At 69.3% G+C, this 922,746-nt stretch carries 823 protein-coding genes, 2 tRNA genes, 3 rRNA genes, 21 pseudogenes and 3 riboswitches (2 of these 852 running past the window's edge); of the genes and pseudogenes, 372 read left to right on the plus strand and 477 right to left on the minus strand.

Annotation, left to right across the window (positions count from 1 at the left end; genetic code table 11):
• Together NWFMUON74_RS19870 and NWFMUON74_RS19875 are read right to left on the minus strand one after the other, a co-directional pair.
• Positions 1–1,146, minus strand: the beginning of a protein-coding gene (locus NWFMUON74_RS19870; RefSeq protein WP_187683360.1) for a helix-turn-helix transcriptional regulator. 1,587 nt of this gene lie to the left of the window's left edge; 1,146 of the gene's 2,733 nt are visible here — the first part of the coding sequence; the start codon lies at positions 1,144–1,146; its stop codon lies beyond the left edge, outside the window.
• A 1,141-nt stretch (positions 1,147–2,287) separates the two neighbouring features.
• Entirely contained in the window at positions 2,288–5,419 is a 3,132-nt protein-coding gene (locus NWFMUON74_RS19875; protein WP_342452766.1) for an ATP-binding protein, read from the minus strand.
• Positions 5,420–5,760: 341 nt separating this feature from the next.
• Between NWFMUON74_RS19875 and NWFMUON74_RS19880 the strand changes: the two genes are divergently transcribed.
• Positions 5,761–6,060: a hypothetical protein gene (locus NWFMUON74_RS19880; protein WP_187683362.1), complete on the plus strand. Its 300-nt coding sequence runs from the start codon at positions 5,761–5,763 to the stop codon at positions 6,058–6,060.
• 21 nt (positions 6,061–6,081) lie between these two features.
• On the opposite strand, the pseudogene NWFMUON74_RS19885 reads toward NWFMUON74_RS19880, so the two are convergent.
• Positions 6,082–7,221, minus strand: a pseudogene (locus NWFMUON74_RS19885) (IS3 family transposase).
• Here NWFMUON74_RS19885 and NWFMUON74_RS19890 point away from each other — a divergent pair.
• The gene (locus tag NWFMUON74_RS19890; protein WP_187689618.1) at positions 7,114–7,464 is read left to right on the plus strand and encodes a hypothetical protein; all 351 of its coding nucleotides are present in this window, start codon (positions 7,114–7,116) and stop codon (positions 7,462–7,464) included. The pseudogene NWFMUON74_RS19885 and the gene NWFMUON74_RS19890 sit on opposite strands and share 108 nt — an antisense overlap.
• Before the next feature lie 707 nt (positions 7,465–8,171).
• Positions 8,172–8,348 (plus strand): hypothetical protein, encoded by a 177-nt coding sequence (locus NWFMUON74_RS19895; protein WP_187683363.1) that lies wholly within the window; start codon positions 8,172–8,174, stop codon positions 8,346–8,348.
• Positions 8,349–8,832: 484 nt separating this feature from the next.
• On the opposite strand, the gene NWFMUON74_RS19900 is transcribed toward NWFMUON74_RS19895, so the two are convergent.
• Positions 8,833–11,565: an AAA family ATPase gene (locus NWFMUON74_RS19900; RefSeq protein ID WP_187683364.1), complete on the minus strand. Its 2,733-nt coding sequence runs from the start codon at positions 11,563–11,565 to the stop codon at positions 8,833–8,835.
• A 1,659-nt stretch (positions 11,566–13,224) separates the two neighbouring features.
• On the opposite strand from NWFMUON74_RS19900, the gene NWFMUON74_RS19905 reads away from it, so the two are divergent.
• Positions 13,225–14,727, plus strand: coding sequence for an FAD-dependent monooxygenase (locus NWFMUON74_RS19905; protein WP_187683365.1), 1,503 nt, complete (start codon positions 13,225–13,227; stop codon positions 14,725–14,727).
• A gap of 973 nt (positions 14,728–15,700) precedes the next feature.
• Positions 15,701–16,789, plus strand: coding sequence for an IS630 family transposase (locus tag NWFMUON74_RS19910; RefSeq protein ID WP_232110446.1), 1,089 nt, complete (start codon positions 15,701–15,703; stop codon positions 16,787–16,789).
• Positions 16,790–16,904: 115 nt separating this feature from the next.
• Here NWFMUON74_RS19910 and NWFMUON74_RS19915 read toward each other — a convergent pair whose 3' ends face one another.
• Together NWFMUON74_RS19915 and NWFMUON74_RS19920 are read right to left on the minus strand one after the other, a co-directional pair.
• The gene (locus NWFMUON74_RS19915; protein ID WP_187683366.1) at positions 16,905–17,618 is read right to left on the minus strand and encodes a hypothetical protein; all 714 of its coding nucleotides are present in this window, start codon (positions 17,616–17,618) and stop codon (positions 16,905–16,907) included.
• Positions 17,619–18,593: 975 nt separating this feature from the next.
• Positions 18,594–18,917, minus strand: a complete 324-nt coding sequence (locus tag NWFMUON74_RS19920; protein ID WP_187683367.1) for a GNAT family N-acetyltransferase — start codon at positions 18,915–18,917, stop codon at positions 18,594–18,596.
• Between the two features lie 381 nt (positions 18,918–19,298).
• Here NWFMUON74_RS19920 and NWFMUON74_RS19925 point away from each other — a divergent pair, with 381 nt between their 5' ends.
• The gene (locus NWFMUON74_RS19925; RefSeq protein WP_187683368.1) at positions 19,299–22,022 is read left to right on the plus strand and encodes an HAD-IC family P-type ATPase; all 2,724 of its coding nucleotides are present in this window, start codon (positions 19,299–19,301) and stop codon (positions 22,020–22,022) included.
• Positions 22,023–22,117: 95 nt separating this feature from the next.
• Here NWFMUON74_RS19925 and NWFMUON74_RS19930 read toward each other — a convergent pair whose 3' ends face one another.
• Entirely contained in the window at positions 22,118–22,684 is a 567-nt protein-coding gene (locus tag NWFMUON74_RS19930; RefSeq protein WP_232110466.1) for an Rv1733c family protein, read from the minus strand.
• An 836-nt stretch (positions 22,685–23,520) separates the two neighbouring features.
• Here NWFMUON74_RS19930 and NWFMUON74_RS19935 point away from each other — a divergent pair.
• From NWFMUON74_RS19935 to NWFMUON74_RS19950, 4 genes are all read left to right on the plus strand, one after another.
• On the plus strand, positions 23,521–24,102 hold the full coding sequence (locus NWFMUON74_RS19935) for a dihydrofolate reductase family protein (RefSeq protein WP_232110467.1): 582 nt from the start codon (positions 23,521–23,523) through the stop codon (positions 24,100–24,102).
• A 680-nt stretch (positions 24,103–24,782) separates the two neighbouring features.
• Entirely contained in the window at positions 24,783–26,015 is a 1,233-nt protein-coding gene (locus NWFMUON74_RS19940) for a cytochrome P450 (RefSeq protein WP_187683371.1), read from the plus strand.
• On the plus strand, positions 26,012–27,157 hold the full coding sequence (locus NWFMUON74_RS19945) for a hypothetical protein (protein ID WP_187683372.1): 1,146 nt from the start codon (positions 26,012–26,014) through the stop codon (positions 27,155–27,157). Before NWFMUON74_RS19940 ends, NWFMUON74_RS19945 begins: the two co-directional genes overlap by 4 nt.
• A complete protein-coding gene (locus NWFMUON74_RS19950) occupies positions 27,154–28,725 on the plus strand; it encodes a prenyltransferase/squalene oxidase repeat-containing protein (RefSeq protein WP_187683373.1) in 1,572 nt (523 codons plus the stop codon). Before NWFMUON74_RS19945 ends, NWFMUON74_RS19950 begins: the two co-directional genes overlap by 4 nt.
• 140 nt (positions 28,726–28,865) lie before the next feature.
• On the opposite strand, the gene NWFMUON74_RS19955 is transcribed toward NWFMUON74_RS19950, so the two are convergent.
• On the minus strand, positions 28,866–29,363 hold the full coding sequence (locus tag NWFMUON74_RS19955) for an MFS transporter (RefSeq protein ID WP_187683374.1): 498 nt from the start codon (positions 29,361–29,363) through the stop codon (positions 28,866–28,868).
• A gap of 564 nt (positions 29,364–29,927) precedes the next feature.
• Between NWFMUON74_RS19955 and NWFMUON74_RS19960 the strand changes: the two genes are divergently transcribed.
• Complete coding sequence (locus NWFMUON74_RS19960) at positions 29,928–31,253, plus strand: cytochrome P450 (protein ID WP_187683375.1); 1,326 nt, start codon at positions 29,928–29,930, stop codon at positions 31,251–31,253.
• Positions 31,254–31,261: 8 nt separating this feature from the next.
• Positions 31,262–32,383, plus strand: coding sequence for a terpene synthase family protein (locus NWFMUON74_RS36225; protein WP_187683376.1), 1,122 nt, complete (start codon positions 31,262–31,264; stop codon positions 32,381–32,383).
• Positions 32,384–32,464: 81 nt separating this feature from the next.
• Here the strand turns inward: NWFMUON74_RS36225 and NWFMUON74_RS36230 are convergent.
• A pseudogene (locus tag NWFMUON74_RS36230) lies at positions 32,465–32,716 on the minus strand (magnesium transporter); the annotation flags it as partial.
• Between the two features lie 1,051 nt (positions 32,717–33,767).
• Here NWFMUON74_RS36230 and NWFMUON74_RS36235 point away from each other — a divergent pair.
• From NWFMUON74_RS36235 to istB, 3 genes are read left to right on the plus strand one after another with little or no spacing between them, the layout of a single operon-like run.
• Entirely contained in the window at positions 33,768–34,199 is a 432-nt protein-coding gene (locus tag NWFMUON74_RS36235) for a hypothetical protein (protein WP_232110468.1), read from the plus strand.
• Entirely contained in the window at positions 34,186–35,025 is an 840-nt protein-coding gene (locus NWFMUON74_RS36240; protein WP_232110469.1) for a Mu transposase domain-containing protein, read from the plus strand. The genes NWFMUON74_RS36235 and NWFMUON74_RS36240 overlap by 14 nt, the downstream gene beginning before the upstream one ends.
• The gene (gene istB, locus NWFMUON74_RS19980; RefSeq protein WP_187683377.1) at positions 35,022–35,795 is read left to right on the plus strand and encodes an IS21-like element helper ATPase IstB; all 774 of its coding nucleotides are present in this window, start codon (positions 35,022–35,024) and stop codon (positions 35,793–35,795) included. Before NWFMUON74_RS36240 ends, istB begins: the two co-directional genes overlap by 4 nt.
• A gap of 20 nt (positions 35,796–35,815) precedes the next feature.
• Here the strand turns inward: istB and NWFMUON74_RS19985 are convergent, their stop codons facing one another.
• The 4 genes from NWFMUON74_RS19985 to NWFMUON74_RS20000 all read right to left on the minus strand — a co-directional run bounded on the left by NWFMUON74_RS19985 (position 35,816) and on the right by NWFMUON74_RS20000 (position 39,041).
• A complete protein-coding gene (locus NWFMUON74_RS19985; protein ID WP_232110470.1) occupies positions 35,816–36,292 on the minus strand; it encodes a DUF6283 family protein in 477 nt (158 codons plus the stop codon).
• 290 nt (positions 36,293–36,582) lie between these two features.
• The gene (locus NWFMUON74_RS19990) at positions 36,583–37,731 is read right to left on the minus strand and encodes a multidrug effflux MFS transporter (RefSeq protein ID WP_232110471.1); all 1,149 of its coding nucleotides are present in this window, start codon (positions 37,729–37,731) and stop codon (positions 36,583–36,585) included.
• Between the two features lie 59 nt (positions 37,732–37,790).
• Positions 37,791–38,300 carry a MarR family winged helix-turn-helix transcriptional regulator gene (locus tag NWFMUON74_RS19995; protein ID WP_197986877.1) on the minus strand — a complete coding sequence of 170 codons (510 nt, stop codon included), beginning with the start codon at positions 38,298–38,300 and terminating at the stop codon, positions 37,791–37,793.
• A gap of 54 nt (positions 38,301–38,354) precedes the next feature.
• Positions 38,355–39,041, minus strand: coding sequence for a TetR/AcrR family transcriptional regulator (locus tag NWFMUON74_RS20000; protein WP_187683379.1), 687 nt, complete (start codon positions 39,039–39,041; stop codon positions 38,355–38,357).
• Positions 39,042–39,119: 78 nt separating this feature from the next.
• On the opposite strand from NWFMUON74_RS20000, the gene NWFMUON74_RS20005 reads away from it, so the two are divergent.
• Entirely contained in the window at positions 39,120–40,529 is a 1,410-nt protein-coding gene (locus NWFMUON74_RS20005; protein ID WP_187683380.1) for an MFS transporter, read from the plus strand.
• 33 nt (positions 40,530–40,562) lie between these two features.
• Here the strand turns inward: NWFMUON74_RS20005 and NWFMUON74_RS20010 are convergent, their stop codons facing one another.
• Together NWFMUON74_RS20010 and NWFMUON74_RS20015 are read right to left on the minus strand one after the other, a co-directional pair.
• Positions 40,563–40,961 (minus strand): MerR family transcriptional regulator, encoded by a 399-nt coding sequence (locus NWFMUON74_RS20010; RefSeq protein ID WP_187683381.1) that lies wholly within the window; start codon positions 40,959–40,961, stop codon positions 40,563–40,565.
• Positions 40,961–42,481 (minus strand): SulP family inorganic anion transporter, encoded by a 1,521-nt coding sequence (locus NWFMUON74_RS20015; protein WP_187683382.1) that lies wholly within the window; start codon positions 42,479–42,481, stop codon positions 40,961–40,963. Before NWFMUON74_RS20015 ends, NWFMUON74_RS20010 begins: the two co-directional genes overlap by 1 nt.
• Before the next feature lie 351 nt (positions 42,482–42,832).
• Here NWFMUON74_RS20015 and NWFMUON74_RS36930 point away from each other — a divergent pair.
• A pseudogene (locus NWFMUON74_RS36930) lies at positions 42,833–43,129 on the plus strand (hypothetical protein); the annotation flags it as partial.
• Between the two features lie 190 nt (positions 43,130–43,319).
• Positions 43,320–44,015, plus strand: a complete 696-nt coding sequence (locus NWFMUON74_RS20025; RefSeq protein ID WP_187683383.1) for an antibiotic biosynthesis monooxygenase — start codon at positions 43,320–43,322, stop codon at positions 44,013–44,015.
• A gap of 6 nt (positions 44,016–44,021) precedes the next feature.
• Here NWFMUON74_RS20025 and NWFMUON74_RS20030 read toward each other — a convergent pair whose 3' ends face one another.
• Positions 44,022–44,771, minus strand: a complete 750-nt coding sequence (locus tag NWFMUON74_RS20030; RefSeq protein ID WP_187683384.1) for an SDR family NAD(P)-dependent oxidoreductase — start codon at positions 44,769–44,771, stop codon at positions 44,022–44,024.
• Positions 44,772–44,826: 55 nt separating this feature from the next.
• On the opposite strand from NWFMUON74_RS20030, the gene NWFMUON74_RS20035 reads away from it, so the two are divergent.
• A complete protein-coding gene (locus NWFMUON74_RS20035; protein WP_197986879.1) occupies positions 44,827–45,186 on the plus strand; it encodes an ArsR/SmtB family transcription factor in 360 nt (119 codons plus the stop codon).
• A gap of 175 nt (positions 45,187–45,361) precedes the next feature.
• Here NWFMUON74_RS20035 and NWFMUON74_RS20040 read toward each other — a convergent pair whose 3' ends face one another.
• Positions 45,362–45,877, minus strand: coding sequence for a MarR family winged helix-turn-helix transcriptional regulator (locus NWFMUON74_RS20040; protein WP_232110472.1), 516 nt, complete (start codon positions 45,875–45,877; stop codon positions 45,362–45,364).
• Between the two features lie 66 nt (positions 45,878–45,943).
• Between NWFMUON74_RS20040 and NWFMUON74_RS20045 the strand changes: the two genes are divergently transcribed.
• Both NWFMUON74_RS20045 and NWFMUON74_RS36935 read left to right on the plus strand, forming a co-directional pair.
• Positions 45,944–46,603, plus strand: a complete 660-nt coding sequence (locus NWFMUON74_RS20045; protein ID WP_187683386.1) for a class I SAM-dependent methyltransferase — start codon at positions 45,944–45,946, stop codon at positions 46,601–46,603.
• Between the two features lie 83 nt (positions 46,604–46,686).
• Positions 46,687–46,869: pseudogene (locus NWFMUON74_RS36935) on the plus strand (hypothetical protein); the annotation flags it as partial.
• An 11-nt stretch (positions 46,870–46,880) separates the two neighbouring features.
• On the opposite strand, the gene NWFMUON74_RS20055 reads toward NWFMUON74_RS36935, so the two are convergent.
• Together NWFMUON74_RS20055 and NWFMUON74_RS20060 are read right to left on the minus strand one after the other, a co-directional pair.
• Complete coding sequence (locus NWFMUON74_RS20055; protein WP_197986880.1) at positions 46,881–48,206, minus strand: cysteine desulfurase family protein; 1,326 nt, start codon at positions 48,204–48,206, stop codon at positions 46,881–46,883.
• Positions 48,203–48,874: an ArsR/SmtB family transcription factor gene (locus NWFMUON74_RS20060; RefSeq protein WP_187683388.1), complete on the minus strand. Its 672-nt coding sequence runs from the start codon at positions 48,872–48,874 to the stop codon at positions 48,203–48,205. The genes NWFMUON74_RS20055 and NWFMUON74_RS20060 overlap by 4 nt, the downstream gene beginning before the upstream one ends.
• A 141-nt stretch (positions 48,875–49,015) precedes the next feature.
• On the opposite strand from NWFMUON74_RS20060, the gene NWFMUON74_RS20065 reads away from it, so the two are divergent.
• The 3 genes from NWFMUON74_RS20065 to NWFMUON74_RS20075 all read left to right on the plus strand — a co-directional run bounded on the left by NWFMUON74_RS20065 (position 49,016) and on the right by NWFMUON74_RS20075 (position 54,447).
• Positions 49,016–50,383, plus strand: coding sequence for an MBL fold metallo-hydrolase (locus tag NWFMUON74_RS20065; RefSeq protein ID WP_187683389.1), 1,368 nt, complete (start codon positions 49,016–49,018; stop codon positions 50,381–50,383).
• The gene (locus NWFMUON74_RS20070) at positions 50,380–51,639 is read left to right on the plus strand and encodes an MFS transporter (protein ID WP_425343070.1); all 1,260 of its coding nucleotides are present in this window, start codon (positions 50,380–50,382) and stop codon (positions 51,637–51,639) included. The genes NWFMUON74_RS20065 and NWFMUON74_RS20070 overlap by 4 nt, the downstream gene beginning before the upstream one ends.
• 1,515 nt (positions 51,640–53,154) lie before the next feature.
• Positions 53,155–54,447 carry an ArsB/NhaD family transporter gene (locus NWFMUON74_RS20075; RefSeq protein WP_187683390.1) on the plus strand — a complete coding sequence of 431 codons (1,293 nt, stop codon included), beginning with the start codon at positions 53,155–53,157 and terminating at the stop codon, positions 54,445–54,447.
• A gap of 41 nt (positions 54,448–54,488) precedes the next feature.
• Here NWFMUON74_RS20075 and NWFMUON74_RS20080 read toward each other — a convergent pair whose 3' ends face one another.
• Positions 54,489–55,055, minus strand: coding sequence for an Rv1733c family protein (locus NWFMUON74_RS20080; RefSeq protein ID WP_232110466.1), 567 nt, complete (start codon positions 55,053–55,055; stop codon positions 54,489–54,491).
• A 272-nt stretch (positions 55,056–55,327) separates the two neighbouring features.
• On the opposite strand from NWFMUON74_RS20080, the gene NWFMUON74_RS36760 reads away from it, so the two are divergent.
• Both NWFMUON74_RS36760 and NWFMUON74_RS36765 read left to right on the plus strand, forming a co-directional pair.
• Positions 55,328–56,320 carry an acyltransferase family protein gene (locus NWFMUON74_RS36760; protein ID WP_342452767.1) on the plus strand — a complete coding sequence of 331 codons (993 nt, stop codon included), beginning with the start codon at positions 55,328–55,330 and terminating at the stop codon, positions 56,318–56,320.
• Between the two features lie 24 nt (positions 56,321–56,344).
• Entirely contained in the window at positions 56,345–57,538 is a 1,194-nt protein-coding gene (locus tag NWFMUON74_RS36765) for an acyltransferase family protein (protein WP_342452768.1), read from the plus strand.
• Between the two features lie 260 nt (positions 57,539–57,798).
• Here the strand turns inward: NWFMUON74_RS36765 and NWFMUON74_RS20090 are convergent, their stop codons facing one another.
• The gene (locus NWFMUON74_RS20090) at positions 57,799–59,235 is read right to left on the minus strand and encodes a sodium/glutamate symporter (RefSeq protein ID WP_187683391.1); all 1,437 of its coding nucleotides are present in this window, start codon (positions 59,233–59,235) and stop codon (positions 57,799–57,801) included.
• A gap of 371 nt (positions 59,236–59,606) precedes the next feature.
• On the opposite strand from NWFMUON74_RS20090, the gene NWFMUON74_RS20095 reads away from it, so the two are divergent.
• Positions 59,607–60,053, plus strand: a complete 447-nt coding sequence (locus NWFMUON74_RS20095) for a CBS domain-containing protein (RefSeq protein WP_187683392.1) — start codon at positions 59,607–59,609, stop codon at positions 60,051–60,053.
• A 57-nt stretch (positions 60,054–60,110) separates the two neighbouring features.
• Here the strand turns inward: NWFMUON74_RS20095 and NWFMUON74_RS36600 are convergent, their stop codons facing one another.
• Positions 60,111–60,242: a hypothetical protein gene (locus NWFMUON74_RS36600; RefSeq protein WP_269475284.1), complete on the minus strand. Its 132-nt coding sequence runs from the start codon at positions 60,240–60,242 to the stop codon at positions 60,111–60,113.
• Between the two features lie 188 nt (positions 60,243–60,430).
• Here NWFMUON74_RS36600 and NWFMUON74_RS20100 point away from each other — a divergent pair, with 188 nt between their 5' ends.
• Positions 60,431–62,011: a sodium bicarbonate transporter family protein gene (locus NWFMUON74_RS20100; RefSeq protein ID WP_187683393.1), complete on the plus strand. Its 1,581-nt coding sequence runs from the start codon at positions 60,431–60,433 to the stop codon at positions 62,009–62,011.
• Between the two features lie 197 nt (positions 62,012–62,208).
• Here NWFMUON74_RS20100 and NWFMUON74_RS20105 read toward each other — a convergent pair whose 3' ends face one another.
• A complete protein-coding gene (locus NWFMUON74_RS20105; protein WP_187683394.1) occupies positions 62,209–63,441 on the minus strand; it encodes a cation:proton antiporter in 1,233 nt (410 codons plus the stop codon).
• Between the two features lie 292 nt (positions 63,442–63,733).
• On the opposite strand from NWFMUON74_RS20105, the gene NWFMUON74_RS20110 reads away from it, so the two are divergent.
• The 3 genes from NWFMUON74_RS20110 (at position 63,734) to NWFMUON74_RS20120 (ending at position 66,543) form a co-directional block, all read left to right on the plus strand.
• A complete protein-coding gene (locus tag NWFMUON74_RS20110; protein ID WP_187683395.1) occupies positions 63,734–64,588 on the plus strand; it encodes a hypothetical protein in 855 nt (284 codons plus the stop codon).
• A 246-nt stretch (positions 64,589–64,834) separates the two neighbouring features.
• Positions 64,835–65,530 (plus strand): class I SAM-dependent methyltransferase, encoded by a 696-nt coding sequence (locus tag NWFMUON74_RS20115; protein WP_187683396.1) that lies wholly within the window; start codon positions 64,835–64,837, stop codon positions 65,528–65,530.
• Positions 65,531–65,844: 314 nt separating this feature from the next.
• Positions 65,845–66,543: a hypothetical protein gene (locus NWFMUON74_RS20120; protein WP_187683397.1), complete on the plus strand. Its 699-nt coding sequence runs from the start codon at positions 65,845–65,847 to the stop codon at positions 66,541–66,543.
• Positions 66,544–66,606: 63 nt separating this feature from the next.
• Here NWFMUON74_RS20120 and NWFMUON74_RS20125 read toward each other — a convergent pair whose 3' ends face one another.
• Entirely contained in the window at positions 66,607–67,221 is a 615-nt protein-coding gene (locus NWFMUON74_RS20125; RefSeq protein ID WP_187683398.1) for a class I SAM-dependent methyltransferase, read from the minus strand.
• A 198-nt stretch (positions 67,222–67,419) separates the two neighbouring features.
• On the opposite strand from NWFMUON74_RS20125, the gene NWFMUON74_RS20130 reads away from it, so the two are divergent.
• Entirely contained in the window at positions 67,420–68,049 is a 630-nt protein-coding gene (locus tag NWFMUON74_RS20130) for a TetR/AcrR family transcriptional regulator (RefSeq protein ID WP_187683399.1), read from the plus strand.
• Between the two features lie 130 nt (positions 68,050–68,179).
• Positions 68,180–68,602, plus strand: coding sequence for a nitroreductase family deazaflavin-dependent oxidoreductase (locus tag NWFMUON74_RS20135; RefSeq protein WP_187689290.1), 423 nt, complete (start codon positions 68,180–68,182; stop codon positions 68,600–68,602).
• Positions 68,603–69,187: 585 nt separating this feature from the next.
• Here NWFMUON74_RS20135 and NWFMUON74_RS20140 read toward each other — a convergent pair.
• Positions 69,188–69,769, minus strand: coding sequence for an Rv1733c family protein (locus NWFMUON74_RS20140; RefSeq protein WP_187683400.1), 582 nt, complete (start codon positions 69,767–69,769; stop codon positions 69,188–69,190).
• 212 nt (positions 69,770–69,981) lie between these two features.
• Entirely contained in the window at positions 69,982–71,172 is a 1,191-nt protein-coding gene (locus NWFMUON74_RS20145; protein ID WP_187683401.1) for an NAD(P)/FAD-dependent oxidoreductase, read from the minus strand.
• Between the two features lie 292 nt (positions 71,173–71,464).
• Between NWFMUON74_RS20145 and NWFMUON74_RS20150 the strand changes: the two genes are divergently transcribed.
• Together NWFMUON74_RS20150 and NWFMUON74_RS20155 are read left to right on the plus strand one after the other, a co-directional pair.
• On the plus strand, positions 71,465–71,857 hold the full coding sequence (locus tag NWFMUON74_RS20150; RefSeq protein WP_232110473.1) for a DoxX family protein: 393 nt from the start codon (positions 71,465–71,467) through the stop codon (positions 71,855–71,857).
• Positions 71,858–72,178: 321 nt separating this feature from the next.
• Positions 72,179–72,499 (plus strand): LppU/SCO3897 family protein, encoded by a 321-nt coding sequence (locus NWFMUON74_RS20155; protein WP_187683402.1) that lies wholly within the window; start codon positions 72,179–72,181, stop codon positions 72,497–72,499.
• 422 nt (positions 72,500–72,921) lie between these two features.
• Here the strand turns inward: NWFMUON74_RS20155 and NWFMUON74_RS20160 are convergent, their stop codons facing one another.
• Together NWFMUON74_RS20160 and NWFMUON74_RS20165 are read right to left on the minus strand one after the other, a co-directional pair.
• Positions 72,922–73,851: a zinc-binding dehydrogenase gene (locus NWFMUON74_RS20160; RefSeq protein WP_187683403.1), complete on the minus strand. Its 930-nt coding sequence runs from the start codon at positions 73,849–73,851 to the stop codon at positions 72,922–72,924.
• Between the two features lie 114 nt (positions 73,852–73,965).
• Positions 73,966–75,156, minus strand: coding sequence for an NAD(P)/FAD-dependent oxidoreductase (locus tag NWFMUON74_RS20165; protein WP_187683404.1), 1,191 nt, complete (start codon positions 75,154–75,156; stop codon positions 73,966–73,968).
• Between the two features lie 256 nt (positions 75,157–75,412).
• Between NWFMUON74_RS20165 and NWFMUON74_RS20170 the strand changes: the two genes are divergently transcribed.
• The 8 genes and pseudogenes from NWFMUON74_RS20170 to NWFMUON74_RS20200 all read left to right on the plus strand — a co-directional run bounded on the left by NWFMUON74_RS20170 (position 75,413) and on the right by NWFMUON74_RS20200 (position 82,229).
• Complete coding sequence (locus NWFMUON74_RS20170; protein WP_232110474.1) at positions 75,413–76,372, plus strand: RNA polymerase sigma-70 factor; 960 nt, start codon at positions 75,413–75,415, stop codon at positions 76,370–76,372.
• A gap of 34 nt (positions 76,373–76,406) precedes the next feature.
• On the plus strand, positions 76,407–77,450 hold the full coding sequence (locus NWFMUON74_RS20175) for a hypothetical protein (protein WP_187683405.1): 1,044 nt from the start codon (positions 76,407–76,409) through the stop codon (positions 77,448–77,450).
• A gap of 147 nt (positions 77,451–77,597) precedes the next feature.
• Positions 77,598–79,214: a cytochrome bc1 complex cytochrome b subunit gene (qcrB, locus tag NWFMUON74_RS20180; protein ID WP_187683406.1), complete on the plus strand. Its 1,617-nt coding sequence runs from the start codon at positions 77,598–77,600 to the stop codon at positions 79,212–79,214.
• Entirely contained in the window at positions 79,211–79,447 is a 237-nt protein-coding gene (locus NWFMUON74_RS20185) for a hypothetical protein (RefSeq protein WP_187683407.1), read from the plus strand. The genes qcrB (NWFMUON74_RS20180) and NWFMUON74_RS20185 overlap by 4 nt, the downstream gene beginning before the upstream one ends.
• A gap of 173 nt (positions 79,448–79,620) precedes the next feature.
• Positions 79,621–80,013, plus strand: coding sequence for a DoxX family protein (locus tag NWFMUON74_RS20190; RefSeq protein WP_187683408.1), 393 nt, complete (start codon positions 79,621–79,623; stop codon positions 80,011–80,013).
• A gap of 266 nt (positions 80,014–80,279) precedes the next feature.
• Positions 80,280–80,748, plus strand: a pseudogene (locus NWFMUON74_RS36605) (potassium transporter TrkG); the annotation flags it as partial.
• Between the two features lie 10 nt (positions 80,749–80,758).
• Positions 80,759–81,550, plus strand: coding sequence for a potassium transporter TrkG (locus tag NWFMUON74_RS36610; RefSeq protein ID WP_269475285.1), 792 nt, complete (start codon positions 80,759–80,761; stop codon positions 81,548–81,550).
• Entirely contained in the window at positions 81,543–82,229 is a 687-nt protein-coding gene (locus tag NWFMUON74_RS20200; RefSeq protein ID WP_197986881.1) for a potassium channel family protein, read from the plus strand. Before NWFMUON74_RS36610 ends, NWFMUON74_RS20200 begins: the two co-directional genes overlap by 8 nt.
• Positions 82,230–82,257: 28 nt before the next feature.
• On the opposite strand, the gene NWFMUON74_RS20205 is transcribed toward NWFMUON74_RS20200, so the two are convergent.
• Positions 82,258–82,776: a GbsR/MarR family transcriptional regulator gene (locus NWFMUON74_RS20205; protein ID WP_232110475.1), complete on the minus strand. Its 519-nt coding sequence runs from the start codon at positions 82,774–82,776 to the stop codon at positions 82,258–82,260.
• A 16-nt stretch (positions 82,777–82,792) separates the two neighbouring features.
• Positions 82,793–83,302, minus strand: coding sequence for a GbsR/MarR family transcriptional regulator (locus NWFMUON74_RS20210; RefSeq protein WP_232110476.1), 510 nt, complete (start codon positions 83,300–83,302; stop codon positions 82,793–82,795).
• Positions 83,303–83,395: 93 nt separating this feature from the next.
• On the opposite strand from NWFMUON74_RS20210, the gene NWFMUON74_RS20215 reads away from it, so the two are divergent.
• Together NWFMUON74_RS20215 and NWFMUON74_RS20220 are read left to right on the plus strand one after the other, a co-directional pair.
• Entirely contained in the window at positions 83,396–84,313 is a 918-nt protein-coding gene (locus NWFMUON74_RS20215; protein ID WP_187683410.1) for an ABC transporter ATP-binding protein, read from the plus strand.
• Positions 84,310–85,959, plus strand: a complete 1,650-nt coding sequence (locus NWFMUON74_RS20220) for an ABC transporter permease (RefSeq protein ID WP_187683411.1) — start codon at positions 84,310–84,312, stop codon at positions 85,957–85,959. The genes NWFMUON74_RS20215 and NWFMUON74_RS20220 overlap by 4 nt, the downstream gene beginning before the upstream one ends.
• 83 nt (positions 85,960–86,042) lie before the next feature.
• Here NWFMUON74_RS20220 and NWFMUON74_RS20225 read toward each other — a convergent pair whose 3' ends face one another.
• The 5 genes from NWFMUON74_RS20225 to NWFMUON74_RS20245 all read right to left on the minus strand — a co-directional run bounded on the left by NWFMUON74_RS20225 (position 86,043) and on the right by NWFMUON74_RS20245 (position 89,805).
• On the minus strand, positions 86,043–86,195 hold the full coding sequence (locus tag NWFMUON74_RS20225; RefSeq protein ID WP_187683412.1) for a hypothetical protein: 153 nt from the start codon (positions 86,193–86,195) through the stop codon (positions 86,043–86,045).
• A gap of 23 nt (positions 86,196–86,218) precedes the next feature.
• Positions 86,219–86,668: a hypothetical protein gene (locus NWFMUON74_RS20230; RefSeq protein ID WP_187683413.1), complete on the minus strand. Its 450-nt coding sequence runs from the start codon at positions 86,666–86,668 to the stop codon at positions 86,219–86,221.
• A 187-nt stretch (positions 86,669–86,855) separates the two neighbouring features.
• On the minus strand, positions 86,856–87,794 hold the full coding sequence (locus NWFMUON74_RS20235) for a sodium:calcium antiporter (RefSeq protein WP_197986882.1): 939 nt from the start codon (positions 87,792–87,794) through the stop codon (positions 86,856–86,858).
• Between the two features lie 208 nt (positions 87,795–88,002).
• Entirely contained in the window at positions 88,003–88,842 is an 840-nt protein-coding gene (locus NWFMUON74_RS20240) for an ABC transporter permease subunit (RefSeq protein WP_187683414.1), read from the minus strand.
• A 45-nt stretch (positions 88,843–88,887) separates the two neighbouring features.
• Positions 88,888–89,805 (minus strand): ABC transporter ATP-binding protein, encoded by a 918-nt coding sequence (locus NWFMUON74_RS20245; protein WP_187683415.1) that lies wholly within the window; start codon positions 89,803–89,805, stop codon positions 88,888–88,890.
• A 73-nt stretch (positions 89,806–89,878) separates the two neighbouring features.
• Here NWFMUON74_RS20245 and NWFMUON74_RS20250 point away from each other — a divergent pair, with 73 nt between their 5' ends.
• Both NWFMUON74_RS20250 and NWFMUON74_RS20255 read left to right on the plus strand, forming a co-directional pair.
• Positions 89,879–90,355 (plus strand): GbsR/MarR family transcriptional regulator, encoded by a 477-nt coding sequence (locus NWFMUON74_RS20250; protein WP_187683416.1) that lies wholly within the window; start codon positions 89,879–89,881, stop codon positions 90,353–90,355.
• Between the two features lie 145 nt (positions 90,356–90,500).
• Positions 90,501–90,692, plus strand: a complete 192-nt coding sequence (locus tag NWFMUON74_RS20255; protein WP_187683417.1) for a hypothetical protein — start codon at positions 90,501–90,503, stop codon at positions 90,690–90,692.
• A gap of 231 nt (positions 90,693–90,923) precedes the next feature.
• Here the strand turns inward: NWFMUON74_RS20255 and NWFMUON74_RS20260 are convergent, their stop codons facing one another.
• Positions 90,924–91,361 (minus strand): hypothetical protein, encoded by a 438-nt coding sequence (locus tag NWFMUON74_RS20260; RefSeq protein WP_197986883.1) that lies wholly within the window; start codon positions 91,359–91,361, stop codon positions 90,924–90,926.
• 606 nt (positions 91,362–91,967) lie between these two features.
• Here NWFMUON74_RS20260 and NWFMUON74_RS20265 point away from each other — a divergent pair.
• Together NWFMUON74_RS20265 and NWFMUON74_RS20270 are read left to right on the plus strand one after the other, a co-directional pair.
• A complete protein-coding gene (locus NWFMUON74_RS20265; RefSeq protein WP_187683418.1) occupies positions 91,968–92,345 on the plus strand; it encodes a hypothetical protein in 378 nt (125 codons plus the stop codon).
• Between the two features lie 62 nt (positions 92,346–92,407).
• Positions 92,408–92,764: a hypothetical protein gene (locus NWFMUON74_RS20270; RefSeq protein WP_187683419.1), complete on the plus strand. Its 357-nt coding sequence runs from the start codon at positions 92,408–92,410 to the stop codon at positions 92,762–92,764.
• 596 nt (positions 92,765–93,360) lie between these two features.
• On the opposite strand, the gene NWFMUON74_RS20275 is transcribed toward NWFMUON74_RS20270, so the two are convergent.
• Positions 93,361–93,699, minus strand: coding sequence for a histone-like nucleoid-structuring protein Lsr2 (locus NWFMUON74_RS20275; RefSeq protein ID WP_187683420.1), 339 nt, complete (start codon positions 93,697–93,699; stop codon positions 93,361–93,363).
• A gap of 642 nt (positions 93,700–94,341) precedes the next feature.
• Between NWFMUON74_RS20275 and ku the strand changes: the two genes are divergently transcribed.
• From ku to NWFMUON74_RS20290, 3 genes are read left to right on the plus strand one after another with little or no spacing between them, the layout of a single operon-like run.
• Positions 94,342–95,265 carry a non-homologous end joining protein Ku gene (ku, locus tag NWFMUON74_RS20280; RefSeq protein WP_187683421.1) on the plus strand — a complete coding sequence of 308 codons (924 nt, stop codon included), beginning with the start codon at positions 94,342–94,344 and terminating at the stop codon, positions 95,263–95,265.
• Between the two features lie 4 nt (positions 95,266–95,269).
• The gene (locus NWFMUON74_RS20285) at positions 95,270–95,803 is read left to right on the plus strand and encodes a GNAT family N-acetyltransferase (protein WP_232110477.1); all 534 of its coding nucleotides are present in this window, start codon (positions 95,270–95,272) and stop codon (positions 95,801–95,803) included.
• Positions 95,804–95,836: 33 nt separating this feature from the next.
• The gene (locus NWFMUON74_RS20290; RefSeq protein WP_187683422.1) at positions 95,837–96,319 is read left to right on the plus strand and encodes a hypothetical protein; all 483 of its coding nucleotides are present in this window, start codon (positions 95,837–95,839) and stop codon (positions 96,317–96,319) included.
• 36 nt (positions 96,320–96,355) lie between these two features.
• Here NWFMUON74_RS20290 and warA read toward each other — a convergent pair whose 3' ends face one another.
• The gene (gene warA / locus NWFMUON74_RS20295; protein ID WP_425300745.1) at positions 96,356–96,949 is read right to left on the minus strand and encodes a 16S rRNA (adenine(1408)-N(1))-methyltransferase WarA; all 594 of its coding nucleotides are present in this window, start codon (positions 96,947–96,949) and stop codon (positions 96,356–96,358) included.
• A gap of 163 nt (positions 96,950–97,112) precedes the next feature.
• A complete protein-coding gene (locus tag NWFMUON74_RS20300) occupies positions 97,113–97,532 on the minus strand; it encodes a DUF4189 domain-containing protein (protein WP_187683424.1) in 420 nt (139 codons plus the stop codon).
• A gap of 192 nt (positions 97,533–97,724) precedes the next feature.
• On the opposite strand from NWFMUON74_RS20300, the pseudogene NWFMUON74_RS36245 reads away from it, so the two are divergent.
• The 3 genes and pseudogenes from NWFMUON74_RS36245 to NWFMUON74_RS20310 form a co-directional block, all read left to right on the plus strand.
• Positions 97,725–97,935 (plus strand): annotated as a pseudogene (locus NWFMUON74_RS36245) (isopenicillin N synthase family oxygenase); the annotation flags it as partial.
• A 110-nt stretch (positions 97,936–98,045) separates the two neighbouring features.
• Positions 98,046–99,050, plus strand: a complete 1,005-nt coding sequence (locus tag NWFMUON74_RS20305; protein ID WP_187683425.1) for a CE1 family esterase — start codon at positions 98,046–98,048, stop codon at positions 99,048–99,050.
• Positions 99,051–99,529: 479 nt separating this feature from the next.
• Entirely contained in the window at positions 99,530–100,756 is a 1,227-nt protein-coding gene (locus NWFMUON74_RS20310) for a cytochrome P450 (protein WP_232110478.1), read from the plus strand.
• 99 nt (positions 100,757–100,855) lie between these two features.
• On the opposite strand, the gene NWFMUON74_RS20315 is transcribed toward NWFMUON74_RS20310, so the two are convergent.
• Positions 100,856–100,999 (minus strand): hypothetical protein, encoded by a 144-nt coding sequence (locus NWFMUON74_RS20315; protein WP_187683426.1) that lies wholly within the window; start codon positions 100,997–100,999, stop codon positions 100,856–100,858.
• Between the two features lie 181 nt (positions 101,000–101,180).
• Here NWFMUON74_RS20315 and NWFMUON74_RS20320 point away from each other — a divergent pair, with 181 nt between their 5' ends.
• Together NWFMUON74_RS20320 and NWFMUON74_RS20325 are read left to right on the plus strand one after the other, a co-directional pair.
• Positions 101,181–102,080 carry an RNA polymerase sigma-70 factor gene (locus tag NWFMUON74_RS20320; RefSeq protein ID WP_232110479.1) on the plus strand — a complete coding sequence of 300 codons (900 nt, stop codon included), beginning with the start codon at positions 101,181–101,183 and terminating at the stop codon, positions 102,078–102,080.
• 253 nt (positions 102,081–102,333) lie between these two features.
• The gene (locus NWFMUON74_RS20325; RefSeq protein WP_187683428.1) at positions 102,334–102,990 is read left to right on the plus strand and encodes a maleylpyruvate isomerase N-terminal domain-containing protein; all 657 of its coding nucleotides are present in this window, start codon (positions 102,334–102,336) and stop codon (positions 102,988–102,990) included.
• A gap of 53 nt (positions 102,991–103,043) precedes the next feature.
• On the opposite strand, the gene NWFMUON74_RS20330 is transcribed toward NWFMUON74_RS20325, so the two are convergent.
• The 8 genes from NWFMUON74_RS20330 to NWFMUON74_RS20365 are packed head-to-tail and all read right to left on the minus strand — an operon-like array spanning position 103,044 to position 109,820.
• On the minus strand, positions 103,044–103,406 hold the full coding sequence (locus NWFMUON74_RS20330) for a hypothetical protein (protein ID WP_187683429.1): 363 nt from the start codon (positions 103,404–103,406) through the stop codon (positions 103,044–103,046).
• Positions 103,407–103,432: 26 nt separating this feature from the next.
• Positions 103,433–103,807, minus strand: a complete 375-nt coding sequence (locus tag NWFMUON74_RS20335) for a metal-sulfur cluster assembly factor (RefSeq protein ID WP_187683430.1) — start codon at positions 103,805–103,807, stop codon at positions 103,433–103,435.
• Complete coding sequence (gene sufU, locus NWFMUON74_RS20340) at positions 103,800–104,288, minus strand: Fe-S cluster assembly sulfur transfer protein SufU (protein ID WP_187683431.1); 489 nt, start codon at positions 104,286–104,288, stop codon at positions 103,800–103,802. The genes NWFMUON74_RS20335 and sufU overlap by 8 nt, the downstream gene beginning before the upstream one ends.
• Before the next feature lie 3 nt (positions 104,289–104,291).
• The gene (locus NWFMUON74_RS20345) at positions 104,292–105,569 is read right to left on the minus strand and encodes a cysteine desulfurase (protein ID WP_187683432.1); all 1,278 of its coding nucleotides are present in this window, start codon (positions 105,567–105,569) and stop codon (positions 104,292–104,294) included.
• A 1-nt stretch (position 105,570) separates the two neighbouring features.
• A complete protein-coding gene (gene sufC, locus NWFMUON74_RS20350) occupies positions 105,571–106,353 on the minus strand; it encodes a Fe-S cluster assembly ATPase SufC (protein WP_187683433.1) in 783 nt (260 codons plus the stop codon).
• A 28-nt stretch (positions 106,354–106,381) separates the two neighbouring features.
• Complete coding sequence (gene sufD, locus NWFMUON74_RS20355) at positions 106,382–107,569, minus strand: Fe-S cluster assembly protein SufD (RefSeq protein ID WP_187683434.1); 1,188 nt, start codon at positions 107,567–107,569, stop codon at positions 106,382–106,384.
• Positions 107,569–109,005, minus strand: coding sequence for a Fe-S cluster assembly protein SufB (gene sufB, locus NWFMUON74_RS20360; RefSeq protein ID WP_187683435.1), 1,437 nt, complete (start codon positions 109,003–109,005; stop codon positions 107,569–107,571). Before sufB ends, sufD begins: the two co-directional genes overlap by 1 nt.
• On the minus strand, positions 109,002–109,820 hold the full coding sequence (locus NWFMUON74_RS20365) for a helix-turn-helix transcriptional regulator (RefSeq protein ID WP_269475286.1): 819 nt from the start codon (positions 109,818–109,820) through the stop codon (positions 109,002–109,004). The genes sufB and NWFMUON74_RS20365 overlap by 4 nt, the downstream gene beginning before the upstream one ends.
• A gap of 347 nt (positions 109,821–110,167) precedes the next feature.
• Between NWFMUON74_RS20365 and mptB the strand changes: the two genes are divergently transcribed.
• The 5 genes from mptB (at position 110,168) to NWFMUON74_RS20390 (ending at position 115,420) form a co-directional block, all read left to right on the plus strand.
• Positions 110,168–111,904: a polyprenol phosphomannose-dependent alpha 1,6 mannosyltransferase MptB gene (mptB, locus tag NWFMUON74_RS20370; RefSeq protein ID WP_187683436.1), complete on the plus strand. Its 1,737-nt coding sequence runs from the start codon at positions 110,168–110,170 to the stop codon at positions 111,902–111,904.
• Complete coding sequence (locus NWFMUON74_RS20375; RefSeq protein ID WP_187683437.1) at positions 111,901–112,833, plus strand: ABC transporter ATP-binding protein; 933 nt, start codon at positions 111,901–111,903, stop codon at positions 112,831–112,833. Before mptB ends, NWFMUON74_RS20375 begins: the two co-directional genes overlap by 4 nt.
• Positions 112,833–113,621: an ABC transporter permease gene (locus tag NWFMUON74_RS20380; RefSeq protein ID WP_187683438.1), complete on the plus strand. Its 789-nt coding sequence runs from the start codon at positions 112,833–112,835 to the stop codon at positions 113,619–113,621. The genes NWFMUON74_RS20375 and NWFMUON74_RS20380 overlap by 1 nt, the downstream gene beginning before the upstream one ends.
• Before the next feature lie 96 nt (positions 113,622–113,717).
• Entirely contained in the window at positions 113,718–114,662 is a 945-nt protein-coding gene (locus NWFMUON74_RS20385; protein ID WP_187683439.1) for an ATP-binding cassette domain-containing protein, read from the plus strand.
• A complete protein-coding gene (locus tag NWFMUON74_RS20390; protein ID WP_187683440.1) occupies positions 114,659–115,420 on the plus strand; it encodes an ABC transporter permease in 762 nt (253 codons plus the stop codon). Before NWFMUON74_RS20385 ends, NWFMUON74_RS20390 begins: the two co-directional genes overlap by 4 nt.
• On the opposite strand, the gene NWFMUON74_RS20395 is transcribed toward NWFMUON74_RS20390, so the two are convergent.
• A complete protein-coding gene (locus NWFMUON74_RS20395) occupies positions 115,404–118,541 on the minus strand; it encodes an ATP-binding protein (RefSeq protein WP_187683441.1) in 3,138 nt (1,045 codons plus the stop codon). The two genes, NWFMUON74_RS20390 and NWFMUON74_RS20395, sit on opposite strands and share 17 nt — an antisense overlap.
• A gap of 162 nt (positions 118,542–118,703) precedes the next feature.
• Here NWFMUON74_RS20395 and NWFMUON74_RS20400 point away from each other — a divergent pair, with 162 nt between their 5' ends.
• From NWFMUON74_RS20400 to NWFMUON74_RS20410, 3 genes are read left to right on the plus strand one after another with little or no spacing between them, the layout of a single operon-like run.
• A complete protein-coding gene (locus tag NWFMUON74_RS20400) occupies positions 118,704–119,360 on the plus strand; it encodes a DUF4097 family beta strand repeat-containing protein (RefSeq protein ID WP_187683442.1) in 657 nt (218 codons plus the stop codon).
• Positions 119,361–119,389: 29 nt separating this feature from the next.
• Entirely contained in the window at positions 119,390–119,572 is a 183-nt protein-coding gene (locus NWFMUON74_RS20405; RefSeq protein ID WP_187683443.1) for a ferredoxin, read from the plus strand.
• Between the two features lie 46 nt (positions 119,573–119,618).
• The gene (locus NWFMUON74_RS20410) at positions 119,619–120,839 is read left to right on the plus strand and encodes a cytochrome P450 (protein ID WP_187683444.1); all 1,221 of its coding nucleotides are present in this window, start codon (positions 119,619–119,621) and stop codon (positions 120,837–120,839) included.
• A 45-nt stretch (positions 120,840–120,884) separates the two neighbouring features.
• On the opposite strand, the gene NWFMUON74_RS20415 is transcribed toward NWFMUON74_RS20410, so the two are convergent.
• Positions 120,885–122,165: an MFS transporter gene (locus NWFMUON74_RS20415; protein WP_187683445.1), complete on the minus strand. Its 1,281-nt coding sequence runs from the start codon at positions 122,163–122,165 to the stop codon at positions 120,885–120,887.
• Between the two features lie 136 nt (positions 122,166–122,301).
• The gene (gene mug, locus NWFMUON74_RS20420; protein ID WP_187683446.1) at positions 122,302–122,886 is read right to left on the minus strand and encodes a G/U mismatch-specific DNA glycosylase; all 585 of its coding nucleotides are present in this window, start codon (positions 122,884–122,886) and stop codon (positions 122,302–122,304) included.
• Between the two features lie 65 nt (positions 122,887–122,951).
• On the opposite strand from mug, the gene NWFMUON74_RS20425 reads away from it, so the two are divergent.
• Together NWFMUON74_RS20425 and NWFMUON74_RS20430 are read left to right on the plus strand one after the other, a co-directional pair.
• Positions 122,952–123,920, plus strand: a complete 969-nt coding sequence (locus tag NWFMUON74_RS20425) for a COX15/CtaA family protein (protein ID WP_187683447.1) — start codon at positions 122,952–122,954, stop codon at positions 123,918–123,920.
• Positions 123,921–124,210: 290 nt separating this feature from the next.
• Positions 124,211–124,423, plus strand: coding sequence for an FmdB family zinc ribbon protein (locus NWFMUON74_RS20430; protein WP_187683448.1), 213 nt, complete (start codon positions 124,211–124,213; stop codon positions 124,421–124,423).
• 19 nt (positions 124,424–124,442) lie between these two features.
• On the opposite strand, the gene NWFMUON74_RS20435 is transcribed toward NWFMUON74_RS20430, so the two are convergent.
• Positions 124,443–125,216, minus strand: coding sequence for a transporter substrate-binding domain-containing protein (locus tag NWFMUON74_RS20435; RefSeq protein WP_187683449.1), 774 nt, complete (start codon positions 125,214–125,216; stop codon positions 124,443–124,445).
• Between the two features lie 3 nt (positions 125,217–125,219).
• A complete protein-coding gene (locus NWFMUON74_RS20440; RefSeq protein ID WP_187683450.1) occupies positions 125,220–125,564 on the minus strand; it encodes a hypothetical protein in 345 nt (114 codons plus the stop codon).
• A 35-nt stretch (positions 125,565–125,599) separates the two neighbouring features.
• On the opposite strand from NWFMUON74_RS20440, the gene NWFMUON74_RS20445 reads away from it, so the two are divergent.
• A complete protein-coding gene (locus NWFMUON74_RS20445) occupies positions 125,600–126,565 on the plus strand; it encodes a quinone oxidoreductase family protein (protein ID WP_187683451.1) in 966 nt (321 codons plus the stop codon).
• A 13-nt stretch (positions 126,566–126,578) separates the two neighbouring features.
• Here the strand turns inward: NWFMUON74_RS20445 and NWFMUON74_RS20450 are convergent, their stop codons facing one another.
• Together NWFMUON74_RS20450 and NWFMUON74_RS20455 are read right to left on the minus strand one after the other, a co-directional pair.
• Positions 126,579–127,460 (minus strand): phosphotransferase enzyme family protein, encoded by an 882-nt coding sequence (locus NWFMUON74_RS20450; RefSeq protein ID WP_187683452.1) that lies wholly within the window; start codon positions 127,458–127,460, stop codon positions 126,579–126,581.
• Positions 127,460–128,680: an NsdA family TPR-like regulatory protein gene (locus NWFMUON74_RS20455; RefSeq protein ID WP_187683453.1), complete on the minus strand. Its 1,221-nt coding sequence runs from the start codon at positions 128,678–128,680 to the stop codon at positions 127,460–127,462. The genes NWFMUON74_RS20450 and NWFMUON74_RS20455 overlap by 1 nt, the downstream gene beginning before the upstream one ends.
• Positions 128,681–128,869: 189 nt before the next feature.
• Here NWFMUON74_RS20455 and NWFMUON74_RS20460 point away from each other — a divergent pair, with 189 nt between their 5' ends.
• On the plus strand, positions 128,870–129,160 hold the full coding sequence (locus NWFMUON74_RS20460; RefSeq protein WP_187683454.1) for a hypothetical protein: 291 nt from the start codon (positions 128,870–128,872) through the stop codon (positions 129,158–129,160).
• A gap of 30 nt (positions 129,161–129,190) precedes the next feature.
• Here the strand turns inward: NWFMUON74_RS20460 and NWFMUON74_RS20465 are convergent, their stop codons facing one another.
• Complete coding sequence (locus tag NWFMUON74_RS20465) at positions 129,191–129,811, minus strand: TetR/AcrR family transcriptional regulator (protein ID WP_187683455.1); 621 nt, start codon at positions 129,809–129,811, stop codon at positions 129,191–129,193.
• Between the two features lie 83 nt (positions 129,812–129,894).
• Between NWFMUON74_RS20465 and NWFMUON74_RS20470 the strand changes: the two genes are divergently transcribed.
• Complete coding sequence (locus tag NWFMUON74_RS20470) at positions 129,895–131,343, plus strand: FAD-dependent monooxygenase (RefSeq protein WP_187683456.1); 1,449 nt, start codon at positions 129,895–129,897, stop codon at positions 131,341–131,343.
• 259 nt (positions 131,344–131,602) lie between these two features.
• Complete coding sequence (locus NWFMUON74_RS20475; protein ID WP_187683457.1) at positions 131,603–133,456, plus strand: hypothetical protein; 1,854 nt, start codon at positions 131,603–131,605, stop codon at positions 133,454–133,456.
• Between the two features lie 461 nt (positions 133,457–133,917).
• Here NWFMUON74_RS20475 and NWFMUON74_RS20480 read toward each other — a convergent pair whose 3' ends face one another.
• The gene (locus tag NWFMUON74_RS20480) at positions 133,918–134,904 is read right to left on the minus strand and encodes a heme o synthase (RefSeq protein ID WP_187683458.1); all 987 of its coding nucleotides are present in this window, start codon (positions 134,902–134,904) and stop codon (positions 133,918–133,920) included.
• Between the two features lie 272 nt (positions 134,905–135,176).
• On the opposite strand from NWFMUON74_RS20480, the gene tkt reads away from it, so the two are divergent.
• From tkt to NWFMUON74_RS35755, 6 genes are all read left to right on the plus strand, one after another.
• The gene (tkt, locus tag NWFMUON74_RS20485) at positions 135,177–137,321 is read left to right on the plus strand and encodes a transketolase (protein ID WP_187683459.1); all 2,145 of its coding nucleotides are present in this window, start codon (positions 135,177–135,179) and stop codon (positions 137,319–137,321) included.
• A gap of 5 nt (positions 137,322–137,326) precedes the next feature.
• On the plus strand, positions 137,327–138,457 hold the full coding sequence (gene tal, locus NWFMUON74_RS20490) for a transaldolase (RefSeq protein WP_187683460.1): 1,131 nt from the start codon (positions 137,327–137,329) through the stop codon (positions 138,455–138,457).
• A 5-nt stretch (positions 138,458–138,462) separates the two neighbouring features.
• The gene (gene zwf, locus NWFMUON74_RS20495; protein WP_187683461.1) at positions 138,463–140,025 is read left to right on the plus strand and encodes a glucose-6-phosphate dehydrogenase; all 1,563 of its coding nucleotides are present in this window, start codon (positions 138,463–138,465) and stop codon (positions 140,023–140,025) included.
• On the plus strand, positions 140,022–140,930 hold the full coding sequence (opcA, locus tag NWFMUON74_RS20500) for a glucose-6-phosphate dehydrogenase assembly protein OpcA (RefSeq protein WP_342212954.1): 909 nt from the start codon (positions 140,022–140,024) through the stop codon (positions 140,928–140,930). Before zwf ends, opcA begins: the two co-directional genes overlap by 4 nt.
• 7 nt (positions 140,931–140,937) lie before the next feature.
• A complete protein-coding gene (pgl, locus tag NWFMUON74_RS20505; protein ID WP_187683463.1) occupies positions 140,938–141,672 on the plus strand; it encodes a 6-phosphogluconolactonase in 735 nt (244 codons plus the stop codon).
• 162 nt (positions 141,673–141,834) lie between these two features.
• Entirely contained in the window at positions 141,835–142,725 is an 891-nt protein-coding gene (locus NWFMUON74_RS35755; RefSeq protein ID WP_197986884.1) for a nitroreductase family protein, read from the plus strand.
• A 13-nt stretch (positions 142,726–142,738) separates the two neighbouring features.
• On the opposite strand, the gene NWFMUON74_RS20520 is transcribed toward NWFMUON74_RS35755, so the two are convergent.
• Positions 142,739–143,716, minus strand: coding sequence for an alpha/beta fold hydrolase (locus NWFMUON74_RS20520; RefSeq protein WP_187683464.1), 978 nt, complete (start codon positions 143,714–143,716; stop codon positions 142,739–142,741).
• Between the two features lie 54 nt (positions 143,717–143,770).
• Here NWFMUON74_RS20520 and NWFMUON74_RS20525 point away from each other — a divergent pair, with 54 nt between their 5' ends.
• Positions 143,771–144,610, plus strand: coding sequence for an SDR family NAD(P)-dependent oxidoreductase (locus tag NWFMUON74_RS20525; RefSeq protein WP_187683465.1), 840 nt, complete (start codon positions 143,771–143,773; stop codon positions 144,608–144,610).
• A gap of 151 nt (positions 144,611–144,761) precedes the next feature.
• Complete coding sequence (locus tag NWFMUON74_RS20530) at positions 144,762–145,676, plus strand: alpha/beta fold hydrolase (RefSeq protein WP_187683466.1); 915 nt, start codon at positions 144,762–144,764, stop codon at positions 145,674–145,676.
• Between the two features lie 10 nt (positions 145,677–145,686).
• On the opposite strand, the gene secG is transcribed toward NWFMUON74_RS20530, so the two are convergent.
• A complete protein-coding gene (secG, locus tag NWFMUON74_RS20535; protein WP_187683467.1) occupies positions 145,687–145,920 on the minus strand; it encodes a preprotein translocase subunit SecG in 234 nt (77 codons plus the stop codon).
• A 78-nt stretch (positions 145,921–145,998) separates the two neighbouring features.
• Between secG and NWFMUON74_RS20540 the strand changes: the two genes are divergently transcribed.
• Both NWFMUON74_RS20540 and NWFMUON74_RS20545 read left to right on the plus strand, forming a co-directional pair.
• Positions 145,999–146,775 carry an META domain-containing protein gene (locus NWFMUON74_RS20540; protein ID WP_187683468.1) on the plus strand — a complete coding sequence of 259 codons (777 nt, stop codon included), beginning with the start codon at positions 145,999–146,001 and terminating at the stop codon, positions 146,773–146,775.
• Positions 146,772–149,135 carry a transketolase C-terminal domain-containing protein gene (locus NWFMUON74_RS20545; protein ID WP_280319442.1) on the plus strand — a complete coding sequence of 788 codons (2,364 nt, stop codon included), beginning with the start codon at positions 146,772–146,774 and terminating at the stop codon, positions 149,133–149,135. The genes NWFMUON74_RS20540 and NWFMUON74_RS20545 overlap by 4 nt, the downstream gene beginning before the upstream one ends.
• Positions 149,136–149,138: 3 nt before the next feature.
• Here the strand turns inward: NWFMUON74_RS20545 and NWFMUON74_RS20550 are convergent, their stop codons facing one another.
• Complete coding sequence (locus NWFMUON74_RS20550; protein ID WP_187683469.1) at positions 149,139–150,317, minus strand: cytochrome P450; 1,179 nt, start codon at positions 150,315–150,317, stop codon at positions 149,139–149,141.
• Positions 150,318–150,407: 90 nt separating this feature from the next.
• On the opposite strand from NWFMUON74_RS20550, the gene NWFMUON74_RS20555 reads away from it, so the two are divergent.
• On the plus strand, positions 150,408–151,220 hold the full coding sequence (locus tag NWFMUON74_RS20555; protein ID WP_197986885.1) for an SAM-dependent methyltransferase: 813 nt from the start codon (positions 150,408–150,410) through the stop codon (positions 151,218–151,220).
• A 478-nt stretch (positions 151,221–151,698) separates the two neighbouring features.
• Here NWFMUON74_RS20555 and tpiA read toward each other — a convergent pair whose 3' ends face one another.
• The 10 genes from tpiA to NWFMUON74_RS20605 all read right to left on the minus strand — a co-directional run bounded on the left by tpiA (position 151,699) and on the right by NWFMUON74_RS20605 (position 163,153).
• Complete coding sequence (gene tpiA / locus NWFMUON74_RS20560) at positions 151,699–152,484, minus strand: triose-phosphate isomerase (protein WP_187683471.1); 786 nt, start codon at positions 152,482–152,484, stop codon at positions 151,699–151,701.
• Positions 152,484–153,713 carry a phosphoglycerate kinase gene (locus NWFMUON74_RS20565; protein WP_187683472.1) on the minus strand — a complete coding sequence of 410 codons (1,230 nt, stop codon included), beginning with the start codon at positions 153,711–153,713 and terminating at the stop codon, positions 152,484–152,486. The genes tpiA and NWFMUON74_RS20565 overlap by 1 nt, the downstream gene beginning before the upstream one ends.
• Before the next feature lie 3 nt (positions 153,714–153,716).
• A complete protein-coding gene (gene gap, locus NWFMUON74_RS20570; RefSeq protein WP_187683473.1) occupies positions 153,717–154,736 on the minus strand; it encodes a type I glyceraldehyde-3-phosphate dehydrogenase in 1,020 nt (339 codons plus the stop codon).
• Positions 154,737–155,000: 264 nt separating this feature from the next.
• Entirely contained in the window at positions 155,001–155,333 is a 333-nt protein-coding gene (locus NWFMUON74_RS20575; RefSeq protein WP_187683474.1) for a DUF427 domain-containing protein, read from the minus strand.
• A gap of 119 nt (positions 155,334–155,452) precedes the next feature.
• Positions 155,453–156,436, minus strand: a complete 984-nt coding sequence (whiA, locus tag NWFMUON74_RS20580) for a DNA-binding protein WhiA (protein ID WP_187683475.1) — start codon at positions 156,434–156,436, stop codon at positions 155,453–155,455.
• Positions 156,427–157,521: a gluconeogenesis factor YvcK family protein gene (locus NWFMUON74_RS20585; protein WP_187683476.1), complete on the minus strand. Its 1,095-nt coding sequence runs from the start codon at positions 157,519–157,521 to the stop codon at positions 156,427–156,429. Before NWFMUON74_RS20585 ends, whiA begins: the two co-directional genes overlap by 10 nt.
• The gene (rapZ, locus tag NWFMUON74_RS20590) at positions 157,518–158,489 is read right to left on the minus strand and encodes an RNase adapter RapZ (protein ID WP_187683477.1); all 972 of its coding nucleotides are present in this window, start codon (positions 158,487–158,489) and stop codon (positions 157,518–157,520) included. The genes NWFMUON74_RS20585 and rapZ overlap by 4 nt, the downstream gene beginning before the upstream one ends.
• A gap of 126 nt (positions 158,490–158,615) precedes the next feature.
• Positions 158,616–160,673: an excinuclease ABC subunit UvrC gene (gene uvrC / locus NWFMUON74_RS20595; RefSeq protein WP_187683478.1), complete on the minus strand. Its 2,058-nt coding sequence runs from the start codon at positions 160,671–160,673 to the stop codon at positions 158,616–158,618.
• A gap of 48 nt (positions 160,674–160,721) precedes the next feature.
• Positions 160,722–161,555: an SDR family NAD(P)-dependent oxidoreductase gene (locus tag NWFMUON74_RS20600; RefSeq protein WP_187683479.1), complete on the minus strand. Its 834-nt coding sequence runs from the start codon at positions 161,553–161,555 to the stop codon at positions 160,722–160,724.
• A 26-nt stretch (positions 161,556–161,581) separates the two neighbouring features.
• On the minus strand, positions 161,582–163,153 hold the full coding sequence (locus tag NWFMUON74_RS20605) for a succinic semialdehyde dehydrogenase (RefSeq protein WP_187683480.1): 1,572 nt from the start codon (positions 163,151–163,153) through the stop codon (positions 161,582–161,584).
• A gap of 128 nt (positions 163,154–163,281) precedes the next feature.
• On the opposite strand from NWFMUON74_RS20605, the gene NWFMUON74_RS20610 reads away from it, so the two are divergent.
• Positions 163,282–163,980, plus strand: a complete 699-nt coding sequence (locus NWFMUON74_RS20610) for a TetR/AcrR family transcriptional regulator (protein ID WP_187683481.1) — start codon at positions 163,282–163,284, stop codon at positions 163,978–163,980.
• Positions 163,981–163,983: 3 nt separating this feature from the next.
• Here the strand turns inward: NWFMUON74_RS20610 and NWFMUON74_RS20615 are convergent, their stop codons facing one another.
• From NWFMUON74_RS20615 to recC, 5 genes are all read right to left on the minus strand, one after another.
• A complete protein-coding gene (locus NWFMUON74_RS20615) occupies positions 163,984–165,216 on the minus strand; it encodes a cytochrome P450 family protein (protein WP_187683482.1) in 1,233 nt (410 codons plus the stop codon).
• 11 nt (positions 165,217–165,227) lie between these two features.
• Positions 165,228–166,457 carry a cytochrome P450 gene (locus NWFMUON74_RS20620; protein WP_187689302.1) on the minus strand — a complete coding sequence of 410 codons (1,230 nt, stop codon included), beginning with the start codon at positions 166,455–166,457 and terminating at the stop codon, positions 165,228–165,230.
• Between the two features lie 411 nt (positions 166,458–166,868).
• A complete protein-coding gene (gene recD, locus NWFMUON74_RS20625; RefSeq protein ID WP_187683483.1) occupies positions 166,869–168,746 on the minus strand; it encodes an exodeoxyribonuclease V subunit alpha in 1,878 nt (625 codons plus the stop codon).
• 172 nt (positions 168,747–168,918) lie between these two features.
• The gene (locus tag NWFMUON74_RS20630) at positions 168,919–172,530 is read right to left on the minus strand and encodes a UvrD-helicase domain-containing protein (RefSeq protein ID WP_187683484.1); all 3,612 of its coding nucleotides are present in this window, start codon (positions 172,528–172,530) and stop codon (positions 168,919–168,921) included.
• Entirely contained in the window at positions 172,527–175,928 is a 3,402-nt protein-coding gene (gene recC / locus NWFMUON74_RS20635; protein WP_187683485.1) for an exodeoxyribonuclease V subunit gamma, read from the minus strand. Before recC ends, NWFMUON74_RS20630 begins: the two co-directional genes overlap by 4 nt.
• A gap of 363 nt (positions 175,929–176,291) precedes the next feature.
• Here recC and NWFMUON74_RS20640 point away from each other — a divergent pair, with 363 nt between their 5' ends.
• Positions 176,292–176,498, plus strand: coding sequence for a hypothetical protein (locus tag NWFMUON74_RS20640; RefSeq protein ID WP_187683486.1), 207 nt, complete (start codon positions 176,292–176,294; stop codon positions 176,496–176,498).
• Between the two features lie 95 nt (positions 176,499–176,593).
• On the plus strand, positions 176,594–177,466 hold the full coding sequence (locus NWFMUON74_RS20645; RefSeq protein ID WP_187683487.1) for a serine hydrolase: 873 nt from the start codon (positions 176,594–176,596) through the stop codon (positions 177,464–177,466).
• A gap of 7 nt (positions 177,467–177,473) precedes the next feature.
• On the opposite strand, the gene NWFMUON74_RS20650 is transcribed toward NWFMUON74_RS20645, so the two are convergent.
• Positions 177,474–178,937 carry a cytochrome P450 gene (locus tag NWFMUON74_RS20650; protein WP_187683488.1) on the minus strand — a complete coding sequence of 488 codons (1,464 nt, stop codon included), beginning with the start codon at positions 178,935–178,937 and terminating at the stop codon, positions 177,474–177,476.
• A 52-nt stretch (positions 178,938–178,989) separates the two neighbouring features.
• Between NWFMUON74_RS20650 and NWFMUON74_RS20655 the strand changes: the two genes are divergently transcribed.
• The 4 genes from NWFMUON74_RS20655 to NWFMUON74_RS20670 all read left to right on the plus strand — a co-directional run bounded on the left by NWFMUON74_RS20655 (position 178,990) and on the right by NWFMUON74_RS20670 (position 182,643).
• Positions 178,990–179,679 (plus strand): TetR/AcrR family transcriptional regulator, encoded by a 690-nt coding sequence (locus NWFMUON74_RS20655; RefSeq protein ID WP_187683489.1) that lies wholly within the window; start codon positions 178,990–178,992, stop codon positions 179,677–179,679.
• A 63-nt stretch (positions 179,680–179,742) separates the two neighbouring features.
• Complete coding sequence (locus NWFMUON74_RS20660) at positions 179,743–181,161, plus strand: NAD(P)/FAD-dependent oxidoreductase (RefSeq protein ID WP_187683490.1); 1,419 nt, start codon at positions 179,743–179,745, stop codon at positions 181,159–181,161.
• A gap of 197 nt (positions 181,162–181,358) precedes the next feature.
• The gene (locus NWFMUON74_RS20665; RefSeq protein WP_232110481.1) at positions 181,359–182,054 is read left to right on the plus strand and encodes a hypothetical protein; all 696 of its coding nucleotides are present in this window, start codon (positions 181,359–181,361) and stop codon (positions 182,052–182,054) included.
• Positions 182,055–182,325: 271 nt separating this feature from the next.
• Entirely contained in the window at positions 182,326–182,643 is a 318-nt protein-coding gene (locus tag NWFMUON74_RS20670; protein WP_187683492.1) for a hypothetical protein, read from the plus strand.
• A gap of 76 nt (positions 182,644–182,719) precedes the next feature.
• Here NWFMUON74_RS20670 and NWFMUON74_RS20675 read toward each other — a convergent pair whose 3' ends face one another.
• The 5 genes from NWFMUON74_RS20675 to NWFMUON74_RS20695 form a co-directional block, all read right to left on the minus strand.
• Complete coding sequence (locus NWFMUON74_RS20675; RefSeq protein WP_187683493.1) at positions 182,720–183,247, minus strand: LppU/SCO3897 family protein; 528 nt, start codon at positions 183,245–183,247, stop codon at positions 182,720–182,722.
• Between the two features lie 158 nt (positions 183,248–183,405).
• Positions 183,406–183,894 (minus strand): hypothetical protein, encoded by a 489-nt coding sequence (locus tag NWFMUON74_RS20680; RefSeq protein ID WP_187683494.1) that lies wholly within the window; start codon positions 183,892–183,894, stop codon positions 183,406–183,408.
• Between the two features lie 412 nt (positions 183,895–184,306).
• Complete coding sequence (locus tag NWFMUON74_RS20685) at positions 184,307–184,984, minus strand: urease accessory protein UreD (RefSeq protein ID WP_187683495.1); 678 nt, start codon at positions 184,982–184,984, stop codon at positions 184,307–184,309.
• Positions 184,974–185,693: an urease accessory protein UreG gene (ureG, locus tag NWFMUON74_RS20690; RefSeq protein ID WP_187683496.1), complete on the minus strand. Its 720-nt coding sequence runs from the start codon at positions 185,691–185,693 to the stop codon at positions 184,974–184,976. Before ureG ends, NWFMUON74_RS20685 begins: the two co-directional genes overlap by 11 nt.
• Before the next feature lie 78 nt (positions 185,694–185,771).
• Positions 185,772–186,404 (minus strand): urease accessory protein UreF, encoded by a 633-nt coding sequence (locus NWFMUON74_RS20695; RefSeq protein WP_187683497.1) that lies wholly within the window; start codon positions 186,402–186,404, stop codon positions 185,772–185,774.
• Between the two features lie 345 nt (positions 186,405–186,749).
• Between NWFMUON74_RS20695 and NWFMUON74_RS20700 the strand changes: the two genes are divergently transcribed.
• Complete coding sequence (locus NWFMUON74_RS20700) at positions 186,750–187,130, plus strand: RNHCP domain-containing protein (RefSeq protein ID WP_187683498.1); 381 nt, start codon at positions 186,750–186,752, stop codon at positions 187,128–187,130.
• 10 nt (positions 187,131–187,140) lie between these two features.
• On the plus strand, positions 187,141–187,554 hold the full coding sequence (locus NWFMUON74_RS20705; protein WP_187683499.1) for an RNHCP domain-containing protein: 414 nt from the start codon (positions 187,141–187,143) through the stop codon (positions 187,552–187,554).
• A gap of 80 nt (positions 187,555–187,634) precedes the next feature.
• Here NWFMUON74_RS20705 and NWFMUON74_RS20710 read toward each other — a convergent pair whose 3' ends face one another.
• Complete coding sequence (locus NWFMUON74_RS20710) at positions 187,635–188,318, minus strand: TetR/AcrR family transcriptional regulator (protein WP_232110482.1); 684 nt, start codon at positions 188,316–188,318, stop codon at positions 187,635–187,637.
• Between the two features lie 3 nt (positions 188,319–188,321).
• Between NWFMUON74_RS20710 and NWFMUON74_RS20715 the strand changes: the two genes are divergently transcribed.
• Positions 188,322–189,275 carry an alpha/beta fold hydrolase gene (locus tag NWFMUON74_RS20715; protein WP_187683500.1) on the plus strand — a complete coding sequence of 318 codons (954 nt, stop codon included), beginning with the start codon at positions 188,322–188,324 and terminating at the stop codon, positions 189,273–189,275.
• 33 nt (positions 189,276–189,308) lie between these two features.
• Positions 189,309–190,286, plus strand: a complete 978-nt coding sequence (locus NWFMUON74_RS20720) for a zinc-binding dehydrogenase (RefSeq protein WP_187683501.1) — start codon at positions 189,309–189,311, stop codon at positions 190,284–190,286.
• A 7-nt stretch (positions 190,287–190,293) separates the two neighbouring features.
• On the opposite strand, the gene NWFMUON74_RS20725 is transcribed toward NWFMUON74_RS20720, so the two are convergent.
• Both NWFMUON74_RS20725 and NWFMUON74_RS20730 read right to left on the minus strand, forming a co-directional pair.
• Complete coding sequence (locus tag NWFMUON74_RS20725; RefSeq protein WP_232110483.1) at positions 190,294–191,157, minus strand: SDR family NAD(P)-dependent oxidoreductase; 864 nt, start codon at positions 191,155–191,157, stop codon at positions 190,294–190,296.
• Positions 191,154–192,668 (minus strand): MFS transporter, encoded by a 1,515-nt coding sequence (locus tag NWFMUON74_RS20730; protein ID WP_187683502.1) that lies wholly within the window; start codon positions 192,666–192,668, stop codon positions 191,154–191,156. The genes NWFMUON74_RS20725 and NWFMUON74_RS20730 overlap by 4 nt, the downstream gene beginning before the upstream one ends.
• A gap of 88 nt (positions 192,669–192,756) precedes the next feature.
• Between NWFMUON74_RS20730 and NWFMUON74_RS20735 the strand changes: the two genes are divergently transcribed.
• Positions 192,757–193,416 carry a TetR/AcrR family transcriptional regulator gene (locus NWFMUON74_RS20735; protein ID WP_187683503.1) on the plus strand — a complete coding sequence of 220 codons (660 nt, stop codon included), beginning with the start codon at positions 192,757–192,759 and terminating at the stop codon, positions 193,414–193,416.
• A 122-nt stretch (positions 193,417–193,538) separates the two neighbouring features.
• Entirely contained in the window at positions 193,539–194,309 is a 771-nt protein-coding gene (locus NWFMUON74_RS20740; protein WP_187683504.1) for a VOC family protein, read from the plus strand.
• Between the two features lie 25 nt (positions 194,310–194,334).
• On the opposite strand, the gene NWFMUON74_RS20745 is transcribed toward NWFMUON74_RS20740, so the two are convergent.
• The 6 genes from NWFMUON74_RS20745 to NWFMUON74_RS20770 form a co-directional block, all read right to left on the minus strand.
• Positions 194,335–194,997 (minus strand): O-methyltransferase, encoded by a 663-nt coding sequence (locus NWFMUON74_RS20745; protein WP_187683505.1) that lies wholly within the window; start codon positions 194,995–194,997, stop codon positions 194,335–194,337.
• Positions 194,998–195,030: 33 nt separating this feature from the next.
• Positions 195,031–196,752, minus strand: a complete 1,722-nt coding sequence (locus tag NWFMUON74_RS20750; protein WP_187683506.1) for an urease subunit alpha — start codon at positions 196,750–196,752, stop codon at positions 195,031–195,033.
• On the minus strand, positions 196,749–197,117 hold the full coding sequence (locus NWFMUON74_RS20755; protein ID WP_187689305.1) for an urease subunit beta: 369 nt from the start codon (positions 197,115–197,117) through the stop codon (positions 196,749–196,751). Before NWFMUON74_RS20755 ends, NWFMUON74_RS20750 begins: the two co-directional genes overlap by 4 nt.
• 40 nt (positions 197,118–197,157) lie before the next feature.
• Positions 197,158–197,460: an urease subunit gamma gene (locus NWFMUON74_RS20760; protein WP_187683507.1), complete on the minus strand. Its 303-nt coding sequence runs from the start codon at positions 197,458–197,460 to the stop codon at positions 197,158–197,160.
• 127 nt (positions 197,461–197,587) lie between these two features.
• Positions 197,588–197,992, minus strand: coding sequence for a PaaI family thioesterase (locus tag NWFMUON74_RS20765; RefSeq protein ID WP_187689306.1), 405 nt, complete (start codon positions 197,990–197,992; stop codon positions 197,588–197,590).
• A 225-nt stretch (positions 197,993–198,217) separates the two neighbouring features.
• Positions 198,218–198,925 (minus strand): hypothetical protein, encoded by a 708-nt coding sequence (locus NWFMUON74_RS20770; protein ID WP_187683508.1) that lies wholly within the window; start codon positions 198,923–198,925, stop codon positions 198,218–198,220.
• Between the two features lie 96 nt (positions 198,926–199,021).
• On the opposite strand from NWFMUON74_RS20770, the gene NWFMUON74_RS20775 reads away from it, so the two are divergent.
• The 13 genes from NWFMUON74_RS20775 to NWFMUON74_RS20835 all read left to right on the plus strand — a co-directional run bounded on the left by NWFMUON74_RS20775 (position 199,022) and on the right by NWFMUON74_RS20835 (position 212,474).
• Positions 199,022–200,059 (plus strand): FecCD family ABC transporter permease, encoded by a 1,038-nt coding sequence (locus NWFMUON74_RS20775; protein WP_187683509.1) that lies wholly within the window; start codon positions 199,022–199,024, stop codon positions 200,057–200,059.
• Between the two features lie 94 nt (positions 200,060–200,153).
• The gene (locus NWFMUON74_RS20780; protein ID WP_187683510.1) at positions 200,154–201,239 is read left to right on the plus strand and encodes a FecCD family ABC transporter permease; all 1,086 of its coding nucleotides are present in this window, start codon (positions 200,154–200,156) and stop codon (positions 201,237–201,239) included.
• Complete coding sequence (locus NWFMUON74_RS20785; protein ID WP_187683511.1) at positions 201,236–202,078, plus strand: ABC transporter ATP-binding protein; 843 nt, start codon at positions 201,236–201,238, stop codon at positions 202,076–202,078. Before NWFMUON74_RS20780 ends, NWFMUON74_RS20785 begins: the two co-directional genes overlap by 4 nt.
• A 77-nt stretch (positions 202,079–202,155) precedes the next feature.
• The gene (locus NWFMUON74_RS20790) at positions 202,156–202,572 is read left to right on the plus strand and encodes a BlaI/MecI/CopY family transcriptional regulator (RefSeq protein ID WP_187683512.1); all 417 of its coding nucleotides are present in this window, start codon (positions 202,156–202,158) and stop codon (positions 202,570–202,572) included.
• Positions 202,573–202,632: 60 nt separating this feature from the next.
• A complete protein-coding gene (locus NWFMUON74_RS20795; RefSeq protein ID WP_187683513.1) occupies positions 202,633–203,586 on the plus strand; it encodes a M56 family metallopeptidase in 954 nt (317 codons plus the stop codon).
• Between the two features lie 2 nt (positions 203,587–203,588).
• Positions 203,589–204,068 carry a DnaJ family domain-containing protein gene (locus NWFMUON74_RS20800; RefSeq protein WP_187683514.1) on the plus strand — a complete coding sequence of 160 codons (480 nt, stop codon included), beginning with the start codon at positions 203,589–203,591 and terminating at the stop codon, positions 204,066–204,068.
• 241 nt (positions 204,069–204,309) lie between these two features.
• Positions 204,310–205,749, plus strand: a complete 1,440-nt coding sequence (locus tag NWFMUON74_RS20805; RefSeq protein WP_187683515.1) for a GuaB1 family IMP dehydrogenase-related protein — start codon at positions 204,310–204,312, stop codon at positions 205,747–205,749.
• A 226-nt stretch (positions 205,750–205,975) separates the two neighbouring features.
• Positions 205,976–207,349 (plus strand): hemolysin family protein, encoded by a 1,374-nt coding sequence (locus NWFMUON74_RS20810; RefSeq protein WP_187683516.1) that lies wholly within the window; start codon positions 205,976–205,978, stop codon positions 207,347–207,349.
• On the plus strand, positions 207,342–208,406 hold the full coding sequence (locus NWFMUON74_RS20815) for a hemolysin family protein (protein WP_187683517.1): 1,065 nt from the start codon (positions 207,342–207,344) through the stop codon (positions 208,404–208,406). The genes NWFMUON74_RS20810 and NWFMUON74_RS20815 overlap by 8 nt, the downstream gene beginning before the upstream one ends.
• Positions 208,407–208,434: 28 nt before the next feature.
• On the plus strand, positions 208,435–209,313 hold the full coding sequence (locus NWFMUON74_RS20820) for a 3-methyladenine DNA glycosylase (RefSeq protein ID WP_187689307.1): 879 nt from the start codon (positions 208,435–208,437) through the stop codon (positions 209,311–209,313).
• 93 nt (positions 209,314–209,406) lie between these two features.
• Positions 209,407–210,096 (plus strand): methyltransferase domain-containing protein, encoded by a 690-nt coding sequence (locus tag NWFMUON74_RS20825; RefSeq protein WP_187683518.1) that lies wholly within the window; start codon positions 209,407–209,409, stop codon positions 210,094–210,096.
• Between the two features lie 153 nt (positions 210,097–210,249).
• The gene (locus tag NWFMUON74_RS20830) at positions 210,250–211,827 is read left to right on the plus strand and encodes an LVIVD repeat-containing protein (protein ID WP_187683519.1); all 1,578 of its coding nucleotides are present in this window, start codon (positions 210,250–210,252) and stop codon (positions 211,825–211,827) included.
• Positions 211,827–212,474: a DUF305 domain-containing protein gene (locus tag NWFMUON74_RS20835; RefSeq protein WP_187689308.1), complete on the plus strand. Its 648-nt coding sequence runs from the start codon at positions 211,827–211,829 to the stop codon at positions 212,472–212,474. The genes NWFMUON74_RS20830 and NWFMUON74_RS20835 overlap by 1 nt, the downstream gene beginning before the upstream one ends.
• Positions 212,475–212,862: 388 nt before the next feature.
• Here the strand turns inward: NWFMUON74_RS20835 and NWFMUON74_RS20840 are convergent, their stop codons facing one another.
• Together NWFMUON74_RS20840 and NWFMUON74_RS20845 are read right to left on the minus strand one after the other, a co-directional pair.
• Positions 212,863–214,155 (minus strand): acyl-CoA dehydrogenase family protein, encoded by a 1,293-nt coding sequence (locus NWFMUON74_RS20840; RefSeq protein WP_187683520.1) that lies wholly within the window; start codon positions 214,153–214,155, stop codon positions 212,863–212,865.
• A 2-nt stretch (positions 214,156–214,157) separates the two neighbouring features.
• Entirely contained in the window at positions 214,158–214,805 is a 648-nt protein-coding gene (locus NWFMUON74_RS20845; RefSeq protein ID WP_187683521.1) for a TetR/AcrR family transcriptional regulator, read from the minus strand.
• 157 nt (positions 214,806–214,962) lie between these two features.
• Between NWFMUON74_RS20845 and NWFMUON74_RS20850 the strand changes: the two genes are divergently transcribed.
• The gene (locus NWFMUON74_RS20850; protein WP_187683522.1) at positions 214,963–217,146 is read left to right on the plus strand and encodes a malate synthase G; all 2,184 of its coding nucleotides are present in this window, start codon (positions 214,963–214,965) and stop codon (positions 217,144–217,146) included.
• 70 nt (positions 217,147–217,216) lie between these two features.
• Here NWFMUON74_RS20850 and NWFMUON74_RS20855 read toward each other — a convergent pair whose 3' ends face one another.
• Positions 217,217–218,635 carry a lipase family protein gene (locus tag NWFMUON74_RS20855; protein ID WP_187683523.1) on the minus strand — a complete coding sequence of 473 codons (1,419 nt, stop codon included), beginning with the start codon at positions 218,633–218,635 and terminating at the stop codon, positions 217,217–217,219.
• A 190-nt stretch (positions 218,636–218,825) separates the two neighbouring features.
• Here NWFMUON74_RS20855 and NWFMUON74_RS20860 point away from each other — a divergent pair, with 190 nt between their 5' ends.
• Positions 218,826–219,596 (plus strand): NAD(P)H-dependent oxidoreductase, encoded by a 771-nt coding sequence (locus NWFMUON74_RS20860; protein WP_342213534.1) that lies wholly within the window; start codon positions 218,826–218,828, stop codon positions 219,594–219,596.
• Between the two features lie 24 nt (positions 219,597–219,620).
• On the opposite strand, the gene NWFMUON74_RS20865 is transcribed toward NWFMUON74_RS20860, so the two are convergent.
• Positions 219,621–220,253, minus strand: a complete 633-nt coding sequence (locus NWFMUON74_RS20865; RefSeq protein ID WP_187683524.1) for an NAD(P)-dependent oxidoreductase — start codon at positions 220,251–220,253, stop codon at positions 219,621–219,623.
• A gap of 39 nt (positions 220,254–220,292) precedes the next feature.
• Here NWFMUON74_RS20865 and NWFMUON74_RS20870 point away from each other — a divergent pair, with 39 nt between their 5' ends.
• The 7 genes from NWFMUON74_RS20870 to NWFMUON74_RS20900 all read left to right on the plus strand — a co-directional run bounded on the left by NWFMUON74_RS20870 (position 220,293) and on the right by NWFMUON74_RS20900 (position 225,896).
• A complete protein-coding gene (locus NWFMUON74_RS20870; RefSeq protein ID WP_197986887.1) occupies positions 220,293–220,904 on the plus strand; it encodes a TetR/AcrR family transcriptional regulator in 612 nt (203 codons plus the stop codon).
• A gap of 50 nt (positions 220,905–220,954) precedes the next feature.
• Complete coding sequence (bla, locus tag NWFMUON74_RS20875; protein ID WP_187683525.1) at positions 220,955–221,869, plus strand: class A beta-lactamase; 915 nt, start codon at positions 220,955–220,957, stop codon at positions 221,867–221,869.
• A gap of 454 nt (positions 221,870–222,323) precedes the next feature.
• A complete protein-coding gene (locus NWFMUON74_RS20880; protein ID WP_187683526.1) occupies positions 222,324–222,536 on the plus strand; it encodes a hypothetical protein in 213 nt (70 codons plus the stop codon).
• A 266-nt stretch (positions 222,537–222,802) separates the two neighbouring features.
• A complete protein-coding gene (locus tag NWFMUON74_RS20885; protein WP_187683527.1) occupies positions 222,803–223,378 on the plus strand; it encodes an HNH endonuclease in 576 nt (191 codons plus the stop codon).
• The gene (locus NWFMUON74_RS20890) at positions 223,375–223,635 is read left to right on the plus strand and encodes a WhiB family transcriptional regulator (RefSeq protein WP_187683528.1); all 261 of its coding nucleotides are present in this window, start codon (positions 223,375–223,377) and stop codon (positions 223,633–223,635) included. The genes NWFMUON74_RS20885 and NWFMUON74_RS20890 overlap by 4 nt, the downstream gene beginning before the upstream one ends.
• Before the next feature lie 281 nt (positions 223,636–223,916).
• Complete coding sequence (locus tag NWFMUON74_RS20895) at positions 223,917–225,557, plus strand: substrate-binding domain-containing protein (protein WP_232110484.1); 1,641 nt, start codon at positions 223,917–223,919, stop codon at positions 225,555–225,557.
• Positions 225,558–225,623: 66 nt separating this feature from the next.
• Positions 225,624–225,896 carry a GIY-YIG nuclease family protein gene (locus tag NWFMUON74_RS20900; protein ID WP_425343091.1) on the plus strand — a complete coding sequence of 91 codons (273 nt, stop codon included), beginning with the start codon at positions 225,624–225,626 and terminating at the stop codon, positions 225,894–225,896.
• Between the two features lie 11 nt (positions 225,897–225,907).
• On the opposite strand, the gene gcvP is transcribed toward NWFMUON74_RS20900, so the two are convergent.
• From gcvP to NWFMUON74_RS20935, 7 genes are all read right to left on the minus strand, one after another.
• A complete protein-coding gene (gene gcvP, locus NWFMUON74_RS20905; protein WP_232110485.1) occupies positions 225,908–228,724 on the minus strand; it encodes an aminomethyl-transferring glycine dehydrogenase in 2,817 nt (938 codons plus the stop codon).
• Positions 228,725–228,907: 183 nt separating this feature from the next.
• A riboswitch (glycine riboswitch) is annotated at positions 228,908–229,002 on the minus strand.
• A gap of 69 nt (positions 229,003–229,071) precedes the next feature.
• Positions 229,072–229,662, minus strand: a complete 591-nt coding sequence (locus NWFMUON74_RS20910; RefSeq protein WP_269475287.1) for a MerR family transcriptional regulator — start codon at positions 229,660–229,662, stop codon at positions 229,072–229,074.
• Between the two features lie 175 nt (positions 229,663–229,837).
• Positions 229,838–230,311: a bifunctional nuclease family protein gene (locus NWFMUON74_RS20915; RefSeq protein ID WP_187683532.1), complete on the minus strand. Its 474-nt coding sequence runs from the start codon at positions 230,309–230,311 to the stop codon at positions 229,838–229,840.
• Positions 230,312–230,389: 78 nt separating this feature from the next.
• Positions 230,390–231,196, minus strand: coding sequence for a transcriptional regulator FtsR (gene ftsR, locus NWFMUON74_RS20920; protein ID WP_425300690.1), 807 nt, complete (start codon positions 231,194–231,196; stop codon positions 230,390–230,392).
• Positions 231,197–231,212: 16 nt separating this feature from the next.
• Positions 231,213–231,689, minus strand: coding sequence for an oxoglutarate dehydrogenase inhibitor Odhl (odhI, locus tag NWFMUON74_RS20925; protein WP_187683534.1), 477 nt, complete (start codon positions 231,687–231,689; stop codon positions 231,213–231,215).
• A 179-nt stretch (positions 231,690–231,868) separates the two neighbouring features.
• A complete protein-coding gene (gene gcvH / locus NWFMUON74_RS20930) occupies positions 231,869–232,267 on the minus strand; it encodes a glycine cleavage system protein GcvH (RefSeq protein WP_187683535.1) in 399 nt (132 codons plus the stop codon).
• 42 nt (positions 232,268–232,309) lie between these two features.
• The gene (locus tag NWFMUON74_RS20935; RefSeq protein ID WP_187683536.1) at positions 232,310–232,939 is read right to left on the minus strand and encodes a CDP-alcohol phosphatidyltransferase family protein; all 630 of its coding nucleotides are present in this window, start codon (positions 232,937–232,939) and stop codon (positions 232,310–232,312) included.
• Between the two features lie 150 nt (positions 232,940–233,089).
• Here NWFMUON74_RS20935 and NWFMUON74_RS20940 point away from each other — a divergent pair, with 150 nt between their 5' ends.
• Together NWFMUON74_RS20940 and NWFMUON74_RS20945 are read left to right on the plus strand one after the other, a co-directional pair.
• The gene (locus NWFMUON74_RS20940; RefSeq protein ID WP_187683537.1) at positions 233,090–234,784 is read left to right on the plus strand and encodes a GMC oxidoreductase; all 1,695 of its coding nucleotides are present in this window, start codon (positions 233,090–233,092) and stop codon (positions 234,782–234,784) included.
• A gap of 92 nt (positions 234,785–234,876) precedes the next feature.
• A complete protein-coding gene (locus NWFMUON74_RS20945; RefSeq protein WP_232110486.1) occupies positions 234,877–235,758 on the plus strand; it encodes a nuclease-related domain-containing protein in 882 nt (293 codons plus the stop codon).
• Here the strand turns inward: NWFMUON74_RS20945 and NWFMUON74_RS20950 are convergent.
• Positions 235,739–236,311 (minus strand): phosphatase PAP2 family protein, encoded by a 573-nt coding sequence (locus tag NWFMUON74_RS20950; protein WP_187683539.1) that lies wholly within the window; start codon positions 236,309–236,311, stop codon positions 235,739–235,741. The two genes, NWFMUON74_RS20945 and NWFMUON74_RS20950, sit on opposite strands and share 20 nt — an antisense overlap.
• A 473-nt stretch (positions 236,312–236,784) precedes the next feature.
• Entirely contained in the window at positions 236,785–238,713 is a 1,929-nt protein-coding gene (locus NWFMUON74_RS20955) for an acyl-CoA dehydrogenase family protein (RefSeq protein ID WP_187683540.1), read from the minus strand.
• A 453-nt stretch (positions 238,714–239,166) separates the two neighbouring features.
• Here NWFMUON74_RS20955 and NWFMUON74_RS20960 point away from each other — a divergent pair, with 453 nt between their 5' ends.
• A complete protein-coding gene (locus NWFMUON74_RS20960) occupies positions 239,167–240,573 on the plus strand; it encodes a threonine/serine exporter family protein (RefSeq protein WP_425300521.1) in 1,407 nt (468 codons plus the stop codon).
• A 150-nt stretch (positions 240,574–240,723) separates the two neighbouring features.
• Here the strand turns inward: NWFMUON74_RS20960 and NWFMUON74_RS20965 are convergent, their stop codons facing one another.
• The 3 genes from NWFMUON74_RS20965 to NWFMUON74_RS20975 all read right to left on the minus strand — a co-directional run bounded on the left by NWFMUON74_RS20965 (position 240,724) and on the right by NWFMUON74_RS20975 (position 243,438).
• Positions 240,724–241,449 carry a TetR/AcrR family transcriptional regulator gene (locus NWFMUON74_RS20965; protein ID WP_187683542.1) on the minus strand — a complete coding sequence of 242 codons (726 nt, stop codon included), beginning with the start codon at positions 241,447–241,449 and terminating at the stop codon, positions 240,724–240,726.
• A gap of 62 nt (positions 241,450–241,511) precedes the next feature.
• Complete coding sequence (locus NWFMUON74_RS20970) at positions 241,512–242,738, minus strand: cytochrome P450 (protein ID WP_187683543.1); 1,227 nt, start codon at positions 242,736–242,738, stop codon at positions 241,512–241,514.
• A gap of 130 nt (positions 242,739–242,868) precedes the next feature.
• Complete coding sequence (locus tag NWFMUON74_RS20975; protein WP_187683544.1) at positions 242,869–243,438, minus strand: peptide deformylase; 570 nt, start codon at positions 243,436–243,438, stop codon at positions 242,869–242,871.
• 46 nt (positions 243,439–243,484) lie between these two features.
• Between NWFMUON74_RS20975 and NWFMUON74_RS20980 the strand changes: the two genes are divergently transcribed.
• Positions 243,485–244,030: a PadR family transcriptional regulator gene (locus NWFMUON74_RS20980; protein ID WP_187683545.1), complete on the plus strand. Its 546-nt coding sequence runs from the start codon at positions 243,485–243,487 to the stop codon at positions 244,028–244,030.
• Positions 244,031–244,136: 106 nt separating this feature from the next.
• Positions 244,137–244,805, plus strand: a complete 669-nt coding sequence (locus NWFMUON74_RS20985) for a DUF4190 domain-containing protein (RefSeq protein WP_187683546.1) — start codon at positions 244,137–244,139, stop codon at positions 244,803–244,805.
• 42 nt (positions 244,806–244,847) lie between these two features.
• Here NWFMUON74_RS20985 and NWFMUON74_RS20990 read toward each other — a convergent pair whose 3' ends face one another.
• Positions 244,848–246,329 (minus strand): aminotransferase class V-fold PLP-dependent enzyme, encoded by a 1,482-nt coding sequence (locus tag NWFMUON74_RS20990; RefSeq protein ID WP_197986888.1) that lies wholly within the window; start codon positions 246,327–246,329, stop codon positions 244,848–244,850.
• A gap of 439 nt (positions 246,330–246,768) precedes the next feature.
• A complete protein-coding gene (locus tag NWFMUON74_RS20995; protein WP_187683547.1) occupies positions 246,769–247,089 on the minus strand; it encodes a hypothetical protein in 321 nt (106 codons plus the stop codon).
• A gap of 330 nt (positions 247,090–247,419) precedes the next feature.
• On the opposite strand from NWFMUON74_RS20995, the gene NWFMUON74_RS21000 reads away from it, so the two are divergent.
• On the plus strand, positions 247,420–248,595 hold the full coding sequence (locus NWFMUON74_RS21000; protein WP_187683548.1) for a helix-turn-helix domain-containing protein: 1,176 nt from the start codon (positions 247,420–247,422) through the stop codon (positions 248,593–248,595).
• Positions 248,596–248,672: 77 nt separating this feature from the next.
• Here the strand turns inward: NWFMUON74_RS21000 and NWFMUON74_RS21005 are convergent, their stop codons facing one another.
• Positions 248,673–249,143 (minus strand): carboxymuconolactone decarboxylase family protein, encoded by a 471-nt coding sequence (locus NWFMUON74_RS21005; RefSeq protein WP_187683549.1) that lies wholly within the window; start codon positions 249,141–249,143, stop codon positions 248,673–248,675.
• A 170-nt stretch (positions 249,144–249,313) separates the two neighbouring features.
• On the opposite strand from NWFMUON74_RS21005, the gene NWFMUON74_RS21010 reads away from it, so the two are divergent.
• The 5 genes from NWFMUON74_RS21010 (at position 249,314) to NWFMUON74_RS21030 (ending at position 255,851) form a co-directional block, all read left to right on the plus strand.
• Positions 249,314–250,204, plus strand: a complete 891-nt coding sequence (locus NWFMUON74_RS21010) for an RNA polymerase sigma-70 factor (protein ID WP_187683550.1) — start codon at positions 249,314–249,316, stop codon at positions 250,202–250,204.
• Between the two features lie 116 nt (positions 250,205–250,320).
• Entirely contained in the window at positions 250,321–251,001 is a 681-nt protein-coding gene (locus NWFMUON74_RS21015; protein WP_187683551.1) for a biliverdin-producing heme oxygenase, read from the plus strand.
• A 336-nt stretch (positions 251,002–251,337) separates the two neighbouring features.
• Entirely contained in the window at positions 251,338–253,329 is a 1,992-nt protein-coding gene (locus tag NWFMUON74_RS21020; RefSeq protein WP_187683552.1) for an SDR family oxidoreductase, read from the plus strand.
• Positions 253,330–253,383: 54 nt separating this feature from the next.
• Positions 253,384–254,082: a polysaccharide deacetylase family protein gene (locus NWFMUON74_RS21025; RefSeq protein WP_187683553.1), complete on the plus strand. Its 699-nt coding sequence runs from the start codon at positions 253,384–253,386 to the stop codon at positions 254,080–254,082.
• A 74-nt stretch (positions 254,083–254,156) separates the two neighbouring features.
• Positions 254,157–255,851, plus strand: coding sequence for a bifunctional metallophosphatase/5'-nucleotidase (locus tag NWFMUON74_RS21030; protein ID WP_232110487.1), 1,695 nt, complete (start codon positions 254,157–254,159; stop codon positions 255,849–255,851).
• 109 nt (positions 255,852–255,960) lie between these two features.
• On the opposite strand, the gene NWFMUON74_RS21035 is transcribed toward NWFMUON74_RS21030, so the two are convergent.
• Positions 255,961–256,851 carry an expansin EXLX1 family cellulose-binding protein gene (locus NWFMUON74_RS21035; protein ID WP_187683554.1) on the minus strand — a complete coding sequence of 297 codons (891 nt, stop codon included), beginning with the start codon at positions 256,849–256,851 and terminating at the stop codon, positions 255,961–255,963.
• 114 nt (positions 256,852–256,965) lie between these two features.
• On the minus strand, positions 256,966–257,967 hold the full coding sequence (locus NWFMUON74_RS21040; protein WP_187689314.1) for a zinc-binding alcohol dehydrogenase family protein: 1,002 nt from the start codon (positions 257,965–257,967) through the stop codon (positions 256,966–256,968).
• A gap of 250 nt (positions 257,968–258,217) precedes the next feature.
• Here NWFMUON74_RS21040 and NWFMUON74_RS21045 point away from each other — a divergent pair, with 250 nt between their 5' ends.
• From NWFMUON74_RS21045 to NWFMUON74_RS21060, 4 genes are all read left to right on the plus strand, one after another.
• Entirely contained in the window at positions 258,218–261,487 is a 3,270-nt protein-coding gene (locus tag NWFMUON74_RS21045; protein WP_187683555.1) for an AMP-binding protein, read from the plus strand.
• Between the two features lie 66 nt (positions 261,488–261,553).
• Positions 261,554–263,089, plus strand: a complete 1,536-nt coding sequence (locus tag NWFMUON74_RS21050) for an aldehyde dehydrogenase family protein (RefSeq protein ID WP_187683556.1) — start codon at positions 261,554–261,556, stop codon at positions 263,087–263,089.
• A 64-nt stretch (positions 263,090–263,153) separates the two neighbouring features.
• Positions 263,154–263,663 carry an SRPBCC family protein gene (locus NWFMUON74_RS21055; RefSeq protein ID WP_187689315.1) on the plus strand — a complete coding sequence of 170 codons (510 nt, stop codon included), beginning with the start codon at positions 263,154–263,156 and terminating at the stop codon, positions 263,661–263,663.
• A gap of 149 nt (positions 263,664–263,812) precedes the next feature.
• Positions 263,813–264,718, plus strand: a complete 906-nt coding sequence (locus NWFMUON74_RS21060; RefSeq protein WP_187683557.1) for an NAD(P)-dependent oxidoreductase — start codon at positions 263,813–263,815, stop codon at positions 264,716–264,718.
• Positions 264,719–264,906: 188 nt separating this feature from the next.
• Here NWFMUON74_RS21060 and NWFMUON74_RS21065 read toward each other — a convergent pair.
• Positions 264,907–265,695 (minus strand): annotated as a pseudogene (locus NWFMUON74_RS21065) (LLM class F420-dependent oxidoreductase); the annotation flags it as partial.
• A gap of 105 nt (positions 265,696–265,800) precedes the next feature.
• On the opposite strand from NWFMUON74_RS21065, the gene NWFMUON74_RS21070 reads away from it, so the two are divergent.
• Positions 265,801–266,790 (plus strand): IS481 family transposase, encoded by a 990-nt coding sequence (locus NWFMUON74_RS21070; protein WP_187683559.1) that lies wholly within the window; start codon positions 265,801–265,803, stop codon positions 266,788–266,790.
• Between the two features lie 25 nt (positions 266,791–266,815).
• Positions 266,816–267,283 carry a MerR family transcriptional regulator gene (locus NWFMUON74_RS21075; RefSeq protein ID WP_232110488.1) on the plus strand — a complete coding sequence of 156 codons (468 nt, stop codon included), beginning with the start codon at positions 266,816–266,818 and terminating at the stop codon, positions 267,281–267,283.
• Here NWFMUON74_RS21075 and NWFMUON74_RS21080 read toward each other — a convergent pair.
• Entirely contained in the window at positions 267,258–267,743 is a 486-nt protein-coding gene (locus tag NWFMUON74_RS21080) for a hypothetical protein (protein ID WP_187683560.1), read from the minus strand. The genes NWFMUON74_RS21075 and NWFMUON74_RS21080 overlap by 26 nt on opposite strands.
• A gap of 150 nt (positions 267,744–267,893) precedes the next feature.
• On the opposite strand from NWFMUON74_RS21080, the gene NWFMUON74_RS21085 reads away from it, so the two are divergent.
• The 4 genes from NWFMUON74_RS21085 (at position 267,894) to NWFMUON74_RS21100 (ending at position 271,954) form a co-directional block, all read left to right on the plus strand.
• On the plus strand, positions 267,894–268,700 hold the full coding sequence (locus NWFMUON74_RS21085; protein WP_187683561.1) for an LLM class flavin-dependent oxidoreductase: 807 nt from the start codon (positions 267,894–267,896) through the stop codon (positions 268,698–268,700).
• 71 nt (positions 268,701–268,771) lie between these two features.
• Positions 268,772–269,650: an RpnC/YadD family protein gene (locus NWFMUON74_RS21090; protein WP_187683562.1), complete on the plus strand. Its 879-nt coding sequence runs from the start codon at positions 268,772–268,774 to the stop codon at positions 269,648–269,650.
• Between the two features lie 29 nt (positions 269,651–269,679).
• On the plus strand, positions 269,680–270,681 hold the full coding sequence (locus tag NWFMUON74_RS21095; protein WP_187683563.1) for an AraC family transcriptional regulator: 1,002 nt from the start codon (positions 269,680–269,682) through the stop codon (positions 270,679–270,681).
• Positions 270,682–270,808: 127 nt separating this feature from the next.
• Positions 270,809–271,954 carry an acyl-CoA dehydrogenase family protein gene (locus NWFMUON74_RS21100; protein WP_232110489.1) on the plus strand — a complete coding sequence of 382 codons (1,146 nt, stop codon included), beginning with the start codon at positions 270,809–270,811 and terminating at the stop codon, positions 271,952–271,954.
• Between the two features lie 96 nt (positions 271,955–272,050).
• Here NWFMUON74_RS21100 and NWFMUON74_RS21105 read toward each other — a convergent pair whose 3' ends face one another.
• Positions 272,051–272,251 carry a MerR family transcriptional regulator gene (locus NWFMUON74_RS21105; RefSeq protein WP_232110490.1) on the minus strand — a complete coding sequence of 67 codons (201 nt, stop codon included), beginning with the start codon at positions 272,249–272,251 and terminating at the stop codon, positions 272,051–272,053.
• 89 nt (positions 272,252–272,340) lie between these two features.
• Positions 272,341–272,769: a hypothetical protein gene (locus NWFMUON74_RS36255; protein ID WP_232110491.1), complete on the minus strand. Its 429-nt coding sequence runs from the start codon at positions 272,767–272,769 to the stop codon at positions 272,341–272,343.
• Positions 272,770–273,274: 505 nt separating this feature from the next.
• Here NWFMUON74_RS36255 and NWFMUON74_RS21115 point away from each other — a divergent pair.
• Complete coding sequence (locus NWFMUON74_RS21115; RefSeq protein WP_187683564.1) at positions 273,275–273,955, plus strand: hypothetical protein; 681 nt, start codon at positions 273,275–273,277, stop codon at positions 273,953–273,955.
• A gap of 13 nt (positions 273,956–273,968) precedes the next feature.
• Here NWFMUON74_RS21115 and NWFMUON74_RS21120 read toward each other — a convergent pair whose 3' ends face one another.
• The 3 genes from NWFMUON74_RS21120 to NWFMUON74_RS21130 all read right to left on the minus strand — a co-directional run bounded on the left by NWFMUON74_RS21120 (position 273,969) and on the right by NWFMUON74_RS21130 (position 278,041).
• Positions 273,969–275,345 (minus strand): ABC1 kinase family protein, encoded by a 1,377-nt coding sequence (locus NWFMUON74_RS21120; protein WP_187683565.1) that lies wholly within the window; start codon positions 275,343–275,345, stop codon positions 273,969–273,971.
• 236 nt (positions 275,346–275,581) lie between these two features.
• Positions 275,582–276,592 carry an alpha/beta hydrolase gene (locus NWFMUON74_RS21125; protein WP_187683566.1) on the minus strand — a complete coding sequence of 337 codons (1,011 nt, stop codon included), beginning with the start codon at positions 276,590–276,592 and terminating at the stop codon, positions 275,582–275,584.
• Between the two features lie 237 nt (positions 276,593–276,829).
• Positions 276,830–278,041, minus strand: a complete 1,212-nt coding sequence (locus NWFMUON74_RS21130; protein WP_187683567.1) for an esterase/lipase family protein — start codon at positions 278,039–278,041, stop codon at positions 276,830–276,832.
• A 358-nt stretch (positions 278,042–278,399) separates the two neighbouring features.
• Between NWFMUON74_RS21130 and NWFMUON74_RS21135 the strand changes: the two genes are divergently transcribed.
• Complete coding sequence (locus NWFMUON74_RS21135; RefSeq protein WP_187683568.1) at positions 278,400–279,020, plus strand: YdcF family protein; 621 nt, start codon at positions 278,400–278,402, stop codon at positions 279,018–279,020.
• Positions 279,021–279,307: 287 nt separating this feature from the next.
• Here the strand turns inward: NWFMUON74_RS21135 and NWFMUON74_RS21140 are convergent, their stop codons facing one another.
• Together NWFMUON74_RS21140 and NWFMUON74_RS21145 are read right to left on the minus strand one after the other, a co-directional pair.
• Positions 279,308–280,540 carry a PucR family transcriptional regulator gene (locus tag NWFMUON74_RS21140; protein ID WP_187683569.1) on the minus strand — a complete coding sequence of 411 codons (1,233 nt, stop codon included), beginning with the start codon at positions 280,538–280,540 and terminating at the stop codon, positions 279,308–279,310.
• Positions 280,541–280,953: 413 nt separating this feature from the next.
• Complete coding sequence (locus NWFMUON74_RS21145) at positions 280,954–282,384, minus strand: lipase family protein (RefSeq protein WP_187683570.1); 1,431 nt, start codon at positions 282,382–282,384, stop codon at positions 280,954–280,956.
• A gap of 282 nt (positions 282,385–282,666) precedes the next feature.
• On the opposite strand from NWFMUON74_RS21145, the gene NWFMUON74_RS21150 reads away from it, so the two are divergent.
• Complete coding sequence (locus tag NWFMUON74_RS21150; protein ID WP_187683571.1) at positions 282,667–283,320, plus strand: SDR family oxidoreductase; 654 nt, start codon at positions 282,667–282,669, stop codon at positions 283,318–283,320.
• Positions 283,321–283,326: 6 nt separating this feature from the next.
• Here the strand turns inward: NWFMUON74_RS21150 and NWFMUON74_RS21155 are convergent, their stop codons facing one another.
• Positions 283,327–284,541: a lipase family protein gene (locus tag NWFMUON74_RS21155; RefSeq protein WP_187683572.1), complete on the minus strand. Its 1,215-nt coding sequence runs from the start codon at positions 284,539–284,541 to the stop codon at positions 283,327–283,329.
• 213 nt (positions 284,542–284,754) lie between these two features.
• On the opposite strand from NWFMUON74_RS21155, the gene NWFMUON74_RS21160 reads away from it, so the two are divergent.
• Positions 284,755–284,976: a hypothetical protein gene (locus NWFMUON74_RS21160; RefSeq protein ID WP_232110492.1), complete on the plus strand. Its 222-nt coding sequence runs from the start codon at positions 284,755–284,757 to the stop codon at positions 284,974–284,976.
• Between the two features lie 473 nt (positions 284,977–285,449).
• On the opposite strand, the gene NWFMUON74_RS21165 is transcribed toward NWFMUON74_RS21160, so the two are convergent.
• On the minus strand, positions 285,450–285,752 hold the full coding sequence (locus NWFMUON74_RS21165) for a hypothetical protein (protein ID WP_187683574.1): 303 nt from the start codon (positions 285,750–285,752) through the stop codon (positions 285,450–285,452).
• 12 nt (positions 285,753–285,764) lie between these two features.
• A complete protein-coding gene (locus tag NWFMUON74_RS21170; RefSeq protein WP_187683575.1) occupies positions 285,765–286,100 on the minus strand; it encodes a DUF3140 domain-containing protein in 336 nt (111 codons plus the stop codon).
• Positions 286,101–286,444: 344 nt separating this feature from the next.
• Between NWFMUON74_RS21170 and NWFMUON74_RS21175 the strand changes: the two genes are divergently transcribed.
• Complete coding sequence (locus tag NWFMUON74_RS21175; RefSeq protein WP_187683576.1) at positions 286,445–287,428, plus strand: hypothetical protein; 984 nt, start codon at positions 286,445–286,447, stop codon at positions 287,426–287,428.
• A 17-nt stretch (positions 287,429–287,445) separates the two neighbouring features.
• Here the strand turns inward: NWFMUON74_RS21175 and NWFMUON74_RS21180 are convergent, their stop codons facing one another.
• From NWFMUON74_RS21180 to NWFMUON74_RS21195, 4 genes are all read right to left on the minus strand, one after another.
• Complete coding sequence (locus tag NWFMUON74_RS21180) at positions 287,446–288,240, minus strand: RNA polymerase sigma factor SigF (protein ID WP_187683577.1); 795 nt, start codon at positions 288,238–288,240, stop codon at positions 287,446–287,448.
• Entirely contained in the window at positions 288,230–288,661 is a 432-nt protein-coding gene (locus NWFMUON74_RS21185) for an anti-sigma factor (protein WP_187683578.1), read from the minus strand. The genes NWFMUON74_RS21180 and NWFMUON74_RS21185 overlap by 11 nt, the downstream gene beginning before the upstream one ends.
• A gap of 77 nt (positions 288,662–288,738) precedes the next feature.
• Positions 288,739–288,984, minus strand: coding sequence for a hypothetical protein (locus NWFMUON74_RS21190; RefSeq protein ID WP_187683579.1), 246 nt, complete (start codon positions 288,982–288,984; stop codon positions 288,739–288,741).
• Between the two features lie 169 nt (positions 288,985–289,153).
• Positions 289,154–289,549 carry an STAS domain-containing protein gene (locus NWFMUON74_RS21195; protein ID WP_187683580.1) on the minus strand — a complete coding sequence of 132 codons (396 nt, stop codon included), beginning with the start codon at positions 289,547–289,549 and terminating at the stop codon, positions 289,154–289,156.
• A 563-nt stretch (positions 289,550–290,112) separates the two neighbouring features.
• Here NWFMUON74_RS21195 and NWFMUON74_RS21200 point away from each other — a divergent pair.
• Complete coding sequence (locus NWFMUON74_RS21200) at positions 290,113–290,940, plus strand: aminoglycoside phosphotransferase (RefSeq protein WP_187683581.1); 828 nt, start codon at positions 290,113–290,115, stop codon at positions 290,938–290,940.
• 17 nt (positions 290,941–290,957) lie between these two features.
• Here NWFMUON74_RS21200 and NWFMUON74_RS21205 read toward each other — a convergent pair whose 3' ends face one another.
• The 3 genes from NWFMUON74_RS21205 to NWFMUON74_RS21215 all read right to left on the minus strand — a co-directional run bounded on the left by NWFMUON74_RS21205 (position 290,958) and on the right by NWFMUON74_RS21215 (position 294,812).
• Positions 290,958–291,803 carry an acyl-CoA thioesterase domain-containing protein gene (locus NWFMUON74_RS21205; RefSeq protein ID WP_187683582.1) on the minus strand — a complete coding sequence of 282 codons (846 nt, stop codon included), beginning with the start codon at positions 291,801–291,803 and terminating at the stop codon, positions 290,958–290,960.
• A gap of 80 nt (positions 291,804–291,883) precedes the next feature.
• Positions 291,884–294,220 carry a phosphoketolase family protein gene (locus NWFMUON74_RS21210; RefSeq protein ID WP_232110493.1) on the minus strand — a complete coding sequence of 779 codons (2,337 nt, stop codon included), beginning with the start codon at positions 294,218–294,220 and terminating at the stop codon, positions 291,884–291,886.
• A gap of 28 nt (positions 294,221–294,248) precedes the next feature.
• Positions 294,249–294,812, minus strand: coding sequence for a hemerythrin domain-containing protein (locus NWFMUON74_RS21215; RefSeq protein ID WP_187683584.1), 564 nt, complete (start codon positions 294,810–294,812; stop codon positions 294,249–294,251).
• Positions 294,813–295,076: 264 nt separating this feature from the next.
• On the opposite strand from NWFMUON74_RS21215, the gene NWFMUON74_RS21220 reads away from it, so the two are divergent.
• Positions 295,077–296,024 (plus strand): PfkB family carbohydrate kinase, encoded by a 948-nt coding sequence (locus NWFMUON74_RS21220; RefSeq protein WP_187683585.1) that lies wholly within the window; start codon positions 295,077–295,079, stop codon positions 296,022–296,024.
• A gap of 145 nt (positions 296,025–296,169) precedes the next feature.
• On the opposite strand, the gene mbp1 is transcribed toward NWFMUON74_RS21220, so the two are convergent.
• The 3 genes and pseudogenes from mbp1 to NWFMUON74_RS21235 form a co-directional block, all read right to left on the minus strand.
• Positions 296,170–296,421 carry a microaggregate-binding protein 1 gene (gene mbp1 / locus NWFMUON74_RS21225; RefSeq protein WP_187683586.1) on the minus strand — a complete coding sequence of 84 codons (252 nt, stop codon included), beginning with the start codon at positions 296,419–296,421 and terminating at the stop codon, positions 296,170–296,172.
• Between the two features lie 104 nt (positions 296,422–296,525).
• Positions 296,526–297,055: pseudogene (locus tag NWFMUON74_RS21230) on the minus strand (DUF6328 family protein).
• The gene (locus NWFMUON74_RS21235) at positions 297,052–297,489 is read right to left on the minus strand and encodes a ChaB family protein (RefSeq protein WP_187683588.1); all 438 of its coding nucleotides are present in this window, start codon (positions 297,487–297,489) and stop codon (positions 297,052–297,054) included. The pseudogene NWFMUON74_RS21230 and the gene NWFMUON74_RS21235 overlap by 4 nt, the downstream one beginning before the upstream one ends.
• A gap of 131 nt (positions 297,490–297,620) precedes the next feature.
• On the opposite strand from NWFMUON74_RS21235, the gene NWFMUON74_RS21240 reads away from it, so the two are divergent.
• Genes NWFMUON74_RS21240 through NWFMUON74_RS21250 form a run of 3 tightly spaced genes read left to right on the plus strand, consistent with a single transcriptional unit; the run spans position 297,621 to position 300,765 of the window.
• Entirely contained in the window at positions 297,621–299,117 is a 1,497-nt protein-coding gene (locus NWFMUON74_RS21240; RefSeq protein ID WP_187683589.1) for an FAD-dependent oxidoreductase, read from the plus strand.
• Between the two features lie 34 nt (positions 299,118–299,151).
• Positions 299,152–299,970 carry a BON domain-containing protein gene (locus tag NWFMUON74_RS21245; protein ID WP_187689319.1) on the plus strand — a complete coding sequence of 273 codons (819 nt, stop codon included), beginning with the start codon at positions 299,152–299,154 and terminating at the stop codon, positions 299,968–299,970.
• Positions 299,971–299,997: 27 nt separating this feature from the next.
• Complete coding sequence (locus NWFMUON74_RS21250) at positions 299,998–300,765, plus strand: metallophosphoesterase family protein (protein WP_187683590.1); 768 nt, start codon at positions 299,998–300,000, stop codon at positions 300,763–300,765.
• Positions 300,766–300,772: 7 nt separating this feature from the next.
• On the opposite strand, the gene NWFMUON74_RS21255 is transcribed toward NWFMUON74_RS21250, so the two are convergent.
• Positions 300,773–301,189, minus strand: a complete 417-nt coding sequence (locus NWFMUON74_RS21255; RefSeq protein ID WP_187683591.1) for a CBS domain-containing protein — start codon at positions 301,187–301,189, stop codon at positions 300,773–300,775.
• A 111-nt stretch (positions 301,190–301,300) separates the two neighbouring features.
• On the opposite strand from NWFMUON74_RS21255, the gene NWFMUON74_RS21260 reads away from it, so the two are divergent.
• Positions 301,301–302,329, plus strand: a complete 1,029-nt coding sequence (locus tag NWFMUON74_RS21260; protein ID WP_187683592.1) for a glycosyltransferase — start codon at positions 301,301–301,303, stop codon at positions 302,327–302,329.
• The gene (locus NWFMUON74_RS36260; protein ID WP_232110494.1) at positions 302,329–302,673 is read left to right on the plus strand and encodes a hypothetical protein; all 345 of its coding nucleotides are present in this window, start codon (positions 302,329–302,331) and stop codon (positions 302,671–302,673) included. Before NWFMUON74_RS21260 ends, NWFMUON74_RS36260 begins: the two co-directional genes overlap by 1 nt.
• Before the next feature lie 84 nt (positions 302,674–302,757).
• On the opposite strand, the gene NWFMUON74_RS21270 is transcribed toward NWFMUON74_RS36260, so the two are convergent.
• A complete protein-coding gene (locus tag NWFMUON74_RS21270) occupies positions 302,758–303,279 on the minus strand; it encodes a DUF4142 domain-containing protein (protein WP_187683593.1) in 522 nt (173 codons plus the stop codon).
• A 473-nt stretch (positions 303,280–303,752) separates the two neighbouring features.
• On the opposite strand from NWFMUON74_RS21270, the gene NWFMUON74_RS21275 reads away from it, so the two are divergent.
• Entirely contained in the window at positions 303,753–304,004 is a 252-nt protein-coding gene (locus NWFMUON74_RS21275; protein ID WP_187683594.1) for a hypothetical protein, read from the plus strand.
• Between the two features lie 19 nt (positions 304,005–304,023).
• Here NWFMUON74_RS21275 and NWFMUON74_RS21280 read toward each other — a convergent pair whose 3' ends face one another.
• Positions 304,024–304,911 (minus strand): helix-turn-helix domain-containing protein, encoded by an 888-nt coding sequence (locus tag NWFMUON74_RS21280; protein WP_187683595.1) that lies wholly within the window; start codon positions 304,909–304,911, stop codon positions 304,024–304,026.
• A gap of 90 nt (positions 304,912–305,001) precedes the next feature.
• Positions 305,002–305,235: a DUF397 domain-containing protein gene (locus tag NWFMUON74_RS21285; protein ID WP_232110495.1), complete on the minus strand. Its 234-nt coding sequence runs from the start codon at positions 305,233–305,235 to the stop codon at positions 305,002–305,004.
• 477 nt (positions 305,236–305,712) lie between these two features.
• Between NWFMUON74_RS21285 and NWFMUON74_RS21290 the strand changes: the two genes are divergently transcribed.
• Both NWFMUON74_RS21290 and NWFMUON74_RS21295 read left to right on the plus strand, forming a co-directional pair.
• Positions 305,713–305,910, plus strand: coding sequence for a hypothetical protein (locus NWFMUON74_RS21290; RefSeq protein ID WP_187683596.1), 198 nt, complete (start codon positions 305,713–305,715; stop codon positions 305,908–305,910).
• Between the two features lie 117 nt (positions 305,911–306,027).
• Entirely contained in the window at positions 306,028–306,309 is a 282-nt protein-coding gene (locus tag NWFMUON74_RS21295) for a hypothetical protein (RefSeq protein ID WP_187683597.1), read from the plus strand.
• A 12-nt stretch (positions 306,310–306,321) separates the two neighbouring features.
• Here the strand turns inward: NWFMUON74_RS21295 and NWFMUON74_RS21300 are convergent, their stop codons facing one another.
• The gene (locus tag NWFMUON74_RS21300; protein WP_187683598.1) at positions 306,322–307,218 is read right to left on the minus strand and encodes a class I SAM-dependent methyltransferase; all 897 of its coding nucleotides are present in this window, start codon (positions 307,216–307,218) and stop codon (positions 306,322–306,324) included.
• Between the two features lie 119 nt (positions 307,219–307,337).
• Positions 307,338–308,534 carry a DUF418 domain-containing protein gene (locus NWFMUON74_RS21305; protein WP_187683599.1) on the minus strand — a complete coding sequence of 399 codons (1,197 nt, stop codon included), beginning with the start codon at positions 308,532–308,534 and terminating at the stop codon, positions 307,338–307,340.
• A 117-nt stretch (positions 308,535–308,651) separates the two neighbouring features.
• Here NWFMUON74_RS21305 and NWFMUON74_RS21310 point away from each other — a divergent pair, with 117 nt between their 5' ends.
• Entirely contained in the window at positions 308,652–309,467 is an 816-nt protein-coding gene (locus NWFMUON74_RS21310; RefSeq protein ID WP_187683600.1) for a TetR/AcrR family transcriptional regulator, read from the plus strand.
• On the opposite strand, the gene NWFMUON74_RS21315 is transcribed toward NWFMUON74_RS21310, so the two are convergent.
• Positions 309,404–309,694, minus strand: a complete 291-nt coding sequence (locus NWFMUON74_RS21315; protein WP_187683601.1) for a hypothetical protein — start codon at positions 309,692–309,694, stop codon at positions 309,404–309,406. The two genes, NWFMUON74_RS21310 and NWFMUON74_RS21315, sit on opposite strands and share 64 nt — an antisense overlap.
• A gap of 61 nt (positions 309,695–309,755) precedes the next feature.
• Positions 309,756–310,166: a MarR family winged helix-turn-helix transcriptional regulator gene (locus tag NWFMUON74_RS21320; RefSeq protein WP_197986889.1), complete on the minus strand. Its 411-nt coding sequence runs from the start codon at positions 310,164–310,166 to the stop codon at positions 309,756–309,758.
• Positions 310,167–310,256: 90 nt separating this feature from the next.
• Here NWFMUON74_RS21320 and NWFMUON74_RS21325 point away from each other — a divergent pair, with 90 nt between their 5' ends.
• Both NWFMUON74_RS21325 and NWFMUON74_RS21330 read left to right on the plus strand, forming a co-directional pair.
• Positions 310,257–310,982 (plus strand): SDR family oxidoreductase, encoded by a 726-nt coding sequence (locus NWFMUON74_RS21325; RefSeq protein ID WP_187683603.1) that lies wholly within the window; start codon positions 310,257–310,259, stop codon positions 310,980–310,982.
• 94 nt (positions 310,983–311,076) lie between these two features.
• Complete coding sequence (locus NWFMUON74_RS21330; RefSeq protein WP_187683604.1) at positions 311,077–311,433, plus strand: hypothetical protein; 357 nt, start codon at positions 311,077–311,079, stop codon at positions 311,431–311,433.
• A gap of 46 nt (positions 311,434–311,479) precedes the next feature.
• Here the strand turns inward: NWFMUON74_RS21330 and NWFMUON74_RS21335 are convergent, their stop codons facing one another.
• Both NWFMUON74_RS21335 and NWFMUON74_RS21340 read right to left on the minus strand, forming a co-directional pair.
• Positions 311,480–312,892 carry an amino acid permease gene (locus tag NWFMUON74_RS21335; RefSeq protein WP_187689322.1) on the minus strand — a complete coding sequence of 471 codons (1,413 nt, stop codon included), beginning with the start codon at positions 312,890–312,892 and terminating at the stop codon, positions 311,480–311,482.
• A 59-nt stretch (positions 312,893–312,951) separates the two neighbouring features.
• Complete coding sequence (locus NWFMUON74_RS21340; protein WP_187683605.1) at positions 312,952–313,425, minus strand: Dps family protein; 474 nt, start codon at positions 313,423–313,425, stop codon at positions 312,952–312,954.
• Positions 313,426–313,556: 131 nt separating this feature from the next.
• Here NWFMUON74_RS21340 and NWFMUON74_RS21345 point away from each other — a divergent pair, with 131 nt between their 5' ends.
• Both NWFMUON74_RS21345 and NWFMUON74_RS21350 read left to right on the plus strand, forming a co-directional pair.
• Positions 313,557–314,933, plus strand: coding sequence for an MFS transporter (locus NWFMUON74_RS21345; RefSeq protein ID WP_187683606.1), 1,377 nt, complete (start codon positions 313,557–313,559; stop codon positions 314,931–314,933).
• Positions 314,923–315,369, plus strand: a complete 447-nt coding sequence (locus tag NWFMUON74_RS21350) for a MarR family winged helix-turn-helix transcriptional regulator (protein WP_232110496.1) — start codon at positions 314,923–314,925, stop codon at positions 315,367–315,369. Before NWFMUON74_RS21345 ends, NWFMUON74_RS21350 begins: the two co-directional genes overlap by 11 nt.
• Positions 315,370–315,385: 16 nt before the next feature.
• On the opposite strand, the gene NWFMUON74_RS21355 is transcribed toward NWFMUON74_RS21350, so the two are convergent.
• A complete protein-coding gene (locus tag NWFMUON74_RS21355; protein ID WP_187683607.1) occupies positions 315,386–315,940 on the minus strand; it encodes a gluconokinase in 555 nt (184 codons plus the stop codon).
• 54 nt (positions 315,941–315,994) lie between these two features.
• Between NWFMUON74_RS21355 and NWFMUON74_RS21360 the strand changes: the two genes are divergently transcribed.
• Entirely contained in the window at positions 315,995–316,480 is a 486-nt protein-coding gene (locus tag NWFMUON74_RS21360; protein ID WP_187683608.1) for a universal stress protein, read from the plus strand.
• A 127-nt stretch (positions 316,481–316,607) separates the two neighbouring features.
• Entirely contained in the window at positions 316,608–317,999 is a 1,392-nt protein-coding gene (locus tag NWFMUON74_RS21365) for a DoxX family membrane protein (RefSeq protein ID WP_187683609.1), read from the plus strand.
• Positions 318,000–318,061: 62 nt separating this feature from the next.
• Here the strand turns inward: NWFMUON74_RS21365 and NWFMUON74_RS21370 are convergent, their stop codons facing one another.
• From NWFMUON74_RS21370 to NWFMUON74_RS21385, 4 genes are all read right to left on the minus strand, one after another.
• A complete protein-coding gene (locus NWFMUON74_RS21370; protein WP_187683610.1) occupies positions 318,062–318,349 on the minus strand; it encodes a hypothetical protein in 288 nt (95 codons plus the stop codon).
• A 39-nt stretch (positions 318,350–318,388) separates the two neighbouring features.
• A complete protein-coding gene (locus NWFMUON74_RS21375; protein ID WP_187683611.1) occupies positions 318,389–319,276 on the minus strand; it encodes a helix-turn-helix domain-containing protein in 888 nt (295 codons plus the stop codon).
• 143 nt (positions 319,277–319,419) lie between these two features.
• A complete protein-coding gene (locus NWFMUON74_RS21380; RefSeq protein WP_232110497.1) occupies positions 319,420–319,899 on the minus strand; it encodes a nitroreductase family deazaflavin-dependent oxidoreductase in 480 nt (159 codons plus the stop codon).
• A gap of 45 nt (positions 319,900–319,944) precedes the next feature.
• Entirely contained in the window at positions 319,945–320,136 is a 192-nt protein-coding gene (locus NWFMUON74_RS21385; protein ID WP_187683612.1) for a hypothetical protein, read from the minus strand.
• 151 nt (positions 320,137–320,287) lie between these two features.
• On the opposite strand from NWFMUON74_RS21385, the gene NWFMUON74_RS21390 reads away from it, so the two are divergent.
• Both NWFMUON74_RS21390 and NWFMUON74_RS21395 read left to right on the plus strand, forming a co-directional pair.
• A complete protein-coding gene (locus NWFMUON74_RS21390; protein ID WP_187683613.1) occupies positions 320,288–320,674 on the plus strand; it encodes a TRAP transporter large permease subunit in 387 nt (128 codons plus the stop codon).
• 24 nt (positions 320,675–320,698) lie between these two features.
• Complete coding sequence (locus NWFMUON74_RS21395; RefSeq protein WP_187683614.1) at positions 320,699–320,854, plus strand: DUF6131 family protein; 156 nt, start codon at positions 320,699–320,701, stop codon at positions 320,852–320,854.
• On the opposite strand, the gene NWFMUON74_RS21400 is transcribed toward NWFMUON74_RS21395, so the two are convergent.
• A complete protein-coding gene (locus tag NWFMUON74_RS21400; protein WP_187683615.1) occupies positions 320,848–321,684 on the minus strand; it encodes an alpha/beta fold hydrolase in 837 nt (278 codons plus the stop codon). The two genes, NWFMUON74_RS21395 and NWFMUON74_RS21400, sit on opposite strands and share 7 nt — an antisense overlap.
• A 70-nt stretch (positions 321,685–321,754) precedes the next feature.
• Between NWFMUON74_RS21400 and NWFMUON74_RS21405 the strand changes: the two genes are divergently transcribed.
• Positions 321,755–322,342 carry a TetR/AcrR family transcriptional regulator gene (locus NWFMUON74_RS21405; RefSeq protein ID WP_232110498.1) on the plus strand — a complete coding sequence of 196 codons (588 nt, stop codon included), beginning with the start codon at positions 321,755–321,757 and terminating at the stop codon, positions 322,340–322,342.
• Here the strand turns inward: NWFMUON74_RS21405 and NWFMUON74_RS21410 are convergent.
• The 3 genes from NWFMUON74_RS21410 to NWFMUON74_RS21420 all read right to left on the minus strand — a co-directional run bounded on the left by NWFMUON74_RS21410 (position 322,335) and on the right by NWFMUON74_RS21420 (position 327,980).
• The gene (locus NWFMUON74_RS21410) at positions 322,335–324,401 is read right to left on the minus strand and encodes a neutral/alkaline ceramidase (protein WP_187683617.1); all 2,067 of its coding nucleotides are present in this window, start codon (positions 324,399–324,401) and stop codon (positions 322,335–322,337) included. The genes NWFMUON74_RS21405 and NWFMUON74_RS21410 overlap by 8 nt on opposite strands.
• A 107-nt stretch (positions 324,402–324,508) precedes the next feature.
• A complete protein-coding gene (locus NWFMUON74_RS21415; protein ID WP_187683618.1) occupies positions 324,509–326,902 on the minus strand; it encodes a beta-glucosidase in 2,394 nt (797 codons plus the stop codon).
• 493 nt (positions 326,903–327,395) lie between these two features.
• Complete coding sequence (locus NWFMUON74_RS21420; protein ID WP_232110499.1) at positions 327,396–327,980, minus strand: DUF8176 domain-containing protein; 585 nt, start codon at positions 327,978–327,980, stop codon at positions 327,396–327,398.
• Between the two features lie 256 nt (positions 327,981–328,236).
• Here NWFMUON74_RS21420 and NWFMUON74_RS21425 point away from each other — a divergent pair, with 256 nt between their 5' ends.
• Positions 328,237–329,016: an aminoglycoside adenylyltransferase domain-containing protein gene (locus NWFMUON74_RS21425; RefSeq protein ID WP_187683619.1), complete on the plus strand. Its 780-nt coding sequence runs from the start codon at positions 328,237–328,239 to the stop codon at positions 329,014–329,016.
• Between the two features lie 153 nt (positions 329,017–329,169).
• Positions 329,170–330,423 (plus strand): cytochrome P450, encoded by a 1,254-nt coding sequence (locus NWFMUON74_RS21430; protein ID WP_232110500.1) that lies wholly within the window; start codon positions 329,170–329,172, stop codon positions 330,421–330,423.
• Between the two features lies 1 nt (position 330,424).
• Here NWFMUON74_RS21430 and NWFMUON74_RS21435 read toward each other — a convergent pair whose 3' ends face one another.
• Both NWFMUON74_RS21435 and NWFMUON74_RS21440 read right to left on the minus strand, forming a co-directional pair.
• Complete coding sequence (locus tag NWFMUON74_RS21435) at positions 330,425–331,621, minus strand: styrene monooxygenase/indole monooxygenase family protein (protein WP_187683620.1); 1,197 nt, start codon at positions 331,619–331,621, stop codon at positions 330,425–330,427.
• Positions 331,622–331,991: 370 nt separating this feature from the next.
• Positions 331,992–332,210 carry a hypothetical protein gene (locus tag NWFMUON74_RS21440; protein WP_187683621.1) on the minus strand — a complete coding sequence of 73 codons (219 nt, stop codon included), beginning with the start codon at positions 332,208–332,210 and terminating at the stop codon, positions 331,992–331,994.
• A gap of 189 nt (positions 332,211–332,399) precedes the next feature.
• Between NWFMUON74_RS21440 and NWFMUON74_RS21445 the strand changes: the two genes are divergently transcribed.
• The 6 genes from NWFMUON74_RS21445 to NWFMUON74_RS21470 all read left to right on the plus strand — a co-directional run bounded on the left by NWFMUON74_RS21445 (position 332,400) and on the right by NWFMUON74_RS21470 (position 340,769).
• Positions 332,400–334,967 carry a helix-turn-helix transcriptional regulator gene (locus NWFMUON74_RS21445; RefSeq protein ID WP_187683622.1) on the plus strand — a complete coding sequence of 856 codons (2,568 nt, stop codon included), beginning with the start codon at positions 332,400–332,402 and terminating at the stop codon, positions 334,965–334,967.
• A complete protein-coding gene (locus NWFMUON74_RS21450; RefSeq protein WP_187683623.1) occupies positions 334,964–337,480 on the plus strand; it encodes a helix-turn-helix transcriptional regulator in 2,517 nt (838 codons plus the stop codon). The genes NWFMUON74_RS21445 and NWFMUON74_RS21450 overlap by 4 nt, the downstream gene beginning before the upstream one ends.
• Positions 337,481–337,684: 204 nt before the next feature.
• Positions 337,685–338,548 carry a hypothetical protein gene (locus NWFMUON74_RS21455; protein ID WP_187683624.1) on the plus strand — a complete coding sequence of 288 codons (864 nt, stop codon included), beginning with the start codon at positions 337,685–337,687 and terminating at the stop codon, positions 338,546–338,548.
• 48 nt (positions 338,549–338,596) lie between these two features.
• On the plus strand, positions 338,597–338,752 hold the full coding sequence (locus NWFMUON74_RS21460) for a hypothetical protein (protein ID WP_187683625.1): 156 nt from the start codon (positions 338,597–338,599) through the stop codon (positions 338,750–338,752).
• Positions 338,753–338,807: 55 nt separating this feature from the next.
• Positions 338,808–339,545 carry an SDR family oxidoreductase gene (locus tag NWFMUON74_RS21465; protein WP_187683626.1) on the plus strand — a complete coding sequence of 246 codons (738 nt, stop codon included), beginning with the start codon at positions 338,808–338,810 and terminating at the stop codon, positions 339,543–339,545.
• A gap of 93 nt (positions 339,546–339,638) precedes the next feature.
• Entirely contained in the window at positions 339,639–340,769 is a 1,131-nt protein-coding gene (locus NWFMUON74_RS21470) for an MFS transporter (RefSeq protein WP_187683627.1), read from the plus strand.
• Here NWFMUON74_RS21470 and NWFMUON74_RS21475 read toward each other — a convergent pair.
• Positions 340,758–342,197, minus strand: coding sequence for an amino acid permease (locus NWFMUON74_RS21475; protein ID WP_187683628.1), 1,440 nt, complete (start codon positions 342,195–342,197; stop codon positions 340,758–340,760). The genes NWFMUON74_RS21470 and NWFMUON74_RS21475 overlap by 12 nt on opposite strands.
• Before the next feature lie 84 nt (positions 342,198–342,281).
• Here NWFMUON74_RS21475 and NWFMUON74_RS21480 point away from each other — a divergent pair, with 84 nt between their 5' ends.
• The gene (locus tag NWFMUON74_RS21480; protein ID WP_187683629.1) at positions 342,282–343,232 is read left to right on the plus strand and encodes an FAD-dependent oxidoreductase; all 951 of its coding nucleotides are present in this window, start codon (positions 342,282–342,284) and stop codon (positions 343,230–343,232) included.
• A gap of 55 nt (positions 343,233–343,287) precedes the next feature.
• Positions 343,288–343,812, plus strand: coding sequence for a lipase family protein (locus NWFMUON74_RS21485; protein WP_187683630.1), 525 nt, complete (start codon positions 343,288–343,290; stop codon positions 343,810–343,812).
• Here the strand turns inward: NWFMUON74_RS21485 and NWFMUON74_RS21490 are convergent, their stop codons facing one another.
• The 3 genes from NWFMUON74_RS21490 to NWFMUON74_RS21500 are packed head-to-tail and all read right to left on the minus strand — an operon-like array spanning position 343,813 to position 345,548.
• Entirely contained in the window at positions 343,813–344,535 is a 723-nt protein-coding gene (locus NWFMUON74_RS21490; protein ID WP_187683631.1) for an SRPBCC family protein, read from the minus strand.
• Between the two features lie 5 nt (positions 344,536–344,540).
• Positions 344,541–344,951 (minus strand): VOC family protein, encoded by a 411-nt coding sequence (locus NWFMUON74_RS21495; RefSeq protein ID WP_187683632.1) that lies wholly within the window; start codon positions 344,949–344,951, stop codon positions 344,541–344,543.
• 3 nt (positions 344,952–344,954) lie between these two features.
• Positions 344,955–345,548 (minus strand): ArsR/SmtB family transcription factor, encoded by a 594-nt coding sequence (locus tag NWFMUON74_RS21500; protein ID WP_187683633.1) that lies wholly within the window; start codon positions 345,546–345,548, stop codon positions 344,955–344,957.
• A 681-nt stretch (positions 345,549–346,229) separates the two neighbouring features.
• Here NWFMUON74_RS21500 and NWFMUON74_RS21505 point away from each other — a divergent pair.
• The 3 genes and pseudogenes from NWFMUON74_RS21505 to NWFMUON74_RS21510 all read left to right on the plus strand — a co-directional run bounded on the left by NWFMUON74_RS21505 (position 346,230) and on the right by NWFMUON74_RS21510 (position 349,248).
• A protein-coding gene (locus tag NWFMUON74_RS21505) for an IS3 family transposase (RefSeq protein WP_425301314.1) occupies positions 346,230–347,494 on the plus strand; the annotation gives its coding sequence in 2 pieces (ribosomal slippage) (positions 346,230–346,512 and positions 346,512–347,494; 1,266 coding nt in all).
• 545 nt (positions 347,495–348,039) lie between these two features.
• A pseudogene (locus NWFMUON74_RS36940) lies at positions 348,040–348,225 on the plus strand (helix-turn-helix domain-containing protein); the annotation flags it as partial.
• A 66-nt stretch (positions 348,226–348,291) separates the two neighbouring features.
• A complete protein-coding gene (locus NWFMUON74_RS21510) occupies positions 348,292–349,248 on the plus strand; it encodes a hypothetical protein (RefSeq protein ID WP_232110501.1) in 957 nt (318 codons plus the stop codon).
• A gap of 1 nt (position 349,249) precedes the next feature.
• Here NWFMUON74_RS21510 and NWFMUON74_RS21515 read toward each other — a convergent pair whose 3' ends face one another.
• Complete coding sequence (locus tag NWFMUON74_RS21515) at positions 349,250–349,564, minus strand: putative quinol monooxygenase (protein WP_187683635.1); 315 nt, start codon at positions 349,562–349,564, stop codon at positions 349,250–349,252.
• A 1,176-nt stretch (positions 349,565–350,740) separates the two neighbouring features.
• On the opposite strand from NWFMUON74_RS21515, the gene NWFMUON74_RS21520 reads away from it, so the two are divergent.
• The 18 genes from NWFMUON74_RS21520 to NWFMUON74_RS21605 all read left to right on the plus strand — a co-directional run bounded on the left by NWFMUON74_RS21520 (position 350,741) and on the right by NWFMUON74_RS21605 (position 370,309).
• Positions 350,741–352,090, plus strand: coding sequence for a helix-turn-helix domain-containing protein (locus tag NWFMUON74_RS21520; RefSeq protein WP_187683636.1), 1,350 nt, complete (start codon positions 350,741–350,743; stop codon positions 352,088–352,090).
• Entirely contained in the window at positions 352,087–352,665 is a 579-nt protein-coding gene (locus tag NWFMUON74_RS21525) for a GNAT family N-acetyltransferase (protein WP_187683637.1), read from the plus strand. The genes NWFMUON74_RS21520 and NWFMUON74_RS21525 overlap by 4 nt, the downstream gene beginning before the upstream one ends.
• A gap of 16 nt (positions 352,666–352,681) precedes the next feature.
• Positions 352,682–353,044, plus strand: a complete 363-nt coding sequence (locus tag NWFMUON74_RS21530) for an NAD(P)H-hydrate dehydratase (RefSeq protein ID WP_269475358.1) — start codon at positions 352,682–352,684, stop codon at positions 353,042–353,044.
• Positions 353,045–353,506: 462 nt separating this feature from the next.
• On the plus strand, positions 353,507–355,576 hold the full coding sequence (locus NWFMUON74_RS21535) for a catalase (protein WP_187683639.1): 2,070 nt from the start codon (positions 353,507–353,509) through the stop codon (positions 355,574–355,576).
• Between the two features lie 253 nt (positions 355,577–355,829).
• Complete coding sequence (locus NWFMUON74_RS21540) at positions 355,830–356,822, plus strand: glycosyltransferase (protein ID WP_197987083.1); 993 nt, start codon at positions 355,830–355,832, stop codon at positions 356,820–356,822.
• Complete coding sequence (locus NWFMUON74_RS21545; RefSeq protein WP_187683640.1) at positions 356,819–358,054, plus strand: glycosyltransferase; 1,236 nt, start codon at positions 356,819–356,821, stop codon at positions 358,052–358,054. The genes NWFMUON74_RS21540 and NWFMUON74_RS21545 overlap by 4 nt, the downstream gene beginning before the upstream one ends.
• An 11-nt stretch (positions 358,055–358,065) precedes the next feature.
• Positions 358,066–359,049 (plus strand): NAD-dependent epimerase/dehydratase family protein, encoded by a 984-nt coding sequence (locus NWFMUON74_RS21550; protein ID WP_187683641.1) that lies wholly within the window; start codon positions 358,066–358,068, stop codon positions 359,047–359,049.
• A 46-nt stretch (positions 359,050–359,095) separates the two neighbouring features.
• Entirely contained in the window at positions 359,096–360,718 is a 1,623-nt protein-coding gene (locus NWFMUON74_RS21555; protein WP_187683642.1) for a carbamoyltransferase family protein, read from the plus strand.
• Between the two features lie 3 nt (positions 360,719–360,721).
• Positions 360,722–362,254, plus strand: coding sequence for an HAD-IIIA family hydrolase (locus NWFMUON74_RS21560; RefSeq protein WP_187683643.1), 1,533 nt, complete (start codon positions 360,722–360,724; stop codon positions 362,252–362,254).
• Positions 362,251–363,285, plus strand: coding sequence for a glycosyltransferase family 9 protein (locus NWFMUON74_RS21565; protein ID WP_187683644.1), 1,035 nt, complete (start codon positions 362,251–362,253; stop codon positions 363,283–363,285). Before NWFMUON74_RS21560 ends, NWFMUON74_RS21565 begins: the two co-directional genes overlap by 4 nt.
• Positions 363,282–363,899, plus strand: coding sequence for a D-sedoheptulose-7-phosphate isomerase (locus NWFMUON74_RS21570; protein ID WP_187683645.1), 618 nt, complete (start codon positions 363,282–363,284; stop codon positions 363,897–363,899). Before NWFMUON74_RS21565 ends, NWFMUON74_RS21570 begins: the two co-directional genes overlap by 4 nt.
• Complete coding sequence (locus tag NWFMUON74_RS21575) at positions 363,896–365,269, plus strand: PfkB family carbohydrate kinase (protein WP_187683646.1); 1,374 nt, start codon at positions 363,896–363,898, stop codon at positions 365,267–365,269. Before NWFMUON74_RS21570 ends, NWFMUON74_RS21575 begins: the two co-directional genes overlap by 4 nt.
• 44 nt (positions 365,270–365,313) lie before the next feature.
• The gene (locus NWFMUON74_RS21580; protein ID WP_187683647.1) at positions 365,314–366,012 is read left to right on the plus strand and encodes an SDR family oxidoreductase; all 699 of its coding nucleotides are present in this window, start codon (positions 365,314–365,316) and stop codon (positions 366,010–366,012) included.
• Positions 366,003–366,947 (plus strand): glycosyltransferase family 9 protein, encoded by a 945-nt coding sequence (locus NWFMUON74_RS21585; protein ID WP_187683648.1) that lies wholly within the window; start codon positions 366,003–366,005, stop codon positions 366,945–366,947. Before NWFMUON74_RS21580 ends, NWFMUON74_RS21585 begins: the two co-directional genes overlap by 10 nt.
• The gene (locus NWFMUON74_RS21590; RefSeq protein ID WP_187683649.1) at positions 366,937–368,238 is read left to right on the plus strand and encodes a UDP-glucose dehydrogenase family protein; all 1,302 of its coding nucleotides are present in this window, start codon (positions 366,937–366,939) and stop codon (positions 368,236–368,238) included. The genes NWFMUON74_RS21585 and NWFMUON74_RS21590 overlap by 11 nt, the downstream gene beginning before the upstream one ends.
• A gap of 78 nt (positions 368,239–368,316) precedes the next feature.
• Positions 368,317–368,502, plus strand: a complete 186-nt coding sequence (locus NWFMUON74_RS21595; protein ID WP_187683650.1) for a DUF2795 domain-containing protein — start codon at positions 368,317–368,319, stop codon at positions 368,500–368,502.
• Between the two features lie 47 nt (positions 368,503–368,549).
• On the plus strand, positions 368,550–369,416 hold the full coding sequence (locus NWFMUON74_RS21600) for a glycosyltransferase family 2 protein (protein WP_232110502.1): 867 nt from the start codon (positions 368,550–368,552) through the stop codon (positions 369,414–369,416).
• A complete protein-coding gene (locus NWFMUON74_RS21605; RefSeq protein ID WP_187683651.1) occupies positions 369,413–370,309 on the plus strand; it encodes a glycosyltransferase family 2 protein in 897 nt (298 codons plus the stop codon). Before NWFMUON74_RS21600 ends, NWFMUON74_RS21605 begins: the two co-directional genes overlap by 4 nt.
• 7 nt (positions 370,310–370,316) lie before the next feature.
• On the opposite strand, the gene NWFMUON74_RS21610 is transcribed toward NWFMUON74_RS21605, so the two are convergent.
• Positions 370,317–370,454 (minus strand): hypothetical protein, encoded by a 138-nt coding sequence (locus NWFMUON74_RS21610; RefSeq protein WP_187683652.1) that lies wholly within the window; start codon positions 370,452–370,454, stop codon positions 370,317–370,319.
• A 153-nt stretch (positions 370,455–370,607) separates the two neighbouring features.
• On the opposite strand from NWFMUON74_RS21610, the gene NWFMUON74_RS21615 reads away from it, so the two are divergent.
• The 5 genes from NWFMUON74_RS21615 to NWFMUON74_RS21635 all read left to right on the plus strand — a co-directional run bounded on the left by NWFMUON74_RS21615 (position 370,608) and on the right by NWFMUON74_RS21635 (position 375,086).
• Positions 370,608–370,832 carry a DUF6480 family protein gene (locus tag NWFMUON74_RS21615; protein WP_187683653.1) on the plus strand — a complete coding sequence of 75 codons (225 nt, stop codon included), beginning with the start codon at positions 370,608–370,610 and terminating at the stop codon, positions 370,830–370,832.
• Between the two features lie 118 nt (positions 370,833–370,950).
• A complete protein-coding gene (locus NWFMUON74_RS21620) occupies positions 370,951–372,021 on the plus strand; it encodes an asparagine synthase-related protein (RefSeq protein WP_187683654.1) in 1,071 nt (356 codons plus the stop codon).
• A gap of 116 nt (positions 372,022–372,137) precedes the next feature.
• Positions 372,138–372,965: a hypothetical protein gene (locus tag NWFMUON74_RS21625; protein ID WP_187683655.1), complete on the plus strand. Its 828-nt coding sequence runs from the start codon at positions 372,138–372,140 to the stop codon at positions 372,963–372,965.
• Positions 372,962–373,603, plus strand: a complete 642-nt coding sequence (locus NWFMUON74_RS21630) for a hypothetical protein (RefSeq protein ID WP_187683656.1) — start codon at positions 372,962–372,964, stop codon at positions 373,601–373,603. Before NWFMUON74_RS21625 ends, NWFMUON74_RS21630 begins: the two co-directional genes overlap by 4 nt.
• 238 nt (positions 373,604–373,841) lie before the next feature.
• Positions 373,842–375,086, plus strand: a complete 1,245-nt coding sequence (locus NWFMUON74_RS21635) for an MFS transporter (RefSeq protein ID WP_187683657.1) — start codon at positions 373,842–373,844, stop codon at positions 375,084–375,086.
• Positions 375,087–375,090: 4 nt separating this feature from the next.
• Here NWFMUON74_RS21635 and NWFMUON74_RS21640 read toward each other — a convergent pair whose 3' ends face one another.
• The 5 genes from NWFMUON74_RS21640 to NWFMUON74_RS21660 all read right to left on the minus strand — a co-directional run bounded on the left by NWFMUON74_RS21640 (position 375,091) and on the right by NWFMUON74_RS21660 (position 380,682).
• A complete protein-coding gene (locus NWFMUON74_RS21640) occupies positions 375,091–376,359 on the minus strand; it encodes an ATP-grasp domain-containing protein (protein ID WP_187683658.1) in 1,269 nt (422 codons plus the stop codon).
• The gene (locus NWFMUON74_RS21645; protein ID WP_187683659.1) at positions 376,349–377,563 is read right to left on the minus strand and encodes an MFS transporter; all 1,215 of its coding nucleotides are present in this window, start codon (positions 377,561–377,563) and stop codon (positions 376,349–376,351) included. Before NWFMUON74_RS21645 ends, NWFMUON74_RS21640 begins: the two co-directional genes overlap by 11 nt.
• A 144-nt stretch (positions 377,564–377,707) precedes the next feature.
• Positions 377,708–378,658, minus strand: a complete 951-nt coding sequence (locus tag NWFMUON74_RS21650) for an AraC family transcriptional regulator (protein WP_232111194.1) — start codon at positions 378,656–378,658, stop codon at positions 377,708–377,710.
• A 145-nt stretch (positions 378,659–378,803) separates the two neighbouring features.
• On the minus strand, positions 378,804–380,045 hold the full coding sequence (locus NWFMUON74_RS21655) for a cytochrome P450 (protein WP_187683661.1): 1,242 nt from the start codon (positions 380,043–380,045) through the stop codon (positions 378,804–378,806).
• Between the two features lie 40 nt (positions 380,046–380,085).
• Positions 380,086–380,682 carry a TetR/AcrR family transcriptional regulator gene (locus NWFMUON74_RS21660; protein WP_187683662.1) on the minus strand — a complete coding sequence of 199 codons (597 nt, stop codon included), beginning with the start codon at positions 380,680–380,682 and terminating at the stop codon, positions 380,086–380,088.
• Between the two features lie 159 nt (positions 380,683–380,841).
• Here NWFMUON74_RS21660 and NWFMUON74_RS21665 point away from each other — a divergent pair, with 159 nt between their 5' ends.
• A complete protein-coding gene (locus tag NWFMUON74_RS21665; RefSeq protein WP_187683663.1) occupies positions 380,842–382,143 on the plus strand; it encodes an acyl-CoA dehydrogenase family protein in 1,302 nt (433 codons plus the stop codon).
• Entirely contained in the window at positions 382,140–383,189 is a 1,050-nt protein-coding gene (locus NWFMUON74_RS21670) for a phosphotransferase family protein (RefSeq protein WP_187683664.1), read from the plus strand. Before NWFMUON74_RS21665 ends, NWFMUON74_RS21670 begins: the two co-directional genes overlap by 4 nt.
• A 48-nt stretch (positions 383,190–383,237) precedes the next feature.
• On the opposite strand, the gene NWFMUON74_RS21675 is transcribed toward NWFMUON74_RS21670, so the two are convergent.
• From NWFMUON74_RS21675 to NWFMUON74_RS21685, 3 genes are read right to left on the minus strand one after another with little or no spacing between them, the layout of a single operon-like run.
• On the minus strand, positions 383,238–383,675 hold the full coding sequence (locus tag NWFMUON74_RS21675; protein WP_187683665.1) for a VOC family protein: 438 nt from the start codon (positions 383,673–383,675) through the stop codon (positions 383,238–383,240).
• Positions 383,676–383,685: 10 nt separating this feature from the next.
• The gene (locus tag NWFMUON74_RS21680; RefSeq protein ID WP_187683666.1) at positions 383,686–384,810 is read right to left on the minus strand and encodes an NAD-dependent epimerase/dehydratase family protein; all 1,125 of its coding nucleotides are present in this window, start codon (positions 384,808–384,810) and stop codon (positions 383,686–383,688) included.
• The gene (locus NWFMUON74_RS21685; protein WP_187683667.1) at positions 384,807–385,343 is read right to left on the minus strand and encodes a nuclear transport factor 2 family protein; all 537 of its coding nucleotides are present in this window, start codon (positions 385,341–385,343) and stop codon (positions 384,807–384,809) included. Before NWFMUON74_RS21685 ends, NWFMUON74_RS21680 begins: the two co-directional genes overlap by 4 nt.
• A 161-nt stretch (positions 385,344–385,504) precedes the next feature.
• Between NWFMUON74_RS21685 and NWFMUON74_RS21690 the strand changes: the two genes are divergently transcribed.
• Entirely contained in the window at positions 385,505–386,692 is a 1,188-nt protein-coding gene (locus NWFMUON74_RS21690) for an NAD(P)/FAD-dependent oxidoreductase (RefSeq protein WP_187683668.1), read from the plus strand.
• 90 nt (positions 386,693–386,782) lie between these two features.
• Here NWFMUON74_RS21690 and NWFMUON74_RS21695 read toward each other — a convergent pair whose 3' ends face one another.
• The 8 genes and pseudogenes from NWFMUON74_RS21695 to NWFMUON74_RS21725 form a co-directional block, all read right to left on the minus strand.
• Positions 386,783–387,712 carry an aminoglycoside phosphotransferase family protein gene (locus NWFMUON74_RS21695; RefSeq protein ID WP_187683669.1) on the minus strand — a complete coding sequence of 310 codons (930 nt, stop codon included), beginning with the start codon at positions 387,710–387,712 and terminating at the stop codon, positions 386,783–386,785.
• Positions 387,713–387,740: 28 nt separating this feature from the next.
• A complete protein-coding gene (locus NWFMUON74_RS21700; RefSeq protein ID WP_187683670.1) occupies positions 387,741–388,502 on the minus strand; it encodes a hypothetical protein in 762 nt (253 codons plus the stop codon).
• A 95-nt stretch (positions 388,503–388,597) separates the two neighbouring features.
• Positions 388,598–389,644 carry an MFS transporter gene (locus tag NWFMUON74_RS21705; RefSeq protein ID WP_197986890.1) on the minus strand — a complete coding sequence of 349 codons (1,047 nt, stop codon included), beginning with the start codon at positions 389,642–389,644 and terminating at the stop codon, positions 388,598–388,600.
• Between the two features lie 13 nt (positions 389,645–389,657).
• Positions 389,658–390,011: pseudogene (locus tag NWFMUON74_RS36945) on the minus strand (MFS transporter); the annotation flags it as partial.
• A gap of 29 nt (positions 390,012–390,040) precedes the next feature.
• Positions 390,041–390,526, minus strand: a complete 486-nt coding sequence (locus tag NWFMUON74_RS21710) for an SRPBCC family protein (RefSeq protein WP_187683671.1) — start codon at positions 390,524–390,526, stop codon at positions 390,041–390,043.
• Positions 390,527–390,639: 113 nt separating this feature from the next.
• Entirely contained in the window at positions 390,640–391,857 is a 1,218-nt protein-coding gene (locus tag NWFMUON74_RS21715) for an RNA polymerase sigma factor (protein ID WP_187683672.1), read from the minus strand.
• On the minus strand, positions 391,854–392,189 hold the full coding sequence (locus NWFMUON74_RS21720; RefSeq protein WP_187683673.1) for a YciI family protein: 336 nt from the start codon (positions 392,187–392,189) through the stop codon (positions 391,854–391,856). Before NWFMUON74_RS21720 ends, NWFMUON74_RS21715 begins: the two co-directional genes overlap by 4 nt.
• 7 nt (positions 392,190–392,196) lie before the next feature.
• Positions 392,197–392,637 carry a tautomerase family protein gene (locus NWFMUON74_RS21725; RefSeq protein WP_187683674.1) on the minus strand — a complete coding sequence of 147 codons (441 nt, stop codon included), beginning with the start codon at positions 392,635–392,637 and terminating at the stop codon, positions 392,197–392,199.
• Between the two features lie 82 nt (positions 392,638–392,719).
• On the opposite strand from NWFMUON74_RS21725, the gene NWFMUON74_RS21730 reads away from it, so the two are divergent.
• Positions 392,720–393,232 (plus strand): winged helix-turn-helix transcriptional regulator, encoded by a 513-nt coding sequence (locus NWFMUON74_RS21730; RefSeq protein WP_187683675.1) that lies wholly within the window; start codon positions 392,720–392,722, stop codon positions 393,230–393,232.
• A gap of 133 nt (positions 393,233–393,365) precedes the next feature.
• On the opposite strand, the pseudogene NWFMUON74_RS21735 reads toward NWFMUON74_RS21730, so the two are convergent.
• Positions 393,366–393,821, minus strand: a pseudogene (locus NWFMUON74_RS21735) (NUDIX hydrolase); the annotation flags it as partial.
• Positions 393,822–393,999: 178 nt separating this feature from the next.
• On the opposite strand from NWFMUON74_RS21735, the gene NWFMUON74_RS21740 reads away from it, so the two are divergent.
• Positions 394,000–394,203, plus strand: a complete 204-nt coding sequence (locus tag NWFMUON74_RS21740) for a cold-shock protein (protein ID WP_067590617.1) — start codon at positions 394,000–394,002, stop codon at positions 394,201–394,203.
• Between the two features lie 68 nt (positions 394,204–394,271).
• On the opposite strand, the gene NWFMUON74_RS21745 is transcribed toward NWFMUON74_RS21740, so the two are convergent.
• A complete protein-coding gene (locus tag NWFMUON74_RS21745; RefSeq protein ID WP_187683677.1) occupies positions 394,272–394,520 on the minus strand; it encodes a hypothetical protein in 249 nt (82 codons plus the stop codon).
• 71 nt (positions 394,521–394,591) lie between these two features.
• Between NWFMUON74_RS21745 and NWFMUON74_RS21750 the strand changes: the two are divergent.
• Positions 394,592–394,705, plus strand: a pseudogene (locus NWFMUON74_RS21750) (zinc-binding dehydrogenase); the annotation flags it as partial.
• Here NWFMUON74_RS21750 and NWFMUON74_RS21755 read toward each other — a convergent pair.
• From NWFMUON74_RS21755 to NWFMUON74_RS21775, 5 genes are all read right to left on the minus strand, one after another.
• Positions 394,695–394,853, minus strand: coding sequence for a hypothetical protein (locus NWFMUON74_RS21755; protein WP_187683679.1), 159 nt, complete (start codon positions 394,851–394,853; stop codon positions 394,695–394,697). The pseudogene NWFMUON74_RS21750 and the gene NWFMUON74_RS21755 overlap by 11 nt on opposite strands.
• Positions 394,854–395,156: 303 nt before the next feature.
• Positions 395,157–395,429: a helix-turn-helix domain-containing protein gene (locus NWFMUON74_RS21760; RefSeq protein WP_187683680.1), complete on the minus strand. Its 273-nt coding sequence runs from the start codon at positions 395,427–395,429 to the stop codon at positions 395,157–395,159.
• Between the two features lie 376 nt (positions 395,430–395,805).
• Positions 395,806–413,235, minus strand: coding sequence for a non-ribosomal peptide synthetase (locus NWFMUON74_RS21765; protein WP_187683681.1), 17,430 nt, complete (start codon positions 413,233–413,235; stop codon positions 395,806–395,808).
• A gap of 37 nt (positions 413,236–413,272) precedes the next feature.
• Positions 413,273–414,307: a beta-ketoacyl-[acyl-carrier-protein] synthase family protein gene (locus NWFMUON74_RS21770; protein WP_187683682.1), complete on the minus strand. Its 1,035-nt coding sequence runs from the start codon at positions 414,305–414,307 to the stop codon at positions 413,273–413,275.
• Positions 414,308–414,403: 96 nt separating this feature from the next.
• Positions 414,404–415,039, minus strand: a complete 636-nt coding sequence (locus NWFMUON74_RS21775) for a hypothetical protein (protein ID WP_187683683.1) — start codon at positions 415,037–415,039, stop codon at positions 414,404–414,406.
• A gap of 332 nt (positions 415,040–415,371) precedes the next feature.
• Between NWFMUON74_RS21775 and NWFMUON74_RS21780 the strand changes: the two genes are divergently transcribed.
• From NWFMUON74_RS21780 to NWFMUON74_RS21790, 4 genes are all read left to right on the plus strand, one after another.
• Positions 415,372–415,599 carry a TetR/AcrR family transcriptional regulator gene (locus NWFMUON74_RS21780; RefSeq protein ID WP_197986891.1) on the plus strand — a complete coding sequence of 76 codons (228 nt, stop codon included), beginning with the start codon at positions 415,372–415,374 and terminating at the stop codon, positions 415,597–415,599.
• Entirely contained in the window at positions 415,563–415,691 is a 129-nt protein-coding gene (locus tag NWFMUON74_RS36615; protein WP_269475373.1) for a hypothetical protein, read from the plus strand. The genes NWFMUON74_RS21780 and NWFMUON74_RS36615 overlap by 37 nt, the downstream gene beginning before the upstream one ends.
• Positions 415,692–415,720: 29 nt before the next feature.
• On the plus strand, positions 415,721–416,881 hold the full coding sequence (locus NWFMUON74_RS21785) for an NAD(P)-binding protein (protein WP_187683684.1): 1,161 nt from the start codon (positions 415,721–415,723) through the stop codon (positions 416,879–416,881).
• A gap of 253 nt (positions 416,882–417,134) precedes the next feature.
• Complete coding sequence (locus NWFMUON74_RS21790) at positions 417,135–417,581, plus strand: hypothetical protein (RefSeq protein ID WP_232110503.1); 447 nt, start codon at positions 417,135–417,137, stop codon at positions 417,579–417,581.
• Positions 417,582–417,796: 215 nt separating this feature from the next.
• Here NWFMUON74_RS21790 and eccB read toward each other — a convergent pair whose 3' ends face one another.
• The 3 genes from eccB to NWFMUON74_RS21805 all read right to left on the minus strand — a co-directional run bounded on the left by eccB (position 417,797) and on the right by NWFMUON74_RS21805 (position 421,145).
• Positions 417,797–419,281, minus strand: a complete 1,485-nt coding sequence (gene eccB / locus NWFMUON74_RS21795) for a type VII secretion protein EccB (protein ID WP_187683685.1) — start codon at positions 419,279–419,281, stop codon at positions 417,797–417,799.
• Positions 419,282–419,390: 109 nt separating this feature from the next.
• The gene (locus NWFMUON74_RS21800) at positions 419,391–419,891 is read right to left on the minus strand and encodes a DUF3830 family protein (protein WP_187683686.1); all 501 of its coding nucleotides are present in this window, start codon (positions 419,889–419,891) and stop codon (positions 419,391–419,393) included.
• 12 nt (positions 419,892–419,903) lie between these two features.
• The gene (locus NWFMUON74_RS21805; protein ID WP_187683687.1) at positions 419,904–421,145 is read right to left on the minus strand and encodes an aspartate aminotransferase family protein; all 1,242 of its coding nucleotides are present in this window, start codon (positions 421,143–421,145) and stop codon (positions 419,904–419,906) included.
• A 137-nt stretch (positions 421,146–421,282) separates the two neighbouring features.
• Between NWFMUON74_RS21805 and NWFMUON74_RS21810 the strand changes: the two genes are divergently transcribed.
• The 9 genes from NWFMUON74_RS21810 to NWFMUON74_RS21850 all read left to right on the plus strand — a co-directional run bounded on the left by NWFMUON74_RS21810 (position 421,283) and on the right by NWFMUON74_RS21850 (position 431,170).
• Entirely contained in the window at positions 421,283–422,779 is a 1,497-nt protein-coding gene (locus tag NWFMUON74_RS21810; RefSeq protein ID WP_425343071.1) for an NAD-dependent succinate-semialdehyde dehydrogenase, read from the plus strand.
• Positions 422,776–423,837 (plus strand): tartrate dehydrogenase, encoded by a 1,062-nt coding sequence (locus NWFMUON74_RS21815; RefSeq protein ID WP_187683689.1) that lies wholly within the window; start codon positions 422,776–422,778, stop codon positions 423,835–423,837. The genes NWFMUON74_RS21810 and NWFMUON74_RS21815 overlap by 4 nt, the downstream gene beginning before the upstream one ends.
• 95 nt (positions 423,838–423,932) lie before the next feature.
• Entirely contained in the window at positions 423,933–424,511 is a 579-nt protein-coding gene (locus NWFMUON74_RS21820; protein WP_232110505.1) for an RNA polymerase sigma factor, read from the plus strand.
• 40 nt (positions 424,512–424,551) lie between these two features.
• Entirely contained in the window at positions 424,552–425,034 is a 483-nt protein-coding gene (locus NWFMUON74_RS21825; RefSeq protein WP_187683691.1) for a peroxiredoxin family protein, read from the plus strand.
• 143 nt (positions 425,035–425,177) lie between these two features.
• A complete protein-coding gene (locus tag NWFMUON74_RS21830; RefSeq protein ID WP_187683692.1) occupies positions 425,178–425,918 on the plus strand; it encodes a YoaK family protein in 741 nt (246 codons plus the stop codon).
• A 455-nt stretch (positions 425,919–426,373) separates the two neighbouring features.
• On the plus strand, positions 426,374–426,952 hold the full coding sequence (locus NWFMUON74_RS21835; protein WP_187683693.1) for a hypothetical protein: 579 nt from the start codon (positions 426,374–426,376) through the stop codon (positions 426,950–426,952).
• A 159-nt stretch (positions 426,953–427,111) separates the two neighbouring features.
• Entirely contained in the window at positions 427,112–429,820 is a 2,709-nt protein-coding gene (locus tag NWFMUON74_RS21840; RefSeq protein ID WP_187683694.1) for a helix-turn-helix transcriptional regulator, read from the plus strand.
• Between the two features lie 209 nt (positions 429,821–430,029).
• Entirely contained in the window at positions 430,030–430,719 is a 690-nt protein-coding gene (locus tag NWFMUON74_RS21845) for a helix-turn-helix domain-containing protein (RefSeq protein WP_187683695.1), read from the plus strand.
• A 244-nt stretch (positions 430,720–430,963) separates the two neighbouring features.
• Positions 430,964–431,170 carry a hypothetical protein gene (locus NWFMUON74_RS21850; RefSeq protein ID WP_187683696.1) on the plus strand — a complete coding sequence of 69 codons (207 nt, stop codon included), beginning with the start codon at positions 430,964–430,966 and terminating at the stop codon, positions 431,168–431,170.
• Between the two features lie 63 nt (positions 431,171–431,233).
• On the opposite strand, the gene NWFMUON74_RS21855 is transcribed toward NWFMUON74_RS21850, so the two are convergent.
• Together NWFMUON74_RS21855 and NWFMUON74_RS21860 are read right to left on the minus strand one after the other, a co-directional pair.
• On the minus strand, positions 431,234–431,776 hold the full coding sequence (locus tag NWFMUON74_RS21855; protein ID WP_187683697.1) for a dihydrofolate reductase family protein: 543 nt from the start codon (positions 431,774–431,776) through the stop codon (positions 431,234–431,236).
• Between the two features lie 426 nt (positions 431,777–432,202).
• Entirely contained in the window at positions 432,203–433,267 is a 1,065-nt protein-coding gene (locus tag NWFMUON74_RS21860) for a hypothetical protein (RefSeq protein ID WP_187683698.1), read from the minus strand.
• A 194-nt stretch (positions 433,268–433,461) separates the two neighbouring features.
• Here NWFMUON74_RS21860 and NWFMUON74_RS21865 point away from each other — a divergent pair, with 194 nt between their 5' ends.
• Positions 433,462–433,929, plus strand: a complete 468-nt coding sequence (locus NWFMUON74_RS21865; protein WP_232110506.1) for a PaaI family thioesterase — start codon at positions 433,462–433,464, stop codon at positions 433,927–433,929.
• 24 nt (positions 433,930–433,953) lie between these two features.
• On the opposite strand, the gene NWFMUON74_RS21870 is transcribed toward NWFMUON74_RS21865, so the two are convergent.
• Positions 433,954–434,766, minus strand: coding sequence for an AraC family transcriptional regulator (locus NWFMUON74_RS21870; protein WP_187683699.1), 813 nt, complete (start codon positions 434,764–434,766; stop codon positions 433,954–433,956).
• A gap of 280 nt (positions 434,767–435,046) precedes the next feature.
• On the opposite strand from NWFMUON74_RS21870, the pseudogene NWFMUON74_RS36950 reads away from it, so the two are divergent.
• Positions 435,047–435,231: pseudogene (locus tag NWFMUON74_RS36950) on the plus strand (hypothetical protein); the annotation flags it as partial.
• Between the two features lie 396 nt (positions 435,232–435,627).
• Positions 435,628–435,894, plus strand: coding sequence for an acyl-CoA carboxylase epsilon subunit (locus NWFMUON74_RS21880; protein ID WP_187683701.1), 267 nt, complete (start codon positions 435,628–435,630; stop codon positions 435,892–435,894).
• 22 nt (positions 435,895–435,916) lie between these two features.
• Here NWFMUON74_RS21880 and NWFMUON74_RS21885 read toward each other — a convergent pair whose 3' ends face one another.
• The gene (locus NWFMUON74_RS21885; RefSeq protein WP_187683702.1) at positions 435,917–436,555 is read right to left on the minus strand and encodes a carbonic anhydrase; all 639 of its coding nucleotides are present in this window, start codon (positions 436,553–436,555) and stop codon (positions 435,917–435,919) included.
• A gap of 448 nt (positions 436,556–437,003) precedes the next feature.
• The gene (locus NWFMUON74_RS21890; protein ID WP_187683703.1) at positions 437,004–437,741 is read right to left on the minus strand and encodes a YoaK family protein; all 738 of its coding nucleotides are present in this window, start codon (positions 437,739–437,741) and stop codon (positions 437,004–437,006) included.
• Between the two features lie 699 nt (positions 437,742–438,440).
• Here NWFMUON74_RS21890 and NWFMUON74_RS36955 point away from each other — a divergent pair.
• The gene (locus NWFMUON74_RS36955; RefSeq protein ID WP_187683704.1) at positions 438,441–439,238 is read left to right on the plus strand and encodes a GtrA family protein; all 798 of its coding nucleotides are present in this window, start codon (positions 438,441–438,443) and stop codon (positions 439,236–439,238) included.
• A gap of 355 nt (positions 439,239–439,593) precedes the next feature.
• Here NWFMUON74_RS36955 and NWFMUON74_RS21900 read toward each other — a convergent pair whose 3' ends face one another.
• The 3 genes from NWFMUON74_RS21900 to NWFMUON74_RS21910 form a co-directional block, all read right to left on the minus strand.
• Complete coding sequence (locus tag NWFMUON74_RS21900) at positions 439,594–440,061, minus strand: hypothetical protein (RefSeq protein WP_187683705.1); 468 nt, start codon at positions 440,059–440,061, stop codon at positions 439,594–439,596.
• A gap of 677 nt (positions 440,062–440,738) precedes the next feature.
• On the minus strand, positions 440,739–441,476 hold the full coding sequence (locus NWFMUON74_RS21905) for a GntR family transcriptional regulator (RefSeq protein WP_187683706.1): 738 nt from the start codon (positions 441,474–441,476) through the stop codon (positions 440,739–440,741).
• Positions 441,477–441,682: 206 nt separating this feature from the next.
• Positions 441,683–442,036, minus strand: a complete 354-nt coding sequence (locus NWFMUON74_RS21910) for a hypothetical protein (protein WP_187683707.1) — start codon at positions 442,034–442,036, stop codon at positions 441,683–441,685.
• Between the two features lie 131 nt (positions 442,037–442,167).
• On the opposite strand from NWFMUON74_RS21910, the gene NWFMUON74_RS21915 reads away from it, so the two are divergent.
• The 5 genes from NWFMUON74_RS21915 (at position 442,168) to NWFMUON74_RS21935 (ending at position 446,322) form a co-directional block, all read left to right on the plus strand.
• Positions 442,168–442,857: a hypothetical protein gene (locus NWFMUON74_RS21915; protein ID WP_187683708.1), complete on the plus strand. Its 690-nt coding sequence runs from the start codon at positions 442,168–442,170 to the stop codon at positions 442,855–442,857.
• The gene (locus tag NWFMUON74_RS21920; RefSeq protein ID WP_187683709.1) at positions 442,854–443,891 is read left to right on the plus strand and encodes a helix-turn-helix domain-containing protein; all 1,038 of its coding nucleotides are present in this window, start codon (positions 442,854–442,856) and stop codon (positions 443,889–443,891) included. The genes NWFMUON74_RS21915 and NWFMUON74_RS21920 overlap by 4 nt, the downstream gene beginning before the upstream one ends.
• Positions 443,888–444,583: a hypothetical protein gene (locus tag NWFMUON74_RS21925; protein ID WP_187683710.1), complete on the plus strand. Its 696-nt coding sequence runs from the start codon at positions 443,888–443,890 to the stop codon at positions 444,581–444,583. The genes NWFMUON74_RS21920 and NWFMUON74_RS21925 overlap by 4 nt, the downstream gene beginning before the upstream one ends.
• A 210-nt stretch (positions 444,584–444,793) precedes the next feature.
• Positions 444,794–445,015 carry a helix-turn-helix transcriptional regulator gene (locus tag NWFMUON74_RS21930; RefSeq protein WP_187683711.1) on the plus strand — a complete coding sequence of 74 codons (222 nt, stop codon included), beginning with the start codon at positions 444,794–444,796 and terminating at the stop codon, positions 445,013–445,015.
• A 323-nt stretch (positions 445,016–445,338) separates the two neighbouring features.
• The gene (locus NWFMUON74_RS21935) at positions 445,339–446,322 is read left to right on the plus strand and encodes a tyrosine-type recombinase/integrase (protein WP_232110507.1); all 984 of its coding nucleotides are present in this window, start codon (positions 445,339–445,341) and stop codon (positions 446,320–446,322) included.
• Positions 446,323–446,362: 40 nt separating this feature from the next.
• On the opposite strand, the gene NWFMUON74_RS21940 is transcribed toward NWFMUON74_RS21935, so the two are convergent.
• The 3 genes from NWFMUON74_RS21940 to NWFMUON74_RS36620 all read right to left on the minus strand — a co-directional run bounded on the left by NWFMUON74_RS21940 (position 446,363) and on the right by NWFMUON74_RS36620 (position 447,637).
• Positions 446,363–446,436 (minus strand) — tRNA-Pro (locus NWFMUON74_RS21940).
• 77 nt (positions 446,437–446,513) lie between these two features.
• Positions 446,514–447,515, minus strand: coding sequence for a zinc-binding dehydrogenase (locus NWFMUON74_RS21945; RefSeq protein ID WP_197986893.1), 1,002 nt, complete (start codon positions 447,513–447,515; stop codon positions 446,514–446,516).
• Entirely contained in the window at positions 447,512–447,637 is a 126-nt protein-coding gene (locus tag NWFMUON74_RS36620; protein ID WP_269475288.1) for a hypothetical protein, read from the minus strand. Before NWFMUON74_RS36620 ends, NWFMUON74_RS21945 begins: the two co-directional genes overlap by 4 nt.
• Before the next feature lie 155 nt (positions 447,638–447,792).
• Here NWFMUON74_RS36620 and NWFMUON74_RS21950 point away from each other — a divergent pair, with 155 nt between their 5' ends.
• The 3 genes and pseudogenes from NWFMUON74_RS21950 to NWFMUON74_RS21960 all read left to right on the plus strand — a co-directional run bounded on the left by NWFMUON74_RS21950 (position 447,793) and on the right by NWFMUON74_RS21960 (position 450,187).
• Positions 447,793–448,626, plus strand: a complete 834-nt coding sequence (locus NWFMUON74_RS21950; RefSeq protein ID WP_187683713.1) for a metalloregulator ArsR/SmtB family transcription factor — start codon at positions 447,793–447,795, stop codon at positions 448,624–448,626.
• Positions 448,623–449,222, plus strand: a complete 600-nt coding sequence (locus NWFMUON74_RS21955; protein ID WP_187683714.1) for a dihydrofolate reductase family protein — start codon at positions 448,623–448,625, stop codon at positions 449,220–449,222. Before NWFMUON74_RS21950 ends, NWFMUON74_RS21955 begins: the two co-directional genes overlap by 4 nt.
• Positions 449,223–449,296: 74 nt before the next feature.
• Positions 449,297–450,187: pseudogene (locus NWFMUON74_RS21960) on the plus strand (alpha/beta fold hydrolase).
• 16 nt (positions 450,188–450,203) lie between these two features.
• Here the strand turns inward: NWFMUON74_RS21960 and NWFMUON74_RS21965 are convergent.
• Positions 450,204–451,169: an alpha/beta hydrolase gene (locus tag NWFMUON74_RS21965; RefSeq protein WP_187683715.1), complete on the minus strand. Its 966-nt coding sequence runs from the start codon at positions 451,167–451,169 to the stop codon at positions 450,204–450,206.
• 90 nt (positions 451,170–451,259) lie between these two features.
• The gene (locus NWFMUON74_RS21970; protein ID WP_187683716.1) at positions 451,260–452,267 is read right to left on the minus strand and encodes a GlxA family transcriptional regulator; all 1,008 of its coding nucleotides are present in this window, start codon (positions 452,265–452,267) and stop codon (positions 451,260–451,262) included.
• Between the two features lie 78 nt (positions 452,268–452,345).
• On the opposite strand from NWFMUON74_RS21970, the gene NWFMUON74_RS21975 reads away from it, so the two are divergent.
• The gene (locus NWFMUON74_RS21975; protein WP_187683717.1) at positions 452,346–452,951 is read left to right on the plus strand and encodes a TetR/AcrR family transcriptional regulator; all 606 of its coding nucleotides are present in this window, start codon (positions 452,346–452,348) and stop codon (positions 452,949–452,951) included.
• A 4-nt stretch (positions 452,952–452,955) separates the two neighbouring features.
• Here the strand turns inward: NWFMUON74_RS21975 and NWFMUON74_RS21980 are convergent, their stop codons facing one another.
• Entirely contained in the window at positions 452,956–453,591 is a 636-nt protein-coding gene (locus NWFMUON74_RS21980; RefSeq protein ID WP_187683718.1) for an HD domain-containing protein, read from the minus strand.
• Positions 453,592–453,662: 71 nt separating this feature from the next.
• Between NWFMUON74_RS21980 and NWFMUON74_RS21985 the strand changes: the two genes are divergently transcribed.
• Positions 453,663–454,628, plus strand: a complete 966-nt coding sequence (locus NWFMUON74_RS21985) for a GlxA family transcriptional regulator (RefSeq protein WP_187683719.1) — start codon at positions 453,663–453,665, stop codon at positions 454,626–454,628.
• Here NWFMUON74_RS21985 and NWFMUON74_RS21990 read toward each other — a convergent pair.
• Positions 454,625–455,134 (minus strand): SRPBCC family protein, encoded by a 510-nt coding sequence (locus NWFMUON74_RS21990; protein WP_187683720.1) that lies wholly within the window; start codon positions 455,132–455,134, stop codon positions 454,625–454,627. The two genes, NWFMUON74_RS21985 and NWFMUON74_RS21990, sit on opposite strands and share 4 nt — an antisense overlap.
• Entirely contained in the window at positions 455,131–455,496 is a 366-nt protein-coding gene (locus NWFMUON74_RS21995; RefSeq protein WP_187683721.1) for a metalloregulator ArsR/SmtB family transcription factor, read from the minus strand. Before NWFMUON74_RS21995 ends, NWFMUON74_RS21990 begins: the two co-directional genes overlap by 4 nt.
• Before the next feature lie 96 nt (positions 455,497–455,592).
• Between NWFMUON74_RS21995 and NWFMUON74_RS22000 the strand changes: the two genes are divergently transcribed.
• Entirely contained in the window at positions 455,593–456,717 is a 1,125-nt protein-coding gene (locus tag NWFMUON74_RS22000) for an epoxide hydrolase family protein (protein WP_187689332.1), read from the plus strand.
• Between the two features lie 117 nt (positions 456,718–456,834).
• On the plus strand, positions 456,835–457,437 hold the full coding sequence (locus NWFMUON74_RS22005; RefSeq protein WP_187683722.1) for a hypothetical protein: 603 nt from the start codon (positions 456,835–456,837) through the stop codon (positions 457,435–457,437).
• 12 nt (positions 457,438–457,449) lie between these two features.
• Here the strand turns inward: NWFMUON74_RS22005 and NWFMUON74_RS22010 are convergent, their stop codons facing one another.
• Positions 457,450–457,869: a helix-turn-helix domain-containing protein gene (locus NWFMUON74_RS22010; protein WP_187683723.1), complete on the minus strand. Its 420-nt coding sequence runs from the start codon at positions 457,867–457,869 to the stop codon at positions 457,450–457,452.
• 441 nt (positions 457,870–458,310) lie between these two features.
• Here NWFMUON74_RS22010 and NWFMUON74_RS22015 point away from each other — a divergent pair, with 441 nt between their 5' ends.
• A complete protein-coding gene (locus NWFMUON74_RS22015) occupies positions 458,311–458,646 on the plus strand; it encodes a histone-like nucleoid-structuring protein Lsr2 (RefSeq protein WP_187683724.1) in 336 nt (111 codons plus the stop codon).
• A 75-nt stretch (positions 458,647–458,721) separates the two neighbouring features.
• On the opposite strand, the gene NWFMUON74_RS22020 is transcribed toward NWFMUON74_RS22015, so the two are convergent.
• The 3 genes and pseudogenes from NWFMUON74_RS22020 to NWFMUON74_RS22030 form a co-directional block, all read right to left on the minus strand.
• Positions 458,722–459,168 (minus strand): 6,7-dimethyl-8-ribityllumazine synthase, encoded by a 447-nt coding sequence (locus tag NWFMUON74_RS22020; protein ID WP_187683725.1) that lies wholly within the window; start codon positions 459,166–459,168, stop codon positions 458,722–458,724.
• A 76-nt stretch (positions 459,169–459,244) separates the two neighbouring features.
• Positions 459,245–459,404: riboswitch (FMN riboswitch) on the minus strand.
• A gap of 54 nt (positions 459,405–459,458) precedes the next feature.
• Entirely contained in the window at positions 459,459–459,974 is a 516-nt protein-coding gene (locus tag NWFMUON74_RS22025) for an OsmC family protein (RefSeq protein WP_187683726.1), read from the minus strand.
• A 117-nt stretch (positions 459,975–460,091) separates the two neighbouring features.
• Positions 460,092–460,796: pseudogene (locus NWFMUON74_RS22030) on the minus strand (PP2C family protein-serine/threonine phosphatase); the annotation flags it as partial.
• A 176-nt stretch (positions 460,797–460,972) separates the two neighbouring features.
• Between NWFMUON74_RS22030 and NWFMUON74_RS22035 the strand changes: the two are divergent.
• Both NWFMUON74_RS22035 and NWFMUON74_RS22040 read left to right on the plus strand, forming a co-directional pair.
• Positions 460,973–461,767, plus strand: coding sequence for an E3 ubiquitin ligase family protein (locus tag NWFMUON74_RS22035; RefSeq protein ID WP_197986894.1), 795 nt, complete (start codon positions 460,973–460,975; stop codon positions 461,765–461,767).
• A gap of 115 nt (positions 461,768–461,882) precedes the next feature.
• Positions 461,883–462,860, plus strand: a complete 978-nt coding sequence (locus NWFMUON74_RS22040) for a phosphatase PAP2 family protein (RefSeq protein ID WP_187683728.1) — start codon at positions 461,883–461,885, stop codon at positions 462,858–462,860.
• A 12-nt stretch (positions 462,861–462,872) separates the two neighbouring features.
• Here NWFMUON74_RS22040 and NWFMUON74_RS22045 read toward each other — a convergent pair whose 3' ends face one another.
• Together NWFMUON74_RS22045 and NWFMUON74_RS22050 are read right to left on the minus strand one after the other, a co-directional pair.
• On the minus strand, positions 462,873–463,295 hold the full coding sequence (locus NWFMUON74_RS22045) for an organic hydroperoxide resistance protein (protein ID WP_187683729.1): 423 nt from the start codon (positions 463,293–463,295) through the stop codon (positions 462,873–462,875).
• Between the two features lies 1 nt (position 463,296).
• Positions 463,297–463,746, minus strand: coding sequence for a MarR family winged helix-turn-helix transcriptional regulator (locus tag NWFMUON74_RS22050; protein ID WP_187683730.1), 450 nt, complete (start codon positions 463,744–463,746; stop codon positions 463,297–463,299).
• 121 nt (positions 463,747–463,867) lie between these two features.
• On the opposite strand from NWFMUON74_RS22050, the gene NWFMUON74_RS22055 reads away from it, so the two are divergent.
• Positions 463,868–464,740: an LLM class F420-dependent oxidoreductase gene (locus NWFMUON74_RS22055; protein WP_187683731.1), complete on the plus strand. Its 873-nt coding sequence runs from the start codon at positions 463,868–463,870 to the stop codon at positions 464,738–464,740.
• Between the two features lie 27 nt (positions 464,741–464,767).
• Here the strand turns inward: NWFMUON74_RS22055 and NWFMUON74_RS22060 are convergent, their stop codons facing one another.
• Positions 464,768–465,211, minus strand: a complete 444-nt coding sequence (locus NWFMUON74_RS22060; RefSeq protein ID WP_187683732.1) for an NUDIX hydrolase — start codon at positions 465,209–465,211, stop codon at positions 464,768–464,770.
• A 274-nt stretch (positions 465,212–465,485) separates the two neighbouring features.
• Between NWFMUON74_RS22060 and NWFMUON74_RS22065 the strand changes: the two genes are divergently transcribed.
• Positions 465,486–466,163, plus strand: coding sequence for a hypothetical protein (locus tag NWFMUON74_RS22065; protein WP_187683733.1), 678 nt, complete (start codon positions 465,486–465,488; stop codon positions 466,161–466,163).
• Here NWFMUON74_RS22065 and NWFMUON74_RS22070 read toward each other — a convergent pair.
• Both NWFMUON74_RS22070 and NWFMUON74_RS22075 read right to left on the minus strand, forming a co-directional pair.
• On the minus strand, positions 466,134–467,543 hold the full coding sequence (locus NWFMUON74_RS22070) for a condensation domain-containing protein (RefSeq protein ID WP_187683734.1): 1,410 nt from the start codon (positions 467,541–467,543) through the stop codon (positions 466,134–466,136). The two genes, NWFMUON74_RS22065 and NWFMUON74_RS22070, sit on opposite strands and share 30 nt — an antisense overlap.
• Before the next feature lie 118 nt (positions 467,544–467,661).
• A complete protein-coding gene (locus tag NWFMUON74_RS22075; RefSeq protein ID WP_187683735.1) occupies positions 467,662–474,189 on the minus strand; it encodes a type I polyketide synthase in 6,528 nt (2,175 codons plus the stop codon).
• Between the two features lie 266 nt (positions 474,190–474,455).
• Here NWFMUON74_RS22075 and NWFMUON74_RS22080 point away from each other — a divergent pair, with 266 nt between their 5' ends.
• The gene (locus NWFMUON74_RS22080) at positions 474,456–476,669 is read left to right on the plus strand and encodes an MMPL family transporter (protein ID WP_187683736.1); all 2,214 of its coding nucleotides are present in this window, start codon (positions 474,456–474,458) and stop codon (positions 476,667–476,669) included.
• 76 nt (positions 476,670–476,745) lie between these two features.
• Positions 476,746–477,579: a hypothetical protein gene (locus NWFMUON74_RS22085; RefSeq protein WP_187683737.1), complete on the plus strand. Its 834-nt coding sequence runs from the start codon at positions 476,746–476,748 to the stop codon at positions 477,577–477,579.
• Between the two features lie 40 nt (positions 477,580–477,619).
• On the opposite strand, the gene NWFMUON74_RS22090 is transcribed toward NWFMUON74_RS22085, so the two are convergent.
• The 10 genes from NWFMUON74_RS22090 to NWFMUON74_RS22135 all read right to left on the minus strand — a co-directional run bounded on the left by NWFMUON74_RS22090 (position 477,620) and on the right by NWFMUON74_RS22135 (position 489,506).
• A complete protein-coding gene (locus tag NWFMUON74_RS22090) occupies positions 477,620–478,684 on the minus strand; it encodes a cobalamin-independent methionine synthase II family protein (protein ID WP_187683738.1) in 1,065 nt (354 codons plus the stop codon).
• 78 nt (positions 478,685–478,762) lie between these two features.
• A complete protein-coding gene (locus NWFMUON74_RS22095) occupies positions 478,763–479,923 on the minus strand; it encodes an AI-2E family transporter (RefSeq protein ID WP_425300454.1) in 1,161 nt (386 codons plus the stop codon).
• A 146-nt stretch (positions 479,924–480,069) separates the two neighbouring features.
• Positions 480,070–481,290 carry a cytochrome P450 family protein gene (locus NWFMUON74_RS22100; protein WP_232110508.1) on the minus strand — a complete coding sequence of 407 codons (1,221 nt, stop codon included), beginning with the start codon at positions 481,288–481,290 and terminating at the stop codon, positions 480,070–480,072.
• Positions 481,287–482,564: a cytochrome P450 gene (locus tag NWFMUON74_RS22105; protein WP_187683739.1), complete on the minus strand. Its 1,278-nt coding sequence runs from the start codon at positions 482,562–482,564 to the stop codon at positions 481,287–481,289. The genes NWFMUON74_RS22100 and NWFMUON74_RS22105 overlap by 4 nt, the downstream gene beginning before the upstream one ends.
• Positions 482,561–483,178 carry a GTP-binding protein gene (locus NWFMUON74_RS22110; protein WP_425300453.1) on the minus strand — a complete coding sequence of 206 codons (618 nt, stop codon included), beginning with the start codon at positions 483,176–483,178 and terminating at the stop codon, positions 482,561–482,563. The genes NWFMUON74_RS22105 and NWFMUON74_RS22110 overlap by 4 nt, the downstream gene beginning before the upstream one ends.
• Positions 483,159–483,527, minus strand: coding sequence for a DUF742 domain-containing protein (locus tag NWFMUON74_RS22115; protein WP_187683741.1), 369 nt, complete (start codon positions 483,525–483,527; stop codon positions 483,159–483,161). The genes NWFMUON74_RS22110 and NWFMUON74_RS22115 overlap by 20 nt, the downstream gene beginning before the upstream one ends.
• Positions 483,524–483,934, minus strand: a complete 411-nt coding sequence (locus NWFMUON74_RS22120; protein WP_187683742.1) for a roadblock/LC7 domain-containing protein — start codon at positions 483,932–483,934, stop codon at positions 483,524–483,526. Before NWFMUON74_RS22120 ends, NWFMUON74_RS22115 begins: the two co-directional genes overlap by 4 nt.
• Positions 483,931–485,433, minus strand: coding sequence for a sensor histidine kinase (locus NWFMUON74_RS22125; protein WP_232110509.1), 1,503 nt, complete (start codon positions 485,431–485,433; stop codon positions 483,931–483,933). The genes NWFMUON74_RS22120 and NWFMUON74_RS22125 overlap by 4 nt, the downstream gene beginning before the upstream one ends.
• A 509-nt stretch (positions 485,434–485,942) precedes the next feature.
• Positions 485,943–489,107: an acetyl-CoA carboxylase family protein gene (locus NWFMUON74_RS22130; RefSeq protein ID WP_187683744.1), complete on the minus strand. Its 3,165-nt coding sequence runs from the start codon at positions 489,105–489,107 to the stop codon at positions 485,943–485,945.
• A gap of 30 nt (positions 489,108–489,137) precedes the next feature.
• The gene (locus NWFMUON74_RS22135; protein ID WP_187683745.1) at positions 489,138–489,506 is read right to left on the minus strand and encodes an RsbRD N-terminal domain-containing protein; all 369 of its coding nucleotides are present in this window, start codon (positions 489,504–489,506) and stop codon (positions 489,138–489,140) included.
• A 327-nt stretch (positions 489,507–489,833) separates the two neighbouring features.
• Here NWFMUON74_RS22135 and NWFMUON74_RS36770 point away from each other — a divergent pair, with 327 nt between their 5' ends.
• Genes NWFMUON74_RS36770 through NWFMUON74_RS22150 form a run of 4 tightly spaced genes read left to right on the plus strand, consistent with a single transcriptional unit; the run spans position 489,834 to position 492,769 of the window.
• Complete coding sequence (locus NWFMUON74_RS36770; RefSeq protein WP_342452769.1) at positions 489,834–490,301, plus strand: RsbRD N-terminal domain-containing protein; 468 nt, start codon at positions 489,834–489,836, stop codon at positions 490,299–490,301.
• Positions 490,298–491,119 carry a PucR family transcriptional regulator gene (locus tag NWFMUON74_RS36775; protein ID WP_342452770.1) on the plus strand — a complete coding sequence of 274 codons (822 nt, stop codon included), beginning with the start codon at positions 490,298–490,300 and terminating at the stop codon, positions 491,117–491,119. The genes NWFMUON74_RS36770 and NWFMUON74_RS36775 overlap by 4 nt, the downstream gene beginning before the upstream one ends.
• Before the next feature lie 32 nt (positions 491,120–491,151).
• Positions 491,152–491,715: a TetR family transcriptional regulator gene (locus tag NWFMUON74_RS22145; RefSeq protein WP_187683746.1), complete on the plus strand. Its 564-nt coding sequence runs from the start codon at positions 491,152–491,154 to the stop codon at positions 491,713–491,715.
• Positions 491,716–491,728: 13 nt separating this feature from the next.
• Positions 491,729–492,769: a hypothetical protein gene (locus NWFMUON74_RS22150; RefSeq protein ID WP_187683747.1), complete on the plus strand. Its 1,041-nt coding sequence runs from the start codon at positions 491,729–491,731 to the stop codon at positions 492,767–492,769.
• 32 nt (positions 492,770–492,801) lie between these two features.
• Here the strand turns inward: NWFMUON74_RS22150 and NWFMUON74_RS22155 are convergent, their stop codons facing one another.
• The 4 genes from NWFMUON74_RS22155 to NWFMUON74_RS22170 all read right to left on the minus strand — a co-directional run bounded on the left by NWFMUON74_RS22155 (position 492,802) and on the right by NWFMUON74_RS22170 (position 498,187).
• Positions 492,802–493,494, minus strand: coding sequence for a GOLPH3/VPS74 family protein (locus NWFMUON74_RS22155; protein ID WP_187683748.1), 693 nt, complete (start codon positions 493,492–493,494; stop codon positions 492,802–492,804).
• 297 nt (positions 493,495–493,791) lie between these two features.
• Positions 493,792–495,270 (minus strand): FGGY-family carbohydrate kinase, encoded by a 1,479-nt coding sequence (locus tag NWFMUON74_RS22160; protein ID WP_187683749.1) that lies wholly within the window; start codon positions 495,268–495,270, stop codon positions 493,792–493,794.
• Between the two features lie 314 nt (positions 495,271–495,584).
• A complete protein-coding gene (locus NWFMUON74_RS22165; protein ID WP_187683750.1) occupies positions 495,585–496,943 on the minus strand; it encodes an LLM class flavin-dependent oxidoreductase in 1,359 nt (452 codons plus the stop codon).
• A complete protein-coding gene (locus NWFMUON74_RS22170; protein ID WP_187689336.1) occupies positions 496,940–498,187 on the minus strand; it encodes an MFS transporter in 1,248 nt (415 codons plus the stop codon). Before NWFMUON74_RS22170 ends, NWFMUON74_RS22165 begins: the two co-directional genes overlap by 4 nt.
• A 202-nt stretch (positions 498,188–498,389) precedes the next feature.
• Between NWFMUON74_RS22170 and NWFMUON74_RS22175 the strand changes: the two genes are divergently transcribed.
• Both NWFMUON74_RS22175 and NWFMUON74_RS22180 read left to right on the plus strand, forming a co-directional pair.
• A complete protein-coding gene (locus tag NWFMUON74_RS22175; RefSeq protein WP_187683751.1) occupies positions 498,390–498,866 on the plus strand; it encodes a MarR family winged helix-turn-helix transcriptional regulator in 477 nt (158 codons plus the stop codon).
• Positions 498,863–499,240 carry a DUF5313 family protein gene (locus NWFMUON74_RS22180; protein WP_187683752.1) on the plus strand — a complete coding sequence of 126 codons (378 nt, stop codon included), beginning with the start codon at positions 498,863–498,865 and terminating at the stop codon, positions 499,238–499,240. Before NWFMUON74_RS22175 ends, NWFMUON74_RS22180 begins: the two co-directional genes overlap by 4 nt.
• Before the next feature lie 21 nt (positions 499,241–499,261).
• On the opposite strand, the gene NWFMUON74_RS22185 is transcribed toward NWFMUON74_RS22180, so the two are convergent.
• The 8 genes from NWFMUON74_RS22185 to NWFMUON74_RS22220 all read right to left on the minus strand — a co-directional run bounded on the left by NWFMUON74_RS22185 (position 499,262) and on the right by NWFMUON74_RS22220 (position 508,358).
• Complete coding sequence (locus tag NWFMUON74_RS22185; protein WP_187683753.1) at positions 499,262–500,548, minus strand: acyl-CoA dehydrogenase family protein; 1,287 nt, start codon at positions 500,546–500,548, stop codon at positions 499,262–499,264.
• Complete coding sequence (gene sfnG / locus NWFMUON74_RS22190) at positions 500,545–501,663, minus strand: dimethylsulfone monooxygenase SfnG (protein ID WP_187683754.1); 1,119 nt, start codon at positions 501,661–501,663, stop codon at positions 500,545–500,547. Before sfnG ends, NWFMUON74_RS22185 begins: the two co-directional genes overlap by 4 nt.
• 102 nt (positions 501,664–501,765) lie before the next feature.
• Entirely contained in the window at positions 501,766–502,983 is a 1,218-nt protein-coding gene (locus NWFMUON74_RS22195; RefSeq protein ID WP_187683755.1) for a flavin-dependent oxidoreductase, read from the minus strand.
• A complete protein-coding gene (locus tag NWFMUON74_RS22200) occupies positions 502,983–503,456 on the minus strand; it encodes a chorismate--pyruvate lyase family protein (RefSeq protein ID WP_187683756.1) in 474 nt (157 codons plus the stop codon). Before NWFMUON74_RS22200 ends, NWFMUON74_RS22195 begins: the two co-directional genes overlap by 1 nt.
• 380 nt (positions 503,457–503,836) lie before the next feature.
• Positions 503,837–505,216, minus strand: coding sequence for a styrene monooxygenase/indole monooxygenase family protein (locus tag NWFMUON74_RS22205; protein WP_187683757.1), 1,380 nt, complete (start codon positions 505,214–505,216; stop codon positions 503,837–503,839).
• 44 nt (positions 505,217–505,260) lie between these two features.
• Complete coding sequence (locus tag NWFMUON74_RS22210) at positions 505,261–506,709, minus strand: LLM class flavin-dependent oxidoreductase (protein WP_187683758.1); 1,449 nt, start codon at positions 506,707–506,709, stop codon at positions 505,261–505,263.
• The gene (locus NWFMUON74_RS22215; RefSeq protein WP_187683759.1) at positions 506,706–507,926 is read right to left on the minus strand and encodes an acyl-CoA dehydrogenase family protein; all 1,221 of its coding nucleotides are present in this window, start codon (positions 507,924–507,926) and stop codon (positions 506,706–506,708) included. Before NWFMUON74_RS22215 ends, NWFMUON74_RS22210 begins: the two co-directional genes overlap by 4 nt.
• A gap of 75 nt (positions 507,927–508,001) precedes the next feature.
• Entirely contained in the window at positions 508,002–508,358 is a 357-nt protein-coding gene (locus NWFMUON74_RS22220; protein WP_187683760.1) for a hypothetical protein, read from the minus strand.
• Between the two features lie 248 nt (positions 508,359–508,606).
• Between NWFMUON74_RS22220 and NWFMUON74_RS22225 the strand changes: the two genes are divergently transcribed.
• Positions 508,607–509,830: an RsbRD N-terminal domain-containing protein gene (locus tag NWFMUON74_RS22225; protein WP_232110510.1), complete on the plus strand. Its 1,224-nt coding sequence runs from the start codon at positions 508,607–508,609 to the stop codon at positions 509,828–509,830.
• A gap of 6 nt (positions 509,831–509,836) precedes the next feature.
• Here the strand turns inward: NWFMUON74_RS22225 and NWFMUON74_RS22230 are convergent, their stop codons facing one another.
• Positions 509,837–510,298: an SRPBCC family protein gene (locus NWFMUON74_RS22230; RefSeq protein ID WP_187683761.1), complete on the minus strand. Its 462-nt coding sequence runs from the start codon at positions 510,296–510,298 to the stop codon at positions 509,837–509,839.
• A gap of 340 nt (positions 510,299–510,638) precedes the next feature.
• Between NWFMUON74_RS22230 and NWFMUON74_RS22235 the strand changes: the two genes are divergently transcribed.
• On the plus strand, positions 510,639–512,702 hold the full coding sequence (locus NWFMUON74_RS22235) for an acyltransferase family protein (RefSeq protein WP_187683762.1): 2,064 nt from the start codon (positions 510,639–510,641) through the stop codon (positions 512,700–512,702).
• A gap of 4 nt (positions 512,703–512,706) precedes the next feature.
• Here the strand turns inward: NWFMUON74_RS22235 and NWFMUON74_RS22240 are convergent, their stop codons facing one another.
• Positions 512,707–513,657, minus strand: coding sequence for an endonuclease/exonuclease/phosphatase family protein (locus tag NWFMUON74_RS22240; RefSeq protein ID WP_187683763.1), 951 nt, complete (start codon positions 513,655–513,657; stop codon positions 512,707–512,709).
• A 96-nt stretch (positions 513,658–513,753) separates the two neighbouring features.
• On the opposite strand from NWFMUON74_RS22240, the gene NWFMUON74_RS22245 reads away from it, so the two are divergent.
• Positions 513,754–514,641 (plus strand): hypothetical protein, encoded by an 888-nt coding sequence (locus tag NWFMUON74_RS22245; protein ID WP_187683764.1) that lies wholly within the window; start codon positions 513,754–513,756, stop codon positions 514,639–514,641.
• 36 nt (positions 514,642–514,677) lie between these two features.
• Here NWFMUON74_RS22245 and bfr read toward each other — a convergent pair whose 3' ends face one another.
• The 3 genes from bfr to NWFMUON74_RS22260 all read right to left on the minus strand — a co-directional run bounded on the left by bfr (position 514,678) and on the right by NWFMUON74_RS22260 (position 516,218).
• Complete coding sequence (gene bfr / locus NWFMUON74_RS22250; RefSeq protein ID WP_187683765.1) at positions 514,678–515,160, minus strand: bacterioferritin; 483 nt, start codon at positions 515,158–515,160, stop codon at positions 514,678–514,680.
• A 58-nt stretch (positions 515,161–515,218) separates the two neighbouring features.
• Positions 515,219–515,440, minus strand: coding sequence for a (2Fe-2S)-binding protein (locus NWFMUON74_RS22255; protein ID WP_232110511.1), 222 nt, complete (start codon positions 515,438–515,440; stop codon positions 515,219–515,221).
• Positions 515,441–515,585: 145 nt separating this feature from the next.
• Positions 515,586–516,218, minus strand: coding sequence for a hypothetical protein (locus NWFMUON74_RS22260; RefSeq protein ID WP_187683766.1), 633 nt, complete (start codon positions 516,216–516,218; stop codon positions 515,586–515,588).
• A gap of 36 nt (positions 516,219–516,254) precedes the next feature.
• Here NWFMUON74_RS22260 and NWFMUON74_RS22265 point away from each other — a divergent pair, with 36 nt between their 5' ends.
• From NWFMUON74_RS22265 to NWFMUON74_RS22275, 3 genes are read left to right on the plus strand one after another with little or no spacing between them, the layout of a single operon-like run.
• Complete coding sequence (locus NWFMUON74_RS22265; RefSeq protein ID WP_187683767.1) at positions 516,255–516,476, plus strand: hypothetical protein; 222 nt, start codon at positions 516,255–516,257, stop codon at positions 516,474–516,476.
• A complete protein-coding gene (locus NWFMUON74_RS22270) occupies positions 516,457–516,975 on the plus strand; it encodes a DUF6879 family protein (RefSeq protein WP_187683768.1) in 519 nt (172 codons plus the stop codon). Before NWFMUON74_RS22265 ends, NWFMUON74_RS22270 begins: the two co-directional genes overlap by 20 nt.
• Positions 516,956–517,810 (plus strand): DUF5753 domain-containing protein, encoded by an 855-nt coding sequence (locus tag NWFMUON74_RS22275; protein ID WP_187683769.1) that lies wholly within the window; start codon positions 516,956–516,958, stop codon positions 517,808–517,810. The genes NWFMUON74_RS22270 and NWFMUON74_RS22275 overlap by 20 nt, the downstream gene beginning before the upstream one ends.
• Positions 517,811–517,850: 40 nt before the next feature.
• On the opposite strand, the gene NWFMUON74_RS22280 is transcribed toward NWFMUON74_RS22275, so the two are convergent.
• From NWFMUON74_RS22280 to NWFMUON74_RS22310, 7 genes are all read right to left on the minus strand, one after another.
• Positions 517,851–519,593: an FAD-dependent oxidoreductase gene (locus NWFMUON74_RS22280; protein WP_187683770.1), complete on the minus strand. Its 1,743-nt coding sequence runs from the start codon at positions 519,591–519,593 to the stop codon at positions 517,851–517,853.
• A 95-nt stretch (positions 519,594–519,688) separates the two neighbouring features.
• Complete coding sequence (locus tag NWFMUON74_RS22285) at positions 519,689–520,936, minus strand: PucR family transcriptional regulator (RefSeq protein WP_187683771.1); 1,248 nt, start codon at positions 520,934–520,936, stop codon at positions 519,689–519,691.
• A gap of 252 nt (positions 520,937–521,188) precedes the next feature.
• Positions 521,189–522,448 (minus strand): PucR family transcriptional regulator, encoded by a 1,260-nt coding sequence (locus NWFMUON74_RS22290; protein WP_187683772.1) that lies wholly within the window; start codon positions 522,446–522,448, stop codon positions 521,189–521,191.
• A gap of 127 nt (positions 522,449–522,575) precedes the next feature.
• Positions 522,576–523,577 carry an alpha/beta hydrolase gene (locus NWFMUON74_RS22295; RefSeq protein WP_187689339.1) on the minus strand — a complete coding sequence of 334 codons (1,002 nt, stop codon included), beginning with the start codon at positions 523,575–523,577 and terminating at the stop codon, positions 522,576–522,578.
• A gap of 64 nt (positions 523,578–523,641) precedes the next feature.
• Complete coding sequence (locus tag NWFMUON74_RS22300; protein WP_187683773.1) at positions 523,642–524,580, minus strand: glucosyl-3-phosphoglycerate synthase; 939 nt, start codon at positions 524,578–524,580, stop codon at positions 523,642–523,644.
• Positions 524,581–524,598: 18 nt separating this feature from the next.
• Positions 524,599–526,137, minus strand: coding sequence for a glycosyltransferase family 39 protein (locus tag NWFMUON74_RS22305; RefSeq protein ID WP_187683774.1), 1,539 nt, complete (start codon positions 526,135–526,137; stop codon positions 524,599–524,601).
• Between the two features lie 169 nt (positions 526,138–526,306).
• Positions 526,307–527,725, minus strand: coding sequence for a condensation domain-containing protein (locus tag NWFMUON74_RS22310; RefSeq protein WP_187683775.1), 1,419 nt, complete (start codon positions 527,723–527,725; stop codon positions 526,307–526,309).
• Between the two features lie 238 nt (positions 527,726–527,963).
• Here NWFMUON74_RS22310 and NWFMUON74_RS22315 point away from each other — a divergent pair, with 238 nt between their 5' ends.
• Both NWFMUON74_RS22315 and NWFMUON74_RS22320 read left to right on the plus strand, forming a co-directional pair.
• On the plus strand, positions 527,964–529,046 hold the full coding sequence (locus NWFMUON74_RS22315) for an alpha/beta hydrolase (RefSeq protein ID WP_187683776.1): 1,083 nt from the start codon (positions 527,964–527,966) through the stop codon (positions 529,044–529,046).
• 54 nt (positions 529,047–529,100) lie between these two features.
• On the plus strand, positions 529,101–529,919 hold the full coding sequence (locus NWFMUON74_RS22320; protein WP_187683777.1) for a maleylpyruvate isomerase family mycothiol-dependent enzyme: 819 nt from the start codon (positions 529,101–529,103) through the stop codon (positions 529,917–529,919).
• A gap of 34 nt (positions 529,920–529,953) precedes the next feature.
• On the opposite strand, the gene NWFMUON74_RS22325 is transcribed toward NWFMUON74_RS22320, so the two are convergent.
• On the minus strand, positions 529,954–530,589 hold the full coding sequence (locus NWFMUON74_RS22325; RefSeq protein ID WP_187683778.1) for a TetR/AcrR family transcriptional regulator: 636 nt from the start codon (positions 530,587–530,589) through the stop codon (positions 529,954–529,956).
• 166 nt (positions 530,590–530,755) lie between these two features.
• Between NWFMUON74_RS22325 and NWFMUON74_RS22330 the strand changes: the two genes are divergently transcribed.
• The 3 genes from NWFMUON74_RS22330 (at position 530,756) to NWFMUON74_RS22340 (ending at position 534,846) form a co-directional block, all read left to right on the plus strand.
• A complete protein-coding gene (locus tag NWFMUON74_RS22330; protein ID WP_232110513.1) occupies positions 530,756–532,000 on the plus strand; it encodes a serine hydrolase domain-containing protein in 1,245 nt (414 codons plus the stop codon).
• Positions 532,001–532,197: 197 nt separating this feature from the next.
• The gene (locus tag NWFMUON74_RS22335; protein WP_187689341.1) at positions 532,198–533,253 is read left to right on the plus strand and encodes an alpha/beta hydrolase; all 1,056 of its coding nucleotides are present in this window, start codon (positions 532,198–532,200) and stop codon (positions 533,251–533,253) included.
• Between the two features lie 150 nt (positions 533,254–533,403).
• Entirely contained in the window at positions 533,404–534,846 is a 1,443-nt protein-coding gene (locus NWFMUON74_RS22340; protein ID WP_187683779.1) for an MFS transporter, read from the plus strand.
• Here the strand turns inward: NWFMUON74_RS22340 and NWFMUON74_RS22345 are convergent.
• The 3 genes from NWFMUON74_RS22345 to NWFMUON74_RS22355 are packed head-to-tail and all read right to left on the minus strand — an operon-like array spanning position 534,832 to position 537,367.
• On the minus strand, positions 534,832–535,581 hold the full coding sequence (locus NWFMUON74_RS22345) for an SDR family oxidoreductase (RefSeq protein WP_187683780.1): 750 nt from the start codon (positions 535,579–535,581) through the stop codon (positions 534,832–534,834). The genes NWFMUON74_RS22340 and NWFMUON74_RS22345 overlap by 15 nt on opposite strands.
• A complete protein-coding gene (locus NWFMUON74_RS22350; protein ID WP_187683781.1) occupies positions 535,578–536,795 on the minus strand; it encodes an NADH:flavin oxidoreductase in 1,218 nt (405 codons plus the stop codon). The genes NWFMUON74_RS22345 and NWFMUON74_RS22350 overlap by 4 nt, the downstream gene beginning before the upstream one ends.
• Entirely contained in the window at positions 536,792–537,367 is a 576-nt protein-coding gene (locus NWFMUON74_RS22355; RefSeq protein ID WP_187683782.1) for a TetR family transcriptional regulator, read from the minus strand. The genes NWFMUON74_RS22350 and NWFMUON74_RS22355 overlap by 4 nt, the downstream gene beginning before the upstream one ends.
• Positions 537,368–537,478: 111 nt before the next feature.
• On the opposite strand from NWFMUON74_RS22355, the gene NWFMUON74_RS22360 reads away from it, so the two are divergent.
• A complete protein-coding gene (locus NWFMUON74_RS22360) occupies positions 537,479–537,874 on the plus strand; it encodes a hypothetical protein (protein WP_187683783.1) in 396 nt (131 codons plus the stop codon).
• A gap of 140 nt (positions 537,875–538,014) precedes the next feature.
• Entirely contained in the window at positions 538,015–538,245 is a 231-nt protein-coding gene (locus NWFMUON74_RS22365) for a hypothetical protein (protein ID WP_187683784.1), read from the plus strand.
• Positions 538,246–538,307: 62 nt separating this feature from the next.
• Here NWFMUON74_RS22365 and glpK (NWFMUON74_RS22370) read toward each other — a convergent pair whose 3' ends face one another.
• Entirely contained in the window at positions 538,308–539,849 is a 1,542-nt protein-coding gene (gene glpK / locus NWFMUON74_RS22370) for a glycerol kinase GlpK (protein WP_187683785.1), read from the minus strand.
• A gap of 82 nt (positions 539,850–539,931) precedes the next feature.
• Complete coding sequence (locus NWFMUON74_RS22375) at positions 539,932–540,693, minus strand: IclR family transcriptional regulator (protein WP_187683786.1); 762 nt, start codon at positions 540,691–540,693, stop codon at positions 539,932–539,934.
• Positions 540,694–540,984: 291 nt separating this feature from the next.
• On the opposite strand from NWFMUON74_RS22375, the gene NWFMUON74_RS22380 reads away from it, so the two are divergent.
• Genes NWFMUON74_RS22380 through NWFMUON74_RS22390 form a run of 3 tightly spaced genes read left to right on the plus strand, consistent with a single transcriptional unit; the run spans position 540,985 to position 545,065 of the window.
• A complete protein-coding gene (locus NWFMUON74_RS22380; protein ID WP_187683787.1) occupies positions 540,985–541,791 on the plus strand; it encodes an MIP/aquaporin family protein in 807 nt (268 codons plus the stop codon).
• Between the two features lie 45 nt (positions 541,792–541,836).
• Positions 541,837–543,357, plus strand: a complete 1,521-nt coding sequence (gene glpK, locus NWFMUON74_RS22385; RefSeq protein WP_187683788.1) for a glycerol kinase GlpK — start codon at positions 541,837–541,839, stop codon at positions 543,355–543,357.
• A gap of 31 nt (positions 543,358–543,388) precedes the next feature.
• Positions 543,389–545,065, plus strand: coding sequence for a glycerol-3-phosphate dehydrogenase/oxidase (locus tag NWFMUON74_RS22390; RefSeq protein WP_187683789.1), 1,677 nt, complete (start codon positions 543,389–543,391; stop codon positions 545,063–545,065).
• Positions 545,066–545,102: 37 nt separating this feature from the next.
• Here the strand turns inward: NWFMUON74_RS22390 and NWFMUON74_RS22395 are convergent, their stop codons facing one another.
• Together NWFMUON74_RS22395 and NWFMUON74_RS22400 are read right to left on the minus strand one after the other, a co-directional pair.
• Positions 545,103–545,516: a protease inhibitor I42 family protein gene (locus NWFMUON74_RS22395; RefSeq protein WP_187683790.1), complete on the minus strand. Its 414-nt coding sequence runs from the start codon at positions 545,514–545,516 to the stop codon at positions 545,103–545,105.
• A 157-nt stretch (positions 545,517–545,673) separates the two neighbouring features.
• The gene (locus NWFMUON74_RS22400; RefSeq protein WP_187683791.1) at positions 545,674–546,480 is read right to left on the minus strand and encodes an SAM-dependent methyltransferase; all 807 of its coding nucleotides are present in this window, start codon (positions 546,478–546,480) and stop codon (positions 545,674–545,676) included.
• A gap of 108 nt (positions 546,481–546,588) precedes the next feature.
• Here NWFMUON74_RS22400 and NWFMUON74_RS22405 point away from each other — a divergent pair, with 108 nt between their 5' ends.
• Positions 546,589–548,760: a putative bifunctional diguanylate cyclase/phosphodiesterase gene (locus tag NWFMUON74_RS22405; RefSeq protein WP_187683792.1), complete on the plus strand. Its 2,172-nt coding sequence runs from the start codon at positions 546,589–546,591 to the stop codon at positions 548,758–548,760.
• 191 nt (positions 548,761–548,951) lie between these two features.
• Here NWFMUON74_RS22405 and NWFMUON74_RS22410 read toward each other — a convergent pair whose 3' ends face one another.
• Together NWFMUON74_RS22410 and NWFMUON74_RS22415 are read right to left on the minus strand one after the other, a co-directional pair.
• A complete protein-coding gene (locus tag NWFMUON74_RS22410; protein ID WP_197986895.1) occupies positions 548,952–550,934 on the minus strand; it encodes a helix-turn-helix transcriptional regulator in 1,983 nt (660 codons plus the stop codon).
• Between the two features lie 587 nt (positions 550,935–551,521).
• The gene (locus NWFMUON74_RS22415; protein ID WP_187683794.1) at positions 551,522–552,964 is read right to left on the minus strand and encodes a DHA2 family efflux MFS transporter permease subunit; all 1,443 of its coding nucleotides are present in this window, start codon (positions 552,962–552,964) and stop codon (positions 551,522–551,524) included.
• A gap of 242 nt (positions 552,965–553,206) precedes the next feature.
• Between NWFMUON74_RS22415 and NWFMUON74_RS22420 the strand changes: the two genes are divergently transcribed.
• Genes NWFMUON74_RS22420 through NWFMUON74_RS22445 form a run of 6 tightly spaced genes read left to right on the plus strand, consistent with a single transcriptional unit; the run spans position 553,207 to position 570,304 of the window.
• Positions 553,207–553,869: a TetR/AcrR family transcriptional regulator gene (locus NWFMUON74_RS22420; protein ID WP_187683795.1), complete on the plus strand. Its 663-nt coding sequence runs from the start codon at positions 553,207–553,209 to the stop codon at positions 553,867–553,869.
• Positions 553,870–553,918: 49 nt separating this feature from the next.
• Positions 553,919–554,794, plus strand: a complete 876-nt coding sequence (locus NWFMUON74_RS22425) for a menaquinone biosynthetic enzyme MqnA/MqnD family protein (RefSeq protein ID WP_187683796.1) — start codon at positions 553,919–553,921, stop codon at positions 554,792–554,794.
• Positions 554,795–554,828: 34 nt separating this feature from the next.
• Positions 554,829–556,946, plus strand: coding sequence for an AMP-binding protein (locus NWFMUON74_RS22430; RefSeq protein ID WP_187683797.1), 2,118 nt, complete (start codon positions 554,829–554,831; stop codon positions 556,944–556,946).
• A 58-nt stretch (positions 556,947–557,004) separates the two neighbouring features.
• A complete protein-coding gene (locus tag NWFMUON74_RS22435; RefSeq protein WP_187683798.1) occupies positions 557,005–562,290 on the plus strand; it encodes a type I polyketide synthase in 5,286 nt (1,761 codons plus the stop codon).
• Positions 562,287–569,003 (plus strand): type I polyketide synthase, encoded by a 6,717-nt coding sequence (locus tag NWFMUON74_RS22440; protein ID WP_187683799.1) that lies wholly within the window; start codon positions 562,287–562,289, stop codon positions 569,001–569,003. Before NWFMUON74_RS22435 ends, NWFMUON74_RS22440 begins: the two co-directional genes overlap by 4 nt.
• 38 nt (positions 569,004–569,041) lie before the next feature.
• Positions 569,042–570,304, plus strand: coding sequence for an FAD-dependent oxidoreductase (locus NWFMUON74_RS22445; protein WP_187683800.1), 1,263 nt, complete (start codon positions 569,042–569,044; stop codon positions 570,302–570,304).
• 140 nt (positions 570,305–570,444) lie between these two features.
• Here the strand turns inward: NWFMUON74_RS22445 and NWFMUON74_RS22450 are convergent, their stop codons facing one another.
• Genes NWFMUON74_RS22450 through NWFMUON74_RS22470 form a run of 5 tightly spaced genes read right to left on the minus strand, consistent with a single transcriptional unit; the run spans position 570,445 to position 582,335 of the window.
• Positions 570,445–571,785: a cation:proton antiporter gene (locus NWFMUON74_RS22450; protein ID WP_187683801.1), complete on the minus strand. Its 1,341-nt coding sequence runs from the start codon at positions 571,783–571,785 to the stop codon at positions 570,445–570,447.
• A gap of 60 nt (positions 571,786–571,845) precedes the next feature.
• Positions 571,846–573,144, minus strand: coding sequence for an NAD(P)/FAD-dependent oxidoreductase (locus NWFMUON74_RS22455; protein WP_187683802.1), 1,299 nt, complete (start codon positions 573,142–573,144; stop codon positions 571,846–571,848).
• Positions 573,145–573,162: 18 nt separating this feature from the next.
• Positions 573,163–574,917, minus strand: coding sequence for an FAD-dependent monooxygenase (locus NWFMUON74_RS22460; protein ID WP_232110515.1), 1,755 nt, complete (start codon positions 574,915–574,917; stop codon positions 573,163–573,165).
• The gene (locus NWFMUON74_RS22465) at positions 574,904–575,767 is read right to left on the minus strand and encodes a hypothetical protein (protein ID WP_187683803.1); all 864 of its coding nucleotides are present in this window, start codon (positions 575,765–575,767) and stop codon (positions 574,904–574,906) included. The genes NWFMUON74_RS22460 and NWFMUON74_RS22465 overlap by 14 nt, the downstream gene beginning before the upstream one ends.
• Before the next feature lie 13 nt (positions 575,768–575,780).
• Positions 575,781–582,335, minus strand: a complete 6,555-nt coding sequence (locus NWFMUON74_RS22470; protein ID WP_187683804.1) for a type I polyketide synthase — start codon at positions 582,333–582,335, stop codon at positions 575,781–575,783.
• Between the two features lie 220 nt (positions 582,336–582,555).
• Between NWFMUON74_RS22470 and NWFMUON74_RS22475 the strand changes: the two genes are divergently transcribed.
• A complete protein-coding gene (locus tag NWFMUON74_RS22475; RefSeq protein WP_187683805.1) occupies positions 582,556–583,896 on the plus strand; it encodes a GDSL-type esterase/lipase family protein in 1,341 nt (446 codons plus the stop codon).
• Between the two features lie 61 nt (positions 583,897–583,957).
• Here the strand turns inward: NWFMUON74_RS22475 and NWFMUON74_RS22480 are convergent, their stop codons facing one another.
• Positions 583,958–584,779, minus strand: coding sequence for an SDR family NAD(P)-dependent oxidoreductase (locus NWFMUON74_RS22480; RefSeq protein WP_187683806.1), 822 nt, complete (start codon positions 584,777–584,779; stop codon positions 583,958–583,960).
• 245 nt (positions 584,780–585,024) lie between these two features.
• Between NWFMUON74_RS22480 and NWFMUON74_RS22485 the strand changes: the two genes are divergently transcribed.
• The 5 genes from NWFMUON74_RS22485 to NWFMUON74_RS22505 all read left to right on the plus strand — a co-directional run bounded on the left by NWFMUON74_RS22485 (position 585,025) and on the right by NWFMUON74_RS22505 (position 589,300).
• Positions 585,025–585,747 carry an SGNH/GDSL hydrolase family protein gene (locus NWFMUON74_RS22485; RefSeq protein ID WP_187683807.1) on the plus strand — a complete coding sequence of 241 codons (723 nt, stop codon included), beginning with the start codon at positions 585,025–585,027 and terminating at the stop codon, positions 585,745–585,747.
• 140 nt (positions 585,748–585,887) lie between these two features.
• Positions 585,888–586,910, plus strand: a complete 1,023-nt coding sequence (locus NWFMUON74_RS22490) for a D-isomer specific 2-hydroxyacid dehydrogenase family protein (RefSeq protein ID WP_187683808.1) — start codon at positions 585,888–585,890, stop codon at positions 586,908–586,910.
• Positions 586,903–587,940 carry a D-alanine--(R)-lactate ligase gene (gene vanA, locus NWFMUON74_RS22495; RefSeq protein WP_187683809.1) on the plus strand — a complete coding sequence of 346 codons (1,038 nt, stop codon included), beginning with the start codon at positions 586,903–586,905 and terminating at the stop codon, positions 587,938–587,940. The genes NWFMUON74_RS22490 and vanA overlap by 8 nt, the downstream gene beginning before the upstream one ends.
• Entirely contained in the window at positions 587,940–588,617 is a 678-nt protein-coding gene (gene vanX, locus NWFMUON74_RS22500) for a D-Ala-D-Ala dipeptidase VanX (protein ID WP_187689343.1), read from the plus strand. Before vanA ends, vanX begins: the two co-directional genes overlap by 1 nt.
• Entirely contained in the window at positions 588,617–589,300 is a 684-nt protein-coding gene (locus tag NWFMUON74_RS22505) for a hypothetical protein (protein WP_187683810.1), read from the plus strand. Before vanX ends, NWFMUON74_RS22505 begins: the two co-directional genes overlap by 1 nt.
• Positions 589,301–589,522: 222 nt before the next feature.
• Here NWFMUON74_RS22505 and der read toward each other — a convergent pair whose 3' ends face one another.
• From der to steA, 13 genes and pseudogenes are all read right to left on the minus strand, one after another.
• On the minus strand, positions 589,523–590,944 hold the full coding sequence (der, locus tag NWFMUON74_RS22510; RefSeq protein WP_187683811.1) for a ribosome biogenesis GTPase Der: 1,422 nt from the start codon (positions 590,942–590,944) through the stop codon (positions 589,523–589,525).
• Positions 590,941–591,609 carry a (d)CMP kinase gene (cmk, locus tag NWFMUON74_RS22515; RefSeq protein WP_187689344.1) on the minus strand — a complete coding sequence of 223 codons (669 nt, stop codon included), beginning with the start codon at positions 591,607–591,609 and terminating at the stop codon, positions 590,941–590,943. The genes der and cmk overlap by 4 nt, the downstream gene beginning before the upstream one ends.
• Before the next feature lie 80 nt (positions 591,610–591,689).
• A pseudogene (locus tag NWFMUON74_RS22520) lies at positions 591,690–592,529 on the minus strand (pseudouridine synthase); the annotation flags it as partial.
• Between the two features lie 1,041 nt (positions 592,530–593,570).
• Complete coding sequence (scpB, locus tag NWFMUON74_RS22525; protein ID WP_232110516.1) at positions 593,571–594,227, minus strand: SMC-Scp complex subunit ScpB; 657 nt, start codon at positions 594,225–594,227, stop codon at positions 593,571–593,573.
• 410 nt (positions 594,228–594,637) lie between these two features.
• Positions 594,638–595,528, minus strand: coding sequence for a segregation and condensation protein A (locus NWFMUON74_RS22530; RefSeq protein WP_187683812.1), 891 nt, complete (start codon positions 595,526–595,528; stop codon positions 594,638–594,640).
• Positions 595,525–596,496, minus strand: coding sequence for a ParA family protein (locus NWFMUON74_RS22535; protein WP_187683813.1), 972 nt, complete (start codon positions 596,494–596,496; stop codon positions 595,525–595,527). The genes NWFMUON74_RS22530 and NWFMUON74_RS22535 overlap by 4 nt, the downstream gene beginning before the upstream one ends.
• Before the next feature lie 238 nt (positions 596,497–596,734).
• The gene (locus NWFMUON74_RS22540; RefSeq protein ID WP_187683814.1) at positions 596,735–598,126 is read right to left on the minus strand and encodes an acyltransferase domain-containing protein; all 1,392 of its coding nucleotides are present in this window, start codon (positions 598,124–598,126) and stop codon (positions 596,735–596,737) included.
• A 153-nt stretch (positions 598,127–598,279) separates the two neighbouring features.
• Positions 598,280–599,206: a site-specific tyrosine recombinase XerD gene (xerD, locus tag NWFMUON74_RS22545; RefSeq protein WP_187683815.1), complete on the minus strand. Its 927-nt coding sequence runs from the start codon at positions 599,204–599,206 to the stop codon at positions 598,280–598,282.
• Between the two features lie 230 nt (positions 599,207–599,436).
• Positions 599,437–599,745: a hypothetical protein gene (locus NWFMUON74_RS22550; protein WP_187683816.1), complete on the minus strand. Its 309-nt coding sequence runs from the start codon at positions 599,743–599,745 to the stop codon at positions 599,437–599,439.
• A gap of 189 nt (positions 599,746–599,934) precedes the next feature.
• Positions 599,935–600,591, minus strand: coding sequence for an NUDIX domain-containing protein (locus NWFMUON74_RS22555; RefSeq protein WP_187683817.1), 657 nt, complete (start codon positions 600,589–600,591; stop codon positions 599,935–599,937).
• Entirely contained in the window at positions 600,588–602,327 is a 1,740-nt protein-coding gene (locus tag NWFMUON74_RS22560) for a CTP synthase (protein ID WP_187683818.1), read from the minus strand. The genes NWFMUON74_RS22555 and NWFMUON74_RS22560 overlap by 4 nt, the downstream gene beginning before the upstream one ends.
• Before the next feature lie 196 nt (positions 602,328–602,523).
• A complete protein-coding gene (locus NWFMUON74_RS22565) occupies positions 602,524–603,444 on the minus strand; it encodes a copper transporter (protein ID WP_187683819.1) in 921 nt (306 codons plus the stop codon).
• Positions 603,445–603,453: 9 nt separating this feature from the next.
• Complete coding sequence (gene steA / locus NWFMUON74_RS22570; protein WP_187683820.1) at positions 603,454–604,668, minus strand: putative cytokinetic ring protein SteA; 1,215 nt, start codon at positions 604,666–604,668, stop codon at positions 603,454–603,456.
• A gap of 178 nt (positions 604,669–604,846) precedes the next feature.
• Here steA and NWFMUON74_RS22575 point away from each other — a divergent pair, with 178 nt between their 5' ends.
• On the plus strand, positions 604,847–605,272 hold the full coding sequence (locus NWFMUON74_RS22575) for an SRPBCC family protein (RefSeq protein WP_187683821.1): 426 nt from the start codon (positions 604,847–604,849) through the stop codon (positions 605,270–605,272).
• Positions 605,273–605,275: 3 nt separating this feature from the next.
• Here NWFMUON74_RS22575 and recN read toward each other — a convergent pair whose 3' ends face one another.
• Genes recN through NWFMUON74_RS22595 form a run of 4 tightly spaced genes read right to left on the minus strand, consistent with a single transcriptional unit; the run spans position 605,276 to position 609,125 of the window.
• The gene (gene recN, locus NWFMUON74_RS22580; protein ID WP_187683822.1) at positions 605,276–607,054 is read right to left on the minus strand and encodes a DNA repair protein RecN; all 1,779 of its coding nucleotides are present in this window, start codon (positions 607,052–607,054) and stop codon (positions 605,276–605,278) included.
• Positions 607,032–607,997 (minus strand): NAD kinase, encoded by a 966-nt coding sequence (locus NWFMUON74_RS22585; protein WP_187683823.1) that lies wholly within the window; start codon positions 607,995–607,997, stop codon positions 607,032–607,034. Before NWFMUON74_RS22585 ends, recN begins: the two co-directional genes overlap by 23 nt.
• Positions 607,994–608,815 carry a TlyA family RNA methyltransferase gene (locus NWFMUON74_RS22590; protein WP_187683824.1) on the minus strand — a complete coding sequence of 274 codons (822 nt, stop codon included), beginning with the start codon at positions 608,813–608,815 and terminating at the stop codon, positions 607,994–607,996. The genes NWFMUON74_RS22585 and NWFMUON74_RS22590 overlap by 4 nt, the downstream gene beginning before the upstream one ends.
• A gap of 1 nt (position 608,816) precedes the next feature.
• Positions 608,817–609,125 carry a hypothetical protein gene (locus NWFMUON74_RS22595; RefSeq protein WP_187683825.1) on the minus strand — a complete coding sequence of 103 codons (309 nt, stop codon included), beginning with the start codon at positions 609,123–609,125 and terminating at the stop codon, positions 608,817–608,819.
• A 204-nt stretch (positions 609,126–609,329) separates the two neighbouring features.
• Here NWFMUON74_RS22595 and NWFMUON74_RS22600 point away from each other — a divergent pair, with 204 nt between their 5' ends.
• Positions 609,330–610,058: a YdcF family protein gene (locus NWFMUON74_RS22600; protein WP_187683826.1), complete on the plus strand. Its 729-nt coding sequence runs from the start codon at positions 609,330–609,332 to the stop codon at positions 610,056–610,058.
• Here NWFMUON74_RS22600 and NWFMUON74_RS22605 read toward each other — a convergent pair.
• The 8 genes and pseudogenes from NWFMUON74_RS22605 to NWFMUON74_RS22640 form a co-directional block, all read right to left on the minus strand.
• Positions 609,940–610,446: a DinB family protein gene (locus NWFMUON74_RS22605; protein ID WP_187683827.1), complete on the minus strand. Its 507-nt coding sequence runs from the start codon at positions 610,444–610,446 to the stop codon at positions 609,940–609,942. The two genes, NWFMUON74_RS22600 and NWFMUON74_RS22605, sit on opposite strands and share 119 nt — an antisense overlap.
• Positions 610,447–610,572: 126 nt before the next feature.
• Positions 610,573–611,466, minus strand: a complete 894-nt coding sequence (locus NWFMUON74_RS22610; protein WP_232110517.1) for an HAD-IIA family hydrolase — start codon at positions 611,464–611,466, stop codon at positions 610,573–610,575.
• Between the two features lie 28 nt (positions 611,467–611,494).
• Positions 611,495–612,550, minus strand: a pseudogene (locus tag NWFMUON74_RS22615) (hypothetical protein); the annotation flags it as partial.
• 549 nt (positions 612,551–613,099) lie between these two features.
• Positions 613,100–613,216, minus strand: a 5S ribosomal RNA gene (gene rrf / locus NWFMUON74_RS22620).
• Positions 613,217–613,285: 69 nt separating this feature from the next.
• A 23S ribosomal RNA gene (locus NWFMUON74_RS22625) occupies positions 613,286–616,394 on the minus strand.
• A gap of 299 nt (positions 616,395–616,693) precedes the next feature.
• Positions 616,694–618,212, minus strand: a 16S ribosomal RNA gene (locus tag NWFMUON74_RS22630).
• The 16S, 23S and 5S rRNA genes sit together here, the layout of an rRNA operon.
• Before the next feature lie 506 nt (positions 618,213–618,718).
• A complete protein-coding gene (gene tyrS / locus NWFMUON74_RS22635; protein WP_187683829.1) occupies positions 618,719–620,002 on the minus strand; it encodes a tyrosine--tRNA ligase in 1,284 nt (427 codons plus the stop codon).
• A gap of 104 nt (positions 620,003–620,106) precedes the next feature.
• A complete protein-coding gene (locus tag NWFMUON74_RS22640; RefSeq protein WP_232110518.1) occupies positions 620,107–620,775 on the minus strand; it encodes a FadR/GntR family transcriptional regulator in 669 nt (222 codons plus the stop codon).
• Positions 620,776–620,979: 204 nt separating this feature from the next.
• Here NWFMUON74_RS22640 and NWFMUON74_RS22645 point away from each other — a divergent pair.
• Positions 620,980–622,299, plus strand: a pseudogene (locus tag NWFMUON74_RS22645) (2-isopropylmalate synthase); the annotation flags it as partial.
• Between the two features lie 34 nt (positions 622,300–622,333).
• Here NWFMUON74_RS22645 and NWFMUON74_RS22650 read toward each other — a convergent pair.
• The 4 genes from NWFMUON74_RS22650 to NWFMUON74_RS22665 form a co-directional block, all read right to left on the minus strand.
• On the minus strand, positions 622,334–622,957 hold the full coding sequence (locus NWFMUON74_RS22650) for a DNA-3-methyladenine glycosylase (protein WP_232110519.1): 624 nt from the start codon (positions 622,955–622,957) through the stop codon (positions 622,334–622,336).
• Positions 622,958–623,072: 115 nt separating this feature from the next.
• Positions 623,073–623,372 (minus strand): DUF3761 domain-containing protein, encoded by a 300-nt coding sequence (locus NWFMUON74_RS22655; protein WP_187683833.1) that lies wholly within the window; start codon positions 623,370–623,372, stop codon positions 623,073–623,075.
• A gap of 191 nt (positions 623,373–623,563) precedes the next feature.
• A complete protein-coding gene (locus NWFMUON74_RS22660) occupies positions 623,564–624,448 on the minus strand; it encodes an RNA polymerase sigma-70 factor (RefSeq protein ID WP_187683834.1) in 885 nt (294 codons plus the stop codon).
• Between the two features lie 37 nt (positions 624,449–624,485).
• The gene (locus NWFMUON74_RS22665; RefSeq protein WP_342213116.1) at positions 624,486–625,739 is read right to left on the minus strand and encodes an NAD(P)/FAD-dependent oxidoreductase; all 1,254 of its coding nucleotides are present in this window, start codon (positions 625,737–625,739) and stop codon (positions 624,486–624,488) included.
• Positions 625,740–625,952: 213 nt separating this feature from the next.
• On the opposite strand from NWFMUON74_RS22665, the gene uppS reads away from it, so the two are divergent.
• Entirely contained in the window at positions 625,953–626,729 is a 777-nt protein-coding gene (gene uppS, locus NWFMUON74_RS22670; RefSeq protein ID WP_187683835.1) for a polyprenyl diphosphate synthase, read from the plus strand.
• A 28-nt stretch (positions 626,730–626,757) separates the two neighbouring features.
• On the opposite strand, the gene NWFMUON74_RS22675 is transcribed toward uppS, so the two are convergent.
• Positions 626,758–627,612 (minus strand): alpha/beta fold hydrolase, encoded by an 855-nt coding sequence (locus NWFMUON74_RS22675; protein WP_187683836.1) that lies wholly within the window; start codon positions 627,610–627,612, stop codon positions 626,758–626,760.
• 232 nt (positions 627,613–627,844) lie between these two features.
• On the opposite strand from NWFMUON74_RS22675, the gene NWFMUON74_RS22680 reads away from it, so the two are divergent.
• From NWFMUON74_RS22680 to NWFMUON74_RS22690, 3 genes are read left to right on the plus strand one after another with little or no spacing between them, the layout of a single operon-like run.
• Positions 627,845–628,576: an ABC transporter ATP-binding protein gene (locus NWFMUON74_RS22680; protein WP_187683837.1), complete on the plus strand. Its 732-nt coding sequence runs from the start codon at positions 627,845–627,847 to the stop codon at positions 628,574–628,576.
• Positions 628,573–629,340 (plus strand): ABC transporter permease, encoded by a 768-nt coding sequence (locus NWFMUON74_RS22685; RefSeq protein ID WP_187683838.1) that lies wholly within the window; start codon positions 628,573–628,575, stop codon positions 629,338–629,340. The genes NWFMUON74_RS22680 and NWFMUON74_RS22685 overlap by 4 nt, the downstream gene beginning before the upstream one ends.
• Positions 629,337–629,975 (plus strand): TetR/AcrR family transcriptional regulator, encoded by a 639-nt coding sequence (locus NWFMUON74_RS22690; RefSeq protein ID WP_187683839.1) that lies wholly within the window; start codon positions 629,337–629,339, stop codon positions 629,973–629,975. The genes NWFMUON74_RS22685 and NWFMUON74_RS22690 overlap by 4 nt, the downstream gene beginning before the upstream one ends.
• Positions 629,976–629,991: 16 nt before the next feature.
• Here NWFMUON74_RS22690 and NWFMUON74_RS22695 read toward each other — a convergent pair whose 3' ends face one another.
• From NWFMUON74_RS22695 to NWFMUON74_RS22705, 3 genes are read right to left on the minus strand one after another with little or no spacing between them, the layout of a single operon-like run.
• Positions 629,992–630,213 (minus strand): Trm112 family protein, encoded by a 222-nt coding sequence (locus tag NWFMUON74_RS22695; RefSeq protein WP_187683840.1) that lies wholly within the window; start codon positions 630,211–630,213, stop codon positions 629,992–629,994.
• Between the two features lie 10 nt (positions 630,214–630,223).
• Complete coding sequence (locus tag NWFMUON74_RS22700; RefSeq protein ID WP_187689348.1) at positions 630,224–630,790, minus strand: GtrA family protein; 567 nt, start codon at positions 630,788–630,790, stop codon at positions 630,224–630,226.
• Between the two features lie 2 nt (positions 630,791–630,792).
• Positions 630,793–633,054: a hypothetical protein gene (locus tag NWFMUON74_RS22705; RefSeq protein WP_425343072.1), complete on the minus strand. Its 2,262-nt coding sequence runs from the start codon at positions 633,052–633,054 to the stop codon at positions 630,793–630,795.
• A 245-nt stretch (positions 633,055–633,299) separates the two neighbouring features.
• Between NWFMUON74_RS22705 and NWFMUON74_RS22710 the strand changes: the two genes are divergently transcribed.
• Complete coding sequence (locus NWFMUON74_RS22710; RefSeq protein ID WP_187683841.1) at positions 633,300–634,394, plus strand: glycosyltransferase; 1,095 nt, start codon at positions 633,300–633,302, stop codon at positions 634,392–634,394.
• Positions 634,384–635,520: a dTDP-4-amino-4,6-dideoxygalactose transaminase gene (gene rffA / locus NWFMUON74_RS22715; RefSeq protein ID WP_187683842.1), complete on the plus strand. Its 1,137-nt coding sequence runs from the start codon at positions 634,384–634,386 to the stop codon at positions 635,518–635,520. The genes NWFMUON74_RS22710 and rffA overlap by 11 nt, the downstream gene beginning before the upstream one ends.
• Before the next feature lie 27 nt (positions 635,521–635,547).
• Here rffA and NWFMUON74_RS22720 read toward each other — a convergent pair whose 3' ends face one another.
• Positions 635,548–638,505 (minus strand): AMP-binding protein, encoded by a 2,958-nt coding sequence (locus tag NWFMUON74_RS22720; protein WP_187683843.1) that lies wholly within the window; start codon positions 638,503–638,505, stop codon positions 635,548–635,550.
• A 496-nt stretch (positions 638,506–639,001) separates the two neighbouring features.
• Here NWFMUON74_RS22720 and NWFMUON74_RS22725 point away from each other — a divergent pair, with 496 nt between their 5' ends.
• From NWFMUON74_RS22725 to idi, 4 genes are all read left to right on the plus strand, one after another.
• Entirely contained in the window at positions 639,002–640,405 is a 1,404-nt protein-coding gene (locus NWFMUON74_RS22725) for a family 2B encapsulin nanocompartment shell protein (protein ID WP_187683844.1), read from the plus strand.
• Between the two features lie 15 nt (positions 640,406–640,420).
• A complete protein-coding gene (locus NWFMUON74_RS22730; protein ID WP_187683845.1) occupies positions 640,421–641,857 on the plus strand; it encodes a family 2 encapsulin nanocompartment cargo protein terpene cyclase in 1,437 nt (478 codons plus the stop codon).
• Positions 641,858–641,924: 67 nt separating this feature from the next.
• The gene (locus NWFMUON74_RS22735) at positions 641,925–642,797 is read left to right on the plus strand and encodes a geranyl diphosphate 2-C-methyltransferase (protein ID WP_187683846.1); all 873 of its coding nucleotides are present in this window, start codon (positions 641,925–641,927) and stop codon (positions 642,795–642,797) included.
• A complete protein-coding gene (idi, locus tag NWFMUON74_RS22740) occupies positions 642,794–643,345 on the plus strand; it encodes an isopentenyl-diphosphate Delta-isomerase (protein ID WP_232110521.1) in 552 nt (183 codons plus the stop codon). Before NWFMUON74_RS22735 ends, idi begins: the two co-directional genes overlap by 4 nt.
• Positions 643,346–643,364: 19 nt before the next feature.
• Here idi and NWFMUON74_RS22745 read toward each other — a convergent pair whose 3' ends face one another.
• Positions 643,365–644,093, minus strand: coding sequence for a GntR family transcriptional regulator (locus NWFMUON74_RS22745; protein ID WP_187683847.1), 729 nt, complete (start codon positions 644,091–644,093; stop codon positions 643,365–643,367).
• A gap of 81 nt (positions 644,094–644,174) precedes the next feature.
• Between NWFMUON74_RS22745 and ilvA (NWFMUON74_RS22750) the strand changes: the two genes are divergently transcribed.
• Complete coding sequence (gene ilvA, locus NWFMUON74_RS22750; protein ID WP_187683848.1) at positions 644,175–645,398, plus strand: threonine ammonia-lyase; 1,224 nt, start codon at positions 644,175–644,177, stop codon at positions 645,396–645,398.
• 4 nt (positions 645,399–645,402) lie between these two features.
• Here ilvA (NWFMUON74_RS22750) and NWFMUON74_RS22755 read toward each other — a convergent pair whose 3' ends face one another.
• The 9 genes from NWFMUON74_RS22755 to argC all read right to left on the minus strand — a co-directional run bounded on the left by NWFMUON74_RS22755 (position 645,403) and on the right by argC (position 654,512).
• On the minus strand, positions 645,403–645,726 hold the full coding sequence (locus NWFMUON74_RS22755) for a DMT family transporter (protein ID WP_187683849.1): 324 nt from the start codon (positions 645,724–645,726) through the stop codon (positions 645,403–645,405).
• A gap of 25 nt (positions 645,727–645,751) precedes the next feature.
• Entirely contained in the window at positions 645,752–647,173 is a 1,422-nt protein-coding gene (gene argH, locus NWFMUON74_RS22760; protein WP_187683850.1) for an argininosuccinate lyase, read from the minus strand.
• Between the two features lie 60 nt (positions 647,174–647,233).
• Positions 647,234–648,439: an argininosuccinate synthase gene (locus NWFMUON74_RS22765; RefSeq protein WP_187683851.1), complete on the minus strand. Its 1,206-nt coding sequence runs from the start codon at positions 648,437–648,439 to the stop codon at positions 647,234–647,236.
• A gap of 133 nt (positions 648,440–648,572) precedes the next feature.
• Positions 648,573–649,085 (minus strand): arginine repressor, encoded by a 513-nt coding sequence (locus tag NWFMUON74_RS22770; protein WP_187683852.1) that lies wholly within the window; start codon positions 649,083–649,085, stop codon positions 648,573–648,575.
• 121 nt (positions 649,086–649,206) lie between these two features.
• On the minus strand, positions 649,207–650,148 hold the full coding sequence (gene argF / locus NWFMUON74_RS22775; protein WP_187683853.1) for an ornithine carbamoyltransferase: 942 nt from the start codon (positions 650,146–650,148) through the stop codon (positions 649,207–649,209).
• The gene (locus tag NWFMUON74_RS22780; RefSeq protein ID WP_187683854.1) at positions 650,145–651,335 is read right to left on the minus strand and encodes an acetylornithine transaminase; all 1,191 of its coding nucleotides are present in this window, start codon (positions 651,333–651,335) and stop codon (positions 650,145–650,147) included. The genes argF and NWFMUON74_RS22780 overlap by 4 nt, the downstream gene beginning before the upstream one ends.
• Positions 651,332–652,243: an acetylglutamate kinase gene (gene argB, locus NWFMUON74_RS22785; protein WP_187683855.1), complete on the minus strand. Its 912-nt coding sequence runs from the start codon at positions 652,241–652,243 to the stop codon at positions 651,332–651,334. The genes NWFMUON74_RS22780 and argB overlap by 4 nt, the downstream gene beginning before the upstream one ends.
• Positions 652,240–653,457: a bifunctional glutamate N-acetyltransferase/amino-acid acetyltransferase ArgJ gene (argJ, locus tag NWFMUON74_RS22790; RefSeq protein WP_187683856.1), complete on the minus strand. Its 1,218-nt coding sequence runs from the start codon at positions 653,455–653,457 to the stop codon at positions 652,240–652,242. The genes argB and argJ overlap by 4 nt, the downstream gene beginning before the upstream one ends.
• The gene (argC, locus tag NWFMUON74_RS22795) at positions 653,454–654,512 is read right to left on the minus strand and encodes an N-acetyl-gamma-glutamyl-phosphate reductase (protein WP_187683857.1); all 1,059 of its coding nucleotides are present in this window, start codon (positions 654,510–654,512) and stop codon (positions 653,454–653,456) included. Before argC ends, argJ begins: the two co-directional genes overlap by 4 nt.
• Positions 654,513–654,734: 222 nt before the next feature.
• Here argC and NWFMUON74_RS22800 point away from each other — a divergent pair, with 222 nt between their 5' ends.
• On the plus strand, positions 654,735–655,100 hold the full coding sequence (locus tag NWFMUON74_RS22800) for a hypothetical protein (RefSeq protein ID WP_187683858.1): 366 nt from the start codon (positions 654,735–654,737) through the stop codon (positions 655,098–655,100).
• Between the two features lie 19 nt (positions 655,101–655,119).
• On the opposite strand, the gene NWFMUON74_RS22805 is transcribed toward NWFMUON74_RS22800, so the two are convergent.
• The 3 genes from NWFMUON74_RS22805 to NWFMUON74_RS22815 all read right to left on the minus strand — a co-directional run bounded on the left by NWFMUON74_RS22805 (position 655,120) and on the right by NWFMUON74_RS22815 (position 658,439).
• Positions 655,120–656,391, minus strand: coding sequence for an alanine racemase (locus tag NWFMUON74_RS22805; RefSeq protein WP_187683859.1), 1,272 nt, complete (start codon positions 656,389–656,391; stop codon positions 655,120–655,122).
• 510 nt (positions 656,392–656,901) lie between these two features.
• Complete coding sequence (locus tag NWFMUON74_RS22810) at positions 656,902–657,921, minus strand: hypothetical protein (protein ID WP_187683860.1); 1,020 nt, start codon at positions 657,919–657,921, stop codon at positions 656,902–656,904.
• A gap of 35 nt (positions 657,922–657,956) precedes the next feature.
• Positions 657,957–658,439, minus strand: a complete 483-nt coding sequence (locus tag NWFMUON74_RS22815; RefSeq protein ID WP_187683861.1) for a hypothetical protein — start codon at positions 658,437–658,439, stop codon at positions 657,957–657,959.
• Between the two features lie 14 nt (positions 658,440–658,453).
• Here NWFMUON74_RS22815 and NWFMUON74_RS22820 point away from each other — a divergent pair, with 14 nt between their 5' ends.
• The 3 genes from NWFMUON74_RS22820 to NWFMUON74_RS22830 all read left to right on the plus strand — a co-directional run bounded on the left by NWFMUON74_RS22820 (position 658,454) and on the right by NWFMUON74_RS22830 (position 659,780).
• On the plus strand, positions 658,454–658,834 hold the full coding sequence (locus tag NWFMUON74_RS22820; RefSeq protein ID WP_232110522.1) for a hypothetical protein: 381 nt from the start codon (positions 658,454–658,456) through the stop codon (positions 658,832–658,834).
• A gap of 43 nt (positions 658,835–658,877) precedes the next feature.
• Positions 658,878–659,057, plus strand: a complete 180-nt coding sequence (locus NWFMUON74_RS22825) for a hypothetical protein (protein WP_187683862.1) — start codon at positions 658,878–658,880, stop codon at positions 659,055–659,057.
• A 201-nt stretch (positions 659,058–659,258) separates the two neighbouring features.
• A complete protein-coding gene (locus NWFMUON74_RS22830; protein WP_187683863.1) occupies positions 659,259–659,780 on the plus strand; it encodes a GNAT family N-acetyltransferase in 522 nt (173 codons plus the stop codon).
• Here NWFMUON74_RS22830 and NWFMUON74_RS22835 read toward each other — a convergent pair.
• From NWFMUON74_RS22835 to NWFMUON74_RS22870, 8 genes are all read right to left on the minus strand, one after another.
• Complete coding sequence (locus NWFMUON74_RS22835) at positions 659,761–660,543, minus strand: alpha/beta hydrolase (protein WP_187683864.1); 783 nt, start codon at positions 660,541–660,543, stop codon at positions 659,761–659,763. The two genes, NWFMUON74_RS22830 and NWFMUON74_RS22835, sit on opposite strands and share 20 nt — an antisense overlap.
• A gap of 15 nt (positions 660,544–660,558) precedes the next feature.
• On the minus strand, positions 660,559–661,413 hold the full coding sequence (locus NWFMUON74_RS22840) for a carbohydrate ABC transporter permease (RefSeq protein ID WP_187683865.1): 855 nt from the start codon (positions 661,411–661,413) through the stop codon (positions 660,559–660,561).
• Entirely contained in the window at positions 661,413–662,333 is a 921-nt protein-coding gene (locus NWFMUON74_RS22845) for a carbohydrate ABC transporter permease (RefSeq protein WP_232110523.1), read from the minus strand. Before NWFMUON74_RS22845 ends, NWFMUON74_RS22840 begins: the two co-directional genes overlap by 1 nt.
• Complete coding sequence (locus NWFMUON74_RS22850) at positions 662,330–663,655, minus strand: ABC transporter substrate-binding protein (RefSeq protein ID WP_187683866.1); 1,326 nt, start codon at positions 663,653–663,655, stop codon at positions 662,330–662,332. Before NWFMUON74_RS22850 ends, NWFMUON74_RS22845 begins: the two co-directional genes overlap by 4 nt.
• A gap of 143 nt (positions 663,656–663,798) precedes the next feature.
• Entirely contained in the window at positions 663,799–666,300 is a 2,502-nt protein-coding gene (gene pheT / locus NWFMUON74_RS22855) for a phenylalanine--tRNA ligase subunit beta (protein ID WP_187683867.1), read from the minus strand.
• A 70-nt stretch (positions 666,301–666,370) separates the two neighbouring features.
• Complete coding sequence (gene pheS, locus NWFMUON74_RS22860; protein WP_187683868.1) at positions 666,371–667,432, minus strand: phenylalanine--tRNA ligase subunit alpha; 1,062 nt, start codon at positions 667,430–667,432, stop codon at positions 666,371–666,373.
• Positions 667,433–667,697: 265 nt separating this feature from the next.
• Entirely contained in the window at positions 667,698–668,216 is a 519-nt protein-coding gene (locus tag NWFMUON74_RS22865; protein ID WP_197986897.1) for a DoxX family protein, read from the minus strand.
• A 36-nt stretch (positions 668,217–668,252) separates the two neighbouring features.
• Positions 668,253–669,674, minus strand: a complete 1,422-nt coding sequence (locus tag NWFMUON74_RS22870; protein WP_187683869.1) for an MFS transporter — start codon at positions 669,672–669,674, stop codon at positions 668,253–668,255.
• Positions 669,675–669,805: 131 nt separating this feature from the next.
• Between NWFMUON74_RS22870 and NWFMUON74_RS22875 the strand changes: the two genes are divergently transcribed.
• The 3 genes from NWFMUON74_RS22875 (at position 669,806) to NWFMUON74_RS22885 (ending at position 673,816) form a co-directional block, all read left to right on the plus strand.
• Entirely contained in the window at positions 669,806–670,375 is a 570-nt protein-coding gene (locus NWFMUON74_RS22875) for a TetR/AcrR family transcriptional regulator (RefSeq protein ID WP_232110524.1), read from the plus strand.
• 181 nt (positions 670,376–670,556) lie between these two features.
• A complete protein-coding gene (locus tag NWFMUON74_RS22880) occupies positions 670,557–672,950 on the plus strand; it encodes an MFS transporter (protein ID WP_197986898.1) in 2,394 nt (797 codons plus the stop codon).
• Positions 672,951–673,207: 257 nt separating this feature from the next.
• On the plus strand, positions 673,208–673,816 hold the full coding sequence (locus tag NWFMUON74_RS22885) for a hypothetical protein (protein WP_187683871.1): 609 nt from the start codon (positions 673,208–673,210) through the stop codon (positions 673,814–673,816).
• A gap of 572 nt (positions 673,817–674,388) precedes the next feature.
• Here the strand turns inward: NWFMUON74_RS22885 and NWFMUON74_RS22890 are convergent.
• The 3 genes from NWFMUON74_RS22890 to NWFMUON74_RS22900 are packed head-to-tail and all read right to left on the minus strand — an operon-like array spanning position 674,389 to position 675,293.
• The gene (locus tag NWFMUON74_RS22890) at positions 674,389–674,562 is read right to left on the minus strand and encodes a hypothetical protein (protein ID WP_232110525.1); all 174 of its coding nucleotides are present in this window, start codon (positions 674,560–674,562) and stop codon (positions 674,389–674,391) included.
• 36 nt (positions 674,563–674,598) lie between these two features.
• The gene (locus NWFMUON74_RS22895) at positions 674,599–675,081 is read right to left on the minus strand and encodes a hypothetical protein (protein WP_187683872.1); all 483 of its coding nucleotides are present in this window, start codon (positions 675,079–675,081) and stop codon (positions 674,599–674,601) included.
• Positions 675,078–675,293: a hypothetical protein gene (locus NWFMUON74_RS22900; protein ID WP_187683873.1), complete on the minus strand. Its 216-nt coding sequence runs from the start codon at positions 675,291–675,293 to the stop codon at positions 675,078–675,080. The genes NWFMUON74_RS22895 and NWFMUON74_RS22900 overlap by 4 nt, the downstream gene beginning before the upstream one ends.
• Positions 675,294–675,701: 408 nt before the next feature.
• Here NWFMUON74_RS22900 and NWFMUON74_RS22905 point away from each other — a divergent pair, with 408 nt between their 5' ends.
• Together NWFMUON74_RS22905 and NWFMUON74_RS22910 are read left to right on the plus strand one after the other, a co-directional pair.
• Positions 675,702–677,087 carry a helix-turn-helix domain-containing protein gene (locus NWFMUON74_RS22905; RefSeq protein ID WP_232110526.1) on the plus strand — a complete coding sequence of 462 codons (1,386 nt, stop codon included), beginning with the start codon at positions 675,702–675,704 and terminating at the stop codon, positions 677,085–677,087.
• Positions 677,084–677,983 carry an aminoglycoside phosphotransferase family protein gene (locus NWFMUON74_RS22910; RefSeq protein ID WP_187683874.1) on the plus strand — a complete coding sequence of 300 codons (900 nt, stop codon included), beginning with the start codon at positions 677,084–677,086 and terminating at the stop codon, positions 677,981–677,983. The genes NWFMUON74_RS22905 and NWFMUON74_RS22910 overlap by 4 nt, the downstream gene beginning before the upstream one ends.
• Before the next feature lie 167 nt (positions 677,984–678,150).
• Here NWFMUON74_RS22910 and NWFMUON74_RS22915 read toward each other — a convergent pair whose 3' ends face one another.
• The 4 genes from NWFMUON74_RS22915 to infC all read right to left on the minus strand — a co-directional run bounded on the left by NWFMUON74_RS22915 (position 678,151) and on the right by infC (position 680,480).
• A complete protein-coding gene (locus NWFMUON74_RS22915; protein ID WP_187683875.1) occupies positions 678,151–679,065 on the minus strand; it encodes a TrmH family RNA methyltransferase in 915 nt (304 codons plus the stop codon).
• Positions 679,066–679,072: 7 nt separating this feature from the next.
• Positions 679,073–679,453 carry a 50S ribosomal protein L20 gene (gene rplT, locus NWFMUON74_RS22920; protein WP_187683876.1) on the minus strand — a complete coding sequence of 127 codons (381 nt, stop codon included), beginning with the start codon at positions 679,451–679,453 and terminating at the stop codon, positions 679,073–679,075.
• Between the two features lie 66 nt (positions 679,454–679,519).
• Positions 679,520–679,714, minus strand: coding sequence for a 50S ribosomal protein L35 (rpmI, locus tag NWFMUON74_RS22925; protein ID WP_187683877.1), 195 nt, complete (start codon positions 679,712–679,714; stop codon positions 679,520–679,522).
• 67 nt (positions 679,715–679,781) lie between these two features.
• Positions 679,782–680,480 carry a translation initiation factor IF-3 gene (gene infC / locus NWFMUON74_RS22930; RefSeq protein WP_232111201.1) on the minus strand — a complete coding sequence of 233 codons (699 nt, stop codon included), beginning with the start codon at positions 680,478–680,480 and terminating at the stop codon, positions 679,782–679,784.
• 338 nt (positions 680,481–680,818) lie between these two features.
• Between infC and NWFMUON74_RS22935 the strand changes: the two genes are divergently transcribed.
• From NWFMUON74_RS22935 to NWFMUON74_RS22945, 3 genes are all read left to right on the plus strand, one after another.
• On the plus strand, positions 680,819–681,163 hold the full coding sequence (locus NWFMUON74_RS22935) for a DUF1844 domain-containing protein (RefSeq protein ID WP_187683878.1): 345 nt from the start codon (positions 680,819–680,821) through the stop codon (positions 681,161–681,163).
• Positions 681,164–681,323: 160 nt separating this feature from the next.
• Positions 681,324–681,545 carry a hypothetical protein gene (locus tag NWFMUON74_RS22940; RefSeq protein ID WP_187683879.1) on the plus strand — a complete coding sequence of 74 codons (222 nt, stop codon included), beginning with the start codon at positions 681,324–681,326 and terminating at the stop codon, positions 681,543–681,545.
• Complete coding sequence (locus NWFMUON74_RS22945; protein WP_187683880.1) at positions 681,545–682,858, plus strand: hypothetical protein; 1,314 nt, start codon at positions 681,545–681,547, stop codon at positions 682,856–682,858. Before NWFMUON74_RS22940 ends, NWFMUON74_RS22945 begins: the two co-directional genes overlap by 1 nt.
• A gap of 85 nt (positions 682,859–682,943) precedes the next feature.
• Here the strand turns inward: NWFMUON74_RS22945 and uvrA are convergent, their stop codons facing one another.
• Both uvrA and NWFMUON74_RS22955 read right to left on the minus strand, forming a co-directional pair.
• Positions 682,944–685,928: an excinuclease ABC subunit UvrA gene (gene uvrA, locus NWFMUON74_RS22950; RefSeq protein ID WP_187683881.1), complete on the minus strand. Its 2,985-nt coding sequence runs from the start codon at positions 685,926–685,928 to the stop codon at positions 682,944–682,946.
• Between the two features lie 273 nt (positions 685,929–686,201).
• On the minus strand, positions 686,202–687,392 hold the full coding sequence (locus NWFMUON74_RS22955) for a beta-ketoacyl synthase N-terminal-like domain-containing protein (RefSeq protein WP_232110527.1): 1,191 nt from the start codon (positions 687,390–687,392) through the stop codon (positions 686,202–686,204).
• A gap of 211 nt (positions 687,393–687,603) precedes the next feature.
• Here NWFMUON74_RS22955 and NWFMUON74_RS22960 point away from each other — a divergent pair, with 211 nt between their 5' ends.
• Positions 687,604–688,944: a diguanylate cyclase domain-containing protein gene (locus NWFMUON74_RS22960; RefSeq protein WP_342212907.1), complete on the plus strand. Its 1,341-nt coding sequence runs from the start codon at positions 687,604–687,606 to the stop codon at positions 688,942–688,944.
• Positions 688,945–689,085: 141 nt separating this feature from the next.
• A complete protein-coding gene (locus NWFMUON74_RS22965) occupies positions 689,086–691,389 on the plus strand; it encodes a HelD family protein (protein WP_232110528.1) in 2,304 nt (767 codons plus the stop codon).
• A 72-nt stretch (positions 691,390–691,461) separates the two neighbouring features.
• On the opposite strand, the gene NWFMUON74_RS22970 is transcribed toward NWFMUON74_RS22965, so the two are convergent.
• From NWFMUON74_RS22970 to NWFMUON74_RS22980, 3 genes are all read right to left on the minus strand, one after another.
• On the minus strand, positions 691,462–691,914 hold the full coding sequence (locus NWFMUON74_RS22970) for a universal stress protein (protein ID WP_187683882.1): 453 nt from the start codon (positions 691,912–691,914) through the stop codon (positions 691,462–691,464).
• 426 nt (positions 691,915–692,340) lie between these two features.
• Positions 692,341–692,757: a DoxX family protein gene (locus tag NWFMUON74_RS22975; protein WP_187683883.1), complete on the minus strand. Its 417-nt coding sequence runs from the start codon at positions 692,755–692,757 to the stop codon at positions 692,341–692,343.
• Positions 692,758–692,790: 33 nt separating this feature from the next.
• Entirely contained in the window at positions 692,791–693,696 is a 906-nt protein-coding gene (locus NWFMUON74_RS22980; RefSeq protein ID WP_197986899.1) for an AraC family transcriptional regulator, read from the minus strand.
• Between the two features lie 65 nt (positions 693,697–693,761).
• Here NWFMUON74_RS22980 and NWFMUON74_RS22985 point away from each other — a divergent pair, with 65 nt between their 5' ends.
• Positions 693,762–694,232 (plus strand): VOC family protein, encoded by a 471-nt coding sequence (locus NWFMUON74_RS22985; RefSeq protein WP_187683884.1) that lies wholly within the window; start codon positions 693,762–693,764, stop codon positions 694,230–694,232.
• Positions 694,233–694,234: 2 nt separating this feature from the next.
• Here NWFMUON74_RS22985 and uvrB read toward each other — a convergent pair whose 3' ends face one another.
• The gene (gene uvrB, locus NWFMUON74_RS22990) at positions 694,235–696,406 is read right to left on the minus strand and encodes an excinuclease ABC subunit UvrB (protein WP_187683885.1); all 2,172 of its coding nucleotides are present in this window, start codon (positions 696,404–696,406) and stop codon (positions 694,235–694,237) included.
• Between the two features lie 790 nt (positions 696,407–697,196).
• Between uvrB and NWFMUON74_RS22995 the strand changes: the two genes are divergently transcribed.
• Complete coding sequence (locus NWFMUON74_RS22995; protein WP_232110529.1) at positions 697,197–697,763, plus strand: DUF402 domain-containing protein; 567 nt, start codon at positions 697,197–697,199, stop codon at positions 697,761–697,763.
• Between the two features lie 65 nt (positions 697,764–697,828).
• Positions 697,829–698,353, plus strand: coding sequence for a ribonuclease FAU-1 family protein (locus NWFMUON74_RS23000; RefSeq protein WP_187683886.1), 525 nt, complete (start codon positions 697,829–697,831; stop codon positions 698,351–698,353).
• Positions 698,354–698,356: 3 nt separating this feature from the next.
• Here NWFMUON74_RS23000 and coaE read toward each other — a convergent pair whose 3' ends face one another.
• Positions 698,357–699,541, minus strand: a complete 1,185-nt coding sequence (gene coaE, locus NWFMUON74_RS23005; RefSeq protein WP_187683887.1) for a dephospho-CoA kinase — start codon at positions 699,539–699,541, stop codon at positions 698,357–698,359.
• A gap of 287 nt (positions 699,542–699,828) precedes the next feature.
• Between coaE and NWFMUON74_RS23010 the strand changes: the two genes are divergently transcribed.
• Positions 699,829–700,041: a hypothetical protein gene (locus NWFMUON74_RS23010; RefSeq protein WP_187689619.1), complete on the plus strand. Its 213-nt coding sequence runs from the start codon at positions 699,829–699,831 to the stop codon at positions 700,039–700,041.
• A 9-nt stretch (positions 700,042–700,050) separates the two neighbouring features.
• On the opposite strand, the gene NWFMUON74_RS23015 is transcribed toward NWFMUON74_RS23010, so the two are convergent.
• Both NWFMUON74_RS23015 and rpsA read right to left on the minus strand, forming a co-directional pair.
• On the minus strand, positions 700,051–701,580 hold the full coding sequence (locus NWFMUON74_RS23015; RefSeq protein ID WP_187683888.1) for a phospholipase C: 1,530 nt from the start codon (positions 701,578–701,580) through the stop codon (positions 700,051–700,053).
• A gap of 196 nt (positions 701,581–701,776) precedes the next feature.
• Positions 701,777–703,255, minus strand: a complete 1,479-nt coding sequence (gene rpsA, locus NWFMUON74_RS23020; protein ID WP_187683889.1) for a 30S ribosomal protein S1 — start codon at positions 703,253–703,255, stop codon at positions 701,777–701,779.
• A gap of 265 nt (positions 703,256–703,520) precedes the next feature.
• Here rpsA and NWFMUON74_RS23025 point away from each other — a divergent pair, with 265 nt between their 5' ends.
• Positions 703,521–704,441: a class I SAM-dependent methyltransferase gene (locus NWFMUON74_RS23025; RefSeq protein WP_187683890.1), complete on the plus strand. Its 921-nt coding sequence runs from the start codon at positions 703,521–703,523 to the stop codon at positions 704,439–704,441.
• A gap of 32 nt (positions 704,442–704,473) precedes the next feature.
• On the opposite strand, the gene NWFMUON74_RS23030 is transcribed toward NWFMUON74_RS23025, so the two are convergent.
• From NWFMUON74_RS23030 to NWFMUON74_RS23045, 4 genes are all read right to left on the minus strand, one after another.
• The gene (locus NWFMUON74_RS23030) at positions 704,474–706,078 is read right to left on the minus strand and encodes a prolipoprotein diacylglyceryl transferase (RefSeq protein WP_187683891.1); all 1,605 of its coding nucleotides are present in this window, start codon (positions 706,076–706,078) and stop codon (positions 704,474–704,476) included.
• 108 nt (positions 706,079–706,186) lie between these two features.
• Entirely contained in the window at positions 706,187–706,354 is a 168-nt protein-coding gene (locus tag NWFMUON74_RS23035; RefSeq protein ID WP_187683892.1) for a type II toxin-antitoxin system antitoxin, read from the minus strand.
• Positions 706,354–707,238: an SPFH domain-containing protein gene (locus NWFMUON74_RS23040; RefSeq protein WP_187683893.1), complete on the minus strand. Its 885-nt coding sequence runs from the start codon at positions 707,236–707,238 to the stop codon at positions 706,354–706,356. Before NWFMUON74_RS23040 ends, NWFMUON74_RS23035 begins: the two co-directional genes overlap by 1 nt.
• Positions 707,239–707,290: 52 nt before the next feature.
• Positions 707,291–708,646 (minus strand): FAD-binding oxidoreductase, encoded by a 1,356-nt coding sequence (locus tag NWFMUON74_RS23045; RefSeq protein ID WP_187683894.1) that lies wholly within the window; start codon positions 708,644–708,646, stop codon positions 707,291–707,293.
• 71 nt (positions 708,647–708,717) lie between these two features.
• Between NWFMUON74_RS23045 and NWFMUON74_RS23050 the strand changes: the two genes are divergently transcribed.
• Complete coding sequence (locus NWFMUON74_RS23050; protein WP_187683895.1) at positions 708,718–709,638, plus strand: LysR family transcriptional regulator; 921 nt, start codon at positions 708,718–708,720, stop codon at positions 709,636–709,638.
• Positions 709,639–709,658: 20 nt separating this feature from the next.
• Here the strand turns inward: NWFMUON74_RS23050 and NWFMUON74_RS23055 are convergent, their stop codons facing one another.
• From NWFMUON74_RS23055 to NWFMUON74_RS23075, 5 genes are all read right to left on the minus strand, one after another.
• Positions 709,659–710,120, minus strand: coding sequence for a DUF4383 domain-containing protein (locus NWFMUON74_RS23055; RefSeq protein ID WP_232110530.1), 462 nt, complete (start codon positions 710,118–710,120; stop codon positions 709,659–709,661).
• Positions 710,121–710,188: 68 nt separating this feature from the next.
• Positions 710,189–710,941 carry an amino acid ABC transporter ATP-binding protein gene (locus NWFMUON74_RS23060; RefSeq protein ID WP_187689362.1) on the minus strand — a complete coding sequence of 251 codons (753 nt, stop codon included), beginning with the start codon at positions 710,939–710,941 and terminating at the stop codon, positions 710,189–710,191.
• A 26-nt stretch (positions 710,942–710,967) separates the two neighbouring features.
• Complete coding sequence (locus tag NWFMUON74_RS23065) at positions 710,968–711,909, minus strand: amino acid ABC transporter permease (protein WP_187683896.1); 942 nt, start codon at positions 711,907–711,909, stop codon at positions 710,968–710,970.
• Positions 711,909–712,844, minus strand: a complete 936-nt coding sequence (locus NWFMUON74_RS23070) for an ABC transporter substrate-binding protein (protein ID WP_187683897.1) — start codon at positions 712,842–712,844, stop codon at positions 711,909–711,911. Before NWFMUON74_RS23070 ends, NWFMUON74_RS23065 begins: the two co-directional genes overlap by 1 nt.
• A 118-nt stretch (positions 712,845–712,962) precedes the next feature.
• Complete coding sequence (locus NWFMUON74_RS23075; RefSeq protein ID WP_232110532.1) at positions 712,963–714,048, minus strand: isocitrate/isopropylmalate dehydrogenase family protein; 1,086 nt, start codon at positions 714,046–714,048, stop codon at positions 712,963–712,965.
• Positions 714,049–714,115: 67 nt separating this feature from the next.
• Here NWFMUON74_RS23075 and NWFMUON74_RS23080 point away from each other — a divergent pair, with 67 nt between their 5' ends.
• Together NWFMUON74_RS23080 and trxA are read left to right on the plus strand one after the other, a co-directional pair.
• A complete protein-coding gene (locus NWFMUON74_RS23080; RefSeq protein ID WP_187683899.1) occupies positions 714,116–714,631 on the plus strand; it encodes a 2'-5' RNA ligase family protein in 516 nt (171 codons plus the stop codon).
• Positions 714,632–714,680: 49 nt separating this feature from the next.
• A complete protein-coding gene (gene trxA, locus NWFMUON74_RS23085) occupies positions 714,681–715,058 on the plus strand; it encodes a thioredoxin (protein ID WP_187683900.1) in 378 nt (125 codons plus the stop codon).
• 63 nt (positions 715,059–715,121) lie between these two features.
• On the opposite strand, the gene NWFMUON74_RS23090 is transcribed toward trxA, so the two are convergent.
• Positions 715,122–715,556 (minus strand): 2-isopropylmalate synthase, encoded by a 435-nt coding sequence (locus NWFMUON74_RS23090; protein WP_187683901.1) that lies wholly within the window; start codon positions 715,554–715,556, stop codon positions 715,122–715,124.
• A gap of 530 nt (positions 715,557–716,086) precedes the next feature.
• On the opposite strand from NWFMUON74_RS23090, the pseudogene NWFMUON74_RS37025 reads away from it, so the two are divergent.
• Positions 716,087–716,350, plus strand: a pseudogene (locus tag NWFMUON74_RS37025) (four-helix bundle copper-binding protein); the annotation flags it as partial.
• Between the two features lie 44 nt (positions 716,351–716,394).
• Here the strand turns inward: NWFMUON74_RS37025 and polA are convergent.
• Together polA and NWFMUON74_RS23100 are read right to left on the minus strand one after the other, a co-directional pair.
• Entirely contained in the window at positions 716,395–719,139 is a 2,745-nt protein-coding gene (gene polA / locus NWFMUON74_RS23095; protein ID WP_187683902.1) for a DNA polymerase I, read from the minus strand.
• A 210-nt stretch (positions 719,140–719,349) separates the two neighbouring features.
• Positions 719,350–719,976, minus strand: a complete 627-nt coding sequence (locus NWFMUON74_RS23100) for an ANTAR domain-containing response regulator (RefSeq protein ID WP_187683903.1) — start codon at positions 719,974–719,976, stop codon at positions 719,350–719,352.
• A gap of 205 nt (positions 719,977–720,181) precedes the next feature.
• On the opposite strand from NWFMUON74_RS23100, the gene NWFMUON74_RS23105 reads away from it, so the two are divergent.
• A tRNA-Leu gene (locus NWFMUON74_RS23105) sits at positions 720,182–720,265 on the plus strand.
• Between the two features lie 63 nt (positions 720,266–720,328).
• Here the strand turns inward: NWFMUON74_RS23105 and NWFMUON74_RS23110 are convergent.
• Positions 720,329–721,150, minus strand: a complete 822-nt coding sequence (locus NWFMUON74_RS23110) for a class I SAM-dependent methyltransferase (RefSeq protein WP_232110533.1) — start codon at positions 721,148–721,150, stop codon at positions 720,329–720,331.
• 174 nt (positions 721,151–721,324) lie between these two features.
• Between NWFMUON74_RS23110 and NWFMUON74_RS23115 the strand changes: the two genes are divergently transcribed.
• The 3 genes from NWFMUON74_RS23115 to NWFMUON74_RS23125 all read left to right on the plus strand — a co-directional run bounded on the left by NWFMUON74_RS23115 (position 721,325) and on the right by NWFMUON74_RS23125 (position 723,130).
• Positions 721,325–721,837 carry a phenylacetaldoxime dehydratase family protein gene (locus tag NWFMUON74_RS23115; protein ID WP_187683905.1) on the plus strand — a complete coding sequence of 171 codons (513 nt, stop codon included), beginning with the start codon at positions 721,325–721,327 and terminating at the stop codon, positions 721,835–721,837.
• A gap of 147 nt (positions 721,838–721,984) precedes the next feature.
• Positions 721,985–722,611 (plus strand): arsenate reductase/protein-tyrosine-phosphatase family protein, encoded by a 627-nt coding sequence (locus NWFMUON74_RS23120; protein ID WP_187683906.1) that lies wholly within the window; start codon positions 721,985–721,987, stop codon positions 722,609–722,611.
• Between the two features lie 156 nt (positions 722,612–722,767).
• Complete coding sequence (locus tag NWFMUON74_RS23125) at positions 722,768–723,130, plus strand: hypothetical protein (protein WP_232110534.1); 363 nt, start codon at positions 722,768–722,770, stop codon at positions 723,128–723,130.
• A 9-nt stretch (positions 723,131–723,139) separates the two neighbouring features.
• Here the strand turns inward: NWFMUON74_RS23125 and NWFMUON74_RS23130 are convergent, their stop codons facing one another.
• The 11 genes from NWFMUON74_RS23130 to NWFMUON74_RS23175 form a co-directional block, all read right to left on the minus strand.
• The gene (locus tag NWFMUON74_RS23130; protein ID WP_232110535.1) at positions 723,140–724,036 is read right to left on the minus strand and encodes an acyl-CoA thioesterase; all 897 of its coding nucleotides are present in this window, start codon (positions 724,034–724,036) and stop codon (positions 723,140–723,142) included.
• A gap of 1 nt (position 724,037) precedes the next feature.
• Complete coding sequence (gene pyk, locus NWFMUON74_RS23135) at positions 724,038–725,459, minus strand: pyruvate kinase (RefSeq protein WP_187683908.1); 1,422 nt, start codon at positions 725,457–725,459, stop codon at positions 724,038–724,040.
• Between the two features lie 80 nt (positions 725,460–725,539).
• Positions 725,540–726,208 (minus strand): amino acid ABC transporter permease, encoded by a 669-nt coding sequence (locus tag NWFMUON74_RS36270; protein ID WP_232110536.1) that lies wholly within the window; start codon positions 726,206–726,208, stop codon positions 725,540–725,542.
• 3 nt (positions 726,209–726,211) lie between these two features.
• Positions 726,212–726,967 (minus strand): transporter substrate-binding domain-containing protein, encoded by a 756-nt coding sequence (locus tag NWFMUON74_RS36275; protein ID WP_232110537.1) that lies wholly within the window; start codon positions 726,965–726,967, stop codon positions 726,212–726,214.
• Between the two features lie 301 nt (positions 726,968–727,268).
• Positions 727,269–727,721, minus strand: a complete 453-nt coding sequence (locus NWFMUON74_RS23145) for a TM2 domain-containing protein (protein ID WP_232110538.1) — start codon at positions 727,719–727,721, stop codon at positions 727,269–727,271.
• Between the two features lie 79 nt (positions 727,722–727,800).
• Positions 727,801–729,348: a prolipoprotein diacylglyceryl transferase gene (gene lgt / locus NWFMUON74_RS23150; protein ID WP_187683909.1), complete on the minus strand. Its 1,548-nt coding sequence runs from the start codon at positions 729,346–729,348 to the stop codon at positions 727,801–727,803.
• Between the two features lie 310 nt (positions 729,349–729,658).
• Positions 729,659–730,480 carry a tryptophan synthase subunit alpha gene (trpA, locus tag NWFMUON74_RS23155; RefSeq protein WP_187683910.1) on the minus strand — a complete coding sequence of 274 codons (822 nt, stop codon included), beginning with the start codon at positions 730,478–730,480 and terminating at the stop codon, positions 729,659–729,661.
• Complete coding sequence (gene trpB / locus NWFMUON74_RS23160) at positions 730,447–731,715, minus strand: tryptophan synthase subunit beta (RefSeq protein ID WP_187683911.1); 1,269 nt, start codon at positions 731,713–731,715, stop codon at positions 730,447–730,449. Before trpB ends, trpA begins: the two co-directional genes overlap by 34 nt.
• The gene (gene trpC, locus NWFMUON74_RS23165) at positions 731,712–732,536 is read right to left on the minus strand and encodes an indole-3-glycerol phosphate synthase TrpC (RefSeq protein ID WP_187683912.1); all 825 of its coding nucleotides are present in this window, start codon (positions 732,534–732,536) and stop codon (positions 731,712–731,714) included. The genes trpB and trpC overlap by 4 nt, the downstream gene beginning before the upstream one ends.
• A gap of 150 nt (positions 732,537–732,686) precedes the next feature.
• The gene (locus NWFMUON74_RS23170; RefSeq protein WP_197986900.1) at positions 732,687–733,583 is read right to left on the minus strand and encodes a TIGR02234 family membrane protein; all 897 of its coding nucleotides are present in this window, start codon (positions 733,581–733,583) and stop codon (positions 732,687–732,689) included.
• Positions 733,580–735,148 (minus strand): anthranilate synthase component I, encoded by a 1,569-nt coding sequence (locus NWFMUON74_RS23175; RefSeq protein WP_187683913.1) that lies wholly within the window; start codon positions 735,146–735,148, stop codon positions 733,580–733,582. The genes NWFMUON74_RS23170 and NWFMUON74_RS23175 overlap by 4 nt, the downstream gene beginning before the upstream one ends.
• Positions 735,149–735,317: 169 nt before the next feature.
• Here NWFMUON74_RS23175 and NWFMUON74_RS23180 point away from each other — a divergent pair, with 169 nt between their 5' ends.
• The 4 genes from NWFMUON74_RS23180 to NWFMUON74_RS23195 all read left to right on the plus strand — a co-directional run bounded on the left by NWFMUON74_RS23180 (position 735,318) and on the right by NWFMUON74_RS23195 (position 737,490).
• A complete protein-coding gene (locus NWFMUON74_RS23180; RefSeq protein WP_187683914.1) occupies positions 735,318–735,641 on the plus strand; it encodes a hypothetical protein in 324 nt (107 codons plus the stop codon).
• 54 nt (positions 735,642–735,695) lie between these two features.
• Complete coding sequence (locus NWFMUON74_RS23185) at positions 735,696–736,157, plus strand: peroxiredoxin (RefSeq protein WP_187683915.1); 462 nt, start codon at positions 735,696–735,698, stop codon at positions 736,155–736,157.
• A 58-nt stretch (positions 736,158–736,215) separates the two neighbouring features.
• Positions 736,216–736,830: a permease gene (locus NWFMUON74_RS23190; protein ID WP_232110539.1), complete on the plus strand. Its 615-nt coding sequence runs from the start codon at positions 736,216–736,218 to the stop codon at positions 736,828–736,830.
• 156 nt (positions 736,831–736,986) lie between these two features.
• Positions 736,987–737,490: a MarR family winged helix-turn-helix transcriptional regulator gene (locus NWFMUON74_RS23195; protein WP_232110540.1), complete on the plus strand. Its 504-nt coding sequence runs from the start codon at positions 736,987–736,989 to the stop codon at positions 737,488–737,490.
• A gap of 6 nt (positions 737,491–737,496) precedes the next feature.
• Here NWFMUON74_RS23195 and hisI read toward each other — a convergent pair whose 3' ends face one another.
• Genes hisI through priA form a run of 4 tightly spaced genes read right to left on the minus strand, consistent with a single transcriptional unit; the run spans position 737,497 to position 740,222 of the window.
• Positions 737,497–737,844 carry a phosphoribosyl-AMP cyclohydrolase gene (gene hisI, locus NWFMUON74_RS23200; protein ID WP_187683916.1) on the minus strand — a complete coding sequence of 116 codons (348 nt, stop codon included), beginning with the start codon at positions 737,842–737,844 and terminating at the stop codon, positions 737,497–737,499.
• A gap of 35 nt (positions 737,845–737,879) precedes the next feature.
• On the minus strand, positions 737,880–738,653 hold the full coding sequence (hisF, locus tag NWFMUON74_RS23205) for an imidazole glycerol phosphate synthase subunit HisF (protein ID WP_187683917.1): 774 nt from the start codon (positions 738,651–738,653) through the stop codon (positions 737,880–737,882).
• Positions 738,650–739,486, minus strand: coding sequence for an inositol monophosphatase family protein (locus NWFMUON74_RS23210; protein WP_187683918.1), 837 nt, complete (start codon positions 739,484–739,486; stop codon positions 738,650–738,652). The genes hisF and NWFMUON74_RS23210 overlap by 4 nt, the downstream gene beginning before the upstream one ends.
• Before the next feature lie 4 nt (positions 739,487–739,490).
• Positions 739,491–740,222, minus strand: a complete 732-nt coding sequence (priA, locus tag NWFMUON74_RS23215) for a bifunctional 1-(5-phosphoribosyl)-5-((5-phosphoribosylamino)methylideneamino)imidazole-4-carboxamide isomerase/phosphoribosylanthranilate isomerase PriA (RefSeq protein WP_187683919.1) — start codon at positions 740,220–740,222, stop codon at positions 739,491–739,493.
• Positions 740,223–740,409: 187 nt separating this feature from the next.
• Between priA and NWFMUON74_RS23220 the strand changes: the two genes are divergently transcribed.
• Positions 740,410–740,889 (plus strand): hypothetical protein, encoded by a 480-nt coding sequence (locus NWFMUON74_RS23220; RefSeq protein ID WP_187683920.1) that lies wholly within the window; start codon positions 740,410–740,412, stop codon positions 740,887–740,889.
• A 442-nt stretch (positions 740,890–741,331) separates the two neighbouring features.
• Here NWFMUON74_RS23220 and hisH read toward each other — a convergent pair whose 3' ends face one another.
• The 4 genes from hisH to hisD all read right to left on the minus strand — a co-directional run bounded on the left by hisH (position 741,332) and on the right by hisD (position 745,252).
• Positions 741,332–741,964, minus strand: coding sequence for an imidazole glycerol phosphate synthase subunit HisH (hisH, locus tag NWFMUON74_RS23225; RefSeq protein WP_187683921.1), 633 nt, complete (start codon positions 741,962–741,964; stop codon positions 741,332–741,334).
• On the minus strand, positions 741,961–742,587 hold the full coding sequence (gene hisB / locus NWFMUON74_RS23230; protein WP_187683922.1) for an imidazoleglycerol-phosphate dehydratase HisB: 627 nt from the start codon (positions 742,585–742,587) through the stop codon (positions 741,961–741,963). The genes hisH and hisB overlap by 4 nt, the downstream gene beginning before the upstream one ends.
• Positions 742,584–743,723, minus strand: coding sequence for a histidinol-phosphate transaminase (locus tag NWFMUON74_RS23235; RefSeq protein WP_187683923.1), 1,140 nt, complete (start codon positions 743,721–743,723; stop codon positions 742,584–742,586). The genes hisB and NWFMUON74_RS23235 overlap by 4 nt, the downstream gene beginning before the upstream one ends.
• A gap of 191 nt (positions 743,724–743,914) precedes the next feature.
• Positions 743,915–745,252: a histidinol dehydrogenase gene (gene hisD / locus NWFMUON74_RS23240; RefSeq protein WP_187683924.1), complete on the minus strand. Its 1,338-nt coding sequence runs from the start codon at positions 745,250–745,252 to the stop codon at positions 743,915–743,917.
• 193 nt (positions 745,253–745,445) lie between these two features.
• Between hisD and NWFMUON74_RS23245 the strand changes: the two genes are divergently transcribed.
• Complete coding sequence (locus NWFMUON74_RS23245) at positions 745,446–745,853, plus strand: PPOX class F420-dependent oxidoreductase (RefSeq protein WP_187683925.1); 408 nt, start codon at positions 745,446–745,448, stop codon at positions 745,851–745,853.
• Between the two features lie 122 nt (positions 745,854–745,975).
• On the opposite strand, the gene NWFMUON74_RS23250 is transcribed toward NWFMUON74_RS23245, so the two are convergent.
• The 5 genes from NWFMUON74_RS23250 to NWFMUON74_RS23270 form a co-directional block, all read right to left on the minus strand.
• Positions 745,976–746,575, minus strand: coding sequence for a maleylpyruvate isomerase family mycothiol-dependent enzyme (locus NWFMUON74_RS23250; protein WP_232110541.1), 600 nt, complete (start codon positions 746,573–746,575; stop codon positions 745,976–745,978).
• Between the two features lie 70 nt (positions 746,576–746,645).
• The gene (locus tag NWFMUON74_RS23255; RefSeq protein WP_187683926.1) at positions 746,646–748,205 is read right to left on the minus strand and encodes a serine/threonine-protein kinase; all 1,560 of its coding nucleotides are present in this window, start codon (positions 748,203–748,205) and stop codon (positions 746,646–746,648) included.
• 243 nt (positions 748,206–748,448) lie between these two features.
• On the minus strand, positions 748,449–750,209 hold the full coding sequence (locus NWFMUON74_RS23260) for a penicillin-binding transpeptidase domain-containing protein (protein WP_187689368.1): 1,761 nt from the start codon (positions 750,207–750,209) through the stop codon (positions 748,449–748,451).
• Positions 750,210–750,317: 108 nt separating this feature from the next.
• Positions 750,318–751,184, minus strand: a complete 867-nt coding sequence (locus tag NWFMUON74_RS23265; protein WP_187683927.1) for an arylamine N-acetyltransferase family protein — start codon at positions 751,182–751,184, stop codon at positions 750,318–750,320.
• 532 nt (positions 751,185–751,716) lie between these two features.
• Positions 751,717–752,718, minus strand: a complete 1,002-nt coding sequence (locus NWFMUON74_RS23270) for an alpha/beta hydrolase family protein (protein WP_187683928.1) — start codon at positions 752,716–752,718, stop codon at positions 751,717–751,719.
• A 113-nt stretch (positions 752,719–752,831) separates the two neighbouring features.
• On the opposite strand from NWFMUON74_RS23270, the gene NWFMUON74_RS23275 reads away from it, so the two are divergent.
• Entirely contained in the window at positions 752,832–754,004 is a 1,173-nt protein-coding gene (locus NWFMUON74_RS23275) for a winged helix DNA-binding domain-containing protein (protein ID WP_187683929.1), read from the plus strand.
• Between the two features lie 138 nt (positions 754,005–754,142).
• Positions 754,143–754,562: a tellurite resistance TerB family protein gene (locus NWFMUON74_RS23280; protein WP_187683930.1), complete on the plus strand. Its 420-nt coding sequence runs from the start codon at positions 754,143–754,145 to the stop codon at positions 754,560–754,562.
• 7 nt (positions 754,563–754,569) lie between these two features.
• On the opposite strand, the gene nadC is transcribed toward NWFMUON74_RS23280, so the two are convergent.
• The 3 genes from nadC to nadA all read right to left on the minus strand — a co-directional run bounded on the left by nadC (position 754,570) and on the right by nadA (position 758,346).
• A complete protein-coding gene (nadC, locus tag NWFMUON74_RS23285; RefSeq protein ID WP_187683931.1) occupies positions 754,570–755,430 on the minus strand; it encodes a carboxylating nicotinate-nucleotide diphosphorylase in 861 nt (286 codons plus the stop codon).
• Between the two features lie 202 nt (positions 755,431–755,632).
• Entirely contained in the window at positions 755,633–757,324 is a 1,692-nt protein-coding gene (locus NWFMUON74_RS23290; RefSeq protein WP_187683932.1) for an L-aspartate oxidase, read from the minus strand.
• Entirely contained in the window at positions 757,321–758,346 is a 1,026-nt protein-coding gene (nadA, locus tag NWFMUON74_RS23295) for a quinolinate synthase NadA (protein ID WP_187683933.1), read from the minus strand. Before nadA ends, NWFMUON74_RS23290 begins: the two co-directional genes overlap by 4 nt.
• A gap of 76 nt (positions 758,347–758,422) precedes the next feature.
• Here nadA and NWFMUON74_RS23300 point away from each other — a divergent pair, with 76 nt between their 5' ends.
• Both NWFMUON74_RS23300 and NWFMUON74_RS23305 read left to right on the plus strand, forming a co-directional pair.
• Positions 758,423–759,181, plus strand: coding sequence for an NUDIX hydrolase (locus tag NWFMUON74_RS23300; RefSeq protein ID WP_232110542.1), 759 nt, complete (start codon positions 758,423–758,425; stop codon positions 759,179–759,181).
• A 114-nt stretch (positions 759,182–759,295) separates the two neighbouring features.
• A complete protein-coding gene (locus tag NWFMUON74_RS23305; RefSeq protein ID WP_232110543.1) occupies positions 759,296–760,054 on the plus strand; it encodes a DUF8020 domain-containing protein in 759 nt (252 codons plus the stop codon).
• A 130-nt stretch (positions 760,055–760,184) separates the two neighbouring features.
• Here the strand turns inward: NWFMUON74_RS23305 and NWFMUON74_RS23310 are convergent, their stop codons facing one another.
• The 5 genes from NWFMUON74_RS23310 to bioB form a co-directional block, all read right to left on the minus strand.
• Positions 760,185–760,355, minus strand: coding sequence for a hypothetical protein (locus NWFMUON74_RS23310; RefSeq protein WP_187683934.1), 171 nt, complete (start codon positions 760,353–760,355; stop codon positions 760,185–760,187).
• A gap of 86 nt (positions 760,356–760,441) precedes the next feature.
• The gene (locus NWFMUON74_RS23315; protein WP_187683935.1) at positions 760,442–760,978 is read right to left on the minus strand and encodes a DUF1353 domain-containing protein; all 537 of its coding nucleotides are present in this window, start codon (positions 760,976–760,978) and stop codon (positions 760,442–760,444) included.
• A gap of 100 nt (positions 760,979–761,078) precedes the next feature.
• Complete coding sequence (locus tag NWFMUON74_RS23320) at positions 761,079–761,738, minus strand: DUF2567 domain-containing protein (protein ID WP_187683936.1); 660 nt, start codon at positions 761,736–761,738, stop codon at positions 761,079–761,081.
• On the minus strand, positions 761,738–761,947 hold the full coding sequence (gene bsaP, locus NWFMUON74_RS23325) for a biotin synthase auxiliary protein BsaP (RefSeq protein WP_187689371.1): 210 nt from the start codon (positions 761,945–761,947) through the stop codon (positions 761,738–761,740). The genes NWFMUON74_RS23320 and bsaP overlap by 1 nt, the downstream gene beginning before the upstream one ends.
• A gap of 108 nt (positions 761,948–762,055) precedes the next feature.
• Positions 762,056–763,075 carry a biotin synthase BioB gene (gene bioB, locus NWFMUON74_RS23330; protein WP_187683937.1) on the minus strand — a complete coding sequence of 340 codons (1,020 nt, stop codon included), beginning with the start codon at positions 763,073–763,075 and terminating at the stop codon, positions 762,056–762,058.
• 106 nt (positions 763,076–763,181) lie between these two features.
• On the opposite strand from bioB, the gene NWFMUON74_RS23335 reads away from it, so the two are divergent.
• The 4 genes from NWFMUON74_RS23335 to NWFMUON74_RS23350 all read left to right on the plus strand — a co-directional run bounded on the left by NWFMUON74_RS23335 (position 763,182) and on the right by NWFMUON74_RS23350 (position 766,848).
• Positions 763,182–763,766, plus strand: a complete 585-nt coding sequence (locus NWFMUON74_RS23335; RefSeq protein WP_187683938.1) for a TetR/AcrR family transcriptional regulator C-terminal domain-containing protein — start codon at positions 763,182–763,184, stop codon at positions 763,764–763,766.
• 4 nt (positions 763,767–763,770) lie between these two features.
• A riboswitch (cobalamin riboswitch) is annotated at positions 763,771–763,925 on the plus strand.
• Positions 763,926–763,943: 18 nt separating this feature from the next.
• The gene (locus NWFMUON74_RS23340; RefSeq protein WP_187683939.1) at positions 763,944–764,975 is read left to right on the plus strand and encodes a FecCD family ABC transporter permease; all 1,032 of its coding nucleotides are present in this window, start codon (positions 763,944–763,946) and stop codon (positions 764,973–764,975) included.
• A complete protein-coding gene (locus NWFMUON74_RS23345) occupies positions 764,972–765,793 on the plus strand; it encodes an ABC transporter ATP-binding protein (protein WP_232110544.1) in 822 nt (273 codons plus the stop codon). Before NWFMUON74_RS23340 ends, NWFMUON74_RS23345 begins: the two co-directional genes overlap by 4 nt.
• Positions 765,794–765,819: 26 nt before the next feature.
• Entirely contained in the window at positions 765,820–766,848 is a 1,029-nt protein-coding gene (locus tag NWFMUON74_RS23350; protein ID WP_187683940.1) for an ABC transporter substrate-binding protein, read from the plus strand.
• 6 nt (positions 766,849–766,854) lie between these two features.
• On the opposite strand, the gene NWFMUON74_RS23355 is transcribed toward NWFMUON74_RS23350, so the two are convergent.
• The 5 genes from NWFMUON74_RS23355 to NWFMUON74_RS23375 all read right to left on the minus strand — a co-directional run bounded on the left by NWFMUON74_RS23355 (position 766,855) and on the right by NWFMUON74_RS23375 (position 772,472).
• Positions 766,855–767,997 carry an alpha/beta fold hydrolase gene (locus NWFMUON74_RS23355; RefSeq protein ID WP_187683941.1) on the minus strand — a complete coding sequence of 381 codons (1,143 nt, stop codon included), beginning with the start codon at positions 767,995–767,997 and terminating at the stop codon, positions 766,855–766,857.
• A gap of 123 nt (positions 767,998–768,120) precedes the next feature.
• On the minus strand, positions 768,121–768,801 hold the full coding sequence (gene bioD, locus NWFMUON74_RS23360; RefSeq protein ID WP_187683942.1) for a dethiobiotin synthase: 681 nt from the start codon (positions 768,799–768,801) through the stop codon (positions 768,121–768,123).
• Positions 768,802–768,825: 24 nt separating this feature from the next.
• Positions 768,826–769,974, minus strand: a complete 1,149-nt coding sequence (locus tag NWFMUON74_RS23365; RefSeq protein WP_187683943.1) for an 8-amino-7-oxononanoate synthase — start codon at positions 769,972–769,974, stop codon at positions 768,826–768,828.
• 49 nt (positions 769,975–770,023) lie between these two features.
• The gene (locus NWFMUON74_RS23370) at positions 770,024–771,163 is read right to left on the minus strand and encodes an FAD-dependent monooxygenase (RefSeq protein ID WP_187683944.1); all 1,140 of its coding nucleotides are present in this window, start codon (positions 771,161–771,163) and stop codon (positions 770,024–770,026) included.
• A 40-nt stretch (positions 771,164–771,203) separates the two neighbouring features.
• Positions 771,204–772,472 (minus strand): adenosylmethionine--8-amino-7-oxononanoate transaminase, encoded by a 1,269-nt coding sequence (locus NWFMUON74_RS23375; RefSeq protein WP_187683945.1) that lies wholly within the window; start codon positions 772,470–772,472, stop codon positions 771,204–771,206.
• A 160-nt stretch (positions 772,473–772,632) separates the two neighbouring features.
• Between NWFMUON74_RS23375 and NWFMUON74_RS23380 the strand changes: the two genes are divergently transcribed.
• Positions 772,633–773,568 (plus strand): bifunctional helix-turn-helix transcriptional regulator/GNAT family N-acetyltransferase, encoded by a 936-nt coding sequence (locus NWFMUON74_RS23380; protein WP_187683946.1) that lies wholly within the window; start codon positions 772,633–772,635, stop codon positions 773,566–773,568.
• Between the two features lie 14 nt (positions 773,569–773,582).
• Here the strand turns inward: NWFMUON74_RS23380 and NWFMUON74_RS23385 are convergent, their stop codons facing one another.
• A complete protein-coding gene (locus NWFMUON74_RS23385) occupies positions 773,583–774,194 on the minus strand; it encodes a dihydrofolate reductase family protein (RefSeq protein ID WP_187683947.1) in 612 nt (203 codons plus the stop codon).
• A gap of 76 nt (positions 774,195–774,270) precedes the next feature.
• On the minus strand, positions 774,271–775,113 hold the full coding sequence (locus NWFMUON74_RS23390; protein ID WP_187683948.1) for a helix-turn-helix domain-containing protein: 843 nt from the start codon (positions 775,111–775,113) through the stop codon (positions 774,271–774,273).
• A 243-nt stretch (positions 775,114–775,356) separates the two neighbouring features.
• On the opposite strand from NWFMUON74_RS23390, the gene glgX reads away from it, so the two are divergent.
• Positions 775,357–777,468, plus strand: coding sequence for a glycogen debranching protein GlgX (gene glgX, locus NWFMUON74_RS23395; RefSeq protein ID WP_187683949.1), 2,112 nt, complete (start codon positions 775,357–775,359; stop codon positions 777,466–777,468).
• Between the two features lie 11 nt (positions 777,469–777,479).
• Positions 777,480–779,909, plus strand: a complete 2,430-nt coding sequence (treY, locus tag NWFMUON74_RS23400; protein ID WP_232110545.1) for a malto-oligosyltrehalose synthase — start codon at positions 777,480–777,482, stop codon at positions 779,907–779,909.
• A gap of 23 nt (positions 779,910–779,932) precedes the next feature.
• On the opposite strand, the gene NWFMUON74_RS23405 is transcribed toward treY, so the two are convergent.
• Both NWFMUON74_RS23405 and NWFMUON74_RS23410 read right to left on the minus strand, forming a co-directional pair.
• Positions 779,933–781,096, minus strand: coding sequence for a DUF2235 domain-containing protein (locus tag NWFMUON74_RS23405; protein ID WP_187683951.1), 1,164 nt, complete (start codon positions 781,094–781,096; stop codon positions 779,933–779,935).
• 102 nt (positions 781,097–781,198) lie between these two features.
• Positions 781,199–782,293 (minus strand): TDT family transporter, encoded by a 1,095-nt coding sequence (locus tag NWFMUON74_RS23410; protein ID WP_187683952.1) that lies wholly within the window; start codon positions 782,291–782,293, stop codon positions 781,199–781,201.
• 199 nt (positions 782,294–782,492) lie between these two features.
• Between NWFMUON74_RS23410 and NWFMUON74_RS23415 the strand changes: the two genes are divergently transcribed.
• Positions 782,493–783,398: a LysR family transcriptional regulator gene (locus NWFMUON74_RS23415; RefSeq protein WP_187683953.1), complete on the plus strand. Its 906-nt coding sequence runs from the start codon at positions 782,493–782,495 to the stop codon at positions 783,396–783,398.
• 36 nt (positions 783,399–783,434) lie between these two features.
• Here NWFMUON74_RS23415 and NWFMUON74_RS23420 read toward each other — a convergent pair whose 3' ends face one another.
• On the minus strand, positions 783,435–783,878 hold the full coding sequence (locus NWFMUON74_RS23420; protein WP_232110546.1) for a hypothetical protein: 444 nt from the start codon (positions 783,876–783,878) through the stop codon (positions 783,435–783,437).
• 313 nt (positions 783,879–784,191) lie between these two features.
• On the opposite strand from NWFMUON74_RS23420, the gene dnaE reads away from it, so the two are divergent.
• Both dnaE and NWFMUON74_RS23430 read left to right on the plus strand, forming a co-directional pair.
• The gene (gene dnaE, locus NWFMUON74_RS23425; protein ID WP_269475289.1) at positions 784,192–787,737 is read left to right on the plus strand and encodes a DNA polymerase III subunit alpha; all 3,546 of its coding nucleotides are present in this window, start codon (positions 784,192–784,194) and stop codon (positions 787,735–787,737) included.
• A 94-nt stretch (positions 787,738–787,831) separates the two neighbouring features.
• The gene (locus NWFMUON74_RS23430) at positions 787,832–788,920 is read left to right on the plus strand and encodes an IS630 family transposase (RefSeq protein ID WP_232110547.1); all 1,089 of its coding nucleotides are present in this window, start codon (positions 787,832–787,834) and stop codon (positions 788,918–788,920) included.
• 27 nt (positions 788,921–788,947) lie between these two features.
• Here the strand turns inward: NWFMUON74_RS23430 and NWFMUON74_RS23435 are convergent, their stop codons facing one another.
• From NWFMUON74_RS23435 to NWFMUON74_RS23470, 8 genes are all read right to left on the minus strand, one after another.
• Positions 788,948–789,226 (minus strand): hypothetical protein, encoded by a 279-nt coding sequence (locus NWFMUON74_RS23435; protein ID WP_187683955.1) that lies wholly within the window; start codon positions 789,224–789,226, stop codon positions 788,948–788,950.
• A gap of 35 nt (positions 789,227–789,261) precedes the next feature.
• Positions 789,262–792,798 (minus strand): WXG100-like domain-containing protein, encoded by a 3,537-nt coding sequence (locus NWFMUON74_RS23440; protein WP_280374007.1) that lies wholly within the window; start codon positions 792,796–792,798, stop codon positions 789,262–789,264.
• Positions 792,799–793,445: 647 nt separating this feature from the next.
• On the minus strand, positions 793,446–793,727 hold the full coding sequence (locus NWFMUON74_RS23445; protein WP_187683957.1) for a hypothetical protein: 282 nt from the start codon (positions 793,725–793,727) through the stop codon (positions 793,446–793,448).
• Positions 793,728–793,750: 23 nt separating this feature from the next.
• Positions 793,751–799,519: a WXG100-like domain-containing protein gene (locus NWFMUON74_RS36625; RefSeq protein ID WP_483414315.1), complete on the minus strand. Its 5,769-nt coding sequence runs from the start codon at positions 799,517–799,519 to the stop codon at positions 793,751–793,753.
• Between the two features lie 119 nt (positions 799,520–799,638).
• The gene (locus NWFMUON74_RS23455; RefSeq protein WP_187683959.1) at positions 799,639–800,109 is read right to left on the minus strand and encodes a YbaB/EbfC family nucleoid-associated protein; all 471 of its coding nucleotides are present in this window, start codon (positions 800,107–800,109) and stop codon (positions 799,639–799,641) included.
• Between the two features lie 15 nt (positions 800,110–800,124).
• On the minus strand, positions 800,125–801,207 hold the full coding sequence (locus tag NWFMUON74_RS23460) for a hypothetical protein (RefSeq protein WP_187683960.1): 1,083 nt from the start codon (positions 801,205–801,207) through the stop codon (positions 800,125–800,127).
• 153 nt (positions 801,208–801,360) lie between these two features.
• Positions 801,361–802,422, minus strand: coding sequence for a LacI family DNA-binding transcriptional regulator (locus tag NWFMUON74_RS23465; protein WP_232110548.1), 1,062 nt, complete (start codon positions 802,420–802,422; stop codon positions 801,361–801,363).
• Between the two features lie 238 nt (positions 802,423–802,660).
• A complete protein-coding gene (locus NWFMUON74_RS23470) occupies positions 802,661–802,885 on the minus strand; it encodes a hypothetical protein (RefSeq protein ID WP_187683961.1) in 225 nt (74 codons plus the stop codon).
• Positions 802,886–802,973: 88 nt separating this feature from the next.
• Between NWFMUON74_RS23470 and NWFMUON74_RS23475 the strand changes: the two genes are divergently transcribed.
• Entirely contained in the window at positions 802,974–803,408 is a 435-nt protein-coding gene (locus NWFMUON74_RS23475) for a nitroreductase family deazaflavin-dependent oxidoreductase (RefSeq protein WP_187683962.1), read from the plus strand.
• Positions 803,409–803,462: 54 nt separating this feature from the next.
• On the plus strand, positions 803,463–804,827 hold the full coding sequence (gene ilvA / locus NWFMUON74_RS23480) for a threonine ammonia-lyase IlvA (protein WP_187683963.1): 1,365 nt from the start codon (positions 803,463–803,465) through the stop codon (positions 804,825–804,827).
• Positions 804,828–804,914: 87 nt separating this feature from the next.
• Here ilvA (NWFMUON74_RS23480) and NWFMUON74_RS23485 read toward each other — a convergent pair whose 3' ends face one another.
• Together NWFMUON74_RS23485 and NWFMUON74_RS23490 are read right to left on the minus strand one after the other, a co-directional pair.
• The gene (locus NWFMUON74_RS23485) at positions 804,915–805,133 is read right to left on the minus strand and encodes a hypothetical protein (RefSeq protein ID WP_187683964.1); all 219 of its coding nucleotides are present in this window, start codon (positions 805,131–805,133) and stop codon (positions 804,915–804,917) included.
• Between the two features lie 87 nt (positions 805,134–805,220).
• Positions 805,221–806,474, minus strand: a complete 1,254-nt coding sequence (locus NWFMUON74_RS23490; RefSeq protein WP_187683965.1) for a serine hydrolase domain-containing protein — start codon at positions 806,472–806,474, stop codon at positions 805,221–805,223.
• A gap of 184 nt (positions 806,475–806,658) precedes the next feature.
• Here NWFMUON74_RS23490 and NWFMUON74_RS23495 point away from each other — a divergent pair, with 184 nt between their 5' ends.
• Both NWFMUON74_RS23495 and NWFMUON74_RS23500 read left to right on the plus strand, forming a co-directional pair.
• Complete coding sequence (locus NWFMUON74_RS23495) at positions 806,659–808,038, plus strand: alpha/beta hydrolase family protein (RefSeq protein WP_232110549.1); 1,380 nt, start codon at positions 806,659–806,661, stop codon at positions 808,036–808,038.
• A 76-nt stretch (positions 808,039–808,114) separates the two neighbouring features.
• A complete protein-coding gene (locus NWFMUON74_RS23500) occupies positions 808,115–808,432 on the plus strand; it encodes a hypothetical protein (RefSeq protein WP_187683967.1) in 318 nt (105 codons plus the stop codon).
• Here NWFMUON74_RS23500 and NWFMUON74_RS23505 read toward each other — a convergent pair.
• Positions 808,419–808,856, minus strand: coding sequence for a DUF6463 family protein (locus tag NWFMUON74_RS23505; protein WP_187683968.1), 438 nt, complete (start codon positions 808,854–808,856; stop codon positions 808,419–808,421). The genes NWFMUON74_RS23500 and NWFMUON74_RS23505 overlap by 14 nt on opposite strands.
• A 90-nt stretch (positions 808,857–808,946) precedes the next feature.
• Here NWFMUON74_RS23505 and NWFMUON74_RS23510 point away from each other — a divergent pair, with 90 nt between their 5' ends.
• Both NWFMUON74_RS23510 and NWFMUON74_RS23515 read left to right on the plus strand, forming a co-directional pair.
• The gene (locus NWFMUON74_RS23510; protein ID WP_187683969.1) at positions 808,947–809,522 is read left to right on the plus strand and encodes a TetR/AcrR family transcriptional regulator; all 576 of its coding nucleotides are present in this window, start codon (positions 808,947–808,949) and stop codon (positions 809,520–809,522) included.
• A 98-nt stretch (positions 809,523–809,620) separates the two neighbouring features.
• A complete protein-coding gene (locus NWFMUON74_RS23515; protein WP_187683970.1) occupies positions 809,621–810,238 on the plus strand; it encodes a class I SAM-dependent methyltransferase in 618 nt (205 codons plus the stop codon).
• 89 nt (positions 810,239–810,327) lie between these two features.
• Here the strand turns inward: NWFMUON74_RS23515 and NWFMUON74_RS23520 are convergent, their stop codons facing one another.
• Positions 810,328–810,999 carry a response regulator gene (locus NWFMUON74_RS23520; RefSeq protein ID WP_187683971.1) on the minus strand — a complete coding sequence of 224 codons (672 nt, stop codon included), beginning with the start codon at positions 810,997–810,999 and terminating at the stop codon, positions 810,328–810,330.
• A complete protein-coding gene (locus tag NWFMUON74_RS23525; protein WP_187689376.1) occupies positions 810,981–812,687 on the minus strand; it encodes a sensor histidine kinase in 1,707 nt (568 codons plus the stop codon). Before NWFMUON74_RS23525 ends, NWFMUON74_RS23520 begins: the two co-directional genes overlap by 19 nt.
• Before the next feature lie 259 nt (positions 812,688–812,946).
• On the opposite strand from NWFMUON74_RS23525, the gene NWFMUON74_RS23530 reads away from it, so the two are divergent.
• The 3 genes from NWFMUON74_RS23530 to NWFMUON74_RS23540 are packed head-to-tail and all read left to right on the plus strand — an operon-like array spanning position 812,947 to position 815,710.
• On the plus strand, positions 812,947–813,780 hold the full coding sequence (locus tag NWFMUON74_RS23530; RefSeq protein ID WP_187683972.1) for an ABC transporter ATP-binding protein: 834 nt from the start codon (positions 812,947–812,949) through the stop codon (positions 813,778–813,780).
• Positions 813,770–814,657 (plus strand): ABC transporter permease, encoded by an 888-nt coding sequence (locus NWFMUON74_RS23535; protein ID WP_197986901.1) that lies wholly within the window; start codon positions 813,770–813,772, stop codon positions 814,655–814,657. The genes NWFMUON74_RS23530 and NWFMUON74_RS23535 overlap by 11 nt, the downstream gene beginning before the upstream one ends.
• 3 nt (positions 814,658–814,660) lie before the next feature.
• On the plus strand, positions 814,661–815,710 hold the full coding sequence (locus NWFMUON74_RS23540) for an ABC transporter substrate-binding protein (protein ID WP_187683974.1): 1,050 nt from the start codon (positions 814,661–814,663) through the stop codon (positions 815,708–815,710).
• A 74-nt stretch (positions 815,711–815,784) separates the two neighbouring features.
• Here NWFMUON74_RS23540 and NWFMUON74_RS23545 read toward each other — a convergent pair whose 3' ends face one another.
• The 5 genes from NWFMUON74_RS23545 to NWFMUON74_RS23565 all read right to left on the minus strand — a co-directional run bounded on the left by NWFMUON74_RS23545 (position 815,785) and on the right by NWFMUON74_RS23565 (position 821,376).
• A complete protein-coding gene (locus tag NWFMUON74_RS23545; protein WP_187683975.1) occupies positions 815,785–816,180 on the minus strand; it encodes a VOC family protein in 396 nt (131 codons plus the stop codon).
• A gap of 167 nt (positions 816,181–816,347) precedes the next feature.
• The gene (gene rarD / locus NWFMUON74_RS23550; RefSeq protein ID WP_425300376.1) at positions 816,348–817,274 is read right to left on the minus strand and encodes an EamA family transporter RarD; all 927 of its coding nucleotides are present in this window, start codon (positions 817,272–817,274) and stop codon (positions 816,348–816,350) included.
• Between the two features lie 97 nt (positions 817,275–817,371).
• On the minus strand, positions 817,372–818,190 hold the full coding sequence (locus tag NWFMUON74_RS23555) for a PhzF family phenazine biosynthesis protein (protein ID WP_187683977.1): 819 nt from the start codon (positions 818,188–818,190) through the stop codon (positions 817,372–817,374).
• Positions 818,191–818,291: 101 nt separating this feature from the next.
• Positions 818,292–820,742 (minus strand): HAD-IC family P-type ATPase, encoded by a 2,451-nt coding sequence (locus NWFMUON74_RS23560; protein WP_187683978.1) that lies wholly within the window; start codon positions 820,740–820,742, stop codon positions 818,292–818,294.
• 67 nt (positions 820,743–820,809) lie between these two features.
• Positions 820,810–821,376 carry a helix-turn-helix domain-containing protein gene (locus tag NWFMUON74_RS23565; RefSeq protein ID WP_187683979.1) on the minus strand — a complete coding sequence of 189 codons (567 nt, stop codon included), beginning with the start codon at positions 821,374–821,376 and terminating at the stop codon, positions 820,810–820,812.
• A gap of 13 nt (positions 821,377–821,389) precedes the next feature.
• Here NWFMUON74_RS23565 and NWFMUON74_RS23570 point away from each other — a divergent pair, with 13 nt between their 5' ends.
• Positions 821,390–822,064 (plus strand): GNAT family N-acetyltransferase, encoded by a 675-nt coding sequence (locus NWFMUON74_RS23570; RefSeq protein ID WP_342452771.1) that lies wholly within the window; start codon positions 821,390–821,392, stop codon positions 822,062–822,064.
• Between the two features lie 19 nt (positions 822,065–822,083).
• Here NWFMUON74_RS23570 and NWFMUON74_RS36780 read toward each other — a convergent pair whose 3' ends face one another.
• Genes NWFMUON74_RS36780 through lspA form a run of 3 tightly spaced genes read right to left on the minus strand, consistent with a single transcriptional unit; the run spans position 822,084 to position 824,624 of the window.
• Entirely contained in the window at positions 822,084–823,094 is a 1,011-nt protein-coding gene (locus NWFMUON74_RS36780; RefSeq protein WP_187683980.1) for a hypothetical protein, read from the minus strand.
• The gene (locus NWFMUON74_RS23580; RefSeq protein WP_187683981.1) at positions 823,087–824,013 is read right to left on the minus strand and encodes an RluA family pseudouridine synthase; all 927 of its coding nucleotides are present in this window, start codon (positions 824,011–824,013) and stop codon (positions 823,087–823,089) included. The genes NWFMUON74_RS36780 and NWFMUON74_RS23580 overlap by 8 nt, the downstream gene beginning before the upstream one ends.
• The gene (lspA, locus tag NWFMUON74_RS23585) at positions 824,010–824,624 is read right to left on the minus strand and encodes a signal peptidase II (protein ID WP_232110550.1); all 615 of its coding nucleotides are present in this window, start codon (positions 824,622–824,624) and stop codon (positions 824,010–824,012) included. Before lspA ends, NWFMUON74_RS23580 begins: the two co-directional genes overlap by 4 nt.
• Positions 824,625–824,728: 104 nt before the next feature.
• Between lspA and NWFMUON74_RS23590 the strand changes: the two genes are divergently transcribed.
• Both NWFMUON74_RS23590 and NWFMUON74_RS23595 read left to right on the plus strand, forming a co-directional pair.
• Positions 824,729–825,685, plus strand: coding sequence for a hypothetical protein (locus tag NWFMUON74_RS23590; protein ID WP_232110551.1), 957 nt, complete (start codon positions 824,729–824,731; stop codon positions 825,683–825,685).
• Positions 825,673–826,371, plus strand: a complete 699-nt coding sequence (locus NWFMUON74_RS23595; protein WP_187683983.1) for a sensor domain-containing protein — start codon at positions 825,673–825,675, stop codon at positions 826,369–826,371. Before NWFMUON74_RS23590 ends, NWFMUON74_RS23595 begins: the two co-directional genes overlap by 13 nt.
• Before the next feature lie 13 nt (positions 826,372–826,384).
• On the opposite strand, the gene NWFMUON74_RS23600 is transcribed toward NWFMUON74_RS23595, so the two are convergent.
• The 3 genes from NWFMUON74_RS23600 to NWFMUON74_RS23610 all read right to left on the minus strand — a co-directional run bounded on the left by NWFMUON74_RS23600 (position 826,385) and on the right by NWFMUON74_RS23610 (position 831,778).
• Positions 826,385–829,651 carry an arabinosyltransferase domain-containing protein gene (locus NWFMUON74_RS23600; protein WP_425343092.1) on the minus strand — a complete coding sequence of 1,089 codons (3,267 nt, stop codon included), beginning with the start codon at positions 829,649–829,651 and terminating at the stop codon, positions 826,385–826,387.
• A 158-nt stretch (positions 829,652–829,809) separates the two neighbouring features.
• The gene (locus NWFMUON74_RS23605; protein ID WP_232110552.1) at positions 829,810–830,310 is read right to left on the minus strand and encodes a WKL family lipoprotein; all 501 of its coding nucleotides are present in this window, start codon (positions 830,308–830,310) and stop codon (positions 829,810–829,812) included.
• A 112-nt stretch (positions 830,311–830,422) separates the two neighbouring features.
• Positions 830,423–831,778 carry a DNA polymerase IV gene (locus NWFMUON74_RS23610; protein ID WP_232111204.1) on the minus strand — a complete coding sequence of 452 codons (1,356 nt, stop codon included), beginning with the start codon at positions 831,776–831,778 and terminating at the stop codon, positions 830,423–830,425.
• Between the two features lie 269 nt (positions 831,779–832,047).
• Between NWFMUON74_RS23610 and NWFMUON74_RS23615 the strand changes: the two genes are divergently transcribed.
• Positions 832,048–832,926, plus strand: a complete 879-nt coding sequence (locus NWFMUON74_RS23615; protein ID WP_187683987.1) for a UTP--glucose-1-phosphate uridylyltransferase — start codon at positions 832,048–832,050, stop codon at positions 832,924–832,926.
• A gap of 7 nt (positions 832,927–832,933) precedes the next feature.
• Here NWFMUON74_RS23615 and NWFMUON74_RS23620 read toward each other — a convergent pair whose 3' ends face one another.
• Positions 832,934–833,479: a C40 family peptidase gene (locus NWFMUON74_RS23620; RefSeq protein ID WP_187683988.1), complete on the minus strand. Its 546-nt coding sequence runs from the start codon at positions 833,477–833,479 to the stop codon at positions 832,934–832,936.
• A gap of 273 nt (positions 833,480–833,752) precedes the next feature.
• Between NWFMUON74_RS23620 and NWFMUON74_RS23625 the strand changes: the two genes are divergently transcribed.
• Positions 833,753–834,064, plus strand: coding sequence for a recombinase family protein (locus NWFMUON74_RS23625; protein ID WP_187683989.1), 312 nt, complete (start codon positions 833,753–833,755; stop codon positions 834,062–834,064).
• An 85-nt stretch (positions 834,065–834,149) separates the two neighbouring features.
• Here NWFMUON74_RS23625 and NWFMUON74_RS23630 read toward each other — a convergent pair whose 3' ends face one another.
• The 11 genes and pseudogenes from NWFMUON74_RS23630 to pruA all read right to left on the minus strand — a co-directional run bounded on the left by NWFMUON74_RS23630 (position 834,150) and on the right by pruA (position 845,520).
• Complete coding sequence (locus NWFMUON74_RS23630; protein ID WP_187689379.1) at positions 834,150–834,734, minus strand: IS3 family transposase; 585 nt, start codon at positions 834,732–834,734, stop codon at positions 834,150–834,152.
• Positions 834,676–835,038 (minus strand): IS3 family transposase, encoded by a 363-nt coding sequence (locus NWFMUON74_RS23635; protein WP_187683990.1) that lies wholly within the window; start codon positions 835,036–835,038, stop codon positions 834,676–834,678. Before NWFMUON74_RS23635 ends, NWFMUON74_RS23630 begins: the two co-directional genes overlap by 59 nt.
• 2 nt (positions 835,039–835,040) lie before the next feature.
• A complete protein-coding gene (locus NWFMUON74_RS23640; RefSeq protein WP_187683280.1) occupies positions 835,041–835,346 on the minus strand; it encodes a transposase in 306 nt (101 codons plus the stop codon).
• A 101-nt stretch (positions 835,347–835,447) separates the two neighbouring features.
• A complete protein-coding gene (locus tag NWFMUON74_RS23645) occupies positions 835,448–836,968 on the minus strand; it encodes a pentapeptide repeat-containing protein (protein WP_187683991.1) in 1,521 nt (506 codons plus the stop codon).
• A 282-nt stretch (positions 836,969–837,250) separates the two neighbouring features.
• Positions 837,251–838,279 (minus strand): alpha/beta fold hydrolase, encoded by a 1,029-nt coding sequence (locus tag NWFMUON74_RS23650; RefSeq protein WP_187683992.1) that lies wholly within the window; start codon positions 838,277–838,279, stop codon positions 837,251–837,253.
• A gap of 388 nt (positions 838,280–838,667) precedes the next feature.
• Positions 838,668–838,889 carry a hypothetical protein gene (locus tag NWFMUON74_RS23655; protein ID WP_187683993.1) on the minus strand — a complete coding sequence of 74 codons (222 nt, stop codon included), beginning with the start codon at positions 838,887–838,889 and terminating at the stop codon, positions 838,668–838,670.
• 317 nt (positions 838,890–839,206) lie between these two features.
• Positions 839,207–839,680 (minus strand): hypothetical protein, encoded by a 474-nt coding sequence (locus NWFMUON74_RS36290; protein ID WP_232111285.1) that lies wholly within the window; start codon positions 839,678–839,680, stop codon positions 839,207–839,209.
• A 487-nt stretch (positions 839,681–840,167) separates the two neighbouring features.
• Positions 840,168–841,049, minus strand: a pseudogene (locus tag NWFMUON74_RS36295) (IS481 family transposase); the annotation flags it as partial.
• A 455-nt stretch (positions 841,050–841,504) separates the two neighbouring features.
• The gene (locus tag NWFMUON74_RS23665) at positions 841,505–842,815 is read right to left on the minus strand and encodes an MFS transporter (protein ID WP_232110553.1); all 1,311 of its coding nucleotides are present in this window, start codon (positions 842,813–842,815) and stop codon (positions 841,505–841,507) included.
• Between the two features lie 49 nt (positions 842,816–842,864).
• Positions 842,865–843,836: a proline dehydrogenase family protein gene (locus NWFMUON74_RS23670; RefSeq protein ID WP_187683995.1), complete on the minus strand. Its 972-nt coding sequence runs from the start codon at positions 843,834–843,836 to the stop codon at positions 842,865–842,867.
• Between the two features lie 31 nt (positions 843,837–843,867).
• On the minus strand, positions 843,868–845,520 hold the full coding sequence (gene pruA, locus NWFMUON74_RS23675) for an L-glutamate gamma-semialdehyde dehydrogenase (RefSeq protein WP_187683996.1): 1,653 nt from the start codon (positions 845,518–845,520) through the stop codon (positions 843,868–843,870).
• A 78-nt stretch (positions 845,521–845,598) separates the two neighbouring features.
• Between pruA and NWFMUON74_RS23680 the strand changes: the two genes are divergently transcribed.
• On the plus strand, positions 845,599–847,245 hold the full coding sequence (locus NWFMUON74_RS23680; RefSeq protein WP_187683997.1) for a PucR family transcriptional regulator: 1,647 nt from the start codon (positions 845,599–845,601) through the stop codon (positions 847,243–847,245).
• 29 nt (positions 847,246–847,274) lie between these two features.
• On the opposite strand, the gene ileS is transcribed toward NWFMUON74_RS23680, so the two are convergent.
• The 23 genes from ileS to NWFMUON74_RS23795 form a co-directional block, all read right to left on the minus strand.
• On the minus strand, positions 847,275–850,442 hold the full coding sequence (gene ileS, locus NWFMUON74_RS23685; RefSeq protein ID WP_187683998.1) for an isoleucine--tRNA ligase: 3,168 nt from the start codon (positions 850,440–850,442) through the stop codon (positions 847,275–847,277).
• A 328-nt stretch (positions 850,443–850,770) separates the two neighbouring features.
• Entirely contained in the window at positions 850,771–850,974 is a 204-nt protein-coding gene (locus NWFMUON74_RS23690) for a hypothetical protein (RefSeq protein ID WP_187683999.1), read from the minus strand.
• Between the two features lie 102 nt (positions 850,975–851,076).
• Positions 851,077–851,907 (minus strand): DivIVA-like cell division protein Wag31, encoded by an 831-nt coding sequence (wag31, locus tag NWFMUON74_RS23695; RefSeq protein WP_187684000.1) that lies wholly within the window; start codon positions 851,905–851,907, stop codon positions 851,077–851,079.
• A gap of 91 nt (positions 851,908–851,998) precedes the next feature.
• Entirely contained in the window at positions 851,999–852,283 is a 285-nt protein-coding gene (locus NWFMUON74_RS23700) for a YggT family protein (protein ID WP_187684001.1), read from the minus strand.
• 125 nt (positions 852,284–852,408) lie between these two features.
• On the minus strand, positions 852,409–853,200 hold the full coding sequence (locus tag NWFMUON74_RS23705) for a cell division protein SepF (protein ID WP_187684002.1): 792 nt from the start codon (positions 853,198–853,200) through the stop codon (positions 852,409–852,411).
• Positions 853,197–853,361 carry a hypothetical protein gene (locus tag NWFMUON74_RS23710; protein WP_187684003.1) on the minus strand — a complete coding sequence of 55 codons (165 nt, stop codon included), beginning with the start codon at positions 853,359–853,361 and terminating at the stop codon, positions 853,197–853,199. The genes NWFMUON74_RS23705 and NWFMUON74_RS23710 overlap by 4 nt, the downstream gene beginning before the upstream one ends.
• A gap of 109 nt (positions 853,362–853,470) precedes the next feature.
• Positions 853,471–854,220 (minus strand): YggS family pyridoxal phosphate-dependent enzyme, encoded by a 750-nt coding sequence (locus NWFMUON74_RS23715; RefSeq protein WP_187684004.1) that lies wholly within the window; start codon positions 854,218–854,220, stop codon positions 853,471–853,473.
• 84 nt (positions 854,221–854,304) lie between these two features.
• Positions 854,305–855,039, minus strand: a complete 735-nt coding sequence (gene pgeF, locus NWFMUON74_RS23720) for a peptidoglycan editing factor PgeF (RefSeq protein ID WP_187684005.1) — start codon at positions 855,037–855,039, stop codon at positions 854,305–854,307.
• Between the two features lie 99 nt (positions 855,040–855,138).
• Complete coding sequence (ftsZ, locus tag NWFMUON74_RS23725) at positions 855,139–856,362, minus strand: cell division protein FtsZ (protein ID WP_187684006.1); 1,224 nt, start codon at positions 856,360–856,362, stop codon at positions 855,139–855,141.
• Between the two features lie 357 nt (positions 856,363–856,719).
• On the minus strand, positions 856,720–857,424 hold the full coding sequence (locus NWFMUON74_RS23730) for a cell division protein FtsQ/DivIB (RefSeq protein WP_232110554.1): 705 nt from the start codon (positions 857,422–857,424) through the stop codon (positions 856,720–856,722).
• Positions 857,421–858,866, minus strand: coding sequence for a UDP-N-acetylmuramate--L-alanine ligase (gene murC, locus NWFMUON74_RS23735; RefSeq protein WP_187689381.1), 1,446 nt, complete (start codon positions 858,864–858,866; stop codon positions 857,421–857,423). The genes NWFMUON74_RS23730 and murC overlap by 4 nt, the downstream gene beginning before the upstream one ends.
• A 71-nt stretch (positions 858,867–858,937) precedes the next feature.
• Entirely contained in the window at positions 858,938–860,056 is a 1,119-nt protein-coding gene (gene murG / locus NWFMUON74_RS23740) for an undecaprenyldiphospho-muramoylpentapeptide beta-N-acetylglucosaminyltransferase (protein WP_269475290.1), read from the minus strand.
• Positions 860,057–860,112: 56 nt separating this feature from the next.
• Entirely contained in the window at positions 860,113–861,603 is a 1,491-nt protein-coding gene (gene ftsW, locus NWFMUON74_RS23745; RefSeq protein WP_232110555.1) for a putative lipid II flippase FtsW, read from the minus strand.
• Entirely contained in the window at positions 861,600–863,048 is a 1,449-nt protein-coding gene (murD, locus tag NWFMUON74_RS23750) for a UDP-N-acetylmuramoyl-L-alanine--D-glutamate ligase (RefSeq protein WP_187689382.1), read from the minus strand. The genes ftsW and murD overlap by 4 nt, the downstream gene beginning before the upstream one ends.
• 49 nt (positions 863,049–863,097) lie before the next feature.
• Complete coding sequence (mraY, locus tag NWFMUON74_RS23755) at positions 863,098–864,174, minus strand: phospho-N-acetylmuramoyl-pentapeptide-transferase (RefSeq protein WP_187684008.1); 1,077 nt, start codon at positions 864,172–864,174, stop codon at positions 863,098–863,100.
• Positions 864,171–865,658 carry a UDP-N-acetylmuramoyl-tripeptide--D-alanyl-D-alanine ligase gene (locus NWFMUON74_RS23760; protein ID WP_187684009.1) on the minus strand — a complete coding sequence of 496 codons (1,488 nt, stop codon included), beginning with the start codon at positions 865,656–865,658 and terminating at the stop codon, positions 864,171–864,173. Before NWFMUON74_RS23760 ends, mraY begins: the two co-directional genes overlap by 4 nt.
• Positions 865,655–867,253, minus strand: a complete 1,599-nt coding sequence (locus tag NWFMUON74_RS23765; protein WP_187684010.1) for a UDP-N-acetylmuramoyl-L-alanyl-D-glutamate--2,6-diaminopimelate ligase — start codon at positions 867,251–867,253, stop codon at positions 865,655–865,657. The genes NWFMUON74_RS23760 and NWFMUON74_RS23765 overlap by 4 nt, the downstream gene beginning before the upstream one ends.
• Positions 867,254–867,455: 202 nt before the next feature.
• On the minus strand, positions 867,456–869,345 hold the full coding sequence (locus NWFMUON74_RS23770) for a peptidoglycan D,D-transpeptidase FtsI family protein (RefSeq protein WP_187684011.1): 1,890 nt from the start codon (positions 869,343–869,345) through the stop codon (positions 867,456–867,458).
• Positions 869,342–870,538, minus strand: a complete 1,197-nt coding sequence (gene ftsL, locus NWFMUON74_RS23775) for a cell division protein FtsL (protein ID WP_187684012.1) — start codon at positions 870,536–870,538, stop codon at positions 869,342–869,344. Before ftsL ends, NWFMUON74_RS23770 begins: the two co-directional genes overlap by 4 nt.
• A 67-nt stretch (positions 870,539–870,605) precedes the next feature.
• Positions 870,606–871,577, minus strand: a complete 972-nt coding sequence (gene rsmH, locus NWFMUON74_RS23780; protein WP_187684013.1) for a 16S rRNA (cytosine(1402)-N(4))-methyltransferase RsmH — start codon at positions 871,575–871,577, stop codon at positions 870,606–870,608.
• 201 nt (positions 871,578–871,778) lie between these two features.
• Positions 871,779–872,210, minus strand: a complete 432-nt coding sequence (gene mraZ / locus NWFMUON74_RS23785) for a division/cell wall cluster transcriptional repressor MraZ (protein WP_187684014.1) — start codon at positions 872,208–872,210, stop codon at positions 871,779–871,781.
• 400 nt (positions 872,211–872,610) lie between these two features.
• Positions 872,611–873,036 (minus strand): DUF3040 domain-containing protein, encoded by a 426-nt coding sequence (locus NWFMUON74_RS23790; RefSeq protein WP_187684015.1) that lies wholly within the window; start codon positions 873,034–873,036, stop codon positions 872,611–872,613.
• Between the two features lie 124 nt (positions 873,037–873,160).
• On the minus strand, positions 873,161–873,601 hold the full coding sequence (locus NWFMUON74_RS23795; protein WP_187684016.1) for an SAV_6107 family HEPN domain-containing protein: 441 nt from the start codon (positions 873,599–873,601) through the stop codon (positions 873,161–873,163).
• Between the two features lie 154 nt (positions 873,602–873,755).
• Between NWFMUON74_RS23795 and NWFMUON74_RS23800 the strand changes: the two genes are divergently transcribed.
• The 5 genes from NWFMUON74_RS23800 to NWFMUON74_RS23820 all read left to right on the plus strand — a co-directional run bounded on the left by NWFMUON74_RS23800 (position 873,756) and on the right by NWFMUON74_RS23820 (position 878,918).
• Complete coding sequence (locus NWFMUON74_RS23800; RefSeq protein ID WP_187684017.1) at positions 873,756–874,376, plus strand: GNAT family N-acetyltransferase; 621 nt, start codon at positions 873,756–873,758, stop codon at positions 874,374–874,376.
• Positions 874,373–875,953, plus strand: a complete 1,581-nt coding sequence (locus NWFMUON74_RS23805; protein ID WP_187684018.1) for a phytoene desaturase family protein — start codon at positions 874,373–874,375, stop codon at positions 875,951–875,953. The genes NWFMUON74_RS23800 and NWFMUON74_RS23805 overlap by 4 nt, the downstream gene beginning before the upstream one ends.
• The gene (locus NWFMUON74_RS23810) at positions 875,950–876,720 is read left to right on the plus strand and encodes a carotenoid biosynthesis protein (protein WP_187684019.1); all 771 of its coding nucleotides are present in this window, start codon (positions 875,950–875,952) and stop codon (positions 876,718–876,720) included. Before NWFMUON74_RS23805 ends, NWFMUON74_RS23810 begins: the two co-directional genes overlap by 4 nt.
• Positions 876,721–876,921: 201 nt before the next feature.
• A complete protein-coding gene (locus NWFMUON74_RS23815) occupies positions 876,922–877,560 on the plus strand; it encodes an LppM family (lipo)protein (protein ID WP_187684020.1) in 639 nt (212 codons plus the stop codon).
• 125 nt (positions 877,561–877,685) lie between these two features.
• Positions 877,686–878,918, plus strand: a complete 1,233-nt coding sequence (locus tag NWFMUON74_RS23820) for a glycosyltransferase family 2 protein (protein WP_187684021.1) — start codon at positions 877,686–877,688, stop codon at positions 878,916–878,918.
• 3 nt (positions 878,919–878,921) lie between these two features.
• Here NWFMUON74_RS23820 and NWFMUON74_RS23825 read toward each other — a convergent pair whose 3' ends face one another.
• Complete coding sequence (locus NWFMUON74_RS23825; protein ID WP_187684022.1) at positions 878,922–879,632, minus strand: hypothetical protein; 711 nt, start codon at positions 879,630–879,632, stop codon at positions 878,922–878,924.
• Positions 879,633–879,716: 84 nt separating this feature from the next.
• Positions 879,717–880,715 (minus strand): methylenetetrahydrofolate reductase, encoded by a 999-nt coding sequence (locus NWFMUON74_RS23830; protein WP_187684023.1) that lies wholly within the window; start codon positions 880,713–880,715, stop codon positions 879,717–879,719.
• Between the two features lie 161 nt (positions 880,716–880,876).
• Here NWFMUON74_RS23830 and NWFMUON74_RS23835 point away from each other — a divergent pair, with 161 nt between their 5' ends.
• From NWFMUON74_RS23835 to NWFMUON74_RS23850, 4 genes are all read left to right on the plus strand, one after another.
• The gene (locus NWFMUON74_RS23835) at positions 880,877–881,989 is read left to right on the plus strand and encodes a polyprenyl synthetase family protein (protein ID WP_187684024.1); all 1,113 of its coding nucleotides are present in this window, start codon (positions 880,877–880,879) and stop codon (positions 881,987–881,989) included.
• Positions 881,990–882,224: 235 nt separating this feature from the next.
• Positions 882,225–883,790, plus strand: a complete 1,566-nt coding sequence (gene crtI, locus NWFMUON74_RS23840; protein WP_187684025.1) for a phytoene desaturase family protein — start codon at positions 882,225–882,227, stop codon at positions 883,788–883,790.
• A gap of 503 nt (positions 883,791–884,293) precedes the next feature.
• Positions 884,294–885,868: an alpha-(1->6)-mannopyranosyltransferase A gene (locus tag NWFMUON74_RS23845; RefSeq protein WP_232110556.1), complete on the plus strand. Its 1,575-nt coding sequence runs from the start codon at positions 884,294–884,296 to the stop codon at positions 885,866–885,868.
• On the plus strand, positions 885,865–886,809 hold the full coding sequence (locus NWFMUON74_RS23850) for a phytoene/squalene synthase family protein (RefSeq protein ID WP_187684027.1): 945 nt from the start codon (positions 885,865–885,867) through the stop codon (positions 886,807–886,809). The genes NWFMUON74_RS23845 and NWFMUON74_RS23850 overlap by 4 nt, the downstream gene beginning before the upstream one ends.
• A 573-nt stretch (positions 886,810–887,382) precedes the next feature.
• Here NWFMUON74_RS23850 and NWFMUON74_RS23855 read toward each other — a convergent pair.
• Complete coding sequence (locus tag NWFMUON74_RS23855; RefSeq protein ID WP_187684028.1) at positions 887,383–887,751, minus strand: Rv2175c family DNA-binding protein; 369 nt, start codon at positions 887,749–887,751, stop codon at positions 887,383–887,385.
• A 130-nt stretch (positions 887,752–887,881) separates the two neighbouring features.
• Between NWFMUON74_RS23855 and pknB the strand changes: the two genes are divergently transcribed.
• Positions 887,882–889,870 carry a Stk1 family PASTA domain-containing Ser/Thr kinase gene (gene pknB / locus NWFMUON74_RS23860; protein ID WP_232110557.1) on the plus strand — a complete coding sequence of 663 codons (1,989 nt, stop codon included), beginning with the start codon at positions 887,882–887,884 and terminating at the stop codon, positions 889,868–889,870.
• Here pknB and NWFMUON74_RS23865 read toward each other — a convergent pair.
• From NWFMUON74_RS23865 to NWFMUON74_RS23875, 3 genes are all read right to left on the minus strand, one after another.
• Positions 889,845–890,240 carry a hypothetical protein gene (locus NWFMUON74_RS23865; protein WP_187684029.1) on the minus strand — a complete coding sequence of 132 codons (396 nt, stop codon included), beginning with the start codon at positions 890,238–890,240 and terminating at the stop codon, positions 889,845–889,847. The genes pknB and NWFMUON74_RS23865 overlap by 26 nt on opposite strands.
• Positions 890,241–890,359: 119 nt before the next feature.
• Entirely contained in the window at positions 890,360–890,659 is a 300-nt protein-coding gene (locus tag NWFMUON74_RS23870; protein ID WP_187684030.1) for a hypothetical protein, read from the minus strand.
• A gap of 19 nt (positions 890,660–890,678) precedes the next feature.
• The gene (locus NWFMUON74_RS23875; protein ID WP_187684031.1) at positions 890,679–892,064 is read right to left on the minus strand and encodes a class II 3-deoxy-7-phosphoheptulonate synthase; all 1,386 of its coding nucleotides are present in this window, start codon (positions 892,062–892,064) and stop codon (positions 890,679–890,681) included.
• Positions 892,065–892,190: 126 nt separating this feature from the next.
• Between NWFMUON74_RS23875 and NWFMUON74_RS23880 the strand changes: the two genes are divergently transcribed.
• Positions 892,191–892,688, plus strand: a complete 498-nt coding sequence (locus NWFMUON74_RS23880) for a polyadenylate-specific 3'-exoribonuclease AS (protein ID WP_187689385.1) — start codon at positions 892,191–892,193, stop codon at positions 892,686–892,688.
• Positions 892,689–892,891: 203 nt separating this feature from the next.
• Here NWFMUON74_RS23880 and NWFMUON74_RS23885 read toward each other — a convergent pair whose 3' ends face one another.
• The 10 genes and pseudogenes from NWFMUON74_RS23885 to NWFMUON74_RS23930 all read right to left on the minus strand — a co-directional run bounded on the left by NWFMUON74_RS23885 (position 892,892) and on the right by NWFMUON74_RS23930 (position 902,894).
• Positions 892,892–893,617, minus strand: coding sequence for a lysophospholipid acyltransferase family protein (locus NWFMUON74_RS23885; protein WP_187684032.1), 726 nt, complete (start codon positions 893,615–893,617; stop codon positions 892,892–892,894).
• A 968-nt stretch (positions 893,618–894,585) separates the two neighbouring features.
• A pseudogene (locus tag NWFMUON74_RS23890) lies at positions 894,586–895,551 on the minus strand (ROK family glucokinase); the annotation flags it as partial.
• A complete protein-coding gene (locus NWFMUON74_RS23895; protein WP_187684033.1) occupies positions 895,548–895,904 on the minus strand; it encodes a hypothetical protein in 357 nt (118 codons plus the stop codon). The pseudogene NWFMUON74_RS23890 and the gene NWFMUON74_RS23895, both read right to left, overlap by 4 nt.
• 517 nt (positions 895,905–896,421) lie before the next feature.
• Entirely contained in the window at positions 896,422–897,735 is a 1,314-nt protein-coding gene (locus NWFMUON74_RS23900; protein ID WP_232110558.1) for an ArsA family ATPase, read from the minus strand.
• An 8-nt stretch (positions 897,736–897,743) separates the two neighbouring features.
• On the minus strand, positions 897,744–898,181 hold the full coding sequence (locus NWFMUON74_RS23905; RefSeq protein WP_187684034.1) for an SRPBCC family protein: 438 nt from the start codon (positions 898,179–898,181) through the stop codon (positions 897,744–897,746).
• A 76-nt stretch (positions 898,182–898,257) separates the two neighbouring features.
• Entirely contained in the window at positions 898,258–898,635 is a 378-nt protein-coding gene (locus NWFMUON74_RS23910) for a polyketide cyclase / dehydrase and lipid transport (protein WP_187684035.1), read from the minus strand.
• A gap of 22 nt (positions 898,636–898,657) precedes the next feature.
• Positions 898,658–899,809, minus strand: coding sequence for a glycosyltransferase family 4 protein (locus tag NWFMUON74_RS23915; protein WP_187684036.1), 1,152 nt, complete (start codon positions 899,807–899,809; stop codon positions 898,658–898,660).
• 143 nt (positions 899,810–899,952) lie between these two features.
• Positions 899,953–901,008 (minus strand): hypothetical protein, encoded by a 1,056-nt coding sequence (locus NWFMUON74_RS23920; RefSeq protein ID WP_232110559.1) that lies wholly within the window; start codon positions 901,006–901,008, stop codon positions 899,953–899,955.
• A gap of 84 nt (positions 901,009–901,092) precedes the next feature.
• Positions 901,093–902,133: an NlpC/P60 family protein gene (locus tag NWFMUON74_RS23925; protein WP_232110560.1), complete on the minus strand. Its 1,041-nt coding sequence runs from the start codon at positions 902,131–902,133 to the stop codon at positions 901,093–901,095.
• Between the two features lie 176 nt (positions 902,134–902,309).
• Positions 902,310–902,894, minus strand: coding sequence for a C40 family peptidase (locus NWFMUON74_RS23930; RefSeq protein ID WP_187684038.1), 585 nt, complete (start codon positions 902,892–902,894; stop codon positions 902,310–902,312).
• Positions 902,895–903,445: 551 nt separating this feature from the next.
• Between NWFMUON74_RS23930 and NWFMUON74_RS23935 the strand changes: the two genes are divergently transcribed.
• Positions 903,446–905,350 (plus strand): DEDD exonuclease domain-containing protein, encoded by a 1,905-nt coding sequence (locus NWFMUON74_RS23935; protein ID WP_232110561.1) that lies wholly within the window; start codon positions 903,446–903,448, stop codon positions 905,348–905,350.
• Between the two features lie 181 nt (positions 905,351–905,531).
• On the opposite strand, the gene NWFMUON74_RS23940 is transcribed toward NWFMUON74_RS23935, so the two are convergent.
• From NWFMUON74_RS23940 to NWFMUON74_RS23970, 7 genes are all read right to left on the minus strand, one after another.
• A complete protein-coding gene (locus tag NWFMUON74_RS23940) occupies positions 905,532–905,897 on the minus strand; it encodes a phosphotransferase family protein (protein ID WP_232110562.1) in 366 nt (121 codons plus the stop codon).
• A gap of 70 nt (positions 905,898–905,967) precedes the next feature.
• Positions 905,968–906,552 (minus strand): IS3 family transposase, encoded by a 585-nt coding sequence (locus NWFMUON74_RS23945; RefSeq protein ID WP_187689379.1) that lies wholly within the window; start codon positions 906,550–906,552, stop codon positions 905,968–905,970.
• On the minus strand, positions 906,494–906,856 hold the full coding sequence (locus tag NWFMUON74_RS23950) for an IS3 family transposase (protein WP_187683990.1): 363 nt from the start codon (positions 906,854–906,856) through the stop codon (positions 906,494–906,496). The genes NWFMUON74_RS23945 and NWFMUON74_RS23950 overlap by 59 nt, the downstream gene beginning before the upstream one ends.
• A gap of 2 nt (positions 906,857–906,858) precedes the next feature.
• Positions 906,859–907,164 carry a transposase gene (locus NWFMUON74_RS23955; protein WP_187684040.1) on the minus strand — a complete coding sequence of 102 codons (306 nt, stop codon included), beginning with the start codon at positions 907,162–907,164 and terminating at the stop codon, positions 906,859–906,861.
• A gap of 337 nt (positions 907,165–907,501) precedes the next feature.
• A complete protein-coding gene (locus tag NWFMUON74_RS23960; RefSeq protein ID WP_197986904.1) occupies positions 907,502–908,134 on the minus strand; it encodes a GDSL-type esterase/lipase family protein in 633 nt (210 codons plus the stop codon).
• A gap of 21 nt (positions 908,135–908,155) precedes the next feature.
• A complete protein-coding gene (locus tag NWFMUON74_RS23965) occupies positions 908,156–908,731 on the minus strand; it encodes a class IV adenylate cyclase (RefSeq protein WP_187684041.1) in 576 nt (191 codons plus the stop codon).
• 18 nt (positions 908,732–908,749) lie between these two features.
• Complete coding sequence (locus NWFMUON74_RS23970) at positions 908,750–909,538, minus strand: helix-turn-helix transcriptional regulator (protein WP_187684042.1); 789 nt, start codon at positions 909,536–909,538, stop codon at positions 908,750–908,752.
• 157 nt (positions 909,539–909,695) lie between these two features.
• Here NWFMUON74_RS23970 and NWFMUON74_RS23975 point away from each other — a divergent pair, with 157 nt between their 5' ends.
• Complete coding sequence (locus tag NWFMUON74_RS23975) at positions 909,696–910,031, plus strand: hypothetical protein (protein ID WP_232110563.1); 336 nt, start codon at positions 909,696–909,698, stop codon at positions 910,029–910,031.
• A 243-nt stretch (positions 910,032–910,274) separates the two neighbouring features.
• Positions 910,275–910,550: an Lrp/AsnC family transcriptional regulator gene (locus NWFMUON74_RS23980; RefSeq protein WP_187684043.1), complete on the plus strand. Its 276-nt coding sequence runs from the start codon at positions 910,275–910,277 to the stop codon at positions 910,548–910,550.
• 116 nt (positions 910,551–910,666) lie between these two features.
• Here NWFMUON74_RS23980 and qcrB (NWFMUON74_RS23985) read toward each other — a convergent pair whose 3' ends face one another.
• The 4 genes from qcrB (NWFMUON74_RS23985) to ctaE form a co-directional block, all read right to left on the minus strand.
• A complete protein-coding gene (qcrB, locus tag NWFMUON74_RS23985) occupies positions 910,667–912,295 on the minus strand; it encodes a cytochrome bc1 complex cytochrome b subunit (protein WP_187684044.1) in 1,629 nt (542 codons plus the stop codon).
• A gap of 73 nt (positions 912,296–912,368) precedes the next feature.
• On the minus strand, positions 912,369–913,514 hold the full coding sequence (qcrA, locus tag NWFMUON74_RS23990; RefSeq protein WP_187689390.1) for a cytochrome bc1 complex Rieske iron-sulfur subunit: 1,146 nt from the start codon (positions 913,512–913,514) through the stop codon (positions 912,369–912,371).
• 35 nt (positions 913,515–913,549) lie between these two features.
• Positions 913,550–914,431 (minus strand): cytochrome bc1 complex diheme cytochrome c subunit, encoded by an 882-nt coding sequence (qcrC, locus tag NWFMUON74_RS23995; RefSeq protein ID WP_187684045.1) that lies wholly within the window; start codon positions 914,429–914,431, stop codon positions 913,550–913,552.
• A gap of 68 nt (positions 914,432–914,499) precedes the next feature.
• Positions 914,500–915,111 carry an aa3-type cytochrome oxidase subunit III gene (ctaE, locus tag NWFMUON74_RS24000; protein WP_187684046.1) on the minus strand — a complete coding sequence of 204 codons (612 nt, stop codon included), beginning with the start codon at positions 915,109–915,111 and terminating at the stop codon, positions 914,500–914,502.
• 260 nt (positions 915,112–915,371) lie between these two features.
• On the opposite strand from ctaE, the gene trpD reads away from it, so the two are divergent.
• Positions 915,372–916,427, plus strand: a complete 1,056-nt coding sequence (gene trpD / locus NWFMUON74_RS24005; protein ID WP_187684047.1) for an anthranilate phosphoribosyltransferase — start codon at positions 915,372–915,374, stop codon at positions 916,425–916,427.
• Positions 916,428–916,445: 18 nt separating this feature from the next.
• On the opposite strand, the gene NWFMUON74_RS24010 is transcribed toward trpD, so the two are convergent.
• The gene (locus NWFMUON74_RS24010; RefSeq protein WP_187684048.1) at positions 916,446–916,898 is read right to left on the minus strand and encodes a MaoC family dehydratase; all 453 of its coding nucleotides are present in this window, start codon (positions 916,896–916,898) and stop codon (positions 916,446–916,448) included.
• A 28-nt stretch (positions 916,899–916,926) separates the two neighbouring features.
• On the opposite strand from NWFMUON74_RS24010, the gene NWFMUON74_RS24015 reads away from it, so the two are divergent.
• A complete protein-coding gene (locus NWFMUON74_RS24015; protein WP_187684049.1) occupies positions 916,927–917,067 on the plus strand; it encodes a hypothetical protein in 141 nt (46 codons plus the stop codon).
• Positions 917,068–917,118: 51 nt separating this feature from the next.
• On the plus strand, positions 917,119–917,688 hold the full coding sequence (locus NWFMUON74_RS24020; RefSeq protein ID WP_187684050.1) for a dihydrofolate reductase family protein: 570 nt from the start codon (positions 917,119–917,121) through the stop codon (positions 917,686–917,688).
• A gap of 41 nt (positions 917,689–917,729) precedes the next feature.
• Here the strand turns inward: NWFMUON74_RS24020 and NWFMUON74_RS24025 are convergent, their stop codons facing one another.
• Both NWFMUON74_RS24025 and NWFMUON74_RS24030 read right to left on the minus strand, forming a co-directional pair.
• A complete protein-coding gene (locus tag NWFMUON74_RS24025; RefSeq protein WP_187684051.1) occupies positions 917,730–918,632 on the minus strand; it encodes an IS5 family transposase in 903 nt (300 codons plus the stop codon).
• Positions 918,633–918,963: 331 nt separating this feature from the next.
• Entirely contained in the window at positions 918,964–919,803 is an 840-nt protein-coding gene (locus NWFMUON74_RS24030; protein ID WP_187684052.1) for a hypothetical protein, read from the minus strand.
• 133 nt (positions 919,804–919,936) lie between these two features.
• On the opposite strand from NWFMUON74_RS24030, the gene NWFMUON74_RS24035 reads away from it, so the two are divergent.
• Together NWFMUON74_RS24035 and NWFMUON74_RS24040 are read left to right on the plus strand one after the other, a co-directional pair.
• The gene (locus tag NWFMUON74_RS24035; protein ID WP_187684053.1) at positions 919,937–920,461 is read left to right on the plus strand and encodes a VOC family protein; all 525 of its coding nucleotides are present in this window, start codon (positions 919,937–919,939) and stop codon (positions 920,459–920,461) included.
• Positions 920,454–921,260 carry a MerR family transcriptional regulator gene (locus tag NWFMUON74_RS24040; RefSeq protein WP_187684054.1) on the plus strand — a complete coding sequence of 269 codons (807 nt, stop codon included), beginning with the start codon at positions 920,454–920,456 and terminating at the stop codon, positions 921,258–921,260. Before NWFMUON74_RS24035 ends, NWFMUON74_RS24040 begins: the two co-directional genes overlap by 8 nt.
• Positions 921,261–921,266: 6 nt before the next feature.
• Here NWFMUON74_RS24040 and NWFMUON74_RS24045 read toward each other — a convergent pair whose 3' ends face one another.
• Complete coding sequence (locus NWFMUON74_RS24045) at positions 921,267–922,202, minus strand: AraC family transcriptional regulator (protein WP_232110564.1); 936 nt, start codon at positions 922,200–922,202, stop codon at positions 921,267–921,269.
• A 100-nt stretch (positions 922,203–922,302) separates the two neighbouring features.
• Between NWFMUON74_RS24045 and NWFMUON74_RS24050 the strand changes: the two genes are divergently transcribed.
• Positions 922,303–922,746: the 5' portion of a zinc-dependent alcohol dehydrogenase family protein gene (locus tag NWFMUON74_RS24050; RefSeq protein ID WP_187684055.1), read on the plus strand. Its footprint extends 558 nt past the window's final position; only the first 444 of its 1,002 coding nucleotides appear in the window; it begins with the start codon at positions 922,303–922,305; its stop codon lies beyond the right edge, outside the window.

A 922,746-nucleotide genomic window follows, 5' to 3' on the forward strand; every position in this document is an offset into this window, starting at 1 on the left:
GGCCGTAGGCAGATTATGCCGCGCCGCACTGACAGCGGCTTTCTCGAGGTGACTTGCTATAATCTCGTCCGGACCGTCGGCTGCACACCCTAGGTGCCAGGCGCAGCGATCTGACACAGCATCGCCGAAAATTGCTGTCAACGAACCGGCTATTGCCGTGTGTGCCTTACGTCGGTCAGACGGTGCAGCGCCATTATATACTGCCGACCAGATCAGAGGGTGACGAAACCTGATCGTCTCGTCATCAACGATTAAAAGGTCGTCCAACTGCTCGAGATCATCGACTATTTTCGCGGCAGCCGCATCCAGCTCGGCGGTTGCACACTTCAGGACGTCGCGTCGGATGTGGCCGACAGTTGCAATGGTTAGTAGCGTCAATTGAACTGGCCGACTGTGACGCTGTACCTGCATATAAAAAGCCTGTAGCAATTCCTCAGTGAGCGGCAGAGGCGTGCTCTCGATACCTACCTGTGACACCCTCGGTTGGAGGGTACGGATCGCGAGCGGGTTCCCACCTGCCCCGCCCAGAATTGAATTTTCTTGTTCTGGGGAAAGCTGCATATCAGTTCTTTCGAGCAGCAACTGCCGCGCAGCGTTAAGATCGAGACCGACCAAATGCAGACCTCGTATACTGGTCAGTTTACGTCTCTCGCCAGTTCGTGCCGCAAATAAGAGAACTATCGGCTCTCTATCGATCCGCCGGGCAACGAACTCCAGAACGCCGATAGAAGAGCGGTCCGCCCAATGTACATCGTCCACGAGGCACAGCAACGGTTTAAGAGAGGCGAGCTCGGACAACAAGGTCAGCGTCGCAAGACCAACTGTTAATCTGTCAGGTATCGACCCGACCTTCTGGCCGAAAGCAGCTTGCAATGCCACAGCTTGAGCATCGGGCAACCGCCCGATCCGATCCATCACCGGCCAGAGTAATTGATGCAATGTCGCGTACCCGAAATTGCTTTCTGGCTGCACACCGGCGGCTTGTAACACTTGCATTCCGGCGGCTGCTCCTGCAATCTCGGACAGCAACGCGCTCTTACCCACTCCTGGCTCCCCACGCACGACTACGGCACTCCCATACCCAGCCGCAGCCTTGACTAGCAATTCCGCCAGTACTGCGCGTTCCTTGTCACGACCATACAGCACGGTACAATTTTAGTTGGGTTCGGCCCACTCACCTCCGATGGGAAATCGGAGCCGCATCGGCGGTTTCTGTCAACCCGATCCCGGCGGCCTAAGGATTCCTGTCCAGGCGCGCAGGGCGAGCAAACCACCGCCGCCTCTGGTAGGGCCCGGGGTGAAGCGTACGCAGCCAGAGAAAGGTCGAGTGGCCGGTGCCGGAGCCCGAAGCGATTACAGTGACGGCCATTGGCAGCCCTGAGGTCGGCGACCAGGAAGACTTGTGACATGCCACGAGGCGCTGCCGGCGATACCGCGCCAATTACCACTATGGCGACAAGCGTATCCAGGGCGGCGCAGAACTCCGCCATGCTGGGATCGACGAATTGATTCGTTCGATAGTGATACACCTTCCATACGGCGTATATCAACGCTCCGACTCCAGCCATATATGCACTGATCGGAGAATTGGCAATTACGGCAGTAGCTGCAGAGCGCCGAATGGTAGCATTACCTGCGCTGAAGGTGGAAAGGCTTGCCGACTACTAGTTGCGAGCCGGGCCAATGTCATCAACATTCCAACACCTCCATCGGTCTGTAATATCCAGCCTACGTCGAAATGGGAGTCGAAGAACCGGTCTGCCGCCCGCCCGGTGGCCATCACCATGCCTCATTCGATGGGTGTGCGGGTAGTCCGGCACAGGCGTGCATGAACTATGTGCCAGTCCACGAGGCCGACGCTCTGCAGGTCGGTGTCGGTACTTAGGCGCTGGTTACGCTGGTAGTTCGGCACCGCCAGTCCGAGGCACCCTGTTCGTGCGATGTGTACGCAACGGCATGTGACCGAGTTGCGCGTGGCCAGCCCACAGTGCTTGACTCACATCGCACGCTCCCAGTCCGCCCCATCCCGCTCGACGGGGCTGACACCACCCTTCTCAGCCTGCCGGGTTGCCCGCACCCTGTCGCGATGACGTCTCTCGACGGTGCTGGGCCGGTCCGGTCAGTAGGACTACATTGAAATTATAAAAATTGCGTTGTCGCGCACAAGACGCGAACATCTGGCCCGTAGCGCCGGAAATCTGCCGATCTTTGCCCAGCGCTAGCCGCATTATCTATTACGCGCTATGCAGGTCTGTAACCGCACTTCGGATCGAACCGGGGCGTTTGCCTATTCATTACTCCCGTCATCGAGTATGATGTGGATGAGTTCGGCACGGGAGCTGACTCCTATCTTTTTGTAGATTTTGCGCAGGTGGTAGTCGATGGTCCTCGGGCTGAGGAACATTTGTGCCGCGATGTCTCGATTGGTTAGGCCATCTGCGACGGCGTTGACGATTTCCCGTTCCTGTTCGGTCAGTCTCACCGGACGATGGCTGATGTGAAGCCGGGTGCCTTCTCCTGCGGCGCGCAGTTCATGGCGAGCGCGCTCCGCCCAGCCAGTAGCACCCAGCGCGCGGAAGGTCTGGTAGGCGGCGCGCAGTGGTGCCCGTGCTTCGGACTGACGTCGTTGTCGTCGCAGATGTTGGCCATAGAGCAGGTGAGTTCGTGCAGTCTCCAGTGGCTGATTACCGATTTGATGGAGTTCCAACGCATGAGAGAATTCGCGGTCGGCGACGGCGGGTGAGGCGACGAGCGCACGGCAACGTGCGGCGAGCGCACGCAGCTCAGGTCCGTTAGTGGCGTCAGCCCACCGCGTGTACAGGCGTAGAGGCTCGGCGGCTAGATCCGGCTGGCGCGTCTGCACCGCCGCCTCGATCAGTTCAGGAACATTCGCTATGGCCGGGCCGAGATAAGTACCGTCGTCTACGGTTCGAAACTGAGCGAGCGCCTCGTCGGGCCGCCCAGCGGCGAGGTCCAGCAATCCCAGCGCTCGGCGAGCGATGATAACGGCGCTCATCATTCCTCTGGGAAGGGCGTCGTCCAGGACTTCCCGGGCAAGCGTTTGAGCTCTTGTTTGGTCACCGCGTAGTGCTGCGACTGATGCTAATGCGGCGCGGAAACTGAGGCTTGCGTTGATCTGGCCGGTCCCATCTGCGATGTCTCGGCCCTCCTCGGCGAGTGTCGCGCTCGAGTCGAATCGGCCGCTGCTCAAGTCGTCGCTGACTACTCGTGCCAAAGCCCACGTCAAATAGACTGCGTCACCCAGACTACGTGACAGCTGTACGGACAGACGGCTGAGGTGTCGGCCCTTATCCCGCTCGCCGAGCCACCACATTACTTCACTGGCCCAGCATAGGAGCCCAGGATTGGTGAGCTGATCGGCCGCATCCAGATCCGTGGCCAGTACTTCGGCGTTCTTGCCTTTTCGGACTCGGTACGCTCCGCGAAGCAGTCTGCCGAGTACGGCTCCGATGCTGCCACCCGTGGTAAGTAGCCGGTTGGCGGCGTCTTCGATCGCACAGTATGCATCTACTTCATCGGCGCAGGTCGATGCCTCGCCGAGAAGGATCAACACGGGGATCGCTTGAGTGGTACCCGTATCCATCGCTTGACCGACGATCGGACGCAGCATTTCCAAGGCGTCGGCAGGCCGGCCGACCTGCAGTTCCAGTGACGCTCGTAGCACGGTGATTTGCACATGGAGCGTCTCGTCCTGAGCATTGTCGACATCGATTCCATCGAGCAGTGCCAGGGCCCGTCCGAAGTATCCGCTGCGCCACCACGCCAAGGCGGCTATGAACTGCCTGCGGGATCGCCGCAGTCCGGGCGTGCTCAATTCTACAGCTCGAGTGAGTAGTGTCGCCGCTGTAGCGGTGCTCGAGCGGCCAGCATCATGCGCGGCCTGTTCGAGTTCTTCGGCAATGCTGTCGTCGCATCCTTCGACGGCTTGCCCCAGGTGCCACGCGCGACGTGCGGATCCGCCGCCTTCGCGGGCAATAGCTGAGGCCAATGCCCGATGTGCGTCCCTCCGATCCGTGGGTGTGGCCCCGTGATAGATGGCAGCGCGAATCAGCGGGTGGCGGAACACAATGGTCGCGCCGTCGTCGTTGATGAGGTCGTCGAGAAGATCGAACCGTTCGAGACTGGATATCATAGCCGGTCCCAATGTGGCAGCCGCACTGCGCAATACGTCCCACCGAATTCGGTCGTCGGAGGCGACCAACAGCAGCAGCCGTTGCAACGGTTCATCGTTGCTTCGCACCCTGCGGAGGAAGGCACGTATAAGCCTCTCGGCGACTGGCAGCGGTTCCACCATAATCTCTGGTTTGATATCTTCCACAGAGAGTTCGCGGATCGCCAGTGGATTACCGGCTGTTGCATCGAGCACGCAATTTTGTTGCGCAGCGGTAAGCTTGTTGCCGAAACGGGCGACAAGAAGCTGCCGCGCGGAGGGCCGGTCGAGCCCCCTTAGGGGCATGGCGACTGCGCAGCTATTCGTCAACCAGTCCCGATCATCGCTGTGGGTGGCCAGCAGCAGAGCGATTGGGGTGGCTTCCAGTCTCCGTGCCACGAAAATGAGGACATCGGCAGAACCCTGGTCCATCCAATGCGCATCGTCGACGATAAGCAACAGTGGCGTATCGAGGGCTAACTCGGTGAGTATTGACAGCGTAGCCAAACTGACCAGAAATCGATCAGGGGGCGATCCGCTCGACGGATCGAAGGCCGCCCTAAGTGCTCCAGATTGGGGACCAGGCAACCGATCGATGAAATCCAGCACAGGTGTGAGCAGATGATACAGTGTGAAAAATTCCAGTTCGGACTCCGATTCGACACATTGCACACGCAGAATGCGCATCTCCGAGGCCACCTCAGCACATTTCTCCAAGAGTGCTGTCTTGCCGATCCCTGGGTCCCCGGATACTATGATCACTCTCCCGTGTCCAGCGCATACTTGTCGTATCAGGGTTGCAAGGGTGGCTTGTTCTGAATCGCGGCCGTACAGCAGCATGGTCGAGGACTGAGGCGATGGATTAACGCGCCGCATCATCGAGCTCCTCGTGTCGAATCGAAGCGATGTCCGGCTTGGATCTCTCCGGCACCTCGGCGCCCTGTTTTCCAGTTGTACTCTGCGGGCCGGCTGGGCACCGGACCTGCCCGCGGACCGGCGAGACGCCGAGTGCGGCAATAACCCAGTGGTACCGGAGATGCTCGGCGGGCGCTGTGCGGGCGGACGCGATGACCTCTGCCGCAGCGCGGACGATGTCGCGCCGTCCAACTGAGGACGCCCATCGGCTGAATTGAGTGTTGAGCCATAGCCCGAATTCGGAACATCGATGGCCTTGAGCCCGATGATATGCGTGGAGTTGCTGGTCAGCCTCGGTGTACTGCCGGGTGGGCACCTGCGTGACCAATGCATCACCCGCGTAATTCCGCAAGAGCGGACAAGGTATCGACGTGTCCGCGAAGTCGGTCGTCATATTTGTCCCATTGTGTTTCCACAGCGGTGTAGCCATCGGCGCAGAGAACCGCTCTGACGGCGATCGTGCGCAGTGGGTCGGACGCAACAGCGTGGCCAACGCGGCTTCTCCTTTCGCGACCATACCGGTGGTATGATGGTGGGTTTCTCGGGCTGTGGTTCCACCCGCGCGGAGCAGCGACAGCAGCCGACGATCTCACAGTGATTACCTAAGTAGCCCGATCGGCATCAGTCGCGGGGTTCCGTATCCTCGCCAGTCTTTCCGCGAACTGTCCACAGAGTTGGGCAGCTATCAGGTTCGGCGCCGCTGCGACGGCAAGTTGCTTGTAAGCGCGAAACCGCTGATCCCGCCCATCTCGCTACAGGCGAAGCCGCATGATGCACGCTTCGATCCGCAGCTCTTCCGCACGCCGCAGCTACGTCATACCTATGTCGGCGAAATACCTCGGCAAAACATGAGGTTGCGGAATCAGCGGACGATTTTGTCGGACGCGAGGGTGACCTGGCTTATCACGACACTGCTGCTGCACAACAACGGATGGTCGCTCGGGGCTGCTGCACGGATAGGTGACAGTGGTTAGCAGCCTGTCAAGCTGCTGGGGTCATGATGTGGTTTCGAATTCGATCGGGGTCAACCGGCCGAGGCGGGCTTGCCGTCGGCGGCGGTGGTAGGTGCGTTCGATCCAGGTGACGATCGCGGTCCGTAACTGTTCGCGAGTGTCCCACCGCTGCCGGTCCAAGACGTTGCGTTGCAGCAGACTGAAAAAGCTCTCCATCGCGGCGTTATCACCGGCTGCGCCGACCCGGCCCATCGATCCAGATATGCCGAATCGGTTGAGCGCGTGGACAAAACGGCGTGATCGAAATTGAGATCCGCGGTCGGTGTGAAGGATGCAACCTGCTACGTCACCCCGACGGGCAACCGCATTGTTCAACGCGGTGACCGCGAGTCTGGACTTCATGCGAGAGTCGATCGAGTAGCCCACGATCCGTCCTGAGAACACGTCCTTGATCGCGCACAGATAGAGCTTCCCTCATCGGTGCGATGCTCAGTGATGTCGCTGAGCCACAACCGGTTTCGTTGATCAGCGGTGAAGTTCCGGCGGACGAGGTCATCGTGGACCGGCGGACCCGGTTTCCCACTCTTGCCGCTGCGTCGTTTGCCGAACGCGCTCCACCACCGATTGCTCGAGCAGATCCGCCACGCGGTGCGCTGGGCCATCGTTTCACCGGCTTCGCGGGCCTCATCGGCGAGAAACCGGTATCCGAACTCGGGGTCGTCGCGGTGCGCGTCGAACAACGCGTTGGCTCGATACGCCTGCGCGATCTCGCTGGTGGTGACCGGTTCGGCCAGCCATCGGTAGTAGGGCTGGCGAGCGAGCTGCAGTACCCGGCACGTCACCACCACAGGAATCCCCTCGGCGGCAAGCTCTTTCACGAGCGGGTAGAGCCTTTTCCCGGTAGCTGTGCTTGCGATAGATATGCCGCGGCCCGCCGCAGGACTTCGTTTTCCTGCTCCAGCAACCGGATACGACGCCGTGCATCCGTAACTCGGCCGACTCCGTCCGTGCCGGGCCCGGCTTGTTCCCGTCATCGACGTCGGCCTGGCGCATCCATTTCGACAACGTCACCGGATGAACACCGAAATCAGCGGCGATCTGCTCCAGCGTCACCCCGTCCTCACGGTTACGGGCAACCCGGACCACATCGTCACGGAACTCCTGCGGGTACGGCTTGGGCACGTGAACATCCTTCCAGGCCCACCTTCCGGCAAGCCAGATCGATGTCACCTATCCGTGCAGCAGCCCCTTCCGCATATGAAAGTTCGGCTGCTTGCTCTGCGAGTGACTGCGACGATATTGCTGGCCGCAGCTGCTAGGTCGGTGGGTGCAAGAGAGCGGGTCGATGGTGGGGGTGGCCTGGAAGTGGAGCGCTCGCACGAATTCTCATTTGAAGACATCGGGGCCTTTGATCCGGCGCTCTGACCTGGGCGGGCACGGTCGTCACACTCGACCATCGACGGCTTGCAGGTGAAATTGCGTATTTCGGCGATAGCATGCGAGCCCGACGTCCGGGCCGATATCCGCAACTGGACGGATCGAAAATCGACCTCGAACACCGGCTCCAGATTCGCAAAAGTCCTTCTGGCGCAACCGGTTTGGGCACTGAATAACCGGCGCACCCGCATTCGATTCAACACCTAGTCACGGGCCCTGTGGCGGATGGCGGCGCCCATCGTAGCGATCGATTTCACGAAAAATTTTAATGTCCATCGATAGAGTAAACGCTGCATACTGTGCGGATGACCTTCCGTGCAGTGTGAAGCAGTGCCTTCCCGGCACCTGGCATGCCGATCGGGAACTTTGTTCGTTTGGATCGGATGTAGCGATAGGGTGCGAGTCACCGAGACCGGGCGGGTTCGGTCAAGCGGGCATCTTCGCCCCACCACTTGTTTCTGCTGCTGCTCTCCCTTCCCTAACATGAATGCTCCGGGCTCAGCCGGTGATGCGGATTATTGATGCGAGTACACCTGGTCGAGGGTGGCCGTTCTGAACCAACTGGCGATCCGCCGGATCCGGGCGAGCAGAAGCGGATCTAAGCTCAGGGATCAGAGCTGGAGAGTCTCGACTCGCTCCGCAGAACTGGAGCGGAATCATAAGTTCTGCCAACGCAATCAAGATTGAGGATCACGATGGCTGGAGAATCGCCAGTTGTGCGATGGTTGGCCAACGGCAGCATTGCAGTCTATTTTACGCTAGTTGACGCAAACGGGGATTTTGAAGCGGGACGGTGGACCTTTGAACCGGAAGACGATGATTTTGAATTCTGGGCGACGATGGCATCGCCGTACACTCAAGAAGGACTTTGACGGCAGTCCGCGAAGGTTCTAACTGGGCAGACTGTGTATGGAGATGCCGACGGTGCCGATATTGGAGTGCATCCAATATCCCGCGGCGGTGCTCGATTGCGCTGCTGCGTTTAGTGCAGGGCACAAATCGAAAGATGCATACACGCTCACTACTACCCGCGAGGCTCCATCACTTGCTCATTGGCGATGGACAGGCGCTCGTTGCAACATTTTGCGGTAATACGTTACTCCGACCTACTGTCCAGCTTTATATTCGCGGTACATGGGCGCATTTGACCGGCGCATTCTTCGAATCGATGCAGCTCGGGCCTCACCTATGAGGCATTTCATGCGTTGGTACTACTGGATGTGCCTAGACGTGCCTGCCGCGAGTTACGCGCCGCCGGAATCCTACCCGCCTCCTCGCGCCAAATTATCGAGCAGCATTGACCGCCCAAGAGGCTGGTTTCGTCGGCGCCGTCAACCAACTCTGGACTTGTTGATCTCATTCTAATCTTTCACGAATTCTTCCTGATCGGATGTATCGCATAAGCTCGACGCGGGATCTGACTCCCAGTTTGCCGAAGATCTTTTTCAAGTGGAATTCGACTGTCCGCGGACTGAGAAACAGCTGTGCCGCAACTTCCCGATTGGTGGCCCCTGTCGCAACAGCCTCTGCGATCCGCGCTTCCTGAGGTGTCAGTGTTGTCACATCGCTCGACGTGACCGGGCCAGTAGATTCACCTTCAGCACGCAATTCCGACCGTGCACGCTCGGCCCATCCTTTGGCACCGAGCGAGCAAAACGTCTCGAACGCGGCCCATAGCGAATTGCGTGCATCGTCTCGGCGTCGCCTCCGACGCAGATGTTCTCCCAACAGCAGCTGCGTCCGAGCCCGCTCCATCGGCTGATCACCACGCGCATGGAACTCCAGCGCGCGACGGAAGTGCTCGACTGCAGCCTCAGGCGCAGCAAGCAAGGCATCGCATCGAGCTGCCAGTGCCGCCAAGTCTGGTGAGCGCGAGAGCTCGGACAATCGCTTGAACTTCTCGAACGGCCGGACCGCATGCTGGGGCTGCCCTGCTTTGACTGCGGCCTCAACCAGGTCGGGTGTATTCCTCACCATAATGCGTGGGTCACCTCCGGACATCGCTTGCTGGAGATTGCCTACTGCCACTGCAGGCCGGCCAGCTACCAAGTCGACCAGCCCGAGCGCATGCCTCGCCATAGCAGCTGCGGCTCCCAGCCCACGAGGTACCGCCTCGGCGAGCACCTCTCGAGCCAAGCGGCGGGCGGTTTGTTCCTCTCCCTGATACGCTGCCACGACCGCCACGCAACTTCGGTACCAACAGTTCAGGTTTGAGTATCCGAGTTCTTCACTGAGGCGACATCCCTCTTCAGCAGAAGCGACGGCCATCATGAGGCGTCCGCTGAATACATGGTCATCGAATGTGGAGCCCAATGCCCAAACCAAGGTTCCAGCACCGCCGAGCCTGCGGGCATCTCGGACAGCCACCGCGTTCAACCACCGCGCCCGGTCCTGCTTGCCGAGGTCTCGCATCAATTCGCTGGCCCAGCAGAGTAGAGCTGGCACACCGATTGTGCCCACGGCGTCTTCGTCCCCTTCTTTCCATTCAGGTTCGAGGCCGATGTGTATCCGACAGACACTCCGGAATAATCGCAGCAAAGCATCCTCTGCTCGATGACCGGATATTGGCACATGTTCACTCAATTCGACCATGTCCGTCCATCCGGTGGCCGAATCGGCGTGCCAGCAGGCCGCACCGAACATCATCACCAGCGGTATCACGCGGTCTGGAGTGCTGTGGTCGATATCGACCAGTAGCGGACGAAGCATCGTTACAGCATCGATAGGGGCGCCGGTGAACAGCTCCAACATGGCTTGGATTCCGCCGATGCTATAGCGAAGGGAGGTGTCCAGCGGCACCTCCTGTTCCAGAAGTCTCACAATGGCCGCGGCTCGACCGGGTTCGCCAGCATGCCAACTTGCAATGGCAGACTCGCTTCGCCTTCGCGACCGCTGCCGTCCATCTGTACTCAGTCGCGCAGAATGAGCAAGCAATACCGCGGCTGTGGACAGGCTGACACCGGATGCGGCTGCTGCTGCCTGCTCGAGCCGGTCCGCAATCGCCTCGTCAGGACCATCCGCTGCCTGCCCCAAGTGCCAGGCGCAGCGATGGGCATCACCCGCGTCCGTGAATAGCTGGAATGCGGCAGCGAGGGCGGTGTGTGCATCGCGACGGTCCGCAGATTCGGCTGTATGATATACGGCCGACCTGATCAGCGGATGGTGAAATCCGATCACTCCATCGCTCATCGTGATCAGATCGTTTAAGTCAAAGAGCGCATCGACCGCTTTCGCCACAGTTGGGCCGAATTCGTAGGCCGCGCCAGCAAGCACTTCATATCGCAGGTGGCCAGCAGCAGCGACCAGCAACAACACCAGCTGAACCGGGCGACCGTACTTCTGTACGCGGGCATAGAAAGTTCGACGCAATTCCTCAACAAGTGAGAGGGGGATATAATCAGGGCCGACCTGAACCGCATCGGGTTCGAGAGTGCAGATTGCGAGTGGGTTTCCCTGAGCCGCATTCAAAATGGCATCTTGTTGTGCTGGAGACAATTTCAGCTCGGCCCGCTCTAGTAGCAGCTGCCGCGCGGTCTCCTTTTCCAGGCCAGGTAGCACCATGTCGATGGTAGCTGAATCCGAAAAGGAATCCTCGTCTGCGCGGCTCGCTAGCAACAAAACGACCGGCTCGCTCTCCAAGCGGCGCGTGAGGAATTTGAGAACACCGATGGAAGGACGGTCCGACCACTGTATATCGTCGACTACACATAGCAAAGGCCGCTCGGAAGCCAACTCGGACAGTAGTGTCAGCGTTGCCAGCCCGGTCAGCAGGCCTCCAGGGTCCGGGCCGTCGCAGCGACCGAATGCCACCCCTAACGCGGTCGCCTGCGGCTCCGGCAACCGGGCGATTTCATCCAGCACGGGCAAGAGCAGCTGATGCAAGGTTGCATAGCCGAAATCGGACTCGGGCTCCACGCTCCTCGCCCGCAGCACACGAGCCCTGTCCGTCTCAGACGCGATAATGTCCAGCAAAGCGCTCTTGCCGATTCCCGGCTCACCTCGCACAACGGCAACCACGCCCCGCCCGCTGGCGGCCTGACGTATCAGGTCCGTCAGGGCGGTCCGCTCTTTCCAACGACCATGGAACACGAGTCGAGGTTAACCAGCAGCGCCCAGTTCCAGCACCTATGTCGGCAGTACTCCGGATCAGCGACCGGGCACAAGCAAAGTCTCTTTGATGATGGCACGGCCAAGAAGAAGCCGAGCGGCACCAACCCGTCTGTAACGGTGCGGAGTTTTGGATGGGGGAGATCGCCAGTCTTTGTCCTCGTTATGTCTATGCCAGGTGCGCCCGCCGGGACCTCCTGCAGAAGGAGCAAACGTACCGACACAGCAGTATGTGCAGGCGGCGCTACCCAGCAGTGTCCAGAGCCTGATGAGCGCCGGTTGGGCAGCGAGCCAGATGACGGCGGAGGGAACGTGTAGCGATGTCAATTCGGCCCTCGCCGCAAGGATGCTCCGGCTACGCGACCGTCCTGTCGGCGAGCTTGGCGTCCCGGCTCGGCCTCGCTTGTTGTTCCCGGGTCGACTTGGCGGCGGTACGAGGCTGCCAATCGCGAACAAGCCAGACAAGCCCTCGACCGCGTGCTCGACCCCTACCGCCAGCAACCCACCGCGACCAACCAACACGACGTGTCGCTCAAGTTCAGTGGTCCGCGGGCAGATCTGGCCCGCATTCCTGCTCCCCGACACCATCATCGTCGACGACACCACCACACCCGACCCCGTACCGCCACAACACTCGATCCTCAGCGCTCGACGCCCCGCGCCAACAACTCCACGACACCCCCACCGCCGCGCGGCAGATCGAGACCGCCGCCACCGGCCACACACACCTTCCCCACCCCTGATCTCTCACCGCAACCACAGGGGATCGAGAAAAGACCCGACGGTCGTCCGGCGGCGACAGTGTTGCCGGCCGGACCAATAAAATAGTACAGCCAGTCCGCCGGAGCGCTCCACCGCGATCCATCTATTCACTTTCTCACCTACACCTGCAGCAGCCCAATTGCTCCACCATCCACCTGGACCATTGCCGAACATGCTGTGCAATTGGCTATGTCGGCAGACCGGCGGGCCGTGCTTGACTTGCCCCGTGACACGCGAGTGCGAGCAGCATTCGACTTGTCCTATCGAGAATTGTCACGGTTACGGCGAATAGCGTTTCGTCGTCTGGACCTGCATCCCGGTTTGCACCTCGAAGCACACGCCGTCGCAGCGCTGGCTGAGGTCAGTATTGAGACGGACCGCGAGGACTGGAAGCCCTTAACGATGACCGTCTTCTCAACTAAATGCGCGCGTGGCAGGTAACCGGATGCACGACCTGTGGCGCGATTGCGCACGTACTCTCGCCGCCACCGATCCCGCCGCGGACAACGCCCGCGCCGCCGCTCGGCCATTGGACCACTGTCGCGGCACCGCCGACCGGGTACTTGGCTATACGCTGCTTCGCGCACCACCGAAAGCCCACGCAGGAGCTGTGTGCTGGCGCGCCCGCTCATCTGCGGTGAGGTCGCCCAGCGTGCAGAGCACCGTCTGCGCGGAGTTGGACCGGTGCGCTGCGTCCGACAGCCGGATTCGGTTCCTGGTCCGGCGGACGGTGCAAGCGACATCGCTAACGCAGCGATCTCCAAATCACCCGCCGTAGGTTCGAACTGGCGACTTCACCGATCTCACGCCCTGCCCCACCATGTATCTTCGTTTTCAGGAGGGGGCGCAGCGACAGCGCCGTTGACGCGTGGAGGTTTCGTGACTGAACCGGTGGTGATTGTCGGGGCGGGACCGACGGGCCTTGCGCTGGCTTGTTGTCTCCTGCGCCAAGGTACGGAGGTCCGCATAATAGATCAGGCGCTGAACCCTACGACGACCTCACGAGCGATGAGTATGCAGCCGGGCGGAGCCGAAGTTTTACGGCGCTTGGGAGTGCTCGCGGAACTGTCAGAACGGTCGTTGCGTGTCGAGGAAATCGTTGTTCACTTCTACAGTGGGGAAACGGTCCGGATTGATACGAATCGGCGAGCGCCGGGCAATGCTCCTTCCGGGATGTTGATTTCGCAGGCGGAGGTAGAGACCGCGTTGCGCCGCCGTTTAGGCGATCTGGGCGGCGAGGTCGAGTGGGGTCGCGAGTTCATCGACGCCATACCGAGATCCGATGGGCTTACCGTATGCGTCGCCGGGAACGAAAATATTCAGGCCAGTTGGTTGATCGGCTGCGACGGTGCACACAGCCGAGTTCGTAAGTCGGCAGGCATCAAATTCGCTGGCGCGCCCCTCTCGGAGCAATTCCTTCTCGCTGACGTCGACGGAGATTTCCCCTTTTCGCGTGATGCAATACAGACCTACTTGTCGAGCGAAAACAGTATCAGCGTCATCCCTTTGCCGGGCGGCGTGTGGCGATTGATAGCCTCAACCGCGTCCGAGTCCGGTGACGAGCCGGACTCAGCTGTAGTGCAACAGCGGTTGATGACCATACTGGAGGAACTCACCGGGTGCAATTCGTCTATCGTGCGCAACGTCGGCTGGGCTTCCTCCTACCGAATACAGCGGCGTCTGGCCGATTCGTATCGACGTGATCGAATATTGCTTGCTGGTGACGCTGCGCATATTCACAGCCCGTTCGGCGGTCAGGGCATCAACACTGGTCTTGGCGATGCGGAGAATCTAGCGTGGAAGCTCGCCTTGGTCGCGGCCGGTCGAGCCGACCATCGCTTGCTCGACAGCTACGAGGCAGAGCGCCGTCCGGTCGCTTCGAAGGTGTTGCGATCGACCACCTCGTCGACTGCCCTCGTCCTCGGCACCAGCACTCCGGCGAAGCTTTTCCGCCGGTGCGTGCTCCTACCCCTCCTGAGAAGCGCTCGTGTCCAGCGCCACATCGTTGAACAGGCGGCCCAGCTCAATCTGAGTTATCGAGGTGGTCCGTTGGCCTCACCAGGTCGACGAAACCGTCACTTCGCTGGTGGCGGCCGAGTTCTGGACATGAATTGCCGTCGCACCGACGGAAGCGAAACACACCTCCACGTCGAACTCGATGGCCACTGGGTGCTGATCGAGCCCGTGGCTGCCGAATCCACTGCACGTGCCGCCGTGCTGCGAACGATCGGTGCCGACGCTGTGACGATACTCGAGCGCGCCGACGGCCGATCGCCCGAAAGTCTGTTGGTGCGACCAGACGGTCACCTTGCCGAACGTGGTACACCCGAACAGATCGAGAAATGGGTGGCCGAAATGTTGCTGCCCGAGCATACAGAGTAATCGCGAGCATCGACCTAACCGTTCACCGACCTGGTGGATGCGGGCGGGCGTGGTGCATGGGTCAACGCCCGTCCGCATCGCGAGACCGGCGTTGCGTCGATCGCGGGCTGAGTGTCGAGCGTGACCATCTGTATGGTCTCCCAGACGACCCGCCCTCCGGGCGGTTGGAGCCGCTCCCGGACGAGGTCCGCGAGGCCCTCAGAACGCAAAATACCTTCAGCCATCCGAGCTCCTGCCGAACGAAGAATGAGATCGCGAGGGATACCTCCCACAATTGCCGGAATAGCAGCTGTACGGAAGTCACTGTCGCGCATAGCTAAGATGCGGTCCACGCACGGAAGATCCCGCACCCCGGACCGAGCCACATATCCGACATTCGCTTCTCCACTGGGGGGCACCCACTCGCCGGCTCGGGATCGACGCCCAAGTCATCGGCTCGGTCACCGCCGCCTACTTCCTGCCCGCCGCATTCCTCCGCAAATTCGTCGCTGTCCTCGCAACGCTCTACCGGCGCAGCCACCTCGCTGTCGACGCAATCATCGTGATCGCGCTGCTGGCGGTCACGGTCGAGGGCGGTCGCGAGATCCTGGGGCTCTGGGCCGGGGACGGTGGTGAGGGCGTCTGCGACGGGCTGAAAGGTTTGCCGAAGCGATCGGGCAGACCTGGCCCCAACCCGAGTTACACCGTTATCTGGACAGACCCCGTTGCACGAGCCGGTGACGGCCCTCGATAGTCAACGGGGCATTACGGTGAGACACGGCGGTTCTTTCACTCGCGGACGGACGTGTGGTTGGCACTTCACATCCTGCCGCCGAAAGCACCGCGCCTTCAGCTCACCCCACCCCCGGCGTCACCAACGTCACGGCCTCATACAGCTAGTGCCGCGTCCGGGAAGGTTCGTGCAGTAACTGCCGGGGTGTCGAGTTGATCGTGCCCACCGGCAGCACGATGCTGCCGGTGGAGGTGGTGCCCGGTGGCGCGGAAGCCGGATGTGTTCGTCAGAGCGGTGACCCCTCAGGAGGGTCGCAAGCTCGCCCAGGTCGCCCGCCGCAGTAAGCAGCCGGTGCGGATGCGGCGGGCGATCGTGGTGATGGCCTCGGCGCAGCATCAGCCGGTGCCGATGATCGCGAAGCTGATGCAGGTGTCGGAATCGTATGTGCGGCAAGTGATCCACGACTTCAACGAGAAGGGTTTCGACGCGCTCGACCCAAAATGGAGCGCGGGCAGGCCGGCGAAGACCGATCAGGCGACACGTGATCGGATCTGTTCCATTGCCCGGTGCTGCCCGCGTGATCTGGGCTGGCCGTTCTCAGTGTGGAGTCTGTCGAAACTGGTAGAGGTGTTGCGGCACAACGATATCGCCGACATCAGCCGGGAAACGCTGCGCCAGATCCTCAAAGCCGGTGGGGTGTCGTGGCAGGCCACCAAGACCTGGAAGGCCAGCAATGACCCGGATTTCGTCGAGAAGATGAACCGGGTCCTGGACCTGTACGACAATCCTCCCGCCGACGGGCGCGTGGCCTGCATCGACGAGTTCGGGCCGCTGAATCTGCAACCCCGGCCCGGTCGCGGCTGGTTCGACCGGCGAACGCCGAGGCGGCTGCGGGCGACCTATCACCGCACCCAGGGTGTGCGGCACATGTTCGGCGCACTGGACCTGAGCACAGGACAGCTGTTCTACCGAATCCGCGACCGGAAACGCTGGACCGAGTTCCTGACCTTTCTCAAATCCCTGCGCCGCCGATGGCCGGGCCAGAGGTTGTATCTGATCGCGGACAACTATTCGGTGCACAAGCGTCGCGAGGTTCGGCAATGGTGCGCTGCCAACGATGTGGAACTGGTGTTCGTGCCGACCTATTCGTCCTGGTTGAACCGCATCGAGTGCGAGTTCTCCGCGCTGCGGTACTTCGCTCTCAACGGCACCGACCACCGCAGCCACGGCGAACAGGACGACGCGATCGGCACCTACATCCGCTGGCGCAACCAGCACGCCGAACCGATCCGCGACTTCGCCGTCGGATCGAAGATCCGGCACCCCGATTACCTACCGAAGGTTGCCTGACGGGGCACTAGCACTGAATCACGTGATGGTTTCGGAACGGCACCTTCTCTTCGCTGGACCGACCGGGCAGATACCCACGTAATCCTCGCCGTGCCGGAGTTGGAGCCGCAACCCGCTATATGCCTCGCGTTTGAAATTGTCTGCCTATGGTCCCTTGTTCTTTTTCGTCCTCGGATGGAGGCATATCTGACGGCCCGTTCGATCGAGTTCCGGCACGGGATTCCAAACCTAGTCCGGATCCGATCTCGCCGCCGACGTCGTCGGAGTAATCGTACGTGATGGGACCCGTCCGCTGGAGGCTGAGCACTGATTGCGCTGTATCGATCGATCGCTCCTGAGCGCTCTGTATGCAGGCTTGTACATCGCCGATCGCCGAAGAAATCCGCCCGAGAAGATAGGTTTCCTGCGCCGAGGTCAGGGTAGGTCGAGAACCGGAGGATGAAGCCACGCCAACTGGCCGCATCGAAGTCAACTCGTTGGATAGTTCGATAGCGGCCGAATTAATTTCAGAAATTGCACTCGAGTTCGAGCCGGCGATATCACCAACCGTCGCCGACACTGTTACGTCGTCCGACCCGATCTGCCGCGATCGCATAAAAAATTCAGCGGACGCAGAGTTATGCGAATCAACTGACAAGGATCTATTTGCGCGATCGATAACCTGAACTGCGGCTTCAGCGCCTTGACTACTCGGCGACGTCGCTGCAGCCGGCCTACCTAGGATATCCAGTGATCGGTTGATGGTTCGGGTGGCATTGTGGACGGCGTGCTGCAATCTGCTCGATGCGCCCTGCGGGCACGGCACACTGCCGTTGTACACCGTTTCCATCAACCCACTCTGCTTTCTGAAGCGAATTCAGAATCACGCTGTTCATCTGCGGTGTGAGCGGCTCCGAGGTGTAAAATCCTGATCATCGAATATTCCCAAGATTCGCCGGCTGAGCTGGGCAACGCGCAGGCGGATTGAATAGGACGCCCCACCAGCGACTCGGATAGTCTAGCTCCCCGGCGGGGATGCCGAATCCGTGAAATGACCGGTAATGGTCGGTATGTCCGACCGTGCGGGCCCACGTTGATTCGAAGACCTTCGCGCCGACGCGCGAATCGGTAACGGACCTCCGAGGATCTGCACGACGAGACCTCGAGATTGCGTCTTGCGTTGTTGTGATATAGCCCCGCCGCGTCGGCAAGGCGGCGGCAACACCCCGGCAGACTGCGCACCGCCGATTCAGAGGGGTGACCAAGGCTGGTGGAGGAAGACTTGACAGGGCCGGTCGACGGATGACCAGATCCCGAATCCTCGGCATGTCTTCGAGAGCGAGATGATCAACACCCGACTGGGTTTGACCTGGCAATTCGAGTGCGCTTCCTGAGGCATCACTCAATCTCAACGGGGGCGGTCAGGCGCTTTCGGCCCTATTGAAGGAAGCGCGGGCCGAGCCAGCGGCTAGCGTAATTCGGCCATCAGTGGCGCCAAGGAAGCGAGCGAGGCGGCTGTCGGATCTGGAGAAGGCGGAGCTGGCACGGGGATTACGTACGCGGGATGTCGGTGTACGAGTTGGCCGAAAGTACTCGATCCGGCGACAGACGGTGAGCGAGCATCTGCACCGGATGGGCGTGACGATGCGGCACCAAGGACTAAACGATGAGCAAGTCGACCGGGCGGTCGAGCTGTACGTGGAGGAGCGACTGACGCTCAAGCAGGTTGGAGCGAAGCTGAGGGCATATGCGGGCACGGTGCGGTTAGCGTTGCTGCGACGTGGAGTGAAGATGCGGGAGCCAGTGGCAAAGCCACGGCGATGAACTAAAACAGTTGCCCGGAGGCGCGCAGCCCCTGACCTGTAGTCAGATCCACGACATCTAGAGGCACCTCGTCGGCCACAAGACTCTGAAAGACCGCCTCGAGACCGGGCACCCGCGCCTCTGGTCCGGTACAGAAGAACCCGACGATACGATCTGTGTCGGCATCTGCGACGGCCATGTACCCGTCGTCCGCACTCGGCAGCTCCTCGGTAGCGGTCAGGTTGTAAATCTGCCACGGGCCACCGTACTTCCAGCTAACGACCTGATGGGCGTCGCTTTTGGATAACGGACGCAGGACAAGGCGATCGGGCCATCCATTCTTCACCCTGTGATGGTCTCCCATGCACCTGCCGTGGCTCAAAGCGATTTTCGTACCGAGCCTGTTCATTCACCTCCGTCATGGTCCCGGCCCCGAGACCGGCATGCAGAATCGCCGCTCGCCGACTGTCCCCGAGCACGACATCGGACGTACTCGCCTGGTGCCCTGCCGTGGAACCGATGGCCCTGCGGTGAGGGCCGTCCGGCTCTACCCGGCGGTAATCGAAGCATGGACTCTGGGAACAGCGCGGCGACCTGCGGAGCGACCGTGCTCAGCGTGAGTGGGTACCGCGGTCCCGGAATGGATTGGGCATTTGTGGCCGCGGATGGTGTGGCGGACGCGAAACCCGCAGAGATCTCTGGTCCTGATGCGCAGCGAGGTGATGTGATGACGACGTCGGTGTCCCGGACGGGCAACGCGCACCATGGATTGTCGGTCCATGAAGTGGTTTTGGTGCTGGAGACCGACCAGCACCGGGGTCTGACCGGCCAGGAGGCCGGTGCCCGGTTGGAACGGTTCGGGCCGAACGCGTTGCCCGCTGTCGAAGGTGCGAGCCGGCTGGTGCGGATGGTGGGTCAGTTCCGTCATCCGCTGATCTATGTGCTGCTGGTCGCCGGTGCGGTGACAGCGGGATTGGGTGAGTACGTCGATGCGGTGGTGATCTTCGCGGTGGTGGTGGTCAACGCGATCGTCGGTTTCGTCCAGGAGTCCAAGGCCGAGGCCGCGCTCGAGGGATTGCGGTCGATGGTGCGCACCGACGCCGTCGTCGTGCGCGACGGCCACGAACAGATCGTGCCGTCGAGTGACCTGGTCCCCGGTGACCTCGTTCTTCTCGACGCGGGCGCCAAGATTCCCGCCGACCTGCGGTTGATTCGGGCGACCGAGCTTCGCGTCGACGAGTCGGCGCTGACGGGCGAATCCGTGCCGGTCGTCAAGGACGAGGTCGTGCTGCCGGAGGCAATCCCAGTAGCCGATCGCCGCAACATGCTGTACTCGGGCACGCTGGTGACCACGGGAAGCGGTGCCGGGATCGCGGTCGCCACCGGCGCGGGAACCGAAATCGGCGCGATTCACCGGCTCGTGGGAGCCGCGGAGAGTTTGGCGACACCACTGACGCGAAAGCTGGCGGGGTTCAGCAAGTTGCTGACCGTCGCGATCCTCGCCCTGGCGGCCGTCACGTTCGGGATCGGGCTGCTCCGCGGCCAGAGCGCGGGGGAGACATTCACCGCGGCGATCGCGCTGGCGGTCGGCGCCATCCCGGAAGGGCTGCCGGCCGCGGTCACCATCACCCTGGCGATCGGGGTGTCGCGCATGGCGCGGCGGCGGGCGGTGATCAGGCAACTGCCCGCGGTGGAAACCTTGGGTAGCACCACGGTGATCTGCTCGGACAAGACCGGCACCCTCACCGAGAATCAGATGACCGTGCGCGTCATCTGGACACCGGAAGGCCAGGTGGAGGTCACCGGTTCCGGTTACACCCCGGACGGAACCCTGCGTGCCGCCGGTGGCGCACCGGCAGCACCGGAGTCCATTCCGGCATTACGGTGGTCGCTGCTGGCCGGCGCCGGCTGCAATGATGCCGCCCGCACACACGAGGCCGGACGGTGGAATATCGTCGGTGACCCGACCGAAGGCGCAATGCTGGTGGCAGCCGCCAAAGCGAGTCTCGACCGCGACCGCGTCGCAGCGCTCGTTCCCCGGCTGGCGACGATCCCGTTCGATTCCCATCGCGCCTATATGGCGACCCTGCATCGCGACAACACCTCCTCGCAGGCGGCGAGTCATGTCGCTCTGATCAAGGGAGCTGTCGAGCGGGTATTGGATCTGTGCATCGCGCAGATGGGTCCTGGCGGGATCACCGCGCCACTGGACCGCGAGGAAATCCTGCGTGTGGCCGACAGTCTGGCCGGTCGCGGATTACGGGTCCTGGCCACGGCCATGTGCCCCATGTCCGGGCCCGCGGAATTCGGCGAGGACACCCTCGCCCACGGATCGATTCTGACCGGCTTACAGGCGATGCTCGACCCACCCCGCCCGGCCGCATCAACGGCGGTGACGGCATGCCACACCGCGGGTATCGCGGTGAAGATGATCACCGGCGACCACGCCGCCACCGCCACCGCCATCGCCGCCCACATCGGTCTGCTCGATCGCCGCGACCAAGACGCCGCGACAGTGCTCACCGGCACAGACCTGGCGACGCTGCCGGCGGAGCAGCTTCCCGAAGCGGTCGATCGCGCCAGCGTGTTCGCACGGGTTTCCCCGGAGCAGAAGCTACGGCTGGTCGAGGCTTTACAGGCACGTGGTCATGTCGTCGCGATGACCGGCGACGGTGTCAACGACGCTCCCGCGCTGCGGCAGGCCGACATCGGTGTGGCGATGGGCGAAGGTGGCACCGAGGTCGCCAAGGACGCCGCTGACATGGTGCTCACCGACGACGACTTCGCCACCATCGAAGCCGCCGTCGAAGAGGGCCGCGGGGTGTTCGACAACCTGGTCAAGTTCATCACCTGGACCCTGCCGACGAACATCGGGGAGGGTTTGGTGATCCTCGCCGCGATTGCCGTCGGCGCCGCCCTGCCGATCCTGCCCACCCAGATCCTGTGGATCAACATGACCACCGCCGTCGCCCTCGGACTTATGCTCGCCTTCGAGCCGAAAGAACCCGGGATCATGACCCGCCCGCCCCGCAGCCCGGCCCAGCCGCTGCTGACGCGCGCGCTGCTGACGCGGACCCTGCTGGTGTCAGCGCTGCTGGTCGTCGGGGCTTGGTCGCTGTTCGAATGGGAACTCGCGCACGGCGCTGGTCTGGCCGAAGCACGCACCGCAGCACTGAACCTGTTCGTCGTGGTCGAGGCCTTTTACCTGTTCAGCTGCCGCTCACTAACCGGATCCGCGTGGCGGATCGGCCTGTTCTCCAACAAATGGATCACCGCCGGGGTCACTCTGCAGGCCATCGCCCAGCTCACCATCACCTACCTACCCGCGATGAACACAGTGTTCGACACCGCACCGATCAACGGTCAAGCCTGGCTGCGAATCCTTGCCATCGCCGGAGCAGTCAGCGTCATCGTCGCCATCGACAAACGCCTGCGACAACAGCCCCCATGACCGCGCCGAAGGGGCCGATATCCAGGGCGATGTCATGACCGTTGAACAGGTCCGCGACCACGAGTTGGTGCGGGGCATCGGCGCGCCGGGACCGGTTACCGGTGACCGTGGGCATACTGGTGCCATTCGGCGTCCAGAAGCCGGGTGTGTTGCCACCGCAACACCCGTGATAGCACTCCACAGACCAGCCCGCTAGTCACGACAGTGCCGATCAGGACGGCGATTCCGGTGCCGATGCCGGTGAGCGCGGCAGAGCGCGACGAGGCCGGTGGTGTCGTCGGTGAGTGGTCGGGCCCGATCCAGACCGTCACGAGGTCGCCGCGAGTCGCGGTGTCCGGCACCGGGGCAGTGCTGGACCCGGTGCGGCCGTCGTGGTCCCAGCGGAGGCGAGCACGCAGGCCGCCGCCTTCGGCGGGGGCCGGATCAGCGGTCACGGTAGCGGCGACAGGGGTCTTCGCCGCAGCATCGACACGGATACGCTCGGCGGAATCGGTGTAGGTGATCGTGCCGGCCGCGCCCGCGATCGGCACCGCCACCAGGCACGCCACCACCGCGAGCACGCGGACGACAGCCAAAACGCGATCCGAGGGCCGCATCAGCGGATTCGGGCTCCACGGCGCGGTCCGCCAGCAACGCACAACGATCGAGGGATACCCGGACACCTCGATCACCTCTCTCGAGCGCGAAGTCTCTCCGGCGTTCGTCGCCGCGGCTGCCGGCCACTCCGGTGAGGCACGGCGATGACAGTGTGCCTACTGTGCCGTTCACGATACCGCCGACGACCGCGATCTCACGTCGCATCGCCGTAGCGCGGCGTCGGTCACCGCCGCGGCCCGGCTCGTGGCAGTCTCGGTGTCGACCCGCACACGGTTTCGCCGCGCTGACGCAGGGGCTGGTTGACGACGGCAAGATGAAGACGACGCGATCCCGGTCGCGATCGAAACCTCCACGCGGGCTGATGTCGCCAGTCTGCGCGCGTCCTGTGCTAAGCACCGCCGTTGAAGGCAACCATGAGTCCCTGTGCTCCCCCAGCGCCGCGCCGACGGCTCATAGCCCTGGTCCGGCAGACGCGGGATCGCGATCGCCGCGGGGCGAGTCCACTCGGATTCACTGACGAGGCACCAGAGTTCGGAATGGCCGGAACCTACGTGCCGCGCCTGGACATGGTGCACGGCCTCGACCAAGCCGCCGAAGCGCTCCCCATCCAGAGTCGTCATCCGAACTCGAGCTGCGTGCCGGGTCGATACTGCGCGACGCGTGGCTGGCCGAGACCTGCCGGGTCGGAGTCTCTTTGGTGGCTCGCAGTTGCTCAGTGATGTCGACGAGCGTGTAATCGTGGAGGTCGATCCGGTGCGGTGGAAATTCTTACGAGCGGCTGCTCGCATTTAGCAACCCGACACAGAGTTCTGAGATAGCGTGCTTCACACAGCCACTAGGAACAATATCGAAGCCTCAACAAACGGAGCGGACAGAAATAATGTCTCAAATATTCTTGACCATGGCCATGTCGCTAGACGGGTTCATTACCGGGCCGGATGACAACGCCGATAACCCTGCGGGCACCAATGGGATGCGGCTTATGGACTGGCTCGACGGCGGCGCAACGCCCGGCGCAGAAGGGCCCGAGGCATTCAGGCCCAAGCACCCGCACAGCCAGCGCGTGTTCGACGAGGCCATGGCCACCGGCGCAGTGATTGCAGGGAGGCGGACAAGCGAATTCGCTGGATACTGGGGCGGGGATCACCACAAGGGTGTGCCGATCTTCGTGCCGACGCACCAGCCGCCGGAGCAGAACCCCTACGACCGGGTGCGATTTATCACCGATGGCATCGTTTCATGTGTGGAACAGGCCAAGCAGGCCGCCGGGGATCGGGACGTAATGATGCATGGCGCCTACACCGGCCAGCAGGCACTGAAAGCCGGTGTACTGGACTTGATCGACATCCAACTACGGCCTGTCCTGCTCGGCCAAGGTCGGCGGCTTTTCGATGGGCTTCCACCCGAGCACACCGAACTGGATCTCGTGCGCATCCTAGAAGATCCTGGCGTCCTGCATCTGCGCTACGTTGTCCGCAAATAGCCTCGCTCCTGGCGGCGCAAGAAGACAGCCAACGCAACGTCGCAGGATCCGCACGATCCAAACGCGTCTTGATCTACACAGCGCCCTAGACGTGCTTATCAAACGCCTGTTCGCCGGACACGATCACGGAGCGCGCTATCCGTAGTACCAGAATCCCTTACGACAGGCGTACGACTCCGGTGGTGCAGTGCACCCCTGGTCCGGCCAATTGATGGCCTGCGTCCTGTTTCCCTCGCGTGCCAGCGTGGTTTTGGATTGCTGGCACCACTGATAGCTGCGCCCGCCACACTCGAACCATTTCCAGTTTTCGGCGGAGGCGGTCGGGCACAGGATGACAAGTGCGGCGAGCGAGACTACGAGCGTCTCGCCACTCGCCAGCAGGGTTACGGCAGCTCGCTTCGGTATTTTCACAGCATTTCCCTTCCACCGGAAAGGGCTCAGCATAATTCTCGCCCAGGGTACGCAAACCGGTGGAATCGCCAGTCTGGCGGCGGCGCGGTGGTGGGCGCCGACCGCGACAATACCTTTCCGCATCGGTGCGGTGGCGGTGCCAACGCCCGCACGTATCACTGGCGATTTCGCCGATATGGGCCATGCGTGGACAGTGATAGTTTCCGAGTGCTCCTGCCCTGTACATGAGGCACGGAATATGCAGGTAGCGGAAATGAGATGTACGGGTAATGTCGTTGTGGGATACCGATCCGCTCCGCGCCATCGAGCAGGCCATCGCCCATGACGGTCACGTCTTCACCGTGCACCGTCCCGGAAAACCGCCGCGGGTGCACGTCAGCAGCCCGCTGTGCCTGCGGGAAGTGTTTCTCGAACATGACGGCGAGCTGCGGGCGTGTGGGTCGCGACTGCTCGCGCCCTTGGTGGGCGAACAGTCGCTCGGGTCGTTGAATGGCCTGCGGCACAAAAACGTGCGTAGAACCCTCGCCCCGAGCCTGCGCGGTGCCGCGCTGCGTCGGCACCGCGACGACATCAGCGCCATTGCGGGCGAAGAAATCCGGCGCGTCGCGCCGGGGACCGCGCTGGCCCTGTCGGCGATCGCATCGGCGATCACCACGCGAGTGCTGCTCCTCTATTGCTTCGGCGCGCTACCCGACGACCGGGCCGCGGAACTGTCGGCAGCGTTCGACGACGCCTTCGGCGCCCTGCACGTGAAGTCGACAGACCCGCATCGATTCGGTGTCGCCCGCCGCAGGCTGGACGCCGCGGTGGCCGCGGAGATCGGTCACGCAGCACATTCCGTCGACGGCGAGGACTGCGCACTCGGCCGGTTATTGAACGCGAAGGATATAGCGGGCAGCGAATCGTGCCATCGCGTCGTGCGTGACCAGCTGGTCACTCTGCTGGTCGCCGGTCGGGAATCCACACCCAACGTGATCGTGCATGCGGTACACCAGGCCTACAGGACCCCCGCAGTGCGACGGGCGCTGACCGACGAATTGACTGGCAGCGCGGCCGATATCGAATCCCTCCGCTACCTGGACGCGTTCCACAACGAGGTCTTACGTGTCGCGTCCGTGGTCCCGACCGGCATCACACGACGATGCGTCGGCAACTTCGTTTCACAGGGACACGAATTCCTCAGCGGTGTGGAGGTCGTGCCCGGTATCCACGGTGTGCACCGCAGAGCGGACCTCTACCCGAATCCTGAACGATTCGATCCCGACAGGTTTCTGCGGCGGAAATTCTCTGCCACCGAATTCCTGCCGTATGGGCTCGGCGCTCGCCGATGTCTCGGTGCCGCCCTGGCCACTCTGGAAATCAAGAGCGTCCTGGCAGCAATCCTCACCGACCCGACTGTCGAAGTACGTATCAACCGCCACGACCGAACGGCGCCACAGCAACCCGGGCCGGTCGTCGCAGCGCCCGGCGGCATCGAACTCGCCAGAACGAGTCAGCGATGATCGCCGTCGATTGGGCGCGCCTTATCGCCACCGAGTTTCCCAGTGCCGACGACTACGCTTCGCCGACCCAGCACGCCCGCTTCGACCTTTACACCCGGGTCCTCGCGGATACCGGTGCCTGGAGCGCCCGTTACGAGCTCGAAACGCTGTGGCCCGCTCCGACATTGTCGTTCCACGCGTATCTCGACGCGAGTTCTTACCATGCCGCGTGCCGCACGCTGGATCCGCGCCACCAGGTGCACGCCGCAGTGCTCTCCCGGTACATCATGTGGCTCTCGGCCGTCGATGTCTTCTTCGACGACATCCTGTTATCCCGGCTGTTGGCCTCGGGCTGGTCACAGGAACAGCAAGAGGCATACCTGCACGCGGTGTTGTGGGAAATCGCTGCGCCACTGCGGGAGCATTACGACGGCTCGACGGCACAGATCAGCAGGCTACTCGATGTGCGTCCGCCGACCGGCATCCGGGCCATCGCCGACGACCGGCGGCAGCTTCGACGGCTGGTCCTGTGCTTGGACGATCTCTTGCGCGGATTACCTTCCGAGACAACCGATTCCGGGCGACTACTACTGGTCACAGAGCTGGCGAACGCGTTGGGCGCGCAGCGCGGAGAACTCGAGTTCGCACTCGCGTTCGCCCGCACGGGCACTATGCCGGACCTGGACAGTTACCTGGCCTTGAGTTGGAACTACATTCGAACGCTGCTGGCACCGTCGTTCGCGGTGATCCCCGGCATCGACGAGGCCGGCTCATTCACGGCGTGGCTACCGGCCGCTACCGCGTGCGGCCGGGCAGCACGAATCGCCAACGACAATGGGACATTCATTCGCGAACAGGAGGAGGGCAAGCCCAGTTCCATGACCATCACGCTGGCCTCGCTGGGTTATCCCGTCAACGTGCGCTACACCCGCGACAGCCCGGCATTCCAGCATGCCCTGCAGGTGCAGCGCGAACTTCTCGACCGAGAAATCACCGCCTTTCTCCACACCCTGGACCACACGCGGCCACTCACATCCCCGCCGGTGCAGCAGAGCTATTTCATGCTCGTTGTGTCAGGTTTCTACCTCGCCGCGTACGAACATGGCGACTTCGACCTCGGCACCGATCGCGACGCGGACGCCCCGGAAGGTCTGGTCTCATGACTCTGGCCGACAATGGCAATGCCGACACCGCGCTGCGGATCCTGGGGGACAGTTTGGCCGATCCGAACGGATCGATCACACCCGCGATCTACGACACCGCACAAGCAGCACTCTTGGCCGCGGACATTCGCCCGCCAGGCGGTATCGAGTTCACGCTGGCCGCCCAACGTCCCGATGGTAGCTGGGGGACGTCCGCGGCTCCTGTCCCATACCGGGTAGTGCCGACTCTCGCGGCGACGACGGCATTGCTGACAATCGCCCGACGACGGCCCAGCCCCGCGGTGCGGCGGGCCGCGATCGACGGCGTCCAGTTCCTGATCGGCAGTCGCTGCCTGGAAGAACCATCGTCGCTGCCCGATACCGTAGCGATCGAGACCATCGTGCCAGCGCAATTGGCACTGCTCGCTGAGCTGTTTTCCACGCCCGGCGCCGACACGACGGCGGGCATATCTGCCGGGCTGGCACGCGCGGTCGCGGCGTGCGCGACATGGACCTCCGGGTTACACCGACTCCGCACCGCCGCGCGTGCGGGAGCTCCGCTGCCGCCGCACATCGGGCACACGATGGAAGTCCTCGGGCCGACGATAGCGGCGAGCATCAACAGACACAGCGACGACGGTCCAGTGGCTTGTTCTCCCGCCGCGACAGCGGCAGTGCTGGCCGGAACAACTCTGAAATTACCCGAGGCACAACGCTATCTGCACGATCTGGCGCTGCGGCACGGCGGTGGGCTGCCGAACCTGTCCCCGATCGTGAACTTCGAAAGAGTATGGATAGCCGCACAACTGACCGCAGCCGGAATCGCACTACCTCGCGCGCTACGAACCGCGGTCGCCGCGTTAGGCCACGGCTTGTCGCGCAACGGTGGTCTGGGAATGGCTCCGGGCTTCCCGCCCGATTGTGATATCACCGCCAGCACCGTGACCGTGTTGCGACGCTGCGGATTCGACACCGACCCCCAGATACTGAGCCGGTACGAATCCGACTCGGCTTGTTTCACCTACTATGCCGGCGAGCGACACCCCTCCCCCACCGTAAACGCGCACGTTCTCGACGCTCTCGGCCATCTGAGCGATTCCCCGGTGATGCGGCGCATCGCCGACAAGTCTGTCGCGTTCCTGATCGACAGCCACGACGCCTCAGGTTCCTGGACCGACAAATGGCACGCATCGCCATACTATTCGGCGTCGCGCTGCGCGCCCGCGTTGGCCCGCCACGCCGAAGACGCGGCCGGACACGTGATCGCCCGAACCGTGCGCTGGGTACTGGACACTCAACGTCCGGATGGCTCCTGGGGCGTGTGGGCGGGAACCATGGAGGAAACCGCCTACGCCATCCAGACCCTGATCTGGGCTGCAAAGGATCTCCCAGCCCGCGACCGGGCGATCCGCACCGGCACTCGGTATCTGCGCGACCGTCTGCACGACCTGCAGGGTTTCGGCGACTCACACCCGCCACTGTGGCACGGCAAAGAACTGTTCACCCCACACCGAATCGTCAACGCAACGATCCACGCCACCCTCCACTCGGCGGCACGCTGGAGCAATGATCCAGCGGCAACCCACTGACACCAGCACCACGAAATCTGGCCACCATCCTCTCGCTATCGCTTGTCGAACGAGGGATGACCGCTCAGCGACCCGGACCCGCTTCAAACCAGTACGGTTTGTCCGCGCCCTCGCCGATCCAGGAGAAGAGTATCGCACCATCAGGGCCGGCGTACGGCGCCGACTACCAGGTTGCCGAGCGAAGCGAACGCGAATCCGTACGCGCCGCCGAGGACAGCGCCGGCCAGGTAGATGTGCCAGAGCTGCTGGTGGAAGAGCCCGAGCCCGGCTAGCGCCGCACCGGCAAGGATGGTTCCGACGAGAAACGTCGTGCGGCTGGAGGTTCGCGCGGATATCCACGCTGTCAGGGGTGCAGATATCAGCATGCACGTCGCCACCGGCTCTATGAACAGTCCGGTCTCGCTGGCGGTGGCGCCGAACGCGTAACCGACCCGTTGTGGGGTCTGGACGAACTGCGGGATCAACGTCACAGCGGCGAACATGCCCACGCTGATCACAGCGGTGGCGCAATTAGTGGCGGCAAGCGCCCGGCTGCCGACCAGTCGCAGATCGATCAGCGGGGCTGCGGCTCGTAGTTCTGCCAAAACGAAACAGATGCTCAATACCGTTGCGGCACCGAGCAATCCGAGGGTGGGCACAGATGTCCATCCCCAACTTCAGCCTTGACTGATGGACAGCAGTGGTGCGAGGAGCGCTCCGGACAGCAAGGTCGCGCCGCACAGGTCGAGAGTCTCGGCCGCGGAACGGCTCGGGTAGTCACGAGGTTGTGCGAGGTGCCGACGAGCGAGAGCACCGCGATCGCCAGGATCAGCCAGAACAGCGACGAGGTACCGAGCGAAGCGCGTCCGTCAGCGGTCCCGCGAGCACCATGCGCAGTGCGACGCCGACACCGAACATCGCACTGAGCGCCGCCACCACGCGGCTGTGGGAATTGTACCCGTTGCTCGGCAGACAGAAAATTCCGACCAGTTGCCGTTTTTGTTATAAGCTGGGTCGCAAGTACAAGCTTCTCTTCTGTGAGATACTGTGAAACGATTCGTTTTGAACAAAGTCATCCGGGGCCGGTCTTTGATGCCGCCGCGTCCGGTATCAAAGACCGGCCACCTGCACATGTCCGAAACTGCATAGGTAGAAGTGATGCATGGTTGGGCCGCCCTGCCGGGCGGCCGTTACCGCGCGTGCGGGTTATGGGCGCAGGAACGATGATCGCGGATGCCCCCAAGGGACTACCGCTCCTGGGGCACGCGCTGCAGCTGTTTCGAGATCCGCTGGCGTTTCTCGAGTCCCTACCCCCGCAGGGTGCTCTGGTACGGATCGGGCTCGGACCGATGACAGCGGTCGTAATCTGCGACCCCGACCTGACCCGGCAGGTGTTGCAGGACGACCGCGTCTTCGACAAAGGGGGCGTGCTTTTCGACCGTGCTCGAGAGGTGTTCGGGATGAACCTCGTCACCTGCCCACACAGCCGTCACAGGCGGCAGCGTCGGCTGGTCCAGCCGGCCTTTCACTCCGCGCGCCTCCCCGGTTACGCAAAGACGATGGCAAACGAGACTGCCGCGGTCGTAGGTGGGTGGAGGGATGGCCAGATCCTTGATATACCGGCCGAAACGGGGCGACTCGCCATGCGGATCGCGATGGAGACGATGTTCTCTGGTTCGCTGGCGCCCCATGCTCTGCACCGTGCAATCGATGATCTCACCGTCGTGACGGGCGGGATCCTCCGGCGCGCGATGCTGCCGCCGTGGCTCAACCAGGTACCCACGCCGGCGAACTGGCGCTACAACCGCGCCGGAGCCCGCCTCGAGAGGATGGTCGACGATATCGTCGCGGAACGCCGGTGCGCCGATGTCGACCATGATGACCTGCTGTCAGCGCTGCTGACAGCCTGTGCCCCGGGGAGATCGGACATGATCGATTTCGAGATACGCGATCAGATCATCGCGTTTTTCGGTGCGGGGTCGGAGACCACTGCCAACACGTTGGCCTGGGCCTTACACATGATCGCCCGGCATCCCGGCGTGGAGCAGCGTCTGCATGCGGAGGTGGACAACGTCCTGGCTGGCGCACCCGCTGGTTGGGCGGACATACCCCGGCTCGAGCTGACGAGCAGAGTCATCACCGAGACACTGCGGCTGTGCTCTCCCGCCTGGATTTTCACCCGAATAGTCAGCGAGGACGTTAATCTCGACGGAAATCTCATTTCGGCCGGCACAACGCTGGTATGCAGTCCCTATCTCGTTCACCGCGATGACCGACTGTACGACCGCCCCCTTCGGTTCGACCCGGATCGATGGGGCCGTGCCGGGCAGTCACAACCACCGCGCCACGCCTTTCTTCCCTTTGGCTGGGGCGCCCGTAAATGCATCGGTGAACAGTTCGCCCACATGGAGGCCGTGGTAGCGCTGAGCACCATCACGGCCCGCTGGCGTCTGGAATCGGTCGACGACCGCCCGGTACGTCCTCCTCCCGCAGCCACACTGATCCCCCACGGGCTGCGGCTGCGCGCCCGCTCCCGCATCACCACCTAGGAAGTGCAGTGGCGACGAATGTTTCGGAAGTCGAGCTTCCTCGTTTCTACTGTCCGCTGGAATCGGTTATCCACCCTCACGCAGAGGAAGCCGAGCGGAGGGCCTTGACCTGGATAGACGCCTCCGGTATCTGTACAACGGCACAGGAGTTCGCCGCAGTGCGCGGCACTCGCGGTGCCGAGTTCTTCGCAAGATTCGCACCTGCGGCGGATCCGGACCGGCTCTGGCTCGCCGCCGCCTGGGTGTACTGGGGATTCGCCTTCGACGACGCCCGATGCGACGAAGAACCCTACAACGCCGACCCGGCCGCTTTCGCCGCCATGGCCGCCGGTATCCAGCGGGCTCTGGAAATACCCGGCCCGGCGCACTTCGACGACCCGTACGAGATGGCGATCCACGATCTCGGAAACCGTCTCCGTACCTGCGCCACACCCGTCCAGATGCGACGCTTCATCCAGAACCACCGCGCCTGGCTGACCGGCGTACAGTGGCAGATCGGCAATGCGGCCCGTAATCACATGCCCAATCTCAATGACTACATCAGCATGCGCCTGCACTCCGCAGGCGGCGAGCCCACCTTCGCCCTGCTGGAGATCGTCAACGGACGCGAGATACCCGCTGTTGAACTGGACTCTCCAGTGGTCAGCGCACTCACCGAAATGGCGATCCTTGTCGCGGCACTGGATAACGACCGACATTCCCTACGCAAAGAGGCAATGCGTGGCCAGACCGACCAGAACATCTTCAACGTGCTCGCCAACCAATACGGATATTCGCTTGCCGAGGCCAGCCGCGAAGCCATCGCCCTGCGCGACCGTGTCTTGGTGCGGTTCCTGCAACTCCGAGAGGAGATCATGTCATCCGCCGACCCGCCCCTTGCCTCCTACCTCGACGACCTCGGGCACGGAATCCGAGGCAACGCCGAGTGGGGACAACGGGTCATCCGGTACCGGACCGCCGAGCATGGTGACGAACTTGCCGGAGGTGCAGCAACACCCGTGGATGTTCGATGGGCCTGCCATCCCGCCAGCACCGATCCGGCACCCATTGCCCTCCCTACCATCAACTGGTGGTGGGACGAGTTCAGCCCCCCGGTACGCCCACGCCCCGCCGAGCAACCTCGCGACTGAACCAGCGACCGGGAACAACGTAACTTTGTCGGTGATCCCGTGCAGCACCGCGCCAAGCCCGAGCGGATCCGCCTCCAGCTCACGGCGCAGCCCCGCCAGTCCGGAATACTCACCATGGCGGACCGCGACCAGAAAGCGCAGCGCGGCGAACACGAGCATCTCTTCCGTTACCACGATATAGCTGACCGTGTGCAATTGGTGTTCGACGTACGTGACAGTCCGCATCTCCAGTACCAGGGTGTCGTCGTACCGGTCGAGTTTGGGACGCTGCCAGCCCGTGACCGCGTCCTCCGCCAGCGGATGCAGCGCGAAAGTCGCTGCGATGTCGGCCATCTTCTCGGGGTCAGGATCATGCAACCCACCCACACGAACCCTCACCGCGAGCCCTCACCTCGGGCCAGCGCGGACTCGTGGGTGTACCTGCCGGGCAACCGCCGACCTGAACGTAGACCGCGCAATCGACAATCGCCCGCGCCGTAGGGACATTGAATCGAGGCGACACGGAATCCGTGCGATAGATGCGATGGAGAATCGCTCGAGACGGCGGTGAAAGGACATCGCCCGGATGGTATGGCCACCGACGATCCTCCCGCCGGTCAACGGGCGCCCGTCCCTGCCAGCACACGACAGCAGCGCACCGGCCGGCTGCACTGAACCGTCACCAGAAGGCAGGCCGGGCCTCGTTATCGAGCGTGCCGCGGTCCGGCAGGGCTTCGTCGGTCGATTCGTCAGCGCGTGGGTCGCCGTGAACCCCACCACCACTGGGCACCGGTCACGATTACCGCCGCGAGCGAGGTGGCGGTCGGTCGGGAGGCACATTCTCGGTCCATGCCGGCCGGTGGCCGCTGAGGTGAGCGGGAGCGCTTGAGTGCCTGCGACACAACGGCTTTCGAACGGAAGCCGATCGGCAGGACCACGGTGGTGAGGACGGCGTTCATGCGGCAGGTGAGGTGACGTACGTGCTAGCGGACAGGCAATAATCCGGCTGGGCGGACAAGTGGCTCCGGTTCGGTGGACATGATTTCTCCGGGTGGACGGACATCTGGGTCTCCGGGACACGCCCGAGCAAATGCGAAACGGGATCCCTTCGAGCGAGTTGGCTCGCGTGTGTTGATCTGCGCGACCAACTGCGTCGAAGGGATCCCGGTGACCAAGTCTGACAGGGAGATCATGGAGATTCTGGAAGCGTTCGAGCTGACACGCTGCGCGCACTCGGCCGCGCAGCTGGCCGGTGTGGATGAGAAGACAGTGGCCCGCTGTGTGACGATCCGCGATCAGGGGCGCGACCCGCTGGTGAAACGACCGCGGCCGCGGTCGATCGACACGTTCGTGGACAAGATCGAAGAATGGGTGGACAAGTCCCAGGGCAAGGTCCGCGCCGACGGTGCATCAGCGGCTGCGGGCGGTGGGATTCACCGGCACCGACCGGTCGACGCGGCGCGCGGTCGCCGCCGCGAAGACAGCGTGGAAAGCTGGCCACCGCCGCGAATATCGTCCGTGGCTGCCCGAGCCTGGCATGTGGCTGCAGTTCGACTGGGGCGAAGGCCCGAAGGTCGCCGGGCGGCGGACGCAGCTGTTCTGCGCATGGCTGTCGTGGTCGCGGTATCGGCTGGTGATCCCGTCGTGGGACCAGACCCTGGGGTCGCTGGTGCTGGGCGTGGATGTGACGTTGCGCCGGATCGGTGGCGCGCCAACGTATTTGCTGACCGACAACCCGAGAACGGTGACGGTGGATCGGGTCGCAGGGTTGCCGGTGCGGCATCGACGGAATCGTCGCGGCGGGACGCCATTACGGCTGCAAGGTGGAAACGTGTGAGCCGTTCGACCCGGAATCCAAGGGCGGCGCGGAGCACACGGTGAAGATCGCGAAGGCCGATCTGGTGCCGACGACGGCGAATCTGCTGCCGGAGTACTCCTCGTTCGTCGAGCTGGCGGATGCGTGCTGGGGGTGGTGCGAGCGGGTCAACGCCCGCCCGTATCGCGAGACCGGTGTCGCGCCGATCGCCCGGTTGAGCGTCGAGCGGGAGCATCTGCATGTGCTCCCCGACGCTCCGCATGCGATCGCGCTGGGTGAGGAACGCCTGGTCGGTGACGACCAGACGATCCAGTGGGGGTCGGTGCGGTATTCGACCCCGGATGGGCAGCAGGGCCGCAAGGTGTGGTGCCGGGTCGCCGGGGAGGAGCTGGTGATCACGAGCCGAACCCCGTTGGGGCTGGCCGAGATCGCCCGCCATCAACTGTCGACGCCTGGAAATCCGCGCATCCTCGACGAGCACTATCCGCACCACCAAGGCGGAGATCTGCCGCGGGTGCGGAAGCTGCGGCCGCGCACTGCCACCGAGATCGCGTTCCTCGACTTCGGGGAAGGCGCTCGACGGTGGCTCACCGAAGCGCCCGCCTCTGGGGTGTCGCGGATCCGGGCGAAGATGACCCGCGCGCTGGAACTGGCGGCGATGACCGGACCGGACGCGGTCGAGGAAGCCCTCGGTGTCGCCGCGGTCGCCGGCCGGTTCGACGACGGTGACGTCGCCGCGATCCTCGACCATTTGGCGAATTTCCCGGCCGTCGACGATCTAGTGCGCGCCGACGAAGCGCACTCGGTGCAACCGGCAACCGCTGGTTGGGGGAGGTTCGGCGCATGAGTCACCCGAAAGCGCCGGCGCTGCCCGACGAGCTGGATGTCATCTGCCGCCGGATGCGGTTGCCGTATCTGCGCAAGGCCGCACCCGATGTCCTCGCGACCGCTCGAGCGCAGCGCTGGGATCCCACCGAGGTGGTGCGGGTGCTGCTGGCCGAGGAGGTCACCAGCCGCAATTCCGCGACCCGCCGGCAGCGCCGCAAACGCGCGAATTTCCCCACCGGCAAGACGTTTTCGTCGTGGCTGCCCGAGGAATCCACTATCCCCGAACCCACCCAGAACGCGCTCTCGACACTGGAATGGGTTGGGCGCCACGAGAATCTGGTGGTCGCCGGAGCCTCCGGCACGGGCAAGAGCCACTTCGTCGAAGCCCTCGCTCACTCGGCGATCGAGAAGGATCTGCGGGTCTCGTGGTTCACCCTGGAATCCCTCGCCGTCACGATCGGCAAGGCCAAAGTCGACGGATCGATCGCCCGCGCGGTCGCCCGCATCTGCTCCTGCGACCTGATCGTCTGCGACGACATCGGCATGCTGCCCATCGGCCAGGACGCCGCCGAAGCGTTCTACCGCGTGATAGACGCCGCATACGAACGGCGTTCCATCGCAGTGACCAGCAACATTCATCCGTCCGGATCCGACACCATCATGCCCAAAACTCTGGCCACTGCGGCCGTGGATCGCCTATTGCACCACGCTCATCTGGTCCAAACCAAAGGCGACTCTCACCGGCTCGCCGAGGCGCTCGCAGGCGAAGGGGTGACGCCCTTGACCTGACCGAAACACCGGCGAGATGGTCACGTGAGATCGGTCCGACGGCGGCTGATCTTCGCGATGGCCTGCACGGCATCACCTCCCGGACAGTGGATTTCGGCTTGCCCGTGATCTGCTGCCTCGGCGCCGGATCCGAACAACGGCACCGGCGACCGATACTCGACCGCAGCCTGGAAGGTGGCCTCGCTCAGGCGGCCCCGGATCAGGGCCACACGCAACCCCAGCAGCTCGGAGCCGTGGCAGCCGACCCACCCGGCACACAACCGCCGGACGTCGCTGTCGGCATCGGTCTGGTGGCATTGGAACAACCGAGGCGGCTGGAAAGCCATGTCGAGGTCGTAGGAGCGAAGCTTCTCGTACTCCTCAACATGCCAGACCCCACTGGGAACATCGCGCCGATACGGGCAAGAACTACACGGCCGCGGCGCCGGTGGACCGATCTCATCGACAGAACCCGCAGCATCAGCAGCAGCGACATCAACATCGGGAGTCTCGGACACAATCACCACAATGCACCCGGCCTGGCACCGAGCTCAACCCCAACCCACCGATGACCATCCACCCGGAGATCTCATGACCACCGATCCGGCGAAATCGTGTCCGCCACACCGGAGCCGAACCGACCGCCTACCCGGCATTCACGATGACCGTTGACAGTACGGAGCACTGCAGGACGAACGGTTCCGCAAATCCCCCCTCGGCACGCCTTGTCGGGCGTTCACCCTGCCGAAGTCTTGCCTACGGGACCATTGCTGGTAGGTAGACATATCACCAGTTGTCGAATTGTCGCCTACGGGCGGCGTGTGGTGGCGAGGGCGGCGAGAGTGGCCAGGGTGAGGACGAGGGTCATCACGGCGGCCATGGGTGTGGGGGTGTGGGTTCCGAACAGTCCGACGATCGGGGAGGCGGCGGCGCCGAGGAGGAATTGTCCGCCGCCGAGGAGGGCGGAGGTGGCGCCGGGAGCGGTGCGGCCGCGTTGCTGGGCGATGGTGACCACGGCGGGGAAGAAGACACCGAATGCGGTGAGTGACAACAGAAGACATCCCCAGGTGACGGCCAAAGGGCTGCCGACGGTGATGGAGACGAGGAACAGCAGAGCCGCTCCGGTCGCTGCGACTGCGGTGCTGGCGACGAGCAGTGTTTCCGGTGGCCGGTGTCGGGCCAGGCGCCCGTAGGCGAGGCTGCCGAGCATGTTGCCGATGGCGTTGACGCCGTAGACGAGGCTCGCCGCGGCGGGGGTGAGGCGGTAGATGTCCTGGAATATGAAGGTCGTACCGGCGATATAGGCGAAAACCGCTGCGCCGCCGAATGATAACGCCAGCACGGGGGCCACGACGGCACGGCGGGTGGCCAGGGTGGCGATCGCGCGCAGCCCGCCGGTGACGCCGCCGGAGAGCCGGGCCTGCGGTGGGTGCGATTCGGGAATCCACCGCCAGACGCCGAGGACGAGAAGCAGCCCGAAGGTGGCGAGTACCGCGAAGACACCGCGCCACGGCAGGACGAGCAGCAGGGTGCCGCCGGCCATGGGCGCGAGGACCGGTGCGGCGGCGGTGATGGCACCGAGGCGGGAGTACATCGCGGCGATGTCGTGGTCGTCGAACAGGTCGGCGACGACGGCGCGGGCGACGACGATCCCGGCCGCGCCGCTGACACCCTGCCCGAACCGTGCCACGTCGAGGACCGCGATGGTCGGTGCCAGCGCGCAGGCTGCGGACAGGGCGGTGAATCCGGCGGTTCCCGTCAGCAGGACGGGGCGTCGTCCGACCGCGTCGGAGAGTGGTCCGAGGATCAGTTGGCCGACGATGATTCCCGCCAGAAAGCCTGTCAGCGACAGCTGCGCACCGGAGGCGTCGGTGCCCAGCGAGGTGGCCAGGTCCGGCAGGCCGGGCACGTACATATCGGTGGCCAGCGGCGCCGCGCCGCTGAGCCCGGCAAGCACCAGTAGCAGTCGAATACATTGTCCCGCAGCTTGTTTCGACCTCGAGGTCTGTGCCCCGGTCATAGTGCCGGTGCTGCGCCGTCGTCCCGGGACGGGGACCGGGTGCCGGTGGGGATGTCGGTGTCGGCGAGGTCGCGCAGCAGTCCGGCGGCGATGGCGAGAACGCCGCGTTCGGCGTCGCTGAGGGTGTGCCGCAACGCGGCGGCCAGCCAGGCGTTGCCGTCACGCACGTGTTCGCGCAGGGCCTCGTGTCCCGCTTCGGTGATGGCGATGTCCTGCCGCCTGGCGTCGGAGTCGTTGCGGGAGCGGCGGATTCGGCCGAGGTCGTCGAGCTCGTTGAGGACGCGGGTCAGCGATTGCACCTGCAGTCCCTCGATCGCGGCCAGTTTCGACGCCGTGAGGGGGCCCCTGTGCGTAAGGTTCGCCAGTACCGACGCGGCCAGCCGGGTCAACGGTCTCCCGCTGCCGGGCTGCTCCGCCCGCAGCCGCGATGACAGTCGCGATACCGCCCACCGCACCGACTCGGCCAACCGCAGATCCTCGGCGGCCCGCTGGTCCTCGACATTCACATTTACAAGTTAAGTCTTACTATTTCCGTGAGTCAACCCCCTCGATTGGAAAACTTAGACACGCTTATGCTTAGCAATTTGAGCCGTGGTGGGTCGCGGCTTCCGGTCCGCAGCATGGTCTCGCGCAGGCCCGGTAGCCGGTTGCCGGAAGATGTGGTCGAGGTGGTCGTGGAGCACGGCGAGGGCGTAGTCGGTGGTGCGGTGGCCGGCCAGGACGCTGGTGCCGAGGCCGTTGACCATCATCACCAGCCGTGTCGCCTCGAAGTGCGGGTTGATACCGGGAGCGAGGGTGTCGTGGTCGCGGGCGCGAGTGAGCGCGTCGGCGAGTTGGTGTTCGAGGCGGTCGATGCCGGCGGCGAACGGCTGCGCGGCGAGTTCGGGGTCGGTGCGGGCGAGCATCGCGTAGGAGGTACCGACGAGGTGGAACACACGGCTGGGCTCGTCGGTAGGTAGGGCTTCGGCGAGGAACGTTTCCACGAATGCTCGCGGGGGCGGGGGATCGGGCAGCCCGCGCAGGCGATCGGCCCACCGCTGCCGGGACTGCTGTTCGAGGTGCTGCAGTGCGCCGATCAGCAGGCCGTTCTTGGTCTCGAAGTAGTACTGCACCAAACGAAGTGACACTCCGGCCGCGGTGGCGACCGATCGCATCGATACCGCGTGCAGACCGTCGCGGGCGGCGACGCGGATCAGCGCATCGGCGATCTGCGCGCGGCGCGCAGTGTGGTCGGCAGTCCTCGGCACCTCAACTCGCCTCTCCGCTCACGATTCTGGTACAAGTGTATACGATACATCTGTATCACTATTGGCGGGAGGTAGCCGATGGCGACCACGGATCCGGCGACCGCAGAGCGTGCGGGCACCGCCGGGCTGGGTGCGCTGCTTGCGGTGGTGTGTGCGGCGCAGTTCATGGTGGTGCTGGACGTGTCGGTGGTGAATGTGGCGCTGCCGTCGATCCGGGACGGCCTGGGGTTCACCGCGACCGGGCTGCAGTGGGTGGTCAACGCCTACGCGCTGACCTTCGCCGGATTGCTACTGCTCGGCGGCAGGTTGGCGGACCTGTTCGGGCGCCGCCGCGTGTTCCTGGCCGGGCTCGGGGTGTTCACCGCGGCGAGTCTGGCCGGGGGTCTCGCGACTTCCGCGGGGGTCCTGGTGGTGGCTCGCGTCGCGCAAGGGGTGGGGGCGGCGGTGCTGGCACCGGCGACGTTGACGATCCTGACCACCTCGGCCGGTGCGGGGCCGCGGCGGACCCGGGCGCTGGCGGCGTGGACCGCGGTCGGTCTGGCCGGGGGTACGGCAGGCAATCTGCTCGGCGGTGTGCTGACGGAGTTCCTGTCGTGGCGGTCGACACTGCTGATCAACGTTCCGGTCGGTGTGCTCGCCGCGGCGGCGGCATTGCGGGTCCTTCCCCGTGATCGGTTGCGCGACAACGGCGGCCGCGTCGATGTGACCGGTGCAGTGCTGGCCACCGCCGGGCTCGGCGTGCTCGCGTTCGGTGTGGCACAGGCCGCGGCCGCCGGCTGGTCGGCGCCGTGGACGCTGGGCGGGATCGGCGTCGGGCTGGCCCTGCTGGCCGGGTTCGCGGTGGTGGAGACGCGCGTGCCGGTGCCGCTGATTCCGTTGCGGCTGTTGCGCATTCGATCGGTCGGGGTGGGGAACGCGATGTTGCTGCTGGCGGGGGCGTGCCTGAACCCGATGTGGTACTTCCTCACCCTGGGCATGCAGAACGTCCTCGGCTACACCCCGCTGCAGACCGGGCTGGCGTTCCTGCCCCACACCCTGGTCACCATCCTGGTCGCCACCCAGGCCACACCGTGGCTGATGCGCCACCTCGACACCCGGCTGGTGATCGCGGCCGGAAGCCTGCTCGCCGCGGCCGGGTTCTGGTGGCAGAGCCGCCTCGACCCCGGTACCGGGTATGTCTCCGGAATCCTCTGCCCCGCTGTGGCTTTCAGTGTCGGTAGCGGAATGCTCAACACTCCCGTCACGACCGCGGTCACCTCCGGCGTCGACCCCGGCGAGGCGGGTGCGGCGGCCGGGCTGATGAACACGACCAAACAGATCGGCGGCGGCCTCGGCCTCGCCGCCCTGGTCACCCTCGCCGCCCCCACCGACTCCGGAATCGCGGCGACCGCCCACGCCTACGGACACGCGTTCGTGGCGATGGCCGCGGCCATGCTCGCGGTCACCGCGCTGGCATGGCTGCTACCCGCCCACCGCGACCGTGCCTAACCCCGTCCCGCGCAGATCTTTTCGGGTCGTTGTTCACCGTTGGGCGTGGACCGCGAGCAGATCGGTGAATTCCTCGGCGTAGGCGAGCTGGCGGGCCAGCGTCGCGCATCGGTCGCGGGCGTGGGCGTGCATATCGTCGACGAAGCCGCGGGCCTCGTTGCGACGACCGGCTGGGGCGTCCGGATCGGCGAGTGTGTCGAGGGAGTCGAGGAGCTGTTTCATTTCGGCGAGGGTGAATCCGAGGGGTTTCATGCGGCGGATCACCAGCAGCCGGTCGACGTCGGTGTCGGTGTAGAGGCGAAACCCGCCCGCCGACCGTGCCGACGGCTGCACGAGTCCGACCTCGTCGTAGTGGCGGATCGTCTTGAGCGACAATTCGGTTCGCTCGGCGGCCTGACCGATCTGCAGAAACCCGCCGTCTGGCGTGTCCATCAGTGGGTGCCGGCGAGGTGGCCCGACAGCCGGTCGTGTCGTTCCTCGGATGCCGGGTTGAGGCCGATGATCTCTACGGTCTTGCCCTTGGCGGCGTACTTGGTGGTGATGGCGTCGAACGCGGCGACGGTGGAGGCGTCCCAGATGTGGGTGTCGGACATGTCGATCACGATATGCGCCGGGTCGCCGGTGTAGTCGAACTGGTACACGAGGTCGTTGCTGGAGGCGAAGAACAACTCCCCGCGCACCTTGTACACCCGGGTCCCGGGCTCGTTCCGGCCTTCGGAGGCAACGGGTTCGGGGACCGTGGTGACTTCGGTGAAATGGGCGACCCGGTGGGCGAAGGCGATCATGGCGGTGAGCACGCCGACGACGACGCCGATGGCGAGGTTGTGGGTGGCGACGGTGACCACGACGGTGACGGCCATGACGGTGGTTTCGGCGATCGGCATGCGCCGCAACGTCTTCGGTGCTATCGAATGCCAGTCGAAGGTGCCCACCGAGACCATGATCATGACTGCGACCAGGGCGGCCATCGGGATCTTCGCGACCAGTCCGCCGAGCCCAACGACGAGGATCAGCAGGAACACTCCGGCCAGGAAGGTCGAGATCCGGGTGCGGGCGCCGGACACCTTCACATTGATCATGGTCTGGCCGATCATCGCGCAGCCACCCATACCGCCGGAGAACCCCGTGACGATGTTGGCGACACCTTGTCCCCAGCCCTCGCGGGTCTTGTCGGAGTGGGTATCGGTGATGTCATCGACCAGTTTCGCGGTCATCAGCGACTCCATCAATCCGACCAGAGCCATCGCCAGCGCGAACGGAGCAATGGTCTGCAAGGTGTCAAGGGTCCACGGAATGTGCGGCACCAGGAGCGAGGGCAGGCTCGACGGCAGCTCACCCTCGTCACCCACGTTCGGCACGTCGAGGCCGAACAGCAGAGCAGCCGCGGTGAGGGCGACGATGGCGACCAGTGGTGCCGGGACCACGGTCGTGATCTTGGGGAGGAACACGATGATCACCAGCGCGGCGGCGACCAGCGGGTACACCAGCCACGGCACGCCGAGCAGGTGCGGCAGCTGTGCGGTGAAGATCAGGATTGCCAGCGCGTTGACGAATCCGACCATCACACTGCGGGGCACGAACCGCATCAGCTTCGCGACGCCGACGACGCTCAGCACGATCTGGAACACCCCGGCCAGGATCACGGTGGCGATCAGGTAGTCGAGGCCGTGCTCACGCACCACCGGAGCAATGACGAGGGCGACCGCGCCGGTCGCGGCAGAGATCATGGCTCGGCGGCCACCGGTGACGGCGATGGTGACCGCCATGGTGAACGACGCGAACAATCCGACCCGCGGATCCACCCCGGCGATGATCGAGAACGAGATCGCCTCGGGAATCAACGCCAGCGCCACCACCAGCCCGGCCAACGCTTCCACCCGCAACCGCCTGGGGTCGCGCATTGCAGCGAGCACGGACCCGCTGTCGCGCTCCGGTCGAGTCGTCGACACCATCGGAACTCCACTTCGTTGATCACCGCGCACGCGGACGCGACCGGCCGAGGTAACAACACGCACCGGTGAAAGGGCAAGGGACACAAGCGAGCGGCTCGACGCGGCACGAGAGATGGGATTTCGTCCCGGCGGCATTGCCGGGAGTGTCGAGGTTGGCAATCGCTCAGCGACTGAAACTCTACCCTCACGGGAGGGTAGGGTTGCAATCTGGGAGACTCGATTGGTGGCGCACATCTCACCGCAGGAACGCAACGACATCGGTGCCATTCCGGCCTGCCACTCGGTCCGGGACGCGCTTGGCACGGAACCGCTGTGGACGGGTGTGGCGCTGAAATCGGTTCGGGCAAGGGTATGTGGTTCGAGGATAACGATCATGACCGATACTCAGCCAGCGGCGGGAGCGTCGTTCTATCACGTGTGTTTCGCGGTGCCCGATCTCGAGGCGGCCACGACGGATCTGTCCCGGGCGACCGGCTGCCGGTGGCGCATCCCTGGGACGGCCACCTCGGGGGAGCCTCGTTCACGACCACCTTCACTACCACCGGCCCGCCCCATATCGAACTCGTCTCCGCTACCGTCGGACCCTGGGCCACCTCCACCGGTGCCCGGTTCGATCACCTTGGCTACTGGACCAGTTCGATCGACGCCGCATCGGCCCGGCTGTCCAGCCACGGATTCGCCGAGGAGTTCTCGGCTGCCCGATCGGGCGGCCGTTCATCGGGCACCGCCTCGACAGCATCGGCGCCCGAATCGAAATGTTCGACATCGCCGCCCAGCCGTACTTCCTCGACGCTGTCAGCGGCACCCAGGCGATGCCCGCACTCGACGAGGAGACCTTGTGAACGCCACCGCCCACCAGCAGGTACCGGCACCGACCGACCCGATCGCGATGTTCGGACTGTGGCGGGTCGGCACCCCCGACCGGCAGACCGCGGCCATCGACGCCATCGCCACCGCATGGCAGGCACGCCCATGGCCCGGCGAAGGCTTGTCGTCGTATGCGGTACTCGCTGGTGACGACGGTGACACGCTGCTGCATTACTCCCAAACGCCGCGCCTGGACGCGCCCGTCCGCCAGGATCTGACCTGGAAGTCCGACGTCGACGCCGCGGTGCCGGGGATCAACAGGCTCGGTGTCACCGCGTGTCACCTGCGGCAAAGCACCCCGGCCCACGCCGGCCTCGACGATGTCGGCTGCCTCGTGCTGGTGACCCGCGTCTTCGACGGCCCCGACCTCGAACGAGCCGAACGGCTGGTGCACACCATGTTCGCCGCCGGTGCGAAAACCCCACCGGCGGAAGGGATGATCAGCGCGCACTTCTATGTCAGCCTCGACGGCACCGAAGTGTTCAACTACGCGCTGTGGACCTCCGCCGCCGCCCACCAGACCGCCATCGACAACGTGCCGAAACCGCTCGCCGACAGCGAGGAATGGCAGCACGCCCACGCCTGGCCGGGACTGCTCACCACCAGCTTCCAACGCTTCCGGCCCCGGCTGCTGATGGAATCACCGGCGTCGACCCCATCGAGGTGAGCTGCTCTACACCAGTTCCAGGCCGCCGTCGACGGTGATGATCTGACCGGTGATCCATGAGGCGGCCGGGTCGCTGAGGTGGAGCACCCATTCGGCGATCTCGGCGGGGATGCCGCGGCGCCGCAACGGGATTCGCTCGGTTTCCTCGCGTTTGATCTGCTCCACCAACTCGTCGGTGAGCCCGGCCGCGGACAGGGCCTCGCTCTCGGTCGGGCCGGGCGCCACGGCGTTGACCCGCACACCCTCGGTGGCGAGCTCGAGCGCCCAGCTGCGGGTCAGCTGCTCCAAGGCCGCCTTGCTGGCGGAATAGTGCGCCGCCCCGGGAATCGGCCGGTGCCCATAGGTGCTCGACACGTTGACGATGCTGCCCCCGGTCGCGCGCAGGTGCGGCAGCGCCGCGGCGGCGAGCAGGCTCGGGGCAACGACGTTGAGCGCGAACAGATCCACCACACGCTCACCGGTCACCTCGGCCAATGGCATCAGCGTGGTCGCGCCCGCGTTGTTGACCAGCACATCCACCCGGCCCCACCGCGCAACCGCGGCATCGATGACCGTGCCGGCAGAGTTCTCGCGGCGCAGGTCGTGCGCTGCGATGTCGATATTCGGGTGTTCGGCCGCGGCCTGTTCCAGCGGGGCCTGCCGTCGGCCGACACTGAGCACCCGGGCGCCGGATCGGGCGAACGCGAGGGCGGTGGCGCGGCCGATCCCCGTGCCCGCTCCCGTGACGATCACGATCCGGTCGTCGAAGCGACCCATCCGGCACCACCTAACGTTCGATGATCGTAGAACATCGAACGTTAGCATGTCGGGTATGCGCGAACCCCAGCATCCGTCGGTTTCCGACATCGAGTTGACGGCCGTTCTCGCCGCATTGAGCGACCCGATCCGGGTCGGGCTCGCTCGGCAGCTGGCCGACGGCGCCGAGCGCGGCTGGGGCGAGCTGCGGGCTCCGGTTGCGAAATCCACACTGAGCCACCATCTTCGCGTTCTGCGCGACGCCGGGGTCACCCGCACCCGGCAGGAGGGCACTCGCTGCTTCGTCATGCTCCGCCGCCGCGACCTCGACAGGCGATTTCCCGGCTTGCTCGACGCTGTCCTCGACGCGGCCGTGCGCGACGACATCGGGCATGACGTCGGACTCGCCGAACCGAGCCAGCGGGCGGGGTCGTGATCGGCTCGCTCGGCACCTCCGGCGCGCGATAACTCGAATCCTCGACCACAAGATCGTGCCCGCGGCTGTCCTGTTGGGCTTAGGTGGTTGGCCGGTCATGGGCGGCGAGTGCACACGGAATCCGCAAGTCCTGCTTCCGTATTCGATGTGTTCGCCGCGGTGAGGCTGTCGGCAGTCACCCGGGCTGCCCGGTGCCCGGGTTCGGGCGGGTGTCGGGGGCAGGGCAGTCGTCGGGAGGTGTGTCGCGGAGCCGGGTGATGGCGGTCTCGATGACGGTGAGGAAGGTCTGTAGGTCTGTGGCGGGTGTGTCGCCGAACAGTGCGGCGGCCATCTCATCTCGTTCGTTGCGCAGGGTGGTGGTGAAGGTGTGGCCGTGGTCGGTGAGTGTGACGAGCAGGGCGCGGCGGTCGGTGGGGTGTGGCCGGCGGGTGACGTAGCCGTCGTCGGTGAGGCTGTCGACGAGTCCGGTGATGTTGCGGGGGGTGACGGCGAGTAGGTCGGCGAGGGCGCGTTGCGTCATGGGCCCGTGGTGGTGGAGGGCCCACAGGAGCCGGGCGCGGGCTTGGGTGAGGTCGCGGTCGGCCATGCCGCGTTCCATCATCGCGCCGAGTAGTTCGGTGAGTTGGAACAGCCGGTCCGCCGCGGTGCTGGCTGGGCCGGCCTCGCCAGGTATATCGTGAAGTGACTTCACTATGCATCCACCTCCTTATTGTCAGCGTAGCGGGGTGGGTTTCGAGTTCGGAAGGCGGTGGCGGTCATGCCACAGCAGGTGAGACGTCGGCCGGTGTTCGCCCGGGTGTATGCCGGGTTGTTCGAGCCGGGGCCGGAACGGGCGGGGGTGGCCGAGCATCGGGGCCGGTTGCTGGCGGGATTGTCCGGGCGGGTGGTGGAGGTCGGTGCGGGGCACGGCCCGAACTTCGGCTTCTACCCGAGGGAGGTGACGCAGGTGGTGGCGGTGGAGCCCGAGCCAGTGTTGCGGGCACGCGCCGTGCGGGCGGCCGAGGCGGCGCCAGTGGAGGTGATCGACGGTGCGGCGGAACAGCTTGCGTTCGGCGACGGGGAATTCGACGCGGCGGTGGCGTGTATGACGTTGTGCTCGGTGACCGATCCGTCGGTGGCGCTGGCGGAGATGGCGCGGGTGGTGAAACCTGGTGGGCGGCTGCGGTTTTTCGAGCATGTCCGGCCGGAGTCGCCGCGGATGCGGCGGGTGCAGCGGGTGGTGGACGCGACGGTGTGGCCGCTGCTGATGAGTGGCTGTCACACCGGCCGCGATCTTCTGTCCGCGCTCGGCGCGGCCGGGTTCACTGTCACCGAGGTGGACCGTTTCCGGTTCCCCGACACCGCGTTTCCGTCACCGGCGGCCGAGCATGTCCTCGGCACCGCGGTGCTCACCTCGCGCGGCGAGGGTCTGCGATGACCGGCGGCGCGGGCGCCACCGCGGATTCAGTGTCCGAGGACGGTGCGGGTGCCGCGGAGGCGTCGGTGCGGTTGCTCGAGCGGATGGCTACCCGGCTCGGCGGAATAACCTCGGCGGCAACGGCATTCGGTACACCGATCATCTCCGAGGGGCTGACGGTGGTGCCGGTGGCGCGAGCAGGTTTCGGGTTCGGCGGCGGCGCGGGCCGGGAGGTGCGTACGGACGGGACCGGCGAGGGCGGCGGAGGTGGCGGCGGGGTGGATGTCCGGCCGCTGGGTTACCTCGAAATCCGTTCCGGCACCGTGCGGTATCGGCCGATCCGCGATCCGTGGCGCGACGTCGCGATCCCGCTCACGTCGCTGGTGCTGGCCACCGCGGCACCCAAGCTGCTCCGCGGCATCGCGCGGCTACGCCATGGTCGACGGCGGTGAGCGGCGGGCTCGGCCGTCGTGCGCCGTTGCAGCGTCGGTGAGCGTCGTGACGGCCGTGGTGAGGTCGTCGGGTGCGCTCCAGCGGCCAGGGACAGCCGTAGTGCCGCGAGGGCACGCTGATCGGTGAAGCCCATCGCGGTCAGCACTGGTGAGGGTGTGTGGGTGCCGCTGCGGCAGGCCGACCCGGTCGATGCCGCGAGCTGCGGTGCGGCAGTCAGGCTTTCGTGCCCGAGCGTGTCGTCGATGCTGATGTTCAGCGTGTTCGGCAGGCGCGCAGCGGCCGGGCCGTTGAGGTGCACACGGCCGGGCAGGGCCTCGGCCAGCCACCGGTGCAGGTCGTCGCGCAGGCGCCTGCTCCGATCGGCGGAACCGGAAGCGAGGTCGGCGGCGGCACCGAGGGCGACGGCCAGGGCGACGTTCTCGGTGCCGGCGCGCAGCCCGTGCTCTTGGCCGCCGCCGTAGACCACCGGCTCCAGCACGACACCGCCGCGCACATACAGCGCGCCGATCCCCTTGGGCGCGTACATCTTGTGTCCCACGACAGTGAGCAGGTCGACTCCCAGCGCCTGCACGTCGAGAGGCATCTTCCCGGCGGCCTGGGCCGCGTCGCAGTGAAACACCGCATCGTGCCGGTGAGCGATCGCGGCGAGTTCCGAGATGGGTTGCAGGGCACCGGTTTCGTTGTTGGCCGCCATCACCGACACCAGCACCGTCTCGTCATCGACGACGGCGGCGAGCGTGGCGGGGTCGACGAGGCCATCCGAGTCGACCGGCAGCAGTGTCACGCGGGCGCCGTGTGGTCGTTCGAGGGCCCGGCAGGTGTGCAGCACGGCGGGCTGCTCGCTGACCTGGGTGACGATGTGCGGGCGCGCCGACCGCGAGGCGAGGGCGGCGCCGCGCAGGGCGAGCAGGTTCGCCTCCGACCCGGACGCGGTGGACACCACCTCCTCGGCGGTGGCGCCGATGAGGGCCGCGACCTGAGCACGGGAGCGCGCCAGGGCGGTGCGCGGGGTGTCGGCGTAGCGGTGGCTGCTGGAGGGGTTGCCGAAGTCGTGGTGCAGATAGGGCAGCAGCGCGTCCACGACCCGGCGGTCGACCGGGGTGGTGGCGTTGTACTCCAGATACACCGGCCCGTCGGCCAGCGCGGCCGGGATCGGGGCCTGGCGGGTCATGCCGGGACCGCGGTATCGGTGGGAAGCTCGGCGAGGCGCCATTCGAGCATGCCGTCGTGCAGGCGGACCGCGCGGCGACCACGCTCGGTGAGCAGCCGCACCGCGTCGTAGGCGAGCACGCAGTATTCGCCGCGGCAGTACACCACGATCTCGGCGTCGCCGGGCAACTCGCCGATCCGCTCGGCCAGCTCGCCCACCGGAATGCTGACCGCGCCCGGGATGTGCCCGGCCCGGTACTCCTCGACCGGCCGCACATCCAGCACCAGCACCTCCCCGGCAGCGGCACGCCGCAGCAGCTCCTCGCGAGTCAGCTCCTCGCCACCACCAGGCCCGAGGTAGGCGTCGCGCGCCGGGGCCACGGCAGCCTGGTGCGTGTCGGCGACCTTGCGCAGCAGCGCGAACAGCTGCGCCACATCGTCGCCCGCGAGGCGGTAGTGAATGCGGACCCCGTCGCGGCGGGTGGCGACGAATCCCGCCTGCTTCAGCGTCTGCAGATGCGCCGACGCGGTCGTCAGGTTCAACCCGGCAGCGGTCGCCAGCGCCTCCACCGTCCGCTCGCCCTGCGCCAGCAGATCCAGCAATTCGAGACGCTTCCCGCTGGCCAGCGCCTTCCCGCTGGCCGCGAACGCCTCGTACAGCGCCGCCTTCGCCGACGGTGTCACACCCATCAGATCCTCCAATCATCCGTGGAATACCGTACACCGGTTGCTTCTCCAAGGTTCCATGGAATAGTCTCTAACTCCGTTATTCCATGGTTTATTGGAATAATGCGGTGGCCTGCTCGGGCCGACGACACACAGGAGCAACCGATGCCGACCGATTTCACGCTCGTCCCCGTCATCGACGAGGGGCTGGGCAACTCGACCTACCTGCTCGACCTCGGCGACGGCCGGGCCATGGTGCTCGATCCCGAACGCGACGTCCGCGCAGTCCGCGCCGAAGCCCAGCGGCGCAACCTGCGCATCGCCTACGCGATCGAGACCCACATGCATGCCGACTTCATCTCCGGCGTGCGGGAACTCGCCGACACCGACGGCGCGACGGTGCTGGCCCCCGAGGTCGGACCACGCGGCTTCGAGGTCACCGGCATGAGCGACGGCGACACGGTCGAGCTGGGCCGATTCCGGCTGCAAGCGTTGTTCACGCCGGGGCACTCGCCGGAGCATCTGTCGTACCTGCTGCACGACGGCGACCGGTTGCTGGGCGTGTTCACCGGCGGGTCGTTGATGGTCGGCACCGCCGGGCGCACCGACCTGGTCAGCCCCGACCAGACCGTGCCACTGGCCCGCGCCCAGTACCACTCGCTGCAGCGGCTGATGGAGCTGCCCGACGACACCCCCGTCTGGCCCACTCATGGCGCCGGATCGTTCTGCTCCGCCGCCCCCGACGGCGAGCGCGTCAGCACCATCGGCCGCGAGCGCGACACCAATCCACTACTGCAGGTCGCCGGGGAAGACGAGTTCGTCGCCGCGCTGCTCGGCTCGCTCGGCAGCTTCCCCGGCTACTTCCTGCGCCTGGGCGAGATCAACCACACCGGCCCCGCCGTCCTCGGCGCCACCCCGGCACTCGCACCTCTGACCACCGCCGACGTACAGGACCTGATCGCCGACGGCGCGCAGGTCGTCGACGTGCGCGCCGCCGCGGCCTTCGCCGGCGGGCACATCCCCGGCGCCCTGTCGATCACACTGCGGCCGGTGTTCGCGACCTGGCTGGGCTGGCTGGCCGACCCCGCCCGGCCCGTCGTCATCGTCCGCGACCCACACCAGAATCCCGACGACATCGCCTGGGAGGCAGCCAAAGTCGGCTTCGACACCCTCGCCGGAGAACTACACGGCGGCATGCCCGCCTGGACCGGGCCACACGACGCCGACACCACCACCCTGCTCAACGCCGACCGCCTCGCGACCCAGGCGGGCGCGGTGCTCGACGTCCGCCAGCACAGCGAATACACCGCCGGGCACGTGCCCGCCGCGCGCAACATCGAACTCGGCACCCTCACCGCTCACCTGGATCAGGTGCCCGAGGGACCGGTCGTGGTGATGTGCGGGCACGGCGAACGCGCCATGACCGCCGCCAGCATCCTCGCCCGCACCGGACGCACCGACATCGCGGTGCTCGACGGCGGCGCCGCGGACTACGCGCACGCCACCGGCGATGCCTTGCAGGTGGGGGCGTGAGCGTGGGCACCGGCGCCCGGCCGCCGGTGCTCGGCCTGCAGGAGAACGCCGCCCAATTCACGCTGCTCGTCGCGGTCAACGCGCTGGTCGGCGGCATGGTCGGCCAGCAGCAAACCGTACTGCCGCTGCTCGCGGACTCGGTGTTCGAGCTCACCGGCTACACCTTCATCTTCACCTACGTCGCCGCCTTCGGGATCACCAAAGCCGCCGCGAACTACCTCGCCGGAACCTTCTCCGACCGATACGGCCGCAAACCGGTACTCCTCGTCGGCTGGCTGTTCGCCGCCCCGGTGCCGGTGATGCTCATCGCCGCACCCAACTGGTGGTGGGTCGTGGCCGCCAACATCCTGCTCGGCATCAACCAGGGCCTGACCTGGTCCACCACCGTCGTCATGAAAATCGACCTCGTCGGCCCCGCCCGCCGCGGGCTGGCCATGGGCCTCAACGAAGCCGCCGGATACGGCGCCGTCGCCATCAGCTCCCTGCTCGCCGGATACCTCGCCGAACACCACGGACTCCGCCCGGCACCATTCCTGCTCGGCCTCGCCTACACCGCCCTCGCCCTCGCCCTGTCCGGGATCTTCATCAGCGAAACCCGCGACCACGCCCGGCTCGAAGCCGCACACCACACACCCCGCGCCGACGGCCGCCACGACCACCTGCACGCCGACCTCACCAACCGCCAAATCCTCTGGCACACCAGCCTCAAAGAACCCGCCCTGTCCTCGGCCAGCCACGCCGGCCTGGTCAACAACCTCAACTTCGGCCTGTCCTGGGGCCTGTTCCCCCTGCTGTTCGCCACCGCCGACCTCACCACCGGCCAAATCGGACTACTATTCGCGCTCTACCCCGGCGTGTGGGGCGCCGGGCAACTCGTCACCGGCGGCCTGTCCGACCACCTCGGACGCAAACACCTCATCGTCGGCGGCATGGCCCTCCAGGCCATGGCGCTCGCAGTCATCGCCTACTCCAGCGAATTCGCCGGATGGGCCACCGGCGCCGTCCTGCTCGGCGCCGGAACCGCAATGGTCTACCCCACCCTGCTCGCGGTCATCGGCGACGTCGCCCACCCCCACTGGCGCGGCCGCGCCGTCGGCATCTACCGGGTCTGGCGCGACCTCGGCTACGCCGCCGGCGCCATCCTCGGCGGCATCGTCGCCGACCTCCTCGGCCTGCACGCCGCCGTCTGGGCCGCCGCCACCGTCAGCGCCGCCTCCGCTCTCGCCGTCGCGATCCGCATGTACGAAACTCACTGACCGCGAAAGGCACACGCACACAAACCATTGCCTCACACCGCGCGACTAAAGGGTCACCAGAGTGGACTGAACCGCCGACAGGGATTCCGAGCAGGCCGACCACGTGAACTGTGTAAATGCTTGCGCCGCAACATAACCCGCGCCGTTGGCGTTATGGGTCACGGTGCCCGAGAGCCGCTGACCGAATCTCGGCCCGCGATTTCCGCAGCGTAGGCGGCACTCTCGATGGCAGCGAGTCGGCACCATCGGACCGCGGCCGAAACCGAGAGTCCGAGCAGATCGCTGAGAACCTTGGCGGGCACTTCTGCCGCGGTCTGCATGAGCGCGGTGTTGCGGCCGACACGGGTCGAGACACCCAGGCGGCGCAGTCGTTTCCCAACGCTGCTGGCTGAAACCTCTAGTCGATGCCGTCTGCAGGCCGTCACAAAATGGCCTGGCCGCTGAATTGGTCTGCGACCACGCCGCGACGGCAGTACCGGCCGCGCTGCTGACGGCTTGCCCCGCATCGGGCGGCCTCGAGAATCGCGATGTAGAGCCGCTGGGCAGGAGGCGACGGACGGCGAAGACGGTGGCGTCTTGCCCGCCAGTAGACGGAAACGCCGCCCCGGCTGCGCGGCGGAGGTCCGGCGACCACGTTGCCGCGCGTGACTTCTACAGAAACCCAGGTCGATGGCAGCCGCGCACCGAAGGCGTCGATGCCCAGCTGCGGCAAACCCCACTCGAACCCGTTGTCACCCGTGTCCGTTGCCGGACAGGCTGTGCCGGGTTTCGACTGGGCTTGGAGGCCGAGCCGGCAGGGACAGTGCCTGGCCGGTACTACAACCCAGCACGAACAGGGCGAGCGTTCCTCTCCATTCGCGCAAGCACACAGGGCCCACCGCGAGGATCGTCGTCATCGGTGCGGCACCGGTGAGGATGCCCAGCCGCCGCTGAGGCGCACCAGATACGCCCTTTCGCCCCGGGTGTCCGCGGTGTTCGAGACGGCGGAGATTTGCGGGACATGCGCCGAGCGAGCCGGTGTTCCCGGGGTGCCGTGCCCGGGTTCGCCGATTTGCCACGGTGCGGCTGTTTACGGCATCTTTACTGCTTGGTGTGCCGGGAAGTCTGGTCGGCGAGTCGTGCCCGTGACCTCGGGTGAGGCAGGTCGGACAGACGGAAGGCGCGCTGGGTGAACTACGGAACGATCTTGACGGAGCCGCTACGGGAGATCACGCCGGGCCCGAATCTATCCCGCTGGGCTTCGTGCTTGATCGAGGGCCGAGGCTCATCCGACGGTGGGGATGGACGTCGGCACGCAAGCCCCGGTTCGGCTTCCCGGCATCGTCATAACAGACCTGACTCGCCGCCGCGGTACGCGCGTACCCGCAGCGCAGCCGGAGCGGTCCGCGGCGGGCTACGTGCGGTACGGTTCGTCCCCGGTCGGGGCGGTGGTTGCCACCCGGCTGCCGACGGCGCTACGGGGCTACTGAAGCCGCACCGAAATCGCCGCTCCGGCGTGGTCGAGGGGTGCGGTCGGTGACGGCCTCCGCGGTCGCTGCGGTTGTCGTTTTCGCTGTGGCCTATGTGCTGATCGCCACCGAGCGAATCCACAAGACGACCGCCGCGCTCGGCGGCGCGGCGATCGTGCTGGCGTTCGGGGTCGTCGACTCGGCCGACAGTTTCTTCTCCCACGAGACCGGTATCGACTGGGACGTCATATTCCTGCTGCTCGGGATGATGATCATCGTCGGTATCCTGCGGCAGACCGGTGTTTTCGAGTTCACCGCCATCTGGGCGGCCAAGCGCGCCAAGGGTTCTCCGCTGCGGGTCATGATCCTGCTGACCCTCATCACGGCGGTGGCGTCGGCGTTCCTCGACAATGTGACCACCGTGCTGCTCATCGCGCCGGTGACGCTGCTGGTATGCGATCGACTCGAGATCAACCCCTCGCCGTTCCTGATCGCCGAGGTCCTCGCCTCCAATATCGGCGGCGCCGCCACTCTGATCGGCGACCCGCCCAACATCATCATCGGTAGTCGCGCGGGGTTGACGTTCAACGACTTCCTCGTCCACATGGCGCCATTGGTGGTCGTCGAGCTGGTGGCATTCACAGTGATCCTGCCCTTGCTGTTCCGCGGCAGCTTCTCCGTCGACCCCGCGCGGGCTGCCGATGTGATGTCGCTGAGCGAACGCGAGGCGATCCGTGATCCGCGGCTGCTGATCAAATGCGGTCTGGTGCTGGGCGGTGTGTTCGCTGGATTCATCGGGCATTCGCTGTTCCATGTCGACCCGTCGGTGGTGGCGCTGCTGGGCGCCGGTGTGCTGGTGCTGGTTTCCGGTGTGCCGCAGCGCGATTACCTGTCGGCGGTGGAGTGGGAGACGTTGCTGTTCTTCGCCGGGTTGTTCGTCATGATCGGCGCGCTGGTGAAAACGGGGGTCATCGAAGACCTGTCGCGGCTCGCGGTGGACGCGACCGGGGGGAATGCTTTGGTCGCCACGATGCTGATCCTGGTGGGGTCGGCGCTGCTGTCCGGGGTGATCGACAACATTCCCTATGTCGCGACGATGAGCCCGCTGGTCGCGGAACTGGTCGGGCAGGCCGGCCCCGGCGGTCACGTGCTGTGGTGGTCGCTGGCGGCCGGGGCCGACTTCGGTGGCAACCTCACCGCCGTCGGCGCGAGTGCCAACGTGGTGATGCTGGGTATCGCGAAACGCGCCGATACTCCGATCTCGTTCTGGGAGTTCACTCGCAAGGGTGCGATCGTCACGGCGATCACCATCGCTATCGCTGCGCCCTACCTGTGGCTGCGGTACTTCCTCTGGGGATGACGCACCCGGGTTGGTGCGGGGCATCGGCGCGCCGGGACCGGTTACCGGTGACCGTGGGCATACTGGTGCCATTCGGCGTCCAGAAGCCGGGTGTGTTGCCACCGCAACACCCGTGATAGCACTCCACAGACCAGCCCGCTAGTCACGACAGTGCCGATCAGGACGGCGATTCCGGTGCCGATGCCGGTGAGCGCGGCAGAGCGCGACGAGGCCGGTGGTGTCGTCGGTGAGTGGTCGGGCCCGATCCAGACCGTCACGAGGTCGCCGCGAGTCGCGGTGTCCGGCACCGGGGCAGTGCTGGACCCGGTGCGGCCGTCGTGGTCCCAGCGGAGGCGAGCACGCAGGCCGCCGCCTTCGGCGGGGGCCGGATCAGCGGTCACGGTAGCGGCGACAGGGGTCTTCGCCGCAGCATCGACACGGATACGCTCGGCGGAATCGGTGTAGGTGATCGTGCCGGCCGCGCCCGCGATCGGCACCGCCACCAGGCACGCCACCACCGCGAGCACGCGGACGACAGCCAAAACGCGATCCGAGGGCCGCATCAGCGGATTCGGGCTCCACGGCGCGGTCCGCCAGCAACGCACAACGATCGAGGGATACCCGGACACCTCGATCACCTCTCTCGAGCGCGAAGTCTCTCCGGCGTTCGTCGCCGCGGCTGCCGGCCACTCCGGTGAGGCACGGCGATGACAGTGTGCCTACTGTGCCGTTCACGATACCGCCGACGACCGCGATCTCACGTCGCATCGCCGTAGCGCGGCGTCGGTCACCGCCGCGGCCCGGCTCGTGGCAGATCTCCTGCGAGCAGAGGCGGGGAATACTGTGCGATCGCGCGAAGTGGAGCGCGGCAGAGCGGACGTGATAAGAGAATGGATGTGTCATGGCCACGTCCGGTTCGTCCCGCCCGGCGCCGGGTGCGCGCGGCTACCGCCCTAGCAGGGACCGGCGCAGCGCGATGACCGGCGACATCACCCACGCCGCCGCTACCGGCCGATCCGTTATCCGCCCAGCGACCACAGACCGTTCGTCGCTGCAGTACCGCGCGGATCTGGACGGGTTGCGTGGTGTCGCGATCGCGCTGGTGGTGGTGTTCCACGTCTGGTTCGGCCGGGTATCGGGCGGGGTCGATGTGTTCCTGGTACTGTCCGGGTTCTTCTTCACGGGCCTTCTGGTACGTCGCACCGACCGCACGGGTTCGGTCGGTGTGTGGTTCACCGTGCGCCGCACCGTGCGTCGGCTGCTCCCGGCATTGGTCGTCGTACTCGCCGCGGTGGTGGTCGCGGCGGTGGTGCTGCGCCCGTATACGCAATGGGCGGAGCTGGCCGCCCAGACCCTGGCATCGCTGTTCTACTACCAGAACTGGCATCTGGCGCTGACATGGTCGGACTACCTGGCCGCCGATCCGTCGGTGAGTCCGCTGCAGCATTTGTGGTCGATGGCGGTGCAAGGCCAGTACTACCTGGCAGCAACCGTGGTGGTAGCGACCCTCGCGTGGGTATGCCGCCGCGCAGGCGCCGCCCGCAGGGTGTGCCCGATGCTGGCGGTGCTGGTGGCGATAGCGGCTGCGGCGTCGTTCATCTACGCGATCTACGGCGCCGCCAACCACCAGGGCTGGAACTATTACGACAGCTACGCCCGAGCGTGGGAGTTACTCGCCGGTGCCGGACTGGCGCTGGCCGGCACGTATCTGACGCTACCGCGGCCGGCCCGCCACGTGCTGGCGTGGCTGGGCCTCGCGGGGGTCATCGGCTGTGGGTGGTTGATCCTCGACGGAGCCAATCGGTTCCCGGGGCCCAGCGCGCTGCTGCCGGTCAGCGCGTGCGCGGCGGTCATCCTGTCCGGCAACAATCTCACTCCCACCGTCCGGCCGTGACCCAACCGGCTGCTGGCCGGGAGGGTGACGCGGTGGCTCGGCGACATCGCCTACCCGCTGTATCTGTGGCACTGGCCGATCCTGATCTTCTACCTCGCCGATCGTTCCCGCCCGCACGCCGGATTCGGTGACGGCGCAGCCGTAATCGCCGCCTCCGTGCTGCTGGCGTGGGTCACCCACCGCTGGATCGAACAGCCCCTGCGACTGCGCTCCCAGCACAATACGGATCCGGGCCGAGACACCACACCGCGCCCGGCGCCGACCGGGATCGCTCGGCGAGTGGCCGGAGCCGGTGTGACGGTGCTGGCAGTGGGAGTGGTCGCGGTGACGACAGTGTGGCAAGTAGTGGTCGTCGGTCTCGGCCCACCCCAGCCGGTCGGCCCCCTGAACGCGGACCTCTATCCGGGAGCCGGGGCCCTCACCGCCGGGGCACAGGTCCCGAGGATGCCGATGCGGCCCACCGTGCTCGAGGCCGCCACGGACCTGCCGCCACCCACCATCGACGGCTGTATCGCAGACTGGGACACCCGCGATGTCGTCACCTGTACCTATGGCGACCAGACCGCCACCCGCACCCTCGCCCTGGCCGGCAACTCACATGTCGAACATTGGCTTCCAGCCCTGCAGATTCTCGCCGAGCAGTACTCGTTCCGGATCCAGGTCTACCTGAAGATGGGCTGCCCACTGACCCTCGCCGACGACGCAACCTACAAAGGCGAACCGATCCCGGACTGCCGCGACTGGTCCCGCGACGTCATCGACCGGCTCGGCACCGACAGGCCCGACTGGGTGCTGACCACCGGCACCCATCCCCGCCACGAGCACGGCGACGAAACGCCCGCCCACTACGTGGCCGTGTGGGCGGCCCTGGCTGAACGCGGTCTCAACGTCATCGCTGTTCGCGATACGCCCTGGCTGCGTCGCGACGGCGGCGTCGCCTACAAAGCCGCCGACTGCCTCGCCGCGCGGGGCAACCGCCGCAGCTGCGGCATGCCCCGCCACGACGCCCTCGACCCCATCGACCCAAGCCTCGAACCCGCCTCGCGATTCCCCAACGTGTACCCCATAGACCTCACCGACGCTGTCTGCGAACCCGACATCTGCCCCGTCGAGATCGGCAACATCCTCGTCTACCACGACGAACACCACCTCTCCGCCAGCTACTCCCGCTCCCTCGCCGCACCCCTGGCCCACCGCCTGCGACCACTGCTCGAATGATGGTAGCGCCGCCTGCGGCCCACCTCAGGACTCGACAGCGCGGGCACCCGAGCAACAGACCCCGACGTGACGCCGGTCCCGCAAACGGCGGGATCGCCTCACCCAGCGCACAACATGATCGGCGGCTACGAACTCGCAACGCACGCTGTAGTGCCGCGTCGCGCTCGCGGTAGGTGACCCTCCTGGTTCCCGACCGACCGCACGCTTGGCAGCGACAGTGAACCGTGTGACGTGCCGCAGACGGGTCCGGACAGCGTGGACTACACCGTGGTTTCCATCGAGGTCGCCGCCCGGGTCGTGCGGCGGCCGAAGTAGAGCAGTCCGACGGCGAGGGATCCGATCAGCAGTACGAGCATGCCACCGAACAGCCAGCCGACACCGAAGTTGGCGATGATCGGTATCGAGCCCGCCGTGACCAGCCCGCCGCCGAAGAACGGTTCGAGGATGATCTGCTTGTATCCGAACGCCTGATAGGCAGGGGTCTTCAGATCGGGGTCGGCTACCCGCAGCAGGATCAGTCCAGTGGAGGTGACTCCCATGGATTGGCCGATATCGGCGATGCCGCGTTCGAACCAGTAGTTCGGCAGCATCCGCCGGGCCAGGAACACGAACGATCCGATCGTCCATACCAGCCCGGCCACGGCCAGCATCAGAAACGGGCCGATGTTGCCGGCGATCGCGGTCAGCGACAATGTGCCGAGTGCGGCGATGACCAAGACATCGAGGCTGAACCCTTGCAGTCGCTCGATCATTTGCTGGTCGACGACTTCTTCGCGGTCGAACACCTGAATCGCCAGCTGCACGAGGATGCCGCCGATCATCGCGATGGGAAACAACGGGACGTGAGCGAACAGTTCCACGGTGCCGGCCCACAGCTTGGACTCGATCCACTGCAAGCCCGACAACAGCAGCCAGCCGATCAGTACCGCGACCGCGAGCAGGCCGAAATGCAGTGTCAGGGGCTCGATCGACGACGGCTGCACCGTCAGCGTGCCGGCCGAGCGACGCTGCTCCTTCTCGACCAGACCGGCCCGCTCGGCCACCGACGGTGCAGCGTCCGAACGCAATTCGGCCGTCTTGCCGGTCCGCACACCCCAGTTGATCAGAGCGATACCGCAAATGATCCCGGACAGGATCCCGACGGTCGCCAATCCCAGAGCCAAGTCTTCGCCCTCGGGAAACCCGAACTCGTGGAACGTGCCACTCATCCCCGCCGCGGTCCCGTGACCGCCTTCGAAACCGACCTCGATGAGCGTGCCCGCCATCGCGGGCAACCCGAACACCGGACCCAGCACCAGGATCGCCAGCAGCAACCCGACCACATACTGGCCGCTGGCCAGCGTGATACCGAAGGTGATCTGCGGTCCGGCCACCTGCAGCGCCTCCCGCGGCGACGGCAATTTATGACCGAGGAACAGCCCGGCGAACACCAGTGATATCAGCAAGCCCGGCAACGTCTTCCACACCTCGAGGATCTCGGGAGTGAACAACCCCGCCTCCGCGAACCGGTCGACACCGAGCGCGGACGCGATCCGGCCCCACACGTCCGGTCCGATCAGCAGTGCCAGCGCGCCACCGATGATCGAACTGGGGATGAACAAGCTCTGCGCCACCCGCCACTTCACCCTGATGATCTTCGAGATCAGCATCATGACCCCGATGAGCAGCAACGCGAAACCTATTGTGTTCGCCGACATTCCGAGCACACCTCAGCTCTTCGTTCACAGCCGACGGAAGTCTCGTCATCCGTGGCTCCCGCCACAACAGCACCTTGCCGTTGAACAACGGTACATAGAATGGCGGCACAGAGAGCGACTCGTTCCCCACGACAGGGAAGGCCATCGCCATCCACCTCGGCAGCGGAGCGACCCGATGGTGTCCCTTCACGGACGCTCCCTGTGGCTACAACGGTCAGCCCGGACGACCACCGCATGCCAAGCGGTCTTTGCCGCGTAACCGGCGGCGCTACCCCGAATCTTCTCGACACCCATCGCGACTCGCGGTCACGAGGTGATCTCGGCGGTTTTCGTTCGGGCGATCATCACCGGCGCTGTCGTATCCTGCGGGTGTGCACGCATCGCAGATGGCCGAGGAATACCCGGTGGTCACCATGGACACCGACGCGCTGGACGCCGCCCGGCTGCTGGCCGAGCACCGGCTGCCCGGCATCCTGGTCACCACGGCCGACGGGCGGCCGGAGGCGGTGCTACCGGCCTCGCAGGTCGTGCGGTTCCTCGTACCGCGGTATGTGCAGGACGATCCATCGCTGGCCGGGGTGATCGACGAATCGACCTGCGACCGGATGGTGACGAAGCTGCGGGGCAAGAAGGTCCGCGACGTCATTCCCGAACGGTTGATCAAGGTGCCCGCGGCCGCAGCCGACGACACCATCATCGAGGTCGCGGCCACCATGTCGCAGTACCGCAGCCCGCTGGTCGCGGTCATGAAGGACGCCGAACTGATCGGGGTCGTCACCGCCTCGCGCCTGCTGGCGGCGACGCTGCGTATCCAATGACCACACACCGCCTCGCCGCCGATCGCGGTAGGTGACCGCCTTGTAGGTGGTGTTGCGCTACTCCGCGCTCGTGTGATCGGAGCCGTCGCTGATACCGTCGGCGCCGGGATGAGTGTGGTTGTACCAGCGCAGTAACAGCGCTGCCGCGACGAAGACACCAATCACCGCCAGCGCGATCAGTTCGGCCATGCGGCCACCGTACAGCCGGTCACGGCGCGGCGAGGGCGGATTCACTCGCGCAGTGGCACCGCGAGTTCCGCCGCGGGACTCGCGACGGACGACTCCGAGTTTCGACCGCCGATTATCCATCGAATTCAGCTCGACGAGGTATCAGAATTCGCTCAGCGCACCCTTACTATGTCCGCTAGGCTCGGCGCATGGCAAGCGAACGAAACAGTGTGCCGGACGCCCCGCATGCGCAGGAGGTCGGGCCGCTGACCTATACGGGTCGGCTGGCCGGTGGTCTTCGAGCGGATCTGCGACGCAAACTTCCTTTCTATGCCAGCGACTTCAGGGACGGGCTGCACCCGAAAGTCGCGGCGTCTGTCAGTTTTCTGTTTTTCGCCTGCCTGGCGAATGCTATTGCTTTCGGCGGCCTCACCAGCGTCATGACCCACGGCGAAATCGGCATCGTGGAAATGATCGTGGCCACCGCCATCGGCGGAATCCTCTTCGCGCTTTTCTCCGCCCAGCCTCTGACCGTGCTGGGCGGCACCGGGCCGATCGTTATCTTCACCGGCCTGTTGTTCACGATGTGCCAGCGTTTCGACCTGCCATTTCTACCGGTCTACGCCTGGGTCGGAGTCTGGTCGGGCATTCTCATGCTCGTTCTCGCGGTAACCGACGCCAGCGCGCTCATGCGGTTCTTCACCCGTTTTGTCGACGAAATCTTCGCCGTCCTCATCGCCGTCATCTTCATCGTCGAAGCCGCACGCTCCGTGGTGTCACCGTTCACCGCGTCGCCACGCAACGATGCGACCGCCCTGATGACCGTGGTCCTGGCACTCGGGACGTTCCTGCTGGCCCGCACCTTCAAGACGTTCCTCCAGACCAGATACCTCCAGCGCGGCGTGCGTGAGTTCGTAGCGGATTTCGGACCCACCATCGCCATCGCGTTGATGACGATATTCGCCTTGATGCTGCCGGAAGTCGAGGTCGAGGCCGCAGCCATCCCCGACCATTTCGGAACCACCACCGGACGGTCCTGGCTCGTCGACATGTTCTCGGTACCCGTCTGGCTGATTATCGCGTGCCTCGGACCGGCTATCCTGGTCACCGTACTGCTGTTTCTCGACCAGAATATTACAACTCGACTGGTGAACAGTCCCACACACGCGCTCCGAAAAGGCGGAGGTTATCACCAGGACCTAGCCGTCGTCGGTGTCATCACCGCAGTGTTCTCCGTGTTCGGGCTGCCCTGGATCGTCGCAGCCACCGTCCATTCCCTCAACCACATCAAGAGCCTGGCGACAACCAAGCCACAAGACGACAATTCTGCCACCGAGCGCATCCTGGCTGTCCGAGAGAATCGAATCTCCCCCCTGGCCATCCACATCCTGATCGCGGCCTCGATTTTCATGTTGCCCGTGATAAAAAAGGTTCCGATGGAGGTACTGTTCGGCCTGTTCCTATTCATGGGATTCGTCACCCTCAACGGTACAGACTTCTTCGCGCGACTGAAACTGTGGTTGACCGATCGCAACCTCTACCCCGACACCCACTACGTTCGTCACGTCCCCTGGAAAGTCATCCACCTCTTCACCCTGTTCCAACTGCTCTGCCTGGTCGTGCTGTGGATCCTCAAGAGCAGCCCCGCCGGCATCCTGTTCCCCTTGTTCATCGCGATGCTCGTACCGCTGCGCCTGCTGCTCAACCGGTGGATCGAGCCACAGCACCTGGCCCTGCTCGACGCCGACGAGGAAACCGACGACACCAGCATGGGAGACTTCCGCCCCTGAGCAAGATCCGAGGCATCAACACAACCCTCGCCACCACGGAATACCCCGGTACGGGGCGGTCTCGGGAGCCAGCAGGGCACCCGGCCAGTCGGAGTCTGTCGTGGGGCTGAGATACCTCAGGTCACCTCGATTCGGTGCGCCCCCAGCAGCACGCCAACATCGTTCCCGGGATGACCGCTCCGCACACCGGTACCGGCCTACGTGTGTCCGGCTCCGTGCGCCACTGCCGGTATCGGTCTCATATCGGCCGGTGTTCCGGGTGGCAGGCTGTCCATGGGATCGACTCGCAACAGCCGCGCCACCGGGACATCGGTCGACGAGTGCGCGATGATCGACAACGCGATCGTTACCGCCACCAGATCGAACACCGCCTCGCTGTCGGCGATCCCCGATTGCAGCGCCAGCAACCCGTACACCACCGACGCGAACCCCTTCGGCCCGAACCACGCCGCGGCCGCACGCTCCGGGCCCGACAACGGTGTGCGCAGCAACGACACCAGCATCGCCGCCGGGCGGACGAGCACGATCGCCACCACGGCGAGCACCCAGCCGCCGATGCCCAAGTGGGACAGCCGGTCCGGGGTGATCAACGCTCCGAACACGAGCAACGCGGCGAACTTCGTCACCTCCGACAGCAGATCCCCGACCGGTTCGAAGACCTCGGCCGCGACCCTGTCCATGGTGGCCAGTGTCGATCCGGCCGCGAACGCCGCCAGATACGGATTAGCCCCAGTCACATGGCACACCCCGTACAGAGACACCGCAATGGCCAGGGGCCCCAACGCCTGCAACCGCGGCTCCGCGGTCAGCACCGGCAGCCGCCACGCCAGCGCCACCACCGCCGGGATCGCGATGCCGAGCACCACACCCAGCACCAGCTCCACCGCGATGTGGCCGAGCCCGGAGTGCTGGTGCGCTGCGGTCGCGAGGAAGATCAGCACGAACGGTAGCGCCAGGCCGTCGTTGAGCCCGGACTCCACGTTCAGCAGCCGCCGCAATCGCAGCGGCACATCCACCCGCCCGACGATGGCCGAGGCGAACACCGGATCGGTCGGCGACAAGATCGCGCCGAGCAGAAACGCTGTCGGCCAATCCAACCCGGCGAGCCAATGCGCCGGCACCGCGATCAACACCATCGTCAGCGGCATCGCCAACCCCAGCGCGCGCCCCGACAACCGCCACCCGTCCCGCAACGCGGGCAGATTCGCCCGCTGGCCGTCGGTGAACAACACCGTGAACAGCGCGACGTCCGCCAGCACCACCACCAGATCGTCACCGGGCTCGATCGCGACCAGCCCGACGCCGCCCTGCCCCAGCACCGCCCCCGCGAGGAGAAACAGCAACGCTGTCGACAACACCGTCCGCGCCGCGACCCCCGATAGCGACACGCTCACCAGCAGTACCACCCCGAACGCCAGTACCAGCGCCACAGATTCCCACCGTCCCTGATCGAACGCGACCCGCCACGTCGGACCACGCTGCCGACCAGACTTCCCGGCGCACCGCCGGTAAAGATGCCGTAAAGACCGCACAGGCGCAACCGAACCGCCGAACCCCGGCCACGCCACCTTCCCGCGCCCGACGACCGAGCCGGCGTTCACGGTCACAGTTCGACGTCATCGGCAACGATCCGGGACACGTCGGCTCCAACCGGTCATCTGTGCGATAGCGTCGAGCCGCTATTCCGGCAGCACGTACATCGGTGGAAGGGGTCGAGCGCGGATGCGGCCGTTCGCCCGCATAGCGGTGGTCGTCGCAGCGGCGGCGATCCTCGCCACGACAGCCTGCGGCAGCCAAACCCGCTCACCCGGCGGCATCACGGCCGAGCGTCCCCGTCCGACGGTCGGTGCGAGTGTGGACTACACCTTTCCCGTCGCTTGGGCCGGTGATTACACCTTCCGGTGGAGCGCCGCCGACGGCATCGGCCTGACCGACCCTCTGGCGGTGGTCGTCCGTGGTTTCGCCGAGAGCAGGAGGCTGTCGTTGTCCGTGGGCACTCGACTGGCCTACCCCGGCTACGCAGACACCATCGAAGCCATCGACTGGATGCACTACCCCGACGGCGGCTTCTACCCGGTAGGCGCCGACGAGGGCAACTGGCGCCTGCGCTGGAACGGCACCTTCCTGGCCCGCATCCTCGACATCCGCCGGACCGCCGCAGGATACGTCGCGGCCTATTGCGTCGACGCCACCGACGTCATCGACTCGGACGACGGTGCCGCCACCTTCAATTGGCGGCGACCTACCAACTCGACTGCTGGCTACATCAGGTGGTTGGCCATCGCGCAGGACCCCTCTCGGCCGCATCCACAGCCGCTGCCGACCCGGCACTCCATGACGGAACCACCGCTGCGCGCTCCCAACTACGACGTCTTCGACGGCTGGCTCATCACCGACGTCTGGGGACCGACACCACGACCCACAGACGACGGCACACTCCCCGACACCTGCCGCAGTTGGGCCCGCACGAACGCGCACATCAACCCCCTCGCTGAGGACAGCGCGATCCGGACGACGCCCGCCACGCCGTCGCCCCCGGCCCCTCCGTCACCCGGCTGGCCCCAAAAACCTCGTTGATCGTGCGCGAACCGGCCGCTCGGCCCGATCGGCGGACACTGTGCGTTCGCGTCCGCGTGGATTGCCGTCGAGCGACGGGTACCACCGTCCGACACGTGCGCGTACTCGGCCGCTCCGGGCGGGACCTGCGGTATGGTCGGCGACCGGAGTGCCGGGAAGCCTGGTCGGCGTATCGGATCGCCGTGCGAGCCAGGAGGATCTATGCCGACCCAGTCGAAGCCCCGCACCCGTCGCGACGCTCGCCCGATGGCCCTTTCCGATGTGCTGGCCCCCCACTTCGCCTGCCCGCGCGGCGCGCTGGGCGTGATCGCCGGAGCGGTCATGGCACATCACCCGCGCTACCGCCTGCGCAGCCGGTGGGTATTGTCCCGCCTTCCGATCACCCCCGACACACGAGTTCTCGAACTCGGCCACGGCCCCGGCGTCACCCTCGGACAGGTCTGTACCCGGGTGCCCCGAGGACACGTCACAGGTATCGACCTGTCGCCGGTGATGAGCCGGCAGGCGCACCGACGCAACCGCCGCCATATCGAATCCGGACGTCTACACCTGCACTGTGGGGATGTCACCAACCCGGACACGCTGCGCGGCAGCTACGACCTGATCTACGGCATCAACATCTGGCAGTACTGGACCGACAGCCAATCCGTCATCGCACACCTGACCCAGCATCTGCGCCCCGGCGGACAACTGACCCTGGCCTACGTGCGCCCGTCCTACTTCTCCCTGACCACCGGACAGGCAGCCACCCGATTACATGAGCAGTTCGAGCACAGCCCCCTCGAACGTCTCGAGGTCGACTGGCTACCGTACGGCTCCGTCGCGGTCATGGTCAGTGGCCGTCGAATCCGCCAGGCCCACCAGCAAATCGAAGACTCATCCGGCTGGCCGCGGCAACGCGACCCGGCCAAGGGTGAAGCAGCGCCGGGAGCGCCTGGGTAACTCCAACAGCATCACGCCGCGAAGTAGCCTTAGTTTCAGCGCAACCGGTGAAATCTGACCGGCCGCTCGACGCCTGGCACGCGGGTTGCGGGAACGACCGTCACCGGCTGCGGTGGTTCGAGGGACAATTCGCAACCGCCATGTGGCCATCCCCGGGTGATACCGTGGTGTGGAAGGCGCTATGCGTGAGTCTCGGTAATTCCGGTGGTCGTCCAATACCCCACCGATGCGAACCACGTATCCGGCCGACGATGGTAGGCGGCCCTCGTTCGCCGCACCGCTCAGCGAATGCAACAAGTCCTTGGTCTCAGAAGATGGTTCAGTCGAATCTGCGGCGTAGCAATGACACGGGCCTTCGCCGGCCCGTATACGGGCGACAGGTCAGCGATCCCGCGCTGTCGGGTCGTGATCTGCGCGCGTACTGGGGTTTCCTCTGCGCAGCGGCGCTGAGCCTCACCACGACGGTCCTCCTGTTCCAGCCCTGGCTGATCGCACAGGGACCCAGCGGGCGGGTGCTGGCCGACGCCTTCGGCCGAGCTCAGCACTCCACCGGCGCGAACATCGCGCATACGTGGGGTGAGGGTGTGTATCCGACGCACATCAGCGCCGCCTGGGGAGTCCTCACCGCAGCAGCAGCGATCATCACGATCCTCGCGGTCGGTCTGTATCTGCGCGACGGGCGAGCCACACTCGCCCTGCTCGTGCTGGGCTGCAGCGCCGCGCAGACACTGTCGGTGTTCTGCACCCTGCTCTACCTCAACGGTAAGGGGGCGGCGTTCAAGACCCTCGTCGAGGGACCGCGCACCGGTGGGTTGCGTGATCTGCTGTCCGGCAAGGGTTCGGTCAATATTCGCGAGGTCGCGAGTGTCAGCCCCGGCGCCGCCGCGATGCTCGCCAGCATCACCGCGCTGGGCTCCGTCGTGATCGTGGTGACCTCGATCATGCCGATTCGCGGCACCAGCGAGGCCGTCACCGCACTGCCATCCGCAACCAGCCGGGATGCATCGGCATAGCCCGGCCAGCCTGAACAATCGCGATATCATCCGCGCCGCCGGGACAGGAGCTGCGGTGGCCCGTCAGGATCGACTGGCACGAACCGCCCAGAAAGCTTGCCCGCCCACCGTATAGCGGTCCGCCCGCAGGTCGGCGAAATGCGCGGCGCGGCACTGCTCGGCGAACGACTGCGCCTGGCCCTCGGTCCAGCCATGACTCGCCAGCCCGGTCGCACCGACCGGAGACAGCCGCTCGATGACTACGAACCGACCACCGGAGGTCAAGACCCGACGGACCTCCGCCAGTGCGCCAGTGATGTCAGGCCAATGATGTACCGTCGAGATCGCCCACGCCACCGTGGCCACCTCGTCGGGTATCGGCAAATTCTCCGCCGCGCCCTCTGCCCATCGAATCTCATTCCCACGCACAAGATTCCGGGCCAGACGCAACATCATCGGCGACGGGTCCACGCCGGTCACCCGGGCGCCGCGCCGCGCGGCCGCTGCTACCGCAACGCCGGGACCGCACCCGATGTCCACCACGTGGTCGTCGCCCCCCACCGCGACGAGTTCGGCTACCGTCCGGGCACGGCGACGACCCGTAACGTACATGCCGAGCCCCACCACGAGCCCGATCGGTCCCGAAAAGCCGGGTCGGCCCGCGTGATGGTTGACAACGGGAGCCGGTTGCCTCTCCATTCGGACATCTCCTCCTCGACAGCGTTCGCGTGTGCGAAGTTTGCCAGTTCGGGTCGTCACGCAGGCAGTATTGCGTGCCTCCGGCATCGGCGGAATCGCCTATCCTCGCGGCCGGACTCGAGCCGGATCGCTCGCCCTCGAATCGCGGCCCCTTCCGCACCTCGACAATCAGGTGAACAATTGTTTACCATAGTGAACATGAGTTCACCCGATGATCGGACCGCGCGAGCGAGGATCCGCGACGAGGCACTGCGGCTGTTCACCGATCACGGGCCCGATGTGGTGACCGTTCGTGATGTCGCCGCGGCAGCGGGTGTGTCACCGGCGCTGGTCATGCGCCACTACAAGACCAAGGAAGGGCTGCGGGCCGCGGTCGACGCCCATGTGACCGCCGTCTACGAGTCCCTGCTCGGCGGGATCGCCGCGCCGGGTGACAGCGATCCCTTCGCGGCCGATGCGGTGCCGTCGATGACCGAATTACTGGTTCAGCAGTTGCCGCCGGATTCCCCGATCCCGGCCTACCTCGGCCGGATGCTGCTCCACGGTGGCCCTGCGGCCACGGCGTTGTTCGAGCGGCTGTACACGGCCAGCGTCGAAACGCTCGAGGCGATGGGCCGCGCCGGGCACGCCGATCCGGGCGAGGATCCGGCGGTGCGCGCGGCGTTCCTGCTCGTCAATGATCTGGCGGTCATCCTGCTGCGGGCGCGCCTGGGGGAAGTGCTGGGGGTGGATCCGCTGTCGCGCGACGGTATTCGCCGCTGGGCCGGTGAGGTGTTGACGGTATATCGCACCGGATTGCGGGGTGTGCCCGGCGACCAGACTTTGTGATCTCGCTGCGTAGTCCGCCTATGTTCTGCCCGAAAGAGGTTTTCCCGTGTCGCACAACTCGGTTCTGCCCTCGGCCGTCGCCGATACCCTTGTCCGGCTGGCGACCCGCGCGTTGCGCAACCGCCGACTGATGCGGGCCCCGATCTGGTTGTACCGCGCCCGGCTGGGATTCCTGTTCGGATCCCGGATGCTGTTGCTGGAACACACCGGACGCCGGTCCGGTGCCCGCCGATACGTGGTGCTCGAAGTGATCGACCCGCCCGAAAAAAACTGCTACGTGGTGGTTTCCGGTTTCGGTGACCGTTCCCAGTGGTTCCGCAACCTCCGCGCCGATCCCCGAGCGCGGGTATGGGTCCGCCACCACGGCCCGGCCGACGCGATGGCACGGACCCTCGACCCCGACGAAACCGCCGCCGCGCTGCACTCCTACATCACCGCTCATACACGCGCCTGGCAGACGATGAAACCCGCGATCGAGAACACACTGGGGGCGCCGATCGACGACCGCGGCACCGGCCTCCCGATGGTCATGCTCCGAATCACCGGACGCTGACGGGTCGCTCAGCAGCATGGTTGTCCGCGTACGGCATCCTCGAACGCGACCCGTTGGACGACGATGGTCCCGGGCACCCGGAAACAGGCGCGTCGCATCAGCTGCTCGCCGTGATCAGCTAACGGCAAACGGTACGCGACGTCCACGGCCCTTCACGGCGGGCCCTACAGTGACCTGAGAAACGTCCCCCGTGTTCACTCGGTGCGGTGCCTTGTCGCGCGACCGATTCAGGATCGACGAGCGCCCGGAACTCCCGGCCACGGCACCACCTGCTTGCCCGTGACCGGACACGGAAATCCTCCGACCGTGATCACCAAGAACTTCGCCGTTTTCGTTTACCGAACCGGAGACTCGCACAGCGCAGCCACCGGCACGACGGTCCCCGCGCCGAGCGCGAGACGAATGAGCACAGCGCGCATCCGCGCGCCGCCGATCGCCACGATCCGTGCCCCGCACTCAACCTCGAGCGGACCGAGAACACCCACCCGCATACCGTCCAAACTACCCATCCCGCCGCAGCTCGTGGCGAGTCTGTCGCGTCGCTCCACGATCGGACCGTGACAGGACGGCCACCGCACCCGCGGCTCACAGACCACCGTCACGGCGCCATGCGGCATCCCATTGCGCAGCGTGATGCCGCGTGATTCCCCACCGTGTCAGTTCGACGACCCCGGCCGCCGCGACCCCGGTAACCACCAGAACGACCAGCGCACCCCCGACACCCGCCCAGGCTGCGCCGGCCGGCGAACCCGGAGCGGGGGCGAGGGCGCCGTCGTCATCGACCCACAGCTCGAGCCGATCACCGCGCACCACGTCCACCGGCACCCGCGCCGTCGTCGTCCGGACCCGCCCGCCCCAACGCCACCGCACCGACGCCTCGGCCCGCCGCGCAGCCCGGACGTAGCGCGCGTCGGCCACCACCGTCGCCGTCACCAGCGACCGCGCGGCCTTCTCCGCCGCCATCCGGTGCACCGCGGTGCTGTAACGCCCATACCCGATGACACCGGCGACCGGCACAGCCACCGCACAACACACCACAGCGAGCAACGTGATCACCGCGAGCAGCCGATCCGACCGCCGGATCAGCGGATTACGGCTCCACGGCGAACTGCGCCACATACGTCCCGCCGCCGACACCGCCGACGGCCATCCCCGCCCGAACCACACGATCGCGAATCGTAGGCGAAACCGGACACGACGTCATCACCACCCGAGAAGCGCTGGCGCGCAGGCATTCAGCACACTCCGGCAGCACCGAACGGCCGAGTCCCCGGCGCCTGGACGACCAGGACCGCCAGCCGCATCTGCCTCGGCCCACTCCGCTCCGCACACCCTCCGACGGGACGCGGTGCGGGACAGTCACTGGCGAAGCCGGGCGTCTAGGTGTGCTGTGCCGACACGTTCTCGTTGCGGGCGCGTAGCAACGCGGGCCGGTGGTCACCATCTTTCGGCCAGTGGTGCGTCCCGGGCTTGTGCGCCTCGGTCACCAGGTGCTTGACGCTGGCGGCGCAGGAGAATTCCTTCAGCTTGCGGCCCATGAACCCGGTGAAGTACAAACGCTTCGCCGTGTCGTCTTTATGCAGGAGTTGGAAAATCCCGGCACCACGCCCGAAGCTGAAGCACATGGCCTGGAATGCCAGGTCGACCGGCGCGGCTCGATTGCCCGCGATTCGGGCCAGCACCGTATCGGCGGCGTGCGCACCCAGGCATCCAGCGATGTAGGCACTCATCCGGAACGGCAGGTCCGATGGGGCCGACGCATCGCCCGCCGCGACGATGCGATCGCTGTCGACGCTGGTCAGCGTCTCGTCGGTGAGCATTCGCCCGACGGCGTCGGTCCGCAACCCGCTGCGGACAGCCAGATCCGGAACACCGAAGCCCGCGGCCCAGACGGTGACCTCCCCGGCCAGGACGCGACCGTCGGCGAGTTCCACGGTTCCCGAACTCACCGAGGTGACCGAGGTATCCGGACCCTCGATCACCTCGACACCCAGTCGAGCGAGGTACTTGCGCGCCGTGCGCCGAGCGCTGGGGTGCAGGGACGGGCCGACCACCCCGCCACAGACGAGCCTGACATTGCGACCCTGTGCCGCGAGTTCGGCAGCAGTCTCGATACCCACCGGACCGCCCCCGACGACCGTCACCCTGGCTGTCGTAGGTGTGTCGAGAAGCGCCGATCGCAGCCGCTGTGCTGCTTCCAGAGTGGCCACCGGATAAGCGAATTCGGCCGCGCCCGGTACCTGCGGGCCACCGCTGTGGCTGCCTACTGCGTAGATCAGGTAGTCGTAGCCGATGCTGCCGCCCTCGGCGAGGGTCACGGTGCGTTCGGCCGCGTCGATGTGCGTCGCGTTGCCGACCAGCAACTCGGCGCCCTCAGCGAGTACCTCCTGATAGTCGACAACCGCGTCATGGGTACCGCCAACCAGTTGGTGCAGCCGCAGCCGCGGTACGAAGACCTGCCGCGGATTGATCACTGTCACCGACACGTCCTCCCGCTGACGTAGACGATTGGCCGCCATCACTCCGGCGTACCCGCCGCCGACCACGACTACCTCGATGCCCTTGCCCATGGTGTCTCCTTCACTTCGAGAGGGTCGAGAACAAGACACCGCGTCGGCGAGAATCCTGACGTGTTGTGAAACAGGTCATAATTCCGTTCGACATGCGGGTTTGCAGGCTATCGACACGCCACGGTTCCGCGGGGCCACCGTCGGCGGAAAGATGCCTCAGTGATCCAGGTCACTGGCCGACGCTGTCAGAAAATCGCGACTGGCGGTGTCTCATCTCCGACCAACGGCATTGCCGACCGACCGTCGGCGGCGATCGGTTCGGCCCACGATGCCAGGCCAGAACCGCCGGCTGATGAAAGCGAAGCTCATGAACCTCACCCTCTGGATCGTCGCCGGGTTGCTTGCCGCACTCGCCCTGTTCAGCGGCGCCACCAAAGTGTTCTTGCCCAAGGCCAAGCTGGACGAGGCATCGGATTGGACCGAAAACACCGGCACTGGTTTCGTCAGAACCCTCGGGGGCCTCGAGATACTGGCCGCGGCGGGTCTGACACTGCCTGCGGCGCTCGACATCGCGCCGGTGATGGTGCCGGTGACCGCCGTCTGCTGGGTTCTGTTGATGATCGGCGGGATCATCACCCACGCCCGGTACGGGCATTACAAGTACGTCGTGCTGTGTTTCGCTCTCCTCGCCGTGGCCGCCTTCGTGGCCTGGGGCCGCTTCGGTCCCGAATCTTTCACCGGCTGAGCGGCGACAATCGACGCAGATGTACGTCGGACCGAATCCGCAGTCAGCAGTGTGACCGGCGCAAACCGGAATCGCACTGAGCGGCCGCAGCTGAGCGACACCGGGACAGACGGGGTTACACCGGCCCCAGGCCACGTGCGTCGAGAGAATTCCGATCGAGCGAGTACAGTCGATTCGCTTGGCAATTGCCGTCGCGGTATACCCGGATTCCTTCCCTCACCCGGGTCGATCCCCGATGCGGTTCAATGGCTTTGGTGCCACAGATCGCTAGGCAATCGACACTTATCGAGGGGAGGCAAGGGGGTGCTGCGAAGCTTGATCGTGGCGACGACGATTGCCGGGGCTTTGCTCCTGGGCGGTTGCCGATTTCCCAGTCACCCGGTCAATGCCAAGGTCGGCAGTTGCCTGGGCTACAGCGAGCCGAGCAAGGCTCAAACCGAGAAGTACCGTGAGCGAGTCCATTTGGTCGAGGTCGTGGCGTGCGAGGACGCCGAGGCCGCGTACCGAGTGCTCGCGCGCCTCGACCATGGAGCGGCGCAGGGCCTCGGCGACTGCGGGCCCTTTCCTGAGGCGGTCAAGTACTACACGACTACCCGCCGGTCCGGATCGAAGGAGTTCACGCTGTGCCTGGCGGTAAAGTGACCTTGCGCTGACACTCGCGTGCTGTTTATCGAGTGATCCTTCGATGCCCGCAACCGGTGTGGTCATGCTGGGGTGCTCGTTCGCCGAGTGCCTGGTGTGGCCTGATCATTTGTCGATGCTGCGGAATCTGTGGACTTTCCCGCTCGACAACACTGTTGGTCCGGGCATGACCGCACCCGGGTGCGGTCATGCCGTAGCAGTGGGTCTTCCCGCCGAATGCCGTCTTGAACACCCTGCGCCGCAACATCGCCCACGATTTCCGGTCGGCGCGATGCCCACGCGCGCCTGACGGGATCCGTGATGAGCCGGAGGCAATCCCCTGGTTCGGCCGACCACCGATCTCATGTCGGTGAACGGACGAACCGAGAGGCCGGATCCCGTGGTTCGGCCGACCGGCACGGCAGAGGCGGTGGAGTCGTGCTTCAGCTTCTCGGCGCCGCTATGTCGAAGACAGCCTTACCGCGCAAGCTGTGTGCGCGGTGGGCGGCGACCGCAGCCTCCATTTCGGTCCAGCTGTCCCGCCACACGATGACGGGACGCAGCGCACCGGTTGCGACCAAGCCGACGAGTATTTCCAGTTGCCGCCGCCGGTCGTCGAGCCCCGACCCGTTGTACACAGAGGCGATCGATACGGGCCGGGGGTAACCCAGCGTGGAGCCGACCGGAAGCACGGCGGGCTGTCCGGAAGCCCAGCCGACACTCTGCAACGATCCGCCGGAGGTGAGCAAGCGATAGGCATCGGCCATGTGCTCTCCGCCGACCATATCGACGACGACATCGACGGGCTCCAGGTCCGCCAGGCCCGTCACCACGGCTTGCGCGCCCAACTCGAGCAGTCCGGCACGATCGGTATCCCGTCCCGCCACGGCTACCACGTGGGCGCCCGCGAGGGCCGCCAACTGTACGGCGAAACCGCCGACTCCACCGGCGGCCCCGGTGACCAGAACTCGCCGGCCCAGCAGCGGACCGGCTTGCTCGAGTGCGCGCAGGGCCGTGCCCGCCGCCACGGGCAGGGTTGCCGCGACCCCGAGGTCCACCTCCCCGGGCACCACTGCGAGGTCGCGGGTGTCGACGGCCCGTAGCTCCGCCCAGCCGCCCCGATCGCCGTAGGACACGACACGGCTGCCGACCTGTGGCCCCGAACCGTCCGCGGCCGCCTCGACGACGATGCCCGCCGCGTCGAAGCCGAGTACGGTCCCGGCCGCGCTGTGCTGGGCGAAATACAGTTCGGCCGGGTTCAGCGACGAATGGGTGACCCGCAGCAGCGCCTGACAAGACGCGGGAACGGGATCCGGTGCGGAACCCAGCGCGAGTCGGCTGGGAGTATTCGGATCGACGACGACAGCGCGCATGCGCGATACCTCCGGGTAAGTAGCCAGCCGAGCGCTGCTCGAGCCGGGTGTTGCGAAAAAAGTTGCGGCACAATCACTCCGGCACACACCGAAGTGGTGTTCGTGAAGGGCGGGCTACGCTGGAGCCTCGCTGGGCGAGTGCTTGCCGGCTTCGGTCAGGCGGTACTTGTGATCGGGCTTTCCGAATGTCGGGTGGCTGACGGCCCAGGCGGCGGTGTCGATGATCGCCGATTTGACGCGCGCGGCCGTCCGGCCGCGCAGCGCTCCGGGCTTGGCTCGCGCGGCACCGTCGACGAACTGGAACAGTCCATCCTTGCGGCCGAGGCTGATGTGGTTGCCGATGTAGGAGAACGTGGTCGGCGCGACCCTGCGCCCGGTCAGGTCACCGATGATCGCCGCTGTCGCCGCTTTGCTGGTGGGGCCCGCCGAGGCGCACGACATCGGATACGGCAGACCGTTGTCGCCGATGACGAAGGCGCTGTCACCGGCAGCGTAAACGTTCGAGTGCGAGACCGACCGCATCTGGCGGTCGACGGTGATCTGCCCGTTGGGTTCCACGCGCAGGCCACTCGCGGCGGCGATCGGGTGCGCGGCGAAGCCCGCGGCCCACACGATCGCGTCCGCGGTGAAGCCGGTGCCGTCGGCGGCGATCGCGGCAGCTTTCTCGACGCGTTCGATGGGGGCGTGCTCGTGGACGGTGATCTCGAATCGGTCGAACGCACGGCGCATGTGGCGCTGCGCCTTGGGGCCCAGCCAGCCGCCGAGTTCGCCGCGGGTGACAAGGCCGACCCGAAACCCCGGACGGGATTCGGCGAGTTCGGTGGCGGCCTCGATCGCGGTCAGATTGCCGCCGACGACCAGCACCTGCCCGCCCTCGCCGAGTTGGTCCAGGTGTGCGCGCAGGCGCAGCGCGGCCGGCCGCGCCGCGACATGGTAAGCGTGCTCGGCGACGCCCGGCACGCCGTGATCGGCGATGCTGCTGCCGAGCGCGTAGAGCAGGGTGTCGTAGCCGAGCCGACTGGTCTCGCCGCCCTCGGTGACGGTGACAGTTCGATGCTCGGGGTCGAGACCGATGACGCGGGCCAGCCGGAGCCGGATGCCGGTGCCCGCGAAGACCTTGTCCAGCGGCCGATGGCGTAGCTCCTGCCCGGCCGCGAGCTGATGCAGCCGCAACCGCTCGACGAAATCGGGTTCGGCGTTGACCACGGTGATCTCGAAATCGTCGGGGTGGAGCTGTCGCGCCAGGAATGTCGCGGAGAATGCTCCGGCGTATCCGGCCCCGAGAACGACGATGCGGTGCTTCATGGCTGAGACTCCTGTCGGATTCGTGTACTCGCCGAACAAGACACCGCTCGCCACGATTCTCTGACAGCCATCACCACTGTTGTGACCTGCCCCACACGATGTCAGGTTTTTCGGCGCGGCGGTGTCTTGTTGTCGCCCTGCGGCTCGGAAGGAGTCCCAAGTCGAAGTCGGCGAGACCGGACGGCCGAGGGTAATGGCACGGCTATCAGCCACAAGTCGGCCCTGACGGGCCGCCCGACAACATGCGGAGCGACCAATGAACATGTCCGCGGCAGGCGAATTCGGTGGGCGGCAGGCCCGCGACGAGAGTACCGGCCTCGCAGACGGCCACGCCGTCTTCGTGGCGACAAGAACCTTTGTCGCGCATCGTAATCTGCTGTTCACCGTCGCCTACGAGATACTCGGGTCCGCGGCGGATGCCGACGACGTCCTGCAGGAAACGTGGTTGCGCTGGGTCGGAGTCGATACCGTCCACGTCGAGCGCCAGCGGGCCTACCTGGTCCGGATCACCACGCGGCGAGCGCTCAACCGACTGCGCTCGGCGAAACGCCGACGTGAGGCGTATGTGGGTTCCTGGCTGCCCGAACCGCTGCTCACCGCCCCGGACGTGGCCGCCGATGTCGAACTCGCCGAGAGCGTGTCGATGGGTCTGATGGTGGTGCTCGAAACCCTGGCGCCGGCCGAGCGTGCGGTGTTCGTGCTGCGCGAGGCGTTCGGTCTCGGCTACGAGGAGATCGCCGCCGCGGTGGACAAGTCGGTGGCTGCGGTACATCAGATCGCCCACCGTGCCCGCCGCCACGTCGAGGCCCGCCGACCGCGCCGCACAGTCACCGCGGGCGAGGCGCGAGCGGTCGTCGAAGCGTTCCGTGCGGCCCTCGAGACCCGTGACCTGCAGGGCCTGCTCGACGTCCTCGCCGCCGACGTGGTGGTGATCAGTGACGGCGGCGGCATCAAACAGGCCAACCCGCGGCCCGTCATCGGCGCGGAGAAGGTCGCGCGGTTCATCGTCACGGGCTTGACCAAACACAACATCGCACTGACGGTCACCACGACCGCGATCAACGCCGGGCCCGCGCTGGCGCTGCACATCGACGGAGAACTCGACGGGGTTCTCGCCGTACGCGTCGAAGACACCCGCATCACCGGTCTCTACTTCGTCCGCAACCCGCACAAACTGACCCATATCGATACCGAAAACCCACTCACCCTGCACTGACACCAGCCACCATTCGACGGTTGAAGGATTAGGCATGATCGCGCGAGCACCGCTGAGCCCCAGCTCATTTCCGTCCCGATGGCCGACTGTGATCAGCGCGGTCATCGTGCTCACCGCGGTGACCAGCGCACTATTGGTTGCCTTCGCCTGGCCCTCGGTGCGGTCCTCGGTGCACGACGTCCCGATCGCTGTCGCCGGACCGGCGCCCGCAGCCGCCCAGATCCGGACCGCGCTGCAACAGCGAGCACCGGACGCGTTCGACATCACCGAAGTCGCCGACACCGCCCGCGCAGAAGAACTCATTCGCGACCGGCAGGTGTACGGAGCCGTGGACCTCACCTCCGGCTCCCCGCAGATCCTCATCGCTTCCGCCGCCGGCACCGCAGTGGCCCAAACCTTGCAGACCATGGCGAACGGGCTCGGACACGACAGCACTGCGGCTACGCCGATGCCGGTCCGAGACCTCGCCGCACTCCCCGCGGCCGACCCGCGCGGCGCCGGCCTCGCCGCGGGCGCACTCCCGCTGGTCATGGGCGGACTGCTCGCCGCGGTGGTGCTCACCCGGCTCGTCCGCGGCACCGACCGCCGCGTCGTCGGGGCGTCGCTCTTCGCCATCACCGGTGGCCTGGCGATCGCGGGGATACTGCAATTCTGGTTCGGCTCGCTGAGCGGCTGCTATCTCGCCAACGCCGGTGCCATCGCCGTGAGCATCGCGGCCACCTCCGTGACCATCCTCGGACTCGAATCGACATTCGGGTACGCCGGGATCGGAATCGGTGCCGTCATCATGATGCTCATCGGCAACCCGCTCTCGGGAACCGCCACCGCTCCGGAGATGCTGCCCGGCTGGTCCGGCGCACTCGGACAGTTACTGCCACCCGGGGCGGGCGGCCGGCTACTGCGCTCGACCGCGTTCTTCGACGGCCGCGGGGCGGCATCGGCCGTCGCTGTCCTGGTCGCCTGGATCCTACTGGGCATTGCACTGTGCGCTGTCGGCACCGTGCGCGCACACCGCCGACGTGGACTTCGGCACGAACCACCTGCATCAGCAGCGGCCGAAGACGCTGTCCTGCGGTGACAGAGCAAACCTGGGATCTCCCCGCTCGGGTATCTCCCAGTCTCCGCACATCCGACTGTCAGTGATTCGGGTCACGGTGTGTCATGGATCGGCGGCCTGCGGTGTCTTGTTGCCAGCCATCGTCGACGAGCAGGAGGCCAGGAAGCAATGAGTACTGTGCTGCGCGGTGCGGATGCGGCGGACCAGCGCTATCACGCGGCCGCATTCGTCAAACGCTCCATCAACAAGGTCTTTCCCACGCACTGGTCGTTTCTGCTCGGTGAGATCGCCCTGTACAGCTTCATCATCCTGCTGCTGTCGGGTGTGTACCTGACGTTGTTCTTCGACCCGTCGATGAGCGAGGTCGTCTACGACGGCGCGTATCAGCCTTTGCGGGGACTGACCATGTCGCGGGCCTACGAGTCGGCACTGAACATCAGTTTCGAGGTCCGCGGCGGATTGTTCGTGCGGCAGCTGCACCATTGGACAGCGCTGCTGTTCGTAGCGTCGATGATCGTGCACATGTGCCGGATATTCTTCACCGGCGCGTTCCGCCGCCCGCGTGAAATCACCTGGGTCCTCGGCTCGCTGCTGCTGATACTCGCCCTGTTCGAAGGCTTCTTCGGCTATTCGCTGCCCGACGACCTGCTGTCGGGTACCGGGCTGCGCGCGGCGTTCTCCGGCATCACGCTGTCGATCCCCGTGGTCGGCACCTGGCTGCACTGGATGCTGTTCGACGGCGACTTCCCCGGGACCCTCATCATTCCGCGCCTGTACATCACCCATGTCCTGCTGTTCCCCGCGATCATGTCGGCGCTGGTCATCGCCCACATCGGCATCGTCTGGTACCAGAAGCACACCCAGTTCCCCGGCCCGGCACGCACCGAGAACAACGTGGTGGGAACGCGGATCGTGCCGGTGTTCTCCCTCGACCAGAGCGCGTTCTTCATGTTCACCCTCGCGACGGTCGCGTTGATGGGCGGCCTGCTCCAGATCAACCCGATCTGGAATATGGGCCCCTACAACCCCTCCCAGGTGTCGGCGGGTTCGCAACCGGACTTCTACATGATGTGGACCGACGGCATGGTCCGCCTGATGCCGCCGTGGGAAATCTATCTGGGGCGCTACACGATTCCGGCCCCTTTCTGGGTCGCCCTGATGATGGCGCTCGTGCTCGCCGTCCTGATCGCGTATCCGTGGATCGAGAAGCGGCTGTCGAAGGACACCGCGCATCACAATCTGCTGCAACGGCCACGAGATGTCCCGGTGCGCACCGCGATCGGAGCCATGGCACTGACCTTCTATCTGGTGCTGACCCTGGCGTGCGTCAACGACATCATCGCGTTGCAGTTCCATGTCTCGCTCAACGCGACCACCTGGTTCTTCCGCATCGCAGTACTGCTCGGCCCGCCGATCTCCTACTACCTCGCCTACCGGATGTGCCTGGGCCTGCAACGCAGCGACCGCGCCGTACTCGAACACGGCATCGAAACGGGCCTGCTCAAACGGTTGCCACACGGCGAGTACATCGAGATGCACCAGCCGCTCGGGCCGGCCGACGAGCACGGCCACCCGGCCCGGCTGGAATACCAGGGCGCGCCGGTGCGGAAAAAGATGAACGCGCTCGGCGCGGCCGGCAAGCCCGGCCGAGGATCGTTCCTGCGCCCCGACCCCGAGTCCGAGGCCCAGCGCCTCGCGGCGTCCGAACATGCCGAGGAGAGTCGGCAACTGGCCGTGCTGCGCCAGATCCAGCGGCACCGAAACAATGTGGGGAGCGGCGAATGAGGCCGCGCGCTCGTGGCGCCGCAACTACCGCCTACGACTACGGCTTGCTGTTCCCGGTGGCGACAACCGCCACCGAGGACGCCGCTCACTACATCCGCGACATGCTCCGCGCCAGCGGAATCCGCGCCACGACAGCCCGATCCCAGATGCGGAGCGGGTGCCTGCGGGTACTTGTGTTCCCTGAGGACGCGGCCTGCGCCTACGACCTGATCTGCAAATACACCACCGAGTAATGCTCCGCTGACATACCAGCCGCGGCAGCAGTGGTGTGGCACACGCCACCACGGCCCGGCGTCACACGCCTCCTGCCGGCGGTGTCTGGTTTCGATCGAATACACCCTTCGGGCGAACGGCTCGGCCGCATCGAGGACCAATCGGCACGCCCGCAAGCCATGAGGAGAAGCTCATGAACCTCGCTCTCTGGATCGTCGCAGGGCTACTCGCGGCGCTCGCCTTGTCCGGTGGCGCGACCAAGACCTTCATGCCGAAGAACAAGCTGGACGAATTGGGCGCGAAGTCCGGCGGCGGCTGGACCCAGCACGCCAGCGCGGGGTTCGTCAGAACCCTCGGGGTCCTCGAGATACTGGCCGCGGCAGGCTTCACCCTGCCCGCTGTGCTCGACATCGCACCGATCATGGTGGCGGTGACCGCGGTCTGCTGGATCCTGTTGATGATCGGCGCGATGGCCACCCACGCCCGCTACGGACAGTACAGATATGTCGCGCTGAACCTGGTCTACCTCGCCCTGGCGGCCTTCGTCGCCTGGGGCCGGTTCGGCCCCGAGTCCTTCATCGGCTGACCCCGGCGACGCCGGATACACTGCGGGCGGCATGCGCCGAAACCGTCGATGCCCACCGCGCGACCGGCGACGAGCGCCCGAATGACCTGTGAGGAGCCATTGTTCAGAATCTGCACGGCAGCCGCGTCGCCGGCTGCGCTCGGCGACTGAACGTCATGCGCCGCACTGCTGTGCCGATCGTGGCCAGGCTGGGCCCGCTGGGCCACCCGGCCCGGCTGACCGTCACCGGGTTCCTGGTCATGAACATCGTCGGGGCGCTGGTGCTCATGCTTCCGGTGTCCTCCCGCACCGGCGATTGGACCGGCCTGATCACTGCCCTGTTCACCGCCACGTCGGCGGTCTGCGTCACTGGGCTGGTCGTGGTCGATACCGCGACCTATTGGTCGCCGCTCGGGCAAGCCGTGGTGCTCGGGCTGATCCAGATCGGTGGTTTGGGCATCATGACCGCTGCCTCACTGTTGGGGCTGCTGCCCGCTCGCCGGATGGGGTTACGTATGCAGCTGATCGCCCAAGCCGAAACGAAGACACTGCGGCTGGGCGAAACCCGGCGCGTGGTGCGCGGAGTGCTGGCGATGAGCTTGGTGATCGAGGTGGTCGTCGCCGCGGTCCTTGCTGCCCGCCGTCTGGCCACGACGAGCGAGTCGTTCGGTTCCGCGGTGTATTTACGGTGTGTTTCACGCCATTTCGGCGTACAACAACGCCGGTTTCGCACTGCACGAGGACAGCCTCGTCCGGCACGCGACCGATGCGTGGACGATCGTGCCGATCACCGTCGCGTTCATGCTGGGCGGTATTCGGATTCCCGGTGGTGTTCGAGACGACGCGCTGGATCGCCGCCCGCCGCCGCGGTACACGGCTGCCGGGTTGGTCGCTGCACACCAAGATCACTGTGCTCACCTACTTCGGACTGCTGGTGGCCGGGATCATGCTGGTGACCGCGCTGGAGTGGGGCAACCCCGGCACTCTCGGACCGCTGTCACTTCCGGGAAAGCTGCTCACCGGTGCCTTCCACGGCGCCACCCCGCGCACGGCCGGCTTCAATTCCGTCGACATGGGCGCGATGCATCCCACCACGTTGCTGGTCAATGACGCGCTGATGTTCGTCGGAGGCGGCAGCGCCGGCACCGCGGGCGGAATCAAGGTGACCACGTTCGCGTTGCTGGCGTTCGTGGTGGCCGCAGAGATTCGCGGCCAGCCGACCGTCCACGTCATGGGCCGGCGGCTGGCCGCGACCGTCCAGCGGCAGGCGATCACTGTCGCCCTGCTCGGTGTGGCGGTCGTCCTGGTCGCGACCATGACGCTGTTGTGGATGTCGGACCGACCGCTCGATGCGGTGTTGTTCGAAGTGGTGTCCGCGTTCGGCACCGTCGGCCTGTCGACCGGCATCACCGCGAGCCTTCCTGCCACCGGCCAGCTGCTGCTGATCGTCGTGATGTTCATCGGCCGCGTCGGGCCGATCACCCTGGCGTCCGCGCTCGCACTGCGCGAGCACGAACGGCGCTACGAACTACCGGAGGAGCGACCCATCGTTGGCTAGGACATCGTTCACCAAACCCCCGAAGCATCCCACCACCCGGGTCGTGGTCATCGGGCTCGGCCGCTTCGGCGCCTCACTGGCCCACGAGCTCGTCGAGCACGGCTCCGAAGTCCTGGCCATCGACGCCGATCCTCGTCTGGTGCAACAGTATTCCGACGAACTCACCCACGTCGCCGTCGCCGACACCACCGACCCCGACGCGCTCGAACAGCTCGGCGTGGCCGACTTCCCGCATGCCGTGGTGGGTATCGGCAGTGACCTGGAGGCCAGCATCCTCACCACCTCTCTGCTGGTCGATTTCCGCATCCCGCGCATCTGGGCCAAGGCCAACAGCCGCCAGCACGGCCGCATCCTCGAGCGTATCGGCGCCCACCACGTGGTCCTGCCGGAGTTCGACATGGGTGAACGCATCGCGCACCTGGTCACCGGGCGCATGCTCGATTACATCGAATTCGACGACGACTACGCGATGGTGCGCACCACTGCCCCGCACGCGGTGATCGGCACGACGCTCACCGAGAGCGGACTTCGCGAACACTTCGATGTCACGGTCGTGGCAATCAAACGCCGCGGCGGCGAATTCACCTACGCCACACCCGAAACCGTCGTCGCCCACGGCGACCAGCTGATCGTCTCCGGCAGCATCGCCTGCGTGGAATCCTTCGCCGACCTCGTCTGACGACCCCGCGTCGAAGGCGCGCTGTCGGCTACGAAGCGCAGTCGGCTGATCCGGGGCTCGCGGCGTTCCCGGCGAGTCGTCGAGCGTGCCACCGGTCGAACAGCGCGGGCAGCTCGGCGGCGAAGAAGTCGAAGAAGTCGCGCATCTCGGTGAGCCGACGACCGATCGGAGAATTCGCGCCGACGAGATCGATGCCCTCACTGGCGGTTTCGGACCACAACTTCATCATCCGGTCTCGTTTGAGGAAGCTGGCATACCAGAAATCGTCGTGCAGCCGGTAGGTGTCGCGGCGTTCGCCGGGCACGCGTTCGCGGGTCACCAACCCGACCTGTTCGAGGTAGCGCACCGCGCCCGAGACCGCGGCAGCGCTGACCGACAGCGTCGATCGCAGCGCACCGGCACTCAATCGGCCCTGCTCGGACATCATGAGCGCGGCGAACACCCGCGCGGGCGTGCGCGGCCAGCCCATCTCGGCCAGACCGAGCGCGAGTTTCTCCACGAAGCGCACGGTGGCGTCTCCTGGATGCGCCGCGTCCGGATCCGCCACTGTGCCCTCTTCTCCGTCAGTCCGATGGGTATGCCTCCGGGAACAGCTCCCGGCGGCGCCGCTGCCATCGTCGCATCGTTTCCGGCAATTCAGCGCGCATGAACCGGTAGTACTCGAGTGTTTCGCGGACCCGCCGCCCACCCGGGCGGGCACGATCGAGCAACTCGACGCCTTCGGTGAGGAATCGCACCGACCGGTCCAGCGCCTCCTGCCGCTGCATGGTGATCGCGAACCAGACGTCGTCGTCGTAGACACGGTAGGTGTCCTGCCGCGCGCCGGGCTCACGCTCGCGACCGAGCAGGCCGATCAGCGTCAGGTGCCGCACGGCACCGGAGATCGCTGCGGCACTGACCTGCAATCCGCGCGACAAGTCCTGAGCGGTGTACCGCTCGGCATCGTCGGCGAGCACATAAGCGAACACCCGCGCCGACATCCGCGGCATCCCCGATTCGGTGAGCAGCAGCGCGAACTGTTCGACGAATCGCAGGACGGCTTCCTCCTGGCGATCCTCCGGCGCTGCCGACACTCGCTCACCTCCACTCGGAAACATCCAACGACCAGCTACATCATAGCTTTTAAGTAGATTCACAAATTTGTGAAACATGTGTACGATCTCGGCATGGACAACGCGATCGCCATCGCCGGACTGCACAAATCCTTCGGCCCCACCAAGGCACTCGACGGCTTGGACCTCGACGTCGCCCGCGGCGAGGTGCACGGATTCCTGGGCCCCAACGGAGCGGGCAAGACGACCACCATCCGCGTACTGCTCGGCCTGCTCAAGGCCGATCACGGCACGGTGTCGCTGCTCGGCGGAGACCCCTGGACCGACGCGGTCGAGCTACACCGCCGTCTGGCGTATGTGCCCGGCGACGTGGAGCTGTGGCCCAATCTGACCGGCGGCGAGGCGATCGATTTGTTCGGCCGGCTGCGCGGCGGGCTCGACGAGGCCCGCCGCGACGAGCTCGTGGAGCGTTTCGATCTCGACCCCACCAAGAAGGGCCGTACCTACTCCAAGGGCAACCGCCAGAAAGTCGCCCTCATCGCCGCCCTCGCCTCCGATGTGGAACTGTTGCTGCTCGACGAACCGACCGCGGGGCTGGACCCGCTGATGGAGGTCGTGTTCCAGGACGTCGTCCACGAAGCGAAAGCCGCCGGCACGACGGTGCTGTTGTCCAGCCACATCCTCGCTCAGGTGGAGAAACTGGCCGACCGGGTCAGCATCGTCCGGCTCGGCCGGATCGTGCAATCGGGAACATTGGCCGAGATGCGCTATCTGACCCGTACCACCGTCGAGGCGGTGACCGCCCGGCCGGTGCACGGACTTCACGACCTCGACGGGGTCCACCATGTGGTCACCGATGACGGCCGGATCCGGTTCGACGTCGACGGACCCGCGCTCGATGCGGCCATCGGCACACTCAGTGCCGCCGGTCTGCGCGCGCTCACCAGCCATCCACCCACTCTCGAAGAGCTGATGCTGCGCCATTACGGTGACGAACTCGCCGCCAACGGCAACGCGGGAGCGGAACGATGACCGTATCGACCGGAGAAGCCATCGGCAGGAGGGTTTCGGTCGGCCGGGGCCGGTTCACCGGCACCGGCACACTGATCCGATTCATGCTGCGCCGTGACCGCGTCAAACTACCGGCGTGGATCCTCGGCATCACCATCATGGGCCTGTACTACGCCAGCGTGCTGCCGCAGACCTATCAGACCGAGGAGGATCTGAAAGCCATCAGCAGCTTCGCCGAAGGCACAATGGGCGCCCTCATCTCCGGTCCCGGCTACGGTCTGGACCACCCGACCGTCGAGTCGGTGATCGTCGCGGTCTACGGGCTGTACTTCCTGCTGCTGGCCGCGCTGATGAACATCCTGCTCGTCTCCCGGCACACCCGTGTCGAGGAGCAAACCGGCCGCGCCGAACTCATCCGGGCTAACGTGGTCGGCCGCCACGCCCAACTGACCGCCGCGCTCGCTGTGGCCCTCGCCGCGAACGCGATCCTGTCGGTCTTCGTGGCGGGCAGTTTCGCTGTCGCCGGGCTCGACACCGGCGGCGCGCCCTTGTTCGGCGCCGGTGTCGGGGCGGCCGGGCTCGTCTTCGCCGCGATCACCGCGATCACCGTCCAGATCACCGAATACTCCCGCGCCGCTGCGGGTCTGGCAGGGCTGGGCCTCGGCGTCGCCTACGTCCTGCGCGCGGCCGGCGACTCGATCCGGGAGGGCGGCAGCGCGCTGTCGTGGCTGTCCCCGCTGGCCTGGTCGCAGCAAACCCGTGCTTACGTCGACCCGCGGTGGTGGCCGCTGGCCCTGTCGGGGCTGTTCGCCGCGGCCGCAGCCGCACTCGGCTATGTCCTGTCCTCGCGCCGCGACCTCGATGCCGGCCTCGTCGCGCCTCGGCGTGGGCACCCCCGCGCGGCCGCATGGCTCAATTCTCCTGTCGCACTGGCCTTCCGGCTGCAACGAGCCAGTCTCATCGGCTGGGGCGCCGCGCTGGCAGCGGCCGGGCTGCTCTACGGCGCACTCACCAAGACCCTCGTCGACTCGTTCGAAGACCTCCCCGACCAGATGATCGACATCATGGGCGGCAACCCCGACCGCATGCTCGACGGCTACGTCAGCACGATGGCGATCTTCGACGCCTTGCTGGTCGTCGTCTTCGCCATTCTCGGCGTGCAGTCGCTCCGCGGCGAGGAGACCAAAGGCCGCGCCGAACCCGTTCTCGCCACCGGCACCGGACGCTGGGCACTGTTCGGCAGTTGGATCGGCGTCCTCGCCGTCGGCGCCGCCATCCTGTTGCTGCTCACCGGCGTCGCGCTCGGGTCGTCGGCGGCGATCTCGATCGGCGACGCCGGCTACCTGTGGAAGGTGACCGGCGCACACCTCGCCTATCTTCCGGCCGTTCTGGTCGTCCTCGCGGTGGCGGCCCTGCTGTTCGGTGTCCTGCCCTCGGCCATCGGCGCGGCCTGGGCACTGTTCGGCTTCTCGATGATTCTCGGATTCTTCGGGCCCATCATGAATCTGCCGCAGCCGGTGATGAATCTGTCACCCTTCGAGCACGTCGCCGGTCTGCCACTCGAACCTGTGTCGTGGCCACCGCTGATCACCCTGACCAGCCTCGCCGCCGCATTCGCCGCGGTCGGTGGGTACCTGTTCCGGCGCCGCGACCTCGACACGAAATAGCCTGGTATGCCTGCGACCCGGACGAACACCATCCGTTCGGGATTGCAGGCAGGCAGCGCTTGCACGTCGGGACTCGGCGGACGCTAATCGTGTGGCTTCCGGTCGCGTCCACGGCGTCGGCTTCTCCCCCAGCCCACGCCCAGGCCGACCACGACCACCACAGCGCCCGACAGCCACAGCAGGGCCGCCACGACCATCATCGATTCCCACAGACCGGATTCACCGCCGCTCGACATACGTTCCTCGCCTCACGAAATCGCTACAGTGCCAGCATGACCGCCAGCACGGTCGCGTACAACAGGCCCGCACCGGCGCCTGCGAGCGCGCCGAAGACCGCACAGCGAACGACCGTGATCCATGTCAGCGGATAAGCGCGGTTGCTCCGGTAGCTGACACGGACAACGATCTCGGAGCCGACCGGGTACCGGCCCGGGACGTGGTGGCGCCGCGTCAGCCAATCCGCGCCCCGATACTCCACCACCGACCGCAACCGTCGCGGCGGACACCCGCAGGCAACCGGCTCGTGGTCATCCCGGCAGGTGTGCGCGACCACCCGCGCCGCACGGCGACCGGTATACACCGGACCACCGTAGGACCGGAACGCCTCGTTGAACGGCACGATCACATGGTGGTACGCCGCCCCCACCACAGCCCCGAACACCGCACTGGACGCCACACCAGCGAGCAACGGCCCAAGCAGATCCAGCACTGCCGGATCATAAGGCCCGCCTACCGATCCGATACACGTCATGCCGGGCCGTCTGGCAGCAGCTACACCGGTTTCAGGCCACCATCGGTGGTGATGATGTCGCCGCTCGCGCTTCGTGATATTCGCCGGCTCGCTTCCTACGTCGATGACGGTGCCCGGTCCGTTGCTCCGAATTCGCCTGTGCAGCTCAGGATGTGAATATCAGCGGGAGGGTTGCGATGTAGCCGAGGAGCAGGAGACCGGCTTCGGCGGTGGTCAGCCGCAGGTCGCGGCGGAGCAGCAGCCAGGCGAGACCGGTAGTGGCGACCATGGCGAGGACGAGGACGGTCCGGATGGGGACGGAGTCGCCAGGCCCGGTGAGGATTCCCACGAGGCCGCCGCCGATGAGGCTGTTGAACATGTTGCTGCCGAAGACGTTTCCGATGAGCAATTCGGTCTCACCGCGGCGCTGGGCTTGCACCGCGGCGACGAGTTCGGGAATCGAGGTACCGAGCGCGACGAGGGTGGCGCCGATGACGACCTGCGGGACTCCGAACCGGGTGGCGATCGCCGCGGCGTTGCTGACCAGCAGTTGCGCGGCGAGCAGGACCCCGGCCAATCCTGCTGCGGTGCGCGCCATCTCGCGGCCCGCGCGCGGCGGCGTGTCCGAGCCGGTCGTGGTGAACTCGACGGCTTGCTCGGTGACCGCGAGGTTGTTCTGGTCGGTGCGGGCCCAGCGCACCAGCGCGGTGATCGCGATGACGGCACCGGCACACAGCAGCAGTCCGGTCCACAGGTTCAGGCCGATGAGCATGGCCGCGGCGAACAGTGCGACGGCGGCCGTGGAAACGAACACCTCGCGGTTGATGACTGCCGAGGTCGCGCTGACCGTGCCGGCGAGAGCGGCCACACCGAGCACGAGCGTGATGTTGAGGATGTTGGAGCCCACCAGGTTCCCGGCGGCGATGCCGCCGTTTCCTGTCCCGGCAGCGGTGCCGGAGACGACGAATTCCGGTGCGGACGTGCCCAATCCGATGATGATGACACCGACGATCGCGGGTGCCACGCGCAGCTGCCGGGCCACGCGCGCAGCCCCCAGCACCAGCTGGTCGGCGGCGAGCGGAAGAACGGCGAGCCCGGCGAGCACACCGAGAACCTGAACGAGCAGACGACCCTCCCACCCTCGGCAGGCGCCGTCCCGTCCGCCCGCTCCTCGATCTTCATCGTAACGGTCTCGCGATGAGCGGCCCTCCCACGAGTGCGGGCCCACGCGAATCGGTGTGCCGCGTGGCCTGAGGAACAGCGTGATCGGCTCACCGCCTCGGTGTTGCGAGCCGGCGAGCCGATCACTGAGGTCAGGCGAGGTCGCGGTGGTTGAACCGGTACGTCCCTGCGGTAACCAGAACGGCCGACACGGCGGCCAGGACGAGCAGGCCGGTCCAGCCGAAGCCGTTCCGCAGTGGTTCGCTGTCGATGTAGTAGTGGAACGGCGACAGGTAAGCGGCCCATCCCAGGCCGATCTGGTCGGCAAAGGCGTGTGCCGCGTAGGCCGCGACACCGACGACCGCGGTGACCGCGAACACCACGGCGCGACGTCCGGAAGCGGCGCCGATACCGGTGGCCAAGGCACCGAAGGTGACGGTCAGCAGGATCAGATGCACGCATTGGGCGGCGAACTGCCCGGCGCCGATCGCGGTCAGGTCGGCCCCGCCGCGGATGGCGAGCATCGCCAGCCACAGCACGACACCGATGCCCGTGGCCGCCAGCACCAGTGCGGCGAAACGCTGCAGTATCAACGACGTTCGCGTGATCGGGTGCGCCAGCAGCAGATCCAGGGTGCCGGACTCCTCGTCGGCGGCGGTAACGCGTGCGCCGACCGCGGCACCGAAGAACATCGCCAGCAACGGCACGATCAACCCGAACACTGTGGAACCGAGATACCCTGCCGCCGAGCCGATGTCCTCCATATGCAGCGCGCTGCGCAGGCTCTCGGGCATGTTCTCCGCTTGGGCGGCACCGCTTTCCGCCATCTGCGGATAGAAAGACGCGTACATCACCGCGGCGAGCGTGATCCCGGCGGTCCAGCCCAGCAGACCGCGGCGGTTGACGCGCAGGGTCTTGGTGAGCACAACTGTGCGAGCGGTGGCCATCGCGGGCTCGATCATCGGCACGACAGCGGCGGATACGGTGGTCATGGCACGAATTCCTTATCGGAGTACGAGTTGGGTTGTGTCTAGAAGTCAGGCCGCGGGCTGTGGTGCGGCATCGGCGCTCGCATAGTGGCTGTGGAAGATCTCGTCCAGATGCGGCTCGGTGGTGAGCAACGCGGTCACGGTGTGCCGGGCCGCGGCCTTGACGACCGCATCGGGGGTACCGGTCAGCCGGGCACGCAGCACCGTGCCCGAATCATCGAGAACCGGGTCCACCAGACCGGGCAGAGCACAGAACTCGTCGACCGCAACCGGTGCGGCGAACCGGATTTCGATCCGCCTGGTGGCGCCCGCGCGGAGATCGGCGACGGTGTCGAGTGCGACCACCGCACCGTCGCGCAGGATGGCGATACGGTCGGCCACGGCTTCGACCTCGTCCATGATGTGACTGGACATGAACACCGTCTGGCCGTTCGCGGCGGCTTCGGTGACCATTTCCAGGAACGTCTGTTGCACCAGCGGATCCAGTCCCGACGTGGGCTCGTCCAGGATCAGCAGCTCAGGGGTGTGCATGAACGCCTGGACCAGCCCGACCTTCTGCCGGTTGCCCTTGGACAGACTCTTGATCGTCGCGGTCTGGTCGAGACCGAGCCGGGCGGCGAGGTCATCGATGCGGTGCTGCGCGACACCGCCCCGCAGGTCACCCAGGAACCGCAGGCAGTCCCGCACTCTCTGGCGGCCGTCGACAACGAAATCACCTGCCAGGTAACCGATCCGGCGCCGCATCGCGACACCGTCGGCACGGGGATCCAGGCCCAGCACGGTGGCCGAGCCGGAGGTGGGCCGGATCAGGTCCAGAAGGAGCCGGATGGTGGTCGACTTCCCGGCACCGTTGGGGCCCAGGTAACCGAACACCTCCCCTTCGCGGACGTCGAGGGTCAGTCCGGCCAAGCCGCGACGCGTCCCGTAGGTCTTGGTGAGGTCGCGGATCTCGATGGCGTTGCTCATGACCCACACACTAACGAACTTTCAGAGATTTGTGAAGATACTGATATTTCGGAGGTCTCTGTATGGTGGTGGCATGGACTCCACACAGCGACTTCGCGATGCGGCCGAACGGCTCGCACTGACCCTGGCGCAGGGCGGAATGCAGAAGACGACGGCGCGGGTGATGACCGCACTGCTGTATACCGAGCAGGAGACGATGACAGCAGCGGACCTGTGCGAGCAGCTGTCGATCAGCACCGGCGCGGTATCGTCCGCAGTGAAGCAGCTGACCCAGTCGGGAATGATCGAGCGCGTACCCGCGCCGGGCAGCCGGCGCGAGCACTACCGCTTCCCGGCAGGCGCGTGGGCGCGGCTGTACACCTATCAGAACGCCTTGCTGAAAACGATGCAGGACTCCGCCCAGGAAGGGCTCGACGCCACCACCGACGACAGCCCGGCCGTCGACCGGCTCCGCGAGATGCAGGACTTCTACTCCTACATGGCCCAACAGATGCCCGCACTCATCGAACGCTGGCAGGAAAACTACGGCAGGCACCGCGCTACCACCTGACACGGAAGCCGGACACAGGAGAGGAAATCTCGCAGACTCTCATCGAGATCGGTGACGAGCCGATAAATGGCCGCACCGCCAGTAGCCACCGACATCATCGCCACCTGATCGCGCACCCCGGTATCCGGGTCTCCCGGTCAGTACGGTGAACCGCTATTCCCTCAAAGCGATGGAACGGCTCATGCCCTGGGCAAAACCCGACGACGAGGGAATCACTTTGCAGCGCAACGGCACACGCACGGTAAACATCAATGACAAACGCGCACCTGCAACCGCGTGGTACCAGGCACCGGCAACTTACACACTCGTCACCGACATCTGCCGGGTCCGCGACTAACGCTGCTGCCTTGCCCGCCACCGGAATTGTTGGTCACCGCACCCACATCGACCAGCACGGTGCCGCCATACCCACCACCAGGGCACAGCCCGTACCCTCCAACGGGCGTTCAATCTGGCTTCGAATAACTGAATCGCGTTTCGATCGTCAACGTCCCCCAAGAAAAACGCTGTTCACGACCGGTCCCATCCTTATAGTGCCCCGCCGAGGGCACGGACCTGCGACAGTCGACTACACCCGGGGTCGCCCCTGGCTGTCCCTCGTAACGATCCCGTGTTCGCGGAGCTTATTCAGAACGGTCATACCGTCAACGCCCAGATGCTGGCCGGCTCGTGCGAGGGACCAGCCCATGCCATAGAGCCGGATTGCGTCATCCATCTGCTCGGACGTCAGGCCACGGCGACGCATCGGCACGTGATGGCGACGCAGGATCTCGCTGACCGTCCGCCGCTCGATCCCGAACCGCTCCCCCAGCTCGTACACCGTCGCCCCACTCTGATACCCGGCGATCAGCTCCCGAACCTGACCATCATCGAGACGACAAACCCGCCTACCCGAACCGATCGGCTTGATCCGAAGTTCGGGACCGTCGGCCACCGGACGGTTCGGATTGATTAGCGTTAGGCCCGGCAACGTGGAATCGAACCCAAGGATATCCAGCGCGGCCAAATGCCTCACCTACCCGGCTCGATGACAGCGCACACCGCCTTCGACGCGGCCGTCCGGCTCGTCGCAGACGAGCGTGGCCACCCGCCGCTCACGTTCGCCTATACCAGCCGAACTGATTCCCGTTCCGTACCACCGACGTCGCCAAAACCTTCGGGGAGACCACCGTCCACAGGCTCTGGCGGCGCGGGCAAGAGCGCGCCGCCGGCAATCATCAGGCGGATCAAGATCAGGAATGTAGTCGTCGAAAAGCTTTGTGCGCCAGTTTTTCCGGCCGAGACCAACCAGGCGGCCAGCTCACCGATCCCGGCCGGCCCGCAATCGTGCCCGCGGTGAGGGAGGACCCGGCAGCCCAGCGTCAGGCTGGGCGCGAACTCCTCCTATGTCCCACAACGGCTGTGCGCCACCGAACTCGGGTGACCAGCGTGGTCCAGGCGTCGCCGGTCACACTAGCGCCCCGGACTGCGCTATGTGCATGCTGCGCGTCTGGGCCATTAGTGTCGTTGCCCGCGCGGGAACCGACAGGGATCGAGCGGCGAACCCGCGACGATTGACAACCCGACGTACTGTTGGAAACGCCGAGATATCAACGCCTCCAGGGGGTCTGCCATGCCCAGTTGGGAAGAGCTGTACAACGAGCTCATCGCAAAGGCCAAGCGACTCGGCCACAACCCCGCCCCCGCCCGCCTGCGCGTGCTACGTGAAGAACTCGACCACATCGACCACCGGATCCGTCACGAAGTACCCGCCGGCGAGCGACGCTACGAACTGGCTCTGCTGAGCCAGGAAGCCGATACCTTCCTCACCGCCGCCGAATCCCGCGTTCAGATCGCCCGCAACGTCGCCCGCGCCCAGCGCGAACGCGAAGCCCACGACGCGGCGCACCCGAACATCCTGAGCCCACGCAGTGCGCTCGCAGACTGGACCCCCGACCCGATCGCCCGGGCTGAACGCAACCACCGCGAGGGCAGCGAGCGCGACCACTGACCGCCGAAATCCCATGCGCGATCGGCCATTCGTGTCGGCGCCCGCGGGGATAATGCTCGGGCATGGGGTTCGAGACACCACGCACATACGGGGGCCGCTCGCACAAGATCGGCGGCCGGTCGGTAGGACCGACGACCCGCTTCACCGACCGCCGACGCGCGGGGCGTCCGGGGCGCTACCGGTCCATGCACGTCCACGGCATCCGCAGCGCCTCGCCCATGCCGATCCTGTGGGTCGGCGCGGCGGTCCTCGGCGGTGTCGCTGTCCTGCTGGCCGTGCTGACCGTCATCCTCGCACTCACCTCCGGACCGCCGGCGGCCGACACCCGGCCGACCGCGTCCTCAACCGCCGCGCCCGCGCCCGTCCGGCAAGCCCCGCCGATCGCGCCGGCACCGTGCTACCCGTTCCAACCGTGCTGACCACGTAGACCGGGCTATATGAGCACGTGTTCGGCGCCCTCGATCTCGACGACCCCGAACACCGACACGCCCCGCTCGCCGATTCGCACTCGCTGCCCAATTTGCAGCACATGTCAAGAATAGCGGCGCGAGCACCAACTCGCACATGCGTACGAATGCGAGAGCGTGCCGCGCGCCGAGGGCGCCGAGCCGCCGCTGCTCGACCCCGACGGCGGCGGGCACCGATCGACGGCTGCCGACACCACGCCTGATCAGCGCTTATCCAGCGAAAATGACACCAAAGTGACACTTTGAGGCCCAGGTCAACCGACCAGAATCCACTTACCAGCGGAAAGACCTAGTCCTTCGTCATCACCTCGTAGAGGCAAGGGAATCACACAATCGCCCGGCTTGCTCCTACCACGAAACTACGCCGCCCGAAAGAGCCTGCCGAAAGCGCTGCGGCACAAACCAATTTGGTGCATACCGATCCGACCCAGCAACGTACCCGGGCCCGGCGGCGTGACCCGCGACGTCCCGGAACATCTCTCCCAAACGGTTCACCGAGCGGCGGCCGGTACCCTCACCCACCCAGACACCGGCCACACCAACCGATCTCAGCTCGCCTTGTTGTACGCCGCCACCACATCAGCCTGAATACGACCACGACTCGACACGTTATAGCCATTGCGCCGCGCCCAATCCCGAATCGCCGCGGTCTGCTCACGATCCGTGGTCGAACGGCCTACCACCCGGCCACTCCTACCCTTCGAGACACGACCGACCTTCCGCGCCGGCCCCGTCCACTGCTCGAACACCTCACGCAACTTGCCCGCATTCCTCACCGACAAGTCGATCTCATACTCCACACCATCCACACCGAACCGAACCGTCTCCTCCGCCTTCGACTTACCGTCGAAGTCGTCCACCAACTCGACGATCACCTTCTTCGCCATACAACCCGCCTCCTTCGCCAGAAATACAAGAACAAACAACCTTAAACCGCTCACGAAACAACAACCAATCCAACAAGCAACGACAGCACGGACACCCACTCCCCCAGCCCGTCTCTCCGACCGCGCCTCACTCGCCTCCGCACGCTACGCGTCACCGTGCCGGACGCCTCCGACACCGGCCAACCCGAAGATCCGCCGCCATCCGAGCCCACCGACCCACCTCATTACACCGGGAAAAACACAGACAAAAACACCACAGAGACGACAACCCGCCACCACCGACACAATCCCCCTTCAATAGATGCCAGCATCCACATTCCTGCTCACGCCCGCCACCGCACGACGACAGCGACCCCGACCAACCACTGCCACACCACCACCCCGAACCAATACCGGCCGCCCGCACAACGCACCCACCTCAACATGCGACACGCCCGGCGACACGCCGAATATCGATCACAGCGATACGCCCGCCACAACCGACCCCAGCGCAAAATCCCAGGCCCGACCCCCGATTCCCAGGCCGTCTACAGGCCGTCACAGGCCCGCCAGCCACACCCACCAACACCCATCAACACCTTGAAACCGCAGGTCACGGCAGAACGGCTGCGAAGGAGAGGGGGTCAAAAGTACAGTATCCATATGCGCTCCATTTGGAAGGGGTCGATTGCGTTCGGCCTGGTGAATGTCCCGGTGAAGGTGTATACCGCCACCGAGGACCATGACATCAGGTTCCATCAGGTGCATGCCAAGGATGGGGGGCGGATCAAATACGATCGGGTGTGCACGGTGTGCGGGCAGTCGGTGCAGTACGCCGATATCGATAAGGCGTACGAGTCCCCGGAGGGGGACAAGGTCGTGCTCACCGACGAGGATTTCGCGAAACTTCCCGTCGCGGAGAAGCACGAGATTCCGGTGTTGCAGTTCGTGCCGTCGGAACAGATCGATCCGCTGCTGTTCGACAAGAGTTATTACCTGGAGCCGGATTCGAACACGCCCAAGGCCTATGTGCTGCTCGCCAAGACGCTGGACCAGGTGGACCGGGTGGCGCTGGTGCATTTCACGCTGCGCCAGAAGACCCGGCTGGCCGCGCTGCGGGTGCGTGACGGCGTGCTGGTGCTGCAGACGCTGCTGTGGCCGGACGAGGTGCGTTCGGTCGACTTCGAATCGCTCGACGGGGCGGGCGAGCCCCGCAAGCAAGAGATCTCGATGGCCGAAACGCTGGTCGACAGCATGTCCGACGATTTCGACCCGGATCTGTACACCGACGAATATCAGATCGAGCTGAAACGGATGCTCGACGAGGCCATCGCGTCGGGGTCGAACAAGGTGATCCGGCCCGAGGAGCCCGCCCCGCAGGAAATGGATGCCGAGGTCGTGGACCTGGTGGCGGCATTGCAGCGCAGCCTCGAGGCGACCGGCCGCCGTTCCGGCACGAAGTCGGAATCCGGCGACAAGGCCGCGGAGAAGAAACCGGCGAAGAAGGCCGCCAAGAAAGCCGCACCCAAGGCGGCCGCCAAGACGGCGAAGAAAACCACTCGGCAGTCCACCCGAAAAGGCGCCTGAACCGGTGCCCGAGGCGGCGATCGTCCCCATGGGGCTCGGGCACCTGCGTGAGGTCCTCGATCTCGGGGCCGAGGTATTCGACACCGAGGCCAAGCCCTACACGTCCTGGTCGCTGACGTCGGTGGCGGAACACCTCGACAGCCCGGACGGCTCGTGCTGGGTGGCGCTGGATTCCGATCGGGTTGTGGGCTTCGTGCTCGGCTCCATGGAATTCGAGCTGCGCGACGACTGGGCGTATCTGGAGTGGATCGCCGTCGCGCCGGACATGCAGGGCCGCGGCATCGCCGGGCGGCTGGTGGAGATCTGCTGCGCGACGCTGTTCGAACGGGGCGCGCGGCGCATCGTCACCGACGTCGAATCCGGCAATACGGCGTCGGCGACCATGATGACGCGGCACGGCTTCACCGATACGACCACGGTCACGCTGTTCGTGCGCCCGAGTCCGGACGAGTCGGAGCCCGCCCGCGCCGACGCCGCCCCGGGCCTGTCCCCCGCCACCAAGCGCACGTTCGCCCGCACGGGACGGCTGCGCCGCTGATTTCTGTCGGTGGCTGCCCGTACGGTGATCGCCATGACACAGACGGATGCGACGATGGCCGCCATCACCGAAGCGGTAGGCGTTGGGCGGCAAGGGGATTCGGCCACGGCCCGGCAGCGGCTGACGGCCTTGTGGGAGTCGATCGGCGCCGACGGCGACCCGTTGCACCGCTGCACCCTCGCACATTATCTGGCCGATCTCTGCGATCACGCCGCCGAATCCCTGACCTGGGATGTCCGTGCCCTCGACGCCGCCGACTCACTCACCGACGAGCGCGCCCAGCAGCACCACGCGTCGCTGAGCGTGCGGGGGTTCTACCCGTCGCTGCACCTCAACCTGGCCGACAATTACCGCCGGCTGGGCGCTTTCGAGGCCGCCCACCGCCATCTCGCGGCGGCCGAGGCCCGCACCGACGCGCTGGCCGACGACGGATACGGCGCCGGAGTGCGCGGCGGAATCGACAACGTGCGCCGGGCGCTCGCCGAGGGTTCCACCGAACGCCTTCCGACGCACTGATTTTCCCCGGCGACGGCGCCCGGCTGTCGAGCCCGGTCACCCGGTCGGCTCCTGGACTCCCGTGTGCCGGGCCGTGATCCGCCAGACCGGGCGGCGGGTGCCCGCACCGAGGCGCTTGCCCCAGCTGGAGCCGACGGCGGCGACCTCGTCCGGCGTAACCGGGCGAATGGCCGTGACCGACAGTCCGTGCGCCGCGTACGAATCCGCCAGTGCCGACAGGGTTTCCGGGCCGGAGATGGCGGGCAGCCCCGGCAGCCCGTCGCGCTCCACGACTGACAGCAGGATATCCAGTGCCGCACCGGATTTCATCAGGCGAGCCACGCCGTCGAGGACCGCCGGGTCGGCCGTCAGCAGGCCGCGCAGCAGGGAGCCCCAGGGGAACAGCACGGTCAGCTCGTCGGCGACGCCGTCCAGCTCGGGCGGCGGCTTTTCCGCGGCCGCCGCGACGAATACCGCGTTCGGCAGACCCTGCCGGGCGCGTGCCGCCTTGCGGGATGATTCGGCCATTCCGGCCGCGTGCGCGTCGATGCCGATGACCAGCAGGTCGGGGTCGGCCGCCGCGGCGGCCAGTACGGCCCGTCCGTCGCCGGTGCCCAGGTCGATTCGCACCGCCCGGCACCGGGCGATCAGCTGATCGGCTTAGCCGATGTCCACGTCCTGGATGCGTTTGCCACATACGATTCGCATGCCGACACGCTAGCCACACCGGGCCGGGCCGCGCATCCGATTTTCCGCCCGGAAACGGCGACGGCCGGCCCGGAACACATCCGGACCGGCCGAGGCAGCGAGTGAATCAGGCGGCGTTCGCCGTGCAGGCGTGCAGCACGATGGTCGCCGGGCGCGGGTTGGCGCTGCCCAGGTCCGGGAACGGCGGGGCACTGAGGCCCAGCACGTCGCGGGCCTGCTTCTCCGCCTCCGCTTGGGTCGGGCCCCAGCCGACGGCCACCTTCCGGTCGACGCCCTGCGCCACCGCGCCGCACCCGTCGGTGAAGTGCAGCACGACGCGGCAGTCACGAACACCGCAGTGCGCGTTGGCGGCGGCGTCCGCGGCGCCGGGGTCGTCGTAGTTGACTGCCGACGCCACCGTTCCGGTGCTGTCGGACAATGCGATCGCACCGTGCTGGGTGCCGGCGGCCGAGGCGGGCCCGGCGATCCCGAAACCCGCGATCGCCGCGCCGGCCAGCACGACGGCTGCCTTGGATACCAAGGACATAGAAAGTTCCACTCCAATCGAGACGGCAATCTGACGACTGGATCCTTCTCCACCGCGCGCGGTTCTGTCCACCACCCGCCGGTGGGCGCTACCGTTTCGAAATGTTCCGGCCGCCGCGGTTTTACCCACCGGTGACACGAGCGAACGCTCCCGGCATACGAATACCGGATTCGGGCAGGCGCCGCCGGTGAACTCGGCGATCCGATGGCCCGCTGGACCGACGAGTGCCGACTGTCGATGAGCGTACGCATCGGGTCCGGCTGCCGATCGTGCACGGCACCGCCGAAAGACGCGGGAGCGCTGCGTATTTCCACGGTAACGATGTCGATGCGGTGATCGAGTCGACGCGGTGATCGCGACGCTGCCGTCGTGCGCCGGCGCGGGCAGCCGGTACCGGCCTATTCCGCGCGAATGTGCTCGGCGACGGCCACCGACAACCCGCAACGTTTGTGAGGCGAGACAAATCCGAGAATTCCGGGTGGTGGATCCCCGTTGGTCTGCAAGCATGTTCTCATGTTCGGAAGTCAGATTTCCCACCGCGCTGCCGCGTTCGCCGCGGCACTGATCTGCTGCGCCGGGTTCGTGGTGGGCGGCGCGTATGCCGACGAGCCCGCACCTGTGGCCTCCGGCGGTTGCGCGGTCGCGGTGTCGCCAGGAGAATCAGTCCAGCAGTTCGCGGCGGCGGGGAAAGCGGGCAGTTTCATTCGGGATGTGCCGAACCACACCGGTCCGCTGCCCGTGGTGGTCGATCTGCACGGCTATCTCGAGCCCGCCGTCATCGCGCACGACGTCTCGGGCCTGAGCCGCCTCGGCGCTGAGCGGGGGTTCGTGACCATCACGCCGCAACTCGACGAACCCGGTGTGCCGCGCTGGGACTACGGCCCCGGCAGCACCGATATCGCCTATCTGTCCGAACTGCTCACGCACGTGGAATCGACGCTGTGCGTGGACCGCGCCCGCGTGTACGTCGCGGGAATGTCGATGGGCGCCTTCACCGCCTCCTCGGTCGCGTGCCAGCTCTCCGGTCGCGTCGCGGCCATCGCCGCCGTGGCCGGGCTGCAGGACTTCCCGTGGTGCCGGACCGGCCGGGCCGTGCCCGTGGTCGCCTTCCACGGCACGGCCGACCCGATCGTCGCCTACACCGGCGGTCTGGGTCCCAACGCCCGCTTCCTGCCGAACCCGGACGGCACCGGTTCGGTGGAACCCGGCGACAACAGCGCACCGCCCGGCGGCCCCGGCCCGCAGAGCGTTCCGGACAACGCGGCCGCGTGGGCCGAGCGCAACGGCTGCGGCGCGCACCCCGCGACACAGCGCACCGCCCCGGATGTGACCCTGACCGCCTACCCGTGTCCCGCGGGTGGAGCCGTCGAGTTGTATTCGGTCGACGGTGGCGGGCACACCTGGCCGGGCTCGTCCTCCGCGCTGTACCCCACTCCCCTCGTCGGCGCTCCCATGCACTCGATCGACGCCTCCGCGGTCATGTGGGACTTCTTCCGGGCGCATCCGCTACGGCCCTGACATCCGGCCGTAACCTGCTGTTCGTACACAGCTGAAATCTTCAGTGCGACAAGGTAATGCGGCCGCGAAAACCTGGCGGATCCCGGGCACATACCCTAGCCTGCAGGGGCAGCATTTCAGCCGTGACCGCGCGATGCGGACGCAGGCCCGCTCGGGAGGGGGACACCTGAATGGATCCGAAGACCGTGGTGGCCAAGGTGTCTGCGCCGGGACGTGTCGGCGACGCGAGCGAGCTACCGCCGGACACACCGCTTCGGATTTCCCTATTACGCCGCAGCGCGAATGCTGCTGCGTGTGCGGTCCGTCGGGCCCGGGCGTAAGCATAGGGCGCCGAGACCGGCTGTCCGACAGAAGAATTCGAGCCTGAATCGGCGCGCTCGGGGTGAATCACGGCCCGCGCGGGCCTCACGATGTCCACATCACGGCCCGCCTCCGGCGGTTGCCGCGCGAACGATCTTCCATGTCAGGAGACGCCCACAGTGAGAATCGACGTGCCGTACGGATCACCCACCGAGATCCACAGCGCCGGAGTGGCATTGAGCGCACCCGAGTTCGCCGCCGATCCGCACGGCGCGTACCGCGATCTGCGCAAGCGATACGGCTCACTGGCACCGGTGGAACTCGCGCCGGGTGTCCCGGCGACGCTCGTGCTCGGCTACCGGGCCGCGCTCGAGATCCTCAACGACGAGTTCCGCTTTCCGGCCGACCCTCGGATGTGGCAGCGCAACGTGCCCGACGACAACCCGGTCAAGCAGATGCTCGAGTACCGGCAGAACGCGCTGCGCACCGCGTTCGACGAGCACGACCGCTATCGGCGCGCGCTGTCCTGCCTGGCCGCGGTCGACCTGAACCGGATGGAACGAGCGGTCGATCGCGTAGCGGAGGAGCTGATCAACGGCTTCTGCGAATCCGGCACCGCCGACATCCGGATGGATTACGCGCTCCCCCTGACCTTCCGGGTGCTCAGCGAGGTGATGGGCTTCCCGCACGAGGCCGCGCAGCGGGCGTACCGGGGCATGGTCGCCGTCCTGGCGGGCATCGGCGCGGAGGAGGGCAATGCCGCCTTCGCCGCCACCCTGTGCGAGGTGATCGTGCAGAAGCGCGCCGCGCCGGGCGACGACCTCATCTCACGGCTACTGGCCTCGGCCGAGCAACTCGACGACATGGAGATGGTGCAGCAGGTGGCCCTGCTGTACGCGGCGGGCACCGAACCGACCGCCAACCTCATCCTCAACACGCTGCGCTTGGCGCTGACCGACGACCGGTTCGCCCTCGGCCTGACCAGCGGCACCCTGCACACCCGCGACGCGGTCGACGAGACGCTGTTCCACGATCCTCCGCTGGCGAACTTCTGCGTCAGCTATCCGCGGCGGCCGATGCTGATCGACGATGTGTGGCTGCCCGCCCATCAACCCGTGGTGATCAGCCTGGCGGCGTGCAACAACGATCCGGCCGTCAATCGCGGCGACCGCACCGGCAACCGGTCGCACCTGGCGTGGGGCGCCGGGCAGCACGCCTGCCCGGCGCAGGCAGTGGCGCTGGTCATCGCCCAGCGCGCGCTCGATCAGCTACTCGACGCGCTGCCGGACCTGCGGCCGGCCGTCCCCGTGGCCGAATTGGCCTGGCGGCCGGGGCCCTTTCATCGCGCCCTGGCCGCGCTGCCGGTGGTGTTCCCACCGTCCGCACCGATGATCCTCACCCGATAAGCCGAGGCCACGCGCATCCCGTGGTCCGGCGTGATCGAGGGGAGGCTGTGGCACGAACCGTTTCGCGCGCATACCACTCGGCGCCTCCGCGTCGGGGCGCTACTTCTCCTCCCCCGATTCGCCGCCGCTGCGCAGGGCCTTGTCGAGTTCCTTGCGCAGCCGGTCGGCGGTCTCCTGATCACCGGCGTCCGACGCGGTGGTGATGTCCTGGCGGAGCTGGGCGATGATGTCCTGGAATGCCACGGTCGCGTTCTCCTTCCGTGCGGGGGCTTACGTCCTTCGGATGTCCGGTGAGCCAAGATCGAAACGGCTGGGCCGCGACGTGAACCGGATCACCCGCTGTCACACTCGGGCACCGGGCGGTGTCCTATCGTCGATCGCACCGAGCCGCTCGATCGACGGCCAGACAGAACAGGACCCCGCTGTGGATACCGACCCCGCCACCGACCCGGCCACCGAGGCGTTCGTCGCCCACCGCAACCTGCTGTTCACCGTCGCCTACGAAATGCTCGGCTCGGCCGCCGACGCCGAGGACGTGCTGCAGGAGACGTGGCTGCGGTGGAGCAAGGTCGACCCCGGCCAGATCGAGGACCCGCGCGCCTACCTGGTCCGGATCACCACCCGGCAGTCCCTGAACCGGCTGCGAACCCTGAAGCGCCGCAAGGAGTCCTACGTCGGCCCCTGGCTGCCCGAGCCGCTGCTCACCACCCCCGATGTCGCCGAGAACGTGGAGCTCGCCGAGAGCATGTCGATGGCGCTGATGCTCGTGCTCGAGACGCTCTCGCCCACCGAGCGCGCCGTCTTCGTGCTCCGGGAGGTCTTCGACATGGGGTACGACGACATCGCGGCCGCGGTCGACAAGACGCCCGCGGCCGTGCGCCAGATCGCCCACCGCGCCCGCGGGCACGTCGATGCCCGCCGACCGCGCGCCACCGTCACTCCCGGCCAGGCCAGGGCCGCACTCGAATCGTTCCAGCGGGCGATCGAGACGGGCGACCCGCAGGGCCTGCTCGACGTCCTCGCGCCGGAGGTCGTGCTGCTCGGTGACGGCGGCGGCGTCAAACGCGCCGCGCTGCGCCCGGTCGTCGGCGCGGAGAAGGTGGCTCGCTACATGTCCTCGGGCATCCGCAAGCTCGGCGCCACGCTCACCACCGAGCCGACCACCATCAACGGCAACCCCGCCCTCCTGTTCCGCGTCGACGGCGAGATCGAGGGGATCATGGCGTTCCGGATGGAGGACGGCCGGTTCACCGGCCTCTATTTCGTCCGCAACCCGGAGAAGCTGACCCGCATAGAATCCGCGACCACCCTCAGTCTCGGCTGAATCCCCGCCCCGGCGTTACCTTTTCGCGGCGGCTCGCGTGATATCGGCGACGGCCGATCCATTCGTGGCCGTCGACCGAGAAGGGGAGCGGCATGCTGACGAACATCATGTTCGTGACGGTCTGTGCCCGGCTCGCGGCGATGCGGCTGCCGGGCCCGGCGGGAGCGGAACGGCCGTGCTCCGCGTACCGAAGGGCCGGGTGACCGCGTGGATACCGGTCACATTTGTCGGGTGCGGCTGATAATTTGCGGGCGTGGATCTGTTCTCACGTGCTTGGGCGGCGTTGCGGGTGGCGGTGGCCGGACTCTCGGAGGAGGACTTCACGCAGCCGTCGGGATGCACGGGGTGGCTGGTGCGAGATCTGGTGTGCCACTTGGTGATCGACGCCCAGGACGTGCTGATCACACTCGTCACACCCGCCGACACCGAGCCGACGCGTGACGCGGTGACCTACTGGGAGATCGCCGACAAACCGCCGACGGGTGACGAGCCGCTCGATGCCCTCACCGTCCGGCTGGCCGCCGCCTACGAGGACCCGCGCCTACTGCAGTTCCACCTGGACGACGTCGGGTCCGCCGCCGGGCGTGCGGCCGAACTCGCCGACCCGAATCTGTGGCTGCGCACCCGCGACGAGGTCATCACCGCGGGCGACTATCTCGCCGCCTACGTCCTGGAATGGACACTGCACCACCTCGATCTCGTCGCCCACCTGCCGCATGTGGCCGCGCCGCCGGAGGAGACACTGGCCCGGTCCCGGCGAATCCTGGAAAACATCGCCGGGACAACATTTCCCGCGACCTGGTCGGACAGCGACGCGCTGCTGATCGGCACGGGACGGCGTACGCCGACCGAGGCGGAAGAAGCCGAACTGGGCGAACTGGCGAGCAAGGTTCCCCTGATCCTCGGCTGAGGGCTCTCGAACCAGCTGCCCGCAGCGCGCGGACAGCCTGCCGGAGGGCCGAATCACCAAGAGCCGATGGCGTATTCGAGGGTCGCCAGCACGACCGCGGCGACGACCGCCACCGCGAACGCTCCCAGCATGGTCAATGTGGCGGAACGCCATGACCCGCGCGCCGTCCGCCGCTGCGCCAGCCATCCGACCACCGCACCCGCACCGGCCAGCACGACAGCGCCACCGAGAATCAGATAGAACACGCTCGCCAGCGCGGCGTCACCGGCGGCCGACGGACCGCGGGCGTACTCGCCGAACGGAACCGGGAAGCGGTAGACGCCCGCCACCGCCGCCGCGGCCGCCGGTGCGGTCAGCACGGCGGCCATCGCTCCCCACAGCGGCAGTACCCAGCGGCGAGGCGACGGCGTCGTCAATCGTGCGTCCGCATCACGCGGCCGGATCAGACGGTGAAGCCCAAGGCGCGCAATTGTTCCCGGCCGTCCTCGGTGATCTTGTCCGGGCCCCATGGCGGCATCCAGACCCAGTTGATCTTCAGGTCTTCCACCAGGCCGCTGCGCACCAGCGCGTTGCGGGACTGGTCCTCGATGACGTCGGTGAGGGGGCAGGCCGCCGAGGTCAGCGTCATGTCCAGCACCGCGACCTCGTTCTCCAGGCGCAGGCCGTAGACCAGGCCGAGGTCGACGACGTTGATGCCCAGTTCCGGGTCGACGACGTCGCGCATCGCCTCTTCGATGTTCTCGAGCTGCTCGAGCTCCTCGGCGGACAGCTGCCGCTCGTCCGCGGGCGCGTCGGTCTGTGCGGGTGTGTCAGTCATGGCGTTCCCCGTTCGTGGAAAAGCTGTTGCGCTCGTTCTGGTCTGCGGAGGTTATCCGCACCACGGCATCCTTGAACGCCATCCAGCCCAGCAGTGCGCATTTGACGCGCGCCGGGTACTTCGAGACGCCGGAGAGGGCGATGCCGTCGCCGAGGACCTCCTCGTCGCCCTCGATGGTGCCGCGGCTGGAGATCATCTCGCTGTACGAGTCGACCGTCTTCAGCGCCTGCTGCACCGGCAGGCCGATGACCTGGTCGGTCAGGATGGACGTGGCGGCCTGGCTGATCGAGCAGCCCTGGCCGTCGTAGGAGACGTCGGCGACATCGCCGTTGCCGTCGATGTGGACGCGCAAGGTCACCTCGTCGCCGCAGGTCGGGTTGACGTGGTGCACCTCGGCACCGAACGGCTCCCGCAGCCCGCGGTGATGCGGATGCTTGTAGTGGTCCAGGATCACTTCCTGGTACATCTGCTCCATGCGCATGATCTATGCAACTCCGAAGAAGCTCTGGGCCTTCCGCACCGCGGCGACCAGCGCGTCCACCTCGTCGACGGTGTTGTAGACGGCGAAGGAGGCACGCACGGCGGCGGGCACGCCCGTGCGCCGCAGCAGCGGCCACGCGCAGAAATGCCCCACCCGCACCGCGACGCCCTCGTCGTCGAGGATCTGGCCGACGTCGTGCGCGTGGATGCCGTCGACCACGAACGACACCGCGCCGCCGCGATCGACGTTGTCCACCGGGCCCACGATGCGCACACCGTCGATGGCGCTCAAACCCTCGAGCGCCGCGCCGGTGAGCGTGTGCTCGTGCGCCGCAACGGCTTCCATGCCGAGCTCGTCCAGGTACCGCACCGCCGCGCCCAGGCCGACCACCTGCGAGGTCATCGGCACACCGGCCTCGAACCGCTGCGGCGGCGGGGCGTAGGTGCTGTGGTCCATGTAGACGGTCTCGATCATGGAGCCGCCGGTGATGAACGGCGGGGTCTGCTCCAGCAGCTCGTAGCGGCCGTACAGCACACCGACGCCGGACGGCCCGAGCATCTTGTGCCCGGAGAACGCGGCGAAGTCGACACCCAGCGCGCGGAAGTCCACCGGCATGTGCGGCACCGACTGGCAGGCGTCCAGCACCGTCAGCGCGCCGACGGCCTTGGCCCGCCGGACCAGCTCCTCGACCTGGCCGAAGGCGCCGGTCACGTTCGAGGCGTGGGTGAAGGCCACCACCTTGGTCCGCGGGGACAGTTCCAGCGAATCCAGATCGATGCGGCCGTCGTCGGTGACGCCGTACCACTTCAGCGTGGCGCCCGTGCGGCGCGCCAGCTCCTGCCACGGCACCAGGTTGGCGTGGTGCTCGAGCTCGGTGGTGACGATCTCGTCGCCGGGCCCGACATGGAAGGGAAACCTGTTGTCCGCGAAGGAGAATGCCACCAGGTTCAGCGATTCGGTCGCGTTCTTGGTGAACACGATCTCGTTCGCGCCGACGCCGACGAAGCGGGCGATGTCGGCGCGGGCGCCCTCGTAGGCGTCGGTCGCCTCCTCGGCGAGCTGGTGGGCGCCGCGGTGCACGGCGGCGTTGTGCTCGGTGAGGAAGCGCCGCTCGGCGTCGAGGACGGCCACCGGCCGCTGCGAGGTCGCTCCGGAATCCAAGTAGACCAAGGGTTTTCCGTCGCGCACGGTGCGGCTGAGGATCGGGAAGTCGGCCCGGACCTTCGCGACGTCGAGGGCACGCGTCCCGGGGGCCCGGCTATCGGAAACCGTAGCGGTCATATCAGGCTCCGGCGGTAGCGGCCGCGGCGGAGGTGAAGCGCACGTAGCCGTTGGCGTCCAGTTCCTCGGCGAGCTCCGGCCCGCCCTCGGCGACGATCCGGCCGCCCACGAACACGTGCACGAACTGCGGCTGGATGTAGCGCAGGATGCGGGTGTAGTGGGTGATGAGCAGGATGCCGCCGTTCTCGCGCTCCTTGTAGCGGTTGACGCCCTCGGAGACGATGCGCAGCGCGTCCACGTCCAGACCGGAGTCGGTCTCGTCGAGGATGGCGATCTTCGGCTTGAGCAGGCCCAGCTGCAGGATCTCGTGGCGCTTCTTCTCACCGCCGGAGAAGCCCTCGTTCACCGAGCGCTCGGCGAAGGCCTGATCGATCTCCAGCTCGGACATCGACTCCTTCACCTCCTTGACCCAGTGCCGCAGCTTGGGGGCCTCGCCGCGCACCGAGGTGGCCGCGGTGCGCAGGAAGTTCGACATCGAGACACCGGGCACCTCGACCGGGTACTGCATGGCCAGGAACAGGCCCGCGCGCGCCCGCTCGTCGACCGACATCTCCAGCACGTTCTCACCGTCCAGGGTGATCGAGCCCTGGGTGACGGTGTACTTGGGGTGCCCGGCGATGGCGTAGGACAGCGTCGACTTGCCGGAGCCGTTGGGGCCCATGATGGCGTGCGTCTCACCGGATTTCACGGTGAGGTCCACGCCCTTGAGGATCTTGATCGGCTCCCCGGACTCGTCGGGGTTGACGACCTCGGCGTGCAGGTCCTTGATTTCGAGGGTGGTCATTGCGTTCCTTCTGGGCTGGGAGTGAGTGTCAGGCGCCGATCGCGGCGAGTTCGGCCTCCACGGCCGCCTCGAGCCGCTCCCGGACCTGGGGGACCGCGATCTTCTGGATGATCTCGTGGAAGAACCCGCGCACCACCAGGCGGCGGGCGGCCTCCTCCGGGATACCGCGAGCGCGCAGGTAGAACAGCTGCTCGTCGTCGAAGCGGCCGGTGGCCGAGGCGTGGCCGGCTCCGACGATCTCGCCGGTCTCGATCTCCAGATTCGGCACCGAGTCGGCGCGGGCGCCGTCGGTGAGGACCAGGTTGCGGTTCACCTCGAAGGTGTCGGTGCCCTCGGCCGCCGCGCGGATCAGCACGTCGCCCACCCACACGGTGCGGGCGTCGCCCTTCGGTGAGTGCGGATCGCCTTGCAGCGCGCCCTTGTACAGCACGTTGGACTTGCAGTTCGGCACCGCGTGGTCGACCAGCAGGCGCTGCTCGAAATGCTGACCGGCGTCGGCGAAGTACAGGCCCAGCAGCTCGGCGTCGCCACCGGGGCCGGCGTAGCGGACGGTGCCGGTGAGCCGCACCAGGTCGCCGCCCAGGGTGACCGCGGTGTGGCGCAGCGTGGCGTCGCGGCCGAGGCGCGCGTGATGCGCGGTGGCGTGCACGGCGTCGTCGGCCCAGTCCTGCACCGCGACGACGGTCAGCCGGGCGCTGTCGCCGAGCACGAATTCCACGTTCTCGGCGTAGGTGCCGCTGCCGCGCTGGTCGATCACGACGGTGGCGGCGGCGAAGGCGTCCAGCCGGATCTGCAGGTGGCCGTACGCGGTTCTGCCCTCGCCCGGGCCGGTGACGGTGATCGCAACGGGCTCGGCGACTTCGGTCTCCTTGCCGATCGACACGATGGTGGCCTGCTCGAAGCCCGAGTATGCCTGCGCCGCAACGCGATCGGTGGGAGTACCGCCCTCGCCGAGACGGGCGTCGCCACGCTCGACCGTCTCCACCGAGACACCGGCGACCGGGCTCACCTCGACCGTCGCCCGGCCGTCGGCCTCGGCGGTGCCGTCGTGCAGGCCGCGCAGCCGGCGCAGCGGGGTGAATCGCCACGCCTCGTCCTTGGCGGAGGGCACCTCGAAGGCGTTCACGTCGAACGACGCGAACACCTCCCCCTTGTTGATCGCGGGGGTGCGGGCCGCCGCGCCCTCCAGGGCCTCGGCCACGTTCTCGACCGGCATCAGCCGACCGCTCCTTCCATCTGCAGTTCGATCAGGCGGTTGAGTTCCAGCGCGTACTCCATCGGGAGTTCCTTGGCGATCGGCTCGACGAAGCCGCGCACCACCATCGCCATCGCCTCGTCCTCGGTGAGGCCGCGGCTCATCAGGTAGAACAGCTGGTCCTCGGACACCTTGGAGACCGTCGCCTCGTGGCCCATCGTGACGTCGTCCTCGCGGATGTCGACGTAGGGGTAGGTGTCGGAGCGGCTGATCGTGTCGACCAGCAGCGCGTCGCACTTCACCGACGAACTCGAGCCGTGCGCGCCCTTGTTGACCTGGACCAGGCCGCGGTAGGAGGCCCGCCCGCCGCCGCGCGCCACCGACTTCGACACGATGTTCGAGGAGGTGTGCGGCGCCAGGTGCAGCATCTTCGCGCCGGTGTCCTGGTGCTGGCCCTCGCCCGCGAACGCGACCGAGAGGACCTCGCCCTTGGCGTACTCGCCGGTCATCCAGACCGCCGGGTACTTCATGGTGACCTTGGAGCCGATGTTGCCGTCGATCCACTCCATGGTCGCGCCCGCCTCGGCCTTGGCCCGCTTGGTGACCAGGTTGTAGACGTTGTTGGACCAGTTCTGGATGGTGGTGTAGCGGCAGCGGCCGCCCTTCTTGACGATGATCTCGACGACCGCGGAGTGCAGCGAGTCCGACTTGTAGATCGGCGCGGTGCAGCCCTCGACGTAGTGCACGTAGGCGCCCTCGTCGACGATGATCAGGGTGCGCTCGAACTGGCCCATGTTCTCGGTGTTGATCCGGAAGTAGGCCTGCAGCGGAATGTCGACGTGCACGCCCGGGGGCACGTAGATGAACGAGCCGCCCGACCACACGGACGTGTTCAGCGCGGAGAACTTGTTGTCACCGGCGGGGATGACCGAGCCGAAGTACTCCCGGAACAGCTCCGGGTGCTCCTTGAGGCCGGTGTCGGTGTCGAGGAAGATGACGCCCTGCGACTCCAGGTCCTCGCGGATCTGGTGGTAGACCACCTCGGACTCGTACTGCGCGGCGACACCGGCGATCAGCCGCTGCTTCTCCGCCTCGGGGATGCCCAGCTTGTCGTAGGTGTTCTTGATGTCCTCGGGCAGCTCCTCCCAGGAGGCCGCCTGCTTCTCCGTGGAGCGCACGAAGTACTTGATGTTGTCGAAGTCGATGCCCTCGAGGTTGGAGCCCCAGCTCGGCATCGGCTTGCGGTCGAAGATGCGCAGCGCCTTCAGGCGGATGTCGAGCATCCAGTCGGGCTCGCTCTTCTTGGCCGAGATGTCGCGCACGACCTCTTCGGACAGGCCACGCTTGGCACTGGCACCGGCGGTATCCGAGTCTGCCCAGCCGTAGCCGTACTTGCCCAGCGAGGCAATGGTCTCCTCCTGGGTCAACGGCTGCGCCTGGTCGGCAGTGGTCGTCATTCGGCACTCCTTCCGGAGTCGTTCGTGTTCGCCGCTGCGGGCTGTGCAGCGGTCGGGGCGGGGTCGGGGGTGGTGGCTTCGGGCGTAGTGGCGGGCAGCACGAACAGCGGTACGTGCGTGGTGCAGGCGCAGTCGCCGTTGGCGATGGTGGCCAGCCGCTGCACGTGGGTGCCCAGCAACTCGCGGAACGCCTCCAGCTCGGCGGCGCACAGTTCCGGGAACTCCTCGGCCACGTGCGAGACCGGGCAGTGGTGCTGGCAGATCTGCACGCCGGCACCCACCTTGCGGGTGGACGCCGCGAAACCGGCCGCCGAGAACGCCTCGGCGATCTCCTCGGCCTTCGCGGCGGTGGATTCGGGGGTGTGGCGGGCCAGTTTGTCGATTCCCGTGACGATGGTCGCCACCCGCTTGCGGGCGAATTCGGCGATGGCGGAATCTCCGCCCAGCTCGCGCAGCTGGCGCATGGCGGCGCCGGCGAGGTCGTCGTAGGCGTGGCCGAGCCGGCCCCGGCCCGTCGCGGTGAGCTGGTACTGCTTGGCGGGACGGCCGCGGCCCTGCTGCTGCCAGGGCGCCGAGCGGGTGGCGCGGGCCTCGCCGGATTCGATCAGCGCGTCGAGGTGGCGGCGGACCCCGGCCGGGCTCAGGCCCAGCCGCTTGCCGATGGCCGTCGCCGTGATCGGGCCCTGTTCCAGCAGCAGCTGGATCACGGCCTCCCGGGTGTGCCCCTCACCCGCGGGCGCCGCGGGCGCGACAGTGTTCCGGGCGCCTTCGCGACGCCCGGTGCCTGTCTCCGTCCGCAAACCCACGGTTTTCACAACATCAGTGTGACGGAATTCCTTCCCGCATTCTAGTAAGGGTGACCTGACCAGGCGGTCCGGACGACCGCCGCCCGCGCGGTTGCCGACGAGCGCGACGTGGGCCTCCGGAGGCCCGGCCACGACCGGACATCCGGCGAAAGCCTCAGTGCCGCACGGTCTTACAGCACGGACGCATCCGAAAGAGTGGTCTCCGGATGTTCGCGGCACGAGCGGGGCCGCGGCGCCGGATCGGGGATTGCGACGAAGCCCACAGCGGGGGGCCCCGTGGCGGCGGCGAATAACGATACAGTCGCGAGCCGGGACGTGTCGTGACCGGGACCGTGCGCGAACTAGGCTCTTGGTCCGTGGCGGTACTCGAGGGCGCGCGGCGCAGAACTATCGATGTGGGGCGCCGGGCACTGGGTCTGGACGTGCCCGCCGATCACACCATCGCCGTTCTGCACACGACCGAGACCGAGGTGCCGGGGCTGGATCCCCGGGAGACGGTGCAGTTCAAGCGGATTCGGCTGCTGGGCGCCACGGGCTCGGTGTTGATGGCGATCAGCGCGCTCGGTGTGGCCGCCCAGCCGGTGGTGCAGAATCCGGTGTCGGGCGTGCGGGTGGTCGGGGTGTTCGCGCGCTGGCAGACCTCGTCGCTGGCGCTGTGCATGATCGGCACGGTGCTGGTGGTGATGGCGTGGCTGCTGCTGGGCCGGTTCGCCGTCGGCGGTGTCGGCGGCGCGCCCGTGCACCGGCTGAGCCGTTCGCAGCTGGACCGCACGCTGCTGCTGTGGATCATCCCGATGTCGGTGGCGCCGCCGCTGTTCTCCAACGACGTGTACTCCTACCTGGCCCAGAGCGAGATCGCCGCGCGCGGGCTGGACCCCTACGAGGTCGGCCCGGCCACCGGGCTCGGCCTGCACAACGTGCTGACCTACAACGTCCCCAACATCTGGCGCGACACCCCCGCGCCCTACGGGCCGCTGTTCCTGTGGATGGGCCGCGGCATCGCGGAACTGACCGGGGACAACATCATCCTCGGGGTGTGGGCGCACCGGCTGCTGGCGCTGGCCGGCGTGGCGCTGATCGTGTGGGCGCTGCCGCGGCTGTCGCGGCGGTGCGGGGTGGCGCCGGTGAGCGCGCTGTGGCTGGGGGCGGCCAATCCGCTGGTGCTGTTCCATCTGGTCGGCGGCGTGCACAACGACGCGCTGATGCTGGGGCTGATGCTGGCGGGCATGGAGTTCTGCCTGCGGGCGATCTCCGGGGAACGCTGGGTGGGCTCGCCCACCGACCCGCCGCCCACCAACGGCGCGGACCTGATCGGCACGCCCTTCGATCGGCGGGCCTGGTCGCTGCTGATCTTCGGGGCGGTGGTGATCACGCTGTCGTCGTCGGTCAAGTTCACCTCGATCATCGCGCTGGGGTTCGTCGGCATGGCGCTCGCGCGGCGCTGGGGACGCGGAATACGGCCGCTGCTCACCTCCGCCCTGGTGCTCGCGGTGGTCGTGGTGGTCACGACGCTGTTCGTGAGCTGGGCCAGCGGGCTCGGGTTCGGGTGGACGCACACCCTCAACACCGCCAGCGCCGTGCGCAGCTGGATGTCGCTGCCGACCGCGGTCGGCATCATCACCGGATTCGGCGGCGTCCTGCTCGGGCTGGGCGATCACACCACCGCGCTGCTGAGCATCACCCGCCCGATCGCGGGCGCGGTCGCGGCGTTCCTCACGCTGCGCATGCTCATCGCGACCTGGACCGGGCGGCTGCAGCCGGTGGGCGCGATGGGGGTCTCGCTCGCCGCCATCGTGCTGCTGTTCCCCGTGGTCCAGCCCTGGTATCTGCTGTGGGCGATCGTGCCGCTGGCGGCGTGGGCCACCACCCCGGCGTTCCGGGTGCCCGCGGTGGTGTTCTCGGCGGTCGTGAGCGTGATGCTGATGCCGCGCGGCGCGGACTTCGGGGTGTTCCAGATCATCGAGGCCGCGGTCGCCGTCGTGATCGTGGGCGTCGGGTTCATCGTGTTCACCCGGAACCTGCTGCCGTGGCGGAACCGGCCGGGGGTGTCTGCTCGGTCACAGCGGCCCGCGGCATACGGTGTGTCTTCGTGAGTGCTGCCTCGCCACCGGCCGTCCGCATCGACGGCGTCGTGAAACGCTTCGGCGATGTCACCGCCGTCGACGGGATCGGTTTCGAGGTGCGCCGGGGCGAGGTGCTGGCGCTGCTGGGCCCCAACGGCGCGGGCAAGACCACCACCGTGGAGATGTGCGAGGGGTTCATCGGGCCCGATGCCGGATCGGTGCGGGTGCTGGGGCTGGACCCGATCGCGGACTCCGATCGGCTGCGCCCGCGGATCGGGGTGATGCTGCAGGGCGGCGGCGCGTATCCGGGGTCGCGGGCCGGGGAGATGCTCGATCTGGTCGCCGCCTACTCGGCCGATCCCCTGGATCCGGAGTGGCTGTTGCGCACGCTGGGCCTGCAGGACGCGCGGCGCACGCCCTATCGGCGGTTGTCCGGCGGGCAGCAGCAGCGGCTGGCGCTGGCCTGCGCGCTGGTGGGCCGCCCGGAGATGGTCTTTCTGGACGAGCCGACGGCCGGGATGGACGCGCAGGCCCGGCATCTGGTGTGGGATCTGATCGAGGCGCTGCGCCGCGACGGGGTCGGCATCCTGCTCACCACGCACATGATGGACGAGGCCGAGCAGCTCGCCGACCGGCTGGTCATCATCGACCACGGGCGCATCGTGGCCCAGGGCACCCCGGCCGAGGTCACCTCCACCGGGGCGGAGGGCCAGCTGCGCTTCACCGCTCCCCCGAAACTCGACCTGCGGCTGCTGAAATGCGCGCTGCCGGAAGGTTTCGCACCGTGCGAGACCACACCCGGTGCGTATCTGCTGCGCGGCGACATCACGCCGCAGGTGCTGGCCACCGTGACGGCCTGGTGCGCGCGCATCGACGTGCTGCCCACCGATATCCGCATCGATCAACGGCGGCTCGAGGACGTGTTCCTCGATCTGACCGGACGGGAGCTACGCGGCTGATGTCCTCCCCCGACGCCACCGACCGCTTCGCCCCCGGCACCTTCACCCCCGCGCCCCGGGCCGCCGCCCGCGCGGCGATGCTGATCGCTCAGACCCGCATGGAGCTGATCCTGTTGCTGCGCAACGGCGAACAGCTGTTGCTGACCATGTTCATCCCGATCGCGCTGCTGATCGGGTTGACGCTGCTGCCGCTGGGCAGTCTCGGCGACGACCGGATCGAGCGGGTGGTACCGGCGGTGATGATGGTGGCGATCATGTCCACCGGGTTCACCGGCCAGGCCATCGCCGTCGGGTTCGACCGGCGCTACGGGGCGCTGAAACGGTTGGGCGCCACCGCGTTACCGCGCTGGGGCATCGTCGGCGGCAAATGCGCCGCGGTGCTGATCGTGGTGGTGCTGCAGTCGGTTCTGCTGGGACTCATCGGGATCGCGCTGGGCTGGCGTCCGGGGCCGGGCGGGCTGGCGTTCGGCGCGCTGCTGATCGCGCTCGGCACCGCCACCTTCGCGGCCATGGGCCTGCTGCTGGGCGGCACGCTGAAGGCCGAGGTGGTGCTGGCGCTGGCGAACATTCTGTGGTTCGTCATGCTCGGCACCTCGAGCCTGGTGTTCGCCGCCGACGACGTGCCGGGCTGGCTCAGCAGGGTGGCCCGGCTGATTCCCTCGGGCGCTCTCGCCGAGGCCCTCGAACAGGCGATGCGCCTGAGCGTCGACTGGTACGGGCTGGCGGTGCTGGCGGTATGGGGCCTGGTCTGCGGCTGTCTCGCGGTGCGCTGGTTCCGGTTCGAATAGCTCGCGAAGGTCCTGTGAGCAGGGCTGATCGCGTGTCAGCGGGCGTGTCAGCCCGGTGTCAGGCCGGTATCAGCCGTGGCCGCGACAGTTACCGGCATGAACAACGCAGCGATCGCGGCCTCCGGGCTGCGGAAAGCCTACGGGGACAAGACGGTTCTCGACGGCATTGATTTGACCATCGACACCGGCACGATCTTCTCGCTGCTCGGCCCGAACGGGGCGGGCAAGACGACGACGGTGAACGTGCTGACCACATTGCTGAAGGCCGACGGCGGCACGGCGCGAGTCGCCGGGCACGACATCACCACCGAGACCAAGGCGGTGCGCGCGTCGATCGGCGTCACCGGCCAGTTCGCTGCGGTGGACGACCTGCTGACCGGCGAGGAGAACCTGCAGCTGATGGCCGACCTGCATCGGCTGCGGGGCGCCGAGAGCAAGCGGGTGGTCACCGAGTTGCTGGAACGGTTCGATCTGGCCGACGCGGCGCGCAATCGGGCGGCGACCTACTCCGGCGGCATGCGCCGCAAGCTGGACCTGGCGATGACGCTGGTCACCCGGCCGCGGATCGTCTTCCTGGACGAGCCGACGACCGGGCTGGACCCGCGCAGCCGCCGCACCATGTGGGAGATCGTGCGCGACCTGACCGCCGGCGGCGTGACGATCTTCCTCACCACCCAGTACCTCGAGGAAGCCGATCAGCTCGCCGACCGGATCGCGGTGCTCGACCAGGGCCGCATCGTCGCCGAGGGCACCGCCGACGAACTCAAGCGCCGGGTCCCGGGTAGCCACATCCGGCTCCGTTTCGCCCACACCGCGGATCTCGACGCGGCGGCGCGGATCCTGCCCGGCGCCACTCGCGACGAGGACGCACCGGCGCTGCGGGTGCCGGGCGAAGGCGGCTCGAAGTCGTTGCGCCAGTTGCTGAACCGGCTCGACGAGCACTCGCTCGAGGCCGAGGAGGTCTCGGTCCACACCCCCGACCTCGACGACGTATTCCTTTCCCTGACCGGACATGCCACCACGAAGGACACCGCACAATGAGCACCATCTACGCACCGCTGGCCGATTCGTCGATCATGTTGCGGCGCAACTTCAAACACACCGTCCGGACCCCGGTCACGATGTTCAACGCGGCGCTGATGCCGGTCGTGATGATGCTGATCTTCGTGTACGTGTTCGGCAGCGCGTTCGACGTCGGCGGCGACTACATCGACTACGCCACACCGGGATTGATCCTGCTGGCCGTCAGCTACGGGTTGTCGGGCACCGCGGTCGCGGTGAGCTCGGATATGGCCAAGGGCGTCATCAACCGCTTCAAGGTCATGGACGTCTCCCGGGGAGCGGTCCTGACCGGGCATGTCGTCGCCACCATGGTGACCAATGTGGTCGCCATCGCGGCGGTCGTCGGGGTGGCGTTCGCGCTCGGGTTCCGGTCGCCGGCGACGGCCACCGAATGGCTGGGGGCGATCGGTGTCATGCTGGCGACGTCGTTCGCGGCGTCCTGGCTGACGGTCGCGCTGGGTATGGCCGCCAAGACGCCGGAGTCCGCGGGCATGAGCGTGGTGCCGCTGATCATGCTGCCGTTCGTGAGCAGCGCGATCGTCCCGGCCGACAAGATGGGTCAGGGGGTGCGGCAGTTCGCGCAGTATCAGCCCTTCACACCGATCATCGAGGCGCTGCGCGGATTTCTCACCGGCAACCCGTCCGGCGGCTACACCGCGGCCGCGCTCGCCTGGTGCGCCGGGTTCGCCGTGGTCGGTTACCTGTGGTCGCGCGCCACGTTCAACAAGCGAGCGTAGCCGCTGCCAGCTCGCGCCAGTCCGCCTTCGCACCCTCCCCCGCCGCCTCGGTGAAGCGTTCTTCACCGAGGCGGCGGCGTGCTTCCCGCTCGATGCGGGCGGCGTCCGGCTGGGATCGGTCCGGCAGTCCGCGCACCGCGTCGCTCGCCGCGAGGAGCCGCGCGGCCTGCTCGTCCTGGTCGCCGCGCAGCGCCAGCTCGGCGACGCCGAGGAGAATCTGCGCGACCACGGGCGCGTGGCCCGCGGCGGCGGCCGCCCGGAAGGCCGCGGCCCGCGCCGCGCGGGACGCCTCGAGATCCGTTGCGAGATAACCGCGTAGGTCGTGTAGCACCGCGCCGACGTTCGGCTGTTCCGCGTCGTCACCGAACAGGGTCATCGCGATGTCGAGCTGCCGGTGGGCCTCGTCGTCGTCCGCGCGCCAGCGCGCCAGTTCGGCGCGGGCCAGCGCGAGTTCGGCCAGTGCGCTGGGCCAGGCGGACCGGTCCGCGGACCGCTGCGCCTCGGTCATGGCGGCCGCGCTCGCCTCCGCCGCGCCCGACAGCCAGTACAGCTGGGCCTGCCGCGACCGCATCCCGGCCACGTCCTCGATCGCGCCGACCTCGGTGACCACCGCGATCGCCTGCTCCAAAAGCTCGCAGGCGCTGGCGAATTCGCCGCGCACGGCCATGCGGTTCGCCAGTTCGGTGAGCGCGAACGACGTCCCCCAGCGCTCGCCCAGGGCCCGGAACTCGGCCAGCGCCGTCTCGAGATAGGTGTCGGCGGCCCGCCCGTCCTGCCCGAGCATGATCCGCATCTTGCCCATCTGCAGCCGGGCGAGCGCGCGCACCCACGGGTCGTCGTCGGTGAGCAGCGGTTCGAACGCGGTCGGCAGGGCATCGGGACCGGCGAGCATGCGCTCCAGCGCGTCGACGAACCCGAGCATCGGGTGGCGAGCCCGGCTGTCGCGGCCCAGCCGATAGGCCTGATGAATCCAATTCTCCAGCTGCTGAGCGTCATTGCGCCCGGCACTGGCGAAGTGCACGAGCAGCCCGTACACCATGGCCCGGGTCTCGTCCTCGACCTCACCGGGCAGCTCGGCGGTGGCGGTGATCAGCTCCAGTCCCTCGGCCTTGTGGCCGCCGAGCCACCAGTACCAGCCCGCGGCCGCCGCGAGCCGCATCGCCCCGGCGGTGTCCGCGGCGGCGAGCGCCTCGCGCATCGCGACGGTGATGTTGTCGTGGTCGGCCGCGAGCGTGGCGAGCCACTCCAGCTGGTCGCCGCGACGCAGGTGCGGGTCCGCGGCGTCGGCGAGCCGGGTGAAATAGGCCAGGTGTGCTCGCCGTGCCGAGTCCGCCTCCCCCGACTCGGCGAGCCGGTCGCGGGCGTACTGCCGGATCGTGTCGAGCATCCGGTAGCGCGGGCCGTCGGCCTCCTCGGCGCGCAGCAGCGATTTCTCGGTCAGCGCCGTCAACAGTTCGAGTACTTCCCACTGCTCGACGGTCTCGTTCGCGCAAACCTGTTCGGCCGCTTCCAGACTCGCGCGGCCGGCGAAGACCGCGAGCCTCCGCAGCACCGCGCGTTCGGCGTCAATGAGCAGCTCCCAGCTCCAGTCGACCACCGCGCGCAGCGTGCGGTGCTGCGGCGGGGCGGTGCGACTGCCGCCGGTGAGCAGTCGGAACCGGTCGTCGAGGCGATGGGCGAGCTGGTCGAGGGACATGGTGCGCAGGCGGGCCGCGGCCAGTTCGATCGCCAGCGGGATGCCGTCGAGCGCGCGGCACACCCGCGCCATCGTCGCCAGCGTGCCGGGATCGTCGGCGAGATCGGTACGGACGGCACGGGCCCGATCGCGCAGCAACCGCACGGCCGGGGCGGACTCGATCTGCCCGGGGTCCGCGTCGGCGGCGGGCAGTGCCAGCGGCTCCACCCGCCAGATCGCCTCGCCGGTGATGCCGAGCGGCTCGCGGCTGGTGGCCAGGATCCGCAGCCGCGGGCATTCCCCGAGCACCCGGTGGGCGAAGGCCGCCGCGGCGTCGATCACGTGTTCGCAGTTGTCCAGGATCAGCAGCGTCTCGCGGTCGCGGACGGCCGCGACGAGCCGGTGCATCGGTTCGGCGTTGGGTGCGCCGCCGAGCAGCGCGTCGCGCAGGCCGATGGCGGCCAGCGCGGACTGCGCGACGTCGCCGGTCGTGCCGACGGACGCCAACTCCACCAGCCAGGCCCCGTCGGGCAGGTCGTCGAGCAGGGTGCGGGCGGTCTCCATCGCGAGCCGCGTCTTCCCGCAGCCGCCGGGACCGGTCAGCGTGGTGAGCCGGTGGCCGGCGAGCAGATCGCGGACGGCGGCGATATCGGTGTGCTTGCCGATGAATTCGGTCAGTTCGCCGCGCAGGTTGGTCCGGCGTTCGCGCTCCTGCGCGCCCACCTCGCCGCGCAGCACCGCGACGTGCAGGTCGGACAGTTCGGGTGAGGGGTCCACGCCCAAGGTGTCGGACAGTGCCTCGCGGGTGCGCTGATACACCGTCAGCGCTTCCGGGCCGCGGCCCGCGGCGGCGAGCGCCCGCATGAGCGCGGCGGCGAGCCGTTCCCGCACGGGGTGCCGGGCGGCCGCCTCGGTCAGCTCGCCGATCAGCTCCGGGCCCCGGCCCAGACGGATCTCCGCTTCGTACCGATCCTCCATCGCGGCCAGGCGCAGCGCCTCGAGCCGGGTGAGCACCGCCTCGAACGCCTCGCTGTCCTGGAGGCCGACGTCCTGCATCGGCGTCCCGCGCCACAGTTCGAGGGCCTCGCGCAGCAGATCGGCCTGCCGCAGGTCGTCACGGCCGCGGGCCTGTTCCACGAGCTGTTCGAAGCGCATCGCGTCGACGGCGCCGGGCTCCACCGCCAGCCGGTAGCCGCCCGGCTGCGCGTCCAGCGAGCCGTCCGGCAGCACCCGGCGCAGCCGGGACACCAACGCCTGCAAGGCATTCGCGGCGTCCGCGGGCGGCTGCTCGCCCCAGATCCAATCGACCAGCGCCGATTTCGACACGGCACGGCCGGGTTCGAGCGCGAGGGCGATCAGCAACGCCCGCAACCGGGTTCCCGGTATCTCGATCAATCCGCCGTCGTTCACTCGGATCTCGAGTGGTCCAAGGATCCCGATCTGCACCCCGTCATTCTGCCGTGGGGGCGCCCCGGGCCCGCGGGCCACCCGCCGGTCCAGGGCCGACACCGCGCCGGAGGCCGTGTCAGGGCGGCGTCAGGTCGATGTCAGGCGGGCTCGCGACAGTAGGGACACGACAACGAACCCACTCGATGAAGGAGTACCGCGATGCCCGCTTTTCCGACCCCCGAACCGATCGCCGTCACCGTCGACATCCTCTCCGGATACGTCGAGGTCGTCGCGTCGGACCGCGCCGACACCGTCGTCGAGGTCCGGCCCGCCGACCCGGCCAAGAAGAGTGACGTACGCGCCGCCGAGCAGACCCGGGTCAGCTTCGGCGACGGGACCCTGACCGTGACATCGGCGAAGGAGTGGCGCACCTACACGCCGTTCGGCGGCAACCCCTCGATCGAGGTGACGATCGCGGTCCCGGCCGGATCCCGGCTGCGGGCCACCGCCGGTGTGGGCCGGTTGGTGGGCGCGGGCGAACTGGGCCCGTGCGAGCTGGAGATCGCGGCCGGTGACATCGAGGTCGAGCGGCCGAGTGCCGCGGTGACGGCGAAGGCCGCCAAGGGCGACATCCGCATCGGCGAGGCGTCGCGCGGCGTGCTGCGGCTGGAGACGTCCGTGGGCGAACTGGAGGTCGGCATCCATCCGGGCAGCGCGGTGCGGCTCGAGACCGACGCCCGGTACGGCACCGTGCGGAATCTGATGCAGCCGGTCGCCGGTCCGGCCGGGAGCGGCGAGGACATCGTGGAGGTGTACGCGCGCAACTCCTACGGCAACGTCGTCGTCCGCCACGCGACTCTCGTCCGGCACCGATGACCGTCCCTGTGAGCGCGAAGGAGCGACCGATGGAAATCCGGGTGGACCGGCAGCGCTGTATCGGCGCCGGCATGTGCGCCCTGACCGCGTCCGGAGTATTCGACCAGGACGACGACGGGCTGGTGGTGCTGCTGGCCGCAGCGCCCGAGCGCTGGGCCGATGTGCGCGAGGCCATCCAGTTGTGCCCGTCCGGCGCGATCACCGTCGACTAGAACGATTTCCGGCCGCGGCCGGACTACCTACCTCAGGAGACTTCCGATGAGCAAGACCGACACCGTCCCGCACGGCCTCCCCATGGACCGCGACGCCGGACCCTTCGACCCGCCCAGCGCGATCACCGAGTTGCGGGCGGCACGGCCCGTCAGCCCCTTGATCTTCCCCGACGGCCACGAGGGCTGGCTCGTCACCGGTTACGAGGCGGTCCGAAAACTCATGGCGGACACCAGATTCAGCTCCCGCCAGGACATCGGCATCGTGCACGTGCCGTACGAGACGCCCGGCATGCCCGCCGCCACCGAACCGTCGCCGGTGATCCCGGGCCTGTTCGTCGCGATGGATCCGCCGGACCACACCCGGTTGCGGCGCAAGCTCACCGGCGCGTTCACCGTGCGGCGCATGAAGCAGCTCGAGGAGCACATCGCCGAGATCGCCGAGCGGCAGCTGGACGCCATGGCGGCACTGGCCCCGCCGGTGGACCTGGTCCGGGAATTCGCGCTGCCGCTGCCCTCGCTGGTGATCTGCGAACTGCTCGGCGTCCCCTACGCCGACCGCGAGACCTTCCAGGTCAACTCCGCCAAATTCCTGGTCAAGGAGCAGCCGCTGGAAGAGAAGATGGCCGCGTACGGCGCGATGACCACCTATCTGGCCGGGCTGGCGATGGGCAAGCGCGCCGAGCCGGGCGACGACCTGCTGTCGGATCTGGCCCGCGACGAGGACCTCAGCATCGAGGAGTTGACCGGGATCTCGTTCCTGCTGCTGCTCGCGGGGCACGAGACCACCGCGAACATGCTGGCGCTGGGCACTTTCGCGCTGCTGGAACATCCGGAGCAGCTGGCGCAGTTGCGGGCCGATCCGGAGTTGGTGCCCGGCGCGGTGGAGGAACTGCTGCGGTATCTGTCGGTCGCCGACATCTTCTACCGCTATGCCACCGAGGACATCGAACTGTGCGGGGAGACGATCGCCGCGGGGTCGACCGTCGTGGTCTCGCTGCTGGCGGCCAATCGCGACCCGCAACGTTTCGACGACGCCGACGCCCTCGACATCCACCGCACGGCCCGTGGGCACGTGTCCTTCGGACACGGCGTGCACCAGTGTCTCGGGCAGCAGCTGGCCCGCATCGAGATGCGTGCCGGATTCGCCGGGCTGATCCGCCGCTTTCCGACGCTGCGGCTCGCCGTGCCCGCCGCCGCGGTGCCGCTGCGCACGGATATGAACATCTACGGTGTCCACGAGCTGCCGGTTACCTGGGATGAGTCGTAAACCGTTGGCGGACAACGGAATACGTCGGGTGAGCCGCCCGCTCCGTCATCCGGCGGGAATCGCGTCCGCGGCGCGGTTCCCGCCGCCGAGCAGCGGCCGGGCGGCCAGCGCTGTCGCCACCGTGACCAGCAGCAGCGCGATGATATAGACGGAGAACGCCGCGGGGTGTGCGGCGAACTTCTGTTTCAGCGCCGGTGTGGTGCCGCCGAAGAGCGCGCTGGTGATGCTGTAGGGCAGGGCCATGACCGTCACGCGGTGGCGGGCGGGGGCGATCATGGCGGTCGCGCCGGTCACCGTGGCGGCCAGGGAGACGACGCCGATCGACCCGACGATCATCAGCGCCCAATACGTCACGGGCGTTGCGGAATTCAGCAGCACCTGCATCGGCAGCGTCGCCACGGCCAGCGCCAGCGCCGCGCCGCCCACCCAGCGCAACGGGCCGACCCGGTCGGCGAGCGCGCCGAAGATCGGCGCCGCCGCCATGTACGCCAGCTGGGCCACCACGCCCGCCCAGAGCACTTGCGCGTCGGGCAGTTTCAGGACGGTGATGCCGTAGCTCGTCGGGGTGCTGATCCACAGGTAGTAGGACGCCAGGCAGCCCGCGGTGAGCCCGGCGACCGCCAGTCCGGGACCGATCAGCGCTGACCACTCGCGGGACCAGCGCACGGGTACGTCGTGCGGGTCGCCGTCGCGGGTCTCGGGGATGGTGCGCCGGGCCAGCATGAACACCAGTGACAGCACGGCCGCGACGAGGAACGGGATCCGCCAGCAACCGTCGCGGAGCGCGCCGGCGCCCGCCCAGGTCGCCAGCGCGGCCACGAGCAGGGTGGCGCTGATCGTGCCGAGTCCGTAGAAGATCGAGTACACGCTGGTGCCGAGCATGCGCCGACGCGGCGGGGCCGACTCGTACAGGTATGCCTGCGCCACGGCCTGCTCGCCGCCGAAGGAGAAGCCCAGCACCAGCCGCCACACCAGCAGCAGGATCGGGGCGGCCGCGCCGATGGTTTCGCGGCCCGGTGTCAGCGCCATCCCGAGCGTCGCCAGCCCCGCCAGCCCGATCGAGAGCACCAGCGCCGGTCGCCGCCCGCGCCGGTCCGCCAGCTGTCCGAGCACGAACGCGCCGATCGGGCGGATCAGGAATCCGATCGCGAAGATCCCGAACCCGTACAGCACCGACTGCTGCAGGTCGCCGCCGAAGAAGCGCGGCGAGAAGTAGGTCACCAGCAGCGCGTAGAGCGACCACTCGTAGCTTTCCAGGGCCGCGCCCGCCGAGGAGGCGACGACCTGCCGGGTCCGGCTACCCCGCGTTTCGATCACTGTGTTCATGAGCGCCGCCTACTTTAACACCGTTCAAGTATGGCTCCTGCCTCGGTTTTCCAGCGGACGGTCACGATGGGCGACGGTCAGCCGGACGCACTGCCCCGGACTTCCGCCGGACCAACCGGGCGAGGGTGAGTTGCGCTTACTGCTCTGCGGGACCGCCGCAGAGCCGTTCCACTTCCGCACGGAGCTTGCGGAATTCGGCCGACAATGCGTCGAGGGTGTAGTGGGCGTTGAGGCCACTGGGGTTCGGGAGCACCCAGACCTCGGTGTCGCCGAGGGAATCGGGCTGGCGGCCGACGGCGGTGCGGGGGCGGCCGAAGGCGGTGCGGTAGGCGCCCAGCCCCAGCACGGCGAGGACACGCGGGCGGTAGTGCGCCACCCGCTCGACCAGGGCGCGGCCGCCGTCGCGCAGTTCCTGTGCCGTCAACTGGTCCGCCTTGGCCGTGGTGCGCGGCGCGACATTCGTGATCCCCAGCCCGAGCGTGAGCAGTTCACCTTCCTCGTCCGGCCGCAACTGCCGCGGCGTGAACCCCGACCGGAACAGCGCCGGCCAGAACCGATTCCCGGGCCGCGCGAAATGATGCCCCGTCGCCCCCGACCACAACCCCGGATTGATCCCACAGAACAACACCCGCAGATCCGGCCCGATCACATCCGAAATCGTCTTCCCCTCCGCCGCAGCCAAATCGGCAGCCGTCGGCCGAAACCTCGCCCCTGATCCCATCCTCTCAGTCTGCCTCATCATGGACCCACTACAGGGTGTAGTTGACGGTCGTCTAGCATTACGGGGTGCTGTCTCGCGCGTTTCTGCGACTGGTCGATCTGTTGCCGCTGCCCTCGTTGCGGGTACAGCGGATTATCGCGTTCGCGGTGATTCTTTCTCAGGCGGGGATCTCGGTGACGGGGGCGATCGTGCGGGTCACGTCGTCGGGGCTGGGGTGCCCGACCTGGCCGCAATGCTTTCCGGGCAGTTTCACGCCGGTGGTGCATGCCGAGGTGCCGGTGCTGCATCAGGTGGTCGAATTCTCCAATCGGCTGCTGACCTTCGTGGTGTCGCTGTGCGCGGCGCTGGTGGTGCTGGCGGTGCTGCGGGCGCGGCGGCGGCGCGAGGTCGCCGTGTACGCGTGGCTGATGCCCGGCGGCACGGTGCTGCAGGCGGTGATCGGGGGCATCACGGTGCGCACCGGACTGCTGTGGTGGACGGTGTCGGTGCATCTGCTGGCCTCCATGCTGATGGTGTGGCTGGCCGTGCTGCTGTTCGCGAAGATCGGCGAGCCGGACGAGGGCGTGGAGGTGGCGCAGGCGCCGCGGCCGCTGCGCCTGCTGACCGCGCTCAGCGCGATCGCGTTGTGCGCCACTCTGATTGCCGGGACGCTGGTGACGGGCGCGGGCCCGCATGCCGGTGACAAGAGCGTCGAGCGGTCCGTCGAACGGCTGCAGGTGGAGATCGTGACGCTGGTGCACCTGCACGCCGAACTGCTGATCGCCTATCTCGCGTTGCTGGTCGGACTGGCGTGCGGGCTGGCCGCGGTGGGCATGAACCGGGCGATCCGCGTCCGGCTCGTGGCGGTGATCGCACTGGTCTGCGCGCAGGGCCTGGTCGGCGTCGTCCAGTATTTCACCGACGTGCCCGCCGCGCTGGTGACCGTGCACGTCGGCGGGGCGGCGGCCTGCACCGCCGCCACGGCGGCCCTGTGGGCGGCCATGCGCAACCGCGAGCGGGTCAGCGTCGGCGCAGCGGTCGCACACGCCGCCTGACCACCTCCGATCCCGCGGCGCCGCAACGATATCGGCGCGTTCGTCCGGAAGTTGGCGCGTTGTGTCCCTTCCCCCGACCGCCCGGTAGCCGCACACTGGGGATCGGCTGCGCGACCGGGTGAGGTCGGGCTGCCAGGGGTTGCCTCGCACGATGAACCCAGCACGCCATCCCTGCGGTGCGTCCTGCGCGGCGCGGGCGGTGCGCGGTGGCCGACGACGACGTCGACCGCGCCCACCCTGCGGCCCGGGGCCGATTGTGGCCGGCCGCCCCGCCAGGCGATAATCCGGACATGCCGACGTATGCGTACCGCTGCCGCGAATGCACCGACACCTTCGAAGTGATGCGGCCGATGAGCGAATCGAATGCGCCCGCCTCCTGCCCGGACGGCCACGCCGACACCGTCAAGCTCCTCACCACGATCGCGTTGACCGGCTCGGGCGGCGCGGCTCCCGCGCCCGCACCGGCCGCGGGCGGCTGCTGCGGCGGCGGTTGCTGCGCCTGAGCCCGACCGCCGCTGTCGCTCAGGCGGTGGCGTCCGGCCCGATCCAGTCGGCGAACAGTCGGTCCACGCCCCCGGTGGCGTCCTGCGCGGCGAGCCACGCGTTGACCTCGGCGGCCAGCAGCGGGTCGTTCTTGCGCAGCAGGAACACCTTGCCGAAGGAGTCGAACGGCCGATCCGGATGCAGCACAGTCAGTTCCGGGTGGGTGCGCACCCGGTAGCGGCCCTCCACCGAGTCGGTCACGAACACGTCGGCGCGGCCCTGGGCGATCTCGTCGAAGATGGTGACATTGTCGGGCCACAGGGTCAGCCGCGCGTCCGGGAAGTTCTGCCGCGCGAACTGCTCGTTGGTGCCGCCGCGGTTCACGATGACGCGCACCTCGGGCCGGTTGATCTGCTCGACGGTGGCGTACGCGCCGGCGTCGGCGGCGCGGGTGATGGGCGCCTTGCCGTCGGTGCCGTAGGTGATCGAGAAGTCCGAGAACGCCCGTCGCGCAGGCGAATCGGAGATGCCGCCGACCGCGATGTCACAGTTCAGCGGTTGGAAGTCGGCCTGCAGCGACGCCCAGGTGGTCGGCACGAACTCGACCGGCCGCCGCAGCGTGTCCGCGAGGCCGCGCGCCAGCTTGATGTCGACGCCGCGGAACCCGCCGTGCCCGTCGCGCACCGAATAGGGCGGGTAGTCCCCCGTCGTGCAGACCCGCAGCGCGGGAGCCTGGGCACCCGCGGGGGCGGACACCGTGAGCAGGGTCGTGACGGCGGCCGCGCACGCCGCCGCGATCTGCCGGACTCGCATGACTCAGCGCTCGTTGCGCGCCTTCGGGTACCGGGACTGCCGGGCGACCCAACCGGCCATCCGCGCCCAATGTCCCCGCGCGGGCGTGACGACGGAGGTCAGCTCACGGTCCCAGTGCTCGGTCTCGCTCAGCCCGTCCACGGCTTCCACCAGGGACTTCGCGGCGGCCAGGGAGTCGACGACGCGGTCGCCGAGCACGCCGTCGGAACCCACCAGGGTGACCCGGACGCCGATGCGGCCGATGGGTTGCAGCACGGCGGTGGCGGAACCGCCGTGGGCGGCGACGAACTCCTTCACCGAGTCGACGACGGCGGACGGCGGCTTCGTGGCAGTGGCGGTCTCGCTCATGCGGCAGAGTTTACCGTCCGGTAGGTTCGGCTCATATGCGCGCCATTCAGGTTTCCGAGCACGGCGGCCCCGAGGTCCTGCGGCCCGCCGAGGTTCCCGCGCCCGCGGCCGGGCCCGGACAGTTGCTGGTGAACACCAACGCGATCGGCGTCAACTTCATCGATACCTACCTCCGTACCGGAACGTATCCGCAGGAGGTGCCCTACATTCCGGGCGCCGAGGGCACCGGCGTGGTGGCCGAGATCGGTCCGGAGGTCGCCGATTTCGCCGTCGGCGACCGAGTGGCCTGGGCGGCCGCACCCGGCAGCTACGCCGAGCAGGTGGTGGTTCCGGCCGATGTGGCCGTGCCGGTGCCCGCGCGTGTGAATGCCGCGGTCGCCGCATCGGCACTGCTGCAGGGTATGACCGCGCATTACCTGATCGAGAGCGTCTACCGGCCGGAACCGGGCGAGACGATCCTGGTCCACGCGGGTGCGGGCGGCGTGGGCCTGCTCTTGACCCAACTGGCCGCCGCGCGCGGCGTGCGGGTGATCACGACCGTGTCCACCGACGAGAAGGCGGAGCTGTCGCGCGCGGCGGGCGCCGCCGAGGTGCTGCGGTACGGCGACGACCTCGCCCGGCGGGTGCGGGAACTGACTGACGGGATCGGGGTGGCAGCGGTCTACGACGGTGTCGGCAAGGCGACCTTCGACGCCAGCCTCGACTCGCTGCGCGTGCGCGGCACGCTGGCGCTGTTCGGCGCGGCGAGCGGGCCGGTGCCGCCGGTGGACCCGCAGCGGCTCAACCGCGGCGGCTCGCTGTTCCTGACCCGGCCGATGCTCGCCCACTACACCCGTGACCGTGCCGAATTGCGTTGGCGCGCAGGCGATATCTTCGAGGCCATCGCCGCGGGCAGGCTGCGCGTGCGGGTCGGCGCGCGGTACCCGCTGGCCGAGGCGGAACAGGCGCATCGCGATCTGGAGGGTCGCAAGACCACCGGTTCGATCGTCCTGCTGCCCTGACCCGGACGCTCGCTCAAGCGACGGCGTGCCACCGGGTGCCGGTCTGGCCGGGGTCGCGCAGGCTGCGCAGGCGGTGGCGCAGTTCGGTGCCCGCCGCCGCGTCACCGCGTTCGGCCCGGCGGATGTAGGAGGTCAGCGTGTGCAGGTCGCGCATGGCCCGCAGGATCGGGAACCCGGCCCACGCGCGCACGTCCCAGCCGTAGGCGAGGGTGAACTCGCGCAACTCGTTCTCGGTGTGGCCGAAGCGGATTCCGCCCTGGTAGGTGTTCACCAGATCCAGTTCGCGCGGGGCGATGCTGGCCTCGTCCCAGTCCCCGAGCAGCACCGTGTCGCCGTGCCAGAGCGTATTGCCCGGATAGGCGTCGCCGTGCACCGGGCCGACGCCCAGCGTGGAGTCCAGCCGGTCGTACTCCGCCACCAGCCTCGCCACCTGGTCGATGAGCCAGCGCCGGTCGGCCGGGGCCAGCACGCGCGGCGCGGCCGCGAGGGTCTGGAGCAGGCCCGCCAGCGGCTCGTACCGCGGCAGATGGAAAGGGGGCGCGGCGGTTTCGTGCAAGCGCCGCAGGATGCGGCCGAGTTCGCGTGCCGGTGGCCGGGGGCGGTCGCACTGCGGGTAGTACCGCCAGAACGTGACGGTGGCGCCGTGGCAGCGCACCGGCCGATCGATCAGCGGTTCGGTCACGGGCAGCCCGTGCTGGGCCAGCCAGCGCGCGACCGCGACGGCCGTGTCGGCGCGGATGCCGTGCTCCGGCGAGCGCGAGATCCGGGCCACGGCCCGGTCGCCGATGACGAACACGGCGTTGGAGTGCGCGCGCAGCAGGCTGGCGCCGTCCGCGCGCAGGCCCACCTGGGCACACGCCGAGACGAGGATCTGTTCGGTCGATACGTCGATCATCACAATGCCGGTGGTTGGTGAGTGGGAAACGACGCGAGCGCCTCCCGCAGGCTCGCGACGACCGGAGACGGTGGGCAGGTGGCGGTGCCGAGGTGCTGGCCCACCTGCTTCATACCCTCGATCACCGGGTGTATGCGCTGGCCGGGTGGCAGATTCAAGACCGGTACCAAGATCTCGGCCGCGGCGTCCACCGCGTGCCGGGCGATCGAGGCGATGGCTATGTCGGCGCGCGCGAGGGCCTCGTCGCCGTAACTGCGCTCGTCGCTGGGGCCCGCGGCATAGGCGGCGATGGCGTCGGCGGCCCAGCGTTCGGCCTGCGGATAATCCCCTATGAGGCGAAAAGTGCTGCCCGCGTAGTAGGAAGCCTTCGCCGCCGGGAATCGCAGCACCCCGCCGAAGCCGGTGACGTCGTCGCGGTCCGCGGGCTGCTGCGCCGCGGCGACGGCGCGCGCGATCGCCGCGCGGGCCTCCTCGACACGTCCCAGCCGGGCCGCGCAGCGGGCCTCCAGCGCCGCCAGCCGCACCCGCTGCTCCCCGGCGGGCGCCACCGCGGTGCCGCGCTGCGCGAATTCCAGAGCGCGCGCGGGGTTTCCGTTCCATTCGGCGATCAGCGCCTTGGTGCCGGCCAGCCAGGCCAGCAGCCCGGTGTGCTCGGCGCGCTCGGCCAGCCGCTCGGCGGCCATCGCCTGCTGCATGGCGGCCATCGGCCGACCCAGATTCCCCGACAACTGCGCCAGCAGCGCGACGGCGACGCCGCCGAGGAACATCAGCTCTCGCGCCTGCGACGGCGCGGGGCCGCCGCGCAACAGCTGCCACACCTGGTCCCGCAGGGTCTGCAGGTCGGCGAGCAGCGGGCGCGGGGGCGCGTGCACGTAACTGGTGGCGATCCGGGCGATTTCGTAGTGCAGGCTCTCGATCGACAGGCTCGCCCGGTCCTCGGTGGCCCAGTCGGCGAAGGCCAGCGAATCCGTGGCGGCCGCGCTGATGTCGTCCACGGCAACGGTGTCGCCGCCGCTCGCCAGCCGGACCAGCGAACCGGCGGCTTCCAGTTCCGCGTCGAGCGCCCGCACGATCTGCGCCGGGGGCTTGCGGATGCCGTTCTCGATCCGCGACAGCGCGCCGACGTCGTAGCGAATACTCTTCGCCAAGCCGCGTAGGGTCAGGTTCCGCTGCAGGCGCAACCGCCGCAGCTCACCACCGAATGCCTGCCAGTCGTTCATCCAGCTATCTGTTCCATTCCAGCGCAACGACTTCGACCAGCGTTGCAGTACTTGGCAACGACCGGCAACACAGCAACGCTATCGCATCGCCCTGAAATGCAAGCACAATTGCACAAACATTTCGGCGTCCGGGCTCGGGGATGGGCCCGGAACCGAAGGGGAAACAACGGCATCGCGACGAGGCAGACCATGGCGAACATCCGGGACAGCAGTGGCCGCACGCCCACGATCGCCGGCGCGCCGCCCAGACAGTGCCGCGGACCGCAGGTCGACGACCGGGAGCCCGCGCGACCACCCGTGGATGAGGTGCACATCCGGCTGCGGTTTCCGTTCGGCGGCGTCGCGGTCGACTATCGGGCGCCGCGCCGGGTCGCGGGCCGGGTCGCGGTGGAGCTGCAGCGCTACGGCGTCGAGGTCACCGTCGACGACGACGCACAGGCCGCGCATCCGCCGCTGCCCAACATGCACGCCTGGGAATAGGCCGCGCGGCAGGGTCTTTCGCGCCGCCGGTCAGTAGTCGCGGCCGGTCAGGCCCCGATACACGAAGCGGGTGAGGCCCTCGATCGCCTGCTCGTCGGTGAGCCGCACCGTACCCTCCTCGACCGCCTCCAGCATCGCGTGCAGCGACAGGAACATCATCGCCAGGCTGGCGTCACGGCTGCTGGGCAACCGCAGTCCGGCCGCGGCGAATCCGTCCAGGTGATCGTCGATGTCCTTGCGCTGCTCCACGGCGAACCGGGCAGTGCGCCGCGCGAATTCCTCGTTGACCAGGGCGGCTTGATTCATCGCGCGCAGCACGGGCCAGTTACGACGCGCGAAGGTCCAGTAGTGCTCGACGTGGAAGCGCACGGCGGCGGGATCGGTGAAGTCCGGATTGTGCGACGTCCCCTCCGCGGCCGTATCCCCCTGTGCGGCAAAGTCGGCCAGTAGCGCCTGGAGCAACTCCTCCTTGCTCGCGAAATGGTTGTAGAAGGAGCCCGCCGCGCGCCCGGCCGCCGCGGTGATGTCGGTGATCTTGGTGTTCAGGTACCCGCGCTCGGCGAACAACCGGCGCGCCGCATCCTTGAGCGCCTGTTCGGTTTCCGCCGAGCGTTCCCTGCGCCGGCCCGTCTCCGCCCGACCCGTGGCCATGACCACCTCCTTGACAGCGGACCCTATCAACCAGAATACTGAATTCAGTTTCAGTGAATTTAGATTCAGTTTTGGAGGACGGCGTGTCACCTCGGGTACTCATCGCCGGAGCCGGTCCGACCGGGCTCACCCTGGCCATCGACCTCGCCCGGCGCGGCGTCGGGGTCCGCCTCATCGATCGGGCGGCGGAGTACTTCGCCGGGTCACGCGGCGACGGCATCCAGCCGCGCACCCTGGAGGTGTTCGACGACCTCGGTGTCCTCGACGCGATCCTGGCCGCGGGCGCCCCGCCCGCGCCGATGCGGGTCTATCTGGACGGGCAGTACGTGACCGAGCGGCGCATGGTCGAACCGCGCGACCCGACGCCGGCCGTGCCGTACCCCAATCCGTGGGTGCTCGGGCAGTCCGACACCGAGGCCATCCTGCGGGCGCGGCTCGCGGAGTTGGGCGTGCACGTCGAACTGTCCACGGCGCTCACCGGTTTCACCCAGGACGACAGCGGTGTCACCGCCGTCCTCGCCGGTCCCGGTGGCGCCGAGACGGTGCGCGCCGAGTACCTCGTCGGCGCGGACGGCGGGCGCAGCACGGTCCGCAAGACGCTGGGCATCGCGTTCGAGGGCAGTACCGACGAATCCCTGCGGATGCTGCTGGGCGACGTCCGTGCCGACGCGCTCGACCACGACTACGGCTACTGGTTCGCCACGGCCGACGCCCCGATGCGCGGAATCGCGTTGAGCCCCTTGCCCGGCGGGCGGTTGTTCCAGTTCGTGGCCCCGCTGGCGGAGGACACCGAGCCGACCCGCGCGGTGCTGCAGGGCTACGTCGACCGTCTCACCGGCCGCACCGACCTCGAGATCGACGAACCCGCGTGGTCGACGGTGTGGCGGCCGAACGTGCGCCTGGCGCAACGGTTCCGGGACGGCCGGGTGTTCCTCGCGGGCGACGCCGCGCACGTGCATCCGCCGACCGGCGGACAGGGCATGAACACCGGCATCCAGGATGCCTACAACCTCGGCTGGAAACTGGCGGCCGCACTCACCGGCGCGGCTCCGGCCGAGGATACCGACGCGCTGCTCACCGGTTACGAGACCGAGCGGCGGGCCGTCGCCGCCCGCGTGCTGGGCATCAGCTCCCGGCTGCTCGACAAGCACACCGCCGGAGACGATGACGCCATGCGGCGCGGTGCGGAGACCCAGCAGCTCGACATCAGCTATCGCGATCCCGGCGCGGCGGGTGCGCTGGTGGCGGGCGATCGGGCGCCCGACGCTCCCCTGCGCCGGGCCGACGGGACCGCGCTGCGGCTGTTCGACCTGTTCCGGGGGCCGCACGCGACGCTGCTCGCCTTCGGCACGGCCGCCGCCCCCGGCACCGAAGGCGTCCAGGGGTATTCGATCGCGCCGCCGGAGGCCACGCCCGCCGACGGCGAGCTGGTCGCCGTCGGCGGTCATGCCTTCGAGGGCTACGCCGCCCGGCCGGGCACCCGCGTACTCGTCCGGCCCGACGGGTATCTGGCCTGGCGCACCGATGCCTGAGCGCGCTATCGAGCCGGCCCTTCGACCAGTGCCGTAGCGAGCGGCGAGCGGTCGCGAAGCCTTTGCTACTGCGGCGTATTCGCTCCGAGCGGACGACGGCTGGTGTAAAGAGGGGTGACCCGCCCGCGACGCGGCCGCGCCGATGCTGGATGATCTGTGCTGCCGCGCAAGCCGATTCGCCCGGTTCGACGTGACCACGTACGAACCGGGCAGTCGCTCGGGCGGCAGGCAGATACGTATCGACCAGGGGTTGATCAGGATGTTGGTGAAGGTCCGCAACGACGACCCGTCGCGACTGTCCAGCACCGAACGGACGGTGGTGAACTGGTTGAAGTCGTGGACCGGATCGCACGCGCTGTCCGGTATCGCGGTGGTGAAGGCGCACGGCGCAGACCTGATCGTGTGGACCCCGCGAGCCTGCGTGGTCGTCGTGGTGAAGGGCTTCACCGAACGCCGCAACGGCCCGCTCACCGTCGCCGACACCGCGCCGTGGACGATCGACGGACATATCGCGCCGCTCGAGGGCGTGCAGACCGGCACCGAGCCGATGGACGAGATCCGCACCCGCACCGCCGAGATCGAGCGGGTGCTGCGGGCGGCACCGGGCCGCCAGCACGTCGCGGTCATGGGCGTGGTACTAGTGATTCCGCAGCTGGGCACCCGGGTCAGCCTGGAGAAGGGCGCGCTGGCGCCCGGGCTGGATGTGGTGGTGGGCGACGGGCCCTCCTCGCTGCGCGCCTACTTCACCCAGCTCACGGGAGCCGACCAGGCCGAGGGCGGTGTGGCGCGTCCCGACGCGTGGGATGCCGCGCAGGTGGGCCAGGCCCTCGGCGCACTCGGATTCGCCGCCGCGGCAACGTATTCCGACCTTATCGCGGAGGGTTTTCCGCCGCCGCGGGGCGATGGCGCCGGGAGTGCGTCCGCCGCCGCGGCACCCGGGTCGGGGCAAACCGGCACGCCCGCACCGATTTCCGGCTCGGGGGCACCGATGCCGACGGCGACCGGGGGCGCGCCGACGCCACTGTCGGCCGGAGGCGCACCCATTCCGCCGCCGCGCGGAGGAGCACCGACGCCGCCGACCGCAGGCGCACCGATGCCGCCGCCGCCCGGAGGCGCGCCGGTTCCGTTGCCCGGCCGGTCCACGCCGCCGCCCGGCGGGCAGGGTGTGCCGACGCGCGAATACACCGCGGCCACACCGGCTTACGGGTCCGCTAGGCCCGCATACGGGTCGCCCGGATCGGTTGCCGGTTCACCCGCGCCAGCTTACGGTTCAACCGCGCCGGGGTACGGTTCGACCGCAACCGACACGCCGCGCCGCCGCCGGAGCTCCCGGCGCGAATCCACCGCCGCAGCAGGAGGTTACGGCGCGTCCGGCGGCCCGGGCACATTCCGTTCCGGTGCTCCGCAGCGGGATTACTCCTCCGCCGCACCGAGTTTCGCGCCGGGTGGGTTCTCCGGTGGCCAGTCCTCGTACTCCTCCCCCGCCCAGCCGTATGCGGTGCCCTTCGAACCTCGCCCGCCCAAGCCACCGCGGCCTCGTGGGCGGAGCATCGTGCCCCTGGTGCTGCTGGCCCTGCTGGTACTCATCCTGGCCGTCGTCGCCATGTGCACCGGCGGCGACGACGAACCGTCCAAGCCCGCCCCCGCACCCGGCACCCGCACCAGCGAATCCATCGCCCCGCACACCACAGCTCCCGACATCACCATCCCCTCCGAAACCCCCGCCCCGGCCTGCTTCCCGCTGCAACCCGACTGCCCGCCGTCGGGCCCGGCGGCCGAACCCGAACCACCGGCCGGTCCGCCGGTCCCGGCGGAGCAGGTGCCGCCACCGGCCCCTGCGGAACAACTCCCACCCCCGGCCCCCGCCGAATCCGCCGCACCGGTCGGCCGGGCGGTCTCGCCGAAACCGGGCGTGCCAGTGGAACACCCGGCCGCTGCGGAACCGGCCGCCCCCGCCCCACCGGCTGAACCCGCCGCGCCCGCAGCACCGCCCGAACCCGCCGCCCCGGCGGAACCCGTGGCACCGCCTGCACCGGTAGAGCCCGATGTACCCGCAGATCCTCCCCCGCCGGCGCCGCCCGCCGCACCGGCCGAAATCACCCCATCCGAATAACCTGCCCGGCAGGACCACCCGCACTCGGAATCACCATGCCGAGGCGGATACGCCCGCCGTACTTGCGTGAGTATCCGCCTGCGCTGTCGGGGCTGCCGCACTATCAGGCGACGGTGTCATCTATCCGTGCAGCAACGCTGAATGCGGTAAAGGTCTTGCGTGGCAAGCGATCACCGTCGATTCGGTCAGAGGGTTGGACGGAAGCGACGGGGGAATCGGACCGAAATCTTTCCCACGTCGCCTTGGTAACCTCCGTTGTGGCGTCAGATGCACATACTCGCTTCCAACCCGCCGCGACCATTCGTTCGGCGGCGGATCTGCTTGCCCTGGCTCGGCACGCCCTCCTTCGCCGCCCAGCCGTTTTCGTCGATCCGGCCGTCACCGCGAGGTCCTGGGAACAAGGGGTACGGCAGGGGTCGATGCGCTCGTGCCGGGCGCGGAAGATGGATGCCGTGCGCCGATCAGCCGAACAGGGTGTGGCCGAGGGTGTGCCAGCCGAGGACGGAGTCGACGGCCAGGCCGCAGAAGACGACGGCGAGGTAGTTGTTGGACTGCAGGAACAGGCGCAGGGGTTTGACGGATTCGCCGCGGCGGACGCCGGAGTAGAGCTGGTGGGCCATCAGCAGGAACCACGCGCCCGCAGCGAGCGCCACAGCCGCGTACACCACGCCGGTGGCGGGGATGAGGGCCAGTGTGGCGGCGACGGTCAGCCACGTGTAGACGACGATCTGCTTGGTGACCGCCTGCTCGGTCGCCACCACCGGCAGCATCGGCACCCCGGCCGCGCGGTAGTCCTCCTTGTAGCGCATGGCCAGCGCCCAGGTGTGCGGCGGAGTCCAGAAGAAGATCACCAGGAACAGCACGAGCGCGGGCCAGCCGATGGTCCCGGTGGCCGCCGACCAGCCGACCAGCGCGGGCATGCACCCGGCCGCCCCGCCCCAGACCACGTTCTGCGAGGTCCGGCGCTTCAGTCCGAGCGTGTAGACGAAGACGTAGAACAGGATGGTCGCGACCACCAGCAGACCGGACAGCAGATTCGCCTGCCACCACAGCCACGCGAACGACCCCGCGCCCAGCACGACGCCGAACACGAACGCGTGGCGGGTCGGCACGGCGTCGCGGGCCAGCGGGCGCTTGGAGGTGCGCTTCATGACCTTATCGATATCGGCGTCGGCGACACAGTTCAGCGTGTTCGCGCTGGCCGCACCCATCCACCCGCCGAACAGCGTGGCGAGGATGAGCCGGATATCGATGTGCCCGCGGTCGGCCAGCAGCATGGTCGGAATCGTCGCCACCAGCAGCAGTTCGATGACCCGCGGCTTGGTCAGCGCGATGTAGGCCAGTATCCGGCGAGTCAGCGCCGACAGCGGTCCCGTGCCCGTGACACGGTCGGCGAGCGCCGTCGCGGAGGGGCCATGCGCACCACCCGGCTGTTGCCCAATCCGCACTGTCTCTCCTCGCAGGTGGTGCATCGATCCGGTCCAGGAACCAGCCGCGCGCCGCCCTGCGGCGCTGCAACTACTACACGCGATGGTAGACCCACGCGGGTTGTGGTCCGGCACCCACCCGGCGCGACGAACCCACGACACGGCCCCGTCGATGCCGGGTTCCCGCGTGCGGGGATTCCGGCGGGCTCTAGGGTGGGTGGTGCATCCAGCGCTCGCAAGCAGCACGCCGCCGTAACCGCATAGTTGACGAGAAGGTCAGGAGAACCTCGGTCGTGTCAGTCACAGACGACATCCGCGCCCTCACCCAGCCGAACCACCCGGACGACTGGACCGATCTGGACACCAGAGCCGTCGACACCGTCCGCGTACTCGCCGCGGACGCCGTGCAGCAGGCAGGCAACGGCCACCCCGGCACGGCGATGAGCCTGGCGCCGCTGGCATACACCCTCTACCAGCGGGTCATGGACTACGACCCCGCCGACCACGATTGGCCGGGCCGCGACCGCTTCGTGCTGTCGTGCGGCCACTCCAGCCTCACCCAGTACATCCAGCTGTACCTGGCGGGCATCGGCCTCGAGCTCGAGGATCTGAAGAATCTGCGCAAGTGGGGCTCGCTCACCCCGGGCCACCCGGAGTACCGGCACACGCCCGGCGTCGAGATCACCACCGGCCCGCTGGGTCAGGGCCTGGCCTCCGCGGTCGGTATGGCGATGGCGGCGCGGCGCGAGCGCGGGCTGTGGGATCCGGCCGCGCCCGAGGGCGAGAGCCCCTTCGACCACTACATCTTCGTGATCGCCTCCGACGGTGACATCGAGGAGGGCGTCACCTCCGAGGCGTCGTCGCTGGCCGGTACCCAGCAGCTGGGCAACCTGGTGGTGATCTACGACGACAACAAGATCTCCATCGAGGACGACACCTCCATCGCCCTGACCGAGGACACCGCCGAACGCTACCGCGCCTACGGCTGGCACGTGCAGGTGGTCGAGGGCGGCGAGGACGTCGTCGCCATCGAGAAGGCGCTGAACGAGGCCAAGGCGGTGACCGACAAGCCGTCGTTCATCCTGCTGCGCACCATCATCGGCTATCCGGCGCCGAACAAGATGAACACCGGCGCCGCGCACGGCGCCGCGCTGGGCGCCGACGAGGTGGCCGCGACCAAGAAGGCCCTCGGCTTCGACCCGGACAAGACCTTCGAGGTCGACGACGCGGTCATCGCCCATACCCGCCGGCACGCCGCCGACCGCGGCAAGGCCCTGCGCGCCGCCTGGCAGGAGCGGTTCGACGCCTGGGCCGCGGCCAACCCCGACAACAAGGCGCTCTACGACCGTCTGCAGGCGCGTGACCTGCCCGAGGGCTGGGCCGACGTGCTGCCGACGTTCGAAGCCGACGACAGCGGCGTCGCCACCCGCAAGGCCTCCGGCAAGGTGCTCGCGGCGCTGGCCCCCGTACTCCCCGAGCTGTGGGGCGGCTCGGCCGACCTGGCCGAATCCAACAACACCACCATGCCGGGCGTGCCGAGCTTCGGTCCGGAGTCCATCTCCACGGGCATGTGGAAGGCCAACCCCTACGGCCGCACACTGCACTTCGGTGTGCGCGAGCACGCGATGGGCGCGATCCTCAACGGCATCGCCCTGCACGGCCCGACCCGCCCCTACGGCGGCACCTTCCTGGTGTTCTCCGATTACATGCGCCCGGCCGTGCGCCTGGCCGCGCTCATGCGGGTCCCCGCGGTCTACGTCTGGACGCACGACTCGATCGGCCTCGGCGAGGACGGCCCGACCCATCAGCCGATCGAGCACCTGGCCGCGCTGCGCGCCATCCCGGGCCTGAACGTGGTCCGCCCGGGCGACGCCAACGAGACCGTGCACGCCTGGCGCGCGGTGCTGGAACTGGAGAGCGCCGAACACAATTCGCCGTACGAGGTGTCGGAGACCCCGCACATCGACGGCCCCTCGGCGCTGGCGCTGACCCGCCAGAACCTGCCGGTCCTGGCGGGCACCAGCTACGAGGGAGTGCGCCGCGGCGGCTACGTGCTGGCCGAATCATCCACCGGCACACCGCAGGTGATCCTGATCGCCACCGGTTCGGAGTTGCAGCTCGCGGTCGAGGCCAGGACTACCCTGGAGGCGCAGGGCATCGGCGCCCGCGTGGTCTCGATGCCGTGTGTGGAGTGGTTCGACGCGCAGGAGCAGTCCTACCGCGACGAGGTGCTGCCGCCGGCGGTCCGGGCCCGGGTCACCGTGGAGGCCGGGATCTCGATGCCGTGGTACCGCTTCGCCGGTGCGGACGGCGAGATCGTGTCGATCGAGCACTTCGGTGCCTCGGCCGACTACAAGACCCTGTTCCGCGAGTTCGGCATCACCGCCGAGGCCGTGGTCGAGGCCGCTCAGCGCTCACTCGACAAGGTGAAGGGATAACCGACATGGCACAGAACGAGAAACTCGCCGCACTGTCCGCGGAGGGCGTGTCGGTGTGGCTCGACGATCTGTCGCGCGACCGCATCCGGTCGGGCAACCTCGCCGAACTCATCGCCACCCGCAGCGTCGTCGGCGTCACCACCAACCCGACCATCTTCCAGGGTGCGCTCAGCAAGGGCCACGCCTACGACGAGCAGGTCAAAGAGCTGGCCGCCCGCGGCGCGGACGTCGAGTCGGCGATCCGCACCATCACCACCGACGACGTGCGCGCCGCCTGCGACGTATTCGCCGAGGTGTTCGAGGCGACCAACGGCGTCGACGGCCGGGTGTCGATCGAGGTCGACCCGCGCATGGCCTTCGACACCGACAAGACGGTCGCGCAGGCGATCGAGCTGTGGAAGATCGTCGACCGGCCCAACCTGTTCATCAAGATCCCCGCGACCGAGGAGGGCCTGCCCGCCATCACCAAGGTGATCGCGGAGGGCATCAGCGTGAACGTGACGCTGATCTTCTCGGTGGCCCGTTACCGCAGCGTCATGGGCGCGTACCTGGACGGGCTGCGCAATGCCCGGATCGCCGGGCACGATCTGGCCCGCATCCATTCCGTCGCGTCGTTCTTCGTCTCCCGCGTGGACACCGAGATCGACAAGCGGCTCGAGGCCATCGGCACGCCGCAGGCCCTGGCACTGCGCGGCCGGGCCGGTATCGCCAACGCGCGCCTGGCCTACGCCGAGTACCAGGACGTGTTCGACGGCGGCAAGCACACCTCGACCTTCGCGCACCTGTCCTCCGCGGGCGGCAACCGGCAGCGCCCGCTGTGGGCGTCGACGGGCGTGAAGAACCCCGAGTACTCCGACACCATGTACATCACCGAACTGGTCGCGCCCAACACGGTGAACACGCTGCCGGAGAAGACGCTCGAGGCCTACGCCGACCACGGCGAGCAGCGCGGTGACGCCGTCAGCGGTACCGCGGAACAGGCGCAGGCGGTGTTCGACGAACTCAGCGCGGTCGGCGTCGACCTCGACGACGTGTTCGCCGTGCTCGAGCGCGAGGGCGTGGAGAAGTTCGAGAAGTCGTGGGAGGAACTGCTGTCCGCGACGGCCACCGAACTGCAGACCACCGGAAACAACTGACCGCGATGGCCGGCGCAGAGACGACGGCCGCTCCGGGGAATCCGCTGCGCCAGGAGAGCGACAAGCGGCTGCCCCGGATCGCGGGCCCGTGCAGCATGGTGATCTTCGGTGTCACCGGTGATCTGTCCCGTAAGAAACTGATGCCGGCCATCTACGATCTCGCGAACCGCGGGCTGCTGCCGCCCGGGTTCGCGCTGGTCGGGTTCGCCCGGCGGGACTACGCGGACGAGGACTTCGCCAAGGTCGTGCTGGAGGCGGTGAAGCAGCATGCGCGCACCCCGTTCCGGCAGGAGGTCTGGGACCAGCTCTCGGAGGGAATCCGCTTCGTACAGGGCACCTTCGAGGACGACGCGGCCTTCTCCCAGCTGGCGGCGACGCTGAAGCAGCTCGACCACGATCGCGGCACCGGCGGCAATCACGCCTTCTACCTGTCGATCCCGCCGAACGCTTTTCCCCTTGTGCTGCAACAGCTTTCCCGCACCGGCCTGGCGCAGCCGCCGGATCCGGGCGAGGGACGGCAGAAGCCGTGGCGGCGGGTCGTCATCGAGAAGCCGTTCGGGCACGACCTGAAGAGCGCGCAGGAACTCAACGCCCTGGTCAACCGCGTGTTCCCCGAGGAGACGGTGTTCCGCATCGATCACTACCTCGGCAAGGAGACGGTGCAGAACCTGCTGGCGCTGCGCTTCGCCAACGAGATGTTCGAGCCCATCTGGAGTTCCAATTTCGTCGACCACGTGCAGATCACGATGGCCGAGGACATCGGATTGGGCGGGCGCGCGGGCTATTACGACGGCATCGGCGCGGCGCGCGACGTCATCCAGAACCATCTGCTGCAGCTGCTGGCGCTGACCACGATGGAGGATCCGGTCAGCTTCCAGCCGCGGCAGCTGCAGATCGAGAAGATCAAGGTGCTCTCGGCGACCAAGCTGGTGGAGCCGCTGGACGAGACCACCGCCCGCGGCCAGTACACCGAGGGCTGGCAGGGCAGCGAGAAGGTGGTGGGCCTGCTGCAGGAGGAGGGTTTCGATCCCAACTCCCGCACCGAGACCTACGCCGCGATCACGCTGAACGTCGACACGCGGCGCTGGGCGGGCGTGCCGTTCTATCTGCGGACCGGAAAGCGCCTGGGCCGCAGGGTGACCGAGATCGCGGTGATGTTCAAGCGGGCGCCGCACCTGCCGTTCGACCAGACCATGACCGAGGAGCTGGGGCAGAACGCCCTGGTGATCCGGGTGCAGCCGGACGAGGGCATCACGCTGCGGTTCGGGTCCAAGGTGCCCGGGTCCAGCATGGAGGTCCGCGACGTCAACATGGACTTCAGCTACGGCGAGTCGTTCACCGAATCCTCGCCGGAGGCCTACGAACGGCTGATCCTGGACATGCTGCTCGGCGAGCCGTCGCTGTTCCCCGTCAACGAGGAGGTCGAATTGTCCTGGCGCATCCTCGATCCCGTGCTCGAGCATTGGCACGCCGACGGCAAACCGGAACCGTACGAGGCGGGGACCTGGGGTCCGGCCTCCGCCGACGAGATGCTCGCCCGCACCGGGCGGGAATGGCGGCGGCCGTGATCGTCGACATGCCCGCGACCGACACCCGCTCGGTCGCCAAGCGGCTGGTGAAGCTGCGGGAGAGCAACGGCGTCATCACCACCGGCCGCGTGCTCACGCTGGTGGTGTGCACGCTGGACAGCTCCGAGGCCGAGGACGCCATCGACGCGGCCAACGACGCCAGTCGCGAACACCCTTGCCGCGTCATCGTGCTCGCGCGCGGCGACCGGTTCGCCGAGACCAAGCTGGACGCGCAGATCCGCGTCGGCGGCGACGCCGGGGCGGCCGAGGTGATAGTGCTGCGGCTGCAGGGCGATCTGGTCAATCACGAGAGCAGCGTGGTGATCCCGTTCCTGCTGCCCGATACGCCGGTGGTGGCGTGGTGGCCGCGGGGCGCGCCGGAGTTCCCGTCGAAGGATTCGGTGGGACGCTTGGCGATTCGGCGCATCACCGATGCCACCTTCGCCCCCGATCCGCAGGAGGCGATCCGCAAGCGGGTCACCTCCTACGCCCCGGGCAACACCGATCTGGCGTGGAGCCGCATCACCTACTGGCGAGCGTTGTTGGCCGCCGCTCTCGACGAACCGCCGTACGAGGCGGTCGAATCGGTGACGGTGTCGGGCCTGAAGGAGGAACCGGCGCTGGATGTGCTGGCCGGTTGGCTGGCCGCGCGGCTCAACTGCCCCGTGCGGCGGCGTACCGGCGAACTGCGCGTCGAACTGCACCGCCCGACGGTCTCCATCGCCATCGCCCGTCCCCAGACCGGCCGCACGGCAACGCTTTCCCGCACCGGCGAACCGGATCAGCGCTTCGCCCTGGCCCGCCGCGAGACGAAGGACTGTCTCGCGGAGGAGTTGCGCCGCCTGGACGACGACGAGATCTACGCGGAAGCCCTGTCGGGCATCGAGAAGGTGACCTACGAGTGAGGGACCGATGAGCGAGACCAACGTCGAAGTCTTCTCCGGCACGGAGGAATTGGTGGCCGCGGCGGCCGCGAAGTTCGTGGCCGTGGTGACTGCGGCGCAGGCCGCGCGGGGGTCGGCGTCGGTGGTGCTGACCGGGGGCGGTACCGGCATCGGTCTCCTGGAGCGCGTCCGGAAGGATCCCGGCGCTGTCGACTGGTCACGACTGGACGTGTTCTGGGGTGACGAGAGGTTCGTTCCCGCAGCCGATTCCGAGCGCAACGACCTGCAGGCCCGGCAGGCGCTGCTGGACCACGTGCCGGTGGATCCGGCGCGGGTGCATCCGGTAGCGGCCTCGGACGGGGAATATCCCGATCCGGTCGAGGCGGCCGCGGAGTACTCGGCGGCCGTACACGCGCACCTGGCCGAGCACGGGGCCTTCGATCTGCACCTGCTCGGCATGGGCGGCGAAGGCCACGTGAACTCGCTGTTCCCGCACACCGCCGCCGTCCGCGAGGAGCACGAACTCGTTGTCGCGGTGACGAATTCGCCCAAGCCGCCGCCGGTGCGCGTGACCCTCACCCTGCCCGCGGTCCGCCGCGCCCGCCACGTCGTGCTGGTGGTCGGCGGCGCGGCCAAGGCCGAGGCGGTAGCCGCGGCCACCGCCGGTGCCGACCCCGTCGACTTCCCCGCCGCAGGCGCACACGGCAGCGAAACCACCACCTGGCTGCTCGATTCCCCCGCCGCAGCACAGCTCTCCCGCTGACCAGGTGGTCGGCTGCCTCGCCGATTCAGCGGACGGCGCGGCTCCGATTCGCTGATCGATCGCGGTTCGACTCGCGCTTGCGCAGATCTGACGATCACGGAAGGTCCACAGAAGTCCGCAGCAGCTTCCCGGTCGTACGGCGGCAATCGATAGGCTCGGGACATGCCGCTGATCGAGGTGACGTATGGCCCGAGCGTTCCGGAACCGACGCTGCGCGAGCTGGCTGAGCGACTGCCACATCTCGTCTCCGTGGCTGTCGAATGCCCGGAGGAGCCCTATGACGATGATCTGCGGCCCGGTGATGTGGAGATCCGGTTCCGGGCGCTGGGGCCGTTCGATCGCAGCGGGCTGGATGCCGTCATCGAGGTGAAGTCCAAGTGGTTCGCCAGCCGCGCGGAGAACCGGCAGGAGCGGTGCGAACTGTTACACCGCTCTGTCGAGGCGGCGACCGGACTGCGGAAATTCGGAATCTACCTGTCGCTGCCGGTCGCGGCATGGGAGCAGAGCGACCGGCCGGTGGGCACGGTGGGTAGGGTCGGCGCGGTGGCGGAAACACGCAGGGCCCCGCGCTCGGTCAGGCACTTTCATCCCACCGCGGTCGCGCGTTCGGAGGTCGAGCGGATCATCGACGTGGCGCGGTGGACCGGATCCGCGCGCAACCGCCAGCCCTGGCGGTTCGTCGCGGTGACCGAGACCGGCGTACGTCGGGAGCTGGCCCGATGCGGCAGCTTCGCCCTGCATCTCGCCGACGCCCCGCTGGTGCTCGTGCTGCTCTCGCACGACAACGGTTTCGCCGACACCGAATTCGATATGGGCCGTGTCGCGCAGTCGATCTGTCTCGCCGCCGACGAACTCGGGCTGGGCACCTGCCTGACCACATTCCATCCCGACGACAATGTCCGCCGGGCGGCCCGCCTGGTCGGCGCCGAGCCCGGCTGGCTGCCGCGCCATGCCGTCGCGGCGGGGTATCCGGCGCCCGCCCCGAACTCGGCGCCCACCGCGATACCCCGCGGCCGCCGGCCGGTCGCCGAGTTGCTGACCTGGGTGTCCTGACCGGTGCGGCGGCTTACGACGCGGCGGCCCGCACGCCCAGCCGGTCGAGGTGGGTGGTGAGGAAGTCGTTCACGGCGCCCGTGCGTTCCAGCTGCACCAGATGCCCTGCGCCCGCGACCTTTTCGACTGCGCGCAGATCCGGGACGTGCGCCCGCAGGGTGGCGAGCGGGTCGCGGCCGCTGAAACCCTCCATGTCCGGGTCGTTCTCGCCGTAGAGGAAGTAGGTCGGGACGGAGACGGTCGTCGGCAGGTCGGCCGTCAGCTCCCAATTGCGGTCCAGGGCGCGGTACCAGGTGAGTCCACCGGTGAAGCCGGTCTGTTCGAATTCCTCTGCCAAGACCCCGAATTCGCCCTCCGTGAGCCAGGACCACGGCAGCGCGGGCGCTTCCGGCAGCACGTCGAGATAGCCCAGACCCGGCGGGTTCTTCCAGGTGTCGAGGTAGTGGTAGTCACCGCTGAGCGCGTAGAAGACCCGGGCGAGGAACTCCCGCGGCCGCGCGGCGAGTTCGGCGTCGGCGACGCCGGGCGTCTGGAAGTACGACAGATGCAGGAAGTGCCGTTCGGCCGCCTTGGTCCAGAAGGCCGACGGGGGCTTGGGCGGGCGCGGGGCGAACGGATTGTTCAGTACGAACACCGCGCCCACCCGCTCCGGCGCGCGCAGCGCCAGCTCCCACACCAGTTGCGCGCCGAAATCCAGGCCCACGAAGACCGCGCGCTCGGCGCCGATATCGTCCAGCAGGCCGAGCAGATCACCGATCACCGCGCGGTTGGTATGCGCCTCGACGCCCTCCGGCGATTCGGTCCGGCCGTATCCGCGCAGGTCGGGGGCGATAGCCCGATAGCCGGCCGCGGCCACCGCCGCCAGCTGCCGATGCCAGACGAACCATCCGTGCGGGAAACCGTGACAGAAGACGACCGGATATCCCTCCCCCTGCTCGGCGACGTGCAACCGGACGCCGTTGGTCTCCACGAACCGATGTGTCGGCTCCACTACGCCTCCCAAAGACTAGAACGTGTTCTTGTTTCACGGTAGTGTCCCGGAGTCGTGAACGGAATACTCGCCGGCCGGGTCGCGGTCGTGACCGGGGCCAGCCGCGGCATCGGCAAGGGCATCGCACTGGAGCTGGGCGCGGCGGGCGCGACGGTGTACGTCACCGGGCGGTCGGCGACGCCGGGACGGCTACCGGGCACGGTCACCGAGACCGCGCAGCGCATCGGCGAACTCGGCGGCACGGGGGTGCCGGTCGTCTGCGACCATCGCGACGACGACGCCGTGGCCGAGTTGTTCGCGCGGGTCCGCGCCGACCACGGCCGCCTCGACGTGCTGGTGAACAATGTCTACAACGCGCCCGCCTCGGCGCGCTGGCTGGGCAAGCCGTTCTGGGAGGTGCCGCCCGCGGCCTGGGACGAGAGTTTCGACATCGGCGTGCGATCGCATTACGTGGCAAGCCATTTCGCCGCGCCGCTGCTGATCGACAACGACGGGCTGATCGTCTCGATCTCCTCCCCCGGCGCCGAGCACTACACGCACAATGCCGTGTACGGCGTGGCCAAGACCGCCGTCGATCGCCTCACCGCCGATATGGCGCACGAACTCGCCGGCACCGGCGTCACCGCCGTGTCGCTGTGGCCCGGCATCGTCGATACCGAGCTGCTGCAGCTGGTTCCGCCCGACGCCGAGGGGCGGCGCCTGATCACCCTGCCGGGCGAGGGGACCTTCGACCTCCGTGACGCGGAGACGCCACGATTCCCGGGCCGGGCCGTGGTTGCCCTGGCGAGCGATCCCGACCGGCGCCGCCGTACCGGAAAACCATGGCGGGTAGCCGATCTCGCGAAGGCGTACGGCTTCACCGATATCGACGGCCGGGTGCCGCGCACCGGGTAGCGCGGCGGCATCGGCCCGTCCAGTCGCTCCGCCACCATCTGGTCGCCGAACGCGGCCGGGCCACGCAAATCCGTTGTGATGGAGCCCTTCTGGACGGCGGGAATACAGGGACTCGAGTAGCCGATCGGTTGCCTGCCGCTACGCTGCTCATATGGCGACCGACCATTTGTTCCTCGAACCCAATATCGGCAAGCCCAACCGCAAAGTCGGGTACTTCGCGAGTCAGGAGGCGTTCGACCGGTTCGCCGACGCCTATCTCGTCGGCATGGACACCCTGCCCGAGCCGCACGAAACCCGGGCGGTGTCAACTACTTTCGGCCCGGTGCGGGCGTACCGGTTCGGCGATCGCCCCGGCACGCCGGTGGTGCTGCTGGCCGGGCGGCAGGCCTCCACCCCGATGTGGCGGGCCAATCTGCCCGGACTGGTCGCCGAGCGCACGGTGTGGTCGCTGGACAGCATCGGCGAACCCGGAGCGAGCACCCAGGAGGTGCCGCTGACCGACGGCTCCGATCAGGCGATGTGGGTCGCGGAGGCGCTCGCCGGGCTCCGGATCGAGCGCGCCCACCTGATCGGCGTCAGCATCGGCGGCTGGCTGGCCACCCAGGTCGCGATCCACCGCCCGGAACGGGTGGCCTCGGTGACGCTGCTCGATCCCGCGAATACCTTCGCGCCACTGACCTGGAAGATGATCGTCGTCTCGCTGGGCAGCGTGATCCCGGGCATGCCGATGGCGATCCGGCATCGGCTGCTCGGCTGGATCTCGGGCGGGGTCCGCAGCGACGATTCGGTGCCGGAGGGCCGCCTGATCGCGTCCGGGATGCGTGATTTCCACTCGGAACAGCCGCTGCCCGCGCGCCCGACCGAGGAGGACCTGCTCGGCATTCCGGTACCGGTGCTCGCCATCATCGCCGGGCGCAGCATCGTGCACGACGCCGAACGGGCGGCGGCCACCGCCCGCCGGATCCCCGGCGCCCAGGTCGAACTCTGGCCCGCCGCTTCACACGCGCTGAACGGCGAGTTCCCGGACCGGATCGCCCGCCGTTTTCACGCCTTCGCCCGCTCCTGATCGCCGCCGGTCAGGCGAACTTGATCTCGAAGCCGATGCCGACGATGGAGATGATCCAGACGATCCCGATGAAGATGGTGATGCGGTCGAGGTTCTTCTCCACGACGGTCGAGCCGGACAGACTCGACTGCACGCCACCACCGAACAGGCTGGACAGCCCTCCGCCCTTCGCGCGATGCAGCAGCACCAGCAGCACCAGCAGGACGCTGGTGATGATCAGGAGGATATCCAGGAACATGCGCATGCCGGACAGTTTATGTCCTCGCCACGACGGCTCCCGCACAGGCCGTCGATGAGCAGTTCCGGAGGTAGGATCGCGGCCATGTCGGCGATGCTGCGTCTGGTTCCGCTGGTGGCCGCGCTCGGACTGGCCGCCGCCTGCTCGTCCGGCGGGGACGGTGGTGACACGGGGCCGACGCCGATGGGCCGGAGTTTCGTATCCACCAGGGTCGAGGGGACGCCCATTCCGGGCGGCGGGCCGTTGCGGCTCACCTTCGCCGACGGCCGGGTGTCGGCCACCTCGGGCTGCAATACCGGCAGCGGGCCGGTGGCCTTCGACGGCGATGTGCTGCGGGTCTCGGGCATGGCGACCACGCTGATGGCCTGCCCCGACGACCGGTCCGGCGCCGACAGCTGGCAGACCGCGCTGCTCCAGTCCGGACCACGGTGGCGGCTCAGCGGCGACACGCTGACGCTGACCGGTGACGACCTCACCGTCACGCTGCTGGACAAGAAGGTCGCCGAGCCCGACCGCCCGCTCACCGGCACAACATGGATCGTCACCGCACTGCTCCGCCCGGAGGGCCAGGTCCGCTCGCAGGCCCTCGACGATGCCCGGCCGACGCTCACCATCGCACCGGACGGGCAGGTCACCGGCACCGCCGGGTGCAACCGGATGACGGGCAGCGCCGACATCGCGGGCAGCGACGTCACATTCCGCATCGGCACCACACGGATGGCCTGCCCGACCGAGGTGATGGAGGTCGAACGGCAGGTGCTGGAGGTCCTCGACGGCAAGACCACCGCGACCGTCGACGCCGCGACCCTCACCCTGCGCAATCCGGGCAACAACACCGGGCTGATGCTGCGCGCCGAGTGAGCCCGGATCCCCGCACACCCCTGGGAGGCGCGATCAACGATCGGGAAGCAGAACTGGACCGCCGGTTCCGGACGGCCGTCACGGCAGTGCGCTCGGAAACCCGTTGTGCCCCGGACGAACCCGTGCGCAGGGGATATCCGTACACCGCGGCCGACTGCCTCGAACTGTTCGAGGCGCAGGCCACCAGCCGCCACCTCGATCTGGCCGCCCGCCACCTGACCGCTTCGGGGCGCGGCTATTACAGCATCGGCTCGGCCGGGCACGAGGGTAACGCGGCGGTGGCGGCGGCCCTGCGCGTCTCCGATCCCGCACTGCTGCACTATCGTTCGGGCGCGTTCTTCGTGCAGCGCGCCCGCCGGGTGCCGGGTGCGGAGCCGATCCGGGACGTGCTGCTGGGCGTGGTCGCGGCGGCGGCGGACCCGATTTCCGGTGGGCGGCACAAGGTTTTCGGCAGCAAGCCCGCCGCGGTGATCCCGATGACCTCCACCATCGCCTCGCACCTGCCGCGCGCGGTGGGCCTGGCGTTCGCGCTGGACCGGGCCGACCGGCTGGGCCGGTTCACCGAATGGCCGGCCGACGCGGTGGTGGTATGCAGCTTCGGCGACGCCTCGGCCAACCACTCCACCGCCGCGGGCGCGATCAATTCCGCGATTCACACCGCGCACCAGCGGATCCCGATGCCGATCCTGTTCGTGTGCGAGGACAACGGAGTCGGGTTGAGCGTCCCGACGCCGCCCGAATGGATCGAGTTCGCCTACGGATCCCGGCCGGGCATGCGGTATTTCAGCGCCGACGGCTGTCAGCTGCTACAGGCGCTGTCGGTCGCGGCGAAGGCGGTGGAGTGGGTACGCCGGCATCGCGAACCGGCCTTCCTCCGGTTGCGCACCGTGCGGCTGCTCGGCCATGCCGGGTCGGATGTCGAGTCGTCGTACCGCCGGGCCACCGACATCGCCGCCGATCTCGCCCGCGATCCGCTGACCGCCACCGGATGCCTGCTCGTCGGCGCCGGTGTCGCCGACGCCGACGAGGTGATCGCCCGGTACGACGCGCTCGGCGAGCAGGTCGCTGCGGTGGCGGAGGAGGTCGCGCGGGCGCCGAAGCTGGCGTCGGCCGCGGCCGTCACCGCACCGCTGGCACCCTTCGATCCGGACCTCGTGCGCGCGGACGCGCTGCGCACCGAGATCCTGCCGGAGGCACTGCCCGAGTCCGGAGCCGCAGGCACTCGCCACCCCGCTCCCGGTCACGCGGAATCCCCTGCGCCCCAGTATGATCAACGATCCGATCCCCTCGCCGGACCACCCACCACGGCGGGGGCCGAAGCGCACGAGACCGCCGGCCGCGCAGCCGCCGAGACACCTTTGGTCACCCTGGCGCAGGCGATCAACCGGACCCTCGCCGAACTCCTCGAGCGCGATGACGACGTGCTCGTGTTCGGCGAGGACGTCGGGCGCAAGGGCGGGGTGTACGGGGTCACCAAGGGGCTGCAGAAGACGTTCGGCGCGCGTCGGGTGTTCGACACCCTGCTCGATGAACAGAGCGTGCTCGGCACGGCGCTGGGTGCGGGGACGGCCGGATTCGTGCCGATTCCGGAGATCCAGTATCTCGCCTATGTGCACAATGCCCTCGATCAGATTCGGGGCGAGGCCGCGACCCTGCAGTTCTTCGCGACGGGGCAGTACCGCAATCCGCTCGTGGTGCGCATTGCCGCCTACGCCTATCAGAAGGGTTTCGGCGGCCACTTCCACAACGACGATTCCGTTGCCGCACTGCGGGATATCCCCGGCGTGGTGGTCGCCTCCCCCGCCCGCGCCGACGACGCGGCGGCCATGCTGCGCACCTGCGTGTCCGCGGCCCGCGTGGACGGCCGGGTGTGCGTATTCCTGGAACCGATCGCGCTGTATCACACCCGCGACCTGTACGACTCCGGCGACGGGGGCTGGCTCGCCGCGAGCCCGGGCGCACCCGCCGACATCGGCCGGGCCCGGGTCTACGGTGACGGCGCCGACCTCACCATCGTCACCTTCGCCAACGGCGTCCCCATGAGCCTGCGCGCCGCACATCGCTTGGCCGCGAAGGGAATTCGCGCCCGGGTGCTCGACCTGCGCTGGCTGACACCGCTGCCCGAGGAGGACCTGCTGCGGCACGCCCGCGCCACCGGCCGCGTGCTGATCGCCGACGAGACCCGCCGCAGTGGCGGTGTCTCCGAATCGGTCTGCGCCGCATTGCTCGACGCCGGATTCGAGGGCCGCATCGGCCGGGTCACCAGCGCCGACAGCTTCGTCCCGCTCGGCCCGGCCGCGCACACCGTGCTCCTCGACGAGGCCGCCATCGAGACGGCCGCCGCCGAACTCGCTACCTGACCGTCAGCGGGCGACGACCGTGGTCGGCAGGGCGGCGAAGCCGCGGTTGTTGGAGGAGTGGATGCGGCGTATGCCCGCGGTGTCGATGTCGTAGTCGGCGATCCGGTCCACGATCTCGCGCAGGGCGATGCGCAACTCCAGCAGGCCCAGGTTGGAGCCGAGGCAGTGGTGGCGGCCGCTGCCGAACACCAGCGAGGGGCCGGTGTCGCGGTCGAGGTCGAAGGCGTCCGGCTCGGCGAACACCTCCGGGTCCCGGTTGGCCGAGCCGGTGAGCAGCAGCATCCGCGCGCCCGCCGGGATGCGCACGCCGTGCAGTTCCACCTCCTCGGTGGTGGTGCGCAGGTTCGACTGGGTGGCCGGGTCGTACCGCATGCCCTCGGCGATCCAGTCGTCGATGCGGCCGCCGAACGCGGCCCGCCGCTGCGCGGGATGCTCCCAGCCGGCGTGCCACAGGTTGCCCAGGCTGAGCATGGTGGTCTCGATACCGGCGCCGACCAGCAGGATCAGGACGCCGACGATCTCCTCCGGGCTCAGCCGGTCGTCGCCGTCGGCGGCGTCCAGCAGCCCGGACAGCAGATCGTCGCCGCGGTCGCGGCTGCGCGCGACGGTCAGTTCGGTGTAGTAGCCGACGAGCGCGCCGATCGCCTGCATGGCCTCCGGGCGCAGGTCGGTGGACTCCTCCTCGGTGTACATGATCTCCATGCCGAGCTTGCGGAGCATCTCCCGATCCGCCTCGGGGACGCCGACCAGCTCCGAGATCACCTCGGTCGGGAACGGCCCGGCGAACTCGGTCATCAGGTCGAAGTTCCCGCGGGCCACCAGCGGGTCGAGCAGCTCGCGCGCGATCTCGCGCAGGCGGGGCTCGAGCGACTGCACCCGGCGCTGGGTGAACGCCCGGGTGACCAGGCCGCGCATCCGGGTGTGGTCGGGCGGGTCCATCGCGACGAAGGAGAAGAACTGCCTGGCCTGCGGCCCCCAGAACGCCGGCTCCATCCGCAACCCGTTCGCGCTGGAGAAGCGCTGCGAATCACGCAGCGCGGCAAGCACATCCGCATGCCGCGACAGCGCCCAGAAGTCGTCGGTCTCGTTTCGGAAGACCGGCGCCTCGGCGCGCAGCCGCGCGTAGTACGGGTACGGGTCGGCGTGGACGGCGAAATCATACGGGCTGAACTGCACTGACATGGCAAGCCTCCGCACGGCGCGCCCGGGGCGCTACCGGATCCGACACTGCGAACTGACATGATCACAGTAGTCGAGAGGAAGGAGGGCGGCGTGAACTCCGAGCAGGCGCCTCCCGGCATCGATGTCACCAAGCCGCACCCGGCCCGCCGCTACGACTACTGGCTGGGCGGCAAGGACAATTTCGAGGCCGACCGCGAATCGGCCGAAGCGGTCGCCGAGGCATTTCCCAGCGTGCAGTTCTCCGCTCTCGAGAACCGCGCCTTCCTGCGGCGGGTGGTCACCTATCTGACCGCCGAGGCCGGGATCCGGCAGTTCCTCGATCTGGGCGCCGGGCTGCCGACCGCGGGCAATGTGCACGAGATCGCGCAGGACATCGCGCCCGAATCGCGCATCGTCTACGTCGACAACGACCCGATCGTGCTGATCCACGCCCGCACGCTGCTGAACAGCCGTCCCGAAGGGCGCACCGCCTACCTCGAGGCCGACGTCCGCGAGCCCGAGCGCATCCTCACCCATCCCGACCTGCTCGACACGCTGGATCTGACCCGGCCCGTGGCGCTGATGCTGGTGGCCGTGATGCACTTCCTCACCGACGACGACCGGCCCTACGAGGTGGTCGAGCGATTACGCAGCGCCCTACCCTCGGGCAGCTACCTGGTGATGACCCATGCCACCAGCGACCATCTCACCGTCGAGGACCTCGCCCAGAGCGAGGAGGCCAACCGCCGCAGCGGCATCCCCTTCCGCCTGCGCTCCACCGCCGAGTTCAGCCGCTTCTTCACCGGTCTCGAGGTGGTACCACCCGACATCGGCTCGGTTATGTCCTGGCGACCGGAAGGCTGGCGCGCCCACCCCCGCCCCGAAGCGGTCTCCATGCTCGGCGCCGTGGCCCGCATCCCCTGAGACGCCCCCACCACCCACCACCACCCCGGCACCCCGGCACCACGCACCGCCATCCGCGTCGCATGCCCCGCCGTCATCCCGCCGCATGCCCGCTGCCATCCGTCGCATGCCCCGCCGTCATCGCGTCACATGCCCCGCCGTCATCGCGTCACATGCCCCGCCGTCATCCCGTCACATGCCCCGCCGTCGTCCCGTCACATGCCCCGCCGTCGTCCCGTCACATGCCCCACAGCCATCCGTCGCATGCGCCGTCGCCATCCCGGCACACGCTCCACCGCCACCCCCGTCGCGTGCCCCGCCGTCACCCCGGCACACGACCCATCGCCGCCACCCCCACAGTCATCCCGGCACTCGCCCTCCCTGCCATCCCGGCATGCTCGGCCGGGATGACGGACAGAACGGCATGCCCGGGAACAGCGTCGGCCCGGCGCTGCCGAAGCAGGGCCGGGCCGAATTATGCTGTGGCGCACGCAGAGGACTACGGCAGCGGGCCGCCCGCGGCGATGGCCGAGAGCGTGGCGAACTCGTCGCCCTTGAGTGACGCGCCGCCGACCAGGGCGCCGTCGACGTCGGTCTGCGCGATCAGCTCGCCGACGTTCTTGGCGTTGACCGAACCGCCGTACAGCACCCGCACGGTGGCGGCGATGTCCGGGTCGGCCAGCTGCGCCAGCTCGGCGCGCAGCGCACCGCACACCTCCTGGGCGTCGGCGGGGGTGGCGACCCGGCCGGTGCCGATGGCCCACACCGGCTCGTAGGCGATGACGATCTTCGAGATCTCCTCCGCCGACAGGCCTTTCAGCGAACCACGCAGCTGCTCCAGGTTGTACTGGACATGCGTCTGCGCCTCGCGGACGCCGAGGCCCTCGCCGATGCAGACGATCGGGGTCATCCCGTTGTCGAGCACCTTCTTGGCCTTGGCGGCGACGATGGCGTCGTCCTCGGTGTGGTACTGCCGCCGCTCGGAGTGGCCGACCACGACGTAGCTGCACCCCAGCTTGGCCAGCATGGGAGCGCTGATCTCGCCGGTGTAGGCGCCCGAGTCGTGCGTGGACACATCCTGCGCGCCGTAGGTGATCAGCAGCCGGTCACCCTCCACCAGCGTCTGCACGCTGCGGATGTCGGTGAACGGCGGAAGCACCGTGACGTCGACCTTGGCGAAGTACTTGTCCGGCAGGGCGAAGGCGATCTTCTGCACCAGGGCGATGGCCTCGAGGTGATTGAGGTTCATCTTCCAGTTGCCCGCGATCAGGGGCTTGCGTGCCATTATTCGGACTCCCGAGCTGTATCTTCCAGGACGCTGATGCCCGGAAGTTCCTTGCCCTCCAGGTATTCCAGCGACGCGCCGCCGCCGGTGGAGATGTGCGAGAAACCGTCCTCCGGCAGCCCCAGCGAGCGCACGGCCGCGGCCGAGTCGCCGCCGCCGACCACGGTGAACGCGCCCTTGCCGGTGGCCGTGACGATCGCCTCGGCGACACCGCGGGTACCGGCGGCGAAATTCTCGAACTCGAACACGCCCATCGGGCCGTTCCAGAACACCGTCTTCGCCTCGGTCAGCAGCGCGCCGAACCGCTTCGCCGACTCCGGACCCACGTCCAGACCCATCCAGCCGTCCGGAATCTCATGGGCGGGAACGGTTTTCGAGTCGGCGTCGGCGGCGAACCGGTCGGCCACCACGATGTCGACCGGGAGGTGGATGACATCGGCGAAGCGGTCCAGCAGATCCTTGCAGGTGTCCACCATCTCCTCCTGCAGCAGCGAGGTGCCCACCGAAAGGCCCTGTGCCGCAAGGAAGGTGAAGCACATGCCGCCGCCGATCACCAGGGTGTCGACCTTGGGCGCCAGCGCCTCGATGACGGCCAGCTTGTCCGAGACCTTCGACCCGCCGAGCACGACCGCGTACGGCCGCTCCGGCTCGGTCGTCAGCTTCCGCAGCACGTCGACCTCGGCGGCCACCAGGGTGCCCGCGTAGTGCGGCAGCAGCTTCGCCACGTCGTAGACCGACGCCTGCTTGCGGTGCACCACGCCGAAGCCGTCGGATACGAACGCGCCGTCGTCGCCGACCAGTTCGACCAGGGCGCGGGCCAGCTTGCCGCGTTCGGCGTCGTCCTTGCTGGTCTCGCGCGGGTCGAAGCGGATGTTCTCCAGCAGCAGCACATCGCCGTCGGTGAGGCCCTCCGAGCGCGCGAGCGCGTCCTGGCCCACCACATCACCGGCGAGCTGGACGTTGCGACCCAGTTCGTCGGCCAGCTTCGCGGCCACGGGGGCCAGCGACAGTTTCGGATCCGGCTCGCCCTTCGGACGGCCCAGGTGCGCGGTGATGACGACCTTCGCCCCGGCCTCGGCCAGCGCCTTGATGGTCGGCACCGACGCGACGATGCGGCCCGGATCGGTGATCGTGCCGCCGTCGAGGGGAACGTTCAGGTCGGAGCGCACCAGCACGCCCCGACCCTCGACACCCTCGTTCAGCAGATCCTGGAGTGTCTGGACTGCCATGGCTTACAGCGACTTGCCGACGAGGCCGATCAGGTCGGCCAGGCGGTTGGAGTAGCCCCACTCGTTGTCGTACCAGGAGTACACCTTGACCTGGTCGTCGATGATCTTGGTGAGCGGCGCGTCGAAGATCGACGAGTGCGGGTCGGTCACGATGTCGCTGGAGACGATCGGGTCGACGCTGTACTTGAGGATGCCCTTCAGCGGGCCCTCGGCGGCGGCCTTGAACGCGGCGTTGATCTCCTCGACCGACGCCTTCTTGGCGAGGTCGGCGGTCAGGTCGGTGATCGAGCCCGTGGGGATCGGGACACGCAGCGAGTAGCCGTCCAGCTTGCCGTTGAGCTCGGGCAGCACCAGGCCGATGGCCTTGGCCGCGCCGGTGCTGGTGGGCACGATGTTCAGGGCGGCGGCGCGGGCGCGGCGCAGGTCCTTGTGCGGGCCGTCCTGCAGGTTCTGGTCCTGGGTGTAGGCGTGGATGGTGGTCATCAGGCCCTTGACGATGCCGAACTCGTCGTTGAGGACCTTGGCCAGCGGGCCCAGGCAGTTGGTGGTGCAGGACGCGTTGGAGATGATGTTCTGGCTGCCGTCGTACTTGTCGTCGTTGACGCCCATGACCACGGTCAGGTCTTCGCCCTTGGCGGGCGCGGAGATGATGACCTTCTTGGCGCCGGCGGCCAGGTGGCCCTTCGCCTTGGTGGCGTCGGTGAAGATGCCGGTGGACTCGACCACCACATCGACGCCGAGGTCGCCCCACGGCAGGGCCGAGGGGCCCTCCTTGATGGCCAGCGCCTTGATCCGCTGGTCGCCGACCACGATGGTGTCGTCGCCGTCGAGCGACACCTCCTGCGGCAGGCGGCCCAGGATGGAGTCGTACTTCAGCAGGGTCGCCAGCGTGGCGTTGTCGGTGAGGTCGTTGACCGCGACGATCTCGATATCCGTGGTGCCGAGCGCCTTCTGCGCCTCGACCGCCCTGAAGAAGTTCCGACCGATGCGGCCGAAGCCGTTGATACCTACCCGGACAGTCACGTTATCGCTCCTCAGCTTTCAAGCGGATTCGTTCCGTTGCAGATCCACCCTAATGCCCGCGCATTATGCCGCCGCCACGCCCCTGGCGACCATTGATCCGGAGGTCGGGTGAGTGCGTGCGACGACCCGACGGGCACGGCGCGCGGCTATCGCACGGCACCGCGACGGCAACCCCGGCCGCGCGCGGCGAAACACCCGTCGTCGGCGGTCGGCCTCGAAGGCCGTGCGCTACAACGGGTCTCGGGCGGGAGGAACGGACGGGCCTCAGCCCGCCGCGACTTCCTCGGTGTCGTAGAAGCAGAAGTGGTCCTTGATCTCGGCCACGTCGTCGTTGGGCTGCGGGTAGGCCCACACCAGATCCTGCGCGTCGGGAACCGACCAGTACGCGGCCGTGCCCTTGAACGGACAGAACGAGGTGGTCTCGGAGGGGGTCAGCAGGTCGGTGCGCACGTCCTCCGGTGGGAGGTAGTAGCGCACGGGACAGCCGGTCTCGCGCAGCACCAGCGGACGGCTGCTCTCGGCGAGGATCGTGTCGCCGTGCCGCACTCGCACGTGCTGGGTGCCCTGCTCGACGGTGATGCGATGTCCAACGGTCACGATGGTGCCCCTTCTGTCGGAAGCGCGAACGCGCACTCCTCGAATACAGCGCCGCCCACGGGCCGATTTCTTCCCGGTGTGCCGGAATCGGGCCGGTCGTTTCGACCGGCCCGGTCGGCTCACGCGTCTTCGAGCAGTTCGGCCGTGACCGCGGACTCGGTATCGGGCACACCGAGTTCCTTGGCGCGCCGGTCCGCCATCGACAGCAGGCGCCGGATGCGGCCCGCCACAGCGTCTTTCGTCATCGGCGGATCGGCCAGCTGGCCCAGCTCCTCCAGCGACGCCTGGCGGTGCTGCACGCGCAGCCGCCCGGCCGCGGCGAGGTGGTCGGGCACATCGTCGCCGAGTATCTCCAGCGCGCGCTCCACCCGCGCCGCGGCGGCCACCGCGGCGCGCGCCGACCGGCGCAGGTTGGCGTCGTCGAAATTGGCCAGGCGGTTGGCCGTCGCCCGGACCTCCCGGCGCATCCGGCGCTCCTCCCAGGTGAGGCGGGTGTCCTGGGCGCCCATCCGGGTCAGCAGCGCGCCGATGGCCTCGCCGTCGCGCACCACCACCCGATCGGTGCCGCGCACCTCGCGCGCCTTGGCCGAGATGCCCATCCGCCGCGCCGCGCCGACCAGTGCCAGCGCGGCCTCCGGACCCGGGCAGCTCACTTCCAGCGCCGACGAGCGGCCGGGCTCGGTCAGCGAGCCGTGCGCGAGAAACGCGCCCCGCCAAGCGGCCTCGGCGTCACCGATGCTGCCGCCGACCACCTGGGCCGGTAGCCCGCGCACCGGACGGCCGCGCACATCCAGCAACCCGGTCTGCCGGGCGAGCGCCTCGCCCTCCTTCGACACCCGTACGACGTAGCGGGAGGTCTTGCGCAAACCTCCGGCGCCGAGCACGTGCACATCGGAGCCGTAGCCGTACAGCTCGAAGATCTCCCGGCGTAGCCGACGCGCGATGGATCCCATGTCCACCTCAGCCTCGACGATCACTCTGCCGCCGACGATGTGCAGGCCGCCGGCGAACCGGAGTAGCGCCGACAGTTCCGCCTTGCGTGAACTCACCTGCGAGACCGACAGACGGCTAAGCTCGTCCTTGACCTCGGCTGTCATCGCCACGAGACCCGCTCCTTTCCACCCGACGCGGACCGCACCTGCCGGCCCATGTGCCGTCCTTCGACTCGAAGCCTTGCTGATTCCGGCCGAGGTTGCCGGATCACCTGATCCAGTGCGGCGGCTAGCTTTCCAGGATGGTGCCGGTCCGTCCCCGCCTCGGCGACATCAGCGAAGGTTACCCGCGCACGCAGCTGTTCGGCAGCTCTTGCCACATGTTCGCGTTCTCTACCCTCCGGTACGGAGCCGGAATCCACCACCACATCCTCGACCGCGAAATCCGGTGCGTGCTGGGACAATACATGCAGGTGCCGTTCGGCGGAGAATCCGGCCGTCTCCCCGGGCTCGGCAGCGAGATTGAGTACCAGCACTTTTCGTGCCCTGGTATGTACCAGCGCGGCACGCAATTCGGGCACCAGCACATGCGGAATGACGCTGGTGAACCAGGATCCGGGACCCAGCACCACCACATCGGCGTGCTCGATGGCGGAGGTGGCCTCCGGGCTCGCGGGCGGGTCGGACGGAATCAACCGCACCCGGCGTACCTTGCCCGGCGTGGTCGCCACCGCGACCTGGCCCCGGATGCAGCGGCTCACGCGCGGATCGGCCTCCAGGCCCGACACGTCGGCCTCGATGGTCAGCGCGGTCGGCGACATCGGGAGCACCCGGCCGGTGGTGCGCAGGATTCGCCCCACCTCGTCGAGCGCGGCGACCGGGTCGCCCAGCACCTCGGTCAGGCCCGCCACGATCAGATTGCCGACCGAATGGCCCGCCAGCGCGCCGGTGCCGCCGAAGCGGTGCTGTACCGCGCGGGCCCACACGCCGTCGGGGTCCTCGGCCAGCGCGGCCAGCGCCATGCGCAGATCGCCCGGCGGGAGCATGCCGAGTTCGGCGCGCAGCCGACCGGAGGAGCCGCCGTCGTCGGCCACGGTGACCACGGCGGTGATGGTGCGGGTGAGGCGGCGGGCCGCGGTCAGGGTGGCGTACAGCCCGTGCCCGCCACCCAGGGCGACGAGGGCGGGTTCGGGCTCGCGACCGTCCGCCGCAGGCCCGGTATCGGATTCGGCCGCGGTGGTCTCGCTATCGGTCATTCGCGCCCCAGATCCCGATGGACCACCCGGACGACATCGTTGCGGTCGGGTTCTCTGCTCCGTAGTAGTTCGCCCAGCGCTTCGGCTATCGCCACGCTGCGGTGCTTGCCGCCGGTGCAGCCCACTGCCACGGTCATGTAACGCTTCCCCTCTTGGCGGTACCCGTCGGTCGTCAGATCGATCAGGTGGCGACAGGTCCGCAGGTAGTCCTCCGCGCCCGGGCGGGACAACACGTACTCGCTGACCACCGCGTCCTGTCCGGTGTGTTCGCGTAACTCGGGTACCCAATGCGGATTGGGCAGGAAACGCAAATCAAACACCATGTCGGCGTCCAGCGGTACTCCGTACTTGAAACCGAACGACTGGATTGTGATCTGCAGAGCGGCGGGCGCGCCGCCGCCGTAGGCCTCCTCGAGATGCCGGTGCAGCTGGTGCACCGACAGCGCGGTGGTGTCGATGACCAGGTCGGCGGCGGTCTTCACCTTCGACAGGCGGTCGCGCTCGGCCGCGATGCCCGCGGTGAGGGTGCCGTCGGCGCTCTCGCTCTGCAGCGGGTGGCGGCGGCGGGCGAAACCGAACCGGCGGATCAGCACGTCGTCGGAGGCCTCCAGGAACAGCACCCGGGTGCGCACCCCCGCGCCGCGCAGCTGTTCGGTGACGCCCGACAGGTCGCCGGTGAAGAAGCGGCTGCGCACGTCCATCACCAGGGCCAGCTTGCGGATCGGCGGGTCGGCGGAGGCGCCCAGCTCGACCATCCGCCCGATCAGTTCCGGCGGCAGATTGTCGGCGACGTACCAGCCCAGATCCTCGAGCACTCGCGCCGCCGTGCCGCGCCCGGCGCCGGACAGCCCGGTGACGATGACGACCTCGACACGCGCGCCCTGTCCGGGCCGCGCCGCGGCATCGCCGGGCTGCGGGCGCGCGGGCGACGGGCTCGTCGCGCTGCTGTTCGATTCGACGCTGGTCATGTCCTACCGGATCCGTGTCTGCCTGTCATGCGATCTTCCTGTCCTGCGCCCGGGCGCGTCGTCCGACACGCGGCAGGAAACCGAGCCGTGACCGTTTCCATCAACCGGTACCACCGCCGGGCGCCGTCATCCGCCGTTCGCCTCGCTCGCGTTCAGGGCCGCGAGCACGGCCTTCGCCGTCGCGACCCCGATACCCGGGACCTCCGTGATCTCCTCCACCGTAGCTTCCTTCAATCGGGCCACGGACCCGAAGTGCATGACCAGCGCGGTGCGCCTGGACGCGCCGAGGCCGCGCACCGAGTCCAGCGCCGACGCCGTCATCCGTCGCGAGCGCTTGCTGCGGTGGAAGGTGATGGCGAAGCGGTGTGCCTCGTCGCGGACCCGCTGCAGCAGATACAGCGACTCGCTCGTGCGGGGCATGATCACCGGGTCCGGTTCGCCCGGCACCCACACCTCCTCGAGGCGTTTGGCCAGGCCGATCACCGCGACGTCGGTGATGCCGAGTTCGTCGAGCACCTCGGCGGCCGCGTTCACCTGGGGCGCGCCGCCGTCGACGACGTACAGGTTCGGCGGGTAGGAGAATTTGCGCGGCTTGCCCGTCTTCGGATCAATGCCCGGCGGGATGTTCGGCTCCGTGTCGTCACCGGTGTCCACGAGCGGGGCCACCACCTCCGGGGCGGGCACCGGGCCCGACCGGAGATCGGCGGCCTCCATCGCCTCCAGGTCGCGGCGCAGCCGGTAGAACCGCCGCCGGGTCACCTCGGCGATGCTCCCGACGTCGTCGGAACGGCCCTCCCCCGCCGCCTCCTTGATGGTGTAGTGGCGATACTCGGATTTGCGCGGCAGCCCGTCCTCGAACACCACCAGCGAGGCCACCACATCGGTGCCCTGCACGTGGCTGATGTCGACGCATTCGATGCGCAGCGGAGCGCTGTCGAGGTCCAGGGCATCCTGAATACCTTGCAGCGCAGCCGATCTCGCGGTCAGATCACCGGCGCGCTTGAGTTTGTGCTGGGCCAGCGCCTCGGCGGCGTTGCGCTGCACGGTCTCCATCAGCGCCTTCTTGTCGCCGCGCTGGGGCACCCGCAGCTGCACTCCGGCGCCGCGCAGTTCCGTCAGCCAGCCCTGGATCTGTTCGGGGTCGCCGGGCAGGGTGGGCACCAGCACCTCGCGTGGCACCACGGTGGCGGGGGTCTCGGTGTCGGTGTGCTCGGCGAAGGCCGCCTGTTCACCGTAGAACTGGGTGAGGAATTGCTCGACCAGCGCGGGCAGCTCGCCGCCCGGTTCCACCTCGTCGATGGCGTCGCCGGATTTGTCGACCACCCAGCCGCGCTGGCCGCGCACCCGGCCGTCGCGGACGTGGAAGATCTGGACCGCGGCCTCGAGTTCGTCGGTGGCGAAGGCGACCACGTCGGCGTCGGTGCCGGTGCCGAGCACCACCGCCTGCTTCTCCAGGGCGCGCTCCAGCGCCTGCACGTCGTCGCGCAGGCGGGCGGCGGTCTCGAAGTCGAGGTCCTCGGCGGCGGCCTGCATCTGGCGTTTGAGATCGCGCACCATCCGGTCGGTCTTGCCGGAGAGGAAGTCGCAGAAGTCCTCGGCGATGCGGCGGTGCTCCTCGGCGCTGACCCGGGAGATGCACGGCGCGGAGCACTTGTCGATGTAGCCGAGCAGGCACGGGCGGCCGATCTGCCGATGCCGTTTGAACACCCCGGCGGAGCAGGTGCGCACCGGGAACACCCGCAGCAGCAGGTCGACCGTCTCGCGGATGGCCCACGCGTGGGCGTACGGGCCGAAGTACCGGACACCCTTCTTGCGCGCACCCCGGTAGACGAACACCCGCGGATATTCCTCGTTCATGCTCACCGCGAGCATCGGATAGGTCTTGTCGTCGCGGTAGCGGACGTTGAACCGCGGGTCGAACTCCTTGATCCAGTTGTATTCCAGCTGAAGGGCTTCCACCTCGGTGGTGACGACCGTCCACTCGACGCTGGCGGCGGTGGTCACCATCTGGCGGGTGCGCGGGTGCAGGGCGGCGACATCGGCGAAATAGGAGTTCAGCCGATTGCGCAGACTCTTGGCCTTGCCGACGTAGATGACCTGCCCGAACCCGTCCCGGAACTTGTAGACGCCGGGTTCGAGCGGAATGGTGCCCGGCGCCGGCCGGTAGGTCGCTGGATCTGCCACCCGACAAGCCTATCCACCAGCCCTGACAACCCCGGGCACGGCCGACGGCTAGCCCTTGCGGCCGGTGAACTCGTCCATGGAGTGGTAGACGCCGACGGTGTCGAGGTAGAAGTCGCGCACCTTCAGCGGCAGCAGGCCGGAGACGGCGCGGTTGAACCGCGAGGTCCACGGCATGACCACCAGCGGGTCGCCCTTCTTCATCCGGGTCCACGCGGTGTCGACCGCTTCCTCCTGCTCGATGATGGGCGTGAACCAGAAACCCTTGGCGCCCTCGAACATTCCGGTGTTGATGTAGGTCGGGCAGAAGGTGGTGACCTTGACGTGGTCGTTGCCGGACTGCTCCAATTCCAGCCGCACCGAATCCGACCAGCCCAGCGCCGCCCACTTGGACCCGGCGTAGACGCTCATGCGCGGATTGGCCACCAGGGCCGCCGACGAGGCGATGTTCAGCACCCGCGCGGGCGTGCGGCCGGACACCATCGCCGGGAGGAACTCCAGCGTGATGTACATCGGCGCAAGGGAATTGATGGCCACCGTCTTATGGATGTCGGCCCGGTCTCGGGTCTCCCAGAAGTAGCCGTTGCCCCGCACGATGCCCGCGTTGTTCACCAGGACGTCGACGTCACCGACATCCGCTCGCACCGAGGCCGCCGCCTCGGCGATGGCCGCCGCGTCCGACACGTCGACCACGTAGTGGTGCACTCGCGAGGTACCCGCCGCGGCCAGTTCGGCCGCGGTCTCCTTCAGCGCCTGCTCGTTGACGTCCCACAGCACGACGTCGGCGGCCAGCTCACGCACCGCACGCTCGGCGAAGGACTTGCCCAGCCCCATCGCGGCCCCGGTGATCAGCACCTTCCGCCCGGCAACCGTATCCATATCCATCACTTCCCCTGTCGATTTCCGCGGGATCACTTCTGCCGCAAGGCCTTCATCACACCGAAGTACAGGGTGAGCGTCCTGGCCCACACCGCCTCGGACATGCCGGGCAGCGGCGCGATCGGCAGCGCCCGCTGCACGGCGATGGTCTGGGTGTCGATGTACTTCAGCAGCCCCTCCGGCCCGTGCCGGCGCCCGCCGCCGGAGATGCCGAGACCACCCGACGGGGCGGCGACGCTGCCCCAGGCCGCGATGAAGCCCTCGTTGACGTTCACCGAACCGGCGTGGATGCGGGCGGCGATCTCGCGGGCCCGTGCCGTATCCCGGCTCCACACACTGGCATTCAGGCCGTAGGCGGTGTCGTTGGCCTGCTCGACGGCCTCGTCGTCGCTGTGCACCCGGTACACCGACACCACCGGTCCGAAGGTCTCCTCCCGGTACACCGTCATACCCGGCCGCACGCCCTCGAGGATGGTCGGCTCGTAGAAGTACGGCCCCAGGTCGGGCCGGGCGCGCCCACCGGCGAGTACGGTGGCGCCCTGGGCGACGGCGTCGTCGACATGCGCGGCGACGGTGTCGAGCTGGCGCCGGAAGGTCAGCGAGCCGATCTGGTAGGAGTAGTCGAGCGCCGAGCCGAGCCGCAAGTCGGCTGTGCGCGCGGCGAATTCGGTGACGAAGCGGTCGTACACGCTGTCGTGCACGTAGATTCGCTCGATCGACTCGCACAGCTGCCCGGCCGAGGCGAAGCAGGCCCGCACCGCGATCCTGGCCGCCGCCGAGACGTCCGCGTCGGCGAGCACCAGCAGCGGATTCTTGCCGCCCAGTTCCAGGGAGTAGCCGATCAGCCGCTCCCCGGCCTGCCGGGCGATGGTGCGGCCGGTCGCGCTGGAACCGGTGTAGTCGACGAAATCGGCCCGGGCGATCACCTCGCCGCCGATCACCGAACCGCGGCCGAGCACCGCCTGCCACAGGCCCTGCGGCAGGCCCGCGCGCTCGGCGGCGTCGATGGCCCACAGCGCGGTGAGAGCGGTCTGATTGTCCGGCCGCGCGACCACCGCGTTGCCCGCCAGCAGCGCGGGCAGCGCGTCGGAGGCGGCCAGCGCCAGCGGGTAGTTCCACGGCGAGATCACCGCGACGACGCCCTTGGGCCGGTTGCGCACCTCCACCCGGGTCAGCACCGGCAGCACGCCCCGCGGCGAGCGTGGGGCCAGCAGCTTCTCCGCCGCGGCGGCGTAGTAGCGGGCATTGACCGCGACGTCGCCCACCTCGTCGAAGGCGTGCACGCGGGACTTGCCGGACTCCAGTTGCACGATGTCGAGGATGGCGTCCTGCTCGGCGAGCACCAGATCGTGGAACCGGCGCAGTACCGCCGCGCGCTCCCGCACCGGCACCCGCGCCCACTGCCGCTGCGCCGCGCGCGCGACGGTGAAGGCCGCTTCGATGTCCGCGGTGGACGACTGCGGCAGATCCGCGATCTTGCGCCCGGTCGCCGGGGCGAATATCTCGACCGCGGGGGCGCCGCCCGCGGTCGCGTGCGTGAGCAGTCGCCGCACCAGCGGCTCCGGCAGCGCGTCGGCGGGTGCGAGGTGCGGGGCGGTCGTCATCGTCGGCCCTCTCGATCGGCGGAATCAGAATTAGTTGAACACCAGTGTTAGCGTAACACTGGTGTTAGATTAATCGAGTTCGGGCGCGCAGTGTCAAGCGCCGGGTACCGACCTGGGAGGAATCACAGATGCCGCGCGACGCTGTGACCACACCGCACAGCCGCGCCCGCCGCGGCCGCCCGCCCCAGACCCCCGAGCAGGCCGACGAGGTGCGCGCCCGGATCGTGCTGGCGGCCGCGGACGTGTTCACCGCGCACGGCTCACGCGGGCTCAGTGTCGCGCGCATCATCGATCGCGCGGGTCTCGCCCGGCCGACGTTCTACCGGTATTTCGCCAATGCCGAAGCGCCGCTGCACGTTCTGCTCACCGCCTCCAACGAGGGACTGGTCGGCGGCATCCGCGAGGCGCTGGAGAACTCCGACGAGCCGGTGCAGCTGGGCATCGGCATCATCGACGCCTATCTCGACTGGGCGCGCGGCCACGGGGCCATGCTGCGCCCGGTCTTCGCCGAGCTGCACGATCCGGCGTCACCCGTGTCGACCTACCGCGAGGAGGCGTTCGATGACATCCGGGCGCTGGTCCGCGCGAAGTTCGCCGACCTGGGCCGCCCGCTGCCCAGCCCGCTGGACCTCGATACGGCGCTGCAGGTCTGCGAATTCGTGGTGTACCGGGTGTCCGCGGCCGCCGCGCCGGGCGGGGAACCGCGGCCGGAGGAGGTGGCCGCGGCCCGGCTGACGATGATCCGCAGTGTGCTGGTCACGCTCGGCCGGCGCGAGGACGTCGAACTCGCGCTGACGATTCCCGGCATCTTCGAGCCGGCCGGCTGAGTGCTATTCGCCGTCGAGATATACCGGCAGCGTCGCGTGGCCGTTGGAGATGAAGCTGGCCACCGGCGCCAATTCCTTCGGGTCGGTGGCGAATCTCAGCTTCGGGAAACGCTGGAACAGCGCGGGCAACGCCATGGTCGCCTCCAGCCGGGCCAGCGGCGCGCCGAGGCAGTGGTGCGCGCCGTACCCGAACGCCACGTGCTGATCCTTGGTCTTGCGGCGGACGTCGAACTCGTCGGTGGTCTCGCCGTGGATCTTCGGGTCCCGGCTGGCCCCGGCGTAGGAGGCGAGGATCGCCTCGCCCTTGGGAATCCGGTAGCCGCCGTCGATCTCGATGTCCTCGACCGCGTAGCGCAGCGGCAGATGGGCCACCGGCGCCTGATAGCGCAGCGTCTCCTCCACCAGATCCGACCACGGCACCTCGCCGGAGACCACCGCGGCGCGCTGGCCCGGATGCGTCAGCAGCGCGGTGATCGCCTGATCGAGCAGATTGACCGTGGTCTCGTGGCCGGCGTTGATCACCAGCATCAGGGTGTCGACGAGTTCCTTCTCGGTCAGCTCCGAGCCGTCGTCCTCGGCGCGGGTACCGAGCAGCACGCTGGTGATGTCGTCGCCGGGCTGCTCGCGGCGATACGCGACCAGCTCGCTGACCAGCCGGAACATCTCGAGGTAGTTGGCCTGCGCCTGCTCGGGCGTGAACGAGGTGTCGAAGAAGCCGTCCACGCACTTGTGCATCGGCGGGCCGAGATGCTCCGGCACGCCCATCAATTCGGTGATGACGCGGATCGGCACCGGGTAGGCGTAGCGGCTGCGCAGATCCGCCACCGCACCGGGCGGGGTGGTCGCCAGATCGTCGAGGAGGTCGGTGATCAGTTCCTCGATGCGCGGCCGCAGCGCGGTGGTGCGCCGGTGCGTGAACGCCGGCGACACCAGCTTGCGCAGCCGCCGATGGTCCTTGCCGTAGGCGGTGAACATGCTGTCCACGGCCACCCACGGCAGCAGCGGCCAGGACTCGGTGATCTCGCCGTTGATGAAGGCGGCCCAGTGCTGGCGCGGATCCTTCGACACCCGCGAATCGGCCAGCAGGCTGCGCAGCACCGCCTGATCGGTGACCGACCAGGCCGGCACCCCACCGGGCAGCACCACCTCGGCGATCGGGCCGCGCTCGCGGATTCGCGCCGACTCGGCCTGGATATCGGTACCGGCGAGGTCCAGGACAATCGGATCGTGCGCCATCGGGGTTCTCCTTACGCCAGATTCAACGGTGGGGCCGGGGGAAAGCTGACCGGTAACGCCGCCATGGCGCGGTGGAACGGGCCCGGCCGCCAGCTGATGTCGGCGCGCGAGCCGGACAGTTCCAGCTCCGGCAGGGCGTCCAGCAGCTGGTCGATCGCGTCCTGCGCGATCAGGTAGGCCACCGAGCGCGCCGGGCAGGCGTGCGGGCCCGCGCTCCACGCCAGGTGGGAGCGGTTGCCGGTGCGGTCGCCGCCGGCGATCGACGGATCGTTGTTGCACCCGGCCAGGCTGATCACCACCGGCTGATTCGCGGGGAGCCACACGTTGTCGATCAGGATCGGCTGGCGCGGATAGGTGACGGAGAAATTCGCCATCGGCGGGTCGTTGAACAGCACCTCGTCCAGCGCATCGCGAGTGGACATACTGCCGCCGAGCACGCCGCCGCCGAATCGGTCGTCGGTCAGCATCAGCAGCAGCGTGTTGCTGATCAGGTTCTGCACGGGCTCGATGCCCGCGCCGTAGAAGCTGATCAGGTTGTAGAGCATCTCCTCGTCGGTGAGCTTGGCCGAGTGGTGGGCCAGGCGCGAGGTCACGTCGTCGCCGGGTTCGGCACGGCGCAGCTGGATCAGCTCCATCAGCGCCTCCGACAGGTGCTGCATGCCCCAGGCCGCGTTGACCGTGTCGAACAGCGCCGCCATCCCGGTGGCGACGCGCTGGCCGATATCGGCCGAACAGCCGACCATGCGGTTGAGCGCCTCGAACACCAGCGGAAACGCGTACTGCGACAACAGATCCGCCGAGCCCTTCTCGCAGAAGGTGTTGATCAGCGGGACCGCGATCGATTCCACCGTCGAATGCAGCGCGTGCAGGTCGATGCCGTCGATGGCGGCGACGTAGGCCTGCCGGTAGCGGGCGTGCGTAGACCCGGCGTTGCGCAGCGCGTTGGGATACCACTGCAGCATCGGCCGCACGGGGCAGTCCTCCGGCACGGAGTCCTGCCAGTGCCGCGGATCGGCCGGGAAATGCTCTGGATCGTTGAGGATCTCCAGTGCCGTGCGGTAGCCGATGACCAGCGTCGCGGGCACTCCCGGGGACAGCTCGATGGGCACCATCGAGCCGAAGCGGTCGCGCATGGTGCGGTAGAAACCGTGTGGATCCGCAGCGAACTCGGGGGTGTCGAGCAGCGTGCGCGGGCCGTCGGAATCGATGGGAGACCCCTGGACCGGACATGTTCCGGGCATGGTGGTCTGCGGGCCGGACGACACTGAAGCGTTCACCTCACAACCATTGCAGCACAACGAACTCCGCACGCAATGGACCGCGCGAAGCTAGACTGACCAATCGAGCGTTACCGGCCGGAAGAACCGGACGGCCGTTCCAGATTAGCAGCAGTGCGACGAATTCTCTCTCGATTGCGCAGCGGCCCTTGGGAACTCACGCATGCGCCGCCCCCACCATGAACTATGCCAATTCGCTATCACCCGGTGACGACTCGGACGGCATGGCAACCCGGGCCTGCGACAGCACGAAACACCCTGCGCCCTGGACGATCCTGCGAAAACGGAACGTGAGGACAACTCACCTGCGGCCGGATCCGATGCCGCGTGCGACGATATCGAAAGCGGCTGGCGCGATCGGCGCGCGGGCGCCGATCAAGCGCGTAAACCGCTGGCGCGCAGCACCCGGCGCGCGATGCCCGCCCGGATGGCCTCCTCGGTGCCGATGATCCGGACCCGATGGCGCGAGCGGGTGATGGCGGTGTAGAGCAATTCACGAGTGAGCAGGGTCGACTCCGGGCCCGGTAGCACCACCGAGACCGTGCCGTACTGGCTGCCCTGGCTGCGGTGGATGGTCATGGCGTAGACCGTGGTGACGCCCGGGAACTGGGTGGGGTGCACCAGATAGGGCTCGGTGCCGCGCTGCAGTGCCGCGCGCAGCGACCCGTCGGCACCGCGCACGATGACGCCGGTATCGCCGTTGTAGATGCGCGCCTCGTGATCGTTCGCGGTGACCAGTAGCGGCTGCCCCGGAAACCATTGCCCCGCACCGGGTTCAGTCCCGATGCCCGCGGCCGCGACCCAGCCCGCGGCCAGCCGGTCCCAGCGCTCCACGCCGAACTGTCCCTGCCGGTGCGCGCACAGCAGCCGATGCGATTCCATCGCCACCAGCGCGCCCGCGGCGTCACCGCGTTCGGCGGCCGCGGTCGATTCGCGCGCGGCGCGCACGACATCGGCGCGCACGTCCGCGGTGTCGTCGGGGGCCCGCAGCGACACCTCGTCGCCGCCGTCGGCCAGCAGCGCCAGCGCCGTCTCCGCGTCGCCCGCCCGCACCGCCACCGCCAGCGCCGCGATCCGACCGCCGAAGCGGCGGCCGCGGGTGAGCCGAACGATGCCGCCGCGCAAGCGATCCCGCTCGCGCACCGACAGCGCGTCGGGATGGTCGGCGGCCGGGCTGCCGAGGATCTCCTCGAGCACCGGGTTCGGCGCGCCGACGACCGGCCCCGCCACCAGATCGGCGAGAACCGCGCCGGCGTCCACCGAGGCGAGCTGGTCCGGGTCGCCGACCAGCACCAGCCGCGTGTCGGGGCGCACCGCGGGCAGCAGGCGGCTCATCATGGTCAGCGACACCATCGAGGTCTCGTCGACGACGATGATGTCGTAGGGCAGCCGGTTGAATTCGTGATGGCGGAAGCGGGTGGCGCCGCCGCGCTGCCAGCCCAGCAGGCGGTGCAGGGTGGCGGCGGTCAGGTCCGGCAGTTCCAGGTCGCCCGCCTGCTCCCGCACCGATTCCTGCAGGCGCGCGGCGGCCTTGCCGGTCGGCGCGGCCAGCGCGATCCGCAGCGCCGGGGCGCCCGGAACGGCCTGCTGGTGCGCCACCAGCAGGGCCAGGATGCGGGCGATGGTGTGGGTCTTGCCGGTACCGGGGCCACCGGCCACGACGGTGGTCCAGTGGGTGGCGGCCAGCGCCGCGGCCACGCGCTGGCGGTCCGGCGGATCACCGGGGCCCGCGGAGTCGGGGAACAGCCGATCCAGTTGCCGCCGAATCGTTTCCGGGTCGACCAGCGGATGCCCGGCCGCGCGCTCGGTCAGCGCGCGGCGGATGGTCTGCTCCTGCCGGTAGTAGCGGTCCAGATACAGCAGCGGGCCCGCGCCCTCGTGCTCGACCAGCCGCAGCGGGCGCAGCGGCCCGGCCGCGCTGCCCGCCACCAGCGGGCTGATTCGCAACGCGGCCAGCACCGCGTCCACCTCCGGCCACGGCAGCGTCGCGGGATCCACGACATCCGGATTACCGGTGTCGAAACCCTCAGCGTCCACGCCGATCTCGTGCATACGCCGCAGTTCCAGGCACACCGACCCGGACCGCACCGCGCGCACCGCGAGTGCCGCCGCCAGCAGCACCAGCTCCGAATCCTCGCGCCCCAACCGGCCCAGCCGCACGGCCACGTGGATGTCGGCGGCGGACAGCACCCCGGCCGTGTTGAAGGTGCGCAACAGCCCGGTCGCCCGCTGCGCCAACTGAATCGCCGTCACCGGGCGTCCTCTCGCACAGTCCTCCGAGGTATCCGACGGCCCTGCTCCCGCCCAGGCATCGCACCGTCTCCACGGCTCCCCGCCGTCGGCACCTCGCCGGGCGGTCGGCGGTCGCCGCACCCGGAGACGGCGCCGGACAGTTCGCGCGCCGGTCCAGCCGCGGCGTGGGCGCTCACGAGAGCGCTCCGGGGAGGTCACCGGCGAGCAGCGCCGAGAGGTCCTCGATCAGCGCGACCGGCGGGTCCCAGTCGAAAACGCCGCAGCCGGGCGGTGTTTCGGGGCCGATCATGCCGCGGACGAACAGGTACCGGATGCCGCCGAGGTGGCGGTCGGGGGCGTAATCCGGGAGCCGCCAGCGCAGATAGCGGTGCAGGGCAGCCGCATACAGGATGGCCTGGAGCGGGTAGTGCGAACGCATCATCTCGGCGGCCATGCGGTCGCGCGTGTAGTGGGCGACCGTGAGGTCCTCGGCGCCCAGCCGGTTGGTCTTGTAGTCGACCACCACGAAACGCGGGCCGGGCAGGCGCAGTACGGCGTCGATGCTGCCGGTCAGATAGCCGCGCAGCACGGTGTCCGCCAGCGTCTCGACCTGGTCGGCGTACTCGGCGAACGGATCGCCGGCGGGCAGGTGGCGGCGCAGCAGACCGGCGATGGCGCGCACCGTGACCCGGGCGGCCCGCGGTGTGTCGCCCCCGGCGAGCGGCAGTTCGAAGTCCAGTTCGTTGAGCCGGTCGCGGCTGGAGATGTCGGCGAGGCAACCGGTTCCGAAGGGCGTGCGCAGGACCGCCAGCAGCGCGGCGGCCAGCGCCTCGGGGTCGATGTCGGCCATCAGTTCCTCGATGGCGTGCCCGCAGCGCGCCCGCACCTCGGCCGCCAGATCCGGCGCGTCGGTGTCCACCAGCTCCAGCACGCCGTGCACCAGGGTGCCGAAATCCGCGCCGTAGGGCAGGTCGTTCATCAGCGACGGGGCGGCGTCGGCCAGATCGGTGGCGTCGTCGAGGACGGCCGGGGTCTCCGGTTCGTCGGAACCGCCGGGGGTCTCCTCCGCGACGGCGTGGGTGTCGTGCGCGCCCGCGGTGAGCGCCGAGTAGGAGGTGCGCCGCCAGTCGGCGTCCACCGTGCGATCGAAGACGGCCGCGGCCAGGTTCGCGGCCGCGGTCTCGTCGCGCTCCCAGCGCGGCCGGATCTTCGGCACCCGGGTCACCGGCTCCACCCCGATCAGGCCCGCTCCGGCCGACGCCGCCCAGGCCGAGAGTTGTTCCAGCACAGCGTCGTCCGTCGCGACCTCGCTCTTGCCCGGCACCTCGGCGCTGCCGGGCAGGCGGCCCAGCATCATGCGGTGCAGCGGCGCGAAGGCGGTGCCGTAGGCGGGCGCCCACCACGCCACCACCTGGCACTGCGCCCGCGTCAGCGCCACGTACAGCAGACGCAGTTCCTCACCGGCCTCCTCGGCGTCGCCGCGGCGCTTGCGTTCGCCGTAACCGGGCGCCTCCGGGCCGCCGACGTCGAGCACGCGGTCGCCGTCGTCGTGGAACAGCAGCGTCACCGGGTTCGGATTCTTGGCGCTGTCCCACGCGAACGGCAGATACACCACCGGGAACTCGAGGCCCTTGCTGGCGTGCACGGTCGCGATCTGCACGGCGGCCGCGTCGCGGTCCAGGCGGCGGCTGCGGTCGGACACCGCGCCCGACGCCGGGTCGCGCACCCGATCGGCCAGCCAGCGGGTCAGCGCGGTCAGGCCCAGCGACTCCCGCAGCGCCACCCGATCCAGCAGCTGCGCGATGTGCCGCAGGTCGGTGAGCTGCCGCTCACCCCCGGCCACCGCCAGCAGCCGCGGCGCCAATTCCGTTTCCGCCGAGAGCTTCTCGAACACGGCCGCGAAACCCGCGCGGCCGAACAGCCGGGCCGCCTCGCGCAGCTGGGTGCTCAGCCGTCCCACCAGATCCGCACCGCCCGTGTCGATCTGCGCTGCCGACAGGCCCAGCAGCGGAGTGCCCGCCGCCAGCCGCACCCGGTCCGCGCGGTGCGGCTGCTCCAGCGCCCGCAGCAGCCACAGCCAGTCGACGGCGCTCTGGGTGCCGAAGACGCTGGCGCCGCCCGCCAGCACCGACGCCACCCCGACCCGGTCCAGGGCGGCGCGCACGATATCGATCTGCGCCCGGGTGCGTACCAGCACCGCGACGTCGCCGGGGCCCAGCGGCGCCTCGCCGATGTGGGTGCCGGAGTCGAGCAGGCGCGCGATGTCGGCGGCCACGTCGTCGGCGACCCGGGCGCGCTGGCGGCCCACCGCCGGGAAGCCCGCGCCGTTGCGCGGGCCCGCGCCCTCTCGCCGAAAACACCGCACCCGCAACGGGATCGGCGCCTCGACGGTGCCGGTGAGCCGGGTGTGCGGGCGGACCGCCGCCACCTTGGGCACCGTGATCTCCTTGTGCCCCAGCGCGGCGCCCGCCATCAGGTGCTCGAGCGCACCGAGCAACCCGGCGTCGCTGCGGCGGTTGGTGGTGAGTTCGCGGCGGGTATCGGCATGGGCGACCGCGTCCAGGTAGCTGAGCACCTCGGCGCCGCGGAAGGCGTAGATGGCCTGCTTCGGGTCGCCGACCAGGACCAGGGTGGCGTGGCCGTGGAAGGCGCGGCGCAGGATGTCCCACTGCAGCGGATCGGTGTCCTGGAATTCGTCGACCAGCGCGACCCGGTAGCGCTCCCGGATGCGGCGGCACGCCCGGTCGCCGTGGACCGGATCGGCGAGCACCTCGTGCAGCAGCACCAGCAGGTCGTCGAAGTCGCGCAGGCCCGAAATACGTTTACGGCGTTCGGTTTCCGCGCGCACCGCGGCCGCGAAGGCGACCCGCTCGGCGGCGGGGTGGTCGCCGATCTCCTCGTCGGGCACCAGGCGCGCGTGCCGGTCCTGGACCGCGGCGGCGGCCAGCTGATGTGCCTCCCGCACCGAGAACGGCGGGCCGGTGCGGGCGTACCGCGCCAGATACAGATCGTCGGCGACGGTGGCGACCAGGTCGTCCACGTTCTCCACCAGCCGCACCCGCGGATCGTGCTCGCCGGCCAGCCCCAGTTCGTCCAGCATGCGCTGGCAGAAGCTGTGCGTGGTGGCGATGGTGCCGGAGTCGAAGTCCGACAGCGCCGCCAGCAGCCTGGTCCGCCGCCGCCCGACCTCCGCCGGATCCGCTTGTGCCAGATGCCGGATCAGCTCGTCGTCGCTGTCGCGCGCGGTACCGGGATCGGCCAGCGCGGCGGCCACCGCGACGAACTTGTCCCGCGTCCGCTCCCGCAACTCCTGCGTCGCCGCCCGGCTGAACGTCACCAGCAGCAACTGCGAGACATCCACCCCCGCCTCGGCCACGAACCGCACCGCCAGCCCGACGATCGCGTACGTCTTGCCGGTCCCCGCACTGGCCTCCAGCACGGTCGTCCCCGCGGGCAAGGCACCACACAGTTCGAACCCGTCACCGGTCGCATCCCCCGCCAGGCCGGGGCCGTCCGCGGGTGCGGCGACTCCGCGCGGCTCGGGCAGTTCGGCACCCGCGGGCTCGCCGACCCTCGCGTCCTCCGACGAGTCATCGGACACCGGCGCCACGGCTTCGGAGTCCGCGCTGCGGGCAGGGTGTCCCGCCGCCGGGGTGGGCCGGGGTCGGGGCTCGGAGGCCAGGTCGAACAGGTCGGCGGTGTCGGCCGGGGCGGCTTCGGGGTGGGAGGTGGCGGCCGGGCGGGCGCGGCGGCGCGGGTGAGGGGCGGGCTCCAGGTCGGTGACGGAGAACAGTTCGTCGGTCATGGCTGCCCCTGGGATTCGGTGGCCAGCAACGGATTCCACAGGCGGCGGGCCAGCGCGGCGAAGCGGGTGGGCTCGCCCGCCGGGTCCGGTTCCGGCAGCGGTGTTTCCAGGTGCTCCAGCCGGGGCGCGGGGCCCCACACGTAGCGCAGATATCGATCGGTGTGGTCACCGAAAGCCTTGGGGCCGTTGGGGCCGCCGAGGAACTCCTGGTCGGCGGCCAACCGGGCATCCTCGACACTCGCACCCTGGCAACGGCGTTCGGCGTACACCGCCGAGGCGGTGGGCGCGATCGGCAGGGGCTCGGCCAGGCCCTCGTCGCGCAGGTCCGCCAGATCACGCAGGATCGACCCGGCCGCAGCGGCATTGGGAGCGGTGAGGGTGGAGCGCCAGGCGGGCCGCCCGAACTTCCCGCGGCCGATGGTGACCGCGCGCCAGCTCTGGTTGCGTTCGGTCGCCGCCAGCGCCAGCACCCGCACCCACGCCGCGATCCGGTGCTTCGGCGCCAGCCGGGAGAACGTGGTCCGGACCAGGGCGTCGTCGTGCACGTCCGGGACCGTGCCGCTGAGCAGCCGCCCGTCGCCGAGATCGACCGCCACATCGATGGTGCGCGCGGGCACCTCGTGCATCGGCCGCGCCACCCGGACCAGCTTGTCGACGGTACCCTCCACCTCGGTCAGCACCGCCGCCCCCAGCCCGAACGCGGGCAGGGTGCCGCGCCGCCACTCGGCCGCCCGCAGCGCCGCCGGGTCCGCGCCGTTGAGCCGCGCACTCAGCATACGTTCGCCGATATTCCACTTGGTGAGCCCGTCGAGTTCGATCGGCAGGCGCTCGTCGATCTCCTCTTCCTCCTCGGGCACCCGGATGCCCAGCCGCTGCCACAGGAACGCGCGCACCGGATGCTCGGCGAACGAAACCAGCTCCGCCAGTTCGACATCCGTGCGCACCGCGGCGGGCAGCGGGCCCGGCAGGAACACGGTCCGTTCGCGCGCGGGACTCGCCGCCGCCCGCGCGCCCGCCAGCGCCACGGCGTCGAAGCTGAACGGCTCCGCCGGATCGAAGTTGCGACTGTCGAAGGGCTGCAAGGGATGCCGGGTCACCACACCGTCCAGCCCGCCCACGTGAGCGCGCAGCACGTCGAGCAGTTCGGCGACCGGGATGGCGGGCGGCCGGTACGCGCCGGTCACCGGATCGGCGCCGGTGTGCAGCAGCACCAGTTTCTCCCCGGCCGCCATGATCGCGTCCAGCAGCAGCTGCCGGTCCTCGCTGCGGGCGTCCCGTTCGCCCACGCGCGGCTCGCGGGCCAGCACATCGTCGCCGTCGACACCGCCGGGCCGGGGGAACACGTCGTCGTCGAGCCCGAGCAGCACCACCACGCGGTGCGGGACCGACCGCAGCGGCGCGGGCGTGCACACGGTCAGTTCGCCGGTGCGATAGTTGGCGCGGGTGCCGCGGCTCGCCAGACGCGAGTGCAGCAGCGCCGCGATATCGGTGAGCCGCAAGGGAATATCCGCCGCGTGCTCGAGCGCGGCGGTCAGTTCGCGGCGGGCCTGCACCGCCTGCCAGGTCTGCGCGTGGGTGACGTCGGTGAGCAGGTCCAGCGCGCGCACCAGCACCTGGGTCCATTCGTGCGCGGGGCGCTGCGATCCGGCCGGTTCGGCGGGAGTGGGCCCGCGCAGGTCGCGCACGCACACCGCCAGCCGGTCGGTGAACTCGGCGAACCGGCCCGCCAGGTCCACGTCGCCGGAGTCCACGTCCTCGAGCGGCAGCGCGAGATCGAGCCAGTCCTCGCAGGATTCACCGGCCGCGACGCCGAGCAGAATGCGGTCCACGGCGGCGTTGAGCGTGTTCTGCGCGAAGTCGCCGAGCCCGAACGCCTGCCGCTGCCGCTGCCCGATTCCCCACCGCGCGCCGGTCTCGGCCGCCCATTCGCGCAGCCGCTCGATATCGTCGTCGTCGAATCCGCAGCGCAGCCGAACCGGTTCGGCGGCAGCCAGATCCAGCACCTGCGTCACGGTGACCCGGCCGTCGGCCATGGCCAGCAGCCCGTCCAGGACGGTCAGCACCGGGTTGGCGGCGGTCTGCGAACGATCGGCCAGCCGCACCCGCAGCCCGTGCGCCGGGTGCGGCGGCCGGGCGCCGGGCTCGGCAGCCGCCTGGCCGAACGCCGCCCGCACCAGCGGCGCGTAGTTCTCCGCGTCCGGGCACATCACCACCACGTCGCGCGGCTCCAGCGTCGGATCGGCCGCGAACGCCGCGAGCAGCACGTCCCGCAACACCTCCACCTGCCGAGCCGGACCGTGACACGAGTGCACCTGCACCGTCCCGTCCCCCGCGCACACGCCCCGCGGCGGCCACACATCACCCCGAATTCCGCCCTGCAGCTCCGAAAGCAAAGTGCCGGAACCGTTCTCGTTCGCACCACGATGATAGGTATCCACCACCGACCCCAGTACCCCCAACCGCTGCTGCAACTCCCGCACATCCCGCCCCAGACCCGCGAGCAACGGATGCCCCACCACCAGCGCACTCACATCCGCCACCCGCCGCACCCCGGCCCGCCCGGCCTGCTCAGCCGATGCCACACCGGGCTTCTCGCCCGCGCCCTCCCCCAGCCGCGCGAGTTCGGCCCACATCGCCGGGCTCGGGTGCACCAGCCACAGGTGTACGTCGCGGCCTTCGCCCAGGGCGGACAGCACTGCGAGCTGGTCCGCGGGGAGGCGGGTCACGCCGAACAGCGAGATGCGTTGGGGGAGATCGACGACGGCGGGGTCGGTGCGGAGGCGGGCGCAGGCGGTTTCCAGTCGTTCGGCCGGGCTGGGGGTGCCGAGTTCGGCGCGCAATCGGCGCCACAGCTGGGGCTGCCACAGCAGGTCGTCCGGTAGCGTGCTGCCGCAGCCGTCGGTGTCCGCGCCCGCGGCCCAGTCGGCGATGAGGGCGGGACGCTGGGTTCCGTATCCGTCGAACAACGCCGCGATCCGGGCAGCGGTCGCGAAACGGCGGCCGGACCGGTGGGTGCGCCCGGCCGCCTCGGCGCCCAGGTGGCGGGCCAGCACGGCACACCACGGTTCGGCGAGTGCGGCGTCGATGACCCGCAGCAGCGCCCACACCGCCCGGTCCGGGGCCCACGGATCGTCCTCGGCGGGCACGCCGGTCGCCCCGGCGAGCACGGCCGCCACCAGGGCCGCGGGGGCCGGATAGGCGATGTTCGCCGAGACGCCGTCGCCGCTGATCGCGCCCAGCGCGCCCGACAGCCGCTGATTCAGCCAGCGCTCCACGCCTTTGGCGAGCACCGCCACCACCTCGGCGGCGAACGGGTCGGCCAGCGGCTGGGCCAGCAGCGATGCCAGCGCGCCGGCGAGCGTGTCCGCCCGCTCGGCCCGGTGGATGTGCAGCGCCATCGGCCGCCTCTCTCCGCTCGCCTTGCCGTCCCTGATCCGCCCGCCCGGATGCCTCGTGGTTGCCTGTCGCTGGCCGATCCTACAAACTCCCCGCCCCGATCCCCCGAAGCGACTCGGACTTCGGGGCACATACCATGCGGTCCACTACCGGCTACCCTCCCGCGAGCCCCTGACCACTGCCTCGACCGTTACGACCGAGATGCACCAAATTTCCAGCAACACAATCGAATCCGCCCACTATGCCGGGCGCCCCGCGATGGCCGCAATTCGCTCCGCGTGTCACCGGTACTGCCGCCATCCGATGTGCCACAGTGCTCGGCGGGGAGGTAACGGGAGAGCAGTAGCGAAAGGCTGGTTCGGTTCATGTCTGCGTCGGTGATTCCCCTGCTGCCCAGATCCGGGTTCACGGTGCGCCGGGTCGGCGAGCGCTGGGAACTGGTCAACTCACGCCACTACGGCCGCACCGCCGTCCTGCACTCCTGGCCCCGTGACCAGCACACCGAGGCCTTCGCGCACTGCTACCGGCTCAACGGCCGCAGCGTCGAGGAACTGCTGGCCGCGTTCCGCTGAAAACCGGTGCGCCGCAACGTCCGAGGCGCTAGCACAAAGAGCAGCTGACCTCAAGAGGTGCGAGACGCGCACCACGGTGGCTATTGTGGCTCACCGTGCGTTATCCCCGCGCCACCTCGAGCGCCACTCGTCCCACCCGCCTGGCCGCCGGCGCCTGCGCCGTCGCCGCCGTCCTGATCGCGGGTGCCCCCGTCCTGCAGCCCGGCCCCGCGTCGGCGCTGCCCGCCCACCAGAGCTGCGCCGGCGACTGCAATATCGCCGGCCGGATCGCCGCCGTGGATGCCTATCTCGCCGGCCGCCCCGGTACCACGGGTTATGTTGTGCGCGACCGGGTTACCGGCCACGTCTACAGCAACGGCAACGCGGACTCGCTGTTCTGGACTGCCTCCACGATCAAGCTCGCGATCGCCGAGGACGTGCTCAACCGCGCCCGCGTCGGCGCGCTGGTGTTCACCCCGGAGGACCGCAACCAGCTGGAGTCCATGCTCGCCACCTCCAACGACGGAGCCGCGGACTACCTGTGGAACAAGTACTCCGGCCCGGACCGGATGGCCTTCGTCAACGCCTTCCGCGCCAACGGCATGACGAGCCTGACCCCGCAGCCCACCGGCGGCCACCCCTTCCCCGACTGGGGTTTCCTGCAGTGCTCGCCCGCCGACCTGGACCGGGTGATGAACAACACGCTCGACCACATGCACCCCGACGATCGCGCCTACCTGGTCGACCGCATGCGCAAGGTGGACACCAACCAGCACTGGGGCGTCTGGGGCGCCGGCGCCGACATGCAGCCGGGCCTGAAGAACGGCTGGTCCGACGAGCAGGGCGGCTGGGTGGTCAACTCGGTCGGCTTCGCCGGTCCGGACGAGCGCTACACGCTGGCGATCATGAACGACGTCGCGGGCCAGGGCGGCTACACCGACGGCGAGCAGACCACCACGCACGTCGCCGAACTGCTCTTCGCCCGCTGACCCGAGGTCACCGTCGCCGCAGCAGCATCGGCGCGCCGTCGCGCGGGAACGGGATGGTGTTGAATCCCCACGGCATGAGGTAGTCATCGGGGATTCGCCACTCGTAGTCACGCACCATCGCGGCGAGGATCACCTTCACCTCGAGCAGGCCGAAATGCATGCCGATGCACTTGTGCGCGCCCGCGCCGAACGGCATCCAGGCCAGCCGGTGCGACTTGTCCTCCCGGCGGTCCGCGCCGAACCGTTCCGGATCGAAACGCGCGGGGTGCGACCACAATTCGGGCAGCAGATGGTTCACGCCGTAGGCGACGTCGACGTGGGTACCGGCGGGGATGTAGTGCCCGGCGACCTCGGTGTCGCGCACCGCCCGCCGCACCAGGCCCGGCACCGGCGGCACCAGCCGCAGGCTCTCCTTGATCACCAGGTCCAGCGCGGGCAGCAGATCCAGGTCGGCGATGGTCGGCGGCGCGCCCCCGGTCCGCTCCCGCAGCGCCAGCGCCTCGTCCCGCACCCGCTGCTGCCACTGCGGATGGCGGCCCAGGTAGTAGGCGACCGCGGTGGCGGTGGTGGTCGTGGTGTCGTGCGCGGCCATGATCAGGAAGATCATGTGGTCGACCACGTCCTCGGCGGAGAACGTCGCGCCGTCCTCGGTGCGCGCGTGGCACAGCGCGGAGAAGAAGTCCGCGCCCTCCGACGCGCGCTTGTCCGGCAGCATCCGGGTGAAGTACTCCTCCAGCACCTTCCGCCCGCGCAGCCCGGCCCGCCACGCGCTACCCGGCAGCGGCAACCGGACCATCGCCAGCGGCGCGTGCGTGCAGTCCAGGAACGCCTGCGCCAAGCGCGCCCGTTCCGGCCCGGTGCGCGCGCCCATGAACGTCTCGGCGGCGACCTCGAGGGTCATGTCCTTGATCGTCGGATACAGCCGGACCTGCCGCGACCCCGCTGGCGCCCACCGATCGATGGCCGCGTCCACCGCCGGGGCCAGCCCGGCCAGATGCGCCTCGAGCCGCTCCCGCGTGAACGCCTGCTGCATGATCCGCCGATGGAACATGTGCTCGGAGAACTCCAGCAGCAGCAGGCCGCGCCGGAAGAACGAGCCGATCAGATAGTCCCAGCCCTGCCCGAAGTCGTTGCGGCGCTTGCCCAGTACCTCGTCGACGGCCTGCGGCCCCGCCACGAACACCCGGTCCACACCGAGCGACCGGTAGTAGCCGACCGGGCCGTAGCGGTGGTAGCGGTCCAGCATTTCCGCCGGGCCCCAGCGCAGGTATTGCAGCGACCGCCCGAGGTACGGCAGCCCGGCATCGCCGCGCACCGCCCGGTTCGCGTTGCCGCGCGGCGGCGTGGCCAGGGTCTGCTCCCGCACCGGCAGCCGACGTAGCAGCCGGTCGAGGGGACTGCGGTCCGGAATCTCGAGGAAACCGATGTTCTCCCGATCGGCCCGGTATGTGCGAGGGTCGACGCTGACCATGGCATGCCTCCCGTTTAAGTACACCGCGTACTTTACCGGTAGAGTGTGGCCTGTGACAAGGGACACACTGCGGCCGCGCGGCCGCCCGCCCGGTCCGGCGCCCGATCCGATCCGGCGCCGCGCCGAGATCCTCGACGCGGCCGAGCGGGTGATCGCCCGCGCCGGAACGCATATGACGATCGCCCAGGTCGCCGCCGAGGCGGGCTACGCGCGCACCGCCGTCTACGCGGTCTTCCCGGACCTGCCCGCGCTGATCGACGCCCTCGCGCAGCGGCACATGGAAGGCATCATCACCGCCGCCGACGCGGTGCTCGCCCAGCCCCTGCCCGCCCGCGAGCTGCTGCGCGCGGTGGTGCGGCTGATGTGCGACTTCGTCGAGGACAACCCGAACCTGCACCACGTGATGATGCAGCGGCTCGACAGCGGCGAGACCGAGCACCGCCCCTTCTTCGCCCGCGTATCCGATTGGGCCACCGCGGTTTTCGACGTCATCCTGCGCCGCCTCGACGCCGACCCCGCGCTGGCCCGGATCTGGGCCACCGCGACCGTCGGCGCCATCCTGATGTCGGCCGAGGCGTGGGCACAGGACCCGGACCTCTCGCGCGAGCAGTTCATCGACCGGCTCGCGGCGTTCCTGTGGCCGACCGTCGCGAGCATCGGCGGAGAACGCCTGATCGGCCCGATTTCCGCCGACGAACTCGCCACGGCGCGAGGACTCGCCGACAACGGGAGTTCATCGTGACTGCCCGTGGGTAGCCGACTACCGTAAGGCTGTCGCAAAACCGTACGCCCGGCGAGGAGCGAGATGACTACCGAGACTGTCGCGAACCGGCGCCACCGCGTGGTGGTGATCGGATCGGGCTTCGGCGGCTTGTTCGCGTGCAAACATCTCAAGCACGCCGACGTCGACGTCGTGCTGATTTCCAAGACCTCCACTCACCTGTTCCAGCCGCTGCTGTACCAGGTCGCCACGGGCATCCTGTCCACCGGCGAGATCGCGCCCGCGACCCGGCTGGTGTTGCGCAAGTACAAGAACGTGCAGGTGATCCTGGGCGAGGTGCACGACATCGATCTGGTGAACCGCACCGTCACCTCGGAGCTGCTGAACGAGGACACCGTCACCTCGTTCGACAGCCTGATCGTGGCCACCGGCGCCCAGCAGTCGTATTTCGGTAACGACCAGTTCGCCACCTACGCCCCCGGCATGAAGACCATCGACGACGCGCTGGAACTGCGCGCCCGCATCCTCGGCTCGTTCGAGGAGGCGGAGCTGGCCAAGACGCCGGAGGCGCGCGACCGGTTCATGACCTTCGTGGTGGTCGGCGCGGGCCCCACCGGCGTCGAATTGGCCGGGCAGATAGCCGAACTCGCCGATCGCACGCTCGAGGGCACCTTCCGCAACATCGATCCGCGCGACGCCCGGGTCATCCTGCTCGAGGGCGCCGGGGCGGTGCTCGCGCCGATGGGCCCGAAGCTGGGCGGCAAGGCGCAGCGCCGGCTGGAGAAGATGGGCGTGGAGATCCAGCTCAACGCCATGGTCACCGGTGTAGACGCGCGCGGAGTCACGGTGAAGGACAAGGACGGCAGCGAGCGCCGCATCGAGGCCGCCTGCAAGGTGTGGTCGGCGGGTGTGGCGGCCAGCGAGCTGGGCAAGCTGCTGGCAGACCAGTCGAAGGGCACCGAGGTGGACCGCGCCGGACGCGTGATCGTCGAGCCGGATCTGACCATCAAGGGCTACCCGAACGTCTTCGTGGTGGGCGATCTGATGTCGGTGCCGAACGTGCCCGGCCAGGCGCAGGGCGCCATTCAGGGCGCCACCTACGCCGCCAAGCAGATCAAGGCCGAACTGGGCGGCAAGCAGACGCCCGAGCAGCGCAAGCCGTTCAAGTACTTCAACAAGGGCAGCATGGCCACCGTGTCGCGGTACAACGCGGTATGCCAGATCGGCAAGCTGGAGTTCGGCGGGTTCCTCGCCTGGCTCATCTGGCTGGTGCTGCACCTCTACTATCTGATCGGCTATCGCAGCCGGGCGATCACGGTGTTCCAGTGGTTCGTGGCGTTCATCGGGCGCAACCGCGGGCAGATGGCCGCCACCGAGCAGTGGGTGTTCGCGCGGCTGGCGCTCGAGGCGATGAACGGCAACGACGAGGACGGGCGCGAGGTGCGCGCGGGGCTGGGCGGTAAGGGGGCCACGGCGCTGCCGTCGGATCGTTCCGTGAGCTGAGGCCGGTTTTCGCGAGACTCGCCGGGGCCCTCCTCGGCGTGTCGGTTTTTCGACCAATCCACCCGGGCGGCGGGTCCGAATGTCGGACGTCGATGTCCCCGGAAAGAAAGGTCGCTATGGCCGCAGGCAAACATAGAGCGCCCAGTCCGCATCGCCACCGGGTAGGAAGCGCCGTCGCGGCGGGTGCGATCCCGCTAGTGCTGGCGGTCGTCGGTACGGGGACCGCCAACGCCGCGCCGACCGAACCGAACCAGGCGGCTCAGCAGGACCAAGCACCCCGGCAGTGGCCGGCCAGCGAGGCGCCCAACGTGCAGCCCTACGAGGGGCTGAACATCCCGCACAACACGCTCAGCTCGCTGCAGGACGCGCGGGCCATGCCGGACAAGAGCTACCTGGCCCCGGTGGGCGCGCTGCACGCGCCCGTACCGGTGGCGCCGGTGCCGCCGATCGCGCCGCCGCCGGACAAGTTCCGGTTCGGCGACGTCCAGGTCGACGCCCCGGCGTGGATCGACCGCGAGCAGGCCATCCAGATCAACGACACCGCCGCCCGGACCGAGGCGGACCTGGCGACCTTCCTGGACTCGGTCGGCATGGAGCGCAGCCGCTCCGACCGTATCGCGGGGCAGACCGTCGGCTCCGCCGCGGTGGGCGCGCTCGCGGGCGCGGCGACGGCCGCGCCGATCGCGCTCACGTCCGGTCTGGTCGGCGGTGTGGTCGGCTTGGTGGTGGGCCTGCCGTTCATGCCGGTCGGCATGGTGGCGGGTCCCGCGCTGGGCGCCGCGTTCGGCGCGAGCGTCATCACCGTCCCGGCCGCCGCGATCGGCGCGGCCGCGGGCGCGGTCGTCGGCGCGGTCAACGCCTACAACGCACCCCCGCGCGTCGTCGGCGACTGAGCGCCCCGACACGCCCACGGGGCGGGAATCGGCCGACGATGTCCGCCTCCCGCCCCGTTCCCGACTGCTCGACGTGCCACGTCCGCACGAAAGATGTTGCCCGCGAACGGCTTTCATCACCCGATCGATCGCCGCGATCCGCTCTGCCGAACCCGTTCGCCACGCCGCCGCACCCGCTCCTCCCGGATCAACTTCCAGCAGAAAGCCCCACCCGTCGGGCACAATTGCCCACGGTGCCGATGCGGTGCCCGCCTCCGGAAGGGGACTACGGATGCACGGATCGACTTGGGCCATCGCACTGGCCGCCCTCATCTTCCTGCTGGCCGCCCTGGCCCTGCTGACCCTCCGTATCGCCGGAACCGGTCGCCGGTCCGGCAGGGCCGAACCGAGCATCAGGCCGGACGCGGCGAGACCCGCTCCGCCGCACGCCCCACCCGCGCGCGAAATACCGTCCACCACACCGACTCCCCGGCAAGGCGCCGCGCCTTCAGGCGCTGCCCGAGCCGTCGGCCCCGACTCCGCCGCCGACGAGAACGGCCGCCCCAAACGCACCAACCGCATGGCTCCCCGAGACACCATCGAGCGCTGACTCGCGCACTCGTCGCGCCGATCTCGACGCGCCGTCATGCTCTTGCCGAGGCGGGGAACCCGAAGGCGCCGACCCCTCAGGGCGGTGTCAGGCAGAACACCGCATCGAAATTGCCCTGGCCGGGCGGATTGATACTCAGCCCGACCAATTTCAGCCGCCATCCGGAGATCTTGGTGGTGCCGGGAATACCGGCGCAGGTCTGCTGGGCAACGGGCGCGGTGTCGAAACGCGCGAGGACCCGCAGGGCACCGGGGGACGAGCAAGGCACACGCTCCCCCTTTATCCCCTCACCCACCCGGACGCAGTCGCCGGGACGCGCTGTGTTGATTCCGTTCGCGGGATCGCGGCCCGCGACACCGAGACAGACCTTGGTCACGCCGTTTCCGGTGTAGTCCTGATACGCGTTGTACACCCCGGGCACGGGCCGGCAGTCCGCGTCGGCTCCGGGCAGTCGTTCGAGCACGACGTGCGTAGCGGTCGCACTGCCACACGGCACCTCGACGAACGCGGTCGCCGTCTCCCGCATGCAATCGCCCTTCTCGGCGATGTTCGCGGGTGCGCTGCTGGTCGGCGCCGCCACAGTGGACGTCGTCGGAACAGCCACACCCGTCGTCGACGTGGAGCATCCGCCCGCGCAGATCACCAGGCCCAACGCGCCGAAAGCGATAGGCCCCCAACGGCAACCCCGGGCAGAGAGACGCAGCACAGGGTGACAGTAGTACAGGCACCGGCACACCGCATCGGTGAAGTCACCAGCGCTGGTCAGTTCGGAAACCGATGGGACAGTGCCTGAGTCGCGACCGACGTCGCGGCCTGGCACGCCTGCCCAGGTTCGGACTGGGCCGGGAGCAGGACTTGGGTATACAGCAGTTCGGCGAATTCACCCGCATTCGAACGATGTCGGCCGGGCCAGGGGTTCCAGCGCTTTGTTGTCGTGGTGATGACGCACCGGCCGGACCCGCTCGCCGGGCTGATATCCCAGACCCGCGCGGGAAATCCGTTGATGGTGGAGCGTGTGCCCAGGAAGATTTTCGGGTCGTCGAGCATGACCGACACCATCGCTCCGGGAGGCATGGCCGAACCGTCATTCGCGCGCCACTGACAATCCTGTTCGGCAGGCGTGGATTCGTCGGCGAGACCGGTCAAATTCACAGTGGCCTCGACCGCCGACAAGGATATCGAGCCGCACAGGTCATATCCGTGCAGCGAGTCGCCCGGATAGGCGATGTGCGTGTACGTCCCGCTGTACATGGCGATACGGACCCCCTTCCCTGCCCACGAGACGCAGGTTGAGGTCACACCTGGCGAAGTTGCCCGGTTCGATGGTGATCGCCGCGTCGACGGTCTTCAGATCGGCGAAGGCGTCCGGTGCGATGAATCCGCAGGGATCCAGCGTCGTCACGTCCCCGATCGCCGGCACCGGCGCGACGGAATCGGGCTCACATCCCGTGCCTGGACCGACAACGAGAAACAGCGCGGCGATGGACCCGACGATCCGTCGATACCGAAACACAACCCCTCCGAAAACCCAACCGAGACCGCGGGATCGAGCACCCCCGCGCTCATCCTACTGTGCCGTCACCTGCCGGACGCGGGCGTATTCGGGCAGCCACGGTGCGAAGCGTCGCGACGCGGGCACGTGCTCGGCTGCGGGCGTATGCGACTAGGCCCGGATCTCGGCCTCGTTCGGTTCGTCGGCGAGCAGGCGCCCGGTCCAGGTGTAGAGGGAGCCGCCCGGGGCCAGGGGGAGCAGGGCGGCGTCCAGACCCGCTGTGCGGGTGGGAGATTCGTCGGGGTAGGTGAGGATGCTGGCGAGGGCTCGGGGGGCGGAGAGCGAATCGTCGGTGGGTGCGGCGGTGCCCAGCTCCAGGCCGTGGCGTAGCAAGGGGAGCGTGGCGAGGTCGGCGGTGAGGGTGCCGTTCCAGTGGCCGGAATCCTCGCCCGCGCGGCCGATCTGCACGCGCTCACGCAGCCTGAGCCGGGCATCCGGGCCGAGCGCCACCGTCGTCACCGACTCGTGTTCGGCCCCGCCCGCCACCACCGTGGGCTCGGGGTCGAAATCGAGTTCGCCGCCCTCCCCTACCTCGAAGTGCCAGCGCGCCAACGATTTCCGGGTCTTCCGCCCGGGCAGCGCGATGGTGGCGGCCACCGAGCGCAGCGCCAGCCGCGCACCGGGCTCCACCACGACGGCGATGTCGAGTTCGTCTCCGCCGAGCGGTGTGGCGGCGGCGCCGATCAGATGCACCACGCCCGGCCCGGTGCGCCGCGCGGCCAGGCCGCCGGTGGCCCGGATCTGCGGCAGCGCACCCGGCCGGGCGCGGATCGTCAGCTCAGTGCGCAAACGCGGGGCCCGCCCCGGCCGCGGCGTCGTGTTCGGCCGCTGCGCGCAACTGCTCACGCACCCAGGCCAGCACCGGTGTGGCGGCCGGGTCCTCGGTCAGCGAGGTGAAGACGAACGGGCGGCCCTCGCGTACGGCCGACGAATCCCGTTCCATCACACCGAGATCCGCGCCGACCATCGGCGCGAGGTCGGTCTTGTTGATCACCAGCAGGTCCGAGTAGGTGACGCCCGGGCCGCCCTTGCGGGGTACCTTGTCACCACCGGCCACGTCGACCACGAAGATCTGCGCGTCGATCAGCCCGGAGGAGAAGGTGGCGGTCAGGTTGTCGCCGCCGGACTCGACCAGGATGAGATCCAGCGGCGGATTCGCCTCGATCAGGTCGTCGATGGCATCGAGGTTGGCGGTGATGTCGTCGCGGATGGCGGTGTGCGGGCAGCCGCCGGTCTGCACCGCCGTGATGCGCTCGTCGGGCAGCACCGCGTGGCGGCGCAGGAAGTCGGCGTCCTCGGTGGTGTAGATGTCGTTGGTCAGCACCGCCAGCGACAGTTCTTCGCGCAGCATTCGGCACAGCGCCGCGACCAGCGCGGTCTTACCGGACCCGACCGGCCCGCCGATCCCGATCCGCAGCGGTTCGCCCGGTGTGCGCTCGCGCCGCGGTCGATCGTGGCCGTGGTCGTGCGGCTCACCGTCGATCAAGTGTGGGGGCATGCTCAACTCCTTTCCCCCACATCCTGGCCGACCCGTGTAAACCCCGTGTTACCCGAGCGGTCGTGCCGTCGCGCCGGATCAGGAGGCGAAGAGGGGCATCGGGCGGCCCACGTGCCGCTCGGCCAGCACGTCCTGCAACGGATCGGACAGGGCGGCAAGCTCTTTCACCGCCTGGGCCGCGACGCGGTCGCACTCGGGGGTCAGGCGGATCGTGCAGGCGGCCACCGCGGCGGGGTCGAGCGCCAGCAGGCGTTGGGCGGCCGTCGCCGCACCGGTCATCGTGGTGTAGACGACGACGCCCGCGATCTCCTCCGGTGTCGCCCCCGCGGCCGCGCCCACGACACCGAACACCGTCGACAGATGCGGTCGCGCATCGAGCCCCGTCCAGTCGTGCCCCGGCCACACCTGCCGGGCCAGCCGCAGCAGCCCCCGGCCCTGCGCCCGGGAGGCCGTCCGGGCCGCCGGGGCCGGGGTCCGCGCGTCCGCCTCGGCCTCCGCCCGCGCCACCGCCAGCTCCCCCGCGCACACCGCCGCCGCCAGCGACGCCGCCACCAGCCCCGAGGTCCGGATCCGCCGCCGCAGATACTGCTCGACCGTCGCCACATCCCGCACCAGGCCCGACGCCACGGCCTCCTCCACACCACCGGAATGCACATGCCCGCCGATCGGCAGCCGTGAGTCGGCCAGCGTCAGCAACAGAGCCAGACCCATCACCACACTCCCGTCCGCACCCGTCGATCCTATGCACCCCACCGGACCGCAGCACGCCTCCGCCCGAGAGGGACTTCCTCGGCGCCACAGCGTTCGTCCGAACAATTCGATGGCAGCGAGCGGTCGACCGTTGCTACGGTGCCTCGGTGCGGACGACGCGCATCCGATTCGACGGGTGGAAGGACTGATTTATGCCCCAGCCTGCGCCGAGGGCGCCTCAGTGTGCGTACTCGGCCCGCCTCTCCGCCGGCCACACGCACTGAAACCCACTTCTCGCGTCATCGAGGCGCGCTCGGCCTACTCCTGCTGTGTGCACATCAGCTTTCCGCCAAGGAGTGATCCGGGTTGTCCCACCATATTTCCGCTCAGAATGAACCCAGTCCGGCCGCGAAGACAGGCACTTTCACCTGCATCCGCTGCGGGCTCACCGTTTCCGTGCTCGCGCCCGGCAACAGTCGGCGCAATCACTGCCCGAGTTGCCTGCACTCGTGTCACACCCTCGACCACGTCGAGGGCGGCGTATCCGAGTGCCGCGGACGCATGGCTCCGCTGTCGATCGCGGTGCGCCGCGGCGGCGAATGGGCCATCGTGCATCGATGCGCGCGCTGCTGTGAGTTGGCGCTGCATGCGATCAGCGAGGACGACAACCAGCTGATTCTCATGCGACTCGCGGTACGCCCGCTGGCGGAGCCCCCGTTCCCGCTCGAAGTCTTCGGCGACCTCTAGGCGTATCGCGATGCCTCGAAGGAACAGGGCCGTCTCCGTGCGCCCGCAACGCGGCAAGACCGTATTGCATGGCCCCGGTGGGGAATCCGGTGCGAGTTTCCGGTGTATCGGCTGTCGATCGGATGTACCGATCGCCGCACCGGGCACGTCGCACCGCAATCACTGCCCACAGTGTCTGACCAGCCGCCATGTCGACGGACGAATCCCTGGTGACCGTGCCAACCCGTGCCGCGGCCGCATGCTCGCGGTCAGTTCGACGGTGCGTCACGATGGCGAATGGGCATTGGTCCACCAGTGCCTGCGGTGCGGGACATTGAAACTGAATCGCATCGCGGGAGACGACAATGCGCTCGCGCTGCTGCGAATCGCACTGCGTCCCTTGGCCGATCCACGTATCGGCCGTCGGGCACTGGACGCGCTGTGACCGCCGGCCCCACCACCGCGTGTGGTGGGGCCGGAACCCGATCCATCCATCGGTCGGCAGGCTCCCGTTGGCAGTCCCCCTTACTGGCTGGGACGTTGCGATGTGCCGTCGAAGAGTCTGTCGAGGTAGTAATCGATAGCGGTCGACGCGGCGTCGGGATCGATGACGCCGAGGTCGAGAAGCGGAGTGAACCCGGTCAGCGCGAGCAGAAGATCGGTCTCGACGACCGGATCGCGGTCCGGCGGGATATGGCCCTCGGTGATCGCTTGCCTGATCAGGCGTTCGGTCAATGCTCTGCCGTTCCGGAGCCCGCGGCGGGCCCGTTCGTGCAACTCCGGGTCGTGCAGCGCTTCGAGAGTGTAGGCGGCACTCATACGGCTGGTAGCGCGGGCATCCGCGTGCAGGGGAAGCATCTCCAGGAGAGTCACACGCAATGCGTCTCGGGGGTGCGGGGGCGAGCCGAGTCGATCGAGGCCACGAGCGATGCGCTGCGAGGTCTGCTCGGAAGCGAACTCCATCGCGAATTCCAGCATCGCTGTCCGAGAGGCGAAATAGTGCTGAACCTGCCCGAGGGAGACACCCGCCGCGCCGGCGACCTCGCGCATCGTCGCCCGGGTCCAGCCTTGCTGTTCCACTACCCGCCACAGTGCGCGCGCGATGGTCTCGCGGCGTTCTCGATGGTCGACCTGTTTCGGCACGCGATTCCCTTCCATCTGTTTCCATACATCTGACATAATACAGATGACTTGGAAAGAGGTGAGCACGCGATGACCACATTCGCCGACCCCGAGCTCGAGGCAACATATTTCGCGGCCTACGACGCGGTGATGGCATATTGGCCGGTACCGACCGAGACGGTAGATCTGCCGGGCCGGTACGGAACCACACGAGTCACCTCCGCGGGCCCGACCACAGCACGGTCGCTGGTCCTGCTCCACGGATACGGTGGCACATCCGCAATGTGGTACCCGGTAGTCGGCTCGCTCGCCGAGGAGCATCACGTGCGGGCCGTGGACATCGTCGGCGAGCCGGGCCGCAGCCGACACACCGGCGCCGCGGTGAGCAGCATGGACGATCTCGTGGACTGGCTCGCGGAAACCTTCGATCTGCTCGGGCTACCCGCGGCCGACCTGTGCGGCCAGTCGCTGGGCGGTCACCTCGCGTTCCGGTTCACCCTCGCCCATCCCGAGCGAGTGCGGCGGCTGGTCCTGCTCGACCCGCCCCTGGTCTTCGCCGGGCTCAGCCCCGAGTTCGAGGAGATGGGCCGCAACCGCGACCCGCACCCGACTTTCGACGATGCCCGCGCGATGCTCGCACCGGACGCACCCGGCACCGGGCCGGCACATGTAGAGGCCTACCTCGACCTGCTCGCCCACGGAGCCGCCCACTTCCCGGCCTCCCCGATCGTTCACCCCCACCTACCGGACGAGCTGACACACCTGCCGGTCCCCACCCTCGTCGCACTGGCCGGAGCAAGCCAGATACACGATTCACAGGCCGCCGCACAGGTCGCGCAGCGCGCCGGGGCCCACACGATAATTCTCCCCGACGCCGGACACGGCCTCCTGGCCGACGTCGAACCCGTCCGCAGCCGCATCCTCGAACACCTCAGCGGGCGTACAACTCAACCACGATCCGAGACAGACCCGGAATCGTTCGACCCCCGGATACTCCCCCGCACGACCAGTGGGATCCGATTCGGTGGCGGGGATGGTTCTTGACCTCAACTTATGTGGAGGTTGCAGGGTGGGGGCATGCATGCGATTCAGCTTCACGCCTTCGGGGCCGCCGAGAACCTGCGTTACGAGACCGTCGATGATCCGATGCCCGGGCCGGGGCAGGTGCGGATCGCGGTGGCCGCCGCCGGGGTACATTTCGTCGACACCTCGATTCGCAGCGGTGAACCCGGCCCGTTCCCGCTGCCCGAGTTGCCCACCGTGCCCGGCCGCGAGGTGGCGGGGACCGTCGACCGGGTGGGCCCGGGTGTGGACGAGAAGTGGCTGGGCACCGCGGTTGTCGCCCATCTCGGTCCGGTGCCCGGCGGTTACGCCGAGCTGGCCGTCACGGGAACCGGGCAGCTGCACGCGATCCCGGACACGCTCGACCCCGCCGCGGCGGTGGCCATGATCGGCACGGGCCGAACCACTTTCGGCATCGTGCAGTTCGCCACGCTCCGGCCCGGCGACCTCGCGATCGTCACGGCGGCGGCGGGTGGCATCGGCACGCTCCTGGTACAGCATCTGAAGAACAGTGGTCTCACGGTGATCGGGCTGGCCGGTGGCGCCGCCAAGACCGACGTGGTCACCGCCAACGGCGCCGACCTGGCCCTGGACTACCGGCAGCCGGGCTGGGCCGACACCATCCGGCGGCGCTTCGGCGAACGACCCGCGGCCCTGCTGTTCGACGGCGTCGGTGGCGAAACCGCCCGCACCGCAATAGATCTGCTCGGCAAGGGCGGAACCCGGCTGGTCTACGGATGGAGCGGCGGCGGCCCGGTGCATCTGGACGAGAACTACCTCGCCGAGCGCGCCCTCATCGACGAGAACGTGCTCGGCCCGAAGATGACCGAACGCGCGGGCGGCATCCGAAACCTGGAGACCGCGGCACTCGAGGCAGCGGCGGCGGGACAGCTGCGCCCGGCGATCCAGCGCTTCCCGCTCGCCGAGGCCGCCGCGGCACACCGCGCACTGGAAAGCCGTGAAACCGTCGGCAAGGTGGTCCTGATCCCCTGATCAGCGGTCAGCGCCGGAAACCGCGCGCCATGAACCGCTGCGCGGGCCCCCGGGTCAGGTCGCTCCACGCCTGCACCGGCCCGGACCACCACGGCGAGATCTCCACCGGCCGGGCGACCACGGCGTGGCAGACCAGCCCGGCCGCCTCGTCCGCCGTGAGTCCGGGCATGTTCCCGAAGTTGGTCGGCGCGCTCATCCGGGTGTGCACGAGCGGCATGTACACCGAGGTGGTGGTGATGTCGTCGACGGCGATCTCGGTGGCGACGGTGCGCAGCCAGGTGTCGAAGGCCGCCTTCGACGCCGCGTACGCCGACCACCGCGGCGCGGGCGGCATACGCAGGCCCCACGTGGAGATGTTCACGATGTGCCCCTGCTTGCGCTCGCGCATGTCGGGCAGCAGCGTGAGCAGCAGCCGCACCGGGCCGAGATAGTTCACGTCGATGGTGCGGGTGTAGTCGTGGAAGCGGTCGTAGGACTGGTCGAGCGCGCGCCGGATCGACTTGCCCGCGTTGTTGATCACGATATCGACGTGGCCGTGCGCGGCGAGGATCTCGCGGCCCAGCCGATCGGTGGCCGCCATATCGGTCAGGTCCGCGCGATACACGTGGGCGATGCCGTCGGCCGCGGTGATGTCGGCGGCCACCTGCTCGAGGTCCTCCAGCGAACGCGCCACCAGCAGCACCACGGCCCCGGCCGCGGCGAGCTTGTGCACCGTCACCTTGCCGATTCCGTGCGAGGCGCCGGTCACCAGCACCACCTTGCCCGAAACCGCTTCCCGCAGTGCCTTTTCCCGGGGGCGCGAGGTCGGATACAACAGCCGCGTCGCCACCCGCTCGGCCAGCGGTCGGCCGTTGGACGTGCTCTCGATCACACCCCGACTGTATTCTCCCCCGTTGATCTTGGGGCAGCGACCCGGCCGCCGGACTTCCGGCTTCGCGCCGCCAGCGCCGCGACGACCGCCATGACCAGCAGCAGCGCCGCGCCGGTCGTCGTCGCGACGTGCATGCCGTCGACGAAGGACTCCCGCGCGGAACGCACCACCGCCCCGTCGTTCCCGGCGCGCACGATCGTCTCGCCCAGCGTCTCGGCGAACTCGCCGCCGGACCGGAAGATCAGGGCCGCAAGCGATCCCAGCAGCGCCAGCCCCAGCGCGTTGCCGAGTTCGAAACTCGTCTCGGAGATGCCGACCGCGGAGCCCGCGCGCTCGGGCGGCACCGAGGCCACCGACACCTCGGACACCAGGGTGAACACGATGCCGTACCCGAGGCCCGCCACCGTGGAACCGGCCACGTACCAACCGATTCCGCCGTCCACGCCGATGCCCAGCAGCATCAGGTTGCCGACCGCGGCGGCGGTCAACGCCAGCACGAACGAGGTGCGGGTGCCCAGCACCCGCGCGACCCGCGCTCCGCCCATCGCCATCACGAATACCACCACCGCCGCCGGAATCCCCAGCAGCGCGGCGCCCAGCGCGTCCCGCCCGGCCACCGACTGGAGATACACACTGGTCAGATAGCTCATCCCGGCCAGCGACAACATCCCGATCGTGCTGGAACCGATGGCGACGGAGAACAATCCGCGCCGGAACAGGCTCAGATCCAGCAGCGGCTCGGCCAGCTGCCGCTGCCGCCGCACGAACAGCACCAGCACCACCGCACCGAAGACACCGGCCGCCAGCACCTCGGCGTCGATACCGTCCGCGGCGGCCCGCTTCACGGCGTACACCGCGGGCAGGATGCCGCCGATCGACATCAGCACGCTCAGCAGATCCAGCGGCCCCCGCCCGGCGGAGCGGTGTTCGGGCAGCACGAACGGCCCGGCGACCAGTAGCACCAGCAATACCGGCGTGTTGATCAGGAAGACCGCACCCCACCAGAAGTTGTGCAGCAGCAGCCCGCCGATGACCGGGCCGACCGCCGACCCGCCGGCGAAGAACGCCGTCCACACGCCGATCGCGGTGCCACGCGCGCGCGGATCGGGGAACAGCGTGGAGATCAGCGCCAGACTCGACGGCAGCAGCGTCGCCCCGCCGATACCCATCAGCGCCCGCGCCGCGATCAGCACCCCAGCGCTGGGCGCGAAGGCCGCCAGCACCGAGGCGGCGCCGAAGACGGTCGCACCGGCGAGCAGGATGTTGCGGCGGCCGATGCGGTCGCCCAGATTGCCCATGGTGATGAGCAGTCCGGCGATCAGGAAGCCGTAGATGTCGAGAATCCAGAGCTGCTCGGTCGCGGTGGGATCCAGCTGCGCGGTGAGCGTGGGCATCGCCAGGAACAGCACCGACATGTCCATCGACACGAGCAGCACGGGCAGGGTCAACACCGCGAGTCCCAGCCAGGCGCGCCGCGGAGTCGTGGTCATACCGGTGTCGATGCCGACCATCACCTATCCTTCGATCGTGCGTACGACGTACGCGTGAAAGCTGGGTACAGCGTACGCACCCGGCCTGTAAAACGAAAGCGAGTTATCCGTGACGGAGCCGAAGCTCACCCGCGCCGCCATCGTGGACGCGGCCCTGGCGCTCGCCGACGAGGCCGGGCTGGACGCGCTGTCCATGCGGCGCATCGCCGAGCGCATGGGCGTGGGCGCGATGTCGCTGTACCGGCACGTGCCGAACAAGGACACGCTGCTGGCGGGTATGACCGACGAGGTGGCCCGGCGCAACCCCTATCCACCCCCGCGACCGGACTGGACGTGGCGCGACCGCGTGCGCATCGCCGCCGACATCGATTGGCAGCTGTACCAACAACATCCGTGGGTGTTGTTCACCTTCGCGGTGCCGCGCTACAACTTCGGCCCGCACAGCCTGGCGTGTCTGGCCTGGCTGGTGGAGGGTCTCGCCGAGCTGACCGACGACCGCCGCGAGGCGACCCGGATGGCGCTGTCGGTGTGGAGCTACATCGCCGGCATCGCCCTGCAGCAGGTCAGCGCCGCCATGCTGGCCAAGCGCGGCTCCGAGCAGGAGGAGGTATCGGGCCTGACGGCCTTGCTGCGCGGGACACCGCACTGGCCCTCGCCACCGGCGCTCGCGCCGCTCGAGGGCACCGGCAGCGGCGACCTCCTGGACCCCGAACGCCTGCTGCACTCGGGCCTGGACGCCCTGTGCGACGGATTCGCCACGCGCCGATAACGGAGCGCCGCGGGCGGCCTGTTTCCACCCGAGCGATGAATTCTTCTGCCGGGCATCGTCTCACGAGGAAACGGTGCTGTCGGCGCACGGATCGGCGGCACCCGGCTCACGAGGAGATGATCATGCCGTCCGGTTTCACTCAGGGTGCGCCCTGCTGGTTCGAAATCACCACTTCCGATGTCGCCGCCGCGGCCGACTTCTACACCGGGCTGTTCGGCTGGACCGCCGTGGACACCGGCCCGCAGACGCGGCACTACACCGTGCTGCACCAGGACGACGCGCGAGTGGCGGGCATCGCCGCGGCCGAGACGCCCGGCGACGAGGCGAGCTGGCTGCCGTACTTCGCCGTTCCGGACGTCCGGGCGACCGTGGCCGCCGCGAAGGCCGCGGGCGGGTCGGCGTTCTGCGAATTCGCCGAGATTCCAGGGCAATTGGAGTTCGCTGTCCTCGCCGATCCGGACGGCGCGGCCTACGGCGTCTCCCACCTCACCGGCCACCCCGGCACCCAGCGCTGGTCGCAGCCGAACAATCCGTGCTGGGTGCAGTACACGGCCACGGGCGCCCCGGCCGACGCGATGGCCCACTACGCGGCGACACTGGGCTGGACCTACCGCAACGCCGCCTGGGAGACCTCGACCGACAAGCCCTATCAGGCCCTGACCACGGCTTCGGGCGAGGGTGAGTTCGGTGGCGCCGCCGCCGCGCAGCCCGGCGAGCCCGCCCCGTTCTGGGCGCTGACCGTGCGCGTCCCGGACTGCGACGCCACCGTCGCCCGCACCACCGACCTCGGCGGCAAGGTCATCAGCGAACCGGCCGACATGCCCGGCCCGTCCCGCATCGCCGTCATCGCCGACCCGGCCGGAGCGGCCGTGGCGCTCATGTCGTTCGGCTGACGTCCGTCTCCACCGGAATGATCACTCACCCGGTGACGACGGCGTAGGCGAAGCCGTCCCAGCCCTTGCCGCCCACGGTCTGCAGCGCCGTCGCGTCCACCCGCGGCTCGGCGGCGAGCAGCTCGAGCACCTCGCGGCCGGCGTGCGCGGCGGCATCGGTGACCTCGGGGTCGGCGATGGCGCCGTGGCGGACCACGTTGTCGACGATGACGACCGAACCCGGCCGGGTCAGGCGCAGCGCCCACCGCACGTAGTTCGAATTGTTGACCTTGTCGGCATCGATGAAGACCAGGTCGAACGGCTCGGGCTGCTCGTCGGCGAGCACCGGCAGGCTCTCCAGCGCCGCACCCACCCGGATGTCGACCCGGTCGCCGACGCCCTTGCCGTCGAGATTGCGCCGCGCTACCTCGGCGTGCCGCGGCTCGAACTCCAGTGTCACCACCCGGCCCTCGGGACCGACCGCCCGGGCCAGCCACAGCGTGCTGTAACCGCCCAGCGTCCCGATCTCCAGCACCCGCCGCGCCCGGATCGAGACGGCGGTCAGATACAGGAACTTGCCCTGCGCCGGCGACACGTCGATGGCGGGCAGCCCGGCCGCCGAGTTCCGCTGCAGCACATCGGCGTCCTCACCGCCGATCAGCGTGTCCACGAGATAGCGGTCGACCTCACCCCATGCGGCATTCGTCATACCGGCCAGTCTGCCACCGCGCACGGGCGCGGCTCAGAACAGGAAGTACCGCTGTGCCATCGGGAGTTCGGTGGCCGGATCCTCCGCCCACACCTCGCCGTCGACGCGCACGGTGAAGGTGTCCGGGTCCACTTCGATGCGGGGCATGGCGTCGTTGTGCGGGAGGTCTGCCTTGCCGCGTTTGCGGACATCGGCGACGGGTGCCAGTCTCCGGTGCACGCGCAGCCGCTCGGCCAGGCCCGCCTCGATCGCCTGCGGCGACACGAAGTGCAGCGATGTCCCTGCCGCGACGGCGGGCGACGCGCCGAACATGGGCCGCGGCAGCACCGGCTGCGGGGTCGGGATCGAGGCGTTCGCGTCACCCATCGCCGCCCACGCGATCGCGCCGCCCTTCAGCACCGCGTGCGGCCGCACCCCGAAGAACGCCGGTTCCCACAGCACCAGATCCGCCAGCTTGCCCACCTCGACCGAGCCGATCTCATGGTCGAGTCCGTGCGTCACGGCCGGGCAGATGGTGTATTTCGCGACGTAGCGCCGCACGCGCAGATTGTCGGCCGCGCCGTCGCCGGGCAGCGCGCCGCGGCGGCGTTTCATCATGTGCGCGGTCTGCCAGGTCCGCATCACCACCTCGCCGATGCGGCCCATGGCCTGGGAGTCGCTGCCGATCATCGAGATGGCGCCCAGGTCGTGCAGGAGATCCTCGGCGGCGATGGTGGACGGCCGGATCCGGCTCTCGGCGAAGGCCAGGTCCTCGGGAATCGCGGGGTTCAGGTGGTGGCACACCATGAGCATGTCCAGATGCTCGTCGAGGGTGTTGACGGTGTGCGGCCGGGTCGGGTTGGTGGAGCTGGGCATCACGTTCGGATGCGCCGCGACGGTGATGATGTCGGGCGCGTGCCCGCCGCCCGCGCCCTCGGTGTGATACGAGTGGATGGCCCGGCCCGCGATCGCCGCCAGGGTGTCCTCGACGAAACCGGCCTCGTTCAGCGTGTCCGAGTGCAGTGCCACCTGCACGCCCGCCGCGTCGGCGACGGTCAGCGCGGCGTCGATGGCGGCCGGGGTGGTGCCCCAGTCCTCGTGCAGCTTGAATCCGCCCGCGCCGCCGCGCAATTGCTCCCACAGCGCTTCGTGCCGGACGGTATTGCCCTTGCCCAGCAGCAGGATGTTCACCGGCCAGCCGTCGGTGGCCTCCAGCATCCGGCCCAGATGCCAGGACCCCGGCGTGACGGTCGTGGCCTTGCTGCCCTCGGCGGGGCCGGTGCCGCCGCCGATCATGGTGGTGACGCCGCTGCCCAGCGCCTCGTCCAGCAGCTGCGGGCAGATGAAGTGCACGTGGCAGTCGATGGCGCCGGCGGTGACGATGCGCCCGTTGCCCGCGATGATCTCCGTCGACGGCCCCACCACCAGATCGGGGTGCACACCGTCCATGATGTCGGGGTTGCCCGCCTTGCCGATGGCGCAGATGCGGCCGTCCCGAATACCGATGTCCGCCTTGATGATTCCCCAGTGGTCCACGATCACCGCGCCGGTGATCACCGTGTCTGGGGTACCCTCGGCGCGGGTGGCGCGAGCCTGGCCCATGGATTCGCGCAGCACCTTGCCGCCACCGAAGACGGCCTCGTCGCCCGCGAAACCGGGCCCGCCGCTGCGGTCTTCGGTGATCTCGATCAGTAGATCGGTGTCGGCCAGGCGAATTCGGTCGCCGGTGGTCGGGCCGAACAGTTCTGCGTAGCGGGCACGAGTCAGGTCGTTCACAGCGCTCCGTCCACGATTCCGCGTTCGGTGGCGGGCGACCAGCCCGGGGGCGGCGGCACGTCGAGGGGGCCGGGCGCGTCGCGGGTGATGCCGTAGACCTCGCGCGTCCCGCCGAGCGGAACCAGCGAGACGCGCTGTCCGAGACCGGGTTCGAAGCGCACGGCGGTCCCGGCGGGAATGTCGAGGCGGCGGCCGTGCGCGGCCTCCCGGTCGAACTCCAGCGCGGCGTTGGCCTGCGGGAAGTGGACGTGGCTGCCGACCTGGACCGGCCGATCACCGGTGTTCACGACGTCGAGTTCGACGCGCTCGGCCCCCGCGTTGATCTCGATGACACCCTCGGCGTAGAAGATCTCGCCCGGCACCACGCCTGCCGCGTTCTCGGAATTCCGGTCCGCCATGAGCACCTCAGCCGATCGGGTGGTGCACGGTGACCAGCTTGGTCCCGTCCGGGAACGTCGCCTCCACCTGCACATCGTGGATCATCTCCGCCACGCCGTCCATGACGTCGTCGCGGCCGAGCACCGTGCGGCCGGAGGCCATCAGCTCGGCCACGGTGCGGCCGTCGCGGGCGCCCTCGAGCACGTGGTCGGTGATGATCGCGACCGCCTCGGGGTGGTTGAGCCGCAGCCCGCGCTCGCGGCGGCGGCGCGCGAGTTCGGCCGCGTAGCTGAGCATCAGCCGTTCCTGCTCGTGCGGCGACAATCGCATGCGTGCTCCCTCAGCGAGTCCGACCGGTTTCCGGCATACCGGGTGCGGGTCATTCTGGCACGAGCGCACCGGCCGCGCCGCGCGACCTGCTGGCCGGGGCCCCGGCACGGTCCGCGCGCGGCGCGATTCACTGCGCGGCGGCCAGGTTCTGCAGGCGCACCTGCCCGCGGGCGACCACCCGGTCGTCCTCGTCGGTGATCACGACCTGCCACAGCTGCTGCAACCGCCCGCGATGCACGGGGGTGGCCTCGCCACGCAGCGTGCCCTCGCGGACCGCCCGCAGGAAGTCGGTGTTGTTGTTGACGCCGACGACCGTGCCGCGCTCGCCGAACCAGGCCCCGCCGCCCACGCTGGCCAGGGTCTCGATCACCGTGCAGTACACGCCGCCGTTCACGATGCCGGCGGGCTGATGCTGCTGCGGCGACACCACCCACTCCGCCGCCACTCGGTCCGGGCCGAGCGCGGTGTACTTCAGGCCGATCAGGTCGGTGAAAGTGCCCTCGCTGTAACGGGTCATGAGCTCCGGGGTCATGTCCGCCAGGGAGCGGACGTCGGGCTGGTCGCGCTGGGTCATACCGAAAACACTTACACAGGGCGCGTACCGCCCGGTTCCCGGGTTCGGGGAAGCGCACCGCGAGATAAGAGAGCGGCGGGCCCCACGCAGTACGTGAAGCCCGCCGCGGCACAGGATCGGGAGTCGACCGCAGCCCTCGGGACTCTCGGCGATCCGGACGCCGAGTTCGAGTGTAGGGCAGGCTTACCTAACTAAGCAAGCGCGACGCACCGGCATGCCGCGTTCCTCCATCGCCGCCAGCAACGCCTGTCCGCGCTCGGCGCCCAGCGCGGAGGAGGTCCGCGCCAGGTCCGGCACGTAGGTGGCAGCACCCACGACGGTCTCACCGACCAGCGCCCAGAACCGCCGCGCGCTCAAGCCAGCGCACCGGAACATGCTGTGCTGCACCAGCATCAGGACCGCCTCGCAGCGATGCGCCAGCCACACCGACATCGCCCGCTCGCACGGCAGCGTCACCACGCCCGGACCGCCCGCCAGCCGATCACCGTCGATTACTCGAATCGTGGTGTCCGACAGGCCCGCCCAGTCGATGCCGCCGTCGTTGTCGGTATGCACCCACAGATTCTCGAGCCCCGGATCCCATGCCCGCCCCTCGGCCACGAACAGGGCGACCACCCGGCCGACGACCGCGTGAATCAGCGCGGTCGCAACGACTTCCGCGGCAATGTCGGCACTGATCATCTCCGCGGCGTGACGCCGGTACATCAATTCGACACGCCCTTCGCGCGCCCCGTCGGCCAGGCGCCACCAGCGCCGCCGACCCTGATCGGCCATCGCCGCGACGGCGTACACCCGCGGATGTTCCGGCTGTAAGGCGCGCAGCCGGGCACACGCGTATCCGAACGCCTCGTCGGATCGGCGGGCCGGGTGGGCACTCATCGGTTCGGACATCGAACCTCCTCGTCGGTTGGCCGAATCGAAAGATAGGTTAGGCTTACCAGACTTACCGAGCAATGAATCGAATCACGTCAGGAGTTATTCGTCGCCGTGCCCGCCCGAGTCACCCTTCAACGGCACCGCGTCGCGGGTTTGCTGGTCCTGGCGGTATTACTGCTGGTCGTCACCGCCGCGGGCATCGCCGTGGGCGCTCGCTCGCTGTCGCTGGACGCGGTCTACCACGCGCTCAGCTGCCCGGACGGCTGGCCGCTGACCTGCCCGGCGAGCACCCCCGCCGACCAGATCGTGCGCGAACTGCGGTTGCCCCGAACCGGTTTGGCGCTGCTCACCGGACTGGCCCTCGGGATCGCCGGTGCGCTCATCCAGGGTTACACACGCAATCCGCTCGCCGACGCCGGGCTGCTCGGACTCAACGCCGGGGCGGCGTTCCTGGCGGCGCTGTCGATTCATCTGTTCGCCCTCACCCGCCCGGACCAGTACATCTGGTTCGCCTTCGCGGGCGCGCTGATCGCGGGGCTGGTGGTGTTCGGAGTGTCCGCGGTGGGCGGGGGCGCCGCGAGCCCGCTGAGCCTGGTGCTCGCGGGCGCCGCCGCGACCGCCCTACTGCAGGCGTTGACGAATGCCGTTGTGCTACTGGACCCGACGGCGCTGGACACCTACCGATTCTGGGTGGTCGGGACCGTCGCCGGACACGACACCGACGTGTTGCGGCAGGTCCTGCCGTTCCTGCTGCTCGGGACGGTGCTGGCGCTGGTGGCCGCGCCCGGCCTCAACGCGCTGGGCCTGGGCGAGGACGTGGCCCGCGGCCTGGGTGTGAACGTCGGACGCAACCGGGCGCTGGGCCTCGCGGCGGTCGTGCTGCTCACCGGCGCGGCCACCGCCGCGGTCGGGCCCATCTCGTTTCTCGGACTGGTCGTCCCGCATCTGGCCCGGATGCTCACCGGGCCGGATCACCGCTGGCTCCTGCCCTATTCGGGCCTGCTGGGCGCGTTGCTTCTGCTACTGGCCGATATCGCGGGCCGCGTCGTCGCGCGTCCCGGCGAGATGCAGACCGGCATCGTCCTCGCGGCGATCGGCGCGCCCTGCTTCATCTGGTTCGTGCGACGGCGAAAGGCGGTGGGACTGTGACATTCCCTCGGGCGCACGCCTCGACCGGTCGGTCGCCGCACCGCACCCGCGTGCCGGTGCGGGCACGGGCGACGGCACGAAAGGTGGTGGCGGCGTGAGCCTTCCGACACTGTCGCGGGCCCGGCCCGCCGTGCGCATCGGCCCGTTCTCCGCCGTGCTGCGGCTGTCGGTGCTGCTCACCGTGGCCGGGCTCGTAGCGGCGACGCTCGTGCTGTTCGCGCTCGATATCTCGGTGGGCGAGTTCGGGATTCCGCTGGGGCGGGTGCTGGATGTGCTCGCCGGCGGGGGGACGCGGGCGCAGCGTTTCGTCATCTTCGAATCGCGGCTGCCGCGCGCGGTGACCGCCGTCGTCGCGGGCGCGGCGCTCGGGCTGGCCGGGGCGATCACCCAGTCGATCCTGCACAACCCGCTCGCCAGCCCGGACCTGCTCGGCATCACCGCGGGCGCGAGTTTCGCCGCCGTCGCCGCGGTCGCGGGCACCGGAACGGCGACGGGCGTCGCGGCTACCGTCGGCGTCCCCCTGGCGGCGCTGGCCGGCGGACTGCTCACTGCCGCGGCGATCTACGTGCTGGCGTGGGGACGCTCGCGCGACGGCGCGGCCGGTGCGACGGGAATGCGGTTGGTGCTCATCGGAATCGGCGTCAACGCCCTGCTGCTGTCCGGGGTGAGCTGGCTGATGACCCGGGCCACGCTCACCGACGCCACCCGCGCCCAGCTGTGGCTCACCGGTTCGCTCAACGGCGCGGACTGGTCGCGTGCCGTCCCCGCCGCGATCGCGCTCACCGTGGTGCTGGTGGTCACCGCCGCCTCCGCGCGCACGCTCGCCGCGCTGCGCTTCGGCACCGAAACCACTCGGGCGCTGGGTGTTCGGCTGCAGGCGCAACAGGGATTGCTGCTGGGCGCGGCGGTCGTCGCGGCGTCACTGGCCACCGCCGCCGTCGGGCCGGTCGCGTTCGTCGGCCTGGCCGCGCCGCAGATCGCGCGGCGGCTGCTGCGGCTGCCGGGCGAGCCGGTGCTCGGATCGGCCCTCGTCGGGGCACTCGTCGTGGTCGGCGCGGATGTCGTCGCGCGTACCGTGGTTCCCGTCGATCTACCGGTCGGCATCATCACCGCCGCGCTCGGCGGACCGTTCCTGCTGTTGTTGCTCGTGCGCACGAACCGGAAGGCGACCATCTCATGACGGCCACCCCGCATCGCCTCACCGCCGACGACATCACCCTCGGATACGGCGGCCGCGTCATCGTCGACGGTCTGTCCCTCGAGATCGAGACCGGCGTGATCACCACCGTGATCGGCCCGAACGGCTGCGGCAAGTCCACGCTGCTGCGGGCGCTGGGCCGGCTGCTGCGCCCGCGCGCGGGCCGAGTCCTGCTGGACGGCAAGGCGATCGCCACGCTGAAGACCAGGGACGTGGCGCGGATCGTGGGCATGCTCCCGCAGACACCGGTCGCCCCGGAGGGCCTCACCGTCGCCGATCTCGTTGCGCGCGGCCGTCATCCGCACCAGTCGTGGCTGCGGCAGTGGTCGGCCGACGACGAGACCGAAGTGGCGACCGCGCTGGCGCAGACCGGCATCGCCGACCTCGCCGACCGCACCCTCGACGAATTGTCCGGCGGCCAGCGCCAGCGCGCCTGGATCTCGATGGCGCTCGCGCAGGGCACCGACATCCTGCTGCTGGACGAGCCGACCACCTACCTGGACCTGGCCCATTCGCTCGAGGTGCTGGACCTGGTCGACCGCCTGCACGCCGACCTCGGCCGCACGGTGGTGATGGTGCTGCACGACCTGAACCTCGCCATCCGCTACAGCGATCGGCTGATCGTGATGCGGGACGGCCGCATCGTCGCGCAGGGCGCGCCCGCCGACATCGTCGACGCCGCCCTGCTGCGCGAGGTGTTCGGTCTCGAGGCCAGCGTGCTCGACGATCCGGTCTCCGGACGCCCGATGATCGTGCCGATCGGAACCCGGCACGTGCGCGGCGCCGTGGGTGGTCCCGACCGGTACCCCGCACCCCTATGAAAAATCCCACACAGTTACCGACCGGTTACGACGAACTGTAGTACGCATTTGTGTCGTTGCCTCCGTAAACTTGTGGGATGGCAGGTCTTGGTGAACTCGAGAAAGCGGTCATGGACCAGTTGTGGTCGGCCGATGAACCGCAGACGGTCCGGCAGGTCCACGAGGCCCTCGCGGCGCGCCGCGAACTCGCGTACACCACGGTGATGACCGTGCTGCAGCGACTGGCGAAGAAGAATCTGGTCGTCCAGCAGCGCGACGACCGCGCCCATCGCTACGCCCCGGTGCATACGCGCGACGAATTGGTCGCGAGCCTGATGGTCGACGCGCTGCAGCAGGCCGACGAGGTCGGCAGCCGCCGCGCCGCGCTGGTGCACTTCGTCGAGCAGGTCGGAAAGGATGAGGCTGCCGCTCTACGGGACGCACTCGCTAAGCTCGAAGCAACCGAGGCCGCGCGCAACGCGTCCGACGACAAGGGAGTCGCCCCGCCGCAGTAGGTTGGTCACGCGGGAGCGCCGCGATCTCGGGCCCTGGCCCCACAACGCAGTGAGCTGAGCATGAACGCAACCGCGCCGGTCTTCGCCGGTCTCGCCTTGCTTCTGGCGGGACCGGTGCCGAGCTTGCTCAGCCGAGCCCGATGGCCGTACCGGACGCCGCGCGCGGCGCTCGTGCTGTGGCAGGCCGTCGCGCTGGCCGCCGTGCTCAGTGCCTTCGGGTCCGGGCTGGCCATCGCGAGCCTGCTGCTGGTGCCCGGGCCGGACGGACGGCCCACCACCTCCCCCACCGACGAGATCGACGCGCTCGGGCTGCCGCTGTGGCTGGCGTATGTGGTCGTCTTCGCGCTGACCCTGCTGGTCGGCGCCCGCCTGATCTACGCGGCGATCCGCGTCGGGGTGCACACGCGCCGCCGCCGCGCCCGGCACCGCATGCTGGTCGACCTGCTCGACCAGGGGCGCGAATACCGGCACAGCGAGCGCGGCGCCGCCGACATCCGGGTGCTCGCGGCCACCGAGCCGATCGCCTACTGCCTGCCGGGACTGCGCCGCCGCGTGGTGCTCAGCCAGGGCACCTTCACCAACCTGTCCGACGCCGAGCTGAAGGCGATCGTCAGTCACGAGCGTTCGCACCTGCGCGCCAGGCACGATCTGGTGCTCGAGGCGTTCACCGCCGCGCACGAGGCGTTCCCGCGCGTCGTGCGCAGCAAGTCGGCACTGGATTCGGTGAAGTTGCTCATCGAACTGCTCGCCGACGATTCCGCGGTCAAGGTCACCGGGCCGACACCGCTGGCGCGGGCGCTGGTGGCCTGCTCGAATTCGACTGCGCCGCAAGGGGCGATGGCCGTCGGCGGCCCCACCACGCTGATCCGGATCCAGCGGCTGGCCGGGCCGCTCGGCGATATCCGGATCGCGGTGGCGGCCTACCTGGTGGCCGCGGCCATCCTGGTGGTACCGACGCTGGCCGTGGCGATTCCGTGGCTGGTCGAGCTGAGCCGATTGTTCAGTGGAGGGTGATCGTGACCGAGCGCAAACCCGCGGGAATGACCCACGAATCGTGGGTGGACAAGCAGATTCGCGAGGCCACCGAGCGCGGCGAGTTCGAGAATCTGCCCGGGGCGGGCAAGCCGATTCCGGGGGCCGGGCAGCCGGTGGGCGAGGATTCCTGGCTACGGGACTACCTGCGCCGCGAGGGAGTCACGGGCGAGGGCGTGCTACCGCCCTCCCTGCTGCTGCGGCGTGACCTCGAGCGGCTCCCGGAACGACTGCGCCACTTGCGATTCGAACGCGACGTCCGCGAACTGGCCGCCGAACTCAACGCCCGCATCGTCGACTGGCAGCGCCTGCCCACCGGCCCGCACGTGACCGTCGCACCCGTCGACATCGACGAGGTGGTCGAGCAGTGGCGCACCGACCGCACGCCGACGGCCGCCACCTCGCCCGAACCCGCCGAACCCACGCCTGCGCGACCCCGTCGCCGGTGGTTCCGCCGCCGCTGAGCGGACGCACGCCTCGCCCCGGGCCCGCGAGCGACACAGCGTCACCACCCGGTCGTCACTCTCCCGCACACTGCCACCGCATGCATCACGACCCGGGCGGCTCACGCCCGCATGCCCGGCCGCTACGTCCCGGCAACGCGCAAGCGTATCCGCCGCTCCTCCGATACTGGGCCGTGACCAGGCCCGGACCGCCGGGACCGGCTTTCCCGCACACTGCGGGCACTCCTCTACAATGGCAACAGTGCAATTTCTTCCGGGCCACACGCCGCCGTATGACCTGACCTACGACGACCTCTTCCTCGTCCCGAATCGGACGGATGTAGCGTCCCGCTTCGATGTCGATCTATCGACCGGCGACGGCACCGGCACCACGATCCCCATCGTGGTGGCCAATATGACCGCGGTCGCGGGCAAACGCATGGCCGAGACGGTCGCCCGCCGCGGCGGCATCACGGTCCTGCCGCAGGACCTGCCGATCAGCGCGGCCGCCAAGACCATCTCCTACGTCAAGAGCCGTTCGCTGACCGCCGAGACACCGGTCACGCTCGGCCCGGACCATTCGGTGTCCGAGGCACTCGCCTTGGTACACAAGCGCTCTCATCGCGCCGTGGTCGTGATCGACGAGGGCAGCAAGCCGGTCGGCGTGGTCGCCGAGGCGGCCTGCGCCGACGTGGACCGGTTCGCGCGCCTGCACACCGTCGCCGACACCGACTTCCTCACCGCCCCGGCCGACACCTCGCCGCGCGAGATCTTCGAACTGCTCGAGGCCGAGCACTCGGACCTGGTCGTGCTCGTCCACCCCGACGGCACCTTGGCGGGCGTGCTGACCCGCACCGGCGCGGTCCGCACCGGCATCTACAGCCCCGCCGTCGACGCGAACGGCAAGCTGCGCGTCGCGGCCGCCGTCGGGATCAACGGCGATGTCCCGGCCAAGGCCAAGGCGCTCGTCGACGCCGGGGCCGACCTGCTCGTCATCGATACCGCGCACGGCCACCAGGTGAAGATGCTCGAGGCGCTGCGCGCGGTGGCCGATCTGAAACTCGGCGTCCCGCTGGCGGCGGGCAACGTCGTCTCCGCCGAGGGCACCCGCGATCTGGCCGCCGCGGGCGCCGACATCATCAAGGTCGGGGTCGGCCCGGGCGCGATGTGCACGACCCGGATGATGACCGGCGTGGGGCGGCCGCAGTTCTCCGCGGTCGCCGAATGCGCGGCCGCCGCCCGCGAGCTCGGCGTGCACATCTGGGCCGACGGCGGCGTGCGGCACCCGCGCGACGTGGCGCTCGCGCTGGCCGCGGGCGCGTCCAACGTGATGATCGGCTCCTGGTTCGCCGGTACCTACGAATCCCCCGGCGACCTGCGCATGGACCCCGCCGGGAACGCGTACAAGGAGAGTTTCGGCATGGCGTCCAAGCGCGCCGTCGCCGCCCGCACCGCCTCCGACAGCGGCTTCGACCGCGCCCGCAAGGCGCTGTTCGAGGAGGGCATCTCCTCCTCGCGGATGCGCCTGGATCCCGAGCGCCCCGGCGTCGAGGACCTCATCGACCACATCTGCTCGGGTGTGCGCAGCGCCTGCACCTACGCCGGCGCCCGCACGCTGGGTGAGCTGCACGACAAGGCCGTCCTCGGTGTGCAGTCGGCGGCCGGATTCGCCGAGGGCCGCCCGCTGCCCAGCGGCTGGTGACCACTCTCCGGCGCCGCGCGCATTCCGGCTTTCCGGTGTGCCGCGGCCCCGGAGTGGCGGACCCGACCCGGTAGCATGACAGCAAGTACACAGCTCCGTTTGCCGAAAGGACCCAGTTGTCACCCGCGTCCGAGGGCGCCATACAGGAGGGCTCCTCTACCGAGCCGGGTGACCAACCCGGCGCCCCCGTAACCACCGTTCCTCCCCCGCCGGGGCGGTGCTGACCATGTCGGTCGTACTCACTGTGCTCAGCCTGGTGGGCTTCATCGCGCTCACCCTCGGCACCGCGCTGTTCGTCGCCGCCGAATTCTCCCTCACCGCGCTCGAGCGCAGCACCGTCGAGGCCCACGCCCGCGACGGCGACCGGCGGGCCCGCCAGGTCCGGCACGCCCATCGCACGCTGTCGTTCCAGCTGTCCGGCGCCCAGCTCGGCATCACTATCACCACCCTGGTCACCGGCTACATCGCCGAACCGGTGCTGGCCCGCCTGCTCGAGCCGCTGTTCACCGCCGCTGGACTGGGAACCGGTGCGGCACAGGGCATTTCGCTGGCTCTGGCGCTGGTGCTGGCCACCTCGTTGTCGATGACCTACGGCGAGCTGGTGCCCAAGAACATGGCCATCGCCAATCCGCTGGGCGCCGCCCGGCTCACCGCCGGTCCCATGATCGCCTTCTCCGCGGTGTTCCAGTGGCTGATCAAGCTCCTCAACGGCACCGCCAACTGGGTGCTGCGCCGGTTCGGCATCGAACCCGCCGAGGAGCTGCGCTCGGCGCGCTCCCCGCAGGAACTCGGCTCGCTGGTGCGCACCTCGGCGCAGCGCGGGGCATTGGATCTGCGCACGGCCCTGGTCGTGGACCGGTCCCTGGCATTCGGTGACCGCAGCGCCGAGGAGCTCATGACGCCACGGGTCAAGATCGAAACCCTCGACCAGGACGACACCATCGCCGACCTGATCACCGCCGCGAGCCGCACCGGATTCTCGCGGTTCCCCGTGATCGATGGCGATCTGGACAACACGCTCGGCGTCGTGCACATCAAACAGGCGTTCCTGCACCCGGTCCGGGAGCGGCGCACCATCCGGCTGCGCTCGATCGCCCACCCGGTGCCGATAGTCCCGGCCAGCCTGGACGGTGACGCCGTGCTGGAACGCGTCCGCGCCGACGGCATGCAGGTGGCGCTGGTGGTCGACGAGTACGGCGGTACCGCCGGCATGGTCACCACCGAGGACATCATCGAGGAAATCCTCGGCGACGTCCGCGACGAGCACGACGAGGAGGAACTCGACGTGCGCCGCACCGCCGCGGGCTGGAACTGCTCGGGCCTGCTGCGGGTCGACGAGCTGGCCCGCGCCACCGGCTACGAGGCGCCCGAGGGCGAGTACGAAACCCTCGGCGGCCTGGTTCTCACCGAACTCGGCCGCATACCCGACGCCGGTGACGAGGTGCTGCTGCCCAGTCCCGCCGCGCACCAGACCCAGCCGCACACCAACGGCGGCTGGCTGGCCCAGGTGGAACGCATGGACGGCCGCCGCATCGACCGGGTGCTGCTGCGCCCGATCGACGGCGACACCCTCGCACAGTGGGAGCTGCTCCATGGGTGACCTGTACGGGGTGCTGCTGACCGTGGTGCTGCTGGGCGGCAACGCGTTCTTCGTGGGCGCGGAGTTCGCGCTCATCACCGCGCGCCGCGATCGCCTGGAAACCCTGTCCGCACAAGGCAAACGCAGCGCCGACACGGTCATCCGGGCCGGTGAGCACCTGTCGATGATGCTGGCCTCGGCGCAGCTGGGCGTCACCATCTGCTCGCTGCTGCTGGGGCGGGCCGGGGAACCGGCCATCGCGCATCTGCTGGAGCGGCCGTTCCATCTGGTCGGCGTGCCCGACCAGCTGCTGCACCCGATCGCGTTCGCGCTGGCACTGGCCCTGGTGGTGGTGCTGCACATGCTGCTGGGCGAGATGATCCCGAAGAACATCGCCCTCGCCGGGCCGGAACGTGTTGCGCTGCTGCTGGTTCCGATGCTGCTGTGGTTCCTGCGACTGGCCCGCCCGCTGATCACGCTGTACAACGTCGCGGCCAATCTGACGCTGCGGGCGCTGCGCATCGAGCCGAAGGACGAACTGGACGCCACCGTGTCGTCGGTGGAACTGGCCGAGATGATCGGCGAGTCCCGCTCGGAGGGGCTGCTCGAGGAGGGCGAGCACCGCCGCCTCACCCAGGCTCTGGGCACCACCGACCGCATCGTCGCCGACGTCATGGTGCCGCTGGAGAAGACCCGCTGCGTGCCGTTGCGCGGGGACGGGACGACGCTGGGCGATATCGAGTCCGCGGTGGCCGAGACCGGCTTCTCGCGCTACCCGGTGCGCGCCTCGGAGGGCTCATTGGTCGGGTATCTGCACGTGAAGGACGTGCTGGACAAGGTGGCCGACGAGGCGGCCGGTCCGTCGACGCCGATCCCGCGCATCGACATCCGGCCGCTGCCCACGCTCAGCATGGGCACCGCGCTGCACGAGGCGCTGGCCCGCCTGCGCCGCACCAACAGCCATCTCGGCCGGGTGGTCGACAGCCGCGGCAACACCGTGGGCATCGTCGCGCTCGAGGACCTGGTCGAGGAGTTCGTGGGCACGGTGCGCGACGCCACCCACCGGATCGCGGAGTGAGCGCGCCGTGACGACGGCGGCGCGGGAGCTGCGGGTGCTGCCCGAGGGCGAGTGGCGGGCGCGCGCGGCCGCCCACCGCGCGCGGGTCGAGGAACTGATCGGGCCGTATCTACGGCAGCGCGCCGCCGGGTCGAAACATCCGGTGATCGACTTCCTGTTCACCTACTACGGCCACAAGCCCGCGCAGCTGCGGCGCTGGCATCCGGGGTTCGGCGTGGCGCTGGAGAACGCGCACGAGTACGCGAATTCCCGCGGGTACCGGCACGTTCGGCCGGACGCGGGCGGCGCACCGGCGTGGACCGCCGATCCCGCCTTCGTGGCGCGCCGTCGCGACACCATCGAGTTCGTCGCGAAGCTGTTGCGCGCCACCGGTTCCCGCGCCCCGCAACTGTCCTGCTTCGGACTGCACGAATGGGCCATGGTCTATCGCAGCGACGACGTCCGGCACAGCCAGGTTCCACTGCGCCTCGGCCGCACCGGCACCGACGCGGTGGTGGAGTCGATGCCGTTGCGCTGCACCCATTTCGACGCGTACCGGTTCTTCACCCCCGACGCGGCGCCGCGCAACGCCGACCGGCTCACCCGCGACGACCAGCCCCGGCGCGAACAGCCCGGCTGCCTGCACGCGAACATGGATCTCTACAAGTGGGGCTTCAAGCTGATTCCGCTCATAGATTCCGCGCTGCTGCTGGACTGCCTCGAACTCGCCTGTGCCGCACGTGAACTCGACATGCGTGCCAGCCCTTACGACCTGTCGGCGTACGACTACACCCCCGTCCCCATCGAAACGCCTGCCGGACGGGCCGAGTACGTCCGCGGCCAACTGCAGCTCACCGAGCAGGCCGCGCCGCTGCGTGAACGTCTCCTGTCCGCAGCGGAAGACCTGCTGCGACAAGCGCACCACTGAGACCTCCGCCCACCGGGCGGGCGCCGCGCGCCGGTGCGGCGCCCCGTGCGCGCGGTTGACTTCAGGTCGGGATGAAGTCGCAGACTGGCGGCCATGTCCACATTGCTCAACATGCTCGACGCTTTCGACAACCGGCCCGAGGCCCGCAACCTGCGGGAACGCAGCTATCAAGGCTTGGGCGACACCGTGGTCGACGTCGGATGCGGCGGCGGCCGCGCCGTCGGCGAACTGGCGGCCCGCGGCGCGCGCGCCATCGGCCTCGACCTCGACCCCGCCATGCTCGAGGCCGCCGCCGCGCGCTGGCCCGCGGGCGAATTCCGCGTCGCCGACGCCACCGCGCTGCCTCTCGACGACGGCTCGGTCACCGGCTACCGCGCCGACAAGGTCCTGCACACCCTCGCCGAGCCCGAGCGAGCCGTCGCCGAGGCCCGCCGGGTCCTGGCGAAGAACGGCCGCGCGGTGCTGCTCGGCCAGGACTGGGACACCTGCGTCATCGACTCCGACGACCCCGAGCTCACCCGAGCCCTGATCCACGCGCGCGCGGACCGGATGCCCAGCCCGCGGGTCGCTCGGCGCTACCGGAACCTGCTGCTGGACAACGGTTTCACCGACGTCACGGTCGAGGTGCACACGGTCGTCTGGACCGATGCGTCGTTCCTGCCGATGCTCGCCGACATCGGGGGCGAGGGCGCATGGCTCGACGCCCAAGCCGACCGGGCCCGCCGCGACCGGCTGTTCGTCGCCGTGCCGTTCTTCCTCGCCGCCGGGACGCGCGCGGACTGACCTGCGAAAACGTCGTTCTCCCCAGTGCTTTCGCCGAAAACCATCCGTACCAGACAGTAACGCGTTACCGTTTCGACGTTGGCGTAACCAGCGGTACGGAGTACCGCGCCCCGTCTCGGCGAGATGTGGGACGGCGTGGAAGGCGGGGACGCGATGCGGCGCTTGCTGGGAATTCGGCGATCCAGGCCGGTGGTGGTGCTCGCGGCCGCGTTGCTCGCCGCCACCGCCCTGCCGCTGGGCGGCGCCTCGGCGGATCTGCAATCCGAGATCACCGACCAGGTGCGGCAGTTCCTCGACATCGGACGCACGGCGGTCGGGCGCGCCGACTGCGGACCGGGTTCCCGGCCGGAAACCGGTCTGCAGGGCGACGTTCCGGCCGCCGACCGCAACAACGGACGCAGCACGCAGGGATACAGCTGCAACATGTCGCTGGTCGGCGGCTTCGCCGGGCGCGGCGGCGGCATCACCTCCACCACCTTCGACCACTGCTCGTACACCGGTTCGTTCTTCCCCGGCAACCTGCTCGGCCCCGCCCAGGGCGTGCAGGTGCTCGATGTGGCCGACCCGGCCCATCCCACTCTCACGGCGACCCTGACCGAACCGGCCATGCTGGCCGGAACCTGGGAGAGCCTGAAGGTCAACAAACAGCGAAAACTGTTGGTGGGCACGGGAGTTCCGGTCGGCGAGGGGGTGGGCTATCTGTCGGTGTACGACATCTCCGACTGCGCCCACCCGCGACTGCTCAATCCCGGCCCGGGCTCCAATCTCGCCATGCCGCTGCCGATCACGACGCACGAGGGCGGCTTCTCCCCCGACGGCCGCACCTACTGGTCCTCGGGCATCGCGCCCGGCTTCGTCAGCGCGGTCGACCTCACCGACCCCGCGAATCCGCATGTCGTGTGGCAGGGCCTGACCGGGATCGAGGCGCACGGATTCGGCGTCAGCGCCGACGGCAACCGCCTGTACCTGTCGGCGCTCGGCGGATTCACCGTGCTCGACATCAGCGCGGTGCAGCGGCGCGACCCGAATCCCCAAGTGGCGCACCTGGGCCGGGTGTTCTGGACCGACGGCTGGGCCACCCAGCACAGCATTCCCGTCACCTACGACGGCAAGCCGTACCTGTTCACCGCCGACGAGGGCGGATCCGGCGGTGTGAAGGTGATCGACATCTCCGACGACACCCGCCCGGAGGTGGTCAACAAGATCAAGCTGGAGATCAACCTGCCCGAACACCAGGACAGCCAGCTCGCCTCGGCCATGGGCGGTTCGGTCTTCGCCTACGACCCGCACTACTGCGCGGCCGACCGCCCGAACGACCCGACCGCGCTCGCCTGCGGCTGGGAATCCTCGGGCATCCGGGTGTTCGACGTGCGCGACCCGTTCCACGTGCGTGAGATCGCGTACTTCAACCCGCCCGCCCGCACCGGCCGGAATCTGGAGCTGTGGAACTCGCCGCACGCGCTGGCCTCGCTGATCGGGCCGCCCGCGATGGAGGGCCTCTCGGCGGCCCGCGCGATGCTGGAGGGCAAATTCGATCCCGTGCAGGCGCTGTCGGCGCGCACCGGCATGCTCGCCTTCGGCGACGTCTCCACCGACTGGTGTTTCGCCCCGCCGGAATGGCACGGCAACCAGCTGTGGACCACCTGCAACGACAACGGTTTCCTGGTCGTGCAGCTCGACGACGACGTATATTCGCCACCGGCGGACCAGCAGTCGATCGTGGGCTCGTGATGCGACGCTGGCCGCGCGCCGTCGCCTTCGCCTGCGGTGCGGTGTTCCTGCTGGTGCTCGGCGCCGCGCTGCGGCCGCTCCTCCTGCCCGAAAACCATGCTCCCGCACAGGTGTTGAACGATACGGAGATCGGCTTCGCCCAGGACATGACGGCCCATCACCAGCAGGCCGTACAGATCGTGCAGCGACTGGACGCGGGCGTCGATCCGGCGGTGGCGCGGCTGGCGCGGCAGATCGACCACACCCAGCAGGTGGAGATCGGCACCATGCTCGGCTGGCTGCGCCTGGCCAACGCCTCACCGATGCCCCGGCACCCGATGGCCTGGCTGCCGCACGACGCCGATACGACCGCGGCGCACCATCATTCACCCCCGTCCGCGCCCGCCGACGCGGCGATGCCCGGACTGGCGTCCCAGGCCGAACTCGACGCCCTCTCCGCCGCCCGCGGCCGCGACGCCGAAGTCCTGTTCCTCCAGTTGATGTACCGCCACCATCAGGGCGGCATCGCGATGGCGCAGGCGGCCGACCGCGTGATCGCGTCCGGCCCCGTCAAGGAGGCCACGCGCGGCATGATCGTCGCCCAGAGTCAGGAATGCGGCCTGATGGGCCTGCTGCTCACCCAGCGCAACGCCCAGCCACTGCCCTAGCCGACGGGATCGACAACGTCTCTCGAGGCCGGACAACAGTTTCGGCGTCCACGGATGTTGTCCGGCCACGACAGCCGTCGCGAGGCCCGGTCCCGTTCCGCACGGAACGGGACCGGCGAGTCCAGGAGGCGCTGTGCGCCTCGATGGCCTCGGTGGGTTTACAGGGGCGGAAAGCCGGCGGAGCCGGTGGCGACCCAGTTCCAGAAGGCGTACGCGTGTGCGATGAGCACATTGGCGACGTCGATAGCGGTACTGCCCATTATCGCGATTCCTCACATCAGGTGACTTGCACTTGCGCCGCCCAGGGTAGTGGAACCGCCCACCGGGCAGCGGGGGTGACGCGAATACGCCGGCCCCCGCGCCGCCCGGAGGAGAGAACCGGACGGTCTCAGAGGTTGCCGACGGTGTGTTCCAGCTTGCGGGCCACCAGGTCACGGGCCTGCTCGCGCAGCGCGGGGCGGTAGCCACTGGGGTACACGGGATCGGCGGGGGCGTACTGGCCGAGGACCTGCTTGGCGAGGGTGATCTTGTGTACCTCGGTCGGGCCGTCGGCGATCGCCATGACCTCGGCGTAGTTCATCATGTCGACGAAGGGCAGATCCTCGCTGACGCCGAGGGCGCCGTGCAGGTGCAGGGCGCGGCGCGCGACGTCGTGCATCACCTTGGGCATGGCCACCTTGATGGCGGCGATGTCCTTGCGGACCGCGCGGTAGTCCTGCTCCTTGTCGATGCGCCACGCCGTGCGCAGCACCAGCAGGCGGAACTGCTCCATCTCGATCCAGCTGTCGGCGATGCGCTCCTGGGTCATCTGCTTGCCTCCGAGCACGCCCTTGCCCATCGGCCGCGACACCGCGCGCTCGCACATCATGTCGAATGCCTTGCGCACCATGGCGACCGTGCGCATGGCGTGGTGCACCCGCCCGCCGCCGAGCCGGGTCTGGGCCACCACGAACCCGAGGCCCTCGGCGCCGAGCAGATGATCGGCGGGCACCCGCACGTCGGTGAACCGCAGATGCCCCTCGTGCTTGCTGAAGCCGTGCACCTCGAAGTTCTTCACGATCTCCAGGCCCGGGGTGCCACCGGGCACGATGAACATCGACAGCCGCTGATGCGGCGGCGCCTCCGGATCGGTCACCACCATGACGATGTGGAACGCGGCGTGCTCGGCGGCGGTGTTGAACCACTTCTCGCCGTTGATGACCCAGTGGTCGCCGTCGCGCACCGCGCGGGCCCGGAACGAGGTCGGGTCGGAGCCACCTGTGGGCTCGGTCATCACGTAGCAGGAACCGATCTCACCGTCGAGCAGCGGCTGCAGGTAGCGTTCCTTCTGCTCGGGGGTGCCGAAGTGGGCGAGGATCTCGGCGTTGCCCGAATCCGGCGCCTGGCAACCGAATACGAGCGGTGCCCACATCGATGTGCCCAGCACCTCGTTCAGCAGCGCCAGTTTGAGCTGTCCGTAGCCGGGGCCGCCGAGTTCGGGGCCGAGGTGGCAGGCCCACAGCCCGCGTTCCTTCACCTGCTCCTGCAGCGGCCGCAGCAGCGCCCGGACCTGCGGGTCGGCGCGGTCGTACGGGTTGAGGTCGGGCAGCAGGTCCAGCGGTTCCACCTCGGTGCGGACGAACTCCGCGACCCAGTCGAGCTGCTCCTGATATTCCGGATCGGTCTCGAAATCCCAAGCCATGATCAGCCTTTCGTGCGTGTGATTCCCTCGAGGACGGTGGCGGCGAGGATGTCGGCGATCTGCTCCGGCGAATGCCCGCCGTGCGGGCGGTACCAGAACGTCACCATGTTCAACATCCCCAGCACGCTGTTGGTGACGACATGATCGGCGGTGCGCAGCACCCCCGCCGCGTGCCCGGCGTCGATCACCCGCTGCCAGCACTGCTGCACCCGATCGCGCAGCAGCTGCAGATCGTCGGCGCGCTCACCGCTCAGCGCGGACACGTCGCGCAGCTGGATGGCGACCTCGCGGCGGTGGGCGACGATGAGCCGGACGTGACTGTGGATCAGCAGGCGCAGCTTGGTGACCGGCTCGTCGGGCCCGTCGGCGATGGCGCGGGCCTCGATGAGCATCAGCTCGATGTAATCGCGCAGGATCTGGAACAGCAGCTCCTCCTTGGAGCCGATGTGATAGTAGAGCGCGCCGCGCTGCACATCGGCGCGGTCGCCGATCTCCGCGACGCCCGTGCCGTGAAAGCCCTTCTCCGCGAACAACTCGACGGCCGCGGCCACGATGCGGGCGCGCGTCTGGGCCGCCGCCGTCGCGGGTGGGCGGCCGCGCCTGCGCACCACGGCGACCTTGCCCGCCGACGACCGGTCCACCGCAGACATCGTCCGCCCTTCGCCCAGAAATGTTCCGCTCAGTACATTAAATGTACCGGCGGATACGATCAAGGCTCGAGCATGGTGGGCTGCGGCCGCGTGATTACCGCCGAGTAACATGACAGTCGTACTTTTTCCATCCGGCTATCTCGAAATGAGGCAGTAGATGACAGAGCGGATTCAGGTCGGCGGGCTTCAGGTTGCGAGTGTTCTCCACGACTTCGTCGAGAATCAGGCGCTCCCCGGCACCGGCGTAGATTCCGCCGCGTTCTGGGCCGGTGCCGAGGGCGTCATCAACGAGCTGGCCCCGCGCAACCGCGCCCTGCTGGCCGAGCGCGACGAGATCCAGGGCAAGCTCGACGCCTGGCATGCCGAGAACCCGGGCGCCGGTTACGACAAGGCCGCCTACAAGCAGTTCCTCACCGAGATCGGCTACCTGCGTCCCGAGCCCGCCGACTTCACGATCGGCACGCAGAACGTCGACGACGAGATCGCCACCACGGCGGGCCCGCAGCTCGTGGTGCCGGTGATGAACGCGCGTTTCGCGATCAACGCCGCCAACGCCCGCTGGGGTTCGCTCTACGACGCCCTCTACGGCACCGACGCCATCTCCGAGGCCAACGGCGCGGAGAAGGGCACGAGCTACAACAAGGTCCGCGGTGACAAGGTCATCGAGTGGGCCCGCAACTTCCTCGACGACGCCGTGCCGCTGATCACCGGCTCGCACGTGGGCTCGAAGGCCTACAAGATCGTCGACGGCGAACTCGAGGTCACCCTCGAGGACGGCACCGACATCGGCCTGGCAGACGCCTCGGCGCTGGTCGGCTACCTCGGCGAGCCCGACGCCCCGACGTCGGTGCTGCTGCGCCACAACGGCCTGCACATCGAGATCCAGATCGATCCGGAGTCCCCGATCGGCAAGACCGACGACGCGGGCGTCAAGGACGTGGTGCTGGAGTCCGCGGTCACCACGATCATGGACTTCGAGGACTCGGTGGCCGCCGTGGACGCCGAGGACAAGGTGCTCGGCTACCGCAACTGGCTCGGCCTGATGAAGGGCGACCTGGCCGAAGAGGTCAGCAAGGGCGGCAAGACCTTCACCCGCACCATGAACCCCGACCGGGTGTACAAGGCGCTCGACGGGTCCGACCTGGTGCTGCACGGCCGCTCGCTGCTGTTCGTCCGCAACGTCGGCCACCTGATGACCAGCGACGCGATTCTGGACTCCGAGGGCAACGAGGTGCCCGAGGGCATCCTCGACGGCCTGTTCACCTCGCTCATCGCGATGCACAGCCTGCGCGGCGAGGCCCGGGTGTCGAACTCCCGCACCGGTTCGGTGTACATCGTGAAGCCGAAGATGCACGGCCCGGACGAGGTGGCCTTCACCAACGAGCTGTTCGGCCGCGTCGAGGACGTGCTGGGCCTGCCCCGCAACACCCTCAAGGTCGGCATCATGGACGAGGAGCGCCGCACCACGGTCAACCTGAAGGCCTGCATCGACGCCGCCCGCGACCGCGTGGTGTTCATCAACACCGGCTTCCTGGACCGCACCGGCGACGAGATCCACACCTCCATGGAGGCCGGGCCGATGGTCCGCAAGGCCGACATGAAGAAGCAGCAGTGGATCGCCTCCTACGAGGACTGGAACGTCGACACCGGCCTGGCCGCCGGCCTGCAGCACAAGGCCCAGATCGGCAAGGGCATGTGGGCCATGCCCGACCTGATGCGCGACATGCTCGAGCAGAAGATCGGCCACCCGCGCGCCGGCGCCACCACCGCCTGGGTGCCCTCGCCGACCGCCGCCACCCTGCACGCCACCCACTATCACCTGGTGGACGTGTTCAAGCGGCAGGACGAGATCGCCCGCGGCGGCGTCCGCGCCACCGTCGACCAGATCCTGGAGATCCCGCTCGCGGCCGAGCCGAACTGGTCGGACGAGGAGATCCGCAACGAGCTGGACAACAACTCGCAGTCCATCCTCGGCTACGTGGTGCGCTGGATCGATCAGGGCGTCGGCTGCTCCAAGGTGCCCGACATCAACGATGTGGCGCTCATGGAAGACCGTGCGACCCTGCGCATTTCGAGCCAGCTGATGGCGAACTGGCTGCGCCACGGCATCGTGACGACCGAGCAGGTCGTGGCGAGCCTGGAGCGGATGGCGCCGGTGGTCGACCGGCAGAACGCCGGTGACCCGGGCTACCGGCCGATGGCGCCGGACTTCAACGGCAGCGTCGCCTTCCAGGCCGCCAAGGAGCTGATCCTGGAGGGCACCCGCCAGCCCAACGGCTACACCGAGCCGATCCTGCACCGCCGCCGCCGCGAGGCCAAGGCCCTGGCCGCCAAGAGCTGATTCCCAGTGGCGATCCCCTGGCGGGCCTCGGCCTGCCAGGGGATTTCGCGTCTCGCCCGCGTTGCGGCGGTCAGCACTCGTTCGGCGCCGGTTCGCCGCGCAATCGCGCGTCGAGCCAGGCGATCAGCAGCGGCCAGCCGGTATCACCCGCCAGGAAATGCTCACCGGGCACACTGCGGTAGATGCCGGCAACGCCCATAGCGCACTGCTGCCGGAACAGCTGTTCGGCCCCGGCCGCCGGGATCCAGATGTCGTGCGCGCCGTTGTAGACCAGCAGGGGCACAGCGGATTTCAGGTCGGCCATATCGGTCGCGCGGAACACCCGCTCGGCCACCGGGCCGTGCAGCGGATCGGGGGTGTTCGCCGCGATGTCGATCGGTGCCAGCAGCGCGCCGGGCACGGCGATCAGGTTCATGCAGGTGTTCTTCAACGGCGAGATGGTCACCTGCTGCGCCAGGTTGTTCATGGACGTGAGAATCTCCGGATGCTCGCGCCCGATACCGAACACGGCAGCCATGAACACGCCCGAGGCCAGGTTGGCGTTCATGGTGCGGGCGAGCATGCGGAAGTCGGCGGGCACCCCGCCCACCGCCGCCCCCGTGATCGAACCCGCGAGATCCGGCGCGTAGGAGTCGATCAGCGCGGCGGCGGCCCGGGTCGCGATCGCGCCGCCGGAGTATCCGGCCATCACATAGCGGCTGTCGCCGAGTTCGGCGGGCAGTAGCGCCCGCGCGGCGCGCACCGAGTCCAGCACCGCGTGCCCGGCCACGAACGGCTCGGCATAGGCCATATGCGGGCCCTCGTGGTCGGGGATCAGCACCGCGTACCCGCGCAGCAGCGCCAGCTGGCTCAGCGGCGGGAAGAAGTCGGCGGAGTTGGTGGTGTCGGAATAGCCGTGTGCCAGGGTGTATCCGGGTGTGCACCGGCGGCCCAGCCCGTCGACCGCGAGATTGTTCACCAGCACCGGGCGGGCTCCCGGGCCGGACCACGGCGCGGCGGGGAGCACCACGGAAGCGGTGGCGAAGGACGGTTCGCCGCGGGAATCGCTGGTGCGATATTTCAGCTGGAGCACCTGGCGCGGCGGCGACGCGAGCGGCAGCGTCAGCAAGGACGCCGCCGCCGCGGTGATGTCCCTGACCTCGATGACGTCGCCGGGGGTCAAGGCCGCCAGGTGCGCGGGCCACACGTCGAACAGCGGATCGCCGACATCGTCGGGCAGCACCGCCGACCGGAGCGCCGCGGCCGTGACCGCGGGGGACACGGGGGTCGCGGCCTCGGTGGATTCGATCGCCGGGGTCGGTGTCGCCGGAATCTCCGGGCGCGGCACGACCGTGTCGATCCACTGTTGCAGGTCGGGTATCGACAGGCTCGGCGGTAGCGAGATCGCCCCGGGGACAGGCGGATTCGGATCGGGCGGGTCGGCCCGCGCGACCAGCGCCGGCGCACCGGCGAGCAATGACACCGCGACCAAGACACGCCAAGCCCACATGGGCACACCCCACGATCGACAAGTAGAACCACCGGACCGACGGCCGAGTCGTGCGCCAACCCCGAGACACCCACTGCGGCTTAGAATTCCGTAGTGTAATTGCACAATTGCGTCGGGCGTCGCATTGTTACCCATCACTGGGGAGAATATTTGAATTCGACACTTCGGAATACTTCGATATGACAGTGTGTTGGCCCGAGGTGTGAACATCCTGATCGTCTACGCGCACCCGAAACCGGACTCCCTCACCGGAGCCCTGAAGGACGTTGCGGTGCAACAGCTCCGGTCCGATGGGCACGACGTCACCGTCAGCGACCTCTACGCCATGGGCTGGAAAGCGCACGCCGACACCGACGATTTCGGCGAGGTCGAGCAGACCAACTTCATGCTCGCCTCGGGCGAGGCGTACGAGGCCGGGACCCTCGGTGCCGACATCCGGGCCGAGCAGGCCAAACTGCTGTGGGCCGACGCCGTGCTGCTGCACTTCCCGCTGTGGTGGTTCTCGATGCCCGCCATCCTCAAAGGCTGGGTGGACCGGGTATTCACCTGCGGTTTCGCCTACGGCGCCGGCGGGACGGCCATCCCCCGCTACGGCGCGGGCGTACTCAGCGGCACCCGCGCCATGCTGGTCGTCTCGATCGGCGGCCGCGAACCCTCCTACTCCGACCGCGGCATCAACGGCCGCCTCGACGACCTGCTCTACCCCATCCACCACGGCATCCTGTACTACCCCGGCATGGACGTCCTTCCGCCGTTCGCGGTCTACGGCGCCCTCCGGGTGGACGACCGACGCTTCGAGGAAGTAGCCGACGACCTCCGCGAACGCCTCTCTCGACTGGAAAAACTCCCCCCGATCCCCTACCGCCCCCAATCCGGCGGCGACTACGACCGCACCCTCCGCCTGGAACCCGGCCGAGAATCCCCCGGCACCACCGGCTTCGACCTGCACCTCACCGGCTGAGCCGACCTCGGCCGAGCGCACATTTCAGTTCGCGACGGTGATGTGGGCGCGCAGCGATGCGGTGTCGTCGATCAGCGACAGCAGACACGTCGCGAGATCGTCGCGGGAGATGCGGATGCCGAAGGTGACGTTGCGCTCGGCCGCCGTGCGGTAGCCGCCCCGGCCGGGCTTGTCGGTCAGCTGCGGCGCGCGCACGATGGTCCAGTCCAGATCCGTCTCGCGGACCACGGCTTCGGCGCACGCCATGTCGTCGAGGCTGTGCCGCAGCAGCGGCCGCAGCACGAGCGGTTTCACCACGAAACGGGTGAACGGCTCGTCGCCGGGCCCGGGTGTCCCGGCGCTGTTGCTGACGATCACAAACCGCCGCGTGCCCGCCGCCCGCATGGCCGCGGTGATCGATCGCGCCGCGTCGGCCGCCACCGTCGTGGGTCCCTGCTCCCGCGCGCCGATCGTGTCGAGCACCGCGTCTGCCCCGGTGACGGCCTTCTCGATCGCCGCCGGATCCATCACGTCGGCGGTCACCACGTGCAGATTCCGATGGGCAGGCAGGGCGTGCTCACCGCGCACGACGGCCGTCACCTCGTGCCCGGCCGCCAGTGCCTGCCGCACCACCCGTCCGCCGGTACCGCCGGTGGCCCCGAAAACCGTCAATCGCATAACACCCTCCGTAGGTGAGTAAGTATTTACTCACCTAGAGTGAGTGAGTATTCGCTCACTGTCAAACGGGAGGCCGGGATGGGCACGCGGGATCGCATCCTCGATGCGGCGACCGACATCATGCGGCGCAGCGGTGTCACGCGCGCCACCACGAAGCAGATCGCGAAGGCGGCCGGCTACTCCGAGGCGACGCTGTACAAGCATTTCGCCGACAAGGAGGAGCTCATCGTCTCCGTCCTGCGCGAGCGCATGCCGGACCCGTCGGGCCTGCGCCCCGATCCCGGCCGGGCGAGCGTGCAGGACAATCTGACCGGCATCGCCCGCGCCGTGACCGCCTTCTACCAGCAGGCACTGCCCCTGTTCGGCGGCCTGCTGGCCGAGCACACCCGCATCGCGGGCCACCGCGAGGCCATGTCCCGCCGCGGCGCCGGCCCCGGTCACGCGATCACCCGCATCGCCGAATACCTTCGTACCGAACAGGATTCAGGCCGGGTCAGTCCCGACGCCGACGTGGAAACCGCGGCCGTCCTACTCGACGGCGCCTGCTTCCACCAAGCCTTCCTGGAGTACTACGCCCACGGCCCAGAGGCCGGATCGGTCCCCGACGACACCGTCGAACGAATCGCCCGCACCCTGGTCCGAGCACTCTGAACCGACCCCGGGCCGTACGGACCGACACGACTGTCGGGTACAAGGTAGAGATGGCGATCATGGGCAGGTTCGGTGCGGCGGCGGTGGCGGTCGTCGCGGCCGCGGGGTTGGTGTGCGGATGTGGCTCGACGGAATCGGCGCGCCCGGCCGCTTCCCCGAGCGGGACACCGGCGGCGGCTCCGGCCGACGCCACCTTCGCGGCGCTGGAGGATCGGCACACCGCGCGCCTGGGTGTGTACGCGGTCGACCTCGCGAGCGGGCGGGAGGTGGGGTACCGGCGCGACGAGCGGTTCGGCATGGCATCCACGTTCAAGGGCCTGGCCTGTGCTGCGCTACTGCGCGAACATCCGCTCGCCTCAGGCTATTTCGATCAGGTGGTGCACTACTCCGCCGCCGAACTCGTCGAGTACTCACCGGTCACCGAGACCCGACTCGACACCGGCATGACGGTCGCCGAACTGTGCCACGCGGCGATCACGGTCAGCGACAACACCGCCGGTAACCAGATCCTGAAACTTCTCGGCGGCCCGCCCGCCCTGACGGCGTTCCTCCGCTCGATCGGCGATCCCATCACCCGCTCCGACCGCTGGGAGCCCGACCTGAACGACGTCTCCCCCGGTGACGAACGCGACACCACGACCCCCGCCGCACTCGCCGCCGACTACCGAAACCTGGTGCTGGGCACCGCGCTCGCCGACCCCGAACGCGCCCGGCTGAAGGAATGGCTCCTCGCCAACACCACCGGCGACGCCCGCATCCGCGCCGGCGTCCCCACCGGCTGGACCGTCGCCGACAAGACCGGCGGCGGCAGCAACGGCGGTGCCAACGACGTAGCGATCACCTGGACCCCCGAGGGCACCCCTCTCGTGATCGCCCTGCTCTCCCACCAACGCACCCCGGAAGCCAAGGCAGACAACGACCTACTCGCCGAAGCGACCAAGGAAGTGGTCGCCCTCCTCCGATAATCTCTCGGTGTCCGTTGTGCGGATACGGCCGCCGCAAAGAGCGCAGGCATATGGCGAAGGCGGCGCAGGCACTGATGCGGTCCCGCGCCGCCTGACCAGAGCATATGCCCCGTACTGTCGTTATCGGTAAGTGCAGTACTTGATGTGCTCGCCCCTGTTCGTGACGACGACCACCCCGTCCAGGGGAATGCACCCCGGCGCTGCCTTCGTTACAGAACGTGCGGCCCGATGGCGCGGAAGTGTTACCCGATCGAGTCCCGCCGCGCACCTCCCGAGACAGGCATCACGAGACCACCTCGCTGTAACGAAACATGTTGCACCCGAGCGCTTGTCGTGACCGAGAGCCTTCCCGGCGCGGGTGGTCCGGCGGTGCCGAACTCCGTAACGACGCCGACCCGCCGCGACGACTCGTTGTCCCCGGTGAAATGCCGGAACCGACCTTGGGGGAAGCCTCATGACCCAGCCCGAACGACAACTCCACCCGGTTCGCTCCGACGCGGCATCGGCGCACGTCCGAGACCTCACTGTGCGCGCCACCCGCTCGGGATACCGCCTCGTGCGCGCACCGCGCTCGCCCTATGAATGGCGGTTGCTCGATGTCACCGACGGCGCGGTCCGCCACGCCGTCCCCCGGCTCGATGACATCGAGCACTGGCTGAACGCCTGAGGGGTCGACCGCCGGTCACCGCGGGGAAAATGACCCGACAGCGGCCGTAACGCTGTGTCAACATGAGGACGATGACCAAGCGGCCCCACCGGGGTCGCGACGAACACCAGGAAGGAGGAGGTGGCCGATGCATCCGGAGGATATCCAGGCGATGAACCGCTTTGCCCCGCAGCGGCTTTCGAGCGAACCCGGCCGCCTCCCGAGCCAGGCCTGAGCCTGCCCTCCCCGATTCGTAGTCCGACTCCCGCCGAAACCTGGTGACGCTCATGCCGTTCCGCCCTGCCGCCGACGCGGCTCTCACATCCGACAACTGGATACACGCCGGGGTGCTGGTACTCAACGCCTCCTACGAGGCGCTCACCGACATCAGCGCCGAGCGGGCGGTGGTACTGCTCGTCACGGGCACGGCCGAGACCGTCGCCGACCGCGAGCCGTACTTCCCCATCCGGTCCCGGCATCTGGAAATCGCGCTGCCGCAGACGATTCGGCTGCTGCGCTACGTCTACCTGGAGCATCGGCTGCTGGTACACGACGACAGCCGGGCCACCCTCGCCGGCGTGCTGCGGCGCGACGACCACCGCTGCGGTTACTGCGCCGGCTGGGCCCGCACCGTCGACCACATCCGGCCGCGCAGCCGGGGCGGGCCGAACACGTGGAGCAACCTGATCGCCGCGTGCGGCCCGTGCAACACGCGCAAGGCCGACCGCACGCCGGAAGAGGCCGGCATGCGGCTGCTGTGGGAGCCCCGGGCGCCCCACGAGCTGGCCAAACGACAACGGCGGATCTGGAAGGACCTGTCCGCCACCGCTCGAGGACCCGAGAAAGGAGGGGATCCGATATGACGAACGCAGTGCAGGAATTCACCTTGGTGGATCTGCTCCCGCTCTCGGATTCGCAGAGCTGGGCGGAGGCCGCCTGCACGGGTGACCCGAATCACGACGCGTGGTTTCCCTACCCGTCGCAGGACTTCGCCTACGCGCGAAGCGTCTGCGCCGGCTGCCCGATCCGCCGGCAGTGCGCCGAGTTCGCCGCCGACACCGGCCAGTCCGGCGTGTGGGGCGGCCACGAGTACGACCGCGGACGCATGATCCGCGAGTAACTCACCGCCGACACGCGGCGGCCGGGGCGCACGCCGCGGCCGCCGCGCTGTCGTGCCTGCTCCCGGTACATTCCGGCGGCCGTAGCCCGATCCCCTGCTTCGCCCTCGGTTCGGGGCGGGCACTTTCCGGCGCGACAGGACGAGCCATGCCGGTCCGTTTGCGGCGCGAATGCCCAGACCCGTCCGCCCGACGAGCACCTATGGGGCGCGGCGGCAAACTTCGCGTGAACATACACTGGTGCACCGTGGGTACACATCGCAGCGCCAGCGGATCGCGGGGCGTGAGTAAGGGTCTCGTTGTGTCGGTGGTGGCGGCGCTGCTCGTGGTGGCCGCGGTGGGCGGATGGTTCTGGCTGCGCGGGCACTCCGCCTCCTCCGATCGCAGCGCCGCCGGCGAGTGCGTCGAGGGCCGGACCACGCTGGCCGTCACCGTCGATCCCGACATCGCCGCGCCGGTGCGGGCGGCGGCCGACCGCTACAACGCCACCAAGCCCAACGTGCGCGATCACTGTGCCGCCGTCGCCGTCGCCGCGCAGCCGTCCGCGGCGGTGGCCGCCGCCCTGGGCAGCGGGCAGTGGGACGCGAAACTGGGGCCGCAACCGGCGCTCTGGATTCCCGACTCGTCGCGGTCGATCGAGCAGATCAGGGTGCCCGGGCTGATCGAGGGCGCCCCGGCCTCGGTGGCGTCGAGTTCCATCGTGCTCGCCGTGCCGGACAAGCTGCGGCAGGCGCTGGAACAGGCCAAGATCGGCTGGTCGGATCTGCCTCGCCTGCAACAGGGTTCACTGGGGGAGATCGGGCTGAACGGCTGGGGCGGGTTGCGCATGGCGATGCCCGGCGGCGACGCCACCCTCGCCGCGGCCCTCGCGGTCGGATCGAACGTGTCGGGCGCCGACCCGCTCGACGACGAGGGCGCCCGGTCCGGACAGGTCGTCTCGGCGATCTCGGTGCTGGCCGCCGACGCGCCCCGATCCGACGACGCCACGGGCGCGCTCGCCAGTCTCGTCGGCGCGCCCGGAGACGCCGCGGATACCATTCACGCCACTGCAGTTACCGAGCAGCAACTGAAGAATTCCGGTGGCGCAACGGCATTCCGGCCCGACGGCGCGAAGACCCCGGTGGCCGATTTCCCCGCCGCGCTGCTGACCGGCCCCTGGGTGGACAAGACCCAGAACCTGCTCGCCGGCATGTTCACCGACTATCTACGCGCGCCCGAACAGCAGAAGTCGTTCGCGGACAACGGTTTCGACGCCGCCCTGCCCACGGCCACCCCCGTCCCGCCCAAGTCGACGCTGGACCAGGTGAAATCCGTGCTCGCCAATCCGGTTCTCGGCGTGCAGTCGACCGTACTGCTGGACACCTCGGCAGCCATGGCCGCCACCGACGGCTCGCTCACCCGCCTCGCGAACACCCTGGGCGCGCTGCAGTCGACGATGGACACCATGCCGCCGGATTTCGGCCTCGGCGTCTGGACCTACGCCGGGGACGAGGGCGACGGCAACCCGTACGAGGTGGTCTCCGAGACCGCCCCGCTGACCCAGCAGCACCGCGTGGAACTGGCCAAGTCGCTCGGCAACGTCACCGCCACCACCAGCCGCACCGACCGCACCTACCCGACCCTCGAGGCCGCCTACCGCACAGCGGTCTCCGGTCACGCCTCCGGCCGCACCAACAGCATCCTGCTCATCACGGGCGGCCCCAACGACGACTCGACCATCACCGGTGACAAGCTGATCTCCGACATCACCGCCGCGACCGACCCCGCCCACCCGGTCCGCATCGACGTCATCGTCGTCGGCGGTCAGGGCACTTCCACCCTGCAGACCCTGGCGCAGCAGACCGGCGGCACCTACACCCGCCTGGCCGCTTCGAACGACCTGACCTTCGGCACCGCCGTCATGAAGGCTCTCACCACGCCCTGACCTGTCGGTGGCTCGTGCCATGCTCTCGGGGTGGGGAGGAGCAGAGCATGGCACGTACCGCCGTGTGTGTACATCATGGCCAGCCATCCGCGCGGGGTGCTCTACATCGGTGCCACGAGCAATCTCGTGGGCCGGGTGTGGCAGCACCGCAACGAGGTGGTGGACGGCTTCACCAAGCGAAACCGCATCCACACCTTGGTCTGGTATCAGCCCGCCGAGACCTTGGCCGCCGTCTACCTGCACGAGCACACGCTGAAAACCTGGCGCCGCGAACGCAAGATCCGCCTGATAGAGACCACCAACCCGGACTGGGCGGACCTCTATCCGACCCTGCTGTAGCCCGTCCCGGCTCAGTCCGCGTACGCGTCCAGGGGTGGGCAGGAGCAGACCAGGTTGCGGTCGCCGTACGCGCCGTCGATGCGACGGACGGCGGGCCAGATCTTGGGGCGGGGGTGCGCCACGCCCTGGGGGAAGACGGCGGTCTCGCGGGAGTACGGGTGCGGCCAGTCGCCGACGAGGCAGGCGGTGGTGTGCGGGGCGCCGCGCAGCGGGCTGTCCTCGACCGGCCAGGCGCCCGCGGCGACCTGGTCGATCTCGCCCTTGATGGCGATCATGGCGTCGATGAAAGCGTCCAGCTCGTCGAGATTCTCGCTCTCGGTGGGCTCCACCATGAGCGTGCCCGCGACCGGGAAGCTCATCGTCGGGGCGTGAAAACCGTAGTCCGCCAGGCGTTTCGCCACATCGTCCACGGTGACGCCGGTGCGCCTGGTGATCTCGCGCAGGTCGAGAATGCACTCGTGCGCGACAGTGCCGTCCGCGCCGGTATACAGCACCGGGTAGTGCGAATCGAGCCGCCGCGCAATGTAATTGGCGGAGGCGATGGCGGTGAGGGTGGCCCGCCGCAGCCCCTCGGCGCCCATCATGCGGATATAGGCCCAGGTGATCGGCAGGATCGAGGCCGAACCATAGCGCGCCGCCGAGACCGCGTGCGAGCCCGTCTCCAGCGGATCGCCGGGCAGGTATCGCGCCAGATGCTCGCGCACCGCCACCGGCCCCACGCCGGGTCCGCCGCCACCGTGCGGGATGCAGAACGTCTTGTGCAGGTTCAGGTGCGACACATCGCCACCGAACCGGCCCGGGCGGGCAAGTCCCACCAGGGCATTCAGGTTCGCGCCGTCGACGTACACCTGTCCCCCGGCCTCGTGCACCAGCGCGCACAGCTCGGCCACCTCGTGTTCGTACACACCGTGGGTGGAGGGGTAGGTGATCATGATGCAGGCCAGCCGGTCGGCGTGGTCGGCGATCTTGGCGCGCAGGTCGTCGAGGTCGACGTCCCCGTTCTCGCGGCACTTCACCACCTCGACCCGCAGCCCGGCCATGGCCGCCGAGGCGGCGTTGGTGCCGTGCGCGCTGGAGGGGATCAGGCACGTATCCCGGTGTGTGTCACCGCGATCCAGGTGATAGCGGCGGATGGCGAGCAGTCCGGCGTACTCGCCCTGGCTGCCGGCGTTGGGTTGCAGGCTGACCCGGTCGTAACCGGTGAGGGCCGCCAGCCAGGACTCCAGGTCCTCGATCACCCGCAGCAGGCCCGGCACATCCTCCACCGGCGCATACGGGTGCAGGCGCGCGAATCCCGGCCACGTGATCGGTTCCATCTCCGCGGTGGCGTTGAGCTTCATGGTGCACGACCCGAGCGGAATCATGCTGCGGTCCAACGCGATATCCTTGTCCGACAGCTGCCGCAGGTAGCGCAGCATGGCGGTCTCGGTGTGGTACCGGGTGAACGCCGGATGGGTCAGATACGGCGAGGTGCGCGTCTCGATCGAGGGCAGGCCCGGCGCACCCGGTTCCGCGGCGCCGCTGCCGAAGGAGTCGAGCACGACAGCGACGTGCGCCTCGGTGGTCGCCTCGTCGCACGCCACCGCGACATGATCGCCGTCGACCAGGCGCAGATTCACCCCGCGTCCCTTGGCCTTGGCCACCACGGCCTCCGCGCCGCCGGGCACGTGCACCAGCACCGTGTCGAAGAACCGTTCGTGCACAACGGCTTCGCCGAGCCCGGCCGCCAGTCGCTCGGCGTGCCGGTGCACCCGCCGCGCGATGGCCCGCAGCCCGTCGGCGCCGTGATAACTGGCATACATCGCCGCCACGATCGCCAGCAGCACCTGTGCCGTGCAGATGTTGGAGGTCGCCTTCTCACGGCGGATGTGCTGCTCGCGGGTCTGCAGCGCCAGCCGGTAGGCGAGGTGGCCGTCGGCGTCCTTGGACACCCCGACCAGCCGCCCCGGCAGCTGCCGCGCATGCGCCGACCGCACGGCGAGAAAGCCCGCGTGCGGGCCGCCGAATCCGAGCGGCACACCGAAACGCTGTGTGGTGCCGAAACATACGTCGGCGCCCTGCTCACCCGGCGGCGTGATCAATGTCATGGCCAGCAGGTCGGCGCCTGCGGCCACGAGCGCACCGCGCTCGTGCGCCGCGGCGATCAGATCGGTCCAGTCGGTGATGCGTCCCGAGGCGCCGGGCACCTGCACCAGCACCCCGAAGAAGTCCCCCTCGGGCAGCGTGCCCCCAGCCAGTTCCGCCTCGACGATCTCGATGCCGAGCGGCTCGGCGCGGGTCTGCAGCACCGTGCGGGTCTGTGGGAAGAGATCGGCGTCGATCAGCAACCGGGCCGATGTGCTGGTCCGGTTGGCCCGCCGCAGCAGCGTCATCGCCTCCGCGGCCGCCGTCGCCTCGTCCAGCATGGAGGCATTGGCCACTTCCATGCCGGTCAGGTCCGACACCATGGTCTGGAAGTTCAGCAGCGCCTCCAGCCGCCCCTGGCTGATCTCGGGCTGGTACGGCGTGTAGGCGGTGTACCAGGCCGGATTCTCCAGCAGATTGCGGACCAGGACCGGCGGGGTCAGCGTGTCGTAGTAGCCCAGCCCGATCATGGACGCGGCCACGGTGTTCGAGTGCGCGAGCGCCGCCAGTTCGTCGAGCACCTCGTGCTCGGACGCGGCCTGCGGCAAAACACACAGGCCGTTGCCCGCCGGGGCGTCGAGAATGCTCGCCGGGACGGCGAGATCCGCCAGCGCGTCCAGCGATTCGATGCCGACGGTGTCGAGGATCCGGGTAATGGCGTCGGCGTCGGGGCCGATATGACGGTCGGCGAAGGAACGGGTCACGGCAGCAGCTCCCAGGGGTCGGGCGGAGGTCGACGGCGTCGTCGACGACTTCGGGCCCTCCCCCTCTGTCGTGGCGCCTGAGAGATTCAGGGCCCGGCGGCGTGCGGGCACGACGCGCGGACGCCCTTTCCCCATGGGCGGATGGCCTGCGTTGTGCGCAGCCATCTCTTTCCAGAGGCGTCGATGGTCCGTGCGGTCCCTGATGCCTGAGAGATTGACGGGGAGGTGCTGCTCCTTCGGCGCCCGGGGCGGACCCGGGACTCTCCCGCACGGCGGCGACGCACTCGTCAGTTTATGCGGAACCGGATGTCCGGCGTGTTACCGACCCGGACAGCTGCCCGGCTTCACTATCCCGTCTTGCGGTTCATCCGCGCCTTGCGGCGGTAGGCCAGCTCGTCCTCCGGACGGTCGCTGGCGGTGCTGACCTCGGCCCGCTCGGCCGGGAAGTTCGCGATCGCGCCCGTCAGTTCGCGCATGGCGCCGCTGACCGCGATACCGAATACACCCTGGCCGCCTTGCAGTAAATCGACGACCTCTTCCGGGGAGGTGCACTCGTAGACGCTGGTGCCGTCGGAGAACAGGGTGATGCCCGCCAGATCCTCGACACCGCGGCTGCGCAGATGATCGACGGCGATGCGGATGTTCTGCAACGAGATGCCGGCGTCCAGGAGCCGCTTGACGATCTTGAGGACCAGAATGTCCTTGAAGGAGTAGAGCCGCTGGCTGCCGGAGCCGGTGGCACTGCGAATCGACGGAACGACCAGGCCGGTGCGGGCCCAATAGTCCAGCTGGCGGTAGGTGATACCCGCCACCTGGCACGCGCTCGGAACCCGGTAACCCACCAGATCGTCGGGCACCGAATCGTCGGGGAACAGTCCTGGTTGCACCGCCGCGGCGGGCCGCGCATCAGATCCAGTCTGCTGTGGTTCGTCTCCCACTGACTACTCCCTCACTGCTTCCGCCGGTGCGAACAACGGCCTAACTGTCGAGGCTACTCCCTCGATTGTCCCGGCAGCAGCGGCACCGGACCAAGCTTCGCGTGCGGCGTGTTTCTCGACCTCTACCTGAGGGTTAAATCACATCGATGACCGGCGGGATAGGTGACTTCGACGTTCAGCTGTCGGTGGCCTTGAAATCGTCCGGCGAGACCGACTCGAGGAACTCCTTGAACTTCTCGACCTCGTCCTCGCGCTCGTCGGGCATCACCAGGCCCGCCTCCTCCAGCACCGGCTCCTCGGCATAGATCGGGCAACCCACGCGCAACGCGATAGCGACCGAATCCGACGGCCGGGCCGAGATGCGCAGATCGTTCTCGAAGACGAGATCCGCGTAGAACGTGCCCTCCTGCAGATCCACGATTCGGACCTCCTTGAGGGTGTGCCCCAGTTCGTGGATGAGGATCTTGATCAGGTCGTGGGTCAACGGGCGGATGGGCGTGACGCCCTCCTGCTCCAGGACGATCGACGTCGCCTCCGCCTGCCCGATCCAGATCGGTAGGTACCTGTCGCCGTCCACCTCGCGGAGCAGCAGCACGGGCTGGTTCTGGGGCTGCTCGACACGGATGCCGATCACACGCATTTCACTCATCGCACTGCCTCCCATGCTCGCCGACCCTCCCCACGGGCACGATGGGGTCGGCCGTATCACCGAGTCTAGGCGAAGAATTCAGCTACCGAGCGCGGCGCGCACCGCGGTCTTCACGAGGCTGGTGTGCAGCGTCAGCGACAGCGCCGCCAGCTCTCGTACCGTCTCCTCCGCGCGGGCGCGCGCGTCGGCGTCACGCCCCTTGGCTATCGGCGCGGCGATCTGGGCGACCATCGCCGCCTCCCGGTCGGCCGCCAATTTGAACGCGCGCAGATGCCGCGCCTCCAAACCGAATTCGCTCAGCGCCTTGGCGGTACGCGCCAGCGTCACCGCCTCGGTGTCGAAGAAACCGGCCGCACCCGGAGTGATCAGATTGGCGCGGATCAGTTCGGCGAGGAATTTCTCATCGATACCGGCCTGCTGGAGCAGATCGGTTCGGGTGATGCGGATTTCGTGGTCGAACCGCAACTCTTCGGGCGACACCTCACCGGGAACCACACCGAGCCTCCGGGGCGGGGTCAGATTGGATGTGGGTGCGGCGCCGGGCACACGCCCCGGCGCCGCCGCACCGGCCCCGTCGGCCGCCCGGGCGCGCGCCTCGCGCACCCCGAGCGTCGCAGCGCCACTGTCGATCGCCTCCAACTGCTCCTTGATCACCTTCAACGGCAGGTACTGGTCGCGCTGGGCGGTGAGGACGAACCTCAGCCGCTCGACATCGGCGACGGAGAACCTGCGATAGCCCGAGGGCGTGCGCTCCGGGCTGACCAGCCCCTCGGATTCGAGGAAGCGGATCTTCGAGATGGTGATGTCCGGGAAATCCGGACGCAGCAGGTCCAGCACGGAGCCGATCGACATCCCTCCGCGGGTCCACTGCGCTGCGCCTGTCATGTCTGCGACCGACCCGCTAGAGCGCGCCCGCGGATTCGTTCTGGGCGGGGCGTGGTCCGGTCAGGAAGACGAGCCGGAACTTGCCGATCTGTACCTCGTCGCCGTTCTGCAGCTCCGAGGAGTCCACCGGCTCCCGGTTGACGTAGGTGCCGTTCAGGCTGCCCACGTCGACGACCTGGAAGGTGTCGTCGTCCTGGCGGAACTCCGCGTGGCGGCGGGAGACGGTGACATCGTCGAGAAAGATGTCGCTGTCGGGGTGACGTCCTGCCGAGGTCGTCGGCTGGTCCAACAGGAACCGCGAGCCCGCGTTCGGTCCGCGCTTGACCACCAGGAGGGCGGCACCCGGGGGCAGGCCCTCGACCCCTTGCACCGGCTGGTCGCCGGTTGCCTCACCGGAGCGCGACGCGTCGACCTCGTTGAGGAAGTCAGCGCGGAACACCGATGTGGTCTCGGCCGCGCTCTCCCCGTAACCCGGGTCTTTGTTCTCGCTCACCCTTGCTCTCCTCCTCGAACCGATTATCCGTACCGGCATCGCGATGCCGTCCCTGCCGTCACCCAACGCGACCGGCTGTCGCGCCCTTGGAGATTCCGGCACCGGCCGCCGGCACTTCTGTTGGCATTGACCGTACCCTGCCAGGGCGATCCCGTGCAGGTAGAACTGTGAAGGCCGCTTCAGCCCCCGATAACTCCTTGATAACCTGCGGCATCGAGCAGATCGGCGAGCGTCGCGTCCAGTTTCGCGGCGTCGTCGACCTCGAGTTCGAACATCCAGCCCTCCCCGTACGGATCGCTGTTGAGCGTCTCCGGCGCGGAGTCCAAATCCTCGTTCACCGCAACGACTTTCGCGCCCAGCGGGGCGTAGATGTCGGACACGCTCTTGGTCGATTCCACCTCCGCGATCCCGTCGCCCGCCGCGACCTCGCTGTCGACTGCGGGCAGCTGCACGAAGACGACGTCACCGAGCTGTGATTGGGCGTAGTCGGTGATGCCCACCCGCACCCGGGTAGGGCCGACCCGCAGCACCCATTCGTGCTCCTCGGTGTACCGCAAATCCTCGGGAAGGTCGGTCACAGGTGCAGTCCTTTCACGGGCGTCCTCTCTCCGGCGTCGTGATCACTGTATCGGCTCGTGCGTTCCCTGCCGCACCGCCGGTATCGCCCGGGACACCGCCAGCGCCTTGCCGAGGTACAGGACCCCGGTCCAGAGGTAGGCCGCCGTACCCCAGATCAACAGTGCCCACCCGAAGGCCCGGCTGAAACCCGCGGCCGCCCAATCCATCTGTCCGGCCAGCAGCCACGGCAACGCCGACATCAGCGCGAAGGTGGCCGCCTTGCCCAGATAGATCACCTCCGGCGGCGGCAGCCCGCGGCGGCGGTAGATCGGCAGCACTGCCGCCAGCACCAGATCCCGCCCGATCAGCAGCACCACGAACGGCCACGGCAGGATGCCGCGCACCAGCAGCCCGAGCACGGTGGCGACCAGATACAGCCGATCCACGAACGGGTCCAGCAACGCGCCCAGCCGCGAGTACTGGTCCAGCAGCCGCGCGAGCTTGCCGTCGAGGAAGTCGGTGAAACCGCTGACCACCAGCAGCGCGAACGCCCAGCCGTCGGCATGTTCGACCAGCAGCAGCCACAGCAGCACCGGGACACCGATCAGCCGCAGCACGCTGAGCACGTTCGGCACGGTGAGAATCCGGTCCGCGCGGGCGTCGGCCTGGAGGTCCGGGGGTTCGCTCGTCACAGCTGTTGCTTACCCGAAACGGCACAACAGCGCCATACGGGCGCGCGCTGAGGCGGCCGGGCGGGCAGGATATGTTCCGGGGCAGCTGCGGCAGGTGAAAGAATGAGTCGCAAATCGTTTCATTGCGGTGCGGTGGATTGAGAGGAAGACATGCCCGACTTCGACTACGACGTGGTGGTGATCGGCTCCGGATTCGGCGGGAGCGTGAGCGCGCTGCGGCTGACCGAGAAGGGCTACCGGGTGGCGGTGCTCGAATCCGGGCGCCGCTGGCCGGCCGAGGCCATTCCGAAGACGAATTGGAATGTGCGCAAATCGATCTGGGCGCCGCGGCTGGGCCTGACCGGACCGCAGCGCATCAGTCTGCTCGGCAAGTGCGCGGTGTTCTCCGCCTCCGGGGTGGGCGGCGGATCGCTGATCTACGGCAACACCCTCTACGAGCCGCTGCCCGCGTTCTATCGCGACCGGCAGTGGGCCCACATCACCGACTGGAAAGCCGAGCTGGCGCCGTACTACGACCAGGCCCAGCGGATGCTCGGGGTGGCGCCGAACCCGCGGATGACGCCCGCCGACGAGGTGATTCGCTCGATCGCCGACGACATGGGCGTCCTCGACACCTTCCACGCCACGAACGTGGGCGTGTTCTTCAACGAGCCGGATCCGGGCACCGAGGTCGACGATCCGTACTTCGGTGGCGTCGGCCCGCGCCGCAGCGGCTGCATCCACTGCGCGCGCTGCTTCACCGGCTGCCCGCACAACGCCAAGAACACCACCCCCACCAACTACCTCTACCTCGCCGAGCAGGCCGGTGCGAAGGTGTTCGAGCTGACCACCGCCACCAAGGTGCGGCCGATGCTCGGCGGCGGCTACGCCATCGAGACCAAGCGCTCCGATCGCTGGGTTCGCAAGCAGCGCAGGACCTTTACCGCCGAGCAGGTGGTGTTCGCGGCGGCCGCGCTGGGCACCCAGAAGCTGCTGCACAAGATGCGTGACGAGAAGGTGCTGCCGAATCTGTCGCCACGGCTGGGCGAGCTGACCCGCAGCAATTCCGAGGCCATCCTGAACGTGGTGAGCCGGGATCGGTCCGATTTCGCGGAGGGCATCGCCATCACCTCCTCCATCCACCCCGAGCCCGACACCCACGTCGAGGTGTGCCACTACGGCAAGGGACAGAACGCACTGTTCCCGCTGTCGGCGCCGATCGTCGACGGCGGCGCGTTCCGGTTCCTGCGCTTCCTGCTGGCGATGGTGACGCAGCCGGCGGTGTTCCTGCGCAGCCTCAATGCCCGGCGCGCGTCGGAGAAGTCGGTGATCCTGCTGGTGATGCAGTCGCTGGACAACTCGCTCACCTCGTTCCGGCGCTGGGGGCAGCTGAAGACGAAACAGGGTACGGGACAACCGAATCCGACGTGGATTCCGCTGGCGCACGAGGTGGGCCGCCGGTTCGGCGAGAAGGTGAACGGCGATGTGCAGGGGCTGGTGATGGACGTGTTCAATATCCCGGCGACCGCGCACTACATCGGCGGCTGTGTGATCGGCGAGACGCCGGAGACCGGCGTGGTCGACCCGTACCAGCGGGTCTTCGGCCATCCGGGGCTGCACGTCGCCGACGGTTCGGCGGTGACGGCGAACCTGGGCGTGAACCCGTCGCTGACCATCACCGCGCAGGCCGAGCGCGCGATGGCGTTCTGGCCCAACAAGGGTGCGGCCGACCCGCGCCCCGAGCTGGGGCAGCCGTATCGCCGGATCCGGCCGGTGGCGCCCGTGCAGCCGACCGTTCCCGACTGGGCGCCCGGGGCACTGCGGCTGCCGATCACCCCGGCCGGTCCGGCGGTGCCCACGGCCTGACGCGCGCCGGTCGCCCACCGATCCGGCGCGGGCCCTTATGCTTTCGGGGGACAAGTGTCGACGGGAAGGGCTGATCGCCAATGCTCGTGCGAGTGCAGAATGCCGCCGGCACCTTGGCCGAGCGGACGCTGGTCGATTGGCTGCGTACCTGGAAGGGCCCGGGTGATCCGCACGGCGTGGCCACGGTGAACTGCAGCCTGTTCCATGCCGATCGGCTCCATCAGTTCGACGCGGTGATCTGGACGCCGACCAGCTGCGTGATCATCGAGGCCGAGGCGCTCGCGGAGCGGGCGAGCGGTGAGCTGGAGGTGCCGTTGAACGGTCCCTGGCGGGTCGCCAACCAGATCGTGACGCTCGAGGGCGGGGACCGCCGCCCGCCGCTGGACAAGGCGCGCGACCACACCTACGCGCTGCAGAGCTGGCTGGCCGAGCGCGGTCTCGGGCAGCGGGTGGTGAGCGGGGTCGTGCTGGTGGTACCGCCCAACGGCTCGGACCTGCGCATCCGTCAGCTGTGGAGCGATCCCAGTTTCGAGGTGGTGCTCGGTGACGATCCCCGGCGGCTGGCCGACTACCTGCACACGCTCGCCTCGCAGGGCCGCGCGCAGTGGACGCCCACCGATATCGCGATGACCTTCCGCGGGCTCGGCCTGCTGCCGTATCTGCCCGCGCCGCAGGATCTCGAGCACGAGGGCTTCGGCGGTCCGGTGGACATCACGCTCTGGTACGGCGGCCCGCAGCAGGCCCAGGCCGAGGCGTACCTGGAGCAGAAGACGCAGGCCGAGCAGGCCTACGCCGGTCCGCTGGCGATCACGATGCCGTGGTACAGCCCGTGGAAGCTGTATCCGAAAGAGGCCGAGCGGGTCGATTTCGGGCGCGGATTCCTGCGCATCGCCCTGGCGATCGGCATGCTGATCGCCTTCGCGTGGGTGCTGTGGTTCGTGATCTCGCTGGTGCTCACCTACGGTCCCGGCTGATCGGTCCCAGCGCCGCGTACATCGCCGTCACGAGGGCGATCGCCGCGGCCGTCCCGCCGAGAATATCGGTCGGATAGTGATAGCCGAGCCCGACCATGCCCACGGCCACACCCGCCAGCAGCACCGCGGCCACGGCGACCTGCGCGGCCCGGATCCGCTGATCCTCGGCGAGCAGCACGAAAGCCGTTGCGATGGCGACGAAGTGGACGGTGTGACCGCTCGGATACGCCAGGTAATCCTGTAATGGCCTGTCCCACAGCGGTTTCAGCACCCACGTATTGACCGCCACCGCGACTTCCGGCGCCACGAGCAGGAACCCGGCCCGCCACCACTCCCGCCGCACCCCGTACCCCACCACACCGATCACCAACACCGGCAACAACACATAGGCGTTACTGGGCACCACCAACCCCTCGAACACCCCCGGATGCGCCCCCAACCCCGCCCGCACCCACTCCCCCACCACCCGATCGAACCCCGTCGCCCCACCACCGGGAAATGTCAGCGGCAACAGCACCACGACGAGCACCCCGGCCCCCACAGCCGCGACCAACCCACCCCACCGCACCCCAGCAACACCCGAACAATTCACCGCTCGAAGATAACGACCCACTCCACCCTTGAACCCTTCCCCCGCCAGCCCTCACACCCCCACCCGGCCCAAACCACATCCCGCCACTCCCCCACCCCATTCGGACCACCCCACATCCCCGACCATCCGGCCACCACATCCCGCCCTCCGGACGCGCACAACATCCTCGCCCGAGCCCACATCACATCCCACTCCCCAAGCCCGCAACATCCGCTCACCCGAACACTCACCACGTCCCGCAACCCAGACGCGCACAACATCCGCTCACCCGGGCGCACGCCACGTCCCTCAGCCGCGCCCGCACAACGCCATCTGGGCGCGCACTGCATTCAGCTACCCGAGCGCACTACATCCGTCGCCGTGCCAGCACTATTCCCTGTCATCCCGGCACGCTTTTCGCCGGGATGACAGGGCACCGCGAAACCCCTTGCCGCTCACATGCCCTGGTGGACGCTCGCGTCGTCGAGCATGGCCGCGTGGAGGAGGGCATCGGGGACGCCGAGGGCCTCCACCAGGGTGGTGGAGTGGGGGCGGAGGCGGTCGACCAGTTCGTTGACACCGCGGCGGACGGCCTTGGCGCGTTCGACCGACATGAAGCGGTGCATGATGTACCACGCCTGGTTCTGTTCGAGCGAGGAGTAGACGAACAGGTCGCACACCGTCTCGGCGAGTTCGCGGGCATCGGGATCGTCGATGCCGGCGATGCCCTCGATGAACGCCTCCAGCACCAGCCGGTCGATATGCGCCTCGCCCGCCGCGAGGATGTGGTCCTGGGCATTGTTGAACGCCTCGAACGGCCCGGTCTCCTTGGCCCGCGCCTGCAGCCGGTGCGCGGCCGTGCGAACCAGATAGTCCTCGCGGTCGGCGAACAGCTGCAGCTGCACGGAGCGGCGGGCCAGATCGCCGTCGTCCACGCCGCTGTCGGAGCGGTCCCGCAGCCGCTGGATGAGCTGCCGCACGCCGGTGCCCTGGCGCACCACGTCACGACCCATGGTGGCGGCGAACCGCACCCAGCCCAGCGCGTCCAGATCGCGGACCTCGTCGGCGTAGGCGGTGAGCAGTTCCTTGGCCACCAGCTGGGTGAGCACCACGTTGTCACCCTCGAAGGTGGTGAACACGTCGGTGTCGGCCTTCAGTGTCACCAGCCGGTTCTCGGTGAGATACCCTGCGCCGCCGCAACATTCGCGGCACTCCTGGATGGCCCGGGTGGCGTGGCGGGTCTGCGCGACCTTCAGGCCCGCCGCGCGCTTCTCCAGCGCCCGCTGCGAACTGGGGTTGAGATCCTGCCCGGTCTGGACCGCGTGCATGCGCCGCACCAGGTCGTTCTGCGCGAACGACAGCGCGAACGCCCGCGCCACGTGCGGCAGCAGCCGCCGCTGATGGCTGCGGTAGTCCAGCAGCAGGACCTCCTCGCCGCTGTCGGGATCGTCGAACTGGCGGCGGCGGTCGGCGTAGCGCAACGCGATGCTCAATGCCACCCGCGCGCCCGCCGCGGCCGCGCCACCGACGCTGATCCGCCCGCGCACCAGCGTGCCGAGCGTGGTGAAGAAGCGACGGCTGGGGTTGTCGATCTCGGAGTGGTAGGTGCCGTCGGGCGCGACATCGGCGTAGCGGTTGAGCAGGTTCTCGCGCGGGATCCGCACGCGGTCGAACACGATCCGCCCGTTGTCGACGCCGGGCAGCCCGCCCTTGAGCCCGCAGTCGGAGGTCGTGACGCCGGGCAGGTCGCGGCCCTGCTCGTCGCGGATCGGGACCAGGAAGCAGTGCACGCCCCGGCTCTCGCTCCCGGTGATCAGCTGCGCGAACACCGCGGCCATCCGGGCGTGCTCGGCGGCGCCGCCGATGTAGTCCTTGCGCGCGGAGTCGGTGGGACTGTGCACCACGAATTCCTGGGTGGCCGGGTCGTAGGTGGCGGTGGTCTCCAGATTTGCCACGTCGCTGCCGTGCCCGGACTCGGTCATCGCGAAACAGCCCAGCAGATCCAGCGACAGCAACCGCTTCACGACGTCGCGATGGCGGTCGGTGCCGAGGTTCTCCACCGCGCCGCCGAACAGACCCCACTGCACGCCCGCCTTCACCCACAGCGACAGATCGGTGTAGGCGAGCATCTCCAGCCCGGTCACCGCGCCGCCCGGGTCACCGGAACCGCCGTTCTCGAGCCGGAAACCCTTTTCGGCCAAACCGAATTCGGCCACCAAGCGCATCTGGTCGAGTACCCGCGCGCGGGCGGCGCGGTAGTCGAGGTACGGATCGCCGAACAGGCGGTCGTCGCACAACTGCTCGCGCGCCTGCTCGCGAATGTCGCGCCAAGGTCCGTCGAGGGCCGCTCGCAAGTGGTCCGCGGTCGAGTTCTCAGTGCCCATAACCCGACGATAGCCGCCCACGCGCGCCTTAATCCGGACCGTAACCCACGACACCCCGGGCACTCGCCACGCACTACTCCCCGGCGCCGCGGTCGGTGCCGCCGAAAGCCAACTCCACCAATGCCTTTGCGGTCTCGGTACCGGTTCCCGAGCGCCGCCGGGCAGTGCGCCCGCGGGCGCCGGGGTAACGGTCGGGTATCGGGCGTGGGTCGGCCAGGTAATGCCGAATTCGCCACACCTCGAGCCGGGCCGTTACCGAGCTACGACGCCGCGTACCCGGCTCGACCTGCGGATTTACCCGAAATGCCGGTCACGTTGTGTCCGGACCGTGATCACCGGTGCGCAGCACGGAGGCTGACGGATTGCGGGGCAGCATCTACCTTGCAGGGTGTGAGCGAAGAGGTCGATACGGAAATCATCCGTGACGCGCCGCCGCATCCGCGGACGTCGGGCGTGCGACGCGCGCTGACCAAGTTCGCCGGCAGACTGGTCGCCGAGCGTCAGGCCACGGTCGACGCCGTGGTGCAGGCCCCCGCGCCGCTGCAGCCCATCGACCTCACCGACGACGCCCGCGTCACCCAGGTCCTCGATCTGGCCGAGCGCGTGGGCGAGGTGGTGCTGGCCTCGGGCACCGGTGTCACCGACACCATGACCCAGGTCGAGTTCATCGCCGCCACATACGGTTTGGCACAGTGCGATATCGACGTCACCTACAATTCGATCCGTATCTCCGCCGACCGCGGCCCCACGCTGCCGCCGGCCAGCACCATGCGGATCGTGAACTACCGCTCGCTGGACTTCACCCGGCTGGCGGCCGTCGACCGGCTCACCCGCCGCATCCGCCGCGAGCTGGTGCCGCCGGAGGAGGCGCTGGCGGCGCTCGAGGAGATCACGACCGCGCCGCACCCCTACAACCGCTGGGTCGCGACGTTCGGGTGGTCGCTGATGGCGGCCTCGATCGCGCTGCTGCTCGGCGGAGGCGTCCTGCTCGCCTCGATCAGCTTTCTGGCCACCGCGGCCATCGACCGCACCAACCGCTGGCTGAACCGGCGCGGGCTGCCGTTCTTCTTCCAGCACATGATGGGCGGGGCCATCGCCACGGTGCCGGCGATTCTGCTGAACACCTTCGGCGGCCGGATCGAGGCGAATTCCTCGCTGATCGTGGCGGCCGGTATCACCGTGCTGCTCAGTGGGCTGAGTCTGGTCGGTTCGGTCGAGGACGCCATCACCGGCGCGCCCATCACCGCCGCGGCGCGCATGCTGGAGCTGCTCGTCATGACGGGCGGCATCATCGCCGGTGTGGCGCTCGCGCTGCGGGCCGCGGAGTTGCTCAACGCGTCCTCGCCCCACATCGATATGTCGTCGTCGTCCTACGACATCACCAATCTGCCGGTGAAGCTGATCGCCGGCGCCGTGGCGTCGCTGGCGTTCGCGCTGGCCTGCTACGCGGAGCGGCGCGCGCTCGCGGCGGCGGCGCTCAGCGGTATGGCGGCGACGGTGTGCTATCTGTTCGTGCAGTACGCCGATTTCGGCCCGGTGGTGTCCTCCGGTGTGGCCGCGACCGTCGTCGGTCTGGCCGGTGGTCTGATGGCCCGCCGCGCACTCACCCCGCCGCTGGTCGTGGCGGTCGCCGGGATCACCCCGCTGCTACCGGGTCTGAAGGTCTACCGCGGCCTCGCCGCACTGCTCAACGACCAGCAACTGCTCGGCCTCAACCAGATGCTCGCCGCCTTCGGCGTCGCCTGCGCCCTCGCCGCGGGCGTCACCCTCGGCGAATGGATGGCCCGCTTCCTCCGCCAGCCCCGAATCCTCCGCCGATTCCAGGGCATCCGCCGCCCGGTCCTGGACACGATGAACTGAGGACGACGGACATGGGCACCCTCAGGCCGACACGCTGAACTGAAGACAGCGGACATGAGCACCCTCCGGCCGACACGGTGAACCGAAGACAGCGGACACGGACGCTGTCAGGCAGCCACGGTGAACTGAGGACGGCGCGCTCGGGCACTGTCAGGCAGCGGAGAGGCCGATGGTGCGGGCCAGGTCGGCGAGGGTGGCGTCGAAGAGAGCGTCCGAATCGCGGACGGGGATGGGGTAGTTGCCGAAGACCTCGAGGGTCACGTGGCCGTAGAGGCGGGCCCAGAACGTGATCATGAGGTAGGTGACGCCGAGGTCGAGTTTCTCGGCGGGGAACTTCTGGCCCGATTCGGCCAGTACCGCGAGCAGTTCGGTCTGGAAGCCGATCAGATCCTCGCGCAGCGCGTCGGGGATGACATCGGTTGCGGGCGTGACGATGTCGTAGGTGGTGAGCAGCCGCCCGGCCGCCTGCAGGAAGATGCGGCCGAACGGCTCGTCGAATTGCCGCAGGGCGCTGGGCACATCACCGGTGGGCGAGGCGAACACCAGGGTGAACTCCCTGGCGTGCGCCAGTGCCCAGTGCCGGAAGCCCTTGCAGATAGCGAACAATTGCACCACCCCGTCGTCGGGCAGCGCCGCCACCTGGGTGGCGAGCTCGGCGGCGAGGTCGGCGCAGATGTCGCTGCGCAGGGCCGCGACCAGATCGTCGCGCGAGGAGTAGTACCGGTACAGCGCGGGCGCGGTGATACCCAGATCGCGCGCGATGGCGCGCAGGGTCACCGCCTCCGGACCTTGTTCCACCAGCAGCGTTCTGGCCACCCGCCGGATGTCGGCGTCGCTCACCGCGGGCATCCGTCCCCGGCGTGCGGGTTGCTTCATGTCCTACCCCTCGACGAATGCTGGGGCCCGGCACGGCGATCGCCGCGTCCGGGCCCGGCCGGTCATTCGTACGCGACCTGCCAGCTCTTGATTCCGTTCAACCAGCCCGAGCGTAGCCGCACCGGCTCGGAAAGCTCACGCAGGTTGGGCATCACGTCGGCGATCGCGTTGAAGATCAGGTCCAGCTGCAACCGCGCCAGGTTGGCTCCGACGCAGTAGTGCGTGCCGGTCCCGCCGAATCCCACGTGCGGGTTGGGGTTTCGCAGCACGTTGAACTCGAACGGCTTGTCGAAGTGATCCTCGTCGAAGTTGGCCGAGGCGTAGAACAGCCCCACCCGCTGGCCCTTCTTGATCGCCTGGCCGCCGATCTCGGTGTCCTGCAGGGTGGTTCGCTGGAACGCGATGACGGGGGTGGCCCACCGCACGATCTCGTCCGGCGCGGTACGCGGCCGCTCGGCCTTGTACAGTTCCCACTGTTCGGGGAAGTCGATGAACGCCTTCATACCGTGCGTGGTGGCGTTGCGGGTGGTCTCGTTACCGGCGACCGCCAGCAGGATGACGAACCACGCGAACTCCTCCGAGCCCAGCGCTTCTCCGTCGACATCGGCGGTGACGAGCTGGCTGACGATGTCGTCGGCCGGGCACTTGCGGCGCTCCTCGGACAGGTTCCAGGCGTAACCCATCACCTCGGCGTTGGCCATCCGGTACGTGTCCTGGTACTGCGGATCGTCGTAGCCCATCATCTGGTTGGACCAGTCGAACAGCTTGCCGCGGTCCTCCTGTGGCACCCCGAGCAGTTCGGCGATCGCCTGCAGCGGCAGCTCGGAAGCCACCTGCTGGACGAAGTCGCCACCGCCGGTCTTCTTGGCCTCGTGGACAATTCGCTCGGCCCGCTCGACCAGCGCCTCGCGCAGCGTCTGCACTGCGCGCGGGGTGAAACCGCGGGAGATGATCCGCCGCAGCTTGTCGTGCGCGGGCGGATCGGTGTTCACCAGCATCGCGCGCTGGATCTCGATCTCCTCGCGGGTGATGTCGCCGTTGAAGCGGATCACTGCGGTGTTCTCGTGGGTGGAGTACACCTCGGAGTTCTTGGAGATCTCCTTGATGTGGTCGAGCTTGCTGACGACCCAGTAGCCGCCGTCGTCGAAGCCGCTGACACCGGCGGGCTGGTCCACCCACCAGACGGGCGCGGCGCGGCGCAACTCGGCCCACTCCTCCACGGGCAGGCGCGTGGACAGCAGGTCAGGGTCGGTGAAGTCGAAGTCGTGCGAGATGGACGGGGCTGACACGGTACCTCCTTTGGAACACGTTCCACAGGAGTGAACCACACCACACTCGTTTTGTGAACACCCTTTACTAAATGATGTTCACTCAGGGTCCCGATCGATCACCGCACCGACGCGGCGGCGGCCGCGGGCTTCAGCCGTGGAACGGGTCGGCTACCGCGCCCGGCAACCAGGAATTGCCGGGGCGGGTCCAGCCGCGCTCCTTGATCATCCTGCGGGCCGCGCGCTGGTTGCGCCCGATGAGGCGCGATAGATAGAGCCGACCGGCGAGGTGGTCGGTCTCGTGCTGGAGGCAGCGGGCCAGATACCCGGTGCCCGCCACGGTGACCGGCTGCCCCTCCACGTCGACACCGGTGACTTTGGCCCAGTGCGCGCGGCCCGTCGGGAACCATTCACCCGGCACCGACAGGCAGCCCTCCCCGTCGTTTTCCGGGTCGGGCATCGTCTCGGGGACATCCGAGGTCTCCAGCACCGGATTGACCACGTAACCGCGCTGCCGCACGCCGCGGTCGATCAGGTCGTAGACGAACACCGCGCGGGGATCGCCGATCTGATTGGCGGCCAGGCCCGCGCCGTTCGCGGCGGTGTTCGTCTCGAACAACGTGTCGACGAACGCGGCCAGTTCGGCGCCGAACTCGGTGACGGGAACGGCCGGAGTGGTGAGCCGGGGGTCGCCGGCGATGAGAATCGGTCGTACAGCCATGTCCGCGAGACTACTCAAATGCGAGTAGTCGTGTCAGACTTACAGGGTGAACGAGACCCGGTTGTTCGTCCTCGCCGCGCTGGCCAAGCGCGGCCCCATGCACGGCCACCAGCTGCGCCGCGACGCCCGGCTGGACCGCGCCGACCTGTGGTCGCGGGTGAAGCCGGGCTCGCTGTACGGTGCGCTGCACCGAATGAGCGACGAGGGCCTGATCCGGCCGCTGCGCACCGAACAGCCCGGCGCCCTGCCCGCCCGTACGGTCTACGAGATCACCGAGGAGGGCCTGCGCGAACTACGGGCGCTGCGCGACGAAGCCCTCACCGACGTCGCCATCCGGCCCGACCCGGTGGATCTCGCGCTGGCCGTCAGCACCGACCTCGATCCGGAGTTGTTGCGCGGCTACCTCACCGACCGCATCGCCACGCTGCGGGCGCATCTCGTGCGGATCGAGCACCAGCTCGAGCGGCGCTGGCCGGACCAGGGCGCGGTGGACGATCTCGTCGTCGACCATGCCAGGATGCGCATCCAGGCCGAGATCGATTGGCACGAAAAGGTTTTCGCCGACGTCGACAAGCTCGACGCCCGCGACTGATCCTCCCGGAATCGGGAATCGGCGCGCACTCCGGACATACGGGACGGTACGGTGAGCGGTCGGCCTGCCGCCCCGGTGGGCCAGGTTTCCGTGGAGGGGAATCGTCTTGAACGTCAATCAACCGCCGCCGCAAGGGTTTCCGCCGCCCGGCCAGTTCGCCCCGCCGCCTCAGCAGCAGGGGACGAACGGTTTCGCGATCGCCGCGCTGATCACGGGCATCCTGGGCGGTGTCTGCGGTTTGGCGATCGTCTTCGGCATCATCGCCCTGGTACAGATCAACAAGACCGGCCAGCGCGGCCGCGGCTTCGCGATCGCGGGCCTGGTGCTCACTGCGGTGTGGATCGGTCTCGGGGTGATCGGCGCCGTCGCCGGGATCGCCAACAGCCCGCGGGATTCCTCGGGCGAGATCACCAGCAGCGGATCGGAATCGGTGACCCGGCTGCGCGCGGGCGACTGTGTCGGCGGCATCGAGGACGGCAAACGCCTCACCGAGATCTCCGTCTCACCCTGCGCGCAAGCCCACGACGGCGAGGTCATCAGCCAATTCGACCTCCCGAAGGGCGCCTTCCCCGGCGAGCCGGCCGTCGCCAAGGAAGCCGAGATCCGCTGCACCGGCGACATCCAGCGGGCCCTCGCCACCAGCCCCATGCTCGACCGACTCCAAATCTCCTACCTCTACCCCGACAACAAGAAGGACTGGGACCGCGACCGCGGCATCACCTGCCTCGTCTTCGAAGCCTCCGGCGCCAAACTCACCGGCAGCGTCCCCCGCTGAAAAGCCGTCCACCCGGGCGAACAACCGTCCACCCGGGTGGACTCAGCACTGCTCGCGAGGCGGGAGCTCGTGACCGTCACACGGGCGATTGCGATAGGTGCCGACGAAGTCGATGAATCGCTGGACATCGGAGAAGTTCGAGGCGATGCCGAGCGAAACACGAATCGCGCCACCGCTGGGCAGGCCGATCGCCGCGACGTACTCGTCGATGGTGCGTACCTGTCGTCCGGCCATGCGGCGCAATGCCGTTCGATCGAGTCCGAAAGCGGCCTCACCCGAGCCGGGATTGCAGAAGCAGCCCGTCCGGAGCGACAGGCCCGCCGCCGAAGATTCGCGGGCGACCAGACGTTCGTCTACGACGGCCCCGGCGGGATCGAGAATGTTCAATGCCACTGTCGCACCGCGGCCGACCATCGTGCGCGGACCATAGATGCGCACCAGCGGCATACCGTTGTCGTGCTCCAGCGCCGCCAGCCGGTCCAGCAGCCATCCGGTCAAGCACCGGGTGCGCTGACGGATGACATCCATGCCGATACCGCGCACCCAATCGATACCGTGCTCCACGTCGGGCACCGCCAGGAAATTCGCGGTGCCGTCTTCGAATGCCGTACCACCGGGCGCCATGGTGTGCCAGCCGCCCCGCACGCTGACCGCGCGGATACTGCCGCCCGCGAACCAGGGCCGGCGCAGCCGGGCCAAGGCGTCGCGCCGGGCGATCAGGCAGCCGACGCCTGTCGGATATCCGAATACCTTGTACCAACTCACCGGAACGAAGTCCGCGGGGACCGCCTCGAGATCGAGTGTGTTGGCGGGCACGTATGCCGCCGCGTCCAGCAGCACATCGAATCCGTATTCGTGCGCGAGTTCAACCCATTCCAGGGGGTGCTGGACGCCGCTGAAGTTGCTCTGCGCCGGATAGGCGAACAATCCGCGTCGCCGCGTCCCGCGTGTGGCTGTGGCGGCACATATTTCCCGGAGCGATCTGCGACTCAGTGCCGCGCGGACGGACTGCTCGCTCACCCGGAGTTCGGTCCCGGTGATATAGACGTATTCGGTGCGGGCGTGCTTCGCGGCCGCGAATGCTCTCAACCCGTTGACCGAGTTGTGGTTGTCGGCGGTGAGCACGAGTGCGGTCGACCGATCGAACGGATATGCCTCACCGACCAATCGGCAGGCGGCCGTGGCGTTGGCCGTGAAAATTACCGCATACTTCTCCGGTGCCGCGTTGAAGTAGGCGTATACGGCAGCCCGCGCGGCCTCTACACGAGCCGTCGCAGCCAGTGACGTGGGGTTGTCCGAATGCGGATTGCCGTAACAGCCCGCAGTGACCCATTCGTCGTGCGCGCGATGCTGGGCCGTGGCCGCGAGTCCGGCGCCGGTGTAGTCGAGATAGACTTGCCGCTGCTCATCGAGATACGCGTACTCGGTATCACGCAGCTCATCGAGTACGGTTGTTTCGCCATACTCCGGATATTCGGCCAGAAATGCCGTCGCATCGATCGTGCGCGCTCCGCTGCTGTTCACGGGTCAACCCTTTTCTGCGAGAGACGAGTTCGGGTCGGCTGCCGAATCTCGAGCCGCACGATCGAACTGCCCGTATGTTAGGCCGCACCACCGCCGCGGTCGCATCGCCGACCTTCCCTGCGCGGGGAACGACGCGACGCGGAGACCACGCGGACCGGCAGCTCACTCCACCGGTCGAACCGGACAACACCTGCGAGATCTGCCGGCCGGGCTACCGGCCCCGGTGCGTGCGCGCCGTGCCGATGGTATCGATCGGCACCCAGGCCGAGCGCGCCCGAATCCCGCTTCATCGGGACTCTGGTGAGCCGTCACCGGAGCAGATCCGGCACCTGCCACCTCCGACGTGCTCGGCACCGCCGCCGGCGGCTACCGCGCCATGGACCAGAGGCGCGCAACGACGGTCCTGCTCACGGTGTTACCGCGTCGTTCGGATGCCGATTCACACTCGGAAAATCGGCCCACCGGAGTGCGGACTCGACGCCCACCGAGCGAAACTCAGTCGCGGGCATACCGTTTCGATGTCCGCCACACCCATCACCGCATTCAACGTCCTGACATCGAAATGCTCTGGGTGCGGTGCGATCACCACCTCCGCGCCCACCGCCCGCACCTGATCGGCGAGCGGGAGGCGACTGCATTCCGGCGCCCACACCAGCACATAACCGAGCCGCTGCGCCAACCGCCGCACCTGCGCCATATCCCATTCCAGCGCAGGAGATTCCGGATGCACCCAACCCAATGCGACAGGGACGGTGGACATCACAGCCTGCTCTCACGATCGGAACGCCGCTCACCACGTAGCGGCAGCCGGACCAACGCCACGGTCAGCGAAACCAACCCCGAGACAAGCAGCAGCAGAAGCCAACCCGCGCCGCTCATCGCTCGACCCCTTCCGAAAATCCCCGCATAACTCCCCTGCCTCCGCCAGTTGGAAGCACCACCGCCGGGGAGCCGCGAAGCCAAGGAGTCGGCTACCACCCGGCGATGGGGCTACACAACAATCGCGCTGATCAGCACCGCGGAGGGACAGCTCGGGGACAGAACGCAACGTCCTCCGACGACCGCCGGCTGTCGGGGCTACCCTCGACCTATGGGCCAGCATGTGGGGCAGGCCATTGCCTCGGAGCGGAAGATCGCGGGCTTGAGTCAGCTGCAGCTGGCCGGGCGTGCGCAGTACAGCCTGAGCATGGTCAAGGCGGTCGAACAGGGGCGTGAGGTCGCCTCGCCGGGGTTTGTCGCGGCGGTGGCGAAGGCGCTCGGTGTGGATCCGGACCGGCTGCAGGGCACGCCATATGTCGAGTCGCTCGAGGAAGACGGACCGCTCGAAGGGTTGAGTGAACTGCGTGCGGTCATGGCCGAAGGTACCTATGTCCAGCCGCTCGAAGCACCAGCCCAGGCGCGGTTGGTGGATCAGCTCGCCGTCGTGGAATCGGCCCTGCGCGACGACAAGACGCGTCGCGCGCTGGCAATGCTGCCCACATTGATCCGGCAGTTGCACGGTGCCGCGCAGACATTCTCCGGCAGTGAGCGCGTTCGCGCGTACGAGATGCTCTGCGCCGCTTATATAGCCGCCGAGGGCGCGTGTTGCCGGTTGGGTTACTCCGCGCTGACAGCCCTGGTACTCGATCGATTGGATTGGGCCGCCGCGCACACCGATGATCCCGGTTATGCGGTACGTAGTCTGATGAAGCGGTCCAGGTTGCTGATGTCGCACGGGTCCACCGACGTAGCCATCGCGCTGGTCGACCGAGGGCTGGACCTCGTACCCGGGGAGAGCGAGAACGAGCGCGTGCTCCGAGGTTACGGGCACCTGCGCGGCGCGATCGTGGCGGCTCGCGGCCGACGGCTGGATCTCGCACAGGACCACATCGCGGCGGCGCGCCGGATCGCGAAGCCGATGAGTCGCGAAAGCGACCTCTACACAACCGATTTCGGGCCCGGCAACGTCGAAATCCACGCCTGCGCGGTAGAACTCGAGGCGGGAGATCCTGGCAAGGCGGCCACCCACGGCGCGACACTTCGCCTGCCCGCCGACATGGCCGCGCCGCGTGCCGGGCACCATTGGCAGGACAACGCGCGCGCGTGGCTGATGGCGGGCAAGCCGGACAAGGCCCTGCTCGCACTGAACAAGGCCCGCCTCGTCGCACCACAGCAAACCCGCCTGCATCCCTCGGTCCGGGAGACGCTGCACGGTATCGCGTCGACGCAGCGGCGACAGCGGGACAGCCTGCTGGGCTTCGCATCCTGGCTGGGTACGTCGCTGTAGACGTCAGTGATCCGAGGGTGCCCGGCCAAGCTGCGGTCGGGCACCCTCGGGAATCGGTTCGTACTCGTAGACCCGATTCAGTTCGCCCCCGGCTTGTACCCCCCGCCCTGCTGCCGCACGATCACGCCGAGGCGGTTGGCGGCGTTGATCTGGGCGACGAGGGCTATCAGGGCGGCGATCTGGTCGTCGTCGTAGTGTTCACGGACGGCGGCCCAGGTTTCGTCGGAGACGCCGGGGTGGGCGTCGGCGATGCGGGTGCCCTCCTCGGCGAGGGCGAGGGCGGCCCGCTCGGGTTCGGAGTACACGGTGGACTCGCGCCAGGCGGCGACCAGGCTGATGCGGGCGAAGGATTCGCCGGCGTGCGCCAGATCCTTGCTGTGCAGGTCGGTGCAGTACGCGCAGCCGTTGATCTGGCTGACGCGCAACATCATCAGGTCCTGCGTCGCCTTCGGCAGGTCCGACTGCGCGATCACCATGCTGGCATTGCCGAACCGCTTGGCGAACTTCGTACCGAGCTCGCTGTCGAACATGGTGAAACGGGGTTCCATGACATCGTCCTCACTGCTTGCCGTTGATCGAACGACCACAAGATGCCGACGCCCAGCCCTCCGTGACAGCGCGCCGATGTGACCCACGCCACCGCCCGCGCCTGTCACGAACGGGCTCGCGTCGGCATCGTGTGGACGAGAGCCGAACAGCGAGCAGACCGGAGCCACCAATGAGCAAACCCACCACCGACGCCACGGGCGTCTTCGTCGCCCACCGGAACCTGCTGTTCACCGTCGCCTACGAGATGCTCGGCTCGGCCGCCGACGCCGAGGACGTCCTGCAGGAGACCTGGATGAAATGGGTGGCCGTGGACCTGGACACGGTGCGGGATCAGCGCGCCTACCTGGTGCGCATCACCACTCGCCAGGCGCTGATGCGACTGCGCTCGCTCGGCCGCCGCAAGGAGTCCTATGTCGGCCCGTGGCTGCCCGAGCCGCTGCTGACCGCACCCGACGTGGCCGAGGACGTGGAACTCGCCGAGCACGTGTCGATGGCGATGCTGCTGGTACTCGAGACCCTCGCGCCGACCGAGCGCGCGGTCTTCGTCCTGCGCGAGGTGTTCGACCTCGGCTACGACGAGATCGCCGAGGCCGTCGACAAGACCCCGGCCGCCGTCCGCCAGATCGCCCACCGCGCCCGCGCGCACGTCGCCGCCCGCCGCCCGCGCGGCGTGATCTCCCCGGCCGACACCCGCCGCGCGACCGAGGCATTCCGGCACGCCATCGAAACCGGCGACATCCAGGGCCTGCTCGACCGACTCGCCCCGGACGTCGTATTCCTGGGCGACGGCGGCGGCTTCAAACAGGCCGCGCCGCAACCGGTTACGGGCGCCGACGCCGTGGCCGCCCTGCTGGCGAGCAGCCTGCCCCGCATCGGCCGCGAGATGACGGCCGAACCCGCTCAGATCAACGGTTACCCCGCGCTCATCCTCCGCCTCGACGGCGAGGTCGACACCATCATGGCGCTCCGAGTCGAGGACAACCGCATCACCGGTCTCTACTCCGTCCGCAACCCCGAAAAACTCTCCCGCACGCGCCACGAAACCCACCTCGCCCGCTGACCACGCGCTGTTCGTCCGAAAGTTCGATTCCCGGGCCGCGTAGCCCAGGTATGGTCTGGGGTGTAGTTAGGTAACCCATAGTTGCGATCCCGGAGTCGGGTGAGGAAGCAGGATCCATGCCGAAGACTTCACCATCGTCACAGACCGTGCCGTTCTCCACGCAGATCCGCACCGCTACCGAGCGGCAACACGCGGACGCGGAGAACTCCACGTTCATGAGCGACATGCTCGGCGGTGCGCTCGGCCTGTCGGCGTTCTACCGCTACACCGGACAGCTGTGGCATGTGTACCGCGCGCTGGAGGCATACTGGCCGGACCTCGCCGACGATCCGGTGGCCGGTCCGTTCGTCCGCCCCGAGCTGGCGCGGCTGGCCCATCTCGAGGCCGATCTCGCCCATCTCGGCGGCGCGAACTGGCGCGCCGACCTCGATCCGCTGCCCGCCACCGCCGACTACGCGGCCCGCATCGAGGAGTGCGCGCGCACCTGGCCCGCCGGTTACGTCGCGCACCACTACACGCGCTATCTCGGCGACCTGTCCGGCGGACAGGTCATCCGCGGCACCGCCGAAAAGCTGTGGCAGCTGCCCAAACGCGGAGACGGCGTGCGGTTCTACGTGTTCGACCAGATTCCCAACCCGGCCGCGTTCAAGCGGGAGTACCGCATCCTGCTGGACCAGCTGGCCGTCGATGATCTGGAGAAGCAGCGCGTCCTCGGGGAATGCCAGCGCGCCTTCGCGTTCAACACCGCATTGTTCCACGAGCTGGCCGGGGAATTCCCGGTCCGCCGGCAGGGCTGATTTCCGCCGACCCGATGATTGCCGACAGGTAGCCATCTGGTTCTCGCGGTTACACCAAATCCGTTGACGCACATACCGAACGGCGTCTCACGTGGTGACAAGACCCACACCGCGAGAGGCGCCGCCGGGTTGCGAGCACCTGCCCGTCGCCGTTAAAGTTACTCACCAGTTAGACACGAAGGTGTTTCTATCCAGCCCCCGCCTCTGCTAGTGGGGCTGAATCATTCCGCGTCCGCATCCACCGATGCATGCCGGACGAACACTGCTGCGCATCGGGCCACATCCGTTGCGCGACAACGAGTTCGACAGGCAACTTCGACAGGTAGAGGAGGGACCATGGTCTCCTATCTCATTACCGGCGGCACCGGATTCCTGGGACGGCGCGTGGTGCAGGGCCTGCTCGAGCACGATCACGACGCGGTGGTCCACGTGCTCGTTCGCGAAGCCTCGGTCGCCAAGCTCGCCGAACTGGCCGACGGCTGGGGCGCGCAGGACCGGGTCTTCCCGCTGATCGGCGATCTGACCGCGGAAAACCTTGGACTACAGGATGTTCCGCCGCGCGTGGAGCACATCGTGCACCTGGGCGCGGTCTACGATATGACCGCCGACGAGGAAGCCGCCTACGCCGCGAACGTCACCGGCACCCGCTCGGTCGTCACCCTCGCGACCGAACTCGACGCCGTGCTGCACCACGTCTCGTCGGTCGCCGTGGCCGGTGACCATCGCGGCAAGTTCTTCGAGGACGATTTCGACCTCGGCCAGCGGCTGCCGTCGCCGTACCACCGCACCAAGTTCGCGGCCGAGAAGCTGGTGCGCGAAACCAAGGGCCTGCGCTGGCGGGTGTACCGCCCGTCGATCATCGTCGGCGATTCGCGCACCGGCGAGATGGACAAGATCGACGGTCCCTACTACTTCTTCCCGGCCATCGCCCAGCTCGCCGGGCTGCCGTCGGCACTGCCGGTCCCGCTCCCCGATCTGGGCGCGACGAACATCGTCCCGGTGGACTACGTCGCGGCGGCCATGGTCCGGCTGATCACCCGGCCCGGCCTGCTCCGGCGCACCTTCCACCTGGTCAACCCGGACCCGCAGCCGTTCGGCGAGGTCTACGCCGCGCTCGCCCGCGCCGCCGGAGCACCGACCGGGCTGGGCACCGTACCGGGCAGCCAGTCCGCGCTGCGGGCGCTGGCGCACGTGCCCGGCGTCACCCAGGTTCGCGATTTAGTGTTGCAGCAGTGGGGAATTCCCGCCGAGGTCGCCCCGCACGTGTCGTTCGAATCCGAGTTCGTGGCCGACTCCACCCGCGCCCGGCTGCGCGGCCTGCCGGTGCCCGCGTTCGACTCCTACGCCGAGAAACTGTGGGAGTACTGGCGCGCGCACCTGGATCCCGATCGCGCCCGCCGCACGGGTGACAAGCTGCGGGGGCGGAACGTGCTCATCACCGGCGCGTCCTCCGGCATCGGCCTGGCCACCGCGCACGCTGTGGCCCGGCGCGGCGCCAAGGTGCTGATGGTCGCGCGCAATCTCGACGAGCTGGAAGCCGCGGCCGCCGCGGTGCGCGCGGAAAGCGGTGCGGCGCAGGCATACTCGTGCGACATCACCGACGAGAAAGCGGTCGAGCTACTGGTCAAGCAGGTGCTGGCTGACCACGACCACGTCGACTACGTCGTCAACAACGCCGGTCGTTCCATCCGCCGCTCGGTGCTCGAGTCGACCGACCGCATGCACGATTTCGAGCGGACCATGGCGGTCAACTACTTCGGCGCGGTGCGGCTGATCCTGGCCCTGCTGCCCTCGATGCGGGAACGCCGCTTCGGGCATTTCGTGAACATCTCCTCGATCGCCGTGCAGACCAAGCTGCCGCGGTTCGCCGCCTACGTCGCCAGCAAGTCGGCGCTGGATACCTTCAGCGAGGTCGCCGCGGTCGAAAACGCCGACGCCGGAATAACTTTCACCTCGATTCGAATGCCGCTGGTGCGCACGCCGATGATCGCGCCCACCGAGCTGTACCGCTCCCTGCCGGTCCACAGCCCCGACCAGGCGGCCGCGATCGTCGTCCGCGCCCTGGAGCAGCGCCCGGCCCGCATCGACACCCCGATCGGCACCTTCGCGCAATTGGTCGACACGGTGCTGCCCTCGCTCAAGAAGGCGATCCTGCACCGCGGGTTCCGGATGCTCGGCGATTCGACGCCCACCCGCGTCTCGAGGACTGCCGTCACCGCACCCGCCGGCGGCCCGTTACTGCCCTTGGCGCCGATCATCCTGCCACTGATGAGCCTGCCCGGCCCCGCCGCCGCCCTCGCGAATCGGATCCCGGGCCTGCACTGGTGATTTCACCGGGCGAGCACCGCCCGCGCGGTTTCCGCCCGTGCTAACTTGCACCGGATGAAACGCAGGTTGCTCATCGCCGTGGCGCTCGGTCTGGTGGTCGTGGCGGTGGGCTGTGTCGGACTCTATGTGCTGATGAACTCGCGCACCTATCAGGTGGCGGGGCGGCTGGTGCACCGGGTCGATACGGCGGACAAGATCGTCGCGCTGACCTTCGACGACGGGCCGACCGAGCGTACGAAGGAGATCCTGGCGACGTTGGGCGCGCTGTCGGTTCCGGCCACCTTCTACCTGGTCGGCCGGGAGCTCGCGGCCCGGCCCGGCGAGGGCGCCGCCATCGCCGCGGCGGGGCACGAGATCGGCAACCACAGCTACAGTCATCGGCGGTTCGTCCTGGTCGGCCCGGGGACCGTGCGCGCGGAGGTCGAGCGGACCGATGCCGAGATCGAGCGGACCGGATACCGCGGCCCCGTCACCTTCCGCCCGCCGTACGGGAAGAAACTGTTCGCGCTGCCGAAGTACCTGTCGGATCACGATCGCACGACCGTGATGTGGGATGTCGAACCGGACGCCCGCGACGACTCCGACACCGGACGAATCGTCCGCGACACCCTCGACGCGGTGCGACCCGGCTCGATCATTCTCCTACACGCCATGTATCAGCCCGATTCGCTCGCCGCCGTCACCCCCATCGTCGACGGACTGCGCGCCCGCGGGTACCGCTTCGTGACGGTGTCACAACTGATCGGCGAGTAGCGCGGCATCGGTCCCGACCAGAATTCATCTGCTCGTCGCGCACACGCCAGCGGCTTCTGCGAAAGTCGTTTCCTATGAAGGCTCGTCATCGAATCGGTGGGGTGCTGGCGGCCGCCCTCGTGGTACTCGCGTCGGCCGGATGCGGTGACCCCGGCGACCGATCCGCGCCACCACCCGCGCCGAAACCCGGTGCTGTACCGCTGGTGTCGACCGACGAACTGCCGAAACCACAGCCCGGCGAGGTCCACCTGTTCGGCCTCAACGACCTGCACGGCAATCTGCAACCCCCGACCGGCGGCAACGGGCACATCGCCGACTACCCCGCCGGCGGCGCCGCCTACCTGGCGACCCACCTGGCCAGGCTGAAGTCGGCCTACCCGGACAGCGCGGTGCTCGCCACCGGGGACAATATCGGCGCCAGCCCGCTGGTGTCGGCGCTGTTCCACGACGAGCCGACCATCGGCTTCCTCAATTCCGTCGGCACCGCGGCCTCCGCGGTCGGCAATCACGAATTCGACGACGGCGTGCGGGAACTGGCGCGCCTGCAGCAGGGCGGCTGCGCCTGGGACGGCTGCGTGCCGGGCGAGCCGTTCACCGGTGCCCGATTCCCCTATCTGGCCGCCAATGTCACCGACGACAACGGGCAGCCCCCGCCCGGCCTGCGTCCCTGGACGATGCTCGAGGTGGGCGGCCACCAGATCGGCGTGATCGGCACCGTCACCCCGGAGACGGTGAATATCGTCATGCCCGAAGGGATCCGCGGCTACGCCTTCGGTGACGAGGCCGACGCCGTCAACAGATACGTCCCACAGTTGCGGGCCGCGGGCGCGGAAACCGTGGTGGCGCTCATGCACGACGGCGGATCACAGCGCACGCACGGCGCGCCGCCCGACTACAACGGGTGCGCCGACATCACCCCGAACGTCACCGCCCTGGCCGAGCGCACCGACCCCGCGGTCCGGGTGATCCTGACCGCGCACAGCCACCAGGCGTACAACTGCACCATCGCGGGCAAGGTGGTTACTCAGGCCGCGTCCTACGGACGACTGATCACCGACGTCGCGCTGCGTTTCCACGACGGCACCGTCGATGCGCGCGCGGTCAATCGCGTCGTCACCCGGGATGTGCCACCGGATCCGGCGACCGGGCGGACCGTGGATTTCTATGCCGCCCAAGCCGAACCGCGCGCCGACCGCGTGATCGGGACCGCGACCGCTCCCCTGCCGAACGAACCCGCACCGGGCGGCGACTCGCCGCTGGGCGACCTGATCGCCGACGCCATGCTCGCCGCCATGGCGCCGGACCGAGCCGTCGCCGCGTTCATGAACGCCGGTGGCGTGCGCGCGGACCTGTCCGACGGCGCCATCACCTACGAGGACGCCTACACCGTGCAGCCGTTCGGCAATCAGGTGGTCACGGTGGTGCTGACCGGTCAGCAGCTCATCCGGCTGCTCGAGCAGCAGTGGGACGGCTCGGGCAAGGCCGGTGTACTGTCGGTGGCCGGGATCAGCTACGCGTACTCCGAAGCCGCCCCGACCGGGCGCAAGGTGCTCCCCGAGACCGTCCGCATCGGCGGGCGACCACTCGATCCCGTTGCGGCATATCCCGTCTCGACCAACAACTTCCTCGCCGCGGGCGGTGACGGCTTCACCGTGTTCACCGAGGGCAGCCTGGCAGCGGTCGGCCCGACGGACCTCGACGCCCTGGAGTGCTATCTGCGGACGCACGGGGCCGTCGAGCCTCCGTCGGGCCGGATCGAGCGACGCTGACGTCACAGCCGATCGGCGGCGAAATCCGCTGCCGCGCCGGCTGACCCCCGTGATCCTCACCTACTCACTCCCGGGCGATGTTCCGTTACCGCCGGGCAGCGAGCCGAGCTCACGCGCAGACGGCCGCGGGTGTGGTGGCCGGTGGAGCGGGGGCGGGCGCGGTGGTGGCCGGTGCCGATCCAGGGAAGGAGTAGAGCCCGATCCCGGTGTGGCGCACCTGCCCCGGCGTGACCGTGATACCCGGGATCCGCACCTGGTGTCCTTCGGAATCGGTCACCAGGGCGGTGAAGGGACCGGGACCCGCACCGGAGGTCGACCAGTAGTTGTCCGCCCCGCGAATCAGCGCTCGGCCCGCAGCGCCCGACTCCGGCCGAATCTCCACCCGGGTCAACGGATTTCCGGTGTTGGCGACCAGCAGGCCGAGCCAGTGTTCCGAGGAGCCGTCCTGCACCCGATAGAACAGTTCGGGGATGGGGACCGGATTGTGGATGCGGCGCAACCGGATCTGCGCGACGCCCGCGTTCGGGTCGGCGATCCGGGTGAAGGCGGCGGTGCTGAGGTCGTAGTGGCCGGGCGCGCACCCCGGGCACCGGTCGACGATCTGCGCGCGCACCGAACCGAGCGGCCCGTCGATCTGGACCAGGGTGCCGCAGGCCGTGCCGCCCGCGTACTCGACGGTCGGCACCCCGACATAGAAGCCGTCGGCGGGCAGGTCCGGAATGGAGCAGGCGACGCCCGGGCGGAAGGTGTAGTACCGCGCCTCCCCCGGCTGCGGCGCGTCGATCTGCTCCAGGGGCGGGATCGGCACGGGCACAACGGTTCCGGGCGTCGTGGCCGGGCGCACCGGCGGTACGGGCACGGCCGCGGGCGGCGCGGTGTGACAGGCCGTGGGATCGGGTCTGGTCACCCACAGGGCCGCCACCACCACCGCCACGGCCAGTGCCGTCCACAGCCACGGCCGTGCGATACGGACGTGTTGCTGCTGTGTTACTCGATGCATTTCCGCCGATCCTCCGATTCCCCGCGCTCCTTCCGTCCAGCAAAGCAGCAGAACCCGGCGGAACGCACACGAACCGCAAACTAGGAGTAGGGAACTCGGCGTGTCTACGGCGTGTCAGGGAATAAGTACTGCCGCGCCGGCAAACTCTCCGTGCGCCAGATCGGTCAGCGCACGGTCCGCGGCCGTCAGCGGATACGGGTGCACGGTGACGTCGAGATGATGTTCAGCGGCGAAAGCCAGGAATTCGCGGGCATCTGCCCGGGTGTTCGCGGTGACCGAACGGATCTCGCGTTCCTGGAACAGATGTCGCTGATAGTTCAGGACCGGGATGTCGGTCAGATGAATTCCGGCGACGGTCAGCACACCGCCTCGATCCAGCGCCGCCATCGCCGGTAGCACCAGGTCGCCGACCGGCGCGAACAGGATCGCCGCGTCCAGCGCCACCGGCGGCGGATCGGCCGCACCCTGCGCCGAGACCGCGCCCAGCTCCAACGCGAGTTCGCGGGCCTTCACGTCGCGGGTCATCACATGCACCTCGGCACCGCGGGCCAGCGCGACCTGTGCGGCCAGGTGCGCACTGCCGCCGAACCCGTAGATGCCCAGCCGGCCGCCCGGCGGCAGCGCCGCCCGCTGCAACGCCCGGTAGCCGATGATGCCCGCGCACAGCAGCGGCGCCAGCTCGGCGTCGGCGTACCCGCGCGGCAGGAGATGCGCGTAATCGGCGGGAACAGTGGCGAACTCGGCATATCCGCCGTCGGCATCCCAGCCGGTGTAGCGGGATTCGCGGCACAGATTCTCCGCGCCGCGGCGGCAGAACTTGCACGTCCCGCAGGTATGCCGTAGCCATGCGATGCCGACTCGATCGCCAAGGGCGAACCAATCGTCTGCCCCGGGGCCACGCGCCACCACCTCGCCGACAACCTCGTGACCGGGTACCACCCCCGACCGATGCACCGGCAGATCTCCCTCCGCCACATGCAGATCTGTGCGGCAGACCCCGCACGCGAGTACGCGCACCAGTAACTCGCCCGCCGCTGGGGAACGGACGGGTATCCGCACCTGGTCCATGGGGTCTTCCTCGACCGGGCCTGGCCGCAGCACCCGCCACGCCGTCATCGCCTCGTCGGTTCCGTTCACCGGCCATCCCCTTCTTCTCGGCGTCCCACCTTTCGAGATTAGTGGCGAAGCGCCTAACATCTACCGACCCGCTACCGATGTCTTGATCTAGACGGCCGTGCAGTTTGTTGTCACGGCTGGTCGGTCGTTTCGGGGTAGGACTGTTGATCGCGGGGAGTGCTGGGTGGACGTGTCGGTTGAGTGTGGTCCAGCGTGGCCGCAGCGGGGGCGGGGAACCGCTCTACCGGGGGTGGACGGTGCGATCGGCGCATGCCCGAGCACCACGAATACGCTGGTCGCTCTGGTCGATGCTCGGGTGCGCGCCTCGCCCGACGCGGTGGCCGTGCGCGCCGGGGATCAGGCACTCACCTACGCCGAGTTGTCGCGCCGGGCGGATACGACGGCCCAGCTGCTGCGGGCGCGCGGCATCGGCCCGGGGTCGTTGGTCGCGGTTGTGCTCGAACGCTCCGTGTGTGTGCCTATCGCCTTGCTCGGGGTATTGCGTACGGGCGCGGCTTATCTGCCGCTCGACCCTTCCTATCCGGCCAGGCGGCTCGCGGCCCTGGTGGCCGACGCGACGCCCGATTGCGCACTGATCGGTTCGGAATTGGCCGTCGAGCTACCGGCTGACACACCGGTGCTGTTCATGCCGGACCGCACCGCGACCGCCGCGGCAGGAGTCGCGTCGAAGCAGGGGACCACCGAAAGCGCAGGCGAATCCCCGCCCAGTCCGGGCGTGTCCGCCGCGACCGTGACCGGCATCGGCACGGCGGCAAATGGAATGGCGGCAGGTGAGTCCACCACCGCGGAATCGGTCAAGCGGTATCGGAGTGGACAGGTCGCGAGCCCCGCGGAGTCCGGCGGTACGCCAGGCATGCGGGTGCGGCCCGAGGACCTCGCGTACGTGATCTACACCTCCGGCTCCACGGGCGCGCCGAAAGGTGTCGCGATAACGCACGGCAACATCGTGCACCTGTTGACGAAGGGCTTGTCGTGCTTCGACTTCCGTGCGTCCGACGTGTGGACGGTGTTCCATTCCTTCGCCTTCGATTTCGCCGTGTGGGAGCTGTGGGGCGCGCTGGTCTCGGGCGGAACGGCGGTCGTCGTCGATCACGCGACGTCCCGGTCACCGGATCTGTTCCGCGACTTGCTGTTTCGGGAGCAGATCACGGTTCTGAGTCAGACGCCGACGGCATTCGAGCTGCTCGATGCGGCCGACCGCGCGGCGCCACCCGATCGCCCGCTGGCGCTGCGGTACGTCGTCTTCGGCGGCGAGGCGCTGACCACATCCCGGCTCGCGGCATGGTTCGACCGGCACGGCGACCACACGCCGCGGCTGGTGAACATGTACGGCATCACCGAAACCACTGTGCACGTGACCTTTCGGCCGCTGGACCGCGACGCGGCGACGGAAGCGACGCTGGGCAGCGGCATCGGCGACGGCCTCCCCGGCGTCGGCGCCCGCGTCCTCGACGGTCGGCTGCGGCCGGTGCCGGTGTGGGCCACCGGCGAGGTGTACGTGGCGGGCGCCCAGGTGGCGCGCGGCTACCTCGGGCGGCCCGGGCTCACCGCCGCCCGGTTCGTCGCCGATCCGTACGGTCCGCCGGGCACGCGCATGTACCGATCCGGCGACATCGTGCGGCGGGCACGCACCGGGCTGGAGTACCTGCGGCGCGGCGACGAGCAGGTGCAACTGCGCGGGTTCCGGATCGAACCGGGCGAGGTCGAGGCGGTGCTGCGGCGGTGCGGCGCCGCCGACGCGAAGGCGATCGTCCGGGACGGGCAGCTGCTCGCGTATGTCCGCGGCCTCGATCCCGCAGCAGTCACCAATCTCGAACGAGAACTGCGCGAACAGCTTCCGAGCCATATGGTGCCCGCGGCGGTCACTGCCGTCGACGACTGGCCGCTGACGGCGAACGGCAAGCTCGACGTCCAGGCACTGCCGGGGCCCGACTTCGAATCGCGCTCGACGGGCAGGCCGCCGCGGACCGACCGCGAACGCACCGTCGCCGCGATCTTCCGCGAGGTGCTCGGCCTGACCGAGATCGGCATCGATGACGATTTCTTCCGGATGGGCGGCGACTCGCTGAGCGCCGTCCGATTGCGCGCCCGCATGCTGCGGGAACTGGGCGAGGAGGTGCGGGTGCAGGACATCTTCGAGCACCGCACCGTCGCGGCCGTCGCCGCGGTGTCCGCGCGGCCCCGGACACTGCCCGCCCGGACCGACAGTATCCGCACCGCCGTTGTGCCGCTGTCGTTTCCGCAGCGGCGGTTGCTCGAGCTGAACGAGTTCGAGCGTGCGGGGCAGGGTCCCGGCCGCGCCTACGTGCTGCCGCTGCGGCTCGCGGGCTCGATGCCGCCCGCGGTGGTGGCGCGGGCTCTCGCCGACCTCGTCGGGCGGCACGAGATCCTGCGGACCGTCTTCCCCGGGCGCCAGGTCGTCCTGGCCGAGGCTCTCGATTTCGAGACGGTCGCCGGGGGCGCGAAGCAGGTCGCCGCCTGCGCGGAGCAACCGTTCGATCTGCGCACGCAGGTGCCGTTGCGGGCGCGGCTGTTTCCGGACCGGCGCGGCGACCTGCTGCTGGTGGTACTGCACCACATCGCCGCCGACGGCTGGTCGCTGGCGCCGCTGGTGCGCGATCTGGGTACGGCGCTGCGGGCGCGATGCGGTGGCGCCGCGCCGGCGTGGCAACCGCTGCCGATGCAGTACGGCGAGCACGCCATCTGGCAGCACCGTCTGGTCGAGGGCGCGGACGGACGGTCTCCGATCGCCGCCCAGCTGGCGTTCTGGCGCGAGACGCTGGCCGGGCTGCCGCCGGTGCCGCGGCCGTCCCGCCCGGCCGGGACGCCTCCGCCGGTCGCCCACCGGCTGTCGTTCCATCTCGATCCGGACCGCTATCGCGAATTGGCCGACAGTGCCGCCGCGCACGACGTCAGTGTATTCATGCTGGCGCACACGGCCTTCACCCTGGCGCTCGGAGAGATCGGGTACGGCGAGGACATCGCGATCTGCGTGCCGACGGCCGGGCGGACCGAGGTCGGGATGGAGGAGATGGTCGGGCGTTTCACGAACTTCCTCGTGCTGCGCACCCGCACCGGCGATGCGCCCGATTTCGCCCGCCTGCTCCGACGCGTCCGCCGAATCAGTCTGCGCGCCATGGACAATCAGGACGCGCCCTTCGAATTCGTCACCGAATCCCTCGGTCTGCGCGACCACCTGCGCATCCGGCTGGCGTTCCAGAACATCCCCGCCTCCGACCTGCGCGGCGCCGGCCTCGACGCGTCCTGGGAGCCACTGGCCGAACCGGCGGCCCCCGCGGACTGGGACATCTCGCTCATCCTCACCGAGGAGAAGGACGAGAACGGCCGTGCCCGAGCCCTGTTCGGCTTCCTCGAGTACGCCGCCGACGTCCTCGACGCCCGCTCGGCGAAGAAGCTGAGCAAGCGGTTCGACGCGATGCTGTCCGCGGGGCTGGAGCAGGCGGACCCGAACGGGGATTGCCCCCGTGTCGGTTCATGAGCTAGCGTCTGGACAAGTGTACGGACAAGGCTTCGCCGCGTCCGGCCCTAGTCGAGGAGAATTCCCATGGCCATCGTTCGCTCGATTCCGGGGACCGCCGAGGGTCGCCGCCGCCTGGCTCTGGACAGCCCGGTGGATCGGCGGCCGATCGATGAGATCGAGGTCGCCGATGCCGCCGAGGTGGCGGCCGTCGTCGCGAAAGCCCGTGCCGCGCAGCCGGGTTGGGCCGCGCGCGGCGTCGCCGAGCGCGCCGCCGTCCTGCGTTCCGCGGTCGAGGTGCTGGTGGCGCGCCGCGAGGAGATCATCGATACGGTGCACGCCGAGACCGGTAAGCCGCGCGTCGAGGCGCTCACCATGGAGATCGTCGCCGGGTGCGATTTCCTCAACCACTGGAGTGCGCGCGCCCGCCGCGATCTGCGCCCGCACCGGCAGCGGCTGCACGGCTATCTGCTGCCGCTGAAGAAGCTCTACATCGACTACCAGCCGCTGGGCGTGATCGGCGTGATCACCCCGTGGAACGGGCCGTTCATCCTCTCGCTCAATCCCGTCGTGCAGGCGTTGCTGGCGGGAAACTCGGTGGTCCTCAAGCCGTCGGAGGTCACACCCCGCTCGGGCGAGTGGGTGGTGCGGATCCTGCGCGAGGCGGGGGTACCCAACGATGTCGTGCAGGTGCTGCACGGTGACGGTGAGACCGGCGCCGCGCTGGTCGACGCGGAGATCGACAAGGTGTGCTTCACCGGCAGCGTCGGCACCGGGCGCAAGATCGCCGCGTCGTGCGCGCAGCGACTGCTGCCCTACACCCTCGAACTCGGCGGCAAGGACGCCATGATCGTCTGCGCCGACGCCGACCTCGAACGCGCGGCGGCGGGCGCGGTGTATCTGTCGATGTTCAACACCGGGCAGGTGTGCATGAGCGTCGAGCGGATCTATGTGGTCGATTCCGTCGCCGACGAATTCGTCCGGCTGGTGACCGAGCAGGCGGCCGCCGTCACCTACGGTCCGGGCGCGGCCGATATGGGACCGCTGTTCTGGGATCGCCAGCTCGACGTGGTCACCAGGCATATCGAGGACGCGAAGGCCAAGGGCGCCGACATCGCCGTCGGCGGTTCGCCCGCCGCGGGCAACGGGTTGTACTTCCAGCCCACGGTCGTCGTCGGCGCCACGCACGAGATGCGGCTCATGACCGAGGAGACCTTCGGGCCGGTGGTGGCGATCACCCGCGTGCGCGACGAGGACGAGGCGATCCGGCTCGCCAACGACAGCCGCTACGGCTTGAGCGGTTCGGTGTTCACCAAGGACGCCGCCAAGGCGAGGCGTATCGCGTCGCGGCTGGTCACCGGATCGGTTGTGCACAACGACGCGTCGGTCATCTACGGAGTCGCCGAGGCGCCGTTCGGCGGACGGAAGGAAAGCGGAGTGGGCCAGGTCAACGGCACCGGCGCGCTGCGCGGATTCACCCACCCCCAGCCGGTGCTGATCGACCGGTGGCAGACCAAGAAGGAAAGCGTCTGGTACCCGTACTCGGAGAAGACGCAGCGCAGCCTCGAGGCAGTGGTGCGGTACGGGTTCGGTACCCGGCTGGGGCGGCGGTTCCTTTCCTGACCCTGTGTCGGCCGAAACGCCACTGCCGCAAGCACTTTCACCGAGAGAGGCCCGAATGTCCACCCTGCACCCGTGCGAGCGCGTCGATGCGAGCTTCGCCGACACCGCACCGCACCGCTACTCCAACAGCGTCGAGCTGAACGTCACCCCCGAGCAGGTGTTCGAGGTACTCGCCGACGCCTCGGCCTGGCCCAGGTGGGCCACGGTGATCACCGATGTCACCTGGACCAGCCCGGAGCCGCGTGGCATCGGCACCACGCGCACGGTGCGGATGCGGGCCGGGATCGTCGGCAATGAGGAGTTCCTCGCGTGGGAGCCACACAGCCACTTGGCTTTTCGCTTCAACGAGTGCTCCACGAAGGGCATCCGGGCCTTCGCCGAGGACTACCGCATCGTCCCCACACCCACCGGCTGCCGCCTCACCTGGACCATGGCCATGTCGGGAGACCGCCCGACCTCGGTCTCCCTCCGCCTGTTCGCGCCGTTGATGAACGCGACCTTCCGCCACTTCCTGCGCAAGCTCCGCACACTCACCGATCAGCGCTTCGCCCCGGTGACCTCTCCGCGCACGTAGTTGCGCGCATGCCCTGCAGAATCACCGAACCGGTCATCGACCGCGGAAGGTAGTCGTCATGTCGTGATGCAGGCCACACTGGACCTCGAGTCCGGTTCAGCTCTTAGCGTCGTTCACCGGGACCTTCAGCTCGAACGACGAGGAGCATCATGAGCACCATCGAAGGCGGCACCGACCCGGCAACCACCGTGACCGTGCTGGGACTCGGCGCCATGGGATCCGCGATCGCCGGTGTGTTCGTCGACCGCGGATATCGCACGACGGTGTGGAACCGGACCGCGAGTAAGACCGCGCCACTGGTCGACGCCGGCGCCACGGCCGCCGCGACCGCGGCCGAAGCGGTGGCCGCGAGCCGGCTCGTCGTGGTCTGCCTGCTCGACAGCACCGCGGTCGACGAGGTACTGAAATCGGTCGATGCCGCGATCGCGGGCAAGGTGCTGGTGAATGTCACCAGTGGCGCTCCGGCCCAGGCGCGGGCCAACGAACGCTGGGCGAACGAGCGCGGCGCCGAATACCTCGACGGCAAGCTCATGGGTGATCCCCCGTACGTGGGCACACCGGATATCCTGTTGCCCTTCAGCGGATCCCGCAGCGCCTTCGAGACCTACGAGCCGATGTTGCGGACGCTGGGCACCATCACCTACCACGGTGCCGACTCCGGCGCGGCCGCAGTGGAATTCATGGCCCAGGTCGCGGTGGGCTACGAGTTGCTCCTCGGTTTCCTGCACACGCTCAGGCTGGTGCGGGCCGAGGGATTCGACGTCGCGGAGTTCGCCGAACGCGTCGCGGGGTCGGTGGCCGCCTACCCCGCCTTGCTCACCGCGATCGGCCGAGCGGTCCGCGACGGCGACTACCCGCCGGACCTCGGCCCCCTGCATGTCCAAGCGGCACTGATGGACGACCTGATCAGCCATCGCGAATCGGTCGGCGTGGAAGCCGCCCGCATGCGCGAGGTCAAGCACCTGATGGATCACCGCATCGCCGAAGGCCACGGCCACCAAGGCTTTTCGAGCCTGTTCGAGGAAATACCCGACCATCGCTCCGCTACCAGCTGACCGGAAGCCGCCGCACCCCGAGGACCCCAGCGAATCCGGGCGCATCACGATATCGCCTGCGAGCCGCAAACCCGGGAACCCGAATATCAACGCGGGCAGAGCGATTCGCAGCCCGACCCGGGCCAGCCGCCTGCCCGAGCGCTGATGAATGCCGTATCCGAACCCTCGGCCGGGCTGCCCGGCGGCAATCAGATGTCGCGGGTGATCTCGGAGAATCGGTCGAGTTCGCGGAGAGTCGCGTCGCGGGGCAGGACCGGGACGATGCCGAGCAGGGTGCGGTGAATGCCCAAATCCGCCAGGCGGTTCAGTTCGCCCGGTCGCGGGTCGAAGACCGTCGCGATGACCGGTACCGGTGTCCGGCCGCGGTCCTCGGCCAGACGACGCAGCTCGGCGATTCCCTTCGCCAGTTCCTCGAGGGGGATGCCGACCGGTGCCAGCCAGCCGTCGGCGTGATCGAGGATGCGTTCGTGGGTGGACGGGCCCCAGCCGCCCAGCCACACCGGTGGGCGCGGCCGCTGGACCGGTTTCGGCCAGGAGTACAGCGGATCGAAATCCACGAATTCGCCATGGAATTCGGCCTGCTGCTCGGTCCAGATCGCGGTCATCGCCAGCAGCCGCTCGCGCTGCAACGCGACGCGCGTGCGGGGATCGGTGCCATGGTTGCGCATTTCCTCCCGCAGCCAACCGACACCGACGCCGAGTTCGAACCGGCCGCCCGACGCGGCGTCCAGACTCGCCACCTCCTTGGCGAGAATGATCGGGTCGCGCTGCACCACCAGCGTGACCGCGGTGCCGACCCGCAATCGCCGGGTCCGCGCGGCGGCGAACGCCAGCGAGACGAACGGGTCGAGATTGCGGTAGTAGTCCCGCGGGATCTCGTCGCCGCCGGGATACGGCGTGGTGACCGTCACCGGGATGTGCGTGTGCTCGGCCACGAACAGCGACTCGAAGCCGCGATCCTCCACTGCCTGGGCTAGTTGTACTGACCACGGACGTTGGTGACGGCGTGGCGAGCTGACATGGCGAAGACCTCCGAGTGAAGTGAGAGCTGTCTAGGAACTCATTCACTGCCGGAGGTCTTCGTGTCCCACCGTAATGCCCCGCTCTCGGAGTTGGGCCGGTTACGTCTTGCTCGTTGTGTCGTCGAGGACGGCTGGCCGTTGCGGCGGGCCGCGGAAAGATTCCAGGTCTGCCACACCACCGCCAAACGGTGGGCAGACCGCTACCGGGTCGACGGCGCGACCGCGATGGCCGATCGATCCAGCTGCCCGCATCGCAGCCCGGCGCGGACCCCGACCCGCACCGAACGCCGCATCATCAAGGTCCGGGTCCTGCGCCGGTGGGGGCCGGCCCGCATCGCCTACCTGCTCGGATTGAATCCCTCGACAGTGCACCGGGTTCTGCGACGCTACCGGCTGAGCAGGTTGAGTTGGCTCGACCGCGCTACCAGCACACCGGTGCGCCGCTACGAACACGACCGCCCTGGTGATCTGATCCATGTCGATGTCAAGAAACTCGGCAAGATCCCCGACGGCGGCGGCCATCGCAAACTCGGTCGCAGCGTGGGGCGGCGAAACTGGCAGGCCCACAAACCCACCGCCGAACGCAACGGCTACGGCAACCCCCGCCACGGCTACCACTATCTGCATACCGCGCTCGATGATCATTCCCGGCTGGCCTACAGCGAGATCCTGGCCGATGAACGCAAAGACACCGCTGCCGCATTCTGGACCCGCGCTGCCGCATGGTTCGCCGTCAACGGCATCAGGATCCGAAAAGTGTTGACTGACAACGGATCCTGCTATCGATCCCGCACCTTCGCCGAGGCCCTCGGGCCGGTCGTTCATAAACGCACTCGTCCCTACTGCCCTCAAACCAATGGCAAGGTTGAGCGGTTCCATCGCACCCTGGCTGACGAATGGGCCTACGCCCGGCTCTACCGCAGCGACTCCGAACGATGCACAGCCTTCACGACCTGGCTACACACCTACAATCACCACCGCGGCCACACCGCACTCGCAGGCCACCCGCCAGCCAGCCGCGTTGCGAACCTCTCAGGTCAGTACAGCTAGTTCGCCGGGTCCGATGCTCTCGTCGGTGACGCCGGTGAAGATTCCGATCCGCATGCGGGCTACCGTAAACATTGACACCAGCGTCAAGGTCAAGGTGAACGATATGCGGATCGGTGAACTCGCGCGGCGGACCGGAACCAGCACCCGCGCACTGCGCCACTACGAGCAGCAGGGGTTGCTGACCACGACGCGACAAGGCAACGGCTACCGCAGCTTCGACGATTCCGCCGCGGAAACGGTGTTGCGAATCCGCGCCTTGCTGGCGGCAGGTTTGACCACCGAGGTCATCGGCCGGGTATTGCCGTGCACCCGCGACAGCACCCCGCGTGTCGAGCCCTGCGACGAAGTCGTGGCGATCCTGCGCTCGGAGATCGACCGAATGGACACGCTCGCTTCGCATCTCGCCCGCTCACGCGAGCTGCTCGCCTCGATTCTGGTCGAATCCGGTGTGCCGCAAGGGCACCCGGTCAGGCCGGGGCGGGCACGTCGATGATCAGCTCCGCCGGGTTGGGGTTCGTGCTCACCTGGACAGCGACTCGGCCGGAGCCGTCGAGGGTGAAAAACGCGGCGTGCCAACCGTAGTGGCCGTCGTACTGGGTGTTGCGCGTCTCGGTCAGGTTCGCGCCGGTGTCCAGGTTCCGCATCGTGACGGTGGTGGAGATTTCGCAGTTGCCGCCCGGCGATCCGGACAGCGAGCCCAGCGGGTTGGGGTCGGGGGTGAAGTTCACCGTCACCCTGGCCGAGCTGTCGATGAAGTTGGCGAACTCGCCCGCCTGCTGCCCCCGACTGGCGGACACCTCGGCGGTGACCTTGCCCGAGCACCCCGGCGTCGACCCGTTGACCTGGGCGGGCTCGAAATACAACGGGTCAGCGGACGCCGGGCCGGTCGGCACGAAGAACACCAGAATCGGCAGGATCGGCGCTGCCACGACCTTCAGTACGCCACGCTTCACGACTTCCGTCCTTCCTCGCGCCCCACAGGGATCGGGCAACTCCAGCGAACCGGCCTTACGGTACCCGCCCGGAAGGTGACACGCCGAGGCTCCGATGAGTTCGGGATACCGGCGTCGTCTCTGAATACACCGCACAGGAAGGACTCCATCATGCCGAGACCGATTCGATTCGGGGTCGTCGCCCCGCTCATGAGCGACCTGCCGACATGGCGCGATCGGGTGCGGCGCATCGCCGACAGCGGTTACTCGACGCTGCTGGTGCCCGACTTCCCGCTCACCCAACCGGCGCCCGGACCGTTGCTGGCCACCGCCGCGGCACTGACCGACCTGCGCGTGGGCACCTGGGTGTACGCCTCCCCGTTCCGCCCGGCCTGGCTGACGGCGTGGGAGGCGCACTCGCTGTCGCTGCTCACCGACGGCCGCTTCGAGATGGGCATCGGCACCGGCAGACCGGGCATCGAGGACGAGCTGCGCGAGAAGGGCGTGCCCGGCGTGCCACCACCGAGCGAGCGGCTGGCCCAGATCCGGGACACCGTCACCCGACTGCGGGAGTTCGACGGCCCGGACCGCCACACGCCCGTGGCGATGGCCGTGATCGGCCCGAAGGCCCGGGCGCTGGCGGCCGAGGTCGCCGACACGGTCACCTTCGTGCTGGGAGATCAGCCGCGCGGCGAAGTCGAGCGGCTGGCGCGCGACTTCCGCCACCGCGAGGACATCGAACTCGCGCTCGCCGTGCCGGTCATCGGCGACGCCGTCGCGCCGCACATGGCGCCACCCGACACCGACACCGCCGCCCTGCACGCGGCCGACGCGGTGACCGCGCTGCCGGACGACCCGGCCGCCGCGGCCGAGGAGATCCAGCGCCGCCACGAGGAGATCGGCTTCTCCTACTTCGTCTTCGGTGCCGACTTCGCCGAGAGGTTCGCTCCGGTCGTCGCCGACCTCGCCGGACGCTAGGCACGAAGCCCCGGCGAAGAACCATCGCTCAGTTCGAACATATTTTCGAATCTCGAGCTATTCTCGTCGGCATGGTCAGCTCCCGCCACGAGGCGATGCACCGGATCTTCCGTCATGACCCGGGGGTTTTCGCCCGCGCCTTCCGCGCCTTGGATCTGCCGTTCCCCGACCCGGTTTCGGTCGATCTGATGCCGACCGACCTCACCGAGATCGCGCCGCTCGAGCGCCGTGTCGACAGCCTGTTACGAATCGGCACGGCCGAGGGCGCGTTCCTGCTGCTGGTCGAGGCGCAGAGTCAGGACGATCCGGACAAACCCGCCGCCTGGGCCTACTACGTCGCCCACGCGCACAGCAAATACCGCCTGCCCGTGATTCTCCTGGTGGTCTGCCACGACAAGGTGACCGCACTCTGGGCCGCCTCGCCGCCGACCATCGGGCTGCCGCTCTGGCCCAGTCTCACCATCCGCCCACTGGTGCTGGGCCCCGACAATCTCCCCGTGTTGATCGACACCGCATCGGCGGCCGAAGACATCCCCCTGGCCTCGCTCGCCGCTATCGCGCACGCCAAACACCCGCGCATCGGTGACATACTGACAGCACTGGCCACCGCCTTGAAAGAGATCGGCGACGAGACCGACCGCGCCATTCTCGCCGAACTCACCGAACTCGGCCTGGGCCGCACCCCGGCCGCCCGGATCTGGAGGCAGTTGATGACCGACCTGTCGTTCTTCCGCTCGGAGTCTTCGCAGTTGCTGCGTGCCGAAGGGCGCGTCGAGGGACGCGTCGAGGGTATCGCGGGCAGCATTCTACGGATCCTGGCGCGGCGCGGCGTCCCGGTGCCCGAGGCGGCCCGCGAGCGCATCACCGCCTGCGACGACGTGGAACTGCTCCACACCTGGCTCGACCGCGCCGTCGACGCCACCTCCGTGGAGCAGGTCTTCGGCGGTTAGCGGCTCCGCGCGGTTGCTACGGTCTGCGGGTGACCTCGACCGACGCCGGATACACGCTGCCCATCGCGCGGGTGCTGGCCATGGTCGAACTCGCGCAGGCACGCGGATGGGACGTGGCCGACATGCTCGGCGCGGCCGGAATCTCGCCGGAACTGCTGGCCGAGGGCCGGTCCCGCGTCACGGTCGACCAGACGGTGCGGATGGTGCAGCGGCTGTGGCGCGCCACCGATGACGAATTGTTCGGTCTCGGACTGCATCCCATGCCGCGCGGCACCTTCCGGCTGGTGTGTTTCGCGTTGATCGGGGCCACCGACGTGGGTGCGGCGATCCGGCGGTTCGTCGGCTTCCAGAAGTCGCTGCCCGGCTTTCCGCCGCTGACGCTGACCGTCGAGGGCGAGGTTGCCCGCCTGGCCTTCGACATCGGCGCGGTGCGCAACCCGGTCGGCCTGATCATCGACACCATGCTGACCGTGACCCACCGCTTCCTGGGCTGGGCGGCCGGCGGCCGGATCCTGCTGCGCCGCGTCGAAGTCCCCTATCCCCCTTCGGGTCTCGACGACTACGACCTGATATTCGGTGCGCCCGTGGTGTTCTCGGCGCCCGCCCCGGCACTGGTGTTCGACACCGCACAGCTGACCGCCCCGCTGGTGCGCGACGAGGACGACCTGCTGGCCTTCCTGCGTGACGCCCCGTCGGCCGTGATCGGCCGCCGCCACTATTCGCTGTCGCTCAGCGCTCAGGTGCGCCATATCCTCGAACGCGGCCGCACCGGCGCGTGGCCGACCCTCGACGAGGTCGCCGCGCAGCTGGCGATGAGCCCGTCGACGCTGCGCCGCAAGCTGCGCGAGGAACACACCTCGGCCCGCGAGATCCGCGAGCAGATCCTGCGCGACGCCGCCGTCGCGAGCCTGGTCCGCGGCGAGGAGACGGTGGCCGCGCTGTCGCGACGGCTCGGGTTCTCCGAACCGAGCGCGTTCTCCCGCGCGTTCCGGCGCTGGACCGGCAGCCCGCCCGGCTCCTACCAGCGCTGAGCATCCGCCACACCCGCGATGCCGCGACTCGAGCGGTCCGGTCAAGGAAACGAGCGGTGCGGTCATTGGCGCTCGGTCACGGCACCGCCAGCATCGGAGGCACGCATTCGAACAGAGGAGTTCCGCCGTGCCTTTGCACCGTTCACCCTGGATGGACGAGGATCTGGACGCGCTGGCCGAACTGGCGCGCCAGTTCTTCGAGAAGGAGTGCGCGCCCAACGAGGACCGGTGGGGCCGCCAGCACCACGTGGACCGCGAGGTCTGGAACAAGGCCGGTGACGTCGGGCTGCTGTGCCTGAGCATCCCGGAGGAATACGGCGGGGGCGGCGGCACTTTCGCGCACGAGGCGGTGGTGGCGATCGAGCAGACCCGGGCGCTGGCGCCCAGCCTCGGCAACCCGGTGCACTCCACGATCGTCGCGCACTACATCAACTCCTACGGTACCGAGGAGCAGAAGCGGGCCTGGCTGCCGAAGATGGCGAGCGGGGAGATCGTCGGGGCGATCGCCATGACCGAACCCGGCACGGGATCGGATCTGCAGAACATCCGCACCCGGGCGGCCGTGGACGGCGACGACTACGTCATCAACGGGGCCAAGACCTTCATCTCCAACGGCCTGCTCGCCGATCTGGTGATCGTCGCCGCCAAGACCGGTGAAGGCAAAGGGGCGGAGAGCGTTTCGCTCATCGCGGTGGAGACCACTCGCGACGGCTTCCGGCGCGGGCGCAACCTGGAGAAGGTGGGCCAGCACGGGCAGGACACCTGCGAGCTGTTCTTCGATGACGTGCGGGTGCCGAAGACGAACCTGCTCGGCACCGCCGAGGGGCTCGGTTTCATCCAGCTCATGCAGCAGTTGCCGCAGGAGCGGCTGATCCTCGCCGTCGCGGCGGCGGGCGCCATCGAGAAGTCGGTGGAGCTGACGATCGCCTACACCAAGGAGCGCGAGGCCTTCGGCAAGCCGATCTTCAAGTTCCAGAACACCCAGTTCGTGCTGGCCGAATGCGACACCATCAAAAGCGTGGCCTGGGCGTTCACCGACGACTGCATCGCCAAGCATCTGCGTGGCGAACTGGACGTCCCCACCGCCGCGAAGGCGAAGTGGTGGCTCACCGAGCAACAGTGCCGCGTCGCCGACGAATGCCTGCAACTGTTCGGCGGCTACGGCTACATGGCCGAATACCCCATCTCCCGCGCCTTCACCGACGCCCGCATCCAGAAGATCTACGGCGGCACCAACGAGATCATGAAGGTCATCATCGGCCGGAGCCTGTGATCGACGTTGCCGCATGCGGTCGAATTCTTCTTGTGTGAGTGGCTGATTCATGTGGATGAGATCGGAGTCGGGTTCGGCCGCGAGCAAGTCCGCGATCTACTCGAGCGGAAAACCGAAGTCGCGCAAGGCGACAATGCGGTGCAGCCGCCGGACGTCGGCCTCGGCGTAGCAGCGATGCCCGCCCGAGGTTCGCGACGACGGCGGGAGCAGGCCGAGCCGGTCGTAGTGATGGAGCGCTCGGACGGTCACGCCGGTTTCCCGGGCCAGGTCGCCGATCCGCCACATTCGCTCGTCCATGGCCGCCTCCTGTCGGTGTGCGGTTTCCACGCTAGAACCTGACGTAACGTCGGGTTCAAGGGTGAATTCGCGACCTCCGGCGGCGTCGTCTACTCGGTGGTGAGTTCGGCGAGAGCGTCGGCGGCGTCGCGGTTGCCGCCCGCGGCGAGGCGGCGCAGTTCGATGAGGTCGTGCTGTTCGGCGGCCAGCTGGACCAGTTCGTCGACGGCGTCGGAATTGCCCTGCTCGGCCCAGCGGCGTAGTTCGCTCATGTCGCCGCGTTCGACGGCCAGTTCGATCAGCGCGTCGACGGCGTCACGGCTGCCTCGGTCGGCCAGGTGCCGTAGCTCGTCCACGTCGTCGCGCTCGCTCGCGAGCTCGACCAGGTGGTCTGCGGCGTCGGGGTAGCCGCGATCGGCCCAGGTGCGCAGTTCGGCCAGATCCTCGCGCGCGGCGGCCGCCTCGATCAACTCGGCGATCGCGTCACTGTCCCCGCCGGCCGCGCGGGTTCGCAGCTCGGTCAGTTCGGGATCGGTCATGCGGTACGCCCCTTTCGATGGTCCCCAGGCGGATCTCCGACTCCGACCGAGCATATTCCGCCGCGGCCGCGGCTCGGGGATTGCCCGACACGTCCCGCCCGCCGGGATGTTGCGATCCGGAAGTCGCGGCCCCGCCATACAATCCACCCGGCGCGCAAAGTCCCGGCCGAGAGCGTGCCGGAAACAGCAACGGCACATCGGGACGACTGGGCCAGCACGCCGAAATGGCGGTGGAGCACCCCGGGACAGCAAGGCGGAGCGCCCCGGAACAGCAAGGCGGAGCACACCGGAAGAGCAGGGCGGGATGACCGCGACGCACAGCGGTTTTCGGGAGCACGGGAGCACGGGAGCACGGGAGCACGGGAGCACGGGAGCACGGGAGCACGGGAGCACGGGAGCACGGGAGGATAGCCGAAGACCGGGACGACGCGGCGAGGCCAGCGCTACGAAGCCGAGAGCGGGCTGGGCCCGGATCGAAACACCGCGGGGCGAACGAGGAGGGCGTATGAGTGGCACGCGGATTATGGGAGTTCTCGCGGCACTGGCGGTTTCGCTTGGCGTGGGGCCGGTTGCGGCACCCGCGCACGCGGGGCCTGCCGACTGTGTGGCGGGTGATCCGCTGCGGCCCGAGGCGGAGCTGTTCGCCACCGACAACACGGCCACCATCACCGACCCGGGCGATGCGCGGTTGCGCGACCGGCTGGAGGTTTTCGAGCTCCAGGTCGACGGCATCGCGTTGCAGCAGCTCGTCCTGCCGGTCGGCTCGACACTGGTCAGCGGCGTGTTCTGGTCCGACACACAGCAGCGGGCCACCTATGAGCGGTCGCGCGCCTTCCACCTGGCCTGCCTGGCCGGGCCCGACCTGCGGCGTGTCGCGGAGCGGGTGCGCACGCAGTTCCGCCAGGAGTCGGTGCTGACCTTCGAGCCGTTGCCCGCCGACTCCCCCGCCCGCGACGCCTTCACCGTCGAGGTACCCGGCATCGACGTCACCCGCTTCCACGATGCCCTGGTCTCCGATCCACAGGCTCGCGATCGTCTCGCCGGCGGCTCGGTCACCGAGGACAACACCCTCATCCTGATCGCCGACCTCGCCGACCTTCCGCTGGTCCAGCGCTTCGTCACCGGGCTCGGCGCCACCTGGAACCCGGCCGAGATCCGTTACGGCGACCGCGAATTCGTGGAGTGATACGGACAGCCGCTCAGTCCGGCAGGTCGATCCCCTGCTCGGCGGCCTTGGCGGCCACCTCCTCGGGAAAGATGTTGCGGAACAGGTAGAGATCCTGCCCCAGGCGCCAGCCGGGCGCCAGCGCCACCGCGTACCGTTCGAAATATCCGAGCTGCTTGCCCATCAGCATGAGCTGCTCGGGACCGGAGGCCCCGCGGCGCTTGCCGAATTCCACCATGCGGGCGGCGACCTTGCCCATGTCCAGCTGAGCCAGCTTGCCCGACAGCACCGGCGCCAGCGCGGTCGCCAGCTGCCGCCCGATGGTGGCGTCGTCGCCGGCATCGCCGTCGACCAGATCCAGCTCCCGCAGCGCCCGCGCGACCGGTCGGAAGTCGCCGTCGATGGCGCTGGCGTGGAACAGCGCGCCCACGAACTCCCGCCACTGCGGGGTCATCTTGCCGACGATGCCGAAGTCGAGCATGGCCGCCCGGCCGTCCTCGAGCAGCCACAGGTTGCCCGCGTGCACGTCGCCGTGGAAGAGCCCGTGCACCACAACACTTTCCACCCACGCCTTCACCAGGCGGCGGATCAGCAGTTCCGGATCGGGATGCACCGCGCGGATGTCGTCGAAACGGTCCAGCGGCATACCGCGCATGCGTTCCATGCACAGCACACGAGGTCCGCAGTAGTCCCAGTACACCTCGGGCACAACGACATTCGCGTTGTCGCCGAAGGCGCGCAGGTGGGCGCGGGCGCGGGTCTGGTTGTCGGCCTCGTTGCGGAAGTCCAGCTCGGCGACGGTGGTCTCGTACAGATCGCGCACCACGCCCTCGGCGTTGGCGATGCGGGCGTTCTCCGAGCGCTTCTGCATCATGCCCGCCAGCCGGTACGCCGCGCGCAGGTCGACGATCATGCGCCGCGCGATATCGGGCCGCTGCACCTTCACCACGGCGGGCCGACCGTCGGCGAGCACGCAGCCGTGCACCTGCGCGACCGACGCCGCCGACAGCGGCACATCGTCGAATTCCCGGAACAGTTCGGCGACGGGCCGCCCCAGGTCGGCTTCGATGATGGCCCGCGCGTCGACCGCGGGGAACGGCGGCACGTCGTCGAGACAGCGCAGGCACGCGTCGGTCAGCTCCCGCGGGAACGACGCGGGTGACGAGGCGATCAGCTGCCCGAGTTTGACGAACATCGGGCCGAGCGTCTCGAACCCGTCGACCACGCCGTCGGCCATGGCACGCCGCCGCTTCGGGCGGCGCAGTCCACCGCGCACGACCCGACGGGTCACCGCCGCACCGAGCACGGTCCCGATGACGGCGGTCCGCCGGAATTCGGAGAAGCCGAACTTGTCCAGGGCGGGCCGCCGGACCTCGGTCTCGGGCACGGTGTCGGTCTCGAGCGCCGTCACCGCGCGCCGCCGATCGCCGGGCGCCCACCGTCCCGGGGGACGTGCTCGCCCGTAACGCTGTCCGCTGTTGTCTCGTGGCCCGCTGCTCGGCTCATCTGCACCGCTCCGACCGCCTTGTCGCTCTCGTTCGAAACGCCGACGTTCGACATTCCCCGGCGCCTGCCCTGGGCGGCGCCGGCTCGGCTGTACGACGGAAGTCTACGACGATTCCGCCGCGGGACCTGGCAGGCGCCGGGTCAGGCGGGCACGCCGAGCCCCGAGGCCAGCACGGGCCACGACCGCTTCAGCGCATCCTGCCAGTACCCCCAGGAGTGCGTGCCGGTGGGTTCGAAGTCGAAGGTCGCGGGGATCGCGAGCTGCCCGAGCCTGGTCTGCAGATTGTGCGTGCAGTAGTCGACCGCGGCCTCGATGACCCCGCCGATGAGCAGCTGATTCACGTAGCCGCGCGGACCGGGCTGCATGTGGCTGCCGTTGTAGACGTCGTACAGCCCGGGGACGCCGGTGCCGCTGGAGATGAACAGCTGCAGCCCGCGCAGGCCCTCGGCGTGCAGGTACGGATCGTTCTCCGCCCACATCGGGTCGTTGTCCGGGCCGTACATGTTGACCGTGTCGCCGCCGCCCCAGGTCTCCACCGACAGCTTCACGAACTGGCGGCCGATCGGGTCGCTGATCTGGGCGCAGCCACTGTAGGCGGCCACCGCCCGGTACAGGCCCGGCTTGGCGATCGGCAGCTGCAACACCGAGGTGCCCGAGGTGGACAGGCCCGCCACCGCGTTCGCGCCGGTGGTGGCGAACTCGGCGTCGATCAGCGGCGGCAGTTCCTCGGTGAGGAACGTCTTCCATTTGTACACACCGAGTTTCGGGTCCGGCGCGCGCCAGTCGGTGTAGTAGCTCCACTTGCCGCCGACCGGCTGCACCACGTAGGTCTGTTTGTCCGCGAGGAATTTCAGCACGTCGGTGTTGCGCTGCCAGGTGGCCGTATCCTGGCCGCCCCCACCGCCGTTGAGCAGATACAGCACCGGCGCGGGCGCTTCGGCGTCGGCCGGGCGCTGCACGTTCACCATGATGTCGGTGTTCATCGCCGCCGAGTGCACCCGCAGTTGCACGGTGCGCCCGTCGACCGGCCACGATCCGGTGACCGCCGACCCGTCCGGGGCCTCCGCCGCGGCCGGCGCCGCCCCCAGCAGGGCGCCGACCGCGACGGCGACAGCGGGAATCACGCTGCCCCGCAGTAGTTTCCGGATCATCGGTGTTTCTCCTGTTCTGATGGTTCCGCGGCCGGGACAGGCCGGTGCCCGCCGGGCGGTGTGGGTTGGGTGCACCGCCCGGCGGGCCGGTTGCCGCCGTCCGTGACCGTCGCGCACGGGATAACGGAGTGGGCCGGCGAGCCCATCCCGCGCGGACGTGACGGCGGGGTAGTGCCCGGCGGGACGCGTTGGGGTATCAGGGAATTCGCGTCCCGCCGGGCACCGGTCACATGGTCGTCAGAGCTTGCCGCCCCCGCCGAGCAACCACGGGTTGAAGGTGCACTGCAGCGGCTGTGACGGATCGAGGGTGTTGAGAATGATCGACAACGCCCGCGGGGAATACATCAACGTCAGATGATCGGACAGATCCTGCTCACACCCGTCCTGCAGGGTGATATTACGAACCGTCGCACCCGGCCCCGCCGTCAAGAACGTCGAATCATACGGCGTCGTGATCTCGTCATAACGCGTACCGACCACCGTGTAATCCACACCCGGCACCGTGTCACCACCCGCATTCAGCGTGTTGATGAAATCCGAGCCCACCGTCTGCTGAATCCCCGAATGACCCACGAAGATCTCCACCAGACCCAGCACATCGATACCGAAATTGTTGATCGCCCGCCCCAACGCCCCGATACCCAGCAACGTCGTACCATGATTCGTCGCACCGAAAGTCAGCAGATGATGCACCTTCGACGCACCACCCTCGAACTTCAGATACTGCCGCGACACCGCCCCACCCTGCGAATGACCGACGATGTTCACCTTCTGCGCACCCGTCGCCGTCAACACCCGATCCACGAACACCGCGATCTGCTTCGCCGAATCCTGAATCAACCCCGTCCCGTTCGCACCCGGCAACACCGACCCCAGACCACCCCCCTCCACCAGATTCGACTGACCATAATTGAACGTGAACACGCAATGACCCGCATCATGAATCGGCTGCGACACGAACGCGAAGTTGTTGTACGCGTTCTCCCACGTCCCATGGATCAACACCACCGGCTCGGGATGCTCCGCGGTCGGCTTGCAATTCCAATCATTGCTCCCCGGCGGCGCCACATTCGGATTCAGCAACCCGTAACCGAACGCCGCCAGAAACGCCGTCGACGCCGGACCGAACCCCACCGTGTCCGACGAATGCCCACCCGACGAGCCCGAACTCGACCCCGAACCCCCATAACAGTCACCCGAACCATTACCCGACCCCGCCCCACTACCGGACGTGCACGCCGACCCCGAACTGCCCGCACTGCCCGTATCAGCGATCGGATGCGCGGCCGGATCCTTCAAACCCCGCCCGATCACATCGGCCAACTGCTGCTCGCTGGACGCCGAGCCGGGATCGGCGCCGGCGTCGACACCCCCGAAGCCCATTGCGAGCAGCGAAACTCCCACGAGTACCGCGGCACTCAACGGCCTGCGGCGGGTACTTCGTCTCATTCCATGCCTTCCTGCAGAACCACAGCGTTCTCCAGCCCTGGGTGCCGGTGGTGATGACGGCCGACCCGGACTGCGCTCAAACGCTAGGTCGGCGGAACGGCGCCGGATACGAACTACAGCACGATCTTCGAAATCTCACGAGCGGCGCGCGGGAGCGCAGTGAAAGTTCACCACCACCGAAATTCGCGGCGGCACGGCATCACATCGGTAAGGGGCTGTCGCATTCACAACGGGTGCGCAGTACCGACCGTGAGTTGTCCAGCGCCGCAACTTATCACGGTGCGATCACGGCGGCCGGGTGCATCATCTCCGTAGTATTTCGCTCCGCCGACTCCGGCGGTTCTCTCCGGGAGATCCGATGCCCCACACCACGATCCCGCTGCTGCGATCCGGTACCCGCCTGCTGGCCGGCGCCGCCGTCGCCGCGGGAATGCTGCTGAATGCCCCTGCCGCCCTGGCCGATCCGATCGTCGACTCCGTCGTCGCGGTGATCGGCTCGCTGGGCGGTGTCGAGCCCGGCACACCGCTGCCGCTCTCGCACGGGCCCGGCACGGCGATCGTGGTGCTGGGGTACGGGCTGGAGCCGGACGGGCGGATGCGGCCCGAGCTGATCGGCCGCCTGGAGGCCGGTTTCGTGCAGGCCGTGGTCTCGCCGCAGTCACCGGTCATCGTGACCGGGGGCAATCCGCGCGGCGGTGTCACCGAGGCCGACGCCATGGCCCGCTGGCTAATCGATCGCGGCATCGCGCCCGAACGCGTCCATATCGAAGCCGCCGCCACCGATACCCGCGGAAACGCCGCCCACTCGGCCGAACTCATGCGCGGGCTGGGCACCGGCGATGCCGTACTGGTCACCTCGGCCGACCACATGCCCCGCGCCACCGCGATATTCGCCGACGCGGGGGTGCCGGTGGTCGCGACGGTGACGCCCGACGCCCTGCCGCCCCTGCTGCTCGACCGGTTCGGGCCCGGGGAATAACGCGGGGGCTTCCGGCCCGGGCATCCGCCCGGGCTGGGAACCTTCGGCCCGGACCATGAACCTTCCCCGGACCATGAACCATTGCCCCGGACCATGAACCTTGGCTCGGGGTCATGAACCGTTGCCTCGGGTCATGAACCATTGCCCCGGACCACGAACCATCGCCCCAGACCATGAACCTTGGCTCGGGGCCATCAAGCTTGGCTGGGCCGGAAAGCGTTGCGGCCGGGCCGTGCCCGTCGACCGGGCGCATGGACCCGGACGGTGGCGGGACGTGTGGAGCGCGCTCAGACCTCGGCGAGTTCGAAGGCCAGCAATGCCAGGCTGGCGCGCGAGATGCCGTCCGGGTGCGACAGGTCCATGCCCGCGAGCCGTTCGATGCGCCGTAGACGATGCGAGACGCTGTTGGGATGGATGTGCAACCGCGCGGCGGTGGCGCGGCGGTCCAGCCCGCTGTCGAGGAAGGCGCGCAGCGTCTCCACCAGTTCCGGATGCGGCGTCAGCGGGTCGAGCACCGCGGCGAGGTGCTCACGCGCCGGACCCGGCCGGGTCATCTGGTATTCCACGGCCACGTCGGCCATCCGGTACAGCCCGGGCGGGCGGCCCAGGGCGCCCACCAGTTCCAGCAGTTCCCGGGCCTGGTCGGCCAGTGCGGGGATGTGCTCGGTGGCGCCGGTGACGACCGTCGCGGTCAGGGGCACCGAGGCCGCCGCCGACAGCACGTCGAGGGTGTCGGCGGTCATCGCGAGCCCGCCGTTGAGCGCCGTGGGGTCCTCCACCGGGACCAGAATCGTGCCGCCGTCCACCGACAGCAGCGACAGCGCCCGCGAGCCGAGTACCGGCGCCAGCGCGCTCTGCAGCCGCCGCAGCTTGCGCCGGGCCACGCCCTCGGTGTTCAGCCGCGGGTCGCGCTCGCCGGGGTGCGGCGGAATCGCCAGCGCCACCACCTGATACGTGCCCGCCACGGTGATGCCGGTGCGGCGGGCCAGCGCCTCCCGGCCGTGGCCGCTCAGCAGAGCGGTCACCAAAGTCTGTGCGGCCGTTTGATGATGGCGGGCCGCCAGCCGGTGCTCGTCCAGATACGCCGACGAGGTGGCGACCGTGACGGTCTCGAGCAAGCGCAGCATTTCCTCGGCGCCGGCCAGCAATTCCGCCGGGCCGCACCGCTGTTCGGCCGCGACGTGCTCGAAACCGCGGCGGACCGTCTCGTGGTAGGCGCGCAGTACGGTGTCCAGGTCGATGCCCTCGCGAGCCCACTCGGCGGCGCGGCCGACCAGCTCCGCCAGCCGCGCGGCCTCGCGCGGGCCGGGGTCGGACAGCGCGCGCAGCGCCAAGGCGAGGCAGTCGCGCACACCGGCGGTCAATCCCGCCGTGTCCGCGCCGGATTCGGGGCGGCGAGTGCGGAAGTGTTCGGCCAGCTTCGTCGCCAGCAGGCTCGGCGGTGCGGCGCCGGTGGGCGGCTCGGGGGACGCGGCGATGCGGCCGGGCGGGGGGCTCAGAACCGGTGCGGAAGATGTCATCGGGTCGCTCCAGAAATGTCGTGACCGCGGCGTGTACCCGCCGGGCGCCAGGGGTGAGGTCGCGCCCGGCGGATCGATCCACTGCTGCGCACTCGCACCGTGCAACGGAGGGGGTTGGTGGTCCACATGCCGCAGTGCGGCGGTGCGCCGGCGGGCGGTCGTACTCTCTCGGGGCAACCGCCCGACGATGGCCGGCCTGGCTACCGAACCGGCGCCCTCCTTCCTGTCCGGGTGCGGCGCGCCACGCCAGGCGCGGCGCCGACCGCGCAAACACCGGCGCCGCGCTCATATCACGGTACGGCCACGATTCGGCGCTCCGGCGAATCGGCATGAATCCGATGACAATTCATCAAGGCCGGGTCGTACGCCTAGGGGCGGTACACAAATAAGCGGCCGGAAAAGGCCGGGAAATTTCAGCACTCGTTCGGTGCGGGAAGTCCCCGCAAGCGCTGATCCACCCAGTTCATCGCGTCCGGATAACCCGTTGCCGCGCCGATGATGTGTTCGCCGAGCACACTGCGGTACACCGCGGGCACGCCCAGATCGCACTGCTCGCGGTACAGGGTGCGGGCGCCCTCGGCGGGGATCCACCATTCCTGCTCACCGTTGTAGATGTAGAGCGGTACCGCCGATTTCATGCCCTGCATGCGGGTGACGTCGTAGATCTCGGTGGCGATGTCGCTGTGCAGCGGGTCGGGTATCTCCGAGGCCAGGTCGATGGGCAGCATCAGCACACCCGGCAGGGCGAATACGCCCGCGCAGGTGTCCTTCAGCGGCGAGATCGCCGCCCAGCGCGCGAGATTGTTCATCCGCGCCAGCATCTCCGGCCGTTCCCGGGCGACGCCGAAGGTGGCGGCCAGGAAGATGCCCGAGGCCAGATTCGCGTTCATGCTCCGGCCCAGCAGTTCGTAGTCGACCGGCACCCCGCCGAGCGCGGCGCCCACGATCGCGGGTGCGAGGTCGGGTGCGTAGGAGTCGATCAGCGCGACCGCGCCGCGCGTGGCGATGGCGCCGCCGGAGTAACCGTGCATCACGTAGCGACTGCCCGCGAACTCACCCTGCGGCAGGTTGCGCGCGGCCCGTATGGAGTCCAGCACCGCATGCCCGGCCACGTACGGTTCGGCGTAGGCCATCCGCGGCCCCTCGTGATCGGGGATCAGCACGGCGTAGCCGCGTAGCACGGCCAGCTGGGTGGTCGGCGGGATGTAGTCGGTGGTGCCGTTGTCCAGGGAGAAGCCGTGCGCCAGCGCGTAACTCGGCGTGCATTTGCGCCCGAGCGCGTCGATGGGCAGGTTGTTCACCAGCACCGGGCGGTTACCCGCCACCGGACCTACCGGGACGACCAGCGTCGCGGTGGCGAAGGAGGGCGCGCCGTGCGCGTCGGTGGTGCGGAACTTCAACTGCAGCACCTGGCGCACCGGGACCAGCAGCATCGGCCCCGCCACCGAGGTCACGTCCCGCATCTCGATCAGGTCACCGGGCGCGAAGGTCTCCAGGTTCGGCGGCCAGACGTCGAACAGCGGATCACCGGCCGGCTTGGGCATCACCGCGTCCTGCAGCCCGACCAGATCCGGGGGCAGGCCGGTGCCTCCGGCCGCCTCCTCCTGCGCGGGCGCGGGGGGCGTGACGATCGGCGGCGGTGGCACCACCGCGTTGAGCCACTGCTGCAGATCGGGCACGTCCAGCCCGGCGGGCAGCGAAATCCGCGGCGGGCCGGGCAGTTCCGGTGGCGCCGGGGTACCGGGCAACACCGGAACGGGCAGCGGCGGCTGCGCCTGCGCGAGGACCGCAGTGGGCCCGCAGACGATCAGCACCGTAGTGACGAAGACGCGCCAGCCACGCATCACTCACCCCCATGTGAGTTCGCAAAACCCGACCGTCCGCCGTGCGGGCCCGGCCCCATGACTCCGGGCCCGCCTGGTCGAGTTCTTCGAGGCTACCGGCGCGGAATCGCTTGGAGCCGTGATTTATTCGTTCGTACGCATCGCGAGTCCGGTTCGATATCCGGCGGCCCGGCCGCCGTCACCCCCGCCCCGGGCGTCCGCTCGGTCCGTAGGATGGCGGTGCGTTGCGATCGCCGCAGCTCACCGGGCTGCGGATACTCGAAATCAACGGAACGGAGAGCCATGCGCATCGTTATCGCGGGCGGACACGGCAAGATCGCGCTACTGCTGGCGGGGCTGCTCACCCGGCGCGGCGACGAGGTTGCGAGCCTGATCCGCAATCCCGCGCACGCCGAGGAGGTGGCGGCCACCGGCGCCCGGCCGGTGGTGCTGGACCTGGAGAGCTCCACCATCGCCGCGGTCGCGGACGTCCTCGCCGGAGCCGACGCCGCGGTCTTCGCCGCCGGAGCCGGGCCGGGCAGCACCGCGGAGCGCAAGTACACCGTCGACCGCGACGGCTCGGTCCTGCTGGCCGCGGCCGCGGAGCAGGCGAAGACCACCCGATTCGTGCAGATCTCCACCATGGGCGCGGGCAAGCCCCCGGCCCCGGACCGGGACGAGGTGTGGGCCGCCTACATCGAGGCCAAGACCCAGGCCGAGGACGATCTGCGCGCCCGCGGCCTGGACTGGACCATCCTGCGGCCGGGCCGCCTCACCGACGAGCCCGCGACCGGCCGGGTCGCCCTGGTCGAACCCCCCGGCGACTACGGCACGGTCCCCCGCGCCGACGTCGCCACCGTCATCGCCGCACTGCCCACCGCACCGAACACCGCGGGCAAGACCCTGGAACTCGTCTCGGGCGGCTCGGCGATCGCCGCGGCGGTCGCGGCGATCTGACCGCGCTCAGCAGTTGCTCGGCGCCGCCTCGCCGCGCGCCCGGGCATCCAGCCAGGTCAGGACCTGCGGGAGGCCGAGGACGGCGGCGGTCAGGTGGTCGGGCACCGGGATCGCCTCGGCCTGCAGCCGGACCCCGGCCGCGCACCAGCGCCGATCGGTGTTGACGATGGAATCCACCGGCACCAGCCCGTCGATCGGCGAATGCCATTCGAGCACCGGCATATTCGGCACGCTGTCGGTGTAGAGCTCGAGGCTGTTCTCCTCGATGACCTTGCGGGCCTCCGGGTCCTCGGTCATCTTGGTGGTCTTCGCGAAGTCCAGCGCGCCGCGCCCGGCCCCGGCGGTGAGCAGATCGTTGGTGCAGCCGTTGGCGACCTGCTGCCCGAGCCGCACACCCTGGTCGTTGAGCTGATCGGAGATCGGGAAACGGTCGGGGTATTCGCGCTCCAGCCCGACACCGGCGGCGAAGGCCAGCCCGAACACCGGATGCGCGCCGTAGCCCAGGCCCTCGAGCATCTTCACCAGGTTCATCGGCACGCCACCGGCGGCTGCGCCCGCGATCTGCAATTCCGGCGCGTACTTCGGCGCGAGCGCGGCCGCCCACGCCGTCGCCATGCCGCCGCCGGAATACCCGGCCATCGTCACCGGGCTGTGCTCGACGCGCAGCTGCTGCACCCGCTGCACGGCCCGGATGCCGTCGAGCGTGATCTGCCCGCCCAATTTCGCTGCGCCGTAAGCGAACTGCGGGCCGAGGTGGTCGGGCAGCGCGATGGTCCAGCCGCGCTGCAGCACCACGTTGTAGGCGGGCGCCTCGCGCACCATCAGGTCCGGATCGGTGGTGTAGAGCGTGTGCGAGATCGAGCATTCGGTGCCGAGCCCGTTGATGATCGTCTGGTACGACAGCAGCGGGCCGTCGGTGGGCCGGTTGCGCGGCGACAACACGGTGGTGGTGGCCGCGATCGGCTTGCCCTCGGAATTGGTCGAGCGGAACTTGATCAGCCAGACGTCGGTGTCCGGAAAGATCGGCAGCGGCGGCAATGCGCGAATGCCAAGGATATCGCCCGGTTCGTGCCCGGCCACGTCCTCCGGCGCGGCATAGAACGGATCAGGATCGGAGGCCGGATAGAACGGCGCTCCGGCCGCGGCCCCCGCCCCGGCGATCAGCAACAGCAGGCTTCCGGCGCACGCACCCATCGCGCGCCGGACTGCGAACTTCCCCATGCCGCAGAACACTATTCGAACCCGGTGGCGGATGCCCAACCGGATCCCAGATCCTGAGAAATCACAACGGTTGCCGACATGAGGCTGTGTTGCGAGACGAATTCGCGCGGAAGTCTGTTTGCGGCGGTAACACGAACGTACCTTCGAACTCGGCGCCGTTGCCTGATCCATCGGCACCGGCAACGGCGCGGAAGGATGAGAAGGAGCACCGCTATGTACACTCCCGACACCGTCACCGAGGCGCCCACCCGACGGGTGACCGTCTACTTCGACGGCTCCGACCCCGGAGACGAGCTGGTGCTGGAGTATGCCGCCACCCGCTCCGAGGCATGGGAATTCGCGGCCGCCGCCGTGCACTCGGGCTTGGCGGTCACGATCGACACGAAGGTGCGCCCCGGCATGCGCCCTCTCCCCTGCCGGAGTCTGTGGCATTGACCCGCGACACGGGCACGAGCCGCCGCATGGGCATCGACATGCGGCAGAGCGCGTACCGCCGCAGGGACATCAACGCGCGGCATAGCACGAGCCGCCGCATGGGTAGTACTGTCCCGAGCCGATTCCGTGCATCGGGTACGAGTGCGAAGACATGCCCACCGGACGGATGATGAGCGGTATCCGTCCGGTGGGCGTACCGCCGCTCGGCGGCTGCGTTGGGGTCGGAGCAGGAGGGAGTCATGGGGTTTCCCGCTCGCCGCGTCCGCGCGGTGCGACGGTCGGCGCTCGCCGGCAGGAGTTTTGGCGGGTTGCTACCAGCGAGCGCACGTTGGAGGGAACGACGGTGTTCACCGGCGGCGCCTCTCGCGCCGCATGCACTCACCGTACGGCTGCGCCGCTACGCCCGCGAACGGAGCGCCCAGCTCTGGTCGCTGTCATAGCCGGTACTCGAAGTTGTTGGGACCGCACACAATTCACGGCTCGGCCGGACGGGCATCGAGCCGGTAGAAACTGCTCGGACCACCCTCGGCGGTCTGCTCCTGGAATACGAACGCCAGCTCGCGCTCGTCGAACAGCCGGAACCATTCGTCCCACGACACTTCGCGCAGACCGTCTTCGCGGTAGCCGGGGAAATTGATGCGCAGCGGCTCGGGGCCGTCCGGCCGCCCAGGATCCGACGCCACCGCGGGCCGTGCGCCGCGATGCTCGGCCCAGGAACGGATCACCGAGGGCTCGGTGGTGACCCGGTAGCCGTCGGCGGGCTCGGGGTCAGGCATGCGCGGCTCCTCTCATTCCGTGCGCAAGGGGTCGTGGCCGATCGACATCAGTTCGTGGCGCCACTGCGGGCGCCCCGCCTCCGGTTCCGGCTCCACACCCCGCGCGTCGCGCACCCGGTCGACCACCGTGCGCATCACCGCGGCGTCGTGGTCGTCGAGGTCGGTGCGCCGCTTGCCGAGAATGGCCAGCACCCGCTGCCCCAGCGGCGTGCCGTCGCGATCCGGCGGCGGCTCGGCCTCGGGGCCGGCCGCGTCGGTGTACAGCCAATCCCGCAGTTCCCGCGACGACATGTTCACCGCCGTGTGGAACTCGTCCCACAGGCCGTCGTCGACGACAGATTCCGCCATGCGGTCCTCCTCTGCGCTCCACGCCGCGCTCGCGCGCGGCATTGTCGGGCGCTCCCCGGCTACCCGCCGCGCGCGGGCACAAACCCGCTGGTGCCGGGCCCGCGGACGCGGATGATTGCGTGAGCGATCGCCGGGTAACCGGCCCACGTGGTCAACATGAGTCTTCGAGAACTGGCCGACCACGAAGGCCCTTCGCGTCGGTCTACCTCGATGGCAGCAGCGATTCCGAGGACGCGGCGCGGCAGCAGCGACGGCGGCGCCGGGCGGTTCGCGACGAGCCGACCGAGGGGGATGCGCCCCGACGGGGCCGGCGCATCGCCGCGACACGGTTGAGGAGGTACGAGATGGACAGGGGAAACAGCAAGCACGGTCCGCGCCAGGACGACCAGCTGGCGCACGAACTGCAGGGAACGATCCGGGGCAATCGCTCCAGCCGCGCCGAGGAATGGCGCGATCCCGAGCCGCCCGCCGACGACGACCCCGAACTCACCGCCCGGCCCGAGCTGACGATCCCCACTCCCACGGATCCCGTTCCGCCGGACCCGTTTTCGCCCCCGAACCCCGAGACCCCGCCGCCGGACCCGATACCGGAGCCGCCCGGCCCCATCCCCGAGCCCGGAACCCCGGACCCGCTACCGGAACCCGGTCCACCCGACCCGCAACCGGGCCCCGATGCGACCGACGCGTTCCCGGACCCCGGCTCGGCCGATCCGCTCCCCGGCCACGGCCCCCAGGGACCGGTCGCCGACCTGGGCCCGCAGGGACCGATCCCGAATTCGGGTGCACCCGAACCGATTCCAGGCCCCGGGCCGACCGACCCGCTGCCCGGTCCGGGATTCGAGGACCCGCGCCCCGATGTCGAGCCCCCGGATCCGCAATCCCGTCCCGGGCAGAGCGTTCCGGTTCCGGGACCACAGGGGCCCATGCCGGGCACCGAGCCGCCCCCGCCGTACCCTGGCGCACCGAACGGGCCGTATCCCCCGCCGCAGGGCCCCGTCTCGAATACCTTTCCCCCGCAACCCGATCCGGGCGGCCCACGTCCGCCGGGGCCACCGGCGGAACCGCCGCTCCCGGGACACCCGCCGGACCCCCAGCCACCCCGCCCCGACCCGAATCCGGAACCGCCCCGGCCCAACCCCAATCCCGAACCACCCAGGCCGAATCCCTATCCCGAACCGCCCCGGCCGAATCCGGAACCACCGGGTCCGGAGCCGCGCCCGCCGCTGCCCGGTCCGGTGCCGCACCCGATCCCGCCCGACCCGAATCCGACCTTCGAACGTCCGCCGCAGCCGCACGACCCCGTCCCGCCCGGTCCTACCGCCCGCTGACCGATCGGCCGACTCCGTCAGTCGCGCAGTGCCTCGTCGCGCAGCCAGGTCAGGGTCTTGGAGAGAATGCGGGAGACGTGCATCTGAGAGATGCCGAGCGCCTCGGCTATCTGGGTCTGGGTCTTGGCCTCGAAGAAGCGCATGATCAAAACCTGCTGTTCGCGATCGGGCAGGTCGGCGATGAGCGGCTTGACGGCCATGAATTCCTCGACGCGGTCGTAGCGCGGCTCGGCCTCACCGAGTACCTCGCGCAGTGGCAGCGGGGTGTTCTCGCCGTCGTCGCCGGACACCGATTCCAGCGAGGACAGCTGGTAGGCGTTGCCCGCGATCAGGGCCTGGGTGACCTCCACCAGGTCGACCTCGAGTTCGGCGGCGATCTCGCGGGCCTTGGGCAGCCGGCCCAGCCGCTGCGCCAGGTCGTCGATGGCGCCCCCGATCGACAGCTGAATCTCCTTGGTGCGCCGGGGAACCCGCACGGCCCAGGTGTTGTCGCGGAAATGCCGGCGGACCTCACCCATGATGGTCGGCACTGCGAACGACAGGAACGACGAGCCCCGCGTCACGTCGAAGCGGTCCACCGCCTGGACGAGCCCGACCCGGGCCACCTGCAGCAGGTCGTCGAAGTTCTCGCCGCGCCCGGAGAACTTGCGGGCGATGTGGTCGGCCAGCGGCAGGCAGAGCCCGATGATCTTCTCGCGCAATGCCTCCCGCTGCGCGCTGTGCTCGCCGAGCGCCGCCAGCGCCTCGAATTCCGGTTCGATGTTGTCGTAGCTGTCACCGCCGCGGTGACGCCGTCCGCGTTCATCCGCCATCGGCCTCACCTCGCGCCCTGGTGAACTCGACGACCACGGGATATCCGTTGCCGTCCGCGTCGAACGATTCGGTCCGCGCGGTGATGGAATTGGTGATGGTCTGCAGGACGTGCCAGCCGAAGCCGTCCTCGTCGAGTGCGTCGTCCACCGCGGCGAGGCCGGACACCCGCACCGTCATCGCCGCGTCGTCGGCAGCGAACGCACAGTCGATTTCCGAGTCGGGCACCGCCTCCGCGATCAGCGCGGTGGCGATCTCGTCCAGCGCGACCCGGATGTCGGTCACCTCGTCCAACGCGAAATCCGCGATCAGCGCCACCGTTTCCGCGAGCGCGCGCAGCATGGTGAGCTGATTCAAGTCGGCCGGCACCCGGATACCCACACTCGATGTCTGCACGGGAGACCTCGAAACCCATTCGCTCATCGACACTTGCCTCTCCTCCCAACCGGTGAACCCGGCGGGGACCCGCGGACCCCGACCGTTGCGCCAACCGTTCGCCTTCAGGTCCATGATCCGACGTATTCCTCCCGGGTGTCGGTCGGATACGGATCGGTGTGCAGCGCGGCCGTGTGCACGGCATGACGGACCTGCGCGCCGGTCGGCTTCGACTGCACGATATCGGCAGCCTTCGCCCGGCCGTACACCGCCGGTCGGTAGTTCTCCGGTTTTTCGTCGGTGCCGCCTCCCCGCAGCACCCCGCGACCCGTCATCCGCACCGCCGCCGACGACTCGGATCGCGAATCCACAGGCGAACCTTTCTGCTCGGGAGGCCGTTCACTGCGCGCATACCCCGAGCCCCCGCCCCGAAACCCCGCCGGTGCTACTCGCCGCGTCCGCGTTCGCGCACGGTCAGCACCGATTCCACGGATATGCGCGGGACCGAGCCGGACCCGGTCCCGCGGCAAGCTCCGCCGGCTAGCCCTCCAGCGCGGACTGCATGGTCGCGTAGAAGCGGAACAGCGGACGGGTGCCGGTGATCTTCAGGACGCGCTCGATCTCCGCGCGGCCACAGACGAGACGCAGGTCGACACCGGCTTCGGCGGCGGCGGTCTTGGCGGCGGCCAGCGACCGCGCCGATCGGATACTCAGGAAACGGGTGCGGCGCAGATCGAGGACGACCGCGCGGGTGCTGGAGCCGACGGCTTGGTCCAGGGACTTGCCGAACATCGCGGCCACGGCGGCGTCCAGCTCCCCCTCGACGCGGACAACCGTATAGTGCCGCCGCTGATCGCGAACGTGTGCCGGGGACGGCCCGACACCGTCCGGATTCGCCGCGTCGGTTTGACGTTGGAGAACGGCAATCGCAGACATAACTAGAGCCTCCCGTGCAATGGGCGTGCCCTGTCCGACATGGAGATCTGATGACCCGAGCGGGCCGGATAACAGCCGGTGTTCCTACTGACCGTCTGTCTCCGGCTCACGCGAACGGCCTCCGCGTGCGAACCAGGGTCGGCTGTAGTCTCAACCTGGCTACAGTCTGCCACGCCACACGCGCGCTGTCACCGCCGCGGCGCGACGAATCACCCACCGGCGCGTTCGGCCCTCATCCGATTTTCACGAATATCCTTGCGGCATTTCCCATTCCGACCTCCGTCCAGCCGTCGGCGATGTCCGGAAGCAATCGTGCTCGTTCCCGCATTTGCACGCACGCGGAGCGATAAACCACCCCGTGCGGGTATCGGGCGGCGACGGTCGCCGCGGCGGCATTCAGGCCCTACCGAACCGCCACGGCGGGCCGCCGGGCGGGCGCCGTCCCGCACGCGCCGATGGCGGACCACTGCTCGTACCCGATGCACGCTCACCTGCACGAACAGCTCCGGCTCGGTAGACGAGTTCGCTTGCTAGCGTGGTCGTTTCGCGGTAGATGTTCGGGGGTGACAGTCGATCGGGCGCAGTTCTCGGCGCAGCGCCGCAGCTGGGAACAGCTACCCGAGGTCACCCGGGCCGCGGTGGAGGCGCTGACGGGACCGGTCCGCCGCGCCGAGTCGATCATCGCCGGATTCAGCAGCCATCTCGCCGCGGTGATCGACACCGACGGCGGCCGGACCTTCGTGAAGGGCATGCGCATCGACGACCCGGAGGTGTGGACCCAGCACCGCGAGGCCGTACTCGGCCCGCACGTCGGGCCGATCGGCCCCCGGCTGCACTGGCAGATCGCCGCCGGTGGCTGGGATCTGCTCGGATTCGAGTACATCGCAGGGCATTTCGCGAACTACCGGGTGGACAGCGACCTGGCCGCCACCGCCGCGGCGATGGCCGCACTGGGCCGGCTGCCCTGTCCCCCGGAGCTGGAATTGAAAGACGCCGAGGTGCGCTGGGGCGGCTATCTCGAGGATCCCGGGCAGGGCGCCCGATTCGCCGGCGTGACGCTGCTGCACACCGACTGGAATTACAGCAATGTGCTGGTCGGCGAGGGCGGGGCGCGGCTGGTCGATTGGCCGTGGGCGACCCGCGGCGCATCCTGGATCGACCCCGGTTGCTGGCTGGTGTGGCTGATCTTCGCCGGTCACGAACCGGCCGCGGCCGAGCGCTGGGCGGCTCGGGTACCCGCCTGGCATCGCGCGGACGCGGCCGATCTGCGGACGTTCGCGACGGCGCTGGCCGCCGAATGGACCGCGACCGCCAACCGCAACCCCAATTTCTGGACCCACGGCCTGCGCGACGCCGCCCGCCGCTGGGCCGCGTACCGCCGGACGATCTGACCGGTCGACGGATGCGCTCAGCGCACCGCCGCGCCGCCGGACGCGGCGATCACCTCGTCGAGGTGACCGGCGGTGATCTGCCGCCGCGCGTTGGCGACCGCGGTGATCAGCGCGGTGCCGAACGCGCCGTGCCGATCGAACAGCGTCGCGGCGCCGACCGCGATCCCCTGCTCACTGAGGTGGTTGTCGGCCTCCAGGCCGACCTCGCCGCCGATCGGCAGGCGCGACAGCGCGACGGTCAGGTCGGTGTTGATGAAGCCGACGCCCGCGTCGGACCAGTTGGTCACCATGCTGGTCTGTTCGGCGGCCATCGCCGCGAGCACGAACGGCGACAGCGGCTCGCCGGCGAGCACCGGCATCGGGCGCTGCCAGCTACGTTTGCGTCCGGCGTTCTCGTGCTCGGAGAAGCTCCGCGACCAGCCGTCGGACCCGTCGCTGCGCCACAGCGGCGCGGCCGGTCCGGTCGCGGGCGGCGCCAGTTCGATCGGCGGCGGCACGGGCGGGGAGTCGCGCTTCCAGATCCGGCCCGGCGGCTCCTGCGAGGGCTGCAGCAGCACCAGCGACGCCCGCGCCGCCGGGGCCCCGTCCTGCCGCACCACCGCGTCGGCCACGCGAATGCGCTTACCGTCCCGCACCGATGTGGTGGTCACCGACAGCGGGCGCATGCGGGCGGGCTTGAACAGATCCACGGTCAGCCGCACCGGCGCGAATCCGTCGGTGCTGTACTCCTTCTCCAGCGACCGGGCCAGCAGTCCGCACAGCGCCGGGCCCACGATCTGCTGTGCCGACCACTGACTGGCCGCCAGCGGCCGGGGCGTGAACAGTTCGCCCTCGGCATCGAAGTATCCGTACGTTTCGCTCACCGCGTCATCCTGCCCGTTCCGGTCGCCACGGCGACTGATCTTGCTGCCTCAGGCAGATATACACGCGTATGAAACCGGTTTCAATGGTGATCCGGGTCTCCGGGCCAGGTCCAGTCGGTGATCTCGGGCAGGTCGGCGCCCACGCGCTCGGCGTGCACGGTGTTGGCGTGCAGCAGGTGCAGCAGGTGCTCGCGCAGCCGCCCGAGCCGGTCGGCCAGCCGCGGCACCTGCTCCAGCACGGCCAGCGCCAGCTGGTAGCGGTCGATGCCGTTCATCGCGCACATCTGGAACGGCGTCGTGGTGGTGCCGTTGTCGTGGAACCCGTGCACGTGCAGTTGGTCGTGGCCGGGGCGGCGATAGGTGAGCTGGTGGATCAGCCAGGGGTAGCCGTGGAAGGCGAACACCACCGGCCTGGTCGTGGTGAACATCTCGGCGTACTGCCGATCGGGCATGCCGTGCGGGTGCCGGTCCGGCGGGAACAGCCGCGCCAGATCGACCACATTGACGAAACGAATCGCCAAGTCGGGCACCAGCTCTCGCAGCAGTGCGGCCGCGGCGAGGGCCTCCTGGGTCGGCACGTCACCGGCGCAGGCCAGTACGGCGTCCGGCTTGCCGGCGCCCTCGGTACTCGCCCAATTCCACACGCCCAGACCGCGGTTCACGTGCTCGGCGGCGCGCTCGTCCGAAAGATATTGCAATGCGGGTTGTTTGCCCGCCACCACCACGTTCACCCGGCCGCGTCCGCGCAGGCAGTGGTCGAACACGTGCAGCAGGCAGTTGGCGTCGGGCGGCAGGTATACCCGGCCCACCTCCGGGCGCTTGCTCAGCACATGGTCGATGAAGCCGGGATCCTGGTGCGAGGCGCCGTTGTGGTCCTGGCGCCACACATGCGAGGTCACCAGGTAGTTGAGACTGGGAATCGTTGTGCGCCAATGATATCGAGAGGCCTCGCGCAGCCATTTCGCATGCTGCACCACCATAGAGTCGACGATGTGGGCGAAGGCCTCGTAGGTGGAGAACACCCCGTGCCGCCCGGTCAGCAGATAACCCTCCAGCCAGCCCTGGCACAGGTGCTCCGACAGCACCTCGAACACCCGGCCGTCGGGTGCCAGCTGCTCGTCGGCGGGTCCGGGCTCGAGCTGCCAGCGCCGCCCGGTCACCTCGAGTACCGCGTCCAAGCGGTTGGAGGCGTGCTCGTCGGGCGAGAAGAACAGCATCCGGCGCGGGTTCGCGGTCAGGGTGTCACGCAGGTACCGGCCCAGCACCTTGGTCGCCTCCGCGTGCCGGGTGCCGGGCGCGCCGACGTCCACGGTGTGCGCGGCCACGTCGGGCAGGCGCAGGTCCACGCTGTCGCGAGCGTGCGCGACCGGATTCGCGCTCATGCGCGTTTCGCCCTCCGGGCACAGCTTCCGCACCGCCGCGACCGGAACGCCGTCCGCGCCGAACAACTCCTCGGGATGGTACGAGCGCAGCCATTCCTCCAGCAGCGCACGGTGATAGGGGTTGTCGTGCACCGCGTCGAGCGGGATCTGGTGCGAGCGCGCCGTGCCCTCCACCGCGACCCCGTTCACCCGAGCCGGGCACGTCCAGCCCTTCGGCGTCTCCAGGATGATCGCGGGCCGCTCGGCGCGCGCGCCCGCGCGGATGTCGTCGATGCGCTCGAAGGCGGATTCCAGCGCGGCCGCGTACTGTTCGTGCACCTTGACCGGATGGTCGCCCGCCACCACCGTCGGCGCCCAGCCGTGCGCCCGCAGCAGCGCCGTCACGTCGTCGCGGCGCATCCGGCCGAGCACGGTCGGGTTGGCGATCTTGTAGCCGTTGAGATGCAGGATCGGCAGCACCGCGCCGTCCTGGGTCGGATGCAGGAAGGCCGGGGCGTTCCAGCTCGTCGCCAGCGGCCCGGTTTCCGCCTCACCGTCACCGATCACGCACACCGCGGTCAGGTCCGGATTGTCCAGTACCGCACCGGTCGCGTGCGCCAGCGAATAGCCCAGTTCGCCGCCCTCGTGGATGGAGCCCGGCAGATGCGGCGAGGCGTGGCTGGGCACTCCGCCCGGGAAGGAGAACTGCCGGAACAGCTCTCGCATCCCCGCCGCGTCGCGCGCCGCGCCCGGATGCCGGGCGCCGTAGCTGCCCTCCAGCCAGGCCGCGGCGTTCAGTCCGGCCGCGCCGTGGCCGGGACCGGCGACGAACAGGACGGACCGATCGTCGCGCAGGATCAATCGGTTCAGGTGCGCGTAGGTCAGCGTCAGCCCGGGCACCGTGCCCCAGTGCCCGAGCAACCGGCGTTTCAGGTGCTCGGGCCGCAGCGGCTCGGTGAGAAGCGGATTGTCCAGCAGGTACAGCTGCCCGGCCGACAGGTAGTTCGCCGCCCGCCACCACGCGTCGACGCCCTCGAGATCATTCGCGTTCGCCACCGCATCCACTCCTCACTGCCGTCGTCGTTCAGCCGCGGGTCTTGCGCACCCAGTCGCGCACGGTGTCGCGCACGCGGTCGAAGATCGCCAGCGGCGGACCCACCAGGATGTTGGCGGGCGCGGCGGAGCCCGCGCCCGGATGCGGCCGGGTGGGCGCGGTCGCCTCGGCCATCCGCACCGCGGTCGCCAGGCCCGCCCGCTCGGCCGCGGACGCGTCCTCGCGCAGCCGCTCGAATTCCTCCCGCTCCTCATGCTCGGCATGGTCGATGACGGCCGTGGCGAAGGCGTCGAACTTCGCGTCGAAGTCGCGGTGCTCGACCCCGAGCTCGTGCAGTTCGGCCAGGGCCTGCTTGGCCTTCTCCTCTTCGCGCAGCCGGCTTTCCACGACGTGCTCGGCGACGTACACCCGGCGCGCGGCGGGATGGATGACCTCCTCCTCGGCGCTCTCGTGTACCGCGAGCAACCGCACGAGGTCCTCGAACGGTTCCCGCTTGCCCGCGCCGTCGGCCGCGCGCACCCGGTCGATCAACTGCCTGATCTGGTTGTGCTGGGCCTTCAGCAGCTCCACGACGTCCTGTTGCTCGGTGGGCATGGTCGGATCACTCCTCGTCTCGGGGAACGGTTCCCATTCGGGCCGTACCCGTGTCCGCGCCTCTCACACCCGGCCGTCACCGGCAGTTTCGATCGGGGCGCCGGGGGCATGCCGAGCACAGGAGCGCAGCTGTGATCCGCGAGCAAACCCCGCCGATCACAGCCGGAACACCGCCTCGGATACCGACACCCGCACCCGAGCCCGTTCCGGTACGCCGGTCGTTTCGCATTGCACCGCTTGTGGTTTCGTCAAGGAGGTAGGCCCATGACCCGCTCGGGACCGCTGGTGGTGGTCGGGGACGTCCTGCTCGATATCGACATCATGGGCCGGGCCGACCGCGCCGGCCCCGACGCCGCGCTGCCGGTCGTGGAATTCGTCTCGCGCCGCACCCGCCCCGGCGGCGCAGGTCTCGCCGCCCTGCTGGCCGCCACCACGACCCCCGAGGTGGTGCTGGTGGGCGCGTTCGGCAGCGACGCGGGGGCCGAACGGCTGCGGCGGCTGCTGGCCGGACGCGTGCGCGTCGCCGAGCTACTGCTGCACGGCAGCACGGTGCGCCGGCAGCGAGTGCGTGCGGCGGGGCAGTCCGTACCGCGCCCGCGACCGTCCGCCGCGGTGGCCCGGACTCGATCCGGCAGCGGGCGTGCGGGTATCGATCCGCTGCCCGGCTCGGCCCGGGCCGCCCTGCGCTCGGCGGGGGCGATCCTGGTGGCCGATCACGGGCACGGCGTCACCGCCCAGCCGGAGATTCGCGCGCTGCTGGCCGAGCGCGCCCGGCAGATTCCGATCGTCTGGGCCCCGCACCCGCACGGCGGCGCGCCGGTTCCCGGTGTGGCACTGGCGACGCCGGACCGCTCGCACGCCGCGGCGCTGGTTCCCGGTCGGCTCGATTCCGGCATCCGAGCACGAGAACTGGTGAGCCGCTGGGAAGCTCGCGCCGTCGCGGTGACCCTCGGCGCGCACGGAGCGGTGTTCTACCGGCACGGCGCGCGCGAGCACTTCCCGATTCCGGTGCCCCGGCAACTGCGCGTGCAGGGCAGCCCGGACGCGTACGGCGCGGGTGACATGTTCGCCGTCACGGCCGCGACCGCGCTGCACACCGGCCACGGCCTCGCCTACGCGGTGCGCCGCGCGGTCGAGTCGGCGGCCGAGTTCGTCTGGTCCGGAGCGATCTCCGGCACCGTCCCGGCACGGGATCTACAACAGCACGCGTGAATCGGGGCGCGTCTGCCCAAAACCACCAGCGCGGCAGAGCTTTCGATGCCCGGACATCCATGCCCGGACAGAGATGCCCCAGACAGAACAGTTGCCCGGCCGGACGGCCGGGCAACTGTCGTATGCGGCGGGAAGACGCCTGGGGTCAGCGGTCACCCCGCTGGTAGGCACGCTGGCGCTGCTCGTCGGCCTCCGCCTTGGTGCGTTCCTTCTCGGCCTGCGCCTCGCGCTTGGCGGCCTCGCGCTGAGAATCGGCCCGGTCCTGCTGGGCCCGGCCCTCCTCGCGCAGTTCGTTGTTGCCGAGCAGAGCGCCGGCGGTTTCCTTCGCCTTGCCCTTGGCACCTTCGACGACGCCCTCGATGCCTTCCTGAGCGCCACCCTTGTCGTGTTCGGACATGACATTCACCTCCAGAATGTCGGTATCACTGACGTCTTCGGCCTACCCGGGCACCTGCCGACGAAACACGCTGCGCTCCAGCGTGATTCATCCCACGATCGGCACTACGGATCGGACGGACCGGTCCGGCGGCGCTGCTGCCACGGCTGCACCACCCACACGACCACGAACAGCAGCCGAACGCCGATCCCGCCGCCGTGCCCGCGGGCACCCCGCCACCACGTCGAAGATCAACACCGCGGCGCCCGTCAACGCCAAGCCGAGCAATGCCAGCCCGGCGATCGCGAACCGATGGGCCGCCGTCACCGCCCGAGCCAGCCGGTGCCGCCGGAACAGGATGCGATACGCCGACACCGGCGCCACCAGAAACACCGTGGCCGCGATCGACGCCGCCACGATGGCCAGGTACAGCCACCGCATCGGCGTCGACAACAACTCCTCGAACCGGGACTGGAACGGCAGGGTCAGCAGGAAACCGGTCAGCAGCTGCATTCCGGTCTGCACGACGCGGGTCTCCTGGATGAGTGTGGACCAGTTGCGGTCCAGCCGCTGTCTGTGTCTCGTGCCGCGCCTGCCAGTTCCATGTCCCATCCCGTTCGGCCGGTGCGCTGCCCGCGGCACCGGCCGCGGTCACTGCGGGGCTCGCTTCCCGCGACCGCGGGACCGCGCCCGGCGGTTGTACTTCTCGATGGCCTCCACCAGCTGCCCCTTGGTCATCTGCCAGCGGCCGGAGATCTCCAGCCGCCCGGCGATGTCGAGCAGGTGCCGCTTGGAGGCATTGGCGTCCACGCCCTCGGCCGTGCGGCCGGAGGCGTTCGGCCCGCCGCTCTCGGCCCGCTCATCGGACGGGCCACGGCGTTCCTTGGCCTCCCAGTGGTCGCCGACCTTCTCGTAGGAATGCTTCAGGGCGGCGTAGGCCACCCGGTGTGCGCGTTGTCCGCTGCCGTATTCGCGCAGCGCCGAATCATGCGTCTCGGCGAAGATCCGCTGTGCGTGCTCGTCGGATTTGCGCAGAGTGCTGGGCAACTCGGTGGCCTTGGGCGCGCCTCGCTGATCGGTTTTCGGCATCATCGCCCCTTTCACTGATAGGACTGGCCGCGTCGCATTGATCGCCTACCCGGACCACGGGCAGCCAATCGGCAATCGGCCGGTCCACCCGCGCGGACGTTTCGGACCACACCTCCCGGCTATCCGGACGCATGACTTCGATCTGGCTGCACAAGACCCGTCCCCCGGCTCATCCACCCCTCACGCCCGGCCGCCGCTTCGACGTCCTGGTGATCGGCGGCGGGCTGACCGGCCTGACCACCGCGCTGCTGCTGGCCGAGCAGGGCGTGGCGACCGCGGTGCTGGAGGCCCGCCGGCTCGGCGCGGTGACCACCGGGAACACCACCGGCAAGGTCAGCCTGCTGCAGGGCACGCGCGCGAGTTCGATCGGCCGCAAGTACGGCATCGCCCTGCTGCACGAGTACCTGACGGCCAATCGCGAGGCGCAGCAGTGGTTGCTGCGCTACTGCGAGGACCACGGCATCGCCGTGCAACGCGAGCCCGCGTACACCTACGTCCAGACCCCCGACGGCACCGACCTGATCCGCGCCGAACTCGACCTGACCCGCAAGGCCGGGCTGCCGACGACGTTCACCGCCGACCTGGACGTGCCGTTCCCGAACCACGGCGCGGTGCGGCTGGACAACCAGGCGCAACTCGACGCCGTCGAGGTGATCGACGCGCTGGCGGCCGACCTCGACGCGCGCGGCGTGCCGATCTTCGAGGACACCCGGGTGCAGGGCCGGGGCCCGGATTCGGGCAGTGACCACGTCCTGCACACCGACCACGGCGACGTCGCCGCCGGCACCGTCGTACTGGCCACCGGCACACCGATTCTCGACCGCGGCGGATTCTTCGCCCGGGTCACCGCGCAGCGTTCCTACGCCGCCGCGTTCCGGGTCACCGAGCCGATACCGAGCGGCATGTACCTCAGCGCCGACGATCCGACGCGCTCGATCCGGTACGCACCGACACCGGAGGGCACCCTGCTGCTCGTCGGCGGCAGCGGGCACACCGTCGGCCGCACCCGCTCGGCCCGTGCGCACGCCGACGACGTGGTGGACTGGACCCGCAGCTGGTTTCCCTCCGCCGAACCGCTGTACCGGTGGTCGGCCCAGGACTACCGCGCGGGCGCCCAGCTGCCCTACGCCGGTCCCATCCTGCCCGGCAACCATCGCGTCCTGGTCGCCACCGGCTACGCCAAGTGGGGGCTGACCAACGCCGTCGCGGCCGCGCACGTGCTCACCGCCGAGGTGGTCGGCAAACGCCCGGCGTGGGCGCACGCGTTCACCACCTGGAGCCCGCGCGAGCTGGCCGCGCTGCCCGCCCTGCTACGCGACAACGGCGCTGTGGGAGTACAACTTTCGGCCGGTTGGGCCACCGCGCTGGTGTCGCGGAAGGAGCAGCAGGGGCCGCCACCGGAAGGTACCGGGCGCGTCGAACGCCGCGGGCTCACCCCCACCGCCGTCAGCACGGTCGACGGCCGGACGTGCAGCATCTCGGCGGTCTGCCCGCATCTGGGCGGCATCCTCGCCTGGAACGACGCCGAACGCACCTGGGACTGCCCGCTGCACGGCTCGCGCTTCGCCGCCGACGGGTCGCTGCTCGAGGGCCCGGCCACGCACCCGGCGACCGGCGCCGGCGATTAGCCCCGGCCACGCCGGGTAGGTCCTCACCATGGCCATGACGATCGAGCAGCTGTTGCGGACCCTCACCCGGGTCGTCAACACACTGCTCGCCGCCGAGATCCCGTTCGCGGTCGCGGGCGGGTGCGCGGTGTACGCCCGCGGCGGGCCGCCGTCGGACCACGACGTCGACATCTTCGTCAAGCCCGCCGATGTCGGCCGCGCCTGCCGGGCACTGACCGACGCGGGACTGCGTACGGTCGATCCGGCCGAGGACTGGCTGACCAAGGCATACGATGGAGACACCCTGGTGGACTTGATCTTCCGGCCCAACTACCGCCCCGTCAACGACGCGCTGCTCGGCCGGACGACCTGGATGCGGATCGGTCCCACCGCGGCGCCCGTGGTCAGCGGCACCGATCTGATGATCGACAAGCTCATGGTGCTCGATCCGCACCGACTGGATCTCACCGGGCTGCTGCGCATCGCCCGCGGGCTGCGCGAGCAGGTGGACTGGCCGCGGGTGCGGGAGGAGACCGAGATGTCGCCGTACGCGCGGGCATTCCTCGGCCTGCTGGACGACCTGGGGGTCAGCAACAAAGGAGACATGATGACCGATCCGGACAGCGACATGCTGCCGCAGTACCTGGTGGCCAACCTGCGCCGCGCCTTCGCCGAGGATCCGCGCACCGCGGAACTCGGTGTGCAGGTGACGATTCGAGGCGACGTGGTGGTCCTCAGCGGTGACGTCGCCAGCGCGCAGTGCCGCGAGCACCTGCAGGAGGTCGTCCGCGAGCATGTCCCAAAACTGCGCGTGCACAACGATGTTCGCGTCACCAGTCACGCGGCGCCGACCGGCCGCGAGCAGCTGGACTGAAAACTCTTCCGCCACAGGAGGTTCACCATGCGCATAGCCGCGGTAGGCGACGTCCATCTCGGCACGGACTCGGCCGGGCTGCTCCGCCCGGCCCTCGAGGAGCTGCCCCGCTGCGCCGACGTGCTGCTGCTCGCCGGTGACCTCACCCGGCACGGCACCCTCGACGAGGCCCGGGTCGTCGCCGAGGAATTCCAGGACGTGGGCGTACCGGTGATCGCCGTGCTCGGCAACCACGACCATCACAGCGACTTTCAGCGGGAGATCGCCACGCTGCTCACCGAGCACGGCATCAGCGTGCTCGAGGGCACCGCCGCCACTGTCACCATCGGCGGACGCACCCTCGGGGTGGCGGGCACCAAGGGCTTCGGCGGTGGCTTCGCGGGCAAATGCGCCAGCGTCTTCGGTGAACGGATCATGCGCGAATTCGCCTCGCACACGGTCGATCTCGCCGATTCACTGCGGGTAGCGCTGCGTCAGCTGGACACGGACGTGACGGTGGCGCTCACGCACTACTCCCCCGTCAGCGACACGCTGCACGGGGAGCCGCGGGAGATCTACCCCTTCCTCGGCTCGTACCTGCTCGGCGAGGCGATCGACGAGGGCGGGGTGGATCTGGCGCTGCACGGCCACGCGCACGCCGGGTGCGAGAGCGGTACGACACCGGGCGGCGTCCGGGTGCGCAATGTCGCGCAACCGGTCATCCGCGCCGCCTTCGCCGTCTACGAGCTGACCGTGCCGGGCGAGGAGACTCCCGCACCGGAGTTGGCGACCGAGGCCGCGGGGGCCCGATCCTGAAGCCGCTCTACTCCTCGGAGACGGCCGCGACGACCTTCCCGGCCTCCGGATTGCCCAGTGCGCGGGCCACGTCAGCCTGTGCGACGATGCCGACCAGGCGATCGCCGTCGAGCACCGGCACGCGGCGCACCTGGCGTTCGGCCATCACCGTGCAGACCGCCGACACGTCGTCGTCGGCGTGGACCACGACCGGAGCTCCCTCCGCGAGTTCACCGGCGTCCACGCCGAGCGGATCCTTACGGCGAGCGATCACCTTCACCACGATGTCGCGGTCGGTCAGCATGCCCTTCAGTCGGCCGTCCTCGCCGCGGATCGGCAGCGCGCCGACATCCAGGTCGGCCATCATGCGGGCCGCCTCGGTCACGGTGTCGCTGGACCGGACGCACTGCACGTCCGGGGTCATGAGGTCGCGTGCGGTGGTCATCGGAACCTCCTAGCCTCGATTGGCCTCGTCTTCGTTCCCCGCCTACCCGGCCTGTCCCCGCGTACACCACCCGAGCGGTTTCATCCCGCGGTCGCCGGGCACCCGGCCGATATGAGCGCTCCCACCGATCCCCCCGTAGCGCCGCTCAACGTGCTGGTCTGGCACGTTCTCGGACCCTGGACGACTTCCTTCGTCCAGGGTCCGCACCGCTATCTGCTGCCGACGGACCCGGCCCTGGGTGAATGGGCGCTGGGCCGACGCGGGCGACCGTGGCCGGATCGGGTGATCGAAGTGGCGCCGGCCGATCTGGCCGATGCCGAGGTGGATGTGGTCGTGCTCCAGCGGCCGGGCGAGTTCGATCTGGCCCGGGAATGGCTCGGGCGAGCGCCGGGCACCGAGATCCCCGCGGTCTACGTCGAGCACAACACACCCGGTGAGCACGCCGCGCTCTCCCGGCACCCGCTCGCCGACCGCACCGACATCCCGCTGGTGCACATCACCCATTTCAATCGGCTGATGTGGGACAACGGCCGCTGCCCGACCGAGGTGATCCCGCACGGCGTGCCCGACCCCGGGCACCTGTACACCGGGGAGCTGGCGCGGGTGGCGACGATCGTGAACGAGCCGGTGCGCCGCCGGCGCATCGCCGGAACCGATCTGCTCGGCCCGCTCTCCGACGCCGCGCCGGTCGACGTGTTCGGTGTCGGCACCGCCGACGCGGCCGCGGCCGTGGACCGCCCGCCCGGCCGGGTGTGCGGCATGGGCGAGCTGGAACAGCCTGCGCTGCACCGGGAATTGGGGCGGCATCGCGTGTACGCGCACACCCCGCGCTGGACGTCGCTGGGCGTGTCGGTGATCGAGGCGATGTATCTGGGGATGCCGATCGTGGCCGTCGGCACCACCGAGACCGCCACGGCCATTCCCGCGGACGCCGGTGTGGTGTCCACCGATCCCGACATCCTCGCCCAGGCGATCCGCCAGTTCCTCGCCGAACCGGTCTTCGCCGAGATCACGGGAAAGTCCGCGCGGCAGTGGGCGCAGGCCAATTTCGGGATCGATGAATTCGTCCGCCGCTGGGATCGACTGCTGTCCGGCCTGGCCGGCGACCGCACCACCCTCGCACAGGAAGGACAGCGCTGATGTCCCACACTCCGAAAGAACCGACCGGTGCCACCTTTTCCGACGCACCCGGCTCGGGCCGCCGACGCCGCTACTCCCCCGACACCAAGCGCACCAGCCGTTCCCGCGCCGGTGAGTCCGTCGCCGACGCACTCAACTGGCCGGGGCTGACGCTGCTCGGCATCGGGCTGGTCGCGCTGGCGGCCACGCTCACCGCCGCGGGCTACGGCTTCGAAGGGTGGGCCGTGATCGGCGCCGTCGTCACCGCGGTCTGCCTGATCGCGGGCGTGGCCCTGGTGGCCGCCGAACACCACCGGATCCGGGCCCGCGCGGGCGGTCGTCTGCGCGACCCCGGCGGTCATTGACGCTGCGGCACAGCATATTTCGCGCGCAGCCGGAAACACGCACGGACCGCCGGTAGCACCGGCGGTCCGTGCCCTCGGGACGGCTCAGCACTTCGCGAGCGCCGCCCGCACTTCGGTCAGGTGCTCTTCCACGAGGGGCGTGGCCTGCTCCGCCACACCGCGCACGTCCGGCGCCCGGCCCGCCGCCAGCTCCTGCTGCCCGTTCCGCAGGGCGGCGAGATGGCCCTGCTCCTGCATCCGCAACCACGCGATGTCGAAATCGCGGCCGGTCCGCGGCGCGGTGTCCGCGAGCGATTGCGTCTGAGCGGAATTCGGCAGCGCCGGTAGCGCCACACCGTTGCGCGCGGCCGTCGCGGTCACCATCTGGTCGAGCCGCATATGGTCGGCCACCAGCGCGGGTGCCAGCTCCCGCACCGAGGGGCACGACGACAGCGCGGTGGCGCGCCCGCCGGCGGCGATCTCGGTCAGATGACTCTGATGCGCCGCGATCAGGAAGTCTCGGTCGGGTTGCGACAGCGCGGCTTCCGCGTGCGCCGCTCCCGCGGCGCCGAAGCCCGCGGCCAGCACCGACACTCCCGCGATCAGGGCTCGTCGCAGCGTTGGCATGCTACCTCCTTGTTCGAAATGGGTTCCCCCGCTTCGCGATTGCCCAGGATCGGTGCCGATACGCGCGGCTCGCTCCGGGAAAATTCGGCGAATTCGCCCGGCCGCGGCGGCGTTCCGGGCAGGTCCGCAAATACTTGGAACCGGACACCAAGATCGGTAGGTGCGCCTCGCAAGCCGACCTGCCGGGTACCATCGTCGCTATCCAGCTCGCGTGTAGCAGACCGGTAAAGTCCGTCACAAAGTTGCGAATTTTCCATCCGTCAGATGACGCGGCAACGAATAGCAACTACTCAGCACTCGAAATGCCCTCTGCGAGTGCGTATTCGATGTTGCAGATGCACTTGCATATGCTCGCTACACCGACTTAGACTCGACGTGCAAGGCAGTACAGGGGACTACCAGTGAGCCGTCAGGTGAACCGGAGGTCAATTCTCACCATCGGTTCAGCTCACGGCCGGGCGTCAGGGGCTCGAATGAACCAGCCAATGGGTCTCGGCCGACTCGGACTTATCGATAGAGGCCGGGCCGAGGAACATAACTACTCGCGGGAGACCGCGACACGATTCGTCATCAACGCGGTCGAGTCCACCGGCGCGGCCACGCGTGACGACTTCGATATCGACCGTATCGTCACCACCGCCCACGCACAGGTGAACGATTGGGATTTCCACTCGATGCACCCGGAAGCGTTCTGGCGTATCGCTTCCAGCTTCATTCGGCAGTGACGGAGTACAGCCGCCTCGTCTACAGCGAGGCGGCCGCTTCCTGCATCACGACGCGTGATCGGGCCGGCGCCTCGGCCTGCACGCTCAGCCGGTCCATGACCTGGCGGTACCGTTCCAGGTCCTGCTCCCGGTCCAGATACAACGCGCTGGTCAGCTGTTCCATATAGATGATGTCGGGCAGTTCCGGCTCGGCGAACCGCAGCATGGTGAACGAACTGCCCGCCGCCGCATGACCTCCGGCGGCATACGGCAGGATCTGGATCGTCACGTTCGGGCGGTTCGACATCTCGATCAGGTGCTCGATCTGCGCCCGCAGCACCTCGCTACCGCCGATGGGCCGGTGCAGGACGGCTTCGTCCAGAACCGCCCACAGGGTGGGCCCGCCGCGCCGGTCGAGGATCTGCTGGCGACGCTTGCGCAACTCCACGCGCCTGGCCGTCTCGGAGTTCTCGTGGCCGAGCGCGACCACCGCGCGCATGTACTCCTCGGTCTGCAACAGACCCGGAACCAGTTGGCCCTCGAAGGTTCTGATCGACTTGGCCGCGTGTTCGAGGCCCAGGTAGGTCTCGAACCAGGGCGGCAGCAGGTCGCTGTAGCGATGCCACCAGCCCCGCTGGTTCGCATTGCGCACCAGCTCGAGAAACATTTCCCGTTGTTCGGGATCGTCGACGCCGTACAGCGACAACAGATCGCGGATATCGCGTTCCTTGAATCCGGTTCGCCCGAGTTCCAGGCGGCTGATCTTGGCATGCGAGCCGCGAATGTGCTCACCCGCGGCCTCCCGGGTGATGTTGGCGTCCTCGCGGAGCCGACGGAGCTGCCCGCCGACCGCGATCCGCAGCGCGGTCGGACCACGCTCGGCGACAAGCGATTCCGCGTGGCCGATCCGGACGGGTTGACCGATCATGAGTCCTACTCCGATGCTCGACGATCATCGGCAGTGAGGTCACAACCAACCCGTCGCAGACCGCACCGCGCCGGTTGCCAATGTTACCGCTCAGCTCGCCAGGTCGTCGAATTCCCCGCTCTTCGCGCCGCGCAGGAATGCGTCGATTTCCGGACGTGTGTAGACCAGAACTGCGCCTTCGGGATCGCGCGAATTGCGAACGGCGACCAAACCGTTCGCTAGATCCGCCACCTCGACGCAGTTTCCGCTCGGGTTGCTGAACGTGCTCTTACGCCAACTCAGATCGGAGGGGCGACCAACGCCCATCGCCGTCGTATCGGTCATTGCTGTCTCCCTGCTCGGTGACGCCGCCTCGCGCGGCGGGGTCAGTGCTTGCATCTGTTCGCGCAAATGTTCTTACAGTTGAAACCGACAGTGAGACGATAGCACGCCAGTTGCCCGCGATCGAGACTTTGCGACAGACCCGAACAGCAAGAGCGGCAAAGACTTTGATCTTGACCCGCCGACCGGCACGGCAGCCGGATGAGCTGCGGAAATCATTGTTCCGACCGGTCGGTTATGTCCGAATCACGTGGCCGGGAATGCAAGCGGGGCAACAATGACCGTCAGTGTGCAGGCGCAGACGGAAGCCGCTCGACACGTCGCTACGACTGTGCAGATGTACTTGCATCCGTCTGTCACAGCCGCATAGACTTCCTCTCGACGAGGATGGCCGGACCGCGCCGGATCGTATGGGAGCCCCGCGCCAGCAATCGCCAGCGTCGCCAGTTCTACCCTCCGCGAACGGCCGAAGGCATTCCCATGACTCACACGTTGCAGCATTCCGCTACCCGGAGTTCCGCCGCGGGCGCCGATCCCTCCGACGACTGCGCCGACGAACCCCACAACCTCACCTATCGCCGCGCCCGCAGCATTCTGCGCGCCCACGATCGCCATGTCGGATGCCGACAGTGGGTCGCGGCGGCCGCGTACCTCTCCGCCGGCCTGGACGACGAGTAGCGTCAAGCCCGCTGAACGCCAATTCCACGCGCGGGCAACGGATCCGTGCGGATTCCGGGCCTGGCCGGGTATCCACCATGGAGTAAGAGGACTGTAGTCGCGCGGAACGAGCTCATCATGATCGTCCAAGCCGCACACGAATTCATCCTGGCGCAGGTGACCAACCCGACGCCGGAGACTCCTCCGGCCGCCGACAAGATCTTGAAGCTGGTTCGCTACTTCACCTGGTTCGTCCTGCTGTCCGGAACCACGGCGATCATCTATGCCGGAGGCAGATTCGCCTGGGAGAAGTGGAACGGCGGCGCGATGCAATCGCCGAAGATGGTGGCCGGCGCCCTCGTCGGCGGCGTCCTGGCCACCAGCGCCGGCACCATCATGAATGCGATCATCGGGACGTGACCGCCCGCGCGGTCAGGACCGTACGGCGGTGACCAGGCTGACCAGTGTCGAGACCAGTCCGTCCGCCTGCCGGCCCGGGGCCGGACGCCCGTTGGCGCGCAGGTAATCCGGGACGTCGACGCGTTCGGCGGTCCAACCGCGCGCACCGAACCAACCGGTCGCCTCGCTGCGGGGTTCGTTGTAGATCAGGCGAATCCACTCGTTGCGGCCGTGCTCGGTCTCGTCGGCGTGCTCGGTGAACGCGGCGGCGGCCGACTCCGACAGCAGATCCATCTGCTCGACGGCGACGCGGCTGCCGGGCGCGCTGAGTGAATGGATGGTGTCGAACAGCTGCTCGGTCGCGTCGGCGGGCAGATAGACGAGCAGGCCCTCGACCAGCCAGGCCGTGGGCGCCGAGGGGTCGAACCCGTTGTCGCGCAGCGCTCGTGGCCAGTCGTCGCGCAGGTCCACCGCGATCTCGCGGCGCGTGGCACGCGGTTCGTCACCGTTGCCCGCGAGCACCGCGCGCTTGAAGTCCAGCACCTGCGGCCGATCCAGCTCGTAGACCACGGTGCCGTCGGGCCAGGGCAGCCGGTAGGCGCGGGCGTCCAGGCCCGCGGCCACGATCACCACCTGCCGGATCCCGTCCGCCGCGGCCGTACGGGCGTAGTCGTCGAAATATTTGGTGCGGGCGGCCTGGAATTCCTGGAAATCCTTGCCGAATTCGGTCTCGGTGAGCGGGTGTCCGGGCACATCGCCGTCGAGCAGCGCCGACCATTCGGCACCCGCCGCACGCAGGAAGTCCTCGGCGAACGGATCTTCCGCCAAGGCTCCCGGCTCGTCACCCGCCAGGGCGCGCGCGGCGGCCACGAACAGCGCCGTCGACCCCACACCGGTCTTGATATCCCACGTATCTCCCTCGGTACGCATGATCGACAACCTACCCCCCGACGGCCCCGCCAGCATCCGGACACCGCACTCCACCCCTGACAAGCCGTTCGAATACCGCTACACCCCAGTCTTTTTCAGCTCTCACCAGGCGGTACGCCCTACCGGGATGGTTTGGCGGGCGTCTCAGGCGTGCGTCGGGGTGGTGTCGTGGCGGGCGAGGGGTGGGCGACGGTGATACGGCGGAGGAGCCACTCGGCGGGGCCGTAGCGGAAACGGCGGAGCCATAGGGCGCTCAGGGCCAGTTGGGCGCAGAAGACCGTGAGTGCGACCGCGACCAGGCCGGCTGGGGAGACCGAACCCGCTGCGCCCACGCCTATTCCGGTGAACAGCAGCAGGCCGATGGCGGATTGGGCCAGGTAGTTGGTCAGGGCGATGCGGCCCGCCGGTGCCAGTGCACCGCGCAGCCAGGCGGTTCGGGGGTGGTGCAGCAGCCGCAGCAGGGTCGCCACGTAGGCCGCGGACAGCAGGGGCGCGCTGGCGATGCCCGCCGCTGCCGCGAGGGTATCGGACGGACCGCCGCCCCAGGCGTAGGCCAGCCCACCGGCCAGGCCGAGCGGAAAACCGATCCACTGCGTCCGGCGCAGCACCGGCTCGTCACCGCGGACGCGGGCCAGCAGTCCGCGCCGCCCGGCGACCATGCCGAGCAGGAACATCGCCAGCGCGGTCGGGCCCTGCAGCGAGAGTGCCTGCGCCACCAGCAGTCCCAGGCCGGACAGGTGCTGACCGACGATATCGCCCCAGCCACCCAGCATCGCCGCGGTCTGGTCGGCGGCCTCGGCCCGGGCCTGGTCGGCGGCCGGGAAGAACGACGCCGTATCGACGAACAGTCCCGCGGCGACGGTGGACACCAGCACGACGGCGTAGATCCAGCCCGATGTCCGCAGCGCCGTGCGGTCGCGAATATCCCGAAGCCACAACAGGATCAGACAGGCCACGACGTAGGTGGTCAGGATGTCGCCGCCGTAGAGGAACACGGTGTGCAGCACGCCGAATACGAACAATCCCGCGATGCGGCGCAGCATGCGCGGCACGAACGCCGCCTCGGCCCGTTCGGCGGCGGCCAGCTGCAGGGTGAAGCTGTAACCGAACAGGAACGAGAACAGCAGGTAGAACTTCATGCTCACCAGTGCTTCGAGTCCCATCCGCACGGCCTCGTCCAGCGCGCCGGAGTACGCCGGATCGGTGACGAGATTGCCGGGATAGGCCGAGGCCATGAACGTGATGTTGACGAGAAAGATGCCGAGCAGCGCGAATCCGCGCAGCGCGTCGACATCGTGAATGCGCTGGTGAGGCATGTTTTCCTCCCCCGGCGACCAGGTCGCGAGAGTTAATATCCGATAGATACTTTCCATGGGATACTATCCTGTGGACACGGCCGATGCCAGGATGGATTCCGTGCCAGGAGGTGACGAATGAGGGAGCCGGGCGCCGCGGCCGTCCCGCCCGAGTTGGCGCGGCTGTGGCGGCTGCCCGTTCCGCACCGGCAGGGCCGACCGCCCGCGCTGGATGTGGAGACCGTCGTCGCGGCCGCGATCGAGCTCGCGGATGGACAGGGGCTCGCCGCGGTGACGCTCGAAAAGGTCGCGCGGGCACTGGGTTTCACCAAGATGGCGCTCTACCGCCACGTCGGTTCGAAAGAGCACCTGCTGGAGTTGATGGCGGACCGGGCCGTCGGTGCCCCGCCAGACATCCACCATCCGCCCCGCCTGTGGCGGACCGCGCTCACCGAATGCGCGCTCGCCCTGCGCGATTGCTATACCCGCCGGGGCTGGCTGCTGCATGTGCCGCTCACCGGACCGCCACGCGGCCCCCACTCGATCGCCTGGGTCGACGTGCAACTGCGCGCACTGCGCGGCGCGACACTGAACGAGGCCACCAAGCTGGGTCTGCTGATGCCGCTGGACGGTTACGTCCGCCAGGCCTGCCTGCAGGAGCAGCAGATGCGAGCCGGACGCGGCGAACGCGACCAGGCCGCGGTCGAATTCGAGTACGGCACCACCCTGGCTCGGCTGGTCGACCCGGATCGCTACCCGTATGCCGCGAAACTATTTGCCGCAGCACCTTTTCCGGAGCCCACCGAACCGGGCCGGGATATCGCCGCCGAGGATTTCCGGTTCGGGCTCGACGTCGTCCTCGACGGTATCGCGGCGGTACTGGCCCGCGCTCAGGGCGAGGGCGGCATGATCGGCGGCGCGAACACCTCGTCGAGCGGGGTCGGGCCGGTGTAGCGGCGGCACGTGCAGGTGGCCCACTCGCGCATGCCGTAGCCGTTCTTGCGGAAGGTCTCGGCATGGCAGGTGCCGGACTCGCGATCGTGCATCGCCAGGTCGTGACCGCAACCGCACAGCGCGCCAGGTTTGCGCTCCGCCCGGGCCCGCCGCCCGCCGAGACGACCGCAGGCCCAGCCGACACCGACCAGCGCGGCTCCCGCGACGAGGCTCAGGGGATCGAACATAATTGCAGTATACGTATACATATAGCCCCGCGTCACGCGAAAACGGAACTCGCCCGGGGAATCAGCCGCCCAGCAGATCGGCCAGGGGCGCGAACCGGTTGCGGTCCGCGGCGACCAGCGCCGGAAAACGCTCCGCGATTGCCGCCGACATCGCCTCACGCACCTCGCCACGCAGCTCGGCGCCCGCGGGGGTCAGCACGATCCGGGTGATCCGCCGATCCCGCGCGTCGGGTTCGCGTGCGAGCAGGCCGCGCCGCTGCAGGCGGTCGACCACGCCGGTCACGTTCGTCTTGTCGCAGCCGAGCAGCGTCGCCAGCTCGCCGAACGAGGGATGATGCCGGTCCAGCAAGCAGAGCACCTGAGTCTGCTGGCTGGTGAGTTCGAACCGGCGCGCGATCTCGGCGTACAGCGCCGCCGTCTCGCGGTGCAGTGTCATCACCGCCGTCGTCAGATCGGATCTCGCGCCGCTCACGCGGCTCAGTGTAGTCCATCGACAGTTGACATCCTCGACCGATTGGTCGAGCATCTCGACTATCCATGATCTCTTATTACGGAGGGGTATATGACCGTCGCACTGGTGACCGGTGGCTCGCGTGGAATCGGCCGGGCCATCTCCCGGCGGCTCGCCGCGGACGGCGCGGACGTCGTGGTGAACTATCGCGAGAATGCCGCGGCCGCGGCGGAAGTCGTGACGGAGGTGACGGCCGCGGGCGGGCGGGCGGTGGCCGCGCCGGGCGACGCGGCCGACCCCGGGCAACTGCGACGGCTGTTCGACACCGCCGAGGACCGTTTCGGCGGGCTGGACGTGCTGGTGGCCAATGCCGGAATCGCGCGATTCGCTCCGCTCGCCGACGCGCCCGACGCGGACTTTGATCTACTGTTCACCGTCAACACGCGCGGCACGTTCCTGGCGATGCGCGAGGCCGCCCGCCGGCTCCGCGACGGCGGCCGGGTGGTGGTGATCTCCAGCGGCACGACGGTCACCGCCCGGCCCGGCGCCGCGCTGTATTCGGCGAGCAAGGCGGCGACCGAACAGCTGGTCCGCATCGCCGCCGTCGAGCTCGGCGAGCGCGGCATCACCGTCAACAGCGTCCTGCCCGGCGCCACCCGCACCGACGCCCTGGTCGCCACTATCGACGACGCCCGGCTCGCGCACCTGGCCGCCCAGACCCCGCTGCGGCGCATCGGCGAACCCGCCGACATTGCCGCCGTCGTCTCCTTCCTCGCCTCCCCCGACGGCGGCTGGATCACCGGCCAGCAACTACACGCAGGCGGCGGATCGTTCTGACCCGTGATGGTTACGCGCAGGCGGCGGATTGTTCTGACCCGCGAGGGTATGGACCCGGCCAGCGGGTAGTCGCTGCATCAGGGAGGTGGTTCGGATGGTGGATGACGTGGAGAAGCGGTGGCACGATCCCGGCATGTACCGCCGGGCGGCCGGGTATGTGGGCACCGTGCTCGTCGTGACGGCGCTGGTGTGCGTGGCGGTGGTGCAGTGGGCCGGGCGCCGCGAGCCGTGCGCCGACGCCGACACCGCGTTCTGCGATACCGCCGCACGCGGCACCATGATCGCCGCGCCCGGCATCGTGCTGGCGCTCGGGACGCTCGGGGCGTTCGTGCAGACCTATCGGGTGTGGAAACGGCACCGGGCCTGGCCGATCTGGCAGGGTGCCGGCTGGTTCCTGATGACGGTGACGCTCGTCTTCCTCGGCATCGGCGCGGGCACGATCGGCCGCTGATCCGATGCGACGGGCCCGCTCCGGTACGCGGGCCCGTCGCATCGGGTCAGGCCGTTTCGCGGCGGCGCACCAGCCGGTTCACGAGCGGGTATCCGGCGCAAACCAGCACCGCCCACACCAGACCCACCATCAGCGCCGTGCGCCCGCTGTCGGTGAAGAACAGCAGCACCACCACGAGGCCCAGGAAGGCCAGCGCCACCACGGTGGTCACGGGGGCACCGGGCAGCCGGTAGTCGCTGGCCGGGAGTTCCCCGCGCCGCACCTTGGCGCGATAGAGCAGGTGGCAGACCAGAATCATCCCCCACACGAAGATGATGCCCATGGTGCTGACCGAGGTGATGTAGTTGAACGCCTTGTCCGGCGAGATCACGTTCACGACCACGCCGATCACCATCATCGCCGCCGACACCACGATGCCCGCGTACGGCACCCGCCGGCGACTCAGCCCGGACAGCGCGGTCGGCGCCTCCGCACGCAGCGACAAGCTGCGCAGCATGCGGCCGGTGGAGTAGATCCCCGAATTGCACGAGGACAGCGCCGCGGTCAGCAGCACGAAATTGATCAGGCCCGCAGCGCCGGGTATGCCGATCTGCGAGAACACCTCGACGAACGGGCTACGCCCGCTGTGGAATTCGGTCCAGCTCACCACCGACATGATGATGATCAACGCCCCGACATAGAACAGGCCGATGCGCAGCGGCAGCGTATTGATCGCCTTGCGCAGCGTGCGCCGGGGGTCGGCGGCCTCGCCCGCCGTCACGCCCACCAATTCGACGCCGACATAGGCGAACACCACGATCTGCAATGCCAGCATGGCCTGGCCGAAACCGTTCGGAAAGACACCGCCCTCCGACCAGAGATTGGTCACCGTGGAATGGTCGGTATGCCCGAAACCGAAGACGAGTACGCCGATGCCGATCAGGATCATGGCCACGATGGCGGTCACCTTGATCGCGGAAAACCAGAACTCGCCCTCACCGAAAAGCTTTACCGAGATCAAGTTCGCCGCGAACAGCACACCGAGCACGACCAGCGCGGTCACCCATTCCGGGATCGCGAACCAGTACTTCACGTATTTACCGGCAACGGTGATCTCGGCCATGCAGGTCGCCACCCACACGGCCCAGTAGGTCCAGCCGGTCACGAAACCGGCGAAGCGGCCCAGGAATTCGTTCGCGTACTCGGCGAAACTGCCCGAGACCGGGCGGTAGGTCAGCAGTTCGCCGAGGGCGCGCATTATCACGAAGATCGCCAATCCGGCGGCGAGATAGCACAGGATGAGTGCCGGCCCGGCCTGCTCGATGGCGCCGCCAGCGCCGTAGAACAGACCGGTGCCGATCGCGCCGCCGATGGCGATCATCTGAATGGTGCGCGGATTCAGTCCGCGTTTGTAGCCTTCTTCGTCACCCGCGGTCGCGAGCGGTGGCGCGCCGGGCGCCGCCGAAGTGCGGTCGGTCATCATGGTCGGCACGCTACCGCGCTCGTGCGCGACGCGCGCGGCCGAGCCGCGAAGCGATCTCAGCCCTGCTGGGCCTCCCACATCCAGTGCAGCTGCTCGAGTCGCGCGGTGATCTCGATGAACAGATCCTGGGTGACCGGATCGGCCTTCTCGGTCGCCTCGATGCGGCCGCGCATCCGCTGGACCACCGCGGCGAGGTTGCCGATGATCGCGTCGGTGACATCGACGTCACGCTGCCAGCCGCCCGGGAAGCCCTTGGCTCCGGAGGAGTCGGCGACCGTGCTGGCCCGGCCGTCCGGGCTCACCCCGATCGCTGTGGCTCGCTCCGCCGCCTTGTCGGTGAAGTCGCGGGCGTCCTCGACCAGTTCGTCGAGCGCCAGGTGCACGGTGCGGAAACGCTCTCCGATCACGTTCCAGTGCGCCTGTTTGGCGATCAACGTCAGATCGATCAGGTCGACGACGGCGCCGTTGAGCGCCTCCCCCGCGATGCGCTGCTGTTCGGGGTCGAGGGTCGTGGTGATGGGTTGTGCCACGGGATGACTCCTTCCTCGGTTGGCCACTTGTGTCCGCCTTACCCGCCCCGGGCGAGATCAACCGGCAGCGGTGAGTCAGGCCACACCACCGACGGGTTGCCGGATAATAATTGTGAATACACAATCATTGTGTGCCTACAACTATCGAGGGACCGACCGCGCGCCGGAAGACGATCGTCCTGGTCACGTGCTGTCTGAGCCTGCTCATCTCGTCCATGGACGCGACGGTCGTCAACGTCGCGATCCCCACCATTCGCAGCGATATGGCCGCGCCGCTGTCCCGGCTGCAATGGATCGTCGACGTCTACACGCTCACCCTCGCCAGCCTGCTGATGCTGTCCGGGGCCGCCGCCGACCGCTTCGGCCGCAAACGCGTGTTCCGCCTCGGCCTGGTCACCTTCGCCCTGGGATCGCTGCTGTGCAGCCTGGCACCGAACATCGAGAGCCTGATCGGGGCGCGGTTCGTGCAGGCCGTCGGCGGTTCGATGCTGAACCCGGTGGCGATGTCGATCATCACGACCGTGTTCACCGGCCGCGTCGAGCGGGCGCGGGCAGTCGGGGTCTGGGGAGCGGTGGTCGGCATCTCGACCGCGCTCGGGCCGATGGTCGGGGGCGGGCTGATCGATGCGCTGGGATGGCAGTCGGTGTTCTGGGTCAATCTGCCCATCTGCGCCGTCGCGCTGGTCCTCACGACCATCTTCGTGCCGGAATCGAAGTCGCGCACGGTGCGCGGCATCGACGGGATCGGTCAGGTGCTGGCGATCGTGGTGATGTTCACGCTGGTGTTCGGGCTCATCGAGCGGCAGCCGCTGGTGTTCGTGGTGAGCGTGATCGCCTTGGGGGCGTTCGTCTTCCACGAGTCGCGGCACCCGTCGCCGTTCATCGACCTGCGCCTGTTCCGGAGTGTCCCGTTCACCTCGGCGACCGTGACCGCGGTGTGCGCGTTCGCCGGGCTGGGCGCGTTCCTGTTCAGCGCGTCGCTGTATCTGCAAGGGACGCGGCACTTCTCGGCCGTGCACACCGGTCTGCTGTATCTGCCGATGGCACTCGGCGTGCTGATCTGCTCCCCGCTGTCGGGGCGGCTGGTCGGCCGGTACGGGACGCGCCCGTCGCTGCTCGTGGCCGGGACGTTCATGGCGCTGGCCGCGGTGCTGCTCACGACCCTGCGCGCGGATACCGCGCTCTGGCAGCTGATCGTCATGTTCGCCGTGTTCGGCATCGGCTTCGGACTGGTGAACGCACCGATCACGACCGCCGCGGTGAGCGGGATGCCCAACGATCGCGCCGGTGCCGCCGCGGCGGTGGCGTCCACCAGCCGCCAGGTCGGGGTCAGCATCGGTGTGGCATTGTGTGGCCTGTTGACCGGCGCGGGCCTGTGGTGGGTGGTGGCCGCGCTGGCCGCGGGCATCATCGGCTTGGGCGTGGCCGCCAACACCCGGTGGGCGGAGCGCTCCCGCGACCGGGTCGCACCGTTGCTCGAAGAGAAGGTCCCCACCAGTGTCCGATGAGACCCGCACCGCGCCACCGGAATCCCCGCCCACTCCGGACGAGGTCTGGCGGTTGCTCACCCACCTGGTCACCGACACCCGCGACCAGTGGAAGCGGGCGGTCGTGGAGCGAACGGGCATGCCGTTCAGCCGGATTCGGATCCTGCGCCGCCTCCGGCAAGGCGGCCCGATGACCCTCAAGGAACTGGCCCGCGCGGCGACCATGGATGCCCCCGCCACCACCGTCGTCATCAACGACCTCGAGGAACGCGGCCTGGTGCGGCGCCAGACCGATCCGGCCGATCGGCGTTCGAAACTGGTGTCCGCTACCGAATCCGGCCTGGCGGTCCTCGCCGACGCCTTGGCCACTCCGGATCCCGCACCGGATTCCCTGGCCGCCCTCTCCCCCGGCGATCTCCGCACCCTCCACGATCTCCTGCGCCGACTGGAACACTGACCGTTCGGCGAGAAGGTCAGGGGCACAGCGTGTCCGGCGTCCACCCACCTGCCGTGGCCCTGATCGCCCGCTCGACCACCCGGTCGATGTCACCGGTGGCGTCGATCCTGGCTCCCGGTTCGTCCGGGGCGAGGGGCTGGAGGGTGGCCAGCTGCGAGTCCAAGAGCTGGGCGCCCATGAAATGGCCGCTGCGCGTGGTCAATCGGCGCAACAGTTCCCCGCGCGGTACGTCGAGTTCGATGAACAGCAGCGCGGGAACCTTGGCGCGCAAGCGATCTCGGTAGGCGCGTGTGAGTGCAGAACAAGCGACTACGCCGCGAGGTGAATTCCGCGGGCCGTCCGGCTGCTCGGCGTGATCCGCCAGCCATGCCGCGACCAGATCCAGCCAGGGCCATCGATCGGCGTCGTCGAGCGGCACCCCGGCGGCCATCTTCGCCACGTTCGCGGGCGGATGGAAGGCGTCGCCGTCGGCGTACTCGGCTCCGAGCGCCGCGGCCAGCCGCTCCCCCACCGTGGACTTGCCCGCGCCCGAGACGCCCATGACGGCGATCGGCCCCCATGGTTCGGTCATGGCCGCGACCTTAGTCCCCGAGCTCGGCGGGCCGTCTGATCTACGCTCGGAAGGGTGGCGGAGGAAACTACACCGGAGTGGGCGCCCAGCGCGTCGTCCGGCTTCGAGCTGGGCACCGACGGACCGAACGTGATCCTCGTCGGGATCGACGGCTCGGACGCGTCCTGGCGGGCCGCCGCCTACGCCGCGGGGCTCGCCCGCCGCCAGAACGCGCTGCTGGCAATGATTTACGTACAGCCGTGGATGGCGATGGCGGGCGCCTACGGGGCCGATGTGCAAGCGGTGACCGCGGAGATGGCCGAGGAGCTGGCCCGCGAAATTCAGCAGCACGCCGAGCGGGTGCGGGACGTGTACGCGGTCCGATGGAAATTCCTCACCCGCCGCGGCGACCCGTATGCCGGGCTGGCCGAAGCCGCCGACGAACTCAAGGCCGACGCGGTCGTGGTCGGCGCGTCGGAGAAGACCGGGCACCGGCTGATCGGATCGGTCGCCGTGCGGCTGGTCAAGGCCGGGCGCTGGCCCGTCACCGTGGTGCCCTGACCCGCGTGGCAAACCCGGACCGACCGGTCCGGTGGTTACGATCCTCCTCGTGGATCCGGTCGACCGAGTTTGACCCACCCCACCGCGGGAATCGCCGGAACAGCCGTCGAGGGAAAGGGTTGTCTTCATGATCATCCGCCGTCTTGCCCGACCGCTGCTGGCTGCCAACTTCGTTGTCGACGGGATCGACACGCTGAGGCATCCGGAGCCGCGCGCCAAGGCCGCCGCGTCTCTGGTGTCGCGTGGTCAGCAGAGCCTGTCGCCGCAACTGGCCGAGAAACTGCCGAGCGAGCCGGGCCAGATCGTGCGTGTCAACGCCGCAGCCCAGGTGGGCGCCGGTGTGCTGCTGGCGATGGGGCGGCTGCCCCGGCTGTCGGCACTGGTGCTGGCGTGCACGGTGGTGCCCGCAACCGTCACCGAACAGGATTTCTGGAACGAGCCCGATCCGGATCGCCGCGCCACCAAGCGGGTCGCGTTCCTGAAGGACCTCGGCCTGCTGGGCGGGCTGATCATCGCGTCGGCCGACACCGCGGGCAAACCGTCGCTGGGCTGGCGTGGCCGGCGGGCCGCCCGCCAGGCCGCCGCGGCCCTGCCGTTCGTCGGCCCCACCTCGGGCGAGGCGCTGCGCGACCGCTTGCAACAGCAGGCGGCGCACGGCCGCGAGCTGGCACTCACCGCTGCCGACAAGGGCGCGGTCCTGGCCGAGGTGGCGCGGCAGCGCGGCGCGGAGCTGGCCGTCCCGGCAAAGGAACACGGTGCCGAATGGGCCGAACGCGCCAAGCATCGCGGCGCCGAACTCGCCGAAGTCGCCAAGCACCGAGGTGGGGAACTCGCCGAGGTAACCAGACAACGCGGCACCGAACTCGCCGTCCCGGCAAAGGAACACGGTGCCGAGTGGGCCGAACGCGCCAAGCATCGCGGCGCCGAACTCGCCGAAGTCGCCAAGCAGCGCGGTGGGGAACTCGCCGAGGTGGCCAAGCACCGTGGGGCCGAGCTCGCCGAGGTGACCAAGCAGCGTGGCTCGGAGCTGGCTGTTCCGGCGAAGGAGCATGGTTACGAGTGGGCCGGGCGGGCGAAGCACCGGGGCGCCGAACTCGCCGAAGTCGCCAAGCAGCGCGGCAGCGCTCTGGTCGACACCGCCGAGGAGCGTGGCAGCGAGTGGGCCGAACGCGGCAAACGGCGGGGAGCGGCCGCGGCGCAGACCGCGCAGCACCGCGGCGGCCGCTGGGCCGACCGGGCCAAGCATCGCGGCGCCGAACTCACCGAGCTGGCCAAGCAGCGCGGCGCCGAGTGGGGCGATACGGCCCAGCACTACGGCGCCGACCTCGAGGGCCGCACGCGCAAACGTGGCAGGCAGCTGGCGCGGACGGCCCGCGAGCGCAGGGCGGAAGTGGCCGCCATCGCCCGGCAGCGCGCCGCACTGGCGGCTGCCGAAGCCGCCGCGCTGGCGGATCAGGCCAAGGACCGCGGCGCCGAGGTGGCCGGGTCACGCGGCCGCGGCAAGTTCGGCCGCCGCTAGGTTCTCCGTACGGTTCCGCACCCCGCAGTCCACGCGGGGTGCGGAATCGTGCGGCGACCGGCTCAGTACTCCTGCGCGAGATCCGCGTCGTAGTCGCGGAATTCGGCCGCTTCGCCGCGCACCCGGCGCATCTCCAGATCGTCGAACAGGCCGATCCGCTGCACCGTCACCGCGGCGATGCCCAGATTCAGGGCCTCCGCGGCCGCGATCTCCTTGCGGACGGCGAGTTCGTCGTAGCCGGGATCGTCTCTCGGCAACCGCCCCAGCATCGTGCGCAACTCGGACAATTCCGCCAGCGCCCGCGTGCGCTGCCGCACCGCCCCGCGATCCGGATCGTCCATCGTGCTCACCGCTCCTCGGACGTGTTCGTCGAGCACTCCACCCGCACCTCACAGCCGGGCGGCAGCCTCCAGCAACAACTTTCGCGACTTCTCGGGAGTCGCGGCCTGCACACTGAGCGTATCCATGACCTGCCGGTACAGCTCCAGATCCCGTGAGCGGTCCAAATACAGTGCGCTGGTGAGCTGTTCGAGATAGACGACGTCGGGAAGTTCGGGCTCGGCGAAGCGCAGCATCGTGAACGAACTGCCCGCCGCCGCGTGCCCGCCGACGGCGTAGGGCAGCACCTGAACTGTCACGTTGTTGCGGGTCGACATCGCCGCGAGGTGCTCGAGTTGCCCGCGCAACACCTCGGGGCCGCCGATCGCGCGGTGCAGCACCGCCTCGTCCAGCACGGCCCACAGCGTCGGACCGCCGGGGCGATCCAGCACCTCCTGACGACGGCGGCGCAGCTCCACCCGGCGCGACGCGTCCTCCTGCCCGTCGCCCAGGGCGATCACCGCGCGGGTGTAGTCCTCGGTCTGCAGCAGACCCGGAACCAGCTGCCCTTCGAAGGTCCGGATCGCGAGCGAGGCGTGCTCGAGCCCCAGATAGGTTTCGAACCAGGGCGGCAGCAGATCACCGAAGCGCTGCCACCAACCGGGCTCGTTGGCCTTGCGGACGACGCCGAGGAACGCCTCCCGCTCCTCGGCGTCGCCGACGCCGTACAGCGTCAACAGGTCTCGGATGTCGCGTTCCTTGAAACCGGTGCGGCCCAGTTCGAGACGGCTGATCTTGGCGTGCGAGCCGCGAATGTGCTCGCCGGCCGCCTCCCGGCTGATGCCGCGCTGCTCGCGTAGTCTGCGAAGTTGCCCGCCGACCGCGATGCGTAGCGCGGTCGGCCCGCGATCGGCTACGCCCGAATCCACACGGCCGATGCGCGCGGGTTCCGAAATCATGGATCGACTCCGATGCTCGGCGGCTATAGGCGGCGGTGCGGGGCCGGTCGGACGCTCCGGCCCGCCACGCCAGGCGGTAATCATACCCCCGCCGCGGCGCGGATCGTCGAGTTCGGGAACGCCGCGTCGGCGGCGGTTGCCGATCAGATGCGGGACAGCTGATAGATGCGGAACACGCGCGGCCCGGCGAGTCGCTGCTCCATGGTGTAACCGGGCCAGTAGGCGACGGCGCGCTGCCAGGCGCTGTCGCGTTCGGGCCCCGCGAGGCGGCGCACCCGGACCTTGAAACGTTCTCCGCCACTGTGTATTTCGGCATGCTCGGCGGCATCGAGGTTGGCCGACCACGCGGGATGCCCCGGGCGTCCCCAGTTCGAACCGACCAGCAGGTAGGTGTCCGGGCCGTCGGGGACGTAGAGCAGCGAGACCGTGCGCGGTAAACCGGACTTGCGCCCGGTGACGGTCAGCTCCATGGACGGCAGTCCGGCGATGTCGAGGACACCGCGGCGGCCGCCGCTGAGCCGCCGGACCAGCCGCTCCAAGCGCACGACGGCCGGAGCGGCGCGCATCACCGACGGACGGCGCGCGATGGCGCGCCCCACGGCGGACAGCGGATTCCTCGGCACCTGCTCACCGTAATGGACCGCGGTTTCGATGCGGTGGCCCACCTGTCACCGGGCGGCTATGCCGGAATCGCGGATCACCCCGAGCATCTCGCTGTAGCTGAGACTCGAAGTGACGGTGAGGGTTTCCGAACCCGGGTCGGTGTCGACGTGGCTGACGGTGTCCAGGCCGCGCAGGGTGCGCTCGGCGACCTCGGCGTCGGAGCCGAACTCGGGCAGTTCGAAGGTGTAGGTGCTCATGGGTATCTCCCGCGATCGGATGTGGTTGTGTTCCCGGCGTATCCGCGTCCGCGCGGCCGAAACTCCGTGGCGGGCGGGACCGGCGAGCTCGTTTGAACCATATGGCGGCGGGAATTGCGAGCCCAAACCATCCGACAACCTTGGGATTGCCATGATTGTTCTCATCGGATTGATCGTGTTGATCGCCGCGGTCGCGGTCGGCGTCGCGGCGGTGTCCGCCAACCTGGGCACCGCGCATCCGCTGTCCACCGATTTCACGGTCTTCGACCAGCATTTCACCGGTTCGCAGGGCGAGCTGTTCGCCGCCGGCGCCGCGGTCGGCGCGGTCGGCATGCTCGGGCTCATGCTGGTGCTGGCGGGCGCGCTGACCACCGCGCGGCGCAATGCCGCCGTGCGCCGGGAGTTGCGTCGCTCTCGTCGCGAAATCGCCTCCGCGCGAGGGGATTCCACGACGTCCACCCGGCCCTGGAACCGCTTCCTGCGCCGGCCCGGCGCGCAGCCGAAGTCCGCTACCCGCCATGCGCAGCCGCAGAGCTGACGCCCCGACCGAAACGGGATCACCATGATCATCGCCGGAATCCTGCTCGTCATCGCCGGATATCTGCTCGGCTTCCCCGTCCTCGTCACCATCGGCGTCATCCTCGCCGTGGCCGGGCTCGTACTGGTGCTGCTGGGTGGCGCCGGGCGGCCGGTGGGCGGACGCCGCCACTACTATTGAGTGCCGACGAGGAACTCCGCCATCGCCGCGGCGACGGCAGCGGGCTGGTCGAGCATCGACAAGACGTACGCGTCGTCGATCTCGACCAGCCGTCCGCGTGGCAGCAGTTCGGCGAGGCGGGCGCCGTGCGCGCGCGGCATCACCTTTCCCGCCGACGACCAGAGCACCAAGACCTCGCCCGAGAACTCCCGTAACGCTTCGGTATTCGCGATCAGCTCGCGTTCGTCCGGCATCGACCGGCCGTACTTGCGGACATCCCGGCCGATCCGGCGGTCACGCAGGCCGGGCTCGGTCCAGCCGCGCACCAACTCGTCGGGGATCCGAGAGCGGGCCATCCAGCCGAACAGCAACGGCGAGCGCCGCAGCCATCCGTTCCGCAACTGCCGCAAGGCGATCGGCAGCGCTCCGGGCACCCGGAGCGCGACCACGGCCATCTTCCCCGGCAGGCCGGGCGGGAAGTTCCCGAATGCCTCGCACGGCGTGACGATCAGCCGCGACACGCGCTCGTCGAGCCCGTAGGCGGTGAGGAAAAGGCCGCCGCCCCAATCGTTGTGTACCAGCGTGACCTCCCGCAGATCCAATGCGGTGAGGAAATCCGCGATCAACACGTTGAGCCCGCGCATGGACAGGTCGGCGTCGGCATGCATCGCCTCGGGGTGTGAACCCAGCGGCAGATCCGGGCGGATATAGCGGAAGCCACTGGGCAGCAGCTCCGCTACGGCGTCCCAGACCGTGTGATTCATCAGCAGCCCGTGCAGCAGCACCACCGGCGGCCCCTCGCCGTGCTCGAGGTAATGCACGGGGCCCGCGGGAACCTCGATAACAGGCATACGGCCGATTCCTTCCGTTAGAACGGTCGCTCTAGAGCGTGTGCTCTAGTGTGGTGGTATGGGCGAGCAGATGTCAACCAGTACCCGGGCGCGCATCCTCACCGCGGCGACCGAACTGATGCGGCGCCAGGGGTACGGGTCGACCAGCGTCAAGCAGCTGACAGCGGCGGCCCGGGCGCCGATCGGGTCGCTGTATCACCACTTCCCCGAGGGCAAGCAGCAGATCGCCGCCGAGGCGCTGCGCACCAGCGGCGCCGCCTACATCCAGTTGCTGCCGCTGCTCATGGACCCGTACGAGGATCTGCGGGAGGCGGTGCCCGCGGCGTTCGCCGCCGCGGCGGCCGACATGGCGGCCTCCGGCTGGATGAACATGTGCCCCGTCGGCACCGTCGCGGGCGAGATCGCCGACAGCGAACCGGAACTGCGCGCGGTGGCCGCCGAGGTGGTCGAGTCCTGGGTCGCGCAGGGCGCCGAGTACTTCGTGCGGCGCGGGCTGACGCCGGAGTCCGCGCGCGAGTTCACCTTCGCGATGTTGAGCGCCCTCGAGGGGGCGTTCGTTCTGGGCCGCACGCTGCGTTCCGCCGAGCCGCTGCACGCCGCCGGGCAGACCATGGCCGCGCATCTGGCCCGGCTGCTGGACCCGGACGCGGTCAGGTGATGGTGAATTCCGCTGTGGTCCCGGTGAATCGGGTCAGCGCTCCCCCGGCGTCGCGGCTGTCACCGAAATACCGGATGCGGTAGCGGCCCGCTGCCACGGCGTCCGGCACTGTCCACCGGATCGCGATCACCGACGCCGCGGGCTGCCCGTCCGGGCGCGACCATTCCAGCTCGGTGCACCAGTCGTTGTCGTCGTGAACCCGCACCCAGCCGGTGCCCGCGGCGCGCTGGACCTCGAAATAGGTACCGCCGGTGCGGAAGTCGTTGTTCGGGTGAGCGCCCGCGAACTCCACCGAAACCGTCTGCCCCGCACGATATTCCGGCTGCGGCGCGACCAGCACGTCACCGAAGGCGTGGCCCGCGGGGGGCACGTCCGGTGGTACCGCCGCGAGCAGATTCGGCTGTGCGCCCGACGCCCAGTCCAGCGGGGCCGGGCCGCGACCGGGGTCGACCCGGGCGGCCAGCGCGCGGGCCAGCCGGTCGAATTCCTGCATGTAGGCCGGAAGCGTCCAGCGGCCATAGAGCGTCTCGCCGCCCTCGTACTGCTGCGAGACGTATTCCTCGGGCGTGGTCACGTAGCCGCTGTACCCGTTGGCGTAGCCCTGCACCAGCACGTTCTCCACCGGCACCGCCAGAGCGCGGGCGACCACCTGCCGGATCCGCAGCCCCGACACCACCGTGTACTCCGCCGGGCCGGAGGCCAGCACCAGATCCCCGATCCGCATGATCTGGATGGGCACCACCTGGGGCACCCACGGGCGCGGCGGCAGCACCCCCAGCGGCGCCACGATCAGCTTGGGCGCCTGCGCATCTCGCATCCACTGCTCGATCGGTGCGTCGATGCCGCCGAGCGCCGCGACCATCGGGTTGCTGTCGCCCTCGCTCAGGAACGCCAGCTGCGTCTTCCAGTTGTCCTCGGAGCTGGTGGCCGCCGCCGCGGCGCCCATCATCGCCGGGGCGGTGCGGGCCGGTTTGCCGTCGGGCGTGTAGGCCCCGTCGATCGCGACGTCGGCCATGTCCACGTAGCGCAGCACCGCGTCGACGCCGCCGCTGCCCATCGGCCGGGCCGAGTCGAACGCCGCACGGCCGCACAGGTATTGGCGTTCGCCGATGAGCGCGCAGTTGGCGCGGTTGTCGTCGGTGGGGCCGCCGGGATGCCACGGGGTGAGGTTCAGGTTCGGAGTCATGTCGCCCGCGTTGGTCTGCGCGAACGCCGCGACGAAGGCGGGTGCGCCGTCGAGGTGCCGCACGCCCATCTCGTCGTGTTCCCAGCGGTAGCTGGCATAGCCCTTGTTGTCGACGGAGATCAGGGTGTTCTTGTCGGTGAGCGAGGTGCCGTGGGTGGCGAACCAGGTGATCGCTCCGACGTCCTTGCCGCCCTGCCGCAACCGCAGCACCGTGACCCGCGGATCGATGCCGCCCGGGAACTCCGCCTTGTCCGCGGCGGGGTTGAGTTCGAACGCCTCGCGCGAGCGATTGGCGCTGGCGTCGTGCAGTTCGCCGTGGCCGAGCAGCACGGTGCCCGGCGCCAGCCGCTCGTGCGCGGCCGCGATCGCCGCCACGATCCCGGCCACCTCCGCCTCGTGCGAGTTCTGCTGAAAGCCGTAGGCGGCAAGGGAATACGCGTACTCCCGCGCGGTGCCGCCGCACGAGTTGTGGTTGTGCGTGGCATTGAGGTTGACATTGCGCTCGGTGTAGAGGCCACCGAAGCGCTGGGCGAGCCGCCCCAGCACCGCCAGGTGCACGGATTGGAACAGGCAGGCGATGTCGGCGTTGACGAACACCACCCGGTCGCCGGTGGCCCGGTCGACGATGATGTAGGCCCGCGCCCAGCAGCGGGTGAGCAGCCCCGTCGCGATCTGGTCGAGTTCGGAGTAGCCCATCATGCCCTGCCCGGCGACCGCGCCGGTGACATCGGCGAGACCACAGCCGACCAGATAGTCGTGCTCACCGGCCACTCGTCGGAGCGGTTGCGCCGCAGCATGATTCGCACTCCCGACACCGGCCGCCACCGCCGCGGCCGTGCCACCCGCCAGCATCGATCGCCGGGAAACCGCCACCGTGGCTCCTTGCTTCCATGACGGCGGCCGGTATCGGTAGCGAAGCCGTCGCCGTACTGCGTGTTCCGTTCGGCGAAGCGTACTGGACGTGCGTCCAGTTTGCTACCTCAGGTGACGACGACCTCCGCCATCAGCGGCAGCGCGATGACCGAGGTGCCGACCTGCAGCGTGAACGCGCCCGGCTCGACCTTCCAGCCGTCGTCGGTCCAGTGCTCGAAGGCCCGCTGCGGCAACGCCAGTTCCACCCGCTGTGACTCCCCGGCTTCGAGGATGACCGTCTCGAAGGCCGCCAGCCAGCGCAATGGGCGCTCGATCGCACTGTGCTCGCGGGAGAGATAAGCCTGCACGACCTGTTTACCCACGCGCTCACCGATATTGGTGACGGTGACCGTGGCGGTGCGCCCGGAGATGTCGAGATTGCGCACCTCCCACGTGGTGTAGCCGAGCCCGTGCCCGAACGGGTAGGCGGGCTCGACGCCGGCCCGCAGCCAGGCGCGGTACCCGATGTGCACCCCTTCGGCGTAGTCCAGCGTGCCGTCCGCGGCGGGGGTGGTGTTCAGGACGGGGACGTCGGCCATGGTCTTGGGCCAAGTGGTGGGCAGGCGGCCGCCGGGCTCGGCGGCGCCGGTGAGCACGTCGGCCAGCGCCGCGCCGAACTCCTGGCCGGGGAACCAGGACAGCAGTACCGCGGACACGTCATCGCGCCACGGCAATTCCACGGGCGCACCGGAATTCACCACCACCACGGTTCGGGGATTGGCCGCCGCCACCGCGGCCACCAGTTCGTCCTGGCGGCCCGGCAGGCGCAGCGTGGTGCGGTCGACACCCTCGCTCTCGATCTGCTCGGTGGTGCCGACGACGACCACGGCCACCTCCGCGGCGCGCGCGGCCTCGACCGCGGCCGCGAACTCCTCGTCCGGGCTGCGCCGCGGCCGGGCGGCACCCAGCGTGATACCGAGGAACACGCCCAGCCCCGGCATCGCGGTCAGGTTGCCGACGGTGATGCGGATGTCGACCTCCTGGCCCGCGGCCAGCGTCCTGGTCACCTCGCGCTGCGGCGGATCCAGCAGGGCCGCAACGGGATCCGAACCCTCGAACGCGACCTCACCCTCGGCCACGGTGGCGCCGTCGAGTTCGAGCCGCACCTGTCCGAGCGCGCCCACGCCGATGCGCCAGTCGCCCGCCGCGTCGGCTCGCAGGCGGGCACGCAGTTCCACCCCGGTCGCCCGTTCGGCCGCGGGGTCGCCGAACAGCACCAGGTTCCCGGCGGCGCGGTGCTGGGTGTCGAGCACGGTATCGCCGTCGAGGTAGCGCAGGCACAGGCCCGGGGTACCGGTTTCCGGGTCGGTGATCAGTGCCAGCGGTGCCGGGGACAGCTTGTCCGACAGCCGGACTCCCGGGGTGTAGGTCACCGGCAGGACCTCGCGCAGGCCGTCCAGCGGCGTCGTGGCGTGCGCCGGGATCACCGTGGCGCTGCCCCCGCCCATGAGCCGCGGCTCGGCGGCAGACGGTCCCAGTAGCGCGACCGTGGTGCCGGGCCGCAGTGGCAGCAGCTCGTCGTTGCGCACCAGGACCATCGCGTCCGCGGCCGCCCGTCGCACCAGCCGACGCTGCTGCTCTTCGGTGAAAATCGGTGTGGCAGCGGGCTTGCCGTCGAGTGCGCCCACCCGGCGCGCGAAACGCAGGATGCGGCGGACCTTCTCGTCGATCGCCTCCTGCGCGACCGCGCCCGACCGGACCGCCTGTTCGAGCGGCTCGCCCCAGACCGTGGGCGGGCCGGGCATACACAGATCGGTGCCGTGCGCCGCGCCCTCGGTGGAGCGCACGGCGGTCCAGTCCGACACCACCACGCCGTCGAAACCCCAACTGCCCTTGAGTGGTTCGTCCAGCAGCGGGTGTTCGGTCATGGTGGTGCCGCCGACGGAGTTGTAGGCGGCCATCACCATCCACGCCCCCGCCTGGACGGCCCGTTCGAACGGATACAGGTACAGCTCGCGCAAGGTCCGGTCGGTGGCGCGCACGTCGACGGTGAAGCGATCGGTCTCGGAGTCGTTGGCCACGTAGTGTTTCGGGCACGCGCTCACGCCGTGCCGCTGCACCGCTCGCACGTAGGCCGCGGCCATCTCGGCGGTGAGCATCGGGTCCTCGGAGAAGCATTCGAAATGCCTGCCGCCCAAGGGTGATCGATGCAGGTTGACGGTGGGACCGAGCACCGCGTAGACGTTCTTGCGCCGGGCCTCGGCCGCGATCAGGCCGCCGATCTCCGTGAGCAGCTCCCGGTCCCAGGTGGCGGCCAGGGCGGTGCCGGAGGGCAGGCTCACCGACGGGTCGCGCTCGTCCCAGAACTCGCCCCGCACACCGGAGGGCCCATCGGACACCGGCATCTCCGCCAGCCCGATCGCGGCATCGCCGGCCATCCGGAACATGCCGGCGCCGGACACCAGCCGCACCTTCGCCGCCAAATCCAGCTTCGCCAGCAGCTGCTCGATCTCGTCGTCCATACGCTGCCCCGTTCAAGTCGACTGTCCTGTCCCGGCCCGAGGCTACCGGCCGCCTCCCCACTGCCGTGCCGTTGCGCCACGGCGCGCCACACCGACACATCTCACGCCCAGGTCCACCGCATGCACCTCCGGCACCCTCCGACACGCCCCGCACCACACCACCCGACACACACCACCCGGCACGCGCCCGCCCCACCACCCGACGCGCCTCCGCACCGCACCACCCGACATACACCCACACCACACCACCCGACGCGCCCCCGCACCGCACCACCCGACATACACCCGCACCACGACCCGCCCACACCACCTGACACGCCGCGTACTCGGGTAGACACCGTGCGTTCTGGGGCGCATCCATTCGAATCTTTCGGCTCCCCGGCCATGTTCACCTCGCCGTGGCACGGGTGCAGGCTCCTGACCTGGGTTCACGCCCGGCAGCCGATTCCGGCCGGAGCATGCGGGAGTACCGGCGCGATCTGCCTGACGAGCGTCAGCGCGGGGCGCGTACGGGGTCGATCCTGGTGATCAGGATGGTCCCGGCCGGGCCTCCGACGGTGACGAACTGGCGGTAGATGCGGGTCGAGCGGTCGAGGCGGGTTTCGGTGACGGTGACGAAGAAGGCGCCCGAGGGCTGCGGCACGATCTCGACGCAGTGCCGGGTGCCGACGGGCACGGTGGCGATGCCGACGTCGATCACGGTGGCCGGTGATACCCAGGCGCCGGGTGCCGTGACCGCCCGCGCCGCGGTGCCCGAACGGGTCACGTAATAGGCGTGCTGGAACGCCAGAATCGCGTCGGGCCCGGACTCGGTCGATCCGACGCCGTTGCCGCGGACCAGATCCGCCGTGCGGACCGGCTCGCACTCCGCCCCGCCGCCGAGGCCGAGAGCGGCCGTGCCGACGACGGGCCCCGGCGGGGTCGGCGCCCGGGCATCGACCCGGCTCAATACCAGTCCACCGATCACCAGCACGGTGCCGACCGTCGCGGCCGACCCGACCAGCACCCCGCGCCGGCCGTGCTTGCGGGCGGGCGGCCGCGGCGGAGCCGGTGCGATCATCCCGGGCCACACGGGCACGCGCGTATCACCGCCGCGCGCCGCCGCCACACCGCGCGATCTTCCGTGCCGCGTCTTGCGCTGCACCGCCATCGCCCACCGCACCCCCTTCCCGATGCGTGCCGCCGTGAGGCCCCGACCCGGCGGCAATATCGTTGGGCGCTGACAAGATTGCACATCCACGCCGGATTTGCCGGTCAAATGGCCAACTCCGTGGCCGGTGCGCACGGCGGACCCGCCGCGTCGCGCGGTCGGACGTTCGCGAGATGCTGTCGCGATGGCCTACCCGCTCGCGGAATCACCGTCCCTTCCGGCCGAATTGCGCCCGTACCTGGCGGAGCTGGTGCGGCGCACCCATGAGGTGTGCGGAGGGCGGCTGGTCAGCGTCTTCGCCGTCGGCTCCGTCGCGCTCGACGATTACCGGCACGGGCGCAGCGATGTCGACGTCACCGTGATCGCCGAGCCCGCGCTGCCCGCGCGAGCCGTACCCGAGCTGGCGGCTGCGCTGTCGGCGCTCGACTGCCCGGCCGCGGGGCTGGAATTGGTGCTGTACGACAGCGATTTCGCGAGTCGGCCGTCCGGCGCGGCGGGATTCCGGCTGAATCTCAACTGCGGCCCGCTGCTGCCCTACCGGGCCGATTTCGATTCGTCCGGGGCGCCGGCCTTCTGGTTCGTCATCGACCGGGCGATCGCCTGCCAGTCCGGACGGCTGCTCTACGGTCGCCCCGTGCCCGAAGTCCTCGCCGCGCCCACCCGCTCCACGCAATTGGCCGCGGTGCGGGACTCGGTTCGCGCACACGCGCAGGACGAGGGGCACCTGGCCGACAATCAGGTGCTCAACGGCTGCCGCGCGGTGGTCTTCTGTCGCACCGGCCGGTGGGTGGCCAAAAGCACAGCGGCGCAACAGATCGCGGAGTCGGATGCCGCTGTCCGCCCGCTCGTCGAGGAGGCGCTGCGCAGTTTCGGCCGACCTCGCACCGCGGCGCTGTCACTTCCGCACGCCGAGGTGCGGCAATTCCTGTCGTGGGTGCGCGAACACGTCGAGGACACACCCTGATCGTCCTGGCCGACACCGCACGGTCGCGGCCTCGACCTGCCCGGACACGCTCCGAATGCCCATGACACACCTATCATCTACCGATGCCCGCCGGGGCCCTACGTGCCTACGCTCCTGCCGCCTCGGGCAATTCGCACCGTATCGGAGCCATAGTTGACAGTGCCACGTTCATCGAACCGTCCTGCCGCCGAACCGGTTTCGCACCACGGTTCGCCGGTCCAGCTCGACCGGGAGCGGGTGCCGCTGTACGCGCCCGAATTCGCGACCGACCCGCACGCGGCGTACCGGTCGATGCGCGCCCGATACGGTTCGCTGGTGCCGATCGAGCTGGCGCCGGGCGTACCGGCCACCCTGGTCATCGGTTACCGCACCGCCATCCGGATCCTGCACGACCCGCAACATTTCCCCGCCGATCCGCGCGGCTGGGAACGCACCGTTCCGGCCGACTGCCCGGTGCTGCCGGTACTGCAGTGGCGGCCGAACGCCATGCGCAGTACGGGAAACGAACACGCCCGCTACCGCCGCGCCAATACCGACAGCATCGACGGGGTGGACCTCCACGCGCTGCATGCCACGGTCGAGCGGATCGCGGGAGAGCTGATCGCCGATTTCGAGGCCGCCGGATCGGCGGATCTGGTGGCGCAGTACGCGTTTCCGCTCGCGTTCGCCGTCATCAACGCGATGCTGGGCTGTCCGTCGGAGATCGGTGCGCGGATCGCTGCCGCCACGGTCGCGGTGTTCGACGGCGACGACGCCGAACAGGGCAACCAGTTGCTGGCCGCCGCCGTACTGGAACTTGTCGAGCTGAAACGGCGCGAGCCCGGCGACGACATCACCTCGCGGCTGCTGGCCCATTCCGCCGCGCTCGACGACGCGGAGGTGATCCACCAGATCGTCGTGCTGTACGGCGCGGGCATCGAACCGCTGCAGAATCTGATCGGGAACGCGCTGCGGCTGATCCTGACCGACGACCGGTTCGCCGGTCATGTCATCGGCGGCAGCCTGTCCACCCGGGACGCACTGGACGAGGTGCTGTTCGACGATCCGCCGATGGCGAACTTCTCGGTCACCTATCCGCGCCAGCCGATCCTCATCGAGGACAACTGGCTGCCCGCGCACCAGCCGGTCGTCGTCAGCCTGGCCGGATGCAATAACGACCCGCTGGTCAGCGCGGGCGACCACACCGGTAACCGCTCGCACCTGGCGTGGGGCGCGGGCCCGCACGCCTGCCCGGCGCGCTCGGCGGCCTATCTGATCGCGCAGGACGCCGTCGACCAACTGCTGGACGCGCTGCCCGACCTCGCGCTGGCGGTCCCGGCCACCGAATTGGCTTGGCGGCCAGGACCCTTCCATCGGGCCCTGACCGCGCTGCCGGTGGTCTTCCCGCCGGCGCGGCCGCCGGTGTAGGTCAGGTGCCGGCCGCCAGCGTGGTCAGGTTCGCCGGGCGGGCGAAGGTGTCGGCGAAGATGTCGGCCAGCCGGGAATCGTGGGCCGCCGCCAGCATCAGATCCTGCATCGGGGCGGGCGGGTCGAGCACGGTCGTCGTCCAGCGCGCGGCGGGGTAGGCGATTTCGGTGAGCCACGGCTCGGCCGCCGCGTTCATCCAGTCCCGGTCGAAGGGGCCGTCGCCGTGCCGCAGGATCGCCTCGCCGTACCGGAAGCCGCACTGCACGGCGCTGTTGGCGCCCTGGGCGCCGCCCGGGTCCATGCGGCACACGACGTCACCGCCGCCCAGCACGGCGGCGCCCGACGGCAGCGTTCCCACCGGGCGGCGCACCACGGGAGTGACCGCGCCGACCAGTGTGGCCCCGGCGTCGGTCAGTTCGGCGTCGCGGTACCGGTCCGCGAGGGCGGGTGGCAGGTACCGGTCCAGCAGCCGCCGGGCCAGCCGCAGCCGCTCGCCGGGATCGCCGACTCCGCCGAACACATCGAGTTCACTGCGGGGCCTCGCCTCGAAAAGCACCATCTCGCAACGACGTTCGGCACCGGGTCGTCCGGTCAGGCCGGGGTAGGAGATCACCTCGCCCGTCCCGGGCAGCGCCACATACGTGCCCAGCTCGTCCGGGTCGGGCACGACGCCGTCGAGATAGAACGCCGCCAGCTGCCGCTGCGGACGCGGCGGTACGTCCCAGGCCGGGTCCGCCGGGAAACAGGCGGCCAGCTCGCGATTCGCGCGGGTGACCACCGTGAGATCGTAATCGGCTGTGTCACGGTCGATCTCGGCGACGGCCGGTGCGGCGATCACCAGCTGCCCACCGGCATCCGCGAACGCCCGCAACCAGCGGCCGAAGACCGTACGCTGGTCGACGCTGCGCGCCGGTCGGGTGAATCGCCCCGACCACTGCACCGCCACCGCGCGGTCGGCCACCATGGTGAATCGGATGCCCGCGATCTGCGGCGCGGTGGATCGCCAGCAGTCCAGTCCCACAGCCGATTCCAGGTCCAGCGTCGGCGGAAACTTGACCTGTGTGCTGGTGACCGACCCGGACAGGATCGCCTCGCTGTCGCGGTCGGTGACGACGGTGACCTCCGCGCCACCGGCCAGCAACCGATGCGCCAACGGCAATCCGCACTCACCGGCACCCAGTATCCGTATACGCCTCATATCGGTTTCCTCTCGACACCATTGCCCAACACCACGCCCGCTGCGGCCCCCGGCCCAACTCTCCAACGCCACCGCCCAGGACCACCGGCCCGACCGCCCAGTCCCAGCCCGGCCTCGACCTGGCCAACGCCAGCCGCGCAGGTGCACCCGGCCTCACCCTGCCGACCGCCAGCCGCGCAGGACCACCCGGCCTCCCGCTGCTGACCGCCAACCGCCCAGGTCCACCCGGCCTCCGCCCGCCGACCGCCAACCGCGCAGGTCCACCCGGCCTCCCCCTGCCGACCGCCAACCGCCCAGGACCACCCGGCCTCCCCCCGCCGACCGCCGACGGCTCAGGACCATCCGACGCGCGCTGGCCAACGCCGACCGCTCAGGTCCACAGTCGTCTGCATGGCAGCGGGGGGAGGTTGTCGCGGAGGTCGGAATCGATGGTCACCCGCGCACCGGACTTCGTGACGGCGGCGGAGAAGCGGGCGGCGACCGCGCGATCGTCCTGGTAGTCGAAGACGATCGGCGGGCTGTCGAACCGCACTCGGATGTGACACGAGTCCGGGCCGGTGCCGCCCGGATGCGGCGTTGCGGCAACCACTGGGCGTATCTCACTGTTCGGCTTCGAGTTTCGTGGCCGCCGCGGATCGGCGACCCATGCATCGTGGCCCGGCGGCGCGCCCGGGACATCGGTAGATCCGGTGCGGGCACGTAGGTAGGTATCCGCTCCCGTACGCGGTTACCCGTTCTGTCCGCGGTGCCGGGCGGTCGCCTACTAAAGTGGCTGGATATGCCACCGCACCGTCCGCACCGGGTGGGAACTCCGCCGACCGCCGCACCCGAATTCATCGGCCGCGAGCGCGAACTGGAACGGATCGCGACGCTGTTACTGGGTTCCGCGCGCCTGATCACCGTGGTCGGCGCGGGCGGCATCGGCAAGACCCGGCTGGTGGTCGAGGCGGCGCAGCGCTTCCACAAGGCTCGCAGCACCCCGGTGCATTGGGTCCACCTGGCCCGGCTGCCGCGCGGCGCCGACACCGCGACCGTCGAGGACGAGGTCGCCCGGTCGGTGGTCGATACAGATTTCTCGGGCAGGTCGGCGTGGCAGGCGCTGATCGACACCCTGGGCCGCGCCAACGGCATCGGCCGGACCGCCCAGACCGTGCTGATCCTGGACAACTGCGAGCACCTGCTCGCGGAGGTCGGCGCGGTGATCACCGAACTACTCGACACCGTGCCGCGGCTGACGATCGTGGCCACCAGCCGCGAACCCATCGGCTGGGTGGACGAACAGCTGGTCGCGATCCCGCCGCTCACCCGCAGGCAGGCGGTCACCCTCTTCCGCCGCCGCGCCGCGCTGACCGGTCACATCCTCGACGAGACACAGGATGCCGAGGTCGAGCAGATCTGCGCGCATCTGCACAACTACCCGCTGCACATCCGCCTCGCCGCCGCCCGGCTGCGCCGCCAATCGCTGTCGATGATCCTCGGCGATCTCACCGGCGCGGCGAGCGATCGCCGGTTGCGCTGGTCGGCCGTCGCCCGGACCGGCGCCGACGAACGGCACCACGGCATCGCCGACGTCATCGCGTGGTCGTTCGATCTGTGCGGCCCGAAGGAGCGTCTGCTGTTCGAACGGCTGTCGGTGTTCGCCGCGGGCTACGACAACAACCCCGACGACGGCGACCCGGCCCTCGACGTGGGCGCCGACCTGGACGCGATCGAGGCGATCTGCTCCGGCCCCGACAGCACCGGCGCGGAGCTGGACCGCGAGGAGATCGAGGGCCTGCTGGAACGCCTCGCCGATCAATCTCTGGTGTCGACGCACCTGGCCGCGGACGCGGTGCGATATTCCCTGCTGGAAAGCTTCCGGGTGTTCGCGCGGCAGCGGCTAACGCACCGCGCCGCCGACGAACCGCGGCGGCTGGCGGACCGGCATCGCCGCTATTACCGCGACCGGGTCACCGAAGCCGCGGTGAGCTGGTTCAGCGACCGCGAGCGCGCGCTGCTCGCCTGGGCCCGCGCGGCCTGGGACAACCTGCTGCTCGCCGTCGAGGGCAGTCTGGCCACGCCCGGCGAGGCGGTGGTCGGCATGCAGATCGTCGCGGGGATGGTCGGACTGCGCGTGCCCTTCTTCAAGGGTTCGCTGCGGGAGTCGCGCCGGTTGGCCGAGCGCACGCTGGCGGCCGCGCGCGTCGCCGGACCGGAAGCGGCGGAGCTGCAGGTGTCGGTGATGGCGTCGATCGCCTTTCTCAGCCTGTGCCAGGGCCTGCCCGGGGAGGCCGAGCAGATGCTCGAGCGCTGCGTCGCGGCCTGCGTGCCGGACCCGGACCGGGCCGCGGCCTGGCGAGCGGATCCGGTCACCGATGTCGGCCTGCCCGCGCCGGTGGAATTCGCCTCCGGGTGCGCGCTGATGCTGACGCATGTGGACGTCCGCGCCCTGACCGTGCTGGCGCGGGCACGCGAGAAGTTCACCGCGGCAAACGATTTCGGCAGCGCCACAATGGCCGAAATGTTCGAGGCGCTCGCCGCGGCCTTCCTCGGCACGTCCGCGCAGGCGCTCGAGGTCACCGGCCGCCATCTCGACGCCGCCACCCGCTCCGGCGCGGAGTGGGCGCGGTCCTGGGCCGAACTCGCCTGGGCCATCGCCGAAACCGCGCACGGCGATCCGCACGAGGCGTTGGCGCGCGGCCGGACCACCCTCGCGCGACAGGTCGAGATGCGCGACTCCTGGGGCACGGTGTGGGCGGTGCACATTCGCGCCTGGACCCTGGCGCGCCTGCTCCCCGCCCGCGGGCGGGCCGATACGGAGCGAGCCGCCGAACGGGCGATCGAGATCGCGCGACTGCTCGGCGGGGCCGCGGCGCTGCGGCACGAACTCGGCGTCGACATCGCACACCTCGGCCCGTTCGCCACCGAGACCGACCGCGCCGCCGAACTCACCCGGAAAGTGCTGGGGCAGCACGACTTCGACACCGCCTGGGACGAGGGCACCGCGCTGCGTCCGCCTCTGACCGAGGTGCCGCGGCTGGCGCTCGGCACCCTGACGATGCGACGACTCCCGGCCGACCGATCGGCACACCGCGAACGTCCCACCCCCTGGCAGCTGCTCACCGACGCCGAACGCGATGTCGCGGTGCTGGCGGCAGCGGGCTGGTCGAACACCGCGATCGCGACTCGGCGCGGCAGTTCCTACCGCACCGTCGACGCGCAGATGGCGGCCGTGCTGCACAAACTGATGATCCGCTCGCGCGAGGACATCCTCCCGCTGGTCCCCGCCGAGCATCGCGACCGGGTCGAGCGCGAACGCGAACGCGAACCGCGCGGCACCCGCACCGGCGGGCGCGGCGGGGCATGAACCGCAACGTCACCGTCCCGGTTCCCACCGCCGAATTCGTCGGGCGCCGAACCGAATTCGATCGCAGCGTCACGCTGCTGCTCGGCCCGGCGCGGTTGATCACCCTGACCGGGTTGGGCGGGTCCGGGAAGACCCAACTGGCGGTGCAGGTGGCCCGCCGTTACGGCAAGGTCCGGTCGGCGCCGGTCTATTGGGTCCGGTTGGCGCGGGTGCCGAAGGACAGCGGCGTCGCCGTGGTGGTGGACGAGATCGCGCGCTCGGTGGCCGGTTCCGATCCGTCGGCGGAATCGGCGTGGCACGCGATCGCGGTCGCCCTCGGCGACGAGACCGGTGCCGAGCGGCCGGGTGCGCCGGTACTGGTGCTCGACAACTGCGAACACGTACTGGACAGCGTCGACACGGTGATCGGCGAACTGCTGCGGACGACTCCGGCGCTGACCGTGCTGGCCACCAGCCGCCGCCCGATCGGACGGACCGACGAACATCTCGTCGAGCTGCCGCCGCTGACCGCCGACGAGGCGCTGGGGTTGTTCCTGCACCGCGCCGAGGCGCAGGGGCGGCCGATCACCGAGCCCGCGCAGATCGAGATCGCACGGGCGATCTGCCGGCACATGCACCACAACCCGTTGTTCGTCCGGCTGGCCGCCGCGCGCTCGCGGCGACGTCCGCTGTCGGTGATTCTCGCGGAACTCAACGACGAGCAGCGCCGCGCCGAGCGGATGACATGGCGGCACGGATCGCCGCGGCCCGAGGACGCGGTGCGGCACCGCGGCATCGGCGACGCCATCGCCTGGTCCTACGAGCTGTGCACGGATCAGGAGCGCCTGCTGTTCGAGCGCATGTCGGTGTTCGCGGCGGGCGGGGTGCTCGATCCGGAGGCCGTCGATCCCGATATCGGTGTCACCGCCGAGGCGGTCGAGGCGGTGTGCGCCGACGACCCGGATCACGAATCCGGCGACACGACCCGGCTGCGCCGCGGCGAGATCCGCGAGCTGCTGGACCGGCTGGTCGATCAGTCGCTGATCGCCACGCACCGGCACGATTCGACCGTCCGGTATTCGATGCTGGAATGCCTGCAGCTGTTCGCGCACCGACGTCTCGGCGAGCGTGGCACGGCCGACGAGCCGGGGCGCCTGGCCGCACGTCACCTGCGGTACTTCCACGACGAACTCGCCGCCGTGGCGGTCAGTTGGTTCGGGCCGGACGAGCGGGCCGCTCTCGACTGGATCCGCGCGGCATGGCCGAACGTACTCAGCGCGATTCGCGCCGCCGCCACTATCCCGGACGCGGCGGCACTCGGGTTGCACATGTGTTTCGCGTTGCACGCCTTGCCGATTCCCGCGGTGATGAGCTCGCTGCGGGAGCTCCGTTCGCTGACCGAGCGCGCGCTGGCGGCCGAGCGGTCCCGCGCCGACCGGGCCGAGTTCCGGATCACGGCCACGGCGCTGCTGGCCGCCGACGCGGTGCGGCAGGGGCTACGTGAGGATACCGAAGACTATCTGGCGCAGTGCTTCTCGGCCTGCGGCGAGGAAGCCCGATCAGACGATGCCGAGCTGCCGGGGGCGGTGGGCTTCGCGCGGGGGCTGGCACTGTGGCTGATCCACAAGGACGCGCGGGCCGTCGACACACTGACCCGCGCCGCCGAGAACTACCGCGCCGCAGGGGAAACCGGTATGGCGGGGCAGTGCGAGGTGGCCGCCATGGCCGCCGCCAGTGCCCTGCTGCCCGGGCGGGGCAGCGCCGAACCGATTCGCCGCGTGCGTGAGCTGGCCGCGGAAACGGGCTCACGGTGGGCCATGATGTGGGCCGATGCCGCGACGGCGCTGGTCGCCCTGCAACAGGGACGTGGCGCCGCAGCGCTGGAATCCATCGATGAGATGCTGTCGTACCGGACGGTGATCGGCAATCAGCTCGGCATGGTCATCCTGCTGCGCATCTGGGCACTCACCGCGCTCATCGCCACAGCGTCACCCGATACCGAGCACGCCGTCCGCGCCGCGTGGGCGCGGCAAGCGGCCCACCTCGCGGGTGTGGTCGGCGCCCTGAAGGACGCCTTGGACCTCGGCATGCAAGAGCTGCCGGACTTCGCCGAGCGCACCGAGCGCGCGCTGGACGCGGCCCGGCGGGTCATCGGAGCCGAGGCGTTCGACGCGGCGTTCCGCCAGGGCGCCCGGATGCCGCCGGAGTTCGGCACCGTCGAGCGCCTGGCACGCGGCACCCTGACGACCGCCCGGCCACACACCGCCGCCCACCCCGCCGACCGCGACGAAAGCCTTTGGACCAGTTTGTCGAGAGCGGAACAGCACGTCGCACTCCTGGCCGCCGCGGGCCTGCCGAACACGGTGATCGCCGCACGCCGCGGCACCTCGGTGCGCACCGTCGACGCCCAGATGAACACTCTGATGCAGAAACTGTCCATCACCTCACGCCGCGACATCGCCGATCACATCCCACCCGACCTGATCGACGATATCGAGCACGAGGCCGGACGTCTGCTGACCGGAAACCCCTGAGACAAGCCCGAATCCCGCCCGGTACTTAACAATCACCTACTCACGGCCGGATACACCGATGTGCGGCCGCGCCCACCCTCGTTACCTTCGTCATACGCCGTCGGCCTCGAACCTCGTTCGGCGACAACATATCCGAGCCGACATCAACCCGATTCTGTTTGTGCTCAGCCCGCGGCCGACGCAGCCCTATCGAAGGAGCGAGCGATGACCAGGACCCGGATCCCCCCGCTGGAATCGGATGCGCTCACCCGGCAGATCGAACGCGTCGCGGCGGAGCTGGATGAGCTGAGCATCGAGACCGAAATCGTCTGCGACGCCGTGGGTGAGCCAGCGGCGCTGCGGGTGCCGGGGGTGTTGGCGCGGGAACAGACCGAACCGATCGTGGCCGCCGCAGCAGGCAACAGCAGCGACCTGATGCGGCGGCTCGACAACGCCGAGTTGAGTGATGTGCTGCCATACGGAACCCGCAGCGGCATGGCCTATCCCCGCATAGTGTGCGAGGTCCTGGACGCGGTCGCCCGCGCGATTACGGGATCCCCCGACGTGGCGGCCGCGCGGCTCGCCGCGCCGGAGGGCGGGCTGTCCATCGGCGTCGGGGACGCGGGACCACATACCGATTTTCCCGGCAGCCTGGCGGATCCTCCGGCGACCGACATCCACGGATTCAATGTCCATGTGACGCTGCGCGGTTCGGGCTCGGCGCAGTTCAGCCCGGTACGGAGCTTCGCGCAGGTGCGCGACATCACCGAGCGCATTCAGGCCGAGAAGCGGGCGGGGCGGACGGTCATCGAAATCAACGATCTATTCCCTGAGCTGTTCGGCCCGTTCCTCGAGGTGGCATCGGCCCCGGTGCGGGTCACGACCGGCGATCTGCTGCTGTTCCAGGCCAGGCCGCATATGTCGAAGGGCCTGCTCCCCACGGTCCATCTGTTCGAGAGTGTCGAGGGCGACCGCTGGAACAACGTCTTCGTCCCGAAAGCCGGTAGTCGGCGCGAGATCTCCGAGCGCCGGGCCGACGTAGCCGCGCGCTACCGGCTCGAAGCGCTCGGATACCCGAATACGTTGTAACAGCGTCGATTCGGGCACAACTGAATACCGAGTATTCGATACCGCCGTATGGAGGTCATAGTGGAAACCCAGAAGAAGCTGCGCGGCTACATCCCGCTCGAGCCCTCGAGCGACCATCCCGAATGGGAGGCGAAGACGGGTGGGGTGCGCATTTCCGAACCGGAGGCTCGGATGCTCGTCAGCGCGGAGAGCACAGCACGGTAATCGATCGGGCGGGGCGGTAGATCGCACCGTCCCGCCCGGCTGCCAGGAGAATTTTATGACGACGACCGGCTCGCTCCACGATCACACCGTGGTAGTCATGGGCGGCACCGCGGGCATCGGTTTCGCGACCGCCCGCGCCTTCCTGGAAGCCGGTGCGAGCGTATGGATTACCGGCCGCGACACCGAGCGGCTCGGCTCGGCCGTCACCGCCTTGGCGGCCGGGCGCGTACAGGGCGCCGCACTCGACGCGAGGGACCCCGGCCGGGTCGAGCGATTCCTCACCCGCGTCGGCCGAATCGACCATCTGGTGCTGTCCTTCGGCAGTGACGAAGTCTCGACGTGGTTCCGGGAGATGACCATGGACATCTGGCGCCGCCACTTCGACGACAAGTTCCTCGCCCACATTCAAACCCTGCGCATCGCGCTACCCCGGCTGCGCCCGGACGGGTCGGTCACCGTGCTCACGGGCGCGGCGGCGCGGACCGCCGCCGCGGGTGATTCGCTGTGGGCCGCCGCGGACGGCGCGATGGACGCCGTCATCCCCACTCTCGCAGTCGAACTCGCACCGCTGCGGGTCAATGCCGTATCGCCCGGTGTCACTGCCACCGCGTGGTGGGAACGGCTACCCGCGGCCGAACGACAGCGGGTGTTCGATCGCACGGCCGCCGCTCTTCCGGCCCGACGTATCGGGCAACCGGCGGACGTGGCCGACGCCGTCGTCTTTCTCGCCCGAAACACCTACGTGACCGGAACCGTACTCGCCGTGGACGGCGGCAGCCCGTTGGTGCTCTAGGGCTCGGACCACGACGGATCTGCGATGAAAAGCACTGCGACAGAGGGTCTATCAGGACTACGGACGTATCGAGCGGTGCTCGAACGACGGCCCGTGCGGGTCCTCCTGGTCATCGGCGTCCTCGGCCGCATTCCCAGTTCGGCGGCACTGGTCACCTTGACGCTGCACGTCGTCACAGGCGTCGGCGCCGGGTATGCGACCGCGGGCCTCGTCGCGGCGGCGGCCACGGCGGGCAGTGCCCTCGGAGCGCCACTGACGGGCAGGCTGATCGACCGCCGCGGAGTGCGCACCGCGGTTGCGCTGACCACCGCGACTGAAGCGGTGTTCTGGCTGTCGGCGCCGTGGCTGCCGGTACCGGTGTTGGTGATGGCCGTGTTCGTCGGCGGCGCGGCGGGTCTGCCCATTACCACCATCGTGCGGATGTCGCTGTCCGCGGCGACCCCGGTGACGCAACGCCGACCGGTTTTCGCCCTCGACGCCGTATCGACCGATCTCGCCTATGTGCTGGGGCCCGTGGTCGGCGTCGCGCTGGTGCTGCACTCTTCCCTGTTGGCCCTGTGGACACTCGGTGCCGGGTGGATCCTCACCGGCGTCGGCCTGTGGCTGCTGAACCCCTCCACGGCACCGTCGATACGAGACTCGGAAGACGGGCGGCCACGCCGCGGCACGTGGTTCGACCACCGCCTGGCGGCCGTCTTGGCGGCGACCGCGACCGCCGCGATGACCGCCGTCGCCACCGAACTGTGGTTGATCGCGTCGCTCGAGTCCGGTGGCCGGTCGGCGGCCGTCCCCGCGATGTACGGTGTGTGGGCCGTCGCGTCGGCGGCCGGGGGCTTCCTCTATGGGGTGTTGCCACGCCTGCCCGGATTCTTCGTCCTGTCGCTCTGCCTCGGCGCGACAACACTGCCGCTCGCTCTGGCCGATGCGTGGTGGTCCTATATCGCTCTGCTCGTCCCTGCCGGATTCTGTTGTGCGGTACCGGTAGTCGCCGGGGTCGAGCGGATCAGCGTGACGAGTCCCGCGGCGGTCGTTGGCACGGCTCTAGGGTTGCACTCCTCGGCGTTGACGGTCGGTATGGCAGCCGGGACACCGCTCGCCGGTCTGTTGATCGACGCCACCTCACCGTCCACGGCCATCGCATGTGTCGCCGCCGCGAACATCGTGATCACGGCGGGCGCGGCTGCGGTCGCACACGGACCGACCGCCACGACCTCACATCGGTAGGTGATCGGTGGCGCTCGTGTCGGCGGGCGTTGCCGGGACCGGGCCGGTGGTTCGGCCGCGGCGCAGGAACCAGCCGCCTATCAGCACGGGGGCCATGATCAGGGGGACGGCTATGATCGCGCTGCGTTGCTCGGTGCCGCCGGTGAACGCCATCAGGGCCACTACTCCGGCGAGGAATATCAGGGTGGCGATGCCGGTGTAGGGGGAACCGATCAGACGGAAGGCGGGGCGTTCGGCGCGGCCGTTGCGCCACCAGTGCCACAATCGCAACTGGCACAGTACGATTGCCGCCCACGCGGTGATCACGCCGAGCGCCGACATGTTCAGCACGATCTCGTAGGCGCGTTCGGGCACAACGGCATTGAGTCCGACGCCGGTCAGCGCGATCGCTCCGGTCGCCAGAATCCCCACGTACGGAACGCCGTTCGCGGACAGGGCGGCCGCGCGGGCCGGTGCGCTGCCGCTCATCGACATGGACCGCAGAATCCGGCCCGTCGAGTACAGGCCCGCATTGAGGCTGGAGAAGGCCGCCGTGAGTACGACCAGGTTCATGACCGAATCCGCGCCGTGCACCCCGATGCGCGCGAAGAACGTGACGAACGGGCTCTCCCCCGCGCGAAACGCGGTGTAGGGCAACAGCAATCCGAGCAGCACCAGCGAACCGACGTAGAACAGCGCGATGCGCGCGATGACGGAGTTGATCGCGCGCGGCATGATCTTCTCCGGATGCTCCGCCTCCCCGGCGGCGGTACCCACCAGTTCCACCGCGGAATACGCGAAGACGACCCCGGTCGTGACGACGACCAGCGGCAGCAGCCCGGTCGGGAAGAGTCCGCCGTGCTCGCGCAGCACCGCGGGCCCGGTACTGTCCCCCTCGATCGAGAAGCGCCCCGCCAGGAACACCGTGCCGATCACCAGAAAGCTCACCAGCGCAACGACTTTGATCAGCGCGGCCCAGAACTCCAGCTCGCCGAACCAGCGCACCGACACCAGATTGATCGCCACCACCACCGCCAGCGCCACCAGCGCGATGGACCACTGCGGAATCGACCGGAAGGCCGACCAATAGTGCATGTAGGTGGCGATCGCGGTGATGTCCACGATGCCGCTCATGCACCAGTGGAAGAAGTACATCCAGCCGACCGCGTAAGCCAGCTTCTCGCCGTAGAACTCACGGGCATAGGAGACGAAGGAGCCCGACGACGGACGCCGCAGCACCAGTTCCCCCAGCGCGCGCAGCACGAAGAAGACGAACACCCCGCACACGGCGTACACCAGCACCAGCCCGGGCCCGGCGTCGGCCAGCCGCCCGCCCGCGCCGAGGAACAGGCCGGTACCGATCGCGCCGCCGATCGCGATCATCTGCAGCTGGCGCGGCCGGAGACTCTTGTGGTAGCCGGCGTCCTCGTCCCGTAGCGCGTCGGTCATGGCGGCCTCCCGCGGTCTCGGATCGTAACGCTGAACAATGTATCGTCATTCAACGGCTCACTCAATGGTGTTAGAGTGAGCGGTGTGCGCGCAGTGGTGGTCGGATCCGGAATCGTCGGGCTCACAACGGCGTCCGAGCTGCTGTGCCGCGGCCACGAGGTCGTCGTGGTGAGCGCGGAGCCGGTCAGTTCGTCGACGTCCTTTCTCGCTGCCGCGGTCTGGTTTCCCACCGCGGCCGGTCCGGCCGACCGCGTCGCAGCCTGGAGCGCCGAAACGTTCACGCAGTTGGAGCGCCTGGCTCGCGCCGGTGTTCCGGGCGCGCGGATGTGCGAGTCGCTCGCCGTCTACCGCGACGAGCCGCCGACCCCGCCGTGGTCCTCGGCCGTGCGCGCGTTCCGCCGGGCGCGCGGGGACGAGCTCCCACCGCGCTACCGGTTCGGCTACCGGTTCACCGTCCCGCTGCTCGAGATGCCGCTCTATCTGCCGTGGCTGGAGAACCAGGTGCGCCGGGCGGGCGCGCGGCAGGTGCGCCGGACGGTGCAGCGGCTGGACGAATTCGCCGATCTCGCACCGGATGTCGTGATCAACTGCGCGGGCCTGCGCGCCGGGCCACTGGCCGGCGACACCGGGATGTACCCGATTCGCGGCCAGATCGTGCGCGTCGCCAACCCGGGCGTCTCGATATCGGTGCGCGACGAGGCGCATCCGCTGGGCCGGGCCTACGTGCACCCGCGCACCCACGACTGCATCCTCGGCGGCACGCTGGACGCCGGAGCCTGGGACCGCTCCCCCGATCCCGAACTGACGCAATCGATCCTGAGCCGCTGCCGCGACCTGGTGCCGGAACTCGCCGAGGCAGAGGTCCTCGAGACACTTGTGGGCCTGCGCCCCGGCCGCGACGAGGTGCGCCTCGAAATCGACTCCGCCACAAGCGGTATCACGCCCGTGATCCACAACTACGGCCACGGCGGCTCGGGCGTGACGATCGCGCACGGGTGCGCCCGCGAGGTGGCGGAGCTGGTCAGCTCGCTCTGAGCCGACGGCTACCTGCCGATCGTGCTCGATCTGAAGGGCTTCTCGATGGCGTCCGATGCCGAGAACATCGCGGGCGCAGTGGATTCCGCCGCCGCGGCGCACCCGGGGTGTGCCGATCTCCCTGGTCACGCACAGCGTGGGCGCGGTCAGCGGCCGCTATTACCTGCGAGCGCTCGGCGGGCACGAGGCGGTGAACACCTACATCGCCATCGGCGCACCGCAATACGGTTCGCCGGGAGCGTGCGGGCAGCCGATCGGGCCGGAGGTGTGCCCCGGCACGGATTTCATGATCGCGCTCAATGCCGGTGACGACACTCCGGGCGATACGGCCTATTTCTCCGTGCGCAGCGCACGCGAATGGACCGACGGCCGCCTCGACGGCGGCCAGTGCCGGATGACGCCGTTCCCCTCGCTCGGCAACGGCGGCGTCGACCACACCCTCGAGCCGGTGCTGCCCGTCGTGCTGGATCAGGTCCGCACGGCACTCGCCGGTGACTGCGCGGGCGAGTACGCCGGCGACCCGGACGGCGTCGTCACCTCCGACACCAGCCTGTTCCCGAGCGGCGTGCCCTTCGGCTGACTAGAGCCCATCGAGCCAGGATTGCCATGCAGCCGTGCGGGATTCGCGGTCCACCGGGGTCCCGTAGAAGTACTGGACCGAACTCACCATGCGGCGCCGGTCGTCGGCCATGAAGCGATAGAAACCCTGCTCGGTGCGGATGCCCAGCAGCAGCTTGTCCCGCAGATCCACCACGCCCTCGATCGTTTCCAGGCCCGCCGGTGCGAGGCACACCCGGTCACCCAGCGCGGGATCCGCGCCGAGGCGCGCGATCAGCTCGCGCCACACCGCCTCGACGGACAGCGAGGTGAAAACGGTGGCGACCACATTCGCCACCGGCAGCCCGCGAAAGTACCGTAAGTACTCGGACAAGTTGTGCAGGAACATATCCCAGCCCTTGCCGAAACCGTCGTACTCCGCCTCCCAGTCGTCACCGAAGAATCCGCTCTGCACCAGGCGCAGTACCGTGGCGCCATCCGCTCTGCCCTCGACCAGGAACTCGATGGTCATCGGGACCGTGCCGTCCGGGCCGGGCGCGCCGTACACGACCCGCCGGCCCGGCTCCGACTCCAGCACCTGCCCTGCCTGGGTGTTGCCGCCGCCGAAATCCGCCTCGAGTTCACCGGCGTCGTCGGCGTGCGGCACGAACCAGACCGACATGCCCTCCGGCGTGGAGATCGCGCGCCACACCTGGTCGGGTGTGACGGCGAGTTCGATCTCCTTCGCCAGGCGGCGCTCGTCCACCGAGGTCAGTCCTGCTGGGTGAGGACGATGAGGTTGCCGCAGGTGTCGTCGAACACCGCCTGCGCGCCGAAATCGGTCTTCGTCGGCTCCTGCGTGAACCGGACGCCGTGCTCCTTCATCCGCTCGTAGTCCTTCTGCAAGTCGGTGCTGCCGAGCATGGTGTACGGCATCCCGGCCTCGTAGAGCGTCTTCTTGTACACCTGCGCGGCCGGTTTTCCTTCGAGCTGAATGCCGGGGTTCCAGTCCGGTTCGAGCAGTATCTCGACACCGTCGGGCGCGTCGGGTGAGACGACGGTCAGCCATTTGGCGTCGCCGACCGGGATGTCGGTCTTCTTCACGAAGCCGAGCACGTCGGTGTAGAACGCCAACGCCTTGTCCTGGTCATCCACGGGGATGCTGGTTACGGGAACGAACATGAATCAGCCCTTCTCTTGTGGTCGAACTGCGGGATGCACGGCGATGACGAGGCGATGTGCGCGCCCGCCGGTCGCGGACTCGTCGTGGTACTCGGCGATCAGCGAGGTGACCGCCGCGGTCAGCTTCTCGGCGAACTCGGCGCGGTCGGCCGCCGAGGCGAACCGGACCTCGCCGTCGAGGGCGAAGGTCGCCACCCGTTTGCGAGCCGCGGCCGCGCCCGTGATCAGCGCGCCCACGTCCCGCACCAAACGCGCGGCCACCGCCAGCAACCACCGCGCCGACAACTGATCCCGCGCACGCTCCGGATCCGGCTCCACCGGCGCCAGCGCACTCGGCGAAATCACATACGAAGCCGCAGTAGCCCGCAAGATGCGCTCGGTCAGGTTGCCCTTGCGCCGTTCCTCCACCAGCTCCACCAGCCCGTGCCGCTCCAGCGCCCGCAGGTGATAGTTCACCTTCTGCCTGGTCAGCCCGACCCGATGCGCCAGCGTCGTCGCCGACCCCGGTTCCGCCAGCTCGGCCAGCAGCCGCGCCCGAACCGGGTCCAACGAAACCTCGGCCGCCTCCGGGTCCTCGATCACCGCCACGTCGTGCATGTCCCCACCCTCTCACCGACAAATTTTTTTGTCAATGGCTCGGGCGAGGCGAGCCGATCAGTTCGTCCACGCCCGCAAGCACCACAGCGGCCGCGAGGGGCAAGCCCGCTCGTCATCGACCGGCGCGACCTCGACGGTGCACGACGGGTCCCATTTCCGCAGCGCCACAAGGACTCTCGCGATTGTGTCGGGGCTGGCGGTGTAGGTGAGGGTGGGCGGCCTGCCGCGATCCGATTTCCTGGGGCGTTGTGGAAGCGCGCCCTCCACGTTCATCGCATCTCCCCCCTCCGAGAGCGACCTGGGACATACGGCTCGACTTGCGGTTGGTGATCAGTGACCCGAGCCGATACCGCAGCCCCACCTACGGGCGAAGCGATCTCCTTCCAGAACTCGTGTCTAACCTTGTCCCACAACGGGTCCCATTCCGGATGCCGCGCCCGCACATCCGCCAGATCAGTACCCGGAGCAAACCTCACCGCACCCGGACGCGCTCCGGTGCTGTGCACTGCCATCACCTCGATTCCCCTCCTGGTGTCATGAGTGGGCCGCCACACAGCCAGGAGTCCATCGACCCGAGTCGTGCGCTCGCCATCGATCACCGCAACCTCGTTATGGACACGCAAACCTCCCTGAATCCCCCCGGCATGTCCGGAGACTTCATCTCTTGGAGAGGATGTAGTCGTGTCGTCGAGGAAGAAGTACCCGGCCGAGTTGCGTGAGCGGGCCGTGCGGATGTTCGCCGAGATCCGGGAGCAGCATCCGTCGGAGTGGGCCGCGATGGGCGCGGTCGCCGAGTTGCTGGGGGTCGGGCATCCGGAAACAGTCAGGACGTGGGTGCGCCGAGCCGAGATCGACGAGTGCGCCCGCCCGGGCGTCACGACTGAGGAGTCGGCCGAGCTGAAGCGGCTGCGGCGCGAGAACGCAGAACTCAAGCGCGCCAACGCAATTCTGAAGGCAGCGTCTGCTTTCTTCGCGGCCGAGATAGACCGGCCACAGCGCTGATCTGCAGGTTCGTCACCGAACACCAGGGCCACCGGGAAGTCGGCGGCCTTGTGTGGGGTGTGGAGTCTATCTGCGCCACGCTGTGCGAGCTTGGCGTAAACCTCGCCCCCTCAACGTATTACGAGTATCGCAAGCGAGTTCCCACGAAGCGTGAGGAACGCGACGAGGAGCTGAAGGTCGAGATTTCCCGGGTGCACCGTGAGAACTTCGGTGTCTACGGGGCGCGGAAGGTGTGGCTGCAGCTGAACCGGGAAGGTCACCAGGTGGCCCGCTGCACCGTCGAGCGGTTGATGCGCGAACTCGGGCTGCGCGGGGTAACCAGGGGCCGGGTCAAACGCACCACGATCGCCGATCCGGCCGCCGAGCGGCCCGCAGACCTGGTGCAACGCAAGTTCGCGCCGGCGGCGCCGAACCGGCTCTGGGTCGCCGACATCACGTATGTGTCGACGTGGTCCGGGTGGGTGTACGTGGCATTCGTGATCGACGCTTATGCGCGCCGTATTCTCGGCTGGCGGACGTCGACGTCGATGACCACCGGGTTGGTGCTCGATGCGATCGAGCACGCGATCTGGACTCGGGAACGTTCCGGCTGGAGCGTGAAAGATGTTGTGCACCATACGGATAGGGGATCGCAATATACATCTATTGCGCTGTCGGAACGGCTCGCCGAGGCCGGGATCCAGCCCAGCGTAGGCGCGGTGGGCTCGAGCTTCGATAACGCCCTCGCCGAGACCGTGAACGGTCTGTACAAGACCGAGCTGATCAAACCCCGCGGGCCCTGGCGCACCCTCGACCATGTCGAGTTCGCCACCGCCGAATGGGTGGATTGGTTCAATCACCGACGCCTTTACCAGTACTGCGGGGATATCCCACCGGCGGAGATGGAGGCTGCCCACTACGCTCAGAATCCAGCCCAGCAACCCGCCGGGCTGTCACACCAGTAAGTCTCCGGACTCACCGGGGGGATTCACCCCTAGTCATGAACCCGCCCATGGCGAATGCTCTGATCTGAGCGTTCCTCAGCCTGAAGCGAGCCAGTAGACAGCCGGACGGCGAGCAGATGGGCATCAGGATCAGCGGCGGCCAGCCCATCGAGCACGGCCAGCAGTGTCTGCAGATCCGGAGCGGAAGGCGTCACCGACTCCAAAGGCACTGGCCGACATGAAATGTCGCACGCGGCGGCACGTCCCCGGGCAGCACTGCCGGAGAACCCAGCAATATGACGTTCCGTCATTCTCGCGTGTTGGGCTACTTCGAGACCCGATACGTCGACACGCACCAAGCGGACCGCGGTTGGCCTGTCGTTCGGTTCGTCAGGTTCCATGCTTTCCTCTCGCCTCGATTTTGGTGGGCACGGCTCCAGAAGATCGCCGTAGGCCGGCACGGTTGCTCGGACACCACAGACTTTTCCGAATTTCGAGTCGGCGAGGTGCCAAACTTTTTGGCACGCTGGGAACCACAGAGAGCGTTGAATAGGATGGTGAACAAGATGCCGAAGGACCGTGGCAGTGCCGGTTCCCGAGTCGCACAGGCACGGAAACTGGCGGGAATCACCCAACGCGAACTGGCTGCCCGAGCGGCCGTTTCACACAGTCTCGTACGGGCCGTCGAACGAGGCGCTGTGCCAGCTTCTGCGGCTTTCCTCGGCGCTGTGTCCAAGGCACTCCGGGTGAGCGTTCCAGACCTGACAGGTCAGCCGTACGCTCCCACACCCGGTCAGGACAGCGGAGTACACGCCGCGGTGGCAGTGCTGCGAACTGAACTCGCGGCCTACGACCTGGACAATTCGGAAGTACTCGAAATTCGGGCACTCGAGCAAATCGCCCAGGACGTGCAACAGGTCGGTCATTACCGTCGTGCAGCGGCGTTTCACAAATTGAGTGACGCGCTGCCACCATTACTCGGGGAGGTACGTGCGGCTGTACACCGCAGCCACGGCACGACGCGTGATCAGGCGTGCGTATTACTTTGCGAGTTGTACTATTCTGCTCACAGCCTCGCACACAAGCTCGGATACACCGACCTCGCCGCTCTTGCAATTGATCGCTTGGCGTGGGCTGCAAGCGAAGCCGACGATTATCTCTGGATTGCCACGAGTCAGTTCCATCGCGCGGCAATCCTCACGTCCGGCGGGAACTGGACAGCAGCGTTGGTGTTCCTGGAGCGCTGCCGCGCCAGCGTGGAACCGCGCCTGAGTGCCGGCCATCGCCGGGATTTGACCGCATGGGGTGGTTTGCATCTACAGTCCGGCCTGGCCGCTGCACGGTCCGGAAGGCGTGACCTCGCCGACAGCCACCTCGCAGAGGCACACCAAACGGCGATCAGAGTCGGGGACGACAACGATCCCATCCTGTCATTCGGGCCGACTAATGTCGGCATTTGGGCGGTGGCGCTTGCGGTCGAAGGTTTGGATGGCACCGAAGCGTTGAATCGGTCCAACGGTCTCGTCATCCCTACCGGTACGCCGAAGGAACGAGCCGGGCACCACTACATAGACCTGTCTCGGGCGTACTTGCTCCACGGTGACCGAATGAAGTCACTCGCAGCCCTTCACACAGCCCGCGCCATCGCACCCTCGCAGACCAGATACAACCCCATGGTGCACGAGACGGTGCGGGCGTTGGCACGCGCCGAGGCGCGCACTATCGATGCCGTGCATGGTTTCGCCGTGTGGTGTGGAATCACCAACAGGCTGTAGCTCAGCCGTCGGCGGGAAGTCCTTTCGCGGCTGTTGGAGTAAGGAACTCGACTCGAGCAGACGAAACATAATTGTCACGCTCAGAAAGGAAGTGCTTCGTATGCGGCTGCCGCTCGTGCTCCTCGAAAGCCGAGCGGTCGCGGTACACCTCATAGAAAACGCGGGCCAGCGGTTCGCCTTCCACTGTGTGGGTCGCGTACACCAACGTGCCCGGCTCATGGCGGGTGATGCCCGCTACCGTCTCGGCGACCAACCGGTCGAATCCCTCGGCCTTTGCCGCGTCCTGCAGGTCGAACCTCACGACGAGCGCGAACATCGAATCTCCTTACAGCAATTGAACGCACGTCCCGGACCGCCGGCCGGTCCGGGACTGTTCACGGTACCGGCATATCGTCAGCCGCTCACTCAGCTCGCTCGGCCGTTTGCATGCCTACTCCGAAGAAGCTGGGTGCCGCGCACGCATGCACCGACAGCGACGACCAGGGCGTGGATGGCTCCGGTCCCATCCGACTGCCGACACCGACTTGCACCGAGCTTCGCAAACCGCTTTGTAGCACAGGGCGAATCAGCGCTGATCCATGCGAGCGTCTGATGGAATGGGCAAGGTGACTACGAGTTGGACGGCCTACCGAGCTGCTGACGTGCAGGCGGTGGTGGCGAAGAACTGGCGACCGGGCGGCCGGACCGGCTGTTGCGCAAGGCTGCGGCCGGGCTGGCCACCAGCGGTTCGCCTTCCACGATGTGGGTCGCGCACACCAACGTGCCCCGTTCATGGCGGGTGGCGGTGCGCCGATCAGTTCGTCCACGCCCGCAAGCACCACAGCGGCCGCGAGGGGCAAGCCCGCTCGCCATCGACCGGCGCGACCTCGACGGTGCACGACGGGTCCCATTTCCGCAGCGCCACAAGGAATCTCGCGATTGTGTCGGGGCTGGCGGTGTAGGTGAGGGTGGGCGGCCTGCCGATATCCGGTTTCCGGGGTCGTTGCGGAAGCTCGCGGTCCGGGTTCATCGCACGTCCCCGCTCCGCCACCCGGGGGCAGTATGCGACGGGTGACTGTTGGCGCGAGCCGACAGCACGGCGCCACCTGCGGGTGAAGCGACCTCACGCCAGAATTCGTGTCTCACCTTGTCCCACAACCGATCCCATCCCGGACGCTGCGCCCGCGCCTCCGCCAGATCGGTACCCGGAGCGAACGTCACCACCTCCTGGGGCGCTCCGGTGTCGTGCACTGCCAGCACCTCGATTCCCTTCCTCGAGTCGTGAGTGGGCCGCCATACGGCCAGGAGCCCGTCGACCCGCGTCGTGCGCTCACCGTCGATCACCGCAGCCTCGTTATGGGCACGCAGACCTCCCTGTTGTGATGAAGTGGCCGATGCGGAAATGGCCTGCTCCAAGGGTTCCGGAGTGCTGTGGGTGATCCCAGCCACAAAGCTCGTACGAAGGTCGTACGCTTCCCCTACCGAGCGTGGAGGCGACGACCAGGGGGCGGCGATGATCGTGAGTACATGGACCAGGACCGAGGTCCGCGCGTTGCGCGACGCCGCCCTGCGGATGACGCAGGAGGAGTTCGCCGAAGCCTTGGGGTTCAAGGTCGAGACGATTCAGAAGTGGGAACAGAAGGCAGCCGAAGGGCGCCCGGTGAAAGGGCGCTCCGCCGAAGCGCTCGATACCGCGTACGCACAACTGAAGCCCGCACAGCGAGAAAGATTCTGGTCGCAGATTCTCCGTGCACGACCACACATCGGCGGGCATCCTGTTCATAGCGGCACAACCGCAGAAGAGATGTCGGCCGGTCCGGATCCCACTCTGTCCGGGCCGAGAACGTGGGAAGTCGATGACGACGTGAGACGACGAGAATTCGGCAAGCTCGCGGCCGTGGCGGGCGTGGCGGCACTGGTTCCGGACGCCCCGGGACGAATCGGCATGGCCGACGTTCGCAGACTGCGGCAGGGTATTGATGCATTAGGTGAAGAAGACCAACGGATAGGCGGTGCGGGCTTGGTCGACTTCGCCGTCCACCGATTGGCGCATGCGAAGTCGATACTCGACACCTGCGCCTACGACACGGCAACCGGCAACGCGTTCGCCAGTGCCGCAGGAGAGTTGGCGGTACTGACGGGTTGGCTCGCATTCGACGCCGATCGTCACGAACTTGCACGGCGATGCTACGCGGATGCGATGGCATTGGGAACGGAAGCCGACGACGCTGACCTCATCGCGCATACCTGTTTGAACACGGCGAACCAGTCGATCGCGCTAGCCCGATCCGGTGAGGGCAGTCCCTACAAGGCGGTCAAGCTGACGGATCGTGCCCGAGACTTGATGCGAGGGCGGCCACCGGGGCGAATCCATGCCTTGATTGCCGTTCGGGAGGCAGCAGCGCAAGGTGTGCTGGGTGATCGCGCCGCGTTCGGCAGGGCGATAGCCACGGCATGGCGGGAGATGGACGCCGCTGCGCAATTCGAGCCGACATCGCAGTGTCCGCAGTGGATTCGTTTCGTTACGCACTCGGAAGTCGCGGGCCATGAAGCGCGTGGTTACGGCGACCTCGGTGAGGCCGTTCGGGAAGCGGACCTTTATACGGCCATGGCTGCGCGCCTGACCGGTCACCGCAACTCCCTCAACGTGCGGGCTTGGTCCGCCGCCAGCCGAGTAAACATCGGTGATATTCGTGGAGCGATCGAACAGGGTCTTCCCGTACTGGAGGGGCTTTCCACGGTCTCCTCCACGAGAACGTTGCGCGCCCTGGAGCCGGTCCGACAAGTTGCGGGTGAGACCGCAATCGGCAGCGACTTCTGCGATCGGTACGACGCACTCAGGAAGAGGGTCCTCCCCGTATGACCAAGAGCTTTCGTGACACGTTGACATTCGATCATTACGACGCACGCCGAGCACAGGGATTACGTAGCCTCGTCGAGGATATCTACCTACGGTCGTACGTCGAGGCGATCTCCTCGGGCGACCTGTTCCATTCCCCGACCGAGTTCATGTCGCGGTTCGACGCGTACACTCGCAGCCCCGGGTTCGAGTTGGTCGTGGCACGCATCGAGGGAGAGCCCGCAGGGCAGACCTGGGGATGGCCACTGCAAGTGAACGCAAGATGGTGGGACGCACTGGATTTGGACGATCCCACCATCGACCGGGACGCGTTCATCGCCGAGGACGGCACCCGCACTTTCGCCCTGAGCGAGATCATGGTCTGCTCCGAACACACCGGGCGCGGTATCGCCCACGCCCTACACGACGAACTCCTGAGCGCACGCCCGGAAACTCGCGCAACGCTACTGGTCGATCCGGACAACGAGCGTGCCTACGAGCGCTACCGCAAGTGGGGCTGGCACCGCATCGGCATCATGCGTCCACACTGGCCCGACGCACCCCGTTTCGACGTCTTGGTTCGTGCACTGAATTCGTGAAGCCGCGCAACTCGAAATCGAGTCCAGACCAATGCATTACGGCCACGTCATCGCAAGCGCGCTCGACGCCACGGTGTGGGTGAAAGGCCCGACGACGATCATCGTCGAGCCCTCCGGATTCGCGGCCAGCCAAGCGGAAGCACCACCGTGGCTCGCGACCGCCGGAGCCGGTGATGTACTCGCCGGAATCGCCGCCGCGCTGATGACAGCGGGACTTTCCTCGCTCGATGTCGGAGAGGTCGCGGCGCACGTTCACGGCAGGGCGGCGATGGTCGCGCACCGCGCCCGGAACGGCGGGCCGTTGACCGCCAGCGCGGTGGCGGAGACGACACCGGAAGTCGTCGGTGCGTTGCTCTCGGCATACTCGAAAACGGAGTAGGCGTCGAAGCGCCGACCCGAGGAAGAACTCGTGACGACCGCGATCATCAATATTGGGAATCTGTCATAACTTGCGCAGACCGCGCTCAACCCACGATGGGGAGACCGTTCTCGGCGGCTGGGGTCAGGAATTCGACTCGGACAGAAGAGATGTAACTGTCGCGCTCGGACAGGAAGTGTCTCGTGTGGGGCTGCCGCTCGTGCTCTTCGAAAGCCTTGCACGGTATGAGTTGCGTAGACCAACAGGCGGCGTTGCGGTCGGGTTCGAGGAGGGTCGGGGCCGATAGGTCGCGCTGGACCTGAGCCCGGGGGCGGTGGACGTCCCTGCCCGATCCGCCGTCTGTGGGGCGAGGTCGACCTGTGTTGAGCGGACGTCGGCGATGCCGCCACGTTTGTTCACCTTCGCGCCGGGTAGGGCTCCGATGTCCGATCGGTTCGGCGTACACCGGCAGGAGGCCGCGGAATGACCGAAAATCGTGCAGATCAGCCAGGGAACGGTGGCGAGACGCATCAGCAGGCGCAGGGGGATGATGTTCGGCTGACGACGCAGCAGGGTGTGGTCGTCGGCGACGATCAGAACACACTCCGCTCCGGCGAGCGCGGTCCGGCATTGCTGGAGGATTTCCACTTCCGCGAGAAGATCTTTCATTTCGATCACGAGCGCATTCCGGAGCGGGTGGTGCATGCCCGCGGGTTCGGCGTACACGGCTATTTCGAGAACTATGAGCCGCTGACCGAGCTGACCCGGGCCGATCCCTTCCAGGAGGCGGGCCGCCGGACCGAGGCGTTCGTCCGGTTCTCCACCGTGGCGGGCAACAAGGGCTCGTTCGACCTGGCGCGCGACGTGCGCGGATTCGCGGTGAAGCTGTATACCCGCGAGGGCAATTGGGACCTGGTGGGCAACAACATTCCGGTCTTCTTCATCCAGGACCCGATCAAGTTCCCCGATGTCGTCCACGCGGCCAAGCAGGAACCCGACCGCGGCTTCCCGCAGGCGCAGACCGCGCACGACAATTTCTGGGATTTCGTCTCGCTGACCCCCGAGTCGACCCACATGCTGCTGTGGATCATGTCCGACCGCGCCATTCCGCGGTCGTTCCGGTTCATGGAGGGCTTCGGCGTCCACACGTTCCGCCTGGTGAACGCCGAGGGCAAGTCGACCTTCGTGAAGTTCCACTGGAAGCCCAAGCAGGGCCTGCAGTCGGTGGTGTGGAACGAGGCCGTGAAGATCAACGGCGCCGACCCCGATTTCCATCGCCGCGACCTGTGGGACGCGATCCAGGCGGGCGACTTTCCCGAGTACGAACTCGGCATGCAGCTGTTCGACGAGGAATTCGCCGACCGGTTCGGCTTCGACATCCTCGACCCGACGAAAATCATTCCGGAGGAAGAGGTCCCCGTCCGCCGGGTCGGCAAGCTGGTGCTGGACCGAGTGGTCGACAACTTCTTCGCCGAGACCGAACAGGTCGCCTTCTGCACGCAGAACATCATTCCCGGCATCGACTTCACCGATGATCCGCTGCTGCAGGGCCGGAACTTCTCGTATCTCGACACGCAGCTGAAGCGCCTGGGCAGCCCCAATTTCACCCATCTGCCGGTCAACGCGCCGCGGTGCCCGTTCGCGACCTTCCAGCAGGACGGCCACATGGCGATGGTCAACCCGACCACGCGGGCCAACTACGAACCCAATTCCTGGCCCGACGAGATCAAGGGCCCGCGCGAGGACCCGAAGCGGGGGTTCCATACCTACCCCGATACCGAGGCGGGCCCGAAGCGCCGCCTGCGCGCCGAGAGCTTCGCCGATCACTACAGCCAGGCGCATCAGTTCTTCGCCAGCCAGACCAGCGTCGAACAGCAGCACATCATCGACGCGTTCGTTTTCGAATTGAGCAAGTGCGACCGGGTGGACATTCGCGCCCGCGTGGTCGCCGCGCTGCGCAATGTCGACGAGGATCTGGCCGAGGCGGTCGCCGACGGACTGGGCCTGCCCGAATTGCCGGAACCGGCCCGGTGCGCACGCGAGCCGCGCCACGATTTGGAGCCGTCACCCGCACTGAGCATCCTGCTGAACGGGCCGGAAACCTTCGCGGGCCGCAAGATCGGCGTGCTCGTGACCGACGGCGCCGACGCGAAACTGCTGTCCGAACTGCGCCAGGCGGTGCAGGCCGAACAGGCCATGCTCGAGATCGTCGCCGCGAAGGTCGGTGGTGTGGTCACCGACGACGGTGAGCGTGTCGAGGCCGACCAGAAGATCGATGGCGCGCCCTCGGTGCTCTACGACGCCGTCGTCATCCTCGCCACCGACAAGGCGGCTGCCGAACTCGCGGGGCTGGCGCCGGCCCGCGACTTCGTCAGCGACGCCTACGCCCACTGCAAGTTCATCGCCCACCGCGAGGCAGGCGCGTTGTTCGCCGCCGCGGGACTCGGCGGCACCCTCGACGCGGGCGTCGTCGACCTGGCGGCCTCCGGCGCATCGGTGACCGACTTCCTCACCCAGTGCCGCGACGTCCGGTACTGGGCTAGGGCCAGCTGATCTGAACCCGGTCGGCCGCAAATAGGTAGCAACCACGGCGGCCGCTCCGGGACGATCCCACCTCGCCGGGCTCGGCAACGCCGTCCGGCGAGGTTTTTGCGCGTACCTGCGGGGGTTTTTCGGCGCGCATCGAAGATTCGAGATCGACAAGTGGGTCGGTGCGACGTTTTCGACACGCCCGAGAGGGCAACCGCACAGCGTGACCGAATACGACGCAGGTTGTTTGCAGCCGCTCCGCATCCTGGTCTGGCACGTGCACGGGTCGTGGACCACGTCGTTCGTGCGAGGCGGGCACACCTATCTGCTGCCGCGGCTCCCGGAGGGCGGCCCGTGGGGCCGCGGGCGGTGCGGGCGGCCGTGGCCCGACTCGGCGATCGACGTCTCCCCCGACCTGCTGCGGGATATGGGCGTCGATCTCGTGATCCTGCAGCGGCCGCACGAACTCGAGCTGACCGAGCGCTGGCTGGGCCTGCGGCCCGGTATCGACCTCCCCGCGATCTACGTCGAGCACAACGCGCCCGGCGGCCCGGCCGCCTCGACCCGGCACGTGCTGGCGGACCGCACGGACATCCCGCTGGTGCACGTCACCCATTTCAACGAGGTGATGTGGGACAACGGGGTCTGCCCGACCACGGTCGTCCGGCACGGGATCGTCGATCCCGGGTACCGCTACAGCGGCGCGCTGCCGCACGCCGTGACGATGATCAACGAGCCGGTCCGCCGGATGCGCGTCACCGGCACCGATTTGCTCGCACCACTGTCGGCCGCCGCGCCCATCGACGTCTTCGGCATCGACACCGACGATCTGCACACGGCGCTCGACGTACCGGCGAGCCGCGTCCGCGGGCTCGGCGATCTCGAGCAGGCGTCGCTGCACAGCGCGGTCGCGCGGCGGCGGGTGTTCGTGCACACGCCACGGTGGACCTCGCTCGGGCTGTCGGTGCTGGAGGCGATGCATCTCGGCATGCCGATCGTCGCGCTGGCGGCGACCGAGGCGGCGGCGACGTTCCCGGACGACGTGGGTGTCGTCGACGCCGACCCGCGCGTGCTCGCCGACGCGATCGGCGAGTTCGTCCGGGACCCCGAACGGGCCCGGGTGGTCGGATCGGCCGCCCGGCGTTGGGTTTTGGCCAACCACGGGCTCACCACGTTCCTGGCGAACTGGGATCACCTGCTCGGCGAGACGTTTTCGGGGCATGCCGCGCAGCGACTCGCATCCGTCGACAGTTGGGAGTACGCACCATGAAGATCTCGATGGTTTCCGAACACGCCAGCCCGCTGGCCGCGATCGGTGGCGTCGACGCCGGCGGACAGAACGTGCATGTCGCGGAGCTGTCGGCCGCGCTGGTGCGGCGCGGCGCCGAGGTCACCGTGTACACCCGGCGCGACGACCCGGCGCTGCCGGATCAGGTGGACACGCCCGACGGCTACCGGGTGGTGCACGTCCCGGCCGGACCGCCCGGCCCGCTGCCCAAGGACGAATTGCTCCCGTACATGGGCGAATTCGGGGAATGGCTGCGCGAGCGCTGGTTACAGGATCGGCCCGATGTCGCGCACGCGCATTTCTGGATGTCGGGGATCGCCGCCGAGCAGGCCGCGCGGCAACCAGCGGTACCCGTAGTGCAGACCTTCCATGCCCTCGGCGTGGTCAAGAAGCGCTATCAGGGGCAGGACGACACCAGCCCGGAGTGCCGCATCCGCGCCGAGCGCATGGTCGCGCAGAATGCCGCCCGGGTAGCGGCGACCTGCAGTGACGAGGTGTTCGAGCTGGCGCGGCTGGGACTGCCGACCACGCGGGCATCGGTGGTGCCCTGCGGGGTGGATCTGCGTCGTTTCGTTCCCGGCCCGCGGCCGGAGCGGGCCGCGGGCCACCGATTGCTCGCCGTCGGAAGGCTGGTGCCGCGCAAGGGTTTCGACACCGCCATCCTGGCGCTGCCCGAACTCCCCGGCGCCGAACTGCTCATCGCGGGCGGCTCACCCAGCGGCGGACTCGAGGACGACGCCGAGGCCGAGCGCCTGCGCGATATCGCGCGGCGGTGCGGCGTCGCCGACCGGGTGCGGCTGCTCGGCCCGGTGTCGCGCGACGACATGCCCGCCCTGATGCGCTCAGCCGACCTGGTGCTGTGCACGCCGTGGTACGAGCCGTTCGGCATGGTGGCGCTGGAGGCGATGGCCTGCGGCACGCCCGTGGTGGCCTCCGCCGTCGGCGGCCTGCTGGACACCGTGCTGGACGGAGTGACGGGACGCCTTGTGCCGCCGCGGGATTCGGACCGGCTGGCCGAGACGGTGGCGGAGATCCTCGCCGACGACGAGCAGCGCGCGGCCATGGGACACGCGGGACACCGCCGCGCCCGCTCGCGGTACTCCTGGGATCGCATCGCCGCCGACACCCTGCGCGTCTACCACAGCGTCCAGCCGACCGCCGTCCTACCCGACACCGTGGCGCGCACCGCCGTCGCCGGGCGGACCAAGTCGTGAAAGGCCGAGATATGAACAGCAGCTACACATTCCGCCGCGCGGTCGTCACCGGGTGCGCCGGATTCATCGGCGCGCACCTGTGCCGGGCGCTGCTGCGACGCGGCACGGCGGTCGTCGGGCTGGACAACTTCGCCACCGGCGACCCGGCCAATATCGAAGAGCTGGACGGCCATCCGAGTTTCCGGTTCCTGCGCTGCGACGTGACCGAACCGCTCCCCGAGATCGGGCCGGTCGACCTGGTCGCGCATCTGGCCTCCCCCGCCTCCCCCGTCCACTACGCCCGCCTCGGGGTGCAGACGCTGAAGGCGGGCGCGGACGGCACGGCGGCGGCGCTCGAGCTGGCCCGCCGCCACGGCGCCCGCCTGCTGCTCGCCTCGACCAGCGAGGTCTACGGCGACCCCGCCGAACACCCGCAGCGCGAAAACTATTGGGGCAACGTCAATCCCGTGGGCCCGCGCAGCGTCTACGACGAGGCGAAACGGTACGCCGAAGCGCTGGTGTCGGCGTATCGCCGCGAGGGTCTGGCCGACACCACCATCGCCCGGATCTTCAACACCTACGGACCGGGCATGCGCGCCGACGACGGCCGCATGGTGCCCGCCTTCATCGAGCAGGTGCTGGACCGGAAACCGTTGACCATCAACGGCGACGGCGAACAGACCCGCTCGCTGTGCTACGTCGACGACACGGTTCGCGGACTGCTCGCCCTGGCCGAATCCGGGCATCCGGGCCCGATGAACATCGGCAATCCGGAGGAGATGACGGTCAACGAGATCGCCGCGCTCATCCAGCGACTCGGCCGCGGCCGCTCCCCGATCCGGCGGCTCGACATCCCGATCGACGATCCGCGCCGACGATGCCCCGACATCGGCCTCGCCCGTGCGGAATTGGGCTGGGAGCCCACGGTCGACGCGGCGGAGGGACTGCGGCGGACGCTGTCGTGGTTCGCCGAGCGCCGGGAACGGACGTCGTTTACCGCGGTAACCGCCGGGTAGATCGCCGGTGGGCACGGCCCCTGCTAGCACCCACGGGAGGTGTTCGATGCGTGTACTGGGAATCAATGCCATATTTCACGATTCGGCGGCGGCGGTCGTCGTCGACGGCAAGATCGTGGCGGCCGCCGAGGAGGAACGGTTCAGCCGTCGCAAACACGGCAAACGCCCGGTGCCGTTCTCCGCGTGGGAGCAGCCCGCGCAGGCGGCGGCGTGGTGCCTCGCCGAGGCGGGCCTGACGCCCGGCGAGATCGACGCCGTCGGCTACTCCTACGACCCGAGCCAGGTGGATTACGGTCTGGGCGGGCTGGATCCGAGCTGGGAGCCGTTGCGCACCCAGTACGCCGAACGCGCCCCGCACTTCCTCGCGACGGCGCTGCCCGGACTCGACCCCGGGAAGGTGCGGTTCGTGCGGCACCACGTCGCGCACGCGGCGTCCTGCGGGCTGGCCGCGCCGTTCGGCGACGCCGCGGTGCTGACCCTGGACGGCCGCGGCGAGTCGACCTCGATGCTGGCGGGCGAATACCGCGACGGCAAGCTCGACGTGCTGGCCACCCAGTCGCTGCCGCATTCGCTCGGCCTGATGTACGAGGACCTGACCACCCATCTCGGCTTCGCGCGCTCGAGCGACGAGTACAAGGTCATGGCGCTGGCGTCGTACGGAACGCCGCGCTTTCTGAACACGCTGCGCGACAAGGTGTTCAGCACCGGAGACGGCGGATTCCGCACCGAGCCGATCGACTGGGACGACCTCGCGCCGCGGCGGGCCCCGGACGAACCGATGCGGCCCGAGCACGCCGACCTCGCGGCGTCGGTACAACTGCGCCTGCAGGAGGTGCTGCTGGAATTGTGCGGCTGGCTGCACTCGGCCACGTCGGCGGACAAACTCACCCTCGCGGGCGGCATCGCGCTCAACTGCGTCGCCAACACCGCGCTCTACGACGCCGGGCCGTTCGACGACGTCTGGGTGCAACCCGCCGCGGGCGACTCGGGTACGGCCCTGGGTGCGGCGCTGACCATCGCCGCCGAGGCGGGTGAGGCGATCGACCCGATGACCACCGCCGCACTCGGCCGCGGCTTCTCCGACGCCGAGATCGAGAAAACGTTGCGCGAGGCGCACATTCGCTACGAGCGGCCCGCCGATCTCGCGGGCACGGTCGCGGATGCGCTCGCCCGCAACGACATCGTCGCGTGGTTCCAGGGCCGGGCCGAATTCGGTCCGCGCGCACTCGGATACCGGTCGCTGCTCGCGCATCCGGGTTACGCGGCGAATCTGGAGCGGCTCAACGCCGTCAAGGGCCGGGAGCAGTTCCGGCCGGTCGCGCCCATGGTGCTCGCCGAGCGGGCGGCGGAGATCTTCGGCCGCGGACCGCTGCCCAGCCCGTACATGCTGTTCGTGCACGACGTCGATCCGGCGTGGCGCGACCGGCTGCCCGCGGTGACCCATGTCGACGGCACGGCCCGCATCCAGACCGTCGACCGGGCCGGCCATCCGCTGCTCGCCGACACCATCGGCCGGTTCGGCGACCGCACCGGGCTGCCCGTCGTGGTGAACACCAGCCTCAACACCGCGGGCCGTCCGATGGTCGATTCGCCGCGCGACGCACTCGAGTGTTTCGGCTCCGCGCCGATCGACCTGCTCGCCATCGGTCCGTTCGTGGTTCGGCGGTAACCCATGGCGAGCGCGGCACTCGATTACACGATCGTGATCCCCACCATCGGGCGCGCGGGGCTGACGGCGGTGCTCCGCGCCGTCGACCGGTCCCAGGGGCCGGCGCCCGCGGAGATCGTCGTCGTGGACGACCGCCCCCCGGACCGGGCCGGGCCGGACGCTCCACTTCCGTTGCCCGACGTGGGCATTCCGCTGCGCGTCGTGCGGTCCGGGGGCCGCGGTCCGGCCGCCGCCCGCAATGTCGGCTGGCGGTCGGCGCATTCGGAATGGATCGTGTTCCTCGACGACGACGTGGTGCCCGCGGCGGACTGGCGCACGCGCCTGGCCGACGACCTGACGCCGCTGCCGCCCGACGCCGCCGGATCCCAGGCCCGGATCTGGGTGCCGCTGCCCGCCGGTCGGCTGCCCACCGACGCCGAACGCGGCACCGCCGCACTGGCCACCTCGCGCTGGATCACCGCGGACATGGCGTACCGCCGGGCGGTGCTCGCCGAGGTCGGCGGCTTCGACGAGCGGTTCCGGCGGGCCTACCGCGAGGACTCCGATCTCGCGCTGCGCATCGTGCGGACCGGCAGGCACATCGCCGCCGGCGCCCGCGTCACCACCCACCCGCCCGCGACGGGTTCGCTGCTGTCCTCGCTGCGCGCGCAGGCGGGCAACGCCGACAACGCGCTGCTGCGGAACAAGTTCGGGCCGACCTGGCGGCAACAGATCGGCGAGGGCGGCGGGCGGCTGAGGCGGCACGCGGCCGTCACAGCGGCCGGGCTGGCGGCGGTGGCCTGCACGCTGCTCCGCCGGCGCGGACCGGCCGCCGCGGCCACCGCGCTGTGGCTCACGGGCACCACCGAATTCGCCGCGCGGCGCATTGCCGCAGGGCCGCGCACCCTGCCGGAGATCACCGCGATGGTGGTGACCAGTGTGCTGATTCCGCCCGCGGCATGCTGGCATCGGCTGCGCGGCGAGTGGCAGGTCGCGCGCCGGGCGCGCCGCCCGCGGCCGGTCGCCACGCCGCCGCTGGCACTGCTGTTCGACCGCGACGACACCCTTATCGTCGATGTCCCCTATCTGTCGGATCCCGCACTGGTGCAGCCGGTTCCGCGCTCGCGGCAGGTGCTGGACCGGCTGCGGGCGGCCGGGGTGCGGCTCGGTGTGGTGAGCAACCAGTCCGGTGTGGCGCGGGCGCTGATCTCCCCGGAACAGCTGCGGGCGGTGATGGATCGGGTGGAGGAACTGCTCGGCCCGTTCGACACCTGGCAGTTCTGCCCGCACCACGCCGACGACGACTGTGCCTGCCGCAAACCGAAACCCGGCCTGGTGACCGCGGCCGCGGCGGCGCTCGGGGTTCCCCCGCAGCGGTGCGTGGTCGTCGGCGACATCGGCGCGGACGTCGAGGCGGCGCTCGCCGCGGGCGCCCGCGCCATCCTGGTGCCGACGGCGAAGACGTTGCCGGAGGAGATCATTCGCGCCAAGTCGGCCGCGCTGGTCGCCCCCGACCTGGAATCGGCCGTCGAACTGGCGCTGGCGGGTGCGCGATGAGGCCCGGGCGGGTGCTGGCGGCGCGACTCGACAGCGCCGGAGACGTCCTGCTGTGCGGACCGGCGGTGCGCGCCCTCGCCCGGCACGCGGGCCCGGTCGTGTTCCTGTGCGGGCCTCGCGGGCGGGCGGCCGCCGAACTACTGCCCGGCGTCGCGGAGATCGTCGAATACCACGCGCCCTGGGTGGATCTCGAGCCGCCGGAACTGACCGAGGAGGCGATCACGGCGCTGATCGACCGGCTGCGCGCGCTGGACCTGGACGAAGCGGTGGTGTTCACCTCGTTCCACCAGTCCCCGCTGCCGCTGGCGCTGGTGCTGCGGATGGCCGGGGTGCGGCGTATCTCGGCGATCAGCGTGGACTATCCGGGCTCGCTGCTGGACGTGCGTCATCTGGTCGACGACGACATTCCCGAGCCCGAGCGCGCGTTGTCGCTGGCCGCCGCCGCGGGCTTCACCCCCGATCCGCAAGACGACGGACGGCTGCGAATTCGCCCGGCACTGCCCGATATTCGCGGCTTGGCGGGCGAACCCGGCTATGTCGTGCTGCATCCCGGCGCGGCGGTGCCCGCGCGGCGGATGTCGGCCGCGCGCAGCCGGTCGGCCGCCGCCGCGCTCGTCGCCGCCGGGCACCGCGTCCTCGTCACCGGCGCGCCGTCGGAACGGGAACTCACCGCCGAGGTCGCGGGCGCCGACGCCACCGATCTCGGCGGAAAGACCGATTTCGCGACCCTCGCGGCGGTGATGCGGCAGGCCCGCGCCGTGGTGGCGCCCAACACCGGCCCCGCCCATGTCGCGGCCGCGGTCGGGACGCCGGTCGTCTCGCTGTTCGCACCGGTCGTACCGGCCGCGCGCTGGGCGCCCTACGGCGTGCCGCACGTGCTGCTCGGCGACCAGCAGGCGGCCTGCGCGGGCAGCCGCGCCCGGGTCTGCCCCGTTCGCGGCCACCCCTGCCTCGACGGCATCTCCGATGACGAAATCGTCTCCGCCGTCAGGCGTTTGACGCGCACCCGAGGAAAGGACAGGACGCCATGACCGAATCCGGAGCCCCACCCGACACCACCGGCGGCGGCAGGCCCGCCGACTCGATCCGCGCCCATTTCGCCTCGCTCGCCACCGCGCTGGACGACAACGCGCACGTGGCCCCGCGCGTGCGGCGCTGGGGCGAGCAGCTCGCCGATATCTATGCCCGCGACGGGCGGCTGCTGGCGTGCGGGCACGGCGGCAGCGCCGCGGAGGCGCAGCACCTGACGGGCGAACTGGTCGGCAGATTCCGCGACGAACGCCGCCCGCTGTCGGCCATCGCCCTGCACGCCGACACCTCGGCGGGCACGGCGATCGTCAACGACTACGGCGCCGAACAGCTCTACGCCCGGCAGGTCGTCGCGCACGGCCGCCCGGGTGACGTGCTGATGCTGTTCTCCACCAGCGGCACCAGTCCCGCGGTGGTCGCCGCCGCCAAGGCCGCGGCCGACGTGGGCGTGCTCACCTGGGCGGTCACCGGACCCGCGCCCAATCCGCTGTCGTCGCTGTGCGACGACGCCATCGCCGTCGACGCGCCCAGCGTCGCCACGGTGCAGGAAATGCATCTGGTGCTCATCCACTCGCTGTGCGACGCGCTCGACACGGTCTTGGCGGTGACGCCGTGAGCCGGCCGCTGGTGATCGTCGGTGACACCCTGCTGGATGTCGATATCGACGGCACGGCACGGCGGTTGTGCCCCGAGGCGCCGGTGCCGGTCCTGGACGAGTCGCACCGGTCCGAGCGCCCGGGCGGCGCGGGGCTGGCCGCGATCCTGGCGCGCCGGGCTGCCGTCGAGCGCGTCGTACTGATCACCGCGCTCGGTACGGACGCGGCCGCCGATCGGTTGCGCGAGCTGCTGGCCCCGCAGGTCACCGTGCTGGCGCTGCCGCTGGTCGGCGACACCGTGTGCAAGACCAGGGCGCGCGCCGACGGCCAGTCGATCGTGCGCATCGACTCCGGCGACGGGCATGCCGCGGCACTGCCGCTCACCGACGAGATCCGTTGGGCGCTGCGCAATTCCAGCGCCGTTCTGGTGGCCGACTACGGCCGCGGCGTGGTGGCGAACCCCGAATTGCGCGAGTTGCTCGCCGACGCGGCCACCCGGGTGCCCGTCGTCTGGGACCCGCATCCGCGCGGCGAGCGGCCCGTGCCCGGCGTGCGCCTGGTCACCCCCAACCACAGCGAGGCGGCCGGTCTGGCACCCGACCACGAAACCGACGCCCGCGCCCGCCTGCTGGCGATGCGCTGGGGCGCCGACGCCGTGGCCGTCACGGTCGGGCCGGACGGTGCGGTCTGCTACGACCGGGGCACCGACACGACGCTGACCACGCCCGTCCCGTACTCGTTGCGCGTGGCGCCGGGCGCGGACACCTGCGGCGCGGGCGACCGGTTCGCGGTCGCGGCCGCGGCCGCGCTGGGGCGTGGTGAGCGGATACCGGAGGCGGTGCACGAAGCCGTCTGTGCCGCAGCGGCATTCGTCGGCGACGGCGGCGCACCGGCCGCGGCCGAACCGCCCGCCGACGACCGGCGCGACGATTCCGGAGACGATCCGTTCGCGCTGGCCGAGCGGGTGCGGCGGTCCGGCGGCCGGCTGGTCGCCACCGGCGGCTGCTTCGATCTGCTGCATCCGGGCCATATCTCGCTGCTGCGGCAGGCCCGCAGCCTGGGCGACGCACTGATCGTCTGCCTGAACTCCGACGAGTCGATCCGGGGCCGCAAGGGCGCCGACCGCCCGGTGGTCCCGGCACACGACCGGGCGCGCGTGCTGCTCGAGCTGTCCTCCGTGGACGCCGTCGTCGTCTTCGACGAGCCGACGCCGACCGGGCTGCTCGAGCGGTTGCGGCCGGACGTGTGGGTCAAGGGCGACGACTACGCGGGCAGCGACCTGCCCGAGGCCGACACGGTGCACCGGCACGGCGGCGAGATCGTGCTGGTGCCGGTGCTGCCCGGCTACTCGACCACCCGGCTCGTCGCCGCGGCCCGCGCGACGGCGTAACCCGTTCCGGCACATCTCATCTCACCACGACGAGAGGACCGATCATGAGCACGACCACTCCGCTGGGCAACGTCCTGATCACCGGCGGCGCCTCCGGACTCGGCGCGGCCACGGTCGCCGCGGTCCGCCGCGAGGGCGGCACGCCACTGGTACTCGACCGGCAGCCGCCCGCGGACGGCGTCGCCTACGAGCAGGTCGATCTGGCCGACTCCGAGGCCGCCGAGCACGCCGTGCGCACCCTCGTCGACCGTGCCGGCGGCACCCTCGACGGCGTGTTCACCGCGGCCGGCATCGACAGCTGCGGCGCGCTGGACACCGTCTCGACCAAGGACTGGGAACGGGTCGTGCACGTCAACCTGCTCGGCACGGCCGCGGTGGCCCGCGCGGCCCTGCCGTATCTGCGCGCCTCCCGGGGACGGCTGGTCACCTGCGCGTCCACGCTGGGACTGAAGGCGGTCGGCGACGCCACCGCCTACTGCGCGTCCAAATTCGGTGTCGTCGGCTTCACCCGCGCGCTCGCCGCCGAGACCGCGGGCGAGGTCGGGGTGACGCTGCTGGTGCCGGGCGGCATGCACACGGCGTTCTTCGACGACCGCGACGAGCAGTACAAGCCGCCGCCGGACGCCGTGCTGAACCGGCCCGAAAATGTCGCCGACACAGTGCTTTTCGCGCTGCGGCAGCCTGCGGGCTGCGAGGTGCGGGAGCTGGTGGTGGCGGCCTCGACGGAGAGTTCGTGGCCGTGATCCTGGTGCTGCGGGCGCTCGGCATCGGCGATCTGCTGACCGCCGTCCCCGCGCTGCGGGCGCTGCGCCGGGCGCGGCCCGGCGAGCGGATCGTACTGGCCGCGCCGGTCGAGCTGACCACGCTCGCGGAGCTGACCGGTGCCGTCGACGCCGTCCGCCCCACCGCCGGGCTCGGCGAGGACCTGCCCGCGGGGGCGGACCTCGCGGTGAACCTGCACGGCCGGGGCCCGCAGAGCATCGCGAGCCTGCTGCGCACCGACCCGGAGCGGCTGCTGACCCACCGGCACCGCGCGTATCCCGCAGTGCCCGGGCCGGATTGGGTCCAGGACATGCACGAGGTCGACCGCTGGTGCCGGCTGCTCGGGTACGCCGGCATCGACACCGACCCCGGTGATCTGTACCTGGATCCGCTCCCGTCGCGGAACTGGCGTGGCGTCGTGGTCGTGCACCCCGGCGCGGGATCACCCGCCCGGCGGTGGCCGCCGCAGCGGTTCGCCGCCGTCGCCCTGCATCTGCGGCGCGCGGGCCTGCCGGTGGTGCTCACCGGCTCGGCGGCCGAGCGGGAGACTGCGGTGGCCGTCGCCGCCGCGGCGGGCGTGCCGCGAAGCCACGTGCTCGCCGGGAAACTCGATCTGGCCGACACGGCGTCCCTGGTCGCCGCGGCGGCACTGGTGGTCTGCGGCGACACCGGCATCGGCCATCTCGCGACCGCCGTGCGCACGCCGTCGGTGCTGCTGTTCGGCCCGACCCCGCCACAGTGGTGGGGCCCGCCCGCGGGCTCGGCCCGGCACCGCGTGCTGTGGCCGGGGACCACCGGAGACCCACTCGGCGACGACCCCGACCCCGGACTGCTGCGCCTCACCGTGCCCGAGGTGGTCGCGGCCGTCGACACCCAACTCGCCTCGACCGCAATGGAGGCCGGCCATGTCGGATGAACGGATCGGTGTCGTCGGCACCGGATACGTGGGCACCACCACCGCCGCGGGCCTGGCGCACCTCGGCTGCACCGTGACGGCCGTCGACGTCGACGAGCGGTGCGTCGCACGACTGCGCCAGGGCCGCACCGACTTACACGAGCCCGACCTGGAACCACTGCTGCGCCAGGGCATCCGGGCCGGGCGGATGTCGTTCGACCGGCGGCTCGATCGGCTCACGGACGCCGGAATCGTCTTCGTGTGCGTGCCGACTCCGGCCACCCCGTCGGGCGCCGCCGATCTGAGCGCCGTGCACGAGGTGCTCGCGGGGCTGTTCGAGCTGCTCCGCCCGGGCTCGATCATCGTGCTCAAATCCACTGTGCCCGTGGGTACTACCCGCGCCGCCGCCGAGGCTGCCGAGCGCTACGGCCTGCGGGTCGCGAGCAATCCGGAGTTCCTGCGCGAGAGCCACGCGGTGTACGACTTCCTGCACGCCGACCGGATCGTCGTCGGCGCCGCCGACCCCGCCGTGGGCGCCCGGGTCGCGCGGCTGTACCGGGGACTGGAGTCCGCGGTGCAGATCGTCGACTTCGAGAGCGCCGAGCTGGCCAAGTACGCCAGCAACGCGTTCCTCGCGACGAAGCTGTCGTTCGTCAACGAGTTGGCGGAGTTGTGCGAAAAGGTCAGCGCCGATATCGAACTCGTCGGCGAATGCCTGGGCTCGGACCCGCGGATCGGCGCGGCGTTCCTGCGTCCCGGGCCCGGCTGGGGCGGTTCCTGTCTGCCCAAGGACACCCAGGCGCTGCTGCACGTGGCGCGCGACAAGCAGGTCTCGCTGGGCGTCCTGGCGGCGGCCGTCGAGGCGAACCACGCCCAGATCGATCGCGCCGTCGCGACGCTCGCGCACGCGGTCGGCCGGTCCGGCGGTTCGCTGGCGGGCGTGCGGGTGGCCCTGCTCGGCCTGACGTTCAAGGCGGGCACGAGCGACCTGCGTGACTCGCCCGCGCTGCGGCTCGCCGCCGCGCTGGTCGACCACGGCGCGGACGTCTGCGCCTACGACCCCACCGTGACACCCGACGACGCGCGGAAACTGCCGCTGCCCGGCGTCGTCCGGGTCGTCGACGACGCCTACGACGCGGCAGAGCACGCGGACGCGGTGCTGGTCGCGACCGAATGGCCGGAATTCGCCAAGCTCGACTGGCCCCGCCTCGGCGCCCTCTCGGACCGCCGCCTGGTCGTGGACACCCGCAACCTGCTCGATGCCGAGCGACTGGAGCGTGACGGTTTCACCGTGATCGGCAACGGCCGCTGAGCAGGCGCCGTTTGTGCGCCGGGCAACCGGGTACGGCGTGGGCGGCAGGCGAATACGAATCGACACGAAGGAGTTGCCATGAGTGAGCTCAACCCCATCGCGTTGCAGAAGGCCCTGCACGGCGTGAACTACCCCTGCGACCGGGACGGCCTCGTCGCGGCGGCGCGCAACAACGGCGCGGACCAGAACGTCGTCGGCACGCTGGAGAAGTTGCCGCGGCAGTCGTACAGCGGCCCCGACGCGGTCACCAAGGCGGTGTTCTGACCCTGTCCGGGGACACGGCCGCCGCGGCCGCCGGGTCCAGGACGACGGTGGTGATCGCGACCCGCAACCGGGCCGACGAACTCGCCACCACCCTGGATCGGCTCGCCGAGGCGGACCCGCAGCCGCCGGTGGTCGTCGTCGACAACGCGTCCGACGACCACACGGTGCGCGCCGCGACCGGTTTCCGCCGCCGATTCCGCGCGCTGGAGGTACTGGAACTGCCCGGCAACGAGGGCGCGGTGGCGCGCAATCACGGGGCCGTGCGCGCGGACACCCCATTCGTCGCGTTCTGTGACGACGACGCCTGGTGGGCGCCCGGCGCGCTGCCCACCGCGGAGCGCCTGTTCGACCGGCACCCGGAGCTCGGCCTGCTGGCGGGACGCACCTTGGTCGGGCCGGAACAGCGCGAGGATCCGGTCAATCGGCTGATGCACGAGAGCCCGCTGGGCACGGACCCGGGAGCGCCCGGACCCTCGGTGCTCGGCTTCCTCGCGGGCGCGGCCATCGTGCGGCGCGAACCGTTCCTCGCCGCGGGCGGCTTCTCCCCCGTCCTGCACTTCGCCGGTGAGGAAACCCTGCTGGCCTACGACCTCGCCGCGGCGGGCTGGCTGCTGTGCTATTCGCCGGATGTCGTGAGCCGGCACATGCCCTCGGCCTGGCGAATGCCCTCGCGCGCCCGCCGCGATCTCGAGAAACGCAATGCCGTCCTCACGACCCTGATGCGGCGGCCCGCGCGCGAATGCGTGCGCGAGCTGGCCGCCGTCGGCTGGTCGGCGGTGCGCCACCCGAGCAGCGCGCAGGTGGCGCTCGGCGTGGCCGCCCGGCTGCCCCGGGCGCTGCGGGAACGACGGCGGCTGCCCGGCCACGTGGAGTCGCAGATCGCGCTGTTGCGCGACGGAAAGGAATCGTCATGACGGGACCGAGGGTGAGCACGGTGATCATCACGCACAACCGCCGCGACGAATTGCGGCGGACCCTGCGGCACATGACCCGGCTCGTGGACTGCGGCCCGATCATCGTCGCGGACAACGGTTCCGGTGACGGCACGGCGGCCATGGTGCGCCGGGAGTTCCCGCAGGTGCGGCTGCTCGCGTTCGCGGACAACCTCGGCGCGATCGCCCGCAATCGCGCGGTCGAGCAGGTGACCACGCCCTACGTGGCGTTCTGCGACGACGACACCCGCTGGCAGCGCGGTGCGATGACCCGCGGCGCCGACCTCCTCGACACCTACCCGGAGCTGGGCTCGGTCACCGGGCGATGTCTCGTGGCGCCCGGCCTCGAGGAGGACCCGCTCACGCCCGAACTGCGCGACTCCCCCGTCGCCGCGCCGGTCTGGATGCCCGGCCCCGCGCTGCTGGGCGTGATGGCCGGCCTGTCGATCTTCCGGGTCTCGGCGTTCCGCGAGGTCGGCGGGTTCTGCGAACGGATGTGGCTCGGTGGCGAGGAGGAGTTGCTCGCGCTGGATCTGGCCGCGGCGGGCTGGTGGATGATGTGGGAGGAGGACATGATCATCCACCACGAGCCGTCCGTCAGCCGCGACGCGACGCGACGGCGGCAGCTCGGCATTCGCAATACGCTGTGGACCCTGTGGCTGCGCCGCCCGGTCCGCAGCGCCGTGCGCCGCACTCGCGCGGTGCTGGCGGGTGCGCCGAAGGACGCGGCCACACTCGGCGCGGTGCTGGAGGCGGCCGCCTCGCTGCCCTGGGTGCTGCGCCATCGCAAGGTCGTGCCCGAGCACGTCGAGGCCGGGCTGTTGCTGCTCGAGGAACCCCAATCACGTTCCCGCGCACGGCGTTACATCGGCTGACCCGATGTCAGATGTCGGCCTTGCGGCTGCCCTCGTTGCCCATGATCTGCGGCGGGTCCTCGGCGCTGCCGGACGCCTTCTTCCGCCGGATCAGCACGATGGCGACGAGCACGGGAATCACCAGCAATATCAGCAGGAATTCCATAATCGGCCACACCTTTCCGCTGGAGTACGAGCAGCAACCTATCGGCGAGCTACCCGGCGCACGCGGGTCCAAACCGCCGCGCCGGGGTGTTGCCGATGCCCGGCGGGGTAGGACGCAGAGACAGCTGTCGTCGAATCGAAGGGATGTGCCGCCATGTCCATGGATCCCGATCCCGACCGTGTCCCGGACCTGGAGCAAGGCGGTGGTGTGCGCCCCGGCGCGACCCCGCCCGACACTCCGCAGACGTCCGGGCTGTCCGCTCCCGAACCGCGCACGCGGCGTGCGTTCCCGCCGACCGGCATCGCCATGATCGCCGTCGTCGTCGCGGTGGTGATCCTGTTTCTCGGCATCGCCATCGCCCTGCTGGCGACGCTCTGATCGCCGGGCACACCGCGTGTGGCGATGACCACGCTGCCGGTCGCGCGCGAATCCGGCATGCTGGACACGGGCTCGCTGCGCCGGGCGCCACGACATCCCCGACGACTGGTGAAACACCTTGCGACACAGCCCGCCCAGGTCCCCGGCCGCCCACGGCTCGCCGTGCCGCGAGTTCGGATATCCGCGGCCCGAGTCGCCGCCGCAGACCAGCACACCGATCGAGTTCGTGGCCGATCTGCTCGGGGACATCGCGACGCCGCGTCCGCAGGCCCGCACGCTGGCGGACCCGCACGCGGCGGCGGAGGTGATCGCGGCGGAGACGCGGTCGCGGGTGCGTGCGGTCTGCGAGGCATTCCCCGGAAAACCGGTGATCCTGCTCAGCGGCGGAGTGGATTCGATCTATGTCGCGGCCGTCGCCGCGGCGCTCGGCCACGCGCCGCACGCGGTCACCATCGTGACCGCCGAAGCCTCCGACGAGACGAACGCGGTCGCGGCGGCCACCGCGCTGGGACTCACGCACGAGGTCATCCGGCTCTCGCACGACGAGGTCGTCCGCCTGGCGCAGCAGACCATGGCACGGCTGGGCACCTCCGAGCTCTGGGAGGTCACCGCCGGAATCCCGCTGCTCGCCGCCCGCCGCGGATTCGGCGGCGATATCGGCCCGATCCTGTCGGGCAGCGGCGCGGACGCCATCTTCGCCGGTGGCCGCGCGCTCACCCAGCCTGTCGAATCCCTTTCCGCCCGAGCCGAACTCGACACAATCGTGCGCGCCGAATCCGCCGCCAACTTCCGTCGCGACCGGCTGGTGCCGCACTTCTACCCCGCTCTGCTCGACGAGTACGCCGACCGGCTGGTCCACGTGTTCCAGACCGTCCGATGGTGGCGCGTCTCCGAAACCCTCGCCCCACCCGCCCTGTTCGGCGACAACGACGGCGTGCGCTTCGACAAACTCGCCCTCCGCATCGCCTGTGAGAAGCAATTGCCCTCCGGCGCACAGCATCTCGCGTGGGCGGTGAAATCCCCCATCCAGCGTTCGACCGGGCTGACCGCGGTGCTGTTCGCGGCGGCGCGCGCCTACAGCGCGCGCCTGCCGGGAGCGGCTACCTATACCGACCCGCTGACCGAGGCGCCGGAAGCAGTGGCGACCCGGCTGTATCTCGCCGCGCTGCACCGCATGATCACCGGCTGACGCCGCCGCACCCGCGAAAACAGGTAGCGGGGTACTCGTGCCCGCGGCTCGCGTGCGGCCGAGTCTGGATACCGCGCGCGGATCAATTCTCGGCGATCGGCGCGCCGGAGGTGGTCATGAGCAGCGCGATGCGAGCGTTCCTCGGCACGCTGGCTGCGGCGGGAATTCTCGGTGCGACAGCGGCGGCGGCCTGGTCGACGCCCACGCCGATCCCGCCCAGCAGTCCGGTGGAGTCGTGCGCCACGAACCCCAGTGCGGTCGGGCAGATCTGTGCGCGCCCCGATCCCACCCTCTCGATCCCGTCCAGAGCCGAACGCGGCACCCAGGTCACCGTGTCGGGCGAGAACTGGCGGTGTATCACGGCCCAGGTCTCGCCGAGCTGGTCGGGGGCGGTACAGACCGCGATGGTCGACCAGGGATCGTTCGCGGTCTCCCTCCCCGTCGGCGCCTCGGTCGAGCCGGGCTCCTACGCCGTCCAGGTCTCCTGTGGCGGGTATTCGGCCGCCGCGCCGATCACGATCTTCGCGCCGCGGGTCGAGATCACGACGCCGACGACGACCACCCGGCCGCCGGTGACCACGCGCAAACCCGTGACCACCGAACCGACGACCGCGATCACCACACCGCCCACCGGCGTGGGGACGACCGGCGAGCAACCGTCGATCGCCGCGCAGCCGGTCGATATTCCCGAGGCGGACAACGATATCGGCGGTCCGCTCGTCGTCGTGCTGCTGATCGCCGTCGTGGTCGGGGCGATGCTCGTCGCCTGGTGGCGCAGGCGCGTGGCCCGTACCCCGCGCGAACCGCACCCGCCCCGCGTGCGCGTGCGGGTGGCCGCCGACGCGAACCCGTATCTCCGGGTTCGCGAACTCACCGGCCCAGCTGTTCGAGTCCGGCTCAGCGCGGGTGAGCCGACCGTCTGCGTGAAAGAGGTTTCGCGATGACCGATCCCCCAACGATCACGGCCCGCACGGTGCTCTTCGGGTACGCCGCGCGCGAGGTCGTCGAGCGCGAGCTGGGCGAGCGGCTCCGCGACAGCGGTGTCGACGATGTGGCGTTGCGCCGCGCGCCCGTGGCGACCGCGATGCTGCGCGCCGCGGCGCTGCACGAGATCGCCAGGGCCGTGGACGGTTTGCTCGGAGTCGACATCGGCGGCGTCGCGGTCGCGGGCTGGCGGCGATACGAGCAGCTACGTGACGCGGCGCTGCGGACCAGGGCGGGCGGAACCGAACAGGTCGAGCTGTTCGAGCACGAGATCGTGCGGACCTGCCGCCCACGCCTCGACATCACCGTCGACGGAAACACGGTGGGCGAGTTCGTCCTCGAACTCGGCGCCACGCTGGTGTTGCGGCCCCTCACCGCCACCGTCCGCGACGGTCGGCTGGCCGCGCTCGGTCCGGGCGACTGCACCGTCACGATCGCGATCCTGGTCCCGGAATTCGGTCCGGTCCTGGAACGCGAACGCGCCTTCCCCGTCGGAATCATGATCGACCTGCGGCGCCCGATCCCACTCCTCGGTCTCCACCATTTCCCGCCGCCGCAACGCGTGCCGGGGCCGGTGATACGACAGCCGAACGGCTGAACGCCGCTCGAAAGGCATTCTGCCCGAGCACTTCCGGCCTACCAGCGCGGCCGGGCCCTGGGACCTCCGTTCCGGGCGAGGGTCGGCGTGCTGCTGGGGTCTCGCCCGCCGCCACCTGGCCGTACAACCCCCGGTTGTGGCGAGCCGGGCGGACGGTTGTTTGACCCGGCCACGGGCGGTCGGCTTCGATGTCGGCTCGACGCAAGGTGGTTCGGAGCGAATGGAGCCGGCGCGGGTGATGCGGGACAGGCAGTCGCTGGGGCGGCAATTCGGGTGGCTCTGGGCCGCGTACGTGGCGAGCGCTGCCGGGACGTGGCTGGCCTTCGACGCGTTCGCGTTGATCGCGATCCAGGTGTTGCACGCGGGTCCGAGCGAGGTGTCGGGGCTGGCGGCCGCGGGCCTGGCGGTGGGGGTGGTGGTCGCCCTGCCGCTCGGCCCCTGGGTGGAGTTCCGGCGCAAGCGGCCGGTGATGATCACGATGGACCTCATCCGGTTCGCGGTGCTGATGAGCGTGCCCGCCGCGTACTTCCTCGGGCGGCTCACCTTCGTCCAGTTGCTGATCGTGTCGGTCGTGGTGGCCGCGGCCGACATCACCTTCACCGCGGCGAGCGGCGCCTGCCTGAAAACGCTGGTGCGCCGGGAGGATCTGCTGGTGGCCAACGGGCGGTTCGAGTCCACGAACTGGACCGCGACCATGCTCGGACCGCCACTGGGCGGCGTCGCCGTCGGGCTGTTCGGACCGGTGGTGACCGTGGTCGCCAACGCCATCAGTTTCCTGCTCTCCGCCGCAGGGATTCGCGCGATCAGCAAGGACGAGCCGCGCCCGGCGCGCGTCGAGGGACACCGGCTGCGCGCCGCCGACCTCCTCGAAGGCTGGCGCTACCTGCTGACCCACCCGACCCTGCGGCCGCTGCTGTGCAACGCGGTCCTGGTCAACGGCCTGATCATGGCGACCCAGCCGCTGATGGCGGTCCTCATGCTAGGGCACCTCGGGTCCGCGCCCTGGCAGTACGGGCTCGCGTTCGCGGCGCCCTGCCTCGGCGGCCTGGTCGGTTCCCGGCTCGCCCGCCGGCTCGTCGCCCGCTACGGGCAGTACCGAATCCTGTTCGCGGCCGGGGCTTTTCGCGTGTGCTGGCTGATCGGGCTGTTGTTCGTCGGTCCCGGTCTGCCCGGGCTGGTCCTCGTCGTCGCGGTCGAACTGGGCCTGATCACCTGCTGCGCCGTCTACAACCCGGTCCTGGCCACCTACCGCCTCGGCCAGGTCCCGAACGATCGGGTCGCCCGCGCCCTGTCCGCCTGGTCGATCGCGACCAAAACCGGCATCGCCACCCTGACCGCCCTCTGGGGCCTGCTGGCCACCGTCACCACGCCCCGCACCGCGATCGCCGCCGCGGGCTTGCTGATCCTCGCCACCCCGCTGCTGCTTCCCCGCTCGGCCGCACGGCCCGAACCACATCCGGAGCCGGTTCGAACCCACGCGTGAAAGATCAAGCGGGCGTGAAGAAGTCGCCGACTCGCTTGCGGACATCGGCGCACCTGATGTCCAGCTCGTCGGCGTCGTCCGCGACGACGAAGGCCAGCCCCAGCGCCACCGAATCCATCATGGACCGGGTGGCCGGGTACGTTCTGCCGGGCTCGGCCGCCATCCGGACCTCCCGCACACCCGGCAGGCCCGTCAGCTCGGCGTCGGCTCCGCCCAGATACCGGGACGCCCGATCGATGCTGAAGAGCACGAGTGCGCCGCGCTGCGCCAGGACATAGCCGGAACGGGGCTCCGCCGCCGGCCGTCCGAGCCCGAAACGCTCTGCGATATAAGCGCATTCGCGATGGATCTGCGAGTTACCGGTGAGCTGATAGGTCTGCTGCGGATGGCCGATCCCGTGCGCCCGAGCGCCGAAATCGATCAGCCGGGGTCCCAGCGAGCCGGACATGATCTCCATGTGCGCGGGGCCCACGCGCACGCCCAGGGCGTCGAGCACCCGCGACGCGTACTCCGCCAGTTCACCCACCACCGGATCGTCGTGCTCGAGCCACCGCCCGCGCTCGTAGACGAAATCACCCGACGCCGACACCCATTTGTCGTACACGCTCACGCACAGCAGTTCGTGGCCGTGCTCGGTGGAGAAGGTGTCGACGGCATATTCGATTCGGGGAGCGGGATACATCTGCTGGATCAGGGCGGCCGAACCGGACCCGAACAGCCCCGCGCCGTCGGTGATCGCGGCGACGGCGGCGGTCAGCTCCGCCGGGGTCTCGACCGATCGGACGTCCACCGAGGCCGCCCCGCGGGCCGGCTTGACCACCAGCTTCCGGCCGCCACGCAGCTCCGCGAACGCCGTGGCCGCGATGGCATCCGGCGTCTCGACCGAGCGCGTATTCAGGCTGGGGACACCGGCCGCCGCCAGCGCCTCGAACATGTACTGCTTGTCCCAGCGCCGCATCGGCAGCGTGGTATCGCTGCCCGGGCAATCGGGCAGGTCGCCGCGCAGCCGTTCACATAATTCGACGCCGGGCTCGGAACCGGCGATGACGTACCGCACCGAACGGTCCCGGCACATCCGGAGCAGCCGCTCGTACGACGACCCGAAATCCGCCTCGAAATCCAGTGCGCCCGGCGTGGGCGCGGTACGGAAGCCCGACACCAGCGCCTGCGCGGTATCCAGCAGTATCGTCTCGATGCCGTATTCCGCCAGCACGGCTGGATACAGCTTGCCCGAACTCACCGGGTCCACGATCAAAACCGAGTTATCCGACACGGACCGGACTCCTGTTCTCGTTAACCCCCGCCACTACCGCCACCGCCCCCGCGACCACCGAAATCTGCACGACCAGAGCCCAGTACAGCGACAGGTCGTGCAGTACCCCGAAGGCGCCTATGCCCGGACCGACCGCGAAACCGATCGACTGGGCCGCCGACAGATACCCTTGATATCTGGGGTTGTCCGATCGAGACGACAGCCGCGCTATCGCCGCGCTCGCCTGCGGAATGAAGATGGCCTCGCCGAGGGAGAACAGCACGAATCCGCAGATGCACACGGTCCAGCTGGTTCCGAAACCACACACCGCGAGCCCGGCCCCGGTCACGAATATGCCGATGCCCAGCGCGTAGTTCCACCTCAACCTGGCCGTCACGAAGCTGAGCGGCAACTCGAAAGCGATGATGAACACCGAATTCACCGCGATCAGCACGCCGTACAGATGCCCGCCACCGGCGATCCGGTCCACCGACAGCGGTATCCCGCTCATGCTCTGGGCGTAGACGGCCATCGCCGTGCCGAATACGACGATCACCGCCCACAACCGAGCGGCTCGCGAACCGCGGCGACCGGTGCGGGGTTGCTCGAACCCGGTCGAATCCGTCGGCGCCACAACGGTTTCCGCCGCACGCAGCCGCGTGCGCTCACTCAGCAGCAGCACCGCGGTGAGCAGCGAACCGAATGCCGACAGCGTAAACAGCATCGGGAAGTTGTCCTCGCCCACCATCGCGACCACGATCGGAGCGACCGTGACACCGCTGCTGAGAAAGATCCGGTGGAAGGCGACCACCGTCACCGTATCGCCGCGGTAGCTCGAACCCGTCACCAGAGCCGCCGCCGGCCCGGCGAACGATTGGGTCACCGCGACACTCAGCGACGCCACCACGATGGCCGAAACAGGTTGCGCCGACAGGATTCCGAGCAGGAACAACAGTGGAACATTGAGTATCGAACCGGCGATCAACACATCGGTCGACCCGAACCGGCCCGCGAACCAGCCACCCGCCAGCGACCCGAGCACACCGGCGAAACCGGCCGCGAACAACGCCAGCGACAACGCCGCGGCGTTCAGCCCGATCGATTGGTAGAACACCGTGGAGAACAGAGCGAGGAAGCCCACCGCTCGACTCAGGAATGTGGTGATCGAAACGATCCACACCGCAGCGGGAAACTCCGGCAGCTTTCGTCTGTCCGGTTCACGCACCTCATCCTCCTCGCGATCACCGCGGGTATGCCGCCCTCATCGGCGATTCGGACGCTAGTCGCCGGCGATCGGCGCCGGTTTCGCGTGCGCGAAACGATCTTGCCGCTATGCGCACGATCCGCCGATCCGGTGCTGGTGGACCTCTCAGGGTTGGATGGTGTACCGGACGTCGCGCGGGCTGACGCCGAAACGCTCCCGGAACGCGGTACTGAAGGCGCTGGCCGAGCCGAAACCCAGACCGGACGCGATCGACGCGATGCTCTGGTGCCGGTACGACGGGTCGCTCAGCCGCCGGTTCGCCAGTCGCAGGCGTTCCTCCCGAATCAGTTCCCGCGGCGTGGTTCCGGAACGCTGCAGGACGAGTTGAATCTGCCGGACCGACCAGCCGAGCGCCCGCGCGATGGACGAAGCGGACAGCCGGGGATCGGTGACGTGTGAGCGGACGTAGTCGCGGATCGCCTCGTCCAGTTTGTCGGGATGGCCCGCGCTGGTCAGTTGCTGAGCGCGGGCGTGCATGCACAGCAGATCGACGATGTGGGACGAGGCGGCGTCGAACTGGTACCCGTCGAGCGTGGCGGACTCGTCGAGCAGCCCCGTGAGCATGCCCGTCACCACCCGCCCCAGCCCCGTGGTCAGGTCCATCGGCCGCCCGAGCAGCGCGTCGGCGACATCGAGGCGATGCGTGAACTCGTGCCGGGGAATGGTCATCAGGACGCCGCTGCCGTGCGCGAGCGCGTACCCGCACGGCCGGTCGAGCGACACCAGGCACCCGGCGCCGTTCGGCAGCTGCGCACCCCCGTTGTCGTCCCAGAAGTCGGCGCGGCCGTCGAAGGTGAGCAGCAGCCGGAAGTCGTCGTCGCTGTCGAGGCGGATGTTCTTGGGCGTTCTGATATAGGTGACATCGTCGGACTGCCAGCCCACGAGCTGGTACTTACTGGTGCGAGCCAGTTTCGTCCGCCCTTGGAAGTCGCTGCCGCCAGGGAATTCGTACGACAGGCGCCGGTGGTGAGAGGTGATGAGTTCGGCCCAGTACTCGGTCCGTTCCCCCGGCTCGACACTGTGGGTCGTCGAGGTCTCCACCGTCAGATGAGGCATGTTCACCGGTGTTCACTCCTGCTCGAACCGACAACACGCCACATGATTGCTGGCCCGGCGCAGCCCGTCCACACCAACCACCGTGAACCCGGTCACCCGCACGCGGGAAGTCGCGTCCACCCCAACCACATTCGCCGCGCGCGGGTCACCCGATGATGATCGGCAGCGTCTCCCAGCCGCGCACGGTGGAGGTCGACGACAAGGCGATTCGGTCCCATTCGACCTCCCAGCGCGGGAAGCGGGCGAGCAGTTCCTCCAGCGCGACCTTGGCCTCGAGCCGGGCCAGCGCCGCACCCAGGCAGAAGTGGGTGCCGAACCCGAACGTCCGCAGGTTGCTGATCTTGCGGTGGATGTCGAACCGGTCCGGGTCCGGCCAGCGATCCTCGTCGCGGTTGGACGAGGCGATCAGCAGGATCATCGCGCTGCCCGCCGGCACGGTGCGGCCGTACAGTTCGACATCGGCGGTGACGTACCGGGCGATCGCGTGCCCGGTGGGTTCGAACCGCAGCGTCTCCTCGATGGCGTTCGGGATGAGCCGCGGGTCGGCGGCCAATTCGGCGCGCTGGTCGGGGAATCGGGCCAACAGCGAACCCAGCCAGCCGATCAGCCGGGCCGTGGTCTCGTTGCCCGCACCCGCTACCACGGAGATGTAGGTCAGGATCTCCTGCCTGGTCAATGTCCGCGTCACCCCCGCGGTGTCCACGAATTCCGCGCGCAGCAGTTCCGTCATCAGGTCGTCGGAGGGGTGGTCGGCGCGCCAGTCGATGTACTCGGCGAATTGATCGGCATTCGGGATCGCCTGATCCGAGATCTCCATCTGCTGCCCCGGCGCGGTGCGCAGGTTCGCGTCCGCGCGGTCGCGGACCGACTCCTGATCGGCTTCGGGGATGCCGAGGAGCATGCCGATCACGCGCATCGGCACCTCGTTGGCGAACGCCGTCATGAGGTCGAATCGGTCGCGCCCGGTGAGCCGGTCGAGCGAGCGGACGCACATCTGGCGAATCTGCGGTTCCAGCGACAGCACCCGCCGCGGGGTGAACACGCTCTTGAGCAGTCCGCGGTGGATGTCGTGCGCGGGCGGGTCCTCCATCAGCAGGGTGCCGGGCGGAATCTCGATGCCCGCCTTGATGATTTCCAGGATCGGGCCGCGCGAAGAGGAGAAGGTCTCCCAGTCGAGCAGGGCGCGGTCGACGTCGTTACAGCGGCTGAGGACGTAGAAGTCGTGCTTGTCGTTGTAGTACAGCGGCGCCTCCGCCCGCAGCCGCCGGTAGATCGGATACGGGTCGCGGGCGATGGCCGGGTCGAAGGGATCCCAGTAGAGCGGGACGCCGGAATCCGGCGAGATCCCCTGGGGCGCTGCGGAAACGGTGGGTTGCGTGTCGGGCATGGTGCCTCCCGGGTGTGCTGATTCGAATCGGACGAAGTGGTCAGCGTGTAGCGGCATAACCGGTGGTCATCCAGTACAGGGCGCGGTCGATGGCGGGCACGATGTCGGTGACCGCGATCTCCCCGGCCGAGTACCGGCCCATCAGCCCGTACACCAGGCTGTTGACGATCGCGTAGAGGTCGTGGATGAAATCCATGTCGACGTCGGCGAGCACCGCCATGGCGGCGGGGAACAGGGCGTCCATGCCCCGGCTCATCAAGGTCTGCCCGCCGGCCGAGGCGCGGGCGCGGAAGTAGGCGGCGAGCAGGCCGGGATGGTCCTCCCAGGGCTCGAAGACCGGGCGCAGCACGCGCATCATCCCGGTGTGCAGTGATTCGTGCGGGCGGGCAACGTATTCGGGTACCCGGGCGTAGCAGTTCTCGGCGATCCACCAATCCAGTGCCGCGAGGATCAGCTCGTCACGGGTGCCGTACAGCTTGTAGATCTTGGCCAGCGAGACTCGCGCCCGCCGGGCGACCTCGCGCACCTGTATCGCGTCGTAACCCTCGGACTCGAGCAGTTCCACGACCGTCGCCCGGATGCGTTGCTCGCCCTGCCCCAGGGCGGAGTCCGTGACCGAGTCGTGCGGTTCACCCATCCCGCCCGCTCCTCTCCGGGAGGCGATGCGACCACCTCCGGTAACTAAGTTACTATCCTGCGAGACTCGCGTTCATCGAATCTGATAATTGCTCTTTCATTCTCAAGAACGTTATTCTGACTCTCAGAAATAGCGTTCTTCATCGGAGAGGCGAGGCGCATGGCGTGGGACTTCGAGACCGAGCCCGAGTACCAGGCAAAGCTGGACTGGGCCGACGGATTCGTGCGCGAGGAGGTGGAGCCGCTGGATCTGGCCTGGCCGCACGAGCAGTTCGCGCCCTTGGACGGGGGCCGCCGGCAGGCCATCGCGCCGCTGAAACAGCGGGTGCGCGAACAGGGACTATGGGCGACGCACCTGGGTCCCGAGCTGGGCGGCCAGGGGCACGGGCAGGTGAAACTGGCTCTGCTGAACGAGATTCTGGGCCGGTCGTCCTGGGCGCCGATCGTGTTCGGCTGCCAGGCGCCCGACACCGGCAATGCCGAGATCATCGCCCACTACGGCACGCCGGAGCAGAAGGAGCGATACCTGCGGCCGCTGCTGGAGGGCGAGTTGTTCTCCTGCTATTCGATGACCGAACCGCAGGCGGGCGCGGACCCGCGCGAATTCACCACCACCGCCGTCCGCGACGGGTCGGACTGGCTCATCAACGGCTGGAAGTACTTCTCCTCCAACGCGCGCACCGCGGAGTTCCTCATCGTCATGGCCGGCACCGACCCGGACGCCGGTGCGTACCAAGGGATGTCGATGTTCCTGGTGCCCGCCGACACCCCCGGCATCGAGATCGTCCGCGACGTGCGGCTCTACGGCGAACCCGAGGCCGCCGGTCAGCACGCGCTCATCCACTATCGGAATGTGCGGGTGCCGGATTCGGCGTTGCTGGGCGGGGCGGGGCAGGCCTTCGTCATCGCGCAGACCCGGCTCGGCGGCGGGCGCATCCACCACGCCATGCGCACCATCGGCCTCGCGCGCAAGGCGCTGGACATGATGTGCGAGCGGGCCCTCAGCCGGCGTACCGCGGGCAGCAGGCTGTCGGACAAACAGTTCGTGCAGGGGTTCATCGCCGATTCCTACGTCCAATTGCAGCAGTTCCGCCTGTTCGTGCTGTACGTGGCGTGGGAGATCGACAAGCACAACGACTACCGGAAGGTGCGCAAGGACATCGCCGCGGTCAAGGTCGCGATGCCCGCGGTGCTGCACGACATCGCCTGGCGCGCAATGCAAGTGCACGGCGCGCTCGGCGTCACCGACGAAGTCCCGCTCATGCGCATGATCCACGGCGCGGCCGTCATGGGTCTGGCCGACGGACCCAGCGAGGTACACAAGACCACCGTCGCCAGGCAGGTGCTGCGCGACTACTCCCCCGCTGCCGGACTGTGGCCCTCCGAATGGATTCCGGCGAAACGAGAAGCGGCCCTGGCCAGATACGCGGAATTCCTGGAACACGAAGTAGGAAACCGATGACCGAGCAGACCGCCGAAACCACCACCCTCGACCTCACGCGGCTCACCGACTGGCTGGACCGGACCGGTATCCCGGGCGCCGGGGCGCCCCTCACCGTCACACAGCTGTCCGGCGGGGCACAGAACGAGATCTACGACCTGCGCCGCGGCGACCATCGCAGCGTGCTGCGCATTCCGCCCGCCGCCGCCCCGGCGGAGCGCGACAACGGGATTCTGCGCGAATGGCGCATCACCGAGGCGCTCGACGGCACCGATGTGCCGCACGCGAACGCGGTCGCCGTCTGCACCGATCCGGAGGTGCTGGGCCGGGCCTTCTTCCTGATGGGTTACGTCGACGGATGGTCGCCGATGCAGCATCAGCGGGCGTGGCCCGAACCGTTCGGCGGTGACGCCGCGGCCCGGGCCGGGCTCGCGTATCAGCTGGTCGAGGGCATCGCGCTGCTGTCGCGGGTGGACTGGCGAGCGCGCGGGCTGAGTGACCTGGGCCGGCCCGACGGCTTCCACGATCGGCAGGTGCGGCGCTGGACGGGCGTGTTCGATCGGATCAAGGGCCGCGACCTCGAGGGCATGGACGTCGCCACCGCCTGGCTGAATACCCATCGCCCACTGGATTTCGTGCCCGGGGTGATGCACGGGGACTACCAGTGGGCCAATGTCATGTATCGCCACGGCGGGCCCGCGCGGCTCGCCGCGATCGTCGACTGGGAGATGGGCACGATCGGCGATCCCAAACTGGATCTCGCCTGGGCACTGCGTGATTGGCCCGCCGACACCCACTCAGACGAAGCCGCGAAGTCCAGCTATGTCGACCTGCGGGACATGCCCTCTCGCGACCGGCTCGTCGCGCACTACGCCGAGGTGTCCGGCCGCCAGGTCGACGATCTCGACTACTACCTGGTGCTGGCGAGCTGGAAACTCGCCATCGTGCTCGAGCAAGGCTTCCAGCGCGCGGGGAACAACCCCAAAGCGCAAGCCTTCGGCACCATCGTGCCGCAGCTCATGCGTTCGGCCGCCGACCTCGCGGAGACCACGGCCTACCGCGGGTGAACCGGGCAGCGTATGGGTTCGCCCGGCCCTACGGTGCCGTGAGCGCCGTCAGTTCTTCTTCAGCTCCTCGGCGAGCATCACGAGGATATCGCTGGGGCCGCGGACGTAGGTGAGCCGGTAGATGTCCTCGTAGGTCGCCACGCCGCGCAACGGATGACAACCGTGCTTCGCGGCTGTCTCGAGGGCCTGGTCGAGGTCATCGACCGAGAACGCGACGCGGTGCATGCCGATATCGTTGGGACGAGCGGGCTCCGACTCGATCGCTTCGGGATGGATGTACTCGAAGAGCTCGAGCCGGCCGTGACCGTCCGGCGTCTGGAGCATCGCGATATCGGCGTGGTTGCCGTCGAGGCCGACGGCGGTGTCGGTCCACTCGCCGCTGACCGTGTCACGGCCGACGAGCGTGAGGCCGAGGTCGGTGAAGAACGCGATCGCCGCATCGATGTCGCGCACGGCGATGCCGACATTCTCGAGTTTGATGGCCATGCGTCGCATGCTACCGAGCCGGGTCGATCTCCTCGGCGGTGCCGGAGGCGAGGGCGCCGGGGCCGTATTTGGCGGCGATGAGCTTCCAGGGATCGGCGTAGGGCCCGCGGCGTTCCGAACGGCGTTGCAGCGCAAGGAGTGTCCGCAGGATCGGGCGCAGGGCCGGTCCGACGGCTCGCAGCGCCATCCGGGTCGCGCGGGGGCGGCTCTCGGCGATCCAGTCGACGGTCTGCTGCCAGTCGTGGTGCTGATAGTCCAGCAGCGCTTGGGATCCGGTGGTGTCGAACCAGCCGGTGAAGCTCCAGCCGCGGTCGTCGGCGGGATCGCCGGGCAGGCTCGCGGAGGCACCGAGGCGGCCGATGCCGATGGCCGCGAGCATGTCGTCCTCGACGTCGCGGTGGGTGCGCCGGTAGGTGTCGTTGCCGCCGATGAGCAGGATCTTGCCGTCGATGGCGGCGCGGCGGTCGACGGCGTTGGCGAACGCGGTCGCGACATCGCGCGCGTCGACGCCGTGGAGCCGGTTGTCACCGGGGGTGGCGCGCATGAGCAGCAGGTAGTCACCGTTGAGGCCGGCCGTGCCGTCGGGTGAGAGCACTCCGGCCAGGCGCAGGATCGCGTGCGGCAGTCCGCTGCCGGTGACGACCGCCTCGGTCAGCACCTTGTCCTCGCCGTACTGGTCGATCGGACGCACCGCAGTGTCCGGGGTGATCAGCTCGGGATAGCGGTAGGGATTGCGTGAGCCGTACACCGCGGCGCTGGAGGCGTACACCAGCAGCGGCGGCTCCGGCAGCGCGCGGGCGGCCCGGACCAGTGCGGTGGTGCCGTCGACACTGATCCGCCTCGCCAGGGCCGGATTCCGGTAGGACCGCGGCGAATACATCGCCGCGAGGTGGACGATCGCACCGGGCCGGTGTTCGGCGACGAGCGCCCCGACGGCCGCGTCGTCGAGCAGATCGGCGTAGGCGGTGTGCAGCGTGCCGGGATGTCCGTGGGCGGCCATGCCGTCGGCGACCGCCGAGGTGGCCTCGGTGCGCAGGTCGGTGGCGACAACGGTGCGGCCGCGCGACAGCAGGATCTCCGCGCAGCGCTTGCCGACCTGACCGAAGGCGCCGGTGACGAGGACGGTGCCGGTCATTTCGCCGACCTCCGTGCCACGGCCGCCCCCGCCGCATCGCGCAGCCGGGGCGGTATCCGGACGGAGACGAACGGGGTGCAGAGGTCTTCGCGCAACCGCGTCAGTGTGGAGGTCTCGAGGTACCAGCGGCCCTCGACCTTCTCGTAGGTTTCGTGGTAGTGCCCGTAGCCGACCAGGCGCAGGCCGGGAGCCAGCGCCACGATGTCCTGCAGTGCCCAGCTGCCGCGAGCGGCGGTGGGCGATATCAGTTCTATCTCCGGCGCGTGCACCTGATGCACGGTAATACGTGACGGCTTGCCCAGGGTGGCGATCACGAACGCCACGAAGGCGTCGGCGCCAGTGATCACGCGGCCGCCCGCCTCGGACGTGTCGCCGACGAAATCATCGGTGAACAGGCTCCGCCATGCCGCCCAGTCCTTGGTGTCCAGATGGCGGCAATAGCGTGCCTTCAGCCGCTTGATGGCTTCTATATCGCGGAAGTAGTGCGGGTCATCGAGATTCGCCGCTGGCTCGTCCTGGACCGAAGCGCTCATGCCAGTCCTCTCGCAGTGCCGGAAATTTCATTCTTCATTATGAAGAGTCTGGATATCGAATGGTGTGCCGCCCGCGCGAATCCGGGTGATGCCCGTCACAGCCTGTCATAGGCCCGGCGGCCGCGGTGTCTGGTGCTCGACCCCTGAACGAAGGAGACACCATGAGCGGGCACATCGATGTCATCGTCATCGGCGGCGGCTATGCCGGGGTGATGGCCGCGAATCGGCTGACCCAGCGCGCCGACGTGCGAGTCACCGTCGTCAATCCGCGCTCGGTCTTCGTTCCGCGGCTGCGCCTGCACCAGTTGGTGGGTGGCACGCACGACGCGGTCGTCGACTACACGACCGTGCTGGCCGACGGCGTGCGGCTGGTCGTGGACAGCGTGACGCGGATCGACGCTGGCGAGCGCAGCGTGACGCTGGCGGAGGGCGGCACGATCGGCTACGACTATCTGGTCTACGCCGCGGGCAGCGGCAGCGGAGGGCCGCGAGTGCCGGGTGCGGACGAATTCGCCTACCCGGTGGCCACTTTCGAGGCGGCGCAGCGGTTGCGGTCGGTGCTGTTCGACACCCCGATGACGGCCGCGGTGACGGTCGTCGGCGGCGGGCCGACCGGAATCGAGACCGCGGCCGAGCTGGCGGAGCGGGGCCGCGACGTCACCTTGGCCTGCGGCGGCGTCCTCGGCCCGTACCTGCACCCGAAGGCCCGGCGCACCGCTCGCAAATACCTTGCGGCGCTCGGTGTCAGCGTGCTGGAAGGTCCCGAGTCCGCGGTCACCGCGGTGACGCGGGACGCCGTGGTGCTCGCCGACGGACGCGCCCGGGAGAGCCTGGTCACCGTCTGGACCGCCGGATTCGGCGTGCCCGACCTGGCCGAGCGCAGCGGTCTGCGCACCGACTCCGCCGGGCGGCTGCTCACCGACGAGACCTTGACCAGTATCGACGACGAGCGGATCGTCGCGGCGGGTGATTCGTCGGCGCCCTCCGGCGTGCCGTTCCGGATGAGCGCCTACGCCGCGGGATGCCTGGGCGCCCACGCCGCCGACACCGTGCTCGACCGGATCGCGGGTAACCAGGCCGAGCCGATCGACCTGTCGTTCCCCGCCATGTGCGTCAGCTTCGGCCGCCGCGCGGGCATCTTCCAGCTCGCCCACAAGGACGACACCGCGATGCGCCTCTACTTCGCAGGCTTCGCGGGCAGGAAACTCAAGGAGTTCTCCTGCGCGGCCAGCGTCTCCCACCTGGTGAAGGAGGCCCGCAAACCCGGCTCCCACACCTGGCCCAAGGACGGCAGACACCGCCCCCGCCTCCTGCAATCCCACCCGGCCGACACCACCCCGCTCGGCTGACAGCCGACCGCCCCTGCGCCGATCATTCGACGCAGGCGCACATCCCTTCCGCCACGAGCCATCCGCCCACCACATCACCCGGCAACGTCGTCAGCGGCGGTAATGCGTTGCCCCGGCCGATGCCACAAGACGGTCGAGTGCGGCGTGGGCCGGCGGGCCCCAGGTGGGTTTGCCGCCGGGGCGGCCGTGGGTCCCGGCGTCTCCGATGAGGATGCCCGCGAGGGCTCGCAGGACGGCGCAGCCGCGCGCGCGACGCAGGGTGGCGGCGTCGGCGGCCGGTTGGTAGGCGGCGTGGAAGCGGTCGACGGTGTGTTCCGGTAGCAGCATCCACGCCGCGGCGAGGTCCCAGGCCGGGTCGCCCGCACAAAGGTCACCGAAATCGATCACTCCACAGAGAGTGCCTTGTGCGGTAAGGACATTGGCGGGATGGAGATCGCCGTGGAGCCAGATCCGCGGGCCCGCCCACGCGGGCGCGCCGACGGCATCGGCCCAGACCGCGCGCACCGCGTCGGGGTCGGGGATCAGCCCCGCCCGGGTCGCCTCGGTCAGTTGCCGCTCGAACGGCTCGGCGTAGTCGGTGAGTGGTCCCCCGCGGCCGCGGCCGGTCGGCGCCGCGGCGGGGGCGGGCCGGTGCAGTGCGGTGAGGAACGCGGCCAAGGTGTCGGCGGATTCCGCGGTGGTGGCGGGCGAGTGGTCAGCGGGCGCGCCCGGCACCCAGGTGGTGACGATCCAGGGCCGCGGGAATCGCTCGGAGGGCTCACCGAGGCGCTGCGGAACGGGGACCGGCAGCGGCAGGCGCGGTGCGAGGGCGGGCACCCACTCGAATTCCTTGCGTAACAACATATCCGCCGACTCGGTGGCCCAGGGCAACCGCACGGCGAGGTCCTCACCGAGCCGCCACAGCTGGTTGTCCCAGCCTCGCGCGCCGAGGGCCGGCGAGCGGTCGGACAAGTCGGGATGCTGGTCGCGCAACAGGTCCCGGATCAGGTCGGCGGTGATCTCGATCGCGGTATGGGTCACGCGAGACCACGATAGCCCGGGCGGCGAATCACCGTGGGAATGCCGGGTGGGCGGAGCAGGGGCCGCTGTGTCGAGGGGTTCGGGCGATGACGGTCAGCAGGATTTGGGGGATGTCCAGCCAGCCGGGTGCGGTGGACATGTGGTGCGCGGCGCGGAGGTCGGCGGGTGATACGTCGAGGTGGTCGTGGGTGGATTCGATGCCGTTCCACCATTGATCCTGGGTGCCGCCGCCGAGGCGGATCGGCAGCGCGTGTACCTGGATGTCGGTGAGTGCCAGTCTGGTCAGGAGCGCCGGCACGGTGCGGATCCAGGTCAGTGCCGCGCCGGTGTGCACGGCGTGATCGTGATAGGCCGCCAGCACTCGGCCCAGGACGGCGTCCGGCGCGGCGGCGTCGTCGAGTTGATAGGGCTCGGTGAGCATCAGGACGCCGCCCGGGCGCAGCATGGTGGCCGCGGTCGCCACAATGGTGTTGCGAGCCGCGGCCTTACCGAGCGTCAGCCGGGAGTGAATCAGATCGAATCGCCGACCACGTTGCCGCGACGGCGAATTCGGGCCCACCGCGGCAATCCGGCATCCGGCCGCAAGCGTCCGATGGTCCGCCGTACTCACCCGGGCCGCGGGGTAGGTCCGCGCGAGCGCTGCCGCCAGCCCCGCCGAGGCGGTACTGATATCGAGAAGGCGAGCGTCGGGTCGCAACTCCAGCGCGGAGATCAGTCCGAGGCTGTACTCGTCGAGCGGCGTCGCCGCGCCGGAGTCGCTGTTGTCGCTCTCGTGCCAGCCGGGAATCATCTGCATATCGTGTGGCCCCGTATCGCGAGTGTTGTCCAGCAGTGGTTTGCCCGATGATTCTGCGCACGGCCCCTAGCGGCTACCTTGCAATGCACTTAAACACGGCAGCGGGGCGGCGTACCGCACCCGAATGTGGTGACGACCGCGACCATTCCCGCGACGGCCAGGACCGCGGTGATCGCGAACGCGGCGTGGAATCCGCGGAGCCCGGTACCGGTCACCAGCACGGTCGAGACCGCGGCGACACCGGCCGCGCCACCGATCTCCCGCATCGTCTCGATCAGACCGGCGGCCAATCCGACTTCCGCCTCGTCGACCCCGGCCAGCGCGCCGATCTGCAACGACGGGACGCACAGCCCGAAGCCGAGCCCGGCGAGCAGGAACGGGGTGAGCAGCCCGGCGAGATATCCGGCACCGGCCGCCACCTGGGTCAGCCACAGCATTCCCACCGCGATGAGCGCCGAGCCGATGATCAGCAACCATCGGACCCGCACCGCTGTGGCGAGGCGTCCCGCGGCCGTCGAGGTCACGAACACGGTCGTAGTGGTCGCCAACCACGCCAGCCCCGTCCGCACGGGCGAGTAGCCGAATTCCTGCTGCATCAACAGTGATCCGAGAAAGATGAACGAGAAGAACGCGCCGAACCCGAACAGCGCCGTGAGGTTCGCGCCGACCAGCGTGCGGTTGCGCACCACCGCCGCGGGCACCAGCGGCGCCGCGGCCCGCGCCTCGATCATCACGAACGCCGCCAGCGCCACGCCCGCCGCGACACCCCATGCGAGCGTGGACACCGCGGTCCAGCCGTGCGTCGCCGCATGGTGCAGCGCGTAGACGAACAGCAGCAGCCCGCTGGTCACCGCGCCCGCCCCGGCGAGGTCGAGCCGCCCCGCGCGGTCGCGGGCGCGGTCGGCGACGAGGCCCGCGGCGACGACGCCGAGCAGCACCAGCCCGATCGGAACGTTGACGAAGAACGCCCAGCGCCAGCCCGGACCACCGGCGATCAGGCCACCGGCGACCACGCCGAACGTCCCGGCCGCCCCGCCGACGGCGCCGAAGACGCCGAGGGCCCGATTGCGTTCCCGCCCTTCCGGAAAGGGTGACGGCGAGCAACGACAACGCACCGGGCGCGACGAGCGCGCCACCCAGACCCTGCAATCCGCGCGCGGCGACAAGCAGCCCGAGGCTCTGTGACAGTCCCGCCAGCAGCGAGGCACCGGTGAACAGGCCCAACCCGGCGAGCAGTATCCGCCGCTGCCCCAGCAGGTCGGTCATCCGCCCGCCGATGAGCAGGAAGCCGCCCAGCAGCAGGCCGTAGGCGACGACGACCCATTGCGCGCCGTCGTTGCCGACATGGAGATCGCGCTGGATCGAGGGCAGCGCCACATTCACGATGGCGATGTCGACCGACACCATGGACTGGGCCGCGCACACCAGCCCCAGCAGGAGTCCGCGCCGGGCTCGGCCGGAGTCCGGAATCGTTGCCCGCGCGGGCTTTTCGATCAAGGTCATGATCCGTGTCCTCTCGTTGCGCGGGGTGATCAGTACTTCGCGATCGGGTCACCGGTGCCGGTGGCGAGCAGCTGCGGGAGACTCTTGGTGATGTAGAAGGTCCAGCCGCGGGAACAGGCTTGGAAGCATTCCGATTCGGATGTCAGGCCGCGGTGGGCGAAGTTCAGCGTCGTACCGGCCGGGGTGGCGGTGATGTCGAAGACGACGTCGGTGCCGGTCCACTCGTCGTGGTCGGCGATGAAGTCGAGATGAGCGTCGACGACGTGCCAGACCATGCGTGCGCCGGGCACGACCTCGGTGATCCGGAAGCGGCAGAAGCGGATTCCGTCACCGGAGCGGGCTGCCTCGCCCGGGTACTTCGAGTCGTCGGTGAAGACGAACTCGTCGTGCAGGGCGGCGGTGGCGCCGATGATGTTCGCGTTCCACCATCCGCGCACGTCGGTGACGGCCGCGAAGACCTCCTCCGGGGTGTGGTCGACGGTGATGGTGGCGGTCAGGGGCTCGGTGTGCGACATCTGTCTCACCTCTCTGTTCGGTGGGTTTTGCCCACCGACGAACGAGGTCGACCGGAATCGACACCGGCGCCCAACTTTTTCGAAGAATTTTTGCGTGCGAGCCTTCGCGCAGGTCAGAGCGCTCGCAACCGGCCGGTGAGGTATCGGCGTTCGGCATCGGTGGGCGCGAGGGCGAGCGCCTGCTCGTAGGCCGCGGCGGCCTCGCGCCGCCGCCCGGCGCGGCGGAGCAGGTCGGCCCGGGTGGCCGGCAGCAGGTAATAACCGTCGAGGCGGCCGGAGCCCGCGATCTCGTCGACCCGGGCCAGACCCGCGGCGACTCCCTCGGCCATCGCGATCGCCACCGCGTGGTTGAGGTCGACCACCGGCGAGGGCGTCAGGCGGGCGAGTTCGGCGTACAGCGTCGCGATCTGCCGCCAGTCGGTCGCCGCGGCGTCGGGTGCGGTGGCGTGGCACGCGGCGATCGCGGCCTGCACCTGGTACGGACCGGGCCGCTGCGCGGCCAGCGCCGTCTCGAGCGTCGCGACGCCCTCGGCGATCAGCGCACTGTCCCAACGGGATCGGTCCTGTTCCTCCAGGGGAACCAGCACACCGTCGACGGTCCGGTGCGCCCGCCGGGCTTCCGAGAGCAGCAGCAGAGCCAGCAACCCGCGCGGCTCGGGCTCGGACGGCAACAGCCGCACCAGCACCCGCGCGAGATGGATGCCCTCGCCCGCCAGCGCCCGCGGCCCGTCCTGCTCGTCGTAGCCCTGATTGAAGATCAGGTACAGCACGGCGAGCACCGCGGACATCCGCTCCGGCAGCACATCCGCCGGCGGCACCCGGTACGGGATCCCGGCCTCGACGATCTTGCGTTTCGCACGCACCAGCCGCTGCGCCATGGTGGTCTCGGTGGTCAGGAACGCCTTCGCGATCTCGGCGGTGGTCAGGCCCGCCAGGGTGCGCAGGGTGAGCGCGACGCGAGCCGGGAGGGCCAGCGCCGGATGGCAGCAGGTGAAGATCAGCCGCAGGCGCTCGTCCGGAATCGCTTCTCCCGCACCGCCTTCCCGCTGCCGCGCCAGCACGGCGAGTTCCCGCAGTTTGGCGCGGCCGGTGGTGTCGCGACGCACACGGTCGGTGGCGCGGTTGCGGGCCGTGGTGGTCAGCCAGGCGCCCGGGCGATCGGGAACGCCGTCGCGCCGCCAGGCGGCCAGGGCCGCGGCGAACGCCTCCTGCGCGCAGTCCTCGGCCAGGTCCCAGTCGCCGGTCGCCCCGATCAGGGTCGCGACGACCTGACCCCACTCCTCGCGATACGCCGCCTCGACCGCGGCGCGCACGGCGTCCGGTGCGGTCATTCCCAGACGGGGCGGACTTCGATGCAACCGTGGCGGGCGTACGGGTGACCCGCCGCGATCGCCAGCGCCTCGTCCAGATTTGCGCAGTCGATGATGTCGATACCGCCGATGAAGTCCTTCGTCTCGGCGAACGGCCCATCGGTCACGAGGGTTTCGCCGTCGCGGACCCGCACCGTCGTCGCGTCCGCCACCGGACGCAGCCGCGCGCCCCCGAGCCGGGTGGCCCGCCGGTCGGTATCCGCATCCCACGCGCGGTGCGCCGGGTCGGCCGCGATTTCCTCGTTGCTCGGCGAGACGGATTCGTCATCACAGATCAGCAGCACGTATTTCATCGCACCACTATGCCCGGCCGCCCGCCACCACGGCCATGATGTCCTCGATTCGCACGATCTCGCCGCGCGCACCCCAGTTACCCTCCGGCACCTCGTTGATGTGCACCCACGCGGTGGCGGCCTGCGTGAAACGCGCCGGGTCGTCGTCGGCGTCCGCGAGCACCTTCGTGACCCGCCGCACGATGTCGGCACGCTTGTCGTCGTTCATCGAACCAGCCGGAACACCCACTCGCACCACATATTTCGGCTTCTCCCCGGCAGGAAGCCGCCGCCCGCCGACGAACCAGGCGTCGATCTCGTTCACCACCAGCCACGAGATCGACCGCGCCGCCTCGGTATCCGGCGCGCCCTCGGCGAGCATCACCTCCGACACCAGGCGACCACCGATCGCCTCCCGGCTCTCCTGGTCCAGCGAACCCTTGGGGACGAACAACTCCACGAACGGCATCAGTAAGTCCTTTCATTGAACCCTACGAGCGGCAACGGTACGCCAGGTGAGTTCAATGAATCAACCCTCTAGACTCGGAGACATGCAACGGACCAGCTTCGCGGAGATGCACTGCTCGATCGGGCAGTCCTTGGAACGGGTCGGCGAATGGTGGACCCTGTTGATCGTGCGAGATCTCCACCTGGGCCTGCACCGATTCGACGACATCGCGGAGAATCTCGGCATCTCGCGCAACCTGCTCACCCGCAGACTGGAGACGCTGGTCGACGACGGCATCGTGGAACGCCGGGCATACCGGGACCGTCCGCCACGGTACGAATATCACCTCACCGCGGCCGGGCGCGACCTCGTGCCGGTGCTGCTGGCGCTGATGGCCTGGGGCGACAAGTGGGTCACGCCGCCGGGCGGGCCGCCGGTGCGTGTGATTCACGACGAGTGCGGCGCGGAGTTCACCCCGCAGGTCTGCTGCTCGGCGTGCCACGAACCGGTGCGGACCGCGAACGTGACAGCGCTGCCCGGGCCCGGCGCCGCCAGTGGGCCGGGGACGCGTGTCCTGGCCCGGCGGGCGGCGGAATCTCGCGACGGCGAGAGCTGACGGCCGGCAGTCGGGCGCCGTGGCGCGGCACGGTCACCCGCGGAGTTCGACGTAGCGTTCACCGGCCGCGGGGGCGAGTTCGGCGTGGATGCTGTCGGTCCTCGGTGTGGGCGGAAGCCGGACCGGCCGCCGCTCACTTCCAGGCGAATACCGGCTGTCCGAAATGTGCTACGCGGGTGTGGCGGCGGTGCAGGACGACCTCGCGGAACTGATGCAGGACGGCCGCGGTCGGAGCGTGCACGAGGGCGCCCCGAAAAGGCCACTGCACAATGGGTTCCGCCACGGCCGGGTCACTGACGAACAGCGGGTCCACATCGATTTCCGCTAGCGTCACGGCGTACACGTGGGCGACCTCGTCGGGATTCGGGCGTATCGACTCGACATCGTCGCCGATCCACACCACGAACGGCGACATCACGTACCCGGACTTGGTGGCGAAATCGTCGAGCCGACCGAGGACCCGATCGGGCGGCACATGGACGCCGAGTTCCTCGGACAGCTCCCGGACAGCGGCGGCGGCCGCCGTCTCCCCACTGTCGATGCGGCCGCCCGGGAAGGCATACTGCCCCGGGTGTGAGCGCAGCGACGTACTGCCCGATCCCACTCCTCACCGGGCCGTTCGTTTCACCCAGTAACCATAAGCCGGTCGAGGAGGCGCAGCTCACCCCGCGCTGTTCCCCCTCCGGACGGGAAGTGTGGCATGCTGGGGGACGGGTACGGGCTGTTGAAGTGATCGCCCGGCTCGCAACAGGAAGTTAAGACAAAGTATGTCGCAAGGCAGTGTGAAGTGGTTTAACGGCGAAAAGGGCTTCGGGTTCATCGCGCAAGACGGTGGCGGTCCCGACGTTTTCGTCCACTACTCCGAGATTTCCGGCTCCGGCTTCAAGTCCCTCGAGGAGGGGCAGCGTGTCGAGTTCGAGATCGGGCAGGGCCAGAAGGGTCCCCAGGCTCAGAGCGTCCGCGCAATCTAGCCGGAATCGGTAGAACCCGCGAAACCCGCGCCACGGCGCGGGTTTCGCTTTTCTCGGCCCGAGATTCCTCAGCATCGGGAGCCGGCCGCCCGCACTTCCGTCAGCGCCTGCCGGGCCAGTTCGCCGAACTCCTCGTCGCAGGCCGGGCCACTCCAGCGCTCGTAGGCGAGGTCCCAGGCCAGCGCGCCCAATTCCGCGGCCACTCGCGCGGTCAGGCGCGCAACGCCGCGCCGCTCGAGCGACTCGATCATCGCAGCGGTGAGCCGCAGCCCCTTCAGCGCCTCGCGTTCCCGCAGTTCCGGGTTGGCGGCGATCACCACGCGCCGCCGGGGCGCCGAAATCCGATGCGGGGCCGGACGCCTTGGCGCACCTCACCGACGCCATCCGCTCCGGCGAACTCACCGTGCCGATCGCCGCGGCCTACCCGCTCGAGCAGATCCGCGAGGCCGTCGCCCGGCAGGCCGGACGGCACGTCCACGGCAAGATCGTGACTACCCTCTGACCTGGGCGTCGCCGCCCGCGGTGTGGTCGGTGTCCGCGGCGCTGAATTCCACGCGGTACGCCGCGCCGCCGGGGGGCACCGAATCGGTCTCGACCGGCCGGTCGAGGTGACTGAACAGGTTCTGCGACCTGTCGTCCGTGCTACTCACTCTTGCACCCACTTCTCACTTGCCGCGACGAATTCCCTTGTCTCGCGGGTATTTCGATGCCGCACCGAGGTAGGGAGATCCTGTTCGGACGGCGGAGAGTCGCGATTCGGCCAGAAGCGCTTACGGTGATGCTACCCGCTTACCCTCCGCACGGCAGGATCCGGGACGCGCCGAATCGTTCCGGGCGATTCCCGCGGCGGCTGTGCTCTGCCGCCGACGCTGTTCGTCGGGCAGGTATCGGTCACATTCGAGCGTGGAGGACAGGCAATCGCCGCTTACCGGCGCGCAACCGTCTTCCGGCTGCTATCGGTCGCGGTCGGGCGTGGTGGTCTGATCGGATGCCGCGAGGTGTCGCTGAGCTCGGGCGAGTTGGTCTTCGAGGCTGATGATCCGGCACGCGGCCTCGAGCGGCGTGCCCTGGTCGATGAGTTCCCGGGCGCGGGCGGCGATGCGCAATTGGGCGCGGGAGTAGCGGCGGTGCCCGCCGGGTGAGCGTTGCGGGGTGATCAGTTTCGCTTCGTCGAGACTGCGCAGGAACGCTTGGGTGGTGCCGAGCATGTCCGCGGCACGGCCCATGGTGTAGGCGGGGTAATCGTCGTCGTCGAACTTGTCGCTGGTGGGATCAGAAATCGCGCGGTCTCCGTACGTCGGAGTGCCCCGGCGCCTGGGGCGCCGGGGCACTGAAAGGGGGAATTGGTTTGAACTTCCGACATGTATCCGAAACGCCGGGAACCACCCGAACCACACATCCTCGCGGATGACCCGGCAATAACAGCTCCCTTCTGCTCACGGCGTTTCTTCGAATTCCTTGCATTTCACCTTGCGGGTCCGGCGGGCGACGAGACCGTCGATCCTGCTGGTCTCCGAGCCGCCCGCCGTCCTCTCAATCTCACGGGTAGTTCGTCACCTCCCGTGCCATCGGAGACTTCCTTCTTCGTTCGCACCACAGAAGTTACACCCTCGAATCCGGGATGTCTACAGTCACCACTACAGATTTTTCCCCGTGTTCGCATTCGGCTTGCAGGGTCGCCAGCTGGTCGCGCATGGTCGTGGCGAGGCGGGCGATCGTGGGACGGTCGAAGAGCTGATCCGGGTAGATCAGCGTGCCGGTGAGGGAGCCCGGTCCGGCGGTCGCGGGGCGTTCGGTCAGTTCCAGGAGGATGTCGAATTCGGTCGACGGCGCCGGGAGGGGGTACGGGTGCGCGTCGGGGAAAGGTTGCGGGTCGGGCGATTCGACGCGATAGGTGATGGCTACCTGCACCAGCGGGTGGCGATGCGGGGCTCGGCGGGGGTTCACCTGCTCGACCATGCGGTCGAACGGGTAGTCGCGATTGTCGACCGCCGCGAGCAGGTCGTCGCGGACCGCGCGCACGAGTGCGCGGCCGCCCGCGTCGGTGTCGACGCGCACGATCACGAGATCGATCAGGCAGCCGACCATGGTGTCCAGTTCCGCGCTGTCGCGCCCGCTCACCGCCACGCCGATCGGCACGTCGCGGCCCGCACCCGAGGAGCTGAGCGCGGCGGCGAGCACGGCGTGCACCACCGTGTAAGGCGTCGCCGCGCAAGCGCGTGCGACTCGTGCCACCGCCGCCGCGTCGAGGTCGACGGGCACCGTGGCCGCGGCGCGGCTGGTCAGCTCCGCGCGTGGCCGGGCGAACGGCAGCGGCAGTTCCTCGGGCAGATCCGACAGTTTGGTGCGCCAATACCGGGCCTGGGCGTGGCGTACCGACCCGGGATCCGCCTCGTCACCCAGCCGCGCCCGCAGAGCCAGCACGTGATCCGCGTATTGCGCGGCGGCACCGGGCCATTCGGGTGCGTGGCCCCGCAGGCGCGCGGCATAGGCCGTGGCCAGGTCGCGGCGCAGGACGGCGAGGGATTCACCGTCGACGGCCGCGTGATGCATCATCGCGAACAGCACATGCCGGTCCGGTGCGAGCCGGAACAGCTTGCCGCGCAACGGGAGCTGGGTCTGCAGGTCGAAGCCGTGCTCCAGTTCGCGAGCGAGCACGCCGTCCAGTTCCGCCGCTTCGAGCTCGCGGACCGGCAGGCCGATCCGCACGGCGTCGACCGGCACGATATGTTGCGCGGGACCGTCTTCGGTGTAGGGCAGGACGGTGCGCAGCATCTCGTGCCGGGCGACGAGATCGCCGACGGCGGACCGCAGCGCCGCCGCGTCCAGGTCGCCGCGGATCTCGACGGCCGCGGCGAGCAGGTAGTCGGGCCGCTGCCCGCCGAGGTAGTTGACGGTCCAGAACCGTTGCTGCGCAGGCGACAAGGGCAACACGGCGGGCCGCGACGCGGGGAGGTCGACGGGGGGCGCCGATTCGGTGGACCGGTTGCCGAGGTGGCGTTCCATCCCGCTCACCGTGGGCGCTTCGAACAGGTCCCGGAGCGACACCGTCGCACCGAGCGCGGCCCGGATCCGGCCCACCAGCCGCATCGCCGACAGCGAATTTCCGCCGAGCGCGAAGAAATCGTCGTCGACACCCACCGCACTCACGCCGAGAGACGCCGCGAACAGCTCCGCCAGCAGCTGCTGCCGAGGCGAGCGCGCCGCACGGCTGTCACCGCGCGGAGGTTCCGGCAATGCGTCGACATCGACCTTTCCCGTTGGTGTCAACGGCAATTCAGGGATCTCCACGACGACCGACGGCACCAGATATCGGGGTAGTTCGTCGAGGAGTTCCGCCCGCACCCGCACCGGATCCACGCTGCCGCGCGGCACGATGTACCCGGCGAGCGTCACACCGCCCGGCCCGGTGCGCGCGGTCACCACCGCCGCCGCGACGGCCGGATTGCGCCGCAGCGCAGCCTCCACCTCACCGGGCTCCACCCGGAAGCCGCCCACCTTCACCTGCCGATCCGATCGGCCGTGGAAGCGCATGACTCCGTGCCGATCCCAGCTCCCGAGGTCGCCGGTCCGGTACATGCGGGAGCCGGGCGGCCCGAACGGGCAGGCGACGAAACGCTCGGCGGTCGCACCGGGCAGGCGATGGTAGCCGTCCGCCAGACCCGCCCCGGCCAGATAGATCTCACCGACCACCATCGGCGGGGCCGGGCGCAGCATCGAATCCAGCACGAACGCCGAGCTGTTCGCGATCGGCCGGCCGATCGGTACCGCACCGTCCGGCTCGTCCGGCGAAACCGGATGCGCGAGCGCGATGAACGTCGCCTCCACCGGGCCGAAACCGTTCACCACGACAGCGTCCGGCCGCACCGCCCGCACCCTGGCCACCGCCGCGGGCGCGAGCGCCGACCCCGCGACGATCAGCCGCACCCGGGCCAGTTCCGCCGCGCAGTGTTCGCTGAGGACTTCGAACAGCCCGGTGGCGATCGAGGCGGTCGTCACCCCGCCGTCGCGCAGGATCCGGCCGTAGGCGGCGGGGTCCAGGTCACCGGCGGGAGCGACGACCACACTGCGGCCGGTGAGCAGCGGCCACCACACCTCGTGGACGGCGAAGTCCCAGGAATGCGGCGAGTGGAACAGGACGCGCTCCCCCACGTCGCCGCTGCGAGCCAGCTCCCGGACCCGCGCGAGGATATTGCGATGGGTGACGACGACACCCTTCGGCACGCCGGTCGACCCCGAGGTGAACATCAGGCAGGCCGGGATGTCCACCGGAACGGGCGGCAACCCTTCGGTTTCCGGCGTCTCGTCCGCCGCGGCCAAGGTCGCGGCGTCGAGTAGTACGCCGACTCCGCTGTGCCGCAGAATGTTTCGCTGCCGGTCCGCCGGAAAGCGGTGGTCCAAGGGCACGATCAGCGCACCGAGCCGCACCACGGCCAGGAACGCCACCGCCACCTCCGCCGAGCGTTCCAGCCTGACGCCGACCGCCGCGCCGGGGCCGACGCCGTGGCGCGCCAGATAACCCGCCAGCCGGCGGACCCGCCCGCGCAGCTGCGCGAAGGTCAGCTCGGTGTCGCCGGACCGGATCGCCACACGGTCGGCGTACCGATCGGCTGTCTTCTCGAACGTGGTTGCCAGGCAGTCTTTTTCGAAGTCGACGTCCGGCCCGTGCCCCCATTCGAGCACGCGGCTCCGCTCCGCGCCGCGCAGCAGATCGGTGCCCGCGACCGTCCGTTCCGCAGCGTCGGCGAGCGCAGCGCAGGCCGCCCGGAAGCGATCCCACCAGTCCGCCGCGGAACCGGACCAGGCCAGCTGCCGCGGCCGCACCGCCAGGCGGAAGACCGTGCGCTCGGCGCCGGGCACCACGACCAGCGCGACCGGGTAGTGCGGGCGGTCGAAGACGTCGACCATGCGCGCGCGCAGTCCGGTGTCACCCAGATCGTCGACCTGCACCGGATAGTTCTCGAAAACCACCGAGGTGTCGAACAATTCGGCGCTGCCGGCGACCTCTTCGATCTCGTGCAGCCCGAGGTGGTCGTGCTCGTAGAGAGCGGCCCGGGCCGCCTGCAGCCCGGCGGCGAGTTCGGCGAGGGTGTCGCCCGGCCGCAGCCGTACCCGCACGGGGACCGTGTTGATCATCAGGCCCACCATCCGCTCGGCGTCCAAGTCGGCCGGACGCACCGCCACGGTGGTGCCGAAGACGACGTCGTCGCTGCCCGTGAGGTGCGCCAGCACCAGCGACCAGGCCGCCGAGACCAGCGTGTTGAGGGTCAGCCCGGCCTCGGCCGCGCGCTCGGGCAGTCGCTTCGCGAGCTCGTCCGGCAGTACGAATTCGTGCACTTCCGGTTGTTCGGACCAGCCGGACCGGCCGGCGCGGCTGACGCGGGTCGGGCGGCAGTCGCGCAGCGCGGTCCGCCACGCGGCTCGGGCCGCGCCGCGGTCGCGGGTGGACCGCCATCGCAGGTAGTCGCGGAACGGCGGCGCGGGCGGCAGTTCCGCGCCCAGGTACAGCAGGATCGTCTCGCGCAGCACATTGGCCACCGACCAGCCGTCGAGCAGGACATGGTGGTGGGTGAACGCCAGCCGCCACTCCCGCTGCCCGATCCGGATGAGGCAGAACGCCAGCGGCGGCGCGGTGGCCGGGTCGATCCGGCGGCGTTCGGCCCGCAAGGCGCCGGCCACGGCGCGATCGCGCTCGGGCAGGGCGGTGAAATCCACCGTGCGCCAGTCCGGTTCGGCCGCTTCGCGGACGACGGCGACGATCCGGTCGGCGCCTTCGACGGCGAAGACGCAGCCCAGGTGAGGGTGGCGGCGCAGCAGCGCGACGGTGGCCGCCCGCAGACGTTGTTCGTCCAGATCTCCCTCGAGGCCGAGGACGAGCTGCACCACGTACACGTCCTCGGGAGCATCGGTGGTCCGCTGATAGAGCGTGTGGAACAACAGCCCGGACTGCAACGGTGTCGCGGGCAGCAGGTCCGACGGTTCGCCGAAGGCGTCGCGCAGCCGGGCCAGTTCCGCCGCGGTGACCTCGGCGAGCGGGAAGTCCGACGGTGTGCGCGGCACGCCCGCCGGATCGGTGTGGTGCGCGGCGAAGGCGGCGAGCGCCGCGGTCCAGTCGGCGGCCAGCCCCGACACCGTGGCGGCGTCCAGAACACTCGGCGCCCAGGTCCATTCGGCTTGCAGCACCGGGCCGTCGGGCGTTTCCCGCACGGCGGCGTTGATTTCGAGCGCGTGGGGCAGCGCCATGGCCGCATCGGCCGTACTGCCAAATCGCACGCCGAGCGCCCCGGCGTCGCCGCCCAGCCTGCCGAGATAGTTGAACCCGATCGGCACCCGGGCGGCCGCGATCTCGGGCGGCACGTCCTGCGCGTGGCGCAACATGCCGTAGCCGACGCCGCGCCGGGGCGTGGATCGCACCGCTTCCTTGACGGTATTGGCCACGTGGGTGAGGCCGGAACCGTTGCGCACCATGGCGTCCCAGTCCGGCACACCGGCCGACAGCCGCACGGGGTAGACGACCGTGAACCAGCCGACGGTGGTCGAAACGTCCAGCGCCGCGAGGCTCGGGTCGGTGAGGTCGCGGCCGTGTCCCTCGACGTCGACGAGTACACCCGGCCCGTCGGGCACGGCGCGGTGGGCCGCGGCCGACAGTGCGGCGAGCAGGATATCGGCCGCCGTGCCCCGGAACCGATGCGGGACGCGGGTGAGCAGTTCGGCGGTCTGCGCCGCATCCACTGTCACCGTGAGTGTTTCGGCGCTGCCGACCGTATCGCGGGCCGGGTCCAGCCGATGAGCTGCCAGTCCGCTCGCCACCTGTCCCACCGTCCGGCGCCACCACCGCGTCTCCGCCGCGGGCACCGGCTGCTCCGCCAGCGCGGCCGTCCAGGTCCGCAGCGGCGTGACGACCGGCGCGAACGCCGGTTCCACGCCCGTGGTCACCGCGCGATGCGCGGCGGCCAGCTCCGGTATCAGAATGCGCCAGGAGACGCCGTCGACCGCGAGATGGTGGACGACGATCAGCAGCAGGCCCGGCCGCGCGTCCAGCCACACCGCCTGCAGCAGTACCCCCTCGGACGGCCGCAGCCGGTCCCGCGCGCCGGTGAGTGCGTCCGGCAGAGCCGCTTCGGCATCCTGGACGGCACTGTGCCGCAACAAGTTCGCCGCCGCCACCGCGCCGGGCGGCCGTACCACCAGCTGCCGTCCGTCGATCACCTGCAAGCGCAGGGCGTCGTGGCGGTCCACGATGCGTCGCAGTGCCGAGGCGAGCGTGTCGGCGGTGGCGTCGTCCGGCGCGGGCACCACGACGTACTGCCCGAAACCGTCGGTGGGCGTGGGGTTGTCGAGCAGGTCGCGCATGATCGGCGTCGGCGCTACCGGCCCGACACCGGCCAGCGGGTCGGCCGGGGCCGACACCGCCGTCGCGATCCGGGCCAGTTCGCGGACGGTCTGCCGCTCGAACACGTCCGTGGGCGTGAGCGACACCCCACTGCTCCGCGCGCGGTTCACCAGCCGGATGGCGAGAATGCTGTCGCCGCCGAAGCGGAAGAAGCTGTCGTGCACGCCCAGGTCGTCGACGCCGAGCACGGACCGCGCCAGTTCGAGCAGCAGGGTCTCGGTCACGGGGTCCACCGCCGCCGACGCCGGGACCGCCGGTGGCGGCGCGACCGGCGCGGACCGCAGTCGCTCACCGTCGGCCAGGAACGGCAGCTCGTCGACCGGACGGTCCGGTTCGGCCAGCGCGGCGGCCAGTAGCCGCCGCAGACCCGCGGCCAGCGACTCGGCCGTCGTCCGCTCGAACAGATCGGTGCTGTACTCCAGTACGCCGCCCACTGTCCCTGTCCCCCAGGCGAACTCGAACAGCAGCGGGAACTTGGCGTGTGTTCGCGGCAGCTCGATCGGGCGGCAGGTCAGACCCGCCAGGTCGACGGCGGCCCGTTCCGGCCGCAGGGTCACCATGACCTCGAACAACGGGTGCCGCCCCGCCGTGCGCTCGGGCCGAACGGCCGCGACGACGCGGTCGAAGGGCACCGGATGCGCGAAGGCGGCCAGGTCGGCCTCGCGCGCCCGATCGACGGCCGCCGCGAAGCCCGGCCGTCCGGACAGGTCGGTGCGCAGGACCACCGTTTCGGCGAAGAACCCGATCAGTTCGTCGAGGCCGACCGTGTCGCGTCCCGAGGTCACCGTGCCCACGACGATGTCGGTGCCCGCGCCCGCCCGGCCGAGCAGGCAGGCGACCGCGGCGTGCAGCACCATGAACGGCGTCGCGTTCCGGGCGGCCGCCAGCGCCGCGATCCGGTCGCGGATGTCGCCGTCGAATTCGAGCGGCACCGTGTCACCGCGCTGCGTGAGCGCCGCCGCCCGGCGGTCGAGCGGCAACTGCGAGTGTTCGGGCAGGTCGCGCAGCGTGTGCCGCCACCGCGTGAGTTCGGCCGCGAGCGCGGGGTGCGGGTCGTCGGGGGCGCCGAGGGTGGCGTGCTGCCACACCACGTAGTCCGCGTACTGCACCGGAAGCGGCGGCCATTCGGGGGCCTGCCCGGCGCGGCGCGCGGCGTAGGCGGTCCCGAGGTCGGCGGCCAGCACGCCCAGGGAGTGTTCGTCGGCGATGAGATGATGCAGTACGAGCAGGAACACGGTACTCGTGTCACCGGTGAATACGGTTGCCCGCCAAGGCGGCCGGACACACGGGTCGAACGGACGTACCGCCTCGGCCGTCAGTCGTTCCACAGTGGGCTCGCCGGTCTCGATCGACATCGGTTCCGGCGAGCCGTCGTGAATCAGTTGCGCATCACCGGATTCGGTGAACACGGTGCGCAAACTCTCGTGCCGTGCCCGCACATCGGCGAGCGCGGCCCGCAGCGCGTCGAGATCCACCGCGCCGGTCAGTTCCACGGCGACCGGGATGTGATACGCGACCGACGAGGGGTCGAGCCGGTACAGGGTCCACAATCGCTGCTGCGCCGCCGAGAGCGGAATGCGATCCGGTCGCGGACCGCCGAGCGCGAACCCCTGCGGTGCGGTCGTTTTCGCCTGCTCGATCGCCTCGGCGAGCCCACCGACGGTCGGCCGGTCGAACAGGTCCCGGACATCGATGTCGGCGTTGAGTTCCGCGCGGATCCGCAGCACCAGCCGGCCCGCCAGCAGCGAGTCGCCGCCGAGTGCGAAGAAGTTCTCGCCCGGACCGAAGTCGTCGCGCCCGAGCGTGTCGGCGAACAGGTCGTACACGGTCTTCGCGAGTTCACCGGCCGGGCGGCCGCGGCGACCGGCGGCGGTGCGCAGGGCGGACAACGCGGCGTGGTCGATCTTGCCGTTCGCGGTGAGCGGCAGGGCGTCCACCGGCACGACGAGCGACGGCACCGCGTGCGCGGGCAGCGTCGCGGCGAGCCGGTCGCGCAGCACCCCCGCGTCGGCGCCGGGCGCGACGGCGTAGGCGACCAGCCGCCGGTCCCCCGGCGCGCGTTCCTCGGCACGGACCACCGCCGCCGTCACCCCGGGCAGCGCGCACAGGGCGGCCTCGACCTCACCCGGCTCGAGGCGGAACCCACGGATCTTGACCTGCCGGTCCGCGCGGCCCAGGTACTCCAGCCCGCGACCGCCCACCCGGCCCAGATCCCCGCTGCGATACATGCGGGCGCCGGGCGGGCCCGCCGGATCGGCGACGAACCGGGCCGCCGTCAAGCCCGACCGCCCCAGGTAGCCGGTCGCGAGGCCGTCACCGCCGAGGTAGATCTCGCCGGGCAGGCCCGCGGGCACCTCGCGCAGCGCCGCGTCGAGCAGGCGCACTCGCCGACCCGGAAGGGGCTGCCCGACAACACTTTCGGGCCCGCGGTCGGCGTCGGTCGCCAGTTCGTGCGCGGTGGCGTGCACGGTGGTCTCCGTGATGCCGTACATGTTCACCAGTCGCGGGCCGCCACGGCCGACCGCCGCCGCCCACCCCGCCAGCCGGCGCGGGTCGGTCTTGTCGCCGCCGAGCACGACCAGACGCAGCGCCAGTTCCGCCGCGCGCGCCGGCCTGGCGGCAACGACGGCGGTGAGCAGATCGAACGCGGCGGGTGTCTGATTGAGGACGGTGACGCGGTGGGTGACGAGCAGATCGAGGAAGTCGTCCGGCGACCGTGCGATCCGCTCGTCCACGATCACCAGCGTCGCGCCGTGCCGCAGCGCACCCCAGATCTCCCACACCGAGAAGTCGAAGGCGACGGAATGGAACAGGGTCCACACGTCGGCCGGGCCGAGGTCGAACAGCGACCGGGTCGACGCGAGCAGCCGTGCCGCGCACCGATGCGTGACCACCACGCCCTTCGGCCGCCCGGTGGAGCCGGAGGTGTGGATGACATACGCCGGGTTGTCCGGGTTCGGCCGAAAAGCGCTGTCTCGCAGCACTTCCGGCTCGCCGGGCGCATCGATCACCAAGGTCTGCTCGCCCGCCAGCGCGGCCGCGTGGTCCCGGTCGGTGACCACGATTCCGGGCCGGGTGTCGTCCAGGATGAGCCGCAGACGCGCGGCCGGGTGCCGGGGATCCAGGGGGACGTAGGCCGCGCCGGACTTCAGCACCGCCACGATCGCCACGACGAGGTCGATACCGCGCGGCAGCAACACCGCGACCAGCATCCCGGGCCCCGCGCCACGGGCGGACAGCCGCGCCGCCCAGCGCTGCGACCGCTCGTGGAGTTCCCCGTACGACATCGACTCCGCGCCGTGCACGAGGGCCGTCGCCGTGGCGGAATGCTCCACACCGCGCAGCAGGCAATCGACGAGAGTGGTCGGCTCCGCGGTGTTCTCGCGCTCGCCTGCGGATGCGACGGCCACCGACGCGGGCGCGTCGCCGAACGGCAGTCGGCCGACCGGAGTGTCGGGATCGGCGGTGGCGAGCACGGACAGCAGGTCCAGGAGCCGGGCGTGGTGGGCCGCGAGATTGGCGGGGGTGTGCCGCGCCGTGACCGAGTCCAGGTCGAGGCGTAGTTCGGGTTCGCCGTTGTCGTAGACGCCGATCGTGACGCCGTCGGTGCGGCCCGGCGAACCCTGGTGGGGCACAGCCGGATTCCCGCCGAACTCGCGCATCAGATCCATCGGCATGATCGTCACCACCGGCCCGTGCGGTGGCCGCCCGTCGATGATCCCGGCGCGGCGCATGTCCGCCTGCCGGTAGTGCTGATGCCGCAGCACCGCCGAACTCTCCGCGCCGACCGCCGCGACCAGCGCCGACAGCGGCGCACCCGGATCGACCGCCACACGCAGCGGCACCACGTTCGCGGTCATGCCCAGCGCGTGCCAGGAACGTTTCGCGGGCACGGTCAGACCGGGCACGACGACGCGAGCGCCGGTGTCGGCGTGCAGGGCGAGCACGGTGGCCGTCAGTACCAGCACCGGCCACCGGACCCCGTAGGCGTCGGCACGGTCGCGCAGCGCCCGCCACGTGCCGGCGTCGAGCGTGCCGGTGTGCCGGACGAATTCGTCGGCACTGCCCTGCACGGCATCCTCGGCGAGCACGGCCGTCTCGGGGAGCCCGGCCAGCCGACCGGCCCAGAACTCGCGATCGGCGTCGAACCGGTGCGATCCGCGGTACCGGACGTCCTGCTCCACGAGGGCGTCCAGCCGGTCGAACACCGTGTCCGCCACCGAGGTACCGGCAGACAGCGCGCGGTAGGTGTCCGACACCCGCTTGGTGAAGGCGGCCATGCCGCCGCCGTCGCCGACGATATGGTGAAAACGCAGGAACCACAGGTGATCCGCCTCGCCGACCCGCAACAGCGCGTGATCGAACAGCGGGGCGGCGGTCAGGTCGTAGGGCCGGTCCAATTCGGTCGCGATGTAGGCCCGAGCGGCGTCGAACGGCTCGGCGGTGCCACGAAAGTCCTTGTGGTGCAACGGCCAGTCGGTGAGGTCCATGAGCTCCTGGACCGGCCCGTCGTCGCCGACCGCGATGCGCACCCGCAGCGTCTCGGCACCGGCGACCGTGTGCCGCAGCGCGCGCTCGAACAGCGCGTGGTCGAGTTCGCCACGGATGTGCAGATAGCCACCGACGACGAAGCGACGGCCGGTGCGATCGAGTTGCTGGCCGAACCAGATCTCGCGCTGCGCGGCGGTCAGCGGCCGCGCGCGCTCGTCGCCCACCGGTTCGGTGTCGAGGGCGTGCAATGCGAGGTCCGGCTGCCGGACGAGGTCGGCCAGCAACCGGCAGTATTGCGCGGCCAGCTCTTCGACCGTGCCGCGGTCGAACAGGTCGGTCGCGTACTCCACGGTCCCGACGGCCGGCTGCCCCGGAGCCGGTGCGGTGAGGCCGAAGAACAGATCCACCTTGGCGGCGCCGGTGTCGACCGGCACCGGCTCGACGTGCAGGCCGGGCAGCGTCAGCTGCGGCACGGCGGTGTTCTGCCACGCGAACATCACCTGGTACAGCGGGTGGTACGCGGTCGAGCGCCGCGGCGCCACCAGCTCCACCAGCCGTTCGAAGGGCGCGTCCTGATTGTCGTAGGCGGCCAGGGCTTTCGCGCGCACGCGGTCCACCACTGTCGCGAACGACACCTCACCCGACACGCCCACACGCAGCACCCAGGTGTTGACGAAGAAGCCGACCAGATCGCCGAGCGCCGGGTCGTTGCGTCCGGCGATCGGCCCGCCCAGGGTGATGTCCGTGCCCGCGCCCCGCCGGTGCAGCAGCACGACCAGCGCCGCCTGCAGCACCATCGACGTGGTGGCGCGCCGGGCGCCCGCGTAGGCCTCCACCGCGGCGAGCAGGTCCGCGTCGATGGTCAGGCCGACCTGCCCGGCGCCGCCCCGCGCGATCTCCGGCCGGGGACGGTCGGCCGGAAGCGGCAGCGGCTGGGGCAGATTCGCCAATTCGGTGCGCCAATATTCCAGCTGGCCGCGCAGCAGCGGAGTGGGTTCGTCATCGGCGCCGAGCCGTTCCCGTTGCCACAGGGTGTAATCGGCGTACTGCACGGGCAGTGGATCCCACGCGGGTTCGCTCCCGGCGCACCGGGCGGTGTAGGCGGTGGCCACGTCGCGAGCCAACGGCACCATCGACCAGCCGTCGGCGGCGATGTGGTGCAGCACGACGATGAGCACGTGATCGGCCGGGCCACAGCGCATCAGCGCGGCGCGGATCGGCAGATCCTTCGCCAGATCGAACCGGCGGCGCGCGGCGGCGCTGAGCCGCGCGGACAGGCTCGCCGCACCGGATTCTATGACCGGCAGCGCGAGTTCCACGTCCGCCGGATCCAGGATGCGCTGATACGCCACCCCGTCCGCCACCGCGCACACCGTCCGCAGCGCCTCGTGCCGGATCACCACATCGCGCAGCGCGGCCCGCATGGCGTCCAGGTCGACGGGTCCGGTCAGCCGCAGCGCGAGCGGGATGTTGTACATCGGTGCGCCGTCGGACAATTCGTGCACCAGCCACAGCCGCCGCTGGCCGTGGGACAGCGGAACGCGCTCCGGTCGCGGCATCGGGACCACACCGCGATCCCTCGGCGCGGGCCGGGCGTGCGCGGCGAGTGCCGCCACGGTCGGCGCGGTGAAGATCTCCCCGATCGGAACCTCCGCCCCGGCGCGGGCCCGCAGCAGGCTCACCATGCGCATGGCGCTCAGCGAATCCCCGCCGAGGGCGAAGAAGTCGTCGTCGCGGCCCACCCGCGGCACGTCGAGCGCTTCGGCGTACGCCGCCGCCACCGCCGCTTCGAGCCGCCCGCGCGGCGGCTCGTAGGGCGGCGGCTCAGCAGCAGAAGCGCTCGGCGCGGGGTCGATGCGTGGCGCCTCGGCGGGGAGCAACCGCTGGATCGGCGCGTCCGGGTCGTCGATCATCGCCGACAGGACCCGCATCCACCGGTCGGTGAGTTCCCGGATCGTCGCCTCGTCGAAGCACTCTCGCAGGTATCCGGCCCGAACACGCAGCCGGGTGTCCAGCCACGCCACCAGGGTGAGCGGATAGTGCGTGCCGTCGTTGACCTCCACGCCCGTGACCGCCAGCCCGTCGGGGCCGTTCGCCGCGGTGAGGGTGGCGGCGTCGAGCGGGTAGGACTGTACCTCGAGCAGCGTGTCGAACAGCGCGGGGCGACCGGCCGCGGCCAGTATCTCGGCGAGCCCGAGATACTGGTACGCCACCAGGTCCGCCTGTTCGCGCTGGTGGCGGACCAGCAGTTCCGCGACCGTCTCCGTGGCGTCGAGCCGCACCCGGACGGGCACGGTATTGACGAACAACCCGACCATTTCGGTCACGCCGGGCAGTTCCGCCGGTCGGCCCGACACGGCGGTGCCGAACGCCACGTCCGGGCGGCCGGTGGTGAGCGCCAGGGTCAGACCCCAGCTGCATTGCAGCACCGTGTTGGTCGTAACCTGGTGTGCGGCAGCCACTTTCCGAATCAACTCGCTGCGCGTCTCATCGAGGCCGAACTCCACGGTGTCGGCCACCGAGGTGATCCGGCGGGCGCGTTGCTCCGGCGCCAGCAGGGTCGGACCCGTCGCGTTCTGGAAGGCCGCCTGCCAGGCCCGTCGGGCGCTGTCGCTGTCCTGCCGCTGCAGCCACGCCAGGAAATGCTGGTAGCCGCGTACCGGCGGGAGGGCCGCGGGGGCTGCGCCCGCCGCGTAGCGCATCAGCAGTTCGGTGGCGACGAGCGGCATCGACCAGCCGTCCATCAGCAGGTGGTGCGTGGTCACCACGAACCGGAAGTCGTTGTCGCCGAGCGTGATCAAGGCGCAGCGCAGCAGTGGCGGCTCGTCGAGACGGAACGGCCGGCGGCGATCCGCCGCGGCGAATTTCGCGAACTCCGCCGCCGGGTCGGTGGTGTCGCGCAGGTCCAGGTCCGCCCAGGGCACCCGGACCGCGCCCGCCACGATCTGGACCGCGGCGCCCTCGGTGCGGGTGAGCACCGCGACCCGCAGCGCGGCGTGCCGATCGAGGATGCGGGCCACCGCGTCGCGCAGCCGTCGGGTGTCCACGGCGCCGGACAGCCGGAACACCGTTTGCACGTGATAAGCGTCGACGGACGACTGCGCCAGCACGGCGTGGAAGTAGAGGCCCTCCTGCAGCGGAGCCAGCGGCCACACGTCCGCCAGGCCGGGATAGCGGCGTTCCCACTGCTCGATCTCGTCCTGGCCCACCCGGACCAGCGGGAAGTCGGACGGTGTGCGGCCGCCCGCACCCGGCGCGGTGCCGTGCCGGGCCAAGCCCGCCAGCGCTTGCTGCCAGAGCGCGGTCAGCGCCTCGATGTCTTTGTCCCCCAGCAGGGTTCGGGGATACGCGAAGACGGTGTGCAGACTGTCACCGGCGATCACGGTCGCCACGTCCAGACCCGCCATGGCGGGTACGTCGGCGACGGGTTCCGGGAGATCGGACAGGTCGGGATCGGGCAGCCATGGCGCGTCGCCGGTCAGCGCGCCGGTGCGGCCGAGATAACGGAACCCGACCTCCGCCGGTGGCGCGGCGAGTTCCTCGGCGGCTCCCGCAGCGAGGTACCGCAGCACTCCGTAGCCGATGCCGCGATCCGGTAGCTCGCGCAGGTGCTGTTTGATCCGTTTGAGTGCCGCCCCCGCCGCCGGGCCGCCCGCCAGCGCATCGGCGGCATCGAGGCCGCTCACGTCGAGCAGCGCCGGGTAGACGGTGGTGAACCAGCCGACGGTACGGGACAATTCGGCGCCGGGGACCGCTTCGCGCCCGTGCCCCTCGAGCCACACCCGGTGCCGCGCCGCCGCCTCCGGCCGCCACGCGGCCAAGGCCAGCGCCAGCGCGGTGAGCAGGACGTCCTGCGTATCGGCCCCGAAGCGCTCGGCGACGACCTCCAGCTCCGCGGTCGCCGCCTCCGCGACGCGCACCCGGACCGAGCGCACATCCTGCGCGCGATCCACCGACGGGTCGAACGGCCTTGCCCCCAACGGGGTTTCGACGGCGTCGAGAATGCGCCGCCACAGCGGCAGTTCCGCGGCGCGTGCGCCCTGTTGCGCGTCGGCGGCGAGTGCGTGCACCCAGCGGCGCATCGATGTGGTGGGCGCGGGCAGGGCGGCGGGTCCGCCGGATCGCAGTTGCGTCCACGCCGACATCAGGTCGGGCACCAGGATGCGCCACGACACCGCGTCCACGGCGATGTGGTGCACGACCAGCAGCAACCACCCGGCCGCGCCGGGACGGTCGAGCCAGACCGCTTGCAGCACAACCCCTGCCGCGGGCGACAGCCGCCGCAGCGCCGCGTCGTGCTCCGCCACCAGCAGCGCGCGGATCGCCTCGGTGTCCGCCGCCGGATCGACCTCGACCCGGTGCACGAGTGCCGCGACGTCCACCGCGCCGGGCGGCGCGACCGTCAGACGCCAGTCCCCCGTCTCCGGCGACGTGGCGACGGCCGTCCCGCCGCCCGCACGCCGGTACAGCCGGGCCCGCAGCATGTCGTGACGGTCGACGACGGCGGCGAGGGTCGCCGCCAGCGTCGCGTGGTCCACGCCGACCGGCAGCCGCAGCGTCGCCGACTGGGTCGGGCCGTCGCCGACGCCGTGGTCGATCAGGTGCCGCAGCACCGGCGGTAGGGGCATGTCCCCGACGCCCCCACCCGGCAGTTCGGTGAGGATTCGGGAGCCGGTGTCCGTCGGTGTCGTGGCGGCGAGGGCCGCGAGCGCGGCCACCGTGCGCTGTTCGAACACGTCCTGCGCGCTGAACCGGACCCCGCGCCCGCGGGCTCGGGCCACGAGCAGGATCGCCATGATGCTGTCGCCGCCGAGCGCGAAGAACGAATCGTGCGCACCGACCCGCTCGATTCCGAGGACGTCGGCGAACGATGCCGCGACCACCGTCTCCGCCGGTCCTTCCGGGGCGCGGTAGTCGGGGCGGTCGACTTGCGGTGCGGGCAGGGCGCGCAGGTCCAGCTTTCCCGACGGGGTGATCGGGATGCGGTCCAGCGGCACGAAGGCATCGGGAACCATGTAGGCGGGCAGGCGATCGGCGAGCCATGCCCGCACCGCCTCGATCGACACGTCCCGGCTGCCGACCACGTACGCCACGAGCCGGTCGCTGCGCGCGTCGCCGTCGCGCACCCGCACCACCGCCCGTTCGACGTCCGGGTGTGCCGCGAGGCTCTGCTCCACCTCCCCCAGCTCGATCCGCTGACCGCGCAGCTTCACCTGCGAGTCGGCGCGGCCACTGAATTCCAGTGTGCCGTCGGGCCGCCGCCGCACCAGGTCGCCGGTGCGATACATGCGGGTGCCGGGCGCTCCGAACGGGTCGGCGACGAACCGTTCGGCCGTCGCCGCCGCACGGCCCTGATAGCCGCGCGCCAGCGGGATTCCGGCCAGATGCAATTCGCCGAGAAAACCCGCCGGGACCGGGCGCAGACCGGCGTCGAGCACATACGCCCGGGTGTTCCAGGCGGGACCACCGATCGGCACCACCACGGTGTCGGCCGGTTCCGCGCGATGCTCGGTCACCGCGACCGCCGCCTCGGTGGGCCCGTACAGATTGTGCACGGCCACATCGGGTCCCGCGGCCGCCGCCACGGCCGGTGGCAACTGCTCGCCGATGACGAACAGCTGCCGCAGCGATGCCAGCCGCGCCGGTTCCACCTGCCGCAGGAAGGCCGACAGCAGCGACGGCACGAAATCGGTCACCGTGACGCCGTGCCACTCGATCAGCTCGGCCAGATATTGCGGGTCGCGCCGACCGCCGGAGCGGGCCAGCACCACGGTCGCGCCGACCCGCAACGGCAGCAGGAAGCCCCACAGCGACACATCGAACGTCGTGGCGGTCTTCTGCAGGTATACCTCGTCCGGTCCCAGCGCGTACCGGGCGATCATCCATTCGAGGTGATTGACGATCGCCGCCTGGGAGACCGCCACCCCCTTCGGCACGCCCGTCGATCCCGACGTGAAGATCACGTATGCCGTATGGTCCGGATGCGCGGGAGCGCGACGATCCGAATCGCGCAGCGCCGCAGGGGAATACGCGGACGTGTCGAGTGTGTCCACTGCCACCGTGGCCACCCCGGCGGGTACGGTGATCTCGTCGGTGGAGCGGGTCAGCACGCAGAGCGGCCGGACGGTGTCCAGCATGTGCGTGGTGCGGGCACCGGGATGGGCCGGGTCGATCGGCACATAGACCGCGCCCGCCGCCGCGATCGCGTACAGCGCCACCACCAGGTCGACCGAGCGTGGGATCGCCACCACCACAGCCGTTTCCGGACCGGCTCCGGTCGCGACGAGCCAGCGCGCCAAGCGATGCACGCGGGCGGCGAGCGCGCCGTAGGTGACGGTCGTGTCGTCGGTGACCAGCGCGGTGGCGTGCGGCGTGCGGTCGGCCTGCCGCGCGAAGGCCGCCGCGATGGTGTGCGGTGCGGGCAGCGGGTGTGCCGTCTCGTTCAACAGCTCTGTCGCCCAGCGGCGTTCGGTGGCGTCGGCGATGTCGACGGCGCCGATCGGCCGTTCCGGTTCTCGCACAAGCTGGTCGAGCACGTCGAGGTAGCGCCGCGGCAGGTCTTCGGCGATGCCGTCGGCGGTGACGGTCCATCGGCCGGGGTCCCGGTCGTCCAGCCGGGCGCGCAGCGCACCCGCGTGCGCCTCGTCCGAAGGGGCGGACTCGTCGCCGCCGTCCGGTGACTCCTGCACCGCGACAAGGCTCCAGCCCGCGGGCCACGGGGCGTCGAAATCGGGCAGGTAGCGGTGGCGACGGGCCGACCGCAGTTCCCGCCCGAGCTGTGCCGCGAGACGGCCGAGCGTCCACTCCGGAGCCACGCTCGCCCGCACCGGTGTGATCGTCGCGCCCTGCCGCAGTGCCACCACGATGTCCCGCTCCCCGGTGACCCGGTGGGCGAACGCCGCCAGTGCCGCGAGCAGCACGGCCGCCGTGCCGCCGCCGCTGCGCCGGGCGATCGGCGCGAGCGCGGCCGCGTCCAGCGTGAGGCGCCGCCGATTGTTCTCGTGTCCAGCGCTCGGCTGGAAACCGTTGGGCCCCAGCGGCAGTGCGGTGTCCGGCGGCGGGGCGTCCGCGAGCCGGACCGCCCAGTATTCCCGGTCCGCTGCCCATCTGCCGGACTGCCGGTAGCTCGTCTCGTCCGCGATGGTCATGACATTTCCGCCCTTTCGGCCCCGAGGTGCGCGATCCTCACCAGCTCCACCGCACCTCCTGCGGATCCGGCAGTCGGCGCAGCAGCGCAATGCTCCAGGCCGCCACCGGGGCGGAGTTCAGCACGATCGTGTAGTCACCCGCCGCCCGCGCGGGCGCCGCGTCCTCGGCGTTGACCAGCACGTCGACGGGTCCCAGATGGCCGTAGCGGGCGAGGTTGCCGCGGCAGACCGGATCGATCGGCACGTCGAGGGCCTGCTGCCAGAATTCGACGGCCCCGGCGCCGAGATTCTGCATCAGGTATGCCGCGATATCGCTGTGCCCCAGGTTGTTCCGGTCCAGTATCTCCGCCCGCAGGTCGGCGAACCGGTTGCGGCTCTCCACCGCCAGCCGGAACGAGTAGGCCGCCTCGTCGGCGCACGCCTCGGTCCAGTCGGCCGTGGGCACGTCGCGGTAGTCGATGCGGAACAGATCCGCGTACTGTCCGTTGCTCCGGACGATGTGGTCGACCAATTCGTAGCGGCCCGCGCCGTCGGTGGTCAGCAGCACGGCCGCCGCGCCGTCGCCGAGGATCGTCATCGGCGACCGGTACCGCGCCCGGGTCGGGGCGATCGCGGCCGCCACCACCAGCACAGTGCGATAGCGGCCGCCGCCGCGCAGCAGGGCCGCGGCCATTTCGACGGCCGCGGACACCGAGACGCAGCCGAGATCGCCGATGCTCGTGGTGAACGCGCCCGTCGCGCCCAGCCGGTGCTGCAGCGCCGTCGCCTCCGAGGCCAGCAGGTAGTCCGGTGCGCGGCCCTGCACCAGCAGCAGGGCGTCGAGGTCGGCGGCGGCCAGACCGGCTTCGCGCAGGGCGGCCTCGGCGGCGGTATGCGCCAGATCCGCGGCCGCGGTGTCCCCGGCGACCGGCACGCTGTCGATGCCGAGACTCAGTGCGTGCGCCCGCTGCGCCGCGGTCCGCGTCGCCAGTTCCGGCAGTTGCGCCACCGTCTGCGTGGTGGCGGGGATACAGCGTGCGACAGGACCGAGCCTGATGCTGACATCCCCCGCATTCGGCGCAGCGCCGCTCATCACGAACTCCTTCTACAGCGACGTCCCGCGCGCGGTCTGCCGTCACACCCGTCGGCAGACACGTAACCGGACCACACCGTCCCGGCACGAGCCGCATCAATTTGGGTCTTGGCGCTGACCTCGGACCCGGATAGACATCGATCCCGCATCGGCCGTGCGAGCCGCCCACCACTGCGCGGCGGCCACCACTGCCGCGCCGAGGGACGTGGCGGTGGCCGCCAGCGCGGCGGGTGTGAAGGCGGTCGTGGAATACGGTGCGGAGAAGCGGGCGCCCGGCAGGACCAGATCACCGTCGTTGACGGCCCACTGAATCCACGAGCCGATCTGCCCGCCCACATCCCAGCTGCGAGAGGTCATCTCGTACAACTGTGCCGCACGGCTGTCGAGGTGCCACATCACCACCAGCACGAGAACCGCCACGGCGACCGCCGCGACCGTGGCGACCAGCGAGACCATCCGCGATCGCAGCCGGAGATCGAGCGCCACGGCGGTCGCCAGCACCACGATGGCCGCACCGACGAGGACGGCCCAGGCGCCGCTGATACTCGCCGTGAACGGTGACGGTCTCGACCAGGCCCCCATATAACTGGTGGTCGCCTCGATCCGGCCGAAAGCGTTCGCACGTGCCGTCCCGTCGACGCCGTCGACGGTGAGCCAGGGCCGAAACAGCAGTACGAACGTGACGATATTCGCGCCGACCGCCACCAGGAATCCCCACTTGCCTCGCAACACGGCGGCCTTCGCGCGCAGGGTAGTCGTTCGCGCGCACCGCACGCCTCCCCGCACCGGCCCCGTCGCAACACCGGGGTCCCGCTTCGCCTGCCACGGCGTCGGCAGGGTCATTTCACACCGGACGCGGACGCCACCAACGCACCATCACACACCATTCGGGCATGGTAGGTACGTCCCCCGCACCGTTTCCGAGCCTTATACGCGCCTTTGACGCCTGGGCCGCCGCATCACCCGATTCCCTCACGGATTCTTGGCGGGCCCGAGAAGGGGTTGCCTGGACCGGTGGCCCGTCGTAGCTTGGGCGTAAGTAAGCGCTTACTTTCGGGGCGGGCATGAGTGACTCGACGCGGGATCGGATCATCGGTGCGGCGTTGCGCCTGTTCGGTGAACAGGGGTACGCGCGGACCACGGTGTCCCAAATCGAAAAGGCCGCAGGGCTTTCCGGCGGAACGGGCGCCCTGTATCGGCATTTCCGGACGAAGGACGATCTGCTGATCGAGGCGGTCCGCACGCAAATGGGCGAGTGCGGCCAGTGGGGGCCATCGCGCACTACTGGCTGATCAGCGACACCTTCGGCGGGCAGCATCCGACCGAGGTCGATTGCGGCCGCTATCTGCGCGCGGCCGCGGAAATGGTCGTCGCCCGCCTGTGAGGGGCGGGCGCGGACGAGGAGGGGACAGCATGAACGCACACATCACCGTCATCGGGGGTGGGCTCGCCGGGCTGACCGCGGCGATCGCGGCCGCCGAAACCGGCGCTGGGGTACGGCTTTTCGAGGCGCATCACCGCCTCGGCGGTCGCGCCCGCGCCACGCCGTCGCCGCACGTGGCGCACGACGGCGCCCATGTCTTCTACGCCGACGGCCCGCACTACGCATGGCTGAAGCGGCACGGTTTCGTCGCCGATCTGGGATGGCCGGGGCCCGGTGACTGGGGCCGCATCGGTTTCCGGGTGGATGGGCGCATCCGGAAGATGCCGCCGCTGGGCATGATTCGCGCGCAGGCGCGCGTCGGACTGCGGGCGCCGGTCGATGTCGACTTCCACGGCTGGGCCGCATCGCGATGGGGCGAGCGCACCGCGACACGGCTGGCCAACGCCATCAGCGTGGTCACCTACGACGCCGACACCGGTCGCCTGTCCGCGGCCTTCGTCTGGGGCCTGATCCGGCGGGCGTTCGGGCCCACCGTTCCCGCGGTGCGGTGGGTGCGCGGCGGGTGGCAGCGCGTCATCGACGATATGGCCGCTCGCGCAACCGAACTCGGTGTCGTGATCGAAACCGATGCCCGGGTGGAGGAATTGCCCACCGGCGGACCGGTGATCGTCGCGACGGATCTGCACGCCGCCCGCCGCCTGCTCGACGACGCCACGCTGGACTGGCGCAGCGGCCACACGGTGCTGCTCGACGTCGCCGTCACCGCCTCCCGGCGCGACCGTACCGTGGTCTTCGATCTGGACGAGGGCGGCTTCCAGGAGAGCTACACCATGCAGGACGACACCATCGCACCGCCCGGCGAGTCGCTCTACCAGCTCCAGATGCCCGTCCGCGCCGGTGAATCCGCGCCGGACGCGCATCGCCGGCTCGAGGCGTTCGCCGACCTCACCATCCCGAACTGGCGTAGCCGTACCACCTTTCACCGCACCGCGGCAGCGAAGAACCGCACCGGCGCACTCGACCTGCCCGGCCACACCTGGCGCGACCGCCCCGCCATCGACCGCGGCAACGACGTCTACCTCGTCGGCGACATGGTGGCCGCGCCGGGAATGCGCGGTGAGATCTCCATCAACAGCGCCCTCGCCGCAGCGGACCGCGCCACCGCCGCACTCGGGATCCGAACCAGCTGATCGGCGCGGCCGGCCGATGACTGTGCCCGGCCCCGGCGAGGTCGTCGTCATGGCGTTCGACCGAATCGGATCTCGTCCGTCGACAGATCCGCCGGGCACTTCCGAACCATGCGGTGATCGACCGCGGGGCCTGGTGTGGGTCCGGTCGGATCACGCACGCGGGGTATCTGGGTATGGCTTTCGGTGCCGCCGCATCAAACGGACGAAACAGGGTAACGCCGACGTAATGTTCCCTGTTCGAAGGAGGCGGCACATGTTCACTCACCACAGCAGGCGGATGCGTTCGGCGGTGGTGGTCGGTTTGATGGCGGCGAGTGCGATGTTGGCGGCCTGCGGTGACGATGACGACACCGACACGTCGGCACCCACGACCGCTCCGGTGACGATGCCGAGCACGACGACGACCACCGGTTCCGACGAGGACAAGGTCACTCCGGAGGCGGCCCAGCAGCTGTGCGACATGATCGCCCCGGAAATCGACAACTGGCGCGACCAGGGTTCGGTCGTCGGCAAGGTCAGCTTCAACGGCACGGTACAGAATTGGGCCGCGCGCAACGACGGTCTCAACGACGAGGTGATCCGCGACAAGTCGATCGTCGACGACGTCACCACCCGCACCTGTCCCGACGTGCGCGACCGGGCCATGAAGGCGCTCGAGGTGTCCGACCTGGCCTCGGCGCTGGCCGGTTTCGGCGGCTGACGACCCACATGCGCCCGTCCGCCCCGGCATCCGGTGGCCCGCCCGCCACCGGATGCCCGGTCATCCACCAACCGCAATGGCGTTCGGCCTGCTGAGTTCGCACCGATCGACACCCCGGCCGGAATATTATCCGGGGATGCGCCGAATCCGTTGTCGCCGAGGGGTTCTCGTGCAGCGAGGATGTACTCGGCGAGCCGGGCGCTGTGCCGCCCGGCTCAGTTCTGGCTCGGTTTGACCAGGGCGGGGGCGGGGTTGGCGTCGGGGGCTATGCCGTCGTGGGCGACCATCGCGTCCTCGCGACCCAGGGTCGGTCCGCCCGGCAGCAGGCCCGCGATCTGCCAGGGAGCGGGCTCGGGTTTGGCCTTCTCGGCGTCCATGCCGAGAGCCTTGGCGGCATCGGCGTCCTTGATGCCGTAGCGGACGCCGGTATCGGCGATATAGAACTGGCTGTCCTTGCGCTGACTGTCGGGCTCGATGCCGGTGGTCTGCACGAACATTCCCGAACCGGGGGTGGTGTAGAACTGGGCGACCAGACCGGGTTGGCCGGATTGGGCAAGCTGAGTGGGGCGAGTGCCGTCCGGCAGCGGGAGCCCGCGGCCGGTGATCAGAGCCAGCTCGGCCTGCTTGCCGCCGCCGGTGTTCGTGGTGCCGGTGGGCAGCGGTTTCCACTGCAGGCAGGCCACGGGCGCATCGGTGGCGGTGACGATGGTCGGCGCCGAGTCCGGGTAGTCGGCGACGGGCAACTCGGTGGATGTGGGTGTGTGCGAGTGCGTGTACGCGCTGATCTCGGTATTGCCTTGCGACGCAGTGGGACTGGCGTTGCGGATGATGTCCGCGGTCAGCGCCGAGATGTGCTGCAGCCCGTCGTGCAGCACCACGTAGTAGGTGTCGTCGGTCGACAGGTGCACCACATCGCCGATGCGGTGGCTGTCCACCGGGTGCACCGGCATCCCGCCGGGGTCGTTGATCTTCGGCGAGATGATCGGCAACGTCTCCGGAATCGCGTTGAGCAGGCCCTCGCTGACCGGGCGGGCCGGAGTGTCGCGGATATGCAGCGCGTTGACCACCGCGGGGTCGGTCGTGTCGACGCGAGCGCGCTTGTTGTCGTAGATCAGGAACGTGGCGTTCTTCCCGGCGACCAGCAGCGCCTGCCCGTGACCGGCCACGGACGCGACGTCACCGAGCGTGGGCGTGCCCGCGATCACGGTGGACGTCACCGCGGCGGAACCGTCGTTCTTTATCTGGTCGCACACCGTCCACGCGCGGCCCTTGCCGCCGGTGTCGAAATGCAGCGACGACGGCGCACCGGGTATGCCGATGAGCGCGCCGAGGTGTTTCTTGGCCAGCTCCGACTCCTTGACGGACTCCGGCTTGGCGGGATCGCCCACCGCCAGCCGGGCGGAGGCCAGGTTCAGCGCCGGGTGCACGGTGCCGTCGACGACGGCGTAGATCTGTCCGGAGTCCTTGCCCATCACGATCTTGTGATCGCCGATCTGGCCCTGCGGCCGCAGCAGCGCCAGCACCCCGGCGCCGGCGAGCGCGACCAGCGCCAGCACCAAACCGGCGACATAGGCCCGCGACTGCGACCGCATCGGGTCGTGCAACATGCGCACGTCTCGACGCACCAGCGCATGTTCCATGCGGCGCACCAGGAATCGGTACCCGGAAACCTGCCACCGGGTAGTGGGCCGGGAAGGCACGTGGATTTCCCCCTCGTCGCGATGTTCAGCCGGACAATACGGTAACCCAACTCTGCCGCTCTTCAGAACAGCAGACCCACGCAGTTCGCATCGTCGGCGCAGGCCGCTACTACTCGGAGGCCCTCGCGAAGGCGAGGGTTTCGCCTTCCACACCGCGCAGCCAGAGGTTGTTGCAGGCGGTGGCGATCTCGGCGAGGCCGTCTTCGATGGTGGCGAAGACGTTGCCGGGTACCCAGCCCTGGTCGCCGTTGATGAGCAGGTTGTTGCGGCCGTAGAACAGGGCCAGGTCCGTGGCGCCCTGGGCGTGGTGGGCCGCGGAGCCGGGTTCGTAGCCGTAGGCCGGGTTGCCGATCTCCCACGGTTCGAAGTCGAACAGGCACACGTCGCCGGGAATCGGTGTGACGGTGGGGTTTTCGCGGTGAGGGGCGGCGGTGAGGCGGGGCACCAGCGTGTACACCTCGTTGCGGGCGTACTTGGCGTGGAAGGCGTCTCCCTCCTGGGGCAGCGCGTCCCAGACCGCGGCGCAGGTCCCGGGCGCCTCGTCGTCGAGCAGGCGGGCGCGGCAGCGGACGCCGGCCTTGGTGAGCGTGATGGTGATGTAGCGGGCCATGTCGGTGTCTCCCTACAGTTCGTCCAGCACGGCGGACCAGATGCCGAGCGCCTCGTCGACCTGCTCGGCGCTCACGATGAGCGGGGGGATCATGCGGACCACATTGCTGTAGGCGCCGCAGGTCAGCAGCAGCAGGCCCTTCTCGTGGGCGAGGCGCTGCGCGGTCGCCGCGGTCGCGGTGTCGGGTTCGCCGGTGGGCGTGGTGAATTCGGTGCCGACCAGCAGCCCGAGGCCACGGACGTCGCCCACGGCCTTGGTGGCGCGGGTGCGCGCACCGGCCAGCAGTTGCCGCCCGCGTTCGGCGGCGTTGTCCACCAGCCCTTCGGATTCGATGACGTCGATGGTCGCCAACGCGGCGGCGCAGGCCACGGCGTTGCCGCCGTAGGTGCCGCCCTGGGAGCCGGGCCACGCCTTGGCCATCAGCTCGCGGGAAGCGGCGATGCCCGACAGCGGGAAGCCGCTGGCGAGGCCCTTCGCGATGGTGATGATGTCGGGCCGCACGTCGAAGTGCTGGTGGCCGAAGAACTTTCCGGTGCGGCCGAAACCGGTCTGGATCTCGTCGAAGACCAGCAGGATGCCGTGCCGGTCGGCGCGCTCGCGCAGCCCCTGGAAGAAGCGGGTGTTGCCGGGGATGTACCCACCCTCGCCCAGCACCGGCTCGACGATGAACGCGGCGGTCTCGGCGGGGGCCGACAGTGTGGTGAGCAGGTAGTCCAGTTCGCGCAGCGCGAAGTCGGTGGCCTGCTCCTCGCTCCAGCCGTAACGGAACGCGGTCGGGAACGGCGCCACGTGGACCCCGGCCATGAGCGGGCTGAAACCGGCGGAGAACCGGGTGCCGGAGGTGGTCATGGTGGCGGCGGCGACCGTGCGGCCGTGGAAACCGCCATGGAACACAACGACATTCGGCCGGCCGGTGGCCTGGCGCACCAACCGCAGCGCCGCCTCGACGGCCTCGCTGCCGGAGTTGGCGAAGAACACCGAATCCAGCCCCGCCGGCAGCACGTCGCCGAGCCGTTCGGTGAGTTGCAGCAGCGGCTTGTGCATCACGGTCGTGTACTGCCCGTGGATCAGGCTGCCGATCTGGCGCTGCGCGGCCTCGACCACCTTGGGGTGGCAGTGCCCGGTGCTGGTGACACCGATCCCCGCGGTGAAGTCGAGGTAGCGGCGGCCGTCGGACGCGTAGAGATAGCAGCCCTCGCCGTGGTCGACGGTGACCGGGGTGGCCTGCTTCAGGACGGGAGAGAGAGCCGTCATCGTGATCCGCCTTCCGGAGGGTGCGCGCCCGCACGGATTGTCTATTGTCTGATTGTCGACAATATGCATAACATGGCGAGCGGGGCCGCAGCAATGGGCTGATGTGGCCGACAGCGAACCAGGGTGAGGAGCACGCGGTGACGCAGATCGACGCGATCTCGAATCGACCCGGCGCGAGCCTGAGCGCCGACGAACGAGCGGCCATCGACAGCGTGCCCACCGGCCTCTACATCGGCGGGCAGTGGCGGGCGGGGGCACAGACCATGCCGGTGACCGATCCCGCGACCGGGCAGGTCCTGTGCGAGGTCGCCGACGCCGCGCCGGTGGACGGGCTGGCCGCACTCGAGGCGGCCGCGGCCGCGCAGGCCGACTGGGCCCGCACGCCACCGCGCGAGCGCAGCGACATCCTGATGCGCGCACACCGGATGCTGCTCGACGACGCCGACCGCCTGGGCCTGATCGCGACCCTCGAGATGGGGAAGCCGCTGGCCGAGGCGCGCGGCGAGATCGCCTATGCCGCGGAGTTCTTCCGCTGGTTCGCCGAGGAGGCCGTGCGCCTGGACGGCGGATACATGACGGCCCCGGCGGGGGGATCCCGGTTCCTGGTCGCCCGCCAGCCCGTGGGGCCGAGCCTGCTGATCACGCCGTGGAACTTCCCGATGGCCATGGGCACCCGCAAGATCGGTCCGGCACTGGCCGCCGGGTGCACGTGCGTGGTGAAGCCCGCCGAGCAGACTCCGCTGTGCACGCTGGCCCTAGCCGACATCCTGCGGGCCGCCGGGGTCCCCGCAGGCGTGGTCAATGTGGTGACCACCTCCGACCCCGGCGCGGTGATGACGCCGATGATCCTCGACGAGCGCTCCCGCAAGCTGTCGTTCACCGGCTCCACCGCGGTCGGCAAGAAGTTGCTGGAGCAGTGCGCGCAGAGGGTCATGCGCACCTCGATGGAACTCGGCGGCAACGCGCCCTTCATCGTCTTCGACGACGCGGATCTGGACGCGGCCGTGGACGGCGCGATGGCGGCCAAGATGCGCAATATCGGGCAGGCGTGCACCGCCGCCAACCGGATCTTCGTGCAGCGCGGCGTAATCGGTGACTTCGCGGAACGGCTCGCGGCGCGGATGGGGGCGCTGCCGCTGGGCCGCGGCACCGAACCGGGTGTGGTCGTCGGCCCGCTGATCGACGCGGACGCCGTGGCCAAGGTGACCGATCTGGTGGCCGACGCCCGCTCGCGCGGTGCGCGGGTGCTGCTCGGCGGCGAGGCGCTCGACGGTCCTGGAAACTTCTACCCCGCAACGGTTCTCGTCGATGTGCCCGACGACGCGCAGATGTGCCACACCGAGATCTTCGGCCCCGTCGCCAGTGTCACCCCCTTCGACACCGAGGACGAGGTCGTCAGCCGCGCCAACGACACCCCCTACGGTCTGGTCGGTTACGTGTACACCGAGAGCCTGCGGCGCGGCCTGCGCGTGTGCGAGGCCCTCGAGACCGGCATGGTCGGGCTGAATCAGGGTGTGGTGTCCAACCCGGCCGCCCCGTTCGGCGGGGTCAAGGAGTCTGGCCTGGGCCGCGAGGGCGGACTCACCGGCATCGACGAGTTCCTGGAGACCAAGTACATCGGAGTACAGCTGTGACGACCTACCGCATCGCGACCATCCCCGGCGACGGCATCGGCGTCGATGTGACCGCGGAGGCGGTGAAGGTCGTCGACGCGGTGCTGCCCGGTATCGAGTGGACCGAATTCGATTGGTCCTGTGAACAATACCTGCGCACCGGGGCGATGATGCCCGCCGACGGCCCCGAGCGGCTCGCCGGATTCGACGCGATCCTGCTGGGCGCCGTCGGGTTTCCCGGTGTGCCCGACCACATCTCGCTGTGGGGTCTGCTGATCCCGCTGCGGCGCGCGTTCTCCCAGTACGTCAATCTGCGGCCGGTGCGGTTGCTGCCCGGCACCGAATCCGCGCTGCGCGACCGCACCGCCGCGGATCTGGACATTCTGATCGTGCGGGAGAACTCCGAGGGCGAGTACTCCGAAATCGGCGGCATCCACAACCCGGGACGGCCGGAGGAGTTCGTGCTCCAGGAGTCGGTGTTCACCCGCGTCGGCTGCGAGCGCATCATCCGCTACGCCTTCGACCGCGCCCGCGAGCGCGACCGACGCGTGTGCTCGGCCACCAAGTCCAACGGCCTGATCCACTCAATGCCCTACTGGGACAGCGTCTTCGAGCGCATCGCCGCCGAGTACCCCGATGTCGAGACCCGTCAGATGCACGTGGACGCCCTGGCCGCCGAAATCGTGCTGCACCCCGACCGGCTCGACGTGATCGTCGGCTCGAACCTGTTCGGCGACATCCTCTCCGACCTCGCCGCCGCCGTCACCGGCGGGCTCGGCCTCGCGCCTTCGGGCAATATCAACCCGCAGCGCGACGCTCCCTCCATGTTCGAGGCCGTGCACGGCAGCGCACCCGACATCGCGGGTAAGGGCATCGCCAATCCGGTCGCTCAGATCCTCGCCGCCGCGATGCTGTTGGAACAACTCGGCGAGCGAGGCGCGGCCGCCGCCATCGACCGCGCCGTCTGCGAGGTCCTCGCCGAGGGCAGCATCCGCACCCCCGACCTCGGCGGCGGCGCCACCACCACCGAACTCGGCACCGCGATCGCCGAACGCGCCACCGAACTCACCGGCGGCTGACCCGGACGCGGCGAGCCTCGGCGCCTGAGCAGCCACGAACAGCGCTCGGCGGAATCGGTTCGAATCCTTTCCGGGGCGGGGACGCTCTTATGGTGGTGAGAATCGAACCGAATGCCCCCGAGAAGGTGACCGGAGTGCGGCACGGGTGGGCCGGTGAGCAGCTCGTCGCCGCTGCCCAGCGCGGTGACCAGGAAGCGATCGCGGCGATAGTGCAGGGCGCCCATCCGCACGTGCGGCGCTTCGCGTGGCGGTTGTGCGCGTCGTCCGACGATGCGGAGGACGCGGCGCAGGAGGCCTTGATCACCCTGTATCGCAAGATCGGGACGCTGCGCGCCACAACGGCTCTCGCGTCGTGGACGTTCCGTATCGTTCGCAACGAATGCCTGCGCCGGGCCCGGCGCCTGCTCGTCCACGAACCGCAGGGCCCCGCCGTCGCGATCGACGTCGTCGCCTCCGCCGAGGACGAAGTCCTGCGCCGCCTCGACGCCGACCAGCTCACCCGGGCGATCACCGAGTTGCCCGATCTGCAGCGTCGGGTCCTGATCATGCGCGATGTGCTCGGCTATCCCGGACGCGCGACGGCCGAGGCCCTCGGCCTGAGCACCGCGGCGATGAAGTCGCAGCTGCACCGCGCCCGCACCGCGCTGCGAGACAGCCTCAAGCGCAACCCGTAGTCCGCCCGACTACCGCCACCGAATCGAAGGAAGTCCCGTCATGCTCACATCCGGTTCAACCGCGCCCGCAATGGAACTCGAAGACACCGCCGGGCAGCCCTGGCGTCTGTCCGACCACCGCGGCGGGCACGGCGTACTGCTGTATTTCATGCGGTCTACGTCGTGCCCGATCTGCAACCGGCACGTTCGCGATCTCGTTGCGCGGCGCGCGGAGTTCGAGGCCGACAACATCCTTATCGCCATAGTGGTGCCGGAGGGCCGCGACCTCGGCTTGGCGTGGCAGACCGAGTGCGGGATCCCGTTCCCCGTGCTGGTCGGCTCCGCGGGAACGCCGCACGAGTCGATCGGGCTGACGCGCAAGGTCTTCGGTTCGATGCAGCAGTCCGGCACCCTCCTCGTCGACACCGACGGCATCGTCCGGCATGCCCACGGCGCCACCCTGCCCGTCAACAGCTACGACCGGAAGGGCATCGGGGCAGCCGTCCGTTCCCTGCGCGGCCGTTCGAGCCCGGCGTCGCCGTGACCGGACGCGGTTTGCGGTGCCGGATTACGTTGCCACCCTGCGCCTTCGGGGGTGGACGGGGAATTTTCACAGGCTTTTCTGAGGTTACCCTGATACGTTTTGTCCTGTTTCGCCCTATGTCAGACAACAACTCGGGGAGCTGTATGCCTGCCATGAGCCTCTTCACCGCACCGCACCGTGTGCTCGTACTCGGTTACGGATCACTGCTCGCGACCGTCGCGGGCTTCGTCAACGCCGTCGCCATCCTGACCTTGGCCATTCCGGTCGGCAACGTCACGGCCACCACCACGCAACTGGGGATGGACGCCGCCAACCCGTGGATGTTCGAAACCAGCCTGCTCGTCGCGATCATCGTCGGATTCCTGCTCGGCGCGGCAGCGGCCGGCGCGATCCTGGCGCCCGCGAAAACCCATGCCGGAGCCCGGCACAGCGCCGTCATGACCTGCGAGGCGTTACTGCTGGTGCTGGCCTTCGCCTGGTCGGGAGACCTGCTGTCGGTGTTCCTCGCCGCGCTGGCCTGCGGCATGCAGAACGGCACCACCTCCAGCCTGCGCACGATGCAGATCCGCACCACCCACTTCACCGGCACCGTCACCGACCTCGGCCTGCTCATCGGACGCGCACGCCACCACCGCATCGACCGCTGGAAAGCCACCGTCCTGGCCGCGACCGTCGTCACCTTCATCACCGGCGGCGCCGCGGGCACCCTCGCCGCCTCCCGGATCGGCGAAGCCGCACTCCTGCTGCCCGCCACCATCTGTCTCGGCATCGCCCTCGCCAGCCTCGCCTACGACCGCCAACGCCAATCCCTCACACCACCGAGCACACCCGAACCACAAACCGACCGCGACGAACAGGAACTGGTACGGACGGGAGTCTCGTAACGGGGCCCGGACGTCACCCTCGACCGACCGGGACGTTCCACGTCTCGACAGCGCAGGCTAGGTTGCGCTGCCGGAGCTGGTGATCCCGGTCGGCGTCGAGGCGGTCGCCTGAGATCTCGCGAGGGCGAATGGTATGCCGACCGGTCTCGTTCGACGCACGGTGGCCGATACGGGGAGACCGGCGATATTACCGATCCATCGACCCGAACACCCTCGGTACAATTGCGCGATAATTGCCGGACGAGCCGAGCTGACAACTCGGCACGCCGAAGTACGCGGCGATTCATCTGAGTATTCGGCAAGAAGGGTTCGGGCTCAGAAGAATGGTTCAGGCAATCCCACGGCACAGCGATGAAGTTCAGCTTCGTCGACCCGAGAACGGGCGGCAGGCACGCGATCTCGCGACGACCGCTCGCGACGTACGTGTGTACTGGGGTTTCCTCTGTGCGGCAGCGTTGAGCCTCGCCACCACCGTCCTGCTCTTCCAGCCCTGGCTCACCGCGCAGGGGCCGAACGGCCGCATCCTGGCCGACGCCTTCGGCCGGACGCAGGGCACCACCGATTCGAACACCGCCGATACCTGGGGCGAGGGCGCGTACCCGGCCCACATCAGCGGCGGCTGGGGCATTCTCACCGCCGCGGCGGCCATCACGACGATCTTCGCGGTCGGCCTGTACCTGCGCGACGGTAGCGCCTCACTGGCCCTGCTGGTCCTGGGATCCAGTGCGGGGCAAGCGCTTTCGGTGTTCTGCACGCTGCTGTACCTCAACGGCAAGAGCCAGCCGTTCAAGACCCTGGTCGAGACTTCCGGCACCGGCGGGCTGCGTGACCTGCTGTCGGGCAACGGCACTTCCAATATCCGCGAGGTCGCCAGCGTCAGCCTCGGCGCGGCGGCCATGCTCGGCGGCATCACCGCGCTCGGCTCCGTACTGATCGTGCTGACCTCCATCATGCCGATCCGCAACCACAGCCGGACCGCGACCGAACTACCCGCCGATAACGCAGATACGGACAGCGGACGGAATGTGCGCTGAGCATTCGTTTCCGTACAAGACAGACGGTCCTGCCGGATGGTTGTCTGCCGACATGCGGAGGCTGATCGAATCCGACCACATCTCGATCGACGGGCTATTGCCCGAGACGACTCTCACGCAGGTCACTTCCATCCGCATGGGATAACACGGGCACTGCGTATGTTGTATGGTCGCGAAAGAGAACAGGAGGTATTTACCGGCCTGTTGTATCGTGCGCGCACCGGACATGGCGCTGCGGTCGATCTGACCGGGGAACCGGGCATCGGCAAGACCGCACTCATGGACGAATTCGCGGCGGCGGCATCGGGTGCCTCGGTGCTGCGTGCGACGAGTGTGGAAACCGAGGCCGAATTCGGCTACGCGACGTTGCATCAACTGCTGTTGCCGGTGCTGAACCGCATCGATCGGTTACCGACTCCGCAATCCGATGCACTGCAGATTGTGTTCGGACTCGCCGCGGGCCCGGCTCCCGAGCGATTTGCGGTCGGTCTCGCGACGCTGTCGCTGTTGTCGGATCTGGCCTCCGACGAAGCGGTGGTGTGCTTGGTGGACGATGTGCACTGGACCGACCACCTTTCGGCGGGTGTTCTGGAGTTCGTCGGCAGGCGGCTGGACACGGAGCCGATCGTGTTGGTGCTGGCATCGAGAACGGGCGAACGATCGGCCGTCACCTTCTCCGACGCCGTGGACATGCCATTGGGCGCACTGGATCGTGCGGCCGCGACCCGTCTGCTGGTGGAGCGACGCGGAGTGCGCCTGTCGCCGGCCCAGCAGGAAGTTGCGCTGGATGCGACGGCCGGCAATCCGTTGGCGATTATCGAGTTGCCGAGCGATGCCATCCGTGCGGGGGTATCGCCAGCGGCGCCGGTGCCCATGGCGCACACATTGCGTGCGGCTTTCCTCGCACGGGTGCGTCGGCATTCTCGGCCCGTTCAGCGGCTGCTGTTGCTGATCGCGGCAGCCGGTCAGGTGCGGCGCGGCATACTGGAACTGGCAGCCGCCGAGTTCGAGGCGGCGCCGGTGGCGGAGCTGGCTCGACTGGGTGAACTCGTCCGGTCCGAGACGGAGCTGATCGCCTTTCGTCATCCTCTGATCCGCTCGGCCGTCTACTACGATTCCACCGCGTCGGACCGTCGGGATGCGCATCGCGTGCTGGCTGGGGCGATGCAGTCGGCAGCGATGGACGTCGAACGCTCCGCGTGGCACCTCGGACAGGCGGTCGATGGTCCGGACGACGTGGTCGCCGGACAACTCGACCGGGCCGCCGGTCGCGTCGAGGTCAGTGTGGCTACCTCGGCCGCGCTACTCGCCCGCGCCGGAGAGCTGAGCACGCCTGGGCCGCGTCGTTCCCGGCGGTATCTCCGTTCGGCGACCGGGTGGTGGAACAGCGGGGATTTCGACCGCGCGATGCTGATGCTCGAGCTGATGGACCGGGAAGGGCGGCCTGAGGAGTCATTACGCCGGGACGCCGTGTGGCTGCGGGCTTCGATGGAATTGCAGACCGGCATGCCGGGAGACGCGGTCGCGATGTTGCGCTCGCTGTTGCCGACGATGGCGGAAGCTGAACCACTGCAAGCGGTTTCGTTGCTGATGCTGTTCGGCGAAGCCGGTTTTCACGCGAACCTGCCCGTCGAATGGGGCCACGTCGGAAGCATCGCCGAGAAATTGCCGATATCCGGCGAGCGGGCTGCCGACACACTGGTGCTGCTGTTGCGAGGAGCATGTCGGGCGCGAACCGGGAGACCGCACGGATTGACATCGCGCGAAAAGGATCTCGCTGAGCTGCTCACCGATCCGGTGATGTTGAACTGGGCAAGTGGACTGCTGTGGGCGATGGGTGACCGCGAGCGGGGTCGGCGATTGAATCGGGTGGCCGTCCAGCGTGCCCGGGACACCGGCGCAGTCGGGCTGTTGGTCTGGGCCTTGCAACGCGGCGTGATCGATGACATCGCGCGCGGGCGATTCCGGGCCGCGGAGGCTGCCGCGAGCGAGGGCCATCGCCTTGCCGACGAGATCGGCCAACGCAACGTCAGCTGCTGGCACCGCAGCTCGTTGGCCGTACTCGCGGCCTCGAGGGGACAGGAGCGGGAGGCACGTGATTTGGCCGGCGAGGTCTTGGCCGAGGCGATCCCGCGCCGGCTCGCGATTGTCGTCGCCGCGGCCAAGCGGGCGCTCGGACTGCTGGACTTGACGGCCGGCCACGCGAATTCGGCGTTGAACCATTTCCGACCGGCATACGACTCCGTTCAGCCGGAGATGCTGTCGATGTATACGCCCGATTGGGTCGAGGCGGCAGTTCGAGCGCACAGACCCGATCTGGCTGTCGACGCTTTGGAGCCATTTCGCCGGTCCGCGGCAGGCGCGCCCGAACGCAGCGCAGTAGCGGCGCGATGCGAGGCGCTGCTGGCTGGACCCGAGGACGCCGAGGCCGCGTTCCGGCGCGCGCTCGCGTTGCACCGAAGCGATGAGCAGCCGATGGAAACCGCTCGGACCCAGCTGCTGTTCGGCGAGTACCTGCGCCGGCACCGGCGCAGGGCAGAGGCCCGTCGGCCACTACAGTCCGCACTCGAGACGTTTGAGGCACTCGGCGCTGCCGGTTGGGCCGACCGCGCCCGCGCCGAGCTACGCGCGGCCGGGAAGGCCGTAGCGCCGTCGGTGAAATCCCCTGGCGCTGGTTCGCTGACCTCCCAGGAAGTGCGAATCGTACACGCGGTCGCGGAAGGGTCTACAAATCGCGAAATCGCAGATCAATTGTTCCTCAGTACACGCACGATCGACTATCACCTGAGCAAGATCTTCAAAAAGCTTGGCGTACGGACTCGCTCCGAACTCATCCGCGCTACCCTCTCCCGGCCCGATATTTCCTGATCGGCATCGAAGGCTCGGATCGAGACAGCCTCGCCACGGGTGGGGCTCTTCACACGCGCTGTCGGGCTCCCTGTCGTCCCGGGAGTCTCCGCGTCTCGCCTGCCTGGCAATCATGCGGTAAATGAGACATATGCCCGGTGTTATCGTTCGATATCCGCGGGACATGGCCACCGAGTCTCCCACAAGCCAAGACGCACCGAAGGACGCTGATGGGTCTGGTCTTCGACACGCTCGCTGGCGAAATCCCCCTGGTGCGCCGGGTGTGGTCGGCGCACTGTGAGGCGACGACGGCTTTCAATTCCGTGGTCAAGAGCTCGACCCTGATCTCGTTTGCGCGCTACGGCCACCTGGTGGAGGTGCATGTACACGGCCCGGAGTCTGCGGCCACCCGGATGCCGTGCCCGGAGGGCTGGGAGTTCTTCGGTGTAGAACTGCAACCCGGTGCGTATCTGCCCCTCTATCCGCCCTATCGCCTGGCCGACCACCGGGACGCGCAGGTACCCACCCCTTCCGGCGACCGCGTCGTGTTGGATAACCAGGAATGGGAGATGCCCACCGAGCAGAACGTCGATGTCTTCGTCGGCAGGCTCGCGCATGCGGGTTTGCTGGTCTTCGATCCGCTCATCGACGCGATCCGGCACGGCGAACGACCACGAGCCATGTCGGAGCGGACGGCACAGCTCAGGTTCCGAAGGGCCGTCGGTATCTCCCACCGCAAGTTCGCCAGTATCGAGCAGGCACGACGTGCTGCGCGGTTTCTCACGGACGGAGGATCGATCGCGGACGCGGTCGCCGTCGGCGGCTACTACGACCAGCCGCATCTCACCCGGGCGATGCGCTGGGCGACCCGCCACACCCCGGCCGAGCTGCGAGCCCGCGTCTCGCCGCTGGCGTTCTGAGCTCAGTCCGCCGGTCACCTCGCCCCGAGGACGTCTCACAGCCGTATTCGGTTCGATACAAGACCAGCGGATCCCGCTCGGCTTCAATGCGAGGCATGCCGAAGCTGATCGAGGTCGACCGTCGCGGCTCCGGTGATTCCTGCTCCCCGGCATCAGCACCACCGTCATGAACCCGTCCGGGGAGACCTCATTGGCGGCACTGTCGGGCCGGCATACCCACCGAATCGTCGAGAAGGACCGGCGCATGGGAAAAGTCATCGTCAACGAGCTGGCGCACACCCTCGCTCAGCACAACCTGGTCGACGAATTCTGGTTCTGGGTCAACCCGCACATCTGGCCTACCGGGCCACAGCTCCTCCGCGGCGTCGGCCCCATCCGTCTCGAGCTGATCGCCGCGACGCCGTACCGATCCGGTGTCGTCTGGTCGCGGTACCGACCAGCCGACCTGTGAACCCGAACGCTGCGAACCCACAAGCGGAGTCCCGGCCGCTGCGCACCCTTCCGCCCTATTCGGTTATCGGTTCGGTGTGTAGGCCAGTACCACCACGCCGTTGCCGAGTTCGGTCACCCGGGCCAGGTCCATGGCGGTGGTGCCGATGCCCGACAGCAGCGATTCACCGGACCCGGCGACGAACGGAGAGACACCCACATGCAACTCATCGAGCAACCCCGCCTCGGCGAGCGCGCGACTGAACGGGCCGTTGCCGTACTTCACCAGGGTGCCTTCGCCGGACTCCTTGAGCTTCGCCACGGCCTCCACCGCGTCGCCGGTAAGTACCTCGGCGTTCCAGGTGGTCTCGGTCAGCGTGGTGGAGGCGACGTACTTCGGCAGCGAATTCACCTTGTCGGCGAGGTCGCCGGTCATCGTCGGCCAGGTCTCGGCGAAGGATTCGTAGGTCAGCCGTCCGAGCACCAGCCCGACCGCCGACTCCAGCAGCCCGAGCTGATACGCGAAATGGTTGTCGTTGGGGGCGACGTTCATCTGCGCGGCCCACCAGTCGTCACCGGAGAATCGCCCATCGATAGAGACGTGGTCGAATTCGATCAGTTTTCTCATGTCCGACAGGCAATCACGCGGCTGACCTGCTTGTCTTGTATCGAAACGAAACCTCGGCAGGCGCGCCGGCCGAGTCCCGGACGACCTCGAGCGGACGTCGCGGATTCCCTGAGAGGGCGGCCGAACCAATCATGTCGGGCGAGATGGATGCCATGCGCCAGGCACACCTTCGGCCCACCGGCACCGGTTCCGTCTGATAGATCAACGATCGCAGATACCCCAGGCCCATCAATCGTCACCAGATAATCCCTCGTATCAGTAAATCGCCGGTCCGGCCGTGGATAGCAGCTGGGCCACATCGGGTTTCGAGGCCACGGTGAGTCTTGTCGGTCCACGGTCGCGGGCGATGACCATAGCTGAGCGGGTTCGAGGGGTGATAGACCAACGTCACAGCATCACCAGGGCGGTCGTTGATCCGCCGGGGCCTCAGGGCTGCAGCAGTGTGGTCACGACTCGTTGGGCGAACTCGCGGGCGGGAACGGGTAGCGGGGTGTTGGCTCCGCTGGTGCTGATGCGCAGTGGTGGTTGTCCCGGCGCTGCGGTGAGCCGGGCCGCGTAGGCGCCCTCGTCGAGGGGCAGGAGCTGCCCCGGGGACACGGATTGCACTCCGGTGAAGGCTGTTTGGGGGTCGAACATGATCGTGTAGGACCACCAGGGGTCGTATCGTCCGGAGTGTTCGTCGGGAGATCCGCCGGTGTATCCGACGATGCAGTAGTCGTCGTTCGGTGCGATGGTGGCGTGCGGTGGCAGTGGGCCGAGGACGTCGAGTGCCACAGTGCACAGCCGATTGGTCCGAACCTGCACGGCGAGATCGAAGATGCCGACGCCGGGCGTCGTCGGCGTCGGGACGAACACCTGGTATCCGGGAAGCCGCGGTCCCGGCGAGATGAGGCGGGGGACAACGGATTCGGCGGCTCGGACGGCGAGCGATTCGGTACTGTCGACCCGGTGGTTTCCCGAAGCCGGGGACATCGTGAGATAGAGCCGAGGCTTGAAGTTCAGGCCGGTGGGCAGATCGTCGACGAGCAGGACCGTCAACTCCGTGCCCGCGACCAGATCTCGGGTGGCGGTCTTGACCTCACCCGTGGCCGGCCTGCCCGCGATCGGCGATCGTGGGTTGCCGATCGCGGCCTCGGTCATCGCCAGCCGTGCCCGCAGTCCGGTCGTGTACACGCCGCAGGAGCCGTCCTCGAGTCGACGCAGGATCGGCGGTTCACCCAGGATCGCCTGCCATTGCTGCGAGGTCGCGGCGGCGCACAGCACCTGTGCCCGGGCCTCGGCCGGTAGGTCGGCGATCTGCTGGCCGGTCGGCATCGCGACGGCACGCGCGGGATAGTCTGTCGGATCAGGTGGTGGTATCGGCGCGATCGATGTCGACGCTCCCGCGGTCGTGTCCTGCCGGGCAGAGGCGTCGTCACTCACCGCGCAACCGGCCGAGACGAACACAATGGCGATCGCGGCGACCACGAGCCGCGCACATCGTGGACCCAAGACGGTGCTCCTTCCGGTATCGGCAAACCCGGCAAGTTCCGGGCTCAGTCGACTGTCACCCCGGCGCCTTGCCGAGCCCTTAACAACCGCTGCGGCCTTCCGGTCACCGAGGACTTCGGGCTTGCCGCCGGATCGTCGATCCGGGTGAAAATTGTTCAAGACGTCGGTCGCGGTGCCTTCCTACGGTCTGGTGTATGACGAATGAACGAGTGCTGATGGTCGGTCGAGGCCGACCGGGTGAGTTCTGGGCAGGCGTCCGCGGTGAGGCGCCGATGCCTCCGGCGGCGCGCACCCTCGGGTTGGAGTTCGTCGATATCGATCCCGAGGAGGGCACGATCGAGCTCGCCTTCTCCGCGACCGAGGCCTTCACCAATCCGATGGGGCAGGTGCTCGGCGCGTTTCTGGCGGCGATGCTCTACGACACTGTCGGTCCCGTTCTGCTGGCTACGCTGGGCCCGGAAGAATTCCAGTCGACGCTCGATTTGAATGTGCGTTTCCTGCGGCCGGTGCGCCCGGGACGGATCGCCGGCCGCGGGCGCGTGGTCCACCGCGAGGGCGACATCGCCCAACTGGAGGCGTCCCTCGCCGACTCCGGCGGCGCGGTTCTCGCCACGGCCACCGCCACCGCACGGGTGATCCGGTTCGGCGAGATCACCGTCTGAGGGTGGGACCGCAGTCGCGTCGGCTCACGACCGATCGGCGGCGATCTCGCGGCGGTGGTACTGCAGCGGCGTTTCACCGGCGAATTCGCGGAACTCCCGGGTGAGATGCGGTTGGTCGGCGTATCCGTAGGTGGCGGCGAGGTCGGCCAGCCGTGGTCGCGGGGACCTCAGCAGGCGCTGCCGCAATCGGTCGAACCGAATCAGCCGGGCCGCCGTTTTCGGTGTCAGCCCGACGTGATGGGTGAATCTCGCGATCAGGTGTTTGTGGCTCCATCCCACCTCGTCGGCGATAGGGCCGATCGTCATCGCCCCACCGCTTACAGTCAGCAGCGACCAGGCCCGCTCAACCTCCCGAGGCGGCCGCCGACCCTCGTCGGCTCGCTCGAGCAGAAAGGTGTCCAGCAGCCCGAATCTATCCTGCCAGCACCGGCTTTCCCGGATCCGGTCGACGGTGTCGCGGAACCGACGGCCGGTGAGGTCGGACAGATCGAGCAGGCAATCCCGCAAGTAGATTCCAGGAGTATCCAGCACGGCGCATGCGGCGAGGGGATGCAGCGAGAACGCGAGATACGAAGGCGCGCAAGGCCCTTCGACCGGGAAACACCGGTCGCGGGGACCGAGGACGAACTCGGGCGGCCGATGCGGGGAATCGGCCAGCTTCACCACCAGCCGCACCGCGGTACCGGCGGGCATACTTCCCCGCTCGTGCGGAGAGCCGGTACACGGGTAGCCGTGATAGCGCCGCACCAGCAACCCCCGCAGCCCCGGGTGCGGCAACGCCTCGACACGCCGCGGTCGGTCGCGCTCCGGCGTCGTACCGCCACCACGTACACGCATCTCGAGTCCTGGTCCCTCCCAGCCGACTCCGACACCGCGGAGCCGCCATGACAACTCCCACGCCGATCGGCTGATACCAGCGCCGGTCCGATGCTACCGAGGTTCGAACGTCGTTTCGTGACAGCGCGCCCGAGCAAACAGGGCCGCCCTGGGCGCAGATCTTCGGCCGACGGTCGACGACCACGGCGGCCACGTGGGCCCGGCACCGTGTGCGGGCAGCCATCATGCGAAGCGAATGGTGTGAGCCCTGCCCGGTGCGGTGCGGTGCCATGATCGGTCCGTGGGTACCGAGTTCGTCGGATCGACGCCGTGGAAACGCATCAGCGCCACACTGACCACCGCGGGTCCCCGCGCCGCGGCGATCGCCTATCTCGGCATCGACGGACCTCGGCTGCTGCGGGGATTGCGGCGCGGAGATCTGTTGGTGGTCAACGCATCCAAGAAGCAGTCGCCGCGCACGCCACGCGTGACCTACCGCCGCCACCCTCGTGTCCCCCGGCGCGAGCGTCGTCCCTCTGTGTGGCCATGCCCGAGCGACCGTGCCGGGGCGTTAATTATTGGCGCACAGGGGCTTTCGTGATCAGAGAGACGCAACGGTCACGGTTTCGGAACGACAGCCACGCGCTACATCACCTGCGGGGACGTCGGGCAGCGCTCGCGCGACGAGTAGACGAGTCGAGCAGAAACGAGGAGCTTCGCGGCAGGCACTGCCGAGCCGAGCGACCTCCCATTGATAGAGACAGCCACGCCGAGCAGCCATTGGACTGGAACAAGTTCTAGTAATGTGGCGGGCGGGATGCCGGGTCCCGCGGCCGGCCGGGTGCTGCGGTCGGTGGCAGCGCGGCGGTGAGGAGCGGTGTTATGACGGTGGCGGACTACGGCGGCGTGCGGCACGGTGCGGGCGAGGCCGAACGGGCGGCACCGGCGGCGATCCGGATCCTCGGGGGGCGGCCCGACGCCGAGGAGGTCGCGGCGCTCGTGTGCGCGCTGGCGGCGGTCCGCGCGTCGGTCGCCGCCCCGCGTTGTCCGGTCGGTGTGCGCGACGGGTGGGGTGAGCCGTGGCAGGGACACCAGGTACTGCCACCGACCTCGTCCGAGGCACTCGGCCGCGCCCGCTACGTGTCCTGAGTGTGATGTCCGGGGAGGTCGGTCAGAGTGCGATGGGTGCGGTGTTCTCACCGATGTCGCCGAGAACTCCGCGCAGCTGAGCGCGGCCGTCGGCGAGCTTGTAGGTGACCCCGGCGATCGCGCATTCTCCGGCGGCGACTCGCTCGGAGATGATGGTGGAGCGCTGGGCGAGCAGGCGGCTGGTTTCCACGACATGGCGGGCTTCGATCTCGTCGACACCGGTCAGGCCGTCGCGTCGGCCGAGCAGCACCGACGGGGTGACTCGTTCCACGACGCTGCGAATGAACCCGCCGGGCACCGCGCCGCCGTCGAGAGCATCGATGGTCGCGCGGACCGCGCCGCAGCTGTCGTGGCCGAGCACCACGATCAGCGGCACGTTCAACACCGCGATGCCGTATTCGATCGAGCCCAGCACCGAGGAGTCGATCACATGACCGGCGGTGCGGACCACGAACATGTCGCCCAGACCCTGGTCGAAGATGATTTCGGCGGCCACCCGCGAGTCGCCGCACCCGAACAGGATCGCCGAGGGTTGTTGCCCGGCAACCAGTTTCGCACGATCCGCGGCGCCTTGTCCGGGATGCTGCAGGGCGCCGGAGACGAACCTGTCGTTGCCGTCACGCAGAGATTTCCAGGCCGCTTCAGGAGTAAGAGAAGGCATGTGTCGGATGTACCACATCCGCGTGGTGCGGGCGAGCCACGGACGCGGCTCGCAGGCGCGAGGCGTGGCGTGGCGACCGGGAGGCAGTCCACCGACGGTGGCGGCGTTGTACGAGACATTGGCGCGGATCGGGGCCGAGGCTATCTGCGTGCCGACAGGATGCGGCTGTCGATCCCGGCAGAACTCGGGTTCCCCGCGTCGGAGCACCAGCCGACGCCGCCGGGCTGCCGCAGATCGTCACCACCATCAGCATGTCGATCACTGGCAGGGCTGGAGAGAGATACCGGTGAGGTCGTGACCGAGCGGAGAGTCCGCCACGCCGGGACCGAGCATGTCGTGACGATCGGCAGACCGTACGCGGGTCCCGGCGGGAAAGCGTTGCGCCCGTTGGTGATCGACGGGCACGCGAGAACGTCCTCCTGCCGCCGACACAGGCACGTCGCCGGTGTTACGAGGCTCGGCGAAGCTCCGGTTCGTCGCGGTATGCGGGTAGCGCCGCTACGGGTTCGCTCGGGGGTGCGAGGAGCTGTCTTCGGCGGTCGTAGGCGAGTCCGGCAACTCCGATCATGACGCAGACCGCGGCGGGCAGCAGCAGCGCCGCCTCACCGGCCCGGCTGCCCACGATGGTGCCCGCGACGCCTCCGGCGATGAATGTGACGACGGTGGCCGACAGCACCGTCGCCCGCCAGGTGTCGAACTTGTGGCGGCGGGATCGTCCGATGAGCAGGCCGAGGTCGGTGACGGTACCGGTGAAGTGGGTGGTACGGATCTGCATCGTCCGCAAGCTCGAGGTCGTCCCGTTCTGCAGGCCGCATGCCAGCGCGGCCAGGAAGACCGACAGCAGGTCCCCCGACCAGACGAAGGCCGCCACGAGCAGCAACGCCTCGCCGGTCATGACGGCACTGTGCCGGCCCCCGGCATGGCTGCTCGCCGGTGCCAGAACCGCGCCGGCCGCCGCCGCTCCCAGCAGGAATCCCATGATGATCGTGACCAGCAAGCTGGTTTCGAACATCCATGGGCTGGCGGCGTCCATCCCCAGCTGGGTGGTCGTGCCGGTCACGTTGGCGACCGGGATCGCCAAGGTCAGGATGGCGACGGCATTGACGAAGCCCGCCACGGTCGCGAGCAGTGATCCGTAACCGAGCACCAGCGCACGGTGCGGCGTGATGAAGCTCATGGCAGGCATACAGCTCCCCTGAGTTGTTGTCTGACATAGGGCAAAAACAGGACAAAACGTACCAGGAGCGCCACCGAAGGTCCTGTGAATATTATTTGCAACGCCGGGAAGTGCAGTGCCGCAACCTATTCGAGGCCCAGGCGATCGCACTTGCCCGACACGGCGAAACATCCTGCGGCACAACCTATTCGACGAACAGCTAGACGTGCGCCACAGGCGCGACAGTATGGAAGTCACCGTAACCATCTGCTGCCGGGCCGGTGTCCGTTCTCCCGCAAGTCCGAAGCTGCCCGTCGGTTCGCCGGATGCTGGAACCACCCCTGGACTGTCCGCCCTGCGGTCACCCCGCGCAGCCACCCGCCGGGTGTAGCGCTACCACACCAAGGTGCCCGGAGTGATCCCTGGCGCTGCCTCGTCGTCGACGCGGGTGTCCCGGCTGGAGTGGGCGTACCAGGTCCAGGCGACCTCGCCGCGACAACGGGAAAGCCAACGGCCGGGCACACACCGGATCCCATATACGTATACTTCTACTTGTAATTGGAATGATTGGCCCGTCGGCACCGGGAGGGTGATCGCGTGACCAGGCCGAGCGCCGTTCCGGTGGGTACATCAGGTCTGTGTCAGGCCGGTGTCAGCGGGACTGGCGACTGTATCCGGGTGGACAGCATGGCAATTGCGGCTTCCGGGCCGCGGGAGACGTATGGGGACATGGCGATTCTCGACAGCGTCGCCCCGACGTTCTGGACCGTCCGTCACCCGATGCCGGGCGCGGAATGGCTCGACCGCGTGCGACGGTACCTGGGCAGTGCACACACTTTGGCCCAGTTGACCCGTTTCGCCCTGGTCGGCGGCTTCAGCAACATCGCCTATGTCCTGCTGTTCGTTGCCATGACGCAGAGTGGTCCACTGGTCGCCAATATCATCGGATCGATAGTGAGCACGATGATCGCGAACGAATTGCACCGGCAGCTCACCTTCCGTGCGGCGGGGCGGGTCGGCTGGTTCACCGCACAGTGGGAAGGCGGCGGGTTGGCGCTGCTCGGCCTGCTGATCAGCACGGCGGCACTGGCCGGTCTCGAGTTCTGGGCGCCCGGCATCGGCGAGATCACGCAGGCGGCGGCGGTCGTCGGTGTCATGGCGGTGGTTGGCGGTCTGCGCTTCCTTGCACTGCGCGGCTTCGTCTTCCGGAACGCATGCCGAGAGACGTCTCCAACCTGCCCAGCCCCCGCCCCGAAGGACCGTTTGCACCCTCACTATTCGGTGCTACTGCCCACCGGTAGCCGACGACGCTGTTCCCCTCGCGCACCGGAACCCACGCAATCCCAACAACTTCGGCAGGATCTGACGTGCGGCCCGCGGCAACAACTTCGCCTGGGTGACGCCACGCACGTTCCGCCGGGGCGCCGGAACGGCGATCGACCACGCGCACGAGGACGCCGGTCGCGCCGGCCGACAACTCGGCAACACCAAGGACATCGCCCGGATCCATTACATCGACGCACCTGAGGTCGTACCGGACAACCGCGACGTCCTCGAACGCTGGGCACGTGGCGACCGGCCGCCGAAAGTGTGAGATTTTTGTGAGACACGCTCGAATCGAGCGGCACTCACAATCGGCAAAGGCCCCTTCCGACCTCGGCCGGAAGGGGCCTTTTCTGTCGGGCTGACAGGATTTGAACCTGCGACCACCTGACCCCCAGACTCATCATGGTGATGTCTGCGCACGTCAAGCGCGTTATTCGTAGTTCCCCTGCACGCCGTATGTGCTGGTTGTGCACCCCGACGCATGACGTGTGGCCCCAAATTGGCCCCAGTGATGCCTTGTTGATGCATAGGCATCAATACCGGCTCCCACAGCGTGCTAGTGGACTGCATCGATCGACGCAATCGCGTCGCGTATGGCCTTTTCGGCCTGAGCGCGTTCGTCTCGTAGTAAGAATTTCTTTTCGACCGCTGGTCGGAGTGTCATCAACTCACTGTCAGTCGTGGTCGAGCGGGCTAGGTTGGCCAAATGCTCGCTTTGCAGCTGCGCAGCTTCTCTCCACGTTCGGAGGAAGGCACCAACGATTGCTGCGTTTGGTTGAAGCTCACCAGCGAACCGTTGATCTGCTATCCGCTGATCAACGGTCAATAAGCTTTGCTCCCAGGTGTAGCAGTCGGCCGGTGGCTCCGGAATCTTCGGAAGACCCTTCAGTCCCATCTTGAGTTCAGGGATCCCCGCAACTGCCGCATCGATCCTCTCTAGCTCGCCGCGAAGCCGCTCACGGAGCGCCTTCTGGTCAGATCGCAACTCGGCTTTGCGGCTCCATGCACGATCTTTGTGCGCCATGTATGCGTTATAGATTCCAAGGCCGAGCGTTACACATACTCCGGCAAGCGCCACGACAGTCCCTCGCGCCTGCCAGCCTTGTTCAAGCCACCAGTTCCACACTGGACAATGATGCCGTACCGACATCTCCCCTGACGGCTTACCCCCTCGTTGTGGTCGTTACTTCCGGGATGCGTCCGAAAAGCGGGAATACCTCGCAACTGACGCAACCACCGCAAACCCATCGCTTACGCGGAACCGAACCACCGCACTGAGCGCGTCCTGACGCGCGAACACGCCGCCGAAGGCAGGCGGACAATCCCAACGCGACCACGCACTCAACGCAACGCACGGCACCCAAACCCCCTTCTTGTGGTTATCCCTTCTGACACTCTCCCCAGCCCCTCTCAACCAACACTGGCTCTTCTCACCACTGGCCGAGACTCCCCCTCTCTGTCTCTTTAGAGAGGGGGAGTCTCGGCCAGTGGTGAGAAGAGCCCTGCGCCGAAGGCGCAGATCAGAGGGCATGGGAGCGTGCAAGTGCCCGGACCAAACACGCGAATTTCTGTCCCGAGCAGTTCCCGAGCAATTCCCGAGCAATTCCCGGGTAGTTCCCGGCCAGAAAGAGAGGCCCAGATGGAGGATCGCTCCACCTGGGCCTCTCCCACCATCCGCAATGCGGCTTGTGGTGAGCGGTGTCAGTCGAATCGCTGCTCAGCGCTCAGTTCGCGGCCCGGCCCCAGGTAGTCGACAGCGAACTCTGTCGGGTCTCCGTTCTGGTCCCAGTAGAGATTCGTCATGGTCAAGCGCTCCGATTCGGGATCAACTCCGAGGATCTCAGCGACATCGGAGGGCGCCGGCCGAATCGAGATGACATCGCGACGGCTAACGGCGCGGCGGCCAGTTCGATCCTCAATCAACCCGAACGTCATCTTGGGGAGCGGCTCGGTCGATAGGAGTTCTGGCGCGGCGTCACCCAACTCGCCCGGCAACCAGGACGTCGACACTGTGACGACTCCCAGATCGTCGCGGTAGACACGTCGGCGACGGACAACCGGCGATCCCTCCGGCACTCCGAGGGCTTCAGCGACGTCGGCAGGCGCGGTCACGACCTCCGCGCTTGTCACTTCGACCGACTCACCCGACCGGTACCCGTTGCCGGTGGCCCGGAACATGGCCAGTCGGTCAGGGCCCGTGGTCTGTTTGTGCGCGATGGAAACGAACGTTCCCTGGTTGGTGCTTCGCACGTATCCGTCTGCGCGCAGGACGTTCAACGCTTTTGCGGCCGTTGCGGACGCTACCTGCCATCCTTGCGAGACCTCCGCAACCGACGGCAGTTTGGCTCCTTCGGGAAGCTCGCCGTTCTTGATCTTGGTTCGAAAGTGCTCGGCGATCTGTACATATGGCGGCGCGGGCCGGTCCAGGCTCGGCGACATTCGCAACATCCTCCCTCGCGGTAGCGAGCTAGTTGGCGAATCCAGTCTACCACCTGGCGTTTCCATAGCGTTTGAGCCGTGTACTAGCTCGCATGACGTTCGCCTGCTAGCATGCGGGTTGTACTGAAAAAGCTCCCCGGCAGTGTCCAGCTACCGGGGAGCCCAGCACCAAAGCGGGTTGCAGCCCGCTTCAGCATTTCCGCACTTCAGATCCATAGGAAGGTCCCTGAAGCATGTCCAGTGTAAATCGATGGTCCGGCCTGGATGACAACGCAGCGGATGCGCCGCGGTCGTCCGAGGTCGATGAGATCGCTCGTGATGCCGGTCGTACGGCGCGGCACGTCGGGTCGGCAGCTGCCGGATTGGTTGCCGGTGTCCGGCAGGTCGATGCGAGTCGTGAGCGGGAACGCGCGGCGCGGGTGCGGGCGGTGGCCGATGCCGCCGAACGGGTGTTTGCGGCGGCGCATCCGGACCGGGGCGAACGCGTCCGGGCCCGCCGTAATGCCGATGCGGTGTATCTCGCGATGAGCCGCGACACCGATGAGCTGATCGAGCAGCATGCGGCCTGGTACCGCGAGTGGAACGCTGCCCAGCCTCGTAACAACGCTGCGGATCGGGGGCGGTCGCGATGACCCAAACACCGGAGCGTCAGGGGAACGAGCGGTTGCGGCGTGCGTTGTTTGATGCGCGTATGACACCTGAGCAGCTCGCGGCGAGGCTCGAGGTCGATCCGAAGACCGTGCAGCGGTGGATCTCCACCGGCCGGGTGCCCTACCCGCGCCATCAGTTCGCGGTCGCGGCCGCGGTGGGGGTGCGGGAGGTCGAGCTGTGGCCGAACGCGCGAGTCACCGCGTCGGAGGAACTGCGCCGCGCTATCGACTACCGGCGTGCGGAGTCGTCGACTCCGGAGGCGTCGCCGTATGTGCGGGAACAGCTCGACCGCGCGGGATTGTCGGTGGAGGAACTCGCGCAGCGCGCCCAGGTAGACCCCAGGGTCGTGCAGGACTGGGCTACCGGCGCGGGACGGCTGTCCGACCGGGCAGCGATCCGCAATGCCCTGGACACCGAGCGCGGATCGGCGGGCGAGTTTCGTAACACCACGGCCTCCCCGGCGGGCGGCGGTTACGAAACTTCCGCACGGGATGCGAAGGCGCGGATGCGGGCGTTGATGTCCTGGGTCGACCAGAACGCACCGGTCAAGGAACGCGAGATCCACAGTCCCGCACCGGAATCGCCGTCGTGGCGTCTCGCGACCGAGGCCGATTACCCGCATCCCGGACTTCGGCTGTCGGCCCGGATTCTCGACCACTCGGACCGTGGCAACGAGCGCGGTTCCGCGCCGAACGTCACGAAACTCACCGATCGGAGGCGCAGCCGATGACCGATGACCACAAAGGACGAGGCGGGACCGTCAGCGGCCGCACCGCCGCCGACCGCGACCGCATCATCGCTGGGTTGTGGGAGGACGGTAAGGGCTACCGCGCCATCGCCTCCACGCTGGGCGTCACCGCCCGGCAGGTCGAAACCGTCCTCGGGCACGTCGCCGTGCTGCGCGGGGCTGGTCATTCGGATGCCGAGATCGGCCGCCGTGTGGGTCTGCCGCGTAGCAGCGTGCAGCGGTTGCGCGGCAGCGCGGCCCCGGTGTCGACCGAGCGGAAGTCGACCGCGGTGACCGCGCTGGCGCAGATGGGCGGCATGCAGCTCGACGTCCTCGGCTGGTTCCTCGGAACTGACCGTAAACGCACCTACCTGCTGGTCCGCCAGCTGCGCAAGGACAAGGTGGTCCGGGACCTGGAAAAGGTTGTGGCAGGGGACAAGTGGGTGATCCCGACCAGGGTGACCGCGTCGCGGCATCTGGGGTTTCCGGTGCGGGAGTGGCGGCCGTCGCCGGACAAGGCCGCGCACCATCGCGCGGTCGCGCAGGCGCGGATCATGCTCGTCGGCACCGACCTGGAGCGCTGGATCTCCGAACGGGTGCTGTGGCACCGCGCGGGCGCGGCGGCGGCCGCCTCGCGCGGCGGGCGGGGCCGCACAGAGGTCCCGCACATCCATGACGGCCGGTTCCTCGGTGACGTCGACGGCGTACACGGCTGGTGGGCCGTCGAGGTCGAACTGTCCCGCAAGTCCAGCACGGCAATGGATGTCGCGTTGCAGGGCGCTATCCGGGCTGCTGCGCGCCCGGACGAGCCGGAAACGATGGTCGGGCTGGTCTACCTGTGCCGGTCGGCGCAAGTCCTCGACGGCGTGAACGCGGCCGTGGAGCGACTGCCGGCCGAATTGGCGCGGCTGCTGCCCCGCATCGCCATCGGTGACTTCGATGACGAATGGACCCAGTTCCTCGCCGACCGCAACGCGGCCAAAGCCGCGAAACGCCGCCGCCGCAACCACATTCACCTCACCGGGGAGGCATCATGACCCGACTCACCGACCGCGAACTCCACGCGCTCATCGCGCTCGCCGAAATGCGCGGCATGCAACTCGACGTCCTGGCCGAGTTCCTCGGCATCGGCCTCAAGGAGGCGTACCGGATCGCCCGGCGCCTGCGTTCGGCGGGCAAGGTCCACCCGCTTGTTGAGGTCCTCGCCGGACCGAAATGGGTGGTGCCGACCCGCGCCGCCGCGACGTGGGCGCTGGGCTGGCGGCCGAGTGACTGGCGGCCCTCGCCGATGTGGGCGCACCACTGTCGCATGGTCGCGCGGACCCGTGTCGCGCTCGGTGCGTGCGGGCGACAGGACTGGGACTCCGAACGGATGCTGCGACACCACAACGCACCGGGACCGCGCTTCTACCCCTACGACGGGTGCCTGCTGCGCGATGACCGGTGCGTCGCGGTCAAGGTCGACACCAGTCGGCACCTGACCACACACCAACTCGCACGCCGCTTGCGCACCGCTGCGCACCACGCCCGCATCGACCGGTGCGCAGAACTGCTCTACGTCTGCGACGGCCAGACACCACCCGACACCGTGCGCACCACCGCGCGACACACCCTGTCGGACATGCCCGACCTGCGGTTTAACGCCCTCCGCTTCGCCGACCTCACCCGGCACCCCGACCTCGGGCAGACCGGAACGCTCATCGACGCGACAACCCGATTCGGACGGTGACACATCATGCGACACCAACCCGAAACCGAACGCACCGGGAACGACACCTACGCACCAGACGCGACGGCCGGTGCGCACTACCCGACACCCGATGCGCACAACCCGACACTCCGTGCGCACGACCCGACACCCGGTGCGCACCACTCGGCAAGTTGCGCACTGCGCACCGCCACCACGCGACACCCCGAACCCACGGATAGGACTTTCACGATGGACACCGACCGTACTCGGTTGCTTGCCACCGACTGGTACACGACGGAGGAGATCGCGGTCGTGCTGAAGGTCGACCCATCGAGTCTTCGGCGCTGGCGTACGGCTAGCCCGCCGCAGGGGCCGCCGTTCGTGACGCTTTCCGATCGGACTACTCGCTACAGCGGTGCTGACGTCCTGGAGTACCTGGACAGCAAGCGCGTCGACCCGAGGGTTGCGTGATGGACGGCCGGGTGGACGCGGTTCCGCTCGGCGTATCGGTCACCGGCTACGTCGAGCTTCGCGGTAAGGCGGGTCGGTGCCGAGCGCGGGTGCGGTGGACCGATCCGGCTACCAAGCGGCGTGATTCGAAATCGGAGTCATTCGCGACCGAGGGCGAAGCGCGGGCTTGGATCGAACATATCGAGCAGGCCGCCGCCCGCGGAGTCCATCCGAAGACGGCCGGTGCCACGCTGGCCGAATACGGAAATGCCCACTGGGACATCGCGATGAGTGGGACTGAGCCGAAGACGCTGGATGTGTACGGACCCGGCTGGCGGTTGCGGGTGGTGAAGTCCCTGGGTCACTTGCCGCTCACGATGGTGACGACAGGTGTTGTGGACCGGGCCGTCACGAAATGGATCAAGGCCGGGTGCAGCGAATCGACCATCAAGAACACGCTCGCAGCGTTGGCACGGGTCCTCGACCAGGCGGTACGAGACGAAATTCTCGACCGGAACCGGGTCAACGTCACCGGCTGGCAACGGCAGCTCGTGAAGACCGAGGATGAGATCGATGACCCGCGTGCCCTCGCGTTGCCGGACTGGGACGCGCTACAGCAGCTGTCGAAGGGGCTCGTGGCAGCATCGGCCGGCACTTATCAGGGCTGGGGTGATGCGGTCGAGTTCGCGGCGTGCACCGCCAGCCGGATCGGCGAGGTATCGGGTTGCCGTATTCGTGACATCGACACGGATACGTGGATCTGGACCCTGCGGCGCCAGACCACGCCAGGCCCTGGCGGGATGCAGGACAAGCGGACGAAAGGCAAACGGGCACGGTCAGTTCCGCTGATCGAGGAGATACGACCGTTGATCCTCCGGCGGATCAGCTACGCCCGCGAGCGGGTGGCCTCGGACCCGTCGCTGCGGGACGCGAGTGCGGAGGAGCGCCGCGAGGCCCTGTTGGACGCGCGGCTGTTCGTTGGTCCGCGCGGCGGTCGGATTGCCACCGGCGTACTCCGGGACGCGACCCATTGGGATGAGGTCGTAACGAAGCTCGGCTACGAGCATCTTCGACGTCACGACCTGCGGCACACCGGACTCACCTGGTTCGCCGACGCCGGAGTACCACTGCACCGGCTCCAAGCAATCGCGGGGCACACCGATCCGCGAATCACGCAGCGGTACTTGCATCCCAACATCAAATCTCTTCAGGGCGACGGGCAGCGGGTGTCGCGATTCCTCACGAACGGGCCCGAAGGACCGGAGTACCCGCCGGATACGCCGAGTGGCCCCAGATTGGCCCCAAGGCTCCGGATAGTCCGGCAATGAAAAATCCCCTCCGACGCAGGTCGGAGGGGATTTCTTTCTGTCGGGCTGACAGGATTTGAACCTGCGACCACCTGACCCCCAGTCAGGTGCGCTACCAAGCTGCGCCACAGCCCGTTGCGCTCGCTCTCGCGAGTGCTCGATGAGATTACCTCAGGACCCCCTGGTGTCACCAAATCGGCGTGGTGGTGGGGTCAGTCGAAGGTTTGGACCAGCTTGCCTCGGGTGTGGCGGGTGGCGAGTTCGGTGAGGGCGGCGGGGACTTCGTCGAGGGTGACGGTCTTGGTCACCATGGGGTCGAGGTCTTCTTCGGCGACGAGGGCGAGGAGGTCGCCGAGCATGATGGCGAGGTCGGCGCGGGCGCGGTGGTCGCCGTAGCCGTGGGCGGCGCCGAGGGCGATCTCGTGGACGGACGGGGCGAGGGTGAACGGGGGGACGGCGGCGAGGTCGGGGCGGCCGGCGACCGCGGCGAGACCGCCGCCGTGGACCAGCAGGGCGAGGTGGGCGGTGGCGGAGGCGGGGCTGATGGTGTCGACGACGCGGTCCACGCCGCGCCCGTCGGTCAGTTCGCGGACCCGAGCGGGCACGTCTTCGGTGCGGTAGTCGATGACGTCGGTCGCGCCCAGGTAGCGGACGTGATCGGCGTTGTGGGCGGAGGCGGTGGTGATGACGCGGGCTCCGGCCCACGAGGCGAGTTGGACGGCGAATCCGCCGACCCCGCCGGCGCCGCCGGTGACGAGCACCGTATCGCCGCCGGCGACCTGTAATCGCCGAAATACGGCTTGGTAGGCGGCCATTCCCGCGCAGGGCAGGGCGGCCGCGGAGGCCGAGTCGACGGAATCGGGGATCAGGGCCACGGTGAGGACGTCGGCCAGGGCGTATTCGGCGAGGCCGCCGGGGCGGCGCAGGTCGCCGTGGTAGGCGACGCGCTGGCCCGGGTGGACGGCCGTCACGTCCTCCCCCACCGCGTCGACGGTGCCGGCGACGTCCAGGCCGAGGACGTGCGGCCACGTCCAGTCGAGATGGCCGGCGGCGGCGACCTGGTAGTCGACCGGGTTGAGGCCGCACGCCTCCACCCGGACCCGCACCTGACCCGGACCCGGCTCGGGCACAGGCACTTCGGCGAGACGCAGCGTGTCGGGAGGGCCCGGACGATCCAATACGAGGGCGCGCATGGCCGTACCGGGCGTGCTCACACCACCGCCCGGTCGCTGTCCCGGCGCGGGCCGGTCCCGCGGGTGTTGCGCGGCGGCATCACCGCAGGTGCGGACCGGTGCGGCAGCTCGGCGGACGCGGGCGGCAGCGGAGGCTCGGACACGGGATTCCTTTCCACGGTTGATCCGTCAGCAAGCCTAGACAATTCCTCCGACGATTCACCGAACCCGCAGCTCGAAGCCTTGTTTGGCCGCCACGGACAGGGGGGTTCAAAATATTCCTTGACACGAATATTCTTCATAGTGAATACTTTCTGCCATGGAGCAGATCGCATCAGCACTCGGAGACGGCGCCCGGTGGCGCATAGTCGAGCTCCTCGCCGAGCGACCCCGGTCCGTCGGCGAGCTCGCCGAACTCACCGGGCTGCGCCAGCCGCAGACCACCAAGCACCTGCAGACGCTCGGTCGCGCGGGCCTGGTCTCGGTCACCCCCCTGGGCCAGCGCCGCATCTGGGCGGCGGAGGCGGCGCCGCTGCGTTCCTTCGAGGAGCGGCTGCGGGAGCTGATCGACACCGTCGAGGCGAATGCCGGTGAGCGCGATGTCCTGGCCCGCTACCACGCCGCCATCGAAGCGGAAACCGCTCGCGCGCAACAGGATCGCTGGGCCGACGAGCGCACGTTCGCCTTCGACCGCGTCTTCCCCGCGCCGCGCAAGGTCCTCTGGCGGCACTGGGCGGAGCCCGACCTGCTCGCGTCCTGGTGGGCTCCCCCGTCGATGACCATCGTCGACTGCGAGATCGACCCGGAGCCGGGCGGTCGCGTGGTTCTCGACTATCGCGACGCCGAGGGACGTTACCGCTCGGAGGGACAGGTCCGCGACGCGACGCCGCCTGACCACCTCGCGTTCGATCTCGCGGTCCTGGACCCGAGCGGCGCGGTCTCGTTCACCGGCCATTACGACCTGGCCTTCACCGATGTCCCCGAAGGCACCCGGCTGCGGCTGGACCTGCGAATCACCGATACGGCCGTCGAGGCCGTCCCCTTCATCGCCGGTATCGAAACCGGTTGGGGTCAAGTCCTCGACAAGCTCGCCGACGCAGTCGGCACCCCCCGAAGCAAGACAACCGACACACCGAAGGAAGCACAGTCATGAGCAACTCGACCGACCGCAAGGTGACCGCCAATATCGCCCTGACCCTGGACGGCCGCTACAGCGGCCCCGGCGGGCCCGGCGACATGGGCGCGATCGTGCCCTACGCGGTCACCGAGGTGGCCCGCAACCATCTCACCCGCATCTGGGAGAACGCGACCACCGCGGTCCTCGGCCGGCTGAATGCCGAAGGGTTCCTGGGTTTCTGGCCCACGGTCGCCGCCGACGACAATGCCGATCCGCGAGACCGCGGGTACGCGAAGTGGCTGGTCGACACGGAGAAGGTGGTCCTGTCCACCACCTTGACCGAGGCGCCATGGGAGCGCACCCGGATCGTGAACGCGCCGGCCGCCGAGGTCATTACCGAGCTGAAGGCCAGCGGCTCGGGCGACATCCTGGTCAATACCAGTGCCAGCATCATCAAGCCGCTGCTCGCGGCCGATCTGATCGACCGCCTCTACCTCATCGTCACCCCGGAGATCGCGGGCGGCGGAGCGCGGCTGTTCGACGACGGCCTGCCTGGCACGAAATGGGCACTGGCACAACAGGAGACCGGCGACCTCGGCGAGATCGCCGTGGTCTACGACCGTGTCCGCTGAGTGGCGGTCACGCTCGCGCACGGGAGGGATGATCTTCCCCTGCGCGAGCGGCCGCACTCACGCATACTCCCCGTATGTCGGACTACGACGAGTTCGGGTTGTTCGCCGAGAACGCGGCCGAGGCGGGACTCCCCTGGACCGGACCCCCGCGAGTGCGACGGGTCGCGATCGATATCGGCTCCGGACGCCGGATCAGTGGCCTGCGGTGGGGGGACGGCGAGCCGGAGCTGGTGCTGCTGCACGGCGGCGCGCAGAACGCGCACACCTGGGACACGGTGGCACTGGCGCTGCGCCGTCCGCTACTCGCGCTGGATCTGCCGGGCCACGGCCACTCCGATTGGTGAAGCGACCATCTCTACACCCCGCAGCTGCTGGCGGAGGCGGTCGCGACCGCTGTAGCGGCCGCAGCGCCCCGGGCCGCGGCGGTGGTCGGCATGTCACTGGGCGGGCTGACCGCGTTGCGGCTGGCCGCCCGCCATCCGGACCTGGTGCGGCGGCTGGTCGTCGTGGACGCCACGCCGGGTGCGGGCGACCATCCGGGCAAGACGGCGGCCGTGGTCGCATTCGTCCAGGGCCCAGCGGATTTCGTGTCGTTCGAGGAAATTCTCGAGCGCACCGTCGAGCACAATCCGGGACGCTCCGTCTCGTCGCTGCGCCGTGGCATCCTGCACAACGCGCGGCAGCGCGAGGACGGCCGCTGGGTCTGGCGATACGACCGGCTCCGCCCCACGGCGGACGGCTCGTTCGACCTCACGGCACTGTGGGACGACGTCTCGGCCGTACGCGCGCCGCTGCTGCTGGTGCGCGGTGAGCGCTCGCCGGTCGTGGACGACGCCGACGTGGCGGAACTGCTCCGCCGGCAACCGGCCGCGCGGGTCGCGGTGGTCGAGGGAGCCGGGCATTCGGTGCAGGGCGACCGCCCGATCGAATTGGCCCGGCTCATCGACGATTTCACCGCCGGCTGACCCGGCCCGCCACGGACTACTCCGCGTACAGCGCGGCGCGCAGGGCCGCGACGGCTTGCGCCACAGCGGCTTTGGCGGCCTGGGTGTCGTGCATCGAGTTGACCATGACGAAGTCGTGGATGATGCCGCCGTAGCGGGTCTGCGTCACGGGGACGCCCGCGGCGCGGAGTTTGCCCGCGAACGCCTCACCCTCGTCGCGCAGCACATCGGCCTCGGCGGTGATCACCACCGCGGGCGGCAGCCCGGCCAGCTGCTCGGTGGTGGCGCGCAACGGCGACGCGGTGATCTGCGCGCGGTCCGCCGCGCTGGTGGTGTACTGGTCCCAGAACCATTGCATGCCTTCGCGAGTCAGGAAGTACCCGGTCGCGAACCGGTGGTAGGACTCGGTGTCGAACCCGGCGTCGGTGACCGGATAGAACAGCACCTGCTGGCGGAACGAGACGTCACCGCGCTCCTTGGCCATGAGGGTCAGCGCGATGGCCATATTGCCACCGACCGAGTCGCCCGCGACCGCGAGCCGGGCCGGGTCGAGCCGCTTGTCGGCGCCGTGCGTGGTGACCCACTGGGCGACGCGGTAGGACTGCTCGTTGGCCACCGGATAGCGGACGTCCGGCGAGCGGTCGTACTCGGGGAACACGACGGCCGCGTGCACGCCGACCGCGAGGTCCCGCACCAGCCGGTCGTGGGTGTGCGCGTCGCCGAAAACCCAACCGGCACCGTGGGTGTAGAGAATCACGGGCAGCGTTTCGGTGGCGCCCTGGGGCCGCACGATCCGGACCCGCACCGAGCCGGTGGGACCGCCCTCGACGGTGATCCACTCCTCGTCGATCTCGGGCTTGAATATGGGCGAGTCCTGCACCGAGTCCACGGCCTTACGCCCCTCTTCCGGCGGCAGCTGATAGAGGAACGGGGGCTGCGAGGTCGCGTCGACGAACTCCTGCGCCGCCTGCTCCAGCGAGATTCCCAAGGGGTTACCTGTCATCGTCGTTCCTTTTCGGTCGTCGGGTCGACGTCGAGTCTGGCCCGGAGCACCGGCCGCGCGCCCCTCCCCACGGGACGTGAAAACCCCCGTTCAGGACACCGCGGCCACGACGGGCGCACCGCCCCCGGACGCCGACCCGGTCGACCGGAACCGCTGCTGGTACTTGCGGGGCGAGATGCCGAGCCGGGCCACGAACGCCCGCCGCAACGCCTCGCTGTTACCGTAACCGGCGATCATCGCGGCCTCGGTCACGCTGCGCCCGGCGTGCAGCATGTCGCGGGCGACGCCGAATCGGATGAACGCCACGTACTCCGCGGGCGAATGCTCCAACTCGGTGCGGAACAAGCGAGTCAGATGCCGCACGCTGACCTGGGCGTGCGCGGCCAAGGTCTGCACCGTGTGCGGGAAGGCCGGATCGGCACAGATCAGGTCGACGGCCTTGCGGACCAGCGGGCTGCGCGGCACCGGCCCGGTCAGCGACGCCGAGAACTGCGACTGGCCGCCGCCGCGCTGCATGTACACCACCATCAGCTGTGCGACCCGCCGTGCCACGTCGGCGCCGTAATCCTCCTCCACCAGCGCGAGTGCCAGATCCACACCGGCCGCGACGCCCGCCGAGCTGTAGAGGTTGCCGTCGCGGACGAAGATCGCGTCCGCGTCCACCGTCACCTCGGGATAGCGCCGCCCGAGGTCGGCCGCGAACTTCCAGTGTGTGGTGGCACGCCGGCCGTCGAGCAGCCCGAGTTCGGCGAGTACGAAGGCGCCGCTGCATATCGAGGCGAGCCGGCGCGTATTCCACGACAGGTGCCGCGCCGCCGCGAGCACCTCGGGTGTCATGAATTTGGCCGGTGGCAGCTCGCTGCCCGGGATGACGACGGTGTCGAATCGGCCCGACTCGCCGGCCGCACCGCTCACCTCGATCCGGGCCCCGATCGAGGTCTGCACATTCGCCCCGTCGGCCGAGAGCAAGACCACGTCGTAGCCGGGAGCGGCCTGATTCGCCTCCACGAAGACCTCCGCCGGGCCCACGAAGTCGAACATCTTCACACCGTCGAAGACCAGGATGCCGACGCGGCGGCGGAGGGAGTCGGTTGACATGACCACCATCATTCTGGAGGCACGCCTCCAGAACAAGTGGTGTGGGCTGTCTCGCATCGCGATTGCTACGGTGAGCGCATGGGACGGCCGCGACAGTTCGACAAGTCGAGCCTGCTCGACGCCGCGGCCGACCTGTTCTGGACGCAGGGTTTCGACGACACCTCGGTGGAGGACGTCTCGCGGGCCACCGGTGTCGGCAACGGCAGCATCTACGCCGCCTACGGCAACAAGCGCGGCCTGTTCCTCGCCGCGTTCGAGCGCTACTGCGAGCACCGCGCCCGGTTCGTGCGCCAGGTCGTGATGTCCGCGCCCGGCTCCGCCCGCGACGCGGTGCGCGCGCTGCTCGCCGCGATCGTCGACGACTGTGCGGCACAACCGGATCGGCGCGGCTGCCTGATGCTCAACAGCATCGCCCAGCTCGGCACCCGCATGCCCGACGTGGTCGCGATCGGCGCCCGGACCACCGCGGCCATGGAGCACGGCGTCGCCGAACGGCTGCGCCGCAGCGCCCGCCGCGACATGACGGAGTCCGATCTCGCGGCACACAGCGCCAACATCGTGGTGGTGGCGCAGGGCCTGATCCATCTGAGCCGCTTGGGAACTCCCCGGACGCGCCTGCTGGAAATCGCGGACGTGTCGGCCCGGACCCTACCCGGAGCCTGGGCTGATCGGGTGGCCCGCTGATCACCTAATCACCCCAGGGCCGCTGCCCGGCGACGCGGATCTCCAACCGCGTGCGGCCGGTGGCGTCGCGTTCGCCGCGGAACAGCTCGGCCATGGAGTAGATCGGCGCGGCGTCCGCGGATCGGCCACCGTGCGCGACGATGGCGTCGGTGAGCGCCCGCACCATGTGCTCTCGCGGATAGGCGGCGTGAATCTCGGCCAGCCGGTCCGCGGTGACGTCGGCGCGAAAGCCGATGTCCATCTTGCTGCCCTCGGCGGTGAGATAGGCCAGCAGGCCGCGGCGCTCGGCGATCCCGGGCGAGGTGTGCAGGGCGATGGCCTCCCAGACGCGGTCCACCGCGGCGGCCGGGACACCCGCGTCCGTAAGCACTCGCGCGGCGAGGTCGGCGCCTTCCACTTCGAATCGGGCCCGGCCCGGCGCGGCGGTTCCGGTCCCGAGGTCGTGCAGTACGGTCGCGGCGAACAGCAGATCACGATCGTATGCCGTATCTGTTTCCAGATGTTCGTGCCGCACAAGCAGTTCGGCGAACAGAAAGCTCCGAATGCTGTGGTTGGCGACCGGTTCGGACTCCTGTGCCCGCACGACGGCCAGCACGGTGTCGGCGAGTGGGCCGTCCGGTAGGGAGATCGAAAAACTCATGGCGGCAACGCTATTGGCGGGCCGCGCGCTACAGGAGTAGCCCGGGTGCCAATCGGCGCTAGGATCGGGCCGTGCCGGAAGGAGGGGGACGGCCGCGCGTCGCCGTGATCGCCGTACCCGACGTCGTGATGCTGGACCTCGCCATCCCGGTCGACGTGTTCGGCTCCGATCCGCGCTACGACGTGGTCGTGTGTGCGGCGACGCCGCGCGTGCCGACCGCGGCCGCGGGCTTGTGCTGCGAGACGCTCACCGGGCTGGATGCCGTCGAACAGGCCGATATCGCCGTCATCCCCGGTTGGGCGTCGTTCGATCGCCCGCCGCCGGACGCGGTGGTGGCCGCGGTACGCCGGGCGCACGCGGGCGGGACGCGGCTGCTGTCCATCTGCACCGGCGCTTTCACGCTGGCCGCCACCGGTCTGCTGGCGGGCCGTCCCGCGACCACCCACTGGCGCGCGGCGGCGCTGTTGCGCAGCCGGTACCCGGATGTCGACCTCCGGGCCGACCGGCTGTTCGTCGACGACGGCGACATCCTGACCTCGGCGGGCGTCACCAGCGGCGTGGACCTGTGTCTGCATGTGATCCGCGAGGACTTCGGCGCCGCGGCGGCCAACGAACGCGCCCGCGACCTCGTCGCCGCACCGATCCGGGAGGGCGGTCAGGCGCAGTACACCGAGCGGTTCCGCCCCGAACCCACCGCGACGACGCTCGCCGCGGTCCGGGAATGGATGTCGGCCACCCTGGACCAACGGCACACCCTCGACGAGTTGTCCCGGCGCGCCGGGCTTTCCCGGCGGACGTTCATCCGCCGATTCCGTGCGGAAACCGGCACGTCGGCACACGCCTGGCTGACCGCCGCGCGCATCGATCGCGCCCGGGAGCTGCTGGAGACAACGACGCTGCCCATCGATCGCATCGGCTATCGGGTCGGCCTGGGCAATCCCGCCAACACCCGCGCCGTGTTCCGCCGTCACGTCGGGATCGGTCCCCAGCAGTATCGGAGGATGTTCAGCGGCGGAGCGGTTTCCAGCGACCGCTAGCCGCGCGCCGCCAGATCCTCGTAGTACCCGGCCATCCCCGGAAAGTAGTCGGCGAAGTCGGGATGCGGCGTGCCGTCCCGGGCCGCGCCGAGCAGATCGAGGTAGTACTCCCAGCCGGGACCCACATGGCTGACCTGAGCGATCTCGTCCGCGGTGAGCAGATGGTGGACGAAACGCAACTCGGTGACGCCCCCGGACTCGGTGAGCTCGAGTTCCAGCCGCCACGCGCCGTAGTCGTCCACGGCCGAGACGCCGAGCCGGTGCGGCGGTTCGCAGGCGTCGATGTGCATGTCCATCCACGGCTGCTCCTCCTCGAAGGCCATCTGCACCTTGATGGTCCGGCCGGGGCCCGGCTCGCCGGTCCACGGACCGAACCACCGGGCGGTGCGGTCGGACTCGGTGACACTGGCCCACACATCATCGACCGGAGCGCGGTAGGTGCGGGTGAGGACCAGGTCGCGGCCCTGTTCGGCGGCCAGCAACCGGCCGGTGGGTTTCGGGGTCATGCGGTCTCCTCCTTGTGTGATTCGGCTGTGGTTCCGGTGGCGCGGCGCTCACGGCGGGTGCGGTACACCTCGGTCTCCAGCGCGTCGAGGTGCCGCGCCCAGCCCGGCGGCGACGCAAAACTCGTTATCCAGTCCGCGATTTCGGCGAGCGGCGCGGCGTCGAGCAGGTAGTACCGCTGCCTGCCGACCAGTTCGTCGTGCACCAGGCCGCTCTCGCGCAGCACCCGCAGGTGCCGGCTGACCGCGGGGCGGCTGATGTCGAACTGCTCGGCGATGGCGCCCGCCGTGAGCCGCTGCTCGCGCAGCAGTTCCAGGATTCGCCGCCGAACCGGGTCCGCGATCGCGCCCGCCACCTTGTCCACGCCCAAAGCGTAACCAACTGGTTACGGATTGTCGAGCCGAGATCCATGGCCCGCCGATGCCGCACCGCGCTCCCCCAGAATGGGACCATGACCGATATCGAACGTTTTCGGATCGACGTCCCCGATGACGTGCTCACCGACCTGCGCCGCCGCCTCACCGATACCCGCTGGCCCGAGGCCGAGTGCGTCGACGACTGGAGCCAGGGCATCCCGCTGGCCTACACCCGGGAGCTCGCCCACTACTGGGCCACCGAATACGATTGGCGGGCAACGGAATCGGCGCTCAACCAGTTCGATCAATACGTCACCGAAATCGACGGGCTGCCCATTCATTTCGTGCATCAGCGCTCGCCCCACCCCGACGCCTTTCCCCTGATCATTACGCACGGCTGGCCCGGCTCCATCGTCGAATTCGGCAAAATCATTGCGCCCCTGACGAATCCGACCGCACACGGCGGCCGCGCCGCGGACGCCTTCCACGTCGTCTGCCCCTCGCTGCCGGGGTACGGCTTCTCCGGGAAGCCGACCGGCACGGGGTGGAACGCGGCGCGCATCGCCGCGGCATGGGAGACCTTGATGACCCGGCTGGGCTACGATCGGTACGGCGCTCAGGGCGGCGACTGGGGCGCCGCGATCACGACGGAGATCGGCCGCAATGTGGGGCACTGCGTCGGGATCCACACCAATATGCCCATCGCCACCCCCACCGAGGGCGCGCTGCACGATCCCACCGAGGCCGAACGTGACGCGCTGGCCGCCCTGAAGTACTACCGGCGCTGGGATTGCGGGTACGCCAAACAGCAGTCCACCCGTCCGCAGACCATCGGCTACGGCCTGGTCGACTCACCGGTCGCGCTACTGGCCTGGATCGTGGAAAAATTCTGGTCGTGGACCGACTGCGACGGCCACCCCGAGAACGCCCTGACCCGAGACGAGATCCTCGACAATGTAACCCTGTACTGGATCACCGGCACCGGAGCCTCCGCCGCGCGCCTGTACTGGGAGAGCTCGGCCGCGTTCGGCCATGGTGCGCGCGTCGAAATCCCTACCGGCATAGCCTCTTTCCCGAAGGAAATCGGCCGCTCCCCGCGCTCCTGGTGCGAACCGAACTACCACATCACCCACTGGACCACGATGCCCCGCGGCGGACACTTCGCCGCCTTCGAACAACCGGACCTCTTCACCACCGACCTGCGCGCCTTCTTCGCCACCGTCCGCTGACGGCGCCGGGTGACATGCGACACGGAACAAACTCAGCGGTCCGAGCCGTTACTGTCACAGCATTGTTCAGCGCGGCCGCGGATCGGGACGGCGGGGACCAGTGAAGGACACGATCGCATGACGACAATCCGATACCCGGGCGCCGAATCCGTGGAGGAGATCACCTCCCGTTTCATGCTCTCGATGCCCGGCGGCATGATGCCGATGCTGTGCGGATTCCGTTACGACGGCGCCAGTATCGCCGCCGACTTCGTGCCCGCCCAGCTCACCGAGGACCACTCCGACCTCGACCCGCACCCGATCCATGCCAGCGCCGCGCAGTTGCGCCGCAACCTGGGCTCCGACATGTTCGGGTTCGGGCTGGTGTTCATCGTCTTCGCGGACCAACTGGACGGTCGCGACGAGAACCGGCACATCCCGGCCCAGATCCACACCGCCGCCGAACAATTGCCCGGCACCGACGACCTCATCGCCGCCGTCACCATCGATGCCACCGGCCGCCAGTGGTGGGCCGTGGTGCCCCGGCACCTGCAGGACCTGGAGCCGGTCCGGATCCACGTCCCCTCCGCGCCGCGCGAGGACTGGCGGATCCCCGACAACATCACCGCCTGGTTGTGGATGGCGGCCCTGGCGCTGGATCAGTCGAACCGGCCGCGCCTGCGCCAGTTGCTCGCCGAGCCGGAGGGCAATTCCGGCGGAGCGGCCTCGTTCATCCTCTGACGAAACGATCGGTCAGCGGTCGGCCGGGTCGGTGTGGAATTCCGAAAGACCCTCACTCGCACGGAGTTTGTCGGCCATGACGGCGAGGAGATTCTGGGATTCCTCGGAGAGGTCGAACGCGCGACTGGAGAGCCTGCGCAAGTTGTATCCGCGTAGTTGCGAGAGCAGTTCCAGATCGTGGTCCACGCGCGCGGCGTAGACGTCGTCGGTGAAATACTGCGGTTCCACTTTGAAGAACTTCGCCAGCGCCGCAATCGTCTCGGCGGAGGGATTCGTGCGTTGCCCGGACCGCAGCTGCGAGAGGTACGGCTTGGAAACGGGTTGTCCCGCCGCGGCGAGATTCGCCGCGACCTCGGCATTGCTGAGCGGCGGGCGTCCGGGGGGATGAACAGTGGCGAACAACTTGTTCAACCGGTCCGCAAAACTCGCCATGATCCCCGCAAACTCCTAAGCTCATTTTCGCAATGCCATCGCCGCCCGCGCGGCCGTTCTGCCCGACCACTCGCGCGCGCGTCCGTAGCAGTGGAAACTACGCTCTCGGCGAAGATCCCGCTACCGAACTGTGGTAGCGCACAAGTATTCCGGCCACGGCCGCCGGTCCGGATCGGTCCCGGCCACCCCGAGCACGGATCGCAAGCCCGTGCGGCAACCGGGATCACAGCGCGGAACCGACCGGCACCGGGCCGCCGGGCCGCCGTCCGATTCGACCGCTTCGGCCACGACCGGCCACGTCACGGCGGCGCGGTCGACACTTCGAATGACACGCCGCGAATCGTTGTTACGTCCCACAAATGGGAACGGATTCGTAATTATCTTCGCGGCGAGCTAGCGTTACGGCACATACATTCTTGCGAGCATTGGAGGGGTTACCGTATGGCAAAGAAGGTCATCGTCGAGCTCGTGGACGACTACGACGGCAAATCCAAAGCCGAGGAGACCGTGCGCTTCGGCATCGACGGTGTGGAGTACGAAATCGATCTGTCCGTTCGCAATGCGGGCAAGCTCCGCAAGGTGTTCGAAGAGTGGATCGAACCGGCCCGCAAGGTGGGCCGAATTCCCAAGGGCAAGAACAAGATCGCCGCTCGGCCGCGTAACGACAGCGGTCAGACGGCGGCCATCCGCGACTGGGCTCGCAAGAACGGTTACAACGTGTCCAGCCGCGGCCGCGTCCAGGCCGACATCATCGAGGCGTACAACAAGGCCAGCTGACAGTCACCGTCGCGCTGCCGGGCCGAATCGGCTCGGCAGCGCGACGAGGCCGGAAACGAAGTCCGGCAGCAACCTTCAGGCCGCGGCGGCGTCCAGGCTCAGGGTCGACGCGATGGCGTTGGCCAGTTCTGCGCCCTTGATCTCGAAGTGGCGGGCGAAATAGGCGACGTGTTCGGCGTGCTCGTGGAAATGGTGCGGGGTGAGCACCGCCGAGAACACCGGCACGTCGGTGTCGAGTTGTATTCGCATGAGCGCGTCCACCACGGTCGCGGCCACGAAGTCGTGCCGGTAGATGCCGCCGTCGACCACCAGCGCGCACCCCGCCACGGCGGCGTATCGGCCACCGGCGGCCAAACGCTTGGCGCGCAACGGGATCTCGAATGCGCCGGGCACCTCGATCACCTCGACGTCGGCGAATCCGCGCTCGGCCAGACCGGCGCGACAGGCCGCCACGGCCCGGTCGACGATGTCGGCGTGCCAGCGGGCGGCGACGAGGGCGATGCGGTGGGAAGTGGGTGACATGGTTCCTCCTGTTCGCGATGTCACCCAGGGCATGGCAACGCGAACAGGCAACACCCGCGGGCGGGCGCTGGCGAGGCCGCGTTCTCTTTCATCCGGACTGTGACCGTCGGCTCCGGGATCGCACCGGAATCTGCTCGACCCACGGCCGTGGCCGTGGCGCTCGCGGGCTCGTGCAGCCGGACCGTCCGGATGCCATCACCGCCGGTGGGGAATTCCGCCCCGCCCTGAGAACGTTACGCGCGGACACTAACAAGCCGGTCGAAGTCCGCGCAACAACGCCGGACCGGCGGCTACGACGTCACCAGCGTGGTCTGCACGGGGGTCCGGCCGGTGGTGAGATCCAGCACGGGGCAGTGGGCGTCGACGGCGCGCTGCAATTCCTCGTACCGTTGCGCGGACTCGGGTCCGCTGACCCGCACCGTCACCCGGATCGACCGAAAGCCCGGCCGCACACTGTCGTCCAACCCGAAGAAACCGCGGACGTCGAGGTCGCCCTCGGCGTCGACGGCCAGGTCGTCCACGGCGATCCCGAGCTGCTGGGCCCAGAACCGGTAGGTCACCACCTGGCAGGCGATCAGCGCCGCCAGGTATACCTCGACCGGATTGGGCGCGGTGTCGGCGCCTCCGAGCGCCGGTGGCTCGTCCACGCGCACGGTGTGCCCGCCGAGCCGGATCGTGCTGCCCACCGCGCCCTCGGGTGTCCCGGCGGCGCGGAACACCACGAGCGCCTGCGTCGGATCGGCGGCCACCGCGGTCGCGGTGGCCTCGACGATGTCGTTGAGCGGCGTCCCCGTGTCGGCTGTCATAGCGGTGATGCTAGGAGCCCGTTCGTCCGCGGACGATGGTTGTGCTCGCCGTGAGCTCAACGACGGAAACCGTTGCGGCAGCGCGCCGTCCGGTCGCTACGGCGCGGGCGGGCTTTCGATGTCGGCGACCACGACGGTGACGTTGTCGGAGCCGCCCGCGGCGAGCGCGAGACCGATCAACCGGTCCGCGCACTCGTCCACACCGGCGTACTCGCGCAGGGTCTCGGCCAGGGTCGGGTCCTCGACGAGGTCGGTCAGGCCGTCGGAGCACAGCAGGTAGCGGTCGCCGATCGGCGCCTCGTGGAAGGTCAGGGTCGGGGCGATGTCGGCGCCGGTCGCCGCCTGCAGGATCACCGATCGACGCGGGTGCGAGGCCGCCTCGGCGCTCGTCAGGTGGCCGGCGTCGACCAGCGACTGCACGAAGGTGTCGTCGCGGGTCATCCGGGCCAACTCGCCGCCACGTAGTCGGTAGCCGCGCGAATCACCCAGGTGCACCAGGCCGAAGCCGTTGTCGCCGAACAGCATCGCCGTGACCGTCGTGCCCATGCCCTCCAGGTCCGGCGTCGTGGCGGCACGTTCGCCGATCGAGGCGTTGCCGGCGTGGACGGCCGCGTCCAGCGCCGCCACCGGATCGGCGTGCGCCTGCGCGTCCAGCGGCGCCAGGGCCGCGACCATCAAGGCCGAGGCGACCTCCCCACCGGCATGGCCGCCCATGCCGTCGGCCAGCGCCAGCAGCCGCGCCCCGGCATACACCGAATCCTCGTTACCGGTCCGGACCAGACCACGGTCGCTGCGCGCCGCAGCACGCACCACGAAACTCACCACCCGACCACAATGTCAGAACAACCGTCGGTCCGCCGCAGCGACGCCACCGTTTCGCCCGTCCGATTCGATCCCGGCCGTCCGGAACGGACGGTCGGATTGCCTATACTGCGGTGGGCACGCAACGATTCCCGCTGCGCCGGCAGGCGGCTCGGGGGCCTGGAGGACGAGTCTCGATGTGGTGGTTCATCGCTACGGCCGGCCTGCTCGCCGCGGCCGGGGCGGGGATGTTCCAGTTGCATCGCACCCGGGCGCGGCTGGTGGCGATGACCGTGGCGGAGCGGCTGTCGATCCCGGAATTGGAACAGTTCCGCGAGGTGTCCGACGAGTTGGGGGCGCGCGGCGGTTTCCGGCGGATCAGCGAGGTCACGGGCGTGGCACATCCGCATCCGGACGGGCCGCTGCAGGCCGAACTGTCACGCGCCGAGTGCGTCTGGTACCGCTACCGGGTCGAACGGCACTACGAGGAATTCCGGTATCGCGACGGGAAACGAGAACGCAAGCGCCGCACGGAGAAGGTCGCCGAGCACACCTCGTGGCAGGGTTTCGCGGTGATCGACGACGAGGGCCGCACCCTCGGCGTGGACCCGGGCGGCACCGACCCCGATCACGCCGTCAAGACCGTGGATCGCTTCGAACCGTATCGCGAGAACAGTTCCGGCGATCTGCTCGGCGGGATTCTGGATCGGGTGCTCGGCGGGGGCGACGGCACGATCGGCTACAAATACACCGAATGGATCATCCCGGTCGGGCAGCGACTCTACATTCTCGGCGAGGTGCACGACAGGAGCGGCCCGCTGATGATCGGGAAACCCGGCGCGAGCGGACATTTCGTCATCTCCACCCGCACCGCGCAGCAGTTGCGGGACGAGGCGGCCACCTACCACGCCCGGTGGCGGCTGGTCGTCCTGGCGGGGGCGCTGCTGGGCCTCATTACTCTGGTCGCGGGCGTAGTCGACATCGTGATGTGACCGCACCCGGGCCATCGCCTTCGAAAACGGCACGTACGACACTCGACGACTTCCACTTGCGGCGCACCGCGGGGATGCTTCCGGATGAGATGAACGCAAGTGGAACACTGGCTGAATGGTCGAGTCGCCCACGCAGTCTCACGCTCGGGTGGAGGAGAGCCGCCGGGCCCACCCCGTGCTGCGCAACGTGGTCCGGTACGGGTACCTGGCGGGCCTGGTCGCCGCCGTCCTCACCGGACTGATTCCCGGCAGCCGCCTCACCGAGGCCGCGTGGATCCTCACCGGCATCGCGGCGTTCCGGATCGATCGGCCCTGGCGCGAGCACCTGCGCATGCTCGTCGATTGGCTGCCGCTGATCGGCGCGCTGCTGGTGTACGATTACACCCGCGACATCGCCGACAAGCTCGGAATGCCGCTGCGGATGGACGAACTCGTCGCCGTCGACCGGTGGTTGTTCCACGGCACCGTCCCCACCGTCTGGCTGCAGGAGCATCTCGCAGGCGACGGGCCGCCCTGGTGGACGCCGATCGTGGGCATCGTCTACACCACCCACTTCATCGTCCCGTGGCTGGTGGCGGGGATCTTCTACCTCTACTCGCGGCCGCTGTGGACCCGGTACATGCGCCGGATCCTGCTGCTGTCCTACCTCTCCCTGATCACCTACATCCTGGTGCCCGCCGCGCCGCCGTGGTTCGCCTCGCGCGAGGGCGCGATCGCCGAGCAGGTGCGGCGCATCTCCGGCTTCGGGCTCGGCGTGGTGTCGCCCGACATCAGCGCGCAATGGCTGGAGTCGCACGGCAATTACGTCGCCGCGCTGCCGTCTCTGCACGCGGGATTCGCGCTGCTGGTGACCGTGACCCTGTGGCCGCTGGCGCGCCGGTGGTGGCTGCGCGTGCCGCTGGCCGCGTTCCCGGCGGCGATGGCCTTCACTTTGGTCTACGGCGGGGAGCACTACGTCTTCGACATCCTGCTCGGCTTCGCCTACGTCGCGGTGACCATCGTGCTCGCGCGGCTGTGGGAGCGCCGCCGTCCCGTCGCGGCCGCGCCGAAATCGGTGCGGCCGGAACCGGCCGGGGTCGGCAGCGCGCGCTGATGGAGCAGGTGCTCAGTCCTCGGCGACCAGCACGGTCACGTCGATATTGCCGCGGGTGGCGTTGGAGTACGGGCAGACCTGATGCGCCCGGTCGGCGAGTTGCCGCGCCTCGTCGCGTGGCAGGTGCGGGAGGGTCACCTCGAGCGTGACCTCCAATTGGAAGCCCCCGGCGTCGTCGGGGCCGATGCCGACCTTCGCGCCGACGGCGGAGTCGTCGATGTTCGCCCCGGCCTGCTTGCCGACCAGCCGCAGCGCGGAGTGGAAGCACGCGGCGTAACCGGCCGCGAACAACTGCTCGGGATTGGTGCCCTCGCCGTCGCCGCCCATCGATGTCGGGGCCGACAGGTTCACGTCGATCTTGCCGTCGGTGCTGCGCGCGTGCCCGTTGCGCCCGTCGCCGGTGGCCAGCGCCTCCGCGGTGTACAGCGTCTTCATCTCAGGTCTCCTTCGGGTGGGTGTGTTCGGTCAGAGCGTGTGTCAGCCGGCGCAGCGTGTCGCGCAGCGCCTCGATCTCCTCGATCGGCATCCCGATCGCCTCGGCCATCTCCGCGGGGATGCCGCAGGCCTGTTCGCGCAGTTCGCGCCCGCGGTCGGAGAGCCGGATCTCGACCCGGCGCTCATCGGCCACCGAGCGGGTGCGCTCCACCAGACCGCTCGCCTGCAACCGTTTGAGCAGCGGCGACAGCGTGCCGGAGTCCAGGTTGAGTTCCGCGCACAACTCCCCCACGCTGCGGCCGTCGCGCTCCCACAGCACCAGCATCACCAGGTATTGCGGGTAGGTCAGGCCCAGCGCCTCGAGCTTCGGGCGGTATACCGCAGTCATCGCTCGCGAGGCGGCGTAGAGCGGGAAGCACACCTGCCGATCGAGCGCCAGCGGATTGGTCATGTCCAATACTCTAGCTCGCAATCAAGTTGTGCACAACTAAAATCTCGAGGCTTGACCTGGAGTTCTCTCCAGGTCGTAGCGTGCTCCTCGACAGTTGTCGGAACAACACCGGGAGAGCCCGATGGAACTCGGTTTCCACGTACCGATCTTCGATATCGACGGCGGCACCACGGCCATCGCCGGCGAACTGGCCAGAGTGGGCGCGGCGGCGGAAGCCTCCGGCGCGACCTGGCTGTCGTTCATGGACCACTACTTCCAGATCGAGCCGACGGGCCTGCCGGCGGAGTCGAACATGCTGGAGGGTTACACCACGCTCGGCTACCTGGCCGCGCACACCTCGACCGTCGAGCTCGGGCTGCTGGTGACGGGTGTGACCTACCGGCATCCGGGACTGCTGGCCAAGATCGTGACCACCCTCGACGTGCTGTCGGGCGGCCGGGCCGTGCTGGGCATCGGGGCCGCGTGGTTCGATCGCGAGCACCACGGACTCGGCGTGCCGTTCCCGGCGATCGCGGAGCGATTCGAGCGGCTCGAGGAGACGCTGCGGATCTGCGCGCAGATGTGGGACCCGGCCGACAACGGCCCGTTCGACGGCAAGTACTACCAGCTGGCCGAAACCCTCTGCGCGCCACAGCCGATCAACCGTCCCAAGGTGCTGATCGGAGGCGGCGGCGAGCGCAAGACGCTGCGGCTGGTCGCACGGTACGGCGACGCCTGCAATTTGTTCGCCACCGACCCGGCCGACGTGCGGCACAAGCTCGACGTCCTGCGGCGCCATTGCGACGAGGCGGGCCGCGACTACGCCACCATCCGCAAGACCGTCGTCGCCAACAACCCGCGGCCTACCCTCGACACCCGCGACGAATTCGTCCGGGCCATGGCCGATTACGCGACGCTCGGGATCGACGCCGTGATCGTGACGCCGACCACCGGCTCGCCCGCCGCCTGGATCGACGGCATGGCACCGGCCGTCGCGCAGCTCGCCGAATTGTGACCCGGCGCGTCGGCACGTGGACCCGGATCAGGGGCCGACCAGATCCCCGTAGGTGTCGAGGATCTTGCGGATCGAAGACGTGACGTGCAGGTCGCCGTCCAGCGGCGCCCACAGATAGCCGGCGTGGGCGCCGAGCACGATCGGCTCGGTGGCCGCCACGTCCACCACGAAGTGCAGCCGCCGCACCGGCTTGCCGGCCGGTGACAGATAGTCGAAATCGCCGACGTGCGCACCGATGTGCGTGACCGTCAGCCCCGTCTCCTCGCGCACGCCGCGGATGACCGCGCCCGTCACGGACTCCCCCGGCTCCACGGTGGCGCCCGGCAACTTGCGGGTGGGCCGGATGGGGCCCGTGCTGTGCGGTTCCAGCAGCAACACTTCCCCGTGGCGCGCGATGATAGCGCCGACCCGTAGCCCTACACCATCCCGTTCGCCGCGCGGAAGCACCTCGTCGAACATCGAAACCGACATCGGCGAATTCACCAACCTTCGATCAGGCCGAACGCCGCTTTCACGCAGCGGCGACTCATCGATATTACCGTGACGTGACCGCCGGATGACGCAGAGCACCGGATTCGGGCCGGTCGGGGCGGTCGGACGGGTGCGGTGGATCACACTCGGCGCCCGGCGGGGCGGCCGGATTCGGTTGTCGGCCGCAACCATCCGGCCATCGGATGTTTGTGAACGATCCAGGGAATGTCTGTTTCGTCACTGCCGCCCGCGCACCGCGCGATTCAATCCGCATGTGTACACCGCGTTCCGAGACCCCGGGATACCCGACGGCGAGAAGTCCGTCTACAGCGTGGGCTTCGCGGATCGGCCGGAGCGGTTCGAGCTGACCAGCGTGGTGTCGTCGGAGCCCGATCGCTACCACTCGACCGTCGACGCCCGCGTCGGCGCCGATCTGACGATGACCGTCGAACAGCGGTTCCAGCGGATCGACGGGCGGCTGCGGGCGGAGAGCTACCGCGCCGAGACGCGCTCCGGCGAGACCGTGGTCTCGCGGGAGGAGGCCACCTTCGTCGACACCGCCCATCTGCAATTCGACGGTGTCGCACCCTTTCCGGCCAATGTGATGCCGCTCGTCGGCGGCCTCACCCTGCTGCGCGGGCTGGACTTCACCGAGGGCGCCACCGAATCGGTGGACCTGTGGCTGGCGTTCTCGATGCACTGGCCGTTGACCACGCGGGTGGGCAAGCAGACCACCCTGGACGTGCCGGCGGGCCGGTCGACCTGCCGCCCGGTGCGGCTGCGGGCGGGGTTCGCGCACGTGAACACCTTGCTGGACAAGGTGATCGGCGGCATCGTGCCGCCGTCGATGGCCTACTTCGACGTGGCGCCGCCGCACCGGCTGGTGCGGCTGGCCTTCCCGACCGAGCCGATGACCTCGAAGCTACGCGGGTTGGTGGAGCTCGTCGCGTAGCATCCCGACGAATACCGATTTCATCGCCTCGACATACCTTCGCACCGAGTCGTGGGCCACCGGGGTATCCGGGTAGATGACGCTGAGCGTGGTCTCCTCCGGGAAGCGGTTGATCCAGATCAGCACCTCCTCCGACGCGGCGCGGTTGGCGTAGATGCCGCCGGTCACCTCGCCGAAGAACTCGTGACCGACGAAGTCGCGGGCGTCGACGTAGGAGATCATCGGCGTCGACCAGCCGGGCCGGGCCTTGATCTCGGAGTCCGCGGGAAGCAGCTCCACGACGCGGTGAAACGACGTGGGAGCCAACCGGATACCGTTCTCGTAGGCGCGCTGCGCGACGGTCAGCGCACGGGTGTACGGCATGGTGGCGCCGACCGGGAACGCCACCGGCACCAGGGTCACGTACCAGCCCACCGAGGCGCGTTCGGCCGCGGAGGTGCGGGTGCTGACCGGCGTCATGCCGAAGTAGTAGTCGCTGCCGACGAGTTCGCGTTCGGCCAGTGCCGCGGCGGCGAAGGCGCCGCCCACGAATTCGGCGTCGTTGGCGCGGCAGATCTGCTCGAAGCGGTCGCTCTCCGCCTTGGTCAGCAACTGCACGCTGCGATGCGCGCTGCGGTTGTAGATGTCGGTGCGCTTGCCGAGATCCAAAGGGAAGGAAGGCAATTCGCCGTCGTTGCCGCGCAGCAGCTCCATCCACTTGCGCACGCCGGGCGAGGACAGCGTCAACCGCTCGGTGTAGGACCGCTCCGTGGCGCAGTAATCGAGATAGCTTGCCGCCGGGGCCAGCTCGTCGGAGCCCTCCCACACCTCGGCCGCGTAGAGCTGAGCGAGGTCGAAGCACGAGATGTACTGCCCCAGCCCGTCGGTGTGCAGGTGGTCGGCGGCCAGATAGACGGTGGTGGTCTCGCCGTGCGAGATCGCGCCGAAGGTGAAGCAATCCCATTGGAACGGGCCGGGAGTCGTCTTCTGGACGTGCTCGCGGATGGCGGCCGGATCGTCGATGCGGCCGTAGTCGACGGGGACGAAGTTCACCACGTCGGCGGGCACCAGGTGGCGGCGCACGGTGCCGGGCGGCTCGATGTCGAACCAGGTGCGAAACGTGTCGTGCCGCAACAGGAAAGCGTTGATGACCCGTGTCATCGCCGCCAGATCCAGGTCCGCCGCGGGGATCTCGGCGGTCACCAGGCACAGGCCGGAGAACCGGAAATCCGCCGCGGCGTGCCGATCGGCCAGGAGTAGATACTGTTCCTGCTGGTGCGACGGAGGAACCGGGTGCACCGGCGCCTGCTTGGCCCGGTCCACCGCGTCCGGTGCGGCCACCCAGCTGACCAGTCGACCGGGGGCGGGCTCCCATTCGTCGATCAGCCCGAAATTGACCACGGCGAAACCTCTATTTCTCGATACTGCGGGCGGTGTTGCTCGTTCGGCGGTCTCCCCTCCGGGCGACGGTGCCACGGGCCGTGGCACCGTCGCCCGGAGGGGTTGGCGTGGCCGGTCGTCAGCCGACCGTCGCGGCGACGGGGGCGTCGGGGGCCGTGGCGCCGTTGCCGTTGGACCCACTGCCGTTGGCCCCATTGCCGTTCGATCCATTGCCGTTCGATCCATTGCCGTTCGACCCGTCGGCGCCGGAACCGTTCGCCGGGGCACCGTCGGCCGCCGCGGCGATACCCGACACATCCGGCACCGCCTGCGCCTGGCCGGGGTCGTGCGCGAGGATCAGCTCGGCGACCTTCGGCCCGGCCTGCTCCAGGCTGAACGACCGGCCCATCTGCAACGACATCAGATCGATGCCGAGGGTCTTGGTGACCCGGGCACCCAGCTCCACCGCCATCAGCGAGTCCAGGCCCAATTCCGGCACCGGCACCGTCATGTCGATCGAGTCCACCGGCACGCCCATGACGACCGCCAGTTCCTCGGCCATCTTGCGCGCCACGAACGGGCCACGCTTGCTCTCTTCCATCGCGGCCAGCTCGGCGTGCAGCTGGGCCAGTTCGGAGGTGTCCTTGGCGGAGGCCTGTGCCAGCGCGATGGTCCGGCCGGTCCGAGTCAGCTGCGGGAACGTACCGGTGAGCTTGCCCCAATCGGTCGGGATGATCGCCGCGCGGGTCGCCCCGAGCCGGAGCGTCTGCTCCATGTACGCGGTGGCGTCGGACATGTCGATCGGGCCGAATCCGACCAGGTCGAGGTACTTCACGGCGGTCTCGTCGGCGGCCATACCGCCTGTGGCGCCGGACAGGTGGCCCCAGCCGATGCACAGCGCCCGCTCCCCGGCCCGGGCCCACTGCTCGGCCAGCTGCTCCACCGCGACATTGGCCGCGCAGTAGCTGAACTGGCCGTAGATGCCGTACATGGAGCCGCCGGAGGAGCAGAGCACGAACATGTCCAGCTCGATGCCCGCCGCCTTGATCGCGTCGTGAACGACCGTGGCGCCGTGCACCTTCGGCAGATACACCTTGGCCAGCTGCTCGCGTTCCAGCTTGCTGATGCGGCTGTCGGCCACCGCGCCGGCGGCGTGGAACACCCCGCGCAGCGGATGCTCGTCGCTGTGCACCCGGGCCACCATCGCCGCGACCGCCTCGGCATCGGTCACGTCCACCCGTTCCTCGACGACCTCGACGCCGACGGTGCGCCAGGCCTCGAGCTGGCGCCGCGACTCCTCGGTGGTGGCGCCGCTGCGGCCCAGCAGCACCAGCCGGCGCGCACCCCGCAGGGTCAGCCAGCGGCCGGTCGCCAGGCCGAAGCCGCCGAAGCCACCGGTGACGAGATAGGTTGCGTCGCAGTGTATTTCGACGTCCGGCAGGTACGGCCGCACGGGCGGTTCCGGCGAGTCGATCCGCAGCGCGATCCGGGTCAGGCCGGTGGAGCGGATGGTCTCCTCGAATGCCTTGCCCACCTCCTCGGTCTCGAACATCCGGTACGGCAGCGGCTGGTAGGTGCCGTCGGTGACCTTCTCGTAGACCCGCTCCAGCAGGTTCGCCAGCCGTTGCGGGCGCACCGCGACCAGGCGGTCCAGGTCCATCGAGAAGTAGGCCACGTTCTTGTCGAAGTTGGCCAGCTCCAGCAGTCCGCCGGTGTAGATGTCGGCCTTGCCGACCTCCACGATGCGCCCGAATTCCGCGACGGCGTTGAAGTTCTGCCGCAGGATCTCGCCGGGTGCGCTGCTGAGCACCACCTCGACACCCGCGCCGTCGGTCAGTTCGAGCACGTCGTCGACGAAGTTGAGCGAGCGCGAGTTCAGCGCGTAGTCCGCGCCCAGCGACAGCACGTGGGCGCGCCGCTCGTCGGTGCTCGCGGTGCCGATGATGCGCGCCCCGCGGGCCTTGGCGACCTGGATGGCCGCCGTGCCGACGCCACCGGCGGCACCGTGGATCAGCACCGTCTCGCCGGGCTCGAGGCGGGCCAGGTCCAGCAGCCCGTACTCGGCGGTGCCGAAGGCGATGGTGCTGGTGCAGTAGCCGGGATCGGAATCGGGCGGCAGCACGACCACCAGTTCCTTCGGGATGAGCGCGAAGCGGCGCATCATGCCCTTGGCGGCCACCGCCACCAGATCACCCGGCGCGACGTGGTCGACCTCCGCGCCGACCCGCACGACAGTGCCGACGCCCTCCATACCGGGCACGGTGCCGAAGTAGGTCGGCGCCAGCTCGCGTTCGCCGAGCAAGCCGATGACCTTCAGCGGATCCTTGTAGTTCAGCCCGATGACCTGCATCCGGACCTCGATCTCGCCGGGGCCGGGCGCCGGGCGCGGGCATTCGCGCCAGGCCAGCGCCGACAGCAGCCGGGTGCGCGGCAACTCCAGGGTGAAGTTGGCCTCCGGGTCGGTCAGCGGGGCGTCGGTATCGAGTTCCTCCATCCGCTGCGGCAGCGGCTTGGTCACCACCGGGGCCCAGCGCACGCCGTCGCGCAGCAGCACCTCGTCGGTGTTGTCGTGCGAGAACGCGCCCGGCACAGCCAGTTCCGTGACCAGGTCGGCGATCGAGGTCTCGGCGTCGATGTCGATCAGGCGCCACCGCAGCGGGGTCTGCTCGTTGAGCAGCACCCGGCGCGCACCGGCCAGCGCGGACTGCGCCGGGTCGGGCGCGACCGCGCTGTCGGGCAGCGTGAAGGCCCGCTCGGTGACCAGGGTGACGTGCACGGCGCCGTCACCGAAGACGCTCTGCGGCGATTCGCCCTCCACGGGCGGGTTGGCGAATTCGTCCACGGCGACCGCGATGCGCTTGAAGGTCCACAGCGTGCTCAGATCGGCCAGATCCGCCGGCTCCTGCGTGCCCGCGGCGACGACGCACACGTGCACCCGCTGCGTATCGTCGGCCTTGGCGGCCGTCAGATTCGCCACCAGCCCGGTCTCCAACTCCGGATCGGCCGAATCCACCACGTACAGCCGCGATCCCGGGATCGCCGCCGCGAGTTCACCTGCGCGCCCGCTGTTTCCGAGCGCCACCACGACGGTGCTCGCCGTTCCCGCCTCGCGCAGCGCCGCGGGGTCGATCGGGTCGCGCTGCTCCATGGTGTCGGCGTAGTAGAACTCGGCCATCCGGTGCAGCGGGGTGTCACCCGGTTTCAGCGCGCCGATCTGGAGTCCGGTCAGGCGCATCACCAGGTTCTGCTCGTCGTCGAGCAGGTCGACGTCGGCGCGCAGCCGGGCGTGCGTGCTGCGCCGCGCGACCACGGTGATCCGTTCGGGCAGTTCGGCGAGCAATCGCACGGCCGCCACCCCGACGGGCACCATCACGCCCTCGTCGATGCGCTCGTCGGCGAACAGCAACGCCGCGCTCTGCATCGCCGCGTCGACCACCGCCGGATGGGCGAGGTGCCCGGAGTCGGCGGCGATCGTGCCGTCCACGGTCGCCAGCACCGTGTCCTTGCCGACCCGCACGGAGGTCACCCGGCGGAAGGTCGGGCCGTACTGCAGGCCCGCCGCGGCCAGACCGGAGTAGAACATCTCCGGGTCGACATCGATCCCGACATCGATGGTCGGCACCGCGGCCTTGATCGGCTCGTGGCTGCCGGTCAGCGCCCGCCCCGTGGCGTGCACGGTCCACGCCGTGCCGGTCGCGCTGCGCGAGCGGATCATGAACCGGCTGCTGGCCTCCTCGAGCGTGATCGACATCAGCGGCACGTCGGGCGCACCCATGATCAGCGGTGCGACGAACCGGACCTGTTCCACCGCAACGCGTTTCGCGCCGATCTGGGTCGCCGCGGCACTCAGCGCGGCGTCCAGGTAGCCCGCGCCCGGCATGATGCGCACCCCGTTGACGACGTGATCGTCCAGCCAGGGCAGCAATTCGGAACCGACCTGCAGCAGCCAGTTCTGGCGGCCTTCGACATCCGGGTCGCCGAGCATGGCGTACGTGCCCGGCGAGCCCAGCCGCGCCTGCTCGAACAGCGGCAGCGGGGCGTGCAGCCGGGTCCGCTGCCACGGGTAGCGCGGCACCGGCACGTGCGGGGTGGCCGGGCGCTCCGGCGGGAACAGGAAGTCGCGGTCGAGCACACCCGCGGCGTGCAGGCCGATGAGGGTGCGGCGCAGGCTGGCCGAATCGGGCTGGTCGCGCTCGAGCGTCGGCACCGTGGTGCCGGTGACGTCGGCGTTCAACAGCGCCTCGCGCACATTACCCGACAACACCGGGTGCGGGCCGACCTCCAGGAACACGCGGCTGCCCGCACCGAGCAGCTCGGTGATCGCCGCGGCGAACCGCACCGGCTGACGCACGTTCGCGCACCAGTAGTCGCCGTCCCAGTCGCCCTCGGTGACCTTCCCGCCGGTGACCGTGGAGTACAGCGGCACGGTCGGGATGCGCGGGGACAGCCCGGCCAGCGCCGAGCGCAGTTCGTCGAGGATCGGATCCATCAACCGGCTGTGATAGGGCACCTCCACCTTCAGGCGGCGCGCGAAAACGCCGTCCTGGGTGAGCTTTTCGGCGATCTCGTCGAGCCGCTCCTCGTCACCGGAGAGGGTGACGCCGCTGGCGCTGTTGATCGCCGCGATGTCCACGCGCGGATCGCCGTCGACGAGCTCGCGCGCCTGCTCGGGCGACAACCCGACCGCGAGCATGCCGCCGGTTCCGGCGGTGGCCGCCTGCAGCCGGGCCCGATGGTAGGCGACCAGCACGGCGTCGGACAGCGACAGCATCCCGCTCACATACGCCGCCGACACCTCGCCGACGCTGTGGCCCACGATGGCGGCGGGCCTGATACCGTACCGCTCCAGCTCGCGGACCAGGCCCACCTGTACCAGGAAGTTGGCCGGCTGCGCGACCGCGGTGGTCGTCACCCGCGACTCCTCCTCCGGCCGCAGCAGCTCCTCGATGATCGACCAGCCCGACAGCGCCTGGAACTCGCGGTCTATCTCCTTCGCGGTCTCGGCGAAAACGCCTCCGGCGGTGAGCAATTCGCGGCCCATGTCCCACCGCTGCGGTCCCATGCCGGAGAAGACGAACACCGGTTCGGCGGCGCGGGACACGATGGTGCGCGACGCGTCGCGGCCCTCGCCGTTCGCGTACTGGCGCAGGTCGTGCACCAGGTCGTCGGTGTCCCCGACGAGCACACCGGTGCGGAAGTGGTGGTGCGCCATCCGCGTCCAGGCCGCCTCGGCGAGGTGCTCGGGGTCGGCGCCGGCGCTGATCAGGTCGGCGAAGCGGCCCGCCAGGGCGCGCGCGGCGCCGGTGCTGCGGCCCGAGATGGGCAGGATGCCGTAGTGACGGCGCGGCGCGGGGGCCGGCGCGGGGGCGGGTTGCGCGCGGTACTCCTGCAGGATGGCGTGCGCGTTGGTGCCGCCGTATCCGAAACCGTTGACCGCCACGGTCATTTCCGGCGCGTCGGCGGCCAGCGGCTGGGCCTCGGTCTGGATGTGCAGGCCCAGTTCGTCGAAGGGGATGTCCGGGTTGGGCTTGTCCAGCCAGCCCTGCGGCGGCAGGGTGCGGTGGTGGATCGCCAGCGCGGCCTTGATCACGCTGGCGACACCCGCGGCGGCCTCGGTGTGCCCGATCGTCGCCTTCACCGAGCCGACACCGACGGTGCCGCTGCGTCCGGCCGGCGCGCCGAAGACCCGGCCCAGCGCGCGCAGCTCCACCGGATCACCCACCAGGGTGCCGGTGCCGTGCGCCTCGAGGTAGGTGATCGACTCCGGCGCCAGTCCGGACCGGTCGCACACCGTCTGGGCGAGCGCGGCCTGGGAATCGACGTTCGGCACGGTGATCGCGGTGGTGCGCCCGTCCTGGTTGGAGCCGGTGCCCTTGACCACCGCGTAGATGCGGTCGCCGTCGCGCACCGCGGCGTCGAGCTTCTTCAGGACCACCATGCCCGCGCCCTCACCGCGGCCGTAGCCGTCGGCGGCGGCGTCGAAGGACTTGCAGCGGCCGTCCGCGGCCAGGAAGCTGCCCTTGCACATCAGCACGAACGTCTCCGGCTGCAGCATCACGTTCACGCCGCCCGCCAGGGCCACGTCGCAGTCGCCGTTCTCGAGGCCCTGGCAGGCCAGGTGGAACGACACCAGCGAGGACGAGCACGCCGTGTCGACGGTGATCGCGGGGCCCACCAGGTTGAGCGCGTAGGCGATCCGGTTCGACAGCATGGTGTAGGACGCGCTCGCCGGCGTGTGCATATCGGTGTGGAACAGCGCGGGGCCGACCACGCCGATGACCGACTGGTCCACCACGAAGCCACCGACGTAGACGCCCACCGAACCACCGGCCGCGCGGCCCGCGATACCGGCGTCGTCGAGGGCCTCCCAGGTCACCTCGAGCATCAATCGCTGCTGGGGGTCGAGCACCGTCGCCTCGCGGGGCGAGATGCCGAAGAAATCGGGGTCGAACTCCCACGGGTCGACAGTCATGAACGCGCCGCGCTTGGTGTACGCGCGGCCCGGTGTACGGGGCTCCGGATCGTAATAGCGCCGGTAGTCCCACCGGTCCGCGGGAATGTCGACGACGCCGTCACGCTTCTCGACGACGAAGTCCCAGAAGGTGCCGGGCGAGTCGATCCCGCCCGCGAACCGACAGCCGATACCCACAATTGCTATATCCGACAACGCACATCCTCCCGGATTCGGGGTGTTTGTGATCGCCGCTTCTCTTGGCGATACGCTGTATAGGTCGCAACAGCCGACCTGATCGGCCCCAGCATGTACGACGCCCGCCGGGCTCGGCGCGCCTCCCGCGGGATCTCTGTAGAACTCGACGAAACCGCTTGTCCGCTACTGTGATCTGACCTAACGGAAGATCGCGATCGTCCGCGCGTCACCGTCCCGGCCCTATGGTTTGTCCCTGGAACCGCACGAGGAGGTAGGGAGCCGGATTGTTCGCCGAGTTCGCGCACTGGGCAGAGATCGTGGTACGGCGGCGCTTCACGGTGATCGTGGTGACCGGGCTCGGCCTGCTCGCCCTCGGCGGCTACGGGCTCGGGCTCGGCGACCATCTCAGCTCCAGCGGCTGGGACGATCCGACCTCGGAGTCGGCACGGGCCGCGCGGGTGAAAGACCAGGTCTTCGGCCATGACCACAGCGCCGACGTGATCCTGCTGTACCACGCTCCCGAGGGCGGCACCATCGACGATCCGGCGTTCGCGCGCACGGTCGTGGAGAGCCTCAACAGCCTGCCGCAGCGCCATCCCGCCGAGATCGCCAAGATCAACGGGGCGTACTGGCCCACCGACACCGGGATGACGCTGCCGGACCTGTTCGGCTCGGCGGACCGCAAGCACGCGTTCGCCTCCGTCGCCATCAGCGGCGGCAGCGACACCGAGACGATGCGCAACTTCCGGAAAGTGAAGGGCTCCTTCGACATTCCGGGCATCCGGATGGAAGTAGCGGGCGGGCAGGCGGTCGCGGGCGCGCTCAACGACACCATGACCCACGACCAGCACCGGATGGAACTGTTCGCCATCCCGGCCGTGGCGGTGCTGCTGTTCTTCGTGTTCGGCGGCGTGGTGGCGGCGGCGCTGCCGCTGATCGTGGGCGGGCTGACGGTGGGCGCGGCGTGGGGGATCATCCGACTGCTCACCACCGTGACCGAAGTGAATTCCTTTGTGTCACCGGTGGTCTCGATGATCGGACTCGGCCTGGCCATCGACTACGGACTGTTCATCGTGAGCCGGTTCCGCGAGGAACTCGCCGCCGGGCGCGATGTCGCGGACGCGGTCCGGCGCAGCGTGTCGACCGCCGGGCGCACCGTGATCTTCTCCGCGACCATCGTCATCTGCGCCGCGGCCGGAATCCTGTTGTTCCCGCAGGGATTTCTGCGTTCGTTCGCCTACGGTTCGATGGTCACCGTGGCGCTGGCGGCGCTCACCGCCGTCACCGTACTGCCCGCGCTGCTCGCCGTGCTGGGCCGCCGCGTGGACTGGCTGGGCTTCGACCGGTTCCGCCGGGTGCGGCCCCCCGATGCGGTGCGCGACGGCAACATCTGGGGCCGGATCGCCGGGCGGGTGATGAAAAGGCCGCTGGCCGTGGCTGTTCCGGTGTGCGCGGCGCTGCTGCTGCTCATCGCTCCGGTCGCGAACGTGACGTTCGGAACCATCAGCGAACGGTTCCTGCCACCGGATCACCCGACCCGACTGGCGCAGCAGCACTTCGACGAGATCTTCCCGCTGCGCCAGATCGACCCGGTCGACCTGGTGCTGATCACCTACGACCCCCGCACCACCGATTCGGTTCTGGCACAGGCGAATCGGGCTCCCGGACTGGCCGCGCCGTTCCCCGCGCTGCTGCAACGACCGGCGCAGTCCAGCGTCTTCACCACCAACACCGTGCTCGCCGCCGACGCCGACGCCGACGCGACCATCGACTATCTGCGGTCGATGCCGCTGCCGAGCGGCACCGTGCTCATGGTCGGCGGCCAACCGGCCGTGGAGAAGGACAGCGTCGACGCGCTGCTCGCGCGCATGCCGCTGATGGTGGCACTGGTCTTCCTGGCCACCACGGTGCTGATGGTGCTCACCTTCGGCTCGCTGGTGCTGCCGCTGAAGGCGGGCCTGCTGAACCTGCTCGGCCTCGGGTCCACGCTCGGCATCCTGACCTGGATCTTCGTCGAAGGGCACGGCGCCGGGCTGCTGGGTTTCACGCCACAGCCGATCATGTCGCTGGTGCTGGTGCTGATCATCTCGGTCATCTACGGGCTGTCCACCGACTACGAGATCTTCCTGCTGGCCCGTATCGTCGAGGCACGCGCGGCGGGCGCGCCCACCACCGCGGCGATCCGCACGGGTGTCGCGAGCACCGGCCGCATCATCACCGCCGCGGCCCTGATCCTGCTCGTGGTGACCGGCGCCTTCGCCCTGTCCGACCTGGTGATGATGCAGTACATCGCGGTCGGCATGGTGACGGCCCTGTTCATCGACGCCGCCATCCTGCGCGTCCTCCTCGTCCCCGCCACCATGAAACTACTCGGCGAGACCAGCTGGTGGTCCCCTTCCTGGTTGCGACGCAAGCAGACCCACCCCACACCCCCCGATCCCCTCCCCGAGGATCCCGCCCCCACCCGCCCCGCAAAGGACCACGCCCACTCGATCTGACCCCGCCACCAACCGAGCCCGCAGACAGCCGACACGTGCGCGGGACGGGGTCGGCGCGGCGGTACAGTAGGCCGCAATGGATCTCGATCAGGCCACCGGGTTTGCGGATGCGCAGGTTGCGGTTGCTCATTCGCGGCCGGAGGATCGGTTGCGGCTGGCGGCGGGGTTCTATCCGGATGGGGTGCCGGGGTATCAGCGGGCCGAGCTGACCTTTCTGCGTTGGGAGTTGGGGCGCGGGGTGCTGCATCCGGTGTCGGGCAGCCCGTGGTGGCGGGCGATCAACGATCGGCTGCTGCGGGACAAGCTGGCCGCTCGGCTGCTGTGGGACGCGGGCGCCGAGGCGACGGTGCCGGAGGTGCGGGGCTGGCTCGAATTCCTCACCGCGCCCTCTCCCGCCACCTGGTACCGGGCGCACAACCGCAGCGTGGTCACCGGCTACCTGGACAGCGAGGCGCTCGCCGCGGCCGAGCTACCGGCCGAACGCTTCATGATGAACGTGACGCTGGTGCGGGTGCTGTTCACCCAGGCCCTCGCCGAGCGACCCGAGCTGGCAGTGGGCCGGCTCGGGCGCGCGGCCCGGCATCTCGCCGATCCGCGCGGCGCCGCCGTGCGCATGTTCCTGGACCTGCGCAACGTGTTCCCCGAGCGTTATCCCTTGCACGGCATGACGATCCGGGACATCCTCGCGCTGGAGGGCCGCGCGGCCCGCACCATCGATTACGGGGTGATCCTGCCGAAACTGCCCGAACTGTACCGTTTCGCCGCCGAACAGCTCGACGAACCGCGCCTACCCGCCCTCGCCCACGACGGCGTCTTCCGATACGGCGACCCCGGCGTCGCCCGCGAGGATCTGCGGCCGGACCGGCTCAGCCGCTACGCCGCGACCCTCACCACGCCCCGCGCCCGGTAGGACCCGCGCACGCCGCCGCACCGCGCCTCGCTACCCCCGATCAGACGCCCAACTGTTCGGCCGCCAGCGCGGTCCCCTCCAGGCGGGCCCGGATCTTCGCGAACGCGGTCTCGCGGGAGGTGGAGATATCGTCGGCGAACGGCGCGAAACCGCAGTCGTCGCAGGTGCCCAGCCGCTCCACCGGCAGGTAGCGCGCGGCGCTCAGCACGCGATCGCGGACCTGCTCCGCGGTCTCCACCTCCGGATCGATCGGGTCGGTGACGCCCACGAAGACGGTGGCGTCGGCGGGCAGGTGCTCGGCGATGACGGCCAGCACCTTGTCCGGGTCCGGCTCGCTGGCCAGTTGCACATAGAACGCTCCGGCCCGCAGCTGCAACAGTTTCGGCAGCAGCGCCGAGTAGTCGACATCGAGACTGTGGGTGGAGTCCTGGTCACCGCCGGGGCAGGTGTGCACGCCGATGCGAGCCCGCTCGTCGGCGGAGAAGCGTTGCAGCACAGTGTTGTTCAACTCGATGAAGCTGTCCAGCACGCCGCCGCTGGGATCCAGCTTCAGCGACAGCCGGCCCTCGGTGAAATCCAGCTGCACCCGGTGCGCGCCCGCGTCGAGACAGCCGCGGATATCCCGCTCGGCCTCGTCGGCCAGGTCGGACAGAAACGCCTCGCGCGGATAGCCCTCGATGCCGTCGGCGGGATACAGCAGGCTCAACGCCGACGGCGCGATCACCGCCTGCTTCACCGGCACCGGCGAAAGTTCTTGCGCGGCACGCAGATAACGCTCCGCGTAGATTTGATAGCGGAACGGCCCCGCGGTGAGCCGGGGCAGCTGCCGCTGATGCCCGTCGGCGAACGGGATCACCGCGCCGTCGGGCGCCAGGCCGGGCAGGCCCGTGATCGGATAGGTGGCGAAGCTGGGTTTGGCCTGCTCGCCGTCGGTCACCACGCGGGAGCCGAGGGCGACCAGGCTGTCGATGGTCTCGGCGACGGCACGCCGCTGCCGTTCGGCAAGGGCCGCGGCGTCCAGGTCGCCGGACTGGTACGCCGCCAACGCGTCGAGCAGGTCGGCGGGACGGGGGATACTGCCGATGGATTCGCTCGGAATGGTCACGCCGCGAGTGTAGAGCGCGCAGCGCCGGCCGATGCCCGGAATCGGCTGTACCTGTTCATTTTTCGATGACGGATACGTTCAATCCGAGCTCGCCACGACCTTGTCGGGTTCCTCCCCCGGAGGCGGCGCGGTGACCAGATCGATCTGCTCGCCGATATAGCGGACCACCACGGCCACCACGGCGGCCACCGGCACCGCGAGGAACGCGCCGACGATCCCGAAGATCGAGCCACCGGCGGTGACGGCGAGCAGCACGATCACGGCGTGCAACTTCATGCTGCGGCTCTGCAGCACCGGCTGCAGCACATTGCCCTCGATCTGCTGCACCGCGATGATGATGCCGAGCACGATCAGCGCCGTGGTGAAGCCGTTGGCCACCAACGCGACCAGCACCGCCAGCGCCCCGGCGACGAACGCGCCGACCATCGGCACGAACCCACCGATGAAGGTGATCACCGCCAGCACCATCGCCAGCGGCACGTGCAGGATCACCAGACCGGCCCCGATGAAGACCGCATCGATCAGGCTCACCAGCGCCTGGGTCCGGATGAACCCGCCCAGCGTGACCCAGACCCGGTTCAGCACCTCTTCGAAATGACGACCGCCCCGGCTACCCAGCAGCGCGTGCAGCCACGGCAGGAACCGCGGCCCGTCCTTGATGAAGAAGAACGTCAGGATCAGCACCAGGAACAGCGTGACCACGGTCGAGGTGGCCGTGCTCACCCCGCTGAAGACGCCCGACGCGATCCGCTCGGAGCTGGACTGCAGCCGGTTCACGATCGCGTCCACCGCCGAATCCAGCTGCTCCTGCCGGATGTTCAGCGGCGGCCCCTGCAGCCAGTCCTGCACCTGGTGGATACCGGCGCTGGACCGATCGGCCAGCTCCGGCGCCTGGTCCACGACCGACGGCACGATCAGCGCGATGATGCCGGCGAACAGCGCGAGAAAGCCGAGCACCACGGTCGCGGCCGCCGCGGCCGGCGGGAAGCGGTGGCGGGTGAGCCAGCGGGTCGGCGGCCACAGCACGGTCGCGACGACCAGCGCCAGCAGCACCGGCAACACCACCACCCACAGCTTGGCGACGAGGTAGGCCAGCACCCAGGCACCCGCCGCGACCGCGACGATGCACACCGACCACTTCGCCAGCCAGAGCAGCCCGGTGCCGATCACCATCCCGCGGTCCGGTAGCGGCCTGCTCGAATCATTCTGTGCCGCAGGCGGATTCGTCGACTCACTCACCACGCCGCCTCCCCCGCACCGCACGCCGCGCCCACGACCGCGATCGCGCCGCACTCGGTTCCTCGTGTCGACAATTCGTTCACCAGCTCGCTCACGGGCACCAGTCTGTCACGGCAACCGGCCCGCATCACGGCACGAATCCCGGGTCAGCCCAACCGCACGGGAAATTCCGCGAGATCGTTCTGGGTCAGCACCGGCAGATTGCGGATCTCCTCGACCGGCCCGGCGAGCCGCAACGCGGGGAAACGGTCGAACAGGGCCGGGAGCGCGATGGCGGCCTCCAGCCGGGCGAGCGCGGCGCCGGGGCACACGTGCGGCCCGTAGCCGAAGGAGATATTGCGTCCGGAGGTGGGGCGGGTCAGGTCGAATTCGTCGGCGTCGGCGCCGTGCACGGCGGTGTCGCGGCCGATCGCGCGATACGACATCACCACCCCCTCGCCCTTTTCGACGACCGTGTCGCCGACGGTGATGTCCTCGGTGGCGAATCGCATCAGCAGATGGATCACCGGGCCGTCCCAGCGCAGCGTCTCCTCGATCGCCTGCTTCCACTCGATGTCGCCGCTACGGACCCGCTCGAACTGGTCCGGGTGGGTCAGCAGGGCCCGCACCGTGGCGAGGATGAGGCTGACGGTCGTCTCGTGCCCTGCGGCGACCAGGGCCTTCAGATTGCCGACCACCTCTTCCTCGGTCAGCGGCTCCCCGCCCTCGTCGGCCTGGATGAGCGCGGTCGTCAGATCGTCGGTGGGGTCGGCGGTCTTCTCGCGGACCATGTCGTAGTAGTAGACGTCCAGGTCCTCGATCACCCGCAGCCGCTCGTCCTGCGGGGTCAGCAGGGAGAAGAATTTCTTGTAGGCGTCCAGCAGCATCGGATGGTCCGAGCGCGGCACCCCCATCAGTTCGCTGATCACCCGCATCGGCAGCGGGTAGGCGAACACGGCCTTCAGATCCACGGGGTCGTCACCGGTGGCGGCGGCCGCCAGGTCGTCGAGCAGTTCGGTGGTGAACCGTTCGATCATGGGCCGCAACGCGTGTAGTCGCCGCGGCGTCAGGGCCTGCGTGGTCTTGATGCGTAATCGGCGATGCTCGGCGCCGTCGACGGTGAACATGGACCGCCCGGCGTCGATCATGCCGATCAGCGGCCACTGCCGGGTCACCGCCCCCGACGTCCACAGCGACCATGCGCCGATGTCCTTGACCAGCCGCGGATCGACCAGCAGCTGCCGGGCGAGGGCGTGCTCGGTGACGGTCCACGCGGGCACGCCGAGCAATTCGAGCCGGGTGAGGGGACCGGCCGCCCGCAGCCGGGCGGTCTCCCCGGCCAGATCGCCGATCATCGGGTCGACAACCAAGGGACATTGTGCGCTCACGGCAAACCTCCGACCGCGCGAACGGGAGTGAAACGGACTGGGAGCGAAGTCATTCCGCGCAGGAACGGCGACGGGCGGCGCACCAGGCTGCCCGCCGGCACCGCCAGCTCGATATCGGGCAGCCGGTCCAGCAGCACCTCGATACCGGTTCGGGCGATGATCTCGGCGATCTGCTGCGCCGGGAACGGGCAGCGGTATTCGCCGTGGCTGAACGCGAAGTGCGCGCTGTTGCCGGAATGCGCGGGCTCGGTGTCGGCGATGTGCTGGCGCACGTGCGGGTCGGCGTTCGCGGCGGCCAGTCCCAGCAGCAGCATGTCACCGCGGTGGATCACCTTGTCGGCCAGCCGGGTATCGCGCGCGGCCCAGCGACCGGCGAGGATCTGGGTGGGCGTGTCCTCCCACAGCGCCTCGTTCATCGCCTGCCCGACGCTGCGCCGCCCGCCACCGAAGGCCGCCGCGAAGCGCTCGTCGGTGAGCATCAGCCGCAGCGAGTTCACCAGCCAGTCCGCACTGGGGAGATGCCCGGCGGCGATGATGGCCTGCAGGTCGAGCGCGTACTCCTCGTCGGTGAACGGCTCGGGCGAGCGCAGCATCACCGACACCAGGTCGGGCCCGGGGCGCTCGTGCTTGATCGCCACCAGCTGCCGCATCAGCTCGTGGAAACGCTGGTACGCCGCCTGCGCCTCGGCGCCGCCGTCGGCCAGCGTCTTCATCGTCCACGCCAGCTCGGGCGCCTCCGCGTCCGGGATGCCCAGCACCCGCGCGAGCGCGAGCACCGGCAGCAGTTCGGCGAACTCGGCCATCAGGTCGGCCTCACCGCGCCCGCAGAAGGCGTCGATCAGGCGATCCGCCAGATCCTCACAGGTGCGGCGCAATTCGAACGGGTCCACCGTCTCCAGCGCCGGTTCCACCATCTCGACGTGGCGGCGATGCTCGGCCCCCGCGGTGAAGTAGATCGACGGCATGGGCTGCCCGACCATGGGCAGCAGCGGCCAGTCCGCCGGGATGTGCGGCCACTGATTCCACAGCCCGACGTCGCGCGGGAACAGCTCCGGATCACTGGTGACCTGGTGCAGTTCGCGGTAGCCGATCACCAGCCAGGCCGGGATGCCGCCGGTCAGTTCGACCGCGACCACCGGCCCGTGGTCGCCGCGCATCTCGGTGTAGAGCCGGTGCGGGTCGGTGTGGAAACGCGGTCCGCTGAGCGGGACCAGCGCGGCTTCGGTGCGGATCGGGCAGCCGGTGGCGCCCGCCTCCAGTTCGGGCACGGTCATGACGCGGTCTCCGGGGTGCGGGCGGCGGCGTGCAGATGTTCGACCAGGGTGATCAGCACGCGCTTGGACGATTCGCGGGAGCGCGCGTCGCAGCCCAGCAGCGGCACGTGCGGGTCCAGGTCCAGCGCATCGCGGACCTCGTCGAGCCGGAACGATTCGATGCCGAAGTCGTTGCAGGCCACCACGAATCGCGTGCCCTGATGCTCCAGCCGGTCGACGGCGTACCAGCAGTCGGCAATGCGGCGGGGATCCACCAGCACCACCGCGCCCAGCGATCCGGCGAACAGGCGGTCCCACAGGAACCAGAACCGCTCCTGGCCCGGCGCGCCGAACAGATACAGCACATGCTCGTCGTCGAGGGTGATGCGGCCGAAGTCGAAGGCGACCGTGGTGGTGGTCTTGCCCGGCACGCCGAGCGCGACGTCCACGCCCACACCGGCATCCGTCATCGCCGCCTCGGTGTGCAGCGGGCGGATCTCGCTGACCGAGCGCACCAGCGTCGTCTTCCCGACGCCGAACCCGCCGACCACGACGATCTTGAGACCGTGCCGCGCGGTGCCGCTGAGCGGTGCGTCGGCCCGAGCCGGTGCGGGATCACAGCTTACGAAGTCCAACGAGTACCTTCTCCAGGGTGGCGGCATCGGTAACCGAGGCCCAGGTGCCGGGCAGCTCGGCGGCGGGCCGGGGGTGGCGCACGGTGATCTTCCCCGCGGCCAGCAGGTCCGCGAGCAGAATGGTGGCGATGCCGACCGGCAGGCGCAGCTCCGCGGCGATCTCGACCACGGCGGTCGGGGCCCGGCACAGGTCCAGGATCGCGGCCAGCTCCGATTGCATACCGGGCGCCGGATCGCATTCGCTCACAACGAGAGTCACCAGATCGAACGCCTCGATGTCGGGCTTGCTGCGCCCTCCGGTCAACGTGTACAGGCGGTCCGGGTTCTCGTCTCGGATCGAGCCGGTCACGGCACACCCCGGTCGCGCGGGGCGGCCGCCAGGTACTCCCCGACCTGTTCCACCAGCTCGCGCATGTTGTGCCCGACCAGGCCGGCGTCGGCGTCCTCGGCCGCGACGACCGCGACGTGCGCGCCCATACCGGCCTCGACGATGAACAGGATGCCGCCGTAGAACTCGGTCATCGACTGCCGCACACCGGCCCGGCCGGAACCGAATTCGGCGGACGCGCCGTGCGAGAGGCTCTGGATTCCGGCGGCGATGGCGGCGAGTTGGTCGGCCTTGTCGGCCGACAGCTCCGGGGTATGGCAGATCTTGAGCCCGTCGCTGGACAGCAGCAGGGCGTGGCGGGTCTGCGGGGTGCGGGCGAGCAGCTGTTCGAGCAGCCAGCCCAGCTGCGCGGGGGCGGACGTTGTCATAGATCGTTCTCCACTGCAACAGAAGGGGTCTCGGTCACGGAGTCGCGGCCGGACAGGGCGCGTTGAAAGGCGCCCAGTGCGGACGGTTTCGCTGGCGGCGACGCTGCCTCCCGGCTCGGCCCGGCCGGATTCGCCGGAATATTCGGATTCGGCAGGCCCTCCGGATGGGCCGTCGCCAACGTGTCGCCCCGGCGGCGCCTGGGCAGCCGGTTGCCCGGCAGCGCGCTGTCGCGGGTCGACTCGTCGCTCGAGCCTCCGCGAGGCGATTCGCTGCCGGACAATGCTCTGCCGGAGGATGTTTCGTCGGTCGGCGCACGACCCGAGGAAGCACCGCCGACCGTCGTGTCGGCGGACCGAGCATGCCCCGCATGCGCCGACGCGGTGCGGGCGTCGCGGCGGCTCGGCAGGCGGCGGGTCTCGTCGCCCAGCGCCACCACGGCGTGGGTGCCGGTCACGGTGGTGCGGTCGACCAGGGTGATGAGATCTCGGGGGACGATCACGACCACCGCCGTGCCCCCGATGGCCGACGGCCGGTACGACACCGTGAGACCGTGCTTGCGCGCCAGGTGGCCGACCACCGCGAGGCCCAGCCGCGTCCCGTTCAGCGACGAAAGGTCCACTCCGCCACGGCCTTCGGCGTCCGTGCCGGAGACCGCCCGCTCGGCGCGGCGCAGCGCGGACTCGCTCATGACCAGGCCGCTGTCCTCGATGGTGACCACCACTCCGGCGGGCACCTCGGCGGCGTACACGTGCACCTCGGTGGTGGGCGGGGAGAAGTTGCACGCGTTGTCGAGCAGTTCGGCCAGGGCGTGCATGACACCCTCGGCGGCGTGCCCGGCGATCCCGGCGCCGGCGACGGCGCGCAGCCGGACCCGCTGATATCCGGCGATCCGGCCCATGGCGCCGCGCAGAATCGATTCCATCGCAATGGGTTTGGCCCAGCGCCGACCGGTCCGCGCGCCGCTGAGCACGGCGACGCTGTCGGCCAGCCGGCCCGCCTGGGCGGTGCGGTGATCCAGGTGCAGCAGGTCGGCCAGCACCCGCGGGTCGCCGTGGCGGTGCTCCATCTCGCGCAGTTCCGCCAGCATGCTGGTGCTGATGGCCTGCATGCGGCCCGCGGCACCGGCGAAGGCCGCCAGCGCCGCGGCCCGGCGCGCCTCGCTGCGCTGCGCCTCGCGCGCATGCGTTTCGGCCGTTCCCTCGGCGGCCGCGACACGGGCCGCGGCCTCGGCGGTGGCGGCCGCGATGGCCTCCTGCGCCCGCTCGGCCGCGGCACGGTACGCGGCGGCGCGCTCGCGATAGTACGCGGCCGTGGCGACAGCGGCACAGAGCACGACCGCGGCGACAGCGGCGCCGACAGCCGCGGGGACGCGGACGTCGGCGGGTGCGGCGAGGACGGTCGCGACCGCGAGGCCGCCCGCCACCACCGCGCTCACCGCCGGCGCCACATAGGCGGAACGACCGGTACGTATACCGGCATCGACGCTCGGCGAAGCCACTGCCAACTCCCGCACTCCAGCCCCCGACCACAAGGAGAGATCCACCAGCGCGCTCTGACCCCGGACATGGTCAAACATCCAGGTAGACAGGCGGATTCGAAAAACTGGGCACGAGCTTAACCGCACCGGCGCGACGCCGCCACCCGAAGCGACATTCCTTGCGAATCCCGCAGCGGGACGCGAAAGCCTAACAAGCGCTTGGTATTTCCGTCCGGGATCTCTCCCCGGCGCCGACGCCGCCGACCGGATGACGAGGCACCCGAACCGGCGGCGCCGGCTATCCGAGATCGTCCGTCCGCGCCCGGACGGACGAGTACGAGCCGAAGGGAACCGGCTCGCGCTCAGCAAACATACCGCGAAGCACCCGAAAGAACATGCGGATCGGGCAGGTTAGGGGGTGATATATGTAACCTGAGGTAACACAGCTGTTCAGGGCATATGTGGACGTTGCTCAGGGCCCCGGGGCGTTGGGGGATTGACAGACTGGACGTACGCTCGAGTCCCCCGGCTCAGCGCAACGTCCGGATCCAGCGCCGGGTGTCGGCGGGATCGATCACGTCGTCGAGTTCGCCGACGGTCGCCGCGGTGAGTGCCTTGCCGCTGTCGTAGGCCAGCCGGACCAGATTCTCGAACGCCGCGCGCCGCTCGTCCGGGTCCGCGATGGCGTCGAGTTCCTTGGCGAATCCCAGGCGCACCGCGCCTTCCAGGCCCATGCCGCCGATCTCACCCGTGGGCCAGGCGACGACGAATCGCGGTGCGCGAAACGATCCGGCCGCCATGGCCTGGGCGCCGAGACCGTAGCCCTTGCGCACGATGATCGTCCCGAACGGCACCCGCAGCGCGGCCGAGTCGATGAACAATCGACTGAACCGGGTCACGGTGGCGTCCTTCTCCGCCTCCGGCCCCACCATGAAACCCGGTGTGTCACAGAGGGAAACGATGGGCAAACCGTGGGCGTCGCACAGTCGCAGGAAGGCGCCGAGTTTGTCGGCGGCGGGCGCGTCGATGGCGCCGCCGAGGTGGCGGCAGTCGTTGGCGATCACGCCGAACGGGCGGCCCTCCACCCGCATCAGCGCGGTGACGACGCCGACACCCCAGTCCCGGCGCAGCTCGAGTACCGATCCGAGATCGGCCACGGCGGCGACCGCAGCGCGAATGTCGAAGGCGCGCAGCCGATTCTCGGGAACCACGTGCCGCGCCGACCGCGGATCGGGCGCCTCCCATGCGTCTACCGGCCCTTGGAAGTACGACAGGTACCGGCGGGCGATGGCGACGGCCTCGGCCTCGTCGGCGGCGACCACATGGACGACGCCGTTGCGGCGCTGCACCTCGACGGGCCCGATGTCCTCCGGGGCGTACAGCCCGAGCCCGCCGCCCTCGATCATGGCGGGCCCGCCCATCCCGATATTGGCCTCGGGCGTGGCGATCACGACGTCGCACATGCCCAGCAGGGCCGCGTTGCCCGCGAAGCAGCGGCCGGAGACGATGCCGATGAGCGGCACCCGGCCCGACAGCGCGCCCATCGCGCGGAAGGTAGTGACGTCCAGTCCCGAGATGCCGCCGTGGTCGGTGTCGCCGGGCCGCCCGCCACCGCCCTCGGCGAACAGCACGACCGGCAGGCGCTGTTCGCGGGCGAGTTCGAGCATGCGGTCGGTCTTGGCGTGGTTACGCACGCCCTGGGTGCCCGCGAGCACCGTGTAGTCGTAGGACATCACCACGGCGCGTGCGGTTTCGGGGCCGAAGCGGTCGGCGCCGATGGTCGCGACACCGGCGACGAGACCGTCGGCGGGCGTCCGCTCGATCAGCTCCTCGAGGCTGCGCCGCTGACGTTGCGCCGCCACGGTCAGCGCGCCGTACTCCACGAAACTGTCGGGGTCCACGAGGTCGGCGATGTTCTCGCGGGCGGTGCGGCGCCCGATCCGGTGCCGTTTGGCGACCGCCTCCGGTCGCGCCGCGTCCCGGCCGATCTCGTGCCGTCGCAGCGCCTCCGCCAGGTCGGCACGCACGAAATCCGGGTCCACCGCGCCGATTTCACTCACCTCACCGTCGTGTTCGGCCGCGGACCAGGTCAGCAGCACGGCGTGCGCGTCGACCACCGCGCCCGGCGCGACCGCGCGGCGCAGCACCCGCAACGGGCGTTCGGCGCGCACCACGTGCTGCATCTTCATCGCCTCCAGCACAGCCACTTCCGCGCCGGCGGCATGGACGGTGCCGGGCTCCGCCAGCGCGATCACCGTGCCGCCCATCGGCGCACGCACGGCTTCCTCGTCGGCGAGCAGCACGGTCGAATCGTCGGGGGCAACGGTGCCGGGCTCCACACCGGGGCCGTATTCCGCTGCGCGTGCGCGTATTTCGTCGAGGTGGTCCTCGAACCACGTGGTCGTGACCGGTGCTGCGAGACGGTCGAGCACGGCCCGCAACACACCGATATTGGTGCCGACTCCGGAGATCACGGTCTCCGCCAACGCATCCGAACACCGCCGCACGGCCGCGGGAAACGATGAGCCGCGGGCGATCACCTTCACCAGTAGTGAATCGAATCGCGCGCTCTGCCGCAGGCCGGACAAGCACGCGGTATCGGCTCGCACACCGGGGCCCGACGGCGGCGCGAACTGCGCGACGACACCCGTGCTGGGCAGCGGATCGCCCTGTGCGGTCATGCTTTCCGCGTTCACCCGCGCCTGCACCGCCCAGCCGCGCGGACGATCCGGCAGCGCCAGCTCGGCGAGTGTGCGGCCACGCGCCAGGTCGAGCTGGACCGCCACCAGGTCGACGCCGAACACCTCCTCGGTCACGGTGTGTTCGACCTGCAACCGGGGGTTGACCTCGAGGAACCAGGCGTCCGCGCCGTCGACCAGGAATTCGACGGTGATCACGCCGCGGCAGCCCACCGTCTCGGCGATCCGGACCGCGGCATCGTGCAGCCGAAACCGCAGCGCCGCATCGAGATTCGGCGCGGGCGCCACCTCGATCAGCTTCTGGTGGCGGCGCTGCACGCTGCAGTCGCGGTCACCCAGCGCGGCGGCCTCGGCACCGTCCGCGACCACCTGCACCTCGATATGGCGGGCCCGGGGCGCCAGCGCCTCGGCGTAGAGGGTTCCGTCGCCGAAGCCCGTCTGCGCCTCGGCCCGGCACCGGCGGTACGCGTCCTCGACGTCGACGGCCGCGCGCACCACCCGCATGCCGCGGCCGCCGCCACCGGCGGCGGCCTTGATCACGATGCCGCGCGGGTGCTCGGCCAGCAGAGCCGCGATCTCGGCCGGACCGGCGCCCGCGGCGGTCGCGGCGAGCACCGGCACCCCGGCGCGCTCGGCGGCCGCGCGGGCGGCCACCTTGTCGCCGAAGACACGCAGCACCTCCGGCGCCGGGCCCACGAAGACCAGACCCGCCGCGGCACAGGCCGCCGCGAGATCGGCGCTCTCACTGAGGAATCCGTAACCCGGGTGCACCAGCGCACCCGGTCCGGCCTTGCGGGCGGCCGCCACCACCGCCACGCTGTCGAGGTAGGCCGCGGCACCCTCGCCGGGCAGCTGCACGGCATCGTCGGCCAGCCGCACCGGCAGCGCGGTGGCCTCCTCGCCGGTGTGCAGGACCAGCGTCGTGAATCCCTGATCCCGCGCGGTTCGCAACAGCCGGACCGCTATCTCGCCCCGATTCGCCACCACCAGATGCATATCGTCACGATCGCACACCGCCGCGGCGTCCTACTCCCCCTGCAGCTCGCCGCGATATCCCCGGGCCACCGCGGAGGTCAGCACGTCGAGCACCCGCACCACCGCGGACGGATCGATAGCACCGCCCGCCCAGTGCGGATCCGCCCGGAACTGTTCGATCATGACGGCGATGCTCTCGTGGATCGCGTGCTGGACCGTATCGATCGGCACCGCGCTGCGGGCGCACTCGGCGGCCGCCTGCTCGAGCTTGACCAGCAGATCTGAGGTTGCCGAATCGGAGGCATCGAGCAACACCAACGCCAGTTGCAGCCCGACCTGTATCAACGTTCCAGGATCCTTCCCGGTACGCGGGCGTGACCTCGGGCCGTCCCGCTCGTCGCCGGAACCGTCCGCGTCCATGGTGTTTCCCTCCCGTGGGACGTGCCGACGATGATGTTGTCAGTGCAGTGCCGACGGTAGGTGCGGCACGCGACGCTATCGAATCGCCCAGCAAACTTTGGGTCATAGCGACGCTGGTCACCTGACCGGTTGGGACGGTTCACAGCGGTCCGCGAACCATCCGCTTTGTTATGAATCACCATGCGACGCCATCGGCGTTACTCGATCGAACAGATCCGGGGTCACCACCGGCCACATAGGTTACTGGCGAGTTAAGTTAGTGCCACCAGACGGTGGTCGCCGAAGGGCCGCGCGACGCCGTCACGGGGATGGAAAAGGAGTCTTTCGATGTCTGTAGCCACTCCGGACCGACCGGGCCTCACCGTATCCGGACACCCCATATCCTCACCCCTCAAAGACGTCCGCACCCTCGCCCGACACATGGTCGGCCACTTCGTCGAAAACATCGCCCCCTGCGGCACCCTCCCCGGCGACGCCATCCACGGCGACATCACCACCATCACCCGCACCTGCCTCGAACTCGCCATCAACATCCTCGACGGCCACAACCTCCCCCAGCAAACCGAACGCCTCCACGACGCCGCCGCCACCTGGGCCCGCGAAGGCGTCCCCATCGACACCATCCACCACGCCATCCACGAAGGCTTCAAAATCGGCTTCGACCTCGTCATCAACCACACCACCAACCACACCACCACAACCACCACCGGCACCCCCACACCACCCTCACCCACACCGACTACCACAACCTCATCCACGGCGCCAAACTCATCGTCGACATGCTCGACACCATGACCACCACCGTCTCCACCGCCTACGTCCGCGAACTCAAAACCGTCGTCACCGAACACCACACCGCCGTCCACACCCTCACCTCCGCCCTCCTCGGCGGACACCCCACCACCACCATGGCCCGCGAATGCGGCATCGACATCACCGACACCTACCACACCCTCGCCCTCCACATCCCCCCACACCCCGACGAACACAACCCCCTCCTCGACACCAAAATCGTCGCCCGCCGCAAACTCCGCCGCCTCCAAGCCCAACTCGCCACCACCACCCACACCACACCCCTGCACCTCCTCTCCACCGACGGCGGCACCCTCCTCCTCCCCCACACCACACCCACCGACACCCTCCACCACCTCATCACCACCCTCTCCCAAGCCGCCCGCGTCCCGGTCACCGCGACCGTTGTCACCGCCGCGACCGACGACATTCCGAGCGCCGCCGACCAAGCGCATCAGCTGCTCGACATGGTCACCCGCCTGGATCTCGAGCCGGGCCTCTACCGATTCGACGACTTGGCGCTCGAGTACCAGCTGACTCGGCCGGGTCCGGGGCTGGAGTTCCTGCGTTCGCTGCTCGTCCCGCTCGACGAGCACCCCGAACTGCTCGAAACGCTGCGCACCCACATCGCGCACAACCTCAATCGCCAGAAGACCGCCCGGCTGCTGCACGTCCACACCAACACCGTGGACTACCGACTCAAGCGCATCGCGAGCCTGACCGGTTTCGACCCCACGCACGCCGCGGGCCTGTGGTACTTGCGCTCCGCCCTTGTCGCGCGCAGCTACACCAGGGACCAGGCCGAATCCCGCGCACGTTGATGTCAGTTCCTGTCGACAAATAGGATCGGGGTATGAGTCGATGGGAACCCAACGCCGGCGGCCGCCTGGTCCAGGCGGCACTCGAGCTGTACGCGGAGCGTGGGTTCGACCGGACCACCGTCGCCGAGATCGCCCAGCGCGCCGGGCTGACGGAGCGAACCTTCTTCCGCTACTTCGCCGACAAGCGCGAGGTGCTGTTCTCCGGCCAGGACGCGCTGCGCGATCTCATGGTCGGCAGCCTGGAATCGGCCCCCGCGTCGACGCCGCCGCTCGCCGCGATCGGCACCGCCCTGCGCGCCACCGCCGAATTGTTCCGGCAGAACCCGGATTTCAACCGCCGCCGCCAGGCCGCCATCGCCGCCAACACCGAATTGCAGGAACGCGAGTTGATGAAGCTGGCCACCCTGGCCGCGGCGCTGGCGGCCGCCCTGCGCCGCCGCGGTGTTCCCGATCCGGCGGCGAGCCTCGCCGCCGAGGCGGGCATCGCGGTCTTCAAAATCTCCTACGAGCGGTGGATCGAGGACCCCGACAGCCGGGATCTGGCCGATCTCATGCAGGAGTCACTGGACGCGCTCGCAAGGGTGACATCCGCCTGAGCGACGAAACCCCTTGCCGCAGAATCGATCGCCAGCTACCCAGTTGCCAGGTGTCGGCAAGAGCCACGACGCTCCGATTGCGCCGGTAATCGTCCAGTCGCAAATGCGTGATCGCCACACGTCCGGCATCCTCCCGCCCACCCGGCGCGAGCCGCGAGTCGAACCAACCGCCGACAACACCTTGGGCGGTGTGCTCGGCATGGGGGTGGGTCACCACATACATGTCCTGCATGCTTCTTCCCCTCGCGTGAATCGAAGCGGTCCGGCCTGGGCGGTCAGGGACCTCCGCCAGACGACCGTATTCGCCGCTTCGTGGCCGATCGCGGTCGTGGGCTTGCGGTGCCGCGACAGGCCGGGAGCTCGTCCGAGCTCGAAGATGTCGAACGGGTTCGGAGCCAGCCGCATGGGTGGTCGGCTGGATAGGCTGGCGAGCGTGATGAGGGTTCGGCTGCTGGTTTTGGCGGGCATCGTGGCGACGAGTGTGGCCGGATGCGGTGGGGCGGGGTCGGATTCGGCGGGGACGACGGCGACGGCTCCGCCGATTCGTACTGCCTGCGATGCCAGTGCGGCGAACGGGTCCGTCTTTACGGCCGAGGTGCGGCCGGATGTGCCCTTCGCGCTTCAGGTTCCGCAGCTGAGGGATTGGCAGGTGGTGCCGGTGGAGGGGGAGGATTTGGTGTTGCGGCGGGCCGATCGGCGGGTGGGACGGATGGGTAGCGCGAGCGTCACCCTGGGCGTGTCCACTCCGCGCAGAGCTACCGACAACGTGACCGTGCTCAGTTCGATCGCGGGCGATTGGCGGCAGTGGCGGTCCGAGGCCGTTCAGGTGTGTGGTGGGGGTGGTACTCGGTCCACCGGAATTCTGCCCGCATCCGGTGCCGAGGGAGTCGACCACTACCACGAGTTCCTCAGGTTCGATTATCTCGCAGGCGAATTCCTGTACCCGGTCCGAATGTCGGTCGAGGCTACGGCCGCCGACCGGGACTTGTACCAACCGGATATCGACAGCTTCGTCGGCGGTCTGCAAATTGTGCCGATATCTCCGGCCGGCTGAGCAACGCCGTTTCAGCGGTAGTGAGCACCGCGTCAACTTCCCGAGGTGGTGACCGAGGTGGTGGCGACTATGACGGCGACCGTGACGGCTTGGACTTCCTGGACGGCCTTACGGACGGCGGGGCCGCCCCATTCGCTGTCGCTGATTTCCTTGCCGCGGCGTTTGAGCGCGCGTTTGCCGGCGTCGGGGAAGAGTTTGGGGAGCAGGTCCACGGCGTGCAGGATCGAGATGAGGGCGGCGGTGCGGTCGTCGGGGGTGGCGCCGTCGACGACGGCGGCGCGAACACGGCGCTCGATGGCGGGTTTGTCGCCGGTGGCGTTCGGTGTCCACGTGGTGGTGGCGAACAGGCCGAGGGTTTTGGTGGTGGCGGCGGTGAGGTGGCCCGCGTCGGCGAGGTCGTGGAGCAGGGCCTCGCGCAGGTTCTGGGAGGGGTTGCGCCAGCCGCCGAAGCCGGCGACCTTGCCGACGGCGACCTTGGGTGTGCGGCCGTCGGCGACGGCGACGAGTTCGGCCAGGCGCGGATCGTCCGGCTGTGTGCCGGTGGCGATCAGGCGGCCCTTCTTGTGACCGGGTTCGTCGGCCTCGGTCAGGCGCAGGGCACCGGCGAGCGTGAGTTCCACGATCGCGGCGCCCGCCAGCGCGGCGTTCAGCTGGGTGCCGCCGATGCGCGGCTTGCCGGTGTCGTCGCGATAGGCGAGCAACAGGAATTCCTCTGCGACCGTCACCCTGCCGACCTTACGCGTCAAGCACTCTCGTATCGCCCGATCGCCGCCACCTTCGCCGCCGACGCCGATTCGGGAGGCCAGATCTGGTTTGTCGCGGTGAGTGCCTTCTATTGACGCACGATGCGCCGTATTCACCGCTGACGGTTCGGCACGCGCAGACGATCATGCAGCAGCATCGGGCCTGCTCGGTGGCGGACGCCCGCGCAAGCAGGCCGCGTGGCGGACGCTGATCGCTGCCGGGAAGATCGAGCCGGACAGCAGCCGGCACTACGGGGAGACTCTGGGAAAGCTTGTGGTTCAGCCGAATTCGGCCAGGCGGTGGACGTGGTCCCGGGTGGCGGGGTAGAGCTGGAGCCAGGTTTTGTAGAGGTCGTTGTAGAGGTCGCGGTTCGTGGGGTCGGGCGGGACCTCGCGGGCTATGCGGGCCCAATCGGTTTCGGGGGCAACGAGTCCGACGCCGATCGCGGCCAGCAGGGCGTCGCCGTAGCTGGCGCCGATGGCCTGTTCGGGGAGCAGCTGGGTGAGGCCGGTGATGTCGCTGAGGGCCTGCGTCCAGACCGGGCTGCGCAGGCCGCCGCCGACCCCGACCGCGCGGGTGACCGGCGAATCGGCGTCGTCGAACATCTCCAGGATCTGCCGGATGCCGAAGGAAATTCCCTCGTAGGACGCCCGGAACAGATGTCCGCGACCGTGCCGCAGCGTCAGCCCCGCGACCACGCCGCGCGCGTCCGGGTCGAAGACGGGCGTGCGCTCGCCGGCCAGGTACGGCAGCACCACGAGTCCCTCGGAGCCCGGCGGCACCGCCGCGGCCTCGGCCATCAGCTGATCGAAGGGCGCGCCGCCGGTGACCTTCTGCAACCACTGGGTGAGACTGCCCGCCGTCGAGGTGCCCGCGGCGAGCGCGAAGGTGCCCTGTTCGACGCCGGTCGTGGTCCACAGCGCCGGGTTGGTGTGGAAGTTCTCCAGCACCTGCACCAGGAACATGGTCGACCCGTACATCAGCATGAGATCCCCAGGATTGCGCACACCGACGCTGAACGCCTCGGCGTAGGCGTCGACCGTCCCCGCCGCCACCGGGGTTCCCGCCGGGATCCCGGTTTGCTCGGCGGCCGCCGCGGTGACCGTGCCGACCACCTCGGCGGGCCACACCAGGCGCGGCAGCGGCAGGTCGCCGAGGATGCGCCCGGCCCAGTCCGCGTTCCAGTCGAAGTCGCGGATCGCGTACAGCGGATCGCATTGGCTGGCCGTGTGGTGGTCCTGGACGTATTCGCCGGTCAGCTTCGCCACGACGAACGAGTTGGCGCCGTACCAGCGCCGGGCCCGCGCGAACGCCTCCGGCTCGGCGTTGCGCACCCACTCGATCTTCGGGCCGACCGCCTGGCTCGACAACGACTTGCCCGCGCGCCGCAGGATCTCCTCGGCGCCGAACAGATCCGTGAGCGCCGCGATCTCCGCCGAGGCCCGCGTGTCGATGCCGTAGAGGATGGCCGGGCGCACCGGTTCCAGCTCGCCGTCGCACAGCACCAGGCACGGCCCTACGCCGCTGACGCACATCCCGGCGATCCGCGACCCGGGCGGCGCCGCCGCCATCAGCGCCCGGCTGATGGCACACACCTCGGCCCACCACATGCCGACCGGATCGACCTCCGCCCACCCCGGCCGCGGCAGCGATATCTCGTGCGCGACCTGATGCTCGGCGAGCACCACCCCGTCCGGCAGGACCAGAACCCCCTTGCTACTCCCCGTCCCGAGATCAATTCCTACCAGCAACTCCACGAAGCTCAGCGTATGCGCTCGCCCGCCTCCGCAGGCGGCTCCCGCGTAATCGCGCCGTCCGTGCCCGGCACACCGACAGCCGGCAGCGCACCACCCGAGGCGGATTCGGCAGCAAACCGGGGAAGCACCGGACCGAGGGCGCCGGCCCCGACCTTGCGCGGCCGAGCGGTCGGGGGCAACGACCGCCCCGGCGGGCGGACAGAGTGCCGCGAGGGTCGCCCGTGCTCGCGCTACGTCGGGATAGCCGTGCCGCAACGGTCCGCCCGTGCTCGCGCTACCTCTGGACAGGGCAGGCTGGACCGGCGGCCGCGGAGTCAGCGGCGGAAGGCTGCGCCCGGGTGGTCCGGGGGCAGCAGGGGGCCTGTGCCACCCAGCTTTTCGCGCAGGGTGGCGGGGGTGGTGGTTTCGGGGACGCGGCCGCGGCGGCGGAGTTCGGGGACGACCAGGCGGGCGAAGTCGGTGAAGGTGCCCGGGGTGGTCACGTAGGCGATGTTGAAGCCGTCGATGTCGGCCTCGGCCACCCAGCGCTCGAGTTCGTCGGCGATCTCACCGGGCGCGCCGGTCAGTACCGGGCCGCGGCCGCCGATGCCGATGGCGTCGGCCAGTTCCCGGGGCGTCCAGGTCCGATCGGGGTCCGCGGTGGTGAACGACGCCAGTGCCGACCGGTTGGCGTCGGTCTGCACATAGCGCAGCGGTTCGTCGGGGTCCAGTTCGGCGAGGTCGACGCCGGTCCAGCCGCCGAACAGGGCGAGCGCGCCCTCGGCGCTGACGAACTCCCGATACGACCGCAGCTTGTCGTCGGCCTGCTCGCGGGTCTCCGCGACCACGGGCGTGACCATGGCGAACACCTTGATCGACCGGGGATCCCGGCCCAATTCGGCAGCGGTCGCGCGCAATCGGCGCACCGGCCCGCGCACGATCTCGGGCGTAGGTCCCGAGATGAACACGGCCTCGGCGTGCGCGGCCGCGAACCGCACGCCGCGCGGCGACGCGCCCGCCTGGAACAGCACCGGCGTGCGCTGCGGCGAGGGTTCGCACAGGAATGGGCCCGGCACGGTGAAGTACCGGCCCTTGTGCTCGATGTCGTGGACCTTCGCCGGATCGGTGAATACACCGCGCCGCGGGTCGCGCACCACCGCGTCGGCTTCCCACGAGGACTCCCACAGCTTGTAGCAGACCTCGAGGTATTCGTCGGCGACGGCGTACCGCTCGTCGTGCGGAATCTGCTTGTCCAGGCCCAGATTCCGGGCCGCGCTGTCCAGGTAGGAGGTGACGATGTTCCACGCGACCCGGCCGCCGGTGAGATGGTCCAGCGTCGACATCCGGCGCGCCAGCGCGTACGGCTGCTCGTAGGTCAGCGACAGCGTGACGCCGAAGCCGAGCCGCTCGGTCACCGCCGCCATCGCGGAGATCGCCAGGGTCGGGTCGTTCGCCGGGAACTGTGCCGCGTCGGCGACCGCGGCGTCGCGCGAACCGCCGTACACGTCGTACACGCCGAGCACGTCGGCCAGGAACAGCGCGTCGAAACCGCCGTCCTCGAGCGTGCGCGCGAGTTCGGTCCAGTACCGCAGTTCCCGGTACCGGTGTCCCTGGTCGTCGGGGTGACGCCACAGGCCCGCGGATTGATGTCCGACGCAAGCCATGTCGAAGGCGTTGAGGTAGATGCGGCTCACGGTATCGCTCCGATCTCGTCTCGATAGGTGTCGCGCGCCGATCCGGCCGCCGCGATGGTGAGCACCGACAGCACCGCGAAATACGCGACGATCAGCCACGGGCTCCCGCCGCCCGCGGTCAGCAGCGCCGCCGCGATCAGCGGAGCGAAGCCACCCGACAGCACCGCGCCGATCTGGTAGCCGAGCGAACTGCCGCTGTAGCGCACGCGGGTGTCGAACAATTCGGCGAACCAGGCGGCCTGCGGCCCGTACATGGCGTCGTGCATGACGTTCACGCCGAGCACGATCACCACCACCACAGCGACCTTCGACCCGCTCTCGGCGGCGAGGAAGAACAGCGCGAGCGCCACCAGACCACCCGCCGCGCCGAAAAGGTAAGGGCGCCTGCGGCCTACACGATCGGACAGCCACGCCCACAGCGGCGTACTGACCAGACCGAGCGCCGAGGAGATCAGCACCGCCACCAGCCCGACCGAGCTGCCCTTCCCGAACTCGTCCTGCAGATAGCTCAGCGAATAGGTGGTCAGCAGCACGAACAGCGAGATCTGTGACAGTCGTAAACCGATGGTCAGCAGAACGTTTCGCGGCTGGGTGCGCAGCACCTCCACCACCGGGAGCCGTGCGATGTCACCGCGCTCGCGCAGCCTGCCGAAGATCGCGGCGTCGGTAAGCCGCACCCGGATCAGCAGCCCGATGATCACCAGCACCGCGCTCAGCAGGAACGGAATCCGCCATCCCGCATCGAGAAACGCGTCCTCGCCGGTGACCTCCCGCACCAGGTAGAAGACCGCGGTCGCCAGCAACATGCCCGCGGGCGAACCGAGTTGAGTGAAACTGCCGTAGAGGCCACGCCGCCCCGGCGGGGCGTGCTCGACCGAAAGCAGCGCCGCGCCACCCCATTCCGCGCCGACGGCCAGCCCCTGCAACACCCGCAGCGTCGCCAGCAACGCCGGGGCGAGCAGCCCCACCTGCGCGTAGGTCGGCAGCACGCCGATCGCGGCGGTGGTCACGCCCATCAGCAGCAGGGCGCCGACCAGAACGGCCTTGCGGCCCAACCGATCCCCAAGATGTCCGGCGATGATCGCGCCGATCGGCCGCGCGCCGAAGCCCGCGGCATAGGTGGCGAAGGAGGCCAGGGCGCCCGCGGTGGCGGACACGTTCGGGAAGAACAACGGCTTGAACACCAGTGCCGTGGCGGTGGCGTAGAGGTAGAAGTCGTACCACTCGATGGTCGTGCCGACCATGCTGCCGAGCGCCACCGAACGGGGCGCCGTCGCGGCCGGGGCGGCCTCGGACGATGTCCGCTGGGTGAGGGTCACGTGGGGGCAGCCTAGGGAGCGCTGCTCGGCTCGGGGAGGGTTGTCCTCGCCCTGAGCACAACCGCTGTGGCACAGCTCTCGCGCTAATAGTTTGTGCGCTAATCATTGCCGGGCTAATCTTTGCGTCGTGACGAGTCCGGGGCCGACGACAGACGACGATCCGCTGCGCCTGGACCGGCAGGTGTGTTTCGCGCTGGCCGTCGCCAACCGGTCGGTGCTCGCGGTCTACCGGCCGCTGCTGGAGCCGATGGGTCTCACCCATCCGCAGTACCTGGTGATGCTGGCGCTGTGGGGCGAGGCGCCGATGTCGGTGCGCGCCATCGCCGAAGCGGTGCACCTGGATTCGCCGACGCTGTCGCCGTTGCTCAAGCGGCTCGAATCGTCCGGTCTCATCAGCCGTCGCCGCGACCCGCGCGACGAACGCAATCTGCAGATCGATCTCACCGCCGCCGGGCGCGCGCTGCGGCGGCAGGCGGAGCGGATTCCGCCCGCGGTGGTGGAGCGACTCGGTGTGAGTCTCGCCGATCTGGAGGAACTGCGCGACATTCTCACCCGGGTGAACCAGGCCGCCCGCACGGCCGCCGAGGCAGGGAGACATTCGTGAGTGGGCAGACCCCCGACCCGATCCAGCGTCTGCGCTACATCGCCGGCGCGACGCTGCCCGAGTCGATGCGCGCCTGGGTGCTCGCGGACCTTACCGGCCGCGGCGCCGCCCGCCGCTACCTGCTGCGCTTCCTCGTCCCCGTGCTGCCGGTGCTGTGCTTGTTCCTCTTGGTACCCGGCCCGCTGTGGATCGGTGTGTCGATGATGGCGCTGCTGTACATCCCGCTGATCTACTTCACCGTCGCCCTGATGTACGTCTACCGCCGCCACCGCCTGCTCAAGCACGGCCTCGACCCCGACCTCGCCGACATCCGCCGGCGCCGCCGCGCCGAGGCGGAACGGGCCTCCTACGAATCGCGCCACGGGCGCGGGTAGCGGGACCCGCGTCCGTACGGCTCAGATCACTCCGTGCAGCGGAGGCGCGGTGTCGTGCAGCAGGGCGCGGCCGAGGTGGTGGTACTTCCAGCGAACCGGGTCGTGGAGGGTGTGGGTGCGGGCATTACGCCAGAAGTGATGAAGGTTGAGATCCGCTGCGGCGCTACGAGTCCCGCACACCTCGAACAGTGCGGCGGACACCTCGTTGGCAGCGCGGTCCGCGACGATCTTTGCCGCCGCGACCGCGAGCGATGCCGCCACCACGGGATCGACCGCGTCATCCTCCCCACCGAACGGCCCACCAGCTGCCGTCCCCGTCCCGCCCGCAGCGCTCCCGCGAGCCCCGCCCCCACCACCGACCGCGGCGTCGACTGCTGCGGCGGCGGCCGTCAGGGTCGCCTCCGCGGTTGTCACCGCGACCGACAGTTCGCCGAATCGCTGGATCAGCAGGGGGTCGTCGATCGCTCGCTCGACATTCGCCTCGAACCACGGGCGGCTGCCGGTGCGGGCGAATTGTGTTGCGGCGGTGAGGGCGCCGCGGGCGATGCCGGCGTCGATGGCGGCGTGCAGCAGTTGCGCGAAGGCGCCGTATCCGGTGGGGGCGCGCACGGCGGCCGAGCGGGCGACCAGCTGCTCGCGGTCCACCAGCACCCCGTCGAAGGAGACCGTACCGCTGCCGGTGGTGCGCTGCCCGATTCCGTTCCAGTCGTCCACGATCCGCACGCCGGGCGACTCGACCGGCAGATAGGCGACGTACTCACCCGGCGTCAGACCGCTGCGTTCGTCCGGGTCGTCCAACCGGGTCAGCACGGCCAGCACATCGGCGAAAAGCGAACCGGTGCAATAGTATTTGACGCCGTCGATGCGGAACCGTCCCCCGTCCCGCCGCACGGTGGTGCCGATCTCGGCGACCGTGGCGCTGGTCCGTTCCGACTGCGCGTTGGCGATGCGGCCGCCGCCGAGCACCTGCCCCAGATAGCGCCGCCGCTGCGCTTCGGATCCGGCCAGCCGCAGCAGATTCACGTAAACGAAGTGGCTGTGCGGAATCTGGGCGATATTCGGATCGGCGGTCGCCAGTATCCGCACCACCTCCGCGACCGCGCTCGGCGGCAGATCCGCGCCACCGAGGTCGGCCGGAACCGTCACGGCCAGCAGGCCGCTCGCCGCCAGCCGATCGATCTCCCGGTGCGGGAGTTCACGATCGCGGTCGCGACGGGCGGCCCCCGTGGCGAAGTCGGCCGCCAGCCGGCGGGCCACCGCGCGGGCGTGCGCGGCCGACTCGATGCGCTCGGCGGTGACGGCGGTCATCGGCTCGCGGCCGCGGCGGGAGCGCGGGCCGCCTCCAGCTCGCGCACCAGCGGCAGCACCTTGGCGCCGAAGTACTCGATCTCCTCCTGGAAGTGCAGGAAGCCGCCGAGAATCAGGTCGACGCCGAGGTCCCGGTAGGCGACGATGCGTTCGGCGATCTGCTCGGGCGTGCCGATGAGTTTGGTGCGGAAGCCGTCGTTGTACTGGACCAGGTCCTCGAAGGTGGAGTCGGCCCACATGCCCGTCCGGTCCCGGGTGGACGCGCCCGCCTGCTGCACGGCGTCCCGGAACCCTTCCACCGCAGGACGATTCGCCTTGTCGATGATCTCGCGGAGGGTGTCGCGCGCTTCCTTCTCGGTGTCGCGCGCGATGATGAAACCGTTCAGGCCGAACTTCACCTCGCGGTCGTGCGCGCGGGCCACCTCGCGCAGATCGTCCAATTGCTCGGTGACGCCGTCGAAGTCCTTGCCGTTGGAGAAGTACCAGTCGGCGTAGCGGCCGCCGTTGCGCCGGGCCGCGGTGGAGTTACCGCCTTGGAACAGTTCGGGATTCGGGCGTTGCGGGGTGTTGAGCGGCTTGGGCTTCAGGGTGAAGTCGCGGATGCGGTAGAAGTCGCCGCCGTAGTTCACGTTGTCCTCGGTCCAGATCTTGCGGATCACCTCGAGGAATTCGCCACTGCGCCGGTACCGTTCGTCGTGCTCGAGCCACGGTTCGCCCAGCGCCTGGAATTCGCCCGCGAACCAGCCCGACACCACATTGATCGCGAAACGCCCGCCGGACAGGTGATCCGCGGTAGCGCCGAACTTCGCCAGCACCGCCGGATGCCACAGCCCCGGATGCACGGCCGCGATCACCTTCAGCCGCTCGGTCGCGCCCAGCAGCGCCAGGCTGAACGACGTCGACTCGTGCTGGTACTCCGCACCGTAGGAGGCGGTATACCGCACCTGCGACAGCGCGTACTCGAACCCGTTGCGCTCCGCGGTCCGCGCGAGCTTCTTGTTGTACTCGAAGTCCCAGCTGGTGCGCTGCTCGATATCACTGGTGACCAGCCCGCCGCTCACATTGGGCACCCAGTAGGCGAACCGCACCTGTTCGGCGATGTTCTCGGTCGTCATTGCTGCTCCAGCCGATTGTCGAGACGAGATGTAGACACACTTCAACACCACGCTCACCCCCGAACCAGAGTTTGAATCGCCCCGATCCCATCCCGCCCGGAATCAGCGAATGGTGCTGGTGCGGCCGTAGCCCTGGGTGATCTCGGCCAGCTCCGCCGGGGTGAGCACGTCCTCGATGCGGTCGAAGCCACCGGGGGCGCGTTCGGCGACCGCGCGGAGGATGCGGTCCATCGGCATGTCGCGATTGGCGAGGACGATGTCGTTGACCGGGGCCAGGCGCGCGGACTCGTAGGCGAGCGCGCCCTGCCGCGGGTCGCCGGTGCGGGCGAGTTCGGCGGCGAGCACCCGGCCGTCGAGAATGGCCTGGGATCCGCCGTTGGAACCGATCGGGTACATCGGGTGCGCGGCGTCGCCGACCAGGGTGATGTGCCCGGAGGTCCAATGCGGCAAGGGGTCCCGATCCACCATCGGGTATTCGAGGATGTGCTCGGTCGTGCCGATGAGTTCCTCGACGTCCACGTTGTCGAAACTCCAGCCCCGGTAGAACGGCAGCACGTCCGCGGCCCGGCCGGTGCGATTCCAGTCCGCGACCTGCGTGCCCGCGTCCGGCAACCGGACCTCCGCCACCCAGTTCACCAGCGCCCGACCCGAGCGCCGGGCGGCGGCCGAGATCGGGTAGGCGACGAATTTCGCCGCGTGGTTGCTGCCCGCGAACACCATGGACGCCCCGGACAGGAACGGCCGGGTCATGGTCACGCCCCGCCACATCCGGATGCCGTTCCCGCGCGGCGGTCCCTCCCCTGGGTGCAGTTGCGCGCGCACGGCCGAGTGCAGGCCGTCGGCGCCCACCAGCAGGTCCGTCTCCAGCTCGACCGCGGTGTCGCTGTCACGCTCGCGCAGTCGGCTGCGCACCCCGGCCGCGGTCTCGACGGCGGCGACGAAGCGCAGGCCCGTCCGCACCGCATCCGGACCGAGCCGGTCGCGCACCGCGTCCAGCAGCAGGTCCTGCAGCTCGCCCCGGTGCACCGAGTACTGCGGCCAGCGCTGCCCGGCGGCGACACCGCGCGGCTCGCGCCAGATCTCGTTGCCGAAGCGGTCGACGTGCAGCACCTCCGCGGTCGGGATGGCCAGTTCACCCAGACGCTCGGCGAGTCCGAGCGCGGCGAGTTCCCCGGTGGCGTGCGGCAGCAGATTGATGCCGACGCCGAGCGGCCGCAGAATGCGGACGCTGTCGACGACCGTCGCCCGGATCCCGTGCTCGTGCAGGCTCAATGCCGTTGTGAGCCCGGCGATTCCGGCGCCGACGACCAGGACCCGCATCAGCCCGCCCCGACGGGCACATAGGCCGGGTTGAACCGCTCGTGCAGATACGCGACCGCCGTCGCGGTGTGATCCAGCAACACGCTTTCCTTGCAGGCGCAGGGAATTCCGCACGCGTCGTCGTCGGCGGGCCAGATCGTCCGCCCGGCCGCCAGCACGGTGCGCCCGAGATGCCGATTGGCCGCCGCCAGGCTGTGACCGATGGGCATCCGCTGCTGGGCGAGCAGCCCGACGAGCCCTTGATCGGACCCGGCGATGACCACGGAATTCGCCGACACCGCAACGGTATCGGCGTACAGCGCCGACCGGCGCACGATCACCTGATCGGTCTCGGCACAGCTCAGCGCCGCACGCACCGCCTCGGACAGCTCACCGGCGGCCGCCTCGTGCTGGTCGAGCACCTCCACCGACAGCCGCCGACCGACCAGGGCCTCCAGCAGCAGGGTGGTCGACCCGTCCGCGCACAGCAACATACGGGTAACCGAAGGAACGGCGAAAGCGCTTGTGTCCGTGGACATCTCGATCACGCGACCGAGCATAAAGCCATTCTCGCCACGGCGCAGGCCGGACGGCGATCCCGGCGGCGTCGCCGAATGAGCGCTGTCGCTACGGCTCGACTCCGAAACTACCGCCCCGCGCCGTGCGCCGCTCGGCGGCGATCGCGTGGTTACCGCACCGCTCGGTGCTTCTCTCGCCAGGTGGGCGGGTTGGGAAGGCGCCGTTGCGAACTCGATCGACCAGCGCGAACAGCCGGGCGCCGCGCGCCGACGAACCGACCGGCGCCCCCGAGGCAGTGGTGGATATCACTCGTGGCGAACGAAGGCATGAACGGGTTCGGCATCAGCGCCCACCGCTACCTGGAAGCCGTGAGCGCGGCGTACTCCGACCGCGAGAACCGCCCCGCGGGCTGGAAGCGCGCCAGCAGTTCGGATGCGGGCACACCCGTGACCGAGGTGACGAATTCCTCCGCCGCGGGCACGGTGGTGACCCCCTGGAACGGCTGCGGGCGGTGCAGCAGCCCGACGAGCGCGGAGGCGAACCGCGCGTCGACCGCCGCGGCGGCGAAGAACAGGTTGCCGATGTCGGCCAGTTCCGGATCGCTGAGGAACAGGCGGGTGACGTGTGCGGCCGCCTCGGCCCGCGCGGCCAGGAAACCGTTGTGCTGCTCGGTGATCCACGCGTCATCGAACGGACCGCTGTGCGTCGCGGCGGCCGCGACCAGGCGCTGCGCCTGCACCAGCCCGCTCTGCGCGCCCTGCCCGGCGATCGGGTCGTAGGCGACGACGGTATCACCGAGCGAGGCGACGGGATGGCCACCGGCGGTGTGCCCCAACCCGGCCCGGAACACCGGCCGCACCGCGCCCCGCAGCCAGGAATGCCGGTCCTCCGCGATGACCTGTGTGGCCTGCACCTCGGGCAGGTCCCAGTCGAGGTAATCGCGGTAGAGGTCCTGCACGATCCGATGCGCGGACTCGGCGGAATCCGCTGCGCGGAAACGCTTCTCCCAGTCGCTGCCCGGCCGCGCCCAGCCCAGGAACGCCCAGCTCGGCCCGACGTCCTTGTGCAGGTACGGTCCCCACCAGCCCTCGCCCTGGTCGGCGCGGATGGAGAAGCCGCTGCGCGCGCCGCCGGCGGGGCTGCGGTGGGCGAAGACGTTCTCGTCGAAACCGAGTCCGGTCACCGTGACCGTCAGCAGGGTGCGCTGCGGGGCGTCGTAGACGGTGCGTGCCGAGTCGACCGGGAACAGCTCCGACAGCCCGCCGCGGCCGGTGGCGACCAGCGTCAGGTCGTGCGCGGCGGCGATGCCGTCGAGCAGCTCCGGCGTCACCGCCTCGACCACGAAGCGGCCGCCGCGCTCCTGGAAGGCGGTGAGCCGATCGTCGGCTTTGAGGCGGGTGTCGACGGCGAGACCGGTGTAACCGTCGAAGGCGCCGTCGAATTCGATGAGTTCGGCGTCGGGCGCCGCGATGCGGACGGTCAGGCCGCTGTGCAGCGGCGCGCGGTCGGCGTAGCTGGTGAGACCGAGTGCGGCCTCGGCGGCCTGTGCCTCACCGAAGATCAGCGCGGTGCCGGTGGCGGGCACGTCGTCACGCAGCGACCGCTGGTCGCGGTCGCTGTAGACGGTGACCTCGAATCCGGCGTCGAGCAGGCCCAGTGCGGCGGTCACACCGGTCTGCCCGGCGCCGATGATCGCGGCCGAGCGGGTGGATTCGGAGCGGGGTTGTGTCGTCATAGCGAAATCCTCCGGTTCAGGGTGTGCGCGGTGGAGTATTGCGATCAGCGGGAATAGATCGGTCCCTCCGCGGCGAGCGCCGCGCCCGGCCGGGACTCGGTGTCGGGCAACGCCGTCGAGCCGGGCCCGCCGAGTCGGTACCGCGCGCCGCGATGTTCCGGGGGCAGGCGGTCACCGGCGCCGAACAGCGCGTTGCGCAACGTCCCCGGCACATACTCGCGCGGATACGCGCCCCGCTCGGTCAGCACCGGAACCACGTGCCGCACAACGTCTTCGAATGATGCCGGGGTCACCGCGTAGGCGAGGTTGAACCCGTCGACATCGGTATCGGCCACCCATTCCTGCAGACGGTCGGCCACGGTCTCGCCGGAACCGACGAATACCGGCCCGATGCCGCCGATTCCGGCCCACCGGCCGATGTCGCGCACCGTCCACTCCCGGCCGTCGTCGTCGAACTCCTGGAACGCCGCCACCGCCGACCGGATGGCGTTGCTCTCCACCTGGCCGATCGGATCGTCGAGGTCGTAGCGGGACAGGTCGATCCCCATCCAGCCCGACATGAACACCAGCCCGCCCTCGATGCTGGCGTAGGACAGATACTCCTCGTGCTTGCGCCGCGCCTCGTCGTCGGTCGCCCCCGTGATGATGGTCGACAGGGCGTAGACCCGCGCGGCACACCGGTCGCGGCCCGCCGCCTCCAGCGCGTCTCTGATGGCGGAAACCGTCTGTGTCAGGACGCGTTTCGACGGCGCGGCGACGAAGATCGCCTCCGCGTTCTCGGCCGCGAACCGCACCCCGCGCGGCGACGCGCCCGCCTGGTAGATCACCGGCGTGCGCTGCGGCGACGGCTCGGACAGATGGATGCCCGGCACCGTGTAGTGACGGCCGCGGTGCCCGATGTGGTGCACCTTCGCCGGATCGACATAGACGCCCTGGGCGGCGTCGCGGACTACCGCGTCGTCCTCCCACGAGCCCTCCCACAGCTTGTACAGCACCTCGAGGTACTCGTCGGCCTGGTCGTAGCGCTCGTCGTGATCGAGTTGGTCGGCGGCGCCGAAATTGCGTGCGGCCGAGGGCAGATAGCCGGTCACCACGTTCCAGCCGATGCGGCCGCCGGTGAGATGGTCGAGCGTGGACAGCCTGCGGGCGAAGGGATACGGATGCTCGAACCCGGTTCCCGTGGTGATCCCGAAGCCGAGATGTGTCGTCGCCGCCGCCATCGCCGAGACCAGCAGCAGCGGGTCGGCCACCGGAATCTGCGCGCCCTGCCGCAGCGCCGCGATGTCGTTGCCGCCGTAGACGTCGTAGGTGCCGAGCACATCGGCGATGAAGATGCCGTCGAAGCGGCCCTGTTCCAGCAGGACCGCGAGGTCGGTCCAGTAGCTCAGCTCCTTGTACCGATGCGACTGGTCGTCGGGATGGCGCCACAGTCCCGGGGATTGGTGGGCCACGCAGTTCATGTCGAACGCGTTGAACCGGATGCGCCGCGTCATCGCGCACCGCCCTCGGTCCTGCGCTCACCGGCACTCCACGCGAACGGCAGGTCCGCGCCGTTGAGCAGATGATCGCCGATGGCGCGGGCCTTGAAGATGGCCGGATTGTGCACCGAAACGGTGCGGGCATTGCGCCAGTGCCGGTCCAGGCGCAGCCGCTCCGAGGTCACCGACGCCCCGCCCACCTCGAACAGCTGACTGGTCGCCGCCAGCACCGTATCGATGACCGTCAGCTGCGCCTGCGCGGCGGCCAATTCCGCTGCCACCAACCCCTTTTCGTCGCCGGCATCCCCGGCCAGCACCTCGTCCAGCACGTCGGCGACGGCCAGCACGCTCGCGCGGGCGGCGAACGCGGCGGCGGACAGCCGGCCGATCACCTGCTGCACCAGCGGATCGTGCCGGGGCAGATCGGCCGTCGCATGGGTGTAGGTACGGGTGCGGCGCGAGACCCAGTCGCGGGCATCGCGTTCGGCGCGCTGAGCGATACCCGCGAGCACCGCCAGCTGCACCAGCTGGAGATACGAGGTCGCGTAGGTGGGACCGGCGACACCGTAGCCGGGACCGAGGACGTTCTCTTCCGACACCACGACATCGGTGAATTCCGTTGTGCCGCTGGCGGTCAGCCGCTGACCGAAGCCGTCCCAGTCGTCGTGCTGGCGCACCCCGTCGGCCTTCGCGTCGACCAGCACACCGACCCGCTCGCCGTCGCGGTCGGCGGCGGTGAGGATGTGGTCGGCGTACAGCGAGCCGGTGCTGTAGTACTTGATCCCGTTGAGCAGCAGGCGATCTCCGTCGCGAGTCAGCCGGGTCCGGTAGCGGTCGACGGCCCCGACACCGGGTTCGGTGATGGCATTGCCGACCAGCACCCCCTCCCCCGCGGCGCGCAGCCACCGCTCACGCACCGGGCCCGGCTCGGCCAGCAGCTGGTCCTCCACGAACGAGAAGTGCACCCGCAACGCCTGCGGGATATTGGATTCGGCGGCGGCCAGCTCGATCAGCTGCCGGAACAACTGCCGCACGCTCGCGCCGTAGCCGCCGAACTCGGTGGGTACCCGCAGCGCGCCGAACCGCGCGGCGCGCAGCTCGGCCACCTCGTCATAGGGCAATTGCCGGTCGACCTCGCGGTCGACGGCGCCGACGGCGATCCGCTCGTAGATCGGCGTGAAGACCGCGTCCAGCTCGGCGTCGGTCACGGAAGGCACAGCGGTGGAAGTCATGCTTCACCCTCGCCCACCACCCCCGGTGCGCTCACGGGTTGCGCGCACCGCGATCGAAACCCCTCGTGGCGGGGCTCAGCTCCGGTAGATCCGGTCGACCGTGGTGGTCAGCAACTCCCGCAGCGTGGCGAGCGAGGTATCGACGCGCTCCGGACCGGCGCCGAACACGTCGTTGTCGCCCAGCCCCTCCGCGATGCCGCCCGCCACGGCGCGGTGCACGGCATCGACCGACACTCCGCTGTGGCGGCAGTGCACCGCCGCGTATTCGAACCAGTCCAGCGTCGAGACGCCCGAGGCCTCCGCCGCCCGCACGACCGACAGCGCCGACTCGAAACCCGCCCGCACCGCGGCGTCGTGAGCGGCGTCGGCGGCCCGGTGCACACCGGGGCGGGGTCTGCCGTGCCGGCCCGCATCATGTGGCTCCGCGCTCATCCCACTCCTTCCGCCGGTCGATACCTGCCTTCGACGGTACGACACGGTACGCGCGCGACCGTCCGCGAACGCCGAATCCGCCGCGATCGGCGCCCGCCGCCGACGGCGCGACCTTGTGACCGCTCACAGTGCGCGGCGCGCGGCTCCCCGCGCGTTCACAGAACCTGGGCCACTTCGGTTTTCCGCCGTGACCGCAGCGTTACCGTGGGGTGCTACGCGAGACGCGCGGCGGCGGAAGGGGATCCACGATGACTGCTACCGGCACCGAGCACCACGACCTGACTGTCTCGGGGCAACCGGTCACCTCGCCACTCAAGGACGTGCGGGCACTGGCGCGGAAGATGGTAGGCCACTTCGTCGACAATGTCGCGCCGTGCGGGACGCTGCCCGGCGACGCGCTGCGCGGCGACATCACCGCTGTCACCCGCGCCTGCCTGGAGCTGGCGATCAGCATGCTGGACGGCACCGACATCCCCGACAAGACGGCCCGGCTGGAACAGGCCGCCGCCAACTGGGCCCGCGAGGGCATCCCGATCGACACCATCCAGCACGCGCTGCACGAGGGCTTCCGGCTCGGCTTCGACCTCATCCTGGACCGCGCCACACCCGACGACTTCGACAGCCTCAAGGGCGCGTCCCGGCGCCTGCTCGATGTCCTCGACACCATCAACGCCACCGTGTCCCGCGCCTACGTCAAGGAGTTGCGCGGGGTCGTCGGCGAGCATCACACCGCGGTGCACACACTCACCTCGGCGCTGCTGGCCGGACACCCGACGTCGGTGATGGCCCGAGAGTCGGGTATCGAGATCGCCGAGGCGTATCACGTTGTCGCGCTGGCGGTTCCGGCTCACCCCGACGAGCGCAATCCCGCGCTCAACAGTCAGGTGGTGGCGCGGCGCAAGCTGCGGCGGGTGCAGGCCGCGCTGGCCGACCGCTGTGGCGACACCGCGCTGTCGCTGCTGAGCGTCGACGGCGGCACGGTGCTGATCCCGGCGACCGTCATCGCCGAGCGGGATCTGGACGAGTTCGTGACGGTGCTGTCGCGCAACGCGCAGGTTCCGGTGACCGCCGCGGTGATCGATGCGGCCGCGGCCGACATACCGGGGGCCGCGCGGCGCGCCCACGAACTGCTGGACATGGTGCAGCGCCTGGGGTGCCCGCCGGCGCTCTACCGCTTCGACAACCTCGCCCTGGAATACCAGCTCACCCGTCCCGGGCCGGGGCGCGAATACCTCGGTGCGCTGCTGGACGTGCTCGACGACCACCCCGAACTGCTCGGCACCCTGCGCAAGCACATCGGCACCAACCTGAACCGGCAACAGACCGCGCGGGCGCTGCACGTGCACACCAACACGGTCGACTACCGGCTGAAGCGAGTCGCCCAGCTGACCGGATTCGATCCGACCCAGCCGGCCGGGTTGTGGTATCTGCGCTCGGCTCTGGTGGCGCGCACCTACCGCGCCGCCGAGTAGCGGCGGTCAGCCGTTCTCGGCGAGTTCCGCGAGCCGGTCCAGGGACGCGCGCAGCCGGTCGGCGGTGGTGGCGCGGGCGCGGTCCAAGCGCTTCTCGTCGGTGAGCCGCGTCCAGTCGTAGGTGTGGGTGACGCGGGCGCGCTCCGCGCCGAGGGGCTCGACCTCCCAGCGCCACAGGTGCCCGGGCGGCCGCCGGCCGGGTTCGGCGGGCCGCCAGGCGATCCGGCGTCCCTCCTCGAACTCGACCACGTGGTTCTCCCGGACCACGCCCGGCTTGGTCAGCGCCGTCACGAAGACGTCGCCGACCGCGTTCGGGCGTTGTCCCGCAGCGGCTTCCGACAGATTGTCGTTGCCGTCCCAGCGCGGTTGCTGGGCCGGATCGGCGATGAGTTCGAAGATCCGCTCGGCGGGAGCCGCGATCTCCCGATCGGCGGACACGATGCGTGCTTCCACGGTGCTGTCGGTCATGTCCCGATCGAAGCACCCGCGCGCCCGTTCGCGCCACCCGGGCACCATCCGGCACGGCGGTGAGCTGCGGTGTGGGGTACGGGCGTAACACGTCTGTAGCGAATGGGCAGTTACCCTGTTGTCGGAGTGCCGCACTCCGGCCATACCCCAGCGCGGGACGGCGGCGAACTCGCAGCTACGGACCGTGCTGGATTGGACCCCTGTTCGCGCACCGTGATAAGAGAAATATCGTGCCCCTTCCGATCGCTGTTCACACCGCACCGGGCCGCCGTGACACGCTGAGCGACGCGCGCCCGGCGCCCGGCCCGCAGCGTCCGCGGTGACGGCGCGGCCGGAGCGGATGTCGATCGGCGCACGCGCCCAGCAAATCCGAGCGACGAGACGCTCGGGAGTCGCGGCGTACCGGCACGACCTGGACGGGCTGCGCGGTGTCGCGATCGCGCTGGTGGTGATCTTCCACATCTGGTTCGGCCGGGTGTCCGGCGGCGTCGATGTCTTCCTGGTGCTGTCGGGATACTTCTTCACCGGGCTGCTGCTGCGCCGCGCGGCCGCGGGTTCGGTGGGTGTCGTCGCGACGCTGCGCCGCACCGCGCGGCGGCTGCTGCCCGCGTTGGTGACAGTGCTCACGGCGGCGGTCGCCGCGGCGGTGCTGCTGCGCCCGTACACCCAGTGGGAGGAGCTGGCTCACCAGACGCTGGCCTCGCTGTGCTATTACCAGAACTGGCAGCTCGCGCTGTCGTGGTCGAACTACGCGGCCGCCGATCCGTCGGTCAGCCCGCTGCAGCACCTGTGGTCGATGTCGGTGCAGGGGCAGTTCTATCTGGCCGCGATCGTGCTGGTCGCGCTGGCGGCGCGGTTCGCGCGGCCGGGCACGCTGCCGCGGGTGACGGTCGTGGCGGCCGCCGCGGCGGCCGTGCTGTCGTTCGCGTACGCCGCGCACGGCACCGCCGCGCATCAGGGCTGGAGCTATTACGACAGCGCCGCGCGGGCGTGGGAGCTGCTCGCCGGGGCCGCGCTCGCCGTCGTCGTGCCCAGGCTGGCGCCGCCGCGCTGGGCCCGGACCGTGCTCGCGGCGTTCGGCATCGTCGCGGTCCTGGCGTGCGGCTGGCTGCTCGACGGCGCGGGACTGTTTCCGGGACCGGCCGCGCTGTTGCCGGTGGCTGCCGCCGCGGCGCTCATCATCGCCGGAAACACCGCGGAACCGGCGGACCGCCCACTGCCCAACCGGGTCCTGACCTGGCAGCCGATGACCCGGCTCGGCGACATCGCCTACGCGCTGTACCTGTGGCACTGGCCGATTCTCATCTACTTCCTCACCGAACGCGGTAGGCCCACGGCCGGAGTGGGTGACGGACTCGTGGTGATCGCGCTGTCGCTGGCGGCGGCGTGGGCGACGTTCCGGTTCGTCGAACAGCCGCTGCGGTTGCGCGCCACCGCTCCCCGCACCTCCGCGGTCTATCGCCGCCGGGCCGGGTCGGCGGTCACCGCGGCGGGAGCGACGGTCGCGCTGCTCGCCACGGTCTGGCTCGTGGTCGTCGGCGTCGATCCGCCGCGTCCGGTCGGTGTGCTCGATCCCGTCCGGTATCCCGGCGCCGAACAGCTCGCCGCGGGCGCGGAGGCAGTCGATGCCCCGATGCGGCCGTCGATCACCGAGGCGCCCGGGGACCGGGCCTATCCGGCGCGCGACGGCTGCATCGCCGACTTCGATACTCGCGAGGTCCTGACCTGCGCCTACGGTGATCCGGACGCCCATCGGACGCTGGCGGTCGTGGGCAGTTCGCATGCCGAGCACTGGATTCCCGCGCTACACGAACTCGGACTGCGGCACTCCTTCCGCATCGTCGTGTATCTGAAGATGGGCTGCCCGCTGACGGTCTCGGCCGACACCATGTACAAGGGCGAGCGCATCCCGGACTGCCGGGACTGGTCGCGGGAGGTGATCGATCGTCTCGGCGCCGAACGTCCCGACTGGGTGTTCACCACCGGCACGCGGCCACGCGACACCACCGGCGACGAGACCCCCGCCGATTACCTGGACGTGTGGACCCAGCTCGCCGAGCGCGGACTCAATGTCGTCGCCGTCCGCGACACACCCTGGTTGCGCCGCAACGGAATTCGCTATCGCGCCATCGACTGCCTGGCCCAGGGCGGCGACCGCATCGGCTGCGGGATGCCGCGCGCCGACGCCCTCGACCCGGTCAACCCGGCCGCCGTCCCGGCCGCCGGGTATCCCAACGTCTTCCCCATCGACCTCAGCGATGCGGTCTGCGAGCCGGAGATCTGCCCCGTCGTGGTCGGCAATGTGCTGCTCTACCACGACGAGCACCATCTCACCGCCACCTACTCGCGGTCCCTGGCACCCGAACTCGAACGGCAGTTGCGGCCCATCTTCCGCTGGTGGTGAGCGATCACCACCGGATCCGCGCCACCAGCGCGCGATGGTCCGCCCCCGGCAGCGACACCGTCTCCGCCGCGACCGCCCGACCACCGGCCACGAGGATATGGTCGATCCCGATCAACGCCGGCCAGCGCTTGTCGGTGGGATAGGTGCGGAGCAGTCCCGCGCCCGCCTGTTCGGTGGCGTCGGCGAAGCGGCCGGTGAGCATCGAGCGGAACTGGGAGTGGTCGTAGGTGGCGTTGAAGTCGCCGCCGACGAGCGCGGGACGGTCCGGCGAACGGCCGAGAATGTCTCGCAGCCGGGCCAGTTCGTCGCCCCAGACCGGGGTACCGAACACCGGCGGCACCGGGTGGAACGCGTACACCGTCACCGGGCCCACGTCGGGGAGCGCCGCCGTCGCCGACAGCTGATTCAGTACGAACCCGTCGTACTCGACGGTGTCCGACAGCGGGTAGGCGCTCCAGATACCGGTACCGGCGGCGTTGCGGCCCGGTGCGACGAACCGATGCGGCAGCAGCCGGTCGAGCCCCGCCCGGCCTAGCGCCTCGACCGCCGCGGGAGTGAGTTCCTCGACCGTCAGAACCGTGACGTCACGTGACCGCACCTCCTCGACCAGCGCCCGCGGATCCGCGCCGTCGAACAGCAGGTTGGCCTGCATGACCGTGACCCCGGGACCGTCGTCGGCACTCGAACGCCCGACGAACAACGGAGCGAGCGTCCACAGCGCCACCACGACGACAACGACCGCCACCGCCGCGCCGACCCGATTCCGCACGGCCGCGAACCCTGCCACCCCGACCAGTGCGGCACCCATCAGATACGGCGCGCCCGAGGCCGCCAGCACCAGCGGCCGAGACCACGACGGGCTGAAGTGCAACGCCACCCCCACCGCGCCGACCAGCGTCGCCATCCCCGCGACTACCTCGACACCGACCCGGACCGCTTTCGACCACACGAGCATCAGGCAAGCACGCCGCCGAACCCGCCGATCGGGCGGCCTCCCCATCCGCGGGAAGAGGGAAAATGGTGGCATGCCTGTGGAGCATGGGGTGCGGCAATGGATTTCGCGGACGTCGTCCTGACCGTCGGCCTGCCGGTGGCGGGCGCGATACTGGTTCCGGGACCGCTGGGCGGGATGATCGGCGGCGCGGTGGGCGGTGCGATCGGCGGATATCTGAACGCGAAGGTGCACAAGGAGAATTCGCAGGACACCTTCACCAGCACCGCGTTCGGCGCCCTGATGGGCGGGCTCGGCGGCCGTCTGGGCGGCAAGATCGGTGCGAAGCTACTGGACAAGGTGGCCCGCGACGCCCGCGCCGGCTGGATACCGGTCAACACGTTCGCCAAGCTGAAGAACACCGTGGGACCCAGCATCCCGCAGGCCGTGCTGGCCGGCGCCGGAAGCGGATGGGCGCGCCATATCCTGAACCACGGACCGTCGCGCGCGAACGCCGAGGAACTGCCCGAACTGCGCAAGCCGAGTGCGGTGGCGCCGCAGGTGGACAATCTGTACAACCAGCTGCCGGACTTCTTCGGCAATGCCTCGTCGGTGCTCGGCGGGGCCGGTCCGGCCTCGAAATACATTGCGGCGCCGGTCGCTTCGACCTCGACGCTGCGGGCACCGCAGGACCGCAGCGGAATTCCCAACTACGATACGGGCCGCCGGACCCTGGACGACACGGTCGCCACCACCGCGGCGAACGATCGCCGCGTCGCCGACGCCGTCCGCGTCGCCGCCACCTCCTCCGCCGAAGGCCATACCGCCCTGGCGAATACGGTCGCCACCCTCAACCGCGGCGCGGATGTCCCGGTCGGCGGCGTCGAGCGCGACACCTATTTCCTCAACCAGATCGATCGCGCGGTCGGCGGCGCCCAGCAGATCCTCGAGCGCACCCAGGCCGCGGGCGACCAGCTCGCCCGCACCCTGCCCTCGGCGGCCGTGTGACCGCGCGGGCGAGGTCGCGGACCCCGCCCGCGGCGATCAGTCTCCCTCGGGGGTGTCGGTGTAGCGCTGCAGGTACAGCTGTTCGCCGAGCTTCTCCAGCAGGTCGAGTTCGGTTTCCAGATAGTCGACGTGGTGCTCCTCGTCTTCCAGGATGGCCTCGAACACGCGGGCGGAGGTGACGTCGCCGCGGGAGCGCATCAGGTCGATGCCGCGGCGCAGGCGGTCGACCGCCTCCATTTCGATCTGCAGGTCCGCGCGCAGCTGTTCGGGAACGGTCTGCCCGATACGCAGCGGGTTGAGTTTCTGGTAGTTCGGCAGCCCCTCCAGGAAGAGGATGCGGTCGGTCAGCACCTCCGCGTGCTTCATCTCATCGATGGATTCGTAGCGGGTGTGCTTGGCGAGTTTGGTGAAGCCCCAGTTCTCCTGCATCTTGGCGTGCAAGAAGTACTGGTTGATCGCCGTGAGTTCGGCCGTCAACTGCTCGTTGAGCAGCCCGATGATTTCCTTGTCGCCTTCCATAGCGTGATGGTGTCACAGCTCACAAACGGCGATCCGGTAAGGCAGACCTGAGTGTCGGTCAGGCGGCAGGCGCCTCGGCCACCGGCGCCTCGACGCGGGCCCGGTCGATCACCTCCGCCAGCCGCGCGGTGCACGAACCGCAGCCGGGCTGCCAGCCGCACGCCTTCTTCACCTGCCGCGTCGAGCAGGCACCCGCGGCCACACAGCGGCGCACGTCCTTCTCGGAGACGGCGTTGCAGATGCAGACGTACACGGCGGGCCTCGGTAGCGCGGGGGACAAGGGCGGCGAGGTTAGCCTCAACTAACGAGGTAAGCCTCCCCTAAGGTATAGCATCCCGCCATCGGGGGCTGTCAATAGCCACACCGCCTTCACCCCCGGATCCGCGGATACGCTGCCGCCTGACGGCGACGGTCCGTCCGTCTCGCTACACCACGCGGCTGGAGTCGGGTTTGATCTTTCCGGCCTCCACCAGCGTCTGCCAGGCGGCCGCCTTGCGGGGGCATTCGTCGGTGCTGCAGCCGCGATGCCGCTGCATGATCTTCTGCGCCTCATGGACACTCAGCGGATGGTCGGGGGTTTCGTGCGGCCAGCCGTTGGGCCACAGGCCCGCATCGGCCGCCCGGGCGTCCTCCGCCAGGATTTGCTCGCGTCGCCGCTGGGCCCGCAGGCGGTCGGCGTGCTCCGGCTCGTCTTCCGGCTGTTGCTTGTCGGCGTCTTCGCGCCACCAGTCGAACACCACCATCGTCCACCCTCGATCGGTCCGGCCATTGGAGAGCCCACCGCCAGGGAGCAATTCGGCATCGGTCGTGGTGTCGAATGTCGGCCGGCCGATGCCGTTCGCGGCGTCTTCCTGGCGACGGGCCGTCACCAACGGTATGGGTGCGGTGTCACCGGAGGGAAGCTTGTTGCGAAATGTTGCGACAATTCCCTCGCAGTCTTGCGAAAACGCCACGTCGATGCCCGAGAACTCAGCCGCGACAGGACAACTGGCGTTCGGCGCGCACGAACGCCGGACCGGTTGACGGGTCCGATCCCGGACGAGAAGATGATTCGACATTCGCAACATCTCGCAACAAGTAGGTAGGGGCTCGCCATGCGTCTGACGTTTGTTGCCAAGGATCCGGGCTCGAACCCTTCGGGCTCGCCGACGCTCTACCGCACCGACCGCGAGTCCTGGGTGGTGCAGGGCTGGGTCGTCACCGACCCCGAAACCCTCGCCCGCATGGGCATTCCCGAGGGCGAGACGTGCGTCGAGATCCCGGACAGGCTAGTTCCGTTCTTCGGGCAGGGAGATAGTGACCACGATCAGCGATGACGAATTCGACCGGCTACTAACCGAATTCGAGTCCGATGCCGCCCATCTCGAAACCCGCGACGCCTACGGCACCGCGGTGGAACTGCCACACATGGCCAAGTGGGCGCACGGCGAGCCCGACGACCTCGACTGGCTGGCGGACTGGTGCGACACACTCCGCGGGCACGCCGCCGCGGGCCGGACGGTGCGGCGCGCACGCATCGTCTCCGAACCCCTCAGCGATTATCAGCGGTGGTCGCACAGCATCGCCCAGCCGATGGTGGACGCGGGCGAGGACATTCGCTGGGTCCCGCGGCGGCTGGTGTCCACCGTCGCGATTCCCGGCAACGACTTCTACCTGCTCGACGGGCGCATGGTGATCTTCCTGCACTACACCGGTGACGGCCACGCGGCCGGCAAGGTCACCTCGACCGCACCGGACGATATCCGCTTGTGCCGCACCGCCTTCGAGACGGTGTGGCGGCTGGCTGTACCGCACCGTGACTACCGGCCCCGCTAGCGGCGCGCAGGAGGCCCGCCGCGCGCTGGGCAGAAGACTCCGCGAACTCCGGCACGCCGCGGGCCTGACCGTGCGCGAACTCGGCGCCGCGAACGACTGGCATTTCGCCCGCGTGTCGAAGATCGAGAACGGCGTGCAGTCACCCACCGACCGCGACATCCGGCTGTGGTGCCGGGCGTGCGCCGCCGAGGATCAGATCCCGGATCTGGTCGCCACCCTGCGCACCGTCGACGAGGCGTACGTGGAGTTCCGGCGGCAGAGCCGCGCGGGCATGAAGCGCGTGCTCGGTGCGCACACGCTCGAAAGATACGAGCGCACCAAGGTGTTTCGCGTCTACGAGCACAACGTCGTGCCCGGCCTGTTCCAGACCGCCGAGTACTCCGCGGCGATGCTGTCGTTCTGGGTGCGGTTCCTCGGCACCCCGAACGACGTCGAGGACGCGGTGGCGGTACGGATGCAACGGCAGCGGATCCTGCAGCGCGGCGGCAAGCGATTCGTGGTGCTGCTCGAGGAGCAGGCGCTGCGCACCTGGTTCGGCACCGCGGAGGTGCAGGCCGGGCAGCTGGGCCGGCTGCTGGAGCTGATGGCGCTGCCCAACATCTCCCTCGGCATCATCCCGCTCATGACCGAGCGGGCGGCGGTCGCCTCGACCGGATTCTGGATCTTCGACGACGAGTTGGTCGCGGTCGAGACGCCCACGGCGAACATCCAGATCACCCAGCCCGCCGAATGCACCCTGTACGCGCGGATGTTCGAGGAGCTGAAGCGGTCCGCGGTACACGGGCGCCGGGCGCGGCGGCTGATCCTCGATGCGCTCGCCGACCTCAACCGCTAACCCCCACTCGGGCAAGGGCTTTCGCCGCGCAGGCACACCGTCAGGCGGACTGGCCGCCGACCGTATCCGCGCCGGAATCGCGAACCACGTACAGCGGCAGGCGCAGCGCCGCGGGCGCGCCCGCGGGCACCACCGGATTCCGCGGGCGCACCGCCGGAACGCGGCGGTAGGGATGGCCCATCGGCGGCCGGGTGTCCTCCTCGCCGTTGTTGGGCCACAGCGACGCGGCGCGCTCGGCCTGCGCGGCGATGGTCAGCGACGGGTTCACCCCGAGGTTGGCCGAGATCGCCGAGCCGTCGATGACGCTCAGCGTGGGATAACCCCACACCCGGTGGTACGGGTCGAGGACGCCGTGGTCGGCGTCGGCGCCGATGACGCAGCCGCCGATGAAGTGCGCCGTCATCGGCACGCCGAAGACGTCCGGCCAGGTGCTGCCGGGAGTGGCGCCGAGCTTCTCCGAGACCCGCCGGGTCACCTCGTGGCCGGGCGGAATCCACGCCGGATTGGGCTCGCCGTACCCTTGCTTGCTGGTGTAGCGGCGGCCGAACAGGCCGCGCTTGGTGTAGGTGGTGATGGAATTGTCCAGGCTCTGCATGACCAGCAGGATCAGGGTCCGCTCGCTCCAGCGGCGAGTCCGCAGCAGCCGCACCGTCAGCACCGGATGCGCCAGGGCGGTCCCGAAAACCCGTGCCCAGCGCGGCGTCCGGCGCCCGCCGTCGACCAGGTAGGTCTGCAGCAACCCCATCGCGTTGGACCCCTTGCCGTAGCGGACCGGCTCGATGTGGGTGTCGGCGGTGGGATGGAACGACGAGGTGATGGCGACGCCCGCGGTGAGGTCCAGCTCCGGGTTCACCTCGGTGCGGCCCGCCCCGAGGATGGCCTCGGAGTTGGTGCGGGTCAGTACCCCCAGCCGGGACGAAAGGTGCGGCAGCACACCGGAATCGCGCATCGCGAACAGCAGTCGCTGGGTGCCCCAGGTGCCCGCCGCGAGCACCACGTGCCGGGCCGCGAACGTCCGCGGGCGGCGGCGGACCCACGCGCCGGTGCGGCGGGTCTCGACCCGCCAGCTGCCGTCCGGCAGCGGCCGCAGCGCCGTCACCGTGGTCAGCGGGTGGATCTCGGCGCCCGCGCGTTCGGCCAGACCGAGGTAGTTCTTCACGAGGGTGTTCTTCGCGCCGTGACGACAGCCGGTCATGCATTCGCCGCACTCGACACAGCCGGTGCGCTCCGGGCCGACCCCGCCGAAATACGGGTCGGGCACGGTCTTTCCGGGCTCGCCGAAGTAGACGCCGACCGGCGTGGGAACGAACGTGTCGCCGACGCCCATGTCGCGCGCCACCGATTCGATGATCTCGTCGGCGGGGGTGGTGTGCGGATTGGGGACCACCCCGAGCATCGCCCGGGCCTGGTCGTAGTGCGGGCTCAACTCCGCGTCCCAGTCGGTGATATCGGCCCACTGCTGGTCGCCGAAGAAGGCCGCGCCCGGTTTGTACAGGGTGTTCGCGTAGTTCAGCGATCCGCCGCCGACACCCGCGCCGGCGAGGATGAAACAGTCCCGCAGCCGGTGAATGCGTTGGATCCCATAGCAACCCAGCCGCGGCGCCCACAGATAGCGGCGCAGATCCCAATTCGTGGCGGCGAAATCGGCGTCGGAGAAGCGGCGGCCGGCCTCGACCACCGCGACCCGATATCCCTTTTCCACCAGCCGCAGCGCCGTCACGCTGCCGCCGAATCCGGAACCGACGATCAGCACGTCGACATCGAACCGCCGCTCTGCGGTCATGGCCACCTCCTGGCACCGACGCTAACAGCCCGCATCCGCGCGCAGACCGGGTTTGTGGTGACTACCAGTGTCGCCCGCGCGCGGGCCCCCACGATTCACAGCGCGCTGCCGACCTGTCCCGGCTCGACCATGCGCGCGACGAAACTCGCCCGCAGATACCACAGATCGGTCGGCGCGTCCGGATCCAGGCCGGTGAGTGCCGCGATCCGGTCGAGGCGGCGGCGCACGGCGCTGACCGAGATGCCCAGCCGCCGGGCCGCGGACTCGCGTTTGCACTGCGCGGCGAAGAAGGCGTCGACGGTGTCGACCAGTTCGGGTTCGTCCTGCAGCGGGTCGAGCAGCGACCGCAGGTGGCGGTTCGCCGGACCCGGTTGCACGAGTTGATATTCGCAGGCCAGATCGCGAAAACGGTACAGGCCGGGACCGCGGTCCAGCCGCAGCGCCAGGTCCAGCAGTTGATGCGCGCGATCGGCGGCGCGCGGGATCCGGTCGTTCGGCGCCGCGACGAACGCCGCGGTCACCGGCGCGTCCGCGGCCTGCGCCAGCCGGTCGACGAGCGCGGCGAGCCGCTCGTCGGCCGCTGCGGCGTCGGCCGCCGCCGGGACCAGCGCCGTGCCGCCGTCGACGCTCAGCAGCGCCAGCACCCGCGGCCCCGGCTCGCGGGCCAGTTCGGCCTGCACCCGGCGCAGTTTGCGGCGCGCCACCACGCCGCCGTCCAGGCGCGGATCGTGCTCGTCGGGGTGCGCGCCCAGCGCGACCGCCACCACCAGGTAGGTCTCGGCGAGCTCGACCTCGTTGCGGCGCAACATGATCGAATCGAGGCGACCGGTCAGCAGCGCCGACACCAGGGTCTGCGAGGCCACCCGTCGTTCGCCGGTCATGGCCCGCACCTCGTTGACGTAGCCGCGCGCGACCGCGGTCGACAAGGTCCGCAGCGCCTCGATCAGCACCACGCCCGCGCCGTGCAGGCGCGCCGCCATCTCGAGCCGGGCGCGGTCACCGACCACCGACTCGGTGACGGCCTCGACGGCGGCGTGCACCGCGTGCTGGATCGTCTCGACCGGCAGCTCCCGATCCGCCCACCGCGCCGCGATCGCCTCCAGCCGGGCCGCCGCGCGCTCGGGCACTCGCGCGTCCGCGGCAGCCGCCGCCACGGTGGCCTCCATGCTGCAGCGGACCACCGTGAGCAGATCACCGCGCACACCCGGGTCCGAGCGCGCCCGATCCGCGACCGCGGACAGGTCCAGGCCGTCCACGATCTTGCGGGACAGCGCCGGATAATTCGGGAGCCCGTGCCCCTCGGCGGAAATTCCAGGATTCGCGATACCGTCGGTTACAGTCACGACCGCCCTCCCGATTGGGAGAATTCACTATCGCTCGCCGAATTTCGCTGTAGCACTTCCCCAACCGGCCATCGATGGATGGTCATGACATTCCCCGTTCGACGCTGCGAGGGCACACAATTGCACGGCGTAATTCGCCAGGGAGAAACTCTATCCCGAACCGCGCGACGGGAACAGGTCGAAGTGCACACCGCTGCGCCGAAACGTTGTGCACTCTTGCCGGTGCGCCGCCGGGACGGCCGCGCGGCAGCGTCAGCGCCCGTCGGCGGGGCCCAGCACCCGGACGATCTCCAGTGCCAGCGCCACTTGCAGCGGGCGCTGTTCGAGCGGATACGGCAACAGCGCGCGCACGCGATCGAGCCGGTGCACGATGGTGTTCCGGTGGGTGAACAACGCCCGCGCGGTCCGGGTGGTGTTCGAACCCTCGTGCAGATAGACGCGCACCGTCTCGCGCAGTTCGGGGTCGGCGGAGATCAGATTGCCCAGGGTGCGGGTGACGAACTCGCGTGCGCGCTCCTCGTCGCCGCCGGTGGCCAGCGCCACCACCTCGACCTCGTCGTAGGTCGCCAGCCGCGCCCCCGAGGGCAGGCGGCGCAGGAGCCGTTGCGCCGCAACGGCATCCAGGTGGGCGCGCCGGAATCCCGCCATCCCCGCGCCGACCGAGCCGATCGCCATGCGCACGCCGGGCGCGGTCATCGCGCGCCGCACCTCGGCCAGCGACGGCACCTCCGTGGTCGGCAGCCACACCCACAACGTGGACGGGCTGGGCACGAGGGTGAGCGGCTGCACCGATCCGGCGGCCTGCGCGAGCGCGTTCACGGCCTGCTCCAGCGGTTCCGGTGCGGCCGGGTACGAGTCGCTCCACACGATCGCCGCCAGATGCGTGCGGTCCAGTTCGTACCGCAGCCGCTCACCGGCGCGGCCCGCGCTGATCGGCGCCCCGCCGAGCACCAGATTCAGCGTCTCCATCCGCTCGGTGTGGTCGACGTCGGCCAGTTCCCGGCGCTCGCGCTGGATCAGCTCGAACACACCGGCCAGGGTGTCGTCGATGAAAGCGAATATCGAACCCATGACGACGTCGAGCAATTCGCGCACCTCGTACGGATCCGGGCTCACGAAGAACGCCAGCTGGGTCCATTTCCGGATGGCCGCATTCTGCCCGGCATGGAAATTCGTGACCAGCATTTCGTCGAAACCGTGCCGCACCACCGCACGCGCGATCTCGACGTTCTCCGCGGCGAGATTCGGTGCCACGGGCATTCCCGGGGAGGCGAGATTCGCCAGGCACCAGTGCGTGAGATTGGCGCGCACGCAGGCCCGGACCGCCTCGGCCAGCGCCGGTTCGGCGGCGATGGCCGGGCTGGCGGCGGCCAGCGAGGCGTCGTCCATCGCCTCGTACATCAGCTCGGGGTGGTCCAGCACCATCTCCACCGCCGACCGCAGCAGCTCGGCGGTCCGCTCCGACGGCGGTTCCCAGTACCGCGAGCTGACACCGAAGGCGTCGCCGACCATCGCGCTCCTCCGATCCGACGCGTCCCTACCGTCGGTCGGCCAGGCTACGACACCGCGGCGATGCCCGAAATGTGCTGCGGCGCCGATGATGACGGTCCACAATCCGGACCCGGGCCCACGATGAGACCTAACGCACCCGGCGGGCCAGCGCGGCCTCGAACATCGGCCACGAGTTGTGCAGGTCCTGCTGCCAGTAGCCCCACGAATGCGTGCCGGTGGGGCGGAAGTCGAAGGTGGCGGGAATGTCCAACTCCCGCAGCCGGTCTCGCAACTGGTAGGTGCACACGTTCGCGATCGCCTCGAGCGGCGCGCCGAACATCAGCTGCCAGGTGAGCTGCAACAGGTCGCCGCGGGTGCCCTCGGGGGTGTCCAGCGCGCCGGGGACGCCGGTGCCGGTGGCGACGTAGACGGCCGTCCCGCGCAGCCGGTCGGCGTGCAGGTAGGGGTCGTGGTCGGCCCACGCCGGATCCGACGGCGGGCCCCACAGGTTGGCGACGTTGCCGCGCTGGCGCGCCACCACGGCCGCCACCATGGCCTGTCCGCCGGGATTGCTGGTCTGTATGCAGCCGCTGTAGGAACCGATCGCCCGGTACAGCCCCGGCGCGCGCAGCGCGAGCTGGAACACCGAGGTGCCGGCCATCGAGAGCCCGGCGATGGCGTTGGCGCCGTTGCCGTTCAGAGCCGCGTCCACGATCGGCGGCAGCTCCGCGGTGAGGAACGTCGCCCAGCGCTGGCGGCCGAGGATCGGGTCGTCGGAGCGCCAGTCGGCGAAGTAGCTGCCCGCACCGCCGATCGGGATGACGACGTTGACCTGTTCGTCCCGGAAGAACTCGGCGACGTCGGTCTCGTCGTACCAGCTGCCGTCCACTCCGCCGTTGGCGCCGTTGAGCAGGTACAGCGTCGGCGCGGGCGTCTGCTCGTCGGGGGCGCGCAGCACGCGGGAGCGGACGACGATGTTCATCGCGGCCGAGTACACGTACAGGTCGAGGAAGCGGCCGGGATGGGTCTGGATGCGGTCCAGGCGCGAGCCGTCGGCCGACATCGTCACCGGCGGCTGCCCGTGCGCCACAGTCTGATTCGCGAGCTGCGCGACGGCCAGCAGCAACACCACGAGCAGCGCGCGCCGCATCGGTGCGACGCGCGCGTGGGGTCCGGTCACGATAAATCCTTCATCGACGGTGATGGCGGGAGGGTCACTGGTTGAGCAGGGAGCAGTCGTAGGAGAGCAGATCCGCCATGGCGGGACGGTCTTCCAGCGACACCGTGGTGGTGTGCCGCCGCCATCCCGCGCCGTCGGGCCGGTACTGGGTCAGGCCCGTGCCGGAGTCGCCGATGCCGAGCCGGTCCAGCATGGTGGCCACGATCTGGCGGCTCATCACGGCGAGTTCGTGGGTGGGGCGGTTGCGATGCACCCGGGTGCCCAGGTCCACCTGCCCGATGGCGGACGCGCCGTGGCGGCGCCAGGTGTCGAGCAGCAGGCCGATCTCGACGCCGTATCCGGGCGCGAACGGCACGGCGGTGAGCAGGTCGCGGGTCGCGGCGTATTCGCCGCCGAGCGGCTGCACGAGGTCGGCGAGGTCGGGGGCGAGCGCGGTGAGCAGCGGCCGGGCGACCAGCTGGGTGACGCGGCCGCCGCCATCGGCGTCGCCGGAGGGGTCGTGGCCCAGCGGGCGCCGGTAGCAGCCCTTCACCAGCCGCAATCGGTCGTCGAACAGCAACGGCGCCACCAGCGACGGGACGAAGCGCGGGTCGGGGTCGCGCAGATCCGAGTCGATGAACACGATGAGGTCGCCGGTCGCGACGGCCAGCGACCGCCACAGCACCTCGCCCTTGCCGGGGCGCGGCGGCAGCGAGGGCAACGCCTGTTCGCGGGTGTAGACGGCGGTGGCGCCCGCCGCGCGGGCGCGGGCGATGGTGGCGTCGGTGGAACCGGAGTCGACCACGATCAGCTCGTCCACCAGCGTGCCCACCAGGCCCCGGATCGAGGCCAGCACGCCGCCGACGGTCTCCTGCTCGTTCAACGCCGGAACGACGACCGAAATCGTCCGGCTCCCTTTGCGTTCGGTCAGTTCCGGGAGCGACCATTCGCCCCGGAACCAGGTGATACCCGTGGTGTCGGCCGTGAGCGACATCGAATCTCCTTGTGCGCGTCAGATGCCCGCGTCGAGCACGTTGGTGGTCAGGGCCGGCCAGGTATCGGCCCAGGACCGGACGGGCCGGTCGCAGCGCCAGACGGTGAGCTTGCGGTCGATGCCGGGGAAACCGAGCCGGTCGTCGAGGCGGGCCACGGGCCGCACGCCGGAGAACGTCCGGCGCAGTTCGGGTTCGGCCGTCGCCGGGGCGACATACAGGACGGTCGTGGCGGTTTCGGGCGGCGTCCCGAAGTGGGCGAAGCCCCGGTCGGGGCTGTACACCGGGGGCAGGTCCGCGCGGCGGCGGTCGAGAGCGCTTGCCTGCCAATAGGTGTGCGTGACGATCACGGCGCGCGACCGCGCCTCGGGCGGCAGGTCGCGGTAGGCGTCGCGCACGGTGGCTTCCAGGCGGTCCCAGCCGGTGGTGCCGAACATGCGCAGGCGGGCCGACAACTGACCCTGCGTCTCGGTCGGCTGCCGGAGTTCTCCGGCCGGTAGCGGCAGCACGAACAGCACCGTGCCGACGATCGCGGCGGACACCAGAGCGGAAACCGTTACGGCCGTGGGCATCCAACGGGTCTCGCGGTCGAACAGCCATAGCGCACCGGCCGCGAACACCACCGGGAACAGGCCCGCCAGATAGTAGGGCCGGGTACCGGTGACCACCAGGAACAGCAGTTGGCACAGCACGGTCACGGCGGCGAATCGGTTGCGGTACAACGCCGCGGCGGACGTGGCGGACGCACGCGTCCACGCCCACAGTCCCGCTGCGGCGAGGATCCCGCCCAGCAGCCCCACCAGCAGGACCAGTTGCAACGGCAGTCCCGGGACACCACCGGTCGCGGCCTGCTGCTCCGCGCGGATCACCCCGCCCATCGCCACCTGCGGCCAGCCGTGCCCCGCCTGCCAGAGCAACCCTGGTAGCGCCGCGCCGCCGAGCACGAGCGCGCACAGCCAGAGCGCGCGGCGGCGCAGCAGTTCGCGCGGGCCGCACAGCGCGATGCCCACGCCGATCCCGAGCAGCAACACCGGCATCAGCAGCTTCACCTGGATGTCGACGGCGGCCACGACCGCGGCGGCGAGCAGCAGCCGATCATCGCGAATCCGATTCCAGCGCACCAGCAGCCACACCAGCGCCGCGGTGAGGGTGGTGTCGAGCGCGAAGGTCGACAGCGTCGCCGCCTGCGTCACCAGGAACGGGCAGGTCGCGTAGCCCAGCGCGGCCGTCACCTGCGCCGCCCGCCGCCCGCCGAACTCCCGGGCCAGCGCGGCGGTCACGACGATCGCCGCGACGGTCGCCAGGATCGCCGGGAACCGCAGCGTCACAAGTGATCCCGGTGCCAGGGCATCGGCGGCCCACGCGAGCAGCGGTAGCAGCGGACCTTGATCGACGTACCCGAACGCCAAGCGCCGACCCGCCGCCAGGAAATACAGCTCGTCACCGAAGTAGTCGTACCGGTCGGCGCGCGCGAGCAGCACGGCCGCGGCCACCCCCGCGATCGCGAGCATCGGCCGGAAAGCGAACGGCGGCAAGGCTTCCGAAGCGTCTGTGCCCACCGCATCGGACCGGGCGGCAGCCGCGGTAGGCACGTTTCCGGGCGTCGTCGTCACCGTCGCCTCCGGCCGGCCCCCGGCACCGGCGTCCGGACGCCATGGCCCGGACGGATTCCGGCCTGGACGTCCGTCGGCGGACGCGGCAGCGCGCCGCCGTCGTGCCGTCGCGGACTCATGACCACGTGTCGGCGCGGATGCCGTAGTCTCCCTCGGCGGCCACCGCGGTGATGACCGAGGTCACCGCCTTCACGTACCGGTCGATCGACTCGTGGGCCTGCGGGGTGTCCGGGAACAGCACGCTGAGCTTGGTCTGATCGTGGAAGCGGTTCACCCAGGTGTACACCTCGCCCGCGGAGGCGTTGTTGCCGAAGAGGCCGCCGTTGATCTGGTCGAACATCTCCGCGCCCGCGATCTTGCGGACATCGACGTAGGACAGCATCGGGGCCGCCCAGCCCGGCCGGGTGCGAATGCCCAGGTCGGGTGTGACCAGCTCCAGCACCCGGTGCAGCGACACGTCCAGCAGATCCTTCGCGCGCTCGGCGGACTCCTGCGCGGGGCCGACCAGCGTGGTGAAGGTGTCGTCCGGCCGGATGGCCAGGGTGATCGGAATCAGGTTGGTGTACCAGCCGATCGAGCCCGCCTCCCCCGGCGTACTGCGGGTATTGGCCGGACTGAACCCGAAATACCAGTCCTTTCCGGTCAATTCGAGCTGGGCGATCGCCAGCGCCACGAACAGGCCGCCGTGGAAGCGGCCGCCGTGATCGACACACGCCTGCTCGAACCGGAGTGCTTCTGCCTCACTCATCAGCGGCACGGTCACCACGGCGCCGGTCGTGTACCCGCCGCTGCCGCCGAGTTCCAGCGGAAACGACGGCACGTCACCGTCGTTGCGCTGCAACAGTTCCACCCAGCGGCGTACCTGCGGCGACTCCAAAGTCAGTCGGCCGTTGCGCTCTCGTTCCCGGGCACAGTGCGCGATATGTCCGTCGACCTCCGCGATCGGCACCTGGCCGCCGGACAATTCGCGCCCGTACAGCGTGAGCAGATCCACACACGACAGCGCCTGCGCCACCCCGTCGGTGTGCAGGTGGTCCACGGCCGCGTAGACGGTGAACGAGTGGTCGCGTTCGATGACGCCAAAGCTGAAACAGTCCCATGCCTCCGGGCCCGGCGTCTCTGCCTGCACATGCGCGCGAATGGCCGCGCTGTCGGTGAATTCGCCGTGCTCGGTGGCCTCGAATTCGATATCCTCGGCGGCCGCCACATGGCGCACGAAACGGCCGTCGGAATCGAGGGCGAACCAGCTGGAGAATGTATCGTGCCGCCGCAGAAAGGCATTCACCGTCCGCGTCATCGCGGCACGGACGGGCGCACCGGGGATATCGAACGCGATCATGCACAACCGGGATACCCGGAAATCCGCGCCGGAATTGCGGTGCGCGGCCTGCAGATACGCCTCCTGTTGGTACGACGGCCGGGCCTCGTGCACCGGCGCCTGCCGCACCGTCGCCCGTGACCTGGGCGAGGCCGTCCAACTGGTCAGCCTGCCCGGCTCCGGATGCCAATCGTCGAAGAAACCGAAATTGACCACGGATACCTCGATTCGTGTGGCGCAAGAGAAATCGACGCACCGGCGGCGTAACTCGCCGGTAACGTGGTGACGAGTAAACGGCAGGTGGGCGGGTCTCACCACCGTCGGCCCCGAATCTTGTGAGCTTCCCCAGGATCGGGCGAGCCACCCGACCGGTCGTCCCAATTCGGCGCGTAACCGCTTGTAGCCGTGGAATATCCGGATCTACCGTGGCATCGAACCTGATCGCACGAAGGTAATGGAGGCGCCGGTGAGAAGTCGTGGCACACGGTCCGCCGGGCGGGCCCGGGCGCGTCTCGGGCTGCTGCTCGCGCCGCTGCTCCTCGCCGGGCTGTCGCCGCTGCCGCCCGCCGGGGCCGAGGAACCCGAGCCGGTCGACATCCCCGCGCTCACCGCCGCCGCGCTTCCGGCGGCGGACGGTTCGCGCCTGGTCGCCGCCACCGAGAGCGCCGACGGCATGCTCGACCTGCGGGTGCACTCCGCGGCCATGACCACCGATCTGACCGTGAAAGTCCGTCCCGCACCGGACGGTTCGCGCCCGGCGCCCGTGCTGTACCTGCTCAACGGCGCCAGCGGCGGCGCGGATGCCAGCAGTTGGACCGAGCAGACCGACATCACCGAGTTCTTCCGCGACAAACAGGTCACGCTGGTGGTGCCGATGGGCGGCAACGGCAGCTACTTCGCCGACTGGCGCTCCGACGACCCGGTGCTGGGGCGGCAGCGGTGGACCACCTTCCTCACCGGTGAACTGCCGACGATCATCGATTCCGCCTTCCGCGGCACGGGCGCCAACGCCGTCGCGGGGATCTCGATGGCCGGCACCTCGGTATTCCAGCTCGCGCTCGCCGCCCCGGGCCTGTATCGCGCGATCGGCTCCTACAGCGGCTGTGTGCAGACCAGTGACCTGCAGGGGCAGGCGTTCGTCGACGCGGTCGTGCTGCGCTGGCGCGGTAACCCCGCCAACCTGTGGGGCCCGCCGAACGACCCGAGCTGGGCGGCCAACGATCCGTTCCTGCACGCCGAACGCCTGCGCGGCACCGCGATCTACGTGTCCAACGGATCGGGCTTTCCCGGGCCGCTCGATACTCTCGACGGCCCCGGGATCCACGGCAACTCCGGCAAACTCATCGGGCAGCTGATCAGCGGCGGCGTGCTGGAGGCCATCACCAACCGCTGCGCGCTGAGCCTGCGTGACCGCCTCGGCGGCCTGGGGATTCCCGCCACCTTCAATCTCCGCCCGGTCGGCACCCATTCGTGGGGCTACTGGCAGGAGGACCTGCACGACTCCTGGTCGGTCTTCGAACCCGCCCTCGTATCCTGACCCGGGCCGAAAACCATTCGCCCCGCGCCGCCCGTCGGCGGTTCACTGGCGGGCATGATCCCACTCGACACCCGGCCGCTGTTCCCGAGAGAGCGGCGCGAACTGATCAGCCTCCTCGAGTCACTCGAACCGGCCGACTGGGCGAGGCCGACGGTGTGCCCGGGCTGGGCGGTGCGCGACATCGCCGCGCATATCCTCAACGACTATCTGCGCCGCCTGTCCGGCAGCCGCGACGGGCACCCGGGAGCCGTGTTCGCCGACGGTGAGACCCTGCCCGCCTACCTGGCTCGCACCAACGAGCAGTTCGTCGCGGCGCTGCGGCAGTGCAGTCCGCGCACGATGACCGACCTGCTCGCGCACCTGGGCCCGCAGCTCGACGAGGTCTGGGCGGCAACCGATCTCGTGGGTCCAGCGCACCTGAACGTGTCGTGGGCGGGCGGTGCCACCAGTCCGGCCTGGCTCGACATCGCCCGCGACTACACCGAGTTCTGGGTGCATCAGCAGCAGATCCGCGACGCGGTGGCCCGCCCCGGCGCCGACGACGCCGAGCTGCTGCGGCCGGTGGTGGTCGCGTTCCTGCACGCCCTGCCCGCCGCCCTGCGCGACCATCCCCGCCCGCCCGGCGCCGCGGTACTGATCGAGGTCACCGGCGCGGCCGGCGGCACGTGGGCCGTGGTCAGCGACGGCGCCGCATGGGATCTGACGGCCGCGGGCACCGACGCCGCGGCGGCGGTCGTGCGGATGGCGGCGGACACGGTCTGGCGGCTGGGCAGCCGCGGCATCACCGTCGAGCAGGCCCGGCGGCGCTGCGAGCTCGAGGGCGACCACGAACTCACCGCCGCCGCGACGACACTGCTGGCCGTGGTCGCGTAACCCGATGCGGGACAACCACTTCCGGTCTCGGCCGCTAGTGCTCGCGGGGACCGTAGGCGGCGAGGAAAGTGTGCACCGCGGCGGTGGCGATGGCGCGGAGTTCGGCGGTGCGGACCGGGCTGGTGCCCATCCGGGAGCGGTTCTCCACCGGGGCGGTCAGCAGCGCGAGGAACTGTTCGGCGGCGGTCGCGGGGTCGGCGGTGCCCAGGTGGCCGGACAGGGTCAGGCGGGCCAGGCGGTCGGACAGGGCGTCGAGCGTGCGCAGGCCGGTGCGCTCGCGGGCGAGTTCGACCAACTCCGGATTGACGGCGGCCTGCCCGTAGGCGAGCCGGCGCAGCGCCCGCGAACGATCGTCGTTGCAGATGCGCACCAGCCGGTACGCGACGTCCTCCAGTAGTGCGCGGATATCGGAGCCGGGACTGCGCAGGCGATCGAGCACGGCGACGCACTCCGCGCCCACCTCGTCGGCGACCACCGTGAGCGACTCGCGCAGCAGGCTGTGCTTGTCGGTGAGGTGGTTGTACACCGTCGGCTTGGCGACCCCCGCCGCCGCGGCGATGTCCTGTACGCAGGCCTGTTCGAAACCTTTCCGCGCGAAGACCTGGAAGGCGGCGGCGAGAATCGCCTGCCGCTTGTCGATCCGCCCGCGCGACGCCGTACCCGCTGCCATACCTGCAGCATATCCGCCGAGCTGTACCCAGCGGTTCAGTCGGGTGTACCTGGCGGAACCTCGGGCGCGGCGAGCACGACTACGTCCGGTAGACCGGGAGTGGCGGCAGCTCCAGACGGTACCGGCCCGCGGCCCGGGTGCACGGCCCGTGGCTATGCTGGCTGAAATGACCAACCCGATGGTGACCGTTCCGGCCGACGTGGACTCGGTGACGACGACCGGCCCCGAGGACGATCCCGCCGCCGCCGGGGTCGCTCCCACCGCCGTCGAGTCGCTCTGGGCCGAGGTGGTGGATTGGTACCGGCTCGGGACCACGCCCGCGATCCAGGTGTGTCTGCGCCGCAACGGCAAGATCGTGCTGAACCGGGCGATCGGTCATTTCCGCGGCAACGCGCCGCAGGACGCGCCGGACGCGGAGAAGATCCCGGTGACGCCGGACATGCCGTTCTGCGGCTTCTCCACCGCCAAGGGCGTCTCGGCGACCCTGATGTTCATGCTGATCGAACAGGGCGTCTTCGCCTTGGACGATCCGGTCTGCCGCTACATCCCGGAGTTCGCCGCCAACGGCAAGTCCACCATCACCATCGGGCACGTGCTGTCGCATTCGGCGGGCGTGCCGTTCATCACGCCGCCCTACCGCGGCGCGGAACTGGTGCTGGACGAGGAACTGGCCGCACGGGCGCTGGCCGATCTGGTGCCCAGCTGGCGTCCGAACCGTTTCCGCGTCTACCACGCCATGACCAGCGGCCTGATCCAGCGGCTGCTGGTGCGGCGAACCACCGGGCGCTCGATGCGCGAGCATCTGGCCGAGCGGGTGCTCGACCCGCTGGGCTTCCGCTGGACCAATTTCGGCGTCCGGCCCGAAGACGTGGACCGAGTCGTCCCCAGTGTGCGGACCGGGCCGCCACCGTCGAAGGTGTGGAAGTTGCTGGCGCACAAGGCCCTCGGCGGCGGCTTGAGCGGACCGGTGTCCGAGGCCGACAACCGCGCCTTCCTCACCGCCGAGCTGCCCTCGGGCAATCTCGTCACCACCGCCGCGGAGCTGTCGAGGTTCTACGAGATCCTCACGCGCGGCGGCGAACTCGACGGCGTCCGCATCATCGAGCCCGATACCCTGCGGGAGGCGGTGCGCCCGGCCGCGTGGTTGCCGGGTGTGGCCGGGCGGGTCAGCCGCGCCGGATTCGAATTGGGCGGGCGTAGATCGAAATTCGGCGCGCACACCCGCTCACACTTCGGCCGCAGCGGTCTGACCACCCAGTACGGCTGGGCCGACCCCGAACGCGCGCTCGCCGGGGCGATACTCACCAGCGGCAAATCCGCCACCGACACCGATCGTCCCGCGCGGCTGTGCGCGAAGATCTCAGCCACCCTCGACCGGCTGCCGCCGTCGGAACGCGTGTTCGTCGTCTGAGGCACACTCACCCGGCACCGCGACCGCCTTTGGGAATTCGGTCAATTCGCACTGCGAACGGTCTGGGAAGCGCCACAATATCGGCCGCAGCCCCTGGTCAACGCCGTCACCATGCGGTTGACTCGACATGGGTTCGGGGGTCACCCCGCCGTTCGCGCAGCGGCGGCGTGTCACGGCGTCCAGATCGGAGTGCGATGATGTCCGAGCGGCTGTCACGGGGCCTGCTCACGGCGGCCACCGTGCTCGTTACGGCCTTGAGTGTCAACGGTTTCGCCGCCGGCGGCATCGCGGTGGCCGAGCCCGTCGCGGGCGCACCGCTGACCGCCGAGGACGGCACGCGCATCGCCGACATCCGCCAGATCTCCGAGCGCGTGCTCGATGTCGGCGTGCACTCCGCCGCGATGAACACCGTCACCCGGCTGACCGTGCTGCGCGCCGCCGATCCCGACCGACCGGCGCCGACGTTCTATCTGCTCAACGGCGCCAACGGCGGGTCGGACGGCAACTGGCTCGAGACCACCGACCTGGTCCAGTTCTTCCGCGACAAGCAGGTCAACGTCGTCATCCCGTTCGGCGGCGCGGGCAGCTACTTCACCGATTGGCGCGCCGACGACCCGGTGCTGGGCCGCCAGCGCTGGTCCACCTTCCTCACCCGCGAGCTGCCGCCGATCATCGACGCCGCGTTCCGTGGCAGCGGCGCCAACGCCATCGCGGGCATCTCCATGGCCGGCACCTCGGTGTTCCAGCTCGCCATCGGCGCTCCGCAGCTGTATCGCGCGATCGGTTCCTACAGCGGCTGCGTGCGCACCAGCGACCCGCAGGGTCAGGCCATGGTGCAGGCGGTCGTCACCGGACAGCGCGGCAATGCCGCCAACATGTGGGGCCCGCCCAGCGACCCGGCGTGGGCCGCCAACGATCCGTACCTGCACGCGGACCGGCTCCGCGGCACGTCCATCTACGTCTCCACCGGCAACGGCCTGCCGGGCCCGCGCGACAATCTGCCCGGTGCCCACGGCGACGCGATGCAACTGATGTACCAGCTGTTCTTCGGTGCGCCGCTGGAAGCGGTCACCAACGTCTGCACCCACCAGCTGCAGGAGCGCCTACGGCAGTTGCAGGTTCCCGCCATCTTCGACTTCCGTGAGAACGGCACCCACTCGTGGGGCTACTGGCAGGACGATCTGCACAACTCCTGGCCGATGTTCGAATCGGCGCTCACCCGCGACGACACCTCCGAGCCGTCGACTCGGTGAGTGTCACCACGCGTTGGTCCGGCTCACAACCGCCGCCCGCGCGGGCTGTGTGATCGGGGAATCTTCGCGCGTAACGGGCGACAGCCGTATTCCCCTCTGCCACAGTCCCACTCGGGAACTGACGTGTTTCAACTGTCCGGAACCGGAGGCATGGTCGTGACCGAGGCCGATACCACCACCAGGCCCGGCGGCGAGTTGGCCGCCTGGCTCGCCTTCGCCGGCTGCCTGATCTCGGTGTTCATGCAGATGATCGATGTGACCATCGTGAACACCGCGCTGCCGGACATCAGCCGCGATCTGCGCGCCTCGCAGTCGGCGCAGCTGCTGGTGGTGGCGGGCTACTCGCTGGCCTTCGCGTGTACGCTGCTCACCGCTGCCCGCATCGGCGCGCTGGTGGGCCGCCGCAGGCTGTTCCTGATATCGGTGGTCGGGTTCACCGCCGCCTCGCTGTGGTGCGGAATGTCCACCAGCGCCACGGAATTGATCGTCGCCCGGGTCGCGCAGGGCATCACCGGCGCGGGCATGGCGGCGCAGACCATCGCCATCCTGACCGCCAGCTTCCCCCGCGAACGCCATCAGCAGGTGTTCGCGCTCTACGGCGCGACGGCCGGATTCGCGGGCATGCTCGGACCGATCGTGGGCGGCGTGCTCATCACGATGAACATCGGCGGCTCGGGCTGGCACGCGATCTTCCTGATGAACCTGCCGCTCGGGGTGCTGGCATTCGTGCTGGCCCACCGGTTCCTGCACCTGGGCCCGTCCTCCGAGCGCGAGGGTCTGGACCTGACGGGCGCGATCGTGTCGACCGTCAGCCTGCTGTTGCTGCTGTCGGCGCTGGCCGATGTGCAGCAGAACGGCTGGCGTCCCGCGCATGTCGTGATGATCGCCGTCGCGCTGGTGGTCGCGGCGGTGTTCGTGGCCCAGCAGCGACGGCGGTCGCGGCGCGGTGACGGCCCGCTGGTGCGGCTGGATCTGTTCGCGGACCGCGGGTTCCGGGTGGGGTCGGTGCTGGTCACGATCTTCTTCGGGTTGTTCACCGCGTTCGTGTTCGCCGCCTCCATCATGTTGCAGGACGTGCTGCACTGGACTCCGTTGCGCACCGGCATCGCGATGACGCCGTTCGCGCTGGGAGCCGGTGCGGGCGCGCTGCTGTCGCCGCTGTTCGTGAAGCGGTGGGGGGTGCGGGTGCTCGCGGCGGGCATCGTCGTGTTCGGCGGCTGCGTGGCCATCGCCGCGGGTTATCTGTGGGTGACCGACGGTGACGTGAGCCTGGCGCTGGCGGTGGTCCCGGTGTTCGTCTCCGGTTTCGGGGTCGGGGCCTTCGCCGCCCTGCTGCAGCCGATCATGCTGGCCAGGCTGGACGCCGAGCGCATGGCGGAGGCATCCGGCGCGCTGCCGACCATCGAGCAGATCGGCAACGCGGTCGGCCTGGCCGTGTTGAGCACGGTGTTCTTCCGCGCGCATACCCTCAACGGCAGCATCACCATGCTGTCGGCGATCGCGGTGGTGGCCTTCGGGCTGGGCGCCCTCACCCTGGCACTACCGGAACCACCGGACGCGGCCGAGCCGGGGCTCGGGTCAGCCGAAGGTTGAGCCTGCGGTCATGCCGCCGTCGGCGACGAACTCCGCGCCGGTGCAGTAGCTGGATTCCGTGCTCGCCAAGTACACCACCAAGGCCGAAATCTCCTCGGGGGCACCGAGTCTGGTGAGGGTGTTGGCGGAGCGGTCGATGGTGACCGTGCCGGGCTGGGCCCCGATCATCGGTGTGGCGATGCCGCCGGGGTGCACCGAGTTGACCCGGACGCCGAACGGCGCGAGTTCGAGCGCGGCCGATTTGGTCAGGCCGCGCAGTCCGAACTTCGACGCCGTGTAGCCGTGCATACCCGCCACGCCCTGCAGGCCCGCGGCCGAGGAGATGTTCACCACCGCCGCGGGCGCGGCGGCGACCAGCGCGTCGCGGGCGGCGGTTAGGCCGAGGAACGGCCCGGTGAGGTTGACCGCCAGAATGCGCTGCCACTGCCGCTCGGTGTAGTCGCCCAGCGCCCCGCCGTCGAGCAGCCCGGCATTGTTGACCAGCACATCGAGCTTGCCGAAGGTCGCCACCGCGGCGGCCACGGCGAGTTCCCAGTCGCCCGAACGGGTGACGTCGAGCGGCACGAACTCCGCCCGCTCGCCGAGTTCGTCGGCGAGCTGTTTGCCCGCGTCCACGGCGATGTCGCCGAGCACCACGCTCGCGCCCTCGGCGATGAAGGCGCGGGCGTGCGCGGCGCCCATCCCCGAGGCCGCGCCGCTGATCAGCGCGACGCGTCCGGACAGTCGTCCCGTCATGTGTGCTCTCCTTCGATGCTGTCCCCCGACAGCGACGGCAGCGGCACCGTGCGATCGGGCCGGTAGACGCAGCGGGTGCGCTCGTAGATCGTCGGCATGCACCGGTTGCAGTGGATGCAGGCCGATCGGGTGGCCTGGTCGGATCTGATGCGGTGCAACAGATTCGGCTCGCGTAGCAGGGCCCGGCCCATCGCCACGAAGTCGAAGCCCTCCGCCCGCGCGGTCGTCATGCCGTCCAGATCCGTGATCCCGCCCAGCAGGATCAGCGGCATCGACAGCTCGCGGCGGAACTGGCGCGCCCAGTCCAGCAGGTAGGTGTCGCGGTACGGGTATTCCTTCAGGAATACCCGCCCGACCGCTCGCATGCCCCACCGCGCCGGACTCGGCAGGGCCCGCGCGAATTCCCGCCGCGGCGCGTCGCCGTGGAACAGCAGCATCGGGTTCAGCAGCGAGCTACCGGCCGTGAGTTCCAGCGCGTCCAGCACGCCGTCGGCCTCCAGCCAGCTCGCGACCTGGAGCGACTCCGGGACGGTGAGGCCGCCGCGGACACCGTCGGCCATGTTCAGCTTCGCCGTCACCGCCAAGCGGTCGCCGACGGCTTCCCTTACCGCGCGAGCGATTTCGCGAGCGAGTCGGGCGCGGGCGGCCACCGACCCGCCGTAACCGTCCTTGCGCCGGTTCAGCAGCGGGCTCAGGAACGCGCTCACCAGGTAGTTGTGGCCGAAATGTATTTCGACGGCGTCGAATCCGGCCTGTTCCGCCAGGCGCGCCGCCTCGGCGTGCGCGCCGATCAGTTCCCGGATCTCGGCCGCATCGGGTACACGCATGGGGCGCATACCGAGTGGGCTGAACATCCGGCTGGGCGCCAGTGCGGGCGCGCGGTTGGACGCGGCATTGGCGACCGGACCGGCATGCCCGATCTGGGCGCTCACCGCCGCGCCCTCGGCGTGTACGCGATCGGTCAGCTTCCGCAGTCCCGCAACGGCTTCCGGGCGCATCCACAGCTGATGGCGATCGGTGCGGCCGCCCGGCGCGACCGCGCAGTAGGCGACGGTGGTCATGCCGACCCCGCCCGCCGCGACCTCGCGGTGGAATTCGATCAGGTCGTCGGTGACCAGCGCGTCGGGCGTGCGCGCCTCGAACGTCGCCGCCTTGATCACCCTGTTGCGCAACGTGATCGGGCCGAGGCGGGCGGGGGCGAAGATGTCGGTCATCGGTCGCCTCCCGCGGGCGCGGTCAGTCCGGCGATGACGAAATCGCGCAGGGCGGCAACCGATCGCGGTGACGGCGGGCGTTCGTGCGCACCGCCGAATCGCATGATGATCATTTCGAAGGCCAGCATCCAGCGGCGGCCACCGTCCGCGGCGGGCAGGCCGGGCAGCAGACCGGCCCACGCGTCGATACGGAACCAGGGCTGGCGCCAGTCCGCACCGTGCCGACCGAGGACGAACTGAGCCAGCAACCGCAGGTGCAGGCGGCCCACCGGATCGGCGGACAGTTCCAGGAACGGCTCGAGCACCGCCTCCACCAGTTCGGCGACCGACGCGCCCGCCGCGGCCAGGGTCGACAGCCGGTCGGCCCACAAGGGTCCCAGCCGGTCCTCGAGCAGCGCCGACACCAGCGCTTCCTTCGACCCGAAGTGGTAGTGCACCGCAGCCGGATTCGCTTGCGCCGCAGCACAGATGGCGCGCACCGAGACGTCGTTGTAACGCTCGGTGAGCAGCAACCGCTCGGCGGCGGCGAGCAACCGCTCACGGGTGCCCATCGCCGCGACCTTCTCGCTCATGCGGGCCAGTCAAGCACACTTTCAAGCAATGTTTCAATCAATGATTGAAACTGTCCGGTTCTTACCTCTCGGGTAATCGCCGCGGCGAGCGGCGGCGGGCATGCTCGAACCATGACATCGACTCAGGAATCGGGCACCGACCGCACCCTGGCAGCGGCACTGCGGGGCCTGGCCGCCGGGCGGATCGCGCTGGGCGCGGCAGCCCTGCTGGCGCCCCGTCAGCTCGGCCGCGCGCTCGGCATCCGGCTCTCGCCCGAATCGGTCTACCTCACCAGGATTTTCGGCGCCCGAGCGGTGGCACTGGGCCTCGGCTATCTGACCGCGCCCGCGACGGAGCGGCCACGCTGGCAGCGCCTCGCCCTCATGGTGGACATCCTCGACACCACCCACGGCGCGGGCCATCTCGCCCGCGGCGACGTCGCCCGCTCGGCATCGGCGCCCCTGGTCGCCCTCACCGCCACCTATATGGCGATCGGCGCGACCCGCCTCGCCCGCGACCTGCGCTGAGCGAGTCGCTCGGGAGATGCGCGCGGCATCCCTCTATTCTTGGGCCCGCAATCGCGGCGAACGTCGGCCGGAAACCCGATTTACCTGGACAAACGACCGACATTCACCGCATCCGATCCACGAATTGAGGAGGAACCCCGATGCGATTCGTCAAGACCGGCGCAGCCGCCCTCGCCCTGACCGGCGCGACCGTACTGGGCTCCGGCGTCGCCCACGCCGACGAGACCATCACCATCACGACCGAACTGCTGGGCTGCTCACTCCAGAACAACATCGGCCTCAGCGTCCTGGCCGGCGTGCAGCCCGGCACGTCACTGACCGTCTCCGACGAGGTCTACGCCGACCTGCAAACCCACGGTTGCCTGGTCTGATCCGGCCACGCCCCGCCCGCCGCATGCGCGGAGGGCGGGGCGCGCGCTCCGCGACTCCATGACTATCGGGGCTCGGTTCGTCGTGTGGGAGCATCCCGCATATGCGAGGGGCGGGCCCAGCCGAAGGTGAGGGATACGGCGCGTTGCCAGTTGGCGTACTCGGCGGCGCGGAGGTGGGGGTTCATGTGGGGCAGCCATTGGGCGGCTACTCGCCAATTTCCGCGTAGCCCTTGGAGGTCCGGCCAGTAGCCGACGGCCAGGCCTGCGGCGTAGGCGGCGCCGAGGGAGACGGTTTCGGCGACGAAGGGGCGCATGACCGGGATGTCGAGGACGTCGGAGACGATCTGCATCAGAAGGTTGTCGGAGGTCATGCCGCCGTCCACGCGCAGGGCGCGGGCCTGCAGGCCGGAGTCGGCGTTCATGGCGTCGACCACCTCGCGGGTCTGCCAGGCGGTGGCCTCGAGGACCGCGCGGGCCAGGTGGCCCTTGGTGACGTAGGAGGTGAGGCCGATCAGCAGGCCGCGGGCGTCGCTGCGCCAGTGTGGGGCGTAGAGGCCGGAGAAGGCGGGGACGAGGTAGCAGCCGCCGTTGTCTTCGACTGTGCGCGCGAGGGTTTCGATCTCCGGCGCGGTGGCGACCAGCCCGATGTTGTCGCGCACCCACTGCACCAGCGAGCCGGTCATGGCGATCGGCCCCTCCAGCGCGTACACCGGCTCGTCGGCGATCTGGTAGCCGATCGTGGTGAGCAGGCCGTGCCGGGAGCGCACCAGTTCGGTGCCGGTATTCATCATCAGGAAGCCGCCGGTGCCGTAGGTGCACTTGGTTTCCCCACGGGCGAAACAGGTTTGGCCGAACAACGCCGCGTGCTGATCACCCAGCGCGGCGGCGATCGGCAACCCCGGCACCGGGTGGCGGACGGTACCGAACGACGCGGTCGAGGGCTGGATGCTCGGCAGCATCACGGCGGGAATCCCGAACAACCGCAACAACTCCGGCGACCACGCGCGAGTGGCCAGATCCATCAGCAGGGTGCGGCTGGCGTTGGTGACGTCGGTGACGTGCAGGCCACCGTCCACGCCGCCGGTGAGGTTCCAGATCAGCCAGCTCTCCATCGTGCCGAACAGCACCTCGCCGCGTTCGGCCCGCTCGCGCAGGCCGGGCACCGTATCGAGCAGCCACCGCAGCCGCGGCGCGGCGAAATAGGTGGTGAGCGGCAGTCCGGAGAGCGCCCGGAGGCGTTCGGCGCCGGGCGCGCCCGCCAACTCCCGAACCAGTTCCTCGGTGCGCACGTCCTGCCACACGATCGCGCGGCCGACCGGGACTCCGGTCTCCCGATCCCACACCACGGTGGTCTCGCGCTGGTTCGCGATCCCCACTGCCGCAACCTGTTCCGCGCCCACCCCCGCGTCCCGCAGCACCTGCGGGAGGATGCGCTCCACATTGCGCCAGATCTCGGCCGCGTCCTGTTCGACCCATCCCGGCCGCGGATAGTACTGCCGGTGCTCGCGCTGCGCCACACCCACCAGCCGGGCGCGCTGGTCGAACAGGATGCACCGGCTCGAGGTCGTGCCCTGGTCGATCGCCAGCACGTATCGCTGCGTCATGCGCGGCCACTTCCTGTCGAAATCTGCTGAGCAGCACCATATTCCGTCCTGGACACACCGCCACGGCGGGCCGCGCGGGCGGTCATTGCGCCCCGAGTTCCCGCGACACCGCACCCGCGGCCTCGCGTACGTACCCGACCAACCGCGCCCGCGGCCGCAGCCGGGCGTCACAGAGCCGGTCCACCGCCCCCGCGATTCCGATCGCCCCGACCACGAGCCCGCCGTGCGAGCGCAACGGAGCGGCGAGACCGGCTGCGCCGGAACGGAACTCCTCGATCTCCGCGGCCCATCCGGCCTGCCGGACCGCGGCGATCTCCTGGTTCAGCGCGCCGCGATCGGTGAGAGTCCGATGGGTCAGCGCCACGGGCGCCACGCGCAGCACCTGCGCGGCCAGGTCCGCGTCGGCGGCCAGCAGCACCTTGCCCAGGGCGGTGGCGTGCGCGGGCAGTTCCTGGCCGACCTCCAGAGCCTGCGCGGTGTTGTCGGGCCGAAAAACATGGTGCACCACCACGACCCCGTCGCCACCCGCCCGCGCCGCGATCCGCACGGCCTCGCCGGTCCGGGCGGCCAGCGCGTCGGCCCAGTTGATCGCCCGCGAGCGCAGGTCGTTGGGATCGAGGTAGCCGGTGCCGACCCCGCGCAGCGGCGGGCCCAGCCCGTACTTGCCGCTGCCCGGATCCTGCTCGACGAATCCCACGCCCTGCAGGGTGCGCAGGATGCCGTGCGCGGTCGGTTTCGCCAAGCCCAACACCCCGGCGATCTCCCCCACCCCGAGACGACCGGAGCGGGCGAGCAGCCGCAGCACGGCCGCCGCGCGCTCGATCGACTGAATCGGACCCGGCATGCACGCAACCTAACTCGCCACTGCGGATTCGACGACGCCGAACACGCGCACCGACCCGGCCACCCGGTGGGCAGCCGGTGCCGGCACCGGTACGCCGATCCGCGACCACGCGGTGTGACCTGGGCCGTACCCAGCCGACCACGTCCGGACGGTAGCCTTCGCCACGAGCACGCTCCACCCGTCCTGTTCGACATTGTCGAACGATCACGGTGTTCGAGGCAGCGCCGCGTCCGTAGCGTCGCGGCCAGGACGGTCGCACCGGGGCGGCCGACAGCGGACGGAGGCTCAGCGGTGAACTTCGGGTCGATCTTCCTCAGCGAGGCGCTGGGCACGGGTGTGCTGGCCCTGCTCGGCGTGGGCGTGGTCGCCAATGTGCTGCTCGCGAGGACCAAGGGCTTCGACGGCGGCTGGCTGCTGATCAACTTCGGCTGGGGGCTGGGCGTATTCGGCGGCGTGTACGTCGCCTACAAGACCGGGGGCCACCTCAATCCGGCCGTCACCGTCGGGATCCTGTTCAGCGGCGCGCACGAGTACGCGCCCGGGATCGACATCACCGCCGCCACCACGATCGCCTATCTCGCCGGGCAACTGGTCGGCGCGTTCCTCGGCGCGACCGCCGCCTATCTGGCCTACAAGAAGCATTTCGACGCCGAGCCGGACGCCGGGAAGAAGCTCGGCGTGTTCGCCACCGTCCCCGAAATCCGGTCCTACCGATGGAATTTCGCGACCGAGGTGATCGCCACCTTCGTGCTGGTGCTGGTCATCATCGGCATCGGCCACACCCCGAGCGGACTGGGCCCGCTGGCGGCGGCACTGCTGGTGGTGGGCATCGGCGCGTCGCTGGGCGGCCCGACCGGGTACGCGATCAATCCGGCGCGTGATCTGGGCCCGCGGCTGGCGCACGCGGTTCTGCCGGTGACGCGAACCGCGGCGATGCGGGTTCCCGCCGGAGCGGCCGTCGGCGCGCGGTCGGCCGACGACGCGGAAACCACGGCGCCGCAAGGCAAATACAACGACTGGGCCTACGCCTGGGTGCCCGTGCTCGGCCCGCTGGTCGGCGGCGCACTCGCGGGCCTCGTCGCCGCCGTCGCCTTCTGATCCCCTATCCCCCTCTCCCCCATCACTTCCGCGAAAGGACCCACGATGACCCGGTATGTCGGAGCCATCGACCAGGGCACCACCAGCACCCGCTTCATGGTGTTCGATCACGGCGGCAACGAGGTCACCCGCTGGCAGCTCGAGCACGAGCAGATAATGCCGCGCGCCGGCTGGGTCGAGCACAACCCCGCCGAAATCTGGGAGCGCACCAGCACCGTCATCAAAACCGCACTGGCACACGCGGATCTGACCGCCGAGGACCTGGCGGCGGTGGGCGTCACCAATCAGCGCGAGACCACCATCGTGTGGAACCGGCGCACCGGGCGGCCCTTCTACAACGCCATCGTGTGGCAGGACACCCGCACCAACCGCATCGTCGGCGAACTCGAGCGCGCCGGTCACGCCGACACCATCCGGCACAAGTCCGGTCTGCCGCCCGCGACGTACTTCTCCGGCGGGAAGCTGCGATGGATCCTGGAGAACGTGCCCGGCGTGCGGGAGGCGGCCGAGCGCGGCGACGCGCTGTTCGGCACCCCCGACACCTGGGTGCTGTGGAACCTCACCGGCGGCCCGCGCGGCGGCCACCACGTCACGGACGTGACCAACGCCAGCCGCACCATGCTGATGAACCTCGAGACGCTGGACTGGGACGACGAACTGCTGGAACTGTTCGGAGTGCCGCGCGCGATGCTGCCCGAGATCCGGCCCTCGGTGCATCCGGGCCTGTTCGGCACCACCTCGGCCGACGGCCCGTTCCAGGCCGAGGTGCCGATCGCGGGCGTGGTCGGCGATCAGCAGGCCGCCACCGTCGGCCAGCTGTGCTTCCGGCCCGGCGAGGCCAAGAACACCTACGGCACCGGAAACTTCCTGCTGCTCAACACCGGCGAGGAGATGGTGCGTTCGGAGCACGGACTGCTCACCACCGTCGCCTACCAGTTCGGCGAGCAACGGCCGGTGTACGCGCTGGAGGGCTCGATCGCGGTGACCGGCTCGGCGATCCAGTGGCTGCGCGATCAGCTCGGCATCATTTCCGGTGCGGCACAGAGCGAATCGCTCGCGCGACAGGTCGACGACAACGGCGGGGTGTACTTCGTCCCGGCGTTCTCGGGCCTGTTCGCGCCCTACTGGCGCTCCGACGCGCGCGGCGTCATCGTCGGCCTGTCCCGCTACAGCAACAACGCGCATCTGGCGCGCGCCGCGCTGGAGGCCATCTGTTATCAGACCCGCGATGTCGTGGAGGCCATGCAGGCCGACTCCGGCGTGCGATTGGACGTGCTGCGCGTGGACGGCGGTGTCACCGCCAACGAGCTGTGCATGCAGTTGCAGGCCGACTTCCTCGGGGTGCCGGTGTCGCGGCCGGTGGTGTCGGAGACCACCGCGCTCGGCGCCGCCTACGCCGCCGGGCTCGCGGTCGGCTTCTGGAAGGACGTCGACGAACTGGCCCAGAACTGGCAGGAATCCAAGCGCTGGACCCCGACATCGAGCGAGGAGCAACGCGAACGCGGCTACGCGCGATGGAAGAAGGCAGTGGCCCGCACGCTCGACTGGGTCGACGTCGACGACTGACCCGTACCGAACACGAGAGAGAAATACCGCTGTGACAACACAATTGGATCCGCAGTACCGGGCCGAGGCGCTGCGCTCACTGGGCCGCGACGACATCGACGTCCTGATCATCGGCGGCGGCGTGGTCGGCGCCGGGGCCGCGCTGGACGCCGCCGCGCGCGGCCTGACCACCGTCGTGGTCGAGGCCCGCGACTGGGCGGCCGGCACCTCGAGCCGCTCCAGCAAACTCATCCACGGCGGGCTGCGATATCTGGAGCAGCTGGACTTCGCGCTGGTACGAGAGGCGCTGAAGGAGCGCGGCCTGCTGCTGAACCGGCTCGCCCCGCACCTGGTACATCCGGTGTCGTTCCTGTTCCCGCTGCGGCGGCACTGGGAGCGGCCCTACATCGGCGCGGGCGTCGCGCTCTACGACACCCTCGGCGGGGCCCGCGCACTGCCCATGCACCGGCATCTGAGCCGTTCGCGCGCACTGGAATTCGCGCCCGCGCTGCGCGCCGACGCCCTCACCGGCGCCATCCGCTATTTCGACGCGCAGGTCGACGACGCACGGCACACCATGATGCTGGCCCGCACCGCCGCCCAGCACGGCGCCACCGTCCTGACCCGAACCAAGGTGACGGCATTGCTGCGCGAGCACGATCGGGTGGTCGGCGCGACGGTCACCGATCTCGAGAGCGGGCGCAGCTACGACGTGCGGGCCCGCAGCGTGATCAGCGCGACGGGCGTATGGACCGACGAGATGAACGCCATGACCGGCGTGCCTTTCCCCTTCCGGGTGCGCATGTCCAAGGGCGTGCACATCATGGTGCCGCGCGACCGGCTGGACCTGCACACCGGCCTGATCATGAAGACCGAGAAGAGCGTGCTGTTCGTGATCCCGTGGCGCGAGCACTGGATCATCGGCACCACCGACACCGACTGGTCGCTGGATCGCGACCACCCGGTGGCAACCGCGACGGACGTGCGCTACATCCTCGATCACGTCAATTCCCTACTGCGCGAACCGATTTCCGAGGACGACATCGTCGGCACCTACGCCGGGCTGCGGCCGCTGCTGTCGGGCGCCTCCGACGACACCGCGAAGCTGTCGCGCGAACACGCGGTGGCCGAACCGGTTCCGGGGCTGTTCGTGATCGCGGGCGGCAAATACACCACCTACCGGGTGATGGCCGCCGATGTCGTCGACGCCGCGGTGGCGGGCTTCGGCCGGGCCGTGGCGCCGTCGGTGACCGAGAATCTGCCGGTGCTCGGCGCGGTCGGCTATCACGAATTGCGCGCCGACGCCGGGACGGTCGCGCGCCGGGCGGGCCTGCCGGTCGAGACGGTGACGCATCTGCTCGAGCGGTACGGCTCGCTGGCCACCGAGCTGCTCGCGATGATCGACACCGCGCCGGAGCTGGGCATGCGGCTGCCGGGCGGCGGCGATTATCTCGGCGTGGAGGCGGTGTACGCGGTCACCCACGAGGGCGCGCTGCATCTGGACGACATCCTCACCCGCCGCACCCGCATCTCCATCGAGGTACCCGACCGCGGCCTGGCCGCCGCCGCGGTGGTCGCGGACCTCGTCGCGGGCCATCTGGACTGGGACGAGGCCACCAAGGCCGCCGAACTGGCCCGCTATCGCGACCGGGTCCGGGCCGAACTCACCGCCAACGCGGCCGCCGACGACGTGTCGGCGAACGCGGCCCGGTTGGTGGCGGTGTCCTGAGGAGACGGCCCGGGCCGGATGTCGTTGTGCGGCAGGCTCAGTGCACGGTCACGTCGAGCGAGAACTGCTGCGCCGGGGCGGGGTCACCGGGGCGCACCGAGACCAGGGTCAGGTGGGTGGCGCCGCGATCCCCGGCGGTGAAGGCCCACACCGAGTTGCCGGGGCCGCCGGGCATCAGGTCGCCCGGGTTCTGGCGGAATTGCGGCTCACCCTCCTGCCGCAGCACGGCCTGGTCGAGGTCGGCGACCTGCCAGTGGTAGCCGGTGGACGGGGTGTCCGGCAGGGCCACCACCAGTTCCTGACCGGACGACAGGGTGACAGCCTGGCCGTCGGCGTCCGCGCCCAGCACCACCGGTTCGGCGATCGGCGCGGCGCTCATGCCGGGCAGCGGGTCGGCCGCCGCTATCACGTTCGGCCCACCGGCCGTCAGCGCCAGTCCGAACACAACCATCAGCAAAGGTGTACGCACCACAGTCCTTCCAATTACGTCGAGGCGCTCACACCTTACAGTCGCCGCCGCGGCGGTCGGCCTCGGATCCGCGAAAACGGCTCGGCACCAATTGCTTCCATCCAGCACGACCGCCCGGACCAGTCCTTCCGGCCGTCGTTCACTCCTTGCGGGCGAGACCCCCGTACGCACCGGACAGCTCCGGCCGCTCCCCGACGTCGGCCGGGTTCTCGGGCCGCCACAGCGGCAGGTGCACCAGGCCCGGCTCGAGCAGGGTCCAGTCTCCGAAGAACGCCGCGATCTCGTCCTTGCCGCGCAGCACGATCTCGGTGGAGGTGCGGCCGGAGAGCTTCTGCGCCTCCAGCACCTCCGCGGGCTGCCCGTCCGCGGTGGCGTGCGTGATCGCGATGTAGCTGCCGGGCACGACCGCCTCCTGCAGCCGCGCCACGCAACCGGCGGGGTCGGCGTCATCGGGCACGAAGTGCAGCACCCCGAGCAACAGCACCGCGACGGGCTGGCCGAAGTCCAGCAGCCGGGTCACCTCCGGGTCACCGAGAATCGTCTCGGGATCGGCCATATCGGCCTGCACGACGCTCGCGCGCTCGTTCCCGGCGAGGATCGCCTGGCTGTGCGCGACGGCGACCGGGTCGATATCGACATAGACCACCCGCGACTCGGGATTGCGCGCCTGCGCCACCTCGTGCACGTTGCCGACCGTCGGAATGCCCGAACCGAGGTCGAGGAACTGGGTGATCCCGGCGTCGACCAGGTCGCGCACGCATCGGCGCAGCAGATCCCGGTTGGCGCGCATGGTTTCGGCGACGTTCGGGGTGAACGATTCGATCTGGCGGGCCAGCACCCGATCGATCTCGAAATTGTGCATGCCGCCGACGAAGAAATCGTAGACTCGCGAGGCGCTGGGCCGGTCCAGATCGATTCCCTCGGGCGCCCAACTCGGTCTGGTCATCGCAAAACCTCTCTGCACCGGAAGACGAAGCATCGCAATCGTATTCGAGCAACCTTCGAAACGTGTGCGGTTCACACGCGGCGACGCCGCCGACTAGGATCGAAATTTATGGCGTGGGAAGGGTCCGACGACGTCCTGCACGCCGATCTGGCCGAGCGGTGGGCGGCCGCACTCGGTGGCGGGGCCCGCGATCACGTCGTGCCGCTGAGCGCCGCCGAGGTACGCGACCTGTTGACCGGACTGGCCGCCGACCTGCACGCGGTGTCGCACGCCGGCGGCACCGCACGCGCGGCCGAGGCCGGCGGCCGGCTGGCGCGCGCCCATTTCGTCGGCGACGAGGTGCTGGGCCGCAGCATCGCCGTGCTCAGCACCCACTTCGCGGCCACCGGGGTGAACGCGCACCGGGCCGCGGAGGTGCTGGCCGCCTTCGCCTCCGGTTATGTGCGGGCGTTCCGGGCCTGGTTGCTGAGCGAACAGGAGAGCGTGCACGCCGCGGATCTGGCCGCGCGGCAGCTGGCCGAACAGCGGCTGCGCACCAGTGAGGCGCGGTTGCGGGCGGTGTTCTCGCAGGCGGGGATCGGCACCGGGCTGTCGGATATGACCGGCCGCATCATCGAGGTCAACCACGCCTTCGCCGCGCTGCTGGGCTACCGGCCCGAGGAAATGGCCGAACTCAACGTCGCCGAGCTCACCCATCCCGACGACCCCCCGGAGATGTGGCAGCTGTACGCGGGCGTGCTGCGCGGCGACCACGACAACGTGCAGCTGGAGAAGGCATATCGGCACCGCGACGGCCACACGGTATGGACCAATATCAACGTGTCGCTCATCCGCGACGAACAGGGCCTGCCGCAGTACACGCTGGTGCTGGTGGAGGACATCTCCGAGCAGCGCGTGCTGCGCGAGCGGCTGCACTACCGCGCCCACCACGACCCGCTCACCGGGCTGGCCAACCGGAGCCGCTTCTTCGACGCGCTCACCACCGCGTTCGCCGATCCGGACGCCCGCGTCGGGCTCTGCTACGTCGATCTGGACCACTTCAAGAGCGTCAACGACACCTTCGGTCACGCCGCGGGCGACGAACTGCTGACCCAGGCCGCCGCGCGCCTGAGCGCCTGCATCACCGAGCCGGATCATCTGGTGGCGCGCATGGGCGGCGACGAGTTCGTGGTCCTGGTGCCCCGCGCGGCCAGCGGCGGCGACCTCGCGCGGCTGGCCCGTACGGTGCTGGACGCGTTCACCCGGCCCTTCGACATCCACGGCCATCGGCTCAATGTCAGCGCCAGCGTCGGGGTGACGGTACAGCGCGCGGGGCACACCAGCACCGACGAGCTGCTGCAGGCCGCCGACACCACCATGTACTGGGCCAAGGCCGACGGCCGCGGCCGCTACGCGATGTTCGACGCCGACCGCCGCCGCCGCGAGCACACCCGCGCCGAGTTGTCCGCGGCGATGCCCGCGGCGCTGGGCCGGGGCGAGTTCTTCCTGGACTTCCAGCCGATCGTCGCGCTCAGCGGCCGGGCGCCGGTGGCGGTGGAGGCGCTGGTCCGCTGGCGGCATCCGGATCTCGGCGTACTCACCCCGGCCCGGTTCGTGGAGCTGGCCGAGGACGGCGGGCACATCGGAGCGCTGGGCGCGGTCGTGCTCACCGACTCCTGCCGCGCCGCACGCGATTGGCACGACAGCTACGGCCCGCGCACGCCGGTGCTCAGCGTCAATGTCTCGGCCGCGGAGGTGGCCGACCCGACCTGGCTGGACCGGGTGCGGCGGACCATCGACGACACCGGGATCGACCCGCACCGGCTGCAGCTGGAGCTGACCGAGCGGGCGTTCATGCACGCGGCCGGTCGGCCGCTGCAGGCCCTGCGCGCGCTCGCCGAGGCCGGGGTGCGCATCGCCATCGACGACTTCGGCACCGGCTACTCGAATCTGGCCTACCTCGGCCGACTGCCGCTGCACGTGGTGAAGCTGGCCGGGCCGTTCATCCACCGCATCCGCACGCCCGGCACGTCCAGCCGCAGCGACCTGCTGGTGCTGCAGAGCATCATCGATCTGAGCCATCAGCTGGGCCTCACCGTCACCGCCGAATGCGTGGAGACCCAGCACCAGGCCGAGCGGCTGCTGGACATGGGCTGCGATACCGCGCAGGGCTGGTTCTTCCACCACCCGATGCCGTCCGAGCAGATCGCGAAGGTGCTGGCCGAGACCGAATTCACCTGGCCGCCCGCGCTATTCGAGCCGGGCCTGCCCGGGCGGCCGGAGCCGCGGCCCAGGCGGTGACGGCCCCGGCCTCGCGAGGCGCGGCGTACCGCGATGACCGGGGCCGCGGCTGATCTCCCGACCAAACCCGCACCCGCCCGGGCGTCGTGTTGCACACTTATTCACTATGCTCACGATCTACTACGGGTTGTTCCTCCTGCTGCTGGAGGGCGAAAAGCTCTTGGAGCAGATCCTGCAGCAGTGACGCCGGCTCATACCGCCTCCGTCCGCTCCGGCTCGCTCCCGCCGAGCACGACCGCCAGGTCGGTGCGGCGGGTGACGCCGAGCTTGCGATAGACGCGAGTGAGGTGCTGTTCGACGGTACTGGTGGTGATGTGCAGATCCCGCGCGATGTCGCGATTGCGGCACCCGGCCGCCGCCAGCCGCGCCACCTTCAGTTCCGACGGGCTCAGCGTGTCGAGGGCCCCGCGCGGATTGTCGGTCGGCGGCACCGAGTGCAGGCCCGGCGCGCGAGCACCCGCCAGCCGCGCCCGCAACGGTTCCGCGCCGCACTGTTCGGCCAGCCGCAGGGCCCGGCGCGTCGCGGTGCGCGCCCGATCCCGCTCCCCGATGTCGAGGTATGCCTGCGCGAGATCGGCCAGCGCCGTGGCCAATTCGAGCCTGTCGGGACCCGCTCCGGCGATTTCGGTCGCCTTGCGCAACAGCCCCACCCGCTGTGCGGGCGCGCTGGTCGCGGCGACCAACCGTAACGAGGTCGCGCCGCTGGAATGCCGGGTGGCGCCGCGAATGTGGTGCACGTGCGCCGCCGCCCATCGGCGCGCCGCGGCCATGTCGCCGGCCGCCACATACGTCTCGGCCAGATCGTTGCGCCAGGCCGCTATGCCCGGAATGTCCATGCGCCAGCGCCGCATTCGCTCGCCGCACAGCGTGAAATCCGCCAGCGCCGCCTCGTGCTCGCCGAGGGCGAGCCGGTAGCGGCCCCGCGCGCGCAGATAGTGCAGGCCGATCCGGGACAACGGCACCGTGTCGGGCAGTTCGGTGTCGAGGTAGGCGGCGGCCTCGCGATAGCGCCCCGCCGCCGTCGACGCCTCTACCAGGCCGGCGACCGCCAAACCCGCATAGATGCCCAGACTTTCGCCGCGCACCCGGCCCAGCGCGCTGCCCGCGTGCCCGATGGCGGCGTCCAGCGCGCCCGCGCGCACGAACATCGCCGACCGCCAGATCGCGAAGATCGACTGCCAGGCCGGCGCCCGCCGCGCCGCCGCCTCCAGCATCAGCGACTCGCACCAGATCGCCGCCGAATCCAGCCGGTCGCTGTAGACCATGCCGTCGAGCACCATCAGCAGCGCGCCGAAGGTGGTGTCGTCGAGGCGGTGCGCACGCACCAGCCGCTGCGCCCGCGCCATGGCGTGGTCACACGCGCCGTGGGTGAACACGTCCGACAGCAGGCGGGCCGCGTCGGCGTCGGATTCGGCCCAGCCGCTGCGCAGATACGCTGCGGCACGGTCGGATTCGGCGACTCGGGCCGGGTCCTCGGCCCCGTCCAGCAGGCCCGGATAATGACAGGCCAGCCATTCCCGCAGCGCCGACCAGCCCGCGACGCCGGTCTCGTCCCCGGCGCGGGCGGCGGCGCGCAGGAACCGCAGCGCCACCGCCGCGTCGCCGGTGCGGCCGTGCCACAGCAGGTAGCGGGCCGCCATGGGCAGGCACGCCACCGGCATCGCGCCCCCGCGCACCGCCACCAGCAGCCGGGCGAAGCTGCGGTTGGACGTCGACGGGTTGAGCCGCCAGCGGATCATCGCCAGCATCATCAGCATGACCGCGCGGTCGGCGTCATCGCCGGACAGGCGGCAGGCCAATTCGAGATAGTCGATGGCGCGGTGGATCTCGTCGTCGGCGATGGCGTCCTCGGCGGCCGCACGCAACACCGGCACCGCCCACGGCATCCGGACGTCGTCGGCGCCGAGCAGGTGATCGGCCACCCGCACGGCCGGCGCTCCGCCGTCCTCGAGCACCTGCGCGATCCGGCGGTGCAGCCGCTGCCGCACCGCGACCGGCGCCTCGCGCAACACCGCGTCGCGGACGTCGCGCCGCCGGAACTGCGCGTACGCCACCAGATTCGCCGCGGTGAGATCGCGCACCAGCGCTCGCACCACGGCCGGTTCCGCGTCCAGCACGCGCGCCATGATCCACAGCGCGGTCGGCTGATCCAGTACTGCCAGCAGTTGCGCCACTCGAACCCGTCCGACGCCGCCGCGGCGTAGGAAGGCCAATGCCGCCGGCACCGACCAGGTTCGACCGCGCCCCCCGGCAGAAACGGTCCCACCCGAAATTCTCTGTTCCGATTCTGCGATTCTTTCAACTGCTACCAAGGGAAGCACCCTTACCCAACAGACCGGTCGCTGATTTGTGCGGCCGGTAACGGATACGGTACGAGGACCCCGGCGTCCACCGCTCGTCATGGTAATCGCGTGAACGGCCGAATGTGTTCACAGCGATTTCGGGTAACTACCCCGCGAACCGTGTTCCGCGACAGCGGAATTCGCCGGAAGATCCCATGTTTCACCCACATTGTCTCGATATCCCCCCGCCGGCCGAGCGACCCGAACAAGAACTTGTTCATCGTAAATTATGCACGTCTGCCGGAAAAATGGCGACTTCCGCGCACACGCCGATCAGGCGTATCGGATATTCCGATACGCCCGGTCGGGATCGATAGATTTTTCGAATTGCGCGCTGCCGGCGTCAGCCGCCTTTCCGCCCCGAGCGGCGGCCTGCGCCGGTCCCGCTCGGGGCCCTGAAATTCATGCTATGAGTTCGGTCACACACGGTCCGCGCCCACCGGCCGCGCGTCGGTCATCGGCAGGGCCGCCAGCACCACCGGCACCATCGCCGCGGCGGCGAACCAGAACACCGCGTGCAGCCCGTCCAGCCAGCCCGTGGTGACAGTGGTGGTGATCGCCGCGAACGCCGCGATACCGAGGCCACCGCCCATCTGCCGGGCGGTCATGCTCATGCCGTACCCGGAGGCGAACTTCTCCTGCGGCACCGACGTCGCCGCCGCCGAGGACACCGCGGTCATCAGCAGCCCGATCGCCAGCCCGGACAGCAGCCCGACCGGCAGCCACACCGCCAGGAACCGCGTCTGCTCGTGCAGCAGCAGTGCGAACAGCACCCCGGAGACGCCGAACAGCACCGCACCGGCGATCGTCGCGAGCCGCTGGATGTCTGGATGCTTGGACTTGCCGACGACACCGGCGCCGATCGCGGCGGTGAACGCGCCCGGCGAATTCGCCAGTCCCGCTTCCCAGATCGAGTACTTCCAGACCACGATGGTGTACAGCGGGCAGGCCAGCAGCCAGGCGAACATCGCGATGCCGAACAGGAACGACACGGCGCTGGCGGCGGCGAATTTCCGGTCGGCCCACAGCTGCACCTCGAACACCGGCACCCGGTGCCGCATCGAGCGCAGGATCCCGGCGGCCAGCAGCACCAGTCCGCCCACCGTCGCGGCGATGAAACCGGCACTGAGCCAACCCCATTCGCCACCCTGGGTGAGTCCGACCACGACCGTGCCGACACCGAGCGCGATCAGTATCGCGCCCAGCGGATCGGGCCGCTCCCGCACCTCGGGCTTGATCTCGGGCAGCCAGTTGCGGCCGATCACGAAGGCCACCAGGCCGACCGGGACGTTGATCAGGAACACCGCGCGCCAGTCCCAGGCCCACACCAGCAGCCCGCCGAGCGCGGGACCGAAGGCGGCGGCCGCGGAGGAGGCCGCCGCCCAGGCCGCCACCGCCGCGACCCGGCGCTCGGGCGGGTAGGCGCCCAGTACCAGGCCGAGGGCGGCGGGGATCATGCCACCGGCCGCGAGGCCCTGCAAAAACCTTGCGCCGATGAGGAATTCGACGGTCGGCGCCGCGGTGCACAGCGCGGAGGCTATGGTGAACGCGAGCAGCGACCACAGGAAGACCGCCTTGCGGCCGAACACGTCGGCGTAGCGGCCCACGGGGGTGAGCACAGCCGCGAAGAACACGGCGTATCCCGACACCACCCACGACAGTGTCGGCAGCGCGGTGCCGGGGAAGCTCTCGAAGATGTCCGAGAACGCGACGTTCACCACGGACATGTCGAGGAAGGCCACGAAGGTGGCCACCGAGGTGATCAGCAGGACCCGCCGCGGCTCGATCGGCGCGCGGGCTCCTGCGGGGAGGGGGTATGCCGACGCCTGGGTCGAGACCTTGTCGGCGACGTCGTCAGTCATCGTCCACCTGCCGGGGAATCACGAGAGGGCACATCGGGAAGACCTCACAGTCTGTTGAACCGAACGTTCGTGCGGGATCATTAACGCACGATCGTTCGGTCAGGTCAAGACGGACTGCACGGCTCTTCCATCGAAATCCCACGAATTCTCGCCCGGACCGGCAAGTCTGGCCGAACGATCGTTCGGCTAAGATGGTTAGCGAGGGGTACCAGCCAGGGGTTGTGAAAAGGAGACACGGGTCGATGACGGAGACTCGCCCGGCACGCGGCCACGACACCCGCCGTGCCATCCTGCGTGAAGCGGTCCAGGTCGGCGCGGTGGAGGGCCTGGACAGGCTCACCATCGGCCGGCTCGCCACCGCCCTCGGCGCCAGCAAGAGCGGCGTGTTCGGGCTGTTCGGGTCCAAGGAGGAACTCCAGCTGGCCGCGATCGAGGAGGCCAAGTCGACCTTCATCGCGGAGGTGATCGGCCCGGCGCTGCGGCGGCCCTCGGGCATCGAGCGGCTGCGCACGCTGTGCGAGGCCTGGCTCGACCACACCAGCCGGGATGCCGCGGCCGACGGCGCCTGCTTCTTCCTGTCGGTCGGCTCCGAGTTCGGGTCGCGACCCGGGCGGGTGCGCGACGCCATCGTCTCGGTGTGGCAGCAGTGGCACGACTTTCACCGCCAGACCATCGTGGAGGCCCAGCAACTGGGCGAGATCACCGCCGCGACCGACCCGGCGCAGCTGGCCTTCGAGCTAGCGGCCATCGAGCGCAGCGCGGTGGCCGACTCGACGCTGCTCGACGACACGGCCGTGTTCGACCGGGCCCGCACCGCGATGCTGCGGCTGCTGCGCGAGCACGCCACCGACCCCGAACGGATCCCCGTGCCGCCGCACAGTCGTGCGGCCGACCGGCGAGCTTAGGGGACGCGTAGGGGTTACCGCTCCCGGGTGATTGGACAACAGTGGGCCTATGCGCTCAGTGTCCGGCCCGGGTGCCCGCCATCGGCACCGCACGACCGTGCGGCAACGTCCGCGGGTCGGCCATATCGACTTCCTCAACTGGCTGCCCATCCTGTGGGGGCTGGCCCGCACCGGGAACCTGATCGAACTGGATCTGGTGCGCGGCACCCCCGACGACCTCAGCGACGCCCTCGCCGCCGGTTCGCTCGATCTGGGCCCCATCAGTCTGGTCGAATACCTTTCGCACACAGACGAATTGGAGCTGCTTCCGGATCTGGCCATCGGCTGTGACGGGCCGGTCATGTCGTGTCTCATCGTGAGCCGGGTGCCGCTGGACCGGCTCGACGGCGTCCCGGTGGCACTGAGTTCGACCAGCCGCACCTCGGTGCGGCTGGCCCGGCTGCTGCTCAGCGACTACGTCGGGGTGCGGCCGCGATTCTTCGTCAGCCCGCCCGATCCGGCGCTCATGTTCACCCAGGCCCCGGCCGCGGTGCTGATCGGCGACGTCGCGCTGCGCACGGCGCTGTTCGAGGCGCCCGAGCGGGGCCTGGTGGTGCACGACCTGGGCCGGATGTGGCGGGAGTGGACCGGGCTGCCGTTCGTCTTCGCCGTGCTCGGTGTACGACGCGAATTCGCTGTGCGCGAACCGGATTCCGTGCGCCGGGTGCACGCCGACCTGCTGGCGGCCCGCGATGTGGCGCTGGCGGAGATGGACGAGCTGTGCGAGCGGGCAGCGCGCTGGGAGGAATTCGACGCGGACACGCTGCGGCGCTACTACACCGGCGCGCTGGACTTCGACCTCGGGCCACGACATCTGGAGGGCATCGCCGAGTTCGCGCGGCGGACCGGGTTTCGCACCGATCTCACTGCCGCGCTACCGGCGTGACAGGCGGCGGTGCGCGATGACAGCGGGAGGTTCGATGACGGCAACGGTGGATCTGAGCCCGGCGGCTCGGGTCGACGCCCTGGCCCGGCAGGCCGGGCGCCGGGTCGCGGTGGTGTACGAGGGCGGCACCTACAGCTACGACGTGCTCGCCGGGCAGTCCCGGCGGCTGGCCGCGGCGCTGGCCGACGGTGGCGCGGGCGAGGGCGACCGCGTGGTGTACCTGGGCGGCAACAGCGTCGCCTTCCTTGCGACCTTTCTCGCCACCGCACGGCTGGGATCGGTGTTCGTGCCGGTGAATTCGCGGCTGACCGCTGCGGAGGTGGCGGTGATCCTCGCGGACTGCGCGCCGCACACCCTCGTGGTCGAACCCGGGCACCGGGAGATCGCCGAGGCGGCCGGAAGCGCCGCCCGGTTGCTGCTCGTGCCCGGCGACCCAGGACAGGATCCGGACGAAAAGCCCGGGGGCGCTTGGGAAGTACTGCCGCCGACCACCGGTGACACGGTCGCCGACCCGGTTGCGTGCCCGGCCGATCGGCCCGCCATGCTCGCCTACACCTCGGGCACCACGGGCAGGCCCAAGGGTGTGCGGCTGACGCACGGGAATCTGTGGTGGAACGGCCTCAACCTGGACATGGTGGCGCCCGCGGCACCGCTGGACGTCACCCTGGTCGTGGCTCCCCTGTTCCACACCGCGCCACTGGGCTGTTTCACCTTGCGCACCCTGCTGCGCGGCGGAACGGTGGTGCTGCGCCGCGACTTCCAGGCCCCGCGGATGCTGGCGGATCTGGTCGACTACCGGGTCACCACCGTCTTCGCGGTACCGGCCATGTTCGCTGCGGTCGCGGCCCTGCCCGGCTTCCCGGCGGCGGATCTGTCGGCGCTGCGCACCGCGGTCACCGCCGGTGCGCCCGCGCCCGCACCGCTGATCGGCCGCTACCTCGACCGCGGCATCGCGCTGCAGCAGGCGTACGGGCTCACCGAGACGCTGTTCGTCACCTGCCTGCCCGCCGACCGGACCGCCGAGCACGCCTCGTCGGCCGGACTCGCTCTGCCCTACACCGAGATTCGCATCATCGACCCGGCCGCCGGGACACCGGTCGCGCCGGGCGAGCCCGGTGAGGTGTGCCTGCGCGCGCCGACGGTGACCAGCGGGTATCGCAACGCCCCCGAGGCGACCGCGGCCGCGTTCGCCGACGGCTGGTTCCGCACCGGCGATATCGGCTATCTGGACCGCGGCGGCTGTCTGTACCTGGTCGACCGGCGCAAGGACATGATCATCGTGGGCGGCGACAACGTGTACTCGGCCGAGGTCGAGCAGGTGCTGGCGCGCTGTCCCGGCGTGACCGATGTGGCGGTGGTCGGGATGCCCGATCCGCACGAGGGCGAGAGCGTGGTCGCGATCGTGAGCGGCCACGCCGACCTCCGTCCCACGCTGGCCGACCTGCGGCGCTTCGCCGAGCGCGAGCTGGCGGGCTACAAGCTGCCGACGCGAGTGGTGCATGCCGAGCAGATCCCGCGCAATGCGATGGGCAAGATCGACAAGGTCGTCATCCGGGCGGCGCTGGCCGACGCGGATCACGCCGTGTTCGCCGCAGAACCGGACGATCGGTCGCCAGACGAACAGCCCTCCACCGCAACACCTTCCACGACGCCGCCCGCGTGGTTGCGGGCGCTGCCGTCGCTGCCGCCCGACGAGCAATACCGCGTCGTGTTCGACGTCGTGGCGGCGAGCCTCGCCCGCACCATCCGCGGCGCGCCGCGGGTGCCGGCCGCCGAGGATCGGCTGCGCGACATCGGCCTGGGCTCGCTGGCGGCGGTGGAGCTGGCCCGTCACCTCGGCGCCACCTTCCACCTCGACCTGCCCACCACCACCCTGTTCGATCACGCCACGGTCGGTGGGCTGGTCCGGCAGCTGTGCGACCGGATCACCGCCGCCGGGGCGCGGCCGCCCGTGCTGAAGCTGATCGCGGAATTCGAACGCGCACTGCGCGATACCCCGTTCGAGCCGGCCGTGCGCGCCGAGCTGCGCGAGCGCCTGCGCGCCTCGCTCAACCAGCTCACCGGCGCGCCGGGCGCCGCCAACCCCGATGTCACCGGCGCCACCGACCGCGAGCTGTTCGCCCTGCTCGACGCCGAACTCGGAACACGCTGAGCCGCTACCAGCACGCCGCTCGCCGACCGTCCACGCACCGTCCGGGAGGAGTCCTCCGATGACCGACGAAGCCACCCTGCGCGATTACCTCAGGCGCGCGACCACCGCCCTGCTGGAGTCCCGCGCGCACCTGCACCGGCTGGAGGCCGCGCAGCGCGAGCCGATCGCGGTCGTGGGGATCGGCTGCCGGTATCCCGGCGGTATCGGCTCGCCGCAGCAGCTGTGGGATTTCGTGGCCGCCGGGCGCGACGCGGTGCGGCCCTTCCCGCCCGACCGGGGCTGGCATCCGGAGTCGCTGCTCGGCGATGACCCCGACCGGCCCGGCACCATCACCGCCGCGGGCGGCGGATTCCTCGACACCCCTTTCGATTTCGACGCCGAGTTCTTCGGCATCTCGCCGCGCGAGGCGCTCGCCACCGATCCCCAGCAGCGGTTGCTACTGGAGGTGGCGTGGGAGGCGTTCGAGCACGCGGGGCTGGATCCGGAAGCCTTGCGCCACACCGACTGTGGCGTGTTCGTCGGGGCGATGTACCACGACTACGCCAGCCGCCTGCGCACGGTCCCCGGTGAACTGGAGGCGCAGCTGGGCACCGGCAGTGCCGCGGGCGTGCTGTCCGGCCGCATCGCCTACAGCTTCGGATTCACCGGGCCCGCGGTGACCGTCGACACCGCCTGTTCGTCGTCGCTGGTGGCGGTGCATCAGGCCGTGCAGGCGCTGCGCGCCGGCGAATGCGGGCTGGCGCTGGCCGGCGGGGTGACGGTGATGTCGACACCCGCCAGCTTCCTGGAGTTCAGCCGACAGCGCGGGCTGGCCCGCGACGGCCGCTGCAAGCCCTACGCCGCCGCGGCCGACGGCACCGGTTTCGCCGAGGGCGTGGGAGTGCTCGTGCTGGAACGGCTTTCCGACGCCCAGCGCCGCGGCCATCCGGTGTGGGGGCTGCTGCGCGGGTCCGCGGTGAACTCCGACGGCGACTCCACCGGGTTGACCGTGCCCAGCGGTGCCGCGCAGGCGCGGGTGATCCGGCAGGCGCTGGCCGCTGCGGGTGCGACGCCCGGCGATATCGACGCGGTCGAGGGGCACGGCACCGGCACCACGCTCGGTGATCCGATCGAGGTGCGGGCGCTGCTCGAGGTGTTCGGCGACCGCGACGGCGACCCGCTGTGGCTGGGCTCGGTGAAGTCGAACCTCGGGCACACCCAGGGCGCGGCCGGAGTGGCCGGAGTGATCAAGATGATCATGGCCATGCGGCACGGAATGCTCCCTGCCACATTGCATCTCGACGAACCCACGCCGCACGTGGACTGGACGACGGGCGCGGTGCGGCCGTTGCGCGAGGCGCACGACTGGCCCGACACCGGCCGTCCGCGCCGGGCCGGTGTGTCGTCGTTCGGGATCAGCGGCACCAACGCGCACGTCGTCGTGGAACAGCCGCCGCTGCCCGAGCCAGCGGCGCTCACCGCGCCGATTCCGTTGCCGCCGTTGACGACCTGGCTGCTGTCGGCCCGCTCCGACGCCGCGCTGGCGGGTCAGGCCGCCGAGCTGGCCCGCCACGTCCGTGCCCACCCCGACGTCCCGGCCGCGGAGATCGGTCGGGCGCTGGAGACGGCCCGGACCCGTTTCGACCGTCGCGCCGTCGTTTTCGGTCACGATCGCGGCGAACTGCTGACCGCGCTGGACACCCTCGCCGCCGGGGGGCAGTCATCGGCCGTGGTGCGCGGCGGCGGGTCCGGCGGCCCGGTCCGCACGGCCGTCATGTTCCCCGGTCAGGGCGCCCAGCGCGTCGCGATGGGGCGGCAGCTGCATGTGTCGAACCCGGTGTACGCCAAGGCTTTCGACGAGGTGAGTGCGCAGTTCGCCGAGCATCTGGAGGCCGATCTCGCCGAGGTGGTCTTCGCCGAGCCGGGCAGCGCGGACGCGGAACTGCTGAACCGCACCAGTTTCACGCAGGCGGCGCTGTTCGCGGTGGAGGTCGCCCTGTACCGGCTGACCGAATCCCTGGGACTGCGACCGGATTTCCTCATCGGGCACTCCATCGGCGAACTCACCGCCGCCTACCTGGCCGGAGTGTGGCGGCTGCCCGACGCGGCGACGCTGGTCGCGGCGCGCGGGCGGCTGATGGACCGGCTGCCCGGCCGTGGCAGCATGATCGCGGTCGCCGCCGCGGAGCACAAGGTGACCCCGCTACTTGTCGGGCGCGAGCACGCGGTGTCGGTGGCGGCGATCAACGGGACGGCGGCGGTCGTGCTGTCCGGCGCGGACGCCGCGGTCGGCGAGATCGCGGCCACGCTGGAGACGCTGGGACGGCGCACCTCCCGGCTGCGGGTCGCGCATGCCTTCCACTCGCCGCTGGTCGAGCCCATGCTGGACGAGTTCGCGCAGGTGTGCCGGGGCGTCGAGTACCACGAGCCGTCGATCCCGATCATCTCCAATGTCACAGGCGCGCTGGCGGATCCGGCCCGGTTGCGCGATCCGCGGTACTGGGTCGACCAGGTGCGGCAGCCGGTGCGATTCTTCGACGGCCTGCGACGGCTGCGCGAGGACCACGATGTGCGGGTATTCGTGGAGGCCGGGCCCGGCAGCACACTGACCGCGCTGGCCCGGGAGGCGTTCGCGACCGACACCGCCGTCACGACCACACCGCTGCTGCCGAGCCGGCGCGCCGAACCCGAGGCGGTCGTCGCCGGACTCGCCGCCGCGCACACCGTGGGCACGCCGATCCGGTGGTATCCGGCGGCGGCCACCCCGCCGGTGCAGTTGCCCACCTACGCGTTCCAGCGCCGCCGCTACTGGCTCGATGCCGGGGACACCGTCGGCGCGGACCGCGAACGCACAGGTCACCCGCTGCTGGACCGCTGCCTCGCGCTGGCCGACGGCGGATACCTGTTCTCCGGCACCGTATCCGGTGACGTGGGACGGCTGTCGGACCATGTCGTGCACGGCGCCGCGCTGCTGCCCGCGACGGCCTTCCTCGACATGGCTCTGCTGGCCGCCGATCACGCCGGGCTCGACTACCTCGAGGAACTGACCCTGCTCGCCCCGCTGACCGTCCCCGACACCGGCGCGGCCGCCGTGCAACTGGCGATGGCCGCGGCCGATGCGAGCGGCCGCCGCACGGTCACGATCCATTCCCGCATCCCTGACGGCGATTGGGTCCGGCACGCCGAGGCCGTCGCGGCGGCGGCGCCGGACCACGGCACGCACCCCTCGCTGCACGGCTGGCCGCCGGAGAACGCCGAACCGGTCGACCTCGACACGCGGTATCGCGAGCTGACCGCGGCGGGTTACCACTACGGTCCGGCCTTCCGCGGTGCACGGGAACTGTACGCGCGCGACGACGAGCACTTCACCGCCGTCGCGGCTCCGGCGGGTGTGCGCACCGGCGGCTTCCGGATTCATCCGGCGGTGCTCGACGCCGCGCTGCATCCGCTCGCGGTCACCTCCGGACCGCTCCGGTTGCCGTTCTCCTGGCGCGGTATTCGCTACTTCGGTCCGGCCACCGGCACGATCCGGGCGCGGCTGACCGGCGGACCGGAGTCGGCCGTGCAGGTTTTCGACACCGCCGATCGCCCGGTGCTGTCGGTGGACGCCCTGGTGCTGCGGCCGGTCGAGATCGGCTCCGCCAACGCCGGGGACGGGCGCTACCGGCTGGGCTGGATCCGGCCCGCGCCCGGCGGCGGCAGCCTGTCGTGGTCCGAGCTGAACTGGTTCGAGCTGCCCGAATTCGACCCGACACCGACGGGGGTGCGGTCGGCGCTGGAGACGGTCCTGCACCGGATGCGCGCCTGGCTGCGCGAGACCGACACCGGAATGCTGGCGATCCGGACGCGCGGCGCGGTCGCGGTGGGTGGCGCCGCTGTCACCGATGCGGCCGCGGCGGCGGTGTGGGGGCTGGTGCGGTCGGCCCAGTCCGAGCATCCCGGCCGGTTCGTGCTGGTCGACTCCGACGGCAGCCCAGCGGGGCCGTTGCCCGCCGCCGAGCCCCAGATCGCCACGCGCGCAGGCGATGTGGTGGTCCCGCGATTGGTGCCCGCTTACGAACCCGCGACCGGCACGCCGTGGCGGGCGGAGGGCACCGTGCTGATCACGGGGGCGAGCGGGGTGCTCGCGGGTCTGGTGGCCAACCATCTGACCGTCCGCCACGGCGTGCGGCACCTGCTGCTGCTCAGCCGCGGTCCGATCGATGCGAATGCCCTCGGGTTGCCCGCCGACTGCACCGTGACCACCGCCGAATGCGATGTGTCCGACCGAGATTCGCTCGCCCGGGTGCTGGCCGGGATACCGGCGGAGCGGCCGCTCACGGCCGTGGTGCACGCCGCGGGCAGCGTCGACGACGGGCTGCTGGAGACGCTCACCCCGGACCAGTTCGAACGGGTGCTGCGCCCGAAGGTGGACGGCGCCTGGAATCTGCACGAACTCACCCGCGAACTGGACCTGTCGGCGTTCGTGCTGTTCTCGTCGGTCGCCGGGTTGATAGGCGCGGCCGGACAGGCCAACTACGCGGCCGCGAACGCCTGGCTGGAGGCGCTGGCGTGGCAGCGGCACACGCAAGGATTACCGGCCACCGCGCTGGCCTGGGGGTTGTGGGGCCGCAGCACCGGTGTGTCCGTTGCGCTCGGGGCGGCCGACCGGGCGCGGCTGGCCCGCTCGGGCATCCTGCCGCTGTCCGATGCGGAGGGGCTGGCCCTGTTCGACGGCGGATGCGCCGGAGACGACGCGGTCCCGGTGCTGGCCGCGCTGGACCGGACCCGGCTGGATCCGGCCGCCGCGCCGCCGCCACTGCGCGCTCTGGCCCGGCCGCGCCGCGAGTTCCGGCCCCGGCCCGAGCATCCGGCATCCGACATGCCGGATTTCCCAGCACGTTTCGCCTCGCTGCCGGGCACCGACCGGCAGGAGCTGGTGCACGACCTGGTACACGATCTGGTTGCCGCGGTGCTCGGGCACACCGGCGACCTGCCGACCACCGACCGCACCTTCACCGAGCTCGGGTTCGACTCGCTGACCGGAATGGAGCTGCGCACCCGGCTGGCGGCCGCCACCGGCCTGCGCCTGCCCGCGACCCTGGTGTTCGACCATCCCACACCGGACGCCCTCGCCGCGCACCTGCACACCAAACTGACCGCCGCCGCCGACGACGACGCCGACGCCGGCGCGGCACCCGTCCGGCGGCTGCCCGAGGCCGCGCCGGAAGCCGCCGACGACCCGGGCGGGGAGTCCGCATCGATCCTGCACATGGACGCCGCGGACCTGATCCGCATGGCGCACGGCGGCGCGTCGCGCTCGCACTCCACCGACTTCTGGACCGACGGCAACGACTTCTTCGACGACGACCAGGGGACGGCATGACCAACCCGAACGCCGAATTGACCGAGGCCCTGCGCGCCGCCCTGGTGGAGCGGGATCGGTTGCGGCGGGAGAACTCCCGGCTCGCCGAGCGGCTCGACGAACCGATCGCGGTGATCGGCATGAGCTGCCGCTTCCCCGGCGGCGTGCACGGCCCCGACCAGTGGTGGGAATTCCTGGCCGCCGGCGGCGACGGCATCACCGGCTTCCCCGAGGATCGCGGCTGGCGCGACGACGACCGCGCCGAGCGCGGCGACTACCCGAGAGTGGGCGGATTCCTCGATACCGCTTTGGATTTCGACCCGGACATGTTCGGGATCTCGCCGCGGGAGGCGCTGGCCACCGATCCGCAGCAGCGGCTGCTGCTGGAGGCGTCGTGGGAGGCGATCGAACACGCGCGCCTCGATCCGCTCGCACTGCGGGGGTCTCAGACGGCCGTGTTCGCGGGCGTGATGTATCACGACTACGCCGATCGGCTCGGCGCGGTGCCCGAACGCGTCGAGGGGCATCTGCGCACCGGCAGCCTCGGCAGTGTGGTGTCCGGGCGGGTCGCCTTCGCGCTGGGACTGCACGGCCCTGCGGTCACCATCGACACCGCGTGTTCCTCGTCGCTGGTGGCGATGCACCTCGCCGGGCACGCGCTGCGGCAGCGCGAATGCTCGCTGGCCCTGGCCGGTGGTGTGACGGTGATGTCGACACCGAAGGTGTTCGCCGAGTTCGCCCGGCAGGGCGGGCTCGCCCCGGACGGGCGCTGCAAGGCCTTCGGCGCGGGAGCCGACGGCACCGGCTGGTCGGAGGGCGTCGGGGTGCTCGTGCTGGAGCGGCTGTCGGACGCGCGGCGGCTCGGACACCGGGTCCTCGCGGTGCTGCGCGGTTCGGCGGTCAACTCCGACGGCGCCTCGAACGGTCTCACCGCACCCAACGGCCCCGCCCAGCAGCGAGTGATCCGGCAGGCGCTCGCGGCGGCGGCGCTGCGACCCGACGACATCGATATGGTGGAGGGCCACGGCACCGGCACCCGCCTGGGTGACCCGGTCGAAATCCAAGCCCTCCTCGACACCTACGGCCCCGGCCGGACCAGGCCCCTGTGGCTCGGCTCGGCCAAATCGAACGTAGGCCACACCCAGGCCGCCGCCGGAATGGCCGGAGTGATCAAAGCCGTCATGGCCATGAGCCACGGCACCATACCCCCCACCCTGCACGCGAAAACCCCCTCCCCCCACGTGGATTGGACCGAGGCCCCGCTCCACCTACCCACCACACCCCAACCCTGGCCCACCACCGGCCACCCCCGCCGCGCAGCCGTCTCCTCCTTCGGCATCAGCGGCACCAACGCCCACATAATCCTCGAGCAGCCCCCAGCCCACCAGCCCGCCCCGACCGGGATCCAGCCACCCGCCACCCGCCGCACCGCGGCACGTCCGGGCACGACACAGCCACACACCACCGAACAGCGCCCGACACAGCCGATCACGGTCCGCACCGAACGGCCTGCGGCGGGGCCACACATCACCGACCACGGCGCGACACGGCCGGGCATCACCGGCGAGACGGGGCCCGGGATGTCACCGCCGACCACCACACGAGGTGCGGTGGGGGCGATCACGCCGCGCGTTGCCGATCCAGGTGTGGCGCGGGCGGCCACGGTGGCGGACGGCGAAGGTGTCGGGGCGCAGGCGGGTCCGGTCGCGTGGCCGTTGTCGGGGCGGACCGAGGCGGGGTTGATCGGGCAGGCCGGTCGGTTGGCGGAGCACGTCGGGGGGCGGCCGGAGGTGGCGGCGGGCGATATCGGGTTCTCGCTGGCGACCACGCGGTCCCGGTTCGCGCGGCGGGCCGTGGTGCTGGGGCGGGACCGGGACGAGCTGATCGAGCGGCTGGGCGTGCTGGCCGCGGACGGGCGCTCGCCCGGGGTCGTGCGTGGGACGGCGCACCCGAAGGCCAAGACTGCCTTGCTGTTTCCCGGGCAAGGGTCGCAGCGGCCGGGTATGGGGCGTGAGCTGCACGCCCACTATCCGGTGTTCGCCGACGCCTTCGACGAGGTCGCCGGGCTGCTGGACCCGAAGCTGGAGCGTCCGGTGCGCGAGATCGCCTGGGCGCCCGCCGATCACCCCGACGCCGTCCTGCTGGATCGCACCGACTTCACTCAGGCCGCGCTGTTCACCGTCGAGGTCGCGCTCTACCGGCTGCTCGAATCCTGGGGCGTGGCACCGGATTTCCTGCTCGGCCATTCGATCGGCGAGGTGAGCGCGGCGTACCTGGCCGGGGTGTGGTCGCTGACCGACGCCGCGGCCCTGGTGGCCGCGCGCGGCCGGTTGATGCAGCGGCTGCCGTCCGGCGGCGCGATGCTGGCGGTCACCGCCGACGAACGCACCGCCGACGAACTCGTCGCCCCGTACGAGGGCCGGGTCGCCATCGCCGCCGTGAACGGCCCGGCGGCGCTGGTGATTTCCGGCGACGAACCCGCGATCGACGAGATCGCGTCCGCCGCCGAGGCCCGCGGCCACACCGCGAAGCGGCTCCGGGTGAGCCACGCCTTCCACTCCCCCCGCATGCGCCCGATGCTCGAGGATTTCGCCGACGTCTGCGCGGCACTGACCTACCGGCCGCCGCGACTGCCGATCATCTCCGATCTCACCGGGCTACCGGCCGATCCCGCCGCCGTGCGCACGCCGGATTACTGGGTGCGGCACGTCGCCGAGCCGGTGCGTTTCGCCGACGGCGTGCGCTGGCTCCGGGACACGGGCCGGGTCACCGTTTTCGCCGAGGTCGGCCCGGGTGCGGCACTGTCCTCACTGGTGGCGGGTGCCGACGACGACGCGGTGGTGACGCCGCTGCTGCGCCCCGACCGGCCCGAGCCGGAGGCGATCACGACCGCGGTGGCGGAGGCCTATGTCGCGGGCGCCGCGGTGGACTGGGCGGCCCTCGTCCCCGGCGCGCGCGTCGTCGACCTGCCGACGTACGCGTTCGCGCACCAACGTTTCTGGCTCGAGCACACTCCGCGCGCCGATGTCCGCGCCGCCGGGTTGACCGCCGCGGACCATCCACTGCTCGCGGCGGTCGTGGCGGCGCCCGACGGCGCGGCGACCGTCCTCACCGGCACGCTGTCCGTCCGGGACCAGCCGTGGCTGGCCGATCACCGGATCGGCGGCCAGGTGCTGGCCCCGGCAACGCTGTTCGTGGAGCTGGCATTGCGCGCTGCCGACGAGGTGGGCTCGCACGGTATCGCGGACCTGACGGTCGTGACGCCGCTCGTGCTCGCCGAGGAACCCGTGCGGGTCCAGGTGCGAGTGGAACCGCCGGGGGCCGAGGGCCGCCGCGCGTTCACAGTCCACGCCCGCGACGACAACGGACCGTGGACCACCCACGCCGAGGGCACGCTCGCCGAGGAGTCCTCGCGCGAGACGGCGCCGCGCCGCGTGGCGCAGGCCGCGGCGTGGCCACCGCCGGGAGCCGTCGCGCTCGCCCCCGAGGAGCTGTACCGGCGACTCGCGGACGCCGGACTGCGGTACGGCCCTGCCTTCCAGGGCATGCGGGAAGTGTGGCGCGACGGCTCGGATCTCTGTGCGCGCGTGGCGCTTTCCGAGAACATCGACACCGGTCGATTCGGACTGCACCCGGCCCTGCTCGACGCGGCTCTGCACGCGCTCGTGGCACTCGCCGACGCCGCCGTACCGGCTACCGGGCCACGGGACGGGCTCGGCGGCGACGCTCGGGTCCGCCTGCCGTTCTCCTGGCGCGGCATCGAACTCCCCGCCCGGGGCGCGACGGAACTCCGCGTCCGACTCTGCACCCCGGCACCGGACCGGATCACGCTCTCGGCCACCGACCCCGCGGGCGCACCCGTCATCACCGTCGACTCACTCGAACTACGCCAGGCCCCAGCCGTTTCCGTCACTCCAGCCGGTCCGCCGCTCTACGCGGTCCACTGGGGCCCGGCCTCCGAACCGAGCGGAGATCCGCTCCCGGTCGAGGTCCGCCTCGCCGGCACCGACCGTCCCCCTGCCTCTTCCGCGGCGGACGGGAACTCCGCTCGCGCGCAGCCCGGCGTGATCGTCCTACCGGCCGATGCCGACTCCGCCGAGCCGGTAGCCGCTACGGTCCGAAACCACGTGGCGCACACGCTCGCCCGGATGCAACGGCTGCTCGTGGACGAACCGGACACCACGCTGGTCGTCCTCACCCACGGCGCCGTCGCCACGGACCCGGCTCGCGAACGACCCGATCTCGCGGGTGCCGCGGTATGGGGCCTGGTACGCAGCGCCCAGGCCGAGTACCCGGACCGGATCGTGCTACTGGACGCCGACGGCGCGGCACCCGCCGTGCTCGGCACCACGCAGCTCACCCCGCTGATCGCCCGCGTCCTGGCCACCGGGGAACCGCAACTCGCAGTGCGCGACGGCGGACTCCTCGTCCCACGCCTGTCCCGCCTCGCCGCGCCCGCCGGCCCGGACCTGCTGCGCGGTGACCCGTGGCGGCTGGTCGTCACCGAGCCGGGCACGCTCGACACGGTGACCCTGCGACCAGCGGCGGAAACACCGAAACCCCTGGCACCGCACCAGGTTCGGGTCGCCATGCGCGCCGCCGGAGTGAATTTCCGGGACATCCTGATCGGGCTGGGCATGTACCCGGACCCGAACGCCGTGCTGGGCGGCGAGGGCGCGGGTACGGTGCTCGAAGTCGGTTCCCGGGTCACCGCGTTCGCGCCCGGAGACCGGGTGATGGGCCTGTTCGACGGCATCGGATCGACGGTCACCACCGATCACCGCCTGGTGGCCCGCATCCCCGACGGCTGGACCTACGCGCAGGCCGCCGCGGTCCCGGTCGTATTCCTCACCGCCTACTACGCGCTGGCCGATCTGGCCGGGCTCCGCGCCGGGGAATCGGTGCTGGTGCACGCGGCCGCCGGCGGCGTCGGCACCGCCGCGACCCAACTGGCAAGGCATTGGGGCGCGGAGGTTTTCGCCACGGCGAGTCCCGGCAAGTGGCAGGTGCTGCGAGAGCGCGGTCTCGACGCGGACCATCTCGCCAACTCCCGCACCCTCGAGTTCGAACAACACTTCCGCACCGTCACCGACGGCCGCGGCATGGACGTCGTCCTCGACTCGCTGGCCGGGGATTTCGTCGACGCGTCGCTGCGATTGCTACCCCGCGGCGGGCGGTTCGTGGAGATGGGCGTCACCGACGTGCGCGACCCGGAGACCGTCGCCGAACGCCACCCCGGTGTCAGCTACCACTCGTTCCTGATCAGCGAGGTCGATCCCGACCGCATCCGGGCCATGCTCACCGACCTCGTAACACTGTTCGACAGGCGCGTGCTGACCCCGCCACCGATCACCGGCTGGGACGTGCGCGACGCGGTGACCGCACTGCGCCACGTCGGCCAGGCACGGCACATCGGCAAGGTGGTTCTCACCTGCCCGCGCCCGCTGGACCCGGCGGGCACGGTGCTCATCACCGGCGGCACCGGCATGATCGGCGCGGCGGTGGCCCGCCACCTCGTGTCCCACTACGGCATCCGCCGCCTGCTCCTGACCAGCCGCGCGGGCGAAAACGCCCCCGGCGCCATGGAATTGGCGAAAGAACTGACCGCAGGCGACGCCCACGTGGAGATCGTGGCCTGCGATGTGACCGACCGCGCGGCCGTCGCACAGCTGCTGCGCCGGTTTCGCGCACCGCACCCGCTCACCGCCGTCGTGCATGCCGCGGGCACCGTCGACGACGCCCTGTTCGCCGGTCAATCCCCCGAGAAGCTGGCGCGAGTGCTGCGCCCGAAGGTCGACGCCGCCTGGCACCTGCACGAACTCACCCGCGCGCAGGATCTCGCGGCCTTCGTCGTGTTCTCCTCCGCGGCAGGCGTTCTCGGCACCCCGGGGCAAGCCAATTACGCGGCCGCCAACGGATTCCTCGACGCGCTGGCCTCCGTACGGCAGCACGACGGGCTGCCGGGCAGCTCGCTGGCGTGGGGGCTGTGGGCCGAGCAGAGCGCGGTGAGCGCACATCTCGGCGCCCGCGACCGCGCCCGCATGGAGCGCGGCGGCTTCCGCACCCTCACCACCGCCCAGGCATTGGGGTTGTTCGACGCCGCGATGCGCAGCAGCCTGCCGGTCACCGTCCCGATCCGCCTGGACACCGCCGCCGTCACCGATCCACCGCCGCTGCTGCGCGGGCTCGTGCGCCGCCGCCGCGCCGCCGCCACGGCCGCGCCCGAACCCGCCGACTTCGCCGCCCGCCTCGCCGGGCACACCGTCGAGGAGCAGCACCGCCTGCTGCTGGAGTTGCTGGCGCGGCATGTGGCCGCGGTTCTGGATCACGACCCCGGCCGGGCGTTCGACGGTCATCGTCGTTTCGCCGATCTCGGCTTCGACTCACTCACCACCGTGGAGCTGCGCAATCAGCTGCGCCGGTCGACCGGTGTGACGATCTCTCCCACCGCGATTTTCGACTATCCGACCCCGGCCGCGTTGGCCGAGCACCTACGCGGCCGCATGGATCCGCCCACGGCGGCCGCGGGCAATCTCGTCGCCGATCTGGAACGCGACCTGGACCGGGTGGCCGAATCCGACATTCCCCGCGCCGATCTGGAACGGCTCGCCGCCAAGCTGGCCGCGGCACTGCACCGCCACCAGCCCGACGCGACCGTCGACCTCATCGAAATAGCCGGGGACGACGAGATATTCGACCTCATCGACCGTCGCTCGGACGGACTGCGCACATGACACATCGGCCGATTCCACAGCGGGGACGGGGTTTTGCGATGACGAGCACGGACCGGTACGACGTGGTGGTGGCGGGGGGCGGCTCGGCGGGCGTGGCGGCCGCCGTCGGCGCCGCCCGCACCGGGGCGCGGACCCTGCTGATCGAGCGCGGCCCGTGCCTGGGCGGCGCCGCGACGCTCCGCAACGTACTGACCTACTGCGGGATCTACACCCGCGCCGACCCACCGCGCCAGGTGGTGTTCGGCGTCGCCGAGGAGGTGCTGCGCGGGCTGCGCCGCCTCGGCGCGGTCTCCGCACCGACCCGATTCACCTCTGTCGCCGTGGTATTCGACCCCGAGTCGGTGAAACTCGTCCTCGACCGGATCTGCCACGACGCCGGAGTAGACGTCCGGCTCGACAGCCAGCTCGTCGGCGCCGACCGCCACGGTGAGGTGATCGGCGCGGTCCACCTCGCCGATCATCAAGGCCTGCACACGATCCGGGCCGCCGCGTACGTCGACGCCACCGGCGAGGCGGACCTGGCGAACTTCGGCGGCGCCGCGGTCCGGTACGGCAACGGCGGTCTGGTCCAGAACGGCACGCTGGGTGTGCGGTTCGGCGGCATTCCGCGCGCGGCCGAGGTCACCCGCGAAACGCTCGCCACCGCCGTCGCCGCCGCCAAACTGCGTGGCGCACACGTGCTGGCCGAGCGCGGACTGGTTGCGCGCCTGCCGATCTCGGGCGACATCGTCACCTATGTGGTGGACGAGGGCTACGACGCCCGCGATGCGCGCGAGCTCACCCGCGCCCAGACACACGCTCGCGCCCAGGCCCAGGAGTACCTCGCCGTGCTGCGCACCCTCCCCGGTTGCGCGGACGCGCACATCGTCACGACCGGCCCGGAGATCGGCACCCGCGAATCACGCCATCTGCTCGGGCACTACCGGCTCAGCACCGACGAGGTGCTCGGGGCCGCCCGCCACGAGGAGGTGGTCGCGATGGGCGCCTGGCCGATCGAGTACCACCCCGGCCCGGGCGTAGTTCCGCAGTGGCAGTTCATCTCCGGCGACGCCCATTACGACATTCCCTTCGGCGTGGTCCGCAGCATCGACACCGCGAACCTCTTCGCCGCCGGGCGCACGGTCGACGCCGACCGCTACGCCGGCGCCTCCCTGCGTGTCATGGGCACCGCCTTCGCCACGGGCCACGCGGCGGGGATCGGCGCGGCCCTGCACGCGGCCGGGGCGGGGACGAGCGCGGCGCTCGTGCAACGCGAACTGCTCTGCCAAGGGGCGTATCTGGAGATTCCGCGCGCCGCCTGATCGGGTGGGCTCAGTCGGGGAACGAGGCGACGAAGGCGGCGGCGATCAGGGCGGCGCTGATCACGGCGATGACGGCGATGCTCCACATGGGGACTCTCTTCGGTTGGGTGCCAAGCGGATTCAACCTAGCGTGAGCTGACTCACACCGCCACCCGGACCGCGGCGGTCTCGCCGCCCGCGCCGAAGACCAACCCGTTCTTCCAGGCATTGCGTTCGAACATCCGGAACAGCGGGCCCGCGACGAACGTCGTCACGATGGTCATGATCGCCAGGATGGTGAACAGCGTCGGGGTGATGAGTCCCTGGGTGAGGCCGATGTTGATGAGCACCAGCTCCATCAGTCCGCGCGCGTTGGCCAGCGCGCCCATCGCACCCGCCTCCCGCCAGCTCAGTCCCTGCCACCGCGAGGCCAGCGACACCGCGCCGAACTTCCCCGCGAACGACACCACCAGCACCGCCGCGGCCGCCACGATCGCCACCGGATGCAGCAGCAGGCTCAACTTGGTATTGAGCCCGGCGTACACGAAGAACGCGGGCAGCAGCAGATACGCCACCAGCGGCTCGGTCCGCTCCCGCACCCGGTCCAGCCACTGCCCGCGCGGCATCACCACCCCGGCGAGGAACGCCCCGAACACCGAGTAGATGCCCGTCCAGTCGGTGAACCAGGCGCACACGAGCACGACCAGCAGCACCACCGTGAACGGCCCGAGCGGCAGCCCGCCCGCGGGATCGGCGCGCATCTCCTGCTCGGCCCAGCCGTTCAGCACCCGCAGCAGCCGCCGCCCGACGGTCAGCATGAACAACACGAACGCTCCGCCACCGACGAAGGCCAGCACGGCACTGTTCATATTGCCCTGGGCACTGGCGACCACGACCGCCAGCAGGATCCACGACCAGGCGTCGTCGAACGCCGCGCACGCCAGCGTCATGGTGCCGACCCGCGTGTCGTGCAGCCCGGAGTCGTGAATGATCCACGCCAGCACCGGAAACGCGGTGATACCCACGGCCGCCGCGAGGAACAGTGCGGCCTGCCACGCCGCCACCTTCCCCGTGAAGAAGTCGCCGTGCTGGAACAGCACGTACCCGGTGACGGCGCCGAACAGCAGCGGCACCGTGAGCCCGGCCGTCGCGGTGGCGCCCGCCACCCGGAAGTGGTCGGTGAGAATCCCGGTCCGGAACGACGACCCGACCGAGAACATGTAGAGCACCAGACCCAGTTGCCCCACCACGTAGATCATCGTCAGCGACGGATGCGGAATCGTCTGCCCGCCGACCGCGAGGGTCGCGGGGAACAGCCACCGCTGCCCGCTGGGCCAGATCGCGCCCAGCACCGAGGGCCCGAGCAGGAATCCGGCGGCCATGATGGCGACCACCTGCATCTGCCCGAGCCGTCTCAGCACCGGCCACAGCAGCCGGTAGGCCGCGAGGATCACCGCCATCTGCAGAAAGAAGTGCAGCGTCAGCTCGAGAAACGACGGCATGGGTCAACACCTTTCACCGCGTCCGCGACCGTGGTCGCGGACGCGCGCGGGGTTCGGTGGTCAGGCCGGGACCACGGTCCTGGAGTCCGCGGTGCGCGGATAGATCGGGCAATCGGGGTACAGGTCGAACGGCGCGAACAGCGACCAGTCCGGCTCCGCCCGCAGCCGGTTCACCAGCGGGCTCTCCTGGGTCCAGAAGTCGCCACTGACCAGCCGCACATGCCATTTCGGGTCCAGGTCGGCGGCCATGTCCAGGATGACCTGCCCCATGACCGGCTGCCGGTTGTCGTAGACGGCGCAGATCAGGCGGTAGTAGGTGCCGTAGGCGGTCTTGAAGAACGATTCGTAGCTCGTGGTGGCGTCGTCGTCGGAGACGTTGCCCGCCAACCGATCCGCCGCCAGCTCGCCCGCCTTGCGGCCGGTCGCCAGGGCCAGCAGCACGCCGCCGGAGAACACCGGGTCGGTGAAGCTGCCCGCGTCGCCGACCAGGAAATAGCCGGGGCCGCAGAGTCTTTCGGAGTGGTACTCGAAGTTCCGTTCGCCCTTGAGTTCCCGCAGCACGGTCGCGCCGCGCAGCCGCTGCTGGATCCGCGGCACGCGAGCCAGATGCTCGTCGAACACCGCCTCGGGCCGGTCGGACTGCAGGATGGACATGGGCGCGACGGCGCCGACGCTGATGGCGTCGGCGCGCAACGGGATCGCCCACATCCAGCCGTCCTGGTGGATGCCCAGCTGGGTGTCGCCCTCCACGCCGGGGTTCTGGCTCTCGTCGAGATTGCCGTAGTGCTTGAACACCGCGGCCATCTTCAACCGGCTGTCGTGCACCCGCAGCCCGAGCTTCTTGGCGATCACCCCGGCCCGGCCCGACGCGTCGGCGAGGTAAGGCGCTGTGGCGTGGTGGGTTTCGCCGTCGTAGGTGTAGGTGACGCCGGTGACCCGGCCGTCGGCGGCCACGTCCACGTCGATGACGGCCGCCTCCTCGAGCACGGTGACGCCGGCCTTGGCGGTCTCGTCGAGCAGCGTCTTGTCGAACTCGGCGCGCTCGACCTGGATGGCCCAGGTGCGGCGGCCGTCCCCGATCTCGCCGAAGTCGATGCGGCGGGCGTTACCGGCGATCCCGGTCAGCTCCACCCCGGGTTTGAACGCGTACGGCTTGGCCATGACGGCGTCCAGCAGCCCGAGCTGGTCCAGGATCTCCACGGTGTAGGGCAGGAACGACTCGCCGATGTGGAAGCGCGGGAACCGCACCTTCTCCAGCAGCAGCACCCGGTACCCGCGCCGCAGCATGGTCAGCGCGTACGCGCAACCGGCGGGACCGCCGCCGATGACAATCGTGTCGTAGGTCGTGGTTTCGGCCATGATCACTCCATTTTCGTTTCAGCGGAACGTGATTCGGTTCATTGCTGCGCTCAGTTCGGCGCCGGGGTCGGTGCTCGCGCCGGGGCTGCGCCACGCCACGTGCTGGTCCGGGCGCACGAGCAGCGCGCCATCGGCCTTGATCTCCCGCACCCGCGCCCAGTTTTCGGAATCCGGTTGCGCCACCCGCAACGGCAGACCCGCCCGCTCCCGCACCGCACGCGCCGCCGCGGCCCATGCCCCTCCGGCGGGACCGGCCACGAGCGTGAACTCCCCCGCGCACACCAGGTCCAGGGTGGAGCGGCGCGCCCCGTCGTGCTCGACCCAGGCGTGCGGCAGCCGACGTCCCGGCCGCGTGGACGGAACGTGCTTGTCCCCCATGGGTTCCGGCTCCGGCGCGACCGTGCCGTCGGGCACCAGCGCACCGTCCTCGTAGGCGGCGCCGATCTCGATGTCGATAGCCTGGCAATCGATCCGATGGGTGCGCAGCACCTCCGCGGCGCGGGCGCGGGCGGTGCGGCCGCGCGCGGAGTCCTCGAAGTAGGTGTTGAAGAACGTCGGCCGCATCCACTGCGGCACATGGGGTCCCAGGCCCAGCGCGGCCTCGCTCATCAGTTCCGAGTTGGCGATGATGCCCACCGCCCAGTCCAGGTTGCGGCGGCCGATCGGGCGGCGCTCGGTGTCGTAGGTGTCCAGCAGGCCCGGACCGGCGTGCCCGCGCCGCACCGCGGCGATCTTCCAGGCCAGGTTGTGCGCGTCCTGGATGGCGGTGTTGAGGCCGAGCCCGGCCGCCGGCGGCAGCTTGTGCGCGGCGTCACCGGCCAGGAAGACCCGGCCGTGCCGGTAACGCTGGGCGTTGACGGCGTCGACCGTCCAGTTGCTGACCTTGTGCAGCCGCACCCGCAGATCCGGGATGCCGAGGGTGTCGCGGATGCGCGCCAGCACCGCGTCGCGCTGCGAGCGCGCCGGATCGTCGGGTCCGGTGGTGAAGTGCAGCCCCCACTCCTCGCTGAATCTGCCCCAGGTGGGCCCCATTTCGACGAGCGTGGCCCCGGACAACTCCGGACGCTTGGGGTTGACGAAGTAGGTCAGCAGCGCGCCGTCGCGCTGCCAGCGGGACAGGTCGGCGGTGAAGTGCACGGTGGTGACGTGATGGAACCGCGGCCAGCCGTCGAACCGCACACCCAGCGACGGACCCAGCGTCCGGCCGCCGTCACCGGCGATCAGGTACTCGGCGGTGACGGTGTGCCGCGCGCCGTCCGCGTCGCGCACGGTCGCGACGATCCGGTCGTCGCGCTCGGCCCACTCCACCAGTTCGCAGCCGTACCGGACGCGCCCGGGCGCGCGCTGCTCGGCCGCTGTGCGCAGCAACGGTTCCGAACGGATCTGCGGCACGTTGGTCGCGGCCACCGGGCTCGCCGCCGACCAGCTCTCCCGCAGTTCCCCGCCGCCGAAGGCGTCCATCTCGTAGATCACCCGGCCGTCGAAGGGCCCCTTCCCTGCCAGCGTGGTCTGCCAGCACACCGCGCCGAACTTCTCCAGCGGCGCGCCGACCGTCTCGAGTTCCTCGGCCAGGCCGTACTGCCGGAAGATCTCCATGGTCCGGTGATTGAGGTAGTGCGCCTTGGGCAGACGCGCCGTGTCCGGGCGCTGCTCCACCAGCAGATGGTCGATGCCCAACTCGGACAGGAAGATCGACGCCGTCAGACCGCAGCCGCCGGCGCCCACGATCAGCACGGTGGTGTCCATGTCCCCGCCGCGGTCAATGATGGCCATGGTGCTCGGGCAGATCGGGGCCCACCGAGGTCGGTCCGCCCGGGTACGGGAACGAGCCGGGGATGCCGCCGTCGTGGCCGACGACGACCTGCGCGGTGTTCACCGCCCCCGTGATCGGGGTGTCGCTGCCGGGCACCAGCCACACATGCAGGTCCCAGGCCCGCGGATGCACCAGGCCGGGCGGGTTCGGCAGCGCCGCGGGGATGCTGCCCGGCTCCTGCCCCACCCAGTCCTCGGCCGGCGGCTGGGTCACCATATCGAAGGTCGGGAAGGCGTGCACGCCGCGCTCGTGGAATCCCCAGTCGGTCGGATAGACGCACAGCCCGTGCTCGATCGGCGTCAGGCCCGGGGTGTAGACCGCGCCGTAGAACCAGCCCACCAGCTCGTAGGGGAACGACGGCGTGTACGGATCGTCGTGCACCGCAGCCGGATTCAGCGAGCGGTAGAACAGTCCGGTCGGCTGCCCGCTGGTCACCGCGTCGCGGGTGATCGTCCCGGCGGTGACGCCGTCGATCTGCTTGGCGATGATGTCCAGCGAGCGCGGCAGATTCAGCAGGCCCACCCCGACCCCGCGATACTGCACCCAGCCGTGCGAGTCCGGGCCCCAGCCGCCCAGTGCGGCCAGCGCCACCACGTCCTGCGGGCCGTTCAGTACGCGCAGCGAGCCCAGCCGATCGAGCACCCGCCGCTGGTCGGCGGCCAGGGATGCGGCGCGCTGGCCCGCGTCGCACTGCCGGTCGGCGGCCGGGACGCGATCGGGCCGCACGATCTCGTCGGCCGCGACGGCCGGGGCGAGCGCCGCGGCGGTCGTCAGCGCCGCCGCCAGCAGCAGTGGAATCCGAAGAGCCATCGGTGATCTCCGTTCAGTTGGTGGGAGTGGCGGGCTGGTCGATGAACTCGAACAACTCGTCGTCATCGGCGGCGTCGAGGTCGTCGAGGATGTCGTCGAGTGCGCCGCCGCGCAGGTGCCGCAGCAGATCGTCGAGCCGGGCGGCGATGTCGGCCACCGCGTTCGGGTCCAGTTCGGCGCTGCCGCAGGTGTCGCTGAGCGTCTGGATCTGTGCGCGGATGGCGGCGGCGGGATCCTCGGTGGGCACGAGCTCGTCGCGGATGTGACGGGCCAGCGCCAGCGGCGTCGGGTAGTCGAACACCACGGTGGTGGTGAGCTTCAGCCCCGTCGCCGACTTCAGGCGGTTGCGGAATTCGACCGCTCCGAGGGAATCGAACCCGAGGTCGGTGAAGGCCTGCTCCGCGCCGATCGCCTCCGGTGACTCGTGCCCGAGCACGGCGGCGGCATGGGAGCGAATCGTGGTGAGTACCAGCGCCTCCTGATCGGCGCGGGCGCGCCCGGCCAGTGCCGTCGCCAGTTTCGACGACTCGCCCGCGGCGTCGGACTCGGCGGTCCGCCGGGTGCCGCGCAGCAGCCCGCGCAGGGCCGGCGGCAGCGCCTCCGGCGCCTGGGCGCCCGCGGCGCGGATGGTCGGCGCGTCCAAACGCGCTGCCACGGTGAGCGATTGGCCCAGCACCAGCGCCCTGTCGAGCATCGCCAGGCCCTCGGGGGTCGGGATGGGCAGCAGGCCGTCGCGGCGCATCCGGGCGAAGTCCTGCTCGCCGAGATGACCGGTGATGCCGCTGGCCTGCTCCCAGATGCCCCACGCCAGCGACGACGCGGGCAGCCCGAGGCGGTGCCGGTGCGCGGCCAGCGCGTCGAGGAAGACGTTCGCGGCGGCGTAGTTGGCCTGCCCGGGACCGCCCAACACACCGGCGACCGAGGAGTACAGCACGAACGCCGCCAGCTCCTGGGACGCGGTGGCCGCGTGCAGGTTCCACGCCGCCTGCGCCTTGGCGCGGAACACGGTGGCGACCCGGTCGGGGGTCAGCTCCGCGAACAGGCCGTCGTCGATCAGGCCCGCCGCGTGCACGACGGCCGTGAGCGGGTGCCCGGCCGGGACGGCGGCGACCACTGCGCGCAACGCGTCGGCATCGGCGGCGTCACAGGCCGTGATCTCCACGTGCGCACCCAGTTCGCTGAGCTCGGCCGCCAGTTGCTCCGCACCGGAAGCGGTTCGACCACTGCGGCTCAACAGCAGCAGATGGCGCGCACCGTGCGTGGTGACCAGGTGCCTGGCCGCCGCGGCGCCCAGCACGCCGGTGCCGCCGGTGATCAGGACGGTGCCTTCGGGGTTCAGTGCCGTGGGGACGGTGAGCACGTTCTTGCCGACGTGCCGGGCCTGGCTCAGGTACCGGAAAGCCTCCGGTGCGCAACGCAGGTCCCACGGCGTCACCGGAAGCGGCCGCAGCACACCGGATTCGAACAACTTCAGCAGTTCCACCAGGATGTCGTGCAGCCGCTGCGGTCCCGCCTCCATCAGCACGAAGCCGCGGTACCGCACGCCGGGATGCGTCTGGGCCACCTCGCCGGGATCGCGCACATCCGTCTGGCCCATCTCCACGAAACGCCCCCCGCGCGGCAGCAGCCGCAGCGAGGCATCCACGAACTCACCGGCCAGCGAGTCGAGCACGACGTCCATCCCGCGGCCGCCGGTGGCCGTCAGGAATTGCCGCTCGAACTCCAGGGTGCGGGAGTTCGCGATGTGACCGGCGTCGAATCCCATGGCGCGCAGGGTGTCCCATTTCGGCAGGCTCGCCGTCGCGTACACCTCCAGCCCGAGATGGCGGGCCAGCTGCACGGCGGCCATGCCGACACCGCCGGTGGCCGCGTGCACCAGCAGGGTCTCGCCCGCGGCCACCTCGGCCAGATCCACCAGCGCGTAGTAGGCGGTGGCGAACACCGCGGGTACGGCCGCGGCCTGCGCGAACGTCCAGCCCTCCGGCATCGGCACCACCATCGAGCGGTCCGACACCACGGTGTCGCCGATGCCCGCGAACAGGCCCATCACCCGGTCGCCGGGCGCGAACTCGGTCACGTCCGGGGCCACGTCCACGATCACGCCCGCGCCCTCGCCGCCGATCGGCGCGTCCGGGTCGGGATACATGCCGAGCACGATCAGCACGTCGCGGAAGTTCATGCCGGTGGCACGCAGCCGCACCCGCACCTCGCCGGATCGCAGTGCGGCCGTGGCGTTCTCATCGGCACGCAGCACGATATTGTCGCCGTTGAGCGTGCCCTTCCCGAGCGCGCCCAGCCGCCACGGGCTACGGCCGATCAGCTCCGCGCCGCCCACCGTGTCGGCGCCGGCCCGGCCCAGTCGCGGCACGTGCGCGGTCCCGCGCCGCATCGCCACCTGCGGTTCCGCTTCGAGCGCCAGCGCAGCCTCGGCGGCCGCCCGATACGCATCGGGGTCGTCCACATCGACCAGCACGACCCGTTCCGGATACTCCGCCTGCGCACTGCGCAACAGCCCCCACACCGGCGCGGCCGCGAGATCGCCGACCTCCTCGCCGCCCTCGACCGACACCGCGCCACTGGTCACCACCACCACCGTCGCCGCGGCGAACCGCTGATCCGCCCACAGCGCCCGGACCTCGGCCAGCACCCGGTTCACCGTCGCCAAAGCCTGCGCCGCAGGGTCTTCCGCACCACCGGTGCTCCCGCCGGCACTCGTACGGCCGACGTTCGCGGCACCGCCGGCTGTCGGCACCCCTGTCCGTTCGCGCGCCGGGAGACAGCGCACGACGATCGCGTCGTCGGCACTGCCCCGGGCGCAGCGCTCGGCCGTAAAGCTCTGGGCGCCGGACACTTCGATGGTTTCCCAGATGCCGGAAGCTCCGGTGTGCGGCATGGCGACCCAGTTGAGCGCGTACAGGTCGGAGGTGATGGATGTGGAGGTGAGCTGGTCGGCAGACAGGGCCCGTACCGAGAGCGCGGATACGGCGGCGACGAGCGCCCCGCGGGGATCGGCGGCCGTGATCGACAAGCGATCGGCGCCCTCCGGGGCCAGCCGGACGCGCAGTGCCGTCGCGCCGACCGCCGCCAGCGAAACGCCCTCCCACGCGAAGGGCAGCTTCACCGTCTCGGCGCCGTCGGTGATCGCGGCGACCGCCATGGCGTGCAGCGCGGCGTCGAGCAGTGCCGGGTGGATGCCGAATCCGGCCGCGTCCGCGCGCAGCGGCTCGGGCAGCTCGACCTCCGCGAAGAGTTCCTCGCCGCGCCGCCACATCGCCGTCAGGCCGCGGAAGGCCGGACCGTACCCGTAGCCGCCGTCGGCGAGCGTCTCGTACACCTCCGAAACCTCCACCGCGGTCGTCCCGCTCGGCGGCCACACCGCGAATTCGCCACTGTCCGAGATCGTTTCGGCCGCGCCCAACGTCCCCGTGGCATGACACGTCCACGCGGGCTCGTCGCTGCCGTGCGGGCGCGAGTACACGGCGATGCTCCGATCTCCCGCCTCGTCCGCGCCGACGATCACCTGAACGTCGGCGCCACCGGATTCGGCCAGCACCAGCGGCGCCTGCAACACCAGCTCACCGACGCGTGGCGCACCCACCAGTTCCCCTGCGTACAAGGCGATCTCGACGAACCCCGTACCGGGCACCAGCACGTTCCCGGCCACGACGTGATCGGCCAGCCACGGCTGCGCCGCCACCGACAACCGGCCGGTCAGCATCACGCCGCCGCCGTCCGCGAGCGGCACCGCCGCGGCCAGCAGCGGGTGGTCGGCCGCCCCGAGCCCGGCCGCGCCCAGATCTCCCGCGCCGGTGGGCTTGTCGAGCCAGAACCGCCGGTGCTGGAAGGCATACGTCGGCAACTCCACCGTCCGGGCTCCGGTACCCCTCAGCGCCGCCGCCCAGTCCACCGCGGTGCCGGAGACGAAGGCGGCGCCCAGCGCGGCGTGCAGCGATTCGACCTCGTCACGCTTCGGATCGAGCACGGGAACGGCGGTCACCTCGTCGATCTCGTCCTCGTCCAGTCCGTCGCGGGTGAGGGCGGTCAGCGTCGTGCCGGGCCCGGTCTCCAGGAACACCGTGGCCCCGTGCCGCCGCGCCGCTCGCGTCCCGGCCAGATACCGGACCGGTTCCCGCACGTGCCGCACCCAGTACTCCGGGCTGCACAGCTCCGCGGGATCGGCCAGTTCCCCGGTCACATTGGACACGATCGGGACGGTCGGCGGGTGATAGGTCAAGCCCGCGCACACACCGGCGAAATCGCCGAGAATCGGGTCCATGCGCGGCGAGTGGAAAGCGTGACTCACCCGCAGCCGCCGCGTGTTGTATCCGTCCTTGCCCAACGCCGCGGCGACCTCGTCGATCAGGTCCTCATCGCCGGACACCACCACCGTCGCGGGCCCGTTGACCGCGGCAACGGCGATCCGGTCCGCGTGGCCGGCCAGCAACGGCGCGACCACCTCCTCGCCCGTCGGCACCGACAGCATGGCGCCGCCCTCCGGCAGGGCCTGCATCAACAAGCCGCGGGCCGCCACCAGTTTCGCGGCGTCGGCGAGCGACCAGACCCCAGCCAGGTAGGCCGCGGTCACCTCGCCGATCGAGTGCCCCATGAGCAGATCGGGCCGCACACCATAGGATTCGAGCAGCCGGAACACCGCGACCTCGACACAGAACAGCGCGGCCTGGGTGTAGGAGGTCTGGCTCAGCAGCTCCGCGGTCGGCGTCTCCGGTTCCGCGAACACCACCGTGCGCAGCGGCGGATCGAACCGCTTGTCGAACTGCGCGCACGCCTCGTCGAACGCCGCGGCGTACACCGGGAACCGGTCGTACAGGGTCCGGCCCATACCGACCCGCTGGGCACCCTGCCCGGGGAACAGCAGGGCCGTCTTCGCACCCGGAACGGACTGCCCGCGAATCACATTCGGCGCGGTCCGGTCGGCGGCGAGCGCGTCGAGCGCGCCGAGCAACTCGGCCCGGTCCGCGCCGAGCAGCACCGCGCGATGCGCCAGCCGGGCCCGGCCGGTGGCCAGCGTGTGTGCCACGTCGACGGCAGTGTGGCGGGGATGTTCGGCGACGCAGGCCGCCAGGCGGGCCGCCTGCGCGACCAGCGCACTCTCGGTGCCACCGCTGACCACCCACGGAATCATCGGCGGCACAACGGGTTCGGTCTCCTCCCCCGCCGCCGGATCGACCTGTTCGGCCTCCTCCAGAATGACGTGCGCGTTGGTGCCGCTGATTCCGAACGCCGACACCGCCGCCCGGCGCGGACGCCCGTTGCGCGGCCAGGGCTGCGCCTCGGTCGCCAGCCGCACCGCCCCGGCCGTCCAATCCACGTGTGGCGATGGCTCGTCGACATGCAGCGTGGGCGGCACGGACGCGTGCCGCATCGCCATCACCATCTTGATCACGCCCGCGACGCCCGCGGCCGCACTGGTGTGCCCCATGTTCGACTTGATGGAGCCGAGCCACAGCGGCGACTGCCGATTCTGCCCGTAGGTGGCCAGCAGCGCCTGCGCCTCGATCGGGTCGCCCAGCGAGGTGCCGGTCCCGTGCGCCTCGACCACGTCCACGTCGGCGGCGCCGAGCCGGGCGCCGGCCAGCGCCGCCTCGATCACCCGCCGCTGCGACGGCCCGTTCGGTGCGGTCAGCCCGTTGGAGGCGCCGTCGGAGTTCACCGCGGAGGACCGCAGCACCGCCAGCACCCGGCGGCCGTTGCGCTGCGCGTCCGAGAGCCGTTCCAGCACAAGCATTCCCGCGCCTTCCGACCACGCGGTGCCGTTGGCCGACGCGGCGAATGCCTTGGCGCGGCCGTCCGGGGAGATCACCCGCTGCCGGGAGAACGCGATGAACGCCTCGGGCGTCGGCATCACCGTCACCCCGCCGGCCAGCGCCAGCGAGCACTCACCGGAGCGCAGCGAGCGGGCCGCGTCGTGCAGCGCCACCAGCGACGAGGAACAGGCCGTATCGATCGACACCGCCGGGCCCTCGAGGCCCAGCACGTAGGCCACCCGCCCCGACGCGACGCTGCTGGTCCGGCCGGTCATCATCAACCCGGCCAGACCGCTGCGATCCTCGGCGATACTCGGGCCGTACTGCACCTCGATGATGCCGGCGAACACCCCGGTCCGGGTGCCCCGCAAGGCCGTCGGATCAATGCCCGATCGTTCCAGCGCCTCCCACGACACCTCCAGCAGCTGCCGCTGCTGGGGCTCCATCGTGAGCGCCTCCTTGGGGCTGATGCCGAAGAACGCGGCGTCGAAATCCGCTGCGCCCTGGAGGAACCCGCCCTCGCGAGCATAGGAGGTGCCCTCGTGATCGGGGTCCGGATCGTACAATCCGTCCATATCCCAGCCGCGGTCGCCGGGAAAGCCCGAAATCACGTCCCGCCCCCCGGACACCATGTCCCACAGGTCTTCCGGCGACGCCACGCCGCCGGGATAGCGGCACGCCATCCCGACGATCGCGATCGGTTCGCTCGCCCGCGACTCCAATTCCTGCAGCCGCTGCCGGGTCCTGTGCAAGTCGATGGCCGCCCGCTTGAGATAGGTGCGGAGTTCTTCTTCTGTCGCCATACCCGTCTCCCGAATTCCGGCAAAGATCGCCACCGCGGCCGGTTACGAAATTGTCCGGCCGCGAACGTCTTCCATAGTTGCCGCGACCGCGATCGGCGGTAACCCCTAGCCTGCCCCTATCCCCGCATACCGGGGCGGACACCGGCGCAGAGGTCTGCTTATACTCCGGCACAACGTCATTCGTGTTCCGCAATGCCGGAGAACACAGTTAGGTCGCTTCATGAATCGCCTCGGAAATCCGCGCCGCCGTGCCGTTTCCAGCAATGTCCGCAGCGTGGTCTCGGCGCTCACGCTGGCATTCGGTGTCACCGCCGCAACCACCCCCGCCCTCGCCGATCCGCCGGCCGCCGACTGCGCGAGCCCACGCTGGGTGGGCAGCTGGCTGATGGCCGCATCGGACGCCACGCCGGTATCGGATATGGCCCTGACCCCGACCGTGTCGCTGTTCGACCAGACCTACCGGATGGTCGTCACCCCGCACCTGGGCGGGGCGACACTGCGCCTGCATCTGACCAACCGGCTCGGCCCGCTGCCGATCACCTTCGGCACCGTCACCGTCGCCAAGCAGGCCGAGGGCGCCGCGGTCGACCCCGCGTCACTGCGCCCGGTGACCTTCGGCGGGCAGGTGTCGGCGACCGTGGCACCCGGCGCCGAGCTGGTCAGCGACCCGGTCCCGCTGTCGTTCGCCGCCTTCGAGCCGCTGGCGATCAGTGTGTACGTGCCCGGTCTGTCGGCCCCGGCCACGGAGAACATCGTCGGCCTGTCCACCAGCTACTACGGCCCGCCCGGCTCCGGCGACCACGCCGCCGACCCCACCGGCGCGGCGCTGAGCCTGCGCACCACCAGCGTGCTGTTCGCCGGAGGCATCGATGTGCTTGCCGCGCCGGACCGCTCGAGCGTCGTGGCCATGGGCGATTCCATCAGCACCGGATATGCGGGGGCGACATATTTCGAGGGGCCGCAGGATGCTTCCCTCGTCGACCGCAACCTCCGGTATACGGATTTCCTGCAACACCGCCTGGATGCCGCCGGAATTCCACTGACCGTGTTGAATTCGAGTATCTGGGGCAATCGCGTGGTGCGGAATCAGACAATCCCGCAAACGGGCCCGGGCGCCTCCGCCAGATTGCAGCACGACGTCATCGAGACCGCCGGAATTTCCGATGTGATAATCGCCTCGGGCACCAACGATCTCGCATTTCCGCCGACGCAGAATCCCGAACAGCTGGCGGCGGCCTACGCCGAATTGATCGGCCGGCTGCATGCGGCCGGACTCCGGGTGCACCTGGCGACGATTCCGCCGTCGGTGCGTTCGTTCATCGCCGGTGGCCTCGCCCCGAACGCCGAACCGGTCCGGCAGCGGGTCAACGACTGGATCCGTAGCCAGCAGCTGTCCGACACCGTCATCGACTTCGACGCCGTACTGCGCGACCCCGACGATCCCGCCGCGCAGCGCCCCGATCTGGTCTCACCCACGCTGGTGCACCCCAACCCGCAGGGTCACCGGGCACTGGCCGACGCGATCGACATCGGCGCCTTCCAGGGCTCGCCCTGCCGCTGACCATCACCCCCGCCGCGGGCCCGAGACTGCGAGGTCCGGGCCCACGGCGGAACATGCTGTGCTACAGCCGGTCTCGTACGGATGCCTGCTTACGGAACACCGGCGACATCCGCCGGGCCATCCGGTCGGCGAAAGCCGGCGACAGCTGCGTCGTCGCGAACATCGACCGCACCGGCATACCCATATCCAGCACCTCGGACTTGTTGCGCCGCACCGCCCCGACGATCTTCCCCGCGATCCGGTCCACGGTGGTGGAGCCGAGCAGCGCGCTGGCCCGCACCCCCTGGTCGACCCAGACCTGGTACATGCCATCGCCCTTCACGAAACCGGGCAACACGACGGAGAATCCGATCGGCGTGCCGTGGTACTCGGCGCGCAGTGATTGGGCCAGCGAGACCAGCCCGGCCTTCGTCGCGGCGTAGGGCGCCTGAAACGCGGGCGCCACCTTGGCGGCGCCGGTCGACACGAACAGCACATGCCCGCCGCCCCGCTCGACCATGCCCGGCAGCACGCGCCGGGTGAGCAGCATCGGCGCCATCAGGTTGACCTGGACAATCCAATTCAACTCGGCCGGTTCGTATTTCGTGAACGCCGCGGCCAGCTCGACGCCCGCGTTGTTGATCAGCACGTCGATCGGACCCAGCGCGCGCTCCGCCCGGTCGACCAGATCGTCGAGACCGGCCGCATCGGCCAGATCGCCGAGAATCGGCTCGGCCTTGGCGCCGCTCTCGCGCAATTCCTCCGCCAGCGCACCGAGTACGTCGGCCTGCCGTCCCACCAGGGCGACGCGCGCGCCCTGCGCGGCCAGCCGGCGTGCCACGCGCTTCCCGATACCGCCCGACGCCCCGGTCAGGAGCACCGTCCGTTCCTTCAGATCCTTCACTGCTCCTCCTGGAGTCCCGATGCGAAGGCACCTCTCGGCAGCATTTACCGCACGACCGTTCGCCGACGCCCTCCGAGCCTGCCGTTCATCGACCGAGCAGGTAAACCCCTATCCACGCCCCTATCGGCGGGTCAGGCCCGGCAACCACGGGTACCTTGACCCTCAGCCCACGCGCCCGGTAGCGTACAGAGCACGCACGTTCGTGCGGTTGATGAAAGCCCACCTCAGCGACCAAGGAGAAGCCCATGACGGAGGCAAGCGGGTCCACCACCGCGGCCGCGGACCGCGACCTCGGCGCGGCCCCGGAGCAGGCTTACACCGAGGCCACCGACCCCGACTGCATTTCGGACGAGGTGGCCGTCGATCTGCTCCGCGCCGCACCGTGGCGCCGCATCGCACTCGTCGGCGACAGCACCGCGCACGGCGCGGGCGACCCCAGCCCCGGCTACCGCGAAATGTACTGGGCCCCAAGGGTGATCCAGGTCCTGCGCGCGGCCGTGGGCGAAGTCGAGTTCCTCAACACCGGTCGCATCAACGCCACCACCCGCCAGGTGCTCGACGAGCAACTGGAAACAGCCCTGGCCTTCGATCCGGACCTGCTCTACGTCGCCTGCGGCGGCAACGACCTGTGGACCGACACCCCCGACTACGACGCCGCCGAAGCGAACCTGGACCGAATCTTCGCCGCCGGCAAAGCAATCGGCGCCCGCCTCGCCACCATGACCATCGCCGACGCCGTCCCCGAGCACATCCCCCAGCTCCGCCCGTTCCACGAACGCCTCGACCTGCTCAACCAGGTGATCCGCCGCGTAGCCACCCGCCACGACGCCATTCTGATCGACCTGTGGTGGCACCCGGTCGGCCACCGCCCCACCGTCATGTCCGCCGACAACATCCACTTCAACATCTCGGGCCACGCCGTCGTAGCCGCCGAGGTAATCAAGGCCCTCGCAGCCGCCACCCCCTGACTCGCTCCCGGCCGACGCACGGGTGTAACCCTGTGCGGCACATCGAAGTCCGGGCAGGAACCGAGCGGCTCGGGCCATATCGCGGGCATATCGAAAATTCGATACGCGCGGGCAACGTCGCGCTGGCTTGACTGAGAGGCATGAGCTCCAGCGAACCAGCGATCTCACGCTCCCGGCCACCGGCGACGGCCGGACCATCGGTACGAGCCACGATCTACGGGTGCGGCGCGGACGAGGCCGTCCTGTTCCGACAGCTGGCCCCTCGTTTCGGCGTACTGCCGACGCTCACTGCGGCGCCGGTCGCCGAAGACACCGTTGATCTGGCGCTCGGAAACCGAGCTGTCAGTGTCGGCCACAGGACTCGGGTGACGAACGCGACGCTTGCCGCTCTGAGCCGAGCAGGCGTGCAGTACATCTCCACCCGAAGTGTCGGGTACGACCACATCGATGTCGAATACGCCCACCGCGTCGGTATTTCCGTGGGCACCGTGACCTACTCACCCGACAGCGTCGCCGACTTCACCGTGATGTCGATGCTCATGCTGGTGCGCGGCGTGAAATCGGTACTCCGTCGCTCCGCACTTCACGACTATCGGCCGAGCGACACCCGAGGTAGAGAACTGCGCGACTTGACCGTCGGAGTGGTCGGTACCGGGCGCATCGGCAGGGCGGTCATCGATCGGCTGCGCGGCTTCGGCTGCCGCGTACTGACCTACGATATTCGCCCCACCGTCCACGTCGGTCGTGCCGGGCTCGACGAGTTACTGGTGAACAGTGACATCGTGACGCTCCATACGCCCCTATCCACGACCACACATCATCTTCTCGATCGGCAACGGATCGACCGGATGAAATATGGAGCATTTGTCGTCAATACCGGGCGCGGTTCGCTGATCGACACCAGCGGTCTGCTGTCGGCGTTGGAAAGCGGAAGGCTGGGCGGTGCGGCCCTGGATGTCCTCGAAGGAGAGGAAGGGATCTTCTACGCCGACTGCCGAAACGAACACATCGACAATGCCGCCCTGCTGCGTCTGCAAAGACTCCCCAATGTGCTGATCAGTCCGCATATCGCGTATTACACAGATCACGCCCTGGCGGACATCGTCGAGAACAGCCTCATCGATCTCGTGAACTTCGAAATGGATACCGCAGCACATGAATAGAGTGAAGATCGGCGTCATCTTCGGCGGATCGTCCGAGGAGCATCCGGTATCCGTCAAATCGGCGAACGAAATCGCGAACAACCTCGATACCGGCAGGTACGAGCCGTACTGGATAGGAATTACGAGATCCGGTGCATGGATGCTCTGTGACGGGCCGGACGCGGATTGGGAGAACAATGGTGGCCGTCCCGCCGTCTTGGCACCGGATCGAAGCGTCCATGGATTGCTCGTCCGGAGGCGCGCGGGCTACGAAACCGTCCGCCTGGACATGGCTCTCCCGGTGCTCCACGGAAAGCTCGGCGAAGACGGTGCGATCCAGGGCTTGCTGGAGCTGTCCGGACTTCCCTATGTCGGTTGTGGTGTCGCCGCCTCCGCGTTGTGCATGGACAAGTCCCTCGCTTACCTCGTGGCCCGCAGCGCGGGAATCGCCACGCCGAACTTCCTCGTGGTCGCGGCGAGCGGGGACGTCGATGCCGAACAGCTCACGTATCCGGTCTTCGTGAAGCCGGCTCGTTCGGGTTCCTCGTTCGGCGTCAGCAAGGTCGCCGGGAAGGACGAGTTGGCCGCCGCGCTGGCGGCGGCCCGCCGGTACGACTCGAAGGTCATGATCGAGGAGGCGGTGCCGGGCCATGAGGTCGGTTGCGCGATCCTCGGGGATGGACCGGACCTGGTAATCGGCGAAGTGGACCGGGTCGCCCTCTCGCACGGTTTCTTCAGGATCCACCAGGAGAGCTCACCGGAAACCGGTTCCGAGAACTCGACGTTCATTGTCCCCGCCGACATCTCCGACGATCTGCGCCGACGCGTCCGGCAGACCGCCGAGACCATCTACCGCGCGCTGGGCTGCCGAGGCCTTGCCCGGGTGGACATGTTCCTCACCGAGGACGGGCGGGTCGTCCTCAACGAGGTCAACACCTTCCCCGGTATGACCTCCTACAGCCGCTACCCCAGGATGATGGCCGCCGCGGGCCTTCCGCTGCCCGACCTGATCGACCGGCTCGTGTCGATGACACTGCACGAGGGCCGATGATGAATGCCGATTTCGTATTCGTGGACGAACTGGTGCCCGGCATTCGCTGGGACGCCAAGTACGCCACCTGGGACAACTTCACCGGCAAACCGGTGACCGGATATCTGGCGAATCGCATCGTCGGCACCAAGGCCCTGTGCGAAGCACTGACGCGGGCGCAAGCGCAAGCCGTCGAACTCGACTTCGGCCTACTTCTGTGGGATGGGTATCGACCGCGACGAGCCGTGGACAGCTTCCTCCATTGGTCGAGACAGGCGGAGGACGGCCGAACCAAACCACGTCACTACCCGAATATCACCCGATCCGAGCTGATCGGCAAGGGATACGTCGCCGTCGAATCCGCGCACAGCCGAGGCAGTACCGTCGACCTCACGCTCTATCACTTGCCTACGGGCGCATTGGCACATATGGGCGGCGGCCACGATCTGATGGACGTGATATCGCATCACGGAGCGGTGGGAATAAGCCGCGATGCGGCGAGAAACCGTCGTCAGCTTCGTTGGATCATGGAAAGCAGCGGTTTCCGCTCATACGATCGCGAATGGTGGCATTACACCCTCGACAGCGAACCATATCCGGACACCTACTTCGATTTTCCGATCACATCGAACAATCGATCGCTGCACGCTGCCCCCATTCCCGCAGGGCCCGCACGACACAGAGAGCCGGTGCTGTAATGAATGACGGCCTGCCCTACTTCTCACAGTGGGGAAGTAGGCAGCGTAACGACCACGTCGTGGTGCGGCGAACCGATCCCTCGACCGTGGAAGCGGTCCTGCGAGATATCGACTCCCGGTACGACTGGCGCTCCGACGGGTACAGTTCGCGTGCCGAATACCTGTTCTGGTCCCGGAAGCTCTGCGGCTTGGCGTGTCTACAGTCGTTGCTACACGGCTGGACCGACACCCGGCTGTCGATGGGCGCACTACTGACGCTTGCTCTCGATCGGGGCTGCTACACAGTCGAGCCCTCCGGCAAGGTCCACGGACTGTTCTACCGGCCCTTCATGGCGTGGATAGATGCGCAGTTCGGGTTTCGCTGCGAATTGGTCGAGCGCACCACGATCGAGGTGTCCGCCCGCCGGATCGGTCCCGGGCGGGTCATGATCGCTTCGGTATCACCCGAGATTCGCGACCCGGCCACCAAGAATCCGCTGCGAGGGGGTCATCTCGTATTGATCCATGCGGTCCACGACGGAGTCGTCCGGTTCCACGACCCGTCCGGATACACCAGCAACTCCGAATCCGCATCACTGCCCATACCTGTGTTCGAGAGATTTCACGCCGATCGAGGCATCGTGATCAGCAGCCGCGAAACAGCGGAATCGGCAGCCGCCGAACCGATTCGGCGGGCGTCATGATGCCCGGTCTGCGCGCACCGCGCATGCTTCGATTCGGCGTGGCCCAAGGGTCTGCAAGTCGCGTCCGCCCGGCACAGCGGGGATTGATGTGTAGATGCGCATATCACGGTATAGGTATCTACCTGATGTCGACCCGCGATGTCTCAATGCTTGCTGCGGTCCGCGTGTCGGTGCGGGTCGGCGCTCCCCCAGGCGCCGACCCGCATCGAATCGCGTTAGGGCTCAGCGCTTGCGGCGGTCGCGCTTCTCGCGGACCCGGATGGAGATGCGTACCGGGGAGCCGTCGAAACCGAATTCCTCGCGGAGGCGGCGTTCCAGGAAGCGGCGGTAGCCCGCCTCCAGGAAGCCGGTGGTGAACAGGACGAAGGTGGGTGGGCGCGTCGTTGCCTGGGTGGCGAACAGGACGCGGGGAAGGCGGCCGCCGCGCATGGGGGGCGGGGTGGCCGCTACCACTTCCTTGAGCCACGTGTTCAGGCGGCCGGTGGGGATGCGCTTGTCCCATGACTCCAGCGCGGTTTCCATTGCGGGGACCAGCTTTTGGACCGCGCGGCCGGTGTGGGCCGAGATGTTGACCCGCTGGGCCCACGGCACCTGGACCATCTCGCGGTCCACCTCGCGCTCGAGCTGGTAGCGGCGGTCCTCGTCGACCAGATCCCACTTGTTGTAGGCGATCACCAGTGCCCGCCCGGCGTCGGCGATCATGCTGATCACCCGCAGGTCCTGCTCGGTGATCGGCTGCGAGGCGTCGATCAGCATGACGGCGACCTCGGCCGCCTCGATGGCCGATTTGGTGCGCAGCGAGGCGTAGTACTCGGTGCCGCTGGCATTGACCACCTTGCGCCGCAAACCGGCGGTGTCGACGAAACGCCAAGGCTTGCCGCCCAATTCGACCAAGGAATCGACCGGGTCGACGGTGGTCCCGGCCACGTCGTGCACCACCGAACGCTCGTCGCCCGCGAGCTTGTTCAACAGGCTGGACTTGCCGACGTTCGGCTTGCCCACCAGCGCGACCCGGCGCGGCCCCGCCACCACGACACCGTCCTCGCGCGGCGTCTCCGGCAGCACCCCGAGCAGGTCGTCGAGCAGGTCACCGGTGCCCCGGCCGTGTGCCGCGGACACCAGCCGCGGCTCGCCCAGGCCCAGCGACCAGAGCACCGCGGCCTCCGCCTCCAGCTTCGCGCCGTCCACCTTGTTGGCGACGAGGATGACCGGAGTCTTGGAGCGGCGCAACACCTTCGCCACCGCTTCGTCGGTCGCGGTGGCGCCCACGGTCGCGTCCACCACCAGCAGGATGGCGTCCGCGGTTCGCATCGCCAGCTCGGCCTGCCGCGCCACCGACTGCTGCAGCCCCTTGGCGTCGGGCTCCCAGCCGCCGGTGTCCTGCACCAGGAACCGCCGGCCTGCCCACGACGCCTCGTAGGAGATGCGATCGCGGGTCACACCCGGCACATCCTCCACCACGGCCTCGCGGCGGCCCAGAATCCGGTTCACCAGAGTCGATTTGCCGACGTTCGGACGGCCCACGACCGCCACCGTCGGCATCGGCAGCTGCTCCTGCGCCGCCACGTCACCGTCGAGATCGGCGATCTCCCAGTCGGTTTCGTCCGACCAGACGCCGTCGGTGGCGAAGGTCTCCTGCGTCATTGCCCGCCTCCCGCCGAAACTTGTTGTGCCACAACCTGATACAGCTCGTCGATGACCTGCTCGCGGGTGAGCTCGCTGGTGTCGACCAGCACCGCGTCGGCGGCCGGCCGCAGCGGCGAGACCGCACGGGTGGAATCCAGGTTGTCGCGGCGCTGCACGTCGGCCAGCACCGCCTCGTAGTCGTCGCCGCGGCCCTCGGCGATGTTCTGCTGATTGCGCCGGAACGCCCGGGCCTCCGCCGAGGCGGTCAGATAGATCTTGGCGTCGGCGTCGGGCAGCACGACCGTGCCGATGTCGCGCCCCTCCACGACGATGCGCCCGGCGGCCACGGCGATCTCCCGCTGCAACGCGACCAGCTGCTCGCGGACCTCGGGCACCGCCGAGACCGCGGAGACCGCCTTGGTCACCTCGTTGCCGCGGATCTCGATGGAGACGTCCTCGCCGTCCAGCTCGATCACCTCGTGTGCGGGATCGGTGCCGATGGTCAACGGCAGATCCTTCACGGCGGTCGCGATGGCCACCGCGTCGGACAGATCGACGTCGTTGCGTAGCACGCGCAGGGTCGCCACCCGGTACATCGCGCCGGTGTCGAGATAACGCGCACCCATCCGGGTGGCGAGTTTGCGCGACACGCTCGACTTCCCGGTACCCGACGGGCCGTCCATCGCGACGACCAGCGTCGCCCGGGACAGCTCGTCCGGAATCCGCGTACCGTCCACGACGCTTCCTCCTGCTTGCACACCGTTCACAACGCCACCGCCTCGTAGAGCTTCCCGATTTCGTCACGGCCGAGCACCCGCAGCGTGCCGGGCCGCTGGTCGCCGAGCGCGACCGGGCCGATGTTGGTCCGCACCAGCGCGATCACCGGATGACCGACCGCGTCGAGCAACCGGCGCACGATGTGTTTGCGGCCCTCGTGCAGCACCACCTTGACCAGCGACTTGCCCTCGCCGACCTCCAGCACCTGGAATTTGTCGACGCGCGCCGGGCCGTCGTCGAGTTCGACGCCGTCGCGCAGTTGTCTGCCGATGCCGCGCTGGACCTCGCCCTGCACGGTCGCCAGGTAGGTCTTGCTGACCTCGAACGAGGGATGCATCAGCCGGTGAGCCAGGTCGCCGTCGTTGGTGAGCAGGAGCAAACCCTCGGTCTCGGCGTCGAGGCGGCCGACATGAAACAGGCGCTGCCCGGCCATCACCCGCTCGGCGACGATATCGCCCACGCAGGGGCGGCCGAGTTCGTCGGACATGGTCGACTGGTAGCCCTTCGGCTTGTTCAGGGCGAGGTACACTTGTTCGTCGCGGACCACGATGCGTACGCCGTCGACGCGGACCACCGCGGTATTCGGGTCGATGCGCAAGCCCTGTTCACGGACGATCGCGCCGTCGACCTCCACACGGCCCTGCTCGATCAGCTCCTCGGCGGCGCGGCGGGAGGCCACGCCGGCCTTGGCGAGCACCTTCTGCAGTCGCTCGCCCTCGCCCCAGGGCAGCTTCTTCGGCCCGGTCTCCTCCGGCTCGACATGCTGGTGCCGCGCGGGCTTGGCGAAGCTGAGCACAGTCGGCTGTTTGCGCTGCGGTTTCGGCTTGCGGCTCGGCGCCGGTTTGGGCGTCAGCGGCCGACCACCGCCGATGCTGGGTTTGCCTGCCAGCGAACGGCTTTCGCCCCGGCCGCTCTGCCCGGGACGCCCCCGTCCGGCCCCATAACCACCACGCTCATCCCCTCCACCACGGAATCCGGACCGCTCGCCCCCACCCCGCGCCCCGGAGTAACCCCCACGCTCTTGCGAGTAGCCGCCCCCCTGCGAACTACCGCCCCGGTCCTGCGAATAACCGCGACCTTGCGAACTGCTGCCACGGTCGTTCGAGTAGCCACGGCCTTGTGAGCTACTGCCACGATCCTGCGAAAAACCACGGCCCTGCGAGCTGCCACCACGATCCTGCGAAAAACCGCGACCCTGCGAGCTGCCACCACGATCCTGCGGATAATTGCGACCCTGCGAGCTGCCACCACGGTCGCCCGAATAACCACGGCCCTGCGGGCTCCCACCACGGCCCTGCGGGGCACTACCACGGTCGCCCGAATAACCGCCGCCCTGCGAGCTCCCACCGCGATCCTGCGAATAGCCGCGGCTTTGCGAGGTGCCGCGATCCTGCGAATAGCCGCCTCGCCATTGGGAATTGGTGCCACCGGAGGCCTCCCCGCGGCCACGCGAGAAGTCGTTGCGGCCGGATCGATCCGAACCGGACCGGCCACCGAAATCACGGCGATCGTCCTGGGCCGCGCCGTAGCCTCGGCCTGGCCGATCCGAGCCGCCGCGCCCGGAGTAACCGCCGGATCGGTCGCCGCGGCTCGCGTAGCCGCCGCTGTCACCTCGGCCGGAATAGCCACCGCGCTTGTCCCCACCACGACCCGCGTCTCCCCCGCGCCCGGAGTAACCGCCGCCGGTGTTTCCACCGCGGCCGGAGTAGCCACTTCCGTTGCCATCGCGGCGGCCGTAGTTTCCGCCGGAGTCGCCGCGTGCGCCTTGGGGGCCGCGTCCGCGGGATGAGCCACGGGGTGGCTCGTCACTACGTTTTCTGGGATCCGGTGTGCCATCTCGGCGAGCGGGTGTATTCACGTTGTCCTGTCAATCCTCTGAGCCGAGGTCGATATCGGCCTCGGCGGGTTTCCTCAGCTTGGCGTACCGCGGGTCGGTGTCCAGGCTCTCGTTGATCTCGTCGATCAGGTCGACGCCCGGCAGCAGGGGCGCCAGCGACGGCAGTTCCGCCAGCGACGCGAGCCCGATGCGTTCCAGGAACAGCTCGGTCGTGACGTACAGGGTGCCGTTGGTCTCCGGATCGGTCCCGGCCTCGGCGATGAGGCCGCGTGCCACCAGGGTCCGGATCACGCCGTCGACGTTCACTCCACGCACGGCGCTGACCCGTGCTCGCGTAACCGGTTGACGATAGGCGATGACCGCCAGCGTCTCCAAGGCGGCCCTGGTGAGCTTGGACCGCGCCCCGTCCAGCAGCATCCGCTCGACGTACGGCGCGAAGTCGGTTCGAGTGTAGTAGCGCCACCCGTCGCCCACGAATCGCAGGTCCATACCGCTGCGCCGCGCCGTCAACTCCGCCGACATCTCCCGCAACGCCCGCTCCACCCGCTGCTCACTGTCGTCCAGCGCCGAAGCCAGCAACTCCACCGGCGCGGGCGCGTCCACGATCAGCAACATCGCCTCCAGCGCCGACCGAAACTCCTCGTCATCGAGGACCTCCGGCGCCTCACCCGCAGTGTCGTCACTCACATCGACACGAGCGTCGAACCCACCGTCAGCCACCTCGCCCCTGCCATCACCATGCGCCTGCCCACCACCGAACGGCTCGGTGCCGACAGCCGTCCCGAGATCAGCCGCCCTGACATCGGCGGATCGCGTGTCGGCACCGCGTTCACCGGCAGCAGTGGTCTCCGATGTGACAGCGGTGTCGGTGGTGTCGGCCGTATCGCTCGCGGCACGCACGAGTTCCGCCGCGATCTCCGCTGCGGTTTGCCGCATCGGCGCCGAGCGTCCGGATGAGGCGGAGCGTTCGGATGAGGCCGAGCGTTCGGATGAGGCGAAGGAGTCGGTCCGGACGCCCGTTGCGGCGACACCGCCCGCGCCGGGATCTGGAGTTGCTGCTTCCGTGCCGGCGGGGTTCGTAGCCGCGCTGTCGTTCGTCACCCGTAGTCCTCGTCGATTGTCAGCGGTTGGGCGGGCTGGTCCTCCGGTTCACCGACCCAGCTGATCGCCAGTGGACCGAGGGGGTCGGGCTGGTCGAATTCGATCGTCTTGCCTCGGTAGAGCTCCAGCAGGGCCAGGAAGCGGGCGACGATCTGGATCGGTACGTCGCAGTCGGCACACAGTTCCGGGAACGTGGTCCAGCCGCCCGCTCCGCGGTTCTTCAGCATCTCCAGCACCAGCGCGGCCTGCTCGGCGACCGAGATGGCGTGGGCGTGCAGATGGTCCAGCCCCACCTTCGGCGTCGGCCGCGGCCGGAACGCCGCCGCGGCGACCTCGGCGAAACCGGCGGCGTCGACCCCCAGGGTAACCTCCGGCAGCAGGTCGAGGAATCGCTCCTCCAGCGACACCGCCCGCGGATACCGCCGCAGCGCCGCCTGTTCCAGCTCCCCCAGCAGTTCGGCGACCTGCTTGAACGCCCGGTATTGCAGCAGCCGCGCGAACAGCAGGTCGCGAGCCTCCAGCAGTTCCAGATCGTCCTCGTCGGTCACCTCACCGGCGGGCAGCAGCCGCGCGGCCTTCAGATCCAGCAGCGTGGCGGCCACCACCAGGAACTCGGTGGTCTGGTCGAGGATCTTGTCCGCACGCAGCGTCGGATCGGCATCCAGGCTCGCCGTCAGCATCTTGGTGTAGGCGATGAATTCATCGGTGACCTGATGCAACGCCACCTCGGTGACGTCGAGCCGACGCTGACTGATCAATTGCAGCAGCAGGTCGAACGGACCCTCGAAGTTGCTCAGCCGCAGATGAAATCCGGCCGATCTGTCCGGATCGTCCGGCGCGGCGGGGGCGGGCAAGTCCTGAACTGCTGACCGGATGGTCTCCGTCACCGGCCCGACCGGTGGATGACTTCCCGTGCCATCGCCCGATACGCTTCCGCGCCAGCCGATTTCGGCGCCCAGGTGGTGATGGGCTCACCGGCCACGCTGGCATCCGGGAAGCGCACCGTCCGGTTGATCACGGTGTCGTACACCAGCTCGCCGAACACCTCGACCACCCGTGACATCACCTGCCGCGAATGCAGCAATCGAGCATCGAACATGGTGACCACGATGCCGGACAGGCTCAGGCGCGGGTTCAACCGGTCCCGCACTTTCTCCACGGTGTCGGTGAGCAGCGCGAGTCCGCGCAGCGAGAAGTATTCGCACTCCATCGGAATGATCACGCCGTCGGCGCAGGCCAGCGCGTTGACGGTGAGCAGCCCGAGCGACGGCTGGCAGTCGATGAGGATGTAGTCGTAGCTGCCCCGCAACGGAGCCAACGCGCGGCCCAGCGTCTGCTCCCGGCCGACCTCGTTGACCAGCTGGATCTCCGCGGCCGACAGATCGATGTTGCTGGGTAGCAGGTCCATGTTGTCGACCTTGGTCTTCATCAGCACGTCGTCCGCGCTCGCGCGGCCACCGACCAGCAGATTGTGCACGGTGAGGTCCAGATCGTGATGCGCGACGCCGAGGCCCGCCGATAACGCCCCCTGCGGATCCAGATCGACCAGCAGCACCCGGCGCCCGTATTCGGCCAGCGCGGCACCGAGATTGATGGTGGAGGTGGTCTTGCCGACCCCGCCCTTCTGATTGCACATGGCGACGATCAGCGCGTCGCCGTCCCCGGTCACGGGCGGGGGTTCCGGAATTTCGCGCAGGGGGCGACCGGTCGGGCCGAGTTCCGTGCCGTCCGCCACGATGTCCTTCGCCTCCCACAAGGTCTGGGCCGCCTGCTCGATGCGCGAGCCTGGCCGGGTCTGTGAAAGCGGTTCTGCCGCAGCTCTGATCGGCGGTTCGGCCGCGTCGGCTGTCGTCATATCCGCTGCTCCTTCAGTTTTCCTGCCCAAATGCCCCGCCGAGCGCCGCGGGAAGTGTTCCCACCCGACGTCACCCAGGGTCGCATCCAGACCCCATAGACGCTACCGCTTGCGAGCGCAAGACCTATGCTCGGACACGCTCTGTGAACATGCCCGCAGCACGGTCCGGCATCGAGTGTGAACATGAATACCGCATCGGAGTCAACACTAATCGTGGCCGCGACCGGCACCGGCGAGATCAGTCGGCAATCTCGTGCGGCGGCACGATCCAGTCGGGAATGTCCGCATCGGTGTCGGCCGTGTCGGAGACGGCGCGCCTGGGAAAACCTTGCGGTGCGGCGGGACCGGGCTTGGCGACCGCGCCGTCGGTGAGCAGGTCCCAGCGAAAGCGCACATCGCGCACGGCGACGGTGGCGAGGTTGCGGGTGAACTCGGTGAGGTCCTCGGCCTCGCGGCGGGAGGTGGCGACCAGCCCGAACCCTGTGTCGGCAGCGTTCTCCGCGGCCCGGGCGGTGGTCAGGTTCTCCTGCTCGGCAGCGTTCTTCGCGGCCCGGGCGGTGACCAAATTCTCCTGCACCGCCAGCGCCAGCATCGGGTTGTCGGCCAGTTCGACGAACAGGTCCGCGCTGTCCGCGGCGGCCATGGTGGCCTGGTCGAACCGCACCCGGTTGCGCAGGTTCAGGAACCAGAAGTCCGCCTGCGGCAGTCCCGGCGGCATCCGGCCGCCGATGGTCGAGGCGAACAGCGGAATGTCGGAGTCGTCGAAGGTCCACTCGTACAGGTGCTCGCGCACACCCTCGACGGCGAGCCGCCGGTAGGGCGCGACGACATCGGTGTGCGCCGGGTAGTCGACGCGGATCTCCTTGGCGAATCGAGCGCTCGCCCGGACGGATTCGATGACCTCCAGCACCGCCGCCCGGTGTCCGGAGACGGCGACGATATGGGGCGAGTTCACTACCGACAGTTTCAGCCAGCCGATGTTGCGGGCGATGATCGACTCACATTCGGCGACGTCCACTCCGAGCACCGCCATGGTGTAGCCCCGCGGCGCGTGCTCGGCGATGAGATCGGCGCGCACCTTCGTCGCCACCAGCGCGTCGCGCACGGTGGACATGCCGCACACCACCGCCGCCGCCAGCTCACCCTGGCTGTGCCCGATGGTCGCCACCGGGGTGACGCCGGCGGCCAGCCACATCGCGGCCAAGCCGAGGGTGTGCATGAACAGCGCCGGCTGCAGCACGCCGATGTCGTCGGTGTACTGGTCGTCCTCGACGAGCAGATAGTGCAGCGGTTCGGGCGCTCCGAGTTCGTCACCGAGGATGACCGCGCACTCGTCGACCCGGGCACGATAGGCCGCCGAGCGGTCGTAGTAGATCCGTCCCATGCCCGGCCGCTGACTGCCCTGCCCGGGAAAGACGAATGCGGTGCGCTGTGTGGTGGCCGGTCGCTCGCCGCGCACCACCGCCGGATCGGATTCCCCCGACACGACGGCGTCCAGGGCGCGGCGCAGCTCATCGCGGTCGGAGACCATGGCGAGCGCGCGGTGCGGCCGGACCGTTCGGGTCCGCAGCAACGCGGCGGAAATCTGATCGGCGCCCGCATCGGGGTGTTCGTCGAGATAGGCGCGCACCGCGACCGCTTCACGCGTCAGCAGGTCGGAATTCTCGGCGGAGAGTACGACGGGAATCCGCCCGTCCGGCAGCCTGTAGCTGGAAATGATTCTGCCTCCTGATCCGCCGCACAGCTAACCCGAGGAAACAATATGCCACAGGCCGGGAACGGGTCACCTCGCGCGCGGATGCGCGGTCGCCCACACCTCGTGCAGCGTGTTGACGGTCACCAACGTGTAGATCTGGGTGGTCGTCACCGAGGCGTGGCCCAGCAGCTCCTGCACGACCCGGACATCGGCGCCGCCGTCGAGCAGATGCGTCGCGAACGAATGGCGCAGCGTGTGCGGCGAGACCGTGGCGCCGATTCCCGCGCGCTCCGCCGCGTCCTGCAGCACCTGCCAGGCGCTCTGCCGCGACAGCCGGCCGCCGCGGACATTGCAGAACAGTGCCGGATTTCCCTTGCCGCGCAAGGCCAATGCGGGCCGGCCGCGGACGAGATAGGCGTCCAGGGCCGCGAGCGCCGGACGACCGATCGGTACCATGCGCTGCTTGCCGCCCTTGCCGTGCAGCACGACCGCGCGGTCCGCGGTGTCGATGTCGTCGATGTCGAGCCCGACGACCTCGGAGATGCGGGCGCCGGTCGAGTACAGCAGCTCGAGCAGGGCGCGATCGCGTAGTCCCCGCGGCCCCCCGTCGGCCGGTCCGGTACCGCCCGCTGCCTCCAGCAGCCGCGAAACCTGGTCGTACGGAAGGGCTTTCGGCAATCGGCGGGCCGGGGTCGGCGGTTTGACCGCGTGCGCGACATCGCCCGCGGTGATGCCCTCGGCGGCGGCGAACCGGTGCAGCCCGCGCACCGCGACCAGGCCCCGGGCGGCGGAACTGGCCGCCAGCGGCGGGTAACCGTCGCCCCCGGCGCGCAATGCGACCACGAAGTCGGCGATATCGCTCTCGGTGACCCGGTCCAGCCCGTCGATCCCGCGCCGGGACAGGAATTCCCGGTATCGCTCGAGGTCGCGCCGGTAGGCGCTGGAGGTGTTGCGCGCCGCGCCGCGCTCGACCGTCAGATGGTCGAGGTACGCCTGGATCTGCCGCTGCAACACCCGTCGCTCCCTACTGCCGCGTCCCGCGCGACCGTATCCCACCCGCGCGGCCGAATCCCGCCCGCGGGCACCGCCCGCCGGGGCACGATCCGGTGCGGCGGGACAGTCACGGATCACATCATGGCAGCAGCACCCGGCGTCACACCGGACCGGACACGCGCCCGCGGGCGACGGACGGACAACTCGCCCGTCTGTGCCCCGCTACAACGCCGCCCCGCTACAGGGCCCCGCTACAGGCTCAGGGCGGCTCGCAGCCGGGTGTCGAGCGCGTCCATCTCCTCGGCGGACAGTTCGCCCGCCAGTTCGGCCAGCCACACCCGGTAGACCCGGTGGAACTCGAGCGCGTCGGCCCAGCCGTGGCAGGTGTGGATGGTCAGCACGTGCCCCGGGTCGGCCTCGGCGAACGGGACGACGTGCAGCCAGCGGTACGGCGAGGTGATCACCGCCGGGTCCGACACCACCACCACGGTGGTGCGGCGCGGCGCCGGGGTGCCGTCGGGCAGCACCGGCGCGTACCGCCAGACTTCACCGCGTCTCATACGACCTCACGCGCCCGGGCGGCCACCCGCGGATCCAGGGTGACCGGCACCGGGTTCGCCTCGCGCATACCCACATGCATACCAGAGCGGCGCGAGACCAGGAACCCGGCGGCAACTCGGGATCTGCGAGATTCGGATTGCATGAGTCGCATGCGCTTTCACCGCCCGGCCCGACACCGACCGGTTCCGTTACTCCGCGTCGCGCGCCTCGTGCTCGCGGGCCTTGCGGCGCAGGAACGCCGTCGGCATCCCGGGCCAGGGCGCGTCGGCCGGGCGCAGCGGAACCTCCCGGGCGCGCGCGGTGGACAGCGCCAGCACGCCCGCCACCGCGGTCGCGTTGACGATCTCGCCGGACAGCGCGGCACGCACCGCCGCGTCCAGCGGCAAACGCACGATCTCGAGGTCCGCCTCCTCCAGTTCCGGTTCGGGACGGTCGGTTTCGTGCAGTCCGGTGGCCAGGTAGATGCGCAGCGACTCGTCGGTGAACCCCGGCGACAGGGCCACGTCCACCAGTACCGACCATTCGCGGGCGGCCAGGCCGGTCTCCTCGGCGAGTTCGCGCCGGGCCGCGGCGAGCGGGTCCTCGCCGGGCTGATCGAGCAGGCCCGCGGGCAGCTCGAGCAACCGGCGGCCCACCGGATGGCGGTACTGGTTGATCAGCACCACGTTGCCGTCGTCGTCCAGCGCGGCGACGGCGACGGCGCCGTGGTGCTCGATGACCTCGCGTTCGGCGACCCGCCCGCCCGGCATCGCCACCTGGTCCAGCCGCAGCGCCAGGATCGCGCCCGAGTACACCGTGCGGCTGGCGACCGTCTCGAAGTCGTGGCTGCCGGGAGTGGTGGTCACCGGGCGACCCGCTCCCCCTCGTCGACGGTGATGTCACCCTCGATGTCGACCGGAAGCCGTTCGGCCGCCTTGTATTTCAGCGCCGCGCTGATCAGTCCGGCGAACAACGGGTGCGGGCGGGTGGGGCGGCTCTTCAACTCCGGATGTGCCTGGGTGGCAACGAAATACGGATGCCGGTCGGCGGGCAGTTCGACGAACTCGACCAGATGCCCGTCCGGGGAGGTGCCGCTGAATCGCAGGCCGCTCTGGGCGATCTTGTCGCGGTAGGCGTTGTTCACCTCGAAGCGATGCCGATGCCGCTCGGACACCTCGGTGGCGCCGTACGCCTGCGCCACGACCGAATCCGGTTGCAGCACAGCGGGATACGCGCCCAGCCGCATGGTGCCGCCGAGATCGGCCGCACCGGCCACGGCTGCCTGCTGGTCGGCCATGGTCGAGATCACCGGATGCTCGGTGTCGGGTTCGAACTCGGCGGAGTTGGCGTCCGTGAGGCCGACCGAGCGGGCCGCCTCGATCACCATGCACTGCAGCCCCAGGCACAGCCCCAGCAGCGGGATGCCGCGGGTGCGCGCGTAGTGGATGGCGCCGACCTTGCCCTCGATGCCGCGGATGCCGAACCCGCCGGGGATGAGCACCGCGTCGACGTCGTGCAGGTGCTGCTGGGCGCCGGCGGGGGTCTCGCACTCGTCGGACTGCACCCAGCGGATGTTCACCTTCGCCTTGGCCGCGAAGCCGCCCGAGCGCAGGGCCTCGGTCACCGACAGGTAGGCGTCGGGCAGATCGACGTACTTGCCGACCAGCGCGACGGTGACGTGCTCGCGCGGGTTGTGCACCCGGTCGAGCAGATCGCCCCACACGGTCCAGTCCACATCGCGGAACGGCAGGCCCAGCTTGCGCACGACATAGGCGTCCAGGCCCTCGCGGTGCAGCACGCGCGGGATGTCGTAGATCGACGGCGCGTCCGGGGTGGAGATACAGGCGTCGACGTCGACGTCGCACATCAGGGCGATCTTGTTCTTCAGCCCCGGCGGCACCTCGCGATCACAGCGCAGGATCAGCGCGTCGGGCTGGATACCGATATTGCGCAGCGCGGCGACGGAGTGCTGGGTCGGCTTGGTCTTCAGCTCACCGGACGGCGCCAGGTACGGCACCAGGGTGACGTGCAGGAAGAAGACGTTCTCCCGCCCCACCTCGTGGCGGATCTGCCGGGCCGCCTCCAGGAACGGCTGCGACTCGATATCGCCGACGGTGCCGCCGATCTCGACGATCACCACGTCCGGGACCTGGCCGTACAGGTCCGGGCCGACGGTGGCCAGCACGCGGCTCTTGATCTCGTCGGTGATGTGCGGGATCACCTGGACGGTGTCGCCGAGATACTCGCCGCGGCGTTCCTTGGCGATCACCGACGAATACACCTGACCGGTGGTGACATTGGCGGCCTGCGACAGATCCCGGTCGAGGAAGCGCTCGTAGTGGCCGACGTCGAGATCGGTCTCCGCGCCGTCCTCGGTCACGAACACCTCACCGTGCTGGAAGGGGTTCATGGTGCCGGGATCGACGTTGAGATAGGGATCGAGCTTCTGCATCGTCACGCGCAGACCGCGCGCGGTGAGCAGTTGGCCGAGGCTGGAGGCGGTAAGTCCCTTGCCCAGGGAGGAGGCGACACCACCGCTGACGAAGATGAGTTTGGTGGCAGTCTGATGGGGAGAGAGCGCCGGAATCCGTGATTGACCCACGGGACTTCACGTTAACACGAAAAGCGCCGGCGAATCGACGCCACGCGAGGTAGCCGCGGGATGGCTGGAAGTTCCTTCGTCACTTGCGCCCCATCCGGCGCTGCGGGCACACCGACCCCGCTGGCCCCGGCAACGGCTGCGGTGGTCGAGTCGTCGGCACGATTGTCCGGATGTGTGCCGCGCGGGGCCTCGAGCCTCACTGCGGCGCGGCGGCGACGGTCAGGGAACTCGCCCTGTCTCCCGTGCCGTAGCGGCCGATCACGCCGTGCAGCTGCTCGCCGAGCCCGAGTGCCGTTGTGACGCGGCCGATCTCGGAGTCGACATTGTCGACCGTGGTGACCGCCGCGCCGAGCTGGGAGTCACCACGCACCACGGCGATGGGTCCCGAACCCGCGGCAGCGCCCGGCCGTCCGGCCAGCACCACACCCGCGCCGCGGCCTTTCAGCCCACCGGCGAACCGGCCGACGATCGACCCGCGATTGTTCTCCTCTGCCCGCGCACCGGCACCGGTCACCACCACGGCGAGCTGCGCGGGGTGCACCGTGTCGGCCGTGAGAAAGCCACCGCCCCGCAACGTGTCGAGGATCAGCCCGCGTTCCTGATCCGTCGCGCGGGGTTGCCCGCTGCCGGGATCGGTGAGCAACGCCGTCCCGAGCAGGTCACCGGCCAGACTGCCCTGGTCGACGGCACCGGTCGGCAGTTGCGCGCCCGCCGGGATCATGTTGGTGATCGCCGTGCGCAGCCGGTCGCCCTGCCCCGAGTCCACGAAGGCGTCGGTCAGCGCGACCGTGCCGCCGACCACCGCACCGGCCGTCGTCAACGCCTTGGTGACCGCCTCGACATCGGCGGCGTCGGCGTCGGGCGTGGTGAACACCAGCACCGTGCGGTCGGTCAGCGTCCCACCCAGCAACCGTCCCGCAGACCGCGCGATGAAGGCGTCGGCGGACCGCAATCGGTCGGTGAGTTCGCCGTTCTCGGCGGCCAGCGCACCCGCGCGCCGGTCGCTCCGGTCGGTCTGCGACGGGCCACCGCGCAGCTGTGCGCCCAGAAGCACGCCGACCGCGACCGCGAGCAGGACCGCGGCGATCGGAACGGCGTGCCGTCGTAGCGAAAACACTTGTCCCCCTTAGAGTTTTCGGTCCAGCAGCCCACGCGCCCAGGATTCGGCGTGCTGCCAGGTGTCGCGCGCCCAGTTCAGCGCCTCGCCCCCGGTGTGCTGCGAGACCAGCAGAGCGACGATCAAGGCGATCAGCGCGGCCAGCACCAGCAGCGCCGCCGCCCAGCCCGAGGTGTGATGCCGGTACAGCGTCGCCACGGCCTTCGCGTCCATCAGCTTGGATCCGGTCTTGAGCCTGGTCAGGAAGGTCGCCGGATTGGACTCGCGGCGACTGCGGTCGAAGAAGTCGTCCAGCGAGGCGGCCGCGCCGCAGGTGACGATGAGCGACGCGCCGTGGTGGTCGGCGAGCAGCAGCGCCAGATCCGTCGCCGAGCCCGACGACGGGAAGGTGGTGGCGCCGATGCCCAGGTCCTGGATGCGTTCCAGGCCCTTGGCGTGCCCGTCGGTGTCGGCGGGCAGGATCACCTCGGCGCCGCACTTCAGCGTGGTCGCCGTGATCTCCTCGGGATCGCCGACGATCAGGTCGGGCCGGTAGCCGCAGCGCGTGAGCGTGTCGGCGCCGCGACCCACCCCGACCAGGATCGGCGCGTACTCCTTGATGAAGGGCTTGAGCGATTTCAGGTCGTCTCGATGGTCGGGTCCGTCGGCCACCACCACGACATGCCTCTTGCGCATGGATAATTCGAGGTCGGGCATGCCCAGACCGTCGATCAGCAAGGCGCTTTCGGTGCGAACGAACTCGATCGTGTTGCCCGCGAAAGCTTCCAGATGGTCGGCCAGGCCGTTACGGGCGGCGATCATGCGCTCGGCGATCGCCGATTCGGTCAGTTCGATGCCCTCGACCAGCGCCTCGGGCACCTTCTTGGTGAGCCGGTCGGCGTAGACGACCCCCTCGTCGACCCGGACCTTCACCCCGTCCTTGATCTTGGTGAAGACATCCGAGGACACCGCGTCCAGCAGCAGGATCCCGTTGGCCACCAGCACTTCCGGGCCCAGGTTCGGATAGCGCCCGGAAATCGAGGGCGAGGCGTTCACGACCGCCGCCACACCCGCCTCGACCAGCCGGTCGGCGGTGAGCCGATCCAGATCCATCTCGTCGAGCACCACGACGTCGCCCGGTCCGACCCGCTTGAGCAGACGCCGGGTGTTGCGGTCGACCCGGGCTATCCCGGACACACCGGGCAGCGTTTCGGTGCTCCTCGACAACAGTGCCAGCATCTTCATGACGTCCGATGATGGGCCCAAACCCTCAACCCGTGGTGGAGGCGCGCCGCATTCCGCTACCTGATTCGTCACTGTGATGCCAGCGACGCGCCAGCTACGGCCGCGGCGGGGTACCGATATGCTGTGCCACACGGCACACCGGCGGCCCGCACGGGCACGCACGCGCGAAGGAGAAGTTATGGCAAGCACCACCCTCGACACCGTCGTTCCCGCCCCGCGCGAGGTGGTGTACAAGCTGTTCACCGAGCGTGACAGCCTCAACGGGTATCTGCCCGTGAAGTTCACCCTGAAGCAGCCCGGTTCGCCCGAGCCCGCCGGAGTCGGCGCCCGCTACCGCGTCGGTGTCGGCGGCGTCGGCATCACCGAGGAGACCACCGAGCTGGTACCCAACGAGCGCATGGCGTACAAGATCGTCGCCGGCGCCCCGGTCCGCAGCCACACCGGCACCATCACCTTCGCCGACGCTCCCGGCGGCGGCACCCTGGTCACCTACCGCATGGACTCCGACCCCAAGGTCCCCGTCCCCGCGGCGCTGACCCAGCTGCTGCTGAAGGGGCTCATCAGCCCGTTCCTGAGCGCGGCTCGCAAGGCCGCCGCCAAGTAATCCTCAACTGGCCGCGGGCGTACTGTCCTTTTCGGTACGGGCGGTTTCGAGGAGTTCCTCGGCGTGGGCGCGGCCGGTTTCGGTGTCGTCGAGACCGGCGAGCATGCGGGCCAGTTCCTTTACTCGTTCGTCGTTGGTGAGGGCGTGGACGCCGCTGTTCACGCCCTTGCCGTCGTCCACCTTGTCGACCACCAGGTGGGTGTCGGCGAAGGCGGCCACCTGCGGCAGGTGGGTCACCACGATGACCTGATGGGTGCGGGCCAGCCGGGCCAGGCGGCGGCCGATCTCGACCGCGGCGCGACCGCCCACCCCGGCATCGACCTCGTCGAACACCATGGTGGCACCGTGCTCGGAGCTGGACAGCACCACCTCGAGCGCCAGCATCACGCGCGACAGCTCACCGCCGGACGCGCTCTTGCTCAGTGGCAGCGACTGTGCCCCCGAGTGCGCCGACAGCCGGAACTCGACCTCGTCCACACCGGCGGCCCCGGCGTGTAATTCCTTGCCGTCCAACGTGATCGGGGCCGAATCCTGTGCGGCGGCGGGCACCGGCCGCACCACGACCTCGAGCTTGGCGCGGCCCATCGCCAAGCCGGACAACTCGGCACTCACGGCGGCGGCCAGCTTCTTGGCGGCCTTCGCCCGCGCCGTGGACAGCTTCTTCGCCGTCTCGCGCACCTGGTCGGCGGCATTGTCCACCTCGGCGGCGAGCGCGGCGAGCGCCTCGTCGGACACGTCGAGCGAGTCCAGGCGGCCGCGCGCCTCCTCGGCCCAGGCCCGCACGCCGTCGATGTCCGGCGCGTATTTCCTTGTCAGCGTTTTCAATTCGGCCTGGCGGTTCAGCAGCGAATCCAGCGCGCTCGGATCCGACGGCAGATCCGACAGGTAGGTGCTGAGTTCGGTGGTGACGTCGACCACCACCGAGATCGCCTCGCCGAGGCGGGGCGCCAGCTCCGCCAGCGCGCGATCCTCCGCCGATTCCAGCCGGGCCCGCGCGGCGCCGAGCAGATCCAGCGCCCCCGCGCCCTCGCCGGGCGAGTCGGCCGGACCGGCCAGCGCGTCGTGCGCCGAGGTCGCCGACTCGCGCAGCGAATCCAGATCCGACAAGCGGCGCACCTCGGCGACGATGCGGTCGTCCTCGCCGGGTTCCGGTGCGATGGCGTCGATCTCGTCCAGCGAATACTTCAGCCGGTCGGCCTCCAGCGCCAGTTCGCGGCTGCGCTCGGTGCGCTCGAGCAGTTCCGCGCGCGCCTGCAGCCAGGTCCGGCGGGCCAGCTGATATTTGCGCAGCAATCCGTCCATCGCCGCACCGGCGAACTGGTCGAGAGCACGCAGCTGCTGTTCGGGGCGCTGCAGGCGCAGCTGATCGTTCTGGCCGTGCACGGTCAGCAGCGGGGCGGTGAAATCGTTCAGCACCGCCGCGGGCACGCTGCGCCCGCCCAGATGCGCGCGCGAGCGGCCGTCGCTGCCGACGGTCCGCACGGCGATGATGCTGCCGTCGTCATCGCGTTGCGCCCCAGCCGATTCCAGCACCTTCTCGACCTCGTCGCGGGCGCCGTCGTGCACCTCGTCGACGGTGAACCGGCCCTCCACCACGGCTCGCGCGGCGCCCTGGCGCACCCGGCCCGCGTCGGCGCGCGCTCCGCCGAGCAGGTGCAGGCTCGTCACCACCATCGTCTTGCCCGCGCCCGTCTCGCCGGTCAGGCAGGTCAGCCCCGCGTGGAATTGCGCTGTGGCGGTGGAAATGACGCCCAGCCCGTCAATCCTGATCTCTGTCAGCACTCGTGCTCTCCGTTCGGCCCGACCGCTCCGGCGACCGACCTCGCCAGCCGGTCACGGGCAGTTGGAATTTGCGCACCATCCGGTCGGCGAAGGGCGCGGAATCCAGCCGCACCCAATGCACCGGCTCGGTCCCCCGCACCGCCTCGAACCGGCCGCCCTTCGGCAGCGCGAGCGTCCGGCGGCCGTCCAGGAAAACGATCGCATCATGGCCCGTGGCAACGGTTTCCACCGCTATGCGCGAATCCGGGCTGGTCACCAGCGGACGCGCGAACAGGGCGTGGGCGTTGCTCGGGATCACCAGCAGCGCCTCCAGCTCCGGCCACACCACCGGGCCGCCCGCGGAGAACGCGTAGGCGGTGGAGCCGGTCGGGGTCGCGATCAGTACCCCGTCGCAGCCGAATTGGGACACGGGGCGGCCGTCGACCTCCAGCACCACCTCCAGCACGCCCATCCGGGCGGCGTTCTCGATGCTGGCCTCGTTGAGGGCCCATCCACGTTCCACGACTACATCATCGACGCGAACACTGACATCTATCGTCATCCGCCGCTCGATGCGGTAATCGCCACGCACCACCTGCGCCAGCGCGTCGTCCAGATGCTCGGCCTCGGCCTCGGTGAGAAAACCGATGCGGCCCAGATTGATTCCCAGTACCGGCACCCGTGCCGCGCGGGCCAGCTCCGCGGCGCGCAGGAAGGTGCCGTCACCGCCGAGCGCCAGCACCATCTCGCAGCCCACGGCGGCGTCGGGGCCGTGCGAGACGACCTGCACCGGATAGCCGTCGGGGGTGCCGGTCTCGTCGCAGTCCAGCCGGGTGCTGTCGGCCTCGTCCTCCAGCAGGCGCAGGCCGATTCCGGCGTCCTCGAAGATCTTCGCCATCCGGTGCGCGGTCTCGGTGAGTTCGGGTCGGCCGGGATGCGCGACGAGCAGAATGTCCCGTTTCACTGTGGCCCCTCCTCGACCGCCCGCCGCACCAGCGCCGCGACATCCGGCACCGCGACGTGGTCGCCGGATTCCTTGCGCAACCACAGGAAGTATTCGACATTGCCGGACGGTCCGGGCAGCGGACTGGCCACCACGCCGCGGGTCGCCAGCCCGAGGTTCGCGGCCACGGCCGCCACCTCGCGCACCGCCTCACCCCGCAATCCCGGATCACGCACCACGCCGCCGGAGCCTACTCGCTGCTTGCCGACCTCGAATTGCGGTTTCACCATGGGCAACAGGTCCGCTCCGGGCGCGCAGCACTGTGCCAAGGCTGGCAGCACCAGACCCAGCGAGATGAACGACAGATCGGCGACCACGAGTTCGACGGTCCCGCCGATCGCGTCGGGCGTCAACGACCGCACATTGGTGCGATCGTGGATACGCACCCGCTCGTCGTTCTGCAACCGCCAGATCAATTGGCCGTAGCCGACGTCCACCGCCACCACCTCGCGAGCGCCTCGCGTCAGCAGCACATCGGTGAAGCCGCCGGTCGAGGCGCCGGCGTCGAGGCAGCGGCGGCCCGAGACGGCCAGACCTTCCGGTTCGAACGCCGCGAGCGCGCCCAGCAGTTTGTGCGCGCCCCGCGAGGCCCACCGCACCTCGTCGGGTTCCTCACGCACCAGCAGCGGGATACCCGGTTCCACGGCCGTGGCCGGCTTGGCCGCGACCGTGCCGTTGATCAGGACGCGGCCCGCGCCGATCAGCTCGACCGCGTGTTCCCGCGACCGCGCCAATCCGCGGCGAACCAGCTCGGCGTCCACCCGCGCGCGCCTGGCCAACTCAGATCTTGTCCACCGTCGCCAGGGCCTGGACCAGCACCTCGTGTGCCTGCTCCAGAATGCGAGCCCGCCGGGTGATGTCGGTGCCCGCGTTCGCCGAGGTCGGCAGCGCGGCCGCCAGGCCCGCCGACTCCGAACCGCGTGCTCCCGCAGCCAGTTCCGCCAGTAGCGCATCGATCTCCGAGCGCACCTGCTGCGGGTCGGCGAACTCCGCGGGGTTCGCGCCCGCCAGGTGCTGGCCGGGCAGCGGAACGCCCGGACGGGGCCCGTGCGCCCCGGATTCGTGCGGACGAGACATCGGGGTAGTCATGGTGCCGACAACGCTACCGGAATTCGGATTCGAACACGCGTTCCGACCGGGATTCCGGGCGTGCCATCGCCCGCCCGTCCTGACACCGGTCACCGCGGAGTTCATGAACGGCGTCGCACCCTCTGCCCTCGACGAGGGGAACGCGGAACGCCTGTGGGACGAGTCCGTGCGCATGCTCGGCGGGGCGGTTGGCACAATTGGCGGGTGCGAGGTGATCGGCTCGGGACGAACCGATGGGTGGCGGCGGGGCTGGGCCTCGCCGCGGCGATCGGCGTCGCCGAATTCCTGAGCTGGCGCGCGTCGCGGCAGTACCTGCCGCGACGCCCGGTACCTCCCGGCGGAACGGAAGCCGTCGTCGTACTGGGCTACCCCGCCAAGCACGACGGCAGCACACATCCACTCCAGCGGTGGCGCTGCCGGATCGCCGCCCGGTCTCTCGATCCCCGCGCCGAGGGCACGCTGGTCTTCACCGGGGGTGCGGTCCGGCGCGACTGGTCCGAGGCCGAGGTGATGGCGCGCTGGACCCGCGACACCTTCGGCATCCGCGCCGACCGCATCCGGACCGAGACCAACGCCGAAAATACCTGGCAGAACATCGAATTCACCACCCCGCTGATCGAACACGCCGACCGCGTCAAGATCGCCTCGGACCCCATGCACGCCGCCCGAGCCCGCCGCTACCTTCTCCTGCAACGCCCCGACCTCGCCGCTCGCCTCACCCCCGCCGCCGACTACCGCTTCGGCGAGAGATGGTGGCTCAAACTCCCCACCGCCGCCCACGAACTCGCCGCCATCGCCCGCCGCCGTGGCGGAGCTATGGCGAGGGCAGCTGGCGGCGGATGTCGAGGAGGTGGTGGCGGACCTCGTGGACGGTGTGCACGGCTACCCAGCGCAGTGAGCGCTCGGTTCCGGGTTCGGGGTAGTGGTAGATGACGATGCGGTCCCAGGCCGGGGCGTCGAGGCGGTCGAGCACGTTGGTGAACATGAGGGCGGCATCGGTGATTTGGCGGGCGACATCCGCGGGGTCCTGATCGGCGTAGCCGTCGTGGTCGACGCGTTCGTCGCGACCCATCGGCGTGCAGTCGGGCCGGTCGGTGCGCCGGGCCGCCAGCACCCGCTCACGCTGCACCAGCAACGTGTCACGCAGGTGGCAGGCGTACTCGAGCGGTGACCACAGGGTGTCCCGCCGCCGCGGCCGCGGATCCTCGTCCGGCCGCAGCAGCAACCCGGCCACCTCGTCGATTCCGTCTCGAATCGCCTGCGCCGCAGCATCCGCGGTCGCTGGATCATAGGTGAATCCGCACTCCGGGCAGTCGATCATGAGCCGACTGTACGACCGTGGGACCACAGACTCACGTGGATTACCGAGCCATCGCGCCGATCGGGCAAGCTATGTCGACGCGCGACGATCGTCTCGGCGGATCCGGACAGGCACCCGGGTGGCCGGTCAGGCGGCGATCGGAATCGCTCGACCCGGATGCTGCCGCAGCAGGTCGGCCAGTCGGTCGGCGAGGTCACCCTCGGCGGCGCGGACCGAAACCGCTTGCGCCACTGGGTGATTCAACGCGTCGAGCGAGTCGGAGACGTAGGTGGGGAGTTGGTCGGGCGCCTGCTTGCGCAGGTCGTCGAGGGTACTGACACCGGTGAGCACCAGCAGCGACGGCAACCCGACGCGATGGGCGCCGTCGATATCGGTATCGAGACGATCGCCGACGACCAGGGCGGCACGGGTGCCCGCGCGGTCGAGCGCATCCTCCAGCAGCGGCGCGTACGGCTTGCCCGCGACGATCGGCTCTCGCTCCGTAGCGGTCCGCAGGGCGGCGACCATCGACCCGTTGCCGGGCGCGAGACCACGCTCGTTCGGCAGTGTGGCATCGGTGTTGGCGGCCACCCACAGGGCACCGGCCCGCAGTGCGTAGGCCGCCTCGGCGAGATCCGGCCAGGCGGTCTCGGGCGAATGCCCCTGCACCACGGCATCGGGCGGCGCGTCCTCGAACCGCCGGATCGGCCGCAATCCGACCCGATCGATCTCGGCGGCCAGGTCGTCGGTGCCGACGATCAGCACGGTGGCCCCCGGGCTCAGCCGCCCGGCCAGCACGTGCGCGGCCGCCTGGGCGCTGGTCACCACGTCGTCGGCGGTCGCGGCGAAGCCCAGCTGGGCCAGGTGCCCCGCCACCGACGCGGCCGACCGGCTCGCGTTGTTGGTGACATACATCAGCGCCTGCGAATCGGGCCCGTCCAGCAGCGCCGCGGGCGCCCCCGGAACGACCCGGCTCCCTCGATACAGCGTGCCGTCCAGATCCAGCAGCAGCGCGCCGAACCCGTCCCTCAACCGCGTCACAGCTCCACCCACTCCGAACCTCGGAACCCTACTCGTCCTCGACATCGGTTGCGCCACCGGCGAGTTCGTCGGCGCGCTCCTCGGCGTCGGTCTCGCTGTCGAGATCGGCGGAGGCGGCGTTGAGGAACCAGGTCAGGGCCTCGTCGCCGCGACCGGCGGCCAGCAGGGCCTCCGCGTACGCGTAGAACAGACGCGCGGCGGCCGAACCGGTGCGCCCCGGGTCCAGTTCGGAGGTCTGCAGCGTCACGACCGCCTGGTCGTACTGGCCGAGATCCATGCGAGCCCCGGCGACCACGATCCGCAGTTCGGTAGCCTCGTCGCCCTTCAGCCTGCGCGCCTCGTCGCTGCGACCCAGTTCGATGGCCCGCTCGGGACGGCCCAGACCGCGTTCACAGTCCGCCATGACCGCGAGCAGACCGGACCCACCGGACATCCGCCGCGCCGTCCGCAACTCCGACAGCGCCTCCGCCCATTCACCGGCGTGGTAGGCGATGACACCGGCGGTCTCGCGGACCACGGCGATCCGTCCGGCCCGCTGCCGCGCGGCCCGCGCGTGCGCCAGCGCTTGCTCCGGGTCCTCCTCGAGCAGGCGGGTCGCCATCACCAGATGACGGGCCACCGTCTCGGCATTGTTCTTGTCCAGGCTCAGCAGATCGCGGCGGACCGCCGGATCGAGTTCACCGGCCTCGACGTCGTCGGGCAGCGCCGGCTCCTCCGGCCGCGCGTCGCGCCGATCGGCTCCGCGACCGCCCGCGGCATGCGCGCCTTCACCGCCGCGCCGACGCTCCGGGCCGGGCCCGCTGTCGGCGCGGTCGAGGTTCCGGTCGCCGAACTCTCGATCGGCTGCCGCACCCCGCTCGTCTCCGCCCCGACCGGCATCTGCTCGGCGGTCGCCCCCGCGCCGGAATCCGCCACGCCCGGTGTCATCACGTTTCTCCCCGGCACGACCGAACCCACCGCGTCCACCGCTGTCACGACGGTCGCCCGCAGGTCGATCGAAGCCACCGCGGCCCTCGCCACGGGTGTAGCCGCCACGGTCACCGCCGGGCCGACCGCCACCCCGATCGAAATTGCCGCGCCGGTCGCCGTATGGGCGATCGGGCGCACCACGACGATCGTCGCCACCTCGGCTGTCGCGGTACGGCCGGTCCGGGCGGTCGCCACCTCCCCGCCGGTCGTCACCACGGTCGGATCGCCCACGATTATCGCCGTACGAGCGGTCCGCTCCGCGCTTGAAGCCGCCTCTGTTCTCTCCCGCGCCGCGGCCGGAACCTGCTGCGCCACGGCCCGATTCGCCTTGACCGCCGCTGCGGCGGAAACCTCCGCCGCTGTTCGGACGGCGGTCCTGGCCGCCGCGATCGGAATCACCGCCGCGGCCGGACCGAGGCTCGTACGGCCGGTCCTCGCCCGACCGCTCGCGCGCGGGACGTCCGGAGCCAGCACCCTGGCCGGACCCGCTGCTGCGGCGGAAGGGCTTCCGACCGTCGTTGTGCTCCGACACGGTGATCCCTTTCTCTGTTCATGCTTCGTTCTCGAATTGAACCACGCGCCGGCGGCCTCGCCGCCACACGGCACCGGCCCCGGAACGACGAAAAGGGGACCCACGGTATGGGCCCCCTTTTCGGGAAGTATGTTCCGGCGGTGTCCTACTCTCCCACACCCTGTCGAGTGCAGTACCATCGGCGCAGGTGAGCTTAGCTTCCGGGTTCGGAATGGGACCGGGCGTTTCCCCACCGCTATAACCGCCGTAACTCTATGAAACTATCCACACACATCGTGTGTTGTTTCAGATACCGCACAGTGGACGCGTAACACCTTCGTTGGTAAGCCCTCGGCCTATTAGTACCGGTCACCTCCACACATTACTGCGCTTCCAGTTCCGGCCTATCAACCCAATAATCTGTTGGGGGCCTTACCCACTCGAAGTGGTGAGAAACCTCATCTAGGAACAGGCTTCCCGCTTAGATGCTTTCAGCGGTTATCCCTTCCGAACGTAGCCAACCAGCCATGCCCCTGGCGGAACAACTGGCACACCAGAGGTTCGTCCGTCCCGGTCCTCTCGTACTAGGGACAGCCTTCCTCAAGTTTCTAACGCGCGCGGCGGATAGAGACCGAACTGTCTCACGACGTTCTAAACCCAGCTCGCGTGCCGCTTTAATGGGCGAACAGCCCAACCCTTGGGACCTACTCCAGCCCCAGGATGCGACGAGCCGACATCGAGGTGCCAAACCATCCCGTCGATATGGACTCTTGGGGAAGATCAGCCTGTTATCCCCGGGGTACCTTTTATCCGTTGAGCGACACCGCTTCCACACGCCGGTGCCGGATCACTAGTCCCGACTTTCGTCCCTGCTCGACATGTCTGTCTCACAGTCAAGCTCCCTTGTGCACTTACACTCAACACCTGATTACCAACCAGGCTGAGGGAACCTTTGGGCGCCTCCGTTACCATTTAGGAGGCAACCGCCCCAGTTAAACTACCCACCAGGCACTGTCCCTGAACCGGATCACGGTCCGAGGTTAGAAGTCCAATACGACCAGAGTGGTATTTCAACGACGACTCCCACGACACTAGCGTGCCGCTTTCACAGTCTCCCACCTATCCTACACAAACCGTACCGAACACCAATACCAAGCTATAGTGAAGGTCCCGGGGTCTTTTCGTCCTGCCGCGCGTAACGAGCATCTTTACTCGTACTGCAATTTCGCCGAGTCTGTGGTGGAGACAGCAGAGAAGTCGTTACGCCATTCGTGCAGGTCGGAACTTACCCGACAAGGAATTTCGCTACCTTAGGATGGTTATAGTTACCACCGCCGTTTACCGGGGCTTAAATTCTCAGCTTCGCCCCCGAAAGGGCTAACCGGTCCTCTTAACCTTCCGGCACCGGGCAGGCGTCAGTCCGTATACCTCGTCTTACGACTTCGCACGGACCTGTGTTTTTAGTAAACAGTCGCTTCTCTCTGGTCTCTGCGACCCAACCCAGCTCCCACCGCAAGGGCGTTCACCGGACCGGGCCCTCCTTCTCCCGAAGTTACGGAGGTATTTTGCCGAGTTCCTTCACCACAGTTCTCTCGATCGCCTCGGTATTCTCTACCTGACCACCTGTGTCGGTTTGGGGTACGGGCCGTGTACCAACTCACTAGAGGCTTTTCTCGGCAGCATAGGATCACTGAATTCACCTCAAACGGCTACGCATCACCTCTCAGGCTGTATGAGACACGGATTTGCCTATGCCTCGCCCTACAGGCTTACACCCGGTAATCCACCACCGGGCCCAGCTACCTTCCTGCGTCACCCCATCGCTTGACTACTACAGCCAGGGTCACGCGCATCCCTTTTAGGTCTCCCGAAGGAGATCCCGCCAGTTCAGGGCGCTTAGCACAACTGATTCGCCATTGGGCGCGGATACACGGGTACGGGAATATCAACCCGTTGTCCATCGACTACGCCTGTCGGCCTCGCCTTAGGTCCCGACTCACCCTGGGCGGATTAACCTGGCCCAGGAACCCTTGGTCATCCGGCGGACGAGTTTCTCACTCGTCTTTCGCTACTCATGCCTGCATTCTCACTCCCACAGCCTCCACACCTGGATCACTCCGGCGCTTCCCTGGCTGCAGGACGCTCCCCTACCCACCCCAACCACTGCCCCGAAGGGAATGTACATGCTGGAGTGCCGCGGCTTCGGCGGTGTACTTGAGCCCCGCTACATTGTCGGCGCAAGACCACTTGACCAGTGAGCTATTACGCACTCTTTCAAGGGTGGCTGCTTCTAAGCCAACCTCCTGGTTGTCTCAGCGATCTCACATCCTTTTCCACTTAGTACACGCTTAGGGGCCTTAGCCGGCGATCTGGGCTGTTTCCCTCTCGACTACGAAGCTTATCCCCCGCAGTCTCACTGCCACGCTCTCACACACCGGCATTCGGAGTTTGGCTGACTTCGGTAAGCTTGTAGGCCCCCTAGGCCATCCAGTAGCTCTACCTCCAGTGTGAAACACGTGACGCTGCACCTAAATGCATTTCGGGGAGAACCAGCTATCACGGAGTTTGATTGGCCTTTCACCCCTACCCACAGCTCATCCCCTCAGTTTTCAACCTAAGTGGGTTCGGGCCTCCACGTCGTCTTACCGACGCTTCACCCTGGCCATGGGTAGATCACTCCGCTTCGGGTCCATGACATGCGACTCAGACGCCCTATTCGGACTCGCTTTCGCTACGGCTCCCCCACACGGGTTAACCTCGCCACACACCGATGACTCGCAGGCTCATTCTTCAAAAGGCACGCCATCACCCCACAAAGAAGGCTCTGACGGATTGTAAGCGTCCGGTTTCAGGTACTATTTCACTCCCCTCCCGGGGTACTTTTCACCTTTCCCTCACGGTACTAGTCCGCTATCGGTCACCAGGTAGTATTCAGGCTTACCGGGTGGTCCCGGCAGATTCACAGCAGATTTCACGGGCCCGCTGCTACTCGGGAAACACTCACGAGAGACAAACTGTTTTCGTCTACGGGATTCTCACCCTCTACGACGGACCGTCCCAGGCCACTTCGACTAACAGCTTGTTTTCTGACTCTCGCTCACTACGGCAGTAGCAAGAAGAATGCTCCCACGACCCCACACGGACAACGACTGCCGTCTATCACATCCGCATGGTTTAGCCTCATCCGCTTTCGCTCGCCACTACTCACGGAATCACAATTGTTTTCTCTTCCTGTGGGTACTGAGATGTTTCACTTCCCCACGTTCCCTCCACACACCCTATATATTCAGATGCGGGTAACACGACATCACTCGTGCTGGGTTTCCCCATTCGGAAATCCTCGGATCTCAGCTCGGTTGACAGCTCCCCGAGGCATATCGCAGCCTCCCACGTCCTTCATCGGCTCCTGGTGCCAAGGCATCCACCGAACGCCCTTAAACACTTACAAACAAAGATGCTCGCGTCCACTGTGCAGTTCTCAAACAACACACCCGCATCGGATCGAACCTCGAAGCCAGCCACAGCACGCTGCGCGGTACTAACGAAAACCCGAACGGATCGTCATGATTTCCCAGAAAGAACGTCTGTTCTTTCAGGACCCAATAGTGTGTCGACTACATCCGGCCCGAAGACCGGCACATGTCAGCGTTCCACCCATGAGCACCGCAGTTCCACATTCGGGAACATAAGCGGCTCTGGCACCTCCAGATCCGACTCCTCGGACCGGACAGTGCAAATGCTCCTTAGAAAGGAGGTGATCCAGCCGCACCTTCCGGTACGGCTACCTTGTTACGACTTCGTCCCAATCGCCAATCCCACCTTCGACAGCTCCCTCCCACAAGGGGTTAGGCCACCGGCTTCGGGTGTTACCGACTTTCATGACGTGACGGGCGGTGTGTACAAGGCCCGGGAACGTATTCACCGCAGCGTTGCTGATCTGCGATTACTAGCGACTCCAACTTCACGGGGTCGAGTTGCAGACCCCGATCCGAACTGAGACCGGCTTTAAGGGATTCGCTCCACCTCACGATATCGCAGCCCTCTGTACCGGCCATTGTAGCATGTGTGAAGCCCTGGACATAAGGGGCATGATGACTTGACGTCGTCCCCACCTTCCTCCGAGTTGACCCCGGCAGTCTCCTGCGAGTCCCCGGCATAATCCGCTGGCAACACAGGACAAGGGTTGCGCTCGTTGCGGGACTTAACCCAACATCTCACGACACGAGCTGACGACAGCCATGCACCACCTGTACACCAGCCACAAGGGAACCGACATCTCTGCCGGCGTCTGGTGTATGTCAAACCCAGGTAAGGTTCTTCGCGTTGCATCGAATTAATCCACATGCTCCGCCGCTTGTGCGGGCCCCCGTCAATTCCTTTGAGTTTTAGCCTTGCGGCCGTACTCCCCAGGCGGGGTACTTAATGCGTTAGCTACGGCACGGATCCCGTGGAAGGAAACCCACACCTAGTACCCACCGTTTACGGCGTGGACTACCAGGGTATCTAATCCTGTTCGCTACCCACGCTTTCGCTTCTCAGCGTCAGTTACTGCCCAGAGACCCGCCTTCGCCACCGGTGTTCCTCCTGATATCTGCGCATTTCACCGCTACACCAGGAATTCCAGTCTCCCCTGCAGTACTCTAGTCTGCCCGTATCGCCCGCAAGCTTGGGGTTGAGCCCCAAGTTTTCACGAACGACGCGACAAACCGCCTACAAGCTCTTTACGCCCAGTAATTCCGGACAACGCTCGCACCCTACGTATTACCGCGGCTGCTGGCACGTAGTTGGCCGGTGCTTCTTCTACAGGTACCGTCACTCACGCTTCGTCCCTGTCGAAAGCGGTTTACAACCCGAAGGCCGTCATCCCGCACGCGGCGTCGCTGCATCAGGCTTCCGCCCATTGTGCAATATTCCCCACTGCTGCCTCCCGTAGGAGTCTGGGCCGTGTCTCAGTCCCAGTGTGGCCGGTCGCCCTCTCAGGCCGGCTACCCGTCGTCGCCTTGGTAGGCCATTACCCCACCAACAAGCTGATAGGCCGCGGGCCCATCTCGCACCGATAAATCTTTCCACCACAAACCATGCGACTCGTGGTCATATCCGGTATTAGACCCAGTTTCCCAGGCTTATCCCAGAGTACGAGGCAGATCACCCACGTGTTACTCACCCGTTCGCCGCTCGTGTACCCCGAAGGGCCTTACCGCTCGACTTGCATGTGTTAAGCACGCCGCCAGCGTTCGTCCTGAGCCAGGATCAAACTCTCCGTTGAAGACTCACAACCACGCTCGAAAGCGCAATCGGAAGAAATCTCGAACCAGAGTCCGAAAACCTAACTTAAAAACGCCAGCCGGAAAATAGCTGACAAAAATGTCCTGCCCTCACACGGGGGTATGAGAAACAGGAACCAAAATAATTGGCACTGACATTCATCGACACACTATTGAGTTCTCAAAGAACACACGCACCCAAGATCCGGCCGATTTTCTTCGACCTTCTCTAGAGGCAACTTTTCCAGCCTAACCACTCTCACCCGTCGAGTCAAGCTCGGGGTGTCGAACAGTCTTGCCGACCGCCAGGCGCTCCCCGTCCTACCTCGTGTCCCGGGCCTGCTGGCTCCGGGTCGGCGTCCGTGTCGCTCTGACCTGGAATAAGTTACGTGTCGGATAACGGATCGTCAAATCCCCAAGACGCTCGACATTTCCGCAGGTCAGGAAGGCGAGGTCGGGGGTACGCCCGACCTGAATCACACCGGTGTGACTCAGGTCATGGCGATCTTCATCGACCGGCGCGCCGGGCTCCGGCGAAGTTCTTCTTCCCGCGCCGCAGCACCAGCCAGCGCCCGTGCAGGTAGTCGCTGTCCGCGGCGGTCCATTCGGGGTCGGAGATGCGGGTGTTGTTCACCGAGGCGCCGCCTTCGTTCACCGCTCGCCGCGCCGCACCGCGGCTGTCCGACAGCCCTGCGGCCACCAGCAGGTCCACGATGGTCGCGCCGTCGCCGGCCTCCGCGACCGTGCCGTCGACAGCGGCCTCCGACAGTGCCGCCGCCAGGGTCGACTCGTCCAGTTCGCGCAGATCGCCGCGCCCGAACAGGGCCTGGCTGGCCAGCTGGACCGCGTGTGTGTTCGCCTCGCCGTGCACCAGCGTTGTCATCTCGGCCGCCAGCCGGCGCTGCGCTTCCCGGGCGTGCGGACGTTCCTCGGTTGCCCGCTCGAGTTCGTCCAGTTCCTCGCGGTCGAGGAAGGTGAACCAGCGCAGGTATCGCACGACATCCGCATCACCGGTGTTGACGAAGTACTGGTACCACGCGTACGGGCTGGTCATCTCGGGATCCAGCCACAGACTGCCGCCGCCGGTGGACTTGCCGAACTTCTTGCCGTCCGACGAGGTGACCAGCGGTGTGGTGAGGGCGTGGACGTGCTCGCCGTCCAGCCGCCGATTCAGTTCCACGCCCGCGATGATGTTGCCCCACTGGTCGGAACCGCCGACCTGCAACCGGCAGTCGTGCCGGCGGCGCAGCTGCACGTAGTCGTTGGCCTGCAGCAACATGTAGCTGAACTCGGTGTAGGAGATGCCTTCGCCGTCGAGGCGGCGCTTCACCGTCTCGCGGGCGAGCATGACGTTCACCGAGAAGTGCTTGCCGATGTCGCGCAGGAAGTCGACCGCGCTCAGCGGGCCGGTCCAGTCCATGTTGTTCGCGATGATCGCGCCGGTCGGCGAGTCGTCGAGGTCGACGAAACGTTCGAGTTGGCCGCGGATGCGGTCGGCCCAGGCGGCGACGGTGTCGGTCGAGTTCATCACCCGCTCACCGACGTCGCGCGGATCGCCGATCAGTCCGGTTGCCCCACCCGCCAGCACGATCGGGCGATGACCGGCCTGCTGGAATCGTTTGAGCGTCAGCAGCGGCACCAGGTGCCCGGCGTGCAGGCTCGCCGCGGTCGGATCGAAACCGGCATAGAGGGTGATCGGTCCCTTCGCCAGCTCGGATCGCAGCTCGCCCAGGTCGGTGGACTGCGCGATCAGCCCACGCCAGCTCAGTTCATCGATGATGTCGACGCTCACGTCGCCCTATCTTTCCCCACGCCCTGCGGTCCCCCGTGCACCGGGCCACCACACGCCGGAACCCGATCACGCCTGCGAATCGCCGGGACGTGCCGGATCGAGGCTCAAGCGAAAACAGCCTTCAACGAGGTCAGATGCACCCGGCTCGCCGTGGCCGCGGCCGCGCTGTCCCGGGCGCGGACGGCGTCGAGCAGGAGTTCGTGGGCACGATGGTCGGCGCCTTCGTCGGGCAGCGGGCGCATGCGCAGCATATCGATCATCGCGTGCCGCGAGCGCGGGACGAAGGCGTCGAACATGCTGGTGAGTACGTCGTTGTGGGCCGCGGTGACGACCGTGCGGTGGAAGGCGGTGTCAGCGTCGACGAGACTCTCGACCGCGGGACCGGCTTCGGCGCGAGCGGCCAGGGCCCGCCACATCACGCGCAGGTCCGCAGGCGTGCGGCGGTGCGCCGCGAGCGCCGCGGCCTCCGCTTCGATGGCGATGCGGGCCTCGATCACCGTGACGATGTCGGCGCGGCGCAGGAGCGTGTCCCAGTCCTCGGTCACCTCCAGCGCGGTGACGAAAACCCCTGCGCCCTGGCGGCTTTCGAGCACACCGCGACCTGCCAGCTCCCGGACGGCTTCACGCAAGGTGGACCGGCCCACGCCGAGCTGGGCGGCCAGCGTGGTCTCCCCCGGCAGCTTGTGGCCGAGCGGCCATTCGCCGGCGCGGATCCGGCCGAGTAGGACCTCGGCGGCCTGAGCGGCCAGCGGATGCCTTTGTACGTGCGCCAAAGCCCGTCTACCTCTCTGCTTGTCTGAGGAGTTGTTTCTGGTTAGTCTAAGCCACATGGGACAGGGACTGCTTCTCCTCGGCCGCCGCGGCGGGGTCTGATCGACCGGCACCCTGCCCGCGGGTTGCTGGGCTGCGCCGGTCACACCTCCGACGCGAAAGCAACGCCGATCATGTTTCCTTGGAATCGCCAGCGCCCTTCCACCATGCCGTCACACCGGTATCGAGCTGTGCACGAACGGGTTTCGGTCCCGGAGTTCGATCGGCGATGGCCGTCGAACCGCATCACCGAGGCGCCGCTGTGGGTCCCCGTCGACCTGCGCGACGGTAATCAGGCCCTCGCCGAGCCGATGGATCCGGCCCGCAAGCGCCGCTTCTTCGAGCTGATGGTGGCCATGGGCTACAAGGAGATCGAGGTCGGGTATCCGAGCGCCTCACAGGCCGACTTCGATTTCGTCCGGCTGATCCGCGATGCGGAGCTGGCGCCCGCGGACGTCACGCTGGTGGTGTTCACTCCGGCCCGCCGCGATCTGATCGAGCGGACCGTGCGGGCGGTCGACGGCATCGCCAACGACGTGGTGATCCACCTGTACACGGCGACGGCGCCGCGGTGGCGACAGGTGGTGCTGGGCCGCACCCGCGACGAGGTGGCCGAGCTGATCCACGCCGGTGGGCGCGACGTGTGGGAACTGGCCGGGCACCTGCCCAACGTCCGGTTCCAGTTCTCCCCGGAGGTCTTCATCCTCACCGAGCCGGATTTCGTGCTGGCGGTGTGCGATTCGATGACCACGCTGTGGGACGCGACGCCGGAGCGTCCGGTGACGCTCAACCTGCCCGCGACCGTGGAGGTGGCGACACCGAACGTGTACGCCGACCAGATCGAGTACATGCATCGCAACCTGTCCCGCCGGGACAGCGTGGTGCTGTCGGTGCATCCGCACAACGACCGGGGCACCGGCATCGCGTGCGCCGAACTGGCGGTGCTGGCCGGGGCGCAGCGGGTGGAGGGCTGTCTGTTCGGCAACGGTGAGCGCACCGGCAATGTCGACATCGCCACGCTGGCGCTGAATCTGCATGCGCAGGGCGTGGATCCGCGGATCGACTTCTCCGATATCGACCAGGTGCGGCGCACAGTGGAGTACTGCACGCGCCTGCCGGTCCATCCGCGGCATCCGTATGTGGGCGATCTGGTGTACACGGCCTTCTCCGGGACGCACCAGGACGCGATCCGGAAGGGTTTCGCCGAACATCGCGCCCGGGCAGCGCGGCAGCACGCCGACGAGCGCGAAATCGCTTGGGAGGTACCATATCTGCCGATCGACCCCGCCGACGTCGGCCGTTCCTACGAGGCGGTGATCCGCGTCAATTCACAGTCCGGCAAGGGCGGGATCGCCTACCTGCTCGAGACCGAGTACGGCATCACCCTCGCACGCGACGAGCAGATCGAGTTCGCCCGCGCGGTGCAGCGTCACACCGACGAAACCGGCACGGAGGTATCGGCCGAGGTGCTGTGGAAGCTGTACACCGAGTTCCGGACGGAGGCGGCGCGGTGAACCGCGCTCAGGCCGGCCGTTCCAGTTTCGGTGCCCGCGGGCTGCGCCGATAGGCCGACACCGCCGGGGAGCCGGTCAGCCAGAGCCGCCACGGCCGATCGGCGGCCAGGCTGACGCCGACGCGAGGCCCCACCGCGACGGCTGCGGACTCGGTGATCTCCGGACCCAGTTCCAGCCGGATCGGCGAGTCGGGATCGAACAGTGGAGTGCCGTAGTCGGCCAAGGTGATGCCCAGAGCGCTGCCCAGATTGCCCGGCCCCTTGGCCAGGCCCGCGTCGGTGCGGGCGGCCGGTCGGCGGGCGCGGGCGGTCTCGTGCCCGGCGATCACCTCACCGGCGCGGATCAGCACGGCGCTGGCGACGCCGTCGGGTCCGCTGGTGACGTTGACACAGGTGTGCATGCCGTAGCTGAAGTAGACGTACAGCACGCCGGGCGGTCCGAACATGACGGCGTTGCGCGGGGTCCGGCCGCGGCCGGAGTGCGCGGCCGGGTCGTGCCACGGCCCGGCCGGGTCCCCGCCGTACGCCTCCACCTCGACAATTCGGACGGCGACGGGACCGGACCACAACGTCGCGCCGAGCAGGCGGCGCGCGGCCGCGGGTGGTTCGACGGCAAGTTCCTCGGCAGACACAGCGGTCCATTGTCCAGAACCATGCCGCGCCGGGCCAATCGCACCCGTCCGACGAATCGGCCCGGCACCCCGCGTGCCGGGCCGATCCCTCATCGCGTCCCTATCCGGGGGCGGGTCACAACCAGCGGTCGACGCCGTCGTGCCCGGAGCAGGTGCCCCGGCGGTGCTGGCTGAAGCTGTAGGTGCCGTCCTTGCACTGTGCGGTGGCGCCGTCCGGCGGAGTGGAACTCTGCTGCGGGCGTTGCACGCAGGTGTGGTCGACGTTCTCGTACTGGCCGGCACCGCACACGTTCTGGACGGGAGCGGCGGTCGCAGTGGGTGCGACGAAGGCCGACGTGGCGACGGCGCCCGCGAACAGCAGCGGCGCCAATCCGAAGGGGGTCCGTCCCGCGGCGCGCCGCTTGTTCGTAATCATTTCGAAATTCCTTACCGCAGAACAGTTCTCATCAGTAGCGGGGCTCTCCCCCAGTGCGGATCACCCTAACTCGGACGACCGGCACAATCCGAGCGTTCTCGCGTGGGAGATGACGAAAGACCCTGTGTCCCAATGACCAGCGTCATGCCCGCCCCGGCGACCGACCCCCGGACATAGCCCCACCTTCCCACTCAGCGCATGTCCACGCCGCCGCGCAGGCCGCTCAGCTTGTCCGGGTTGACCTGGAAACGGATGTTCTCCACACGCTCGTCGCGGATGTCGTAACTCAGGGCTCCGACCGGCCGATCACCGACCAGCACGAGCAGTCCGAGCTCGCCGTTGATGGTGGCCGGCGCCAGCCGCGCACCGGCCGAGGTGGGTTTGGCCATGGCGCCCAGCATCCAGCGCGCGACATGGTCGGGACCGTGCAGCGGGCGGCGGGCCGCGGTGACCTTGCCGCCGCCGTCGTTCCACAGCGTGACATCGGGGGCGAGCAGGGCCATCAGCGCGTTGACGTCGCCGCCGTGCGCGGCCGTCAGGAACTTCTCCGTGATCTCACGCCGGGTGGCCGCATCGGCGTCGTAGCGCGGTCGGCGGGCGTGGACGTGCGCGCGGGCGCGGTGGGCGATCTGGCGCACCGTCGACTCGGGACGGTCGAGGAACTCACCGATCTCGGCGTGCGAGAAGCCGAAGACCTCGCGCAGCACGAACACGGCGCGCTCGACCGGGCCGAGGGTTTCCAGTACGACCAGCATCGCGGTCGACACGGTGTCGGCCGTCTCGGTTTCCGCGGCGGCGTCGGCCGTGGTGAGCAGCGGTTCGGGCAACCACGGGCCGACGTAGGTCTCGCGCACGGCACGGGCCGAGGTGAGCCGATTCAGCGACAGATTCGTCACGGTACGCACCAGATACGCCTTCGGATGGTCGATCGTGTCGGGGTCGGTGGCGTGCCATTTCAGCCAGGCGTCCTGGAGCACGTCCTCGGCGTCGGCGACGCTGCCCAGCATCCGGTAGGCGGTGCCGAACAGCAGTCGCCGGTGCGCGACGAACGGGTCGGTGCTCACATGGTCCGGCATGGTCTCATGCTTTCCGGGCGGCGGCCGATCGGCAAGCTCAGCGGGTGGCCCGGCCGCCCTTGGACAGCGCCACCGGGACGTTCATCCGCTTGCTCATCGAGTAGACGGGGATCGGGCTGCTGCTGACGCTCTCCTTGTAGAAGACCGCCGTGCGGCCGGTCAGGTACCAGCGCTTGGGGGTGTCGTCGGCGTGGGTGAACTGGATGACGGCGTCCCGGCGGCCCAGGCTGACCGGCTGATGAAAGTAGCCGAAGCGGAACGGCCGCACCTTCTTGCCGCGCAGTCGCCGGGCGATGGCGTCGGCGGCGTAGGCGGCGGTGGGAATCCCGCTCTGGCAGGTGCCGTGGATCTCGCCCCACGCCTGGCGCACCGCGGCGGCGTCGCCGACGGCATACACGTCGGGGTGCGACACCGAACGGAGGGTACCGTCGGTGACGACCAAACCCTTTGCGTCGGTGGCGATTCCGGCATCCGCGGCGAGCCGGGGCACGCGTACTCCGGCGGTCCACAGGGTCAGGTCCGAGGCCATCAGTTCGCCGGTGGACAGACTGATGGCGTCGGGCAGCACCTTGGTCACCCGCACACCGACCTTGCGGATGATGCCCAGGCGATCCAGCGCGGCGTCCAGGTAGGCCCGGGCACCATCACCCATCATCGACCCCGGCGCATCGGCCGCGACCAGGGTGACCGTCAGTTCCGGACGGCTCTCGGCGAGTTCGGTGGCGGCTTCGATGCCGGTGAGGCCGCCGCCGACCACGGTGACGGTGCCGCGATCGGCCGCGACCTCGGCCAGGCGGCGTGCGAAGCGGTGTGCCAGGCGCGGATCGTTCAGCGTCCACGCGTGCTCGGCAGCGCCCGGCACCACAGCGGTGTCGGTGACGCTGCCGAGGGCGTACACCAGCGTGTCGTAGGCGAGGTCGGTCCCATCGTCCAGGGTCACGCGATGCGCGGCGGGATCGATGGCGGTCGCGGCGGCCCGGCGGAAGTCCACCCCCGAGCCCGCGAGCAGCCGCGGGATACGGCGATCGGCCAGCTCCTGCCCCGCCGCGATCTGATGCATCCGCAGCCGTTCGGTGAAGCGCTCCGAAGGATTCACCAGGGTGATGCGCACGCCGCGGCCCCGGGTGCGATGCGCCAGCCGGACGGTGGCCAGCATGCCGGTGTACCCGGCGCCGAGCACGACGATCTCGTGGGTTTTCATGATCAGCTCCAAGCGGTCGTTGGTGGTGAGTCGCCTATGGGACAGGGCAGCCGCGGGAAACGTGACAGCCTCCTTTGTGATCCACGTCACCTTCGATCCGACCGCTTCCACTGGATCTCCGAACAACAGCCGGCCCCGCACGCGACGGCTGCGATGAGAACCCGCCGGGGGCTGCACGAAATCTCCACAAGGTCGCCACGCCGACTCCACCGTCGCGGGGGATGCGATGGGTAGTTTCACACCCGTCGTCGGCCTCGCCGGCATCGAGGCGATTCCCTTCTCCAGCAAAGGATCAGACTGCGTATGCGCGTCACGGACCTGCCGTACCGCCTGTATGCCCGCCGGCTGCGGGGGCAGCTCGCGGGCGCACGGCTACCCCGTCACGTCGGGTTGATCATGGACGGCAACCGGCGCTGGGCCCGCAGCAAGGGTCTCTCCGACACCCGGCTGGGGCATCGATACGGTGCCGAGCATGCGGAAAACGTGCTGTCCTGGTGCGAAGATCTGGGCATCCGGTATGTCACGGTGTTCCTGTGCTCGACCGAGAACCTGCGCAATCGAGCCGACGACGAGATCGACTTCCTCATGCGCGTGGTCGAGGACCTGGTCACCGATCGGCTCGGCCACCCCGGCTCCCGCTGGCAGCTGCACATCGCCGGATCACCCGATGCTCTGCCCGACACCACAGCCCGCGCGCTGAAACAGGCCGTCGAAGCCACTCGTACCTGCACGACCGGTGCGCACGTCACCTTGGCGATCGGCTACGGCGGCCGGCAGGAGATCGTCGATGCGTTCCGCGACCTGCTCTCCGAGAGCGCGGGTAGTGGAAAGTCGTTGGCGGACATCGCCGACAGCCTCACCGCCGAGGATCTCGCCGCCCACCTGTACACCCCGGACCAGCCCGACCCGGATCTGGTGATCCGGACCAGCGGAGAGCAGCGGTTGTCGAACTTCCTGCTGTGGCAGAGCGCCTATGCCGAGCTCTATTTCTGCGAGGCGTACTGGCCCGCCTTCCGCGAGATCGACTTCCTGCGGGCGCTACGCAATTTCGCCGACCGGCAGCGCCGGTACGGTGCATGAGATCGACGTTTCGGTCGGCGGCCGAGATTCATGCTCCGGCGTGTTTGCGCAGGAATGCGGATAGGAACGTGCGGACGGCCTGGGGGTTGTCGATGAACGGCCAGTGGCCGAGGCCCTCGAGGATGTGGATTTCGGCCCGGGGGAAGTGGTTTCGCTGTTGTTCGGCGAAGCGGACCGGGATGTAGCGGTCCCCGGCGCCCCAGATCACGCACGTCGGGAGGGTGTCGGCGGTGAGGCCGAGGTGTCGTTCGGGGAAGGCGGCGGCGGGGTCGCGGGAGTTGCGGTAGAGCCGGAGCACCGCGCGCTTGTGGCCCCAGTCCGCATAGCCGCAGACTCGGTCGACGTAGGCCCGGGGCAGCGGGACGGGGTTGTCGCGGTTGAGCGCGGCGTGCATGGCGCGCGGGGTACCGGCCAGCTGGAACAGCTCGCCGAGCACCGGGGTTTGCCAGATCTTCGCGTACCGGTGCCAGCGGTATCCGTCGAGGACGCCGGTGTTGATCATGGTCAGACTGGCCAGACGCCGCGGGTGGTCCAGTGCCCAGCGCAGTCCCCACGGCCCGCCGAAGTCGTGCAGCACCAGGTGCGCCCGCTCGACCCCGAGGTCGTCGAGTAGCAGACCGAGAAATCGCGCGTGCCCGAGCACGCTGTGCTCGAACGATTTCGGCCGCTCCGAGCGCCCGAAGCCCGGCATGTCCATGGCGATCACGCGCGCGAACCCGGCGATCTCCGGCGCCAGCTCCGCCCAGTCGTCCATCGGTCCCGGGTTCCCGTGCACGAACACCACGGCCGTCGGGGACTCGGACGGCCCGCTGTCGTGCACGGCGCACCGCACACCATCGACCACGCGTTCGGCCACCGTGAGCGCCGGTGCGGTTCCGGTCATCGACTGCTCCCCCTTCGTCGCAATCGGCTGCGCCACGCAACCGGCCACGCCACCGACCGTACGTCGAATCCGCTCCCCGTGCGATCCCTTCGGCGGCCGCGCTGACCGGTCCGGCGAGACCCCGGCGATCGAGGCCCTGGTCTGGGGCAGAGCCGGGGTTGCGCCCGAACCGCATCCGGCGCACAATTCATCACACAGTGAATTCAACGCACGATGAATAAGAGGGTGACCCATGACGGCACCGGATCCGTCCCCCGCCATCGCGGTCGAGCACCTGCGGGTGCACCGCGGGGGACGTGAAGTCCTGCACGACGTCTCACTGACCGTGCCCCGCGGCTGCATCACCGGCCTGCTCGGGCCGTCCGGCTGCGGCAAGACCACCCTGATGCGCAGCATCGTCGGCACGCAGCTGATCGAGGCGGGCAGCGTGCGGGTGCTCGGCGAGGAAGCCGGCAGCGCCGGGCTGCGCGCCCGCGTCGGATACGTGACACAGGCGCCGAGCATCTACGACGACCTCACCGTTTCCGACAACGTCTCGTATTTCGCTGCGCTGTACGGACGTTCGGCCGACGATGTCGCGGCCGCCGTCGACGCGGTCGGCTTGACCCGGCACGCCCGCCAGCGCGGCAACCAGCTGTCGGGCGGCCAGCGCACCCGCGCCTCACTGGCCTGCGCCCTGGTGGCCGATCCGGAGGTGCTGGTGCTCGACGAACCGACCGTCGGGCTGGATCCGGTACTGCGCGTGGAACTCTGGGAGCAGTTCCACGCCCTGGCCGCCCAGGGCCGCACGCTGCTGGTCTCCAGCCACGTCATGGACGAGGCCGAACACTGCGACCGCCTGCTGCTGATGCGCGACGGACAGCTGCTCGCCCAGCTCACCCCGGCCGAACTGCGCGCCGACACCGGCGAATCGAGCCTGGAGAACGCCTTCCTCGCCCTGATCAGAATGGGAGAGCCCCGATGACGACGACAGCCCCGCTGCGCTGCTACACCGCCACCTCCGCGCGCATCCTGCGGCAGTTGCGCGCCGACCATCGCACGGTCGCCATGCTGCTGCTGGTGCCGGCGCTGCTGATGTCGCTGCTGTACTTCGTCTATCGCGACACCCCGGCGATGCCCGGCGCCCCGCGGCTGTTCGACCGCGTCGGGATCAGCATGCTGGGCATCCTGCCGTTCATCGTGATGTTCCTGATCACCGCCATCGCGATGCAGCGCGAGCGGACCTCGGGCACCCTGGAGCGGCTGATGACGACGCCGCTGTCGAAGCTGGACCTGCTGGCCGGATACGGCACCGCCTTCTCCACCGCGGCCGCCGCCCAGGCCGGACTGGCCTGTCTGGTGTCCTTCGGCCTGCTGGGGCTGCGCTCGGAGGGCAGCGTGTGGCTGGTGCTGCTGATCGCCGTGCTGGACGCGATGCTCGGGGTGGCGCTCGGTCTGCTGGCAAGTGCGTTCGCGCGCACCGAGTTTCAGGCCGTGCAGTTCATGCCGCTGGTGGTGGGGCCGCAGTTCTTCCTGTGCGGGCTGCTGGTGCCGCGCGGCCAGCTGCCGGACTGGCTGGAGGTGATCAGCAATCTGCTGCCGCTGAGTTACGCCGTCGACGCGCTGCAGCAGGTGTCCCGGCATCCCGGCGCGACCGGCGAGATGTGGCGGGATCTGGGCGTCGTGGCCGGATTCGCCGCTGTCGCACTGGCTCTGGGCGCCGCCACGCTACGGCGGCGGACGGCGTGACGGGCGAGGACAGTCCCGGCGCGAACGGCGGTTCCGGGCGCAGCGGACGGCGGCCCGGACAGTCCGGGACGCGGGAGGCGATCCTGGACGCGGCACGAATCCGGTTCGCGGAGGTGGGTTTCGACAAGGCGTCGATCCGATCCATCGCCGGACAGGCGGGCGTCGACCCCGCCCTCGTGCACCACTACTTCGGCACGAAACAGCAATTGCTCACCGCCGCACTGGATCTGCCGCTCGACCCGGCGCTGATCCGCGACCGCATCGCCGCGGCGCCCACCGAGCAGCTGGGTGCGACGATCGTGCGCACGGTGCTCGGCATCTGGGACTCACCGATCGGCGTGCACGCCGTCGCGACCCTGCGCAGCATTCTCGGCGGCGGCAACGACCCGGCGCTGGCACGCGCGTTCCTGCTGGAAGTGGTCCTGCGAGACGTGCGCGAACGTGCGGACAGTCCCCCGGGCACCGGCGTGCCGCGGGTGCTGCTGGCCGCCTCGCAGATGATCGGGTTGCTGATCGCCCGCAAGGTGGTCTGCGTGGAACCGCTGGCGTCCATGACCCCGGACGAACTGGCCGTCGTCGTCGGCCCGACGATTCAGCGCTATCTCACCGGCGACCTGGAGCTGCCGCCTCGGTGAGGTCCGCGCGGAGAATTCAGCCCTGCGCCGAAAACGCCTCGTGCTCTTGCGCGTTCACCTCGCGCGCCTCGTCGACGAGCAGCACCGGGATCCCGTTGTCGACGGGGTAGGCGCGCCGCAGGCGCGGGTTGTAGAGCACGGTGTTGCCGTCGCGATCGTGCACCAGCGACAGCGGCCCCTTGTCCTGCGGGCAGGCGAGCAGGCTCAGCAGGGTGGGATCCAAGGTTTCCTCCGCCATGACCGACAACCTACCCGCCGGTCACCGCGGGGCGGCGCGGTGGCCGCCGGAACGAGAAGTGCCGGTGCCCGAAGAAGCTCGCCACCGCCACCAGACCCATCACCGCCACGGTCGCCGGCGTCTCGGGCAGGTGCGCGACGCCGACGGCCAGCTGCACGCCGGCCATGTTCAGCAGCATCCCGCCCGAATTCACCAGGACGAACCGGACGAAATCGCGCAGCGCGTGCCCGCGCACCCGGAACACCAGCGTCCGATGCGCCACGAAGGCGAACACGATGGTGATGCAGTAGGCCAGGGCCACGGCCGTCGCGGGCGGCCAGCTGTCGGGCAGCACCTTCAGCCACACCACCGTGAGCACCATGCCCAGCAGCGTGTTCACCCCGCCGACAGCGGCGAAGGCGATCTCCTGCCGCCGGATCAGCCGCAGCAGCAGCCCGGGCGCGAGCGGCTGCCCGCCCGTCGGCGCGTTCGAACCGTCGTCGGCAGGCGGCGTGCCGGACTCCGGACGGCGCGGCCGACCCGGATCACCCTCGGGCAGCAGCTGCGACACCTGTCCGCGTCCTTCCCAGCCCGTCATGCTCACGGAAGCGCTTCCGCCCGTGGCGAACCGGCGGTCGTCGGCGTATCCCCCTCCGGCGGACCGGCGGGCGCGGGGGCGGGCTCGTCCCGTCGCCGCGACCGCAGGTGGAGCCATTGCAGCACGCCCAGGCCGAGCACACCCAGCACCGCGGTGCCGATGCCGATCTTCCAGCCCGGCGGCCGCCAGGTCACGTCCAGTACCGCGTTCTCGGTGCCGGAAGGAATGTCTACGGCGACAAAGGATTTCGCGACGGTCGTGAACGGGATCTGCTTGCCGTTCAGGGTCACCCGGTACCCCGGCCAGCCCAGCCGCGCGAACACCACCCGGCCGCCCGCGGCCGAGGACACCCGCACCTCGCTCGACGTCTCGGACTCGGACAGCGAGGTCGCGGTGACCTCGTGCGCGTCGGCGACGCGGCCGTTGACCGTGGAGACCGGCCCACCGATCCGCTCGAGCACCCGGATGTACTTCTCGTGCCCGGGAGCGTCGACCCACATCCAGCCCTCGGGAGCCGGCTGGCTGCCCGCATCGGGGAACATGGCCTTCTGCAGTACGACCCGGTCCAGCTTCATCAGGTCCGCGACGGTGCGACCGGTGGTCGGCTCCGGCGTGAACAGCCGCCGGTAGGCGTCGGGGCAGACACTGGAATCCCAACGCATGCACAACATTTCGCCGAACCAGTAGTGCCCGTTCGGGGTGTATCCGTTGACGTAGTCCTGCTCGACGTCCTTGGCGTAGTTACCGAACGCCAGCGAGCCGTACGCGCCGTCCAGCGTCCGGTCCCCCGGCTGCAGCAGGCCGCGGTCGCCGAGCTGCAGCGTGATGCCGTCGAACTTCGGGAACACCGCCTTGGCGGCGGAGCGGTTGGTGGGCAGATTCCAGCTCATCGGATTCGGCTGGACGCTGTGCACCTGGGCATAGGCGATCGGGAACATGGCGACCATGGTCAGCAGCGCCGCCGCGGCCGTCCCGCGGGTGCGTGCCAGCCAGACCACGGCCGCGCCCACCGCGGCCACCACCACCGCCGACAGCACGTGCCACAGCACGGCGTGCGGATGCGCCGAGAACGTTCGCACCCACAACAGTCCGATCAGTACAGCGCCCGCGACCGCGCGATGGCGCCGATTCGACGTGGTGCCGAAGCGGCCCAGCAGCACACACACCAGCACGAGCAGCCCCAGCGCCAGCATCGGCAGCACCCGCGCGGGCCAGCGCAGCGGACCCACCGTGCCCGGCCCGGCGGCCCACATCAGGAACATGATCGCGAACAGCGCGACCGCCGTCAGCTCGCGCCACGCCGCCCGCGCGCGTCCCCAGTCGATGAACGCCAGCGCCGGGATCAGGAACCAGGCGATGTAGGTCATCGGCAGCGGCTGGATATAACCCCACCACGAGTTGAGCGCTGGGACCGCCGAGGGCAGGCTGGCGTTCAGCGACTCCGACCAGGGCACCGTGAGGAACTGGTCGTTGTTGATCTGAGCAGTGCCGCGCCAGCTCACCTTCGCCGACAGCATGCTCGGCAGATAGGTGAGCAGACCCGCCAGGCCCGCGCACAGCGCCACCGCCGTCAACCGCGCCACCGGCTGCCACTTGCGCTGATACACGATCTCGCCCACGGCGACCGCCACGAGCATCAGCGCCGACTCCACCGCCGGAAAGACGTATTCGACGGAGATGGCCAGATACAGGAACACGAAGACCGGAATCGGCCCGCCCCGCCCCCGCGCGTACCGCACCGCCGACGCCCACGCGTGCACCATCCACGCGGTACCGGTCAGCGAGGTCATCCAGCTGGCCTGGTCGAAGAACAGGAACCAGCCCGTGAGCGGGAACGCCACACCGGCCACCGCCGCCCACTGCACCCGGCCGCCGTAGGCCAGGCACACCCGGTACACGCCGAGCGCGGCGATGATCGCGAAGATCAGCTTCACCACCGTGGCGTAGACCGCGAGATTGTCGACCGAGGGCGCGATCAGATCGATCAGCAGCTGCGGCGGGTTGAACAGGCCCGCCTCCTCCATCGTGTAGTTGCCGGTCATCCACTGCTCGGGGATCAGCACCGGGAGCTTGCCCTCGCGCAGATAGCGGCCGAGCATCACCCACAGCGGGGTGTACTGGGATTCGGTGTCGTCGGTGAAGAAGTGGCGGGCGTCGGCCAGCAGCACCGCCGCATAGCCGAGGATCACGCCGAGCGCGGTGACCGCCCCCCAGCGGAACACGTCCCGGCGCGATCTGTCGCTCGGGGCCGGTTCCGGAGCCACGGAAGGTTCTGCCGCCGCAGAGAGTTCGGCCGGCGCCGTCGACACTGCACTTTGCACCACGAGTTCCAGACCCTACAGGGCGCCGTGACGGTTGGCATGAACCTGTTCGGCGGCGATGATGTCGGGATGCCTCGCCGCACCGGAGACCGCACCACGCTGCGTGTTAGAGTTCACCGCGATTCGGGCTCTGTACTGAAACGAGGAGTTCCGGCGCGCACCGTCGTCCCCGAAAGTCGAACCAGCTGATGCCGATTCCCTCTGCCGCTACCGAACCGGCGCGGTCCAACGGCCACCCCGGGCCGACGCACGCGGTCTCGGTCGTCGTGCCGGTGTATCGGGGCGAGGAGACCATCGCCGGACTGGTCGCCGAGCTGCACCGGCTGGCCGAGCCCACCACCACTCCCGCCGGAGCGAACTTCGCCGTCACCGAGATCGTGCTCGTGCACGATCACGGGCCGGACCGGTCGGATGTGGTGCTGCGGCAGCTGGACCGCGACTACGAGCGGGTGCGGGTGGTGTGGCTGAGCCGCAACTTCGGTCAGGACGCCGCCACCATCGCCGGTATGGCGGCCGCGCGCGGCGAGTGGATCGTCACCATGGACGAGGACGGCCAGCACGATCCCGGCTTCATCGGCTCGTTCATCGATACCGCGCTGGCGCAGCGCGCGGATCTGGTCTACTCCAAGCCGACCAACACCCGGCCGCACGGATTCCTCCGCAACCTCACCTCGCGCGGAGCGAAACTGGTGCTCGCCACCGTGTTCGCCTTCCCCGACTCCACCCGGTTCGAGAGCTACCGGCTCATCCGCGGGGCCATCGGGCGCCAGCTCGCCGAGGTCGCCTCCAACGGCGTGTACCTGGACGTGGCGCTGACCTGGGTGGTCGACAACGCGGCGCAGGCGCCGGTGGTGCTGCGGTCGGAGGGGCGGGAGGAATCCGGCTACAACTACCGGCGGCTGTTCTCGCTGTTCTGGAAGATGGTGCTGTGCAGCGGGACTCGCGGCCTGCGGCTGGTCAGCATGCTGGGCGTCACGCTCGCGCTGGCCGGGCTGGTCTACGCGGCGATCATCGTGTCGCAGGCCGTGTTCGGGCCCGGCGACAACCCCGAGGGCTGGGCCTCGACCATCGTTGTGCTGCTGCTGGTTTCGGGGGCGATCCTGTTCTCGCTCGGTCTCATCGCCGAGTATCTGGGTGTGGCGTTGCACGTGCTGGTGGGCAAACCCCTTTATCTGACGGTAGATTCGCCCACACCGCGCCCGGACGCCGGCACCGCCGAGCAGCGCGCGCCGGCCCTGTCCACGACCGCAGCGATCGGGGGGAACGACCCGGGTGAGCACTGACCGCATCATCTTCAGCCGGCCCTACCGGGCCGCGCAGGAACTGGCCAATCTCGCGGCCGTGCTGTCGTCGGACCAGAGCCACGGTGACGGTCCGTTCACCGCGGCGGCCACCGCGAAGCTGAAGAAGATCACCGGGGCCCCGCACGCGCTGCTGACCACGTCGTGCACGCACGCGCTGGAGATGGCCGGGCTGCTGCTCGAACTGGGGCCCGACGACGAGGTGATCGTGCCCAGCTTCGCGTTCACCTCGACCGCGACCGCGATGGCCTTGCGCGGGGCCGTCTGCGTCTTCGCCGACATCGACGAGCGCGGAAATCTGGACGCCGACTCGGTGGCCGCGGCGATCACCGCACGCACCAAGGCGATCGTGGTCATCCACTACGGCGGCGTCGCGGCGGAGATGGACCGGCTGCTCGCGCTGGCCGACGCGCACGGGCTGGCCATCGTCGAGGACAACGCGCACGGGCTCGGCGGCACCTGGCGGGGGCGGCCGCTGGGCAGCATCGGCACCGCGGGCGCGCTCAGCTTCCACGACACCAAGAACGTGCACTGCGGTGAGGGCGGCGCGGTGCTGCTCACCGACGAGATCCTGATGGGGCGCGCCGAGATCATCCGGGAGAAGGGCACCGACCGCGCCCGGTTCCTGCGCGGCGCCGTCGACAAGTACTCCTGGCAGGACATCGGGTCCAGCTATCTGCCCAGCGAACTCAACGCGGCGGTGCTGGACGCGCAACTGGCCGAGTTCGATCGGATCCAGGCGGGCCGGTTCCGCGTGTGGAACGCCTACGCCGCCGGGCTGCCGGACTGGGCCGCCCGCAACGACGTGCGCCTGATGGAGGTACCGCCGGACCGCGAGCACACCGCGCACCTGTACTACCTGCGCACCCCGACCGAGCGGCGCCGCGACGACCTCATCGATCATCTGCGCGCCCAAGGCATCTCGGCCCCGTTCCACTACGTCCCGCTGGACTCCAGCCCCGCCGGGCTGAAACTCGGCCGCACCCCGCACCCGTGCACCCGCACCGCCGAATTCTCCAGCACCCTGATCCGCCTCCCGCTCTGGCCCGGCCTCGGCGACGACCAGGTCGCCCGGGTGATCGAGGCCGTCACCGCGTTCCAGGTCTGACGCGGACCCGCCGCCGGGCGGATCGATTCAGCCGAGCAGGGTCTCCAGGGACTCGGGGGTGAGGATTTCGTAGGTTTCGGTGGTGCGGTCGTACCACCAGGTGCGCTCGCCCGGCTCCAGGCGGACGGCGGCTTGGACCGCGCGGGTGGAGGGGCGGTAGGTGGAGCTGCGGGGGATCTCGTCGACGACGAAGATGAGGTCGGGACGCTGGGCGGGATCGAGCGCGCGCAGGCACTCCGTGACGTCCTTGGGGTCCAGGTGGTAGCCGCGGCGGACGCTCACGGCGGCCACGGCCAGCGTCCGCTCGCCCGCACCGGTTCCCGCGCGCAGCCCGAACGCCACCTCCAGATCGACCGCGGCGACGTCGTTGAGGGTGTCCACGATCGGCTGGGTGAAGACCGGGCCGCGGGCGGTACTGATGACCGTGTCGCGGCGATCCATCAACCAGTAGTCGCCGTCGCGGTCGCGCCGGAACAGGTTCTCCGTCGGCACCCACGCGTCGCCGGGCGTGAACACCCCGCGCAGACCACCGCGCGAGATGTCGACCGTGTCGGCTGCCTTGCCGATCAGCAGACCGACCTCGTTGTCGGCGGCGCGGCGCGCGAAACCCTGTGCGTCGGTGCGGATCTCGTCGGTCTCCGGGTCGTAGCAGACCAGCTCGACGCGGGCGGCGCCGGGCACCGGGCGGCCCTTGCTGCCGATCTTGGCGCCCGCCACGTTCGCCAGCACCACATCGCCCTCGATGGACGCGTAGAACTCGAGAACCCGTGCGGGAGCGAATCTTTCGATGGTGCGCCGCCACAGCCCGGCCGGCATGCCGGAGCCGATGAACAGCCGGATCGGATGCGAGTGACCGTTGGGGAAGGTGTCGGCGTCGAGGATGTCGCGCAGCATCGTCCAGGTGTAGGTGACGACGGTGACGCCGTAGCGGTGCACCTCCTCGGCGAAGCGCGCCGGATCCAGCGAGCGGGCCAGCGCGATCCGGCTGCCCCCGGCCACCGCGCCACCCAGGCTCACCAGCAGACCCGACGAATGGTGCAGCGGCGCGAGGCAATACACCGTGTCGCCGCGATCCAGATCGGCCGAACCGGCCGTGCCGAACGCCGACACCGCCCAGCGATGGTTGGTGATGTACTTGATGTCCAGCTTGTCGCCGGTGCCGGTGACCAGGACGAACGCCAGCTCTCGCGCCAGCCCCGGATTCGGGCGGAACCAGCCGGGCAGCACCACCCGGGACGGGTCGATCTGCTCGAGATCGGTAACCTCGCACCCCGGCGGCACATCCAGGCCGCGAGCGTCACCGCCGCCGAGCACCAGCACCCGGGCGCCGGTCCCGGTGGCCGCGCGCAGGTTCTCCGGGTCGGCCAGAATCGTCTTCGCGCCCGTCAGCTCGACCGCGCGCGGTAACTCGCTGCCGGGCGCGAGCAGTACGGCCACCGCCCCGAGCCGCGAGAGCGCCGCCACCGCGGCCAGCGCGCTCGGCCTGGTCTCCATCAGCACGCCGACCCGGGTGCCCGGCCGCACACCGACCGAGATCAGGCCGCGCACCACGTTGTCGATGCGCACATTGACCGCGGCGTTGGTGTGTACGCGGTCGTCGAACAGGAACAGGTCTCGCAACGGCGCCCGGCGCGCCTGCTCGGCGAGCAGCCGCCCCAGCGAGATCCGGGTGTGCGGCTGGATCATGCCCAGCCGGGTCAGCCGCGGCAGCGCCCGCGCCGCCTCGCCGGTCAGTTCCATCGAGCCGCGCAGGGTGCTGCTCGCGATGCTGCCGAGCGCCGCGCCCAGTCCGGCGCCGGTCTCGGCGAGCCCGGCGGCGGTGTGCACCACGCGGGTCGCCGCCGAGCGCGGGCGGTTGGCGGCGGCGTGCTCGTACATCGGCGCGATCTGGGCGGGCAGGTCGCCGCGGCCGCTGAGCCAGTTCACCCAATCTCGCACCAGCGGCCAGGTCTGGCTGGTCGCCGTCGATCCGGCCACCAGGCCGAAATGCCCGGCGACCAGGGTGGCCTCGTACACGTCGGCGTTCGGCGCGGCGCGCAGGACGCCGCGCACGGCGGCCGGCTGGCCGATGTCGTCCACCTCGCCGACGAACGCCAGGATCGGGCAGCGCAACTCGGCCAATGAGACCGGATGGTCGCGAATCACGAAGCCGCCCAGCATCATCCGGTTGTGCGTCACGAACTGTTTGAGCAGGTCCGCCGCGGCCGGACCGGAGTAGCCGACCCAGCCGTCGTGCTCAAGGAACCGGCGCTGGCGCTCCTTGGGCAGCAGCGCCTCGCGGTCGTGCAGCTGGCGCAGGAAGTCGATGCGGGCCTTGGCCGTCTTCACCGGGTCCAGCATCTGGAAGCCCAGGCGCACCATGGAGTCGGTGATGGGCAGCCGGGTGAGGACGTGGTCGGCGACGAAATCGGCGACGTCGGACACCAGCCCGTGCGGTAGCCCGAACGGCAGGCCGGCCACGATATCGACCGGACTGCCGAAGGTGACGATGCTCTCCACGCCCTTGCCGTAGCGGTAGGCGGCGGTCTGGTAGGCGAACATGCCGCCCTGCGAATAGCCCATCAGGTGCACGCCGTGGCCGGTCAGTTCGTTGACCGTGTCGATGGCGCTGTCGAGGGCGAGCACGTGGTCGGCCAGGTCGCGCTGCCAGCCGCCCTCCTCGCTGGCCGGTGACCCGAAATCGAGGACCCAGCAATCGATTCCGGCGCGGTGCAGGATGCCGACGGCACCGCCCTCGGCGTTCACGTCGTAGATGTCGGCGTTGACCATCAGCGGCGGCACCAGCAGCGCCACGGGACGGCCGGGGGTGGTGTCGTCGGGGAAGTAGTGCCGCAGCCGGTACATGCGCTTGCGCTCGGTCACCTCGTAGGGCGACGACTCCACGTCGTGCGCCAGCCCCCCGAAGCGGATGACCTCGAGCCCGTTCTGCGCGGTCGCCACCAACCGCTGCACCGACCGCGCGACGAACCTCGTATCGAACTTCACGGAAACTCCCAGCCCTCGCCCTGCACGTGACGCCCGTCACAGACCCCTGCGTGTCCAGATGAGCTTGCCACATCATCAGCCTACTTCGCGGGCGCCGGAACGGACGCATCCGGCAAGCGGCGGTTCGCCCGTTCGTTACGAGCGGTTCGCCGGTTCGTTGCGAAGCCAACGGCCGGCTCCGGCCCCGCTCCTCGCGCAGCACCGCAGGTACCGCGCGCGACGCGCCGGGCACGATCGAAGCCGACGCGCCGAGGCGCTGACCGGACGGCCGAACGATCACCATTCGTTATGGCACAAGGTTTTTCACCTCGGTTCGCGAATTCCGCCACATCCTGTCGGTGCCGGGACTTACTATCGATTCGCTGGAAACGCGCTGTCGCGCATTCAGTTTCGCTCGAGTGTCTAGTTGAGCAGGCCCCCGGCCTGCCGTATCGCCCTGTCTCCACCACCGGCGCCGTCGCCGTCGTCGTGGCAATTACGAGGTGAGGACCACAGCATGACCATCGAACTGCCGGCACAGACCGCGAATCACGTGCAGAAGAGCCTGTCCACCAGTGCCGCACACCAACTCGCGCACACCACCAAATCCGAACCGCAGATGCAGGGCATCAGCTCCCGCTGGCTGACCCGCACGCTGCCGTGGGTCCAGGTGCACGGCGGCATCTACCGCGTCAACCGCCGTCTGACCCACACCGTCGGCAACGGCGAGGTCGAATTCGCCGTCGACGGCGGCCAGGCCCGGGTCATCCCCCTGGAGCTGCAGGAACTGCCGCCGCTGCGCGGCTTCGACGACGAGGAGGCGCTCGGCGCGCTGGCCCGGCAGTTCGAGCAGCACGACCTGGAACCGGGCACGGTCGTCGCCGAATTCGGCAACCCCATCGACCAGCTCCTGCTCATCGTGCACGGCAAGCTGAGCAAGCTCGGCACCGGCGAGTACGGCGAGACCACCCGCGTCGGCATCCTCGGCGGCGGTTCGTATTTCGGCGAGGACGTGCTCACCGACGAGGACGCGATATGGCCGGTCACGCTCACCACCGTCACCCGCACCACCCTGCTCGCGCTGCCCCGCGCGGCCTTCGAACGAACCCGCGACGAGATACCGGCGCTGAGCGAACAGCTGTCACGGTTCGCGTCGGCGCCGGCGCGGCCACAGAACAACCACGGCGAGGCGAATATCGAGATCTCCTCCGGGCACTCGGGCGAGCCGCTGCTCGAGGGCACCTTCGTCGATTACGACGCCGCCCCGCGCGAGTACGAGCTGGGCCTGGCACAGAGCGTGCTGCGGGTGCACACCCGCGTCGCGGACCTGTTCAACGAGCCGCACAACCAGATCGAACAGCAGCTGCGGCTGACCATCGAGGCCCTGCACGAGCGCCGCGAACACGACCTGGTCAACAACCGCGATTTCGGCCTGCTGCACAACTGCGATCTCAAACAGCGCATCTACACCGAGTCCGGCGCCCCCACCCCGGACGACATGGACGAGCTGCTGAGCATGCGCCGCAGCACGAAACTCTTTCTGGCACACCCGAAAGCGATCGCGGCGTTCGGGCGCGAATGCACCCGCCGCGGCATCTATCCCGACCCGGTGGAGATCGACGGCAACCGCATCCCGGCCTGGCGCGGCGTGCCCATCTACCCGTGCGGCAAGATCCCGGTGAGCGACAAGCACACCACCTCGATCCTGGCCATGCGCACCGGCGAGAAGGAGCAGGGCGTGATCGGCCTGCACCAGACCGGCATCCCCGACGAGTACGAGCCGAGCCTCAACGTCCGCTTCAAGGGCATCGACGACCAGTCGATCATTTCCTACCTGGTCAGCTGCTACTACTCGGCGGCCGTGCTGGTGCCCGACGCGCTGGGGATCCTCGACAATGTCCTCGTCGCCCGGCACGACTGACGGAAGTGAGCAGTCATGTCGGTGCTGTCACGCGCCGCGGCCCCGCCTGCCACCGGTGAGCTGGCCGCGGTCGTCGCCAAACTTCTGACCAATCTGGATCACGCTCCCCCGGCCGCCCTACCGCTGCCGGACAGTTCGAAAGGCCCTGCGGCCCAGCCGGTTTCGGCACCGTTCGCGGATATGGTCGATTCCGTCACACCGCACCGGCTGCTGGGGCCCACCGGGCTCGGCGCGTCCGGCCTGCTGTTACGGCCGCGAGGCGACAAGGACGGCGGGGCGAGCCGGTCCCGCTCCGGCTCGCCGGGTGCGCCGGAGCCCGCGGGCGAGCCGGGCGGGTCCCGGCTGAGTCGCCTGCTGTCCGGGCATACCGATCTCGCACAGTTCCCGCGCCGGACGGCGGCCCCGGCGCGGGAACCCTCCCACGCCGAGCCGTCCGCCGAAGGCACAGGTGCGGCGGAGGACGAGCGCGACATCCCACCGCTGTACTGCCCGCCACCCCTGCGCGACAATCCGGCGCTCGCCACAGCGGTGAACGAGGGAATCCTGGTGTGGGCCGAGAGCATCGGCCTGTACGAGAACAATCTGGACGAGCTGCGCAAGGCCGACTTCGGACGGCTGATCATGCTCGCGCATCCGGACTGCGACGACCCGGACCGGCTGCTCGCCGCCGCCAAATGCGCGGTGTCGGAATGGTCGGTCGACGACTACTACTGTGAGGAGGACGCCGACGACCGCGCGCCCGACGGCACCCCGTCCAGCGCCGAGGCCGAACTGGGGCCGCGACTCGAAATGGCCGCGGCCGCAATAGATCCCGTGCACCTTCCGGCCGAGTACCAGGAGCGGTTGGAGCGGGCGCTGCAGGCCGATCCGATCCTGCGCGCGTTCCGCACCTCGTTCGAGCACCTGTCGCACTACGCCACGCCGGCGCAGCTGGCGCGGCTGCGCACGGAGATCGGTGGCTGGTTCATCGCACTCGGCGCGGAGGCGGGCTGGCGGCTGGCCGGGCGGATGCCACCGGTGTGGGAGTACCTCGCCAACCGCCAGCCGCACAGCTTCCTGCCGTGTATGGCGCCGATCGACGTGCTCGGCGGCTACGAGCTGAGCGCGGCGGAGTACACCGATCCGCGCGTCCGCCGCGTGGTCACCACGGCCGCGCTCGCCGCGCAGATGGTCAACGACCTGTACTCGATGGCCCGCGAGGACCTGTCGAACGGCCGGGAGTTCAATCTGCCGACGGTGCTGGCGGCGGAGGAGAACTGCCCGCGCCGCCAGGCGGTGCGGCGCACGGCCGAGATCCACGACGAACTGGTGCACCGCTTCGAAGGGGAGGCGGCGGCACTCGCCGCCGCGGGTTCCCCGGAGTTGCGGCGCTTCCTGGGCGGCCTGTGGGGCTGGATGGGCGGCAACCGCGCCTGGCACGCCGACAGCCGCCGTTATCACGACCAGAGCTGACGCGACCGTTTCCGATATCTCATTCGCGCACGACCCGGCACTACCAGGTTCGAGAGGATGATCTGCGATGACGATGCTCGACCGCGAGACCGATGGTGTCCTGCACAGCAGTTACCAGCGCTCGGTCTCCGAATATTGGAACAACAATCCCAACGACGACCGGGTCAACACCAAACTCGGTGAGGTCGACGGGCTCTACCACCACCACTACGGGGTGGGCGAGCCGGACTGGTCGGTGCTGGAGGGCCCGGACGACACCCGGCAGGACCGGATCGTGCGCGAACTGCACCGGCTCGAAACCGCGCAGGCCGACCTGCTGCTCGACCATCTCGGTGACGTCCGCCCCGGTGACCGGCTGCTCGATGCCGGCTGCGGGCGCGGCGGCACCAGCATCATGGCCAACCAGCGCTTCGGCTGCCGGGTGGACGGCGTGACGATCTCGGAATACCAGGTCGGCTTCGCCAACGACCAGGCCCGCACCCGCGGTGTCGCCGATATGGTGCAGTTCCACTTCAAGAACATGCTCGACACCGGATTCGATTCGGGCAGCATGCGCGGCATCTGGACCAACGAGACGACCATGTACGTCGACCTGCACGATCTGTTCGGCGAGTTCGCGCGGCTGCTGGAACCGGGCGGGCGCTACGTCTGCATCACCGGCTGCTCCAACGACGTGACGGGCGGTAAGTCGTCGTCGGTGAGCTGGATCGACGCGCACTACGGCTGCATGATCCATCCGCGCGGCGAATACTTCCGGGCGTTGGCCGCCAACGGCCTGGTGCCGGTCGGTGTCACCGACCTGACCCCGGCCACCATCCCGTACTGGGATCTGCGCACCCATTCCGAACTCGCGACCGGTGTGGAGAAGCCGTTCCTCACCGCCTATCGGGAGGGAAGTTTCCAGTATTTGCTGATCGCCGCGGATAAGGTAGGTAGGTGACCATCGACTCGACGATCGACCGCGAGGCCCTGCCCGTCGAACTGGTGGACGAGCAGGGCCGCGCGATCGGCGCCTGCCCGGTGTCCCAGGCGCACACCGCGCCGGGCCGCCTGCACCGCGCGTTCTCGGTGTTGTTGTTCGACGCCGACGGGCGGGTGCTCCTGCAGCAGCGCGCCGCGGTCAAGACCCGGTTTCCGCTGCTGTGGACCAACACGTGCTGCGGCCATCCGGCGCCGGGCCGCGACCCGGCCGATGCCGCGGTGGATCGGCTCGTGGAGGAGCTGGGGATCTACAGCACGCTGTCGGAGGTGGGCACGTTCACCTACCGGGCGGCCGATCCCGGCACCGGCCGCGTCGAGCACGAGTGGGATCACGTCCTCGTCGGCCGATTCGACGGCGCACCCCCGCGCCCCGATCCGGCGGAGATCGCCGACCACGCCTGGGTGTGGCCGAGCGACCTCGCCGACGCCATGGTCGCCGATCCGCAGCGGTATACGCCCTGGCTGTCCGGGGTGCTCGGGGTGATCGAGAGTGTCGAGGTCGAGTAGCGCCCCGGTGCTGTCAACGCTAGGGCCGCGCGAACGAGACGCCGTCGGGTGGTGCGAGCAGTCCGGTGCCGGTGGGTAGGGTCGCCAATACCGACTCGAGCCGGGAGTGGTGGCTTTGCGCGACGGTGAGCAGCCGTTGCACATCGCGGGCAAGGAAGGCGTCGAGCATGAGCGCGTGATCGGTGTGCAGCCGCACTCGGTCGGCCCGCGACACGTGCACCATCGACTGCACGGGTTCGGTGACGTTCCAAGCGGATTCGAGCAGGTGCAGCAGCCGGAACATGCGCGAGGGCCGGGTCAGGGCGAGATGGAACTGGCGCGACCGGCGATGGTAGCCGACCGGATCGTCCTCGCGGATGGCCTGTTCCAGCGCCGCGTTCACCTCCAGCAGCGCCGCGCGATCCGCGGCGGTGGCGTGGCTGACGGCGGCGGCCAGCGACGCCTCCTCCAGCGCCTGCCGCACCAGGTACATCTCCCGCAGTTCGCTCGCGGTCAACTGCGCCACCGTGTATCCCGCATGCGGTTCGTGCGCGACCAGGCCCTCACCGATCAGGATCTTCAGCGCTTCGCGGACCGGAATGTGGCTGACGTCGAATAGTTCGGCCACCTCACGCAGTGGGATCACGGTGCCCGGCGGCACCGCGCCGTCGAGAATCACCCGCCGCAGTTCCCCGAGGATGATCCGCGGCCGACCCGGTTCGTCGACCACCAGCTTCGCGAGTAACGCCGAGCGTCGTCGTGGAGGCATGTCGCGACGCTATGGCCGCGGTGTTGTCGGCAGCGGTCGCCGATGTGACGATCACGAAACGATCGGGAGTTCTCTGGCAGCATGGCGGCCATGGAGCTGATCGGGCTGGATCGGATCGAGGCGGCGGCGAAGCAACTCGGGCCGGTCATCCGGCGCACGCCGGTGGTGGCGTCGCGGGTGCTGTCGGAACGCACCGGGCGCGAGGTGCGGCTGAAATGCGAGAATCTGCAGCGCACCGGGTCGTTCAAGCCGCGTGGCGCCTATCACCGGATCGCGAACCTGCCCGACGACGACCGGCGGCGCGGCGTGGTGGCGGCCAGCGCCGGTAATCACGCGCAGGGCGTCGCCTGGTCCGCGACGACGCTCGGCATCGACTCGACGGTGTTCATGCCCATCGGCGCGTCGCTGCCGAAGCTGGCCGCCACCCGGGCCTACGGCGCCACCGTGCACCAGGTGGGCGACAGCATCGACCGATCACTCACCGCGGCAATGGATTTCGCGGAGCAGACCGGCGCGACCCTGATCCATCCGTTCGACCATCCCGACATCGTGGCGGGCCAGGCCACCGTGGCGCTGGAGATCCTGGAGCAGATGCCGGAGGTGGGCACCGTCATCGTGCCGACCGGTGGTGGCGGCCTGCTCGCCGGAGTGGCCGTCGCGCTGCGCCACCTGGCGCCCGAGGTCCGGGTGATCGGCGTCCAGGCCGCACAGGCCGCGGCCTGGCCGCAGTCGCTGGCGGCCGGTGAACCCGTTGCGCTGGAACGGATGTCGACCATGGCCGACGGCATCGCGGTCGGCCTGCCGGGCGGGGTGCCGTTCGCGCACGTCGTCGACCGGGTCTCGATCGTGACCGTCGATGAGGACGCCCTGTCGAGTGCGCTGCTGCTGTGCATGGAGCGCGCCAAACTGATCGTCGAACCGGCCGGGGCGGCCGCGGTCGCCGCACTGATGACCCGCGCCGACGAGCTGGACCTGCGCGGCCCGGTGTGCGCGATTCTGTCCGGCGGTAATGTGGACCCGCTGTTGCTCACCCGGTTCATCGGGCACGGGCTCAGCGCGGCCGGGCGTTATCTCGCTGTGCGCGTGACGATTTCGGACCGCCCCGGGAGCCTGGGCAAGCTCCTGGCCGCCGTCGGCGACACCGGGGCGAGTGTGCTGGACGTCGTGCACTCGCGCACCGGGGCCTGGCTGGCCATCGACGAGGTCGAGGTGCTGCTGACCCTGGAGACCCGCGGCACCGCCCACCGCGACGACGTGCTGGACGCCCTCGACGCCGCGGGCTATCCGGTGCGCGTGCAGGATTGACGATTCAGTGCGCGGCGCCCAGTTCCAGGGCGAGCACGCCGAGAATCACCAGCCCGATCCCGCCGATCTGCACCAGGGTCAGCCCTTCGTCGAGGAACAGCGCCCCGATGGTCGCCACGGCCGCCACCCCGATGGCCGACCACACCCCGTACGCGACCCCGATGGACATTCCCCGCTTCAACGCCTGCGACAGGAAGAAGAACGCGCTCGCGTACCCGACCACCACCACGATCGAGGGCACCAGCTTGCTGAACCCCTCGGACAGTTTCAACGACACCGTCGCCGTCACCTCGGACGCGATGGCCAGCACCAGCAGCAGGAAGGTCATGGCCGCAGGATAACCGGCGCTCCGCTCAGCCGAGCCAGGCGCGGGCGGTGGCGGTGGCGGCGCGGACTTCCGCCAGTTGCTCGGCGACCCGTTCGCCTGCCGTGCCGCCGCGGGCGTTGCGGGAGGCGATCGAACCCTGGACGGTGAGGACCTCGCGCACCTGCGGGGTGAGGGCGGGGTCGACGGCGGCGAACTCCGCGTCGGTGAGCTCGTCCAGGCCCACGCCGCGGGCCTCGGCGGCGCGGACGCAGCCACCGGCGGCCTCGTGCGCCACGCGGAACGGAACACCTTGGCGCACCAGCCATTCGGCGATGTCGGTGGCCAGGGTGTATCCGGCGGGGGCGAGTTCGGCCATGCGGTCGGTGTGGAAGGTCAAGGTCGACATCAGGCCCGCGATGGCGGGCAACAGCAGTTCGAGCTGGGCGATCGAGTCGAACAGGGGCTCCTTGTCCTCCTGCAGGTCGCGGTTGTAGGCCAGCGGCTGCGCCTTCAGTGTGGCGAGCAGGCCGGTGAGGTTGCCGATCAGACGGCCGGCCTTGCCGCGAGTCAGCTCGGAGACGTCCGGATTCTTCTTCTGCGGCATGATCGACGACCCGGTGGACCAGGCGTCCGCCAGCGTGATGTAGCCGAATTCCGGTGTGCTCCAGATGATCACCTCTTCGGCCATACGCGACAGGTCCACCGCGGTCATGGCGAGCACGAACGCCGCCTCCGCGGCGAAGTCCCGTGCCGATGTGGCATCGATCGAATTGGCCGCGGCCGCATCGAAATCCAGATCGGCGGCGATCGCCTCCGGATCCAGGCCCAGCGACGACCCGGCCAGCGCGCCGGAACCGTAGGGCGACACGGCCGCTCGCTTGTCGAAATCGCGCAACCGGTCGACGTCGCGCAGCAGCGGGTGGGCGTGGGCGAGCAGTTGATGCGCGAGCAGCACCGGCTGCGCGGCCTGCAGGTGCGTCTTGCCCGGCATGACCGCCTCCGGGTGCGCGGCCGCCTGCGCCACCAGCGCGTCCACCACGTCCAGCACCCCGGCCGCGATCCGGCGCACCGCGTCGCGCAGCCACATCCGGAACAGGGTGGCCACCTGGTCGTTGCGCGAGCGGCCCGCCCGCAGCCGGCCGCCGAGTTCGGCGCCGACGCGTTCGATCAGCCCGCGCTCGAGCGCGCCGTGCACGTCCTCGTCGGATTCGGCCGGACCGAACGCCCCCGACTCGACGTCGGCGGCGAGCCGGTCCAGCCCCGCCAGCATGCCCGCGAGATCGTCGTCGGACAGCAGACCGGCCTTGTGCAGCACCCGCGCGTGCGCCTTGGACGCCCGCACGTCGTAGGGCGCCAGCGCCCAGTCGAAGTGGGTCGACTTGCTCAGCGCCGCCATCGCCGCGGCCGGGCCGGACGCGAATCGCCCGCCCCACAGCGCGCCCTCGTTGGTGCTGCCGCCCTGCGTCATCGGTGGTCGTCTCCTCGTCTCGCGATCATCGGAACGTGCACGCGCGGATCTCGGGCGGCGCTACTTCTTCTTGCTCAAATCCCGGCGGGCGGCGACCTTGGAGGACAGGCCGTGAATCTGGACGAAGCCTTTGGCCAGCGACTGGTCGAAGGTGTCGCCCTCGTCGTAGGTGGCGAGGTTGAAGTCGTAGAGCGATTCCTCGCTGCGGCGGCCGTTGACGACGACGTTGCCGCCGTGCAGCACCATCCGGATCTGGCCGGACACGTGCTCCTGGGTGTCGCGCACGAACGCGTCCAGCGCGCGCTTGAGCGGCGAGAACCACAGGCCGTCGTACACCAGCTCGCCCCAGCGCTGCTCGACCTGACGCTTGTAGCGGCCCAGCTCGCGCTCGACGGTGACGGCCTCGAGTTCCTGATGCGCGGCGATCAGCGCGATGGCGCCCGGCGCCTCGTAGATCTCGCGGCTCTTGATGCCGACCAGGCGGTCCTCCACCATGTCCAGCCGGCCCACGCCCTGGCGGCCCGCGCGCGTGTTCAGTTCGGTGATGGCCTCGAGCACGCTGACCGGGCGGCCGTCGATGGCCACCGGGACGCCGCGGTCGAAGGTGACGATCAGCTCGTCGGGGGCCTCGAAGTTGACCGTCGGGTCCACGGTGTAGTCGTAGACGTCCTTGGTCGGCGCGTTCCACAGGTCCTCGAGGAAGCCGGTCTCGACCGCGCGGCCCCACAGGTTCTGGTCGATGGAGAACGGCGACTTCTTGGTGACCGTGATCGGCAGGCTGTTCTCCTCGGCGAAGGCGATGGCCTTCTCCCGAGTCCAGGCGTAGTCGCGGACGGGGGCGATCACGTTCAGGTCGGGCGCCAGCGCGCCGATGCCGACCTCGAACCGCACCTGGTCGTTGCCCTTGCCGGTGCAGCCGTGCGCGACGGTGGAGGCGTTGTGATATTCGGCGGCTTCCACCAGGTGCTTGACGATCAGCGGGCGGCTGATCGCCGACACCAGCGGGTAGCGGCCCATGTACAGGGCGTTGGCCTGCACGGTCGGCAGGCAGTACTCGTCGGCGAACTCGTCGCGGGCGTCCACCACGATCGCCTCGACGGCGCCGCAGTCGAGCGCGCGCTGCCGCACGACCTCCATGTCCTCGCCACCCTGGCCCAGGTCGATCGCGACCGCGACCACCTCGGCCCCGGTCTCCTTGCCGATCCAGCTGATGGCAACGGAGGTGTCCAGCCCGCCGGAGTAGGCGAGTACGACGCGATCGGCCATATCTGTTAGCTCCTCAGGTTTCGTGCGTATCCAAGTCTGTGTGCCCGCCTCCCCCGGGCGGCTCCCGCCACTGACAAATGATTATGCATGACGATGCAATCCCATGCATAACCAGGGCTGGCCAACCGCTGACTCAGGCCAGCTGTTCGATCTTGGCCGCCAGTTCCGCGCCGGTGAGGGGTTCGCGGGCGATCACCGCGACGGTGTCGTCACCGGCGATGGTGCCGACCACCTCGGGCAGGGCGGCGCGGTCCAGGGCGCTGGCCAGGAAGTGGGCGGCGCCCGGCGGCGTGCGCAGCACGGCGATGTTGCCGCTGTGGTCGGTGGAGACCAGCAGATCGCCGAGAAGCTTCGACAAACGGTCGGTGCCGCCGGTGACGCCGCGGACCGGGCTGCCGTCCTCGGGGACCACATAGATCCCCGCGCCGCCGTCGGCCGCGCGAAGTTTCACCGCACCCAGTTCGTCGAGATCACGCGACAGCGTGGCCTGGGTGGTCTCGATGCCCTCCGCCGCCAGCAGCGCCGCCAGTTCGATCTGACTGCGAACCGCGTTGGCGGACAACAACTCCACGATGCGCTGCTGCCGCCCGGCCCGCGTCCGCGCGATCGCGGGGCCCGCCTTCGCCCCCGCCTTGCCCGCCCTCACGATGCCACCTCGCCGCGCCGGGCAGGGCCACGTCCCGATTCGGAAACCGCGGTCGGCCGAGAGTCTCCGGTACGCGCGGCCGCACGGTGGGACTTCGGCACCGGCCGCCCGGATCGCTCGGTCACCGGGGATCACCGGCACGCCGGGACAACAGCCACACCAGCAGCGCCTTCTGGGCGTGCAGGCGGTTCTCCGCCTCGTCCCAGACCACGCTGTGCCGGCCGTCCAGCACCTCGTCGGTGATCTCCTCGCCGCGGTGTGCCGGAAGACAGTGCAGCACAACGGCATCCGGGGCGGCGTGGGACAGCAGCGCACCGTCGAGCCGGAACGGGCGGAACGGGCCCACCCGGTCCAGGCCGTCGTTCTCCTGACCCATCGACGTCCACGTGTCGGTGACGAGCGCGTCGGCGCCGGTCGCCGCCGCCACCGGGTCGTCGGTGACGGTGATCGTCGCGCCGGTCTCGGCGGCCCGCTTGCGGGCGGCCTCGACCACCTGCTCGGCGGGCTCGAAACCCGCGGGCGCGGCGATCGTCACGTGCAGCCCCGCCGTCACGCCGCCCAGCAGCAGCGAGTGCGACATGTTGTTGGCGCCGTCACCGAGGTAGGTGAGCCGCCGCCCGGCCAGCGTCCCCTTGCGCTCGGTGAGGGTCTGCAGATCCGCCAGTACCTGGCACGGATGGAATTCGTCGGACAGCGCGTTGATCACCGGAACCGTTGCCGCCGAGGCCATCTCGTCCAGGCGCTCTTGTGCGAAGGTCCGCCATACCACCGCGTCGACGTAGCGCGAGAGCACCCGGCCGGTGTCCGCGAGGGTCTCCTCGCGGCCCAGCTGGGTGTCGCGGCCGTCCACCACCACGGCGTGGCCGCCGAGCTGGGCGATGCCGACCTCGAAGGAGAACCGGGTGCGGGTGGAGTTCTTCTCGAAGATCACCCCGACCCCGCGCGGACCCTCCAGCGGCCGGTGCGCGTACGGCGACTTCTTCAATTCCGCTGCCAGAGCGAGGATTTCGGCCTGCTCGGCGGGCGTGACGTCGTCGTCGCGGAGGAAATGGCGGATACTCACAGGTCTGCCTCCCGTAGCGCGGCGTCGAGGATCACGGGCAGGGCGGACAGGAAGTTCTCGGCCTGTCCCTCGGTCAGCACCAGCGGCGGCGCCAGCCGGATGACGTCGGGCTTGGCGGGGTTCACCAGATAGCCCGACGCCCGCGCGAAGGCCTCCACCTGCGCCGAAACGTCATGCGTCAGCTGGATCCCGATGAGCAGCCCGGCGCCGCGCACGTGATCGATCAGCGGGTGGCGGAGTTCGTCGATGCCGTCGATGAGCGTCTTGCCGACCGCTTCCACGTGGGCGAGCAGGCCGGTCTCGTCGATGGTGCGCAACACCGCCAGCGCGGCGGCCGCGCACACCGGGTTGCCGCCGAAGGTGGTGCCGTGCAGTCCCGGCGTGAACAGCTCGGCCGCGGGGCCCTGCGCCAGCACCGCGCCGATCGGCATCCCGCCGCCCAGGCCCTTGGCCAGCGTGACCACGTCGGGCACCACGCCCGCCGCCTGATGCGCGAAAAACGTTCCGGTGCGCCCGATCCCGGTCTGCACCTCGTCGAGCACCAGCAGCGCCCCGAAGTGCGAGGTGATGACGCGGGCCTCGGCCAGGTAGTCCAGCGGCGGCACCACGACACCGCTCTCGCCCAGGATCGGTTCCAGGAACACCGCGGCGGTGTCCTCGTCGACCGCCGCGGCCAGCGCGTCGGCATTGCCGTACGGGACGTGCACGACGCCCGCGGGCAACGGCTCGAACGGCGTGCGCTTCGACGGCTGCCCGGTCAGCGCCAGCGCGCCCATGGTGCGGCCGTGGAAGGCGTCGTCGCAGGCGATGATCTTGCGCCGCCCGGTCAGCCGGGCGATCTTGAACGCCGCCTCGACCGCCTCGGTGCCGGAGTTGCAGAAGAAGGCGCGGCCGGTGCCGTCGCCGAAATGCGCCAGCAGCCGCTCGGCCAGTTCGATCACCGGCTCGGTGGCATACAGATTCGATACGTGCCCGAGCGTGCCGAGCTGCTGGGTGACCGCCTCCAGGATCGCCGGATGCGCGTGCCCGAGGCTGTTCACCGCGATGCCGCCGAGCAGGTCGACATAGCGGTTGCCGTCGGCGTCGTAGACCACCGCGCCGGCGCCGCGCACCAGCGCGAGCTTCGGGGTGCCGTAGTTGTTCATCAGCGCGGACGACCAGCGCTGCTGCAATTCCTGTGTGCTCATGGCGTTGTCGTTCCTGTGTCGGGCGGGGTCACCATCGTTCCGATGCCTTCCCCGGTGAACAGTTCGAGCAGGACCGCATGTGGTACCCGCCCATCGATCACGTGCGCGGTCGGCACGCCTCCCTGCACAGCGCGCAGGCACGCCTCCATCTTCGGCACCATCCCGGCGTCCAGGCTCGGGAGCAGGGCCGCCAGTTCGGTGCTGTCGATGTGCGTGGTCAGCGAGGACCGGTCGGGCCAATTCGTGTACAGCCCTTCCACATCGGTGAGTACCACCAGCTTCTCCGCTCCGATTCCCTCGGCCAGCGCTGCCGCCGCGGTGTCGGCGTTGATGTTGTGTACCACGCCGTCGGCGTCGGGGGCGATGGTCGACACCACCGGAATGCGCCCGGCGCTGATGAGATCGAGCACCGCGTCGGGATTCACCGAGGTGACATCGCCCACCAGACCGATATCGGTGGCCACCCCGTCGACCGTGACGGTGCGCCGCGTCGCGGTGAACAGCCGCGCGTCCTCCCCGGAGATCCCGACCGCGTACGGGCCGTGCGCGTTGATCAGCCCGACCAGCTCGCGGCCGACCTGACCGAACAGCACCATCCGCACCACGTCCAGCACCTCGGGGGTGGTGACACGGAAGCCGCCGCGAAAGGTGCCCTCGAGACCCAGCTTTCGCAGCATCGCACTGATCTGCGGGCCGCCGCCGTGCACCACCACCGGATGCACGCCGACGGTGCGCAGGAACGCCATGTCCGCCGCGAAGGCCTGTTTGAGATCGTCGTCCACCATGGCGTTGCCGCCGTACTTCACCACGACGATCTTGTCGCGGAACTTCTGCAGCCACGGCAGCGCGCCCGCGAGCACGTGCGCCTTGTCCAGGGCCGAAAGCCCTTGCGTCAGGGGCGTACTCATGAGCTGTACGCCGAATTCTCTTCCACGTACCCGTGCGACAGGTCGGTGGTGCGGATGGTGGCCTCGCCCGCGCCCTGCCCCAGCTCGATCACCACGTGGATGTCGGCGCCGGACAGATCGACCTCGCGGGCGCCGGGCGCGCCCGTGCCGTCGACGCAGACCGGATTCCCGTTGAACGACACCGAGATCCGCTGCGGGTCCAGGGTGATCGGCGCCATGCCGATCGCCGCCAGCACCCGGCCCCAGTTCGGGTCCGAGCCGAACAGCGCCGTCTTGACCAGCGAGTCCCGCGCCACGGTGCGGGCGCCGGCCAGCGCCTCGTCCTCGTCCACGGCGCCGGTCACGGTCACCAGGACCCGCTTGGTGACACCCTCGGCGTCGGCCATCAGCTGCGCGGCCAGATCGTCGCACACCGCCAGCACCGCGGCGTCGAGTTCGGCCTGGCTCGGGGTCACCTCGGCGGCGCCGTTGGCCAGCAGCAGCACGGTGTCGTTGGTCGAGCAGGAGCCGTCCACGTCGAGCCGGTCGAAGGTGCGCTTCGTCGCGTTGCGCAGGGCGCGGTCCAGTTGCTCCGGCGTGGCGACGGCGTCGGTGGTGAGCACCACGAGCATGGTGGCCAGCGAGGGGGCGAGCATGCCCGCGCCCTTGGCCATGCCGCCGACGTTCCACTTGTCACGGTGGTGGAAGGCGGCCTGCTTGGGCACGGTGTCGGTGGTCATGATGGCGTGCGCCGCGTCCGTGCCGCCGTTGAGGCCGCCGCCCATCTCCCGCACGATCTCGGTGATCGCGGGCACGAGCTTGTCCATCGGCAGCCGGTCGCCGATCAAGCCGGTGGAGCAGACCGCGATCTCACCGGCGCCGGTCTCGGTTCCCCAGTTGCTCAACGCCTTCGCCAGTTCCTCGGCGGTGGTGTGGGTGTCCTGGAAGCCGCCCGGTCCGGTGCAGGCGTTGGCCCCGCCGGAGTTCAGGATCACCGCGCGCAGGTGCCCGCCCGTCAGCACCTGCTGCGACCACAGCACCGGCGCCGCCTTGACCTTGTTGCTGGTGAAGACGCCCGCCGCGGCGTACTCCGGGCCCTCGTTGAAAACCAGCGCGAGATCGAGGTTTCCGCTGGCCTTGATGCCCGCCGCGATACCGGCGGCGCGGAAGCCGAGCGGGGCGGTCACACCCTGCGTGCGGACCAGCTTGCCGCCGGCGATGTCGGTCGATGTCACGGTGCCACTCCTACGGTGGAAAGTCCGGTGGTCTCGTCGAGACCCAGTGCCAGGTTCATCGATTGCACCGCGCCGCCCGCGGTGCCCTTGGTCAGATTGTCGATCGCGCCGACCACCACCAGCAGTCCGGCGTCGGCATCGACGGCCACCTGCAGCGTGACCGCGTTCGAGCCGATGACCGAACCGGTCTGCGGCAGTGCGCCTTCGGGCAGCAGATGCACGAAAGGCTCATCGGCATAGGCCTTCTCGTAGACCTCGCGGGCCCGCTCGGCGCCGACACGGGTGACGGCGGTGCAGGTGGCGAGAATGCCGCGCGGCATCGGTGCCAGCACGGGGGTGAACGACACCCGCACCGGACCGCCGCCGACCGCGCTCAGATTCTGCGCGATCTCCGGGGTGTGCCGATGCGCGCCGGCGATGTTGTAGGCGCGTGCCGAACCCATCACCTCCGAGCCGAGCAGGCCCACATCGAGTTTGCGTCCGGCCCCCGAGGTGCCGGTGACGGCGACGACGTGCACGGTCGGCTCGACGATGCCCGCCGCCACCGCGGGCGCCATGGCCAGGCTCGACACGGTCGGATAGCAGCCGGGCACCGCGATCCGCGTGGCGCCGCGCAGCCGCTCCCGCGCGCCGGGCAGCTCCGGCAGCCCGTAGGGCCAGCTCCCGGCGTGCGGAGAGCCGTAGTACCGCTCCCACGCCCGCGGGTCGGTGAGCCGGAAGTCGGCGCCGCAGTCGATGATCACGGTCGATTCCGGGAGCGCCTGCGCGATGGCCGCCGACTGCCCGTGCGGCAGCCCCAGAAAGACCACGTCGTGCCCGGCGAGGACGTCCGGGGTGGTCTCGGCCAGGAGGCGACCGGCCAGCGGCAGCAGATGCGGCTGCAACTCCCCGAGCGTGGCGCCGGCATTGGATCCCGCGGTCAGCGCCCCGATCTCGAGGCGCCCGGATCGGTAGGCCGGATGCTCCAGCAGCAGGCGCAGCACTTCGCCGCCCGCGTATCCACTCGCACCAGCCACCGCGACCCGCAGCACGGGCCCCTCCGAGGTATCCGCCATGTGATGATTATGCACGATCATGCAAGCTCATTCACGGCCAGGGGTCGCAGACTTCGATTGCCCGGAGGATGCCGAAACGTAACAGCGAAAGCGGTAACGACGATCTCCACGTTTCGATTCATCTGCTGACAGGGAATCTCGAAGTGAAACCCGAGTCGCCACCGGGACGCCCACCAGATTTGCCAACGGGCGTCCAGCTCGCCGCACCGCCAGGAGAGTCCGTTGCTGTTCCTACGCTTGGCCGTTCTCATCGTCGCCGCGGTCGCCATCGGAATTCTGCTCACCTATCGCGTCGGGAATCACCGCGTGCCCGCCCCGCGCCCCACACCGCACCGGCCGCGCACCGCTACCGGACGCGCGAGTGCGCCGTCCCTCCCGCCGCGCGCCGGACGCCGCGGATCGGTACAGCGGCCGGGCGCGCATTTCCGCAGTTGCAAGGACACCGACGCCAGTCGCGACGAGACCGACGCCAGTCGCAATGCCACCGACGCCAGTCGCAAGGACGCCTCAGGCAGTCCCCAGGACACCACAGCCGATCGCAAGGACACCGCAGCCGATCGCGAGGAGACCGGCGCGGCGCTCGGTTGACGGTCGCGAACACCGTCGCTCAGAAGAAGGTGTGCAGCAGATCCACGACGCGCGGCCGGGCGGCTTCGGCGTCGTCGATCACCGGGATCAGCCGCCATTTGTCGAACGCCGTGCACGGATGCGAAAGGCCCAGCCGCACCACGCTGCCCACCGGCACCTCACCTCCGGCGGGCAGCCGCAGGAAGGCATGCTGGTCGTTGAGGGCCGACACAGCGGCGCCGGGCGGCACCTTCGTGCCGCTCGATACTCGTTGCGGTACCGGCAGTCCCGAATCGAACGGCAGGTCTCGCCGTCCGGCGTCCAGCAACGCCAGCCCGTGCTCCGGCCGCGACACCACGCGCGCCCAGCCGTGCATCGCCGCCCGGAGCGGGCGACCGGTGTGTGGCGCGGTCAGCGGTGAGATGCCGGAGTAGAAGCCGTCGTCGTGGATCAGATACGCCCCGGAACGCAGGACCACGGTGACCGGAATGCCTTGTGCGCCCTGCTCATCGGCGAGCCCGGCCAGCCGCTCCACGACGAGATCCGGATAGGCGCTGCCACCCGCGGTGACGATCGCCGGTCGCTCGTAACGACTTGCGAGCGCGCCGTGCAGTCTTACCAGTTCGTCGAGATAGCGGCGCACGGCGCCGACGGCGTCGCTCGTCCGGTCGTGCGCGAGCGCCCCCTCGTAGCCTCCGACACCCGCCAGTTCCAGGCGCTCCGAACGCGATACGGCGTCCGCGACGGCCAGCGCCTCGTCCAGGCCCCGCGCCCCCGTGCGGCCGTGCGGACCGCCCAGCTCCACCAGGATGGGGAGCCGCGCACCGGCGGGTAGGCACTGCTCCAGCTGTTCGACGGCGGGCACGCTGTCCACCCAGCTCACGAACTCGAAGCCGGGGTCGCGACGCAATTCCCCTGCCACCCAGCGTAATCCGACCGGATCGACCAGCGCGTTGGCGAGCAGGATGCGGGCCACGCCGAACGAGCGCGCGACCTGCGCCTGCCAGGCGGTCGCCAGCGTGATCCCCCACGCCCCGGCCGCCAGCTGCTCGGCCCACAACTGTGGCGACATGGTGGTCTTGCCGTGCGGCGCCAGCCGCACGCCCGCGGCGGCCGCCCAGTCGGCCATCACCGCCAGGTTCGAATCCAGCGCCGCCCGCTCCACGGTCAGCACGGGGGTGGCGAAATCCTCCAGATACGGTGCGGTGGCAAGGAATTCGCGCGCCGTACGGCCCCACGCGACCGACGGCAGCGACTTGTACTCCGGGCCGAGCACCCGATCCCCCAGCGCCTCGACCGCCACCGCATCCATCCCACGCACCCGGCCCGCCGCCTTCCCACCAGACGCCGTCCGGGCAGCCGCCGTCCCGGCCACCACCTCCCCGACAGCCGCCGACCCGGCCACCGCCTCCCCGGCAGACGCCGACCCGGCCACCACGCCAGACGCCGACCCGGGCACCACCTTCCCGCCAGACGCCGACCCGGGCACCACCTTCCCGCCAGACGCCGACCCGGGCACTACCTCCCCGCCAGACCCCGACCCGGCCACCACCTCCCCGGCAGACGCCGTCCCGGCCGCCGTCCGGGCAGCTGCTTTCGCGGCCGCCTTCCCGACGGTTCCCCGCGTCCGACCCACCATGTTCTCGGGGCCATTGGCGTCGGCACCGTCCGCAGAACGACCGGCCGGACCTCTCGTGCTCCGATCTCCCGCGCCGCCGTCGGCGCTTCCGCTGTTGCCGATGACCACAACGCTCCTCTCGCGGGGGGAATCGTGCACCCGATGCGGTGCACATTCTGCTATGCGCGTGGACCGGGGCGAGGGTCAGCGGTCGGCGAGGATGCCCAGTACCTGGTCCGAGGTGTAGAACGGCTCCAGCCGCTCGCGAATCAGCTTGGCCAGCACGCCGTTTCGCTTGGCCGCCTCGATCACCGCGGGGCCGTAGGCGAGGATCTCCTCGGCGATGTCGTCCGGCGTCACGCCCAGCTCCGGGAGCAGGCCCGCCAGGGTGTGGTCGCCGTACTTGGCGAAGAACACCTCGACCGACTCGTCCAGCAGCAGCCCGACGTACTCCTTGTTGCGGGTGGTGACCACGATCCGGTGCACCATCAGCACGAGCTGCCGCAGGTCGCCCTTGCTCAGGTAGTCGCGCAGGCCGCTGACCGGCTCACCGGCGTGCACGTCCCAGAACTCCATGGCGGCGCCGTGCACCGGCGCGTCGCGGAGGGTCTCGCGGACCGCGTTGGTCACCCGCTTCAGCGCGTAGAGCGTGCCCTTCTCGGCCAGGGCGCCGACCCGGCTGCCCTCGGCGGCCTTGCGCGCCGACTTCACCGCCGACTGCCCGATCGACATCAGCGAGTTCACGCCGGGCACCTTGCCGACGATCTTCTTGTTCGCCTCGAGAATGTCGTCGATGAGCATGTCGGTGAATTTCGCGGCCACCGGGCCCGCCGTCGGCGCCTCGCTGAGCCGGTCGAGCAGCCGCTCCTGGGCGCCGTGCATGCCGAGGATCTTCGCCACCAGCGCCTCCACCGGCTCGCGCTCGACCACATCGCCCAGCGTGTAGTCGTGATTGGCGGCGATGTGCTCGTAGAGGGCGTCCGACAGCACGCCGACCAGATCTCGCACCAGCGGGCTGTCGCTGCGGTCGACCACCTTGCGCACGGTGCGCTTGGCCTGGTCGACGGTCACCACGTCGCGGAAGACGATGGTGTCGGCGACATCGATCACCGCCGTCACGTCACGGGCGACGACCTCGGCGAATCGCTCGCCCGACACCTCCCCGATCAGGTACTCCACCTGTGCGTCGAGCAGCCGTTCGGCGATCTCCCGCGGTTCGGTCATCGCATCCACCCTCTATCCGTTCCCGGTTCGCCCGATCATCCGGAATCGTTGCGGCGCACCGACTTCCGGATCCGGTCCAGGCGTTCCCGCGCGGCCTTGTCCCGCGCCTCCCATTGTTCTTCGACGCTGCGGCCCGCCGGCGTCTGCGACGTGAGGTCGCTCATCCCCTGCGCGGTGCCGAAGCGCTGCTCGACCTTATCCCGAACTGACTCGAAAGTAGGGACGCCGGATCCGGAGTAACCACCGACCTCGGAACTACCCGTGGGCGGTAGGGGTACCTCCGCACTCGGCATAACCTGCCCGGACGTCTCAGACACCGAAGGCACGTCCGGCAACGTGGTGTCGGACGTCACATCGAACTCCGCGTCCACATGACCACCGCGCGCAACCAATTCCGCGGCCATCAGGCGCAGCGGCTCGAGCCCGGGCCGCCCGGCGCTCGCCGCCAGCACCACCGCAAGCAGTTCCGCATCCGGCAAGGCCGCCAACAGCGCCGCCATCTCGCTGGTCTCCGACATGAATCCAAGGGTACGTGCGCCGACGTTCGCCGACTCAGGAGTTTGCGGCGGGCCGGTCGAACGTCTCGATGGACTCCGCTTCCCTCGGCGGCAGTGCCTTCCGAAACGACGAACTGGAGGTAGCGCGGGACATGAGGGCATACCCGACGGCATTCGCGTGGATAGACCCGGTGATCGGCGATTGGTCCGATCTGGAGATCGTCCGAGTTCGCAGGCTCGCAAGGCAACTCGGTTTCCGACTGTACTGGCCCGCCCCCTCCGCCTTACCGCTTGTCGACCAGGTGCGCTACGCCGACGTCGACGCCGTCATCGTGCCGTCGCCAACCCACCTCGACGTCGTCCAACTGCACGCGCTCATGTGCATCACCGATGTCGAAACGGCTTGCCCCGAATAAGTTTCGCACGCTGGTCACACTCCACCTTTGAGATGAGGCAAGCATGAGTAGATTCGACTGGACTCATGACGCTCCCGCGGCGCCGATCACAGACCAGCACGCCCACACGATCATGCAGATGCATCGCGCCTGCTCGGTGGACGACTGCCCGCGCAAGCGCTTCGCCTGGGCCACGCTGATCGAGGCGCAGAAGATCAAGCCCGACAGCTCCCGTACCTATTGAGCCCAGAACCGGGGCACATCGTGGTGACAGCCGATACGAGTCCGGGCTACGCTGCTACAGGTGGTGCGGTGTGTCCGCGCGCACGGATCGAGGGAGGTCGATGAATATGGCCGTCAGCGGCTGCATTTCGCGTACCCTGGTCCGGCCTGCCCGTCACTGACGCTCGCGGGCCGGATCGTTACCCACGATCTGGAGAGACAAATGTCCGGCAATACTTCCTTCGCCGCCGACCTCATCGGCGAACACGTCCTGCTGCGGCCCTGGAGCGAGGCCGATCTCGCCGCCGTTCGCGACAAGGCCCGATGTGCGCACTGGGCTGCCGACTTTCCCGCTGACGGTGATCGCGTGATCGCCGGGCTCATCGCCGAGAATCCGGAGTGGAGGGGAGAATTCGGGCATCGGCTGATTCTGGAGCGCGACAGCGGGCTGGTGGTCGGGTCGATCGGGCCGTTCTGGCCGCCGCGGCATGGGGCGGTCGAAATCGGTTACGGCACAGTGCCTTCGCGGCGCGGGCGCGGGTTGGCGGCGGAGGCCACCCGTCTGCTCACCGGGCTCGCGTTCACCGAACCACGGGTCCTCACGGTGTTCGCCACCGTCGAGACGACCAACCCCGCCTCGATCCGGGTATTGGAGAAGGCCGGGTTCGAGCGGAGTTCGGCGGCAGCGGACGGCACCGAGCGGTGGGTTTGCCGCCGGGACCCGGCTAATCCCTTGCTGCAGTAGGGTTCTCCGTCAGCACGCCGCGGGCCCAGGTCGCGATGTCGGCGCTCCAGCCGGGGATCATGATCAGATCGTTGTGACCGGCGCCCGGATAGATCTTCAGCGACTTGGGTTCGGCGGCAGCCGCGTAGAGCGCCCGCCCCATCTGCACCGGCAGCAGTTCGTCGTTGTCGCCGTGCATGATCAACGTGGGGGTGCGCAGCGAGCGGATCCGGCGCAGGCTCGGAAAAGCGTTCGGCACGAACGGCTTCGCCAGGAACGGGTACACCGCCGTGGCCGCGTCGCGCAGGCCGGTGAAGGTCGACATCAGGATCAGGCCCGCGGGCGGGAACTCGGTCGCGAGCTCGATCATCACCGCGCCGCCGAGCGACTTGCCGAGGTAGAACACCTTGTTCGGGTCCACGCCCGGACGGTCCAGCAGGGCCGTCCGGGCCGCCCGCGCGTCCAGGTAGACGCCGTGCTCGCTGGGCCGTCCGGCGCTGCGGCCGTAACCGCGGTAGTCGAATACCAGGACGTCGAACCCGGCCGCCGCGAGCAGCGCCAGCACCGGCGACCGGTCGCCGATATTGCCCGCGTTGCCGTGCGCGAACAGGATGTGCCCCACGGATTGCTTCGCCCGCACGAACCACCCGTTCACCCGCACGCCGTCGGCGGCGGTGAAGTACAGATCGTCGTACTCGAGCCCCAGCCGCCGCGGTGTCACCGTGACCTGCCGTTCGGGCAGGAACGTCAGCGCGTTCAGCAGGGCGGTGGCCGGGTGTCGCATAGTTCCCTTCTTACCTCATCGTCCCGCCAGACCGGCGGTGGCGATTCCCCGCACGAAAGCCTTGTCGGCGAAGACGTAGACGATCAGCATCGGCGCGAGCATCAGCAGCGAGGCCGCCATGAACACCGGCCAGTGCGCGGTGTACTGGCCCTGCATCCACACCAGACCGAGATTGAGCGTGGCGATACTGGTGCGCTGCAACATGATCAGCGGCCACAGGAAGTCGTTCCACACCGTGACCCAGGTGAGCACCGCCAGCACCAGGACCGCGGGTTTGGTGTGCGGCAGCAGCACTCGCCAGAAGGTCTGCCAGACGGAGCAGCCGTCCAGGATCGCCGCCTCCTCCAATTCGGCTGGGAGCGTGCTGAAGAACTGCCGCATCAGGTAGGTGCCGAAGGCACTGCCGAACAGTCCGGGCACGATCATCGACAGCGGGCTGTCCACCCAGCCGAAGGTGCGCATCAGGATGAACTGCGGGATCACGGTGACGGTCAACGGCACCATGAGGGTGCCCAGGTAGGCCAGGAACACCACGTCCCGGCCCCGGAACGGCAGGCGCGCGAACGCGTAACCGGCCAGCGAGCAGAACAGGACCTGCCCGGCGGTGACACAGCCGGCGTAGAGCACGGTATTGAGGAACATCCGCCCGAACGGCACGAATTCGAAGACCGAGCGGTAGTTCGACCACTGCGGATCGGCGGGCACCAGCGCCGACCCCGACACCTCGCCCTGCTTCTTCAACGACCCCGACAGCGCCCACAGCACCGGAACCAGCGCGCACCAGGCCATCACCGTCAGGACGAGATAGATCAGCAGTCCGCGCGCCGTGCGGCGGACGATCACCCGGCGCGACCGGGCCGCCGTGCCCATCAGTCCGCCTCCGTGTCGTTGCGCCCGAGCCGCAGCTGCAGGTAGGTGAGCGCCAGCAGGAGCAGGAACACCACCCACGCCAGCGCGCACGCGTAGCCGAGGTCGTTGAACGCGAAAGCGTTCTGGAACAACATGATTCCGAACAGATAGGTGCCCGTCTCGGGCCCGCCGTTGCCGCCCGTGAGCACATAGGCCTGATCGAATGCCTGAAACGAATTGATGATCGAGATGACGAAGACGAACCCGAGCGCCGGACGGATCAGCGGCAGCGTCACCGACCAGAACCGCCGCGGCCCGCCCGCCCCGTCGATGCGCGCCGCCTCGTACAGGTCCTCCGGCACGCCCTGCATCGCCGCGAGCAGCACCGCCGCCGCGAACGGCACACTCTTCCAGATACTCACCAGGCACAGCGACACCAGCGCCCAGCCGGGATCGATCAGCCAGCGCACCGGTCCGAGACCGAACCAGCCCAGCACCGTGTTGAACAGGCCGCCGTCGGTGTTGAACATGAAGCCCCACACGATGGTCATGGCCGCCGTCGAGGCCACCAGCGGCAGGAACAGCACGCTGCGGAACAATCCGATCCCCTTGACCTTCGCGTTCAACGCTGCCGCGACGGCGAGGCTGACGACGATCGTCGGCACCAGCGTCGCGGCGGTGAAGATCACGGTGTTCGCCAGCGCCCGATAGAACAGCCCGTCGCTGAACAGCCGCCGATAATTCCGTGCCCCGATGTACTCCGGCGGATCGAACATATTCCAGTGGTGGAAGCTGAGATACAGCGAGAAGGCCAGCGGAAACAGCAGAAACACCAGTACCGCGAGCAGATTCGGCGCGATGAAGGCCCGTCCGGCCGCGGCCTTGCGGCGCGTGAGCGCGGAGCCGCGGCGGGTACGGCCCGCGTCCAGTTCCGCGCTCACGACACCGCTCCCGCGAGCAGCCGGTCGAGTTCCCCGGCCAGCCCCTCCTTGAACCACGCCGCCGGGGCCCCGCCGCGCAGCACCCGGTCGGTGGCCCGCTGCCAGGCCGCGTCGACCTGCGGCCAGCGCGGGCTCACCGGCAGGTGGTGCGAGTGCGCGGGGCCACCGGTGAGCACCTCGAGATTGCGGATCGAGGTGTGCGCCGCGGCGAACTCCGGCGACTCCAGCGCCGACCGCAGCGCCGGCACGAACAGCCCCGACGCCGCGACGGCCCGCTGCCCTTCCGGCCCGGTGGCGAACTTGACGAACTCCCAGGCCAGTTCCTTCTTCGTGCTGGACGCGGCGATGCCGAGGCCGGTGGTGCCGATATCGGATTTCGCGGCCCGGCCGTGCGGTCCGACCGGCAGCACCGTGACGTCGAAATCCAGATCGGGCGCGGCGGCGAAACCGCTGTACTGCCAGTGCCCCGTCAGCACCATGGCCGCCTTGCCCTGGGTGAACAGGTCCAGCGCCGACATCGATGCGGACACCGACAGCATGTCCGCGGCCAGCGGCGCGACCCGGTGCCGCACGGACAGATCCGCGTAGAACTGGAATCCCTCGATGAACCGGTCGTCGTCGATGTGCGCGCGGGTGGGGTCGATCGGCGGGGTGAACCATTCGGCGCCGTTGTTCATGCCGAAGATCGCCCCCGACCAGCGCGGCACCGGCCAGGCATCCACGAAACCCCACTGCCTGGTGTGTCCGGAGGCGTCGCGTTCGGTCAACGCGGTTGCGGCGTCGAGGAATTCGGCGAAGGTCCAGGGGTCTTCCCACCGCGCCGGAGGTGGCGCGATCCCGGCCTGCTCGAACAGTTTCCGGTTGTAGTACACGAAGATTCCGGCCCACTGTTCCGGCAGCGCGTACTGACCGCCTTCGAATCCGAACGTCTCGTACAGCTGGGGAATGCTGTCGGCGCGCAGTCTCGCCGCGTACTCGGGGTCATCGTCGAGCATGACGGTGAGGTCCTGCAGCACACCGAGTTCGGCGAACCGCGAATACGATTCCCACTGCATCAACACGTCCGGGCACTTGCCGCCGGCGCAGTAGGTGAGGATCTGCTGCTGCGGGTCGATGCCCGACATCTGCACCCGGATGTCGATATCGGGCCGGACCCGCGCGAACGCCTCGATGATCCGCATCCGTACCTTCGCCTCGGCGGGCGCGGCCTGGAAGAAGAAGGTCAGCGCGTCCGGATTGTCGGAGCAACCGCCCAGCACGGGGACCGCCGCCGACGCACCGGCCACCGCCGCACCCCGCAGCAGTGCGCGCCGGCTCAGCATCGTCGCCCTCCGAACAGTCGCCCTTCGAAACCCGTTGAGACGAAACGCCGATCACGGTAGCCGACCGCGCACGCGATGACACCGGGAAACGCCGAAGCGACTCCGCGCCGACCCGCATCGGCGGATCCCGCGCGGCCGAGGACCTATGCGCGGAGGACGGCACCCACCGCGTCGGAGGCGGCGGCCACCGCGGCGTCGCGGGCGGCGCTGGCCTCGTCCTCGGTGAGGGTGCGGTCGACGGCACGGAAACGCAGGGCGTAGGTGAGGGACTTGCGGCCCTCGCCCGCCTGGGCGCCCTCGTACACGTCGAACAGCGCGATGTCCTCGAGCAGCTCGCCCGCGCCGGTGCGCAGCGCCGACTCGACCGCGGCCGCCGGGGTCGTCTTCTCCACCGACACCGACACGTCCTGCAACACGGCCGGGAACGCGGAAACCACTGGCGCGAGCCGGGTTTCGCGCAGCGGCAGCGCGTCGAGGTCCAGTTCCAGGGCACAGGTGCGCGGCGGCAGGCCCGACCGCTCCAGCGCCGCGGGATGCAGCTCGCCCGCGTGGCCGACGACCGCGCCGTCCACCACCAGTTCGGCGCAGCGGCCCGGATGGAACGGCAGGTAGGCCGCGGCCCGGCGCTCCAGCGTCACCCCCGCCGCGGCGGCGACGGCGTCGGCGAGCGCGAAGGCGTCGGCGGCCTCGGCGGCGCGGCCGGGACCCCACGGGCCACGGGGCTCGCGGCGGCCGGTCAGCACCGCCGCCACGTGCACCGGCTGGTCCGGCAGCGACTGCTCCAGGGTCGCGATCTGCTCGTCGGTGGGCCGCCGGTCCACCGGCAGCGGGTCCACGGCACGGGTCTCGCCGGACGGCAGCACCACCTGCGCGATGCTGTAGATCGCGAGGTCGCGCTCGCCGCGGGAGATGTTGCGGGCGGCCACTTCCAGCAGACCCGGCAGCAGCGTGGTCACCAACTCGGCGCGCTCCACGTCGAGCGGGTTGAGTACCCGCAGGGTCCGGCGGCGCGGATCGTCGGCGTCCAGTCCCCACTCGTCGAAGACGTTCTCCTGCAGGAAGACCGGGGCGGGCACCTCGACCGCACCCGCGAAGGCCAGCGCCCGGCTCACCGCCCGGCGGCGGCGCTGGGTGGGGGTGAAACCACGACCGGCGGGCGCGGTCGGCAGCACCGAGGGGATCTGTTCCAGACCCTCCAAACGCAGCACCTCCTCCACCAGGTCGGCGGGCTGGTTCAGGTCGGGCCGCCAGCTCGGCGGGGTGACCACGAGCTGTCCGTGCCCGGACGCGCTGACGTCGATCTCCACCGCACAGCCGACCTGCGCCAGCCGTCGGGCCGAGGTCCCGGTGGGGTAGACCACGCCCGCGGTGCGGTCGGCCAGATCCAGGTCCATCCGGATCGGTTCCGGCGCCGGTGTCGCGACCCGCACGTCGGTGAGTTCGGATTGCACTGTGCCACCGGCGATCTCGGCGAGCAGCGTGGCGGCGCGGTCCAGAGCGGCGACGTTCAGTTCGGGGTCGACGACGCGCTCGAACCGCCGTGACGCCTCCGAGGACAGCTTGTGCCGGCGCGCGGTCCGGGCGATCGCCACCGGGTTCCAGGTCGCCGCCTCCAGCAGGATCTCGGTGGACTCGGCGCCGACCTCGGTGGTCGCGCCGCCCATGATCCCGGCCAGTGAAATCACACCGGAATCGTCGGCGATCACCACGTCCTCGGCGTCGAGGACGCGCTCGGACTCGTCCAGCGTGCGCAGCGTCTCGCCGCGGTGAGCACGGCGAACCACCAAGCCGCCGTTGAGCTTTGCCGCGTCGAACGCGTGCAGCGGCTGGCCCAGCTCCAGCATCACGTAATTGGTCACGTCGACGGCCGGGGAGATCGGCCGCACGCCCGACAGCAGCAGCCGCCGCTGCAACCACCACGGGCTGACCGCCGCCGGATCGATACCGGTCACCCGGCGCGCGGCGAAACGGGTGCACAGCGACTCGGGTTCGAGCCGGACCGGCCAGGCGTCCGCCTCGTCGTCGGGCAGCGTGCGCACGGCCGGGTCGGCGTATTCCAGGTCGAAGCCGCAAGCCAGCTCGCGGGCCAGTCCGCGTACCGAGAAGGCGTAGCCGCGATCGGGCGTGATGGCCAGCTCGACCACCGTATCGTCCAGTCCCAGCACGTCATTGGCGTCGGCGCCGGGCTCGGCGGTGCCGGGCTCGAGCACCAGGATGCCCGAATGATCCTTGCCGATGCCGAGTTCGGCGACCGAGCAGATCATGCCGTTGGACACGTGCCCGTAGGTCTTGCGCGAGCTGATCTCGAAACCGCCGGGCAGAACGCCGCCCGGCAGCACCACCACCACCAGGTCGCCGACCGCGAAGTTGGTTGCGCCGCAGACGATCTCCTGCAGTTCCGGGCGGCCGACGTCGACCTTGCAGAACCGGATCGGCTTCTTGAACTCGGTCAACTCGGTGATCTCGGCGACCCGGCCCACCACCAGGGGATGGTCGGGGCCACCGGTGATGCGCTCCAGGGTGTCGATCTCCTCGACCTCGAGGCCGACGCGGACGAATCCGGCGTCGAGTTCCTCCGGGGTCACCGACCACTCCGGGGTGGTGCGCTGCAAGACTTCGGTCAGCCAGGACTGCGCTACTCGCACGTGACGTTTCGCTTCCTCGTTGGTGAGACTCCCGCCGCGCGCGGGGGCGGCGTCGCTCGAATCGGGACGGTCAGGACTGGATGCCGAAGGGCAGCGTGAATCGCACGTCGCCTTCGACCATGTCGCGCATGTCGGGGATGCCGTTGCGGAACTGCAGGGTCCGCTCCATGCCCATGCCGAACGCGAACCCGCTGTACTCCTCGGGGTCGATGCCGCTGGCGATGAGCACCTTCGGGTTCACCATGCCGCAGCCGCCCCACTCGACCCAGCCGGCCCCGCCCTTCTTGTCCGGGAACCACACGTCGACCTCGGCGGAGGGCTCGGTGAAGGGAAAGTAGCTGGGGCGCATGCGAGTTCGGGTGTCGGGCCCGAACAGCGCCCGCGCGAAGGCGTCCAGGGTGCCGCGCAGGTGGGCCATCGTCAGCCCCTTGTCCACGGCCAGGCCCTCGACCTGGGAGAAGATCGGGGTGTGGGTGGCGTCGAGTTCGTCGGTGCGGAAGGTGCGGCCCGGGCACACGATGTAGATCGGCAGCTCCCGCTCCAGCATGGACCGGACCTGAACCGGCGAGGTGTGCGTCCGCAGCACCTGCCGCGAACCCTCGGGCGCGACGTAGAAGGTGTCCTGCATGGTGCGCGCGGGGTGGTCGGGCAGGAAGTTCAGCGCGTCGAAGTTGAAGTGGTCGGTCTCCACCTCCGGGCCCTCGGCGACCTCCCAGCCCATGCCGACGAACACGTCGGCGATCCGCTCGGACAGGATGGTGATCGGGTGCCGCGCGCCGACCGGCCCGCGCGCGGCGGGCAGCGTCACGTCGATGGCCTCGGCCACCAGCACCGCGGCGTCGCGCTCGGCGAGCAGTGCGGCCCGCCGGGACTCGAACGCCTCCGACACCCGCGAGCGGGCCACGTTGACCCGCTTACCGGCATCGGCCTTCTCCTCCTTGGGCAAGCCGCCGACGGCCCGCTGCGCCAGCGCGATCGGCGATTTGCCGCTCATATGCTCGGTCTTGGCGGCCGCGAGCGCATCCAGGTCGGCCGCCGCGGCAAACGCCTTCTCCGCTGCTGCTGCGGCGGCGGACAGCGATTCCTCGCTCAGTGCCGCGGTCTGCTCGGCTCGTGCGTTCTCGTCGGCCACGATGCTTCGTCTCTCCCCTGGCTGGTACGGGTGTCGGAGGTTTACCTACCCCACATTGTCGCTGGTCGAATCGTACGCACTGCACCCAGCCCGCCTCACGGGCATTTCCGTCCGTACCTACCAGCCCGGACACCACTGCGCACAACGGTTGTGACACACCACGACACCTGTGGCGGCGCACAGGTGTCGTGGGTCGAAACGTCGTCGGGCGCGCGCGTCCAGCCGGACGGCGAGCGCCGGGATCGTCGGCGTCTCGGTCGCGGCGTCAGGCGGACGCCGGGGTTCGCGAGCGGGCTCGGGCAGCCTGCCGAAACGGCGCGAGGGCGTTGGTGGACCACAAGGCGATCGCGATGTAGACGACCTGCTCGGGAACGCGGAACCACAGGGGTGTGGCGGATTCGCCGTTGAGCGGGATGTCCTCGACCGCCGCGTAGATGTTGGCCGGGAGCATCACCACGAACAGGACCGCCAGGGCCAGGCCCGCGAACCGCCGAGTCCGGGCGCTGACCAAGCCCGCCGCGCCCAGGAGCTCGAGTACGCCGGTGAGGTAGACCAGCGCGCCCGGGAAGGGCAGGGCCGGCGGGACCATGGCTGACAGGTCGTCGTGACTGGGCATGACGTCGATGCTGTCGGGAACGAAGTGGGCGGCCCCCGTGCACAGCAGCAGCACGGCGAGCCCGTGGGCGAGGGCCACCCGCCACGTGGCGAAGCGACGAACGCCGAACGCGCCCAGCAGACGGAACAGCAGAGTAGGGACGGCCATCATCAGCAGTGTCTGGAACACGGTCTTTCCTTTATCTCTCGCGGCGACAGCGGGCGGCTATCGCACGGGCTCGATCCGGCGCGGCAGCAGGGCCGAGACCAGCGCACCGAAGGCCACGATCGCCGCGCCCACCCACACTGCGGGCACCAGGCCGTCGACGTAGCTCTGCGGGCTCAGGTACGACCCGCGCGAGGCGAACACCGAGGCCAGCACCGCCACGCCCATCGCCACGCCGACCTCGCGCAGGGTGTTGTTGGTGCCCGATGCCATCGCCTGGTCCTGCGGGGCCGCGCTGGCCATCACCACCGTGGCGCTCGGCGCGAAGGTCAGACCCATGCCGATACCGGCCAGCACGAACGGCCCGACATAGGAGCCGTAACCGACCTCGACGGTCGTGACCGCCGCCATCCACGCCAGCGCCGCCGCCAGCAGCACCTGGCCGGTGGTGAGCAGGGTGCGCGCACCGACCCGGTCGACGATCAGCCCGGCGATGGGCGCGACCACCATGGGCGCCAGCGTCCACGGCAGCGTCCGCACACCGGCCTCCAGCGGCGAATAGCCCTGCACCACTTGGAAGAACTGCGCGAGCAGGAAGATCGAGCCGAAGACCCCGACCGAGAAGGTGAAGGTGGTCGTGTTGCTGACCCGGAACGCCCGCGACCGGAACAGTCGCAGCGGCAGCATCGGGTCGGGTGTGCGCAGCTCCCAGCCGATCAACGCGGCCAGCAGGACACCGCCGCCGATCAGCGCGGTCAGCACGGGACCCGAGGTCCAGCCGTCGTCGGCGCCGTGGATCACGCCCCACACCACGGCCAGCACGCCCCCGGCCGCCAGCACCAGGCCCAGCGGATCGAAACGCCTACTGCCGCCGAAGGATTCGCCGAGCACCCGCGCCACGAACGGCAGCACGGCCAGGCCGATGGGCACGTTGAGCCAGAAGATCCACTGCCAGCTCAGGCCGTCGACCACCGCGCCGCCGACCACCGGGCCGACCGCCACCCCGAGTCCGGTGATGCCACCCCAGATGCCGATGGCCGCGCTGCGCATCCGCTCCGGCACCGCCACCGACAGCAACGTGAGCGACAGCGGCATGACGCCCGCCGCACCGAGGCCCTGCACGGCACGGGCGGTGATCAGCATCCACGGCTCGGTCGCCAGCGCGCACGCGGCGGAGGCGAGGGTGAACACCGCGATCCCGGCCAGGAACACCCGCCGCCGGCCCAGCCGGTCGCCCAGCGCGGAGGCGGTGAGCAGCAGCGACGCGAACGCCAGCGTGTAGGCGTTGACGAACCACTGCAGATCGCCGAGCGAGGCGCCCATCTCGGTGCGGATCACCGGCAGCGCGTTGGTCACGACGAGGTTGTCCAGCGTGACCATGAACGTGGGGATGCCGACCGCGGCGAGCACCGCTGCCAACGGCGGCGTGCGGCGCGGCGGCGCGGCAGTCGCCACCTCGGTCGTCTCGAAGGTGCTGGTCATGATGCGTCCACTCCTTGTTGTTATCCACTGATAACCTTATGAGTGAAGAGTATGCATCGGCTGATAACATGTCAACAGCTACCCTTCCCTCACATCGAAGCGCGGCAATCCCAGCCAGAGGAGGAACGACGGTGCCCCCGAGCCGAACCCGACTGACCGCGAGCGAACGCAGCGCGCAGGTCCTGGACGCGGCCGTCACCGCATTCGCCGAATCCGGTTACGCCGCAACGAAAACCGATGAGATCGCCCGGCTGGCCGGGGTCTCGCAGCCCTACGTCATCCGCCTGTTCGGCAGCAAGCAGCAGCTGTTCGTCGCCACCTCGCATCTGGTCTGCGACCGCATCGAGGAGGTCTTCCGGACGGCGCACGAAGGCGTCGAGCCCGGAGCCGGACCGGAGCAGGCGATGGCAGCGCTCGCCAATGGGTACGAGGCATTCCTGGCCGACCGGTCCTTGTTGCTGGTGTTGCTGCACGGTTTCGCCGCCAGCTCCGATCCGGCCATCGGCAACGAGGTGCGCGACCGTTTCGGGCGCATCTACCGCCTGATCCGCGACCTGACCGGCGCACCGCCCGTCCAGGCTCGCCAATTCATCGCCAACGGCATGTTGCTCACCGTCATGACCGCCATGCAGGTGGTGGGACCCGACGCGGTTCCGGCCGCGTGGGCCGAGGAACTACTGAACTCCTTCGGCGACGACTGACCGCGCGTCGTACGCCACACCACCCCACCGTGACAACGGAGGCGCTCTCCGTTTATAGTTAGATGCAGCAAGCAACTTGTTGCTCTTGACTACTGATCCACCACACAGCTTCGACGCGGTCACGGTGGGCCCCGCGATTACTCGCCCGGCCGTCGTATGCCCGTGTCCGGAAAGAGAATCGATGGCGACAACCACCGCGCACGACGCCGCCCCCGGCGTCGCCGCACCGGACGAGGCCGCGATGACGCACCGGCAGATCATGGAGGCCCTGTCGGGGCTGCTGCTGGGCATGTTCGCCGCCATCGTCTCCTCGACGATCGTCTCCAACGCGCTGCCGAAGATCATCGGCACCCTCGGCGGCGGGCAGACCGCCTACACGTGGGTCGTCACCGCCGCGCTGCTCGCGATGACCGCCACCACCCCGCTGTGGGGCAAGCTGGCCGACCTCTACAGTAAGAAGGCGCTGGTCCAGATCGCGCTGCTGATCTACATCGCGGGGTCGGTGGTCGCCGGGCTGTCGGTGAACGCCGGGATGCTCATCGCCTGCCGCGCGGTGCAGGGCATCGGCGCGGGCGGACTGTCGGCGCTCGCGCAGATCGTGATGGCCGCGATGATCGCGCCGCGCGAACGCGGACGCTACAGCGGATACCTGGGCGCGACCTTCGCCGTCGCGACCGTCGGCGGGCCGCTGCTGGGCGGCGTCATCACCGACACCAGCTGGCTGGGCTGGCGCTGGTGCTTCTACGTCGGCGTGCCGTTCGCGGTGGTCGCGCTGGTGGTGTTGCAGAAGACGCTGCACCTGCCGCTCACCCGGCGCGAGGTGAAGGTCGACTGGCTCGGCGCGTTCCTGGTGACCGCGGCGGTGTGCCTGCTGCTGGTCTGGGTCAGCTTCGCCGGCGACAAGTACGACTGGATGTCCTGGCAGACCCTCGCCATGGTGCTCGGATCACTGGTGCTGGCGGTGGTGTTCGTGCTCGTCGAGTTCCGGGCCGCCGAGCCGATCGTGCCGATGCGCCTGTTCCGCAATCGGACCATCACGCTCGCCTCCGCCGCCTCGCTCATGGTCGGCACCGCGATGTTCGCGGGCACCGTGTTCTTCAGCCAGTACTTCCAGCTGGCGCGCGGCGAATCGCCGACCATGTCCGGCGTCATGACGATTCCGATGATCGGCGGCCTGTTCATCGCCTCGACGGTCTCCGGCCAGATCATCACCCGCACCGGGCGCTGGAAGGCGTGGCTGGTGTGCGGCGGCGCACTGGTCACCGCCGGTCTGGGGTTGCTGGGCACGATCCGCTACGACACCGACTACTGGCTGGTCGCGCTGTACATGGCGTTGATGGGCCTGGGCATCGGCATGACGATGCAGAACCTGGTGCTGTGCACGCAGAATCAGGTGGCGCCGAAGGATCTGGGCGCCGCGAGTTCGCTGGTGGCGTTCTTCCGCTCGCTCGGCGGCGCGATCGGTGTCTCGGCGCTCGGCGCGGTCATGGCCAACCAGGTGCGTGAGCACATCACCGACGGCCTGGCCGAGCTGGGCCCCGCCGCCGCGGGTGCGATGGGCGGCTCGGGTAACGAACTGCCGAATCTGGCCGCGTTGCCGGGCCCGGTGCGCACCGTCGTCGAGGATGCCTACGGGCACGGCATCGCGGATGTCTTCCTCTACGCCGCGCCCGTCGCGTTCATCGCGTTCCTGCTGACCTTGTTCATCAAGGAGGTCGCGCTGCGCACCTCCGGCGCCGCGCCCACCGCCCCGACCACCGTGAGTGAGTTGACCCAGGTCGGCGACGCGGCGACGATGCCGATCGAATCGGTGCGCGACGCCGCGGTGTACGGGCATGTGCGCGCCGGTGACGGCGCTCCCCTCCCGGGCGCCGCGCTCACCCTGATCTCCCCTGCGGGACGCCAGGTCGGCCGCGCGCTCGCGCACCCCGACGGCCGTTTCGGCCTCGACGCCCCCGAGCCAGGCGCGTACGTGCTCATCGCCTCCGCCGACGGCTTCCAGCCACAGGCCGCACCGATCACCGTCAACGGCAGTCCACTGGCCTACGACTTCCAGCTCAGCGGCATGAGCGGCCTGGCGGGCACCTTGCGCGCCGCCGACGACGGCGCCCCCGTCGCCGACGCGGTAGTCATCGTCACCGACAGCCGCGGCGAGGTGATGGCCGCCGGTTCGTCCGGGCCCGACGGCGGCTACGACCTGGCCGACCTGATCCCCGGCCCGGTCACCGTGGCGGTGAACGCCAACGCCTTCCAGCCCGTCGCCGTCTCGGCCCAGGTGCACGGCCAAGGCATCACCCGCCTCGACCTGACCCTCTCCCGAGGCGCCCGCCTCCACGGCACCGTCTACGCCGCCGACCGCCCCCTCCCCGACGCCCGCGTCACCCTGGTCGACACCGCAGGCGCCGTCATCGGCACGGCCACAACGGCTTCGGACGGCACCTACACCTTCGCCAACCTGGGTAACGGGGACTACACCCTCATCGCCTCGGGGTACCCGGAGACGACCTCGACCGTCGCACTGCGGTCCGGGGAATCGGGTGGGCACGACATCGAACTGGGGTACCCGGAGCCGTAACTCCCACGGCGGCAAAGCCTTCCGTGGCCGAGCCGCGAACGTGCCCGGGTGTCGTGCGCCCGGGCACGTTCGTTCGCTTCACCCCTACCCCGCTCTCGTCTTTCGCGATTCACATCATCGGCTTCTCGACAGCAGACCCAGTGGTCGCCAATTACCTACTCTCACAAACAAATTCGTGACCACACCCGTGAAACACAGGTACTCGCCACGACGATTAGGTGATTGCAATGCCCCGGGTGGCTACGGAGGAGATGGGCATGATCGACGGGACGATGATCGCCAACTACTTGGCCTCGGCAATCGAGGGAGCCGGCGACAGATTTGTGGACAACTCACTGGATCAGGGATTGGCCGCGCTCTCCCAGGCAGTGATTCGCAAGCTCGGGCGCGGCCCCGTCGACGATCTCGCCGCGAATCCGGACAGCATTCGGACGCGCCAGCGCGTCGCGACCGCGATAGAGCGGGCCGCCGATGCCGATGAGCGGTTCGAGCGCGAACTGGCAGACCTGCGCGATCGACTCGATCAAGCAAGAGGGCACACCACGGTGACCCACACCGCCCGAGGTGGCCGGACGGTGCTGCGGGGAACGGGCAACGGCCATACCGCGGCAGGCGATCTGTGGGTTTACGACCACTATGCTCCCCAGCCGGACGACCTTTCCGGTGCGCCGAGCTGGACGAAGGCATGCCTGTGGATCGGTGGCGCCATCGCGGCATTCGGATGGGCGATCATGATGATCGGCATCGCCCAGCACACGTCCCAGAGCACGCCCGGCGCCGGATTCGCGATCTTCGCCCTCGGCGGTTTCATCATGGCCGCAGGAGAACTCGGCGCGCGCACCTCCCGCCCCACACATCGCCGGTGAGTTGAGGCACTGCAAACCTGGTCCCCGCACCCCGCCTCAGCGATCTCCTCACCACTTCCCAGCCCGGGCCGACCCGCCACGCTCGCGCCGGGATGGCCATTGCCTGACCCTGTGGCCGCTGGATGGCGAGAAGGCCCCGCCGCGGCCGCGACATCACTGTGCGGAGTCCTCACGGCATGGGCGGGCCTGCAACTCATTTACACCACGCGCTACGCCCACCTCTACTACGAAGACCCCCAGGTTGATATGTTGCCGCACTACGCTGCGACGAATCCACCACAGAGTTGGCGACGAATCCACCACGAGCCCGGCGACAGATCCACCACGAACCCAGCGACGAATACACCACAATCTGAGCGTCATCTCCACCAGTAGACTGGTGCCGGCAGCCCCACGACCGCATTCGAGGAGATCGTCCGATGTACCCGGTTCGGTTCATCTGACATCTACAAACTCGTCCGGACCAGGTCTTAGGGGCGGCAAGGTGAGGCCACCTTCGTGGTTTGTGGGCAATTCCCCCGAAATACCGGTCCGGCCACCACACGCTCGAAGGCTGGACCCTGGCTCATCGCTCAGCAATCATTCTCGATCAGCAGTTGGTATGTCGCTTGCAGGTGCACGAGGCATTCGTCCGGGTGATGGAATCGATGGATGTACCGCAGTTCCTCGGCGCGTTCAGGGGTCAGCTCCAGTAGGTGCACCTGGCACATGAACTCCGCCAGCATGCCGTCTGCCTGTACAAACATCTTGTGTTCCAAGGGTTCTGGCATCGCGATACCCGTTCACATATCCGGCGGCAGTCGCCGCCCCGTCGTCAGCTCGGCAACCAGGCAGTTGTAGGCGTCGCTGATCCGGGCTACCCGGTAGGCGTCTTCGTGGGTTTGGCTGTCGAGGTAGTTCAGCCACAGCTCCGCGAGGCGGGAGACGATCGACCCAACCGTTTCGGTGTGCCAGACACCGGCGACGTGCGGGCGGCTTCGGAGCACTCTGACCACACTCTGGTCGATCGCAGTCGCGAGCGTCGTCAGCTGCGCTTCGGCGGCCGTGAACTCCCGGACCGCCTGGCGAAGGGCATTGGCAGACAGGGCATCTGGCGCATGCAGCTGCTGCAACGCTTCGCGGCGCTGGTGGTGCACCGAGATCATGGCGGAGGCCGCATCGGCCAGACCGGGCAACGGCAAGGCCACCGCGTCACCCCGGAATGCGCGCCGGAGATGTTCGGCGTTCGGGAACAATGGTTGCTCGTTCATCATGGCGACGCTCATCGGGGTTTGCTCGCCGAGGGGACGACCTTGCCGCCGTCGGTCAGAGCGTGGAGCGTCGCGGCCTTCGGCGGGCAGCATTTCGCCCGGCAGTCCATATGGAACTGCACGATGCTGTGCGCCTGGTCGATAGTGAAAGGCGCGTCAGGTGTTAGGTGGGTTTCCTGCTGCGTGATGGCGGCGAGTTGGTGTATCGCGAGTGTGCTGAACGGCATCCGGGGACCTCCCTGAGGTAGCGCCAAGTTACGGAGGTATCCGGCACCAAAGGCTTTCGCCACCAGTCCCGGCGCTGGGATCGGCGCGCCCGGAAGAGTAGGCGTCGGCTTGATGCCGGATACCTGGACTACCGTCGCCCATCGGGACATTCCGCCGGTATGCCGAATGCCGCTCCACCACTACGCATTCGGGACATACGCACGAATGTCTCGCCGGGCCGATGTACGGACGCATTACCAATTCGACCAACGGTTTTGCGATATACATGGAACGTATAGTCACCACCGACGTCCGGTGGTAGTCTCCGCTCGACCAGGGAAAACGGCGTTCAACCCGATCACACCCAGGGGCAACCGATGGCGCGGGCACCGAAACCGCAGCGGTACTGCACGCGCTGCGGTAACCGGTTGAACAGCTACAACGGGCAGCCGTACTGCGGGTCCTGCGAAGCGACTTTTCGTGAGGAGATGGCGCACCCGCCGCAGGTGCCGTTCGGGTTCTGGCAAACCGATCAGATACGTGATGCGCTCGCGACGTGGCACATGGGCCGGGTGATCGCGGCATATCGGACGCATCCGTATCACGGCCGGACGTTGCCGCAAGAACTCGTCGCCGGGTGGCTTGGTCTGACGCAAGCCCAGCTGAGCCGCCTGGAGAAAGGTCCACCGCCCGAATACCTGTCGAAGCTCATCCGCTGGGCGCAAGTGCTCGGCATTCCCGGTGATCTGTTGTGGTTCAAGCTGCCCGGCGCGTCCGCCGCTACGCTCGATGACGTGAAGCGCCAAGATTTTCTCCGCGCCGCGCTTGGTGTCACGGTGACAGGTGTCGCCGCGCCCCTGATCGACCTGTTGAACACGATCCAGCCCACGCCCGTGCCCTCGACAGTGGGCGCGACGGAGATCGATCAGATCCGCCGCACCGCACACGAGTTCAGCACATGGGATCACGCCTACGGGGGCGGGCTGGTGCGCGAAGCCGTTGGCGCGCAACTGCGTTACGCCGTCAGCCTGCTCAATGCCCACTGCTCGGACAAGCACCGGACCGAACTTCAGAGCGCGGTCGGCTTCCTCGGCCACACCGCGGGCTTCATGGCCTTCGACGCCTACGCCCATGCCGACGCCCGCAGCATGTTCCGGCTGGCATGGACCTGCGCCGAAGAGGCGGGCGACTGGCACCTCCGTGGCAAAGTGCTGTCTTCGATGGCGCGGCAAGCCATCTGGTGCGGCAACCCCGACGACGGCTTGACCTACATCGAACTGGCGATGGTGCGCTCAGACCGGCTGACCGCCACCGAACGCGCCATGTTGCAGTCCGCCAGAGCGCGGGCACTGGCTAAGCTGCACCGCGTCGAAGAAGCCATGTGGGCAGTCGGGCAGGCGGACGAGGCATTTTTCGAAGCCTCGCCGGAGAATGACCCGCCGTGGATGTCGTACTACGACGCCGCCCAGCATTCCGGCGACACCGGCCACGCGCTGTTCGACCTCGCCGTACAGGGTCGGTTCGCCACCGAAGCCAAGCAGCGCCTCCAGACCGCCGTGCACGGGCACACCGACACCTACGTGCGCTCCCGCGCTATTTCCGGGATCAAGCTGGCATCACTCACGATGGCTACCGGCGATCCCCAGGAAGCCGCTGCCTTCGGTACGGCCGCTCTGGTTGATGCCGGGCATATCCGCTCGCGGCGGGCCGCTGATGACCTGCGCGAGCTGACGGGCTTCGCCAAGCAGCGCCGCACTATCACGGAAGTTCAGGAACTGCGAGCACGGATCGATGCCGTCGTGGCGGGGGTATGAGCAACGCATCCGGCGCCGAGCTGTCCACAATCCTCCGATCGGCATGCCTGGCGGCCGGGGTCGATCCGGCCGACGCCGAACTCCTGCGGATGAGCGAGAACGCCATCTACCGGCTACCCGGTGGCACCGTGGTACGGATCAGTCGGCCAGGACAGCAGACCGCCGCTGCACGCGAGGTGGCGGTTGCCCGGTGGCTGGAGGCCGCAGGCGTCAACGCGGTCCAGGTTGCGCCGGGCATTGAGCAGCCGGTGGAAGTTGAGGAGAGGGCAGTTACCTTCTGGCAGGAGCTGCCACCCCACCACCGTGGCTCACCCGCGCAGGTAGCCGGAGCGCTGAAGCAACTGCACGCCTTGGCACCGCCCACCGCGTTCAACCTCGGCAAGCTCGCACCGTTCGTACGCCTGGACGAGCGGATCGATAGCGCGACCTTTCTGTCGGACAATGACCGACTTTGGATGCGCGAGCACTTGGCGGAGCTGCGTCAACGGTGGGAGAAGCTGCCGACAGGCATGCCGTGGTGCGTCGTCCACGGGGATGCCTGGGTGGGCAACGTCGTGGCCACCGACGACGGCCGGGTCATCCTGCTCGATCTGGAACGAACATCGGTAGGACCACCTGAGTGGGACTTGGCGCATACAGCGATCAAGCGGACGTCGTTCGGCTGGATCAGCGCGAAACAGTACGGCGAATTCTGCAATGTCTATGGGTATGACGTCACAGCGTGGGCAGGTTTCGAGCTACTGCGAGACATCCGGGAATTCCGGATGACCACGATGGCCGTGCAGAGCGCATCAACCACAAACCCAATCGCGTACGAACAAGCTCTATCCAGGCTCGCATGCATTCGAGGACAGCGTGGTTCGAGGCCATGGCCTAGCTGGGAGGCGCTCGGCTAATCATTGGATGAGGCGCTAAAGATGAGGAAGACCAGATTACCTGTTGACGCACAGTCGGTTGGGGCAATTCCCTGTTCACCCCGCTGTAGGTCCGGTTCGAGTCGGTTTTCGCTATGTCCGCCCTGTGGTGGGCAGACATGTGTCTTTCAATTGGATGGCGTCGAGGGTCAGTTCTGGTGCTGCACCCGAGCGCTCGCATACAGGCAGATGGCGGCTGCGGCGGCGAGGTTTAGGCTTTCGGCTCGGCCGTGGATGGGGATTCGGATGCGGTGGTCGGCCTGGGTGGCGACGGAGGAGGGGAGGCCGTGGGCCTCGTTGCCGAAGAGCCAGGCTACCGGGTGGTGGAGGATGTCGTCGGCTTCGTCGAGGTCTACTTCGCCGCGGGCTGTGGTCGCGAGGATGGTGATTCCGGCGGTGTGGAGACTGTTCAGCACCGTGTCGGTGTCACGTTCGCGGGCGATGGGGACGTGGAAAAGGCTTCCGGCGCAGGCTCGTACGCATTTACCGTTGTGGGGGTCGACCGAATCGCCGGAGAGGACGACGCCGTCCGCGCCTACCGCGTCGGCGACGCGGATGAGGGTGCCTGCGTTGCCGGGGTCGGAGATTTCCACCGGGACTGCCAGTAATCGCGGACCGGTTGGTGGTGTGCGCGCTGACTCACCTGCGGCAGGTCCATGTTCGGGCGCAGTGTCCGCCAATTCGAACGTCACGTCCGCACCGGTACCCGAAAGCACTTGTGCCAGTGGCACATCCACCTGACGGCACACCGCGACCAACCCCGGCGGGGTCACCGTCTCCCCCAATTGCTCAGCGGCGCGGTCGCTTACGAGCGTCGTCCGCACCCCCAGCGCCGCCGCGGAAGCCACCAGTTCGTGTTCTCGCTCGGCAGCGCGGCCGGAGAAGAACAGCTCCTCCACTCGCCCCGTATCCAATGCCGCCGCAACGGAATTGGCGCCCTCGGCGAGAAACAGGCCGGTTTTGCGCCGTTGCGCGCCCCGATGCAGCTTGACAGCCGAAACGACCCGCGGGTTGCGCTCCGAGAGGGGCGCGTCCGCGGGTCGTTTCGGAAAGTCGGGTGTCAAGCCGAGGTCAGGCGGCGGGGGCGTTGACGTCGGCGGGGAGGGCCGCCTTCGCCACCGCGACCAGGCCGGCGAACGCCTCGGCGTCCGAGACTGCCAGCTCGGCGAGGATCTTGCGGTCCACCTCGACACCGGCGGCCTTCAGGCCCTGGATGAAGCGGTTGTAGGTGATGTCGTTGGCGCGGGCCGCCGCGTTGATGCGGGCGATCCAGAGCTTGCGGAAGTCACCCTTGCGCGCCCGGCGGTCCCGGTAGGCGTAGGTGAGCGAGTGCAGCTGCTGTTCCTTCGCCTTGCGGTACAGGCGAGAGCGCTGGCCCCGGTAGCCCTTGGAGGCCTCGAGGATGGAACGGCGCTTCTTCTGAGCGTTGACGGCCCTTTTGACGCGTGCCACTGGTCAGTCCTTGTTCGATCGAGGGGCGCTCGCGGCGCCCGGGTGGTCGGGGTTGGCGGGGCTTACTCAGATACCGAGCAGCTTCTTGACGCGCGCGACGTCGGCCTTGGCGACAGAGACGGTGCCTTCCAGACGACGAGTCCGGCGGCTGGACTTGTACTCGAACAGGTGGCGGCGGTTGGCCTGCTGCCGGAGCAGCTTGCCCTTCCCCGACACCTTGAAGCGCTTCGACGCGCCGCTGTGGCTCTTCATCTTCGGCATGGAATCCTCAATCTGTCTCGTGCCGGTGGCAGCGCGGAGCCGCACTACCACCGGTGCTGTATCGGTTCTACTGCGGGGCGGCCGCTTCGGCCTCCGGCGCGGGCGCCGGCCCCGGGGTGGGCCGCGACGGCGCACCGGCGGAACCGCCGCCGGCCGCGGTGCCCTGCTGCGACTGCGATGCCGTCTGCTGCGCCTTCACCCGCGTCTTCGCACCCTTGTGCGGCGCGAGGACCATCGTCATGTTCCGGCCGTCCTGCTTGGCGGAGGTCTCCACGAAGCCGAGGTCGGCCACGTCGGAGGCGAGCCGCTGCAGCAGCCGGAAGCCCAGCTCCGGCCGCGACTGCTCGCGGCCGCGGAACATGATCGTCACCTTGACCTTCGACCCGGCCTCGAGGAACCGCATCACGTGGCCCCGCTTGGTTGCGTAGTCATGGTCATCGATCTTCGGACGGAGCTTCTGCTCCTTGATCACGGTCTGCTGCTGGTTCTTCCGGGACTCGCGCGCCTTCTGCGCCGTCTCGTACTTGAACTTGCCGTAGTCCATGATCTTGCAGACCGGCGGTCGCGCGTCCGGCGCGACCTCGACCAGATCGAGATCTGCCTCCTGCGCGACGCGTAGTGCATCTTCAACACGCACGATCCCAACCTGCTCGCCACCGGGTCCGATGAGCCGAACTTCGGGCACGCGGATGCGATCGTTGATGCGGGTCTCAGTGCTGATGGGGCCTCCTAGGTCAAGCGGTGTCGTCCAACGACCGCGCGCTATAACTGCAACCCCATATCCAACACGAAAGCCCCGGTGCGGTATTTCACCGCCACGGGGCCCGATGTCGACCGGTCGTCGGCGCGAGACCTCTCGCATCGACCCCACGCTGGGAAAACCCCGCGCGAGAAACCCATCGGCAACGATGGGCGACCGGACCGTCGGGCCTGGCGTGTCGCCGGCCGGCGGTGGGAGTCGGGCTCCACTTATGGCCCCGAACCTGTTGCAGTAACCGGACCGGGGCGGTCGTCGGCTGCCAGCTTAACATCCGGGGTACCGCAACTCCCAATCGGCCGCCCCCGCGACCAGGCACGTCGGTCTCGGATGCGATGCTACCGGGCATGAGTGAGGCGTCGTCGAACGAGTCCGTGCGGGAGCTGGCGGACATCCCCGCGGTCGAGGTGATCAGTCGCGCGGCCGTGATGCTGATGAGTTCGGCCGCCGAGAAGCTCGGCCTCGCCGACGACGATCCCGACACCAGCGCGCGCCTCGACCTGGACGAGGCCCGCCGCGTCATCACCGCCCTCGCCGGTCTGGTCACCGCGTCGGTGGAGTACCTGGGCCCGCACGCCGGGCCGATCCGCGACGGCCTGCAGTCGCTGCAGCGCGCCTTCCGCGAGGCGTCTGCGCACCCCGACGAGCCGGGCAAGGGCCCGGGTGAGAAGTACACCGGCCCCGTGTACTGAGCGGGTACCCTCGCCCGTCACCGGATTGCGCGAACGATCCACTGCTCCAAGTCAATACAAAATCTCCCGTTTCACACACACGGCCGGGGACCGCCCATATGATTCGACGGATGTCTTCGCGGGTACCCACAGCTGCCGCAACGGGAAAAACAGGAGCAGCATGACCGCCAGAAACGACCTCGAACAGGAATTGCGCGGCCCGACAGCGGCGCTGGACCTCCTGTCCGACGGGGAGATCGCCGACCTGCTCACGCTGTTCCGCTCCGCCCGGCAGCAGGAACGCACCGCGCTCGCCGAATCCATCGACGGCATGGTCGGCGCGCTGCCGAAGCCACTGCGCGGGGTGACGAAGCGGATCATGTTCGGAGACGCCGTCGACTGATGAGTGAACTGGTCACCCGCGCCCAGATCATCCTGCTGGCGCGCACCCTGCACGTGTCGCCGCATCGGCTGGCGCATCTCGAGCGGCTGGGCGCCGAACATCTGCACGAACTCCAGCAGCGGATGGCGGCGATCATCTTCGACGAGCATGCCGAAACCTTCCGGCGCATCAGCAAATTGGTGCCGTTCATCCCGCTGACGATCTCCATGCCGCTGGTGCAGCGGATCGTGCCGCCGATGATGACGGGGCGCGCGGCCGGGGCGGTCGGGATCGACCATCCGAAGAAGGCCGTGGAGACGATGTCGCTGCTGAGTACCGACTACGCGACCGACTGCACGCCGTATCTGGATCCCGCGACCGTGGGCCTGCTCGCCTCCGACGCGCCACCCGAACCGGTCGTCGCGGTCGTCAACGAAATCCTGCGCCGCCGCGATTACGTCACCGCCGGGCCGTTCCTGGGTTATGCCACGCCGTCGTTGATCGAGGCGGTCGAGCAGGGTGTGCCCGACGACGAGGGGCTGATCTTCTCCGCGGCGTTCGCCTACTCCTCGGCGAGCGTCAGCGCCGTCGTGCGACAGCTGCTGAACGGTCCGGCGCAACGTATTCCGCGCATGGTGCATACCGTGCTGGCCGGGTCGCCGGATCTGCAGTCGGCGGCGCTGTCGGTGTTCGCGCGGTGTGAGCCCGAGGTGATCGCCGCGGTCGGCGACATCTTGTTCAGCATCGGGTCACCGGAGTCGATCGGCACGCTCGTCACCAACGCTCAGCGCACGGGGGTCACGGTCGAGTTCCTGGCCCTCACCGCCTCGCTGAGTTCGGTGGCGCTGGACCGGCTGGCGGCCAATCCCGTTCTGGCCGAACGGGAAACGCTGTCGGGTCTGGTCGCCGCGCTGGAGGGGCCGGTCGGGCCGCGCAGCTGGCGGGGACTGTTCGAGTTGACCGCGCACGGCGATGTCGACCTGCGGCGCGATGTCGCCCGGCTGCTGGCCGAGGTGTCCGCGGCCATGGTGGCGCAGCTGCCTTCGCGGGCCACCGAGGCGGGGGTGTGGACGGCGCTGCTCGATATGGTCGCCGATTCCGACTCCGACGTCCGAGCCCACATCGGCGGGGTGTGGGCCGCCCTGCCCGACGAACGCCGTGTGGGCCTGCAGCGCCACCTGGACGAACGCACCGCCGACCCGCGCCTGGCCGTGCTCCGCGCCGCCATGCCCGCGGTCTCGGTGGAGGAAGTGTTCTTCCGCCGCCGCCAACTCCGCCGCCACGGCTCCGGCGGCCCCGAATTCGGCGCCGCCGCAGGAGGTTTCGGCGGCTGACCCAGTCAGTACACAACGGGTCAAACCCGACACGCCCCACACCCCGCACTCCCCCACGGCCGATCGGCGCGCGGCTGCGGGCAGGTCAGCGGAGGGCTGCTGCCTTGCGGCGGGCGGCTGCGGCGCGTTTGGGGTCGGCTTCGGCTGGTTTGCGTGTGGCGGGCTTCTTGGCGGGGGCCTTTTTGGTGGTCTTCGCGGGGGCGGGCTCTTCGGGGGCGGGTGAGAGGACGGTGCGGAGGAACTGGCCGGTGTAGCTTTCCGGTACTGCCGCAATGTCTTCCGGGGTGCCCTGGGCGATGACGGTGCCGCCGCCGGAGCCGCCCTCGGGGCCCATGTCGATCACCCAGTCGGCGGTCTTGACGACATCCAGGTTGTGTTCGATGACGATGACCGTGTTGCCCTTGTCCACCAGGCCGTTGATGACGCCCAGCAGTTTGCGGATGTCCTCGAAGTGCAGGCCGGTGGTCGGCTCGTCCAGGATGTAGACGGTGCGGCCGGTGGAACGCTTCTGCAGCTCGGCGGACAGCTTCACGCGCTGCGCCTCGCCGCCGGACAGCGTCGGTGCGCTCTGCCCCAGCCGGACATACCCGAGACCGACATCGACCAAGGTCTTGAGATAGCGGTGGATCGAGGTGACCGGCTCGAAGAATTCGGCCGCCTCCTCGATGGGCATGTCCAGCACCTCGGCGATGGTCTTGCCCTTGTAGTGCACCTCGAGAGTCTCCCGGTTGTAGCGGGCGCCGTGGCACACCTCGCACGGGACGTAGACGTCGGGCAGGAAGTTCATCTCGATCTTCAAAGTGCCGTCGCCCGAACATGCCTCGCAGCGGCCGCCTTTGACGTTGAACGAGAACCGGCCGGGCTGATAGCCGCGCACCTTCGCCTCGGTGGTCGCGGCGAACAGGGTGCGGATCTTGTCGAACACGCCGGTGTAGGTGGCGGGGTTGGAGCGTGGGGTGCGGCCGATCGGCGACTGGTCCACCTGAACCAGCTTGTCCAGATGGTCCAGGCCGTTGATCCGGGTGTGGCGGCCCGGTACCTGCCGCGCGCCGTTGAGCTTGTTCGCCAGCACCGTCGCCAGGATGTCGTTCACCAGGGTGGATTTGCCCGAACCCGATACACCGGTGACGGCCGTCAGCACGCCCAGCGGGAAGTCCACATCGATGCCGCGCAGATTGTGCTCGTTGGCGCCGACGACGGTGAGCTGCTTCTTCTTGTTCACCGGCCGCCGCACCATCGGCACCTCGATGCGCTCGCGCCCCGCGAGGTACGCGCCCGTCAGCGAGTTGCGGTCGGCGAGCAGGCCCGGGTACGGACCGCTGTACACCACCTGGCCGCCGTGCTCGCCGGCCATCGGGCCGATGTCGACCACCCAGTCGGAGGCGTGAATGGTGTCCTCGTCGTGCTCGACCACGATCAGCGTGTTGCCGAGATCGCGCAGGCGCGAGAGGGTTTCGATGAGCCGCCGGTTGTCGCGCTGGTGCAGCCCGATCGAGGGCTCGTCCAGCACGTACAGCACGCCCACCAGGCCCGAGCCGATCTGGGTGGCCAGCCGGATGCGCTGCGCCTCACCGCCGGACAGCGTGGCCGCCGCGCGCGAGAGCGTCAGGTATTCCAGGCCGACATCGAGCAGGAAGCCCAGCCGCGCCTGGATCTCCTTGAGGACCTGCCCGGCGATGGCCGCCTCCCGCTCCCCCAGCTCGAGCGAGTTCAGGAACTTGGAGCAGTCGCGAATCGAGAAGTCGCACACCTCGGCGATGGAACGGCGCCCCGCACCGGAATTCAGGGTGACCGCGAGGATTTCCGGGCGCAGCCGCGCACCCCGGCACACGGGACACGGGATGTCGCGCATGTAACCCTCGTAGTGCTCCTTCATCTGCTCGGACTCGGTGTTGTCCATGCGCCGCTGCAGGAACGGCATCACGCCCTCGAAATCGGCGTAGTAGGAGCGCTTGCGGCCGTAGCGGTTGGTGTAGGACACGTGCACCTGATCGGTGCTGCCCTCCAGCACCGCCTTGCGGGCCTTGGCGGGCAAGCGGTTCCACGGCGTGTCCATGGAGAAGCCGATGGACTCGGCCAGGCCGGACAGCAGCCGGGTGAAGTACTCGGCCGTCTGCCCGCGCGACCACGGGGCGATCGCGCCCGCGGCCAGGCTCAGGTCGGGATCGGGCACTACCAGATCGGGGTCGACCTCCTTGCGGATGCCCAGGCCGGTGCAGTCGGGGCAGGCGCCGTAGGGCGAGTTGAACGAGAACGAGCGCGGCTCGAGATCTTCGATGTCGAGCGGATGGCCGTTGGGACAGGCCAGTTTCTCGGAGAAGCGGCGCTCGCGGTCGTGGGCGTGCTCGTCGCGGTCGACGAAGTCCAGCACCACGATGCCGTCGGCCAGTCGCAGCGCGGTCTCGATGGAATCGGTGAGGCGCTGTTTGGCGCTCGGCTTGGCGGTGAGGCGGTCGATCACGACCTCGATGTCGTGCTTCTCCTGCTTCTTCAGCTTCGGCGGCTCGGTCAGCGAATGCACCACGCCGTCCACTCGCACGCGCGAATAGCCCTGTGTCTTCAATTGATCGAACAGGTCGACGAATTCGCCCTTGCGGGTGCGGACCACCGGCGCCAGCACCTGGAAGCGCGTGCCCTCCGGCATCTCCAGCACCTGGTCGACGATCTGCTGCGGGGTCTGCTTGGCGATCAGCTCGCCGCAGACCGGGCAGTGCGGGGTGCCGGCGCGCGCGTACAGCAGGCGGAGGTAGTCGTAGACCTCGGTGATGGTGCCGACCGTGGAGCGGGGGTTGCGGTTGGTGGACTTCTGGTCGATCGACACCGCGGGCGAGAGGCCCTCGATGAAGTCGACATCCGGCTTGTCCATCTGGCCGAGGAACTGGCGCGCGTAGGCCGACAGCGACTCCACGTAGCGGCGCTGCCCCTCGGCGAAGATGGTGTCGAAGGCGAGGCTCGACTTGCCGGACCCGGACAGCCCGGTGAAGACGATGAGACTGTCGCGGGGCAGGTCGAGGTCCACTCCCTTGAGGTTGTGCTCCCGCGCTCCGCGCACCGTCAGGCGATCCGCCACAGGCCGTCCCTTCTCCATCGTGTTTCGGCGTCCAGAAGTACCCCCGCCGTCATGCTAGGCACACCCACCGACAAGTTCGCTCGCCGAGCGGGCAACGCGACGCCGACCAGGGATTTCGGCGGTCACCGACGAGAGCGGGGGCCGCGGCGACGATCGGCGGCGGCTCGCGAGACCCCGGGCGCCCGGCGGGGCACCGCACCTGTCCAGACTACGTGCCCACCGCCGGGCGGCCGGTGTGAGACGCCGGACAGCACCCGGCCGATGCCGTGCCGATCAGACCGGTCCGAGCACCAGGACCGAGTTGTGCCCGCCCATGCCGAGCGCCGTCTTGACCGTGAGCCCGCCCTCGAAGGGCGTCGGGCCGTCGAGCAGTCGCGGATGCGGAGCGGCGACGATCGGCGGGGCCGGGACGACGCCGCGCTCGTAGCCCAGCGCCGCGGCGGCCAGCTCCACCCCGGCCGAGGCGCCCATGCAGTGCCCGGTCAGCGGTTTGATCGAGTACACCCGGGGAACGTCGTCGAACACGTCGCGCAGCAGCGTGGTCTCGGCGATGTCACACTGCCGGGTGCCGGGCCCGTGGGCGTTGTAATAGGTCACGTCGGCGGGATCGACGCCCGCGAAATCCAATGCGCGACGGGTGCATTCGAAGATCTGCGTCAGGCTCGGCTCGACCGACACGACGTGGTACGCGTCGTTGGTCATGGCGCCGCCGAGCACGGTCGCGTACGGCCGCCGCGCCGACCGTGTCAGCACGAAGGCCACCGACGCCTCGCCGAAGCTGAACCCGCGGCTGCCCTCCTGGAACGGCCGGCACGCGTCCAGCGGGGCGGCGTCGGCCACCGCGGCGCCCATCCGCACGAAATGTTCGACCATGTCGGGACTGCCCGACAGGTCGGTGGTCACGCAGACGACATCGTCCGCGAAGCCCTGGTCCAGCCACAGCTTCGCGGTGATCAGCGCAACGTTGGCCGAACTGCACGCCGCCGACACGTTCATCGACGGACCGTGGAAGCCGTACTCCTGCATCAGTACCGAGATCGGGGTCGAGGGTAATAATCGCAGATAGTCGCGGGACCGCCGGTGGCCGTCGTCGACGACATAGAAATCGTGCCAGTCGTAGACATCGCCCAGCACGATCGCGTGCAGCAAACCCACGGTGCGGCCGCGGCGCCATCCCCGCTCCGTCGCGTCGGCGATCGCCTCTCGTGCCGACTCGTGCATGGCCCGCGCGTAGCGGCTGGGGCTGACGGCGGGGTCGCCGCCGTCGGGTAGTAGGGCAACCCACGCGCGCTCGTCGCGGTTGGGGCCGTACCCTGGATGCAGCCGGGCCGCGGGTTTTCCGCTCAGCAGACCCTGCCAGAGTGTCTCGCGTCCCCAGCCGTAACCACTGACGACACCGATGCCGGCGATCGTCATATGATCTTGATGTTGTTCCGCGGGCTGCGGAGTGGTGGTGCTTGGCATCGCATCGCTCCTTCACCGGTCCCGGACCCGATAGCGAATAGTCCGCCATCACTGAGCAAACCGGTAGCTGTAATGATCGCCAATCAGCGCCCGACGAAGTGCCCGGACTGTGACAGATCCAATATCGTCTCCGCTGTGATCTGCTACACGCCGGACAACAGAATGATCCCGTGTGCCATTGACGCAAGTCTTCGATGATCAGGGGGTACGTGTGGTTGAGGTGGGTGGCGACCGGGACGATCCCGTCGATGCCGAACAACTTGCCCAGCGGTACCGGACCCTGGTCGAGCACAGTCCGGACGGGGTGGTGGTGCACGAGCGCGGCATCATCGTATTTGCCAATCCAGCAATAGTGCGGCTACTTGAAGCCGAGGATACCGATCAGGTTGTCGGACAGCCGGTCACGCGCTTCGTCGACCCTCGATCGATCCCCGGAATGCTCGAGCGCATCGGTCGGCTGGAGGCCACCGGCGATGCCTCCGATCCGGCGGAGATGACCCTGATCCGCTGCGACGGGCGACCGGTCGACGTGGAGACCGTATCGGTGCTGACGGCTTGGCACGACCATCTCGCGTATCAGGTCGTCATCCACGACCTGACCGCCCAGCGCCGCGCCGAGGCGGCCCAGCGCCGCGCCGAACAACACTTCACCACCGTCGTCTCCCAATTGGAGGAGGGCGTGGTGGTGATCGATCGCGACGGGCGCATCGAGTCGATCAATCCCGCCGCCAAACGGATCTTCGGGCACGACGGCGACGATCTGGTGGGCACGCGGATCGACGCGCTGCCGCTGGCGCTGCTGGACGCCAACGCCCAGCCGCTGCCGCCGATCCGCCATCCGGTCGCGCGCACGCTGGCCACCGGCGAGACCATCACGCGCTACGTGTTCGGGGTGGATCGCCCGGACGGGCAGCGCCGCTGGCTGTCGGGGTCGAGCCGGCTGCTCAATCCCGCCGACCCGGATTCGCCCGCGGTGTCGTCGTTCAACGATGTCACCGAATTCCGGGCCAGCCGCAGGCAATTGGAGTACCAGGCCACGCACGACCCGCTGACCGGGCTGGCCAATCGGTCGCTGGTGCTGTCGCGGCTGGCGGCGGCACTGGGCACCAGCGAGGATCTGCCGGTGGCCACCGTGCTGTTCATCGATCTCGACGGTTTCAAGAACATCAACGACACCCTCGGCCACGCCATCGGCGATACCGTCTTACAGATCGTGGCGCAGCGCCTGCAGCGCAGCCTGCGGCACGACGACGTGGTGGGGCGGCTGGGCGGCGACGAGTTCCTGGTGCTGCTGTCCGGCAACACCCTGCCCGACGATCTGGAGGCGCTGGTGGCGCGGCTGCGCCAGAGCATGGCCGAGCCGATCATCGCGCGCGGGCACCGCATCCACGTCGACGCCTCCATCGGCGTGGCGCCGCTGCATCCCGGCGACACCCGCACCCCCGAAGCCGTTCTCCACGACGCGGATCTGGCGATGTATCGAGCCAAGCCGGCCACCGGACGGGAGAACAACGCGATCGGGCGGCGCCCGAACAACACGCACGCCTCCTGAGACACCGGCGCGAACGAGTCCCGTGCCGAACGCCTCACCTGCGATTACGGCGCGCGCGCCGAACCCGAACTAGACTCGACAACTCTGTTTTCCTTTGCGCGGCCACAACGCGGCCGACCGTGGTGACAAGGAGTTGACGTCTTGCCCGACCGCCTCACCGAGGATCGCCCGGCAACCGACCGCGCAGCCGAACTCGACCGCGAACAGCAGCATCTCACCCGGCTCTACCAGCGCCTGGACGCGATGCGCGAATACGCCCAGCGCCGCCTGAAAACGGTGTTGCTGGAGTCGGGGGGCACTCCGCAGGCCCGCAGCGAACGCGAATCGTTCACCCAGCTCTACAGCGAGGACCTGGCCAAGTACGACGCCGCCGAGCACGGCCTGTGTTTCGGCCGGATCGATCTGGCGCAGACCGACGGCGAGGGCGGCGAGCAGCGCTACATCGGCCGCCTCGGCATCCTGGACGAGGACGACGACTACGCCACCCTGCTGCTGGATTGGCGCGCACCGCTGGCCCGCCCGTTCTATCTGGCGACCACGGCCCAGCCCGACGGCGTGACGCGCCGCCGCCACATCCGCTCGCGCAACCGCACGGTCACCGCGGTCACCGACGAGTTCCTGGATCTCGAGACCGCCCGCCAGGCCGGGGCGGTCGAATCCGACGAGACCGGCGTCGGCAGCGAGAGCGCGCTGCTGGCCGCGCTCAACGCCGCCCGTACCGGGCACATGAGCGACATCGTCGAGACCATCCAGAGCGAGCAGGACGCCATCATCCGCTCCGAGCACAAGAGCGTGCTGGTGGTGCAGGGCGGGCCGGGCACCGGCAAGACGGCCGTGGCGCTGCACCGCGCGGCCTACCTGCTCTACACCTACCGCCAGCAGCTGGACAAGGCCGGTGTGCTGATCATCGGGCCGAACACCACCTTTCTCGACTACATCGGCCAGGTGCTGCCGTCGCTGGGCGAGACCGGGGTGCTGCTGTCCACGATCGGCGACCTGTACCCGGGAGTGCGCGCGGCCCTTCCCGATTCGCTGCGCGCCGGTGAGCTGAAGGGTTCGCTCGAGATGCTCGAGGTGCTCAAGAAGGGTGTCCGGGACTGGCAGCAGGTCCCGCGCGAACCTGTCCGGCTGAGTTTCGACGGCTACGACCTCACCCTCGACCGCAAGATCGTCACCAAGGCCCGCGGCCGCGCCCGTTCCTCGCGGCGGCCGCACAACCTGGCCCGGCCCATCTTCGCGGCGTCGGTGGTGGACGCGCTCACCGATCAGCTCGCCCAGGTGCTCGGCCAGGATCTGACCGGGGGCCGGAATCTGTTGAGCCAGGCCGATCTCACCGAGATCCGCGACGAGATGCGCGCCGACGCCGAGATCCAGCGCGAGATCGCCAAGCTGTGGCCGATCCTGTCGCCGCAGGAGGTGCTGGCCGGTCTGTGGGCCGACCCGGACCGGCTGGCCCGTGCCGCCGCGGACCTGTCGCCGGAGGACCGCAAGGAGCTGTACCGGCCCGACGACGGCCGCTTCAGCGCCGCCGACGCTCCGCTGCTGGACGAGCTGGCCGAACTGCTGGGCGTCGACGACGCCGAGGAACGTGAGCGTGCTCGCCGCCGCTGGCGCGCCCAGCTCGCGGAGGCCCAGGACGCCCTCGACATCCTGACCGGTTCGGCGCCACAGGATCTCGAAGACGAGATGGACCCGGAAATCCTGATGGCCTACGACCTCATCGATGCGAGCCAGCTCGCCGAGCGCCAGCACGTCGGCACCCGGCAGACCACGGCCGAACGCGCCGCGGGCGACCGCACCTGGACCTACGGGCACGTGATCGTCGACGAGGCGCAGGAGTTGTCGGAGATGGCGTGGCGGATGGTGATGCGGCGCATCCCGAATCGCTGGGTCACCGTCGTCGGCGATGTCGCGCAGACCGGCGATCCCGCGGGCGCCTCGTCGTGGCAGCGGATGCTGGAGCCGTATGTGGCCAAGCGGTGGAAGCTGACCGAGCTGACCGTCAACTATCGCACCCCCGCCGAGATCATGGCGGTCGCCGCCGACGTGCTGGCCGCGATCGATCCCGATGCCGCCGTACCGCGCTCGGTGCGCGAATCCGGTTGTCCGCCACAAGCTTTCCGAGTGGACGCGGGCGACGCGGTGGGCCGGGTCGCCGCGCTGGTCGCCGCGGAGGCCGAGCGTCCCGGCATCACCGCGGTGCTCACCCCGCACGATCGCGTCGCCGACCATTCCCACCTGGCGAGCGATGCGGTGCGCGTGCTGACCGTGTCGGAAGCGAAGGGACTGGAGTTCGACGCGGTGATCCTGGTCGAGCCGCAGTCCGTGCTGGACGAGTCCCCGCGCGGGCTCAACGACCTCTATGTCGCGCTCACCCGCGCGACCCAGCGCCTGTCGGTCGTGCACACCGCGGACCTCCCGGACGTGCTGCGCCGCCTGGCCTGAGAACGCTTGTGCCGCCCCACCGACGGGTGGGGCGGCACAAGGGTGGTTCGGGCAGAAGGGGGTCGGGCAGGCTCAGCGCACGGTGTGCACGATGAGCACGTCGGTGCGGGACTTGCGGGCGACATCGGAGGGCACGGAGCCGAGCAGCCGCCCGGTCAGGGTGTTGAGGCCGCGGTTGCCGACCACCAGCAGGTCGGCCTCCACCTCCTTCACCAGGGTCAGCAGGCCCTCCACGGGCTCGCCGACGATGGCCTTCTCGATGATGTTGGCGGCGCCGGCCGCGGTGGCCCGGTCGCGTGCGACGCGCAGGATCTCGTTGGTGGGCGCGGAGCCGCGCACCTGGTAGGCCTCGTCCTTGAGCACGTCGGCCGCGGCGGCGACGTCGCGGTCGTCGGTCGGGTAGTACGCGCAGGCGACGTACAGGGTGGCGCCCGCGTCGCCGGCCAGCGCGGCGGCCTTCTCGACGGCGACATACGACGAGTCCGAGCCATCGGTACCGACGACAATGGACCGGTAGGCGGTCATCTCTCCTCCAAACGTGCAACGGGTCGGATGCCGACGCGTTTCGCCCGGAGGGCGGGCGCCGCGCGGCAACTGCGCTAGACAATAACCGGTGTCAGGCCGGAATTATCCGAAATCGCAACACATCACACTCGCGCGCCGAGTAACGCCCGGCGCACATTCGCGCGGCGGCCGCGGGAAAAGGCCCGCACGACCAGCAGCGATTCCGGTATCGGAACGAAGCGGCATGATCCTCGACACGGACCGAACGGTCTTGTGCCCCTGGGATTTTCGTCACAACGGCGTATTCGCCGCACCCACCCCGGACCGCCGTTCCCGGCCCGGAGCAGGTCGGGAACGGTTGGTGAGGATTCACAATTGCGCGGCCGGAGCCCACGCTGGTCGTTCGCCGGGTAATCCGACTATTGCCGCGAATAGCGGTGCGGCGGGTCAGCCGAGATGGAAAAGCGGGCCGGTGATCGTCAATCCGAGATCCGATACGTGTGCGAAGAAGGCGAACAACATCAACGCCGCACCGGCGAGCGCCAGATCCTTGTTGAATTGGATCATCTCGGTCTGCTTGGCCTGCGGATCGGTTTCCTTCCAGAACGGATGCATCAGCACCGCGGTCGGCACCAGGAAGATCAACAGCAGCAGCGCGCCCAGGTCGGCCCAGATCCCGAGCAGGATGCTCAGCCCGCCGATCAGCTGCACGACGCCCGAGGCGAGCACCGCGAGCTTGGCCGCCGGGACGCCCTTGCTCTGGGCGTACCCGGCCATGCCCTCGGCCTGGGTGATATGCCCGACCGCGGATGCCAGGAACAATACGACGAAGAGGATCCGTCCGATCAGTATCAGAACGCTCATTGCCAACTCCTTCGGTCGTCGGTAATACAGCATTCAACTACTTTGGCCACCGGGTATTCCCGGCGCCGACTGCGGCACCAGCGCGGTGCGGGCGTATTCCAGCGGCGCCATCCCGACCTCCTTGGCGAACTCGCGGCAGAAATGCGGCTGGTCGAAGTACCCGAGGTCCAAGGCGAGCGACGCCAGGTCGGCGGTGCGGCCCTCGGCCAGCAGCTGTGCTCCGTCCTGCAGGCGGTAGCGGCGTAGTACCCATTTGGGGCCGGCGCCCACATATCGGCGGAACAATCGCTGCAGCGTGCGAATCGGCACGTCGAAGCGCTCGGTCACCTGCTCGACCCTGGTCAGGTCGCGGTCGGCCTCCATCTCGGCGACGATGCGCAGCACCTGACGGTAGGCCGCGTCGTCCCCGGCGTGGCGCACGGTTCCGGCGAAGAAGTCCTCGACCAGGTCGCGGCGCTGCTCGTCGGTCGGTGCGGACAGCACGCGCTCGGTGAGACCGGCGGCCTCCGGCAGTACCTCGGTGAGTTCCACCGCGGTGTCGCGCAGCGCGCCGACATCGACGCCGGTGCAGGCGCCGAAGCCGCCGACGCGGAACTTCAGCCCGAATGTCTCTCCCGCACCGGCGAGTTCGCGGGTGAACTTGGTGGTGCAGACACCGTTGACCCAGCCACCGGAACGGCTGTGGCTGCGCTCGAAGGTGACGTTGACACACGGGTACGGCAGGACCTCGGCCACATAGGGCGCGCGGCCGCGCAGATCCCACCGCACCGACCAGTACCACTCGGTGAAGGTGGCCGTGCGCGGCCCGGCCGGCAGCCGCACCAGGCTGCGGTGCCGCTCCTGCTCGCGCGGGTGCAGGATACCCTTGGTTACCTCCGGCGGCGGCACCGGGACAGCTTGCGGCACAAGGGTTTCCGGGCGCTCCGACGTGCCCGTCACGACCACGCTCCGTGCTGTCGCGTTCTTACAAGATCCGTGGCGCGCGAGCGGCGAAGGTAGTGGTCATGACGAACACCGTGAACCCGATTCCCGAGGGCTACCACTCCATCACCTGCTTCCTGGCCGTCCCGGACGGCAACAAGGCCCTCGACTTCTACTCCGCCGTCTTCGGCGCCGAGGTGATCAGCCGCAACGACCTGCCCGACGGGCAGCCCGCGCACGCCGAGTTGAAGATCGGCGACTCGACGATCCAGGTCGGCATGCCGGTGCCGGAGCACGGCCTGCGGCCCCCGAACGGCGAATGGGTGCACACCAGCATCGTGCACTACTGCGACGATGTCGATCTGGTGGCGAAGCGGGCCCGCGAGCACGGCGCTCGCAGCGTCGACGACCCGCAGACCTTCGTCACCGGCGACCGCTACGGTGCCGTCATCGACCCGTTCGGGCACCGCTGGGTGTGCATGACCCGCGTGGAGGACGTCTCGCGCGCGGAGGCCGAGCGCCGCGTGAACGAGTGGCTGGCGACCCAGAACTGAACTCATTTCAGCCCGGCGGCGTCCATGCCCCGTAGTTCCTTCTTCAGATCGGCGATCTCGTCGCGGAGCCGGCCGGCCAGCTCGAACTGCAGCTCGCGGGCCGCGTTCATCATCTGAGCGGTCAGCTCCTTGACCAGGTCGGCGAGTTCGGCGCGCGGCATGTTCGCGATGTCGCGGCCCTCGTAGACGCCCGCGCTGACGGCCCGCCCGGGTTCGCCCTGGGCGCGCCGGCCGCGGCTGGCGTTGCGGCCGGACCCGCCGACCTCGACCTCTGTCTCGTCGGCCTCGCGATAGACCTGATCGAGGATGTCGGCGATCTTCTTGCGCAGTGCCGTCGGCTCGATGCCGTTCGCCTCGTTGTAGGCGATCTGCTTGGCGCGGCGGCGCTCGGTCTCGTCGATGGCCTGCCGCATGGAGTCGGTGATCTGGTCGGCGTACATGTGCACCTCACCGGAGACATTGCGCGCCGCGCGACCGATGGTCTGGATGAGGCTGGTGGAGCTGCGCAGGAAGCCTTCCTTGTCGGCGTCGAGGATGGCCACCAGTGATACCTCGGGCAGGTCCAAGCCCTCGCGCAGCAGGTTGATGCCGACCAGCACGTCGTACTCGCCGAGCCGCAGCTGCCGCAGCAGCTCGACGCGGCGCAGGGTGTCGATCTCGGAGTGCAGGTAGCGGACCCGGACGCCGAGGCCGAGCAGGTAGTCGGTCAGGTCTTCGGCCATCTTCTTGGTCAGCGTGGTGACCAGGACGCGTTCGTCTCGCTCGGTGCGCTGCCGGATCTCGCCGAGCAGGTCGTCGATCTGGCCCTTGGTGGGCTTGACCACGACCTGCGGGTCGACCAGGCCGGTCGGGCGGATGACCTGTTCGACGAACTCGCCGCCGGTCTGGCCCAGTTCGTAGGGGCCCGGCGTCGCGGACATGTAGACGGTCTGGCCGATGCGGTCGGCGAATTCCTCCCACGTCAGCGGGCGGTTGTCGACCGCCGAGGGCAGCCGGAAACCGTACTCGACCAGATTGCGCTTGCGCGACATGTCGCCCTCGTACATGCCGCCGATCTGCGGGACGGTCACGTGGGACTCGTCGATGATCAGCAGGAAATCGTCGGGGAAGTAGTCGAGCAGGGTGGCAGGGGCCGAACCGGCCGGTCGGCCGTCGATGTGGCGCGAGTAGTTCTCGATGCCGGAGCAGAACCCGACCTGCCGGATCATCTCCAGGTCGTACTGGGTGCGCATGCGCAGGCGCTGCGCCTCGAGGAGTTTGCCCTGCCGTTCCAGGTCGGCGAGGCGCTCCTCGAGCTCCTGCTCGATATCGCGTACGGCGCGTTCCATCCGCTCCGGGCCCGCGACATAGTGCGTGGCCGGGAAGATGCGCACCCGGTCGACCCGGCGGACCACGTCGCCGGTCAGCGGGTGCAGGTAGTAGAGGGCCTCGATCTCGTCGCCGAAGAACTCGATGCGCACCGCGAGTTCCTCGTAGGAGGGGATGATCTCGACCGTGTCGCCGCGGACCCGGAACGAGCCGCGGGTGAACGCCATGTCGTTGCGGGTGTACTGGACATCGACCAGCAGCCGCAGCAGGCGGTCCCGGTCGACCTCGCCGCCGACCTCGAGCTGGACGGATCGGTCCAGATAGGACTGTGGCGTGCCCAGGCCGTAGATGCACGACACCGACGCCACGACCACGACGTCGCGCCGGGACAGCAGGTTCTGGGTGGCCGAGTGCCGCAGGCGCTCGACGTCGTCGTTGATCGAGCTGTCCTTCTCGATGTAGGTGTCGGTCTGGGCGATGTACGCCTCGGGTTGGTAGTAGTCGTAGTACGAGACGAAGTACTCGACGGCGTTGTTCGGCAGCATCTCGCGCAGCTCGTTGGCCAGCTGCGCGGCGAGCGTCTTGTTCGGCGCCATGAGCAGCGTGGGGCGCTGCAGGCGCTCGATCAGCCAGGCCGCGGTGGCGGACTTGCCGGTGCCGGTGGCGCCGAGCAGAACCACGTCGCGCTCCCCCGACTCCAGCCGGCGTTCCAGCTCGGCGATCGCCGCGGGCTGGTCGCCCGCCGGCTGGTAGTCGCTGACCACCTGGAACCGGCCGTCGGCCCGCTCGATCTCACCGATGGGCCGGAACTCCGAATGCGCCAGCGGTGTATTGCCCTCGGCGGGGACCTCGGTTGCGAAAGCCATGGTTACCAGACTAGGACGAGGCACCGACAACAAACACCGTGCCGGTCGGCTCCCCCTGGCAGGGCCGGGGCCGGAAGGTGACCGCGGTCGGTCGGTCGCTGCCGGCCCACGATCGCGTGCCCAGTTCGCTGTCGCCGGTGCCCGTCGGGAGCTGCGCGGGCTGACGGTCGCGAACATGGCACCAGCCCGCCGAAGGCATCGCGCCCTCGGTGCCCCACCCGAACGCCGCCGCCTCGTGCCGGACGCGGTCGCAACCCTGGTCCCACCCACCGGTACCCGTGCCGCGGGACGACGGACCGACGAACCGCCGCTCCCCGGAACAGCGCGGAATACGGTGGGGCGGAGCACATCTCGACGACCGCCTGAACTCGAGCGGAAGGCTTTACGGCACAATACTATTCGCCGATCTGTCCCTGAGTCATCCTGGTGCGCAAAACTTCCGGCACCGATGAGACCACCCGAAACCGCACCGAGTCCGGACGTTTGCTGTGCGCCGGGGACGCTACCCGGGCAACTTCCGCGCAGCACACCGATCCCGCCCTCGGATGTCCGAAATGTCCGGTGCCGCAAGGCAGCTCATCGATGATGGCGAAACCGTGACAGGACAATTCCGGTCTGCTCACGACCCTCCGCGCGGGGTTGCCCGGGTGTACTCTGATCCGGTCCGACAGTCGAGAAGGGCAGTGTCATGGCCGGTTTCCGCTCCTCACGCGTCGCAATGCCCGCGAGCAACACCGTCGCGGACCACCTCCGAGACCGGCGCTCCACCGCGCTCAACGGAGTTGCCCCCATGCAGTTCAAACGCCGCAGCATTTCCGGATCCGACTCCGACGCGATTCCCGCCCCGGCGAGACCACCGCATCGTCCGCACACCGAGTATTTCGACCTGGCAGACCTCACCAAGACCGACGCCCGCGGCTTCGTCCACAGTGTCGAGCACTACCACGCGGAGCCGTGGGGCCTGTATCTGGTGCGCGCCGCCGACACCCCGCCGGACCGCTACACCGAGACGTGGCTGCTACCACAATTGTCGCTGCGGGTGAGCATGAACCACGTGAACGCGGCCCACGACCGCAACCCGCTCTACCACATCCACATCGGCGAGTTCACCCGGATCGAACCGAAGCGGTGGCGGGCGATCTATCACTATCTCGACATCGAGTCGCGGCACGGCCGGATCTGCGAACTGCGCGGCGTCGACGAGCTGTTCGCCGCCCACGCCGCCGGATACATCGATGCGGCTACCGCGCAGCACGCCTTCGAGCACGCCACCGCGGTGGTCGACGGCATCGCCTCGCACAACCACAACTTCGGGCTCTGGCTGGCCTCTCGCGGCATCACACTGACCTGGCTGTGAGTCGCCGGTGGGCCGGATCACGCGGTCCCCGCGCGGCGCGAGCGATCGAGCGGTAAATTCGGGCTGTGTCCCAGGCACCAGTTGTGGATCTGCACCGGCCCAAGGTGGAGTATTTCGACCTGGCCGCATCGACCAACACCGACCCGAAGGGGTTCGTGCGGCCGGTCGAACGATATCGCCTCGAGCCGTGGGGCCTGTACATGGCCCGGACCGCCGATCATCCGGAGTTCCACTACCTGGAGTCGTGGCTGCTGCCCCGGCTCTCGTTGCGCGCCACGATTTTCCACTTCAATCCCGGATACGTCCGCGACCAGGACTACTACCTGGACATCGGCGAGTTCGGCGAAACCGACACCGGCGCCTGGAAATCGGTCGACCACTACCTCGACATCGTGGTCCGCACGGGCCGCGAGGCGCGACTGCTCGATGTCGACGAGCTGCTCGCCGCGCACGCCGCCGGATACCTGGACCTGTCCACCGCACAGCGCGCCGTCGAGACCGCCACCGTCGCCATCGACGGGATCGCCGGGCACGGCTACGATTTCGACCGCTGGTTGCGCGCGCTGGACATCCGGCTCACCTGGTTGTAGCGGTCACTCCCCCGGCCGCGCGGCGAGCACCCGCGGGTAGACCTCGTCGAACCACGGCGTCTTCACATCGAGGTAGGCCTGGATCGCCGGCTCGCCGGTACGGCCCGCCGCGGCCGCCTCGGCCTTCCGCTTGACCGCCAGGTACTCCTCCCGCGCCGCCGCGTCCGACCGCAGCCAGTCCCGGAAAGCCAAGGCCCACCGCTGGTTCGGCCAACCGTCGACGCGCAGGTGAACATTCACCGGACGGCCGGGGTCGGCGTTGACGTGCACGCGCTTACCCCACTCGGCGGGATCGGTGCCGGGCTTGGGATCGTCGGTCAGGTACTCGATCCACGGGAAACCCGCGCCCTCCAGCGACTCGCGCAGGCCGTCCGCGGCCGCGAGATCGGCGACGGTGATCTGGATGTCCAGCACGTCCTTCGCGGGCAGTCCCGGCACGGCCGTCGACCCGATGTGGTCGATGCGCCGGGCGGCGGCACCGCACACGACCGCCAGCCGCGCGATCAGCCGCTGCGCCTGCGCCTCCCACGTCGGATCGGGGCCGACCAGCCGCACCTCGCCGCGCGACGCCCGGGTCCGGGTGCGCAGATTTCGTTCGAACGGCACCAGCCGGTCCTCCCACAGCGCGTCCACCTGGCGTTCCAGCTCGGCGGCGCCGGCGTTGTTGTCCAGCAGCACGTCCGCGGCGGCGCGCCGCTGCTCGTCGGTGGCCTGGGTCTTGATCCGGGCCAGGGCGTCGGCGCGCGCGATGCCGCGGAACTCCTCCAGCCGCCGCACCCGGGTCTCGATCTCGGCCATCACCACGACCACCAGATTCGTCACCGCGCCGAGTCCGTTCTCGACCAGCAGCGGCACGTCCTGCACCACGATCGCGTCCGCGGGCGCGGCGGCCATCAGCTCGGCGGTGCGCCGACCGACCAGCGGATGTGTGATGCCGTTGAGGGTCCGGCGCGACTCGTCGTCGGCGAAGGCGCGAGCCGCGAGCGCCGGGCGATCCAGGCTGCCGTCCGCGGCCAGGATGCCCGGGCCGAACGCCTCGACCAGCGCCGCCAGTCCCTCGGTGCCGGGCGCCACCACCTCGCGCGCGATCGCGTCGCTGTCGATGAGCACCGCGCCCAGCGCGACCAATCGCCGCGCCGCCGTCGACTTGCCCGCTCCCATGCCTCCGGTGAGACCGATACGCAACATTCGCTCAGTCTCGCATCCCGGCTCGGCCCCGGCATGTGGTGGCCCCGGCAATCCGGTCGGATTACCCACGCCGGCAATAACTCTCACCTCGCCGCGGGCAGTTTTCTCAATCCGTGATGGCGGCGATATCAATTCGCAACTTTTTCCATCGGTTCCGGACCTGCGGTCGGCAACTTTCCGACACGCCGGGACTAAAGTCGCGCAAAATACGCAGCCGCACACTTTTGTTCCGCTACTGTTTCGCCGCAGGCGATCCAGGCCGTACCAAAGCAAGCAAAGGAACACCATTGGGCACCAGAAACATCCAGACGGGTCGCCACCGGCTGGGCAAGCGAGGCACGATGCACTGCATCGAGATTCCGGAGGTCGCGGCCGCGCTGGCGCAGTTCCGGCGCCCGTGGCTCACCGCGCTGATCAGTCCGGCCCGCCACAGCCTGGCCGCCATCCGCAAGCGGACGGCCGACGCCGCGGCTCAGTGGGTGCCCGCTACCGCGAGTTGATCTCGCGCTCTACACCATTCCGCTCGGGCGGCGGCGCGTGCCCGGTTCCTGCACCGGCATGCTGTTGGACGGCACCGGATAAGGCGCACCCTGCCCCGCCGTGCCCAGCGCGATATTCGGGCCGCATTGCGCGAGCGCGGCTCGGGTGCGGGAATTCGGATCGGTGATCCTTGGCGGCACGGCGTCGGGCGCGGAACCGAAATCGAATGCCGATGTCATATCGCCGGTGACACCGCGCCGCCAGGCGGTCAAATTGGGCACCTCGACGCCGAAACGGCGCTCCAGCAAACGCAATTGCGAGGTGTGGTCGAAGGTATCCGAACACACCAGCCCGCCCCGCGAATACGGCGAGACGACCCAGCACGGCACCCGGTAACCCAGGCCGATCGGACCGGCGATGCCCTTCGCGGCGGGGACCCGATTCAGGTCGACGGTGAGGAACTCCCCCGGCGTGCCGGGCGACGGCGTCGGCGGGGTGACGTGGTCGAAGAAGCCGCCGTTCTCGTCGTACATGACGATCAGCGCCGTCTTCTCCCACACCGCCGGATTCGAGGTGAGGATGTCGAGCACCTGCATGATGCCTACCGCGCCCAGCGCCGGCGGCAACGCCGGATGCTCGCAGTTGAACAGCGGCGGAATCACCCACGACACCGACGGCAGCCGGTTCGCGGCCACGTCCGCGGCGAAATCCTGCGGGTAGACCGGGGCCTTACCCCGTTGCGCCAGTTCGGAATTCGGGTCGGCGGCCTGGGTGAAGCAGCCCATCATGCCGTCCAGGATCACCGAGGAGATGGGGCCGACGTCGCGGTTGTTGTAGATCTTCCAGCTCACTCCGGCCTCGGACAGGTTCTCCGGGAAGGTCCGCCAGCTGTAGGCGTTCTGCGGAATGAGCGGCGGCGTCTCCACCAGCGGACCGCCCGCGTAACCGTCCGGATCGATGGTGGCCGAGATCCAGTAGAGCCGGTTCGGGTCGGTCGGGCCCAGGACCGAGCAGTGGTAGTGGTCGCAGAGGGTGAAGGCGTCGGCCAGCTCGTGGTGGACGGGGATGTCCTGACGGGTGTGATAACCCATTGCGGCGGGCCCGTTTCCGACGCCGACGCTGGCGATCGACATGGGCATCCAGCGGTCGTTCGCCCCGCCGTTCCACGCCTCGTGCATACCCGCCCAGCTGTGGTCCGGATCGTTGACGCATTCACCGTCCAGGCTCGCGCCGCGGGTGGTGTCGAGCCGGAACGGCAGCAGGTAGCCGTCGGGGGTCGGTCCGACGCCCGGCGCGTACCCGTACTGCTGCCAGGCGGGCGACGGATCGTCGAATCCGCGCACCCCCGACAGCGTCCCGAAATAGTGGTCGAAGGAACGGTTCTCCTGCATCAACAGCACGAAGTGCTCGATATCCCCGAGCCCGCCCATTCCCGCCGGATCCGCGGCGTAGGCCCGCTCGATGATCGGATTCGCCCACCCGGCCAGCGCGCCCACCCCGCCCGCGGCCAATGCTTTCGCCAGGAACTCCCGCCGATTGACGCCTTCGAACAAACCCATCCGCCGACTCGACCTTCCGCCGCTGCGATAAGGAACAGTTTCACCAACGCCGTGGAGCATAACGACCCACGCCGGGCACGACGGTGGCGCACGGGTGAACCGCACCTGACAGTCACCGGCACCGTGCCGTCACACGGCCGAGCACGACGAAGGCCCCCGGTCCGAGCGGACCGGGGGCCTTCGTCAGCTGTGCGAATTACGCGTTGCCGGACAGCTTCTCACGCAGCGCGGCGAGCTGTGCGTCGCTGGCCAGCGAACCACCGGCCGGCTCCGACTGCGAGGAGGACGACGACGACGCGGACCGCTCACCACTCTCGGAAGAGTAGTTCGACGAGCCTCCACCGTTCGCGGCCTCGGCGGCGGCGTCGGCGGCCATCTTCTCCATCTGCGCGGTGTGCATCTTGTGGCGACGCTCCGCCTCGGCGTAGCGGTTCTCCCACTCCTCGCGCTGCTTCTCGTAGCCCTCGAGCCATTCGTTGGTCTCGGGGTCGAAGCCCTCGGGGAAGATGTAGTTGCCCTGGTCGTCGTAGCTGTCGGCCATGCCGTACTTCGACGGGTCGAACTCGGCGTTGTAGTCCTCGTTGGCCTGCTTCAGCGACAGCGAGATGCGGCGCCGCTCCAGGTCGATGTCGATGACCTTGACCATGGCGTCGTCGCCGACGGTGACGACCTGGTCCGGCACCTCGACGTGGCGCTCGGCCAGCTCGGAGATGTGCACCAGGCCCTCGATGCCCTCCTCGACACGCACGAACGCGCCGAACGGCACCAGCTTGGTGACCTTGCCGGGCACGATCTGGCCGATGGCGTGGGTGCGGGCGAACTGACGCCACGGGTCTTCCTGAGTCGCCTTGAGCGACAACGAGACCCGCTCGCGGTCCAGGTCGACGTCGAGCACCTCGACGGTGACCTCCATGCCGACCTCGACGACCTCGGACGGGTGGTCGATGTGCTTCCAGGACAGCTCGGAGACGTGCACCAGACCGTCGACACCGCCGAGATCGACGAACGCGCCGAAGTTGACGATGGAGGACACGACGCCCTTGCGGACCTGGCCCTTCTGCAGCTGGTGCAGGAACTCGCTGCGCACCTCGGACTGGGTCTGCTCCAGCCAGGCACGGCGGGACAGCACCACGTTGTTGCGGTTCTTGTCCAGCTCGATGATCTTGGCCTCGATCTCCTTGCCGACGTACGGCTGCAGATCACGGACCCGGCGCATCTCCACCAGCGAGGCGGGGAGGAAGCCGCGCAGCCCGATGTCGAGGATCAGACCACCCTTCACGACCTCGATGACGGTGCCCTTGACGGCCTCGTCCTTCTCCTTGAGCTCCTCGATGGTGCCCCACGCCCGCTCGTACTGAGCCCGCTTCTTCGACAGGATCAGCCGGCCTTCCTTGTCCTCCTTGGTGAGAACGAGGGCCTCGACCTCATCGCCCACGGAAACGACCTCGGCCGGGTCGACATCGTGTTTGATCGACAGTTCGCGGGAAGGAATGACGCCTTCGGTCTTGTAACCGATGTCGAGCAGGACCTCGTCGCGATCGACCTTGACGATCGTGCCTTCGACGATGTCCCCGTCGTTGAAGTACTTGATCGTCTTGTCGATGGCGGCGAGGAAGTCCTCGGCGGAGCCGATGTCGTTGACGGCTACCTGCGGCGAGGTGACAGTGGTGGGCATGTGTTGGGTTGCTCCGGACGGATTGTGGTCGGTAGTGGACATGTGGGCTTTCGGTTTTGCTGTGAACTCACAGCGATGGAACTAACGTCGGCGTGTGCAGCACATCGCTGCGACACAGCACAACGCTGTACTCATTGCATAAACTCACAGCACGCGTGCGCCTCGGGTACGCAAGTACGGCGGGCACTCGCGGGAATCAGCGTACGCGACGTGAGTTGTGGCAAGCAAACAAGGGTCCCCCTGCCCGCGTGGCTACTCTGACATGATGCCCGAAGATCATCCCGATGTGCACGCCGTGCGCGAAACCGTGACCGCACAGGGATCGGATTCGGCCGGTGCGGACCGCCATGCGCAGGCCAATGCCCTGCTCGGCACGGTCGCCGTCACTCGCGCCGAGGTGAACTCCGCCGCGAGCCAGCGGGCGAGCCGGCGGTGGTGGGACGCCGACGCCGCGCAATACCACGACACCCATGCCGAGTTCCTCGGCGTCGATTCCCCGGACGGCGAATTCATCTGGTGTCCGGAAGGGCTGCACGAGGGCGACTGGCATTTGCTCGGCGACATCACCGATAAGCGGATATTGGAAATCGGCTGCGGCTCCGCCCCGTGCTCGCGGTGGCTGGCGGCAAATGGCGCGCAACCCGTCGGCCTGGACCTGTCCGCCGGAATGTTGCGGCGCGGGCTGGCAGCGATGGCCCGCGGCGGCCCCCGGGTCCCGCTGGTGCAGGCCGGGGCCGAGACACTGCCGTTCGCCGACGCCTCCTTCGACCTGGCGTGCTCGGCCTTCGGCGCGCTGCCCTTCGTCGCCGACTCGGCCCGGGTGATGCGCGAGGTGGCGCGGGTACTGCGCCCCGGCGGCCGCTGGGTCTTCTCCGTCAACCACCCCATGCGCTGGATCTTTCCCGACGATCCCGGGCCGGAGGGGTTGCTCGCCAAGCTCTCCTATTTCGACCGCTCCCCCTACGTGGAAGTAGACGGCAACGGCGACCCCACCTACGTCGAACACCACCGCACCCTCGGCGACCGCGTCCGCGAGATCGTCGCCGCCGACCTCACCCTCATCGACCTCATAGAGCCCGACTGGCCCGAATGGCTCGACCGCGAGTGGGGCCAATGGAGCCCCCTACGCGGCCGGATCTTCCCGGGCACAGCCATTTTCGTCACCGAGAAACCCGCCCGCAAATAACGCGGGCGGGTGGTGGGTTTCCGCTTGTGCGGTCAGCCCTTGGGAATCGGGCGGGTTTCGGCGCCTGCGGAGACGGTTTCGGGAGGTGGGGGGTCGTAGGTGGATGCGCGGCTGGAAGGTAGGGCCGTGGTTTCGTCCGCTGCGCCGGGGAAGCGCTCGTCGGTCTCGGCACGGGGACTGTCGGAGTCGCGGGCGGGGCGGGCGGGGATCGCGGTGGTCTGGTCCGCGGGGAGTTTGGGTTCGGGCGAGGATTCCGGGACGTGCCACGGGTTCTCGGGATGGTCCGGGCGGTGGGCGTCGTCGGGGTCGGTGGACAGCACGGTGGTCTCGGCGGAGTTGTCGGAGGTTCGCAGGCTGCCGAGGGGGATTCCGGCGGGCATGGCGGTGGTTTCGGCGGCGTCGGAGGCGTTGCCGTTCGAGGACGTCGCGGGTCGCGCGTCATCGTCCGGCGGCGTCCAGCCGTTGTCGGTGCGCGCCGAGGCCGTCGCGCGGTCGGTCGCGGGCGGCTGCGAGAAATCCACCGACGGGGGCATGGCCGTCGTCTTGGCGGCGCTGGGGGTCGCGGCGTAGGCGGCAGCGCTGGCCGGGAGGCGGGGAATGCTCCCCGGCGTAGGTGTCGCCGGCGCGGGTGCGGCGGGCTTGCGCGGCGCCTTGCCCAACGCCGAGGCACTCGGGATCGGCGCGGTCTCCGCCGCGCCCGCGGCGGTTCCGGGCGGAGACACCGCCGCCGAGGGCCCCGGTCCGGACGCTCCCGGACCAGACGCCCCCGGACCAGACAGCGACGAACCAGACGGCCCCGGACCGGACGGTGCCGGACCAGACGCCCCCGGACCAGACAGCGACGGACCAGACGGCCCCGGACCGGACGGTGCCGAACCGGACAGCGACGGGCCGGACAGCGATGGGCCGGACGGTGCCGAACCGGACGGTGCCGGGCCGGACGGTGCCGAACCGGACAGTGGTGGCCCGGACAGTGGTGGCCCGGAAGACACCGCAGGCGCCGGCGTCTCCTCCGCGGCGGCCGACAGATCGGCGAAGGCGTCCGGTGTGGCGGGTCCGGTGAACGGCGGCAGGGCCGCGAACCGCGGGTCGATGCGGGCCGTGCGGCTGGCCAGCGAGATCCAGCGGCGGGCCCGGCTGAGCGGATGGTCGGGGAACTGCGAATCCCACTGCGCGTCGTCGGCGACGTTGTAGGGCAGCTTGCCCCGCACCTCGGGCGCGTACGGGTGCGGCCGGAACATGTTCTGGAAGCCGACCTTCGGCACGATCGCGGCCTCCCGCGTACCGGAGCGCCCGGTCTCGCGGCACATGATCTTCAGAATCGCGCTGCAGGTCGCCTTCGGCACCACGATTCCGGCGGTGAAGCCCAGCCCACCTCCGTCCGCGAGCGGAAACTTCTCCAGGCGCAACAGCGCGGGCTGGCCTGCCACGGCGATGGTGTACGCCTCGATGAGACAGCCGAACTCGGCCTGCTGTTCGGTGAGCTTGCGGCGCAGGGCGTCGATATCCTCCAGCGGAGCCGGAAGATCGGGGACGGCATCGACGTAGATGAGCGTGACGAGGTCACCGGTCGCCGGATTACCCCATGTGCTCGGATCGAGTTGCTGCAGTCCGCCGGTTTCGAACGCGATAGGCACGCCCACACGTTACCGATTCGACGCATAATCGCACGTCCTTGTGCGTTTTGTGCCCAATACGTGACTTGTTGGTGATCTGTACTGGACAAAACAGTCAGTCGGTCTGTTCTATCCCCGGCGCTTCGGCGCTCGCCCGGCCTGCTCGAGCGCCAGCCGCAGCGCGTACTCGATCTGTGCGTTCACGCTGCGCAGATCATCGGCCGCCCACTTGGCCACGGCCTCGTGGACGGCCGGATCGAGCCGCAGCAGCACCTTCTTCGGCTCGCGCTTGACCATTACGAATACAGCGATCCGGCATTGACGACGGGCTGCGCGGACCGATCCCCGCACAGCACCACCAGCAGGTTGGACACCATCGTCGCCCGGCGTTCCTCGTCGAGGTCGACCATGCCCTCCGCCGTCAGCCGCTCCAGCGCCATGCCGACCATACCGACCGCGCCCTCGACGATACGACTGCGCGCGGCCACCACCTGCGCGGCCTGCTGGCGGACCAGCATGGCCTGGGCGATCTCGGGCGCGTACGCCAGGTGCGTGATGCGGGCCTCGAGAATGTCGATGCCCGCCAGCGCCGTCCGCTCGCTCAGTTCGGTCGTCAACTCCTCGGCGACCTCGGCGCCGTTGCGCAGGCTGGTGCGGGCCGGGTCGTCGGAGTCGTACGGGTGCACCGTGGCCAGGTGCCGGACGGCGGCCTCGGACTGCGTCTGCACGTACTCCTCGTAGTCGTCGACGGCGAAGGCGGACTTGAAGCTGTCCACCACCCGGTAGACGACCACGGCGGCGATCTGGACGGGGTTGCCGTCGGAATCGTTGACCTTCAACGTCTGGGTCTCGAAGTTGCGCACCCGCAACGAGATTCGGCGCTTGCCGGTCAGCGGCACGACCCAGAAGAAGCCCGGGTCGGCGACCGAGCCGATGTAGCGGCCGAAGAACTGCAGCACCTTGGCCTCGTTGGGGCCGACCGTGGTCAGGCCGCTCAGCAGCACCAGCGCGATGCCCGCCACCACGAACCCGGCCACCGCACCGGCGGCGGCACCGGGGTTGCTCCCCTCCGAGGCGGCGCCGGCCGCCGCGATGGCGCCGACCAGGGCACCGCCGCCGATGACGACCAGCACCAGCACCATGAGGAACCCGTTCACCCGGAAAGCCGGACGAAGCTCCATGACATCCTCCCAATATCTAAGTGATATCACGACAATAGCATGGAGCCTGGCCTCAGGACGCCGGAACGATGTTGCGGTTGAGGCGGAACAGGTTGGCGGGATCGTGCTCGGCCTTCAGGGCCGCCAGCCGCTCGTAGGTCTCGGGCCGGTATCCGGTGCGGGTCTGTTCGGCGCCCGCCCACTCCGGCGCGCCGTAGAGGAAGTTGAGGCTGTGCCCGATGGTCCAGGGCGCCAACGCTTTTCCGATGAGCTCGTGCCGATCGCGCACGGCCGTGCCGCCGGACTCGGGTGCGGTGATGAACCGCGCGATGTACTCGGCCTCGCGGTGATCCACGGCGATATCGGCCGCGCTTGGCCGTCGCAGCGCACCGCCGAGGTGGCGGAGCCCGGCCACCACCGGCACCGGCGACTGCGGCCCGGTCGAGTCCAGGAAGGCGGCGGCCGCGTCGGCGGTCAGCTCCGACAGCAGCGCGTTGGTGGCGGCGTAGGCGTGCGGGAAGTCCGGATCCCGGTAGATGCCGTGGGTTTGCGCGTAGGGCATCGGGCGCAGGTCGTCGGCGAGGCGGGGGCCGATCTCGCGCAGCGGCGCGACCAGCCGTTCCCCGTCGGCCGCCGGGCCGGTGTAGGCGACGTTGACGGTCGCGAGGTAGCGGCCGCGGATCGGTTCCGGCACGGCGGGAACGTCGGGCATGGTCATGATCGTGATCGCCGAGGTCATCTCCTCGGGCAGGTCCTGGGTCCACAGCCGCCAGCCCTCCAGCGCCGGTTCGACCAAGTGCGTGTCGAAGACCAGCTGACCGCCGTAGACGGTGGTGACCGGCACCAGCTCGATCTCCAGCGCCGTGACGACACCGAAGTTTCCGACGCCACCCAGCACCGCGCCGAACAGCGGATCGCCGGGTGTGAGGCGGCGCAACCGGCCGTCGGCCGTGACCATCTCGATCGCCCGCACGTGATCGGCGGCGTAGCCGAAGGTGCGCCCCAGAATGCCCAGACCACCGCCCAGGTGGTAGCCGATCACGCCGACCGACAGCGACGAGCCGTTCAGCGGGGCCAGCCCGTGCGCCACGGCGGCGTCGATCAGCGCACCGGCCTGCACCCCGGCCGCCACCCGCGCGGTGCGGGCCGCGGCGTCGACGGAGACGGCGGTCATCCGGCGGGTACTGATCAGCACGCCGCCCTCGGCGGCCACCGACAGGCCGTGGCCGGTCGCCTGTACCGCGATCGGAAGGTCGTGGCGCGCAGCGTATTCCACTGCGGCACGGACGTCCTCGGCGTGCGCGGCGCCGACGACGACGCCCGGGCGGTGGGTGTAGGCGGTCTGGAATCCGGCGATCTCGGCGTCGTATCCGGCGTCGCCGGGGCGGAAGACGGGGCCGGTGAGGGTGGGGAGATCCGTGTTCGTCATGTCATCGACGATGCCGCCGCGGCGGTGAGAAGTGAAACAGATAGATCTTCTGCTAACTAGAATCGTCAGTTATGGAGCTTCGGCAGTTGCGCTACTTCGTCACCGTGGTCGAGGAAGCCGGCTTCACCCGCGCCGCGGCACGGTTGCATCTGGCTCAGCCGGGGTTGTCCGCGCAGATCCGGCAGCTGGAACGGGAACTCGGCCAGCAACTGCTCGACCGGTCCGGGCGCACGGTGACCCCGACCGCGGCCGGTGCGGCCGTGCTGCCGCACGCGCGTTCCGCACTCGCCGCCGCCGAGCGGGTCCGGCACACCGCCGACGAGTTCACCGGGCTGCTGCGCGGGCACATCCGCCTGGGCACCATCTCCGGCGCGGCCACCGAGGAATTCGATCTCGCGGCGATCCTGGCCGACTTCCACGACGACCATCCGCAGGTCGAGATCACCCTCACCGAAACCAGTTCCGATCTGATGCTGGACGAGCTGGAACGCGGCGCGCTGGACATCGCACTGGTGGGACTCACCGGCGCGGACCTCGATCCCCGCGTCGGCCGCGAGGTCGTGCTCGAAACCACCCTCGTCGCGGCGGTCGCCGCACATGAGCCGGACCCGCCGGATGCCTTGCCGCTGCACGCCCTGCGCGACCGCCCGCTGATCTGCCTGGTGCGCGGCACCGGCATCCGTGGCGTACTCGAACGCGGTTGCGCCGCAGCGGGGTTCACACCGAATGTGGCTTTCGAGGCCGCCGCTCCCCCGCTACTGCTGCGACTGGCCGCCCGGGGCTTGGGCACGGCCGTGGTGCCCGCGCTCACGCCCGAGGAGGCCGCCGCCTTCGGCGTGCGCACGATCCCGATCGTCGAACCCGAGCTGCGCGGGCAGCTCGCGCTCGCATGGCGCACCGACCGGCTGACCGCCCCCGCCGCGAAAGTCCTCCTGGGCCAACTGCGTATCGCCTTGGCGCGACGCAAGGAACGCCCCACCGGCCGCGACTGACCGGCGCCGGCGCGACCGCCTCAGCGCAGGCCGAGCACGGACCGCAGGCCGCCGTCCCGGACGGCTTGCACGGCGACCAGGCCCAGCAGCACCACCCCGGTGACGATGTGCTCGATCGCGTCCATGTGGTGATGCGGGAAGCTGAGCATCAGGACGTGGTCGGAGAACAACGCCCAGAAACCGACGCCGAATCCGCCACCGAGCGCGGCGATCACGCAGTACCACGCCGCCCAGGGTTTGCGCAGCGCCGCGACCAGCGCCGGACCGAACAGCAGCAGACCAGCGACGGCGTGCCAGCCGTTGTAGTCCATGCCGAGCACCGGCGTCGCGGGCGCGTGCTCACCGACCGCGAAGCTGGGTTCGGCGATCCACCCCGCGATCGCCCACGCGATGTGCGCCACCCCGACGACGAACACCGCCCATTGCAGAAAACTCCACCGCGCCAACGTATTCCGGCGCTCGGTCGATAGTTGCGCGTTCACGACGTCCTCCACCCACTCGCCGATATCTACTACACAATGTAGTTGAATACCGGCGGCGGCGGAAGAGGTCAGAGGATACGGGACAGGAACGCCTGGGTGCGCTCGTGCCGGGGGGTCGCCAGCAGCTCGCGCGGCGGCCCCGACTCCACCACCACCCCGCCGTCCATGAACACCAGGTGGTCGGCGACCTCGCGGGCGAATCCCATCTCGTGGGTCACCACCACCATGGTCATGCCGGAGGCGGCCAGCTCGCGCATGACACCGAGCACCTCGCCCACCAGCTCGGGATCCAGCGCCGAGGTCGGCTCGTCGAACAGCATCAGCTTCGGATCCATCGCCAGCGCGCGGGCGATGGCCACCCGCTGCTGCTGTCCGCCCGAGAGCTGCGCCGGATAGGCGTCGGCCTTCTCCGCCAGACCGACCCGGTCCAACAGTTCCCGCGCCCGGCTCACGGCGTCGGCCTTGCGGATCCGCTTCACCCGGGTCGGCGCCTCGATGATGTTCTCCAGCGCGGTGCGGTGCGGGAACAGGTTGAAATGCTGGAACACCATGCCGATGTCGCGGCGCTGACGAGCCGCTTCACGGGGATGCAATTCGTAGAGCCGCCCGCCCTTCTCCCGGTAGCCGACCAGCTCCCCGTCGACATACAGCCGCCCGGCATCGACCTGCTCGAGATGATTGATGCAGCGCAGGAACGTCGACTTGCCCGACCCGGACGGCCCGACCAGGCACATCACCTCCCCGCGCGCCACCTCCAGCGAGATGCCCTTGAGCACCTGCAGCGCGCCGAAGTTCTTGTGCACCTGCTGGGCGCGGATCATCGGGGCGGAATCGGTTGCGGCAGAGCTCATTTGCCCACCTCCAGTTGGGCATCGGCCAGTGCCCGCAGCTGTTTCGCCGTCAGCTGGCGGCTGGCTCCGCGCGCGTAGTACCGCTCCAGATAGTGCTGCCCGATCATCAGGATGCTGGTGATCACCAGGTACCAGGTCGCGGCGACCAGCAGCAGCGGGATGGGCAGCAGGTTGACCGCATAGATGTCGCGGGCCCGGCCGTACAGGTCGGTGGTCAGCGGGATGGCCGCCACCAGCGAGCTGGTCTTCAGCATGCTGATCAGCTCGTTGCCGGTCGGCGGGATGATCACCCGCATCGCCTGCGGCAGCACCGTGCGCCGCATCGTCTGCCCCCACGACATGCCCAGCGCCAGCGATGCCTCCCGCTGCCCCTCACCGACGGAATTGATTCCGGCGCGGACGATTTCGGCCATGTACCCGGCCTCGTTCAGGCCCAGGCCGACCATCGCGAAGATGAACGGCGTCCGCCAGTCCTGGATGTTCATGTGCAGCAGCTGCGGCCCGAACGGGACACCGAGATCGATGACCTTGTACAGCGACGGGAACAGGCCCCAGAACACCAGCTGCACGTACACCGGCGTGCCGCGGAAGATCCACAGGTACACCCACGCCACCGAGCGCAGCACAGGATTGGGCGACAGCCGCATCACCGCCAGCACCACGCCCAGCACCACACCGATGACCATGGCCAGCACGGTCAGCTCCAGCGTGATCAGCACGCCCGCCTCGATGCGGTAATCGAACAGATACTTCCAGTAGATGTCCCAGCGGTAGGCGTGGTTGGTGGCGGCGCCGTAGACGAACAGCCCCAGCAGCACCAGGATGATCGCCGCCGCGATCCACCGGCCGGGATGGCGCAGCGGAACAGCCTTGATCGGTGTCGGGTCGGTGCTCGAAACCGCTACGGCGGCAGCGTCTTCCGGTCCGGATGCCGACATCAGCGCACCGCACCGTTGATGGTGGCCTCGGTGATCGCGCCTTCCTGCACGCCCCAGTTCTCGGCGATCTTGCGGTAGGCGCCGGAATCGATCAGATGCTGCACGGCCTCCCGCAGCACCGGCCCCAGCGGCGCGCCCTTGGGCACCGGCCAGCCGTAGGGCTGCGACTCGAACAGCGGGCCCGCGGCCTCGATCTGGTCCGGGTTCCGCTTGATCGCGTACGCCGTCACCGGGGAGTCCGCCGACATCGCGTCGACCTGGCCGAGCGCCAGCGCCGTCGCGGCCGCGCTCTGCTCGTCGAAGGCCACCATATCGATCTTGGGCTTGCCCGCCGCCTCGCACGCCTTGCTCTTGTTCGGCACGTCCTCGGTCTCCTCGATGGTGGTGCGCTGCACCGCCACCCGCTTGCCGCAGGCGTTGTTCGGGTCGACCGGTTTGCCCGGCTGTTGCGCCCACTGGATGCCCGCGCTGAAGTAGTCGACGAAGTCGACGGTCTGCTCACGCTCCTTGGTGTCGGTCATCGAGGACATGCCCACGTCGTAGGTGCCGGCCTGGATCGAGGGGATGATCTTCTCGAAGTCCGACTCCTGATAGTCGGCGCGCACGCCCAGCACCGACGCCACCGCGTCCATCAGGTCGACGTCGTAGCCGACGATCTTGCCGGAGCCGTCCTTGTACTCGTTGGGCTGATACGGCACGTTCACCCCGACCACCAATGTGCCGGACTGCTTGATCTTGTCGGGCAGCTTCGCGGCGATCGCGTCCACCTTCTCGACCTCGACCTTCTCCGCGGTCGGCGCGGTGTCCTCGGTGTTCCTCGTACAACCGGCCAGCACCAGCGACCCGCCGGCCAGCACAGCCACTGCCCGCAGGGCCAGCCCGCGGGCACCGATCCGAACAGACACAGCAGCCCTCCATGTTCTGGTGGGCGACATCCGGCATTCGCCCGCCGTTCGAAATCTAGGCGATGGGGACCGAACGCGTCGGTCGGTTACCGAAGGTTAATGCGCGGCCGGTGCGGACACCGCCCCACACGCCGAGCCCGCGGACCGGTCATCGGCGGTGCAGGCGGGCGCACACCTGTTCGGTGAATTCGCGGGTGGAGGCCAGGCCGCCCAGGTCCGCGGTGGCGATACCGGCCGCGAACGTCGCCGCCACGGCCCGCTCGACGCGGTCGGCCGCCCGCGACAGCACGACGTCGCCGCGCTGGGAACCCAACCACCGCAACAACATTGCCGCCGACAGCTGCAGTGCGGCCGGGTTGGCGCGGTTGTGCCCGGCCAGCGTGGGCGCCGCGCCGTGCACGGCCTGCGCCATCGCCCGGGTCGCCGAGCAGTTCAGCGAGGCGGCCAGGCCGAGCGACCCGCTCAGCTCGCCCGCCAGATCGGAGAGGATGTCGCCGAACAGGTTCTCCGTCACCAGCACGTCGTAGTCGGCGGGCGCGCGGACCAGATGCGCGGCGGCCGCGTCGACGTGTTCGTCGTCGACCCGCAGCCGCGGGTACTCGCGCGCGACCTCGTAGCAGACGTCGCGGAACAGGCCCATGGTCATCGGCAGCACGTTGGCCTTGTGCACGATGGTCAACCGGCCGCGCCGCGCCGCGGCCGACCGGCAGGCCTCGTGCGCGATCCGCTCGCTGGCCGCCCGGGTCACCACCCCGACCGACAGGGCGATGTCCGCGGTGGGCGCGAACTCCCCGGACCCGGCGGCCATATTGCGGTCGGCGTAGAAGCCCTCGCTGTTCTCCCGGACGATCACCAGGTCGATATCGTCCGCGGCGGCCCGCACTCCCGCGAACGCCCGCACCGGACGGATATTGGCGTACAGGCCGAACCGTTTGCGGATGGCGCCGCCGGGCGGGGCGCCGACGCGATGCTCGGCGGGATAGGAGGCGTTGTCGTGCGGACCGAGGATCCAGGCGTCGAGCTCGTCCAGCGTCCGCACTGTCGACTCCGGCAGCGGTTCGCCGAATTCCGCGATCGCGGTGTGCCCCATGGGCAGCGGAACCCAGTCCACGGCCGGTGCCGCGAGCACGGCCAGCGCCTCGTCGACCACCTCCCGCGCGGCGCGCACCACCTCGGGGCCGATGCCGTCACCCTCGATCAGGCCCAGCCGCAGCTGTCCGTTCGCTCCGCTCACGCTCCCATCCTCGGTCCTGCGATTCGCGGGAAGATCACCGGGGCTCCGGCGTATCTTGTGCCAGGTCATGGTTCAGTCGGTCGAATTGCTGTTGGACGAGGCCGCCGAGTCGGAGATCCGGCGGCAGTGGCGGCTGCTGGCCGAGGCCGGCATACCCAGCCCGTCTCCCGACCATCGACCCCACATCACCATGGCCGTGGCCCGGCAGATCTGGCCGCGCCTGGACCAGGCGCTAGCCGCCCAGGAATTCCGCCCGTTCCCCATCCGCCTCGGCGGCCTGCTGATCTTCGGCGCGCGCAACCCCATCCTGGTCCGCCTGGTGGTCCCCACCGACGCGCTGCTCGCCCTCCAGCGCCGCGTGTTCTCCGTCGTCGACAAGTGCCCCGGCATTCCGGCCAATATCCGACCCGACGCGTGGACCCCTCACGTCACCCTGGCCCGCCGCCTGAAACCCCACCAACTCGGCGAGGCCGTGCACGCGGTGGCAGCCGATCGAGATTTCGCCACTACGGTGGTGGGTATTCGTCGGTGGGACGGCGATCAGCGTCGTGACTGGCCGGTCGCACGCGCAAGCGGAAGATAACGGAGTTGCCCGGCGTTGTATCGGGGCAACCACGAGACGAGAGGATCCCATGGCCACCCAGACCCTGACCGCGCAGAACTTCGATGAGATTGTCACCGGGAACGACGTCGTGCTCGTCGACTTCTGGGCCGACTGGTGCGGCCCGTGCAAGCAGTTCGCACCGACCTTCGAGGCGTCCTCGGACAAGTATCCCGATGTCGTCCACGGCAAGGTGGACACCGAGGCCGAGCAGAGCCTCGCCGCGGCCGCCAACATCCGCTCCATCCCGACCATCATGGCGTTCCGGGAGGGTGTGCTGGTGTTCGCGCAGCCCGGCGCGCTGCCGCCGGACGCCCTCGAGGACCTGGTCACCCAGGTGAAGGCCCTCGATATGGAAGAGGTCCGCAAGCAGCTCGCCGAACAGCAGGCCCAGCAGGAACAGGCCTGACGATCGAGCGCCGCCGCATCGCCTCCGAGCGCCGGAAGCGATGCGGCGCTTCGCTTTTCGAGGTCAGCCGCCGAGTTTGTTGGTGACCGCGATCATGGCGCGGGCGGTGGATTCCGCCCCGTCGGCGGCCATCGCCGCGCCCCAGCCGCGGCGTCCGTTGAACTCGCACTGCACGAACGTGGCGGTGCCGACCTCGGTCCGGCGCTGGTGGAAACGCAGGATCTCGATCGGGTAGCCCTCCTCGTAGAGGGCCGAGGTGAGCGCGGCCACCGGGCTGCCGGCCGACACCACGGTCCGCAGCCGGTCGGCGAACTCGAGTGTCGCGGTGTACTGCGCGCCGTGGCGATGCCCGGCGCGGCTCCACTCGCTGAGCTTCACCGGGCCGGAGTGCTCGCAGTAGCGGTCGAGGAATTCGGCGGGAGACAGTCCCGCGCATTCGGTCCGCAGGCCCTGGGGGGCGGCGGTGAGGATGTCGTGTGCGTCGATAGTGATGGTCATTGAACCAGGTCTTCCCGAAGTCTCGTCGTGTCGCAGGACAGTCGCGTCTGAGCTGAATGTCTGAAATGACAGAGGGGACCAGCGCAAGAAATCTGTATGGCCGCAGCGAGGAGGCCAGTCCGAATCAGACCCCGCTACGGCGGGTTACTACGAGAAGTCGCGCAGCAGCCACCATCGCGGTTAGCGGAAGGTGCGCGGCGCGGTCGCGGTCGGCGACCAACTGCGCTGCGCTGCGGCTTGCGGCGGGATTCGGCACGGCACCGAGAATATGGACTAATCCCCGCCTTGGCAACCACATTGGGCCGGAACCAACGGGTAACTTCGTCACAATGGTCGGTGAACGGCGCACCAACGCTCGATGCGTAGTCCGGCAATCGAGTTCACCGAGCTTGCGGCCAGGTCACAGAGCCTGATCACAGCTATGGCAAACACTGGGTAAACCTCTTTCGTGTCGTCGGCGAGGGTGCCACCCACGAGCCGTGCGGAGGCACCGATGACCGACCGGACCCGTCCAGGCGACGATCCCTCATCTGCTCGGCCGCCACCGCCGCTGCGAGCATCAGATCCGTGAGTCGCTCGATCGTGGCGGCGAGCATGCCACCGCCCACCACATCGCGACGCCGCGCGACTGCTCGGACCTGTGCCGCCTCACCGGCGACCTGCTCGACCGCCGCGCCGAGTGGGCGCCCCGGCAGTGCGAGCTGACCGCCCGGGTGTGCACCGACACCGCGCAGCGCTGCGACCGCCTCGGCGAAACCGCGTGCGCCTCGGCGGCGCGCGCCGCCGCCGCGCCCTGCCTGTCGCTGGCCGAGGCACTCGCGCGCCGATACGCCACCGCTCAGTGGGCGGCGGCGTCCCAGCTGCGGCCGACGCCGACGGAGACCTCCAGCGGCACCGAGAGCTCGATGGCCTTGCACATGTGGTCGCGGGCCAGCGACTCGAGGAATTCGCGTTCACCCGCGGCGACCTCGAAGAGGAGTTCGTCGTGGATCTGCAGCAGCATGCGGGAGCGCAGCCCGGCGGCGCGAATCGCGCTCTGCACGTTGATCATCGCGACCTTGATGATGTCGGCGGCGGTGCCCTGGATGGGGGCGTTGAGAGCCATCCGCTCGGCGGCCTCGCGGCGCTGACGGTTGCTGGAATCCAGATCCGGCAGGTAGCGGCGGCGGCCGAACAGGGTCTCGGTGTAGCCGACCTTGCGGGCCTGGTCGACGGCGTCGTGCAGGTAGTCGCGGATCGCGCCGAAGCGGCTGAAGTACACCTCCATCTGCGCCTTGGCCTCCTCGGCGCTGATCTTCAGCTGCTGGGACAGGCCGTACGCCGACAGGCCGTAGGCCAGCCCGTACGACATCGCCTTGATCCGGCGGCGCATCTCCGGATGCACCTCCGACAGCGGGATGTCGAAGGCCTTGGAGGCGACGAAGGTGTGCAGGTCCTCACCGGAGTTGAACGCCTCGATCAGGCCCGCGTCCTTGGACAGGTGGGCCATGATCCGCATCTCGATCTGGCTGTAGTCGGCGGTCATCAGCGACTCGTAGCCGGGGCCGACGACGAAGGTGTCGCGGATGCGGCGGCCGGTGTCGGTGCGGATCGGGATGTTCTGCAGGTTCGGCTCGGTGGACGACAACCGGCCGGTGGCCGCGATGGTCTGGTTGAAGGTGGTGTGGATGCGGCCGTCGTCGGCGACCGACTTCAGCAGGCCGTCCACGGTGACCTTCAGCCGGGTGGCGTCGCGGTGGGCCAGCAGGTGCTCGAGGAACGGGTGCCCGGTCTTCTCGAACAGCGACTCCAGCGCGTCGGCGTCGGTGGTGTAGCCGGTCTTGGTGCGCTTGGTCTTCGGCATGTCCAGCTCGTCGAACAGCACCACCTGCAGCTGCTTCGGGGAGCCGAGATTGATCTGCTTGCCGATCACCTCGTAGGCGGCCTCGGCGGCTTGGGCGACCCGGTCGGCGAATTCGGATTGCAACTGCTGCAACCGATCACAGTCGACCGCGATACCGGCCTCCTCCAACTCGGCCAGCACACCGAGCAGGGGCAGCTCCATCTCGGTGAGCAGCTTGGTGGACTCGATGCCCTCGAGTTCGGCGTCGAAGGCGTCGGCCAGGTCGGAGACGGCGCGGGCGCGCAGGATCTCGGCCTTGGCCAGTTCGGCGTCGACCTGGCCCTCGTCGTCCAGCAACGAGAGCTGGGTATCGTCACCGGATTCCACGCGCAGCTCGCGCGAGAGATAGCGCAGCGAGAGGTCGTCGAGGTTGAAGGTGCGCTGGCCCGGCCGGACCAGATAGGCGGCCAGGGCCGTATCGCTGGTGAGACCGGCGAGCCGCCAGCCGCGGGCGCGCAACGCGTGCTGAGCGGACTTGGCCTCGTGCACGGCCTTCGGGGTGGCGGGGTCGGCCAGCCAGGCGCCCAGCGCCTGCTCGTCCTCGGGGGTCAGGCCGATGACGTCGAAGTAGCCGCCCTCGCCGTCGGCGGCGGCGATCGCGATCGCCTTCACGTCACCGTTCACCGGGGTGCCGGTACCCGCGATCGAAATACCGTGGCGCACACCGGCCTTCGCGTGCTCGGCGAGCCAGTCGGCGGCCGCGCCGGGCTCGACCGCGCCGCCGCTGATCTCGAAACCGCCCTCGGCCTCCGGCTCCGGCGGCGCCAGCGTCTCGAACAGCCGGTCGCGCAGCACCCGGAACTCCAGGTCGTCGAACAGGCGGTGGATCCGGTCGCGGTCCCAGGGCTGCTGGGCCAGCTGCTCGGGGGTGTAGGGCAGCGGGACGTCCTTGACCATCTCGGTGAGCTGCCGGTTGAGCACGACGCTGGACAGGTTGGCGCGCAGCGCGTCGCCGATCTTGCCCTTCACCTGATCTACCCGGTCCACCAGGGTGGCCAGGTCGCCGTATTCGCGCACCCACTTCGACGCCGTCTTCTCGCCGACACCCGGAATGCCCGGCAGATTGTCGCTCGGGTCGCCGCGCAGGGCCGCGAAATCCGGGTACTGCGCGGGCGTGAGGCCGTACTTCTCCTCCACCGCCTCCGGGGTGAACCTGGTCAGCTCGGAGACGCCCTTCTTCGGATACAGCACGGTGACATCGGAATTCACCAGCTGCAGCGCGTCGCGGTCGCCCGTCACGATCAGGACGCGGAAGCCCTCGGGCACCGCCTGGGTGGCGAGGGTGGCGATGATGTCGTCGGCCTCGTAGCCCTCGAGGGCCATCGTCGGGATGCCGAGCGCGGCCAGCACCTCCTGGGTGATCTCCACCTGGCCGCGGAACTCGTCGGGTGTGGTGATGCGGTTGGCCTTGTAGTCCGGGAACGCCTCGGTGCGGAACGTCTTGCGGTTGACGTCGAAGGCAGCGGCGATGTGGGTGGGCTTCTCGTCGCGCAGCAGGTTGATCAGCATCGCGGTGAATCCGTACACCGCGTTGGTGGTCTGGCCCGTGACGGTCTTGAAGTTCTCGGCGGGTAGGGCGTAGAAGGCGCGGTAGGCCAGCGAATGCCCGTCCAGCAACAACAGCGTGGGCCGCTCACCGGCGGAACTCGGGGTCGCTGCGGACACACTGTGCGGGCGCTGATCGGTGGTCGCTGGAGTCACGGTCCCGAGTCTATGTACCGGCACCGACAAGCGGGCGCACCGGGGATGACGTGGGCCACATCGGCTCCGTGCGCGGCGCTCCCGGCAGCGCTCCACCGCACACGACGCTATGCCGCGCCCGGCACACATATTTCCGAATGGGCGAAATTGATCAGGTACAGCACCCGAAATCTTGTCGGTCGCCGCCGTCCGCGGCACCGGAGTTCGGCATCAGGACTTCGGTGCGAGATTTTCCAGCACCACTTCGGCGACCGCCTTCATCGTGGTGCGCCGGTCCATCGCGGTGCGCTGGATCCATTTGAATGCCTGCGGCTCGGACAACCCCTGCGTCTGCATCAGCACGCCCTTGGCGCGTTCCACGAGCTTGCGCGTCTCCAATCGGTCGGACAGGTTCGCGACCTCGTCCTCGAGCGCGGTGATCTCGTGGAACCGGCTGGCCGCCAGCTCGATCGCCGGCACCAGATCCGATTTGGTGAACGGCTTCACCAGGTAGGCCATCGCGCCCGCGTCGCGCGCCCGCTCCACCAGGTCACGCTGGCTGAAGGCGGTCAGAATCACCACCGGCGCAACGCGTTTCGTGGCGATCTCGGCCGCCGCGTCGATCCCGTCGCGGCGCGGCATCTTGACGTCCATGATCACCAGATCGGGGCGCAGCTCCTCGGCCAGGTCGACCGCCTGCTGGCCGTCGCCCGCCTCACCCACCACCTGATAACCCTCCTCGGAGAGCATCTCGACCAGGTCCATCCGGATGAGCGCTTCGTCCTCGGCGACCACCACCCGCTTGGCGGCGGTCGCCGCGTCCTTCTTCGCGCCCGCGCCCCCTGCTGTCGTTCCCATAGATAGACCCCTCGTGATTCCGATGCCAAATACCCGAAGCGCGCGCCCGTCCGCCCCACCTTTAGCCGAACCGGCGCACTCTCCCGAGTGCCCTAAAGCGTACCGTTCAACCTCGCACAGAACCCATCTACCCAGCGAGAGTTCGGCCACCCCGGCACCGATTCGGTCAACCGACCCCCCACCCGCTATCATTTCCCACCGGTGCGCCGAGTTGGCGGAACTGGCAGACGCGACGGTCTCAAAAACCGTTGTCCTCACGGACGTGTGGGTTCGAGTCCCACACTCGGCACCGAGTAGGGGCTGGTGCACGGAATTCCGGGCGGTTGGTCGGGCCGTGGTCTGCACTCCGTCGTCAGTCGCGGGCCCAGAATTGCGCGCGCTCTTGCAGGTTCCACCACGAAACGAATTGCCCGTCTTCGTCTTTCAGATCCCAGCGGGCGGCGAGCGCATCGAAGAACGCGTCATCGGCCGTCTTTCCGCCCTTCGGCTCACCGATGTAGAGCAGCCGCTCACCGCCCGCGGCCTCGAACGCGGCCACCGCCTCCGACGCCATCGTGTCGCCCCACCCCGGAGGCCAGCACAGAAAAAGCACGTCATCGGAGCTGAACGATCGCGACGCGAACTCCTTGAGATCACCGACGCCGTGCCACACATCCGACTGTCCCGCCGCCTGGACGAATGACACATTCTCCGCGCGATCCGGCGGTTCGGAGTCATACGCCTCGATCCGCAGACCCGCCGCGGCCAGCTGCGCCGCCCAGTAGCCCCGGCCCGCACCCAGCTCGATCACCCTTCGACCCCGACAGGCCCGAGCCACCCAATCGACCGTCTCGGGCGACGGAATCGCATACGCGTAGGCAGCCTGCAAGACGGTCTGCGCGTACCCGAGCCGCGCACTGCCTGTCGCCCGGCCACCGTTCACCACCCGCCGACCGTCGTGCTCGCAGACAGACGGCGCGACAACGTCCCAATACGGATTCCCGCTGACCGCCCGACCACCGGTCAGGTAATGCACCAACCGCAGATCGAATGCGGCATCGGCCCGCTCGTCCCCGCTCCCCGGCAACATCGGCGCAGTGTCCAGATAGTCGGCCACCTTCGGATACTCGCTCGCCAGCCGTAACTCATCCCCCAGCAACGCAGCGAGTTCCGCACGTCGCTCCGCCGTCAGCACAAGCTCACCCATACCCCCGATTTTCCCCTCCCACAGCCTGCTTCGCGATCGCTTCGACCGAGACGGCGCGTGGAGAGATCTCATTCGAATCTCGTCGAGTCGAACCCCGCACTCTCCCCACCCGTAGTTCCCAACAGACGGGCGTAACGAACCGTCGGCTAGTGGAGGGCGCGTATGCGGGTGAATCGGCTGACCGCGGATTTGTCGGAGTATCCGGATCTGGTGGTCATCTACCTCGGGATGCGGGTGCGTAAGCCGCGCGGGGTGGTGCGGCTGTTGGGATTGGGGCCGAAACTATATCGGTCGCACAGGGATCGACCCGATGGGCTGTTGTTGCATGAGGACATCATCTGGTCGTTGTTTCCGCCGCACTGGGGGGCTCGGCAGTACTGGCGGGATCTGGACAGTTTGGAGCGGTGGACTCGGTCGGATCCGCATCGGGAGTGGTGGCAGCGGTTTCTGCGGGATTCGGGGGGTACCGGGTTCTGGCATGAGGCGTACTTCCTGCGGGGCGGGATCGACACCATGTACGACGACATGACCACGCCGACGGGGCTGGGGCGGGTGGCGCCCACCGTCGCGATGCGTGGGCGGCTGTTCTCGGCTCGCGGGCGGGTGCGGCACGATGAGCCGAAGGTGGCGCCTGTCGTCGGGGAGAAGTCCTATTACGCGGACAATTCCGAATGAGAACAATTCGCGATCTACTTCGTACGACATCGCCGCGGCGAACTGTCGCCGCCGACCCGCTACGCACGGATGAACATCTGACGAAATAGGCGGATTTCGGACTTTGCGTACTATTGGTTTCCTTTTCGGCGTTCTACCGTACCTGGCATGCACGTCCTGTTCGTCTGCAACGGCAATGTGTGCCGGTCGGTGATCGCCGAGCGGCTCACGCGCGCTGTCGCGGCCGAATACGGCCTGCGCGGGCTGACCGCGGAGAGCGCGGGGACGCGCGCGCTCGTCGGATTCGGAGTGGATCCCGTTGCCGCCGAGACGATCAGCGGGCTCGGCGCCGACCCGGCGAATTTCAAGGCCCGTAAACTGAAACCCGCCATGGTGGAACGGGCCCATCTGGTGCTCGCGATGACCGAGCAGATCCGCGACGAGATCGTCGCGCTGGCGCCGGCGGCACGGTGGCGGACCTTCACGCTGCTGGAAGCCCACCGCATCGCCAAGGTCAGCGGCGCCCGCACCGTCGCCGAAATCGACCGCGCCCGTGACGATCTCGCACTGGTCGGCCGGGAGAACATTCCCGACCCGGTCGGTCTGTCGGCGCGGAAGTACTGCGAGGTGGGCGACCATATCGCCGAGGCCCTGGTACCGCTGCTGCTGGCCCTGCACACCCGTCGCGACCTCGGCACCGACGAGCGCGGACGGCCGCGCTTGGTGCTGTTACCGGGCGGGCGGCGCGAACCGCCCCGATATATCGTCGGCGACCGGATCGGACGGCATGCCTGAGGTCGCGGCGAAAACGCCGGACACGGACCTGTCCTCCCCATTTCGCGCGTACAGGGACTACACTCCCCGCCGGGACATTCCACCACCGCAGGTCGACACAAGAACAGGAACTCAGACATGCCGAAACGCATTTCGGATGTTTCGCTCCATGTTTATGTGACACCCGAAACACTCGACCGAGTCGTGAAGACGGTGCGCCGCGTGGTCGACGACCACGTGGGCGACAGCGACGTGTTCGCTTGGCGCTTCACGCTTCCGGTCGAATCCGACCAGCCCGCCCACACCCTGCTCGAAAGTCAGTGGCTACTCGACCATCCCGGCACCGACCCGAGCGACCGCCGCACCTACGAGATCGCGCTGAGCCTGGTCGGCGACCAGAGCCTGCTCACCGAGGCGAACCTGAACGCGCTGGAACAGCAACTGATGCAAGACATTTCGAACGAGGACGCGGTTCCCTACTCCATCCACGCGCTACAGCGCGAAAGCTTCGACCTGGAAGAGAACCGCGAACTGATCTGACCCGGCGGGTCAGCGGCGCGGCGGGAAGTGGCGGATGACGCCTTCCTGCACCACCGTCGCCAGCAACTCCCCTGCCCGCGAATAGAAGTGGCCGGTGGCCAGGCCGCGCGATCCGGCCGCCACGGGCGACTGCGTCGCGTACAGCGCCCACTCGTCGAACCGGAACGGGCGGTGGAACCAGATCGAGTGGTTCACCGTCGCGGCGACGATGCGGTCGAACCCCCACGACAGCCCGTGCGTGGTGATGATCGAATCCAGGACCGTGGTGTCCGACGAATAGCCCAGTGTCGCAACGTGAATCAGCGGATCGTCGGGCAGCGTGCCGTCCGCGCGCATCCACACCCGGTTGTAGTCGAGGGTGCCGCCGGTGCCCTTGAGAATCCACGCCGGATCGTTGGTGTAGCGCATGTCGATCGGGTGCGGGGCCTGGACGAACATCTGCAACCGGTCCTCGAGGCCCGCGAAGGACTCCTCGACGCGGGGCAGGCCGTCGGGGTCGGGCACCTGCGGCAGCGGGGAGGCGTGCTCCAGGCCCTTGGCCCAGTCCTGGAAGGCCGCCAGCATGACGAACAGCTCCTGATCGTCCTGCAGGGCGGTGACGGTCCGATTCGCGAACGAGCGGCCGTCGCGGTGGCGTTCCACCCGGTACTCGATCGGCTTCTTCACGTCACCGCCGCGGACGAAGTGCGCGTTGACCGCGTGCACCGGGCGTCCCGGGCCGACCGTGCGGCCGGCCGCGACGATGGCCTGCGCCACCAGCTGCCCGCCGAAGGTACGGCTCCACACCTTCTCCGGGTGCTGGCCGACGAAGACGTCCTCGCCGGTCTGCTCCAGATCGAGCAACCCGAGCAGCACTCCCAGGTCGCCCGTGACGGTGTCGGATGATTCGCCCAGCGATGTACTCACCTCAGTGGTCCTCCTCGCCGATTCGGTGCACGTGGATGAGGTTGGTGGAACCGATTGTGCCAGGCGGGGATCCGGCCACGATCACCACCAGGTCACCCTTGGCGTACCGGTTCAGCGACAGCAGCTCCTTGTCGACCTGACCGATCATCTCGTCGGTGGTGCCGACCGGCGGCACGATGAAGGTCTCCACGCCCCAGGTCAGCGCCAGCTGGCTGCGCACCTCCGGCAGCGGCGTGAACGCCAGCAGCGGCAGCGTGGTGTGCAGGCGGGCCAGGCGGCGCACGGTGTCGCCGGACTGGGTGAACGCCACCAGCGCCTTGGCGTTGAGGCGCTCGCCGATGTCGCGGGCGGCGTAGGAGATCACGCCGCGCTTGGTCCGGGGCACGTGGGTCAGCGGCGGCACCTGCGCGGAGGACTCGGACTCCACCGCGTGCACGATGCGCGCCATGGTGCGGACCGTGTCGATCGGGTACTCGCCGACCGAGGTCTCACCCGACAGCATCACCGCGTCGGCGCCGTCGAGCACCGCGTTGGCGACATCGGAGGCCTCGGCGCGGGTCGGCCGGGAATTGGTGATCATCGACTCCAGCATCTGGGTAGCGACGATGACGGGCTTGGCGTTCTCGCGGGCCATCTGGATGGCGCGCTTCTGCACCAGCGGCACCTGCTCGAGCGGCAACTCCACGCCCAGATCGCCGCGGGCGACCATGATCGCGTCGAAGGCCAGCACGATCGCCTCGAGGTTGTCGATCGCCTCCGGCTTCTCCAGCTTGCCGATCACCGGCACACGGCGGCCGACGCGGTCCATGATGTCGTGCACCAGTTCCACATCCGACGGGGAACGCACGAACGACAGCGCGATGAAGTCGACGCCGAGTTTCAGGGCGAATTCGAGGTCGGCGATGTCCTTCTCGGACAGCGCGGGAACGGACACGTCCATGCCGGGCAGCGACACGCCCTTGTTGTTCGAGACCGGGCCGCCCTCGGTGACCCGGCACACCACGTCGTGGCCGTCGACGCGGACCACGGTCAGACCGACCTTGCCGTCGTCGACCAGCAGACGATCGCCGGGCTTGGCGTCGTCGGCCAGTTGCGCGTAGGTGGTGGAGACGCGGTCGTGGGTGCCCTCCACGTCGTCGACGGTGATCCGCACCTCCTCACCGGTCGCCCACATGGTCTTGCCTTCGATGAACCTGCCGAGCCGGATCTTCGGCCCCTGGAGATCCGCGAGAATGCCGACGGCACGGCCCAATCGGTCCGCGGCTTTCCTGACCTTCTGATAGTTCTCGGCATGGTCGGAGTGCTCGCCGTGACTGAAGTTCAACCGGGCCACGTCCATGCCGCTTTCGACGAGTTCGCGGATCCGGTCCTCGGAGGCGGTAGCCGGTCCGAGGGTGCAAACAATTTTTGTTCGTCGCATCACGCGTCGAGCCTAGCCCTGCCGCGCGGTGCCCGCTGACTGGGCATACCCTCCGCTATCAATCCCCTGGAACATGGCGCGCGTCACCGCGCGACATGCCGTGCCAGCCGCTCTTCCAGGCGTGTTTGGGCAAATCCGAGTAGCAGGCAGATGATCCAGTAGTAGACCGCCGCGACCCCGTAGAGGGCGAAGAAATCGAACGTCGGCGCGGCGGCCAATTGCGCGGTCCGCAACAACTCGGTAACCAAGATCGTGGATGCCAGGGAGGTGTCCTTCACCAACGAGATCAACGTGTTGGACAACGGCGGCACCGCGATCCGCGCGGCCTGCGGCAGGATGATCGAACTCAGGGTCTGCGGGTAGGACAGGCCCAGCGCCTGCGACGCCTCCCATTGGCCCGCGGCGACCGAGAGAATCGCCGCGCGGATCACCTCCGCCGCGTAGCCGCCGACATTGAGGCTGAAGGCGATCACCGCGGCCGGGAACGGGTCGATCACGATGTTCAGCTGCGGCAGCGCGTAGAACACGATGAACAACTGCACCAGCAGCGGCGTGCCGCGAATGATCGAGATGTAGCAGCGGGCCGCCGCCGACACCGGCCACACCTTCGACATCCGCGCCAGCGCCACGAACAGCGCCAGCGCCAGGCCGATGACGAAGCTGATCGCGGTGAGCGGCAGTGTCTTGGTGACCGTCGCCTCCAGCATGGGCTGGAGGTTGTGCCGGATCAGCTCCCAGGTGGCGGAGTCCATGCGCTATTTGCTGACGTCGGTTCCGAAGTACTTGTCGGAGATCCTCGCCAGGGTGCCGTCGGCGCGCAGTGCGTTCAGGGCGTCGTTGACGTCGGAGGTCAGGGCACTGGATTCCTTGCGGGCGGCGAAGGCCTGGTGGCTGGTCTCGCCCGTCCTGCCCGACACCTTGACGCCGCTGTCGCCGGTGGTCTTCGTGTACTCGCCGACGGCGAGGGTGTCGTTGACCGTCGCGTCGACGCGGCCGTTCTTCAACAGCTGGATGGCCTGCACGAAGCCCTCCACGGCCTCCACCTCGCAGCCCGCGTCGGACGCGACCCTGCTCCAGTTGCTGGTCGAGGATTGCGCGCAGACCTTGCCGTTCAGGTCGGCGAGGGTGGTGACGCCGGTCTTGTCGGCGCGGGTGACGATCACGCCGTCGGAGGTGGTGTAGGGCTGGGACAGCGAATACTTCCGGTCGCGATCGGGATTCACCGTGACCTGATTGGCGACCAGGTCGAAGCGCTTGGACTCGAGGCCCGCGAAGATCGCGTCCCACGGGGTCTGGACGAATTCGACCCGCTTGCCGAGCTTGCCGGCGACGGCTTGCACCACCTCGACGTCGTAGCCCGTGAGCTGCCCGTCCGGCCCCTGGAAACTGAAGGGCGCGTACGTGCCCTCGGTCCCCACCTTCAGCACGTTCGGATCACTGCCACCGCACCCCGCGGCAAGCCCACTGACAGCGGCAACGGCGAGCACGACGGCGAACAGCTTGCGGCGCAATGGGGTACCTCTCCAGCGGGCGCGGACGACGCGCGCGGGGCGCACGGAACCGGCACAGCCTACGACAAGCGACAACGCCCACCCAGCATTACGCGCACGGCGAGCCGAAGGGGCGGGGTCTTCCGTGCCCCCGCACGGCGATCCGGAGGGTTCCGGGTCTTACGCGGCGATCCGGAGGGCTCCGGGTCTTACGCGGCTACCCGAAGGGCTCCGGGACTTCCGTGCCCCGCCTCTGCCCTCGGCAGGTCCCACCCTCCCGTCATCCCGGCACGCTTTTCGCCGGGATGACGGGGAGAGTCGGTCAGTTCTCCTGGAGTGGGCGGCCGTACTGGTCGCGGACCTTGCCCGTGAGGATCATGATGCCGTCGATGAGCGGCCAGATGCCGCCGATGCCGCAGGTGAGCCAGGTGACCGCGATCTGGCCGACGGCCATGCCGGGGTAGCCGAGGTAGAACCGGCCGACGCCGAAACTTCCCAGGAAGATCTGCAGCAGCCCGGCCACCATCTTCGATTTGTCCGAGTACGGCTCGCCGTACATGTTGCGGCCGAAGGGGGCCTCGGGGTCCATTCCCGGCGCGCCGTACGGGGCCGGCGGATAGCCGCCGGGTTGACCGTAGGGCTGGCCGTACGGGTTCGGCTGGCCGTAGGGGTCCATGGGTGGTTGCTGGCCCATGGGCTGGCCGGTACCCGGGCCGGTTCCGGGCGCGCCGTACTGCGGCCCGTACCCCGGTTGCTGCTGGTATGGGTCGGTCACTCGGTTCCTCCTAGTTCACTCGGGCCCGCATGACCGGCCCGGTCTCCCCGCCCCGCCGCGTAGCTGCCGCGGACCGGACTCAATTCTTGCCCGACTCCGACGATTTCGTCGCGTCGGTCGCTGCGGAGTCTGCCGCATTCTCACCGTTATCGGTCAGGGATGCGGATTCGTTGCCGGTATCGCCCGCACTTTCACTTCCCCCACTGTCGACGGGTTCGCTCGCCACAGGGTCGCCTGCCGCACCCTCCGCGCCTTCCGCGGACGTACCCGCCTCGCGCTCAGCAGGCTCGCCGGCCGCATCGTCGGCACCCGTGCTCGCGGTGCTCTCGGCGGAATTGCCGAGCGCTCCCTCAGCAGGCTTGGTCACTGCGCCCGGAGCGGACTTGCTCACCGCATCGTCGGCGGACTTGCCCGTCGTGCTCTCGGCCGACTCGCTCACCGCATCCTGAGCGGACTCGCTCGACGCATCGGCGGCCGGTGTGCCGGAGGTGGTGCCCGCAGACTTTGCCGCGGCTTCGTCCGATGCGTTCCTCTCTTCCGGCGCAGCGGTTTCCGTGTCGCCGGGTGTGCCCTCGGACGCGGTTTCCGCTGGGGCGTCGTCGGTTTCCGTGGGTGCGGGCGAATCCGCCACTGCGGCAGCGGGTGTGGTCGCGGTCGTCGCGCTGTCGGATTCCGCGCCTACGCGGCGGAGGGCGCCGAACTGCCAGGGCCACGGACGGTATCCGCCCGGTTGCAGTTGCTCGGCGGCCTCGCGGCCCTTGGTGGCCAGGAGGAAATAGGCGATGGCGCAGAGGAATACGAGCGCGGAGGTGAACGAGTTGATCCGTACACCCGCGATGTGGGTGGCCTCGTCGTCGCGCAGCAGCTCCACCCAGAACCGGCCGAAGCAGTAGAGCGCGACGTAGAGCGCGAACAACCGGCCGTGGCCGATGCGGAAGCGCTTGTCCACCAACAGCAGCACCAGCACGCCGATCAGGTTCCACACCAGCTCGTAGAGGAAGGTCGGCTGCACCACCTTCTCCACCACGCCGGTGGACACGCCGTTCATCATGTCGAGCTGACCGTCGGAGTCGAAGCGCAGATAGATCTCCAGACCCCACGGCAGGTCGGTGGCGCGACCGTAGAGCTCCTGGTTGAAGTAGTTGCCGAGGCGGCCGATCGCCTGCGCCAGCAGGATCGCCGGAGCGATCGCATCGCCCAACGCGGGCAACGGAATTCGGTACACGCGGCAACCGATCCACGCGCCCACGCCGCCGAGCAGCACCGCGCCCCAGATGCCGAGGCCGCCCTCCCAGATCTTCAGGGCGTTCATCGGATGGCCGCCGTCGCCGAAGTACTTCTGCCAATCGGTGGCGACGTGGTAGAGCCGCCCGCCGACCAGGCCGAACGGCACCGCGAACATCGCCACGTCGAGCACCGCGCCGGCCGCCCCGCCGCGCTCACGCCAGCGCCGCTCTCCCCACCAGATCGCCGCGACGATTCCGACGATGATGCACAGCGCATACGCCCGCAGCGGGAAGCCCCCGACGTACCACACTCCGCGCGGCGGACTGGGAATCGACGCCAGCACCGCCGCCTGTACCCCACCGTGCGCAACAACACTGTCTGCCAGGACTGCAAAAGTCACGCGCCCACCGTAACGGACCACCGCCGATCCGCAGTCCTCCGGTCAGCGACGCCGCCGATCCGTCTGCTTCGGATGTGCCGTGCCCGCCCGGGTGATCCACACTGTGCGCGTGTCGTCATCGACCGCGTACCAGATGCGGCCACCAGCTGTCACCTCGTATTGCCCTCACTTCGTGCCGCCCGGACGTGGGATCTCGGGACCGTCGCCGGGAGACGGCGCAAGGAGATCATGCGCGAGCTCGGGGTCCGACCAGATTTCGGCCGTCGACAGGCATCGACCGCGTAGCACAGCAGCCACCGGCCGCAGCGGGTTACGAGGGGACCGGGGTGGCGCGGACGCCCTGGGCGAGTTCGGCGGTGAGAGCTCGGACCCGGTCGAGGCCTTCGGCTACGGCGGAGACGAGGGCCGAGCCGACGATCACGCCGTCGGCGTAGGAGGCGATCTCGGCGGCCTGGGCGCCGCTGCGGACGCCGAGGCCGACGCCGATCGGGATGTCGGAATGGGTGCGGATGCGGGCGCACAGGGCGGGGGCGGCCGAGGATACGGCGTCACGGGCGCCGGTGACGCCCATGGTGGAGGCGGCGTACACGAAGCCGCTGCTGGCTTCGACGGTCTTGACGAGCCGCTCCTCGGTCGAGGACGGCGCGACCAGGAAGATGCGGTCGAGATCGTGTTCCTGGGCGGCGGCGATCCACTCACCGGCCTCTTCGGGGATGAGGTTCGGGGTGATGAGCCCCAGTCCCCCGGCGGTGGCGAGATCCCGCGCGAAACGGTCGACGCCGTACTGTAGTACCGGATTCCAGTAGGTCATCACGACGGCCTTGCCGCCGGAATTGCTGATCGCCTCCACCACCGAGAAGACGTCGCGCACCCGCACACCGCCGCGCAGCGCCTGTTCGGCCGCCGCCTGGATGGTGGGCCCGTCCATCACCGGGTCGGAGTAGGCGATGCCGACTTCGATGATGTCGCAACCGGATTCGACCATGGCCGTGCAGGCGGCGATGGAGCCGACCAGATCCGGGTAGCCCGCGGGCAGGTACCCGACCAGGGCGGCGCGGTTCTCGGCGCGGCAGTCGGCGAAGGTGCTGCCCAGGCGACTCACTTGTCGTCCTCCCCGTACAGGCCGAACCATTTGGCGGCGGTGTCCATGTCCTTGTCGCCGCGGCCGGACAGGTTGACCAGGATGATCGCGCCCTCGCCCAGTTCACGGCCCAGTTGCAGTGCGCCCGCCACCGCGTGCGCCGACTCGATGGCCGGGATGATGCCCTCGGTGCGCGAGAGCAGCAGCAGGGCGTCCATCGCCTCGGTGTCGGTGATCGGCCGGTACTCGGCGCGGCCGATGTCCTTCAGGAACGCGTGCTCGGGACCCACCCCCGGATAGTCCAAACCCGCTGAGATGGAATGCGATTCGATGGTCTGGCCGTCCTCGTCCTGCAGCAGGTACGAGTAGGCGCCCTGGAACGCGCCCGGCCGCCCGCCGGTGAAAGTGGCCGCGTGCCTTCCGGTTTCGACGCCGTCACCGGCCGCCTCATAACCGATCAGCCGGACGTCGGGATCGTCGATGAACGCGTGGAAGATGCCGATGGCGTTGGAACCCCCACCGACACAAGCGGTTACGGCATCGGGCAGCCGCCCGGTGCGGTCCAGCACCTGCGCCCGCGCCTCCAGCCCGATCACGCGCTGGAAGTCGCGCACCAGCAGCGGGAACGGATGCGGCCCGGCGGCGGTGCCGAAGCAGTAGTAGGTGTCGTCGGCGTGGGTGACCCAGTCGCGCAGCGCCTCGTTGATGGCGTCCTTGAGCGTCTGCGAGCCGGTCGTCACCGACACCACCTCGGCGCCCAGCAGCCGCATCCGGGCCACGTTCAGCGCCTGCCGGGCGGTGTCGACCGCGCCCATGTAGACGATGCAGTCCAGGCCGAGCAGCGCGCACGCGGTCGCGCTGGCGACGCCGTGCTGACCGGCGCCGGTCTCGGCGATGACGCGGGACTTGCCCATCCGCTTGGCCAGCAGCGCCTGCCCCAGCACATTGTTGATCTTGTGAGAACCGGTGTGGTTCAGGTCTTCCCGCTTGAGCAGTATGCGCGCGCCACCGGCGTGCTCGGCCAGCCGGGTGCACTCGAATACCGGCGAGGGGCGACCGGCGTAGTCGCGCTGCAACCGGTCCAGCTCGCTCAGGAACTCCGGATCGACGCGGCACTTGTCGTATTCGGCGGTGACCTCCTCGATCACCGCCATCAGCGCCTCGGGCACGTGACGGCCGCCGTACGCGCCGAAGTGGCCGCCGAGATCCGGTTCGTGGCTGCGCTGGGTGACACCGACGCTCGCCTGCGGCAGTTCGCCCGCGCCCGACTCCCGGGTCCGGGTCATCGGGCGGCACCCCGGCGCAGCGGCCGCGGGCAGGACGGATGCGTCCCCGCGGTCGCCAGCTCGGACACCGCGGCGCGCGGGTCGCCGCTGGTCACCAGGCTCTCGCCGACCAGCACGGCGTCAGCGCCCGCCCCGGCGTAGGCGAGCAGATCGGCGGTGCCGCTGATGCCGGACTCGGCGACGCGGATGACCTCGGTCGGCAGGCCGGGCGCGATGCGGGCGAACACGTCGGTGTCCACCTCGAGGGTCTTGAGGTTGCGGGCGTTGACCCCGATGACCGAGGCACCGGCCTCCAGCGCGCGGTCGGCCTCCTCCTCGGTGTGCACCTCCACCAGCGCGGTCATGCCCAGCGATTCGGTGCGGTCGATGAGCGAGGAGAGCACGTCCTGCTCGAGCGCCGCGACGATCAGCAGGATCATGTCGGCGCCGTGCGCGCGGGCCTCGTGGATCTGATACGGGCCGACGACGAAATCCTTACGCAGGATCGGCACGTCGACCACCGCGCGGACGGCGTCCAGGTCGTCGAGCGAACCGTTGAAGCGGCGGCCCTCGGTGAGCACGCTGATGATGCGCGCGCCCCCGTCCTCGTAGGCCTTGGCCAGACTGGCCGGGTCGGTGATGTCGGCGAGTTCACCCTTGGAGGGGCTGGCCCGCTTCACCTCGGCGATGACCCCGACACCGTCCTGATGCAGTGCGGCGTACGCGTTGCGCGGCGAGGGAGCCGCGGCGGCGGCCTGCTTGACGGCCTGGAAATCCAGGAGGGCTTCCCGAGCGGCCACATCCGCGCGGACCCCGTCGAGAATCGAGTCGAGTACCGTCATCTGGCTCGAATCCTTTCTGGGGAGACGGACTTGCTGCCTGAGAATCCCCCCAGGCGCTGTCTCACCGATGCTGATAAAGGGTAAATGGCTGTACTCCAGGTTCTGACGCCGGGGTGTTCTGCGTCGCATCCATCCGGAAGGGGATAATGCTCACCTTCCCGGCTCGTCGTCGGTGGGGTCGGCGCCGGCGTCGAGGGCGTCCCACAGCACCCGTTCGGACAGTTGATCCGGAGCCGTCGAGCCGGTGCCCGCCTCCGGAGTGGTCGCGTCACCCGCCGCGCGCTCCCGGGCCTGTTGCGCCGCAACCTGATCGGCCGCCGCGGCGCGCCGGAACACCGGATTGTCGTACTTGCCGGACAGCCGCGCGGTGGTCTCGGGCATCCGGGCCAGCAGCACGCCCGCCGCGAACGCCGCCAACGCGCCGATCAGGGTCAGCACGGCCGGGAAGGTCGCCGTCGTCACCTGGTCCACGTGCGCGCGCGCCGGTAGCTCGGCCAGCCGGGCGGCGCGCTCGGCCGTCGCGGTGTGTCCGGTCAGCAGCGCGAAGCCGGGCACGGCGGCCACCGCCGCCAGCACCGCCACCACCACGCCGAGCAGCCGCCGCAACCAGCCCCGGGTGGCGAGGACCGCGGCGATCGCCGCCAGCAGGACCAGCGACAACGGTGTCAGCGCCCCGAACCACACACCCCCGTTCAGATGATGGGTGCGCGCCTCGGTGAGGCCGTCGGAGGACTCCAGCGTCACCCACGTCATCCGCGAAGCGCCCCACAGCGCCGCCGCGCCCACGAGCAGCAGCAGCGCCGGGCCGACCGGATACCTGCGCGCCTTCGCCGCGGCGGGCGGCTCGCCCTCCGCCCGTGCCTCGCCCGCTCCGGACGCGACGGGCTCGGCAGCGCCCGCGCCACCCGACACCGGATCAGCCGCGGCAGCCGGTGCCCGATCGGATGCGCCGGGCGCTGCCCCGGCGCGGCCGGCGGACGACGGCGTGCCCTCGCTGCGGGAGGCAGGCGAAAGTGGTTGGGATGGTTCTGAATTCGGGGAACTCATCGCGGTGCACCGTCGGGATGGTCGGGGGTGCAGGCGCGGACGGTCTGGGCGGCGGCGATGGCCTTGAGGACCGCCATCGCCTTGTTGCGCGACTCGGCGTCCTCGTACTCGGGATCCGAGTCGGCGACGATGCCCGCCCCGGCCTGCACGTAGGCCGTGCCGTCCTTGAGCAGGGCGGTGCGGATGGCGATCGCGGTGTCGGCGTCGCCCGCGAAATCGAGATAGCCGACCACCCCGGCGTACGCGCCGCGGCGGGTCGGTTCCAGCTCCTCGATCAGCTCCATCGCCCGCACCTTCGGCGCACCGGACAGCGTGCCCGCGGGGAAACAGGCCCGCACCGCGTCGAGGGCGATCTTGCCCGCCGCCAACCGGCCCGACACGGTCGACACCAGATGCATGACATGGCTGTAGCGCTCCACGTGCCGGTACTCGGTGACCCGGACCGACCCCGGCTCGCACACCCGGCCCAGATCGTTGCGGCCCAGGTCCACGAGCATGAGGTGCTCGGCGTTCTCCTTCGCGTCGGCCAGCAGGCCCTTCTCCAGCAGCACGTCGTCCTCCTCGTCGGCGCCGCGGGGGCGGGTGCCGGCGATCGGGTGCGTGGTGGCGACCCCGTCCTTCACGGTCACCAGCGATTCCGGGCTGGAACCCACGATCGAGAAGGCGGTACCGCCGCTGCCGTCCGGGATGTGCATCAGATACATGTACGGACTCGGGTTCGACGCGCGCAGCATCCGGTAGAGGTCGAGCGGGCTGCCGTCGTAGTCCATCTCGAACCGTTGCGACAGCACCACCTGGAACGCCTCACCCGCCTCGATCTCCTTGACCAGCCGGCGCACGCCCGCACCGAACTCCTCGGCGGTGCGCTGGCGACGGTAGTCCGGTTCGGGCCGGTCGAACACCGAGACCGTCGATGCGGCGGGGGCGGCCAGCGCGGCGGTCATCCGGTCGAGCCGGGCGACCGCGTCGTCGTAGGCCTCGTCCACGCGCTCGTCGGTGCCGTTCCAGTTGACCGCGTTGGCGATGAGCGTGATGGCGCCCTCGTGATGGTCGAACGCGGCGAGATCGGTCGCGAGCAGCAGCACCATCTCGGGCAGTCGCAGATCGTCGACGGTCAGTTCGGGCAGCCGCTCCATACGCCGCACGGCGTCGTAGCCGAGATAGCCGACCAGGCCACCGGTCAGCGGCGGCAGGCCGGGCAGCCGCTCGGTGCGCAGCAACTCCAGGGTGTCGCGCAGCGCGACCAGCGGGTCGCCACCGGCGGGCGCGTCGGCGGGGGCGGCGCCCAGCCAGACGGCCTGCCCGTCGGCCACGCTCAGCGCGCTGGGACTGCCGGCGCCGATGAACGACCAGCGCGACCACGATCGCCCGTTCTCCGCCGACTCCAGCAGGAACGTGCCGGCCCGTTCGGCGCCCAGCTTGCGGTAGGCCGACAGCGGAGTCTCCGAGTCCGCCAACACCTTTCGGATCACCGGCACGACCCGGTGCTCGGCCGCGAGCGCGCGGAACTGCTCGCGGGTGGTGGTGTCGGTGGTCCCCGGACGGTCGGTGGCTGCGCCGTGCATTCGTCCATCATTCCAGGTTGGAAAGGACACGATATGGACACCCCGGCCAGCCCGGTCCCGGCTCGCCCCGAATAACTACGGCGAAGAGCAACCGCGGACCCGGCACCCGGGTACCCTCCTGGCTCGAATCGCACGCGGTATTTCCCATTTCGAGAGGAGTTCGACGAAGATGTACCCCTCGCAGCCGGTCGCACCGGAGGGTTCACGCCACGCAGGCCACCCGCCGATGCACGGTTCCGCGCCCGGTCAGCCACCCCGGACCGGGAATCTCGGCCAGTACTCCAGCGGTCAGAATCCGAGCAAGTACAACGCCCTGGCCTCCTTCGTCACCTATGTGAAGGCGATCGAGAACCTGGACCGGCACCGTTTCCCCGACGAGTACGCCGAGCACTCCGATCGCATCAAGGAACTGCGGCCGTTCCTGAAGGCACACGGCATTCTCGACGTCATGGCGGTCAAGAATCCGGAAGTCGCCGCGCTCCTCGGCGTTTGAGCTCACCCCTCGCGCGGTACCGGGCGCCCACCGTGCCCGGTACTGTCGCATCCTATGAAGGAAGGCCAGCGCGCTCCCCAGTTCGATCTGCCCGACCAGTCCGGGATTTCGCGATCCCTCGACGCCCTGCTCGCGGACGGACCGCTGGTGCTGTTCTTCTTCCCCGCCGCCAACACCCCGGTCTGCACCGCGGAGGCGTGCCATTTCCGTGATCTGACAAGCGAATTCGCCGCCCTCGGCGCGTCCTGCGCTGGCATCAGCACCGATTCGGTCGACACCCAGGCGGGTTTCGATGACAAGCAGCGGCTGGGCTATCCCCTCCTGTCCGACAGCGACGGAGCGGTCGCCGAGCGGTTCGGCGTCAAGCGCGGACTGCTCGGCAAACTCATGCCGGTGAAGCGGCAGACCTTCGTCATCGATACCGACCGCACCGTGCTGAAGGTGATCACCGGCGAACTCCGGGCGAACGTGCACGCCGATACCGCCCTGGCCTTCCTGCGTTCACGAAACAGCTGATCCGAAACGCCGGGCCGAGTCGTTCCCCGGTACCCGGCAATGCACATACGCTGTCGCTATGACTTCGCGGAGCGTGGAGCAAACGGCCGGCCACAAGCCCGCCTCGACCACCTGGCGCAATCGGATCCTGGCACTGCTGGCCGTGGCCGTGGTGCTCGTCGTCGCCTATTTCATCCTCGCCGCGTTCATTCCGCGCTGGTGGGCGCAGCGCGTCGCGAGCATGTCCGGCCACGGCAGTTTCGCCCAGGGCATCTGGTCCGGGCTGGCGCTGGGCTTCCTGTGCACCCTGATCCCGCTGCTTCTGCTGCTGTTCGCGGTGCTGTCGTGGCGACGGCGAGCGGGCCGGTTCCTCGCCGGCGCCGCTGCGGTGCTGGCGCTCGTCGCGGCGCTGCCTAACCTCATGACGCTCACCATCGTGCTGGGCGGCAGCAGCGCCGCGCACGCGGGTGAGCGCGTGCTGGACGTGGACGCGCCCGGCTTCCGCGGCGCGTCGCTGACCGCCGCCATCGTCGCCGGGGTCCTGTTCGCGCTGCTGGTGTTCCTGGTCGTGCGCCGCAAGTACCGCACCCACCGCGCGGCCAAGCGGTCCGGACTCGCCCAGCCGGTCGACACCACGCCGGCACCGCCGCCACCCGGGCCGCCCGGCCCACGGGAAGACCCTCCCCTGCACTGAGCACACGTGATAGGTGTCACGTCATCAACGTGAGCCGTGACCATCGAGCGAAATCATGGCAAACTTGGTGGTCCGCCGGTGACCGATTTGAAGTTTCAATGATCGCTAGCTCAGCTAACGAACGTTTGTCACGCGGCTGCAGTGAGAGGGCGCGATGTGACGAAGTGGCTGAATCCCATCGAACAGCGAGCTTGGCGGACTCTTGTCGCGCTGACGACTCGGCTACCAGCGGCGATGGATACCCAGCTGCAACGTGAGTCGGGCGTAACGCATTTCGAGTACTTCGTGATGGAACTACTGACCGAAGAGCCCGGCCATCGCCTGCAGTTGAGCGAACTTGCCTACAAGGCAAATGCATCGCTATCTCGGCTGTCGCATGTGGTCACCAAATTGGAACGGCTCGGCTGGGCCACACGCGAGTCGATGCGCGGACGACGCGGCGCCCACGCGGTGCTGACCGACGCCGGCTACCGCAAGGTCGAACAGGCCCGCCCCGGCTATCTGTCGGCGGTGCGCGGCCTGGTGTTCGACGGGCTCGACGAAACCCGGACCGAGGAGTTGCTGGAACTGGGCGAGCTGCTGGTGGCACAGCTCGACGCCGGTCTGGCCCGGGGCATCGGACGGTCCGGCCCGAATCCGGCGGACAACGGCGAGGAGTAGGCCGGGTCAGGATCGGTCGGTCAGCAGCACGTCACCGTCCCAGCAGGTGTGCGTGCCCGTGTGGCAGGCCGCGCCCTCCTGGTCGACGAGCAGCAGCACGGTGTCGCCGTCGCAATCCAGACGGACCTCGTGCACGTACTGGGTGTGGCCGGACGTCTCGCCCTTGACCCACAGCTGCTGCCGGGAGCGGGAGAAGTAGGTCGCCTGACGGGTCGCGAGGGTCCGCGCCAGCGCCTCGTCGTCCATCCACGCCATCATCAGCACGTCACCGGTGCCGCGCTCCTGCGCGATCGCCGCGACCAGCCCGGCCTCGTTGCGCTTGAGGCGGGCGGCGATGGCGGGATCCAGACTCATGCAGACCTTTATATCAATGCGCCCGCGCCCGGCGGTCAGCGGACGACGATGCCCTCGCCCCGCATCGCGTCCTTGACCTGCGGGATGGTCAGATCGCCGAAGTGGAAGACGCTGGCGGCGAGCACCGCGTCGGCGCCCGTCCGCACGGCCGGGGCGAAGTGCTCGACCCGGCCCGCGCCGCCGCTGGCGATGATCGGCACCGATACCGCCTTGCGGACCGCCTCGATCATCGGCAGGTCGAAGCCGCCCTTGGTGCCGTCGGCGTCCATCGAGTTGAGCAGGATCTCCCCGACACCCAGTTCGGCGCCGCGCGACGCCCACTCGATCGCGTCGAGGCCGGTGCCGCGCTTGCCGCCGTGCGTGGTCACCTCCCATCCGGACGGTGTCGGCGCGGTGCCGTCGGGCACGCGGCGCGCGTCCACCGACAGCACGATGCACTGCGACCCGAACCGCTGCGACATCTCGCGCAGGATCTCCGGGTTGGCGATGGCCGCGGTGTTGACCGACACCTTGTCCGCACCGGCGCGCAGCAGCCGGTCGACATCCGCGACCGTGCGTACACCACCGCCGACGGTGAGCGGGATGAAGATCTGCTCGGCGGTGCGGGTCACCACGTCGATCATGGTGCCGCGGTCGCCGGAGGAGGCGGTGACGTCCAGGAAGGTCAGTTCGTCGGCGCCCTGCGCGTCGTAGGCCGCGGCCAGTTCCACCGGATCGCCCGCGTCGCGCAGGTTCTCGAAGTTCACGCCCTTCACGACGCGACCGGCGTCGACGTCCAGGCACGGGATCACGCGTACGGCCAGTGTCATTGCGCCCTCTCGGAAGTTCCGGCATCGCCGCCGCGACGCGTGGCGACCGCGCTGTCGATCAGTTCCAGCAGTTCCCCGTGCACGCCGGGCGCCGCCGCGAGCACAGACTTCGAGGTGATGGTCCACGGCTCGCCGCGCAGATCGGTGACCACTCCCCCGGCGGCGCGCACCAGCGCCACGCCCGCCGCGTTGTCCCACGGGTGATGGCCGAACACGACCGCCCCGCCGAGCACGCCGGAGGCGGTGAACGCCAGGTCGATTCCCGTGGAGCCGTGCATGCGCAGCCGCCCGGACAATCGGCTCAACGCGCCGAGCAGGTCGAACCGGAAGCGGCCCGGGATGCGGCCGTGGCTGTCGATGTTGAACGCGCCGAAACCGATCATCGCCTCCGACAGCCGCCCGGACTCCAAGGGCGGCAACGGTTTTCCGTCCAGCAGCACCGGACCGCCGACGGCGGCGGCGTAGCGGCGGCCCAGCAGCGGCAGCCAGGTCAGGCCCAGCACCGGCTCGCCGCCGTCCACCAGGGCCAGCAGCATGCCCGAAAGCGGATGTCCGGCAGAGTAATTGAAGGTGCCGTCGATCGGGTCGAGCACCCAGGCGGTGCCGGAGGTGAGTTCGGGGCCGCCGAATTCCTCGCCGTGCACCGGGATTCCGGTCTGCTCCCGCAGCTGCGCCGACAGCGTACGTTCCAGTTCGAGATCCAGTTCGGTGGCGAAGTCGCCGCGCCCCTTGCTGACCGCGCTCGGTGCGCCGACGCCCTCGACGAAACGCGGGGTGACGGAATCCAGTACGTCGCCGGCGACGGCGAGCAGCCCGGCCCGATCGATACTCATACCCTCAGCGCACCGCGTCCAGCGCCTCGGGCAGGGTGAAACGCCCGGCGTACAAGGCCTTTCCGACGATCGCGCCCTCCACACCCTCGGGGACCAGGGTCGCGATGGCGCGCAGATCGTCGAGGGTGGACACCCCGCCGGAGGCGACCACGGGCGCCTCGGTCGCGTTGGTGACCTCGCCCAGCAGCTCGAGATTGGGGCCGGTGAGGGTGCCGTCCTTGGTGACGTCGGTGACGACGTAGCGGGCGCAGCCGTCGCGCTCGAGCCGCTCCAGCACCTCCCAGAGGTCGCCGCCGTCGCTGACCCAGCCGCGCCCGCGCAGCCGGTACTCGCCGTCGATGAGGCGCACGTCCAGGCCGACCGCGATGCGGTCGCCGTACTCGGCGATGGCGCGGGCGCACCACTGCGGGTCCTCCAGCGCGGCGGTGCCGAGATTGACCCGGGCGCAGCCGGTGGCCAGTGCCGCCTTCAGCGAATCGTCGTCGCGGATGCCGCCGGACAGTTCGACGCGCACGTCCAGCTCGCCGACGACCTCGGCGAGCAGCTCGCGGTTGGAGCCGCGCCCGAAGGCGGCGTCCAGATCGACCAGATGGACCCACTCGGCACCGGCTTGCTGCCAGGCCAGCGCGGCCTCACGCGGCGAACCGTAGCTGGTTTCGCTGCCGGCCTCCCCCTGAACCAGGCGCACGGCCTCACCATTGGCGACATCGACGGCGGGTAGCAAGACAAGACTCACGCTCGCAGCCTACTGGGCTGCGCCCGAGGTCCCGGCGCCGGGATGGCGCGAATAGGACACCGGTCACGGACGGGCGACCGCGGTCGCCAGGTTTGCCGGGCCCGTCGCCGGGCTATACGAAGGTGACCGCGCCGCTCCGGCGCGGACGCCCGTTCCCGTTTCCCGTCGACGAGCAAGGATTCCCGTCATGTTCCGGATCACGCTGCGCCACTTCGCGATTACGCTGCCGCCGGCGGCGGTCGCGGTGTCCGCGCTGGTCGTGACCCCGCCGGCGGCCGCGGCGCCCACCGATCCGGTCCAGCTGGCCGCCTGCGACTTCGGCCGCCAGCTGACCACTTTCGACTTCAACCGCTACGACGAGTACGACCGTCGGGTGCTGGACCGCTCCACGGGGGCGTTCCGCGAGCAGTTCGAAAGTTCCGCCGCCGACCGCCGGGCCCGGGCCACCGGCTCGCACACCATCGCCGAGGCGAAGACGGTCGAATGCCGCACCGAAGCCGCCGACGCCGAACACGCGGAGATTCTGGTGACCGTCGACCAATCCACCCGCAGCGATGTCACGCTGGGCCTGCCGCAGCCGACCCGCTCCAGCATGCGCGTGTTCCTGGACAATGTGGACGGCCGCTGGCTGGCCGGGCGGGTGGATCAGATCCCACCGGCGAACTGAGCGCGCCGGAACTCAGGATCCGGCCGAGCCGCTGTCGGCCCAGCCCGCCGACCAGTATCGCAGCCAGGTCGGCAGATCGAACGCGGTCGCCAGCAGTGCCGGAATGTCGCCCATCACAGCCCCTTTCGCCGTGCCGAAGTTCAGGTCGATACGACGATAAGCCGTGATTGCCCGATATTCGCCCAGCTATGGTCTCCGGCGCGCCGGGGCATGGAACAGGTACCCACGCCACGAACTCCGGCGCGCCGAGGCATGGAACAGGTACCCACGCCACGAACTCCGGCGCGCCGAGGCATGGAACAGGTACCCACGGCACGAACTCCGGCATGCCGGGGGGCATCGGACTTGGTACCCACGCCGCGGTCCCCGGCACGCCGCGGCGTCGAACAGGTACCGAGGCTGCGATCTCCGGCGTGGACAGAAGCGGCCTGACCGGCAGGTACTACAGCGAGCCGATCCAGTTGCGCAGCAGCTGCGCGCCCGCGTCGCCCGACTTCTCGGGGTGGAACTGGGTGGCGCACAGGGGGCCGTTCTCCACGGCGGCGAGGAAGGGGCCGCCGTGCTCGGCCCAGGTGAGTCTGGCCGGCGCGAGCGTGCCGTTGTCGGGCAGTTCCCAGGTGCGCGCGGCGTAGGAGTGCACGAAGTAGAAGCGGGTGTCGGCGTCCATCCCGGCGAACAGCACGGTGTCGGCGGGCGCGCGCACGGTGTTCCAGCCCATGTGCGGCAGCACCTCGGCGGGAAGGCGGTCGACGGTCCCGGGCCATTCCGCGCAGCCCTCGCTCTCGACGCCGAACTCCACGCCGCGCTCGAACAGGATCTGCATGCCCACGCAGATGCCGAGCACCGGACGACCGCCCGCGAGGCGCTTGCCGATGATGCGTTCCCCGCGCACCGCACGCAGGCCCGCCATGCAGGCGGCGAACGCACCGACACCAGGCACCACCAGGCCGTCCGCGGCCAGCGCGATCTCCGGATCGGCGGTCACGGTGACATCGGCGCCGGCCCGGATCAGGGCTCGATTGGCCGAGTGCAGGTTGCCGGAGCCGTAGTCCAGCAGCGCGACCGAAACCGTCACAGCGTCCCCTTCGTCGACGGCACCCCGGTCACCCGGGGATCGATTTCCACGGCGGCGCGCAGTGCCCGCGCCACGGCCTTGAACTCGGCCTCGGTGACATGGTGCTGGTCGCGGCCGTAGAGCACCCGCACGTGCAGGGCGATGCGGGCGTTCAGCGCGATCGACTCGAAGACGTGGCGGTTCAGCACCGTGGAGTACGGGGCGCCGGGCCCATTGGTCGGAATCACCGTGTGCAGCAAATGATCCGGCTCGCCGGTGTGCACACAGTAGGGCCGCCCGGAGACGTCCACCGCGGCGTGGGCGAGGGTCTCGTCCATCGGGATGTAGGCGTCGCCGAACCGGCGGATGCCGCGCTTGTCGCCGAGCGCCTGGCCCAGCGCCTGGCCGAATACGATCGCCGTGTCCTCGACGGTGTGGTGCGCCTCGATCTCGATGTCCCCCTCGGCGCGCACCGACAGATCGAAACCGCCGTGGGCACCGAGCGCGGTGAGCATGTGATCGTAGAACGGCACGCCGGTGGCGATGTCGGTCTGCCCGGTGCCGTCGAGGTTCAGCTCGACGACGATGCTGGACTCCTTGGTGGTGCGCTCCACCCGCGCGGTGCGGTTCATGGTCGTCGTCATTCTCCGATCAGCTCCGTCGCGGCGAGTTTCTCGCTCACCCGCAGGAATTCGTCGTTCTCCGCGGCCAGGCCGACGGTGACCCGCAGGTGCGCCGGGATGCCGACGTCGCGAATCAGTACGCCCTGGTCCAGATACTTCCGCCAAGCGGCCGGGGCGTCGGCGAAGCGGCCGAACAGCAGGAAGTTCGCGTCGCTCGGCGATACCGCGAAGCCGAGTTCGCGCAGCCCCGCCGCGACCCGATCGCGCTGGGCGGCCAGTTCCGCGACGCTCGCGAGGGTTTCGTCGGCGTGCCGCAGCGCCGCCCGTGCGGCGGCCTGGGTGACGACCGACAGGTGGTACGGCAGCCGCACCAGCAGCAGCGCGTCGATCACCGCGGGCGCGGCGGCCAGATAGCCGAGGCGGCCACCGGCGAACGCGAACGCCTTCGACATGGTCCGGCTGACCACGAGTTTCGCCGGGTACCGGTCGATCAGCTCGATGGCGCTGGGGGCTGCGGAGAATTCGGCGTACGCCTCGTCTACCACGACCAGGCCCGGCGCGGCGTCCAGGACGCGCACCAGGTCCGGCTGCGGGATGCTGTGCCCGGTGGGGTTGTTCGGACTGGTCACGAAGACCACGTCGGGGCGGCGCTCGGCGATGGCCGTCAGCGCGTAGTCGATGTCGAGGGAGAAGTCGGCGTCGCGCTCGGCCTCCAGCCATTCGGTGTCGATGCCCTCGGAGATGATCGGATGCATCGAGTACGACGGCACGAAACCGAGCGCGCTGCGGCCGGGCCCGCCGAATGCCTGTAACAGCTGCTGCAGGATCTCGTTGGAGCCGTTGGCCGCCCACACGTTGGTCACGTCCAGCGAGACGCCGGTCTGACGGCTCAGGTACGCGGCCAGGTCGGTGCGCAGCGCGACGGCGTCGCGGTCGGGGTAGCGATGCAGGTCGGTGGCGGCGGTGCGGACCGACTCGGCCACGTCGTCGACCAGGGCGCGGCTCGGCGGGTGCGGGTTCTCGTTGGTGTTGAGCTGCACCGGCACCGTCAGTTGCGGCGCGCCGTAGGGGCTCTTGCCGCGCAGGTTGTCGCGCAGCGGCAGGTCCGCCAGGGTGATCCGCGATCCGGGCGCACCGGCCGCGTCGATTCGTGTCATGGGGGTGGGCAATCCTTCGGTTTCGACCGCATCGATCCAGCTATCAGCCTATCGGTCCACCGGCGGCGGATTCGCGGCGCGGGCAGTGGCGCCGCGCCGGGCAGCCGGGGCCGAGAGCGATGGGGGCCGATCGTGGAGGCGCTGGCCCCGGGCCCGGCATGCTGGAAGGCGGCTGGAGATGATCGCGGTATTCAGTCGAGCTGTTCGAACCTGGCCCGGACCGCCTGGCCGTGGGCGGGCAGGTCCTCGGCGTTCGCCAGGGCCACCACGTGCCCCGACACATCCTTCAACGCCGACTCGCTGTACTCCACGACGTGGATGCCACGCAGGAAGGTCTGCACGCTCAGGCCCGACGAGTGCCGCGCACACCCGGCGGTGGGGAGCACATGGTTCGATCCGGCGCAATAGTCGCCGAGGCTCACCGGGGACCAGGCGCCGACGAATACCGCTCCGGCGCTGCGGACGCGCGCCGCGACGGCGGGCGCGTCGGCGGTCTGGATCTCCAGATGCTCAGCGGCATAGGCGTTCACGACGCGCAGGCCCTGTTCGATGCCGTCGACCAGGACGGTGCCGGATTGCTTGCCGGACAACGCTTCCGCGACGCGCTCGCGGTGCTTGACGACGGCCAGCTGCGCGTTGATCGCGGCGTCGACGGCGTCGGCCAGTTCGGCACTGTCGGTGACCAGGACGCTGGCGGCGAGTACGTCGTGCTCGGCCTGGCTGATCAGGTCGGCGGCGACGTGCACCGGGTCGGCGGTGGCGTCGGCGAGTATCGCGATCTCGGTGGGTCCGGCCTCGGCGTCGATGCCGACCAGGCCGCGGCACAGCCGCTTGGCCGCGGTGACGTAGATATTGCCGGGGCCGGTGATCATGTCGACCGGGGCCAGCGGGGCCTCGTCGGTGTCGGTGCCGCCGTAGGACAGCAGCGCGACCGCCTGTGCGCCGCCGACCGCCCAGACCTCGTCGACGCCGAGCAGTTTCGCGGCGGCCAGGACGGTCGGGTGCGGCAAGCCGTCGAACTGTGCCTGCGGCGGCGAGGCCACCACCAGCGATTCCACCCCGGCGGCCTGTGCGGGAACGACGTTCATCACCACACTGGACGGGTAGACGGCGTTGCCGCCGGGCACGTACAGGCCGACCCGCTCGACGGGCACCCAGCGCTCGGTGACGGTGCCGCCCGGGACGACCTCGGTGGTGGTGTCGGTGCGGCGCTGGTCGGCGTGCACGCGGCGGGTGCGCTCGATGGCGACCTCCAGCGCGGCGCGCACCTGCGGGTCGAGTTGTGCCAGCGCGCGGTCCGATGCGGCGGCCGGGACCCGGATCGCGGCGGGCGTCACGCCGTCGAACTTCGCGCTGAATTCCAGGGCGGCCGCGACGCCGCGGTCGCGGATCGCCTCGACCACCGGACGCACCTGATGCAGCACCGAGTCGACGTCGACTCCCCCGCGCGGCAGCGCGGTGCGCAGCTCGGCAGCGGAGGGAGTGCGACCGCGCAGATCGACGCGGGCGAGCTCGATGCGGGAGGTCATAGCGGTGCGGAGTCCTTGTCTGTGCCGGTGGTCGCGGTCTGTGCCGGTGGTCGCGGTGTGTGCCGGTGACGTCCGGCCGTTTACCAGACTATCGGGTCGTGCCCAGCGGTTTTCCGGCCGCCCGCCGCGGGTGCCGGGGGCATGAATACCATCGGCAGGCTGTTCTGATCGCGTTTCGACCCCAGGAGGACCCATGCCGACCATCGAGATTTCCGGGAAAGCCCGTGACCTGCTGGAACGTCCGCTCTTCGCGAGTCTCGCGACCACCCGGCCGGACGGCGCGCCGCAGGTGAACCCGATGTGGTTCGTGTGGGACGGCGAATTCCTCTGGTTCACCCACACCACTTCCCGTCAGAAGTTCCGGAACGTGGCGCACGAGCCCCGCGTATCGATCTCCATCTACGACCCCGCCGACCCCTATCACTACATCGAGGTCCGCGGCGTGGTCGACCGCATCGACGACGACCCCGACGGCGCTCTGTTCACCCGCCTGTCCGAGCGCTACGGCAACGGTTCGGTGGTGCCCCCGGACGCCAAGGTCCGCGTGGCGATCGCCGTCCGCCCGACCAGCATCGCGGGCAACGCCACCCGCGGCGACTGAACCGCGGCTCCGCTCGCTGGAGACCGCGAGGGCGGGTGGATCTCCGGCGAGCCGACGGGGGTGGAACACCTTCGCTGTCAAGGCGATTCGTGCCGCCTGCCGGAATCGGGCGGCGAGTCCGTTCAGCCGAGGCGTTCGCGGAGGATCGCGACGCCGTCACCCTCCAGATCATCGAGGGCGGCGGGACGGCCGACCATGACCAGCGCCAGGGCCTCCCCCGGCCCGCGCACCTCCGGCCCCTTGCCCCGCGACCATTCCACATCGGTGGCGACATACCGCAGCCCGCGGGTGTAGCGCCGCGGGAACGCGAACGGGTCGGGATGCGACAGCACCGCCACCAGCCGCTCCGCCGGAACCTCACGCGCCCGCCCGAGCGGACGGCGAATGTCCTGTTGATGCACGAACATGTCCGCCAAGGCGATCCCCGGCGCCATGCGCGTAAACCACCCACCCGCACCGTCGAGCCGATCAATCAGCTCCTCGGTAGGCCGCGCCCCGAACTCCCGCACGAGCAGATCGTTCACCCCGTCCACCGACCGCCCTCGCACGGTGAACCCGAGATAGGTCCCCAGCGACACGGTATCGGTCTGCAGATGCGCCACCACATCCCGCACCCGCCACCCCGCACACAGCGACGGGGTCTCCCACTCTTCCTCGGACAACTCCCGCAGCAGCGAAACCAACTCGCCCCGCTCCGCCCTGAGCATCTCCCGTGTATCCACGCTGAAAGCCTAACCGGGACAACATTTTCGCGATACCCGCGCGAGGCGGCCACACCCGCCGGGTGTCCGGTCAGGCGCGGGTGTCGCTGTCGATCAGTAGCTTTCCGTTGCTCGACTTGATCAGACGCAGGGTCACAGAGTTGTTCTGTCCGCTCTTGTAGGTCACGCTGGCGACCCCGATATCGATCGAGCCGTCGGCATTGGCGCTACCACCGCTCTGCACGTCGATCGTGTTGAAGCCGATCACCCGATTCTGCTGCCAGTACGTGCGGAATTCCTGCTGGCTTCCGTAAACCTGCTGCGCGGCAGGGGTCAGCTGGTTCCAGGCACTGCTCGGGTCCGATGTCGTCAGGGTCTCGTAGAAGTCCTGGGTCGCGTCGATGGCCTGGTTCGAGTTCACCGTGCCCGCGCTCTTGGTCTGACCCAGGGCGCCCGTGCTCGGCTCGCTGGTGCGGGCCGGGGCGGAGGTGGAGGCCGAACCTGCCTCGGACGACGGGGGGTTGGTGCCGCCGGGAGAGAACAGGAAGTACATGGCGGCGGCGACTATTGCTACGCCGGCGAGGACTCCGCCCCAGACCAGGGCCTTGCGGCCGCCGGCGGAGGGTGGGGGTTCGGCGGAGCGGACGGGGTGGGAGCGGGTTTCGGGGTGGGAGCCGTTGGGAACCGGGCGCACGCGTGGCAGGTCGGGCTCGGAAATCGTTGCGGCCGTTGCCATCATCTCGGCGGTGGAGATGTCGGCCTGGGCGGAGCGGCGATCCAGGGTACGGGTGGCGCGGCGGGCGGCGGGCCGATGCGTGGCGAGCATGCGGGTGCTCTCCGCGCCGTCGCCGAATTCGGCGAAATCGGCCAGCTGGTCGCGGACGTCGGTCATGCTGGGCCGATCCTCGGGATCGAAGCTCAGCAGCGACAGCAGCAGATCGGTCAGAGGCCCGGCGTTGCGCGGCTCACCGAGTTGGCCGTTGGCGGCGGCGTACAGCAGCGCCAGCGGGTTCGGATTGGTGCCGTAGGGCGGCTCACCCTCGAGCGAGTGGAAAAGCGTTGCGCCGAGGGCGAATACGTCGGCGGCCGGGGTCGGCTCGGCGCCGCGGGCCACCTCGGGCGCCAGGTACGCCGCGGTGCCGGAGATCAGCCCCGTCGCGGTCAGCGTGACGTCGCCCTTGGCCTTGGAGATGCCGAAGTCGGTGATCTTCACCGTGCCGTTCTCGCCGAGCAGCACGTTGCCGGGTTTGACGTCGCGGTGCACGATGCCCGCCCGGTGCGCGGCCACCAGCGCCGACGCCACCTGCTCGCCGATGCGGGCGACCTGCGGCAGCGGCAGCGTGCCCTGCGAGGACAGCACCACCGCCAGGCTCTGCGACGGTAGGTATTCCATGATCAGGCACGGGTCGCCCGCATGGTCGGTGATGTCGAAGACGACGATCGCGTTCGGGTGCTGGAAGCGGGCGGCGTTGCGGGCCTCGCGGGAGGCACGCTGCCGCACTATGTCCTTCTCGCCCGGCGGCAGGCTGGGCTGAGTGAGGATCTGCTTGATCGCAACCGAACGCTCCAGTCGCTCGTCGACGGCACGCCAGACGACGCCCGTGCCGCCGCTACCAATCCGCTCGACCAGGCGGTAATGCCCTGCGATCACTTGGCCGGTTTCGATGGCACTACTCCGAGTTTCTGCGCGATCCGTGACTTACCGAGCGCGGTTGCCCGCGCGTTCCTCGGGCAAGTGTAGCGGGCCGGACGGGCGGGTCTGTCGCCGGAGCGAGATACGTGTGAAATATGTACGAATGGCCCGAGATGCGGATGAGATCACGGCGCGATCCACCTGAGACACAGTGTGTCTCAAATCACTTTCCGGCCACCGTCGCTCTGGCGCCCGCACCTCTCACGGCCGGGTCCGCAGGAACCGACCGGCGGCCTCCACCGCCGGGCCCGAACTGCCGGCGTCACTGACGAATACGGCCAGCGCCAGATCGCCGCGGATGCCGACGAACCAGCCGTGCGCGTGCTTGTCGTCGATGTACTCGGCGGTGCCGGTCTTGCCCAGCAGGTCGGGAATATCGCGCAGCCGGGTGGCGGTGCCGTCGGTCACGGTCTCGCGCATCATCGTCTTGACCTGGTCGGCGACTGTGGCCGGGAGTGGCTGCGGGGTGCGATCGGACGTGCCGGGTTTCCCGGCGACGATGGTCGGGGCGGGCACCGAACCGTGCGCCAGCGACGCGGCCACCAACGCCATCCCGAACGGCGTCGCGGTCACCTTGCCCTGGCCGATGCCCTCTTCGACGCGCAGCGCGGGCGTGTCGGCGGTGGGCACCTTGCCGGTGACGGTGGTCATGCCCGGCGCGGTGAAGTCGATGCCGAGACCCAGCTGCGCGGCGGCCGCGGTCAGCCCGTCGGGCGGCAGGCCCACCGCGAGCCGCCCCATCGTGGTGTTGCAGGAGCGCGCGAAGGCGGTGTGCAGCGGCACGGTACCGAGGTCGAAATTGTTGTCGTTGGGGATCTGACGGCCCTCGATGTTCTCGGTGCCCCGGCAGGCGACCGGGCTGTCGGGGGTCACCTGACCGGCCTGCAGCGCCGCGGACACGGTCACCGTCTTGAAGGTGGAGCCGGGCGGGTACAGGCCGGTCAGCGCGATCGGTCCCTGTGCGTCGGCGGCCTGGTTCTGCGCCATCGCGAGCACGTTTCCGGTGGAGGGCTGCATGACGACCATGGCCGCCGGAGTCGGGATCGGCTCCAGCGCCGCGTCGGCGTCGCGCAGCATGCCGATGTCGAGGGTGCCGGGTATGTCGGCGACCGGCCGCGGGTCCTGGCCGCCGACGCGCTGCGCGCCGCCGGGAGTCTGGGCGCGGACCACCCACCCGGAGGCGGCGTCGGTCTCGGTCTGCCACAGTTCCGACAGCCCGGACAGCGTCGGCGAGGTCAGCGCCTTGTCGGTGGTGAGCAGCCGGGTCTGCGGTGCCAAGGTGACGTTCGGCAGCGCCGCCAGCCGTTGCTGTATCGGGTCCAGGTCGGCTTGGCGCAGCGCGATCGCGGTGACCGGCTTACCTTGTGCCCCAGCCAGTTCCGTGTCGAGCGCGCCCTTGGTGATACTGGCTTCTATCGGATTCAGCAGCGCCGCGAGGGCCTCGGTGTCGGCGCCGGGCGCCACGTTGACGAGGGTGACGACCTGCTGGGTCAGCAGTTCGGCGCCGGTGCGGTCCAGCACGCGGGCGGGCGGGTCCGGCGCGACGGTGCCGTAGCCGAGCGGGCCGCTCTCCAGCCCGGGCGCGACGGTCGCCGGATTCCAGCGGATCTTCCAGTTGTCACCGGACTCGGTGGCGTTGCCGGTGGTCTGGTACGTCCACTGGTTCTTCCCGCCCGGGCCGAGTTTCCAGGTGGCGACGAGGGTGAAAGTGGCGCTGTCGTCGGTCTTGTCGACCATGTCGACCTCGAAGTGCACGTCCTTGCCGAGGCTGTCGTACAGCGGCCCCAGCACGCCGGACGCCGCGGCCGGGTCGCTGGTGACGGCGGCCGCGGCGGGGATGTCGTCGCGGTTCAGCGCGTCGGCGAAGGTGTGCACGGTGGTGTTGAGCCGGTCGGTGGATTTGTTGCCCGAGCAGGCGGCCAGGGCCAGGACCGGGGTGGCGAACAGGGCGAACAGTCTCATACCGGTGCGCACTCGCCCGACCCTACCGGCCGGGAGCTTCGGCCCGCGGGAATGGGCGAGGTCCTGCGCGCCGCGACATTTCAGTGCTGACCGTTCAGTGCTGACTGTTCAGTGATACAGCCACGGCGCGGCGGCGAGCGTGTCGTGGTCGGCCGGGTCGAGTTCGATGTCGAAGACCTCGGCCAGGGTCTTGGGCAGTTCGGACGGATCCAGATCGCGCGAATGTGAGCTGCCGTCGGGGTATTCGGTCAGCCAGGTGGCACCGTCGAGGACGTGGTGCACGTCGGGCCGGAAGCGCTGCACGTACGGGCGGGTGACGAACGGCGATCGCGGCGAGGTGGAGACGAAGTGGTTTCCGACGGCGTAGTCGATGCGGTACTGCGGGCTCATGGTCACGGTGTGGCGCAGCGTCCAGCCGTCACGGGCGAAGTGATACGTCGTCCAGATCTCGCTGCCGAGTTCGCCCTCGGAGCGCTCGAGGCGGAAGCGCCACTCGCCCGCGCGCACCTCCCCCGCGTCCGGGTTCAGCTCCAGTGGGGCCGCGGGGCCGCTGCCGAAACCGATGTCGCACAGCCACACCCGGTCGTCGTCGGACGCGGTGACCCGCAGCATCGCGTGTGAGGCGGGGCGCAGTCCACCCGGCGCGCCCATGACGACGCGGCCGTGCAGGCCGGTGACGCCGAAGCCGAGACGTTCCAGCGCCGCCGCGAACAGGCCCACGTGCTCGTAGCAGTAGCCGCCGCGGCGGCGCCGGACCATCTTGTCCTGCACCGTCGGGAGGTCGAGCGGGACCGAACGCCCGAGGATGATCTCGAGGTTCTCGAACGGAAGGGTGGTGGTGTGGGCATGCTGCAACCGCCGCAGCGTCTCCAGCGTCGGGACGCGATCGCCGCCGAACCCGATGCGCGTGAGGTACGCGTCCAGGTCCAGCGCAGCGCCGTCCCAGTGATATGCCGGATCCGCGGGCTTGCCCATCACGCCTCCTCGTCAGTGGGCGGCAACGCGCCGCCTGCCTCGTCAGTGAACGGCAATGCACCGCCCGCCGCGTCGGCCACCAGCGCACCACCCTCGCGTCGAACAACCACCCCGGCCCCCAACCTGTTCCGCGACCGCGAAACACCTCGCCCCCGGCGTCCGGCCCGCACCGCTCCCCACCACACAGCGAGCGTCCCCGTCCGGCGGCGATGCCGACCAGCCGGGCGGGGAGCGCGGTCGAGCCGCCGTGCGAGTTCGCCGTCATAGGACACGTTCGCCTCCGATGCGGGAGGAGTAGTCAGGCAGCGCACCTCACCGAGCCGAGCCGGAAACATGATCGAGCGGCGCACCTTTCCGGGGTCGAGCGGACAGCGGAGACAGGAAGCGCACCTCACCGAGCCGAGCCGGAAAACGTGATCGAGCGGCGCACCTTTCCGGGTCGAGCGGACAGCGTAGTCAGGCAGCACGTCTCACCGCGCGAGCGAAAGGCGTGGACAGGCGGCGCATTTGCCGGGCGGGGCGGGAGGAGTGGTCAGGCGGCGCACTTCGCGCCCGGTGGGGCGGGTGGGGCGGTGACGATGCCTCGGGCGACGTCGACGACGTAGTCGCGATCGGGGCCGTCGATCGGCTCGGTGTCGGTGAGCAGGCGCTCTACGACGCAGCCGCCTTCGAAGTAGGCCGGGCCTATCGTGTGGTCGCCGGGGACCACGGCGCCTTCGAGGTTGCGGCCGGTGGCGATGGTGTACATGGACAACGGCTTGCCGGCGGCGGCCAGCGCGGCGCGCATCTCCACGCTCGTGGGGAAGGGGACGACGCGGTCGGCGACGCCGTGCACGAGGAAACTGCGGCGCACGTTGATGCCGGACGCGAGCAGCGCGGGCGACCGCTGCGCGTAGGTCTGCGGGCAGACCACCGGTGAGCAGCCGCCGGCGTCCCGCTCGATCTGGCCGCGCAGTTGCGGCTCGGCCAGGTCGGCGCCCAGCCACGCGGTGAAATCGTCTGCGGGACCGAAGTTGTCGACCCAGTAGTCGTACAGTCCGGGTGGCGCGGCGGCCGCGACCAGTCCGCTGGTGATGCCGCCCTGGCTCCAGCCCCACAGCACGGTGCGCGTGACCGCCGGGTGCCCGTCGCGATACCAGCGGGTGGCGGCCAGCACGTCCTCGCGTCCCGCGCGCAGGTTCCACGCACCGGTGACCCACTCGCTGTCGGCGGCGCGCATGTCCATGACCAGCAGCGGCGTAACGGTCCGGCGCGCGATGGCGGTGAGGTAGCCGCCGAGGTCGGCGGAACTGCTGTTGTGACCGTGCACCCCGACGATCAGTGCCCGCGGCTCCAGATCGCCCGGCGCGCACCGGAAGGGGTCGTAGACGAGCCCCGTCGCGGCCTCCCCCTCGACGGTCAACGTCACCGGCCGCACCTCGACCCGCACCGGGCATTCCGGCTCGGCCGCGGCCGGATCTGCCGTGAAGATTGTCGACGCACACAGACCGAGTAGTCCGAGACCCAGCCCCCACCAGCGGTTTCGACGCCTCATCGCCGCATCATCGCACGACGAAACCGGTGAACGGCACAGGTTCGGTCGTACCGTGCCCGGTTCGGTACGCCAGGGCCGAGTCGGATGTCGGTGGGGCGGGATAGGATTCGTTCATGCGTTCGATCGGCGTGGCGGAGCGGCGGGCTCGCCTGGGTGTGCGGCACCGGTTGGCTCCGGCGGTGCGGGGCGAGGAGGTAGCGGGCATCGTCGAGTCGATGGTGGCATTGCATGCCACCGATCCGGCCACGGTATTCCTGTCCGTCGCGGCGCGCAGCCGCGGGCTGGAGCCGGCGCACGTGGAGAAGGCGCTGTACGAGGACCGCACCTTGCTGCGGCTGCTGGCGATGCGGCGCACCATGTTCGTGGCACCGGTGGATCTGCTGCCCGCACTGCAGTCGGCGGTCGCGGACGCGCTGGCCGCCAAGCAGCGCCGGACCTACGGCCGCTATCTGCAGGAAGTCGTGGACGGCGATGTCGCGGCGTGGCTGGCGGAGGTGGAACAGGAGACCCACCGCGAACTGCTGGCGCGCGGCAGCGCGACCGGCGCGCAGCTCGGCGCCGCGGTGCCGCGCCTGCGCACGCAGGTCGACACCGCCCCGGGCAAGCCGTATTCCAAGCCCACCAACATCACCACGTGGGTACTGGTCACGCTCGGTTGCGCCGGGCAGATCGTGCGGGGGCGGCCGGGCGGCAGCTGGGCCAGCAGCCAGTACAGCTGGGCGCCGATCGAGAACTGGCTGCCCGGCGGGATTCCCACGCTGCCGATCGAGCAGGCCCGCGACGAGCTGGTGCGCCGCTGGCTGCGCACCTTCGGCCCGGCCCCGGTCACCGACCTCAAATGGTGGACCGGCTGGACCGTCGCCGAGGTGCGGAAAACCTTGGCCCGGTTGGATATCGAGGAGGTGGACCTCGACGGCGTCACCGGTGTCGCGCTCGCCGGAGACCTCGAGCCGGTGCCCGCCCCGGAGCCGTGGGCGGCGCTGCTCCCGGCGCTGGACCCCACGCCGATGGGCTGGCAGTCGCGGGATTGGTTCCTCGGCCCGCACCGCCCGGCGCTGTTCGACGGCAACGGCAATGTGGGGCCCACCGTGTGGTGGGACGGCCGCATCGTCGGCGGCTGGGCCCAGCGCCCCGACGGCGAGATCGTCTGGAAGCTGCTGGAAGACGTCGGCTCGCAGGCGCGCGAGCTGATCGCCGCGGAGGCCGAGCGGATGCGTGCGTGGTTCGGCGACGTCCGCGCGGTTCCGCGATTCCGCACCCCGCTGGAGCGCGAACTCAGTGCCTGAGCGCACCGTGGCACTCCTCGGGTAGCGCCGGGCACCCGGATTTCCCCACAAGATCGGGGGCTTTCGCACGAGCCGATCTCTGTTAACGTCGGCCTGTTGTAGTTCGGGTCCGACAGGACGGGGCCAGGGGGTTCACCGATGCCACTTGCCGACGACCGACACCAATTGTCGGATACGTTGCGCGACAGCGTATTTCGTGATGCCGCCGTGGGCGTGTGCGCACTGGTGAGCGTCGGCGGCGCGGCCGATCCGGCCGAGCGGGTCCGCGTCGCGGACCGCATCGGCGCCAGCGGGGTGATGTACCACTTCCCCGCGCACGAGTTGCGAAATCTGTTCGAGGACAACTGGCATCGGCTCACCCTCGACCCCGCCTTCGGCCGCGCCTACGTGCTCCAGCAGGTGGCGCGAGCCACCGAGCGACCCGCGCAGGCCCGCGCCGCCGTCCGGGTCGGTCTCGAAATCGCCGCGACCGACGGCGGATTCGACCTCCGCGAGGCCGCGGCCCTGCGCGAATGCTGCCGGGTACTGCGCTTGGCGCCCGCCGAATTCGGGCTCTAGGCGCGACCTACATGTCCAGGCCGAGATCCAGGACCCGGACCGAGTGGGTGAGCGCGCCGACCGCCAGGTAGTCGACACCGGTGCGGGCGTAGTCGGCCGCGGCCGCCAAGGTCAGCCCGCCCGAGGATTCGAGCTCGGTCCGCGGCGAGCGGGCGTCGCGGCGCTGCACCGCGGCCTGGGTGGCCCACAGCGGGAAGTTGTCCAGCAGCACCAGTGCCACGTCCTCGGCCAGCACGGCGTCCAGCTGGTCGAGACTGTCGACTTCGACCTCGCAGGCGATATCGGGCGCCAGTTCGCGCACCGCACGCAGCGCCGCGACCACCGAACCGGCCGCGACGACGTGGTTGTCCTTGATGAGCGCCGCGTCACCCAGCCCCATGCGGTGGTTGACCCCGCCGCCGACCCGCACCGCGTACTTCTGCAGCGCCCGCAGCCCGGGCAGGGTCTTGCGGCTGTCGCGGATGCGGCAGCGGGTACCGGCCACCGCGTCGACCCACGCCGACGTCGCCGTCGCGATACCCGACAGATGGCACACCAGATTCAGCATGGTGCGCTCGGCGGTCAGCAGCCCGCGCGTCGGCGCGACCAGACGCAGCACCGCGTCACCGGCGGCCACCCTGGTCCCGTCGGCGACGCGCTCGGTCACCTCGTAGTCGCCCGCGCCGATCACCTCGTCCAGGACCAGCAGGCCCACGTCGAGTCCGGCCACGGTCCCCGGCTGCCGCGAGACCATCGCCGCCTTCACCACGGCCTCGGCGGGAACCGTTGCGGCGGTGGTGATGTCGGGCCCGTAGCGCAGGTCCTCGTCCAGCGCGGTACGGATCAGCCGCACGACCTCCGCGCGGTCCAGTCCGGCGTCCAATGCCATGGTGCACTCCTGTTCCGGGTCCGGCTCTCGGACGGACGGGCCGTCCGCGAGCCGAGTCGACAATGTTCCAAGCCTTCGCATCCCGCACGCACCGTCCCGGCAAGTGCCCGGGACGCCCGGCACTCGAGACGGGCAGGGTGCGGGATGTGGTCCGGGCCTCCGGTCGCCACGAGTTTCGAACCGCTCAGCGGTAACGCCGTTCTCATGACGCCGGGGCGACGGCGAACGACGCCGGTGCGTCGGGCGCCTCGGTGACCAGCTGGGGGCGGCCGTCGGTACCCAGCCGGACGGGGAGGCTGCGGCGCAGCTCGTCCCTGGTTTCAGGATGGTCGGAACGGGTGTGGCAGCCGCGACTCTCGGTGCGGGCGGTCGCGGCGACCAGGAAGGCGCGAGCGGTCAGCGTGAGCGCCGCGTCCTCCAGCACCGCGACGCACGGCGCGGTGACCTCCCCGGCGGACTCCTCCGCGCTGCCCTCGCACGACTCCGCGGCGGACCCCGGCCGTTCCGCCGCACGCCCGATCGGATCCGACAGCAGTTGCAGCAGCCGCAGCACCGCCGACCGCAACCCCTCGCCGTCGCGGACCACCGCCGCGTGCTCGGACATGACCTCCTGCAACGCGCCGCGGTCCGCACGCGGGAACGTCACGGCGCCCAGCTCGGACACCCGCGCACGCTCCCCGAGGCGTTCGGCGGCCGCCGCCCCGGCCCGCTCACCGACCACCAGACCCTCGAGCAGGCTGTTGGACGCGAGCCGGTTGCCGCCGTGCAGGCCCGTGCGGGCCACCTCACCCGCCGCGTACAAACCCGGCACGGCGGTGCGGCCGTAGGTGTCGGTGACCACGCCGCCACACTGGTAGTGCGCGGCCGGAGCCACCGGAATGAGATCCGCGCGTGGATCCAGCCCGGCGGCCACGCAGGACGCGGTGATGGTGGGGAATCGCCGCGCGAAGCCGTCGATGGCCCGCGCGTCGAGATACACGTGATCGGTGCCGAGCGCGCGCATCCGGGCGGCGATCGCACGCGACACCACATCGCGGGGCGCCAGATCACCGCGCGGATGCACCCCGGCGGTCACCGACCGGCCCTCCGAATCGACGAGAACCGCGCCCTCGCCCCGCACGGCCTCGCTGACCAGCGGCCGCCTGCCGAGACCGCCGGGCGTGAACAGCACCGTCGGATGGAACTGCACGAATTCCAGATCGGCCACCAGCGCCCCGGCCCGCAACGCCAGCGCGATGCCGTCCGCGGTCGCGCCCGGCGGGTTGGTGCTGCAGGCGTACAGCTGCCCCAGCCCGCCGGTCGCCAGCAGCACGGCCGGAGCGTGCACGACTCCGAAACCCTTGTCCGACACCGCGATCACACCCCGGACCCCGCCGGGCCCGGTGACGACGTCGACCGCCGCGGCGCCGAACAGCACCGGCAGCCCGGCGGCGTTCAGCGCGCGCTGCACCTCCGCGCCGGTCGCGTCGCCGCCGGCGTGGATGATGCGGCGCGTGCTGTGCCCGCCCTCGCGGGTGCGCGAGACCTGGCCGTCGCGGCCCAGATCGAACACCGCACCCAGATCGGTCAGCGCCGCCACCGCATCGCGGCCGCCCTCGACGATCGAGCGCACCGCGACCGGATCGCACAGTCCCGCCCCGGCCGCCAGCGTGTCCCGCACGTGCGCGTCCACCGAATCGCCGTCCGGCGCGACGACGGCGATACCGCCCTGGGCGTACTGCGTGGAGGTGTCGGTCGGGCCACCCTTGCTCACGGTGAGCACCCGCAGCCCGCGCAGCGAGGCGGTCCGCGCGGCCGTGAGACCGGCGACCCCGCCGCCGATCACCACGAGATCGGCGTCGGCTTCCCACGCCACCGTCGGGGTGCTGGAGACCGCCGCGCTCGGTTCGGTCATTCGCCCCCGCCCGGATTACCGATGGCGATCATGCGCTGCACCGAATTGCGGGCCAGCGCGGCGGTTTCCGCGTCGACGTGCACCTCGTCGAGGTTGTCGGTCAGGCAGCGCAGCAGCGCCGCGGGCGTGATCATCTTCATGTACTTGCAGGACGCGCGATCGTTGACGGCCTGGAAGTCGATGCCCGGCGCGGCCCGCCGCAGCTGATGCAGCATGCCGATCTCGGTGGCGACCAGGACCTGGTTCGACTTCGCGGCCTTGGCCGCGTCGATCATGCCGCCGGTGGACAGGATGTGCACCCGGTCCGCGGGGAACGCGCCCTCCCCGGCGAGGTACAGCGCCGAAGTGGCGCAACCGCATTCGGGGTGCACGAACAGTTCGGCGTCGGGATGGGTGCGGGCCTGCTCGGTCAGTTCGTCGCCGTTGATGCCGGCGTGCACGTGGCATTCGCCGGCCCAGATGTGCATGTTCTCGCGCCCGGTCACGCGCTTGACGTGCGCGCCGAGGAACTGGTCGGGCAGGAACAGCACCTCGCGATCCGGGTCGATGGCGGCCACCACGTCCACGGCGTTGGACGAGGTGCAGCACACGTCGGTCAGCGCCTTCACCGCGGCGGTGGTGTTCACGTACGAAACCACCACGGCGCCCGGGTGTTCGGCCTTCCACGCGCGCAGCTCGTCGGCGGTGATGGAATCCGCCAGCGAACAGCCCGCCCGCTGGTCGGGGATCAGCACCGTCTTGCCGGGGCTGAGGATCTTGGCCGTCTCCGCCATGAAATGCACGCCGCAGAACACGATGGTGTCCTCCGGGGCCTCCGCCGCGATGCGCGACAGCGCCAGCGAGTCCCCGACGTGGTGGGCCACGTCCTGGATCTCGGGCAGCTGATAGTTGTGCGCCAGGATGGTCGCGTTGCGCTCGCGCGCCAGGCGCTGGATCTCCTGCGCCCACTCCGGGGTGGCCGCTACGCCCGTGTACCCCGTCGGACCGTCCGTGACGTGCCCGGCAAACGTCATGGTCGCCATGGCATGACTCCTTCCTCATGCGCTCGGCGACTTCGCCGATTCGCATCAACCCGGTTTTCGACTTAGAATCGAAAACGTGGCCCATAGTAGCACCATTCACGAATCGCTCACCGCGGTGTTCCAGGTTCGCCGCTTTCCGGACACCATGTCCGCAGGTCAGGCCGTTAGTCACCCGGTTGATCCGCAACTGCCGCGGTGCGCACCGGGCTGGCACACCGAACTCGCGGTGCTGCTGTGGGAGCGCGCGATGGAGCCACAGACCGGCACCTGGTCCCTCCCGGGCGGACGCCTGCGCGACGACGAGGACCTCGACATCTCGGCGCGCCGGCAACTCGCGGAGAAGGTGGACGTGCGCGAGCTGTGGCACATCGAGCAGCTGTCGGTGTTCAGCGATCCGCACCGGGTGCCGGGCCCGCGCCGCATCGCCTCGGCGTATCTCGGACTGGTGCCGCTGACCGCCGATCCGCACCTGCCGCCGGACACTCGCTGGCATCCGCTCTCGGCGCTGCCGGACATGTCCTTCGATCACGGCACCGTCGTCGACCATGCCCGGGCGCGACTGGCGGCGAAGCTGTCCTACACGAATATCGCCTTCGCCCTGGCGCCTTCGCGTTTCACCATGTCGACACTGCGCGAAATCTACTGCGCCGCGCTGGGGTACGAGGTGGATACCACCAACCTGCAGCGAGTCCTGAGCCGCCGCAAGGTGATCACGCCCACCGGCGACACCGCGTCACCCGGCAAGGCCGGCGGCCGGCCGGCGGCCGTGTATCGTTTCACCGACGACGAGCTCCGGGTTACCGACGAGTTCGCAGCGCTGCGTCCCCGTGGCTGAACAGCGCCGAGTTCGATCCTGAAAACGGTTTCAGCTATCTTCAGGATGCATTCAGTAGGATGCTGAGAAAGTGCTGGCCTATCGAGAAAACAACTCCCACAGGAGATTCGCCCGTTGCTGCCGTTTCACTCACCCCCGAGAAGATCCCCGTTCCTGCGCAAGATCGCCATCGCGTCGACGCTGGCGATAGCCGCGACCGGACTCACCGCCGGAACCGTCGGCGCCACACCGCAAGCCGATAGCGCTGGAGCCGTCGGTTTCACCGCTACCACCTCCGAAGACCGGGCGATCGTCGAGATCGACTCCGGCGCCATGGAAGTCGAAAACGGTGTGTTCGAGATCGAGGCCGCCGACGGCACCGTGCTGGCGGGCACCCCGCTGGAGTTCCGGGTCGACGATTTCGTCTTCCCCATCGCCGCCGACATCCAGGGCCGGAAGGCCACGCTCACACCGCAATTCGACCTCGAGCACGCCAGCTACCGGCCGGTGGCGCTGCCGTTCGAGGAGCATGCCCAGTGGGCTACACCCTACGATCGTGAAGTCGCCGCCTTCACCCGTCTGAAGGACACCATCGCCACCGGCGCCGCGATCGGCCTCGTGGTCGGCGGTATCGGCGGCGGTCTCGTCGGTTGTGTGCTGGGCGGGATCGCCGGCGCCACCGTCGCCGGCGCCACCATCGTCGGCTTGTTCGGCCCGTTCATTCCCGCCGCGGCGGTGGGCTGTGTGGGCGGCATCATCGCCATCGGCGCCCTCGGCACCTTCGCAGGTCAGCTGCTCGTGACGGCGCCGATCGCCATCGCGGCCATCGCGCAGTACTTCACGACGATCAATCAGCCGTTCGTGCCGCGTCCGCCGCAGCAGCAGGCCAGGTAACCTGCCCGGCAAGGCGTTCGATTGTCGGTCGAAATCCGCCCGCTCGATACTGCGGGCGGATTCGGCGTATATGGGGCCGCTTCCACGGACGGCTGCCCGGCCCGCGGATACCGTGAGTCGTCTCGGCGGCTCAGTACGCGCGATGCCGGTGCTTGGGCGTGCGCTCGTACCGGCGCTTGCTCGGGACCGGTTGCGCGGCATTGGATCTGCGCAACTCGTGGCGCCGACGCCAAGCGGCGAGATCGGCTCGTTCGGCCGTCTTCTCGCCCCGGGCATCCGCCGATCGGGATGTGTTGTCCATCGCCGCCCTCCTTCCGCTTCGATCGCCCCACGGTAACGGCGCGGGCAGCGGGCCGGCCAGCGAATTTCCGCCTCCGCCCGGCGAACTCAGGTGGTCATCTTCACCCGTGGTTTCGGGGCCGGTCCGGTGACCCGGCCGGTGACCCGGCTCGAGGTCCAGAACACAGCCTCCACCACCCAGAACAGCAGCAGCCACAGCTGGACGATCACCACCGGGACAACCAGGAAGATCACCGAGGGGATGGCGACGAGCAGGAACTTCGCGATATCGCCGACGGTGGCCCCGCGCAGTCCGGAGCCCAGTCGCACCGCGGCCCACATCATCCACCGCTGCGGCACCGAGACGCCCTGTTCATGCAGCGCGCGGCGGAACAGCCCGTCGGCGTCGGCACGGCTCACCTCGGCGGCGCGGGACAGGTAGTCGTGCAGGATGGCGGCCTTGGTGAAGGCGCCGTAGCGTGGGATCAACCAGACCAGCGCGCGGGGCACCGAGGCGAAGTCGGTCCGGAACCCGGCCGGAACCACGAAAGTCTCACGGTCGCCGCGATATTCGATGGGCTCGCGCACACACCAGGACTCCGCGTCGAGTTCCTCGACCACGAGTGCGCCACCGGTGAATCCCAACCCGCCGCCTCCTCCTGCGAACCCGGCGCGTCAGGCCGGAAGGACCTCAGCTTACGGCGGGCAGGGAAACCTCGGGCAACGCTTCGGCTTCGGCCCGGCGTCAACGCGCCGAACCGGAATCGGCGCCCTCGAACGGCTGCGCGGCCGGTGTTCCGTAGGGGCCGTAGCTGATCTGCGAGGCGTACGCGCGGGCCCCGTCGGGCTCGGCCGCGGTGACGGGCCCGGCGCCCAGGTCCTCGGAGGTGTTCAGCGCCGACAGCACGAGCACGACCAGCGCGGCCACCAGCGGCTGCACCACCAGCTGCGTCCATCCGGTGAACTCCGACGGTGAGATCAGCGGCGGCAGTTCGACGATCGCGCGCACCGGCGGATTCGGCACGTGCGGATACTTCCACTCGGCGACCCGCTCCCCCAGCCACGCCATCAGCCAGGCACCGGCCAGCGAACCGAACAACAGCCCACCCTGCAGCAGCGGGCCGCGGATCCGGCGCACCCGCCACGCCGCGGCGGCGGTGAGCAGTCCGGCGATCACAGCGACGCACACGAAGATCGCCACCGCGTCGAACCGGTGCGCGCTCTCGCCGGTGAGGGCCGCGCCCCGGCCCGGCTCCACCACGATCACCCGCTCCGCGGGCGCCAGCAGCGCCCAGACCACGCCACCGAGCGCGCTGACCGCCAGCACGGCGGCCACCACGCCCAGCACGGCACGCACCTCGCGGCGGCCCGCACCGGACGGCACGACGGCGCTCTGGTGGGCCATCAACGATGGTCCAGGCTCTTGGAATCGATCACCCCGTGGCGCGAGCACTTCGCCCACCAGCCGTCGGGGCTCACCTGAACGATCATGCGCCGCCCGCACTGCTCGCAGAACCGCGGCGGCTCCAGACCCAGCACGGCCGCCGCCGGGATCGGGTCGGCCAGGTTCGGTACCACCCGCTTACCCGTGAACGGGTTGTAGCGCTCTTCCATGATGTCCACGTCCACCTCGAAAAGTGCAGCTCCTGGGCTGCTGACAATACCCGACCGGGACCCGCCCGCCGGGTAGCGGTGCCGTCCCGGCGGGTGGACGGTTGCCGCTCAGAGAGTTTCGTTGAGGGCCTTGATCGGCATCTTCAATTCGCCCAGCAGATCCAGGTCCTGCTCGGCCGGACGGCCCAGCGTGGTCAGGTAGTTGCCGACGATGACGGCGTTGATGCCGCCGAGGATGCCCTGCTTGGCGCCGAGGTCACCGAGAGTGATCTCGCGGCCCCCGGCGAAGCGCAGCATGGTGCGCGGCAGCGCGAGCCGGAACGCGGCGACGGCCTTCAGCGCCTCGGCCGCGGGCAGTACCTCCAGATCGCCGAACGGGGTGCCCGGGCGCGGGTTGAGGAAGTTCAGCGGCACCTCGTCGGGCTCCAATTCGGCCAGCTGCGAAGCGAATTCGGCGCGCTGCTCGATGGTCTCGCCCATGCCGAGGATGCCGCCGCTGCACACCTCCATACCGGCCTCGCGGACCATGCGCAGGGTGTCCCAGCGCTCCTCCCAGCTGTGCGTGGTGACCACGTTCGGAAAGTGCGACCTGGCGGTCTCGAGGTTGTGGTTGTAGCGGTGCACGCCCATGGCGGCGAGCTGGTCGACCTGCTCCTGGGTGAGCATGCCCAGCGAGCACGCCACCTGGATGTCGACCTCGTTGCGAATCGCCTCCACACCGGCGGCGACCTGCGCCATCAGCCGCTCGTCCGGCCCGCGCACCGCCGCGACGATGCAGAATTCGGTGGCCCCGGTCTTGGCGGTCTGCTTGGCGGCCTCGACCAGCGAGGGGATGTCGAGCCAGGCCGCGCGCACCGGGGACTGGAACAGCCCGGACTGCGAACAGAAGTGGCAGTCCTCGGGGCAGCCGCCGGTCTTGAGCGAGATGATGCCCTCGACCTCCACCTCCGGGCCGCACCACTTCATGCGGACCTCGTGCGCGAGTTCCAGCAGCTCCTCGAGCCGGTCGTCGGCGAGGCGCAGCACCTCGGCGGTCTGCTGCTGGTCGAGGCCGACGCCGCGGTCGAGCACCTGCTCGCGGGCGATCGCCAGAATGTCGGTGTCGGTCCTGACGGGTGCCTGGGTCATGCGCACGAATCCCTTCGTCCGGCCGGGCTGCGGCCGTGCAACTTGAACGGTGTTCAGGCTAGGGTAGCGTGGGGGCCGAGTCAAAGCACGAAAGGGTTGTCGCCAAGTGCAACTGCACCGCACCGACGTCGTCGACGGCGCCATCGCCATCCTCGACCAATTCGGCCTGGCCGATCTCACGATGCGCCGGCTGGCGACCTCGCTGCACGTCCAGCCCGGCGCGCTGTACTGGCACTTCCCCAACAAACAAGCGCTGCTCGGCGCGGTCGCCGACCGGATCCTGGCACCGCTGGACGAGCCGGTCGCCGCCGGCGAGTGGTCCGCTCAGGTGGGCGAGCTGGCACACCGGATGCGCTCGTGCCTGCTCGCCTACCGCGACGGCGCGGAACTGGTATCGGCCACCTATGCCTCGCGCCTGACCACCAGCAAGGGCCGCGAGCGGGTGGCGGGCGCGCTGATTCGCGGCGGCATGGGCCGCGAGGAGGCCGACCTGGCCGCCTACACCCTGCTGTACTACGTGCTCGGCGAGACCGTCGACGAGCAGTCGCGGATGCAGATGGATTCGGCGGGCGCGCTGCCGGAGGAGTCGTCGCCGCTGTACGAGAACACCAGCGCCACCGAGCGTTTCGACTTCGGGTTGCAGCTGTTCGTGGGCGGGGTCCGGCATCTGCTGGGCGACCGGGTGCGCTGACCGGACAAACCGGACGGTAGAGTCCCCTTCGTCATTCCCGGCGGGTGCGGGAATCCGGTGGAATTCCGGAACGGTCGCGCCACTGTGACCGCGGGCGGGCTCGGGCTCACCGCGGAAGTCAGACCTCCCTCGCCGGGTACCGCTCTGAGGTCGCGAGGTGCCCATGGAGTATCGGCGATGATCCGCGCGCGGACATCGGTGGTCGTCCCCGTCGTCGTGCTGGCGCTCGGGTGCGCCATGGTGGCGGCGACCGGATGCGGGGCCGAAACCGTGCCGCCCGCAACCGTTTTCGAGGTACTGCGGGCGAGGGTGACCGGAGCCGCCGTCGCCGACCCCGGTCTCGACACCATCATCTGGCAGTTGCGGGTGCCGCGCACGCTGCTGGCGGCCGTGGTGGGTGCGGGCCTGGCGCTGGCCGGGGCGGCCATGCAGACGCTCGTGCGCAATCCGCTCGCCGATCCGTATCTGCTCGGCGTGTCGTCCGGGGCGGGCGTGGGGGCTGCGGCGGTGATCACCTCCGGGTTCTTCGCGGGGGCCGGAGTGTGGGCGCTGTCGGGGGGTGCGCTGCTCGGCGCGTTCGCCGCGGCGGCGATGGTCTTTCTGATCGCGGTCGCCCAAGGCGGGCTGACACCGCTGCGGCTGGTGCTGACCGGCACCGTGCTGGGGTCGGCTTTCGCGGCACTGAGCAGCTACCTGATCTTTCGCAGCGCCGATCCGGCGGCCGCCCAGGCGGTGCTGTTCTGGCTGCTGGGGAGTCTCGCGGGGGCGGACTGGACGCGGATCGCGTTGCCCGCCGGTGTCGTCGGGGCCGCGGCGCTGGCACTGGCGGCGGCCGCGGGCTGGCTCGACGCGCTGACCGTGGGCGCCGACACCGCGGCGTCCGTGGGAGTCCCGGTGCGCGCCTTGCGGATTGCGCTGTTCGCCGGGCTGGCCGTGCTGGTGGGCGTCCTGGTGGCGGTCTCCGGCGGGATCGGTTTCGTCGGTCTGGTGGTGCCGCACGCGGCCCGCCTGCTGGTCGGCTCCCCGCACCGCGCGCTGCTTCCGGTGAGCGCCCTGTGCGGCGCGCTGTTCCTCGTGGTGGCCGACGCCGCCGCCCGAATCCTCGTCCGCCCCACCGAAATCCCCGTCGGTGTCCTCACCGGCCTCATCGGCGCTCCCGTCTTCCTCCTCCTGATGGGCCGCCGCCGCTACCGATTCGGTGCGTCGTGAGGGTGTCGGAGGGTCAGGCGATGCCCGCGGCGGGCCGGGGTCCTGTGCTGGAGGTCCGGGAGCTGGCCTGCGGCCCGGGGCGGCGGACCGTGCTGGCGGAGGTGGGTTTCACGGTGGCGGCCGGTGAGCTCGTCGGGATCGTCGGCCCGAACGGGAGCGGGAAGACCACGCTGTTGCGCACGCTGGCCGGGCTGCTTCGGCCGCGGCGGGGACAGGTGCTGGTGAAAGGCATCGACCTGCGGGGCGTGTCGGCGCGGCGGCGGGCGCGGGCGATCGCGTCGGTCGCGCAGGACGAACAGCCGCCCGATGATCTGCGGGCGGGTGAGGTGGTGGCGTTGGGCCTCACTCCGTATCTGCCGCCCTGGGGGTCGGGCGGTCCGCGGGAGCGGGCGGCCGTCGAGAGCGCTCTGCGCGCAGTGGATCTCGAGGGGTTCGCCGATCGGCCCGTACATCGGATGTCCGGCGGGGAGCGGCAGCGGGTGCTGCTGGCTCGCGCGCTCGTGCAGGACACCCCCGTGCTGCTGCTCGACGAACCGACGAATCATCTCGATGTCACCCACCGCCTCGCGCTGCTGGCGCTGGCTCGCACGCTGGACCGGACGGTGGTGCTCACGCTGCACGATCTCGACCTGGCCGACCGCTTCTGCGACCGTGTCGTGGTGCTGCACGACGGCCGTGCGGGTGCGTTGGCACCGCCCGAGTCCGCGCTCACGCCGGAGGTGCTCGGCAGCGTGTTCGGCGTGCGAGCCGCGCGCGTCCGCCATCCGGACACCGGGGAAACCCACCTGCTGCTCGACACGATGGCCGACCGGTCGTGACCCGCACCACCCACAGAAGGACGACGATGAGATCCTGGGCTCCGATATTCGCCACTCTCGCAACGGTTCTCACGGTGACAGCGTGCGGCGCCGCACCGGCCGTGCACGGCAATCTCACGCTGCGCAACTGCGGACGGGAGGTGCGCTTCCCCGCACCGGCCCAGCGCATGTTCGTCAACGACAGCAACATGATCTCGATGGCGCTCGCCCTCGGCGCGCAGGACGCGGTGACCGCGGTGTCCAGCCTGCAGGCCGACGACGCCGCGACCCTGCGCCGCCACTACGGCGACGCGGTCGATCGCCTGCGCGTGGTGTCCCCCGAGTCTCCGTCCCGGGAGACGGTGATCGCGCAACGCCCCGACGTGATGGTCGCCGGATGGAACTACGGTTACACCGAGGCGAAGGATCTCACTCCGGAGTCGTTGCGCGCGAACGGCATTGCCGCCTACATCCTGACCGAGAGCTGCCGGCAGCGCAGCGGCGAGCAGGCGCGCGGCATCGTCGATCCGTGGACGGCCCTGCGCACCGATCTCGGCAACCTCGGCGCGATCACCGGCCGCACCGAGCAGGCCACCCGCCTGGTCGCCGACCTCGATGCCCGCCTCGACGCCCTGCACCGCGCACCGCAGGCCGATCGGCGGCCGCGGGTCTTCGTCTTCGACAGCGCGAGCGACACCGTGTTCTCCAGCGGCAGATTCGGTGGGCCGCAAGCGATCCTGGACGCCGCGGGCGCGCACAACGTCCTCGAGGACGTGGCCGACTCGTGGACCCGGGTGTCGTGGGAGCGACTGGCGGCATCGGATCCGGACGCTCTGGTGTTCGTCGACTATCCGCCGCAGACGTTCGCTCAGAAGGTGGAACTGCTACGCGCCAAGCCCGGCATCAACCGGCTCCGCGCGGTGACCGAGCAGCGGTTCTTCGACCTGCCCTACACCATGTGGACCAGCGGGCCGCTCAACATCGACGCCGCCGAGCAGGTCCGGGCACAACTGGAGACCTGGAAACTGTTGCCGCCGTCGGGAATTCGGCCGCGCAGCGACGACGCGGTGCGGTGAAACCGATCACCGCGCCATGACCAGTTCCTGATCGCGGACCTGCCGCACGAACGGCACCACCTGCTGCGCGATGACCTTGTTGTACTCCCCCGGCTGCTGCACGGGATTCGCGTGCCCCGTACCGTGCGCGAGCACCGTCAGCAGATTCCCGTCCACGCCGCCGACCTGCTGGATCAGTACCCGATGGGTGTACTCGACATCCACGATCGGATCCCGCTCCGGATTGTTCGGGCGCAGGAAGACCACCGCCGGACGCGACTTGCCGCTCACCGGTTTGACCAGAGCACGCAGATCATCGACCGCGCCGCCCGCCACGATCGCGCGGAACTGCGATTCGATCAGCCCGTTGCTGGCCGCGTCGCGATTGCCGATCTTCTGCCGCAACACCTCCCCCACCGTCGACCACAGCCGGTCACCGCGAATGCCGGGCGGGGTGGTGTCGCGGTCGAGGAAACGGTCACGCCGAGCGTAGGTTTCGGCGAACAGGCGCAGGCTGCGGCTCTCCCGGATGCCCGGCAGCCAGCCGGTCCAGCGCAACAGATCCTCGCCCTGGTCGCGGCTTTCCGGGCGTACGGCGTCGAGGTCGATCGGCGTGCAGTCCAGGACGACGGCGGCCAGGTTCTTGGTGGAGCCGGTGTGGATGTGCTTGCCGATCTCCAGGGCGATCACGCCGCCCATGCTGTGGCCGACCAGCACCACGTTGTCGATGCGCGCGGCCTCGGTGACCCTGATGATCAGGTCGCTGATCACCTTGGTGTCGATACCGGTGTTGTCGTAGCGCACCGCCCACACCGAACCCATCCGGGTCAGCGACGGCAAGGCGCGAGCGGTGGCGGTGGCGTCGAGCGAGCCGAGACCGACCAGGTCGAACACCGCGGTGTTGCGGGCCTCGGGGGCGGGCGCCGCGACCGGCAGCACGGCCGGTTCGGTGCGCGCCAGCCGCGCCCGTTCCGGCGCGATGTCGACGGCGAGGTACTGGGCGAAGACCATCAGCAGCAGTATCGGCACCAAGGCCAGGCGCAGCAGCACCCTTCGGGTTCGCCGCAACCGCACCCAGCCGTGCCCCCACCGGGTTTCGGCCAGCCGGGCCCTCCGCCGCGCATCGTCGTAGTCCGCGACGGTGGTCGGGTGCCGGTCCTCCAGAAGCATCTCCATCCACTGTAGGACGGTCCGGTCCGCATGATCATCGACAATGCCCGCCCGGTGGCCCGTTCCACATTCCGTGCCCGGCGGCTATCACGGCCCCCGCCCGGTATTCCGAACGTGCGCGGATCAGTGCAGGTAGCGTGCGCGCCACCCCGCCTGGAACCAGGTCGGGGCGGTGTCGGCGAAGCGCTCCGGTTGCCACCGGCCCGCGCCCTCGGGGACGGCGCCGACCAACTCCACTCCCGTCACCTCGGGGAGGTCGGTCCGATTGCAGTCGGCGGCGAGATCCGGCGTGGCGGGCCAGGATCCGATCACCAGGCCCGCGCAGGGGACGCCCGCCGCGGCGAGGGCGCGGGTGGTCAGTTCGCTGTGGTTGAGGGTCCCCAGCCCGGCCGCGGCGACCACCAGCACGGGTGCGGCGAGCTTCTGGGCGAGGTCGAGGAGAGTGAATTCGCCGAGCCGGACGAGCACGCCGCCCGCTCCCTCCACCAGCGTCAGGTCCGCGTCCGAGAGCGCGTCGATGGCGGCGACGGTGTCACCGAGCGTCAGCAGCGGCTGCCCCGCGCGCCGGGCGGCGGTGTCGGGGGCCAGCGGGTCGGGGTAGCGAGCCAGTTCCAGCGTCCGGGTGACCCCGGCCAGCCGCGCGATATCGGCCAGGTCGCCGGGCTCGCCCGGCCGCACGCCCGTCTGCGCCGGTTTGCACACCGCGACCGACCGTCCGGCGGCACGCGCGGCGGCGGCCAGTGCCGCGGTCACCACCGTCTTGCCGACCTCCGTCGAGGTCCCCGTCACGATCAACACGCTCACAGCCGTGCTACCTCCTCGTCCCGCTCATACCGGCACCGGTCCCCGCGCGTCGGCCAGCACGGCCGCGAGAGTCGTTGCGATGAAGTCCATTTCGGCGTCGGTCAGATCGGCGCGGGCGGTGAGCCGCAGCCGCGACGTGCCCTCCGGGACCGACGGTGGTCGGAAGCAACCCACGCTCAGGCCGCGCGCCCGGCACGCCTGCGCGGCGTCGTAGGCGACCTGTGCCTCGCCGAGCACCACCGACACCACCGCCGAATCCGGTTGCGGCGCGGCGGCGATGCGAGCGATGGCGGTGGCACGCTCCCGCACCCGTCCCGCCATCGCGGGATCGCGCCGCAGCAGGCGCAGCGCCGCCCGCGCCGCCCCGACCGCCGCGGGCGCGAGCCCGGTGTCGAAGATGAAGGTGCGGGCGGCGTCGACCAGGTGGGCGCGGACCCGCTCGGGAGCCAGCACCGCACCCCCTTGGGCGGCAAGGGCTTTCGACAAGGTGGCGGTGACGATCAGGTCCGGCTGCCCGGCCAGGCCGACCTCGTGCACCAGCCCGCGGCCGCCGTCGCCGCGCACCCCGATGCCGTGCGCTTCGTCGACGATCAGCACCGCACCGTTGGCCCGGACCACGCGGTGCAGCTCGCGCAGCGGCGCCAGATCCCCGTCGGCGCTGAACACCGAGTCGGTCAGCACCACCGCCCGCTCCTCGGTACGCGCGGACAGCAGCCTATCCACGGCGAGCACGTCGCGATGCGGCGCTATCGCCACCCGGGCCCGCGACAACCGGCAGGCGTCGACCAGCGAGGCATGACTGCCCGCGTCCGACACCACCAGCGACCCACGCCCGGCCAGCGCCGTCACCACACCGAGATTGGCGGCGTACCCGGAGGCGAACACCAGCCCCGCCTCGGCCCCGGTGAATTCGGCCAACTCGGCCTCGAGTTGCTCGTGCGCCACGGTCGTCCCCGTCACCAGCCGCGACCCGGTGGACCCGGTCCCCCACGTCCGCACCGCCTCGACCGCGCCCTCGACGACCTCGGGATGCCGCGACAAGCCGAGGTAGTCGTTCGACGCCAGATCGATCGGACCGGCCTGCGGCCCCCGGGCGCGCAGCTCGCGCCGCAACCCGGCCCGCACCCGCTCCCCGGCCCGCACATCAATCCAGCCCAACGGATCCACACTCACAGCACAGCAGCATACTTGAACGCCGTTCAGGAGCAAGGGGCGACGTCTGCTACTCCGGAGGTTGCCAGTTCAGGACCGGGGCGAGGGCGCGCAGGGCGACGCCGGGCGGGGTGAGCCGGGCGGCGGTGTCGCGGAGCAGGGCCGCCGGGGGCCAGGACCACTGGGCGATGGCGCCGAGTCGACGGGAACGGCGGGCGAGGGATCGGGTACGCGGGCGGCGGGAGCGGTCGTAGGCGGACAGGGCGGTGGCGAGGGGGTGGCGGTCGAGGAGGGCGGCGAGAGTGACGGCGTCCTCGAGGGCCTGGTTCGCACCCTGGCCGAGGTTCGGGGTCATGGCGTGCGCGGCGTCGCCGACGAGCGCGACACGGTGGTGCACAAAGGTCTTCAGCGACGGGAGGTCGTAGATGTCGTGGCGCAGTACGGCCTCGGGGTCGACCGCGTCGAGCAGGGCCGGGATCGGCTGCGGCCATGCGCCGAACCGCCTGCGCACCTCGGCGAATTCGCCGTCCGGTGCGCGTTCGCCCGCCCGCGCGTTGGCGACCCCGAACAGATAGGCCCGGCCGTCGGGCAGCGGGGCGACGCCGAAACGCTCGCCGCGGCCCAGGGTTTCGCCCCCGCTGCGCAGGTCGGGCACGGGGCGGCTGATCATGCGCCAAGCGGTGTAGCCGGCACAGCGCGGCCGGAAAACGTTCGGCCACAGCGCTTCCCGCACGCTGCTCCGGATGCCGTCCGCGCCTATCACGAGGTCCGCTTCCGAGACCCCCGCGCTGTGCGCCACCGTCACCTCGTCACCGTGGTACTCGAGTCCGGTCACCGTGACGCCGAGGCGCAGCGACCCTTCCGGCACGGCCGAGCGGAGGATGCCGAACAGGTCGGCGCGGTGCATGGCCACCATCGCCCCGTAACGCCGGGCCAGTTCCTCGGTATCGGTCCTGGACAGCCAGCGACCCGAGCGATCCCGGATCCCGCCCTCGGTGTCGACCATAGCGCGCGCCCGCACCCGCTCCCCGAGCCCCAGCACGTCGAGAGCCCGTAACCCGTTGGGCCACAGGCTCAACCCCGATCCCCCTTCCCCGGTCACCGCCCGCTCCAGCACCTCCACCTGCCAGCCGCGCCGCGCGAGCGCGACAGCCGTCGCCGACCCGCCGATGCCGCCGCCCACCACAACCGCCCGCCCGGCACGCTCCATGACATCCTCCACTACAGCTGTGGTCCGACCCGCACGGCCGTCATGCGGCGGCCGCGGCCACCACTCCGGCCGCGATCCGCGCCACGTCGTCGGGCGTGCTGATGTACGGCGGCATGGTGTACACGAGATTGCGGAACGGGCGGAGCCAGACACCGGATTCGACGGCGGCGTGGGTGGCCTTGCGCATATCGACCGGGTGGTCGAGTTCCACGACGCCGATCGCGCCCAGTACGCGCGTCTCGACGACACCCGGAACTTCCCGTGCCGCGGCCAATCCCGCTTCCAGGCCCGCTTCGATACCGGCCACCTCGCCCCGCCAGTCGCGAGACAGCAGCAGCTCGATCGAGGCGACGGCGACAGCGCAGGCCAGCGGATTGGCCATGAAGGTCGGACCGTGCATCAGCCCGCCGTGCCCGGCGCTGATGGTCTCCGCGATCTCGGCGGTGCACAGCGCGGCGGCCAGTGTGAGGTAGCCGCCGGTGATGGCCTTGCCGACGCACAGCACATCGGGCCGCACCCCCACCCGGTCGGCGGCGAAAAGCGTTCCGGTGCGGCCGAATCCGGTGGCGATCTCGTCGAAGACGAGCAGCACGCCGTACTCGTCGCACAGCCGCCGCAGCTCGTTCAGATATCCCGGATGGTGAAACCGCATGCCGCCCGCGCCCTGCACGATCGGCTCCACGATCACCGCGGCCGTCTCGTCCGCGTGCGCCGCGAACAGCCGCTCCAGCTCCCGGACATATTCGGGCACATAGTCTTCGGGTGGCACCGGCGCGAAGATCTGCTCGGCGAGCACGTCGGTCCACAGCGAGTGCATGCCACCGTCGGGGTCGCACACGCTCATCGGCGTGAACGTGTCGCCGTGGTAGCCGCCGCGCCAGGTGAACAGCCGCCGTTTGCCCGGCCTGCCGAGCGCGCGCCAGTGCTGCAGGCACATCTTGACGGCCACCTCGACCGACACCGAACCGGAATCGCAGAGGAACACCTTGTCCAGACCCGCGGGCGTGATCTCGACCAGCAACTGCGCCAGCCGCACCGCCGGCTCGTGGGTGAGGCCGCCGAACATGACGTGACTCATCCGCTGCGCCTGCGCGGTCAGCGCCGCGTCCAGCACCGGGTGCCGGTAGCCGTGCACCGCCGCCCACCACGAACTCATCCCGTCGATCAGCTCGCGACCGTCGGCCAGCCGCAGGCGCGTACCGGCGGCGGACGCGACGACCAGCGGTTCCGTGCTCGCCGGAAAGCCGCCGTACGGATGCCAGACGTGCGCGGCGTCGAGTGCGGTGATCTGGTCGGGTGTCAGGGCCACGGGATTCCTTCGCGCCGGAAGCTTGAACGCCGTTCAAGTTACCACGACGGGCACATCGTCCCGCGAAATCGGCCCACGAGGCGTGGCCGCCGGTTAATCTTTGACTTTGTCAAAGATCTGTGGCGGGTGGCCACAGGGAGTCGCCGGGAGGCACGGGTACATGAGCACCGCCACCGCGTCCGTGGCCGCCGAGCACATCGCCGCGGTCCGCGAATTCAATCGCCGCTACACGCGCCTGATCGGGGTGCTGCACGAGCACCTCGTCGATACGGACTTCTCGCTCACCGAGGCGCGAATCCTGTTCGAGCTGGCCCGTTTCGGGCCGGTCGAGGTGGTCGCGTTGCGCCGGGAGCTCGGGCTGGATCCCGGTTATCTCAGCCGCATCCTGTCCCGGTTCGAGAACGCCGGGCTGGTGCTGCGGCAACGCTGCGAGACCGACGCGCGCCGCCGACTGGTCCGGCTGACCGAGCACGGCGAGACCGCCTTCGCCGACCTCGACGAGCGCTCCAGCCGCGATGTCGCCGCGCTGCTCGGCAGCCGGGCATCCCACGACCGCGACCGCCTGGTCGATGCCATGCGCACCATCGAACGCGTCCTTGGCGACCAGCCGGGCGCGCCGTTTCTGCTCCGCGATCCGCGGCCCGGTGATTACGGCTGGGTGATTCAGCGCAATGCCGCCCTGTACGCCGCCGAGTACGGCTGGAACGCCGACTACGAGACGCTGGTCGCGCGGATCGTCGCCGACTATCTGGAGACCCGCGAACCGCAGGCGGAGCGGGCCTGGATCGCCGACCGGGACGGCGAGCCGATCGGCTGTGTGTTCTGCGTCCGCGAGGACGACACCACCGCACGACTGCGACTGCTGCTCGTCGAACCGTCCGCACGCGGCCTCGGAGTCGGCTCCGCCCTCGTGGACGAGTGCCTGCGCTTCGCCACCGCGGCGGGCTACCGCAGCATGGTGCTGTGGACCAACGACGTCCTGACCTCCGCCCGCCGCGTCTACGAACGGGCGGGCTTCGACCTCGTCGAGACCGAACCGCACCACAGCTTCGGCAAGGACCTCACCGGCCAGACCTGGCGGCGCACCCTGCGCTGAGCCCGCGGTCGACGCTAGCGGCGCACCTTGAATCTCAGGTGCAGCACCCGGTCGCCTCGGACGACGACGTGCGGGTCCGCCAGGCGATACCGGTCCCCGACACTGCCGAAATATCGCCGCCCCGAACCGAATACGACCGGAGCCACGTCCATCGCCACCTCGTCCACCAATCCGGCCGCGAGTATCTGGCCGCCTACCTCGCCCGCGTTCACACTGACGGTTCGCTCCCCGGCGAGCTTGTTCGCCGTGTCGATCGCCGCGGTCACGTCGTCGACGAAGTGATAGGACGCCTCGGGATGCCAGCCCGCCGGCTTGGGCCGGTGCGACACCACGACCACGTGCTCCCCGGCGGGCGGATCGCCTTCCCACCCGTTCACCAGGTCGAACAGCCGACGGCCCATCACTATGACGCCGATCGACTCCCACATCGGCCGTACGTATTCCGCCGACGCCCGCGAGACGCGGAAACCGCTCCCGGTCCCGGAATGATCGAACTGCCGCTCATCGCGCTCGACGATCGGGGTGTCCCCGCTGAAATACCAGTCGTGCAGCGGACCGACGTCGTCGTTCTCGTCGGCGATGAAGCCGTCGAGTGACACCACGCTGTGCATGATCACCGTGCCCACAGGCCCTCCTCAAGTCTGCTTGCTCTCGATCACGATCGATCGAAGCGCACCGGGTGGCGGCCGGGCTTGTAAAAAATCACGCGACGGGCATCGGGCCCCCGTCCGGCGGGAAGCCGGGAGCGGCGGGGAATCGGCGGCGCAGCGCCAGGTACTCCGTCGGCGTGTGCCCGGTGAAGTCCTTGAACTCCTTGCCCAGATGGGCTTGGTCGAAATACCCCACCGTCGCGGCGAGTTCCGACCAGCCGACCGGCTCCCGAGCGTCCACGGACAGGATCAGTCGCGCGAAACGATAGATCCGCGCGATCTGCTTCGGCGTCACCCCGACATGGGATTTGAACTGCCCGGCCAGGTGCGTCGCACTCACACCCGCGGCCTCGGTCAGCGCACCGACCGGGACCACACCGTGGGAGGTCGCGAGCCACTGCGCCGTGTTCCGTACCAGGTCGAGGCCGTGCGGCGGCGTGTCCGCCAGTCGCGAGCGCAACTCGGTCTCCACCGCCTCCAGCATGTCGCCGGGGGTGGCGATCTCGCCCAGCCGGTTGCGGATCCGGTCCAGCGACCGCTGCCAGACCGCGTCGACCGGCACCCATCGATCCCGCAGTTCGCTCGCCGGCACGTCGATGAACGGCGACATCCCCCAGGGCTTGAAATGCACCCCGACCAGCCGGACCTCGCTGCCGTAGTCGAAGCAGAAGCGCCGGGTCCACACGCCCATGAACCATCCGTCGGCGAAGACCGCGGGCGGCACCGACGGATCGGAGTCCCACAGCCGCGCGGGCTCGCCCAGATTCACGAACAGATGCGCCGACGGCATCGGGGGCACGCTCATCCGGCGATGGCGCGGCACCCCGGTCAGGCAGTAGATGTCGTCGATGTACCGATCGAGCGGCGGCGCCGGCACCCGGGCCAGGTAGTCCATGCACCCACTGTGCCGGAAATCCGGCACGCCCACTCGGCTTCGGCCATCCGGCAGCGCACTCGTGTGCGCGCCGTGCCGACACCTTCCGCGCCGGCCGCGCCCGCCGGACTCCAGCGCCTCGTCCTCGGCGGCCTGGCCCGGCTGGCCCGCCGTACCGGCTACGAACGACGCTGGCTGGCGGACTGAGCCCGCAACCGGCACTCGGACACCGCCTCCGGCCGCGCTGCGATTAGGGTCGGGGGCATGGTTCAGCCCCACCCGGTCGCAGACGCGGCACCGCTGGGCGTGTGGCCCGGCACCGCGTACCCGCTGGGCGCGACATACGACGGGGCCGGCACCAACTTCTCGGTGTTCTCCGAGGTGGCCGAGCGGGTGGAGCTGTGCCTGATCGACCGCGCGGGCGCCGAGACCCGCATCCCCCTGGAAGAGGTCGACGGCTACGTCTGGCACGCCTACGTGCCGACCGTAGCGCCCGGCCGGCGGTACGGATTCCGGGTGCACGGCCCCTACGATCCCGCGCGCGGGCTGCGCTGCGACGCGAGCAAGCTGCTGCTCGATCCCTACGGCAAGGCGTTCGCCGGGGAGTTCGGCAACGACCCCGCCCTGTACGCCTACGGCCGGGATTCCCTGGGGCACACCATGACCGGCGTGGTCGTCAACCCGTTCTTCGACTGGGCGGACGACCGCGCTCCCCGCCGCCCGTATCACGAGACGGTGATCTACGAGGCCCACGTCAAGGGCATGACCTACACCCACCCGCAGGTACCGCCGGAAATACGCGGCACCTACGCCGGTCTCGCCCACCCGGCGATCATCGAGCACCTGAAGTCCCTGGGCGTCACCGCGCTCGAGCTGATGCCGGTGCACCAGTTCCTGCACGACCGGCTGCTGCTCGATCGCGGACTGCGAAACTACTGGGGTTACAACAGCTTCGGCTACCTCGCCCCGCACAGCGAATACGCCGCCGACGCCCGGGCGGGTGCGGCGGTCACCGAGTTCAAGGCCATGGTGCGGGCACTGCACGCCGCCGACATCGAGGTCATCCTGGACGTGGTCTACAACCACACCGGCGAGGGCAATCATCTCGGCCCCACCATCTCGCTGCGCGGCATCGACAACGCGGCGTACTACCGCCTGCGCGAGGACGATCCCGAGCATTACACGGACTACACCGGCACCGGCAACAGCCTCAACGTCCGCCACCCCCACACGCTGCAACTGATCATGGACTCCCTGCGCTACTGGGTGCTGGAGATGCACGTCGACGGCTTCCGATTCGACCTGGCGGCCACGCTGGCGCGCGAATTGCACGACGTCGACCGGCTGTCCACCTTCTTCGACCTGGTGCAGCAGGATCCGGTGGTGAGCCAGGTGAAGCTGATCGCCGAACCCTGGGACGTCGGCGAGGGCGGCTACCAGGTGGGCAACTTCCCGGGCCTGTGGACGGAATGGAACGGCAAGTACCGCGACACGGTGCGCGATTATTGGCGCGGCCGCCCGGCCACCCTGGGCGAATTCGCCTCCCGCCTCACCGGCTCGTCGGATCTGTACGAGGCCACCGGCCGCCGCCCGGGCGCCAGCATCAATTTCGTGACCGCGCACGACGGATTCACGCTGCGAGACCTGGTGTCCTACAACGACAAACACAACGAGGCCAACGGCGAGGACAACCGCGACGGCGAGAACCACAACCGGTCCTGGAACTGCGGCGTGGAGGGCCCGACCGACGACCCGGAGGTCAACGCGCTGCGAGAACGCCAGAGCCGCAACATGATCGCCACCCTGGCGCTGTCGCAGGGCACGCCCATGCTGTCGCACGGTGACGAACTGGGCCGCACCCAGCAGGGCAACAACAACGCCTACTGCCAGGACTCGCCGGTGTCGTGGATGGATTGGTCACTGGCGCACAAGAATTCGGAACTGGTCGAGTTCACCGCCCACGCGTTCGGGCTGCGTGCCGCGCACCCCGTATTCCGGCGGCGCCGCTTCTTCGACGGCCGCCCCGCTCCGGGCGCCGACGCCGACATCGCCTGGTTCACCCCGTCCGGCGAGGAGATGACCGCCGCCGACTGGGAGTCCGGTTTCGCCCGCTCCCTGGCGGTGTTCCTGAACGGTGACGCCATCGCCGAGCCGGGTCCGCGCGGCGAGCGCGTCCGCGACGACTCGTTCCTGCTGTGTTTCAATGCCCACGACGCCCCCATCCACTTCACCGTTCCGGGCCCGGACTACGGCGCCGAATGGTCGACCGCGCTCGACTGCTCGATGCCCACCGGACTCACCAGCGCCACCCACACCGCGGCGAGCACGGTCGAGGTGCCCGCTCGCTGCCTGCTCGTGCTCCGCCGTACCGCATGATCGAAATCGAGATGACAGAATTCCCCGCCACTCCCGACCACCGCACCGGCCCGATCGCCCGCGCCACCCCGGTGCGCAGCACCTACCGGTTGCAGCTGCGCCCCGACACGCTGACCTTCGCCGATGCCCGCACCATCGCGGAGTACCTCCAGCAACTGGGCGTCTCACATCTGTATCTGTCGCCGATCATGACCGCGATGCCGGGTTCGCCGCACGGGTACGACGTCACCGATCCGACCACGGTGTCGGCGGCGCTCGGTGGCCCGGGCGGGTTGAAGGCGCTGGCGGACGAGGTGCGCAGCCGGGGCATGGGGCTGATCGTGGACCTGGTGCCCAATCATGTCGGCGTCGGCGATCCGCGGCAGAATCCGTGGTGGTGGGATGTGCTGCGCAACGGCAAGAAGTCGCAGTTCGCGCACTGCTTCGACATCGACTGGAGTCCGAACAACGGCGCCGGGGGGCGGCTGGCGCTGCCGGTGCTGCAGAGTGAGAACGATCCGGCCGCCCTCACCGTCGACCGCTCCGGCCCCGAACCCATGCTGGCGCTGCATGATCTGCGCTTCCCCATCGCGCCGGGCACCGACGGCGAGAACGCGCTGCGCATCCACGACAAACAGCACTACCGCCTGGTCAGCTGGAAGGCCGGGATCTGCACCTACCGCCGCTACTTCGCGGTGTCGAGCCTGGCGGCGCTGCGACAGGAGGATCCGGCGGTCTTCGAACTCACCCATCGCGAGCTGGCCGCCTGGTGCGAGCACGATCTGGTGGACGGCGTCCGGGTCGATCATCCGGACGGATTGGCCTATCCCGCGGCGTATCTGGCGAGACTGCGGCGGCTCATCGGCCCGCACCGGCTGCTGCTGGTGGAGAAGGTGCTCGCCAGCCGCGAGCCGCTGGACGCCACGCTGCCCATCGACGGCACCACCGGCTACGACGCACTGGGCGAATTGAGCGGCGTGCTGGTCGACCCGTCCGGCGAGCCGACGCTGACCGCGCTGTCGCGGCAGTACTGCGGGCACGGCAGCAACGGCGCCTGGTTCGGCAACAACGAGCACCGGATCAAGCGAGCCGTCGCCGAGCGGCTGCTGGTGCCGGAGGTGCGGCGGCTGGTCGCGGCGATCAAGCGCGACGCGGCGATCGGTGGCTTCGACGCCGCGGCCACCAGCGATCTGGCGCTGACCAACGCGACCGTCGAGGTGCTGTCGTTCATGCCGGTCTGCCGCACCGACTACGCGCCGCTGGCGGGCATGGCGGGCAGTATCGTCGCGAAGGTCGGCAAGCGCAATCGCGAACTCACCGTGCCCCTTTCGGTGCTGGTGACCGCGCTGTCCGCCGGTGGGGAGGCGGCGGTGCGATTCCATCAGGTGTGCGGGGCGGTGAACGCCAAGGCGGTCGAGGACACCATGTTCTATCAGGCGGCGCGGCTGGTCTCGCTGCAGGAGCTGGGCGGCAACCCGTCACGCTTCGGCCATTCGCTGCTGGAGTTCCACCTGGCCAACACCGAGCGTGCCAACCGCTGGCCCGCGACGATGACCACGCTGTCCACCCACGACACCAAGCGCGGCGAGGACGTGCGGGCCCGGATCGGGGTACTGTCACAGTTCGCCGAGACCTGGGCGAAGGCGGTGGCGGCCTGGAACGAGATCACACCGCCGCCCGACGGCGCGACGGCACTGTTCCTGCTGCAGAACATGTTCGGCATCTGGCCCGCCGACGGCCGCCCGGCCGCCACGGTTCCCGGGCTGCGCGAGCGGCTGCATCTGTTCGCCGAGAAGGCCGTCCGGGAGGCGGGCACCCAATCCTCCTGGGAGGAACCGGATTCCGACTTCGAAGCCCGGCTGCACCGCTGGGTGGACGCGGTGATCGACGGCCCGGTCGGCGCGGAACTCGACGCCCTGGTGGCCAAGCTGTCGCAGCACGCCTGGTCGGACGCGCTGGCGCAGAAGCTGCTGCAGCTGTGCGGACCCGGGATCCCCGACATATACCAGGGCTGCGAGCTGTGGGAGGACTCGCTGGTCGATCCGGACAACCGCCGCCCGGTCGACTTCGGGCACCGGCTGGCGATGCTGCAATCGCTCACCGGCACACCGGAATTGGATTCCTCGGGGGCGGCCAAGATGTGGGTGGTGGCGTACGCGCTGTGGCTGCGCCGCGAGCGGCCGGACTGCTTCGTCGGCGGCACCTACACCCCGCTGTTCGCCACCGGCGACGGCGCCGACCACCTCGTCGCCTACGCGCGGGGCCGCGCGGGCGGGACGCCGCAGGTGATCGTGGCGACCACCCGGCACAGTGCGCGCCTGGCCGACATCGGCTGGGGCGACACGGTATTGGATCTGCCCGAGGGCACCTGGACCGATCGCCTCACCGGGAACTCCTTCTCCGGACGGGCACGACTGGAGAAGTTGTTCACGCGGCTGCCGGTGGCCCTGCTGGTGCGCTGAGCGGCGCCCGCCGCCGGGACCGCTCAGGCGCTCACCGGCTGCTCGAGTTCCGGACAGGGCGCCTCCACCACGTTCTCCACCAGCTCGCTCGGCAGCGTCCGGCCCTGCTCGCTCAGTTCCCGTTGCCACCGCTGGAGATTCGGCGGACGGTAGTCGTCGCAGATCTCGACCGTCGACGACAGCGACACCTTCTTGTCGTCGGGTGCGGACAGTCGGCGCCAGAAGTCCGGGTAGTAACGCTGATTGCGCGGATTCACCAGCAGGCCCAGCAGATTCATGATCCGGTACGGCAGGGGCAGCGCGTTGTGCGGCCGCACCGCGTTGTCGAAGGCGGGCGTGCCCATCAGTTGCTCGAGCCGCTCCCGATCGAACTGCAGCCCCTGCGCGGCGGCCTCGTCCACCATCCAGCGCAGCGTGAGATCGGAGAGGCGGCAATCGGAATGGCCGCCGCCGATGTCGGTGTGGCCACCCTTGAACCACACCTGCTTCACCCGATCGGCACGCTGCTGCTCGACGCCCGCCTCGTCGGTGACCTCCCACAGGCAGGGCGCGAAGATGCGACGGCGCTCGTCGATGGCCAGCGCCTGCCGGGCGCAGTGCACGTGCGGCGACAGCCGCATGTCGTGGAAGCGGTACCGCCACGAGGTCACCAGGGGCACACCCATCGCGCCGACCGTGTCGAAGACGCCGACGAACTTGATCGGCACGGGATAGTGGCAGTGCTCCGCGCGGAAATCCACCCACTCCTGCGGATCCGGGTCGTCGGGATGCCGCTTGCGCTGCCGGTAGATGCGCAGCGCCTGCGGATACCGCTTGCCGATCATGGCCTCCGGCTTCAGCAGGCCCAGGCGGTGGATCATCCCGGTGAGGCTGCGTGCGGTGTAGGCGCCGCGGCTGAAGCCGAAGACGAAGATCTCGTCGCCGGGCTCCCAGTTCAGTGCGACCTGCCAGTACATCGTGGACAGGTTCGCGTTCAGGCCGAGCCCGAACGCGCCGCCGAGCAGTTTGTCGGCGAGGTAGCCCTGTGAGCCGGGGCCGTCGGCGTAGAACACTCGCTGTCCCACATGTTCGCCGGTGTCCAGGGTGGTCCCCAGGCGCACCGACTCCGCGATCTTGACGACATTGCTGACCGTGGGATTGCTCTCGGATCCCCACGTGCCGTCACAGCACACCACCAGACGTTTCATATCCCGATCCTCCCGCCCCGTACTCCACGGATCCTGCGTAGCGAACTACTCGATTCATCGCCGACGAGCCGCGCAAGCGTTAATAGTTCCCGCATATTCGTCTCATCGCCGACGCCATTGCGCAACCGCCGTCCGAGCGGCGACGACCGCCCACGCACCCACCAGCAGCAGGTAGAGGACAACAGCGGAGACCGCGAACAGCACCGCATCGGTGTGGTGGTACAGCGCGGCGCTGCCGGTGACGCAGGTACCCACCGGGAACGTGAAACCCCACCAGGTCATATCGAATTCGAGCGCGCCGGCGCGCAGCGTGCGCACGGTGACCGCCGCGGCCAGCGCCAGCCACAGCATCGCGAACCCCCACGCGAGCACCCCGTAGCCGATCGAGAACACCAGCAGCCCTTCGGCTTCCGGCCCCGGCAGGGCGGCGGGAGCGGCGTCGGCGAGCAGGCCCGCGGCGGTGATCGACTGCCCCAGCGGACCGAGCCCGATCCACAGCGTGGGCACGGTGCCGGACGGCGGCGTGCCGTAGTGCACCAGCCGCGACCAGATCATGGTGAGGGTGATCAGTGCCGCGATCAGGCTCAGGCCGAACATGGCCAGGCACGCCAGCAGCAGGGTCAGCCGCCACTGTCCGGCCGGTGTGTGCGGCGCCAGCAGCGCGCCCGTGGCCGCCGACACCATCGGCGGCACCACCGGCATCAGCCAGCCGCCGAACGCCGCGTCCGGGGCGAGGCGATGCCGGGTGATCATGCGATAGGGCACCACGACCGCCGTCGCCAGGCCCAGCACCGTCCCGGCCGACCACAGCGCCCAGTCGATCGCGACCGCCGCCGGCGCACCGATCACGTCCGTCCCGAGCAGCAGCGTGCCCGCGCCCACGGTCAGCAGGGCCATCGGCGGCGCGCCGAGAAAGTGCGCCATGACCGGGTGATCCAGATGTCCGCGCGAAACGTCCGGATGTCGCCGCCACTGCAGTGCGAACGCCGTGACCAGCACGACCAGCAGTACCGCCGCCGCCGCCCACACCGCCGTGGCCGCCTCCCGCAGTCCTGGAAACCGCACGGGCAGACTCGCCGCCGCGGTACCGACGATCCCGGTACCCATCACCACCGCGAACCAGTTCGGGCCGAGCCGCCGCAGCGCGGACTCGTCCGCCGTCCGGATATCGGACCGCACCGGCGCCACCGCGGTCATCGGGACACCGCCCCGCCACTGCCGAATTCTCGCCACCGTTTCATGCCTTCACCGTTCCCGGCCGCGCGTTCCCGCGGTAGCCAGCCCGTCCCGATGGGTACATAGAACGGCTCTATGCCCGGTTTGCCTTTCGGCCTCGCTCTGGCCTGCTCGAGTGGCGGCCGGCCGCGTATTTGCCGAGGAGGCATAGGCTCGACCTATGCCGCTGTCGCCACGGGTTCCCGATCTGACCGCGCTCGACCTCCTGCTGTCGGTGGTGGAGCTGGGCAGCCTCGGCCGGGCCGCGCAAGCGCACGGGATCAGCCAGCCGTCGGCGTCGTCGCGGATCCGCTACCTGGAACAGCTGGTGGGCGTGCCGGTGCTGGAACGGACCACGCTGGGCTCGCGGCCGACGGCGGCGGGCGCGCTGATCGCGGAATGGGCGCGCGGCGTGGTCGACGCCGCCGCGCGGCTGGACGCGGGAATCGATACCCTTCGCGCGCAACGGGATTCCCGGTTGCGGGTGGCCGCCAGCCAGACCGTGGCGGAGTACCTGTTCCCGGGCTGGCTGACCGGGATGCGCGCCGCCGCACCGGACACCACCATCGCGCTGGAGTCCGGGAACTCGACCGAAGTGGGCACGGCGGTGCTGGACGGCCGCGCGGCGATCGGATTCATCGAGAGCCCGCGCGCCGCCCGCGGCCTGCAGAGTCATCCCGTGGCGCGCGACCACCTCGTGGCGGTCGTGCACCCGCACCACCCCTGGGCCCGGCGCGGCACGGTGACGCTCCGCGACCTGGCCACCACACCACTCATCCAGCGCGAATCCGGCTCGGGCACGCGGACCTGGTTCGAACGCGCGGTCACCGCCGCCGTCCCCGGCGTTCGCCCGGCGGTCGCGCTCGAACTGTCCTCCACCACCGCCATCAAGTCCGCCGTGGCCTCCGGCGTGGCGCCCGCGGTCCTCAGCTCCCTGGCCGTCGCCGGTGAATTGGCCACCGGGACACTGGCCTCGCCCCGGATCACCGACGCCGATCTCACCCGTACCCTTCGCGCGGTCTGGCCCGCCGCCCAGCAGCTGACCGGACCCGCGCGCACGCTGTACACCATCGCCCGCCGCCGGTGATCCGCCCTGCGCCGCAATGGTTCTCAGAGAATGTGCTCAGCCTTCGTAGGGGCGGACCGTGAAGCGGAGTTCCCCGGGTTCGGGGACATGGGCCGCGCCGACGGTGACGGTGCCCACGAAGTCACCGTAGCCCGGCGAGAAGATCGCCGAACGGCCGTCGTTGCTCCAGAACCCGGGCCCGTTGGCGCGATGCGTCTTGCTACCGGTCTCGCCGGTGGCGACATTGCGCCAGTTCAGGGTGACATCGAGCGAGCAGTTGCCGACGCCGATCAAGGTGACCGCGGCGGTGAACCCGGCGGCGCCGGAATAGGCGTTCCCGTTCACCGAAGAGTCGACGATCGCCCCGCAGGGGCCATTCGCCAGCGCGTACACCCGGGCGAACTGGCCGCCGTTGGTGTCAGCGGAAGCCGGTGCGGCAGTAGCCATCGCGGTGGCGCCGGCGACCAGGGCCGCCGCGGCGAGTGCTGTCGTAGATCCCATCGAACGCATCAATACCCCCGGAGGTGGACGGTGACCATCACGGATCGGATGCCATGCGACGGTACCAGTCATCCGGTCGTCCCATGACCGTTCAGCCAGACGTCTCTCCGCCAAGCCGGAGGCCATGCCATCCGGAAGACCCTGGTGCGGGAATTGTCAGTGCTCGCTGCTAAGGTTGATACGGGTTCGCTGCGCGCCTCAGCGAGGCGTCCCTTTGGTCGACTTTCCCACTGCCACATGGCAATTCACTTACTTCACTCGACACCGCGCGTCGAACTTGCGCTAGCCCCGCACGCGGGGGCAGTATCGTCGCGTGTCAGCCTCGGGATTCGTTCACCTCCACAATCACACCGAGTACTCGATGCTCGACGGCGCGGCCAAGATCACGCCCCTGTTCAAGGAGGCGGAGCGGCTGGGAATGACCGCGGTGGGCATGACCGACCACGGCAACATGTACGGCGCTTCGGAGTTCTACAACTCGGCCAAGAAGCAGGGCATCAAGCCGATCATCGGCATCGAGGCCTACATCGCGCCCGCGTCCCGCTTCCAGACCAAGCGCGTCCAGTGGGGCGACCCGAGCCAGAAGAGCGACGACGTCTCCGGTTCCGGCGCCTACACGCACATGACCATGGTCGCCGAGAACGCGACCGGCCTGCGCAACCTGTTCAAGCTGTCGTCGCTGGCCTCCATCGAGGGCCAGCTCGGCAAGTGGGCGCGCATGGACGAGGAGATCATCTCCCAGTACGCCGAGGGCATCATCGCCACCACCGGCTGCCCGTCCGGCGAGGTGCAGACCCGCCTGCGCCTGGGCCACGAGCGCGAGGCACTGGAGGCCGCCGCCAAATGGCAGGAGATCTTCGGCAAGGACAATTTCTTCCTCGAGGTGATGGACCACGGCCTGTCCATCGAGCGCCGGGTGCGCGAGGGCCTGCTCGAGGTCGGCCGCAAGCTCGGCATCCCGCCGCTGGCCACCAACGACTGCCACTACGTGCACGAGTCCGACGCGAGCAACCACGAGGCGCTGCTGTGCATCCAGACCGGTAAGACGCTGTCCGATCCCACCCGCTTCAAATTCGACGGCAGCGGCTACTACCTGAAGTCCGCCGAGGAGATGCGCGCCATCTGGGACGCCGACGTGCCCGGCGCCTGCGACAACACCGTCCTCATCGGCGAGCGCGTGCAGTCCTACGAGGAGGTCTGGGCCCACCGCGACCGGATGCCGATCTTCCCGGTCCCCGAGGGCGAGGACCAGGCCAGCTGGCTGCGCAAGGAGGTCATGCGCGGACTGGAGTGGCGCTTCCCGAACGGCGTGTCCCAGGAGTACATCGACCGCGCCGAGTTCGAGCTGAACGTCATCATCCAGATGGGTTTCCCGGCGTACTTCCTGGTCGTCGGCGACCTGATCAACCACGCCCGCGAGGTCGGCATCCGCGTCGGCCCCGGCCGGGGTTCGGCGGCCGGTTCGCTGGTCGCCTTCGCCATGGGCATCACGAACCTGGACCCGATCCCGCACGGTCTGCTGTTCGAGCGGTTCCTCAATCCCGAGCGCGTCTCGATGCCCGACATCGATATCGACTTCGACGATCGCCGCCGCGGCGAGATGGTCCGCTACGCCACCGACAAGTGGGGCAGCGACAAGGTCGCCCAGGTGATCACCTTCGGCACCATTAAAACCAAAGCGGCGCTGAAGGATTCGGCGCGCGTGCAGTTCGGCCAGCCGGGCTTCGCCATCGCCGACCAGATCTCCAAGGCGCTGCCGCCGCCGATCATGGCCAAGGACATCCCGCTGTCGGGGATCATGGACCCCGAACACGAGCGGTACAAGGAGGCCACCGAGGTCCGGGAGCTGATCAACACCAACCCGGACGTCAACAAGATCTACGAGACCGCACGCGGCCTGGAGGGCCTGATCCGCAACGCCGGCGTGCACGCCTGCGCGGTCATCATGTCCTCCGAGCCGCTGATGGACGCGATCCCGGTCTGGAAGCGCGCCCAGGACGGTGCCATCATCACCGGCTGGGACTACCCGTCGTGCGAGGCCATCGGCCTGCTGAAGATGGACTTCCTGGGCCTGCGCAACCTCACCGTGATCGGTGACTGCCTGGAGAACATCAAGTCCAACCGCGGCATCGATCTGGATCTGGAGAATCTGCCGCTCGAGGACGTCCCGACCTACGAGCTGCTGGCCCGCGGCGACACCCTGGGCGTATTCCAGCTCGACGGCGGCGCCATGCGCGACCTGCTGCGCCGCATGCAGCCCACCGGCTTCGAGGACATCGTCGCCGTGCTCGCGCTGTACCGCCCCGGCCCGATGGGCATGAACGCCCACAACGACTACGCCGACCGCAAGAACGGGCGGCAAGAGGTCAAACCCATCCATCCGGAGCTCGAGGAGCCCCTGAAGGACATCCTGCGCGACACGTTCGGCCTGATCGTGTACCAGGAGCAGATCATGCAGATCGCGCAGAAGGTGGCAGGGTACTCGCTGGGCCGAGCCGATATTCTGCGGCGCGCCATGGGCAAGAAGAAGGCCGAGGTCCTGGAGGCCGAGTTCGAGGGCTTCGAGAAAGGTATGCAGGACAACGGGTATTCCAAGGCGGCCATCAAGGCGCTGTGGGACACCATCCTCCCGTTCGCCGGATACGCGTTCAACAAATCGCACGCCGCCGGCTACGGCCTGGTGTCGTTCTGGACCGCGTACCTCAAGGCCAACTACAAGGCCGAGTACATGGCGGCGCTGCTCACCTCCGTCGGCGACGACAAGGACAAGGCCGCGGTGTACCTGGCCGACTGCCGCCGCCTCGGCATCCAGGTGCTGCCGCCCGACGTGAACGAGTCCGAGCACAACTTCGCCTCGGTCGGCAACGACATCCGCTTCGGCATGGGCGCGGTGCGCAACGTCGGCGCGAACGTGGTGGCCTCCATCATCGCCGCGCGCAAGGAGAAGTCGAAGTTCACCGACTTCTCCGACTATCTGAACAAGATCGACACCGTCGCCTGCACCAAGAAGGTCACCGAATCCCTCATCAAGGCAGGCGCTTTCGACTCGCTCGGTCATCCGCGCAAGGGCCTCATGCTGGTGCACTCCGATGCCATCGACTCGGTGATGGCCACCAAGAAGGCCGAGGCGATCGGCCAGTTCGACCTGTTCGGCGGCCTCGACGACGGCGACGACAGCGTGTCCTCGGTCTTCGACGTGAAGGTGCCCGACGAGGAGTGGGACACCAAGCACAAGCTCGCCCTCGAACGCGAGATGCTGGGCCTGTACGTCTCCGGCCATCCGCTCGACGGTGTGGCGCACGTGCTCGCCGCCCAGGCCGACACTCCCATTCCGGCCATCCTCGAGGGCGATGTGAAAGACGGTGCGCAGGTCACCATCGGCGGCATCCTCGCCTCGGTCACCCGGCGCATCAACAAGAACGGAATGCCCTGGGCCTCAGCGCAATTGGAGGACCTCACCGGTGGCATCGAAGTGCTGTTCTTCCCGCAGTCCTATTCGGTGTACGGCATGGACGTCGTCGAGGACGCCGTGGTGCTGGTGAAGGCCCGCGTCTCGGCCCGCGACGACCGCGTCTCGCTGATCGCCAACGACCTCGCGGTGCCCGACCTGTCCTCGATCGGCGTCGAGAAGCCTCTGTCGGTCACCATCCCGACCCGCCTGTGCACCCCCGACAAGATCACCGCCCTCAAGCGCGTGCTGACCAGCCACCCCGGCACGGCCAATGTCCACATCCGCCACGTCGGCTCCCGCGAGAAGACGACCATGCTCAAGGTCGCCGACAACCTGCGGGTGTCCCCGTCGTCGGCGCTGATGGGTGATCTGAAGGCGTTGCTGGGTCCGGGGTGCCTGGCTGGCTAGTGCCGCGTCCGGGAAGGTTCGTGCAGTAACTGCCGGGGTGTCGAGTTGATCGTGCCCACCGGCAGCACGATGCTGCCGGTGGAGGTGGTGCCCGGTGGCGCGGAAGCCGGATGTGTTCGTCAGAGCGGTGACCCCTCAGGAGGGTCGCAAGCTCGCCCAGGTCGCCCGCCGCAGTAAGCAGCCGGTGCGGATGCGGCGGGCGATCGTGGTGATGGCCTCGGCGCAGCATCAGCCGGTGCCGATGATCGCGAAGCTGATGCAGGTGTCGGAATCGTATGTGCGGCAAGTGATCCACGACTTCAACGAGAAGGGTTTCGACGCGCTCGACCCAAAATGGAGCGCGGGCAGGCCGGCGAAGACCGATCAGGCGACACGTGATCGGATCTGTTCCATTGCCCGGTGCTGCCCGCGTGATCTGGGCTGGCCGTTCTCAGTGTGGAGTCTGTCGAAACTGGTAGAGGTGTTGCGGCACAACGATATCGCCGACATCAGCCGGGAAACGCTGCGCCAGATCCTCAAAGCCGGTGGGGTGTCGTGGCAGGCCACCAAGACCTGGAAGGCCAGCAATGACCCGGATTTCGTCGAGAAGATGAACCGGGTCCTGGACCTGTACGACAATCCTCCCGCCGACGGGCGCGTGGTCTGCATCGACGAGTTCGGGCCGCTGAATCTGCAACCCCGGCCCGGTCGCGGCTGGTTCGACCGGCGAACGCCGAGGCGGCTGCGGGCGACCTATCACCGCACCCAGGGTGTGCGGCACATGTTCGGCGCACTGGACCTGAGCACAGGACAGCTGTTCTACCGAATCCGCGACCGGAAACGCTGGACCGAGTTCCTGACCTTTCTCAAATCCCTGCGCCGCCGATGGCCGGGCCAGAGGTTGTATCTGATCGCGGACAACTATTCGGTGCACAAGCGTCGCGAGGTTCGGCAATGGTGCGCTGCCAACGATGTGGAACTGGTGTTCGTGCCGACCTATTCGTCCTGGTTGAACCGCATCGAGTGCGAGTTCTCCGCGCTGCGGTACTTCGCTCTCAACGGCACCGACCACCGCAGCCACGGCGAACAGGACGACGCGATCGGCACCTACATCCGCTGGCGCAACCAGCACGCCGAACCGATCCGCGACTTCGCCGTCGGATCGAAGATCCGGCACCCCGATTACCTACCGAAGGTTGCCTGACGGGGCACTAGGGAGTCGGGCCCGCGCTCAGGACAGGCGCTCCACGGTGGCGTCCTTCACGACATAGTGTCTGCCGATGCCGTGCTTGATCGCGCCCTCGGGACTGTAGAGATCGGCATCATCACCCGCGGCGACCAGAGTGCCGGACACTTCGAAGGTTTTGGAGACGTCGGTGTCGCTCCATTCCCGCACGCCCTCGATGTAGACCACGGAGCGCGAGCCGCACAGGAGTACCGCGCCCGTCATCGAGTTCTGGGCGATACCGAACAGGGTCACCGGACGATCCAGATATGCTTCGAAATTCATTTCCCACCTCGTCGCGTTCCGCGGACCTCGAATTGTCACGGTACAATACGTCGGAACACGAGTCCCATCACCGCACTGTCATAGTAGCCACCGTAGTTGTGGAACCGGATGTCCGTCTGCACGAATGCCTTCATCGGATCCGCCTGCCGTTGCGCCGGGTCGCGGTACTCCATATGATTCGCATTCATCCAGGCGTCGATATCCTCCAGGTACAGACCGAAGTCGAAATTACCCATGCCGGGGCCCTTGGCACAGCATAGATCGCCCGACATATCCACCTGCCCGGTCTCCGGATCGGGCGCGAACATATCGGGGTTCGGATCGGTCGGCCGCGCGATCGGCCAACCGGTCCGGGGCTCGTAGAGCGGATTCCCAGCGGGATCACGGACGTGCTCCTGTCCGGAATAGAAGTGCTTCGCGAAAACGACGATGTCCCACTCGGAGGGTTTGCCGCTCGGCAGGAAACGGCCCACATCGCGCAGCCCGGACAACTGCGGGTCCTCCGCGACCATCTGCAGGAATTCTTCCCTGGTCGCCGGCTGCCGCTCCAGAATATCCTCGAATGCGCGCTTGTAGCCCAGAACCATATCCTTGGTTGCCATGCTGTGCTCGAGCTGCGCCATCGCCCGCTGCTCCTGCAGCCGATTGACTTCGTCGCCGATCTTCATAAGCTCTTCGCGTGCCACCTGCCGAAGTTGGTCCACGTATTTCGTCCACTCGCGCACCACCCTTCTGGCTTCGATCACCTCGGGCACCGAAGCATCGTAGCTGTGCGCCATGTTGATCTCGCGCAGCCTGTCCTGCGCATCGAGCAGCGACATTTTCGCGTTGTTCAAATCACTGTTCGCCCGGTCCAGCGGTACCAGCACCCGCTCGGCGTCGAACTGGGGGCGATAGGTGGCGGGATCGCTGAATACCAGGTTGTTCGGCGGGTGCAGCGGGTGACCGGCCACCGTGCTCGTGATCCCGACACACCCGAGTTCCAGCGTTGCGATCTCGCTCGGTGTCATCCTCCGGCCGATCTTGTTCTCCCACATCTCGATGACTTGGTCTTTCGAATAGGTATCGGTGCCTCGACCCGCGAGATCCGGGACGAATTCACGATCCGACCAATCACCTTCGACTCGCAGTGCCCCGGGCTCCTCGCCCGCTGCCATCCGAGCCGCTTCCTCGTCACCCAACCTGGTCCGTCTGGTGGGGACAGTGGGCGGGTCCTCCTCCTCTTCGCGGCGGGCCGCCTCTTCCTCCTCACGGCGGGCGGCTTCTTCCTCCTCCGCACGACGGCGTGCCGCCTCCTCCTCGTGGCGAGCCGCTTCCTCCTCCACACGACGGCGTGCCGCCTCGTCCGTCTCGCGAGGGACGGCCGTATCGTCCACCTCGCGAGGGGCGGTCGCCTCGTCCGCATCACGGGTCGTCTCGTCCAGACCCCGACGCGCCGCTGCGGCCTCTGCTTCGCGACCGCGAGGCGCGGTGACCTCGCCTTCATCACCACGCGGCGGGGCCGTCTCGCTGTCACGGCCACGCGGCGGGGCCGTCTCGCTGTCACGGCCGCGCGGCGGAGTCCGTTCGCCGTCACGACCGCGCGCAGTGGCCTCACGGTCTCGGGCGTGCGGCGGCGTCCTCTCGCCGTCTCGGCCGCGCGGTGGAGTCGTCTCATCCCCGCGAACGGGAACCGGTGTCTCCGTGCCGGATTCATCGCGGGGGGTGCGGGACTCTTCGTCTGTTCGACGGCCCCCGGGCTCCTCGCCTTCCTCCCGCGGCCGGGAGCGGGCTCCGTCCTCCGGACGCACCTCCGTCTCGGGCCGTGGCTCGCCCTCGGGCCGCGCCACAGTCTCCGGACGAGCCTCACCCTCCGGAACCGCCTCGTTCTCCGGACGAGCCACCGCCTCCGGACGCGCCTCACCGACTGACTCCCCTTCGTTCTCCGGACGAGCCACCGCCTCCGGACGCGCCTCACCGACCGGCTCTCCTTCGTCCTCCGGACGAGCCATATTTTCCGGGCGTGCCTCGGTCGCGGGTGCAGGTTCGTTTTCCGGGCGGGCCGCGCTGTCCGGACGCACCTCGCTTCCCGGACCGGATTCGTTCTCGGGCCGGGCCGAGGTCTCGGGCTGGGCCTCGTCCGACGATCGCGTCGGCACGTCTTCGTCCCGGCCTCCGGGAACAGGTGTCGCCGTGTCGTTCTCCTCGCGTGAGGTGCCGGGCTCTGCTTCGGTTCGGCGACCGCCGCTGCCCTCGGCATCCTCGTTCGGCTGCGGGCGAGGCCCGTCGTCAGCGCGCGCGTCAGGCTGCGGCTCCGATTCGGGACGTGCCGCGGACTCCGGTCGCGCCTCGCTCGCCGGATCGGCTTCGTTCTCGGGCCGAACCACCGCCTCCGGAGGCGGCTCGCCCTCCGAACGCGCTGCGCCGGATGGGCTTTCCTCGTCGGACGACCGCGTCGCAGGATCGGCCGAATCGTCGTGCCGCCCGCCGGATGCACCGTCGTCCCGGCCGCCTTCCGATCCACGGCCCTCGTCCCCGGAGGGTGCGGAAGGCGGCGGCCCGTCGTCGCCATTCGGGGACGCGCCCGTCCTGTCCCCCGCGCCCGGTCCGTCACCGGCGGGCGGTCCACTCCCGTCGCGGACCGGCGCACCGACCGCGGGCCCGGCCGGACCGCGCAGCGCGTGCGGCATCGAACCCAGCACACCACCAACCATGCCGGGCAACAGATGGTCCCACCCCATGTCCAACTGACCGGTGAACGGGACCACCGACGCGACTCCGGCCACCGCACCGGCAGCACCGCCGGCCGCGGCGCCGGCGAAACGAATACCGGTCTGCTGCAATCGGTTCCGCGCCGCGGAGGTGGCATTTCCGGCGAAGCGGCGTTCCAGTCCCGTCATCGCCCGCACGCCGACGAACTCGCCCGCGGCACCGGCGGCGGCGCCGGAGACAACGCCCAGGCCGATGTCCTTCCAGTCGAACTCCTTCCGATAGTGCCCCGGCCCGGTCATCTGAACCGCTTGGGCGGCAAGGGGTATAGCGCCGCCCTGCACCGCACCCAATGTCACGCCCTTGAACGCGATCGCCCGCACCATCCGCGCCGCGGCCGCCCGCGCACCCTCCGTCCCCAGCCGTGTGATCAGCTCGCGGAACGCGGCGCGCACCGTCAACCGGGTCGCCGCCGTCGCCGCCGCACCGTGCACCTGTCCCACCCCCGGGACGAACGCATCCACGCCCAATTGAATGACCAACGCCACCAAGGACCCGATGATCACGTACTTGCTGTATTCGGTGGCCAGCGCATCCTGCATGCATTGTTCCGACAGCCCGTAGCAAGCGGCCGCTACGTGTTTCAGGTCGCCGTCGAGGTCGAGGCCGTGTTTTTCGAGTGCCTCGCCGGTCAGTCCCTCGATCGCCGCCAAGGCCCTGTTCCGGGCCTCGCCCGCAAGCTGCGACACCCGGGTGATCGCGTCGCCGATCTCCTTCCATGCGGCGCCCAGTCGGCGCAGCGCGTCCTCGTCCCCCTCCGGCCACGGCCCGGCCACCGCGGCGATCACCCAGGGCGGAATCTCCTTGGGGATTTCGAGCGTCATCGCTTACCTGCGAGTGGGTCCGTCATCTCCGGGCTGGGACGGCTGCCCGTCCAGCACCACTCCGCAAGAGCCGACCGGCACTGTCACCAGCCGTTTGCTCGAATTCGATTGTTGTTCCACGCGAAGTCGCCCCCCTTCTCAGATGCCGGTTCTCGTCCCATCCGTCCGGGGAACGTCGGTGCCCGCGGATTCTCGTTCGGACCAGCACGTCGACGGCGTCCACGCCTCGTCCGACGGCCACGTCCGGTCGACCGGCGGCCTGTCCGCATTCTCGGTCGCCGGCTCGGTTGCGGCAGCGCTACCCGCCGAATACGACGGGTTGTATGCCGGCGTTTCAGGCGACGAATGGTGACCTCGCACCCGGCGATCACCGGCGATCGCCGTTTCAGTGAAATCGGCGGTGAATTCGTCGTAATCGTCGTAACCGAAGGAGAGTACGCGGCTCATGAAAGCCCTCGCCGATGCTCACGCGCACACCCCCGCGCGCGGCAAATGACACGTCGAATACAGCCGACCGACCTCATCAGTCCCTCCCCCGATTCCTCACGCCAGGTTGTGCCCAGTGTCGTCCATTCCCAGATTTGGGAACAGTGACGGTACGGGTAGCCCAGCACCCACGCAGGGCGGCCCGCGGCCGAGCTCGCAGTTCAGGAAATAACTTCCCAGGTGGCATCCTTGACCACGTAGTGGCGACCGATGCCGTGTCGGGCGATACCGGTCTCGTCGGGTTCGAGGTCGGCGTCATCGCCCTCGCTGGTCAGTACGCCGTCGAGCTCGATCGCCTTGAGTCTCACGTCCTCACCCCATTCGGTGACCCCGTCGATGAAGACGTGGGCCTCCGGGCCGCACACCAGCACCGCACCGGCCATGGAGTTCTCGGCGATGCCGTACAGGGTGACGGGTGTGTCGAGATATTCCTCGAAGTTCATGATTCCTCACTCGGGTGTTCCGGTCACGCCTTACGAACAAAGGCTATACCGATCACGGCACTATCGAAGTCGATGTAGCTCGAATAGAACTTCCTCGGCGTACTCTGCAAGACCTCCATCGGCCCCATTCGCGCCCGCTCTGCCGGCGTCTTCGGTTCCATGTGGTTGGCGTGCAGCCAGGTATCCGATTGCGGATCGTACCAACCGTAGTCGAAATTGACGTACCCATTCTTTCCGGGCGTACGTTTGCCGACCATGTCCACCTGGCCGGTTTCCGGGTCCGGCGCGAATCTCTGCGCGTCGGGGTGCACCCGGTCCGCACCGGAGTAGAAGTGCTTGGAGAAGATCACAGCCTCCCACTCCGACGGGCTGCTACCTCTCGGCAATTGGTCGGCAATGCCTTTGAGTTGCGAAAGCTGCGGGTCTTCGTTCACCATCCGCATGAATTCCTCGACCGTGGCAGGTTTGCGGCTCAGAATCTCATTGAATTTTTCCGCATAGCTCGAGACCCGCTCGAAAGTCTTCTCACCGCCGCGGATCTTTGCTTCCTGCCGCTCGGTTTTCAGCTCGTTCCGCTTCTCTTCGGAAAGCTTGGCCCACTCCTCCCGTGCCGCCTTCTTCAACTCGGCGATTTCCTTGTCTTTGGCTTCGAGCTTTTCGCGCGCCGCTTTCACCTTCGGTGACTCCTCCGTCGCACCCGGCTGTTTCAGCGCCTCGTCGAGTTCGGCTTCGAGCACGCGGCGATGGGATTGAGCCCCGTTCACCCGGCCGTTCGCCGCCTCACCGGCCGCCAATTCCTTTTCCGCCACCGCGACGCGCGCCTGGGCCACCGGATCGTCGAATACAAGGTTCATCGGGGGGAGGGTGTCGTCACGGCCCAGTCGCACCATACTGACACCGACACAGCCTCGTTCGATGGTCCGCACTTCTTCGGGGGTCATCTTGCGGCCGAGCTTGTTCTCCCAGTGTTGGATGTACTCGTCCTTCGTGTAGCGACGCTGGCTCTCGTTTCGCTTCAGCTTCGGCACCAGTTTGCGTTCGGAGAAGCCTTCGGCGGCGCGCAGATCGCCCTCTCGGTATGCGTCCCGAGCGGCCTTCAGGACATCGCGAGCCTGGCCCAGGTGCTCGTTGAAACTGCGGATATCACCCTTGCCCAGGGCCGCGACGGCGTCTCGGTAGTGACGGTCGAATTGCGCCGCCATATCTTCTTTGGCCCGCAGCGCGTATCTGTATTCTTTCAGCTCGTCGGCGAGAGCTTTGATGTCCCGTTCCGCCCGGGTGAGATGTTCGAGTATGTCGTCCTCGGGCCGAGAGGTCGTCTCCTCTCCCTCGCGATGACGGGCGGCCTCTTCTTCCTCGCGTCGGCGAGCAGCGGCCTCCTCCTCTTCACGACGACGAGCGGCAGCCTCCTCTTCCTCACGACGACGAGCAGCGGCCTCCTCCTCTTCACGACGACGAGCGGCAGCCTCCTCCTCTTCACGACGACGAGCGGCAGCCTCCTCCTCTTCACGACGACGAGCGGCAGCCTCCTCCTCTTCACGACGACGAGCGGCAGCCTCCTCCTCTTCACGACGACGAGCGGCAGCCTCCTCCTCTTCACGACGACGAGCGGCAGCCTCCTCCTCTCCACGACGACGAGCGGCAGCCTCCTCTTCCTCACGACGACGAGCGGCAGCCTCCTCTTCCTCACGACGACGAGCGGCAGCCTCCTCCTCTTCCCGGCGCGCGGCGGCTTCCTCCTCCTCGCGACGGCGGGCGGCGGCTTCCTCCTCGGCACGACGCAGCGCGGCGGACTCCTCCTCCGCGCGACGACGGGCAGCGGCCTCCTCCTCCACAAGTCGGCGAGCCTCGGCCTCCTCCGCCGCACGACGACGCGCGGCCGCGGCCTCGACACGACGGCGGATGGCGGCTTCTTCTTCCTCGCGACGACGCGCGGCGGCCTCCTCCTCTTCCCTGCGCCGGGCAGCGGCCTCCTCCTCCGCACGACGACGCGCGGCAGCGGCTTCCTCCTCACGACGACGCGCCGCAGCCTCCTCCGCACGACGACGGGCAGCGGCCTCCTCCTCCGCACGACGACGCGCGGCAGCGGCTTCCTCCTCGCGACGCCTTACCTCTGCTTCCTCTTCCGCACGACGACGGGCGGCGGCGGCCTCCTCCCGACCGCGAGCGGCGGCCTCTTCTTCCGCACGCCGGGCTGCGGCCTCCTCCTCTTCCCTGCGCCGGGCAGCGGCCTCCTCTTCCGCACGACGACGCGCAGCCGCTTCCGCCTCTTCACGACGAGCGGCCTCCTCCTCTTCCGCACGACGACGCGCAGCAGCCTCCTCCTCCTCACGACGACGCGCAGCGGCCTCCTCCTCCGCACGACGACGAGCAGCAGCCTCCTCGTCCGCACGACGACGAGCCGCAGCCTCCTCCTCCTCACGGCGAGCAGCGGCCTCCTCCTCCTCACGCCGACGGGCAGCAGCCTCCTCGTCCGCACGACGACGCGCCGCAGCCTCCTCCTCTTCACGACGACGGGCAGCGGCCTCCTCTTCCGCACGACGACGAACGGCCGCTTCCTCCTCCGCCCGACGCCGGGCGGCAGCCAACTCCTCACGTCGGCGAGCAGCGGCCTCCTCCTCACGCCGAGCCGCAGCCTCCTGCTCACGCCGAGCCGCAGCCTCCTGCTCACGCCGAGCCGCAGCCTCCTGCTCACGCCGAGCCGCAGCCTCCTGCTCACGCCGAGCCGCAGCCTCCTGCTCACGCCGAGCCGCAGCCTCTTCCTCACGCCGAGCCGCAGCCTCCTGCTCACGCCGAGCCGCAGCCTCCTGCTCACGCCGAGCCGCAGCCTCCTGCTCACGCCCAGCCGTGGCCTTCTCTTCGCTTCGGCGAGAAGTGGATTCCTCGCGGCGGGCGGCGGGGGTTTGCTCCTCGCGGCTGCGGGGTGTGGCGGGCACTTCCGGTTCGCGACCACGTGCGGGCTCGGCGGGGGGCGGCGCCGATCCGTCGTTGTCGGGGCGTGCGGGTGCGGACTCTCCGTCGGTGCGGCGGCCGCCCGCCGCGGCCGCTTCCGCTGCGCGTGCGCGCATACGCTCCAAGGCGTTGACCCGGTCCTCGACCGCAGCGCGCATATCCCGGGCGAGTGCGCGGTTCATCTCGTTGCGGGCGGCGTCGGCTTCGCGGGCGGCCGCACCGCTAGGCGGTGAGGTCTCGCCCTCGGAGTCGCGAGCGGGCTCCTCCCGCCGGGGACCGGGTTCTCCGTCGTCGCGGCGCGGACCCCCGGTCGGTCCTTCCTCGGGCCGGGGCGTAGCGCCTTCTCCGCCGTCCGGCCGCCGGGCTCCTGCCGCGGCCGCGGCTTCGGCCCGCGCGCGCAGGTTGTCCACGACCGACCGCATATCGCTGGCGAATGCCCGGTTCAATTCGCTGCGGCTGGCCTCCGGCGCCCGCGATCCGGAGCCGTCGCTCGGCGTTTCCGACTCCGAACGACGCGGTGCAGCCCCGTCACGCGGCGCTTCCGCGTCCGATCGGCGCGGAGCCGAACCATCACGCGCAGCCTCGGCTTCCGACCGGCGCGGCGCGGCACCGTCACGCGCAGCCTCGGCTTCCGACCGGCGCGGCGCGGCGCCGTCACGGCGATCATCCGCTTCCGATCGCCGCGCGGGTTCCTCACGGCGGGAACCGGAATCGTCTCGGCGCGGCGCGGATTCACCGTCGGCACGGTGGGCTCCTGCCGCTGCCGCGGCTTCCAGGCGCGCCCGCAATCCGTCCACGACCGAGTGCATGTCCTCGGCCAGCGCCCGCATCAGATCGTGCCGGGCAGCGGCTTCCTCGCGGCTACCGGCGACCGGTTCCGCGGAATCGCGTCCAGGCTCGGCATCACGCCCCCGCGCATGGTCGCGACCTTGCGTCTCACCCTGCGACACAAGATCGTCGCGCCCTTGAACCTCACCCTGCAAGACCCCGTCATCGCGACCCTGAGCCTCGTTCCGCGCCACCACGTCATCACGGCCCTGGGCCTCATCCCGCGCCACCACGTCATCACGACCCTGGGCCTCATCCCGCGCCACCACGTCATCACGACCCTGAGCCTCATCCCGCGCCACCACGTCATCACGACCCTGAGCCTCATCCCGCGCCACCACGTCATCACGGCCCTGAGCCTCATCCCGCGCCACCACGTCATCGCGGGCCTGAACCTCGTCACGCCCCTGGACAGCGTCGCCCGCTGCCTGCTCGTGGCTCTCCTTCGCACCGGCGACGTGCTGGTCCGCCGAGCCGGTCTGCTCTTGGACGCGAGCACCCGCGCCCTCCCCGGGGCCGGTGTCGACCGGAACCTTCGGGATCTCTCGTGGGTCGACCCGAGGGGCGGAGACCGCCGACTTGGCTTCCCCGCCCTTGGCCGCAGCCTCCGGCGCTGCCTTGGCCGCGGCCTCCGGGGCCGCCTTGGCGCCGACTCCGGTCTCCGGGCTCGCCTTGGCGCCGACACCGGTCTTCGCCTCGGAGCGGTCACCCTGAGCCGGCGCGGCGTCTCGATCCGCGCCGCCCGGCCGATCGACCATTTGCTGTTGCGGCGCTTCGACTTTGGACTGCGGTGCGGCTTTCGAATCGGCGGCGGCCGCTTCGCGGTCCCTGCCTCGGTGATCCGCACCGGACTGTTGCTGTTGCTGTTGCTGTTGCTGCAACGACTGGTCTGCCGCCGCCTGCACATCCACCGCGGCGGCCTGCGCGGCGGCGTCACCCGCCGCTTCCGCGTCATCGGCGAGTTGCTGCGCGCCGTCCGGATCAGCGGGCGGCGACCCACCGTCGTTGTCGCCGGGTCCGCCACCGGATTCGGGCTCCCCACCCGTACGAGGCCCGCCCTCCCCGTCGGTTCTCGGCGCCACCGCCGGGCCCGCCGGGCCGCGCAGGGCATGCGGCATGGTGCCCAGCACACCGCCCACGACGCCGGGCAGAATGTGGTCCCACCCCATATCGAGCTCCCCGGTGAACGGCACCAGCGACACCACCCCGGCCACCGCACCCGCGGCACCACCCGCACCGGCTCCGGCGAAGCGAACACCGGCCCGTCCCAGGAACCCGGGCGCGCTGTTGCTGAAGAAGCGGCGCTCCAGGCCCATCATGGTGCGCACACCCACGAACTCACCCACACCACCGGCCGCGGCGCCGGCGACCACACCCAAACCGATCTGGTCCCAGTTGAATTCGCCCGCTTCGCGGTTTCCCTCGAACATCTGCACGGCCTCGGCGCCGAACGGGATCAGACCACCCTGGATCGCGCCCAGGGTCACACCCTTGAACAAGATCGTCTTCACCAACCGGGCCGCGGCCGCCCGGGCGGCGTCGGTGCCGAGATTCGTGATCAGCTCACGGAACGCGGCCCGCACGGTCAGCCGGGTCGCCGCCGTCGCCGCGGCACCGTGCACCTGACCGAAGCCCGGAACGAACGCGTCGATGACCAACTGCACCACCAGCGCGGCCAGCGAGCCGATGATCACGTACTTGCTGTACTCGGTCTGCAGCGCGTCGTTGAAACATTGCTCGGCAAGTCCGTAACACGCTTTCGCGGCACTGTTCAGGCCGTTGTCGAGATCGATGCCGTATCGCTTCAGCGCCTCCGCCGTCTGTCCCTCGATCGCCCCGGCAGCACGGTACCGCGCCTCGCCGGACAGCTCCGCCGCCCGCGCGACCGCATCACCGATCTCGGTCCAGGCGTGGCCCAACCGACGCAGTGCGTCCTCGTCCCCCTCCGGCCACGGACCCGCCACCGCCGCCACGACCCAGGACGGAATCTCCGGGGGTATCTCCAGCCCCATCAGCACTCGAGGGAGTGCACGCCCGCTACCCAGCCGGGCAGCGGGCGGTTCGCGCTCACCTCATCCTCCTCCGACACTCTCCGATCGTGCGGACGCCGCACGCTCCTCTGCGAACGCTGTCAGTCCTCGTCCTCGGAATCGCGGTCACGACGAACGCCAGGAGCGGTGCGCGCGGCCGCGCCGACGATCTCGCGAACCTCTCGCAGGCTCGGCGCCCCGGGGAAAAGGTCGGGAAGGTCGGGCAGTGCCCCGGCGGTGTCGGTGATGGGCGCAAGGATCTCCGCGCGCCGATGCTGCGCCGCCTCGGCCGCGGCCCGCGCGGCTTCGGTAATGGAGCGGGCGAGCCGGGCGGGCGGTCCCGCTTGAAATGCGTTCGCCGTCAACTGCACGTCGACGACGATTCCATACGCGTCGACGGTGACCTGGACCAGTTTGTCCGAAGACCACGCCGACGTACGCGATTGCGACAGCCGTTCGCAGACCCCCGGAAGGTCCGCGCGCTGCTGGTCCAGCCCATCCAGCAGCGAGTCGACGAGCTTCTTCATCTCGTTGTTGGCCGAGCTCAGCGCATCGAAATCCGGACGATCCATCCGAGGCATCCTTTCCTAAGCATCGACGTTTCGGGTTTCCGCCGGCTGACGGCTGGGCTTCGACCAAGGGGTGCTGAGAGTTTCGGCCCATTGCCGCCGCACCGGCGTGGTCGGCGGATCGTCGGTCACCACGGGTGGACGATCCGCCGTTTCGGGAGGTGCGACCTGCGCGGTCTTCTTCCGGTCCTTCTCGTCTTTCTTGCGTTCGCGACGTTGCTGTCTCGGACTCTGCCCCGGCGACTGCGGCTGCTGCCCACCCCCGGGACCACCCGGCGGCCGGGCGCCGGACTGCGGTTGAGCCGATTGGCGATCGGACCTGTCGCCGGTCGAACCCGGAGCCGGTCCCGCCGCCATCGGGCCGGACGACTCACCGTCGGCACCGGACACCGCCGCCGCCTGGGCACTCGCGGGAGCGACGCTCACTCGCGGCGGCTCGGAGACTTCCTCTCGCGACGAGCCGGCGGCCGCAGCGGCGGGCGAGGACGTGCCCTTCGAACCGGGCGAGTTCGCCGAACCGCTCGGCGACTCCGACGAACTCGGTGTGCCGGAGGAGGACGGCTGGTTCGCGCCGTTGTTCGACGACGACGCCGGCTGCGAGCCGGAACCGTCCGGTGCACCGCCCGGCACGTCCCGGCCGGCCGGTGCACCGGCGGTGACCGGCGAGGTCCCCGGCACCACCGGCGACGCGGTGGGCGCAGGAGTGGGCGTGACGGTCGGCTGTGCACCGGTGTCCACGGTGGGCGGCGAACTCGGCGGTGCGAAGGTGGCCGACGGAATCGCCGAGTCGCCGGTTCTTCCTACATTCGCAGCCGTATCCAGGTCCAGATTGTCGAACAACTTCGCCGAGTGATTCACGATGTCGCCGGTATACCGCAGCATCCCGACGAGGGTCTCGAGGTTCTTCACCGTCTTCTCGGCGTCCGGACTGTAGGTATGCGCGAAAGCCTCCCCCGGTTCGTCGTTGCCCCAGCAGCGACCCTCGCTGGTCAGCACCGCTTGCAGATTGCGCAGCGCGGCCGCCAACTCGTCGCCCGCGCTCCCGAATATCGGTGACTGCCCGGAGAATTGATCGGCATCGAAGGAGAACGACGAACTCATGTCGGTCGTTTCGACTCGCTCGAGCAGCAGCACACCCGGGCATGACGCGCCGCTGTCCTCATCTGCTCACCCGGTTCGCTCGAAGTGCTCGTTCGTCTCAGTCTCTGCTATTCCCAGGAGGGGGGATAACCCAGGACCGGCGAGAGCAGCGGGCTACACCCGTCCATTCGCCGAATGCCGCTCGGGCGCCGCAGAACTCGCGCGAACCACCAGCGACGGAATCACCGGCGACGGCGCCGGGACCGCGCCCTCGGACTCCACCAGTCGCAGCAGCAGCCCGATGCTGCGGCGGCCCACCTCGTCGAAGTCCTGGCGGACGGTGGTCAGTGGCGGGGACAGGTAGGCGGCCTCGGGGATGTCGTCGAAGCCCACGACCGAGATGTCTTCCGGCACTGTGATTCCCCGCTCGGCGAAGGCGCGCAGCAGGCCCAGGGCCATCTGGTCGTTGGACGCGAAGACCGCCGTGACGCCGGGTTGCGCGGCCAGCATCAGGCCCGCCTCGTACCCGGAGCGCGCGCTCCAGTCGCCGCCGATGGGCGGGGGCACGGCCGCGCCCGCCGCGGCGAGGGTGCGCCGCCAGCCCTCGAGGCGGTCGCGAGCCTCGAGCGAATCGCTCGGGCCGGACACGTGCCAGACGGTCGCGTGCCCGAGGTCGAGCAGGTGCCGCACGGCCAGCCGGGCACCCTCGAACTGGTCGACGGCCGCCGACGGGAGCGGCGCGTCCTGACCGGCTTCGACGGCCACCGCCACCGGCCGGGCGGGCAGGTTGTGCAGGGCGGCCGCAGCGGCTATCTGGGGGGCGATGATGATCACGCCGTCGACACCCTGACCGGCGAGGGTGTCCACGGCCGCCAGCACCCCGGCGCGGTCGACCCGTTCCAGAGTGACGATGCTGACGCCGTAACCGGCTGCGCGCGCGGCTCTTTCGATGCCGAGCAGCATGCAGGCCGGGCCGTACAGGATGGTGTCGAAGGTGACGACGCCGAGCACCTTGGAGCGCCGGCTCACCAGTCCACGAGCCATCGCGTTGGGCCGGTAGCCGAGTTCGGCGACCGCGGCCAGCACGCGTTCCCTCGTCTCCGGGCGCACCTGGGGACTGTCGTTGAGCACGCGCGACACAGTCTGATGTGAGACCCCCGCCAGCTTGGCGACATCGGTCATCACCGCGGGCCTGTCGCCGGAGCCGCGCGCCGCGCGGGTGTTGCTGTCGTTCACGCTCGCAAGCTCACTCACATTCCCGCTTTCCGGGCCGCTGTGCTGACGCGACCCCGATCGTTCCGAATTCAGGTTAGCGCTCGCGCGGCCGCTTTCGGCGGCCCCCTCATGGCCACCGAAAGCGATTGCCTGTCAACGGCTGTCGATGGTATCGCGGTCCCCGACAATTAGTGCCGCATCGTGTTAACGCTAACACGCAGCCGCCGAACCCGGCGTCGGTTTCGGTGAACCGGAGGTGCTACGAGCGGGCGGTGCCCACCGCGCCGACGACCCAGCGAACCGTCGCCACCGCGGCCCCGGCCAGCACCGCGACCTGCGGTGAGCCGGTGACCAGCGCGAGCACCGCGAGAACGACGGCACCGAGTACGAGTGCCTCGAGCTTGTAGAGCGGCCAGGGCGTACCCGCGATATCGATCGTCCGCCGCGATGCCGCAGGACGGGAGATAGGGTCGACCACTGCCATGTCGACAGGTTACACGGATCGCGAAGTTCGGGCCATCGAACATTTCCACCCAGGAATATCCGGAAGGTAGCCGGGCATTCTCCAGGGCATGCCACTCACCGGAGAGTACGAACCCAGCACCTCGGGCTGGGCCCGCGAACAGGCCGAGAAGTACGAGGCCAGCAACGGCACCGAGGCCAACACCATCAAGGGCCTGCCGATCGTCCTGCTGACCACCCGCGGCGCGAAGACCGGCAAACTCCGCAAGACACCGCTGATGCGCGTGGCGCACGACGGCGAGTACGCGGTGGTCGCGTCGCTGGGCGGGGCGCCCAAGCACCCGGTCTGGTACTACAACATCAAGGCCGACCCGCACGTCGAACTGCGCGACGGCGCGGTGGTGAAGGACTACACCGCCCGCGAGGTGGTCGGCGACGAGAAGGCCGTGTGGTGGGAGCGGGCCGTGCGGGCCTACCCCGACTACGCCGACTATCAGACGAAGACCGACCGCGAGATTCCCGTTTTCGTCCTGACTCCGCGGTGATCCGCCGCGGCCCGCAGGACCGTGGGCATTCGCCGCCGGGGCCGCCCGGCTAGCATGTTTCGGGTGTCCAACCCGCTTGATGTCGCTGAAAAGGTAACCGGCCCGCTGCCCGAACTGAGCGCGGACGAGATCGATGCCGCCGCCAAGCGAATTTCCGACATCATCGAGCCGACGCCGCTGCAGCGTATCGAGCGGTTGTCGGCCGCCTCGGGTGCCGACGTCTACGTCAAGCGGGAAGACCTCACCGCGGTCCGCTCCTACAAGCTGCGCGGCGCCTACAACCTGATCGTGCAGCTGTCGGAGACCGAGCGCGCCGCCGGTGTGGTGGCGGCCAGCGCCGGGAATCACGCCCAGGGCGTCGCCTACGCCTGCAAGGCGATGGGCATCCAGGGCCGTATCTATGTGCCCACCACGACACCGAAGCAGAAGCGCGACCGCATCCGCGCGCACGGCGGCCCGCTGGTGCAGCTGATCGCCGTCGGCGACACCTACGACGCCGCGGCCGCCGCGGCCGCCGACGATGTGGCGAGCACCGGCGCGACGATGGTGGCGCCGTTCGACGACCCGCGCACCGCCGCCGGTCAGGGCACCATCGCCGCCGAACTGCTCGAACAGCTCACCGGCACACCGGATCTGGTGATCGTGCCGGTCGGTGGCGGCGGCTGCCTGGCCGGAATCGGGACGTACCTGCGCGAAAGATCGCCCGCCACAGCGATTCTCGGCGCGGAGCCGGCCGGTGCGGCATCGATGACGGCGGCCCTGGTGGCCGGCGGCCCGGTGACACTGCCGGAGATCGACCCGTTCGTCGACGGCGCGGCGGTGCGCCGCATCGGGCAGCTGCCCTACGACGCGGTGTCCAGGTTCGGCGGACGGGTCCGCTCGCACGGCTCGCTGCCGCTGCTGACCGCCACCGAATCTCCCAGGGGCGCGGGCTCTTTCCGTCTCATGCAGGTGGACGAGGGCGCCATCTGCACCGCCATGCTGGAGCTCTACCAGAACGAGGGCATCATCGCCGAGCCCGCGGGGGCGCTGGCGGTGGCCGCGCTCGCCGAGATCGACGTCCCGCCCGGGTCGACGGTGGTGTGCCTGGTGTCGGGCGGCAACAACGACGTGTCCCGATACGGCGAGGTCATCGAGCGCTCGCTGGTGCACCGGGGTCTGAAGCACTATTTCCTGGTGGACTTCCCACAGGAGCCCGGCGCGCTGCGCCGCTTCCTCGACGAGGTGCTCGGCCCCGGCGACGACATCACCCTGTTCGAATACGTCAAGCGCAACAATCGCGAGACCGGCGCGGCACTGGTGGGTATCGAACTGGGCTCCCCCGACGGACTGGAGCCGCTGCAGAAGCGCATGCACGACTCGCCCATCCAGTGTGAGCGGCTCGATCCCGGCTCCCCCGCCTACCGCTACCTCACCTGAACCGGAAACCCTTACGGGACAACGGCTCTCACCGCGTCCGAGGAGTCGTGAGCACTCCCGGGACCGCGGCGGGAGCGTCGTCCCCGGTCAGTCGTAGTACGGCAGGAAGCACGCCGGATCGTTGCTGGAACCGAACTGGCAGTGCCAGTTGGCGGCGGTCGATCCCGTGCCGATGTCGCGCAACTGGTCGGCGATCCGCTCGAGGAGGCCGGGCTGCGGGGTGTCGGCCCCGGCGGTGGCGGTGGCGGCGCACAAGGCGGCGGCGATGATCGAGCCGGCGGTGACGGCGCGAATCGTGGTACGCACGAAATATCTCTCGATCCATGGCGGCTCCACCGGGGCGGTGAAGCGGGCGGACAATCGTTCCCCGGCACTGTATAGGGGACCGCGCTACTACGCCGCCTGCCTGCGACCGCCTCGGGCCGCGCGCCGCCCCGCGGCCTCGGCGCCGCGCACCGCGAGCGGCAGCACCCAGCCCGAGGCGACCTGGTCCCAGGCGAACCTGTCCAAGGTCATGCGGTTGTGGACGTAGCCGACCGACAGACCGAGGCGCGGTTCGGCCCAGCCGAACGAACCACCGAGTCCGATATGGCCGAATCCCGCGCGTCCGCCCGGGACGGGCAGCGAGTGATAGCCCAGGTGCCACAGCATCGGCAGATAGAACAGCGCGCGGTCGAGCCGGTAGCGCTCGACCCGCTGCAGCGCCTTGATCGTCTCCGACGAGAGGTACCGGCGGCCACCGGCCATGCCGTCGCAGGCCAGCGCGCCGTACATGGTGGCCAGCGCCTCGGCGGTGCACACGCCGTTGCCGGCGGCCAGTTCGGTGCCGAGGATCGAGGGCTCGTCGCCCTCCAGCAGCGCCTCCACGCCGGGCAGGAACAGCGACCGGGCCACCGCGCCGAGCGCGCCCGGGATCCCGTAGGCGCGGCCGAGCACCAGCGCGCCCAGCGGCGAGCCGACGACCGCCAGCCGCGAACCGGCGATCGACGCGACGGTGGTCGGCGCGCCGTCGGGCGGGCGGCCGAGATGGATGCCGTCGACGCCGAGCGGTCCGGCCACCTCGGTGCGGAACAGCTCGGCCATGGTCCGGCCGGTGATCGCGCGGCCCAGCCCGGCCAGCAGCCAGCCGAACGTCAACGCGTGGTAGGCCGGAATGCCCAGCAGCGCATCGGGTTTCGCGGCGGCCAGGCGCTGCTGCATCAATTCGTGATCGAGGACGTCGTCGAGGCCCGTGGCGATGGTGGGCAGGCCGGACAGCCCGGCGCTGTGGGTGAGCACCTGGCGCACCGTGATCCGGTCCTTACCCGCGGCGCCGAACTCCGGCCAGTACTCCGCGACGGGCGCCGCGTAGTCGAGCAGCCCGCGGTCGGCGAGCCGGTGGATGACCGTGGCCGCGACGCCCTTGGTCGCGGAGAACACGATGGCTCCGGTGTCGTGCGTCCAGGCGGTGGCGGGCGTGGCGTTGCCCGTCCAGATGTCGACCAGCGGCTCGCCGTGGCGGTGCACCGCCAGGGCTCCGCCCGCGCCGGGGCGGTCACCGACGAACCGCGCGAAGGCTCGCACCAGCGGCTCGAAACCGGGGGCGGCGTGACCGGCCACCCCGGCGGGAAGCTCCGCGGGATCGGAAGAGGAAGCGACGCTGCTCACACCATCCACGGTACGGGTGTGCCGGAAATGCGGCAATGCCGTTGTCCGAGTGGTGATTTCCCCTCACCGCGCCGAGATCTCGCCGGTGCGGCCGCCGTGGCCCGGTAATCCTGCGGTTTTCCCGGAGCTGCCCCGGCCGTGGGGGCTCGAATGGCTATCGTGGGTTATGCGATCGTTGCGATCATTGGCATTGCTGCTGCTCGTCGTCGCGATGGCCGGGGCGTGCTCGACCTCGGGAACGCCGACCCCCGCACCGAGCACGGCGGACCGGTCGCTGGCCGGTGATTGGCACGCGACGCTGCCCGTCCCGGAACACCCGGTACCGATGGGGGTGACCTTCGGCGACGACGGCGACACCGTCTCGGTGCCGGTGCAGGGCATCTACCAGCGGCGTCTCGAACAGGTGTCGCGGGTGCCGGACGATGTCCGCTTCACCATTCCGCGATTGCCGGGCACGCCCACTTTCCAGGGGCGATACGACCGCGCCGCCGACACGATCACCGGGACGTTCACCCAGTCCGGCGAGACGCTGCCGCTGACCTTCGAGCGTGGGACCGTTCCCGAGGTGCCGCGCCCGCAGGAGCCGCGCCCGCCGTTCCCGTACCGGTCCGAGGAGGTTCGCTACGCCAGTGGCGCGGTGACGATCGCGGGCACCCTGACCCTGCCCGCGACCCCGGGCCCGTATCCGGCCGTCGTGCTGATCAGCGGCAGCGGGCCGCAGGACCGCAACGAGGAGTTGCTCGGGCACAAGCCGTTCCTGCTGCTCGCCGACAGTCTCACCCGCGCGGGGTACGCCGTGCTGCGCACCGACGACCGCGGGGTCGGCGGCACCGGCGGGGATCTCCACCGGGCCAGCTACCACGATCTGGCCGACGATGTCGTGGCCGGGCTGGATCAGCTGCGCGGCCGGGCCGATATCGACGAGAACCGGATCGGGTTGCTCGGGCACAGCGAGGGCGGATATCTCGCGCCGCTGGTGGCCGCCCGGCCGGGCGCCGGTGTCGCGTTCGTGATCATGATGGCCGGTCCGGCCGCGGGCGGCGCCGAGGTCCTGATGGAACAGAACCGGATCAGTCTGGCCGCCGAGGACGCCTCGGCCGAGGAGATCAGCGACCGGATCGCGTTCGTCAGCACGCTCACCACGCTCTCGCGCACCGGCGACATCGAGCAGGTGCGCCGCTACCTCACCGACCGCAACGCGCAGCGGTCCCCGGACCAGCGGCTGTCCCCGGCCCAGGTCGACGAGTTCACCAGCGTGTACTTCACCTCGTTCGTCTCCTACGATCCGGCGCCCGCCTTGTCGGCGCTGCGGATCCCGGTGCTGGCATGCTACGGCGGCAAGGACTGGCAGGTGCCGCCGGCGCAGAGCGAGCCGCTGGCGCGACGCTATCTGGCCGCCGCTCCCGACGCCGACATCCATGTCTTCGATGGCCTCAATCACCTGATGCAACCGGCCGAAACCGGTAGTCCCGCCGAATATCCGGCCATCGAGACCACCATCGCCCCGGAAGTGCTGGACTACATCGGCAATTGGCTGGCGCAGCGGGTGACACCGGCGCGGTAGCCCCACCTCGGCCTCCAGTAACGCAATGGCTACCCCGGTGCGATGAGTCGGGCATCACCCATTCAGGAGGTTCGGGATGTTTTCCGCGAAACGAATTGCGGCCGGCGCCGTTGTCGCCACCGCCGCTGCGACCACCGCCCTCGTCGGCGGCGGCGTGGCACAGGCCGACGTACCGGTGTGGCAGGCCAACTGTCACGTCTACAACATCTTCAATACCGGCGGGATGTCCACTTGTGAACTACCGACCTGGCACCAGGTGAAACTCACCTGCGTCGCCTGGCCCGTCCCGTTCGTCTACTGGAAGTACGGCCCGGTGCAGTACGGGCAGAACCAGTCCTGGGCCAGCTGTGACTCGTTGAACGCGCTGGTGGGAGTCGAGGTCATCCAGGCGTAGGCCGGGCTGCGGGCCGACTCGAGAAGCCGCTCGCGTGGCTACGATCGCGGGCGGCGCGGCGCGCGCCGGCCAGCAGGAGGACGGATGCGATCAGCAGCAACAGCAGGGGTGAGGGTCCGGAGAGAATCGCGGTGATCACGGTCCAGCACACAATGCTCCACGCGACGAACGACGGTGGGGCGATCCGGCGGCGGTTCAGCCACAACACGATCAGGCCGACCAGGAACAGTGGCGGGCCGAAACTGAAAACCGAATACCAGAACGCGGCGGTTGTGTGGCTCATCGCCACGGGGTCTTTGTTCTGTTCCTCCCACAATGCCCACCCGAACCAGTCCCCGGCATAGTGGGGAACGGTCTGCGTCAGGGCACCCAGCGTGTGTCCGAGCCCGCACAAAGTGATGAGCCAACCTGCCAACTTGATCATGGATCACCCCGAAGCTGTTATACAGTGGTGTATAACTCGAGGTTAGACAAATATACAGCACTGCACAACCCCGGAGAGGCGGCGCACGGTATGGGCGCGTTGCGCACACCGCGTGAGAAATGGGTCGAGGAGGGCTTGCGGGCACTGGCAGAGGGCGGAGTGGATGCGGTACGTGTCGACGCCCTGGCCAAGCGGCTCGGTGTGACCAGAGGCGGCTTCTACGGCTACTTCGCCGATCGGGACGCGCTGCTGGCGGAGATGCTGGACACGTGGGAAAACCAGAGTGTCGACAGGGAGATCGATCGGGTCGAAAAGGAGGGCGCCGCGCGGGACATGGGTTGGCTGGTGGGCAGATTCCTGCAGTCGGCAGACGACGTGCGCGCGGTCGACCTCGCGCTGCGCGACTGGGCCCGGCGCGACCGGGCCATCGCCGAGCGCCTGCGCCGCGTGGACAACAAGCGCATGCGGTTGGCGCGCGAGATGATCGGCGCCTACTGCTCCGATCCAGACGAGATCGAGGTCCGCGCCCTGCTCGCCTTCTGTCTGGCAATCGGTAACGCCTTCCTCGCCGCCGACCATCCCGGTCGCGATCGCGCCCAGGTCGTTACCCGCGCTGCCGAACTCATCCTGGCCCGGCCCGGCGACCCAGGACAGCGAGGCCGCTGACGGCGCTCCGACACCGATCGGAGTGAAATCGCGGGTTCCCGTCGGATCGTCGGCCGGATTCGGATGTGCCGGACGGCGAAGGTTGCCAGAGTGGTGGGGTGGGAATCTACAGCGAGCGGGTGCTGCCGCGGATCATCGATATGGCCTGCGGGCTGCCGGCCAATGAGCGGATGCGGCGGCGGGTGTGCGCCGGGCTGAGCGGGCGGGTGGTGGAGATCGGGTTCGGGTCCGGGCACAACGTTCCGTATTACCCGGCTGTCGTGCAGGGGGTGACTGCTGTGGAACCGGCCGATGCCGGGTGGCGGCTGGCGGCGGCGCGAGTGGCGGAGTCGCCGGTTCCGGTGCGGCGCTCGGGGCTGGACGGGCAGTCGCTGCCGTTCTCGGACAACAGTTTCGACACGGCGTTGTCGACGTGGACGCTGTGCACCATTCCCGACCTCGATGCCGCCCTGGGCGAATTGCGGCGAGTCCTGGTACCCGGTGGCACCTTGCATTTCGTCGAGCACGGCCTGGCGCCGGACGCCAAGGTGCAGGTCTGGCAATACCGCCTCAATCCGGTGCAGAAGGCGTTGTTCGGTGGATGCCATCTGAATCGCGACATCAAGTCCGCCCTCGAGGGCGCCGGTTTCGAGATCCGGGAGCTGGACCGCTTCTACGAGGAGTCGGCTCCGAAATTCCTGGGTGCGCAATATCTCGGAGTCGCCGTCTCCGCCTGACGGGCATGGCCCACGCGGCTGTTCATCCCCGCTGCGGATGGGCGGAATACCTTTCGTGGCGCCTGTACAACCCAGTCCACCGGCCGGATTCACCGGCGGGGGGTGGCGGAATACTCCTGTTCCGGTCGCCCCGTGCTGCCGTAGCGCAATCGCATCCGCAGCGCGCCGGTGGCGACCAGGTTCGCCAGATAGCGCTGCGCGGTAGCGCGGGAGACACCGGTCGCCGCGGCGACCTCGGCGGCCGACATCGCCGACGCGGATCCCCGAACCGCTTGCAGCACAAGGTCCTTGGTGGGCGACGCCGTCGCTGCCGGTGGCGCGGCCGGTCCGGCGGGGCGCAGTGCCTCGATGGCGGCGTCGATGTCGCGGGCGGTGACCACCGGCGCGGCGAGCAGGCGGCGATAGCGCGCGTATCCGGCCAGCCGCGCCGCGAGCGCGGCCTGATCGAAGGGCTTGACCAGGTAGCCCAGCGCACCCGCGGCGAGGGCCGACCGCACCGTGTCGGCCTCCGTCGCGGCGGTGAGCATCATCGCGTCGAAGTCGATCTCGCGCACCAGATCCAGGCCCGCACCGTCGGGCAGGTAGACGTCGACCAGTGCCAGGTCGAAAGCGGCACCGGCGATCGCGGCGCGGGCGGCGGCCAGGGTGGTGGCCGTCGCGCCCACGACGAAACCCGGTAGCGCCGAGACGATTCCGGCGTGCAGGTCGGCCACCCGGAAGTCGTCATCGACGACCAGGACGGTCAGATCGGTTGTGCCCATGCGGTTTCTCCCTCCACCAGCACCCCGGGCAAGCGGGCGATGAACTCCGCCCCGCCCAGCGGCGTCCCGGGCCCACCCGGACTCGACAACACCACATCCCCGCCCAGCGCCCGCGCGACCTGCCGCGACAACGCCAGCCCCATCCCGCGACCGCCCGGCGCGCCATTGTCCGGCCGCGTGGAAACCCCTTCCGCGAAAACCGATTCCGCCAGCCCGGGCGCCACGCCGGTTCCGCTGTCGGTCACCGTGATGTGCAGCGTCGCCGCCTCCTGGACCAATTCCACCTCCACCTGCCGCACCGGCCCGCCGTCGGCCGAGCCGGTATCGGATCCGCCCTCCGGTGCGGGGCCGCCGGTTCGAGCCGCTTCGATGGCATTGTCGAGCAGGTTCCCGAGGACCGTCGTAACATCCACGGGGACAACGAGATCGGTGCCCACCCAGGTGTTCGGCCCGAGTCGCAGGTCGACTCCGCTCTCGCGGGCGTGGGCGGCCTTGGCGGCCAGGAAGGCTCGCAAGTAGTGGTCGTGCACGGCGTCCATGCCGGGGAGCGCGGCGCCCAGCGGGCCGGAGCCGAGCAGTTCGTCGAGGTACTGGGCGGCCTCCTCGGGGCGGCCGCCGTGGAGCAGGCCGCTGAGCAGGTGCAGGCGGTTGGCGAATTCGTGGCGCTGGGCGCGCAGCACGGTGCTCATGGCCCGCACCGCATCCAATTGCCTGGTCAGCGACTCGACATCGGTGCGGTCGCGCACACTGAGCACCGCGCCCAGCTCCCGCCCGTCGCGGCTGACGGCCCGTGCGGTGACGACCACCAGCCGATCGCCGACCGCCGCCGGAACCGGCCGGCCGTCGGCCGCGCGGAACACCCACAGCACCCGCGGCGACAGACCGATGTCGTCCACGGCCCGCCCGCTCGCGCCGTCGATGCCGAGCAACCGACGCGCCTCGTCGTTCACCACTGTCACACGCCAGTTCGTGTCCACGGCTACCACGCCTTCGCCGATCCCGTGCAGCACGGCGGCCTGTTCGCGCACCAACTCCGCCAATTCCGGCGGCTCGAGCCCCAGGGTCAGCCCGTGCCAGCGCCGCGCCAGCAGGATCGACCCGATCACGCCGGCGACCAGCGCGGCCGCCGCGAGCAGCCCGGCCCGACCGAGATCGACCCACAGCTGCTCCCGCACGGCGGTCGTGGAGATACCCACACTGACCTCACCGACCACGCCCTCCCCGTCGGGCCGCAGCACCGGAACCTTCGCCCGTACCGACTCCCCCAGCGTGCCCCGCTCCTGAATCACCACCTCGCGCCCCGCCAGCGCCGCCGACGGATCGGTGCTCACCATCTCCCCCAGCCGCGCCGGATCCGGATGCGCCAGCCGAATCCCCGCGTCATCGGTGATCACGACGTACAACGCCCCCGTCCGCCGCCGAATCTCCTCCGCGATCCGCGCGAGCGGCCCTACGGCGACTTCCTCCCGAAGCGTCCGTGCATCAGCCGAGGTAGCCGAGGAGTAACGAGAAGTCTCCGCCCGCACCTCGGGATCGATCGCGACCGTCCGCGCAACGGCCAGAGCCCGCTGCCCGTACTCGTCGGACAACCGCTGCTGCCCTACATAAGCGAACACGCCGAACGCGATACCCAGCGTCAGCGCAACCAGCACAACCTGCAGCAACACGATCTGCGTCCGCAACCGCATCCCACGGCCGAACACACCCACCCCCGAAGTTGTACACCCCGGCGCCCCCGCGCCCGAACGCAACCACCACAGTCCTGGGGCCCGACCACAAGGTTTTCGCCGCAGCGAAGCGAAGGCCAACAATACTGCACAGAATGCGCAGAACGCTTGAATCGCAGCTAGCGCCACTAGTGCGCACAACCTTCTCTCTGTGACCGCCGACACTTACCGTCGTGCGCACGGCCGCACCTCACATCGTGCGCGGCCCGAAGGAGTATTCATGCCCACCCCCACACCCCCGTGTATCGAGTTCCGCGCCGCGACCAAACGCTTCCCCAGCTCCGGCGGCGGCATCCACACCGCGGTGAAGAACCTCCACTTCGCCGTCGCCCCAGGCGAATTCGTCGCGGTGGTCGGCCCTACCGGCTGCGGCAAATCGACCACGCTGTCGCTGGTGTCCGGGCTGGAGAAGACCTCCGCCGGACGAACCCTGGTGCGCGGCAAGGATGTCGACGGCATCCCCGACGGCATCGGCTACATGTTCCAGCAGGACGCCGTACTACCGTGGCGAACCGTCCTCGACAACGTGGCGCTGGGGCCCCGTCTGCAGGGTGCGACGAAACGCGAAGCCCGGCACCGCGCCGCGGAGTGGGTCGGCAAGGTGGGCCTGGCCGGATTCGAAAAGTACTATCCCCACCAGCTTTCCGGCGGTATGCGAAAGCGCGTCGCCCTGGCCCAGACCCTGGTGAACGAGCCGGAGATCCTGCTGATGGACGAGCCGTTCAGCGCCTTGGACGTGCAGACCCGCCAGCTGATGCAGGACGAGTTACTGCGCGTGTGGTCGGGCACGGGCACCGATCGCGGGCACAGCGCCGCGGTCGTCTTCGTCACCCACGACCTGGAGGAGGCGATCGCGCTCGCCGACCGTGTGGTGGTGATGACCGCGAGCCCCGCCACCGTGTGCGGTGATTTCCCGGTCACCCTGGACCGCCCGCGCGATGTCGAGGAGGTCCGCCTCACCGACGAGTTCCGCCGGCTGTACACCGAGATCTGGGGCACGCTGCGGGACCAGGTCGAGGCCGCTCGCGCGAGAGGAGCGCACCGTGTCGCCTGACACTCTCACCGAAACCGCCGCCGCCGCACCGGAAGTCGAGACGGAGACCGAGGAGCGGATCCTCGCCCGGGCCCGCGGCCAGGCTCGCCGCGCCCGGCTCCGGACCTGGAGTCTGCGGTTGGCGCTGATCGTGCTGTGGCTGGGCTCCTGGGAGCTGACGGCGACGGTGTGGATCGACCCGTTCTTCTATTCGAAGCCGTCGCTGATCTGGCAGCGCATCGTCGAATGGTTCACCGAGGGAACACAGTTCGGCTCGATCTGGCTACAGCTCGTCACGACCGTCGCGGAGGCCGTGCTGGGCTTCGCCATCGGTGCCGTGGCGGGCGTGGTGCTGGGTGTGCTGCTCGGCCGCAGCCGCTATTGGGCCGAGGTGCTGGCGCCGTTCATCAAGGCGCTCAATGCCGTTCCCCGCATCGTGCTGGCCTCACTGTTCATCATCTGGTTCGGGCTGGGCCTGGAGTCGAAGGTGGCGACGGTGGTGGTGCTGACCTTCTTCGCGGTGTTCTTCAACGCCTTCACCGGCGCCCGCGAGGTGGACGGCAACGTGATCGACAACGCCCGGATCCTGGGCGCGAGCCAGTGGCAGGTGCTGTCGCAGATCGTGCTGCCCAGCGCGACCACCTGGATCCTGTCCAGCCTGCACACCGCGTTCGGTTTCGCGCTGATCGGCGCGGTGGTCGGCGAGTACGCCGGTGCGAGCAAGGGCCTGGGCCTGCTGATCTCCAACGCGCAGGGCACTTTCGACGCGGCGGGCATCTACGCGGGCATGATCATCATCACGGTGGTGGCGCTGCTCGCCGAATGGGTCATCGGCATGGCGGAGGGGCGATTGCTGAAATGGCGTCCGGCGCAGTCACAGTCGGCACACGAGGTATGAGTGATGAAGTATCGCAAGCATATTGCCGTCGTGCTGCTGGCGGTCTGCACCCTGCTGCTCGCGACGGGCTGCCGGGACTCCCGCCGGATCCCGATGGCGAACGGCCGCCCGCAGCTCACCATCATGGTCGGCGGCCTGGAGAAGGTGATCTACCTGCCCGCCATGCTCACCGAACGGCTGGGCAACTTCGCGCGCAACGACATCGACGTGAAGCTGATGGGCGAACAGTCCGGCGCCAGCGCGGAGACGGCGCTGCTCACCGGCGATGTGCAGGCGGTGGTGGGTTTCTATGATCACACCGTCGACCTGCAGGCCAAGGAGCAGTGCCTGCGCACCGTCGTCCAGTTCTCCGATGTGCCGGGCGAGGTGCAGCTGGTGTCGAAGGCGCAGGCGGCGGAGATCCGTTCACCGGCCGACTTCCGCGGCAAGAAGCTGGGCGTAACGTCGCTGGGCTCGTCCACCGATTTCCTCACCCAGGCGCTGGCCGGTCAGGCGGGCCTGACCACCTCCGACTACGACCGGGTGAAAGTCGGTGCGGGACAGACGTTCATCGCCGGTATGAACCACGGCGGCATCGACGCCGGGATGACCACCGACCCCACCGTGGCGCAGATGGTGAAATCCGGTGATGCGCGAATCCTCCTGGACATGCGCACCGAGTCCGGCACCCGCGCCGCCCTCGGCGGCCTCTACCCCGCCTCGTCGCTGTACATGAAATGCGACACGGTGCGGTCGCATCCGGACATCGTCCAGAAGCTCGCGACCGCCTTCGTCCAGACCCTCCAGTGGATCGAGACCCACACCCCGGAGGACATCGCGGCCGAGATGCCTTCGCAGTACGCGGCAGGCGGCCAGGACCTCTACATCCAATCCATCCGCGACTCGATCGGCATGTTCAACGGCGACGGCCTGATGAAACCCGAAGGGGCACAGAATGTCCTGAACATCCTGAGCCGGTACTCGCGCAATGTCGCCCCGAAACGCGACAGCATCGTCCTCGAGGACACCTACACCAACGAGTTCGTCGAGAAGGCACTACAGGGCAACCAGTAGCGTGCCCTTGCGGGATGCCCGGCCGCATGAGGGGCGGCCGGGTTCCCGCATGGACCGGGGAAGAAACCCGGTGACTACTTCGGCCAGCCTCCGTACGGCACGGTCAGCATTTCCAGGAAGTGCCCGTCGAGGTCTTGGAAGTAGACCCCGCGACCGCCGTCGTTATGGTTGATCTCACCCTCGTGTTGCTGGCGGGGATCGGCCCAGTAGGTCAGGCCGCGTTCCTGGATTTTCGCGAGTCCGGCGTCGAATTCCGGCTCGGAGACCAGGAAGGCGTAGTGCTGGGGCTGGATTTCCGTGACGTGGGGCGGGACGGCCGCGAAGTCGAAGGTCACGCCGTTGGCCACGACGACCGGCACGAACGGACCCCACTGCGCACCGACGGTGAGACCCAGGATATCGGCCCAGAATTCGGCGGATTTCCGATTGTCGCGGCATCCGACGATGGTGTGATTGAACTGAATGGACAAAGGATTTCTCCTATGTTCGTGACGATCCCGACCCCGGGCCGGTACCGAGTTCGGCCTACGGGAGCACCGCCACGCCACGAACGTATACCGTCGGCGGCCCGGTCGGCAAACCACTGCCCCGGTGCACGACCCGCCAGTACGGGTCGCGGCGCGCCACCTCGCCTGAATCACCCTGTGATCGTGGCGGTTTCGCTCGATCGGCGGGACCGCAGCACCGCGTGCGCCGTGAATATCGCCAGCGCCAGCCAGATCAGTCCGAAGCCGGCCCAGCGGGACGCGGGCATGGCCTCGTGGCCGACCAGCACGCCCCACGCCATCTGCAGTGCGGGCGTGAGGTATTGGAGGATGCCCATGGTCGACAGCGGGACCCGGCCCGCGGCGAAGGCGAACAGCAGCAGCGGAATCAACGTCACCGGCCCTGTCGCCATCATCAGGGCCGTGTGTCCCGCGCCGTCACCGAAGGAGGCATTGCCGGTGACCGCGAACGCGATCGCCGCGGCCAGTGCGAACGGCGCCGACACCACACCCTCGGCGGCGACGCTGCGCAGCGGATCGAGCCGGATCACCTTCTTCACCAGCCCGTAGGTCGCGAACGAGCAGGCCAGGATCAACGCGATCACCGGCGGCTTGCCGTAGTCCACGGTGAGCACCACGACCGCCGTCGCGCCCAGCACCAGCGCCACCCACTGCGGCAGGGCCAGCCGCTCTCGGAACAGCACCACGCCGAACAACACCGTGACCAGCGGATTGATGAAGTACCCGAGCGCGCACTCGACCACATGGCCCGAGGTGACCCCGTACACGTACACACCCCAGTTGAGCGCGATCGCCGCGCCCGCGACCACGGCCAGCCGCCAGGTGCGGGCATCGATCGCGGCCATCTCCCGAATGCGCCCGGCCGCCAGCAGCACGGCCGTCACCACGACCAGAGTCCACAGGATCCGCTGCGCCAGAATCTCGACGGGACTCGCGAATTCGAGCAGCCCGAAGAACGCCGGGAACGCACCCCACGACAGATACGCTCCCGCTCCGACCGCCACACCCCAATCGGCCGTCCGCCCCCGCCGGGCCTCACCCCCCAATTCGGCTGTCACCTGCGCTGATGGTCTCCGAAACTGCACCGGACGAACGGTACTTCCGATCGGCACCATCTGTCGAGCGGCTTTCGGACGCGGCGTCCCCGGGCGGGAATCAGTCCGGCAGGCGCACGACGCCGTCCATGTAGCGATGGCACCGGCCGGTCAGCAGCACCCGGTTGGCCGCGAGGGCACAGCGCAAGCGGCCACCGCGGCGGGAGAGCTGGCGGGCGGTGAACTCGGTGCGACCGAGGTGCCGACTCCAGATGGGAGTCAGTTGGGCGTGCGCGGAGCCGGTCACCGGGTCCTCCGGGATGCCGACACCGGGCGCGAAGAAGCGGGAGACGAAGTCGGCGGTGTCGCCGGGCGCCGTAAGGATCACGCCGCGAGCCAGTTTCGGGAAGGCCGACAGATTCGGCCGGGCCCCGCGCACCTCGCGCTCGGACGCGACGACGACCACCTCGTCCTGCCCGGTGAGCGTGCGCAGCGGGCGCACGCCCAGGGCCTCGATCAACTGTTGATCGCCCACCACATCCAGCGAGGCGACGGCGGGCAGATCCAGTACCAGCTCGTCGTCGTCGGTGCGGTCGACGGTCAGCCAGCCGCTGCGGGTGTAGAAGTGCACGCGGTCGGCGCCGGGGTGCATGTCCTCGAGGATCTGGGCGGCCGACGCCATCGTCGCGTGCCCGCACATGTCGACCTCGACAGCCGGGGTGAACCAGCGCAGGTGGAAGACCGGACCGCCGTCGGGCGCCGGCTCGGCCTCGGGCGGCAGCGAGGAGGTGTAGAAGGCGGTCTCGGCGAGATTGTTCTCCTCGGCCAACTGCTGCAGCAGCCCGTCGGGCAACCACGCCGGTAACGGCATCACCGCCGCCGGATTGCCCGTGAACGGCGCATCGGCGAAGGCATCGATCTGATGCAGCAGGACCTCCATACAGCCGAAGGTACCCGTGTTTCCGATCGACACACGAGACACCGCCGTTCCCGGCGCGCCATAGCAGACGACCAATTCGGTTCCGCGAAAAACCGCTGACCTCAGCCGTTTTCGGCCCTCGCGGGCTCCGAGTCGGCCGTTCCCGGCGAGTCGGGCATCAGGTGCCGCTTCTCCCCCGCCAGCGAGGCGCTCAGCCACCAGGCCACCTCGACCAGCACGATGCCGATCACCCCGCAGATCACCGCGGTACCGGTCAGCGCCGCGTTGGACGGGTCGAGTTTGAAGAAGTGCCTGGTGAACGGGATGGTGAACAGGATCAGATAGCCCGCGACCGAGCCCCCGATCAGCACCGTCTTCCACCACGACCACGGCCGCGCCACGATCGCCAGCACCCACACCGCGATGATCAGCAGCGTGATCAGCGCGGTCGTGCCCGCCTGCACCTTCTGCGTATCGCTCTGCTCCGGGCCCTGGTACGCGATGAGGTAGGCGATGAAGGTCATCACGCCGATCACCGCGCCGGACGGTATCGCCAGCCGCAGCACGCGGGGCACGAAACCCGTTCGCGCCCTTTCGTTGTTGGGCGCCAGCGACAGGATGAACGCCGGAATGCCGATGGTGAACCAGGCGGCGATCGTCACGTGCCGGGGCAGGAACGGATACGGCACCGGCTCGTAGTGGAACAGCTGCGACCCGATGCCGGCGACGCCGATCAGGAAGGCCAGCAGCACCGAGTACACCGTCTTGGTGAGGAACAGATTCGAGACCCGCTCGATGTTGCCGATCACCCGGCGGCCCTCGCCGACCACGTACGGCAGCGTCGCGAACTTGTTGTCCAGCAACACGATCTGCGCCACCGCGCGGGTGGCCGGGCTGCCCGCGCCCATCGCCACCCCGATGTCGGCGTCCTTGAGCGCGAGTACGTCGTTGACGCCATCGCCGGTCATGGCCACGGTGTGCCCGCGCGACTGCAGCGCACCGACCATGGCGCGCTTCTGATCCGGCCGGACGCGCCCGAAGGTGGTCCGGTGGTCGAGCACGTCGGCGAGTTCGTCGCGATCCTCGGGCAGCGTGCGGGCATCGACGGCGTCGTTCCCGCCGATCAGGCCCAGCGACGAGGCCACCGCGCCGACCGACACCGCATTGTCGCCGGAGATCACCTTGATCGAGACATCCTGGCCGGCAAAGTAATCCAGGGTCGCGCGGGCGTCCGGGCGGACCTTCTGCTCCAGCACCACCAGCGCCTGCGCCGTCACCGTGCCGGGCGCGTCGGGATCGTCGACGGGGCGGTCGCTGGTGGCCAGCAGCAGCACCCGCAGTCCCTGCGCGCCGATCTCCTGGGCGGCCACCGCGACCTGCGACTGCGAGTCCAGCAGCACGTCGGGCGCACCGAGCAGCCAGTTGCCGTGCTCGCCGTAGGAGAAGCCGCTCCATTTCTTGGCCGAGGAGAACGGGGCGACACCGGTCGTCGGCCAGCCGGGGGTGTCCGGGAGCGCCTCGGCGATGGCCGCGACGCTGGCGTTCGGCCGCGGATCGTCGGCGGCCATGGCCGCCAGCACCGCGCGCAGTTCCGGCTCCGGCACGTCGCCCGCGACGCGCAGTTCCGACAGGCGCATGCCGTTCTCGGTGAGGGTGCCGGTCTTGTCGGCGCACACCACGTCCACGCGCGCCAGTCCCTCGATCGCGGGTAGCTCCTGCACCAGGCATTTGCGCTGGCCCAGCCGCACCACGCCGACGGCGAACGCGATCGAGGTCATCAGCACCAGGCCCTCGGGGACCATCGGCACCAGCGCCGCCACCATGCCGTTGAGCGCCGCGCGCCAGGACTCGTGGCTGGAGAACAGCTGGTTGTAGATGGTGACCAGGCCCGCGGGGATCAGCAGGTAGGTGATCACCTTCAGGATGGTGTCGATGCCGTTGCGCAGCTCCGAGTTCACCAGCGTGAACTTGCTGGCCTCGGCAGCGAGCTTGGCGGCGTAGGCGTCGCGGCCGACCTTGGTGGCGCGGTAGGAGCCCGCGCCCGACACCACATAGCTGCCCGACATCACCTGCGCGCCAACCGGTTTCTCGATCGGGTCGGCCTCGCCGGTGAGCAGTGACTCGTCGATCTCGAGCAGTTCGGACTCGACCACCTCGCCGTCGACCACGATCTGGTCGCCGGGGCCGAGTTCGATGAGATCGTCGAGCACGACGTCGGAGGGCGCCACCGTGTCCGCCCGGCCGTCGCGCCGCACCGTCGGCCGGGCCTGGCCGACGATGGCCAGCTTGTCCAAGGTCTGCTTGGCGCGGACCTCCTGGACGATGCCGACCACGCTGTTGGCGACGATGAGCAGGCCGAACATGCCGTCGATGAGCGATCCGGTGGCCAGCACCAGGATGAACAGCACGCCCAGGATGGCATTGATCCGGGTGAGGACGTTGGCCCGGACGATGTCGGCGACCGAGCGGCTGGCCCGGTCCGGCACGTCGTTGGTCTGCCCGTCGCGGACGCGTTGCTCGACCTCGGCCGCGGACAACCCCGGGGCGCGCGCCGCCTGCTCGGTGATCGACATGCCGACAGCCTAGAACGTCGAACGGACACCGGTCCGGCATGCCTGGCGCGGACTGCGGCGTTTCCGGCTATCGCGGACTGCGCGGGCGCATGATGAGCGCGGCGACATAGTACGTGCACGGCTCGTCGGCGTGGTTGGCGTAGTGCAGGGTGCTGTCGGCGGCGAGGTAGATCGAGTCCCCCGCGGCCAGCTCCACCACGCGGTCGCCGTCGACGGTCAGGGTGACGGCGCCGGACTCGACGTAGATGAACTCGTGGGAACCCGGTGCGTAGGAAGGGTATTCGCCGGGAACGCTGCCCGGCGGGAGGGTCGAGCGGATCCACTCGAAGTTCACTCCGGGCACCACCGGCGTGAGAATGGTTCGCTGCCAGCCGGATTCGGTCACGACATCCTGTTCGGCGGCGCGGCGCACGATCATCCGCTCGCCGTCGGGCTCGGAGACCAAGGCGGACAACCGGATTCCGAGGCCCGCCGCGACGCGGTCGAGCACGACCACCGTCGGCGCCTTGTCGCCGCGCTCGACGGCCGAGAGCATGCTCACGCTCACCGCCGACAGCTCGGCCAGGGCCTGCAGGGTGAGCCCGCGGTCGTGCCGGAGGCGTTGTATGCGCTCGCCGAGCGCCACCAGATCCACCTACACTATAGTAGTGACCGATTCCCCTATAGCGAAAAGTCGGGTGGTGCGGGCGGGTACGATGGCCGACCTGCCCGCCATCGCCGAGATCTACGCGCACTACGTGCTCGGCACCGTCGCCACCTTCGAGATGCGAACTCCCGATGTGGCCGAGTGGCGGCGTCGCTTCGCCGCGATCACCGCCGCCGGGCTGCCGTTCCTGGTCGCCGAGGAGGACGGTCGCGTCGCGGGGTATGCCTACTGCTCGCCGTGGAAGACGCGCCCCGCCTACCGGCACACCGTGGAGAACTCGATCTACCTCGCGCCCTGGGCCCTCGGCCGCGGCCTCGGCGGCAACCTCCTGGACGAACTCCTGTCCGCCTGCCGCGCTCGCGACCTGCGCGAGGTCATCGCCGTCATCGCCGACACCGGCGACCAGTCCTCCCCCGCCCTGCACCGCAGCCGCGGCTTCACCGACGCGGGCCGCCTACGCCACGTCGGCCACAAACACGACCGCTGGATCGACACCGTCCTCATGCAACTGAGCCTGCACCCCGGCGAAAAGCACGCCGGAAAGGAAGTGGTGCACGCCAGAGAGGAAGCGGTGCACGCCGGAAAGGAAGCGGTGCACGCCGGAAAGGAAGCGGCGCACGCCGGAGAGAAAGAGGTGGCCGACGCCGGAATGGGGAAAGTGGGCGGGGCCTTGTAGAGCGCCCCGGTGGGTGGTTTCAGGGGGTGGGGACCGGGCCGTCGTCGGGGCCGGGGGTGGCGGTGTCGAGTTGTTCGGGGAGGAGGGGGACGACGGCGAAGGCGCCCGCGGCGGCGTCCGGGGGGAGGGCTTCCACCGAACGGATTCCGGGGTGGGAGGCGAGGTCTCGGAGTTGGGGGAGGGTGCCGCGGACTACGACGGCGACGGCGCAGGGGCAGCCCGCGTGGAGGCGGGCGGCCACTACCGCGGCGGTGCGGGCGGCGCGGTCGTCGGCCGGTCGGGCGTAGTCCATCGCGCCCGCGGCGGCGCGGACCGAGGCGGTCGCCGCGGCATCACCGGCCGGGACGGGGACGGCCGTCACCGGCGTGTACACGCGGTCGAGAGGCACGTGGTACAGGACCTGCGAGATCCGCAGCCCCGCAGCCTGTTCCGGAAGCCGGTCGGCGGTCACGCCCGTGCCGAACGACGCCAGCGCCCAGCGCTCGGTCCCGTCGTCGGCCCCGTTGTCGGCGTGGGCCTCGGCGTCGGCCCCGGCGTCGGCGTGGGCCCCGGCATCGGCCCCGGCGTCGGCGTGAGCCCCCGCATCGGCCCCCGCGTCGGGCCCGTTGTCGGCGTGGGCCCCGGCGTCGGCGTGAGCCCCCGCATCGGCCCCCGCGTCGGGCCCGTTGTCGGCGTGGGCCCCGGCGTCGGCGTGAGCCCCCGCATCGGCCCCCGCGTCGGGCCCGTTGTCGGCGTGGGCCCCGGCGTCGGCGTGAGCCCCCGCATCGGCCCCCGCGTCGGGCCCGTTGTCGGCGTGGGCCCCGGCGTCGGCCCCCGCGTCGGACCCGGCGGCGTCGTCGGCCCCCGCGCCGGTCAGCGAATTCCGCGCTCGCGCAAGGTAATCGTCGACACGCTCGCCCGTCTCCGGCCCCAGGCGGTCGGTGGTCACGACTGCGGCGCGTGGCGGATTCGCCCAGCCGAGCGCCACGATCAGCAGGAAGGCGGCGACCACCGCGCCCGCGAACACGGTCCGGCGCAGGCGGTTACGCATTGCGCAGGATGCCGAGGGCGTGTTCCAGATCCGCGGGGTATTCGCTGGTGATCTCGATCCAGCGGCCGTCGGCGGGATGGGCGAAGCTCAGCGCGCGGGCGTGCAGCCACTGCCGCTCCAGCCCCAGCCGCTCCGCCAGCCGCGGGTCGGCACCATAGGTGAGGTCGCCGCAGCAGGGATGGCGGATCGCCGAGAAGTGCACCCGGATCTGGTGTGTGCGACCGGTTTCCAGATGGATGTCGAGCAGGCTCGCCGCCTGGAACGCCTCCACGGTGTCGTAGTGGGTCACGCTCGGACGCCCGTCCGCGGTCACCGCGAACTTCCACTCGTTGCCGCGCGCCCGCCCGATCGGCGCGTCGATCGTGCCGCTGGACGGGTCCGGATGTCCTTGCACCAGTGCGTGATACCGCTTGTCGACCGTACGCTGCTTGAACGCCCGCTTGAGCACCGTGTACGCGTGCTCGGACTGCGCCACCACCATCACCCCGGAGGTGCCGACGTCCAGCCGGTGCACGATGCCCTGCCGCTCGTGCGCGCCCGAGGTGGAGATGCGGTAACCCATCGCGGCCAGCCCGCCCACTACGGTCGGCCCGGACCAGCCGACACCGGTGTGGGCGGCCACGCCGACCGGTTTGTCGACGGCCACGATGTCGTCGTCGGCGTAGAGGATCTTCATCCCCTCCACCGGCGTCGCCTCCACCCGCAGCTCGCGCTTCGGCTCGGGGAACTCGACCTCCAGCCACGCCCCGCCGACCAGCCGATCCGACTTGCCCGCCGGCACGCCGTCGATCTGCACCGCCCCCTGCTCGGCGAGCGAGGCGACGGCCGTGCGCGACAGGCCCAGCAGGCGCGACAATCCGGCGTCCACGCGCAGGCCGTCGAGTCCGTCGGGCACCGGCATGGCGCGCGTTTCCCTCATGCCTGCTCTCCCGTCGCCGACTCGGCCTCGCCGTGCGAGTGCCGGGCGCGGGTGCCGTCGGGCTCGAAGCCGAGCAGCGTCAGAACCACCAGCAGGATCGCACCGCACACGATCGCCGAGTCGGCCACGTTGAACACCGGCCACCACTTGGTGACGGAGATGAAATCGACCACGTGCCCCTGCAGCGGGCCGGGCGCGCGGAACAACCGATCCATCAGATTGCCGAACGCGCCGCCCAGCACCAGGCCGAGCCCGATGGTCCAGCCCAGCGAGCGCAGCGACCGCCCGATGCGGATCACGCCGATCACGACGCCCGCGGCGACCAGGGTCAGCAGCCAGGTCATGCCGGTGGCCATGGAGAACGCGGCACCCGCGTTGCGCACCAGGGTCAGCCGCACCACCTCGCCGACGATCGAAATCGGCTCACCCGGCGTCATCTTCGCCACCACCAGGGCCTTGGTGCCGAGGTCGAGCGCGAAGATCACGGCGGCGACCAGCAGCAGGGCGGGCAGGCGGCGGGCGGGCGCGGGGACCGCGGTGGCGGCCACGTCGTCCTCGTCGTGCTCGTCGGGGTGCTGATCGCTCGGCCGGTCGGTATTCACAGCTGACATCATCCCCTATAGGAATATCGGCCCCGTCGGTCGCCGGGTGCACCGGGTCCGGCCACCGGTCCGGTCCCAGCTGATTTTCAGGAACCGGTCGTACTCTGTTCGGCGTGACGGTGTTGTCTTCTCCTCCCTCGGCCGCCCGGTCCGTCCGGTCGGGCGTGCTGCTGGTGGTGCTGTCGGTCGCACTGTCGGCACTGGGTGTCGGTTGCAGCGACAGCACCGAGTCCTCGGCCGACCCCGACGTGGAGCCGACCGGTCTGGGCAAGGAGGTCACCGTGCCGATCTCCGCCACGGTGACCTCGGTGGTCGATCCCGGCGCCGAGCCGCGCTCGCTGCTGCGGCCGGGCTACGAGATCGGCACCGCACAGCAGGTGACACTGCGCACCGACCATCACATCGAGCAGCAGATCAACGATCAGGCGCTGCGCGACTTCTCGCCGCCCGCGCTCATCGTCCCGCTGACGGCGACGACGAGCCGCAAGGGCGTGGATCTGACGCTGGGCGCGGTCACCTCACCGGATCCGTCGCTGGCACAGGAACTGCAGTCGGCCGACGGTTCGCACGCCGGGTTCGACATCAACGCGGAGGGCGCCATCACCCGGCTCCGGCTGGAGACCGCGCCCACCACCGCCGACGCCGCCCGCGCGGCCCTGGAGCGGACCTTCTATCAGACGGTGTACCGGTCCGTCGCGTTTCCGGCCGACCCGGTCGGCGTGGGCGCGGTATGGACGGTGCGCCAGCAGGTGTCCAACGACGTGCAGCCCAACGAGGTCGACCAGGTGACCACGGCGACGCTCACCCAGCGCGAGGGGAATCTGCTCACGATCGCCCTCGACATCACCCAGACCCCGCAGACCGACGCCTGGCAACTGCCGGGCAACACCGGCTCGCTGGACATCGTCGACTATCTGATGCACGGCACCGGCACCATCACCGTGGATCTCGGCCTGCCGCTGCCGGTTTCGGGCGCGGTGGCCATCGGCGGGCATCTCTCCTACCGTGAGCCGCGCACCGAAGTGCTGCTGCGGCAGAACATCCGAACGCAGGTGCGATGGGGGGACTGACGCGAGCCGGCGCGCTGCTGGCGGGTGCGGCGCTGTGCGCGGCCGGATGCGCCTCCCAGCACGAGGATTCGGCCTCGAACCAGTTCTCGACGGTACAGCCGCCACCGGTCACGGCGCCCCCGATCACCGATCCCGCGCAGTTGCAGACCAGGCTGCTGACCGTGGCCGACCTGCCACCCGAATACACCCGTCTCGACGACGGCGCGCCGGGTAACGGTGCGACGCCGCAGGACACGTCTCGCACCGATCCGCCCGAGTGCGCCAAGGTGCTGGCCGCCGTCGGGGAGCAGTACGCCGGAGCGAGCGCGCGCGGCGCGGCCGGTTACGCGACCCCCGATTTCGCCAGTATCGACATCGACGCCGCGAGCTACCCCGGCAACGGTGCGGCCCAAGCCTTTTCGGCGATGCAGGACCTGCTGCGCCGATGCGCCACCTACTCGGGCACCGACGCGGACGGCGTCGCCGTCGACTACCGCGTCAGCGGCCTCGCCCAGCCTCGCACCGGTGACGCCTCGGTCGCCTTCCAGGTGCAGACCACCAGCGAGGGCCTGACGCTGCACTCCGCCGCCGCGCTGGTCCTGGTGGGCAGCAGCGTGGTCCAGATCGCCGAGACCGCGCCCCAGCCCATCGATGCCGCCGCATTCGCCGACCTCACCGCGAAACAGGCCCAGCGGCTGCGAGGCTGACCGCGCCCGCCGTTCACCAGGCGGTGTTGATGTGGCCCGGATTCCACAAGCCGGAGTGGGTGACCTGGGTGACCGTCGGGTCGGCGAGGGCGGCGGCGGGGTCTCTCGGGGTCAGGCGCTGGAGTTCACCCCAGTCCTGGCTCCAGTCGTCGCGCAGGTAGGTGGCCAGGGTTTCGGTGCGCAGCAGTTGCTGGCTCCAGCCGAGCGGGCCGCCGCCGTCGTGGCTCTCCCACAGGTTGGTGTCGTGGGCGGCGGGGCGGTCGGGCAGGATGCGCCAGCCGGGGATCTGGGCGATGCCGTCCTTGTGGTCGAAGGGGCGCTGGCACGGGAACTGCAGGCCCACCGCCCAATCCAGCAGCACCGGGTCGTTCGAGCCGATCAGTTCGTTGATGGTCCGGGTCTGCGGGATCCGCGGCGGGGTCAGGGCCATCCACTGCTTGGGGTCGAGGGATTTGTCCTTGGCGACGATGCGGATCACGTCGGCCTGCGCCGGGATCTGGTCCAGCGGCACCCGCAGGTTGCGCCACGACGGGGCCGGCCCGATATCTATCGGCGTCACCTTGCCCAGCGCCTGCGCGGAGGTCGCCGAATCCGAAGTGCCGTACTCGATCTCGACCGGCTGGCCCGGCATGATCGAGCCGTCCTGGGTGATCGCGCGGAACCGGCCCGCCGCGGTGATCGCCACGATGCCGTCGCGGTCGGCCGGATCCGGCAGCTTGTACCAGCCGGTGGTCAGTTCGGCCGAAGCCCGCTGGCCCGCGGTGCCGAGTTCCGGCGTCCCGTTCGCCAGCCCGAAAGGCAGTGGCGCGCCGCCGAGTTGGGTTCCGGCGCTGCCGTCGGACTTGTCGTTGAAGGCGTTGGCGATACTGCTGCTGTTGCCCGCGGGCTGGTCGTCGGGGGTGAGATCGCCGACGCCGTTGGGCACGAACTCCGTCGAACTGCCGGTGAACGTGGTCATCGGATCGCCCGAGAGCGGGGCCAGCAGGGAGGCGTTGGGGTCGGTTTCGACCAGCACGTCGTTGGCGAGCCCGCACGGCTTGCCGAGCACCGCGTCGACGTTCGAGCGCGCCAGCGAGTACGCCGGATACTGGGTCACCGCGCCCTTGGCGAACGACGCCACCTCGAACAGCACGATCAGCGCCGCCACCAGGGTCAGCGGCGGAATCTTCACCAGCCGCCAGGCGCGCGGCGAAATACGGTGCGGCGTACCGGGTTCCGGTGCACGCACATGCCACCACGCGGCCAGCGCCAGGCACAGCACGGCGATGATCAGGAAGATCTTGCTCAGCCCCACGCCGAAGATCGCCGGTGCCTGATCCCACCACGGAATGCCGTAGCTGGACACGTACCACCACTCGTTGACGCTGGTGAAGATCTGCGCCATCGCGATGGCCACGATCGCCGCGAACAGCGCCCGGTACCGCGGCGCCCGCATCACCCGCGGCCCGACCGCCACCGCGGTGACCACCGCGACCGCGCCCGCCAGGCCGGCGTAGATGCCGTTGTGGTGGGTGAACTTCGTCGGGACGGTCGCCATCAGCACCATCGCGCCGAAGGTGATGCCCAGCAGGCGTTTCGCCGGTCCGGCCGCGACGAACGGAATCCGGCCGCCCTTGCGCAGCATCACGAACGCGCACACCAGCAGGCCGAGCCACATCGCCACGATGCCGAACCGGCGACCGATCGAGCCGTCGGCGGTGGGCATGAACAGCCACTGGTAGGTCAGGTAGTCGTCGTACCACGGCACCGACGGGCCGACGGCGTTGTGCACCCGCTTCATCTCGAACATCGCCGACAGCGGCTCGACGCCGAAGGCGAAGACCAGCACCAGGGTTCCGGCGGCGGCCAGCGGCGCCAGCAGCGCACCGTACACCTTGGTCCACGACCACCACGAGACCTGCGAATCTCCTGGCGCCGCAGCGGAATTCGTCAGTTCGCGAGCCCGGACGACACCGAACCGCACCACCGAGCGCGCCCCGGCCAGCAGCGGCGCGAGGCAGATGACACCCGAGGGCGCCGCGGTGAGACTGAACGCGGCGATCAGGATGGCGAGGGCGTAGGGCAGCATGCGCCGCGTCGCGATCGCCCGCTCGACGAAACACCAAGTGAGCAGCACCGCGACGGCGATCACCGGCTCCGGCCGCAGGCCGTTGTTGTAGGGCAGCCACACCGCGAGGAAGCCCAGCGCGCCGGTCCACACCGCCACCTTGTCGTGGCGCACCGCCACCCCGAGCCGCGGGTTCACCTCCCGGCTCAACGCCAGCCAGGTGATGACCCCGGCCAGCAGGGTGGGCAGCCGCATCCACGGACTGGCGGTGCTGATCTCGGTCATGTGCGCGATCACGTCGTACGGCGGTGTGCCGACGGGGTTTTCGGGCACGCCGAAGAACCGGAAGTAGTTCGCCATGTAGCCCGACACCAGCGAGGTGCGCGCCATGCCGAACTGATAGCCGTCGTCGGAGGTGGTGGAGCCGATGAAATGCCAGACCGCGAGCGCGCCCAGGACGACCGTGTCGACGCGGGTGAACGTCCACCACCGCTGCGGCAGCAGCCGCCGCACCCGGCGGCCGTCGAACCGGTCCAGCCGGAACAGCGCCGCCAGCGCGACCAGGGCCAGCACCACCGCCAGCACCGTGGCGGCGCGCTTGGCGATCGTCGGCACGACCGAGAACCGGCTGTCGACCTCCGCGGTGACCGTGGCGCCGCCCGCGTGGGGCAGATCGCTGAACACCCCGACCAGCTGCGGCCGGAAATCGCCGTACAGCACAGTGGGTTTCGCGCCGGTGCCGCGCAGTTCGGCCGTGGTCGAGGAGTGCTCGGAGTGCACCACCAGCGTCGCGGCGGAGAGTTCGGCGAGCGGCACGCTGAACATCGATTGGCTGCGCAGTATCACCTCGAACAGCGCGGGCCGGTCGTCCTGCGCGGGCCGCACCCGCGCGACGAAACCGTACTTCTCCAGATCGGGTGCGGTCGCGGGCATGGTCGCCGCGGCCAGCCCGCCGCGCTCGGCGAGTTGCCGCAGCGCCGCGCCGGGAATGGTGGTGTCGAAGGTCAGCGGCGCGTAGGACACCAGCGGCGCGGTGATGCTGCGGGTCGATTCCTGTTGCGGCCACGACAGCGTCGTCTTGTCCACGTGAACGGGCAGCAGCGGCATCGCGACGGCGAACAGGGTCGCGAGCAGACCGGCGATGAGGGCCACCGGCTGGGCCCACCCTCCGTGCCGCGGCCGGGTGGCCCGAGGTTGCTCGCCCGCTGCGGGCGCCTCGTCCGCCCTCACCATCGTGTCCGTCACGGGGGCCGATCGTAGCGTGACGGATTCGTGACCGGAGAAATCGTGCACGGGATTCTCAGCCTGCGCTTAGCTTCCCGGCGAGCCCGGCGGACATGCGAACGGGGCCGATGCCACCTCGGACATCGGCCCCGCCGGAGTACGGATCGTTACGAGCAGGCGGGCGAGGCCTGGCCGAGGTTCTGGATCCCGGCGCAGGCCCAGCTCTTCTGCAGGACCCACTTGCCGTTCTGCGCGACGAACGGCACGCTGGCCTCGCTCGGCGCACCGTCGTTGATGGAGAAGTTGGCCTTCGCGGTCAAGGTGTCGCCGCCGAGGTATGTGACGTTGGTCACCTCGATCTTGGCGTTGTTCTGCTGGTATGCGTCGGTCAGCTTCTTGATCATGTCAGGGTCCTTCTGCAGGGCCTGCTGACCGTCCTCGAGGTACTGGATCTTCTCTTCGGCGGGGACGTTCGGGTCCAGCGCCTGCGACAGCTCGTTGTTCAGCTCCTCGACGGTCGGCACCGGCGGTACGTTCTGCACCGACGTGGCAGCCGCCTTGCTCGAGCTCTTCGGCTTGGAACCCTCGTTCTTGTCGCCGCTGCCGCAGGCGGACATGCCGAGCGCGGCCACGACGGCCAGCGTGGCGACCGCGATGCGTCCAGTCATCTGAAGCTTCAATGCTCGTCCTTTACGTTCGAGTTTGGTCTGTACCGTGCACGTGACAGCAGCCACCCGACCGGCGGCGCCGCACGAGTGGCCTCACGCTACCCGCCGAAATTCAACGAAGACTAAGGAGCGGGTCGGCCGGGGCGAGGTCGACATCGTCGGCGTGAAAGGTATACGCCGGACCCGGTCCTGTCGAGCGTGTCTCGAAACGCACCGTGACACGGCCGTGTCCGGAACCCTGCACCCAGCCGTGCCCGTGCTCGCGGTGGGCGACATCGCGGCCGGGATACCAGAATTCGGTGGTGAAGGAGCGGGTGGCGGGCGGGACCCCCGCGGCGACAGTGGGTTCGGGCGCGACGAATTCGTCGAGGGCGCTGGCCGAATCCGGTTCGCGCGCCGCGCCCGGACGGCCCGACGCCGCCAGGGCTTGGTCCAGTTCGGGGAACAGCGACTCCTGCCGGACGGTGGACAGGCCGCCGAAACCCACGCCCACCAAGCGAATCGGGCCCAGCTCGCCCGGGTCGATGGCCGAGCGCAGCGCGGCGGCGGTGAGCGTGGCCAGTTCCTCGGTGGCGTAGGGCAGGGTGAACGAGCGTGTCACGATGCTCATGTCGGCCTTCTTCAATTTCAGCACCACCGTGCGCGCGGCGCGGCCGTCGGCGATCAGGCGCCGGTGCGCGGCCGCGGCCATCGCCTCGATCGCCGGGTGGAGCTGGGCGAGGGTGACTATGTCGCTCTCGTAGGTGGTTTCGGCGCTGATCTGCTTGGCCTCGGCGCGCTCGGCGACCGGGCGGTCGTCGATGCCGCGGGCCAGGCGGTGCAGGGCCGCGCCGACGCTGCCGCCCAGCAGCGACACCGCCTCCTGCTCGGGCAGCGCCGCGAACGCGCCGACGGTCTCGATGCCCAGCGAGCGCAGCCGGCCCTCGGCCACCGGGCCGATCCCCCACAGCTTGCGCACCGGCAGCGCGGCGAGCAGCTGCTGCTGCTCGACCGGTGAAACCACCCGCACCCCATCGGGTTTGGCGAGCCCGGAGGCGATCTTCGCCAGCTGCTTGCCGGTGCCCGCGCCCACCGACGCGACCAGTCCGGTGCGCTCGCGGACCAGCGCGCGCAGCTCCTCGCAGAATTCCAGCACCCGCCCGGCGGTGGCCCCGGCCAGCTCGGCGGGCTCGCCGAACGCTTCGTCGAACGACAGTGTCTCCAGGATCGGGATGCGTGAGCGCAGTGCCTCGAACACCTGCCCGCTCACCTCGCCGTAGACCACCCCGCGCGGCGGCACCACCACCGCCGTCACCCCCACCAGGCGGCGCGCCTGATGCATCGGCATGGCCGAGCGCGCGCCGAACACCCGTGACTCGTAGCTGGCCCCGGCCACCACCCCGCGCGCTCCGGTACCGCCGACCAGTACCGGCCGCCCGCGCAGCGTGGGGCGGGTGAGCTGCTCCACCGAGGCGAAGAAGGCATCCATATCGATGTGCAGCACCCAGCGCCGCGCCGACGCCTCGAGCGCCGCAGGGCCCGGTGCCGGAATGGTTCCCCGGACTGGCAAATTGCTGGTGGGTTCCTGCGAATCGCGGCCGCGCCCCGGCACGCCGCCGGAACCTCGCACGACCCCGGCCGATGCCCGCTGACCAGGCACGAGCCGTGCCGTAGCCGAGCCGGGGGCAGCGTCCATGACAGGGAATCTACGCGCGACTACCGACATGATCGGCGACCCGAGTATGTGATGATCGGATCATGAGCATCCGTAAGGCCGTGATCCCCGCCGCCGGTATCGGTTCCCGCCTGCTCCCGCTGACCAAGGCCATCCCCAAGGAGATGCTGCCGGTCGGCGACAAGCCGGTGATCGAACACACCGTGCGCGAGCTGGTGGCCTCGGGCATCACCGACATCACGATCGTGGTCAGTGCCGGAAAGTCGTTGATCCAGGACCACTTCCGGCCCAATCCGGCGCTGGTGGCGCAGCTGCGCTCCGACGGCAAGACCGCCTACGCCGACGCGGTGGAGGAGGTCGGCGAACTCGGCCGCCTCGGCCACATCACCTACCTGGACCAGCACGGTCCCTACGGCAACGGCACGCCGGTGCTCAACGCCGCGCGCACCCTGGGTGACGAGCCGATGCTGGTGCTGTGGCCCGACGACGTGTTCGTCGCCGACGTGCCGCGCGCCCAGCAGCTCATCGACGCCTACAACAAGACGCACTCGCCGGTGCTGGCGCTGCTGCCGATGGACCCGGCCGACTCGAAGCGCTACGGCGTGCCCGTGGTCGAGGAGACCTTCGACAACGGGCTGATGCGCATCACCGGTCTGGTCGAGAAGCCCAAGCCCGAGGACGCCCCCTCGGCCTTCGCCGCGATCGGCGGTTACGTGGTCACCCCGGGCATCGTCGAGGAGCTGCGCAAGCAGGTCGCCGAGTGGTACACCCACCGCAGCGGCGAGGTCTACCTGACCGACGCGATCAACGTGTTCGCCGCGTCCAACGCGGTGTACGGCCAGGTCATCCAGGGCAACTGGTACGACACCGGCAATCCGGCCGACTACCTGGTCGCCCAGTTCGCCTCGGCCCTGACCCACCCGGAATACGGTCCGCTGCTGCGCGGGCTGGTGCAGGACTGAGCTCACCTCAGTAGAAGCGGCGGATGGCGTAGATGTCGAATTCGCTGAGTGGCGTCAGCACCACCCCGACACCGGCCGAGTGCGCGTTGAGCAGCTGCCCGCCGCCGGCGTAGATGCCCTCGTGGGACCCGTCGGCATTGACGATGACGATGTCGCCGGGCTGGATCGAACCGAGCGGTACCGCGCTGCCCGCCGTGGCCTGCTGCCAGGTGGTGCGCGGCAGCATGATGCCCACGTGCCGGAACGACCACACCGCCAGCCCGGAGCAGTCGTAGGTGAGGGGCCCGGTCGCGCCCCATTCGTACGGCTTGCCGACCTGGGTCTGGGCCAGGTTCAGCGCGATCACCGCCCGCGGGCTGGCGACGGGCAGCGTGGCCGAGCCGCTGGCGCTGCCGGAGGCCGAGCCGGAGCCCGAGCCCGAACTACTGCCGGAACTGCCGCTGATGTCGTCGGTGCCGGCGGCGGTCCCGGCGGCGATCGAGACGGCGATCAGGCCGGTCAACGTGGTGAGAAACAGTCGAACGATGCTGTTGCGCGATGGAGTTGTCGCCATGGCTCGCCCTTCGGTTCGGCGCACACCACCCCGACGGCGAGCGACCGGCGACTACTCAGCACACACGAAGTGCACGGGATGACCGCTTCCCCACGGGCATCTCATCCGGACAGCTTGCCTGGCAGTGCGGTTTTCTCAGCGTGGTCGAACGGACAGAACATCCAAGCTCAACGTGACATTTAAAGTTGCCGTGACATAGCTGTTTTACCGCAATTCACCTGAGCCCCACAAGAACTAATTCTTCCCCCGCGCCTCCCCCGCAGGTCGAAGGGCATGTCGACACGAAACCGCGCCGCGTTTCCCCGGTTGGCGCAGCGCCCGGAGTGGGACAAATGCTTCGACCACCTACGCAGCGGCGACGAACTCGTCATCACCCGGCTCTCGCGCCCGTTCCGGTCCGTGCGGCACATGACCGAACTCGCCGCCGACCTCGACGAACGCGGCATCGATCTGGTCGTGCTCAAGCAAGGCATCGACACCACCACCCCGGCCGGGCGATTCCTGTTCCACGTCATCGCCGCCATGGAGGGAATGACCGCCGACCTCATCAGCGAAGGCACCCTCGAAGGACGCGGCTGCAGCTAGCGCCGTGAAGTTGCGTAAGGGTCAGCGCCGCCAGTGCGTTTGTGACCCAGCTCGCTGAGGTTCCCCCGCCGAGCCGGAGAGCGGATTATCTGGTTCCGGCCAGAACCCGTTGATGGTAGCTGGCTTCGTACTCGTCGGGTGATCGCCAATCCAGCTTCTTCTGGATGCGCTGGGTGTTGTACCAGCCGTCGATGTAGGAGAACAAGGCGTTCTCCGCGTCTTCCCTTGTGCGCCAGGAGTTCCGGTACACCAGCTCGGTCTTCAGTGTGGAGAAGAAGTTCTCCATGAGCGCATTGTCGTAGCTGTCTCCGACCGACCCCATCGACTGGGCTATTCCGTTGTCGGCCAACCTGTTTGCGAACCGAATGGCTGTGTAGGTCGAGCCGCGATCGGAATGATGGACCAGTTGTCCGTCACGCACATCCCGCACCCACACCGCGTATTCCCGGGCCCCGAGTACCAGCTCGGTGTCGCAGCGGTCGGAGCATTTCCAGCCCACGATCCGGTTGGAGAACGCGTCCCGGACCGCCGCCAGCCAGAACACGCCCTCGCCGGTCGGGATCCGCGTCGCATCCGCCACCCGCAACCGGTCCGGGGTGTCCGCGGTGAAGTCACGGTTGACCAGATCCGGTGCCGGCGTGGCGCGGCGGTCCTGCCGCGTCGAGGGAATACGCCATTTTCTTACGCAGGAACGCGCCCTGCAGCCCCGCCCGCCGCATCAGCCGCTCGACTCGTTTGCGGCCGACCGCGATACCGCGGCGGCGCAGCATCGCGTGCACTCGCGGCGATCCGTAGGTGCCGCCGGAGCTGGTGTGGATATCGACGATCTCAGCCAGCAATTGTTCGTCGGCCAGCCGCCGCCGCGAGGGGTTCTTGGCCTGGGCCAGCCATCCATAGAACGTCGACGACGCGATGCCCAGCACCCGCAATACGAGCTCGACCGAGTGCTGCGGGTGATCTTTCACGAACCGCACGATCACCTCCGGGTCTGGCCGGGCTCCGACGCGAAATACGCACTCGCATCACGCAATACGGCGTTCACGCGTTCGAGTTCAGCGACCCGCTTGCGTAGTTGCTTGTTCTCTTCGGCCATGTCGGTCGTCGGCCGATCGCTACGCTCGCCGGCGTCCGCTTCGGCCTGGCGGATCCAGTTCCGCAGAGCCTCGTGATGCACCCCCAGCTGCGCGGCCAGCTTCCGGATCGTCGGCTTGGGATCCGCATCCCGATACAACCTGACCGCCCGAGCCCTCAACTCGTCCGGATACTTCTTCGGTGCTGCCACTGATGAACTCCTTCCGGCCCCTATCGGACCACGTCAGAGCTCTCCGTGAAAGCGGGGGAACCTCAGGCCTTCTCGACTGCCCAGGATTGCCCGGGGCATTGTCAAGCAAAGCACGTAAACCGTGTTTGCGGTCCACACTCTACCGACTTCAGTAATTCAGTACAGTTCCCGCCGGTTACTCCGGCGTAGACACCTCCGCCCAGCAACTTCGCTGGTAACCCGCTGTGACTGCCGGACATCAGCACGGCTGAGCCCGGCCCAGGGCGGGCACCACGAGGGTGTCGGTGGGCCGCAGGTACTTGAGGCAGCGCCACAGCTCCGCATGGACGGCGCCGGCGCTCGTGCTCGACCGTGACGCCCTCGATCCGATCGGCGGCGCCCGAGTCTCGACGACCGGGCAGCTGCTCAACCACCCGCCACGCGACTGAATGAGAAACGGCGTTCGGGACTTGTTGGACAGCAGGCGTTTTCAACACGTTTCTCCGACAGCTGCCCACCGGTGCCGACCAGGGCCTTCCCGCGAGCTGGCCCGGTGTCGAAAACGAACGATTTTCAGCATCCATTCGGGGGTGCGGCCGAGGCCACGATTGGCGGCCAGTCTTGCGGTTCGACGTTGTCTGGTTTTTGGGTGGTGTCCTCGTCCCAGTCGAACGTTGGCGCCGGCGGCCCCCACTGCTTCGGGCTGTCGAACGAGATGATCTCGTTCCGAAACCGTCCCTCCGGAAAGAAGCACCACCGGCGAACGTCACGCCCCGGAACATGGCGGCGCCGATGAACGTCGCGTCCGTGAATCCGGCGGCGCCGGTGAACCTCGCGCCCGAGAACCCGGCGGCACCAGAGAACGTCGCGTTCACGAATATGGTGGTGCCGGTGAATGTCGCATCCTCGAACCTGGTGGCGCCGGAGAAGGTCGCGTCCCCAAAGTCGGCGTCTTCGAGGTGCGCGGTCCGGAAGTCGAAGTCGCTTGTGGACCAGCTGTTCTCGGCAGTCGGCCGCAGGTGGTCAGCGATAGCGCGAACGATCGTTTGCCGGACCTCCCGATCGTTCTGCCGGTACTCGAAATGGTCTTCGTTCTCACCCGAACCGCCTCGCCCGCGGCGCTTCCGTACACGCTTGGTCTGATGATTGACGCCCAGCTCAGGCGTGTACGGCAGCCGGAGGTAGCCGCACAGGACGTTGATGCACTGCTGGCGGCGTAGTCCGTCAGATTCGTCGGCGACGCCGGACATCGCGTAGACCCCGGCGATCCGGATCGCGACATCGGTCGCGCCGAGTTGCGCGGCCGCGGCACCAAAGCGCTCGACGAACCGGCCTTGCTCAAGGTCGCGTTGGCGCCGGTAGGCGATCACCAGCGCGACCACGCCGCCGACGCCAGCTACGACGGTCAGCGCCACCTTGACGACGTCGATCCGCGCGGCCTCGTTCTTGGTGGCCGGGGTGATCCATAGCAGTACCGCGTACGCGATGGCCGCCACGACACCACCGACGACGAGTGCGCTGGCGACCGCGGGAAACAATCGGGCCCGACAAGCACGTTGTCCGAGTGCTGCTCGTCCGTCCTTGGTCAGCTGCTTGCGCAGCGTAGCTCCCGCTGTACGTGCCTGGGCGCCAACGGCGCTCACCCTCCCGAGCATCGCTCGATTGTGCTCGGAACGGCACGATCAGGCGCGGTATTCGATGTCGGAAATCGATCAATTTCTCGACACTCACTCGGCGGATGGTGCGGTGCCGGCGAGGCCACGGCTGGCGGCCAGTCTTGCGGTTCGACGTTGACTGGCTTCTGGTCACGGTCGCCGCCATCTGCCCCCACCTCTCCGCCCTCCCCGGATATCGGGGCCCCTTCGTGTATCGCGCGCCGGGGCCGCTGCTGGGCCGAGATGGTCGGGATTCGTAATCCTTTGCGATCAGTGGATCCCGGACAGGAACGAGGCGACGTCGGCGGCGATCCGCTCTGGATACTCGCCGTTGATGGCGTGTGAGGCGTCGTCGTAAACGAGGACGGTGCCGTGGGGAAGCACGTGGCGGGCGTGGTCGGCGGCTTCGGCGCTGTCGTGCATGACCGACTTGCCGGCCATGATCGCGAGGAACGGCATCGCCAGACCGCGTAGTTGGGCATCGTCGAAGGTGGTCGGCGTGGGCAGGACGAGGTGATAGTGCTGCATTCCGGACTCGATCAGATCGGCGACCGGCACCTGTTCGACCGGGGCGCCGCCCGCGGTCCAGCTGTTGAAATCGTCGCGCCAGCTCTTCGGGAACCAGGACACCGAGGCCGGAAGCGAGCGAAGCACCGCCTGCCACGACATCCGTGCAAACGTCATGACGGGATCCAGTGCGACGACACCACTGATCCGATCCGGTTGCCGGATCGCGAGATTGGTCGCCGTCCATCCGCCGATCGAAACCCCGACGAGTACGATCTTGGCCGCCGGAAGTTGCTCGATGGCCTGGTGCAGCCAGGCCGCCTGATCGGCGTCGTTTTCGATGGGCCGACTCTGCACGCTCGCCCCCGGCTCGCCGAGCAGATCCACCAGATAGACGGTGCGAAGTTTCCGCAGCGACGGCAGGTTGTCGGCCCACATCGGCGCGGCGGCCGAGCGTCCGGGCAGCAGGAGCAGCGGAGGCTGCTCGGGGTTCGCGCCGTCGAAACGATACACGCGAACCACGCCGTATTCGGTGCGCAGATCCAGCGACGCACTTGGCGGGGGTAGCTGCTCCATGGCTCGGTGATAGGTACGGAAATACTCGTCGTATCCGTCCGCCGAGGTGAAGTGGCCGACTGGCGAGTTGTCGCGGACGGCCAGCCAGCCGACCGTCACGGCGCCGAGCACCACCACCACGCCGATGATGATGCGACGACGGGAAAGACGTTTGCGGCGCGGCGGCGTTTGGTCATCGACCGAGTTCGTTTCGTCATCGACCGAGATTTCGGACATCGCACTCCCTCGATCACTCGGGCGGCGGCGCTATCATCCCGCCGTCGCGTGCGTTCCCGACCGGGGCCGGTGGCGCATCCGACGCCATGTGTGCACGCTACTGCCGTCCAAGTGCGCGCACGTCACTCTCCGCGGGTAGTTCTCGATGATGAGTACGGCCACCGATGTCATCCGCTCGTCCGATTTGCCGACGCGCGGTACCCCGCGATACTCCGGAGTTCCCCACGGACCACGCCACGGAATGCCCACGGATCGACCAGCGCCTTCGCGGCCGCCAACCTCCGGCGCGGAGGGGGTGTTTCGCAACCGCAGACACCGTGCGGAAACGGCCGTTCTGGGTGGTGGTGAACTCCGGCGAATGGGTGAACCCGGCAGCCAGCCAGACGGCTCAGTACGGTAGGGACGTTTCGACTCCACGAACTCGGTGGGCGACTTCTAGGGTCGCGTAGATCTGTGCCTGTGCCTGGAGCGCCCGCACCCGGGACAACACTGCTGTCTGCCGGTCGTCGTCGGCAAGGGTCGGATCCTCAAGCACCGTATCCAACAATTCCGCTGCGGCGGCCGCCCACTGCTGGGCGGACTCACCGGGCTTCTCCATCTGCGTGGTCACAAGGTCGACGGTAAGCGGCGCCTACGACACCATCGGGATGTCGACGAATCGATCGGTTCTCAACACCCGAACCCCGACCACCACGGCGGATTGACCTAGATCGGATCGGGCAACCTTCCACCCAACCTCCGCCAGTGATCGATCAACTCTTGCGCGGCCGGCTTAGCGAGTTCGTCCTCCAACTCGCTGCGGACTTCCTCGATTTTCGTGGCCAGGGATGCTGCTACTCGCTCGTCTAATTTGCGGGACTTTCGCTTCCAGCCCGGTGCGAGCATCTGTCAATGTGAGGGGCTCAGGTGATGCTTGACCGAATGTCGTCAGCTGATGCTTGACCGATCCTCGGGCGTGGCGCCTTTGCCGGTGACGTAGAAACGGGTGATCGGCTTGGTGGTCCGGCGCGGCCGGACTGCTAGTTCTTCCTCACCGTGAAGGACTCGTAGGTGGGTGTCCTCGATGACGACGGTGACCAGCTTGCCGCGGTTGCGGGGCCCGAGTTTGATCCGTTGCCCGGCGACGAGGATGCGTCCGGACTCGTGAACTCGGCGTTGGGCGCGGAGGGATCCCGCGGGTCGCGGTGCCGGAGGCAGTGGTGCGGTGACGGTGCTGGCGCCGCGGACACGGCCGAGCTGGTCTCGGCTGATCGGGCAGGGCCAGGTACCGATCAGCGCGCCGTCGGCGATGGCGTGCATGAGATGCCCGTCGAGGCGGAGGGTGACATGTCGTCCGGCCCAGGCGAACCTGACGACGTGGTGGTGCCCAGCGATCTGAGTAGCGCCATCGCGATCGACCACGCGCCGGACCTCGATCGCTTCTCCCGGAGGAATCACGATGGCGCCGTTGGCCTTCCGAAAGGCCGGCTTTGCGGGCGGCGGGCCGGCCGGGCGTGCTCCGCGCATGGTCAGGACTGCGAGGTGTTCGGGCAGCAGCCGGGAGGAGACAGTGCGGATCAAATGTCCGTCGAGGCTGATGTGGATGCTGCGGCAGTCGGCCCAGATCGTGACGACGCGGCCGGTGTAGTGGCGCAGGCTGACAGACTGCCGCCCTGGAGCCAGGGTTGACTTCTCCGCCGGCGGGAACGCGGACCTCCCATTCGATCGCGGTCTCGGCGGCGGGAGTCGGTGGTTCGATCACTTCCACGATCGTCGTTATTGGCGAAGAGGTTTCGCCGGCAGCGGTGGTGTCGGGGACGTCGAGCCGGGTGGGCCCGTTGGGCCGGAACAGAGTCGCAGGGGTGGCCATGTCGAGGGCCTGATGCGGTCGGTGATGGTTGTAGCCAGCGATCCAGCCGTCGACCGCGGCTTGGGCAGCGGTCAGCGATTCGAACGGTGAGACGTGGTCGAGGAATTCCTCGCGCAGGGTCTTGTGGAACCGCTCGATCTTTCCGGTCGTGGTCGGTGACCGCGGTTTCGTGCGGCGTTGGGTGATGCCGTTCTCGCGGCAGATCCTCTCGAACAGCACCTCGACCGGCTGCGGTTTGATCCGGGCACCGGTGAACTGGGCACCGTTGTCGGTGAGCACTTCCGAGGGCACTCCGTAACGGCGCATGGCCGCGGTGAATGCCTCACAGACCGCCCGCCCGGACGGCGCCGTGAGCACCGCGGCGACCACCACAAACCGGGAATGATCGTCGATACCGGTCAGCACCTTGCACTCGCGCCCGTCCGCCAGCGGCACCCCGCCGACGAGGTCGAGCTGCCACAGGTGCATCGGCGTCTGCCGCTGCCACCGTCGATACCGCCGTTTATGCTGCTGGACTTGCTGATTCACCATCCCGTTGCGGGTCAAGATCCCGTGCACCGTCGCCCGCGAGGGGACCTTCGCCACCTGTTGCCGGGCGAGTTCGTGGCTGATCCGCCGGGCGCCCCAGCGGGGGTTCTCCCGGCGCATCCGGCAGATCAATGCCTCGGTATCGGCGTCGATGCGCGATGGACTGTGGTGCGGCCGATGCGATCGGTCGGTCAGTCCGGGCTTGCCCTCGTCCTGAAACCGCTTGCGCCACTTATGCAGCGACTGCCGGGTGGTGCCGTATCGGGCGGCGACTTCCCCGATCGGTGCGCCACCGAGCACCTCGCACACCGCTCGATACCGGTACTCGACCAACGCCTGCTGGTCCACACTCACCCGCTCGCCTCGACGAAAGATCGAACGGAACGAGACCATCGATCACACCGAAAGGTCAAGCGTCACTTGATGACAAATGGTGAATCATAACCTGAGCCACCACAGCGACAGCATCTCCATGAGATCTTCGCTCGGAAGGTCCTGAGTTTTCACGGGTTTGATCTTGAGCAGGTCTCCCAGCCGCGTAAAGGAGACAAGATCGGTAGCTCGCAAGACGATCCCCGTGCTGCAGGGCAGGCCCTGACGTAGCGCAAGTCGAACGACTGTGGGGTAGAACTCAAGTTCCTCTGTTGGTCGCCAGTCCAGCACGCTGAGATCAGCTCCCCGTGCTCCAGCACGGTATCTATGATGCGGCTTGGGAGGTCGATCCAGGACGTGGTCTCGGTGGGTCTGATCAGGTAGAGCATTGGTTTCGCCCCTTCTGTTGACCTGGTGTCATCCAGAACGCTGTAAAGATCAATAGCGCCGACGGCGCGATATGTGACTGGAGTTGCTCACACGGCGTCGAGTTCCCGGTGCCGGGTCTCGGGCAGGGCCGCGATCGACCCCAGCGAGATCGCGGCCATGGCGGCCATGAACCATCCGACCGCGACCGTGCCGCGCGTTTCCCCCAACTGGGCGACGATCAGCGGCGCGGCACCGCCACCCAGCACGCCGCCGAGGTTGTAGGCGATACCGGCCCCGGTGTACCGCACGTCGGTGCCGAACAGCTCCGGCAGGAACGCGCCCAGCGGTCCCCACACGATCCCCATGCACAGCAGCGCCCCGGACAGGCCCACCACGATCAGCACCGGGTTCTCGGTATTCAGCAACGGGAACAGCACGGGACTCCACACCAGGCCGAACGCGGCCCCGCCCAGCATCAGCACGCGGCGGCCGACCAGGTCGGACCAGCGGGCGACGATGAACGTCGCGGCGCCCAGCACGACCACCGCGATCAGGGTCAGCCCCAGCATCGTATTGCGCGGCACCCCCAGGGTTTTCGTCGTGTAGGTGAGGCAGTACGTGGACGCCGTGTAGAACATCACGTACACCACCACGATGCTGCCCGCGCCGAGCAGTAGTTCCCGCGGGTAGCGCCGCAGTACCGCCGCGATCGGCACCCGGGCGGCATGCCGGGTGGCCACGAAATTCGCGAATGCCGGGGTCTCGGCCACCCGCAGCCGGATCCGCAGCCCGACCGCCACCAATACGAACGACAGCAGGAACGGTATCCGCCAGCCCCAGCCGTCGAACGCGTCTTTCGGCAGTCCTTCCGACAGCGCCCAGAACACCGCGGTCGCCACGAAATACCCCACGGGCGAGCCCATTTGCGGCGCCGCCGCGAACAGCCCGCGCCGATCCCGGGGCGCGTGCTCGGTGGACAGCAGTGCCGCGCCGCCCCATTCGCCGCCCAGGCCGATGCCCTGCAGGACCCGCAGCAGCACCAGCAGGACGGGCGCGGCCACTCCCAGCGTCGCGTAGCCCGGGAGCACGCCGATGAACGCCGTGGACAGGCCCGTCAGCAGCAGTGACACCACGAGGGTGGCCTTGCGGCCGATGCGGTCACCGAAGTGGCCGAAGACGATCGCGCCCAGGGGACGCGCGACGAAACCGATGGCGAAGGTGGCCAGCGACGCCAGCGTGCCCGCCACCGACGACAGTGTCGGGAAGAACAGTTTGTTGAGCACCAGCGCGGCCGCGGTGCCGTAGATGTAGTAGTCGTAGAACTCGATCGCAGTGCCGATGAAGCTGGCGGTCACGATGGTGCGGCCCGGGCTGCTCGCGGGGCGGCCGGACAGGGTGGTGGGTGCGGGGTCGGTCACTGCGGTCCTCATCGTGCGGTGCGGATCGCGGTGATGGTACGCGACCTCGTCAGGTCGTCGTCGCGGCCGAGCGGAGGAAGAACATCAGATTCGCCGGGCGTTCGGCGAGCCTGCGGACGAAATAGCCGTACCACTGGTCTCCGAAGGGGACGTAGACGCGCAGGTGCTGGCCGAGGTCGATCAGCCGGGCCTGTTCGGCGGGGCGGATGCCGTACAGCATCTGGTATTCGAGGTCGTCACGGTCGCGCCCGGCGGCGGTCGCGAGCAGGGCGGCCGCCTCGATCATCGCCGGGTCGTGGGTGGCGATCATCGGATAGCCCTTGCCCGCCGAGAGGATGCGCAGACAGTCCAGATACGCCGCGTCCACTTCGCGCCTGTGCCGGAAGGACACCGCTTCCGACTCGCTGTAGGCGCCCTTGCACAGCCGGATCCGCGCGCCCTCGTCCGCGAGAGCCCGGCAGTCGCCGGCCGTGCGCCGCAGGTACGCCTGCAGCACGGTGCCGACGGTCTCCGGGTGCTCGCGGCGCAGTTCGCGCACGATGTCCAGCCGCGACCCGGTGGTCGCGTGGTCCTCGGCGTCGACGGTCATCCAGATGCCCGCGGCCGCGGCGGCGCGCGCCAGGACGCGGGCATTGCGCAGCGCGGTCTCGTACCCGCCGGTGGGCAGGGCCAGGCCCAGCGCGGACAGTTTCACCGACACCTCGAGCGGGCGCGGTCCCGACGCCGAGCCGATCGGCAGTGCGGCCAGCGCCGCGATCAGCCCGAGATACTCCCGCACGACCCGGTCGGCCCGCGCCGGGTCGGTGGTGTCCTCGCCGAGGTAGTCGACGGTGACGAACCTCTTGCCGCGCAACAACTCCCGCACTGCGGACAGCGCCGCCTCCCGCGTCTCCCCCGCCACGAAGCGATCGATGATGCGGCCGGTGGCGGGTAGCCGGGTGAGTCCGCGTTCGACCCGGCGGGAGCGGGCCGCCGCCAGCAACGCCGGGCGCAAGGGATTGGACAGTGCGGACGCGTTCATCGTGCCTCCACGGGCATCCCGGCGCCCGTACTCACGACCGCTCCGAATCCGGTGCCTGATGGGGGTATTCGTGCGTGGCGGGCGAGACGAACGTCTCCTTCATCGACCGCGGGGAGACCCAGCGCAGCAGGTTCAGCGGCGAACCGGCCTTGTCGTTGGTACCCGAGGCGCGGGCCCCGCCGAACGGCTGCTGGCCGACCACCGCGCCGGTGGGCTTGTCGTTGATGTAGAAGTTGCCCGCCGCGAAACGTAGTGCCTCGCTTGCCTTCTCGATGGCGGCACGGTCACGCGCGATGACGGCGCCGGTCAGCGCGTAGGCGGCGCCGACGTCGACCAGGCGGAGCGCCTCGTCGAACGCACCGGGGCGGGAATCGTCGTACACGTGCACCGACAGGATCGGCCCGAAGTACTCGGTGCGGAACATCTCGTCGGTGGGATCGTCACCGAGCAGCAGCGTGGGGTCGACGAAGTATCCGACGGCGTCGTCGTAGGAGCCTCCCGCCGCGACCGTCACGCCCGGCGTCGCCTTGGCCCGCTCGATCGCGGCGGCATTGCGGTCGAAGGCGCGCCGATCTATCACCGCCCCACCGAAATTCACGAAGTCGGTGACATCGCCGTACGACAGCGACTCGATCCGCCCGATCAGCTCGTCCCCGACGCGATGCCACATCGACCGCGGGACGAACGCGCGCGACGCCGCCGAGCACTTCTGGCCCTGATACTCGTACGCGCCGCGAATCAGCGCCGTCATCAGCGTCTCCGGGTCGGCCGAGGGATGGGCGAGCACGAAATCCTTACCCCCGGTCTCCCCGACCAGCCGCGGATAGCCGCGGTAGCGATCGATATGCGCGCCCACCTCCCGCCACAGGTGCTGGAAGGTGCGGGTGGAGCCGGTGAAGTGGATACCGGCCAGCCGCGGATCGACCAGCGCCACCTCCGACACCTCCGGGCCGTGCCCGTGCACCAGATTGATCACCCCCGGCGGCAGACCGGCGGCCTCCAGCAGCCGCATGGTGTGATACGCGGCGAGGGCCTGGGTCGGCGAGGGCTTCCACACCACCGTGTTGCCCATGAGAGCCGGTGCGGTGGGCAGGTTTCCGGCGATCGCGCTGAAGTTGAACGGGGTGATCGCGTAGACGAACCCCTCCAGCGGCCGATAGTCGCTGCGGTTCCACACACCCGGCCCGGATTCCGGCTGACCGGCCAGCAGCTGTCGCGCGAAGTGGACGTTGAAGCGCCAGAAGTCGACCAGTTCGCAGGGCGCGTCGATCTCGGCCTGATACGGCGACTTGGACTGGCCCAGCATCGTCGCGGCGGCGATGGTCTCGCGCCACGGCCCGGCCAGCAGGTCCGCGGCGCGCAGGAATACCGCCGCGCGCTGGTCGAAAGGCAGTGCGCGCCAATCGGAAGCGGCGCGCACGGCGGCCTCGACGGCGTCGCGGGCGTCGGCCGGTTCGGCGACACCGAAGCTGCCGAGCACCGACCGGTGCGCGTGGGGCTGCACGACGTCGACGCGGGCGCCGCCGCCGGTGCGGTGCTCGCCGTCGATCACGTGGCAGATCTCTGTCGGGGTGTCGGCCAGCTCGCGCAGTGCGGCCCGCAGCCGGGCGCGTTCCGGGGTGCCGGGCGCGTAGGAGTTGACGGGCTCGTTGGACGGCGCGGGGACCGTGGTGATCGCGTCCATGCCGGAAATAAACCGCATCCGCTCCGGCAGCGGATTGGTCGATCGGACGAATTGCGCCGGATACTTTCGTCCGATTGAATGAGGAATGTGACCCACGCCATACCACTGTCGGATGTGCTGTCCGCGCTCACCAGCTCCGTCGCCACGCTGGTGGACGCGCCCGGGGGCGAGGACGTGGTGGTCGATTCCGTGGCGTTCATGGACATCGACGACCTGGCCGTGGACATGCCGCCGGGCCGAGCGCTGCCGGAGGTGTACCTGCAGGTCGGCGTGGGCGACGACGACGCCACGCGCTGGGTGCGCGACCTGGGCGCGCGGTGCCCGGCCGAGCACCGGCCGCGGGTGGTGTTCTCCAAGAGCGCGTCGGAGCGGTTGCGCGCGGCCGCGCACGAGTCCGGGATAGCTCTGGTCGAGGTGCATCCCCATGCGCGCTGGGAGATGGTGCACGCGCTGATCGAGCGGATCACCGGGCACGGGCCGCGTACGTCGGTCGAAGCCGTGCCCGCGCTCGACACCGACCTGTTCGGGCTGGCGCAGTCGGTGGCCGAGTCGACCCGGGGGCTGGTGACCATCGAGGACGACCAGTCCCGGGTGCTCGCGTACTCGGCCGACAGCACCGCCTCCGCCGACGCCGTGCGCCGGCTGTCGGTGCTGGGGCGGCAGGGTCCGGCCGGGTACCTGCACTGGCTGCAGCGCGAGGGCGTGTTCGACCGCCTGCGCAACACCGGTGACCCCGTGGAGGTTCCGGCCCAGCCGGAATGGGAGACGCGGCGGCGCTTGGCGATCGGGATCCGCGAGCCCGGCCACGCCGGGCCGCGCGCACCGGCCGTACTCGGCACGATCTGGGTGCAGGAGGCCACCGAGCCACTGCGCGCGGACAGTGACCGGGTGCTGCGCGGAGCGGCTTCCATTGCGGCACGGGTGATCTGGCGCACCCGCCACGCCCCCACCACCGACGCGCTGCTGATCCAGCGGCTGCTCGGCGCGCACGGCGGCGACATCGACCTCGCCGCCTTCGCCGAGACGTTCGCCATGGCGGCCGACGGGCAGGCCGCGGTGGTCGGGTTCGCCCCGCACAGTTCCGCGGACGCCGCGGCCGCGGCGCTACATCGCGGCACGGTCACACTTCGCTTGCACGCCAGCGCCTTCCGGCAGGACTGCGTGACCACCCGGATCGGCGATCGGCTGTACGTGCTGTTCCCCGAGCACCGGTCGGTGGACCGGGTGACCTCGTGGACCCGGCAGGTCATCGAGCAGCTCGCCGAGGGGTCCGGACTGACGCTGCGGGCGGCCATCGCGGCCCCCGTCGCCGGGCTCGCCGACGCCGCGCGGGCCCGCGCCGAGGTGGACCGCGTGCTCGACCGCACCGCGAACCTGCCTGCGGCCGAACCGGTCACGACGCTGGCGCGGTCCCGCACCACCGTGCTGCTCGCGGAGATCCTGACCCTGATCGCCGACCGCCCGCAGCTGCGCGACCCGCGCCTGGACACCCTGGTCGACTACGACACCGCCTACTCCGCCGACCTGCGCGCCAGCCTCGACACCTACCTCACCCACCGCGGCGACGTCCGCGCCGCCGCGGCCGAACTACGCATCCACCCCAACACGCTCCGTTACCGCATCCGACGCGCCACCCAGCTCATGGGCATCGACCTCGCCTCCGCCCCCGACCGTCTCCTGCTGGAGATCCAGCTGGCGGTCCACCGGCACGAGCGGGCGGGCTGACGACATCGGCAGCACGCCCAGCCCGGATCTCATGCCTTGGTGATCGAAACCCGCACGCCCCCAGCCACTTCGGCGGCGTCCGGGCCCGGGTCACCGAAGGTGAGGGTGCTGGCGAGGACCTCACCGGCGATCAGGTCGCGGTGGGTCTCGGCCCACTGCTTGTGCGCGGCGGGGACGTCGAGGACCAGGGTGATGCGGTCGGAGACGTCCAGGCCCAGGGACTTGCGGGTCTCCTGGAGATCGCGGATGAGGTCGCGGGCCCAGCCCTCGGCCTCCAGTTCCTCGGTGACCTCCGAGTTCAGCACCACCAGACCGGCGTTGCCGGGCAGGGCGGCGGTGGACTCCGGCTCGGCGGCCACCAGGCGCTGGGTGTACTCCTCGGGCAGCAGCTCTACCCCGGCGGCGCTGACGACACCCGCCGGGCTCTCCGTCCACTCCCCGGCCTTGACCGCCTTGATCACCGTCTGCACGGTCTTACCCAGCCGCGGCCCGGCCGCCCGCGCGTTGACGACCAGCTCGAACCGGCCGTGCGCGGCGACGTCGGTGGTCAGATCGACCCGCTTGACGTTCACCTCGTCGGCGACCAGGTCCGTGAACGGCGCGAGCCGATCGGCGTCCGGCGCGGCGATGGTGAGTTCCGACAGCGGCAGCCGCACCCGCAGGTGCTGGGCCTTGCGCAGGCTCAGCGCGGTCGAGCACACCGCGCGCACCTCGTCCATCGCCGACACCAGCTCCGGATCCTTCGGCAGCTCCGTCGCAGCGGGCCAGTCGGTCAGGTGCACCGAACGGCCACCGGTGAGCCCGCGCCAGATCACCTCGGTGAGCAGCGGCAGCAGCGGCGCGGCCAGCCGGGTGGTCACCTCCAGCACCGTGTGCAGGGTGTCGATGGCGTCGCGGTCCTCGTCCCAGAACCGCGAACGCGACCGGCGCACATACCAATTTGTGAGCGCGTCGGCGAAGGTGCGCAGTTCGTCGCAGGCGCCGGCGATGTCGTAGACCTCGAGCGCCTCGGTCATCACCTCGCGCGCCGCGGCCAGCTTGGCCAGGATGTAGCGATCCAGCACATGCGGCGAATCCGTGCGCCACACACCGGGTTTCGACGCGTACAGCTGCAGGAACGTCCACGCGTTCCACAGTGGCCGCAGCGCGTGGCTCACGCCCTCGCGGATGCCGCGCTCGGTGACGATGAGGTTTCCGCCGCGCAGCACCGGGGACGCCATGAGGAACCAGCGCATGGCGTCGGAGCCGTCGCGGTCGAACACCTCGTTGACATCCGGGTAGTTGCCCTTCGACTTCGACATCTTCAGCCCGTCGTCGCCGAGCACGATGCCGTGCGCCACCACGGATTTGAACGCCGGGCGGTCGAACAGGGCCGTGGACAGCACGTGCAGGTTGTAGAACCAGCCGCGGGTCTGCCCGTTGTACTCGACGATGAAATCGCCGGGGCTGTGCGCCTTCTCGTCGTGCGTGCCCTCGAACCACTCCTTGTTCTCGAACGGGTAGTGCACCTGCGCGTAGGGCATCGACCCGGACTCGAACCAGCAGTCGAGCACCTCGGGAACCCGCCGCATCATCGACTTGCCGGTCGGGTCATCGGGATTCGGCCGCACCAGCTCGTCGATCGCGGGCCGGTGCAGATCCTTCGGCCGCACGCCGAAGTCGCGCTCGAGCTGATCCAGCGAGCCGTACACGTCGATGCGCGGATACTCCGGATCATCGGACACCCACACCGGGATCGGCGCGCCCCAGTAGCGGTTTCGACTGATGTTCCAGTCCCGCGCGTTCTCCAGCCACTTGCCGAACTGGCCGTCGCGGATGTGCTCGGGCACCCAGGTGATCTGCTGGTTCAACTCCACCATCCGGTCGCGGAACTTGGTCACCGCGACGAACCAGGACGGCACCGCCATGTAGATCAGCGGCCGGCCGGAGCGCCAGCTGTGCGGGTAGGAGTGCTCGATCGTCTCGTGCCGCAACAGCTTTCCGGCAGATTTGAGGTCCTTGATGATGACCGGGTTGGCGTCGAAGATCATCAGGCCCTCGTACGGCGGCACCATCGAGGTGAACTTGCCGCCCGGGTCCAGCGGCTGCACGACCTCGATGCCGTTGGCCGCGCAGACCTCCATGTCCTCCTCACCGAACGCCGGGGCGAGGTGCACGACGCCGGTACCGGAGTCGGTGGTCACGTAGTCGGCCTCGAGCACGCGGTGCGCGTTGGGATGACCGAGGAAGAAGTCGAACGGCGGCCGGTAGCGCAGCCCCACCAGCGCCGCGCCGGAATGCTCCGAGCGCACGCGCGGCTGCTCGCCCAGTTCGCGGGCGTAGTGCGAAACCCGTTCCGCGGCCAGCAGGTACCGCTTGCCGTCGCCGCCCTCGACGTGCACGTAGGTGATGTCGGGGTGGACGGCGACCGCCAGGTTGGACGGCAGCGTCCACGGCGTGGTGGTCCAGATCAGCGCGTTCGCGCCGTCCAGTTCGTGCAGGGGATGGTCGGCGGGCACGGTCAGCGTCATCTCCACCGTGACGGCCGGGTCCTGCCGCATCCGATAGGCGTCGTCCAGGCGCGCCTCCTGGTTCGACAGCGGAGTCTGCTCGTACCAGCTGTAGGGCAGCACCCGGAAGCCCTGATACACCAGCCCCTTGTCGTAGAGCGACTTGAACGCCCACATGACCGACTCCATGAAGTCGGGGTCGAGGGTCTTGTAGTCGTTGTCGAAGTCGACCCAGCGGGCCTGACGGGTCACATACGCGCGCCACTCGTTGGTGTAACGCAGCACAGACGATTTGCACGCGGCATTGAATTCCGCGAGTCCCATCTCATCGATCTGTGATTTGTCCGTGATACCGAGCTGCTTCTCCGCTTCGATTTCCGCGGGCAGCCCGTGCGTGTCCCAGCCGAAGCGCCGCTCGACCTTCTTGCCGCGCATGGTCTGAAAGCGCGGGATCAAATCCTTCACGTATCCGGTGAGCAGATGGCCGTAATGCGGCAACCCGTTGGCGAACGGCGGCCCGTCGTAGAAGACGAACTCCGGTGCGCCCGAACGGTTCTCGATGCTGGCGCGGAATGTGTCGTCGGCGGCCCAGTAGTCGAGCACGCGCTGCTCCAGGTCGGGGAACGACACCTGGCCGCCGGAGCCGAGAGCGGCGCGCGGATAGGCGGACGCGGGGGCGGCGTTGCTGGGGGATGTCTGATCCGACATGTCGGGCAGCGGTCTCCTCGTGCCGACGCGCCCGTGGGGCGCGTAACCGGTGGGCACGGGGACGATTCCGGCGCCGGTGCGCCGAGACCGCGGTACCACCCCGCTTGTCCGGGCGCCGCGCCGTCGTGCGGCTCGGGCCCCGACCTCTCGTCGTGAGCTGTGACGGGCTCACCCGTTCGGTTCTACTGGGCGCCGGGACCAGGCCCGATGCCGTTCTTCCGAAGGCTCCCCGGTGATCGCCGGATCAGTGCCGATGTTCAGGTTTGATTGTAGCCAGCGTGGGCAATGTTATTTCCGGGCCCCACCGGCGTGGCCCATCCCCCCATGCTCACCGCTTGGCATGCCGGCCGGGACGCGAGGACTGATCGTCGTCGTCGGAGTCGCGCATCGACAGCGCACTCACCAGTAGCAGCACCGCGCCGATGACGCACACCACGATGCACCCCCAGGCCCAGATCACCGATCCGGTGGTCAGCGCCGTCACCAGCAGGGCGAATCCGATGGCGGCCAGGACGAGCGTCAGGACGAGCATGGTCACCCCCTACGCGGGCCAGGTGGCTCGAGACCACACGACAAGCGCGGCGCGCCGAACCCGGCACAGCCGCGGAGCCGGCGGAGATCCGAACGGACGAAACTACTTGCCGCCCTGGGCGAACGACGCGGGGGCGTGGTTGTTGGCGCCGTCGAAGGTGTCGCCGCCGTCCACCGGCACCGCCGAGCCACGGTTCTCCAGCTCCTCGAGCTGCGACTCCAGGTAGGACTTCAGCCGCACCCGGTACTCGCGCTCGAAGGTCTTCAACTGCTCGATCCGGCTCTCCAGCACGCTGCGCTGCTGGGTGATCGTCGCCATGATCTCGGTGTGCTTGCGCTCGGCGTCGGCCTGCAGGGCGTCGGCCTTCTCCTTGGCCTGGCGCAGCTGGTTGTCCGAGCGGGTCTGCGCGTCGGACAGCATGGACTCCGCCTTCTGGCGGGCCTCGGCGATCATGCCCTCGGAGCGGGTACGCGCATCGCTGACGAGTCGCTCCGAATTTGCCCGCGCGTTCGACAGCAGGTTCTCGGCCTCGGTCTTGGCGTCGCTGGTGAGCCGGTCGGCCATTTCCTGGGCCAGGCTCAGCACCTTCGCGGCCTGTAGGTTCGCGTCCGCGGCGTCCTTCGGCGCGGCGGGCGGGGCGGCCTGCACGACCGGCGCCGGCGGCGGCACGGGGACCGGTTTGGGCGGTTCGGGCTGCGGCGGAGCGGGTTTCACGGCCTGCGGCGCCGGGCGCGGCGCCTTCTTGGCCTCGGCCAGCTCGGAATCCAGCTCGGCAACCCGCTGGCGCAGGTCCGCGTTCTCCTCGATGAGGCGTGAGAGCTCCTGCTCGACCAGGTCGAGGAAGGCGTCGACTTCGTCCTCGTTGTAGCCGCGCTTCCCGATCGGCGGTTTGCTGAACGCGACGTTGTGCACATCGGCTGGGGTCAGCGGCATGGAAGGATCCCTTCACGCTTCGTACGGAGATCTAGCGGTAGATCTGGCAAGCTATTGTTCTCGGCCCATTCTGTCACACCCGGGGGACCGGCTACGCGAGACTACTCGTGACCGACATCAAGATGAACACGATGAAAAGCAGCACCATAATCGACAGATCGAGGCGAATTCCCCCCAGGTTCACCGGCGGTATCAAGCGCCTCAGGAGTTTCACCGGTGGGTCGGTGATCGTGAAGATCACCTCCAGGACGACGGCAACCACGCCACGCGGATGCCAGTCCCGCGCGAAGTTGCGGATGAACTCGACGATCACTCGGCTGATCAACAACAGCCAGAAGAGGAACAGGAGTACATACAGCACCTGGAACAAGGCCACGTGACCACTTTGCCTCAGAATCGGTGTCCTGCAAACTCCCCGCGCCGTCGGACCGCGGCCACAGTCCCCCGATCGCGGCGTGTCGACCGGGGGCGCGGCCGCGGCGCGACTCCCCCGCGGCGAGGCTATTTCTGGTTGTAGAAGCCGGTTTCGGCGATCCGGCGGCGCTCCTCGGCCGATACGTCGACGTCGGCCGGTGAGAGCAGGAACACCTTGGTCGCTACCTTGTCGAAGGAGCCGCGCAGCGCGAACGCCAGACCGGCGGCGAAGTCGACCAGGCGACGGGCGTCGGCGTTGCTCATCTCGACCAGGTCCATGATCACCGGCGTGCCGTCGCGGAACCGCTCACCGATGATGGCGGCCTCGGCGTAGGTCCGCGGGCGCAGCGTCGTGATCTTGGACAAGGGGCCTCCGTCCTCGAACACCGGCGCGCGGCGCGGTGCCGGCTCGAAACGGGCCTGTTCCTCCAGTCGGCGCTCCTCCATCCGGCGCTCGACCTCCGGATCGACCGCCAGCGCGCCGTGCGTGGTGCCGCGCACCATCGGCGTGCCGCCGCCGAGGCGGTCCATTCCCCGCCCGCGGCCGGACGGGCCGGCGTCGATACGGGTGGGGCGGCGCGGGGGCTCGTAGCGGTCGTCGGCGTAGGAGTCCTCGACGTAGTCGTCGCGGCGGGCGACGGTGTAGCCGGGGCGGTACGGCGCCTTGTACGACGGTTCCGGGTAGCCGGGCTCGTCGTCGTAGCGGTCGTCGCCGAACCGGGAACGGCCGCTGTCGTAACGGGATTCGCCGAAGTCGCGCGGGCGGCGCTGGCTACGGTCCTCGATGCCCCGGGGACCGCGGTCGTCGACGTAGTCGTCTTCGTATTCCTCGAGCGGAACCATGCCGAAGTACGCCTTGAACCGGTGCAGCGTGCTCATGCCTCCACCTCGCTTGCGCTCGCCTCCGGCACGAGCACGCTCGTGGCTGCGTCGATGCTTCGCTCGCTGCGCTCACTCACGGCTCCCACCTCGCTCACACTCGACCCCAGCACGAGCACGCTCGTGGCTGCGCTGACATCTCGCTCGCTGCGCTCGCTCATCCTGGTCGACCTTCCTACGGCACCCGGTTGGCGTGGGGTGTTGAAGTCCTGCTCAGTTCTCGTCAGTCCCCAGCATAATGTTTCGAATGTGACTGATGAGGTTTGTTTGCTATCCCGAGGTTATCGGTCGGGTGCCCATCAAGGCGGTACCGACACGCACGCACGTGGAACCGTGTCGGATTGCGATCTCCAGGTCACCGGACATGCCGGCGGACAGTTCGCCGGCCTCGGGATGGTCGGCGCGCAGCCGGGCATGCAGTTCGGCGAGGCGGGCGAACGCGGGCTCGGGATCGGCGTCCAGGGGCGGAATCGCCATCAATCCGGCCAATCGGAGGTGTTCCGTCTGGGTCACCTGTTCGGCCAGGCGCGGCAGGTCGTCGGGGGCGACACCGCCGCGGGTCGGATCGCTGTCCAGGCTGACCTGGAGCAGGACTCGCAGCGGGGTGTCGCGCAGCCCGGCCGCGCGGGCCGCGGCCGTCCCGGTGTCCAGTGCGGCGACGAGCCGTTCGCTGTCCACCGAGTGCACGGCGTAGGCCCAGCGTGCGACGGATTTCGCCTTGTTGCGCTGCAGGCGGCCGATCATGTGCCAGCGCACGCCCGAAAGTCGTTGCAGCTCGGCCGTCTTCGCCGCCGCCTCCTGCTCGCGTGACTCGCCGAATTCGCGTCTGCCCAGGGCATACAGGTGCTCGATATCCGAGGCGGGGAAGAATTTCGTCACCGGAAGCAACGTGGTCTCGGCGGGGTCCCGTCCCGCCGCCCGGCTCGCAGATTCGATCCGGGCCGTCAGCTCGGCCAGGGCCCTGGACAGTTCGGTGGCCCGGACGGATGCCGTGGCGGCGGTGCCGGATTCGGTCGTCATAGAGCTGCTCCCTCGAATGCGAAACGGATCACGAATGCGCCGGGCGTGTCGGAATTTCACCTGCCCCCGAAAGAAGGGGCAGAACTATTCCGGAGAACTCGCGGTCTCCATCCAGATGACGCCCGCGATGCGGCCGGTGGGCGCGCCGCGGCGGTGGCTGAACAGTGCCGGGTCCTCGATGGTGCAGCGCGGGTCGACGGCGACGGCGCCGACACCGGCCTCCTCGAGCTGGCGGCGGATGCCCGCGCGCAGATCGAGGCCGGGGGTGCCCTTGGCGGTGGTGGTGGCGCTGCCGGGCAGGTGGGCCGCCACGTCGTCGCGCATGGCGGCCGGGACCTCGTACTGCCGCCCGCTCGCCGCCGGGCCCAGGAATGCCCCGACGCGTTCGGGTTTCGCGCCCGCGGCGACCATGACCTCCAGCACCCTGGGCACGATGCCGATGCGCGCGCCCACCCGGCCGGCGTGCACGGCCGCGATCACCCCGGCCTCGTCGTCGGAAAGCAGGATCGGCACGCAGTCCGCGGTCAGCACCACCAGCGCCAGGCCCGGGACCGTGGTCACCAGCGCGTCGGTCACCGGCACCGGTTCCGGGCGGGGGCCGTCCACGACCTCGACGTTGCGCCCGTGCACCTGCTCCATCCAGACCAGCCGCTCCGGCGCCAGGCCGATACCCTCGGCCAGACGTATCCTGTTGCGCCGCACCGCCTCCGGATCGTCCCCGACATGGTCGCCGAGATTGAACGAGTCGTAGGGTGCCCGCGAGAAGCCCCCGGCGCGTGTGGTGGTCACCCGCCGGGTCCGGACCGAAACAGTCGTCATACCCCCGAGGTTAGTGGTCTCGTCGCGGCAACCCTGCCGGGGACGCGGAGACGACAGCACCCGCTCCGGCGCGCGGAGCGGGTGCTGGGGTGGGTTGGGTCAGCGGCGCATGAACGACGGCACGTCCACGTCGTCGTCGGTGTCCTCGTCCGGGGGCTGGATGTGGGTGCGGGAGTTGTGGGCGACGGTCGGGTCGCTCGCCGGGCGGGGCTCGTAGGACGGTGCGGGGCCGCGCTGCACGGGCGCGGCGGCCGGGGTCGATTCCGTCGACCGGGTGGATCCGAAGTCGGTGCCGCGCGTCGTGGTCTGGCCGATCTCGCCCGCGCGTGCCGAGCCGATGGTGGAACGGCCCGAGGAGTCGATGCGCCGAGCCGGGGTGCCGCCGTCGAATCCGGCGGCGATGACCGTCACCCGTACCTCGTCGCCGAGCGAATCGTCGATCACCGTACCGAAGATGATGTTGGCCTCGATGTGCGCCGCCTCCTGCACCAGCGACGCCGCCTCGTTGATCTCGAACAGGCCCAGGTCCGACCCGCCCGCGATCGACAGCAGCACACCGTGCGCACCGTCCATCGACGCCTCCAGCAGCGGCGAATTGATCGCCGCCTCGGCGGCCTTCACCGAACGGCCCTCGCCGCGCGCGGAGCCGATGCCCATCAACGCCGAACCGGCGCCGGACATGACGCTCTTGACGTCGGCGAAGTCGACGTTGATCAGGCCGGGGGTGGTGATCAGGTCGGTGATGCCCTGGACACCGTTGAGCAGCACCTCGTCGGCGGAGCGGAAGGCGTCCATCAGGCTCACCGCCGCGTCGCCGAGTTGCAGCAGCCGGTCGTTGGGGATCACGATCAGCGTGTCGCAGGATTCGCGCAGCGCCTGTATCCCGGCCTCCGCCTGGTTGCTGCGGCGCTTGCCCTCGAACGAGAACGGGCGGGTCACCACGCCGATAGTCAGCGCGCCCAGCTTGCGGGCGATGCTCGCGACCACGGGAGCGCCGCCGGTGCCGGTGCCACCGCCCTCGCCCGCGGTCACGAAGACCATGTCGGCGCCCTTGAGCACCTCTTCGATCTCGTCCTTGTGGTCCTCGGCGGCCCTGCGGCCGACCTCCGGATCCGCACCGGCGCCCAGACCGCGGGTGAGCTCCCGGCCGACGTCCAGCTTGACGTCCGCGTCACTCATCAGCAGCGCCTGCGCGTCCGTGTTGACCGCGATGAACTCGACTCCCTTGAGTCCCTGTTCGATCATCCGGTTGACGGCATTCACGCCGCCGCCGCCGATACCGACGACCTTGATCACTGCAAGGTAGTTGTGCGGGGGCGTCATGGGCTCTCGCCTTCCTTCGATCTAAAGCCTGTCGTTTTCGGATTCTCGGCAGAACGCCGACCGTTCGGTAGGAGCAAACCCGGGCTTTCGACCGGGCAAACCCTAAACCTCAACAATAGGGTTAGCGTTATGTCAAGTATCCGACTGCTGCGGAACGCTATTCGCACCCGCCGCAATCCGCGCGCAGGCGCGCCGAAACGAGCGTGAGAATCTTGTGTGATCCGTCTCGTCCGAGCCCGCCCCGCATCGTATCGCGAACGGCCGCCCCGTGCGCCGGGAATCGTTCCCCGCGCCCGCGGATTTTCGGCGGCTGCCGGTGACAGTCACCGAAAAGACCGAAGGCACAACGGGTATCACTCACTTTACCGTTACCAGATCGGGGCTCGACACGTCGAACACCGTGCCCGGCCGGGTCAGCACCGGCAACACCACCGCGGCCTTGCGCGCCGAATCGTCCGCACCACCCCACAGTACGGTGCGCCCGTCGATGAGGTTCAGTTCGATGTTCGAAACCGACCGTGCCACAACCTCTCCCACCTGTGCGCGCAGTCCCGGCGGTGCGGCGTCGAGCACCGCCACGGCCGCCCGAGTGACCGGGTCGCTACTTCCCGGATGCTCGGTCGAGAGCTTCGGCACGCCCGGCGGCGGCGGTTCGACGGCGTATTCGACACAGTCGACGTCGAGCAGGTGCGGACCCTGCGGGCTGTCGTAGAACAGCACCGGGGTGCGTTCCTCGACCGTGATCCGCACGGTTCCCGGAAACTGTCGTTGCACGCGCGCGGAATGAATCTTCGGAATACCCGCCACCCGCCGTGCCACCGCGTCGGTGTCGATACGCAACATCGATCGGCCCTCGGGAATTCGCACGACCTGTCGCACCTGCTCCTCGGGAACCGTGACGAGACCCTCGACGCGCACGGTGCGCGCCGAGAAAACCGGCGTGAAATAGGAGACGGCTATCGCGACGATCAGCAGCAGTACGACGGGCAGGCCCCACAGCACAATTCGCCGGACCGGCAGCTCACGCAGCCGGTCCACGCCGCCGATCCACCCGCCGGTCACCGTCCCGCCGGCGGCCGCACCCGCAGCCCGTCGAGGATCTGTCCGCCGAGCATCGTCACATCGCCCGCGCCCATGGTGATCACGACGTCGCCGGGGCGGGCCAGGCTCGCGGCCTGGCGCCCGACCCGCGACATGTCCGGTTGATAGTGCACGGGCTTGCCGACGGCCTGGGCGACCAGCGCGCCGTTTACGCCGGGCAGCGGCTTCTCGCGGGCGCCGTAGACATCGAGCACCACCACCTCGTCCGCCAGGTCGAGCGCGGCGCCGAATTCGGTGGCGAAGGTGGCGGTGCGGCTGTACAGGTGTGGCTGGAACACCACGATCACCCGACCCTGCCGGGAGCGGGCGCCGTCGGCGGCCTCCTGCCGCACCAGCTCGGCGGCGGCGCCCAGCACGGCGCGTACCTCGGTGGGATGGTGGGCGTAGTCGTCGAACACCCGCACCCCGTTCTCGCGGCCCACGAACTGGAACCGCCGGTGCACTCCCCCGAAACCCTCCAGGCCCTGCAGCAATTCGTCGACCGCGGCACCCGTCTCGCGGGCGGCCAGCAGCGCGGCGAGCGCGTTCAACGCCATGTGGCGGCCCGGCACCGCCAGCCGCAGCGTGCGCGGGGCGGGTTCGTCGGCGAACTGGAAGGTGACCACGCCGCCGACGTCGCGCGGCTCCCACGACAGCATCCGGGCACCGGCCGGGACGGGCGAGCCGGGCAGTTCGCCGGAGCCGTAGCCGAGGACCCGGATATCCAGCTCGCCCGCCGCCTGCCGCGCGGCGACCCGCTCGGCCAGCGCGCGCGAGCCCGGATCGTCCAGGCACACCACCAGCAGCCCGCCGGGCCGCAGTCGCGCCACGAAATCGTCGAACACCTGAACGTAGGCCTCGTCGGAGCCGAAGAAATCCAGGTGATCGGATTCGATGTTGGTCACCACCGCGACGTCCGGGTCGTACTGCAGCAGCGAGCCGTCGGACTCGTCGGCCTCGGCCACGAAGAAGCCGCCGGTGCCGTGGTGGGCGTTGGTACCGGCCTCGTTCAACTCACCGCCGACGGCGAAGGACGGGTCGAAACCGCAGTGCTGCAACGAAACCACCAGCATCGAGGTGGTCGAGGTCTTGCCGTGGGTGCCCGACACCAGCAGCGTGCGATGGCCCTGCATCAGCTCGGCGAGCACGGTGGGGCGCAGCAACACCGGCACCCCGCGCCGATTCGCCTCCACCAGTTCGGGATTGGTCTTGGGGATGGCCGCGTAGGTGGTCACCACGGCCGTCGGGCCGCCGGGCAGCAGGTCCAGGGCGGAGGCGTCGTGGCCGATGCGGACCTGAGCGCCACGAGCCCGCAGCGCGAGCACGCCGCGGCTCTCCTTGGCGTCGGAGCCCGAGACCGCACCGCCGCGGGAGAGCAGGATCCGGGCGATGCCGGACATCCCGGCACCGCCGATGCCGACCATGTGCACCCGCCGCAGCAGCGGCGGTAGTTCGCTGGGGCCCGGCGGATTCTGCTCGCCGGTGTTGTCCGTCGTCACCGGCCGGCCACCTCCACCACGATCCGCGCCACCGTGTCGGCGGCCTCGCGATGGCCGGCTCCGGCGGCCGCGGCGGCCATGCCCGACAGCCGCACCGAATCGGTGAGCAGCGGAATCACCTCGTCTATCACGTATTTCCCGGTCAGTTCCGAATCCGGCACGATTCTGCCACCACCCTTGGCCACGATCGGGCGGGCGTTGAGTTCCTGCTCGCCGTTGCCGTGCGGCAGCGGCACGTAGAACGCCGGCAGGCCGACCGCCGACACCTCGGCCACGGTCATGGCACCGGACCGGCACACCACCGCGTCGGCGGCGGCGTAGGCCAGATCCATCCGGGACAGATAGGGCAGCGCGACATACTTCGCCGTGCCCTGCGGATCGACACCCGTGATCTCGAGGGTGTTCTTGGGCCCGTGCGCGTGCAGCACCGACACGCCCGCCGCCGTCAGCTGCGGCGCGGCGGACGACACCGCCTCGTTGAGCCGCCGCGCGCCCTGCGAGCCGCCGAACACCAGCAGCACCGGCCCCTCGGCGGGCAACCCGAAGTGGGCGCGGGCCTCCGCCCGCAGCGTCGCCCGGTCCAGTGTCGCGATGGCCTCGCGCACCGGGATGCCCACGATCTCCGCGTCGCCGCGGCCCGGCGCCCGCACCCCGGAGTTCGCCACCGCGGCCAGCACCCGGGCGGCGCGGCGCGCACCCACTTTGTTCGCGATGCCCGCCTTGACATTCGCCTCGTGCACCACCACCGGCACCGCCCGCCGAGCCCGCCCGAGCGGGACACCGCGCCCGGCCGCGAGATACGCGGGCAGCGCGACATATCCGCCGAATCCGACGATCACGTCCGCCTCGACCGCGTCGATCACCGCGCGGGTGCGCGCCACCGCCGACCGCACCCGCGCGGGCAGCCGCAGCAGATCGCCGGAGGGCTTGCGCGGCAACGGCACCGGCGGAATCAATTCGAGGGGGTAGCCGCGTTCGGGGACCAGCGCGGTCTCCAATCCGCGCGCGGTGCCCAGCGCGGTGATCCGGATCGAGGGGTCGAGCCGGCGCAGCGCGTCGGCGACCGCCATCGCGGGTTCGATATGTCCGGCGGTGCCGCCGCCCGCGACTATCACCGAGAGTGCCCGTCCCCCAGGTCTTTCCGTCTCGGACCTGACGCTCCCGCCGGTTGTCACCTCGAATTACCCCGTTCTCTCGCATGTGTCATCGGATAGTTCGGCTCCCAAGCGCGCGTCGAGCGCCACGAACTCGTCGTGCGGCTCTCGCGCCGGCCCGTATCCGCCGCCCGGCGCCGGGCGGAATCCGAATCTATCGAGCGGCGCGGCGCCGGGTCGGAGCCACCCCGCCGACCGGTGCCGCGCCGCTCGCCCGCGCCCAGTTCGCGACGTGGCGGCGCGGCCCGCAGACCCGAGCGGCCCCGCGCGGCCTGGGCGCGCGCGGTGGAGTACACCTCCGGCCTGGGCAGCCGCAGCAACCGGCTCATCCGGCCGTCCTGCCCGGCGTGCAGCGCCGCCACCGCCTCGGGTTCGTGCCGGGCCGCGCTGGCGATGATGCCGAACATCAACAGCGTGATCGCCAAGGACGACCCGCCCGCCGACACCAGCGGCAGCTGCAGACCGGTCACCGGGAGCAGGCCCACCACATAGCCGATGTTGATCAGGGCCTGCCCGGTGATCCAGAAGGTCGCGGTGGCGGTGAGCAGCCGCAGGAACGGGTCCACCGAGCGGCTCGCGATCCGCAGCCCGGTATGCGCGAACAGCGCCAGCAGGCCCAGAACCAGTGCGCAGCCCAGGAATCCGAGTTCCTCGCCGATGATCGCGAAGATGAAATCGTTGTGCGCGTTGGGCAGATAGCTCCACTTGGCGCGGCTCTGGCCGAGCCCACGTCCCCAGATGCCGCCGTCGGCCAACGAGAACAGCGCCTGCCGCGCCTGATACCCGATGCCCTGCGGATCGTCGCCGGGATTGAAGAACGCGCGCATCCGGTCGGACCGATATCCGGCCGAGAGCGCCAGCACACCCGCGGCGATCACGCCCGACACCGCGATGGTCACGAACAGCCGCACCGGCAGCCCGCCGAACCACAGCAGCGCCGCCAGGATCAGGCCCAGCGCGATGGTCGTCGACAGGTTGGGCTCCAGCACCACCAGCAGGCACGCCAGCAGACCGGCCGGCACCAGCGGCACCATGATGTCCTTGTAGTTCGCGTGTTCCGAGCGCCGCGCGGCGAGCAGATGCGCGCCCCAGATGATCAGCGTGACCTTCACGACCTCCGACGGCTGCACCGAGGCGAACCCGAGATCGAACCAACGCCGCGATCCCTGCACCTGCGAGCCGATGCCGGGAATCAGCACCAGCACCAGCAACAGCACCGACCCGGCGAACATCGGGAACGAGAGCTGCCGCAGCCGTCGCAGCGGCAATCGCAACGCCAGATAGAACAGCACCGCGCCGATCACCGCGAACAGCGCCTGCTGGATGAACAGCTTGTAGGCCGAGCCGCCGTCGGCGTAGGACTCGACGCTGGACGCCGACAGCACCATCACCAACCCGAGCGTGGTGAGCAGCGCGGCGATGGTGACCACGAGATGAAAATCAGCCAGCGGGCGCGCCAGCCAGGCACCGAACCAGGTCGCGGTGGGCTTGCGCGCCTTCTCGGTCACTGCGGGCTCCCGATATCTTCCTCGTCGAGCGCCTGCACCGCCGCGACGAAACTGCGTCCCCGGTGGGTGTAGTCGGCGAACATGTCCAGTGAGGCCGCGGCGGGCGCCAGCAGCACCGTGTCCCCGCGGCGGGCGTAACCGGCGGCGAGCCGCACCGCTCGCGCCATCACCGCGTCCGCGCCATCGATCTCGGACGTGAGTTCCACACCCATCCCAGCATCGTCACCCGAACCCAGCTCCACCACGGGGACATCGGGCGCGTGTCGCGCCAACGCCGCCGCGACGACCGGGGCGTCCTGTCCGAACAGCACCGCCGCCACCAGCCGGTCGGCGACCTCTTCGACCAGGTCGTCGATGTGCGCGCCCTTGAGCTGACCACCCGCGAGCCACACCACCTGCGGGTGCGCCAGGATCGAGGAGCGCGCGGCGTGCGGGTTGGTGGCCTTGGAGTCGTCGACGAAGGTCACCCCGGCCAGCTCGCGCACCAGCGCGGCACGGTGCGGGCCCACCTTGTGCTCCTGCAGGCCCTCCTTCACGAATTGCGGTGCGACGTCGATGGATCGGGTCAGCGCCGCCGCGGCCAGGGCATCGGCCACGCCGGCCGGTCCGGCCGGGCTGATGTCGCCGGTCTCGGCGAGAATGGCGGCCTTGGTGAACGCGCGATCGAGCAGCTTGCCGTCGACCACGCCGAGTTCGCCGTCGGCGGGCACGCCGATCCGGAAGCCGACGGTGCGCCGCGCCTTGGACTTTCGCGCGAGCGCCGCGGCGACCGGATCGTCCAGGCCGACCACGCCGACGCGGCCGGTCAGCGCCCGCGCCTTGGCGGCGGCGTAGGCGTCCAGGCCGCCGTGCCAATCCAGGTGGTCCTCGGCGACATTGAGCACCACCCCGGCCTCCGGGCGCACCGACGGCGCCCAGTGCAGCTGGAACGACGACAGCTCCACCGCCAGCACCTGCGGACCGGGATTGCGCCGCAACGCGTCCAGGATCGGCAGCCCGATATTGCCGCAGGCCACGCTGGCGATACCGGCCGCGCGCAGAATCGCGTGCGTCATCTGAGTAGTGGTGGTCTTGCCGTTGGTGCCGGTGATCACCAGCCACTTGCGGGCCGGGCCGTACAACCGGGCCTGATCCACCCACCAGGCGAATTCGACGTCGCCCCAGACCGGAATGCCCTCCGTCACCGCCGAGACCAGCACCGGCGAGTCCGGCCGCCAGCCCGGGCTGGTGATGACCAGCGCGAACCGGTCCAGCGCGGCGGGCTCGAGCAGTTCCTCGCCGGTGGCGGTGGTGAGCCCGAGTTCGGCGGCCTCGGCCATCGCCTTCTCACCGGCGTCGGTGACCACGGGCCGGGCCCCGATATCGCGCAGCGGCTCGATCAGCGACCTGCCCGACACCCCCCATCCCGCGACGAGAACGTCACGGCCACGCAGGAATTCGAGCATGGGGCCCGGTGAACGCAGGGCCCGCGGAGTGTGTTCGACCATCGCTGCTTTACCCGACCTGAGAGAGATATTCGCTGTAGAACAATCCCAGTCCGACTGCCGACGCTATGGCCGCGAGCAACCAGAACCGAATGATCACCGTAGTCTCTGCCCATTTGCTGAGTTCGAAGTGGTGGTGGAACGGCGCCATCTTGAACAACCGGTTCCGGGTGGTGCGGTACACCGCGACCTGCAGCACCACCGACGCCGTCTCGGCCACGAACAGCGCGCCGATCACGATCATCAGCAGTTCGGTGCGGGTGGTGATGGACAGCCCGGCCAGCAGGCCGCCCAGCGCCAGCGAGCCGGTGTCGCCCATGAAGATCTTGGCGGGAGCCGCGTTCCACCACAGGAATCCGATGCAGGCGGCCGCACCGGCGGCGCAGACCAGCGCCAGGTCCAGGGGGTCGCGCACGTTGTAGCACCCGGCCTCGGCGTGCGTGGAGCAGGCGTTGCGGTACTGCCAGAAGGTGATGATCACGTAGGAGCCCAGCACCAAGCTCATCGACCCCGCCGCCAGCCCGTCCAGCCCGTCGGTCAGGTTCACCGCGTTCGACCAGGCGACCACCACCAGGCAGACGAAGGCCAGGAAGATGATGACGCCCATCGACACCGTGGTGATGTCGCGGACGTAGGACAGGTGGCGGCTGGCCGGGGTCTGCTTGTTCGCGCCCGGGAACTGCAGCGCCAGTACGCCGAAGATGACCGCGGCCGACAGCTGCCCGAGGTACTTGCCCGCCGCGGTGAGCCCGAGATTGCGCTGCTTGCGCAGCTTGATGAAGTCGTCGATGAAGCCGACAGCACCCAGTGCCGTGGTCAGCGACAGCACCAGCAGGCCCGAGACGGTCGGCCCCTCGGCCTCGTACCCGATGCCGATCAGATGCGAACCCCAGTACCCGGCCCACAGCCCGACCAGGATCGCCACGCCGCCCATGGTGGGGGTGCCGCGCTTGGCCTGATGGCTCTCGGGCCCGTCGATGCGGATCTCCTGGCCGAATCCGCGCCGGGCGAACATCCGGATCAGCAAGGGCGTCAGCAGGATCGACACCGCCAGGGCGATCGCCGCCGCGAACAGGATCTGTCTCATACCGCCGCCTCCGTGCCTGCCCCGGGAGCCGCGACGAGGTGTTGCGCGACCGCCCACAACCCGGCCGAGTTCGACGCCTTCACCAGCACCACATCACCCGCCGCGATCTCGTCGTCCAGCACCGCGATCGCGGCCTCGATATCGGGGACGAGAACCGATTCCTCACCCCACGAGCCTTCCATCACCGCACCCTGATGCAGCGCGTGCGCCGGGCGTCCGGTGCCGACGACGATGAGCCGATCGACGTCCAGGCGCACCGCCAACCGGCCGATGCGGTCGTGTTCGATGACCGACTCCTCGCCCAGCTCGGCCATCTCGCCGAGCACCGCCCAAGTTCGGCGGTCGGCCTCCTTGGCCATGCTCACCAGTGCCTTGAGCGCCGCGCGCACCGAGTCGGGGTTGGCGTTGTAGGAATCGTTGACGACGGTGACGCCGTCGGCGCGGGTGCGCACATCCATGCGGTGCGCGGAGGCGATCCGCGCGCCCGACAGCGCCCGCGCCACCGTTTCGGGGTCGGCGCCGCACTCCAGCGCGACCGCCGCGGCCGACAGCGCGTTGCCGACCTGGTGCTCGCCGTGCACGGCCAGCCGGACCGGTACCTCGGAACCCTTGGCGTGCAAGGTGAACCGGGCCCGCGCGTCGCTGTCGAGGACGACGCCGGTGGCCCGTACATCGGCTCCGGTCGACTGGCCGACGGTCACCACCCGCGCCTGCGTGCGGCTCGCCATGGCCGCCACGTTCGGGTCGTCGGCGTTGAGCACGGCGACGCCGGACGGCGCAAGCGCCTCCACCAGTTCGCCTTTGGCCTGGGCGATCGCCTCGCGGCTGCCGAACTCGCCCAGGTGCGCGGTGCCGACGTTGAGGACGACGCCGATGGTCGGCGGGGCGATCTCGGTGAGCGCCTTGATGTGTCCTGGTCCGCGCGCGGACAGCTCCAGCACCAGGAATCCGGTCGCCGCGTCGGCGCGCAGCGCCGTCCACGGGTGGCCCAGCTCGTTGTTGAACGAACCGGGCGGGGCGACGACCGGACCCAGCGGGGCCAGCACGCTCGCCAGCAGATCCTTGGTGGAGGTCTTGCCCGACGATCCCGTCACGCCGACAACGGTCAGCCCGCCCGCCACCAGGCGGTCGATATTCACCCGGGCCAGCTTCGCCAGCGCCGCGAGCACGGCCGCGCCGGAACCGTCGCGGTCGTGCGCCAGCGCCATCGCGCGGCTCGGTGCGGCGCCCGCGGGCGTCACCACGATCGCGGGCACGCCGACCGGGCGGGCCGCCAGCACCGCCGCCGCGCCCGCGGCCACCGCGGCGGCAGCGAAGTCGTGGCCGTCGGCGTGCTCGCCCGGCATCGCCAGGAACAGGTCGCCGGGATTGATTCGGCGCGAATCGAATTCGACCGCGCCGGTCACCGTCACCGCGGGGTCGGGTACATCGTGCAGCGTGCCGCCGACGACGTCCGCGATCTCCCGCAGAGTCATCTCGATCATGAAACCGTCAGGTCCTTCATCTTCCGTGAAAGGGCCTCCGCCAGCACCTCGCGGTCATCGAACGGATACTTCACACCCGCAATCTCCTGCCCAGTCTCGTGTCCCTTGCCCGCCACCAGCACGACGTCGCCCGGTCGGGCCCAGTCCACGGCGGCGGTGATCGCCGCGGCGCGGTCGCCGATCTCGACGACCTCGCCGCGTTCGGCCTCCGCGATGCCCAGCGCGCCACCGCGAATCGCGTCGCGGATGACCGCCGGATCCTCGCTGCGCGGATTGTCGTCGGTGATGATCAGCAGATCGGCCCCGCGGGCCGCCGTGGCGCCCATCAGCGGGCGCTTCCCCGCGTCGCGGTCGCCGCCCGCGCCGACCACCACGGCCAGCCGCCCGCCCGAACCCTTGATGTACTCGCGCAGCGTCGCGATCACCGACTCCACCGCGGCGGGCTTGTGCGCGTAGTCCACCACCGCGAGGAAGTCCTGCCCCCGATCCACCCGCTGCATCCGGCCCGGCACGTCCACGTGCCCCAGCGCCGCCGCCGCGGTCTCCGCCGCGACGCCCGCCGCCTCGCACACCGCGACCGCCAGCAGGCCGTTGGCGATGTTGTAGCTGCCCGGAAGCCGCAGCCGCACCGGGATTCTCGCGTCCTGCCGGGCCGCGGTGAAGGTCTGCTCGCCGCCGTCTGCCGACGCGCCGAGGGCCAGCCAGTCGGGGGCGGCCTCGCCGGTCGGGCTCGCCGCCGTCGCCACCGTCACCACGGGCGCGCGCCCGCCCACCTCGCGCGCCAGGCGGCGGCCCCAGGCGTCGTCGACGCAGACCACGCACTGCTGGGCGGCGACCGGTGACTCGGGCTCGAACAGTCGTCGCTTGGCGGCGAAATAGTCCTCGAAGTCGGCGTGGAAGTCCAGGTGGTCCTGCGACAGATTGGTGAACGCGCCCACCGCGAACCGCACCCCGTCGACCCGGCCCAGCGCCAGCGCGTGGCTGGACACCTCCATCACCACCACCTGCACGCCCTGTTCGACCATCAGCGCGAACATCGCGTGCAGTTGCGGCGCCTCCGGCGTGGTCAGCGCGCTCGGCACCCGGCGCCCGCCGATGCGGGTCTCGATGGTGCCGATCAGCGCCGTCTGCCGTCCGGCCGCGGCCAGACCTGCCTCCACCAGATACGACGTGGTGGTCTTGCCGGAGGTGCCGGTGATGCCGAGGACCTGCAACCGCTGCGACGGATTGCCGTAGATCGCCGCCGACAGCTCACCCAGCACAGCGCGCGGATCGTCGTGGACCAGCACGGGCACGTCCAGCGCGCCGATCAGATCGGCTCCGGCCGGATCGGTGAGCACCGCGACCGCGCCCTGCTCGACGGCGGCGGCGGCGAACCGGGCGCCGTGCGCCCGCGCCCCGGCCAGACCGGCGAACAGATCGCCCGGCCGCACGGCGTTCGACCGCTGTTCGATGCCGGTGACCGCGAGGTCGGCGAGATCGCCGCTCGGGCGCGCGCCCGTGAGCTCGACGACCGTTCGCAGCGCGGTGGACGGCGGCGCCGCGGGGCGCAAGGCCTGCGGGCTGGGCTGCACGGGCACGAAGCTCCTCTCCATGTATGCGGTTCTGCGGTGCCGTCTCCCCCCGGAACGGATCGACGTGTCAGGTTACCGTCAGGCCGACGCTGCGGGTTCCCTGCCATCCTGGTTCGGTCCGCCCGGCTCGGTCACCGGTCCTGTTCCCGGTGCCGGGACGGTGCCGGACCGGTTCCACGGGCGCACTCCGGTCGACGAAACCGTTGCATCAGGCGAACCATTCTCACATCGCTTGCAGGACAAGGGGCTTGGCGGGCGGGGAGGGCGGGATCCGGTCGCGCTGCAGCGCCCAGGAGGCGATGTTGTGGAACAGCGGCGCGGCCGACTGCCCGCCACTGCCGTCGGAGCTGCGGATCGGCGCGTTCAGCATGATGCCGACGACATAGCGCGGATTGTCGGCGGGGGCGATGCCGGCGAAGGTGATCCAGTAGCGGTCCGCGGAATAGCAGCGGCAATTCGCGTCGATCTGCTGGGCGGTGCCGGTCTTGGCCGCCACCTGGTAGCCCTCGACGCCGCCGGCGGGCCCGGTGCCCTGCTGCACGCCCATCGGGTCGCGCTGGACCACCGACTGGAACATGCCGCGCAGCGTCCGCGCGGTCTGCGGGCTGACGACGCGCACGCCGTCGGGTTGCGGCTCCTCCTCGCGGTTGCCCCCGGGGCCGATCTCGGCCTTCACGATGCGCGGCGGCACCCGCACCCCGTCGTTGGCGATCGCCTGGTACATGCCCGTCATCTGCAGCAGCGTCATCGAAAGGCCTTGGCCGATGGGCAGGTTCGCGAACGTCGAGCCCGACCATTGATCGCGGGCCGGAACGTTGCCGCCGCTCTCACCCGGCAGGCCGACGCCGGTGCGCTGCCCGAGACCGAACCGCTTCAGCATGTCGGCGTAGCGGTCCTCGCCGACACGCTGCGCCAGCATCAGGGTGCCGACATTGGACGACTTGCCGAAGATGCCGGTGGTGGTGAACGGGGTGACGCCGTGGTCCCACGCGTCGTGCACGGTGACCCCGCCCATGCTGATCTCGCCGGGGACCTGGTGCACCTCTTGCGGATCGGTGAGGCCGTACTCGATGGCCGAGGCCGCGGTGACGATCTTGTTCACCGAACCCGGCTCGAAGACGTTGGCGACCGACGGGTTGCCCATCTGCGCCGAGCCCCAGTCCTTCGGCTCCAGTTCGGGATTGAAGGTGTTGTCGTTGGCCATCGCCAGCACCTGGCCGGTGTGCGCGTCGAGCACCACGGCCGAGGCGTCCTGGGCGCCCGACATCTGCTTGGCCTGCTGAACCTGCTGCTGCACGTAGTACTGCAGATCCGAGTCCAGGGTCAGCTCCACGGTGGCGCCGTCGACGGCGGGCTGGCGGTCGCGCTCGCTGCCGGGGATCACGGCGCCGTCGGAGCCCTGGTCGTAGGTGTGTGAGCCGTCGGTACCGGCCAGCTGCGAGTCCATCGAGGACTCCAGGCCGATGGCGCCGTGCCCGTCCCAGCCGACCGCGCCGATGACGTTGGCGGCCAGCGAGCCGCCGGGGTAGTCGCGGCTGTCCTGGCGGTCCACCGTGATCTCCGGGTACTCCTCCTTGATCTCGGCGGCCACGCGCGCGTCGACATCGCGGGCCAGGCGAACGAAGGTCTCGTCGCTGCGCAGTTTCGCCAGCAGGTCGGATTCCTTCGGGGCGGCCGGGCCGAGCTTCTCGTGGAGCGTCTTGGCGATCGCCTGCAGCCGCTGATCCGGGTCGGGCGCCTTGGCCGATTTCGCCCGCGCCTCGGCCAGCTGCTTGCGCACCTGCACCGGCAGGAAGGTGAGTTCCTTGGTCGCGATGGTGAACGCCAGCGACTTGCCGTTGCGGTCGGTGATCGGGCCGCGCAGCGCCGCGTCCGCGACGTGCACGGTCCGCTGCCCCGCCGCCTCCGCCGACAACGACGGCGCGGAAACGGTTTGCACCCAGAGCAATTGGACCGCGACCACGAGCAGCGCCGCCATCATCAGGATCCGCCCCACCCCGAACCGGATCCGAGCCGAGGCATCCGCCGCACTCTCCGCCCCCCGGACCCGCTTGCGCGGCCGCCGAACCGGCCCCCGCCGCGCCGCCGAGGTCCGCCCACCCGCCGAACTCATCGCACCGCCCCACCCGCCACGGGCGGCTCGACGGACTGGGCAGCGGGAACCGGGACGGTCTGGTCGAGCGGCACCGACGCCGGAACCTGCTGTCCGGCAACAGGTTCCGCGGGCTGTCCGGCCGACTGGTCCGAAGCGACGGGGGAGCTTTCGACCGGGGCCTGGCTTGCCCCTACCGGACCTCCCGCGACCGGTGCGGCGGGCGGCTGGGCCGGAGCCTGCTGTTGCTGATTCGCACCCGCCTGGTTCGGCGCTGCGGCCACGCCTTCGGGCGCGCTGCCTGGTCCCGCGGCCGGGGCCTGGTTCACCCCGGACACCTGATCGGCACCCGCAGCCGAGTCGCCACCCTGCTCAGCACCCGCAATGGGATTCGCGCCCGCAGCCGGGTCAGTACCCGCAGCCGGGCTCGCACCGGCACCCGGGTTCGCACCCACGGCCGGGTCGGTACCAGCACCAGCGCTCGCACCCGCAGCCGGATTCGCACCCGCAGCCGGGTTCGCACCGGCGGCTTGGTTGGCAGCAGCGGGCGGGTTGGGGGGTGCGGGGTGGGGGGTGGTGGTTACCGGGACGAGGCGTTCTCCTTGGGCCTGGACGAGTTTGGGTATGGACGGGGGTGCGGAGGGCGTGGTGTTCAGGGGTGGGGCGGGGGCGCCCTGCTCGGGGGTTTCCTTGCCTATCACCGTGATCGTGCCGTCGGGGGCGATGAGCAGGCGGGACGGGTCCTTGGCGGGGATCATGCCGAGTTCGCGGGCGCGGTTCGCCAGTTCGGGGGCCGAGTCGGCGGCGGCGACCTCGCGCTGCAGGGCCGCTCGCTCGTCGCTGAGCTGGCGGTTGATCCGGCGCGCGTCGCCGAGCTGATAGCTGTCCTCGGCGGCGCGGGTCGTCAGCAGCAGGGTGACCATCAGGCCACCGGCCAGCAGCGCGATGATGCCGGTCACGAACGGCAGCCGCCCCGCCATCGCGGAGGCCGCCCGGCCCGGGAGCGGCGGCAGGCCACCCTGGACGCGATTGCGCCGCCGGGCGTAAGCACGCTGCGCCGCACCGGATTTCACCCGCTCGGCCTGCTCCACCCGCTGCGGCGCGGCCTTCACACCGCGCCGCGGCATGACCTGCGCGGCCCGCTGCTCCGCGGTCCTGGCCGCCCGCCGGGACGACTCCCGCCGCGGCGCGTCCACCCGTGTGCGCACGCTCATATTTCCGCCTCCCCTACTGCGTCAGACCCCGTCGGCCGGTCGGGTGCGGCATACGATCGCGCCACGCTCATCCGGCCTCCTCTATCCGTTCCGCGGCCCGCATCCGTACCGGTGCGGCCCGCGGGTTCTCCTCGACCTCGTCCGCGGATGCCTTCTCCGCCCCCCGAGTGAGAATCCTGAATTCCGGTCCCATGCCCGGCAGTTCGACCGGCAGCCCCGCCGGTGTGCGCGACGTGGAGCGCCGCGTCAGCACCTGCTTGACGACCTTGTCCTCCAGCGACTGATACGACATGACGACGATGCGGCCGCCCACCTCGAGCGCGTCGAGCGCGGCGGGCAGCGCCGCCTCCAGCGATTCCAGCTCCCGGTTCACCTCCACCCGCAGCGCCTGAAAGGTGCGCTTGGCGGGATGGCCGCCGGTGCGCCGGGTGGCGGCGGGAATCGCCTCGTAGAGCACCTCCACCAGCTGAGCGCTCGTGGTGAACGGCCGCTGCTGCCGCCGCCTCACCACCTCGCTCGCGATGCGCCCCGCAAACCGTTCCTCGCCATAGGTTTTCAGCACCCGGGCCAGTTCCCCGTGGCTGTAGGTATTGAGGACGTCGGCGGCGGTGAGTTCGGCCGTCGGGTCCATGCGCATGTCCAGCGGGGCGTCGATCGAGTAGGCGAAGCCGCGTTCGGACTCGTCGAGCTGCATCGACGACACCCCCAGGTCCATCAGGATCGCCCGGACCGAATTCGCCGCGCCCAGCCCGGCGGTGCGCAACGCCTCGGCCAGACCGTCGTAGCGGGTGTGAACCAGCGTGATCCGGTCCGCGAAGGGGCGCAGCCGCGCACCGGCGAGCCGCAGCGCCTCGGTGTCGCGGTCCAGCCCGATCAGCCGGATCGCCGGATACGTGCGCAGGAAGTGCTCGGCATGACCGCCGAGACCGAGGGTCGCATCGACCAGCACGCCACCGGAAACCAGTGCGGGACCGAGGATTTCGTCGGCGCGGTGCAGGAGGACCGGCACATGGCGGGGAGTCTGGTTCGCATGATTCACCTCGACCTCCCGGATCCTGCCTCACGGTGTCGCCGGCGGTGCCGGGCGTGGCGCACACGCCACAGGGGCCACCCGCGATTGGACTCACACGTCGTGTGGTGGATGCCCCGTGGTCTCTGACCGACCATCGGCACCTGGCGTTGGGGAAGTACGTCAGGGTCCTGGTCGGGCAGAGGCCGCGGGGCACTCGCCTCGTCGGGGCTAGAAGATTCCGCCCAGCGACTCGTCTCTGGCCTGCGAGTAATCCTCCTCGTGTTCGGCGAGGTAGGACTCCCACGCCTGCTTGTCCCATATCTCGAGGAAGTCGACCGAGCCGATCACCACGCAGTCCTTGGTGAGGTTCGCGTAGCGGCGGTGCTCGCCCGACAACGTGATCCGGCCCTGCCCGTCCGGACGCTGCTCGTCCGTGGAAGCCGCCAGGGCTCGGACGAAAGCCCGTGCCTGCGGATTGTTCCGGGAAGCCGCGGCGGCTCGCCGCGCGAGTGCGGCGAACTCCTCCTTCGGATACACGGCAAGGCTGTGGTCCTGACCTTTCGTGACCATCAACCCTCCCGCCAGTTCGTCCCGAAACTTCGCAGGCAACGTCAGTCGCCCCTTGTCGTCCAGGCGAGGCGTATAGGTACCGAGAAACACCGTCTCGACACCTCCTGCTGGATCACCTCGTCTGGTCGGCCTCCATCAGTGCGCGTCCCACATTACCCCACTTTCCCCCACTTTCAATCGAAAGCGGGGGCGATCTAGGCGGGCTCGCGGCGGAATACCCAGCTCATATCAGCTATCACCGAGGTGGGGAGTTTCCACCGAGTTCTCCCGTCGCATGTCGCCGATTCGTCCGACGACCCGACAACCATCAGCAAACCCGCAGATCGCGAAGGCCCTCGCGGCGTGGTGGGCGGAAGTGGGGAGCCGCGGTGGGTGGTTGTGGGGGGTACTGGGAAACGAGGGTGCGGCGATACCCGGAGGTCTCTGATGAGATGCACACAACAAAACGACACGCCGTGCATCGCACGGCGTGTCGGGAAAGCTGCGGGCGCTAGTTGTCTTGTTCGAACCGGCGCCTGAACCGGTCCTCCATGCGGGCGGCGAACCCGCCGGACTTGCGCTGCTTGCCCTTGGGAGCGGCGGAGCCGCCGCCCGGCCCCGGCTGCGCGTCGCCGCCCTTGCGGCCGGCGCCCGGCAGACCCGAGCCACCCAGCAACAGCAGGACGCCCGCGCCGAACATGACGATGAAGCCGAGCAGACTGATGATGGGGAACCCACCCGGCTTCACGGGCAGCGCGATACCCGCGACGAGAAGAACCAGGCCGAGGACGAACAGAGTCGCCGCTTGAAGTCTGCGTCTGCCCGTGGCCGAACGTAGGCGTCCGCCACGGACGGTCGAGGCGAACTTGGGGTCCTCAGCATAGAGAGCGCTCTCGATCTGTTCGAGCATGCGCTGCTCGTGCTCGGAGAGTGGCACGGTACCTCCCCCGGCACTTGTCGTGGTGGTCGTCTCCGGGTAGACGACAAGTAGCCGACCTTGGCGGCTACCTGCCCCCAATGATACGAGTTCGATCTGTGCACTACCACCTACTCGCCGATGTTCAGGCCGTGCCGTCGCCCAGGCGGCCCTCGGCGGGGCGCAATCGCGCCGCCGTACTGACCAGGTCCTCCACGTCGTGCAGGAATGCGCCTACCCGAGAAGCGAACTCGTCGGCGCGCGGCGCGTCGACCGGGCGGTCCAGCCCGGCCTCGATGGCCGCGCGGGTCTCGGAGAAGGAACTGAAGTAGTCCGCCCACATCACGAACTCGGGCGCGGCCTGCTGCATCAGCACCCAGGCGTTGCGCGAACGGGCCCGCGGCGCGCGATCGGCGCCGGTGATCGCCAGCACCGCACCCGCGCCCCGCAGGGCCGCCAGGTACGCGGTGCGGAACCGTTCGCGCGGGTCCCCCTCGGCGGCCGACTGCAGCAGCAGACCGTCGGCGCGGTCCAGCAGACCGCCCGCTCGTCCGGGACGTCCGGGATACCCGATCCGACCAGCCATTGCGGTACCTCCAACCCTTCGCACACCCTTGATCCGCCGAGTGCATCGCCGACCGGACGGACCGAACAGGTATTCGAACGTTTCAATTGAGTGTGAATATAGAGACGACCACCGACAAACTTCCGCGTTCGAACGAGAGCCGCGCCGCGCTGACATGACCGCCCTCAGACCGCACCACACCCCCGCCCCCGTCGTCGTCGACCTTTCGGTGGCCGCGCTACGCGCCCGGCTGCACGATGCGCTGGCGGTGTACGTGGCGGCCATGGACTATCCGCGCGGAACCGAACATCACCGCGCCCCGATGTGGACCGAGCACACCACCCGGCCGGGCTGGCAGGCGGTGGGCGCGGTGATCCCCGACGACAACGGCCGGTTCGACCTGCGCACCGCACCCCTGGTGGCCGTCGCCTACGGCTACCGCGGCGCGGCGCATCAGTGGTGGCACCAGCAGGTGCACAACGGCATGCGGCGGTCGGGCTGGCCCGAGCACGCGGCCCGCGAATTGCTCTCGGACTACTTCGAACTCACCGAACTGCACGTCCATCCCAGCGCCCAGGGTCGCGGCATCGGCGAGACGCTGCTGGTCCGGCTGCTGCGCGACCGATCCGAGCGGGCCGTGCTGCTGTCCACGCCGGAGGTCGATCACGAGGCCAACCGGGCCTGGCGGCTGTATCGGCGGCAGGGATTCACCGATGTGGTCAGGAATTTCGTCTTCTCCGGCGACACCCGGCGTTTCGCGGTGCTGGGCCGTCGGCTGCCGCTGGAATCTCCGTGACGGATGCGGGCGTGGTGGTCGTCGGTTCCGGCCACAACGCGCTGGTCGCCGCCTGCTATCTGGCCCGCGCCGGGCAGCGGGTGGAGGTGCTCGAGCGCGACGAGGTACTGGGCGGGGCGGTCTCGACGGTGCCGCGGTTTCCCGGCCATCAGGTGGATCGAGGGTCCTCGGCGCACATCATGATCCGGCACACCGGCATCGTCGAGGAGCTGGGGCTGGGCCGCTTCGGACTGCGCTATCTCGATTGCGACCCCTGGGGTTTCGCGCCCGCGCCGGCCGACGGCACCGGGGTGCCACTGGTGTTCCACCGCGACCTGGACCGCACCTGCGCGTCCGTCGAGGCGGCCTGCGGCGCCCGCGACGCCGACGCGTACCGCCGTTTCGTCCAGGTCTGGGGCCCGCGCTCCCGCAGGGTGATGCGAGCCTTCGCGGGACCGCCCGGCCCGGGCCGCCTCATCCGTTCGTTCTGGGGACTTGACGCGCGGGCGGGCGGCAGCGCCCTGTCGCGGGAGTTCCTGCAGTCCGGAGACGCGCTGCTGGACAGCTGGTTCCACGACGAGCGGCTCAAGGCCGCGCTGGCGTGGTTCGGCGCCCAGTCCGGGCCGCCGATGTCGGAACCGGGCACCGCGCCGATGGTGGGCTTCGCGGCGCTGATGCACACGCTGCCGCCCGGTCGCGCGGTCGGCGGCAGCGGCGCGCTGACCGCGGCCCTGGTGGCGCGGTTGCGGTCCGACGGCGGCGCCGTCTGCTCCGGCGACGCGGTCACCGAGCTGCGCCGCGACGGCGACGGCTGGCGGGTGCGCACCGAATCCGGCCGAAACCTGCCCGCGCGCACCGTGATCGCGGGCACCCACATCCTGACCACGCTGGAACTGCTGCGCCGCGGTGAGTTCGACCCCGCGGTGCTCGACGACTGGCGGCGGCGCATCCGGGTCGGCCCCGGCATCGGCATGGTGGTCCGCGCCGCGACCGACGCCCTGCCCCGCTACCCCGGCGCCTCGATCGAGGAGTCCGCCCGCGGCCTGCAACTGCTCGTCACCGACCGGCGGCAACTGCGCCTCGCGCACGGCGCGGCCCTGGCCGGTGACCTGCCGCCGCGGCCGGTGGTGCTCGCGATGAGCTTCAGCGCGCTCGACCCGTCCATCGCGCCGCCCGGACAGCACCAGGTTTCGCTGTGGGCGCAATGGCACCCCTACCGGCTCGCCGACGGCAGCGCCTGGAGCACGCACGCCGAGCGCGAGGGCGATCGCATCATCGCCGAGGTCGATTCGGCCGCACCGGGTTTCGCCGCCGCGGTGCGGGAGCGGTTCGTGCAGACGCCCGCCGATCTGGAACGCGAGCTGGGGCTCGTCGGCGGCAATGTGATGCACGTGGAGATGTCGCTGGATCAGATGTTCTTCTGGCGGCCGCTGCCGGAGCTGTCCGGACAGCGCGTGCCGGGAGCGCCGGGCCTGTATCTGACCGGTGCGTCGACCCATCCCGGTGGCGGTGTGTCGGGTGCCTCCGGGCGCAGCGCCGCCCGTCTGGCCCTGCGCGACCTGCGGCGGCCCCGGCTGTCGCGGCGCGGCCGGGGATGACGGTCCGGCGACTACCCGCGCTCACGGCGATCGCGCTGGTCCTGGCCCAGATCGCCTACCCCCTGACAATCGGCGCGGCCCGGGACCGGGTGACCGTGGTGGTCGTCCTGCTCGCGGTCATCACCGCCCTCGCGCACGCCCGGCTCACCCGCGGTCCCCGCTTCGCCGCCGGGTTCCTGGTGATCGTCTCGGGCATCGGGCTGGCCGCCGAAATCGCCGGAACCACATCCGGATTCCCGTTCGGTTGCTACCACTACGCGCACGACCGGCTGGGCCCGGCGGTGGCGGACGTGCCGCTGCTGATCGCGCTGGCGTGGACCGGCGGGCTGTATCCGGTGTGGGTGGTGGCGAATCGGCTGGGTCCGGTTGCCGCCGTACGTGTTCCGCTCACCGCCGCCGGTGCGGTCGGCTGGGACCTGTTCCTGGATCCGCAGATGGTCGCCGACGGCCAGTGGACCTGGTGCTCCCCGCATCCGGGACTGCCGGGCCTGGCGGAGATTCCGTACACCAACTATCTCGGCTGGTTCGCCGTCGCGATGGTGATGGCCGTGCTGCTCGAGTCGCTCGGCAACCGCTACGCCGCCACGACCGGCACCCTCGCCGTCCCGGTCGCGGTCTTCGTCTGGACGTGGCTGGGTTCCGCGCTGGCCCACGCGGCGTTCCTCGGCCTGCCCGCTTCGGCCGCCTACGGCCTGCTCGGGCTCGGGTTGCTCGGAATACCCCTGGCGGCGAGCGTATTCCGGTCCGGCGCCCGCTCCCCCGGCTGACGGCGGGCCGGGCGGCCGCGAGTGTAGCCCCGAACCGCACGTCCTGCCGCCGCCGCGCGGCTACCGGCCCGTCGCATGCCGGACCAACCGGCGTGCCATGGCACGATGTGAGCCGTGCAGCCGAGTCCGACAACTCCGAAGCCCGACGGCACGAGCCTTCGCTCGCCGCGCCGGCGCCGCCATCGTGCCTGGTCCCTGGTGATGCTGACGGTATTGCTGATGCCGTTGCTGGCGGGCTGCCTGCGCCTGCAGGTGTCGATGGGGGTCTCGTCGAACGACCGCGTGTCGGGGCGCATCGTGGCGGCCGCCGTGCCCGCCAACGACAAGGACAAGGGCCCGGAGCTGAAGGTTCCCGAGACGCTGGCGAGCAAGGTCAGGGTGGAGCCGTACACGCAAGACGGCTACGCGGGCAGCCAGGTCTATTTCGACGACCTCACCTTCGGCGAGGTGCAGCAACTGGGGCAGCTGTCCGAGGAGACGCAGGGCATGTTCAACCTGCAGTTCACCCGCACCGGCGACCTGGTCACCCTCAGCGGGCGGGTCGATCTGCGCACCGTGCCGCCGCAGGGCTCGGACGTGCAGTTCACCGTGGCCTTCCCGTCCCGGGTCGGCACCACCAACGGCACTCGCGAGGGCGACTCGATCGTGTCCTGGAAGCTGCCGCCCGGCGAGGTCAGCACGCCGCGCGCCGAGGTGAAGTACGCCGACCCGAACACCCGCTCGTTCGCGGGGTGGGCCGGTATCGTCGGCGGCATCACGCTCGCCGTCGCGGCCGTCGTCGCCGTGCTGGCGTATCTGGGCCGCAACCCCACACCGCCGTGGGCGCGCACCGACACGTAACGCCCCGCTGCCGAATCTCCTTGCTCCGGCCCGTGTTTCGAGCCGGATACGGTCCACCTCGGTGGCGGTGCGAGGACGAAAACGGGCGAGACAGCCGTCGCCGCGTGTGAAAGGCTGGATGTCACATGAACAGGACACGTGAACCAGCGGCGCGGGCGGGCGGCGCGAGCGCGGCGGGCCGATCGGTCGGCGCGCTCTACGGTCCGGTGCTGACCGGCGCCGTGCTCACGGGTGTCGGCGCCGGGCTGGCGGCGTTCAACCGGCTGACGATGCGGCAGCTCGACGCCGTGCCCACCACCGTGATCGAACCGGTGACGGTGTGCGTCCCGGCCCGCGACGAGGCCCGGCGGCTGCCCGCGCTGATCGCGGATCTGCGTGCCCAGCAAGGCGTTCCGCGGTTGCGGGTACTGATCCTCGACGACCGGTCGGCGGACGCCACCTACGAGGCGGCCGCCGCGGCGGCGGGTGGCGACGAGCGGTTCACGGTGATCTGCGCGGACACCGAACCCGCGCCCGGCTGGACCGGCAAGGCCGCCGCCTGCGCGCGCCTGGCCGACATCGCGGGCATCTCGGCCGGTTCCGGCGCACCGGCCGGAGCGCTGGTGTTCCTGGACGCCGACGTGCGGCTGCGGCCCGGTGCGATCGCCGCCGCGGTCGGCGAATTGCGCAGGGCCGGTGTGGGTTCGGTGTCACCGTGGCCGCGGCAGCGGGCGGGGACGCTCACCGAGGCGCTGGTGCAGCCGCTGCTGTGCTGGTCCTGGGCGGCGACGCTGCCCATCGCGATCGCCAACCGCAGCCTGCGACCGTCCACGGCGGTCTCGTGCGGGCAGTTCCTGGTCTTCGACGCGGCCGCCTATCGCGCCGTGGGCGGGCACGCCGCCGTCGCCGCCGATGTCACCGAGGATCTGGCGCTGTCGCGGGCGTTGCGGCGGGCCGGGCAGCGCACCGCCCTGGTGGGTGGTGGCCGGGTCGCGAGTACCCGGATGTACCGGGGCGCAGCCGATCTCGACGCCGGGTACACCCGCTGGCTGTGGTCGGCCTACGGTTCGGCCGGTGGCAGCACCGCCGTCGGCGCGGTGGCCGCGCTCGCGTTTCTCGTGCCGCCGGTGGCCGCGCTGTGCGGGCGCGGGCGCACCCGCACCGCCGGGCGCGCCGGTTACGCCTGCGCGGTCACCGCGCGGCTGCTGGCCCGTTCGCTCGAGTCGGGCGGTAGCCTGCGGGCCGCGGATGTGGTTGCGGCCCTGGCCCATCCGTTGTCGATCGCGGCCTATCTGCGGCTGTCGGTGCGCTCGCACCGCCTGCACCGCGCGGGCGCGCTGAGCTGGAAGGGCCGTCCGCTGCCCGCCCGCGCCGGCTGACGCTCAGGACACCGGGACGATCCCGACGGTCGGCAGGAAATAGCAGGTGCGCTCGCCGTTGCGGACCGAACCGAACACCGCCGCCAGCACGGTGCCCGAACCGGTGTTCACCGGCACCGCGCGCACGCCTCCGGCGGGCAGGGCGGCGGCGAAGAAGTTCTGCACGGCCTGTTCGGCGAGCGGCCGGACCTCGGCGGGCACATTCGGCGGCACCATCGCCTTGACCACCTGCGTCAGCGGGTTCATCGCCGCGAATCCGCCGCGACCCGTGGACGTGTTGAGCCAGGCCACCTGCATGCCGGAGGTGTCCGCGCCGTCGGCGTCCAGTCCGTACGGCACGAACGCGAACATGGTCTGGCCGGACTTCACCGCCGACACGTCCAGGCCCGGCGTCGGCACCGCCGTCTTGGGCCACGGTCCGGGCAGCGCACCGGCCAGCGCGGGCACCAGCCCCGCGGTGGTGCCCGCGTGGCACAGCGCCGAGGCCGAGGGGTACAGGAACGGCTGCACCCCCAGCCGCTGCAGGCTCTCCACGGCGGACTGGTAAGCACCCAGCAAATCACTGGTACCGGCGGTCTCCACCCGGCCCGCACCGGCCACGGCGGCAGCGGGGTCGAGCGGAGCGGCCGTCGCCGACCAGGGTCCGACGCAGGCCAGGGCGAAGGACGCGCTCATCGCGCCGGCGACACGAACCAGACTGCGCAACACGGCCATCGAAGTTCTCCTCGTCGTCACGGTCGGACGTGAGGGTACCTCCGGACGGGGCACACACGCGGCAATCGGGCCGCGAAACGCCGATCAGGCGCTCACGGGGGCGGCCGTCACGGTGTAGCCGAGGTTGGTGAGCACCTCGGTGGTGGCCTTGGCGAAGTTGAGGGTGATGAAGTGCAGGCAGGGCGCGCCCTCATCGATCAGGCGCTGCCCGATCTCGGTGGCGATCTCGATGCCGACCGCGCGCACGTCGTTGCGGTTGGCCTCCGGGTCGTTGCCCGCGGCGCGCTCCAGCCGCCGCATCAGCGCCGCCGGGACCGGACGGCCCGACAGCTCCTCGGCGCGCTGCACGGTGCGCAGCGAGGTGATCGGCATCAGTTCCGGGATGATCGGTTTGGCGCCCTCGACCGCGTCGCAGGCCACCACCCGGTCCCGCAGGCGCAGGTAGTGGTCCACGTCGAAGAACATCTGGGTGATCGAATACTCCGCTCCCGCACGCAGTTTCGCGCACAGGTAGGCGGTGTCGTGGTCGAGGTCCGGGGAGCGGTGGTGGCCCTGCGGGAACGACGCCACACCCACGTGGAAATCGCCCAGGCCGCGGACCATGCGCACCAGGTCCTCGGCGTACTCCAGGCCGTCGGGGTGCTTGCGCCACTCGCCCAGCGGGTCGCCGGGCGGATCACCGCGCAGCACCAGCAGGTTGCGGATACCGGCGTCGGCGTAGGTGCCGACGATCGAACGCAGCTCGGCGACGCTGTGCTCGACCGCGGTCAGGTGCGCCACCGTGAGCAGGGTCGTCTCGCGGGCGAGCTGGCCGGTCACCCGGGCGGTGCGGTCGCGGGTCGACCCGCCGGCCCCGTAGGTCATCGACACGAACGCCGGATGCATGCGCTCGAACTCGCGGGCGGCCCGCCACAGCCGCGCCTCGGCCGCGGCGTCGCGCGGCGGATTGAACTCCACCGAGAACGGAATGGTCCCGTCGGGACGCCGGGCCAGTTGCCCCACGACGGACGGAGTTCCGGAAACCTGCGGCGTCCGGGTCGTTCGGCCTGGGGTCGAGCGTCCCCGTACGTTGTCGAAACTCACCGAACCAGTGTAAGTGGGGTGGCGCCGCTCACTGCGCGCCCTGGGCGCATCGGCCGGAATTCGGGAGGTCGGTAAGGTTCCATCCGGGGTACGGTCGTGCCCCGAATTACCTGTAGCCGCACGATCGGCACGCCGACGCGTCGAATCACTGGGAGGTTCCTATGCCCGCCGGACCGACCACCCCGACCCGTTCGGCCCCGATCGCCCCCGCGGCACTGGTCGCGGCCGTCGATGCCGCGCTCGTCGAGTTCTTCACCGAGCGCCGGGAGCTGGTCGGCGAGCTGGGCCCGGTGTTCGTCGACGCGGTCGCCGAGCTCGAGGATTTCGTGCTGCGCGGTGGCAAGCGCACCCGCCCCTCGTTCGCCTGGACGGGCTGGCTGGGCGCGGGCGGCGACCCCCACGGGCCGCAGGCGGGTCCGGTGCTGATCGCCTGCGCCGCTTTGGAATTGGTGCAGGCGTGCGCGCTGATCCACGACGACATCATCGACTCCTCGCGCACTCGCCGCGGCTTCCCGACGGTGCACGTGGATTTCGAGGAACGCCATCGCGAGCGCGAATGGCGCGGCGACTCGGCGCATTTCGGGATCAGCGTGGCCGTGCTGATCGGTGACCTGGCGCTGGCCTGGGCCGACGACATGGTGTCGGCGGCCGGGCTGGATCCCGCCGCCCGGGTGCGGTTCGCTCCGGTGTGGGCGGCGATGCGCACCGAGGTGATGGGCGGGCAGCTGCTCGACATCCACGGCGAGGCGGGCGCCGACGATTCGGTGGAAGCGGCGCTGCGTATCAACCGCTACAAGACCGCCGCCTACACCGTCGAGCGGCCGCTGCATCTGGGCGCGGCGCTGGCCGACGCCGATCCGGCGCTGATCGCCGCCTATCGCGAGTTCGGCACCGATATCGGCATCGCCTTCCAGTTGCGCGACGACCTGCTGGGCGTCTTCGGTGATCCGGCGGTCACCGGCAAACCCTCGGGCGACGACCTGCGCGAGGGCAAGCGCACGGTCCTGGTCGCCGAGGCATTGCGCCGCGCCGACGCCACCGTCCCGGCGGCGGCCGAACTGCTGCGCTCGTCACTGGGCACCGACCTCTCCCCCGACACGGTGACGCGACTGCGCGCCCTGATCACCGAACTCGGCGCGGTCGACGAGGTGGAGCGCCGCATCACCGACCTCACCGAGCGCGGTCTGTCGGCACTCGAACACAGCTCCGCCACCCCGGAGGCGAAACAGCGACTACGGGCAATGGCGCTGGCCGCCACGAAGCGCGTCGCATGAGACCGGCGGATGCGAGGGAAGCCGGGCCGCGGCCACAGGGTCCAGCCCCACGCGGCGAAACACCCTGCGCGGGCTGGAGGGTCACCCGCCTGGTCCGTCCTACCGGCCACAGCGGGGACAGCCGCCCGGGTCGCTCTACCCGGCGCGGCGATGCGCGCGGTGTGAGTGGGGCGGGGGCGCGAGGAGACCTGGCGTGGTCGAGGGAACGGCGGCCGCTGATCGCAGGAGCGGTGCGGTGAGAACGGTTGCCGGGCCGACGGACCGGGTTGTTGTGATCGGTGCGGGATTGTCGGGGTTGTCGGCGGCGCTGTATCTGGTGGGGGCCGGACGGGCGGTGACGGTGGTCGAGCGGGCCGACCATCCCGGCGGCCGGGTCGGCGTGTATCGCGGGCCCGATTACGAGATAGATTCCGGCGCAACCGTTCTCACCGTGCCCGGACTGATCGATGAAGCCCTGGCCGCGGCCGGGGGGACGGTGCGGGGTCCGCGGATCCACCATTTGGCCCCGGCTTACCGGGCTCGGTTCGCCGACGACTCCACCATCGACGTCCTCGACGATCCCGGCGCGATGGCCGCCGAGGTCACCCGCGCCTGCGGGCCCGAGGAGGCCGACCGCTATCTGCGCCTGCGCGATTGGCTGGGGCGCGTCTACACCGGCGCGTACGGCGAATTCATGGACACCAACTTCGATTCGCCGCTGGACATGATCCGGCTGCCCGCGAAGCGGCGGGCACTGGCCGAGCTGGTCCGGCTGGGCGCGTTCGGACGGCTCGGCGCCCGGGTGCACCGTACCCTGGACGATCCCCGGCTGGCGCGGCTGTTCACCTTCCAGGCCCTCTACGCGGGCCTGGCGCCGGCGCGGGCGCTGGCCGTGTACGGCGCGATTCCGCACATGGACACCTGCCTGGGCGTGTACTACCCGGAGGGCGGCATGCGCGCGATCCCCGCGGCCATGGCCGCCGCCCTCACCGCCGCGGGCGGACGCCTGGAACTGAATACCGAGGTGACGGGCATCGACTACGCCGACGGCCGGGCGCGCCGCGTGCGCGCCGCCGACGGCCGGGCGTTCGACTGCGACGCGGTGGTGCTCACCGCGGACCTGGGTGCGCTGGACCGCTTCGGCATTCACCGCCGTCGGCCGCTGCGTGCCTCGCCCTCGGCCGTCGTCGCGCACGGCACCGTGCCCGCCGAGATCGCCGCCGCCTGGCCGGTGCGGGCGCACCACACCATCGACTTCGGCGCGGCATGGGACGCCACATTCGCCGAGATCGCCGCCCGCCGCGGTCGCGGCCGCCCGATGAGCGACCCTTCGCTGCTGCTGACCCGCCCCGCGCTCACCGATCCGGGTTTGTTCATCGACCGCCCCACCGGCCGCCACGAACCACTGTCGCTGCTGGCGCCGTGCCCGAATCTGTGTGCGGCTCCGTTGAATTGGTCCGAGATCGGCCCCGACTACCTGCGCGATCTGCTCGCTGTGCTGGAACGCCGCGGCTACCGCGGCATCGCCGAACACTTCACCGTCGACCACCTCGACACCCCGCACACCTGGCAGGCCCAGGGCATGCTGGCCGGCACCCCGTTCTCCGCGGCGCACCTGTTCCGCCAGACGGGCCCGTTCCGCACCCGCAACCTCCCCCGCACACCCGGCAATGTGGTGCTCGCGGGCTGCGGCACCACGCCCGGTGTCGGCGTACCGACCACCGTGCTGTCGGGAAAACTCGCCGCCCAGCGCATCACCGGCGACAACCCGCCGCGGACGTCCGCACGACACAACCGGCCCGGCCACGTCGCCTCCGCCTGAGCCGAGTGTGCGGCGGGCGCGTCTTGCCCGCATGACCCGAGTCTGCGGCGGGCGCGTCTCGTCCGCATGATCCGAGTCTGCGGCGGAAGCTTCTCCTCCGCATGATCCGAGTCTGCGGCGGAAGCTTCTCCTCCGCATGATCCGAGTGCGCGGAAGGCGCGTCTCGTCCTCATGACCCGGGTCTGCGGCGGGCGCGTCTCCTCCGCTCGACCCGAGTGCGCGAAGGGCGCGTCTCGTCCGTGTGGCCCTAGTCTGCGGAGGGCGCGTCTCCTCCGCATGACCCGAGTAAGCGGAGGGCAGCGACACGCGGGATGCCGTGTGGTGAAACGGGGACACGGACTCGTCGCGGGGCGCTCCGACGTGATACCGGCCGACCGACGCGCTAGTGTTCCCCGCAACCAATTAAACTAGCGGCCGACCTTGTAGACAGCGGTCCCGACCGCACCGACTTCCCCGGGGGGACCCGACGACCTATGCCGACCCCCGACACGACTACCGCCACCATGGCGGACACAGCGATCACCGAGGCACTGACTCCCGCCGCCCCGGCGGTACCGCGCACCCTGCGCTGGTGGCTGCACTTCTCCGCCGATTTTCTCCGTAGCCCGGAGGGACACGCGGCGCTGCTGGGTTTCTGGGGCGCGCTGATGATCACCTGCGGCGGCCTGGGCGCCGGCGCGGTGCGGCGCAGCGATCCGCTGCTGGAGGCGGCGCACCTGTCCTGGTTGCGGTTCGGGCACGGCTACGCCTTGGCGACCATCGGGGTGTGGATCGGTGTGCTGGCGATGATCGTCGCGTGGGTTCGGCTGGGGCGGATCACGATCGGCACCGCCGAGCGCGGCAGCGCGGTGACGCTCAACGAGTTACGCGCGGTCGTCGGCATCTGGATCTTCCCGTTGTTGTTCGCCGTGCCCATGTTCAGCGCGGACGTCTACTCCTATCTGGCGCAGGGTGCGCTGCTGCGCGACGGCTTCGACCCGTACACGGTCGGCCCGGTGGTGAATCCCGGTGTGCTGCTGGACAACGTGAGCCCGGTATGGACCACCACCACCGCGCCCTACGGCCCGATCTTCCTGCTGCTGGGCAAGTGGATCACCACGGTCACCGGCGACAACGTGGTGGCCGGTACCTGGGCGATGCGCCTGGTGATGCTGCCGGGCCTGGCGCTGATGATGTGGGCGGTCCCGCATCTGACCAAGCACCTGGGCGGCAAACCGACGGTCGCGCTGTGGCTCGCCGTGCTCAACCCGCTGGTGCTGATCCATCTGATCGGCGGCGTGCACAACGAGATGCTGATGGTCGGGCTGATGGCCGCGGGTATCGCACTGGTGCTGGAGCGCCATCACGCGGCGGGCATCGTGGTGGTCGCGATCGGCGTGGCGATCAAGGCGACCGCGGGCGTGGCGCTGCCGTTCCTGGTGTGGATCTGGATGATTCACGAACGGGAGCGGCGGGCGGCCGAGGACAAGGGACCGCTGCCGCATCCGCTGTGGACCTTCGCCAAGATCGGTGGTCTGGGCCTGTCGGTGTTCGCGGTGGTGTTCGCCGCGGCGTCGGCGGTCGCCGGGGTCGGGATCGGCTGGCTCACCGCGCTGTCGGGCTCGAAGAAGATCATCAACTGGCTGTCGCTGCCGACCATCATGGCGCACATGGTGACCTGGGTGACGCCGCTGCGGGTGGAGTCGGTGCTGACCTGGACCCGCGGCCTGTGCGCGGTGGCGCTGGTGGCGATTCTGATCTGGACGTGGTGGCGGTTCAAGCACAGCGAGCGGGAGGCGGTGCTGGGCATCCTGATCGCCTTCGTCGCGATCGTCATCCTCTCCCCCGCGGCCCTGCCCTGGTACTACTCGTGGCCGCTGGCGCTGGCGGCCGGTTTCGCGATGTCGACCACGACGCTGATGGTGCTGGTGGGTCTATGCACCTGGCTGATGCTGGTGTTCCAGCCCGGCGGCGCGATCGGGCTCTACAACCCCGCGCACGTCGTCGCGGCCACGTTCGTCGCGGTGGTGGCGGCGCTGTCGCTGCGGACGGTGGATCCGCTGCGGCTGCGCGCCGACAGCGGCAGAACCCGGCAGTGAGCCCCGGCGGCACGGAGCCGTCGGCCGCCTACCGGCACTGCCGCGCGGTGGCCGCCGCCCACGGCCGCACCTATTTCCTCGCCACCCGCCTGCTCTCCCCCGGGCAGCGCCCTGCCGTACACGCCCTCTACGCCTTCGCCCGCACCGTCGACGACATCGTCGACCACGGCACGAAAGACACTGCCGCCCAACTCGATCTGATCGAGCAGCTGCTACGCGACCGGCTGGCGCCACACCGGTCAGCCACCGCCACGCACGCCGCGCGGCTTGAATGGGAGCCGGTGTTGTGGGCCGTCGGCGACACCATCGAGCGGTACGGCATTGCGCCCGAACACTTCTGGACGTTCCTGGACTCCATGCGCATGGACGTCCCCGGTTCGCCGCTGTTCCGCAACCGCTACGCCACGATGGCGGAGTTGCGCGAGTACATGCGCGGGTCGGCGGCGGCGATCGGGTTGCAGTTGCTGCCCGTGCTGGGCACGGTCGGGCCGCGCGCGGAGGCGGAGCCCGCGGCCGCGGCGCTGGGTGAGGCGTTTCAGCTCACCAACTTCCTCCGCGATGTGGGCGAGGATCTCGACCGCGACCGGATCTACCTGCCCGCCGCCGACCTGGCGGCCTTCGGCGTGGACGACGACCTGCTCCGGCACGGCCACCGCACCGGCCGCACCGACGCCCGCCTGCGCCGCGCCTTGGCCCACCTGATCGCCACGAACCGCGCCCTGTACCGCCGCGCCGAACCCGGCATCGACCTGCTGTACCCGCGTGTACGCCCCGCCATCCGGACCGCCGCCGCCCTGTACGCCGGGATCCTCGATGAAATCGAACGCTCGGACTACGCGATATTCGCCACCCGCGCCGTCGTCCCGCGCCACCGCCGGTTACGGGTCGCCGCAAGCGAATTCACCCCCGCATTCCTGCCTTTCATCGAAACCCGCCGATAGCTACCCCGCGTCCCGGCCTGCCGTAGCTCGGCAGCGAACAGTGCCCACACCACCCCCGACCCTCCTGTAGCCCGGCAGCGAACAGGGCGCAGACCACCGCCGGTCTCGAGGCCCGGCCGTCGAACAAGAGCAGTCGCCTACCACCGCGTCTCTCCCGAGGACCGGCCGACAAACAGAAGCGCGACCGCCTCACCGCCCACCCGCAAACAGACGCACGCCCCGCCCCCGCCCCCCACAGGCCGCCCGACGAACAGACGCAGGCCCGCCGCCGCCCTCACAGCCCACCCGACAAACAGACGCACGACCGCCGCCCTCACGGCCCCGCCCGCAAACAGGCGCACGGCCGCCGCTCTCACAGCCCGCCCGCAAACAGGCGCACGACCGCCGCCCTCACAGCCCGCCCGCAAACAGGCGCACGACCGCCGCTCTCACAGCCCGCAAACAGGCGCACGACCGCCGCCGACCCTGACAGGCCAGGCCCGACGAACAGACGCACGCCGCCGCCGCCCTCACAGCCGGCCGACGAGCACCAGCAGGCCGACGCCTGTCCGTAGGGCGGCTTTCGTTTCCGCGTCAGAAGGGTTCGGCGGCGGCGCGGCGGACGACCTCGCGGGCGAGCGGGCCGTGGATGGCGTCGACGGGGCGGCCGGGGAGGGTGTCGTCTTCGGTGTAGAGCCACTCGAGGATTTCCTCGTCGGTGTACTTCGCGTCGCGCATCACCGTGATCAGGCCGGGCAGGGGCTTCACGACGGCGCCGGTGGCGTCGAAGAAATCCTTCGGGACCCCCGCGACGCCGTTGCGGCGGATCGCGAGCAACTGGTGGTCGCGCAACAGCTGATGCACACGGGTCACGGCGAGACCGAGCTGCTCGGCCACCTCGGGCAGCGGGAGCAGGGTCACCGACTCCGGGACGACATCGTCGCTGCAAGGGAATGCACTCACCCGGACAACGGTAGACCGTTCGTCCCCGCACGTCGTGAGACACCCGGACGGTAACCGCCTATACCATCGACACCAGCCGCCACGGGGGCGGCGTTCGCTTGTCGCAGCCGAGGCGAGAGGTGAGAGCTTTGTGAAAGTCGGAGGACATCAGTTGATCGGCCAGATGCTGGACGGGCGCTACCGCATCGACGCGCCCATCGCGCGCGGCGGCATGTCGATGGTGTTTCGGGGGGTGGATACGCGGCTGGACCGGCCGGTGGCGATCAAGGTGATGGACCCGAAATTCGCCGGCGACCCGCAGTTCCTGAGCCGGTTCGAATTCGAAGCGCGCTCGGTGGCCAAGCTGAAGCACCCGTCCCTGGTCGCCGTGTACGACCAGGGCGTCGACGGTGACCACCCGTTCCTGATCATGGAATTGGTGGAGGGCGGCACGCTGCGCGAGTTGCTGCGCGAGCGCGGTCCGATGCCACCGCACGCCGTGTACGCGGTGGCCGAGCCGGTACTGCAGGCGATCGGGGTGGCGCACGCCGCGGGCCTGGTGCACCGCGACGTCAAACCGGAGAACGTGCTGATCTCCGATGCCGGTGAGGTCAAGATCGCCGACTTCGGGCTGGTACGCGCGGCCGCCGGATCGAACATGACCTCGGCGAGCGTCATCCTGGGCACGGCCCACTACCTGTCGCCCGAGCAGGTCACCGACGGCAATGCCGACGCCCGCAGCGACGTGTACTCCTTCGGTGTCCTGATCTTCGAGATGCTGACCGGTCGCACCCCGTTCACGGGCGACACCTCGCTGTCGATCGCGTACCAGCGGGTCGAGAAGGACGTGCCCAGCCCGAGCCTGCTCATCGCCGGCGTGCCGCCGGAGTTCGACGAACTGGTCGCGCACGCCACCGCCCGCGAGCCCGCGCATCGTTTCGCCGACGCCACCGAGATGGCCGGTGAACTGCGGCGCATCGCCACCGAGCTGCACCTGCCCGCGTACCGGGTACCGGCGCCGAAGGAATCGGCCGAGCACCTGTCCTCGCGATACCGGATCGGCCCGACTCCGGCACCCGCCGCCTCCGCACCGGACGCGACGACCCGCTTCGCCGCCGAACCACCGGCCCCGCAACCGCAGCACACCCGGGTGATGACCGCGACGCAACCGCGGGCCGAGGACTATTCGCCCGACTACCCGAGCCCGCCGCCGCCCCCGCAGCGCTCCTATGCCGACGATTTCCAGGCCGATCGCGACAGATCCCGTCGCCGGATGTACATCTGGGCCGCCATCGTGGTCGTGCTGGCGCTGCTACTCGGCCTCGGCGGCTGGTGGCTCGGCGTCGGCCGCTACGCCGCCGTGCCGCCGATCGCGGGCATGGACACCGACCGCGCGACGGTGGTGCTGCAGAACGCCGGATTCGATACGACGGTGCGCGACAAGGCTTCCGACACCATCCCGGTCGGCGGCGTGGTCGGCACCGACCCGGCGGCCGGCGCCCGGGTCGTCAAGGGCTCCACCGTCGCGGTGCTGGTCTCCAGCGGCAAACCGAAGGTGCCGCAGTTCCAGCCCGGCGAGAATATCGACAGGGTCCGCCAGGCCATCCGCGACGCCGGACTCAAACCGGTCGACAGCGGCGAGAGACCCAGCACAGCACCGAAAGGCACACTGGCACAACTGGATCCGGCTCCGGGCACCGTCCTGCCGATGGAGGCGACGGTGAAGGTGTACCGCAGCAAGGGATCCACGCCGGTGAAGCTGCCGGACGTGCGCGGTAAGACGGTGGACGAGGCTCGCGCGACCCTCGAGCGGGCCGGAATCACGGTGCAGGACACCAGATCCGCGTTCGACGCGCGCATCCAGTCCGGTCAGGTGGCCGGCACCGATCCCGAGGCCGGCACCAGCCTGCTGTCCGGCGCCTCGGTCACCCTGATCGTCTCGAACGCGGTGCGGCTGCCGGACGTGGTCGGCAAGAGCGTGTCGGCCGCCCGCAGCGAACTGGAAGCGCTCGGGCTGCAAGTGGTCCTGAGCAATATCTTCACCGCCAACGACCACGGCACCATCCGCGTCCAGACGCCGATCGCCGGAGCGAGCGTCCAGCCCGGCAGCACCGTCACGCTCGTCGTTCTGCCCTTCTGATCGGCCCGTTGCGGGTCGGTCGCGCCAGTGGCAGATCCGGTCCCACACTCGCCCCGCCGAGCACCTCGGCGACGCTGAGCCCGACGCGCGCCGCGACCAACTCCAACGCCTGTTCCAGCACCTCGTTCGCGCTGGTGCCGACCACCTGCGACTGCTCGAGTCGTCCGATACCACGGGCGATGCGCACCCGGCAGCGCCACACCGAGCGCTCCGATTCCGGCCGTTCGATCACCACCGATACCGGTACCCCGTCGATCACCAGTTCGTGCTGCACCAGGGCGGCCCGCTCTCGTCCCGCGAATCGACCGCGGCCGGAGCCGAGCCGATCGGCGCCGGTCGGCGATTCTCCGGCTACCGTTACCACCTTCATCGGTCCTCCCAGGGCAGGTCTCGCAATCACCGTTGCCACCGGCAACGGATGCCTTAGAACCTAACCCAGCCGACGGAGGTCAGCAACAATTCAGCTAACTTTTAACCCGCTGTCTGCCGTCACGCCACCGCGAGCAGCGGCGTCCCGGTCTCCGGATCGTTGATCGCGACCACGGCCGAGGTGCTGAACACATCCACCGGCATACCGCCGACGCTGGGGCTGATATTCGTGGTGACCTGGGCCGATTCGGCGGACGGGTCGAAACCCCAGGAGATGTTGAAGATCAGCAACCGGCTGCCGTCGCGCAACACCACCTCCGAGGGGACACCGTCGCGGTCGCGATCGCGCAGCAAACGCAGGATGTGGCGATCCGCCGGACCGACGCGCAGGGTTCCGATCTCACGGAAGACGACGTTCAACGCTCGAGGTCCATCGTTCTCACCGCAGCATCTCCGCGACCAGGAACGCCAGCTCCAGCGACTGCTGCGTATTCAGCCGCGGGTCGCACGCCGTCTCGTACCGATCCTCGAGATCCAGGTCCGAAATGTCCTGGGCGCCACCGAGACATTCGGTGACGTTCTCGCCGGTCAGCTCGATGTGCAGACCGCCCGGGTGGGTGCCGAGCGCGTGGTGCACCTCGAAGAAACCCTGCACCTCGTCGACGATGCGATCGAAGTGACGGGTCTTGTAACCGGTGGACGACTCGTGGGTGTTGCCGTGCATGGGGTCGCACTGCCAGATCACCTGATGACCGGTGGCCTGCACCTTCTCGATGATCGGCGGCAGCACGTCGCGCACCTTGGTGTTGCCCATCCGGGCCACCAGGGTCAGCCGCCCGGGCTCGTTGTTCGGGTCGAGCCGCTCGACGTACTCCATCGCCTGCTCCGGCGTGGTGGTCGGGCCGATCTTGAGACCGATCGGGTTGGCCAGCAGTTCGGCGAACGCGATATGCGCACCGTCGAGCTGACGGGTGCGCTCCCCGATCCAGAGGAAGTGCGCCGACAGGTCGTAGAGCACCGGATCGCCCGCGGCATTCTCCGCCAGCCGCAGCATGGCGCGCTCGTAGTCGAGCACCAGCGCCTCGTGACTGCAATAGATCTTCGCCGACTGCAGGCTGGGATCCTGCACGCGGCAGGCGTTCATGAATCGCAGGCCGCGGTCGATCTCCTCGGCCAGTTGCTCGTAGCGGGCGCCGGCCGGGGACTTGGCGACGAAATCGCGGTTCCAGTCGTGCACCTTGTGCAGGTCGGCCATGCCGGCGCCGGTGAGCGCGCGCACCAGGTTCATCGCGGCGCTGGCATTGGCGTAGGCGCGCACCAGCCGCGACGGGTCGTGCTCGCGCAGTGCGGCGTCGGCGGCGATCGAGTTCACCATGTCGCCGCGGTAGGACCGCAGGCCCAGCGCGTCGGTGTCGGACGAACGCGGTTTGGCGTACTGCCCCGCGATCCGGCCGACCTTCACCACCGGCAGGCTGGCGCCGTAGGTGAGGACCACGGCCATCTGCAGCAGCGTGCGGATGTTGCCGCGGATATGGGGTTCGGTGTTGTCCGCGAAGGTCTCCGCGCAGTCGCCACCCTGCAGCAGAAACGCCTCGCCGCGCGCCACCTCGGCGAGGTGCTCACGCAATTCTTCCACTTCGGCGGGCACGCACAGCGGCGGCACGCTCTCCAACACGGTGCGCATCTTCGACGCGAGGTCCGGATCCCACGAGGGCTGCTGCAGGGCGGGGCGCGTGAGCGCGTCGTCGAGTCGCCGACGAAGCTCGGCAGGCAGCGGAGGCAGTTCCGGCAAGCGGTCGATCGGTACGTCGACGGTCCAGTTCACCTGCTCAGGATAATGACCCCGCGCGACCCTGTGGTAACCCGGAGGTAGGGGGCGTGGACGAACCCACTCGCGCGGCCCGTAACCTCGAGAAGCCAGATGTCCGGCCGACCACGAGGGGCGATCGCGCTGAAATACTTTTACGACTGCGAATTCATCGAGGACGGGAAAATCATCGACCTCGTCTCGATCGGCGTGGTCTGCGAGGACGGGCGCGAATACTACGCGGTGTCGAGCGAATTCGACGCCGGCCGGGCCGGGCCGTGGGTGCGGCGCAACGTGCTGCCCAAGCTGCCGTCACCGGCCTCGCCGCTGTGGCGCAGCCGAGCCCAGATCCGGGACGATCTCTACCGTTTCCTGGTGCCGCGGCCGAGTGTGGAACCGCAGTTGTGGGCCTGGGTCGGGGCCTACGACCACGTGGTGCTGTGCCAGCTGTGGGGCTCGATGGTCGATCTGCCCAGCGCGTTACCCCGCTATACCAACGAGTTACGGCAGCACTGGGAGATGGCCGGGCGTCCGCCCTTACCGCCGGTGCCCGCCGACGCCCACGACGCGCTCGCCGATGCCCGCCACAACCTGGCCAAGTACGAGGCCATCGAGGCGTATCGGCGGCGCGAGGCGTCCTAGCTCGTCAACGCAAGCCGTCCCAGCTCACCAGCGCGAGGGGTCTCAGCTCGCCAGCGCGAGGCATCCCAACTCGCCAACGCAAGCCGTCCCAGCTCACCAGCGCGAGGCATCCCAACTCGCCAACGCAAGCCGTCCCAGCTCACCAACGCAAGGCATCCCAACTCGCCAACGCAAGGCATCCCAGCTCGCCAGCGCGAGGGGTCTCAGCTCGCCAGCGTCTCGGGGACTCGGTCGGCGTCCGGGCGGCTGCCCGAGGGCACGCCCTGCTTGAGGCTCGCGGCGTAGACGTCGACGTACTCCTGACCCGACATCCGCATCAGCTCGTACATGATCTCGTCGGTGACGGCGCGCTCGACGAAGCGGTTGCCGCCCATGCCCTCGTAACGGGAGAAGTCGATCGGCGCACCGAATTTGACCGTCACCTTGCGGGGGCGCCACCGGAACGGACCGGGCGGGCACACCTCGTCGGTGCCGATCAGCGCCACCGGGATCACCGGGACGCCGGTCTCCAGGGCGAGGCGTGCCACACCGGTCTTGCCCTTGTACAGCCGCCCGTCGGGCGAGCGGGTGCCCTCGGGGTACAGGCCCACGAGCCGACCCTCACCCAGCAGCTTGCGCGCGGTATTGAGGGCGGACTCGGCCGCGTCGGCGCCGCTGCGGTCGATCGGGTACTGGCCGGTGCCGGAGAAGAAGAACTTCTGCAACCGGCCCTTCAGCCCGGGGGTGGTGAAGTATTCGGCCTTGGCCAGGTAGGTGATCCGGCGGGGGCTCAGCAGCGGAGTGAACAGCCAGTCGGTGAACGACAGATGGTTGCCGGCGAGAATGGCTGGGCCGCTTGTCGGGATGTTCTCCACACCTTCGACCTCGGGCCGGTTGATCAGGTGCAAGAGCGGTCCCACCAGAACGAACTTCAGCAGCCAGTAGAACATCGCGTCCTTTCCCAGTGATCTTGTACGGGACCGGCCTCCTTGCAGGCACCTCCGTCGCTGCCGACTCTACCGCCGCCGCCGAGTTGTGACCAAGCCCGCACGCACGAATTCACACGGCCGGAACTCACACTCGCGAGCCTGCTCGCCGGCACCGGATCGCCGACCGCGACGGCACCGCCCGAGGGCCGCGATGCGCAGGCTCGGCGGTGGTCGGCAAGGCGACCGGTGAGGGTCTCGTGGCGAGCCGTCCGATCCGGGCGCCGCACCCGGCCGATTCGGCACGGCCGCACCCGGCACCCGGACCGGCGCCCGCCGCGAGACACCTCTTTCCCGCCATACCCGCCTCGCGCGCTCCGAACCGCTTGCCGGGGAATCGATTACCGTCGCCGAGTTCCGGTCCTGGCCCCCGGACCCCGGCCCCCGGAGTTCCCCGCCCCCCGCCCCGCGCCACCGTTCGCCTGCGCACGAGTCACCTTGCCGCTGTTCGCCTGTGGCTGCGACGCCTTGACCCCACCCCGCTGCGCGCGAGAACGACCGGCGGAACGCGCCTCCCGATCATCGGTCTCGGAACCGATTCCCTCCTCCGCATCCTCCCCCCGCCCATCCGCCCTACGCCCCGACCCCTCACCCACAGCAACAGCGTCACGCTGCCCACCCGCCACACGCCCCGGCCCCTCACTCACAGCAGCAGCGTCACGCTGCGCACCGGTCGCTCGGCCGGACCGCTCCACCTCGCGCTGCTCAACCGTCGCTCGGCCGGGCTGCTCCACCTCACGCTGCCCACCTGTCGCTCCGCCCGGCTGCTCCACCTCACGCTGCTCACCCGTCGCTCGACCGGACCGCTCCACCTCACGCTGCCCACCCGTTACACGGCCGGACCGCTCGGCTGTCGCGGCGGTCGCACGGGGCGTGCTGGGCCCGTTGTCGACTCCGGTGGATTCGCGGTGGGTGGTGGAGGCGGGTGGGTTCAGGGCCGCGCGGGCCAGTTCCGCCGCGCCGATCATGCCCGCCGCTTCGCCCAGTTGGGTGGTGCGGATGCGGGCGAGGGGGCGGTGGCGGGCGCCGGTGACGGCGGCGGCGTAGTGTTCGCGGGCGTCGTCGAGAAACAGTGCGGCCGAGGAGCTTACGCCGCCGGCGATCACGATCAGGTCGGGGTCGAAGATGTCGCCGACGAACGCCAGGCCCAGGCCGAGCCAGCGGGCGAAATCGGCCATCACCTGCAGGGCCACCGGGTCGCCGTCGTGGGCGGCGCCCGCTACCTTGCGACCGGTCAGCGAGCCCGGATCGGCGAATACCTCGCGCGCCAGGATGGTGGAGCGCATCGGGTCGGTGGCCAGCATCTCGATGGCGGTGTCCACCAGAGCCGTTCCGCTGCAATACCGTTCCCAGCAGCCGCGCTTGCCGCACGGGCACGCCCGGCCCTGCGGCACCACCTGCAGGTGGCCGAGTTCCGGTGCGACACCGTAACTTCCGCGATACAGCCGCCCGTCGACCAGCAGCGCCGCGCCGATCCCCGTGCCGATCGCCACCAGTACGCCGTTGTGCGCGCCCGCCGCCGCGCCGAACCGGTACTCCGCCCACATCGCCGCGTTGGCATCGTGCTCGAGGATCACCGGCAGGCCCAGCCGCTGGGTCAGGCGGTCCGCCACGGCGCTGTCCTCCCACGGCAGATGCGGGGCGAAGCGCACCGAGGACCTGGTCTCGTCGACGAATCCGGCGACCGCGAGCCCCACCGCGCCGATCTCGTGCCGGGACCGCAGCTCGCGCACGGCCCGCGCCAGCCCGTCCTCCAGGGCGCGCGCGGCGTGCGGGGTCGGGGCCTGCACGGTGTCGAGCACCTCGCCGGACCCGTCGACCACCGACGCGCGGATGTTGGTGCCGCCGACATCGATGCCGACGGTCAGCGGGGCCTTCCGCCCGTTCCGGGTCGTCATACCTTGATCTGCACCGGAATCGAGACGTACCCGGGCCGGGTGCCGGACGGCTGTGCTCGCGGATCACCCTGTGGCGCTTCGCTTTCCGGCTCGGGATCCGGCAAGACCGGCTCCACCGGGATCCCCGCCAGCGCCTCGCGCAACACCGTCACGACGGCCGTGCCGTGCTCGGCCAGCGTCGCGACCACATCGTGGTGCTCACCCCGCACCAGCGCGGCCGCCGCGCAGATCGGGCACCAGCTACACCCGTCCCACTCCACCCGGCCGTCGGCAGCGGCCCGCCGCAACACCGGCTCCACCCGCTCCAACAACGTCTCCGCCAACATCCGCAACTCCTCGACCAGCTCCCCCAACTGATCCTCGTGCCGATGCTCCTTCGCCCCCGAAAACCCGCCTGCACCAGAGGCTTCCCCACCCCGAGCCCCCTGCCCGCCACCTCGCGAACCCGAACCCGAAAACCCTCGCGCCCCAGCCGCTTCCCCATCGCGACCATCCCGCTCGGCACCTTGCGCCGCACCCGAACCCGTGGCGGGCCCGCGCCCACCGACCGTTTCGTCGTTCGGTACGCCGCGCCCACTGCGTGAGTCATGGCTTCGCGGATCCGCTGACGAAGTGCCTCGCGGGCGCTCCGATCCACTCGACGCGCTGTCGTCGCGGCCGACCGGGGTGTCACGCGGGTGGGCGCCTGCGCCGCCCGCGGGCGGTGTGGCTTCCGGATCGCGGCGGCGGGTGAACTCACGATCGGGGCCGCCGGGGGTGACGCGGTCGGACCATGGCCTTCTGCGACCGGTGCGGCGGTGGTTGGTGGGCCTGCCGCCCGGGGTGTGGCCGTCGGGATAGTCGTTCATTCCGGAACCTCGTTGGGTGCGCTCATCGCGGCCACACTTGGGGATCGGGGCGGAAGCGGACGATCAGGTGGTCGCCGTCGAGTTCGGCGCCGTCGACCGTGCATCGGCGCAATACCGGGGCCAGGCGCATGCGGCGCCGCACTCCGTCCGCTCCCACGATCAAATCGTCCTCCACTCGTCCCAGTCGCAATGTCGCCGGGTCGACCACGGGTAACCGCATCCGCAGCGTGAACACCGACCGCGGCCCCGCACCCGACTCGAGCCGCACCACCGGCTCGCCGGGACGGGAGTCCGCGATATCGATGTCGCTCGGCTCCGCGGTGTTCGTCGTGTCGCCAAGCATAGGGTCTGCTTCCGGTATTGCCCGGTTCGCGCGCGAATCCACCGCGTACGACAAATCGGTCAGCTGATCGAGCCCGACCGGTTCGGGCCCGCTGTGGTACGACACCGAGACCGGGACGCCCGCCATCCGCCGCCGCAGCTCCTCGATCACCTCCGACTGTTCGGCGCGGCGGGCCTGATACCACCGCACCGCGGGATGCGCCGATTCGGTGTCGGGCACGGGCGGCAGCACCTTGTTCACGATCACCTCGTCCAGGCGCAGGCCCAGCAGCGCCGCGGCCGATCGCACCCGCGCGGTCTCCGCCAGGGCCACCCGCTGCGCACCGGTGATCAGCCGCGCTCCGGTGCGGCCGCGATCGGCCAGCAGATCGCGGACCTCGGCGACGGCGGTCGCGACCCGTTCGGCCGTCACCGCCAGCACCGCGCGCCGCAGGTCCCGCCCACCCGCGCTGAGCGCCCTGGCATGCGCCGGCCACACCCGGTCGAGATAGTTGAGCAGCGTCTCCGGCGCGGTGACCAGGCGCAACATATCGGCCGAGGGCGGGCAGTCGACGACGATCACGTCCCAGTCGTCCTCGTCCGCGAATCCCGCGATCTCGGTGAGCATCAGCAGTTCCTGAACTCCGGGCAGCCCGGTCAGCTCCGCGGGGTCCAGCGTCGACAGGTCGACGCCGTGGTCGTGCGCGCCGCCGTTGCCCAGCAGGCGCAGCACGTCGCGAAAGCGATCCTCCAGCAACTCCAGTGAATCGATCTCGATGACGTCGAGCCCGGGCAGCACCGACGCCACCCCGGCGACGGTGCCCGGGTCGTGCCGGAACCGGAACCCGAGCGCGTCGCCGAGCGAGTGCGCCTGGTCCAGCGAGGCGACCAGCACTCGCTCCCCGGACCTGGTGTGCGCCATGGCCGTCGCGCACGCGAGCGTCGTCTTACCGACCCCGCCCTTGCCGATGAACAATTCGAGGCGGGTCCGTCCCGTCGGCCGGTCCGCCGCCACCGGGCCCGTCAGCCTTCGACCCGCTTCTTGAGTTCCTTGAGCGCCGTATCGGTGATCACCTTCTCGGCCTTGCGCTTGAACATGCCGATCATCGGGATCGTCAGGTCCACGGTCAGCTCGTACACCACCTGGGTGGTGCCGTCGGGCTGATCGATCAGTTCGTAGGTGCCGTCCTGCGCCTTCTGCAGTTCGCCGCTGATCAGCTGCCAGCTCACCGCCTTGCCGTCGGGGCGCCAGGTGTAGGAGAGCAGGTAGGTGTCCTTCACGACACCGGCGTCGAGGACGAAACGCGCGGTGCGGGCACGCCCGTCGGGAAACTTGTCGACGACCTCCACCGACCGCGCCGCGGACACCCACTCCGGATACGACTCCAGGTCGGCGATGACGCTCATCACCCGATCCGACGGCGCGTCGATGATGATCGACCTCTGGGTCCGGTCGGCCATGACTGGCAGCGTTTCCTTTCCGACTCGCGGTGCGGGAGAACAGGTTTCGAGCGACGGAGCGGCTAGCGGAGAGCGATCACGGCGCCGTTCCGGCGGCGCGGCCGGCCTCCAGGCGGGCCTTGATCTCGAACGACATCTTCTTGCCCGCGACCCGCCGGGCCCGGTTGAGCGCCGCCAGGTCGCGCGCCGACAACCGGGACGCGTCACCGGGTTCCGCGTGCAGGAAGTAGTGCAGGATGACGCCGTCCAGGCAGGGCTCCAGCCATACCTCCATGGTGCCGTCCATCGGGCCCGCGACGGTCCAGCGAATTCCCTTGTCGCCGCGGTCTTCCCGGACGTCGAGGGTGAGGTCGGGCCACCACAGCCGCCACCGGCCGCGGTCGGACAGCACCTCGGCCACCGCGGTACCGGGCGCGGCGACGAAGGTCTGATCGGCAACCTGGACAGTGCTCATGCCGGTGAGCCTAACCCACCGGCTACCGGCGGTTCGATCGCACGCTCCCATCCAGCAGCGTGCGCAACCGACCGCCGAGCACGTCCCAGCGCCAGTGTTCGGACACCCACTTCCGACCGGCGGCCCCCATGCGAGCGGCGGCATCGCGGTCGGCGAGGATCGCGACGACGGCGTCGGCGATCTGACTCTGCGAGCGCCCGTCGACCACGTGTCCGGTGCGTCCCTCGCGCACGGTTTCGGGCGCGCCGCCGGAGTCGCCCGCCACCACGGGCACCCCGGTCGCCGAGGCCTCGAGGTAGACGATGCCGAGGCCCTCGACATCCAGACCGGCGCCGCGGGTGCGCGACGGCATCGCGAACACGTCGGCGAGAGTGTGGTGGGCGGCGAGTTCCGCGGCCGGCACCCGGCCGGTGAACACCACGTCGTCCGAAAGATCCAGGGCCTGCGCCAGTCCCCGCAGCTTCTCCTCGTAGGGACCGCCGCCCGCGATCACGAGCACCGCGCCGTCGATCCGATCCTTGATCTCGCGCATGGCGAGGATCAGCATGTCCTGCCCCTTGCGCGGCACCAGCCGGGACAGGCACAGGATGGTCGGCCGGTCGCCCAGTCGGTAGCGGGCCCGAAGTTCTTCTCGCGCTGCCGGATCCGGGCGGAACACCGTGGTGTCGACGCCGGGCGGCAGGTACTCCAGTGCCGCCTGCGGGCCGAACGCGGCCGCGAACCGCCGCCGTGTGTACTTGCTGACGTAGGTGATCACGTCGGTGTGGTCGCCGATCGCCCGCAGCGACTGGCGCGCCGCCGGCAGCATCGACCAGCCCACCTCGTGCCCGTGCGTACTGGCCACGATCCGGTGCGCCCCGGCCCGCCGCAGCAGCGGGGACATCAGGGCCAGCGGTGCGGCCGCGCCGAACCAGACGGTGTCGCACCGCTCGTCGCGCAGCAGTTTCGCGGCCCGCCGCAGCACCAGCGGGGTCGGCAGCATCAGCGTCGTCGGATGCCGGACGACCTGGAACGGCTGCTCGGCATCGAAGCGCAGATGGCTGTCACCGCGCCAGCGCGGCGCGTACACCACCAACTCGTCGGGCGGTAATTGCAGCGCCAGCGCGTGCACGTACGACTGGATACCCCCCGGCCGCGGCGGGAAGTCGTTGGTAACCAGCAGGGTGCGTGCCATGGGCCCCGAGTCTATTGCCGCATAACCGCCCCCTGACCTCGGGGTGGGTGACCGCGAAAACACCTTTGCGCCAAGCACACTCGCCCATGCGGGGAATGGGCCGATGGGTCCCGCCCCACGCGCCGAAGCCGGGACAGCGCTGGTCAGGAGTCGATGCGGGACTCGAGCCAGGCGCGCCAGCGGTCGACGAAGTCGCGGTAGCCGACGCCGAGGCAGGCACGCAGGGTGGCGTCGAGCGCGTCGGCATCCTTCGGACCGGTCGCCACCCGGCGATACAGTTCCACCAGCTTGGGCTCGCCGAATTCGCCCGCCGCGAAGGCGTTCGCGGACCAGGCCTGTTCGTAGGCCAGCGCGGCGTCGTTACCGGCCGTGGGGGCGAAGGTGGCGTCGGCGGGCAACTCGGCGGGTAGTTCGCCGGATCTGGCGCGGGCCGCGAGCAGCGGCGCCTGCTGCGTGAACGACTCGTGCTCGTCACGGCGGGCCGAGTATTCGGCGAAGCCCTCGAGCATCCACTGCGGCGACCCGTCGACGGTCCGTGCCCGCGCGGCGACATGAGTCAGCTCGTGCCGCAACGTATCCCGCAGCCCTTGGGATCCGAGCCTGCGCCCGGCATCCGGCCCGAACACGACACGCTGTCCGGTGGGCCGGGTGCCCGGCAGGAACGGGTCCGCGACCGAGGCCGCCGCGACCGACGGCGACACCATGCCCGTCGCGTGTGTCAGCGCCGCGAATTCCGCCGGCCCGGACGCGATCGCCACCACCGCCGTCTGCGCCCAGTCCGGCCCCCACAGTTCGGTGATCTCGGTGACGGCCGGTCCGATCTCCCGGGCCAGTGTGTCGATGTCGCCGCGCTGGCGCGGATGCCCGAGGACCGCCGACAACCGACCGTCGTCGCCGGAAACCTGCTGTGTCACAACGGGTCCGTAGGACTCCATCACCCGGCGCAGCTCCGCCAGTTGCGGATCGGGGTCGATCGGCGCGGCGGCCTCCGCGATCGCCGGCATCGGCCGCATCCGCGACAGCGCGGCCTTGGGCAGCAGTAGGAGCGCCCCGATCGCCGCGGTCAGGGCGATGATCATCGCGACGGTGGCGACGAACTCGAAGCGCCGCCGCGCCCCGAACCAGCCACGGGCCCGCCCCCAGGCGGTCACCTCGCGGCCCCGACGGCGGCCGAGCGCGTGACCCGCTCTCGCCCGCACGCGGCGCTGTCGTTGTTCCGGCCGTGGCCGGTCCCCCGGTTACTCGCTCGCTCGCTACGCTCGCTCACGCTCACCTCGGTGTGATTACTGCATTCCCATCCAGTATCGACGCGCGGAGTGGTACGGGGTCGAGTCCATCGGAGCCACCGCGACCGGAACGCCGAAGGTCGAGGCGTGCAGCATCAGGCCGTTACCCGCGTAGATGCCCACATGCGAAGCGTCGGAATAGAAGAACACCACATCGCCGGGTTGCAGCTCCTGCCGCCCCACCGGTGTGCCCACTCCCGCCTGCGCCTGGCTGGTGCGCGGCAGGTTGATGCCCACCTGATGGAACGCCCACTGCACCAGGCCCGAGCAATCGAACTGATCGGGTCCGGTGGCGCCCCAGACGTACGGATCGCCGACCCGGGTCAGACCCGCGGCCAGCGCACTGGTGCCGCTGCCGGGAACCAGGCCGCTCAGCAGCCGGTCCCGGTCGAAGCCGGGCGGGAACAACGTGCCCGACAGCGCCGACTTGTCGCCGGCGGACAACTGACCCCACGCCCCGATCACCTGCGCGATGGAACCCTGCAGCTCGGCACGCTTGCGTTCGAGATCGGCGCGAACCGTGTCGGCCTGCTGCGCGGCGGCGCGGGCGGAGTCGGATGCGGTGCGGGCCACCGACTGTGCGGCGGTGGCCGCGTCGGTCGCCTTCTTGTACTGCGCCACCTGTTCGGCGGTCTGGGTGGACATGACGTCCAAGGTCGACATCTGGTCCAGCAGTTGCTGCGGTGAATCGCTGACCAGGACCGAGAACAGCCGGTTGGTGCGCGCGCCCTGATAGGCGGCGACGGCGGTGCGGTCGATGGCCGGTTGGTACTTGCGGACCTCGGCCAGCGCGGCGTCCACCGCACCGGTCGCGCCCGCCAGCTTCGTGTCGGCGTCGCGGGCGACGCCCTGCTTGACCTCGAGATCGGACTGCGCGGCCAGCGCCTGCTGATTGAGCTGCTCGGCCTGATGCGACAGCTCGATCAGCCGCTGCACGGCGTCGCTGGCGCTGGTCGGCTGGGCCACCGGGTCGGCCCCTGCCCCGCCACCGGAGCAGGTTCCGAACACCAAGGCCCCTACTGCCAGTGACCCACCCACCAGGCGTCTGGTTCGGTTGTTGCGGTGCGCTGTCACTGCCTGCCGTGCCCCGTTCTCGCTGACGTCGGATCCGCGGATGACCTGCTATGCGGAGGTGGAACTCACGAAGGTCTCGGTAAGGTTACGGAACGGCGACCGTCTGTGTCCAGTAGGCCACAAATCGATCACGAGCGAACTCAGTAGCGGCGCGCACCGGCGTAGGGCATCGACGAGATCGGCGCGACGGACACCGGCTGGCCGTAGGTGGAGGCGTGCACGACGTTGCCGTCACCGACATACAGACCGGAATGGCTGCCGCCGTAGAACGACACCACGTCACCGGGCTGCAGATCGCTCTCCGACACCGGCGAACCCGACTCGAGCTGGGCATAACTGGTGCGCGGCAGGTCGACACCGGCCTGCTGATAGGACCACTGCACCAGGCCCGAGCAGTCGAAAGCGTCCGGTCCGGTGGCACCGTAGGCGTACGGGGTGCCGACCCGGGTCAGTGCGGCATCGGCGGCGCGCTGGCCGACCGACTGCTGCGGCGCGGGGGCGAAGCCGGGCAGTTCGATGCCCGGGGGGAGGACACCCGGCGGAATCTGGGCGAGAACCTCGTCCGGCACGTCGAAGCTTCCGACGCCCGGAACGGTGACCGGCGCGGCCGAGGCGGGCGCCGAGGGCAGCAGCAGTGCGCTGAGGGTTGCTGCGCCAAAGGCTCCGGCCGCAACGGCCCGCTGGGCCGTGCGAGGCAGCCCCTGAACCTGTCGCTTGATCGCCATGATGCGGTACTCCTCATCTGCCCCACGACGCCGCACCCGGTGGTGCGTCGGACTCCGTGAGGTCTCAGGAAGATTACGAGCACATAACGGTCCGTTGTAAAGCCGCGACCGGACACATGGCGATCAATTCATGAATTCGACGCTCCCGGACTGTGACATATCTCGCACCAATCACGAACAGATAACGCAACGCGACTACCAGCGGATTCGCTTCTGCCGACGGGCGTGGCGGCAGTCCGGCTCGATCACGGGTGCACGCGGCGTTAATTCATGGAATCGGCACGTCGATGATGCCGTTCCGACAGCAAGACAACCGATCGGTTTGTGTAGCGTGATCTGCGCGGGCGACATGCGGCGACACGCCCGAATCCGGGCACGGACCTTATCGAGGGCACGTCGGCGATTGATTCGTTTTCTAAATGAATGTGACCCTGGTCACATTTCCGCATAATCCGGCAATCCGAACCTCGCATCTCGAAACCTCGAGGTTGGTCGAGGCGCATCGCCGCACCGGGACGTACCTGTCGGACCCCCGCCTTACGCTGCACGCCGTGCCCCCGACCGCATTCGATGCGACGCCCGGCGGTCCGCGTCCGGCTCAGCTGGCCTTCGACGATCTGGATACGCCGCTGTTCGACACCACCTTCGTCGTCGTCGACCTGGAGACCACCGGCACCAGCCCCGAACGCGACGCCATCACCGAGATCGGCGCGGTCAAGGTGCGCGGCGGCGAGGTGCTCGGCGAGTTCGCCACGCTGGTGAATCCGGGGTGCGCGATCCCGCCGCAGATCATCCAGGTCACGGGGATCACGACGGCGATGGTTCTGGACGCGCCGCGGATCGAGGCGGTGCTGCCCGGATTCCTCGAATTCGCCGCGGGCGCAGTCCTGGTCGCGCACAACGCCCGCTTCGACACCGGATTCCTGAAGGCCGCGGCCGCGCGATGCGCGGCCGCGTGGCCCGCGTTCCAGGTGCTGTGCACGGTGCAGTTGGCCCGGCGGATCCTGGCCCGGGACGAGGCCCCGACCGTCCGCCTGTCGGCGCTGGCGCAGTTGCTCGGCGCGTCCACCCGCCCGACCCACCGCGCGCTGGACGACGCTCGCGCCACCGTGGACGTGCTGCACGCGCTGATCGAGCGGGTCGGCAATCTCGGCGTGCACAGCCTCACCGAATTGATCGACTATCTGCCCGAGGTGAGCCGCCGCCAGCGGTCCAAGCGCTTCCTCGCCGCCGACCTGCCCGCGGTCCCCGGGGTGTATCTGTTCCGCGGGCCCTCGGACGAAGTCCTCTATATAGGGACGGCGGTGAATCTGCGCCGGCGCGTGCGCAGCTACTTCACCGGCTCCGAAACGCGCACCCGCATGCGGGAGATGGTGGCGCTGGCGACCCGGGTCGACCACGTGCCCTGTGCGCACGGCCTGGAGGCCGGGGTGCGCGAGCTGCGGCTGCTGGTCGCGCACACGCCGCCGTACAACCGGCGCTCGAAATTCCCCAAGCGGGCCTGGTGGCTGACGCTCACCGCCGAGCCCTTCCCCCGCTTCGCGATCACCCGCACGCCGACGTGGGATGCGCTGGGCCCGTTCCATTCCCGCGCCGACGCCGCCGAGGTGGCCGCCCTCGTATCCGAATACTGCGGCCTGCGCACCTGCACCGCGCGCCTCCCCCGGCACGCCCGGCACGGCGGCGACTGCCCGCCCGCGGTGGTCGGCGGCTGCCCGGCGAGCGCCGACGGACGGCTGCGGGACGCCGACGAGTACGCGGGGGCACCGCGAGCGGTGCGCGACCTGTTCACCGGCCGCAGCGACGCACCACTGCGGCTGATCCGCGACCGGATCGAAAACTACGCCGCCGCCGAACATTTCGAGGGCGCGGCCCGGCTACGCGACCACCTCGCCGCCCTCGTGCGCGCCCTGCGCCGGACCCAGCGCCTCGCGGCCTTGGCCCGCATCGCCGAACTGATCGCCGCCCGCCCCGACGGCTCCGGCGGCTGGGAATTCGCGGTCGTCCGCTACGGCCGCCTGGCCGCCGCGGGCACCGCCGCCCGCGGCACCGCCCCCATGCCGATCGTCGAATCCCTGGTCGCCTCCGCCGAAACCGTCCTCCCCGCCAGATCCGACACGGCCCCGGGCGATCCGGCACGCCCGCGCCACACACCGGACGACGGTCCGGCCTCCCCACCGGTCCCCCAGGCCGAAAACCCCAGCTTGGAACTCGACCTCACCCCGCACCACGACCCTCTCTCCGACCCGCGCTACCCACCCCTCCGCGGCGCCCCACCGGAGGAAACAGCCCTCATCACCCGCTGGCTCGACCAACCCGGCACCCGCATAGTCCGCACCACCGACGGCTACCACGAACCCCGCCTCGGCGCAGGCACCTGGCTCTCCTGGCTGGGCCGAGCCGAATCCGCTACCCGCACAGAGGCTTTGGGCCAGGACTACACCTCCCACACCTGAGGGCCGTGGCGCTCACAGCTACACACTTCCCCTGTAAGAACTCCGGTACACACCCCCCTGACGAACTCCGGATTACCACCACTTACAGCTTCGTCGGTCCCTGACTCCCCCTCACCATCGCCCCGAACTCGATCGCCCACCGCACAGCAGCCGAAATGGTGTCAATTTTCGGCTCGAATGTTCAGAGCGCCGTCCAGGTCCAGGGCTTCGGTATTGATCCTCGCAGACACGCGATGCGGTGATGGGCCTCGGCAGCAGCAGCTCGCCCGGAGTCTGTTCGACCGATCGCGAAACCTACCCACCGAAGCTCTTGTATGTCGGCGAGCACACGATAGCCCGACCATCGGGTTACGTCGTAGCCTCCATAGGCATCGACAAAGTCTCGATACTGGCTATCGGTGATCCGCCGGAAGTCCGTGTAGTCGACCGCCAACTGCACGAGATCCCACTCGCGCTGACCCAGCGATACTTTGTCGAGGTCGAGCAGAACAGGATCGGTCGAACGCGGTACGACAAGGTTCCCTTGCCACGCGTCCCCGTGAATCACGCAATGCTCGGTCGCGTCGATCTCGTTGTAAAGGTCCCACTGAGGTTCCCCCGCCGAGCCGGAGAGCGGATTATCTGGTTCCGGCCAGAACCCGTTGATGGTAGCTGGCTTCGTACTCGTCGGGTGATCGCCAATCCAGCTTCTTCTGGATGCGCTGGGTGTTGTACCAGCCGTCGATGTAGGAGAACAAGGCGTTCTCCGCGTCTTCCCTTGTGCGCCAGGAGTTCCGGTACACCAGCTCGGTCTTCAGTGTGGAGAAGAAGTTCTCCATGAGCGCATTGTCGTAGCTGTCTCCGACCGACCCCATCGACTGGGCTATTCCGTTGTCGGCCAACCTGTTTGCGAACCGAATGGCTGTGTAGGTCGAGCCGCGATCGGAATGATGGACCAGTTGTCCGTCACGCACATCCCGCACCCACACCGCGTATTCCCGGGCCCCGAGTACCAGCTCGGTGTCGCAGCGGTCGGAGCATTTCCAGCCCACGATCCGGTTGGAGAACGCGTCCCGGACCGCCGCCAGCCAGAACACGCCCTCGCCGGTCGGGATCCGCGTCGCATCCGCCACCCGCAACCGGTCCGGGGTGTCCGCGGTGAAGTCACGGTTGACCAGATCCGGTGCCGGCGTGGCGCGGCGGTCCTGCCGCGTCGAGGGAATACGCCATTTTCTTACGCAGGAACGCGCCCTGCAGCCCCGCCCGCCGCATCAGCCGCTCGACTCGTTTGCGGCCGACCGCGATACCGCGGCGGCGCAGCATCGCGTGCACTCGCGGCGATCCGTAGGTGCCGCCGGAGCTGGTGTGGATATCGACGATCTCAGCCAGCAATTGTTCGTCGGCCAGCCGCCGCCGCGAGGGGTTCTTGGCCTGGGCCAGCCATCCATAGAACGTCGACGACGCGATGCCCAGCACCCGCAATACGAGCTCGACCGAGTGCTGCGGGTGATCTTTCACGAACCGCACGATCACCTCCGGGTCTGGCCGGGCTCCGACGCGAAATACGCACTCGCATCACGCAATACGGCGTTCACGCGTTCGAGTTCAGCGACCCGCTTGCGTAGTTGCTTGTTCTCTTCGGCCATGTCGGTCGTCGGCCGATCGCTACGCTCGCCGGCGTCCGCTTCGGCCTGGCGGATCCAGTTCCGCAGAGCCTCGTGATGCACCCCCAGCTGCGCGGCCAGCTTCCGGATCGTCGGCTTGGGATCCGCATCCCGATACAACCTGACCGCCCGAGCCCTCAACTCGTCCGGATACTTCTTCGATGCTGCCACTGATGAACTCCTTCCGGCCCCTATCGGACCACGTCAGAGCTCTCCGTGAAAGCGGGGGAACCTCAGAGTCTCCCACTGTTGTTGCAGCACAGCGAGGTCCGCTGCCAACCGCTGCTGAATCACCGCCGCGCCGTGGCTCATGTAGTCGGTGCCATATCGAGCCAGCTCGGCCTCCCACTCTTCGAGGCTCGGGCCTGCGTGATGCAAGCGTGGCGAAAAGCCTCGAGAAAGGAGCTGGGACGCCACGACCGGTGCTATCGACGTAGCAGCTGGATATGACAGGAATTCACGAACGATCATGGCAGGTTCTCCACAAAGGTTGTGGGCAATATTATGGTCAGGCCGAAGGGTAATTTCTTGTACGAACTTCTTGGGCGATCAACCTTGAAAGCGATTCGTGTGATTCAGAGCTCAGATGCGTTCCATCGTACCCCGCGTGCGCAACGGTAGACGCATCTAAGAACAGAGCGCCACGTTTGTCAGCGAGGCGGCTTATCACCGCGGCGAGCGCACGTGATTTGCATACCGAATCAGCATTGTATTCCGAACTGTTCTCGACAAACCCAGGCTTGGTAGCATCGAGATGAATGGGGCCGACCAAAAGGGTTACGGGCACGCCACCTGTGCGGGTCCAAGCCGTGCTCGCAATGCAGTCCACGTAACTATCCAGCGCGGCGGCGATATTATCCGGGCTTCGATCGAACCTGGCTTTGAGGTCGTTTGTCCCAAGCATGATAATTACTATGCCCAACGGCGAATGGCTGCGCAGGCATCGTTGAAAATACGTAAGCCCATTTCGATCGTTACGCTCCGGGTCGTCCAAATCTGTCGTACGGCCCCCAAGACCTTCCTCGATAATCGAATACCCGTCTCCCAATAGCTCTTGGAGCCGACCAGTCCAGCGAATGTCAATAGGCCATCTACCAGGCCCTTCCGCGCGTTGGCCGAAAGTGTTCGAGCGCCGAAACACAGAACAGTAAAGGCGGAGGGGTTAACGATCATGCGATGAATCCGATCGTTTGCGTGCTTCCGCGACGGCATCTGTGTAAAGCTCGGTGGTCAGCTCCTCTTCCGAGACACCGAGTTCGGCCAGCACGGCCCGGAGATCACGCAGAACGGCGTCGACGTTCTTCTCAGCGGCTTGCGCCTCCAGCTCGAGGAATGTGCCGTCGATCTCGGGTACTGTTACGAATGTCGCGAGCAGTTCGTGGCCATGGCTGACGAACCGGAAGTTCTCGCACCGCTTTGTCAGCTCTATGACGGGTGTGTACCCCAGCCGCGCGATGATTTCCTCGGTCTGCTCCCGCTCGCCAACTACGGTCTCGAACTCGGGTTTGGAGCCGGTCTCGGAGTCGACGGCAGGGTCCTTGTAGGTCAGCAGGTGTCGAGTTTCGTCCTCACCACTGATGGTTCGCAAACGGAATTCCCGACCATCTCCACCGAGTTTGCCATCGCAGTCGAAATATACATCTCGGTAGGAAACCGTCTCGGATCCGGTTCGCTCCTGCAGCTTCGCGCGAACCGCTTCCGGGTTGCTGAGCCGTGCTTTGTATTCCGCTTCTATCATGAATCGACTCCAACCGGCTCAAATGATACGGGTCGCGCTCAACAGAGCTTGTTCCATCGTACTTATGAATGCGCTGTGCAGCACTCCCTGGTCGTTGGGCTCCACGCGGTGTGTGGGTGCGGCGTGACCTTCGCGATTCACCGTGAACGCCGAGACGAAGAGAACGTGATCAATTTTGATAATCCGCCACACCGGGACATGGCTGTATGTGTAGATCGCGACTGATCTTCCGGTATCCGCGAGTTCCTTGATGCGCGCTATCGACAGCTGTATGCCCGCCGTAAAGGACTCGACCGACTCTCCGATCGACTCGGCTCGTGCGGCTACCGCTTCGGACTCCGGGTCCAATAACAGCACCCGAATTCTTGCTCCTTCCGGTATCGAATCGCGTAGTAGCGAACCATTGAGGCCAAGAATCCCCAATCCTCTGATTGCCATAACGTCGATCGTGTCGGCGTTGACAGTCAGGCCCCGAATCTCCCGCGTGGCTTCGGCCTGAGAGCGGTACGTTGTGCTGATTTCGGCTCGCTTGCGCGACGATCCGGCCTCGGCACGCAATGCTGTCAACTCGCCACCGGCGCACAGCGCCATGTCGATAGCCGAGACAAGCTCTGCTGATGGAAGACCACTGTTCTCCCACTCGGCCATGGAGACGTATTGGCGTGAATACCCTACCCTGGCCGCTAATTCACGCTGGCTCATACCCGCGTCGAGCCGCAAACGTTTGATTTCACGTGCAAGTTCGTCGGCAACGGCAGCCGTCGGTTGTGCCGCACGGCTCGCTGTGTCGGTCGGCCCCCTGCTCATTGGCTCATTCTGACTCACCGCATGGCCATGGCAAGCCGGTTTCGGTCGACTTGCCATCTTTCTTGCCTGGTGCGGGGCCGGGTTTGCTCGATATGGGCACGCGATTCCGCAGCGTGAATCGAGTGGGCCGCAAGTCGTACAGCGACGATCCGCCACGGTGTACCGCCATGAGAAAGGCAATGTTATGCGCCATCAGCCGACTGCGCTGGGTTGGGTAGAAACCGAGGTATCCGATGCTCCGATGTGGGACCGAGCCCAGGTGCGCCGCCTGGCGCGGCATCTCGGGTATGTGGTGGTTTGGCCGGAGCCATCGGTGATTCCGCTAGTGGACCAGGTGCGGGCGGCTGATGTCGATGTGGTGATCACGCCGTCACCCGGGCATTTGAGCCCGCTTGTGCTGAACGCGGTGCTGTACGTCGCTGAGATCGAAACGTGTTCTCCGCGGCTTAGTTTCGCTCGTTGGACGGCGTTGCGGGAAGGTGTATTCGCGTGACGACCGACCGGGGGCAGAGCGGGCGGGAAATGTCCGCGTTCTGGTGGACATACAGCGCGCCGATCGGACCGCTGACGCCTCACCACGCCCACGCGATCATGCAGATGCATCTGGAGTGCCGAGTGGAGGACTGCGCGCGTAAGAGCGCCGCGTTTCGAGCTTGGTCGAGGCGGGCCGGATCAAGCCGGACTCCGGGTGCGGTGCCGAGGTCCCCGCATCCCGGCGCGCAATAGACTCGAACCCATGATTACCGCGATCGTGTTGATCCATGCCGAGGCTGCCCGCATTCCGGAGACCGCGCAGGCGCTGGCCAGTCTGGACGGCGTGGCCGAGGTGTACTCGTGTGCGGGAGATGTCGATCTGATCGCGGTGGTGCGGGTGCGGGACCATGAGCAGATCGCGGAGGTGGTGACGGGACGGATCAACAAGACGGCGGGTGTGCTGCGTACCGCCACGCATATAGCGTTCAAGTCCTACTCTCAGGCGGACGTCGAGGCCGGATTCTCCATCGGCGAATAACTGACGAACAACGCCCGCCCGCCATCGAGTAAGGCCCGGCGCGGGCCACCGCGGACGGGACGGCAACAAGAACCGGCCCCGAGTCGATCGACTCGGGGCCGGTTGCTTACCCGGACTCAGTGCCCGTGCTTGTCACCCTTGCCACTGACCTGATCCTGGTACTCGGCCAGAATCTCCAGCTGCTTGTGGTGCTCCTGCTTCTCGTAGGAGGTGAGCTCCTCGGCCTGCTCGGCGGGGTCGGCGCGGAGGAACGAACCCAGGCCGGGCTTGCCGGCCGAACCGAGCTTGTTCATCTTCTTCGGCACCGGCGCGCCCTGGTACTCCAGCGGAATCGGGTGGCCGTGGCCGTCGACGGGGCCGAGCGGCTGGTGCACCTCGATGTACTCACCGTGCGGCAGTCGCTTGATCACGCCGGTCTCGATGCCGTGCTCCAGCACCGCGCGGTCGCTGCGCTGCAGGCCCAGGCACATCCGGTAGGCCAGGAAGTAGGCCAGCGGCGGCGCCACCAGCAGCCCGATGCGGAAGATCCACGTCGTCGCGTTCAGCGAGATGTCGAACTTGAAGGCCACGATGTCGTTGACACACGCCAGGGTCAGCACCAGGTAGAACGCGATGGCCATGGCGCCGATCGCGGTCCGCACCGGCACGTCGCGGGGCCGCTGCACGATGTTGTGAATGGCGTCGTCACCGGTGAGCCGCTTCTCGATCCACGGGTAGGCGATCAGCACCATGAACACCAGGCCCATGATCATCGCCACCCAGAACACCGCCGGAACGGTGTAGCGGCCCAGATACAACTCCCACGGCGGCATCAGACGCGCCAGGCCGTCGGTCCACATCATGTAGAAGTCGGGCTGCGAACCCGCCGACACCTGAGAGGGGTTGTAGGGACCCAGGTTCCAGATCGGGTTGATCTGCAGCACGCCGCCCATGATGGCGACTACGCCGAGGGTGAACATGAAGAACGCGCCCTGGTCGGCGGCGAACACCGGCACGATGCGCGCGCCCACCACGTTCTTCTCGGTGCGGCCGGGGCCGGGGAACTGGGTGTGCTTCTGGTACCACACCAGCGCCACGTGCGCCGCGATCAGCGCCAGGATGATGCCGGGGAACAGCAGCACATGCGCGATGTACAGGCGCGGAATGATGATCTCGCCCGGGAAGTCGCCACCGAACATCAGCCAGTGCAACCAGGTGCCGATCAGCGGGATACCGATCGTGATGCCCGAGAACGCCGCGCGCAGACCGGTACCCGACAGCAGGTCGTCGGGCAGCGAGTAGCCGAAGAAGCCCTCGAACATCGCCAGGATCAGCAGCAGCGAGCCGATCACCCAGTTCGCCTCGCGCGGCTTGCGGAACGCGCCGGTGAAGAAGATGCGGAACAGATGGATGATGATCGACGCCGCGAACAGCAGCGCCGCCCAGTGGTGCACCTGCCGCACGAACAGGCCGCCGCGCACCTCGAAGGAGATGTCCAGGGCGGTCTCGAAGGCGCGCGACATGGTGACGCCGCGCAGCGGCTGATACGCGCCGTCGTAGACGACCTCGCTCATCGACGGATCGAAGAACAGGGTCAGGTACACACCCGACAGCAGCAGGATGATGAACGCGTACAGCGCGATCTCACCGAGCAGGAACGACCAGTGGGTCGGGAAGACCTTGTTGATCGACCGCTTGACGAACGCCGCCGCGCGGTAGCGCTCGTCCATCTCATTTGCCTGTGCGGCAATCTTGCTCGGGCTCATGCCTGCACCTCGCTAGCGCTCGGTGCACGCATGTGCCCTGCACGCTGTGTCGATGATTCGCTCGCAAGCTCGCTCATGAACGACGCTCCCAGTAAGCCGGTCCGAGCGGCTCGATGAAGTCGCCGTTGGCGACCAGGTAGCCCTCGGAGTTGACGGTGATCGGCAGCTGCGGCAGCGCGCGGGCGGCGGGACCGAAGACCGGCTTACCCCACTCGGTGGCCGAGAACTGCGACTGGTGGCAGGGGCACAGGATCCGGTTGGTCTGCTGCTCGAACAGCGAGGTCGGGCAGCCCAGGTGGGTGCAGATCTTCGAGTAGGCGAAGTAGTCGCCGTAGTTGAAGCTCTCCTGGCCCTTGCGCTTGACCGCCTTCTGCGCGTCCTCGGTGCGCAGCCGGATCAGCATGACCGCGTTGCGGATGCCGCGCAGCGACTGCAGGGTCTCGTGCTCGTCGCCCCGCCACTCCTCTTTCCAGGGGAAGACGGTTTCCATGGCGCCGGCGTCGAGATCCTCCGGACGCACCAGCACGACATCCTCCGGACGGCCGGTGTCCTTGCGGATGTAGATGGTCTGGCCCGGGTAGTCCGGCGTCCAGCCCGACACCCACAGCGGGGACTTGTCGCCCTTGGCCCACGGGTTCTTGATCAAGCCGCCGACGAACAGGAACAGCGCGCCGACGCCGAGCACGCCCGCGCCCAGGCCCGCGGTGCGGGTGATCATCTTGCGGCGGCCCAGCGTCGAGGTCTCGGCCGCGTCCTTGAGCTGCGCGGCCAAGGTGCGGCGCTCCACCTCGGGCGACTTGCCGTCGTGGCGGTCCTGGATCGAGATCTCTTGCGGGATGAACTTCTTGCGGATCAGCACCACCGCGATACCGATCGCCAGCACCGCGACGCCCAGCGTGATGCCGTAGAGCGGCGTGGTCAGCGAGTAGATGCCCGCGCCGTCCTCGTGGCGGCTCTTGTACTCCCAGGGCCAGAACAGGAACACCCCGATGAGCGCCAGCGCGGCGAGCGTGGATACCGCGAACCAGAAGGCCACCTGCCGCTCGGCCCGCTTCTCCGCCTTGGTGCCCGGAACCGGCCAGCGCGGCGCGCGGTAGACGACGTCCACCCCGTCGCGCTTGGTGCCGAGGGCGACCAGCTCCTCCTGCGTCATCGCGTCGAGCTGTTCCTCGGTGGGGTTCAGGTCGTCCCCAGGCTTGCCGTCCTCAGGCCGCCCCATGTCGTTTCGCTCCTGTTCGTTGGTCTCGCGCTCGCTCATGAGCGGGATCCGATCCACATCGCCGAGCCGACCAGGGCAACGATACCGACGACCCAGATGGCCAGGCCCTCGGTCGCGGGGCCGAAGCCGCCGAGACCGTAGCCGCCCTCGGGCTTGGATTCGGTGCGGTCCTTGACATAGGCGACGATGTCGCGCTTCTCCTCCGGCGACAGCTGCCGATCGGAGAACTTCGGCATGTTCTGCGGGCCGGTCAGCATCGCGGTGTAGATCTGCTGCTCGCTGGCTGGGCCGAGCGGCGGCGCGAACTTGCCGGACGACAGCGCGCCACCCTTGCCGGTGAAGTTGTGGCAGGACGCGCAGTTCATCCGGAACAGCTCACCGCCGCGGCCCAGGTCGGCACCCTTGATCAGCGACTCCTGCGCGATCTCGCCGTTCGGGTCGCGTACCACGGTGGGGCCGCCGCCGTTGGCCGCGACGTAGGCGCTCAGCGCGTCGGTCTGGCGCTCGTCGAACTTCTCGGGCTTGCGCACGATCTGCGAGCTGTTGGCAGCGGCGGGCATGCGACCGGTGGAGACCTGGAAGTACACCGCCGCCTCGCCGACGCCGATCAGGCTGGGGCCGCGGTCCTGCACACCCTGCAGATTCGCGCCGTGGCAGGTGATGCAGGAGGTGTCGTAGATCTGCTTGCCCTCGCGAATCAACGCGGACTGGTCCTCGTTCGCCGTCGCGACCTGCGCGCGAGGGGTCAGCGCCGACGCCGCGAACCCGGCACCGACAAGACCCATCAGCAGCACCAGGCCGCCCGCCAGCCGACGGCGCATCCGGCGCTGCTTGCGGGTCTTGGTGGCCTGGCTGTCCCGAGCGCTGCCGACCCCAGGGCTGGTGGGATCTGGCGCTGACGGAGGAGATGAACTCATCTGTGTCCCTTTGAAGTAGACGGAACCGACTGATGCTGAGGCTGGTGCTCGTCGAAGACCAGGAGGTCCTAGCGGACGAAGTAGATCGTGGCGAACAGCCCGATCCACACGATGTCGACGAAGTGCCAGTAGTAGGAGACGACGATCGCCGCGGTGGCCTGGGCCGGCGTGAACTTGCTGATCCTGGTGCGGACCAGCAGGAAGAGGAACGCGATGAGACCGCCGATGACGTGCAGACCGTGGAAACCGGTGGTGATGTAGAACACCGACCCGTACACGCTGCTCGAGATCGAGGTGCCCTCGTGCACGAGGTTCATGTACTCGTAGCCCTGACCGCCCACGAAGAACGCGCCCATGATGAAGGTCAGCACATACCAGCGCCGCAGCCCGAAGACGTCGCCCCGCTCCGCCGCGAACACGCCCATCTGGCAGGTGAACGACGACGCGACCAGCACCGCCGTGACCGGGACGGCCAGCTTCAGGTTCAGCTCGGTCGGTTCCGGCGGCCAGTTGCCGTGAGCCTGGGCCCGGGCGACGAAGTACATGGCGAAGAGGCCGGCGAAGAACATCAGCTCGCTCGACAGCCAGATGATGGTTCCGACGCTGACCATGTTGGGCCGGTTCAGCGAGTGCACACGCTGAGTAATGGCCGATCCTGGGGTCCCTACTGCGGTCGTCACGCGGGTAAGTATGACTCGTCGTAGTACGACAGGCTAAGCCGGGTACGAAACTTGGGGTCGCGTGTCGGAAATCGCACGGCGAGACGAGGTCTCACCACCTCCTCGGCGTGTCACGCGAACACCCAGTTCGGGAGCGGTCCGGCGGGCTCGCGCACCCATCGTCACCAGGGGTCTCGGGGCGGCTGGCCGGGAAAAGAAATCGCCGCGCCCACTAGGCTGCTACGCGGCACTGGATGTGCGAATCCGGACAGGAGACGTTGATGAGCGCGCGCACCTGGCCCCAGATCCTCGGGGCCCTCACCGATGGGGTCGATCTGACCACGGAGGAGGCGGCGTGGGCGATCGACGAGATCTTCTCCGACAACGCCACCCAGGCCCAGATCGCCGCGTTCGGCATCGCCATGAAGATGAAGGGCCCCACCGCCTCGGAGCTGTCCGGCATGGCGCAGGGCATGCTCGGTCACGCCCGCCGGGTGTCGCTGGAGGTCGGCGCGGTCGACATCGTCGGCACCGGCGGTGACCGGTCGGGCACCGTCAATATCTCCACGATGTCGGCGATCGTGGTATCCGCGACCGGGATTCCGGTGGTCAAGCACGGCAACCGGGCGGCCTCGTCCAAGAGCGGCGGCGCCGATGTGCTGGAGGCGCTCGGGGTGCGGATCGCGCTCGGGCCCGAGGCGGTGGCGCGCTCGGTGCACGAGGTCGGCATCGGATTCTGTTTCGCGCCGCTGTTCCACCCCGCGCTGCGGTTCGCCGGTCCCGCGCGCAAGGAGATCGGCATCCCGACCGTGTTCAATGTGCTGGGCCCGCTGACGAATCCGGCCCAGCCGGGCGCCGGGCTGATCGGGTGCGCGTTCGCCGACCTGCTACCGGTGATCGCGGGCGCGTTCGCCGAACGCGGCAGCAACGCGCTGGTGGTGCGCGGCAACGACGGCCTCGACGAGATCACCACGGCCGACACCACCGACGTCTGGGTGGTCGCGGCCGGGCACCTCACCGAGACCACCATCGATCCGACCCGGATCGGTATCCCCCGGGTGCCGCAGGAGGCGCTGCGCGGCGGCGACGCCGACACCAACGCCGTCATCGCGCGCAACATGCTGGCGGGTCAGCCGGGGCCGGTACGCGATGCCGTGCTGGTGAATTCGGCGGCCGCGATCGTCGCCCACGAGCTGACGCCGGAACTCGCGGGCGGGGACATCCACGACGCCTTGGGTGCCGCCCTCGAACGCGTCGCGCGCACCGTCGACTCCGGCGCGGCGGCACAACTGCTCGATCGGTGGGTCGCCTTCACCAATCGGTTCGCGGACGACTGACGGTGGGCCCTCAGGGGCTCAGATCAGGTAGCGCACGATGCTCTCGGCGACGCAGGCCGGTTTGTCGGCGCCCTCCAGTTCCAGGGTGACGGTCCGCTCCGCCTGCACTCCGCCGGGGATGTCGCGCACCGAATCGAGCGTGACGCGGGCGCGGATGCGGCCCCCGACCGGTACCGGGGTGATGAAGCGAACCTTGTTGAGCCCGTAGTTGATTCCCATCCGGATACCGCCCACGGTCGCGGCCTGATTGGTGAGCGGCACCAGCAGCGACAAGGTCAGGAAGCCGTGCGCGATGGTGCGCCCGTAGGGGCCGGTCGCCGCACGGGCGGGGTCGACGTGGATCCACTGGTGGTCGCCGGTGGCGTCGGCGAAGGTGTCGATGCGGTCCTGCTCGATCGTCATCCAGTCGCTGACGCCGATCTCGGTGCCCACCGCCGCCCGCAAGGCGTCCAGATCGGGGAAATCGGTCATGAGTGGCGCTCCTTCGTCTCGCGGTCGCGTGCCTGTGCGTCGGCCCGACGACTACTTCGTACCGTGCCACATCCGCACGCTCACCGAGCAGCAGAGTCGAGCCCTCGCCACCCGACTGGGCGAACTGCTGATCCAGCTGGAGGGCCGCCTGGGCATGCACCGCCGCTGACCGGCCGCGCGCCGACCGATGAGTTTCCGGCGGCCGGGCAGTCTGTACCGCATGGGCAAACTGACCTACGGCATGAATGTCTCGGTGGACGGCTACATCGTGGACAGCAACGGGGATTTTTCCTGGTCGGAGCCGGACGATGAAGTGCACCAGTTCTGGAACGACCGGGTGGGCGAGACCGCGGTGTCGCTGTACGGGCGCAAGCTGTACGAGCTGATGTCGGCCTACTGGCCCACGGCCGAACAGGATCCGGACATCACTCCGGTGACGGCGGAGTACGCCCGATTGTGGCTTGCGATGCCGAAAGTGGTGTTCTCGCAAACCCTTTCGTCGGTGGACTGGAACTCCCGCCTGGAGCGAGGCGATGTGGTCGAGGTCGCCGAGCGGCTCAAGGCCGAGACCGACGGCATCCTGGACGTCGCGGGCGCCACCCTGGCCGCACCGCTGATCCGGGCCGGCCTGGTGGACGAGTACCTGGTGGTCGTCAGCCCCGTCGCGGTCGGCAGCGGCACACCGTTCTTCCCCACGCTCGACCGATGGGTCACCCTCGACCTGGTGGAGAACCGCACCTTCGCCGCGAGCGGCTCGGTCCTCCTCCGCTTCGTCCCGTCCCGCGACTAGGGCTTGTATCGAAGTGGTGAGGGGGGCCGGTTGGCCCGCCCTCACTGGTGTCGTAGCCATTGGTTGATGGCGGCGATGTGGACGGTGGCCAGGTAGCGGACAGCGAGCTTGTCGTATCTCGTGGCGACGGCACGGTGTTGTTTGAGCTGGTTGATGCCCCGTTCGACCGCGTTGCGGTCGCGGTAGATCACGGAGTCGAACGCGGGTGGACGGCCGCCGGTGCGGCCGCGGTTGCGGCGGTGCGCGGCTTGGTCGGCCGGAACGGGAATAGTGACTGCGATGCCGCGGTGCCGCAACCATTCCCGGTTGCTGCGACTGGAATAGGCCTTGTCGGCCAGTACCCGATCCGGTCGTATCCGGGGTCGGCCACCGCCGGGTTTGGGCACGGCGATCGCGTCCAGCACCGCCACCATCTGCGGGTTGTCTCCAGCTTGACCGGGCGTGATCAGCACCGACAGCAGTCGGCAGCCTCGCTCGCAGGCCAGATGCAGCTTGGTCGTCCAGCCGCCCCTGGACCGGCCCAGTCCGTGATCGGTCGGCTCGCTTGCGATTCCGCCGGGCGGCTCTGCCTGCCGATCACCGTCTCGGCGTGCTCCAGCCGCGTGCTGATGAGCCCTGGCGATCGTGGAGTCCACACTCACCTGCCACACGATCTGCCCGGCCGCGTCGGCGAATGCCTGTAGCAACTTCAGGATCAATACCCACACTCCGGCCCGTTGCCAACGCCGGAACAATCCGTACACCGCAGGCCACGAACCGTACTCGACCGGAACGTCCCGCCACGGCGCCCCCACTCGCGTGCGCCACCGGATCCCGTCGATGATCTGCCGTCTCGTCCACGTCGGCGGACGTCCAGCCTTCTTCCCGCGAGGCAACAACGGCTCCAGCCGTGCCCACTGGGCATCGGTCAGATCCGCTCGCCCCGTCACCGCTACTGTGGCCACGAGGTCTCCGGCACTATTCAGGTTTGTTTGGTCGCTAACCCGAATACCGGAGACCTCACCTATATGCCAACGCGGGCAACGCCTTCCGCCACTGGCTGGCACCGCGCAGCGGTGCCAGCCAGCACCTACTTCGATACAAGCCCTAGTCCCGCCCACGCAACCCGACCCGCAGCCTTCCGAAGCGCGACCAGTCCCGCCTCCACAACCCGACCTGCTACCTTCCGACGCACGACCAGTCCCGCCCACACGACCCGACCCGCGACCTTCCGATGCAAGACCAGGTCCGCCTACGCAAAGCGATCCGCGACCCGCTGGGGCGCGACCGGACACGCTACTCGAGGTCGCGGGCGGAATGCCGGGTGCGGAGTTGCTCTGCGGCGGTGTCGATTCCGGCGGCGTCCAGGTATGCCTCGGTGGAGATTTCCAGCAGCCGTCGCCACCGGTCCACGCGGGCGTGCCAGTCGATGGGCGGGTCGGTGTCGCGGGCCTCGGCGCGGGCGGTCTCCATGGCGGCGAGCTGGTGCCTGCAGTACTCGGGGTCGTACACCTCGGCCCGCAGTTCGGCGGCCGCGGCGCGTAGTTCCCGCAGCTGCGCACGGTCGGTCTCGCCGATGCCGGTGCCCGGACTCTCGACGGGGTAGGCGTCGAGCTCCGGCCCGTACGCCGTATCGAGGTCGAGCGCCAGCGGAAGCGGATCGCGATGGCTGATGCCGCCGGGACGGCGAGTGCGTTCGATGCGGATGCGTTCGTCGGCGACCGCGATCTGCCCGAAAGTCACTGCGGCATCGAGAACTTCGTCTTCGGTGACCGGCTCGTGACGCAGCAGCCCGGTCAGTACCGCGACCACGTTGTCGTCCGCGTCGTAGACGGTGGTGGTGACCGTGACCGGCACGACGGGGTCGGGCAGGCCGTCGACGCGGGCATCGAGCACCTCGTCGCGGTGGTATTCGACCAGCTCGCCGCACACCTCGGCGAACACCCCCGCGGCGACGTCGGGGTGGCTGTCGTGGATGCGCACGGTATAGGAGTCCGCGGTGTCGAACGTGCCCGCACCGGTCCGGGGTGGTTGTTGCTGTCCGTCGGCGTTGGTCACGATCGTCGTCCACCGGTAGTCCACCGATTCCGCGGTCTGCGCGTGCGATCCGGTGGAAGTGGTGCTCGTCTGTGACATCGAGGCTCCCCTGTTGTGCTCGGCGCTGTCGGCCTGACCAGACACCATGGTGGCAGCCCGCGGGCCCGGCCGCCGAACATTTCGCCTCCGAGGCCCTTGACTCTCACGCTACGTGAGGCCGGAGGGTGTGGGCATGAGTGATTACTACAACGCTTTCGAGATCAGCCCCGTGCCCACGCCCGGGCCGGATGCCGTTGCGCCGGAGCCGTTTCGGGGCATTTACGGAATGCCCGCGTTCGTGAAGATTCCGACCGGCGACCTGGCGGCGTCGGTGGACTTCTGGACTCGCGGCCTCGGATTCATCGAGTTGTTCACCATCCCCGGCAGTCTCGTGCACCTGCGCCGGTGGGCGTTCCAGGACGTCCTGCTCGTCGCCGCGGAGCAGATTCCGACGAAGGCGCCGGCACTGAGCGTCGGTTTCGCGTGCGTGCTCGACCAGATCGAATCGGTTGTCGAGTCTTGTCGGGCGGTGCGGCCGGACGCGGTCGACGGTCCGCGGGATACGCCGTGGAACACCCGTGACGTGGAGGTCCTCACCCCCGAGAACGCGCGGATCGTCTTCACCGCGGCGAAGCCCTTCGATCCGGAGAGCCAGGAGGCGCGCAACCTCGCGGCCATCGGAATCACCCCGCCCGGCGACAATGGGGACCATGCCTGATACCACCGACGCCGCGGGCCTGACCGTCGGTCAGGTCTCGGCGCGGCTGGGCGTGACGGTCCGGGCGCTGCACCACTGGGACGAGATCGGCCTGGCGCGGCCGTCGCTGCGCACGCCCGCCGGATACCGGCTCTACACCGACACCGATCTGGAACGCTTGCACCGCATCGTCGTCTACCGCGAGCTCGGCCTCGGCCTGGACCGCATCCGGACCGTCCTGGACAGCTCGACCGCCGACGTGCCCGGCGCGTTGCGCGCCCAGCGCACCCAGCTCACCGAACGGATCGCCCGCCTCCAGCAGCTCGGCGCCGGACTGGATCGGATGATCGAAGCCCACGAGCGCGGCGTGCTGCTGTCCGCCGAGCAGCAGGCCGCGATCTTCGGGCCCCGGTGGGACCCCGGCTGGTCCGCCCAGGCCCGGCAACGCTACGGCGACACGACGCAGTGGCGGCAGTACGCCGAACGCTCGGCCGACCGCGGCCCGGCGGAATGGCAGTCCGTCGCCGACACCGTCGCCGAGCTCGAGAACGCGCTCGGAGCCGCCATGGACGCGGGCATCGCCCCCGGCAGCCCGGCGGCGAATCGGCTCGCCGAGCGCCACCGCGAGGCATTCACCGCGTCGTACTTCCTCCTCACCACGCAGATGCAGGTCTGCCTCGCCCGCACCTTCGAGACCGACCTGGGATTCGCCGCGCACTACAACAACATTCGCCCCGGCCTGGCCGCCTGGTTCCGCCGAGTCGTCGACGCCGCAGCCCGCGCCGACGGCATCGACCCGGACACCGCGACCTGGCAGTGATGCCGGCTACCCGGTCGCCATGGTGCGGTAGCGGCCCGGGGCCACGGTGTACTCACGTTTGAATGCCTTGGCGAAGGCGAATTCCGAGGTGTAGCCGACACGTTGGGCCACGGCGCGCAGCGGGGTGTCGTCGGAGCGGAGCAGCCGTCCGGCCAGGGTCATGCGCCACCAGGTCAGGTAGGCGAGCGGGGCACGGCCGACCAGGGTGGTGAAGCGGCGGGAGAACGCGGCGCGGGACAGACCGCCGAGTGCGCCGAGTTCCTCGACGGTCCAAGGGTGTTCGGGATTGGTGTGCATCGCGCGCAGCGCCGCGGCGACGGGGCGATCGACCAGGGCGGCGGCCCACCCGTGATGCGGGGTGGCCTCCTGGGCGCCCAGCCACCAGGCGCGCAGGATGTACAGCAGCAGGGTGTCCAGCAGCGAGGTGATGATGGCGTCCGAACCCGGTTGTGCCTCTTCGAGTTCCGTGCCGAGCAGTTCCACCGCCGCGCGCAGCGATCGGTGCGTGCCGACGCGCGGGGTCAGGTGCACCACGTCGGGTAGGTCGGCGAGCAGCGGGTGCGCCCGTCGCCGATCGAGTTGATATGCGCCACAGAGCAATACCGTGACCGGAGCGTCGGGTGCGTGCGGTTCGGGCACGGGCCGCGGCCAGGATCCGTCCGGCAGGGGCCGGATCTCGCGCAGCGGCACGGCGGGGTCGCTGGCCAGCGCGTGGCCGCGCCCGTGCGCCAGGAAGACGATGTCGCCGGGGCCGAGCGGAATGGGCTCGCCGTCCTCGCGCGGCGGGAGCAGCCATGCCGAACCCTGCAGGACCACATGGAATCCCGCGCCCTCCGACGCGGGAAAGCGCATGCCCCAGGGGGCGAATTGTTCCTGGCGCGACGAGTGCGGCCGGCCGGTGCGCATGGTCGCGACGGCACCGCTGAGCACATCCAAACCCATATCCGCAGGATATCCGGTGTCACCGGGGCAAGACGAATGGATATTTTCACGAGACGCTGACGCATAGATCATCTCTCGACGCGGGCATAGCGTCGATGTCATGACAATCGACACGATCTCCGCCCGCACCGTCGTCTTCCACGAACTCGGCGGCCCGGACGTCCTGACCATCGAGAACCTCGAGCTGCCCGCGCTCGGGCCGAGGGATGTGCTGGTCCGCATCGAAGCGCTGGGTCTCAACCGCGCGGAGGCCCTGTTCCGGGCGGGCACCTACTACTACCAGCCGACGCTGCCGTCCTCGCGGCTCGGCTACGAAGCGTCCGGGGTGGTCGCGGCGGTCGGCGCGGAGGTCACCGAATACGTTGTGGGCCAGGAAGTCTCGACCGGGCCCAATATCGAGATGAGCGCAGCGGGCGTATATGCCGAACGCGTGGTGCTGCCGGTGGAATCCGTGGTCCCGCGCCCGGCGGGCCTCGACGCGGTCACCGGCGCGGCGAGCTGGCTCACCTATTCGACCGCCTACGGCGGCATGCTGGAGACCGGT

The sequence above is a fragment of the Nocardia wallacei genome (assembly GCF_014466955.1).
GTDB classification, from domain to species: domain Bacteria; phylum Actinomycetota; class Actinomycetes; order Mycobacteriales; family Mycobacteriaceae; genus Nocardia; species Nocardia wallacei.

Coding starts and splice junctions, on each gene's coding strand:
- NWFMUON74_RS23180 (WP_187683914.1), top strand. CDS start 735,318: ATGTACCCCTCGCAGCCGGTCGCACCGGAGGGTTCACGCCACGCAGGC.
- NWFMUON74_RS20835 (WP_187689308.1), top strand. CDS start 211,827: ATGCGACGCTGGCCGCGCGCCGTCGCCTTCGCCTGCGGTGCGGTGTTC.
- NWFMUON74_RS22805 (WP_187683859.1), bottom strand. CDS start 656,391: ATGGATGCGGTGGCGGTCGAGGCGCTGGGGGATCGGGTGCTCGGCCCG.
- NWFMUON74_RS20610 (WP_187683481.1), top strand. CDS start 163,282: ATGCCGCGCGACGCTGTGACCACACCGCACAGCCGCGCCCGCCGCGGC.
- NWFMUON74_RS20150 (WP_232110473.1), top strand. CDS start 71,465: ATGAAAGCGAAGCTCATGAACCTCACCCTCTGGATCGTCGCCGGGTTG.
- NWFMUON74_RS20830 (WP_187683519.1), top strand. CDS start 210,250: ATGCGGCGCTTGCTGGGAATTCGGCGATCCAGGCCGGTGGTGGTGCTC.
- NWFMUON74_RS21845 (WP_187683695.1), top strand. CDS start 430,030: ATGGGTCTGGTCTTCGACACGCTCGCTGGCGAAATCCCCCTGGTGCGC.
- NWFMUON74_RS20715 (WP_187683500.1), top strand. CDS start 188,322: ATGACCACATTCGCCGACCCCGAGCTCGAGGCAACATATTTCGCGGCC.
- NWFMUON74_RS19940 (WP_187683371.1), top strand. CDS start 24,783: ATGTCGTTGTGGGATACCGATCCGCTCCGCGCCATCGAGCAGGCCATC.
- NWFMUON74_RS23270 (WP_187683928.1), bottom strand. CDS start 752,718: ATGAGGCGTCGAAACCGCTGGTGGGGGCTGGGTCTCGGACTACTCGGT.
- NWFMUON74_RS23445 (WP_187683957.1), bottom strand. CDS start 793,727: ATGAACTTCGAGGAATATCTCGACACACCCGTCACCCTGTACGGCATC.
- NWFMUON74_RS36955 (WP_187683704.1), top strand. CDS start 438,441: ATGGCGATTCTCGACAGCGTCGCCCCGACGTTCTGGACCGTCCGTCAC.
- NWFMUON74_RS20460 (WP_187683454.1), top strand. CDS start 128,870: ATGGCGAACATCCGGGACAGCAGTGGCCGCACGCCCACGATCGCCGGC.
- NWFMUON74_RS19875 (WP_342452766.1), bottom strand. CDS start 5,419: ATGCATTGGTCACGCAGGTGCCCACCCGGCAGTACACCGAGGCTGACC.
- NWFMUON74_RS23670 (WP_187683995.1), bottom strand. CDS start 843,836: ATGAACGCGTCCGCACTGTCCAATCCCTTGCGCCCGGCGTTGCTGGCG.
- NWFMUON74_RS21460 (WP_187683625.1), top strand. CDS start 338,597: ATGGAGGTCATAGTGGAAACCCAGAAGAAGCTGCGCGGCTACATCCCG.
- NWFMUON74_RS21115 (WP_187683564.1), top strand. CDS start 273,275: ATGAGTGGCACGCGGATTATGGGAGTTCTCGCGGCACTGGCGGTTTCG.
- glpK (WP_187683785.1), bottom strand. CDS start 539,849: ATGACGCAGCGATACGTGCTGGCGATCGACCAGGGCACGACCTCGAGC.
- NWFMUON74_RS20335 (WP_187683430.1), bottom strand. CDS start 103,807: ATGACTGACACACCCGCACAGACCGACGCGCCCGCGGACGAGCGGCAG.
- sufD (WP_187683434.1), bottom strand. CDS start 107,569: ATGCCGGTCGAGAACGTGGCCGAGGCCCTGGAGGGCGCGGCGGCCCGC.
- NWFMUON74_RS21000 (WP_187683548.1), top strand. CDS start 247,420: ATGGGCCAGCATGTGGGGCAGGCCATTGCCTCGGAGCGGAAGATCGCG.
- NWFMUON74_RS22415 (WP_187683794.1), bottom strand. CDS start 552,964: ATGACTGACGACGTCGCCGACAAGGTCTCGACCCAGGCGTCGGCATAC.
- trpC (WP_187683912.1), bottom strand. CDS start 732,536: ATGACGGTACTCGACTCGATTCTCGACGGGGTCCGCGCGGATGTGGCC.
- NWFMUON74_RS21280 (WP_187683595.1), bottom strand. CDS start 304,911: ATGATCGGTCAACCCGTCCGGATCGGCCACGCGGAATCGCTTGTCGCC.
- trpB (WP_187683911.1), bottom strand. CDS start 731,715: ATGACCCGGACCCGGGAGTCGGGCGCGGGCGAACTGCCGCAGGCGAGC.
- NWFMUON74_RS21955 (WP_187683714.1), top strand. CDS start 448,623: ATGAGCAACTCGACCGACCGCAAGGTGACCGCCAATATCGCCCTGACC.
- NWFMUON74_RS22005 (WP_187683722.1), top strand. CDS start 456,835: ATGACGACAATCCGATACCCGGGCGCCGAATCCGTGGAGGAGATCACC.
- NWFMUON74_RS22060 (WP_187683732.1), bottom strand. CDS start 465,211: ATGTCGGTTTCGATGTTCGACGAGGTGCTTCCGCGCGGCGAACGGGAT.
- zwf (WP_187683461.1), top strand. CDS start 138,463: ATGGCCGGCGCAGAGACGACGGCCGCTCCGGGGAATCCGCTGCGCCAG.
- NWFMUON74_RS22400 (WP_187683791.1), bottom strand. CDS start 546,480: ATGACCAGACCGAGTTGGGCGCCCGAGGGAATCGATCTGGACCGGCCC.
- NWFMUON74_RS21785 (WP_187683684.1), top strand. CDS start 415,721: ATGAACGCACACATCACCGTCATCGGGGGTGGGCTCGCCGGGCTGACC.
- NWFMUON74_RS23080 (WP_187683899.1), top strand. CDS start 714,116: ATGGTTCAGTCGGTCGAATTGCTGTTGGACGAGGCCGCCGAGTCGGAG.
- NWFMUON74_RS20100 (WP_187683393.1), top strand. CDS start 60,431: ATGGCAAGCGAACGAAACAGTGTGCCGGACGCCCCGCATGCGCAGGAG.
- NWFMUON74_RS21245 (WP_187689319.1), top strand. CDS start 299,152: ATGACGATCGAGCAGCTGTTGCGGACCCTCACCCGGGTCGTCAACACA.
- NWFMUON74_RS23825 (WP_187684022.1), bottom strand. CDS start 879,632: ATGGCCGTGTTGCGCAGTCTGGTTCGTGTCGCCGGCGCGATGAGCGCG.
- NWFMUON74_RS22470 (WP_187683804.1), bottom strand. CDS start 582,335: ATGGCGACAGAAGAAGAACTCCGCACCTATCTCAAGCGGGCGGCCATC.
- NWFMUON74_RS21765 (WP_187683681.1), bottom strand. CDS start 413,235: ATGACCATCGCGGACGAGACGAGCTACCGGCAGTCCGGCAGATGGGCA.
- NWFMUON74_RS21400 (WP_187683615.1), bottom strand. CDS start 321,684: ATGCCTGTTATCGAGGTTCCCGCGGGCCCCGTGCATTACCTCGAGCAC.
- trpD (WP_187684047.1), top strand. CDS start 915,372: ATGAGCGCGCGCACCTGGCCCCAGATCCTCGGGGCCCTCACCGATGGG.
- mraY (WP_187684008.1), bottom strand. CDS start 864,174: ATGAGACAGATCCTGTTCGCGGCGGCGATCGCCCTGGCGGTGTCGATC.
- NWFMUON74_RS23600 (WP_425343092.1), bottom strand. CDS start 829,651: ATGGTGAGGGCGGACGAGGCGCCCGCAGCGGGCGAGCAACCTCGGGCC.
- NWFMUON74_RS22835 (WP_187683864.1), bottom strand. CDS start 660,543: ATGCGACACCCGGCCACCGCCCTGCTGAACGCGCTGACGTTCCTGCCC.
- NWFMUON74_RS23350 (WP_187683940.1), top strand. CDS start 765,820: ATGAGATCCTGGGCTCCGATATTCGCCACTCTCGCAACGGTTCTCACG.
- NWFMUON74_RS21855 (WP_187683697.1), bottom strand. CDS start 431,776: ATGAGAAAACTGATCGAATTCGACCACGTCTCTATCGATGGGCGATTC.
- NWFMUON74_RS20850 (WP_187683522.1), top strand. CDS start 214,963: ATGACAGAGCGGATTCAGGTCGGCGGGCTTCAGGTTGCGAGTGTTCTC.
- NWFMUON74_RS21500 (WP_187683633.1), bottom strand. CDS start 345,548: ATGCACGACGTGGCGGTGATCGAGGACCCGGAGGCGGCCGAGGTTTCG.
- bfr (WP_187683765.1), bottom strand. CDS start 515,160: ATGGAAGGCGACAAGGAAATCATCGGGCTGCTCAACGAGCAGTTGACG.
- NWFMUON74_RS23040 (WP_187683893.1), bottom strand. CDS start 707,238: ATGGAGCTTCGTCCGGCTTTCCGGGTGAACGGGTTCCTCATGGTGCTG.
- NWFMUON74_RS23065 (WP_187683896.1), bottom strand. CDS start 711,909: ATGTCGGCATCCGGACCGGAAGACGCTGCCGCCGTAGCGGTTTCGAGC.
- NWFMUON74_RS20035 (WP_197986879.1), top strand. CDS start 44,827: ATGCGCGAACCCCAGCATCCGTCGGTTTCCGACATCGAGTTGACGGCC.
- NWFMUON74_RS23770 (WP_187684011.1), bottom strand. CDS start 869,345: ATGAGTTCGGCGGGTGGGCGGACCTCGGCGGCGCGGCGGGGGCCGGTT.
- NWFMUON74_RS22660 (WP_187683834.1), bottom strand. CDS start 624,448: ATGCCGGACCATGTGAGCACCGACCCGTTCGTCGCGCACCGGCGACTG.
- NWFMUON74_RS23800 (WP_187684017.1), top strand. CDS start 873,756: ATGACCGCCCTCAGACCGCACCACACCCCCGCCCCCGTCGTCGTCGAC.
- NWFMUON74_RS21655 (WP_187683661.1), bottom strand. CDS start 380,045: ATGCCCGACACGCAACCCACCGTTTCCGCAGCGCCCCAGGGGATCTCG.
- NWFMUON74_RS23765 (WP_187684010.1), bottom strand. CDS start 867,253: ATGGAGAGGAGCTTCGTGCCCGTGCAGCCCAGCCCGCAGGCCTTGCGC.
- NWFMUON74_RS22135 (WP_187683745.1), bottom strand. CDS start 489,506: ATGGACGCGGACGGTTCCGGCGACGAGCGGGACGGCCCGAGGTCACGC.
- ku (WP_187683421.1), top strand. CDS start 94,342: ATGCGCTCCATTTGGAAGGGGTCGATTGCGTTCGGCCTGGTGAATGTC.
- NWFMUON74_RS21010 (WP_187683550.1), top strand. CDS start 249,314: ATGAGCAAACCCACCACCGACGCCACGGGCGTCTTCGTCGCCCACCGG.
- NWFMUON74_RS20740 (WP_187683504.1), top strand. CDS start 193,539: ATGCCGTCCGGTTTCACTCAGGGTGCGCCCTGCTGGTTCGAAATCACC.
- NWFMUON74_RS23190 (WP_232110539.1), top strand. CDS start 736,216: ATGACTTCGCGGAGCGTGGAGCAAACGGCCGGCCACAAGCCCGCCTCG.
- rapZ (WP_187683477.1), bottom strand. CDS start 158,489: ATGACCAGCGTCGAATCGAACAGCAGCGCGACGAGCCCGTCGCCCGCG.
- NWFMUON74_RS21905 (WP_187683706.1), bottom strand. CDS start 441,476: ATGTCGCCGAGCCTGGACCGGCCCGCGCCGCCATATGTACAGATCGCC.
- hisB (WP_187683922.1), bottom strand. CDS start 742,587: ATGACGACGACCATGAACCGCACCGCGCGGGTGGAGCGCACCACCAAG.
- NWFMUON74_RS21780 (WP_197986891.1), top strand. CDS start 415,372: ATGAGTGACTCGACGCGGGATCGGATCATCGGTGCGGCGTTGCGCCTG.
- NWFMUON74_RS21090 (WP_187683562.1), top strand. CDS start 268,772: ATGGTCAGCTCCCGCCACGAGGCGATGCACCGGATCTTCCGTCATGAC.
- NWFMUON74_RS22730 (WP_187683845.1), top strand. CDS start 640,421: ATGTCGGTGCTGTCACGCGCCGCGGCCCCGCCTGCCACCGGTGAGCTG.
- NWFMUON74_RS21455 (WP_187683624.1), top strand. CDS start 337,685: ATGACCAGGACCCGGATCCCCCCGCTGGAATCGGATGCGCTCACCCGG.
- NWFMUON74_RS21715 (WP_187683672.1), bottom strand. CDS start 391,857: ATGACCGCACCGGACGCCGTGCGCGCCGCGGTCGAGGCGGCGTATCGC.
- NWFMUON74_RS21240 (WP_187683589.1), top strand. CDS start 297,621: ATGACTTCGATCTGGCTGCACAAGACCCGTCCCCCGGCTCATCCACCC.
- NWFMUON74_RS20090 (WP_187683391.1), bottom strand. CDS start 59,235: ATGTCGGCGAACACAATAGGTTTCGCGTTGCTGCTCATCGGGGTCATG.
- NWFMUON74_RS23885 (WP_187684032.1), bottom strand. CDS start 893,617: ATGTTCTACTGGCTGCTGAAGTTCGTTCTGGTGGGACCGCTCTTGCAC.
- NWFMUON74_RS21125 (WP_187683566.1), bottom strand. CDS start 276,592: ATGATCCGGAAACTACTGCGGGGCAGCGTGATTCCCGCTGTCGCCGTC.
- NWFMUON74_RS22225 (WP_232110510.1), top strand. CDS start 508,607: ATGACTGCTACCGGCACCGAGCACCACGACCTGACTGTCTCGGGGCAA.
- NWFMUON74_RS21790 (WP_232110503.1), top strand. CDS start 417,135: ATGTTCACTCACCACAGCAGGCGGATGCGTTCGGCGGTGGTGGTCGGT.
- NWFMUON74_RS21050 (WP_187683556.1), top strand. CDS start 261,554: ATGGCCATCGTTCGCTCGATTCCGGGGACCGCCGAGGGTCGCCGCCGC.
- tpiA (WP_187683471.1), bottom strand. CDS start 152,484: ATGGCACGCAAGCCCCTGATCGCGGGCAACTGGAAGATGAACCTCAAT.
- NWFMUON74_RS23275 (WP_187683929.1), top strand. CDS start 752,832: ATGCGTTCGATCGGCGTGGCGGAGCGGCGGGCTCGCCTGGGTGTGCGG.
- NWFMUON74_RS20175 (WP_187683405.1), top strand. CDS start 76,407: ATGATCGCGCGAGCACCGCTGAGCCCCAGCTCATTTCCGTCCCGATGG.
- NWFMUON74_RS23115 (WP_187683905.1), top strand. CDS start 721,325: ATGCGGGTGAATCGGCTGACCGCGGATTTGTCGGAGTATCCGGATCTG.
- NWFMUON74_RS21625 (WP_187683655.1), top strand. CDS start 372,138: ATGAGCAGCGCGATGCGAGCGTTCCTCGGCACGCTGGCTGCGGCGGGA.
- NWFMUON74_RS22505 (WP_187683810.1), top strand. CDS start 588,617: ATGAATGACGGCCTGCCCTACTTCTCACAGTGGGGAAGTAGGCAGCGT.
- mbp1 (WP_187683586.1), bottom strand. CDS start 296,421: ATGTCCGAACACGACAAGGGTGGCGCTCAGGAAGGCATCGAGGGCGTC.
- NWFMUON74_RS22465 (WP_187683803.1), bottom strand. CDS start 575,767: ATGGCTCTTCGGATTCCACTGCTGCTGGCGGCGGCGCTGACGACCGCC.
- NWFMUON74_RS21880 (WP_187683701.1), top strand. CDS start 435,628: ATGACGGTGGCGGACTACGGCGGCGTGCGGCACGGTGCGGGCGAGGCC.
- NWFMUON74_RS23410 (WP_187683952.1), bottom strand. CDS start 782,293: ATGACCGCGGTGGCGCCGGTGCGGTCCGATATCCGGACGGCGGACGAG.
- NWFMUON74_RS22195 (WP_187683755.1), bottom strand. CDS start 502,983: ATGCGGGTCCTGGTCGTCGGCGCCGGAATCGCCGGGCTCACAACGGCA.
- NWFMUON74_RS20275 (WP_187683420.1), bottom strand. CDS start 93,699: ATGGCGAAGAAGGTGATCGTCGAGTTGGTGGACGACTTCGACGGTAAG.
- NWFMUON74_RS23715 (WP_187684004.1), bottom strand. CDS start 854,220: ATGACGACCGAATCCGGCACCGCCGCCACGGCATCCGTCCGGGCCACC.
- NWFMUON74_RS20975 (WP_187683544.1), bottom strand. CDS start 243,438: ATGGCTGTACGACCGATTCTCATCGCCGGCGACCCCCGGCTCACCACT.
- NWFMUON74_RS22655 (WP_187683833.1), bottom strand. CDS start 623,372: ATGATTACGAACAAGCGGCGCGCCGCGGGACGGACCCCCTTCGGATTG.
- NWFMUON74_RS20400 (WP_187683442.1), top strand. CDS start 118,704: ATGCCCGCTTTTCCGACCCCCGAACCGATCGCCGTCACCGTCGACATC.
- NWFMUON74_RS20745 (WP_187683505.1), bottom strand. CDS start 194,997: ATGACGAATGCCGCATGGGGTGAGGTCGACCGCTATCTCGTGGACACG.
- NWFMUON74_RS22280 (WP_187683770.1), bottom strand. CDS start 519,593: ATGACCGCAGAGCGGCGGTTCGATGTCGACGTGCTGATCGTCGGTTCC.
- NWFMUON74_RS21930 (WP_187683711.1), top strand. CDS start 444,794: ATGGACACCGACCGTACTCGGTTGCTTGCCACCGACTGGTACACGACG.
- argC (WP_187683857.1), bottom strand. CDS start 654,512: ATGGCGGATACCTCGGAGGGGCCCGTGCTGCGGGTCGCGGTGGCTGGT.
- NWFMUON74_RS21915 (WP_187683708.1), top strand. CDS start 442,168: ATGACACCTGAGCAGCTCGCGGCGAGGCTCGAGGTCGATCCGAAGACC.
- NWFMUON74_RS21550 (WP_187683641.1), top strand. CDS start 358,066: ATGAACAGCAGCTACACATTCCGCCGCGCGGTCGTCACCGGGTGCGCC.
- NWFMUON74_RS21300 (WP_187683598.1), bottom strand. CDS start 307,218: ATGCGTACCGAGGGAGATACGTGGGATATCAAGACCGGTGTGGGGTCG.
- NWFMUON74_RS23060 (WP_187689362.1), bottom strand. CDS start 710,941: ATGATCCGCGCCCAGCAGGTGCACAAGAACTTCGGCGCGCTGCAGGTG.
- trxA (WP_187683900.1), top strand. CDS start 714,681: ATGGCCACCCAGACCCTGACCGCGCAGAACTTCGATGAGATTGTCACC.
- NWFMUON74_RS20410 (WP_187683444.1), top strand. CDS start 119,619: ATGAGCAAGACCGACACCGTCCCGCACGGCCTCCCCATGGACCGCGAC.
- NWFMUON74_RS21005 (WP_187683549.1), bottom strand. CDS start 249,143: ATGGAACCCCGTTTCACCATGTTCGACAGCGAGCTCGGTACGAAGTTC.
- NWFMUON74_RS21680 (WP_187683666.1), bottom strand. CDS start 384,810: ATGACCGGCACCGTCCTCGTCACCGGCGCCTTCGGTCAGGTCGGCAAG.
- NWFMUON74_RS23100 (WP_187683903.1), bottom strand. CDS start 719,976: ATGGGAACGACAGCAGGGGGCGCGGGCGCGAAGAAGGACGCGGCGACC.
- NWFMUON74_RS20415 (WP_187683445.1), bottom strand. CDS start 122,165: ATGAACACAGTGATCGAAACGCGGGGTAGCCGGACCCGGCAGGTCGTC.
- NWFMUON74_RS21975 (WP_187683717.1), top strand. CDS start 452,346: ATGGGACGGCCGCGACAGTTCGACAAGTCGAGCCTGCTCGACGCCGCG.
- NWFMUON74_RS23615 (WP_187683987.1), top strand. CDS start 832,048: ATGAGCATCCGTAAGGCCGTGATCCCCGCCGCCGGTATCGGTTCCCGC.
- NWFMUON74_RS23710 (WP_187684003.1), bottom strand. CDS start 853,361: ATGAGCGAGCGCAGCGAGCGAGATGTCAGCGCAGCCACGAGCGTGCTC.
- NWFMUON74_RS22420 (WP_187683795.1), top strand. CDS start 553,207: ATGACGGAGACTCGCCCGGCACGCGGCCACGACACCCGCCGTGCCATC.
- ureG (WP_187683496.1), bottom strand. CDS start 185,693: ATGCCCCCACACTTGATCGACGGTGAGCCGCACGACCACGGCCACGAT.
- sfnG (WP_187683754.1), bottom strand. CDS start 501,663: ATGACGACCGAGAACATCGCCGAACAGGTGCGGTTCGCCTACTGGGTG.
- NWFMUON74_RS36780 (WP_187683980.1), bottom strand. CDS start 823,094: ATGCGTAACCGCCTGCGCCGGACCGTGTTCGCGGGCGCGGTGGTCGCC.
- NWFMUON74_RS20465 (WP_187683455.1), bottom strand. CDS start 129,811: ATGGCCACGGGTCGGGCGGAGACGGGCCGGCGCAGGGAACGCTCGGCG.
- mug (WP_187683446.1), bottom strand. CDS start 122,886: ATGGGATCAGGGGCGAGGTTTCGGCCGACGGCTGCCGATTTGGCTGCG.
- NWFMUON74_RS20160 (WP_187683403.1), bottom strand. CDS start 73,851: ATGCGCGCTGTCGTCGTCGATCCGAATACTCCCAGCCGACTCGCGCTG.
- NWFMUON74_RS22330 (WP_232110513.1), top strand. CDS start 530,756: ATGACCAACCCGATGGTGACCGTTCCGGCCGACGTGGACTCGGTGACG.
- NWFMUON74_RS20770 (WP_187683508.1), bottom strand. CDS start 198,925: ATGTCCGAACCGATGAGTGCCCACCCGGCCCGCCGATCCGACGAGGCG.
- uppS (WP_187683835.1), top strand. CDS start 625,953: ATGCGCGTCACGGACCTGCCGTACCGCCTGTATGCCCGCCGGCTGCGG.
- NWFMUON74_RS20435 (WP_187683449.1), bottom strand. CDS start 125,216: ATGCGAGTCCGGCAGATCGCGGCGGCGTGCGCGGCCGCCGTCACGACC.
- NWFMUON74_RS23530 (WP_187683972.1), top strand. CDS start 812,947: ATGCCCACCCCCACACCCCCGTGTATCGAGTTCCGCGCCGCGACCAAA.
- trpA (WP_187683910.1), bottom strand. CDS start 730,480: ATGGTTCGGCCTGTACGGGGAGGACGACAAGTGAGTCGCCTGGGCAGC.
- NWFMUON74_RS21650 (WP_232111194.1), bottom strand. CDS start 378,658: ATGCCTCATCTGACGGTGGAGACCTCGACGACCCACAGTGTCGAGCCG.
- NWFMUON74_RS23650 (WP_187683992.1), bottom strand. CDS start 838,279: ATGTCCGAAATCTCGGTCGATGACGAAACGAACTCGGTCGATGACCAA.
- NWFMUON74_RS21980 (WP_187683718.1), bottom strand. CDS start 453,591: ATGAGTTTTTCGATCTCCCTACCGGACGGCCCACTCGCCGACACCGTG.
- NWFMUON74_RS23500 (WP_187683967.1), top strand. CDS start 808,115: ATGTTTTCCGCGAAACGAATTGCGGCCGGCGCCGTTGTCGCCACCGCC.
- NWFMUON74_RS22595 (WP_187683825.1), bottom strand. CDS start 609,125: ATGACTACCCCGATGTCTCGTCCGCACGAATCCGGGGCGCACGGGCCC.
- NWFMUON74_RS22765 (WP_187683851.1), bottom strand. CDS start 648,439: ATGGCCGATCGCGTCGTACTCGCCTACTCCGGCGGGCTGGACACCTCC.
- NWFMUON74_RS20880 (WP_187683526.1), top strand. CDS start 222,324: ATGACCCAGCCCGAACGACAACTCCACCCGGTTCGCTCCGACGCGGCA.
- NWFMUON74_RS23505 (WP_187683968.1), bottom strand. CDS start 808,856: ATGATCAAGTTGGCAGGTTGGCTCATCACTTTGTGCGGGCTCGGACAC.
- NWFMUON74_RS19950 (WP_187683373.1), top strand. CDS start 27,154: ATGACTCTGGCCGACAATGGCAATGCCGACACCGCGCTGCGGATCCTG.
- NWFMUON74_RS21395 (WP_187683614.1), top strand. CDS start 320,699: ATGATCATCGCCGGAATCCTGCTCGTCATCGCCGGATATCTGCTCGGC.
- NWFMUON74_RS20125 (WP_187683398.1), bottom strand. CDS start 67,221: ATGGAGAGGCAACCGGCTCCCGTTGTCAACCATCACGCGGGCCGACCC.
- NWFMUON74_RS23980 (WP_187684043.1), top strand. CDS start 910,275: ATGATTACCGCGATCGTGTTGATCCATGCCGAGGCTGCCCGCATTCCG.
- NWFMUON74_RS21545 (WP_187683640.1), top strand. CDS start 356,819: ATGAAGATCTCGATGGTTTCCGAACACGCCAGCCCGCTGGCCGCGATC.
- NWFMUON74_RS20270 (WP_187683419.1), top strand. CDS start 92,408: ATGGGGTTCGAGACACCACGCACATACGGGGGCCGCTCGCACAAGATC.
- glgX (WP_187683949.1), top strand. CDS start 775,357: ATGGTTCAGCCCCACCCGGTCGCAGACGCGGCACCGCTGGGCGTGTGG.
- NWFMUON74_RS20885 (WP_187683527.1), top strand. CDS start 222,803: ATGCCGTTCCGCCCTGCCGCCGACGCGGCTCTCACATCCGACAACTGG.
- NWFMUON74_RS20650 (WP_187683488.1), bottom strand. CDS start 178,937: ATGGTCAGCGTCGACCCTCGCACATACCGGGCCGATCGGGAGAACATC.
- NWFMUON74_RS22710 (WP_187683841.1), top strand. CDS start 633,300: ATGCCGATTCCCTCTGCCGCTACCGAACCGGCGCGGTCCAACGGCCAC.
- NWFMUON74_RS22900 (WP_187683873.1), bottom strand. CDS start 675,293: ATGCCGTTCAGCACACTCGCGATACACCAACTCGCCGCCATCACGCAG.
- NWFMUON74_RS36610 (WP_269475285.1), top strand. CDS start 80,759: ATGCGTGGACGATCGTGCCGATCACCGTCGCGTTCATGCTGGGCGGTA.
- NWFMUON74_RS20135 (WP_187689290.1), top strand. CDS start 68,180: ATGCGGGCCCCGATCTGGTTGTACCGCGCCCGGCTGGGATTCCTGTTC.
- NWFMUON74_RS21270 (WP_187683593.1), bottom strand. CDS start 303,279: ATGCCAACGCTGCGACGAGCCCTGATCGCGGGAGTGTCGGTGCTGGCC.
- secG (WP_187683467.1), bottom strand. CDS start 145,920: ATGCGCATGTTCCTGGATATCCTCCTGATCATCACCAGCGTCCTGCTG.
- NWFMUON74_RS20305 (WP_187683425.1), top strand. CDS start 98,046: ATGTTCGGAAGTCAGATTTCCCACCGCGCTGCCGCGTTCGCCGCGGCA.
- NWFMUON74_RS20065 (WP_187683389.1), top strand. CDS start 49,016: ATGCCGACCGATTTCACGCTCGTCCCCGTCATCGACGAGGGGCTGGGC.
- NWFMUON74_RS20720 (WP_187683501.1), top strand. CDS start 189,309: ATGCATGCGATTCAGCTTCACGCCTTCGGGGCCGCCGAGAACCTGCGT.
- NWFMUON74_RS22910 (WP_187683874.1), top strand. CDS start 677,084: ATGAGCAACGCATCCGGCGCCGAGCTGTCCACAATCCTCCGATCGGCA.
- cmk (WP_187689344.1), bottom strand. CDS start 591,609: ATGGACGGCCCGTCGGGTACCGGGAAGTCGAGCGTGTCGCGCAAACTC.
- NWFMUON74_RS20300 (WP_187683424.1), bottom strand. CDS start 97,532: ATGTCCTTGGTATCCAAGGCAGCCGTCGTGCTGGCCGGCGCGGCGATC.
- NWFMUON74_RS22405 (WP_187683792.1), top strand. CDS start 546,589: ATGGCGTGGGAAGGGTCCGACGACGTCCTGCACGCCGATCTGGCCGAG.
- NWFMUON74_RS20110 (WP_187683395.1), top strand. CDS start 63,734: ATGCGGCCGTTCGCCCGCATAGCGGTGGTCGTCGCAGCGGCGGCGATC.
- NWFMUON74_RS21840 (WP_187683694.1), top strand. CDS start 427,112: ATGTTGTATGGTCGCGAAAGAGAACAGGAGGTATTTACCGGCCTGTTG.
- NWFMUON74_RS22695 (WP_187683840.1), bottom strand. CDS start 630,213: ATGGCGGAGGAAACCTTGGATCCCACCCTGCTGAGCCTGCTCGCCTGC.
- NWFMUON74_RS22535 (WP_187683813.1), bottom strand. CDS start 596,496: ATGACGACAGCCGACGCGGCCGAACCGCCGATCAGAGCTGCGGCAGAA.
- NWFMUON74_RS22460 (WP_232110515.1), bottom strand. CDS start 574,917: ATGGCCATCATTGACCGCGGCGGGGACATGGACACCACCGTGCTGATC.
- NWFMUON74_RS21140 (WP_187683569.1), bottom strand. CDS start 280,540: ATGACATCTTCCGCACCGGTTCTGAGCCCCCCGCCCGGCCGCATCGCC.
- NWFMUON74_RS21740 (WP_067590617.1), top strand. CDS start 394,000: ATGTCGCAAGGCAGTGTGAAGTGGTTTAACGGCGAAAAGGGCTTCGGG.
- NWFMUON74_RS21405 (WP_232110498.1), top strand. CDS start 321,755: ATGTCAACCAGTACCCGGGCGCGCATCCTCACCGCGGCGACCGAACTG.
- NWFMUON74_RS22995 (WP_232110529.1), top strand. CDS start 697,197: ATGCAGTTCAAACGCCGCAGCATTTCCGGATCCGACTCCGACGCGATT.
- NWFMUON74_RS24045 (WP_232110564.1), bottom strand. CDS start 922,202: ATGGGTTTGGATGTGCTCAGCGGTGCCGTCGCGACCATGCGCACCGGC.
- NWFMUON74_RS24020 (WP_187684050.1), top strand. CDS start 917,119: ATGGGCAAACTGACCTACGGCATGAATGTCTCGGTGGACGGCTACATC.
- hisD (WP_187683924.1), bottom strand. CDS start 745,252: ATGACCTCCCGCATCGAGCTCGCCCGCGTCGATCTGCGCGGTCGCACT.
- NWFMUON74_RS20120 (WP_187683397.1), top strand. CDS start 65,845: ATGGTTCAGTCGAATCTGCGGCGTAGCAATGACACGGGCCTTCGCCGG.
- der (WP_187683811.1), bottom strand. CDS start 590,944: ATGACGCAGGAGACCTTCGCCACCGACGGCGTCTGGTCGGACGAAACC.
- ftsL (WP_187684012.1), bottom strand. CDS start 870,538: ATGAGCGTGCGCACACGGGTGGACGCGCCGCGGCGGGAGTCGTCCCGG.
- pruA (WP_187683996.1), bottom strand. CDS start 845,520: ATGGACGCGATCACCACGGTCCCCGCGCCGTCCAACGAGCCCGTCAAC.
- NWFMUON74_RS23605 (WP_232110552.1), bottom strand. CDS start 830,310: ATGACTGGACGCATCGCGGTCGCCACGCTGGCCGTCGTGGCCGCGCTC.
- NWFMUON74_RS21495 (WP_187683632.1), bottom strand. CDS start 344,951: ATGTTCGTTCCCGTAACCAGCATCCCCGTGGATGACCAGGACAAGGCG.
- tal (WP_187683460.1), top strand. CDS start 137,327: ATGGCACAGAACGAGAAACTCGCCGCACTGTCCGCGGAGGGCGTGTCG.
- NWFMUON74_RS21325 (WP_187683603.1), top strand. CDS start 310,257: ATGACCGTCGCACTGGTGACCGGTGGCTCGCGTGGAATCGGCCGGGCC.
- NWFMUON74_RS22985 (WP_187683884.1), top strand. CDS start 693,762: ATGACGAACACCGTGAACCCGATTCCCGAGGGCTACCACTCCATCACC.
- NWFMUON74_RS21425 (WP_187683619.1), top strand. CDS start 328,237: ATGGCCTACCCGCTCGCGGAATCACCGTCCCTTCCGGCCGAATTGCGC.
- NWFMUON74_RS22320 (WP_187683777.1), top strand. CDS start 529,101: ATGATCCCACTCGACACCCGGCCGCTGTTCCCGAGAGAGCGGCGCGAA.
- NWFMUON74_RS23835 (WP_187684024.1), top strand. CDS start 880,877: ATGCCCGCCGGACCGACCACCCCGACCCGTTCGGCCCCGATCGCCCCC.
- NWFMUON74_RS20015 (WP_187683382.1), bottom strand. CDS start 42,481: ATGGTGTCGACGACTCGACCGGAGCGCGACAGCGGGTCCGTGCTCGCT.
- NWFMUON74_RS20955 (WP_187683540.1), bottom strand. CDS start 238,713: ATGGGCACTGAGAACTCGACCGCGGACCACTTGCGAGCGGCCCTCGAC.
- NWFMUON74_RS21220 (WP_187683585.1), top strand. CDS start 295,077: ATGACCCGCTCGGGACCGCTGGTGGTGGTCGGGGACGTCCTGCTCGAT.
- NWFMUON74_RS22890 (WP_232110525.1), bottom strand. CDS start 674,562: ATGTTTGTACAGGCAGACGGCATGCTGGCGGAGTTCATGTGCCAGGTG.
- NWFMUON74_RS20620 (WP_187689302.1), bottom strand. CDS start 166,457: ATGCCCGGAACATGTCCGGTCCAGGGGTCTCCCATCGATTCCGACGGC.
- NWFMUON74_RS23560 (WP_187683978.1), bottom strand. CDS start 820,742: ATGTCGATCACCGAGCAGGCGGCGCGCGCCCCGGGGTTGTCCGCGGCC.
- NWFMUON74_RS23050 (WP_187683895.1), top strand. CDS start 708,718: ATGGAGCTTCGGCAGTTGCGCTACTTCGTCACCGTGGTCGAGGAAGCC.
- NWFMUON74_RS36625 (WP_483414315.1), bottom strand. CDS start 799,519: ATGGGGCTGGAGATACCCCCGGAGATTCCGTCCTGGGTCGTGGCGGCG.
- NWFMUON74_RS36260 (WP_232110494.1), top strand. CDS start 302,329: ATGTCCCACACTCCGAAAGAACCGACCGGTGCCACCTTTTCCGACGCA.
- NWFMUON74_RS20170 (WP_232110474.1), top strand. CDS start 75,413: ATGAACATGTCCGCGGCAGGCGAATTCGGTGGGCGGCAGGCCCGCGAC.
- murC (WP_187689381.1), bottom strand. CDS start 858,866: ATGGTCGGCATCGGCGGTGCCGGGATGTCCGGCATCGCCCGGATCCTG.
- NWFMUON74_RS21595 (WP_187683650.1), top strand. CDS start 368,317: ATGAGTGAGCTCAACCCCATCGCGTTGCAGAAGGCCCTGCACGGCGTG.
- qcrA (WP_187689390.1), bottom strand. CDS start 913,514: ATGGGGCGGCCTGAGGACGGCAAGCCTGGGGACGACCTGAACCCCACC.
- NWFMUON74_RS22850 (WP_187683866.1), bottom strand. CDS start 663,655: ATGCTGAGCCGGCGCGCACTGCTGCGGGGTGCGGCGGTGGCCGGTGCG.
- qcrB (WP_187684044.1), bottom strand. CDS start 912,295: ATGAGCCCGAGCAAGATTGCCGCACAGGCAAATGAGATGGACGAGCGC.
- NWFMUON74_RS23845 (WP_232110556.1), top strand. CDS start 884,294: ATGGCGGACACAGCGATCACCGAGGCACTGACTCCCGCCGCCCCGGCG.
- NWFMUON74_RS21560 (WP_187683643.1), top strand. CDS start 360,722: ATGGCGAGCGCGGCACTCGATTACACGATCGTGATCCCCACCATCGGG.
- NWFMUON74_RS23290 (WP_187683932.1), bottom strand. CDS start 757,324: ATGACCGAACCGAGCGCGGCGGTCTCCAGCACCCCGACGGTGGCGTGG.
- NWFMUON74_RS20455 (WP_187683453.1), bottom strand. CDS start 128,680: ATGAACGACTGGCAGGCATTCGGTGGTGAGCTGCGGCGGTTGCGCCTG.
- NWFMUON74_RS21925 (WP_187683710.1), top strand. CDS start 443,888: ATGACCCGACTCACCGACCGCGAACTCCACGCGCTCATCGCGCTCGCC.
- NWFMUON74_RS23185 (WP_187683915.1), top strand. CDS start 735,696: ATGAAGGAAGGCCAGCGCGCTCCCCAGTTCGATCTGCCCGACCAGTCC.
- NWFMUON74_RS23015 (WP_187683888.1), bottom strand. CDS start 701,580: ATGGGTTTGTTCGAAGGCGTCAATCGGCGGGAGTTCCTGGCGAAAGCA.
- NWFMUON74_RS23035 (WP_187683892.1), bottom strand. CDS start 706,354: ATGGTCAAGCGCGAGCCGAAGAAGGTGCTGCTGCGGCTCGATCCGGCC.
- NWFMUON74_RS19890 (WP_187689618.1), top strand. CDS start 7,114: ATGAACACCGAAATCAGCGGCGATCTGCTCCAGCGTCACCCCGTCCTC.
- NWFMUON74_RS21015 (WP_187683551.1), top strand. CDS start 250,321: ATGCCGAAGACTTCACCATCGTCACAGACCGTGCCGTTCTCCACGCAG.
- NWFMUON74_RS21310 (WP_187683600.1), top strand. CDS start 308,652: ATGAGGGAGCCGGGCGCCGCGGCCGTCCCGCCCGAGTTGGCGCGGCTG.
- NWFMUON74_RS23280 (WP_187683930.1), top strand. CDS start 754,143: ATGCCACTTGCCGACGACCGACACCAATTGTCGGATACGTTGCGCGAC.
- NWFMUON74_RS23245 (WP_187683925.1), top strand. CDS start 745,446: ATGCCGACCATCGAGATTTCCGGGAAAGCCCGTGACCTGCTGGAACGT.
- NWFMUON74_RS22230 (WP_187683761.1), bottom strand. CDS start 510,298: ATGACCGACAGCACCGTGGAAGCACGCATCGTGTCCGCCGATCGGGAG.
- NWFMUON74_RS22395 (WP_187683790.1), bottom strand. CDS start 545,516: ATGGTTGTGTTCGGACTGGCGCTGACGGCCGGTGGGCCGAACGTGATA.
- NWFMUON74_RS23705 (WP_187684002.1), bottom strand. CDS start 853,200: ATGAGCACGCTGCACCGGTTCAAGGCGTACTTCGGCATGGTTCCGCTC.
- NWFMUON74_RS23235 (WP_187683923.1), bottom strand. CDS start 743,723: ATGACACGAATCGACGCGGCCGGTGCGCCCGGATCGCGGATCACCCTG.
- NWFMUON74_RS21105 (WP_232110490.1), bottom strand. CDS start 272,251: ATGGACGAGCGAATGTGGCGGATCGGCGACCTGGCCCGGGAAACCGGC.
- NWFMUON74_RS21085 (WP_187683561.1), top strand. CDS start 267,894: ATGCCGAGACCGATTCGATTCGGGGTCGTCGCCCCGCTCATGAGCGAC.
- NWFMUON74_RS22360 (WP_187683783.1), top strand. CDS start 537,479: ATGACATCGACTCAGGAATCGGGCACCGACCGCACCCTGGCAGCGGCA.
- NWFMUON74_RS22035 (WP_197986894.1), top strand. CDS start 460,973: ATGTGGTGGTTCATCGCTACGGCCGGCCTGCTCGCCGCGGCCGGGGCG.
- NWFMUON74_RS20385 (WP_187683439.1), top strand. CDS start 113,718: ATGAACAACGCAGCGATCGCGGCCTCCGGGCTGCGGAAAGCCTACGGG.
- NWFMUON74_RS22700 (WP_187689348.1), bottom strand. CDS start 630,790: ATGACGGGCTGGGAAGGACGCGGACAGGTGTCGCAGCTGCTGCCCGAG.
- NWFMUON74_RS21275 (WP_187683594.1), top strand. CDS start 303,753: ATGAACCAGCCAATGGGTCTCGGCCGACTCGGACTTATCGATAGAGGC.
- NWFMUON74_RS21195 (WP_187683580.1), bottom strand. CDS start 289,549: ATGTCTGCGATTGCCGTTCTCCAACGTCAAACCGACGCGGCGAATCCG.
- NWFMUON74_RS22015 (WP_187683724.1), top strand. CDS start 458,311: ATGGCAAAGAAGGTCATCGTCGAGCTCGTGGACGACTACGACGGCAAA.
- NWFMUON74_RS21720 (WP_187683673.1), bottom strand. CDS start 392,189: ATGAAATACGTGCTGCTGATCTGTGATGACGAATCCGTCTCGCCGAGC.
- NWFMUON74_RS21910 (WP_187683707.1), bottom strand. CDS start 442,036: ATGCTGCTCGATCAGCTCATCGGTGTCGCGGCTCATCGCGAGATACAC.
- NWFMUON74_RS22170 (WP_187689336.1), bottom strand. CDS start 498,187: ATGGTCGGCACGACCATCGAGTGGTACGACTTCTACCTCTACGCCACC.
- NWFMUON74_RS22220 (WP_187683760.1), bottom strand. CDS start 508,358: ATGAGCGCGGAGCCACATGATGCGGGCCGGCACGGCAGACCCCGCCCC.
- NWFMUON74_RS21555 (WP_187683642.1), top strand. CDS start 359,096: ATGCGTGTACTGGGAATCAATGCCATATTTCACGATTCGGCGGCGGCG.
- NWFMUON74_RS20940 (WP_187683537.1), top strand. CDS start 233,090: ATGCCCGACTTCGACTACGACGTGGTGGTGATCGGCTCCGGATTCGGC.
- NWFMUON74_RS36255 (WP_232110491.1), bottom strand. CDS start 272,769: ATGACCGATCCCGAACTGACCGAGCTGCGAACCCGCGCGGCCGGCGGG.
- treY (WP_232110545.1), top strand. CDS start 777,480: ATGACAGAATTCCCCGCCACTCCCGACCACCGCACCGGCCCGATCGCC.
- murD (WP_187689382.1), bottom strand. CDS start 863,048: ATGCTCGAATTCCTGCGTGGCCGTGACGTTCTCGTCGCGGGATGGGGG.
- NWFMUON74_RS21615 (WP_187683653.1), top strand. CDS start 370,608: ATGTCCATGGATCCCGATCCCGACCGTGTCCCGGACCTGGAGCAAGGC.
- NWFMUON74_RS23025 (WP_187683890.1), top strand. CDS start 703,521: ATGCCCGAAGATCATCCCGATGTGCACGCCGTGCGCGAAACCGTGACC.
- NWFMUON74_RS21285 (WP_232110495.1), bottom strand. CDS start 305,235: ATGACCGATACGACGGCGATGGGCGTTGGTCGCCCCTCCGATCTGAGT.
- NWFMUON74_RS23625 (WP_187683989.1), top strand. CDS start 833,753: ATGTCGACACGAAACCGCGCCGCGTTTCCCCGGTTGGCGCAGCGCCCG.
- NWFMUON74_RS20225 (WP_187683412.1), bottom strand. CDS start 86,195: ATGTCGAGCGGCGGTGAATCCGGTCTGTGGGAATCGATGATGGTCGTG.
- NWFMUON74_RS21690 (WP_187683668.1), top strand. CDS start 385,505: ATGAGCGGGCACATCGATGTCATCGTCATCGGCGGCGGCTATGCCGGG.
- NWFMUON74_RS24035 (WP_187684053.1), top strand. CDS start 919,937: ATGAGTGATTACTACAACGCTTTCGAGATCAGCCCCGTGCCCACGCCC.
- NWFMUON74_RS22120 (WP_187683742.1), bottom strand. CDS start 483,934: ATGACAACGTCCGCCCCCGCGCAGCTGGGCTGGCTGCTCGAACAGCTG.
- NWFMUON74_RS22240 (WP_187683763.1), bottom strand. CDS start 513,657: ATGCTCGTGTGGTCGAAAGCGGTCCGGGTCGGTGTCGAGGTAGTCGCG.
- NWFMUON74_RS24010 (WP_187684048.1), bottom strand. CDS start 916,898: ATGACCGATTTCCCCGATCTGGACGCCTTGCGGGCGGCGGTGGGCACC.
- NWFMUON74_RS22605 (WP_187683827.1), bottom strand. CDS start 610,446: ATGATCGACTGCCCGGAGTGCGGATTCACCTATGATCCAGCGACCGCG.
- NWFMUON74_RS22010 (WP_187683723.1), bottom strand. CDS start 457,869: ATGGCGAGTTTTGCGGACCGGTTGAACAAGTTGTTCGCCACTGTTCAT.
- NWFMUON74_RS23460 (WP_187683960.1), bottom strand. CDS start 801,207: ATGAGTTCGTCGTTCTCCTTCGATGCCGATCAATTCTCCGGGCAGTCA.
- lspA (WP_232110550.1), bottom strand. CDS start 824,624: ATGTCAGCTGTGAATACCGACCGGCCGAGCGATCAGCACCCCGACGAG.
- NWFMUON74_RS21315 (WP_187683601.1), bottom strand. CDS start 309,694: ATGTTCGATCCCCTGAGCCTCGTCGCGGGAGCCGCGCTGGTCGGTGTC.
- NWFMUON74_RS21670 (WP_187683664.1), top strand. CDS start 382,140: ATGACCGAGCAGACCGCCGAAACCACCACCCTCGACCTCACGCGGCTC.
- NWFMUON74_RS20475 (WP_187683457.1), top strand. CDS start 131,603: ATGTTGGTGAAGGTCCGCAACGACGACCCGTCGCGACTGTCCAGCACC.
- NWFMUON74_RS21040 (WP_187689314.1), bottom strand. CDS start 257,967: ATGACGGCGTGGCGGGTGCTGCGGCCAGGCCCGGTCGAGGAAGACCCC.
- NWFMUON74_RS22210 (WP_187683758.1), bottom strand. CDS start 506,709: ATGACGCGGCGCATCCGGTTCAACGCGTTCGACATGAACTGCGTGGCC.
- NWFMUON74_RS22045 (WP_187683729.1), bottom strand. CDS start 463,295: ATGAAGACGCTGTACACCGCGGAGGCGCTGGCCACCGGCGACGGGCGC.
- NWFMUON74_RS22375 (WP_187683786.1), bottom strand. CDS start 540,693: ATGCCGGGTCCGATTCAGTCGATCGAGCGCGCGGCGGCCGTGCTGCGG.
- NWFMUON74_RS23475 (WP_187683962.1), top strand. CDS start 802,974: ATGCCACTCACCGGAGAGTACGAACCCAGCACCTCGGGCTGGGCCCGC.
- NWFMUON74_RS21885 (WP_187683702.1), bottom strand. CDS start 436,555: ATGCCTTCTCTTACTCCTGAAGCGGCCTGGAAATCTCTGCGTGACGGC.
- NWFMUON74_RS20550 (WP_187683469.1), bottom strand. CDS start 150,317: ATGTCAGTGCAGTTCAGCCCGTATGATTTCGCCGTCCACGCCGACCCG.
- NWFMUON74_RS22025 (WP_187683726.1), bottom strand. CDS start 459,974: ATGACAGCCGACACGGGGACGCCGCTCAACGACATCGTCGAGGCCACC.
- NWFMUON74_RS22295 (WP_187689339.1), bottom strand. CDS start 523,577: ATGCGGCGCGCGCTGCTCGTGGTGTTGCTGCTGGCCGTCGCGCAGCTC.
- NWFMUON74_RS22680 (WP_187683837.1), top strand. CDS start 627,845: ATGACGGCACCGGATCCGTCCCCCGCCATCGCGGTCGAGCACCTGCGG.
- NWFMUON74_RS22055 (WP_187683731.1), top strand. CDS start 463,868: ATGGAACTCGGTTTCCACGTACCGATCTTCGATATCGACGGCGGCACC.
- wag31 (WP_187684000.1), bottom strand. CDS start 851,907: ATGCCGCTGACCCCAGCCGATGTGCACAACGTCGCGTTCAGCAAACCG.
- NWFMUON74_RS20660 (WP_187683490.1), top strand. CDS start 179,743: ATGACTACCGAGACTGTCGCGAACCGGCGCCACCGCGTGGTGGTGATC.
- NWFMUON74_RS22490 (WP_187683808.1), top strand. CDS start 585,888: ATGAGCTCCAGCGAACCAGCGATCTCACGCTCCCGGCCACCGGCGACG.
- NWFMUON74_RS23620 (WP_187683988.1), bottom strand. CDS start 833,479: ATGGCGACAACTCCATCGCGCAACAGCATCGTTCGACTGTTTCTCACC.
- NWFMUON74_RS21760 (WP_187683680.1), bottom strand. CDS start 395,429: ATGGGCCGTGCCGCGGACATGCTCGGCACCACCCAAGCGTTCCTGCGC.
- NWFMUON74_RS22145 (WP_187683746.1), top strand. CDS start 491,152: ATGAGTCGATGGGAACCCAACGCCGGCGGCCGCCTGGTCCAGGCGGCA.
- NWFMUON74_RS21580 (WP_187683647.1), top strand. CDS start 365,314: ATGAGCACGACCACTCCGCTGGGCAACGTCCTGATCACCGGCGGCGCC.
- NWFMUON74_RS22435 (WP_187683798.1), top strand. CDS start 557,005: ATGACCGACGAAGCCACCCTGCGCGATTACCTCAGGCGCGCGACCACC.
- NWFMUON74_RS22425 (WP_187683796.1), top strand. CDS start 553,919: ATGCGCTCAGTGTCCGGCCCGGGTGCCCGCCATCGGCACCGCACGACC.
- NWFMUON74_RS21805 (WP_187683687.1), bottom strand. CDS start 421,145: ATGACGGCTCTCTCTCCCGTCCTGAAGCAGGCCACCCCGGTCACCGTC.
- NWFMUON74_RS22945 (WP_187683880.1), top strand. CDS start 681,545: ATGAGTGAACTGGTCACCCGCGCCCAGATCATCCTGCTGGCGCGCACC.
- NWFMUON74_RS21710 (WP_187683671.1), bottom strand. CDS start 390,526: ATGTCGCACACCGAGCCCCTGACCGCCACCATCACCGTCGACCACACC.
- NWFMUON74_RS20795 (WP_187683513.1), top strand. CDS start 202,633: ATGAACGCAACCGCGCCGGTCTTCGCCGGTCTCGCCTTGCTTCTGGCG.
- NWFMUON74_RS23435 (WP_187683955.1), bottom strand. CDS start 789,226: ATGAATTTCGAAGCATATCTGGATCGTCCGGTGACCCTGTTCGGTATC.
- NWFMUON74_RS23910 (WP_187684035.1), bottom strand. CDS start 898,635: ATGAGCACTGTCCAGGTTGCCGATCAGACCTTCGTCGCCGCGCCCGGT.
- ilvA (WP_187683848.1), top strand. CDS start 644,175: ATGGCGGCCATGGAGCTGATCGGGCTGGATCGGATCGAGGCGGCGGCG.
- NWFMUON74_RS36770 (WP_342452769.1), top strand. CDS start 489,834: ATGTCTGTAGCCACTCCGGACCGACCGGGCCTCACCGTATCCGGACAC.
- NWFMUON74_RS23690 (WP_187683999.1), bottom strand. CDS start 850,974: ATGCTCGTCCTGACGCTCGTCCTGGCCGCCATCGGATTCGCCCTGCTG.
- NWFMUON74_RS20005 (WP_187683380.1), top strand. CDS start 39,120: ATGGCGACCACGGATCCGGCGACCGCAGAGCGTGCGGGCACCGCCGGG.
- NWFMUON74_RS22935 (WP_187683878.1), top strand. CDS start 680,819: ATGAGTGAGGCGTCGTCGAACGAGTCCGTGCGGGAGCTGGCGGACATC.
- NWFMUON74_RS22235 (WP_187683762.1), top strand. CDS start 510,639: ATGTCGATCGGCGCACGCGCCCAGCAAATCCGAGCGACGAGACGCTCG.
- NWFMUON74_RS23470 (WP_187683961.1), bottom strand. CDS start 802,885: ATGGCAGTGGTCGACCCTATCTCCCGTCCTGCGGCATCGCGGCGGACG.
- NWFMUON74_RS23510 (WP_187683969.1), top strand. CDS start 808,947: ATGGGCGCGTTGCGCACACCGCGTGAGAAATGGGTCGAGGAGGGCTTG.
- NWFMUON74_RS21335 (WP_187689322.1), bottom strand. CDS start 312,892: ATGACCGACCGCACTTCGGCGGCGCCCGGCGCGCCACCGCTCGCGACC.
- NWFMUON74_RS22440 (WP_187683799.1), top strand. CDS start 562,287: ATGACCAACCCGAACGCCGAATTGACCGAGGCCCTGCGCGCCGCCCTG.
- NWFMUON74_RS22880 (WP_197986898.1), top strand. CDS start 670,557: ATGGCGACAACCACCGCGCACGACGCCGCCCCCGGCGTCGCCGCACCG.
- NWFMUON74_RS22445 (WP_187683800.1), top strand. CDS start 569,042: ATGACGAGCACGGACCGGTACGACGTGGTGGTGGCGGGGGGCGGCTCG.
- NWFMUON74_RS21515 (WP_187683635.1), bottom strand. CDS start 349,564: ATGTTCGCGCTCGTCGTGAGGTTCGACCTGCAGGACGCGGCAAAGGCC.
- NWFMUON74_RS21145 (WP_187683570.1), bottom strand. CDS start 282,384: ATGCGTGGCTGGCGCGTCTTCGTCACTACGGTGCTGATCGTCTGCGGG.
- NWFMUON74_RS21890 (WP_187683703.1), bottom strand. CDS start 437,741: ATGCCTGCCATGAGCTTCATCACGCCGCACCGTGCGCTGGTGCTCGGT.
- NWFMUON74_RS22575 (WP_187683821.1), top strand. CDS start 604,847: ATGGCAAGCACCACCCTCGACACCGTCGTTCCCGCCCCGCGCGAGGTG.
- qcrC (WP_187684045.1), bottom strand. CDS start 914,431: ATGAGTTCATCTCCTCCGTCAGCGCCAGATCCCACCAGCCCTGGGGTC.
- NWFMUON74_RS23380 (WP_187683946.1), top strand. CDS start 772,633: ATGAGCACCGCCACCGCGTCCGTGGCCGCCGAGCACATCGCCGCGGTC.
- NWFMUON74_RS20815 (WP_187683517.1), top strand. CDS start 207,342: ATGGGTGACCTGTACGGGGTGCTGCTGACCGTGGTGCTGCTGGGCGGC.
- NWFMUON74_RS20790 (WP_187683512.1), top strand. CDS start 202,156: ATGGCAGGTCTTGGTGAACTCGAGAAAGCGGTCATGGACCAGTTGTGG.
- NWFMUON74_RS20215 (WP_187683410.1), top strand. CDS start 83,396: ATGGACAACGCGATCGCCATCGCCGGACTGCACAAATCCTTCGGCCCC.
- NWFMUON74_RS22200 (WP_187683756.1), bottom strand. CDS start 503,456: ATGTTGCTGTGCGCGGACGGGTCGACCACCCTGCTGCTGGAGGCCCTG.
- NWFMUON74_RS22040 (WP_187683728.1), top strand. CDS start 461,883: ATGGTCGAGTCGCCCACGCAGTCTCACGCTCGGGTGGAGGAGAGCCGC.
- NWFMUON74_RS20130 (WP_187683399.1), top strand. CDS start 67,420: ATGAGTTCACCCGATGATCGGACCGCGCGAGCGAGGATCCGCGACGAG.
- NWFMUON74_RS21535 (WP_187683639.1), top strand. CDS start 353,507: ATGACCGAAAATCGTGCAGATCAGCCAGGGAACGGTGGCGAGACGCAT.
- NWFMUON74_RS19895 (WP_187683363.1), top strand. CDS start 8,172: ATGGCTGGAGAATCGCCAGTTGTGCGATGGTTGGCCAACGGCAGCATT.
- ftsZ (WP_187684006.1), bottom strand. CDS start 856,362: ATGACGCCCCCGCACAACTACCTTGCAGTGATCAAGGTCGTCGGTATC.
- NWFMUON74_RS22205 (WP_187683757.1), bottom strand. CDS start 505,216: ATGACGACACAACCCCGCTCCGAATCCACCCGCTCGGCCGCGATCATC.
- NWFMUON74_RS20995 (WP_187683547.1), bottom strand. CDS start 247,089: ATGTCCACCGTCCCTGTCGCATTGGGTTGGGTGCATCCGGAATCTCCT.
- NWFMUON74_RS19915 (WP_187683366.1), bottom strand. CDS start 17,618: ATGGAAACGGTGTACAACGGCAGTGTGCCGTGCCCGCAGGGCGCATCG.
- NWFMUON74_RS20450 (WP_187683452.1), bottom strand. CDS start 127,460: ATGATCGACGTATCGACCGAACAGATCCTCGTCTCGGCGTGTGCCCAG.
- NWFMUON74_RS20600 (WP_187683479.1), bottom strand. CDS start 161,555: ATGGATATGGATACGGTTGCCGGGCGGAAGGTGCTGATCACCGGGGCC.
- NWFMUON74_RS22815 (WP_187683861.1), bottom strand. CDS start 658,439: ATGTCGGAGACCAGCGAGATGGCGGCGCTGTTGGCGGCCTTGCCGGAT.
- NWFMUON74_RS21685 (WP_187683667.1), bottom strand. CDS start 385,343: ATGAGCGCTTCGGTCCAGGACGAGCCAGCGGCGAATCTCGATGACCCG.
- NWFMUON74_RS23525 (WP_187689376.1), bottom strand. CDS start 812,687: ATGCGGTTGCGGACGCAGATCGTGTTGCTGCAGGTTGTGCTGGTTGCG.
- NWFMUON74_RS22355 (WP_187683782.1), bottom strand. CDS start 537,367: ATGAGCGAGAAGGTCGCGGCGATGGGCACCCGTGAGCGGTTGCTCGCC.
- NWFMUON74_RS21030 (WP_232110487.1), top strand. CDS start 254,157: ATGAAGGCTCGTCATCGAATCGGTGGGGTGCTGGCGGCCGCCCTCGTG.
- NWFMUON74_RS20825 (WP_187683518.1), top strand. CDS start 209,407: ATGTCCACATTGCTCAACATGCTCGACGCTTTCGACAACCGGCCCGAG.
- NWFMUON74_RS20890 (WP_187683528.1), top strand. CDS start 223,375: ATGACGAACGCAGTGCAGGAATTCACCTTGGTGGATCTGCTCCCGCTC.
- recC (WP_187683485.1), bottom strand. CDS start 175,928: ATGGCGCTGCACATCCACCGGGCCGAGCGGGCGGACACGCTCGCCGGC.
- NWFMUON74_RS21590 (WP_187683649.1), top strand. CDS start 366,937: ATGTCGGATGAACGGATCGGTGTCGTCGGCACCGGATACGTGGGCACC.
- NWFMUON74_RS23810 (WP_187684019.1), top strand. CDS start 875,950: ATGACGGTCCGGCGACTACCCGCGCTCACGGCGATCGCGCTGGTCCTG.
- NWFMUON74_RS23540 (WP_187683974.1), top strand. CDS start 814,661: ATGAAGTATCGCAAGCATATTGCCGTCGTGCTGCTGGCGGTCTGCACC.
- NWFMUON74_RS21290 (WP_187683596.1), top strand. CDS start 305,713: ATGACTCACACGTTGCAGCATTCCGCTACCCGGAGTTCCGCCGCGGGC.
- NWFMUON74_RS22885 (WP_187683871.1), top strand. CDS start 673,208: ATGATCGACGGGACGATGATCGCCAACTACTTGGCCTCGGCAATCGAG.
- istB (WP_187683377.1), top strand. CDS start 35,022: ATGAGTCACCCGAAAGCGCCGGCGCTGCCCGACGAGCTGGATGTCATC.
- NWFMUON74_RS20670 (WP_187683492.1), top strand. CDS start 182,326: ATGCACGGATCGACTTGGGCCATCGCACTGGCCGCCCTCATCTTCCTG.
- NWFMUON74_RS21445 (WP_187683622.1), top strand. CDS start 332,400: ATGCCACCGCACCGTCCGCACCGGGTGGGAACTCCGCCGACCGCCGCA.
- NWFMUON74_RS21605 (WP_187683651.1), top strand. CDS start 369,413: ATGACGGGACCGAGGGTGAGCACGGTGATCATCACGCACAACCGCCGC.
- NWFMUON74_RS22430 (WP_187683797.1), top strand. CDS start 554,829: ATGACGGCAACGGTGGATCTGAGCCCGGCGGCTCGGGTCGACGCCCTG.
- NWFMUON74_RS20915 (WP_187683532.1), bottom strand. CDS start 230,311: ATGAGTGAAATGCGTGTGATCGGCATCCGTGTCGAGCAGCCCCAGAAC.
- NWFMUON74_RS21630 (WP_187683656.1), top strand. CDS start 372,962: ATGACCGATCCCCCAACGATCACGGCCCGCACGGTGCTCTTCGGGTAC.
- NWFMUON74_RS20695 (WP_187683497.1), bottom strand. CDS start 186,404: ATGGGTCTGGCTCTGTTGCTGACGCTGGCCGACTCACGGCTGCCGATC.
- NWFMUON74_RS36760 (WP_342452767.1), top strand. CDS start 55,328: ATGGCCACGTCCGGTTCGTCCCGCCCGGCGCCGGGTGCGCGCGGCTAC.
- NWFMUON74_RS21250 (WP_187683590.1), top strand. CDS start 299,998: ATGCGCATAGCCGCGGTAGGCGACGTCCATCTCGGCACGGACTCGGCC.
- NWFMUON74_RS20190 (WP_187683408.1), top strand. CDS start 79,621: ATGAACCTCGCTCTCTGGATCGTCGCAGGGCTACTCGCGGCGCTCGCC.
- NWFMUON74_RS24040 (WP_187684054.1), top strand. CDS start 920,454: ATGCCTGATACCACCGACGCCGCGGGCCTGACCGTCGGTCAGGTCTCG.
- NWFMUON74_RS23520 (WP_187683971.1), bottom strand. CDS start 810,999: ATGGGCACAACCGATCTGACCGTCCTGGTCGTCGATGACGACTTCCGG.
- NWFMUON74_RS22755 (WP_187683849.1), bottom strand. CDS start 645,726: ATGACCTTCCTGCTGCTGGTGCTGGCCATCGCGTCCGAGGTGACGGCG.
- steA (WP_187683820.1), bottom strand. CDS start 604,668: ATGAAGATGCTGGCACTGTTGTCGAGGAGCACCGAAACGCTGCCCGGT.
- NWFMUON74_RS22975 (WP_187683883.1), bottom strand. CDS start 692,757: ATGAGCGTTCTGATACTGATCGGACGGATCCTCTTCGTCGTATTGTTC.
- NWFMUON74_RS23340 (WP_187683939.1), top strand. CDS start 763,944: ATGATCCGCGCGCGGACATCGGTGGTCGTCCCCGTCGTCGTGCTGGCG.
- NWFMUON74_RS21235 (WP_187683588.1), bottom strand. CDS start 297,489: ATGCCGAAAACCGATCAGCGAGGCGCGCCCAAGGCCACCGAGTTGCCC.
- NWFMUON74_RS22315 (WP_187683776.1), top strand. CDS start 527,964: ATGGAGGCGCCGGTGAGAAGTCGTGGCACACGGTCCGCCGGGCGGGCC.
- NWFMUON74_RS19925 (WP_187683368.1), top strand. CDS start 19,299: ATGACGACGTCGGTGTCCCGGACGGGCAACGCGCACCATGGATTGTCG.
- NWFMUON74_RS22810 (WP_187683860.1), bottom strand. CDS start 657,921: ATGACCGAACCGCGGGAGATCGCCGAACGGCTGCTCGACGCACAGGTG.
- NWFMUON74_RS22685 (WP_187683838.1), top strand. CDS start 628,573: ATGACGACGACAGCCCCGCTGCGCTGCTACACCGCCACCTCCGCGCGC.
- NWFMUON74_RS21170 (WP_187683575.1), bottom strand. CDS start 286,100: ATGGCGGAATCTGTCGTCGACGACGGCCTGTGGGACGAGTTCCACACG.
- NWFMUON74_RS20760 (WP_187683507.1), bottom strand. CDS start 197,460: ATGCGATTGTCGCCGCACGAGCAGGAACGGCTGATGCTCAGCTACGCG.
- NWFMUON74_RS20010 (WP_187683381.1), bottom strand. CDS start 40,961: ATGGACACGCCAGACGGCGGGTTTCTGCAGATCGGTCAGGCCGCCGAG.
- NWFMUON74_RS20965 (WP_187683542.1), bottom strand. CDS start 241,449: ATGAAGCAACCCGCACGCCGGGGACGGATGCCCGCGGTGAGCGACGCC.
- NWFMUON74_RS22895 (WP_187683872.1), bottom strand. CDS start 675,081: ATGAGCGTCGCCATGATGAACGAGCAACCATTGTTCCCGAACGCCGAA.
- NWFMUON74_RS21255 (WP_187683591.1), bottom strand. CDS start 301,189: ATGACCACCGCACGCGACCTCATGACCCCGGACGTGCAGTGCGTCCGG.
- rpsA (WP_187683889.1), bottom strand. CDS start 703,255: ATGCCCACCACTGTCACCTCGCCGCAGGTAGCCGTCAACGACATCGGC.
- NWFMUON74_RS21520 (WP_187683636.1), top strand. CDS start 350,741: ATGATCGTGAGTACATGGACCAGGACCGAGGTCCGCGCGTTGCGCGAC.
- NWFMUON74_RS22725 (WP_187683844.1), top strand. CDS start 639,002: ATGACCATCGAACTGCCGGCACAGACCGCGAATCACGTGCAGAAGAGC.
- NWFMUON74_RS21475 (WP_187683628.1), bottom strand. CDS start 342,197: ATGACCGACGCGCTACGGGACGAGGACGCCGGCTACCACAAGAGTCTC.
- NWFMUON74_RS24030 (WP_187684052.1), bottom strand. CDS start 919,803: ATGTCACAGACGAGCACCACTTCCACCGGATCGCACGCGCAGACCGCG.
- NWFMUON74_RS20765 (WP_187689306.1), bottom strand. CDS start 197,992: ATGACCCCGGAGCTCATGACCCGTTACAGCGAGGGCACTTTCACCGAC.
- argH (WP_187683850.1), bottom strand. CDS start 647,173: ATGACGCAGGGCGGCAGCACCAACGAGGGCGCGCTGTGGGGCGGGCGA.
- NWFMUON74_RS22735 (WP_187683846.1), top strand. CDS start 641,925: ATGACGATGCTCGACCGCGAGACCGATGGTGTCCTGCACAGCAGTTAC.
- pgeF (WP_187684005.1), bottom strand. CDS start 855,039: ATGACGACTGTTTCGGTCCGGACCCGGCGGGTGACCACCACACGCGCC.
- NWFMUON74_RS22450 (WP_187683801.1), bottom strand. CDS start 571,785: ATGCCGTCGTTTCTCGAGCTGACGCTGCACTTCTTTCTGCAGATGGCG.
- NWFMUON74_RS23070 (WP_187683897.1), bottom strand. CDS start 712,844: ATGTCGCCCACCAGAACATGGAGGGCTGCTGTGTCTGTTCGGATCGGT.
- pgl (WP_187683463.1), top strand. CDS start 140,938: ATGAGCGAGACCAACGTCGAAGTCTTCTCCGGCACGGAGGAATTGGTG.
- NWFMUON74_RS22245 (WP_187683764.1), top strand. CDS start 513,754: ATGGATTTCGCGGACGTCGTCCTGACCGTCGGCCTGCCGGTGGCGGGC.
- NWFMUON74_RS20585 (WP_187683476.1), bottom strand. CDS start 157,521: ATGACCGATAGCGAGACCACCGCGGCCGAATCCGATACCGGGCCTGCG.
- bioB (WP_187683937.1), bottom strand. CDS start 763,075: ATGACCCAGGCACCCGTCAGGACCGACACCGACATTCTGGCGATCGCC.
- NWFMUON74_RS22485 (WP_187683807.1), top strand. CDS start 585,025: ATGACGGAGGCAAGCGGGTCCACCACCGCGGCCGCGGACCGCGACCTC.
- NWFMUON74_RS21185 (WP_187683578.1), bottom strand. CDS start 288,661: ATGAGCGAATGGGTTTCGAGGTCTCCCGTGCAGACATCGAGTGTGGGT.
- hisF (WP_187683917.1), bottom strand. CDS start 738,653: ATGACACTGGCCGTACGCGTGATCCCGTGCCTGGACGTCGACGCCGGT.
- NWFMUON74_RS20250 (WP_187683416.1), top strand. CDS start 89,879: ATGGACTCCACACAGCGACTTCGCGATGCGGCCGAACGGCTCGCACTG.
- NWFMUON74_RS20440 (WP_187683450.1), bottom strand. CDS start 125,564: ATGAGCGAGACCGCCACTGCCACGAAGCCGCCGTCCGCCGTCGTCGAC.
- NWFMUON74_RS20845 (WP_187683521.1), bottom strand. CDS start 214,805: ATGTCTGCGGTGGACCGGTCGTCGGCGGGCAAGGTCGCCGTGGTGCGC.
- NWFMUON74_RS20030 (WP_187683384.1), bottom strand. CDS start 44,771: ATGGGTCGCTTCGACGACCGGATCGTGATCGTCACGGGAGCGGGCACG.
- NWFMUON74_RS23355 (WP_187683941.1), bottom strand. CDS start 767,997: ATGCTTCTGGAGGACCGGCACCCGACCACCGTCGCGGACTACGACGAT.
- bsaP (WP_187689371.1), bottom strand. CDS start 761,947: ATGGAAGAGCGCTACAACCCGTTCACGGGTAAGCGGGTGGTACCGAAC.
- NWFMUON74_RS21730 (WP_187683675.1), top strand. CDS start 392,720: ATGCAACGGACCAGCTTCGCGGAGATGCACTGCTCGATCGGGCAGTCC.
- NWFMUON74_RS22130 (WP_187683744.1), bottom strand. CDS start 489,107: ATGCATCTGGTGGTGGCGAATCGGGGCGAGATAGCGGTCCGGCTGTTG.
- NWFMUON74_RS20730 (WP_187683502.1), bottom strand. CDS start 192,668: ATGGTCGGCATCGACACCGGTATGACCACGACTCCGCGGCGCGCCTGG.
- NWFMUON74_RS19960 (WP_187683375.1), top strand. CDS start 29,928: ATGATCGCGGATGCCCCCAAGGGACTACCGCTCCTGGGGCACGCGCTG.
- NWFMUON74_RS23265 (WP_187683927.1), bottom strand. CDS start 751,184: ATGGGCAAGCCCGCGGATCCGGCATATCACTGGGACGGCGCTGCGCTG.
- NWFMUON74_RS23045 (WP_187683894.1), bottom strand. CDS start 708,646: ATGACGAACACGGATCTCCCCACCCTCACCGGCCCCGTCTTCCGCCCC.
- qcrB (WP_187683406.1), top strand. CDS start 77,598: ATGAGTACTGTGCTGCGCGGTGCGGATGCGGCGGACCAGCGCTATCAC.
- NWFMUON74_RS21355 (WP_187683607.1), bottom strand. CDS start 315,940: ATGACCGAACCATGGGGGCCGATCGCCGTCATGGGCGTCTCGGGCGCG.
- bla (WP_187683525.1), top strand. CDS start 220,955: ATGGCGATCATGGGCAGGTTCGGTGCGGCGGCGGTGGCGGTCGTCGCG.
- NWFMUON74_RS21060 (WP_187683557.1), top strand. CDS start 263,813: ATGAGCACCATCGAAGGCGGCACCGACCCGGCAACCACCGTGACCGTG.
- NWFMUON74_RS20865 (WP_187683524.1), bottom strand. CDS start 220,253: ATGCGATTGACGGTTTTCGGGGCCACCGGCGGTACCGGCGGACGGGTG.
- NWFMUON74_RS21175 (WP_187683576.1), top strand. CDS start 286,445: ATGGACAGGGGAAACAGCAAGCACGGTCCGCGCCAGGACGACCAGCTG.
- NWFMUON74_RS21375 (WP_187683611.1), bottom strand. CDS start 319,276: ATGATTTCGGAACCCGCGCGCATCGGCCGTGTGGATTCGGGCGTAGCC.
- NWFMUON74_RS21020 (WP_187683552.1), top strand. CDS start 251,338: ATGGTCTCCTATCTCATTACCGGCGGCACCGGATTCCTGGGACGGCGC.
- NWFMUON74_RS21970 (WP_187683716.1), bottom strand. CDS start 452,267: ATGTCAACCGACTCCCTCCGCCGCCGCGTCGGCATCCTGGTCTTCGAC.
- NWFMUON74_RS22345 (WP_187683780.1), bottom strand. CDS start 535,581: ATGACGGGACGACTGTCCGGACGCGTCGCGCTGATCAGCGGCGCGGCC.
- NWFMUON74_RS22455 (WP_187683802.1), bottom strand. CDS start 573,144: ATGGCCGAAACCACGACCTACGACACGATTGTCATCGGCGGCGGTCCC.
- NWFMUON74_RS21565 (WP_187683644.1), top strand. CDS start 362,251: ATGAGGCCCGGGCGGGTGCTGGCGGCGCGACTCGACAGCGCCGGAGAC.
- NWFMUON74_RS23580 (WP_187683981.1), bottom strand. CDS start 824,013: ATGAGGGAAACGCGCGCCATGCCGGTGCCCGACGGACTCGACGGCCTG.
- NWFMUON74_RS20445 (WP_187683451.1), top strand. CDS start 125,600: ATGCGCGCCATTCAGGTTTCCGAGCACGGCGGCCCCGAGGTCCTGCGG.
- NWFMUON74_RS23405 (WP_187683951.1), bottom strand. CDS start 781,096: ATGAAACGTCTGGTGGTGTGCTGTGACGGCACGTGGGGATCCGAGAGC.
- NWFMUON74_RS21160 (WP_232110492.1), top strand. CDS start 284,755: ATGTACACTCCCGACACCGTCACCGAGGCGCCCACCCGACGGGTGACC.
- NWFMUON74_RS22955 (WP_232110527.1), bottom strand. CDS start 687,392: ATGCCAAGCACCACCACTCCGCAGCCCGCGGAACAACATCAAGATCAT.
- NWFMUON74_RS21305 (WP_187683599.1), bottom strand. CDS start 308,534: ATGCCTCACCAGCGCATTCACGATGTCGACGCGCTGCGCGGATTCGCG.
- NWFMUON74_RS20530 (WP_187683466.1), top strand. CDS start 144,762: ATGGCGACCGACCATTTGTTCCTCGAACCCAATATCGGCAAGCCCAAC.
- NWFMUON74_RS23175 (WP_187683913.1), bottom strand. CDS start 735,148: ATGCACGGCGCAGCCACCGACCGTCCGGGGACCACCGACACCACCACC.
- NWFMUON74_RS22085 (WP_187683737.1), top strand. CDS start 476,746: ATGGATCTCGATCAGGCCACCGGGTTTGCGGATGCGCAGGTTGCGGTT.
- NWFMUON74_RS23595 (WP_187683983.1), top strand. CDS start 825,673: ATGGGGGGACTGACGCGAGCCGGCGCGCTGCTGGCGGGTGCGGCGCTG.
- NWFMUON74_RS22840 (WP_187683865.1), bottom strand. CDS start 661,413: ATGGGCACGGCGGCCCGGTCGCGCCGGGTGATCGTCCGCCGCACGGCG.
- NWFMUON74_RS21450 (WP_187683623.1), top strand. CDS start 334,964: ATGAACCGCAACGTCACCGTCCCGGTTCCCACCGCCGAATTCGTCGGG.
- NWFMUON74_RS20145 (WP_187683401.1), bottom strand. CDS start 71,172: ATGGGCAAGGGCATCGAGGTAGTCGTGGTCGGCGGCGGGTACGCCGGA.
- NWFMUON74_RS20185 (WP_187683407.1), top strand. CDS start 79,211: ATGAGGCCGCGCGCTCGTGGCGCCGCAACTACCGCCTACGACTACGGC.
- NWFMUON74_RS20220 (WP_187683411.1), top strand. CDS start 84,310: ATGACCGTATCGACCGGAGAAGCCATCGGCAGGAGGGTTTCGGTCGGC.
- NWFMUON74_RS21330 (WP_187683604.1), top strand. CDS start 311,077: ATGGTGGATGACGTGGAGAAGCGGTGGCACGATCCCGGCATGTACCGC.
- sufC (WP_187683433.1), bottom strand. CDS start 106,353: ATGACCACCCTCGAAATCAAGGACCTGCACGCCGAGGTCGTCAACCCC.
- NWFMUON74_RS21725 (WP_187683674.1), bottom strand. CDS start 392,637: ATGCCGTTCGTGGAGTTGTTCGTCCCCAAGGGTTCGCTGGACCAGGAG.
- NWFMUON74_RS21385 (WP_187683612.1), bottom strand. CDS start 320,136: ATGAGCACCTACACCTTCGAACTGCCCGAGTTCGGCTCCGACGCCGAG.
- NWFMUON74_RS22940 (WP_187683879.1), top strand. CDS start 681,324: ATGACCGCCAGAAACGACCTCGAACAGGAATTGCGCGGCCCGACAGCG.
- NWFMUON74_RS19945 (WP_187683372.1), top strand. CDS start 26,012: ATGATCGCCGTCGATTGGGCGCGCCTTATCGCCACCGAGTTTCCCAGT.
- coaE (WP_187683887.1), bottom strand. CDS start 699,541: ATGTTGCGTATCGGTCTCACCGGAGGCATGGGAGCGGGCAAGTCGACG.
- NWFMUON74_RS21665 (WP_187683663.1), top strand. CDS start 380,842: ATGGCGTGGGACTTCGAGACCGAGCCCGAGTACCAGGCAAAGCTGGAC.
- NWFMUON74_RS23415 (WP_187683953.1), top strand. CDS start 782,493: ATGCCGCTGTCGCCACGGGTTCCCGATCTGACCGCGCTCGACCTCCTG.
- NWFMUON74_RS20055 (WP_197986880.1), bottom strand. CDS start 48,206: ATGACCCGCCAGGCCCCGATCCCGGCCGCGCTGGCCGACGGGCCGGTG.
- NWFMUON74_RS23930 (WP_187684038.1), bottom strand. CDS start 902,894: ATGGCGATCAAGCGACAGGTTCAGGGGCTGCCTCGCACGGCCCAGCGG.
- NWFMUON74_RS20630 (WP_187683484.1), bottom strand. CDS start 172,530: ATGACCGACGAACTGTTCTCCGTCACCGACCTGGAGCCCGCCCCTCAC.
- NWFMUON74_RS21485 (WP_187683630.1), top strand. CDS start 343,288: ATGCCGAGAACATCGCGGGCGCAGTGGATTCCGCCGCCGCGGCGCACC.
- NWFMUON74_RS21610 (WP_187683652.1), bottom strand. CDS start 370,454: ATGGAATTCCTGCTGATATTGCTGGTGATTCCCGTGCTCGTCGCCATC.
- NWFMUON74_RS36600 (WP_269475284.1), bottom strand. CDS start 60,242: ATGGCCGAACTGATCGCGCTGGCGGTGATTGGTGTCTTCGTCGCGGCA.
- NWFMUON74_RS20115 (WP_187683396.1), top strand. CDS start 64,835: ATGGCCCTTTCCGATGTGCTGGCCCCCCACTTCGCCTGCCCGCGCGGC.
- NWFMUON74_RS21435 (WP_187683620.1), bottom strand. CDS start 331,621: ATGAGGCGTATACGGATACTGGGTGCCGGTGAGTGCGGATTGCCGTTG.
- NWFMUON74_RS21365 (WP_187683609.1), top strand. CDS start 316,608: ATGATCATCCGCCGTCTTGCCCGACCGCTGCTGGCTGCCAACTTCGTT.
- NWFMUON74_RS21950 (WP_187683713.1), top strand. CDS start 447,793: ATGGAGCAGATCGCATCAGCACTCGGAGACGGCGCCCGGTGGCGCATA.
- NWFMUON74_RS23970 (WP_187684042.1), bottom strand. CDS start 909,538: ATGAGCAGGGGGCCGACCGACACAGCGAGCCGTGCGGCACAACCGACG.
- NWFMUON74_RS22215 (WP_187683759.1), bottom strand. CDS start 507,926: ATGACTTCCACCGCTGTGCCTTCCGTGACCGACGCCGAGCTGGACGCG.
- NWFMUON74_RS21155 (WP_187683572.1), bottom strand. CDS start 284,541: ATGGGGAAGTTCGCAGTCCGGCGCGCGATGGGTGCGTGCGCCGGAAGC.
- NWFMUON74_RS22300 (WP_187683773.1), bottom strand. CDS start 524,580: ATGTCGCTCACGGCCGACACCACGGGTATCACCTGGTTCCGGGGCGAA.
- NWFMUON74_RS20615 (WP_187683482.1), bottom strand. CDS start 165,216: ATGGCGCACGATCCGATTGTCCTGGACCTCGCCGGTACCGATATCCAG.
- NWFMUON74_RS22475 (WP_187683805.1), top strand. CDS start 582,556: ATGAATCGCCTCGGAAATCCGCGCCGCCGTGCCGTTTCCAGCAATGTC.
- nadC (WP_187683931.1), bottom strand. CDS start 755,430: ATGGCATTGGACGCCGGACTGGACCGCGCGGAGGTCGTGCGGCTGATC.
- NWFMUON74_RS22340 (WP_187683779.1), top strand. CDS start 533,404: ATGGTCGTGACCGAGGCCGATACCACCACCAGGCCCGGCGGCGAGTTG.
- NWFMUON74_RS21900 (WP_187683705.1), bottom strand. CDS start 440,061: ATGGCGCACAAAGATCGTGCATGGAGCCGCAAAGCCGAGTTGCGATCT.
- NWFMUON74_RS22745 (WP_187683847.1), bottom strand. CDS start 644,093: ATGCCTCCACGACGACGCTCGGCGTTACTCGCGAAGCTGGTGGTCGAC.
- NWFMUON74_RS21865 (WP_232110506.1), top strand. CDS start 433,462: ATGACGAATGAACGAGTGCTGATGGTCGGTCGAGGCCGACCGGGTGAG.
- NWFMUON74_RS23610 (WP_232111204.1), bottom strand. CDS start 831,778: ATGGATGCCTTCTTCGCCTCGGTGGAGCAGCTCACCCGCCCCACGCTG.
- NWFMUON74_RS21850 (WP_187683696.1), top strand. CDS start 430,964: ATGGGAAAAGTCATCGTCAACGAGCTGGCGCACACCCTCGCTCAGCAC.
- ilvA (WP_187683963.1), top strand. CDS start 803,463: ATGTTTCGGGTGTCCAACCCGCTTGATGTCGCTGAAAAGGTAACCGGC.
- NWFMUON74_RS20165 (WP_187683404.1), bottom strand. CDS start 75,156: ATGAAGCACCGCATCGTCGTTCTCGGGGCCGGATACGCCGGAGCATTC.
- NWFMUON74_RS21700 (WP_187683670.1), bottom strand. CDS start 388,502: ATGATTCCCGGCTGGCACGAGAGCGACAACAGCGACTCCGGCGCGGCG.
- NWFMUON74_RS22870 (WP_187683869.1), bottom strand. CDS start 669,674: ATGACCAGCACCTTCGAGACGACCGAGGTGGCGACTGCCGCGCCGCCG.
- NWFMUON74_RS21635 (WP_187683657.1), top strand. CDS start 373,842: ATGCGGGACAGGCAGTCGCTGGGGCGGCAATTCGGGTGGCTCTGGGCC.
- NWFMUON74_RS20640 (WP_187683486.1), top strand. CDS start 176,292: ATGTCTGCGTCGGTGATTCCCCTGCTGCCCAGATCCGGGTTCACGGTG.
- NWFMUON74_RS22105 (WP_187683739.1), bottom strand. CDS start 482,564: ATGACCGTGCCCGAACTGGAGGCGGGCGCCACCGGCTGCCCGATCCGC.
- NWFMUON74_RS20605 (WP_187683480.1), bottom strand. CDS start 163,153: ATGACGACCGCCCCGCACCTCGCACCCGCCGACGCGCTGCCGGAGCCG.
- NWFMUON74_RS22830 (WP_187683863.1), top strand. CDS start 659,259: ATGTCCGGCAATACTTCCTTCGCCGCCGACCTCATCGGCGAACACGTC.
- NWFMUON74_RS20540 (WP_187683468.1), top strand. CDS start 145,999: ATGTCGGCGATGCTGCGTCTGGTTCCGCTGGTGGCCGCGCTCGGACTG.
- sufU (WP_187683431.1), bottom strand. CDS start 104,288: ATGCGCATGGAGCAGATGTACCAGGAAGTGATCCTGGACCACTACAAG.
- NWFMUON74_RS21180 (WP_187683577.1), bottom strand. CDS start 288,240: ATGGCGGATGAACGCGGACGGCGTCACCGCGGCGGTGACAGCTACGAC.
- NWFMUON74_RS23310 (WP_187683934.1), bottom strand. CDS start 760,355: ATGGACAACACATCCCGATCGGCGGATGCCCGGGGCGAGAAGACGGCC.
- NWFMUON74_RS21130 (WP_187683567.1), bottom strand. CDS start 278,041: ATGAGACGAAGTACCCGCCGCAGGCCGTTGAGTGCCGCGGTACTCGTG.
- NWFMUON74_RS21260 (WP_187683592.1), top strand. CDS start 301,301: ATGAGCGCTCCCACCGATCCCCCCGTAGCGCCGCTCAACGTGCTGGTC.
- NWFMUON74_RS22050 (WP_187683730.1), bottom strand. CDS start 463,746: ATGACCAATCCGCTGGCGCTCGATCGGCAGGTGTGCTTCCCGCTCTAC.
- NWFMUON74_RS22675 (WP_187683836.1), bottom strand. CDS start 627,612: ATGACCGGAACCGCACCGGCGCTCACGGTGGCCGAACGCGTGGTCGAT.
- NWFMUON74_RS20680 (WP_187683494.1), bottom strand. CDS start 183,894: ATGTACAGCGGGACGTACACGCACATCGCCTATCCGGGCGACTCGCTG.
- NWFMUON74_RS23420 (WP_232110546.1), bottom strand. CDS start 783,878: ATGGGATCTACGACAGCACTCGCCGCGGCGGCCCTGGTCGCCGGCGCC.
- NWFMUON74_RS23865 (WP_187684029.1), bottom strand. CDS start 890,240: ATGAAGGTGGTAACGGTAGCCGGAGAATCGCCGACCGGCGCCGATCGG.
- NWFMUON74_RS23820 (WP_187684021.1), top strand. CDS start 877,686: ATGAACAGGACACGTGAACCAGCGGCGCGGGCGGGCGGCGCGAGCGCG.
- NWFMUON74_RS20430 (WP_187683448.1), top strand. CDS start 124,211: ATGCCGACGTATGCGTACCGCTGCCGCGAATGCACCGACACCTTCGAA.
- NWFMUON74_RS19935 (WP_232110467.1), top strand. CDS start 23,521: ATGGCCATGTCGCTAGACGGGTTCATTACCGGGCCGGATGACAACGCC.
- NWFMUON74_RS23170 (WP_197986900.1), bottom strand. CDS start 733,583: ATGAGTTCCCCGAATTCAGAACCATCCCAACCACTTTCGCCTGCCTCC.
- glpK (WP_187683788.1), top strand. CDS start 541,837: ATGACCCGGTATGTCGGAGCCATCGACCAGGGCACCACCAGCACCCGC.
- NWFMUON74_RS21465 (WP_187683626.1), top strand. CDS start 338,808: ATGACGACGACCGGCTCGCTCCACGATCACACCGTGGTAGTCATGGGC.
- NWFMUON74_RS20855 (WP_187683523.1), bottom strand. CDS start 218,635: ATGTGGGCTTGGCGTGTCTTGGTCGCGGTGTCATTGCTCGCCGGTGCG.
- argB (WP_187683855.1), bottom strand. CDS start 652,243: ATGAGTACGCCCCTGACGCAAGGGCTTTCGGCCCTGGACAAGGCGCAC.
- NWFMUON74_RS23760 (WP_187684009.1), bottom strand. CDS start 865,658: ATGATCGAGATGACTCTGCGGGAGATCGCGGACGTCGTCGGCGGCACG.
- NWFMUON74_RS20705 (WP_187683499.1), top strand. CDS start 187,141: ATGCCTCGAAGGAACAGGGCCGTCTCCGTGCGCCCGCAACGCGGCAAG.
- NWFMUON74_RS20045 (WP_187683386.1), top strand. CDS start 45,944: ATGCCACAGCAGGTGAGACGTCGGCCGGTGTTCGCCCGGGTGTATGCC.
- NWFMUON74_RS20405 (WP_187683443.1), top strand. CDS start 119,390: ATGGAAATCCGGGTGGACCGGCAGCGCTGTATCGGCGCCGGCATGTGC.
- vanA (WP_187683809.1), top strand. CDS start 586,903: ATGAATAGAGTGAAGATCGGCGTCATCTTCGGCGGATCGTCCGAGGAG.
- NWFMUON74_RS23795 (WP_187684016.1), bottom strand. CDS start 873,601: ATGGCTGGTCGGATCGGGTATCCCGGACGTCCCGGACGAGCGGGCGGT.
- NWFMUON74_RS22780 (WP_187683854.1), bottom strand. CDS start 651,335: ATGAGCACACAGGAATTGCAGCAGCGCTGGTCGTCCGCGCTGATGAAC.
- NWFMUON74_RS23210 (WP_187683918.1), bottom strand. CDS start 739,486: ATGAGTATCGATCGGGCCGGGCTGCTCGCCGTCGCCGGCGACGTACTG.
- NWFMUON74_RS23120 (WP_187683906.1), top strand. CDS start 721,985: ATGCACGTCCTGTTCGTCTGCAACGGCAATGTGTGCCGGTCGGTGATC.
- NWFMUON74_RS21675 (WP_187683665.1), bottom strand. CDS start 383,675: ATGGCCATCAAACTCGAGAATGTCGGCATCGCCGTGCGCGACATCGAT.
- NWFMUON74_RS21920 (WP_187683709.1), top strand. CDS start 442,854: ATGACCGATGACCACAAAGGACGAGGCGGGACCGTCAGCGGCCGCACC.
- NWFMUON74_RS20245 (WP_187683415.1), bottom strand. CDS start 89,805: ATGAGCAACGCCATCGAGATCCGCGACCTCACCAAGACCTACGGGACG.
- NWFMUON74_RS21390 (WP_187683613.1), top strand. CDS start 320,288: ATGATTGTTCTCATCGGATTGATCGTGTTGATCGCCGCGGTCGCGGTC.
- NWFMUON74_RS21870 (WP_187683699.1), bottom strand. CDS start 434,766: ATGCGTGTACGTGGTGGCGGTACGACGCCGGAGCGCGACCGACCGCGG.
- NWFMUON74_RS21800 (WP_187683686.1), bottom strand. CDS start 419,891: ATGGCCCGCTACATCACCATCACGCTCACCAAGGCCGGCGTCCGCTGC.
- NWFMUON74_RS21570 (WP_187683645.1), top strand. CDS start 363,282: ATGACCGAATCCGGAGCCCCACCCGACACCACCGGCGGCGGCAGGCCC.
- NWFMUON74_RS23390 (WP_187683948.1), bottom strand. CDS start 775,113: ATGGACTACCTGGCCCGGGTGCCGGCGCCGCCGCTCGATCGGTACATC.
- NWFMUON74_RS21165 (WP_187683574.1), bottom strand. CDS start 285,752: ATGCCTGACCCCGAGCCCGCCGACGGCTACCGGGTCACCACCGAGCCC.
- NWFMUON74_RS21830 (WP_187683692.1), top strand. CDS start 425,178: ATGCCTGCCATGAGCCTCTTCACCGCACCGCACCGTGTGCTCGTACTC.
- NWFMUON74_RS23455 (WP_187683959.1), bottom strand. CDS start 800,109: ATGGATCGTCCGGATTTCGATGCGCTGAGCTCGGCCAACAACGAGATG.
- NWFMUON74_RS36775 (WP_342452770.1), top strand. CDS start 490,298: ATGACCACCACCGTCTCCACCGCCTACGTCCGCGAACTCAAAACCGTC.
- NWFMUON74_RS21825 (WP_187683691.1), top strand. CDS start 424,552: ATGCTCACATCCGGTTCAACCGCGCCCGCAATGGAACTCGAAGACACC.
- ileS (WP_187683998.1), bottom strand. CDS start 850,442: ATGTCGGATCAGACATCCCCCAGCAACGCCGCCCCCGCGTCCGCCTAT.
- NWFMUON74_RS21025 (WP_187683553.1), top strand. CDS start 253,384: ATGAAACGCAGGTTGCTCATCGCCGTGGCGCTCGGTCTGGTGGTCGTG.
- NWFMUON74_RS20345 (WP_187683432.1), bottom strand. CDS start 105,569: ATGACCGCTACGGTTTCCGATAGCCGGGCCCCCGGGACGCGTGCCCTC.
- NWFMUON74_RS23440 (WP_280374007.1), bottom strand. CDS start 792,798: ATGACGCTCGAAATCCCCAAGGAGATTCCGCCCTGGGTGATCGCCGCG.
- NWFMUON74_RS23260 (WP_187689368.1), bottom strand. CDS start 750,209: ATGAGACTGTTCGCCCTGTTCGCCACCCCGGTCCTGGCCCTGGCCGCC.
- NWFMUON74_RS21965 (WP_187683715.1), bottom strand. CDS start 451,169: ATGACAGGTAACCCCTTGGGAATCTCGCTGGAGCAGGCGGCGCAGGAG.
- NWFMUON74_RS23370 (WP_187683944.1), bottom strand. CDS start 771,163: ATGGAGCGTGCCGGGCGGGCGGTTGTGGTGGGCGGCGGCATCGGCGGG.
- NWFMUON74_RS20840 (WP_187683520.1), bottom strand. CDS start 214,155: ATGGCTTGGGATTTCGAGACCGATCCGGAATATCAGGAGCAGCTCGAC.
- NWFMUON74_RS21135 (WP_187683568.1), top strand. CDS start 278,400: ATGCCCCACACCACGATCCCGCTGCTGCGATCCGGTACCCGCCTGCTG.
- NWFMUON74_RS21525 (WP_187683637.1), top strand. CDS start 352,087: ATGACCAAGAGCTTTCGTGACACGTTGACATTCGATCATTACGACGCA.
- rpmI (WP_187683877.1), bottom strand. CDS start 679,714: ATGCCGAAGATGAAGAGCCACAGCGGCGCGTCGAAGCGCTTCAAGGTG.
- NWFMUON74_RS20810 (WP_187683516.1), top strand. CDS start 205,976: ATGTCGGTCGTACTCACTGTGCTCAGCCTGGTGGGCTTCATCGCGCTC.
- NWFMUON74_RS22970 (WP_187683882.1), bottom strand. CDS start 691,914: ATGACCGCCTACCGGTCCATTGTCGTCGGTACCGATGGCTCGGACTCG.
- NWFMUON74_RS20240 (WP_187683414.1), bottom strand. CDS start 88,842: ATGACCACCGTATCCGCCGCTGTCGTGCCGATGATCGAGCCCGCGATG.
- NWFMUON74_RS21415 (WP_187683618.1), bottom strand. CDS start 326,902: ATGGACGACGAGATCGAGCAGCTGCTGGCGAAGCTGGATTTGGCGGCG.
- NWFMUON74_RS20290 (WP_187683422.1), top strand. CDS start 95,837: ATGACACAGACGGATGCGACGATGGCCGCCATCACCGAAGCGGTAGGC.
- NWFMUON74_RS22350 (WP_187683781.1), bottom strand. CDS start 536,795: ATGACCGACATCTTCGCCCCCGCCCGCCTCGGCCCGATCACGTTGCGC.
- NWFMUON74_RS35755 (WP_197986884.1), top strand. CDS start 141,835: ATGCCGCTGATCGAGGTGACGTATGGCCCGAGCGTTCCGGAACCGACG.
- NWFMUON74_RS22825 (WP_187683862.1), top strand. CDS start 658,878: ATGAGTAGATTCGACTGGACTCATGACGCTCCCGCGGCGCCGATCACA.
- NWFMUON74_RS21660 (WP_187683662.1), bottom strand. CDS start 380,682: ATGGGTGAACCGCACGACTCGGTCACGGACTCCGCCCTGGGGCAGGGC.
- uvrB (WP_187683885.1), bottom strand. CDS start 696,406: ATGGCTTTCGCAACCGAGGTCCCCGCCGAGGGCAATACACCGCTGGCG.
- NWFMUON74_RS21035 (WP_187683554.1), bottom strand. CDS start 256,851: ATGCATCGAGTAACACAGCAGCAACACGTCCGTATCGCACGGCCGTGG.
- NWFMUON74_RS20060 (WP_187683388.1), bottom strand. CDS start 48,874: ATGGGTGTGACACCGTCGGCGAAGGCGGCGCTGTACGAGGCGTTCGCG.
- NWFMUON74_RS23915 (WP_187684036.1), bottom strand. CDS start 899,809: ATGGCACGCACCCTGCTGGTTACCAACGACTTCCCGCCGCGGCCGGGG.
- NWFMUON74_RS21215 (WP_187683584.1), bottom strand. CDS start 294,812: ATGCCCACCGAGCAACAGGACGTCGTGGAGCTGCTGAAGGCCCAGCAC.
- vanX (WP_187689343.1), top strand. CDS start 587,940: ATGAATGCCGATTTCGTATTCGTGGACGAACTGGTGCCCGGCATTCGC.
- NWFMUON74_RS22020 (WP_187683725.1), bottom strand. CDS start 459,168: ATGTCACCCACTTCCCACCGCATCGCCCTCGTCGCCGCCCGCTGGCAC.
- NWFMUON74_RS21150 (WP_187683571.1), top strand. CDS start 282,667: ATGCGCATCGTTATCGCGGGCGGACACGGCAAGATCGCGCTACTGCTG.
- NWFMUON74_RS23090 (WP_187683901.1), bottom strand. CDS start 715,556: ATGACCATCACTATCGACGCACACGACATCCTCACCGCCGCCCCCCAG.
- NWFMUON74_RS22335 (WP_187689341.1), top strand. CDS start 532,198: ATGTCCGAGCGGCTGTCACGGGGCCTGCTCACGGCGGCCACCGTGCTC.
- NWFMUON74_RS23680 (WP_187683997.1), top strand. CDS start 845,599: ATGAGGAATGTGACCCACGCCATACCACTGTCGGATGTGCTGTCCGCG.
- NWFMUON74_RS23965 (WP_187684041.1), bottom strand. CDS start 908,731: ATGATAGAAGCGGAATACAAAGCACGGCTCAGCAACCCGGAAGCGGTT.
- NWFMUON74_RS22365 (WP_187683784.1), top strand. CDS start 538,015: ATGCGATTCGTCAAGACCGGCGCAGCCGCCCTCGCCCTGACCGGCGCG.
- NWFMUON74_RS22550 (WP_187683816.1), bottom strand. CDS start 599,745: ATGAGACGCGGTGAAGTCTGGCGGTACGCGCCGGTGCTGCCCGACGGC.
- NWFMUON74_RS20390 (WP_187683440.1), top strand. CDS start 114,659: ATGAGCACCATCTACGCACCGCTGGCCGATTCGTCGATCATGTTGCGG.
- NWFMUON74_RS22290 (WP_187683772.1), bottom strand. CDS start 522,448: ATGGTCGGCGACGCCTTCGGTGTCAGCTCGCGGTACTGGGAACCGCCG.
- NWFMUON74_RS20565 (WP_187683472.1), bottom strand. CDS start 153,713: ATGGCAGTCCAGACACTCCAGGATCTGCTGAACGAGGGTGTCGAGGGT.
- NWFMUON74_RS22185 (WP_187683753.1), bottom strand. CDS start 500,548: ATGACCGCCGTCACCGCCGAGCGCATCGAGTCGGCCGCGCACGCCCGC.
- NWFMUON74_RS22265 (WP_187683767.1), top strand. CDS start 516,255: ATGCGTCTGACGTTTGTTGCCAAGGATCCGGGCTCGAACCCTTCGGGC.
- NWFMUON74_RS20265 (WP_187683418.1), top strand. CDS start 91,968: ATGCCCAGTTGGGAAGAGCTGTACAACGAGCTCATCGCAAAGGCCAAG.
- NWFMUON74_RS23905 (WP_187684034.1), bottom strand. CDS start 898,181: ATGGCCGACCGGACCCAGAGGTCGATCATCATCGACGCGCCGTCGGAT.
- NWFMUON74_RS23320 (WP_187683936.1), bottom strand. CDS start 761,738: ATGGCCCACCAGAGCGCCGTCGTGCCGTCCGGTGCGGGCCGCCGCGAG.
- NWFMUON74_RS21990 (WP_187683720.1), bottom strand. CDS start 455,134: ATGACCCCGAAACCCACCGGCCGGTTGCTGGCCGCCGAACAGGGCCGC.
- nadA (WP_187683933.1), bottom strand. CDS start 758,346: ATGGCGACCATGACGTTTGCCGGGCACGTCACGGACGGTCCGACGGGG.
- NWFMUON74_RS21770 (WP_187683682.1), bottom strand. CDS start 414,307: ATGAGCGGCGCTGCGCCGAATGCGGGGGATGTCAGCATCAGGCTCGGT.
- NWFMUON74_RS21295 (WP_187683597.1), top strand. CDS start 306,028: ATGATCGTCCAAGCCGCACACGAATTCATCCTGGCGCAGGTGACCAAC.
- NWFMUON74_RS22260 (WP_187683766.1), bottom strand. CDS start 516,218: ATGTCGAATCATCTTCTCGTCCGGGATCGGACCCGTCAACCGGTCCGG.
- NWFMUON74_RS23815 (WP_187684020.1), top strand. CDS start 876,922: ATGCTGACGGTATTGCTGATGCCGTTGCTGGCGGGCTGCCTGCGCCTG.
- NWFMUON74_RS20785 (WP_187683511.1), top strand. CDS start 201,236: ATGACGGCCACCCCGCATCGCCTCACCGCCGACGACATCACCCTCGGA.
- NWFMUON74_RS23220 (WP_187683920.1), top strand. CDS start 740,410: ATGTTCCGGATCACGCTGCGCCACTTCGCGATTACGCTGCCGCCGGCG.
- NWFMUON74_RS22325 (WP_187683778.1), bottom strand. CDS start 530,589: ATGGCAGCGGGTACGGCGTCGCGCGGGCGGATCGACAAGCGGCAGGCG.
- NWFMUON74_RS36270 (WP_232110536.1), bottom strand. CDS start 726,208: ATGGACTCCGCCACCTGGGAGCTGATCCGGCACAACCTCCAGCCCATG.
- hisI (WP_187683916.1), bottom strand. CDS start 737,844: ATGAGTCTGGATCCCGCCATCGCCGCCCGCCTCAAGCGCAACGAGGCC.
- NWFMUON74_RS23555 (WP_187683977.1), bottom strand. CDS start 818,190: ATGGAGGTCCTGCTGCATCAGATCGATGCCTTCGCCGATGCGCCGTTC.
- NWFMUON74_RS20380 (WP_187683438.1), top strand. CDS start 112,833: ATGTCCTCCCCCGACGCCACCGACCGCTTCGCCCCCGGCACCTTCACC.
- ftsR (WP_425300690.1), bottom strand. CDS start 231,196: ATGACAGGCGCAGCGCAGTGGACCCGCGGAGGGATGTCGATCGGCTCC.
- sufB (WP_187683435.1), bottom strand. CDS start 109,005: ATGACGACCACTGCCGACCAGGCGCAGCCGTTGACCCAGGAGGAGACC.